Source organism: Bacillus jepli (genome assembly GCF_047238305.1).
Classification (GTDB): Bacteria; Bacillota; Bacilli; order Bacillales; family Bacillaceae_L; genus Ferdinandcohnia.
In genome coordinates this window covers 1845486-2768231 of record NZ_JBDFMO010000001.1, presented here as the reverse complement: position 1 = coordinate 2768231, position 922746 = coordinate 1845486, and the positions used below count along the sequence as shown (strand labels likewise).

General features: G+C 37.4%; 983 protein-coding genes, 24 tRNA genes, 3 rRNA genes, 3 other RNA genes, 12 pseudogenes, 8 riboswitches and 9 other annotated features (2 of these 1042 running past the window's edge). Of the genes and pseudogenes, 201 read left to right on the top strand and 824 right to left on the bottom strand.

The annotated features are described in order from the left end of the window. The 24 genes from opgC to ABC371_RS14025 form a co-directional block, all read right to left on the bottom strand. Window positions 1-127, bottom strand: partial view of an OpgC domain-containing protein gene (gene opgC, locus ABC371_RS14135; protein WP_412897374.1) — the start only. 980 nt of this gene lie to the left of the window's left edge; only the first 127 of its 1107 coding nucleotides appear in the window; its start codon is at window positions 125-127; its stop codon lies beyond the left edge, outside the window. Window positions 128-186: 59 nt separating this feature from the next. Then, window positions 187-795 carry a sugar transferase gene (locus ABC371_RS14130; protein WP_412897373.1) on the bottom strand — a complete coding sequence of 203 codons (609 nt, stop codon included), beginning with the start codon at window positions 793-795 and terminating at the stop codon, window positions 187-189. A gap of 52 nt (window positions 796-847) precedes the next feature. Then, window positions 848-997, bottom strand: coding sequence for a YwzD family small protein (locus tag ABC371_RS24730; RefSeq protein WP_488192743.1), 150 nt, complete (start codon window positions 995-997; stop codon window positions 848-850). Between the two features lie 74 nt (window positions 998-1071). Next, the gene (gene galE, locus ABC371_RS14125) at window positions 1072-2112 is read right to left on the bottom strand and encodes a UDP-glucose 4-epimerase GalE (protein WP_412897372.1); all 1041 of its coding nucleotides are present in this window, start codon (window positions 2110-2112) and stop codon (window positions 1072-1074) included. A gap of 280 nt (window positions 2113-2392) precedes the next feature. After that, the gene (locus ABC371_RS14120) at window positions 2393-3376 is read right to left on the bottom strand and encodes a glucosamine inositolphosphorylceramide transferase family protein (protein WP_412897371.1); all 984 of its coding nucleotides are present in this window, start codon (window positions 3374-3376) and stop codon (window positions 2393-2395) included. Window positions 3377-3453: 77 nt separating this feature from the next. Next, window positions 3454-5028, bottom strand: a complete 1575-nt coding sequence (locus ABC371_RS14115) for a lipopolysaccharide biosynthesis protein (RefSeq protein WP_412897370.1) — start codon at window positions 5026-5028, stop codon at window positions 3454-3456. Window positions 5029-5038: 10 nt separating this feature from the next. Beyond that, window positions 5039-6307, bottom strand: a complete 1269-nt coding sequence (locus ABC371_RS14110) for a peptidase (protein WP_412897369.1) — start codon at window positions 6305-6307, stop codon at window positions 5039-5041. Window positions 6308-6353: 46 nt separating this feature from the next. Then, entirely contained in the window at window positions 6354-7325 is a 972-nt protein-coding gene (locus ABC371_RS14105) for a polysaccharide pyruvyl transferase family protein (RefSeq protein WP_412897368.1), read from the bottom strand. A 66-nt stretch (window positions 7326-7391) separates the two neighbouring features. Further along, the gene (locus ABC371_RS14100; protein ID WP_412897367.1) at window positions 7392-8597 is read right to left on the bottom strand and encodes a glycosyltransferase; all 1206 of its coding nucleotides are present in this window, start codon (window positions 8595-8597) and stop codon (window positions 7392-7394) included. Window positions 8598-8620: 23 nt separating this feature from the next. Then, a complete protein-coding gene (locus ABC371_RS14095; RefSeq protein ID WP_412899358.1) occupies window positions 8621-9571 on the bottom strand; it encodes a glycosyltransferase family 8 protein in 951 nt (316 codons plus the stop codon). Window positions 9572-9582: 11 nt separating this feature from the next. Next, window positions 9583-10329: a glycosyltransferase family 32 protein gene (locus tag ABC371_RS14090; protein ID WP_412897366.1), complete on the bottom strand. Its 747-nt coding sequence runs from the start codon at window positions 10327-10329 to the stop codon at window positions 9583-9585. Between the two features lie 26 nt (window positions 10330-10355). Further along, window positions 10356-11468 carry a DegT/DnrJ/EryC1/StrS family aminotransferase gene (locus ABC371_RS14085; protein ID WP_412899357.1) on the bottom strand — a complete coding sequence of 371 codons (1113 nt, stop codon included), beginning with the start codon at window positions 11466-11468 and terminating at the stop codon, window positions 10356-10358. A gap of 54 nt (window positions 11469-11522) precedes the next feature. Further along, window positions 11523-12629, bottom strand: a complete 1107-nt coding sequence (locus ABC371_RS14080; RefSeq protein WP_412897365.1) for a glycosyltransferase family 1 protein — start codon at window positions 12627-12629, stop codon at window positions 11523-11525. 27 nt (window positions 12630-12656) lie between these two features. Next, the gene (locus ABC371_RS14075; RefSeq protein ID WP_412897364.1) at window positions 12657-13724 is read right to left on the bottom strand and encodes an EpsG family protein; all 1068 of its coding nucleotides are present in this window, start codon (window positions 13722-13724) and stop codon (window positions 12657-12659) included. 65 nt (window positions 13725-13789) lie between these two features. Further along, window positions 13790-14692 (bottom strand): glycosyltransferase family 2 protein, encoded by a 903-nt coding sequence (locus ABC371_RS14070; RefSeq protein WP_412897363.1) that lies wholly within the window; start codon window positions 14690-14692, stop codon window positions 13790-13792. A 19-nt stretch (window positions 14693-14711) separates the two neighbouring features. Beyond that, window positions 14712-15812: a glycosyltransferase family 1 protein gene (locus ABC371_RS14065; RefSeq protein ID WP_412897362.1), complete on the bottom strand. Its 1101-nt coding sequence runs from the start codon at window positions 15810-15812 to the stop codon at window positions 14712-14714. Window positions 15813-15824: 12 nt separating this feature from the next. After that, the gene (locus ABC371_RS14060) at window positions 15825-16892 is read right to left on the bottom strand and encodes a glycosyltransferase (protein ID WP_412897361.1); all 1068 of its coding nucleotides are present in this window, start codon (window positions 16890-16892) and stop codon (window positions 15825-15827) included. Beyond that, entirely contained in the window at window positions 16855-18042 is a 1188-nt protein-coding gene (locus tag ABC371_RS14055) for a glycosyltransferase family 4 protein (protein ID WP_412897360.1), read from the bottom strand. The genes ABC371_RS14060 and ABC371_RS14055 overlap by 38 nt, the downstream gene beginning before the upstream one ends. Then, window positions 18039-18917, bottom strand: a complete 879-nt coding sequence (gene galU / locus ABC371_RS14050) for a UTP--glucose-1-phosphate uridylyltransferase GalU (RefSeq protein ID WP_412897359.1) — start codon at window positions 18915-18917, stop codon at window positions 18039-18041. Before galU ends, ABC371_RS14055 begins: the two co-directional genes overlap by 4 nt. Before the next feature lie 14 nt (window positions 18918-18931). Further along, the gene (locus ABC371_RS14045) at window positions 18932-20761 is read right to left on the bottom strand and encodes a polysaccharide biosynthesis protein (protein WP_412897358.1); all 1830 of its coding nucleotides are present in this window, start codon (window positions 20759-20761) and stop codon (window positions 18932-18934) included. A gap of 24 nt (window positions 20762-20785) precedes the next feature. Next, window positions 20786-20938, bottom strand: a complete 153-nt coding sequence (locus ABC371_RS14040; protein ID WP_412897357.1) for a hypothetical protein — start codon at window positions 20936-20938, stop codon at window positions 20786-20788. 248 nt (window positions 20939-21186) lie between these two features. After that, a complete protein-coding gene (locus tag ABC371_RS14035; RefSeq protein WP_412897356.1) occupies window positions 21187-21846 on the bottom strand; it encodes a CpsD/CapB family tyrosine-protein kinase in 660 nt (219 codons plus the stop codon). Continuing rightward, window positions 21836-22576 carry a YveK family protein gene (locus ABC371_RS14030; RefSeq protein WP_412897355.1) on the bottom strand — a complete coding sequence of 247 codons (741 nt, stop codon included), beginning with the start codon at window positions 22574-22576 and terminating at the stop codon, window positions 21836-21838. The genes ABC371_RS14035 and ABC371_RS14030 overlap by 11 nt, the downstream gene beginning before the upstream one ends. Window positions 22577-22741: 165 nt before the next feature. Continuing rightward, window positions 22742-23092: a helix-turn-helix domain-containing protein gene (locus ABC371_RS14025; RefSeq protein WP_412897354.1), complete on the bottom strand. Its 351-nt coding sequence runs from the start codon at window positions 23090-23092 to the stop codon at window positions 22742-22744. A gap of 697 nt (window positions 23093-23789) precedes the next feature. On the opposite strand from ABC371_RS14025, the gene ABC371_RS14020 reads away from it, so the two are divergent. Beyond that, the gene (locus ABC371_RS14020) at window positions 23790-24224 is read left to right on the top strand and encodes a helix-turn-helix domain-containing protein (protein ID WP_412897353.1); all 435 of its coding nucleotides are present in this window, start codon (window positions 23790-23792) and stop codon (window positions 24222-24224) included. After that, complete coding sequence (locus ABC371_RS14015) at window positions 24169-24294, top strand: anti-repressor SinI family protein (protein ID WP_412897352.1); 126 nt, start codon at window positions 24169-24171, stop codon at window positions 24292-24294. Before ABC371_RS14020 ends, ABC371_RS14015 begins: the two co-directional genes overlap by 56 nt. A gap of 40 nt (window positions 24295-24334) precedes the next feature. On the opposite strand, the gene ABC371_RS14010 is transcribed toward ABC371_RS14015, so the two are convergent. Together ABC371_RS14010 and ABC371_RS14005 are read right to left on the bottom strand one after the other, a co-directional pair. Further along, window positions 24335-24934 carry a ligand-gated ion channel gene (locus tag ABC371_RS14010; protein ID WP_412897351.1) on the bottom strand — a complete coding sequence of 200 codons (600 nt, stop codon included), beginning with the start codon at window positions 24932-24934 and terminating at the stop codon, window positions 24335-24337. 101 nt (window positions 24935-25035) lie between these two features. After that, window positions 25036-25650, bottom strand: a complete 615-nt coding sequence (locus ABC371_RS14005) for a hypothetical protein (protein WP_412897350.1) — start codon at window positions 25648-25650, stop codon at window positions 25036-25038. 106 nt (window positions 25651-25756) lie between these two features. Here ABC371_RS14005 and ABC371_RS14000 point away from each other — a divergent pair, with 106 nt between their 5' ends. After that, window positions 25757-26101: a YqzG/YhdC family protein gene (locus tag ABC371_RS14000; RefSeq protein WP_412897349.1), complete on the top strand. Its 345-nt coding sequence runs from the start codon at window positions 25757-25759 to the stop codon at window positions 26099-26101. Between the two features lie 57 nt (window positions 26102-26158). Next, window positions 26159-26515: a DUF2512 family protein gene (locus tag ABC371_RS13995; RefSeq protein WP_412899356.1), complete on the top strand. Its 357-nt coding sequence runs from the start codon at window positions 26159-26161 to the stop codon at window positions 26513-26515. 45 nt (window positions 26516-26560) lie between these two features. Here ABC371_RS13995 and moaA read toward each other — a convergent pair whose 3' ends face one another. From moaA to comGA, 9 genes and pseudogenes are all read right to left on the bottom strand, one after another. After that, window positions 26561-27583, bottom strand: coding sequence for a GTP 3',8-cyclase MoaA (gene moaA / locus ABC371_RS13990; protein ID WP_412897348.1), 1023 nt, complete (start codon window positions 27581-27583; stop codon window positions 26561-26563). A gap of 180 nt (window positions 27584-27763) precedes the next feature. After that, on the bottom strand, window positions 27764-27955 hold the full coding sequence (locus ABC371_RS13985) for a YqzE family protein (protein WP_412897347.1): 192 nt from the start codon (window positions 27953-27955) through the stop codon (window positions 27764-27766). A gap of 73 nt (window positions 27956-28028) precedes the next feature. Continuing rightward, window positions 28029-28415, bottom strand: coding sequence for a competence type IV pilus minor pilin ComGG (gene comGG / locus ABC371_RS13980; RefSeq protein WP_412897346.1), 387 nt, complete (start codon window positions 28413-28415; stop codon window positions 28029-28031). Then, a complete protein-coding gene (comGF, locus tag ABC371_RS13975) occupies window positions 28415-28849 on the bottom strand; it encodes a competence type IV pilus minor pilin ComGF (RefSeq protein ID WP_412897345.1) in 435 nt (144 codons plus the stop codon). The genes comGG and comGF overlap by 1 nt, the downstream gene beginning before the upstream one ends. Further along, entirely contained in the window at window positions 28839-29177 is a 339-nt protein-coding gene (locus tag ABC371_RS13970; protein ID WP_412897344.1) for a hypothetical protein, read from the bottom strand. The genes comGF and ABC371_RS13970 overlap by 11 nt, the downstream gene beginning before the upstream one ends. Beyond that, window positions 29161-29529: pseudogene (gene comGD, locus ABC371_RS13965) on the bottom strand (competence type IV pilus minor pilin ComGD); the annotation flags it as partial. The gene ABC371_RS13970 and the pseudogene comGD, both read right to left, overlap by 17 nt. 93 nt (window positions 29530-29622) lie before the next feature. Further along, a pseudogene (gene comGC / locus ABC371_RS13960) lies at window positions 29623-29877 on the bottom strand (competence type IV pilus major pilin ComGC); the annotation flags it as partial. Between the two features lie 53 nt (window positions 29878-29930). Beyond that, window positions 29931-30974 (bottom strand): competence type IV pilus assembly protein ComGB, encoded by a 1044-nt coding sequence (gene comGB, locus ABC371_RS13955; RefSeq protein ID WP_412897343.1) that lies wholly within the window; start codon window positions 30972-30974, stop codon window positions 29931-29933. Further along, the gene (gene comGA, locus ABC371_RS13950) at window positions 30952-32028 is read right to left on the bottom strand and encodes a competence type IV pilus ATPase ComGA (RefSeq protein WP_412897342.1); all 1077 of its coding nucleotides are present in this window, start codon (window positions 32026-32028) and stop codon (window positions 30952-30954) included. The genes comGB and comGA overlap by 23 nt, the downstream gene beginning before the upstream one ends. Window positions 32029-32384: 356 nt before the next feature. On the opposite strand from comGA, the gene ABC371_RS13945 reads away from it, so the two are divergent. Continuing rightward, window positions 32385-33077: a helix-turn-helix transcriptional regulator gene (locus ABC371_RS13945; protein WP_412897341.1), complete on the top strand. Its 693-nt coding sequence runs from the start codon at window positions 32385-32387 to the stop codon at window positions 33075-33077. A gap of 77 nt (window positions 33078-33154) precedes the next feature. Further along, complete coding sequence (locus ABC371_RS13940) at window positions 33155-33397, top strand: DUF2626 domain-containing protein (protein WP_412897340.1); 243 nt, start codon at window positions 33155-33157, stop codon at window positions 33395-33397. 26 nt (window positions 33398-33423) lie between these two features. On the opposite strand, the gene ABC371_RS13935 is transcribed toward ABC371_RS13940, so the two are convergent. Both ABC371_RS13935 and ABC371_RS13930 read right to left on the bottom strand, forming a co-directional pair. After that, window positions 33424-34542 carry a class I SAM-dependent methyltransferase gene (locus ABC371_RS13935; RefSeq protein ID WP_412897339.1) on the bottom strand — a complete coding sequence of 373 codons (1119 nt, stop codon included), beginning with the start codon at window positions 34540-34542 and terminating at the stop codon, window positions 33424-33426. Window positions 34543-34920: 378 nt separating this feature from the next. Then, window positions 34921-35556, bottom strand: coding sequence for an MBL fold metallo-hydrolase (locus ABC371_RS13930; protein ID WP_412897338.1), 636 nt, complete (start codon window positions 35554-35556; stop codon window positions 34921-34923). A 330-nt stretch (window positions 35557-35886) separates the two neighbouring features. On the opposite strand from ABC371_RS13930, the gene ABC371_RS13925 reads away from it, so the two are divergent. Then, on the top strand, window positions 35887-36060 hold the full coding sequence (locus tag ABC371_RS13925) for a DUF2759 domain-containing protein (protein ID WP_116354509.1): 174 nt from the start codon (window positions 35887-35889) through the stop codon (window positions 36058-36060). Window positions 36061-36106: 46 nt separating this feature from the next. Here ABC371_RS13925 and ABC371_RS13920 read toward each other — a convergent pair whose 3' ends face one another. The 11 genes from ABC371_RS13920 to rpmG form a co-directional block, all read right to left on the bottom strand. Beyond that, window positions 36107-37234, bottom strand: a complete 1128-nt coding sequence (locus tag ABC371_RS13920) for a YqgU-like beta propeller domain-containing protein (RefSeq protein WP_412897337.1) — start codon at window positions 37232-37234, stop codon at window positions 36107-36109. A gap of 169 nt (window positions 37235-37403) precedes the next feature. Beyond that, the gene (locus tag ABC371_RS13915) at window positions 37404-38597 is read right to left on the bottom strand and encodes a M14 family zinc carboxypeptidase (RefSeq protein WP_412897336.1); all 1194 of its coding nucleotides are present in this window, start codon (window positions 38595-38597) and stop codon (window positions 37404-37406) included. Window positions 38598-38700: 103 nt separating this feature from the next. Beyond that, a complete protein-coding gene (locus tag ABC371_RS13910; RefSeq protein WP_412899355.1) occupies window positions 38701-40596 on the bottom strand; it encodes an LTA synthase family protein in 1896 nt (631 codons plus the stop codon). 303 nt (window positions 40597-40899) lie between these two features. Continuing rightward, window positions 40900-41862 (bottom strand): ROK family glucokinase, encoded by a 963-nt coding sequence (locus ABC371_RS13905; protein ID WP_412897335.1) that lies wholly within the window; start codon window positions 41860-41862, stop codon window positions 40900-40902. 19 nt (window positions 41863-41881) lie between these two features. Beyond that, window positions 41882-42094 carry a YqgQ family protein gene (locus ABC371_RS13900; RefSeq protein ID WP_412897334.1) on the bottom strand — a complete coding sequence of 71 codons (213 nt, stop codon included), beginning with the start codon at window positions 42092-42094 and terminating at the stop codon, window positions 41882-41884. A gap of 125 nt (window positions 42095-42219) precedes the next feature. After that, window positions 42220-43692, bottom strand: a complete 1473-nt coding sequence (locus tag ABC371_RS13895; RefSeq protein ID WP_412897333.1) for a spore germination protein — start codon at window positions 43690-43692, stop codon at window positions 42220-42222. 124 nt (window positions 43693-43816) lie between these two features. Further along, complete coding sequence (locus ABC371_RS13890) at window positions 43817-45364, bottom strand: rhomboid family intramembrane serine protease (RefSeq protein WP_412897332.1); 1548 nt, start codon at window positions 45362-45364, stop codon at window positions 43817-43819. A gap of 144 nt (window positions 45365-45508) precedes the next feature. Further along, entirely contained in the window at window positions 45509-45688 is a 180-nt protein-coding gene (locus ABC371_RS13885; RefSeq protein WP_412897331.1) for a hypothetical protein, read from the bottom strand. Window positions 45689-45730: 42 nt separating this feature from the next. Continuing rightward, the gene (locus ABC371_RS13880) at window positions 45731-46522 is read right to left on the bottom strand and encodes a DUF92 domain-containing protein (RefSeq protein ID WP_412897330.1); all 792 of its coding nucleotides are present in this window, start codon (window positions 46520-46522) and stop codon (window positions 45731-45733) included. Continuing rightward, on the bottom strand, window positions 46515-47084 hold the full coding sequence (locus ABC371_RS13875; protein WP_412897329.1) for a 5-formyltetrahydrofolate cyclo-ligase: 570 nt from the start codon (window positions 47082-47084) through the stop codon (window positions 46515-46517). The genes ABC371_RS13880 and ABC371_RS13875 overlap by 8 nt, the downstream gene beginning before the upstream one ends. A 71-nt stretch (window positions 47085-47155) precedes the next feature. Next, on the bottom strand, window positions 47156-47305 hold the full coding sequence (rpmG, locus tag ABC371_RS13870; RefSeq protein ID WP_010678123.1) for a 50S ribosomal protein L33: 150 nt from the start codon (window positions 47303-47305) through the stop codon (window positions 47156-47158). 194 nt (window positions 47306-47499) lie between these two features. On the opposite strand from rpmG, the gene ABC371_RS13865 reads away from it, so the two are divergent. After that, a complete protein-coding gene (locus ABC371_RS13865) occupies window positions 47500-47859 on the top strand; it encodes a hypothetical protein (RefSeq protein ID WP_412897328.1) in 360 nt (119 codons plus the stop codon). Window positions 47860-47983: 124 nt separating this feature from the next. Here the strand turns inward: ABC371_RS13865 and phoU (ABC371_RS13860) are convergent, their stop codons facing one another. From phoU (ABC371_RS13860) to ABC371_RS13815, 10 genes are all read right to left on the bottom strand, one after another. Then, on the bottom strand, window positions 47984-48643 hold the full coding sequence (gene phoU / locus ABC371_RS13860) for a phosphate signaling complex protein PhoU (protein WP_412897327.1): 660 nt from the start codon (window positions 48641-48643) through the stop codon (window positions 47984-47986). A 38-nt stretch (window positions 48644-48681) separates the two neighbouring features. Further along, complete coding sequence (gene pstB / locus ABC371_RS13855; protein WP_412897326.1) at window positions 48682-49488, bottom strand: phosphate ABC transporter ATP-binding protein PstB; 807 nt, start codon at window positions 49486-49488, stop codon at window positions 48682-48684. A 27-nt stretch (window positions 49489-49515) separates the two neighbouring features. After that, window positions 49516-50400: a phosphate ABC transporter permease PstA gene (gene pstA, locus ABC371_RS13850; protein ID WP_412897325.1), complete on the bottom strand. Its 885-nt coding sequence runs from the start codon at window positions 50398-50400 to the stop codon at window positions 49516-49518. A gap of 1 nt (window position 50401) precedes the next feature. Next, window positions 50402-51343, bottom strand: a complete 942-nt coding sequence (pstC, locus tag ABC371_RS13845; RefSeq protein ID WP_412897324.1) for a phosphate ABC transporter permease subunit PstC — start codon at window positions 51341-51343, stop codon at window positions 50402-50404. A gap of 114 nt (window positions 51344-51457) precedes the next feature. Next, window positions 51458-52444, bottom strand: coding sequence for a PstS family phosphate ABC transporter substrate-binding protein (locus tag ABC371_RS13840; RefSeq protein ID WP_412897323.1), 987 nt, complete (start codon window positions 52442-52444; stop codon window positions 51458-51460). A gap of 195 nt (window positions 52445-52639) precedes the next feature. Further along, the gene (locus tag ABC371_RS13835; protein WP_412897322.1) at window positions 52640-54763 is read right to left on the bottom strand and encodes a peptidoglycan D,D-transpeptidase FtsI family protein; all 2124 of its coding nucleotides are present in this window, start codon (window positions 54761-54763) and stop codon (window positions 52640-52642) included. A gap of 205 nt (window positions 54764-54968) precedes the next feature. Further along, window positions 54969-56255: an MFS transporter gene (locus ABC371_RS13830; protein WP_412897321.1), complete on the bottom strand. Its 1287-nt coding sequence runs from the start codon at window positions 56253-56255 to the stop codon at window positions 54969-54971. 260 nt (window positions 56256-56515) lie between these two features. Further along, complete coding sequence (sodA, locus tag ABC371_RS13825; RefSeq protein ID WP_412897320.1) at window positions 56516-57124, bottom strand: superoxide dismutase SodA; 609 nt, start codon at window positions 57122-57124, stop codon at window positions 56516-56518. Window positions 57125-57287: 163 nt separating this feature from the next. After that, the gene (locus tag ABC371_RS13820; protein WP_412897319.1) at window positions 57288-57770 is read right to left on the bottom strand and encodes a DUF456 domain-containing protein; all 483 of its coding nucleotides are present in this window, start codon (window positions 57768-57770) and stop codon (window positions 57288-57290) included. Window positions 57771-57836: 66 nt separating this feature from the next. After that, window positions 57837-59471 (bottom strand): Na/Pi cotransporter family protein, encoded by a 1635-nt coding sequence (locus tag ABC371_RS13815; RefSeq protein ID WP_412897318.1) that lies wholly within the window; start codon window positions 59469-59471, stop codon window positions 57837-57839. A gap of 269 nt (window positions 59472-59740) precedes the next feature. On the opposite strand from ABC371_RS13815, the gene ABC371_RS13810 reads away from it, so the two are divergent. Next, on the top strand, window positions 59741-60067 hold the full coding sequence (locus tag ABC371_RS13810; RefSeq protein ID WP_412897317.1) for a hypothetical protein: 327 nt from the start codon (window positions 59741-59743) through the stop codon (window positions 60065-60067). A gap of 136 nt (window positions 60068-60203) precedes the next feature. Then, complete coding sequence (gene ispG / locus ABC371_RS13805; RefSeq protein WP_412899354.1) at window positions 60204-61310, top strand: flavodoxin-dependent (E)-4-hydroxy-3-methylbut-2-enyl-diphosphate synthase; 1107 nt, start codon at window positions 60204-60206, stop codon at window positions 61308-61310. Between the two features lie 57 nt (window positions 61311-61367). Here ispG and ABC371_RS13800 read toward each other — a convergent pair whose 3' ends face one another. The 5 genes from ABC371_RS13800 to ABC371_RS13780 all read right to left on the bottom strand — a co-directional run bounded on the left by ABC371_RS13800 (window position 61368) and on the right by ABC371_RS13780 (window position 64938). After that, window positions 61368-61754 carry a DUF4190 domain-containing protein gene (locus tag ABC371_RS13800; RefSeq protein WP_412897316.1) on the bottom strand — a complete coding sequence of 129 codons (387 nt, stop codon included), beginning with the start codon at window positions 61752-61754 and terminating at the stop codon, window positions 61368-61370. A gap of 114 nt (window positions 61755-61868) precedes the next feature. Continuing rightward, the gene (gene zur, locus ABC371_RS13795; RefSeq protein WP_412897315.1) at window positions 61869-62282 is read right to left on the bottom strand and encodes a zinc uptake transcriptional repressor Zur; all 414 of its coding nucleotides are present in this window, start codon (window positions 62280-62282) and stop codon (window positions 61869-61871) included. Next, a complete protein-coding gene (locus ABC371_RS13790) occupies window positions 62279-63121 on the bottom strand; it encodes a metal ABC transporter permease (RefSeq protein WP_412897314.1) in 843 nt (280 codons plus the stop codon). Before ABC371_RS13790 ends, zur begins: the two co-directional genes overlap by 4 nt. A 13-nt stretch (window positions 63122-63134) precedes the next feature. Then, a complete protein-coding gene (locus tag ABC371_RS13785; RefSeq protein WP_412897313.1) occupies window positions 63135-63899 on the bottom strand; it encodes a metal ABC transporter ATP-binding protein in 765 nt (254 codons plus the stop codon). 169 nt (window positions 63900-64068) lie between these two features. Further along, window positions 64069-64938, bottom strand: coding sequence for a YitT family protein (locus ABC371_RS13780; protein WP_412897312.1), 870 nt, complete (start codon window positions 64936-64938; stop codon window positions 64069-64071). Window positions 64939-65042: 104 nt separating this feature from the next. Between ABC371_RS13780 and ABC371_RS13775 the strand changes: the two genes are divergently transcribed. Then, complete coding sequence (locus ABC371_RS13775; RefSeq protein ID WP_412897311.1) at window positions 65043-65300, top strand: DUF2624 domain-containing protein; 258 nt, start codon at window positions 65043-65045, stop codon at window positions 65298-65300. A gap of 37 nt (window positions 65301-65337) precedes the next feature. Here ABC371_RS13775 and ABC371_RS13770 read toward each other — a convergent pair whose 3' ends face one another. Both ABC371_RS13770 and ABC371_RS13765 read right to left on the bottom strand, forming a co-directional pair. After that, complete coding sequence (locus tag ABC371_RS13770) at window positions 65338-66231, bottom strand: deoxyribonuclease IV (protein ID WP_412897310.1); 894 nt, start codon at window positions 66229-66231, stop codon at window positions 65338-65340. 58 nt (window positions 66232-66289) lie between these two features. Beyond that, the gene (locus ABC371_RS13765; RefSeq protein WP_412897309.1) at window positions 66290-67597 is read right to left on the bottom strand and encodes a DEAD/DEAH box helicase; all 1308 of its coding nucleotides are present in this window, start codon (window positions 67595-67597) and stop codon (window positions 66290-66292) included. A gap of 232 nt (window positions 67598-67829) precedes the next feature. On the opposite strand from ABC371_RS13765, the gene vrrA reads away from it, so the two are divergent. Both vrrA and ABC371_RS13755 read left to right on the top strand, forming a co-directional pair. Beyond that, a complete protein-coding gene (vrrA, locus tag ABC371_RS13760; RefSeq protein WP_412897308.1) occupies window positions 67830-68441 on the top strand; it encodes a VrrA/YqfQ family protein in 612 nt (203 codons plus the stop codon). 129 nt (window positions 68442-68570) lie between these two features. Beyond that, window positions 68571-69518, top strand: a complete 948-nt coding sequence (locus ABC371_RS13755; RefSeq protein ID WP_412897307.1) for a 4-hydroxy-3-methylbut-2-enyl diphosphate reductase — start codon at window positions 68571-68573, stop codon at window positions 69516-69518. A gap of 40 nt (window positions 69519-69558) precedes the next feature. Here the strand turns inward: ABC371_RS13755 and ABC371_RS13750 are convergent, their stop codons facing one another. The 27 genes from ABC371_RS13750 to rpsU all read right to left on the bottom strand — a co-directional run bounded on the left by ABC371_RS13750 (window position 69559) and on the right by rpsU (window position 94930). Continuing rightward, complete coding sequence (locus ABC371_RS13750; protein ID WP_412897306.1) at window positions 69559-70686, bottom strand: Nif3-like dinuclear metal center hexameric protein; 1128 nt, start codon at window positions 70684-70686, stop codon at window positions 69559-69561. Then, a complete protein-coding gene (locus ABC371_RS13745; protein ID WP_412897305.1) occupies window positions 70683-71387 on the bottom strand; it encodes a tRNA (adenine(22)-N(1))-methyltransferase in 705 nt (234 codons plus the stop codon). Before ABC371_RS13745 ends, ABC371_RS13750 begins: the two co-directional genes overlap by 4 nt. Before the next feature lie 123 nt (window positions 71388-71510). Next, window positions 71511-71864 (bottom strand): cytochrome c550, encoded by a 354-nt coding sequence (gene cccA / locus ABC371_RS13740; RefSeq protein WP_412897304.1) that lies wholly within the window; start codon window positions 71862-71864, stop codon window positions 71511-71513. A 231-nt stretch (window positions 71865-72095) separates the two neighbouring features. Then, on the bottom strand, window positions 72096-73235 hold the full coding sequence (locus ABC371_RS13735; protein WP_412897303.1) for an acyl-CoA dehydrogenase family protein: 1140 nt from the start codon (window positions 73233-73235) through the stop codon (window positions 72096-72098). Window positions 73236-73302: 67 nt separating this feature from the next. Continuing rightward, window positions 73303-73836: a hypothetical protein gene (locus tag ABC371_RS13730; protein ID WP_412897302.1), complete on the bottom strand. Its 534-nt coding sequence runs from the start codon at window positions 73834-73836 to the stop codon at window positions 73303-73305. A 147-nt stretch (window positions 73837-73983) separates the two neighbouring features. Next, window positions 73984-75120 (bottom strand): RNA polymerase sigma factor RpoD, encoded by a 1137-nt coding sequence (gene rpoD / locus ABC371_RS13725; RefSeq protein ID WP_412897301.1) that lies wholly within the window; start codon window positions 75118-75120, stop codon window positions 73984-73986. Between the two features lie 51 nt (window positions 75121-75171). Beyond that, window positions 75172-76980, bottom strand: coding sequence for a DNA primase (gene dnaG / locus ABC371_RS13720; RefSeq protein WP_412897300.1), 1809 nt, complete (start codon window positions 76978-76980; stop codon window positions 75172-75174). A 40-nt stretch (window positions 76981-77020) separates the two neighbouring features. Further along, complete coding sequence (locus tag ABC371_RS13715) at window positions 77021-77491, bottom strand: YaiI/YqxD family protein (RefSeq protein WP_412899353.1); 471 nt, start codon at window positions 77489-77491, stop codon at window positions 77021-77023. Between the two features lie 350 nt (window positions 77492-77841). After that, on the bottom strand, window positions 77842-78654 hold the full coding sequence (locus tag ABC371_RS13710) for a pyruvate, water dikinase regulatory protein (protein ID WP_412897299.1): 813 nt from the start codon (window positions 78652-78654) through the stop codon (window positions 77842-77844). 26 nt (window positions 78655-78680) lie between these two features. After that, entirely contained in the window at window positions 78681-79319 is a 639-nt protein-coding gene (gene ccpN / locus ABC371_RS13705) for a transcriptional regulator CcpN (RefSeq protein WP_412899352.1), read from the bottom strand. Window positions 79320-79460: 141 nt separating this feature from the next. Beyond that, entirely contained in the window at window positions 79461-81539 is a 2079-nt protein-coding gene (gene glyS / locus ABC371_RS13700) for a glycine--tRNA ligase subunit beta (protein WP_412897298.1), read from the bottom strand. Next, window positions 81532-82422, bottom strand: coding sequence for a glycine--tRNA ligase subunit alpha (gene glyQ, locus ABC371_RS13695; protein WP_412897297.1), 891 nt, complete (start codon window positions 82420-82422; stop codon window positions 81532-81534). Before glyQ ends, glyS begins: the two co-directional genes overlap by 8 nt. A gap of 483 nt (window positions 82423-82905) precedes the next feature. Further along, complete coding sequence (gene recO / locus ABC371_RS13690; protein ID WP_412897296.1) at window positions 82906-83655, bottom strand: DNA repair protein RecO; 750 nt, start codon at window positions 83653-83655, stop codon at window positions 82906-82908. Between the two features lie 95 nt (window positions 83656-83750). Next, on the bottom strand, window positions 83751-83894 hold the full coding sequence (locus tag ABC371_RS13685; RefSeq protein WP_116351514.1) for a YqzL family protein: 144 nt from the start codon (window positions 83892-83894) through the stop codon (window positions 83751-83753). A 225-nt stretch (window positions 83895-84119) separates the two neighbouring features. Next, on the bottom strand, window positions 84120-85031 hold the full coding sequence (era, locus tag ABC371_RS13680; protein WP_136377745.1) for a GTPase Era: 912 nt from the start codon (window positions 85029-85031) through the stop codon (window positions 84120-84122). Beyond that, complete coding sequence (locus ABC371_RS13675; protein WP_412897295.1) at window positions 85021-85422, bottom strand: cytidine deaminase; 402 nt, start codon at window positions 85420-85422, stop codon at window positions 85021-85023. The genes era and ABC371_RS13675 overlap by 11 nt, the downstream gene beginning before the upstream one ends. 112 nt (window positions 85423-85534) lie before the next feature. Then, the gene (locus tag ABC371_RS13670; protein WP_412897294.1) at window positions 85535-85909 is read right to left on the bottom strand and encodes a diacylglycerol kinase family protein; all 375 of its coding nucleotides are present in this window, start codon (window positions 85907-85909) and stop codon (window positions 85535-85537) included. Next, window positions 85899-86369, bottom strand: coding sequence for an rRNA maturation RNase YbeY (ybeY, locus tag ABC371_RS13665; RefSeq protein ID WP_412897293.1), 471 nt, complete (start codon window positions 86367-86369; stop codon window positions 85899-85901). The genes ABC371_RS13670 and ybeY overlap by 11 nt, the downstream gene beginning before the upstream one ends. After that, window positions 86366-88561, bottom strand: a complete 2196-nt coding sequence (locus ABC371_RS13660; protein WP_412897292.1) for an HD family phosphohydrolase — start codon at window positions 88559-88561, stop codon at window positions 86366-86368. The genes ybeY and ABC371_RS13660 overlap by 4 nt, the downstream gene beginning before the upstream one ends. Before the next feature lie 76 nt (window positions 88562-88637). Continuing rightward, window positions 88638-89609 carry a PhoH family protein gene (locus tag ABC371_RS13655; protein ID WP_412897291.1) on the bottom strand — a complete coding sequence of 324 codons (972 nt, stop codon included), beginning with the start codon at window positions 89607-89609 and terminating at the stop codon, window positions 88638-88640. 3 nt (window positions 89610-89612) lie between these two features. Continuing rightward, a complete protein-coding gene (yqfD, locus tag ABC371_RS13650; protein ID WP_412897290.1) occupies window positions 89613-90800 on the bottom strand; it encodes a sporulation protein YqfD in 1188 nt (395 codons plus the stop codon). Between the two features lie 25 nt (window positions 90801-90825). Further along, window positions 90826-91110, bottom strand: a complete 285-nt coding sequence (yqfC, locus tag ABC371_RS13645) for a sporulation protein YqfC (protein WP_116351522.1) — start codon at window positions 91108-91110, stop codon at window positions 90826-90828. A 91-nt stretch (window positions 91111-91201) separates the two neighbouring features. After that, a complete protein-coding gene (locus ABC371_RS13640) occupies window positions 91202-91684 on the bottom strand; it encodes a hypothetical protein (protein ID WP_412897289.1) in 483 nt (160 codons plus the stop codon). Between the two features lie 42 nt (window positions 91685-91726). Continuing rightward, window positions 91727-92716: a flotillin-like protein FloA gene (gene floA, locus ABC371_RS13635; RefSeq protein WP_412897288.1), complete on the bottom strand. Its 990-nt coding sequence runs from the start codon at window positions 92714-92716 to the stop codon at window positions 91727-91729. A 22-nt stretch (window positions 92717-92738) separates the two neighbouring features. Next, window positions 92739-94070 carry an NfeD family protein gene (locus tag ABC371_RS13630; protein WP_412897287.1) on the bottom strand — a complete coding sequence of 444 codons (1332 nt, stop codon included), beginning with the start codon at window positions 94068-94070 and terminating at the stop codon, window positions 92739-92741. 223 nt (window positions 94071-94293) lie between these two features. Beyond that, window positions 94294-94740 carry a GatB/YqeY domain-containing protein gene (locus ABC371_RS13625; protein WP_412897286.1) on the bottom strand — a complete coding sequence of 149 codons (447 nt, stop codon included), beginning with the start codon at window positions 94738-94740 and terminating at the stop codon, window positions 94294-94296. Between the two features lie 16 nt (window positions 94741-94756). After that, entirely contained in the window at window positions 94757-94930 is a 174-nt protein-coding gene (rpsU, locus tag ABC371_RS13620) for a 30S ribosomal protein S21 (RefSeq protein ID WP_010678174.1), read from the bottom strand. Between the two features lie 341 nt (window positions 94931-95271). On the opposite strand from rpsU, the gene ABC371_RS13615 reads away from it, so the two are divergent. Beyond that, entirely contained in the window at window positions 95272-96198 is a 927-nt protein-coding gene (locus tag ABC371_RS13615; RefSeq protein ID WP_412897285.1) for a Na/Pi symporter, read from the top strand. A 34-nt stretch (window positions 96199-96232) separates the two neighbouring features. Here ABC371_RS13615 and deoC read toward each other — a convergent pair whose 3' ends face one another. The 13 genes from deoC to gpr form a co-directional block, all read right to left on the bottom strand. Beyond that, entirely contained in the window at window positions 96233-96904 is a 672-nt protein-coding gene (gene deoC / locus ABC371_RS13610) for a deoxyribose-phosphate aldolase (protein ID WP_412899351.1), read from the bottom strand. A gap of 145 nt (window positions 96905-97049) precedes the next feature. Then, window positions 97050-98411 carry a tRNA (N(6)-L-threonylcarbamoyladenosine(37)-C(2))-methylthiotransferase MtaB gene (mtaB, locus tag ABC371_RS13605; protein WP_412897284.1) on the bottom strand — a complete coding sequence of 454 codons (1362 nt, stop codon included), beginning with the start codon at window positions 98409-98411 and terminating at the stop codon, window positions 97050-97052. Window positions 98412-98416: 5 nt separating this feature from the next. Continuing rightward, window positions 98417-99160: a 16S rRNA (uracil(1498)-N(3))-methyltransferase gene (locus ABC371_RS13600; RefSeq protein WP_412897283.1), complete on the bottom strand. Its 744-nt coding sequence runs from the start codon at window positions 99158-99160 to the stop codon at window positions 98417-98419. 28 nt (window positions 99161-99188) lie between these two features. After that, the gene (gene prmA / locus ABC371_RS13595; RefSeq protein WP_412897282.1) at window positions 99189-100133 is read right to left on the bottom strand and encodes a 50S ribosomal protein L11 methyltransferase; all 945 of its coding nucleotides are present in this window, start codon (window positions 100131-100133) and stop codon (window positions 99189-99191) included. A 43-nt stretch (window positions 100134-100176) separates the two neighbouring features. Further along, window positions 100177-101307, bottom strand: coding sequence for a molecular chaperone DnaJ (gene dnaJ / locus ABC371_RS13590; protein ID WP_412897281.1), 1131 nt, complete (start codon window positions 101305-101307; stop codon window positions 100177-100179). Window positions 101308-101699: 392 nt separating this feature from the next. Further along, window positions 101700-103538: a molecular chaperone DnaK gene (gene dnaK / locus ABC371_RS13585; protein ID WP_412897280.1), complete on the bottom strand. Its 1839-nt coding sequence runs from the start codon at window positions 103536-103538 to the stop codon at window positions 101700-101702. 165 nt (window positions 103539-103703) lie between these two features. Further along, window positions 103704-104300, bottom strand: a complete 597-nt coding sequence (gene grpE / locus ABC371_RS13580) for a nucleotide exchange factor GrpE (RefSeq protein WP_412897279.1) — start codon at window positions 104298-104300, stop codon at window positions 103704-103706. A gap of 96 nt (window positions 104301-104396) precedes the next feature. Further along, on the bottom strand, window positions 104397-105428 hold the full coding sequence (hrcA, locus tag ABC371_RS13575; protein WP_412897278.1) for a heat-inducible transcriptional repressor HrcA: 1032 nt from the start codon (window positions 105426-105428) through the stop codon (window positions 104397-104399). A gap of 99 nt (window positions 105429-105527) precedes the next feature. Further along, on the bottom strand, window positions 105528-106664 hold the full coding sequence (gene hemW, locus ABC371_RS13570; protein WP_412897277.1) for a radical SAM family heme chaperone HemW: 1137 nt from the start codon (window positions 106662-106664) through the stop codon (window positions 105528-105530). A 211-nt stretch (window positions 106665-106875) separates the two neighbouring features. Further along, complete coding sequence (gene lepA / locus ABC371_RS13565) at window positions 106876-108699, bottom strand: translation elongation factor 4 (RefSeq protein WP_412897276.1); 1824 nt, start codon at window positions 108697-108699, stop codon at window positions 106876-106878. Between the two features lie 129 nt (window positions 108700-108828). Then, entirely contained in the window at window positions 108829-109182 is a 354-nt protein-coding gene (locus tag ABC371_RS13560; protein WP_412897275.1) for a YqxA family protein, read from the bottom strand. Window positions 109183-109194: 12 nt separating this feature from the next. Beyond that, window positions 109195-110391 (bottom strand): stage II sporulation protein P, encoded by a 1197-nt coding sequence (gene spoIIP, locus ABC371_RS13555; RefSeq protein ID WP_412897274.1) that lies wholly within the window; start codon window positions 110389-110391, stop codon window positions 109195-109197. Between the two features lie 87 nt (window positions 110392-110478). After that, the gene (gene gpr, locus ABC371_RS13550) at window positions 110479-111606 is read right to left on the bottom strand and encodes a GPR endopeptidase (RefSeq protein WP_412897273.1); all 1128 of its coding nucleotides are present in this window, start codon (window positions 111604-111606) and stop codon (window positions 110479-110481) included. 246 nt (window positions 111607-111852) lie between these two features. On the opposite strand from gpr, the gene rpsT reads away from it, so the two are divergent. Further along, window positions 111853-112119 carry a 30S ribosomal protein S20 gene (gene rpsT / locus ABC371_RS13545; protein ID WP_412897272.1) on the top strand — a complete coding sequence of 89 codons (267 nt, stop codon included), beginning with the start codon at window positions 111853-111855 and terminating at the stop codon, window positions 112117-112119. 39 nt (window positions 112120-112158) lie between these two features. On the opposite strand, the gene holA is transcribed toward rpsT, so the two are convergent. Beyond that, the gene (gene holA, locus ABC371_RS13540; RefSeq protein WP_412897271.1) at window positions 112159-113175 is read right to left on the bottom strand and encodes a DNA polymerase III subunit delta; all 1017 of its coding nucleotides are present in this window, start codon (window positions 113173-113175) and stop codon (window positions 112159-112161) included. A 416-nt stretch (window positions 113176-113591) separates the two neighbouring features. On the opposite strand from holA, the gene ABC371_RS13535 reads away from it, so the two are divergent. Then, a complete protein-coding gene (locus ABC371_RS13535) occupies window positions 113592-113726 on the top strand; it encodes a YqzM family protein (protein WP_116351544.1) in 135 nt (44 codons plus the stop codon). 80 nt (window positions 113727-113806) lie between these two features. Here ABC371_RS13535 and ABC371_RS13530 read toward each other — a convergent pair whose 3' ends face one another. The 3 genes from ABC371_RS13530 to ABC371_RS13520 are packed head-to-tail and all read right to left on the bottom strand — an operon-like array spanning window position 113807 to window position 117374. After that, complete coding sequence (locus ABC371_RS13530; RefSeq protein ID WP_412897270.1) at window positions 113807-116176, bottom strand: DNA internalization-related competence protein ComEC/Rec2; 2370 nt, start codon at window positions 116174-116176, stop codon at window positions 113807-113809. Then, complete coding sequence (locus tag ABC371_RS13525) at window positions 116139-116708, bottom strand: ComE operon protein 2 (protein WP_412897269.1); 570 nt, start codon at window positions 116706-116708, stop codon at window positions 116139-116141. Before ABC371_RS13525 ends, ABC371_RS13530 begins: the two co-directional genes overlap by 38 nt. A gap of 60 nt (window positions 116709-116768) precedes the next feature. Then, the gene (locus ABC371_RS13520; RefSeq protein ID WP_412897268.1) at window positions 116769-117374 is read right to left on the bottom strand and encodes a helix-hairpin-helix domain-containing protein; all 606 of its coding nucleotides are present in this window, start codon (window positions 117372-117374) and stop codon (window positions 116769-116771) included. A gap of 100 nt (window positions 117375-117474) precedes the next feature. Between ABC371_RS13520 and comER the strand changes: the two genes are divergently transcribed. Further along, window positions 117475-118308, top strand: coding sequence for a late competence protein ComER (gene comER, locus ABC371_RS13515; RefSeq protein WP_412897267.1), 834 nt, complete (start codon window positions 117475-117477; stop codon window positions 118306-118308). Window positions 118309-118461: 153 nt separating this feature from the next. Here the strand turns inward: comER and ABC371_RS13510 are convergent, their stop codons facing one another. The 8 genes from ABC371_RS13510 to ABC371_RS13475 all read right to left on the bottom strand — a co-directional run bounded on the left by ABC371_RS13510 (window position 118462) and on the right by ABC371_RS13475 (window position 123649). Next, complete coding sequence (locus tag ABC371_RS13510) at window positions 118462-119205, bottom strand: class I SAM-dependent DNA methyltransferase (RefSeq protein ID WP_412897266.1); 744 nt, start codon at window positions 119203-119205, stop codon at window positions 118462-118464. After that, complete coding sequence (rsfS, locus tag ABC371_RS13505) at window positions 119202-119558, bottom strand: ribosome silencing factor (RefSeq protein WP_412897265.1); 357 nt, start codon at window positions 119556-119558, stop codon at window positions 119202-119204. The genes ABC371_RS13510 and rsfS overlap by 4 nt, the downstream gene beginning before the upstream one ends. After that, entirely contained in the window at window positions 119559-120131 is a 573-nt protein-coding gene (gene yqeK / locus ABC371_RS13500) for a bis(5'-nucleosyl)-tetraphosphatase (symmetrical) YqeK (RefSeq protein ID WP_412897264.1), read from the bottom strand. Further along, a complete protein-coding gene (locus tag ABC371_RS13495) occupies window positions 120121-120690 on the bottom strand; it encodes a nicotinate-nucleotide adenylyltransferase (RefSeq protein WP_412897263.1) in 570 nt (189 codons plus the stop codon). Before ABC371_RS13495 ends, yqeK begins: the two co-directional genes overlap by 11 nt. Window positions 120691-120840: 150 nt before the next feature. After that, window positions 120841-121140, bottom strand: coding sequence for a ribosome assembly RNA-binding protein YhbY (gene yhbY / locus ABC371_RS13490; RefSeq protein WP_412897262.1), 300 nt, complete (start codon window positions 121138-121140; stop codon window positions 120841-120843). Continuing rightward, complete coding sequence (gene aroE, locus ABC371_RS13485; protein WP_412897261.1) at window positions 121134-121979, bottom strand: shikimate dehydrogenase; 846 nt, start codon at window positions 121977-121979, stop codon at window positions 121134-121136. Before aroE ends, yhbY begins: the two co-directional genes overlap by 7 nt. A gap of 40 nt (window positions 121980-122019) precedes the next feature. After that, on the bottom strand, window positions 122020-123129 hold the full coding sequence (yqeH, locus tag ABC371_RS13480; RefSeq protein ID WP_412897260.1) for a ribosome biogenesis GTPase YqeH: 1110 nt from the start codon (window positions 123127-123129) through the stop codon (window positions 122020-122022). A gap of 1 nt (window position 123130) precedes the next feature. Beyond that, a complete protein-coding gene (locus ABC371_RS13475) occupies window positions 123131-123649 on the bottom strand; it encodes a YqeG family HAD IIIA-type phosphatase (RefSeq protein ID WP_412897259.1) in 519 nt (172 codons plus the stop codon). Window positions 123650-124057: 408 nt separating this feature from the next. Here ABC371_RS13475 and ABC371_RS13470 point away from each other — a divergent pair, with 408 nt between their 5' ends. Further along, the gene (locus ABC371_RS13470) at window positions 124058-124198 is read left to right on the top strand and encodes a sporulation histidine kinase inhibitor Sda (RefSeq protein WP_412897258.1); all 141 of its coding nucleotides are present in this window, start codon (window positions 124058-124060) and stop codon (window positions 124196-124198) included. A gap of 65 nt (window positions 124199-124263) precedes the next feature. Here the strand turns inward: ABC371_RS13470 and ABC371_RS13465 are convergent, their stop codons facing one another. Then, complete coding sequence (locus ABC371_RS13465) at window positions 124264-125052, bottom strand: phosphatidylserine decarboxylase (RefSeq protein WP_412897257.1); 789 nt, start codon at window positions 125050-125052, stop codon at window positions 124264-124266. A 154-nt stretch (window positions 125053-125206) separates the two neighbouring features. On the opposite strand from ABC371_RS13465, the gene pssA reads away from it, so the two are divergent. After that, window positions 125207-125746 carry a CDP-diacylglycerol--serine O-phosphatidyltransferase gene (gene pssA, locus ABC371_RS13460; RefSeq protein WP_412897256.1) on the top strand — a complete coding sequence of 180 codons (540 nt, stop codon included), beginning with the start codon at window positions 125207-125209 and terminating at the stop codon, window positions 125744-125746. A 40-nt stretch (window positions 125747-125786) separates the two neighbouring features. Here pssA and ABC371_RS13455 read toward each other — a convergent pair whose 3' ends face one another. Beyond that, complete coding sequence (locus tag ABC371_RS13455) at window positions 125787-127580, bottom strand: M3 family oligoendopeptidase (RefSeq protein ID WP_412897255.1); 1794 nt, start codon at window positions 127578-127580, stop codon at window positions 125787-125789. A gap of 183 nt (window positions 127581-127763) precedes the next feature. Here ABC371_RS13455 and ABC371_RS13450 point away from each other — a divergent pair, with 183 nt between their 5' ends. From ABC371_RS13450 to sigK, 5 genes are all read left to right on the top strand, one after another. Beyond that, window positions 127764-129317: a spore germination protein gene (locus ABC371_RS13450; protein ID WP_412897254.1), complete on the top strand. Its 1554-nt coding sequence runs from the start codon at window positions 127764-127766 to the stop codon at window positions 129315-129317. A gap of 2 nt (window positions 129318-129319) precedes the next feature. Then, the gene (locus tag ABC371_RS13445; RefSeq protein WP_412897253.1) at window positions 129320-130429 is read left to right on the top strand and encodes a GerAB/ArcD/ProY family transporter; all 1110 of its coding nucleotides are present in this window, start codon (window positions 129320-129322) and stop codon (window positions 130427-130429) included. After that, the gene (locus tag ABC371_RS13440) at window positions 130404-131660 is read left to right on the top strand and encodes a Ger(x)C family spore germination protein (RefSeq protein ID WP_412897252.1); all 1257 of its coding nucleotides are present in this window, start codon (window positions 130404-130406) and stop codon (window positions 131658-131660) included. The genes ABC371_RS13445 and ABC371_RS13440 overlap by 26 nt, the downstream gene beginning before the upstream one ends. Window positions 131661-131663: 3 nt before the next feature. Beyond that, entirely contained in the window at window positions 131664-131822 is a 159-nt protein-coding gene (locus ABC371_RS13435; protein WP_412897251.1) for a hypothetical protein, read from the top strand. Window positions 131823-132003: 181 nt separating this feature from the next. Then, window positions 132004-132717: an RNA polymerase sporulation sigma factor SigK gene (gene sigK / locus ABC371_RS13430; RefSeq protein WP_309536970.1), complete on the top strand. Its 714-nt coding sequence runs from the start codon at window positions 132004-132006 to the stop codon at window positions 132715-132717. A 466-nt stretch (window positions 132718-133183) separates the two neighbouring features. Here the strand turns inward: sigK and ABC371_RS13425 are convergent, their stop codons facing one another. The 19 genes from ABC371_RS13425 to ABC371_RS13335 form a co-directional block, all read right to left on the bottom strand. Beyond that, window positions 133184-133324: a YrzI family small protein gene (locus ABC371_RS13425; protein WP_412897250.1), complete on the bottom strand. Its 141-nt coding sequence runs from the start codon at window positions 133322-133324 to the stop codon at window positions 133184-133186. 358 nt (window positions 133325-133682) lie between these two features. Continuing rightward, a complete protein-coding gene (locus tag ABC371_RS13420) occupies window positions 133683-133916 on the bottom strand; it encodes a YrhC family protein (protein WP_412897249.1) in 234 nt (77 codons plus the stop codon). Between the two features lie 140 nt (window positions 133917-134056). Further along, complete coding sequence (locus ABC371_RS13415; RefSeq protein WP_412897248.1) at window positions 134057-135190, bottom strand: bifunctional cystathionine gamma-lyase/homocysteine desulfhydrase; 1134 nt, start codon at window positions 135188-135190, stop codon at window positions 134057-134059. Between the two features lie 2 nt (window positions 135191-135192). Beyond that, a complete protein-coding gene (locus tag ABC371_RS13410; protein ID WP_412897247.1) occupies window positions 135193-136116 on the bottom strand; it encodes a PLP-dependent cysteine synthase family protein in 924 nt (307 codons plus the stop codon). Window positions 136117-136129: 13 nt separating this feature from the next. Next, window positions 136130-136834, bottom strand: a complete 705-nt coding sequence (gene mtnN / locus ABC371_RS13405) for a 5'-methylthioadenosine/S-adenosylhomocysteine nucleosidase (RefSeq protein WP_412897246.1) — start codon at window positions 136832-136834, stop codon at window positions 136130-136132. Between the two features lie 22 nt (window positions 136835-136856). Next, a complete protein-coding gene (locus ABC371_RS13400; protein WP_412897245.1) occupies window positions 136857-137501 on the bottom strand; it encodes a class I SAM-dependent methyltransferase in 645 nt (214 codons plus the stop codon). 153 nt (window positions 137502-137654) lie between these two features. Then, a complete protein-coding gene (locus ABC371_RS13395) occupies window positions 137655-138413 on the bottom strand; it encodes a YrrS family protein (RefSeq protein ID WP_412897244.1) in 759 nt (252 codons plus the stop codon). Window positions 138414-138500: 87 nt separating this feature from the next. Continuing rightward, entirely contained in the window at window positions 138501-140276 is a 1776-nt protein-coding gene (locus ABC371_RS13390; RefSeq protein WP_412897243.1) for a peptidoglycan D,D-transpeptidase FtsI family protein, read from the bottom strand. Window positions 140277-140364: 88 nt separating this feature from the next. After that, on the bottom strand, window positions 140365-140841 hold the full coding sequence (greA, locus tag ABC371_RS13385) for a transcription elongation factor GreA (protein WP_412899350.1): 477 nt from the start codon (window positions 140839-140841) through the stop codon (window positions 140365-140367). Window positions 140842-141005: 164 nt separating this feature from the next. Next, window positions 141006-141641 (bottom strand): uridine kinase, encoded by a 636-nt coding sequence (udk, locus tag ABC371_RS13380; protein WP_412897242.1) that lies wholly within the window; start codon window positions 141639-141641, stop codon window positions 141006-141008. Window position 141642: 1 nt separating this feature from the next. Next, window positions 141643-142920: a peptidase U32 family protein gene (locus ABC371_RS13375; protein WP_412897241.1), complete on the bottom strand. Its 1278-nt coding sequence runs from the start codon at window positions 142918-142920 to the stop codon at window positions 141643-141645. A gap of 24 nt (window positions 142921-142944) precedes the next feature. After that, complete coding sequence (locus tag ABC371_RS13370) at window positions 142945-143874, bottom strand: peptidase U32 family protein (RefSeq protein WP_412897240.1); 930 nt, start codon at window positions 143872-143874, stop codon at window positions 142945-142947. Continuing rightward, window positions 143871-144521, bottom strand: coding sequence for an O-methyltransferase (locus ABC371_RS13365; RefSeq protein WP_412897239.1), 651 nt, complete (start codon window positions 144519-144521; stop codon window positions 143871-143873). Before ABC371_RS13365 ends, ABC371_RS13370 begins: the two co-directional genes overlap by 4 nt. Before the next feature lie 179 nt (window positions 144522-144700). Further along, window positions 144701-145840, bottom strand: a complete 1140-nt coding sequence (gene mltG, locus ABC371_RS13360) for an endolytic transglycosylase MltG (RefSeq protein ID WP_412897238.1) — start codon at window positions 145838-145840, stop codon at window positions 144701-144703. A 181-nt stretch (window positions 145841-146021) separates the two neighbouring features. Next, window positions 146022-146309: a DUF1292 domain-containing protein gene (locus ABC371_RS13355; RefSeq protein WP_412897237.1), complete on the bottom strand. Its 288-nt coding sequence runs from the start codon at window positions 146307-146309 to the stop codon at window positions 146022-146024. Window positions 146310-146323: 14 nt separating this feature from the next. After that, window positions 146324-146740, bottom strand: a complete 417-nt coding sequence (ruvX, locus tag ABC371_RS13350) for a Holliday junction resolvase RuvX (protein ID WP_412897236.1) — start codon at window positions 146738-146740, stop codon at window positions 146324-146326. A 5-nt stretch (window positions 146741-146745) separates the two neighbouring features. Beyond that, a complete protein-coding gene (locus ABC371_RS13345) occupies window positions 146746-147012 on the bottom strand; it encodes an IreB family regulatory phosphoprotein (RefSeq protein WP_010678229.1) in 267 nt (88 codons plus the stop codon). Window positions 147013-147159: 147 nt separating this feature from the next. Beyond that, a complete protein-coding gene (alaS, locus tag ABC371_RS13340; protein ID WP_412897235.1) occupies window positions 147160-149793 on the bottom strand; it encodes an alanine--tRNA ligase in 2634 nt (877 codons plus the stop codon). 53 nt (window positions 149794-149846) lie between these two features. After that, window positions 149847-150065: a binding site (T-box leader), on the bottom strand. Window positions 150066-150126: 61 nt separating this feature from the next. Beyond that, entirely contained in the window at window positions 150127-151197 is a 1071-nt protein-coding gene (locus ABC371_RS13335; protein ID WP_412897234.1) for an AI-2E family transporter, read from the bottom strand. Window positions 151198-151320: 123 nt separating this feature from the next. Here ABC371_RS13335 and ABC371_RS13330 point away from each other — a divergent pair, with 123 nt between their 5' ends. Next, window positions 151321-152250, top strand: coding sequence for a nuclease-related domain-containing protein (locus ABC371_RS13330; protein ID WP_412897233.1), 930 nt, complete (start codon window positions 151321-151323; stop codon window positions 152248-152250). A 525-nt stretch (window positions 152251-152775) separates the two neighbouring features. Here ABC371_RS13330 and ABC371_RS13325 read toward each other — a convergent pair. The 9 genes from ABC371_RS13325 to ABC371_RS13285 form a co-directional block, all read right to left on the bottom strand. Beyond that, window positions 152776-152907 carry a YrzQ family protein gene (locus tag ABC371_RS13325; RefSeq protein ID WP_412897232.1) on the bottom strand — a complete coding sequence of 44 codons (132 nt, stop codon included), beginning with the start codon at window positions 152905-152907 and terminating at the stop codon, window positions 152776-152778. Window positions 152908-152931: 24 nt separating this feature from the next. After that, entirely contained in the window at window positions 152932-153120 is a 189-nt protein-coding gene (locus ABC371_RS13320) for a hypothetical protein (RefSeq protein ID WP_099362011.1), read from the bottom strand. 31 nt (window positions 153121-153151) lie between these two features. Next, entirely contained in the window at window positions 153152-153628 is a 477-nt protein-coding gene (locus tag ABC371_RS13315; RefSeq protein WP_412897231.1) for a PRC-barrel domain-containing protein, read from the bottom strand. 103 nt (window positions 153629-153731) lie between these two features. Next, the gene (gene recD2, locus ABC371_RS13310) at window positions 153732-156134 is read right to left on the bottom strand and encodes an SF1B family DNA helicase RecD2 (protein ID WP_412897230.1); all 2403 of its coding nucleotides are present in this window, start codon (window positions 156132-156134) and stop codon (window positions 153732-153734) included. Between the two features lie 20 nt (window positions 156135-156154). Next, entirely contained in the window at window positions 156155-156817 is a 663-nt protein-coding gene (locus tag ABC371_RS13305) for a tetratricopeptide repeat protein (protein WP_412897229.1), read from the bottom strand. 83 nt (window positions 156818-156900) lie between these two features. Continuing rightward, window positions 156901-158013 (bottom strand): tRNA 2-thiouridine(34) synthase MnmA, encoded by a 1113-nt coding sequence (gene mnmA, locus ABC371_RS13300; protein ID WP_412897228.1) that lies wholly within the window; start codon window positions 158011-158013, stop codon window positions 156901-156903. A gap of 11 nt (window positions 158014-158024) precedes the next feature. Next, entirely contained in the window at window positions 158025-159167 is a 1143-nt protein-coding gene (locus ABC371_RS13295) for a cysteine desulfurase family protein (protein WP_412897227.1), read from the bottom strand. 50 nt (window positions 159168-159217) lie between these two features. Further along, entirely contained in the window at window positions 159218-159631 is a 414-nt protein-coding gene (cymR, locus tag ABC371_RS13290; protein ID WP_412897226.1) for a cysteine metabolism transcriptional regulator CymR, read from the bottom strand. A gap of 13 nt (window positions 159632-159644) precedes the next feature. Further along, window positions 159645-160316 (bottom strand): YczE/YyaS/YitT family protein, encoded by a 672-nt coding sequence (locus ABC371_RS13285; RefSeq protein WP_412897225.1) that lies wholly within the window; start codon window positions 160314-160316, stop codon window positions 159645-159647. A gap of 156 nt (window positions 160317-160472) precedes the next feature. Between ABC371_RS13285 and ABC371_RS13280 the strand changes: the two genes are divergently transcribed. Then, window positions 160473-161774 carry a replication-associated recombination protein A gene (locus ABC371_RS13280; protein ID WP_412897224.1) on the top strand — a complete coding sequence of 434 codons (1302 nt, stop codon included), beginning with the start codon at window positions 160473-160475 and terminating at the stop codon, window positions 161772-161774. A gap of 27 nt (window positions 161775-161801) precedes the next feature. Here the strand turns inward: ABC371_RS13280 and ABC371_RS13275 are convergent, their stop codons facing one another. Continuing rightward, window positions 161802-162758, bottom strand: coding sequence for an ABC transporter permease (locus ABC371_RS13275; protein ID WP_412897223.1), 957 nt, complete (start codon window positions 162756-162758; stop codon window positions 161802-161804). Then, on the bottom strand, window positions 162745-163665 hold the full coding sequence (locus tag ABC371_RS13270; protein WP_412897222.1) for an ABC transporter ATP-binding protein: 921 nt from the start codon (window positions 163663-163665) through the stop codon (window positions 162745-162747). The genes ABC371_RS13275 and ABC371_RS13270 overlap by 14 nt, the downstream gene beginning before the upstream one ends. Window positions 163666-163950: 285 nt before the next feature. On the opposite strand from ABC371_RS13270, the gene ABC371_RS13265 reads away from it, so the two are divergent. After that, the gene (locus ABC371_RS13265; protein WP_412897221.1) at window positions 163951-164622 is read left to right on the top strand and encodes an RsfA family transcriptional regulator; all 672 of its coding nucleotides are present in this window, start codon (window positions 163951-163953) and stop codon (window positions 164620-164622) included. A gap of 27 nt (window positions 164623-164649) precedes the next feature. Here ABC371_RS13265 and ABC371_RS13260 read toward each other — a convergent pair whose 3' ends face one another. The 5 genes from ABC371_RS13260 to ABC371_RS13240 form a co-directional block, all read right to left on the bottom strand. After that, window positions 164650-165414, bottom strand: coding sequence for a tRNA threonylcarbamoyladenosine dehydratase (locus tag ABC371_RS13260; protein ID WP_412897220.1), 765 nt, complete (start codon window positions 165412-165414; stop codon window positions 164650-164652). Between the two features lie 198 nt (window positions 165415-165612). Further along, a non-coding RNA gene (gene ssrS / locus ABC371_RS13255) (6S RNA) lies at window positions 165613-165804 on the bottom strand. A 283-nt stretch (window positions 165805-166087) separates the two neighbouring features. Beyond that, entirely contained in the window at window positions 166088-167857 is a 1770-nt protein-coding gene (aspS, locus tag ABC371_RS13250; protein ID WP_412897219.1) for an aspartate--tRNA ligase, read from the bottom strand. An 11-nt stretch (window positions 167858-167868) separates the two neighbouring features. Continuing rightward, window positions 167869-169137: a histidine--tRNA ligase gene (gene hisS / locus ABC371_RS13245; protein ID WP_412897218.1), complete on the bottom strand. Its 1269-nt coding sequence runs from the start codon at window positions 169135-169137 to the stop codon at window positions 167869-167871. 55 nt (window positions 169138-169192) lie between these two features. Then, window positions 169193-169456, bottom strand: a binding site (T-box leader). A gap of 91 nt (window positions 169457-169547) precedes the next feature. Then, window positions 169548-169724 carry a hypothetical protein gene (locus tag ABC371_RS13240; protein ID WP_165439132.1) on the bottom strand — a complete coding sequence of 59 codons (177 nt, stop codon included), beginning with the start codon at window positions 169722-169724 and terminating at the stop codon, window positions 169548-169550. Between the two features lie 132 nt (window positions 169725-169856). Here ABC371_RS13240 and ABC371_RS13235 point away from each other — a divergent pair, with 132 nt between their 5' ends. After that, window positions 169857-171638, top strand: coding sequence for an N-acetylmuramoyl-L-alanine amidase family protein (locus ABC371_RS13235; protein ID WP_412897217.1), 1782 nt, complete (start codon window positions 169857-169859; stop codon window positions 171636-171638). A gap of 79 nt (window positions 171639-171717) precedes the next feature. Here the strand turns inward: ABC371_RS13235 and dtd are convergent, their stop codons facing one another. The 7 genes from dtd to ABC371_RS13200 form a co-directional block, all read right to left on the bottom strand. Beyond that, window positions 171718-172158 (bottom strand): D-aminoacyl-tRNA deacylase, encoded by a 441-nt coding sequence (dtd, locus tag ABC371_RS13230; protein ID WP_412897216.1) that lies wholly within the window; start codon window positions 172156-172158, stop codon window positions 171718-171720. A 14-nt stretch (window positions 172159-172172) separates the two neighbouring features. Further along, complete coding sequence (locus ABC371_RS13225; protein ID WP_412897215.1) at window positions 172173-174362, bottom strand: RelA/SpoT family protein; 2190 nt, start codon at window positions 174360-174362, stop codon at window positions 172173-172175. A 227-nt stretch (window positions 174363-174589) separates the two neighbouring features. Next, a complete protein-coding gene (locus ABC371_RS13220) occupies window positions 174590-175102 on the bottom strand; it encodes an adenine phosphoribosyltransferase (protein WP_116351606.1) in 513 nt (170 codons plus the stop codon). Beyond that, the gene (gene recJ, locus ABC371_RS13215; RefSeq protein ID WP_412897214.1) at window positions 175102-177456 is read right to left on the bottom strand and encodes a single-stranded-DNA-specific exonuclease RecJ; all 2355 of its coding nucleotides are present in this window, start codon (window positions 177454-177456) and stop codon (window positions 175102-175104) included. The genes ABC371_RS13220 and recJ overlap by 1 nt, the downstream gene beginning before the upstream one ends. 77 nt (window positions 177457-177533) lie before the next feature. Then, window positions 177534-178430, bottom strand: a complete 897-nt coding sequence (locus ABC371_RS13210; protein ID WP_412897213.1) for a cation diffusion facilitator family transporter — start codon at window positions 178428-178430, stop codon at window positions 177534-177536. A gap of 131 nt (window positions 178431-178561) precedes the next feature. Then, a complete protein-coding gene (secDF, locus tag ABC371_RS13205; protein ID WP_412897212.1) occupies window positions 178562-180808 on the bottom strand; it encodes a protein translocase subunit SecDF in 2247 nt (748 codons plus the stop codon). A gap of 306 nt (window positions 180809-181114) precedes the next feature. After that, on the bottom strand, window positions 181115-181396 hold the full coding sequence (locus ABC371_RS13200; RefSeq protein WP_412899349.1) for a post-transcriptional regulator: 282 nt from the start codon (window positions 181394-181396) through the stop codon (window positions 181115-181117). Between the two features lie 260 nt (window positions 181397-181656). Between ABC371_RS13200 and spoVB the strand changes: the two genes are divergently transcribed. Beyond that, the gene (gene spoVB, locus ABC371_RS13195) at window positions 181657-183219 is read left to right on the top strand and encodes a stage V sporulation protein B (protein WP_412897211.1); all 1563 of its coding nucleotides are present in this window, start codon (window positions 181657-181659) and stop codon (window positions 183217-183219) included. Window positions 183220-183243: 24 nt separating this feature from the next. Here spoVB and ABC371_RS13190 read toward each other — a convergent pair whose 3' ends face one another. Next, on the bottom strand, window positions 183244-183909 hold the full coding sequence (locus ABC371_RS13190) for a DUF421 domain-containing protein (protein WP_412897210.1): 666 nt from the start codon (window positions 183907-183909) through the stop codon (window positions 183244-183246). A 206-nt stretch (window positions 183910-184115) separates the two neighbouring features. Here ABC371_RS13190 and ABC371_RS13185 point away from each other — a divergent pair, with 206 nt between their 5' ends. Next, the gene (locus tag ABC371_RS13185) at window positions 184116-184499 is read left to right on the top strand and encodes a TIGR04086 family membrane protein (protein WP_412897209.1); all 384 of its coding nucleotides are present in this window, start codon (window positions 184116-184118) and stop codon (window positions 184497-184499) included. A 49-nt stretch (window positions 184500-184548) separates the two neighbouring features. Here ABC371_RS13185 and yajC read toward each other — a convergent pair whose 3' ends face one another. The 44 genes and pseudogenes from yajC to ABC371_RS12965 all read right to left on the bottom strand — a co-directional run bounded on the left by yajC (window position 184549) and on the right by ABC371_RS12965 (window position 230866). Continuing rightward, on the bottom strand, window positions 184549-184809 hold the full coding sequence (gene yajC / locus ABC371_RS13180) for a preprotein translocase subunit YajC (protein ID WP_412897208.1): 261 nt from the start codon (window positions 184807-184809) through the stop codon (window positions 184549-184551). A gap of 41 nt (window positions 184810-184850) precedes the next feature. Next, on the bottom strand, window positions 184851-185990 hold the full coding sequence (tgt, locus tag ABC371_RS13175; protein WP_412897207.1) for a tRNA guanosine(34) transglycosylase Tgt: 1140 nt from the start codon (window positions 185988-185990) through the stop codon (window positions 184851-184853). Between the two features lie 55 nt (window positions 185991-186045). Next, window positions 186046-187071, bottom strand: coding sequence for a tRNA preQ1(34) S-adenosylmethionine ribosyltransferase-isomerase QueA (gene queA, locus ABC371_RS13170; protein WP_412897206.1), 1026 nt, complete (start codon window positions 187069-187071; stop codon window positions 186046-186048). Window positions 187072-187096: 25 nt separating this feature from the next. Beyond that, window positions 187097-187288: a DUF2905 domain-containing protein gene (locus tag ABC371_RS13165; RefSeq protein WP_412897205.1), complete on the bottom strand. Its 192-nt coding sequence runs from the start codon at window positions 187286-187288 to the stop codon at window positions 187097-187099. A gap of 182 nt (window positions 187289-187470) precedes the next feature. Then, window positions 187471-188472, bottom strand: a complete 1002-nt coding sequence (gene ruvB / locus ABC371_RS13160) for a Holliday junction branch migration DNA helicase RuvB (RefSeq protein WP_412897204.1) — start codon at window positions 188470-188472, stop codon at window positions 187471-187473. Window positions 188473-188485: 13 nt separating this feature from the next. Further along, window positions 188486-189088, bottom strand: a complete 603-nt coding sequence (ruvA, locus tag ABC371_RS13155; RefSeq protein ID WP_412897203.1) for a Holliday junction branch migration protein RuvA — start codon at window positions 189086-189088, stop codon at window positions 188486-188488. Window positions 189089-189197: 109 nt separating this feature from the next. Next, complete coding sequence (locus ABC371_RS13150; protein WP_412897202.1) at window positions 189198-189725, bottom strand: BofC C-terminal domain-containing protein; 528 nt, start codon at window positions 189723-189725, stop codon at window positions 189198-189200. A 157-nt stretch (window positions 189726-189882) separates the two neighbouring features. Continuing rightward, entirely contained in the window at window positions 189883-190797 is a 915-nt protein-coding gene (locus tag ABC371_RS13145; RefSeq protein WP_412897201.1) for a YhcN/YlaJ family sporulation lipoprotein, read from the bottom strand. Window positions 190798-192294: 1497 nt separating this feature from the next. Next, window positions 192295-192472 (bottom strand): annotated as a pseudogene (safA, locus tag ABC371_RS13140) (SafA/ExsA family spore coat assembly protein); the annotation flags it as partial. A gap of 159 nt (window positions 192473-192631) precedes the next feature. Further along, window positions 192632-193486: a prephenate dehydratase gene (gene pheA, locus ABC371_RS13135; protein WP_412897200.1), complete on the bottom strand. Its 855-nt coding sequence runs from the start codon at window positions 193484-193486 to the stop codon at window positions 192632-192634. A 13-nt stretch (window positions 193487-193499) separates the two neighbouring features. Further along, window positions 193500-193940: an ACT domain-containing protein gene (locus tag ABC371_RS13130; RefSeq protein ID WP_116351623.1), complete on the bottom strand. Its 441-nt coding sequence runs from the start codon at window positions 193938-193940 to the stop codon at window positions 193500-193502. Window positions 193941-193968: 28 nt separating this feature from the next. Then, window positions 193969-195255 (bottom strand): GTPase ObgE, encoded by a 1287-nt coding sequence (gene obgE / locus ABC371_RS13125; protein WP_412897199.1) that lies wholly within the window; start codon window positions 195253-195255, stop codon window positions 193969-193971. A gap of 33 nt (window positions 195256-195288) precedes the next feature. Further along, on the bottom strand, window positions 195289-195828 hold the full coding sequence (locus tag ABC371_RS13120) for a Spo0B C-terminal domain-containing protein (RefSeq protein ID WP_412897198.1): 540 nt from the start codon (window positions 195826-195828) through the stop codon (window positions 195289-195291). 163 nt (window positions 195829-195991) lie between these two features. Further along, window positions 195992-196285, bottom strand: coding sequence for a 50S ribosomal protein L27 (gene rpmA, locus ABC371_RS13115; protein WP_010678277.1), 294 nt, complete (start codon window positions 196283-196285; stop codon window positions 195992-195994). Between the two features lie 27 nt (window positions 196286-196312). Then, on the bottom strand, window positions 196313-196639 hold the full coding sequence (locus tag ABC371_RS13110; protein WP_136377640.1) for a ribosomal-processing cysteine protease Prp: 327 nt from the start codon (window positions 196637-196639) through the stop codon (window positions 196313-196315). An 11-nt stretch (window positions 196640-196650) separates the two neighbouring features. After that, window positions 196651-196959 (bottom strand): 50S ribosomal protein L21, encoded by a 309-nt coding sequence (rplU, locus tag ABC371_RS13105; RefSeq protein WP_116351627.1) that lies wholly within the window; start codon window positions 196957-196959, stop codon window positions 196651-196653. A gap of 17 nt (window positions 196960-196976) precedes the next feature. Then, window positions 196977-197056, bottom strand: a sequence feature (ribosomal protein L21 leader region). Window positions 197057-197128: 72 nt separating this feature from the next. Next, on the bottom strand, window positions 197129-198598 hold the full coding sequence (locus ABC371_RS13100; protein WP_412897197.1) for an Rne/Rng family ribonuclease: 1470 nt from the start codon (window positions 198596-198598) through the stop codon (window positions 197129-197131). Window positions 198599-198657: 59 nt separating this feature from the next. Next, window positions 198658-199524: a M50 family metallopeptidase gene (locus ABC371_RS13095; RefSeq protein WP_412897196.1), complete on the bottom strand. Its 867-nt coding sequence runs from the start codon at window positions 199522-199524 to the stop codon at window positions 198658-198660. After that, a complete protein-coding gene (locus tag ABC371_RS13090; RefSeq protein ID WP_412897195.1) occupies window positions 199517-200293 on the bottom strand; it encodes a peptidoglycan DD-metalloendopeptidase family protein in 777 nt (258 codons plus the stop codon). The genes ABC371_RS13095 and ABC371_RS13090 overlap by 8 nt, the downstream gene beginning before the upstream one ends. A gap of 189 nt (window positions 200294-200482) precedes the next feature. Next, complete coding sequence (locus ABC371_RS13085; protein WP_412897194.1) at window positions 200483-204886, bottom strand: S8 family serine peptidase; 4404 nt, start codon at window positions 204884-204886, stop codon at window positions 200483-200485. A 645-nt stretch (window positions 204887-205531) separates the two neighbouring features. After that, window positions 205532-206332 (bottom strand): septum site-determining protein MinD, encoded by an 801-nt coding sequence (gene minD / locus ABC371_RS13080; protein WP_412897193.1) that lies wholly within the window; start codon window positions 206330-206332, stop codon window positions 205532-205534. Window positions 206333-206334: 2 nt separating this feature from the next. Further along, window positions 206335-207027 carry a septum site-determining protein MinC gene (gene minC / locus ABC371_RS13075; RefSeq protein WP_412899348.1) on the bottom strand — a complete coding sequence of 231 codons (693 nt, stop codon included), beginning with the start codon at window positions 207025-207027 and terminating at the stop codon, window positions 206335-206337. A 69-nt stretch (window positions 207028-207096) separates the two neighbouring features. Continuing rightward, window positions 207097-207606: a rod shape-determining protein MreD gene (gene mreD / locus ABC371_RS13070; RefSeq protein WP_412897192.1), complete on the bottom strand. Its 510-nt coding sequence runs from the start codon at window positions 207604-207606 to the stop codon at window positions 207097-207099. Continuing rightward, window positions 207603-208466 (bottom strand): rod shape-determining protein MreC, encoded by an 864-nt coding sequence (mreC, locus tag ABC371_RS13065; RefSeq protein ID WP_412897191.1) that lies wholly within the window; start codon window positions 208464-208466, stop codon window positions 207603-207605. Before mreC ends, mreD begins: the two co-directional genes overlap by 4 nt. A 97-nt stretch (window positions 208467-208563) precedes the next feature. Next, complete coding sequence (locus tag ABC371_RS13060; RefSeq protein ID WP_136377631.1) at window positions 208564-209586, bottom strand: rod shape-determining protein; 1023 nt, start codon at window positions 209584-209586, stop codon at window positions 208564-208566. 104 nt (window positions 209587-209690) lie between these two features. Further along, entirely contained in the window at window positions 209691-210362 is a 672-nt protein-coding gene (radC, locus tag ABC371_RS13055) for a RadC family protein (protein ID WP_412899347.1), read from the bottom strand. Window positions 210363-210513: 151 nt separating this feature from the next. Continuing rightward, window positions 210514-211080 carry a Maf family protein gene (locus ABC371_RS13050; protein WP_412897190.1) on the bottom strand — a complete coding sequence of 189 codons (567 nt, stop codon included), beginning with the start codon at window positions 211078-211080 and terminating at the stop codon, window positions 210514-210516. A gap of 216 nt (window positions 211081-211296) precedes the next feature. After that, window positions 211297-212379 carry a hypothetical protein gene (locus ABC371_RS13045; protein ID WP_412897189.1) on the bottom strand — a complete coding sequence of 361 codons (1083 nt, stop codon included), beginning with the start codon at window positions 212377-212379 and terminating at the stop codon, window positions 211297-211299. A 367-nt stretch (window positions 212380-212746) separates the two neighbouring features. Continuing rightward, complete coding sequence (locus ABC371_RS13040) at window positions 212747-213559, bottom strand: PRC-barrel domain-containing protein (RefSeq protein WP_412897188.1); 813 nt, start codon at window positions 213557-213559, stop codon at window positions 212747-212749. Between the two features lie 78 nt (window positions 213560-213637). Continuing rightward, window positions 213638-214966, bottom strand: a complete 1329-nt coding sequence (locus ABC371_RS13035; protein WP_412897187.1) for a hypothetical protein — start codon at window positions 214964-214966, stop codon at window positions 213638-213640. Window positions 214967-214991: 25 nt separating this feature from the next. Then, window positions 214992-215780 (bottom strand): hypothetical protein, encoded by a 789-nt coding sequence (locus tag ABC371_RS13030; RefSeq protein ID WP_412897186.1) that lies wholly within the window; start codon window positions 215778-215780, stop codon window positions 214992-214994. A gap of 2 nt (window positions 215781-215782) precedes the next feature. Next, entirely contained in the window at window positions 215783-216454 is a 672-nt protein-coding gene (locus ABC371_RS13025) for a PilN domain-containing protein (RefSeq protein ID WP_412897185.1), read from the bottom strand. Between the two features lie 2 nt (window positions 216455-216456). Then, on the bottom strand, window positions 216457-217428 hold the full coding sequence (gene pilM / locus ABC371_RS13020) for a type IV pilus biogenesis protein PilM (protein WP_412897184.1): 972 nt from the start codon (window positions 217426-217428) through the stop codon (window positions 216457-216459). Between the two features lie 11 nt (window positions 217429-217439). Beyond that, a complete protein-coding gene (locus ABC371_RS13015; RefSeq protein ID WP_412897183.1) occupies window positions 217440-218198 on the bottom strand; it encodes a prepilin peptidase in 759 nt (252 codons plus the stop codon). Window positions 218199-218280: 82 nt separating this feature from the next. Beyond that, complete coding sequence (locus ABC371_RS13010; protein WP_412897182.1) at window positions 218281-218688, bottom strand: pilin; 408 nt, start codon at window positions 218686-218688, stop codon at window positions 218281-218283. A gap of 137 nt (window positions 218689-218825) precedes the next feature. Next, entirely contained in the window at window positions 218826-220031 is a 1206-nt protein-coding gene (locus ABC371_RS13005; protein ID WP_412897181.1) for a type II secretion system F family protein, read from the bottom strand. Continuing rightward, window positions 220024-221070, bottom strand: coding sequence for a type IV pilus twitching motility protein PilT (locus ABC371_RS13000; RefSeq protein WP_412897180.1), 1047 nt, complete (start codon window positions 221068-221070; stop codon window positions 220024-220026). Before ABC371_RS13000 ends, ABC371_RS13005 begins: the two co-directional genes overlap by 8 nt. Window positions 221071-221082: 12 nt before the next feature. Then, complete coding sequence (locus ABC371_RS12995; protein ID WP_412897179.1) at window positions 221083-222738, bottom strand: GspE/PulE family protein; 1656 nt, start codon at window positions 222736-222738, stop codon at window positions 221083-221085. A 14-nt stretch (window positions 222739-222752) separates the two neighbouring features. Beyond that, on the bottom strand, window positions 222753-224075 hold the full coding sequence (locus ABC371_RS12990) for a G5 domain-containing protein (RefSeq protein WP_412897178.1): 1323 nt from the start codon (window positions 224073-224075) through the stop codon (window positions 222753-222755). Between the two features lie 275 nt (window positions 224076-224350). Continuing rightward, a complete protein-coding gene (locus ABC371_RS12985; RefSeq protein ID WP_412897177.1) occupies window positions 224351-225853 on the bottom strand; it encodes a pilus assembly PilX N-terminal domain-containing protein in 1503 nt (500 codons plus the stop codon). A 10-nt stretch (window positions 225854-225863) separates the two neighbouring features. Further along, window positions 225864-226256 carry a prepilin-type N-terminal cleavage/methylation domain-containing protein gene (locus ABC371_RS12980; RefSeq protein WP_412897176.1) on the bottom strand — a complete coding sequence of 131 codons (393 nt, stop codon included), beginning with the start codon at window positions 226254-226256 and terminating at the stop codon, window positions 225864-225866. 5 nt (window positions 226257-226261) lie between these two features. Beyond that, on the bottom strand, window positions 226262-226693 hold the full coding sequence (locus ABC371_RS12975) for a type IV pilus modification PilV family protein (RefSeq protein WP_412897175.1): 432 nt from the start codon (window positions 226691-226693) through the stop codon (window positions 226262-226264). A gap of 160 nt (window positions 226694-226853) precedes the next feature. Further along, window positions 226854-228155: a bifunctional folylpolyglutamate synthase/dihydrofolate synthase gene (locus ABC371_RS12970; protein ID WP_412897174.1), complete on the bottom strand. Its 1302-nt coding sequence runs from the start codon at window positions 228153-228155 to the stop codon at window positions 226854-226856. A gap of 68 nt (window positions 228156-228223) precedes the next feature. Then, complete coding sequence (locus ABC371_RS12965; protein WP_412897173.1) at window positions 228224-230866, bottom strand: valine--tRNA ligase; 2643 nt, start codon at window positions 230864-230866, stop codon at window positions 228224-228226. An 80-nt stretch (window positions 230867-230946) separates the two neighbouring features. Continuing rightward, window positions 230947-231175, bottom strand: a binding site (T-box leader). Window positions 231176-231365: 190 nt separating this feature from the next. Between ABC371_RS12965 and ABC371_RS12960 the strand changes: the two genes are divergently transcribed. Continuing rightward, window positions 231366-231560, top strand: coding sequence for a hypothetical protein (locus ABC371_RS12960; protein ID WP_116351656.1), 195 nt, complete (start codon window positions 231366-231368; stop codon window positions 231558-231560). Window positions 231561-231573: 13 nt separating this feature from the next. Here the strand turns inward: ABC371_RS12960 and ysxE are convergent, their stop codons facing one another. The 8 genes from ysxE to hemA all read right to left on the bottom strand — a co-directional run bounded on the left by ysxE (window position 231574) and on the right by hemA (window position 240354). Then, a complete protein-coding gene (gene ysxE / locus ABC371_RS12955; protein WP_412897172.1) occupies window positions 231574-232614 on the bottom strand; it encodes a spore coat protein YsxE in 1041 nt (346 codons plus the stop codon). A gap of 84 nt (window positions 232615-232698) precedes the next feature. After that, complete coding sequence (spoVID, locus tag ABC371_RS12950; protein ID WP_412897171.1) at window positions 232699-233904, bottom strand: stage VI sporulation protein D; 1206 nt, start codon at window positions 233902-233904, stop codon at window positions 232699-232701. Between the two features lie 157 nt (window positions 233905-234061). Further along, on the bottom strand, window positions 234062-235351 hold the full coding sequence (gene hemL / locus ABC371_RS12945) for a glutamate-1-semialdehyde 2,1-aminomutase (protein WP_412897170.1): 1290 nt from the start codon (window positions 235349-235351) through the stop codon (window positions 234062-234064). Window positions 235352-235420: 69 nt separating this feature from the next. After that, complete coding sequence (hemB, locus tag ABC371_RS12940; protein WP_412897169.1) at window positions 235421-236401, bottom strand: porphobilinogen synthase; 981 nt, start codon at window positions 236399-236401, stop codon at window positions 235421-235423. Window positions 236402-236415: 14 nt separating this feature from the next. Beyond that, a complete protein-coding gene (locus ABC371_RS12935; RefSeq protein ID WP_412897168.1) occupies window positions 236416-237204 on the bottom strand; it encodes a uroporphyrinogen-III synthase in 789 nt (262 codons plus the stop codon). After that, a complete protein-coding gene (hemC, locus tag ABC371_RS12930) occupies window positions 237204-238136 on the bottom strand; it encodes a hydroxymethylbilane synthase (RefSeq protein ID WP_412897167.1) in 933 nt (310 codons plus the stop codon). Before hemC ends, ABC371_RS12935 begins: the two co-directional genes overlap by 1 nt. 15 nt (window positions 238137-238151) lie before the next feature. Continuing rightward, window positions 238152-238985: a cytochrome C assembly family protein gene (locus tag ABC371_RS12925; protein ID WP_412897166.1), complete on the bottom strand. Its 834-nt coding sequence runs from the start codon at window positions 238983-238985 to the stop codon at window positions 238152-238154. Between the two features lie 16 nt (window positions 238986-239001). Then, window positions 239002-240354 carry a glutamyl-tRNA reductase gene (gene hemA / locus ABC371_RS12920; RefSeq protein ID WP_412897165.1) on the bottom strand — a complete coding sequence of 451 codons (1353 nt, stop codon included), beginning with the start codon at window positions 240352-240354 and terminating at the stop codon, window positions 239002-239004. A gap of 372 nt (window positions 240355-240726) precedes the next feature. Here hemA and ABC371_RS12915 point away from each other — a divergent pair, with 372 nt between their 5' ends. Continuing rightward, window positions 240727-241212: a LiaI-LiaF-like domain-containing protein gene (locus tag ABC371_RS12915; RefSeq protein WP_412897164.1), complete on the top strand. Its 486-nt coding sequence runs from the start codon at window positions 240727-240729 to the stop codon at window positions 241210-241212. Window positions 241213-241317: 105 nt separating this feature from the next. Here ABC371_RS12915 and ABC371_RS12910 read toward each other — a convergent pair whose 3' ends face one another. From ABC371_RS12910 to ABC371_RS12815, 20 genes are all read right to left on the bottom strand, one after another. Then, window positions 241318-242040 carry an amino acid ABC transporter ATP-binding protein gene (locus tag ABC371_RS12910; protein ID WP_412899346.1) on the bottom strand — a complete coding sequence of 241 codons (723 nt, stop codon included), beginning with the start codon at window positions 242038-242040 and terminating at the stop codon, window positions 241318-241320. Window positions 242041-242070: 30 nt separating this feature from the next. After that, window positions 242071-242733 carry an amino acid ABC transporter permease gene (locus tag ABC371_RS12905; protein WP_412897163.1) on the bottom strand — a complete coding sequence of 221 codons (663 nt, stop codon included), beginning with the start codon at window positions 242731-242733 and terminating at the stop codon, window positions 242071-242073. An 85-nt stretch (window positions 242734-242818) separates the two neighbouring features. Continuing rightward, window positions 242819-243601, bottom strand: coding sequence for a transporter substrate-binding domain-containing protein (locus ABC371_RS12900; RefSeq protein ID WP_412897162.1), 783 nt, complete (start codon window positions 243599-243601; stop codon window positions 242819-242821). Window positions 243602-243811: 210 nt separating this feature from the next. After that, window positions 243812-244393, bottom strand: coding sequence for a ribosome biogenesis GTP-binding protein YihA/YsxC (yihA, locus tag ABC371_RS12895; protein ID WP_412897161.1), 582 nt, complete (start codon window positions 244391-244393; stop codon window positions 243812-243814). Further along, window positions 244390-246714: an endopeptidase La gene (lon, locus tag ABC371_RS12890; protein WP_412897160.1), complete on the bottom strand. Its 2325-nt coding sequence runs from the start codon at window positions 246712-246714 to the stop codon at window positions 244390-244392. Before lon ends, yihA begins: the two co-directional genes overlap by 4 nt. A gap of 169 nt (window positions 246715-246883) precedes the next feature. Then, on the bottom strand, window positions 246884-248563 hold the full coding sequence (lonB, locus tag ABC371_RS12885; RefSeq protein ID WP_412897159.1) for an ATP-dependent protease LonB: 1680 nt from the start codon (window positions 248561-248563) through the stop codon (window positions 246884-246886). A gap of 273 nt (window positions 248564-248836) precedes the next feature. Continuing rightward, a complete protein-coding gene (clpX, locus tag ABC371_RS12880; protein ID WP_412897158.1) occupies window positions 248837-250099 on the bottom strand; it encodes an ATP-dependent protease ATP-binding subunit ClpX in 1263 nt (420 codons plus the stop codon). A gap of 404 nt (window positions 250100-250503) precedes the next feature. Then, window positions 250504-251790 (bottom strand): trigger factor, encoded by a 1287-nt coding sequence (tig, locus tag ABC371_RS12875; RefSeq protein WP_412897157.1) that lies wholly within the window; start codon window positions 251788-251790, stop codon window positions 250504-250506. 206 nt (window positions 251791-251996) lie between these two features. After that, window positions 251997-253031 (bottom strand): tetratricopeptide repeat protein, encoded by a 1035-nt coding sequence (locus ABC371_RS12870; protein WP_412897156.1) that lies wholly within the window; start codon window positions 253029-253031, stop codon window positions 251997-251999. 131 nt (window positions 253032-253162) lie between these two features. Continuing rightward, on the bottom strand, window positions 253163-253750 hold the full coding sequence (leuD, locus tag ABC371_RS12865) for a 3-isopropylmalate dehydratase small subunit (RefSeq protein WP_412897155.1): 588 nt from the start codon (window positions 253748-253750) through the stop codon (window positions 253163-253165). Window positions 253751-253752: 2 nt separating this feature from the next. Then, entirely contained in the window at window positions 253753-255180 is a 1428-nt protein-coding gene (gene leuC, locus ABC371_RS12860; protein ID WP_412897154.1) for a 3-isopropylmalate dehydratase large subunit, read from the bottom strand. 99 nt (window positions 255181-255279) lie between these two features. Beyond that, window positions 255280-256392 (bottom strand): 3-isopropylmalate dehydrogenase, encoded by a 1113-nt coding sequence (leuB, locus tag ABC371_RS12855; protein WP_412897153.1) that lies wholly within the window; start codon window positions 256390-256392, stop codon window positions 255280-255282. A 51-nt stretch (window positions 256393-256443) separates the two neighbouring features. Next, entirely contained in the window at window positions 256444-257988 is a 1545-nt protein-coding gene (locus ABC371_RS12850; protein ID WP_412897152.1) for a 2-isopropylmalate synthase, read from the bottom strand. Beyond that, complete coding sequence (gene ilvC, locus ABC371_RS12845) at window positions 257975-259003, bottom strand: ketol-acid reductoisomerase (RefSeq protein ID WP_412897151.1); 1029 nt, start codon at window positions 259001-259003, stop codon at window positions 257975-257977. Before ilvC ends, ABC371_RS12850 begins: the two co-directional genes overlap by 14 nt. 333 nt (window positions 259004-259336) lie before the next feature. After that, complete coding sequence (ilvN, locus tag ABC371_RS12840) at window positions 259337-259855, bottom strand: acetolactate synthase small subunit (RefSeq protein WP_412897150.1); 519 nt, start codon at window positions 259853-259855, stop codon at window positions 259337-259339. Further along, the gene (ilvB, locus tag ABC371_RS12835) at window positions 259852-261570 is read right to left on the bottom strand and encodes an acetolactate synthase large subunit (protein WP_412897149.1); all 1719 of its coding nucleotides are present in this window, start codon (window positions 261568-261570) and stop codon (window positions 259852-259854) included. Before ilvB ends, ilvN begins: the two co-directional genes overlap by 4 nt. 278 nt (window positions 261571-261848) lie before the next feature. Beyond that, window positions 261849-262107, bottom strand: a binding site (T-box leader). 1039 nt (window positions 262108-263146) lie between these two features. Continuing rightward, window positions 263147-263656, bottom strand: coding sequence for a metallophosphoesterase family protein (locus tag ABC371_RS12830; RefSeq protein ID WP_412897148.1), 510 nt, complete (start codon window positions 263654-263656; stop codon window positions 263147-263149). Further along, window positions 263653-264258 carry an XTP/dITP diphosphatase gene (locus ABC371_RS12825; protein WP_412897147.1) on the bottom strand — a complete coding sequence of 202 codons (606 nt, stop codon included), beginning with the start codon at window positions 264256-264258 and terminating at the stop codon, window positions 263653-263655. The genes ABC371_RS12830 and ABC371_RS12825 overlap by 4 nt, the downstream gene beginning before the upstream one ends. A gap of 1 nt (window position 264259) precedes the next feature. Then, window positions 264260-265009 (bottom strand): ribonuclease PH, encoded by a 750-nt coding sequence (rph, locus tag ABC371_RS12820; RefSeq protein WP_412897146.1) that lies wholly within the window; start codon window positions 265007-265009, stop codon window positions 264260-264262. Window positions 265010-265146: 137 nt separating this feature from the next. Then, entirely contained in the window at window positions 265147-266208 is a 1062-nt protein-coding gene (locus ABC371_RS12815) for a GerMN domain-containing protein (RefSeq protein WP_412897145.1), read from the bottom strand. 176 nt (window positions 266209-266384) lie between these two features. Between ABC371_RS12815 and ABC371_RS12810 the strand changes: the two genes are divergently transcribed. Then, the gene (locus tag ABC371_RS12810) at window positions 266385-267305 is read left to right on the top strand and encodes a nuclease-related domain-containing protein (RefSeq protein ID WP_412897144.1); all 921 of its coding nucleotides are present in this window, start codon (window positions 266385-266387) and stop codon (window positions 267303-267305) included. Window positions 267306-267389: 84 nt separating this feature from the next. Here ABC371_RS12810 and ABC371_RS12805 read toward each other — a convergent pair whose 3' ends face one another. From ABC371_RS12805 to ABC371_RS12765, 9 genes are all read right to left on the bottom strand, one after another. Continuing rightward, complete coding sequence (locus ABC371_RS12805; RefSeq protein WP_412897143.1) at window positions 267390-267512, bottom strand: hypothetical protein; 123 nt, start codon at window positions 267510-267512, stop codon at window positions 267390-267392. 835 nt (window positions 267513-268347) lie between these two features. Further along, on the bottom strand, window positions 268348-269391 hold the full coding sequence (locus tag ABC371_RS12800) for an IS1595 family transposase (RefSeq protein ID WP_412897142.1): 1044 nt from the start codon (window positions 269389-269391) through the stop codon (window positions 268348-268350). Window positions 269392-269514: 123 nt separating this feature from the next. Then, window positions 269515-270309: a glutamate racemase gene (gene racE / locus ABC371_RS12795; RefSeq protein WP_412897141.1), complete on the bottom strand. Its 795-nt coding sequence runs from the start codon at window positions 270307-270309 to the stop codon at window positions 269515-269517. A 10-nt stretch (window positions 270310-270319) separates the two neighbouring features. Continuing rightward, window positions 270320-270778, bottom strand: coding sequence for a MarR family winged helix-turn-helix transcriptional regulator (locus ABC371_RS12790; RefSeq protein ID WP_412897140.1), 459 nt, complete (start codon window positions 270776-270778; stop codon window positions 270320-270322). A 231-nt stretch (window positions 270779-271009) separates the two neighbouring features. Continuing rightward, window positions 271010-271234 (bottom strand): spore germination transcription factor GerE, encoded by a 225-nt coding sequence (gerE, locus tag ABC371_RS12785; protein WP_010678342.1) that lies wholly within the window; start codon window positions 271232-271234, stop codon window positions 271010-271012. Window positions 271235-271400: 166 nt separating this feature from the next. After that, the gene (locus ABC371_RS12780; RefSeq protein WP_412897139.1) at window positions 271401-271865 is read right to left on the bottom strand and encodes an acyl-CoA thioesterase; all 465 of its coding nucleotides are present in this window, start codon (window positions 271863-271865) and stop codon (window positions 271401-271403) included. 167 nt (window positions 271866-272032) lie between these two features. Then, window positions 272033-272791, bottom strand: a complete 759-nt coding sequence (gene sdhB, locus ABC371_RS12775) for a succinate dehydrogenase iron-sulfur subunit (protein WP_412897138.1) — start codon at window positions 272789-272791, stop codon at window positions 272033-272035. Window position 272792: 1 nt separating this feature from the next. Continuing rightward, window positions 272793-274553, bottom strand: a complete 1761-nt coding sequence (gene sdhA / locus ABC371_RS12770) for a succinate dehydrogenase flavoprotein subunit (protein WP_412897137.1) — start codon at window positions 274551-274553, stop codon at window positions 272793-272795. 71 nt (window positions 274554-274624) lie between these two features. Further along, window positions 274625-275233, bottom strand: a complete 609-nt coding sequence (locus ABC371_RS12765) for a succinate dehydrogenase cytochrome b558 subunit (RefSeq protein WP_412897136.1) — start codon at window positions 275231-275233, stop codon at window positions 274625-274627. A 396-nt stretch (window positions 275234-275629) separates the two neighbouring features. Here ABC371_RS12765 and ABC371_RS12760 point away from each other — a divergent pair, with 396 nt between their 5' ends. Next, window positions 275630-276085, top strand: a complete 456-nt coding sequence (locus tag ABC371_RS12760) for a YslB family protein (RefSeq protein ID WP_412897135.1) — start codon at window positions 275630-275632, stop codon at window positions 276083-276085. A 90-nt stretch (window positions 276086-276175) separates the two neighbouring features. On the opposite strand, the gene ABC371_RS12755 is transcribed toward ABC371_RS12760, so the two are convergent. From ABC371_RS12755 to zapA, 13 genes are all read right to left on the bottom strand, one after another. Next, on the bottom strand, window positions 276176-277420 hold the full coding sequence (locus ABC371_RS12755) for an aspartate kinase (RefSeq protein WP_412897134.1): 1245 nt from the start codon (window positions 277418-277420) through the stop codon (window positions 276176-276178). A 272-nt stretch (window positions 277421-277692) separates the two neighbouring features. Next, window positions 277693-277871: riboswitch (Lysine riboswitch) on the bottom strand. Between the two features lie 67 nt (window positions 277872-277938). Further along, on the bottom strand, window positions 277939-279711 hold the full coding sequence (uvrC, locus tag ABC371_RS12750) for an excinuclease ABC subunit UvrC (RefSeq protein WP_412897133.1): 1773 nt from the start codon (window positions 279709-279711) through the stop codon (window positions 277939-277941). Between the two features lie 170 nt (window positions 279712-279881). Then, window positions 279882-280196 (bottom strand): thioredoxin, encoded by a 315-nt coding sequence (gene trxA / locus ABC371_RS12745; RefSeq protein ID WP_412897132.1) that lies wholly within the window; start codon window positions 280194-280196, stop codon window positions 279882-279884. A 384-nt stretch (window positions 280197-280580) separates the two neighbouring features. After that, window positions 280581-281558 (bottom strand): electron transfer flavoprotein subunit alpha/FixB family protein, encoded by a 978-nt coding sequence (locus tag ABC371_RS12740; protein ID WP_412897131.1) that lies wholly within the window; start codon window positions 281556-281558, stop codon window positions 280581-280583. Window positions 281559-281628: 70 nt separating this feature from the next. Further along, window positions 281629-282405 carry an electron transfer flavoprotein subunit beta/FixA family protein gene (locus tag ABC371_RS12735; protein ID WP_412897130.1) on the bottom strand — a complete coding sequence of 259 codons (777 nt, stop codon included), beginning with the start codon at window positions 282403-282405 and terminating at the stop codon, window positions 281629-281631. Window positions 282406-282475: 70 nt separating this feature from the next. Continuing rightward, the gene (locus tag ABC371_RS12730; protein ID WP_412897129.1) at window positions 282476-283249 is read right to left on the bottom strand and encodes an enoyl-CoA hydratase; all 774 of its coding nucleotides are present in this window, start codon (window positions 283247-283249) and stop codon (window positions 282476-282478) included. Between the two features lie 267 nt (window positions 283250-283516). Next, a complete protein-coding gene (gene fadR / locus ABC371_RS12725; RefSeq protein ID WP_459562741.1) occupies window positions 283517-284110 on the bottom strand; it encodes a fatty acid metabolism transcriptional regulator FadR in 594 nt (197 codons plus the stop codon). A 212-nt stretch (window positions 284111-284322) separates the two neighbouring features. Next, complete coding sequence (locus tag ABC371_RS12720; RefSeq protein ID WP_412897127.1) at window positions 284323-286011, bottom strand: AMP-binding protein; 1689 nt, start codon at window positions 286009-286011, stop codon at window positions 284323-284325. A 278-nt stretch (window positions 286012-286289) separates the two neighbouring features. After that, window positions 286290-286709: a DUF350 domain-containing protein gene (locus ABC371_RS12715; RefSeq protein WP_412897126.1), complete on the bottom strand. Its 420-nt coding sequence runs from the start codon at window positions 286707-286709 to the stop codon at window positions 286290-286292. Window positions 286710-286748: 39 nt separating this feature from the next. Further along, the gene (locus ABC371_RS12710; RefSeq protein ID WP_412897125.1) at window positions 286749-289109 is read right to left on the bottom strand and encodes an endonuclease MutS2; all 2361 of its coding nucleotides are present in this window, start codon (window positions 289107-289109) and stop codon (window positions 286749-286751) included. 53 nt (window positions 289110-289162) lie between these two features. After that, on the bottom strand, window positions 289163-290881 hold the full coding sequence (gene polX, locus ABC371_RS12705) for a DNA polymerase/3'-5' exonuclease PolX (protein ID WP_412897124.1): 1719 nt from the start codon (window positions 290879-290881) through the stop codon (window positions 289163-289165). Window positions 290882-291006: 125 nt separating this feature from the next. Further along, window positions 291007-291534 (bottom strand): CvpA family protein, encoded by a 528-nt coding sequence (locus tag ABC371_RS12700; protein WP_412897123.1) that lies wholly within the window; start codon window positions 291532-291534, stop codon window positions 291007-291009. Window positions 291535-291540: 6 nt separating this feature from the next. After that, window positions 291541-291810 carry a cell division protein ZapA gene (gene zapA / locus ABC371_RS12695; protein WP_136378054.1) on the bottom strand — a complete coding sequence of 90 codons (270 nt, stop codon included), beginning with the start codon at window positions 291808-291810 and terminating at the stop codon, window positions 291541-291543. A 133-nt stretch (window positions 291811-291943) separates the two neighbouring features. Here zapA and rnhC point away from each other — a divergent pair, with 133 nt between their 5' ends. After that, entirely contained in the window at window positions 291944-292879 is a 936-nt protein-coding gene (gene rnhC, locus ABC371_RS12690; RefSeq protein ID WP_412897122.1) for a ribonuclease HIII, read from the top strand. A gap of 93 nt (window positions 292880-292972) precedes the next feature. Here rnhC and pheT read toward each other — a convergent pair whose 3' ends face one another. From pheT to ABC371_RS12670, 4 genes are all read right to left on the bottom strand, one after another. Next, window positions 292973-295387 (bottom strand): phenylalanine--tRNA ligase subunit beta, encoded by a 2415-nt coding sequence (gene pheT, locus ABC371_RS12685; RefSeq protein ID WP_412897121.1) that lies wholly within the window; start codon window positions 295385-295387, stop codon window positions 292973-292975. 15 nt (window positions 295388-295402) lie between these two features. Further along, a complete protein-coding gene (gene pheS / locus ABC371_RS12680) occupies window positions 295403-296437 on the bottom strand; it encodes a phenylalanine--tRNA ligase subunit alpha (protein ID WP_412897120.1) in 1035 nt (344 codons plus the stop codon). A gap of 173 nt (window positions 296438-296610) precedes the next feature. Then, window positions 296611-296847, bottom strand: a binding site (T-box leader). Window positions 296848-296907: 60 nt separating this feature from the next. Beyond that, entirely contained in the window at window positions 296908-297609 is a 702-nt protein-coding gene (locus tag ABC371_RS12675) for a YwaF family protein (RefSeq protein WP_412899345.1), read from the bottom strand. A gap of 18 nt (window positions 297610-297627) precedes the next feature. After that, on the bottom strand, window positions 297628-298377 hold the full coding sequence (locus tag ABC371_RS12670; protein WP_412897119.1) for a TrmH family RNA methyltransferase: 750 nt from the start codon (window positions 298375-298377) through the stop codon (window positions 297628-297630). Between the two features lie 120 nt (window positions 298378-298497). Here ABC371_RS12670 and sspI point away from each other — a divergent pair, with 120 nt between their 5' ends. After that, entirely contained in the window at window positions 298498-298707 is a 210-nt protein-coding gene (sspI, locus tag ABC371_RS12665) for a small acid-soluble spore protein SspI (RefSeq protein ID WP_136378062.1), read from the top strand. Between the two features lie 41 nt (window positions 298708-298748). On the opposite strand, the gene ABC371_RS12660 is transcribed toward sspI, so the two are convergent. Together ABC371_RS12660 and dut are read right to left on the bottom strand one after the other, a co-directional pair. Then, the gene (locus tag ABC371_RS12660; protein WP_412897118.1) at window positions 298749-299834 is read right to left on the bottom strand and encodes a M42 family metallopeptidase; all 1086 of its coding nucleotides are present in this window, start codon (window positions 299832-299834) and stop codon (window positions 298749-298751) included. An 80-nt stretch (window positions 299835-299914) separates the two neighbouring features. After that, window positions 299915-300352, bottom strand: a complete 438-nt coding sequence (gene dut / locus ABC371_RS12655) for a dUTP diphosphatase (RefSeq protein ID WP_412897117.1) — start codon at window positions 300350-300352, stop codon at window positions 299915-299917. Window positions 300353-300461: 109 nt separating this feature from the next. Here dut and ABC371_RS12650 point away from each other — a divergent pair, with 109 nt between their 5' ends. Further along, window positions 300462-300857, top strand: coding sequence for a sigma-w pathway protein ysdB (locus tag ABC371_RS12650; protein WP_412897116.1), 396 nt, complete (start codon window positions 300462-300464; stop codon window positions 300855-300857). A gap of 16 nt (window positions 300858-300873) precedes the next feature. On the opposite strand, the gene ABC371_RS12645 is transcribed toward ABC371_RS12650, so the two are convergent. From ABC371_RS12645 to citZ, 25 genes are all read right to left on the bottom strand, one after another. Next, the gene (locus ABC371_RS12645) at window positions 300874-301461 is read right to left on the bottom strand and encodes a TVP38/TMEM64 family protein (protein ID WP_412897115.1); all 588 of its coding nucleotides are present in this window, start codon (window positions 301459-301461) and stop codon (window positions 300874-300876) included. Between the two features lie 71 nt (window positions 301462-301532). Then, window positions 301533-301802: a DUF1294 domain-containing protein gene (locus ABC371_RS12640; protein WP_412897114.1), complete on the bottom strand. Its 270-nt coding sequence runs from the start codon at window positions 301800-301802 to the stop codon at window positions 301533-301535. Between the two features lie 154 nt (window positions 301803-301956). After that, the gene (gene rplT / locus ABC371_RS12635; protein ID WP_078413995.1) at window positions 301957-302313 is read right to left on the bottom strand and encodes a 50S ribosomal protein L20; all 357 of its coding nucleotides are present in this window, start codon (window positions 302311-302313) and stop codon (window positions 301957-301959) included. Between the two features lie 39 nt (window positions 302314-302352). Further along, entirely contained in the window at window positions 302353-302553 is a 201-nt protein-coding gene (rpmI, locus tag ABC371_RS12630; RefSeq protein ID WP_116351718.1) for a 50S ribosomal protein L35, read from the bottom strand. 21 nt (window positions 302554-302574) lie between these two features. Then, window positions 302575-303093, bottom strand: a complete 519-nt coding sequence (gene infC / locus ABC371_RS12625) for a translation initiation factor IF-3 (RefSeq protein ID WP_412899344.1) — start codon at window positions 303091-303093, stop codon at window positions 302575-302577. A 78-nt stretch (window positions 303094-303171) separates the two neighbouring features. Then, window positions 303172-303306 (bottom strand) — a sequence feature (ribosomal protein L20 leader region). A gap of 121 nt (window positions 303307-303427) precedes the next feature. Next, complete coding sequence (gene thrS / locus ABC371_RS12620; RefSeq protein WP_412897113.1) at window positions 303428-305359, bottom strand: threonine--tRNA ligase; 1932 nt, start codon at window positions 305357-305359, stop codon at window positions 303428-303430. Between the two features lie 51 nt (window positions 305360-305410). Then, window positions 305411-305641 (bottom strand) — a binding site (T-box leader). A gap of 75 nt (window positions 305642-305716) precedes the next feature. Then, window positions 305717-306568, bottom strand: a complete 852-nt coding sequence (ytxC, locus tag ABC371_RS12615) for a putative sporulation protein YtxC (protein ID WP_412899343.1) — start codon at window positions 306566-306568, stop codon at window positions 305717-305719. Between the two features lie 310 nt (window positions 306569-306878). Further along, entirely contained in the window at window positions 306879-307808 is a 930-nt protein-coding gene (gene dnaI / locus ABC371_RS12610; RefSeq protein ID WP_412897112.1) for a primosomal protein DnaI, read from the bottom strand. Window positions 307809-307823: 15 nt separating this feature from the next. After that, window positions 307824-309209, bottom strand: a complete 1386-nt coding sequence (locus ABC371_RS12605) for a replication initiation and membrane attachment family protein (protein ID WP_412897111.1) — start codon at window positions 309207-309209, stop codon at window positions 307824-307826. Window positions 309210-309273: 64 nt separating this feature from the next. After that, the gene (gene nrdR, locus ABC371_RS12600) at window positions 309274-309732 is read right to left on the bottom strand and encodes a transcriptional regulator NrdR (protein WP_136378073.1); all 459 of its coding nucleotides are present in this window, start codon (window positions 309730-309732) and stop codon (window positions 309274-309276) included. A 94-nt stretch (window positions 309733-309826) separates the two neighbouring features. Then, on the bottom strand, window positions 309827-310210 hold the full coding sequence (locus ABC371_RS12595; RefSeq protein ID WP_412897110.1) for a cytosolic protein: 384 nt from the start codon (window positions 310208-310210) through the stop codon (window positions 309827-309829). A 110-nt stretch (window positions 310211-310320) separates the two neighbouring features. Continuing rightward, the gene (gene speD, locus ABC371_RS12590; RefSeq protein ID WP_412897109.1) at window positions 310321-310701 is read right to left on the bottom strand and encodes an adenosylmethionine decarboxylase; all 381 of its coding nucleotides are present in this window, start codon (window positions 310699-310701) and stop codon (window positions 310321-310323) included. A gap of 241 nt (window positions 310702-310942) precedes the next feature. Continuing rightward, a complete protein-coding gene (locus ABC371_RS12585) occupies window positions 310943-311974 on the bottom strand; it encodes a glyceraldehyde-3-phosphate dehydrogenase (RefSeq protein ID WP_412897108.1) in 1032 nt (343 codons plus the stop codon). A gap of 198 nt (window positions 311975-312172) precedes the next feature. Further along, window positions 312173-312784: a dephospho-CoA kinase gene (gene coaE, locus ABC371_RS12580; protein ID WP_412897107.1), complete on the bottom strand. Its 612-nt coding sequence runs from the start codon at window positions 312782-312784 to the stop codon at window positions 312173-312175. 24 nt (window positions 312785-312808) lie between these two features. Further along, window positions 312809-313444, bottom strand: coding sequence for a sporulation membrane protein YtaF (gene ytaF, locus ABC371_RS12575; protein ID WP_412897106.1), 636 nt, complete (start codon window positions 313442-313444; stop codon window positions 312809-312811). Window positions 313445-313770: 326 nt separating this feature from the next. Then, window positions 313771-314613: a DNA-formamidopyrimidine glycosylase gene (gene mutM / locus ABC371_RS12570; RefSeq protein WP_412897105.1), complete on the bottom strand. Its 843-nt coding sequence runs from the start codon at window positions 314611-314613 to the stop codon at window positions 313771-313773. A 30-nt stretch (window positions 314614-314643) separates the two neighbouring features. Continuing rightward, a complete protein-coding gene (gene polA, locus ABC371_RS12565) occupies window positions 314644-317274 on the bottom strand; it encodes a DNA polymerase I (RefSeq protein ID WP_412897104.1) in 2631 nt (876 codons plus the stop codon). A 156-nt stretch (window positions 317275-317430) separates the two neighbouring features. Continuing rightward, window positions 317431-318360 carry a protease modulator HflC gene (hflC, locus tag ABC371_RS12560; protein ID WP_412897103.1) on the bottom strand — a complete coding sequence of 310 codons (930 nt, stop codon included), beginning with the start codon at window positions 318358-318360 and terminating at the stop codon, window positions 317431-317433. After that, on the bottom strand, window positions 318357-319325 hold the full coding sequence (gene hflK, locus ABC371_RS12555) for an FtsH protease activity modulator HflK (protein ID WP_412897102.1): 969 nt from the start codon (window positions 319323-319325) through the stop codon (window positions 318357-318359). Before hflK ends, hflC begins: the two co-directional genes overlap by 4 nt. A gap of 195 nt (window positions 319326-319520) precedes the next feature. Then, a complete protein-coding gene (pnpS, locus tag ABC371_RS12550) occupies window positions 319521-320969 on the bottom strand; it encodes a two-component system histidine kinase PnpS (protein ID WP_412897101.1) in 1449 nt (482 codons plus the stop codon). Beyond that, window positions 320962-321678 (bottom strand): response regulator transcription factor, encoded by a 717-nt coding sequence (locus ABC371_RS12545; protein WP_412897100.1) that lies wholly within the window; start codon window positions 321676-321678, stop codon window positions 320962-320964. The genes pnpS and ABC371_RS12545 overlap by 8 nt, the downstream gene beginning before the upstream one ends. A 116-nt stretch (window positions 321679-321794) precedes the next feature. Beyond that, window positions 321795-322271 carry a MaoC/PaaZ C-terminal domain-containing protein gene (locus ABC371_RS12540; protein ID WP_412897099.1) on the bottom strand — a complete coding sequence of 159 codons (477 nt, stop codon included), beginning with the start codon at window positions 322269-322271 and terminating at the stop codon, window positions 321795-321797. 92 nt (window positions 322272-322363) lie between these two features. Beyond that, a complete protein-coding gene (gene mdh, locus ABC371_RS12535; protein ID WP_412897098.1) occupies window positions 322364-323305 on the bottom strand; it encodes a malate dehydrogenase in 942 nt (313 codons plus the stop codon). 83 nt (window positions 323306-323388) lie between these two features. Then, window positions 323389-324663: an NADP-dependent isocitrate dehydrogenase gene (gene icd, locus ABC371_RS12530; protein WP_412899342.1), complete on the bottom strand. Its 1275-nt coding sequence runs from the start codon at window positions 324661-324663 to the stop codon at window positions 323389-323391. 82 nt (window positions 324664-324745) lie between these two features. Further along, window positions 324746-325864: a citrate synthase gene (gene citZ / locus ABC371_RS12525; RefSeq protein ID WP_412899341.1), complete on the bottom strand. Its 1119-nt coding sequence runs from the start codon at window positions 325862-325864 to the stop codon at window positions 324746-324748. A gap of 541 nt (window positions 325865-326405) precedes the next feature. On the opposite strand from citZ, the gene ytvI reads away from it, so the two are divergent. Beyond that, the gene (gene ytvI, locus ABC371_RS12520) at window positions 326406-327521 is read left to right on the top strand and encodes a sporulation integral membrane protein YtvI (protein WP_412897097.1); all 1116 of its coding nucleotides are present in this window, start codon (window positions 326406-326408) and stop codon (window positions 327519-327521) included. A gap of 33 nt (window positions 327522-327554) precedes the next feature. Here ytvI and ABC371_RS12515 read toward each other — a convergent pair whose 3' ends face one another. The 8 genes from ABC371_RS12515 to dnaE all read right to left on the bottom strand — a co-directional run bounded on the left by ABC371_RS12515 (window position 327555) and on the right by dnaE (window position 338614). Next, the gene (locus tag ABC371_RS12515) at window positions 327555-327947 is read right to left on the bottom strand and encodes an FxsA family protein (protein ID WP_412897096.1); all 393 of its coding nucleotides are present in this window, start codon (window positions 327945-327947) and stop codon (window positions 327555-327557) included. Between the two features lie 109 nt (window positions 327948-328056). Beyond that, window positions 328057-329817, bottom strand: coding sequence for a pyruvate kinase (gene pyk, locus ABC371_RS12510; RefSeq protein WP_412897095.1), 1761 nt, complete (start codon window positions 329815-329817; stop codon window positions 328057-328059). A gap of 78 nt (window positions 329818-329895) precedes the next feature. Further along, a complete protein-coding gene (gene pfkA / locus ABC371_RS12505) occupies window positions 329896-330855 on the bottom strand; it encodes a 6-phosphofructokinase (protein ID WP_412897094.1) in 960 nt (319 codons plus the stop codon). 284 nt (window positions 330856-331139) lie between these two features. After that, the gene (gene accA, locus ABC371_RS12500) at window positions 331140-332120 is read right to left on the bottom strand and encodes an acetyl-CoA carboxylase carboxyl transferase subunit alpha (RefSeq protein WP_412897093.1); all 981 of its coding nucleotides are present in this window, start codon (window positions 332118-332120) and stop codon (window positions 331140-331142) included. Beyond that, window positions 332114-332977 carry an acetyl-CoA carboxylase, carboxyltransferase subunit beta gene (accD, locus tag ABC371_RS12495; protein ID WP_412897092.1) on the bottom strand — a complete coding sequence of 288 codons (864 nt, stop codon included), beginning with the start codon at window positions 332975-332977 and terminating at the stop codon, window positions 332114-332116. The genes accA and accD overlap by 7 nt, the downstream gene beginning before the upstream one ends. 207 nt (window positions 332978-333184) lie before the next feature. Continuing rightward, window positions 333185-333793 carry a FadR/GntR family transcriptional regulator gene (locus ABC371_RS12490; protein ID WP_412897091.1) on the bottom strand — a complete coding sequence of 203 codons (609 nt, stop codon included), beginning with the start codon at window positions 333791-333793 and terminating at the stop codon, window positions 333185-333187. 18 nt (window positions 333794-333811) lie between these two features. Next, window positions 333812-335041: an NADP-dependent malic enzyme gene (ystJ, locus tag ABC371_RS12485; protein WP_412897090.1), complete on the bottom strand. Its 1230-nt coding sequence runs from the start codon at window positions 335039-335041 to the stop codon at window positions 333812-333814. Between the two features lie 210 nt (window positions 335042-335251). Beyond that, on the bottom strand, window positions 335252-338614 hold the full coding sequence (gene dnaE / locus ABC371_RS12480; RefSeq protein WP_412897089.1) for a DNA polymerase III subunit alpha: 3363 nt from the start codon (window positions 338612-338614) through the stop codon (window positions 335252-335254). Window positions 338615-338771: 157 nt separating this feature from the next. On the opposite strand from dnaE, the gene ytrH reads away from it, so the two are divergent. The 3 genes from ytrH (at window position 338772) to ABC371_RS12465 (ending at window position 339952) form a co-directional block, all read left to right on the top strand. After that, window positions 338772-339110, top strand: coding sequence for a sporulation membrane protein YtrH (gene ytrH / locus ABC371_RS12475; RefSeq protein ID WP_116351746.1), 339 nt, complete (start codon window positions 338772-338774; stop codon window positions 339108-339110). Next, window positions 339083-339613 carry a sporulation membrane protein YtrI gene (ytrI, locus tag ABC371_RS12470; RefSeq protein ID WP_412897088.1) on the top strand — a complete coding sequence of 177 codons (531 nt, stop codon included), beginning with the start codon at window positions 339083-339085 and terminating at the stop codon, window positions 339611-339613. Before ytrH ends, ytrI begins: the two co-directional genes overlap by 28 nt. 150 nt (window positions 339614-339763) lie before the next feature. Beyond that, window positions 339764-339952, top strand: coding sequence for a YtzJ family protein (locus ABC371_RS12465; RefSeq protein WP_136378098.1), 189 nt, complete (start codon window positions 339764-339766; stop codon window positions 339950-339952). Between the two features lie 28 nt (window positions 339953-339980). On the opposite strand, the gene ABC371_RS12460 is transcribed toward ABC371_RS12465, so the two are convergent. After that, window positions 339981-340922, bottom strand: a complete 942-nt coding sequence (locus ABC371_RS12460; RefSeq protein ID WP_412897087.1) for a DHH family phosphoesterase — start codon at window positions 340920-340922, stop codon at window positions 339981-339983. Between the two features lie 130 nt (window positions 340923-341052). On the opposite strand from ABC371_RS12460, the gene ABC371_RS12455 reads away from it, so the two are divergent. Beyond that, entirely contained in the window at window positions 341053-341349 is a 297-nt protein-coding gene (locus ABC371_RS12455; RefSeq protein WP_412897086.1) for a YtpI family protein, read from the top strand. A gap of 266 nt (window positions 341350-341615) precedes the next feature. Here the strand turns inward: ABC371_RS12455 and ABC371_RS12450 are convergent, their stop codons facing one another. From ABC371_RS12450 to ABC371_RS12440, 3 genes are all read right to left on the bottom strand, one after another. Next, window positions 341616-342926, bottom strand: a complete 1311-nt coding sequence (locus tag ABC371_RS12450; RefSeq protein ID WP_412897085.1) for a DRTGG domain-containing protein — start codon at window positions 342924-342926, stop codon at window positions 341616-341618. A 223-nt stretch (window positions 342927-343149) separates the two neighbouring features. Further along, window positions 343150-343392, bottom strand: coding sequence for a hypothetical protein (locus ABC371_RS12445; protein ID WP_412897084.1), 243 nt, complete (start codon window positions 343390-343392; stop codon window positions 343150-343152). A gap of 83 nt (window positions 343393-343475) precedes the next feature. Beyond that, window positions 343476-344159, bottom strand: a complete 684-nt coding sequence (locus ABC371_RS12440) for a metal-dependent hydrolase (protein WP_412897083.1) — start codon at window positions 344157-344159, stop codon at window positions 343476-343478. A gap of 204 nt (window positions 344160-344363) precedes the next feature. On the opposite strand from ABC371_RS12440, the gene ABC371_RS12435 reads away from it, so the two are divergent. Beyond that, a complete protein-coding gene (locus ABC371_RS12435) occupies window positions 344364-345458 on the top strand; it encodes a M24 family metallopeptidase (protein WP_412897082.1) in 1095 nt (364 codons plus the stop codon). A gap of 29 nt (window positions 345459-345487) precedes the next feature. On the opposite strand, the gene ABC371_RS12430 is transcribed toward ABC371_RS12435, so the two are convergent. Beyond that, a complete protein-coding gene (locus tag ABC371_RS12430; protein WP_412897081.1) occupies window positions 345488-346225 on the bottom strand; it encodes a hypothetical protein in 738 nt (245 codons plus the stop codon). 143 nt (window positions 346226-346368) lie between these two features. After that, window positions 346369-347490 carry an alanine dehydrogenase gene (ald, locus tag ABC371_RS12425; RefSeq protein WP_412897080.1) on the bottom strand — a complete coding sequence of 374 codons (1122 nt, stop codon included), beginning with the start codon at window positions 347488-347490 and terminating at the stop codon, window positions 346369-346371. Window positions 347491-347704: 214 nt separating this feature from the next. Between ald and ABC371_RS12420 the strand changes: the two genes are divergently transcribed. Beyond that, entirely contained in the window at window positions 347705-348154 is a 450-nt protein-coding gene (locus ABC371_RS12420; protein ID WP_412897079.1) for a universal stress protein, read from the top strand. A 156-nt stretch (window positions 348155-348310) separates the two neighbouring features. Here the strand turns inward: ABC371_RS12420 and argH are convergent, their stop codons facing one another. Together argH and ABC371_RS12410 are read right to left on the bottom strand one after the other, a co-directional pair. After that, complete coding sequence (gene argH / locus ABC371_RS12415; protein ID WP_412897078.1) at window positions 348311-349687, bottom strand: argininosuccinate lyase; 1377 nt, start codon at window positions 349685-349687, stop codon at window positions 348311-348313. After that, the gene (locus ABC371_RS12410; protein WP_412897077.1) at window positions 349684-350892 is read right to left on the bottom strand and encodes an argininosuccinate synthase; all 1209 of its coding nucleotides are present in this window, start codon (window positions 350890-350892) and stop codon (window positions 349684-349686) included. The genes argH and ABC371_RS12410 overlap by 4 nt, the downstream gene beginning before the upstream one ends. A gap of 184 nt (window positions 350893-351076) precedes the next feature. On the opposite strand from ABC371_RS12410, the gene ABC371_RS12405 reads away from it, so the two are divergent. Further along, window positions 351077-351391, top strand: coding sequence for a hypothetical protein (locus tag ABC371_RS12405; protein WP_412899340.1), 315 nt, complete (start codon window positions 351077-351079; stop codon window positions 351389-351391). A 20-nt stretch (window positions 351392-351411) separates the two neighbouring features. Here ABC371_RS12405 and ABC371_RS12400 read toward each other — a convergent pair whose 3' ends face one another. From ABC371_RS12400 to sppA, 9 genes are all read right to left on the bottom strand, one after another. After that, the gene (locus ABC371_RS12400) at window positions 351412-351933 is read right to left on the bottom strand and encodes a MogA/MoaB family molybdenum cofactor biosynthesis protein (RefSeq protein ID WP_412897076.1); all 522 of its coding nucleotides are present in this window, start codon (window positions 351931-351933) and stop codon (window positions 351412-351414) included. Window positions 351934-351936: 3 nt separating this feature from the next. Further along, the gene (locus tag ABC371_RS12395) at window positions 351937-352770 is read right to left on the bottom strand and encodes an EcsC family protein (protein ID WP_412897075.1); all 834 of its coding nucleotides are present in this window, start codon (window positions 352768-352770) and stop codon (window positions 351937-351939) included. 98 nt (window positions 352771-352868) lie between these two features. Next, window positions 352869-354056, bottom strand: a complete 1188-nt coding sequence (locus ABC371_RS12390; RefSeq protein WP_412897074.1) for an acetate kinase — start codon at window positions 354054-354056, stop codon at window positions 352869-352871. A gap of 263 nt (window positions 354057-354319) precedes the next feature. Continuing rightward, window positions 354320-355312 carry a class I SAM-dependent methyltransferase gene (locus tag ABC371_RS12385; protein WP_412897073.1) on the bottom strand — a complete coding sequence of 331 codons (993 nt, stop codon included), beginning with the start codon at window positions 355310-355312 and terminating at the stop codon, window positions 354320-354322. Window positions 355313-355451: 139 nt separating this feature from the next. Next, window positions 355452-355952 (bottom strand): thiol peroxidase, encoded by a 501-nt coding sequence (tpx, locus tag ABC371_RS12380; RefSeq protein WP_412897072.1) that lies wholly within the window; start codon window positions 355950-355952, stop codon window positions 355452-355454. Window positions 355953-356081: 129 nt separating this feature from the next. After that, window positions 356082-356564, bottom strand: coding sequence for a GerW family sporulation protein (gene ytfJ / locus ABC371_RS12375; RefSeq protein ID WP_412899339.1), 483 nt, complete (start codon window positions 356562-356564; stop codon window positions 356082-356084). Between the two features lie 20 nt (window positions 356565-356584). Next, entirely contained in the window at window positions 356585-357283 is a 699-nt protein-coding gene (locus tag ABC371_RS12370) for a DUF2953 domain-containing protein (protein ID WP_412897071.1), read from the bottom strand. 355 nt (window positions 357284-357638) lie between these two features. Next, window positions 357639-358136 carry an RDD family protein gene (locus tag ABC371_RS12365; protein WP_412897070.1) on the bottom strand — a complete coding sequence of 166 codons (498 nt, stop codon included), beginning with the start codon at window positions 358134-358136 and terminating at the stop codon, window positions 357639-357641. 11 nt (window positions 358137-358147) lie between these two features. Beyond that, entirely contained in the window at window positions 358148-359161 is a 1014-nt protein-coding gene (gene sppA, locus ABC371_RS12360; RefSeq protein WP_412897069.1) for a signal peptide peptidase SppA, read from the bottom strand. 167 nt (window positions 359162-359328) lie between these two features. On the opposite strand from sppA, the gene ABC371_RS12355 reads away from it, so the two are divergent. Beyond that, a complete protein-coding gene (locus ABC371_RS12355) occupies window positions 359329-360132 on the top strand; it encodes an NAD kinase (RefSeq protein ID WP_412899338.1) in 804 nt (267 codons plus the stop codon). Between the two features lie 52 nt (window positions 360133-360184). On the opposite strand, the gene ABC371_RS12350 is transcribed toward ABC371_RS12355, so the two are convergent. The 6 genes from ABC371_RS12350 to ezrA all read right to left on the bottom strand — a co-directional run bounded on the left by ABC371_RS12350 (window position 360185) and on the right by ezrA (window position 368051). Beyond that, entirely contained in the window at window positions 360185-361774 is a 1590-nt protein-coding gene (locus ABC371_RS12350; protein ID WP_412897068.1) for an amidohydrolase, read from the bottom strand. 86 nt (window positions 361775-361860) lie between these two features. Further along, window positions 361861-363441, bottom strand: coding sequence for an acyl-CoA synthetase MbcS (gene mbcS, locus ABC371_RS12345; RefSeq protein WP_412897067.1), 1581 nt, complete (start codon window positions 363439-363441; stop codon window positions 361861-361863). Between the two features lie 171 nt (window positions 363442-363612). Beyond that, window positions 363613-363816 (bottom strand): alpha/beta-type small acid-soluble spore protein, encoded by a 204-nt coding sequence (locus ABC371_RS12340; RefSeq protein WP_412897066.1) that lies wholly within the window; start codon window positions 363814-363816, stop codon window positions 363613-363615. Window positions 363817-363914: 98 nt separating this feature from the next. Further along, a complete protein-coding gene (gene thiI / locus ABC371_RS12335) occupies window positions 363915-365114 on the bottom strand; it encodes a tRNA uracil 4-sulfurtransferase ThiI (RefSeq protein WP_412897065.1) in 1200 nt (399 codons plus the stop codon). Continuing rightward, window positions 365104-366261 (bottom strand): cysteine desulfurase family protein, encoded by a 1158-nt coding sequence (locus ABC371_RS12330; RefSeq protein WP_412897064.1) that lies wholly within the window; start codon window positions 366259-366261, stop codon window positions 365104-365106. The genes thiI and ABC371_RS12330 overlap by 11 nt, the downstream gene beginning before the upstream one ends. A 95-nt stretch (window positions 366262-366356) precedes the next feature. After that, entirely contained in the window at window positions 366357-368051 is a 1695-nt protein-coding gene (gene ezrA / locus ABC371_RS12325; protein WP_412897063.1) for a septation ring formation regulator EzrA, read from the bottom strand. A 174-nt stretch (window positions 368052-368225) separates the two neighbouring features. Here ezrA and hisJ point away from each other — a divergent pair, with 174 nt between their 5' ends. Continuing rightward, entirely contained in the window at window positions 368226-369047 is an 822-nt protein-coding gene (gene hisJ, locus ABC371_RS12320) for a histidinol-phosphatase HisJ (RefSeq protein ID WP_412897062.1), read from the top strand. Here hisJ and refZ read toward each other — a convergent pair. Continuing rightward, window positions 369037-369687 (bottom strand): forespore capture DNA-binding protein RefZ, encoded by a 651-nt coding sequence (gene refZ, locus ABC371_RS12315; RefSeq protein ID WP_412897061.1) that lies wholly within the window; start codon window positions 369685-369687, stop codon window positions 369037-369039. The two genes, hisJ and refZ, sit on opposite strands and share 11 nt — an antisense overlap. 143 nt (window positions 369688-369830) lie before the next feature. Here refZ and ABC371_RS12310 point away from each other — a divergent pair, with 143 nt between their 5' ends. Then, window positions 369831-370310, top strand: a complete 480-nt coding sequence (locus ABC371_RS12310) for a GAF domain-containing protein (RefSeq protein WP_412897060.1) — start codon at window positions 369831-369833, stop codon at window positions 370308-370310. Between the two features lie 35 nt (window positions 370311-370345). Here ABC371_RS12310 and megL read toward each other — a convergent pair whose 3' ends face one another. Both megL and ABC371_RS12300 read right to left on the bottom strand, forming a co-directional pair. Beyond that, complete coding sequence (megL, locus tag ABC371_RS12305) at window positions 370346-371521, bottom strand: methionine gamma-lyase (protein WP_412897059.1); 1176 nt, start codon at window positions 371519-371521, stop codon at window positions 370346-370348. A 180-nt stretch (window positions 371522-371701) separates the two neighbouring features. Continuing rightward, window positions 371702-373123 carry a sensor domain-containing diguanylate cyclase gene (locus ABC371_RS12300; RefSeq protein ID WP_412897058.1) on the bottom strand — a complete coding sequence of 474 codons (1422 nt, stop codon included), beginning with the start codon at window positions 373121-373123 and terminating at the stop codon, window positions 371702-371704. 404 nt (window positions 373124-373527) lie between these two features. On the opposite strand from ABC371_RS12300, the gene rpsD reads away from it, so the two are divergent. Continuing rightward, window positions 373528-374130: a 30S ribosomal protein S4 gene (rpsD, locus tag ABC371_RS12295; RefSeq protein ID WP_136378133.1), complete on the top strand. Its 603-nt coding sequence runs from the start codon at window positions 373528-373530 to the stop codon at window positions 374128-374130. An 80-nt stretch (window positions 374131-374210) separates the two neighbouring features. Here the strand turns inward: rpsD and tyrS are convergent, their stop codons facing one another. After that, a complete protein-coding gene (gene tyrS / locus ABC371_RS12290; protein WP_412897057.1) occupies window positions 374211-375470 on the bottom strand; it encodes a tyrosine--tRNA ligase in 1260 nt (419 codons plus the stop codon). A 151-nt stretch (window positions 375471-375621) separates the two neighbouring features. Here tyrS and ABC371_RS12285 point away from each other — a divergent pair, with 151 nt between their 5' ends. Then, complete coding sequence (locus ABC371_RS12285; protein WP_412897056.1) at window positions 375622-378543, top strand: transglycosylase domain-containing protein; 2922 nt, start codon at window positions 375622-375624, stop codon at window positions 378541-378543. 56 nt (window positions 378544-378599) lie between these two features. Here ABC371_RS12285 and acsA read toward each other — a convergent pair whose 3' ends face one another. Then, complete coding sequence (gene acsA, locus ABC371_RS12280; RefSeq protein ID WP_412897055.1) at window positions 378600-380318, bottom strand: acetate--CoA ligase; 1719 nt, start codon at window positions 380316-380318, stop codon at window positions 378600-378602. 194 nt (window positions 380319-380512) lie between these two features. Here acsA and ABC371_RS12275 point away from each other — a divergent pair, with 194 nt between their 5' ends. The 3 genes from ABC371_RS12275 to ABC371_RS12265 are packed head-to-tail and all read left to right on the top strand — an operon-like array spanning window position 380513 to window position 382969. Then, a complete protein-coding gene (locus ABC371_RS12275; protein WP_412897054.1) occupies window positions 380513-381145 on the top strand; it encodes a GNAT family N-acetyltransferase in 633 nt (210 codons plus the stop codon). A gap of 28 nt (window positions 381146-381173) precedes the next feature. After that, on the top strand, window positions 381174-381812 hold the full coding sequence (locus ABC371_RS12270; RefSeq protein WP_412897053.1) for an acetoin utilization AcuB family protein: 639 nt from the start codon (window positions 381174-381176) through the stop codon (window positions 381810-381812). Between the two features lie 2 nt (window positions 381813-381814). Continuing rightward, the gene (locus tag ABC371_RS12265; RefSeq protein WP_412897052.1) at window positions 381815-382969 is read left to right on the top strand and encodes an acetoin utilization protein AcuC; all 1155 of its coding nucleotides are present in this window, start codon (window positions 381815-381817) and stop codon (window positions 382967-382969) included. A 37-nt stretch (window positions 382970-383006) separates the two neighbouring features. Here ABC371_RS12265 and ccpA read toward each other — a convergent pair whose 3' ends face one another. Next, window positions 383007-384008 (bottom strand): catabolite control protein A, encoded by a 1002-nt coding sequence (gene ccpA / locus ABC371_RS12260; RefSeq protein ID WP_412897051.1) that lies wholly within the window; start codon window positions 384006-384008, stop codon window positions 383007-383009. A 203-nt stretch (window positions 384009-384211) separates the two neighbouring features. Next, window positions 384212-385288, bottom strand: coding sequence for a bifunctional 3-deoxy-7-phosphoheptulonate synthase/chorismate mutase (locus tag ABC371_RS12255; RefSeq protein ID WP_412897050.1), 1077 nt, complete (start codon window positions 385286-385288; stop codon window positions 384212-384214). A 180-nt stretch (window positions 385289-385468) separates the two neighbouring features. Between ABC371_RS12255 and ABC371_RS12250 the strand changes: the two genes are divergently transcribed. Next, the gene (locus ABC371_RS12250; RefSeq protein WP_412897049.1) at window positions 385469-387628 is read left to right on the top strand and encodes a cell division protein FtsA; all 2160 of its coding nucleotides are present in this window, start codon (window positions 385469-385471) and stop codon (window positions 387626-387628) included. Between the two features lie 40 nt (window positions 387629-387668). Here ABC371_RS12250 and ytxJ read toward each other — a convergent pair whose 3' ends face one another. The 3 genes from ytxJ to ABC371_RS12235 are packed head-to-tail and all read right to left on the bottom strand — an operon-like array spanning window position 387669 to window position 388854. Continuing rightward, window positions 387669-387995, bottom strand: coding sequence for a bacillithiol system redox-active protein YtxJ (gene ytxJ / locus ABC371_RS12245; RefSeq protein WP_412897048.1), 327 nt, complete (start codon window positions 387993-387995; stop codon window positions 387669-387671). Window positions 387996-388008: 13 nt separating this feature from the next. Continuing rightward, window positions 388009-388401, bottom strand: coding sequence for a YtxH domain-containing protein (locus ABC371_RS12240; RefSeq protein ID WP_412897047.1), 393 nt, complete (start codon window positions 388399-388401; stop codon window positions 388009-388011). A gap of 15 nt (window positions 388402-388416) precedes the next feature. After that, complete coding sequence (locus ABC371_RS12235; protein ID WP_412897046.1) at window positions 388417-388854, bottom strand: DUF948 domain-containing protein; 438 nt, start codon at window positions 388852-388854, stop codon at window positions 388417-388419. Between the two features lie 178 nt (window positions 388855-389032). Between ABC371_RS12235 and ABC371_RS12230 the strand changes: the two genes are divergently transcribed. Further along, entirely contained in the window at window positions 389033-390148 is a 1116-nt protein-coding gene (locus ABC371_RS12230; RefSeq protein ID WP_116351793.1) for an aminopeptidase, read from the top strand. Window positions 390149-390194: 46 nt separating this feature from the next. Here the strand turns inward: ABC371_RS12230 and murC are convergent, their stop codons facing one another. The 7 genes from murC to ABC371_RS12195 all read right to left on the bottom strand — a co-directional run bounded on the left by murC (window position 390195) and on the right by ABC371_RS12195 (window position 398179). Then, on the bottom strand, window positions 390195-391493 hold the full coding sequence (gene murC / locus ABC371_RS12225) for a UDP-N-acetylmuramate--L-alanine ligase (protein ID WP_412897045.1): 1299 nt from the start codon (window positions 391491-391493) through the stop codon (window positions 390195-390197). A 342-nt stretch (window positions 391494-391835) separates the two neighbouring features. Next, window positions 391836-394547 carry a DNA translocase FtsK gene (locus tag ABC371_RS12220; protein ID WP_412897044.1) on the bottom strand — a complete coding sequence of 904 codons (2712 nt, stop codon included), beginning with the start codon at window positions 394545-394547 and terminating at the stop codon, window positions 391836-391838. 83 nt (window positions 394548-394630) lie between these two features. Next, a complete protein-coding gene (locus ABC371_RS12215; protein ID WP_412899337.1) occupies window positions 394631-395428 on the bottom strand; it encodes a DUF1444 domain-containing protein in 798 nt (265 codons plus the stop codon). A 51-nt stretch (window positions 395429-395479) separates the two neighbouring features. Further along, entirely contained in the window at window positions 395480-395794 is a 315-nt protein-coding gene (locus tag ABC371_RS12210) for a thioredoxin family protein (RefSeq protein WP_412897043.1), read from the bottom strand. A 98-nt stretch (window positions 395795-395892) separates the two neighbouring features. After that, window positions 395893-396390 carry a hypothetical protein gene (locus tag ABC371_RS12205; RefSeq protein ID WP_412897042.1) on the bottom strand — a complete coding sequence of 166 codons (498 nt, stop codon included), beginning with the start codon at window positions 396388-396390 and terminating at the stop codon, window positions 395893-395895. 144 nt (window positions 396391-396534) lie between these two features. Then, complete coding sequence (locus tag ABC371_RS12200) at window positions 396535-397044, bottom strand: DUF84 family protein (RefSeq protein WP_412897041.1); 510 nt, start codon at window positions 397042-397044, stop codon at window positions 396535-396537. 61 nt (window positions 397045-397105) lie between these two features. Next, window positions 397106-398179 carry a M42 family metallopeptidase gene (locus ABC371_RS12195; protein WP_412897040.1) on the bottom strand — a complete coding sequence of 358 codons (1074 nt, stop codon included), beginning with the start codon at window positions 398177-398179 and terminating at the stop codon, window positions 397106-397108. Window positions 398180-398341: 162 nt separating this feature from the next. Here ABC371_RS12195 and ABC371_RS12190 point away from each other — a divergent pair, with 162 nt between their 5' ends. Continuing rightward, window positions 398342-398650: a PepSY domain-containing protein gene (locus ABC371_RS12190; protein WP_412897039.1), complete on the top strand. Its 309-nt coding sequence runs from the start codon at window positions 398342-398344 to the stop codon at window positions 398648-398650. Between the two features lie 39 nt (window positions 398651-398689). On the opposite strand, the gene ABC371_RS12185 is transcribed toward ABC371_RS12190, so the two are convergent. Then, on the bottom strand, window positions 398690-399535 hold the full coding sequence (locus tag ABC371_RS12185) for a YtnP family quorum-quenching lactonase (RefSeq protein WP_412897038.1): 846 nt from the start codon (window positions 399533-399535) through the stop codon (window positions 398690-398692). A gap of 102 nt (window positions 399536-399637) precedes the next feature. Further along, the gene (gene trmB, locus ABC371_RS12180) at window positions 399638-400282 is read right to left on the bottom strand and encodes a tRNA (guanosine(46)-N7)-methyltransferase TrmB (protein ID WP_412897037.1); all 645 of its coding nucleotides are present in this window, start codon (window positions 400280-400282) and stop codon (window positions 399638-399640) included. 181 nt (window positions 400283-400463) lie between these two features. On the opposite strand from trmB, the gene ABC371_RS12175 reads away from it, so the two are divergent. Next, entirely contained in the window at window positions 400464-400742 is a 279-nt protein-coding gene (locus tag ABC371_RS12175) for a YtzH-like family protein (RefSeq protein ID WP_412897036.1), read from the top strand. Here ABC371_RS12175 and ABC371_RS12170 read toward each other — a convergent pair. The 10 genes from ABC371_RS12170 to ABC371_RS12125 form a co-directional block, all read right to left on the bottom strand. Then, window positions 400737-401525, bottom strand: a complete 789-nt coding sequence (locus ABC371_RS12170; RefSeq protein WP_412899336.1) for a phosphotransferase — start codon at window positions 401523-401525, stop codon at window positions 400737-400739. The genes ABC371_RS12175 and ABC371_RS12170 overlap by 6 nt on opposite strands. Window positions 401526-401701: 176 nt before the next feature. Next, on the bottom strand, window positions 401702-402637 hold the full coding sequence (locus ABC371_RS12165) for a diacylglycerol/lipid kinase family protein (protein WP_412897035.1): 936 nt from the start codon (window positions 402635-402637) through the stop codon (window positions 401702-401704). A gap of 96 nt (window positions 402638-402733) precedes the next feature. Further along, the gene (locus tag ABC371_RS12160; RefSeq protein ID WP_412897034.1) at window positions 402734-403477 is read right to left on the bottom strand and encodes an NERD domain-containing protein; all 744 of its coding nucleotides are present in this window, start codon (window positions 403475-403477) and stop codon (window positions 402734-402736) included. A gap of 15 nt (window positions 403478-403492) precedes the next feature. Then, entirely contained in the window at window positions 403493-404179 is a 687-nt protein-coding gene (locus ABC371_RS12155) for an LrgB family protein (RefSeq protein ID WP_412897033.1), read from the bottom strand. After that, window positions 404176-404565 (bottom strand): CidA/LrgA family protein, encoded by a 390-nt coding sequence (locus tag ABC371_RS12150; RefSeq protein ID WP_412897032.1) that lies wholly within the window; start codon window positions 404563-404565, stop codon window positions 404176-404178. The genes ABC371_RS12155 and ABC371_RS12150 overlap by 4 nt, the downstream gene beginning before the upstream one ends. Window positions 404566-404580: 15 nt before the next feature. Further along, on the bottom strand, window positions 404581-405150 hold the full coding sequence (gene thpR / locus ABC371_RS12145) for an RNA 2',3'-cyclic phosphodiesterase (protein ID WP_412897031.1): 570 nt from the start codon (window positions 405148-405150) through the stop codon (window positions 404581-404583). An 83-nt stretch (window positions 405151-405233) separates the two neighbouring features. Next, window positions 405234-406196: an NERD domain-containing protein gene (locus ABC371_RS12140; protein WP_412897030.1), complete on the bottom strand. Its 963-nt coding sequence runs from the start codon at window positions 406194-406196 to the stop codon at window positions 405234-405236. Between the two features lie 303 nt (window positions 406197-406499). After that, window positions 406500-407909 (bottom strand): dipeptidase PepV, encoded by a 1410-nt coding sequence (pepV, locus tag ABC371_RS12135; protein WP_412897029.1) that lies wholly within the window; start codon window positions 407907-407909, stop codon window positions 406500-406502. Between the two features lie 11 nt (window positions 407910-407920). After that, a complete protein-coding gene (locus ABC371_RS12130) occupies window positions 407921-409060 on the bottom strand; it encodes an ABC transporter permease (RefSeq protein ID WP_412897028.1) in 1140 nt (379 codons plus the stop codon). Then, complete coding sequence (locus ABC371_RS12125; RefSeq protein WP_412897027.1) at window positions 409053-409775, bottom strand: ABC transporter ATP-binding protein; 723 nt, start codon at window positions 409773-409775, stop codon at window positions 409053-409055. The genes ABC371_RS12130 and ABC371_RS12125 overlap by 8 nt, the downstream gene beginning before the upstream one ends. A gap of 356 nt (window positions 409776-410131) precedes the next feature. Between ABC371_RS12125 and ABC371_RS12120 the strand changes: the two genes are divergently transcribed. Continuing rightward, window positions 410132-410350, top strand: coding sequence for a DeoR family transcriptional regulator (locus ABC371_RS12120; RefSeq protein ID WP_412897026.1), 219 nt, complete (start codon window positions 410132-410134; stop codon window positions 410348-410350). A 422-nt stretch (window positions 410351-410772) separates the two neighbouring features. Next, complete coding sequence (locus ABC371_RS12115; RefSeq protein ID WP_412896157.1) at window positions 410773-412557, top strand: IS1182 family transposase; 1785 nt, start codon at window positions 410773-410775, stop codon at window positions 412555-412557. 11 nt (window positions 412558-412568) lie between these two features. Here ABC371_RS12115 and ABC371_RS12110 read toward each other — a convergent pair whose 3' ends face one another. Next, complete coding sequence (locus tag ABC371_RS12110) at window positions 412569-413288, bottom strand: pseudouridine synthase (RefSeq protein WP_412897025.1); 720 nt, start codon at window positions 413286-413288, stop codon at window positions 412569-412571. A gap of 127 nt (window positions 413289-413415) precedes the next feature. Here ABC371_RS12110 and ABC371_RS12105 point away from each other — a divergent pair, with 127 nt between their 5' ends. Beyond that, window positions 413416-413625 (top strand): hypothetical protein, encoded by a 210-nt coding sequence (locus ABC371_RS12105; RefSeq protein WP_412897024.1) that lies wholly within the window; start codon window positions 413416-413418, stop codon window positions 413623-413625. Between the two features lie 83 nt (window positions 413626-413708). Here the strand turns inward: ABC371_RS12105 and ABC371_RS12100 are convergent, their stop codons facing one another. Further along, entirely contained in the window at window positions 413709-415343 is a 1635-nt protein-coding gene (locus tag ABC371_RS12100) for a putative polysaccharide biosynthesis protein (protein ID WP_412897023.1), read from the bottom strand. A gap of 217 nt (window positions 415344-415560) precedes the next feature. Here ABC371_RS12100 and ABC371_RS12095 point away from each other — a divergent pair, with 217 nt between their 5' ends. Both ABC371_RS12095 and ABC371_RS12090 read left to right on the top strand, forming a co-directional pair. Next, complete coding sequence (locus ABC371_RS12095) at window positions 415561-415953, top strand: thiol-disulfide oxidoreductase DCC family protein (RefSeq protein ID WP_412897022.1); 393 nt, start codon at window positions 415561-415563, stop codon at window positions 415951-415953. A gap of 13 nt (window positions 415954-415966) precedes the next feature. Next, window positions 415967-417241: a BaiN/RdsA family NAD(P)/FAD-dependent oxidoreductase gene (locus ABC371_RS12090; protein ID WP_412897021.1), complete on the top strand. Its 1275-nt coding sequence runs from the start codon at window positions 415967-415969 to the stop codon at window positions 417239-417241. Window positions 417242-417272: 31 nt separating this feature from the next. Here ABC371_RS12090 and ABC371_RS12085 read toward each other — a convergent pair whose 3' ends face one another. The 4 genes from ABC371_RS12085 to ABC371_RS12070 form a co-directional block, all read right to left on the bottom strand. Further along, window positions 417273-417458, bottom strand: a complete 186-nt coding sequence (locus ABC371_RS12085) for a sporulation protein Cse60 (RefSeq protein WP_335366174.1) — start codon at window positions 417456-417458, stop codon at window positions 417273-417275. Window positions 417459-417506: 48 nt separating this feature from the next. Further along, on the bottom strand, window positions 417507-418073 hold the full coding sequence (locus ABC371_RS12080; protein WP_412897020.1) for a hypothetical protein: 567 nt from the start codon (window positions 418071-418073) through the stop codon (window positions 417507-417509). A gap of 63 nt (window positions 418074-418136) precedes the next feature. Next, entirely contained in the window at window positions 418137-418667 is a 531-nt protein-coding gene (locus ABC371_RS12075) for a hypothetical protein (RefSeq protein WP_412897019.1), read from the bottom strand. A 171-nt stretch (window positions 418668-418838) separates the two neighbouring features. Next, complete coding sequence (locus ABC371_RS12070) at window positions 418839-419141, bottom strand: rhodanese-like domain-containing protein (protein WP_412897018.1); 303 nt, start codon at window positions 419139-419141, stop codon at window positions 418839-418841. 378 nt (window positions 419142-419519) lie between these two features. Here ABC371_RS12070 and ABC371_RS12065 point away from each other — a divergent pair, with 378 nt between their 5' ends. Then, entirely contained in the window at window positions 419520-420569 is a 1050-nt protein-coding gene (locus ABC371_RS12065; RefSeq protein ID WP_412897017.1) for a M42 family metallopeptidase, read from the top strand. A 68-nt stretch (window positions 420570-420637) separates the two neighbouring features. Here ABC371_RS12065 and leuS read toward each other — a convergent pair whose 3' ends face one another. Then, window positions 420638-423055, bottom strand: coding sequence for a leucine--tRNA ligase (gene leuS / locus ABC371_RS12060; RefSeq protein WP_412897016.1), 2418 nt, complete (start codon window positions 423053-423055; stop codon window positions 420638-420640). 60 nt (window positions 423056-423115) lie between these two features. Then, window positions 423116-423341: a binding site (T-box leader), on the bottom strand. A gap of 409 nt (window positions 423342-423750) precedes the next feature. Between leuS and ABC371_RS12055 the strand changes: the two genes are divergently transcribed. Genes ABC371_RS12055 through ABC371_RS12035 form a run of 5 tightly spaced genes read left to right on the top strand, consistent with a single transcriptional unit; the run spans window position 423751 to window position 428395 of the window. Continuing rightward, on the top strand, window positions 423751-424812 hold the full coding sequence (locus tag ABC371_RS12055; RefSeq protein ID WP_412897015.1) for a multicopper oxidase domain-containing protein: 1062 nt from the start codon (window positions 423751-423753) through the stop codon (window positions 424810-424812). 54 nt (window positions 424813-424866) lie between these two features. Further along, complete coding sequence (locus ABC371_RS12050; RefSeq protein WP_412897014.1) at window positions 424867-426237, top strand: right-handed parallel beta-helix repeat-containing protein; 1371 nt, start codon at window positions 424867-424869, stop codon at window positions 426235-426237. Then, window positions 426227-426700 (top strand): nitrous oxide reductase accessory protein NosL, encoded by a 474-nt coding sequence (locus tag ABC371_RS12045; RefSeq protein WP_412897013.1) that lies wholly within the window; start codon window positions 426227-426229, stop codon window positions 426698-426700. Before ABC371_RS12050 ends, ABC371_RS12045 begins: the two co-directional genes overlap by 11 nt. A gap of 22 nt (window positions 426701-426722) precedes the next feature. After that, on the top strand, window positions 426723-427673 hold the full coding sequence (locus tag ABC371_RS12040) for an ABC transporter permease subunit (RefSeq protein WP_412897012.1): 951 nt from the start codon (window positions 426723-426725) through the stop codon (window positions 427671-427673). A gap of 5 nt (window positions 427674-427678) precedes the next feature. Further along, complete coding sequence (locus tag ABC371_RS12035; protein ID WP_412897011.1) at window positions 427679-428395, top strand: ABC transporter ATP-binding protein; 717 nt, start codon at window positions 427679-427681, stop codon at window positions 428393-428395. A gap of 20 nt (window positions 428396-428415) precedes the next feature. On the opposite strand, the gene ABC371_RS12030 is transcribed toward ABC371_RS12035, so the two are convergent. The 6 genes from ABC371_RS12030 to ABC371_RS12005 form a co-directional block, all read right to left on the bottom strand. Beyond that, window positions 428416-429192, bottom strand: coding sequence for a 3-hydroxybutyrate dehydrogenase (locus tag ABC371_RS12030; RefSeq protein ID WP_412897010.1), 777 nt, complete (start codon window positions 429190-429192; stop codon window positions 428416-428418). A 15-nt stretch (window positions 429193-429207) separates the two neighbouring features. After that, complete coding sequence (locus tag ABC371_RS12025) at window positions 429208-430527, bottom strand: GntP family permease (RefSeq protein ID WP_412897009.1); 1320 nt, start codon at window positions 430525-430527, stop codon at window positions 429208-429210. Window positions 430528-430833: 306 nt separating this feature from the next. Continuing rightward, window positions 430834-432207 carry a sigma-54 interaction domain-containing protein gene (locus ABC371_RS12020; protein WP_412897008.1) on the bottom strand — a complete coding sequence of 458 codons (1374 nt, stop codon included), beginning with the start codon at window positions 432205-432207 and terminating at the stop codon, window positions 430834-430836. Between the two features lie 92 nt (window positions 432208-432299). Continuing rightward, a complete protein-coding gene (locus ABC371_RS12015; RefSeq protein WP_412897007.1) occupies window positions 432300-433490 on the bottom strand; it encodes an MDR family MFS transporter in 1191 nt (396 codons plus the stop codon). A gap of 322 nt (window positions 433491-433812) precedes the next feature. After that, a complete protein-coding gene (locus tag ABC371_RS12010) occupies window positions 433813-433974 on the bottom strand; it encodes a glycogen biosynthesis protein GlgD (protein ID WP_412897006.1) in 162 nt (53 codons plus the stop codon). A gap of 11 nt (window positions 433975-433985) precedes the next feature. After that, window positions 433986-434270: a YtzC family protein gene (locus ABC371_RS12005; RefSeq protein ID WP_412897005.1), complete on the bottom strand. Its 285-nt coding sequence runs from the start codon at window positions 434268-434270 to the stop codon at window positions 433986-433988. A gap of 253 nt (window positions 434271-434523) precedes the next feature. On the opposite strand from ABC371_RS12005, the gene mnmL reads away from it, so the two are divergent. Then, window positions 434524-435486, top strand: a complete 963-nt coding sequence (gene mnmL / locus ABC371_RS12000) for a tRNA modification radical SAM protein MnmL/YtqA (protein ID WP_412897004.1) — start codon at window positions 434524-434526, stop codon at window positions 435484-435486. Continuing rightward, complete coding sequence (gene mnmM / locus ABC371_RS11995) at window positions 435483-436055, top strand: tRNA 5-(aminomethyl)-2-thiouridylate-methyltransferase MnmM (protein WP_412897003.1); 573 nt, start codon at window positions 435483-435485, stop codon at window positions 436053-436055. Before mnmL ends, mnmM begins: the two co-directional genes overlap by 4 nt. 19 nt (window positions 436056-436074) lie before the next feature. On the opposite strand, the gene ABC371_RS11990 is transcribed toward mnmM, so the two are convergent. Continuing rightward, entirely contained in the window at window positions 436075-437112 is a 1038-nt protein-coding gene (locus ABC371_RS11990) for a tetraprenyl-beta-curcumene synthase family protein (RefSeq protein WP_412899335.1), read from the bottom strand. A gap of 149 nt (window positions 437113-437261) precedes the next feature. Between ABC371_RS11990 and ABC371_RS11985 the strand changes: the two genes are divergently transcribed. Then, a complete protein-coding gene (locus ABC371_RS11985; protein ID WP_412897002.1) occupies window positions 437262-437804 on the top strand; it encodes a gamma carbonic anhydrase in 543 nt (180 codons plus the stop codon). Between the two features lie 43 nt (window positions 437805-437847). Here the strand turns inward: ABC371_RS11985 and metK are convergent, their stop codons facing one another. Continuing rightward, window positions 437848-439047, bottom strand: a complete 1200-nt coding sequence (metK, locus tag ABC371_RS11980; protein ID WP_412897001.1) for a methionine adenosyltransferase — start codon at window positions 439045-439047, stop codon at window positions 437848-437850. Window positions 439048-439308: 261 nt separating this feature from the next. Then, window positions 439309-439477, bottom strand: a riboswitch (SAM riboswitch). 267 nt (window positions 439478-439744) lie between these two features. Here metK and pckA point away from each other — a divergent pair. Beyond that, on the top strand, window positions 439745-441334 hold the full coding sequence (gene pckA, locus ABC371_RS11975) for a phosphoenolpyruvate carboxykinase (ATP) (RefSeq protein WP_412897000.1): 1590 nt from the start codon (window positions 439745-439747) through the stop codon (window positions 441332-441334). A 27-nt stretch (window positions 441335-441361) separates the two neighbouring features. Here the strand turns inward: pckA and ABC371_RS11970 are convergent, their stop codons facing one another. After that, entirely contained in the window at window positions 441362-442171 is an 810-nt protein-coding gene (locus ABC371_RS11970) for an alpha/beta hydrolase family protein (protein ID WP_412896999.1), read from the bottom strand. A 159-nt stretch (window positions 442172-442330) separates the two neighbouring features. Here ABC371_RS11970 and ABC371_RS11965 point away from each other — a divergent pair, with 159 nt between their 5' ends. From ABC371_RS11965 to ABC371_RS11955, 3 genes are read left to right on the top strand one after another with little or no spacing between them, the layout of a single operon-like run. Next, a complete protein-coding gene (locus tag ABC371_RS11965; protein ID WP_412896998.1) occupies window positions 442331-443317 on the top strand; it encodes an ABC transporter substrate-binding protein in 987 nt (328 codons plus the stop codon). Between the two features lie 12 nt (window positions 443318-443329). Continuing rightward, window positions 443330-444103 (top strand): ABC transporter ATP-binding protein, encoded by a 774-nt coding sequence (locus ABC371_RS11960; RefSeq protein WP_412896997.1) that lies wholly within the window; start codon window positions 443330-443332, stop codon window positions 444101-444103. Beyond that, window positions 444087-444896: an ABC transporter permease gene (locus ABC371_RS11955; RefSeq protein WP_412896996.1), complete on the top strand. Its 810-nt coding sequence runs from the start codon at window positions 444087-444089 to the stop codon at window positions 444894-444896. Before ABC371_RS11960 ends, ABC371_RS11955 begins: the two co-directional genes overlap by 17 nt. A gap of 19 nt (window positions 444897-444915) precedes the next feature. Here ABC371_RS11955 and ytkD read toward each other — a convergent pair whose 3' ends face one another. After that, window positions 444916-445404, bottom strand: a complete 489-nt coding sequence (ytkD, locus tag ABC371_RS11950; protein ID WP_412896995.1) for an RNA deprotection pyrophosphohydrolase — start codon at window positions 445402-445404, stop codon at window positions 444916-444918. A 72-nt stretch (window positions 445405-445476) separates the two neighbouring features. Next, window positions 445477-445815: a hydrolase gene (locus ABC371_RS11945; protein ID WP_412896994.1), complete on the bottom strand. Its 339-nt coding sequence runs from the start codon at window positions 445813-445815 to the stop codon at window positions 445477-445479. Between the two features lie 176 nt (window positions 445816-445991). Here ABC371_RS11945 and ABC371_RS11940 point away from each other — a divergent pair, with 176 nt between their 5' ends. Next, a complete protein-coding gene (locus ABC371_RS11940; protein WP_116351842.1) occupies window positions 445992-446252 on the top strand; it encodes a DUF6154 family protein in 261 nt (86 codons plus the stop codon). 180 nt (window positions 446253-446432) lie between these two features. Here the strand turns inward: ABC371_RS11940 and ltaE are convergent, their stop codons facing one another. After that, window positions 446433-447449, bottom strand: coding sequence for a low-specificity L-threonine aldolase (ltaE, locus tag ABC371_RS11935; protein WP_412896993.1), 1017 nt, complete (start codon window positions 447447-447449; stop codon window positions 446433-446435). 74 nt (window positions 447450-447523) lie between these two features. Beyond that, window positions 447524-447964, bottom strand: coding sequence for a Dps family protein (locus ABC371_RS11930; RefSeq protein ID WP_412896992.1), 441 nt, complete (start codon window positions 447962-447964; stop codon window positions 447524-447526). A gap of 176 nt (window positions 447965-448140) precedes the next feature. On the opposite strand from ABC371_RS11930, the gene ytzI reads away from it, so the two are divergent. Then, complete coding sequence (gene ytzI, locus ABC371_RS11925) at window positions 448141-448305, top strand: YtzI protein (RefSeq protein WP_412899334.1); 165 nt, start codon at window positions 448141-448143, stop codon at window positions 448303-448305. Further along, the gene (locus ABC371_RS11920; RefSeq protein WP_412896991.1) at window positions 448295-449758 is read left to right on the top strand and encodes an amidase family protein; all 1464 of its coding nucleotides are present in this window, start codon (window positions 448295-448297) and stop codon (window positions 449756-449758) included. Before ytzI ends, ABC371_RS11920 begins: the two co-directional genes overlap by 11 nt. Window positions 449759-449798: 40 nt before the next feature. Here ABC371_RS11920 and ABC371_RS11915 read toward each other — a convergent pair whose 3' ends face one another. Next, window positions 449799-450272, bottom strand: coding sequence for an S-ribosylhomocysteine lyase (locus ABC371_RS11915; protein ID WP_116351847.1), 474 nt, complete (start codon window positions 450270-450272; stop codon window positions 449799-449801). 154 nt (window positions 450273-450426) lie between these two features. Between ABC371_RS11915 and yidD the strand changes: the two genes are divergently transcribed. Then, a complete protein-coding gene (gene yidD, locus ABC371_RS11910) occupies window positions 450427-450666 on the top strand; it encodes a membrane protein insertion efficiency factor YidD (protein ID WP_412896990.1) in 240 nt (79 codons plus the stop codon). 17 nt (window positions 450667-450683) lie between these two features. On the opposite strand, the gene ABC371_RS11905 is transcribed toward yidD, so the two are convergent. Together ABC371_RS11905 and ABC371_RS11900 are read right to left on the bottom strand one after the other, a co-directional pair. Then, window positions 450684-451448 carry a FixH family protein gene (locus ABC371_RS11905; protein ID WP_412896989.1) on the bottom strand — a complete coding sequence of 255 codons (765 nt, stop codon included), beginning with the start codon at window positions 451446-451448 and terminating at the stop codon, window positions 450684-450686. A gap of 150 nt (window positions 451449-451598) precedes the next feature. Beyond that, window positions 451599-452159: a beta-class carbonic anhydrase gene (locus ABC371_RS11900; RefSeq protein WP_412896988.1), complete on the bottom strand. Its 561-nt coding sequence runs from the start codon at window positions 452157-452159 to the stop codon at window positions 451599-451601. Window positions 452160-452378: 219 nt separating this feature from the next. Here ABC371_RS11900 and ABC371_RS11895 point away from each other — a divergent pair, with 219 nt between their 5' ends. The 3 genes from ABC371_RS11895 (at window position 452379) to zupT (ending at window position 454582) form a co-directional block, all read left to right on the top strand. Next, window positions 452379-453299 (top strand): metal ABC transporter substrate-binding protein, encoded by a 921-nt coding sequence (locus ABC371_RS11895; RefSeq protein WP_412896987.1) that lies wholly within the window; start codon window positions 452379-452381, stop codon window positions 453297-453299. Between the two features lie 96 nt (window positions 453300-453395). After that, window positions 453396-453551 carry a DUF1540 domain-containing protein gene (locus ABC371_RS11890; protein WP_116351852.1) on the top strand — a complete coding sequence of 52 codons (156 nt, stop codon included), beginning with the start codon at window positions 453396-453398 and terminating at the stop codon, window positions 453549-453551. A 221-nt stretch (window positions 453552-453772) separates the two neighbouring features. Further along, complete coding sequence (gene zupT / locus ABC371_RS11885) at window positions 453773-454582, top strand: zinc transporter ZupT (RefSeq protein ID WP_412896986.1); 810 nt, start codon at window positions 453773-453775, stop codon at window positions 454580-454582. Window positions 454583-454611: 29 nt separating this feature from the next. Here zupT and menC read toward each other — a convergent pair whose 3' ends face one another. The 6 genes from menC to ABC371_RS11855 all read right to left on the bottom strand — a co-directional run bounded on the left by menC (window position 454612) and on the right by ABC371_RS11855 (window position 462313). Next, entirely contained in the window at window positions 454612-455718 is a 1107-nt protein-coding gene (gene menC / locus ABC371_RS11880; protein WP_412899333.1) for an o-succinylbenzoate synthase, read from the bottom strand. After that, window positions 455714-457192 (bottom strand): o-succinylbenzoate--CoA ligase, encoded by a 1479-nt coding sequence (locus ABC371_RS11875; RefSeq protein ID WP_412896985.1) that lies wholly within the window; start codon window positions 457190-457192, stop codon window positions 455714-455716. Before ABC371_RS11875 ends, menC begins: the two co-directional genes overlap by 5 nt. A 313-nt stretch (window positions 457193-457505) precedes the next feature. Then, window positions 457506-458327 (bottom strand): 1,4-dihydroxy-2-naphthoyl-CoA synthase, encoded by an 822-nt coding sequence (menB, locus tag ABC371_RS11870; RefSeq protein WP_099362260.1) that lies wholly within the window; start codon window positions 458325-458327, stop codon window positions 457506-457508. Between the two features lie 33 nt (window positions 458328-458360). Further along, on the bottom strand, window positions 458361-459179 hold the full coding sequence (menH, locus tag ABC371_RS11865) for a 2-succinyl-6-hydroxy-2,4-cyclohexadiene-1-carboxylate synthase (RefSeq protein ID WP_412896984.1): 819 nt from the start codon (window positions 459177-459179) through the stop codon (window positions 458361-458363). Between the two features lies 1 nt (window position 459180). Further along, entirely contained in the window at window positions 459181-460929 is a 1749-nt protein-coding gene (menD, locus tag ABC371_RS11860; RefSeq protein WP_412896983.1) for a 2-succinyl-5-enolpyruvyl-6-hydroxy-3-cyclohexene-1-carboxylic-acid synthase, read from the bottom strand. Next, a complete protein-coding gene (locus ABC371_RS11855; RefSeq protein ID WP_412899332.1) occupies window positions 460922-462313 on the bottom strand; it encodes an isochorismate synthase in 1392 nt (463 codons plus the stop codon). Before ABC371_RS11855 ends, menD begins: the two co-directional genes overlap by 8 nt. 379 nt (window positions 462314-462692) lie before the next feature. On the opposite strand from ABC371_RS11855, the gene ABC371_RS11850 reads away from it, so the two are divergent. Together ABC371_RS11850 and ABC371_RS11845 are read left to right on the top strand one after the other, a co-directional pair. Further along, entirely contained in the window at window positions 462693-463628 is a 936-nt protein-coding gene (locus ABC371_RS11850) for a 1,4-dihydroxy-2-naphthoate polyprenyltransferase (protein WP_412896982.1), read from the top strand. Window positions 463629-463755: 127 nt separating this feature from the next. Continuing rightward, complete coding sequence (locus ABC371_RS11845; protein ID WP_412896981.1) at window positions 463756-464511, top strand: TraR/DksA C4-type zinc finger protein; 756 nt, start codon at window positions 463756-463758, stop codon at window positions 464509-464511. 38 nt (window positions 464512-464549) lie between these two features. Here the strand turns inward: ABC371_RS11845 and ABC371_RS11840 are convergent, their stop codons facing one another. Continuing rightward, a complete protein-coding gene (locus ABC371_RS11840) occupies window positions 464550-466961 on the bottom strand; it encodes a penicillin acylase family protein (RefSeq protein WP_412896980.1) in 2412 nt (803 codons plus the stop codon). A gap of 192 nt (window positions 466962-467153) precedes the next feature. Here ABC371_RS11840 and ABC371_RS11835 point away from each other — a divergent pair, with 192 nt between their 5' ends. Both ABC371_RS11835 and ABC371_RS11830 read left to right on the top strand, forming a co-directional pair. After that, a complete protein-coding gene (locus ABC371_RS11835) occupies window positions 467154-467948 on the top strand; it encodes a TIGR00266 family protein (RefSeq protein ID WP_412896979.1) in 795 nt (264 codons plus the stop codon). Window positions 467949-468000: 52 nt separating this feature from the next. Then, window positions 468001-468177 carry a hypothetical protein gene (locus ABC371_RS11830; RefSeq protein WP_412896978.1) on the top strand — a complete coding sequence of 59 codons (177 nt, stop codon included), beginning with the start codon at window positions 468001-468003 and terminating at the stop codon, window positions 468175-468177. Window positions 468178-468265: 88 nt separating this feature from the next. Here ABC371_RS11830 and ABC371_RS11825 read toward each other — a convergent pair. The 24 genes from ABC371_RS11825 to ABC371_RS11710 form a co-directional block, all read right to left on the bottom strand. Beyond that, window positions 468266-468337, bottom strand: a tRNA-Glu gene (locus tag ABC371_RS11825). Between the two features lie 23 nt (window positions 468338-468360). Continuing rightward, window positions 468361-468451 (bottom strand) — tRNA-Ser (locus tag ABC371_RS11820). Between the two features lie 5 nt (window positions 468452-468456). Next, window positions 468457-468531: transfer RNA gene (locus ABC371_RS11815), tRNA-Asn, on the bottom strand. A gap of 9 nt (window positions 468532-468540) precedes the next feature. After that, window positions 468541-468617, bottom strand: a tRNA-Ile gene (locus tag ABC371_RS11810). A 13-nt stretch (window positions 468618-468630) separates the two neighbouring features. Further along, window positions 468631-468704, bottom strand: a tRNA-Gly gene (locus tag ABC371_RS11805). Between the two features lie 9 nt (window positions 468705-468713). Continuing rightward, window positions 468714-468789, bottom strand: a tRNA-His gene (locus tag ABC371_RS11800). Between the two features lie 25 nt (window positions 468790-468814). Next, a tRNA-Phe gene (locus tag ABC371_RS11795) sits at window positions 468815-468887 on the bottom strand. Between the two features lie 8 nt (window positions 468888-468895). After that, a tRNA-Asp gene (locus ABC371_RS11790) sits at window positions 468896-468971 on the bottom strand. Window positions 468972-469063: 92 nt separating this feature from the next. Then, a tRNA-Met gene (locus tag ABC371_RS11785) sits at window positions 469064-469140 on the bottom strand. A gap of 45 nt (window positions 469141-469185) precedes the next feature. Next, window positions 469186-469278, bottom strand: a tRNA-Ser gene (locus tag ABC371_RS11780). 19 nt (window positions 469279-469297) lie between these two features. Then, window positions 469298-469374, bottom strand: a tRNA-Ile gene (locus ABC371_RS11775). Window positions 469375-469393: 19 nt separating this feature from the next. Continuing rightward, window positions 469394-469470: transfer RNA gene (locus ABC371_RS11770), tRNA-Met, on the bottom strand. Window positions 469471-469502: 32 nt separating this feature from the next. Continuing rightward, window positions 469503-469578, bottom strand: a tRNA-Ala gene (locus ABC371_RS11765). Between the two features lie 11 nt (window positions 469579-469589). Further along, window positions 469590-469666: transfer RNA gene (locus tag ABC371_RS11760), tRNA-Pro, on the bottom strand. A gap of 5 nt (window positions 469667-469671) precedes the next feature. Continuing rightward, window positions 469672-469748, bottom strand: a tRNA-Arg gene (locus ABC371_RS11755). A 13-nt stretch (window positions 469749-469761) separates the two neighbouring features. After that, window positions 469762-469850, bottom strand: a tRNA-Leu gene (locus ABC371_RS11750). 14 nt (window positions 469851-469864) lie between these two features. Beyond that, a tRNA-Gly gene (locus ABC371_RS11745) sits at window positions 469865-469939 on the bottom strand. 4 nt (window positions 469940-469943) lie between these two features. Further along, window positions 469944-470024 (bottom strand) — tRNA-Leu (locus ABC371_RS11740). Between the two features lie 13 nt (window positions 470025-470037). Next, window positions 470038-470113, bottom strand: a tRNA-Lys gene (locus ABC371_RS11735). A gap of 5 nt (window positions 470114-470118) precedes the next feature. Then, window positions 470119-470194 (bottom strand) — tRNA-Thr (locus tag ABC371_RS11730). A gap of 162 nt (window positions 470195-470356) precedes the next feature. Continuing rightward, window positions 470357-470432, bottom strand: a tRNA-Val gene (locus tag ABC371_RS11725). Window positions 470433-470442: 10 nt separating this feature from the next. Then, a 5S ribosomal RNA gene (rrf, locus tag ABC371_RS11720) occupies window positions 470443-470558 on the bottom strand. Window positions 470559-470663: 105 nt separating this feature from the next. After that, a 23S ribosomal RNA gene (locus ABC371_RS11715) occupies window positions 470664-473594 on the bottom strand. Window positions 473595-473870: 276 nt separating this feature from the next. After that, window positions 473871-475420 (bottom strand): 16S ribosomal RNA (locus ABC371_RS11710). Together the 16S, 23S and 5S rRNA genes with 21 tRNA genes alongside form the textbook arrangement of a ribosomal RNA operon. A 786-nt stretch (window positions 475421-476206) precedes the next feature. On the opposite strand from ABC371_RS11710, the gene ABC371_RS11705 reads away from it, so the two are divergent. From ABC371_RS11705 to ABC371_RS11695, 3 genes are all read left to right on the top strand, one after another. Further along, window positions 476207-476752 carry an RNA polymerase sigma factor gene (locus ABC371_RS11705; RefSeq protein ID WP_412896977.1) on the top strand — a complete coding sequence of 182 codons (546 nt, stop codon included), beginning with the start codon at window positions 476207-476209 and terminating at the stop codon, window positions 476750-476752. Continuing rightward, window positions 476730-477344, top strand: a complete 615-nt coding sequence (locus ABC371_RS11700) for a hypothetical protein (protein WP_412896976.1) — start codon at window positions 476730-476732, stop codon at window positions 477342-477344. Before ABC371_RS11705 ends, ABC371_RS11700 begins: the two co-directional genes overlap by 23 nt. A gap of 163 nt (window positions 477345-477507) precedes the next feature. After that, complete coding sequence (locus ABC371_RS11695) at window positions 477508-478464, top strand: processed acidic surface protein (RefSeq protein WP_412896975.1); 957 nt, start codon at window positions 477508-477510, stop codon at window positions 478462-478464. A gap of 43 nt (window positions 478465-478507) precedes the next feature. On the opposite strand, the gene ABC371_RS11690 is transcribed toward ABC371_RS11695, so the two are convergent. From ABC371_RS11690 to plsY, 4 genes are all read right to left on the bottom strand, one after another. After that, window positions 478508-479419, bottom strand: coding sequence for a DMT family transporter (locus tag ABC371_RS11690; protein WP_412896974.1), 912 nt, complete (start codon window positions 479417-479419; stop codon window positions 478508-478510). 83 nt (window positions 479420-479502) lie between these two features. Beyond that, entirely contained in the window at window positions 479503-481398 is a 1896-nt protein-coding gene (locus ABC371_RS11685) for a beta-propeller domain-containing protein (RefSeq protein ID WP_412896973.1), read from the bottom strand. A 115-nt stretch (window positions 481399-481513) separates the two neighbouring features. Beyond that, window positions 481514-483112: an aminotransferase class V-fold PLP-dependent enzyme gene (locus tag ABC371_RS11680; protein ID WP_412896972.1), complete on the bottom strand. Its 1599-nt coding sequence runs from the start codon at window positions 483110-483112 to the stop codon at window positions 481514-481516. Window positions 483113-483128: 16 nt separating this feature from the next. Further along, window positions 483129-483698, bottom strand: coding sequence for a glycerol-3-phosphate 1-O-acyltransferase PlsY (plsY, locus tag ABC371_RS11675; protein WP_412896971.1), 570 nt, complete (start codon window positions 483696-483698; stop codon window positions 483129-483131). Window positions 483699-483884: 186 nt separating this feature from the next. Between plsY and ABC371_RS11670 the strand changes: the two genes are divergently transcribed. The 3 genes from ABC371_RS11670 to ABC371_RS11660 all read left to right on the top strand — a co-directional run bounded on the left by ABC371_RS11670 (window position 483885) and on the right by ABC371_RS11660 (window position 486940). After that, window positions 483885-483956 (top strand) — tRNA-Ala (locus ABC371_RS11670). A gap of 136 nt (window positions 483957-484092) precedes the next feature. After that, window positions 484093-485226 carry a thermonuclease family protein gene (locus ABC371_RS11665; protein WP_412896970.1) on the top strand — a complete coding sequence of 378 codons (1134 nt, stop codon included), beginning with the start codon at window positions 484093-484095 and terminating at the stop codon, window positions 485224-485226. A gap of 229 nt (window positions 485227-485455) precedes the next feature. Beyond that, window positions 485456-486940, top strand: a complete 1485-nt coding sequence (locus ABC371_RS11660; RefSeq protein WP_412896969.1) for an aldehyde dehydrogenase family protein — start codon at window positions 485456-485458, stop codon at window positions 486938-486940. Between the two features lie 237 nt (window positions 486941-487177). Here the strand turns inward: ABC371_RS11660 and ABC371_RS11655 are convergent, their stop codons facing one another. The 3 genes from ABC371_RS11655 to ABC371_RS11645 form a co-directional block, all read right to left on the bottom strand. Beyond that, a complete protein-coding gene (locus ABC371_RS11655; protein WP_412896968.1) occupies window positions 487178-487792 on the bottom strand; it encodes a YitT family protein in 615 nt (204 codons plus the stop codon). A gap of 74 nt (window positions 487793-487866) precedes the next feature. Beyond that, window positions 487867-488601, bottom strand: coding sequence for an NUDIX domain-containing protein (locus ABC371_RS11650; protein ID WP_412896967.1), 735 nt, complete (start codon window positions 488599-488601; stop codon window positions 487867-487869). Between the two features lie 133 nt (window positions 488602-488734). Then, a complete protein-coding gene (locus ABC371_RS11645) occupies window positions 488735-489256 on the bottom strand; it encodes a hypothetical protein (protein WP_412896966.1) in 522 nt (173 codons plus the stop codon). Window positions 489257-489507: 251 nt separating this feature from the next. On the opposite strand from ABC371_RS11645, the gene ABC371_RS11640 reads away from it, so the two are divergent. From ABC371_RS11640 to ABC371_RS11630, 3 genes are all read left to right on the top strand, one after another. Continuing rightward, window positions 489508-490236, top strand: a complete 729-nt coding sequence (locus tag ABC371_RS11640; protein WP_412896965.1) for a glucosaminidase domain-containing protein — start codon at window positions 489508-489510, stop codon at window positions 490234-490236. A 105-nt stretch (window positions 490237-490341) separates the two neighbouring features. Then, entirely contained in the window at window positions 490342-491106 is a 765-nt protein-coding gene (locus ABC371_RS11635) for a CPBP family intramembrane glutamic endopeptidase (protein WP_412896964.1), read from the top strand. 97 nt (window positions 491107-491203) lie between these two features. After that, window positions 491204-491884: an SIMPL domain-containing protein gene (locus ABC371_RS11630; RefSeq protein WP_412896963.1), complete on the top strand. Its 681-nt coding sequence runs from the start codon at window positions 491204-491206 to the stop codon at window positions 491882-491884. A gap of 94 nt (window positions 491885-491978) precedes the next feature. On the opposite strand, the gene ABC371_RS11625 is transcribed toward ABC371_RS11630, so the two are convergent. Further along, complete coding sequence (locus ABC371_RS11625) at window positions 491979-492317, bottom strand: DsrE family protein (RefSeq protein WP_412896962.1); 339 nt, start codon at window positions 492315-492317, stop codon at window positions 491979-491981. A gap of 171 nt (window positions 492318-492488) precedes the next feature. Here ABC371_RS11625 and ABC371_RS11620 point away from each other — a divergent pair, with 171 nt between their 5' ends. Further along, complete coding sequence (locus ABC371_RS11620; RefSeq protein ID WP_412896961.1) at window positions 492489-493064, top strand: CD3073 family putative ECF transporter S component; 576 nt, start codon at window positions 492489-492491, stop codon at window positions 493062-493064. Then, window positions 493054-493521, top strand: coding sequence for a CD3072 family TudS-related putative desulfidase (locus ABC371_RS11615; protein ID WP_412896960.1), 468 nt, complete (start codon window positions 493054-493056; stop codon window positions 493519-493521). The genes ABC371_RS11620 and ABC371_RS11615 overlap by 11 nt, the downstream gene beginning before the upstream one ends. Before the next feature lie 36 nt (window positions 493522-493557). Here ABC371_RS11615 and ABC371_RS11610 read toward each other — a convergent pair whose 3' ends face one another. The 5 genes from ABC371_RS11610 to ABC371_RS11590 all read right to left on the bottom strand — a co-directional run bounded on the left by ABC371_RS11610 (window position 493558) and on the right by ABC371_RS11590 (window position 496415). Continuing rightward, window positions 493558-493707, bottom strand: a complete 150-nt coding sequence (locus tag ABC371_RS11610; RefSeq protein WP_412896959.1) for a hypothetical protein — start codon at window positions 493705-493707, stop codon at window positions 493558-493560. A 55-nt stretch (window positions 493708-493762) separates the two neighbouring features. Continuing rightward, complete coding sequence (locus ABC371_RS11605) at window positions 493763-494731, bottom strand: hypothetical protein (RefSeq protein WP_412896958.1); 969 nt, start codon at window positions 494729-494731, stop codon at window positions 493763-493765. 53 nt (window positions 494732-494784) lie between these two features. Next, window positions 494785-495507 carry a CBS domain-containing protein gene (locus ABC371_RS11600; protein WP_412896957.1) on the bottom strand — a complete coding sequence of 241 codons (723 nt, stop codon included), beginning with the start codon at window positions 495505-495507 and terminating at the stop codon, window positions 494785-494787. Between the two features lie 103 nt (window positions 495508-495610). Then, on the bottom strand, window positions 495611-495769 hold the full coding sequence (locus ABC371_RS11595) for a DUF2639 domain-containing protein (protein ID WP_116353013.1): 159 nt from the start codon (window positions 495767-495769) through the stop codon (window positions 495611-495613). A gap of 466 nt (window positions 495770-496235) precedes the next feature. Next, window positions 496236-496415, bottom strand: coding sequence for an H-type small acid-soluble spore protein (locus ABC371_RS11590; protein ID WP_412896956.1), 180 nt, complete (start codon window positions 496413-496415; stop codon window positions 496236-496238). Between the two features lie 124 nt (window positions 496416-496539). Between ABC371_RS11590 and ABC371_RS11585 the strand changes: the two genes are divergently transcribed. Next, a complete protein-coding gene (locus tag ABC371_RS11585; RefSeq protein ID WP_412896955.1) occupies window positions 496540-496788 on the top strand; it encodes an atypical membrane-integrating protein (Mistic protein) in 249 nt (82 codons plus the stop codon). A gap of 39 nt (window positions 496789-496827) precedes the next feature. Continuing rightward, a complete protein-coding gene (locus ABC371_RS11580; protein ID WP_412896954.1) occupies window positions 496828-497820 on the top strand; it encodes a potassium channel family protein in 993 nt (330 codons plus the stop codon). A gap of 37 nt (window positions 497821-497857) precedes the next feature. Here the strand turns inward: ABC371_RS11580 and ABC371_RS11575 are convergent, their stop codons facing one another. The 5 genes from ABC371_RS11575 to ABC371_RS11555 all read right to left on the bottom strand — a co-directional run bounded on the left by ABC371_RS11575 (window position 497858) and on the right by ABC371_RS11555 (window position 503439). Then, complete coding sequence (locus ABC371_RS11575) at window positions 497858-499204, bottom strand: glucose-6-phosphate isomerase (protein ID WP_412896953.1); 1347 nt, start codon at window positions 499202-499204, stop codon at window positions 497858-497860. Between the two features lie 361 nt (window positions 499205-499565). Further along, window positions 499566-500729 carry an iron-containing alcohol dehydrogenase gene (locus ABC371_RS11570; RefSeq protein WP_412896952.1) on the bottom strand — a complete coding sequence of 388 codons (1164 nt, stop codon included), beginning with the start codon at window positions 500727-500729 and terminating at the stop codon, window positions 499566-499568. Window positions 500730-500866: 137 nt separating this feature from the next. Continuing rightward, complete coding sequence (gene yugI, locus ABC371_RS11565; RefSeq protein ID WP_412896951.1) at window positions 500867-501256, bottom strand: S1 domain-containing post-transcriptional regulator GSP13; 390 nt, start codon at window positions 501254-501256, stop codon at window positions 500867-500869. A gap of 516 nt (window positions 501257-501772) precedes the next feature. Further along, complete coding sequence (locus ABC371_RS11560) at window positions 501773-502942, bottom strand: aminotransferase (protein WP_412896950.1); 1170 nt, start codon at window positions 502940-502942, stop codon at window positions 501773-501775. Then, window positions 502939-503439 (bottom strand): Lrp/AsnC family transcriptional regulator, encoded by a 501-nt coding sequence (locus tag ABC371_RS11555; protein WP_412896949.1) that lies wholly within the window; start codon window positions 503437-503439, stop codon window positions 502939-502941. Before ABC371_RS11555 ends, ABC371_RS11560 begins: the two co-directional genes overlap by 4 nt. Window positions 503440-503605: 166 nt before the next feature. On the opposite strand from ABC371_RS11555, the gene ABC371_RS11550 reads away from it, so the two are divergent. Beyond that, entirely contained in the window at window positions 503606-504409 is an 804-nt protein-coding gene (locus ABC371_RS11550) for an alpha/beta fold hydrolase (RefSeq protein WP_412896948.1), read from the top strand. 25 nt (window positions 504410-504434) lie between these two features. Here ABC371_RS11550 and ABC371_RS11545 read toward each other — a convergent pair whose 3' ends face one another. Both ABC371_RS11545 and ABC371_RS11540 read right to left on the bottom strand, forming a co-directional pair. After that, a complete protein-coding gene (locus tag ABC371_RS11545; RefSeq protein ID WP_412896947.1) occupies window positions 504435-504695 on the bottom strand; it encodes a DUF1871 family protein in 261 nt (86 codons plus the stop codon). A gap of 17 nt (window positions 504696-504712) precedes the next feature. Next, window positions 504713-504922, bottom strand: coding sequence for a hypothetical protein (locus tag ABC371_RS11540; protein ID WP_412896946.1), 210 nt, complete (start codon window positions 504920-504922; stop codon window positions 504713-504715). Between the two features lie 132 nt (window positions 504923-505054). Here ABC371_RS11540 and kapB point away from each other — a divergent pair, with 132 nt between their 5' ends. Then, a complete protein-coding gene (gene kapB / locus ABC371_RS11535; protein ID WP_412896945.1) occupies window positions 505055-505438 on the top strand; it encodes a kinase-associated lipoprotein KapB in 384 nt (127 codons plus the stop codon). Window positions 505439-505612: 174 nt separating this feature from the next. On the opposite strand, the gene ABC371_RS11530 is transcribed toward kapB, so the two are convergent. After that, the gene (locus ABC371_RS11530; RefSeq protein ID WP_412896944.1) at window positions 505613-506938 is read right to left on the bottom strand and encodes a C40 family peptidase; all 1326 of its coding nucleotides are present in this window, start codon (window positions 506936-506938) and stop codon (window positions 505613-505615) included. Between the two features lie 131 nt (window positions 506939-507069). Next, window positions 507070-507693, bottom strand: a complete 624-nt coding sequence (gene kapD / locus ABC371_RS11525) for a 3'-5' exonuclease KapD (RefSeq protein ID WP_412896943.1) — start codon at window positions 507691-507693, stop codon at window positions 507070-507072. Window positions 507694-507943: 250 nt separating this feature from the next. Here kapD and ABC371_RS11520 point away from each other — a divergent pair, with 250 nt between their 5' ends. Next, window positions 507944-509125 carry an MFS transporter gene (locus tag ABC371_RS11520; protein WP_412899331.1) on the top strand — a complete coding sequence of 394 codons (1182 nt, stop codon included), beginning with the start codon at window positions 507944-507946 and terminating at the stop codon, window positions 509123-509125. Window positions 509126-509194: 69 nt separating this feature from the next. Next, entirely contained in the window at window positions 509195-511060 is a 1866-nt protein-coding gene (locus tag ABC371_RS11515) for a transglycosylase domain-containing protein (RefSeq protein WP_412896942.1), read from the top strand. Window positions 511061-511075: 15 nt separating this feature from the next. Here ABC371_RS11515 and ABC371_RS11510 read toward each other — a convergent pair whose 3' ends face one another. Continuing rightward, a complete protein-coding gene (locus tag ABC371_RS11510; RefSeq protein WP_412896941.1) occupies window positions 511076-511633 on the bottom strand; it encodes a DUF5366 family protein in 558 nt (185 codons plus the stop codon). 127 nt (window positions 511634-511760) lie between these two features. Here ABC371_RS11510 and ABC371_RS11505 point away from each other — a divergent pair, with 127 nt between their 5' ends. After that, window positions 511761-512330, top strand: a complete 570-nt coding sequence (locus ABC371_RS11505; RefSeq protein ID WP_412896940.1) for a hypothetical protein — start codon at window positions 511761-511763, stop codon at window positions 512328-512330. A 33-nt stretch (window positions 512331-512363) separates the two neighbouring features. Here ABC371_RS11505 and ABC371_RS11500 read toward each other — a convergent pair whose 3' ends face one another. Further along, window positions 512364-512582: a hypothetical protein gene (locus ABC371_RS11500; protein ID WP_412896939.1), complete on the bottom strand. Its 219-nt coding sequence runs from the start codon at window positions 512580-512582 to the stop codon at window positions 512364-512366. Window positions 512583-512840: 258 nt separating this feature from the next. Between ABC371_RS11500 and ABC371_RS11495 the strand changes: the two genes are divergently transcribed. The 7 genes from ABC371_RS11495 to mnhG are packed head-to-tail and all read left to right on the top strand — an operon-like array spanning window position 512841 to window position 518592. After that, entirely contained in the window at window positions 512841-515243 is a 2403-nt protein-coding gene (locus tag ABC371_RS11495; protein WP_412896938.1) for a Na+/H+ antiporter subunit A, read from the top strand. Then, entirely contained in the window at window positions 515240-515665 is a 426-nt protein-coding gene (locus tag ABC371_RS11490; RefSeq protein WP_412896937.1) for a Na(+)/H(+) antiporter subunit B, read from the top strand. The genes ABC371_RS11495 and ABC371_RS11490 overlap by 4 nt, the downstream gene beginning before the upstream one ends. Continuing rightward, window positions 515665-516006 carry a Na(+)/H(+) antiporter subunit C gene (locus tag ABC371_RS11485; RefSeq protein ID WP_412896936.1) on the top strand — a complete coding sequence of 114 codons (342 nt, stop codon included), beginning with the start codon at window positions 515665-515667 and terminating at the stop codon, window positions 516004-516006. Before ABC371_RS11490 ends, ABC371_RS11485 begins: the two co-directional genes overlap by 1 nt. Further along, window positions 515999-517480 (top strand): Na+/H+ antiporter subunit D, encoded by a 1482-nt coding sequence (locus ABC371_RS11480; RefSeq protein WP_412896935.1) that lies wholly within the window; start codon window positions 515999-516001, stop codon window positions 517478-517480. The genes ABC371_RS11485 and ABC371_RS11480 overlap by 8 nt, the downstream gene beginning before the upstream one ends. 5 nt (window positions 517481-517485) lie before the next feature. Beyond that, window positions 517486-517962, top strand: coding sequence for a Na+/H+ antiporter subunit E (locus ABC371_RS11475; protein WP_412896934.1), 477 nt, complete (start codon window positions 517486-517488; stop codon window positions 517960-517962). Further along, the gene (locus tag ABC371_RS11470; protein ID WP_010676398.1) at window positions 517962-518246 is read left to right on the top strand and encodes a Na(+)/H(+) antiporter subunit F1; all 285 of its coding nucleotides are present in this window, start codon (window positions 517962-517964) and stop codon (window positions 518244-518246) included. The genes ABC371_RS11475 and ABC371_RS11470 overlap by 1 nt, the downstream gene beginning before the upstream one ends. After that, window positions 518230-518592: a monovalent cation/H(+) antiporter subunit G gene (gene mnhG / locus ABC371_RS11465; RefSeq protein WP_412896933.1), complete on the top strand. Its 363-nt coding sequence runs from the start codon at window positions 518230-518232 to the stop codon at window positions 518590-518592. Before ABC371_RS11470 ends, mnhG begins: the two co-directional genes overlap by 17 nt. A gap of 37 nt (window positions 518593-518629) precedes the next feature. On the opposite strand, the gene ABC371_RS11460 is transcribed toward mnhG, so the two are convergent. From ABC371_RS11460 to ABC371_RS11450, 3 genes are read right to left on the bottom strand one after another with little or no spacing between them, the layout of a single operon-like run. Continuing rightward, window positions 518630-519013, bottom strand: coding sequence for a hotdog fold thioesterase (locus tag ABC371_RS11460; protein ID WP_412896932.1), 384 nt, complete (start codon window positions 519011-519013; stop codon window positions 518630-518632). A 23-nt stretch (window positions 519014-519036) separates the two neighbouring features. Next, window positions 519037-520098, bottom strand: coding sequence for a PQQ-dependent sugar dehydrogenase (locus tag ABC371_RS11455; RefSeq protein ID WP_412896931.1), 1062 nt, complete (start codon window positions 520096-520098; stop codon window positions 519037-519039). Between the two features lie 15 nt (window positions 520099-520113). Then, window positions 520114-520716, bottom strand: coding sequence for a DedA family protein (locus ABC371_RS11450; protein WP_412896930.1), 603 nt, complete (start codon window positions 520714-520716; stop codon window positions 520114-520116). A 106-nt stretch (window positions 520717-520822) separates the two neighbouring features. Here ABC371_RS11450 and ABC371_RS11445 point away from each other — a divergent pair, with 106 nt between their 5' ends. From ABC371_RS11445 to ABC371_RS11435, 3 genes are all read left to right on the top strand, one after another. Next, window positions 520823-521677 (top strand): oxidoreductase, encoded by an 855-nt coding sequence (locus ABC371_RS11445; protein WP_412896929.1) that lies wholly within the window; start codon window positions 520823-520825, stop codon window positions 521675-521677. An 81-nt stretch (window positions 521678-521758) separates the two neighbouring features. Further along, window positions 521759-522190, top strand: coding sequence for a YuzC family spore coat inner layer protein (locus ABC371_RS11440; protein WP_412896928.1), 432 nt, complete (start codon window positions 521759-521761; stop codon window positions 522188-522190). Between the two features lie 108 nt (window positions 522191-522298). Then, window positions 522299-522466: a hypothetical protein gene (locus ABC371_RS11435; RefSeq protein WP_412896927.1), complete on the top strand. Its 168-nt coding sequence runs from the start codon at window positions 522299-522301 to the stop codon at window positions 522464-522466. A gap of 144 nt (window positions 522467-522610) precedes the next feature. Here the strand turns inward: ABC371_RS11435 and ABC371_RS11430 are convergent, their stop codons facing one another. Together ABC371_RS11430 and ABC371_RS11425 are read right to left on the bottom strand one after the other, a co-directional pair. Further along, a complete protein-coding gene (locus tag ABC371_RS11430) occupies window positions 522611-523069 on the bottom strand; it encodes a helix-turn-helix transcriptional regulator (RefSeq protein WP_412896926.1) in 459 nt (152 codons plus the stop codon). A gap of 109 nt (window positions 523070-523178) precedes the next feature. Beyond that, complete coding sequence (locus ABC371_RS11425; RefSeq protein WP_412896925.1) at window positions 523179-523946, bottom strand: sulfite exporter TauE/SafE family protein; 768 nt, start codon at window positions 523944-523946, stop codon at window positions 523179-523181. A gap of 286 nt (window positions 523947-524232) precedes the next feature. Between ABC371_RS11425 and ABC371_RS11420 the strand changes: the two genes are divergently transcribed. Then, window positions 524233-524844 carry a biotin transporter BioY gene (locus ABC371_RS11420; protein ID WP_412896924.1) on the top strand — a complete coding sequence of 204 codons (612 nt, stop codon included), beginning with the start codon at window positions 524233-524235 and terminating at the stop codon, window positions 524842-524844. Between the two features lie 39 nt (window positions 524845-524883). Here the strand turns inward: ABC371_RS11420 and ABC371_RS11415 are convergent, their stop codons facing one another. Beyond that, complete coding sequence (locus ABC371_RS11415; RefSeq protein WP_412896923.1) at window positions 524884-526221, bottom strand: Na+/H+ antiporter family protein; 1338 nt, start codon at window positions 526219-526221, stop codon at window positions 524884-524886. A gap of 180 nt (window positions 526222-526401) precedes the next feature. Further along, window positions 526402-527907, bottom strand: coding sequence for a leucyl aminopeptidase (locus ABC371_RS11410; protein ID WP_412896922.1), 1506 nt, complete (start codon window positions 527905-527907; stop codon window positions 526402-526404). A gap of 221 nt (window positions 527908-528128) precedes the next feature. On the opposite strand from ABC371_RS11410, the gene ABC371_RS11405 reads away from it, so the two are divergent. Continuing rightward, window positions 528129-528599 (top strand): divergent PAP2 family protein, encoded by a 471-nt coding sequence (locus ABC371_RS11405; RefSeq protein ID WP_412896921.1) that lies wholly within the window; start codon window positions 528129-528131, stop codon window positions 528597-528599. A 32-nt stretch (window positions 528600-528631) separates the two neighbouring features. Here ABC371_RS11405 and ABC371_RS11400 read toward each other — a convergent pair whose 3' ends face one another. The 5 genes from ABC371_RS11400 to ABC371_RS11380 all read right to left on the bottom strand — a co-directional run bounded on the left by ABC371_RS11400 (window position 528632) and on the right by ABC371_RS11380 (window position 532394). Continuing rightward, window positions 528632-529315: a 3D domain-containing protein gene (locus ABC371_RS11400; RefSeq protein ID WP_412896920.1), complete on the bottom strand. Its 684-nt coding sequence runs from the start codon at window positions 529313-529315 to the stop codon at window positions 528632-528634. A gap of 153 nt (window positions 529316-529468) precedes the next feature. Then, window positions 529469-529795: a YuiB family protein gene (locus tag ABC371_RS11395; protein WP_412896919.1), complete on the bottom strand. Its 327-nt coding sequence runs from the start codon at window positions 529793-529795 to the stop codon at window positions 529469-529471. Between the two features lie 177 nt (window positions 529796-529972). Further along, complete coding sequence (locus ABC371_RS11390) at window positions 529973-531199, bottom strand: NAD(P)/FAD-dependent oxidoreductase (RefSeq protein ID WP_412896918.1); 1227 nt, start codon at window positions 531197-531199, stop codon at window positions 529973-529975. A gap of 341 nt (window positions 531200-531540) precedes the next feature. Next, entirely contained in the window at window positions 531541-531906 is a 366-nt protein-coding gene (locus ABC371_RS11385) for a HesB/IscA family protein (protein WP_412896917.1), read from the bottom strand. A gap of 251 nt (window positions 531907-532157) precedes the next feature. Then, window positions 532158-532394: a YuzB family protein gene (locus ABC371_RS11380; RefSeq protein WP_412896916.1), complete on the bottom strand. Its 237-nt coding sequence runs from the start codon at window positions 532392-532394 to the stop codon at window positions 532158-532160. A gap of 256 nt (window positions 532395-532650) precedes the next feature. Between ABC371_RS11380 and ABC371_RS11375 the strand changes: the two genes are divergently transcribed. Next, on the top strand, window positions 532651-533661 hold the full coding sequence (locus ABC371_RS11375; protein ID WP_412896915.1) for an NAD(P)/FAD-dependent oxidoreductase: 1011 nt from the start codon (window positions 532651-532653) through the stop codon (window positions 533659-533661). A gap of 640 nt (window positions 533662-534301) precedes the next feature. Here ABC371_RS11375 and ABC371_RS11370 read toward each other — a convergent pair. Continuing rightward, a complete protein-coding gene (locus ABC371_RS11370) occupies window positions 534302-534631 on the bottom strand; it encodes a YuzD family protein (protein WP_412896914.1) in 330 nt (109 codons plus the stop codon). Window positions 534632-534848: 217 nt separating this feature from the next. Between ABC371_RS11370 and ABC371_RS11365 the strand changes: the two are divergent. Then, window positions 534849-535070: pseudogene (locus tag ABC371_RS11365) on the top strand (NifU family protein); the annotation flags it as partial. Between the two features lie 107 nt (window positions 535071-535177). Here ABC371_RS11365 and thrB read toward each other — a convergent pair. From thrB to yutH, 5 genes are all read right to left on the bottom strand, one after another. Then, window positions 535178-536095 (bottom strand): homoserine kinase, encoded by a 918-nt coding sequence (gene thrB, locus ABC371_RS11360; RefSeq protein WP_412896913.1) that lies wholly within the window; start codon window positions 536093-536095, stop codon window positions 535178-535180. After that, a complete protein-coding gene (gene thrC, locus ABC371_RS11355) occupies window positions 536085-537152 on the bottom strand; it encodes a threonine synthase (RefSeq protein ID WP_412896912.1) in 1068 nt (355 codons plus the stop codon). The genes thrB and thrC overlap by 11 nt, the downstream gene beginning before the upstream one ends. Beyond that, complete coding sequence (locus ABC371_RS11350) at window positions 537149-538450, bottom strand: homoserine dehydrogenase (RefSeq protein ID WP_412896911.1); 1302 nt, start codon at window positions 538448-538450, stop codon at window positions 537149-537151. Before ABC371_RS11350 ends, thrC begins: the two co-directional genes overlap by 4 nt. 221 nt (window positions 538451-538671) lie before the next feature. Then, complete coding sequence (locus ABC371_RS11345; protein ID WP_412896910.1) at window positions 538672-539661, bottom strand: 2-hydroxyacid dehydrogenase; 990 nt, start codon at window positions 539659-539661, stop codon at window positions 538672-538674. 45 nt (window positions 539662-539706) lie between these two features. Beyond that, complete coding sequence (gene yutH / locus ABC371_RS11340) at window positions 539707-540720, bottom strand: spore coat putative kinase YutH (RefSeq protein WP_412896909.1); 1014 nt, start codon at window positions 540718-540720, stop codon at window positions 539707-539709. Between the two features lie 141 nt (window positions 540721-540861). Here yutH and ABC371_RS11335 point away from each other — a divergent pair, with 141 nt between their 5' ends. After that, window positions 540862-541362: a phosphatidylglycerophosphatase A family protein gene (locus tag ABC371_RS11335; RefSeq protein WP_412896908.1), complete on the top strand. Its 501-nt coding sequence runs from the start codon at window positions 540862-540864 to the stop codon at window positions 541360-541362. A gap of 327 nt (window positions 541363-541689) precedes the next feature. On the opposite strand, the gene ABC371_RS11330 is transcribed toward ABC371_RS11335, so the two are convergent. Together ABC371_RS11330 and hepT are read right to left on the bottom strand one after the other, a co-directional pair. Further along, a complete protein-coding gene (locus ABC371_RS11330) occupies window positions 541690-542460 on the bottom strand; it encodes a TIGR01457 family HAD-type hydrolase (protein WP_412896907.1) in 771 nt (256 codons plus the stop codon). 18 nt (window positions 542461-542478) lie between these two features. Beyond that, window positions 542479-542916, bottom strand: a complete 438-nt coding sequence (gene hepT / locus ABC371_RS11325) for a type VII toxin-antitoxin system HepT family RNase toxin (protein WP_412896906.1) — start codon at window positions 542914-542916, stop codon at window positions 542479-542481. A gap of 158 nt (window positions 542917-543074) precedes the next feature. On the opposite strand from hepT, the gene ABC371_RS11320 reads away from it, so the two are divergent. Continuing rightward, window positions 543075-543341, top strand: a complete 267-nt coding sequence (locus tag ABC371_RS11320; protein ID WP_412896905.1) for a DUF3055 domain-containing protein — start codon at window positions 543075-543077, stop codon at window positions 543339-543341. 112 nt (window positions 543342-543453) lie between these two features. Then, the gene (locus tag ABC371_RS11315; protein WP_412899330.1) at window positions 543454-543684 is read left to right on the top strand and encodes a cytosolic protein; all 231 of its coding nucleotides are present in this window, start codon (window positions 543454-543456) and stop codon (window positions 543682-543684) included. A gap of 47 nt (window positions 543685-543731) precedes the next feature. On the opposite strand, the gene ABC371_RS11310 is transcribed toward ABC371_RS11315, so the two are convergent. After that, the gene (locus tag ABC371_RS11310; protein WP_136381459.1) at window positions 543732-544007 is read right to left on the bottom strand and encodes a YutD family protein; all 276 of its coding nucleotides are present in this window, start codon (window positions 544005-544007) and stop codon (window positions 543732-543734) included. Window positions 544008-544115: 108 nt separating this feature from the next. On the opposite strand from ABC371_RS11310, the gene ABC371_RS11305 reads away from it, so the two are divergent. Further along, a complete protein-coding gene (locus tag ABC371_RS11305) occupies window positions 544116-544907 on the top strand; it encodes a YhcN/YlaJ family sporulation lipoprotein (protein ID WP_412896904.1) in 792 nt (263 codons plus the stop codon). A gap of 303 nt (window positions 544908-545210) precedes the next feature. Here ABC371_RS11305 and lipA read toward each other — a convergent pair whose 3' ends face one another. After that, window positions 545211-546113 (bottom strand): lipoyl synthase, encoded by a 903-nt coding sequence (gene lipA / locus ABC371_RS11300; protein ID WP_412896903.1) that lies wholly within the window; start codon window positions 546111-546113, stop codon window positions 545211-545213. A gap of 283 nt (window positions 546114-546396) precedes the next feature. On the opposite strand from lipA, the gene ABC371_RS11295 reads away from it, so the two are divergent. Continuing rightward, on the top strand, window positions 546397-547332 hold the full coding sequence (locus tag ABC371_RS11295; protein WP_412899329.1) for a M23 family metallopeptidase: 936 nt from the start codon (window positions 546397-546399) through the stop codon (window positions 547330-547332). 71 nt (window positions 547333-547403) lie between these two features. Here ABC371_RS11295 and ABC371_RS11290 read toward each other — a convergent pair whose 3' ends face one another. The 15 genes from ABC371_RS11290 to ABC371_RS11220 form a co-directional block, all read right to left on the bottom strand. Continuing rightward, window positions 547404-547520 carry a MetS family NSS transporter small subunit gene (locus ABC371_RS11290; RefSeq protein WP_116352958.1) on the bottom strand — a complete coding sequence of 39 codons (117 nt, stop codon included), beginning with the start codon at window positions 547518-547520 and terminating at the stop codon, window positions 547404-547406. Further along, the gene (locus tag ABC371_RS11285; protein WP_412896902.1) at window positions 547517-549058 is read right to left on the bottom strand and encodes a sodium-dependent transporter; all 1542 of its coding nucleotides are present in this window, start codon (window positions 549056-549058) and stop codon (window positions 547517-547519) included. The genes ABC371_RS11290 and ABC371_RS11285 overlap by 4 nt, the downstream gene beginning before the upstream one ends. A gap of 248 nt (window positions 549059-549306) precedes the next feature. Then, window positions 549307-550890, bottom strand: a complete 1584-nt coding sequence (locus tag ABC371_RS11280) for a Na+/H+ antiporter NhaC family protein (RefSeq protein WP_412896901.1) — start codon at window positions 550888-550890, stop codon at window positions 549307-549309. Between the two features lie 136 nt (window positions 550891-551026). Further along, a riboswitch (Lysine riboswitch) is annotated at window positions 551027-551210 on the bottom strand. A gap of 92 nt (window positions 551211-551302) precedes the next feature. After that, a complete protein-coding gene (gene yunB / locus ABC371_RS11275) occupies window positions 551303-552061 on the bottom strand; it encodes a sporulation protein YunB (protein ID WP_412896900.1) in 759 nt (252 codons plus the stop codon). A 105-nt stretch (window positions 552062-552166) separates the two neighbouring features. Further along, the gene (locus ABC371_RS11270) at window positions 552167-552469 is read right to left on the bottom strand and encodes a YunC family protein (protein ID WP_412896899.1); all 303 of its coding nucleotides are present in this window, start codon (window positions 552467-552469) and stop codon (window positions 552167-552169) included. 109 nt (window positions 552470-552578) lie between these two features. Further along, complete coding sequence (locus ABC371_RS11265; protein ID WP_412896898.1) at window positions 552579-553982, bottom strand: bifunctional metallophosphatase/5'-nucleotidase; 1404 nt, start codon at window positions 553980-553982, stop codon at window positions 552579-552581. A 34-nt stretch (window positions 553983-554016) separates the two neighbouring features. Beyond that, the gene (locus ABC371_RS11260) at window positions 554017-554865 is read right to left on the bottom strand and encodes a DUF72 domain-containing protein (RefSeq protein ID WP_412896897.1); all 849 of its coding nucleotides are present in this window, start codon (window positions 554863-554865) and stop codon (window positions 554017-554019) included. A gap of 166 nt (window positions 554866-555031) precedes the next feature. Next, on the bottom strand, window positions 555032-555811 hold the full coding sequence (locus ABC371_RS11255) for an SDR family NAD(P)-dependent oxidoreductase (protein WP_412896896.1): 780 nt from the start codon (window positions 555809-555811) through the stop codon (window positions 555032-555034). 18 nt (window positions 555812-555829) lie between these two features. Then, window positions 555830-557104: a TRAP transporter large permease gene (locus ABC371_RS11250; RefSeq protein ID WP_412896895.1), complete on the bottom strand. Its 1275-nt coding sequence runs from the start codon at window positions 557102-557104 to the stop codon at window positions 555830-555832. After that, window positions 557101-557592 (bottom strand): TRAP transporter small permease, encoded by a 492-nt coding sequence (locus ABC371_RS11245; protein WP_412896894.1) that lies wholly within the window; start codon window positions 557590-557592, stop codon window positions 557101-557103. The genes ABC371_RS11250 and ABC371_RS11245 overlap by 4 nt, the downstream gene beginning before the upstream one ends. Before the next feature lie 12 nt (window positions 557593-557604). Further along, the gene (locus tag ABC371_RS11240) at window positions 557605-558393 is read right to left on the bottom strand and encodes an SDR family NAD(P)-dependent oxidoreductase (protein WP_412896893.1); all 789 of its coding nucleotides are present in this window, start codon (window positions 558391-558393) and stop codon (window positions 557605-557607) included. 82 nt (window positions 558394-558475) lie between these two features. Continuing rightward, window positions 558476-559501 carry a TRAP transporter substrate-binding protein gene (locus tag ABC371_RS11235; RefSeq protein WP_412896892.1) on the bottom strand — a complete coding sequence of 342 codons (1026 nt, stop codon included), beginning with the start codon at window positions 559499-559501 and terminating at the stop codon, window positions 558476-558478. 22 nt (window positions 559502-559523) lie between these two features. After that, a complete protein-coding gene (locus ABC371_RS11230) occupies window positions 559524-560540 on the bottom strand; it encodes an amidohydrolase family protein (protein WP_412896891.1) in 1017 nt (338 codons plus the stop codon). 42 nt (window positions 560541-560582) lie between these two features. Next, window positions 560583-561581, bottom strand: coding sequence for a VOC family protein (locus ABC371_RS11225; protein WP_412896890.1), 999 nt, complete (start codon window positions 561579-561581; stop codon window positions 560583-560585). A 401-nt stretch (window positions 561582-561982) separates the two neighbouring features. Next, complete coding sequence (locus ABC371_RS11220) at window positions 561983-563065, bottom strand: NADH:flavin oxidoreductase/NADH oxidase (RefSeq protein WP_412896889.1); 1083 nt, start codon at window positions 563063-563065, stop codon at window positions 561983-561985. Between the two features lie 271 nt (window positions 563066-563336). Between ABC371_RS11220 and ABC371_RS11215 the strand changes: the two genes are divergently transcribed. Continuing rightward, window positions 563337-564131 (top strand): IclR family transcriptional regulator, encoded by a 795-nt coding sequence (locus ABC371_RS11215; protein WP_412896888.1) that lies wholly within the window; start codon window positions 563337-563339, stop codon window positions 564129-564131. A 311-nt stretch (window positions 564132-564442) separates the two neighbouring features. Here ABC371_RS11215 and ABC371_RS11210 read toward each other — a convergent pair whose 3' ends face one another. From ABC371_RS11210 to ABC371_RS11190, 5 genes are all read right to left on the bottom strand, one after another. Then, window positions 564443-565642: an IS256 family transposase gene (locus ABC371_RS11210; protein ID WP_412895298.1), complete on the bottom strand. Its 1200-nt coding sequence runs from the start codon at window positions 565640-565642 to the stop codon at window positions 564443-564445. A gap of 306 nt (window positions 565643-565948) precedes the next feature. Continuing rightward, on the bottom strand, window positions 565949-566203 hold the full coding sequence (locus ABC371_RS11205) for a hypothetical protein (protein WP_412896887.1): 255 nt from the start codon (window positions 566201-566203) through the stop codon (window positions 565949-565951). Window positions 566204-566205: 2 nt separating this feature from the next. Further along, a complete protein-coding gene (locus ABC371_RS11200) occupies window positions 566206-566475 on the bottom strand; it encodes a hypothetical protein (protein WP_412896886.1) in 270 nt (89 codons plus the stop codon). Then, window positions 566472-566630, bottom strand: a complete 159-nt coding sequence (locus ABC371_RS11195; protein WP_412896885.1) for a hypothetical protein — start codon at window positions 566628-566630, stop codon at window positions 566472-566474. Before ABC371_RS11195 ends, ABC371_RS11200 begins: the two co-directional genes overlap by 4 nt. A 59-nt stretch (window positions 566631-566689) precedes the next feature. Next, window positions 566690-566938, bottom strand: coding sequence for a hypothetical protein (locus tag ABC371_RS11190; protein WP_412896884.1), 249 nt, complete (start codon window positions 566936-566938; stop codon window positions 566690-566692). Between the two features lie 79 nt (window positions 566939-567017). Here ABC371_RS11190 and ABC371_RS11185 point away from each other — a divergent pair, with 79 nt between their 5' ends. Further along, window positions 567018-567284: a hypothetical protein gene (locus ABC371_RS11185; protein ID WP_412896883.1), complete on the top strand. Its 267-nt coding sequence runs from the start codon at window positions 567018-567020 to the stop codon at window positions 567282-567284. Window positions 567285-567432: 148 nt separating this feature from the next. Here the strand turns inward: ABC371_RS11185 and ABC371_RS11180 are convergent. Beyond that, window positions 567433-567549 (bottom strand): annotated as a pseudogene (locus ABC371_RS11180) (sporulation histidine kinase inhibitor Sda); the annotation flags it as partial. A gap of 146 nt (window positions 567550-567695) precedes the next feature. After that, entirely contained in the window at window positions 567696-567866 is a 171-nt protein-coding gene (locus ABC371_RS11175) for a hypothetical protein (RefSeq protein WP_412896882.1), read from the bottom strand. A 270-nt stretch (window positions 567867-568136) separates the two neighbouring features. Further along, window positions 568137-568221, top strand: a riboswitch (cyclic di-GMP riboswitch). A gap of 90 nt (window positions 568222-568311) precedes the next feature. On the opposite strand from ABC371_RS11175, the gene ABC371_RS11170 reads away from it, so the two are divergent. Together ABC371_RS11170 and ABC371_RS11165 are read left to right on the top strand one after the other, a co-directional pair. After that, the gene (locus tag ABC371_RS11170; RefSeq protein ID WP_412896881.1) at window positions 568312-569022 is read left to right on the top strand and encodes an EAL domain-containing protein; all 711 of its coding nucleotides are present in this window, start codon (window positions 568312-568314) and stop codon (window positions 569020-569022) included. A gap of 14 nt (window positions 569023-569036) precedes the next feature. Next, window positions 569037-569582 carry a PilZ domain-containing protein gene (locus ABC371_RS11165; protein WP_412896880.1) on the top strand — a complete coding sequence of 182 codons (546 nt, stop codon included), beginning with the start codon at window positions 569037-569039 and terminating at the stop codon, window positions 569580-569582. 435 nt (window positions 569583-570017) lie between these two features. Here ABC371_RS11165 and ABC371_RS11160 read toward each other — a convergent pair whose 3' ends face one another. The 27 genes from ABC371_RS11160 to ABC371_RS11030 all read right to left on the bottom strand — a co-directional run bounded on the left by ABC371_RS11160 (window position 570018) and on the right by ABC371_RS11030 (window position 590723). Next, entirely contained in the window at window positions 570018-570953 is a 936-nt protein-coding gene (locus ABC371_RS11160) for a peptidoglycan recognition protein family protein (RefSeq protein ID WP_412896879.1), read from the bottom strand. A 49-nt stretch (window positions 570954-571002) separates the two neighbouring features. Beyond that, entirely contained in the window at window positions 571003-571512 is a 510-nt protein-coding gene (locus ABC371_RS11155) for a phage holin family protein (RefSeq protein WP_412896878.1), read from the bottom strand. Between the two features lie 173 nt (window positions 571513-571685). Then, complete coding sequence (locus ABC371_RS11150; RefSeq protein ID WP_412896877.1) at window positions 571686-571904, bottom strand: hypothetical protein; 219 nt, start codon at window positions 571902-571904, stop codon at window positions 571686-571688. Between the two features lies 1 nt (window position 571905). After that, window positions 571906-574389, bottom strand: a complete 2484-nt coding sequence (locus ABC371_RS11145) for a hypothetical protein (protein WP_412896876.1) — start codon at window positions 574387-574389, stop codon at window positions 571906-571908. Window positions 574390-574421: 32 nt separating this feature from the next. Then, window positions 574422-574559: an XkdX family protein gene (locus ABC371_RS11140; RefSeq protein WP_412896875.1), complete on the bottom strand. Its 138-nt coding sequence runs from the start codon at window positions 574557-574559 to the stop codon at window positions 574422-574424. 1 nt (window position 574560) lies between these two features. Beyond that, window positions 574561-574836 (bottom strand): hypothetical protein, encoded by a 276-nt coding sequence (locus tag ABC371_RS11135; RefSeq protein ID WP_412896874.1) that lies wholly within the window; start codon window positions 574834-574836, stop codon window positions 574561-574563. A gap of 17 nt (window positions 574837-574853) precedes the next feature. Continuing rightward, window positions 574854-575660: a hypothetical protein gene (locus ABC371_RS11130; protein WP_412896873.1), complete on the bottom strand. Its 807-nt coding sequence runs from the start codon at window positions 575658-575660 to the stop codon at window positions 574854-574856. An 8-nt stretch (window positions 575661-575668) separates the two neighbouring features. Next, entirely contained in the window at window positions 575669-576883 is a 1215-nt protein-coding gene (locus tag ABC371_RS11125; RefSeq protein WP_412896872.1) for a siphovirus ReqiPepy6 Gp37-like family protein, read from the bottom strand. Window positions 576884-576885: 2 nt separating this feature from the next. Further along, window positions 576886-577746, bottom strand: coding sequence for a phage distal tail protein (locus ABC371_RS11120; RefSeq protein ID WP_412896871.1), 861 nt, complete (start codon window positions 577744-577746; stop codon window positions 576886-576888). After that, window positions 577739-580924, bottom strand: a complete 3186-nt coding sequence (locus tag ABC371_RS11115) for a phage tail tape measure protein (protein ID WP_412896870.1) — start codon at window positions 580922-580924, stop codon at window positions 577739-577741. Before ABC371_RS11115 ends, ABC371_RS11120 begins: the two co-directional genes overlap by 8 nt. Before the next feature lie 35 nt (window positions 580925-580959). Beyond that, entirely contained in the window at window positions 580960-581088 is a 129-nt protein-coding gene (locus ABC371_RS11110; RefSeq protein WP_412896869.1) for a hypothetical protein, read from the bottom strand. 32 nt (window positions 581089-581120) lie between these two features. Continuing rightward, a complete protein-coding gene (gpG, locus tag ABC371_RS11105) occupies window positions 581121-581432 on the bottom strand; it encodes a phage tail assembly chaperone G (RefSeq protein ID WP_412896868.1) in 312 nt (103 codons plus the stop codon). Window positions 581433-581486: 54 nt separating this feature from the next. Then, a complete protein-coding gene (locus ABC371_RS11100; RefSeq protein WP_412896867.1) occupies window positions 581487-582059 on the bottom strand; it encodes a major tail protein in 573 nt (190 codons plus the stop codon). Then, window positions 582056-582403, bottom strand: a complete 348-nt coding sequence (locus tag ABC371_RS11095; protein WP_412896866.1) for a hypothetical protein — start codon at window positions 582401-582403, stop codon at window positions 582056-582058. The genes ABC371_RS11100 and ABC371_RS11095 overlap by 4 nt, the downstream gene beginning before the upstream one ends. Window positions 582404-582420: 17 nt before the next feature. Next, on the bottom strand, window positions 582421-582765 hold the full coding sequence (locus tag ABC371_RS11090) for a hypothetical protein (protein ID WP_412896865.1): 345 nt from the start codon (window positions 582763-582765) through the stop codon (window positions 582421-582423). Further along, window positions 582762-583190, bottom strand: a complete 429-nt coding sequence (locus tag ABC371_RS11085; protein WP_412899328.1) for an HK97-gp10 family putative phage morphogenesis protein — start codon at window positions 583188-583190, stop codon at window positions 582762-582764. Before ABC371_RS11085 ends, ABC371_RS11090 begins: the two co-directional genes overlap by 4 nt. A gap of 7 nt (window positions 583191-583197) precedes the next feature. Then, window positions 583198-583542 (bottom strand): phage head closure protein, encoded by a 345-nt coding sequence (locus ABC371_RS11080; protein ID WP_412896864.1) that lies wholly within the window; start codon window positions 583540-583542, stop codon window positions 583198-583200. Continuing rightward, window positions 583529-583846 carry a hypothetical protein gene (locus ABC371_RS11075; protein ID WP_412896863.1) on the bottom strand — a complete coding sequence of 106 codons (318 nt, stop codon included), beginning with the start codon at window positions 583844-583846 and terminating at the stop codon, window positions 583529-583531. The genes ABC371_RS11080 and ABC371_RS11075 overlap by 14 nt, the downstream gene beginning before the upstream one ends. A gap of 5 nt (window positions 583847-583851) precedes the next feature. Then, on the bottom strand, window positions 583852-584175 hold the full coding sequence (locus ABC371_RS11070; protein WP_412896862.1) for a hypothetical protein: 324 nt from the start codon (window positions 584173-584175) through the stop codon (window positions 583852-583854). Window positions 584176-584200: 25 nt separating this feature from the next. Beyond that, complete coding sequence (locus tag ABC371_RS11065) at window positions 584201-585343, bottom strand: phage major capsid protein (RefSeq protein ID WP_412896861.1); 1143 nt, start codon at window positions 585341-585343, stop codon at window positions 584201-584203. A 16-nt stretch (window positions 585344-585359) separates the two neighbouring features. Beyond that, window positions 585360-586079 carry a head maturation protease, ClpP-related gene (locus ABC371_RS11060; protein ID WP_412896860.1) on the bottom strand — a complete coding sequence of 240 codons (720 nt, stop codon included), beginning with the start codon at window positions 586077-586079 and terminating at the stop codon, window positions 585360-585362. Beyond that, complete coding sequence (locus tag ABC371_RS11055; RefSeq protein WP_412896859.1) at window positions 586080-587207, bottom strand: phage portal protein; 1128 nt, start codon at window positions 587205-587207, stop codon at window positions 586080-586082. It lies immediately after the preceding gene. Window positions 587208-587227: 20 nt separating this feature from the next. Then, complete coding sequence (locus tag ABC371_RS11050) at window positions 587228-588910, bottom strand: terminase TerL endonuclease subunit (RefSeq protein WP_412896858.1); 1683 nt, start codon at window positions 588908-588910, stop codon at window positions 587228-587230. After that, the gene (locus tag ABC371_RS11045; RefSeq protein ID WP_412896857.1) at window positions 588907-589233 is read right to left on the bottom strand and encodes a P27 family phage terminase small subunit; all 327 of its coding nucleotides are present in this window, start codon (window positions 589231-589233) and stop codon (window positions 588907-588909) included. Before ABC371_RS11045 ends, ABC371_RS11050 begins: the two co-directional genes overlap by 4 nt. A 109-nt stretch (window positions 589234-589342) precedes the next feature. Further along, entirely contained in the window at window positions 589343-589669 is a 327-nt protein-coding gene (locus ABC371_RS11040) for an HNH endonuclease (RefSeq protein ID WP_412896856.1), read from the bottom strand. Beyond that, entirely contained in the window at window positions 589666-589977 is a 312-nt protein-coding gene (locus tag ABC371_RS11035; RefSeq protein WP_412896855.1) for a hypothetical protein, read from the bottom strand. The genes ABC371_RS11040 and ABC371_RS11035 overlap by 4 nt, the downstream gene beginning before the upstream one ends. A gap of 50 nt (window positions 589978-590027) precedes the next feature. Continuing rightward, the gene (locus ABC371_RS11030) at window positions 590028-590723 is read right to left on the bottom strand and encodes an HIRAN domain-containing protein (RefSeq protein WP_412896854.1); all 696 of its coding nucleotides are present in this window, start codon (window positions 590721-590723) and stop codon (window positions 590028-590030) included. A gap of 112 nt (window positions 590724-590835) precedes the next feature. On the opposite strand from ABC371_RS11030, the gene ABC371_RS11025 reads away from it, so the two are divergent. Further along, window positions 590836-591015 carry a hypothetical protein gene (locus ABC371_RS11025; protein WP_412896853.1) on the top strand — a complete coding sequence of 60 codons (180 nt, stop codon included), beginning with the start codon at window positions 590836-590838 and terminating at the stop codon, window positions 591013-591015. Window positions 591016-591298: 283 nt separating this feature from the next. Here ABC371_RS11025 and ABC371_RS11020 read toward each other — a convergent pair whose 3' ends face one another. The 4 genes from ABC371_RS11020 to ABC371_RS11005 form a co-directional block, all read right to left on the bottom strand. Beyond that, window positions 591299-591550 carry a hypothetical protein gene (locus ABC371_RS11020; RefSeq protein ID WP_412896852.1) on the bottom strand — a complete coding sequence of 84 codons (252 nt, stop codon included), beginning with the start codon at window positions 591548-591550 and terminating at the stop codon, window positions 591299-591301. Further along, the gene (locus ABC371_RS11015; protein ID WP_412896851.1) at window positions 591547-591753 is read right to left on the bottom strand and encodes a hypothetical protein; all 207 of its coding nucleotides are present in this window, start codon (window positions 591751-591753) and stop codon (window positions 591547-591549) included. The genes ABC371_RS11020 and ABC371_RS11015 overlap by 4 nt, the downstream gene beginning before the upstream one ends. A gap of 213 nt (window positions 591754-591966) precedes the next feature. After that, on the bottom strand, window positions 591967-592500 hold the full coding sequence (locus ABC371_RS11010; protein WP_412896850.1) for a hypothetical protein: 534 nt from the start codon (window positions 592498-592500) through the stop codon (window positions 591967-591969). Window positions 592501-592530: 30 nt separating this feature from the next. Next, window positions 592531-592983 (bottom strand): ArpU family phage packaging/lysis transcriptional regulator, encoded by a 453-nt coding sequence (locus ABC371_RS11005; RefSeq protein WP_412896849.1) that lies wholly within the window; start codon window positions 592981-592983, stop codon window positions 592531-592533. Between the two features lie 376 nt (window positions 592984-593359). On the opposite strand from ABC371_RS11005, the gene ABC371_RS11000 reads away from it, so the two are divergent. Continuing rightward, entirely contained in the window at window positions 593360-593581 is a 222-nt protein-coding gene (locus ABC371_RS11000) for a hypothetical protein (RefSeq protein ID WP_412896848.1), read from the top strand. 457 nt (window positions 593582-594038) lie between these two features. Here ABC371_RS11000 and ABC371_RS10995 read toward each other — a convergent pair whose 3' ends face one another. The 23 genes from ABC371_RS10995 to ABC371_RS10885 form a co-directional block, all read right to left on the bottom strand. After that, window positions 594039-594239 carry a hypothetical protein gene (locus tag ABC371_RS10995; protein WP_412896847.1) on the bottom strand — a complete coding sequence of 67 codons (201 nt, stop codon included), beginning with the start codon at window positions 594237-594239 and terminating at the stop codon, window positions 594039-594041. Beyond that, window positions 594236-594520 carry a hypothetical protein gene (locus ABC371_RS10990; protein ID WP_412896846.1) on the bottom strand — a complete coding sequence of 95 codons (285 nt, stop codon included), beginning with the start codon at window positions 594518-594520 and terminating at the stop codon, window positions 594236-594238. The genes ABC371_RS10995 and ABC371_RS10990 overlap by 4 nt, the downstream gene beginning before the upstream one ends. Before the next feature lie 157 nt (window positions 594521-594677). Then, entirely contained in the window at window positions 594678-594797 is a 120-nt protein-coding gene (locus ABC371_RS10985; protein WP_412896845.1) for a DUF3983 domain-containing protein, read from the bottom strand. A 1-nt stretch (window position 594798) separates the two neighbouring features. After that, window positions 594799-595248, bottom strand: coding sequence for a hypothetical protein (locus ABC371_RS10980; RefSeq protein WP_412896844.1), 450 nt, complete (start codon window positions 595246-595248; stop codon window positions 594799-594801). Window positions 595249-595266: 18 nt separating this feature from the next. After that, entirely contained in the window at window positions 595267-595461 is a 195-nt protein-coding gene (locus ABC371_RS10975; RefSeq protein ID WP_412896843.1) for a hypothetical protein, read from the bottom strand. 4 nt (window positions 595462-595465) lie between these two features. Further along, window positions 595466-595999 (bottom strand): hypothetical protein, encoded by a 534-nt coding sequence (locus ABC371_RS10970; RefSeq protein ID WP_412896842.1) that lies wholly within the window; start codon window positions 595997-595999, stop codon window positions 595466-595468. Then, entirely contained in the window at window positions 595996-596409 is a 414-nt protein-coding gene (locus ABC371_RS10965; protein WP_412896841.1) for a MazG-like family protein, read from the bottom strand. The genes ABC371_RS10970 and ABC371_RS10965 overlap by 4 nt, the downstream gene beginning before the upstream one ends. Next, window positions 596406-596630 carry a hypothetical protein gene (locus tag ABC371_RS10960; protein ID WP_412896840.1) on the bottom strand — a complete coding sequence of 75 codons (225 nt, stop codon included), beginning with the start codon at window positions 596628-596630 and terminating at the stop codon, window positions 596406-596408. The genes ABC371_RS10965 and ABC371_RS10960 overlap by 4 nt, the downstream gene beginning before the upstream one ends. After that, window positions 596620-597909, bottom strand: coding sequence for a replicative DNA helicase (locus ABC371_RS10955; protein ID WP_412896839.1), 1290 nt, complete (start codon window positions 597907-597909; stop codon window positions 596620-596622). Before ABC371_RS10955 ends, ABC371_RS10960 begins: the two co-directional genes overlap by 11 nt. Next, on the bottom strand, window positions 597899-598183 hold the full coding sequence (locus tag ABC371_RS10950; protein ID WP_412896838.1) for a replicative helicase loader/inhibitor: 285 nt from the start codon (window positions 598181-598183) through the stop codon (window positions 597899-597901). The genes ABC371_RS10955 and ABC371_RS10950 overlap by 11 nt, the downstream gene beginning before the upstream one ends. After that, window positions 598183-599085 (bottom strand): replication protein, encoded by a 903-nt coding sequence (locus tag ABC371_RS10945; protein ID WP_412896837.1) that lies wholly within the window; start codon window positions 599083-599085, stop codon window positions 598183-598185. The genes ABC371_RS10950 and ABC371_RS10945 overlap by 1 nt, the downstream gene beginning before the upstream one ends. Before the next feature lie 183 nt (window positions 599086-599268). Then, window positions 599269-600171, bottom strand: coding sequence for a RecT family recombinase (locus ABC371_RS10940; RefSeq protein WP_412896836.1), 903 nt, complete (start codon window positions 600169-600171; stop codon window positions 599269-599271). Further along, window positions 600164-600550, bottom strand: a complete 387-nt coding sequence (locus ABC371_RS10935; protein ID WP_412896835.1) for a hypothetical protein — start codon at window positions 600548-600550, stop codon at window positions 600164-600166. The genes ABC371_RS10940 and ABC371_RS10935 overlap by 8 nt, the downstream gene beginning before the upstream one ends. Next, window positions 600547-600717 carry a hypothetical protein gene (locus tag ABC371_RS10930; protein WP_412896834.1) on the bottom strand — a complete coding sequence of 57 codons (171 nt, stop codon included), beginning with the start codon at window positions 600715-600717 and terminating at the stop codon, window positions 600547-600549. Before ABC371_RS10930 ends, ABC371_RS10935 begins: the two co-directional genes overlap by 4 nt. 16 nt (window positions 600718-600733) lie before the next feature. Continuing rightward, on the bottom strand, window positions 600734-601039 hold the full coding sequence (locus ABC371_RS10925) for a hypothetical protein (RefSeq protein WP_412896833.1): 306 nt from the start codon (window positions 601037-601039) through the stop codon (window positions 600734-600736). Further along, the gene (locus tag ABC371_RS10920; RefSeq protein WP_412896832.1) at window positions 601036-602556 is read right to left on the bottom strand and encodes an AAA family ATPase; all 1521 of its coding nucleotides are present in this window, start codon (window positions 602554-602556) and stop codon (window positions 601036-601038) included. The genes ABC371_RS10925 and ABC371_RS10920 overlap by 4 nt, the downstream gene beginning before the upstream one ends. A gap of 102 nt (window positions 602557-602658) precedes the next feature. Next, a complete protein-coding gene (locus ABC371_RS10915) occupies window positions 602659-602844 on the bottom strand; it encodes a hypothetical protein (RefSeq protein WP_412896831.1) in 186 nt (61 codons plus the stop codon). A 1-nt stretch (window position 602845) separates the two neighbouring features. Further along, the gene (locus ABC371_RS10910) at window positions 602846-602986 is read right to left on the bottom strand and encodes a hypothetical protein (protein WP_412896830.1); all 141 of its coding nucleotides are present in this window, start codon (window positions 602984-602986) and stop codon (window positions 602846-602848) included. A gap of 34 nt (window positions 602987-603020) precedes the next feature. Then, window positions 603021-603824, bottom strand: coding sequence for an ORF6N domain-containing protein (locus tag ABC371_RS10905; RefSeq protein WP_412896829.1), 804 nt, complete (start codon window positions 603822-603824; stop codon window positions 603021-603023). After that, window positions 603821-604060 carry a hypothetical protein gene (locus ABC371_RS10900; RefSeq protein WP_412896828.1) on the bottom strand — a complete coding sequence of 80 codons (240 nt, stop codon included), beginning with the start codon at window positions 604058-604060 and terminating at the stop codon, window positions 603821-603823. The genes ABC371_RS10905 and ABC371_RS10900 overlap by 4 nt, the downstream gene beginning before the upstream one ends. Window positions 604061-604211: 151 nt before the next feature. After that, window positions 604212-604424, bottom strand: a complete 213-nt coding sequence (locus ABC371_RS10895; RefSeq protein ID WP_412896827.1) for a hypothetical protein — start codon at window positions 604422-604424, stop codon at window positions 604212-604214. Between the two features lie 118 nt (window positions 604425-604542). Beyond that, complete coding sequence (locus ABC371_RS10890) at window positions 604543-604746, bottom strand: hypothetical protein (RefSeq protein ID WP_412896826.1); 204 nt, start codon at window positions 604744-604746, stop codon at window positions 604543-604545. A 77-nt stretch (window positions 604747-604823) separates the two neighbouring features. Next, window positions 604824-605033 carry an XRE family transcriptional regulator gene (locus ABC371_RS10885; RefSeq protein WP_412896825.1) on the bottom strand — a complete coding sequence of 70 codons (210 nt, stop codon included), beginning with the start codon at window positions 605031-605033 and terminating at the stop codon, window positions 604824-604826. A gap of 240 nt (window positions 605034-605273) precedes the next feature. On the opposite strand from ABC371_RS10885, the gene ABC371_RS10880 reads away from it, so the two are divergent. From ABC371_RS10880 to ABC371_RS10870, 3 genes are read left to right on the top strand one after another with little or no spacing between them, the layout of a single operon-like run. After that, window positions 605274-605705 carry a helix-turn-helix domain-containing protein gene (locus tag ABC371_RS10880; protein WP_412896824.1) on the top strand — a complete coding sequence of 144 codons (432 nt, stop codon included), beginning with the start codon at window positions 605274-605276 and terminating at the stop codon, window positions 605703-605705. Window positions 605706-605717: 12 nt separating this feature from the next. Then, window positions 605718-606134, top strand: a complete 417-nt coding sequence (locus ABC371_RS10875) for an ImmA/IrrE family metallo-endopeptidase (protein WP_412896823.1) — start codon at window positions 605718-605720, stop codon at window positions 606132-606134. A gap of 47 nt (window positions 606135-606181) precedes the next feature. Continuing rightward, window positions 606182-607246 (top strand): site-specific integrase, encoded by a 1065-nt coding sequence (locus ABC371_RS10870; RefSeq protein ID WP_412896822.1) that lies wholly within the window; start codon window positions 606182-606184, stop codon window positions 607244-607246. 67 nt (window positions 607247-607313) lie between these two features. Here the strand turns inward: ABC371_RS10870 and sufB are convergent, their stop codons facing one another. From sufB to ABC371_RS10775, 19 genes are all read right to left on the bottom strand, one after another. Beyond that, window positions 607314-608711 (bottom strand): Fe-S cluster assembly protein SufB, encoded by a 1398-nt coding sequence (gene sufB / locus ABC371_RS10865; protein ID WP_412896821.1) that lies wholly within the window; start codon window positions 608709-608711, stop codon window positions 607314-607316. Between the two features lie 57 nt (window positions 608712-608768). Further along, entirely contained in the window at window positions 608769-609215 is a 447-nt protein-coding gene (gene sufU / locus ABC371_RS10860) for a Fe-S cluster assembly sulfur transfer protein SufU (protein ID WP_412896820.1), read from the bottom strand. After that, window positions 609205-610425 carry a cysteine desulfurase gene (locus ABC371_RS10855; protein ID WP_412896819.1) on the bottom strand — a complete coding sequence of 407 codons (1221 nt, stop codon included), beginning with the start codon at window positions 610423-610425 and terminating at the stop codon, window positions 609205-609207. The genes sufU and ABC371_RS10855 overlap by 11 nt, the downstream gene beginning before the upstream one ends. Beyond that, complete coding sequence (gene sufD, locus ABC371_RS10850; RefSeq protein WP_412896818.1) at window positions 610425-611732, bottom strand: Fe-S cluster assembly protein SufD; 1308 nt, start codon at window positions 611730-611732, stop codon at window positions 610425-610427. Before sufD ends, ABC371_RS10855 begins: the two co-directional genes overlap by 1 nt. Window positions 611733-611749: 17 nt before the next feature. Beyond that, window positions 611750-612535 carry a Fe-S cluster assembly ATPase SufC gene (gene sufC / locus ABC371_RS10845; RefSeq protein WP_412896817.1) on the bottom strand — a complete coding sequence of 262 codons (786 nt, stop codon included), beginning with the start codon at window positions 612533-612535 and terminating at the stop codon, window positions 611750-611752. Between the two features lie 405 nt (window positions 612536-612940). Continuing rightward, window positions 612941-613093 (bottom strand): YuzK family famiily protein, encoded by a 153-nt coding sequence (locus tag ABC371_RS10840; RefSeq protein ID WP_412896816.1) that lies wholly within the window; start codon window positions 613091-613093, stop codon window positions 612941-612943. Window positions 613094-613363: 270 nt separating this feature from the next. Continuing rightward, complete coding sequence (locus ABC371_RS10835) at window positions 613364-614206, bottom strand: MetQ/NlpA family ABC transporter substrate-binding protein (protein ID WP_412896815.1); 843 nt, start codon at window positions 614204-614206, stop codon at window positions 613364-613366. 14 nt (window positions 614207-614220) lie between these two features. After that, window positions 614221-614820: a methionine ABC transporter permease gene (locus ABC371_RS10830; RefSeq protein ID WP_412899327.1), complete on the bottom strand. Its 600-nt coding sequence runs from the start codon at window positions 614818-614820 to the stop codon at window positions 614221-614223. Window positions 614821-614917: 97 nt separating this feature from the next. Then, window positions 614918-615943 (bottom strand): methionine ABC transporter ATP-binding protein, encoded by a 1026-nt coding sequence (locus ABC371_RS10825; protein WP_412896814.1) that lies wholly within the window; start codon window positions 615941-615943, stop codon window positions 614918-614920. A 126-nt stretch (window positions 615944-616069) separates the two neighbouring features. After that, window positions 616070-616176: riboswitch (SAM riboswitch) on the bottom strand. Between the two features lie 109 nt (window positions 616177-616285). Continuing rightward, a complete protein-coding gene (locus tag ABC371_RS10820) occupies window positions 616286-617608 on the bottom strand; it encodes an O-acetylhomoserine aminocarboxypropyltransferase/cysteine synthase family protein (protein WP_412896813.1) in 1323 nt (440 codons plus the stop codon). A 76-nt stretch (window positions 617609-617684) separates the two neighbouring features. Beyond that, window positions 617685-617786, bottom strand: a riboswitch (SAM riboswitch). Window positions 617787-617972: 186 nt separating this feature from the next. Further along, window positions 617973-619250, bottom strand: a complete 1278-nt coding sequence (locus ABC371_RS10815; protein ID WP_412896812.1) for an MFS transporter — start codon at window positions 619248-619250, stop codon at window positions 617973-617975. Between the two features lie 95 nt (window positions 619251-619345). Beyond that, window positions 619346-619651, bottom strand: coding sequence for a thioredoxin family protein (locus tag ABC371_RS10810; RefSeq protein WP_412896811.1), 306 nt, complete (start codon window positions 619649-619651; stop codon window positions 619346-619348). Window positions 619652-619725: 74 nt separating this feature from the next. Then, the gene (locus ABC371_RS10805; RefSeq protein ID WP_412896810.1) at window positions 619726-620079 is read right to left on the bottom strand and encodes a toprim domain-containing protein; all 354 of its coding nucleotides are present in this window, start codon (window positions 620077-620079) and stop codon (window positions 619726-619728) included. A gap of 152 nt (window positions 620080-620231) precedes the next feature. Then, window positions 620232-620426: a YusG family protein gene (locus tag ABC371_RS10800; RefSeq protein WP_412896809.1), complete on the bottom strand. Its 195-nt coding sequence runs from the start codon at window positions 620424-620426 to the stop codon at window positions 620232-620234. Between the two features lie 196 nt (window positions 620427-620622). Beyond that, window positions 620623-621006, bottom strand: a complete 384-nt coding sequence (gcvH, locus tag ABC371_RS10795; RefSeq protein ID WP_412896808.1) for a glycine cleavage system protein GcvH — start codon at window positions 621004-621006, stop codon at window positions 620623-620625. Between the two features lie 101 nt (window positions 621007-621107). Then, window positions 621108-621467, bottom strand: coding sequence for an arsenate reductase family protein (locus ABC371_RS10790; protein WP_412896807.1), 360 nt, complete (start codon window positions 621465-621467; stop codon window positions 621108-621110). Window positions 621468-621624: 157 nt separating this feature from the next. After that, window positions 621625-623409 (bottom strand): acyl-CoA dehydrogenase family protein, encoded by a 1785-nt coding sequence (locus tag ABC371_RS10785; protein ID WP_412896806.1) that lies wholly within the window; start codon window positions 623407-623409, stop codon window positions 621625-621627. Window positions 623410-623467: 58 nt separating this feature from the next. After that, window positions 623468-624646, bottom strand: coding sequence for an acetyl-CoA C-acetyltransferase (locus tag ABC371_RS10780; protein WP_412896805.1), 1179 nt, complete (start codon window positions 624644-624646; stop codon window positions 623468-623470). Between the two features lie 70 nt (window positions 624647-624716). Next, on the bottom strand, window positions 624717-627101 hold the full coding sequence (locus ABC371_RS10775; RefSeq protein ID WP_412896804.1) for a 3-hydroxyacyl-CoA dehydrogenase/enoyl-CoA hydratase family protein: 2385 nt from the start codon (window positions 627099-627101) through the stop codon (window positions 624717-624719). A gap of 246 nt (window positions 627102-627347) precedes the next feature. On the opposite strand from ABC371_RS10775, the gene ABC371_RS10770 reads away from it, so the two are divergent. Together ABC371_RS10770 and ABC371_RS10765 are read left to right on the top strand one after the other, a co-directional pair. Further along, entirely contained in the window at window positions 627348-627497 is a 150-nt protein-coding gene (locus tag ABC371_RS10770; RefSeq protein ID WP_136378524.1) for a YuzL family protein, read from the top strand. Between the two features lie 311 nt (window positions 627498-627808). Beyond that, on the top strand, window positions 627809-628978 hold the full coding sequence (locus tag ABC371_RS10765; RefSeq protein WP_412896803.1) for an IS256 family transposase: 1170 nt from the start codon (window positions 627809-627811) through the stop codon (window positions 628976-628978). A gap of 498 nt (window positions 628979-629476) precedes the next feature. On the opposite strand, the gene ABC371_RS10760 is transcribed toward ABC371_RS10765, so the two are convergent. After that, window positions 629477-630394 (bottom strand): proline dehydrogenase family protein, encoded by a 918-nt coding sequence (locus tag ABC371_RS10760; protein WP_412896802.1) that lies wholly within the window; start codon window positions 630392-630394, stop codon window positions 629477-629479. A 198-nt stretch (window positions 630395-630592) separates the two neighbouring features. Between ABC371_RS10760 and ABC371_RS10755 the strand changes: the two genes are divergently transcribed. Then, window positions 630593-630916, top strand: coding sequence for a hypothetical protein (locus tag ABC371_RS10755; RefSeq protein ID WP_412896801.1), 324 nt, complete (start codon window positions 630593-630595; stop codon window positions 630914-630916). Between the two features lie 13 nt (window positions 630917-630929). Further along, window positions 630930-631283, top strand: coding sequence for a spore coat protein (locus tag ABC371_RS10750; RefSeq protein WP_412896800.1), 354 nt, complete (start codon window positions 630930-630932; stop codon window positions 631281-631283). A 36-nt stretch (window positions 631284-631319) separates the two neighbouring features. Here the strand turns inward: ABC371_RS10750 and ABC371_RS10745 are convergent, their stop codons facing one another. From ABC371_RS10745 to ABC371_RS10725, 5 genes are all read right to left on the bottom strand, one after another. Further along, complete coding sequence (locus ABC371_RS10745; protein ID WP_412896799.1) at window positions 631320-631568, bottom strand: YusU family protein; 249 nt, start codon at window positions 631566-631568, stop codon at window positions 631320-631322. Between the two features lies 1 nt (window position 631569). Beyond that, a complete protein-coding gene (locus ABC371_RS10740) occupies window positions 631570-632346 on the bottom strand; it encodes an IucA/IucC family C-terminal-domain containing protein (RefSeq protein WP_412896798.1) in 777 nt (258 codons plus the stop codon). A gap of 2 nt (window positions 632347-632348) precedes the next feature. Then, a complete protein-coding gene (locus ABC371_RS10735) occupies window positions 632349-633158 on the bottom strand; it encodes an ABC transporter ATP-binding protein (protein WP_412896797.1) in 810 nt (269 codons plus the stop codon). A 78-nt stretch (window positions 633159-633236) separates the two neighbouring features. Next, window positions 633237-634295 (bottom strand): FecCD family ABC transporter permease, encoded by a 1059-nt coding sequence (locus ABC371_RS10730; RefSeq protein ID WP_412896796.1) that lies wholly within the window; start codon window positions 634293-634295, stop codon window positions 633237-633239. Next, window positions 634292-635296 (bottom strand): FecCD family ABC transporter permease, encoded by a 1005-nt coding sequence (locus ABC371_RS10725; protein WP_412896795.1) that lies wholly within the window; start codon window positions 635294-635296, stop codon window positions 634292-634294. Before ABC371_RS10725 ends, ABC371_RS10730 begins: the two co-directional genes overlap by 4 nt. A 285-nt stretch (window positions 635297-635581) precedes the next feature. Between ABC371_RS10725 and ABC371_RS10720 the strand changes: the two genes are divergently transcribed. Further along, the gene (locus ABC371_RS10720; RefSeq protein ID WP_412896794.1) at window positions 635582-636553 is read left to right on the top strand and encodes an ABC transporter substrate-binding protein; all 972 of its coding nucleotides are present in this window, start codon (window positions 635582-635584) and stop codon (window positions 636551-636553) included. A 48-nt stretch (window positions 636554-636601) separates the two neighbouring features. Here the strand turns inward: ABC371_RS10720 and ABC371_RS10715 are convergent, their stop codons facing one another. The 5 genes from ABC371_RS10715 to ABC371_RS10695 form a co-directional block, all read right to left on the bottom strand. Then, on the bottom strand, window positions 636602-637552 hold the full coding sequence (locus ABC371_RS10715) for a Gfo/Idh/MocA family protein (RefSeq protein ID WP_412896793.1): 951 nt from the start codon (window positions 637550-637552) through the stop codon (window positions 636602-636604). Between the two features lie 94 nt (window positions 637553-637646). Further along, a complete protein-coding gene (locus tag ABC371_RS10710; protein WP_412896792.1) occupies window positions 637647-638411 on the bottom strand; it encodes a (S)-benzoin forming benzil reductase in 765 nt (254 codons plus the stop codon). 102 nt (window positions 638412-638513) lie between these two features. Next, window positions 638514-639596 carry a Ger(x)C family spore germination protein gene (locus tag ABC371_RS10705; RefSeq protein ID WP_412896791.1) on the bottom strand — a complete coding sequence of 361 codons (1083 nt, stop codon included), beginning with the start codon at window positions 639594-639596 and terminating at the stop codon, window positions 638514-638516. After that, window positions 639593-640681, bottom strand: coding sequence for a GerAB/ArcD/ProY family transporter (locus tag ABC371_RS10700; RefSeq protein ID WP_412896790.1), 1089 nt, complete (start codon window positions 640679-640681; stop codon window positions 639593-639595). Before ABC371_RS10700 ends, ABC371_RS10705 begins: the two co-directional genes overlap by 4 nt. Before the next feature lie 24 nt (window positions 640682-640705). Beyond that, entirely contained in the window at window positions 640706-642190 is a 1485-nt protein-coding gene (locus ABC371_RS10695; protein WP_412896789.1) for a spore germination protein, read from the bottom strand. A 182-nt stretch (window positions 642191-642372) separates the two neighbouring features. Between ABC371_RS10695 and ABC371_RS10690 the strand changes: the two genes are divergently transcribed. The 4 genes from ABC371_RS10690 to ABC371_RS10675 all read left to right on the top strand — a co-directional run bounded on the left by ABC371_RS10690 (window position 642373) and on the right by ABC371_RS10675 (window position 646960). Then, window positions 642373-643737, top strand: coding sequence for a S8 family peptidase (locus ABC371_RS10690; RefSeq protein ID WP_412896788.1), 1365 nt, complete (start codon window positions 642373-642375; stop codon window positions 643735-643737). A gap of 147 nt (window positions 643738-643884) precedes the next feature. Continuing rightward, complete coding sequence (locus ABC371_RS10685) at window positions 643885-645537, top strand: DUF6044 family protein (protein WP_412899326.1); 1653 nt, start codon at window positions 643885-643887, stop codon at window positions 645535-645537. Between the two features lie 21 nt (window positions 645538-645558). Beyond that, window positions 645559-646590, top strand: a complete 1032-nt coding sequence (locus tag ABC371_RS10680) for a glycosyltransferase family 2 protein (RefSeq protein WP_412896787.1) — start codon at window positions 645559-645561, stop codon at window positions 646588-646590. Then, complete coding sequence (locus ABC371_RS10675; protein ID WP_412896786.1) at window positions 646559-646960, top strand: GtrA family protein; 402 nt, start codon at window positions 646559-646561, stop codon at window positions 646958-646960. Before ABC371_RS10680 ends, ABC371_RS10675 begins: the two co-directional genes overlap by 32 nt. A gap of 72 nt (window positions 646961-647032) precedes the next feature. Here the strand turns inward: ABC371_RS10675 and ABC371_RS10670 are convergent, their stop codons facing one another. After that, window positions 647033-648208, bottom strand: coding sequence for a D-alanyl-D-alanine carboxypeptidase family protein (locus ABC371_RS10670; protein WP_412896785.1), 1176 nt, complete (start codon window positions 648206-648208; stop codon window positions 647033-647035). Between the two features lie 239 nt (window positions 648209-648447). Beyond that, the gene (locus tag ABC371_RS10665) at window positions 648448-649161 is read right to left on the bottom strand and encodes an ASCH domain-containing protein (protein WP_412896784.1); all 714 of its coding nucleotides are present in this window, start codon (window positions 649159-649161) and stop codon (window positions 648448-648450) included. Between the two features lie 292 nt (window positions 649162-649453). Between ABC371_RS10665 and ABC371_RS10660 the strand changes: the two genes are divergently transcribed. Together ABC371_RS10660 and ABC371_RS10655 are read left to right on the top strand one after the other, a co-directional pair. Continuing rightward, window positions 649454-649798 carry a gamma-type small acid-soluble spore protein gene (locus ABC371_RS10660; RefSeq protein WP_412896783.1) on the top strand — a complete coding sequence of 115 codons (345 nt, stop codon included), beginning with the start codon at window positions 649454-649456 and terminating at the stop codon, window positions 649796-649798. A 125-nt stretch (window positions 649799-649923) separates the two neighbouring features. After that, a complete protein-coding gene (locus tag ABC371_RS10655; RefSeq protein WP_165439141.1) occupies window positions 649924-650073 on the top strand; it encodes a hypothetical protein in 150 nt (49 codons plus the stop codon). A 165-nt stretch (window positions 650074-650238) separates the two neighbouring features. On the opposite strand, the gene ABC371_RS10650 is transcribed toward ABC371_RS10655, so the two are convergent. Then, window positions 650239-650844: an alpha/beta hydrolase gene (locus ABC371_RS10650; protein WP_412896782.1), complete on the bottom strand. Its 606-nt coding sequence runs from the start codon at window positions 650842-650844 to the stop codon at window positions 650239-650241. 170 nt (window positions 650845-651014) lie between these two features. On the opposite strand from ABC371_RS10650, the gene ABC371_RS10645 reads away from it, so the two are divergent. Further along, a complete protein-coding gene (locus tag ABC371_RS10645; protein ID WP_412896781.1) occupies window positions 651015-651503 on the top strand; it encodes a hypothetical protein in 489 nt (162 codons plus the stop codon). Window positions 651504-651589: 86 nt separating this feature from the next. Then, window positions 651590-652597: a DUF3231 family protein gene (locus tag ABC371_RS10640; protein WP_412896780.1), complete on the top strand. Its 1008-nt coding sequence runs from the start codon at window positions 651590-651592 to the stop codon at window positions 652595-652597. Between the two features lie 26 nt (window positions 652598-652623). Here ABC371_RS10640 and ABC371_RS10635 read toward each other — a convergent pair whose 3' ends face one another. The 4 genes from ABC371_RS10635 to ABC371_RS10620 all read right to left on the bottom strand — a co-directional run bounded on the left by ABC371_RS10635 (window position 652624) and on the right by ABC371_RS10620 (window position 658115). Then, on the bottom strand, window positions 652624-653472 hold the full coding sequence (locus tag ABC371_RS10635; RefSeq protein WP_412896779.1) for a MurR/RpiR family transcriptional regulator: 849 nt from the start codon (window positions 653470-653472) through the stop codon (window positions 652624-652626). A gap of 4 nt (window positions 653473-653476) precedes the next feature. Beyond that, on the bottom strand, window positions 653477-654862 hold the full coding sequence (locus ABC371_RS10630; RefSeq protein WP_412896778.1) for an aspartate aminotransferase family protein: 1386 nt from the start codon (window positions 654860-654862) through the stop codon (window positions 653477-653479). 160 nt (window positions 654863-655022) lie between these two features. Continuing rightward, window positions 655023-657029 (bottom strand): TRAP transporter permease, encoded by a 2007-nt coding sequence (locus tag ABC371_RS10625; RefSeq protein ID WP_412896777.1) that lies wholly within the window; start codon window positions 657027-657029, stop codon window positions 655023-655025. A gap of 78 nt (window positions 657030-657107) precedes the next feature. Beyond that, window positions 657108-658115: a TAXI family TRAP transporter solute-binding subunit gene (locus tag ABC371_RS10620; RefSeq protein WP_412896776.1), complete on the bottom strand. Its 1008-nt coding sequence runs from the start codon at window positions 658113-658115 to the stop codon at window positions 657108-657110. Window positions 658116-658486: 371 nt separating this feature from the next. Here ABC371_RS10620 and ABC371_RS10615 point away from each other — a divergent pair, with 371 nt between their 5' ends. Beyond that, window positions 658487-658915: a DUF4064 domain-containing protein gene (locus ABC371_RS10615; RefSeq protein WP_412896775.1), complete on the top strand. Its 429-nt coding sequence runs from the start codon at window positions 658487-658489 to the stop codon at window positions 658913-658915. Window positions 658916-659210: 295 nt separating this feature from the next. Here ABC371_RS10615 and ABC371_RS10610 read toward each other — a convergent pair whose 3' ends face one another. From ABC371_RS10610 to ABC371_RS10600, 3 genes are all read right to left on the bottom strand, one after another. Further along, window positions 659211-660380, bottom strand: coding sequence for a MalY/PatB family protein (locus ABC371_RS10610; RefSeq protein WP_412896774.1), 1170 nt, complete (start codon window positions 660378-660380; stop codon window positions 659211-659213). A 22-nt stretch (window positions 660381-660402) separates the two neighbouring features. After that, entirely contained in the window at window positions 660403-660990 is a 588-nt protein-coding gene (def, locus tag ABC371_RS10605; protein ID WP_412896773.1) for a peptide deformylase, read from the bottom strand. Between the two features lie 325 nt (window positions 660991-661315). Then, window positions 661316-661993 (bottom strand): SGNH/GDSL hydrolase family protein, encoded by a 678-nt coding sequence (locus ABC371_RS10600; protein ID WP_412896772.1) that lies wholly within the window; start codon window positions 661991-661993, stop codon window positions 661316-661318. A 159-nt stretch (window positions 661994-662152) separates the two neighbouring features. Here ABC371_RS10600 and ABC371_RS10595 point away from each other — a divergent pair, with 159 nt between their 5' ends. Then, window positions 662153-662740, top strand: coding sequence for a DUF1836 domain-containing protein (locus ABC371_RS10595; RefSeq protein WP_412896771.1), 588 nt, complete (start codon window positions 662153-662155; stop codon window positions 662738-662740). A gap of 18 nt (window positions 662741-662758) precedes the next feature. On the opposite strand, the gene ABC371_RS10590 is transcribed toward ABC371_RS10595, so the two are convergent. The 6 genes from ABC371_RS10590 to ABC371_RS10565 all read right to left on the bottom strand — a co-directional run bounded on the left by ABC371_RS10590 (window position 662759) and on the right by ABC371_RS10565 (window position 669566). After that, window positions 662759-663817: a peroxiredoxin family protein gene (locus ABC371_RS10590; protein WP_412896770.1), complete on the bottom strand. Its 1059-nt coding sequence runs from the start codon at window positions 663815-663817 to the stop codon at window positions 662759-662761. A 219-nt stretch (window positions 663818-664036) separates the two neighbouring features. Beyond that, window positions 664037-667165 carry an efflux RND transporter permease subunit gene (locus ABC371_RS10585; RefSeq protein WP_412896769.1) on the bottom strand — a complete coding sequence of 1043 codons (3129 nt, stop codon included), beginning with the start codon at window positions 667163-667165 and terminating at the stop codon, window positions 664037-664039. Next, window positions 667162-667629 carry a MarR family winged helix-turn-helix transcriptional regulator gene (locus ABC371_RS10580; protein WP_412896768.1) on the bottom strand — a complete coding sequence of 156 codons (468 nt, stop codon included), beginning with the start codon at window positions 667627-667629 and terminating at the stop codon, window positions 667162-667164. The genes ABC371_RS10585 and ABC371_RS10580 overlap by 4 nt, the downstream gene beginning before the upstream one ends. A 137-nt stretch (window positions 667630-667766) precedes the next feature. Then, window positions 667767-668507, bottom strand: coding sequence for a YfjL-like protein (locus tag ABC371_RS10575; RefSeq protein WP_412896767.1), 741 nt, complete (start codon window positions 668505-668507; stop codon window positions 667767-667769). Then, on the bottom strand, window positions 668504-669082 hold the full coding sequence (locus ABC371_RS10570) for a hypothetical protein (protein ID WP_412896766.1): 579 nt from the start codon (window positions 669080-669082) through the stop codon (window positions 668504-668506). Before ABC371_RS10570 ends, ABC371_RS10575 begins: the two co-directional genes overlap by 4 nt. Then, complete coding sequence (locus ABC371_RS10565) at window positions 669075-669566, bottom strand: RNA polymerase sigma factor (protein WP_412896765.1); 492 nt, start codon at window positions 669564-669566, stop codon at window positions 669075-669077. The genes ABC371_RS10570 and ABC371_RS10565 overlap by 8 nt, the downstream gene beginning before the upstream one ends. A gap of 217 nt (window positions 669567-669783) precedes the next feature. Between ABC371_RS10565 and ABC371_RS10560 the strand changes: the two genes are divergently transcribed. Further along, window positions 669784-670800, top strand: a complete 1017-nt coding sequence (locus ABC371_RS10560; protein WP_412896764.1) for a DUF1646 family protein — start codon at window positions 669784-669786, stop codon at window positions 670798-670800. Window positions 670801-670825: 25 nt separating this feature from the next. Here the strand turns inward: ABC371_RS10560 and ABC371_RS10555 are convergent, their stop codons facing one another. Beyond that, the gene (locus ABC371_RS10555; protein WP_412896763.1) at window positions 670826-671242 is read right to left on the bottom strand and encodes a DUF1284 domain-containing protein; all 417 of its coding nucleotides are present in this window, start codon (window positions 671240-671242) and stop codon (window positions 670826-670828) included. A 467-nt stretch (window positions 671243-671709) separates the two neighbouring features. On the opposite strand from ABC371_RS10555, the gene ABC371_RS10550 reads away from it, so the two are divergent. After that, window positions 671710-671913 (top strand): hypothetical protein, encoded by a 204-nt coding sequence (locus ABC371_RS10550; protein ID WP_412896762.1) that lies wholly within the window; start codon window positions 671710-671712, stop codon window positions 671911-671913. 219 nt (window positions 671914-672132) lie between these two features. Here the strand turns inward: ABC371_RS10550 and ABC371_RS10545 are convergent, their stop codons facing one another. The 17 genes from ABC371_RS10545 to rpiB form a co-directional block, all read right to left on the bottom strand. Continuing rightward, entirely contained in the window at window positions 672133-673359 is a 1227-nt protein-coding gene (locus ABC371_RS10545) for a DUF438 domain-containing protein (RefSeq protein WP_412896761.1), read from the bottom strand. A gap of 132 nt (window positions 673360-673491) precedes the next feature. Further along, on the bottom strand, window positions 673492-673788 hold the full coding sequence (locus tag ABC371_RS10540; protein WP_412896760.1) for a HesB/YadR/YfhF family protein: 297 nt from the start codon (window positions 673786-673788) through the stop codon (window positions 673492-673494). Window positions 673789-673951: 163 nt separating this feature from the next. After that, on the bottom strand, window positions 673952-674098 hold the full coding sequence (locus ABC371_RS10535) for a hypothetical protein (protein WP_412896759.1): 147 nt from the start codon (window positions 674096-674098) through the stop codon (window positions 673952-673954). Beyond that, window positions 674099-675550 carry a carbon starvation CstA family protein gene (locus ABC371_RS10530; protein ID WP_412896758.1) on the bottom strand — a complete coding sequence of 484 codons (1452 nt, stop codon included), beginning with the start codon at window positions 675548-675550 and terminating at the stop codon, window positions 674099-674101. Window positions 675551-675710: 160 nt separating this feature from the next. Continuing rightward, entirely contained in the window at window positions 675711-676442 is a 732-nt protein-coding gene (locus tag ABC371_RS10525; protein ID WP_412896757.1) for a LytR/AlgR family response regulator transcription factor, read from the bottom strand. Window position 676443: 1 nt separating this feature from the next. After that, window positions 676444-678180, bottom strand: coding sequence for a LytS/YhcK type 5TM receptor domain-containing protein (locus tag ABC371_RS10520; RefSeq protein WP_412896756.1), 1737 nt, complete (start codon window positions 678178-678180; stop codon window positions 676444-676446). Window positions 678181-678388: 208 nt separating this feature from the next. After that, window positions 678389-679105 (bottom strand): LutC/YkgG family protein, encoded by a 717-nt coding sequence (locus ABC371_RS10515; protein ID WP_412896755.1) that lies wholly within the window; start codon window positions 679103-679105, stop codon window positions 678389-678391. Then, on the bottom strand, window positions 679105-680532 hold the full coding sequence (locus ABC371_RS10510) for a LutB/LldF family L-lactate oxidation iron-sulfur protein (RefSeq protein WP_412896754.1): 1428 nt from the start codon (window positions 680530-680532) through the stop codon (window positions 679105-679107). Before ABC371_RS10510 ends, ABC371_RS10515 begins: the two co-directional genes overlap by 1 nt. Before the next feature lie 15 nt (window positions 680533-680547). Then, window positions 680548-681267 (bottom strand): (Fe-S)-binding protein, encoded by a 720-nt coding sequence (locus ABC371_RS10505; protein WP_412896753.1) that lies wholly within the window; start codon window positions 681265-681267, stop codon window positions 680548-680550. A gap of 94 nt (window positions 681268-681361) precedes the next feature. Next, window positions 681362-682084 (bottom strand): FadR/GntR family transcriptional regulator, encoded by a 723-nt coding sequence (locus ABC371_RS10500; RefSeq protein WP_412896752.1) that lies wholly within the window; start codon window positions 682082-682084, stop codon window positions 681362-681364. Window positions 682085-682203: 119 nt separating this feature from the next. After that, window positions 682204-682800, bottom strand: a complete 597-nt coding sequence (locus ABC371_RS10495; protein ID WP_412896751.1) for an NADPH-dependent FMN reductase — start codon at window positions 682798-682800, stop codon at window positions 682204-682206. A gap of 77 nt (window positions 682801-682877) precedes the next feature. Continuing rightward, a complete protein-coding gene (locus tag ABC371_RS10490; protein ID WP_412896750.1) occupies window positions 682878-683627 on the bottom strand; it encodes an amino acid ABC transporter ATP-binding protein in 750 nt (249 codons plus the stop codon). Between the two features lie 12 nt (window positions 683628-683639). Continuing rightward, window positions 683640-684344 (bottom strand): amino acid ABC transporter permease, encoded by a 705-nt coding sequence (locus tag ABC371_RS10485; RefSeq protein WP_412899325.1) that lies wholly within the window; start codon window positions 684342-684344, stop codon window positions 683640-683642. Further along, a complete protein-coding gene (locus ABC371_RS10480) occupies window positions 684328-685158 on the bottom strand; it encodes an amino acid ABC transporter substrate-binding protein (protein ID WP_412896749.1) in 831 nt (276 codons plus the stop codon). Before ABC371_RS10480 ends, ABC371_RS10485 begins: the two co-directional genes overlap by 17 nt. Window positions 685159-685287: 129 nt before the next feature. Beyond that, window positions 685288-687300 carry a transketolase gene (tkt, locus tag ABC371_RS10475; RefSeq protein ID WP_412896748.1) on the bottom strand — a complete coding sequence of 671 codons (2013 nt, stop codon included), beginning with the start codon at window positions 687298-687300 and terminating at the stop codon, window positions 685288-685290. A 42-nt stretch (window positions 687301-687342) separates the two neighbouring features. Then, the gene (gene glpX / locus ABC371_RS10470) at window positions 687343-688314 is read right to left on the bottom strand and encodes a class II fructose-bisphosphatase (RefSeq protein ID WP_412896747.1); all 972 of its coding nucleotides are present in this window, start codon (window positions 688312-688314) and stop codon (window positions 687343-687345) included. Window positions 688315-688364: 50 nt separating this feature from the next. Continuing rightward, a complete protein-coding gene (gene rpiB / locus ABC371_RS10465) occupies window positions 688365-688847 on the bottom strand; it encodes a ribose 5-phosphate isomerase B (RefSeq protein WP_412896746.1) in 483 nt (160 codons plus the stop codon). A gap of 268 nt (window positions 688848-689115) precedes the next feature. On the opposite strand from rpiB, the gene ABC371_RS10460 reads away from it, so the two are divergent. Next, window positions 689116-689886 (top strand): DeoR/GlpR family DNA-binding transcription regulator, encoded by a 771-nt coding sequence (locus tag ABC371_RS10460; protein WP_412896745.1) that lies wholly within the window; start codon window positions 689116-689118, stop codon window positions 689884-689886. A 39-nt stretch (window positions 689887-689925) separates the two neighbouring features. Here ABC371_RS10460 and ABC371_RS10455 read toward each other — a convergent pair whose 3' ends face one another. From ABC371_RS10455 to ABC371_RS10375, 17 genes are all read right to left on the bottom strand, one after another. Next, entirely contained in the window at window positions 689926-690699 is a 774-nt protein-coding gene (locus ABC371_RS10455) for a triose-phosphate isomerase (protein WP_412896744.1), read from the bottom strand. Beyond that, window positions 690692-691354 (bottom strand): dihydroxyacetone kinase subunit DhaL, encoded by a 663-nt coding sequence (dhaL, locus tag ABC371_RS10450; protein ID WP_412896743.1) that lies wholly within the window; start codon window positions 691352-691354, stop codon window positions 690692-690694. Before dhaL ends, ABC371_RS10455 begins: the two co-directional genes overlap by 8 nt. Continuing rightward, window positions 691354-692370 (bottom strand): dihydroxyacetone kinase subunit DhaK, encoded by a 1017-nt coding sequence (locus tag ABC371_RS10445; RefSeq protein WP_412896742.1) that lies wholly within the window; start codon window positions 692368-692370, stop codon window positions 691354-691356. The genes dhaL and ABC371_RS10445 overlap by 1 nt, the downstream gene beginning before the upstream one ends. Before the next feature lie 204 nt (window positions 692371-692574). Further along, window positions 692575-693573, bottom strand: coding sequence for a PdxA family dehydrogenase (locus ABC371_RS10440; protein WP_412896741.1), 999 nt, complete (start codon window positions 693571-693573; stop codon window positions 692575-692577). A 32-nt stretch (window positions 693574-693605) separates the two neighbouring features. Then, complete coding sequence (locus ABC371_RS10435) at window positions 693606-694499, bottom strand: AEC family transporter (RefSeq protein WP_412896740.1); 894 nt, start codon at window positions 694497-694499, stop codon at window positions 693606-693608. 28 nt (window positions 694500-694527) lie between these two features. Continuing rightward, on the bottom strand, window positions 694528-696039 hold the full coding sequence (locus tag ABC371_RS10430) for a tripartite tricarboxylate transporter permease (protein ID WP_412896739.1): 1512 nt from the start codon (window positions 696037-696039) through the stop codon (window positions 694528-694530). A gap of 16 nt (window positions 696040-696055) precedes the next feature. Then, complete coding sequence (locus tag ABC371_RS10425; RefSeq protein WP_412896738.1) at window positions 696056-696565, bottom strand: tripartite tricarboxylate transporter TctB family protein; 510 nt, start codon at window positions 696563-696565, stop codon at window positions 696056-696058. Between the two features lie 61 nt (window positions 696566-696626). Then, window positions 696627-697634: a tripartite tricarboxylate transporter substrate binding protein gene (locus ABC371_RS10420; protein ID WP_412896737.1), complete on the bottom strand. Its 1008-nt coding sequence runs from the start codon at window positions 697632-697634 to the stop codon at window positions 696627-696629. 162 nt (window positions 697635-697796) lie between these two features. Continuing rightward, a complete protein-coding gene (locus tag ABC371_RS10415; RefSeq protein WP_412896736.1) occupies window positions 697797-698627 on the bottom strand; it encodes a sugar phosphate isomerase/epimerase family protein in 831 nt (276 codons plus the stop codon). 522 nt (window positions 698628-699149) lie between these two features. Beyond that, a complete protein-coding gene (locus ABC371_RS10410; protein WP_412896735.1) occupies window positions 699150-700010 on the bottom strand; it encodes a DUF421 domain-containing protein in 861 nt (286 codons plus the stop codon). Between the two features lie 23 nt (window positions 700011-700033). Continuing rightward, the gene (locus ABC371_RS10405) at window positions 700034-700240 is read right to left on the bottom strand and encodes a DUF1657 domain-containing protein (protein WP_412896734.1); all 207 of its coding nucleotides are present in this window, start codon (window positions 700238-700240) and stop codon (window positions 700034-700036) included. Window positions 700241-700253: 13 nt separating this feature from the next. Beyond that, complete coding sequence (gene spoVAE, locus ABC371_RS10400) at window positions 700254-700604, bottom strand: stage V sporulation protein AE (protein WP_412896733.1); 351 nt, start codon at window positions 700602-700604, stop codon at window positions 700254-700256. Then, window positions 700601-701620: a stage V sporulation protein AD gene (spoVAD, locus tag ABC371_RS10395; protein ID WP_412896732.1), complete on the bottom strand. Its 1020-nt coding sequence runs from the start codon at window positions 701618-701620 to the stop codon at window positions 700601-700603. Before spoVAD ends, spoVAE begins: the two co-directional genes overlap by 4 nt. Further along, window positions 701620-702099: a stage V sporulation protein AC gene (gene spoVAC, locus ABC371_RS10390; RefSeq protein WP_412896731.1), complete on the bottom strand. Its 480-nt coding sequence runs from the start codon at window positions 702097-702099 to the stop codon at window positions 701620-701622. Before spoVAC ends, spoVAD begins: the two co-directional genes overlap by 1 nt. A gap of 19 nt (window positions 702100-702118) precedes the next feature. Beyond that, the gene (locus ABC371_RS10385) at window positions 702119-702580 is read right to left on the bottom strand and encodes a YhcN/YlaJ family sporulation lipoprotein (RefSeq protein WP_412896730.1); all 462 of its coding nucleotides are present in this window, start codon (window positions 702578-702580) and stop codon (window positions 702119-702121) included. Between the two features lie 73 nt (window positions 702581-702653). Next, window positions 702654-702860 carry a DUF1657 domain-containing protein gene (locus ABC371_RS10380; RefSeq protein WP_116352842.1) on the bottom strand — a complete coding sequence of 69 codons (207 nt, stop codon included), beginning with the start codon at window positions 702858-702860 and terminating at the stop codon, window positions 702654-702656. 207 nt (window positions 702861-703067) lie between these two features. Continuing rightward, window positions 703068-703595, bottom strand: coding sequence for a Gmad2 immunoglobulin-like domain-containing protein (locus ABC371_RS10375; protein WP_412896729.1), 528 nt, complete (start codon window positions 703593-703595; stop codon window positions 703068-703070). Between the two features lie 188 nt (window positions 703596-703783). On the opposite strand from ABC371_RS10375, the gene ABC371_RS10370 reads away from it, so the two are divergent. After that, on the top strand, window positions 703784-704368 hold the full coding sequence (locus ABC371_RS10370) for a YitT family protein (protein ID WP_412896728.1): 585 nt from the start codon (window positions 703784-703786) through the stop codon (window positions 704366-704368). Window positions 704369-704463: 95 nt separating this feature from the next. Here the strand turns inward: ABC371_RS10370 and ABC371_RS10365 are convergent, their stop codons facing one another. The 8 genes from ABC371_RS10365 to ABC371_RS10330 form a co-directional block, all read right to left on the bottom strand. Then, window positions 704464-705666 carry a CynX/NimT family MFS transporter gene (locus ABC371_RS10365; protein ID WP_412896727.1) on the bottom strand — a complete coding sequence of 401 codons (1203 nt, stop codon included), beginning with the start codon at window positions 705664-705666 and terminating at the stop codon, window positions 704464-704466. Between the two features lie 358 nt (window positions 705667-706024). Then, window positions 706025-706386, bottom strand: a transfer-messenger RNA (tmRNA) gene (gene ssrA, locus ABC371_RS10360). A 157-nt stretch (window positions 706387-706543) separates the two neighbouring features. After that, on the bottom strand, window positions 706544-707011 hold the full coding sequence (smpB, locus tag ABC371_RS10355; protein WP_136378461.1) for an SsrA-binding protein SmpB: 468 nt from the start codon (window positions 707009-707011) through the stop codon (window positions 706544-706546). A 70-nt stretch (window positions 707012-707081) separates the two neighbouring features. Continuing rightward, entirely contained in the window at window positions 707082-707876 is a 795-nt protein-coding gene (locus ABC371_RS10350; RefSeq protein WP_412896726.1) for a PP2C family serine/threonine-protein phosphatase, read from the bottom strand. Beyond that, the gene (locus ABC371_RS10345) at window positions 707869-708321 is read right to left on the bottom strand and encodes an HIT family protein (protein ID WP_412896725.1); all 453 of its coding nucleotides are present in this window, start codon (window positions 708319-708321) and stop codon (window positions 707869-707871) included. Before ABC371_RS10345 ends, ABC371_RS10350 begins: the two co-directional genes overlap by 8 nt. A 104-nt stretch (window positions 708322-708425) precedes the next feature. Further along, entirely contained in the window at window positions 708426-709202 is a 777-nt protein-coding gene (locus ABC371_RS10340; protein ID WP_412896724.1) for a formate/nitrite transporter family protein, read from the bottom strand. 14 nt (window positions 709203-709216) lie between these two features. Next, a complete protein-coding gene (locus tag ABC371_RS10335; protein WP_412896723.1) occupies window positions 709217-710194 on the bottom strand; it encodes an L-lactate dehydrogenase in 978 nt (325 codons plus the stop codon). A 152-nt stretch (window positions 710195-710346) separates the two neighbouring features. Next, complete coding sequence (locus tag ABC371_RS10330; protein WP_412899324.1) at window positions 710347-711480, bottom strand: alpha-hydroxy-acid oxidizing protein; 1134 nt, start codon at window positions 711478-711480, stop codon at window positions 710347-710349. 389 nt (window positions 711481-711869) lie between these two features. On the opposite strand from ABC371_RS10330, the gene ABC371_RS10325 reads away from it, so the two are divergent. Continuing rightward, window positions 711870-712001 carry a DUF1657 domain-containing protein gene (locus ABC371_RS10325; protein WP_412896722.1) on the top strand — a complete coding sequence of 44 codons (132 nt, stop codon included), beginning with the start codon at window positions 711870-711872 and terminating at the stop codon, window positions 711999-712001. Between the two features lie 245 nt (window positions 712002-712246). Here the strand turns inward: ABC371_RS10325 and rnr are convergent, their stop codons facing one another. The 11 genes from rnr to rpoN form a co-directional block, all read right to left on the bottom strand. Continuing rightward, window positions 712247-714589 carry a ribonuclease R gene (gene rnr, locus ABC371_RS10320; protein ID WP_412896721.1) on the bottom strand — a complete coding sequence of 781 codons (2343 nt, stop codon included), beginning with the start codon at window positions 714587-714589 and terminating at the stop codon, window positions 712247-712249. A 15-nt stretch (window positions 714590-714604) separates the two neighbouring features. Beyond that, window positions 714605-715345, bottom strand: coding sequence for an alpha/beta hydrolase (locus ABC371_RS10315; protein ID WP_412896720.1), 741 nt, complete (start codon window positions 715343-715345; stop codon window positions 714605-714607). 141 nt (window positions 715346-715486) lie between these two features. Beyond that, window positions 715487-715723, bottom strand: coding sequence for a preprotein translocase subunit SecG (gene secG / locus ABC371_RS10310; RefSeq protein ID WP_411266271.1), 237 nt, complete (start codon window positions 715721-715723; stop codon window positions 715487-715489). 548 nt (window positions 715724-716271) lie between these two features. Further along, window positions 716272-717564 carry a phosphopyruvate hydratase gene (eno, locus tag ABC371_RS10305; RefSeq protein ID WP_116353413.1) on the bottom strand — a complete coding sequence of 431 codons (1293 nt, stop codon included), beginning with the start codon at window positions 717562-717564 and terminating at the stop codon, window positions 716272-716274. 29 nt (window positions 717565-717593) lie between these two features. Further along, entirely contained in the window at window positions 717594-719126 is a 1533-nt protein-coding gene (gene gpmI / locus ABC371_RS10300) for a 2,3-bisphosphoglycerate-independent phosphoglycerate mutase (RefSeq protein ID WP_412896719.1), read from the bottom strand. Next, a complete protein-coding gene (tpiA, locus tag ABC371_RS10295) occupies window positions 719119-719886 on the bottom strand; it encodes a triose-phosphate isomerase (protein ID WP_412896718.1) in 768 nt (255 codons plus the stop codon). The genes gpmI and tpiA overlap by 8 nt, the downstream gene beginning before the upstream one ends. Before the next feature lie 60 nt (window positions 719887-719946). After that, window positions 719947-721131 (bottom strand): phosphoglycerate kinase, encoded by a 1185-nt coding sequence (locus ABC371_RS10290; RefSeq protein WP_412896717.1) that lies wholly within the window; start codon window positions 721129-721131, stop codon window positions 719947-719949. A 188-nt stretch (window positions 721132-721319) separates the two neighbouring features. Then, a complete protein-coding gene (gene gap, locus ABC371_RS10285; protein WP_412896716.1) occupies window positions 721320-722327 on the bottom strand; it encodes a type I glyceraldehyde-3-phosphate dehydrogenase in 1008 nt (335 codons plus the stop codon). A gap of 52 nt (window positions 722328-722379) precedes the next feature. Then, window positions 722380-723399, bottom strand: coding sequence for a sugar-binding transcriptional regulator (locus ABC371_RS10280; RefSeq protein ID WP_412896715.1), 1020 nt, complete (start codon window positions 723397-723399; stop codon window positions 722380-722382). Between the two features lie 184 nt (window positions 723400-723583). Next, window positions 723584-723838 carry a glutaredoxin family protein gene (locus ABC371_RS10275; protein ID WP_412896714.1) on the bottom strand — a complete coding sequence of 85 codons (255 nt, stop codon included), beginning with the start codon at window positions 723836-723838 and terminating at the stop codon, window positions 723584-723586. Window positions 723839-723855: 17 nt separating this feature from the next. Continuing rightward, window positions 723856-725160 (bottom strand): RNA polymerase factor sigma-54, encoded by a 1305-nt coding sequence (gene rpoN / locus ABC371_RS10270; protein WP_412899323.1) that lies wholly within the window; start codon window positions 725158-725160, stop codon window positions 723856-723858. Between the two features lie 202 nt (window positions 725161-725362). Between rpoN and ABC371_RS10265 the strand changes: the two genes are divergently transcribed. From ABC371_RS10265 to clpP, 3 genes are all read left to right on the top strand, one after another. Then, window positions 725363-725539 (top strand): hypothetical protein, encoded by a 177-nt coding sequence (locus tag ABC371_RS10265; RefSeq protein ID WP_412896713.1) that lies wholly within the window; start codon window positions 725363-725365, stop codon window positions 725537-725539. A gap of 750 nt (window positions 725540-726289) precedes the next feature. Continuing rightward, window positions 726290-726361: transfer RNA gene (locus ABC371_RS10260), tRNA-Arg, on the top strand. 283 nt (window positions 726362-726644) lie between these two features. After that, entirely contained in the window at window positions 726645-727238 is a 594-nt protein-coding gene (gene clpP / locus ABC371_RS10255; protein ID WP_412896712.1) for an ATP-dependent Clp endopeptidase proteolytic subunit ClpP, read from the top strand. Window positions 727239-727279: 41 nt separating this feature from the next. Here clpP and ABC371_RS10250 read toward each other — a convergent pair whose 3' ends face one another. The 5 genes from ABC371_RS10250 to ABC371_RS10230 all read right to left on the bottom strand — a co-directional run bounded on the left by ABC371_RS10250 (window position 727280) and on the right by ABC371_RS10230 (window position 730995). After that, complete coding sequence (locus ABC371_RS10250) at window positions 727280-727537, bottom strand: HPr family phosphocarrier protein (RefSeq protein ID WP_412896711.1); 258 nt, start codon at window positions 727535-727537, stop codon at window positions 727280-727282. Window positions 727538-727673: 136 nt separating this feature from the next. After that, entirely contained in the window at window positions 727674-728615 is a 942-nt protein-coding gene (gene whiA / locus ABC371_RS10245) for a DNA-binding protein WhiA (RefSeq protein WP_412896710.1), read from the bottom strand. A gap of 40 nt (window positions 728616-728655) precedes the next feature. After that, window positions 728656-729627 (bottom strand): gluconeogenesis factor YvcK family protein, encoded by a 972-nt coding sequence (locus ABC371_RS10240; protein ID WP_412896709.1) that lies wholly within the window; start codon window positions 729625-729627, stop codon window positions 728656-728658. Further along, window positions 729627-730517: an RNase adapter RapZ gene (gene rapZ, locus ABC371_RS10235; protein ID WP_412896708.1), complete on the bottom strand. Its 891-nt coding sequence runs from the start codon at window positions 730515-730517 to the stop codon at window positions 729627-729629. The genes ABC371_RS10240 and rapZ overlap by 1 nt, the downstream gene beginning before the upstream one ends. A gap of 19 nt (window positions 730518-730536) precedes the next feature. Beyond that, window positions 730537-730995 carry an NUDIX hydrolase gene (locus ABC371_RS10230; RefSeq protein WP_136378448.1) on the bottom strand — a complete coding sequence of 153 codons (459 nt, stop codon included), beginning with the start codon at window positions 730993-730995 and terminating at the stop codon, window positions 730537-730539. A gap of 397 nt (window positions 730996-731392) precedes the next feature. Here ABC371_RS10230 and ABC371_RS10225 point away from each other — a divergent pair, with 397 nt between their 5' ends. Then, on the top strand, window positions 731393-732706 hold the full coding sequence (locus ABC371_RS10225) for an aminotransferase family protein (protein ID WP_412896707.1): 1314 nt from the start codon (window positions 731393-731395) through the stop codon (window positions 732704-732706). A 75-nt stretch (window positions 732707-732781) separates the two neighbouring features. Here the strand turns inward: ABC371_RS10225 and ABC371_RS10220 are convergent, their stop codons facing one another. Both ABC371_RS10220 and gabT read right to left on the bottom strand, forming a co-directional pair. Further along, complete coding sequence (locus tag ABC371_RS10220; RefSeq protein WP_412899322.1) at window positions 732782-734197, bottom strand: NAD-dependent succinate-semialdehyde dehydrogenase; 1416 nt, start codon at window positions 734195-734197, stop codon at window positions 732782-732784. Window positions 734198-734241: 44 nt separating this feature from the next. Further along, entirely contained in the window at window positions 734242-735597 is a 1356-nt protein-coding gene (gabT, locus tag ABC371_RS10215; RefSeq protein WP_412896706.1) for a 4-aminobutyrate--2-oxoglutarate transaminase, read from the bottom strand. A gap of 176 nt (window positions 735598-735773) precedes the next feature. Between gabT and ABC371_RS10210 the strand changes: the two genes are divergently transcribed. Beyond that, window positions 735774-736939, top strand: a protein-coding gene (locus tag ABC371_RS10210) for an IS3 family transposase (protein WP_412896705.1) whose coding sequence is annotated in 2 segments (ribosomal slippage) — window positions 735774-736056 and window positions 736056-736939 — 1167 coding nt in all. Because the reading frame shifts where the segments join, the coding sequence is not laid out codon by codon here. Between the two features lie 55 nt (window positions 736940-736994). On the opposite strand, the gene ABC371_RS10205 is transcribed toward ABC371_RS10210, so the two are convergent. After that, a complete protein-coding gene (locus tag ABC371_RS10205; protein ID WP_412896704.1) occupies window positions 736995-739130 on the bottom strand; it encodes a sigma 54-interacting transcriptional regulator in 2136 nt (711 codons plus the stop codon). Between the two features lie 113 nt (window positions 739131-739243). Beyond that, window positions 739244-739489, bottom strand: a complete 246-nt coding sequence (locus tag ABC371_RS10200; RefSeq protein ID WP_242634532.1) for a biotin/lipoyl-containing protein — start codon at window positions 739487-739489, stop codon at window positions 739244-739246. Between the two features lie 290 nt (window positions 739490-739779). Here ABC371_RS10200 and aguA point away from each other — a divergent pair, with 290 nt between their 5' ends. Together aguA and ABC371_RS10190 are read left to right on the top strand one after the other, a co-directional pair. Continuing rightward, window positions 739780-740871, top strand: a complete 1092-nt coding sequence (aguA, locus tag ABC371_RS10195; protein WP_412899321.1) for an agmatine deiminase — start codon at window positions 739780-739782, stop codon at window positions 740869-740871. A gap of 27 nt (window positions 740872-740898) precedes the next feature. After that, window positions 740899-741771 carry a carbon-nitrogen hydrolase gene (locus ABC371_RS10190; protein WP_412896703.1) on the top strand — a complete coding sequence of 291 codons (873 nt, stop codon included), beginning with the start codon at window positions 740899-740901 and terminating at the stop codon, window positions 741769-741771. A gap of 97 nt (window positions 741772-741868) precedes the next feature. Here ABC371_RS10190 and ABC371_RS10185 read toward each other — a convergent pair whose 3' ends face one another. The 7 genes from ABC371_RS10185 to ABC371_RS10155 form a co-directional block, all read right to left on the bottom strand. Further along, window positions 741869-743248 (bottom strand): putrescine aminotransferase, encoded by a 1380-nt coding sequence (locus ABC371_RS10185; protein ID WP_412896702.1) that lies wholly within the window; start codon window positions 743246-743248, stop codon window positions 741869-741871. A 16-nt stretch (window positions 743249-743264) separates the two neighbouring features. Then, window positions 743265-744737, bottom strand: a complete 1473-nt coding sequence (locus ABC371_RS10180; RefSeq protein ID WP_412896701.1) for an aldehyde dehydrogenase family protein — start codon at window positions 744735-744737, stop codon at window positions 743265-743267. 207 nt (window positions 744738-744944) lie between these two features. Continuing rightward, the gene (locus tag ABC371_RS10175) at window positions 744945-746003 is read right to left on the bottom strand and encodes an ABC transporter substrate-binding protein (protein ID WP_412896700.1); all 1059 of its coding nucleotides are present in this window, start codon (window positions 746001-746003) and stop codon (window positions 744945-744947) included. 79 nt (window positions 746004-746082) lie between these two features. Continuing rightward, on the bottom strand, window positions 746083-747651 hold the full coding sequence (locus tag ABC371_RS10170; RefSeq protein ID WP_412896699.1) for a GNAT family N-acetyltransferase: 1569 nt from the start codon (window positions 747649-747651) through the stop codon (window positions 746083-746085). A gap of 82 nt (window positions 747652-747733) precedes the next feature. After that, window positions 747734-749158, bottom strand: a complete 1425-nt coding sequence (locus ABC371_RS10165; protein WP_412896698.1) for an NAD-dependent succinate-semialdehyde dehydrogenase — start codon at window positions 749156-749158, stop codon at window positions 747734-747736. Between the two features lie 24 nt (window positions 749159-749182). Beyond that, window positions 749183-750259, bottom strand: a complete 1077-nt coding sequence (locus ABC371_RS10160; protein WP_412896697.1) for a C45 family autoproteolytic acyltransferase/hydrolase — start codon at window positions 750257-750259, stop codon at window positions 749183-749185. 78 nt (window positions 750260-750337) lie between these two features. Further along, entirely contained in the window at window positions 750338-751621 is a 1284-nt protein-coding gene (locus tag ABC371_RS10155) for an NAD(P)/FAD-dependent oxidoreductase (RefSeq protein ID WP_412896696.1), read from the bottom strand. 355 nt (window positions 751622-751976) lie between these two features. Here ABC371_RS10155 and potB point away from each other — a divergent pair, with 355 nt between their 5' ends. Further along, complete coding sequence (potB, locus tag ABC371_RS10150; protein ID WP_412899320.1) at window positions 751977-752804, top strand: spermidine/putrescine ABC transporter permease PotB; 828 nt, start codon at window positions 751977-751979, stop codon at window positions 752802-752804. Between the two features lies 1 nt (window position 752805). Beyond that, window positions 752806-753588, top strand: a complete 783-nt coding sequence (locus ABC371_RS10145; RefSeq protein WP_412896695.1) for an ABC transporter permease — start codon at window positions 752806-752808, stop codon at window positions 753586-753588. Window positions 753589-753739: 151 nt separating this feature from the next. On the opposite strand, the gene ABC371_RS10140 is transcribed toward ABC371_RS10145, so the two are convergent. From ABC371_RS10140 to ABC371_RS10130, 3 genes are all read right to left on the bottom strand, one after another. Next, window positions 753740-754819, bottom strand: coding sequence for an ABC transporter ATP-binding protein (locus ABC371_RS10140; protein WP_412896694.1), 1080 nt, complete (start codon window positions 754817-754819; stop codon window positions 753740-753742). Between the two features lie 127 nt (window positions 754820-754946). Then, window positions 754947-756014 (bottom strand): ABC transporter substrate-binding protein, encoded by a 1068-nt coding sequence (locus tag ABC371_RS10135; RefSeq protein ID WP_412896693.1) that lies wholly within the window; start codon window positions 756012-756014, stop codon window positions 754947-754949. Beyond that, window positions 756015-757655, bottom strand: coding sequence for an amidohydrolase (locus tag ABC371_RS10130; RefSeq protein ID WP_412896692.1), 1641 nt, complete (start codon window positions 757653-757655; stop codon window positions 756015-756017). Window positions 757656-758166: 511 nt separating this feature from the next. On the opposite strand from ABC371_RS10130, the gene ABC371_RS10125 reads away from it, so the two are divergent. Next, window positions 758167-759030 (top strand): LysR family transcriptional regulator, encoded by an 864-nt coding sequence (locus ABC371_RS10125; protein ID WP_412896691.1) that lies wholly within the window; start codon window positions 758167-758169, stop codon window positions 759028-759030. A 52-nt stretch (window positions 759031-759082) separates the two neighbouring features. Here the strand turns inward: ABC371_RS10125 and tcuA are convergent, their stop codons facing one another. The 23 genes from tcuA to ABC371_RS10010 form a co-directional block, all read right to left on the bottom strand. Next, the gene (gene tcuA / locus ABC371_RS10120) at window positions 759083-760585 is read right to left on the bottom strand and encodes an FAD-dependent tricarballylate dehydrogenase TcuA (RefSeq protein WP_412896690.1); all 1503 of its coding nucleotides are present in this window, start codon (window positions 760583-760585) and stop codon (window positions 759083-759085) included. A gap of 156 nt (window positions 760586-760741) precedes the next feature. Continuing rightward, window positions 760742-761686, bottom strand: a complete 945-nt coding sequence (trxB, locus tag ABC371_RS10115; RefSeq protein ID WP_412896689.1) for a thioredoxin-disulfide reductase — start codon at window positions 761684-761686, stop codon at window positions 760742-760744. Between the two features lie 100 nt (window positions 761687-761786). Continuing rightward, complete coding sequence (locus tag ABC371_RS10110) at window positions 761787-763277, bottom strand: tetratricopeptide repeat protein (protein WP_412896688.1); 1491 nt, start codon at window positions 763275-763277, stop codon at window positions 761787-761789. Window positions 763278-763592: 315 nt separating this feature from the next. Continuing rightward, window positions 763593-764213 carry a bifunctional phosphoribosyl-AMP cyclohydrolase/phosphoribosyl-ATP diphosphatase HisIE gene (hisIE, locus tag ABC371_RS10105; protein ID WP_412896687.1) on the bottom strand — a complete coding sequence of 207 codons (621 nt, stop codon included), beginning with the start codon at window positions 764211-764213 and terminating at the stop codon, window positions 763593-763595. After that, complete coding sequence (gene hisF, locus ABC371_RS10100; RefSeq protein ID WP_412896686.1) at window positions 764210-764968, bottom strand: imidazole glycerol phosphate synthase subunit HisF; 759 nt, start codon at window positions 764966-764968, stop codon at window positions 764210-764212. Before hisF ends, hisIE begins: the two co-directional genes overlap by 4 nt. Further along, window positions 764965-765702, bottom strand: a complete 738-nt coding sequence (gene hisA / locus ABC371_RS10095) for a 1-(5-phosphoribosyl)-5-[(5-phosphoribosylamino)methylideneamino]imidazole-4-carboxamide isomerase (RefSeq protein ID WP_412896685.1) — start codon at window positions 765700-765702, stop codon at window positions 764965-764967. The genes hisF and hisA overlap by 4 nt, the downstream gene beginning before the upstream one ends. Next, window positions 765699-766331, bottom strand: a complete 633-nt coding sequence (gene hisH, locus ABC371_RS10090; protein WP_412896684.1) for an imidazole glycerol phosphate synthase subunit HisH — start codon at window positions 766329-766331, stop codon at window positions 765699-765701. Before hisH ends, hisA begins: the two co-directional genes overlap by 4 nt. Beyond that, complete coding sequence (hisB, locus tag ABC371_RS10085) at window positions 766332-766919, bottom strand: imidazoleglycerol-phosphate dehydratase HisB (RefSeq protein ID WP_412896683.1); 588 nt, start codon at window positions 766917-766919, stop codon at window positions 766332-766334. It lies immediately after the preceding gene. A gap of 112 nt (window positions 766920-767031) precedes the next feature. Continuing rightward, window positions 767032-768297, bottom strand: a complete 1266-nt coding sequence (gene hisD / locus ABC371_RS10080; RefSeq protein ID WP_412896682.1) for a histidinol dehydrogenase — start codon at window positions 768295-768297, stop codon at window positions 767032-767034. Between the two features lie 23 nt (window positions 768298-768320). Next, window positions 768321-768947, bottom strand: a complete 627-nt coding sequence (gene hisG / locus ABC371_RS10075) for an ATP phosphoribosyltransferase (RefSeq protein ID WP_412896681.1) — start codon at window positions 768945-768947, stop codon at window positions 768321-768323. Continuing rightward, the gene (locus ABC371_RS10070; protein ID WP_412899319.1) at window positions 768948-770114 is read right to left on the bottom strand and encodes an ATP phosphoribosyltransferase regulatory subunit; all 1167 of its coding nucleotides are present in this window, start codon (window positions 770112-770114) and stop codon (window positions 768948-768950) included. It lies immediately after the preceding gene. Between the two features lie 397 nt (window positions 770115-770511). Then, window positions 770512-771039: an acyltransferase gene (locus ABC371_RS10065; protein ID WP_412896680.1), complete on the bottom strand. Its 528-nt coding sequence runs from the start codon at window positions 771037-771039 to the stop codon at window positions 770512-770514. Window positions 771040-771046: 7 nt separating this feature from the next. Then, window positions 771047-771688: a pyrophosphatase PpaX gene (ppaX, locus tag ABC371_RS10060; protein ID WP_412896679.1), complete on the bottom strand. Its 642-nt coding sequence runs from the start codon at window positions 771686-771688 to the stop codon at window positions 771047-771049. After that, window positions 771678-772613: a nucleoside recognition domain-containing protein gene (locus tag ABC371_RS10055; RefSeq protein ID WP_412899318.1), complete on the bottom strand. Its 936-nt coding sequence runs from the start codon at window positions 772611-772613 to the stop codon at window positions 771678-771680. The genes ppaX and ABC371_RS10055 overlap by 11 nt, the downstream gene beginning before the upstream one ends. A 30-nt stretch (window positions 772614-772643) precedes the next feature. After that, window positions 772644-773459: a prolipoprotein diacylglyceryl transferase gene (lgt, locus tag ABC371_RS10050; RefSeq protein ID WP_412896678.1), complete on the bottom strand. Its 816-nt coding sequence runs from the start codon at window positions 773457-773459 to the stop codon at window positions 772644-772646. Window positions 773460-773677: 218 nt separating this feature from the next. Then, on the bottom strand, window positions 773678-774613 hold the full coding sequence (gene hprK / locus ABC371_RS10045) for an HPr(Ser) kinase/phosphatase (RefSeq protein ID WP_412896677.1): 936 nt from the start codon (window positions 774611-774613) through the stop codon (window positions 773678-773680). Window positions 774614-774884: 271 nt separating this feature from the next. Next, window positions 774885-775409: a GNAT family N-acetyltransferase gene (locus tag ABC371_RS10040; protein ID WP_412896676.1), complete on the bottom strand. Its 525-nt coding sequence runs from the start codon at window positions 775407-775409 to the stop codon at window positions 774885-774887. A gap of 79 nt (window positions 775410-775488) precedes the next feature. Then, the gene (locus tag ABC371_RS10035; protein ID WP_412899317.1) at window positions 775489-775854 is read right to left on the bottom strand and encodes a phage holin family protein; all 366 of its coding nucleotides are present in this window, start codon (window positions 775852-775854) and stop codon (window positions 775489-775491) included. Next, window positions 775851-776051: a PspC domain-containing protein gene (locus ABC371_RS10030; protein WP_412896675.1), complete on the bottom strand. Its 201-nt coding sequence runs from the start codon at window positions 776049-776051 to the stop codon at window positions 775851-775853. Before ABC371_RS10030 ends, ABC371_RS10035 begins: the two co-directional genes overlap by 4 nt. Window positions 776052-776061: 10 nt before the next feature. Beyond that, window positions 776062-777174: a DUF4097 family beta strand repeat-containing protein gene (locus tag ABC371_RS10025; protein ID WP_412896674.1), complete on the bottom strand. Its 1113-nt coding sequence runs from the start codon at window positions 777172-777174 to the stop codon at window positions 776062-776064. A gap of 15 nt (window positions 777175-777189) precedes the next feature. Next, window positions 777190-777504, bottom strand: a complete 315-nt coding sequence (locus ABC371_RS10020; RefSeq protein WP_412896673.1) for a magnetosome magnetite crystal formation protein family — start codon at window positions 777502-777504, stop codon at window positions 777190-777192. 192 nt (window positions 777505-777696) lie between these two features. Further along, entirely contained in the window at window positions 777697-778095 is a 399-nt protein-coding gene (locus tag ABC371_RS10015; protein ID WP_412896672.1) for a hypothetical protein, read from the bottom strand. A gap of 123 nt (window positions 778096-778218) precedes the next feature. Then, window positions 778219-778932 carry a transposase gene (locus ABC371_RS10010; protein WP_412899316.1) on the bottom strand — a complete coding sequence of 238 codons (714 nt, stop codon included), beginning with the start codon at window positions 778930-778932 and terminating at the stop codon, window positions 778219-778221. 302 nt (window positions 778933-779234) lie between these two features. On the opposite strand from ABC371_RS10010, the gene ABC371_RS10005 reads away from it, so the two are divergent. Beyond that, the gene (locus ABC371_RS10005) at window positions 779235-779639 is read left to right on the top strand and encodes an NUDIX hydrolase (RefSeq protein ID WP_412896671.1); all 405 of its coding nucleotides are present in this window, start codon (window positions 779235-779237) and stop codon (window positions 779637-779639) included. Here the strand turns inward: ABC371_RS10005 and ABC371_RS10000 are convergent. The 3 genes from ABC371_RS10000 to uvrB form a co-directional block, all read right to left on the bottom strand. Further along, window positions 779636-780142, bottom strand: coding sequence for a hypothetical protein (locus ABC371_RS10000; protein WP_412896670.1), 507 nt, complete (start codon window positions 780140-780142; stop codon window positions 779636-779638). The genes ABC371_RS10005 and ABC371_RS10000 overlap by 4 nt on opposite strands. 147 nt (window positions 780143-780289) lie before the next feature. Then, window positions 780290-783157, bottom strand: a complete 2868-nt coding sequence (gene uvrA / locus ABC371_RS09995) for an excinuclease ABC subunit UvrA (RefSeq protein ID WP_412896669.1) — start codon at window positions 783155-783157, stop codon at window positions 780290-780292. An 8-nt stretch (window positions 783158-783165) separates the two neighbouring features. After that, a complete protein-coding gene (gene uvrB / locus ABC371_RS09990) occupies window positions 783166-785145 on the bottom strand; it encodes an excinuclease ABC subunit UvrB (RefSeq protein WP_412896668.1) in 1980 nt (659 codons plus the stop codon). 300 nt (window positions 785146-785445) lie between these two features. Here uvrB and ABC371_RS09985 point away from each other — a divergent pair, with 300 nt between their 5' ends. Further along, window positions 785446-786057 carry a hypothetical protein gene (locus ABC371_RS09985; RefSeq protein ID WP_412896667.1) on the top strand — a complete coding sequence of 204 codons (612 nt, stop codon included), beginning with the start codon at window positions 785446-785448 and terminating at the stop codon, window positions 786055-786057. 113 nt (window positions 786058-786170) lie between these two features. Here the strand turns inward: ABC371_RS09985 and ABC371_RS09980 are convergent, their stop codons facing one another. From ABC371_RS09980 to ABC371_RS09915, 14 genes and pseudogenes are all read right to left on the bottom strand, one after another. Then, window positions 786171-786398 carry a DUF2198 family protein gene (locus tag ABC371_RS09980; protein WP_412896666.1) on the bottom strand — a complete coding sequence of 76 codons (228 nt, stop codon included), beginning with the start codon at window positions 786396-786398 and terminating at the stop codon, window positions 786171-786173. 534 nt (window positions 786399-786932) lie between these two features. Further along, on the bottom strand, window positions 786933-788516 hold the full coding sequence (locus ABC371_RS09975; RefSeq protein WP_412896665.1) for a peptide chain release factor 3: 1584 nt from the start codon (window positions 788514-788516) through the stop codon (window positions 786933-786935). 399 nt (window positions 788517-788915) lie between these two features. Continuing rightward, window positions 788916-789000: riboswitch (cyclic di-GMP riboswitch) on the bottom strand. Between the two features lie 13 nt (window positions 789001-789013). Next, window positions 789014-789583 (bottom strand): DNA-binding protein, encoded by a 570-nt coding sequence (locus ABC371_RS09970; protein ID WP_412896664.1) that lies wholly within the window; start codon window positions 789581-789583, stop codon window positions 789014-789016. Window positions 789584-789716: 133 nt separating this feature from the next. Further along, entirely contained in the window at window positions 789717-790172 is a 456-nt protein-coding gene (locus ABC371_RS09965) for an NUDIX hydrolase (protein WP_412896663.1), read from the bottom strand. Window positions 790173-790183: 11 nt separating this feature from the next. Beyond that, window positions 790184-790468, bottom strand: a complete 285-nt coding sequence (locus tag ABC371_RS09960; protein WP_412896662.1) for a hypothetical protein — start codon at window positions 790466-790468, stop codon at window positions 790184-790186. Between the two features lie 226 nt (window positions 790469-790694). Further along, window positions 790695-791567 carry a peptidylprolyl isomerase gene (locus ABC371_RS09955; RefSeq protein ID WP_412896661.1) on the bottom strand — a complete coding sequence of 291 codons (873 nt, stop codon included), beginning with the start codon at window positions 791565-791567 and terminating at the stop codon, window positions 790695-790697. Between the two features lie 26 nt (window positions 791568-791593). Next, window positions 791594-792991, bottom strand: coding sequence for a S1C family serine protease (locus ABC371_RS09950; protein ID WP_412896660.1), 1398 nt, complete (start codon window positions 792989-792991; stop codon window positions 791594-791596). A gap of 121 nt (window positions 792992-793112) precedes the next feature. Beyond that, window positions 793113-794516 (bottom strand): ATP-binding protein, encoded by a 1404-nt coding sequence (locus ABC371_RS09945; RefSeq protein WP_412896659.1) that lies wholly within the window; start codon window positions 794514-794516, stop codon window positions 793113-793115. Beyond that, the gene (locus ABC371_RS09940; RefSeq protein ID WP_412896658.1) at window positions 794513-795214 is read right to left on the bottom strand and encodes a winged helix-turn-helix domain-containing protein; all 702 of its coding nucleotides are present in this window, start codon (window positions 795212-795214) and stop codon (window positions 794513-794515) included. The genes ABC371_RS09945 and ABC371_RS09940 overlap by 4 nt, the downstream gene beginning before the upstream one ends. A gap of 102 nt (window positions 795215-795316) precedes the next feature. Further along, window positions 795317-796270 (bottom strand): cation diffusion facilitator family transporter, encoded by a 954-nt coding sequence (locus ABC371_RS09935; protein ID WP_412896657.1) that lies wholly within the window; start codon window positions 796268-796270, stop codon window positions 795317-795319. A gap of 9 nt (window positions 796271-796279) precedes the next feature. After that, window positions 796280-796588 (bottom strand): ArsR/SmtB family transcription factor, encoded by a 309-nt coding sequence (locus ABC371_RS09930; RefSeq protein WP_412896656.1) that lies wholly within the window; start codon window positions 796586-796588, stop codon window positions 796280-796282. 17 nt (window positions 796589-796605) lie between these two features. Then, window positions 796606-797653 (bottom strand): annotated as a pseudogene (locus tag ABC371_RS09925) (flavin-containing monooxygenase). Window positions 797654-797988: 335 nt separating this feature from the next. Then, window positions 797989-798552 (bottom strand): GNAT family N-acetyltransferase, encoded by a 564-nt coding sequence (locus ABC371_RS09920; RefSeq protein ID WP_412896655.1) that lies wholly within the window; start codon window positions 798550-798552, stop codon window positions 797989-797991. 239 nt (window positions 798553-798791) lie between these two features. Beyond that, window positions 798792-799889 (bottom strand): FAD-dependent monooxygenase, encoded by a 1098-nt coding sequence (locus tag ABC371_RS09915; protein WP_412896654.1) that lies wholly within the window; start codon window positions 799887-799889, stop codon window positions 798792-798794. A gap of 194 nt (window positions 799890-800083) precedes the next feature. Between ABC371_RS09915 and ABC371_RS09910 the strand changes: the two genes are divergently transcribed. Then, window positions 800084-800806 (top strand): polysaccharide deacetylase family protein, encoded by a 723-nt coding sequence (locus ABC371_RS09910; RefSeq protein ID WP_412896653.1) that lies wholly within the window; start codon window positions 800084-800086, stop codon window positions 800804-800806. 95 nt (window positions 800807-800901) lie between these two features. On the opposite strand, the gene ABC371_RS09905 is transcribed toward ABC371_RS09910, so the two are convergent. After that, window positions 800902-801165, bottom strand: a complete 264-nt coding sequence (locus ABC371_RS09905; protein WP_412896652.1) for a class I SAM-dependent methyltransferase — start codon at window positions 801163-801165, stop codon at window positions 800902-800904. Next, a complete protein-coding gene (locus ABC371_RS09900; RefSeq protein ID WP_412896651.1) occupies window positions 801162-801761 on the bottom strand; it encodes a putative RNA methyltransferase in 600 nt (199 codons plus the stop codon). Before ABC371_RS09900 ends, ABC371_RS09905 begins: the two co-directional genes overlap by 4 nt. A gap of 343 nt (window positions 801762-802104) precedes the next feature. Between ABC371_RS09900 and ABC371_RS09895 the strand changes: the two genes are divergently transcribed. Next, window positions 802105-802557 carry a CBS domain-containing protein gene (locus ABC371_RS09895; protein ID WP_412896650.1) on the top strand — a complete coding sequence of 151 codons (453 nt, stop codon included), beginning with the start codon at window positions 802105-802107 and terminating at the stop codon, window positions 802555-802557. A 60-nt stretch (window positions 802558-802617) separates the two neighbouring features. Here the strand turns inward: ABC371_RS09895 and ABC371_RS09890 are convergent, their stop codons facing one another. The 17 genes from ABC371_RS09890 to ABC371_RS09810 all read right to left on the bottom strand — a co-directional run bounded on the left by ABC371_RS09890 (window position 802618) and on the right by ABC371_RS09810 (window position 812914). After that, window positions 802618-803061, bottom strand: coding sequence for a universal stress protein (locus ABC371_RS09890; protein ID WP_412896649.1), 444 nt, complete (start codon window positions 803059-803061; stop codon window positions 802618-802620). A 47-nt stretch (window positions 803062-803108) separates the two neighbouring features. After that, window positions 803109-804563, bottom strand: coding sequence for a DHA2 family efflux MFS transporter permease subunit (locus ABC371_RS09885; protein WP_412896648.1), 1455 nt, complete (start codon window positions 804561-804563; stop codon window positions 803109-803111). 119 nt (window positions 804564-804682) lie between these two features. Continuing rightward, window positions 804683-805249: a TetR/AcrR family transcriptional regulator gene (locus tag ABC371_RS09880; RefSeq protein WP_412896647.1), complete on the bottom strand. Its 567-nt coding sequence runs from the start codon at window positions 805247-805249 to the stop codon at window positions 804683-804685. Between the two features lie 145 nt (window positions 805250-805394). Further along, window positions 805395-805964, bottom strand: a complete 570-nt coding sequence (locus ABC371_RS09875) for a DUF421 domain-containing protein (RefSeq protein ID WP_412896646.1) — start codon at window positions 805962-805964, stop codon at window positions 805395-805397. Between the two features lie 105 nt (window positions 805965-806069). Further along, complete coding sequence (locus ABC371_RS09870; RefSeq protein WP_412899315.1) at window positions 806070-806615, bottom strand: DUF1697 domain-containing protein; 546 nt, start codon at window positions 806613-806615, stop codon at window positions 806070-806072. 33 nt (window positions 806616-806648) lie between these two features. Continuing rightward, complete coding sequence (locus ABC371_RS09865; protein ID WP_412896645.1) at window positions 806649-807161, bottom strand: hypothetical protein; 513 nt, start codon at window positions 807159-807161, stop codon at window positions 806649-806651. 6 nt (window positions 807162-807167) lie between these two features. Further along, window positions 807168-807845 (bottom strand): VOC family protein, encoded by a 678-nt coding sequence (locus tag ABC371_RS09860; protein ID WP_412896644.1) that lies wholly within the window; start codon window positions 807843-807845, stop codon window positions 807168-807170. 20 nt (window positions 807846-807865) lie between these two features. Beyond that, a complete protein-coding gene (locus ABC371_RS09855) occupies window positions 807866-808153 on the bottom strand; it encodes a hypothetical protein (RefSeq protein WP_412896643.1) in 288 nt (95 codons plus the stop codon). Window positions 808154-808253: 100 nt separating this feature from the next. Next, a complete protein-coding gene (locus tag ABC371_RS09850) occupies window positions 808254-808433 on the bottom strand; it encodes a hypothetical protein (protein ID WP_412896642.1) in 180 nt (59 codons plus the stop codon). A gap of 96 nt (window positions 808434-808529) precedes the next feature. Further along, window positions 808530-809429: a S16 family serine protease gene (locus ABC371_RS09845; RefSeq protein WP_412896641.1), complete on the bottom strand. Its 900-nt coding sequence runs from the start codon at window positions 809427-809429 to the stop codon at window positions 808530-808532. A 34-nt stretch (window positions 809430-809463) separates the two neighbouring features. Next, window positions 809464-810282 (bottom strand): SDR family oxidoreductase, encoded by an 819-nt coding sequence (locus tag ABC371_RS09840; RefSeq protein WP_412896640.1) that lies wholly within the window; start codon window positions 810280-810282, stop codon window positions 809464-809466. Window positions 810283-810446: 164 nt separating this feature from the next. Beyond that, entirely contained in the window at window positions 810447-810794 is a 348-nt protein-coding gene (locus ABC371_RS09835; protein WP_412896639.1) for a hypothetical protein, read from the bottom strand. A 2-nt stretch (window positions 810795-810796) separates the two neighbouring features. Next, window positions 810797-810973 carry a hypothetical protein gene (locus ABC371_RS09830; protein WP_412896638.1) on the bottom strand — a complete coding sequence of 59 codons (177 nt, stop codon included), beginning with the start codon at window positions 810971-810973 and terminating at the stop codon, window positions 810797-810799. Beyond that, a complete protein-coding gene (locus ABC371_RS09825; protein WP_412896637.1) occupies window positions 810970-811212 on the bottom strand; it encodes a hypothetical protein in 243 nt (80 codons plus the stop codon). Before ABC371_RS09825 ends, ABC371_RS09830 begins: the two co-directional genes overlap by 4 nt. Before the next feature lie 296 nt (window positions 811213-811508). Further along, window positions 811509-811973, bottom strand: a complete 465-nt coding sequence (gene yiaA, locus ABC371_RS09820) for an inner membrane protein YiaA (RefSeq protein WP_412896636.1) — start codon at window positions 811971-811973, stop codon at window positions 811509-811511. Window positions 811974-812099: 126 nt separating this feature from the next. Continuing rightward, on the bottom strand, window positions 812100-812408 hold the full coding sequence (locus ABC371_RS09815) for a hypothetical protein (protein ID WP_412896635.1): 309 nt from the start codon (window positions 812406-812408) through the stop codon (window positions 812100-812102). Window positions 812409-812650: 242 nt separating this feature from the next. Continuing rightward, window positions 812651-812914 (bottom strand): hypothetical protein, encoded by a 264-nt coding sequence (locus ABC371_RS09810; RefSeq protein WP_412896634.1) that lies wholly within the window; start codon window positions 812912-812914, stop codon window positions 812651-812653. A 243-nt stretch (window positions 812915-813157) separates the two neighbouring features. Here ABC371_RS09810 and ABC371_RS09805 point away from each other — a divergent pair, with 243 nt between their 5' ends. Then, a complete protein-coding gene (locus ABC371_RS09805) occupies window positions 813158-813397 on the top strand; it encodes a YjcZ family sporulation protein (protein WP_412896633.1) in 240 nt (79 codons plus the stop codon). Window positions 813398-813478: 81 nt separating this feature from the next. On the opposite strand, the gene ABC371_RS09800 is transcribed toward ABC371_RS09805, so the two are convergent. The 4 genes from ABC371_RS09800 to ABC371_RS09785 all read right to left on the bottom strand — a co-directional run bounded on the left by ABC371_RS09800 (window position 813479) and on the right by ABC371_RS09785 (window position 815014). Then, window positions 813479-813664, bottom strand: a complete 186-nt coding sequence (locus ABC371_RS09800) for a hypothetical protein (RefSeq protein ID WP_412896632.1) — start codon at window positions 813662-813664, stop codon at window positions 813479-813481. A 388-nt stretch (window positions 813665-814052) separates the two neighbouring features. Further along, entirely contained in the window at window positions 814053-814388 is a 336-nt protein-coding gene (locus tag ABC371_RS09795; RefSeq protein ID WP_412896631.1) for a YnfA family protein, read from the bottom strand. 99 nt (window positions 814389-814487) lie between these two features. Beyond that, window positions 814488-814862 (bottom strand): nuclear transport factor 2 family protein, encoded by a 375-nt coding sequence (locus tag ABC371_RS09790; RefSeq protein ID WP_412896630.1) that lies wholly within the window; start codon window positions 814860-814862, stop codon window positions 814488-814490. Next, a complete protein-coding gene (locus ABC371_RS09785; protein ID WP_412896629.1) occupies window positions 814859-815014 on the bottom strand; it encodes a hypothetical protein in 156 nt (51 codons plus the stop codon). The genes ABC371_RS09790 and ABC371_RS09785 overlap by 4 nt, the downstream gene beginning before the upstream one ends. Before the next feature lie 234 nt (window positions 815015-815248). Here ABC371_RS09785 and ABC371_RS09780 point away from each other — a divergent pair, with 234 nt between their 5' ends. Next, entirely contained in the window at window positions 815249-815779 is a 531-nt protein-coding gene (locus tag ABC371_RS09780) for a GNAT family N-acetyltransferase (RefSeq protein WP_412896628.1), read from the top strand. Between the two features lie 171 nt (window positions 815780-815950). After that, complete coding sequence (locus ABC371_RS09775; protein WP_412896627.1) at window positions 815951-816790, top strand: helix-turn-helix domain-containing protein; 840 nt, start codon at window positions 815951-815953, stop codon at window positions 816788-816790. A 66-nt stretch (window positions 816791-816856) separates the two neighbouring features. Here ABC371_RS09775 and ABC371_RS09770 read toward each other — a convergent pair whose 3' ends face one another. Next, window positions 816857-817324 (bottom strand): GNAT family N-acetyltransferase, encoded by a 468-nt coding sequence (locus ABC371_RS09770; protein WP_412896626.1) that lies wholly within the window; start codon window positions 817322-817324, stop codon window positions 816857-816859. 196 nt (window positions 817325-817520) lie between these two features. On the opposite strand from ABC371_RS09770, the gene ABC371_RS09765 reads away from it, so the two are divergent. Further along, the gene (locus tag ABC371_RS09765) at window positions 817521-818063 is read left to right on the top strand and encodes a sigma-70 family RNA polymerase sigma factor (RefSeq protein WP_412896625.1); all 543 of its coding nucleotides are present in this window, start codon (window positions 817521-817523) and stop codon (window positions 818061-818063) included. Next, window positions 818044-819012, top strand: a complete 969-nt coding sequence (locus ABC371_RS09760; protein WP_412896624.1) for a DUF4179 domain-containing protein — start codon at window positions 818044-818046, stop codon at window positions 819010-819012. Before ABC371_RS09765 ends, ABC371_RS09760 begins: the two co-directional genes overlap by 20 nt. A gap of 96 nt (window positions 819013-819108) precedes the next feature. Here ABC371_RS09760 and mqo read toward each other — a convergent pair whose 3' ends face one another. The 4 genes from mqo to ABC371_RS09740 form a co-directional block, all read right to left on the bottom strand. Further along, window positions 819109-820650: a malate dehydrogenase (quinone) gene (gene mqo / locus ABC371_RS09755; RefSeq protein WP_412896623.1), complete on the bottom strand. Its 1542-nt coding sequence runs from the start codon at window positions 820648-820650 to the stop codon at window positions 819109-819111. Window positions 820651-821125: 475 nt separating this feature from the next. After that, a complete protein-coding gene (locus tag ABC371_RS09750) occupies window positions 821126-821506 on the bottom strand; it encodes a YkvA family protein (RefSeq protein ID WP_412896622.1) in 381 nt (126 codons plus the stop codon). Between the two features lie 87 nt (window positions 821507-821593). Then, the gene (locus tag ABC371_RS09745) at window positions 821594-821836 is read right to left on the bottom strand and encodes a glutaredoxin family protein (RefSeq protein ID WP_412896621.1); all 243 of its coding nucleotides are present in this window, start codon (window positions 821834-821836) and stop codon (window positions 821594-821596) included. A 15-nt stretch (window positions 821837-821851) separates the two neighbouring features. Further along, complete coding sequence (locus tag ABC371_RS09740) at window positions 821852-822706, bottom strand: pirin family protein (RefSeq protein ID WP_412896620.1); 855 nt, start codon at window positions 822704-822706, stop codon at window positions 821852-821854. 164 nt (window positions 822707-822870) lie between these two features. Here ABC371_RS09740 and ABC371_RS09735 point away from each other — a divergent pair, with 164 nt between their 5' ends. Further along, window positions 822871-823332 (top strand): DUF4181 domain-containing protein, encoded by a 462-nt coding sequence (locus ABC371_RS09735; RefSeq protein WP_412896619.1) that lies wholly within the window; start codon window positions 822871-822873, stop codon window positions 823330-823332. Between the two features lie 42 nt (window positions 823333-823374). Further along, window positions 823375-823584: a hypothetical protein gene (locus ABC371_RS09730; RefSeq protein ID WP_412896618.1), complete on the top strand. Its 210-nt coding sequence runs from the start codon at window positions 823375-823377 to the stop codon at window positions 823582-823584. Between the two features lie 25 nt (window positions 823585-823609). On the opposite strand, the gene ABC371_RS09725 is transcribed toward ABC371_RS09730, so the two are convergent. Further along, complete coding sequence (locus tag ABC371_RS09725) at window positions 823610-823747, bottom strand: hypothetical protein (protein WP_189655270.1); 138 nt, start codon at window positions 823745-823747, stop codon at window positions 823610-823612. Between the two features lie 88 nt (window positions 823748-823835). Here ABC371_RS09725 and ABC371_RS09720 point away from each other — a divergent pair, with 88 nt between their 5' ends. Next, window positions 823836-824855 (top strand): DUF2332 domain-containing protein, encoded by a 1020-nt coding sequence (locus ABC371_RS09720; protein WP_412896617.1) that lies wholly within the window; start codon window positions 823836-823838, stop codon window positions 824853-824855. 49 nt (window positions 824856-824904) lie between these two features. Here ABC371_RS09720 and ABC371_RS09715 read toward each other — a convergent pair whose 3' ends face one another. From ABC371_RS09715 to ABC371_RS09690, 6 genes are all read right to left on the bottom strand, one after another. Then, window positions 824905-825297, bottom strand: coding sequence for a hypothetical protein (locus ABC371_RS09715; protein ID WP_412896616.1), 393 nt, complete (start codon window positions 825295-825297; stop codon window positions 824905-824907). A 15-nt stretch (window positions 825298-825312) separates the two neighbouring features. Next, a complete protein-coding gene (locus ABC371_RS09710; RefSeq protein ID WP_412896615.1) occupies window positions 825313-826023 on the bottom strand; it encodes a DUF4367 domain-containing protein in 711 nt (236 codons plus the stop codon). Next, window positions 826016-826528 carry an RNA polymerase sigma factor gene (locus ABC371_RS09705; RefSeq protein ID WP_412896614.1) on the bottom strand — a complete coding sequence of 171 codons (513 nt, stop codon included), beginning with the start codon at window positions 826526-826528 and terminating at the stop codon, window positions 826016-826018. The genes ABC371_RS09710 and ABC371_RS09705 overlap by 8 nt, the downstream gene beginning before the upstream one ends. 135 nt (window positions 826529-826663) lie before the next feature. Next, on the bottom strand, window positions 826664-826852 hold the full coding sequence (locus ABC371_RS09700) for a hypothetical protein (protein WP_412896613.1): 189 nt from the start codon (window positions 826850-826852) through the stop codon (window positions 826664-826666). A gap of 110 nt (window positions 826853-826962) precedes the next feature. Further along, window positions 826963-827457: a PIN domain-containing protein gene (locus tag ABC371_RS09695; RefSeq protein ID WP_412896612.1), complete on the bottom strand. Its 495-nt coding sequence runs from the start codon at window positions 827455-827457 to the stop codon at window positions 826963-826965. Next, a complete protein-coding gene (locus ABC371_RS09690) occupies window positions 827441-827737 on the bottom strand; it encodes a UPF0175 family protein (RefSeq protein ID WP_412899314.1) in 297 nt (98 codons plus the stop codon). Before ABC371_RS09690 ends, ABC371_RS09695 begins: the two co-directional genes overlap by 17 nt. 169 nt (window positions 827738-827906) lie before the next feature. On the opposite strand from ABC371_RS09690, the gene ABC371_RS09685 reads away from it, so the two are divergent. Beyond that, window positions 827907-828845, top strand: a complete 939-nt coding sequence (locus tag ABC371_RS09685) for a hypothetical protein (protein WP_412896611.1) — start codon at window positions 827907-827909, stop codon at window positions 828843-828845. Next, a complete protein-coding gene (locus ABC371_RS09680) occupies window positions 828835-829401 on the top strand; it encodes a hypothetical protein (RefSeq protein WP_412896610.1) in 567 nt (188 codons plus the stop codon). The genes ABC371_RS09685 and ABC371_RS09680 overlap by 11 nt, the downstream gene beginning before the upstream one ends. Before the next feature lie 288 nt (window positions 829402-829689). Here the strand turns inward: ABC371_RS09680 and ABC371_RS09675 are convergent, their stop codons facing one another. The 4 genes and pseudogenes from ABC371_RS09675 to ABC371_RS09660 form a co-directional block, all read right to left on the bottom strand. Continuing rightward, window positions 829690-830034 carry a VOC family protein gene (locus tag ABC371_RS09675; RefSeq protein WP_412896609.1) on the bottom strand — a complete coding sequence of 115 codons (345 nt, stop codon included), beginning with the start codon at window positions 830032-830034 and terminating at the stop codon, window positions 829690-829692. A gap of 13 nt (window positions 830035-830047) precedes the next feature. After that, window positions 830048-830851, bottom strand: a pseudogene (locus tag ABC371_RS09670) (GNAT family N-acetyltransferase). Beyond that, window positions 830830-831033, bottom strand: coding sequence for a hypothetical protein (locus tag ABC371_RS09665; protein ID WP_412896608.1), 204 nt, complete (start codon window positions 831031-831033; stop codon window positions 830830-830832). The pseudogene ABC371_RS09670 and the gene ABC371_RS09665 overlap by 22 nt, the downstream one beginning before the upstream one ends. Window positions 831034-831227: 194 nt before the next feature. Next, on the bottom strand, window positions 831228-831674 hold the full coding sequence (locus tag ABC371_RS09660) for an NUDIX hydrolase (protein WP_412896607.1): 447 nt from the start codon (window positions 831672-831674) through the stop codon (window positions 831228-831230). A gap of 121 nt (window positions 831675-831795) precedes the next feature. Between ABC371_RS09660 and ABC371_RS09655 the strand changes: the two genes are divergently transcribed. Beyond that, the gene (locus tag ABC371_RS09655) at window positions 831796-832680 is read left to right on the top strand and encodes a YitT family protein (RefSeq protein ID WP_412899313.1); all 885 of its coding nucleotides are present in this window, start codon (window positions 831796-831798) and stop codon (window positions 832678-832680) included. Between the two features lie 280 nt (window positions 832681-832960). Continuing rightward, on the top strand, window positions 832961-833935 hold the full coding sequence (gene spoIIP / locus ABC371_RS09650; RefSeq protein ID WP_412896606.1) for a stage II sporulation protein P: 975 nt from the start codon (window positions 832961-832963) through the stop codon (window positions 833933-833935). Between the two features lie 821 nt (window positions 833936-834756). Here spoIIP (ABC371_RS09650) and ABC371_RS09645 read toward each other — a convergent pair. The 6 genes from ABC371_RS09645 to ABC371_RS09620 form a co-directional block, all read right to left on the bottom strand. Then, window positions 834757-835026, bottom strand: a complete 270-nt coding sequence (locus ABC371_RS09645) for a hypothetical protein (RefSeq protein ID WP_412896605.1) — start codon at window positions 835024-835026, stop codon at window positions 834757-834759. A 1-nt stretch (window position 835027) separates the two neighbouring features. Then, the gene (locus ABC371_RS09640) at window positions 835028-835267 is read right to left on the bottom strand and encodes a hypothetical protein (RefSeq protein ID WP_412896604.1); all 240 of its coding nucleotides are present in this window, start codon (window positions 835265-835267) and stop codon (window positions 835028-835030) included. 18 nt (window positions 835268-835285) lie between these two features. Continuing rightward, window positions 835286-835669 carry a VOC family protein gene (locus ABC371_RS09635; protein WP_412896603.1) on the bottom strand — a complete coding sequence of 128 codons (384 nt, stop codon included), beginning with the start codon at window positions 835667-835669 and terminating at the stop codon, window positions 835286-835288. Window positions 835670-836173: 504 nt separating this feature from the next. Then, the gene (locus ABC371_RS09630; RefSeq protein ID WP_412896602.1) at window positions 836174-837028 is read right to left on the bottom strand and encodes an effector binding domain-containing protein; all 855 of its coding nucleotides are present in this window, start codon (window positions 837026-837028) and stop codon (window positions 836174-836176) included. Between the two features lie 51 nt (window positions 837029-837079). After that, complete coding sequence (locus ABC371_RS09625) at window positions 837080-837526, bottom strand: NUDIX hydrolase (protein ID WP_412896601.1); 447 nt, start codon at window positions 837524-837526, stop codon at window positions 837080-837082. Further along, entirely contained in the window at window positions 837519-838154 is a 636-nt protein-coding gene (locus ABC371_RS09620; RefSeq protein WP_412896600.1) for a Type 1 glutamine amidotransferase-like domain-containing protein, read from the bottom strand. The genes ABC371_RS09625 and ABC371_RS09620 overlap by 8 nt, the downstream gene beginning before the upstream one ends. Window positions 838155-838268: 114 nt before the next feature. Here ABC371_RS09620 and ABC371_RS09615 point away from each other — a divergent pair, with 114 nt between their 5' ends. Together ABC371_RS09615 and ABC371_RS09610 are read left to right on the top strand one after the other, a co-directional pair. Continuing rightward, window positions 838269-838811, top strand: a complete 543-nt coding sequence (locus ABC371_RS09615) for a sigma-70 family RNA polymerase sigma factor (RefSeq protein WP_412896599.1) — start codon at window positions 838269-838271, stop codon at window positions 838809-838811. Further along, entirely contained in the window at window positions 838804-840114 is a 1311-nt protein-coding gene (locus ABC371_RS09610) for a DUF4179 domain-containing protein (RefSeq protein WP_412896598.1), read from the top strand. The genes ABC371_RS09615 and ABC371_RS09610 overlap by 8 nt, the downstream gene beginning before the upstream one ends. 36 nt (window positions 840115-840150) lie before the next feature. On the opposite strand, the gene ABC371_RS09605 is transcribed toward ABC371_RS09610, so the two are convergent. After that, a complete protein-coding gene (locus ABC371_RS09605) occupies window positions 840151-841158 on the bottom strand; it encodes a DUF3231 family protein (RefSeq protein WP_412896597.1) in 1008 nt (335 codons plus the stop codon). A 236-nt stretch (window positions 841159-841394) separates the two neighbouring features. Here ABC371_RS09605 and ssrS (ABC371_RS09600) point away from each other — a divergent pair. Together ssrS (ABC371_RS09600) and ABC371_RS09595 are read left to right on the top strand one after the other, a co-directional pair. Further along, a non-coding RNA gene (gene ssrS, locus ABC371_RS09600) (6S RNA) lies at window positions 841395-841589 on the top strand. Between the two features lie 123 nt (window positions 841590-841712). Next, a tRNA-Arg gene (locus ABC371_RS09595) sits at window positions 841713-841786 on the top strand. A gap of 68 nt (window positions 841787-841854) precedes the next feature. On the opposite strand, the gene ABC371_RS09590 is transcribed toward ABC371_RS09595, so the two are convergent. The 4 genes from ABC371_RS09590 to ABC371_RS09575 all read right to left on the bottom strand — a co-directional run bounded on the left by ABC371_RS09590 (window position 841855) and on the right by ABC371_RS09575 (window position 844141). Further along, the gene (locus ABC371_RS09590) at window positions 841855-842079 is read right to left on the bottom strand and encodes a hypothetical protein (protein ID WP_412896596.1); all 225 of its coding nucleotides are present in this window, start codon (window positions 842077-842079) and stop codon (window positions 841855-841857) included. Next, window positions 842064-842438, bottom strand: coding sequence for a VOC family protein (locus ABC371_RS09585; protein ID WP_412896595.1), 375 nt, complete (start codon window positions 842436-842438; stop codon window positions 842064-842066). The genes ABC371_RS09590 and ABC371_RS09585 overlap by 16 nt, the downstream gene beginning before the upstream one ends. A gap of 95 nt (window positions 842439-842533) precedes the next feature. Beyond that, a complete protein-coding gene (locus ABC371_RS09580; protein WP_412896594.1) occupies window positions 842534-842956 on the bottom strand; it encodes a DUF1801 domain-containing protein in 423 nt (140 codons plus the stop codon). Between the two features lie 333 nt (window positions 842957-843289). Further along, window positions 843290-844141, bottom strand: a complete 852-nt coding sequence (locus ABC371_RS09575; RefSeq protein ID WP_412896593.1) for a nuclease-related domain-containing protein — start codon at window positions 844139-844141, stop codon at window positions 843290-843292. 325 nt (window positions 844142-844466) lie between these two features. Between ABC371_RS09575 and ABC371_RS09570 the strand changes: the two genes are divergently transcribed. After that, window positions 844467-846128 carry a ribonuclease J gene (locus ABC371_RS09570; RefSeq protein ID WP_412896592.1) on the top strand — a complete coding sequence of 554 codons (1662 nt, stop codon included), beginning with the start codon at window positions 844467-844469 and terminating at the stop codon, window positions 846126-846128. A gap of 22 nt (window positions 846129-846150) precedes the next feature. On the opposite strand, the gene ABC371_RS09565 is transcribed toward ABC371_RS09570, so the two are convergent. The 7 genes from ABC371_RS09565 to ABC371_RS09535 all read right to left on the bottom strand — a co-directional run bounded on the left by ABC371_RS09565 (window position 846151) and on the right by ABC371_RS09535 (window position 849349). Beyond that, window positions 846151-846624, bottom strand: a complete 474-nt coding sequence (locus ABC371_RS09565) for a tetratricopeptide repeat protein (RefSeq protein ID WP_412896591.1) — start codon at window positions 846622-846624, stop codon at window positions 846151-846153. After that, window positions 846621-847151, bottom strand: a complete 531-nt coding sequence (locus ABC371_RS09560; protein ID WP_412896590.1) for an isochorismatase family protein — start codon at window positions 847149-847151, stop codon at window positions 846621-846623. Before ABC371_RS09560 ends, ABC371_RS09565 begins: the two co-directional genes overlap by 4 nt. Further along, window positions 847129-847563, bottom strand: a complete 435-nt coding sequence (locus tag ABC371_RS09555) for a VOC family protein (RefSeq protein ID WP_412896589.1) — start codon at window positions 847561-847563, stop codon at window positions 847129-847131. Before ABC371_RS09555 ends, ABC371_RS09560 begins: the two co-directional genes overlap by 23 nt. A gap of 13 nt (window positions 847564-847576) precedes the next feature. Beyond that, entirely contained in the window at window positions 847577-847717 is a 141-nt protein-coding gene (locus ABC371_RS09550) for a DUF3951 domain-containing protein (RefSeq protein WP_412896588.1), read from the bottom strand. Between the two features lie 128 nt (window positions 847718-847845). After that, window positions 847846-848325 (bottom strand): SRPBCC family protein, encoded by a 480-nt coding sequence (locus ABC371_RS09545; protein WP_412896587.1) that lies wholly within the window; start codon window positions 848323-848325, stop codon window positions 847846-847848. Window positions 848326-848341: 16 nt separating this feature from the next. Then, entirely contained in the window at window positions 848342-848863 is a 522-nt protein-coding gene (locus tag ABC371_RS09540; protein ID WP_412896586.1) for a GNAT family N-acetyltransferase, read from the bottom strand. A 9-nt stretch (window positions 848864-848872) separates the two neighbouring features. After that, window positions 848873-849349, bottom strand: a complete 477-nt coding sequence (locus tag ABC371_RS09535) for a hypothetical protein (RefSeq protein ID WP_412896585.1) — start codon at window positions 849347-849349, stop codon at window positions 848873-848875. Window positions 849350-849497: 148 nt separating this feature from the next. Between ABC371_RS09535 and ABC371_RS09530 the strand changes: the two genes are divergently transcribed. Beyond that, window positions 849498-849722 carry a hypothetical protein gene (locus ABC371_RS09530; RefSeq protein WP_412896584.1) on the top strand — a complete coding sequence of 75 codons (225 nt, stop codon included), beginning with the start codon at window positions 849498-849500 and terminating at the stop codon, window positions 849720-849722. Window positions 849723-849740: 18 nt separating this feature from the next. Here the strand turns inward: ABC371_RS09530 and ABC371_RS09525 are convergent, their stop codons facing one another. Then, window positions 849741-850184, bottom strand: a complete 444-nt coding sequence (locus tag ABC371_RS09525; protein WP_412896583.1) for an ASCH domain-containing protein — start codon at window positions 850182-850184, stop codon at window positions 849741-849743. Next, window positions 850181-850696: a P-loop NTPase family protein gene (locus tag ABC371_RS09520; protein ID WP_412896582.1), complete on the bottom strand. Its 516-nt coding sequence runs from the start codon at window positions 850694-850696 to the stop codon at window positions 850181-850183. The genes ABC371_RS09525 and ABC371_RS09520 overlap by 4 nt, the downstream gene beginning before the upstream one ends. A gap of 78 nt (window positions 850697-850774) precedes the next feature. Here ABC371_RS09520 and ABC371_RS09515 point away from each other — a divergent pair, with 78 nt between their 5' ends. Further along, complete coding sequence (locus tag ABC371_RS09515) at window positions 850775-851362, top strand: lysophospholipid acyltransferase family protein (protein WP_412896581.1); 588 nt, start codon at window positions 850775-850777, stop codon at window positions 851360-851362. A gap of 46 nt (window positions 851363-851408) precedes the next feature. Here ABC371_RS09515 and ABC371_RS09510 read toward each other — a convergent pair whose 3' ends face one another. Next, entirely contained in the window at window positions 851409-851969 is a 561-nt protein-coding gene (locus ABC371_RS09510) for an AAA family ATPase (RefSeq protein WP_412896580.1), read from the bottom strand. Window positions 851970-852229: 260 nt separating this feature from the next. Between ABC371_RS09510 and ABC371_RS09505 the strand changes: the two genes are divergently transcribed. After that, a complete protein-coding gene (locus tag ABC371_RS09505; protein WP_412896579.1) occupies window positions 852230-852706 on the top strand; it encodes a glutathione peroxidase in 477 nt (158 codons plus the stop codon). Here ABC371_RS09505 and ABC371_RS09500 read toward each other — a convergent pair. Next, window positions 852701-853207, bottom strand: coding sequence for a DNA-deoxyinosine glycosylase (locus tag ABC371_RS09500; protein ID WP_412899312.1), 507 nt, complete (start codon window positions 853205-853207; stop codon window positions 852701-852703). The two genes, ABC371_RS09505 and ABC371_RS09500, sit on opposite strands and share 6 nt — an antisense overlap. 49 nt (window positions 853208-853256) lie before the next feature. Here ABC371_RS09500 and ABC371_RS09495 point away from each other — a divergent pair, with 49 nt between their 5' ends. Then, window positions 853257-853700 (top strand): SRPBCC family protein, encoded by a 444-nt coding sequence (locus tag ABC371_RS09495; RefSeq protein ID WP_412896578.1) that lies wholly within the window; start codon window positions 853257-853259, stop codon window positions 853698-853700. Window positions 853701-853866: 166 nt separating this feature from the next. On the opposite strand, the gene ABC371_RS09490 is transcribed toward ABC371_RS09495, so the two are convergent. The 33 genes and pseudogenes from ABC371_RS09490 to ABC371_RS09330 form a co-directional block, all read right to left on the bottom strand. Further along, the gene (locus ABC371_RS09490) at window positions 853867-854172 is read right to left on the bottom strand and encodes a DUF3221 domain-containing protein (RefSeq protein WP_412896577.1); all 306 of its coding nucleotides are present in this window, start codon (window positions 854170-854172) and stop codon (window positions 853867-853869) included. A gap of 398 nt (window positions 854173-854570) precedes the next feature. Then, a complete protein-coding gene (locus ABC371_RS09485) occupies window positions 854571-854738 on the bottom strand; it encodes a hypothetical protein (protein WP_412896576.1) in 168 nt (55 codons plus the stop codon). Between the two features lie 369 nt (window positions 854739-855107). Then, on the bottom strand, window positions 855108-855296 hold the full coding sequence (locus ABC371_RS09480; protein ID WP_412896575.1) for a PspC domain-containing protein: 189 nt from the start codon (window positions 855294-855296) through the stop codon (window positions 855108-855110). 76 nt (window positions 855297-855372) lie between these two features. Continuing rightward, entirely contained in the window at window positions 855373-856149 is a 777-nt protein-coding gene (locus tag ABC371_RS09475; protein ID WP_412896574.1) for a TerC family protein, read from the bottom strand. A gap of 135 nt (window positions 856150-856284) precedes the next feature. Beyond that, window positions 856285-856476 (bottom strand): hypothetical protein, encoded by a 192-nt coding sequence (locus ABC371_RS09470; protein WP_412896573.1) that lies wholly within the window; start codon window positions 856474-856476, stop codon window positions 856285-856287. Window positions 856477-856495: 19 nt separating this feature from the next. After that, window positions 856496-857011, bottom strand: coding sequence for a hypothetical protein (locus ABC371_RS09465; protein WP_412896572.1), 516 nt, complete (start codon window positions 857009-857011; stop codon window positions 856496-856498). A 510-nt stretch (window positions 857012-857521) separates the two neighbouring features. Further along, window positions 857522-857929: a hypothetical protein gene (locus tag ABC371_RS09460; RefSeq protein ID WP_412899311.1), complete on the bottom strand. Its 408-nt coding sequence runs from the start codon at window positions 857927-857929 to the stop codon at window positions 857522-857524. Window positions 857930-858028: 99 nt separating this feature from the next. After that, a pseudogene (locus tag ABC371_RS09455) lies at window positions 858029-858526 on the bottom strand (N-acetyltransferase family protein). 11 nt (window positions 858527-858537) lie between these two features. Next, window positions 858538-858954 carry a GNAT family N-acetyltransferase gene (locus ABC371_RS09450; RefSeq protein WP_412896571.1) on the bottom strand — a complete coding sequence of 139 codons (417 nt, stop codon included), beginning with the start codon at window positions 858952-858954 and terminating at the stop codon, window positions 858538-858540. A 78-nt stretch (window positions 858955-859032) separates the two neighbouring features. Further along, window positions 859033-859854 (bottom strand): glycerophosphodiester phosphodiesterase, encoded by an 822-nt coding sequence (locus ABC371_RS09445; protein WP_412896570.1) that lies wholly within the window; start codon window positions 859852-859854, stop codon window positions 859033-859035. 123 nt (window positions 859855-859977) lie between these two features. After that, window positions 859978-860133: a hypothetical protein gene (locus ABC371_RS09440; RefSeq protein WP_412896569.1), complete on the bottom strand. Its 156-nt coding sequence runs from the start codon at window positions 860131-860133 to the stop codon at window positions 859978-859980. Between the two features lie 37 nt (window positions 860134-860170). Then, a complete protein-coding gene (gene phoU / locus ABC371_RS09435; protein WP_412899310.1) occupies window positions 860171-860830 on the bottom strand; it encodes a phosphate signaling complex protein PhoU in 660 nt (219 codons plus the stop codon). A 17-nt stretch (window positions 860831-860847) separates the two neighbouring features. Continuing rightward, the gene (pstB, locus tag ABC371_RS09430) at window positions 860848-861678 is read right to left on the bottom strand and encodes a phosphate ABC transporter ATP-binding protein PstB (RefSeq protein ID WP_412896568.1); all 831 of its coding nucleotides are present in this window, start codon (window positions 861676-861678) and stop codon (window positions 860848-860850) included. Window positions 861679-861702: 24 nt separating this feature from the next. Beyond that, entirely contained in the window at window positions 861703-862587 is an 885-nt protein-coding gene (pstA, locus tag ABC371_RS09425; RefSeq protein ID WP_412896567.1) for a phosphate ABC transporter permease PstA, read from the bottom strand. Between the two features lie 2 nt (window positions 862588-862589). Beyond that, entirely contained in the window at window positions 862590-863528 is a 939-nt protein-coding gene (gene pstC / locus ABC371_RS09420; RefSeq protein WP_412896566.1) for a phosphate ABC transporter permease subunit PstC, read from the bottom strand. A 53-nt stretch (window positions 863529-863581) separates the two neighbouring features. After that, complete coding sequence (locus tag ABC371_RS09415; RefSeq protein WP_412896565.1) at window positions 863582-864535, bottom strand: PstS family phosphate ABC transporter substrate-binding protein; 954 nt, start codon at window positions 864533-864535, stop codon at window positions 863582-863584. A gap of 166 nt (window positions 864536-864701) precedes the next feature. Next, complete coding sequence (locus ABC371_RS09410; RefSeq protein WP_412896564.1) at window positions 864702-865217, bottom strand: DUF4352 domain-containing protein; 516 nt, start codon at window positions 865215-865217, stop codon at window positions 864702-864704. Between the two features lie 156 nt (window positions 865218-865373). Then, window positions 865374-866156 carry an aminoglycoside 6-adenylyltransferase gene (locus ABC371_RS09405; RefSeq protein ID WP_412896563.1) on the bottom strand — a complete coding sequence of 261 codons (783 nt, stop codon included), beginning with the start codon at window positions 866154-866156 and terminating at the stop codon, window positions 865374-865376. Window positions 866157-866178: 22 nt separating this feature from the next. Then, the gene (locus ABC371_RS09400; protein WP_412896562.1) at window positions 866179-866481 is read right to left on the bottom strand and encodes a TIGR04104 family putative zinc finger protein; all 303 of its coding nucleotides are present in this window, start codon (window positions 866479-866481) and stop codon (window positions 866179-866181) included. Between the two features lie 36 nt (window positions 866482-866517). Then, on the bottom strand, window positions 866518-866946 hold the full coding sequence (locus ABC371_RS09395) for a cytidine deaminase (protein ID WP_412896561.1): 429 nt from the start codon (window positions 866944-866946) through the stop codon (window positions 866518-866520). 9 nt (window positions 866947-866955) lie between these two features. Beyond that, on the bottom strand, window positions 866956-867459 hold the full coding sequence (locus ABC371_RS09390; RefSeq protein ID WP_412896560.1) for a hypothetical protein: 504 nt from the start codon (window positions 867457-867459) through the stop codon (window positions 866956-866958). A 41-nt stretch (window positions 867460-867500) separates the two neighbouring features. Continuing rightward, the gene (locus ABC371_RS09385) at window positions 867501-867641 is read right to left on the bottom strand and encodes a hypothetical protein (RefSeq protein ID WP_412896559.1); all 141 of its coding nucleotides are present in this window, start codon (window positions 867639-867641) and stop codon (window positions 867501-867503) included. Window positions 867642-867653: 12 nt separating this feature from the next. Continuing rightward, the gene (locus tag ABC371_RS09380) at window positions 867654-868211 is read right to left on the bottom strand and encodes a histidine phosphatase family protein (protein ID WP_412896558.1); all 558 of its coding nucleotides are present in this window, start codon (window positions 868209-868211) and stop codon (window positions 867654-867656) included. Window positions 868212-868217: 6 nt separating this feature from the next. Next, window positions 868218-868748, bottom strand: a complete 531-nt coding sequence (locus tag ABC371_RS09375; RefSeq protein ID WP_412896557.1) for a shikimate kinase — start codon at window positions 868746-868748, stop codon at window positions 868218-868220. A gap of 217 nt (window positions 868749-868965) precedes the next feature. Next, window positions 868966-869463 carry an NUDIX hydrolase gene (locus ABC371_RS09370; protein WP_412896556.1) on the bottom strand — a complete coding sequence of 166 codons (498 nt, stop codon included), beginning with the start codon at window positions 869461-869463 and terminating at the stop codon, window positions 868966-868968. Window positions 869464-869629: 166 nt separating this feature from the next. Beyond that, entirely contained in the window at window positions 869630-870019 is a 390-nt protein-coding gene (locus tag ABC371_RS09365) for a coiled-coil domain-containing protein (RefSeq protein ID WP_412896555.1), read from the bottom strand. A gap of 140 nt (window positions 870020-870159) precedes the next feature. Further along, window positions 870160-870630, bottom strand: coding sequence for an NUDIX domain-containing protein (locus ABC371_RS09360; RefSeq protein WP_412896554.1), 471 nt, complete (start codon window positions 870628-870630; stop codon window positions 870160-870162). A gap of 17 nt (window positions 870631-870647) precedes the next feature. Continuing rightward, a complete protein-coding gene (locus ABC371_RS09355) occupies window positions 870648-871019 on the bottom strand; it encodes a YhfM domain-containing protein (protein ID WP_488192749.1) in 372 nt (123 codons plus the stop codon). 38 nt (window positions 871020-871057) lie between these two features. Next, window positions 871058-871417 (bottom strand): hypothetical protein, encoded by a 360-nt coding sequence (locus ABC371_RS09350; RefSeq protein WP_412896552.1) that lies wholly within the window; start codon window positions 871415-871417, stop codon window positions 871058-871060. A 315-nt stretch (window positions 871418-871732) separates the two neighbouring features. Then, entirely contained in the window at window positions 871733-872074 is a 342-nt protein-coding gene (locus tag ABC371_RS09345) for a rhodanese-like domain-containing protein (protein WP_412896551.1), read from the bottom strand. Between the two features lie 15 nt (window positions 872075-872089). Beyond that, complete coding sequence (locus tag ABC371_RS09340) at window positions 872090-872356, bottom strand: adhesin (RefSeq protein WP_412896550.1); 267 nt, start codon at window positions 872354-872356, stop codon at window positions 872090-872092. An 88-nt stretch (window positions 872357-872444) separates the two neighbouring features. Continuing rightward, window positions 872445-873230 carry a class I SAM-dependent methyltransferase gene (locus ABC371_RS09335; RefSeq protein WP_412896549.1) on the bottom strand — a complete coding sequence of 262 codons (786 nt, stop codon included), beginning with the start codon at window positions 873228-873230 and terminating at the stop codon, window positions 872445-872447. A 29-nt stretch (window positions 873231-873259) separates the two neighbouring features. Further along, on the bottom strand, window positions 873260-874036 hold the full coding sequence (locus ABC371_RS09330; RefSeq protein ID WP_412896548.1) for a serine hydrolase: 777 nt from the start codon (window positions 874034-874036) through the stop codon (window positions 873260-873262). 119 nt (window positions 874037-874155) lie between these two features. Here ABC371_RS09330 and ABC371_RS09325 point away from each other — a divergent pair, with 119 nt between their 5' ends. Next, window positions 874156-874890, top strand: a complete 735-nt coding sequence (locus ABC371_RS09325) for a class I SAM-dependent methyltransferase (RefSeq protein ID WP_412896547.1) — start codon at window positions 874156-874158, stop codon at window positions 874888-874890. A gap of 165 nt (window positions 874891-875055) precedes the next feature. Here ABC371_RS09325 and ABC371_RS09320 read toward each other — a convergent pair whose 3' ends face one another. The 3 genes and pseudogenes from ABC371_RS09320 to ABC371_RS09310 form a co-directional block, all read right to left on the bottom strand. Beyond that, window positions 875056-875895 (bottom strand): YheC/YheD family protein, encoded by an 840-nt coding sequence (locus tag ABC371_RS09320; RefSeq protein WP_412896546.1) that lies wholly within the window; start codon window positions 875893-875895, stop codon window positions 875056-875058. A gap of 1 nt (window position 875896) precedes the next feature. After that, complete coding sequence (gene panD / locus ABC371_RS09315; protein ID WP_412896545.1) at window positions 875897-876286, bottom strand: aspartate 1-decarboxylase; 390 nt, start codon at window positions 876284-876286, stop codon at window positions 875897-875899. A 96-nt stretch (window positions 876287-876382) separates the two neighbouring features. Then, window positions 876383-877884 (bottom strand): annotated as a pseudogene (locus ABC371_RS09310) (aminotransferase class V-fold PLP-dependent enzyme). Window positions 877885-878194: 310 nt separating this feature from the next. Here ABC371_RS09310 and ABC371_RS09305 point away from each other — a divergent pair. Beyond that, window positions 878195-879856 (top strand): PAS domain S-box protein, encoded by a 1662-nt coding sequence (locus tag ABC371_RS09305; protein WP_412896544.1) that lies wholly within the window; start codon window positions 878195-878197, stop codon window positions 879854-879856. Window positions 879857-880424: 568 nt separating this feature from the next. Here the strand turns inward: ABC371_RS09305 and ABC371_RS09300 are convergent. The 7 genes from ABC371_RS09300 to ABC371_RS09270 form a co-directional block, all read right to left on the bottom strand. Continuing rightward, a complete protein-coding gene (locus tag ABC371_RS09300; protein ID WP_412896543.1) occupies window positions 880425-880877 on the bottom strand; it encodes a GNAT family N-acetyltransferase in 453 nt (150 codons plus the stop codon). A gap of 29 nt (window positions 880878-880906) precedes the next feature. Beyond that, the gene (locus ABC371_RS09295; RefSeq protein ID WP_412896542.1) at window positions 880907-881923 is read right to left on the bottom strand and encodes a serine hydrolase domain-containing protein; all 1017 of its coding nucleotides are present in this window, start codon (window positions 881921-881923) and stop codon (window positions 880907-880909) included. A gap of 29 nt (window positions 881924-881952) precedes the next feature. Further along, a complete protein-coding gene (locus ABC371_RS09290) occupies window positions 881953-882411 on the bottom strand; it encodes a helix-hairpin-helix domain-containing protein (protein WP_412896541.1) in 459 nt (152 codons plus the stop codon). 256 nt (window positions 882412-882667) lie between these two features. Continuing rightward, window positions 882668-883069, bottom strand: a complete 402-nt coding sequence (locus ABC371_RS09285) for a group-specific protein (RefSeq protein ID WP_412896540.1) — start codon at window positions 883067-883069, stop codon at window positions 882668-882670. Window positions 883070-883120: 51 nt separating this feature from the next. Further along, the gene (locus ABC371_RS09280) at window positions 883121-883612 is read right to left on the bottom strand and encodes an NUDIX domain-containing protein (protein WP_412896539.1); all 492 of its coding nucleotides are present in this window, start codon (window positions 883610-883612) and stop codon (window positions 883121-883123) included. A 25-nt stretch (window positions 883613-883637) separates the two neighbouring features. Next, a complete protein-coding gene (locus ABC371_RS09275; RefSeq protein WP_412896538.1) occupies window positions 883638-884072 on the bottom strand; it encodes an NUDIX hydrolase in 435 nt (144 codons plus the stop codon). A gap of 113 nt (window positions 884073-884185) precedes the next feature. Continuing rightward, complete coding sequence (locus ABC371_RS09270; RefSeq protein WP_412896537.1) at window positions 884186-885355, bottom strand: MFS transporter; 1170 nt, start codon at window positions 885353-885355, stop codon at window positions 884186-884188. 187 nt (window positions 885356-885542) lie between these two features. Here ABC371_RS09270 and ABC371_RS09265 point away from each other — a divergent pair, with 187 nt between their 5' ends. After that, window positions 885543-886145 carry a LysE/ArgO family amino acid transporter gene (locus tag ABC371_RS09265; RefSeq protein ID WP_412899309.1) on the top strand — a complete coding sequence of 201 codons (603 nt, stop codon included), beginning with the start codon at window positions 885543-885545 and terminating at the stop codon, window positions 886143-886145. A 14-nt stretch (window positions 886146-886159) separates the two neighbouring features. Here ABC371_RS09265 and ABC371_RS09260 read toward each other — a convergent pair whose 3' ends face one another. The 8 genes from ABC371_RS09260 to ABC371_RS09225 all read right to left on the bottom strand — a co-directional run bounded on the left by ABC371_RS09260 (window position 886160) and on the right by ABC371_RS09225 (window position 891242). Continuing rightward, entirely contained in the window at window positions 886160-886510 is a 351-nt protein-coding gene (locus ABC371_RS09260; RefSeq protein WP_412896536.1) for a VOC family protein, read from the bottom strand. A 140-nt stretch (window positions 886511-886650) separates the two neighbouring features. After that, entirely contained in the window at window positions 886651-887448 is a 798-nt protein-coding gene (locus tag ABC371_RS09255; protein WP_412896535.1) for an HAD family hydrolase, read from the bottom strand. Between the two features lie 169 nt (window positions 887449-887617). After that, on the bottom strand, window positions 887618-888163 hold the full coding sequence (gene lepB / locus ABC371_RS09250; RefSeq protein WP_412896534.1) for a signal peptidase I: 546 nt from the start codon (window positions 888161-888163) through the stop codon (window positions 887618-887620). Between the two features lie 156 nt (window positions 888164-888319). Then, window positions 888320-888823 carry a DinB family protein gene (locus tag ABC371_RS09245; protein ID WP_412896533.1) on the bottom strand — a complete coding sequence of 168 codons (504 nt, stop codon included), beginning with the start codon at window positions 888821-888823 and terminating at the stop codon, window positions 888320-888322. A gap of 193 nt (window positions 888824-889016) precedes the next feature. Further along, window positions 889017-889463, bottom strand: coding sequence for a GNAT family N-acetyltransferase (locus ABC371_RS09240; protein ID WP_412896532.1), 447 nt, complete (start codon window positions 889461-889463; stop codon window positions 889017-889019). Window positions 889464-889594: 131 nt separating this feature from the next. Further along, window positions 889595-889909 carry a DMT family transporter gene (locus tag ABC371_RS09235; protein ID WP_412896531.1) on the bottom strand — a complete coding sequence of 105 codons (315 nt, stop codon included), beginning with the start codon at window positions 889907-889909 and terminating at the stop codon, window positions 889595-889597. Then, complete coding sequence (locus ABC371_RS09230) at window positions 889909-890250, bottom strand: DMT family transporter (RefSeq protein ID WP_412896530.1); 342 nt, start codon at window positions 890248-890250, stop codon at window positions 889909-889911. The genes ABC371_RS09235 and ABC371_RS09230 overlap by 1 nt, the downstream gene beginning before the upstream one ends. A gap of 68 nt (window positions 890251-890318) precedes the next feature. After that, window positions 890319-890416: riboswitch (guanidine-I (ykkC/yxkD leader) on the bottom strand. Between the two features lie 118 nt (window positions 890417-890534). Beyond that, complete coding sequence (locus ABC371_RS09225) at window positions 890535-891242, bottom strand: DNA alkylation repair protein (RefSeq protein WP_412896529.1); 708 nt, start codon at window positions 891240-891242, stop codon at window positions 890535-890537. A 457-nt stretch (window positions 891243-891699) separates the two neighbouring features. On the opposite strand from ABC371_RS09225, the gene ABC371_RS09220 reads away from it, so the two are divergent. The 3 genes from ABC371_RS09220 (at window position 891700) to ABC371_RS09210 (ending at window position 892582) form a co-directional block, all read left to right on the top strand. After that, window positions 891700-892011, top strand: coding sequence for a hypothetical protein (locus tag ABC371_RS09220; RefSeq protein ID WP_412896528.1), 312 nt, complete (start codon window positions 891700-891702; stop codon window positions 892009-892011). Window positions 892012-892197: 186 nt separating this feature from the next. After that, on the top strand, window positions 892198-892389 hold the full coding sequence (locus tag ABC371_RS09215) for a spore coat protein D (RefSeq protein WP_412896527.1): 192 nt from the start codon (window positions 892198-892200) through the stop codon (window positions 892387-892389). Window positions 892390-892444: 55 nt separating this feature from the next. After that, window positions 892445-892582, top strand: a complete 138-nt coding sequence (locus tag ABC371_RS09210; protein WP_412896526.1) for a YjcZ family sporulation protein — start codon at window positions 892445-892447, stop codon at window positions 892580-892582. A gap of 101 nt (window positions 892583-892683) precedes the next feature. Here ABC371_RS09210 and ABC371_RS09205 read toward each other — a convergent pair whose 3' ends face one another. Further along, window positions 892684-893061 (bottom strand): VOC family protein, encoded by a 378-nt coding sequence (locus ABC371_RS09205; RefSeq protein WP_412896525.1) that lies wholly within the window; start codon window positions 893059-893061, stop codon window positions 892684-892686. A gap of 339 nt (window positions 893062-893400) precedes the next feature. Beyond that, a pseudogene (locus ABC371_RS09200) lies at window positions 893401-893550 on the bottom strand (VOC family protein); the annotation flags it as partial. 280 nt (window positions 893551-893830) lie between these two features. Between ABC371_RS09200 and ABC371_RS09195 the strand changes: the two are divergent. After that, a complete protein-coding gene (locus tag ABC371_RS09195; protein ID WP_412899308.1) occupies window positions 893831-894409 on the top strand; it encodes a hypothetical protein in 579 nt (192 codons plus the stop codon). Between the two features lie 30 nt (window positions 894410-894439). On the opposite strand, the gene ABC371_RS09190 is transcribed toward ABC371_RS09195, so the two are convergent. Then, a complete protein-coding gene (locus ABC371_RS09190; RefSeq protein ID WP_412896524.1) occupies window positions 894440-894712 on the bottom strand; it encodes a DUF2277 domain-containing protein in 273 nt (90 codons plus the stop codon). Between the two features lie 458 nt (window positions 894713-895170). On the opposite strand from ABC371_RS09190, the gene ABC371_RS09185 reads away from it, so the two are divergent. Next, a complete protein-coding gene (locus ABC371_RS09185; RefSeq protein ID WP_412899307.1) occupies window positions 895171-896394 on the top strand; it encodes an MFS transporter in 1224 nt (407 codons plus the stop codon). A gap of 210 nt (window positions 896395-896604) precedes the next feature. Beyond that, window positions 896605-897798, top strand: a complete 1194-nt coding sequence (locus ABC371_RS09180; protein WP_412896523.1) for an MFS transporter — start codon at window positions 896605-896607, stop codon at window positions 897796-897798. Window positions 897799-898085: 287 nt separating this feature from the next. Here the strand turns inward: ABC371_RS09180 and ABC371_RS09175 are convergent. After that, window positions 898086-898430: pseudogene (locus ABC371_RS09175) on the bottom strand (VOC family protein); the annotation flags it as partial. 384 nt (window positions 898431-898814) lie between these two features. Between ABC371_RS09175 and ABC371_RS09170 the strand changes: the two are divergent. Then, entirely contained in the window at window positions 898815-899126 is a 312-nt protein-coding gene (locus ABC371_RS09170) for a hypothetical protein (protein ID WP_412896522.1), read from the top strand. A 270-nt stretch (window positions 899127-899396) separates the two neighbouring features. On the opposite strand, the gene ABC371_RS09165 is transcribed toward ABC371_RS09170, so the two are convergent. The 5 genes and pseudogenes from ABC371_RS09165 to ABC371_RS09145 form a co-directional block, all read right to left on the bottom strand. After that, window positions 899397-899741 (bottom strand): MmcQ/YjbR family DNA-binding protein, encoded by a 345-nt coding sequence (locus tag ABC371_RS09165; RefSeq protein WP_412896521.1) that lies wholly within the window; start codon window positions 899739-899741, stop codon window positions 899397-899399. A 13-nt stretch (window positions 899742-899754) separates the two neighbouring features. Continuing rightward, a pseudogene (locus tag ABC371_RS09160) lies at window positions 899755-900282 on the bottom strand (GyrI-like domain-containing protein); the annotation flags it as partial. A gap of 532 nt (window positions 900283-900814) precedes the next feature. After that, the gene (locus tag ABC371_RS09155; protein ID WP_412896520.1) at window positions 900815-901516 is read right to left on the bottom strand and encodes a class I SAM-dependent methyltransferase; all 702 of its coding nucleotides are present in this window, start codon (window positions 901514-901516) and stop codon (window positions 900815-900817) included. Window positions 901517-901787: 271 nt separating this feature from the next. Beyond that, window positions 901788-902249, bottom strand: coding sequence for a GNAT family N-acetyltransferase (locus tag ABC371_RS09150; protein WP_412896519.1), 462 nt, complete (start codon window positions 902247-902249; stop codon window positions 901788-901790). A 167-nt stretch (window positions 902250-902416) separates the two neighbouring features. After that, window positions 902417-902989 carry a hypothetical protein gene (locus ABC371_RS09145; RefSeq protein WP_412896518.1) on the bottom strand — a complete coding sequence of 191 codons (573 nt, stop codon included), beginning with the start codon at window positions 902987-902989 and terminating at the stop codon, window positions 902417-902419. Between the two features lie 195 nt (window positions 902990-903184). Here ABC371_RS09145 and ABC371_RS09140 point away from each other — a divergent pair, with 195 nt between their 5' ends. Further along, the gene (locus tag ABC371_RS09140) at window positions 903185-904609 is read left to right on the top strand and encodes a PQQ-dependent sugar dehydrogenase (protein ID WP_412896517.1); all 1425 of its coding nucleotides are present in this window, start codon (window positions 903185-903187) and stop codon (window positions 904607-904609) included. Window positions 904610-904662: 53 nt separating this feature from the next. Here the strand turns inward: ABC371_RS09140 and ABC371_RS09135 are convergent, their stop codons facing one another. The 9 genes from ABC371_RS09135 to ABC371_RS09095 form a co-directional block, all read right to left on the bottom strand. Then, window positions 904663-905478 (bottom strand): undecaprenyl-diphosphate phosphatase, encoded by an 816-nt coding sequence (locus tag ABC371_RS09135; RefSeq protein ID WP_412896516.1) that lies wholly within the window; start codon window positions 905476-905478, stop codon window positions 904663-904665. Between the two features lie 137 nt (window positions 905479-905615). After that, window positions 905616-906041, bottom strand: a complete 426-nt coding sequence (gene fosM / locus ABC371_RS09130; RefSeq protein ID WP_412896515.1) for a FosM family fosfomycin resistance protein — start codon at window positions 906039-906041, stop codon at window positions 905616-905618. Between the two features lie 269 nt (window positions 906042-906310). Then, the gene (locus ABC371_RS09125) at window positions 906311-907042 is read right to left on the bottom strand and encodes a polysaccharide deacetylase family protein (protein ID WP_412896514.1); all 732 of its coding nucleotides are present in this window, start codon (window positions 907040-907042) and stop codon (window positions 906311-906313) included. A 154-nt stretch (window positions 907043-907196) separates the two neighbouring features. Next, window positions 907197-907589: a VOC family protein gene (locus tag ABC371_RS09120; RefSeq protein ID WP_412896513.1), complete on the bottom strand. Its 393-nt coding sequence runs from the start codon at window positions 907587-907589 to the stop codon at window positions 907197-907199. A 172-nt stretch (window positions 907590-907761) separates the two neighbouring features. Continuing rightward, on the bottom strand, window positions 907762-908277 hold the full coding sequence (locus ABC371_RS09115) for a DUF3231 family protein (protein ID WP_412896512.1): 516 nt from the start codon (window positions 908275-908277) through the stop codon (window positions 907762-907764). Beyond that, entirely contained in the window at window positions 908268-908678 is a 411-nt protein-coding gene (locus ABC371_RS09110) for a DUF3231 family protein (protein WP_412896511.1), read from the bottom strand. The genes ABC371_RS09115 and ABC371_RS09110 overlap by 10 nt, the downstream gene beginning before the upstream one ends. A gap of 122 nt (window positions 908679-908800) precedes the next feature. Then, window positions 908801-909994 (bottom strand): Ger(x)C family spore germination protein, encoded by a 1194-nt coding sequence (locus ABC371_RS09105; protein WP_412896510.1) that lies wholly within the window; start codon window positions 909992-909994, stop codon window positions 908801-908803. Next, window positions 909991-911094, bottom strand: coding sequence for a GerAB/ArcD/ProY family transporter (locus ABC371_RS09100; protein ID WP_412896509.1), 1104 nt, complete (start codon window positions 911092-911094; stop codon window positions 909991-909993). The genes ABC371_RS09105 and ABC371_RS09100 overlap by 4 nt, the downstream gene beginning before the upstream one ends. Further along, window positions 911087-912706: a spore germination protein gene (locus tag ABC371_RS09095; RefSeq protein ID WP_412896508.1), complete on the bottom strand. Its 1620-nt coding sequence runs from the start codon at window positions 912704-912706 to the stop codon at window positions 911087-911089. The genes ABC371_RS09100 and ABC371_RS09095 overlap by 8 nt, the downstream gene beginning before the upstream one ends. A 402-nt stretch (window positions 912707-913108) precedes the next feature. Between ABC371_RS09095 and ABC371_RS09090 the strand changes: the two genes are divergently transcribed. Next, entirely contained in the window at window positions 913109-913285 is a 177-nt protein-coding gene (locus tag ABC371_RS09090) for an aspartyl-phosphate phosphatase Spo0E family protein (protein ID WP_412896507.1), read from the top strand. A 218-nt stretch (window positions 913286-913503) separates the two neighbouring features. Here the strand turns inward: ABC371_RS09090 and ABC371_RS09085 are convergent, their stop codons facing one another. The 11 genes from ABC371_RS09085 to ABC371_RS09035 form a co-directional block, all read right to left on the bottom strand. Then, window positions 913504-914115 carry an FMN-binding negative transcriptional regulator gene (locus ABC371_RS09085; RefSeq protein ID WP_412896506.1) on the bottom strand — a complete coding sequence of 204 codons (612 nt, stop codon included), beginning with the start codon at window positions 914113-914115 and terminating at the stop codon, window positions 913504-913506. A gap of 70 nt (window positions 914116-914185) precedes the next feature. Further along, the gene (locus tag ABC371_RS09080; RefSeq protein WP_412896505.1) at window positions 914186-914584 is read right to left on the bottom strand and encodes a VOC family protein; all 399 of its coding nucleotides are present in this window, start codon (window positions 914582-914584) and stop codon (window positions 914186-914188) included. A gap of 90 nt (window positions 914585-914674) precedes the next feature. Next, on the bottom strand, window positions 914675-915217 hold the full coding sequence (locus ABC371_RS09075; RefSeq protein WP_412896504.1) for a ribonuclease FAU-1 family protein: 543 nt from the start codon (window positions 915215-915217) through the stop codon (window positions 914675-914677). A gap of 254 nt (window positions 915218-915471) precedes the next feature. Then, complete coding sequence (locus tag ABC371_RS09070) at window positions 915472-915762, bottom strand: MazG nucleotide pyrophosphohydrolase domain-containing protein (RefSeq protein ID WP_412896503.1); 291 nt, start codon at window positions 915760-915762, stop codon at window positions 915472-915474. A 108-nt stretch (window positions 915763-915870) separates the two neighbouring features. Further along, entirely contained in the window at window positions 915871-916422 is a 552-nt protein-coding gene (locus ABC371_RS09065; RefSeq protein WP_412896502.1) for a hypothetical protein, read from the bottom strand. 47 nt (window positions 916423-916469) lie between these two features. After that, on the bottom strand, window positions 916470-916946 hold the full coding sequence (locus ABC371_RS09060; protein ID WP_412896501.1) for a DinB family protein: 477 nt from the start codon (window positions 916944-916946) through the stop codon (window positions 916470-916472). Between the two features lie 99 nt (window positions 916947-917045). Beyond that, window positions 917046-918569: an AMP-binding protein gene (locus tag ABC371_RS09055; RefSeq protein ID WP_412896500.1), complete on the bottom strand. Its 1524-nt coding sequence runs from the start codon at window positions 918567-918569 to the stop codon at window positions 917046-917048. Then, entirely contained in the window at window positions 918562-919383 is an 822-nt protein-coding gene (locus ABC371_RS09050) for an SDR family NAD(P)-dependent oxidoreductase (protein ID WP_412896499.1), read from the bottom strand. Before ABC371_RS09050 ends, ABC371_RS09055 begins: the two co-directional genes overlap by 8 nt. A 215-nt stretch (window positions 919384-919598) precedes the next feature. Next, complete coding sequence (locus ABC371_RS09045; RefSeq protein WP_412896498.1) at window positions 919599-919916, bottom strand: hypothetical protein; 318 nt, start codon at window positions 919914-919916, stop codon at window positions 919599-919601. Window positions 919917-919983: 67 nt separating this feature from the next. Then, the gene (locus ABC371_RS09040; protein WP_412896497.1) at window positions 919984-920640 is read right to left on the bottom strand and encodes an MOSC domain-containing protein; all 657 of its coding nucleotides are present in this window, start codon (window positions 920638-920640) and stop codon (window positions 919984-919986) included. A gap of 163 nt (window positions 920641-920803) precedes the next feature. After that, window positions 920804-921382, bottom strand: a complete 579-nt coding sequence (locus tag ABC371_RS09035; RefSeq protein ID WP_412896496.1) for a DJ-1/PfpI family protein — start codon at window positions 921380-921382, stop codon at window positions 920804-920806. Between the two features lie 281 nt (window positions 921383-921663). On the opposite strand from ABC371_RS09035, the gene ABC371_RS09030 reads away from it, so the two are divergent. Both ABC371_RS09030 and ABC371_RS09025 read left to right on the top strand, forming a co-directional pair. Beyond that, complete coding sequence (locus tag ABC371_RS09030) at window positions 921664-922116, top strand: LytTR family DNA-binding domain-containing protein (RefSeq protein ID WP_412896495.1); 453 nt, start codon at window positions 921664-921666, stop codon at window positions 922114-922116. Between the two features lie 2 nt (window positions 922117-922118). After that, window positions 922119-922529: a DUF3021 domain-containing protein gene (locus tag ABC371_RS09025; RefSeq protein WP_412896494.1), complete on the top strand. Its 411-nt coding sequence runs from the start codon at window positions 922119-922121 to the stop codon at window positions 922527-922529. Between the two features lie 62 nt (window positions 922530-922591). Here ABC371_RS09025 and ABC371_RS09020 read toward each other — a convergent pair whose 3' ends face one another. Further along, a protein-coding gene (locus ABC371_RS09020) for a M20 metallopeptidase family protein (protein WP_412896493.1) crosses the window boundary here: on the bottom strand, window positions 922592-922746 show its 3' portion. It continues 997 nt past the right edge of the window; only the last 155 of its 1152 coding nucleotides appear in the window; its start codon lies off the right edge, out of view; the stop codon is at window positions 922592-922594.

Sequence of the window (922746 nt, the reverse complement as noted above, 5' to 3'; positions counted from 1 at the left end):
TGTAGTCATAGTTTCCGGGTATAGTAAGGTAAAAATGTCGTAAAAAAACAAATAACATAAATATACTTCTAAGAAAATCAAATATATTTTCTCTTTTACTATTTCGGTTATTTATCATAAAGTCCATATTTTTTCCTACCCATCTTTTTCGATTAATTACAAAATGAAATATCTAGTAAAATTTTGTTAGATAACTCCACTTTCTTTCTTATTTCCCTTAAATTCTGTCATAGTTACATGACCTTCTTGACTTATGCCTTCGGATCTAATTATTTTTATTATTGTTATCAATAAGATCTTCAAGTCTAAGATAAATGACCGATTATTAACGTACCACACATCTAATTCAAATCTTTTTTCCCAACTAATTTCATTCCTTCCATTGATTTGAGCCCAACCAGTAATCCCAGGTTTAACATCATGTCGCCTTTTCTGAAAAGAGTTATAGAGCGATAAATATTCCATTTTTAATGGCCTAGGTCCCACCAAACTTAAATCGCCTTTAAGTACATTTAAAAGTTGTGGCATTTCATCCAAACTATGTTTACGCATAAATTTACCTAAAGTAGTTAATCTTTTGTCATCTAACAACAAGTTTCCATTTTGATCTTTTTCATTTGTCATAGTTCTAAATTTATAGATTGTAAAAGGCTTTCCATTTAAACCCGGACGATTCTGTTTATAAAGTATAGGGGATCCAAGTTTGATTTTAATTAATAAGGCTGTTATTATAATTATTGGCATAAAAAGTATTAACATACTTAATGCAAAAATAAAGTCAAATAATCTTTTCAATAAGTTCCACTTCTTTCATTAATTATAAAAACAATAGTTATTTACCCATTTTTTATTTTTTATTTGTAGATAATAAAAGAAGATGTTTCCTTATTTCTTCTATTAAATCTTTAACATCCAAGTTAGATTCCTGACCTTTTATATATAAATTTAATAAAAGTTTCTTGAATTGCTCTTGGTTTATATTATATGAGATATTCATAGATTTTCTTTCTCCTTTTTCTTTTCCCATGATTTTCAATATTAATGACCTAAAACCAATATTGCAACTTATTCTCATTTAATATTATTAGATAATGATTCTTCTATTAAATATCCATTAGGATTGTTAATTTGCCAGTTCCATGCATCTAAAATCATTTCTTTGATATTTTTTTTTGCTTTCCAGTTTAATTCCTTTTCAGCTTTTGATGGGTCTGCAATACTAACTGCGATATCACCATCTCTTCGTCCAACAACTTTATATGGAATATTTACCCCAGTTGTTTTTTCAAAATAGTGAACCATATCCAGTACACTATATCCTGTACCAGTTCCAAGATTATAAGTGTTTACTCCTGTTTTACGATTTACACTTTCAAGAGCTTTAATGTGTCCAAGTGATAAATCTACAACATGTATATAGTCTCTTATACCTGTACCATCGTAAGTGTTATAATCATTACCCAATATATTTAATTTAGGTAATTTTCCTAAAGCAACATTTGTTATATAAGGCAAAAGATTATTAGGAATACCATTTGGGTCTTCACCAATCCTCCCACTTATATGGGCTCCAACTGGATTAAAGTATCGTAAAATCGCTATTCCCCATTTTGAGTTAGCATTAGATACATCATGCAGAATTTCCTCAATCATTAGCTTTGTTCTTCCGTATGGATTATTTGCTTTTATTGGTAGTTCTTCTGTTAAGGGTATACTTTCTTGTACACCATAAACGGTAGCAGAGGAACTAAAGACTAACTTATTGACCCCAAATTTCTCCATTACTTCACACAGATTCAAAGTACCTACTACGTTATTTTGAAAATATTTTATTGGTGCGGAAACAGATTCTCCAACAGATTTAAGTCCTGCAAAATGAATAACTGCATTAATTTCATTTTCAGAAAATATTTTTTCTAAATACTCCCTATCTCTAATATCCGCTTTATAAAATTTACATACTTTCCCTGTTAATTCATTAATTCTTCGTATTGATTCTAGTTTACTATTTGATAAATTATCTACTATAATAACCTCATACCCAGCATTTAGTAACTCAACACAGGTATGACTTCCTATGTACCCAGCCCCACCAGTAACTAATATTTTCATGTTTGTTACCTCCAATTCATTTTCAATCGAGTAGTAGGCTAATCATTAATTGATAAGCCTACCTCTCACACCACCGAAACTTTCGATTCCGTATACAGTGGGACAACATTGCCATAAGTTAACAGTTCCTACTGCCAAACCTGTAGTGGACTATCACCACCAAGTTAGCCCATACCGGCACAGCACAAAAAGGACTATGTATTATTAATACATAGCCCTTCAATTGTTTTAGCTTTTTTGTAATTATTAATTAATCAGGTGAAAATATAAAATAGTAATCTTATTTTAAAGCTTTCAATCTATAATTATTAAATTTTGCTATAATATTTTTTACTTTCCATATAATATAATTCCCTTCCTTAAATATATGACCATCTACTGCAATTAACCATTTGTTTTCTTCAATTTTAAGTTGGTCAATACTATGCATACCATCTTTTCTCCAATCATTAACCTTGCTAGAACCATAAAGATTTATTGAAACTTCCTCTTCTTCATATAAAGAAGTTGAAAGTTTTTTAATTTTAAATGCCCTTAATGCAAAACCATAATATGGTTGACCATCTTGAGCATACCTATAAATTTCGCCATTTTCTATTATTACTCTCCCCCCCGGTCTCGTTATATTATTATTTCCAGTTATTATTGGACTCATGGGATGTTCTATCCATTTTCCCTCTAAATTAGCAGAAGAAAAAAGATGTAACTTATTACTTGTACCTGCAAACATCCACCAATTGTTTTTATATTGAAAAATAGTAGGATCTACATATTTTCCTCTTAATAGTTCATGAACAATTTCCCATTCATGCGGGAAATTTTTAGCTTTATATAGTAATATACGGTCAGCTTCTATAGATTCCGGGATCATGTAAAAATTTTCATTAAATTTAAAGACATGTGGATAAGATAGATGAAAGGTTTCCCTAAGAACAATTTTTTCGTATTTCCATTTTTCTCCATTTTCACTTGTTGCTAATCCTATAACTCCTTTATTTGTTGATTTCTCTAAAACCTCAAAAAACAGATAATACCTTGAACCCTCTTTAATAATAAATGGATCTGCTACAAATTCAGCATTTATATCGGTTACATCGGAAGCCTTAAGAGTTGGTTTATTTATGCTGTTGTCCTGAAAAGGACTTGCAATAAAGCTTTCGGAATTAAATACTTTAATTGACCATTTAGCGATATTTATCTTTCTTTTCCAAATTAATATAAAAATAGATATGAAAATTATAACAACAATAGATATTATTATCACTTATTCGTCACCTCTTTCATTTGTTATACTTTAATTTTTATACTAGCCATTAAAAGCTAAATTTGATTTGAATTCACTTAAAGTTGTACCTTCTGAGTTTTTTTTGTGAATTTTCTTTTTCTTAGAATTTTTACCGAAATAACCTTTTTAAAGATCATAATAAAGATAGTTAATAGATACTGGAATTCATTTGTCTTTCTAAAAATTAAATAGAAAAGTAGATTCGGAATTAATATACATAAAAGACCTTGAATTACTAAATTCCAATAAGTTCCATTTGTGATGAAATTGCTTAGATAACTAGTTAAGATAAATGAAACAATTAATGTAGTAACATTGAAGAGGTATTGTAAAAAATAAACTTTTACAGACTTTTGAAAAATATACTTGAAAATAACATATGGATCATACCAAAAATATGTACATAGTCTACTAATTACTGTACCTAAAAGAACACCTGCAACACCCATATATTGAACAAGAAAAACTGAAACGGCGATATTTATTACAGCTGCATAAATAGGTCGGTATTTTCCAATTTTAAATAAACCTGTTGTTTCTCTATATGTTGTCGAAGCGTTTTGCATACCAGCTGTGAAGAAATTTAAAACAATAGCCATAACAATATATTGTTCAAATGTAAAGGACTCTCCTAACCATAAGGTTATAAAAGGATTAAATAACAATAGTAAGCTTATACTTATGAAACCATATATCCAAAAGTTAGCAAGATTAATAACACGAAAGATAAAGTATTTTTTTTCATTACTTTCTTCAACCACTAAATTACCGACGCTTGCTGTAATAGAATAAAATATATAACTTATTAAAGTTCCAATAGTACCCATAATTAATAAATAATTTGAATATATACCAACTGAACTTATTCCTATAAAAATTGAAATTATGATATTATCAGTTCCATCGATGACTATTGCACTTATTTTATATAGCATTTGCGCGTATAAATTTCCAAAAAATGATTTTTTATCTCCATCGGATAATTTCGCATTATTTTTCTCTCTTATATAGGGGTATAAATTGTTAGCTTTATTAACAATATATATATTCTCAATTATTCTTATAGATATTTGTGTAAAAAGTATTACAAGGTAATTACCGGTAATCAATAATAAAAAAATTACCGAAAAATTTAAAATTATGGTGAAAAGACTGTGTATTTTTGAGATAATAAAATTTTGTTGATCTGCAATTATAATTGATTGTTTATATACAAAGTAATAAGACATAACTGAATTTAGTAGAAACATAAGGTAAATTATATTAATATTACTTATCGTAGTCTGACCATTTATTAAATGGGGAATAAAAGGGAATAACATTAATCCAATAATTAGTACGATTAATCCTATCAAACTATATGCTTTTTTATACAGATTCATTAATGCTTGGATTTTATAATAATCCTTTTCAGCTAAAGGTTTATATAAACTATAGATCATGGTGGTATCGAAACCTAAGTTAGCTAACGAAAGCATTACTAATATACTAGTAAATAGTCCATCAATGCCTAAATATTCTATTCCCAGCTTATAAATAAAAATTGTTCTTACAATAAAACCCATTACCAAACTGATAATTTGACCAACCAGCCCAAAAAACATATTATTCAATGAATTTTTTATTCTCATATATTTACCTTCAAATGTTTTGTTGAAAAACTCCGAATAATTTTTCTCTTAACTTCCTCTCTAGTATAGGAAAAAAATTTGTTATCCTGTAGTTTAGCAATGACTTTTTACGTTCCGCATGAAAATCGTAATATAAAAACCATTCTAATAAATCCCGCTGTATGATTTTATCTGAATTTTCATTCATTCTTTTTCTAACTATATCCCATGCCATTATTTTAGAAGGGGTGAAAAATTTTACATTTTTCTTGAGAAATAACTTTACATGCTCTGATAGATTTTCTTGGATATTAAAACCAAAATCCAACGGGCTTTTTCCTTCTGCAACAATACCTAATATAGTTCTTAAACATTTTTCACAGTTACAGCAGTTATTATCGTTTTTGAAACAAACTCTAATATTAATATCCTTATTAATATTTGAAAAGTAATCAGTAACCAATTTAACTTTATCTTGTCTAGTGAGCTCATATGCGTCATGAAATACTCTTCCCGATGCATACTTGATTTCGTTATCTACACTTGGATCAGATGCACATGTAGCTTTATATCCTTGATGAAAAGAGCTTGCTATGTATATACAACTTACCTTCAAATTATATGTAACAGGAATAGCAGAAGAAATAATCGCAAGGCTGTGGTGTAAGCCGTGCCACCAACTGTCACCTAATTTCTTATTGAATTCACGATCAAGTTGTTCATAATTCAAAAAAGTTCCATAGTTAGATTGTATAAGTATATTCTTGAGGTTATTTTCAATCCCAAAATTAATAGCATTATTTTTATCTGCATTCCAAGATTCACTTTCGTTTAACTCTTCATTATGCCATCCATATTCGGTTATTAAAAAGGGATTTAAATTTTTATATCTTAAATAAGTTGCAAGTGCATCAAGGCCACCACTAAATAAAACTGCGGCCTCTTTCTTAGGCTTAAATTCATTTTCCACAATATTCCGAACGATTATTTCACCTTTAAACAGGACATTTGGATACATTTCTTGATAGGCATTTTTTATGTTATCAAGACATTCATAAAACGTTTTATCCAATGATTCTATCTCTAATTTTGAATTAGTGATCCATATCAAGGGTATTACATTTGAGACAAATGGAATAGCCAAAATACTTTTATTTGTTTTAGAAATATCAAAATTGTAATCAATAAATAAATGGTTCCTTGGTTTGAAATACTTTTGTAACTCTCCTTCTATATTAAAAAAATAATCAATTCTATTTCTATTAACAATTATTTCACTAAGGTTAATTCGTCTTTTCATTGTTATTCCCTCGTATTTTAATATTTTGAATAAAAATATAATTAGGCTAAATTTTAAATTGACTTATCCATTTATTAATATTGTCGTAATTTACATTTACATTTGTGATAATCTCTGAGTTTATCATCTTGTCTAGATTAGTAAGATCATTTCGTTCTATTGTATTAAGATTATAAGATTCATTCATTCCTCTGGCTCGTTCATCAATTGCAATAATAATAGACCTTTTTTTATGGCGCATAGCAAAGATTCCCCCGTGCAGTCTAGTACCAATGTAGTCTACTTCTGAATTCAGAATACTTTCGTAATTTTCTATAGTGGGTGGCACAACTTTTATATTTTTTGTATTATTAAATTGATTAAAATAATTTAAATCGTGATCTCCTTGTATCCAAAAATATATGTTTTTATAGTTCTTCTTTAATATGTCTATTAACAATTGGTCTTGTTTGTGTGGTCCTTCAGGATTACTTGTTAATGTAAAAATAACCGATTCCGCTTTTTGTATGGGAATATCTTTACAGAATTCTGGCGTAAGAGACCATAATGTTGCACAACCAGTATTAATAGCCCTAAAACCCATTTCCTCTAAGATGCGTTTTGTCCTTTCATCTCTAACACTATGATAGTATTTATGCGAAAGAACTTTATTATATAGTGCTTTAGTATATCTATTTACTTTATTTCCTTGTCCTGCCCCAACCCCAACTAATATACTCCCTTCTAGCGGTCCATAATTGAATATATTTATATTCCATTGAGGGAAATGGGTTAACATATCCATTGTAAGTAAATTAGATCCACCAACAAATTTGTATTTAGAGTTCTTAAAAGATTTTACCTTATTTGAACCACGAGCTACTTGATACCAGTGAAAGGATGATACGTGTGTTGGTAACGTATAAACATATGCATTTTTGGTTATTTCGGAAAGATGATATCTAACACATTTCATTATTATGTCGTCACCTTTGTTATCCGACCCCACAGATGTATCTAACAATAATACATTCTCCATAAAACCCTCCAAATTGAAAATGAATTTTTATTAATTTACACATAAAAACCTAGTATTCTATCGAATCTAGGCAGTTAACATAATTTTTAAAAGTGAATAGATTTTATTTATTTCACCTCTGTTGCTATAATCAGTATTTAAAGTTTTTAAAATAAGTTTTTCTCTTAAGTCCTTGTTATCAATTATTTTCCTTATTCCTTCTACTATCCCATCTATTCCAATTGAAGTTATTATCCCATCTATTCCATCACAAACCTGACTATTTGATGTTGGATATCTAGTAATAACTACAGGTTTCCCAAGAATTTGAGCTTCTCTAACTGTTACTGCCTTGCCTTCGTACCTTGATGGCTGACAATAGACATCACATTCCTTTATATAGGGATATGGGTTTACTTTTTTACCAAGTAAAATGAAGTTCTCGCCAATTTCATTATCCTTTATTAATTGCTTTATATATTTTTCATCCCCGCCATAGCCAACTATATACCATCTTAGTTTATAACCTAAATCAACTAATTTTTTACAAGCAATTACTGCTAAATCGAACCCTTTTGCTTCACTGAATCTTCCAACTGAACAAATTTTTATTGTTCCATCATCTGGCATTTCATCCTTGATATTATAGTTGGATTGCTCTCTTACAAACTCCGCTGATAATATATTCTCTATAACAATTGATTTATGTCTTAAACTAGGAAAAACTTTTAAAAACGAATCTTCGCAGTCTTTAGAAACATTTACAATATAGTCTAATTTTCCCCACATTTTTTCATCAATCTTTCTATCTGGATTTACAATTGTAAAGTAATCCGTGTGATTCCACCCAATTTTTATATCTGCATCTACTTTATCAAGGATAAAATTATGTGGACCAAGAAAACTAATAGCTAAATCATACTTTTTTTCTAATTTGGGGAGTTTTGGCATAGAAAGTTCCCAAGTATATTGCATTTGTTTATAGGTACAGTTAGATTTATTTAGACTAGCATATTTAGCTATGACTTTAGCCAATATCCTCATACACCCTAAATAGTAATGACCTTCTTTTAATACATCTTTAATTGGTCTTTCAAAAGTTGTGTACTCTGTAATACTACGCAGGAGATTTATTTTTTTTGGAACTAATCCTAAGAACTCTCCTTCTTGTCTATATAAAAATAAATCTATGTCAAATAAGGTACTATCAAAACTTTCTAATAATCCTATCAGACTTCTTTCTGCACCACCAATATTCATAGAGTACATACTGATTAATACACTTTTCTTCATATATTTCTCCTATATTACTAATTTTATTTAAATATAAAGTTTGTGATATTGTTTGCTACTTTAAAAGGAAAATAATTGAACATAAAAGCCACAATTTTTTCTCCTAATTTCCTTTGATCCTTAAGCAATTGAGTTTCCTTCCATGGTGACATCTTTAAATATTTTTGGTATAAATAATTAAAAGGGTGTTTACAACCTTTTATCCATGGCCTATTAACAAATGCAGGAGTAAAATGAATTATTACAGGTTTATCCTTAGCTTCTTTTAGCTCAGAAACGTTATAACAATATTCTTTCATTCCATAGTAAATGAAAATCTCATTTCTATTCATTGTGAAAAATATTGTCATTGCATTATACTTTGGCGGAAGTACTAAAATTTTTTCTTTTAATGTCCCGTTTAATACTCCTTGATCATGGTGAAAGACATTACCTTGGCGGTCACTTATAAATTTTATAAATTTTTGTTCAATGTTATTTTCTCTCCACTTTTTTAGATTGATTAAGAGTACCCCAGAATTTATATAAATATTTTCTGTACTCATATTAATACTAAATTTTGTTAAGTCACTTACTGTATCTGCTACGCCAGCAACATAATAATTTTTAATATTATATTTCCACAAATCACTTAAGGAATCATTTATAATCGAGTCACAATCTAAATATAGTATCTTATTAATATTTGAATCTATAAAACTTGATAAAAACAATCTTGCGTAAGCATTTATGGAAATTGAGTTATTAATATTCAGCTTAAGTTGATTTAGAATTATATTAAAGTTAATAAAATGAATTGCCCTATTGTACCTTATACAAATTGACTTTAGTTTTTTCTTATTTATATTTGTAATATTATTTTCAATTAGAAAAACTGTTATTTGTTCAAATTCCAAATTATTTTCAAATAAAGAAATAAGTGATACTCCTACATGCTGTGCATAATTATCATCTGTAGAGTAGACCACATTCATTTTCAATATAATTAACCTCCATATTTATTCGGTAATATTTCCCTTAACCTTTGAACATTATTTCCTCCAATTAAACTTGATAACATTTTTTTTATTAAGGTTTTAATTCTTGTACTAAATGGTAGCCAACTTTTATAAAAATAATGAATTGTATAAGTACTTCTTGAAATTCGTTTCGTACAATTAATATAGTCATACGGGGAAAAATATTCTTGAGGATAGAAAGCTCCTATGTTTTTAATTTCTTGATATTCCCCATTCATTAATAATCCTTGTTGTTTAAGGATTTCTGTTACAGTTGCCACGTTTGTAATTTCATCACCGTTTTCATTCTTTAACTTTTTTTCTTTGTATGATTCTAAGAACGCTCTAATTATTTCATTTCCTTTAACTGCACCTATTGTACTGGTTGCTATATAATTCCCCTCCTCAAACCCCCAGAAAGAATCATGATTTAATAAGTCATCAAAAGGTTTTAATACTTCAACATCCGTATCTAAGTAAATGCCACCAAAGTTGAATAATACAAAAACTCTTACATAATCACTTACAAAAGCATACCTCTTTAATTCGTATGCTTCTTTTACATACGGATTACTATTTAAGTCAAAATTACTTTCATTCCATTCAATAATTTCATACTCACTTAAATACTTTTTCCAACTAGATATACACTTTTTTACTATTCTTGGTTTTTCCTTCCCACCAAACCAACAATAGTGTATTATCTTAGGAATACTTGTATTATTAGACGACAATACTGTTCCCCCTCAATTTAGGGTATCTAAACCTTTATTTTCATAGATTGTTTAAGAACTTGAATGACTCTATCTTGATCTTCTTCGCTCATATTTGAACCAGAAGGAAGACATATACCTGAATTGAACAACTTATCGCTAACACTAATCGTACCATGCGAAAAATATTTATATCCTCTAAAGAGTGGTTGCAAATGTAACGGTTTCCAAACAGGGCGTACTTCAATATTTTTTTCATCAAATGTCTTTAATAGGGTATCAATATTTATACCCATTTCATCTTCATTAATAGTTAATACTGTTAGCCAATAGTTAGAACGTGTACTATCTGTTTCTTTTAAAATTTCAAGCCCTTTAATATGACCCAGTTCTATACTGTATTTTTCATGTATCCTTCTTTTGCTGCTAATTCGATCATCTAAAACTTCAAGTTGCCCCCTTCCAATACCCGCTAAAACATTGCTCATTCGGTAATTATAGCCCATAATACTATGTTGATAATGTCTCGCATTATCTCTTGCTTGTGTTGCTAGAAACCGTGCTTTCATTAATAAATTCGTGTCATCTGAAACTATCATTCCACCACCGGAGGTTGTAATAATTTTATTGCCGTTGAATGACAAAATTCCAAACTTACCTAAAGTACCGCTATTTCTCCCTTTATATATTGTTCCTAGTGATTCAGCAGCATCTTCTATTACTGGAACACCATAAAAATTACAAATCTCTAAAATGTCATCCATTTTGGCACTTTGTCCATATAAGTTAACAACTATTACTGCTTTAGGTAACTTACCATTATATAGGGAATCTTTTAATGCTTTTTCTAGAGCGATAGGTGACATATTCCATGTTTCTGGTTCTGAATCAATAAAAACCGGCTGAGCCTTTTGGTAAAGAATGGGATTTGCGCTTGCAACAAAAGTTAGGCTTGAACAAAAAACTGTATCTCCAAAATCAACTTCTAATAAAGAAAGAGCCAAATGTATCGCAGCAGTTCCTGAACTAACAGCTACAGCACCTTTGACTCCTAAGTAATTAGATATCTCATTTTCGAAAGCATCAACATTTGGACCTAGTGGAGCAATCCAATTACTTTCAAAAGCATTTTTTATATATTTTTGCTCTTTCCCACTCATATGAGGTGGTGACAAATATACCCTCGATAAGCTATCCAAATTAATCCCCCTTAATTAATTTAAAATCCCATATATTTTCAACATTTGTGCTGATACACTTTGAATATCATAGCCTTTACTCATAAATGCATCTTTTATTTTTATATAATCATTTAATTTTTGATTATTCTCTGTTATGGCACTAATCCATTTTTCCTCGTTATTAAGTGGTATAAATTTTATTAAATCAAGTCCCAGGTCTACAGCTCTAGGAATATTATTAGAAAGAACACATGGAAGACCTTTAGCTTGGGCTTCTAGAGCTACAATTGGCATCCCTTCAAATAAAGAAGGCAGTACTAAAACATCAAAAACATCCATAATACTTGCAACATCACTTCGATTTCCAGTAAATTTAACAAATTTAGTAAGGCCTTTTAATTCTAATAATGATTTGAGATCATCTTTAAGTGGTCCATCTCCAACAATAACAACAATTGAATTCTTTTTGTTTTCAAGAACTTTTTCTAAAATGTTTATAATAAAAACAGGGTTTTTTACCTCTACAAGTCTACCTACAAATCCTATCACATACATATCTTCTGATATTGAAAGTTCATTTCGAATGAAGTGTAGATGTTTAACATTCTTTCTAGTGAACTTTTCTAAATCTAGACCATTATTAATTATTGGTACATTTTTCCTGAATAAAAATTCCCCAGCTTTAACATTACACGCAAGATGATCGGTAGAAAATAAATTTATATTAAAACGCATAATACTTTGGAATGCTATTCGAACATATTGGTTACCTCCCTCATCTTTTGAACTGTGTGCATGTGAAACGCGTTTTTTTATTCCAGCCAAATATGCTGCAAACATTACAACTCCAGAATTAAACATAGCATGTGAGTGAATAACATGAGGATTTATTTCTTTCAATACTTTCACCAAAGTTATTATATAATTTAAAATCCCAACTTCTTTACGCCCTTTAATTCTGTATATTTTACCTCCTAATGCTAATACCTCATCATCATAATGGGCTTTTTCTTCTTCGTGAATTAGAAAAATAAATTCAAACTTTTCTCTATCGATGTTACGAAATAAACTCATAACGAAAGTTTCAGTACCACCACACCATAAACCACCTAATACATGTAATACTTTTATTTTTTTCATATGTTCAACCTTCCATTAAATAACGTATTAAAATTCAATATAATCACTTCTATAAACCATTCCCAAACCAATCACTTGTTCAAAATAAAAATATATAAAGTAGCATACTAAAATTGCATAATAAATAAACTTTTGGCCCCTTTTATTAATTACCTTAATAATCCAAGACATCAGAATTAAATTATATATTCCAAAATAAATACCAAATCGGGCGAATATCCAATTTTGTGTGGCAACAATCATAAATATCAAACTTAATAATGACAAATTTACTATATAATCACTATTCGGAAAGATTTGCCTAAGTTTTTCTCTCCCAACAAAAGCAATAATTAATGGTGCTGAATTAACCAAAACTCTTAGTACATTTGCACCTTCGCCATCAAAATCACTATATTGTCCATACTGTGTATCTTCAATAACTGTAAAAAGAAGTTCAGTAAATTGGTTAAAACTCAATACTATAAAAATTGCAGAAATTAGTAATACAATTGTAATCTTTGTCCATGCTTTCCTTCTAATTATGAAATAAATAGGAATCATAATAAGTGCACTTTTATGTATAGTTGCTGAGAAGATTACCACTAAAAAATACTTCCACCATTCACCGCTTAATATATATTTTGTAGAAAGAAAAATTATTGAAGCTGCAAGATATTGTCTTATTCCGTTCATTGAAACTAAGAACATCCCAGAGGTAATATAAACGTACAAACTTAAATCTATCAACCTTGAATATTTATACAATGTTACACCAATAAATAAATTAGTTAATAGTGCAGTAAAAAAAACTAGAATCTGTGAATCGTCAGATAACTTTTGCAAAAGAATTTGATAAATATGAAATCCGAAATCCCCTGAATAGTCAATATTTTTCCAATCAAATTTATTCATCTCATAAGAATGCATATATGCAGATGTATCGCCAACGTTATTTCTTAATCCTGAAATTATAATCAATATTATTATCGCAATCGAAAATAGTAATAAGTTGTGTTTAATGTTATTTGGTTGGTCAAGTGAGGATTTGGAAAAATATCTAGAAAAATAAGATAATATATAAACACTGAAAAGGTTTATCCAAAAAACTGCCATTATAGAATATCCTTTCTTATTCAACCATATTAAAAAAAATTTATTCTGCCTTAAATTAAAGTTTTCTAATCTTCCTTTAACACTGTCGACTTGTTTGTATTTAAAATATAGATATATAGCATTATTCCAAAAGGAATAGTTAAGAACGTGGTAAATTTACAAGGTGAATCAACTAAAAATTTATAGTTTTTAATTAAGATATTACTCGAAACATAATGAATAGATTCCCGAAATCTATCCTTATAAGTAGGGGCATTTTTCATGGCGACTTTTCTAAAAAAGGAAAAACCACGAGGATTTTTCTTATATTGATGTATTATATTCATGCTTGACCCATCATTTAGGTACTCAACATGACAAAGTATTTCATTTAAAGTAAGTAAAGGAAATCTTTGGTCTATAAGAATATATTTATAGCTTAATGGACAATACTTTTCCCCTGGAAATATCGGGTATGGTGGTGCTTCTTTAGTTAACTTAGAACGATAAACCAGTTTTTTATCACCTCGAACTTTATATAAGCCATATAAATTAGAAAGAGTAGATTCATTAATAAATTCTGGTAATTTCGTCCCAATAATCTCTCCTTTTCTATTAGCATCTAATCCTACTATACCGGCATATTTATCACTACCATGTTTTTTCCAGTAAGAAACAATTTTTGCAACTGCATCTTCAGGCATATAATCGTCGGAATCTATACATACATTTAATTCTGTATCTATTAATTTATAGGCAGTATTATGGGCACCGTGCATTCCTTGGTTTTCTTGGTAGTAATAACGAATTGGAACTAAGTTTTCAGAAATCCAATTATCAACAAGTTCATTTGTATTATCAGTCGATCCATCATCAATTATTAACCATGTAAAGTCTTTACAAGTTTGCCTTTTTAAACTTTCATAGCATAAATGAAGTGTATATGCTCTATTAAAAGTTGGTGTAAAGATTGTTAATGTAGGAGCCAAGATTTATTCCTCCAATTTTTCACTTTGCATAATTCAAATAATAATTTGTTAACCATTTAGACATGGTTGAAGTGTCATATCCTTTTTCACTTATATTATTTCTCGTATCTTCACGATCATATGTTGCTTTGATAATTTTCCCTGCCCATTTTCCAGATGATTCCTCTAAGCTTATAAACTCAACTCTACCTGTAATATCTGACTCTTTGGTGATTGAATCTGAGGCAAAACACCTTAAACCAGCAGCTTGTGCTTCAATCAAAACCACTGGTAAACCTTCAAATAAGGAGGGGAAGAGAAATACATCGAATGCTTGCATAAGTTTTGATATATCATTTCTAACACCTAAAAACCTCACAGAATTACTTAATCCTAATTTTTGCACCTTTTTTTCCATCAATGTTCGCAAATTTCCATCGCCAGCTAATAATAGTATTGAATTTGGTTTTCTTTTAATTATTTCTTGAAAAATATCTATAATAAAAGTATGATTTTTTTGTTTATTAAATCTTCCTATATGTCCTATTATTATTTGGTCTTCTAAATTTAACTCCTTTCTCACTTTCTTTCTTACATTTATGTCAAATTTAAATTCGTTTGCATTTACTGCATTATTTAAGATAGTAATTTTCTTTGGTATTTTTTTACCAAATAGCCAATTTCCGGCATTTTTAGAGCAAGCAAAATAATCACTTGGATTATCTTTCATATTAAAACGAGCATAAAGCCGAAAAGGAAGTTTTAAGTCTATTCCTAAATCACTCAAATGACTATGTGCGATTCTCCCCGGAACCCCAGCTTTTTTTGCAGCTTTTAATACAAAACTACTATTTTCATTAATGTGGGAATGAACTATTTTGTACTCATTATGAAGCAAGAAGAATTCATCAAGTAGTTTAAAATACTTCCTATAGTTTCCTGGCCTAATTTGTGGCATTCGATAAATCCGTCCACCTAACGCTAGAATTTCCTTATCATAATGTCCTTCCTCCTCACGATGGACCAGAAAATCAAATTGTATTTTATCTCGATTAATATGACGATAATAGTTCATTAGCATCGTTTCTAAACCACCACGGTTCATGATCGTAACTACTTGTAATATTCTAATTGGCTTCAAAAATATATCCTCCTATCTTACAACCTTCCGTAATATATCGATTGCTGAGACCATAAAGTAAAATCCCAAAGTAAAACGTATTTTTGCAAAATAAAAAAATACCTTCCATAAAGGTGAAAAGTACTTTAAGTCAAATGAATTGAATGATTGTTTAATTTTATAATCATTTAAAATTGAATGCAGATTTTTATTTTTCGCAATAAAAGATTCCTTGTTTCCTTTACTGACAGTATTAAGACCAATACCCAATGTATTGAGACAGATTCTATTATTTAATGCCTCGTGGAAGATATAATCCGTATTTTTCTCAATCAAAAAAGCCTCCATTTTAGTATAGAGTGTTTTAAATTGTTTTAGTAATTCTGGCTTATAAACTGTTGTAACTGAAGTATCATTTGCTCGCCAATAATGATAAAAGGGTTTGTTTAAAAAAATAAAAGAGTTTGCGTAAAAGGTAGCTTCAATATTAAATAATGTATCCTCATTACTGCCAATTTCTTTTAAATCCTGGAAACATATATTATTTTCCTTAATGATTTCCGACTTATATAGTTTTGACCAAACAGTCCCCCATGCGTCGAGTAATTCTGGATTTGCTATTTCTTCTTGTAATGGCCCGACTAAACGTCTTGTTATATTTTCTTTTACTTCTTCACCGAAATACAATACCTTTTCGGGAACATTGTAGACCTTTTGTTTTGAATGGTTTCCAAACTCCCGCATATACGAACACATTACTATATCAATATTCTCTTTAGAAGCTACACTATACATAGATTCATACATATCTCGATCGACCCAATCATCTGGATCAACGAATCCTATGTACTGACCATTTGCTATACTTATTCCTTTATTTCGCGCCGATGATACACCACCATTTGGTTTTGACACCACAGAGATACGGTTATCTTTCTTTGCATAATTTTTTAAAATCTCTAAACTTCTATCTGTTGACCCATCGTCTACTGCAATTACATCAAAATCTGTAAATGTTTGAGATAAAAGACTGTTTAAACATCTTTCAAGGTACCTTTCCATATTATAAATAGGCACGATTATACTGATTTTGGGTTTCATCAATATCCTCCTGCATGTATCTACTATAAATCCCAATCAACTGATCTAGCACACTTTCAACGCCATATTTATTTTCCATTATAGCTCTACTTGCCTTACCAAGTTTATTTCGAATATACTCATTCGTTCCTAATTCCTTTAGCTTGACAGAAAATGTCTCAATGTCATTTTGGTCAACTATCCATCCATTCTCATGGTTGTAGACCAGTTCTTTATGTCCTCTGTTTTCAATTGCAACAACAGGTAATCCACAGGCCATTGCTTCCATTACATTTACCGGTAATCCTTCCCGTAAGCTAGATGCTACAGCGATATCACTCATCTTTAGTAATAATTCAATATCGTTTCGGAAGCCTAAAAATTGAACCATACCAAATACTCCCAATTCCAAGGATAAATCTTTACATTCCTGTAATAATGGACCTTCACCAGCTAATAAAAGCCGTGCATTTGGGATGTCTTTTTTTATTTTTGCTAAGGCTTGGATGAGTAGTTTCTGGTTTTTGTTTTTGTTAAATTCCGCCGCATAAAACATAATGAAATGATTAGGATTGTATTCATTTACACGCCTCAGTACATTTCGTCGAATTGAATCCACTGGTTTGTACTTATCAAGATCTACCCCTACCCCATGTACATGATCGATAAATCCTGCTTTAAAATGGTGTCTTCTGGCAAGCTCATTGTCCTCGGAATTTATCGTTATAAGACAGTCTGTATTTGAAGCTAATATTCTTTCAATTGGATAATATAATACCCAATTAACTAGTGGGGATCCCTTACAAAAATGAAAACCGTGTGCTGTGTAAATCACTTTTGTTCCATTTTTTCGTGCTTGTCGTGCAGCTAGTCGGCCAAGTACGCCCCCCATTGGTGTATGACAATGAATGATATTGTAGTTATTTTCATTAATTATTGCCTTTAACTCTTTGAACACCCCAATATTTTTAACATTAACTGGTGATCGCTGGATTGGGATATTGTATTTTTTCGAAACAAAAGGAAGTTCAAGATTGCCATTAGCAGCAATATGAACTTCCCAGCCTTGTTCTTTAAACCATTTTAAATATGGTAAATGAAAGCTTTTGAAATGATAATCGACCGTAGCAACAAATAACACCTTCTTTTTTGTGCCTTCGTTCATATTCATTTCACCAACTCTTTATTCATGATATCCTTTAGATAATCGAGAAGCTCTACTTTTAGGTCCTCTCTTTTTAACGCAAATTCCAGCGTTGTTTGAATAAACCCCAACTTCTCCCCAACATCATATCGCGTTCCCTCAAAGTCGTATGCATAAACAGCTTCAAACTGATTCAAACCAGCAATTGCATCGGTCAATTGAATTTCTCCACCCGCTCCCGGCTGTTGATTTTCAAGGATTTCAAAGATTCTAGGATTTAGAATATAGCGCCCCATGATTGCTAAATTTGAAGGTGCATCTTCTTGACTTGGCTTTTCAACAAGATGATTCACACTATAAAAACGTTCACCATGTTGGTTTCCATCGACAATTCCATAACGATGAACCTCTTTTTCTGGAACTGTTTGAACCCCTAGGATTGATGCATTGTAGCGCTCATATTGCTCAATCATCTGTTTCAAGCATGGTTTTTCTGCTGATACAATATCGTCACCTAGTAAAACAGCAAACGGTTCATTTCCGATAAACTTACGCGCACACCAGATTGCATGACCTAATCCTTTTGGTTCTTTTTGACGGATATAGTGAATATCAACTAGTTTTGATGCCTTTTGCACCTCATCTAACAGCTCAAACTTTCCTTTATCGAAAAGGTTTTGTTCGAGCTCAAATGAGTGATCAAAGTGATCCTCTATTGCACGTTTTCCTTTTCCTGTAACAATAATGATATCTTCAATTCCTGATTCGACTGCTTCCTCAATGATATATTGAATTGTCGGTTTATCGACAATTGGGAGCATTTCTTTTGGCATTGCTTTTGTTGCTGGAAGAAATCTTGTTCCTAGACCAGCAGCTGGTATGATTGCTTTTCTTACCTTCATTTCTTTACTCTCCTTTAACCTTGAATGGACATTAATCGTTTTTGAGGGAGTGGCGTTCTATTTGCCAAGCTTACTAGCTGCTCCCGGATCTCTTGCTTTGTTAAACTGCTAAAGGTTGAAATTATTTTTTCAATTTCTTCTATATAAAGCTCTGCTGTTTTTCCTACATATATATTTGGATAAACCTGCGTGTCATGGACTTCATTGTCCTTCAATAGTTCTTCAAACAGTTTCTCACCAGGTCTCATTCCTGAGAACTCTATTCCGATTTCATCAACAGAATATCCTGATAGTTTTATTAAATTTTTCGCTAAATCAACAATCTTAACGGGATCCCCCATATCAAGAACAAAAATTTCTCCACCTTGTGCCAAAGCACCTGCCTGAATGACTAACCTTGATGCTTCTGGAATGGTCATGAAATACCGAACCATTTCCGGATGGGTTACTGTTACTGGCCCACCTTTAGTAATTTGTCTTTTAAAAAGAGGGATAACACTCCCACGACTACCTAACACATTTCCAAAACGAACTGCAACAAATTTTGTTTTACTTCTTTGCCCCATATTTTGAACGATCATTTCAGCTAGTTTTTTTGTCGCTCCCATCACACTTGTTGGGTTAACTGCTTTATCAGTTGAAACCATTACAAATGTATGTACACCACACCAGTCAGCAGCTTCAGCCACATTTTTTGTTCCAATGATGTTGTTTTTAATGGCTTCTTCCGGATTCCTCTCCATTAGTGGTACATGCTTATGTGCTGCCGCGTGATAAACAACATCAGGTTGATAGGTACTCATCACGTCCAACATTTTTTGTTTATCTTGAACATCTGCAATCTCAGTTGTTATGGTTATTTTTTTATCTTGATCGGTTTCATTTAATTCAAGCTCGATTGTATAAATACTGTTTTCACCATGTCCTAGTAAAATAAGCTGTTTTGGTTTAAACTTCGCTACCTGTCTACAAATCTCTGAACCTATTGAACCTCCTGCTCCAGTCACAAGAACCACCTTATTGGTTATATAGTCAGAAATACTCTCCGTATCAAGCTCGACAGGATGCCTTCCTAATAGGTCTTCCACCTGCACATCTCTGAACTGATTAACTGCTACCTTACCGGTAATTAAGTCTTCAAGCATAGGAAGAATTTGTGTTTTGGCTTTTGTTTTTGCACATTCCTGAAAAATATTATTAAGTTCTTTTTTATTTAGTGAAGGAATTGCAATAATGATATTTGCAATATTTTTTTCTCTTACTACTTCCTCGATACTTTCAATTCCACCTAACACTGGAATACCCAATATATCAAGATTTTGTTTCTTCACATTATCGTCTATAAATCCAATTGGTATGAGTTCGGATTCATTGTTATTTTTGATTTGTCTCACTACCATTGTGCCTGCTGCACCCGCTCCTATAATAAGTGTTCGATTGCGATGATCATTCTTTTTTATATAGGTGTCACGATAGATTCTCCAGCAAAATCTTGTTCCTCCTATGAATAACACGAGGAGCATCCAGGTAACAGTAAGAAAACGAGTATAAATCTCATGATTCAAAACAAATTGCATGATGGCTGCTAATATTACTGTAGCCGTAACGGACTTTGCAATGATGACTAGTTCGCCAATACTTGCATATTCCCAAGCTTTTTTATATAGCTTGAATTGGTGTGCAAAAATATGATGACTAATTAAAAATGACATATAAATGAAAACAGTTAACAATGTAAAAACTGAAAACCTAGCATCTACTAAAAAGTGGCTAAAAAAGATACACGATAGCACGATAATTGAATCAATAAAAATAAATAATGAAATTCTCTGTCGATACGTCAATTTCTCTCCTCCTTTCTTACCACATTAATCCTTTAATTTTTCTAGTATATATGACCGCCTTTTTATTGCACTTTCTATAATCCGCTTGATTTCCGCTAATTGTTCCTTGTTTGCTTCTTGTTTTATATATCTAATTGCTTTCTTTATTGATTTCGGATAATGATTAATTTCACGCAATTTGCACACTCCTTTAAAATTACTATCTTACCTATATGATTTTTCACAAAAACACATAGGTAAAATATAATTTAAAATGGGCATCTAACCCGCCCTCACACCACACTATCGACGACTTGCGTCTAAGGTTGTTAACCCACAGCATGACCGAGTGCCTCCGATTTATAGTGGTAAGGAGACATCACCAATTAATATCGAAAATTAAGAACGTCATTTTCTTTATAACGAACAAAAAAATAAAAATTATTTTATTTAATACTATTTATGACCACTCCAATTATTCTAGCCTTTGCTATTTCTAATAACCTTTTTGTTTCAATTGCTTTATTTGTTTCTGTCTTTCCACTTTTAATAACTAGTACTACACCATCACATAAATTTGAAAGTATTTTTGTATCTGATGATTTTAAGATTGGAGGTGAGTCAATTAGTACAATATCATATTTATTTACAACCATTTTAAGTAAATCAAACATTGCCCTTGAACCAATTAATTCAGAAGAATTATAGGATAATTGTCCACTTGTTAATAACTCTAATCTAGCGATTTCAGTTTTTACAATCGTTTCCTCAAGTGAAAGAGTTCCCTTTAATATATCAGTTAGACCGAATGAATTATTTATATTAAATGCGGTATGTATAGATGGGTTTTTCAAATTTGAATCAATTAATAAAACACGCTCCTTTTGTTGTGCAAGTGATATAGCAAGGTTTATAGATGTAATCGATTTCCCTTCTTTAATTTCAGGTGAGGTAACTAAAATAGATTGATTTTTTTTAATACCATTAATAAATTGTATATTAGTACGAATTGTTCTATATTGTTCAGATATATATGAATCAGGATATAAATGTGTTGCTAACATTTTCCTTTTTCCAACTTTATTTTTTTGCAAATTATGAATCAATTGTTTCACCCTTTAATTTAATTTTATTTAGTTTTATTTTTTTCCTTAGTGTATTTTTTTTATTAATTTTTGAAACACTACCTAATACTGGAATTCCAAGAATTGACTGGATTTCTTCATCAGTTTTAAGTGTATTATCAAGAGATTCCAATAAGAATATAAAGCCTACACCAACCACAATGCCAACAATGATCCCTAATATTAATGTTCTTAACTTGTTATCATTTATAGGAAAGGGTTCAACTTTTGCATTAGACAAAATTGTAACTCCATTAAAATCTAGTATTGTAGCAATTTCACGTTTGAAGACAGTAGCTGTACTATTTGCAATATTTGCTGCCATTTTTGGATTAGTATCAACAACATTTATTTTTATTACTTGAGAACCATCGATACTGTCAACTTTAATTTGTCCTGCTAATCCTTCAGGTGATTTATTTAAGTTAAGCTCTTCTATAACACCTTCTAAAACTGCTGGATCTCTGATAATAACTTGTAGGGTTCTGATATAGTCGGGTTGGGCATCAAGTATTATTCTAGTTGATGAATTGTAGAGTAGTGTATGAAAATTACTTAAATAAAAGTATCCCCCCATAATTGCGATTATAGAAAAAACTACAATTACCCAAAATCTATTCCTTATTATTAAAAATATATGCTTTATATCTATTTCCTTTGTTGAAATTTGTTCTAAAGAATTATAATTGTTAATATTTTTATTAGTTCTCACAAATCCACCTACTTTATATTTTTCACGTTTAAAATTTTCTTTATTAAGAACTTCTATTCGATAAAAAATTTCGAATTGTTCAATTCGGAAAACTATAACTATATCCCTATTTTAGTTCTCCATAAAGAACATGTCAACTAATTTTTGGTAAATTCGAACTACTTTTCACTTTAGTGTATTATAGCTTTTTATCTTTGCTATTGTGTCTGCCATTGCTTTTAATTCTTCAAAAGTAACATTCTTACTTTTCATTTCTTGTGATAACATAAACCAATCCATATCCATCGCAACCCTATTGTTTGGATCCTTACTGTCTACATCAAAAAAATAAGAGATATCAACCTTATAATAGTTTGTGAGCCTTTCTAGAAACTCGACAGTTGGCTTACGAATACCCCTTTCAATTTTGGAAAGATTACTGTAATTAAAGTCAATTTCTTCTCCTAATTCCTTCAAGGTATGACCGTGTTGGAGTCTCAACGTCTTAATTTGAACACCGATATGCTTTTTTCCCATAGATAATATAAATCTCCTTACATTTGTATGTGCACTTACGTTCTTAATAAAGTACATATTTGAACTATAGCATGATTTGACTTTTTGAACAATAGAATATTATTAAATATTTAATATATATGATACAAAAATTCACGCATTCCATTTTCATTATTAAGAACCCTGAAAAAATAACATTTCAAATAGGATTCCCTTAATGTCAATAATGGTCATAGGAAATCCTTGGTAATAAGCAAATTTTATATGTATTTTTCTATTACGGTATTTGAACGACCCTGTATTTTGATATCAGTAAAAGTAAAGCTTTTGAAGCTATCGGCTTCAGCATCCCTTGCTTTAAGACCAGACAAATCTTTTTGGCATACAGGACACAGCCACTTTCCGATATTAGTAGCACTGAAGGATGACCTGAAACATCTATCACAAGTTTTTTTATACATAGATCAAAGTCCTTTCATAGTAGCAATTTTTAAAGATGTCCTTTTTTGTTCTTTATAAGAGATTTTTTTCAAAGTATAGCCCATTAGTACTAACTTTTAAAAATATCAAAATCAGCGGTATTTTCTTAATAAAGAACATTTATCGCTTGTTATCTTACTATTTCTCCGTTTTACGTACTATTTTATAACTTTATAAAGAATTAATTGTTTCTTATAATGAACATATTAAGAAATCTTAAATAATGAGGAGAAGGTAGATGATCGGTGAGAGAATTAGGCTATTAAGGAGGAAGAAACGATATTCAATAACTGAGCTCGCAAAACGTGCTGGTGTTTCAAAATCTTATTTAAGTTACATAGAGCGTGATGTTCAAAAGAATCCTTCTCTACAGTTTATAACTAAAATAGCTGAGACGCTAGATACAAGTGTGGAGTTTTTATTAGGTAAGGAAGAAAAAAGTACAGCTTACTCAGATGACATGTTAGATAATGAGTGGACTACCCTGTTACAAAAAGCGGTTGATGAAGGACTAAGTAAAGAGGATTTTCGTGAATTTCAAAACTTTGTACGATTCCGGAATTGGCAAAATCAACAAGAGGACAGAATGAAAAGTTCGACTAAAAGTGGGGGAAATCATGATACTGAACAAAACAATGAATCTAGATCCAGAATGGATAAAGCTGTTGATTGAAGCAAAGAAACTTGGCCTTACCATCGAAGAGGTACAAGCTTTCTTTCATGGAAAATTAAAGTCATATTGAAAAGAAAAAGCGACCCACCACGGGTCGCTTTCACTATTAATTAATCTGTCTTCTCCACCGCCGACAACACCAATCCCCGCTCATTTTCCTCCGCCTTATATGTAACATTGTTTAGTGTAGCGGTTCCGTTGATTTTTTTATCCTTGTCACGAAGGAGGCCTAACTTATATGTGACTTTTCCGATGTCCTGGTCTTTGACAGCCTCTTCTGTGTTTGTTACTGCAACCAATAAGAAGAAGGCAGCGATTGTGTCCTCATATTTGTCTAAGGTTGTATTGAGGTTATCTGCTTCTTGGTCTTTTTTCACGATTGATAATCGAATGACCTCATTGGTTGTTTCATTTACAATTCCTTCGAGAATCATTCCATCATTAACATCGTGTTTAAACTCTCCATTTCTTATAGTTATTTGGTCAATTTTATCGGAATCGTTCATTACTGCTTGAGCTTCATTCCAATTTTTTACGAGGTCATCTGTTGTGAACCCTAATGAGCCTAGGTTGATTATTTTATCTTCCACTTGTTGAATTTTTGTTTCAGCTTCGTCTTTTTTTTCTTTAGCTTTGTCATCACCCTTACAGCTAACAAGTAGGGATACACTTAATAGGATAATCAACATAAAAAATAGTTGTTTCCGCATGATCTTTCCTCCCATTACATCATTCCACATAATGATAATATGTGCGTTTGCTGGACATATCATACAGCACGTAAAAAAAGCGACCCAAAACGGATCGCTTCTCATTGGTAATCTTCTTTTATGCTAATCATCGCTTTTATGACAAATACTTCATCACTATCTTTAATTGTATCCTTTATCACTTCATCTTCTAGTCCAATTCTAACACCATTTCCATCATTCCTTGCGATTAATGCTAAGGTAATTGGTTTTTCTGCTTCTAGTTTTATTGTATCGTCTACCCATGTTTGACCCATTCCTAAATTTTCTTTATATAGTAATGACTCAAATGTTGATATCGCGGTTCCATCAGCTACGGAGTAAGTCCAACGTGAATAGGTAGTAGAATCATCTATCTTGAAGTCCAGTTTTGAAGCGGCTACTGTCATTTTTTCACTCGTACCGGTTGCACCCTTTAAGAGATCTTCTTGTTTTTCCCCATTCTTATAATGTTCAATCCAAAGATGAATCATTTTGATGTCTTCGTTTTTTATATCAAGGTCGTACATTAACAATGTATCAAAACCGAGTGAACTAATAATTTGTGTATTCCTTTCATTTTGTTTGACTGGAGTAAGCACACCATCTTTTGGATTTTTGGCAGCATATTCCGTACTACATGCAAACAAAGTAAGTAAAACAAAAACACAAATAAAGTTTTTTAATGGCCTTCTCATCAACACTCCCCCTTTTTTCATAATACATAATACCATACATTCCCATTTCATCTGCATAATTTTACCGTTTAGATGGGAAATCTAAGTGTAAAGCGAGGTGTTTGTCATGTTACGGAAAATATTGATTGGGTGCTGTTTAAGTTTGTTGTTATCCCCTACTGTTTTTCTCTTGAATGATTCCTCCATTACTACAGCCGAATCTAAAAAACCGGTACCTGAATATGCAAAATGGGGAAGGCTCGCGATGGAAGAAACACAAAAACGATACCCATCTGCCCAAATTGTAGATTATTTACATGTTGGAAGATATAAGAAAAATGGCATGTATGTAGAACGTTTTAAGCTTTGGTTAAAACAAGATAATCGAGAGTTCGGTGTTCTTGTAAATATCACCTTTGAACCAGATACGGAGAGAGTAAAAAACATCACCGTTGTAGAAACGGATCGTTAAAATTACATATTCTTTTCTTCTTATGTAAAAAATATCTCTTAAGGAGGTGTGAATGCTATGACTGGATTTATTATGAAGATTATTTTATTACCTTTGGTTGTAGCTATTTGTTCTGGCATTTTTAATAGTTTTGATTTAGTGGCATGGTATCAGCCAATCGGTATTGGAGTACTGTTAGCCATTATTGGTTACCTAATGGAAAGAATGATGCTTAGAAGAGATACAACAGTAATGACAGATATAGCCGATTTTGTTACAGCAGCACTTGTAGTATATTTTCTTACTATGTTTTACGATGGTGCAAGAGTGACCCTATGGGGCGCAATCTTAACAGCTCTGGTCATTACATTAGTTGAAATACCTATTCACCGTTGGTTAATAAGGTCAGGTAGGACCGAGAGATCAACGGCATGATTATAATAAAAAGAGGTGCTGCATTTACGAAGCACCTCTTTCCATTTACCCACCAATATATGACATTTCAATTTTCTTGCGTTTTTTCGCCGTTTCCTCTGTACGTTCATCTGAGTAACGATCACGTCTTGCCTGCCATACTGATTTTAGTGCTTCATCAATATCACTCTCGGATACACCCGAACGAACTAATGATTTTAAATCATGCCCCGCTGTTGCGAACAGACAAGTATATAGCTTACCATCTGCGGAAATTCTTGCTCTTGTACAGCTTGAACAGAAGGATTCTGTAACAGATGAGATGAATCCGATTTCCACTTCTGTCCCCACATAACGATATCGTTTTGCTACTTCACCGAAATACTCGGCATCTACTGGTTCCAATGGCATTTCACTGTTGATGAGGTCGTGAATCTCTTTTTTCGAAACGACCTGATCGAAATTCCAACCGTTTGTCGTACCAACATCCATAAATTCAATGAAGCGAAGGGTAATACCCTTTTCTTTAAAATATCGAGCCATCGGTAAAATTTGCGAATCATTTTTGCCTTTTTGAACGACCATGTTCATTTTCACAAGGAGTCCTGCATCCTGTGCGGCTTCAATTCCTTTTAGTACAGGTTTCACGCCAACTAAACGACCATTCATTCCTTTAAATATATCATTGTCAATTGCATCAAGGCTTACATTTACACGCTGAAGCCCTGCTTCCTTTAATTGCTTTGCATATTTCGGTAAAAATACCCCGTTTGTTGTGAGTGCAATATCTTCAATACCTTCTATATGAGTTAAACGCTCAACAAGCTCATGGACATTTTTTCTTACTAAAGGTTCTCCACCGGTTAACCGAATCTTTTGCACACCTAGTTTGACAAAACTTCTTGTCAACGTTTCTATTTCAAAAAAGGATAATAATTCTCCTTGCGGTAAGAATGAATAATCATCTCCAAAGATTTCTTTAGGCATACAATAAGAGCAACGGAAATTACATTGATCTGTGACAGAAATACGCAAATCACGTAAAGGTCGATTCAACTGATCAACAATTTTTTCTTCTTTTGTAGTCATCTAACCTGTCACTCCTACTTTATAAGTACCTATTACTCTATCATACTAATTTCAGGTTGTGAATAGAAACGACTAGTAGTAAATTTTGTTTTTAAAAAACATTCCGAAGCGAATAGCATAGATCAGAAAGCTGATGGTGCCTGGGATATACTTCAGCAAAAAGAGAGCTGACGACCAAAGTCAGCTCCCTCTTTTTTTCTTCTTCTTAAACATAAGCGATACAGCTAATGGCAAAATTCCAAACCACCGATTTGTTAATGGAGCCTGTTCTTCCTTACGCTGTTGCCTCGTAGCTTTCCGAACTTCTTTCGGTTGGTCTATAAACTTGACAAACTGTTGGGTTACAAATTTCACATAATCGTTTGTAGACATAATGACACCTACCTTTTCGAGCCTTAATGTTATTATTTCCACCATGATATAAATGTAACCACAAAAATTTGTTCTAGCGTAAATCTAGCCAAGAGCTAATCTCTTTTGTTTCATAATCGTACACAAAGCGTGCACTGCTTTTACGTTGTTCATTTGTCTTACATATTAAAGTAATATACGATGTTGTTATTGTTGCGGGTGAAACGTTATAGGTGATGATCCCTTTTGGATAATTGAATGAGCCCGTTAATTCTTTGCTTTCTACTTCACCCCATAATATTTCCTTCATGTCTCCTACTCCCAGTTGCATTAGATTCTCCAAAATTAAAATTTCTTCCGTTTCCTTTGAGAAGGCTTTTTCCGTCAGAAAAGCATTGACCTGAGAGGTAAAAACGAGAAAAAACAAAAATGAAATCGCGATGGTAACCGGCAGGATAAAACCCTTTTCATTTTTCATCATTAATTAACCTCCACTGATGTTAGGGATGAGATTAAGGCTTGATACGTCTTACCATCAACCGTCACAACTGTAATTAAAAAGCCATTGATTTTTGGTTCAAATGTAACAGCTGTGATATGTTGGAGTAGCAATTCATGCCCTTTTGAATTTACCCTTCTTCTTATTTTATCTGTATATTTTTCAAATCTTACTACATCACCCGCTGCATTATAAAAAGACAAAGACTCACCACTTGAAACGGTAATATCTCTCGCTTCACGGATTTCCATTTTCATTTGTTGAATTAGGATTTGCCATTCTAACTTGTTAAATTGTTCCCCATTATCTCGATAAATTACACTCAGGAATGGTGCAATAAATCCAAGAATGACAAGAAGGATTGAAAAGGTGACGAGCATTTCAACAAATGTAAAACCCTTTTCATTACTCGCCATTTAGAAATCCACATCTTTCATACGTTCTTGAAAGCTTGTCCTCCCAAGTAACACAAAGCTCCCACTTTTGAAACTTCTCACTAAAATTTTTTGAAAATTTGTAGGTAACCCCGTATTTCACCAAGTGATTTATTGATGATTCACCGTTATACTCTTTTTGTAGTTCTTCCGAAAGTAATTGAGTTCCTATATTAAAAATTTCTGTATTCCTTCGTTCTGTAATGATAAGCATTAACTGCGGAAGAAGCGTCACACAAAGCATTAGCCAGATGGATACTGACAGAAGCATCTCTACCATCGTAAATCCCCGTTTATCCTTTACTAACATAAAACCTACCCTTTCCTAATAAGAACGTGACAATATAGACACTCTCTTTATATCGAAATCTAATTTCACCAGCACGCCGGATATTTCCATTACTTGTAAAAACTAATTTCTGACCAAGCGTTGTAAATTGAATGTGGATGGCAGGATCAATTTTTCGAATAATGAATGCTACCTGCGAATCCCCCTTTGTTAGCCGATAATATGAGCCACTCGAACTAAAATACAGTGTGGCCGGCTCACTATTGCTGATTGCATACTGCTGACTTAAAAAAATATCGTTTTGAAGCTGCTCTAGAAATTGATCCATTTTTTTCGATTCATGGAGGGGTCTAAGCTGTAGAAGACCAATTGAGGAAATAATGATGACGATAGAAAGGACAAGCAATGCTTCGATTAAGGTGAAGCCTTTTTCATTAACTGGTAGGCTTTTCATGAACAATTTTAGATCTGAATCCATCTTGATTATGTCTCCATTAGGACAGGCAGGGACCTCATTACTCTTAAAATATCCGCCAGTTGCTAACGGATCCAACGATGTTAATAGATCATGGCCCTCCTCCATCTCATAAGCTTGCACCTGCGCCTCAACCATTTTGATCATTGCCTCACATCCCTTATTCTTAATGACAGAATTATGCTTTGTCACATTAGGTACCGTTATCAAGAGCAGGATCGATACAACTAATAATACAACTAACATTTCTACAAGGGTAAACCCCTTTTGATTGTTAAGTTTCAATTAATTCTTCCTTTCTATATTCCGTTTAATAGCTGAAACATTGGAATCATGATGGCCCCATACATGAGCATGATGATGACTCCAATAATCACAAATAAAATTGGTTGTACAATCGCTAATAATCTTGTCACTTTTTCCTCGGCTTTTTCCATAACATATTGACTATAGTGCTGGAGTTCGCTTGCTAAGTTTCCATTTGATTGACCATGCAGAATAATCATCGCTAAATCTGCTTCGTAATACTTTCGTACTCTCAAAATTTCTTCAAAACGGTTACCCGCTCTCAATAGCATCTTCATTTCTTTTGCTTCTTCTCGAAAAAACGGCGAGTGAAGTTGCTGCTCAAACATGGTTAAAGCTTGAAAAATCGATAATCCGCCTTTTAACAAATTACTGAGCTGTACAGAAAAGAAATGGGAATTATACATAATCATTACTTTTTTTAAAATGGGTATCTTTAAGAGTAGCTTCATTTTTTCAACGGGAGGTCTTTTTTGAAAATGAAGAAAATAATACGCGAGGCTAATGATTATTAGTAAACCGATAATGAGGAACAAATATCGATTTAGTTCTGGGAGCCTTACTAAAAGCTTGGAAATCAACGTTTGTTCATAACTCATGGAGGTAAATAGGCTTTCAAACTGTGGTAATAGAATTTTTTCAATCATCGTGAACATAAAACCAACAAATAACAAAAGGGCTAATGGATAGCGAATGAGCTTTTTTCCTTTATCAAGATGGTTCAGCTTTTTTTGTAGCATCGCACTTCCTTCACGAAGTGCAAATGAAACATCACCATGCTGCTCAGCAAAATAAATATAACCTAAAATATCCTTGTGAAAGCCGACTTTGCTGAAGGCTGTGTACAAAGATTCACCTTGTTTACAGGTTTCAATAATGGAGGTCACATCTTGACTATGTTTTTTCGGAAGCTGAAAAAGTAAAAATTGTGATGCATGTTCAAAAGAATAGCCTTGGTCAAGTAGGTCCCCAATTCTACTTAAATATAAGGACTGTTCTTTTAATGTCCAATTTTTATTTCCTTTCTTTGTCATCATTGACAACCCATCTTTCTAACGCATCCGGATATAAGTATCCAAGGGCAATTCCTTTTTTAATGACATCTTTTAATTTTTCGTAGTGATACTCTGCTTGGTCACCCCTTGCTTCCTTCATTACTTCCGTTAAGGCATGTCCGTTCAGAAGCTCGTACACACCTACCCTTCTAACTTTTCGATACTTCTTACAAAGCGGTGAACATTTCCCTTCACAATATGGACATTTTAGATCAACAAGCCTTTGTGCTGCGATGGCAATTAAGGTTTGTTCAATTTCCTGCAAGGATACGTCAAATTCTAACAGCCGATAAATCGCACCCTTTGAATCTCTTGTATGCATCGTTGACAGCACCAAATGACCCGTGAGAGCTGCGCGTACTGCAATTTTAGCTGTTTCAGTATCCCGGATTTCGCCTACCATTATAATATCGGGATCATGCCGCAAAATTGCCTTCAAACCATGGGCATAGGTGATTCCTGCCTTCTCGTTCACCTGAACCTGTAGGACATCTTCACTTCTTTTTTCGATTGGATCCTCTAATGTAATAATATTTCGGTTGAAAATCTTCTTCGTTGCGTGCAGTAAGGAATAGAGGGTGGTAGACTTGCCTGAGCCTGTCGGACCTGTGAAGATGATAAGGCCATGTGAATGCTTCAAAAGGGAGAGCAATTTAGTTGTCATGTTTGGAAAAAGCGATAAATTTGCAAGAGAATGAGATGGTGTTTCAGGTAGGATACGTATGACTAGACTTTCGTTGTAAGGTGTGGGCAGTGTAGACAATCGAAGGTTAATGGTTACTCCTTTGAGATTTAGGGTTATCGCCCCATTTTGTGGTCTTCTCCTTTCTCCAATATCCATTCCAGCAAGGAACTTATAATGGGAAATCAAGCGTTCGCAAACATCTTTTGGGACCGTTTGCTTATTAAATAAATCACTATCGAGTCGGTATTGGATCATGGCATCATTGATTTTGGGGACAAAATGAATATCAGATGCACTCATTGACCAAGCATCCTCGATCAATTGATCACCGAGGTGTTCGATTTCACTCAAATACTTCTCACTCCTTTTATATTATTTTTTTCTCTTGCAGGTATCATATTTCAACAAAAATCTACAAACTCCTTCTTTTTCCGAAAAAATAATTGTGAACTTTATTTGAACGTTTAGACAATAAAAAATACAACCACTGCCATGATGGTTGTATTTTTTAAAAGCGATTCAAGATTTATCTATCATTAGGAGGAATCAATACATTATATGTTGGTCGCATAAAAAATATGCTAATCAAGCTGTAAAATACTTTGTAGTTTTGTGAACATTTACCTACAAGTGATATAAATCACTTATTGATGGTATTTAACTGTACTATAATGAGAGTAACATTAGGCTCACAAGGAGTGATGACGGTGGAACAGACACTAAAAATAACGAATGTTTTAGCAGATCCAACACGATATTATATTTATCAATACATTATTAAACGAAATGAAGATGTCACCGTACAAGAAATCGCAGAGGAATTTGATATTCATCCGAATGTAGCAAGACTTCATTTAACAAAGCTTGAAGATGTAAATATGCTTGTTTCCGAAGCCAGAAAAACAGGAAAAGGTGGCAGACCAAGTCGCCTGTACCGATTATCGAATGATCATATTCAGATTAATTTTCCATTTCGCGACTATCAGTTACTTTCAAAAATTGCAATTGAAACAATGGCGTCCCTTGGTGATATAGGTAAAAAAGCGCTTGAACAAACAGGTAGACGATTTGGTGAGGAATTGGTCAACCATCAAACCCCTGTTTCGATTCATGAGCTAACGTTTGATCAAAAGCTAGACATTTTAAAAAAGGCATCCAAAGTGGCGGGTTTTTATCCAGATTTAGACCATAATAAGGATAAGACCAAGATTTTCTTAAAAATTAACAATTGTCCTTTTAAAGAAATTGCACAAGAAAATTTTGAAGCGGTTTGTGGTATGCATCATGCCTTTCTAAGAGGAATGTTTGATTTACTATTTGACGATGTGGTGCTAGAAGAGTCAGAAAACATCATTCTCGGATGTAATTCTTGCAGTTATCACGCAATTGTCGCAAAGTAATGTTTACATTTATGTAATCGTTACATTATAATAATAAAAGTGAGTGTTTATCATTTACAAGGGAGGGAAATATACATATGGAACGTATGTACCGTGTTTTAGGTTTTTGGACAGGTATCTTTTCAGTAATGTTCTTCGTTGGTGGTATGGATGTTCTAGCACTAATTTTCTTTGCACAAACCGGATTTTTCGTCCTTTTAAGCTACTTAAAATTGTCTGAAAGAATGTATATTTACGTGTTTGGCGCATATTTAACTGTTTTCTTCTGTGCCTTCTCTTACTACACCACATTTATGATGCCTTTAGGCGGAGGTCACTAAAAAAAGCGATGGAAACATCGCTTTTTTTATTTGTCTTGGAAAACATGATCCCAATTTATTTTACTATTTTTTTGCTGGATAAGGACTTGAAAAGCAGTACTCATTCCTTCATCCATGATAAGTGAACGAATGGCACGGTTTTGTTTACTTTTTTCTGAGAAAGGATTCGAATCAAAGTTATCCTGTAAAAATGTCAGAATCCCCGCTGCAAGTAGAAATTCATCCTGTCTTAGTTTCCTCACAAATTCAAGTCCATGTTTTGTACCACTTGAAATAAGTGTATCAAAATGGATATGGGTGGTAAGATCCATTTGACCTGGATATTCAAGTGGATTGTTAATTAACTGATGCTTGTAATAGCCACGAAGGCTCCCCTTCCTTCTAGCAGGTTCCATCCAATCCTTATTTGAATATCCGTAATCAACGGTAAAGACAACGACATTTCCAAGAAACTCATTTAACTCCTTTAGATAAGAAAGCATTTGAAGTGGGACCTCAAATCTTTGTCCATTAGCAAGTTCTATCTTCGAATGATCTAAATAGTGCAGAATACACGTATCCGCAAGCAGTTCAAGAATTTCACAAAGCTGTTCGTCCTTATTCAATGTGATTTTCACTTCATACATGTTATCATTTTGCTTTTCAATCACTCTAACCGGGAACGCATCAAACAATTCATTTGAAAAAAGAATTCCATTATATATTGGAAAATTCTTTTTAGCTTCATCTAAACTTTGAAACTGGATTACTTTTTTTCCAATCGGGAGAAGCTCCTGCTGCAAGCGTCGATGGTACGGACTTGTTTCAATCATGATATATGTGATTTTCTGATATGTTTCTTTGTAGGTATTCTGTAATTCGTCCAATACTGCTTTTGCGAATCTCCCATTTCCTCCACCAATTTCACAGATAAACGGAGATATTTTTTCATGCATGATTAATATATGGAACACAGATGCAAATAGTTTACCAAAAACATTAGAGATATTGCTGGTTGTGATGAAATCTCCCTTTTTACCTACCTTCTCTTCATGTTTCATATAATAACCTTTTTCTTCATGATAAAGGACGGTACTCATATACTCTTCATATGTAATTTTGTTGTTTGGAGATGATTTTATAAGTTCTTTTAGTATGTGCTGCATCTTCTCACCTTTTGCTAGTTTTCACCATTGACACAGTGTTTATATTATTATATTGTAATTTTAGTAGCTTACAATATCCCTCCCATTATACGGATATATAAGTCTTGGCACATGCCAAAATTTCAGGGCATTAAGAAGGTATTCTTAGTGCTAACATCCCCAGGAAAAGGTCTGACTATTTGGAGTCGGACCTTTTCTTTTTAAAAAGTTTAAAAAGAATAAGAAAGTATTCAATTTTTTACGTAGTTTTCGATGTCTAGCTCCATGCGCCATCAGCTCTCTGGTCTAAGCCAATCGCTTCGGAAGGCAAGAAGCGCCTTCTGTCAGCGCTCGTCTTATTCTTGTCGCCGATAGACGGGCGCCTTGCGCTTTTCGTAGTCAAAACCCGTTTAAAAAAGGATTTGAGTCCATTTCGGCTTCGATGGTTGTTTCTAGACCGTGTCCTGAGAGGACGATGGTTTCTTCCGGTAAAGTGAGTAATTTTTTATGAATGCTATCCAGTAATTGCTCATGACTTCCACCGGGAAGGTCTGTTCTGCCGATGCTTCCTTGGAATAAGGCGTCTCCTGAAAATACTACTCCTAGCTCTTTACAATAATACGAAACACTTCCTGGCGAATGCCCTGGCGTATAAAAAAGATCGAATGTAAAGTCACCAACGGAAAGTTCTCCTTCTTTCGGAAGAATCGTGGGCTCTACATTTGACAATATTTCTTGTCCAGGAATAAAATAAGCTGACCCATTTAAAGCAGGATCCTTTAGCCAGTTTTTCTCTTTTTCCTGGATATATACAGGAATATTCCAATGGGCTAAGCAATCATCGATGGCACCAATATGATCAAAATGGGCATGTGTTAATAGAATAGCAATTGGTGTTAGGGCTTGCTTGCGTAGAATGGCCGTTAACTTTTGCCCATCTCCACCTGGATCAAAGATGACGCATTCCTTCTTGGAATTTGCAAGTATGTATGCATTGGTTTGTAATGGTCCTAGCGGAATCCTTTGCCATTTCATTATTTTTCCTCCATTGCTTTATAATCTACCCTCTATTCTACACTAAAGAACGAAAACGAAAAAGCGCTTAACTAATTGCTCCAATGCTTTTTCTAAGAAAACATTTGTCTTCAAAGTGTCACTTTTTCCTCCTCGACAAAACTGGATAAAACCATTAGAATATAAATTGAATCTATCTATTTCTTTACATAAAGGGTTTTCAGCCTTTTGAACAACATTTTACCTTTTTGTGATGTTGTAAATTTTCATGCTATGGGAAAAATAGTATTGAATATGAAGTAAAGGCTCACTATTAACTGAAACATTGATTATAGCAAGGGGGTAAGACATATGGGTCTAATGATTATCTTTTCTTTAATCGTCATTTTAGCTGCATTTGGTATTATTCGTTCATTACGCGAAAAAAACCTTTTAGCCATACTTTTCTCAACAGGAATCTTTTTAGTATTAGGCTGGTTCACCATCATGACAATTTGGAAACATGGTTTCCCAACAGCTCACTAATATGAAAAGTTTTAAAAAGCCATCGGGAACTCGATGGCTTTTTACTTTAAAATATAATAAGATCCTCAACCTTTTTTGTCTTCAAATCAATGAACTTTTCGAATTGAAATCCGTATAAACATAGGAACCCATTTGGGGAAAAATTAAGTGGTTGATCATCTACCTTTTCAAGTATAACTTCTTCCTTTCCAGTACTCATATCATAGGAAACAAGCTCAAATTTTTCTCCATACGTATCAAATGCACCAGTCGAATATGGCTTAAACGAATAGAATTTCTTTTGCCCCACAACATAGTCTGAAGACGGAATGTACCACTTTGAATAATCACTCAAAAGGGGCATTTTATATTCATGTAGCTGTTTATTTTTTTCAGGATCGAAAAATCCAATCTTTGCAACCGAATCCTCTCCTTTGCTTAATTCATACGTAACTAACAAATCCTTATAGGTTGCAAAAGAAATAATGTTTTCAAATAAAAGTCCCTCTGTTTTCGTATTTAAATGGTACGAATAAAGCGGCGCAAAGAAATCAAGCGCATTTTGATCCCATTTCAAATAGGAAATTGTGTTTGAATTTATCCATTGAATAAACGGTTGAAACACCTCATAATTCGTTGTCTGCTGAACCTTTATATCAAGCAAGTGGGTTTGAAATGACCAATCCTCTAAAAACGAAGTAACAAAAACCTGATCTATATTGTATGGATTCCAGCTATAAAACAAATCAAAGGAATTCACTTGCCATTCATATTGTACATTGCCTGATTTGTCGACTACTGTTAACTTCACATGGTTTTGGGAATCTGAAGTATGTATTAAAAACATGGAGTGGTCTTCATTTGCCTTCATGGTTAGTACAGGAGCTTTTGTGTTCAAAAATAACTCCCTTTCACCTGTAAATAGATGATACCTGTAAATGGTAGAAGTTCCGTTCTCATCGATCACATATAGAATACTTTCATCATCATACCAATCGCCCACAATATTGAATTCTTCTCCTTGGAGGTCAAGCGGTTGTAATCGCTGATTTTCTCCTAAAAATTCAGATGGCAAAGGGCCCTTGGAAACATTCTTATTACTACTTTTTGGCACATCACTTATATCAAACGGTTGATGAGAGTTGCAGCCAGCTAGTAGAAAAAGAAACATAAAAACGAATATCCAATTTCTCACCAACTCGATAATCACCTCTTTATAAAAGATAAACATATACTGTCTTTTTATACAAAACTAAGTCTTCTATGTAGTATTTTTCCCTTAACAGATAATACGATTATGCATGTTAAAAAGTTTCAAAGCAAGAAAAAAAGCCGAAGAAAAAAACGACTTTATTACAACACTATCACATATACAACGAAGCCAAAAAGGCTCCAAGCGTTTCCTGATAAATTTCTTCAAATTGAGAAAGTGGCAGTGGATTAACACCTTTACCTAATTCAAATGTAAACCCCGGGCGTCTCCACTCTTGAATATACCAATCCTTAAAGCCTGCATGGCTATCGACAAAGCGCACTGCCTCATATCCTGACACTCTTGAAAATTCCTTTACCAGCGTTTCAGCATTAGGCGGCTCCAGTCCTTCATAGCCCCAATAAATGACCTCACCTTGCGTATGGAAGGCTAATACAGAGTTAAAATTGGAGGACCTTGTTAATTGTTCAATCGCAATGACCTCAGGTTCGGTTAATGGAGCATCACCGGGATAGTCTCGTGGTGCAGGTGCCTTAGGCTCTTTTCGCTCTTTTTCAATTTCCCAGTTAGCCGGAAATTGATTATTTAAATCGACTCCTCGAATATTCGCTTTCCAGTCTTTAAAATCAAGACTTCCATTGTTTATGTAAATTACTTCCTGTTTATATGGTTCCTGTTCAGGAGGTCCTTGGAGGACTAAATCGACTCCATCTGGGTTTACCATTGGGACAATTGATAGGATTACTTCTAAATAGAGTGGTTCAACATAAAACCCACGTATTGGTCTCATATTGGTTAGCGCTAATAAATACTCATTTAGAAAGGTCATGATTACATTGGTTGTTATCCATTCATTCGCATGAAAAGATCCGTTCCAATGAACTTTTTTTACGCCTCTTCCCAATCGTAACTCTACTAATTCTTTTCCTAATACAGATTTCCCAATTGGACGTGTTTGTAAAAATGGATAGATCCCTTGTAATTCCTGGATATCCCTCATCAGATCTTCAAAGTCATATTTCCGATTTCCATTAACGATCGGATCCACAACTCTCTCTGGTAATTGAATGGTTTGACCAACTTGTAGATTTTCTGCATCAATCCCTGGATTTACTAAAAATAAAGCATCAGCCAAAAGTGTATGTGATTTGGCAAGCTTCCATAACGTATCACCAGTTTCAATTGTATAGGGTCTTGATACAAAACCTGGAATGTTCACCTTTTCTCCTACCTGCAATTTGGTACTCTTTACATGTAAATTGGAGTCGGTAAGTAAATGTAATGGGATTGCAAACAATTGACTATAATACCAAAGCGTGTCACCTGGGCGGACTTTTACCTTCACCAAAAAACCTCCTTAGTTGCTTCTCCTACTATTCTATGAGTGAGAGGATGTACTTCATGTCATTTGAAAAAAACCTTGACCAATTGGCCAAGGCTACAATTTCTTATTCCGCGTACACTTCTGGTACTGGTTCACGATAGGATGTTCCATTATAAAAGCGGAGAAGGTCTCCATACACAATTTCATCAGAGTAATCTAATTCAAATCCCGCTTTTTCCATATACGGCTCACAAAAACTCATTTCAGACTCTTCACCTGTTGCTTTGTCATAGCAGGTATTTTTTGTTAACACATGATTTTCTGTGACGAAACTGCCATCTCTTAATACAACAAACGGTAATTTTTCCTTTGAAAATAAATCATTTCCGAAATGGACATCGTTTTGTATATCCATACCAAGAAGACTCAAGATCGTTGGTTTTAAATCGATTTGTCCAGCTACTGTTGAAATTACTTCGGGATTCTTGTCTGTCACACCAGGGATGTGAATGATTAAAGGTACCTTTTGTAGTTGGATTGAATCAAATGGTGTAATTTCTTCTTTTTCTAAAAACTGTGCCATCGCTTTATTATGGTTTTCCGAGATTCCATAATGATCGCCGTATAGAACAAAGATTGTATTTTCGTACATTCCCTCTTCTTTAAGTCGCTCGAAAAAGACTTTAATGGACTCATCCATATAGCGTACAGTTGGAAAATAACGATTCAACGTTCTAGAATTGGAATCAAATTCATTTACCATTCGATCCTCTTCCTCAAGTTCAAAAGGAAAGTGATTGGTTAATGTGATAAATTTCGAATAAAACGGCTGTGGCTGAGATTTCAAAAGATCAATAGATTGTTCAAAGAATTCCTTATCCTTTAAGCCCCAACCAATTGAGTTTTCTTCTGTTACTTCATAGCTTTCAACATCAAAAAATTTGTTGTATCCTAAGGAATCATACATGATTTCTCGGTTCCAGAAAGTTTTATTATTCGCATGAAAAACGGACGAAAAGTATCCATAATCCTTAATAACCTCAGGTGTTGCTGTAAATTCATTAGTTGCATGTGTAAAGAAAACAGCCCCGCGGCCAAGTGGATACAATGAATTTTCTAATAAAAACTCAGAATCTGATGTCTTACCTTGGCCTGTTTGATGATAGAAATTGTCAAAGTAATAGCTTTCATTTATTAAGTTATTTAAGAATGGTGTGATTTCTTGACCATCTATAGTTTCGTTAATGACAAAGTTTTGAAGAGATTCCATCGAAATAATGACGACATTTTTTCCTTTGGCAATGCCAAATTTATCGCTTGGGTCCTTTTGATTCGCCTTTAAGTAGTTTTCGATTTCAATAAATGAACTGCTATCGGCTAAAGCACGTTGTGCAGAAGATTTTGATTGAAGGACGATATCATAAATTTGATAGTTGTAAGTCCCGATGTTTTTCACTAACATTTCGCGGTCAAATGTTCTTGTTAATAATTGTGGTCGCTGTGCTTCAGCTAATCCAAGATTAAAGAAGAAAACGGCAGCAACTAGAATGAAATAAGATCTTCTTTCCTTCTTCGTAATTTCTTCAGCCAACGAAAAGCTTGGTTTATATTTGTTAATTAAGATCAGGATGACCACATCTAAGAACATTAGTGGATCTGTAAACTTCAAATTCCCTGTAATACTCGTTCCTAAATCCCCCATATTACTGGTTTGGAAGAGAACAGGAAGTGTCAGAAAATCGTTGAAGAATCTGTAGAATACAACATTGGCAAACAGTACAAACGAAGATAGTAAACTAGCAAATATAATAAATTTGTTACGGTGTTTTTCCTTAATAAAAAAGGAAATACCAAAGAACAGCAATAAGAAACTTAATGGATTGATGAGTAAAATAAACTCTTGCATCAAGTTTTCTATCTTAATATCAAAGCTAGTTTTATATACGATATATGTTTTTATCCAAAGCATAAATGCAGCTAAAAAGATAAACTTAGATTTGGATAATGTTGATGATTTAATCATCAAAATACCTCCTTGTTTTCAAGCCCGCGGAGCACAATTCCTATGTTTGTCAATTCCATTTTTAGGTAATTTACAAAAACCTAATCCTAATCTTAATATTTTTTTTACGAAAAATCAATCATCAAAAAAACCTAATTTTGTAAAATGGTATGATGTACATTATGTATATACATATAAGACGATTAGTTGACTAGAAAGTTTCATAGTAAATAAAAGTAACAATCTTTTAAATTTTCTAACATAAATGCAAAAAAAGAGATTTCATTGTGAAATCTCTTTTTACTAGTACTTTTGGATTAATTAAGAAAGCTTTGTTTTTGCCAAATACGCAGCACCAATCACGCCTGCATCATTTCCTAAAGTGGCAATTGTAATCTCGGCACCGTCCGCGACCCTCGGAAACGCAAAGCGTTTGAATTGTTTTTTTAATGGTAGTAGTAATTGTTCACCAGCTTTTGAGACACCACCGCCGACAACTATTTTTTCAGGGTTAAGACCATTCGCAATATGACTTAATGCCAAGCCAAGGTGATACGTTACGTGGTCAATGATGTTTTTTGCGAGCACATCCCCTTTAGCTGCGGCTTCAAAAACATCCTTCGAGGTTATTTCACCCGTTCTCTCAAATTGTTCACGGATTAGACTTGATTCATTTTTCGTTTGAATCGCCTCTTTTGCCAAACGTGCAATACCTGTTGCGGATGCAATTGTTTCAATACAGCCGGTCTTGCCACAGCCACATAAAGCACCACCTTCAGGTATGGAGGTGATATGACCAATCTCTCCACCTGCACCATTTACTCCACGAACAACCTCGCCATTGGAAATGATTCCTCCACCAACTCCGGTTCCTAATGTTACACAGATTAGATCCTTCGCTCCTTCACCTGCACCCTTCCACATTTCACCGATAGCCGCGACATTGGCGTCATTATCAACCGCTGCAGGTAACCCGATTGTTTTCTCTAACTCTGCTTTTAAAGGAAACATTTCCTTCATGCCTAGGTTGGTCGCTTTATAAAATACACCTTCTTCGAAATTGACAGGTCCAGGTGCTCCCATTCCTACTCCAACAAATTGTTCTTTCTTTAGCTGTAATTCAGTCATTTTTCCCTCTATTGCCGCAGCAATGTCTGGGATAATCTTATCTCCAGATTTATCAGTTGGAATTTCCCATTTGGTGACAATTTCACCTTCTTGGGTAATAAAAGCAAGCTTAATCGTTGTTCCACCCAAATCAATACCCATTAATAAGTTTTCCATATGTATTCCATTCCCTTGTTTATTTGTTTTTCGCTCTTTTCTCTGTTTCCATCACGATTTCTTGACGGAGGAGAAAAATGGCTGATTGATAGTCTTTTGTTTCAATGAGCTGTGAATTGTAGAGCTCTTGGATTTCAGATTCCATTAATTCAAGATCAGCGACGCGGTCACCGACGTAAATGATGGTTCCAAATTTTTTTAGAAATTGTTGAATATCATAAATTGTTTTCACCTTTTCACCTTCTGCATACCACAATATAATCTAGCTTATTCAAAAAAAGGGGAACACGCAAGTCTTTCGCCTAAATCTCCTTAAAATTGTAAAAGAGTGCTCTACTTAGAACACTCCGTGAAATTTTATTTATCTGGATCTTGTGGATGCAATATTTTGGGTCTGTTTCGTTTTAAAGGAATGGGTGCCCGGAATAAGACATCCTTAAATCCTTTGTATGAAAATGGAATAAACGGCCATAAATACGGGACATTAAAGGACTTCATTCGAGCAAGGTAGAGGATCCAGAGTGTAATCCCTCCGACAAATCCGATTATACCGAAAATACTCGTTGTTACTAACAAAAACAATCGAGCTAAGCGGTTTGCAAGACTCATCTCATAGCTTGGTGTTGAGAAGGTCCCGATTGCGGCGATCGCTAAATACAAAATAACCTCATTCGTGAATAGTCCCACTTCAACCGCTACCTGTCCGATTAACATCGCAGCGACGAGTCCTAATGCTGTAGCTAAGGAAGTCGGCGTGTGAATCGCTGCCATTCTTAACATATCAATTCCTATTTCAATTAAAAAGAATTGTAAAATTAATGGTAATCTTCCTTCGTCATTTGGGCCAATATATCTTAGATTCTCTGGCAACAGTTCTGGATGAACAGCAAATAAATACCAAAGTGGTAATAAAAAGAGAGAGGCCCACACACCAAAATAACGAACTAAACGGAGGTATAATCCAGCAACTGGACTATTCCGATATTCCTCAGCATGCTGCATATGGTGCCAAAATGTAGTTGGTGTAATCAGAACGCTTGGCGAACCATCAACCATAATAATGATATGGCCTTCATAAAGATGTGCTGCTGCTGTATCAGGTCTCTCTGTGTATCTGACAACAGGATAAGGATTATAGTGCCGACCTGAAATATATTCCTCAACTGTTTTCTCACCCATTGGTAAACCATCGGTGTCAATTTTTGAGATGGCATCTTTTACTTCTTTAATATGTTCTGGATCAGCGATATCTTCAATATAACTAATAACAATATCTGTCTTTGAACGTCGCCCTACCTGCATATATTCCATTCGAAGTGATTTATCTCGAATTCTTCTTCTTGTTAAAGCAGTATTAAAGACGATCGTTTCAACAAAGCCGTCCCTTGCTCCTCTTACAACTCGTTCAGTATCAGGCTCTTCTGGTCCCCTAACTGGATATGTTCTTGCATCAATTAAAATAACCTTTTCAAATCCCTCAACGACAAGGGCAGTTGGACCTGCAAGCACGGTGTCAACAACCTTCTCAAGGTCATCTACACTTTCAACTTCAACATAAGGGATATACGATTTAAGCAATTTTTCTAAACCATCTATTTTTAAAGTATTTTCATCCTGCTGTGCGAGAAATTTTTGTAGAAGATGTAACATATCATCTTTGACAAGCCCATCAATTAAAAACATCGACATTTCCTTGCCAGCATATTCCACGTCGATTTGAATGACATCAAAGCTTTTATCTACCCCAAGAGCCTCTTTTAAATAACTTCGGTTTTCCTCTAGGCTTGTTGAGACCGGGTGTTTTGGCGTTTCTTTTTCGTCATTTCCCATCTGTATCACTCCAATCACGTCCAAAAGCAACTTGTTCAAGGCTACTAATCCATGATTGACGCAAAACTGGAAAAACATACTTATTTTGGGAAAATAAACAAAAGCGTCTAATTAGACGCTTTTTTTACAATGAACCACTTTCCATGGCATTTATTTCTTTTAACAACTCTTTGTAATTTTCGTTATCAGGATCTACTTTAATTGCTTGTTCCACAGCTTTTTTTGCATTTTCATATTCCTGTAGCTGCACATAGACTAAAGCAAGATTAAAATGTGCTTCAGAAATGTCAGGTGCTTTGCTCGTGACAATTTCTAAATGATCTCGTGCTTCCTCAAACTTACCGAGTTTAATCTCGGTATAGGATAAATAAAAATATACTTCAGGTGAGTCGGTTCCTTTTTCCTCGGCAGTTTTTAACATCTCATATGCTTTTTGAAACTCATTTGATTGAATATATTCCTGTGCCGTTTGCACGACAAATTGTGGATTATCAGAATGTGGCTGAACAACATATCCGACATAAAAAAGGGCACCAACTGTTACGATTGTCACTATAAGTCCACTTAATCGCTTCACAAATTCTTTACGCTTAGGTAAGTGCACAATGCTCGCCGCTAAAAAGCCTCCAACCAAGCCCCCAATATGACCTGAGTTATCAATTCCAGGAATCATAAAACCTAGGACTAGATTGATGATAATAATGCCAATCACATTTGGTCCCATCGTTCTAAAAAATAAAGACGGAAAGGCTGTTCCAAAAAATAATAAAGCTCCAAAACAACCAAAAATGGCACCAGAAGCCCCTGCAGAAATATTTGCATTGAACACAAAACTCGCTAGACTTCCTACGAATCCGGCAAATAGATATATCAATAAAAATCTTAGCTTTCCATAAAGGCGTTCAACCTCAGTTCCTAAATAATAAAGCGCAAAGGTGTTCATAAGAAGATGAATGAATCCAATATGTAAAATCATCGGTGTGAAAAAACGCCACCATTCACCATTTAAAATTCGATAGTTCTCCTTTGCTCCATATTTCAGTAAGGTTTCGGTATTTGTACTTCCTCCATGCAATTCTAAGATAGCAAACATCACTAATTGAATCGCAATTAAGATATATGTAAAAAACGGTTTTCCATTTTGGAAAATTTGCTTTTCACTTGAAATCCGTTGATTTGCAACCGTAATTACCTTACGTTTGATCTTTTCAATCGTTTCGATGTCTATATAGATGGATTCATTTATATCAAAATCAGTATCAACAAACTTTGACACTTCTTCTAGGCCTGTATTTATATGTTCTGATTCAATTAAAACAGTATGTAAAGTAGTAAGTCCTTTTGCACCTGGTACGATTGGGCTTTCCAATCGGTATTTCCAATCATCCACAGGTGGATATGTCGTAATATATATATTAAGTGCATCCAGTTTGCGGATAAATAGGCGTTTTCTTAGCTGCTCAAGGCGTTGTGCTGCGATTTCCATATCCCTCTGCATCCAATTACTCCAATCCAAATCATGGCGTAGGATACGGATGATTCTTGGTTTATTTTTATGTGTCCCCTCTAACCAAACTTCATTAGTTGATTTTGATAATTGGAGAATTCGGTAGCCACCCTCTAACTGAAGCCCCTCGATCAATTTCCAATAAAGATAATCCTGTTTAAACACCAAATCCCCCCTTGTTAATAAAATGCGTGTTAAACATCCTTTAGAGTTTCTTTTATTATAAACGTTTTACTATAACTGTTACCAAATTTCTGTTTTAAAAAAATGAAAAAACCTGTTGAAAGGAAATCAACAGGTTTTCTTCTTCTATCGGAAGGCTTGGTGGATCATTCTGTTTCGAATAAAAGGGATTTTCATTGACGAACTTATAAAAACTCGTCGAACTGCTGGGCTACCGAAAACAGTATTAAAAATACGATAACGGTATCTGTAGACAGCATAAATCCCACCAATAAGTAAAGCTATTCGGGTTAATAAGCTTAGCATTTTTATCCCTCCTAGATATACTTTTTGATTATCCCTTTCATTTTATCCTATTTGCGAAAGGAAATATGTCCCAACTCCAGATGCAAAGAGGATTGAGAGTAAATTCACAACATCATTATTGCAGAAGCGTAGCCCTTTTAAGTATGTTGTTTCTTCTCCACAGTGAACCTTTTTTTCCGTTTCCAAGCCACAGACAGAGCATTTATGTACGACTTGGACGGTTGCCCCCATTATCGTATCAATTACATTTCCACTGAAACCCACCAAGGTAAGTCCAACTAAAAGAATGACTGAAACCTCTGTCCAGAAAAAAAATGAAACGACAGCAATAAGAAGCGAACCTAAAAAGCCAGCAATCGTTCCTAATAATGAAACGGCCCCTGATGTCCCTGCATCCACCCGCCTCATTTTTGTAATCAGAAATGGCTTCTTTTTACTAAGTGTCCCAATTTCTGAAGCCCAGGTGTCAGCATTTGCTGCTGCGATGGAGCCAATGAAAAAGTATAGCCAAATAAATGAATCAGTCCAAACGAATAATAAACTTGCAACAGAGGCGACACCACCATTAGCAAAGACTTGGATGATATCCCGCTGCTCCCCTTTTTCCACTTTATTTTGGAGGCAGTCTTTATTTCCTGCCTTGAACTTACTCCATAAACTCGAACTAGCAAAGAAGAGACCTAATAATAGTAAGCCTCGATAGCCAAAGCCCATCGACACAGCACTACCTACAATAATTGTTCCGACAGCCCCACTTATGGTTAACGATTTAAGACGATACCCCATTACCGCTACAATAATGGAAGCAAGGATTTGGATCAGAAGATTAATCATGGGCAATAATTACCTTTGTATTTGTCACGATTTTCTGCACTGGAATATCGAATTCCTCAACAGGTAGTTTCTCTACTAGCTGTTCCGGAAAAGCCAATGAAACGGTATTTCCTTGATAATCTGTTAAATATCGGTCATAATAACCTCCACCGTGGCCAAGTCGATATCCGCTTGTCATGAAGCTTAAGCCAGGGACGAATATAACATCTATTTCATTATGTACAACCTCTTCTGTTTGTTCCTCAATTGGTTCCTGTAATCCATAATAGACGACCTCTAGCTGTGAAAATGATGTGATTTCACGGAATGTCATTGTCTTTGTCTTTGGATGACATTTTGGAACAGTCACTCGCTTCTTTAATTCCCACGCTTTTTCAATCAAATATTTGGTATTGACCTCATATTCACCGGAAATCGTGATACCGATTGTATTCGCGTTCAACCATTCAGGTAATGAAAGAACTTGCTCTGTAATTTCCTGTGACCATTTATTTAGAGTAACTTTATCAATCGAACGTAAAGTCCCTTTCATTTCTTTTCTCAAGTCCTGTTTTGTCTTCACCGTAATCCCCTCCTTCTATATTACTTTTATTATTTAATATAAAAAAACAGCAGGAAATTGCTTTCCTACTGTTACTTTGTTTCGCGGTGTAGAGTAACCTTTTTAAGTCTTGGGCAATATTTCTTAAGTTCAAGACGGTCAGGGTTGTTACGCTTATTTTTAGTTGTAATATAATTACGATCACCAGTTTCAGTGCAAGCTAAAGTGATTTTTACACGCATCTTTATTTCCCTCCAAACATATAAAGCATTAATCAGACTTACCTATCATACCATTTTACTAATTAAAATTCCAGTCCTATTTTTTTGAGAATGCAATTTCCTATTTACTATACCAAAATACAATTTACTGGTGTACAAAATGTTGTCCACAATCATAAGTTACGATAAGATTAGTAATGGAATGGAGTGAAAATATGGAATACGCATTTATTATATTATTAGGTGTCGCAATCCTTCTTCTTGTCATCTCCTATTATGGAAAAGACAGGATTAAAATGATGCAAGAAGAAATTGAGCAACTTTCCCTTTCTGTGATTCAGGAAACGTATCTGTTAAAGAAAAAAATGAAGATCCTTGAGGAAGAGCTTCTTACAAATGATATTGATTATGAAATGGGACCTCCCCAAGCAAGTGCCATGTCTTTATCTAATGCATCCATTTTATCTTTGTATGATAAAGGATTGAGCTATGAAGAAATCGGAAATAAAACGAATTTACCAGTAGAAGAAGTTCGACTTATCTTAGAACAAGCAAAGAAAATGGGGCTCCTATGATGGATAAGAATTTATTACGCGGAATCGCAATCGGAATTATCATATCAACTATTGTTTACGGGACGATTTACTATTTGTTTACATAAAAAAACTCAAGCCTTTTTTGATAGGCTTGAGTTTCTTTTTATGCATTTAAATCGACATTTTTTCCTTTTACCATAAAAATGATATGCTCCGACATATTGGTCGTATGGTCTGCAATCCGTTCAAGATTACGGGCAACAAAGGATAGCTGAGAGATTTGATTAAATGAATCAGGTTTGCTTGGCACTAATTCAAGGAGTTCTTTAATAATTTTTCCGTATAAAGCATCAATCTCATCATCAGCCTTAGCTGTTGTAATCGCAAGTTCGATATCTTTTTGGATATAGGCTTTAATTACATTATTCAACATGTCCAATGCCATATCCGCCATTCTAGGAATATCCACAATTGGCTTGATGTGTGGTCCTGCCCCAATATGGATTACAGATTTGGCAATATTTACAGCAAGGTCTCCAATTCGCTCAATATCGTTTGAGATTTTTAATCCAGCAATAATGGTGCGTAGGTCAGATGCAACAGGCTGTTGTTGGGCGATTAGTTGAATAATTAAGTTATTGATTCTTTCTTCAAGGTCGTTAATCTTTTGGTCTTCTTCAATGATTTGCTCTGCCATTTCGATATTTTGGTGCGCAAGTGACTGCACTGATTTTTCAACAGCAGTTTTTGATAGATTTACCATTTCAATGAGTAAATCTTTAAGGCGATCTAAATCTTTATCCAATGTCGTGCGTATAGCCATACTCTTCTCCCCTTATCTATTTTATTTACTCATATTATTTAACCAAAACGACCTGTGATGTAGTCTTCTGTGCGCTTGTCGGATGGGTTTGAGAACATTTTATCCGTTTTTTCATATTCGATGACTTCTCCGCTTAGGAAAAATGCTGTTCGATCTGAGATACGTGCTGCTTGCTGCATATTATGCGTAACGATGATTATGCTAAAGTTTTGCTTAAGCTCCTGAACTAGCTCTTCAATTTTTAAAGTTGAAATTGGATCAAGTGCTGAAGTTGGCTCATCCATTAAAATTACATCAGGTTCAATTGCCAGACATCGTGCAATACAAATTCTTTGTTGCTGGCCACCAGAAAGCCCATATGCATTTTCATGAAGACGGTCTTTTACCTCATCCCAAATCGCTGCTCCTCGTAGACTTTTTTCCACAATTTCATCTAATATCTTTTTATTTCGAATTCCGTGGATTCGCGGTCCATAGGCAATATTGTCGTAAATAGATTTTGGAAACGGATTTGGCTTCTGGAATACCATTCCCACTCTGGTTCTTAGTTCTTCTTCTTTATAAGATCTATCAAAAATATTTTTCCCTCTGTATAAAATCTCCCCTGAAATGCGTACGATTGGTACTAATTCTACCATACGGTTTAATGTTTTAATATAAGTTGATTTCCCACAGCCTGACGGTCCAATGATCGCCGTTACTTCGTTTTCATAGATTGGAAAGTTAATATTTTTTAAAGCATGGTCTTCACCATACCATAGATTTAAATCCTTTGTATCATACACAATTTTTTTATCTGTTTGATCTTTTATGTCATTATTATTTGTAATTACTTGGAATGTCATCTTTTGAGTTTCTCCCCTTTATTCAGATTAGAATCTTCTTTGGAACTTGTTTCGAATTAAAATTGCAATTGAATTCATTAAGAATAAAATGATTAGCAAAATTACGATTGTTGCTGCTGCTAGATTTGCGTACTCAGCAACCAGCGCAGAATCAAGTGTCCAATAATAAATTTGCATTGGCATTACAGTGAACTTATCAAAAATACTATCAGGAAATGGAATTAATAAAGCTGGAATTCCAAGAACAACAAGTGGAGCAGTTTCTCCGATTGCCCTGGAAAGAGCCAAAATAGCTCCTGTTAAAATTCCTGGTAACGACGCTGGTAATACAACGTTTTTAATCGTTTGCCATTTGGTAGCTCCCATTCCGTATGAAGCTTCACGTAAAAAGTTAGGTACAGCACGAATAGCTTCTTGACTTGCCACAACAACGATAGGAAGTACCAATAGTGACATTGTAAGTCCACCAGCTAATACAATATTTCCTAATCCAAATCCACGGACAAAAACAGTTAATCCTAAAATTCCAAATACAATGGAAGGAACACCTGCAAGGTTGGAAATATTCGTTTGAATAAAGCGTTGAAGGCGTCCTTTCGTAGCATACTCCTCAAGATAAATAGCCGTTCCAACACCAAGTACAAGTGTAATTGGAGCTACAACGATCATTAGCCAAAAGGTTCCAAGAATTGCACCCATAATCCCGGCTTTTTCTGCAACAGTTGATAACTTATTCGTTAAAAATTGAATGTCGATCCAACCAAGACTTTGGGAAATGACGCGATAAAAAAGAATGACTAAAACGACTAAGCTGAATAATATTGAAATTAAAAATATCGTTTTTGCAATTTTATTAATTGCTAATCGTGAATTAAGTTTCTTTTGCACCTGTGCAGCATCTACATATTTCATTTTAATATTCCTCCTTAAACTTGCGAGAAATATATTGTGCAAGTAAGTTCATAACTAATGTAAATACGAATAGTGTAATCGCTACAGCATATAAACTATAATATAAAGTTGAGCCAGCAGGTGCATCACCACTATTAACTTCAACAATATAAGAAGTCATTGTTTGCATTGATTGAGTAATATCAAAAGTAAAGTTCTTAGTACTTCCACTAGCAAGAGTAACAATCATTGTTTCACCAATTGCTCGAGATATACCAAGAACAAAAGAAGCAATAATTCCAGACATTGCAGCAGGAATAACAACCTTCCATGTAACTTCAAGTTTAGTAGAACCTAGTCCTAGCGCGCCTTCCCTCATAGAATTCGGCACAGCGCTCATCGCATCCTCCGATAAAGATGCGACCATAGGAATAATCATTATTCCCATTACAATACCTGGACTGAGGATATTTGTTGGTTGAAGACCAGGAATAAAATATTGTAAAAGAGGTGTCACGAACGTTAAAGCAAAGAAACCATAGACAATTGTCGGAATCCCTGCAAGAATTTCAAGAATTGGCTTTAAAATCCTTCTAACTCGGTCTGAAGCATACTCACTTAAATATATGGCAGACATCATACCGATAGGAATTGCAACCAACATTGCTATAGCCGATGAAATAACTGTCCCTGTTAATAGAGGTAAAACCCCAAACTGAGCATTATCACCGAGGGGTTTTAAAACTGTACCAGTAAAGAAATCAAGAAATGGTACACGTTTAAAAAACTCGAATGTTTCAAATAGAAGAGTAAAGACAATTCCGATTGTAGTTAAAATGGAGACAATCGCAATGATAAGCAAACCTTTTGGAATGGCTTTTTCAATTAATGTGTTCATACTTTTAGTGCTTTTATTTTGTGAAATCAGCTCACGCACATTTAAATCTTTAGAACCTTCCTTCATGATAAACTCCCTTCAATCCATTTCATCATTTATCAAGACCAAAATGTATTTTTCTATCTATAATCAGGCTAAAGATGAGAAGCAAAGAATGCCCTCATCTTCAGTTTGAATCTATTATTTTAAGCCTTCTAATTCTTCAACTGATTTTTGTAATTCTGCATCTGGAAGTGGAGCAAATCCAGTTTCAGAAGCTACATCAGCTGCGTTTTTCATTGTATAAATTGCATAGTCTAATACTTGAGCTTTTTCTTTAGCCATATTTACATTAAGGTACGTAAATACTGGTCTTGTGAACGGAGCGTAGTCACCATCTTCACTGATTGTATCTGTACTTGGTTCTACAGGACCATTACCAAAGTCGATTTTTACAATTTTAACTTTATCTGTGTTATTAGCTGCATATCCATATCCAAAGAATGCAATTGCATTTTTATCCTTAGAAACCAAGTCTACTAATGTAGAATATTCTTGTTGTAAATTTGCTTCAGCTACAAGATCTTGCTCATCTAGAATGTTTTCCCAGAAGAACTCATAAGTACCGTGGTTTTCGTTAGGACCATAAGTTTTAATTGGCTCATTTGGGAAATCAGAGCGAACATCTGACCAGTTTTTCTTACCAGCACTTGCTAAGAAAATATCAATTACTTCTTGTTGTGTAAGTTCTTCTACCCAATCGTTATCAGGGTTAACAACAAATGTTAAGCCGTCAAGTGCAACTTTTAATTCCTTAACTTCAATTCCAAGATCTTCAGCAGTTGCTGCCTCTTCGTCTTTAATTTTACGTGAAGCATCATTGAAATCTGTTCCACCTTCTTCAACTAAAAACTTTTTGAAACCAGCGCTTGTTCCAGCACGGCTTACTTCAACGGATACATCTTCTTGTTCATTTGTCATATAATTTTCTGCCATTTTAGACATAAAAGGAAATACAGTACCAGATCCATCGATTACAACGCTGCCCTCTAATTTTTCTTCAGCTGCATCACCATTACCTGTTTGTGACTCGTCACCTTCTGTGTTGCTTTCGTCGTTACCACATGCAGCTAATACAAGCATCGCGATTGTGATCATTGCTAAACCTAAGAACTTCAAGTGTTTCATTCCTTAATTCCCCCTAAGAGTGAGTTAGTCTTGCTATGTCTTACAAAAATAAGAATACTCGTATACTATTAATCTCATATGAACTGAATGTAAAGGTTTTGTAAATTTGAAGAAAATGATGAATATACCCTATTTTTGTCGATGAAACTTGCATAGAAAAAAGCCTAGCGAATTCCGCTAGGCTATACTTAATCATTATTCAGTTCCTTGTGCTTCACCGTCTTCTGCTGGCGTTTCTTGCTCTGTTTCTGTTTCTGCTGTCTCTGTTTTTTGTTGTGGTTGAGTAGCCCGTTTTTCTTTTAGTTCAAAATATTTGTCTAAAACTGCTTCCCCAACTTTAAGGTTCATATTATGAGATGTGTTTCCATAATATGCATAAGGTATGACTACAGCGAATGCTACCTCAGGATTGTCAAATGGTGCATACCCAACAAGTGTACTATTTACAGCTTCTATCCCTTTAATAAAGGATTGGGCTGTACCTGTTTTTCCAGCAGGATTATATGGTTTACCTGCAAATACACTTCTAGCCGTACCATTTCCTCCTTGGAATACGAGCTTAAATCCTTGTTGAACCCGATCGAAATACTTCTGGTCTATTTCAACTTTGTTTAAAACGGTTTTTTCAAATGGCTTTTGTATCGGACCTAATTCATCTTCTTCCATCGTTGGTTGATGAATCTCCCTTACAATCTTCGGTTGCAATCTATATCCGTCATTGGCAATCGTTGACACATACTGTGCTAACTGTAAGGTTGTATAGGTGTCATATTGTCCAATTGCCAAGTCCATTAATAAACCTGGTCCAAGCAATGGACCCGTGTATCCTGAAGCTTCCCCTGGTAAATCAATTCCTGTCTTCACGCCTAAGCCAAACTGACTAAAATAATTTCGAGCCGTACGAAATGCATCATAATCAATAGAAATCGCATGGTCAGGGACATAATGTCCACCTGCTAAATCAAGAAAGGTCCTAAACATGTATACGTTAGATGACATTTCAAGTGCTTTTAGGTCATTGGTCGGTCCTAAATTTGTCCATGATGACTTTGTTGGTGTTCCTTTAATTCTTATTGGAGCATCGTAGTACATCGAACCAATGTCAATTACTCCAGTATCATAACCAGTTAACATGGTCGCACCTTTGATAGTGGAACCCATCTCATATGCTGCATTCATCGTCCCAAGAGCATAATCCTCGAATACCATCTTGCCTTCTTTTCCTTTTGTGTAGTGCTTGCCGGCCATACTTAGTATTTCACCTGTATTAGGATTCATCATAACAACAAATGCGGTGTCAAGATATTCTGTATTACGCGTTTGTTTATGTGCCAGCATCTGTTCTTCAATGATTTTTTCAACCGCTTGCTGCAGCTCCATGTCAATGGTAAGAACAAGGTCACTTCCCCTTTGTCCTTCAGATATTAAAATGGTTTCCTGCACGGCATTACCTTTAATGACATTTTCTACCTTAGCCTTTTGACCATGTAATACGGATTCATATTGTGCCTCTAAATAGCTTAAGCCAACACGGTCATTACGGTTATATCCTCGTGCTAAATAATAATCAAGCTTTTCACCTGGAAGACCTTCATCCGTATTAGAGATTCTACCAAGTATGGATTTTAATGTGAAATCATATTTATAATCTCGTACCCAATCAGTTGTGGTGTTGACGCCTGGTAAATGTTCAAGATTTTCACTAACAATCGCATACTCCTCAGGTGTAACCTCTTCATTTTTAACAATCTGGGGGACAAGGGCATAACCCTTTGTCATTTCACGGAATATCGCAGCTACCTCTAACTCAGGCTTAGTGATCTCTGCAAGGTCTTCTTCCGTAATTCTTTCAATTTGGAGTTTATAAATTTCTTTATTTGATAGTTCAATTTCTCCATTCTCCACTTTCTCCAATTCTTGCTTAACCTTTTCTTTTGCTTCGTCTGGGTAAATTAGCATCCAGAAATCCTTTAAATCACGCTCTGTGACTTTATCCGTCTTCATATCAATTAACTTCGCTAGGGTTTGCGCAACTTTTAATATATCCTCTTGTTTCGTGTCTCTTGCACGAGTGTAGGTGATAGCATTTAAAGCTTTATTATCCACGATGACATTTCCGTTTTTGTCATAAATTTTACCCCGTGGAACAGGAAGATTAACAATTTCATTTTCCGTTTTGTCAACTTCCTTTTGAAACTTTTCACCGTGAACAATTTGAACAACCCCAAGTCGTAAAATCAGGGCTGAAAACAGTAAAAAGACAGCAAAAAATAACATATTTAAACGAAAAGGAACATGTGATTTTTTCTTTTTAATCATGAGCATCAACTACCTTTATTTTTTTGCCTAATACTAATTTTATCATTGCGCTATATTCTTATGAAAGAAAAAAACACCTAGCCAGGCTAGGTGCCTTATCTTCTATTGTAAAAGAAACTCAATCTTTTTTCCATGAAAAAAACTGCTAAATTTGAAGCTACCATCGAAAAGGCACTTAACTTTAATAAGCGCTTGCTGAATAAAGTTAAGCGGTGGAGCCACCTTCACCTTCAATTAGTTTTCGGTTTGCAGAAGATTTTGATTGAACTTTACCAGCTGCATCGGGTGTTTCAATTCGTTTAATAGGAATATAAAGTAGTACATGCCCTGCACCAATAATAGCTAAAAGAATTGGAATACTTTGCTTTTCATCAAAAAAGGTGATTGTGATCAAGAACAATACGATTGAAAGAATCCTTCCGATATTTAAAAAGACTTCCCTAACGACCACATATTCAATCCTCATCTCTTTTGCATTCCACCCTTTTCCGATCACATCATAAGTTAATGAGTTATATGGAACAAGCAAAATTGGATAAGCAAACCCAATAATAATTCCATATAAAATCAGCCTCGCATAGGTTACCTCAAAAAGAATCACAAAAATAGCAAGATACACCAATAAACCACCAACAAGAATTGCCTTTTTGCGCATTTTCTTTTTGATTAACCTCGTTGCTAAAAAATAAACTAAAAAGGATACGGCTGAATTAATTAGTCCAAATTTTCCTAAAGCTAATTCACTCCCAGTTGCCACGAACACAAAAACCGAAATTACAAATACAAATGTGCCTTCACGAATTCCTTGAAAAAAGTGAGCATTCAGGATATGCTTCCAATTTGAATTATATTTTCGTTCTTCCAGAATTCTTCTAAAAACAAAATCCCCTTCAGCACTTCGTCTTTTTAAGAAAAAGCTCAGAACAACTGCTCCTGCAAACAAGCCTAAGGATATGCCAAATATGACGGTATATCCAGTAAAACTCCTCATTGAAGAAATGATGATTCCCGCTGCAATAGGACCAATCATTCCTGCGAATGAACCAAGCAATCCTAAAAATCCATTAAAAAAATCACGTGTTTCAGGCTCTGTAATTTCAAAGGTTAAAACATTAAAGGCTAGCCAGTAAAAACCATAGCCAATCCCAAGTAGTGCTCCTAAAAGTAACAAATAGTGTGAGGCGCTCTCACCAATCCATAAGACGGTGATATAAAAAATGGCTAAGAATGAAACTCCAAGCCTAAGTACGATCACTCTATCAATTTTTTTAGCCCATCTCCCAGCAAGAATAAAGGTTAATGGTTGCAAGACGACCACTGCCAAATTATATAAGCCTAAATCTCTAAATTCACCTGATTGCTTCCATAAATATACGTTTACGAATGTGTTTGATAAAGCGATACTTAGCGCATATAAGCCACCAATGACAAGTAACAAAATTAAATCTCTGTGTATGGGTACATCACCTAGTACCTTTTTTAAACCAAACATTTGCTGACTCCCCTTTTCTATCTACACTCATTATTGTGTGATAAAAAAAAGGAGATATACAAAGAAAAGCTTTAGGCGCCTGCCAATCTGCGACAAGTACAAGACAAGCACTGACAGAGGTCACTTTTGGACCTTTAGAAGTGCTTGTCTTGTGCCTCAATTAGATGGCGCCTAAAGCTAGACATGAGGAAAACACAAGTTACTAAAAGTTTGACATTAAAATAAAAAGCCAGTGAACGAATCCACCGGCTTAATCAATATTATTTTGCAGCGTTATAACGATTTGCTACTTCTTCCCAATTTACTACATTGAAGAATGCAGCAATGTAATCAGGACGACGGTTTTGATAGTTTAGGTAGTAAGCATGCTCCCAAACATCAAGACCTAGAACTGGAGTTTTACCTTCCATTAATGGAGAATCTTGGTTAGGAGTGCTTGTTACTTCAAGTTCACCATTGTTAACAACTAACCAAGCCCAACCAGAACCGAAACGAGTTGTTGCTGCTTTTGAGAACGCATCTTTGAATGCTTCAAAGCTTCCGAATTTGCTGTTAATAGCCTCAGCTAGTTCGCCAGTTGGTTCGCCGCCACCGTTTGGAGAAAGAATTGTCCAGAATAAGCTGTGGTTTGCATGTCCACCACCATTGTTTCTTACTGCTGTACGAATATCTTCTGGAACAGCATCAAGATTAGAAACTAATTCTTCTACTGATTTGCTTTCTAAATCAGCTTTACCAGCAATCGCATTGTTTACGTTTGTAACGTAAGTATTGTGATGCTTAGTGTGGTGAATGTTCATTGTTTCCTTGTCAATATGTGGTTCTAGTGCATCATAAGCATAAGGTAATTGTGGTAATTCGTATGCCATGGTAAATTCCTCCTTAAAAAATATGTAATAATGAACCTTTTGAAAACAAATACGTCTTCAACAGCCCTCACATGTTAGATTACCAAAATAAGTATAATCTTTCAAATAAAAAGCTTTGTAACGACACCAGATTTAAGATTCCTCTGAAGCTTGGATTTTATTCTTAAAGTACGACAAATAAAAAATAGATAATCATGATCGCTTGAATAATTCCTTTTGCAAGAACACCACTAAGAAAACCAATAAGTGAGCCTATCCCACTTTTAAAAGCATGCTTAAGATCCTTTTTATGGACGAGTAATTCTGCTAGAAATGCTCCAAGGAACGGGCCAATGATAATACCAAAAATCGGAATCACAAAGGGTCCAACAAGAAGCCCTATTGTACTTCCCCAAACAGCCGCCTTGCTTCCGCCGTACTTTTTAACTCCTAGTAAATTGGTTCCGTAATCTGCCCCTAATAAGAGAAGGAGAAACAACCCTTCAATAAACCAAAACCATATACTCAACGAATCAAAGCCTTGAAAAAGTCCATAAACCAAAAAGCCTCCGGCGATAAAAAGGACACTCGGAATGATGGGATAGACAAGTCCAACAAAAGCGATAACGAACAATACAATAATAATCATCCACATAAAAATGCTCATAAGAAAACTCCTTTATAAAAAATACAAGGCATCATTAATGCCTTGTATCTCATGAAAGTTAGACTATTAAAGATTTCTTTCTCCTAGAACGGCTTCGGCAATATTTACAGCGTGGTCACCGATACGCTCCAAATTACTAATGATGTCAACGAATACGATACCCGCTTGTCCAGAACATTTTCCTTCATTTAGACGAAGAATATGTTTTTTCCGTAATGCTCGTTCCATTGAATCAATTTTTTCTTCCTGTTTTACGACATCAATTGCTACAGTTCGGTCATTGTTTTGAAGACATTGAACAGCCTCACCAACTGTAAAAATCGTTAATTTAAACATTTCATTTAAATCTTCCATCGCATCTTCAGTAAGTTTTACTTTATTTGAAATTTGATAGTCAACCAATTCTACTACGTTTTCGAAATGATCCCCAATTCTTTCAATATCACGACAGGTATTTACTAGCATTGAGTGTAGAGTCGATTCTTGTGATGACAGTGATCTTGATGAAATTTTCACTAAATAATCCGTGATTTTTTTATCGAGATTATTAATTGCATCTTCGATTTGAAGGGCTGTATCCGCAAATTTTTGCGATTTTTGATTTAGATAGGTGTTTGATTCCTCTAGTCCCTTAACAGCAAATTCACCCATTCGAACAACTTCTTCTCTTGCCTGACCTAATGCAATTGCCGGTGACTGTTCAATGAAAACAGGATCAAGATGTTTTGCCTTGTATTCAATAAGTGCATCCTTACCAGGAATCAGTTTCGTTACGATAAAGGCTAAAGCAGCAATGAAAGGAAATTGGATAATGGTATTTGTCACGTTAAATGTACCGTGAGCAAATGCAATTGTCATTTCCGGATTAAGGCTAAGTGCATCTTGTAAAAACATGATAAGCTTCGTAAATGGTCCAAGAAGAATAAGGAAAATGGTCGTTCCAATTATATTGAAAAGAACATGTGTTAAAGCTGCTCTCTTTGCGGCAACTGAAGCACCAATGGAAGCCAAAACAGCTGTAATCGTTGTTCCAATATTATCTCCAAATAAAACAGGAATAGCCGCTTGAATATCTAAGAGACATTCACCAAATAACTCCTGCAAAATACCAATTGTTGCACTTGAACTCTGTACAATTACTGTAAATACTGTTCCAATTACAACACCTAAAATAGCGTGTTCACTCATGCTTACCGTTAAATCACGAAACGCTTCAAGGGTTCTAAGAGGCTTCATTCCGTCTCCCATTAACTCTAGACCTAAGAATAAAGCACCGAACCCAAAGACGATTTGTCCAAAATGATGAACTCGCTTATTTTTAAAGAAGAAAAGTAATAATGCTCCAACCGCGATTATTGGAAGTGCGTAATCGGATATTTTAATACCAATGATAAATGCAGTAATCGTTGTTCCGATATTTGCCCCCATGATAACACCAATCGCTTGTCGTAACGTCATGAACCCTGCGCTTACAAGTCCTACGACGATTACCGTTGTTCCCGAACTACTTTGAATTAAACATGTAACAAAAACACCTGCGAGAACACCCATAAATGGATTGGTTGTAAACTTATCTAAAATATCTCTCAGTTTATCACCTGCAGACTTTTGCAGTCCATCTCCCATGTACTTGATACCAAAAAGGAAAATACCAAGACCGCCTATAAACTGAAATATCATACTTTGTACATCTAGTTCCACATTGCCAACTCCTATGTTTTTTAATATTTAAGCAAGCCCATAAAAGATAGTACCTTAGTCTTTTTTTTATGTAAAGGTAATATTAAGTAAATTTACAATCCTGTAACATTCGGATTCATCCGTCTCTCGTAACTCTATTTTTCACTCTACTTGTTGAAAGTATGTGTTTTAAGTTTTTCTATTAATTTTGTCTCTTTCTATTAATTTTTGGAATATCAAGAAGACTTGAGCATATTCTGTAGTAAGTTGATCTATCGGAGGTTTTGGATATGAAGCGATTCTTCGCATTCCTAGCAATTGCATTTACTCTATATATTATTTATTTCGATGTAAGATTTGGAACTCTACCAGTTGCAAAGAATGAAACAATAGAGGCAACAGAGGTTATAGCCCAAACTCCAAATAATCCATATAAGGAAATCAAAGTAAATGCCGGTGATACGTTATTATCAATCGTCGAAGCTATAAATGTAGGGAAGCAGATCTCTTCAATTGAATCTGTAATAGAAGATTTTGAAGAACTTAACCCTACTAGCAAAGCAGAACTTCTCCAAATTGGTAAAACCTATAAATTTCCATTATATACAAATGAATAAGGGTCTTTTCTTGTCAATTTTTTGATTCAACTGTAAAATAGGCAAGTAAATAATTCTTTAGACTAGATATTTTTCTTATAAAGGATTACTCTTATATAAGTGATTATGATTAAATAGGTTTTAACTTAAAGGAGCGATATTCGTGAGTGAAATCATCCATCGTACAAAAACACGTCCTGTGAAGGTTGGTAATTTAACGATTGGTGGTAATAATGAAGTAGTTATTCAAAGTATGACCACTACTAAGACACATGATGTTGAGGCAACTGTTGCAGAGATAAAACGTCTTGAAGAAGCAGGATGTCAAATCGTTCGTGTGGCATGTCCAGATGAGCGTGCTGCAAATGCGATTCCAGAAATCAAGAAAAGAATTTCAATTCCTCTCGTAGTTGATATACATTTCGATTATAAATTAGCCTTAAAAGCGATTGAAGGAGGAGCCGACAAAATTCGGATTAACCCTGGTAATATCGGTCGTAAAGAAAAGGTTGAAGCTGTTGTTAAAGCAGCAAAAGAAAAAGGAATTCCAATTCGTATCGGGGTAAATGCTGGATCACTAGAAAAACGCATCCTCGATAAATATGGGTACCCAACTGCAGACGGTATGGTTGAAAGTGCATTACACCATATTAAAATCTTAGAAGACCTTGATTTCCATGACATTATTGTGTCAATGAAGGCATCTACAGTTCCACTTGCAATCGAAGCCTATGAAAAAGCTGCAAAGGCATTCGATTACCCATTACACTTAGGTATTACTGAATCTGGAACACTGTTTTCTGGAACTGTGAAAAGTGCGGCTGGTTTAGGTGCTATTTTAAGTAAGGGAATCGGAAATACACTTCGTGTTTCACTAAGTGCAGACCCTGTTGAGGAAGTTAAGGTTGCACGTGAATTATTAAAGTCATTTGGTTTAATATCTAATGCAGCAACATTAGTTTCATGCCCAACATGTGGACGAATTGAAATCGATCTAATTAAAATTGCTAATGAGGTTGAAGAGTACATTTCAAACATTAAAGCACCAATTAAGGTTTCTGTATTGGGATGTGCCGTTAACGGCCCAGGAGAGGCTAAAGAAGCTGATATAGGGATTGCTGGAGCAAGAGGAGAAGGATTACTTTTCCGTCACGGCAAAACCGTTCGTAAAGTACCAGAGGAAACCATGGTAGAAGAATTGAAAAAAGAAATTGACAAGCTTGCTGAAGAATACTTCGCAAAACAAACTGCTGAACAAAAATAATAGAAATAAGCCCGACACGCAAAGTGTCGGGCTTATTTTTGTATTTACAATTATTTGTTAAAAGAATGGGAGGATGAATATGCCTACGATAATCGATACAGCACCGATCCCGATAGCCCATGCTCCTAAACCAGTTGCTCCACGTCGGCGTGCAATGAATCCAATAATAATACCTGCTGCTCCTAATAACACAGGCATTACAAACAAGGAAATAATGGATAGAGCAAGAGCCAACCAACCTAAGCCTGCACCACCTGCTCTATCTTCCGTTTGATCACGATCCACTTCACGTCTCGTGGTTCCATAATTGATTGGAGCGGCAACCTCTGCTGCCGTTTCCTCATTATAGCTTGAGTCAGCATTTGCACCAATATTTGGATCAACGTAGTAATCAAAATCATTATTGTCTTGATAGTTTCGTACGTTTTTGTCTTGTTCTGCCATGCTTATCCCTCGCTTTCCTTATGGGTAAGGAGCATTTATAGTATGGGTAATGCTAGCGAGAAATATAATTGTTAATCATTGACTGTAAGACCATTACATCTTTATAAACCATCTTTATGCTCTACACTCAGGGCATGCACCGTAAATTTCAAATTTATGATCAGTTACATCATAGCCTGATAAATTGTCGATGATCTTATCCATCGGACAGGATTCAATTTCCTTTGTTTTTCCACATTCTAAGCAGATAAAATGGTGGTGATGATGGCTTCCACCACAGGTAAAACGGAAGTGTTTTTCGCCTGATAGTTCCGTCGATTCCAAAATGCCGAGATCAACAAATAAAGAAAGGTTTCGATAAATTGTGTCAAAGCTAAGTCCTGGATAGTTTCCTTTTAAGCTATCCAAGACATCCTTTGCGGTTAAATATTTATCAGAAACAGAAAACAGCTCAAGCATTTCCTGTCTTTTTCCAGTATGTTTAAATCCTTTTTCCTTCATTAATTCCATTGCTTCAGATACATTCATACCGCTCTTCCTTTCCACCATTTTTTCCAACCTATTGCACCTAAAAGAACCATGATTGAGAGGACAACGATGGTTCCTCCGGGAGCCAAATCAAGATAATAAGAAAGCACTAATCCAAAAACCACTGCTAATTCACCAAAAATGACTGACAAAATAATTGTTTGTTTAAAGCCCTTTGCAACTCGAATTGCTGCTGCAACTGGTAAAGTCATTAATGAGGATACTAATAAAATACCGACAATTCTCATCGAAGCAGCAATTACTAACGCAACTGTCACAATAAAGATAAAGTGGATCGTTTTTGCATTAATTCCTGAAACGGCTGCATGTTCTTCGTCAAATGATAAAAGAAATAATTCCTTATATAGAAAAATCACAATCAAAATAACAAGTATCGAAATCCCTAGAATGGTCCATAAATCGGAACGGCTAATTGCGCTCACACTACCAAATAAATAATTAAATAAATCGGTATTAAAACCATCTGCAAGTGAAATAAAAATAACGCCTAATCCTATCCCACCAGATAGGATGATGGGAATTGCAAGCTCTTGATAATGCTTGTATACCGTTCGTAATCGTTCAATAAAAAGTGAGCCAACAACTGAAAAAGTCATTCCCATGTAAATAGGATTAACTGGCTGTGTAAGTCCTAACTTCTTTTCAAGTAAAAGACTTGCCGCAATCCCTGCTAATGTGACATGGCTTAAGGCATCTGCAATGAGTGAGAGCCGTCTTACCACAATAAAAACACCAAGCAATGGTGCAATCAACCCAATCAGCAAACCACTTAGGAATGCATTTTGCAAAAATTCATATTGAAATATGTCTGAAAGCATTGTTTCACCTTCCTCATGTTTGGTCATGGGTAATTACATGAAGTGGATGGCCATAATAGTTGGATAAATCCTGGTCTTGAACATGTTCAAATTCCTTCGCACTTCCATGGAAATGAAGATGCTTATTTAAACATGCGACATGAGATACCTTTTCCGAAATTGTCCCTACATCATGTGTAACTAAAATCAATGTAATTCCCTTATTTTTATTAATATCTTCAAGCATATGGTAAAATGCTTGAACAGTCTTAGCATCAACCCCTACAGTCGGCTCATCAAGGATGAGAAGCACTGGTTCACTTACAAGAGCCCTCGCGATAAATACACGCTGTTGTTGCCCTCCCGAAAGTTCGCCAATGTTTCGATCTATAAACTTCTCCATTCCGACCGATTGAAGAGCTTCCTCAACTTTTTTCTTATGCTGTTGCTTGAAAAAATGAAACAATCCAAGCTTCGGCGTCAATCCACTTGAAACAACTTCAAATACAGTTGCCGGAAATCCGGAGTTAAAGCTGTTAGCTTTTTGGGATACAAATCCGATTTTCGACCAGTCTCTAAATTTTGAAATCGGTGTTCCAAACAATTCAATTGACCCTTTTTGCAGATTTACAAGACCCAGAATACTTTTGAGTAATGTTGTTTTACCAGAACCATTAGGTCCGACAATCGCTAAGAATGAGCCTTTTGGGACAACTAAATTGATGTTTTCTAATACGGTTTGCTCCTCATATCTAAAAGAAAGATCATTTATCGTCAATACCGAATTTGAGTTTGTCAAATTATCACCTTTTTTTGTATCTTATTAAGAATCATTACGATTTATACTTTATGAAGTATACATGATGAATTTTATAAAGTAAAGATAATTGATAACAAAAAGGATTAACCCTTTTTAAAAAAAACTGTTTACAAACAGATCTTCTTGAAAAAGAGTTAATCTATTTCCTTTAATGTACAGCCGATTTGAAGCGACCCCCTCTTACTTCATGCGTATCCATGATGGTAATAAAAGCAGAAGGGTCAATTTCTTGAATAATTCCTTTCAGTTTAGTTACCTCAAGTCTTGTAACGACAACATAAACAACTTCCTTTTCTTCGTCCGTATATCCACCTCTGCCTTTAAGCTTCGTTGTTCCACGCCCAAGTCGATGTAAGATTGCATCTGATATTTCATCAAATTGTTCAGAAACGATGATTGCAGCCTTCGTTTCATCCAGTCCTTCTACAACTGCATCAATCGTTTTAAACGCAATGTAATAAGCTAATACGGAATACATCGCTGATTCAAGACCGAAAACAAAACCTGCGAGTGCGAAAATAAAGATATTGATAAACATGACAAATTCTCCAACAGAGAACGGTAACTTTTTCGTTAAAATAATTGATAAAATTTCAGTACCATCCATTGATCCCCCATTACGTATGACAATACCAACCCCTGTCCCAAGAAGAAGCCCCCCAAATACGGCAGCAAGTATTGGTTCAATATCAAAAGGCTGAACATAGTGAAGCAACGTTTCAATAATAGCTAGTGCTACAATCCCTAAAATACTAGACCACATAAAGGTTTTACCGATTTGAATATACCCTGAATACATAAATGGTAGATTAAAGATGACAACAAGAAAACCAAATGTAATATAGGTCGGCGTTAAATAATCTACAATTAACGAAATACCAATGATCCCACCATCAATAATTTTATTAGGAATTAAGAAAAGTTCAATCGAAGCAGCAGCAATGGCGGCACCAACAATTATCATAATCACTCGAAATATAATGTGTAAAACGCTTTCCTTTTTATGCTCTCTGTTCATCCCATCACTCCAATTCAAAAAAGTATTTGTTTTTCTTGAATGATTTTATGCACAATCTTTTTCATGTTGAAATAGACTAACGTGAGGAAGGTGAAGTTTGCACTATGAATATTTATCAGCAGATCATTAACCAAAAATTAAAGACCTTAACACCCGATGACTTAATAAAATATGGAAAACAATATGATATACATGTAACCAAGTCACAAGCAACAAATGTGTTAAAATTGATTCGAAAAAAGAAGCATATAAATATTTTTAATCCTGATGAAAAAAATCAATTACTTAAGGAAATTGCCCAGATCACAAGTCCTGAGGTTGCTAGAAAATTAAACCAATTGTTTATTAAATTTACGAGTTGAAAAAAGCTGTCAATGACAAGACAGCTTTTTTCTTCATTTATTGATTCATAATTTTCTCTAATAAGCCGTCATCAAAAGATTTTGAACGTATCATTTCAATTTCAAACTTATACGGAGCTTTCTTATTGTTTTTATCTTCACCAACATAAGGTGTTTCTAAAATTTTAGGGACATTTTCAAGGGTTGGATGATGGACAATATAATTAATTGCATCAAATCCAATTTTTCCAAATCCAATATTTTCGTGACGGTCTTTACTTGCACCTTTTTCATTTTTACTGTCATTAATATGAAGGACCTTAATGCGGTCAACACCAATTATTTTATCAAATTGCTCTAGTACCCCATCAAAATCATTTACAATATCATAACCAGCATCATGGGTATGACATGTATCGAAACAAACTGATAGCTTGTCATTATGTGTTACACCTTCAATAATCTGTGCGATTTCTTCAAAAGATCTACCACACTCAGACCCTTTTCCAGCCATTGTTTCTAATGCAATTTGCACATTTTGGTCTTTAGTGACTACTTCATTTAGACCCTCAATAATTTTCTTGATTCCCGCTTCTGCACCAGCACCAACATGTGCTCCAGGATGAAGGACGATTTGTTTAGCCCCTAGTGCATCTGTTCTCTCAATTTCGGAACGTAAGAAGTTTACACCTAATTCGAAGGTAGCTGGATTTGAGGTGTTGCCAATATTAATAATATAAGGAGCATGGACAACAATTTCGTCAATCCCATTTTCCTTCATATGAGCAAGGCCAGCCTCTATATTTAAGTCCTCTATCTTTTTACGTCTTGTATTTTGTGGTGCACCAGTATAAATCATAAATGTATTTGCACCATAAGATACTGCTTCTTCACTTGCTGCTAGAAGCATCTTTTTGCCACTCATTGAAACATGTGAGCCAATTTTAAGCATACGTTACACTCCAATCTCCCTTAAACAATTCGTACAACCATTTTATCATATCCAACGCTTATTTTCTCTTCAATCGTTTTTGGCGCTTCTTGAAATCTTCCATTTCTTTGTTCATTTTTTTCTTATAGCCCGGTTTCACTTTTTTAGGTTTTTTCACCTTGTTTTTCGCAAGTTTATCAATTTCATCTACTTGTTTTTTACGAGCTTTTCGTTTATTTCGCTCACCAATATTTATCCATTCATCTTGTTCGAGATCCATATTCTTAAACGTAATACCCATTTTCTCAAGCCTTACAATTGCATCCTCATCAGATGGATCATAAATCGTTGCAGCAATTCCGGAGTATCCGGCTCTTGCCGTTCTACCAACTCTATGGATATAAAAATCAAGATCACTTGGTAGTTCATAATTGATTACATGACTAACACCCTCAATATCAATTCCTCTTGCGGCTAGGTCTGTTGCAACGACATATTGAAATTCAAGTGAATTTATTTGTTTCATCACTTTTTTACGTTCACGAGGTGGAAGGTCTCCGTGGATTCTTCCAACCTTCATCCCTTTTTCAATGAGCCCGTCAGCCACTTCATCAGCCATTTTTTTAGTGTTAGTGAATATAATCGCTAAGTATGGGTTATACGCCTCCAGCATTGATTTTAATAGGCTCTGCTTATTTCGATGACGGAGTGGAACAAGAATATGTTCCACCTTTGCTGCAGCAGCCTGTTCTGGTGCAACATGAGTGTAACGAGGATTTTCCAAATATTTTTTTAAAAAGGGCTTTAGCTTTTCTGGAATCGTTGCTGAAAATACTAAAATTTGAAGATCTTCCTGCATTCTAGCTGCAATTTGGTCAACATCTTCAATGAAGCCCATATCAAGCACTAGATCTGCTTCATCAACAACGATTTGATTGGCCGTATATACCTGAAGAGCCTGTTCCTTGACTAAATCATGAATTCTTCCAGGGGTTCCCACAACAATTTGTGGCTGCGTTCTTAGTTTTTCAATCGCACGTGCCTTATCAGTTCCGCCCACAAATAATTTAGCTGTAATCGGATTCTCTTCGCTACATTTAATTATCTTGCCAATCTCATGATAGATTTGCGTTGCAAGTTCTCTTGTTGGAGCTGTTATAACAGCTTGTACCTCTTGTCTTTCAGGATCAATCTTATTGATTATAGGTAACAGGTAAGCATGAGTTTTACCTGTTCCAGTTTGCGATTGACCAATGGCGCTTTCTCCTCGCTGAATGCTAGGTATTAATCGCTCTTGAATTTCAGTTGGCTTTGTAAATTTTAACTCCTTTAATGCCTCAAGTATAAACGGCTGAAATTGAAAACGTTCAAAATCTTGTACTGTCATTACAATCCCTCATTTATATAAATATCAATTTTTTTGTAAGGTTTTTAGTTCATTTGAATAATCATCATCATAACCTAACAATTAATTATAAAGGAAACCATAAAAAAACACCAATCAAGCCTAATTGAGCGATTTGCTTAAACATTCATTTCCCTTTTCGCATATCCTAAAAACAAGGTATTATCACTATACTCTGTTCTTAGTCTCTGCAATGTGAAAGGAGGATAAGTAAATGTTTTTTCCAAGAAATCCAATGAGTCAGATGAGTCAAATGACACCAATGAGATCAATGAGGCCACCATCCATGTTTCCTCAGCAAACGGGTTTCCGACCACCAGGAATGTTTGGTGGTATGCAAGGTATGCAAGGCATGCAAGGACAAGGAAGAGCCGGCTTAGGCGGTCTTTTGAGAAGATTAATCCCTGGTATGGGGCAGTCAAATCCAACACGTGGAATGGGGGGAATGACTGGTCTTTTTAATCCTTCACAAGCAATGAATTCTGGCACACTTCAAAATTTAGCAAACCCTTCGAACCTTAGTTCAATGTTGGGAAATGTCCAAAAGACCTTAAAAATGGCGGAATCGGTCGTTCCAATGGTTCAGCAATATGGTCCATTAATGAAAAATATTCCGGCTATGATTAAAATGTACAGTGCACTTAAAAATTCAGGAAATGAAGAAGAAGTGAAAGAAGAGAACGAAAAAAATGAAACACTCTCGCTTTCTGACGTGACCTCCGACGATGAGAATACTGAAAATGAAAATGAAAATGAAAATGAAAATGAAAATGAAAAGCCGAAAGCAAAGGGTACTGGAGAATCTGTTCCAAAGCTTTACATTTAAAAGACTTTGTATTATCCTTCATACTCAGATATAATAAATACGAGATTACGAGAGTACCAACGTAAATACGCCAAGGCGCTTTTGATTGGTATAAAACTATCCGATTTATTAACTGAGGAGGAGAAGTGCATGGAAGTAATCAAAGTTGCACCGCGCGGTTATTGCTATGGTGTAGTGGATGCGATGGTAATTGCGAAAAATGCCGCTTTAGATAAAACATTACCTAGACCCATTTATATATTAGGAATGATTGTTCACAATAAACACGTAACTGATGCCTTCGAAGAAGAAGGAATTATTACACTTGATGGACCGAATCGTTTAGATATCCTAAATCAGGTTAAAGAAGGTACTGTTATTTTCACAGCGCATGGTGTATCACCTGAGGTGAAACGCTTAGCGAAGGAAAGAGGTCTTGTTACTCTTGATGCGACATGCCCTGACGTTACTAGAACGCATGATTTAATCAAGGAAAAAACAGCAGAGGGTTATCACATTATTTATATTGGGAAAAAAGGTCATCCTGAGCCAGAAGGAGCAATTGGTGAAGCACCTGGTTTCGTTCATCTTGTTCAAACGGTTGAAGATGTTGAGAAGCTTGAGCTAAGTAGTGAAAAACTTGTTGTAACCAACCAAACTACGATGAGCCAATGGGATGTTCAGCATGTGATGGAAAAGGTTCAGGAAAAATTCCCACATACTGAAGTCCATAATGAAATTTGTTTAGCTACTCAGGTTCGTCAAGAAGCCGTTTCAGAACAAGCAAAAGAAGCTGATTTAACAATTGTAGTTGGAGATCCAATGAGTAATAACTCGAACCGTCTTGCACAGGTTTCCAAGGAAATTGCAGGTACTACAGCTTATCGTGTAGCAGATGTCAGCGACATCCAACTTGAATGGCTAAAAGGAGTAGAGAAGGTAGCTGTAACAGCAGGTGCCTCCACCCCAACACCGATTACAAAAGAAGTGATTAATTTCTTAGAGCAGTTTGACCCAGAAAACGAAGAAACCTGGGAACGCGTTCGTAAAGTACCTCTTTATAAAGTGTTGCCAAAAGTAAAAGCCCCTAAAAAGTAAGTGAAGGAAAGGTACCCCTGATTCGGAGTACCTTTTTTGTTTATAAAAATTTAAATGGATCGGTATTTAGCTCTGATGTGATAACTAAAACCTCGTATTTTTTTTCTTTAAAACGTTCAGTTAGGACATTTGCAACCCCTTTTTTCATCACTTTTTCCACATTATGACCAGGGTCTACAATATTAAGCCCCATCATCATGGCATCATGAGCAACATGATAATACATATCCCCAGTTACATACACATCTGCCCCAGCTCTTTTAGCATGCGAAATATATTTATTGCCATCACCACCGAGTACAGCGACCTTTTTTACTTTATCTGTTAGTGATCCAACAACACGTATGCCATCTACCTCTAATTTATCCTTCACATGCTGTGCAAATTGCTGAAGCGTCATCTCATGTTGAAGATACCCAACTCGCCCAAGCCCAAGTGCATTTCCTTCATTTTCAAGAGGATAAATATCATAAGCAACCTCTTCATATGGATGTACCTTAAGCATAGCAGTAACAACCTTTTTCTGAAGACTGCTAGGAAAAACTGTTTCAATTTTGATTTCGTCTACTTTTTCTAGTTGGCCAACTACCCCAATATGAGGGTTTGTTCCTTCATGTGGCAAAAAGGTACCGGTACCCTCGGTATTAAAGGTACAGTGACTGTAATCTCCAATAAAGCCTGCACCTGCCGTTCCTAGTGCTGTCCGAACCACATCTGCATTTTCTCTAGGAACATATACAGCTAATTTTTTTAGTCTTTCCTCATGGGTAGGAGCAAGCAATTCAATATTTGTTAGCTCTAAGGCATTTGCTAATAAATCATTGACCCCACCTACTGCGACATCCAGATTTGTATGTGCTGCATAGACTGCAATATTATGTAAAATACATTTTTCAATGATTCTTCCTGCCGGCGTATCTGTTTGAATAGCTCTTAACGGACGGAATATTGGAGGATGATGAGCGATAATCAAATCGACTTCACTTGAAATGGCTTCATCTACAACTTCCTCTAACACATCAAGTACGACCATCATTTTCTTTATAGGTTTATTTAAAGTTCCAATTTGAAGACCAATTTTATCCCTGTCACCTTCAACGGCTAAATATTTTGGAGAAAATTGCTCAAATACTTGGATGACCTCAAATCCGTTCGGTATTTTGCTCAAGTTAATGCCTCCTTTACAATCTCGATCTTTTGCTCAAGCTCTTCTTTTCGTAAACGATTTTCTGGCGTTTCCCCAGCCTCTTTAAGTTGGTTCAGAATTCTTTCCCAATGCTTTAGTTCGTGTGACCACTTTTTAATGAAGATTGGATTTTTTTCTTTTAATAAAAAAGGTCCCAGCAATAATTCTTGGTCTTTCTTTTTATATGGTTTTTGTGGACTTCCTTTTTCAGCGACTAAAACCTCATAAATCTTTTTATCTTCTTCTAAGATTTCCTCGGCAATTAGTTCCCAATCGTTTTCGATCAGCCATTCTCTAATTGAAGACGCTCCGATATTTGGTTGGAGGACCAGTCGCTCTACACCTAGTAGTTTGCTTTTACCCTTGTCTAGGATAGAACGAATCAGCGAGCCACCCATTCCAGCAATGGTGATGCATGTTACTTCATTCGGTTGTATGACTTCTAAGCCATCTCCTTTTCGTGCTTCTAATGCGTCACTAAGTTGATTTTTTGCGATTTGTTTTTTGGCTGATTGCAAGGGGCCTTGCGCTACTTCTCCAGCGATTCCTTTTGTGATCATGCCATTTAAATAGGCATAACAAGGTAAATAAGCATGATCAGAGCCGATATCTGCTAAAATAGCCCCTTTTGGTATGTATGATGCAACTGTTTCAAGTCGCTTCGATAGTTTCTCTTCGTTCATAATAACACCACATTTTTTATAAATTAGGTTTCATTATACAGGATTTGCAGGTAAACTTCCATAAGGGTGATGGATGCAGAAAAAAACCCCTTACATAATATGCAAAGGGTTTTAATCTATTATTTATTTTTGTTCAACTAACCAATTTGCTATTTCTTGTACTTGTGCAGGGTCCTTAACTAAGCCACCTGGCATTGCACCTTTACCATTTGTAATGACATCTTGAATCTCTTCAGCTGATAAAGAAGTACCTTTCAAAGCAGGAGCATTACCTTGGCCTGCCAAGTCCTGTCCATGGCATGCTATACATGTAGTATTGACAATCTCTTCTGGGGAAGCTGCAGCTGTTTCTGGTGCCTCTTCACCTTTGTTTGCCATTTCGTCCATGTTTCCAAGTCCAACAAAACCTAATAGGAACATAAGTCCAATACCGAAAACTGCAATTAAAGCAAATGGTATTAATGGATTCTTTTTCATTTTCTGACCTCCCTTACTTATGTACATCATTTAAGAAGTTATTATATATATCCTATACAAACACTCTCTATTTTACTTGAAAAATGATAGAAGTGAAAGTCCTAATTGTACAAAGAACACTAGTAACATATTATTGTAAAATTATTTTACACAAAAATGTCACAAATTTGTCATAAAGACAAATAAAAACTCCTCTTCATTTAGAGAGGAGTGTCCAGTTTAGAGACTTTTTTAACATCCAATTGCTCTAGCAATCACCATTCGTTGAATCTCAGATGTTCCTTCTCCGATTTCTAAAAGCTTTGCATCTCTCATAAATCTTTCAACATGATATTCTTTCATATAGCCGTATCCACCGTGAATCTGAACTGCTTGATTTGTAACTTCCATGCAAATTTCAGACGCATATAGCTTAGCCATTGAAGCTTCTTTCGAAAATTGGCGGTTTTGATCTTTTAACCATGCGGCTTTGTACACCATATTTCGTGCCAATTCAATTTTCATTGCCATGTCTGCTAATTTAAATTGAATCGCTTGAAATTTTGAAAGCGATCTCCCAAATTGCTTTCGCTCCTTAGCATACGACAATGCCTTCTCATAGGCTGCTTGTGCAATCCCCACTGCCATCGCTCCAATTCCAATTCTGCCACCATCTAGCGTGATTAAAAACTGCCTGAAGCCCTCACCCCGTTTGCCAAGTAAGTTTTCCTCAGGTACGCGAACATCCTCTAGAATGATTTCCGTTGTGTTCGAAGCATGAAGCCCCATTTTCTCATAATTATCGATTACCTTAAACCCTTTTGCATCAGTTGGGACAATAATCGCGCTAATTTCCTTTTCCCCACCATTTCGACCTGTTACCGCAGTAAGAGCGAGATGCTTTGCAAAGCTCGCGTTGGTTATAAAACATTTATTTCCATTGATAATAAACTCGTTATGATCAAGTACTGCCTCTGTTTGTGTTCCGCCAGCATCCGAACCTGCATTTGGCTCAGTAAGTCCGAAAGCACCAAGCGACTCACCCGTACAGACGGGTGTTAAGTATTTTTGCTTTTGTTCGTTGGTTCCAAATAAATGAAGGGGTGCACCACCAAGTGAGATATGTGCAGAATATGTAATTCCGGTAGACCCACAGGCACGGCTAAGTTCTTCGACTACAATCGCAAAGCTAATCGTATCTGAATCGGCACCACCATATTCTTCAGGAAACGGTAGACCCATCATACCTAATTTACTAAGCTTTTGAAAAACTTCAATTGGGAAACGTTTGTCTTTGTCACGTTGTTCAGCGCCTGGAGCAACTTCTGCATCAGAAAATTCCCTAATGGTTTTTTGAATCATTTTTTGCTCTGTCGTTAAATCGAAATTCATAGTACCCCTCCCGTTGTATACGTTTTCAACCTCTATTATAAGGGGTGATTAAGAATTTTTAAACAATTTAAAAATTAAATATAAGAATCCCTGAAGTAATACTTCCTAGAATGCCCGCGATTAAAAAATATTTTTTCTTTGAAAAAATGCCAACAATGATCCAACAGACACAATTTAATAATATGATTCCGAACAAATAATATCCATGTCCTTTAAATATAAGATCACTTCCATTTACTGTGAGGAGAAGAATAAAAAGTGCAAGGATGATGGAAGCAAAATGGACGAAAAATGAATTATTTCGATTTAAAACTAAGCCTAAAGTACAGATAATTATAAAAATAAAGTTTATTAGCATTTGCATTATAGGAGATATTTCAGTAAAATAAGTGACAAGAAACATAACTGGTAAAAGTAAACCAATTCCAAGTATCCATATTATTGTTTTTTTCTTAGACTGGGACGTTGTTGTTTTGGATTCAACCCCTTCTCCTTCTGTATATAGTGAGAGAAGGAAGTTACAATAGGCTTCTGGCAGTAATTTATTTTTACGCCAATACAGGATTTCGTTAATGACAATGTTTTTTCTATCTTGGTTCATGAAAGCGTTCACCTTTTTTATAGTTAAGATCAAAGACTAAGAACGCCACTTCTAAGTGGCAACGTCTTTGTGACCCATGTCGTGTGGACCAAAAAAATAGTTTACTTCAATTTTATGAAGTAAACTACGAATTGTAAATAAAAATGTTTATTCTAAGAAATCTTTCAGCCTCTTGCTACGGCTTGGGTGACGAAGCTTACGTAGTGCTTTAGCTTCAATTTGACGAATACGTTCACGAGTAACACCAAATACCTTACCTACTTCTTCAAGAGTACGAGTGCGGCCATCGTCTAGACCGAATCGGAGACGTAATACGTTCTCTTCTCTGTCTGTTAAGGTATCCAGGACATCTTCTAGCTGTTCTTTTAAAAGCTCATATGCAGCATGCTCTGATGGAGATGTTGCATCCTGATCTTCGATAAAATCACCTAGATGAGAATCATCTTCTTCACCAATTGGTGTTTCTAATGATACAGGTTCTTGAGCAATCTTTAAGATTTCTCTAACCTTTTCAGGTGTTAAATCCATATCCTCGGCAATTTCCTCAGGAGTTGGTTCACGGCCAAGATCTTGGAGTAATTGACGTTGCACACGGATTAATTTATTAATTGTCTCGACCATATGAACAGGAATACGAATGGTTCTCGCTTGGTCTGCAATCGCACGTGTAATGGCTTGACGGATCCACCAAGTGGCATACGTACTGAACTTGAAGCCTTTGCGATAATCAAACTTTTCGACTGCTTTTATAAGGCCCATATTTCCTTCTTGAATTAAATCTAGGAACAACATCCCACGACCAACATAACGCTTTGCAATACTTACAACAAGTCGCAAATTGGCTTCAGCAAGTCTGCGTTTTGCCTCTTCATCGCCTTGTTCAATTCTTTCAGCGAGCTGGATTTCATCATCTGCTGAGAGTAGGTCTACACGACCAATTTCTTTTAAGTACATACGTACTGGGTCATTAATCTTAACCCCCGGAGGAACACTGAGGTCATTTAAATCAAACTCTTCTTCCTTAGATAATTCTTGGATATTAGGATCATCTTCTTCATCAGCATCGGCATCATGGCCATCGCCTTCACCTATTAATTCAATCCCCTGCTCTCCAAGGAACTCATAGTATTCATCAAGATGATCTGATTCAACTTCAAAACCAGACATACGCTCAGCGATTTCCTCATAGGATAATACTCCGCGTTTTTTACCAAGTGCTGTTAATTTTTCTTTTACTTGCTCTAATGTTAATTCTGTATCAACTGCTTTAGACTTTTCAGCCATTTGTTCCCCTCCTTCCAAAACTAATATGACATAGAGGTTTTAATAACCTATTTAATGTAATGCTTTTTTCAATTGAATAATCTCATTAGCAATCGTAGCAGCCTTTAAATAATCCTTACTACGTTCAGCTTCAAGTTGTTCAGTTTCTTTTTCTTTTATCATTGACAATTTTTTATGATTCAACACCTGTTTCACATAATCGGATAACACAGAATCGGATACTTCTTCTTCAACTGACATCATAGCAATATCAGTCACAATCCGTTTAAGATTATCGTCATGTATTCTCGTTAAAAATGTGCTGATATCTGGTTCATGTCCTTCTTCATAATATGCATATAAATACGTTAAAATTGCTCGATGCTCTTCAATATTAAATCCGGCCTGAAGCTGATCTTGAACTTTATCCGCAATGTTCCGATCCCGCAGCATATGCGCAAGCAAAAAACGTTCAGCATTATGATAAGCTTTAAGTAAATGTTTAGATACGGAAGGTTTCGCTTTCGTATTATTTCTATTCCCAGCGAAATTATCCTTCTTTTTCCGTTCAGATTTATAATACTGAAGCTGTTGTTGCTTAAGTGCCTCAAGCGAAATTGAAAACTCATTAGAAAGTTGGCGCAAATAATGGTCTCTCTCAACAGCCTTTTCTAAAGAGGAAATTTCCTTAAGTACATCTTCTATATAACGGATGCGTTCTCCTTCATCTTGAAGATTTTTTCCTCTTCTTAAGTACTGCATTTTAAATGCCATTATTGTAAGACTTGCCCCTATTACATCATTTTTAAACTTCTCCGCGCCATATTTATTAATGTAGTCATCAGGGTCCATGCCATTTGGCATTGTCGCAACTCTTACATAACAACCTGCATCGAGAAGCATAGACGAGGCTCGTAAAGCGGCATCTAGCCCAGCATTGTCAGAGTCATAACAGATTACGACAGATTCCACATTCCTTCTAATTATTTTTACATGTTCATCCGTTAAGGATGTTCCCATTGTACAAATTGAGTTTGGAACATCTGCTCGATCAGCTGCAATTACGTCTGCAAATCCTTCAAAAAGGACCGCTTGCTGTTGTTTCCGTATCTCAAGTCTTGCTTGATGGAAATTGTAAAGGGTTTTACTCTTATTAAAAATAATTGTTTCTGGGCTATTTAAATATTTTGGTTCCTGACCCTTCTCAAGCACCCTTCCAGAAAAAGCAATTGTTTTGCCTTGATGGTCCCAAATTGGGAACATAATTCGATTTCGAAATCTATCAAAGAACGTCCCGGTATCTTCCTTTTTCACAAGTAATCCGGCTCGCTCCATCAACTCAGGCTTGAAGCCTCTTTTTTGGAGAAATTTCGTAGCAAAGCTCCATGAATCAAGAGCATAGCCAATTTCAAACTTATCAATGATTTCTCTCGTAAAGCCTCTATTTGTTAAATAGTCGAGCGCTGGTTGACCTTCTTTTGTATTAAGTAATAGGTGATGATAGAATTTCTTTAATAGTTCGTGTGCTTCCTGCATTTTTGAAACATCGTTATTTTTATCAGAAACAGCTGTTTGGTATTGGTAATCTGATAAGTCTATGTTCACTTTTTCAGCTAATTTAGCTGCAGCTTCGGCGAAGGAATACCCTTCTAAGTCCATTAAAAAAGAAAATACATTTCCACCTGCTCCACACCCAAAACAATGAAAGATCTGTTTATCAGGCGATACAGAAAATGAAGGGGTATTTTCACCGTGAAATGGACATAAGCCAAAATAATTTCTACCTTGCTTCTTCAATTGAACATATTCACTAATAACATCAACAATGTCAACAGATAAACGAATTTTTTCAATTGTTTCTTCGGGAATTCGATACCCCATGTTTAACATCCCCAAGTACTAAAATATTCTATATTGAGATCTAAAATCCTGCAATATTCGACAAACTTTTTTTAAATATTTTAGTAAAATGTTGTTTGTCTTCATCTGTAAAGGGTTTTGGTCCTTTCGAGTAGGTACCACTACGTCTTTCCTTTGCAGATAAAAAACGAAAATGGAGAATTTGGTCCATATCCTCTTCCTTAAATTCTTTGCCACGGGGCGATAATACAATTACACCTCTATTAACTAAAATACTTGCTAAGCCAGTATCCTGGGTAATGACGATATCTTTTTTTATTGCATGGTTCATAATATAGAGATCTGCAGCCTCTTTATCAGCGTCCACATACACCCATTTTCCACCTATGGGATTTGACATAACGTGGGCATATGAAGCTACAAATACAACATTGATATTATATGTACCCGCTATGCTAACTATTTCTTCTTTAACTGGACAGGCATCTGCATCAACAAATATTTTATTCTTTTTTTCGTCATATTTCTCTATTCTACATCACTCCAGAGAATCCTTCTTTTCCAGAAAAAGATTTAATAGGATGTTCAAAATCTGTGATTGTCCAATCTTTAGGTGAGTAACAAGAAAGAATATTTAAAAGTATTTTTTGGAAGAAAAATCTTGAATTGAGAAAATAATGTCGAAAATTAATTCACCTATTTCCTAATCTTACCCTTGACAACCTTCAATACATAGTTTATTCTATCCAATCGAACTCTAAACCTAAAAATATGTATTTTTATCACAATTTTTTATTATAATATAAAATTTCTTCAAGCGCCATAAAAAAACATATCTTTTTAAGATATGTTTTTGCCCCATTTGCACTAAAAAATATTTTTTTAATGAGTTTTGCGTTTATTGATTTTATTTAAAATAATATTGGCGGTTTCCTCAACTGCTTTATTTGAGACATCGATAACGTCACAACCGATTTTATTAATGATTGATTCAAAGTGATCGAGTTCTTCTTTAATACGGTTAATATTTGCATAAATTGCTTGGTCATCTAAGCCTAATGATTTTAATCGTTCACGCCTTATATGATTTAGTTTTTCAGGACTGATTTTTAATCCAAAGCATTTATTCTGGGACACTTTAAACAGTTCTTCCGGTGGATCAACCTCAGGAACAATCGGAACGTTCGCAACCTTATAGCGTTTATGTGCAAGATATTGAGATAATGGTGTCTTAGAAGTTCTCGAAACACCGATTAAGACGATATCTGCACGAAGGATTCCCCTAGGGTCTCGACCATCATCATATTTTACCGCAAATTCGATTGCCTCGATCTTTTTAAAATAATCCTCATCTAGTTTTCTTACAAGCCCCGCTTCATATCTTGGATTACTTTCATAAAGACCGGACATTTTGTCAATTAGCGGACCAATAATATCATTTACAATGACTCCTTCTCGTTCTGCTTCCTTCACAAGGAAGTCTCTTAGTTCAGGAACTACGAGTGTAAAAGCAATTATTGCATTATTAAGTTTTGCAAGGGCGACCACCTCTGACAATGTAGCTGTATCTTCTACATAAGGAATTCGTTTAATATCTGTATGTGAACCATTAAACTGACTTACAGCCGCTTTAACAACTAGTTCTGCTGTTTCCCCAACCGAATCGGATACTACATATACCACACGATTACTCATTTGCTACTCCATCTCCTTACCTAAAATTAGAGGATTTCATCCCCCGCGAGGGCCACTAAGGCTTTTGTCATATTTGTCTTTGTGATTCTTCCAATAACTTCTATACCACGTTCAGAGTGTTTTACAACAGGTAATGCATCAATTTGCTTTTCGATTAATTTATGAGCCACATCGAGTAAAAGATCATCTTTTTCACACATTGTAATGTTCGGCATGCGGGTCATAATGATGTTGACAGGAATAGATTTTAAGTCCTGATTTCCTAGACTTGCCCGCAATAAATCTTTTCTCGATAAGACGCCAACAAGAAGGGACGATTTATCCACCACAAATAAAGTTCCGACATCTTCCAAAAACATCGTTACAATCGCATCATAAACAGAGATGCTCTCATTTACGACGACAGGAATGGATTGATGATCCATCACTTTTATTTTTTTAATCTTATCGGCTAGCAACTGCTGTCCAGTTTTTCCAGTGTAAAAATAGCCGACCCGAGGTCTTGCTTCAAGATAACCAGCCATTGTTAAAATAGCGAGGTCCGGACGAAGTGTTGCCCTCGTCAAACTTAATCGGTCTGCAATCGCTTCTCCTGTAATCGGTCCATTGTCTTTTACAATTTGTACAATTTGTTCTTGCCTCTTGCTCAGTTCTATTGTACTCACCACCAATCGTAAAATCTGTTGATTTATGTATATAATGTTTAAAAGGGTTATACTAATTAGAATTATTATATACTAATTGAGTTCTAACGTATAGGGTATGAAAAAAGACTAGGAGCAAACAATGCTCCTAGTTATTCGTTCTTATTTTACAATGATGGCATTCATATCTCCGATTAAGTAAATCATGTGCGCCAATTGCACCATTTGTGCAAGACGATTTTTTCTTACTGCTTCGTCATCTGCCATAACCATTGTATGTTCAAAATATTGGTCAATTAATTCTCTCATTGAAGCTAAAAGATGGAAAGCTTCTGCTACATTTTTTGTTTGAAGGCTATTGATTACCTTTGGTTTAACCTCTGTAAATTTTTCAAAGAGATGTTTCTCTTCATCTGATTCAAAAAGGCTAGGATTAATTTCAGCTTCTTCACCTTTTTTCGCGATATTGAGCACTCGACCCAATGATTCGATTGTTGCTTTAAAGTCTTGATGCTCTTTATTTTTTTCAAGAATTTCGGCTTTTTGAACAAGTAGTCCAATATTGCCTAGCTTTGTACCAAGAACCGCATCAATAATATCGTAGCGGATGTGTCGGTTGTTTAATTCATGTTTGATACGTAATTTAAAGAATTGAACAAGTTCTTTCTCAATTTCTTGTTTCTCGAGCTTTGCGATATTTGCTTCAACAAATAAACTTAATACATATTCGAATAATTCTTCAAGGCTTATATTCCAGCCTTTATCAAGTAAAATTTGAACAACACCTGATGCCATACGACGTAATGCATACGGGTCCTGTGAACCTGTTGGAATGATGCCAATAGAGAAACACCCAACAATTGTATCCAACTTATCAGCAAGGCTGATCAAAGCACCAACAGTTGATGCTGGACTAGCGTCATCTGCATGTCGTGGCATATAATGCTCATTAATTGCTACTGCAACTTCCCTTTCTTCACCACTTAATCGTGCATATCGTTCACCCATAACTCCTTGGAGCTCAGGGAATTCATACACCATATTTGTGACAAGGTCAAATTTACAAATCTCGGCAGCCCGATTTGCCTTATTTTGCGTTTCGCTATCTAGCTCAAGAAGTTCTGATAAATGCTTTGTGATTAGCTGAATTCGTCTAACTTTGTCACCAATTGAGCCGATTTCTTCATGGTAAATGATTTTATCCAGCTTCTGAATTAGATCATCGATTTTTAGTTTTTGATCTTCTTTATAGAAAAAGTCTGCATCTGATAAACGTGCACGAAGTACTTTTTCATTACCCCTAGCGACTGTTTCAAGATGATTGTGGTCACCATTTCGAACCGCTACAAAGTAAGGAAGAAGCGCACCATTTTTGTCTTTTACAGGGAAATATCGTTGATGCTCTCTCATGCTTGTAACTAACACTTCTTCTGGTAAATTTAAAAATTCTTCTTCAAATTTTCCGTAAAAAGCAGTTGGATATTCTACAAGATTTGTTACTTCTTCTAGCAGATCCGCATCAATTGGAACTTCCCAATTGTTGTCTTCTTCTAAAATTTTTATTTGGTTTGTAATCGCTTCTTTACGCTCAAGATAATCAGCAATGACATATTGAGACATAAGTAGTTTTTCATAGCCATTTGGCGATGTAATTTCTACCTCATGACCTAAGAATCGATGTCCCCAAGTTTTATTGCTTGCCGTAACATTTGTGATCGTTATAGGAATAATCACATCACCGAATAGAGCGACAATCCATTTTATTGGACGAACATAGCGAAGCTCTTGGTCTCCCCATCGCATATTTTTAGGGAATGATAAATGTGTAATCACATCTTCAAGCTCACCTAGGATTTCTATTGTTTCTTTTCCTTTAATAAACTTATTGATATGTGCGTATTCCACACCATTGATTTCTTTAAAAAAGATATCTTCAACAGTCGCTCCTTGCCCTCTTGTAAAGCCCATCGCTGCTTTTGTCCAATTTCCATCCTGGTCTAAGGCAATTTTTTTCGCAGGCCCTTTCGCTTCGAGTTCAACATCCTTTTGTTTTTCAGCCACATCATGAACTAGAACTGCTAGTCTTCTAGGTGAAGAAAAACGCTCGACCTGTTCAAATGAAATATTATGTTCAAGCAACCAGTTTGTTACCTTGTCAGAAAGCTGATTCATAGCATCTGTTACAAACCGTGCTGGCATCTCCTCTAAGCCTATTTCAATTAATAAATCTCGATTACTCATGACGATCGTCTCCTTTTGCCTTCAGCATTGGGAAGCCTAATTTTTCCCGCTCTTCATAAAACGTTCTTGCAACCTTACGAGCCAAATTACGCACTCTGCCGATATACCCTGTTCTTTCCGTAACTGAGATTGCTCCCCTCGCATCAAGCTGGTTAAAGGTGTGAGAACATTTTAATACATAGTCATAGGCCGGATGAACAAGCCCTTCGTCCATTTGACGATGTGCTTCCTTTTCATAAATGCTAAATAAGTTAAATAACATGTCTATATCAGATGTTTCAAATGTGTATTTTGAATGCTCGTATTCAGGTTGATGGAAAATATCACGAACCGTAAATCCCTTCGTCCATTCAAGATCAAAAACATTTTCTTTATCTTGAATATAAGAGGCTAAACGTTCAATACCGTATGTGATTTCGACAGATACGGGTTTACACTCAATACCTCCGACTTGTTGGAAATAGGTAAATTGAGTTACTTCCATTCCGTCAAGCCAAACTTCCCAGCCAAGGCCTGCAGCCCCAAGTGTTGGTGCCTCCCAGTTGTCTTCAACAAAGCGGATGTCATGCTCTAATGGGTCAATTCCTAATTTACGCAAGGAGTCAAGGTAAAGCTCTTGAATATTATCAGGTGATGGCTTCATGATGACCTGGAATTGATGGTGTTGGTACAGGCGGTTTGGGTTTTCGCCGTAACGACCGTCGACTGGACGTCTTGATGGTTCCACATAGGCTACATTCCAAGGCTCTGGACCTAGACTTCTTAGGAATGTATAGGGGCTCATTGTTCCTGCTCCCTTTTCTACGTCATAGGCTTGCATGAGAATACAGCCTTGATCTGACCAATGCTTTTGTAACGTTAATATCATTTCTTGTATATTCATTATTGCACCTCCGGTAAAATTGACTAATAATTAGATTCAAAAAATAAATCTTTTACAAAAATAAAAAAACTCCCCTCCTCTATGCCTAACTGTAGACATAGGGACGAGAGTTTACCCGCGGTTCCACCCTATTTGCAACAACATAAAGAAGTTATTGCCTCTTTCAATCGATACACTCTGGAACGCCTTCCTTATTTGTTCATACCCTAGCTTCCACCGTCCTAGGTTCGCTTTTATGAACTTAGAGGTTGTTCAAAAAGTCCGGTAAAAACGACACATCGAATTTCTTCGTTGGCTTGCTTTTCCGTTGCTCACGTATTAACATCATACGTTCCGCTACTCAAAGCCGCGCCGCCTCGAACTTCTTGGTCCTTTTTATCCTCCTTTTTGAACACACACTGTAATAAGTACTACTTTCCTTCACCGTGCAATATTTTTAATTGAACTATATTCCATATTTCCAGTCATGTCAAGTGGTCCACTTTAAGGTAGTCGAAAATTATCAAGTTGATCTAAGAATCGTTTTGATTTTAGATACAAGCCTGAATATTCTTCATAATACATATCAATAATTTGTTTTATTTCTTTCTTCGTCTCATCCTTTACGGCAATACTACCTAATCGACTTAAATCAAAATAATAAAATAAGCGAAGTAAGCGAATGGTTGCTTGTGATACTTTTAGATGATATGGTTCTTTTTCATAGCAACGATGACAAAGAAGCCCACCTTCTTTAATTGAAAAAGCAAATTCGCCTTCCGTACTTTTACATATCGTACATTCGTTCAGTTGAGGATACAATCCAAGTAAAGGAAGCATTTTAAGTTCATAAATATACAGAAGAATATCACGATCATATCCTTCATTTAAGTAATTTATCGTTTGATATAGCATCTCAAATAAAAACGGGTTGGTTTTCCTATCTTCCGTACATTTATCGGTTAATTCCACGACATAAGATGCATATGCGGTTAAGAAAATATCTTCCCGTATCGAACGAAAAGTTGCTATGGTTTCACCTTGTTGTAAAACGCCTAATCCAGACGTTTTTTGAATTAAAAACTGCCCATATGTAAAAACCTGGGTAATAGCTGCTAGGCGACTACTAGGTTTTTTTGCGCCTCTTGCCATTACCCCAATTTTCCCCCATTCACGGGTATACAAAGTTACAATTTTATTTGTTTCTCCATAATCATTTGTTCTTATGATGATACCTTCGCATTTTTGTAGCACTTCTGTCACCATCCATTGGCAACAAGGCAACCAATTACCATTGTTACTATAATAGCGCGCCCTTTAAATATGCCAAAGACGCTTTAAAAGGATGGTCAAGTAATTGGAAAATCTATTTCTGCTAGCTCCTCATTTTGTGCTTCGGGTCTCTCAGTCTTCTCTTGTTCCAATTCCTTAAAAAGAAGATACGTATCAACATTACCTGTTTGACTAAACACCTTCCAGGTAAAATCTAACATAGTAACCCCACCTTTCTGTTATTAAGACTAGCAAAGACTACTCCAATTTCATTCACTTGTAGCAAATGTTCAAATTGTAAATTGCAGTTAGCTAAACTTTCACGCAATCCTTTTGAACTTTTACTTGTAAGAATATCTTGACCGAAAATCCTAAAAAACATGTTACATAAATTTTGCTAATCCGTGTATTTTTTCACCAAATACAAATACTGTAACGTTCTTGCTCTAATATTCATCTTCTCTAAACCCATAATCACGAAGCTGGGACATTTTATTACGCCAGTCCTTTTGAACCTTTACCCAAAGCTCTAAAAACACCTTCGATCCAAGCAATGCTTCAATATCTGCCCTTGCTCGCTTTCCAACCTCTTTTAGCATGCTACCTTGTTTTCCTATCACAATTCCCTTTTGCGAATTACGTTCAACAATGATAGTAGCACCCACATAGACGGTATTGCCACCTTCTCTTCGTTCAAGTGAATCCATGACAACCGCAATGGAATGTGGGACTTCCTCTCTTGTAAGGTGCAGCACTTTTTCACGTATTAATTCAGTAATGATAAATCGTTCCGGATGGTCCGTTACCTGATCAGCAGGATAGTATTGAGGCCCCTCTGGTAAATAATTTTTAATTTGTTCAACTAATCTCGGGGTATTTGTACCCTGCAGTGCTGAAATCGGAACAATTTCCTTAAATGGATAGAGACCTTTATACTTCTCGATTAATTCTAATAATTGATCAGGGTGTATTTGGTCTATCTTATTAACAACAAGAAAAACTGGTGTCTGAATATTTTTAAGGCGTTCAATGATGAACTCATCACCCCGACCATAGCCTTCTTCTGCATTTATCATAAATAAGACTAGATCGACTTCCTTAAGTGTGTTCTGGGCTACCTTCATCATAAAATCGCCCAACTTATGCTTTGGCTTATGAATTCCAGGTGTATCAATAAAAATAATTTGTGAGTTTTCTTCTGTATAAACCCCCTGCACCTTGTTTCGTGTAGTTTGAGGTTTATCACTCATGATCGCAATTTTTTGTCCGATAACATGATTTAAAAAAGTGGACTTTCCAACATTCGGCCGTCCAATTATCGAAACAAAACCTGATTTATAGCCATTCTTATTTTCCATGTAAATCCTCCGGTGTAAAAGCTCCTGGTAGTAATTCATTAATTGTTATCTCTTGTATATCACCTTTAAGATTCGATAAATATACCTTTGTATCAGGCTGGCATAGCTCTGAAATGACTTGACGACAGGCACCACATGGAGGCACTGGTCGTTCTGTATCTGCCACTACAGCTATTGCTGCAAACTTCTTGTCACCTTCAGACACTGCCTTAAATAGGGCTGTTCGCTCTGCACAATTGGTTACACTATATGCAGCATTTTCAATATTACAGCCATGGTACACTTTGCCATCCTCCGTTAGTAGGGCAGCCCCCACCTTAAACTTGGAATAGGGAACATATGCTAGTTCTCTTGCTTTTTTTGCTTCGTTGATTAATGCTTCTGTCTTCACTTCTATCTTCCTTTCTGCGTATCTTGGTACGGAAGTGTATTTTTATTTTACATAAAAATCGTGATTTATGCATGGGTTTAAATTATTTGTTACACAATTGTAAGAATTTTCTTTAAATTAATCTTTTTAAATAAGGGATGAAAATGATCAATCCAATAATAACTGAAATGATCGCATAAATGAGAACAGATCCAGCTGCAATATCTTTCGCTTTCTTAGCCAAAGGGTGAAATTCACTAGTAACTAAATCCACCACTTTTTCAACTGCCGTGTTCATTAATTCAATTGAAAACATTCCACCGATTAATAGAAGTATGACCATCCATTCCATCCTTGTGATGTGAAAGTAGAAACCACAAATCACAACAATGATCGAAAACAATAATTGTATTTGTAAATTACGTTCCGAAAAAAATGCTTCACGCAAGCCTTGAAAAGCAAACGAAAAGCTTTTGATAAAGCGAATCCAATTACTTTTACCGTTCAAGTCCATACGCCTCTAGGATTTCTTCTTGTCTTGAAAACATTTTTTTCTCATCCTCTTTTGTCATATGGTCGTAGCCGAGTAAATGCAAGAAACCATGTACTGCAAGGAAACCTAATTCTCGAGCAAAGGAATGCCCATATTCCTCGGCCTGCTCCCTTGCCCTTGGGATTGAAATGATGATATCTCCCAAAAGTTTCGGTATGTCTTCTCCAATTATCGTGATTTCTCCTTCTCCCATCTCTTCCATGGCAAAGGAAATAACATCTGTTGGTTGATCTTTGTCGCGATATTCTCGATTAATTTCTTGAATCCTATCATTGTCAACAAATGTAATTGAAACCTCTGTCCCTTCTTTAACTCCTTCTTTTTCAGCAGCTAAAAAAAGTAGTTCCCTCACTAATGTACATTCTTCTTCTTTAACTTCTCCTATTTCATCATTAAAATCAATTTCTAATCTCATGCTTCTTTCACCTTCTGTTTTGTAGCCTCCGCAGGGTATTCTATCCTTGAGTGGAAGATTCCCTTAAGTGATTCACAAAGTGTTTTCGCAACGACATCAAGCTCTTTAAGCGTGATGTTACATTCATCAAATTGTCCATCCTGTAATCGATCAGCGATAATACTATTTACCAGCGACTCGATTTTTTGTGGGGTTGGATTTGATAGTGAACGTACCGCTGCTTCCACGCTATCTGCAATTCCAATTACGGCAGACTCTTTTGTTTGTGCTTTAGGTCCCACATATCTAAAATCAGATTCTAGAATTTCTCGATCACTTTGTTGCTTCGCTTTATGATAAAAATATTTTAACAGTGTTGTTCCATGATGCTGCTCAGCAATGTCGACAATTTCTTTCGGCATTTTAAATTTCCTTAATGTCTCTGCTCCATCTGTGGCATGTGCTGTAATAATTGTTTTACTAAGCTGTGGTGCAATCTTATCATGCGGGTTTTCAATATTCATCTGATTTTCAATAAAAAAATGTGGTCGTTTTGTTTTACCAATATCATGATAATACGATGCAACTCTTGCTAATAATCCATTCGCTCCAATTGCTTCACAGGCCGACTCTGATAAATTCGCGACCATGACACTATGATGATAAGTTCCTGGTGCTTCCGTTAAAATTTTTCGTAGTAACGGATGATTTGGGTTAGATAATTCGATTAATTTCATCGTTGAAAGAATATTAAAGCCAGCTTCAAAGAACGGTAGCAGACCTATTGTTAAAACAGCAGCAATCACACCAGATAAAACTGCCATAATGATGGATGAACCATAATCCAAGCTTGAATAACTTCCATTTTGTAATAACATGATCGAAAAGATCACAATAATATTAATCAAAGCAACAAAAAGTCCTGCTTGGAGAATTTTCCCTCTACGATTATGCTTACTTAAAAACAACACGCCAGCTAAACACCCAAATAAGAAATAGATCCCTGCTGTGAAATTGAGTGTACCTGTAACACCCTGGTTAAAGATAATACTTCCACAAACAGCAAAAATCATGCTTGAGAGGATCGCGACTTTTTCATTAATCAACAGTTTTATTAACATTGCTCCCATAGCCACTGGAACAATATAACCTATATCAGAATAATCAATTTGTTGGAATAAACTTATGCCCTTCATTAATAAAATGGTTATAGTAAAGATAATCGCAAATATTAATAAGTAAATATTGCGATGCCGGTCAGTAGGTATTTCATTATAAAAATGATAGACGAGTGCCCCAATAACTAATACAAGAATTAACGCCAAGCCGATAAATGGTTGAATGGGGTTATTCGTGTTCGTCATACCTAAAAGCTCTAGTTGTCGATAAATATCCCTGGTAATTAATTGACCTTCCTCTACGATAATTTGACCTTGAAGAATTTTTACTGGCTCCACTGCTTCCATTGCTTGTTGGCGTTTTTCTTCTGTAGCTTCAACATCATAATAGACGTTCTGAACGACTGCAAAACGAGCCATTTCACGCATCGGTTCTCGTAGCGCTGTATCGACACTGGAATAACGTAATTCCTCTACAACTTTATTCTTTGCATTTTCTACCTCAGATGAAGGAATACGAGTATTCATTACATTATTTACAGCTGTGATAACCGCATCTTTTGTACGGGACAATTGCTCAGGAGAAGCTGTTAATAACGCTGTAAATACATCGTCCGGGATTCGATTAGTTAAATCCTGCGGAAGCTTTGTTTTTAACATCTGTAATTTTTCTGAAGCTGTCAGTGCTTTAGGTTCTTCCCCTCGATCTTCCTCTGTGAGACTTTCCCATTCTTTCACTTTTGACTTATACACGTCTGATGCTTCATTATTCGTTTCTTCAATTGAGTCAAAAATTGATATGGCAAGATCCACTTGATTATCTGCGTATTCGGATTTGAGAGTAAAAACATCGTCAACTTCTTTTACTGCTGCATCCTGTTTGGCCTTAGTGGCAATTTTATCTTCAATTGTTAATGGAGAACGAATTGTCTGTTCAGATGGATGCAGAATCTCTAAATGCAAAACTTCCGGTTTAACATTACTATACATGACTAAAAACATGATTCCTGCAAGGAGGATATAAATCAAAATATGTAGGTATTGAATACTATTAATAACAGCCAACTTATTTTTAAGTTTTGTTGTTTTCCCCATTTCTTGAACCTCCTTTTCTAAGGCTTATTTTACCAGTTCCTTTAATGATAAAAAAGACCCATTCCATGTGGGTCTTTTACTTCTGATCAGCTTCAACCTTTTCATACGCTTCAATAATACGTGCCACAAGAGGGTGACGTACAACATCTGACTGCTCCAAATAGATAAACGCAGAACCATATACATCCTTCAGGATATTCATTGCTTCACGTAAGCCAGATTTAACCCCTTTAGGTAAATCAATTTGCGAAATATCGCCTGTTATGACCATTTTAGAGCCAAAACCTAGCCGTGTCAAAAACATCTTCATTTGGGCCAATGTTGTATTTTGTGCTTCATCTAAGATGACGAAAGCATCATCAAGTGTACGCCCTCTCATATAGGCTAATGGGGCAATTTCAATGATTCCTCGTTCCATTAAACGTTCAGTATGCTCAGCACCAAGTACATCATGTAGTCCATCATATAAAGGACGTAAATATGGATCAACCTTTTCTTTTAAATCTCCTGGTAAAAATCCTAGGCTCTCACCTGCTTCAACAGCTGGACGAGTTAATATAATTCGTTTAACCTGCCCATTTTTTAAGGCATTTACTGCCATAACAACTGCCAAATAAGTCTTTCCAGTACCCGCTGGACCAATACCAAATACTAAATCATGCTGTTTAATGGCAGCCACGTATTGACGTTGCCCATGTGTTTTCACACGAATGGATTTACCTTTTGCCGTTTTTGTTATTTCTTCATCATATAATTCTTCAAACGAATCCAATTTTCCGCTTTTTGCCATTTGAATACAGTAAATAACATCCCGTTCACTTACACGTATTCCTTTTCGTATCACACCAAGAAGCTTTTCAATAATTTCCTCAACAAGTTGGACATTTGTTGGGTCACCTGAGACATGAAGTGCCTCACCTCTTGTGATGATTGAAACATTTAATTCTTCTTCAATTCTTTTAAGATGGAGATCATTGTTTCCAAATAAAACAAGGGCCTCGTTTGGATTTTCTAGTTGATGTTTACTCATTACTAAATCTTCTGACATCCTTTAGTCTCCTTGAACTAATGGTATCGTAGTGACGATATTCTCAATTACATTATATTTTATTTCCAATTTTACTTTACCATTGTTAATGGTTTGACGCAAAACTTTTTCTTCTTTAATTTCAGCATCACTGTCTAATTGTTGCTCTAATGTGTTTCTCCCGATATCTTTTGCGACCTCAATTGCCTCATTGTTTGTATAAGTTCTAGTGATTTTTTCACTTTCTCTCATTGTCTCTTTTTCATACGCAACTGGAAGTTCCCAATTAAAAAATTTGATATGTCTTTTATCCAATTCGGTTTGAAATTCCTTATATTCAATTTTTCCAAATCCCCAAATCGGAATACGTAAATTTCCTAAAGAGATATAATGTTTTATTTTATTATCCCCGGTTAGTACATCAAGTTTCGTTGTAATATCTACCGTAACCTCAGACTTGTACCAAGTTTCACCAAAAATTTTTCCACGTGCTGGTACATAAACTTCTTCGCCTTCTTTACCAATTTTACCACTAACTAAAAGATCCCCTTTTTTGACAAAATCATTTTCAGCAACAACAGGCTTTCCTTCTTCCACAATTAGTTTCTTGATGGTCGCTTTTTTATTAGCCACCAGATTCCTTGGACTAAACTGTTCTGGAGGTTCTGGTTGATTCTTTTCAACTACTTCAAAATGATAGGTCGTCCCATTTAATTCCACACCTATCCATGTAATATCAGTAATGGCATCTTCTAAGTGGCGTTGCAATGATTCATTATCCTCAATAAAAAATTGCAATTTACCTCTTTCTACTCCAAGCTTTTTCAATTCTTGAATAATGCGATGCTCGGTTTCAGGTTTAGCTCCTTTCACCTCTATACCCCAAACCATATTTGACAAAATTGTCACAATGATAAAAAAGGATATTGCTCCAATTAAAAATCCACTATTGTATAAAGCCTTTTGAACGAGAAATGGTAATCCTTTTTTTCCAATGAATCGAAGTTTACAATCATTTTTACGAACAACTCGTCTAATTTTTTTTATATCTTTTAAATACATGGAGAAGCTCAGGCTATGGGTGCCCGGCTTCTTCACATCCCATACTACAATCCCCTGTCTAACACATTCATTTACAAAACGCTCTGTCCCTTTTCCTGTAATAACAGCCTTGACACTCCCACTAAAAAAGTGCATCCAATGGTTTTTCATGCTTATCCCCCTAGTGTTTCATGTTTCATTTCTCGATATATTGCACATGTTCGATCTTTCCCTCGAGCATTATTTCCTCAGGTAATATCGTTTTTATAACAAATGCCTTACCCCTTATTAGAAGTTGTCCTTGTTTCAGTAATAACCGTACTTCTTTATCTGAAAATGTTAATAATCCACGATGATTTTCTATGTAAATATGTAATTGGCCAATCATAGTTATTCTAGGAAGATCCATCATGACGTCAGCAGGAAGTTCCATCTTGTTTGTGATCCATCTTTTCATGCGTTGTCCTAGGTTTTTAGGCATAACAAAGAACCCCCTTTCAACTCATGTTTATGAGTAAAAGGGGGTTCATAGAACATATTTTATACGGGAGTACTATATCCGTAAACAAATATTAACGACGGGTTTGGTACGGTTTTTTGGCTCTTGGTGGACCAAGAATTTCGGACCAAATAATCCCTTCAACGACCTTATTTTTTGAAAAGCTTTTGACAGCCTTATGTTGTGAAGTAACTTCTAATGGTTTAATAATCGTTTGAATTGGTTCTTCGTCCTGTGTTGTTGTTTCATTGTAAGTTCCCTTTTCTTGAAGCTCTTGATAACGTTCATAAAACGTGTTTGGAACATGTGAATCCGAAACCATCTCAGGAGCAGGTTCTATATAATCATACTTTGTCTCAGCCTGATAATCTTTTTTTTCAGGTTTTGGTTCTTGGTCAAATGGATTAAACTGCTTCGGCAGTGGAATTTGAGTCGTAGGCTCTTTTTTACCACTCGCAAAACGTTTAAACGCATTAATAAAAAATCCAAATATGACAATCAAAATCAAGGGATTTGACATAATAAAGTCAATTAACTCATTTATAGGTGAATCCAAAGTGTAAACCTCCTTTCAAGTTTTGAGGTTTATTCATGATTATTATTTTTGATCTTCATCGTCGGTAAGTGTGCTTTTACCAATAGAATCTCTCATATCAGTGTCAGCCATGATATTTTTTAGATTTGTATAATCAAGTACACCAAGGTTACCAGAACGTAATGCTTCTGCCATTGCTAAAGGTACTTCAGCCTCCGCCTCCACAACCTTCGCTTTCATTTCTTCTACACGAGCGCGCATTTCTTGTTCACTAGCAACCGCCATTGCACGACGTTCTTCCGCTTTCGCTTGCGCAATTTTCTTGTCAGCTTCTGCTTGGTCTGTTTGGAGCACAGCACCAATGTTCTTACCAATATCAATGTCCGCGATATCAATGGAAAGGATTTCGAAAGCAGTACCTGCATCGAGTCCTTTAGCTAAAACCGTTTGAGAAATCATATCTGGATTTTCGAGAACCTTTTTGTGGTCCGTTTGTGAACCTATTGTACTAACAATACCTTCTCCTACACGGGCGATAACAGTTTCTTCCCCTGCCCCCCCGACTAAGCGGTCAATATTAGCACGAACTGTGATACGTGCTTTCGCTTTTACTTCAATACCATCCATCGCAACACCTGATATAAATGGCGTTTCGATTACTTTTGGGTTGACGCTCATTTGGACAGCTTCTAACACGTCACGACCGGCTAAGTCGATTGCAGCTGCTCTTTCAAATGTTAATTCAATGTTTGCACGTTGTGCAGCGATTAATGCATTTACAACACGGTCAACATTACCACCTGCTAAATAGTGACTCTCTAATTGGTTAGTATTAAGATTTAAGCCCGCTTTTTGAGCCTTAATTAACGGGATAATAACACGGTTCGGAATAACCCGACGTAACCTCATCCCGATTAATGTAAAGATACTTACACGGACACCAGCAGCCAGTGCTGAAATCCATAGTGCAACTGGCACAAATGTAAATAGTACAGCCAATAAAATAATAGCGAGTGCAACCAATATTAAAATTGTAATCATACCTGTTGGCATACTTTCTTCCTCCTACTTGTTTTTATTTATTAATATCAGGAACTTCCCGAACAACAATTCGAGAACCTTCTGTTTTAATAACTTCTATTTTTGTATTTTTCTCAATGTAGTTGCCTTGTGTGACAACATCAAGTCTTTCATCATTGATAATGGCAGTGCCAGAAGGTCTTAATGTGGTAAATGCTATGCCTTGTTTTCCGATTAAATCATCACGATTCTTATTTGAAACATACCCACTCTCAGAATTGGTAGAATCGAAAAGAATAATCTTTTTAAATGCATGTAGTTTCTTTCCAAATATCTTCACTAAAATAATCGATACAACAATTGTAGCTACTAATGCTACTAAAAGTGAAATGCTAATTACCATCATACTACTTCCAGCTAAGAAAAAGCTCGTTAAAATTGCCCCTAATCCAATCAAGCCTATAATCCCCCCAGGCAAAACAAACTCCAGTAAAATTAAAACAATTCCCACTACAAAAAGAATAATGGATTCTAATCCAGCTAGTCCGGCTACTAAATGCCCATAGAAAAAGAGCAATAGTGCTGATATCCCCATTATACCAGGAATACCGAAACCAGGTGAGTATAATTCAACAACTAGCCCTAAACTTCCAATGGTTAATAAGATTGATACAACAATTGGATTTGTAATAAAACGTGCGATTTTTTCTGCAAGGCTAAGTTCAGCTTGTTCAACAGCAGCTTTTTCGTAGCCTAGTGTCTTTAGTAAATCGGCTCTATCCTTTACAATCCCTTCAGTATAACCAACTGTAAGTGCCTGTTTGGCTGTTAAGGTAAGGAACTTTCCTTTTTCCGCACCTAGTTCTGGAAGGTCAATCTCTTTATCTGCCATTGCTAATGCATATATTGGATCACGACCATTGTTTTCTGCAGCACCTTTCATGGCTGACAACCAGTAGGAAACAGCTTTTTCGTCTGCCGTATTGCCTGCTTGGTCAATAATCCCAGCTGCGCCCATTCGACCATTATGAGACATATAGATTTTATCAGCATTTAATGCGATAAAAGCACCTGCTGAGATGGCATCGTTATTGACATATGCTACTGTAGGAATGGTTGAGTCTTGCATTCGTTTGCCGATTTGTGTTGCAGCATCAACTGCCCCACCAGGAGTATTTATTTCAAAAATAATGATGTCTGCTCCTTTATTCTCAGCGTCTGTAATGGAACGATCGATAAAAGCACTTAGCCCTTTTTCGACTGTTTCTTCTAACGGTATGATATACACCACTTGGTCTGCAGCACTAAAGCTCTTATTTGGCGTTAGTGTGAGAATGAATGGCAAGAGAATAACGGAGAGGTATAAAAGGATTCTCCACTTTTTCAAGGCATTCCCCCCTCTCAAATCTTTTCGTCATGATAGTATGTAATACGTTTGAAATGTGAAACAGGTTTCATATATTTCATGTTTCTATGCAAACTTTTTGTTGGCAATAGTTTCCTGTTATATGTATGTAATGTGAGGAGACGATTTAAAGAGTACATCCTTTCCATCGTACCTGATCTTCCAAATAAAGAAAAAACACCTTACACGATGTAAGGTGCTTTTGTTAAGATAATTGCTGTTGAACAAGTTTGTTTACGAGACCACCGTCTGCCTTCCCTTTTACCTTCGGCATAATAGCAGCCATCACTTTGCCCATGTCAGCCTTTGAAGAAGCATTGACCTCTTGCACTGTTTCTTTAACAATCTCAACAAGATCCTCTTCAGACAATTGTTCTGGAAGGTATACCTCTAATATCTCAATTTCATTTTGAATTTTATTAACAAGATCTTCACGACCAGCGTTACTAAATTCGCGGAGGGAATCTTTTCGTTGTTTTAGTTCACGAGTAAGAACTGTTAACTCTGCTTCCTCTGTAAGTTCACTGGTACCAAGCTTAATGCCTTCATTTTGAAGAGCAGCCTTTACCATTCGAATAACAGATAGCCTATCTTTTTCTTTATTCTTCATCGCTGTTTTCATATCATTATTCAAACGCTCGAGAAGACTCATAAAACTACACCCTCTTTTAGTATTTGCGCTTTCTAGCAGCTTCAGATTTCTTCTTACGCTTTACGCTAGGCTTTTCATAGAATTCGCGCTTTCTAGCTTCTTGAATTGTACCTGATTTAGATACAGTTCTTTTGAAGCGGCGAAGAGCATCTTCAAGCGATTCGTTTTTACGAACGACCGTTTTTGACATTCTAATTCCCTCCCTCCGAAAACAACCACTAACTCTAATTAAGACACATGTTCTATTTCATTTTCTAAGTGTCGATCGAAAAAAATCGTCGAAAAAATAAACATGTACTTTGCAATTATAATATATGCATGATTTTTGGTCAACTGTAATTCACGATAGTGTCACTAGAAATCATGTCTTTACTACTAGTTTTGATAATTTTTTTGCTGTTATTCCTGCTAAATCCTATCTTTTGGTTAATTGATTACCATTCCCATTTATTTTTTCTTAATAAGTTAAAAAATTTGAAGTAGTCATTTTCACGTATCCTTGTCCATACAATGAGATAGGGGTGAGAATGCATGATTGAACTTATATCGTTATTTGCTGTATTTATTGCGATCTTTTTATTTGGTATGACCGTGATGAGGACAGGCCTTTATAATCTTACCGGAGATAAGCTAAAAGTTTTGCTGATTCGTTTTACTGATACACCTTTTAAGGGATTATTAACTGGAACAATCATTACAGCCATTATCCACAGTAGCTCTGCTGTTATGGTGCTTGTTGTTGGGTTAATTGCAACAGGATATTTAACTTTTAAGCAATCCATTGGGATCATTCTTGGGACCAATATTGGAACAACCTTTACAGCAGAAATGATAACCTTTGATATTTTTGAGTGGATTGTTCCGATTTTAATTTTAGGCTTTTTATGTTTGCTAATTAGTAATCAACAAGTGTTTAGCTTTGGTGCTTTTTTATTTGGGTTAGGATGCATGTTTGTAGCGATGAATGGATTTGAGCAGCTAGCAGGGCCAATCTCTCAATTCCCATCTATTCATACTTTTTTTCAGCAAACAAATGAAAGTAGTATTTTCGGGGTTGGTGTTGGGACTATTTTAACTTCTATCATACAATCTAGTACTGCCACAACCGGAATCATTATGGGTTTTATGAATGAACAGTTACTTACTTTAAATGCAGGGGTTGCTGTTTTACTTGGAGCGAATATTGGAACATGTATTACTGCTTATATTGCGAGTCTTGGAAGTAGACACGAAGCAAAATTAGCAGCATATGCTCATATCTGGATCAATGTTCTAGGTGTCATTTTATTTTTCCCGTTCATAAATATACTAGGTAAAGTCGCAATGTTGCTCACATCACATCCTGATGTTCAAATCGCCCATGTTAGCTTAATATTCAATGTTCTTACGTCTCTACTGTTTTTACCTTTTGCTGGGGTATTAACGAAATTTATCATGAAAATCCACAGAACTGCATAGAAAAGCTGGCCTTTTGGGCCAGCTCTAAGTGTTATTAATAATCAGAAGAGCCTGTTAGTCCGTTAACAATGGCTACTCCTGAACTTGCGCCAATTCTTGTCGCCCCTGCGTCAATCATATCTTGAGTGCCTTTAGCGTCACGAACTCCACCAGACGCTTTTACGCCGATATCCGGTCCGACAGTTTTACGCATTAAACGAATGTCTTCCACTGTTGCTCCACCGGTTGAGAAGCCTGTTGATGTTTTCACAAAATCAGCACCGGCTTTAACGGCAAGCTCACATGCTCTTACTTTTTCCTCATCTGTTAGTAAACATGTTTCAATTATAACCTTTGTAAGTGCTTTGCCTTTAGCGGCTTCTACAACAGCGCGGATATCTGTTTCAACTAACTCATCATTTTGATCCTTAAGAGCACCAATATTGATCACCATATCTACCTCTGTTGCGCCTTTTTCAATAGCATCCTTTGTTTCAAATGCTTTCGTTGCTGACGTACTCGCTCCTAATGGAAATCCAATAACAGTGCAAACCTTCACTTCAGAATCCTTTAGCAGGTTTGCCGCTGTTTCAACCCATGTTGGGTTTACACAAACAGACATGAATCCATATTCCTTCGCCTCTGCACAAAGTTTTTCAATCTGTGTTTTCGTTGTATCTGCTTTTAATGCTGTATGATCAATCATCTTTGCAATGTTCGTCATTATGTAAGTCTCCTTTTACCTTTTAGTTGTACGTACCTCTATCATCATATCATTTGTTTCAATGGGTGGCTAGCACCTAAACAGTTTTATTATGCGATAAAAAAAAGAAGCTAATCAAGTGATTAACTTCTTTTCGTCTGTTTTTATATTACGCAGTCGTTCTTGCTTCTTCTGATTGAATCGGAAGGTCTTCTGCGACTTTTACAAATTGACCAGCGTTATAAGGGTAGCCGGCTTTGGTAATTTTTACTTTCACGATTTTACCTATCATATCTTCTGTTGCATCGAATTTCACTTTTAGATAATTGTCGGTATAGCCAATATATAAACCACTTGTTGGGTCATCCTTGTCTAGCTCCTCAGGAATAACTTCTAATACTTCCCCTTCGTAATTAGATGCATATTCCTTAGCTAATTGGTCGGATAGTGAAATCAGACGGTGTACGCGCTCATTTTTCACTTCTTCATCAATTTGGTCTTCCATTCGTGCCGCTGGTGTACCTGTACGCTTAGAGTATGGGAAAACGTGTAATTCAGAGAATTTATGTTCCTTTACAAAATTATAAGTTTCCATAAACTCTTCTTCTGTCTCACCAGGGAAGCCAACAATAACATCAGATGTTAACGCTAAGCCTGGTAATGCTTGGCGTAGTTTTGTTAAACGCTCAGCAAAGAATTCCATCGTATATTTACGTCTCATACGTTTTAACACAGTATTTGAACCTGATTGCAATGGAACGTGTAAATGTCTTACTACTTTTGTTGATTGATCAAGTACCTCGATAATCTCGTCGGTAATTTGGCTAGCCTCGATAGAAGAAATACGAATTCTCTTAAGACCGATGACCTTAGATTCTAGGTCACGTAAAAGAGCAGCTAGATTATAATCCTTCATATCTTCACCATATCCACCAGTATGGATACCAGTTAAGACAATCTCTTTATACCCTGCATTTACAAGCTGTTGTGCTTGTTTAATTACTTCTTCCGGATCACGAGAACGCATTAAACCACGAGCCCATGGAATGATACAGAAGGTGCAGAAATTGTTACATCCTTCTTGAATTTTCAATGAGGCACGTGTACGGTCTGTAAATGAAGGCACATCAAGTTCTTCATATACACGCGTTTTCATGATATTACCTACTCCATTAATCGGGGTACGCTCTTGCTTGTATTGCTCAATATATTCAAGCATTTTCTTTCGATCCTGGGTTCCTACAACAATATCAACGCCAGGGATTGCCATGATTTCTGCTGGTGATGTTTGCGCATAGCAGCCGGTAACACAAATAACAGCATCAGGATTTTTACGTATTGCTCTACGTATAACCTGTCTACTCTTTTTATCTCCTGTATTTGTAACCGTACAAGTATTGATCACATACACATCAGCAGTACTTTCAAACTCGGTACGCTCATAGCCGTTTTCTTTAAAAAGCTGCCAAATTGCTTCTGTTTCATAATGATTTACTTTACATCCTAATGTATGGAATGCAACTAATGACATTATTGTCACCTCGCTAATTCAAAATAATATGACACAGCTGATAAAACGTATAATGGTGCTGTCTCAGTTCGTAAAATTCTAGGACCAAAGCTACAGGAAATAAATTCATTCTCTATTAATGTTTCTACCTCTTTTTCGGTTAGGCCACCTTCAGGTCCAATCACAACAAAAAGAGATTCCCCATGTTTTAATTGCGATAATACACGTGTAAGATTTGAACTCTCACCACGCTTTGCATCCTCTTCATAAGCCACTACTTTATAAGTATAGGACTGACTAAAAGACAATAATTCCTTAAAAGATAAAGGTTTAGTTACATTAGGAATCATTGCACGATGCGATTGCTCTGCTGCTTCCTTTGCAATTTTCTCCCAACGTTCTACCTTTTTTTGCCCCTTTTTTTCATCCCATTTGACAATTGAACGAGCCGCAACAAAAGGGACAAACTCAGATGCCCCAAGCTCCGCCCCTTTTTGGATTACATATTCAAGCTTGTCCCCTTTTGGCAATCCGCTTGCAATACAAACCTTAATGGGGAGCTCATTCGAGTTCTTTACCCATTCTACAACATTGGCTAAAACCATATCATTGGTAATTTCAGTAATTGCACAAAGTGCTACTCTTCCATTATAGCAACAAAAAATGGTGTCTCCAACTGACATTCTCATGACTCGCGTTATATGGTGAACATCCTCACCGATAATTTCAGCTTGGGTTTCACTCATTTGGTCGACGAAATACCGTTGCATCTACTTTTCCACCACCTGCAAGAATCCTTTACTCACTTTTCTTTCTAGCGATCATGGATACCCAGTCTTCCATAACGAGTACTTCCTCAATAATGAATCCAGATGCTAAAAGATGATCCTTTACTTCTTGTTTTTTCGTATTAATGATTCCAGATACAATGAAAGCACCATTTGGTTTTAGGATTTTTGCTGCGTCGTCAGTAAAACGAACAATGATTTCAGCAAGAATATTTGCCACAATGAGATCCACTGGTCCTTCTATATTATCAAGCAGATTATTTTGTGATACCGTAACTACTTCATGCACTTTGTTTAATTTTATATTCAGTTTTGCACTCTCAACGGCTACCGTATCTAAATCTAGCGCCTTGATAGATCCTGCACCAAGCATTGCAGCAGCAATACTTAAAACACCTGAGCCAGTTCCAACATCGATAATTGTATCTCCCTTTTCCACAGTACGTTCAAGTGCCTGAATACTCATGACAGTTGTAGGATGTGTACCTGTTCCAAAAGCCATTCCAGGATCTAACTCGATAATCAATTCATCACTATGAACAGGCTCATACATTTCCCATGTTGGTACAATCGTGAATTTCTCCGAGATTTTTACAGGGTGATAATATTTTTTCCATGCTGTAGCCCATTCTTCTTCATGAACTTCACTAATGGTGATTTTATTATGACCCAAATCAATATCAAAAAGTAAAAGATTGTTAATAGCTTCTTTTATTTCATCCACCGTTTCGCCTAGGAAGCTATTGACGGGAAGGTATGCTTTTACGATTACACCTTCTTCAGGATAATCATCAGGATTAAGTTGGTAGATCTCACCAAACACATTTTCACGTTCCTTTGTTAGGTCAAATGGATCTTCAATCACAACTCCACTGGCACCTGCTTCATGAAGAATATTCGATATTGGCTCCACCGCCTCCTGTGTTGTGTGAATGCTAATTTCAGACCATTTCAATTCTACCAACTCCAATCCTATTTCTATACTACTCGTTTCTATACTACTCGCCTTTAAATGCTCGTTTTACTTTCGAAAAAAAATTATCATGCTGCTCATCCGGAGATTCATTACCGCCTATTTCTGTGAATTCACGAAGCAATTGTTTTTGCTTTTCTGTAAGCTTTGTTGGGGTAATAACACGAACGCGAATGTGTTGGTCTCCTTGACCATATCCACGTACATTCGGTACACCCTTGCCGCGAAGACGGAAATTCGTTCCAGTTTGTGTACCCGCAGGAATTTTAAGTTTAACCTTTCCATGTAGGGTAGGTACTTCAATTTCATCACCTAATGCGGCTTGCGCAAAGGTTAATGGCATTTCACAGTAGATATCGTCTCCATCCCGCTCGAAAAATTCATGGGAACGCACATGGAACACAACATATAAATCTCCTGGAGGTCCTCCGTTTACACCTGGCTCACCCTGACCTGCGACACGAAGTTGTTGACCATCATCAATACCAGCTGGAATCTTAACATGAATTTTTTTGCGTTTTTTCACCTTGCCTGAGCCACCACATGTTGAACATTTATTCTTAATAAATTTTCCTGTTCCACTACAGTGGTGGCAGACACGTCTATTCACAATTCTCCCAAATGCAGTGTTTTGCTCGACATTGATTTGACCTGAACCACCACAGTGTGAACAAGTTTCTGGTTTTGTACCAGATTTTGCACCTGAACCATGACACGTCGAACATTCTTCTTCTCTTGGGATTTCAATGTCTGTTTCTTTCCCAAAAACAGCCTCTTCAAACTGTAATGTCATCGTGTATTGTAAATCTGCCCCTTGACGAGGTGCATTTGGGTCTCTTCTCCTTGTTCCACCACCAAAAATAGAACTGAAGATGTCTTCGAAACCAAAACCACCGCCAAAATCTGAACCTCCTCCAAAACCACCAAAGCCTTGGTTTGGATCTGTATGACCAAATTGGTCATAATGGGCACGTTTGTTATCATCTGTTAAGTTATCATATGCTTCTGTAATTTCTTTAAACTTATCAGCAGCATCTGCTTCTTTATTGATATCGGGGTGATATTTTTTAGATAATTTTCGATATGCCTTTTTTATTTCATCTTTGCTTGCATCTTTTGAAACCCCGAGTACCTCATAATAATCTCTTTTACTCATAAAATCCACTCCCGCATCATTCACATAAAGAATATTGTATCATTTCCCTTTACAAAATGGCAATAATACATATGTTACTAAATCAAATGCGCCTTGGCATATTTGCGCCCAGATTTTTTGGGCCCACACGAGGTGGGTCACAAAGACGTTGCCACAGGAAGTGGCGTCCTTAGTCTTTGATCTTAAGCTCGAAAGCTCACCTTTGAAAATCTGTGGCATCCGCCGGAGGCTTTAACTTTATTTAGCCGTGGTTTGAACCCCGGTTATTTTATTAACTCTTAAAACATTCTTCTACACTAAAAAGTAGTGGACTACCGCTAAATAAAGTAAAAAAGCCAAAGCCAAGACAGGCCTGACTTCGACTTTTTAAACTTTGATTCTTCGTTTTTTTATTATTTATCGTCGTTTACTTCTTCGTATTCAGCGTCTACTACATTATCGTCTTTACCTTGGTTCGCACCTTCTGCTCCTTGCGCACCCTGAGCACCTTGTGCTTGTTGCTGAGCTTGCTCATAAAGTTTCACTGAAAGCTGTTGAACGATTTCTTGTAGAGCGTCTTTCTTCGCTTTTATTTCGTCAAGATCATTTTTCTCGATTGCTTGTTTTAATGCCTCTTTAGCTTCATTTGCTTTTTCAACTTCAGCAGCATCTACTTTGCCTTCTAGATCTTTAAGTGTTTTTTCAGTAGTGAACACTAATTGATCTGCCTCATTACGAAGTTCAACTTCTTCTTTTCGCTTCTTGTCGGCTTCCGCATTTTCTTCAGCCTCACGAACCATACGTTCAACTTCATCGTCAGATAAGCCTGAAGATGATTGAATTGTAATAGCTTGTTCTTTGTTTGTACCAAGATCTTTGGCACGAACATTAACAATACCATTCTTATCGATATCAAATGTAACTTCGATTTGTGGTACACCACGTGGTGCTGGTGGAATATCTGTTAATTGGAAGCGACCTAATGTTTTGTTGTCAGCTGCCATTTGACGTTCTCCTTGAAGCACGTGGATATCAACAGCTGTTTGATTATCCGCAGCAGTTGAGAATACTTGAGACTTACTTGTTGGAATTGTTGTATTACGGTCGATTAATCGAGTAAATACGCCACCCATTGTTTCGATTCCAAGTGATAATGGTGTTACGTCTAAAAGTACTACGTCCTTAACATCACCAGTCAATACTCCACCTTGAATAGCGGCACCTAATGCAACAACTTCGTCTGGGTTAACCCCTTTATGTGGTTCCTTACCAGTTTCTTTCTTAATGGCTTCTTGAACAGCTGGAATACGAGTTGAACCACCAACAAGGATTACTTTATCGATTTCACTAGCTGAAAGACCAGCATCTTGAAGGGCACGGCGAGTTGGTCCCATTGTACGCTCAACAAGTCCTGCTGAAAGCTCTTCAAATTTCGCACGAGTTAAGTTTACTTCTAAGTGAAGTGGTCCTGCTTCTCCTGCTGTGATAAATGGAAGCGAAATTTGTGTTGAAGTAACACCTGATAAATCTTTCTTCGCTTTTTCAGCAGCATCTTTCAAACGTTGTAATGCCATTTTATCTTTAGATAAATCAATACCATTTTCTTTTTTGAATTGGTCTACTAAATAATCGATGATTACTTGGTCAAAGTCATCTCCACCTAGACGATTGTCACCAGCAGTTGACTTAACTTCGAATACTCCGTCACCAAGTTCAAGGATGGAAACGTCGAATGTTCCACCACCAAGGTCATACACAAGAATTGTTTGATCTTCCTCTGTTTTATCTAAACCATATGCAAGAGCAGCTGCAGTTGGTTCGTTGATAATACGTTCAACTTCAAGACCAGCAATTCGACCTGCATCTTTTGTTGCTTGACGTTCGGCGTCATTAAAATATGCTGGAACTGTGATAACAGCTTTCGTTACTTTTTCCCCAAGATATTCTTCAGCATAAGATTTGAAGTATTGAAGAAGAATAGCAGATACCTCTTGAGGAGTATATTGCTTACCTTCGATTTCAACCTTGTAATCTGTTCCCATGTGGCGTTTGATAGACATAATTGTGTTTGGGTTTGTGATAGCTTGACGCTTTGCTACCTCTCCAATTTGTCTTTCGCCATTTTTAAATGAAACAACAGATGGAGTTGTACGGTTACCTTCTGGATTTGGAATAACCTTTGCTTCTCCACCTTCCATAACAGCAACACATGAGTTTGTTGTACCTAAATCTATACCAATGATTTTACTCATGGAAATTCCTCCTTAATTTGAACAAAACTTTGATTTTTCTGATGTCTAGCTTCAGGTGCCATCGGCTCTCTGGTCATAAGCCAATCGCTTCGGAAGGTAAAAAGCACCTTCTGTCAGCGCTCATCTTATGCTTGTCGCCGATAGGCGGGCACCTTGCGCTTTTCGTTATTCATTTACCTTAACCATTGAAGGACGTAAAACTCGATCTTTAAGTTTATATCCTTTTTGGAACTCTTCTAAGACCACATTGGATTCGGCATCCGGTTCACTTACCTGCATAACTGCTTGATGCACATTTGGGTCAAATTGTTTTCCAACTGATTCGATAGCTTCAACCCCTTCTTTTTTCAGGGCATCGATAATGCTACGGTATACCATTTCCACGCCTTGCATAATGGATTTTGCTTGTTCATTTGTTGCTTCTACTTGAAGTGCCCTCTCAAAATTATCAAGAGCCGGCAGCAAATCATTTACAAGACTTTGAGCTCTATATGTAGCAGCTGTTTCTTGATCTAAGCGAGCACGTCTCTTAAAGTTTTCAAAGTCGGCAACCTGACGCAAAATGCGATTTTCTGCCTCTTCTAGCTTAGCCTCAAGTTCTGCGATTTTATCATTGGCTTTCGAAAGTTCGGCATTCACATCATAATCTTGTTCTTCTACTAACTCTGCTTCAGCCTGTTCAATCGTTTCTACCACATCATGATCTACGTTTGCTTCTTCTACTTCAATTTCTTCCTTCACTACTTTATTCTCGTTAGCCAATACACTCACCTCCCTTAAAGTGAATTTCTCACTTCACATAGTACTTAGTATATGTATTAGATGGAATATATCTCCCCCTACTAAATATGACCACTGCTATTCAATTTGATACAGTTTCGTTAGGACCTTTGAGAAATCTTGACTTATATGCTGCAACAAAGTGATAACACGTGAATACTCCATTCTTGTTGGTCCTAAAATGGCAATTGACCCAAGATGTTCATTACCAATGGAATAAGTTGCCGTTATTAGGCTACAATCATTCATCGCGATATTGTTGTTTTCATGACCGATCTTAATATTTATCCCTGCTTTGTCTGAACGTAACAGTCTCGAAAATTCATGCTCACTTTCGATCATTGTTAATAACGATCGTACTTTGTCAATGTCATGGAACTCTGGTTGACTTAACATATTTGTTTTTCCGCCAATAAACATTTTTTCTTCCGTTTTAAGGGTAAGAGTTTTGTCCAAAACATTTATGACTGCATCATAGTTTCGAATATTGGTTTTTAAAAGATAAGCAACCTCTTTATAGATTTTGTTTTTTAGATCGGTTAGCGGAACACCAATAAGTCGCTCGTTTAGAATGTTAACTATTTTTTCGATATCGCTCGGGTCAATAGAGTCAGGAAATGAAATTGTACGATTTTCTACATGTCCATTATCCGTAACGATAATTGCAACAGCTGTTTCATTGTTAATCGGAACAATTTGCAGCCTTTTCACTTTATTTTCTTTAAAGGCTGGACCTAATACGATTGCAGTATAGTTGGTTAAATCAGATAAAATCTGTGCAGATTTTTGTACAATTTTTTCGAGCTCATAAATCCTCTCTGCAAAAATCGACCTTAATTCTTGCTTTTCCTTAAAGGTTAACTGGCTTGGAGATAATAAATGATCCACATAGTATCGATAACCTTGTTCGGATGGAACTCTACCAGATGAGCTGTGAGTTTTTTCAATAAATCCTAGTTCTTCTAGATCTGCCATCTCATTGCGAATAGTTGCTGAGCTAAACACAATCCCATCCTTTTTCGACAATGTTCTTGACCCTACTGGCTGTGCAGATCTAATAAAGTCATCAATTATTACTTGAAGAATCAATAGTTGACGATCTGTTAGCAAGGAACATCACCTCTGTTAGCACTCTAATTTAGCGAGTGCTAATTCTATAATTAAATTACCAAATACATATGCCATTGTCAATGTTTAAACATATTCATTTTAAATCAAAAATGCTTGAAACACTTCATTTCCAAGAAATTTCCCTTTATGAGTTAGCCGAATAAAATCATCCTTTTCCTCAAGCAATCCTTTTTCCTTTTGTTCTTTAATTTGGCTTGCAAAAACATCATAAATACTGACAGAAAACTTTTCTTGAAAATGGGAGACGGAGACACCAGTTGTTTTACGTAAACCTAAAAAAAGTTCTTCTTCCATTTTTTCTTTTACAGTTACTGAATGTATTTCGACATAAGGAAAACCATGTTCGTCAATTGCTGACATATATTTTTTTATTGGACCGGCATTTGATCTTCTTTTTCCTTCAACATAGCTATGCGCACCAGCACCAATCCCGTAATATTCTTCATTATTCCAATATGTTAGATTATGTCGACTTTCAAAACCTTGTTTTGAAAAATTACTGATTTCATATTGGTGGAACCCGTGTTTCTCCATTTCACTCATTAAAATTTCATACATTTTAGCCTCGTTTTCTTGACTAGGTAAATGGAGTTTACCCTTTCTCATCAAGTTATAGAACACGGTTTTAGGTTCAACAATGAGAGAGTATGCGGAAACATGCTCTACATCAAGGGAGAAAGCCATATCAAGTGATTCCTGAAAACTTTCGATTGTTTGATGTGGGAGAGCATACATTAAATCAATGCTTATGTTTTTAAAACCAACATGTTTCGCCATTTCAATCGTATGAAAAACATCTTCACGGCGATGTGTTCTACCAATTGCTTTAAGGAGCTCATCATCAAAGGTTTGGACACCAAAACTAATTCGATTGACTCCCGAGTCTACCATTAGTTTTAATTTATCCTCATTAAGATCACCTGGATTCGCTTCAAAGGTAAACTCGAATGTCTTGCTTCGAGGCTTTATATACTTGTTAATACTAGATAGGAATAGTTCTAGTTGGTTAACAGAAAGAACAGTAGGCGTTCCCCCACCAACAAATATGGATTTAAGCGATGAAGGTGGATACGCTTCAATTGTATGTTTCATTTCAGTATCCATGTATTGAAGATATTCATCAACCGGTTGTCCTTTTAGAAATACTTTATTGAAGTCACAATAGTGACAGATTTGTTCACAAAAAGGGATGTGAAGGTATGCTGCTTGCACCAAAAAAATCACTCTTTTCTAAATAGAGAAAACCGCAGAAAGTTCTGCGGTATCTTTAATTTATTTGTCTCGCTCGTGCTCGCAGCGACTAGCGAGACTTCCCTCACCCTCCGTACGATAAGCTCAACATCGGCTCGCTACACTCTCCGTGTTTCCTTTATCTCCTTCGGGCTCAGTCCAGTCCGTACGTCGCTATACGCTCGCCTCCGCTTTTCTATTTGTCGTCCATTTTTAATACGGCCATGAATGCTTCTTGAGGTACTTCGACTGAGCCAACTTGCTTCATTCGTTTCTTACCTTCTTTTTGTTTTTCAAGAAGCTTACGCTTACGGGATATGTCACCACCGTAACATTTTGCTAACACGTTTTTACGCATTGCTTTTATGGTTGAACGTGCGATAATCTTTTGTCCAACCGCTGCCTGAACAGGCACCTCGAATTGCTGTCTTGGAATAAGTTCCTTTAGTTTTTCAACTATTATTTTTCCACGTTCATATGCTGTATCCTTATGAACGATGAAGGAAAGCGCATCTACCTTTTCAGCATTTAAAAGGATATCCATCTTTACAAGCTTAGATGGCTTATAGCCAATTAACTCGTAGTCAAATGAAGCATAGCCCTTTGTGCTTGATTTTAATTGGTCAAAGAAATCATATACAATTTCCGCAAGAGGAATTTCATAAATGATACTAACGCGTTTTTCATCAAGATATTGCATATCAATAAAAATACCACGTTTACCTTGGCATAGCTCCATTACAGCACCAACATAATCATTTGGCACCATCATTGTCGCTTTTACGTAAGGCTCTTCAATTCGATCAATTTTTTGTGGGTCAGGCATATCAGATGGGTTATCGATTTTCAAATCTGTTCCATCCGTTAGGAATACATCATAAATAACGCTTGGCGCCGTTGTAATTAAATCGATTTTAAATTCTCTTTCGATTCTTTCCTGAATGATTTCCATATGCAATAAGCCTAAGAATCCGCAACGGAATCCAAATCCAAGTGCCTGCGATGTTTCTGGTTCGAATTGAAGCGCAGCGTCGTTTAACTCAAGCTTTTCTAATGCTTCACGCAAGTCATTGTATTTCGCTGTATCGATTGGATATAATCCGCAGTATACCATTGGATTTAGGCGACGGTAACCTGGTAGTGGTGTAGTTACACCATTTTTAGCATTCGTAATTGTATCACCAACACGTGTATCGCCGACATGCTTAATTGAAGCTGTTAAAAATCCAACATCTCCAACTGTTAGTTCATCCTGTAAAGTTGCACGTGGTGTGAATACACCTACTTCAATTACTTCAAATTCTTTACCAGTTGCCATCATTTTAATTTTGTCTCCAGGCTTAACAGTCCCTTCAACAATTCGAATATAGGCAACTACACCGCGATATGGGTCATATAATGAGTCAAAAATGAGTGCCTGTAGTGGCGCTTCTGGGTCACCCTGTGGTGCAGGTACCTTTTCGACTACCTGCTCTAAGATATCTTCTATCCCAATCCCAGCTTTTGCAGATGCAAGAACCGCTTCTGAAGCATCTAATCCAATCACATCTTCAATTTCTTGTCTTACTCTCTCTGGATCCGCACTTGGTAGGTCGATTTTATTAATAACCGGTAAAATTTCCAGATCATTATCTAAAGCTAGGTACACATTTGCTAAAGTTTGTGCTTCAATCCCCTGTGCTGCGTCGACTACAAGTACTGCACCTTCACATGCCGCTAAACTACGGGAAACCTCGTATGTAAAGTCAACATGTCCCGGGGTATCAATCAGGTGAAAAATATACTCTTCTCCATCTTTCGCCTTATATTTTAACTGTACTGCATTAAGTTTAATGGTAATGCCACGTTCTCTTTCTAGGTCCATGGAGTCTAGCAATTGCTCTTTCATTTCACGATGGGTTAACGCATTTGTTTTTTCAAGTATGCGGTCAGCCAATGTTGATTTACCGTGGTCTATGTGAGCAATAATTGAAAAATTCCGGATTCTAGATTGTCTGTTACGTCTCTCTTCTTGGTTCATTCAAAATCCTCCTGTATGGAACAACTACACTAGATTAGATTATACAGAACTCTTTTGCCACATTCAATTAAGAAAAAAAGACCATATAAATAAAAAAGAGCTTGCTTTTATATTTGCAGCAAGCTCCCCCTATATTTTATCAAGTAAACTTCCAATTCCGTTTCCTATGGCAATCATGATTTTTTCAAATAAAGCACTAATCCCATTTCCGAGCTTTTCACCTATGCTTGAAAAAAGGTTAAAAGCTTCTACGTCCTCTAGTTGTTTTTGTTTTTGTTCTAAATCATGACTGGTTACTTTCCGCCCTAAGACGGATGCTTCGACTTCTCCGTTGTCATCAGTAATTTGAAAGGCACCTTGAAGGGAGGGGTCATTATAACCCCTCATGTTCTTCATTCCTTCATTTGCTTGCTGCATGCCGATCAATACTCCTAAAAGGAGAACTGTCACAATCAAGAAACATTTCATCATGAACTTTACCATTGGAATTGCTCCCTATTCTTTATTCGTTTCATCTGCATTTACTTTTTCAGCCTGCCAATAGTACTCCGCTAATACATCTGCAATGACTGCTGCAGAACGTCGTAGTTCTTCAAAATTATTATCGACTCCACCAAATTCAATCAGCATCGCATTTTCCGATTTGTCCTGGTTATATACCCCATTATTCCCTTGCCCACCTTGACCTAATACCCCCCTACTTAAACCAGGGTATTTTTCTTGTAACTTTTCATGCAATTTTTCAGCCAAGGCTAAGTTTTTTTCAAACTGGGGATTTTCGATTCCCACAATAAAGGCGATCTTCGCATAAGTTTTTCCATTAATCGTAATCGTTGTTACTTCTTTTCTCTGAGAGTCCCGATGTATGTCAATTAAGTAGTTTAAATCATTATTACCAGCCATAGCACTTGCTACTATTTCACCGGATCCTTTATACGCTGTATAATAATCGTAGCCTTTTTGCTTTAAATAGCGATTCATATTTGTGTTGTCTAGCTCGGTACCGATTCCTCGCGCCTCTAATTCTTGTTTCAGCATTTCCCCCACTTTCGTAACGTTTACATCAGGATGTGTTGCAGTATCTGGATTCTGTGTGTCTACTCCTTTTAAATGAGGAAAATATGATTCCCATGAATGTGTGTGATAAATATAAGCTACTTTTTTATCACCAGTCGTCATCGTTGGCGGCGGTACAGGTTGAGTAGGCTTTTCAGCTTGCTCAACATTTTGAGTGGCTATTTGCCTTTCATCTAATAAAACATCCAAAGGCGGTGGAGATTCTATTGGCATATTGGTATAGTTCGTTCCCTCACCCGCAACAAGTATTTTCCCGTCAAAATTGGAAAAACCCGGTAACTCTCTACCTAAAAAGCTTCGGGGGTCATCCAAAGTTAGATTGGTAGCCGCTTTAAATACGGCGCCTAGGTAGTCTGGCTTCGTTGTTGATTCCGGTAAACCTTGAACGAAATAATGATTTTCATACCCTAATAAGTGAACAAGGGCTTCTCCTGAAAGATTGGTTGCTACATTATTAATGGATGAAGAACTGATTCTATATTCTGGTTTAAGAGAGACAATCGCTCCCGTAATTGTAAATAATAAAATAAAACTAAAAATGAGGAATAGAATTCCTTTCACAATGCTAGTTCCTTGAATTGAGATCATCATCCCTTGAGCTCGAAAACTCTTCATATTCTACCTCCTCAATGTTTGTCTATCATATTGATATGTACAAAATTGAGTTAGTAGAACTTATTTGATAGATTTCACAATCTTTTTTTAATGCGTATAAGCCCCTGAATTATCCTGTTCGATTTCACCGTGTAATGCTGTGTTTAGTCCCCCCGCAATGACATTTGCCATATCCTCAATAAAGACATCGACCTCTTTTGGGGTGACCATCAAATTATGACCAAGTGGTGCCAACACTTCATGAATGAGCTTTCTTTTTTCATCATCTGGTAGTGTTCCGACAATACCTAAGAAAGTATTTCGTTCTTGTTCCCCTGGAAGGTCATCATCTGTTAATACCTTTTTTTCACCAAAGCTCATTCCAGCAGGAATGAGAGCACGCGAAGGCTTATCTCCTTCCTTCAGCTCTCTACCAAAATGCTTTAAAATAAAATCAATCGCATCACTTGTAATAGAAACAGCATCAACTACAGTTGGTATTCCAATGGCGATTACGGGAATACCTAGGGTATCTTTACTCAGTTCCTTTCGTTTGTTTCCAACACCTGAACCTGGATGGATCCCAGTGTCAGATATTTGAATAGTTGAATTCACACGCTCTACCGAACGAGCTGCAAGTGCATCTATCGCAATAACAAAATCAGGTTTTGATTTTTCTATCACACCAAAAATAATGTCACTTGTTTCAATTCCGGTTAATCCCATCACGCCAGGGGCAATTGCACTTACAGAACGAAATCCATCCTGTACATTTTCCGGCTGAAGTTGAAAGAGATGCCTTGTAATGACTAAATTTTCAACTGCCATTGGTCCAAGTGCATCTGGTGTAACATTCCAATTCCCTAAGCCAACGACAAGGCAGCTAGCATCCTTCCCGATATTTAGATTTGAGAGGAAATGACTAAACTCTTTCGCAAATACTGCTTGTACCTTTTGTTGGAGATTTGAATCTTTTTGACGGATTCCCTGAACTTCTAATGTTAAGTAGTTTCCTTTTTTCTTTCCTATTGCATCTGCACCTTCATCGGTAATTTCAACAGTTGAAATGGTAATGCCATCCTCCTGTCTTTCTTTTATAATGACACCTTCAATTTCTGATACTTGCGGTTGGTCTTCTGTTAAAGATTTATTACGTTCCTCGACTGCCATTGCACTTGCCTCAATAGCTAAATCAGTTCGAACTGAATATTTGGTTAAATCTAGTTGTTCTCCCAATCCTATTACCTCCAATTTTTTACATAGTATGTATAGCATTACCACCAAAAATGCGGTTCATGCAATTTTTATCATGTGGCAATAGATTGGTATTGCATTATTACAGTCAATTTGATAGAATAACTTTTGTTGTAACATCAGAGTATCAAAGACTGTATTCTGTTCATTTAGCGTAGGAAAGTGGATTTCCAGTATCGTAAATGATTGAACGTGTAGATCATCTTGATATTCGCAGGAGGTGAAAGTATGCCAAATATTAAATCAGCTATCAAACGTGTAAAAACAAATGATGAAAGCCGTGCTCAAAACGCAACTGTTAAGTCTGCAATGCGTACTGCTGTTAAAAACTTTGAAGCTTTAGTTGCTAACAACGACGCAGAAAATGCAAAAGCAGCATTCCTTACTGCTTCAAGCAAGCTTGACAAAGCTGCTCGTAAAGGTCTTATCCATAAAAATGTTGCTGACCGTCAAAAATCTCGTCTAGCTAAAAAACTTAACGAGGTTAACGCATAATAAATAAACGACTCGAATTGAGTCGTTTTTTTTATACCATTATTTAGCTAATTTCATAATAAATAGCTCCAATATTAATTTTTTATCCATTTTGCCGTTTTTCATTTCATAATCTGCTTCAGCAAGCTGGTTCATAATTTGTAGTAGCTCTTCTTGTGTAAATAAATTGGATTGCCCACCCGCTAACTTGACACGAAATGGATGAACCTTTAGATTTCCAGCAATCTGCTGTTGTCCATACCCTTGCCTAGAAAGCTCCTTCACCTGAAATATCAATCTAAACTGTGTAGCCAGTAAGGATAAAATTTTGATGGGCTCTTCATTATTTTGTAAAAGGTCATAAAAGATACGTAATGCCTCATCTAATTTACGATTCACTACCTTATCAATAAGTGAAAAAATATTTTGCTCCAATGAGCGTGGTACAAGTAATTGAACAGTTTCCTCCGTAATTTCACCATTTACTCCAAGGTATAAACACATTTTATCTATTTCCTGTGTAATGTTCATGAGATTTGTCCCAGCTACATGCAGTAGCTCTTGTATCGCTGAAGGACGTATGGTGACCTCATGCTGATTTACACGATCGGCAATCCAGGTATGTAAATCTTTTTCAGATAAAGTATTTACGGTTAAGACTTCCGCATTCGTTTTTAGTAGCTTAACGATTTTTTTTCGTTCATCCAACTTTTCGTAGGGTGCGGTGAACACAAGAATTGTAAATGGAGCAGGACTTTTTAAATAGTGCTCAAGGACTGAGATATTATGCTCAACCTTATCCTTATTTTTCTCGGACGTTAGGAATGAAGGATTTTGTAAAATAACAACTCGTCTTTCTCCCATAAAAGGAAGTGTCTCCGCATCAGCTAAAGCGACTTCAACTGGTGTCTCCTCTAAATCAAACACCGATAAATTAAAGTCCTTTTCTTCTTCTTCAATGCTATATTTAATCAGTAATTCCTTTGTTTCCTGGATTAAAAAATTTTCAGATCCATGCAATAAATAGATAGGTGCAAATTGTTTTTTCTTAATTTTTTTCCAAAGCTCTAAGTTCATTCGTATTCCTCTCCACTGTAAGCCTTCAACTATCTATTTAATCGTATCGGGAAATCGTATATTTTTCAACAGGTATATAAAAACAGGTATATAAAAGTAAAAAGGGAATTGGTTTTTGCCAATTCCCAATCTATATGAAACATTACCAAACAAGCCCCGGGAAACTTGTCGAGTAATGATATTCTTTTTTAGAATCATTACAGGGACGTTTGCTTATGTACTATTAGGTTACGCGTTCGTTTTTGAACTATTTGTGACAAGTGTTGTTAATAAAGGAAGAGTATCGGATAATAGGGGAAAAAGGGTTTTCATTTTCTTTTGGTTTTGTTTTTGTAAAACGCAACCAATTTTTCAAAGGAAATCTAGATTTTTTTGGGTAGTTAGGCTATACTATAACTGTTTAGGAGGGGTTAGGCGTGAACGAATTTGAAAAGAATATTAAAAACACACGAAATGACGTTGTAGATGCTGGAGTAGCATTCGTTGTATCCTTTGGCTTCTTCGCTACAATTTTCATTATCGCAACTTTAATTAAGGTTATCGGAGCTTAATACCGACAGAATACATACTGTCAAATAGAGACTGCCCTTTTTGTTGGCAGTCTCTTTTTCGTTCCTTGCTCTACTGTATCTTATGGAATTGTTTGCATAAAGGTTCCTGTTTTTTTAAGATAACGATATTGAATTGCACCATTTTTATCAGTTCGATAAACCTTTATTTTCTCTTTCTTTAAAAGATCAATAACATCTGGATGAGGGTGGTTAAATCGATTATTAACGCCGACCGGAATTAATGCAATTTTAGGATTTAAAAACTGCACAAACTCCTTCGTTGAAGATGTTTTGCTTCCATGATGTCCTACTTTCAATACATCCACCTGTAAGTTTTTATATGTTTTAATGAGGGCTAGCTCCACATCTTTTTCAATATCCCCTGTAAATAACCAGTTTAGCCCTCCAAGTTTCGTATAAATGACAACGGAATTATTATTTTCCTCCACCTCATTTCCGTTTGGGGCAAGAATATAAAATTGGTGTTTACCTTCCTTCCACTTTTGCCCACGTTCAACAAGGTTAATCCTCACTCCCTTTTTTGTAGCCATTTTCTTCAATTCGGCTTCTTGGCTTGCATCCTGCTTGCTTTTTCCTAAGACGATTTCCTTTATCCTTATATTTTCAATTAGATCTTTTGCCCCGCCGATATGATCTTGATGACCATGTGTGATAATAAGTTTATCTAGGGAACGTACTCCTTTTGATTTTAAAAAGGGCATAATGATATCCGCAGTCGAAAATTCATTCCTTCTTTTTTTCCATGGTTCTTGTTCAAATTGAATCGTTCCACCAGTATCAATTAAATAAATGGCTTTTCGATATGGAAGTTCAATATAGATACTATCTCCTTGCCCGACATCAATCATTGTGACTTCGCCATATGGATTTATGTATGGCGTGACTAGTTGGATCAATAAAATCCCTATAGGAGCAAGAAGTGCAGGTTGGAAAATCACTTGCTTTTTTTCCCAACAAATTAAAAAATAGAAGATTGCTCCACAATACAAGATCATAAGAATTAGACCCGGTTTTCCTAAGGTTAGTACAGGGAAAGAAAATTGCGAAAACCAAACAGTTGCTTGATTTAAGATTTCTAGGATCCACGTTAGAACAGCCGCAAACATTTCACCGATTGGTTCAACAATTCCGAGCACAATTACTGTGAATAATGCGAAAGGCAGAATAATCATCGAATATAATGGAACATACAGCATGTTTAAAGGTAAGCTTAATAATGAAAACTCGAAAAAGTGAAATAGTAAAATGGGCAACGAGGCTATTTGTGATAAAAATGAAACTGCTAATAAAGAAGAAAAAGGATTGAGATAGTGTTTAAAAATGGCTTTTGATGACAAGATTAAAGCTGCACTAACCATGAAGGATAATTGAAAACCAATGTTTACCAAAAAATACGGATTCAATGCAAGCATACAAATGCAAACAAAACTTATTACATCCAGCATGCTACTCTTTTTCCACCACATGATCGTCGAAAGTAGTAACATACACATTAGCACAGAGCGAATAACAGAAGGTGAACCCCCAGCAATAATGATATAAACTGGCAATAAACATAAGAGGAGAATCGAGGTAGACTCACGTGTTATTCCAAAGCGGATACATAAAAAGTAAAACATCCCTGTCATAAGGCTTACATGAAGCCCTGATATGGCTAAAAGATGGATCAAACCTAATGATTGATAGGAATTTACAATTTCATTCTCTATATTCGTTCTTTCTCCATAAATTAAAGCTTGGATAATCCCTGCAGTCGACCCATCAAAATGAGAATCGATTTGCTGAATTCCAGCTTCGCGGATTTTTAGTAACCATCGAGAGAACGACCCATTTTCCTGTAAAAAACACTTTTCAGGAGTTATCGTGTTTGCCTCAAAAATCCAATGGATTTTTTGAGCATATAAATACTTTTGATAATCAAATGAATATGGATTTCTTGATACCTGTGGTTTTTTGAGAGTTCCATTAAAGGTACACATTAATCCGATTCGTACTGATTCGCTAAGTTGAATTTTTTCTAACTCTGTTTGGATATAGTAAACCATAAGTAGCTTTTCATTTTGTGAGGTATTAACAATGACGGAAAGCTTATCACCATTGATATCAGGTGTATCAACTATTTCGCCATAGATTGTTTTTGTCGTAGGAACTAGTGTTGTTTGATTATTAGAATCAATAAGAATGAACAAACACATGAAGAAAAATAGAGTGAAAATACTAAGGACGGTAAGAGAAAAATGGTGGCGGAATATGATAAAACCTAATAAGAGGAGTGTGAGGAAGATAATAAACCAAGAAAAAGAAGTATAAGGGACTAGTATCCCCAAAACTGAAAAGAAAGCAAGATAGACAAGCTTTCCTTGTACATAATCCCCATACTTCCTGATTATATTAACCAATATTTGAAAAGAGTGTAGCAACCCGCTCATGCAATGCCTTTATTTCTTTATTATCCGCACCTGATTCCGTTACTTTCTCAATTAATTCATTAACAAACTCTAATTTCTCTTTTGATTTTAGGTCAATCACCATTTCTTGAAGTGGAACCTTTTGTACTTTTACTTTTGATTTCTCCAACAGTTCAATTGCGTATGGATGGTTTTTATAATCCTCTGCATAATAAACAACTTTGATTCCTGCCTGAATAATAGCTTTTGTGCATTGGAGACAAGGAAAATGCGTCACGTAGATTTCAGCATTTTCTGTGGGAACTCCAAACTTTGAACATTGTAATAACGCATTCATCTCAGCATGTACAGTTCTTATGCAATGATTATCTACCACATAGCAGCCTTCATCAATGCAATGCGTTCCGCCTGAAACAGACCCGTTATACCCCCCTGCAATGATTCGCTTATCACGAACAATTGTGGCTCCAACCGTTAATCGTGTACATGTACTTCTTAAAGCAAGCAGATGGCTTTGCGCCATAAAATACTGATTCCATTTAATTCGATTCAAATCTTCCCCATCCCTTCAACAAAATCTTACAATTATTTTATCGGCATCTCCCATAAGTCGTCAATTTAATTTAAGTTCGTCTTTAATCTTTTCAAAGGATTTTTCGCCTATCCCACTTACTTGAAGAAGATCCTCAAGTTGTTTAAAAGGTCCATTTTCTTCCCGATATGCTATAATCGCTGCTGCTTTCGATGGACCGATGCCAGATAATGTTTCAAGTTCTGCTTGAGTTCCTCCATTTAGTGATACCTTACCATCATTTTTTTGTGATTGACTGCTTATCTCCCATTCGGTGTTCTCACCCATACGCGGAACATAGATGACCATTTCATCCTCCACTCGCTCGGCTAAATTTACTTGCGTTTTGTTTGCATCTTCCGTAAACCCTCCAGCCATGTCGACGACATCTTTGATCCTCATTCCCTCTTGGACCTCAAATACTCCCTCATTAAACACAGCACCCTTAATATCTACTAGAATGACCGTGACTTCCTCTTCTACAACAGTTTTTTCTTCAACAACTGGTTCAAGTAGCAACTCCTCTTCTTCAATGTTTGGCTCTGCTTTGGTTTCTTGTCCAAAAATGCGATAGAACGCAATAAAAGTAACAAGACAAATTCCACAAACTATAATCATTAATTTAAATTTTTTATTTTTAAAATTCATGATTTACCTTCCTTCTTTTTAGCTTAGGAAAATTCCATTCATATTTTGGTATGGAATCACATATGGTGTTAGGAGAATAGTCTGTAAAGGAGGGACGAACTTGAATATAGGGTTTATTGGTACAGGAAATATGGGGAAAATTTTAATAGAGTCCTTTGTTGAATCTCTTGCTGTTCCGCCTTCAAAATTAACCATTACAAATCGTACAATTGAAAAGGCAAAAGCTATTAAGAACTCCTTACCAGATATTACGGTAGCAGCAACAAATGAAGAAGTTGTAAAAGGCTCTGATATAATATTTATTTGTGTGAAGCCGTTAGAGATTCACCCCCTTTTACACCAATTATCTTCTTCCTTAACAAGTAATAAATGTATTGTTTCAATTACTAGCCCGATTTCTGTTGAACAGCTTGAATCACTTGTGAACTGTCAGGTCGCTCGAATCATTCCGAGTATTACCAACCGTGCACTAACCGGTGTTTCCTTATTCACTTTTGGCAGGAGCATTAGCAACAGGTTTAAGGAGTATTTAGAATTCCTTTTCAAACAAATTTCCACTCCGGTTCACATAAATCATGAGATCACAAGAGTTGCATCGGATATTGTTAGTTGCGGTCCGGCGTTTTTTACTTATTTGTTGAGAAGGTTTGTAGATGCAGCGGTGAGGGAAACGAAAATTTCTGAGGAGCAAGCAACAAATTTAGCAAGTGAAATGATTATCGGAATGGGTAAACTACTTGAAAAGGAAATGTACACATTACCCACTCTCCAGTCAAAGGTATGTGTAAAAGGTGGTGTCACTGGAGAAGGAATTAATGCAATGGAAGAACATATTGGTGAATTATTTGAAGAATTGTTTAGGAGTACTCATAGAAAATATGATGAGGATATTTCCGAGGTAGCTAGACAATTTAACGAGACTCCATCTCGCTAAATATACCACTCGGATTATAAAAGTACAAGACAAATAGAGGGCTTTTTTGCCTTTCAAAGTGTTTAGCTAGCAAACTCAAGCTAATTTTTCCTATGTTCGACATTGTTAATTTGATTCAAAAAAAGAAGGGCAGAGATTTCATCCTCTGTCCCTCTATTTCTTTGCAGTGATTAAAATTCGTTCTGAAGTCTCCCGAACATTTTCTGTAAAATCAGCACAAATATCTTGTACACGAAAACCTGTTTGTACAAGCCAATTTTGATACATTTCAATCGGAAAGGTACGCTGTTCGTGAAACTCGTCAAACCTTGCGTAATCTTCATTATGTTCATTTTTCACAAAAAAGGAAAGCTCATGCTCGACACTATGAGGATGATCCCCACTAAAGCAATTCCAAATAAAACTAACCTGATCTTCAGCACTTACAAACGGTCCGTTCATAAAAACGGAATCCACTTTATATACGGAATGGACATCGAACAGAAATAGACCATCTTCTTTCAAAAGCTGATATGCATTTGCAAAGGTTTTCTGAACCTCTTTTTCGGAATGCAAATAATTTAGGGAATCACAGAAAATCACAACAAGATCAAACGGCTCAAACCCTGAGATGTCCAACATGTTTTGCTGATAAAAATCAACTTTCACTCCTGCTTCCATTGCCTTGTGATTCGCAACCGTAAGCATATCTTCTGAAAGATCGACCCCGACAACCTCAAAACCTTCTTGGGCAAGTCTAATTGCAATTTCTCCCGTTCCACAGCCAATATCAAGAACCCTTAGTCCACTCGTTTTATGAAGTTGTGTTACTTTTTCCTTTACAAATGAAACCCATTGCTCATAATCTACATCACGCATCAGCTCATCATAGATATAGGCAAATTCACCATAGCTCATAAACTTTGCACATCTTCAATGTTTTCCGTAGGCGCATCTCCCCAAAGACGTTCTAAATTATAATAGCTACGTTCGTCTTTATGGAAAACATGGACAATGACATCTCCGAGGTCTACAAGAATCCATCTTGCTTCATCAAATCCCTCAAGACGCTTAATATGAATACCATTTTCATCAGCTTTGTCTTTTATTTCACGAGCAATTGCTTGCACCTGTTTTTCAGAATTTCCGTGGCAAATAAGAAAATAATCGGCTACCAGTGATAACCCCTTCATATTTAAGGCAATGATATTTTCTGCTCGTTTATCGTCAGCTGCTTGAACTGCAAATGTTAAAATATCTCTTTCATTCACCTACGATTCCCCCTTTTTCTCAAAAATTAATGAATTATATGTTCTCAATGTATCTGGATAGATTGCTTGATTTCTTTTTGCTAAAAACATGATCGTGTTGCTTAATGCATAAATAAGTGCATGGTCTAAATTCTGTTTTGCAAGTTCTCTACCTTCTTCTACACCCGGAAAATGTCTTCCTGGCTCAATATAATCTGCGACAAAAACAACTTTTTCAAGAAGGGTCATTTTTTCGCGTCCAGAAGTATGGAAACGAATTGCATTTAAAATTTCCTCATCCTCAATTCCTACCTCGGTCTTTACAAGATAGGCCCCAACTGGTGCGTGCCAAAGCTCTGTATTATGAATCAATAAATCAGAAGGCATGTGTTGGTTGATGATGATTTGTTTCATTTCATCTTTAGGTCTAAACTTTGCATAATCATGAAAAATGGCAGCAATTTCGGCTTTTTTTACATCTGCATGATAGCGTTTTGAAAGTTCAATTGCTGTTTCCATCACACCAAGTGTATGCTGATAACGATGCTCTGTTAACTGTTCTTTGACTATCTCTAAAGCCTTTTCACGTTCCATATAAATGCTTCTCCTCTATATAGTTTCGTACTTTTTCAGGAAGTAAATACATCGTATTTCCCTTTTCTGATAACCTTTTTCGAATCATCGAAGAAGAGATATCGAATTGCGGGATATCCACTTCTGTGATTGGATATTCAGTTGGAAATGAATAACCTGGCCTTTTAACTCCAACGAATATAACCATGTCAACAAGTTCATCAATTTTATGCCAATGTGGCAGATATGCAACCATATCTCCCCCAATGATAAAATAAAACGTGGTATCTTCATATTTTTCACGTAATAATTTGATGGTGTCGTATGTATATGAGGGTCCTTCTCTTTCCAGTTCAATCAATTGTAATTTAAACTTTGGCTGATCGGAAATGGCAAGAGAAAGCATTTCAACCCGCTCCTCATCGGTCACATAACTTTTACGCGCTTTATGCGGAGGGATATGGTTAGGCATGAACCACACCTCAGAAAGATTTAATCTTGTTAATACCTCCGATGCGATAAATAGATGACCAATATGAGGTGGATCAAATGTACCACCGATGATTCCAATATGGTTCATTTATTTCCCTCCAAGTCTGATGAAAATGACGCATCGAATTTCTGCGTTGGCTTGCTTTTCCGTTCCTCACGTATTAACAGCATACGCTCCGGTACTCAAAGCTGCACCGCCTTGAACTTCTCGGTCCTTTTCATCCTCCTTTTTGAATACCTATTTTGATTTTGGAAGCTCTAATTTCTTGTTTTCCTTGGATTCTTTGTAAAGCACAATTGTATTTCCAATGATCTGAACGAGTTCAGCTTTTGCACCCTTACTCAGCTCTTCTGCTACCGTATCACGGTCTTCCTCACAGTTTTGCAGGACGCTGATTTTTAATAACTCACGTGCTTCAAGTGCATCACTAATTTGTTTAATCATATTATCATTTACCCCACCTTTTCCTACCTGAAAAATTGGGTCTAAATGATGTGCTTTTGAGCGCAAAAATCGTTTTTGTTTTCCTGTTAGCATGTTTTTCCTCCTAATAGCCTTGTTACAAGACTTTCCATTCTATCTGTATCCGGAAATATTCCTGTCCATTTTTCAAATGCTATGGCACCTTGATAAACAAACATTCCAATTCCATTTTGTGTAATTGCTCCATGTTTGGCCGCTTCCTGTAGAAACTTTGTTTCAAATGGATTATAAATAATATCACTAACAATAGTTGTTGGAGTGATATTTTCAAGTGAAAGAGGCATCTCATCGACATTGGGATGCATTCCAACAGAGGTCGTATTGATAATCACTTGATACTTTCCTAAATCCGCTTCTGCCTCTGCAAATCCCAGTCCATGTGAATCAACCGAGAACTTACAATCATCAATAATTGAATTCGCTCGCTCCATCGTACGATTTACAATATCGATGTTTTTCACACCCATTGCAGCTAATGAAATAAAGATCCCTCTTGCTGCACCACCAGCACCAATTATTAGTACCTTAGCAGAACATAATTCCTCATGACTAATTACTTGATTCAATGAACGGATAAATCCATTTCCATCTGTATTATATCCAATTAATTTCCCATTCTCGTTGACAATCGTATTAACCGCACCAATATTTGCCGCAACCTCTTCAACTTCATCTAAATATTCAATGACATCAATCTTATGCGGAATTGTGACATTAATACCCGCTATTCCAAGTGCTTTTATCCCTTCAATTGCGGCTTTTACCCCTTCATGTGGAACATGGAAAGCATGGTATCTAGCCTTAAGCTTATAATGTTCAAAAAGATCATTATGCATCATTGGTGACATTGAATGTGAGATTGGACTTCCGATTACGCCATAAACCTTCTCCATTTCCTCACCCGTAACAAATAAATTTTTCTATTTCGTCATACTAGATTAACGACTTTCTTACAATTACTCCAACACCCTTTGGAACATGAGCAACAACCTTCGTATTTGGTACGTTAATCGTTACCCAGCCCAAACCAGAGAAAACAACATCTGTCTTTGCTTCCTTGATCATAAATTCATGAGCAACTAGAGGTGGGAATTCCTCTAGTTCATTTTTTCCTGGTGGCTGTAACAACTCACCTTTATGGTTATCATATAATTCATCCGCATTTTCAAGTTTGGTTCGATGGATATTCAAAAAATTAGAGAAATGGCAAACAAATGACTGCCTGTCCCCACTTACAAAATCAAATCGGGCTAATCCACCAAAAAACAAGGTTTGTCGTTCATTTAATTGAAAGACTTTTGGTTTAATTTCTTTTTTCGGCGTGATTACCTTTAAGTCTTCTTTTGAAACAAAATGTGCCATTTGATGGTGATTAATAATTCCTGGAGTATCAAATAAGGAGTGCTCGTCATCAAGTGGAATATCAATGATATCTAATGTTGTTCCAGGAAAGTGTGAAGTCGTAATGATGTCTTCCTTCTCCCCACTGAATTCCTTAATTAAGCGGTTTATGAATGTTGATTTTCCAACATTTGTACAACCAACCACATATACATCTTTACCCTCGCGATAATGCTCAATCGCATCTGCTACCTCTTTAATTCCAGTGCCTTTTTCTGCACTAATTAAAAAGACATCGACAGGCTTTAGTCCAAGTTCGCGGGATGATTCTTTCATCCAGTTAATGAGTTTCTTAGGCTTCACCGATTTTGGCAGCAAATCGACTTTATTACCCACTAATAATATATTGTTGTTGCCTACAAAACGATGAAGACCAGGTAACCAACTACCATTAAAATCAAATATATCAACAATTTTCACGATTAATGCATCGGTAGAACCAATTCCGTGTAGGATTTTTAAAAAGTCATCATCCGTTAACGAAACATCCTGTACTTCATTATAATGTTTTAATTTAAAACATCGTTGACAAATGACTTTTTCCTTCTCTAAAGCAGAAGGTGGTGCATATCCCAATTTTGTTTTGTCCGCCGTTTGGATTTCAACTCCACAGCCAATACAGCTAATCTTTTCTTGTTCCACTCTATTTATCCTCCCAATAAAGCATTCCGCGACGCTTCATCCAAGTCAGTATTCTTCTTTCGACAAAGCGGTTAAACTTTGTAAAAAACCCATCGGTTTGCGCAACAGGAACAACCAGAATGGTATGTAGACCACATCGGTTACCACCTAATACATCAGTAAGGAGCTGGTCACCAATTACAACAACCTCATCCTTATGTAAATTCATTTCCCTTATTGCACGGTTAAAAGCACGTATCAAAGGTTTCCTGGCCTCATAAATAAACGGAATACCTAACGGATCTGCAAATTCTTTTACTCTTGGCTCATGATTATTTGAGACAATGGTAACAGTTATCCCATTTTTCTTAAGATCAGTAAACCATTCTACAAGCTCTGGTGTTGCACTTGGACGGTCCCATTCAACCAATGTATTATCTAAATCGGTTATAACCCCTTTTATTCCTAATTCCTTAAGTTTACTTGGAGAAATCTCAAAAACGGATTTCACATGTTCATTTGGTAAAAATTTCTTTAACAATATGTTTACACCTCACCGGACTTCTTCCTTATCTATACCTATCCTATCATAACGGAATAAAGCTATTTTCACAAAAACTAATCTGTCAAATTTCGTCACATATATTGAAGTTTTAAAAAAAGAAAAAAAGTTTTCGACAAAAGTCAGTAAATTTCAACAGTTGTGGATAAACTTATACACATTTTACACATTGATATACATAGATTCCCAAATTTTATAAACAAAATACTCACAAGTTATCCACTATCACCTGTGGATAACAGAACGGTTGTTCTATTATTTTTTTCGTGATAGAGTAATCTTACCAACTAAGAATAACGTATTAGTATATGACAACAAAAGATGAAAAAGAACAAATTACTCTTAAAAATTTTTAGGAGGTGAATAGCCAACTTTTGGCTCAATGATATGAAAAAATTATCAGATGACTTGTTAATTGAATCTTATTTTAAAGCAATAAAATTAAAGCTAAGTCCTGATTTTATTCACCTTATTGAAACTGAAATTAAACGCAGATCATTAGGACATAGGATTAGAAATATATCATAATGTATGATTTTTGAAAAGAGCCACTAGAGGCTCTTTTTTTCTTCACGACTAACTCCACTCGTCATTCACCTTTCTTCGTTAAAAGTGCCTAAGACTTCACCCATTTTAATATTAATAGACGAACGGATTTCTGGGCTAATCGTAAAACGTCCTTTTTCAAATAAAAGAATGACAGTTGAACCGAATGAGAAATACGCGATTTCCTCCCCTTTTTGCACAGAATCACTTGTATAGGTTGTTTCTATACTATTGACAAACATTGCTCCCACCTTGACCACCGCAACATATGAGTCTTTTGCACGTAATTCTGTTATTTTTCGATAATTTTTAGATAAAGGATCTTTCCCATATTTTAACCCGAGTCGATTGACCGGATACGATTTCCCTCCCAAATCCCATTGCTTTGTGATAACCCCAGAAATTGGACTATGAATTCGATGATAATGGCTTGGGCTTAAATAAAGAATAACGAAAGTACCACCTATGTATTTAGCGAGTGAGTCTTCATCTCCAAGCATCTCTTGGATCGAATAATGTTTATTTTTTACAATCATTTCCTTATTCGCGGTAATCATACCGGTCTCTTCAATAACAGCATCAACAGGGCTAATAACTGTATTTTCGTTTGTATCAATACGCCTGCTGTCCATTTTCAGCTGTCTAACAAAAAGGTCTTGAAGGGTTACATAATCCGTTAAGTTTTTTTCCATTTCCGCTTGGTTAATATTGTATATTTTCGCATAACTCGGAATAAGTATAGCACTAACTCTAGATTGTGAAAATTTTCTTAAAAGCGCTGAAGAAAGACGATGGTTCGTTAATTCTATAAAGAAACGATAGAGCCATTTCTGCAAATCTAATTCCCCCTAAAAAATACAATTTCTCTTTGACTATACACATTTGAACGAATAAAATAAGATTATTAAAGCAATACTATCTTATTTTATTGATTTTTATTATCTATTACAAAGACTTTTTTGTATATCCTCTAAAGAAAGGAGTGAAGAAATGTTTCTATTAGATTATATAGATTCAACCCTAAAAAAGCTTAAAACCCATACTGCCAATATACTTACATTAGTCAACCTTAGCTTAGGTGGTTTTTCTATATTATTTGTTTTAAAGAATGAATTAAACTTAAGCTTATTACTTATCTTTTTAGCTGCACTTGCCGATCGTTTTGATGGAATGGTAGCAAGAAAGTTTCAGATCGAATCAGAGCTCGGAAAACAGCTTGACTCAATGTGTGATATTATATCATTCGGAGTTGCACCTGCGCTTCTTTTATACCAAGGGATCATCAATGAATTCGGTGCTCCAGGTATGTTTTTCACCGTTTTCTATATTGGATGTGGAGCTTTTCGTTTAGCAAAATTTAATATTAGCGACAATAAAGGCTTCTTTGTAGGCTTACCGATAACAGCTGCTGGCTGTCTATTGACATTAAGCTTCTTAGCAATCCCTTATGTATCTCCACAATTTTTCATTTACCTCATCATCATTCTTTCTTTCCTTATGGTTGGTACTTTTAAATTAAAGAAAGTATAAAAAAACCTATCCACTATTTTTAATGTGGATAGGTTTTTTCTCATTTCGTTAACTCTAGAAATTCTTCTACATCCTTAACAGAAAGCTTTACAGCCTTTTCCCAGAAATCACGTTTGGTTAAATCAACGCCTAAGTGTTTGGCAGCGAGGTCTTCCACCTTCATGCTTGCTGTATCCTTTAAGAGTGCGATGTATTTCTCTTCATAGTCTGTACCCTCTTCTAACGCCTTTGCATAAATACCGAGCGAGAATAAATATCCGAACGTGTATGGGAAGTTATAAAAAGGTACACCCGTAATATAAAAATGCATTTTTGATGCCCAAAATTGTGGATGATATTGATTTAATGCGCCACAATATGCTTCCTTCTGTGCTTCAAGCATTAGTTCATTGAGACGTTCTGCACTAACAATGCCTTGCTTGCGCTCCTCATAGAATCTCGTCTCAAATAAGAAGCGAGCATGAATATTCATATAAAAAGCAACACTTCTTTGGATTTTATCCTCTAATAAAGCAATTTTTTCTTCCTTTGTCTTTGCATTTTTAACAGAGGCATCCGCGACAATCATTTCCGCAAACGTCGATGCAGTTTCTGCAACGTTCATGGCATAGCTACGGTTTAATGTATGAACACCAGCCATTGCATGCTGATGGAATGCATGACCAAGCTCATGAGCAAGAGTTGACACATTTGAAGGTGTTCCTGAGAAGGTCATAAAGATTCTTGATTGATCGCTTTCAGGAAAGCTTGTGCAAAAACCCCCAGGACGTTTTCCAGGTCGATCTTCAGCTTCAATCCAGCTATCTTCAAACGCTTTTTGTGTAAATTCAGTAAGCTTAGGACCGAACTTACTAAATTGTTCTAAAATAAATTCAGCACCTTCTTGATAAGTGACCTTACTCTCCGTTTGACCTACAGGTGCATCAAGGTCGTACCAACTTAACCCTTCAAGACCTAATAGATTTGCTTTACGGCTTAAATAGTCCACGAACGGAGCTTTGTTTTCAGTAATAACCGACCACATCGTGTCGAGCGTTTCTTTAGACATTCTGTTAATATCAAGCGGCTCCCCGAGAACGTTTCCCCAACCTCGTGCTTTATAGACGTTTAATCGGAAACCGCCAAGATGATTTAAGGCTTCTCCAATATAATCCGTATGATTCTCCCATGTTTTTTCCCACTGCTCAAACATTGATTTACGGACATTGCGATCAGTACTTGAAAACTTATTAAATGCTTGACCAACTGAAAGTTGTTTTGTTTCACCATTTTCTTCATATGGAATCTTTATGTTGCCAACGACCATATTATAAAGTTGTCCCCATGCGTGGTAGCCATCAACACCTAAAGAATTAATTAAGCTTTCCTGTTCTAAAGAAAGTTTTTCTTTTGCTCTTATTCTTCTTTCCTCCAAAACATAGGATAGCTCATTAAATGGCGCTTCGGATAAAAGTTCATCCCATACCGGTTGCTCAATAGCAATGAGCTTTTGATCAAAAGCGGTTAAAATGGATTGAAATTCGCTACTAAGCTGCGTTATTTTTCCTTGTAACAGGCTCGCTCCACGGTCAGTGGTATCCTGGGCTGTCAAACAACTTACAAACGCACCTGCCTGACGAAGCTTTTTAAAAGAGGATTGAAATGCTTCTAAAATGTGCACCAACCCTTCTTTATCATTCACATTTGAAGGAATTTGAAATCCCTCTACTAATGAATTAAATTCAGTTAGTTCCTTTTGTAATGCCTCCAAAAAGGACTTAAAAGCGGGTGAACTACTTCCACCTTCGAAAAATACATCTAGATTCCATTTTTGCTCATATGTACGTGTGCTCACATTAATTTCCCCCTTCTTAATTATTTAGACTCACTAAATAATTCACATTATTCATTATAAAGGGATTTTATAAAAACTTCTATCATTTTAGATATTTCAAAACAAATTCCCGTCTTTTTTCTTTATTTGCATTATATTCCACTTTTGGTGGCAAACTTAGGAAAAAGCTCGGAGCTGTCTGTTATGAAAAAGCATCCTATCCAAAAATATCTAGACAAATTTAAAAGTTCTACATTAGATCCCGAACAATATCCTGAAAAATCAGCTGCAGAGGATATCAAAATAAAGATTCAAGAAATTAACCAAGATCTTCAAATAAACATATCTACATTAGAGAAGCTTTATTCAATACCTGAAAACGCAGACGTTAAAATCCACAATTTTACTATAAACGGAATGAATAAAAAAGCGGCAATCTTGTTTATTTCAACAATCACCGATGTTTCCATGATTAGTGAGCATATTCTTGAACCATTGTTACGTAATGAAGATCCAGAAAAAGAAGTTCAAAATATCATTCAAGTTCAATCATTTTCACAAATTCAATCATTGAAAGATATTCTGAATAGCGTTAATCAAGGAAACGCAATATTACTAATTGATGGTGAAACGAAAGCATTAGCAATAGGAACGGCTAATTTCCAAAGTAGATCCGTTGAAAAAGCAGAAAATGAGGTTGTCGTTAAAGGTCCAAAAGAAGCTTTTACCGAAAAAGCGGATACTAATATTTCATTGATTCGAAAAAAAATCAGAAGCGAAAATTTAATTGTCGAAAGTACAACGATTTCAAAACGCTCAAATAATGAACTTTTCATCCTTTATATAAAGGATCTTACCAATGAAAAAATGATACAAAATATTAAAGAAAGGGTTAGTTCATTAGATGTAGACGCCATCCAAAACCTTTCTCTTTTAGAACAATACATAGAAGAAAGACCGAAATCAATCTTTCCAAGTACTTTATATACGGAAAGACCTGATCGGGCTTCTTCATTTTTAGAGGATGGATATGTGGTTTTACTAATGAATAACTCACCAGCTGCTTTAATTCTACCCGCTACTTTTTGGTCCTTTATCCATAACCCGGAGGATCACTATTTACGTTTTATATATGGGAATTTCATCCGTGTTCTACGAGTATGTGCCTTGTTTATTACAGTATTTGGATCTGCGATTTATGTTTCCATTACCAACTACCATTCTGAAATGGTTCCGACTGATCTCTTATTAGCCATTTCTGCAACTCGTGAAAAAGTTCCTTTCCCCTCCCTTATTGAAATATTGATGATGGAAATTGCCTTTGAGTTAATACGGGAAGCAGGACTCCGAGTTCCTAATCCAATTGGGCCAACAATTGGGATTGTCGGAGCATTAATTTTAGGACAAGCAGCGGTTCAGGCAAATATTGTTAGTCCAATTGTGGTCATCGTCGTGGCATTAGGTGGACTTTGTTCATTTACACTAAGTGATGTGAGCATGAATTTTGCAATTAGAATTATTCGTTTTGCTTTTATACTCGCTGCTGGTGTATTTGGTATTTATGGCATGACAGCTTTGTTTACGGTAGGAATTACTTATATGGTATCACTAAAATCTTTTGGCGTTCCTTACTTATCACCAATGTCACCTAAGTATATTTCTTCTAACGATACAATCATCAGAAAAATGATGAAAAGTGAAAGAATTCGTCCAGGTTATTTGAAACCAAAGGACGTCATAAAAAAGGCAGAGGAATAGCTATGGAGCAATCAAGAGGAAAAATTGAGATAAGGGAATACGTAGCCCTCTTAATATTAGTGGTTGGTGTGAAATTATCTGATGACACACCTTCTATTTTAGTGGAATACTTAGATAACGCGTATTGGATGGCTCCTCTTCTTATGGGAATAGAGTCAATTATTCCAATCTATTTGACAATCAAAGTCATTACAGCTTATAAGAATAAAAATTTGCATGATGTCCTTCTTCATTTATTTGGTAAATTTATCGGCACAGTTTTATCATGCATTCTTTTACTTGCATTTTTTATCGGTCTTACTTATGATTCAGCCATCTATGTGGATATCATTGGTACCATGTATTTTACACAAACTCCGTATTTGATTATCTATACTGTTCTAATGGCGGTTTGTGCGTATGGCGCCAAAAAAGGGCTAGAACATATCGGTTCGGTTTCATGGTTAGTGCTCTTTTATGTAAAATTTTCATTACTTATCGCACTACTTTTAGCACTTAAAGAAGGGAGTTTTTCCTTTATTTACCCAATTTTAGGTCCTGGATCCTTAGAGGTAATAAAAAGGAGCACTACACATGTGTCCCTATTTGTAGAGTTTTTTTTTATGGGATTAATTGCCCCTTATCTTGCATCCGCTAAGACATTTAAAAAAGGGACTTGGATTGCATTTGTCATAATCGTAATTGAAATAACATTAGCATTCCTTATTTATTTATTTGTATTTGATTATGAAGGATTAAAAATGCTTGATTATCCTTATCAAGAGTTAATACGTTTGATTAGATTGGGGTTTCTAACAAATATTGAAACCTTTTTCTTTCCATTTTGGATTATAGCCTCATTTATTCGGTTTACTGTATATGTCTATTTGATTTCTGTATTTTTAGGAGGGATTTGTAATATCAAAAACTTTGAATTCTTTACCCCTACAATTGCAACACTTGCTGTTATTTTTGGCTTGGGTCCTGAAGCCCCCACATTTACAGTCTTTAAAATCAGAGAGGTGTTATTACATATCCTGAGTCCTATGTTTCTTGTTTTTCCTTGCCTTATGTGGTTAATAGCAAAAATCAGAGGGGATTTGAAGCATGAAGAAACAAACCACAACAATTAAAATTTCCTTCCTTTTTTCTATTTTATTCATTTTGGCCGGTTGTTGGGATAAAGAGGAAATTGATGAAAGAGCGTATGTGCTAGGGATAGGACTAGATAAATCCGATGTTAAAGGTTTTTTAAAAATTACGTATTTAATTTCGAATCCAGAAGCCGGCTCAACACAACAAGGTGGTGGAAGTAATGAACCCACTCATGAGATTATCACACTTAACGCCTCAAGTTTTATTCAATCTGAAAACTTAGCGAATGCCGTAATTGCGAAGTCGATTACATATGATATTTTAGACTTCTTTGTAGTCTCAGAAGAGCTTGCGAGGGATAAGGATTTTATTCGATATATCTATGATGGAACGAAGGACTGTGATGTTAGACGTGATACAAAACTAATTGTTTCAAAGGAAGAGGCTAGTACATTTATTGAACGAAATCAACCAAAGCTTGAAACGCGAAGACATGAATATTTTGAATTACTTTTTGACAATACAACAAAAATCGGCTTTATTCCAAATTCTGAAATCAACAATTTTTTTAGAATTACAGAAGCAGATGCTGATCTATATATTTCTGCTTATGCAACAACTGAGCAGGACAAGAGTACCGTAAAAAGAAGCGAAGATGATGACTTAATCGCTGGTAAAATGAAGGTAACTGGAAAAACAAATCCTGCTCAGTTTCTTGGTTCCGCAGTCTTTAAAGAGGGACAAATGATTGGAATTCTTTCAGTACAAGAAACTCGGATTACCCAAATGTTAAATAAATGGATGTTAAAACCAAGCTTTTTAGTTTCCCTTCCCGATCCATTTATGAAAAATTATTGGATAACGGCACGTTTTACCCAAATGAAACCTCCTGAGATCACCGTGGATGTTTCAAAACCTGCACCAAAAATAAAAGTGGCTCTTCCTATTCAAGCTGCAATTTTAACAGACCATAGCATGGTCAATTATGCAGATGATGAGGATAAAAGAAAAGAATTAAAAAACCAGATATCCAGTGGTTTTGAAAACAGAATAAATGATTTAATTAATCGTACACAAGAAGAATTCAAAGCAGACCTCTTTGGCTTTTCTCTTTTTGCAAGAAGGCATTTCTTAACCGTTCCACAATGGGAAAACTACGATTGGATGAAGGCATATCCCAATGCAGATATTAGCGTTACAGTCGAAATTAGATTTGACGAATTCGGGCGACAATCAAAATTACCTGGCTATGAAAGGATAAGAGATTAAGCTATGGATTTATTTATTTACCTGATGATGACAATCATTTTTGCCTATACGACCGGGTTCTCCATATCCCTTTGGAAGGATAAAAACAAACCCGGTTCAATTGTTGTTTTTGGTTTAGCATTGGTTGTAGCTATTGCACCCTTTTTTACGATTATCAAGTAGATTTAAATTTAAATTAAGGCTGATGGTGTAGTGGAAAATGGTCTTTTTTACTATCATCAGCTTTTTTCTATCGGACAGACACAAGCAAGCACACTCGCTCATAACATTAAGTAATGGGCAAATGCCTAGACAATGTAGTGTTAAACATTACATACACTACGATTTATGTGGAGGTGAGCGAATGTCTGGACTGTTAGCAGCATTAGGCTATTTTGTAAAAGAATTATTATTTTTAGTATCCTATGTAAAAAATAATGCTTTTCCTCAACCGTTATCATCTTCTGATGAGAAGAAATACTTACAATTATTGGCCGAGGGGAATGAACATGCTCGGAATGTGTTGATTGAACATAATTTAAGGTTAGTCGCTCATATAGTTAAAAAATTTGAAAACACTGGTGAGGACACAGAGGATCTTATTTCAATCGGAACCATAGGATTAATCAAGGCAATTGAAAGCTATTCACAAGGTAAAGGAACAAAATTAGCTACTTATGCTGCACGCTGTATCGAAAACGAGATTCTGATGCACTTAAGAGCTTTAAAGAAGACGAAAAAGGATGTTTCTCTGCACGATCCGATTGGTCAGGATAAAGAAGGCAATGAAATTAGTTTAATTGACGTTTTGAAATCAGAAACAGAAGATGTGATTGAAACAATCCAATTAAATATGGAACTTGAGAAAATCAAAGAGTATATTGATGTTCTGGATGACAGAGAAAAAGAGGTCATTGTGGGTAGGTTTGGACTTGATTTATCAAAAGAAAAAACACAGCGTGAGATTGCAAAAGAGCTGGGCATCTCAAGAAGCTATGTATCCCGCATTGAAAAGCGTGCCTTGATGAAAATGTTCCATGAGTTTTATCGGGCCGAAAAAGAAAAAAGAAGATCATAAAAAACGGTGGATTGCACATTTATATGCAATCCACCTTTTGCTTTATAATTCAACACTTACTTCAGTTCCAATAATAATTGCAATAACAGACGTAATCACAATCCCCATAACGATCATAAACATCATTATCATCCTCCATCAAAGAGATGTACTTCTTACTTTTACTTTATCACTTACATACTGTGTAAACGTTATCCACTTTTGAACATTGTGTTAAAGAAATTTGACAAAATTAAGGCATCCATACAAAGTAAAAGAGGCGCCCTAGTTGGCGCCCCCATGGCTTTATTATTTACTTTTCTTCGTAAATATAATGGTGAAAATTAGTACATGAACCGATAGCATTCGTAACTCCTCCTATCCTTCAAATTCGTTAGGTGGAATCCTTCTCCACAGATAACCAAGCTACAATCGGACACATTTTCATAAACATTTTCATTCTCCTTTCTTCCTTTTATTTTTTTGATTAGAATAAGCGCATCATTGAATATTGACGTTCCTTCATTTCTTCCATAAGCTTATTGACTCTTTCCTCACGTTGATACTCTTCAATTGATTTTTTACGTTTTGAAATCGAGATCGTTAAAAAGAATAAATTGATGGTCATTATTTTTCACCTCCTTAATTAACAGAATGTTAAATCTGTGTAGGAAAAAAAGACATAAAAAGGCCACAGGCATACTAGTCCTGTGGCGTTAAATGGCATAATAAAGCCACAGGCGAACTATTCCACCTGTGGCATGATTAACGTACTTTTAAAATTAAAAATTAATCACCGGTATGGTCGAATAGATTGTTTCATATGAAGTTTTTGTATTTGTCATGTCAATAGATACTTTCATCATTTTATTCGACCTCCTTTTAGAATTAATTTTTTCCTACTGTGGTAATTATAACCAATAATGGTGCTCATGTAAACACTTTTATTGTAAAAAAAATCCTTCAACCTATATATAGGTGAAGGACTATTGTTTTTCGAATTGTTTTTTATATTTAGTAACTAATAAGAAAAAGGTAAATGACAAGCATAATAGAATGAAAGTTGAACCCATCATTACATAAATTTGAAACGGAGAACGTTCCTCCGGTATGATGACACCGATATATAAAAATACACTTAACACAAGAAGGATGTAACCGTAGTTGGTGAAATCTTTGATTTTATTACGCAGGTTTTTCACTTGATTATTTTGATCCATCTTGAATCACACCTACCTAACTAGTAAACTTCCATCCTATGATAACATACATTGAAAGTACGAGTAGAATGTAAATTTTAGCATTTCATTGAAACAAAAATAAACCTCCAACCTGGATTTAGGTTAGAGGCAACACTTTATTATTGTAAGCTTTGTTCAAGATCTTCAATTAGATCCTCGGCATCTTCTAAACCTACTGATATACGAACAAGTCCATCACCTATACCTAGTTCTTCACGACGTTCTTTTGGAATAGAAGCATGCGTCATTTTTGCCGGAACAGATATTAAGCTTTCAACCGCTCCAAGACTCTCTGCCAAAGTGAAATATTTAACCTTACTTAGCAGCTTATCCGCATTCTCAGCACTCCCCACATCAAAGGAAACCATTCCCCCAAACCCTTTTGCTTGAGCCTTAGCGATTGCATGGTTTGGATGTGTCTCAATGCCAGGATAGAACACTTTTTTAACTGCGGGATGGTTTTGTAGAAACTCCACAATTTTTCGTGTGTTTTCTTCATGCTCCTCCATCCGAACTCCAAGTGTCCGGATCCCACGAATCAACAACCAAGAATCCTGAGGACCAAGTACCCCACCAGTTGAGTTTTGAACAAAATGTAGGTCCTCACCTAATTTTGCTGAATTCACAACTACAAGACCTGCGACTACATCACTATGTCCTCCAATATATTTGGTTGCACTGTGTAGAACAATATCAGCACCAAGTGCAATAGGATTTTGCCAATATGGAGTGCTAAAGGTGTTATCTACAATGGTTAACAGGTTATGCTTTCTGGCAATTTCAGCAGCACCTTTAATATCTGTAATTTTTAATAACGGATTGGTTGGTGATTCGATATAAATGGCTCTTGTATTTTCGCGAATTTCACCTTCAATATTTTCAAGATTGCTTGTATCAACAAAAGTTGAATCAATGCCTAAGCGGTTAAGAACTTTTGTCATCACCCGATATGTTCCGCCGTATACATCATCCGTTAAAATGACATGGTCGCCGCTGTTAAACAGCATCATGACCGCAGTGATTGCAGCCATACCAGAACCAAACGCAAATCCTCTTTCTCCACCTTCTATATCCTTAATTAATTCTTCTAAGGCATGTCTGGTTGGATTTCCAGTTCGTGAGTATTCAAACCCCTTATGGCCGCCGATTCCTTCCTGTTTATACGTACTAACTTGATATATTGGTGTATTAACTGCACCAGTCTGTGGATCCTCGCCTACTCCACCGTGAATCAGTAACGTTTTACGTTTCATTCCTATATCCCACCTTCATATATATTTTTGCTTAAATAGCGTTCACTACTATCAGGGAAGATCACAAGTATATGTGATCCAGGCCTTGCTTGTTCAGCTTCTAAAAGTGCCGCATGAAGGGCTGAACCGGATGAACTACCAACAAGCAATCCTTCCAAATGTGCAATTTCTTTCACTCGATCGAATGCATCCTCATCCGAAATCGTATGAATGGAATCGAAATAAGACGTATCCATATACTCTGGAAGAAATTCCATTCCGATTCCTTCTGTTTTATGTGGCCCTGATTCACCACCATTTAATATGGACCCAACTGGCTCAACAATGACCGTTTTTATAGAGGGATTCATTTCTTTCAAATACTTAGAAGTCCCCATAAAAGTCCCACCTGTACCAGCTCCTGCTACAAAAATATCAATTTGTCCCTCAAGCTGCTGCCAAATTTCAGGTCCAATCGTTTTATAATACGTATCTGGATTAGCTGGGTTTGCAAATTGCTGTGGACAATAGGAATTGGGTATTTCATTAAGAAGCTCTTTTGCCTTTTCAATCGCACCCGTCATCCCGGCCTCTGTTGGCGTATTGATGACGGTTGCGCCTAATGCCTTCATCAATTCTTGTTTTTCAGTGGAAAACTTCTCTGGCACACAAAGAATCACTTTAATATTGCGGTTGATTGCTGCAAGTGCGAGTCCAATTCCCGTATTTCCAGCGGTAGGTTCAATGATTGTACCCCCTTCAGTTAACTGACCTGTTGCAAAAGCATGCTGAAGTAGTTCAACTCCTAATCGATCCTTTATACTTCCGCCGGGATTAAAGAATTCAAGCTTTGCAAAAAGACGAACCCCATTTTGTAATGGAAATTTCGTAATTTCTACTATCGGCGTATTTCCGATGAGCTCATGGACATTTCGATACACTTGCATGACAAATCCTCCGTTACTTTGATCTATTTATTTCCTCTACCATTCGTTCTACAACTTTAGAAGAATTTACTGCAGCGGTTTGCAGGAACTGTTCAAACGACACATCTGATTCTTTACCTGCGATATCAGATAGGGAACGAATGACAACAAATGGCACTTCAAATTGATGACAAACTTGCGCCACTGCAGCTGCTTCCATTTCCACTGCATATAAATCACCAAATTTTTGACTAACAAACGAAACACGTTCAGGGTCATTCATGAAGGAATCACCTGTTGCAATTAATCCAGTTACAACCTGAACATCTGTGATTCCTTCTCCACTTTTTTCTGCCAATTTAATTAGTTTTTCATCTGCTTTAAAAGCTGCAGGCAATCCTGGTACTTGCCCATATTCATAATCAAAAGCAGTAACATCTACATCATGATGTCTAACCTCAGATGAAATAACAATGTCACCTACATTAAGAGTTTTTAAGTGTCCTCCTGCTGAACCGGTATTCACCACATAATCTGGTTTGAATTGCAATAATAAAATCGTTGTTGAAATTGCGGCATTTACTTTACCGATCCCTGACTTAAGTAAAATCACATCATAGCCATTGAGTGTTCCAGTATAGAACACACTTCCAGCCACTGTTGTTTCTTGTCTATTTTCAATTTTCTCCCGTAAAATCGCTACTTCTTCATCCATTGCTCCAATAATTGCTACTTTCATAAGTACGTATCACCCTTCATTTTTACTGTTTCGTCGCCTCCATTACCCATACAAAATGATTAAAACGTGTGAATTCAACTATAAAACCATTTTGCTTTGCAATTTCTTTTAAAACAGGAATGGTTGTGTAGTATTCCGTTTCTAAATCGTTTGCTAGATTCAAGAAGCCTTTTTGTGTTGCGGACTCAATCGTCATTGTATAGTCTTGTTTATTTTCGAACATCGTATCCGCAAACACTATTTTACCACCTTTTCCAAGGATGTTTCTATACTGGGAAAAAGCTTGGTTTTTCTCGATATCATTTAAGTGGTGGAAGGCATACGTACTAACGATTGTATCAATTTTAACATCAGGCTTTTTAAAGTCGATAAAATCCCCATCTTCAATTATTAGAGAATAGTTTTGAAGCTTTTCCTTTGCAATTTCTCGCATAGGTACAGAGGGTTCAACACCATATACTTCCTTATTTTCGTCAAGTAGCTTTTGAGTGAGATTACCGGTACCCACTCCAAACTCCAAAACGGTGAGGCCAGATTTTTGTACGACATCATTTAGAATATCGTCATATCGTAAAAACACTTCCTGATATTCCACATCATTTCCTGTGACTGTGTGGTCATAAGAGTTTGCCCAACCTTCAAAAACCTCTAAAAACTCTCGCCCCATTTTTCTCACTCTCCACTATTATATATTATTCCTATGAGTATACTATGAATTAAAAAATGAACTGTTCTTAACTTAACATATTCACCTTATTTTTTCAATTCATCATCGTCAGAAAAATGGGCAAAAAAAAACGCAGGATTACCTGCGCCTTATTTAATCACTATTTTCAGTTTCATCTGGTTCGTTCTCGTCTTCACTTGGTTCTGATTTTTTATAGTTTTTGTATGTCTCACTGTCATTTTCTTTTAACTCTTCGATTTTTGTTGGTTTCCAACCTGCATTCGGAATCCAATCTAAGTAAACTTTTTGAACTTGTTTCGTTGTCTTTGAAGAAACAGTTGCAATAATGGAATTTTCTCCATTTCTTGCTAACCACCAAACAATCATATCTGAACGATCAAAACCAGTTGCATAACTTGCGGCCATTTCCATTTCATTTCGGTCAACCGAGTCGTCCTTATAATCGATACTATGCGGTTCCGCTTGCGAAGTACCAATTGGCTTCCATGCCGGATTTTCAATCGTTTTCAAAATATTTGATTCGGGGTCACCTTCTGTAACAACAGCGGATTCATCAGATTCTGAATCTTTTTGCTCGTCGTTCGATTCTGCAGTAGGTTTCTCCTTTGTTGTTTGATCATCCGGTTTATCAGTAGTTTCTTCTTTTTCTTGCTCTTTGTCCTGTGAATCATCTGAGGCCGCTTTTCCCCCATTGTCTGCGGGTTGATTCGTTTGATTTGAAGAAACAGATTCTTCTACATTTTTGTCTCCAAAAATAAGCTTTCCACCAAAAAAGACAATCAAAACAACAACTAGGACAATTAAAATATTTAATATTCGATTTACCTTTTTTCGTTTCGCTCTTCTTTCAGATCGAGGCCCTTCATATAGTTTGTCTAAATCATACCCCATTTTACAGTACCTCCTAAAAACAACTTACTCATTCAACTATCTTCTTATTCTAGCATGTGTGACCAAAAGGTTGAAGAGATTTCTTTATTAGTCGTTCGTTTTGGTACCTTTTTCCTGTTCCATTTGATATATTCCTTGAACAATTTCATAAAAAATTGTATTTGCTACAGATCGAGAGCCTTGCTGCTCCAAATCAACAACTACAAGAGCGTATTTTGGACTTTCAAATGGAAAGTACCCCGCAAACCAACTGTTAACAAGTCCTACCTCACCTTGTTTTTTTCCTGTTTCAGCTGTTCCAGATTTACCAGCCACTTGATAAGGAAGATCTGCAAACCGTTGTCCAGTTCCAGATGTCACAACTCCTCGAAGCAATTCTTGGAGCCTGCTAGCTGTATAGGGTGCAATCTTCGGCCCTTCCATATCCTGTTTTGAAAAAGAAAATAAGGTTGTACCGTTCTTATATAACACATCACTAACAGTTCGAACTTCTTTTTTTGAACCTCCACGTGCAATGGTTGCCATCATATTCGCTATGCCTAATGGAGTAACCCTAACATCCTTTTGCCCAATCGCAGTCTGAGCAATGGCCTTCGGAACATTTTTGTCCTTTTCATCCGTCCAAATTTGACCATTATATTCATTTGGAAGCTGTTTGAAATTTCGAAAACGAAATACATCGCCATTCCAGCCAACTGGTCCAAGTAAGCCTAGCATTTCAGAATACTGTTCAATTACATCTTGATCCTTTTGTAACATCTCCTGTGCCAGGGCTGCAAACGTGTAATTACAGCTTTTTGCAAAGCTGTTATGGAAATTAAGCATGCCATGCGGATATTCTGCTTGCCCTTCGCCATACAAATCTTTATCGCAATTGAACATTCTGTCATTTAAAATTTGCTGTTGCTCAATAGCAGCCGCGGCAATCACTGTCTTAAAAACAGAACCAGGGAATTGTGGCATGATCATTTGATTTTGGGCACTGCCATCCTCAAATGGATTAGACGAATTAATATCTGGTTTACTAACCATTGCAAGTAAATCATTGGATTTGACATCAAGTAGGACAATTCCTCCTTTTTCCAAACCATTCTTATCAATAATTTTTTCCGCCAAGAGTTGTAGATCTTTATCCAAGGTCGTTTGAATGGCTACCGGGTAATAAGGATTTGCAGGGGCTGTGTACTTAACATCAATGCCAAATAATGGTCCTCCATCCCCTGCCACATGATATAAAAGCTTCGCCTCTCCTTCAGGTAATAGGAATTCATCAAAGGTAGATTGCAAACCAGTAATTCCCAGTTTTGTATTCTGAGGTAGATAGGATTTCTCAGGATAACGCTTCTGGAATAAATCCTTATTTTCTCTTATTAGCCCAATTAAATGTTCTGCAATATCATGATCAAGCTCATATTGACGATGGACAGCAAAAACACCTGGGATTTGGAGGTTATTAATTTTGTTCATCTGGTTTTCAGTTAATTCAATGGGTCTGTCTCCACCAACAATTACGGGTTTTTTAGCATCCTGAATTTCATTTTTTAAGGTAGTTGCTGGTATCTCTACGATTTCAGCGACTTCCTCAACAGGCCATTCAATGTTTTTTAAAAAAGGAAATAATACAAGTGTTGGATAATATTCATGGGTTAATGCTTTTTTATTTCTGTCAATAAATCGCCCACGGCCTTGGTCTATTACAAGTTCCTGGGTTCGTTGGGAAACACTCGCTTCAATTAAATTTATATCATGACTCGTAAAGGATTCGGTACTTACGAGTTGTAATTGCATAAGTCTGCCTATTAACCCTGTTAATATTAATAGGATTACGATTAAGATAATAAATGCACGTTTTTGAATTACCATATAAAAACACCTCGTCTACAGTTTCGACGAGGTGTCATACTATTTATACCTATAGAGATTGTTCAAAATCCCTGTAAAAGTAACAATATTAGTCAATTTTTGTAATTTCAACAAACATATCTCCACCTGGAGTTTGAACCGTTACTTTTTCTCCAACATGTTTTCCAAGTAGGCTTTTTGCGATTGGAGAGTCATTTGAAATTTTACCTTCAAATGGATCGGCTTCAGCACTTCCCACAATCGTATACGTTTCTTCTTCCCCATCCGGAAGTTCAATAAAGGATACTGTTTTTCCTAATGAAACCTTACCAGCGCTGTCAGCATCCTCTTCAATAATTTTTGCATTTCGAATCATATTTTCAATTGTTGTTATACGTCCTTCAACAAAAGCTTGTTCATCCTTCGCAGAATCATACTCTGAGTTCTCTGAAAGATCTCCAAAGCTTCTTGCAATTTTAATACGCTCTACAACTTCTTTACGCTTGACTGTCTTTAAATGTTCTAGTTCTTGCTCTAATTTTTGCTTTCCTTCTACTGTCATTGGAAATACTTTCTCTACCATAATCCCTTCACTCCTTGTAGTCGTTACAATCCCCCTGTGATTGCTTTACATATGTAGTACGAATTGTTTTCTTTTTTTGTATAGTAAGGAAAGGAATGATAGGGAATTTCTACCATTCCTTTCCTTATAATTTGTACTAACATAACATCTTTTTCTCTGTTATGTTATTACAAAATGACATTTTGTTCAAGAATTGTTTGAATTTTTGTTACCATTAAGTCAATTGCAACGTGATTTTGCCCACCTTCAGGGATGATGATGTCCGCATATCGCTTCGTTGGTTCACAGAATTGATTATGCATCGGACGGACCACCGTTTCATATTGCTCAATAACAGATTCTAGCGTACGACCGCGATCTTTAATGTCCCGCAGCATTCTTCGGATAATTCGAATATCTGCATCAGTGTCTACAAATAGCTTAATATCCATTAAATCGCGTAGTCGTTCATCTTCAAGAACGAGAATTCCCTCTAAAATAATTACATCCTTTGGTTCAACAGGAATTACTTCAGAGGACCTTGTATGAAATTTATAGTCATAAACCGGCTTACTTATACCTTTGTAATCAAGAAGATTTTTAATGTGCTCAATGAGTAAATCATTATCAAAAGCTAACGGATGGTCATAATTTGTATTTAACCGTTCTTGAAAAGGCATATGGCTTTGATCTTTATAATATGAATCTTGCTCGATCATTAAGATTGAGTGACCCTTAAAATGCTCAAATATGGCTTTTGATACACTTGTTTTACCAGATCCTGAGCCTCCAGCAATGCCAATGACAATTGGCTTCTTGCTCATGTTACTTCCCCTTTCGCATCATGTTGTTCGGATATACAGGCTTGTCTACTTTAAACGAAACAATTTGCAATGGATGTTTTGCGGCATATATCTCGTTTCCGTCCTCATCCCAAATCGTTTCAACTGTTTGTGTAAAGTTGTCAATTTCAGGGCCAAAAAACTCAACCTGGTCTCCCTTTTTAAAGTAATTTCGCTGTTGTAACGTTACAATCCCTGATTCCTTATCATAGTCTAACACCAGACCAGCAAAATCATAAGTTGTTTTTTTACTATGAGTACCATACATTTGTTCTTTTACGCCAGGAACTCCTTCAAAAAAGGCAGGCGCAGTATCACGATTTGCACATTTATCAAGTTCTTTAAGCCACTCTTCATCGATGACAAAATTGTCAGGATCGGCACTATATGCATCGATCACTTTACGATAAACACTTACTACCGTTGCAATATAGTGAATTGATTTCATTCTTCCTTCTATTTTTAAACTGTCAATTCCTAATTCAATCATTCGTGGAATCGATTCGATAAGCTTTAGGTCTTTTGGACTCATCGCAAATGGGGCGTCCTTTTCATCAAATAGGGCTACTTCATTTTCATTTTCATCTAATTTAAATAAATCGTAATCCCATCTGCATGATTGGCAGCAACCACCACGGTTCGAATCTCGTGCTGTCATATGATTACTTAATGTACAACGACCAGAATATGCAATACACATAGCACCATGTACAAATGTTTCGATTTCGATATCGACTTCTTCCTTCATTTTTTTAATCTCTTCAGCACTCGTTTCACGTGCTAGTACGACACGCTCTAACCCTTCTTCCTTCCAAAATTGAACAGCCTTCCAGTTGGATAGGGATTGCTGGGTGCTTAGGTGTACCTCCATTTTTGGAGCGACTCGTTTGCATGTTTCAATAATAAGGGGGTCTGCTACGATGATACCTGATACTCCAGCTTTTTCAAGCCCCATTAGATATTCATCTATTCCATCCATGTTTTCGTTATGGGCATATATATTTGTAGTAACATAGATTTTGGCTCCATATTTGTTTGCGAATTCTACGCCCTCTGCGATTTCTTCCAGAGTAAAATTATCGGCGTTAGAACGTAGTCCATATTCTTGACCACCAATAAAAACAGCATCTGCACCATAGTGAACAGCAATTTTTAATTTTTCTAGGTTACCTGCAGGTGCAAGCAATTCTGGCTTTTTGATAATTACACGCTTGCCGTCTACTATTTTTGAAATCGGTTCTCTTTCAACTGCTGTTGACATGCATTTTCCTCCTCTTTTGTCTGATTAGTAGACTGTTTCTTTAAAGTAGAAACCTGTGTCTAGTGGGCGATTGATTGGTTGAAGTTCTTCAAGTTGTGCTAATAGATCATCTTTGATGTCTTCATATTCATCACGATTTTCTACACATAGGTCAATTGCTTTTCGATACATTTTTGTTACTTCAAGGAGATATTCAGACGATTTTAAAATCCCTTCGATCTTAAAGCTGTCAACGCCAGCATCAATCATTTCTTCCAATTCATCGATAATACAAACATCATTTGGGCTCATGATATGAGTGCCATTTTCATCTTCAAAAATCGGGTATTTATTGTTACGTTCTTTATCAAATAAGAACATATCTTTTTCTTTTTTGCTGTTTTCGATTTCCAATACATTGCCTTGATATTCGAAATAGTTTCCAACTAGTGATCGCTTCGACTGGAACATACACATCATGCCATGTACTTGAACCTCAATTTCAACCTCGGCATTTTCTTTTATTTCAACAATTGAATCCATATTTAATTCACGAGCAAGCACGGCGCGCTTTGCACCTTTTCTTCCCCAGTAATTACATGTATACCAGTTCGTCGCAGTCGTTTCTGTATTCCAGTGTAACTTCATTTCTGGAGCAACCTCACGGACCGTCATCAAGACTGCTGGGTCTCCGAACACAATTGCATCTACATGACTATCCCTTAAAAATGTCACATAGTCTGCTAACTCGTCCACTTTTTCATTATGGTAAATAGCATTCATCGCGACATAAATTTTTGCATCATGGGCATGGGCAATTTCAACAGCTTGAACTATTTTCTCTCGATTAAATTCCCCTGCAAGACGTAACCCATATCGTTGTTCACCTATGATAAATGCTGTTGCCCCTGCCTTAATCAGTGGTTCAATATCTTCTACACATATAGGCGTGACCAGAAGTTCTGGTTTCTTCATTCCTTAACACCTCTTCTTTTACTTAATGCAACCCCATCCCCTACTGGTAAGATGGTCGTTTGGTAATCTGGGTGCTTGATGAGCCACTCGTTATACGATTTTATTTTTGCAACGAGATTTCGGATTCTTTTATTCTCGATTTCTTCCTCCGCTACAAGCCCTTTAAATAGTACATTATCAGTCACAATTAAGCCATCCTTTGAAAGACATTTTTCATAGATGTCAAAAAAATGTCGATATTGGCCTTTTGCTGCATCAATAAAAATACAGTCAAACTCACCATGCTTTTTCACTTCATCTGCAGATTCAAGAGCATCTCCAAAAATCACTTCGATTTGAGAGCTTGTCCCAGTCTTTTCAATGTTTTCAAGGGCTTTTTCATATCGCTCTGCGTCCCTCTCAAGAGATACAATTTTTGTACCAGGAAGTGCCTGGGCCATACGAATCGCAGAGTAACCGATCGCAGTACCAATTTCAAGAATTCGCTTTGGTTGAGATATTCGTAGTATTTGAAGCATCGTTTCAATGCCAACTAGTTCCATTATTGGTACATTATTTTCTTTTGCATAATTTTCAATTTCTTCAACGATTTCATTTCTTTTTGGAAGCAAGCCTTCTAAATATTGGGTTATTTTACTTGATAACAAGAAAAAAACCTCCATTTCAATATGGTGGTGTGGGTAAAAAATGTCGTCTTTTTATTTTTCTATAATAATAAATTTGCACATTTTATTCTATCATAAAAGGAAAGGGAACGCCATATAGCGTTCCCTGGAAAAATCAAATACGCCAAGGCTGTAACGGTATTCAATCATTGCTGAATAAGTTACTCTTGTTGATTTGTAATATATTGTGCTTTTTTGGCATTATGTTCTTCCAATGTCTTCGAATAATATACTTCTCCTGTTGGGGCTGCTAGGAAGTATAGAAAATCTGTTTCAGCAGGGTTTAGTGCAGCTGATAAAGATGATTCCCCAGCATTTGCAATCGGACCTGGTGTTAAACCTTTTATTTTATATGTGTTATACGGTGAATTCACTCCAAGGTGATCATATAGTACGCGCTTCTTATGCTCTCCTAATGCATATAGAACAGTAGGGTCTGTTTGAAGAGGCATATCAGAATCTAAACGATTATAAAACACGCTTGAAATTGTCTCACGATCAGTTTGAGCTGTCGCTTCTTCTTCTATTAATGAAGCCATAGTTAATAGTTTATGGGTTGAATCAATATATTTATTTCCTTCCATCAGCCCTGCATATTTTACTAGAATTTTTTCCGTTTGATCGAGCATCGTTTCGACAATCGATTCAATGGAAGGCTTTTTCTCGTAAAACGGATAGGTAGCCGGGAATAAATATCCTTCAAGCGGATGTTTAATATCCTCGTTTAATATTTCTTCCGTTAAGATGCTTGGATATTTACTGATTAAACCACGAACATACTCAGTATCATCCATTTTATTTATGACTTCTTCTTGTTTATATCCAGTTTGTTCTGCAATAATTGTTGCAATTTCCTCTAGCTGTTTTCCTTCTGGGATTACCATTTTAAAGACAGGTTCCCCCATGAAAATTCCAGATTTCAAACTTTCAATGATTTCATCAAAGTTCATAGATTGATTAAGCGTATATTCCCCAGCCTGAAAACCAGATTCATTTTTAAACTTCGTATAGTAACGAAATACCTTTGCATTTTTTACAACATCATGTTCCTCAAGAATACGGGCAATTGCTGTTGGTGATGAACCGATTGGGATTGTAACCTCGATAGGTTCTTTATTTGTAGGGTCTACTGGCTCAAGTGCTGATTTTATATATAAATAGCCTCCGCCGATGATTCCAGATATAGCTAATAGTAATATGATAAAAATGATAAATACTATCTTACGGATTGTTTTGGCTTCACTATGCCGTTCTTGTAGATTCTTTTTATATAACTCTTTTTTCGAATCGTTATCTGACATGTATGGTAAATCCTCCCCTCACTCGAATTATTATACTACATTTTTTTATTTAATTCGTCAATTTTAGGAAAGAATTCACTAGAATTTTGTAGTTTTTTCTAAAAAATCTAGTTGTTTTAAAGTAGTTGGAGGTATTTTTGGGGATGTTATTGGAAAAAGAAAAAAACAGCGCGCGGCTGTTTTATTCTTCTCCTTCTTCATCAAGGAAAGTATTTAACATTTCTTCAACAAGGTCCCATTCTTCTTCAGTTTCGATTGGTTTAAGTTCTCCATCTTCTCCGTCTTCAGATGGGCTAAAGCTTGATGCATGAATCTCGATATCTTCTTCATCCTCATTATCATCACTAACTGGATAATAAAGGACATAAGACTTTCCAAATTCTTCTGATTCGAATGTAAATAATACTTCACAAAGAATTTCATTTCCTTGTTCATCAATTACCGTTATTTGCTTTTCACCATGTTCCATGTAAATCCACCTCATTAATTTTTACTATCTAGATACCCCTGGAGGATCATGACAGCGGCCATTTTATCGATTACTTGCTTTCGCTTTTTTCGACTTACATCTGCGGATAATAAGACTCGTTCGGCTGCTACTGTTGAAAGACGCTCGTCCCATAAAACAACCGGCAATCCAAATTTCTCATTAACCATATTAGCAAAATGTTGACTAGCCTCGCCACGTGGTCCAATTGTCCCATTCATATTTTTCGGTAAACCAATAACTACCGATTCTACCCCATAATCCTTGATGATTTCACCAAGGCGTTCTAAACCAAACTGCTGACGTTCTTCATTAATCTTAATGGTTTCAATGCCTTGAGCAGTCCAGCCCATTTCATCACTAACGGCGACACCGACTGTTTTTGAGCCGACGTCTAAACCGAGAATCCTCATTCGTTTTACCCCTCACGATGGATCTTTAAATAAGATTTCACAAGCTCCTCAATTATTTCATCTCGTTCAAGCTTGCGGATAATATTCCTTGCATCATTATGACGTGGAATATATGCAGGATCTCCAGATAATAAATATCCAACAATTTGATTGATTGGATTATATCCTTTTTCTTGAAGAGCATCGTAGACATTGAATAATACTTCATTTACATTTGTTTCAACTGGTTCCTCTGGAAAGTTGAATTTCATTGTTTTATCAAATGAGCTCAAGTTCTGCACCTCACTCTTTAGATTCTGATGTTTGAATCCGCGCATGTAAATCTTACCATTCATTGTACACTAATCACAACTAAATAGAAACAAGAAGTGACAATTTGTATCATCCTAAAACCTAGGATGATACAAATTTGGTGATTTTTAGATATTTTTTACCCATTCTTCTACAAACTGCAATGCAGATTCAAGTTGGTCTGGATTTTTACCACCCGCTTGTGCCATATCCGGGCGGCCACCACCACCACCGCCACATCGAGTTGCCACTTCCTTAATGAGTTTTCCTGCATGGAAGCCTTTTTCAATCAAGTCCTTTGTTACTCCCGCCGTTAAGTTTACCTTATCATCATTAACAGAACCTAAAACAATAACTGCTGAACCAAGCTTTTGTTTTAAATCATCAACCATTGCACGAAGATTATTCATATCTTGGGCATTTACCTTACTATATAAAACCGTTGCACCGTTAATTTCTTTCGCTTTGTCGACAAGGCTACCTGCTTCAATATTGCCAAGCTTCGCTGAAAGCGACTCATTTTCACGATGTAAATTGCGAATTTCATGCTGTAATGCTTCAATTCTGCTTGAAACTTCAACTGGCTTTGTTTTTAGTAGATTTGCCGCTTCGTGAAGCATTTTAACTTGGTCATTGATAACATGGTATGCTGCCTTACCAGTTACAGCTTCGATACGGCGAGTTCCTGCCCCAATACCTGATTCAGAGACAATCTTGAATAACCCAATAGTTGAAGTGTTCGGTACATGGCATCCACCACAAAGTTCTAAGCTATAGTCACCAACTTGAACTACGCGCACAATTTCACCATATTTCTCACCAAATAGTGCCATAGCCCCCATCGCTTTTGCTTCCGTTAATGATTTGTAATCAATATTTACTGGGATGCTACTCCAAATTTTTTCATTCACAATCGATTCAATTTGTTCAAGCTCTTCAGGCTTAATTTGACCGAAATGTGAGAAGTCAAAGCGTAAACGATTGGAAGTTACGAGTGAACCCGCTTGGTTTACATGAACTCCAAGTACATCCTTCAATGCCTGATGTAAAAGATGTGTCGCTGTATGGTTTTTAATAACCCCACCACGATTTTCTTGGTCAACCTTGGAATGAAGTTGGTCACCTTTAGTTAGACTACCTTTTTCAATCACAACTCGGTGAAGGTTTTGACCATTTGGTGCTTTCTGAACGTCTTTCACAATCAGCGTTGTTTTTTCATTTTCAATAGTACCTTCATCTGCGATTTGTCCACCGCTCTCAGCATAGAAAGGTGTTTTGTCTAAAATAAGTTGAATTTCTTCACCCTCGTTTGCCTTCTCAACAACTTCTCCATCTTTTACGATTACAAGAACGGTTGATTGTGCTTCAAGTTCATCATAACCAACAAACGTACTTTCTACTTTTATTTCTCCAAGAACTCCACTTTGAACTTGCATGGAATCGACATCTTGACGAGCAGATCTAGCTCTTTCACGTTGGTTTTCCATTTCACGTTCGAACCCATCGTGATCCACCTTCATGCCTTCTTCTTCAGCATATTCCTCTGTAAGTTCTACAGGGAAACCATACGTATCATACAAACGGAAAACATCAACACCTGCAATTGTGTCACTGTCTTTTTCTTTTTCCTTTTGAATAACAGTAGATAAAATAGCTAGTCCATCATGTAATGTTTCATGGAAGCGTTCCTCTTCTGTTTTCACAACTTTTTGAATAAATTCTGTTTTTTCTTTTACTTCCGGATAAAAATCAACCATGATTTCGCCTACAACAGGAACAAGTTCATACATGAAGGGACGATTAATTGATATCTTCTTTGCGTATCGTACGGCACGTCGTAATAATCTTCGGATAACATAGCCTCTTCCTTCATTGGATGGCAGTGCCCCGTCACCTACTGCAAATGTAACTGTTCGGATGTGGTCGGCAATAACCTTAAATGCCTCATCTTTTTCGTTTTCTTGTCCATATTTTTCACCGGAAATGGACTCTGTTGCCTCAATAATTGGCATGAATAAGTCTGTGTCAAAATTGGTAGGTACATTTTGAATAACAGAGCACATTCTTTCAAGACCCATACCCGTATCAATATTTTTCTTAGGTAGTGGAGTATATGTACCGTCTGGATTATGGTTGAATTGTGAGAACACAAGATTCCAGATTTCTAAATAACGTTCATTTTCTCCACCTGGATATAATTCAGGATCATTCGGGTCATTTCCAAACTCTTCACCACGGTCAAAGAATATTTCTGTGTTCGGACCACTTGGACCTTCACCAATATCCCAGAAGTTTCCTTCTAAACGAATAATGCGCTCTTCAGGAATTCCAATTTTTTCATTCCAAATTTTATGTGCTTCATCATCTTCTGGATGGATTGTTACAGAAAGCTTCTCTGGATCGAACCCAATCCATTCCCTGCTTGTTAAGAATTCCCATGCCCACTCAATGGCTTCTTCTTTAAAATAATCACCAATTGAGAAGTTTCCAAGCATTTCAAAGAAAGTATGGTGTCTTGCCGTTTTCCCTACATTTTCAATATCATTTGTACGAATGGATTTCTGCGCATTACAAATCCTTGGGTTTTCAGGAATAACACGTCCATCAAAGTATTTTTTTAAGGTAGCAACACCACTATTGATCCAAAGTAATGATGGATCTTCATGTGGAACTAAAGAAGCACTAGGTTCAACAGCATGCCCCTTTGATTGGAAAAAATCTAAAAACATTTGTCGTACTTGAGCTGATGTTAATTGTTTCATATCATAACCTCCAATATCATTTTAGACATAAAAAAATACTCTAATCCCTAAAAAACAGGGACGAGAGTATGCTCGCGGTACCACCCTGATTATGGACGTAAAAAAATAGAAACGTCCATCACCTTCGTATATTGATAACGGTATTCACCGGTAGGTTTTCCTACACTCAGGAGTAGCGTTCTGTTACCCTTCATCCGGAATCCCTCTCAGCCTTGGAAATCCCTCTCTGGTTTGATGGTCCTGTAACATACTTGTTCCTTCATAGTTTTCTTTTTGAAATTCATCATTTCTTGTCAATTATATTCAAGTAGAAAATGTTTGTCAATGCTAGCGTTATTCCTTACGAATAACTGAAAAATGCCGCTTTGCATGAATGACAAAAACCTTTAAAATGGCTACTACTGGTACGGCAATAATAAGCCCTACAACCCCACCAACTTCTCCGCCTACTAAAAGTGTTCCAATAATTACAATAGGATGTAGCCGTAGGCTTTTTCCAACGATTATGGGTGATAGCAGGTTTCCTTCAATAAATTGAAGTCCGAACACGACGATGATCACAATGATCACCATTTTCATTGATATGGTGGCAGCAATAATGACCGCAGGAATGGCACCAATGATTGGTCCAAAGTAAGGGATGATGTTTGTAACCCCAACGATACTTCCAAATAACAATGGATATTTCATACCAGATATCCAAAATGCCAAGGACGCTGTTGTCCCGACTAGAAGACATACGATGAGCTGCCCTCTGATGTAATTTCCCAATGACTCATCAACATCTCGAAAAAAAAGCTGACCCGATTTTCTAAGCTTTCTGGGGGTCATGTACCAAAGTGCTTTTATCATTTGGTCATGGTCCTTTAACATATAAAAAACGATGAATGGAATGATTGCAATAATAAAGATTGAATTGAGAAGGCCTTTAAAAATTTCGATTGTCCTTGAAAGCAAATAATCCACATAGCTTTCCACTGAATTCAGCAAATCATCAAGCTGTCCGTGAACAAAAGCTGGAAGCTGTGATGTTCCTGATTCGATTTCTTTTAGCCAAATCCTGTACGTTTTACTGAATTCAGGGAAGCTATCGGCAAGATCTTTAAGTTGTGAAAGAATGACTGGGATACCTTTATATATTGCAATCCCAATTCCCCCGAAAAAAAGGAAATAGATAAGTAAGATGGCAAGTGTTTTTGGAAATCCACGATGGCTGAGTTTTTCAATAATAGGGTGAAGCAAATAGGTGATAAAAACAGAAATGATAAAAGGTATTAAAAATGTTTTTAAGAGTGACGCAATCGGGAGCCAGATCGGAGCCAATTTTAAAAATATATAGATTGTCAAAAACGCTAGTAGTAAAAACGATAATCTAAAAATCCATTTGACCCTATTTTCGTTCATCTGTTCTCACTCCTCCCCTAGTAGTTTTTGGAATCTAAGTGGATTTATACAGACGAGCGTTTGTAGATTACATTGTAAAAATACTGATTATTTTGTAAAATGATGTTGAAAGGATGTGGTTATTTGATTATTAAATCACGTGGTGAAAATGATGAATTAGAGCTATTTCGTTTTTTACGGGTTCGCAAGAAATTAGATGCTGAGGACGAAAACACTTTTGCTTACCTCGAAAAGGGCTGGCTCGGTGAAAAACAATTTGACAATTTGCTTCTAGATCTTCCAAATGAATGCCTCATTTTGAACGACCTTCTCCTAAAAGTAAACAACACCTTATTCCAAATCGACTCCCTGCTTATCACACAAAAGAAAATAAACATTTTTGAAGTGAAAAATTACGAGGGAGATTATTTCTTCAAAAATGACCGCTTACACATGATTTCTGGGAAAGAGATCAAAAATCCGCACATTCAAATAACCCGCAGTGAATCATTATTTAGACAACTTCTCCAAGAGTTACGATATAATATCGCAGTTGAATCTCAAGTTATATTCATAAACCCTGAGTTTTATCTATACGAGGCACCCGTTAAAGCACCTTTTGTCTTTCATGCACAACTTAGTCGATTTTTAAAAAATTTAAATGAGACCGTTTCAACTTCTACGGTTTCTGGGGGGCATATACGATTTGCGGAAAAATTGGCTTCGTTGCACATCACCAATAATCCGTATTCCCGGTTGCCAGCTTATACATATGGAGAGTTGGAGAAGGGGATTGTGTGTCGGGGTGGGTGTGGATTTATGGAAGTTCAGAATCAAAACTATCTTAAGTGTCCAAGTTGTGGGGAGTTGGAGCATAAAGAATCTGCGGTGTTACGAAGTGTGAAAGAGTTAAGTTTGCTTTTTCCAGACAGGAGACTTACGGTGAATGAGGTTATGGTGTGGTGTGGGGTAATTAATTCAAAATTGACTATTCGTAAATATCTTTTAAAAGAATATAATCTAGTCCATTTTGGCAGATCTTCGTTTTATGTACCAAAACATGATGAACAATAGAATTTCAAAGATATCACTTTGGGCTGCTTGGTGTACCGATAAATGCTTTTGCGTTATATCCACCTTTACTTTGTGAGCGCGTGATATACCGATAACTCTTTTTACGGTATATCAACCTTTGACTTTGGACTGCGTGGTATACCGATAACTGCTTTTGCGGTATATCACGCTCGACTTTTTGGCTGCTGGGTATATCGATAACTGCTTTTGCGGTATATCAACCTTTGATTTGGGACTGCGTGATATACCGATAATCGCTTTTGCGGTATATCAACCTTGACTTTGTGAGCTCGTGATATACCGATAACTCTTTTTGCGGTATATCAACCTTAACTTTGTGAGCTCGTGATATACCGATAACTCTTTTTGCAGTATTTCAATCTTGACTTTGTGAGCTCGTGATATACCGATAACTACTTGTACGGCATATCCCGCTCGACTTCCGGCCGCATGATATCCCGATACCTACTTCAATGTTTCATAATAACCAAAAAACCCCACAACCGTGGGGTTTTCCCTTACATATTAAAACATTTTCGTAATGCGTTTGCGCATTTTTTTCATGTTGCGGGCCGACACAACATTGTTTCTTTGCATAATTCCGTATGCCGCAGCACCTAGACCCATCGTGATTAGAGAAGTCATAGCTTTATTCATAACCTATTCACTCCTTGTTTAGGATTACATACTGATCCTTCTATCGTCGTCAGCAAACAGATCATCCAACGAACTGAGTGTGCCATCTTCCTCTACCTGATGCGTGAATATTTGTCCTTTATTTACAGATAACTCGATAAAACATCCCCAGCAGTAATATTGGTTAACACCAATTTTACCGATATCCTTACTTTTACAATTTGGGCACTTCACAGGGTACACCTCACATCATGGAATTCCTAAGTTAAACATCAACGACGATGACATCTTCGCCAATTTTTAAAGGCTTCTCAGTTTTAACAACCTTTTTTCCTTCAGTAATATCAGCAAAAAAGCCATCCGTTACTTCATACCCTATAATCGTGCCCACTTCTTCTGTAAAATATACGTCTTCAAGTAAGCCTAATTTTTGTCCTTCTGAAGACAATAAAGGCTTTCGGAATAATCCATGATGAGTGTGTAAAAAATATGTCGGTGTATCAGCTTCGTGATCTAGATGCTCAAGCATCTGCACATCCGAAACCATAACACCATCATCTCCTATTGCAGAGATACTTTGGATGGGGACTACTCGATCTCGTTCAAATAGTCCTTTTCCTTTCATAATCAAGGCATTTACCTTACCATCTGATGTGATACAGAGGTCAGCAACTCGGCCGATTACCTCGGCAGAATTTTCATCATAAATCGGTAAATTCTTGAGTAGTGAGAATGTCCGCAAAGATAATCGCCACCTTTCCGAACATTACTTATCATTTACTTTCAGGCAACTTGACATACTGCACAAGAGTTTCCAAAACAAAAAAGCCGGGGTATCCCGACTTTTATTCAGCCTCCAAAAAATCATAAGGTGATATGCCCGCCATCCCGATGTTCGGATCCGTCTGAAAAAGCATATCATAATAGGACATCGCCTCTTTTTGCTCTGACACAGTGCCATCTTCTATGACATCAAAGGTTGCTTTTAATTTTTCGCATAAGGTGGTTTGGCGGTTTGTATCGTTTGCACGATGAACACCTTGTCGTAATGCATCTTCCTCACCACAAAGGATTAAAAAGTTTTTCGCTCTTGTAATCGCTGTGTAGATTAAATTTCGGCGTAACATCCGATAATAACCTTTAACAATCGGTAAGATCACGATCGGAAATTCACTTCCTTGTGATTTATGAATCGAACAACAATAGGCATGTGTAATTTGGTTTAAGTCTTGTTTTGTATAGGTCACTTCATTACCTTCAAAATTAATCACTACCATGTCCTGTTTTTCTGTATTTTCTTTCGCATAAAAAATTGATTCAATTTCACCGATATCTCCATTAAACACATTGTTTTCAGGCTGGTTCACTAATTGGAGTACCTTATCGCCCCTGCGGTAAGTGATATCCCCGTATTTTAATTCTCGCTTCCCGTGCACTGGTGGATTAAAAAGCTCTTGAAGCATAACATTCAAACTGTCGATTCCTGCAGCACCGCGATACATAGGTGCCAACACTTGAATGTCCCTGACAGAGTAACCCTTCTTTTTCGCATTATCTGAAACCTGTCTGACAACCTCAAGGACCTGGTTTTGATAACATCTTAAAAAGGACCTGTCTTTTTTAGGAGCTTTGATGTCTGTTGGCAGATTGCCTTTTTTAATTTCATGAGCTAATTCGATAATCGATGAACCTTCAGATTGTCGATAGATATCGGTCAATCGTACTGTTGGTAAAACGTCTGAAGTCAATAAATCCTTTAGAACTTGTCCAGGACCGACCGATGGCAGCTGGTCTTCATCCCCAACTAGAATCACTTGAACATGCTCTGGTAGAGATTTAAATAACTGTTTCGCTAACCAAATGTCCACCATCGAAACTTCATCGACAATCAACAATTTTCCACTGATGGGGTTGTCTTCATCATGACTAAAACCTTCAACACCATTCCATCCTAACAACCTGTGAATGGTGACAGCCGGAAGTCCGGTTGATTCACTCATTCTCTTTGCCGCACGTCCAGTTGGAGCCACTAAAACAACCGGGAATGGATTTTCAGAATTATAATCCTTCGGGTCTAATGAGCAGCCATGTAATTCTCCATACAATTCAACAATCCCTTTAATGACGGTTGTTTTTCCTGTTCCTGGTCCACCTGTTAGTAGTAGCATTGGCGACATTAGCGCTTTTTGGATCGCATCTTTTTGTGAAGGTGCATATTGGACTTTAATTCTTTCTTCAAGTGCACCTAGTGCTAATAAAAATTCTGATTCAGGAAAAATATCTTCATATTCGGTCTGTTCCATAATACGTTTAATATTTGTAACAAGGCCTTTTTCAGAAAAGTAAAGGGACGGTAAGTAAACTTTGTCCTCTTCTATGACAAGCTTGCTTTCTTCTGTTAAACTAATCATTTCCTGCGAAATATCGGTCGCGATGATTTCTTCTTGTGTATTTTGCTCCAATAACTGTTGAACTCGGGTGATTAAATCTTCCACAGTCAGATAGACGTGTCCATCCTGCAATGAATCTTGTTCAAGTATGTATAAACAACCCGCTTTGATTCGATCCGGATGATTTCCGGAAATTCCTAATTGACGTCCTAATTCATCGGCTCTTCCAAACCCGACTCCTTCTATATCCTCAACTAATTTATATGGACTATGTTGAAGAATTTCAAGTGTTTGCTCTTTATACATTTGATAAATTTTCATCGAAAGCTGAGGTCCAAATCCATATTGCGAAAGACCAATCATAATTTGTTCGAGACCTTGGTGTTCTTGAAGGGTATCGTATATCTCTTTCGCTTTGTCTGCTGAGAGCTTATCAACTTCCTGCAAGACTGCTGGATTCGCAATAATTTTTGATATGGCACCTTCTCCAAGTGTTTCGACTATTTTTTCAGCCGTCTTTTTCCCGATTCCTTTAAAAAGGTCACTTGAAAGATACTGGACGATACCTTGTTTTGTGTGGGGGATTTCTTTTTGAAATTGGTCGACGTGAAACTGGATCCCAAATCGTGGATGCTCTTTTAAGCGGCCGAAAAAGATGTAGGTTTCATTTTCATGAATGCGAGGGAAATACCCCGTTACAACTGCTTCTTTTTCGCTATAGTCTTCGTTTGTCTCTTGAAGCCTGATCCGAACAACAGAATATAAATTTTGCTCATTATGAAATATGGTAACTAAATGAGTGCCCTTCATGTATTTACGTTGTTCACTAAATAAATCTAAAGATTCCTGTTGTTCCACAAGTATTCCCTCCCCATCATTTATTCGCTTAATGCTTCACTTACAATTTTCTTTCCATTTGCGGCTAACATATGGTCTGGTTGAAATTCCAACGCTTTTTCAAACATGTCGAGTGCTTTTTCATAATCATTTTTAAAGCCAGCATAAGCTACCCCTAAATTATAAAAAGCATCTGAATGTTCAGGTTCTAGTTCGATGACACGATTAAATGTTTTAATAGCTTCATCAATAACAGATTCCCCCGCTAAGCAAAGACCGTATTGGAATAAAGCATCTACATCTTTTTCGTTTAGCTCAACTGCACGCTTCAAATAAGGCAATGCAAGCTTTGGCTGCCCTAACTGATTTAATGTCATTCCTAGCATAAAATAGGTATCACTATTGTCGACTCCAACTTTTAGAGCTTTTTCGAACATATCTTTTGCTTTGATAAAATCATCCTGGTTGTATAGAAGGCTTCCAATTCCGTAATATGCGGTTCCCATTCCCTCATCAAGCTCTAGTGCTTTATTAAAAAAAGCAATTGCTCTTTCGGGATCACCTACAGCTGATAAAAGATTACCAAAATTAACATAGTAAATAGGCTCTTTCGGGTTTTCTTCGATTGCTTGTGAAAAGCATTTTGCTGCTTCCTCGTATTTGCCATCTTGCATATATTCAATACCTTGTTTATTTAAATCCAATCAAACTCAACTCCATTAACGTTTATGCAGTTCATATTATAACACAGGAAAACCCCAACCCTAAATATAGAGTTGAGGTTTCTTTACCCAACATATGTTAGGCGTTCGCCATTTTTAAAGACTTTATCAATTGTTGCTCCACCAAGGCATTCGTCTCCATTGTAGAAGACAACAGCTTGTCCAGGTGTAACCGCTCGAATTGGCTCGTCGAAAATGACCTTAACTGTATTTTCGTCAACCTTTTGTACTGTTACAGCATTATCCTGTTGGCGATAACGGAATTTCGCTGTACATTTAACATCTTGCTCTGGCTTATTATCCGATACCCAACTTACATTTGTAGCTAAGATGGAATCTGAATAGAGATATTCATTATGGAAGCCTTGGTCAACGTAAAGAATATTCTTCTTAAGGTCTTTACCAATTGCAAACCATGGTTCCCCACTACCGCCAATACCTAAGCCATGACGTTGGCCAATTGTATAATACATTAAACCATCATGTTTACCTTTTACTTCTCCAGAAAAGGTCACCATATCACCCGGTTGAGCTGGCAAATAATTGCCTAAGAATTCCTTAAAATTACGTTCACCGATAAAGCAAATTCCCGTACTATCTTTTTTTGTAGCAGTCGCAAGATTTGCTTCTTTCGCAAGCTCTCTTACTCTTGGTTTTTCAATATTGCCGATTGGAAACATTACTTTTGAAAGTTGTTCTTGAGTTAGTTGGTTTAGAAAGTAGGTTTGATCCTTATTTTCATCGACTCCGCGGAGCATTTTATATTCTCCGTCTCTATATTCAACACGTGCATAGTGCCCAGTCGCTAAATAATCCGCACCAAGTGTTAAGGCATGTTCTAAAAAGGCTTTGAATTTGATTTCTTTGTTACACATGACATCCGGATTTGGCGTTCTGCCTGCTTTATATTCGTCTAAAAAGTAGGTAAACACTTTATCCCAATATTGCTTTTCAAAATTGACCGCATAATAAGGAATGCCGATTTGGTTGCAGACACGGATCACATCTTCATAGTCTTCTGTAGCTGTACATACACCATTTTCATCGGTATCGTCCCAATTTTTCATAAAAATCCCGATGACATCATAGCCTTGTTCCTTTAATAAAAGTGCAGCAACAGACGAGTCTACCCCACCAGACATCCCCACTACTACACGGGTATCTTTTGAATCTTTCATGTTTCCACCTCCTATTTTGTTAATCGTTTAACAATTTTTGCTGTTTCTAATGCAGCCGTTTTAATATCTTCAATGGTATTTCCAAGACCGAAGCTAAAACGGATCGACGACGCGATACGGTCAGAATCCTTTCCAAACATGGCTACAAGCACATGTGAAGGGTCAATCGAACCAGCCGTACATGCTGATCCGCTTGATGCAGCAATTCCAGCTAAATCAAGGTTGACCAACATGGACTCCACATTTGTTCCTGGAAAATAGATATTTAATACATGCGGTAATGACTTTGATAAATCGCCATTCACCGCAAAACTAACATCATGTTCCTTTAAGACAGACACAAAAGACTGTTTAAACTCCTGATATAACGAATTCTTTTCGCTTATTGTTCGTTTGGCTAACTGAGCAGCAGCTTGTAGGCCGACAATGCCTGCAACATTTTCCGTTCCAGCACGGCGTTTCTTTTCTTGTTCGCCCCCAAATAGAAGTGGTGCGACCTTATTACCTTCTCTCATAAATAAAAATCCGGTTCCTTTTGGACCGTTGATTTTATGAGCTGAAACAGAGAGAAGGTCAATTTTGTACTCATTTACATCTATATCAACCAGTCCATATGCTTGGACGGCATCTGTATGAAATACTGCCTGATGATCTTGAAGGAGTTCTCCAATTTCCTTAATGGGTTGAAGTGCACCGACTTCATTGTTACCAAACATAATCGTTACAAGAATGGTTTCTGGCGTGAGGGCCGCTTCAACATCACTAACAGAAATAAGTCCATCCTCATTAACCGGCAAATACGTTACAGTGTAGCCTTGTTTTTCGAGATGTTCACAAGTATGCAGTACCGCATGATGTTCAATAGCAGACGTAATAATATGTTTGCCTTTTCCTTGCATTGCAAAGGCAGTTCCCATTATCGCTAAATTATCTGCCTCGGTACCACCGCTTGTAAAAACAATCTCATTTGGCTTTGCATGGATGCTATCGGCAATTGATTGTCTTGCTTCATCAACGGCATGTCGACTTTTTCGACCGAAATAATGAATGCTTGATGGATTGCCAAAAATCTCTGTCATGTATGGGAGCATACTCTCCACAACATCAGGGTGCATGGGCGATGTAGCTGCATGATCTAAATAAATATGTTGCATCAATGCGCCCTCCTTTTTTAAAAAGTAACTATGATTATGCCATGTTTTTTTTAAATATAAAACATATATGCATCGTTTCCGTCGCTATAGCTTGCGAGGTCTTCAAGTGTTGTACTGTCTAATACTTCATTAACAGCGTCTCTTATTCTTATCCATAATTCCCTTTTAGCTGGCTCTTCATCCTCTAAAACCTCTACAGGGCTAATGGGTCCTTCAAGAACGAGGATAACGTCACCCGCTGTAATTTTTGTAGGTTCGTCCCCAAGGATATAGCCTCCATAAGCTCCGCGAATGCTTTTTACTAATCCTGCATTGCGTAAAGGTGAAATTAATTGTTCCAGGTAGTGTTCAGAAAGCTCATGTTTTGCGGCAATTGATTTTAATGAAATTGGTCCTTTTCCATGATTCTTTGCAAGTTCGATCATGATTGTCAAACCATATCTACCTTTAGTTGATATTTTCATTCACGTCACACCCCTAATTACTAAAATGATTCACTTCAATCACTGGTGTTTTATCCAGTTTATGTTTTAATCCATCATGCAATTTCTGACATTGTGGCAAAGCAAAACCTGCTATATACCCAATTCCTATACAATATACCAAAGTTCCTACGAAAACAGGACCACCTAACAACCAACCAATCGTTAACACAATAATTTCCATTCCCGAACGAATATATTGCACCTTCCACTTAGAAATTTCAGTTAGTGCTAACATCAAACTATCTCTTGGGCCAGCACCCACCTTTGCCGAAATGTAAATTCCCATTCCGTATCCATTAATAAGGAGCCCTAACAGCATCATCATCAATTTTCCGATAAAGGTTTCAGGTGTTACGAGGAACGGGACCATCATGAACATATCTATAAAAATACCCACTGAAATCATATTTAAAAAAGCACCGATTTGTGGCAGTCGCTTTAATAATAATGAGGAAAGAAACAAAATAAAAAAGCCGACAATGATCGACCAGGTACCAATGGTAAGACCAATTTGTTTATAAAGCCCAATATGTAAAACGTCCCAAGGCGATGCCCCAAGGTCTGCTTTGATTATCAGAACAATCCCCAACGACATAATTAACAAGCCGATAAAAAAAGTTGACCATTTCAACATTTGGTGACTTAAGCTAGACTTTACTCGCATTCTCCCACTCCGTCTCTACTTGCTGTATAATCTCTCTATTTTCTCTAAACTCACGACATTATATCATAAATTGCATTGTATTTGAATTTATCCATCGCAAAACGTATGATAAAGTTGGAGTATCAACTTTGACTGTTGGATAAGGGGATGAATCACTTGCTTTTTGAATCACTAATCGAAGCACCTTTATCATATCGAATGCGACCGAGACATATTGAAGAAATTCTTGGCCAAAAGCATATTATTGGTAAAGATACGGCTTTATATAAAATGATTATGAATGGACATGTTCCTTCCATATTACTCTATGGGGAACCTGGAATTGGAAAAACATCGATCGCAACGGCAATTGCCGGAACTGTCGATATGCCCTTTATCTCAATTAACGCTACAACTGCAGGAAAAAAGGATATCGAGGATGCTGTTTCGACTGCCAAGGCTGAAGGCAAGTTAATCCTGTTTATCGATGAGGTTCATCGTTTTAACAAAGCACAACAGGATTATTTACTTCCACATGTGGAGCGAGGTCTCGTTTCGTTAATTGGGGCGACGACAGAAAATCCATTCCATGATGTAAACCCAGCAATTCGCAGTAGATGTGGACAAATAAAAGAGCTTCGTCCTTTATCAAAAGAGGATATAAAGGAATTAATTCAGCGCGCATTAACAGATTCTGAACGTGGTCTTGGGCATTTGCAAATTTCAATTAGCGAGGAAGCAATCGACCTAATTTCATCATCGACAAAAGGTGATGCAAGGTCTGCGATGAATGTGTTAGAGGATGTCGTGTTGGCTTCAAAAACCAGAGATAGTGACATGGTTGAAGTTGATATAGAGCTTGTTAAGGAATGTGTAGAAAATAAGGGCTTCTCCCATGATAAAGATGGGGATCTTCACTATTCATTATTATCCTGCCTTCAAAAGAGCATCCGTGGTAGTGATGTTAATGCTGCTCTACATTATTTAGCAAGATTGATTGAAGGTGGAGATTTAGTATCGATTTGTAGAAGACTAACCGTTATTGCCTACGAAGATATTTCAATCGCTGCACCTGAAGTCGGGGTTCATACAGTAGCTGCTTGTCAGGCGGTAGAACGACTAGGGCTGCCTGAAGCACGAATTCCACTGGCGAATGTCGTGATTGAACAGTGTTTGTCACCAAAAACAAACAGTGCGTATAAATCTCTTGATAAGGCGATTGAGGATATTCGAAAAGGAAATATTGGGGAGATTCCGGACCACCTTCGTGATGCTCATTATAGCGGGGCGAAAGTGCTTGGACATGGTAAAGGATATCTGTATCCACACGATTATCCGAATGGCTGGGTAAAGCAGCAATACTTACCAGACCTATTGAAAAATCGTAAATACTTCAAACCGAAACAAAATGGACAAGAAAAATATTTTTCAAAAGTATACGATCGGCTTGAGCAATTACAAAAAGAGGGGGAGAAATAGACTTTGCTATTTCTTCCCCTCTTTTGTTTAAGCGGCTACGTCACGTTTCGTAAACACGAACCATGTAAGTGCATTGAAAATGACAAAATAGATAATCAACATGACAATTGAAAATTGCATTGTCATTCCTTCAACTAAAACATACCCCGTAAGATACTGAGATAAATCCGTATTCGCAAACAGGATGTATTTTGCCCAATCAAATTTCGATGCTAGGAGTGCTGTTGCGTTTACCCCTGCAAACATTAAGAAGATGGCTAAACCAATAGCAAGACCACTATTTCTAAAAATAGTTGAAATCATAAATGCAAATGTCGACATCATGATTAAATTTATTGATTTCAATCCGAAAACCCCTAAAATATGAGAAACCATGTGAACCTCGTGTACTGCACCATCTTTATAAACAAGGTGTGGTGTCGAATCTCCACTACCAAAGAATATACTTCCTATGATAAATGAAACTACAAACAGTAAAACGAGCGAAAATAACGCAAACAAGATGGTTGATAAATATTTAGATAATAGGATTTTTGCTCTCGAAACTGGTCTTATTAACAATAACTTTATCGTTCCCCATGTAAATTCAGAAGCAACACTGCTTGCACCGACAACGATTGTAAATAAGGTAATTAAGGAAACAATTTCCGCTGCATATCCCATATAGGTCCAAATTGACCTAGAATTGGTTGGAGCTATATCATGTTCAATGCGGTATTCATTAATGGCTAATTCTTTTTGTATTGTATCCCTTGCTATTTTTGGAATAGATTCATTCTCTATATCTGCTTTAAACGATTCATTTTGTTGCTGTAAGTTTTGTTTCCAATTTTCATCATTTGAATCAGAAGCTGTTGCGTTCGTGACAATTCCCACAATTAGTGCGGCTCCGACTAAGATAACAAGCATAATCCATGTTGAGACGCGACGGTAAATTTTCATGTTTTCATTTTGAATAAGTTTGATGATATTACCCAATTCCACTACCCCCTGTTACCTCTAGGAATCGATCTTCTAATGATTTTGAAAGCTGTGTAATTCCAAACACTAGAATCTCATTTTTTACAAGACTAGCATTTATTTGTGGAATCATTTCGTGATCCGTTAAGATTTCGATTCCTTTTTCTGTTTGATTCACTTCAAGCATTGGAAATTCAGCTGATAGAATCGATAATGCTTTTTCTATATGACCAACTTGAAATTGAACCCGAATGCTAGCTTCCTCATTCATAAATTCAGTAACTTTCTGCACTCCCACTAAACTACCATTTTGAATAATACCAATTCGGTCACACATCATTTCCATTTCGGAAAGCAAGTGACTAGATACAATGACAGCCAAGCCTTCTTCTTGTGCAAGTTTCCGAATATAATCACGAACCTCACGAATACCGGCAGGATCTAATCCATTGGTTGGTTCATCTAAAATCAAAATCGAAGGGCTATGCAAGAGCGCTTGTGCAACTCCTAGGCGCTGCCGCATCCCTAGTGAGTAGGTTTTGACTTTATCATTGATTCTTTTTCCAAGCCCAACCAACTCAGCTACTTCATGTATTCTTTCTTTAGTTACACCTTTTACCATCCTTGCGTAGTGAAGTAAATTTTGGTAGCCTGTTAAGAATTTATACATTTCCGGGTTTTCAACAATGCCTCCGATATGCTGAACAGCTTGTTCAAAATTCTTTGCAATATTTGTCCCTTTTATGATAACTTCGCCATCTGTGATAGACATAAGTCCAACAAGCATCCGAATGGTAGTCGTTTTTCCAGCACCATTTGGTCCTAAAAAGCCGAAAACTTCTCCTGGATATACATCAAAGGTTATTCCTTTAATAATATCTTTTTTACCTATTGTCTTTTTGACATTTTTTAATTGTAAAACTGGTTGCACATTTTCTCCTCCTTACAGTTTGTGAGATTATATTCTGCAGAATCTCGTTCACTTACTCTTAATTACGCAATAATACTACTTACGTATTATAAATGAAAAAGTTCCCATTTTTTTAGGTTAAAAGAAAACTTCACATACTCTTTACATTGTCAAATGACAGTCATGATACGCCTTTAGCTGTATTTTCTTTTTCACAAAACTATTAATGTATAAAACAAATTTAACGTGGTCATGCTAGATATAAAGAAAAAATCTATCATTTAATATTAATAGGGAGTTGGTTATATGAAAGTGAGACAAGATGCATGGTCCCATGAGGATGATCTCTTATTAGCAGAAACAGTTTTGCGCTACATTCGAGAAGGTGGAACACAATTAGCTGCATTCGATGAAGTGGGTGATAAATTAAATCGTACATCAGCAGCATGCGGGTTCCGATGGAATGCCGAAGTTCGCAATAATTATGAGCAAGCAATTGCAATTGCGAAAAAACAAAGAAAAGAAAGAAAACGAGCACTTGAAAGAATGAACAAAGAAAATGAACAAGCAAATGAAATCCCAGTACTACAGGTAACATACAAAGAAGAAACACCTGTACCACAGTACGTAGAAGAGGTTTCAGCCGAGTTAATCCCATCATCAAACTCCATTACACTTGAAGATTGTATTTCTTTCTTGTCATCCTTACGACGTCATGATCTTCTTTCAAATCAATTGGAGATGGAGAATAATCGACTACGACGAGAAAATGAATCTTTAAAGCAACAAACAAAAGAACTTGAGAAGAAACTTGAAAAATTAACTGACCAACAGGCTATTATTCAAGAAGACTACCAAGCACTTGTACAAATTATGGATCGTGCAAGACGCCTGGTAATGTTCGAAGATTCAGATGATCGAAATTCCCCTGCTTTTCGTATGGATAAAAACGGAAACCTTGAACAATTGGCAAAATAAAACACGTGGCCGCATTGGCCACGTGTTTTATTCGTCCTTTACTCTTTTGATCTTGATGTCTTTGAGCAATTCACGTACAACATAACTTGCCATAATCAGTCCACAAGCAGATGGAACAAATGCATTTGAAGATGGCGGCATTTTTGCCTTTCGAATTTTAGCATTTTCATCTGTGATTTCCTGACGGATTTCTTCACGAATCACAATTGGACTTTCATCAGAGAACACGACAGGGATTCCTTTGCGAATTCCCTCTTTTCTTAATTTCGTACGAATCACCTTTGCGATTGGGTCCGTATGTGTTTTTGAGATATCCGCAATCATAAAACGCGTTGGATCCATCTTATTTGCTGCACCCATACTTGAAATGATTGGAATATCTCGTTTAAGACATTCCTTCATGAGGTGAATTTTATAGATAATTGTGTCAGATGCATCGATGACAAAGTCTAGGTCATAGCTAAAAAATTCCTCAAAAGTTTCTTCTGTGTAAAACATTTTAAGTGCAATTACTTCACAATCAGGGTTTATGTCAGCAATTCGTTCTTTCATAATGTCTACTTTTGACTGACCAACCGTAGAAAGTAAAGCAGGCAACTGTCGATTGATATTTGTGATATCAACATTGTCCTTATCAACAAGAATTAAGCGTCCGACTCCTGATCGGGCTAGCGCCTCGACTGAGAATGAACCAACGCCACCGACTCCAAGGATAGCTACTGTACTATTTTTTAGGATTTCAACGCCATTTTTTCCTATTGCTAATTCATTTCGTGAAAATTGGTGTAACATATCTTCAACTCCATCGGGTATCAAAAAATAAAAGTTTCCTGTATTTTAACCAGAATAAGAATATAACATACTCGGACTAAATTCAAGAATTTCTATATGAATTATGTATTTTATCCGTGAAATTTGTTGAATAACGCTAAAAAAACCCTGTTTACAAAAAAGTAAACAGAGTTTCGTTCATTTTTGTGGTAAGACTGTAGAAGTCCCAATCGTGCCGTCGATGCCTTAGTTTTGAACCCGCTCACCGCAGGTGGGCACCCTGTTTCGACTTTTGTAAGTCCTCTTTTAGCGAAAGATGAGGCATTTACGCACGTACGAAAACTCCGGGATCCCGTATAAACTATTGTTCGGTCAAAACAATAGGTTATACGACAAACACATCAGGACTTCTAACTTAGAGGTTGTTCAAAAAGTCCGGTGAATATGACGCATCGAATTTCTTCGTTGGCTTGCTTCTCCATTCCTCACGTATTAACTGCATACGCTCCGGTACTCAAAGCTGCACCGCCTTGAAATTTCGACGCACAGGACGTGCTAGTGTCGACAATGCCACAGGAGGTGGCGCTTTTGTCGACTCGGTCCTCTTCTTCCTCCTTTTTGAACTTTTATTTTATGTCACAATATTAACACACGAGAATGGTGTTTACAAGTTGACCAAAAAGGGTTTTGTTCGCTATTTTCGAACATTTAACGACAAATACAAGTCGTTCAATTGTGCTTTACTAACTTCACTTGGCGCATCTGTTAAGAGATCACTTGCACTTGCTGTTTTAGGGAAAGCAATCGTGTCACGAAGATTTGTTCTGCCTGCTAAGAGCATAACAAGTCTATCTAGACCTAATGCAATACCACCATGTGGTGGAGTTCCATATTCAAAAGCTTCTAATAAGAATCCAAATTGCTCTTTTGCTTCCTCTTCTGTAAATCCTAAAACTTTGAACATCTTCTCTTGGATGTCACGTTCAAAAATACGAAGTGAACCTCCGCCTAACTCATAGCCATTCAATACAAGGTCATATGCCTGTGCCTTTACCTCCCACGGTTTGCTCTCTAGTTGCTCGATATCTTCTCTAGCTGGCATTGTAAATGGGTGGTGTGCTGCATAATATCGACCGTCTTCCTCATCAAACTCAAATAGTGGCCAATCCGTTACCCAAAGGAAATTAAACTTAGACTCATCAATTAACTCAAGTTCTTTTCCAAGTTTTAATCTGAGTGCACCTAATGCATCTGCTACAACATTTGGTTTATCCGCTACAAATAAGAGGAGGTCTCCCGCTGAAGCTTCTAAAACAGCTCTTAATGCCTTTTGCTCTTCAACATCAAAGAACTTGGCAATCGGACCTTTTAATTCATGCTCTTCAACCTTTAACCACGCAAGACCTTTAGCGCCATATCGATTCACATATTCTGTAAGACCGTCGATGTCTTTACGCGTATATTTATCAGCTGCACCCTTTGCATTGATTGCTTTTACTTGTCCACCGGTAGCTACTGCATTGCTGAATACTTTAAATCCACTGTCCTTGACCACTTCGGAAAGGTTGATTAATTCCATTTCAAAACGAGTATCAGGTTTGTCAGAACCATAACGATTCATTGCATCTTCATATGTTAATCGTGGTAATGGAAGTTCAATGTCCAATCCCTTTACATCCTTCATAAGCTTTTTCATCATTTGTTCTGCCATGTACATGATGTCTTCTTGACTCATGAAAGACGTTTCGATATCTATTTGTGTAAATTCCGGTTGTCTGTCAGCACGTAGGTCCTCATCTCTGAAACAGCGAGCAATTTGATAATAACGATCGAATCCACCCACCATCAGAAGCTGTTTAAAAATTTGTGGTGATTGTGGTAATGCGTAAAACTCACCTGGGTGAACACGACTTGGTACAAGATAGTCACGAGCACCCTCAGGTGTGCTTTTTGTTAAAATAGGTGTTTCAATATCAAGGAACCCTTCACCATCAAGATATTCACGAATTGATTTTGTAACATTATGGCGCATCTTAAAGGTTTCAAACATAGCTGGTCTACGAAGATCTAAATAACGATATTTCAAACGTAAATCTTCAGAAACCTCTGTGCGGTCTTCAATCATAAATGGTGGGGTTTTTGCTTCGTTTATGATTTTGACATCAGTCGCTTTGATTTCAATTTTTCCAGTTGTAATATTATTGTTTATTGTTGCTTCGTCGCGTGCCACTACAATTCCTTCAACATCCAATACATATTCACTTCTTACAGTCTCAGCAATTTCTAAAGATTCTTTTGATTCTTCAGGATTAAATACAATTTGGACGATTCCAGTTCTGTCTCGGAGGTCAATAAAAATGAGCCCACCTAGGTCTCTTCTTCGTTGAACCCAACCTTTTAATGATACTTTTTCGCCAATTGCTTGCTCGGTGATTTCACCGCAATAATAGGTTCTTCCAAACATGTTTTCCACTCCTAGTGACTTTTTTCAAGTATATACGATATAAATTGTTCAATTTGGACTTCTTCTTGATTTCCAGTTTCCATGTTTTTCACGTTGATTACGTTTCTTTCTAATTCTTCATCGCCTAAAATGGCAACAAATTTAGCCTGTAATCTGTCAGCTGCTTTAAATTGACCTTTCACTTTTTTATTTAAATAGTCTTTCTCAGCAACTAAGCCAGCTTTTCTAAGTTCATTTACTAATAAAACAGATTTTGAAGACGCAGCATCGCCAATTGCAGCTACATAGCAGTCCACTCGCTCTTCAACTGGCAGTTCGATACCCTCAGCTTGTAAAGCTGCTAACAGTCTTTCAATACTTAAAGCAAATCCAATTCCTGGTGTTTCAGGCCCGCCAAGACCTTCTACTAATCCATTGTAGCGCCCTCCGCCACATAGAGTCGTAATTGCTCCAAAGCCTTCTGCATCACTCATAATTTCAAATGCTGTATGGTTATAGTAATCCAATCCCCTTACTAGTCCTGAATCCTCTTCGAAGTCAATCTGTAAATCTGTTAAGTAAGATTTTACTTTTTCGAAATACACACTTGAATCCTCGTTTAAGTATTCGAGAATAGATGGTGCAGACTTCATTAATTCGTGGTCATGGTCCTTTTTACAATCAAGGATTCGCATTGGATTTTTCTCAAGTCTAGATTTACAGTCTGAACAAAACTCATCGATTCTAGGAGAAAAGTGTGCGATTAGGGCATCCCGATGAGCCTTTCTACTAGATACATCTCCTAGGCTGTTTATTACCAGCTTTAGTTTTTTCAATCCAAGTGATTTGTAGATTTCCATTGCGAGTGCGATGACTTCCGCATCAATAGCTGGGTCATTACTACCTAATGCCTCGACACCAAATTGAACGAATTGACGGAAACGCCCAGCTTGTGGTCGTTCATAACGGAACATTGGTCCACAATAATATAGCTTTGTTGGCTGTGTTGGATTCCCATACATTTTATTTTCCACATATGAGCGAACAACAGCGGCTGTTCCCTCAGGTCGAAGTGTTAGGCTTCGTTCTCCGCGATCTTCAAAGGTATACATTTCTTTTGTAACGATATCTGTCGTTTCACCAACACTTCGTAAAAATAGTTCTGTATGTTCAAAGATCGGTGTCCGGATTTCTTTATAATTAAATCTTTTGCAAATATCACGCGCTTTTTCCTCGATATATTGCCAATTCTCCACATTACCTGGAAGAATATCTTGCGTTCCTCTAGGAATATTAACCATTTATTACTCCTCCTTACTCTTAGAAACAAAAAAAGCTCCCATCCCTACAATTTCTTGTAGGGACGAGAGCTTGGATTCCCGTGGTGCCACCCTAGTTAAGACTATGTATTCTCTACTTATTTAGAGACAATTCCTTTAGTCTTCACTCAATCAGTTAACGCCTGAAACGTTCAACTCCTACTAGAGACATTTGCTTTTTCAGAGAGAAACCTACGAGGTGTTCATTCAATAAGTCATCATGTAGGAATGCTCTCAGCCAATGACATTCCCTCTCTATTCATGTGTAATCTTATCTACTTTTCCCCATCACTGGTTCAATATATTAATTTTTGTAGAATTTTATATAATCATACGTATGAACTCAGTTCATGTCAAGTTCTCGCGTCAATTTTTTAAAATAAAAGTTTATATCAAGAACGATGTAATTGTTTTTTTAAGTTTCGAACATCTCTAACAGAAACCCCAAATTCACTCGCCAATTCAACATACGTTGAAGACTGCTCTTTTTGAATAAAATCGTGAAAATCCACTCCAAACACGTTGCCACCGGTATTTTGAACATTATTGCTTTTTTCGCTAAATCTCATCCTTTTCGCCCCTTTTTCTTGATAAACTATAGCTTTCCCTTTTTTTAGATTTTCTTTCTAAAAAAAACAGGATTTTTTTAATTTGTGACGAATTGTTATAAAGCTATGTTTTTTACTCAAGGAGGCTTTTACGTGTTACACAAGATTTTAAAATTGGGACTAGCGTTCCTACTCGCGATTATTTTTTCAGTTACAACAACCCCTGCTAAACACACAATGGCTGAAACAATCGCAGTCATCAATACTCCTGTTTTAAATGTAAGAGAAGGTCCTGGACTTTCCTACGGAAGAGCAGCACAGGTGAAACAAGGAGAAAAGTATACAATCATTGATAGAAACAATGAATGGGTTAAACTACAGCTTTCTTCAGGAAAATCAGGCTGGGTTGCATCATGGCTCATAAAAGAAAACCAAACTAACTCATCACCAACCACTTCATCATCAACCGTTGTATCAACCGTAGATGGACTTAGATTTCGAAGTGGTCCGGGAACAAGCTTCCAAGTGATCGGCTCGTTAAATAAAGGAAACGAAGCCAAGTTTCTTGAGGCAAATGAGAATTGGTCTAAAATTTCATTTAATGGACATAATGGTTGGGTTTCCTCACAATTTATCACAGCAAAGCAGTCATCTGGTTCAACTAACTCAAATTCTAGTTCAAATTCAAGTACCACAAAAAAAACCGGAACAATTACTGCTTCTATCTTAAATGTGCGGGATCAACCTAATTTGCAAGGTAGAATCATTGGAAAGCTAAAGCAGAATGCTACTGTTACGATTACAAATGAGAGAGAAAACTGGTTAGAAATTGTGTTTGGAGGAAGCTCTGCTTGGATACATAGGGATTTCGTGGCAGGTATTTCTTCGACAGAAGACAAACCCTCTCAACCTTCTACACCACAAGCTCCAACAAACCAGGGGAAAATTGGAGTTGTTACAGCATCGAGCTTAAATGTTCGAGACAAGGGTTCCCTTTCTGGCAAAATTATCGGGAGCCTAAAGCAAGGAAATAAGGTAACAATTGAAGAGGAAGTAAATAATTGGAGCCACATCACATTATCAAACGGAACGAAAGGCTGGGTTGCTAGCTGGTATTTAGACATGCAGTTGGATACACCGACTGCTGAAGAACCAAGCTCCGGAAAAACCGCTGTAAAGATTCTTTATAATGGCACAAATATTCGTTCAGGTTCATCTACCACACATTCAGTAGTTGCTCGGGCGAACGAGGGTGATTCTTTTGCAATGGTTGCTAAGGAAGGGGACTGGTATAAAATAAACCTCCCTGGAAATAAAATTGGCTATGTTGCTGGTTGGCTTGTTTCAGTTAATGGAACAGAAAACATTGTAGAACGACCAGGAGTGAATCAATATTTAAAAGGAAAAACGATCGTTATCGATCCTGGTCATGGTGGTAACGACAGTGGCGCAATTGGAGTAAGTGGAACTTATGAAAAAACTCTCAATATCCGTACAGCAAGAATGGTTGTTGATAAACTAAATGCCTCTGGTGCTAATGTAGTTATGACACGTAATAGTGATAATTATGTTAGCCTACGTTCAAGGGTCAGCATCTCACATTATCGAAATGCAGATGCCTTTGTGAGCATCCATTATGATAGTATTTATGACCGTAATGTACGGGGAGTAACATCCTATTATTATAAAAATATTGATGTTGAACTTGCTTCAGCACTCCAATCAGAGCTAGTTAAGAATACTGGCTTCAAAAATAGACAGCATCGTCAAGGCAATTTTCAAGTTTTACGGGAAAACCGAAACCCATCTGTGTTGTTAGAATTAGGGTTTATTAGTAATCCAACAGAAGAATATACGGTAAATACAAATACTTTCCAAGAAAATGTTTCAAATGGAATTTATTATGGACTTGCTCAATACTTTAAAGGAAAGTAGACTACCACAGAAAAATGCCTCAAAAGCAAATAGCTTTTGAGGCATTTTTTTATCTAGCACAAGCGACTTGCGCTAATTTTTATTTACTCTCGATAATTAATGTGACGGGTCCCACATTTGTAAATTGGACATCCATCATCGCTCCGAATGAACCTGTCTCGACATTTATCCCTTTTTCACGAAGTTCCGCATTAAAAAGATTGTACATTTTTTCTGCGTATTCAGGTTTGGCTGCATCCATAAAGTTAGGGCGTCTTCCCTTTCGGCAATCCCCGTATAATGTAAATTGTGATACGGAAAGAATATCTCCTTTAACATCTAATAGTGATAAATTCATTTTTCCTTTATCATCCTCAAAGATGCGGAGATTGGCGACCTTATCTGCGATATATTTAATATCCTCGATTGTATCCGTATGTGTGATTCCTACCAAAAGCATTAACCCGTTTTTGATGGATCCCACTTCTTCATTTTGAACGATTACACGCGCATCCCTTGCACGCTGTACGATGACTTTCATGACAAATCCCTTTCCTAACTCATTACACGGCGAACAGAATAGATATCCCGGATTTGTTTAATCCGTTCGACAACTTTATGAAGATGGCTGACATTTTGAATAGAAATGGACATATTGATTGTTGCCATTTTATTACGGTCTGATCTCCCCGAAACAGCCGAAATATTTGTTTTTGTCTCATTTACTGCTTGAAGAACTTCATTCAATAAACCTCTACGATCAAATCCATTTATTTCAATTTCCACATTAAACTCTTTACGATCATTTAAATTACTTTCCCATTCAACCTCAATTAATCGCTGCTGGGCATCCTGTGTATGAACATTTTGGCAATCAGCACGATGAACAGAAACACCTCTGCCTTTTGTAATAAAACCGACAATTTCATCCCCTGGAACTGGGTTACAGCATTTCGATAGGCGGATCAGTAAATTGTCAATTCCTTGAACTTGTACACCAGAATCACGTCTTTTGGAACGATTTGGTACTTGCTTTACCTCTGAAATTGTTTCAGCAACTTGTTCAAGGTCTCGTTGCTTTCGAAGTTTATCGGTTAAACGATTGGCGATTTGAGCTGCGGTAATTCCGTTATATCCGATCGCAGCATACATGTCGTCTTCGTTTGAAAAATTGAATTTTTCAGCAACCCGTTTGATATTTTCAGGGGTTAAAATTTCCTTCACTTCAAATTCAAGATTGCGAATCTCTTTTTCAACAAGTTCTTTACCTTTTTCAATGTTTTCTTCACGGCGTTGCTTTTTAAAGAACTGACGAATTTTGTTTTTGGCCTGAGATGTTTGAGCAAGCTTAATCCAATCCTGACTTGGACCATAGGAATGCTTCGATGTTAAGATTTCTATGATATCCCCTGTTTTTAACTTATAATCCAAGGTTACCATTTTTCCATTTACTTTAGCACCAATTGTTTTATTTCCAATTTCAGAGTGTATACGGTATGCAAAATCAATAGGAACAGATCCAGATGGTAGCTCCATAACGTCACCCTTTGGTGTAAAGACAAAGACCATATCGGAAAATAAATCAATTTTTAAGGACTCCATGAATTCTTCTGCATTTGATGCATCGTTTTGCCATTCCAAAATTTCACGGAACCATGTTAATTTTTCCTCAAAAGAGGATTGCTGATTCACTTGTTTGCCTTCTTTGTATGCCCAATGGGCTGCAATCCCATATTCTGCAATCTGATGCATCTCAACTGTTCGTATTTGAACCTCAAGGGGGTCGCCCTTCGGACCAATCACAGTTGTATGAAGAGACTGATACATATTTGGCTTTGGCATTGCAATATAGTCTTTGAATCGTCCTGGCATTGGCTTCCAGCAAGTATGAATGATGCCTAGTACCGCATAACAGTCCTTTATACTATTTACGACAATTCGAACTGCAAGGAGGTCATAGATTTCATTAAATTGCTTGTTTTGAAGGACCATTTTACGATATATGCTGTAAATATGCTTAGGTCGCCCCGAGATTTCCGCTTTAATCGAAACCTCATCAACATGTTGCTTAACCTCTTTAATGACTTCCTCAAGATATTCCTCACGTTCAGCACGTTTCTTTTTCATCAGGTTGACGATTCGATAATATTGCTGTGGATTTAAATAACGTAAGGCTGTATCCTCGAGTTCCCATTTAATCTTTGAAATACCTAGTCGGTGCGCCAGTGGAGCAAAAATTTCAAGCGTCTCATTAGAAATACGGCGTTGTTTTTCTGGTGGTAGATGCTTAAGGGTTCGCATGTTGTGCAAACGGTCTGCTAGCTTGATTAAAATAACACGAATATCTTGGGCCATTGCTACAAACATTTTCCGATGATTTTCAGCCTGTTGTTCTTCCTGAGATTTATATTTAATTTTCCCCAGTTTTGTGACGCCATCAACAAGCATTGCTACCTCAGGAGTAAACACATCGCTAATTTCTTGAAGAGTAATTTTTGTATCTTCCACAACATCGTGTAAAAAGCCACCAGCAATTGTATAAGGGTCCATTTCAAGATCGACTAAAATACCCGCTACTTGTACTGGGTGGATGATGTAGGGTTCACCTGATTTACGAAATTGCTCCTTATGAGCTTCTTCTGCAAATTTATATGCATGTTTAATAAACTCGATATCGTTATCGTTCAAATATACTTTTGCCTTTTCTATCACTTGCTCAGGAGTTAACACCTGTTCGTTTGCCATAGATTTTATCACCTTTTTAGAAATTAAAGATTCAAAGAAAGAATTCTTTGAATCATTTTTTAAATATAAAATTAGGTTATTGTTACTATTATCTTGAAAATCTCGAAAGTTGTAAAGGGAAATAACAGAAATATTGCATATAGTGATGAAAAATTCTATTTTTACGAGTAAAAACTAAACTTTACTAAAAAAAGCACTCAGAATCTGAGCGCTCTTTTATAGAGAAATTAAAACTGCATGAGTGTTAGTACATCATAGCCATCTAACTTTTTACGGCCATCTAAGTAAGTTAGTTCGATTAGGAATGCAATCCCCGCTACAATACCACCAAGTTGTTCAACAAGATTGATGGTGGCTTCTATTGTACCTCCAGTTGCTAATAAATCATCTGTGATTAATACACGTTGGCCTGGTTTAATTGCATCCTTATGAATGGTTAGAACATCTTTTCCGTACTCAAGCCCATATTCTACTTTAATGACGTCTCTAGGTAGCTTACCTTCTTTTCTAACAGGAGCAAAGCCAACACCATGTGAGTATGCGACAGGACAACCAATAATGAAGCCACGGGCCTCTGGTCCAACGACAAGATCAATTTCTTTTTCTCTAGCATATTTCACGATCTGGTCTGTAGCATATTTATATGCTTCACCGTCATTCATTAAAGGTGTAATATCTTTAAATTTGATTCCCGGCTTTGGATAGTCATCCACTATTTCGATAAATTTTTCTAAATCCATTATTTAATTGCCTCCTCAAGCGAATGCGAACCTATATTTATGGCATCAAACCAATGCTTTAATTGTTGATATGATGAATACAATAATTGCTTTTCCAATTCAATTCTACTAGCTTTCAATTGATATGTTCTTGATTCAGTCAAATCCCTTTTCTTAGCTTGATTTGATAAAGAAATAAATCCATTGTTTATTTTAACAAAATCTAAGTCAAAAAACACCTGTGACATAAAATCAATTGTTTCTGTTGACCATCCTCTATATTTTGCTAACTCATGGGCATAGCGATTCATATCAAACGGACCTTTTTTTGCAAGAAATGCATAAAACCATTTAAAATGCTCTCGCGTTGGGATCGTGCTGAAAAAATGGTCCTGCTCATGGAAAAATAAGGTATATATGCGATTTGGAAAGCTAGTCTCAAATAGAGCCTTGATCCATTCAGCTTCATCTGGTAAATCAAGAAGAACAACATGCTTTGAATCTAATTGAAGCTTAGATGCTTCTTCAAGGGATGAGACAATACTACATTCACGATTTGATAATTGGAGCTTATCTATTGTCAATTCCGAGAATGCAATTAAATGGAGATTGTCATCCCATATTTTTTTTAGATATGAAGAAAAATCGCGCATTCCCCGTATATCAAATAATTGCCATTCATTAACAGCTATATCCTGAAGCATAATTTGTGGCTTTCGGCTATTGTTCCATTCATTAATGGATAGCTCTCCAATTACCGAGACCTTTGATAATGGTGAAATTCCATCACATGTATGTCCAAGCCCAAAACCAACTCCATCTAGTGTATGTGGTTCATCCTGAAGAACGACTTTTAAATGGCTCTGATCTGCACCAATACGTCGGATTGTATTGACCCCAACATCATTAATTTGCACGATTGGTTTTGGATTTCCCATTCCATATGGTGCTAATTTGTTCATTTCAATAATAGATTCAAGCGAAATTTCCTGAATACAGCAAATTGCATCAACGGTTGTAACAGGTTGAAAGTCTTCTGGTGATAATACTTCATTCGCAATCACATTCAGACGATTCCTAAGGTCATTTACATCGTCCAATTTTAAAGTCATTCCGGCAGCCATTGGATGTCCGCCAAAATGCGGTAATATATCACGACATGTCGATAGACTTTCATAAAGGTTAAAGCCTGCAATACTTCTTGCAGAGCCCTTTGCCAATCCTTTTTCAGAATCAATGCTTAAAACAATCGTAGGCCTATAGAAACGATCAACTAATCTTGAAGCAACAATTCCAATAACACCAGAATTCCAACCTTCTTTTGCTATGACTAATACAGAATTTGAAGAAGGTGGATAATTTTCTTCAACCTCTTGAATGGCTTCTTGTGTCATTTGATTAACCAATTGCTGTCTTTCTTTATTTAGTTCATCAATTTCATCGGCAATATATGAGGCTTCCTCAGGATCATTTGTCATTAATAAATCAACTGCAGGATCAGCTGATTGCAGACGACCAACTGCATTAATCCTTGGTCCGATTGCAAATCCAACTGTTTCCTCAGATATATCATTGTTTTCGATTTTTGCTTTTTTTAATAATGCTTTTAATCCTGGTCGCGCGGTATTTTGTAAGGCTCTTATTCCCTTTTTGGCTAGGAGACGATTTTCTCCATGTAAGGGAACTAAGTCAGCAATTGTCCCAATTACTGCCACATCTAATAAATCGGTAGGAACTTCACCACGTAAAGCATGTGCCACTTTAAAAGCAACCCCTACCCCTGCCAATTCTTTAAACGGATACTGACTATTTGGTTTTTTTGGATGAATAATTGCTGTAGCAACTGGTAGTTCAGGACCTACTTCATGATGATCTGTAATAATTAAATCAATTCCTAATTCTTTAGCAACCTCAGCTTCATGAAGGGCTGAGATTCCAGTATCAACGGTAATAATTAGCGAAAATCCTTCTGATTTTGCCCATCGAAAAGCTGTTTCATTTGGTCCATAGCCTTCAGTAAATCGATTTGGAATATAAAAATCAACAAGTGCACCTTTTTCTTTTAAAGCAGTAACCATAACGGTCGTACTGCTAACACCGTCGGCATCATAATCACCAAACACTAGGATTCGTTCCCCATTTTCAATGGCTTTCATAATCCTCTCAATCGCAATATCCATTTGATCAAGTAAAAATGGGTCATGGAACTCAAGCTGTTCTGGTTCTAAAAATTCACGAGCTGATTCGACGGTTGTGAGCCCTCTATTCACAAGTAGGGATGCTACTAGAGGTGTAACCTGCAATTCTTTAACTAGTAGATTTGTGTCTATCTGGTTGTATTCATTTACCTTCCAACGAGTTTTAGATTGTAACAAAAGCTTCACCCCTTAACCACACTATTATACAGGAGTGTAAGGTGTGTTACAATGATTGACATTTACCTAAAGTTGCGTTAATCCTCGTCGGAGTATGGATTAATATGGACAAACACATTTTGTACTTGCGCATATTCCATTAGCTTTGCTTTTACTTTTTTACCGACTTTATGACCTTCTTCCACTGTCATATAGGGGTCAACGGAAATTTTCAAATCGACAATTACGTAATGCCCATGTTCACGCGCATGTAGTTCTGTAATTTTTTTTACTTCTGGAACAGACATGACAAGCTTTCTAAATTCCGTTGTATCTTCATCATGTAACACATGGTCCAATGTATTATGTATGGCTTCTGTTCCGAATTCCCATGCCATTTTCACAATAAGGACTGCCACAACAAGTCCCGCAACAGGGTCGGCATAAACAAGCCAATCCAACCCTAAATACCCACCTAGGATAGCACCTACGATTCCCACAAGGGTTGCAATCGATGCAAACACATCGGAACGATCATCATAGGCATTAATAATAAGTGCATCACTCTTAATCTTTTTTCCAAGATTATATTTATACCGAAACATGATTTCCTTAATAAGGATTGAAAATAGAACAGCGTAAATAGCCATTGTTTTAGGGACTTCAATAGGCTTAAAAAATGCCCCGATAGATGCTTTCCCGATTTCAAAACCAACGAGAGCAAGCAGTACCGCAACAATGATAGCGGAAACTGACTCAGCTTTCCCATGCCCATATGGATGATCCTCGTCTGGTGGTCTTTTAGCAGCTCTCACTCCGATGTATACTGCTACTGAACCTGCTACATCTGAAGCTGAGTGGACAGCGTCAGCTATAAGCGCTCGGCTATTGGATTGAACCCCAATTACCCATTTAATAATAGCTAGTAAAATATTCCCCACTACACCGATGATAATGGCCTTTTCTGCTTGTTTAAAGCGATCTTTCTCCTTCAATAAAACCTCAGCCTCCCCACATCGTTACCAATATAGAAATTCTACACATGCTTTTTAGTCTAACCAAAACGAAAACAACTCATCAAGTATATTACAAATTAAAAAGCCGTGAATATTCACGGCTTTACCAGTTACGCTTGTGGTTCTGTCTCTGTTTTGACAGGGCGTTTTTTTGTGATTTGCTTTGTTTTCCAAACTAACCAAAGCTGTGCTGCGATGAAGATAGATGAATACATACCAGCCACTAAACCAATTGTTAAAGCAAAAGAGAAGTTTGTGATTGCTTGTCCACCTAAAAGTAATAACGCAACACTTGTAAAAATTACCGTAATCGCGGTATTAACCGAACGTCCTAATGTTTGTCTTAATCCATTATTTACGACACTCGCAAGATCTTCATAGGTTTTAACACGTTTTTTCTTCTTCAATAGTTCACGAATTCTATCAAAGGTTACAATGGTATCATTGATTGAGTAACCAATAATCGTTAATATGGCTGCGATAAAGGTAATGTCTACCTCAAGTCTAGTGACACTAAAGATGACAATCATAAATAACGCATCATGGAATAATGCCACAATCGCAGCAAGCCCCATTAGCCATTCGAAACGGAATGCCACATAAATGATTATGCCTGCCATCGCAATTAAACTTGCGATAAACGCATTTCGAGCTAATTCTTTACCAACCGTTGGCGAGACTGTACTTACGTTAGGGTCTGCCCCATAAAGCTCTTGGAAATGCGCTTTAACATTATTGACTTCATCTTTTGAAAGCTCATCTGCAAATCGAGCTACCCCTATTTCGTTATTATTCCCTGAAATAATGATTTCCTTTGGTTCTAGATTTAACTTACTTAGTTCATCCGTAAATTCCTCTTGGGAGATTGGATGGTCACTAAGTACTTCCATACGAGTTCCAGCAACAAAATCAATACCAAGATTAAGTCTAAAGATTGCTAATACTGCAATTCCCGCAATGACCATAATTCCGGATGCAATAAAAAATTTATTCTTATGCTTTGCAAAATCAAAGCGATCAAATCTAGTTGGGTAATTTCCTTCTTCATCGGCATCGGCCAGATTTCGAATCTGATTTTGCTTAACACCAAACCAACTTGGTTTTTTATTTAAAAATTTACTGTTAACCCATAGGCCTAATAAAAGTCTACTACCATATACCGCAGTTAAGAAGCTTAATAAAATACTTACGATTAACATCGTAGCAAAGCCTTTAACGGCACTTGTACCAAAAACAAATAAAACCACACCAGCTAATAAAGTGGTAATGTTTGCATCAAAGATTGTTAAAAATGAGTTTTTATTACCTGTACGATATGCAGACAAGATGGACTTCCCTGACCTTATCTCTTCCTTGATTCTTTCGTAGGTTATAATATTAGCATCGACAGCCATACCTACCCCGAGGATTAAAGCTGCAATACCAGGTAAGGTTAGCACCGCATTCATCCAGTCAAAGACTAATATGTTTAAATAAACAAAGATACTTAAGGTAATGGCAGCAATTAAACCAGGGAATCGGTAAAATACAAGCATGAATAAAAGCACTAAGAAAATACCAATTGCCCCTGCAAAAACAGTTTTATTTAGTGCTTGCTCACCAAATTTTGCACCAACTGATGTTGAATAGATTTCTTCCAAATCAACAGGGAGTGCTCCTGCATTTAACAAGGAAGCAAGTTCTTTTGCAGAATCAACCGTAAAATTACCACCTTCGATTGATACCGATTTTGAGTTAAATACCTGACGAACGGTTGCCGCAGAAAGATATTTTGGATTTGGTTTTTTACTCTCAGCCTCAAAGGAATCTACACCTTCTTCAAAGTCTAACCAAATGACCATTAAATTGTTCGGGGCCAAGTCCAGAACTTTTTGTGTAGCGTTTTTGAGGTCATCTGAGTTTTTAACTGTTAAGGAAACAGCCGGACTACCCATTTCATCAAATGATTGTTTAGCCCCATTTTGAGCTAGTTGAGAACCGTCCAATAATACGTTATCGTTCACATCTCGAAATGTAAGCTTAGCTTGGGTTGATAGAATTTCACGAACCTTTTCCTGGTCTTCTACACCCGCTAATTGCACACGGACGCGATCTTTACCTTCAATTTGAATATTAGGCTCATTTACCCCTAGCACGTTAACACGGTTATTTAATGCATTTACCGTACTAACTAGGGCTTCTTTATCAATGACATCGCCTTTCTTCGCTGGCTTTACCTCATAAAGAATTTCAAAACCACCTTGAAGATCGAGTCCCAATTTAATGTTTTTTGCGGTATCTGTACCAGTAACTCCGATTAAGGCACCAAAGAGAAGCACCAATACAAAGAACACCACGATGCGGCCTTTTTTAACCATATGTATGTAGATCCTCCTTTAATTAGAAAAGCACAAGGCGCCCGACTATCGGCGACAAGCATAAGACGAACGCTGACAGAAGGCGTTTTTTTGCCTTCAGAAGCGAGTGACTTAGACCCGAGAGCCAATGGCGCCTGGAGCTAGACATCCAAAACTACGTACCAAATTTTATATTTATGAGCTCAAAAAATTAGAGCTTGTCCATTAAGCCCTCCATCACAATTATGAAACAATGCGATTTTCATGTCAATTGCAGCTTTTCTTATTTGATGAGCCACATCAAAAATATTTTATAATTACTAAAAATTAGAGTAACTTTTCTAGTACATCTTTTCCTTCGCCTTCAAACCAATTTGGTCCTTTAAAAGCTTCTACAGTTGCATAATTCATATATTCTCCAACTTTAACAGATAAAATATCGCTCGCAATTTGATATAAAAGTTTCTCTTCTTTTTCTTTTCTCCATTTTTTATTTTTTAAGAACTCCCAAAGTTCTTCCTCTTTCACACTGTCATATCCGTACAGTTCGAATTCCTCCAACTTACTTTTTAAAAATGGACGAACTGTTTCACGAAACTTGTCATACATGTGAGTCTCAGCTTGGTTCACTCGTCATCTCTCCTAATAATCAAATACGCCTCGGCGTATTTGCGCCCAGATTTCTTCGAGCATGCTCGAAAAATTTCCTTTGAAAATCTAAGGCACCCGCCGGAGGCTTAACTTTATTTAGTAGAAGTAAGAGCTTCTACTAAATAAAGTTAACGAATACTTGTCATGCTTGGCCACATACCTTGCATATAGTTAATTGTAAATGATATCACCTTTTTTGAGAAGGTAGGGAAAATGAATTGTCAAAGCAAACATTCCTTAAAGGAACATTAATTTTAATTATCGCAGGACTCATTACAAGAATATTAGGATTTATAAATAGAATTGTTGTTGCCAGGCTTATTGGTGAAGAAGGTGTCGGGCTTTATATGATGGCAATCCCCACGTTTGTACTTACCATTACGTTAACTCAGATGGGACTGCCAGTAGCCATTTCAAAGTTGGTAGCTGAAGCAGAGGCGCAGGGTGATAAAAGAAGAATTAAAAAAATTCTAGTGGTCTCTCTTTCAATAACAGGTATATTAAGTATTATCTTTACACCAATGATGATTTTTCTTGCACCACTCTTATCTGAGACTTTACTTACTGACCAAAGGACCTATTATCCTTTATTAGCCATTTCACCAATTGTTCCGATTGTGGCAATATCGTCTGTTCTTCGCGGCTATTTCCAGGGGCGTCAAAATATGAAGCCGCCTGCCTATTCACAGGTCATCGAACAAGTTGTCAGGATTACATTAGTGTATGTATTCACGAAAGCATTTCTTCCAATGGGAATTGAATACGCCGCAGCAGGTGCAATGCTTTCAGCTGTTATTGGAGAATTAATGTCATTAATCTATTTATTCTTTATGTTTAAAATAAAAAAACGGATTCGAATCCGAAAGAATTTTTTCAAATCGGCTAAACACGGGAAAGAAACCTTTCATGATTTGACACGAATTGCAGTACCCACATTGGGAAGTAGATTAATTGGGTCCATCTCGTGGTTTTTTGAACCGATTGTTGTGGCACAAAGTTTAGCGATAGCTGGTGTGGTTACTCATCTGGCAACAAGGCAATATGGAGAGTTAACGGGTTTTGCGTTACCACTGCTCATGCTTCCATCTTTTATCACAACTTCCTTGTCAACAGCTCTTGTTCCTTCCATTAGTGAAGCTGCAGCAAAAAAACAAACATTATTAATTGAATACCGCCTTAAACAGGCGTTACGTTTATCACTAGTGTCAGGTGGGTTGGCCATCGTCGTTTTATATGTGTTTGCTTCACCTGTTATGGAACTTATGTATGGAAATAGCAATTCAGCTATCTATATTAAGGTAATGGCACCGTTTTTTATCTTTTATTATTTTCAAGGTCCTCTTCAAGCAACACTGCAGGCACTTGATTTGGCAAAGGCTGCGATGATTAATAGTTTTATCGGTAATATCATTAAAACAGCTGCGATCTTTGTTCTTGCAACAAGACCCTCTCTTGGAATCATGGGGGCTGCGCTTGCCATTGTCCTCGGGATGATGCTTGTTACCTTGCTTCATTTTTCAACGATTGTGAAGGTAATTTCCTATAGCTTCTATATTCGGGATTATCTTAAGAGTGGTATCACAATGGTTTTGGCTGGGGTTGGTGGTCACTATTTTTATCAACTATTTCTTACAGATAGCTCCATTGCTACCCGAACACTCGTAGCAATCACCGTAACATCATTCATTTATATCGTATTCCTGTTTGTTTTTAAGCTGTTAACAAAGGAAGAAGTGAAGAGAATACCATTCATTGGTCCAAAACTTGCATTGCTGTTATAAGAGACAAAAAGGTAGCCGATTTGGTTACCTTTTTTCGTCCTTGATATCTACATGTAGTTTCCCATGATGATAGCTGCAATAGGAAATTTTCTTTATATCGTTATGCCCCAACTTTTTTATTTCAGAACGCAGCCAAAATTCTGTTTTATTGATTTGTTTTAAATGTTCATCCTGGATTTGACCATCAAGGATGAGTGGTACATCAATTGAATAATCAGCCGACTGAGAAGGTTGGTTTTGACTCTTTGTTAAAACAGACAAATCACCTGAAGATTCTAATATGGCAAACTCCACATCTGCTAAGTTTTTCACATCTTTTTCTCGTAGCTGCATCAATAGGTCATCTAGATTATATCGTTGTTTTCTCATGGCATTTTCATCGATTTTTCCTCTATTAATAATGACAGTTGGTTTACCATCAATGATTTCTCTTACTTTTTTACTTTTTAATGAAAGGAGGGCGAGCGAGTATTGAATCACCATTAGTAATGCCATCGGTATGACAGAATGCAGAATGGGATCTTTTGGGGATTCAATTGCAATGACAGCCATTTCCGCAATCATCATCGATACAATTAAATCCAAGAGACTAAGTTCACCTATTTCACGCTTACCCATCAATCGAAAAATCAAAAGAATAATCACATAAAGTAAGACAGTTCTCCCCATAATGATGAGGTATTCCTCCAAGTGAAACCCTCCTGTCCTATGAGAAATGATTAAAAAGCATGGTACACCTTAGTTTGCACAACTTGAAGAAAAAGTTTTTTCATAAGTTTTTCCAGTACTATTTAGGTGGACAAGAAAAGTTCGTACTTTTTATTCTAATTCATAATGGACACGAATATGCTCGTACTAAGGGATTTCTGTAGGAAAAAGAGGGGGAGAGAAACGTAATGAGAAAAATGGGTGTTGCAATGGTCTATGGAGTAGTAGCAATTTTTGTAATTGTTATTGTATCTAGTTTGCTTATTTCACTATTACTGCGATTTACTTCACTTCAAGAATCATCAATGTCTTGGGTGATTTTAGGTGCTTCCTTCCTTGCGCTTTTTGTTGGAGGTTTTGTATCAGGGGGAAAAGGAAAGGAAAAAGGTTGGCTAATTGGTGGAGGAACTGGGGTTTTATATTCCATCATTGTGTTTATCGTACAATTTTTAGGCTATGATTCTACTTTCACAGCAGAGCAATCGATGTACCATGTTGGCTTTTTAGCATCTGCGGTCATTGGTGGCATTTTCGGAGTTAATATGACCACTCCATCAAGAAGAGAAGCTTAATAAATGGAAATAAAAAAAGAGCGTCATAAACGCTCTTTTTTGACTTCAATTAGTCCCTAATGACATCACGAACTGCCTGTTTGTCGTATGTAAGATTCGCATTACCTGATTTAATGACTACTTTATTTTCATCGATTGAATCAATAATTCCATGTAAACCACCAACGGTAACTACCTTATCACCTTTTGCAAGGTTAGACTGCATTTGGACAGTAGCTTTTTGACGCTTTTGCTGTGGACGAATTAACAAGAAATAGAAAATCGCAAACATTAGAACTAAAGGACCAACTGTACCTAAAATACCTTCCATTCATTTCACCTCCCATGTATTTCTATTTTTATTGTATTTTATTAGAAGTTTTTCGCGTTCGGTTTATTGAAACCATATCGCTCAAAAAATTCTTCACGGAAGTCTCCAAGACGATCTTCACGAATCGCTTGTCTGACTTGCTCCATTAATTTTAACAGAAAATGAAGATTATGATAAGTAGTAAGTCGAATTCCAAATGTTTCGCTTGTTTTAATTAAATGACGAATGTAGGCACGACTATAATTTTTACAAGTGTAGCAATCGCAATTTTCATCTAGTGGTCTAAAATCACGCGCATATTCTGCGTTTTTCACAACTAATCGACCTTCACTTGTCATAAGTGTTCCATTACGTGCAATTCGAGTAGGTAAAACACAGTCAAACATATCAATACCACGGATGGCTCCATCAATTAGAGAGTCTGGTGAACCTACCCCCATTAAATATCTAGGTTTATTAGTTGGTAAAAGTGGTGTCGTAAATTCAAGAACTTTGTTCATTACGTCTTTAGGCTCACCAACTGATAACCCACCAACAGCATAACCTGGAAAATCTAAGGAAACCAAATCTCTTGCACTTTGCTTACGAAGTTCTTCATATTCACCACCCTGGACAATCCCAAAAAGTCCTTGGTCCTGAGGGCGATTATGTGCTTTTAAACATCTTTCTGCCCAGCGACTCGTACGTTCAACCGATTTTTTCATGTATTCAAAGCTAGCTGGATATGGTGGGCATTCATCAAATGCCATCATAATATCTGAGCCAAGTGCATTTTGAATTTCCATCGACTTTTCTGGAGATAAAAATAATTTATCACCATTTAAGTGATTTCGGAAATGGACACCTTCTTCCTTAATTTCACGAAATTGACTTAAACTAAATACTTGGAAACCACCGGAATCGGTTAGGATCGCTCTATCCCAATTCATGAATTTATGTAAGCCACCAGCTTCTTTAATGATGTCATGGCCTGGTCTTAACCATAAATGATAGGTATTACTTAATATAATGCCAGAACCCATCTCTTTTAGGTCTTCAGGTGACATTGTTTTTACCGTGGCAAGGGTTCCAACAGGCATAAATGCCGGTGTTTCAAAAGAACCATGAGGCGTATGTACAATTCCAAGCCTCGCACCTGTCTGCTTACAGGTCTTAATATGTTCGTATCTTATTGCTGTCACTGATAACTGTCTCCTTTTTCAAAGGTAGTGGTATGCCACTACCTAAAATTCCAATTTATTTTATAAGCATTGCGTCTCCGAAACTAAAGAATCGGTAGCGTTCTTTTACTGCTTCGTTATAGGCATGAAGGATATTCTCGCGCCCTGCTAACGCACTAACCAGCATGATGAGTGTGGACTTTGGAAGATGGAAGTTTGTGATGAGTCCATCAATCGCTTCATATTGATATCCAGGATAAATGAATATACTTGTCCAACCACTTGATTCTACAAATTTCCCATGTTTTTTCACAATGGTTTCAAGTGTTCTTGTAGAGGTAGTTCCGACAGAAATAATTTTTCCTCCACTTGTCTTCACATCATTTAATAATTTAGCGGTTTCCTCGGTCATCTGGTAAAATTCTGAATGCATATCATGATCTTCAATCGTATCCGAGCTTACCGGACGAAAGGTTCCTAAACCAACATGCAAGGTTATAAATGCGGTATGTACACCCTTGTCACGAATTTCCTGGAGAAGTTCTTCTGTAAAATGAAGTCCAGCAGTGGGTGCTGCAGCAGAGCCCCGATGCTTGGCATACACGGTTTGATATCTTTCTTTATCATCTAATTGTTCATGAATATAGGGTGGAAGTGGCATTTCACCTAATGCATCCAATACCTCATAAAAAATTCCTTCATAGTGAAATTCCAACATCCTACCACCATGATCCCCGATGTCTGTACAAGTTGCTTTTAATCGGCCATCACCAAAGGTTAACACAGTCCCTTCCTTCACCCGTTTAGCAGGTTTCACAAGTGTCTCCCATGTATCTCCATCTTTTTGTTTTAATAATAGTACCTCCACTTTTGCGCCTGTATCCTCTTTTACGCCATAAAGTCTTGCTGGCAATACACGTGTATCATTTAAGACTAAGCAATCTCCTTTGTTGAGGTATGAAAGGATGGAGCGAAAATGAGTATGAGTAATTTCACCAGTTTCCTTATCTACTACCATTAGGCGAGAAGCCTCTCGGTTTTCTAGTGGGGTTTGTGCAATTAATTCCTCTGGTAAATCAAAATCAAATAAATCTACTTTCATGTTTTCACCTTATTTCTAATAGCTTTTAACGAAATCGACCAAATACGTAAAAAATCAATGATAATATGATGCTAATTACAATAGATGTAACAATGGGAAAGTAAAAGGTTGTGTTCCCTTTTTTCACAATAATATCTCCTGGTAACTTCCCAATAAAGTGCATGACAAACCCCACAACTAAAAGTAAGATCCCCATTATCATTAGCATTTTCCCCATTTTAACTTTATTCACTCCTTATGTAGTGTTGGAACAAATATCTATAGTACGCATTTTTTTGATAAAACTTAACTGAATAAAGTTAAAAAGCCTCCGGCGGATGCCACGATTTTTCAAAGGAAATTTTCGAGCATGCTCGAAAAAATCGGGCACAAATACGCCAAGGCGCATTTGATTAAAATTTACTCCTTTGGAACCTCAATTTGAAAATGTCGATAAACAAGCTCTGTTACAACTCGACCACGTGGGGTTCGCTGCAAGAACCCAATTTGAAGAAGATAAGGCTCGTAAACATCTTCAATCGTATGAGCCTCTTCTCCAATTGTAGCTGAAATAGTCTCCAACCCAACTGGACCACCACGAAACTTCTCAATGATTCCTTTAAGTAATTTATGGTCAATATGGTCAAGTCCTAAACGGTCAACCTGAAGTAATTCTAAGGCCGTATCGGCCATTTTTGTCGTGATCGTACCGTCACCACGTACCTGAGCAAAATCTCTAACCCGCCTTAGCAAGCGGTTGGCAATCCGTGGTGTTCCTCTCGACCTTCTGGCAATTTCATGTGCGGCCTGGGCTTCGATTTCAACTTCTAATAATTCCGCTGTCCTTGTGACGATATCAGCAAGTTGATTTTCATTGTAATATTCGAGCCGACTAAGCACTCCGAATCGATCCCGGAGTGGTGCGGATAAAGAACCAGCTCTTGTGGTTGCTCCAACTAACGTAAAGGGTGGCAAATCAAGCCGAACAGAACGTGCTCCTGCTCCCTTTCCAATCACAATATCTAAACAAAAATCCTCCATTGCTGGATATAAAACTTCCTCGATTGAGCGCTGTAAGCGATGGATCTCATCAATAAAGAGAACATCACCTGGTTCAAGTGCTGTTAAAATGGCTGCTAAATCTCCTGGTCTTTCAATCGCTGGACCTGAGGTTGTACGAATATTCACGCCCATTTCGTTTGCAATAATGGTAGCAAGCGTTGTTTTCCCCAGTCCTGGAGGTCCATATAATAATACATGGTCCAAGGTTTCTTGCCTCATTTTTGCCGCTTCAATAAAAATCGATAAATTCGATTTTACCTTTTCTTGTCCAATATATTGGGATAATGTTTGTGGTCTAAGGCTTTGCTCGATTGCTGACTCTTCGTAATTCGTACTACCTGAAACGATTCTGTCCTCCATTCAAGCAACCTCCTTATTTTAATAGCTTTTGTAAAGCCTTTTTAATGTATAAATCCGTTGATAGTTTTTCTTTTCTTAATTCTGGCAATACTTTATTGATTTCTCTCTCGGCATAGCCTAATACTTTTAAAGCCTCTACAGCTTCATCAAGTTCTGTATGACTCATATCTGCCACAAGTTCATGATCATCAGAAAATAAATCAGGATGTAAAGAAGGCATCAGGTCATGAAGTTTTCCTTTTAAATCTAAAATGATTTGGCGTGCTGTCTTTTTCCCAACACCCGGGAATTTCACTAAATATTTTTCATCCTCATTTTCAATCGCTCGAATGACCTGTTCCGGTTCACCAGAGGCAAGAATCGCTAGCCCACCTTTCGGACCAATCCCGGTAACATTTAGCAACTTCAAAAATAAAGCACGTTCTTCACGTGTCTTAAAGCCATAGAGAGCTAATATATCCTCTCTAACATGCTGATATGTATAAACGGTTTCCTGACTCTCCCTTTTAAAAACAAATGGATTAGGTGTATAAATGAGATATCCTACTCCGTTGTTTTCGACTACAATATATTCAGGATTGATAGAATCAACCGTCCCTTTAATAAATTCAATCAAACGTCTTCTCTCCCCTACTTTGCTGTACATCATTTTATCATATTCATCAAAAAAAGACTAAAATAAAAGAGAGACTAGAAGCTTTCCTAGTCTCTCAAGTGTCTTTTTATTAAGGGGAAGATGTATATGTTTTATACGTTTCAATTACGTTTATATATTCATCCTTTGTACCAATCTTGATGCCTTTTTTTAATAAATCATGTTGGTAACTTTCAAGCTTTTCTACATCAATTTGAAAGAATGATTGAATGACCTTATCAGATTCATCAGGTTTCCCATTAAAAATAGATAAAATCCCATCTTCAGTTAAACCAAAATAGCCATTTGTTTTAAGTAATGGCGAAATATCATCTATACGCTGTTGGAAAACAACCTGTTCTTCATCATGGTGAACTAAGCTCCAATCCTCGTATTGAGCCCAAAAATCTTCCATTGATAGGATTGTTTCTTTCAATATTTCTTCACTTACCTCACCGTCCACATAAACGCGTTCAAGAATGACCGTGACTTCTAACGGGCCATTCACCTCTTGAACTGTATCATTATTTTCCTCGGTTAATTCTGCACTATTCCCTGAAAAGCTTGGCAATATGAATACAACTACTAGACAAACGATCACTTTTGCTATCGTTCTCATTTTGGCATCACCTCATACAATTAGTTGCCAACAACTTTGACCGCCTTACACCCATTAGTGTGACCAAAATTAACAGGTTTATCCAATATTTTTTCACCCTTTTCTTTTTCATTAGAAAAGGATGCCCCAAAGGACATCCCATCATACTAACTTATACTTAACCTCTATTATCATTTGTAAATGGTGCTTTAATCGTATTGCCAATGTTGTTAAAAAGGTCTTTTATGTCAGCATCGATGGTTTCGCGTCTGTTTCCATTGCGAATGTCATTATCGATATCACGGACTCGGGTAAAAGTACCTTCATCTGTCACAACATTGATATTTCGATTACCAGCTAATGGTGCAACTGCTTTTTCCACCGCATTTTGGACATTATTATTGTTGTTATTGTCATTTGTATCAACTGCAACCAAAACATTATCGTCTGTGACGATCACACGAGCATCATCGACATTTTTAACCTTAGCAGCCCTTTCGGAAATTTTACGAACTAAATTTCCTTTGTCGTTATAATATCCATAGGTTTGCACCTGATGGTTATTGTCATTAAGATGACTGCTATAGTTACGGTCAGCATAACCATGCTTGTTATATCCAATTGTATTTGGATTACCATCATTAAAAGGGTTTATTGTACGTCCATCACGATTGTTCATGATGCCATTTCGGCGCTGTTCATCGCGATAGTTCATAATTCCAGGACGGTTTTTCATCGTTTTATCGTTGTTGTAAACACCCATTCCGTTATTTCCGTCTGTTCGGTTGTTCATGATACCGGTTCTGTTATTTCTATCGTTTCTGTTGTTCATTACCCCGGTGCGATCGTTCCTGTTGAAATTGTTGCCATTACGGTCCATTATCTCTGTTAATGGGCCATCGTTGTCGCGCAGACGATATCCATTTCCGTTCCGGTCATTACGGTCACGATCATTTTCGTTTGAGTAATACCCAATTGGTCTTGCGTTATCATTATAATCCTTATTCGGCGCTGCCCCTTGATTAGTATTACAAGCCGTCAGGCCTCCAAGCAATAATGCTGCAGTTGAAACTGAATAGAGTATTTTCCTCAATACAATAACCCCCTTTGACCTTTTGAACATAATTTAATGTTCATCTTTTAGCTTGGCTTATCCAAGGGGGATTATTTCTGTTACTTATTTGCAGGAAATAAAGATTCTGGGCAATAATTTTTGATGTTTTTCTATTTTTTCTCAAACATTTTTTGATATGCACAACAAAAAATAAAAGGACGAATTTTTTATTCGCCCTTACAAATTAATTAATTGATTAATCTTCTAGGTCATCATCGACATCCGGCATGTTAAACATTGGGTTGAATGCCATTTGTTGATTTGGATTCATGCCATACGGTGCACCTTGATATCCTGGAAATCCACCTTGAACTGGTGGTTGGAATTGTCCTGGAAATCCTGGTTGCCCCATTGGGAAGCCTTGTTGTGGAAATTGTCCCTGAAATCCTGGTTGCCCCATTGGAATCCCTTGTTGTGGAAATTGTCCCTGAAATCCTGGTTGCCCCATTGGAATCCCTTGTTGTGGAAATTGTCCTACCAACGGCTCCTTAGGTCCACCACAACCACAATCCCTTTGATTATAGTATTGAGATGGCATCATTTGTGGATTCATTGGACCTGCAAAACCTGGTGCTGGGTATGGATTCATTGCTGGACTTACGGCTTGCGGTGCAGTTTGCATTGGCATTCCAGGTCCGTACGGCATTGCCCCCCCACCGGGGAATCCTCCATTAAAACCAGAACCTGGCATTACAGGTGTAACTGGTACGCAAGGGCCCATTGGAAACGGTGGTGCTTGCATTGGTGCCATTTGTGGCATTTCAGGTAATTCTTCCATTTCCTCTCCTACCCCTGCAACCATTTGGGGCATTTGCGTTTGTGCTTGCATGATATTAAAATTATTTATATCAATTTCAAATGGATGCTGTGGCGGCATTTGAACAGGTGGCATTGGCATCGGCATTGGTGCCATTTGTTCTTTTACTTTCTCTTTTACACCCTCTGTTCGTGGGAATCCACCCATTGGGTTAAACGGCCCCTGTGGCGGTAATCCACCTTGAAATCCTGGAAAATAATTAAAACCATCTCCTGGCATTACCGGTGTCATGGGCACACAATTATTGAACATTGGCGGCTGTTGTACCGGCATTTGTTGCATTTGTGGCATTACAGGCATCTGTGGCATTTGAGCTTCAAAATCCTCCTCTAATTCTTCTTCTGGTGCAAACATCCCTGGTAAAACATTCTGTGGTGCCGTTGTCATTTGTTGCATCAAATTATAATTATTGATATCGATTTCTAGTGGCTGATATTGCGGCATCTGTGGCATAACAGGCTGTGGTGGCGGTGCTGCTGGCATCTGTGGCATTTGAGGAATATACGGTCCAGTTTCCACTCCTTTTACCTCCTCTTCTTCTTCTTCTATTTCCATCACTGGAAATGGTTGTGGAGTAATAGTAGCAAACGGATGCTGAATTTGTGCTTCTTTTTTAGGTGCTACATGAATTTGAGCTTCCTTTTGCTTAACTCCACCAATTTGTGCTTCTTTTTTTACATGAACAGTTCCGGTAGGCACTTTAATTTTCATACCTGGCATAATCATATCCGGATTACTTAACTGGGTATTGACAGCTTTTAGTTCATTAAAGTCGACTCCGTATTTTTTTGCAATTTCCCATAAGGTGTCGCCTTTTTGAACGATATGGATCTTCACGCGATTTTCCCCTCCTATACATAAGTCAATACATACTATGACAAAATAGGCAAATTGCCACTATTTCTCATCACAACTTATGCGTAGGCTTCACAAATTATGTGCAGCAATGATACTTCACACGCTGTAAAAAATAAAGACTCAACCAATGGTCAAGTCTTAGATTCGATAATATGGATAGCTACCTAACACGGTGACACCACTTCCCAGTGCCTCTAATTCAGCAATCGCACTTGGGATTAAAATATCATCCATTTTTTGTTCAATATCAATTAAAAAAAAGTAATTACCAAGCCCTGTTTTCATAGGTCTTGATTCAATTTTTGACAAGTTTAATTTTCTCCATGCAAATACAGATAATACTTGATGCAAGGCTCCAGCCTGGTCTGATGGTAATGTAACCATTAAAGTGGTTTTATTTCCTGTATTGTCTCTTTTAACATCTAATTCTAGCATCTCTTTATGAAGGACAACAAATCGAGTATGATTGTTGTTAAAATCATGGATATCATGTCTAACAATCGTTAATCCATATTCTTCTGCTGCAAATGAGTTTGCGATTGCTGCTAGTTTTTGGTCTGGATGTTCACTTACAAATTTTGCTGCTGCACCTGTTGAACTGGTTTCAATCGGCTGGATATTCGGAAAGCTATTATATAAAAATTTATGACATTGGGCGATCGCATGTGGATGTGAATATATGCCATCGATTCTTTCCCAATCGTTTGTATTCTCGGGGTGCACCATTAAATGTTGCTTTATCGGGATGATCACTTCACCCACTATTTTCAATTGTTTTTCGTGAATTAAATAGTCAATTGTTAAATTTACAGTTCCTTCAATTGTATTTTCAATTGGAACAACGGCTACATCGACTTCCCCATTTTCCACTGCATCAATACATGCAGGAATTGTACGGTACGGTTTGTTATTTTCACTTGGAAATAATGCCGAAACCGCTTGTGCTGTGAATGTTGCATTTGGACCTAAAAATCCCACATTCGTAATCGTCATCTTAAGTCTCCCCCTATGCTCCTGTTCCAAGAATTTCAACTTTATCAACGAATTCGAGTTTTCGAAGTTTAGCAAGGAGGTCAGTTACTTCACCATGCATACCTGATGTATTTAACGAAAGTGTTACATTCGCCTTTCCTCTAAGCGGAATTGTTTGGTGGATTGTTAATACATTACAGCCGGTGTCTGCTACCGTTCTTAGTAATTGTGAAAGTGTACCAGATCGGTCTTCTAGATGAAAAAACAATGAGATAATTTTTTCTTTAACCGTTGTGTGAAAAGGAAAGACAGTGTCTTTATATTTATAATAAGCACTTCTACTCAAGTCTACTTTTTGTGTAGCTTCTGCAATTGACTGTGCTTGCCCACTGTCTAATAATTCCTTCGCATCCAGGGTTTTTCGAACCGCTTCTGGAAGAACATCCTCACGAACAAGATAGAATTTGCCATCCATGTAAGCTCCTCCCCCCACTACCTTCTATTTATTCTATAAATTCAAATTCATATTCGAGTAATTTTACGATATCCCCGTGTTTTGCACCTTTTTCACGAAGAGCATCGTCGATTCCCATTCCCCTTAATTGGCGGGCAAATCGTTTTACTGACTCATCCCTTGTAAAATCAGTCATTTTAAAGAGTTTCTCAATTCGTTCCCCAGTAATCACAAATGAGCCATCGCTTTCACGTGAGATCACAAAATCAACTTCTTCTTTTTCGTGACGGTACATTACGCGATGCGTACTTGTCTCTTCCTCCACCTCAAGTGGAAATTCTGGAGTGGTTTCAAGTAAGTCAGCAATCGTATATAGAAGATCACGAAGACCTTGTCTCGTAATTGCCGAAATCGGAAAAATTTTCACATCATCCTGAAGTTTCTCTTTAAATACTTTTAAATTCTCTTCTGCCTCAGGGATATCCATTTTATTTGCAACAATAATTTGCGGACGTTCAGTTAAACGAAGATTGTATTCCTTTAATTCCTGATTGATTGTGCAATAATCCTCGTAAGGATCTCGACCTTCCATCGCAGACATATCAATGACATGAACGATGACTCTAGTTCGTTCAATATGCCGTAGGAATTGATGTCCGAGGCCAACACCTTGGTGTGCACCTTCAATTAGACCTGGAAGATCAGCCATCACAAAGCTGCGTCCATCTTCTGTTTCTACAACTCCAAGATTTGGCACAATCGTTGTAAAATGATATTCTGCAATTTTTGGTTTGGCTGCTGACACAACGGATAACAGGGTTGATTTTCCGACACTTGGAAATCCGACGAGACCAACATCAGCTAACACTTTAAGTTCAAGTCTGACATATCGCTCCTGTCCAGGCTCACCATTTTCAGCGATTTCCGGCGCTGGGTTGGCAGGCGTCGCAAATCGCGAGTTACCTCTTCCACCACGACCACCTTTCGCAATGACGGCTCTTTGACCATGCTGAGTTAAATCCGCAATAACCACACCTGTATCATCATCTGTTACGACCGTTCCAGGTGGTACTTTTACAAGCATCGGCTCTGCATTTTTTCCGTGCTGATTTTTAGACATTCCGTGTTCGCCACGCTTTGCCTTAAAATGCCGTTGATAACGGAAATCCATTAAGGTTCTAAGTCCTTCTTCTACCTCGAATATGACGTCAGCACCTTTTCCGCCGTCTCCACCTGCTGGACCGCCCATTGGAACATATTTTTCACGACGGTATGCAACCATTCCATTGCCACCGTCACCACCTTTTACATACACTTTGACTTGATCAACAAACATGTCTTACCTCCGGTTATTTATGCACATTAAACTTTATGCAATATGTATTGTTAGACTTACTTCTTTATTATGTACTTTGTATTCCGTTAGTTTCGGAAATTGTTCAGATTGGCTCACTGTTGATAGCCAATTTGTTAGATTATCCTTATTTTTTAGTATTCCACTAAAATCAAAAAAGAATCGAGTTTCCTCTGTTGAACAGTCTATCGTGAGCGATAAATGATTTTCTCCTCGCTCGTCTACTGCTTCTTCAAGCATGGTAAAAAATTGTGTAGACCATTCAGCTAAATCCTTATCGTGGTTTGATAGGTTTCGAATATCGCCGACTAGATCATAGTCTAATTGATATTTATGAGGTTCCCAATTAAAAGTCATGATAAGTGCAGCAAAGGTTGGAATTTGTAAATTTGTTAGTTGCGTTTCATTTTGAGCATCTATTACAATTTCTTCGATAATGGTCTTAACCCGTTCAAGTTTATTTAGTGAGATATTCCCTTTAATCAATTGTATTTTATTTAACCAATCGTGACGTGTATGTTTTAAAACATCAATTGTACTCCAATTTTTATTCATGTCATTTCCCCTAAAATTCAAATGTCATTAAGACAACATTTGTGATTTCGAATCTTGTCTAAAAATTATACCAAACCTTGAAAAATAACACTACATTCTAAACGTACGATTGTTCATAAAAATAAAAACTCTAACCATGTGGTTAGAGTTTTATGTGCAACGATTACGCTTCTTGCGCAGCTGGGTATACACTTACTTGTTTGCGGTCACGGCCTAAACGCTCAAATTTAACAACTCCGTCAACTTTTGCGAATAGAGTGTCGTCACCACCACGGCCAACGTTTACTCCTGGGTAAATTTTAGTACCGCGTTGACGGTATAAAATAGATCCACCAGTAACGAATTGACCATCAGCACGTTTTGCACCAAGACGTTTCGCGATTGAATCACGACCGTTCTTTGTACTACCTACCCCTTTTTTAGAAGCGAAGAATTGAAGGTCTAATCTTACGAACATTTGTTCCACCTCCTATAAATGAAGTTTTTATGATTGAATTTTCATATATTGTCCATAATCAAGTTCAATCGTTTGTAAGGATACAAGCATTCCTTCTAGAAGAAGCTGTACTTTTTCCTCAATTGTCTCATCCTTAAGTGGAGGAATCTGACAGCGGAGGAAACCATTTTTTTCTTGCTCCAATACAGGCTCTACTTTACATAGAGCATATATGGAATTAATGGTACCGAAAGCAACCGCTGAGGCACCTGCACAAACGATATCCTTACCAGGAACATCATATTCGGCATGTCCACTCATTGTGAATGAGTCTATTCTACCAGTACTATTACGGTTAATAGTTACCTTTATCATGATAGAAAGCCTTATGCGTTGATTTTTTCGATTACAACTTTAGTGTAAGGTTGACGATGACCTTGTTTTTTACGGTAGTTCTTTTTAGCCTTATATTTGAAAACAATGATCTTCTTAGCGCGACCTTGCTTTTCAACTTTAGCTGTAACAGTTGCACCTTCAACAGTAGGGCTACCAACTTTCACGTTTTCGCCACCTACGAATAATACCTTGTCAAATGTAACTGTTCCACCTTGTTCTACGTCAAGCTTTTCAACATAGATTTCTTGGCCTTCTTGAACTTTGATTTGCTTACCGCCAGTTTCAATAATTGCGTACATACTTGCACCTCCTAATAGTTTGGACTAAGACTCGCCACTACACAGGCGCTCCAACTAAGGAAACTTAAATACCTGGAATGTGCGGTTGTAGCAGTGGGTGCTACAAACAATAACATAAAAATATTATCACAAAGCCAAAGTAGAGTCAATATTAAATATCAATATCGAGTTAGGTTAAATGTTTTAGTCTTGCCTTTATTTCGTCATCGCTACCTATTTGTCTAATCTTGTAATCATGTCGTGATGAAACAAGTTCAGTTATATACATCTTAACAGACAATGCTTCTTCTAATCGTTTCTTATGTTCATGATGTTCTCCAAGAAACACATTTTTCACTTCTTCCGTTGCTTCAATCCAGACAGCATCATGGTCCTTCCCTTGATGCTCCCATAGTTCTCTCTCAAGCTTAAAAACAACCGTTTCAGGAGAATCAATCCGACCGGTACCAGTACAAGTTGGACAGTTCGTCTGTAAAATAGCGGAAAGATCATTTCTTGTTTTCTTTCGAGTGATTTCCAAAATTCCTAGTGATGTAAAGCCATGAACTGTCACTCGATTTCGATCATTCTTTGATACAGCACGTAAAGCTTGGATGACTTTTTGACGGTCATCATTTATCTTCATATCAATAAAATCAATTAAGATAATCCCGCTAATATCACGTAGCATTAACTGATATGCAATTTCTTTTGCTGCAGCTAAATTTGCTTTTAACACGGTATCTCGCAAATTTTCTTTTCCTTGAAATTTTCCGGTATTTACGTCAATAATTGTTAAAGCTTCTGTTTGCTCAATTAACAAATAAGCTCCATTGTCAAGCCACACAATAGATTTTAGACCTCGTTCAATTTCTTTCTCAATCCCATAATAAGAAAAAATATTTTCTTTTCCACGATAATAAGAGACCTTTTCTTCACCTAGCTGTTCCTTTAACTGTCGAAACGTTTGCGTATCATCAATTACAATTTCTTTAATCGTTTCAAGCCGATGCTCGAGAATCATTTTATCAACAAGATTATTCGCATCGAATAATAGGCTTGGCGCCTTCAGTTTTTTTTGTTGGTTTTGTAATGATTTGTAACGACTTCGCGCAAATTCGAGCTCATTCAAAATCTTTACTTCATCTTGATATTCGCATGCTGTTCGAACTATTAAGCCCTCTTCGTTTTGAAGATTTTCTTGTCCAAATCTGCGCCATCTATCCCTCTCTTCTTCCTCTTTCATTTTCCTAGAGACTGCAACATAATTGCCAAACGGCAAATAGACAAGGGAAGCTCCCGAAAATTCGATTAGACCAGTTAATTTAGGGCCTTTCCTGTCTCCCCCTTCTTTCGTTACCTGGACAATGATTTCCTCACCTTGTCTAACAAAATGGGATATGTTCTTTTCCTTTTCAGTCTGGGGTGATAGATGATAGGACACAAGCTGCTCTCTCCCAATATAACCGTTCCGGCCTAAGCCAATATCAACAAAAGCAGCCTGCATTCCCGGAAGAACATCAATCACTCGCCCCTTATAAATATTTCCGACGATTTCTTTATGTTTTGGTTGCTGGATATTTAGTTCTAGAACTTTACTTTCCTCTAGCACTGCGACACGCTTTTCACTTGTTTTTGTATTTATGATAATTGTTTTCAAACCTTTATTCCTCGCTTTAACGTTACACTTTCTTTTTTAATGTAACCTAACTAGTAACGTCAATACAAGTAGAGAAGCTCACCAACCGGTTGAGTAATCTTTTTATCATTAAAATAAGCATGTAAAAGCTCATTTTCATCAAGGGGCCTCTGGTTTTCTCCGTCCTTTTTGATCACAATCGGATGCTTGCACCCCCGTTGAAACATGGATAGAACCGTATAAACCATCTCTGATTCATCTACTACCAATGGCTTTAATTTCGTAAAAGTATCCTGCTTTCCATAATACCGCTCCAGCAAGAATCTCATAAACACGTAGTGTCGCTTCCGCCACTCCATTACAATCGAAAAGAAAAGGAAGGATAGGATGACCCAAAGATTAAGATTAGTAGGACTATAGACGAACATCCCGATAAAAATGATCACAGCAACTATGCTTGACACAAAAAGCATTCGTTTATGGGCTTCAAAAAAGGGATGTCTATATGAGAAAAGCAAATATAAAAGTTTTCCTCCATCTAGTGGCCATATTGGAAGGAGGTTAAAGAAAAAGATGACCACATTATGATATACAAAGAGGTCAAAGGTTTTTTCGGAAATAACAGAACCAACTGTTAAAAAATAGGCAAGTGCCACCATCCAAAGATGCTGAAGAGGACCTGCTACTATAACAAGGAGTTCTTCCTTCAAGGGACGATTTCCGTGCTCATCCATCTCCGCCACACCCCCAAATGGGAGGAGCTGTATTTTTTTAATTCTCCATGAAAAAAAATGGGCACATGCAGCATGTCCCATTTCATGGACCAATATGATAAAAAATAACATCAATAACTCTCTGAAATGTGCAGTAATGACTGCCACTCCAACGATGAGCCAAAGCAATGGATGTATTTCAATTTTTCTGAGGAGTTTTACATATTTATTCAAATTTTATCACCTGTATCGGATCAATAAATGTTTCACCTTGCTTTATTGCAAAATAATAGGATCCTTTGTTGTCACCCTCTGGTTCTTCAACCTTACCAACTTCCTGCCCTTTTTCCACATAATCATAAAGTTTCACATCAACCGAACCTAAATTTCCATACCAAGTTTCAGACCCATCACTATGCTTAATTACCACTGTTTTTCCTAGTTCTCCCTTAACAGAAACTTCTTTTACATAACCTGAATTCATAGATTCAACAACCTTGCTATCTGTTTCAACAATAACTCCTTGACCGTTCGCTTCAAAGGTTTCCGTCACTTTTCCAGCTGCGGGAATAGCATATTTACCCGGAGTAGCAGTATTACTTTGCTCTTTATTTTGATTGATTGGGATCAATGCAAGTGGACTACCAAAAGTATCTTTATACCATTCAGTGACAGCAGCAAATTGAAATTCAGTCTCCATCGTACTTGATACAAAATGCCTAACATTCTCAAATTTCGGGGACTGATTTTTAAATATAATGCCTAGCGATAATACAAGAATTGCAGAAAGCAATATTTTAAAAAGGAAAACTTCCTTACGAAACAGTGGATGCCCTCCTTCTCCTGGTCCACCATCGTAAGATGAGTATGTACTGCCTCCATACCGTTCCTCATCACTCGCTAAAAAGGGAGGAGTAGCTTTTCGGGGAGTAACAGAGGTGGAGTATCTCGCACGCTTTCTTTTTTCAATCCGCCTTCTAATTTCGTTTGCTCGATTACTCATATTTTCACATCATTCCTTGTCCATATTATTTGTACAAGTTTATGACTGAAGGACTTTAGATATGACAGCGTGAAGCTTTTTATCTATCAAATTTGATGATTGTTACTCGGAACAACCGCTTAAACTAACTATTTAAAAAAGAAGGATGTGGATAAAAACCACACCCTTCTTTCTACTATTGATTCTTATTTATTTCTTACCTGGTTTATCCGGCTTACCAGGTTTTCCTGGTTTTCCTGGTTTACCGGGTTTACCAGGTTTACCTTTTCCTGGTTTTCCATCATCTTCTTGGACATTAATGATTAGCTTACCTGTTGCTAATTGTCGAGCTTCGTTACCAAACTCGTCTCTTACAATCACCTCAATTTCAGCACCTTCTGCAACTACACTAGAAACTGCTGTCCAGTATCCTTCATAGACACCAGGCGAAACTTCTTGGAGAGGAAGTTCCGTAACATCGCTCAGGCCAGCTGTATTTGTTAACGGTAAACGAATTGCGTAGGTTGCAGTAAGTCCTGGTTCACTAGTGAATTCAATCTTCACACTCTCACCAGATTGTAATTTCACATCCTCTGTAGGTTTTAGCTCTGCTATCGTTAATTCACCAAATTTAGCAAATACAGTAACTTGATTTTGAGTTGAATTACCTGCTTTGTCAGTTGCAACTACTTCAATGTTATTTTCACCATTATCAACTAGGATACGCTTTGAAAAGCTACCATCTTTAATCGTCGCACTCTCACCATTCACTGTGACAGTATCAATATTCTCATCTTGAACAGTGCCTGTAACCGTTACAGCTTCTTTATTTGTCTTTAAGCCATCTTCTGGACTAGTGATGGCTAATTCTGGCGCTGTTTGATCAAGGACTACGACAACAGCTTCTGATGCATCCGTAATACCAGTATCAGTTGATGCTTTAGCCGTTAATGAATTTTCACCAACTTGTAATTCAACATCTACAGAGAACGTACCTTCTGCAGTTGTCTCGGTTGTCGCAACCTCTTCACCATTATTAAATACATGAACAGTTGTTGTAGGAGCTGCCTTTCCTTCAACTGTTACGTTCGGATTATTTGTATACGATCCTGTTACTGGTGAAGTGATACTTGGCGCTGTTACTTCATAATTGACTGTAGCTCGAATCATATAGTTGCCTTCTGCTTCTGGTGCTAATGACCATCCACCTCCAACAAACTGCCAGCTTCGACCTGAATATTCACCGTCTTCGTCAGTTGCAAGTCCAGGAGCATTAGGATTTGGGTCTGATTGGATATACACCATATAGAAGTCTCCTTCTACAATGATTCCTTCAGCTGCTAGGTCAACATTTGTCCATTCACCAGTCCGAAGCGCTGTTGCATCAATCGGTCCAGCTAGCTTTTTACCTGGAGCACCATCTGTTCCAGTTGCATCCCAAACTTCTACTTTGAAATCAGTACCTCCTGGTGTTGGCCATGAAGTATCCCAGAAACGGAAGAGCCCTCCTGTTACGAGTGCAGTATCATGACCTTCTGCTAAAGACATTTTTACAGCCCAGCCATTTCCTGCATCATAGAATGCACGAGCATTTTCCGCAGTACCATCATCATAACCAATTTCCCCAGGATAGCCGATGAATGGTCTCAACTCAACATTTTGTTCTAACGATCCATCTCCTTCAAGAACAACTTCAAATGAATCACTGTAATAAGAAGGCGCCATTACACGAACAGTATACGTGCCTTCATAAGCTGTAAGTGAATATTGACCATTTTCATTAGTCTCAACAGGGGTTACATTTGCATCTTCTACAAGTAATAAAGTGGCACCTGAAACTGGTTCACCTGTTGCTGCATTTGTTACAGTACCGGAAACCGTTCCTTTGGCTTTTTCTTCTAACACAAAGTTTGCTACAGCCTCACCATCAGCCTCAACTGTTACAGTTTGTTGTACTGAATGGTATCCATAGCTTTCCGCAACAACCGTAAAATCTCCTGTACCGTGAATTAATTCAAATGCTCCGGTGGCAGGATTAGTTGTAACAGAACGGCCAGATTCAAGAACACTCACTTGTGCATTTAATGGTAATGCCTGTGGGCTAACTTGATCCACATCAGCTTCCTTCAAGTCGATGTAAGAACCTTCAGGCTTAATTTTTGCAGGGTCCACTTTCTCCCCATCTTTTCGATCCACAGAGCTTTCACCTTTAGTAGGCTGAACTCCTAATTGAACTGCACTTTCTTCTGTTAGTGGCTCATTTGCTAGACGCACATCATCAATGTACCATCCATCACGAACGACGCTTCCATCTGTCGTTACATTAAAGCCAATATAAATTCTTTGACCCGCATACTCAGATAAATCAACTTCTGCAGACTGCCAGCCTGAAGATACATTAGTAATACGCTGTAGCTGTGTCCAATTTTCCATATCTGTAGAAACAAATACATGACCGAAATCCCAATTACGTTCAAGATTGTACCAGTTCATGTATTGTAGGTATGCCGGACCTTCTGCTGGTAAGTCAATTGGAGGCATGACAAGGGTCATATTAGCGCGACTAGCATACGTTCCAGATAGATTTGTAGCATACACCTTCTCACCTGAATTAGCACTATTTGGTCCACTTGTAGGAGTTCCCCATTGCCAAGAATTTTCAGCACCATACGAGAACCATCCTACCGGATTTGATTCAAAGTCTTGGTAATATCCAACTGAAATTCCTGGTTTTACGGAGACTTCATAGACATCTGTTGTAACATCATTTTGGCCAAAATCAACAACCTGCCAACGATATGAAACAGAAGGCACTGAAACTTCTTCCCCTGGAATAACTGCCTCGTAAGTTCCTTCGTTATAAGAACCTGATGTTTGAGTAGCCGCTACATTCACCCATTCACCAGCTTGATTTAGGTATTGAAGAACAACAGATGTAATGCTTACATTATCTTGAACAGAAATAGAAAGTGGTAAATCCATACCTGCATATGTTTCACTTGGTGCTGTATGCTCAAAAGTAGGAGCCTCTTCATCCGCACCGTCTTTTGCAACTTGGCCTTTAATTTTCCCTAGCCCACTAGCAACAGAGGATACAGCTAGATATGCGTTAACTAACCCATAACCGTAACCAAAGTTTGGAGATTCTGGGAAAGTACCGTCCGTTAATGGAGTTGCAGTTGATGTGATAATTTCTTCAATTTGTTCAATTGTTAATGATGCATTTGCTTGTTTTAATAAAGCGACTACTGCCGAAATATGAGGTCCAGCCATTGATGTACCGTTCCAGCCACCCTCATATCCACTTCCAGGTACGGAAGATCGAATGTTCACACCTGGAGCTGAAATATCAGGCTTCATATCACCTGGATATGGTGATGGACCTTGTAACGAGAAGCTTGCTAAACGATTATTGATATCTGTAGCTCCTGTTGCAAAGGATTCAGGATAGTTTGCTGGATTTGCAATCGATCCCGGCCCCCCCGGATTAGATAATGTTGTATTACCAGCAGAAAACTCAGGGAAAATATCAGCTTCTCTCCAGTTTTGAACCATCGGACGATACCATTCATCCAGGCCAGATCCGCCACTCCACGAGTTGTTTACAACATCTGGAGCCATATCCGGATTGCCCCCTGGAGCAATAATCCAATCCCCAGCTTCTAAAAGGTCAAAATCTGTTCCACCAGCAGATGTAAATGCCTTTACAGCAATCCACTTCGCACCTGGAGCAACCCCAATTTGATTTGCATCGTTTGGTTCAGCTCCAACCATTGTTCCAGTAACATGTGTACCATGTCCGATATCGTCATAAGGAGTAGACTGACCTGACGTTGCATCAAACCAGCTATATTGATGGTTTGGATTGTTTGGATTAGCAGGATCATAACCGCGATATTGTTCCATTAGTGCCGGATGGTTCCATTGAACACCCGTATCAATACTTGCAACAACTGTACCTGATCCATCAATGCCCATTTCCCAAACTTGGGGTGCACCTACACGATCAATATTCCACTCAATGTTTTGCGGTGTAGCTTTTGATTCAACAGCAACCGATGTCTCCACTTTAGCTGGAGCATGCAGTTGACGTGTTTCATTTGGTAAAACCTTCTCAACTTCAGGGAATGATGCGATTTTTTCCATCACTTCCTTAGTAGCAGTAACCCCCATACCGTTTACAATGAAGAAAGATTTAATATCCTTTGCATTGCCATTAGCCTCTTCTTTTTTCAGAAACTCCTTTACATTGCCTTGTGTTTCAATTGCAGTTGTTCGAAGTTCTGAAACAATAGCATTTCTCTTTATAGACTTCGTTTGAGCGACAGTGGCTTTCTGTAAGCTTGCTTTTTTAGTAGCCTCATTTGCTACTTTCTTAGAATCAACCTGTTCTTTGAACTTGATAAGAAATGTAACCATTTTGTCGTTAGCAAATTGGTCTTTTAAGCTCTTTGAAATTTTACTAGAAGTTATTTCTTTTTTACTTTCTAGATAGGAAATTGAAGAATCTTTTGTTTGAGCAGATGCTTGTGATGTCACACTTGGCACAAGTAAAAGCGCGCACATTAACATAGTTGCAACTTTCGTTAACCTACGCTTCCCGTTCCTCCTCATTAAACTTCCTCCCTTTTAAAAATTTTTATGGAAAAATAATTAACCTCCTTCCTTTGGATCCCTGTACTCCAAATGCTTCGGGAATCTCCCCATTTCTCTCTGGTTGGAAATCGCGATTTACAGCAGAAACCGCATTATGTAGAAGTACAGGTATACATTAACTGTAGCCTGTTATAATGGGAAAAAGTGTCGAATTATGTTATAATATTTTGAATATTAAGAAATTGGTATTTTTTACTTATTATGTAATAGACAAATTAGGAGTTTTGAACGAAGACATATATTTTCGAAAGAAATGTATTTTTATAGGGGGTGTTACCAATAAAATGTGCTTTTACAATATATTTACAATTGTTTTACTCATAACTCACTTGATAGGTAAAATGGCATAATTGTTACAAAACGATGATTTTTGGTTAAAAAATGATTATATTTTCCTTACTTTATTTTTAAAAACAAGTAGAGAAGGAATTAGTTGGTAAATTGTCCTCTCTTTTTTTGTTTCCATAATAGGCAATGCCACCTAGCAAAAAGCTCATTTTGAGAATAAACAGGACATAATCCTTATGAATAGTGAATCGTTTTCTAAAATCTCGTCAATTCATTTTCTACTACAAAAAAAACCACCTTATGCTAAAGGTGGTGTTAACGGACGCCAAAAAATTTTTTAATCTTTGTAAACATGCCCTTTTGGTCGTTTTCAAGAGACTGTAGTGGAATTGATTCACCTAAAATTCTTCGCGCGATGTTTCGGTATGCAATCGCCGTTTTACTATTTGTATTTAATGCGATGGGTTCGCCACTGTTTGAAGCTTTAATGACATCATCATCATCTGCAACAATCCCAATTAGATCAATCGAAAGATGTGTAACAATTTCATCCAGATCAAGCATTTCGCCTGTTTTCATCATATGATTTCGGATACGGTTTACGATGAGGCGTGGTGGCTCCACTTCCTCTTTTTCTAGTAATCCAATAATCCGGTCAGCATCACGAACTGCTGATATTTCAGGTGTTGTTACAACAATAGCTTTGTCTGCTCCAGCAACAGCATTTTGAAAACCTTGTTCAATACCTGCAGGACAGTCGATAACAATATAATCAAAATCTTGTTTTAACTCTTCGACCAATGTCTTCATTTGGCTAGGCTCTACTGCAGTTTTATCACTTGTTTGGGCAGCTGGCAGTAAATAGAGATGGTCTTCGAATCGTTTATCCTTTACTAAAGCTTGTTTCAGCTTACAACGACCCTGAATAACGTCAACTAAATCATAGATGATGCGGTTCTCTAACCCCATGACTACATCTAGATTTCGCAGACCAATATCTGTATCCATTAAACACACACGTTTCCCTAGCACAGCCAAGGAAGTGCCTACATTAGCAGACGTAGTCGTCTTACCGACTCCACCTTTTCCTGATGTAATAACTATAGCCTCTCCCACAGCTAGATTCCCCCTTCTAACCTTGTTAAGTTAGGTCTTAAATGAGTTAACTGTTGCAATCTATCTACTACAATTGTCTCATTATCGTCCACATATGCACATTCCATTATATTTGTTTCTGTTTGAATGAAGTCTGGTGCTCTATTCATTATATCACCAATTCGAAGTTGTGTAGGTTTCATTACTGACGCCGCAATGATTGCATCCTTTCTACCATAGAAACCAGCATGTGCAATTCCACGTAACGACCCTAAAACAAAAATATTACCACCTGCAATAACAGTTGCTCCAGGATTTACGTCTCCGACAAGCAAAAGGTCACCATCTACTTTTAGGACTTGTCCAGAACGGACTACCTTTGTAACAGAGACAATCTCATGCTTTTTTTTCATCTCTTCGGCTTCTTGCTTTGTAATTACATTACTGTCGATTAAATCTACAACTAAATGTTTTTTATTTCGAATAATAGAGCGTATTTCTTCTTCTTGATTTTGAGTTAAAAAACGATTACCAATTTTCACTTTAACAGGAACAAACGGAACATCATCATTCCGCTTCTGATTCAACGAAAGCTTAATCTCTAAGTCAGAGATTAGTTCTTTAAATGAACAAGAATCATCGAGATGCAACGTTAGTCCGTCTTTTGTCCCTTTTATAGTAACATACTGTTGTTTTTGTCCTTTCACGCCGTTCACCTCAACGATAATATACTTCAACAAAAGACTCCTTTTTTCCTGTTAATTCTTAAAATTTTTTAACTTTATTTACTCTTCTATATGTAACTTTCCTAGTAATTTCTTAAATGGGTAACCAAATACTAGTAAAAATAGACTATTTAAAAGAAGTGTTGGAACAATTCGGATTTGAAGAAATTGTTCAATTGAAAATGAAGCTGTTCCGATAGCTATGTTTACTGCAAACACAGAAAATTCCACAGCTATAATCCCAATAAGACTTAAAAATGAGATAACTATGAGATTTGTCTGAAGAATCCGACTTGCCCAGGAAATAAGGTAGGCAATAAGTGTGTATAGGAATAAATATACTCCTAATATTTCTGTATAAACAATATCGTATAGAAGTCCAAAAATAGCACCATAAACAAGCCCCATCGGTTTATTAAAATAAACGGTTATAAATGCAATTAATACAAACAAAAACCGAGGTACATACACATTCTCCTTATGAAAAATGTCTGCCGGTACTAAATCCACAAAGCTGCTTTCAAATAAAAAAACGAATGACAAAATAAAGGGAAGAACGAAACGCTTCACGATTCTTCCTCCTCTTCATTTGGAACAATCATTGTTCTTTCAACAATTATAACATGATCAATTTCATAAAAATCAGCTGCTGGCTTAATATAGGCTGTTTTTGTTAAACCGTAATCATCAGGAACAACGTCCATGACCTCCCCAATATACAGCTCACTTGGGAAAATCCCACCGAGTCCGGAAGTAAGTACTTTTTGGTCCTTTTCAATTTTTGAGTCTGGTGTGTTGATTTTAAATAAAAGAGCTTCTTTTTCTTCGTCATACCCTTCAATTAGCCCCATAATCTTGGTATCCCCTTGAATATATGCTGAAATCCGATTGATCCGATTCGGGGAGCTCAATAACTGGATGGTGGATGTAAATGAATTTGCATGTTTTACTTTACCAATTAACCCTTTTGAGGTGATTACAGCCATGTCAACTTTCACCCCATGCCTGGTACCTCTGTTAACCGTGATAATTTCATGCCACTGATCAGGGTTACGTCCAATAACTGTTGCCTGTATTTTATTAAATTGATTTAGTGATTCTGTTTTCTTCAAAACATCGCGTAATTTTTCATTTTCTTTTTCTAATTCTTGTACTGTTGCTTCTAATTGCCCATAGGAATCTAGCTTTTCCTTTAAGAGTTTGTTCTCTTCAAATGTGTTTTGAATATGATTGACGTTATCAAAAAATCCTGCAATCGCCTGAGAAGGTTGATGAAAGATACTTTGAACCCAACCTACCGAATCTTTCAAAAACTGCTCTGGCCATGATAATTTTTCACGCTCTTTTAAGGAAAAACCAATCAATGCCACTAGAACGATGATACAAACAAGTAAAATAATTAATCGCTTATTAAGAAAAAATTGTGGCATGTGTTACACCCTCTAACTAAACTTTGAATTTCAACACCTATAGTGGGGAAACGTAAATTCCCCACTATATTAGGTTCATTATCTTAAATCCTTTGGTTTATCTTAAATCCTTTGATTTCCCTTTAAATAAATGAATATGGTCAAGGGCCTTACCTGTACCAATTGCTACACAATCTAATGGATTTTCAGCAATAAGAACTGGCATGCTCGTCTCTTCACTAATAACTTTATCCAAATTGCGTAATAAGGCTCCCCCACCCGCTAAAACAATACCACGATCCATAATATCTGCTGCTAGCTCAGGTGGTGTCTTTTCAAGTGTATTTTTAACTGCATCGACAATCGCATACACAGTATCATGAAGGGCACGAGAGATTTCTTCAGCGGTAATTTCAATGGTTTTTGGTAATCCCGTTAGTAAATCTCTTCCGCGAATTTCCATATTTTCTACTCCCTCAGGAGCACCGGCAGAGCCAATCTCTACCTTGATAGCTTCTGCTGTACGATCACCAATCATCAGGTTATAGGTTTTACGAATATATTGAATAATTGCATCATCCATTTCGTCTCCAGCGATTCGAATGGACTGACTCGTAACAATGCCGCCTAAAGAGATGATCGCGACTTCTGTTGTCCCACCACCGATATCCACAATCATACTGCCTGTTGGTTCCCATACAGGTAGATTTGCTCCAATAGCAGCTGCAAAAGGTTCTTCAATTGGATAAGCATCTCTTGCACCAGCCTGCCTAGTAGCATCAATCACCGCACGTTGTTCAACAGCTGTAATACCTGATGGTACACAGACCATAATATATGGCTTTCTTGAGAAGAAGCTCTTCGTTTTAACTGCTTGATTAATATAATATTTCATCATAGTCGCTGTTGTTTCGTAGTCAGCAATGACACCGTCTTTCATCGGGCGAAGTGCAACAACATTACCCGGTGTACGGCCGATCATGTTTTTAGCGTCATTCCCTACTGCAACTATCTGTTTTGTGTCTGTTTGCATCGCAACAACCGAAGGCTCTCTTACTGCGATGCCTTTTCCTTTAATAAAAACAAGTGTATTTGCTGTACCTAAATCTATACCAAGGTCTCTTGTACCTATTCCAAACATAATATGTATCTTCCTTTCTGATACGCGAATAAGGGTAATTATTTGTTAATATCGAGCAAAAACTCATAACCATTATTATATCGTACAAAATTAAAAAATAATAGTCACACGTAACCTTTTTCTTTGAGACTGACGTATTTGTGTTCACCGATGATTAAATGGTCCAATAGCTCTATGCCAATTATCCTACCACATTCAACAAGCCGCTTCGTGACTTCGATATCTTCCCGACTTGGTGCCGGGTCACCTGAAGGATGATTATGAATGCATATGATGGATGCTGCTGACCTTCGAAAGGCTTCCTTATAGACCTCTCTTGGATGCACAATTGAGGCATTCAAACTTCCGATAAAAATGGTTTGGCGATGAATTACCTGATTTTTCGTATTCAGATAAAGACAAACAAAATGTTCCTGAGTTAAAAAACGCATATCCTCCATCACATATTTAGCACCATCCTCCGGAGATCGAATCACATACCGATCTTCGTATTGAAGTTTGCCAATTCTTCGGCCAAGTTCAATTGCCGCCATGATTTGAACAGCTTTTGCTTTTCCGATTCCTTTAATGGAGGTTATCTCTTCGACAGATGCGTCCTTTAATAATCGAAGACCTTCAAAATGATGCAGTAAGCGGTTTGATAATTGAATAACCAATTCTTCCTTTGAACCTGTTCGCAGAAGAATCGCTAAAAGCTCATGGTTTGAAAGGCTATCGGCACCGTCAGATACTAATCGTTCCCGCGGTCTCTCGTCTTGCGGATAATCTCGAATCATGAGTGCTGATGATTTCAAATAGGGTTCCTCCTATCTAATGTACTAGATACTCGGATCCCACTCGAGGGTAAAGTCACTAATTACTATGGTATTTAGCCTACTTTTTAACACAGTGAAATAGTTGCATTCTTCCTACAATTATTGATGATTTTTAATCGTGAAACCCTAGATCTCTAAGTTCACGAAGGGTTCGCGATACAGGCAATCCCACTACAGAAAAATAGTCACCTTTAATATGTTTTACGAGTGCAGATCCTAGTCCTTGAATTCCATAAGAACCTGCTTTATCCTTTGGTTCGCCTGAAGCTACATATGAATGAATTTCCTCATCTGAAAGATCCCAGAACGTCACTTCTGTTCTTTCAAAGAACAATTTTTGCGTGTCCTTAAAAAGAATCGCAACTCCTGTTACGACTTCATGTGTTTGATTTGATAACGTTTTTAATACATGTATGGATTCCTGTTCGCTTTTAGGTTTACCTAAAAATTGGTTTTGAAACACAACAGCTGTATCTGCTGCAAGAATATAGGAATCCGGAAATTGATTCGCAATTGCCTTTGCTTTTTTTGAGGCAATCGTCATGACCTTTTCTTCAGGAGTGAGAGTTTCGTCAATGGATTCATCAATATTACTGACGGAAACATCGAAGGAAAGTTTCACATTTCTAAGAAGTTCTTTTCGTCGTGGAGAACCTGAGGCTAAAACGAGGTGTTGCATGTTAATTTCACCCTTTTTCATTTTTTTCAGAATGGAAGATACCTGTATATCCTAACAAACAAATCATTACTCTACAATTATGTAAAATTGAATTTTCCAGATGGTTTATTGTTTGAGAAAACTTTCCTCTTTATGTAAAAGCTATCATTATCAAGACGTAAAAAAGAAAAGGAGAAGATATCTCCTTTCCATTTTCACTAAAAAATTGAATTTTGTCTAGCCTAACTCAGAAATCCAAACTGTATAAGCTTGATATGCATTTAATAATGATTGCTGTGATTGCCATAATGTTTTTTGGTCGCCGCCATTTTTATATTCCTGTAGTTGTGTAAATGCAGTTTGGACGTCTGTATGAAATTTCTGAAGTTGTTCATGTAGGTTGTTCGTCTTAATTTCCTTTACCGTTGCGATTTGTTTCGCTAGATTCTCCCATTGTCCATTATCAATTGATCCCGTTCCGAAAGCTTGAGAGGATAGAGTTGCTAATTCCTTGAATACTGGCAGATCTACTTTGATTGCTTCTGAGTCTGCTTTTCCTGCATTTGTATAGGACCCACCAGGTACTTCATATGTCTTTGAAAAAAAGTCAGGAAATGCTTCTTTGTATTCTGTCTTAATCCCACTAACAGAACTTTGTTCAGCTCCAATACCGGCAATAACGTAAAAGGCACCATCCATTTCAACAGTAACCGCCGCAAAGCCCTTTCCTTTAATTTCATCTACTCTTGTATTTGCATTTTCAACTGTTGAAAACGTCCCACCTTGAACCACACCTGTGGATAGCGTTTCTAAATCAATTGCAACTGGGTTACTCGCAGGTGTATCCTGCTGTTTCTCAGAAGAAGGAGGGGTTTCATTAGTAGGCTGAGAAGGCGTCTCATTTTGCGCAGATCCAGCATTAACACCCTCCACTATTTTTAGAATCATGATTCCAAATCCAATGCCAAGGACAACTGCCAAAACAATAGAAATGGAGAATTGCTTAAGAGCAAATAGCTGAAATCCTTTTTTCTTTTTTGGTATATATTCCAATTTACTAGGGCCTTTTGTGTGTCGTAAATCCTCAATTGGAATTACTGGAATGTCTTTTTCCTTAGAAGAATGATTTTTCAAGTTTTCATCTGGTAGGACCCAGGTAAAATCATCCTCCTCTTCCTCTTGTGCTGCTGCAACCTCATCATTCTCAACAATAATCAGAGGTTTTTCAGATTCGACAAAATCAGGTGTTTCTTTCTCTTCTTTTTTAACCTTAGACTCCCTACCATTAATTTTAATCGAAATCCGATTATGCTTGTCCATTTTTTCACCACCTATTAACATTATTCAGCAGAAGTCCCCTTTTTAAATAAGTGGGGAATGAATGCCAAAGGTAAACAATTCAGTCAGATTATTCTTTGACTGAATAATGTTAATGCCTCCGGCGGATGCCACAGATTTTCAATGGAAATTTTTCGAGCACGCTCGAATAAATCTGGGCGCAAATACGCCAAAGCGTATTTGATTGAAACGCTCTACTTTTTTTGTCAATCCTATCATACATAGAAGAAAAAAGAACAAGACATTTGTCGTCTTGTTACTAGAGGTTGTCGTCAAATTCTTACAAGAATAAACATCAGAAGTTTTTTGGGACTTCTATAAAAAGAAAAAACCCACTTATATGAGGGTTTTACTCTTCAACATTCATGGATAATTCAACGAATACACTTGGACCTTCTTCTTGAGCTTTAATAATATCATCAACAGATAAATGAGTTCCCGCTGGAATGATGACATTTCCTTCACTATCCAGGATGTCTTTTGTAACCACTTTACCGTAAAGAAGATCAACTTGTTTTAAGCGCAATGCTTTTGATTCAGATTCTTCATGTTTATCAATAGAAGCGTTAATTTCATCAAATGGACTTTGTGTTTCTGTTGATCCAGGTAGTAATTCATCAACGTCGATATCTTGCTGGTTTTCAGTAGATTCTATTTGTGGATTTTCTAATGCTTCTACTGAATCAAGGAATTTTGATGAAGCATCCTCGCCGACAATAATAATGTCTTTTCCATATGTAAGAACAAATTCCGATGCTAAGACAACTTCCTTACCAGAAACATTTAATAATGTTCCTAATAGATTTCCTGTTTCATCATCAACATAATATTCAAGGACTTCTCCTAATAACTGACCTTTTCGAGTCATTACTTTTGTATTCGTTATTTTAATTTTCTTATTTACTAGTGAATTTGCAATTGGAATTTCATTAAGGTCAATGACTGAGCTTTCGCTTTCAATGGTAACAGCGTACTCTCCGATTCCGACTACTCTTTTGAAAGGAATAGCTTTTACACTTACCTGCCAATCTTCATGTTCAATTGTTAGAAAATCAACTGAGCCTTTTTCAGGGTTGATGACTAAAGATTTAACTTTTCCTATTTCTATTCCATCTATAATACTAATGATTGGTAAACCAACTATCTCAACACTTTTTTTCATAAATCATTCACCACACCTATTTATTTTTAAAACAACGGCATTTTCCATCTATTTTACCATGCTTTTCGCTATTTTTCGTCATATTTTGCAATATTCTTCTAATAAAAAGTTAATTTCCTGTAAAATAACAGGATATTTCTCAAATCTGCTCTTATTTTGAGAAAGTAATGTGAACAATTCATCATTTTGTTCAGTTTTAATATAATGTTCAATTAACAAGCTTACAAAAGTATAATAATCATGATCAGATAAATTCGGATGAAGATGACCCAGTATTAATTTTTCATATTGAGTAGTTGATAATTTATTTCGAGAAAGTTTGATCTGAGAAATCATCGTTGTAAAAAGCTGTTGCCTTAGATCATTTTGATCGTCTCGTTCTTCTGGTATATCGCTCTCTTCATCACCAATGTCCACTATATTAGAACTTACATCCTCAATCTCTGTTTCATTGTTCTGTTCGTTTTCTGATGTGTCTAACTCAATGTCCTCTATCTCCTCAACTTCGGCTATGTCTTCCGATTGTTCCTGAAGTTCTTGCTCTATCTGTTGTTCATTCATAAAGTCTTCTTCTTCAGTTAACTCAACCTCAATCTCATCTATATCAAAATCGGTTGATTCAATCATTGAAATTTCTTCTATTTCACTTTGTTCATTAGACTCCTCATCATGAGTTACTTGTAAACTATCAAATTGAATTTCTTCAAGTACTGGTGGTGCTATATCTAAATTTTCATCTTCCATTTCAGCTATTTCCAACGGTTGTGATTCTTCCGTTTCCTCTGTAGCCTCAACCATTTCATCTTGATCTTGAATTTCACTATTTTTGTCATTTAATCCACTCTCGATTTCTTTGAGCAAGTCATCAAAATCAGAATCGGGATTTTCATCATTAGTATGTATTTCATATGTATTTTCGAGTTCTTCAGTATCTACGTACACATTTTCTAACGCAAGATCATCTTCATTTTGATTATCAGTTGTTTGAATTTCCGCCACAAATTCCTCTTCAACCTCTTGTATTGGAGGAGATACCTTTTCTAGCTCAACAACTGGATCCTTGTTTTCTTCAACTTTTATCTGACTACGGATTTCTTCTTCAACTTCATCTTCAATTTCAAATTTGATGACCTTATCTTCTACTCCCGAAGTATTTTCTGGATGAAGAAACAATTGTGTTCCAAATTTTTTACTGATTAAATATGAAAACCCTATTGCTAGCAGTATTAACACTAACCCTATTTGCCATACGCTCATCACTGTCTTCACTGCGATTCCAATGACAAAAACGAAAAATGCACAAAAAAGAATAAGTAATTTCCCCTTCCTAGTAAAACCAAGTGGTAAAAAATAAATAATAGGTAGGACAAGTAAAAGAGATATAAGTGCAATTACAAAGGATTCCAAGCTGTTCTCACCTCTTTCTATTGTATTACTGATTGTTCTCGTCTTTCTTTTCCAGTCCTGGAGCTAATGGATTCTTTTTATTGCTTGGAGGTGGAACGGTAAGTTTCGGTGCCTCTTCAGCAAGTTCTGTATATTTCGGCATATAAAATGTTGAAATGGTTACATCATACACGAGTTGTTCAGCGACTTGCTCCACTGACACAAGCTCTGGAGTGCCTGTAAAACGTAATGAATTAACCCTAGTTATGCGCGTTTGATGTTCAAGAGCTGATAGAAACTTTTCCAATTCTTCATAATTGGGCGATTGAACATGTAACGTGACTGTTATTTGGTTGAGGCCATCAATTAGTTTAGGGTCTACTCTATCCCCTTCCTCAAGCTGATTATCAGTACCATCATCATTTGTATCCTGTTTAGTTTCCTTCGTATTATCAGGATTCGCTGCCTCTTGTTGTCCTTCAGGTTGGATTTCATCAATTAACGTAAACTCACTCTCACTATAGGACATTTCGATTACGTTGCTATCTGATAAAGTTTCAGCTCGTTGCACATCCAAGACGATTTGTTCCACTAATGGAATTACTGGTATTCTCTTTTGAATCTCAGTGGAACTAATAACTGGTGCATCATTTGTCCGTTTTTCAGAAATAACATCCAATAATCTTTGTTCTGTTTTGACACTATTCTCTAATTGAGAAATTTTTAGCTTCACAGGTTTTACTAGGAGGAGATACGTCAAATAAAAAACTCCTAATAAAAAGACAATCGCTAGAACTAAATAAGTGATTTGTTTACGTGAAAAATGGAGAGTCATGTCTATTTCCCCTCCTGCATTGACTTTATGGCACTCTTATCAAAAATGATTTCATATTCAGCATAATATCTCGGTAAAATGTTATTATTTTGCTCGGATTCTATTTTATTATCGGTTGTACCCATATTTTCTTTAGCATTATTGTTTGTATCAGGTGTCTCGGTGGTAGTATCTGTCCCTTCACCTGTGTCGGTGATTGGGGTAGTCGAAACGGTTAATAGTCGAGCTGATTCGATAAATGGAGAATCAGTAAGTAATGCTAAATAATGGGCATTCTCAGTATTTGTATCAAACTGAACCTCTAAAGAAACAATTCCATCCTCTGTATATGAAAAGTTTTGAACAAAGCCTCGGTCAGGTAACAACATTGTTAAATGATTTAAAATTTGCACTGTTTCTACAAAATAACGGTCTGCCCATTCAACTGTTTTTTCTAAGTAAATCACATTATTTGATTGATTTGCTGAATCATTTTTTTGCTCTACAACACCACGAGTTTCTTGTAAAGTTGCAATTTGCTTTTCTAGCTGTTTTTCTTGTGAAGTTGCTTGTTTGTACTGAATGAAAATTAATAAGAAGCCTATTAATGCTACACTAATCACAATGATGAGGAGTAATAATTTTGCTCGGTTTTTAAATTCTTTTCTTGGAAGTAAATTAATATTTACAAGCATACTTACACCTCTTTAAGTGCTAATCCTAATGGTAGAAAATATTGACTAGGCAGTTTATCAAATGTATCAATTTTATGTACCGGAATTTCATATCTCTCAATGAGTGTAGAAGAGATGTCCGGAAGATTTGGATGATCCCCGCTAACTAAAATTTTTGTAATCCGTTCTTTCCCCTGGGTCATATTAAAACTATAAAAGTTCATGACATGTTCAATCTCTTTCATGATTTCATCAATGAGAACCTCTAATTTACTTCGATGACTATTCCATTTTATATCCGCTAGAGTATGAGAAGAATTTTCTCTGATGTCCCAATCCTCTATCGATGTATCCAAATTAAGATGTCTCATAAACAAAGGAATATCTTGATGAAAAATGCTCAAGTTGGCAGATTGCAAATCAAATTGAAGCAATAAAATATGCTCCTCTTCGTTTGTTTTTTGACAAAAGTGAAAGAGTCGATACATACAAAGTGGTGTAATATCGGCTGCAATTGGTTTTAAAGAAGCATCTTCTAGTATGGAGGAATATTCTAATGCAACCTCCTCAGGAGCCGCAAAGATAAGAACTTCTTTTATCTTCTCTTCTTCTGAAAGGACTTTGAAATCAAGGACTGGCTCATCAAAAGGGAGATGTATGGTTGTCCCCATTTCCAAATAAATATATCCTAAAATCTCATCATCCTTTACTTCACTTGGAATGGAAATTTTCCGGATGACAACAAAGGGATCTGGAATAACGAACTGAACTTGGGTGTTTTTTATTCCCCATTCTGTTACACATTCTTCTAAAATTAAGAGCAATGTGTCTCTTTCAAGAATTCTCCCATCTTGAATAATACCAGGGGGCAAATATTTTTCACGAAACTTATGTACAGTAATAGGGTTAGAACGTTTCACACCCACATATCGAATAGCGTGATCTTTTATAATAATATTTGCAATTTTACTTGGTGAAAATAGTGTCAAAGCCATTATGTATCCCCTTATCCAATTAAATCAATATATGATGCGATAAGCTCATGGCCAAAAAAATAAGCAATAAGCGTGCCAATAACAATGGAAGGACCAAAGGGCATTGGCTTTCCTTTTTTTACTTTTCCAATTGCAATCCCAATTAATCCAAGGACTGTTCCGATGAGTGTGGCAAGGAAAAATGAAAGAAGGACTAGCTTCCAACCTAATGCAATCCCTAAAACAGCATATAATTTGATATCTCCTCCGCCCATTCCACCTTTGCTAACGATTGCAATCAGATAAAGAAGTAGAAATCCAACGATGCTTCCAACTAACATGTCCCACCATGGATCGAGTGGAACGAAGATGCGCTCAAAGAATAGCAATGGGGCAAAGAATAATAAAATCCTATCTGGGATAAGCATGTAGGTAAGATCGGAAACAAATATAATGACTAATAAAGATATCAAGGTCCATGCGATGATCAATTCTTTTGACCATCCCACCAGCATTGGTGAAATCGTGAAAAGAATTGCAGTGGCAAGCTCAATTGAAGCATAAATCGGTGATATGCGTGTTTTACAATTTCTGCACTTTCCTCCTTGAATGAGGTAAGAAAATACAGGAATTAACTCAATCGCCGTAAGCTGGTGCTTACAAGTCGGACATGCTGAACGAGGACGAACGATTGATTCCCCATTCGGGATGCGTAGGCCTACCACGTTGAAGAAGGAACCAAGAACAGTTCCTAAAATATATAAGTATAGATAAATTAGAAAAAACTCCATTACTCCACCTCGAGTTTTTTTAAGAGACAACCATAATCGGTTATCTCTCATTTTTTTGTAAAACTTTACATTTTAATTATTTTTAATCTATATAATTCTCAAGTTGTGCTTCTGTTGCAGGGTCTGAATTTATGACAGTATTAGCCTCATGAGCAGATATGCTATACAATTTAGTATCAGTATCGTACGTTACTGTGTATGAAGTGTCATCAACACTATCTAAATAATCATTTAAATATATTGTTCCTTCTGCATCTCCCTCGGCAGCTGAATGAGTCCAAGTTGTTTGATTACTATTTGTAGCGTGAGCTAATCTTGCAGCATCAATAATTTGAATCGCTTCTGCAACCTTTGCCTTATCTTTAGTATTATCAATCAATTTTCCAATACTAGGCACAGCAATAGCCGCAATAATCCCTAATATGACAATTACCGCTAACAACTCAATTAATGTTAATCCTTTTTGATTCTTCAAATATTTTTTAAGCATTTTTTCCTCTCCTTCATAGGAACTAGTCCAATTCTACTACTTATTATAATAGCAAACGCTGTTGAAAACACTAGAATTTTGTTTAAAACGACAAAGTTTAAACATTTCTTTACAAAAATGTGGATTTTTTTTACTTTTTATTGGATTTGGTTAAAAATATCAAACATTGGTACTAATATCGATGTGACGATAGTCCCGACAATCCCACTTAAAAAAACAATCATGAGCGGTTCAATTAATGATTTTAACTGGTCTGTTGCATTGTCTACTTCATCTTCATAAAAGTTAGACACCTTACCCAGCATTTCATCTAATGAACCTGTGCTTTCTCCAATTGCAATCATATGGGTGATTAGCGGCGGAAATGCCCAATGCTTTTTCATCGGATCTGTCATTGACTTCCCTTGTTCAAGAGCTTGCCTAGACTGTTTTACCACTTTCGCGATCACTTCATTTTCCACAATTGTTTCGACCACTGTTAGTGCTTGTAAGATCGGAACAGAACTATTCAACATAGAGCTTAATGTTCTTGTCATGCGAGCAAGAACAGCCTTTTGTATTAGCTTCCCAAAAATCGGCATTTTTAACAGAGCAAAATCTAGATAAAATCTTGTTTCTTGTTTTTGCTTAAGGAATATAAACAGCAAATAAATAAACAGGCCTAAAAGGATAACAAGCCACCAAAACCTTTGCATAAACACACTTGCATTTAAAACGAATTTCGTTATACCAGGTAGCTCCGCACCAAAATCGGCAAACATGTCTACAAAAGTTGGAACGACGGAAACTAATAGAAAAATTACGACAACGACTGCGATAATACCAACAACTGCTGGATAAGCCATTGCTGATTTTACCTTTTGTCTTGTTTTATTCTGTTTTTCATAATAAACGGCAAGATTTTCTAAAGTATCATCAAGATTTCCGCCAACCTCACCTACACGAATCATATTCGTAAAAAGAGTAGTAAAAATTCTCTTATGCTTGGCTGTTGCAGTAGATAACGGGATCCCCTCTCTTAAATCTACTCCTACCTCTAGTAGAGCTTTCTGGAGTGGCTTACTGCTTGTTTGATGTGCCAAAATATTTATCGAATCTACAATTGTCACACCCGCTTTTATCAGGGTTGCAAATTGTCGTAAAAAAATGACAAACTCTCTTAGCTTAACCGGCTGACCAATAGAAATATCCTTTGTCAAAAACGTCTCTGGTACTTCATTAATCGTAATAACCCGAATGCCTTTATCGTGAAGAGACCTAACAGCGTCCTGCTTAGAAGTTCCTGAAATCGTACCGGATTTCTTACCAAATTTATCTCTACCTTCATATTTAAATCTAGGCATTGGGATTTAACTCCTGTAAAAAAGGTTGAGCAATATCTCTTGAAATCACTCCGGCTCGAACTAAGTCTAAAAGATCGGTTTCCAATGTATGCATTCCTTCTGCACGGCTTGTTTGCATTACATTCTTTATCTGGTGATTTTTTTCATTTCGAATTAAATTCGCGACTGCAGAATTATTGAGTAAAATCTCGGTAGCAGCCTTGCGTCCTTTTTTATCAACCGTTGGAAATAACCTCTGGGATATGACACTTACTAGTACATTTGCCAGTTGGATTCTGATTTGTGGCTGCTGTGCATATGGAAACATATCAATGATACGGTCAATCGTAGAAGGAGCATTTACAGTATGTAAAGTTCCTAATACAAGATGGCCGGTTTCCGCTGCCGTAATTGCCGTTTGTGTTGTTTCTAAGTCCCGCATTTCTCCGACAAGAATGACGTCCGGGTCTTGTCGTAAGGCCGCTCTAAGACCATTTGCAAAATTATGAGTATCACTTCCAACCTCTCGTTGCTCAATGATACTCATCCCATGCTTATGCAGGTATTCGATTGGATCCTCTAATGTCACAACATGCTTGCTCATTGTTTGATTAATGTATTGAATCATCGCTGCAAGAGTTGTGGACTTCCCGCTCCCCGTTGGACCTGTTACAAGGATTAACCCCTGTGGCTTTTGACTAATCTTTTTTAACACCTCTGGTAGTGCAAGGTCCTCAATTGTCGGAATAGAGGTAGGAATCACACGAAAAGCGATGGCTGGACATCCTCTTTGCATATAGATATTGACACGAAATCGTGACACACCTGCGATGCCATACGAAAAATCGAGTTCTCCTTTTTGTTTAAAACGGTCCCACATTTCTTCTGGTACTATTGCTTTCGCTATTTCCTCAATGACTGGTGGCTTTAATATGTCTTTTCCGTATCTTTTTAATTCCCCGTTTATACGAAAAATCGGAGGAACACCAGCAGTTATATGAATATCAGAAGCCCTATGCTCATGTGCTGAATGTAATACTTGATTAATTTTATCCTTCATAATACGTCCCACCTATTCAGCCGTTGTTACTCTTAATATTTCCTCTGTAGTTGTTAATCCTTGTTTTACTTTTAATAGCCCATCATCAATTAAAAAGATGGTTTTGTTTTTGATGGCTAGTTCACGAAGAGTTGTGTAAGACTCTCGATTCATAATTGCCCTTTTCATGTCGTCGTTGATTACCAATAACTCATGGATGGCAACCCTACCTTTGTATCCTGTCATATTGCAGGTTCCACAGCCTTTTCCTCGGTTCACTTTTTCAATGGTAATTCCACGTTTTGTGAAGATTTCGAGCTCACGTACAGTTGGTTCCTGCAATCGACCACAATCTCGACATACACGACGAACCAATCGCTGAGCAACCACGCCTGAAAGCGATGAGGCAACAAGAAATGGTTCAACACCCATATCAATTAAGCGTGTAATCGTACCAAGTGAATCATTTGTATGGAGAGTACTTAAGACTAAATGACCCGTTAATGATGCTCGAACAGCTACATCTGCTGTTTCCTGGTCACGAATTTCTCCAACCATAATGATATTAGGATCTTGTCGTAAAATGGCACGAAGCCCTTTGGCAAAAGTCATTCCAACATTTGAATTTACTTGAATTTGATTGATACCCTCTAACTGGTATTCAACAGGATCCTCAATTGTAATGATATTTACATCTTCAGAATTAAGCTGATTTAATGCAGCATAAAGAGTTGAAGATTTTCCTGACCCGGTAGGACCCGTTATTAATACAATTCCAGTTGGGTTATGAATCAGTTTTTTAAATCGTTTTAGGTTCACATTATTAAATCCCAATTGTGAAAGATTATTTAATGCGCTCCCTAAATCTAGAACCCTCATTACAATTTTTTCACCAAATACAGTTGGTAAGGTGGAAACACGTAAGTCAATATGATGTGCTTCAAGATTTATTTTTATTCGACCATCCTGTGGGATGCGGCTTTCGGTAATATCTAGATTGGCCATAATTTTAATACGTGCCGTTAAGACACCTTGCATGCTCTTTGGTAACGACCGTTCCGTACGAAGCACCCCGTCCACTCGATAACGAAGCAAAACCTTTGTTTCATGCGGGTCGACATGTATATCACTGGCACGCTGTTGAACAGCATTTTGCAGGATTTGGTTTACTAATTTAACAACTGGTGAATCCTCATTTGTAATTCTCTCTTCTTCAATTTCCGTAGGAGCTTCTGCAAAAAGCTCCTTTACCCCTTCGTCTAAATCATAAAACTTATTTATCGCCCGTATTATCTCATCTTTAGAAGCTATGACGGGCTCGATCTGAAACCCAGTCGTTAGGCGTAAATCCTCAATGGCGTAATAATCCATTGGGTCTGCCATCGCAACATATAGCTTGTCCCCATCTTTGCGAAGGGCAATTAAATGATGTCTTCTCGCCATTTCTTTTGGTATCAAAGTCGTTAATGATGTGTCGATTGGATATCGAAATAGACTCACATGGGGAATACCTAATTGAAACTCAAGAACCTCGATTAATTGTTGCTCCGTAATAAACCCTTTTTGAAGAAGAATATCCCCTAGTTTTTGTGATTCCGACTGATCTTCAAGGGCTTGTTTTAATTGTTGCTCTGTTAAAAGACCTGCCTCGATAAGCAAATCACCTAATCGCTTACGACCTCTGAGCATAGACTTTCCCCTCCCTAAGATTTTTGTAAATGCAATGGATCAGGATCCTCCCATAAATCTATATTTTCGTTATCTTCGCCCGTATCATTTCCAGATTCTTGATTATTTTCTTCACCGTTTGAACCATTATTTGTTCCAGGAGCAATTTCCGGATCCAATATATTGCCTTCTGGTTGCTTATCGCTCGGGTTTTGAGGGGGTTCCGGAACCAAAATACTATGGGATTCGATTGTGTGAATTGGTGGATAATAGTCTTCAGCTATCTTCACCTTTTCATCTACCTCACCAACTTTTTGGATGATGCGATAGATTTTTCCAAATTGACCTGCAGTTCCTTTTTGTTTGATAACCATTTCGCCTTTAGGAAGAGTACTATCATACTGCTTAATAATCTTAGGTTCGATGGACTCTACATCTTCTATTTTCACATTAATCGAAGTTTGTATTTCTGGACCAATTAGCTCTACACTAAATTCATGATTTTTCAATGAAAACAGTAATTTATACTCGTAAGGATTAACATTATAAATCATTAGATCTTTTTTTTCTTTTTCAATCAATGCTTCATTGCCGAATGTAGCATAATAAGGCAGCTGTGCACTAATATGTCTTTCGATGATTTCAAAATTGGAAGATAAAACAGTTGAATAAATTCCAGTCGCAATCACACTTAATGCTTCATTGGAATAATTAGATGTTGTTCCGCTTTCCGATAAAAATGTGAGTAAGGAAAATGGTTTGTTTGCGGGTAAATTTAACAAACCAAATTCCTTCACCCATTTTACAATTTCACTTTCATCCTTAAGATTGCGAATGACTGATTGTGATACGACATTATTTTCATCTACTTTGACAAATTGCATAAGATTAATTTCAATTTCACCAGGATGTAAGGTTGATGCGGAAAGAAGCAACTCATTTTCAAGCTCCACTGTGTTAATATCTATTGAGCTAAATTCGTTTAAAACTTTTTCAAAGTTTTCATCCTTAATCCCTGTTAACAAAAGGTTTTGAGTACCATTAACTGCTGTATTTATACTTTCAAGGATATTAAAACTAAACATTTCCCGTTTGTTTACCACATTTTTCATATCACCCGAAACAAGCGAGATGTCACCCATTCCATACCAAGTCTCAACCTCTGCTAGTATTGCAGCTCTTGCATCTTCTTCACTAAGACCCGATACATCAACTGGTCCAATCATTGTTACTTCCTTGAAGGAATCATCAGCGAAGAAGGCATGGTATGTTTTTGATCCAAAAGTCGAAAAAAGGGATAGGAGTAAAACACAAAGTAAAAGCAAGCTAAAAATTTTAACTGTATGTAATTTCTGCATCGATGTGCTCCTTTCAACTCTTTTTGACTTCTATATTTAATCGTGATTAATTTGTATTGTCTCCAGATTCAATTACATGATTTTAAAAAAGACATTAAAAACACTCAAAACAGAATAGTAAAATATACCTATTCTTCCCCTATCATTTTATATGAAAATAGGAAAATACTAAAGATAATTAAGGGCCTATTTGTAATAAAAACAATGATTTTGTTACAATTCGTCATTTTTTACAAAAAAAAAGGAGCGATACGCCCCCTAAGCATTTTATCAACTTATTTTTCTCGAGTAGGTTCCGCTGAAAGAATATCCGTTGGTGAAATGGTTTCTGTTGTACCACCAAACATTGGGGGTAGATCTTCAAAAGAAACTTTTTCATATGTTATTACCCCTCCACCTGTAATGGTAAGATTTTTAGAAATAATATTACCTTTTACTGACCCACCTCCTAATATTTTCACATTAGCATTAGGAGCATAAAATACTTGAGTCACTGCACTCGCATCACCATCAATGTTTATTTTTACGCCACCAGTAATAATATGTCCTTGAAAACCAGAACCCCTAGTCATTTCAATGTCTGCATTTTGGGCATATAGCGAACCATATATTTTTTGGCCTCCTGCCATTTCTAGAGTTGATCCTTTATAAAAAATATCAAGTTTTTTTATTTGTTCTTTTATAAGGTTCGACTTTGTAGCTTCATTCATTTTTTTACTTTCAATTTCATCTGTTGTATTAATAACACTACTACTCCCCATAGTAATTTTATTAGTAACATAAAGAGTGAGCTTACCTGCTCCAATTATATTTATTTTTCCATTTACAATATTTAAGTGATCTACAACTATACTGCGATCAGCATTTCCAATATTAATATTTAGTGTTCGATTTCTTGTAATATAAATGTCATTGAATTTCAAATCCTTGTCCATATTCAAAAAATAGTTATCTGCTAAGTAGTTATCAATGAGCAATGAACCGTTATCAATGACATTATAACTATTATTTATCCTCTCATTTTCCGGTTTTGAATTGGATGGAAAATCAGGAAAGGGAGGCAGGTCGAATGTATTTTGATAAGGTAAATTTACTACTTGGAAATTTGAATTATTAATAACATCATTTTTAGCATTAGGTCCTACATATATTGTTCCTGTTATACTTGCACCACCATTAATGATGACCGAATTTGGGGCAGAAGAGTTAGTTCCGGCATCACCGATAATTTGTGCACCTCTTGATAAATCAATTTTCTCTTTCACAAACACCGCCGTATCAGGAATGTCAATATTCGATTTATCTACCCAAGATATACGAATTTGTTTCTCCACAGTACGTGACCGATTATCGATTGTTCCGATCGAAGTGAGTTTATAATCTCGATAGTTGTCATTCACATCGTAATTCCCAATCTTTTCTATCGTTATTTTTGCCTCTGGTATATGGCCAAAAGCTTCTTCAAAATTGCGATAGGGTGGTTCATTATTTATGTCCGCAACCATATGATCAATTTCTGAAAAAAAAGTTCCTCTGGTGGCAGAGTCATTATAAATATTTACAATATTTTGATTTACCATGTCCATTGTATAGGTTATGCCCGATTCAGCAATATAATAGGTAGATTGGTAGGTTCTTTCACCAGAACTCATTTTCATATTGTTAAGGGTGAGTCCCATTATGGCTAGTCCTAAAATTGTCATGACCGTAAGAATTAATAGTACCATGACAAGAGCAATACCTTTTTCATTTTGGATAAATGAAGTTTGTTTTTTCACAATATCACGCCTATTCTCGGATATAAATAGTAGTTTCTGGCAGAGCTCCTATTTTTAAAATCACTTGATTTCCATTCTTCGAAACATTAAAACCATTTATATTCGTCATAAACTCTTCATTATTTTTTTCAATTGTGGTTCCCTCAAGTTTGTATACATCTGAGCCATTAATCGTTAATTCATTGGGATTATTGACCTTAACCGTATCTGCTTTTCTTATTTCTTTTGTAATTAGATTTGCAGCAAGTCTTTCATGTGATTGGATTTGTACTTCATTCTTTTGGGTAATCATCTGTTTTTGCCCAAATAAGTGAACAGAGCTAGCAAGCAAAAGAATAATTGAAAGAAGTGAAATGGCAGCTAAGAGTTCAACTAATGTTACACCCTTCTCACACTTTTCCATCCTGATCACCCACTCTTTTTCCAAGATATGATCGTCTCCATTTGGGACTCGAGCTTTTGTTTACTTGAATCTCTATATACTTTTAAGACAACCTTCACTAGGTCAGTTGAGGTATCTTTTAATTGTACAAATACATAACGGTCATCTTTCGTCATTCCATAACAAGTACTACATGAAAGATCAGTGTTGTATCCATAATCATTCATTTGTTTTGATAATTCACTAAGGGAAGGGGAAGCAGACTTTGTATTTAATTGAATTATTTCTTCCATCTCTGATTCCGCAAGATAAGTGGATTCAGTAATACTCTTAGAAAGATTATTTGCTTTAGATGATTGAATGAACATCGGTACAATTGTAACAATGATTAGAGAAAGAATGACAATGGAGGCAAGAACTTCGATTAAAGTGATTCCGCTTTGATTCTTAATCTTCATCCTCCACTCCCCCTTCTCAATTAGTTCTTTAGCACCATTATAGGCTGAATAAATTATTTAGAAAAGAAAAAAACATAAATCCATGTCATATGTTGTCTTTTTCATGAAAAAAAGATAAGAAAGTCTTTTCTTATCTATTTCACATCGGCCTTGACTCTATTCAGTTTAATAAAAATCTCCTAACCTCTGAAATAAAATATAGGGAGCCCGTAATAATGAGAGCTGCATTTTCTACCGAAGATACTCGTTCTACTCCAGCTTCCACTGCCTCCTGCCAATTATCGACAGTTTTTATAGACTCACCTGCAGATGAATTTTCATATAGTTCTATTGTGGTTGCAGCTCTTGGGTAGTCAAAGCTTGTAAAAGTTAAGGTTTTTGCGATTTTTTCAAGTTGCCCAATCATTGTGTCTAATTTTTTATCACTTAAGGCACTAAAAATAATGTGGATGTCTTTGCCTCTCAAGTGAGCTTCTATCGTGTTCACAAGACTATTAACACCTTCTGGATTATGGGCACCATCCAGGATGACCAGTGGATTCTTCGAAATCTCTTCAAATCGCCCAACCCATTTCGTTTTTTCTAAACCTGTCACAAGTTGACGCTCTTCTATTTGTACAGCACCAGTATCTTGCAACATATGAACTGCCAATACGGCTAAACTTGCGTTTCTCACTTGGTGGGCACCTTTCATCGAGATGTGCAGATTTTGAAAGGTTTTATTCTGTGTTTTGACCGTAAAAGATTCTCCGTTATTTGATTGGTGACCAAGGATAAAGAAATCCTGCCCTAGTTGATATAAAGGGCTATTTTTTTCTTTGGCTTTCGCACTTATAACTTCAATCGCTTCCTGTTGTTCAACTGCCGTAATAACAGGTACATTTCGTTTGATGATTCCCGCTTTTTCGCCCGCAATTTCTTCAATTGTATCTCCAAGAATATTCATGTGATCAAAGCCAATACTTGTGATAATTGATATAAGAGGGTTAATAACATTGGTTGAATCAAGTCTACCTCCTAATCCAACCTCCATAATCACAAAGTCGATATTGGAAGCTTCCCCAAAATAATAAAGAGCCATTGCCGTGATTACTTCAAATTCAGTTGGACCACCAAGTTCGGTCCCCTCCAACTCTTCCGCTAATGGTTGTATCACTTGTAAAAGAGAGACAATTTCATCATCTGAAATAGGCTTTCCATTTACACTAATACGTTCATTAAATGTCTCGATATAAGGAGAAGTGAAGGTTCCAATTTTATAACCTGCTTCTTGTAACATGTTTCGGATATAGCTAACAGTAGATCCCTTCCCGTTTGTTCCCGCTACATGAATGGCCTTGATTTTTTCTTGCGGATGATCGAGTCGTTCCATCATCCATTCCATTCGGGATAGACCTGGCTTCATGCCGAGTCTTAATCTCCCATGAATCCAAGAAAGGGCTTCATCATAAGTCTGTATCATATACGTTCCTCCAAATATAGTTAAAATGAAGGAAAGACGAATCTATATAAGATTCGCCTTTTATTCATTTAGCCTCTTAATTCTGCAATGCGCTCACGAACTGTTTCTCGTTTTTCGAGATAGTCTCTTTCTTTTGCTCGCTCTTCATCGATTACTTTTTGAGGTGCTTTCTTTACAAAACCTTCGTTGCCTAGTTTTTTCTGAACGCGTTCAACCTCTTTATCAAGCTTATCTAGTTCTTTTTCTAGTCGCTTAATTTCTTCTTCGATATTAATAAGTCCTTCAAGTGGTAGGAATAGTTCCGCACCTGTTACAACAGACGTCATTGATTTTTCAGGTGAAGTAATATCAGTTGCAATCTCAAGCTCACTAGGATTACAGAATCTCTCTAGGTATGAACGATTCTTTTCTAGTTGGGTTAGAACTGTTTCATCCTTTGCCTTAATATAAAGCTTAATTTGCTTGCTCATTGGTGTATTCACCTCTGCGCGGATGTTTCGAACAGAGCGAATAATATCTACTAATAGTCGCATTTCCTGTGCAGCTTGGTCATCTGAAAGTTGCGCATTTACTTCTGGCCATTTTGCAATAGTAATGGATTCGCCATTATGCGGCAGATTCTGCCATATTTCCTCGGTAATAAACGGCATAAATGGATGTAGCAATCTCATTGTATTATCTAAAACATAAGCAAGAATCGATCTCGTTGTCTTCTTCGCTTGCTCGTCTTCACCGTATAAAGGAAGCTTCGCCATTTCAATATACCAATCACAGAAGTCATCCCAAATGAAGTTATATAATACTCTTCCTACTTCACCGAATTCATATTTATCAGCAAGATTTGTGACTGATGCGATTGTTTCATTTAGGCGAGTTAAAATCCACTTATCGGCAACAGATTTTTCACCGCTAAAGTCAATGTCTTCAAACGTTAAATCACCCATATTCATTAATGCAAAACGCGATGCATTCCAAATCTTGTTTGCAAAGTTCCAAGTCGCTTCAACTTTTTCAATACTAAAGCGTAAGTCTTGCCCTGGTGAGCTTCCAGTTGATAAGAAGTACCGTAATGAATCGGCACCGTATTTGGCAATGACATCCATTGGGTCAACACCATTTCCAAGTGACTTACTCATTTTACGACCTTCTGCATCACGTACTAGACCGTGAATTAGAACATCCTTAAATGGACGTTTCCCAGTAAATTCAAGGCCTTGGAATATCATTCTTGATACCCAGAAGAAGATGATGTCATAGCCAGTTACAAGAGCATCTGTTGGGTAGTGACGTTTAAAATCTGTAGCATCTTTATCAGGCCAGCCCATTGTCGAAAATGGCCATAATGCAGAACTAAACCACGTGTCTAAAACGTCTTTGTCCTGCTCCCAGTTGTCAATATCTGCTGGTGGTTCATGATCAACATATACCTCACCAGTTTCTTTATGATACCAAGCAGGGATTCTGTGACCCCACCATAATTGACGCGAAATACACCAATCACGAATATTCTCCATCCAATGTAGATACGTCTTTTCAAAACGTTCTGGAACGAAATGTACTTTATCTTCCTGACTTTGAAGTTTAATCGCTTCATCCGCTAATGGCTGCATTTTTACAAACCATTGTGTGGACAAATAGGGTTCAACTACTGCCCCACTTCGCTCACTATGTCCGACTGAATGAAGATGGTCTTCAATTTTGAAAAGTACACCTTCTTCTTGAAGGTCCTTAACAATTTGCTTTCTGCATTCAAAGCGGTCCATACCTTGGTATTTACCAGCATTCGCATTCATCGTTCCGTCTTCATTCATGACGAGAACGCGTTCGAGATTGTGACGATTGCCAACCTCGAAGTCATTTGGATCATGGGCAGGTGTGATTTTTACAGCACCAGAACCAAATTCCATATCAACATAATCATCACCAACAATCGGAATTTCCCTACCTACGATTGGAAGAATCACAGTTTTACCGATTAGGTGTTTAAAGCGCTCATCCTCTGGATGAACCGCGATGGCAGTATCGCCAAGCATGGTTTCAGGACGAGTTGTTGCAATTTCAATTGATCCGCTACCATCTGCTAAAGGATAGCGCATATGGTAAAATGCACCTTGAACATCTTTATAAATGACCTCGATGTCAGAGAGGGCTGTTTTTGTTGCAGGATCCCAGTTGATAATGTATTCACCGCGATAAATAAGCCCTTTTTTATATAAGGTAACGAACACTTCACGAACTGCTTTTGATAGTCCTTCATCAAGTGTGAATCGTTCTCTTGAGTAATCTAAACCAAGTCCTAGTTTTGACCATTGCTCACGAATATGACTCGCATATTCTTCTTTCCACTTCCATGTTTCCTCTACGAATTTTTCTCGCCCTAAATCATAGCGAGTTTTTCCTTCCTCACGTAGCTTCGCTTCAACTTTAGCTTGAGTCGCAATACCGGCATGGTCCATTCCTGGTAGCCACAGAACATCATAGCCTTGCATCCTTTTTATACGAGTTAGAATATCCTGTAAGGTTGTATCCCACGCATGCCCAAGGTGTAACTTCCCTGTAACGTTCGGCGGTGGGATGACAATTGTGTATGGTTTTTTCGAAGCATCATCTTTTGCTTCAAAAAATTTACCATCCAACCAATATTGATAGCGGCCCGCTTCAATTGCTTGCGGGTCATACTTTGTAGATAACGTTTTTTCATTTCCTTCCATGAGTTTTCCTCCTTAAAAAAATAGCCAAAATTCAATCAAATACGCCTTGGCGTATAAATAAAAAACTCCACTCATCCTCATAAAAGGACGAATGGAGTTTATTCGCGGTACCACCTTTTTTCATAGATAAAGAAACGTATCTATGCTCTCAAGAAAAGATAACGGCTTTTCACCGGCTTTTACTACTCAAATTTCATAAAAGCTACTTAAGGGCGACCTTCCATCGTAACGTTCCTAAGAAATCTCACAGCTACTGATTTCTCTCTCTGAAGGGGTTTCCGATGTACTCTTCCCTCTCATCGTATGTAAGAATTTTTATATTTACTTAAAGATTCTACTACTTATTTTTATGAATTTCAATAGGTATTGTCAATAAGGGTAGCCAAGATTTTTATCCTTTATTCATTTTGTTGCTTTTTGTTACAAATTTATCTGATTGGAACTATTCTGTTTATCCAAGCATATTTTAATTATAGGATATTTGAAGGGAGAGATCAGCGTGAAAGGACGTCGTTTTAGAAAATATTCGTATCCTCATTGGTTGCGTCAAACTCGGGATTTTTGTGCGCAATTTATTATTCCGATTACAGTTGTTCAAGCTGTTCGGACTATTTTTATTCCAACCACGATTGATGTATTTTTTTTAGCCATCTTAATTTTCCTTGTAGTATGCATTCAATTAGATTGGGTTTAGAAAATCCCATACATTATTCCGTATGGGATTCTTCTTCTCCCTGCTCTTTTCTTTTTTGTTCTGCCTCAAGAAGTTTCACGGAAACGAATTCAATGTTTTTCGTGAGCCAATAAGCTCTTTGTAAAGCTTGGACATGCTCCCGCTCCGATTTGTTTTGTTTACGCTCAGAATAATTCCGCACACACCGGTAAATGGGTTCTGGAAATGTTAAATGGCTTAAAAAAAGATAAAATTCCTCTTCCCGCAATGGAAAACGGCTTTGATAGGCTTCAAACCACTCTAGACAATCCGTACATAGCATTGGATATGTTTTTAATATACGGAAATAAAGACTCACTAAATCATTTGTTGGACTAGCAAATCCAGCTTTTTCAAAATTTGAAAGATACCCTTTACCGCTATCATCATATAAAAAATGAGATTCTGATAGATTATTTAGCGTTAAGGCGTTACGAAATGACTTACTCTCTTTCATTATTTCATGCCATTTTTCGAGTTGGGTTCTTGCAAAAGATGAGGCAAGACTGGTTTCATAAAAATACGTACAAAACTGTAGTTCAAAAGGGGACATGTACCATTTTGCCTCTGCTTCTACAACAAGCCTTTCAAGAAATTGGTTACGTTCTTCCCATTTTTTGATGATTGTTTCATAGTGTCCTGTAATCTCATTTTCTTCATTAATTTGTTGTTTACTTACAGTTGTTAGATGAATCCTTGCAATTTCTTTAAAAAACCCAAGATAATGATCTCCACGATGATCGAGTGTATGGCTTTTCAACCATGGCATTAGATAATGGAATTTTTGGTTATGATAAACAAGATATTTTCCTTCGCCAGTTGGGTAAATGGGGACAGCCCTCGTGTAACCCTGTTGAAATAATTGTTGAAGGAAAGTGGGGAAGGATGGATTGATTTTGTGCGAAATCGATTTAAGAGCATAAATGCCTTTGTCTGTAACGACTTTTGTGATTTTCCCGAATCGTTCAAGTGATAAGGGCTTTAGACTATATTTCTCTAAGATAGGCCCGATACTACTTATATCATTTTTATTCATTGGGCCAACCACTCTCTTTCCTAGCAATTTTAATGGTCACAATCAAGAAAACAGGGCGAGGTTTTCCTCCCCACCCTATCTTCTTTACGTATTCGCTTGAACAGGGATATATAATAACTGTCCTTCAGAAACGGAATCGGTATTTAGTGAATTAACCCGGACTAATTGTTGCACACTTATTTCATAACGCTGAGCAATTTTTTCCAATGAATCTCCATGCTGGACGATACAGATTTTCATTGTCGTATGGTCATCCACTTCATCTCTACCAAATATTTTGGTTAATAACAAATCATTTTCACTTCGTTTTACAGATTCTTCTGTTTGTTCATCTCTATGCTCCTGAACCACTTCTTTTTCCCGGATGGCTGTGGAGCTTTTCTTATTTGGTTGATCAGAACCAAAGCTTAATTGATTATCATGCCTCGCTTTCACCTCAATTGAAGGTGTTAAAACGGCTTGCACCTCTTCTTCTTCAATTGCTTCAACAACCTCAACTTCCTCGTCCTGTTCCAGATAGACTTCTTTTCTGGCTTCGACCTCAAAAGGAACAAAAAGGTCAGCATCAGATTCTTCTTCCTGCTGTTCCCTTGTAACAATAACTTCCTGTTCCTCTACCTCACTATGTAGCACTACTTCCTCTTCGTTTTGTAGTACTACCTCTTCCTGCTCTTCATGAATTTCTTCAACTACATGAACATCTTCTTCTTCACTTACTTCCTCTGCAGCTACTTGAGTTTCTTCTTCCTCTTCAAATGAACTGCTTCTTACAAGCTCCAATGTTTCTTCAGCAGTTTGCTCAACAGCAACAGGAGATTGTTCTTCTTGTTTCATCGTCTCAGGTGAAGCTTCCTCTTTAGGTGCTTGAGTAACCCCTCGGATACCACTTATGGCTAAATCGGCAACGACCTGTAAACAGCCCCGCTTTGGAATTTCATAGTCAAATGTTTCAATTAAAACATACACATCATCTAAGCTTTGAACACGGTCTTGTGGAATCGTAATGTCGACAGGGAAGCGATGGGTTAGTTCACTAATTCCATCCTCACGTGTAATAACCTCATTTACCAGTCGAACCGAGGCAAAGTCACGATCTCCCTCTTCCGCACTGTTTTCATCTATTCGATATTCACCTGTTAGCTGTAATGCACCGCGAATGGACACATATTGGTCATGCTCTTGAATGACAATATCAGGGTCAAGTGATATTGAGATGAGCTCAGAGACTTCCTGTCCCTTTTGAAACCAGACTGATTCCTCTACTGAAAATCGTAAGTTTTCAGATGACATCAGCTACTCCTCCTTTCAGTCTCCTTCTAAACAGATTTATTATGACATTACAATTTTTATGATAGTTCCAGGGGATTTATGATAAGTTCTTAAAGAAGTTGTTTGAAATAAAAAGGCAGACCCAGTTTGTTTTATCTGAGTCTGCCTTATGGTCTTCTTAGCCTTTAATTATTGAAAATGCATTTTCGGCTGCTTGAATTGTTTTTTCGATATCTTCTTCAGAATGAGCGGTAGAAAGGAAAATACCTTCAAATTGAGATGGCGGTAAGAATACTCCACCATTTGCCATTTCACGATAATACGTTGCAAAATACTCTAAGTTAGATGTTTTGGCAACATCATAGTTAATGACCTTTTCATTTGTAAAGAAGAAGCCAATCATCGAACCAGCACGATTAATGCAATGTGGGATGTCATATTTTTCAGCTGCCTTCGTAAGTCCTTCTTCCAGTCGATCAGCTTTCTTTTTGAACTCTGTATAGTCTTCTGGTTTTAACTGTGATAAAGTCTCATAGCCTGCAGTCATCGCTAGTGGATTACCAGAAAGTGTTCCTGCTTGGTAAATTGGTCCGGCTGGTGCGATTTTTTCCATAATGTCTGCACGTCCACCATATGCTCCTACAGGTAGACCACCACCGATTACTTTACCTAGACAAGTAATATCAGGTGTAACACCAAAATAACCTTGAGCACAATGATAATCAACACGGAATCCTGTCATAACTTCATCAAAAATTAACAATGTACCATACTGTGTTGTAATTTCGCGAAGTCCTTCAAGGAATCCAGGTTGCGGAGGAACAACCCCCATGTTTCCTGCGACTGGCTCGACGATGACGCCAGCAATATCTTCTCCAAACTGTTCAAATGCATATTTTACTGCTTCTAAATCATTATAAGGCACTGTTATAGTATTTTTAGCAATGCCCTCAGGTACGCCTGGACTATCAGGTAAACCAAGTGTTGCCACACCAGACCCTGCTTTAATTAATAACGAGTCACCATGTCCGTGATAACAGCCTTCAAATTTCAAGATTTTATTACGACCTGTATAACCGCGAGCTAAACGTAATGCACTCATAGTGGCTTCTGTTCCGGAGTTTACCATACGAACGATTTCAATGGAAGGAACCCGTTCAATTACAAGTTTAGCAAGTTTATTTTCAGATAATGTCGGAGCCCCAAAGCTTGTTCCCATTTCTGTTGCTTTTTTAAGGGCTTCTACCACTTGATCATTTGCATGACCGTGAATAAGAGGTCCCCAAGATAGTACGTAATCTATGTATTCATTTCCATCGATATCATATATTTTTGAGCCCTTCCCGCGCTCCATGAAAATTGGATCCATATTTACGGATTTGAAAGCACGAACTGGACTATTTACTCCACCTGGCATAAGGTGGATACTTTCCGAAAAAGCCGCTTTTGACTTTTCATAACTTCTCATCTTCTTAACCCCTTTCTTTTAATGGGGCCTTGTCCCCATCGCGTTAATGAGGGACAGGCACTTCATTCGTTAATTTTCCTTTAACCAACGTGCAACATCTTTTGAGTGATACGTAATGATCAAATCCGCTCCTGCACGTTTCATCCCTGTTAGCATTTCCATGACAATTTCTTGTTCATTGATCCAACCGTTTTGAGCTGCTGCTTTAATCATTGAGTATTCTCCACTCACGTTATAAGCAACTATCGGTGCATTAAAATGGTTTTTAACATCGCGAACGATATCTAGGTAAGACAATCCCGGCTTTACGATAAGGAAATCTGCGCCTTCTTCAATATCAGATTCTGCTTCACGTAATGCTTCTAAACGGTTAGCATAATCCATTTGATAGGTTTTACGGTCACCAAAAGAAGGAGAGCTCCCAGCTGCATCACGAAATGGACCATAAAAGGCAGATGAGTACTTAACCGCATAGGACATGATTGGCACATTTTCAAAGCCTGCTTCATCCAAACCGTGACGTATCGCTGTCACAAATCCGTCCATCATGTTAGATGGTGCAATAATGTCTGCACCCGCTTTTGCCTGACTTACGGCAGTTTTCGCTAATAATTCTAACGACGGGTCATTTAGTACTTCTCCGTTTTCAATCACTCCGCAATGGCCATGTGATGTGTATTCACATAGGCAGGTATCTGCAATTACGATTAATTCTGGATGTTTTTCCTTTATAAATCTTGTTGCCCCTTGAACAATGCCGTGATCATGATAAGCCTCTGTACCAACCTCATCCTTATCATTAGGCACACCGAATAAAATGACTGATTTAATACCTAACTCTACAATTTCAATAAGTTCTTGCTCCAGTAAATCTAATGAAATATTATAGACACCCGGCATTGAGGAAACTTCAATTTTTTTATTGTCTCCTTCCACAATGAATAATGGGTAAATTAAATCATCAGTATGTAGATGTGTTTCACGCACTAATGCTCTCATGTTTGCTGATTGACGTAATCTTCGATGTCTAGCAAATTGTAATTTCTCCATCTATATTCTCCTCCTTATGCTTTTAAATAATTTATAATTTCATCGAGTAAATGGTCAGTTGTATAATTCTTAGGACAAATATGAATTGGGATATGTAAATGGTCCGCCGCTTTCTTTGTTTCCGGTCCGATGCAAGCGAATAGTACATGATTTGTCCATTCTTCCCACTCCGTTTGTTCCACTATTTTATAGAATTGCTTCACTGTAGATGGACTTGTGAAGGTGATAATATCAATTTGTTTTTCTTTCAAAAGCGTGATTAAATGTTCCTTATCACGAGAATCTCCAACTGTTTCATAGACAATTAAATCTGTTGCCACAGCACCATGTTTTGTTAATTCATCGACTAAAAAAGATCGTGATAAATTCCCACGAGCTAGTAAAAAGCGGACACCTGGCATCACATAAGGTCTTAAACTTTCAAACAAACCTTCTGCGATAAATTCATCAGGTACAAGCACCGGTCTATAGCCTTTTGCCAACAAAGTCTTCTCCGTTTTTGAACCGACAACAGCTATTTTGGGCATTGGAATATTCTTAGTTACTTTTTCCAATACTTGATCATAAAACTCAAAAAAGAAATCAACACCATTTTTACTTGTGAAAACCAGCCATTCATACCTGTGTAAATTCTTTATTGTTTCTGCAATAATCGTTGTATCTTTTGGTTTTTGGAACGTTAGTAATGGTATTTCAATTGGAGTTCCACCTGCTGCCAAGATTTTCTTAGAAAATGCTGCAGCCGCACTTTTACCTCTTGTATTTAAAATCGTTTTTCCCAACAGAGGTTGTGTGCTATCCATTACTTATTAAGCTCCTCTTTCACTTGGTCAATTAACTCTTTTGCACCAAGGTCTGATAATTTTTTCGCAGCTTCATGTCCAACTTCTATTGGATTTTCCCCATAAACCTGTTCTTTAAAAATGGTTTTCCCATCTGGTGAGCCCACCAAAGCAGTTAACGCAATTTCTTTATCACCTGACATTGTTGCATAAGCTGCAATTGGAACCTGGCAGCCACCTTCCATTTTATGAAGAAAAGCACGCTCTGCTGCCACTGTATTTTGAGTATATTCGTCATTTAATTTTGACAATGCAAGTAAAATTTCAGCATCATCTTCGCGGCATTCAATAGCAAGAGCACCTTGACCAACTGCTGGTAAACAAACCTCTGGTTCCACAAATTCGGATACTACATCATCAGACCATCCCATGCGCTTCAAGCCTGCAGCTGCTAAAACGATTGCATCGTAGTCTTCATTTTCTAGCTTGGAAAGTCTTGTATCGATGTTTCCACGTATCCATTTAATTTCAATATCATCTCTTTTTGCAAGGAGCTGTGAGCTTCTTCGTAAACTGCTTGTTCCAACAATTGCCCCAGTAGGAAGATTGTCGAAGGATACATCCCCTTTTGAGATGATGACATCACGATGATCTTCACGCTTCGGAACACATCCTATGACAAGTCCTTCAGGTAGTTCAGCAGGCATATCCTTCATACTGTGGACAGCCATATCAATTTCCTTATCATATAAAGCTTGCTCAATTTCCTTTACGAAAAGGCCTTTTCCGCCCACTTTGGATAGTGTAACATCCAGAATCTTATCACCTTTTGTTACGATTTCCTTAACCTCAAATTCATTGGGAACACCCAGATTTTTAAGCTGCTGGATTACCCAGTTTGTTTGTGTAATCGCTAATTTACTTCTTCGAGAACCAACAATAATTTTTCTCATACATGCTCCTCCTGTCTATGTAAGCCAAAAATGGAAATTTGATAAACTCCCAAACAAAAAGAAATTAACAAGTAAAAATAAAAATGCTCCTATATTCCAGTAGGCAATTGTTTTTCCTTGGAGCTTTTGAACAACCCTTTTATAAAGGTACACTAAGTAGATAACTAAAACAAAAAAGGAACCTAATACTTTTGCATCGTAAAAATAAAAATTTTCAACCTTGATATAGGCCCATAGCACACCTAATATAAGCGCTAATAGAAGCATTGGCACCCCAATTAGATTCAATACATAGGACATGTAGTCAAGCTTTGATAAATCATCTAGTCGGAGAAGTCGTTTTCCCCATTTTTTCTGTTTTAACAAATTGTATTGAATTAAATAAAGAATTGAAAAAACAAACGATAACGAAAAAGCACCATATGAAAGAATCGCCATCGTGATATGAATCATAAGTAATTCCGAAATAAGCTGAGTCTCCACCGCACTTGAGCCATGCTGTCCTGGAGCAAAAGTATGTAAGGCCATAATGAAAAACCCTAATAAATTTGTAAAAAATACAATGAAATCCACTCTCAAAAACTTGTTTAAAATTAATGAGAGTGTAATCAATACCCATGCATAAAAATAGAGTCCTTCAAACATGGACAATATCGGTAATCTACCTGTATTCAGCATTCGAGTAAGGAGAAAAATCGATTGAATGATCCAAACAAATGCAAGTAACCAGAAGGCAAACTTATTTACCTTCCGGTTATTATGAAGAAAATCTATAAAATAAAGTAGGACACTTAAGGCATAGAGAATTACAGTAAACTCATGTAATCTCGTTACATTCATCTCTACCATTTCGAATTTCCCCTCATTATGACTGTAGAGAAGGCTGCTGTCTATTGGCTGCTACCAAGTTCACATTATCCTTTTCCTTTTGCATCCCGTACTCAGAAACAACTGCTTCCTCAATATCAAAAATCTTCATAAATAATCCTAAAGATTCATCTGCATTTGGCTGGGCAGCAAGTTCCTTCGCTTGTAAAATAGGGTCTCGCAGTAGCTGATTAATAATACTTTTCGTATGTTTGTTCAGTACTTTTCGCTCACGCTCAGTAAGATTAGGCATTTTGCGTTCAATACTTTCCATTGTTTCAGCTTGAATGGCTAATGCCTTTTTGCGCAACGCTGAAATAACGGGAACGACTCCTAACGTGTTTAACCAATTCTTGAATTCAACGATTTCATTTTCAATCATGAGTTCAATTTCTTCAGCTGCTACTTTTCGTTCCTGAAGATTAGCTTCAACGATTCCTTCTAAATCATCGATATCATATAGAAAGACACTTTCTAAATCTGCAAGTCCTGGATCTAAGTCCCTTGGCACGGCAATATCAACCATAAATAAAGGACGACCCTTTCTCATCTGTTCAACATCCTGCATCATTTCTTTTGTAATGACATAACCTTTCGCACCAGTCGAACTTATCATGATGTCAGCATCAACCAAGGCACATTGAAGTTCCTCAATCGCTTTTGCTTCCCCTTGAAATTTATCGGCAAGGTTTTGTGCTTTTTCATAGGTACGATTCATCACTGTTACTTTCCCCACACCAGAACCGTGTAGGTTTTGCACAGCTAGTTCGCCCATTTTTCCTGCACCTAAGATAAGGACATTCTTACTTGAAAGATCACCAAAAATCTTCTTTCCAAGTTCAACGGCAGCATAACTCACTGAAACAGCGTTTGACCCAATTTCCGTTTCAGAATGCGCACGTTTTGCTAATGTAATGGATTGCTTAAATAGGTGGTTAAATACAGTTCCTGATGTCCCTTCTTCTTGTGCAGAAAGAAAACTTGAACGTACTTGTCCAAGAATTTGCGTTTCACCAACTACCATCGAATTCAACCCACATGTAACATGAAAAAGATGTTCAACGGCACCTTCTTCTTCAAAGATATTCAAATATGGTGCAAATTCTTCTTTATCAATTCCAAACCATTGTGAAAGGAAATCTTTTATATAATAACGTCCTGTATGCAGTTGGTCGACAACAGCATATATTTCTGTCCGGTTACATGTTGAAACAATGACATTTTCTAAAATACTCTTTTTCCCTTTTAATTCTTTCATTGCTTGTACAATGCTCTCTGAATCAAAAGTCAATTTTTCACGTATTTCGACAGGGGCTGTTCTATAGTTTAGTCCGACCATAATTGTATGCATAATCTCTCACCCCAACTTTTAAATAATAAAATAGATTTCGTTCCAAAAAACTACTACTATTATACCATGTATGATGTGAACGATTGTCGAAAAATGTGTGAACAGTTTTTGACAACCTATGCTAAGATGAATTTATAATAAGAAAAGTGCAAGGTGCCCGTTTATCGGCGACAAGCACAAGACAAGCGCTGACAGAAGGCGGTTTTTGCCTTCAGAAGTGATTGGCTTGTGACCTCGAGCCGATGGCGCCTGGAAATAGACATAAAAATGAACCTATAAATGCGTTTATACTAATAAATAAGTCGTTTTGACTTCAATCGTTACCATAACAAAAAAGCATGGTCAAATCAAGTAACTAGCATGGGGGACTATATGAAAAAAAATAATCTCTTTTCTGGTATTATCCTTGTGGGGATTGGTTGCTATCTCTTGCTTCAACAATTGGGTATACCAGTATTCACCAACTTTTATTCATGGCAAACACTCGTCATCATTGTCGGAATTGCTTTTCTCGTACAGGCATCTGTCGAAAACAATCCAAGTAGCATCTTACCTGGTGTCATTCTGGTTGGCTTTGGATTTCACTTTCATGGGATCAATCAACTTAGCTTTTGGCCAAAACAGCCAGGTACTTTATTGTTTATTATTGGCCTTGGTATGCTGTTTACCTATTTTAAGACAAAAAATGGACTATTCCATAGTATCGTTCTGTTATTTGTTTCGCTATTGTTTCTCAATTATGGCCGATTTATAAGCTGGTTAGGATTTTTAGAGGGCAGTTTTTCTTTCATTTTAGACTATTGGCCTCTTCTCCTTGTCGGGATCGGCTTTTATTTATTATTCATTAAGAAAAAGTAAATTATACCAAAACCAATCATACCCACGAAGGTTAAAATTCGTGGGTGTTTCTATTCCATTAAAAAAGCACCTCAAAGTTTGCCCCTTTGAGATACTTAAATAGCCTTATAGAATAGAGTTGAGAAAATCCTTTGTTCGTTGTTCTTTTGGATTTTCAAAGATTTCTTTTGGTTGCCCGACCTCGACTATTTTTCCATCATGCATGTATATAACACGGTCGGCAACCTCTCTCGCAAACCCCATTTCATGGGTGACTACAACCATCGTCATTCCTTCGTTCGCTAATTGCTTCATGGTATTAAGAACCTCTCCCACTAATTCTGGGTCGAGCGCAGATGTCGGTTCATCAAATAACATAATTTCAGGTTTCATTGCTAATGCCCGAGCAATAGCAACACGTTGCTTTTGCCCTCCTGATAATTTAGATGGATACACATTTACTTTATCTTCCAATCCAACCTTACCAAGTAGTTCCTCAGCCTGTCGGACCGCTTCTTGTTTTGGAATCTTTTTAACCTGAGTGGGGGCCTCTATGACATTTTCAAGGACTGTCATATGAGGAAAGAGGTTAAAATGCTGAAAAACCATTCCAACTCTTTGCCGAATTTCAGTTAGATTGTGGTTTTTTGGTTCTATTTTTTCATCTTTAATGATGATTTCTCCACTTTCCTTTATTTCTAGAAAGTTCAAACAACGAAGTAGCGTACTTTTCCCAGAACCACTCGCCCCTATTAAACAAACAACTTCACTTTCTTCAACGACCATGTTGATATCTTTTAATACATGTAAGTCACCAAATGATTTATTTAAATTTACAATCTTTATCATTTCCTTCTTTCCCATATCATTTCACCGTCCTTATTTGTCGATAGCAGCCAATTTCTTCTCAAGCATTCCAACTAAAATTGTAAAGATTAGAACAAGGATTAAATAGTAAATCGCAACTATGAGCAAATATGTCATATAGTCAAAGTTATTCGATCCTAATGTTGTCGAGACATTAAAAAGCTCATTTAAACCGATAAATGCTGCTAGGGATGAGTCCTTCAATGCAATAATAAATTGATTTCCAAGAGGTGGTAAGGCTCTTCTAAATGCTTGGGGGAGGATGATTCTTCTCATCGTTAAGGTCCTACTCATTCCCAAAGACTGCCCAGCCTCCATTTGGCCACTGTCAATCGATTGTATAGCACCTCTAAAAATTTCTGCCAGATATGCTCCGTTATGGAATGCCAACCCTAATGTGACCGACCAAAACATCGATATGTCTAAAGCAGATAAACCAAAATAAAAAACAAAAATCTGTACGACTAACGGGGTCCCTCTTACTAAATATATATACAGATCTGCTATCTTAACTAAGATGGTTTTCGCTGAAATTTTTAAGAATGCAAAAAGCAAACCGATAAAAACGGCAATGAAAACGGCAACGATTGTTACTTGTAATGTTAGTAGCATCCCCTTTAAAAAAAGTGGATAGGTTTCAATTAATTGCTCAATGATATGACTTAATTCTGGCAATTTTACTCAACTCCTTTTTCAAATTGTCTCTCTTTAGAAAAAGAAACGAATGCGTAGGAAAAACACATTCGTTTCGATGATGTTCTTATTCTTCTGGATTTGTAGTTATATCTTCTTTGAAGTATTTTTCGCTTATTTTTTTCAGTGTTCCATCTTTTCTAAGCTTTTCGAGTGCTTCATTGATTTTTTTCAACAGTTCTTCATTTTCCTTTGAAACAGCAATTGCTTGCTCACTCAGACCGAGAATGTCCTTACCTTCAATGTCTAGCCCGTTGCCAATTCCTTCTTTTCCTGTTAAGAAATCCGTAATCACCGCATCATGTTTTCCAATCGCCAAAGCTTCTAATGCCGTTACATCACTATCATATTGAATCACGTTTCCAGTTACTTCTTGTGCCGTTTGTGCATAGGTAGAACCCTTTGAAACGGCAATTTCCAAATCCTTTAAATCTTCTAGACTTTGGACATCGCTATCCGGTCTGACAAATATTTGCGGTCCTGAATAATAATAAGGGGTTGAGAAATTCACATGCTCCGCACGCTCGTCTGTAATCGTATGACTAGCAACTGCAGCATCAAACCTTCCAGTCTTCACACCTTCTACAATACTGTTAAATTTAAATCTCTTTTGATTAGGTTCAAGACCAAGTTCCTTTGCAATTGCCTCTGCCACATCAATATCAAAGCCAGTCATAACACCATTTCCATCTGTAACACTAAATGGATTGTATTCACCCGATGATGCAAACGTAAATTTTCCATCCTCCACTAATTTCATCCCGTTTGAAGAAGACTTTTCACCGCCACAAGCACTTAAAACACCGATAACCAAAAGCAAAACGAATAAAGAGCACAGTCTTTTTTTCAACGCTGTTTTCCCCCTTTGTCCTACTAAATTTTTTTTAGTAGGGAATACCTATCTTTACTTATATCTTTATTAGTCCAACCACTGCCATATAACCTAATCGGTAAAATCACCAATAAAACTTTTTGTTTCTCCATTATTCCTTAAGAATCGTCATTCCTTCATTTTCACTCAAAAAAAACAGCCAAAGCGAATGCTTTAGCTGTTTTTCTTTTACATATACGATTGTAATACACTCCAGGCTTCATCTTTTCCTAAACCTGTTTCAGATGAAAATTTAATGAGATGGTCACCTGTCTCAAGCTTCAACGTCTCGCGAACCACCTTTAGATGTTTATCCCATTTTCCTTTTGGGATTTTATCTGCCTTTGTTGCAATGACGACAACTGGTATTTCATAATGCTTCGCAAAATCATACATAAGGACATCGTCATTTGTTGGTGGGTGACGTAAATCAACAATGAGAACAACTGCTCTAAGTTGCTCACGCGTTGTTAAATACGTCTCAATCATTTTTCCCCATGCTTCTCTTTCTTTTTTAGATACTTTCGCATATCCATAGCCTGGAACATCAACAAAATGCAATAATTCATTGATTAGAAAAAAGTTTAAGGTCTGTGTCTTACCAGGCTTTGATGATGTACGGGCCAATGCTTTTCGGTTGATCATTTTATTAATAAACGATGATTTTCCTACATTTGATCGTCCTGCTAGTGCAAATTCAGGTAAATCTCCCTCAGGATATTGTTCCGGTCTGACAGCACTGATTACGATATCTGCACTTGTTACTTTCATTTTTTCTCCTCTACTAACGCATGTTTTAAGACTTCATCTAAATGGGAAACCGGAACAAATTCCACATCTTCTCTTACACTCTCTGGAATATCTTCTAGATCCTTTTCGTTTTCCTTAGGAAATAGAATTTTCGTTAATCCAGCACGATGAGCACTAAGTGATTTTTCCTTCAAGCCGCCAATTGGAAGAACACGTCCTCTTAACGTAATTTCGCCTGTCATGCCTACTTCCTTACGAACTGCCCTGCCAGTTAAAGCAGATATAAGGGCAGTTGCAATTGTAATACCAGCTGAAGGTCCATCCTTAGGCACAGCACCTTCTGGAACGTGGATATGGATATCATTTTTTTCATTAAAATCCGGATCGATTTTTAGTTCTTCAGCTTTAGAGCGAATGTAACTAAATGCTGCTTGAGCAGATTCTTTCATCACATCTCCAAGCTTACCAGTAAGTACAAGCTTTCCTTTACCAGGTGCTAAGGAAACCTCGATTGATAGTGTGTCCCCACCGAATACGGTATAGGCAAGTCCAGTTGCTACTCCCACTTGATCCTCAATTTCTGCTTGGCCATAGCGGAATACTTGTTTCCCTAAAAAGTCAACGACATTCTTGTCCGTAATGACAACTCGTTTCTTTTCACCAGATACAATAATTTTAGCAACCTTACGACAGATTTTCGCGATTTGACGCTCAAGTCCACGAACACCCGCTTCTCTCGTGTAATAGCGGATGATATTTAACAGGGCATCCTCTCGCATTTGCAATTTCCCTTTTGTTAAGCCATGCTCTTTAAGCTGCTTTGGCAATAGATGATCTTTGGCAATATGAACCTTTTCCAGCTCCGTATAACCAGCAATTGTGATAATTTCCATTCGATCTCGAAGCGGTCCAGGAATGGTAGCCAAATTATTCGCTGTCGCAATGAACATTACCTTCGATAAATCATAAGGCTCTTCAATAAAATGATCACTAAAGTTGAAGTTTTGTTCAGGATCCAATACTTCAAGCATTGCTGATGAGGGATCTCCTCTAAAATCATTCGACATTTTATCAATTTCATCTAATAAAAAGACTGGATTAATTGTACCGGCCTTTTTCATCCCTTGAATAATTCGGCCTGGCATTGCACCGACGTATGTTCTACGGTGTCCTCTGATTTCAGATTCATCACGAACACCACCAAGTGAAATTCGCACGAAATTTCGGCCAAGAGATTTTGCCACCGATTTTGCTAACGATGTTTTCCCTACCCCCGGAGGTCCAGATAGACATAGAATGGGTCCTTTTAAGGAATTGGTTAACTGTTGAACAGCCAAGTATTCAAGAACTCTTTCTTTCACCTTTTCAAGTCCAAAATGGTCTTTCTCGAGAATTTCTTCCGCGCGATGAATATCCAGACGGTCTTCCGTCGCATTTGTCCATGGTAATGCTATAAGCCATTCAATATAATTTCGAATCACTGCGCTTTCCGCAGATGTTTGGGGAATTTTTTCGTAGCGGTCGAGTTCCTTTAATGCTACTTCCTTTACATGGTCAGGCATACCTACAGCTTCAATTTTTTCTCTGAGCGAGGATACTTCACCCGTTTTGCCTTCTTTGTCCCCAAGTTCCTTTTGAATGGCCTTCATTTGCTCACGAAGGTAATATTCTTTTTGAGTTCTTTCCATTGAGCGCTTGACACGTTGACCAATCTTCTTTTCGAGGCTTAAGACTTCTTTTTCATTGTTTATGATTGTAATCACTTTATCCATTCTCTCACGAACATCAATCGTTTCAAGAATATCCTGTTTTTCTTGAAGTTTAAGAGGAATATGAGAGGCAATGATATCTGCCATTCTTCCTGGTTCTTCAATGTCTGTTACAGACGTGTATGTTTCTGTTGAGATTTTCTTTGAAAGCTTTATGTATTGTTCGAAATACTCTAGCATCATCCGCATGAGTGCTTCTGTTTCAACATCTTTTGATTCGTCTTCTTCGAATGTTTTTACTTTCACTGAATAATAGCTATCATTGTCATAGATTTCTTTTATTTCAGCGCGGTAAAGTCCTTCAACTAATACACGTATTGTTCCGTTTGGAAGCTTAAGCATTTGTTTTACTTGTGTTAATGTTCCTATGTTATAAATATCATCCTTAGTTGGATCGTCAATTGACACATCTTTTTGGGTTGTTAAAAAAATGATATGGTCTTCTACCATTGCTTTTTCCAAGGCTTGCACTGATTTGTCGCGGCCAACATCTAAATGCAAAACCATTGTGGGATAGACAAGCAATCCGCGAAGTGGTAAAAGAGGAACAATGATTTCTTTTTTTCTTGTCATTGCTAACACCTCAAAATTGAATAAATATAGTTCTTAAATGTAAATTTTATCTTATTTAATAGCCAGTGTCTATTTTAGTGGATTTTTCTTTTACAAAATCAAAAATATAAAAGACTCCGACGCTCCTTTTTAGTATGTCGAAGTCTTTCTATTTTAAACTGATTTGGTTTTAGACCGATTCTGTCTTTGAATAGTTTACCGATGCTGGGATGATTGATTGCTTAGATTGCTTCCCTCGTTCAGGTGTTTCAATTGCGATTGCAAAAACCTCTTCAAGATTTGTAACTGGAATAATTTCAATCCCTTCAATTTCCTTTAAAATGGATTGCATATTCTCTTCCGGGATGATGACCTTTTTAGCACCTGCTTGTTTTGCGGCCTTTATTTTCGGCACAACTCCACCAATCGGTTTTACATTCCCATGAATACTAATTTCCCCAGTCATTGCAACCATATGATCTACCGGAAACTTATGAATCGCCGAATAAATTCCTGTAGCCATCGCAATACCAGCAGATGGACCATCGATTGGAATTCCACCTGGGAAGTTAACATGGATATCGTAATCGTGCGCAGGCACACCCATCGAACGAAGTACTGTAATCACATTTTCAATCGAGCCTTTTGCCATACTTTTTCTTCGAACTGATTTTCCGCGGTCTCCTATACTTTCTTCTTCCACAATACCCGTTATGTTAATGGTTCCTTTATCTTTAGCCGGAATCACAGTTACCTCAATTTCTAACAAGGCACCTGTATTTGGTCCAAATACCGCTAGTCCATTTACAAGTCCCACTCGTGCACTTGGATAGATCTTTTTTTCATAACGCGGGGTTAACTGGCTGGAATGAAGTACCCATTCAATATCTTCATCCTTAATAAAATTACGATCCTCCGAGATCGCAATACCGGCTGCGATTTGGACCATGTTAACGACTTCCCGTCCATTTCGCGCATAGGATGCAAGTGTAGCAATGCCTTTCTCGGTTGCTTGCATATTCACTTTTTCGAGCGCCTTTCTTGTTACAATAGCTAATTCATCCTGATCCAATTCACGGAAAAATACCTCAAGACATCGTGAACGAATGGCGGGTGGGAGTTCATTTGGTGTCCTTGTTGTTGCACCAATCATCCGGAAATCAGCTGGCAATCCATTTTTAAAGATATCATGAATATGTGTTGGAATTTGTGTATTTTCCTCACTGTAATAAGCACTTTCAAGAAATACCTTCCGATCCTCTAACACTTTAAGCATTTTATTCATTTGAATCGGATGAAGCTCACCAATTTCATCAATGAATAATACGCCCCCATGTGCATGTGTCACAGCCCCTGGCTTAGGCTGTGGAATACCAGCTTGGCCCATGGCACCTGCACCTTGATAAATCGGGTCATGAACAGAGCCAATTAAAGGATCAGCGATTCCACGTTCATCAAATCTTGCAGTTGTTGCATCCAATTCTACAAAAACAGCTGACTGCTTAAATGGGGACTTTTGATTTCGCTTTGCTTCCTCCATTACTAGTCGAGCTGCGGCTGTTTTCCCTACTCCAGGTGGTCCATAAATGATAACATGCTGAGGATTTGGTCCACATAGAGCGGCCTTTAGTGACTTAATGCCATCCTCTTGGCCAACGATATCTGAAAAACTAGTTGGTCTTACTCGCTCAGCTAGAGGCTCTGTTAAGGAAATGGATCTCATTTTTCGAAGTTGCTCCATTTCTTTTCTTGACTCTTTATCTATAGATACCTTTTGAGTTCGTTGGTTTTTAAGGAGATTCCAAAAATAAAGCCCGATAATCACTCCAAAAAATAGCTGTACGAATAAAACTATACCTGTCCAACTCATATTATTCCTCCTGCTCGCAAAGATAGACTACTATCAGCTATTATCTCCTGAGTAAAGGTGTAATAAACCAGTTTTGAAGGATTTTTGAACGGACATTTAGATTAATTGAAGTCATAGGGGGGTTAGAAATGATTATAATTCCCGTAAGGTCGGCGTTATTTTGATTCTATCAACGATAAACGAGTTCTATCGGCGTTAAATCAATCCTATCGGCGTTCCATTAATTTCACAAAAAAATCCCGAGGTACGTTTCGTTACCTCGGGATTTTTACATTAAGCGGAGATTTCTGTATTTTCAACTACTGTTCCATCATCCAAAAGAAGCTTTGGAGCAGTATTTTTTGAAACTGTTTCAGCTGTAATAATACATTTTTTAATATCGTCTCTTGATGGAAGATCAAACATCACATCAAGCATGATTCCTTCGATAATGGAACGTAGACCACGTGCACCAGTTTTACGCTCAATTGCTTTTTTCGCAATTTCCTTAAGGGCATCCTCTTCGAAATCAAGTTCAACTTCGTCTAACTCGAGCATTTTTTGATATTGCTTCACTAGGGCATTTTTAGGCTTTGTTAAAATTTCAACTAATGCATCCTCGTCTAGTGGCTCAAGGCTTGCAATCACTGGCAGACGACCAATAAATTCAGGAATTAATCCAAACTTTAATAAGTCTTCTGGTAATGATTTTGAAAGTAATGATTTTTGGTCTAATTCTTCTTCCACAATGTTAGATCCAAATCCAATTACTTTTTTACCGAGACGACGCTTAATGATTTGTTCAATTCCATCAAATGCTCCACCACAAATAAACAGAATATTTGTCGTATCGATTTGAATAAATTCTTGGTGTGGATGCTTTCTTCCACCTTGTGGAGGCACGCTTGCCACTGTTCCTTCAAGAATTTTTAAAAGTGCTTGCTGAACACCTTCACCGGAAACATCTCTTGTGATCGAAGGGTTTTCCGATTTACGTGCTACCTTATCAATTTCGTCGATATAAATAATGCCTTTTTCTGCTTTTTCTACATCATAATCAGCTGCTTGGATGAGCTTTAAAAGAATGTTTTCTACATCTTCACCAACATATCCAGCCTCTGTTAACGAAGTCGCATCTGCAATGGCAAATGGCACATTTAATATACGAGCCAATGTTTGGGCAAGTAATGTTTTACCACTACCAGTTGGCCCAATCATACAAATATTACTCTTAGACAATTCAACATCATCAATTTTGCTGTTTGAATTAATACGTTTATAGTGGTTATAAACAGCAACCGCTAAGGATTTCTTCGCTGAGTCTTGACCAATCACATATTCATCTAATATTTCTCTAATTTCTTTTGGCTTTGGTACGTCTTTGAATTCAACTTCTTCTTCAGTACCTAATTCCTCTTCAACGATTTCAGTACATAGTTCGATACATTCATCGCATATATAAACGCCAGGTCCTGCAACTAACTTACGAACCTGATCTTGAGTTTTACCACAAAAAGAACACTTAAGTTGCCCTTTTTCATCGTTAAATTTAAACATTATGTCACCCCTTATTAGTTTCTTCTCTCTACAATAAGCCAACATTCTTTAGGCATCGATAAGCGCTGAATCTTTTCGCTGTTTCTCGTACACCCTTATCTTTTAGCAGACTAGCTTGAACTTAGGCCCCATACCATCAGTTCGGTATTTCTAATAGTTATGTATTGCACATTGTACCATATTTCTTCTTCGAATAGGTAATAAATAACTCTCTTGTCATTATGTAAGTATGTTTTTGGTTGGAAACCGCCTAGTGAAACGTGTGAACTTTGCCCTCCTTTTAAGTGTTCCCAGATTCGTTAGAATAAAACTACTACCAACAGCCTATTGTATGTACTACTTCCATGTTTTGGGTATAAAACAAGGCACGATAATATCGCGCCTTGATATTCCCTTATTTAATATTATGCAACACTTTTGCTATTTTCCACAAGAAAATCGATTGCTTTTCTTATTTTTAAATCTTCTTTAACTCCATCTACGCCACCGAGCATTTGCTTAAGTTGTTCAGCAGATACACCGTACATAGTAGACATATTTTCAAGTTCCGCATTAATTTCTTCTTCAGAAACTTCGATATTTTCAGCATTTGCAATTGCTTCTAAAGTTAAGTTAACACGTACGCGCTTGCCAGCATCTTCTTTCATCTGTTCACGTAAAGCATTTTCGTCTTGACCTGAGAATTGGAAATAAAGGTCAAGATTCATACCTTGCATTTGAAGACGTTGTTCAAATTCACGAAGCATACGATCTAATTCAGTGTTAATCATTGCTTCTGGAATATCGATTTCTGCATTTTCGGATGCTTTTTCGATTAATGTGTCTTTAAGGCTATTTTCAGCATCTTGTTTTTTAGTTTCTTCTAAACGAGTTCTTGTTTTAGCTTTTAACTCATCTAATGTTTCTACTTCATCGTCTACATCTTTTGCAAACTCATCATCTAATTCAGGAAGTTCTTTTCCTTTAATTTCATGAACCTTTACTTTAAATGTTGCTGGCTTTCCTGCTAAATTTTCAGCATGGTACTCTTCAGGGAATGTAACTTCCACATCTTTTTCAGCTCCAGCAGCAACTCCAACTAATTGCTCTTCGAAACCAGGGATGAATGAACCTGAACCAATTTCTAATGAATAGTTTTCAGCTTTTCCACCTTCGAACGCTTCTCCATCAACGAAACCTTCGAAATCAATTACTACAGTATCGCCATTTTCTACAGTACCATCTTCTTTAACAACTAGTTCTGCATTGCGCTCTTGTAATTGCTTGATTTCTGCATCTACTTCTTCATCAGTTACAGTATCATCAAGTTTTTCTACTTCTAGACCTTTGTAGTCGCCAAGTTTAACTTCTGGTTTAACCGTAACTTTTGCTGTGAAAATAAGGTTTTTACCTTTTTCGATTTGCTCAACGTCAACTTCTGGACGGTCAACTGGCTCAATTCCAGTTTCTTTGATTGCATTTTCATATGCATCTGGAAGAATGATATCTAATGCATCTTGGTATAATGATTCAACACCAAAACGCTTTTCAAACATTCCACGTGGCATTTTACCTTTACGGAATCCAGGTACGTTTACTTGCTTAACTACCTTTTTAAATGCATCGTCAAGTCCTTTGTTAAATGTTTCAGCGTCAACCTCTACAGTTAAGACACCTTGGTTTCCTTCTAATTTTTCCCACTTTGCGGACATAATTCTTTCCCTCCAACTATCTATTTACTAACTATTTTTTCCGATATGTAAATTGGATTAACTATTACCATATGTCGGTAAACTAGCATTTTACAACCATTACATTATAACATAGAATGGTCACCTTTCAACATATAGAAAATGATTATATTGTTAGAAAGTTTACCCAACTACGCTATATTATAAAATTTCGAGATTCTTTTATTTTATTCAATATAAGAAAAACGTTCAACCTTTTCTAGTTTGTCCAAGGTTTGTTTTAGTTCAAAAAGATTTACACCATAGATTTCCTCAAGTGTTTGATTCTCAATCTCCATTCCATGTAATTCAGCACTATATAAATGTAAAGTAGCTGCATACTTTGAAGGTTCCTCCTCCTCCAATGTGAATGGATAGAGTACAAAAAGATGCCGAAGCCAAATTTCTTTTGCCGTTTCGTAAAGAGTAGGATTCTCATTTTCCAATTGCTCTTCCAAGATGGACAGAACCTTAATTGTGAAAGGAGACATCGATGGATCAACAAGGTTTTTAGGGTTTACCTTTTTTGATTCACCAAATTTTTCTACTTCTACCTCGAGATCGACCTGATTTGTAGCAAGCAACTGAATAATGATGGTTTTTACAATTGGATGTTTCTCAGGCATCACTAGAAATGGGACGAGAAGATCGAGGTATTTTCTTATATTTAGTTCCTTCAAGGATTGAATCGTGGCAATTTGTTTTCCAACTATTCCTTCATTATATAAGACGTTTTGGAGCTCCTGTTTCATATCCTTGTTAAATTCCTCAGCTTCCGCTTCTTTTTCCACCCCACCCGAAACAAGCATTCGTTTACTAAGTTCTAGTAACTGGGTTAAATGGTCCAAATGCTGAGGTGGAACTGAATCCTCTTCTAGCACCGCCTCAATAGTTGATTGGACTTCATCATATTGTCCGAGCTGGATCAGGATTGTTACATAAATTTGAAGCACGTGAAAATAATCCCCGACATCCTCTTTTAACATCTCTAAGCAGCTCTCTTTAGCCTTCTCCAATTCTCCCAATTCAAAAAGACATATTACAATGCCTAGTTCAATTTCGTGGTTACCTGTTTCAAGCTCTTTGGCCTGCTTCAATAATGCTAGAGCCTCGTTAAATTTTTTACTCGATAAAGCTTCAAGTCCTTTTTCCATCAATCTTTCTTTAAGCTTAGGAAATGGAATAATGTTTTCCTGTTTTTTATCTTTGTTTTGCTTATCCATAGAGTTTTCCAACCCCAAATTCGTTTTTATCTTGAGTTATAAGTTTAACAATGAAAAATGGAGAAAACAATAGGAGGCTTGCTAGATTCCAAAAAATATAGACAAAGCCGAAAATGGCTTTGTCTACAATTTTAGTTGGCCGTTTTAAGTTCGTGTTCTTTAATTTGTTGCTCGTAGGAAAGTGTTTTATCAATCTCATCCCAACCATTGATCAACATTTCCTTCCAATAGGAATCAATTGTGAATTCTGTTTTGAAGCCTTTTGAATCTACAATGGTTTGGTCTTCTAAAGATATTGTACATTCAAAGTTAGCATCATTGGCTTCTTTTAATAGATACTCGATTACACTTTTTTCTAAAACAATTGGAAGCATTCCGTTCTTTAAGCAGTTATTATAAAAAATATCTGCAAATGAAGGTGCTAGTATTACTTTAAATCCATAGTCTTGTAATGCCCATGGGGCATGCTCACGTGAAGAGCCGCAGCCAAAGTTTTCGTTAGCCACTAAAATGGATGCACCTTCGTTTTCTTTACGGTTTAATTCAAAATTTGGATTTGGACTTCCATCAGCTTCAAAGCGCCAATCGAAAAAGGCATATTTTCCAAACCCTGTTCTTTCAATACTCTTTAAAAATTGCTTTGGAATGATTTGATCTGTATCGACATTGTTTCGATCCATTCCAGCAACTTTACCTGTATGTGTGATAAACGGTTCCATGTTTATGCCTCCTCTCCTGTTGCTACTTTTTGAAGTTTACGTACATCTACGAATCTTCCATATATCGCTGCCGCTGCTGCCATTGCAGGACTTACCAAATGTGTCCGAGCTCCCTTACCTTGTCGACCTTCAAAGTTACGATTCGATGTAGAAGCACATCTTTCACCTGCAGGTACTACATCTGGGTTCATACTTAAGCACATGCTACATCCCGCATCGCGCCATTCAAAGCCAGCTTCTCGGAATACATCTGCAAGTCCTTCTTTTTCTGCTTGTAGCTTAACTTGTTGTGAGCCTGGAACGACTAAAGCACGCACTTTAGGAGATACTTTTTGTCCGCGGATAACGTCTGCCGCTTCACGCAAATCGCCAATACGTGAGTTCGTACATGAACCAATAAAGACATGTTGAATTTCAATCTCGTTAATTGGAGTTCCTGGAGCAAGCTCCATATATTCATAAGCACGCTCTGCAGATTTTCTGTCAACTTCCCTTTTAAAATCCTCAGGGAATGGAACAGTGTCATCAATGGTTACACTCATTGACGGGTTTGTACCCCATGTAACAGTTGGTAAAATTTCATCCGCATGAATTTCTAGAACAGTATCAAAAACTGCACCTTCATCAGTTGCAAGTTGCTTCCATCTCTCAACGGCCGCATCGAATTCAGCTCCAACTGGGCTATGTTTTTTTCCTTTTAAATATGAAAATGTCGTTTCATCTGGGCTGATTAATCCAGCTTTTGCTCCACCTTCAATGGACATATTACAAATGGTCATTCTTTCTTCCATGGACATCTTTCGAATCGCTTCACCCGTATATTCAATAACATGCCCCGTTCCAAAATCAATTCCAAATTTACGGATAATCGATAAAATAACGTCCTTAGCATAAACACCTGGTGATAAAGTCCCGACAACATTGACTTGCATGGTTTTAGGTTTTTGTTGCCATAATGTTTGAGTTGCAAGAACATGTTCAACCTCGCTTGTCCCAATTCCAAACGCTAAAGCTCCAAATGCACCATGTGTAGATGTATGACTATCTCCACATACAATCGTTTTACCTGGTTGTGTTAATCCAAGTTCAGGACCAATTACGTGGACAATCCCTTGTTCGGGGCTGTAAAGATCTGCAAGTGGAACATTGAATTCCTTACAGTTTTTTTCTAATGCACTCATTTGTTTTGCGGCAATTTCATCCTTTGTTTTGAAACGATCACTTGTTGTAGGAACGTTATGGTCCATTGTTGCAAATGTTAAGTCAGGTCTTCTAACTTTTCTATTTTTCAAACGTAATCCTTCAAAAGCTTGCGGAGAAGTTACTTCATGGACAAGGTGTAAGTCAATATATAGGAGGCTTGGCTTCCCCTCTTCATGATTGATTACGTGTTGATCCCATATTTTTTCAATAATTGTTTTCGGTGCCATTCGTATCTTTCTCCTCCTTTTTTCTGTTTTTTTGAAAAGATAAGCTCGGTATATACCGAGCTATCTAGTGGGCCTTCTTATGCCATTTTAAAAAAAGTCTTATGCATAAGCAGACATAATATTAGAAATCGCCCCGTCTTCAACTAAGGCCTCTTTAATTTTTTCCACCATTTCAGTTGTTGAAATTGCTTTTTGTTGGGAATCAGCAATATCTGCTGTCCGGTGACCAGCTGCTAAAACTTCGTCTACCGCTTTTTCCACAGCTCTTGCTTCTTCTTCTAATCCAAATGATAAACGTAAAAGCATTGCTGCCGATAAAATGGTTGCGATTGGATTCGCAATATCCTTCCCAGCTATATCTGGCGCCGAACCGTGGATTGGTTCAAACAGACTTGGTCCATCTGTCGATAAACTCGCTGAAGGAAGCATTCCAAGTGATCCTGTTAGCATTGATGCTTCATCACTTAAAATATCTCCAAACATATTTTCAGTAACAATCACATCAAATTGTCTAGGATTTCGAATTAGTTGCATCGCAGCGTTATCCACAAGCATATGCTCAAGCGTTACTTCTGGATAATCTGCCGCTACTTCTTCCGCAACTTCACGCCACATTCTGCTAGATTCTAATACATTTGCTTTGTCAACAGAAGTAACTTTCTTCTTTCTTGACATGGCCATATCAAATGCTTTCTCAATGATACGTTTCATTTCAGAACGCTTGTAGGATAGCGTGTCAACAGCAGCTTCTTCTCCATCCTCTATTCTTCTTCCACTAGGCTTTCCGAAATAAAGTCCACCAGTAAGCTCCCTTACAATAACAAAGTCAGCATTTTCGATCACTTCGTGCTTGAGCGGAGACGCATCTAGCAAGCTATTAAAACAAGTTACAGGTCTTACATTGGCATATAAATTCAGTGCTTTTCGAATTTGTAATAAACCTTTTTCAGGTCGTAAATGTGGAGGGTTTTTATCCCACTTCGGACCTCCAACTGCCCCTAGTAATACCGCATCACTTTGTTTACATACTTCCAGTGTTTCTGCTGGTAGAGGAGTGCCTTCAGTGTCTATAGCCACACCACCTATTAAAGCGTGTTGAAATGTAAACTCATGATTGTATTGTTCGGCAATAGCCTTCAACACTTCGATTGCCCCTTTAGTCACTTCTTTACCTACGCCATCACCACGAAGTACGGCAATACGTTTCTTCATTCTGACTCCTCCTCTTTATTTCCTTAACACACTGAAAATAGTAATTACTTTTTATACCCCAACTTTTTCAAGTAATTTCTTATTCTTTTCAACGGCTAGTAATCTATTGACTGCATTTACATAAGCTCGAGCAGAAGCCTCTAGTACGTCTTGTGCCGAACCTCTACCACTGCTTTCTGCATTGTTATGTCTTACTTTCACAAAAACTTCAGCTAGTGCATCCCTTCCTGCACCAACAGATTGAATTCGGTAATCTTCTAAAGTAATAGAAATACCGAAGCAACGCTCAAGTGTGTTATACAGTGCTTCAACACTTCCTGATCCTGTTGCAGCCTCTTGGATTTGATTGCCTTCGCGATCTGTTAAGGTAATTGTTGCAGTAGGGATTTGGTTTGTACCGTATTGCACTTGCAACGAAGTCAATTGATACATATCTTCTACATTAGCGACTTTTTCATCTACTAATAAAGTAACCAAATCATCATCTGTGATTTCTTTCTTTTTGTCCGCTAAATCTTTAAATAACTTAAATACGCGATTAATTTCCCCGTCGTCTAATGAATATCCTAATTCAATAATACGATTGCGGAATGCGTGTCTGCCAGAGTGCTTTCCAAGTACCATTGAATTCGATTTAACCCCAACTAATTCCGGAGTGATAATTTCATACGTTGTTTTTTCCTTAAGCACACCGTCTTGATGAATACCGGATTCATGTGCAAAAGCGTTTTTGCCGATAACCGCTTTGTTTGATGGAACAATCATACCTGTTAATTTGCTTACCAAATCACTTGTACGTTTGATTTCATCCAACTTTAAGCGTGTATTTGCTTGATAGAAATCTTGACGAATATGCAATGCGACTGCCACTTCTTCAAGTGCTGCGTTACCTGCTCTTTCACCAATACCATTAATTGTTCCTTCTACCTGTAAAGCACCATGCTCAACAGCTGATAATGAATTGGAAACGGCCATTCCAAGATCATCATGACAGTGAGTAGATAGGATGACTTTATCAATATTCGGCACGTTATTTATAACATAAGTAAACATTTTTCCATATTCTTCAGGTGCGCCATAACCTACTGTATCTGGTAGATTGATAACATTTGCACCTGCATCAATCACTTCTTTAATGATTTTTGCTAAGAAATCTAATTCAGTTCGACTCGCATCCTCTGCAGACCACTGGATAATAGGAAAGAATTTGGATGCATACTTAACACTATCTACTGCCGATTGAATGACCTGTTCTTTAGTCTGTCTAAGCTTATATTTTCTATGAATAGGGGATGTTGCAATAAAGGTATGGAGACGAGGCTCCGCTCCACCCTTTAAAGCTTCCCAAGCAGCATCGATATCGCCTTGTACGGCTCTTGCTAATCCCGTTACAGAAACATTTTTGATGGTTTCAGCAATTTGTTTAACTGACTGAAAATCACCTTCAGAGGCAGCTGGAAATCCGGCCTCCATGACATCCACATTGAGTCGTTCCAGCTGCTTTGCTATTTCAAGTTTTTCGTGTAGGTTTAAGTTTACTCCAGCAGACTGTTCTCCATCTCTTAATGTAGTGTCAAAAATATTAATTTTCCGCACGGGCACCCACCACTTCTTTCTGTTGTCTTTGCTTCACGAATGGCATCATTGCACGAAGCTTCTTACCAACAACTTCGATTTGATGTTCTGCTTCAATTTTGTTAATTGCGTTGAACTCTGGACGATTTGCTTGGTTTTCGAGGATCCAGCCTTTCGCAAACTTACCTGTTTGGATATCTTTTAATACTTCTTTCATTTCTGCTTTTACACTGTCCGTAACAATACGTGGTCCTGTTACGAAATCTCCCCACTGAGCAGTATCAGAGATTGAATATCTCATTCCAGCTAAACCTTCTTCGTACATTAAATCAACGATAAGTTTTAGTTCATGTAAACACTCAAAGTATGCAACTTCTGGCTGGTATCCAGCTTCTACTAATGTTTCGAATCCTGCTTTAACTAATGCAGAAGTACCACCACATAAAACTGCCTGTTCACCGAATAGATCCGTTTCAGTTTCTTCTTTAAATGTAGTTTCTAGTACACCCGCTCTAGCAGCACCAATTCCTTTTGCATATGCAAGTGCCACTTCTTTTGCGTTACCAGTTACGTCCTGCTCAATCGCAATTAACGCTGGAACTCCTGCACCTTCAGTGTACGTACGACGCACTAGATGACCCGGGCCTTTTGGCGCTACTAAGAATACATCTACGAAGCTTGGAGGAACGATTTGGCTGAAGTGAATATTAAAACCATGTGCGAATACTAATGCATTTCCTGGCTTTAATCCTGGCTCAATTTCTTCTTTATAAACCTTTGGTTGATTTTCATCTGGAAGTAAAACCATTACAACATCTGCTTGCTCAGCCGCTTCACGAACTGAATATACTGGTAGACCATCATTTTTCGCTTGCTCAAAAGACTTTCCTTGACGAAGACCAACAACTACATCAACGCCACTCTCACGTAAGTTAAGTGCGTGTGCATGCCCTTGTGAACCATAACCAATGATTGCAACCTTCTTATTTTGTAAAGCAAACTCATTCACATCTCCGTTATAATATACCTTTGTCATTTTAAAATCTCTCCCTTATTAGAATTAAATTATATATGGTATTGTGATTAAACCCTTAAGTTGATGTTCAAAAAGTCCGGTGAAAATGACACATCCTTAGAGGAACTTCGACTAACTTCCGACACGTCCTGTGTCGAACTTCGAAGTCACCACATCCTGCTAAAGCTCGTTGGCTTGTTTTTCTGGTGCTCACGTATTAACTACATACGCTCCGCTCCTCAAAACTGCGCCGCCTCGAACTTTCGACGTACAGGATGTGCTAGTGTCGACAATGCCACAGGACGTGGCGTTTTTGTCGACGCGGTCCTTTTCATCCTCCTTTTGAACACGTATTTAAACGATAGAAAAATTCTTTGAATTTGAAGCTGTCTTTTGGTTGCCTCTTGTAAAAGCAGTTGTACCAGTACGGGCAACTTCTTTGATACCGTATGGTTTTAAGAGGTCAATTAAAGCTTCTATTTTTTCGGATTCGCCCGTTACTTGAATAACAAGGCTATCCTTACTTACATCAATAATAGATGCTCTGAATGGATCTATTAAGCTATAAATCTCATTTCTATTTGAAGGACTGGATGATACTTTAATAAGAGCTAACTCTCTAGCGACAATCGCTTGATTTGTAATATCCATGACCTTAATAACATCAATTTGCTTGTTTAACTGTTTTGTTATTTGTTCAACTACAGTTTCCTCATCAAGATGAATGACGAATGTCATCCTTGAGAGTCCCTCAGTTTCAGAATGGCCGACTGTGATGCTTTCAATGTTGTAATGACGCTTTGTTAACAGGCCAGTGATTCGATTAAGTACACCTGCACGGTTATTTACTAATAATGTAATAATTCGTTTCACAGCTTAACACCTACCATTTCATGATGACCCTTTCCAGGTGCAACCATTGGGTATACATTTTCGAAAGGTGTCACACTAAAGTCCATTAGTACAGGTCCCTCATGTTCAAGTGCCTCTTTCAACACTTGCTCTGCTTCTTGTTCACTGTTCGCTTTTAATCCCTTAATTCCGTATGCATCAGCTAGTTTCATAAAGTCCGGTTGGTTATGAAGTAAGGAATGCGAGTATCTTTCTTTATAGAAAATCTGCTGCCATTGTCTTACCATACCTAACGCTTTATTGTTAAGGATGATAATTTTAATTGGTAGGTTTAACTCGTAAATGACCGAAAGTTCTTGTGAAGTCATCTGGAAACCACCATCTCCAAGAATGGCAACAACTGTTGATGATTTTTCAGCTAGTTGTGCACCAATACTTGATGGTAAACCGAATCCCATTGTTCCAAGTCCACCAGAGGTTACCCACCGATTTGGCTTTGTAAAATGGTAGTACTGAGCGGCCCACATTTGATGCTGACCAACGTCAGTTGTTACAATCGCTTCACCCTTTGTATATTTATAAATAAGTTCAATTAATTTTTGTGGCTTTAATTCTTCCTCTGAAGATTTATAAACAAGTGGATATTCTGCCTTCCATCCAGCTAGTTTTTCTCTCCATTCCTGTGAGTCCCCAGGTTTACCATTTTGGTGAACTAAGCTCTTAAGAACTTCTTTTGCGTCCCCTACAACAGGAATTTTGGTAGGAACGTTTTTGCCTATTTCAGCAGGATCAATATCGATATGTGCAACTGTTGCGTTTGGTGCAAAGTGTTCTAGGTTTCCAGTAACTCGGTCATCGAATCTTGCTCCAATACTGATTAAAAGATCACATTCGTGTAAAGCCATGTTCGCTGTATATGTTCCGTGCATTCCAGCCATTCCAAGATAGAGTGGATGATCTGCAGGAAAACCACCTAAACCTAAAAGTGTATGGGTTAAAGGGATATTTTGTTGTTCAACATATTCTCTTAACTCAGAAGCTGCTTTTGCAAATATGACCCCAGCACCTGCGAGTATAACTGGCTTTTTCGCTTGGCTTACTGCTTCGACTAACTTACGAATTTGTAAGTGATTCGGCTGAATGGTCGGTTGATAACCTGGTAAGTGAATCTCTTGATCATAATCAAATTCTGCTTCTTTTGTAGTCATATCTTTTGGAATATCAATTAATACAGGTCCTGGTCTTCCAGAAGTAGCAATATAAAATGCTTCTTTAATAATCTTTGGTAGGTCTTTCACATCCCTTACCTGGTAACTATGTTTTGTAATTGGCATTGTGATTCCAAGTACATCTGCTTCTTGGAAAGCATCAGATCCAATTACTGTTGAAGCAACCTGACCTGTAAATACAACAAGTGGAATTGAGTCAATCATCGCATCTGCTAATCCTGTGACTATATTTGTAGCACCCGGTCCAGAGGTAGCAATGACGACACCTGGTTTTCCTGAAATTCTCGCATACCCTTCAGCTGCATGTATTCCACCTTGTTCATGTCTAGTTAAGACATGAAAAATACCTGAATCGTATAAACTATCATAAATATTAAGTACAGCACCGCCAGGATATCCAAAAATGACTTCTACGTTTTCCCTTTTTAATGCTTCAATTAGCATTTGGGAACCGTTCATTTTTGTAGAAGCTTTGGTTTGTTCTTCCACTTTTGCATTTACGCCCATTTTTTCTTACATCCCTTCCTTATTGTAAATAATTGTTTTTTAATCAAATACGCCTTGGCGTATTTGCGCCCGATTTTTAGGCCCACAGGAAGTGGGTCATAAAGACGTTGCCACAGGAAGTGGCGCTTTTAGTCTTTGATCTTCCTGCTCGAAATGTTTCCTTTGAAAAATCGTGGCATCCACCGGAGGCTTTTTTCTTTAATGAGTCGAGGTTTGAGCTCCGACTTATTAAAGAAAAAAATAAAATGCCAATCCACCCACTAGACCAATTTCTTGGTCGAAGGGGTGAAAAGGCATTTATCACTTTCCACGGTACCACCCTTGTTCGCGATCTAAAAAATGACCGCCTCAGGAACAACTTTGTTGTTCATTTTGATAACGGGTGAGCTGTTACCAAACACCCGATTAGCCCTACTAAAAAGTTCAAGCTAACACTCAGAGGTGAGTTCATCAAACGGGATACCACCGGATTCCACCAGTACCGGCTCTCTGTCGATATCGTAACGTATGATTACTTATCCTCTTCAACGTTTATGAATATTGAAAATTTTCATTCTACATCTTTTAAAGTTCTATGCGTTTAATAAAGCTTTAATACCTAAAAACTTAAACGCTTTACACTACTGAAAACTAAAGTATAAAAAATAATCCAAATCCACGAACTCTCATCATTTAAAAATAATTGAGTACTTATGTTAGGACTGTCATATGCTGTTAATTCACGAAATAAACAATAGTCTATTTTGTGAAAATATTTAATATTAGAGCTTATATTACTCTCATTTTTTATAAGAGTCAACACCATTTTAGAGAATTGTTAGATTATTTTGATTTGCAACATAATCTGTATCCGCTTACAACTTTGATGCGACGCCGTTTCTGAATTAAAAGAATTTCTTGAAAAATTTGTGAACAAAAATTGAGATTTTAGGGAAGTTATATGGTTGAATTTACTAGGTGAGGATCTAACATAATTAGAGAGAAATAAAAAAATCACTTCAATTCATTTTTATGAAAAGAAGTGTTTGTGATTGAGTATGTAATATGGCGTCCCAGGAGAGATTCGAACTCCCGACCGACGGCTTAGCTTACCACTATGACTTTCGTCACCAACGATTGTTGTTTGTAGTCTGGACTATATCTTCACCATTTCAGGTGCGACACGTGTAGTCTCTACGGAACCTCACAATAATCATGATTGATTATTCTTTGGAGTTTCTACCATCATTACATGATCATTCGAATCTCCTCAGTCTTTTATCAAGACGTAAGTTTCCTCGGTATTACCATCAGCTTTACACTGTTAAGGCTTCACCGATATAGTGTCGTCCACTCTATAAGTTATTGTTTCCCTATAGAGGCTCCTATTCTTGAAGGCCGTTGCTCTATCCTGCTGAGCTACTGGGACATTGTTATTAAGTTAATATGCTTTGCTGAACTACTGGCACATAATGTGTTTTTTTGTCGTTATGTTATTAGCGACATTTTTTATTATAGCCAGATAGGAATCAGATGTCAACATTTTTTTAAGAAATATTTTTTAAAGGGAGTAAAAAGTACTCCCTTTGCTATTGTATCATAAGTTTACCTTCGTTGATAACTCCTCAACTATATTTCCTTCACTATCGTAAAAAACAACATTTGCTTGTTTGTCGACAATCTCTAAAATTACATATGTTTTTTCCTTGCGCATTCTCGGCAAACGAAAACTACCAGGATTTATAAATAAAATATCGTCAATCATTTCAGCACCCGCTATATGCGAATGTCCAAAGCATGCTATGGATGCACCGGATTCTTGTGCACGATATTTAAGATTCATTAATGTCATCTTCACATTATACAAATGACCATGTGTAAGATAGACCTTTACCCCATTTAAAAGAACTACCATATCATTCGGATAGTTCGTGTCAAAATCACAATTTCCTCTTACAGCAGAAAAACCACTCATTTCCTCCGATTGTGAAGAAAGCTCAGAATCTCCAAGATGGATCATAAATTCCACATCATCTTTATGACGCTTTTTTATGTCTACTAGTTCATTTGTTAGGCCATGACTATCGCTTATGATTAGTACTTTCATCTTTGAAACTCCTCACGATCTCTTAAAAGCTCTTCAAGCTGTCTAAGTGCATTGCCACGATGACTGATTTGATTTTTCTCATCCTTTGAAAGTTCAGCCATCGTTTTCCCTGTTTCCGGTACAAAAAAGATAGGATCATATCCAAACCCATTTTCACCAACAGGCTTTTCTGTAATGACACCTTCACAAATTCCTTCAACAATTTCCGTTTTTTCCCCTGGAATAGCTAGAGCTAATGCACAGTGGAACCTAGCCGATCTTTTGTGTTCTGGAACTCCTTTTAACTCATCTAACACTTTATTGAGATTATCGAGATCATTTTTATGCTCACCCGCATATCTTGCAGAATATACCCCTGGTCTACCATCAAGATAGTCAATTGAAAGACCGGAATCATCTGCTATAACAGGTATGTGTAGTATTTTTGCAATTGCTTCCGCCTTTATCTGTGCATTTTCAGCAAAGGTTTCACCAGTCTCCTCAATATCCTCAATGTACGGATAATCAAGTAAGGACTTCACCTCCACACTTTGACTAGCAAATAAGTCTCTAAATTCTTTAACCTTCCCTCTATTTTTGGTAGCAATCATGATTTCTTTCACTTTATGAGTCCTTCTTTCCAATTAAGTATGCAAAATCACCTAATGCTTCTTTTTGAGCGTGAATTAACTCATTTATTCCTTTTTCGGCAAGTTCTAATAGTGTATTTAGTTGGTGACGCGAAAACGTAGATTCTTCACCAGTTCCTTGAAGCTCTACAAATTGACCCGAGCCTGTCATAACAACATTCATATCTACATTTGCCGTTGAATCTTCTATGTAATTTAAATCAAGGATTTCTCCTTTTTCAGGGTCTATTCCTACCGAGATAGCTGCTAAAAAATCAGTGATTGGAAAGGAGCTCATTTTTTTATTCTGATAAATTTTATGTACGGCAAGAACCATTGCAATAAAGGCGCCAGTTATAGATGCAGTTCTTGTCCCTCCATCCGCTTGGATGACATCACAATCAATCCAAATTGTTTTTTCGCCAAGCTGTTCCAAATTAACAACAGATCTTAGAGCTCGTCCAATTAAACGTTGAATTTCCATCGTTCTCCCTGAAATTTTCCCCTTACTCGATTCGCGGATATTTCTCTGTTCAGTAGCCCTTGGAAGCATGGAATATTCTGCTGTAATCCATCCCTTACCAGACCCTCGCATAAACGGAGGCACCCTGTCATCAATGCTCGCATTACAAATGACCTTTGTATCACCGACTGTAATTAAAACTGATCCTTCTGGATGTTTTATATAGTTCAAATCAAACTGAATCGGTCGTAGTTGATTATGTAATCGTCCATCAACCCTCAAAAATAAAACCTCCTGTCTTTCACTAAAAAAGGTGGGCCTTCACTGCCCAACCGTCCTTTATAGTATAACAAAAAAATGTATTACTATTGTACCCTCACATCAAAAATGGATGTGAACAATGTCCACATCCAAATTTTCTAGAAACTACCTGTATTCACATTTGCAGGACGAGTTACTGGTTCAGTCAATGATTTACCATCCTCAGTAACAACATCTTCACTACCATTAACCGTTATCGAAACACTTTTCACTTCTGGCTGCTCAGTTAAGGATAAAACTAACGAATTAACGACGTGATTGGAAATCATTTTCTCGTTAAAGGCTCCATAAATTGCTTCATTGAAGTCTAGTGTGACTTTTCCATCATCCATTTTTGCACTTAAAAGTTTTACATCTTGATGTAGTTCACTAATTAAGTTGGATCCCATATTTGGTCCATCGATTAACGCATTCACTACTGCCGATACCTTGTCATCTCCGGTATTTTCAATACGTTTCGTTACTGGTACGTAGTATTCTCCTTCTTCATTTTGCACAAAGAAGTAAAGAGTAACAGGACGGCTGTTCGTTATGTCGACAACATCGCTGTTATCCATATTAATCCCATCAGCTCTACTTAAATCAGCTGGGATCGGAGTACCGTTTACTGGCATTTCCTCTAATTTATATCCATTTACGCTGATGACAACGTTGTTCACATTTTCAAATTGGGTTAATGTCCATGTAATAGCTTGTAATATTTTTTCTTCGTCTTCTGGACTATACGTTTGAAATTCCTTTGAAAAATCAGCTGTAATTGTTCCATCCTTCAAGTTTACACTTACTTCTGTGTCCTGTGGAATAACAGCTCTGAACCCGTCTGGTAACATTTCATTTAGCGGTCCACCTGCAACTAAATACTCAAGTACTTGTTTTGCTGCCGCATCTTGCTTCGGAAGATCTACAGTGTAAGGGACCACTAGCCCGTTTTCATCAATCAGATATAAGTCACGTTTTACTGTTTCAGTAGCGGCTTCCTCCTGATCAGTTGCCTCTGTAGCTGGGTTTTCCCCTTTTGCAACTGTCTCATCAACCGCTTCGTTTTGTGGTGGATCCATTTGCTTGGCTTCTTCCTTTCCACCTAATAAGCCACATCCTGAAAGTAATACTGTTGAAGTAACAACTGTGGCAGCTATTGCAGATTTAGTTATTTTACGCATTCTTTTCCCTCCTAAGGCAGTTTGTACTACTATGTATACGAGCCCTATTTTCAAATTAGACCGCTTTTTAGTGAAAAAAATGGACAAAATGTTTTTGATTTTTCAAACTAATAGATTGTAAAAATAGAATAGAAGATTTAAAATTATTTCATAAACTAAGAAAGGAAGTGTTGCGTTTGATCATTAAAGTACGTACTGAACCACCAGAATTAGAGTTATTAAGGTTCATCAAAGGACGAAAGAAGGTTTCAGAGAAAATAAAGAATAAAATCATTACTCTTGAAAAAGGTTTTATTGGTGAAACAATGTTTGATCAACGTTTGGAAATGGATCTCTATCAAAATTGCCTTATCATCAATGATTTATATATAGAAACAAACAATACCCATTACCAAATCGATTCAGCCCTTATTTTCCAAAACAAAATCCACATTTTTGAGATAAAAAACTTTGAAGGTGATTATGTGATCAATGGGGATCGTTGGCAAAGTTTATCCTCGGGAAAAGAGATCAAAAACCCCCTTCTTCAACTTTCGCGAAGTCTATCTCTTTTTAGGCAATTGCTCCAGCAGCTTGGCTCCAATCTCACAGTTGAAGGTCACCTCGTTTTTATGAATCCAGAATTTTACCTCTATCAAGTTCCACCCAACCTGCCGATTATTTTTCCATCTCAACTAAAACGCTTTATTTGTTCTATGAATGCCCAACCATCAAGATTGGTTGAGAGACATCATACCCTAGCGAAAAACCTACTTTCTCAACATATTAAAAAATCACCTTATTCAATAGTACCTGCTTATAATTTTGATGAGTTTTCAAAAGGTATTTTATGTTCGGTGTGTTGGAGTGGGTTTATGGTGAGTGGGAGTCAACACAAGTTGATATGCAAAAAATGTGGTAATGTTGAGGACATGGAGACTGCAATATTAAGGAGTGTAAAGGAATTAAAAATCCTTTTTCCTGATATAAGAATTGCAACGAAAACTATTTTTGATTGGTGCAATACGGTAAAGGATAAAAGAACGATCAGAAAAGTTCTTGCAAACAACTACAATTATGTTTCATTAGGAAAATATTCATATTATGAGTTTAAATAGTGATCCGGGGTTTATACCTAGTTGCTGTATATGCTTTTCTTTCGGTTTTGAAGATATAGGTATATCTCTTCATGCGGTGCATGCTTACCGTTTTTCTACCTGTCTTGTACCGCTAAACCCTTCATGCGGTACATGCTTAACCGATTTTTCTGCTAAGCATGTACCGCTAAACTCGTCTTGCAGTACATACTCATACCGTTTTTCCACCTAGCATGTACCGCTAAACTCGTCTTGCGGTACATACTCATACCGTTTTTCCACCTAGCATGTACCGCTAAACTCGTCTTGCGGTACATACCCTACCGTTTTTCCGCCAAGCTTGAACCACAAGACCTTATTTCATTCCTTAAAACAAAGGCTCTGTTAAAGTTTAATGTTGATATTAATTATAAAAATGGAATTTCCACAAATTGGGGAGTTCCATTTTATAATATTGGCTTCTTCAACTAACGCAGCCTATAGTTTAAGTGCATTTCTTCACAATCTATATTAACTTAAAATTATTTTTGGTGTCTTGTTCCACTTAATGACCCTGTTTATTAACAAAAAATTCTATAGAATTTACCATCAAATTTTTATAAATTTATTTTGTTCTCCTATAGAGCTTAGAAATACTAAGATAAATTAAAACATTAAGTACAATGCCATAAGGCCAGCGGTAAACAATAGGGTTCTAAGTAATATTGTTTTATTCGTTAATGGATCATAATTGTTATTGTAATAATCTTCTTCAGAACCATAACTACGTATGTCTACTAACCTTATAAAATAGAATAGACTATAAAACGGTATAAAAATCATTGGAATTAAGATTATAAATTGAAGAAATAAAGGTAAATATGATATTTGAATTAACATATCAAAAACTCTTTCTTCCACTTATCTACACTACCTTTCTATATAGATATCTATTTAATCGAATTTGAAGCCCTGTAATCAAACTGTCTTTTTCGAAAGTGTGTTCCGATAGTGTTCAAACTTGTTCCTAGTAGGTATACCTTGATTCACTAACCTGCTTCGTTAGTAGAACAAGAAATAATGTTTATATCGTGAATCTAGATAACCTTAGTGTATCATTTGTTTCCATATTTTGTATTAAATTCCCTTTAATCATCAAGTCATTTATAGTAACAGTATTCCTTTGATGTTGAATAGATTCTAACACTTGAAACCAAGCTAGGTAATTGTTCAGATATTTAGTTGCAACTCCATTAAAACGTTGTAACCATCCTTTAAGCCTACGGTGATAATTGTTAACATTCTGGATATGATATAGCCCCTTTGTACGAACCTTACCATCAGACTTGAATTGATAAATATTCATCCCTTTTTCAGCAGCATACGTTTTAAAGGCACGCCAAGAATCGGTACACAAAACATTTTCATTTGAAAGTTTATGTCCGATAGCTTTGTCTAACTGCTCTTTTGTTAATCGACCCATTCCCAATGTCTGCGAAAAAGTCATCTTTTCACGGTCTCTCGCGACTAAAACACATACTTGTTCGTTGCTTATGCCCCGTTTCTTAGCGGAACCACCACGTTTGCGGGGTTTTCTGTCTCTAATCTTTCTTTGTCCTTTTTCAGAGTATAGGAAATAGGTCTCGTCCATTTCGACGATACCTTCAAAATTAGATATTTCCGTTTGCTTTAATGATGATAAGAGTTTGTGCCTCCAGTAGAACAATGTAACGTGAGTAACATTACCAAGTAATTCAGCAGATTTACGAAGAGAATACCCTTCTATCATACATTCAACGAATTTAACCCATTGATTTAGATGGCGTGTTCGATATAAAGCAGTATTTGTTAGGTCAGTAAATGTCTTTTTACACGCTTTACAGCGATAACGTTGCTTTTCTACTTCATCTCCATCAACACTCGTTGAGTATTTGCCATACCGAACGATATGCTCTGATTCACAATCAGGGCAATGATAACCGCTCTTGTTTTTGCGTTCAGATATTTCTTGTAGAACAGTTCCTGTCGAGGAAGATGCAGTAAGAGCATCAATTAAATACTCTCGTAGTCGGTGTTTTTCTGCCGGATTTAGTTTTTGAATGGCTTTAATAATATCAGTTGCTTTCACGGTGATCACCACTTTTATATAGTTAAATCAATTATAGAACGTAGGTTCCTGTAAATCAATTATCAACAATAGCTTTTAACATAGCCAAAACAAAAAAAGCCCCACCCCGGGGACTTTTCTTTCCTATAACTTTACCGATTTCACATTATACACTGGTTTTTCAAACCAGTTTGTGGCGATTCGTTGGAAGATTTCCTTCTCGCCTGTTGTGAGGAATAAGTGACTCCTTTTCCTCGCCTTTTTGTTTAAAAGTCCACTATAGAACAATACCGTGCTGACCTCGCGGGCGGTTTCGGCTCCGGAATCGATAAGCTTAATTCTTTCTCCAAGATAGGCTTGGATGGTATTACGCAGAAGTGGATAATGGGTACAACCAAGAATCAAAGTGTCAATATCCTTACCTCGTAGTGATTCGAGTGACTCTGCGACAATTTGTTCAGCTTTTGGGCCAACAAACTCACCAGCTTCAACAAGTGGAACAAATTGAGGGCATGCAAGACTTTCGACAACGATTTGATTGTTGATTGATTTTAGTGCATCTTCATAAGCACCACTTTCAATAGTGTTGACTGTTCCGATGACACCAACATAGTTATTTTTTGTAACCTTTAATGCGGTTCTCGCTCCTGGATAGACTACGCCGATTACTGGGATGGAAAGCTCTGCTTGGATTTCATCCAAAACAAGGGCAGTTGCCGTATTACAGGCGATAACAAGCATTTTAATGTCATGTGACAATAAATAGTTCGTCATCTCCCATGTAAACTGACGAACTTCCTCTTTAGGTCTAGGCCCATACGGGCATCTTGCGTTATCACCTAAATAAATGATTTCTTCATTAGGTAATTGTCTAATTATTTCCCGAGCAACGGTTAAACCGCCCACCCCAGAATCAATAACTCCGATTGGTCTTTTCAAACGTTTCGCCTCATTCTACTCGCATTTCTTGATGTAATTTCCTAAGACTTTTTTCTAATTGGATCACTTCATCGTCAGAGAAATTTTCCATGATTTCATGTAAATAATCTTGTCTTTTCTTAATAACTTCCTCGATGATACGTTCTCCTTCTTCAAGTAAATGAATTCGAACGACACGACGATCTTTTGGGTCTTTTACACGCATCACAAGCTCATTTTTTTCCATTCGATCAACAAGATCGGTTGTTGTGCTGCAAGCTAAATACATTTTATTTGATAATTCACCAATTGTCATATCACCATGTTCAAGTAACCACTGAAGGGCGATAAATTGTGGTGTTGTAATGGTAAAGTTACTTAAGATTTCACGACCTTTTTGTTTAAGTAAGCCGGAAATAAACCGAAGTGATTTTTCGATATCTGCGATTATCTGGTAGTCTTTAGTTTCATTGCTCCCTTGTACAGTCATTACATCCTCTCCTAGTTAAGTTTTTTAGTGTAAAATCCAACTGTTTTCTCTCATATCACAGTCAGTGAATTGTATGATTCGTAAGAGCTTCTTCATTTCAGGAAAAAACTATATTATTCTTATTTTCTACTTTTTTCGCGCAAAAAGCAAGTTCAAGTATATCGAAATATGTAGTTGTTACCTAAATAAGTAACCGGCTACCTTACATGTGTAAAGTGTAGCCGGTAATACTTAAAGTTCAAGTTCTCCCATACGAAGGAGCTCTACAACTGCTTGAGAACGCCCCTTTACTCCCAGCTTCTGCATCGCATTCGAAATGTGGTTACGAACTGTTTTTTCGCTAATGAATAGTTCACTTGCGATATCTTTCGTTGTTTTGTCTTGAACTAGTAATTCAAAAACTTCTCTCTCTCTTTTTGTTAGTAGCGGTTTTGGTTGAAACTCTTTCTCCTTCAAGTATTGTAACCCTCCTTGCTAAGGTTCGAGCTGAACTACTGGATGGGTATATATTTAGTCACAATATAGTATGAGAAGGAGAGTATTGCTGTGACTGTTAAAAGGTTGATATGTAGACATTTTCGCGTCCATTTTTTAATGTATTGGTATATTCGTTCAACTTAGCTCATACCATATAGGTTAGGTGCTTTTTTAACATATGTTTCATCTCATCAGACCATGGTTCCCCTTTTCCTGTTCGCTTAGACATTTGAACTAATGTACTCCTACCAACGAAACAAATGGATCCTTCCTTGTCCTTTGCCATATAATGAATATCCATTGAAGAATTGCCCAGGTGATTTATTTTAACGAATAACTTAAGCTGTTCCCCAAAAAAGACTTGTTTCAAATAATCACATTGTTGGCTTGCAACAACAGGGATTGCTTCACTGGATTTGTCGGTCCATTTTTGCATAAACCCAATTTTATTAAAATATTGAATTCTTGCTTCCTCAAAATAAGTAAAGGGTACAGTGTTATTTAAATGTCCAAACATATCTGTTTCTGAAAAGCGGACTTGAATCGGTTGGAAAAAATTAAATGCATTCTCCCATGTCTCAATATCATCGATATACGTAATATGTTTCATTCCAATAGCTCCCTTACATAAGATTATTCACTTCACAGTAAAGTGGTGCCTTCTTCTAATGGAAAAGAAGGATTTTTTGAGGTTTCTATATGTTGACACCATGTTGAAATATCTTTTCGAAAAAAAGCACTCCTCCATTTACATGAAGGAGTGCTTTCGTATTTCTATTAGACTTGGTCACTACCAAACATATTTCTGAATGCTTGGATCGATGTATCTCTGTTTAGAGCAGCAATTGAAGTGGTTAGTGGAATACCTTTTGGACAAGACTGCACACAGTTTTGTGAGTTACCACAGTTTGCAAGTCCACCATCACCCATAATCGCTTCTAAACGTTCACTCTTATTCATTGCACCTGTTGGGTGAGCGTTAAATAAACGAACTTGGGATAATGGAGCTGGTCCGATGAAATCAGATTTGCTGTTTACGTTCGGACACGCTTCTAAACATACGCCACATGTCATACATTTTGATAATTCATATGCCCATTGACGTTTCTTCTCTGGCATACGAGGACCAGGACCCAAATCATAGGTTCCATCAATTGGAATCCAAGCTTTTACTTTTTTCAATGAATCAAACATTCTACTACGGTCAATTTGTAAGTCACGTACAATAGGGAATGTCTTCATCGGCTCAAGTTTAATTGGTTGTTCAAGTTGGTCAATAAGTGCTGAACAAGATTGACGAGGTTTACCATTAATAACCATTGAACAAGCACCGCAAACCTCTTCTAAACAGTTCATATCCCAGGTAATTGGGGCCACTTTATTTCCATTAATATCTACCGGATTACGACGAAATTCCATTAAAGCGGAAATGACGTTCATATTCTTACGGTATGGAACCTTAAATTTTAAAACATATGGTTCAGAATCTGGAGTATCCTGACGAGTTACATGAAATTCAACTGTTTTTTCACTCATCTTACTTTTCCTCCTTATTCTTTGTATAGTCACGTTTACGTGGTGCGATTAATGAAGTGTCTACTTCTTCATAATGGAATGCAGGTGCAGAATCCTTCCCAGTAAATTTAGCCATTGTGGTTTTTAAGAAATCCTCGTCATTACGATCAGGGAAATCTGGTTTATAGTGTGCTCCACGGCTTTCATTACGGTTATAGGCACCAATTGTAATTACACGTGCTAACTGAAGCATATTTTGTAACTGACGAGTAAATGAAGCACCTTGGTTGCTCCATTTAGAAGTGTCGTTGATATTAATGTTCTTATAGCGCTCCATAAGCTCTTGAATTTTTTCGTCTGTCTTTAAGAGCTTGTCATTGTAACGAACAACTGTTACGTTATCTGTCATCCATTCACCAAGTTCTTTGTGAAGGATGTATGCATTTTCAGTACCATCCATCGCCATGATGTTATCCCATTTTTCTTGCTCTTGTTTTACATGGCTATCGTAAACAGTTGATGAAATGGAATCTGAACCTTTCTTAAGTCCTTTGATGTAATGTGCTGCGTTTGGACCCGCAACCATACCACCGTAGATAGCTGATAATAGTGAATTAGCACCTAAGCGGTTTGCACCGTGTTGTGAAAAATCACATTCTCCTGCAGCAAATAATCCAGGGATGTTTGTTTGTTGATGATCGTCAACCCATAATCCACCCATTGAGTAGTGAACAGCTGGGAAGATTTTCATTGGAACTTTACGTGGATCATCACCCATGAATTTTTCATAGATTTCGATAATCCCACCTAATTTAATATCTAGTTCTTTCGGATCCTTATGAGAAAGGTCTAGGTAAACCATGTTTTCACCGTTAATACCTAGCTTCATATCAACACATACATGGAAGATTTCACGTGTTGCAATATCACGTGGGACTAAGTTTCCATATGCAGGATATTTTTCCTCTAAGAAGTACCAAGGCTTTCCATCCTTGTAAGTCCATATTCGTCCACCTTCACCACGAGCAGATTCACTCATTAGGCGAAGTTTGTCGTCTCCAGGAATTGCTGTTGGGTGAATTTGAATGAACTCACCGTTTGCATAATATGCACCTTGTTGGTACACGATAGATGCGGCAGAACCAGTGTTAATAACTGAGTTAGTTGTCTTACCAAAGATGATCCCAGGCCCACCTGAAGCCATGATAACAGCATCTGCAGGGAAAGATTGAATCTCCATAGAGTGAAGGTTCTGTGCGACGATACCACGACAAATTCCTTCATCATCTTGGATGATTCCTAGGAATTCCCAGCCTTCGTACTTGGTTACAAGCCCTGCTACTTCATGACGGCGAACTTGCTCATCTAATGCATAAAGCAATTGTTGACCAGTAGTTGCACCAGCGAATGCAGTACGATGGTGTTGAGTACCACCAAATCGACGGAAATCAAGTAAACCTTCTGGTGTACGGTTAAACATAACTCCCATACGGTCCATTAAGTGAATGATTCCTGGAGCTGCCTCGCACATCGCCTTAACTGGCTTTTGGTTAGCGAGGAAATCTCCACCATATACTGTATCATCGAAGTGGATCCAAGGAGAATCCCCTTCACCTTTTGTATTAACCGCACCGTTAATCCCACCTTGTGCACAAACCGAGTGAGAACGTTTTACCGGTACGAGTGAAAATAAATCAACTTGTGTTCCTTCTTCAGCGGCCTTGATGGTAGCCATTAACCCAGCTAATCCACCACCAACTACGATAATCTTTCCTTGACTCAAAGTAACTCACTCCCAATAAAGAGATCGTTCAACTTGTATATGTAACCGTGAACGTTCAAATATTTAAATTCTTAAACGAAAGCTAAGATTGTTGATACACCTACGTAAGATAATGCAATAAAAATAATGACAGTAATATATGTTGCAATTTGTTGAGAGCGAGGAGTTATTGTAAGCCCCCAACTTACAGCAAATGACCATAAGCCATTTGAGAAATGGAAAATTGTTGAGATTACACCAACAAGATAGAAAATAAGCATTGCTGGTGAATTTAGGATCTCTTCCATCATTTGAAAGTTTACTTCTGCTCCAAAAGCTGCTTGAATACGTGTTTCCCATACATGCCATGCTACAAAAATTAGAGTAATGATTCCGGTTATACGTTGCAGGAAGAACATCCAGTTACGGAAGAAACCGTATCTACTCACATTGTTCTTTGCGGTAAAGGCAATATAGAGACCGTAAATCGCATGGAATATTAACGGTAGATAAATAATAACTACCTCTAGAAAGATCCTAAATGGAAGATTTCCCATAAAACCAGCAGCACTGTTAAATGCTTCTTCTCCTCTTGTCGCAAAGTTATTCGCTGTTAAGTGTACCAATAAAAATACCCCTACAGGAATCACACCTAATAACGAATGAATCCTGCGATTAAAAAACTCACGATTACCTGCCATACTTTAATTTACCCCCCCTTAATAATAAACCGTACCTTTTTGGTACCTCATTTTCATTCCTCATCCTGCAAAATTATATAAAAGGACGAATTAAAAACTGACAATTGAAAACCTTTGCAGGAAACTACAAATTGCTTTTTTCATAGATAAAAAGACAAATGTAGCCGCAATTTTCTTTTATCAGTATAATGTAACAAATTCATTTTACTCCCATAAAGTAAGAGCGTCAAGGAAACACGTCCACAATTTATTCATGAATCTGATAATAATTAGACACTATTGTTAGACTTTACCTGTCGTACAAATCCATTTTATATGACAAAAAGAAACAAAAAAATTCATGTGTTTCTTATCCCCGATAGTTTATAATAATGAATGGAGAAAGAGGGGAATGCAGTGAAGAACATGAACATCAATGAACAAAATATAAACCTAAGCGAACAGACTGTTTCTGTTTTTGGATATGAACTCATACGTGAAATTTTAATTCCTGATTTACTTGGAAAAGAAACTCCACAGATTTTATACTGGGCTGGAAAAAACCTTGCCCGAAAATTCCCCTTACCAACGATTGAAGAAATTATTGCGTTTTTTCATGATGCTGGATGGGGAGACCTTAAAGTAGAGCGTTCGGATAAGAACTCCATCGAATTTCATTTGGATGGTGCCATAGTTTCTTCTCGTTTTAAACGAAAGGATATTTGCACCTTCCAACTTGAATCCGGTTTTCTTGCTCAACAAATTCAACAACAGAAAAACCGAATTACTGAAAGCTTTGAACAACAAAAAAGGCGAGCTCAAAGTATCATCTTTACGGTTAAATGGGATCAGAAAGATATTACCGAAGACTAAATTCCTGCACAATTTGTGCAGTTTTTTTATATTCAAAAGGGCGCCCAAAGGCAAATACTCTCCTCTGAACGACCCTGATTAATTTTTCGTTTATAGTTTAACTTTTGCTTTTTCTTCTTCCACTGCAGCTAAATTAAACGAATCATGTAAAGTTTCAACTGCACGAACCATACTTGCTTGTTCGACAACTGTAGAGACTTTAATTTCAGATGTACTTACCATTTTAACCTCAATGTTTTCTTGTGCAAGTACCTGGAACATATCAGCCGCAACCCCTGGATTTGAAACCATTCCAGAGCCTACAATCGATACCTTCGCTAACCCATCTTCATGTTGGATGCTTTCATATTTTAATAAATCTCTATTATTTTCCAAAACAGCTAATGTATCGCGTAAATCTTGAGTTTTTACTGAAAAAGAAATATTTGTATGATTTTCATCTGTCTGGTTTTGAATGATGATATCTACGTTTAGACCATTCTTTGCGAGTGTACCAAAGATGGTTGAAAGTGTGTGTAGTTCATTGGGTAATCCAGAAACGGTTACCCTTGTAATTTGGTCTTCAAAAGCAATTCCCCTAACAACTAGATTCTTTTCCATTGAAACTTCCTCCTCAATAACGGTTCCATTTTCTAGCTCTATACTTGAACGAACTTCAAGCGGCATTTCAAAGTTTTTTGCAAATTCGACTGCACGTGGGTGAAGTACACCTGCACCTAGGTTCGCAAGCTCCAGCATTTCATCATAAGAAATGGAATGAAGTTTACGAGCAGATGGTACTACACGAGGATCTGTTGTATATACACCCGTTACATCTGTGTAAATATCACATTTGTCAGCATTCAATGCTGCTGCAAGTGCAACTGCGGTTGTATCAGAACCACCTCGTCCAAGAGTCGTTATATCTCCAGAGCTACTGATCCCTTGGAATCCTGCAACGACAACAATTTTACCTTCTTTTAAGCTTTCGTTTACTCTTGAAACTTCAATATTTTCAATACGGGCATTGCTATGTATAGCTTCGGTTTCAATGCCAGCCTGCCAGCCTGTATAAGATACAGATTCATGCCCCTGTTCCTGTAAGGCCATTGATAATAGAGCAATTGTTATTTGTTCACCTGTACTTAACAACATATCCATCTCGCGTTTACTAGGCGAGCTTGTAATTTCATTTGCTAGGCTCACAAGCTGGTCTGTTGTTTTACCCATTGCAGATACAACAACCACAACTTGGTTTCCTGCTTCCACCTCTTGAATAACGCGATTAGCAACATTTTTAATTCTATCCGGTGACCCTACTGAGGTGCCTCCAAACTTTTGAACGATGATCCCCATGCTTATACCCTCTCCTTCAATTAATCAAATGCGCCTTGGCGTATTTGCGCCCAGATTTTAGGCCCACACGAGGTGGGTCACAAAGACGTTGCCACAGGATGTGGCGTTCCTAGTCTTTGATCCTATGCTCGATAACTTCCTCTAAAAAATCTGTGGCATCCGCCGGAGGCACTTATTTTATTCAACTGAGGTTAAACCTTAGTTGAATAAAATAAAAAAACAGCAATGAGATTATCTCATTGCTGTGATATACGTAAAAACAACGTGTCACACCGTGAGATAGCTCTCCAAGATTAATTCATCTTGACAATCTTACGTCTCTTAAACATAAGACCAGCCAAAAAGGGTATGAGTCCTTTTTCACTTCGGCAAACTTTCCTTTCAGCAATCATCATAGGGGCTCATCCCCCTCCTATTGCATACTGATAAAGCTTGCACCTCTATCATCACTTCAACGTAATGAAGTGTAATATTATATTAGTTAGGATTATATCAGAGTATTTTTAAAATAGCAACGACTATTCTTTTAATTTTTCATAGATGGCTTCAGCAGTAGGACGAGGAATATTCGCTTGCTGAATTTCCTCAATACTTGCTTCTTTCAACCTCTTGATTGAGCCAAAATGCTTTAGTATTGCTTTCTTTCGTTTTTCACCGACCCCAGGAATATCATCAAGCACTGATTGAAAAGCACTTTTCCCACGAACTTGACGATGAAAGGTAATCACAAATCGGTGTACTTCATCTTGAATCCGTTGGAGTAGATAAAACTCCTGGCTGTTCCTTGGTAATTCTACAATTTCAGGTGGTTCCCCAATTAACAACTCTGAGGTCCTATGCTTATCATCCTTCGCAAGTCCTGCTAACGGGATTTCTAATCCTAACTCATTTTCTAGAATATCCCTTACTGCAGCGAGATGACCTTTTCCTCCATCAATGAGGATTAAGTCAGGCAATGGAAGGTTTTCTTTGAGTGCGCGACTATATCTTCTTCGTACAACTTCCCGCATTGATTCATAATCATCAGGACCTTGAACCGTTTTAATTTTATATTTTCTATATTCCTTTTTATCTGGTTTTCCATCCGTAAAAACAATCATTGCTGAAACAGGGTCTGTTCCTTGGATATTTGAGTTATCAAATGCCTCGATTCGATGTGGTGTGTATATTCCCAATCGTTGGCCTAAGTTTTCTACTGCCTTGATTGTTCTCTCTTCATCACGTTCAATGAGAGCAAATTTTTCCGTTAACGCGATTTTAGCATTTTTTGTTGCTAAGTCTACTAGTTGTTTTTTCTTTCCTCGACTAGGCTGTTGAACATTTACTTCTAGTAATTGCTCCGCAATCTCATGGTCAATTGAACTAGGAAGTAAAACCTCTTTTGGTTTAAAATGATTTTCTTTCAAATAGAATTGGCCAAGGAAGGTTAAGAAGTCTTGTTCAGGCTCATTGTAAAATGGGAATAAAGAAACATCCCGTTCTATTAATTTACCTTGACGAATAAAAAAGACTTGAACACACATCCAGCCTTTATCAAAGGAATAACCGAAAACATCACGGTCGATAAAATCAGTCATAGTCATCTTCTGTTTTTCCATTGTTGTTTCAATATTTGTGATTTGATCGCGGTATTCTTTGGCTCTCTCAAAATCAAGTTCTTCCGAGGCCTTTATCATTTTTTCTGTTAATTCCGCTTTAATCTCTTTATATCCACCATTTAGAAAGCGAATAATATCGTCTACCATCTTTTTATTTGTTTCATCAGATACTTCGTTCACACAAGGAGCTAGACATTGACCGATATGATAATACAAGCAAACCTTATCTGGTAGAGTTGAACATTTTCGTAATGGATAAATCCGGTCTAAAAGTTTTTTTGTTTCAGTTGCTGCTTGAACATTCGGGTACGGTCCAAAATATTTACCCTTATCCTTCTTCACCTTTCGGGTTATCAACAAACGAGGATGTTTTTCAGCAGTAATTTTAATAAACGGATATGTCTTGTCATCCTTTAGCATGATATTATACTTTGGATCATATTTTTTAATTAAGTTTATTTCTAATAGGAGAGCTTCAATATTTGAAGATGTTACAATATATTCAAAGTCCTCAATCTCATTTACAAGTCTCAATGTTTTACCATCATGCGAACCTGTAAAATAAGACCGAACACGGTTCTTTAATACTTTGGCTTTTCCTACATAAATAATAGTTCCTTGCCTGTCTTTCATTAAATAACAACCAGGCTGGTCCGGTAATATCGCTAATTTTTCTTTAAGATGATCGTGCATTTTTCACCACTCCATCTGTTATAAATTCTAATGTATCTTAGTGCATCTGCACCTAGATAAGCCGTACCTCTAATTGTAACATTTTTACGGAGATGTTGTATGTGAAAAATAAGGAATTCCTTTGGCTAAAAAAGTGCAAACAAAAAACAGCCTAGCGGCTGTTTTTTGGATTAATAATGGTTAGCAAGTTTTCCAGCTAGAGCTTCTTTTGGTTGGTAACCAACTACTTTATCAACAACTTCACCGTTTTTGAAAACAAGTAAAGTTGGGATGCTCATTACACCAAACTTAGCTGCAGTTTCTTGGTTATCGTCTACATCAAGCTTTACGATTTTTACTTTGTCACCAATTTCAGAATCTAATTCTTCTAATACTGGAGCAATCATCTTACAAGGTCCACACCAAGGTGCCCAGAAATCTGCTAAAACTACACCTTCTTTTGTTTCTGTGTCAAAAGTTTGATCCGTTACGTTTGTAATTGCCATTTAAACCCCTCCTAAATATGTTACAACTTTGAAATTATAACAAGAGTATAACATCTGGAATATCATTTTACGAATGATTTGCTTCAAAATCTAAAGTTAGCTAAATAAGGATTAATAAGACTAGACACTATACTCATCTTCCCCAACTTTTTAAGCTGATATGTATGAAAATAAAATGACAGATAAAAAAAGACGCCCACAAAGGACGTCTTTTTGCGTATTGCGGCGAGAGACAACACTCCACATAGTGCTTGCCAATAGGCAGGTCAACTCGACTTATGCAATTTGAGCTCATCGCTTGATTAGTATACCATATTTTATTCAAGAGTAAATAGAAAAGTTATCCATACATAAAGCGAGCTAACTAGCTCGCTTCACTATATATTAAGCATTTACTTTTAATTTCTTGAATTCTTCTGTAAGCATTGGCACAACTTCAAAAAGGTCTCCAACGATACCGTAGTCCGCAACCTTGAAGATGTTTGCTTCTGGATCTTTGTTGATTGCTACGATTACTTTAGAGTTTGACATCCCCGCTAAATGTTGAATGGCTCCCGAGATACCGCAAGCGATATATAAGTCTGGCGTAACTACCTTACCAGTTTGGCCAATTTGAAGGGAGTAGTCACAGTAATCAGCATCACATGCACCGCGGGAAGCGCCTACCGCTCCACCAAGAACATTTGCTAACTCTTTTAATGGTTCGAATCCTTCTGCACTTTTCACTCCACGGCCACCTGCAATCACAACCTTCGCTTCAGATAAATCAACACCCTCCGTTGCCTTACGGACTACTTCCTTTACAATTGTACGTAAGTCCTTAATGTCAACAGATAAAGATGAAACTTCTCCAGTACGCGATTCATCTTTTTCAAGTGGGTTAATATTGTTTGGACGAACACTTGCGATTATCAATCCGTCTGTCACAATTTTCTTTTCAAATGCTTTACCTGAATAAATAGGTCGAGTAAAGACAATGTTTCCACCAGCACTTTCAATAGCCGTTACGTCAGAAATCAAACCAGAATTAAGTTTACTTGCAATTTTTGGTGATAAGTCTTTACCTAATGCAGTGTGTCCAAATACTAGTCCTTCTGGTGATTCGGCATCAATAACAGCTAGCAAAGCTTGAGAGTATCCATCAGGAGTATAGGATCCTAATTTTTCATCCTCTACTGTTACAACCCTGTCTGCACCATAAAGGATTAATTCATTTGCTAATGAACTTATCGAGTCTCCAACTAAAACTGCAACGACTTCGCCACCTTCAGCCACTGTTTTACCAGCTGCTATTGCTTCAAAAGATACGTTACGTAACGCACCATCTCGTGCTTCTCCTAGAACTAAAACTTTTCTTGACATTATGCGCAACCCCCTAGATTAGTTGAGTGATTTTTTGAAATCGAATACAAAAAACTTTTTTCTAATTCGGTTATACTACCTTTGCTTCATTATGAAGAAGTGATACTAGTTCTTTGACCTGGTCTTCTAATTCACCTTCAAGCACACGACCCGCTTCTTTTTTAGGTGGAAGGTAGATTTCAATTGTTTTTGTTTTTGCTTCTACATCATCTTCATCTAAATCCAAATCATCTAACTCAAGTTCATCAAGTGGCTTTTTCTTTGCTTTCATAATGCCAGGTAAGGATGGATATCGAGGCTCATTTAATCCTTGTTGACATGTGACTAATAATGGTAAAGAAGTTTCAATCACCTCAGAGTCCCCTTCTACGTCCCTCACAACTGTTACGTTCGAGCCATCAACCTCAAGCTTTGTAATGGTCGTTACATAAGGAATATCTAAAAGTTCTGCAACACGTGGTCCGACCTGACCTGAACCCCCATCAATTGCAACATTTCCACCTAAGATGATATCGGCATTCTTATCATTTAAGTATTCAGCTAATATTTTGGCGGTCGTAAACTGATCTCCATCTTCTAAGTCATCTTCTGTATTAATCATTACGGCTTTATCTGCACCCATGGCTAACGCTGTACGTAATTCTTTATCGGCTTCATCAGTCGTAGAAACTGTTACAACCGTTACTTCTCCACCATTTGCATCGCGAAGTCTAATCGCTTCTTCAACCGCATATTCATCATAAGGGTTAATAATAAATTCAGCACCATCTTCACTGATTTGGCCGTTGTTTACAACGATTTTTTCTTCTGTATCAAATGTTCTTTTCAAAATAACAAAGATGTTCATGTGTTTCCCTCCTAAGGTTTTGTGCTTTTTCGTCAAAATCTATGTGTAATTCTTAAACACTTGTTATCTATTATTTTCCTTTAAACGTTGGTTGTCGTTTTTCGATGAACGCAGATATTCCTTCTTGTCCATCTTCGGAGACGAACATTTCACCGAATAAAACAGCCTCTCGTTTAACAGTTGCATCATATTGTTCAGTTTTCATTGAGTTTAACAATTCAATAGTTGCTTTTAACGCTAAAGGGCTTTTTTGGGCAATCTTTTTTGCAATCTCCATCGTTTCCTCATGAAGTTTTTCTTCTGAGAAAGCCTGGTTTGCCAAACCATATTGGACTGCTTCGACGCCGCTAATCGGGTCACTTGTCCACAGCATTTGAGCAGCTTTAGCAATTCCGACGTAACGTGGTAAGCGTGCGGAACCCGCAAATCCTGGGACAAGTCCAAGCTGCAACTCAGGTAAACCAAGTTTTGCTTTTTCACTAACAAGACGGACGTGGCATGCCATTGCTAGCTCCAACCCACCGCCTAAGGCTGCTCCGTGGATACTTGCAATAATCGGTTTTGGGAATCGTTCTATTCTTTCAAATAGGGTTTGACCCTTTCTTGCAAGATTTGAAAATTCTTCACCAGAGTTGATTGTTGTAAATTCTTTTATATCAGCCCCAGCAGAGAAGAATCGCCCTTCCCCATGTATTACCAAAACTCGAACATCATCATTAGACTCTAGTGTCTCTAGCAAACTTGTAAGCTCTTTCAAAACAGTAGTTGATAATGCATTTGCTGGAGGACGATTTAAGGAAATTGTAGCGATGTACTCATCAATTTTCACTTTAAAAAACTCCACTAAGTATCCCTCCTATAATGTATATGTATGTAACACACCTCTAAAATAACTCTTATAGGAAGTTCAAAAAGTCGGTTGAAGATGACACATCGAATTTCTTCGTTGGCTTGCTTCTCCGTTCCTCACGTATTAACTGCATACGTTGCGGTACTCAAAGCTACACCGCCTCGAACTTTCGACGCACAGGATGTGCCAGTGTCGACAATGCCACAGGACGTGGCGCTCTTGTCGACGCGGTCCTTTTCAACCTCCTTTTGAACACTTACTTTACTGGTGTGTCTTTCCACAACCATTTACTAATAAGGCATGAACATCTTTTGCTAAAGTAGACAAATCATATTTTTGTTCGTTCATGACCCATGTGGTTGCTGTTTCATCAATCGAGCCAAAAATCATTTGTCGTGCTAACCGGACATCAAGATTTGGATTAAACTCACCGTTTTCTATTCCAAATTGGATAATGGTTTCGATTGTTTTTAAATATCCTTTTAGGACTTCATTAATTCGGTGTCGTAATTCCTTATTTGATTGTCTTAATTCCAGCTGTGTAACGATTGCAAGATGATGATCAGCAGATAAAAGTTCAAAATGTTTTTCAACCAATGTTAATAACTTCTCCGCCGCACTCGTTTTTCCTGCTATCTCAGCTTCAATTTTTTCAATAAACTCTCCCATTTTTTCATGGAATAACGACACGAGAATGTCCTCTTTATTTTTAAAATAGAGATAAATCGTCCCGTCCGCCACGCCTGCTTGTTTCGCGATTCTTGAGACCTGAGATTGATGATAACCATTTTCTGCAATGACAACTACTGCTGCATCTATGATTTGCTTGTATTTTGGTTTTGTTGTTTTTTTCAAGACCTTACTTCCTTTCAGAAAAATGAATGAATAGTCATTCATATTTCTATGATAAAACGTAAACCAACAACTGTCAAGAATAGTTTATTATATTTGACACGATTTTTATTGGTTCTTTTCATTCTAAAAGAAAGGAGAGCCATAGGCTCACATCATGGCTCGTTAGCTTATGTTCATACATAGTTGTCTTTAGAGCTGATTGATCCTAATTCTTAATTAACTTTTGTTCGTTTTTCCTTTTCTTCTTCCACTAATACTCTTCGCAATACTTTACCTACCATTGTTTTAGGTAAGTCTTTCCTGAATTCATACACTCTTGGAACTTTATAGGCAGCTAAATGCTTACGGCAATGTTTATCAAGCTCTTCTTCTGTGCATTGCTGACCTTCTTTTAAAACAACATATGCCTTTACTGTTTCACCTCGGTATGGATCAGGAATTCCAGCAACAACAGCCTCTTGGATCTTTTCATATTCAAAAAGAACTTCCTCTACTTCTCTTGGGTAAATATTAAATCCACCCGCAATAATCATATCCTTTTTGCGATCAACCACATAGAAAAATCCATCCTCATCCATATATCCCAAATCCCCTGTTAATAACCAACCATCACGAAATGTGGCTGCCGTCTCCTCTGGTTTATTCCAATATCCTTTCATAACCTGAGGACCTTTTACCGCAATTTCGCCGATTTCTCCAAATCCGACAGGCTCACCTGTTTCCATTGAAAGCACAACTGCATCTGTGTCTGGCCATGGTAATCCAATACTACCATTTACACGGTTGCCCCAAAGTAAATTCGCATGTGTTACAGGGGAGGCTTCCGATAATCCATAGCCTTCGACAAGCTTTCCACCAGTCACTTTTTCAAATTGTTCTTGAACTTCAAGTGGTAATGCTGCCGAACCACTAATACAGGAATCAATAGAAGATAAATCATACTTACTAAGGTCAGGGTGATTCAATAACCCAATGTACATTGTTGGTGCACCTGGAAATAAAGTTGGCCTCATCTTATGAATTGTTTTTAATGTGTCTCCTACATCAAATTTTGGCATAAGAATCATTTTTGAAGCCATCATAATCGAGAGATTTAACACTGTGGTCATACCGTACACATGGAAAAATGGAAGAATTGCTAATACAGATTCTTCACCTTTTTTACATTTATACATCCATTTTGAACACATGATTGTATTTGCAACTAAATTACGATGAGTTAACATTACTCCCTTTGGAAAACCAGTAGTTCCTCCTGTATACTGTAACAATGCTAGGTCTTCAACTGGATCAATTTCAATATCGATTTCTTTTGCCTTGGAATTCTTGATAATTTCCCTTAACAAGTGGTTTGTACCCTCATGTTCAACTTTAACTACAATACCATATTGCTTCTTTTGAATAAAAGGATAAACTAAATTTTTTGGGAAAGGTAGATAATCCTTAATCTCGGTCACAATGATGTGCTTAATTTGTGTTAGCGCTTTCACTTTTGAGACGCGTGGAAAAAGGATATCCAATGTAATGATTGCTTTTGAACCTGAATCCTTTAGATGATACTCAAGTTCTCTTTCCGTGTACAAAGGGTTCGTCTGGACAACAATAGCACCTGAAAATAATACACCGTAATAGGCAATTACACCTTGGGGACAGTTTGGCAACATGATGGCAATTCGGTCTCCTTTTTTAATCCCCTGCTCCACCAAATAGTTTGCTAGCTTCAAAGACTCTTCATACACCTGCGAAAAAGTTAATTCTTTTCCTTGAAAATGAACTGCCACTTTTTGAGGATATTCATTAGCTGTTCGTTTCAAATACGTTTGAATCGGAATGCTCTCATATTCAAGCGTATGTGGAATTTCCTCCGGATAATTTGCTAACCATGGCCTTTCTAACTCCATCTAAAAACCTCCCTTATTCACTTTTTATCGAGAATACGATGACGTATTCAATGACCAATTTGAATTTTCAAACCATTTATACTCATTATAGTATAATGAATATTCCGTGACAATTACATTCATGAATTGTTGGTGCTGTTTACTACGATTTTACGACAAAAATATAGGGCTGATGGTTATTCCAATCAGCCCCTAACGTTATAAAACCAAATATAAAATTCCAATCACCACAAAGATTCCACTAACTACTAACAAAATTTTAGCTAGCTTTTCCATATTTAAAAACCACCATTTCCGATCCCAGCGCCGATTACATATGAAAGTCCCACTGATATTATTAGGGATATGAGCCCTACTGCGCGATTATCTTGTTGTATTTCAACATCGATGTTGAACTTTGGAGTTAGAAATTCAAAAATAAAATAGCCAATTAATAGGAGGAAGAATCCAAATACGCCCCAACTTATCATGACGAATAGTGAGTCATGATTTTGGATAGAGTAGCGAAAGATATTTGCGATTCCGAAGATTTTCCCTCCGGTTGCCATTGCGACTGACAGGTTACCCTTTTGGATTTCTTCCCAATTTTTATACTTGGTGACTAATTCAAATATGGCCATAAACAGAACCATACACAGTATAACCACACTGTAGTTAGCAGCTGTTAACACATACTCATTATCCCAAAATTGCTCCATCTTCTTCTCTCCCTATTAGAGATTGCACTTCATTCATGTTTATTTAAGTTCTACAACAGTGACGCCTGTTCCACCTTCTCCTGCTTCCCCAAATCTTGTTGATTTTACAGAGCGGTGATTTTTCAGGTATTCTTGAACTCCCTGCCTTAGGGCACCCGTTCCTTTTCCATGGATAATGGAAACACGAGGATATCCCGCTAATAAAGCATCATCAATGTATTTTTCCACTCTTGCTAGTGCATTTTCATAGCGTTCACCACGTAAGTCAAGCTCCAGACTCACATGATAATCTTTACCTCTTACTGTTGCAAGAGGTTTTGTTTCCACTGGTTTCGGGCTACTCACATATTCAAGGTCTTTTTCCTTTACTTTCATTTTTAAAATCCCAATTTGTACTTGCCATTCATTATTTCCTGCTTTTTCAATTAGATGACCCTTTTGATTTAGGCTGATCACCTTCACTTCGTCACCTGGAACAAGCTTTCTCTTCGTTTTCGTTGCAACAGATTGTTTACTTGTTTTTTCTGTAAGCTTTGGAACGGCATTTTCCAAGCGCTTTTTTGCATCAATCAATTGATGTTCTTTGACAAGCGATTGTTGTTCAAGCTTCATTTTACGTAAATCGCGAATAACGCCTTCTGCTTCAGCTTTTGCATTTTCGATTGTTTCAGCTGCTTTTTGTTCGGCTTTTTCATATAGTTTATCACGCTGTTCATTAAATTCGATGATTTGCTGTTGTAGCTGTTTATGAAGTTTTTCAGCTTGTTTGCGGATTTCTTCTGCGTCATCAAGCTCTTGCTCAGCATCTTTTTTACTTTTTTCCAAAGATGCGATCATATTTTCAACTGTGTTCGTTTCAGAGCTAATATGACTTTTTGCAGCATGAATTATCAGATCTGAAAGTCCAAGACGTTTTGAAATTTCAAATGCATTACTTCGTCCTGGTACTCCAATTAATAGCTTATAAGTCGGGCTCAATGTTTCTATATCAAATTCGACACTTGCATTAATAACTCCTTCTCGATTATATCCATATGCTTTGAGCTCTGGATAATGAGTTGTAGCAATCACCCTCGCACCACGATTATAGACTTCATCAAGAATGGAGATTGCAAGTGCAGCTCCTTCCTGTGGATCGGTTCCAGCTCCCAATTCATCAAAAAGCACTAAACTATTTTCATCAACTCGCTTTAAAATATCTACAATATTTACCATATGAGATGAAAACGTACTTAAGCTTTGTTCAATGGATTGTTCGTCCCCGATGTCAGCATACACCGATTCAAATACAGCAATCTCTGACTCTTCCTGTGCAGGAATTTGTAAACCTGATTGTGCCATAATCGTTAATAAACCGATCGTTTTTAATGTCACGGTTTTACCACCTGTATTTGGACCCGTTATAACGATTGAAGTAAAATCTTTACCAAGCTCAATATCATTAGGAACGACTATTTGTGGGTCAATTAACGGATGGCGGCCCTTTTTTATTAGGACATAACCATTGCCATTAATTTTTGGTTTCGAGCCTTTTACTTTTTTACTGTAGCTCGCTTTTGTGAACATAAAATCCAGTTCACCAAGTGTCTCGACATTCTGATAAAGTGATTCAGCTTCACCTGCTACTTCGTTTGACAACTCGAGTAAAATACGATCAATTTCTTGTTTTTCTCTCACCCTCGCTTCTTGCAGTACATTATTAAGCTCCACCACTGATTGCGGTTCAATAAATAATGTAGCACCTGAAGAGGATTGGTCATGAACGATTCCGCCATATGTCCCACGGTATTCTTGTTTAACTGGAATGACATATCGGTCATTACGTATCGTAATAATGGCATCCGAAAGTGTTTTTTGAGCGGATGATGAACGAATAATATGTTCAAGCTTTTCCCTAATTCTTGCTTCACTACTACGGAGCTGCACGCGAATTCCTCGTAATTTGTCACTCGCGCCATCCATGACCACTCCATTATCATCAATACTGTTTTTTATTTTTTGCTCAAGCTCGAATAAGGGCGTAATGTTTGTAACAAGTTCCCCTAATATAGGTAAACCTATATCATCCTCAATCATGCCCTCTATAAATTTCTTCATTTGACGTCCGGCATAAATTGTACCTGCAATATCTAATAGCTCCATTGTATTTAGAGCTCCTCCGATGCTAGCACGCTTTATGGAGGCTCTAACATCCGTTAATCCTCCGAGCGGAACATTTCCTTTTAAACGCAGTACTTTTGCAGCTTCATCTGTTTGTTCTTGTAGAAAAATAACCTCGTCTACATTTGTGGACGGGATCATTTTATCTACCTTTTCTCTTCCTAATGAGGATGAGACATGCTGTTTGAGCTGCTCCTTTACTTTATCAAATTCTAATACCTTTAAAACTCGTGGTTGCATGCTGTAACTCCCTTCCTGCACCAACTGCTTCAACATCAAGGACCGTTATAATCCTATAAATTTCGTTTTAGATAAGCAATTAGCTCATCCTTATCCCATGTATTAATGACATTCTCCTTTTTAATCCACCCTTTTATTGCAGCGGAAACGCCATATCCCATATCCTCAAGCATGTCCATATTATGTGCATCCGTGTTAATAACTAGTTTTACACCCTTCTCCTGTGCCTTTTTAATATATTCTGAAGAAAGGTCTAATCGATTTAGATTCGCATTTAGTTCTAACGCTGTATTTGTTTCTTTTGCTAACTCAATTAACATATCGACATCTACGTCATACCCTTTTCTACGCCCGATTATCCTTCCAGTAGGGTGGGCGATAATATCTACATGTAGATTTTCAAGAGCCGTTTTTAAGCGATGCATGATTTTCTCTCTTGGTTGAGAAAAGCTTGAATGGATTGATGCAATCACGACATCAACATCCCTAATAATGTCGTCGTTATAATCAAGACTGCCATCAGGTAGGATATCCATTTCAACACCTGTAAATATTGTAAAATCTTCATATTTTTCATTTAATCTTTTAATTTCTTTATGTTGTTCTAGTAATCGTTCAGGTGTTAGCCCATTTGCCACGCGTAAGTATTGGGAATGGTCTGTAATCGCCATATAACGATAGCCTTTATTCCTGCTAGCCTCTACCATTTCTTCGATTGTGTAGGCACCATCACTCCAAGATGTATGCATATGGAGATCACCTTTTATATCTTCGAGCTGAATATGTTCCACTTTCTCTTGGAATGCATCTACCTCAGAGCCATCCTCTCTAAGTTCAGGAGGGATAAAGGTAAGTCCAAAATATTGGTAGAATTCTTCTTCCGTTTCAAAGGTTTTTATTTCACCTGTCTCACTGTTTTCAACGCCATACTCACTAATTTTTTCACCACGTTCTTTTGCTAATTGCCTCATTCTTACATTATGGTCTTTGCTACCCGTAAAATGGTGAAGGGTGGTTGCAAATTCATGTGGTTTCACAAGACGAAAATCAACCGAAATATCATAGCTATATGAAATTTGGACGGAAACCTTTGTATCTCCACTTGCGATAATTCCATTAATGCCGTTTAGCTGTAAAAGCTGTTCTCGCACTTTTTCAGGTTCATTCGTTGCAATTATAAAATCAAGGTCTTTGATTGTTTCTCTCATTCGACGAAGGCTGCCTGCACGAGAAAAGGTGAAGATTCCATCCATCTTACTAAGCTGTTCCTCAATTTCTTCAGTTAGTGTTAGCATTAAAGCAATCGGCAGGCGATCTGGTCGTTTGCCATATTCCTCAATAGCAGCAAGTATTTTTTCTTCAGTTTTCTTTCCGAAGCCTGCTAGATTTTGAATTTTTTCATTTTGGCATGCTTGTTTTAACATTTCCATATCTTCTATGCCTAGTTCCTGATAGAGCTTGGCTATTTTTTTGCCACCAAGTCCTGGCAGGTTAAGTAAGGGGATCAGTCCTTCAGGTACCTTTTCTTTTAATTCATTTAACACTGTTGATTCTTCTGTATCGATGTATTCTGTAATCACCGCCGCTGTTCCTTTGCCAATTCCAGGTAATGATGTGAAATCCTCAATCGTCGTTAAGCTTCGATCGTCATTTTCAAGGGCTCCTGCTGCTTTTCGAAAAGCAGATATTTTAAATGGGTTGTCCCCTTTTAATTCCATATAAATCGCAATTGTTTCTAAAAGACGGATTACATCTTTTTTATTGATTGTCATGGTTACCACCTACCTATATTCCTTACGTTCAACTATCCAAAATGATACAGATTTTTTGTGAAAAAGTCACTTTTTGTGGGTTAAAAACTGTTTTTCACAAAAAAAACTTCTCTGTTAGAGAGAAGTTAGATCCACATGTCCTTAATTTTACCTGTAAAGAATGGGGTATGTTGGACAATCATTTTAGCCATAAATGAATCATTAAGATTAGACTGAACGATTTCAACCGGGAGGAGTGCTCCAATATAAAGTACGATAAAGACAATTAAATAGACTTCAACAAAACCTAATAGACCTCCAGCCCACCCGTTGATTTGTTTTAAAAGTGGTAGATTTGCAAGGAAGTCAAGCATTGATCCAATGATTTGCCATAGAAACTTTGTGGCAAAGAAGATAATGGCAAAGGCAATGGCACGATAATAAGCTGTTTCTAAATTTGTACTTTCAAATAAAAATTTCATGGTATCGGCATCACCGAATGTTGGATATGGAATCCATAATACTAATTTTGGCATAAGTTCATCATAATAAAGGTATGCAACAATAAATGCAACAATAAACCCGGTCAGATGAACGATTTGGAGGATAAATCCTCTTCTTAACCCAATTATAAATCCCATTAAAAGGATGATTATTAAGACTATATCGAACATTTCACGTCAATCCTTTTCATTTTTTGCTTGTTCTAATTGTTTTTCAAGTTCTTCATATTCTTCTTTAAGCTTTAAATGCTCATGGACTATATTTACGGCTGTTAAAACCGCCAGTTTATTAATATCAAGAGAGGGATTTTTACTGCTAATTTCTCTCATTTTATCATCGACAATTGAGGCCACAAGGCGTATATGGCTTGTGCTCTCAGACCCGATAATCGAATATTGCTGTCCATATATATCTACAGTTGTTTTTGTTTTTTGTGTCTGTGACAAGTAGTTGGCCTCCATTCTAGTCAATCCTACAGATAATAATACCATGAACACGATATTTATGGAAAGAAATCTCAACAAACGTTATGATAGATTATAAAGAATCATATCTAAATATGTAAGGGGAAAGTTAATTTTGTCTAATACTGTCCTAAAGTGTACCCCCGGTACGATTGAAAAAATGAAATTACATTATAGAAGTCAATTACAGGCTAAGGTCCCACAGGGTGGGGTTTTTGTTGCTAAACTACCAAGCTGTACCATTACAGCATATAAATCTGGGAAAGTATTATTTCAAGGAAATGGCGCTGCGGCTGAAGCGGATAAATGGGGAAGTTCAGAAACTTCTACTAAATCGACTACTAATAAGAAATCTGTTGCGAAAAATAGTGGCTTACCACCCAATATCGGAACACTTTCAATGGTCGGCTCTGATGAGGTTGGAACAGGTGACTTTTTTGGTCCAATGACTGTTGTTGCCGCATATGTTTCGAATGATAAGTTTGCTTTGCTAAAGGAACTTGGGGTAAAAGATTCTAAGGATTTAAATGACAAACAAATTTGTGAAATTGCTGAATCGATTATTCATGCAATCCCATATAGCCTTTTAATTTTACATAATGAAAAATACAATGAACTTCAAGCAAGAGGCATGACTCAAGGTAAAATGAAGGCATTGCTACATAACCAAGCAATTGGGCATGTCCTAAAAAAAATTGCACCCGCTACACCAGACGGTATTTTAATCGACCAATTTGCTGTTCCTGATGTGTATTTCAAGCATTTGGCCGGTCAAAAGGAGATTATAAAAGACAATGTGTATTTCAGTACAAAGGCAGAAGGGGTTCATTTATCTGTTGCCGCTGCTTCCATCATAGCAAGGTATTCTTTCGTTAAGGAATTTGATAAGCTAAGTGAGAAGGCTGGTCTTGAATTAAAAAAGGGGGCTGGAACCCAAGTTGATGTAGTTGCTGCTAAACTGATCAAAAAGCATGGAATAGGAGCACTTCGTAGCTTCACAAAGCTTCATTTTGCAAATACAGAAAAAGCAAAGAAAATAGCTAGGATATAAGAAAAGCGCTAAGCACGTCTGCCTATCAACGACAGTGCCTGGAGCTAGACATAAAAAAATGGAGTGGGTCCAATGTGACCCCTCCATTTTTTATTATGAACGCAATGTTGCATTGAATTTTTCAGCAACAGCTTTTAGTACTTTTTCATGTGCTTTTGTTACTTCTTCTTCAGTTAATGTACGTTCTGGATCAAAATACTTGATTGAATAAGCAACTGATTTTTTACCAGGTTCCATACGCTCTCCCTCATAAAGGTCAAAGATTGTAACATCGCGAAGTAGCTTACCACCCGCTTCAATAATAACCTGCTTCATGTCACCAGCAGCAACTGATTGATCTACAACAAGTGCTATATCACGAGTCATAGACGGGAATCGTGGAATTGGTTGATAAAGGATTTCTTCAACATCCGCTTCTAGAACATCCTTTAATGATAATTCAACCACATACGTTGGCGTTAAATCTAAGTCTTTTTGAACATTCGGATGAACTTGGCCAACAAACCCAATTTCTTTGTTATCTAATAACACAGCAGCTGTTCGTCCAGGATGCATCCCTTCCACTCTAGCTTGTAGGAATGAAGTTCTATTTTCAAGACCAAGCTTTTCGAATAGCCCTTCTAAAATTCCTTTTACTACATAGAAATCTACCGTTTTTTTCTCACCTTGCCATGTTGGTGATAACCATGAACCTGTTAGGGCAATTGCTAAGTGTTCCTTTTCTTCCGGTAGTTCTTGGTCTGGTCTAGGAATAAATACTGATCCTGTTTCGTAAGTTGATACACTATCAATTTGACGAGCTAGATCATGTGAAACAACTTCTAATAAATGTGGAAGAAGGCTTAATCTTAAAAGACTACGTTCTTCACTCATAGGCATAGCCAAACGAATTGGCTCAGTTTGTTCAAGTGCATATTTGTTTACTTTTTCAGCACTTGTAAGTGAATATGTGATACTTTGATATAATCCAACACCTTCTAAATATCTTCTAACTAAACGACGCTTTGCTTGATAATCCGTTAATCTACCAGGTTTTGATTCTCCAACGGGAAGAGTTGTTGGTAATTCATCATATCCATATAGTCGCGCTACTTCTTCAATTAGATCCTCTTCAATAGTAATGTCAGGTCTACGAGTAGGTACGGTTACATGGAATGTATCATTATCCACAGTAAATGAGAATTTTAGATTCGTAAAAATGGCTTCTACTTTTTCTTTTGAAATTGCAGTACCTAACACTTTGTTGATTCTATCAAGTGATACAGATACATTTACTGGCTGAATATCAAGAGTATCAACAGCCACAACACCGTCAAGAACTTCACCACCAGCGAACTCCGCCATTAATTCAGCTGCACGGTCTGCTGCTTCACGAGTACGGTTTGGATCAATCCCTTTCTCAAAGCGCGCACTAGCCTCGCTACGTAAACCGTGGTCTTTAGATGACTTACGAATTGTGCTTCCTGTAAAATAAGCAGACTCGATTAAAACGGTTGTTGTGTCACTTTTCACTTCAGAATTCGCTCCACCCATTACACCTGCAAGGGCAACTGGAACTGTTCCATTTGTAATCACTAGGTGTTCATCCGTTAATGTACGCTCTGTATCATCTAGTGTTGTAATCTTTTCTCCATTGTTTGCACGTCTAACAAGAATTTCTTTAGAACCTAGTCGATCATAATCAAACGCATGTAGTGGTTGACCATATTCTAATAAAATGTAATTTGTAATGTCGACAACATTATTATGTGGGCGGATTCCTTCTGCCATCAAACGTGTTTGAAGCCATAAAGGCGATGGACCAATTTTTACATTCTTCACTACACGTGCTACATATAATGGATTATCTTCCTTCGCTTCTACAGAAATCGAAATGTAATCCTCCGCTTTTTCCCCTGAAGTTGATACCTTTGGTTGTGGTAGTTTTACGTCTGTTCCTAAAATAGCCGCAACCTCATATGCAACCCCCATCATACTCATAGCATCAGCACGATTAGGTGTTAATCCAAGCTCAAGAACCTTATCATCAAGATTTAACGCAGCAATTGCGTCTGTTCCTGGCTCTACATCATGTGGGAAAACAAAAATTCCTTCAGCATATTCCTTCAATACAAGCTTTGATTCAAAACCAAGTTCTTGAAGAGAGCAAATCATTCCATTTGATTCTTCCCCACGAAGCTTCGCCTTTTTGATTTTAAAATTGCCAGGTAAGACAGCTCCTACCTTAGCGACTACAACCTTTTGGCCTTTTGCAACGTTCGGTGCTCCACAAATAATTTGAACAGGCTCCCCTTCACCTACATCAACAAGACATTTATTTAATTTGTCAGCATTTGGGTGCTGCTCACACTCTAATACATGACCAACGACAATCCCACTAATACCTTCTCCTAAATGATCGACACCTTCTACTTCAATTCCACTTCTCGTAATTTTTTCTGCTAATTCTTCTGCCGTTACTCTTGATAAATCAACGTATTCATGCAACCATTTATATGAAACAAACATTCCTATTCTCCCTCCTTAAGCCCGATTAAATTGTTTGATGAAACGATTATCATTTGTGTATAAATGACGAATATCATCAATACCATATTTCAACATTGCAATACGCTCTGGGCCCATTCCGAACGCAAATCCTGTATATTTCTTTGAATCAAAGCCAGACATCTCAAGGACATTAGGATGTACCATACCGGCACCTAAAATTTCAATCCACCCTGTCTTCTTACATACATTACATCCATCTCCGCCACACTTAAAGCAAGAGATATCCATCTCTACTGAAGGCTCAGTAAACGGGAAAAAGCTTGGGCGTAGACGAATTTCACGGTCCTCACCAAACATCTTTTTCGCAAACGTATTTAATGTACCTTTAAGGTCACTCATACGAATGTTTTCATCAACAACCAATCCTTCGATTTGGGTAAATTGATGTGAGTGGGTCGCATCATCATTATCACGGCGGTATACTTTACCTGGACAGATGATTTTTACAGGTCCTTTTCCTTCATGCTTTTCCATTGTTCTCGCTTGAACAGGAGATGTTTGGGTACGAAGGAGAATATCCTCGGTGATATAGAATGAATCCTGCATATCCCTTGCCGGGTGATCCTTCGGTAAATTTAACGCTTCAAAATTGTAATAATCCTTTTCAACTTCAGGTCCTTCCGCAATGGAATAACCCATCCCTAGGAATAAATCTTCAATTTCTTCAATAACCTTAGTAAGTGGGTGAGGCCCTCCTACTTTAATCGGTCTCCCTGGTAATGTAACATCGATTGTTTCAGAAGCTAGTTTTCTTTCGACTTCTTCTTTTTCAAGTAACTCTTGTTTTGCAGTTAGTTTTTCAGTGATTTGCTCTCTGACTTCATTGACAAGTGCTCCCATTTTTGGGCGCTCTTCTGCAGAAAGCTTGCCCATTCCTCTTAGTACTTCCGTGATCGGCCCTTTTTTCCCTAAATAAGCGACACGAATATCATTTAATTCTATAAGATTCGTTGCAGCCTCTACTTTTGCAAGAGCTTCTTCTTTCAGCTCAAGTAATCTTTCTTGCATTAATAATTCCTCCTTTTTCTTAGAAAAGCACAAGGCGCCGGTTCATCGGCGACAAGCACAAGACGAGCACTGACAGAAGGCGCTTTTTGCCTTCCGAAGTGATTGGCTTGTGACCTCGAGCCGATGGCGCCTGGAGCTAGACATTAAGACAAAATAAAAAACCTCAATCCCCAAAAAGGGACGAGGTTTAGATTCGCGGTACCACCCTTGTTAACAATTACAAAAAAGTAATTGCTCACTTCGTTTCGATAACGGCTATTGCCGGTACACCTTTACGTCTTTGGTCAGACGGTCCAAGTGCCAACTCAAGAGGTGAATTCACTTTCTTCTTCTATAAAAATGCTTGCAGTCACGGCATTTTCTCCCTGAATAGTGAGTGGAAAGTTACTAGTCTCGATCATTGTTTTTAGCTATATGTAAAGCATATAAATTATATTATACGTATCTTCGAGGTGCAAATCAAACCCAATTTAATTCTTTTTTCGTATAAATGGGAGATAGAGAATAAAAAACATGATCAATGCGACAATTTCCAAGGATAAGATATACCAAGGGTACGGACCAAGAAAGTCGATTAAGCTTGGGTTTATTGGTTTTCTCGCGAGAAACATATAGTTTCCACCAGTTGCTTTGTTGATGAAAAAGACGATGAATGCAATGACATTCAAAGCAGTAAATGCCTTCCAAACAGATTTGAAAGTGGGTCTACTATTCTCATACCAAAGCATGTACAGGCTTGCTAGAATAATCGCGATATGAGCTAAGAAAAAGTGAAAATAACGATAATGTGGAAAGTCATAGGCGAGCTCCGGTGTAAGCATAGCTTGTAGGGCACCACCTATGCCTAAGAAATAGGTTACTTCAAATAACAGATGGCTCTTAGTCAGTAACATGATAATACTCAAAAAAAGCGAAATTGAGCAAAGCTGAAAAGGTAAGGAATCAATTGGGTCCCATACTCCCGTAAATAAATACCAAACATAAAGGGACAGTTCACTAATTAATAAAAATAGTGCCAATGTATAACGAATGACTGATTTTCCTTTTGTAAGTCTGGTTCTAAAAAGAAATAAAAGAACACCCGAGACTAAAAGCAAGCCCACCATCACGACATGTGAAAAAGATAACCAATGGAACGGTTCGCCTACAACAGACCTCCCAAAAAAGTCGATAATTTTACTCCCCCCTGTTTACCTCAAATGATAAAGTAAAATCCCCGCTGCTACTGCAACATTTAAAGACTCGCTTTTTCCGTAGATTGGAATATAGAGATTTTGATCTGTTTTCTCTAGTAATTCTGCTTGTACTCCATTCCCTTCATTTCCGACGATTAATGCAAAGGAATTTTCGACAGGAGCTTGTTTATAGTCAACCGCGTTCTTTAAAGATGTTCCATAGACTTTAATACCATTTTGTTTAAGCCCATCAATCGTTTCATGTAAATTTTCTTTCACAATAGGTATATGAAAAATCGAGCCCTGTGTGGAACGAATTACCTTTGAATTATAGACATCAACGCTTCCTTCACCAATGATCACAGCATCCATACCTGCTGCATCTGCAGTTCGAATCATCGTGCCTAGATTACCAGGATCCTGTACAGCATCTACTAATAACAATCTGGTAAACTGCCCACCCTCTTTTACCGAATACTGTTCGCAAATGGCAGCCACCCCTTGTGAAGTATCTGTATCACTTATTTCCTGCATAATCTTTTCTGTTACAATCGTGATGGATAGATTATCCACATTCCAGCTTGTGGGGATGTCTACCGTTTCACTAATGATTAATTCTCTTATGATAGCGTCACTTTTTAACGCCTCTTCGACTAAATGAAAGCCTTCAATCATAAAAGTAGCAGTCTTATCACGTTCTTTTTTTGTATGTAGTTTTTTCCATTGCTTAATTTGAGGATTTTTATTTGATTCAATTCGTTTCAACGTATTTTTTGCTCCTTTTAGCTAATTCTTTTTCCATTATATCCTATGGTAAATACATAAAAAAGGCGGAACGTGTAAAAGATACAAAAGAAAAGTTACATATGAAAGGTGTGCTTGTAAATGAACTTGAACTTAAGACATGCTGTTAAGCACAATGTCTCTGGAAATTCTCAAGCGGAATTAGAAGATACGATTGTAGATGCCATTCAAAGTGGCGAAGAAAAAATGCTTCCAGGATTAGGAGTATTATTTGAAGTCATTTGGGAAAATGCAAGCCAAGAGGAAAAACAAGAAATGCTGTCAACTTTAGAGCAAGGATTAAAGCAATAATGAGAAAAGCCGATGACATCCTAATCATCGGCTTTTTATTATCAATCAAATTTAATTTTGTTAACTGTTTCTTCGTCGAGACGTTTAATCACTTCTGCAATAAGCTTCACTGCATTTTCATAATCATCACGATGAAGAATACCGGCATGTGAATGGATATAGCGTGTTGCGATTGTAATCGCTAAAGCTGGAACACCTTCTAGGGAAATGTGGATTGATCCAGCGTCTGTTCCACCACCAGCAATCGCATCAAACTGATATGGGATGCTAAGTTCATCCGCAACTCCAACAACAAAATCACGTAAGCCTTTATGAGAAACCATGGAAGCATCATATAGAATAATTTGAGGACCTTCCCCCATTTTGCTCATTGCTTCTTTTTCCGAAATTCCAGGTGTATCACCTGCAATACCCACATCAACGGCAATTGCAAGATCAGGCTTGATCATTGATGCTGCTGTTTTGGCACCACGAAGACCTACTTCCTCTTGAACCGAACCGACTCCATACACAACGTTTGGATGTTCTTCATTTTTCAAATATTTTAGGACATCGATAGCAATCGCACAGCCAATTCGGTTATCCCATGCTTTTGCAAGTAGCATTTTTTCATTATTCATCACAGTGAATTCAAAATATGGAACAACCTGGTCACCAGGTTTCACTCCAAATTCTAGAGCTTGCTCTCTATTTGCCGCACCAATATCAATGAACATATCTTTGATTTCAACAGGCTTCTTACGTGCATCTGCAGTTAAGATATGGGGTGGTTTAGAACCTATTACACCCGTAATATCTCCTTTACTAGTGACAACGGTTACCCGTTGAGCAAGCATAACCTGTGACCACCAGCCACCAACAGTTTGGAAACGTAAAAATCCTTTTTCATCAATTTGTGTCACCATGAAGCCAACTTCATCTAAATGCCCAGAAATCATGATTTTCGGACCAGTTGGGTTGCCTTCTTTTTTTGCGATTAAACTTCCTAGTCCATCATAAGAAAGTTCATCAGAATATGGAGTTATGTATTTTTTCATGACTTCACGAGGCTCTCGTTCATTACCAGGAATACCTTTTGCGTCGGTAAGATCTTTTAGCATCGTTAATGTTTCATCAAGCTTTGTCATTTGTAAATCACCTAACTTTCGTTAATTTGACAATTTCATTATACAGAAAATAGTGGTAATTGAGCAATTTTGGCTCCTTATTATTTGGTCCCACTCGACCCAAATCCGCCTTCTCCTCTTTCAGAGGCAGCCACATCCTCAACCTGTAGCAAGTTAACCTGAGCAACTTCAGCAATCACCATCTGTGCTATCCTCATTTGTTTTTCCACTACAAAATCTTCTTTTCCATGATTAATTAAGATGACCGCAACTTCTCCACGATAGCCTTCATCAATGGTCCCTGGACTATTTAAAACCGTTACTGAGTGTTTGAGTGCTAGTCCACTCCTTGGTCGTACTTGTGCTTCTGTTCCCGGTGGCAGCTCCATTTTAATCCCCGTTTTAACTAATTCAGCTTCCCCTGGTTTAATCACTTTTTCTTCAGCCGAAAATAAATCTAAGCCTGCATCACCTGGATTTGCTTGTAATGGAAGCCTTGCATCCTCGTTTAGCAGCATTACTTTTAAGTTATATGTCATACAAAAATCCTCCTCTAGAAAAAAATTATAACAAATTTAAAATAACTTGAAACCTTTTGTATAGGTTATTCGTATATGTTGGCAGATTGAAAATGGAGGGAGTCCTCTTATGTTTGTCATACTTATTCGTTTTGTCATCTTACTTCTAATCATCTTTTTATTATATCGTATTTTCAAGTACGTACTAAATCCAAAGAGGAAGCTTGAGCTCGCTCAAGAAAAAGAGGAATTCTACTGGCTTGATGACCTAGCAAATGTCCATAAAAACTTTTTATTAACGTATAAGGGAGTTTTATTTGAAGGGGAAAAATATTTAGGATCTACCAAAAAATCATTTGAGGTTGTATCTATCTTTGTATGGGCCAAAACTGATAATTTGAAGGGATTAACCTATACGGATTTTCAATACATCGAGCGTAGAATTAATGAAGTATATCCACATGCGAAAATTGATTGGAAAAGTCCAATAAAAGAACTACTAAAGGAAAACAGTCGTGAGCGTTAACTCCACGACTGTTTTTTCATTGAAATGACCTACCTGCCTTAGGATTAAAAAATTCATGCCATTTGATAATAACCTGTTTTTCTCGGAGTAGATAGAACAATAGAGTAAGTGCTAGGAGTATCGCGAGAATTACAGTTGTAGAGAATTCACGGATAAATTGACCGAAAACGGTATAGAGAAGGGCTACTGGGAAATTTGTATAGAAGGAGGCTTTGGCATAGTTTCGAAAATGCCTTGTAACATCCATGATACATAGTGATAATAGGTGAAAATTAATAAAAGGAATAAGACGTAAGATTGCAATTTGCCCAATAGTAAAATTCACTTTGTCTCCTAACCATTTTTGCTTGAGTGTATTAATTTTGTTGGACAATCTTGGGACCTGCCGATATAAGAAATAAAAAAGAATGCTAAGCATGGTTAATCCTAGTATGGAATAGAGCGTTCCAAAAACAGAGCCGAATAAAATGCCCCCGACGATACATACGACAGGAACTGGTATGAAAAAGATAGGACGGATAAGATGTATACCAATAAAAATAATGGGGGCAAGCAGTCCAGTGGATTGAATAAAAACAAACAGCAGTGTCATCGTATCATCCAAATGTACAACTCACCTCTTCCGATAAATTTATAAGAAAAGTGCTATTTAAGCATATACAATCGTACAAGTTGTTATGACAAGGTAACTAAAATATAAACATAAATGGCAATTGTAAGGATTGCAAGAAAAGGAAGAAGGATGACAAATTGCTTATGCTTCGTCTTATGTCGAAACTGCTTCATACCAAAAGTTGTTCCAAGCGCGCCGCCTACCATTGAGACAATCCAAATATGTTTTTCAGAGATGCGCCATTTGTTGTTTTTAGCTCTATTTTTGTCGATGTACATGAGTAGGAAACCATAAATATTGAGGATTATATAGATTATTAGAATTTGGTACATTGTGATTCCCCCTATTATAATCAAAAATAAAATTTTATAGCTGTTATTTTGTTTTTATGGCTATTAGTTCGTTTTTATAGCTGTTAGCTAAATCGACAAACAAAAAAGGTTACTCTCATTTTACAATGGGAGTAACCTTTTTACCTAGACTAAATTATTTTAAGTTACTTTTTGCAACAGTTGCTAATTCAGCGAATGCTTTTTCGTCGCTAACAGCTAGTTCAGCAAGCATTTTACGGTTTACTTCGATACCAGCTACTTTAAGTCCGTGCATTAAACGGCTGTAAGAAAGACCATTCATACGAGCAGCTGCATTGATACGAGTAATCCATAGCTTACGGAAGTCGCGTTTCTTTTGACGACGATCACGATAAGCATACATTAATGATTTCATTACTTGTTGGTTTGCAACTTTATATAAAGTGTGTTTTGAACCGAAATAACCTTTAGCTAATTTTAATACCTTTTTACGACGTTTGCGTGTAACAGTTCCGCCTTTTACTCTTGGCATTTTGTTTCCCTCCTAGAATCTATATCAATCAATCATCGATTATTTAATGTTGTCTAACATATGGCGAATACGTTTGAAATCGCCTTTGCTCACTAATGAAGCTTTGCGAAGCTTACGCTTTTGCTTTTGAGATTTATTTCCAAATAAGTGGCTTGTATATGCATGTGAACGTTTAAGCTTTCCAGATCCTGTTTTCTTAAAACGTTTTGCAGATCCACGGTGTGTTTTCATTTTTGGCATAGGGAGTTCCTCCTCGTTTCATTACTTTTCAGTTTTAGGTGCTAGTACTAAAAACATGCTTCTTCCATCCATTTTTGGATGTGATTCAACAGTAGCAACTTCAGCACAAGCTTTAGAAAAACGATCTAAAACACGTTGACCGATTTCTTTATGTGTAATCGCACGACCTTTAAAGCGAATAGATGCTTTAACTTTGTCACCTTTTTCAAGGAATTTGATTGCGTTGCGAAGCTTTGTATTAAAATCATGCTCATCAATTGTCGGACTAAGTCTAACTTCCTTGATGTTAATAACCTTTTGATTTTTGCGAGCTTCTTTATCCTTTTTCTGTTGCTCAAATCGAAATTTACCGTAGTCCATAATACGACATACAGGGGGTTTCGCATTTGGGGCAACTAGTACAAGATCAAGATTTGCTCTAGCAGCAATCTCTAATGCTTCATTTTTGGATTTAATTCCTAGCTGATCACCATTTGAACCAATCAAACGAACCTCACGGGCACGAATGCCCTCGTTTACCATCATGTCTTTGCTAATAATTAGCCACCTCCAAGGTATTTTCACTTACGCATTTACTGAATGCCTCGTTTGAAATCTTGCGCATTTTACAGATTTGAGACAAATAAAAAAGTGTGAATGTATATACACCCACACTATTACAATTCATTTACACATTAATGATTAATGAACGTAAGACCTACCAACTGCAATTTGCGTCAATCAGGTGAGAAGCGGGTGCTTCTACTTTATCAAACAAGTATTCAATTACCTAAAGAAGTATAACATGTAAGATGGTTTCTGTCAAACGGTGCATGACTAGAATAACACAACGAAATTTATTCTAGCATGCACTTTTATATTTGACAAGACTTTTTTATTTTTTAACTTCTTGTAGAATAGCAGCAAGGAATGTATCAAACGACATAGTCTCTGATTTTTGCTCGCCATATTTACGTACGTTTACTGCATTTTCCCCCATCTCATTGTCTCCTACAACGAGCATAAATGGAACTTTTTGCATCTGGGCTTCACGAATTTTATAGCCGATTTTTTCATCGCGGTCATCTATTTCTACACGTAAGCCTTCTGCTTGAAGCTTCTCTTGAACACTCTTCGCATAGTCTAAATGAACATCTGGAGAAACTGGTATGACTTGAACCTGAACAGGTGCTAACCAAGTTGGGAATGCGCCTTTGTATTCTTCAATTAGATAAGCAACAAAGCGTTCCATTGTAGATACAACGCCACGGTGGATGACGACTGGACGATGTTGTTTTCCGTCTTCACCTATATAAGTTAAATCAAAGCGTTCCGGTAATAAGAAGTCAAGCTGAACTGTTGAAAGTGTTTCATCTTTTCCAAGTGCTGTACGAACTTGAACATCAAGCTTTGGACCATAGAATGCTGCTTCACCTTCTGCCTCAAAATAATTAAGACCTAGGTCATCCATTGCAGCTTTTAACATAGCTTGCGCTTTTTCCCACATCGCATCATCATCGAAGTATTTTTCAGTATCAGCAGGATCGCGATAAGAAAGACGGAAGCTGTAGTCTTTAATATCAAAGTCTTTATAAACTTCTAAAATAAGGTTAACAACACGCTTAAACTCTTCTTGAATTTGGTCTGGACGGACGAAGATATGCGCATCATTTAGAGTCATTCCTCTAACACGTTGCAGACCAGATAATGCCCCACTCATTTCATAACGATGCATTGTTCCTAATTCCGCAATGCGGATTGGAAGCTTACGATAGCTGTGAATGCCATTTTTGTAGATCATCATGTGATGCGGGCAGTTCATTGGACGAAGCACAAGCTCTTCATTATCCATTTCCATTACCGGGAACATGTCATCTTGATAATGATCCCAGTGACCTGAAGTTTTATATAGATCGACATTTGCAAGAACAGGTGTATACACATGATCATAGCCTAGTCTAACTTCTTTATCCACAATATAGCGTTCGATCACACGACGAATAGTCGCACCTTTTGGAAGCCATAAAGGTAAGCCTTGCCCTACTTTTTGTGAGTTTGTAAAGAGGCTTAGTTCCTTACCTAATTTTCGATGGTCACGCTCTTTAGCCTCTTCAAGGAAACGAAGATGTTCTTCAAGCTCTGCTTTTTTGAAGAATGCAGTCCCATAAATACGTTGAAGCATCTTGTTGTCGCTATCCCCGCGCCAGTATGCACCAGCAATGCTTAATAGTTTAAATTCTTTAATTTTTCCTGTTGAAGGAACATGAACACCACGACAAAGGTCAAAGAATTCACCTTGCTCATAAATAGATAAAGGTTCTCCTTCTGGAATATCTTGAATCAACTCAAGCTTTAGCTCGTCACCAATCTCTTCGTAGCGACGAATCGCTTCATCTCGTGAAACCTCTATCCGGTGAATTTCAAGATTTTCATTTATAATTTTTTTCATTTCTTTTTCAATTTCAGGTAGATCCTCAGGTGTTAATGACTTTTCCATATCGATATCATAGTAGAAGCCATTTTCAATAACTGGACCTACACCAAGCTTAACGTCTTTGTATAGACGCTTAATCGCTTGCGCCATTAAGTGAGCTGTACTGTGTCGCATGATTTCTAACGCTGCATCAGTATCTTGGGTAATGATTGCTATTTCACCATCTTCATGGATTTCAGTTCGCAAATCAATTTCCTTGCCGTTAAATTTACCGGCAATTGATTTTTTCTTTAGTCCTGGGCTGATTGAGCCTGCAATTTCTTCTGTTGTTGTTCCTTTAGGAAACTCCTTCACTGCTCCGTCTGGGAATGTAATTTTTACTACATCTGACATCAGTTTTCAACTCCTTATTCTTTTTGAAAATAAAAAATACCCGTCCCAAATAAAAGGGACGAGTATTTGTATCGTGGTTCCACCCTTGTTTCCATTCAAAAAATCGAATGGCTCAAGAAATAAATAACGGTTAACCCGTCAGTAATTACAGCTTTGTATACAAAGGTTCACTACTGAAGTTTAGAGGTGGTAATAGTATCATTCGTGTTAGGAAGCTTCCAGCCTTGGCTTCCCTCTCTAAAAACCGTAATTATACCATCGTGTCCTCATCATAACTTTTAATTATAAATGTATCATTTGTAATATGTGTGTATTATAGTCTTATTTAAAAGTTAAATCAAGGGCACTTTGCATATTTTATATTTTTTTTGCTTTCAGACGTTGATTTTCAAAGGACTTCTTTGTATAAATCGTGACATTCTCTAAAAAAATGTTGTGAATGGTTTGGATCATTCCATTATCAATCTGATCGGTATAAATTGATATTGATTTAGGTGCAATTGATACTAATGGTGCCAAAACCGCAGAATCAATATACATCGGCTGATGTAAAATTAATTTTCGATCGATAAACTTGAAAAGCTCATTTCGTTTAATCTCAGTAAATGTGTCAGTATAAAAATAAAATTGCTCATCATGTAAAATATGTAATTGTTCAAGCTTTGGTTCCCGCTTTTCTCGAAATTCTCGCAGTCCTTGGATAAACGTTTGATACTCTTGCTCCAGTTTGTACTCGTCAATTGCTGACTCCACAATTTGTAATAATATTTCATTATACGAGCGCATACGAAACTTTAAAAACGATTCAAAGGAAAAAGAAATGGGAACCTGCAGGAATTCGTGAAGTGCTTCAGCTATCAGTTGTTCACGCGGAACGACATCCTGCACAGCAGGGATATCAGGGTTATTCCCATCCATTAACGCTTTTGCAATCTCTAAAATTTGTTTTTTCTCTTCAAAATCAGTAAAGTAAAATATGTTTTCGATATAATCCAGAATCCAATGATCTTCTTTATTTTTGATTATAAATTCGGTCATTACCGGAATAATCACGACCTGTACAACATAATTTGTTTTTTCTGATGCGAAAACCGCCACCACTTTTTCTTCTTCATTTACAACCTCTATGTAATCTATAGAAAGAGCTTTCGCCTTACTTAGTAAGCCCTTATACATTTTTTGTGCATCTGTTATTTCTTGAAAATGCATTTCAATCAAGCTAGTCCCCCCATTTCACCAATACCATTACCCTGTTACATGTATATGGTTAATGGGACAACTTTAGAATATAAAAAAATAGCTATCCCTTTTTTGAGATAGCTATATGCTTGAATCAAATGCGCCTTGGTGTATTTGCGCCCGATTTTTAGGCCCACATGAAGTGGGTCATAAAGACGTTGCCACAGGATGTGGCGTTCTTAGTCTTTGATCTTACAGCTCGAAAAATTTCCTCTGAAAAATCGTGGCATCCGCCGGAGGCTCTAACTTTATTCAGCCGGGTAAAACCGGCTGAATAAAGTTAGTAGCGACGATTGTTCCCTTTAAGTTCAACTGGTTTCGCTAAATATTTAATTCGTTCCATGATTCTAGCTGCTTTTACCTTTTCCTCTTCACCACGTTGTGTATAGGATAAGTGGTGTTCAAGTCCTTTGAAATCAAAGTTTGAAGTGAAGAAGGTAGGTAGGTTTTCAAGCATCCGATATTGTAGAATACTTCCAAGAATATCATCACGCATCCAGCTGGACATCGATTCTGCCCCAATATCATCAAGCATTAAAACTGGGACCTTTTTGACTGCATCAATTTTAGAATTGATGGATTGATCTTGAAGGGAACCCTTTAATTCTCTCATAAATTCCGGTACATAGACGAGCATGGATGCTACCTTTTTTTGTGCCAAACCATTTGCAAGTGCCCCTAAAAAATAGGTTTTCCCAATCCCAAATGAACCGTATAAATATAGTCCTTGCATCCGTTTACCTGGTTCATAATGATCAAGAAATTCCTGGATTAATAAAATCGCATCCGAACGGCCTTCATCAAATTCAATAGATTCAAGGGATGCATCAAGAATATCCTTTGGAACATACATACTTTTAATTAATGACTTATATTTAATCTGCTCATCATACATAACCTTTTTCGGACATCTTTCATAGCTTAAATCGATTGAATTGCCTTTAAGTTCGAGTTGAGGATGATATCCCTGTAGCATGTTTTTACATGTATCAAGGCTTGCACATTTATTACATTCCTTGCTTTGGTTAATATACTCGTACAACTTACCAAGACTTCTATTGATTGTATCACTCGAAATTTCGTCTTGATGGACATTTATAAAGTCCCTTACCTCTGGATGATTCAATACCTCATGCTTGATTTGTTCATATCGCTGCTGAAATCCAGTGCTATTAGATAGTTTTTTTAAAGAATTTTGAATCGGTTTCACGTCCTCACCCCCACCCTATTTGCTCTTTTTTTTCAGTCTTTCCTCGAATAAACGCTTCTTTTCCTCAAACGATGGATCATGTGTTTCTTCCTGTTTTGGTGCTTCTGCTTGCGGTCCTTCTTCTTGCTTTAGCCAATCAGGCAATAATTCTTTGCGAATTGGTTGTCTTTTATATTTATTTGTCTTTTTATCAGCGGTCCAATTATGCTTCTTAGCTGTTTCCATTGCCTCTTTTACTGTCTTAATATTCAAACGTGCCCAGTTGCTCGCAATGGTTTCAATATAGGACTTTGTTAGTCTCATATCTGATTTTAACATGACATAATACAACAGTACATTCACAACACCTGGAAGAAGGTTTTGTCGGAACATGACCTCTTCAATGATTTTTAATTCGGAGACAGACGGCTGCGCTCCCCCAGAAACATCAATTAGAAACTCTTTCGGAGAAATTCTTTCAAGCTTTTGTATTAATTCCTCTTCCTTTGTTTGCGGAACTTTATTAACCATTGTTTGAGTTGCTAACGGTTGAATTTTTTCCGTCAGAGTAGGTAATTCATTTCCCGTTTCAAATTGATACCAATCCCTTGAAGCCTTTCTTAACTTTTCAATATCAATTTTTTCATTGGGGTCAAGGGCGCTCATAACAATCCCTTGCATTTCAATCGGATCAATTCCGTAGAGAAAGGAGAGCTTTGTGATTGCCTCTTTTACTCGAGGGGTAATCGATTTTTTAGGTATCATCACATCAGAAATACCTGCAAAGAACAAATCAAAATTAAAGTTTTCATTTTCTATTAAAAGCTTTTTATCTTCATTTCGGTCCATGAATTCTGTATTTTCATCTCGTTCAAGGTTATGATGCATTTCATCACTAATTGTGGAAATCATTTTTACTTTAACCGATTCAAATACTTCGCTAAAAGCTTTTGTAATGGGTTTGTACGAATCTATATCTATTTCACTATCTGAAAAGAACTGCTTAAGTTTAAAAAATTTACTCTTACCAAGCCTGTTATATAAGTAAACATTAAGAACACCATCCGTAAAAAAAGCTTTCGGCGAAAGGGGTGCTTGAAGTTCATAAATAAAACTTCTAGAATCTTCATCAGACTTTACAAATGTTTTTAATAGCCCAATGCCTTCAAGCTTTAATCGTTCTTGATAAATTTCCTCAAGATTCGTTTGAAGTAGCGCCATTAATGTATAATGGGTACCTTCATCACTCCATAGTCGGTTTTGCTCCAATTCACTCCACAGGGTCATATAAAGACTGAAGGCTTTCATGCCAATTAGAGGCTGGTATAGCAATGAGACGATTTTCCGATCATAGTCATGCAAAAGGTCTGCAGCATGAACGATGTAGCGATCAACTGGTACTAATTCCTTCCAATGCTCCATTTCATCAAGGCCTTCCATTTCTTCTTTATTTAGTGAAAAAAAGAGCTTAAAAGTTCTTAAGCCCTTAACGTTCCCGTTTAATTAATTCCTTTAATTCATCAATAAATACATTTATATCTTTAAACTGACGATATACGGATGCAAAGCGAACATATGCTACTTCATCCACTTTTGCCAGATGATTCATGACATACTCACCAATCGTATCGCTTTTCACTTCTGCAATCCCTTGACTCCTCAATTCCTTTTCAACTTCGTGGGTGATATCCTCTAATTGCTTTAAAGAAACCGGACGTTTTTCACATGCTTTAATTAGCCCACGGAGCATCTTTTCCCGGCTAAATTCCTCACGTGTTCCTTCTTTTTTAACCACAATTAAAGGAATTTCCTCTACTTTTTCAAATGTTGTAAAACGATATTGGCATTTTTCACATTCACGTCTTCTGCGGATGGATCGACTATCATCAACCGGACGTGAATCCAAAACTCTTGTTCCATTATGGTGACAAGTAGGGCATCTCAATGGTAACAACTCCCTTCCGAGGAGAACTCTATGTATTCATCTTATAAGAAAGACTTTAGTAGGACAAGGGTTTTTACTCAGGAAATTGCTGTTATTAAGATTCCCCTTTTCCGATTAGCGGTAGCTCTTTATCTAGGTGCTGATATAAATTCATGATTACCTTTCGGCTATAGCCAAAATCGATGGGTAGCAGTAATGTTTCTGTTGTTACTGCAAAATCAATGGCTGTTTCAAATGGTCTAACGGAGACGATTGTTGCTACAACAAAGGCTTTTCTTCCTTTTTTGATTGAGATGCTCATTTCTCCTCGTTCTTCTGATACTGAGTTGAGATGGTAGCCATCTAAATTCTGTATCACCTTTTTTACTGCTTCGATCGCTTTTTTATTTGATGTTTTATAATAATGACTTCTTAAAAGCTCGTCCGAATGTTTGTCTCTTGTTTCACTGTGATTAGAAAAGAACGCTTGCAATCCCATATATCCCACTCCTTGTAAAATTCATATAGTAAATGATATAACTTATAAATGTAAAAAAAGAGGTGTAGTTAATTACACCTCTTCCTATTTTAGATGATTCATATTTATTTTTAAAGTACTTTAACTTGCGCTGTCTTTACTTGCACCGGGCCCATACCACGTGGAAGTTCAATATTCTCACGCGTTTGCGCACCAAGCGCCTCAGCAATATAGTTTGCAGCAATATTTGGATCTAAATCCCCACATGTGTAAACATCAATACTTGCATAACCATGTTCAGGAAAACTGTGAATTGTTAGATGTGATTCCGAAATAATCACAACACCGCTTACTCCCTGTGGAGCAAATTTGTGAAAGGCTACTTCACGAATTTCTGCACCTGATTTAAGTGCTGCCTGAACGAACGTTTCTTCAATACCATGTATGTCATTTAATTTTTCAAAATCGCAACCCCATAATTCTGAGATTACATGCCGTCCCATTGTTTCCATAATTAAGTTGTTCCCCCTCTTACAATAATTTCGGGTGAGTTCTTCGCGTAAAGCATGAGCATAACTACCACGGGGGAAAGTTAGTCCAGAGAGGTCCTAACCCTTTAAGTAGTTACAAAAGCATAAGCTTTTAAGAAGTTCACGAAATTTAGTATACTTTGTTTATATACTTTTAGCAACAGTTAATAAATAAAAAATAAAAACCTTCCATCAATCGGGAAGGTTTTCTTCAATTTCTTACTTAGCCTACTTTAGCTTCTGTTTTTTGGATGATTTTTGCGCCTACATATTTTGCCAAATCTACAACTCTACAAGAATATCCCCATTCATTATCATACCAGGCTAATACTTTAACCTTACGATCTCCAATGACCATCGTTGATAAGCCATCAATAATGGATGAATGTGGATTTGTATTAAAATCAATTGAAACTAGTGGTTCAGTTGTAAAGTCCAAAATCCCCTTTAATGCTCCCACAGAAGCAGTAATAAAGGCTTCGTTTATTTCTTCAACCGTAACGTCTCGCTCAACATCAACAACTAAATCAACTAAAGACACATTTGGAGTTGGGACTCGAAGTGCCATTCCATGCAATTTTCCTTTCAGTTCTGGTAACACAAGTGATAATGCTTTTGCTGCTCCAGTTGAGGTTGGAATAATGGATTGTGCACAAGCCCTTGCTCTTCGCAAATCCTTATGTGGATTATCTATATTTTTTTGATCATTTGTATACGCATGAACGGTTGTCATTAAACCGTTTACAATTCCAAACTGTTCATTCAGCACCTTCACAATGGGCGCTAAGCAATTTGTTGTACAGGATGCATTTGAAATAATCAAATGATTGTCATGATCATATTTATCTTCGTTAACACCCATTACGATTGTAATGTCCTCATTCTTACCAGGTGCTGTTAAGATAACTTTTTTCGCACCAGCTTGTAAATGTAAGTTTGCTTTTTCCTTTGAGTTAAATTTTCCTGTTGCCTCGATCACAATATCTATATTTAATTGTTTCCAAGGAAGCTCTAACGGATCACGGGAGCTTAAAAGTTGTACACGCTTTCCATTCACCAACAATGAATCATCCCCAGGAATGACATCACCATCGAATTTTCCGTGATTTGTATCATATTTTATGAGATGTGCTAGCGTTTCAGCAGGGTAGCTTGCATTGATTGCAACTATTTCTAATGAATCATCCATGATTGCATTTCTAAATACCATTCTACCAATACGGCCAAATCCATTAATTGCGATTCTTGGCTTCATTACAACCCCTCCAGGATATATGTTATACAATTTAACCTAAACTTTCATGATTAGTATAACACATTAGATTAGTTATGTAACATTTTTATTCTGTTTTTTTATAAAAATGGTTATTTATACAACTTTTGAATGTTCATTGTTTATGTATAAGCATAGAAAAAGGTATCTCAGCCATTTGAGACACCTTTGATTACGATGTTATGAAACTTTACTTTGAATACCCCATTGTTTACAAATTGCATGAAACTGATCCTTTGTAGCTTCAATTGTACCATTGTTATCAATCAGAGCATCTGCAAGTTGAATTTTGTCCTTAAGCGGCATTTGAGATTGAATTCTTGCCTCCGCCTCTTTCTTGGTGAGACTATTGCGATTCATGAGTCGGGCTAATTGTATCTCATATTCAACATAAACAAGAAGTGTTTTATCGACCAAAGAGGTTAATTTACTTTCAAACAATAATGGGATATCCAATACAACTGTTTCTTCACCGTTCTTAATATGCTCTTCTTTTTCCTTCAGCATTTGCTTCCGAACAGCTGGATGAACAATTGAATTCAATAAAAGTCGTTTGTCTTCACTGAAAAAAACAATCGAGCCTAACTTCGGACGATCAATCGTCTTATCTGGTAATAAAATTTCTTCGCCGAATGATTGAACAATTTGTTCGTATGCTTCTTCGCCAATCTCAACAACTTTACGTGCAATAACGTCGGCATCAATTACAACAATTCCTGCTTCTTTAAACATCTGGGATACTGTACTTTTTCCACTTGCGATTCCACCTGTTAATCCGATTGTTAATGTCACGTATTCTAGCTCCTCTGCTGTTTTTTAGAATTTCCAGATCCCTATTAAAATCAATAGGATTCCTGGCAAAAATGAAAATTTCTGTATCCATCTTTTCTTTGAAAAAACGGAACCACTTTTCATACCTGTATAAACAAAAAGTGAGCTCATCACAGCTACCAACAAAGCCATTACCCACGGTGAAAATCCTAATAAAGCGGCACCAATTCCTGCACCAAAAGCATCAAGTGAAAGGGCAAGACCTAGTAAAAACGCTTCAAAACCGGTAATGGTTCCTGATTTGTCAAGGTCGGCAACCATGGGCTTCTTTAAAATATTGATAACAAGTCCAAGTGATTTAATTTCAACCTTCACAAGTAATTTTTCTTCGTTATCTTCTGGTGTTTGGGATGATGGACGAAAAAACTGAAACAATACCCAGGCACCAATAATCACGAGTACGATACCACCAAGCCGGTCAGCCATTTCTGGTGAAACAAAAAGAGCAATTGATTTACCTAGCCCCATTGCAGCCGCCATGGTTACGGCCGAACAGCAAGCTATCGTAAAAATTGACTTGAATGGTATCTTCATTTTTCTCATACCGTATGTGAAACCAACGCTAAAACTATCTAAGCTAACTGCAAATGCTAATAAAATGAGTGATGCGAACTGGGACATCTCATAGAGTCTCCTTCCTATCGATATAAGATATTATATGGAGGGAGCCCATTTCATGTGAAATGTCCGTGGAGGAGAAAAAGGACACATCTAAAAAAGGAACTTCGACTAAATGCCGACACGTCCTGTGTCGAACGTCGAAGTCACCACATCCTGTGGAAGCGCGTTGGCTTGCTTCTCCGGTCCTCACGTATTAACTGCATACGCTCCGGTCCTCAAAGCTGCACCGCCTTGAAATTTCGACCCACAGGATGTGCTAGTGTCGGCGTCGCCACAGGACGTGGCGCCTTCGCCGACGCGGTCCTTTTCCCCCTCCATTTCGAACTTTATTTTCGTTTTGTTTTATTTTTTTGGCATTTTGGACAGTAGTGGGTACCTCTTCCGCCGACGACTGTTTTTTCTATTTCTGTCCCACATCTTTGACATGCTTTTCCGTTTTGACCGTAAACAAATAGCTGCAATTGGAACATCCCAATCTCACCTTGTGTGTTTACATAGGAACGCATTGTACTTCCACCTTTCTCGACAGCTTCATTCAATGTTTGAATGATCTCATGGTGAAGTATTTTCATTTCTTTTTTAGTCAGGGAATTTGCCTCTCGTTCAGGATATATCCCCGCTCTAAATAAAGCCTCATCCACATAAATGTTCCCAAGTCCCACAACATTGGTTTGATCAAGTAGCGTCACTTTAATTTTCCGATTGGTTTTTGATAGCTTTTCTTCTAAATATTTTAAGGTAAACCCTTTTGAAAAAGGTTCTGGGCCTAATTGGGATAAGGGAAGACTCTCTTCTTCTTCCCCTTTTCGAAATAAATGCATCGTTCCAAATTTCCTAACATCCCGATAGCGAAGCTCAGTTCCATCTGTAAAAGCAAACAATACATGGGTATGTTTATCATATGGTTCCTCTTTATCATAGAGTCCATATCTTCCCTCCATGCGCAAATGCGAAACCATCACATAATCATCTAAAATAAACTTTAAGAACTTCCCTCTTCGATCTACATCATGAATGGTTTGACCACGAAGAGCGTCACAAAATTGTTCAGGTTCTTCTGGTTTCTTGATTATTTTAGGCCATAGCACCTTCACATTATTGATCGTTTTTCCATTTACAAGTTGAGTTAACGTTCGTCTAACTGTTTCAACCTCTGGTAATTCAGGCATTTGATCACTTCCTTATTTCTAGCCAAAAATCTACTTTGCATCATACCAGGTCTTTCCGTACGCATAATCGACCTTTAATGGTACTTTTAAGGAAATCGCATTTTCCATTACTTCTGGCACAATCTTTTTCAAAATCTCAATTTCTTCTTCTGGTGCTTCAAAAATTAATTCGTCATGAACTTGTAACAGCAATTTTGCTTGAAGCTTTTCTTCTTTTAATCGAGCCGCCATATCAATCATTGCTTTCTTGATAATATCAGCAGCACTTCCTTGAATTGGGGTATTCATCGCAGTTCTTTCTGCAAAGCTACGAACATTAAAATTACGTGCTGTAATTTCAGGAATATATCTTCTTCTATGAAGAAGAGTTGATACATACCCTTTTTGTCTAACATCCTCAACGATTTCTTCCATATATTCTTTAACACCTGGGAAACTTGCAAAATAGCGCTCAATAAATTGTCCCGCTTCCTTCCTTGTAATTCCAAGGTTTTGAGACAATCCAAAATCACTAATTCCATACACAATCCCGAAGTTAACAGCCTTTGCCTGTCGACGCATATTGGAGGTTACCTCGTCTTCTTTTACATGGAACACATCCATCGCAGTTTTTGTGTGAATATCAAGATCATGCGTAAAGGCTTGAATTAGATTTTCATCATTTGCAATATGAGCAAGCACCCTTAGTTCAATTTGTGAATAGTCAGCAGCAAACATGAACCAATCCTTTTTCGAAGGAACAAACGCTTGTCTTATTTTTCGTCCTTCCTCCAAGCGAATTGGAATGTTTTGCAGGTTTGGATCTGTTGAACTTAGTCTTCCGGTTTGTGTTAAAGCTTGCTGGAATCGAGTATGAACCTTGCATGTATCTTCATGAACAACCTTTAATAAACCTTCAATATAGGTTGATTGAAGCTTTCCAACTTGTCTGTAATGCAAAATATACTCAATGATTTCATGCTCTTTAGCCAGTTTTTCAAGAATATCAGCAGACGTTGAATAGCCTGTTTTTGTTTTCTTGTAAACGGTAAGTTGAAGCTTTTCAAAAAGAATGACACCAAGCTGCTTTGGGGAGTTAATGTTAAATTCTTCTCCAGCGAGTTCATAAATTTTTTGTTCAAGCTCTTGAAGATGTGCCTTTAATTCTTCTCCCATTGCTTTTAAACGTTCCACATCAACCTTAACCCCGGTTGCTTCCATTTCAGCTAATATTAGCGATAATGGCATTTCTAAATCAGTGAAAAGCTTATATTGTTCATTTTCCTGCAGTTCTTGTAGGAAAATATCCTGTAGCTTCTTTAGAGCAACCGCCTTTCTAACAATATGCTCAGAAAGCTCTTTTTCGTCTGGTATGCTTTGTTTCGCGCCTTTTCCGTACACAGCTTCATCTGTTTGTACATCGTTAATTCCTTTTAATTTTGCTATTGCAGCAACATCATCGGTTGAATCAGATGGATTTAAAATATATGAAGCAATTAAGCAGTCAAAGTCAATTCCTTGTAAGTCGATCCCCTTCCATCTCAACGCAACAAGTGATTTTTTTCCATCAAAAACGGTTTTCTTTTTTTCGTTATCCTTTGCCCATTCCTTAAATGTATCTGAGTCAAGAGCAAGTTTTGTTGGAATATAAAAATTACCTTTTTCATTTGATATCGCAATCCCTTGGACGTCTGCTCGATGATAGCTTTCATCAAGCACTTCCACAATCAAAGAAGATTCAGTAGAAAACATATCATCAGTAACTTTATCGACAATCTTATATGAGATCTTTTCTAAAGGCTTGTCTTCTATTTTTTCGCTGCCCTCAACTTTGTCCAACAATGAATTAAATCCGAGCTCTTTGAAAAGCTTAATCACCTGGTCGCCATCATAGCCATTATACTCAAGCTCAGAAATTCCAATTTCAATAGGTGCTTCACGATAGATTGTGGCAAGTTGTTTACTCATGATGGCTTGTTCCTTATGTTCTTCAAGCTTTTCTTTCAGCTTCTTTCCGCTCACCTTATCAATCGAGTCTAGTAGTTCCTCTAATGTATGGAACTCTTGTAATAATTTTAAAGCTGTTTTCTCACCTACGCCTGGGACACCTGGAATATTATCCGAACTATCCCCCATAAGTCCTTTCATATCGATAATTCGTTCTGGTGCGATTCCATATTTTTCATTGATAAAATCAGGCGTATATGAATCAACATCTGTAATCCCTTTTTTCGTAATATCTACGGTAACACGATCTGAAGCAAGCTGTGTTAGGTCTTTATCGCCTGAAATAACTTTTACCTCAAAGCCTTCCTTTTCAGCTTGAAGTGATAAAGTCCCGATAATATCATCGGCTTCATAGTTTTCTAATTCGTATCTGGCAATCTTGTATGCATCAAGAAGCTCTCGTAAAAATGGAAACTGCTCTGAAAGCTCAGGTGGAGTTTTCTGTCGGCCTCCTTTATAGTCACTAAAAGTACTATGTCTAAACGTTGTTTTTCCTGCATCAAATGCTACTAAAATATGTGTTGGCTTCTCCTGTTCAAGAATTCGGTTCAAAATCATTGTAAAGCCATAAATAGCATTCGTATGTACACCTTTATCATTATTCAAAAGTGGCAAGGCAAAAAATGCCCGGTATGCAATACTATTTCCATCCACCAAAACAATCTTTTTATCCAAGAAAAATCCTTCCTTTCTATGACAACTTGGGACCTATTATATTCCATACAACCATTGAAACTCATAAAAAAAGCCGTCATTTCCTACTGTTCATTTTAGCATGTCATGAACAGAATAGAAAATAACGACTACTTTATGTGTGAACTTCTTTTATCGTTAGTCAGTGTATCCCATTAACAATCTCGCGTAAGGAGAGTCAGCTGGTAAAATAATGAGTGTTTCTCCATCAATTGTGGTTTTATAGGATTCTAACGTACGGAAAAGGTTGTAAAACTCTGGGTCCTTGGAGAAGGCATCATTATAAATACGCGCTGCTTCCCCTTCCCCTTCACTTCGAATAACCTCAGCGTCAGCTTGAGCTTTTGAAATAATGACTTTTACTTCTCTATCCGTTTCAGCTTCGATTTCATTCTTCTTAGCATCCCCTTCAGAGAGATAGTTTTGTGCTGTTGACTCACGCTCGGAGATCATTCTCGTATATACGGATTGTTCGTTTTCAGCTGGTAAATCTGTACGCTTCATACGAATATCTGTTACAACGATTCCATATTTATCTTCCTCTAGGTTTTTATTTACAATGTCTGTAATGCGATCATTAAGACTACCACGTTCAGACTTCTCATCATTAATAATCTCGTCATAGTCCAATTGACCAAGTTCTGTACGGATTGCAGAATAGACGAACTCATCAAGCTTTGCTTCTGCATTTAAGACTGTTCTTGTTGTAGATATCATTTGTTTCGGATCTTCAATGCGCCAAATCGCATAATTATCGATCATCATTCGCTTTTTGTCTTTCGTATTGATTTCAGCTTCCTCAACATCATAAATCATTTGATATTTCGGTAAGGTCTCAACCGACTGGATAAACGGAATTTTATAGGAAAGTCCCGGATTTTCTTCAATTCGAACAACCTCACCAAACTGTCGAACGACCTTATATTCGCCTTCTCTTACTATAAATATATTCACCAAAACGATACCTATTAGAATAATAACAATAAGTGAAATGATTCCACCTTTTGTGTATTTGCTAAATTTATTGGAACCCTTTTTTTCATTTAAATCCACGACATTTTCACTCATTGGTTCCCACTCCCTTCTGTTTCTACAGGAGGAACCTGTGCTTGGCTTCCAGCTGGACGTATTGGCAAGTATTTCATCGTATTGCCATCATCCTTCATAATATAAATTTCTGTATTTGGTAGCACTTGATCCAATGTTTCTAGAACAAGACGTTTTCTAGTAATCTCTGGATTTTTAACATATTCATTATATAATGCATTAAATGTCGCAACATCCCCACGTGCAATTTCGATACGGGCTGCTTTATCCCCGTTAGCACGAGAAATTAGGGCTTCTTTTTCCCCTTTTGCTTCATTCAATTTTTGGTTACGATATTTATTTGCTTCATTTACTTTTGTATTTCTTGTTTCACGTGCATCTGTAACATTCGTAAAAGCCTTACGAACCTCATCATTTGGTAGTTCAACATCTTGCAATTTAACAGCCGTTACAGAAACACCAATATCATATTTCTTTAAAAGATCGGTCAATAAGTCTCTTACTTCAGCTTCAATTTCTGCTTTACCAGATGTTAAGGCATCATCGATTTTAGAACTTCCGATAATACTTCTTAATGATGCAGAAGTAGCATTATATAAAATTTGCTCGGGATCCGCTGAATTAAATAAGAACTTTGAAGGATCCGTAATTTGCCATTGGACCACCATGTCGGCAAGAACAATATTCTCATCACCTGTAATCATTTTGGTGTCTTTTGGCACATCTGTAATTTCGCCGTCCTTTTGATTATATCCAAACTGTAAACTGTATGTTGTTTTTGGCAGTTTCTCTACGTCTTGGATTGGCCATGGCATTTTAAAATGAAGTCCCGGCTCTGTAATTCCTTCGTCTGCTTTCCCAAAGGTTAAAATAATGGCTTGCTCTGATTCATCTACTGTATACCAAGATGTAAATCCAATTACACCTAAAATCAGAACGAGCACACTTAGTCCAACAATCGTATAAATTCGTTTCAAACTAACCATGCTTTCCCCCCTCAATATATCTACATATTCTTATACGAATATCATGCAAAAAGGTTTCATTTAAATGTTAAAAAAATGACAAGGATCATACATCCTTGTCAAAAAAGTTTGGCCTCCTGAATGAAGGGGTTCTCATAATTATCATAAGGTTTGGATATTAAGGGAATATGTTTCTATTGTAAACATTTTGTAAAATTATTCTATTTTACTAGATGTTATTTCTTTTTTTAAACGTATCGTAACTGTAGTTCCTTCCCCCACCTTACTCGTGACTTGTACAGCCCCTCCATGTGCCTCAATAATATGCTTTACAATTGCAAGACCCAATCCGGTGCCTCCAGAGTTCCTGCTTCTCGCTTTATCCACACGATAAAATCTTTCAAAAATTCGGGAAAGCTCTTTTTCTTCAATTCCGATACCCGTGTCGATAATTTGAATTTCAACATAGTCAGAAAGATTTGTTGCTTTTACTGCAACCTTCGCTTTATTTGGAGAATATGACAAACTATTATTAATGACATTGATAAACACTTGTTTTAATCTGTCCATATCTCCTTCAATTACTGTTGTTAGGTCATCTACTGTAAGCTCTAATTGAATTTCTTTTTCTTCAGCCTTTGATCTAAGCATCCGTAAACTATTTTCTAAAAGTTCCCTCACATTTACACGTGATAGGTTAAGGGAAAAACCTTTATTCTCTATCTTTGATAAATCCAATAAATCTTGAATGAGGACTTGAAGACGATGACTTTCATGTAGGATAATTGTTAAAAATTCATCAAGGACTTCCCTATCATTCATTGCTCCATCTAATAAAGTCTCTGCGAATCCTTTAATGGAAGTAATCGGTGTACGAAGCTCATGGGAAACATTTGCAACAAAGTCCTTCCGCATCTGTTCAAGTCTTTTCAAATCTGAAATATCGTGAAAGACAAGAACAACACCCTTCCATTCCACATTTGCTCCTAAAATTGGCGTAGCGTACACCTCAAAATCCTTTTGTTCAGTTCCAATCGTCAAATGGATTTGTCTTCGTAACTTTCGCTCTGTCATAAAAATTTCTTCTACCAAAGTTACAATTTCTTTATGAGTAAATGCTTCATAATAAAGCTGACCCATTAAATCGTCTTGGTCAATCTTGAATATCTCGTTGATCGTTCGATTGAAAATACTAATATATCCTTTGCTATCGATAAATAATAGACCGCTCCCCATATTTTCAATCAACGTATGTAATCGGTCATGCTGCATTTCATAGGATTTCGTCATTTCTTCAATATTTCTTGCAACAATATTGATAGATTGTCCAAGTAATCCAGCAGCACTAATATGATCTTCATAGGTTCTTGCTCGATAATCTCCCTTTGCAAGCTCTTTAACCGCTTTTGTTGCAGCATCAATTGGCTTTGTATAGGTGGTGGTGATTCTAACAATAAGCGAAAGAATAATAACCAATGCGATTCCTAAGCAAATAATTAGAGCAATCCAGACCTGCTGGACTGTTTTTTCTACGGAAGTTCCATGTTCCGCACTATTTGTAATCAGACTACTTATGAATTGGCCCAACATAAAACCCATACAAAGAAAAACAATAATAATTAAAAAGATAATCGCAAATAGAAGCCTCGAGTGAAATTTATTCATAGAGTTTTGGCTCCTCAAGCTTATAGCCTAATCCCCTTACTGTTTTAATCATACTTGGTTTTTTCGAATCTTTTTCGATTTTTTCACGCAAATGACTGATGTGAACATCCACAATTCTTGTATCACCAGCAAAATCATAATTCCAAACAGCACTTAAAAGTTGATCTCGAGTTAGAACTCTACCTTTGTTCTTTGCTAAATAAGCAAGAAGTTCAAATTCTTTTGGTGTAAGGTCAAGTGCTTCCTCATTATAATAAGCCTCAAAATTTTCCGGCAAAATCCGTAAAAGCCCAATCACAATTTGTGGAGAAACTGTAGTGTCTTCTGAGTTGACTTCGTTTATACTTGTTCTTCTCAGTATTGCTTTCACTCGGGCGACTACTTCTCTTGGACTAAATGGTTTTGTCATATAGTCATCGGCCCCAAGCTCCAAACCTAAAACTTTATCAAATTCATCATCCTTTGCGGTTAACATTAGGATTGGAATATCAACCTTGTTTTGGCGAAGTTGTTTGCACACTTCAATACCATCCAATTTTGGCAGCATTAAGTCAAGGACAATTAAACTAGGTCTTTCTGCCAAGGCCTTCTCCAAGCCTTCCTCGCCATCCATAGCTGTAATGACCTCGTAGCCGGCCTGTTGTAGGTTGTACTGAAGTAATGTAATAATCGAACGTTCATCCTCAACAACCAATACTTTTTTCTTCATTGTCTTCCTCCATCAAAAAAGATAAACCCCATCATTATTTTTTATCTATATAAAATCATTATAGATTAACATTTCTTGACTTGCCATGAAAAAACAAAAAAGAGAGACATAGCTCTCTAAAAGTTCTCCAATATTTTCCCCTCCATCGGGGTAATTCGGTGTGGAGGACAGACGAGTAGTCTGCCCTCGATTGCCTTAGACTCATCTTCATCCAATGCGGTAACCGAAATTTCAACAGTATGGTCATGAAAATTTATCTTCGTAACCTCAAAGAGAAATTGAACTGTGTCGTAGTGGTACAAAGGCTGCAAAAATTCAATTTCCTGTTTAAGAATATGACTACCTGGTCCAGGTAAATATTTTGATACAGCCGCAGATATAATACCAGTTAGCATAACTGTGGGAACGATCGGTTTCTTAAAGGGAGTTTGAGATGCATAATCATGTTGAATATAAAGAGGATTTGCATCATTCGTCAATCCTAAGTATAATAGTAAGTCTTTATCTTCTATTTTCTCCGTTAATGTTAATTTTTCACCAACGTTCATTTCTTCAATCATTCTACCTAGTTTTCGCTTTTTTCCTAATAACATGAAAAGAAAAGCACCTCCATTAAAATGAAAACGATTACGATGTTATGTATAAAAAATTCGGGGCGAACCCCGAATTCTCTTTTTGTTAATGATTAGGCTAGGATATTCATGACGTTTTTTACGGAATCCGCAGATTTTGCAAGTTCTGCTTTTTCCTTCTCTGTTAGTTCAAGTTCAATGATTTTTTCAATGCCATTAGCACCTAGAATTGTTGGAACTCCAAGGTAAATCCCGGTAAAGCCATATTCACCTTCGAGATATGCAATTGCAGGTAGGACACGACGCTGGTCTTTTAAAATTGCTTCAACCATTTCCACTAAGGAAGCTGCTGGTGCATAATATGCACTTCCATTTCCTAATAGGTTGACAATTTCACCGCCACCTTTACGTGTACGTTCAACGATAGCGTCTAAACGATCTTTTGGAATTAAAGTTTCGAGTGGAATACCTCCTGCATAGGAGTAACGAACAAGCGGCACCATGTCATCACCATGACCACCTAGGACAAATCCAGTAATGTCTTTTACTGATAAATTTAGTTCCTGGGCAATAAATGTACGGAATCTAGCGGTATCGAGTACGCCTGATTGGCCAATAACACGATTTTTCGGGAAACCAGATTCCTTGAACACTGTATATGTCATAGCGTCAACCGGGTTTGTTAATACAATGATATAACTGTCTGGAGAATGTTTTACAATTTCCTGGGCAACACTTTTCATGATTTTTTGGTTTGTTTGAACAAGGTCATCACGACTCATACCAGGTTTACGAGCAATTCCGGCTGTAATTACTACTATATCAGAATCAGCTGTATCCTCATAATTTGCCGTTCCAGTAATGTTTGCATCAAACCCTTGAACAGGACTTGCTTCCAACATATCTAGAGCTTTCCCTTTAGTGGGGTTCTCCATTTGTGGAATATCAACTAAAACGACGTCTCCTAATTCCTTTTGAGCCAGTAGAAAAGCTGTTGTTGCACCAGTAAATCCACTACCTATTACAGAGATTTTTTTGCGTTTGAATTGACTCATTATATATCCTCCCTATTCATACGAAAGTAAGTAACTACCCTTAGATAAACTTCATTCTTCAGGGTAGTTACTTATATTTATGATTAGCCTAAGTTTTTGATTAGTTCATTAGCAAACTCTGAACATTTAACTTCTGTTGCGCCTTCCATCAGACGTGCAAAGTCATATGTTACCACTTTAGATTCAATTGTCTTTTCCATTGAATTCATGATTAGGCTTGCTGCTTCATTCCAACCTAGGTGTTCAAGCATTAATACACCAGATAGAAGAACAGAGGATGGGTTAACTTTGTCTAAGCCAGCATATTTAGGTGCAGTTCCGTGTGTAGCTTCGAAAATTGCATGACCAGTTTCATAGTTAATATTTGCTCCAGGTGCAATTCCAATTCCACCAACTTGTGCAGCTAATGCATCGGAAATGTAATCACCGTTTAAGTTCATGGTTGCAACAACATCAAATTCACGAGGACGAGTTAAGATCTGTTGTAAAAAGATATCCGCAATTGAATCTTTTACAATAATCTTACCTGCAGCTTCAGCGTCTGCTTGAGCTTTATTCGCAGCATCTTTACCTTCTTCTTCAACGATGCGGTCATATTGTGCCCAAGTAAATACTTTATCGCCAAATTCTTGTTCAGCAAGCTCGTAGCCCCAGTTTTTAAATGCTCCTTCAGTAAACTTCATGATGTTTCCTTTGTGAACAAGTGTTACTGACTTACGGCCTTGCTCGATCGCATAGTTGATCGCAGCACGTACAAGACGCTTTGTACCTTCCTCAGAAACTGGCTTGATTCCAATTCCAGAAGTTTCTGGGAAACGGATTTTATTAACACCTAGCTCATTTTGAAGGAAGTTAATAAGTTTTTGAACACCTTCAGAACCTTGTGCATATTCAATACCAGCATAAATATCTTCTGTGTTTTCACGGAAAATAACCATATCTGTATCTTCTGGACGCTTAACTGGTGAAGGTACACCTGTAAAATAACGAACAGGACGAAGACATGTGAATAAATCTAGTTCTTGACGTAATGCAACGTTTAATGAACGGATACCACCACCAACCGGTGTAGTAAGAGGTCCTTTAATAGCAATTATGTACTCACGAATAAGATCTAATGTTTCTTCTGGTAACCATTCGCCAGTTTGATTAAACGCTTTTTCCCCTGCTAATACTTCTTTCCAAACAATTGATTTTTCACCATTGTAGGCTTTTTCAACTGCTGCTTCTAATACACGTGACGCTGCTGCCCAAATATCAGGACCAGTTCCATCACCTTCAATAAAAGGAATAATTGGGTTGTTAGGTACGTTTAGTACACCATTTGATACTGTAATTTTTTCTCCTGCCACTAGTATTACCTCCTAAAATTCTAAGAAGCATCTCAGGAAGAATTTTCTCCTGAAATACTTCTCTTTTATTATATATTGTATAGATTTATTAACCTCTTTGGTCAATTGGAATGTATTTTTGCATTCCAGGACCCGTATATTCAGCACGTGGACGGATTAAACGGTTGTTCTCATATTGCTCTAGAATATGAGCTAACCACCCTGAAACACGGCTTACTGCAAAGATAGGAGTAAATAAATCATGATCAATACCTAAGCTATGGTATACAGATGCTGAGTAGAAGTCAACATTTGGTGGTAATGGTTTTTCACTTGTTACAATCTTCTCAATTTTCGTTGACATCTCATACCATTTTGGTTCTCCGGTGATGGTTGTTAACTTTTGAGACATTGCTTTCAAGTGCTTAGCACGTGGGTCACCTTTACGGTATACTCTATGCCCGAATCCCATTATCTTTTCTTTATTAGCTAATTTTGTTTTTATATAATGTTCAACGTTTTCAACTTCTCCGATTTCAGTAAGCATTTTCATAACTGCTTCATTTGCGCCACCGTGAAGTGGACCTTTTAACGCCCCGATTGCAGCAGTAACACCTGAATAAATATCGGAAAGAGTTGCAACGCAAACACGAGCCGTGAAAGTAGATGCATTAAGTTCATGGTCAGCATGTAAAACGAGTGCTTTATTAAATGCTTCTTCTGCAATCTCACTTGGCTCTTGGCCGCTTAGCATATACAAGAAGTTTCCTGCAAAGCTTAAATCTGTGCGTGGAGAAACTGGCTCTAATCCTTTTCGCACACGAGAAAAAGCGGTAACAATTGTAGGTAATTTTGCTTGCAGACGAATCGCCTTACGATAATTTGCTTCTGGATCCATTACATCTGCTTCTTCATCATAAAGTCCTAATAGTGAAACTGCTGAGCGAAGAGCTGCCATTGGATGAACTTTGTCGATTGGATATGTTTTGAAATGATTTAATACTTCTTGAGGTAAACTTGCATTATCAGCAAGCTGCAGCTTTAGTTCAGCTAACTCCTCTTTATTTGGAAGTTTGCGATGCCATAGTAGATAGACAACCTCTTCAAAACTAGCATTTTCAGCTAATTCATCAATATCGAATCCTGCATACGTTAATGTGTCATCAATAATTGAACTAACTGAAGAAGTAGTAGCTACAATTCCTTCAAGTCCCTTTGTTGCTGTCATAAGACCCTCTCCTTTTTTCATATTCCCCTACCCCCCTCAAGAGGTAAATTGAGCGCATGCTCAAAACCAAACATCACTTAGAGTAAGCGATAAATACTCTCATTTCGTGAAGTAAATGCTTTCATTTTAAAATAAAACATTCAATGTCACAAATATCGCAATAATATTGTGACAATTACGAGAATTAGCAAGTGCTATGTAGAAAAGTTGTAACTCTCGACTCTATTATAATAAAGAATCAGACTTTTGTGAATCAAAAGAGACGAATTTTCCTAATAAACTATTATCACGCAAAAATATTTTTCTCTTTTACTATTTAACAGAGTCGAATACCTAAATTAGCAATATATCTCCAGATATAGCTAATTTTATTTTTTGCAGTTTTTTCACGAAATTTTTTTCTCGCTCTTACGTATAATATCATATTTCCAATTTTTTCTCCATAATTGGAAACTTTATTATTCATTACTTCGTATTTACTTTTAAAGTTTTCTATGAGGTTGTAAAATAAGATGTAAGAATTACCTAGGGAGGAAAAAGTTTGAACATTCATTATGTGTACAGTTTTCTTCGATTTCTTTTGGTTATTGCCTTAGTAGTCATTGGCTGCATATTGTTTTATTTTCTATTTAAACTTACATATCCGTTTATTTTCGCATTATTAATTGCTTTTCTTATTAATCCTCTTGTCAATTTTTTAGAACGTAAAGGAAGGATGCCACGAGGTTTATCCGTATTTTTAGGGATCCTCGTTGTATTTGGTGTTGTCACAGGATTCCTAACGCTATTAATAGCTGAAATTATTTCAGGTGCAAACTATTTAGCCAAAGAAGTTCCACAACATTTTGAAAAGCTAGTGGTTTATTTTGAAGATTTAATAGTTGGTCAAATTATTCCTTTATATGAGAGAATAACAAGCATGTTCCATAATTTAGAGCAGGATCAACAGCAAACGATAATGGATAACGTAAGCAATGTAGGTACTACCATTGCAACAAATGTCGGGGAGTTTGTAAAAGCATTCTTAGAAAATATTCCTAAATTTCTTGGGTGGTTACCGAATGCAGCAACCGTTATTGTATTTTCATTACTAGCAACATTCTTCATAAGCAAGGATTGGAATAAATTCATCATAATGGGGCGAAAGTTCATCCCTGTTAAAGCTAGAACAAGTGGAAAATCAATTTTTGTAGAATTAAAGAAAGCATTATTTGGATTTATTAAAGCTCAAGTTACTTTGATTTCGATAACTGCGGGAATCGTATTGGTTGGATTATTGGTGTTACGGGTTGATTATGCAATTACCATTGCCTTGTTAATTGGACTTGTTGATCTTCTTCCATATTTAGGTACTGGACTTGTGTTTGTTCCGTGGATTATTTACTCTGCTTTTAGTGGGGAAGTCCCACTAGCAATCGGGTTAGGAATTTTATATATTGTTGTCATTGTCCAGCGTCAAGTAATGGAACCAAAGGTGATTTCATCAAGTATTGGACTAGATCCTTTGGCAACCTTGATATCGCTTTTCGTTGGGTTTCAATTATTTGGTTTCATCGGATTGATTATCGGACCTGTCATTCTAGTAATTATTAAGACCTTATATACAACAGGTGTATTTCAAGATGTTTGGCATTTTATCATCGGAAAAGAAGCTTAAAGAAAAAGCCGTGTAATGGCTTTTTCTTTTTCTTTACCAACGACGTATAACGGTAAAATGACCTCTATTTATTTTTCGATTGATCCAGTTCGCAATAATCGGCTTAATGAAATTACGGGTTACGGGAAGGAGCAGTAGTAAACCTGCCAAATCAGTAATGTAGCCGGGAGTTAAAAGCAAGACAGCACCAATTAAGATACATATTCCATCCATTATCGCTTCCCCTGGCACTTGCCCTAAGTCCATTTGTTGCCTTGCCCGTCTAATCGTTTCTAACCCTTGTTTTTTTGCAAGCCATGCACCAATTACTCCAGTAAGAATGATTAACAGTAAAGTAAATGGAATTCCAATCGTCTTACCTGAAAAAATAAGAACACTTATTTCAAGAGTTGGTACAATAATAATTAATGCTAGTAATATTCTCATATGAGATCCTCCTCGGGACATGAAGGCTTTTCCTCTATTATACGTTTTCTGTTCTTAAAAAAGTAGTCGTATAAAAAAAAGAGAAGGTTTCCCTTCTCTTACTTATAACTTATAAAACATTTGCATGTCCTTCATATATAACGCCACGAGCAGAATCAACAGTAATATCTTGTCCATCCTTTAATAGTGTTGTTGCCTTTTCAACACCAACAATAACCGGAATTCCGATGCTTAATCCTACTACAGCCGCATGGCTAGTTAGACCGCCTTCTTCTGTAATTAACGCTGAAGCTTGCTCCACGTATTTTACCATATCACGGTCAGTTGCAGGTGTGACAAGGATGGCTCCATCATACATCTTTGCTGCTGCTTCTTCACTATTATGAGCGACAACTACTTTTCCAAAAGCTGTTTTTCTACCGATTCCTTGTCCATTTGCAACGGTGTTGCCAACAACATGAATCTTCATGATGTTAGTTGTTCCACGCTCTCCAACTGGTACACCAGCTGTAATGACAACTAAATCACCAGGTTTGATGATTCCGGTTCCTAATGCAACATCAACGGAGTTATCGAGCATTTCATCAGTAGATTTTGCTACGTTTCCTGTTTGTGGATATACGCCCCAAACAAGAGAAAGCTTTCTTGTTGTTGATTCACTTGCCGTTACCGCAATAATTGGTGCCTTTGGACGGTATTTTGAAATCATTCTTGCTGTATGTCCACTTTCAGTAGGTGTAACAATCGCAGAAACATCAAGGTTAAGTGCAGTATGAGCTACCGACTGACCAATCGCATCTGTAATTGTAGTACCAGAGATTTTACTACGTTGAGACAAGATTTCACGATGTACTAAAGCACTTTCAGCACGGGAAGCAATATTATGCATTGTTTGAACAGCCTCAACCGGGTATGAACCAGCTGCAGTTTCACCTGAAAGCATGATTGCATCAGTACCATCGAAGATCGCATTCGCAACGTCACTAGCTTCTGCACGAGTTGGTCTAGGATTGCGTTGCATAGAGTCTAGCATTTGAGTTGCTGTAATGACTGGTTTACCAGCTGCATTACATTTCTTGATTAAATCCTTTTGAACGAGTGGTACTTCCTCAGCAGGAATTTCAACCCCTAGGTCTCCACGAGCTACCATGAGACCATCTGATACTTCAAGGATTTCGTCGATATTATCGACACCCTCTTGGTTTTCAATTTTAGGGATGATTTGAATGTTCTTTCCGTTATTTTCTTCCAATAATTCTCTAATTTCTAATACATCTGATGCACGACGAACGAAGGATGCTGCGATATAATCAACATCTTGTTGGACACCAAATACAATATCCTTTGCATCTTTTTCAGTAATACCTGGTAGGTTTACACTAACACCCGGTACGTTTACACCTTTTTTATTTTTTAATGTTCCACTATTTAATACTTTTGTTAGAATTTCACGTTGCTGATGATTAATTTCTACTACTTCTAGTCCGATTAATCCATCATCTAGTAAAATTCTGGACCCTGGATGAACATCTTCAATAAGTCCCGGATATGTAATTGAGAATTTTTCCGGTGTACCCACAACTTCTTCCATTGAAATAGTTATAGTTGACCCTTCAACTAATTCAATTGCACCATTTTCCATTGTATTTGTACGAATTTCTGGTCCTTTAGTATCTAATAATATTGCAATATTCTTGCCAGTTATTTTAGATGCTTCACGAATATTTTTAATACGTGCACCATGTTCCTCAAAGTCGCCATGTGAAAAGTTAAGTCTTGCTACATTCATCCCAGCTTTTGCTAAAGCAACAAGCTTTTCGATACTTTCACTTGCTGGTCCTATCGTACATACTATTTTTGTTTTTCTCATTACATTTTCCTCCTCTATAATCGCTTTTTTTCAAAGCGACTACCAAAACTTCCACAGTGAATTATACCGAAGTCTTTATTAAATTGATAGTTCTTGGGCTAGGTTATACATTTTTTCGTCAACTGTATGTTTACGATCTAAAATTTCCATTATATCATGGTCTACTAATTGGTTTTGCTGAATTCCGACCGCTCTTCCACCTTTTCCATCAAGCAAAAGTTCAACAGCTCTTGCTCCAAGACGGCTAGCTAAAACACGGTCTGTTGCGGTTGGTGAACCACCTCGTTGAATATGTCCAAGCACACTTACTCTTGTTTCAAAATTTGTTGCTTCTTGGATTTTCTTCCCGATTTCTACACCACTACCGACACCTTCAGCTACGACAATAATACTGTGCTTCTTTCCACGTTCATGACCACGGTTAAGCTTGGCAACAACTTCATTCATGTCATGTTCGGCTTCTGGAATTAAAATTGTTTCAGCTCCGCCAGCTAATCCTGCCCAAAGTGCAAGATCCCCAGCATGTCTACCCATTACTTCAATTACATATGTACGTTCATGAGAAGTTGCTGTATCCCTAATTTTATCAATTGCATCAATTACTGTATTTAGTGCTGTGTCAAAACCGATTGTAAAATCAGTACCAGGGATGTCATTGTCAATTGTACCTGGAACACCCACACATGGAAAACCAAGTTCCGTTAATTTTTGGGCACCACGGTATGAACCGTCACCGCCTATTACAACCAAGCCTTCAATCCCTAATTTGTTGAGTTGTTCAATACCTTGTTTACGACCTTCTTCTGTCTTGAATTCCAAACATCGTGCTGTATAAAGCATTGTACCACCACGATGAATGATATCACCGACATCGCCTATTTCTAATTTTTTAATCTGTCCACTTATAAGCCCTGCATATCCCTGATAAATTCCATATACTTCAACATCGTGATAGATTGCTTTACGAACAACAGCACGAATCGCAGCGTTCATACCAGGTGAATCCCCACCACTTGTTAAAACACCTATTCTTTTCATTTTTCCACCTCTATGTAAAAAATAATCGTGAACTAGTTTCGATTTGCTTTTACTATTCTTTCGCAATATGTATAAAATAACACTAATATATAAGTAAAACAAGTTATGAAAACGTATTAAATAAAGAAAAAAGTGTGAAAACGTGCTTAAAAGTCAAAAAATATTAGGAATTTTACGCGGGGGGAAATTCGTAAATTGTGCTTACAAAAAAATCATATCCATTTTTTGAAAATTAAACAAAGTAAAACGTGCTCTACACTTTGTGTTAGACGCACGTCAACTTTTTACTGAACTCCGATAAAGTCTTCTTCAGCTATTTTAAATTGGCCTATCTTTTTATATTTCTGATAGCGTTGCTGAATTAACTCATCATTGTTTAATTTGCGTAATTCTTTTAATGATTTTAAGAGAACTGCATCAATAGAAGCGGCTTGCTCTGCAACATCTTTATGAGCTCCACCTCTAATTTCAGGAATGATTTCATCTACAATTCCAAGTTCTTTTAAGTCTGGTGCAGTAATTTTCATAGACTCCGCGGCTTTTTTTGCAAGTCCAGCATCTTTCCATAGTAACGCAGCTGCACCTTCAGGAGAAATAACAGAATATGTTGAGTTTTCAAGCATATGAATGTGATTTCCAACACCTAAAGCAAGAGCTCCACCACTTCCGCCTTCTCCAATAACGATACAAATAACGGGAACAGTTAAGCTTGCCATTTCAAATAGGTTTTTTGCTATAGCCTCACTTTGTCCACGTTCTTCTGCCGCTTTACCAGGATATGCCCCCTTCGTATCAATGAAGCAAATAATTGGTCGTCGAAATTTCTCGGCCTGTTTCATTAAACGAAGTGCTTTCCGATATCCTTCAGGATGTGGCATACCAAAGTTTCTTTTAATATTTTCTTTCGTATCCTTACCACGTTGGTGACCAATGACGGTTACTGGTAAATCATGGTATTTGGCAATCCCAGCAACAATGGCAGCATCGTCGCCGTAAAAGCGATCACCGTGACACTCGAAAAAGTTTGTAAAAATACGCTCAATATAATCAAGGGTTGTAGGTCTCTCAGGATGACGAGCAATTTGGACACGATCCCACGGTTTTAAATGACTATAGATGTCCTTCTCAAGTTTTTGAAGTCTTGATTCAAGTTTTGAAATTTCATCTGAAAGATCAACATTCGAGTCACTTGTAAACTCTTTTAACTCAGCAATCTTCTTTTTCAATTCGACAACTGGTTTCTCAAATTCTAGTTCGCCTACCAATTTACCGCACCCCCATTCATATGAATGTCTACAATATTTGCCAGTGTATTTTTTAAATCATGACGGTGGATAACAGCATCCAATTGACCATGTTTTAATAAAAACTCAGCTGTTTGAAAATCTTCTGGAAGCTCTTCACGGATAGTTTGCTCAATAATCCTTCTTCCAGCGAAACCAATTAATGCACCAGGTTCTGCAAAGTTAAAATCTCCTAGGGAAGCAAAGCTTGCAGAGACACCACCTGTCGTTGGATGAGTCATAATCGAAACAATCAGTCCACCTTGATCACTAAAGAGCTTTAAAGCTGAACTCGTCTTCGCCATTTGCATCAAACTAAGTACGCCTTCTTGCATTCTTGCTCCACCTGAAGCTGTGAAAATCAGAAATGGAACTTTTTCCTCCATTGCCTTTTCAATTGCTCTTGTAATCTTTTCACCAACAACAGAACCCATACTTCCCATTCGGAAGTTCGAATCCATGATTGCTAGAATAACCCGATTACCATCAATTGTACCTTCACCAGTAACAACAGCTTCATTAATACCTGTTTTAACCTGGTCCTTCTTTAGCTTTTCTAAATAATCCGGGAATCCAAGCGGATTTTCAGACACCATATCATGATCGAACTCAACGAAAGAATCTTCATCAAGTAAGCTCTCGACTCTTTCATAGGCAGTCATTTGATAATGATAGCCACAGTTCATACAAACCTTATCGTTTTTCATTAATTCCTTTGTATACATGATTTTTTTACAGTTTGGACATTTGCTCATAATTCCTTCTGGAACATCTTGTCTTGCCTGCTCTGAAGGGATTGAAGCATATTTTTTCTTCTTTACAAAAAAGTCTTTTAACAAAATAAACCTCCTCACACATTTCAATGGAAATGGCTTTTTCGTTGAAATTTATCACTTTCATAATCATGATTTTAAGACAAATAGTTGAGTAACGAAAAAAAGGAAAATCTCTATCTTCCTTCGTTGCCAAAAAAGCATGTACTTATACTTTACTGAATGTCTTCTTTATTTTTTGTAGGAATATGTCATTAAGAACGCGACAAATTTCTACAAAGTGATTTTTTCGTAGGCAGATAAAGCTTTTTCCACATCTCTTTTACAAAGTGCGTCAATTAACTCATCAAAACCTTCTTTGTTTATTACATGTGTCTGTTCCTCATATATAAACTTCACATATTCATTAATCACGACCCAAATTCGGAGTAAAAGTCGATTACCTGTTGCTTCGGCAATTGTTTTAAATAGGTATTCCTCAGGATCGTCAGCCTCCCATATGCTCTTTTTTAATTCAGTAATCATTTGATCGTTTATTTGATGAAACGCTAATTCAATACAGGATTTTTCGAGAGTATGTTTTGTTTCGAGGAGATCGTCTTTTGTTTTATCTCCTTGGATAATAAAGGTACCTAGTAAATGAATCAACTGGTGATCCCCGAAATCCTTTAAAAAGGTACCTTCACCCCTTCTTGTCTCAATTAGACCTAATAACTCAAGCGACCTTAATGCTTCTCTTACAGAGGAACGCCCCACATTAAGACGGTCAGAAAGCTCTCGTTCAGAAGGGATTTTATCCCCAGTGGAAAGTCCATCATCTTGAATGATGGACCTAATTTGTTTCACAATTTCAATGTAAACCTTAGAATTATGGGTTGTCACTTTACCACACCCGATCAATTATTCAATAATGGCCATACGTCTTGTCTTCTCCGCAACTTCTTCTGGATTAACAGTAATTCTAGCTACCCCTGTTTCCATTGCTGCTTTTGCCACACCTGCTGCAACTGCAGGAGCAACACGTGGGTCAAATGGTGCTGGGATGACATACTCAGGTCGAAGTTCCTCGGAAGATATCAAGGATGCAATTGCTTCAACAGCCGCAATTTTCATTTGTTCATTTATATGAGTTGCTCTAGCATCTAAAGCCCCTCTAAAAATCCCTGGGAATGCAAGTACATTATTTACTTGGTTTGGAAAATCAGATCTTCCTGTTCCGACAACCTTAGCACCTGCTTCTAACGCTACATCGGGCATAATTTCAGGATTAGGATTAGCCATAGCAAATATAATGGCGTCCTGATTCATCGTTTTAACCATGTCTGCTGTGAGAGCACCTTCAACAGACACTCCTATAAAGACATCCGCATCTTGGAGGGCATCTGCAAGAGAGCCTTCGATTCGATTACGATTTGTATATTTTGCTACTTCTGCTTTTACATCATTCATACCAAATGTACGTCCCTCATAAATCGCGCCTCTTGAGTCACACATAATAATGTCACGAACGCCATAGCGGTATAAAAGCTTAATAATAGCAATACCTGCAGCACCTGCTCCGTTTGCAACCACTTTTATTTCTGACATTTTCTTACCAACAAGCTTCAACGCATTCACTAGTCCTGCTACTGTAACAATCGCAGTACCGTGTTGATCATCATGAAAAACTGGAATATTGGCTTCTTTTTTAAGACGCTCCTCAATGACAAAGCAATTTGGAGCAGCGATATCCTCTAAGTTGACTCCACCAAAAGTTGGCTCTAATAATTTTACAGTTTCCACAATCTTGTCAACATCTGTTGTATTCAAACAAATTGGGAATGCATCTACACCTGCAAAGCTCTTAAACAATACGGCCTTTCCTTCCATTACTGGAAGAGCGGCTTCTGGACCAATGTTTCCTAAACCAAGGACTGCTGTCCCATCAGAAACAACTGCTACCATATTCCCCTTCATTGTGTATTCATACACTTTGGACTTGTCATCGTAAATAACTTTACATGGTTCAGCTACACCAGGTGAGTATGCTAAACTTAAATCCTTTGCATTTCTTACTGGAATTTTTGATTTTGATTCAAGCTTTCCCTTATGGATTTGATGAATATGTAGAGCTTCTTCTCTTAGAGTCATTTCTTTTTTTTCACTCCTTGTTATAAAGAAAACTTGGTAACCTTACATTTTGGCACCAGTTAGAGTCATAAAAGCAATGGTTAAAACTTGTCCAACCTTTTCCATGAAAACTAGTAAAATAGAATTTCCTTTTACACGAATGAATAGTGGTATGACCACTTCGCTTTTCTATTACAATATAACATATATGCTATTCCTGTAAAGAGTTTGTTATTGGAACACCACATTTTTTGGACCCATTAATTTCTTAATTTCGGTTAATAATTTGGGATTAGGACTAATCCAAAGTTCTTGTTGAAGCTGAATTATTTTTTGAGATTCCTGGTAATATAACACAACTGGAATTTCTCCAGGATATTCTTTTAACAATTCTTTTAAATTGATAAAAGCTTGATCTTCTTGGTGCCTTTTTTCCATCCTTATAAACAGTTTCTTCTCTTCTTCTGATAAATCTACTTGATCAGGTAATTCCTGTAATTGATTTATAATCAGCTGTAATTGATTATTCCGATTTTCAATTTTGCCTTTTAGTAATAATAACGCCTCATTTTTTAATAGCTTTGCCGACTGAGTATACGTTCTTGGAAAGGCAACGCCTTCTAATTCACCTGTATCATCACTAATTGTCAAAAAGGCCATTACTTCACCTTTTTTTGTGCGTATGGTTCTCTCTTTTGTGATGAATCCACCTATCACAACATTTTGGTGTAGATAATGGGAAGCATCCGAAATTGCGATTGCTCCGTTTTTCTTTAAATAAGCCGAATAGGCTGAAATAGGATGACTGGATAAATAAAAACCAAGTGCTTCTTTTTCAAAGCGTAATTTTTCCATTTCCTTAAAAGGTTCAACCTCAACATATTTTGGTTTAAGTCCAAAATCATCTTCAAAGGACATCTCAAACTGATTTTCATCATCTTTGGGTCGAACGAGTTCTGCATGTTCGATTGCCACATCTAAAGTAGCTAACAGAGTTGCTCGATGTTCACCAAATTCATCAAAGGCGCCAGAACAAATTAACGATTCTATCGTACGTCGGTTAATGCTTCTCATCGAGGTTCTCACACAGAAATCAAACAGATCCGAAAATGGCTTAGCCTTCCGGGTTTCAATCATTTCTTTTAACGCGGCAACGCCTACGCTTTTGATTCCCGCTAAACTAAATCGAATCGCCTTCTTCTCAACAATAAATGGATAATAGCTTTTATTTATTGAAGGGGGCAAAATGGTAATCCCTTTTTGTTTTGATTCACGAATATATTGTCCTAACTTGTCATCGTTTCCGATGACACTCGTAAGTAATGCAGCCATAAAATAAAGCGGATAGTTTGCTTTTAAATAGGCAAGCTGATAAGCAATCATACTGTAGGCAACAGCATGGCTACGGTTAAAACCATAATTAGCAAATCTAACAATTAAATCGTAAATCTCATTTGCTGTTTTTTCCGTATAGCCTTTCTTCAAACTACCTTGAATAAAATGCTCCCGCTCCTTATCAAGAACCTCTTTCTTCTTTTTACTTACGGCTCTCCTTAAAAGGTCTGCCTCTCCTAGACTAAATCCAGCCATTTTTGAGGCAATTTGCATAATTTGTTCCTGATACACAATGACGCCATATGTCATTTGTAAAATCGGTTTTAAGTCGGAATGCGGGTATTCGACCGCTTCTTTCCCATGTTTACGTGCAATATACAATGGGATATTTTCCATTGGACCGGGTCTGTACAAAGCATTAACAGCCACGATGTCTTCTAGGGCACTCGGCTGTAGTCTTACTAAAACACTCCTCATCCCACTTGACTCTAGCTGGAAAACTCCCGTTGTATCTCCCTTACTTAACAAGGCAAATGTTTTTGGATCATCTAATGGAATTGTCGATAGGTCAATACTCTTTCCAGTTCCCCGCTTAATCATTGACCCGATATTATCGATTAGTGTCAAATTTCGAAGTCCAAGAAAATCCATTTTTAAAAGGCCTATTTCCTCGAGTATATCCATCGGGAATTGTGTCAAATAAACGTCATTATGTCCTTCTTGAATCGCAATTAAATCAGTTAATGGTTGTTCACTTATGACAACCCCTGCTGCATGGGTAGAAGTATGTCTTGGCAAACCTTCTATTTTTTTTGCTGTTTCAAAGATTTTGCGTCCGATTTCGATATTTTGAATATATTCCCGTAACCCTTGTGATTCTTCGTAGGCTTGTTGCAGAGTAATTCCAAGCTTACTAGGAACTTGTTTGGCAAGAAAATCTGCTTCCTTAGGAGAAATCCCCATCACTCTACCAACATCCCGAAGTGCAGCTCTTGCAGCTAAGGTTCCAAAAGTAATGATTTGTGCAACATGAAGGCTTCCGTATTTTTTAGATACATATTCAATCATTTCATCTCTTCGATTATCAGGAAAGTCAATATCAATATCTGGCATGGATATTCTTTCAGGGTTTAAGAATCGTTCAAATAATAACTGATGTTCCAGTGGATCTACATCCGTAATATAAAGAACATATGCGACTAATGAGCCGGCTGCTGAACCTCTTCCCGGTCCCGTCACAATACCATTTTCATGAGCATACTTCATAAAATCCCAAACAATTAAAAAATAATCACTGAAATTCATTTTTCTGATGACTTGAAGCTCATATTCGAGTCTTTCAAATTGTTCATCAGAAGGAGTTTGATACCTTTCTTTCAGTCCGTTAAGACAGATTCTCGATAAATAGTCCTCCGCCGATTCTTGAGTCGGAACCGGGTATTTAGGTAATGCAAACTTACCAAATTCCATTTCGACATGACACTGTCCAGCGATGAGTATTGTATTTTCAAGAACCTCTGGAGTGTCCGAAAAAAGCTCGTTCATTTGTGTTGGAGATTTTAAATAATATTCCTTGCTTGGTAGAACGGGTCGATCTTCATCTGAGAGCTTAGACCCATTTTTAATTGATAACAAGCATTCGTGAGCAAATGAATCTGCTTGCTCTATGTATTGAACGTTATTTGTAGCAACCAATGGTATTTTTAGTTCTTCACTTATTAGGTAAAGGTTTTTGTTCATTTCAACATTTACTCGCAAACCATGGTCCTGTACAGATAAATAAAAGCTATCTTGTTCAAAGATTTTTTTATAAGACATAGCCTGCTTGATGGCTTCCTCGTAATTTCCATTCTTTAGACTTTGCTCAATGTCCCCTTTAAGACCAGGTGAAATACCGATTAATCCCTCGCTATATTGGGATAACCATCTTCTAGGGATTCCTTCTTTTGATTTCGTCTGGATGGCACTGCTAATTTTTAATAGATTTTGATATCCTTTGTTGTTTTTCGCAAGTAATACTACAGGATAAGAAATATGCTCTTCCTCCGACAACACGGAGGCAGTCATTCCTATGATTGGCTTGATTCCACGCTTCCTGCATTCTTTATAAAAAGCTATTGCACCATACATTACATTTTCATCGGTTAACGCCAATGCTTTAAGCCCAAGGTTGCTCGCTTTTTCAACCAATACTTCTATTTTAGCAGCACTCGATAAAAGGCTGTAGGCGCTTTGAACCTGTAGATGAACAAAAGGCAATGAAATCCCACCTCTTTCATTAATCGTTCTATTGAATACTTCAATTATAGTCCTATTTATGAAACAAGCAAAACAAAACTCATAGTTTGTACGGTTTGTCCATATACATGTATTAAATCATTATAAAAATTATCAATTTCAAAAAGAGGGTGTCCAAATGGAAATAAAAGATGCTTTTATGCCTGCATTTATTCATAGCTTTTTTATTGCGCTCGGGGTTCTTTTAGGTGGATCGTTAATCGGCGGGCTCGGTGCCTTTATGTCAGGTCAAGCACCTTTATCTGAAATCTATTCGGTGGCGAGCAAGTTGAAAATTTGGGCACTTGTTGCTGCAATTGGTGGGACTTTCGATACCTTTTATAGCTTTGAAAAAGGAATTTTTCTTGGACAAACAAAAGATGTCTTTAAGCAATTTCTTCTAATTGTCTCAGCAATGGGAGGAGCTCAGTTCGGGTGGAGAATTATTGAATGGTTCACACAGGAGCATATCACCTAATGAGAGTCCCACCTTATCATCAAAAACCCGGTTGGCAACGTTTTTTCGCTGGTATTGTAATCGGCGCCTTATTAAGTTGGTTTGTCTTTTTGTTTCAGTTTGGAGTGTTGCAGGATAATCAGATTCGAAAGATTACACAGCAGGAGGACGAAATTAAAGACCTAAAAAAAAGTAAGGATATTCTTATTGAAGATATGCAAAAATTAAATGATGAAAACAAAAACAAACTTAAAATTCAGGACTTTAAGGTAGATTTTGCGAACAAAAAAAATTTTGACCTTAGTTCACTCAATCTTCATCACATGAAATCCGCTGTAATTGAAGACCTGAACTCTTTAATTGGACAGGATATTCAAACAGTCTCCCAAAATAAACAGCTACTTTTTAGGACCATTGAAAATAGTGTTTATGAACTGGACGATAAAAAATATAGACTCAAAATTCACACCGTCTTTTTTGATACAACACTCGAAATTACACTCAATATCGAACTAGTTAAATAATCGAAGCCTCCATATCAGGAGGCTTTTACTTGTTATAAAGTGAACATTTTGTTACAGATATATTTAAATTTTTTAAAAATTTAAAAAACATGTAGCATTTTTGAGTAAAAATGAAATAAAATGTAATTAAAACGTACGAGGAGGGAAAATATGTATATTAACCGAAGAAAACTCTTAAATGAAAAAATGACACATTTGAAAAATGGGTACTCCGCTTACGCAGAATCCCCAGATGTTATCAATGCGCTAAAGAAAGAAATACAAGCACTAAACCTTAATGTTCTAGAAGAAGTAACTGATTTAGGCTCTTGGTTCATCCCCGTGAAGGTAGATAACTAAAAAAAAGTCGCATGCAAATGGAGCGGCTTTATTTTTTTACTCTGCAAACCTCCTGCAAATCAGCAATGACCTGCTCTACCTCATCCCATGTATAGATGGTAGCTCCTGATGCAAGGGGATGCCCACCACCATTATATTTTTTGGCAACTTCGTTAATTACCGGTCCTTTAGAGCGTAAGCGGACACGAATTTGATCCTTTTCCTCTACGAAAAATACCCATGTCTTAAGATTTTCGATATTTCCTAAGTTACTTACAAGCTGTGATGCTTCTGAAGAAGTTACATTGAATTTTTTCAGAATATCATTTGGAATTGTCATCCAGCCCACTCCATCTTCAGTAACCTTAAAATTCTGATAAACATACCCACTTAGACGAGCCACATTTTCCTTTACTTTATACAAATTTTCGTAAACTAGCGGAAAATCAAAACCATATTCAATTAAATCTCCAGCATATGTAAATGTCTTTGGATTTGTGTTTGGAAATAAAAATCGACCGGTGTCTCCGACCATACCAGCAAATAGAAGTTTCGCAGCCTCCTGTGAGAGTGTAAAACCTTGATTTTTTCCTTGGAGGTAAAGCTCATAAATCATTTCACTACAGGAGCTTGCATTTGTATCAACCCATAAAAGGTCTCCATATGGGTCTTCATTTGGATGATGGTCAATTTTAATTAGTTTTTTGCCTTGATTATAGCGCTGATCCGAAATCCGCCCCTGATTTGCAGTATCACAAACAATCACTAATGCTTCTTCATACACTTCATCAGAAACCCTATCCATTTCCTTTAGAAAAAGTAAAGAAGGTTCATCCTCGCCAACAACAAATACATTTTTAGTTGGATAGGAAGTTGCCAAGATTTCTGCTAACCCACATTGAGACCCATATGCATCTGGATCCGACCTTACATGGCGATGAATGATAATTGTCTCAAATTCTTTTATTGTTTTTAGAATCTCTTGAATCATTTCAGTTCTCCTTATTGAATAGCCATTTTGTTCTCTTTTCTTCACGAAGTTTCCACATTCTATTCACTAGCAATTTAGATTTGTTCTAGTTACAATAGGAATAGCAATCTAGATTTGGAGGAAACCTTTTATGAAAATACTTGTTTTTTTCATCATATTTGCACTTGTATTTTATTTTTATTATAAAACAAAATACTTTCGCACAAGACGCCCAGTTGAAAAACAATGGCTCTCTGCGAAGTCTAGTATGGCACTCGGACTATTTGTTGGTCTATTCGGTTTAAATGCATTCTTTGTTCATCCATCTACGATCTCATATGTAATTGGAACGATCCTTATCATTGTTGGTGGGGGAAGTACATGGGCAGGATTCCGTGCCTATAAGCATTATCAACCATTAGTTATAAAAGAAGCAGAGCAACAGTAAGAAAGAAAAAGGACGCGTTAGCGTCTCTTTTTTTGCCATTTAAAGATAGAAAGAGTAAAATTTCGTACTAGTTTTCGTTGTCTAGCGAAAGCAGCCTAGCCCCTCGAGGTCACAAGTCAATCGCTTCTGAAGGCAAAAAACGCCTTCTGTCAGCGCTCGGCTTGTGCTTGTCGGACTTGCACAGGAAGTGCTGACGTCTACGTTTGCCACAGGACGTGGCAGTTATTAGTAGACGTTCAACCTCAAGGCGCTTGCGCTTTTCTTATTTATCTTTCAATTAATTGTGCCATCATCATTGCCTTTCCAACAACGACTCCACCATTGAAAACTTCAACATCAACTTTCCCGAATCGTCTTCCAACCTCTAAAACTCTAGGATGAATTTCCATCATACTATCAATTTGAACAGGCTTCATAAAATAAACCGTCATATTTTCAATAACAAGGTCACCTTTTTTAAAGGATTTAAGTACCCGATTGGCCGCCTCTGTGACAATTGTTGTAAACACACCGTAGGAAATGGTTCCCAAGTAATTTGTCATTTGTGGAGTTACTTCACATTGATAAATAGACTCTCCATCAGCAGAAATATCCATTAGTTGATTTGTGACAATATCATCGATTGTTTCTCCTACCTGTGGTTGACGCCCAATCATCTGAAGGGCTTTTAATACATCCTGGCGGCTAATGATACCTTGCAATCGATTTGACTGATCAACGACCGGTAGCATTTCAATTCCTTCCCAGACCATCATATGGGATACAGATGCAACAGATGTTTTTCCGTTCACCGTCATTGGGTTTTTTGTCATCACTTTTTCAATTGATGTATTAGGGTCCTGTCCCATGATGTCCTTTGCAGTCACCATACCAACTACCTTTGAGTGGCGATCAATCACAGGATAACGTCCGTGTCCTGTTTCCGTATTGTGTTCATACCATTTCTCCACTTTATCAGAAAGGTGAAGGCTTACCGTCTCGGTTTCTGGAGTTAATATATCCTCAACTAATACGATCTCCTTTTTAATGAGTTGATCATAAATTGCGCGATTAATCATTGTTGCAACCGTAAAAGTATCATAGCTGCTCGAGATAATAGGTAGTTGTAGCTCATCAGCAAGTTTTTTTACTTGTTCATCCGTGTCAAATCCACCTGTAATCAATACAGCAGCTCCTGCATTTAATGCATATTCATGTGCTTTTGTACGGTTACCAACAATCAACAGGTTTCCAGGTCCCGTATAACGCATCATTGCCTCAAGCTTCATCGCACCGATGACGAATTTATTTAGTGTTTTATGTAGGCCGGCTTTTCCCCCAAGCACTTGTCCATCGACAATGTTAACTACCTCTGCGAAGGTCAGTTTCTCAATATTTTCCTTCTTCTTTCGTTCAATTCGAATCGTTCCCACACGTTCAATTGTACTAACATATCCCTTATTTTCCGCCTCTTTGATTGCACGGTAGGCAGTACCCTCGCTCACCTTCATATCCTTGGCAATTTGTCGAACCGAAATTTTCTCACCAATCGGAAGTGTGTCAATATACTGTAATATTTGCTCATGCTTTGTCGCCAAGCTCTTCACCCTCTAATAATCATTCTTTTATCTATTTCCGTTATTTTCTTATCTTTATTATACGGGTGAAGTGGGGTTTATTCAATTTTATTAAGAAATCAAATACGCCTCGGCGTATTTGCGCCCGATTTTTTTCGAGCTTGCCTCGAAAAACTTCCTTTGAAAAATCGTGGCATCCGCCGGAGGCTAATTACTAACATCGAACAGCATAAGCTGATCGATATTAGTAATCCCTCATTTTTTGTCGACGTTTTGCTGACGCTCCTTTTGGGTTTGTCACTTTTTGAGAAATTTTAGGATTATACAATAAACCAATTAGATTGCCACTAACTACAATTAATGCAAAAACGAGCCACGAAATCGCAAAAATACCTTCTAGTCCTTCTGCTCCTATCGCTAATCGTGGAACCCCATAATAAAGTAAAACCCCACAAAGCAATAAACATAGCAATAATCTATTATGCATACCATTTCCTCCTTTACCCATGCTTGTATTATTCTATGAGGCAAGCCTAAAAAAAAGACGCGAAACCTCGCGTCAGTGTATGTTTATAATTCAATTGACTCCCCTGCAGATAAAACTTTTCCTTCAGAAGAGGTTAGTCTTGAGACAAAATCATCGGCATCCTGCTGAATAACTGGGAATGTATTATAGTGAATTGGAACGATTGTTTTTGCTTTTAACCATTCGGCTGCGATTAAAGCATCATCTGGTCCCATCGTAAAATTATCCCCAATAGGCAAGAACGCAACATCAATATCGTTAAGCTCACCGATTAACTTCATGTCATAAAATAAGGCAGTGTCCCCTGCATGATAGATGGTCTTTCCTTCAGCCGTAAATAAAATTCCACCTGGCATACCAGTATAAACAAACTCCTTCTTCTCAGGAATTTCTATACTTGAGCCGTGAAAAGCTAGAGTAAACTTCACCTTTCCAAAATCAAATTGGTGCGCACCGCCAATATGCATTGGATGTACCTTCAATCCCTGCCATCCTAAATAAACAGCAAGTTCATTTGGTGCAACCACCAAGCTTGAGTTACGCTTTGCAAGGTCTACAGTGTCGCCAACATGATCTCCATGCCCATGTGTGAGTAAAATGACATCGACTTTTTCATCAGCAGCACGTAAATCTGTATTCGGGTTACCAGTAATAAACGGGTCAATTATGATAGTCTTACCACCCGTTTCAATTTTCACGACAGAATGGCCATGATACGACACCTTCATATGGATCTCCCCTTCCAAAATTGTATGTAAAAACCATATTATATTACTTCTTTTTTCATGCGTACTTTCCCTCTTTTTTATACCCTTTTCCTAAGTAAATCAAACCCTGAATTATTTTTAGTATGATGTTCTCACCTTTCGCTTTAACCAACAAAGTGCTAAAATTGAACAGTGTTCTTTATTATTCAAAAGGATGTGTCAAATATGAATCAACGATTACAACAGCTTTCTAGTTGGTTAAAGGAAAAGGACATTGCGTGTAGTTTCATTACGTCTACTCCAAATGTATTTTACTTAACAAATTTTTATACAGATCCACATGAAAGACTTCTCGGTTTATTCGTTTTTCAAGATGAAGAGCCTATCTTAATTTGTCCTAATATGGAGCTTGCTCAAGCACGGAATGCAGGCTGGCAATATGAAATCATCGGATTTAGTGATACAGATAATCCATGGGAACTGATCCAACATTCACTTTCAAAACGAAATCTAGATTTATCCACCTTAGCTCTTGAAAAAGAGCATTTAACCGTGGAGCGATTTGAGCAAATACAAAAATTATTCCCTTCCACCACATTCGTATCTGCTGAAGAAAAATTACATACGTTACGCATGATAAAAGAAGAACAAGAGGTAGCCATTCTTCAAGAAGCAGCAAAGCTAGCTGATTATGGAGTAGAAGTTGGGGTTGAAGCAATCGCTGAAGGAAAAACAGAACTAGATGTGTTAGCGACAATCGAATATGAATTAAAGAAAAAGGGAATCAGGCAAATGTCTTTTGATACGATGGTATTAACAGGACTAAAAACAGCAGCACCACATGGAAAACCTGGTCTTGAAACAATCAAAAAAGGTGATTTTGTCTTATTTGATTTAGGTGTTATTCTCGATGGATATTGTTCAGACATTACAAGAACTGTTGCTTTTGGTGAGATTTCAGATCAACAACGTGAGGTTTATAACACCGTATTAAAAGCTCAATTAGCATCTGTTGATGCATGTAAACCTGGAACAAGAGTTGGAGATATCGACGTAGCTGCACGATCCATTATTTCAAATGCTGGATATGGGGAATATTTCACACATCGAATTGGTCACGGGCTTGGAATTGATGTTCATGAATTTCCATCCATGAACGAAACAAATGATATGCTTTTACAAAAGGGAATGGTATTTACCATTGAACCAGGAATTTATGTTCCAGAAATCGGCGGCGTCCGAATTGAGGATGATATGATTATTACCACTGATGGAGCTAAAACCTTAACTAATTTCCCAAAGGAACTCATTTCGAAATAAAGATGAAAAAGGACCCCTCGAGGTCCTTTTTAATTGATTGCATTTTCTTCTTCCTCAAATTTTGAACAAAGGTATTCAAACAGCTTATGGTTAAAGTTATCCTGATTACGCACATAATCAAATAAAATATTATATTGTTCTTTATTATCCTGTAACCCATTTAACACCTTAAAAAATAATTCCTTTTGTTCTGAGATGGTATTTACAATTTCCTGATCTTTTTCATCTTTTTCTTCGAATTGTTTTGAAATCGTATCATTTTTCAACTCATGATTTTTTAAGGAAGCAATGATTTGGTCAAATTGCTCCTTCACGAGATTCATATTCTCCGTAACTTTTTCGTTGAAGATTTCTTGATTTCGAACAATTCTTCCTAAAATCTCAAGCTGGTCTTTATGTTCCACACGCTGCTTAGCTGCTGTCTCATTCAATTTCTCCTGTTTCTTCATAAAGCCAACAAATACCTCCAATAAATTTTTCTGTTCCCTCATTTTCTTTGAAAGCTTTTCATCGTTATCCCTTTGTCTCTGTTCATAATGAAAAAATGAATGTTGAAACCCCTTTTGTTCCTCCGCTAATTTTTTGATTAGCACTTCATTACTTTTTATATATTCCTTAATGGATTCATTGTATTTTTCCTGCAACTTTATATGTTCAGATACAAAATTCGAATAATAGGTTGATTGATTAGGATTTTTTGTTTCGGAAGGCGTTGGTCGGTGAACATAGGGTGCTAATGATCCATTATAAAAAACGGATGAACCCATACTTGTGCACTCCTTTACTCGTTAGTAGACGTATTACTTACTACAGACTCTTCTTTATCTTATTTTTATGCATAAAAAATGGTGACAATGATTAGTTACTGGTAAAACGAAAGAAAGGATACCTAAAAGGTACCCTTGTGATTTCATCTATTTTCTATAAGTGTTTTTGCATCTGAATAGGAAGTTCCATGTGCTTCTGCAACCGCCTTATACGTTACATACCCATCAAGCGTATTAATTCCTTTGAACAAAGCATCATTTTCCAAACATGCTTTCTTGAAGCCTTTGTTTGCTATCATCAATGCATATGGAACAGTTACATTTGTTAATCCAAAGGTTGAAGTACGAGGTACAGCGCCAGGCATATTCGCAACCGCATAGTGGACTACATCATGTTTGATATAGGTTGGATTATCATGTGTTGTAATCTTGTCAGTTGTTTCAAAAATCCCGCCTTGATCTATTGCAATATCTACGACTACAGAACCTGGTGCCATTGAAATGATCATTTCTTCTGTTACAAGTTTTGGAGCCTTTGCTCCTGGAATGAGTACTGCCCCAATTACAAGGTCTGATTCCTTCACTGCTTCTGAAATAGTAAGTGGGTTTGACATAAGTGTTGTTACATCTGCACCAAAAATATCATCAAGCTGGCGAAGACGGTCTGGATTTAAATCGATAACCGTCACTTGTGCTCCAAGACCCACTGCCATCTTAGCAGCATTTGTTCCTGCAACTCCTCCACCGATGATCGTCACTTTACCACGATGAACTCCCGGTACTCCCGCTAGTAAAATACCCTTACCACCATGTGGCTTCTCCAAAAATTGGGCACCGATTTGCGTTGCCATCCTTCCCGCAACCTCGCTCATTGGAGTTAGCAATGGAAGGGAACCGTTTGGTAACTGTACCGTTTCATATGCAAGTCCAATGACTTTTTTCTCAACAAGAGCCTTTGTCAATTCAGGCTCTGCAGCTAAGTGTAAATACGTAAACAAGAGTAAATCTTCACGAAAATATTGATACTCCTCTGGCAGAGGTTCTTTTACCTTCATGACCATTTCCGTCCGCCATGCTTCACTTGGTGTATTCACAATTATTGCCCCTGCATCGGCATATTGTTGATCTGTAAAACCAGATCCAGCACCAGCGTTGGTTTCTATATTAACTTCATGGCCGGCGCTTACAAGACTCACAACACCAGCCGGCGTCATCGCAACGCGGTTTTCGTTATTTTTAATCTCCCGAGGTACACCAATACGCATGTAAAAACACTCCTCTAATTATAATCAACTATCTTTTTTCCTTAAAATTACAAACCTTATTATAACAATAATGAAAACACTTACACAATAGTATTTTTCTTTCTAATAATCCTTGAAAAAGTTCATTTTTTATACAATTTATTTTCCTTTTTAAGTAATATGCAGTGCTATACTAATAGTAGATAGACTATATCTATATTTAGGGGGCATTAAAATGCTAGTTTCCTATAAAAAAGTCCTTGTTGCTGTTGATGGTTCTAAGGAAGCTGAATGGGCTTTTAAACAAGCAATCGATGTTTGTAAGCGATATCATTCAGAACTGATTATTACTCATGTGATTGACTTAAAACAATTTGCAACAATTGGTGCATACCAGCTAAACCTATCAGAGGAATCTGAAAAATTCGGGAAAGAATTGCTGAAGCGGTATGAACTAATGGCTGAAGAATCAGGTATTGAAGATATAGATACAATATTAGAATACGGATCTCCTAAAATAAAAATTGCAAAGGATATTGCGCCAAAGCATCAAGTTGATTTAATCATTTGTGGTGCGACTGGTCTTAACGCTGTCGAACGGTTCCTTTTAGGCAGTGTTTCTGAAAATATTACACGCTATGCAAAATGTGATGTTATGGTTGTACGAACAGAAAAAGATCTTTAACTTTATTCAGTTGGGCATCACCCCCCAACTGAATAAAATTATTGCCTCCGGCGGATGCCACGATTTTTTAAAGGAAATTTTTCGAGCAAGCTCAAAAAAATCGGGCGCAAATACGCCAAGGCGCATTTGATTATCTAACAAAAAAATCGTGAGTAATCACGATTTTTTTGTTTGTTTTATTTTCTGTAAAACCTTGTGTACTTCCTCAAACCCTGTTCCTCCTGCACTCTTACGACGAGCTACAGCAGTTGCAGGTAATAATACTTCATAAATGTCTTCTTCAAAAAGTGCAGATGATTCTTTGAACACTTCAAGAGGTAAATCTCCTAAAAAGACCCCGCGTTCAATACAAGTTAGCACTAGCTTTCCAACCACTTCATGAGCTTCTCTAAACGGTAGTCCCTTTGAAGCTAAGTAATCCGCAAGCTCAGTCGCATTTGAGAAATCCTTATTAACAGCGGTTGCCATCACTTCTTTTTTCACCTTCATAGTTGACACCATTCCAGCAAAAATCTTCAAGGATCCTTTTATCGTCTTCACAGTATCAAACATGCCTTCTTTGTCCTCTTGCATATCTTTGTTGTATGCAAGTGGTGTTCCTTTAAGGACAGTTAATAAGCCAAAGAGATTTCCATAAACTCGACCTGTTTTCCCACGAATCAACTCTGCCATATCAGGGTTTTTCTTTTGTGGCATAATACTGCTTCCTGTTGCAAAAGTATCATCCATCTCAACAAAATTAAATTCCTGAGACGACCAGAGAATTAACTCTTCGCAAAATCGCGAAAGATGCATCATAATCATTGAGCTATTGCTTAAAAACTCGACGATAAAATCTCGATCACTTACGGCATCTATACTGTTTTCATAAATCCTTTCAAAGCCTAAAAGCTCTGCACTGTAGTAACGGTCGATAGGAAAAGTAGTACCTGCTAAGGCTCCCGCTCCTAATGGAGACATATTGATTCTTTTTAATGAGTCCGTTAAACGCTCCTTATCGCGGTCAAGCATCCAATAATAGGCCAATAAATGATGCGCAAACGAAATAGGCTGTGCCCTCTGTAAATGTGTATATCCAGGCGCTATTGTTTCAACATGTTGTTCTGCTTGTTCCACGATTGCGCCCTGTAGTTCTTCAACGAGCTCGATGACTTCATTGACTTGTTGTCGTAAGTATAAATGCATATCTGTTGCAACCTGGTCATTTCTACTTCGCCCGGTATGAAGCTTACCACCGACCTGTCCAATCTCGTCAATAAGCATTTTTTCGATATTTAAATGAATATCTTCATTTGCAACAGAATATTCTAACTCACCATTTTTGGCTTTTTCTAATAAGGTAAGTAACCCTGTTTTAATTGTCTCTGTTTCTTCTGTTGAAAGTATTCCGCATTTACCAAGCATGGTAACATGGGCAATGCTCCCTTCTATATCTTCCTTCACCAGTTCCTGATCAAAGGAGATAGATGCACCGAACTCATCTACCCACGCTTCAGCACTTTTGGTGAATCTTCCTCCCCAAAGCTTTTTCATACTTCTACCTTCTTGCTATTATTTACGATACTATTCACCTTTGTTGGTAAGCCCCATAATGAAATGAAACCAACTGCAGCATTATGATCAAATTCATCATCTGAAGTATAAGTCGCAAGCTTTTCATCGTATAATGAATTATCCGATTTACGTCCTTCAACAATTGCATGCCCTTTAAAGAGTTTTACACGAACTGTCCCATTGACATTTTTCTGTGTTTCTTTTAAGAAACCAAGTAATGCATCCTTTAATGGTGAGAACCAGAGCCCATTGTAAATTAATTCAGTTAATTTTTGCTCGATAACTGGTTTGAAATGTGCGACTTCTTTTACAAGTGTAAGGTCTTCAAGTTCCTTATGTGCTGTAATTAAAGTCATCGCGCCAGGACACTCATATACTTCACGAGATTTAATCCCAACAAGACGGTTTTCCACATGGTCGATACGGCCCACCCCGTGTTTTCCAGCAATTTGGTTTAATTCAAGAATTAATTGGGATAATGGATATTGCTGACCATTAATTGTTTTTGGTACACCTTGTTCAAAACCAATTTCAATAATATCAGGTGTATTTGGTGATTCTTCAAGAGATGCTGTTAATTCATATGCTTCTTCTGGTGGAGCAGCCCATGGATCTTCTAAAATTCCACACTCATTACTGCGTCCCCATAGATTTTGGTCAATTGAGAATGGGCTATCTAAGTTAATTGGAATCGGAATATTATGTTGTTTTGCATATTCAATTTCCTCTTCACGCGACCAGCTCCATTCACGAACTGGTGCTAAAACTTCAAGATCTGGATTTAATGCCTTAATTGAAACTTCAAATCGGACCTGGTCATTTCCTTTTCCAGTACAGCCATGTGCAACTGCAACGGCATTTTCTTCTTGCGCCACTTCAACTAACTTTTTTGCGATTAACGGACGAGATAATGCTGATACTAACGGATATTTCCCTTCGTAAAGTGTATGTGCCTGTAGAGCGGCAAGCGCAAATTCATTTGCAAATTCTTCCTTCGCATCAATGACGTATGAAGATACAGCACCAACTGTGATTGCCTTTTCTTTAATAAACCCTAAGTCCTTTCCTTCACCTACATCTAAACAACAAGCAACGACATCATACCCTTGCTCCTGTAACCATTTAACAGCAACACTTGTATCAAGACCACCTGAATAGGCTAAAACCACTTTCTTTTTGCTCATTTGTATCTCCCTTTCGAATAATAATTCATATGTTTTTATATTTATACATTTATAATGTATTACTTTAGCAACTCTTTCTACATTTTTCAATAGCAAACTAAAAGAAAAATAAAAAAACTTTTTTCATAGATAATAGAAATCGAGTGATGTAGAATAGGAGCAAGACTTACTAGGAGTGGTAATGATGGGGGATTACTTTCATTTTGATGAGCGACTTGGAATTCTTCTTCCTTATTTAGAAAAGGAGTGGGAGCAGTATACCGAGGAAGCCCAGCAATATATATTGTTTCAATGGGAAAAAATCAGAGGGCATATCCCTGATCGAATTTCAGAAATTGAAACCGTTATTAATAAAAAACAAGAACAACTCGGTAATGAGCCTGATTTTGTACGTTCCTGTGAACTAAACAACGAAATTTCAGAATGTGCTTCCATCATCAATGATCTATGGATTTGGTACAGAATGAATCAAGGTATATCTAAGAAAATACACCAATAGAAAAAGTCTAATCTCAAAGATTAGACTTTTTTAATATCCTTTTTTATTTCCCTAACAACATGACCAAGTTCAGGTAAAATTAATTTTTTCATTGCCAACTTTACTGCTCCAGAAGAACCGGGTGTTGAAAATATTGCCGTATCGTTACTAACGCCTGCTATGGCTCTTGAAAGAATAGCGGCTGACCCAATATCCTCCGTATAGCTAAGCATTCGAAACAATTCCCCGAATCCAACGATTTCTTTATCTAACAAGTTTGAAACGGTCTCAATGGTAACATCACGTTTTGCAATGCCAGTGCCTCCATTTGTTAAAACAACATCAATTTCTTCATGTTCACAGCCTTCACGTATAGCTTTTTCAATATGAACTTCTTCATCCTTCACAATTTTATAGTCTAAAACGTTGAAGCCATATTCTTCAAGAAGTGTAATCATTAGTTGGCCACTTTTGTCTGTTTCTTTTGTTCTAGTGTCACTTATTGTAATAACTTTGCATGTGACAGAGGCTGGTGTTGTTTGCTTATGTTCTTGGACACTCATATCTTATGACTCCTTTTCATTCAAGAAACGAAAACGGTAATAATTATGGGCAAAGTCACTGACCTGCCTTGTTAGTTGATAATTCATTCCAGCACCAATTGCCATACTAATAAGAGGAATCCCTTGAATCATTCGCTTACGTAAAACTGAAATTGTGATAGCTTTTACAATATGTTTTAAAGGCAACTCAAGCCAAGTTTCATCGGTTAACTCCTCTGATCCATTGTAAAAATATTCGTTTTGGTTATTGCCATCCGCATCCCTAATAAGAGCTTCCCATCCTTGATAGCGCATCCGTTTTGGCAATGTCGCCGCATGAAATACCTTTAAGGATGTCATCATTTCATATGGTGTATTTACTTCATATCCATATGTCATCGCAATTAATTGGACAATGCGAAGATTTAGGATTGTAATCGCTGGTATATCCGTTCCAAGCAGCAATAAGCCTCCGGTACCTGACAAGCCTCCGTGGGCAAATGAATAAAGGCGATGCTTTGCGATTTGATTTTCAGCTAGGTATGTAAGCTCATCGATTGTGAGTTCTTTCAAATCCGAAATATCATCTATGTCTTGGTTAAAGATTCGTGCCGAACCGATTAACCGTTCTCTTGCGTCTACTTGAAATTGAGAGCCTTGAAGGATCGCATGTAAATGAAAGAGCCAATTATCTAGTTTTGAAAAGAACTCGGTCCGGATATTCTCTGGAATAAGACTTAACGAGTTTTCAAGCCATTTGTCATAGGTCATTTCAAAATCTGTTTGTTCATGATGCATTTGGACTGACCATTTTTCAATATCTATTAAAACTTGTCGTTCCCGTTCTGTAAAATCCATATTCATCCTCCGTTTCCAACTTTGACTATGTGTATTATATCATATTGCAAGAATAGGAATAAAAAAGACAAACCCTTTTAGAGTTTGTCCATCAATCTTTATTTTGTTAAACGCATGACATCGCGCGCGATCATAACTTCCTCATCAGTTGGAATGATAATAACTTTTACAGGTGAGTGTGGATAGCTAATAAATGCTTCCTTCCCTCTTACCTTATTTAGAATTGGATCCCAATATACGCCCATGAACTCTAAACCAGTTAATACTCTAGCACGAATAGTGTCACTGTTTTCACCAATACCTGCTGTGAAAATGATTGCATCCACACCATGCATACGTGCTGCATATGATCCAATGTATTTATGAATTCTGCTAGCAAAAACTTCAAGAGCTAATTCAGCACGGCTGTTTCCTTGGTCTGCTTGCTCTTGGATATCACGTAAGTCACTTGAGAATCCAGAAACACCCAGCATTCCACTTTCTTTGTTTAACACATTTAACACTTCATCCGCTGTTTTCCCTGTTTTCTCCATGATAAATGGAATCAATGCAGGGTCAATATTACCAGAACGTGTTCCCATCGTTACACCAGCAAGTGGTGTAAAGCCCATGGATGTATCAATCGATTTTCCGCCTTCAATTGCAGCAATACTTGCACCATTTCCTAGATGACATGATAATAGGCGAAGCTCTTCTAACGGTCTGCCTAAAAGTTCAGCTGCACGTTGTGATACATATTTATGGGATGTTCCGTGGAAACCATACTTTCTAATTCCAAAGTCTTTATAATAGTCGTAAGGCAGACTATATAAAAATGACTTTTCAGGCATTGTTTGGTGGAAGGCTGTGTCGAAAACGGCTACTGCTGGAACATTTGGTAATGCTTTATGAAATGCTCTGATTCCAGTAACATTGGCTGGGTTATGCAATGGTGCCAATTCGGATAGCCTTTCTATTTCTGCTAAAACCTCATCATTAATCACAACTGAATCACCAAATGACTCACCACCGTGTACAACACGATGCCCAATTCCATCGATTTCATCTAAGGATTTGATAATACCTAATTCGGTTAGTTTATCTAGTAATATTTTAACAGCAACAGCATGATCTGGAAGTTCTGTTTCTGTAGTTATTTTTTCGTCATTAACTGAAATTGTAAAAACTCCCGTTTCAAGTCCGATTCTTTCAAAGATTCCTTTCGTAATAACTTCCTCACTCGGCATTTCAAACAATTGAAATTTTAGTGAAGAGCTTCCTGCATTTATCGCAATGATTTTCGACATTTCGTCCGCTCCTTTGTTTAAATCACAATTATATGTAAATTTTTGTTCTACATTATTCTATGCAAAACGACACAGTTTCATTGATGCCATTTTCATTTAAACATCGGTACAAAAACTTTTCAAGGAGTTCGCCAGTTTGGTACCGTTTTCGCCATAATGTTCTTATATTCAGATAATAGAAAGCGCTATTAACCTAAGAAAAACGTAAAGTAGCTGCTGATCGACAACAAAAAAGAGACCCGCTCGGATCTCCTTTTCTACAATTAATATTTCTCTTGCTTAAACCAATCATCGATTTGTTTAATAATTCCCGTCATCGCTGTCTGATTTGAAAGCTTTGGAAGGTTAGCAAGCAGGGCTTGCTTAGGTGCCTTCACATTAGGTCCTTTTTTCTGGATCATAAAAATACTTTTTGCGAAGTTTTCATTTTTAAACAATGAAAGTGGGAGTTGAATCATTCCTTGGATATATGCATGCTCTTTAAGGTATGCATTTAATTCCTTTGCATATTCACTTGTAAATAAATGATTTGGAACAAGGAAAAATAAATAGCCACCCTCTTTTGTATATTTAAGGCTTTGTTCAATAAAAAGATGGTGAGCGTAAGAATGACCTTTTTTAGCGCTAAGTTCAAAGCTCGCTGCTCCTATATCATTCGGATAATAGCCGACAGGCAAATCACTGACAACTACGTCCATAGGGTCTATATATAGGGGTTGAAGACTATCTTGGTTATAAAATTGGATGGAATGCCGTTGTAGATTTGCACTAACATATGCCACTTTGATTAGAAGGTCATCGACATCAATCCCAACTGCGTCAATTTCTTTCGATTGATTTTGGTTGAGTACTGTTGTTAAGAGGTTGGCGGTACCAACAGCAGGATCAAAAATGCTGAATCCTTTCCAACCTTCGGTGAATTTTGAAACAAGGTATCCCATAAAGATAGAAATGGCGTCTGGTGTCATTTCATGGTTTGCCTGTGTGGCTTCTTTCATTCCTTTTAAAGCAGCAAGCTGATAGGACTTGCGAATTTCTTCAACGGAATATTGATCTAGTTTGACATGGGTATATTCTTTTTCGATACGCTTTTTGGATAGTTCACTTAATTCTTCCTGTAGGATGGTGTTTTGAAATAGGTTTTCTCCCGTTTCTGCAACTGCCTCTAAATATGTACATGCTAATTCTTCCTTAAGTATTGTTGCTGTATTATCGATAACGGTAAATAGTTTTTCAACTGCTGATATTTGTGCCATTGCTTTTCTCCTTTTCGTACACTTAACATATCCTTTTATTTTAAAAGAAATAGTGAAGTAGTTCAACAAAGTTAAAAAAAGAACCCCAATGTTTGATTGGGATCCCCTTAACTTCACTAGGCGCTTGCGCTTTTCTATGTTACTTAGCTGCTTTTGCTGCTTCTAATGCTGCTTCATAATTTGGATGATTTGTTGCTTCGCTTACGTATTCTACATATGTTACAGTATCACTGCTGTCAACGACGAATACGGCACGAGTTAATAAGCGTAGTTCTTGAATAGCTACACCATATGCTTCGCCGAAAGAAAGATCACGGTGGTCAGAAAGAGTTTGAACATTTTCAATACCGTTTGCACCACACCAACGCTTTTGTGCAAATGGCAAATCAACACTTACTGTTAAGATGTTAACATTACCTAAACCAGCAGCTTCTTCGTTAAAACGACGAGTTTGTGCATCACATACACCTGTATCAAGTGATGGTACAACACTTATTAAACGTACAGAACCCTTTGAGTCTGCAAGTGTGACTGGTGTTAAATCATTTGCTAATACAGTAAAATCAGGAGCCTTGTCCCCAACTTTTACTTCATTGCCCAATAAAGTGACTGGATTGTTTTTAAATGTGATATTTGCCATTTTTCCAAAATCCTCCTTTAAATTATATGTACAGTGTAAATGATATCTTTAATTCAAAAGGATTGCAATAAATTCGAATGAAAGGAAAGTAAAAAAGAGTCAACTGTAAGACAGCTAACTCTACCTTTTTTATATATCAAAATCCTGTTGCTTCTGTTGATTTTGCTGATCTTGATTATTCTTTTTAATCATTTGTTGGATTTTATCAACAGCCTGTGGTGCGAGTTCAAGTAGTTTTTCGAATAAATGAGTGTTTTCATCGAGATGAAGCATTTTAACACCATTTGAACTAACAATTAAAAAAGCGATTGGTGTAATCGAAACTCCTCCACCACTACCTCCACCAAATGGGAGATTAGATCCTTGTTGTTGTTGCTGTTGTTGCTGTTGTTGTTGTTGGTCTCCACTTCCACCGCTATCTTTTCCACCCTCACCTTGTCCCTTGAATTCACTACCACCTGCAGCAAATCCAAAGCCAACTTTTGAAACTGTTAAAATAACGCTCCCATCAGGCGTTTCAACAGGGTCTCCGATGATTGTATTCACATCGATCATTTGTTTTAAATTTTCCATTGCGGTCTTCATTAAACCCTGTATTGGATGATCAGACATCATACATTCCTCCTGACAATCTAAACTGATTTTTTATCCGAATCGGCATCATTAAGCTTTGAAAGGGTCTGGGACTTAAATTTAGGTAGACCCCCTCGCCATCTTTTAAGTGCTTTGATTCCAGCAACCATAGCATACCCGATTCGAAAATGAATCATGCATCTTAGCCTAGTTTCAGATACGGCTACCTGAAATGAGGGTGTGATGGAATAATCAGGAGGCGTTTTCAGGTCGAGATAATGGCTCATCACTCCGACAATTGTACCTTTAATGGACCATCCAAGCCCCGTGATAATTCCAGTATGGGCAGCGTCTCCCACCCCAATATGTGAATGCCACTCGAATTTTGAAACTGCAATTTTCTTTAAAAAATTTTTAAGGATTGGTACTAAATCAATGACTCGTTGAAGGATTACTTTTGTATCATGAAGATTATCCATTAAATTATGTACAGAGAATTTCTCCTTTTTCTTTTTCTCATCCGTGGCGATATTTCCTTTTTTCTCCTTCTTGAACACGATGCTTGGCGATTCATTGTCAACAGCAACCATCGGGACATTAATGGTATATCTTATCAGCCCAAACCAAATACTGAATCTAATCTTAATATGGTCATCGTCCTGTGAGTGATTTGCTTCTATAAAAATGGTTAGCCTTGTTATCATAATAAGAATGATAAGGAGGACTAGAAATAATGAGATGAATAATAGCCACTTCACAACACTCACACCCTTTCAATGTTTCATTATCACCTTCCATCATGCAAAAAATACACAAAAAGGGTATCTTTGGTAATGTATCTCAAGAACAAAAGCGCAAGCGCCTTGTGTTGAACGTCTACTAAATACTGCCACGTCCTGTGGCAAACGTAGACGTCAGCACATCCTGTGCAAGTCCGACAAGCATAAGACGAGCGCTGACAGAAGGCGCTCTTTGCCTTCCGAAGCGATTGGCTTATGACCTCGAGGGGCTAGGCGCTGGAGCTGGACTTAGATACACCCAATAAAAATTATCCACAATGATAAATTTTTATAATTTCCTAAACAATAAAAAAAGAGTGCCCAGAGGACACCCTTACTTCTTCGCATGTATTACAGTTGTATCAGATAAAAGATCATGAATTCCTTGTTTTTTTGGTAAAAAAGCGACGATGATATAGCCGATGAAAAAGAGCTTTGAAATATATCGACCAATAAACTCCCTAAAGAGAACCGTCATCCAGCTGAGGTCTTTTCCGTCAAGAGAAACAACCTTTATCCCAAACACCATTTTTCCTAATGTTTGGTTAAAAAATTTAGTCATTAATACGAAATATAAATAAAAGACAACTGCAGTTGCAATTGATGTCGCACTATATATATGGCTTTCTGTTAATGGTATGTCTAGTGCTCGAAAGGCTGGATAGATTAAGATACGGTTAATACTGCCAATTACAACAAAGTCTAATAAATAGGCCCAAAATCGCATCCAAAAGCCAACATAACTCGGCTTGTCTTGAACGACTGGTCGATCTATATGATCGTGAACATAATGACTGTCCCGAACTCCTTCATTTGTTAGATTCATATTCAATTTAGTCCCCCCTATTCCGCGTACAAGTACATCATTCTAGGTGAATTTGGCTGTGATAATAGATGAACTAAAGTTGCCATTTCGATGTCATCATTGAACATTTTTTTCGCACTCATCGAAAATAGGGATCCAAAACCAAAATTAGTTTCATACTCCACAACTTTGATATTTCCAAGATCGTAATCCTGTTTCATTGCTTCAACCGTATCCTCAAAATATCCTAATTCATCAATTAGATGGTTTTCCTTGGCTTGTCTCCCATCATAGATTCGTCCGTCTGCAATACGACGAACCTCATCCTCAGACATATTACGTCCATCTGCGATTACATTCACAAATCCTTGATAGGCATTATCAACCATCGTTTGCATAATATTTCTTTCTTCTTCTGTCATTTCTCTGCTTGGAGACATGATATCCTTGTACGGGCCACTTTTAATGGTTTCAAATTTTACACCATATTTTTCAGCTAGACCGCTATAATTAATCCCTTGCATGATAACCCCAAGTGAACCTGTCATAGTATCAGGAGTAGCGAATATTTTGTCTGCTGGGGCAGAAATATAGTAACCGCCTGAAGCTGCCATCGCTCCCATTGACACATAAATTGGTTTATCGGTTTTTTCTTTTAGGTCTGTTAACTTTTTATGTATTTCCGCACTTTCGACAACACCGCCACCAGGTGAATTCACTTTAAGGATAATTCCCTTCACTGTATTATCCTTTTCCGCCTTTTCAATCATTTTTAAGAATGTCTGGTGTTGATATCCCGCTGTTTGGAAGAAAGAAGTCACGTCCTCACCTGTATCCTGGATGACCCCATTAACAGATAATACGAGAATCTTATCCATGCCTTTCCCTTCGATTACAACATTTTCAAGAAAATCTTCATTTGAAGCCGCTAGAAATTCATCTGAAAGACTACTAAAGTTTTTAGAGGCTAAATTTGTTGCGAAATTAAAAAAGATTGAAAATACAAATATGACTGCAGCAATACCTAATGCTGCCCACCGTTTCCCATTCATTTCTTTTTCCTCCTACATAGATGTTGATGGATACAATTCAGAATTTGTTCAAAAATAAATACGAATCAGAACCAAAATAGTTTCATTTAATTGATAAACTTAAAATAAAGTCACATAATAGTTTTAATAGTTTATACCATTTTATTTTAAAAAATCAGGAGGAGGAGATTAAAATGGAACGTCGAAATCTCTATTTTTTTTATAGAAAAGAAGATAAACTAATTGAATATGTTGAACAACTACAGCAACTTGCGAAAGAGCACCAATTTACAGTTGTGGATGATGCTGCAAAGGCAAACATTATTGTCAGTATAGGAGGAGATGGGACATTCCTACAAGCTGTTCGCAAAACAAATTTTCGCCAGGACTGTCTATATGTTGGGATCTCGACAACTGGCGCATTAAACCTTTATTGTGATTTCCATGCCGATGAGACTGACAAAATGGTTGAAGCAATGTTACATGAAAAAGTCGAAGTTCGCAAATACCCAATCATTGAAGTGAAAGTGGATAACAATCCATCCTTTTATTGTTTGAATGAATGCTCCATTCGTTCGGCTATCATTAAAACCTTGGTTTTAGAAGTCTATATTGATGATTTGCATTTCGAAACATTCCGTGGAGATGGCATGATTATTTCGACCCCGACTGGAAGCACAGCTTATAATAAATCAGTTAGAGGGGCTGTCGTAGATCCGTTGCTTCCATGTATGCAAGTTACTGAACTTGCATCATTAAATACAAATCAATATCGAACCCTAGATTCTCCGTTTATTTTAAGTGGAACCAGAAAACTAACATTGCGAGATGTTCAGGATGGAAACGACTTTCCTACAATAGGAATGGACAATGAAGCACTTAGCATTCGGAATGTAAAGCAAATTGAGATTCAGTTAAGTGAAAAAAGAATCAAAACGGTTAAATTAAAGGACAATTCATTCTGGGAGAAGGTAAAACGAACATTTCTTTAAGATGTGTCCTCAAAACACAAGACCAAGCTACAGCAACTTGGTCTTGTGTTTGTTATTGTTCAAACATCACAGTATCATCAACCACTGTCATCACTACATTTGTATCTGGTATAGCATCTTTTTCAATATGAAAAATATCATTATCCAAAACAGTGAAATCAGCTTGATATCCCGGCGCAATTTTCCCCATACAATCTTCCTTTCCAATGGCAAAGGCACTTCCAGTTGTATACAACTTGACAGCCTCGTATACGGATAATCTTTGTTCGGGCATGTAAATCTCTTCTTCCCCTATTTTCTTTCTTGTAACCGCTGCATGAATACCTAGCAGGGGATCAATCGGTTCAATCGGTGCATCAGAACCGCCTGCACAAGGAAGGCCAACACGCAACAATGTCTTCCAAGCATAACAATCGTCCATATTCATCTCACCGATTCTTTCAACCACCCACGGAAAATCTGATACGACAAATCTTGGCTGGATATCGAGAATGACCGGTAATTGCTTTGCTCGATCGATTAATTCTTTCCGCAAAATTTGAGCATGAATTAGGCGATCTCGTTGATTTGGGTATGGTGGAAATTCTTCGATCGCGTCTAACACATATTCAAATGCGAGGTCTCCAATCGCATGGATAGCAACAGGCATCTTATATCGCCTGGCCTTTTGAACCAGTTTTTTCATTTCATCTAACGTGTGGATGGCAACTCCAGATGTATCAGGTGAATCATTATATGGATGACTTAATAATGCGGTTCTGCCACCGAGAGAACCATCCGCAAATATTTTCATTGCACCAAATTCAAGGAAATCTCCACCTTCCCCAAAGGAAAAGCCTAATTGATGCATATCATCGACTACCTCATGATGGACTAAGAGATTTGTGCGAAATTTGATGCTATCTCCATTAATTAATTTTTGAAACCCTCGAAATGTGCGCTCAAATCCTCCATAATAATTCAAATCCTCTGTATGTCCACCGACAAGTCCTTTGCTCAAACAGTCGTTAACAGATATTTGAAGTGCCTTTTGGATGTAATCTTCCGTCACTTCTGGAATCACTATTTTCACAAACTCCTGCGCTTGATCTAATAAATACCCAGTTGCATGACCATTTGTATCCCTTACAATGACCCCACCTTCAGGGTTTGGCGTATCATCCGTAATACCAGCTAATTCTAAGGCCTTTGTATTTACAACAACAGCATGCCGGCAAATTCTTTTTAACATGAGCGGATGATTGGGCGATAGTTCATCTAGTTCATGTCGATGGAAAATTTTTCGGTCAGGAAGTTGATTTTCATTCCATCCTTCTCCTATGATCCATTCTCCCGCAGGCTTATCTCTACTATATTCTTGTATGGCAGAAGTCATTTCTTCGGAAGATGTCATGTCCGATAAATCTAGTTTTAACAGTTTTTCACCATGACCAATGAGATGCATATGGCTATCTACGAACCCTGGAAACATCGTATTTCCTTTTAAATCCATTCTTTTTGTAATTCGCGATTGATATCGATTTTCTAAATCATTCTTTACTCCTGTGGCAACAATGGCGCCGTCTTCCACGAAAACTGCTTCTACAGTCTCATTCTCCCGCTCTAACGTGTAGATTTGTCCACCCATCCATAAAGTTCCCATCCTCACACCTACTGTTCTTGATTTAAGATAAGATTACTTTAACATGAAAAAGCAGGTAGTAAAAATACTATCTGCTTTTCTACTAACTATGCATTTGCCTTAGCTGCTTCTGCTTGTCTAAGCTCAATTCTTCTAATTTTTCCTGATGTTGTCTTTGGTAGGTCACTTACAAATTCTATTTTTCTTGGATATTTATAAGGTGCTGTCATTTGTTTGACATGGTCCTGTAGGTTTTTGACCAGTTCCTCAGTGGAAGCAACACCTTCACGTAATACAATGAATGCTTTTACAATATTCCCTCGCACTTCATCAGGACTTGCAACAACTGCACACTCTTTTACAGATGGATGCTTAACAAGTGCATCTTCAACCTCAAATGGTCCAATGGTGTAGCCTGAACTAATGATAATATCATCAGCACGCCCTTCAAACCAAAAATAGCCATCTTCGTCTTTTTTCGCCTTGTCTCCTGTAATATAGTAATCGCCTCTAAATTGCATGGCTGTTCTTTCAGGGTCCTTGTAATATTCTTTAAAAAGAGCTGGAGTGTTTACATGGACACCAATATCGCCCACTTCCCCAAGCGCACAAGGCTTACCAAACTCATCAACAATTTCTACATTATTACCTGGTGTTGGCTTGCCCATGGAACCAGGCTTAATTGTCATTCCTTTTAATACACCTACTAGTAACGTATTTTCTGTTTGTCCATACCCATCTCGAACTTCTACGTTAAATTCTCTTTTGAATGTGTCAATTACTTCCCGGTTTAAAGGTTCACCCGCTGATACAGCACTATGTAAATCCGGCAGTGAGTAATCAGATAGATTTTCAACCTTTGCCATGAGACGATACTCAGTTGGCGTACAACATAAGACATTGATTTTATATGAACTTAGCAATTCCAAATATTTATTTGGATTAAATTTACCGTTATACACAAATCCAGTTGCACCACTTCCGAGCGTCGAAAGGAATGGACTCCAAATCCATTTTTGCCAACCAGGACCTGCTGTTGCCCATACTGTATCTGATTCACCTATACTTAGCCAATAAGGTGCCGCCGTTTTTAGATGTGCAAATGCCCAACCATGTGTATGAACGACCCCTTTTGGATTGCCAGTTGTCCCAGATGTGTAAGATAAGAAGGCCATGTCGTCCTTATTTGTTTCTACTGCATGTAGTTGATCAGATTGATTTTTCATATTCTCTTCTAAGGAATCCCAACCATCTACTTTATCCCCCACTACAAACTTTTGAATATGGTCGATATTTTCAATGGATAAAAATTGGTCACAATATGGGTAGTAGCTAATAATCGCCTTAACGTCTCCATGAGTAATTCGGTATTGAAGATCTTTCGTACGGAGCATTTCAGAACTCGGGATAACCACTAATCCAGCTTTTAACGCCCCTAAATAAACCATGTATGCTTCGACTAGACGAGGAACAATGATTAATACTTTGTCACCTTTCTTTAAGCCTTTGTTCATTAAAGTATTTCCAATTTGATTAACGTTTTTGAAGAGGTCTACGTATGTGATTTCCTTTTTGGTTCCCTGCTCATCTTCCCATTCTAATGCAATCTTCTTTGGGTCATTTGCATATTTTTCAATTTCCTGTACAAGATTATACTTTGCAGGTGCAATTAAATCTTCTCTTTTCACGATCATTCCTCCTCCACTTTTATAGTCTAATTATATAAAATATTTCAACCAATTTGGAAGAGGTTTTGTGAAAAAATTATGACCAGGTTATAATACTTGATTCCAACTTTAATGAATCCAATAGAAAAGGACGGGTATGAGCCCGTCCTTGTAGCCATTTATATATATTTTTTAGAAGTTACCTCCGCCCATATGTTGTTGAGCGTAAGATACTAAACGCTTAGTGATTTCTCCACCAACAGAACCGTTAGCACGAGAAGTTGTATCAGCACCAAGGTTTACACCGAATTCTGTTGCAATTTCATATTTCATTTGATCAATAGCTTGTTGTGCACCAGCTACTAGAAGTTGATTGCTACTGTTGTTGTTTGCCATGTGACTTCACCTCCTTGTGAGTATATAATGTGTAAAATCACATAGCAAAATACATTTAAACCACTGGTAAATGTTCACAACAAATGAATGATTAACTATTAGAATAGATCTTCAATCTCTTCTTTCTTAGAACCGTCTAAAGTAATTATTTCTGTTTCATTCACTGCTTTTTCAATCAAGCTTTCAAAATCAGTGTAACTTTCATAATGTGTTACTTTCTCTAGTCTTGGTCTTGTTTTTGGTGCAGCTGGTGTAAAGATCGTACAGCAATCCTCAAACGGTCGAATCGATATATCATGTGTATTGATTTTCTTTGCCATATCAATAATATGAAACTTATCAACTGTGACAAGTGGTCGAATAATCGGTGTATTAGTGACATTGTTTATGACATGCATACTTTCCAATGTTTGACTTGCTACTTGTCCAAGGCTTTCTCCCGTTACAATCGCTAGCGCATTGCGCCTTCTTCTGATTTCGTCGGTTATACGAAGCATCATCCGTCTAGTTGAAATCAATGTATAGTTTTCCGGTATTTGTCTTTGAATGGTGGTCTGAATTTCAGTAAAGGGTACGATATGCAGCTTAATCGTACCTGAAAAATCAGTTAGCTGCTGTGCAAGGTCAATTACCTTTTGGCGTGCACGTTCACTTGTGTATGGTGGACTATGAAAATGGACTGCTTCAAGTGTTAATCCCCTTTTCATAGCTAGGAAGCCTGCAACAGGACTATCCAAACCTCCTGAAAGCATGAGCATTGCTTTCCCGCTTGAGCCGACTGGAAGTCCACCTAAGCCTTTCTCATCCTTAAAGGTAATGTAAGTAGCTTCCTTACGAACCTCAACTCGCATATTGATATCAGGGTTATGCACATCAACATGAATTTCTTGGATATTCTTTAAAATATGTGACCCTAATTCATAATTTAACTGATTGGAATCAAGTGGAAAGGTTTTGTCTGAACGTCTAGCCGATACTTTGAAGGATTTTCCTTTATGATCCAACTGTTTGAAGGCTGCAAGAACGCCTTCTTTAATATGTTCGATTTCACTGATAACCTTTAACGCTAAACTAAAGGATTGAATACCAATGATATTTTTGAGGATCTCCACGATTCCCTCATGGGGTTCTCCATTAAGCTTGATATAAATTCGATCTCTCGTTTTTTGAAACGTAAGTCCCTGGTAATTTTTCAGTTTTCTTTGTATTTGAGTTGAAAGTTTATTAATAAACAAGTTACGATTTCGACCTTTTGTTGTAATTTCGCCAAATCGTATTAATATGTGATCATATTCCATTTCTTTCCCCCATTACATTTTGTAATTTCTGTATTGCATTCTCAATCGCATTTATTACAATCGGAACTTCTTCCATTTTATTTTGATGGGATAGACTGATCCGAATTGAGCTATTTGCTTCAACTACTGGTACTCCCATTGCAAGCAACGTTTTACTTGGTTCATTTTTTTTCGATGAACATGCGGAGGTCGTCGAAACGTATATTTCCTTTTCCTCCAATAAATGTACAAAAACCTCAGGCTTCAACCCATCAATTGAAAAATTTATAATATGTGGAGCGCTACTTCCCTCGGGTGTATGAATCTTGACTCCGTTCATTTTTGTTAATTTTTCGATTATCGCTTTTTTTAGACCTGTGAGATGTTGAATAGCTTCATCTCTTTTCTCTATTGTTAACCTTAATGCCTTGGATAGGGACACAAAGCCGGCTACATTTTCTGTACCTGCTCTTTTTTGCATTTCTTGATCCCCACCAGCGATTAAGGATTGGATTCGAACACCTTGGCGCACGAAAAGTACTCCCGTTCCTTTTAATCCATTAAACTTATGTCCTGAAATCGTACATAAATCAAGTTTTGCCTTATTGAAATCTAAATTCGTTTTACCTATTCCCTGTACATGGTCAACATGAAAAATGATCTTCGGATACTTTTCTAAAAGCTGTCCTATCTCTTCAATCGGTTGGATTGTCCCAACTTCATTATTCACATGAATAATTGAAACTAAGATTGTATCTTCACGGATTTCATCTTTTAAGCTTTCAATCGATACCACACCATTATTATCAACTGGAAGATAGGTTATTTCAAACCCAAGGTCTGCCAATTGCTTGCAGGCTTCACTTACAGAAGGATGCTCAATTGATGTTGTAATGATATGTTTACCTCGATTTTGATATTGAAAAGCAATCCCCTTAATTGCAAAGTTATTTCCCTCAGACCCACCGGATGTAAAAATAACCTCATGTGGTTTTACATTCAAGAGGGATGCAATTTGTGTGCGGGACTGACTTAGAAGCTTTTCAGCTTGTCCACCTATTCCATGTAAAGAAGAAGGATTCCCAAAATAATTTGTTGAAACTTTTAAATATGAATCAATGACATCATCAAATGGTTTTGTTGTTGCACTATTATCTAAGTAGATCATCAAATTTCCCCTAATAAGCTTATTTGCATCAAAATCATATCATAAAATGGATTAATTGAAAAAAGGAAAGGACCCCAAGTTTTGAGGTCCCATGTTTATTCACGTTCGTCATCAAGTAATACTTCAATCTTCTTCAGTGCTCCCGGATCCACATCCTCAATTGCAGTTGCTGCTTGCTCTAGTGCAAGTGCATACTCGAAATTCCTAAAGGAGTTTTCAGCTTCCAGTAAGCTTACGGCAATTTTTGGATTTCGGCTACGATATCGGTTGCCATATTGAATGACTTTTTCTGCAAGATATACTTGCTCAATCATTTCTTCTGTATTTTTATATGTCTGTGAAATTAAATCAAGTGCAATTTGCAAAGCTTGATTTACAGTATTCATATTTAGTGGTTTTTCCTCAAGCGTTGACATGACTTGTGTTAAAGATAATTTTGCTTCAGACATAAGTTCAGAATATTTAACAGGCAGACCTGGAATATTACTTTTTGAAATAAGACGTTTTGCATCCGCAAGCTGCTTCTTCATTTCCAAGATTTGTTCTCGTGCATGTAGTTCATCTTTGCGAAGAGTTTTCAGCATTTCAGAGTATTGTAAATGCTCTTGCTTTACATCTTGGATTTTACCGTAAATTTCTTCAAGTTCATTTCTAATTAAAGAATAGGCAATTTGGTCTTCCTCAAGCTTTACTTGAATCGAAACATACTGTTTTACAAGTTGTTTGATTTGTTTCACGATATTACGGTGGCGCTCAAGATCCTGGTCATTCACATGATAGCTTTGCTGCACAAATGAGGTTTCTTCCTCTGTGCTTTTACTACCTTCAATTAAGTCTTCAAGATCCTGTTCGATTTTTTCAACCTCGGTGTTAACAAATTGATTTGCCTTTACTTCCGCTTCAAGTAAATCATATATAGTATCGAGTGATTCTCGTGTTTCATCCAATCCTTTTTTCGCTTCTTCAAGCTTAAGCTCTTCTATTAATGCAATATATTGAGTTAATTGCTCCTTCATTCTTTCGATTTCTTTTTCAATTTGATGATGTTCAAGAGAATAACCTTCCTGTTCCATCTGACTATATCCTTCTGAAACTTCATTTAATTGGTTCGGGAGCGCGGTTTGACTTTCATGTAGCAAGTGAGGAATTTCGTCCATCTGCTGTTTTGTTACAGCAAGAGCATCCTTAATGAGAAGTACGATTTCTCTTGCTTCGAAATAGTTCCCGTTCGTGGTAGCTTCTTCAAATTCTTTGAATTTTCCATAAATACCCTCTAGTTTTGTTTCAAGTTGTTTTTCCGCACAACCAAAAGTATGTCGGTGCGCAAGTAAAATTTTCTTCAACTCACGATATAATTGATTTAATTCATCAACCTCTACGCGATTTTTTTCTTCACTGCCAACTAAATCCTTAAGTTCTTCTAAAATCACGGCAATATGGCTTTCAGCATCATTTAAAATGGCTTCGATTTGAGCGAGAACTCGTTTCGCCTTCCCGAATCGATATTTATCTGCAAGGTCTTCTGCATCAAATAATAATTCCTCTACATCTGGAAGTCCAACTGTGACGATCTCATCCCACTGTTTTCGCCAGCGTTCAAATAGTTCCTCAGTTTGACCTGTCATATTGAGATCTTTTACCTTTGCAATTTCATCGGTAACGGGTCGATTCATCATATCTATCTTCCAGGCTTCTAACCTATCTACATCTTTATATATCTTTTTTCTCGAATAAAATCCAAAAATAGCAACTACACTTATTACTACGATTATGCCGATTATGATTTCCATAATTTGGCCTCCTTGCTCCCACAATCAATCTATTCTAAACATTTATGTATTTTTTTATATAAATTTCTATTGAAATGTTTTTTTAATGTATTTATGATACCATGTAAACGACAATTTTTGACTAAAACTTTTAAAATTTTTTACAAATTTTATAAAAAAATGAGGGATTTGTCGATGAAAGCAGATGGTCACATCCATACACCCTTTTGTCCACATGGTACAAAGGATGCATTTGAGGAATATATTGCACAGGCAAGGCAATTAGGATTTAATGAAATATCGTTCACTGAGCATGCACCACTTCCCGCACGATTTGTTGATCCCACGCCTCAAAAGGATAGTGGAATGGATCCAAATAAATTAGAAAACTATTTTACAGTTTTAACTGAGCTTCAAAAGAGATTTGCAGCCGAGATTAAAATTAATATCGGTTTGGAGGTCGACTATATTGAGGGATATGAAGTGGATACAAAAGCCTTTTTAAATGAGTATGGTCGCTATTTGAATGATAGTATTCTATCTGTTCACTTCCTAAAAAGAGAAAATCAATACTATTGTCTTGATTACAGCCCTGATATGTTTGAAACGATGGTACGGGACTATTCGTCAGTAGAGGCCGTTTATGAAGCTTATTTTAATACATTATTAAGTTCAGTTACATCAGACTTAGGTTCGTATAAACCAAAAAGAATAGGTCATATGACGCTTGTTCATAAGTTTCAAAAAAAATTTCCTACATCCAAATGTTTCAACGATAAAATAAACACGATTCTAGACATGATTGCAGAACTTGGGCTATCTTTGGACTATAATGGCGCTGGTATTAATAAACCTCTTTGTCAGGAGGTATATCCTTATGAACAAGTCATTAAAGAAGCCATAAAACGAAAAATCCCTCTTGTCTATGGTTCAGATGCCCACAGCAGGAAGGATTTAAATCAAGGGTTTAATGATTTATATAAAGGTGCTGTTCTCGTTTCGCCGACTACATATTGACTGGGAATGGGGTTACATTATTCTTTACCGATTGTGGATGTTTACAAATAGTCGTGTTGACCCACTTTTCAATTTCATGGCAATATTGCTCATTCACATACAGTTCATAAGGCATTAAATGGAGAACCTCTGACATATATTGAGGATATAAATATGGCATCGATACCATACCCTTTAACTGCATAATGGCATACGGAATTGGTATAAGGGCAAATTCCTGTTGCTTCATCCCAGTTTCAAAAATGGTTTGAAAATAGTATTTTTCCTTTGCCATATAGGTGGTCATGATTTCACGAATCAATGTGGTATCAAAGGAAATTTCCCTTTGGACAAATCGCGATAGCTGTCGATTTTCCTTTTGGTATTCCATAATGCCTCTGATCGCTAGCAATAAACATTCTCTGGCCGTTCTATTATCTAATTCAATATAGGCATGTTCAACAAATCTCAAATATCCTTCTAAATAAGAGGAAACAAGATGTTCAAGTAAACCTTCTTTATTCCCAAAATAATAGGAGATATTGGCAACATTACAATTTGCTTTTCTAGCAATTTCACGAACGGTTGTGCCATCAAAGCCTTTTGAATTAAATAAAAAAACAGATGAATCTATAATTTTTTCTTTCATGCTTTTTTTCATAACGAACCCACCTTACCCTTAATATTGTATAGATTTCGCTATGCTACGGTAGATTCCTTTAAGATTTTATCGACAAGTCACGCACGATACGTTATTATTTGATATTATTTATGTAGGATTAACTCAAATGGAGGGGAAGAATCATGTTTCATGTCGAACAATATAAAGGCAAGAAAGCCGAAGACTATCAACTCGTAACAAAACAACTTCAAGCTTTACTAGAAGATGAGCAAGACCAAATCGCAAACTTAGCAAATGCCTCAGCATTGCTTAACCAATTTTTAGACACTATTAATTGGGTTGGTTTTTATATAAAAAAAGGAAATGAACTTATTCTTGGACCTTTCCAAGGGTTACCTGCTTGTGTACGAATTCCGATGGGACGTGGCGTTTGTGGTACAGCCGCACAAAATCAAAAGACGGAAAGAGTTGCAGACGTTCATCTTTTCCCAGGACATATCGCCTGTGACAGTGCATCCCAATCCGAAATTGTTGTTCCAATTATGAAGAATGGTGAAGTGTTTGGTGTGTTGGATATCGACAGTCCTATCAAGGAACGCTTTGATGAAGTGGATCAGCAATGTTTAGAAGAAGTTGTGAAAGTCTTGGAAAAACATATATAAAAAAATAAAACCAGTGGGTCTCCACTGGTTTTTTGTTACCCATTTAACGCTTGATTTAAATCTTCCCAAATGTCCTCCCATGCTTCTAGTCCAACCGAAAGACGGATTAAATGATCGGTAATTCCCATTTTCAACCGTGCATCTTCCGGAACAACTGCGTGTGTCATGGTGGCTGGGTGTTGGATTAGGGTTTCAGTATCACCCAGACTCACTGCTATTTTAATTAATTTGACACGGTTTAAAATATTTTGCGCATCCTTCTTTGTACCCTTAATGGTAAAGGAAATTAACCCTCCTGGCCTACGCATTTGTTTTTTCATAATCTCATAGGCAGGACTTTCTGGATCTCCTGGGTAATAAATCCGCTCCACATTTTTATGTTCTTTTAGTAATGATGCAATTTTTTCTGTATTGTCACAATGGCGTTCCATTCGTACCGGGAGGGTCTTTAATCCTCGAAGTAAAAGCCAAGCATCGAATGGAGACATAATCCCACCTATATCCTTTTTCGTTGTCATAGCAACTTGTTGGATAAAATCCTTCTTCCCGATGACAAGTCCTGCGATCACATCGCCATGTCCTCCGATATACTTAGTCGCACTGTGAACAACAATATCACATCCTAATTTTATCGGCTGTTGAAAATATGGTGAACAGAAGGTATTATCAACCACAACTGGGATATGATGTCGTTTAGCGATTGTAACAACTTTTTGTAAATCAATGAGCTTCATGGTTGGATTAATTGGTGTCTCGATGTAGATTAATTTTGTCTGTGGAGTTATTTTTGAAAGTATTTCTTCCTCATCGTCCATATCGCTAAAATCATGATTGATATTGTATTTTTCCTCCATCATTTGAAGAAGACCAAACGTGCACCCGTATAGCCCTTGTGAACAAAGAATATGATCACCAGATTTTGTTAGGGCAAACAATACAGCAGAAACCGCAGCCATTCCTGATCCAAATGAAAGTCCTGCTTCTCCACCTTCGAGGATTGCAATTCTTTCTTCTAAAAGCTTTACTGTTGGATTGCCTAAACGTGAATATATATACCCGTCTTCTTCACCCGCAAAACGAGCTTCTCCTTGTTCTGCCGATTCAAAAGTAAAGGTTGACGTTTGGTAAAGCGGTGGTGCTAAGCTCCCATTTGGGGATACTGCCCCGCCTCCATGTATCGCTAATGTATCAAAAGATTTACTTTCACTCATGCTCCCTTCTCCCCCTTAAGCCTTCATTCTATCATTAGCATATGACAAGTATGCTTGTTTTGAAAGCGTTTTCTAATTCCTTAGGGGAATACTTGGTTTTTGAGGATGCTTTTGACAGCTCCTTCCTCCAAAAACAGAAATAGTGCACCTACCGTTAGGTCGATTAAAAAGGACATCCGATTAAGAATGTCCTTCAACCACTTTATTTTCACTTGCTATGACTTGATTTTTTCCTGACTGTTTTGCAACATATAACGCATTGTCTGCACGGTGGAAAAGACTTTGGAATGTTTCTTTAGATTCCTTGTACCATGTTGCAACACCACACGAAATTGTTACTTTTGGATTTGATAACTGTTCGACCCTTTTTCCAAGTCGCTCGGCAACGGCAATCCCTGCCGTTAAACCAACCTTCGGCAAATAAATTGCCAACTCTTCTCCGCCCCATCTTGCTCCAATATCGTTATCACGGATGTTTTCCTTAATTAGATTGGCAATTTGAACGAGCGCTTCGTCCCCGACTTGGTGACCATACGTGTCATTGATTCTTTTGAAATCATCAATATCGATTAAGATAAACGTACCAAAAGCGTCTGTTTCCAATGATTCCTGGACACAATCCTCTAAATAATTGCGAGAGTATAGTTTTGTTAAATAATCCGTAATCACAAGCTTTTCAAGTTCTTCTCGAAGAATCGAATTTGTAAAAGCCAAGGAAGAATGGTGAATTAATGATTGGAGAAGCTTAAATTTATCGAAAGAAAAGAAATATGGTGATTCATGTAAGACAATGGCAACTCCCAAAATTTCATTACGCTGAACCATTGGAACGGACATCATCGAACGATAAGAGGATCTTTTAAATGCTGGCTCTACCTGTAAATCTCCTATAAAAAGAGGCTCTTTTTCTAAGAAGATCCGGTTAAGGCTATATAAAACATAGGCTTCCCCATGCCCTTCTTCAAAAAAAGTAGTACTTCCAGGAAGTACCTCTATTTGCTCATTCGATTGTAAAAAGAAACCTACCTCATTGGCACCAAAAGAATTTCGGATTTGGGATGACATGAATGTCAATGTATCTATTAAACGCAAATTCGAATTTAATTTATGTGAAGTTTCGTTAATTAATTGAAGATCCGCTATTAATTGCTTTGATTGTTGGTAAAGCTGCGCATTCTCAAATGCATGTCCAGCAGTGTTGGCCAATAACTCAATAAACTGAATTTCTGATGTAGGAAATTCCACCACATCATAAGCATTGATTTGTAATACTCCATAAACACCTTGCCGCCCTTTTAGCGGAGCATAAATATTGGACATGTTTTCAGCAAACAAATTTTCAACTTGCAAACTTCCAGTTACAAACGCTTGCATGACAGGCGAGTTGTCGCCATATTCATATTCTTTAATTTCCTTAATAGGAATAACATTATGTCTCGTATTATCATGTGCAAGAAATAAGGTATATGTAAACGATGGGTATACATCTTGCAATGTATTTAAAACCTCTTCAAGCACAGCATCAATATCCATCGTTGAATGAAACTTTGAGGTTACTCTAAATAGTTGCTCATATCTTAATTCTTCATTTGGAAACTTCACGATTAATCACCCATCTGACATTTGTACTTAATACATTTATTATAATAGAAAATGCACGAAAATGTCTCATTATCTATCAAAAAATCCAAATTTATTATAACTTTCATGTATAATATCAAATTTCACCAATTAATGATGCGGTTCTTGCTGATTTTTATATCAATTCATGAAAACTTGACTTCCTAATCTAAAAATCATATAATGGTCGTTGTGTAAAATATTGCAGCATATGTGAGTAGTTTTTGTTTTATTTTGTTCCTCTTATGAGCTTTAGCTCATAGATGGTGTATCACGTAACCTTTGGCTGCTAGGGCGAAGATACATGAAAACAAAATAGTCAAAGGCATTAATCACATCTGTTTTTATTTTACAACAAAATAAAAACACTGAAGGAGGAGTCATTCATGGCTCGTTATACAGGTCCAAGCTGGAAATTATCCCGTCGTCTTGGCATTTCATTAAGTGGTACAGGTAAAGAATTAGAAAAGCGTCCTTACGCTCCAGGACAACATGGTCCAAACCAACGCAAGAAGCTTTCTGAATATGGTTTACAATTACAAGAAAAGCAAAAGCTTCGTCATATGTACGGTGTGAATGAGCGCCAATTCCGCAACACATTTTCAAATGCAAGCAAAATGCAAGGAATTCTTGGTGAAAACTTCATGATTCTTCTTGAATCACGTTTAGATAACCTAGTTTACCGTCTTGGTCTTGCTCGCACTCGTCGTGCAGCACGTCAATTAGTTAACCATGGTCACATTCTTGTTGATGGAAACCGTGTTGATATTCCATCTTACCGTGTAAAACCTGGTCAAACTATTGCTGTTCGTGAAAAGTCACGTAACCTAGTTACAATCAAAGAAGCGATCGAAGCTACTACTTTTGTACCAGAATATTTAACTTTTGATGCTGAAAAGTTAGAAGGAACTTACACTCGTTTACCAGAGCGTTCTGAACTACCAGCAGAAATTAACGAAGCATTCATCGTTGAGTTCTACTCACGTTAATCTTCCTAAAGAGGAAAGGGACATCCCTTTTCTCTTTTTTTATATAAAATAAGGTGCCCCTCAAGGAACACCTTTGTATGTTAGTATTTGATTAAGAAATATTTTTTCTTACCACGACGGATGACTGTGAATTGGCCTTCAATACGATGTTGCTCGTTAAGAACCGCATCTACCTCTTGGATTCTCTCACCATTGACATAGATAGCACCATTGCCAATATCTTCACGTGCCTGACGCTTAGAAGGAGAAATCTTACTCATGACCAATAAATCAACTAAACTAACTTCTGCTTCCCCATCAAATTCATAGGAAGGTACATCCTTAAAGCCTTGTTTAATCTCCTCCGCACTTAATTCACTGATTGAACCACTGAATAATGCTGCAGAAATTTTTACCGCTTGCCGAAGCGCAGCCTCACCGTGTACCAATTTGGTTACCTCTTCTGCCAACGTCTTTTGCGCTAAACGTTTTTCTGGTGCATGTTGAATTTCCGCTTCCAAATTTTCAATTTCCTCTTTGGAAAGGAATGTAAAATACTTTAAATAACGAACAACATCACGGTCATCCGTATTAATCCAGAATTGATAAAACTCATATGGTGACGTTTTTTCTTTATCTAACCAAATTGTTCCACCTTCTGTTTTACCAAACTTTGTTCCATCCGCTTTTGTTACAAGTGGAATGGTTAGACCAAATGCTTTGGCATCCTCGACTGTCTTACGGATTAATTCTAGTCCAGCTGTGATATTTCCCCATTGGTCACTTCCACCAATTTGAAGTCGGCATCCTTCATTTTCATAAAGCTTTAAAAAGTCATAGGATTGTAAAATCATATAACTAAACTCTGTAAATGAGATACCTGCATCTAAACGTGATTGGACTGAGTCTTTAGCAAGCATGTAATTGAGTCCAAAACTCTTTCCGATATCACGCAAGAATGTGATTAAATCCAAGCTCCCGATCCAATCATAGTTATTCGCAATTTGAGCCGGATTTTCTTCTGCTTCAAAATCTAAAAAGCGAGAAAGTTGCTCCCTGATGCTATTGCTATATTGTACAACAACCTCTTGCGGATTGAGCGTTCTTTCGGCTTTTTTACCGCTTGGGTCACCGATTAGTCCAGTAGCGCCTCCAACTAAAGCAATCGGTTGGTGTCCAGCCAACTGGAATCTTCTCAATGTCAAGATCCCTACTAAATGACCGATATGTAAGCTATCTGCTGTTGGATCAAATCCACAATACAATTTAATTTTTTCATTCGCTAATATATTCTGTAACCCTTCTTGATCGGTTACTTGATTTATAAGCCCCCTATAGGTCAAATCCTGTATAACATCCATTATTTTTTCAATTCTCCTTTTAACCTTATAATAAGGTTTTTCTATCACACTATGTCTAATATTGTCAAATTAAATAATGGAAATTCACAAAAAAATACTAAAGTCACTATGGTATATGCTATAATAAACATGGATTTTTAGGGGGATGATTATGAATTTTAAAAAATCACAAATATTTGAAAAAATTAACTCTTTTTGGCAAAGAGTCACATCGAATAAAGTAGCAAGAGCAATTACTGGCAAGAAGACCCGTAAAGGTGTAAGAGTTACATATGGTGTTGTATGGAATCTATTTTTACTGTTCTTTATCATCGCGATACTGGGTCTTGGATTTGCAAGTGGTGCAGGTGCTGGTTACTTTGCATCCCTAGTAAAGGACGAACCTGTTCGAGATTATGAAAGTTTACAGAAAGATATTTATAATTACGAAGAAAATACAGAAGTATACTTTGCAAACGACATCTATCTTGGTCAATTGCGCGCAGACCTTCAGCGTGAAGAAGTATCCTTGGATGAAATTTCTCAATATGTAAAGGATGCAGTAATTGCAACTGAAGACCAGTACTTCTATAAGCATAATGGGGTTGTGCCGAAATCAATTTTACGTGCAATCGTACAGGATGTTACAAATTCACCTATCCAAACTGGTGGAAGTACACTAACCCAGCAATTGATTAAGAACCAAATCTTAACAAATGAAGTTTCGTTTGATCGAAAAGCAAAGGAAATCTTAATTGCATTACGACTTGAAAAGTTTTTTGATAAAGATGAAATATTAGAAGCATATCTTAATATTATTCCTTATGGCCGTAATTCATCAGGTCGAAATATTGCCGGTGTACAAACGGCAGCACAGGGGATTTTCGGTGTAGATGCAAAGGATTTAAATCTGCCACAAGCAGCCTTTATCGCCGGTCTACCACAAAACCCATATGTCTATACTCCCTTCTCAAATCAGGGAGGAAAGGTAAAAGAAAACCTAGAACCCGGACTTAACCGAATGAAAACGGTATTGGAGCGGATGCTTACAGGTGGCTTTATCACCCAGCAGCAATATGAGGAAGCGCTGGCGTATGATGTTCGTGCAAACTTTGCTCCACCAAAGTCAGAGCCTACTGAAAAATATCCATGGTTAACTGCCGAAGTAGAAAAACGTGCCAGAGATATTCTAATGAAAAAGTTGGCTAAGGACGATGGATACGAGGAAAAAGATCTTGAAGAGAACAAGGAATTACGAAGTCACTACCATGAAATAGCTGACAAAAACCTTCGTCAAAATGGATATAAAGTTCATACTACAATTGACAAGGAAGTTTTTGACACTATGCAAGAGGTAGTAAAAAATTATCAATATTTTGGTCCAGATCAATCGGAAGATAAGGTTATTGATTCGGAAACCGGTGAAAAAGTAAAAGTGATGGAACCGGAAGAAACGGGTTCTGTTCTCATTGAAAATAGCACAGGTAGAATTATTAGTTTTGTGGCTGGACGTGATTTCGAACGTGAACAAACAAATCATGCACTAAGCCCTCGTCCTAATGGGTCGACAATGAAGCCCCTTTTGGATTATGCACCAGCCATGGAATTAGGATTAGTACAACCAGGAAGTGTCATAGCCGATGTGAAATTCAGCTATGGAAATTACACCCCACAAAACGTTGGTGGTAAATACGACTTTGATGGTTTAATGTCTGTTAGACATGCATTACAAATCTCAAAGAATATTCCAGCTATCAAAACGTATTTAAAGGCGTTTGATCAACGCCCCATTACGTTTTTAGAGAAAATGGGGTTCACCACCTTAGATGAAAGAGATTATCACGCACCTTCATTAGCCATTGGTGGGATGACATATGGTGTTTCTGTCGAAGAAAATGTAAATGCGTTTGCGACATTTGCAAATGAGGGTAAGTTTGTAGATGCTTATATGATTGAAAAGATTGTTACGAACGATGGGGAGATCGTATACGAACATGAAAGCAAGCCTGTTGAAGTATTTTCACCACAAACTGCATATTTAACGATCGATATGATGCGTGATGTTATTAATGGGGGTACTGCTTCATCGCTTAATGGTTATTTAAAGTTTAATGCGGACTGGGCAGGTAAAACAGGTACAACTAACTACATTCATGATGTATGGTTTGTTGCAACAAACCCGAATGTAACATTTGGACTTTGGATGGGGTATGATACACCAAAGTCCATACCTCCAAGCTATAAGGGTCTATCCTATTCAAGAAGAAGTACTCTTCTATGGGCCCAACAAATGAACGCGGTATATGATATTAGGCCTGAACTTGTACAGCCAAAAGAAAATTTCAAAATGCCTGGTGGAATCGTATCACGTTCCTATTGTGGAATTTCAGGTCTACTTCCATCTGATTTATGTAGGGAAGCTGGTCTAGTTCAATCAGACATATATAACGCAAAATATGTTCCAACTAAGGTAGATGACAACCTTGTTAAAGGTAAGTACATTGAAGTAGACGGAAAAGCCTATAGAGTTCCTGCAAGTGCTCCACAAGAATTTGTTCAAGAAGGAATTATGATAAAGAAGGAATTTTTAGAGGAACACGATTTGAAGGATTCAAAAGCTATTGAACAACTGCTTCCAAAAAATAGTCGTTGGAAGAATCTTGTTATAACTGAAACAGAAGAACTTAAAGACAATGGATCTGTTCCATCCCAAGTAAAGGGTGCCGCCATTACTTCTGGGATCTTAAGATGGGCAAAACATGAACACAATGATGTGATTGGATATCGAATTTATGGCGCTGCTAATTTTACAGCAGATTTCAAAAAGATTGGAAGTATTCCTGCGACGAAGGATTTACAATTTAATGTTGGAAATTCCGTTGGAGCCTATTATGTTACGGCCGTTGATGTCACTGGTAAAGAAACACCACTTGCAAATTCAGTTTTAGTTAAGAATGGCGACTATAAACCAGAGCCAGAGGTGGAAGTCGTTACTCCTCCAGCAGAGGAAGGAAACGATAAAGATAATAAAGGTGATAACGGAAATAAGGGTAACAATGGAAATGGTAAGGACAAAGATAATGGTGAAAATTAAAGGATAGAAAAAGAGGTGCTCCCATTTAATTGGAGCACCTCTTTTTTAATGATATTTTAATTTTCCATTGTAGAAAGGTCGCCTGTCGGTAAGTCAAGCTCCCACGCCTTCAGAACACGTCTCATGATTTTTCCACTACGCGTTTTTGGAAGTTTATCCTTAAACTCAATTTCTCGAGGAGCAGCATGTGCTGCTAATCCCTTTTTCACAAAATCTCTAATTTCTTCTTTTAACTCATCAGTCGCTTCATACCCATCAACTAATGAAACGAACGCTTTAATGATTTCTCCGCGTACTGGGTCAGGCTTTCCGATAACGCCTGCTTCAGCAATGGCTGGGTGTTCAACAAGCTTGCTTTCTACTTCAAATGGTCCAACTCTCTCTCCAGAGGTCATGATTACGTCATCGACACGACCTTGGAACCAGAAATAACCATCTTCGTCCATATATGCTGAATCCCCTGATACATACCAATCACCTGGCATAAAATAGGATTCATATTTGGACGGATTGTTCCATATTTGATACATCATGGACGGCCAGCCTTTTTTAATAGCCAAGTTACCCATTCGATTTGGAGGTAATTCATTGCCTTGATCATCGACAATGGCCGCCTTTATTCCAGGGAATGGCTTACCCATAGAGCCTGGTTTAATCTCCATACAAGGATAATTACTAATCAATTGAGCGCCTGTTTCGGTCATCCACCAGTTATCATGAATGCGTAAATTGAAGACCTTCACTCCCCAACGAACAACTTCGGGATTGAGCGGCTCACCAACACTTAAAATATGGCGCAATGAGCGCAATTCAAATTGTTTTACTAGTTCGTCTCCAGCACCCATTAACATTCTAAAAGCAGTTGGTGCACTATACCAAACTGTAATTCCATAATCCTCAATGGTTTGGTACCAGTTTTCCGGACTAAAACGTCCTCCTACGATTACGTTGGATGCTCCATTTAACCAAGGACCAAATATCCCATAAGAGGTTCCTGTTACCCATCCTGGGTCAGCGGTACACCAATAGATGTCATCCTCTTTTAAATCAAGAATCCATTTGGCAGTTTGATATTGTTGAATCATCGCATTATGAACATGCAAGACTCCCTTTGGCTTACCCGTAGAACCAGAGGTATAATGCAAGAGCATGCCGTCCGTTCTTTCTACCCATTCAATTTCTAGTTCTTTGCTTGCCGTTTTTAACCGGCCAAGAAAATCAATAAAAGGACCATCCTCTTTTACGTTCTCTCCGACTAAAACAATATGCTTTAATGCAGGTAATTCATTGAATGGAATACGGTCTACTAAATCTGGTGTAGTGACAATCACTTTCGCTTCGCTATCGTCTAAACGATCACGTACAGCACCTTCCATGAATGCTTCAAATAGCGGACCCACAATCGCTCCTAATTTAATAGCCCCTAATATGGCAAAATATAATTCTGGAGAACGCGGCATAAATACAAAGACGCGATCACCTTTTTCAACATCGGCAGCTTGTTTTAAGACGTTTGCCGCACGATTTGTATATTCTTTCATTTCTTTAAATGTATACTTCTCGTCACGAGTTGAATCACGGTAATAAAGGGCAATTTTATTTTTCCTCACACCCTCAGCATGGCGGTCAATGGCTTCATAGGCGATATTAACTTTACCTGTTTCAGACCAAGAAAAACTTGATTCTACTTCCGTCCAATCAAAATTCGCATAAGCTTCATCATAATCTTTTAAATTATAATTTCCCTTTGTTGCTGGTAGCGCTTCCACTTTCACATCACATTTCCCCTTTATGTAAGTTATTTACTATTCTATTATAAAATAAAACTTCTCTTTTCTCAATTTTTTAAATTTTTTATATATAATATTCCTAGAGAAAATTGTATAATTAGTGTAAAAGACTTTGTAAACGCTTCATTTTTCCTAAATTCATGTATAATGAAAAGTGACTTTAGAATGGTGGTGACATTGTGGAGCATAAGAAAACATATAACGCAAAGGAACTAAAGACCCCTCATGGTACGCTCATTTTAGAAGGTCCAATAACTGGAGAGGCTCTTGCAAGCTATGAATTTCACGAGGACCTAGTAGCTTTTCGTACTCCTAACCAACAACATAAAGCATTGATAGAAATTGCAGATTTGCCTGAAGGTAGGATTATTATTGCAAGAGAGCATAATACCATTGTTGGGTATGTTACATATCTATACCCAGACCCGCTTGAACGCTGGTCTGAAGGAAAAATTGATAATTTAATAGAGTTAGGTGCAATTGAAGTTATTCCGAAGTTTCGCGGCTGTCAGGTTGGAAAAAATCTATTATTTGTTTCAATGATGGATGATGCCATGGAGGATTACTTGATCATAACGACTGAATATTATTGGCACTGGGACTTAAAAGGCACTGGCCTTAATGTTTGGGAATATCGGAAAGTAATGGAAAAAATGATGAGTGCTGGTGGACTTGAATGGTTTGCAACAGACGACCCTGAAATTAGTTCACATCCTGCTAATTGTTTAATGGCTCGAATCGGAAAACGAATAAATCAGGAGACAATTGAAAGATTTGACAGGCTACGGTTCATGAATCGATTCATGTATTAAAGGATGTTCAAAGGTAAGGGGGATATACATGATTATTGAAGAAATTATGAAAAAAAATGTATCAACGTTATCAGCTGATGATACCATCTCAACAGCGATCAAAATGATGGACGAAAAGAAGATTCGTCATATTCCCATCGTAGACCAAAATCAACATCTGATTGGGCTAATAAGTGACCGGGATCTTCGTGATGCAAAGCCTTCCATTCTGGACTTTACAAACGAAGAAAAAAGCCTTGAATCACCGATTAAAGAGATTATGGTAAGAGACGTGATAACCGGGCATCCACTTGATTTTGTTGAAGAAGTCACCGCTGTCTTTTCCCAGCATCGAATTGGCTGCCTCCCCATTGAATCTAATGGAAAATTAGTAGGAATCATCACGGAAACGGACCTACTTCATACCTTTGCACAATTAACTGGTGCAAATCAACCCGGCTCACAGCTAGAAATTAAGGTTCCGAATCGAGCTGGTACGCTAGCAGAGGTTGTCAATATCATCAAAAATCATCATGTTAATATTCACAGTGTCCTTGTTTATCCCGATAAGGATGTCCAATATAAAATACTTGTATTACGAGTTCAAACAATGAATCCGAATAAAATCATTACAAACCTAAAAAATGAAGGCTACACTGTTATGTGGCCATCACTATCAGGACTTTAATCATGGAGAAAGAATCAGTTTTTATCTATTCGGATCAATTGTTAAAATATCGTTTTAGTGATGACCACCCCTTTAATCAAACAAGGGTAAAGCTTACATATGATCTACTCAAAAGTATCAATTTGTTAGATGACTCGGATATTATACCTCCTAGAATGGCAACCGACGAGGAATTGAAGCTTGTTCATGACCCTAGATTCATCGATGCGGTCAAGTTAGCTGGAGAAGGTAAACTCTCTGAAGAGGTTGGACATAGCTATGGAATTGGCACTGAGGATACACCCATTTTTCCAGGGATGCACGAAGCGAGCGCTTTGTTGGTTGGAGCTACCCTTTCTGCCGTTGACCATGTAATGTCTGGAAAGTCAAAGCATGCTCTTAATCTCGGTGGTGGATTACATCATGGATTTCGGGGGAAAGCTTCCGGATTTTGTGTATATAATGACAGTGCCGTTGCCATACGTTATATGCAAAAGAAATATAATGTTAAAGTGTTATATGTTGATACTGATGCACATCATGGTGATGGTGTACAATGGACATTTTATGATGATCCTGATGTATGCACTCTTTCCATTCATGAGACAGGACGCTATCTCTTTCCTGGTACAGGAAACGTCACTGAGAGGGGCTCAGGCAAAGGTTACGGCTATTCCTTCAATGTCCCATTAGATGCATTTACCGAGGATGAATCATGGTTGCACGCCTACACTACGGCCTTTACAGAGGTAGCCGAATTTTTTAAACCAGACGTCATCTTTACACAAAATGGTGTAGACTCTCATTATTATGATCCATTAACCCATTTGTCGACCACTATGAAAATCTATCGAGAAATTCCTAAGCTTGCCCACAAGCTTGCTGACCAATATTGTGATGGTCGCTGGATTGCAGTAGGTGGGGGTGGCTATGATATATGGAGAGTTGTACCAAGGGCATGGTCTTTAATTTGGCTTGAAATGATTGAAAAATCGGAAATAGATGGTCCCCTTCCAATTGATTGGATCAATAAATGGCAACCAATGGCTAAGTTAACTCTTCCTTCATTCTGGGATGATGAACCGACTATTTATCCACCTATCCCTAGAAAATCGGAAATTGAGGAAAAAAATGCGCTAACCGTTACCAAAACCCTTTATCCGATTCGTAATAAATAAATAGAAAACACGGCGATTGCCGTGTTTTCTTCATACCTTATTGTTTTGTTGATTTTCTAAATTCAATACGGTGTGGTAAAACCACAATTTGTTCCTCTACATTTTCTTTGTTCATGAACTTTGTTAGTAATCGCATTGCCACTGCACCAATATCATACATTGGTTGAACAACTGATGTTAGCTGTGGACGTACCATCAGCGCTAAGCGTGTATTATCAAAGCCAATCACTTCAAAGTCATCAGGGATTGAATAGCCTAAATCTTGTGCACAATGGATGACACCTAATGCCATTTCATCTGAACCCACAAAGACAGCTGTCGGCTTATCAGCTAATTCATGGATTTTCTCGAATCCTTCAATACCAGAATCATATGTGTAATCACCCTCGATCACATATTCTTCATTGTAAGAAAGACCCGCATCTTCGATTGCACGTTTATAACCAGCCAGTTTCTTTTCACCATTAATCGGTTCATTTAATAACCCACTAATAAAGGCAATTTTTTTATGACCTCTTTTAGTTAATTCAATAACCGCATCATATGATGCTTGTTCAACATCAATCGTCACGGCTGGAACTGAATTTGTGTTTTCTACTGAGGCAGCTAATACAATCGGCACAGGAGATTTTTCGAATTCTTGGACATGTTCTTCTGTAATATTTCCGCTCATAAATACAATACCGTCTACTTGCTTTCCAAGCATTGTATTTAAAAGATGAAATTCTTTATCCTTGTTTTGGTCCGAGTTGCTAAGGATAATATTGTATTTGTACATGGTCGCAATATCTTCAATTCCACGTGCAAGCTCTGAATAAAAAATATTAGAGATATCTGGAATGATTACTCCGACTGTTGTTGTTTTCTTACTTGCTAATCCCCTTGCCACAGCATTTGGACGATAGCCTAATCGATCAATTGCTTCCTGTACTTTTTTTCGGGTTGTTGGTTTTACATTAGGGTTACCATTTACAACACGTGATACGGTTGCCATTGAAACATTGGCTTCCCTTGCAACATCATAAATTGTCACATTCATTGACAGCACTCCTTATTTCAAGTTACCACTTATATGTAGTATGAACTTTTTTATACAAACAAATGTCATATTTGCTTACTTTATGTAGATTATCATACGCTACTTAGTTTATTAGGGCAATTACTTTGTGCACTTTTTAACAATTTCGTTAAAAAAAGCTCAAAAAAACCTCCCACTATAGTAGTAGGAGGTTTTCATGAAAACTATACACGAACAGCTTGAGATGCCTTAAGTTCTGTAATCCATTTTTCAAATTGATCAAAATCCATTTGCTGTGCTGAGTCTGATAAAGCAACGGCTGGATCTGGATGTACCTCCGCCATGACACCATCTGCTCCAATTGCTAGAGCTGCTTTTGCACATGGCAATAATAAATCACGACGTCCAGTTGAATGTGTTACGTCAACAAATACTGGTAAGTGTGTTTCTTGTTTTAAGATTGGAACCGCAGAAATATCTAATGTATTTCGAGTCGCTTTTTCGTAAGTACGGATACCTCTTTCACAAAGAATGATTTGGTCATTGCCCTGAGAGATAATATATTCTGCTGCATTTACGAACTCATCGATCGTAGCAGCTAATCCACGTTTCAATAATACAGGTTTCTTTACTGAACCTGCTGCCTTTAATAATTCAAAGTTTTGCATGTTACGTGCACCGATTTGAATAACATCAATGTAATCGCAAGCAACTTCAATGTCTGCTGGGTTTACAATTTCACTGATAACAGCCATATCCATCTCGTCAGCAACACGTTTTAGAATTTGTAATCCTTCTAGACCTAATCCTTGGAAGTCATAAGGTGATGTTCTTGGTTTAAAGGCTCCACCACGAAGTAATCGTAAGCCATATTTTTTCGCTTCTGCTGCAACTGCAGCTGTTTGCTCATAGCTTTCAACTGCACAAGGACCAACGATAAATTGCTGTGTGCCATTTCCAATTTTAACACCTTTTACATCTACAATTGTATCTTCAGGCTTTTTCTTACGTGAAACAAGGAGAGCTTTGCGATGATCATCTTCTTGTATCTCAAGACCTGCTTTAAAGATTTCTTTGAAGATATGTTGAATGGTTGATGTTTCAAATGGTCCTTCATTATGCTCCAAAATATTATTTAACATTTTTCTTTCGCGTACCGGATCATAACGATTAACACCTTGTGTCTCTTTTACTTTTCCAATCTCTTGAACCAATTTACCACGTTCGCTAATAAGTTTTAGAATTTCAAGATTAATTTCTTCAACTCTATCGCGAAGATTATCCAATTCTGCTTTACTCATCTCACTCTTCCTTTCTTCACAAGCTATATGTCGCAATCTAAATGAAAATATGGTACATTTCAAGTAATTAAAATTCATTATAAACGAAATCGTTCGAACTGTCACGAATTTTTTTATTACTTAAACGCTTTTAAGCAATAAAGTATAATATGACTCTTATAAATAATAGGTGAATACATAATGGAAAAAAAATCTACAATTTTTGCACTTGACATTGGGACACGTTCTGTAGTCGGACTTATTGTCGAAAAAACGGGCTCCTCCTTTAAAATAATTGACATTGTAATACGTGAACATAAGGAAAGAGCAATGGTTGATGGGCAAATTCATGATATTATTGCTGTCTCTAATGTAATACGTGACATTAAAGAAACACTAGAGGTAAAGCATGGTAAATTAACAAAAGCAGCTGTTGCTGCTGCAGGAAGATCCTTAAAAACAGAACGATCCAGAGAAACAATACAGATTTCTTCAAAGCCTTTGATTCAGAAGGAAGATATTTTACATTTAGAGTTAAGTGCTGTCCAAAAGGCGCAATATGCATTAGCCGAAAAAAATCAGTCTGAAAAAAGTCATGATTACTACTGTGTAGGTTACTCCGTCATTCACTACTTTTTGGACAATCAAGAAATAGGGAGCTTAATTGACCAGCAAGGAAATGAAGCCAGCGTTGAAATCATCTCGACTTTCCTACCTAAAGTGGTAGTTGAATCATTAATATCGGCTCTGCATCGAGCAGACCTTGATATTCAGGCACTCACTCTTGAGCCTATCGCTGCCATTAATGTGCTCATTCCACAGTCGATGAGAAGATTAAACGTAGCGTTAGTTGATATTGGTGCAGGGACTTCTGACATTGCCATTACGGATGAAGGAACCGTTGTTGCTTATGGAATGGTACCAGTTGCTGGGGATGAGATTACAGAAGCAATTAGTGACCAACTCCTCCTCGACTTTCCATTAGCCGAGCAAGCAAAACGTGATTTATTAGCTAATGACATCATTCAAGTCGTCGACATTCTTGGCTTTGAATCTGAAATCAGCAGGCTAGAAGTGATTGAAAAAATTTCTGACTCGATTGACCGATTAGCAGAATCGATTCAAAGTGAGATACTAAGTTTAAATAAACATAAATCTCCTAAGGCTGTCATGCTTGTTGGTGGAGGTAGCTTAACGCCTGAACTTCCAAAACGCCTTGCGAACTTACTAGGATTGCCAGATAATCGTGTTGCAATTCGAGGTATTGATGCCATTAATCAGATTGAAATGACGGAGCATATTAAGAAAGGTCCTGAACTCGTAACACCTATTGGTATAGCAGTTGCATCAAGCCAATCACCTGTCCACTATGTCAACGTAACAGTCAATCAAAAATCAGTGAGACTTTTTGAAATGAAACGTTTAACTGTGGGAGATAGCTTACTAGCAGCAGGAATAAAGCTGCATACGTTATATGGAAAACCTGGGTTGGCGATGATTGTAAAGGTAAACCATCAGACCATCACCATTCCAGGAGGATATGGAGAGCCTCCTGTCCTTTTAAAAAATGGGGTACCATGTTCATTTGAGGATGAAATTACAAATGGTGATGAAATCATAGTTAGCAAAGGAAAAGACGGTGCAAAAGCAACCGTGATGATTAAAGAACTGATTGACGATATTCCTCAAAAAAGAATTTACATGAATGGCGAAGAAGTTGTGATAACAGGTACTATTAAGCAAAATCATCAATTAGCTAGTCCTGAAAGTTTTGTCCAAGACCATGATGAAATATCGTTTTATTTTCCTGAAACGATTGAAGAAATGATCGAGATAAGTAACTATCCATTCCATGATGATTTGATAAATGAGTTTACGATTTCATTAAACGAGCAAAACATCCAGTTCGAACAATTTTCCAGTAAGATAACGAAAAACGGAGTAAAGATACCCATACATTCAACATTTATGGACGAGGACTCCTTTGAAATAGAGCCGGGGACGCCCCCAACCTTACGTTTATTTGCAGAAATACAAAAAATTCAAATGGACTATACAATTGAAGTATTCTTTCAAGAGAAAATGATATCCCTTAAAAAGCCATTACATGAGTTTTATCGAAATGGGGAAATTCTTCATGAAGATGAGATTCTTAAACACGGTGATCAACTCCAAATGAGAACAAAAGAAGTGGAACCTTTTATTTTTCAGGATCTATTTCGCTTTGTCGATATCCAATTACCTACAGGTTCAATTGGAAGGTTTAAGCTATTAAAAAATGGAGAAGAATGCACATTTTATGATGTCCTGTCACCAGGCGATTATTTAGACATTGTTTGGTCAGAAAAATCAATTTCATAAAAAAAAGAGTCCATGGCTATGTGAGCCATGGACTCTTTTGTTATTCGCCTGCTGCGACTAATGACTGTTTTGTAATACTTCGATGAGAGGCATTCCATTTAACCTTACCATCCTCAAATAGAAGTGCCTGTGGTGACTCATGTTTAATTTCAAAGTGTTCCGCAATGTAAGTAGAAAGTTCTTTTGCTTCTTGGACATAAAGATAATAAGTTGGTACATTCTCATGCTCTGCCACAAATTGCTCATACTCCTCAAACGCTGCTTTGCTTATTGGACATGTTAAACTGTGCTTGATTAAAATAAACTTATTTTCTTTTTCAAGAACTTGGTTGAACTCTTCAATAGTCTCAATCTTTGTTTTCGCCATCTTTCCATCTCTCCTACTCAATTGTTTGTGTGTTTTTCTCGGCTTCCGTGAAGGCTTGCTGAGCTTCTGCTAGCTTTTCTTGGAATAATTCTTCATTTTTAGGATGTTCCTCAACTCGATCCGAATCTTCTGAAGGTGTTGTTGTAGTTCCAGCAGCTTCTGGTTCCTGGCTATTTTGACCAGTAGGAGCCTTAAAATCTTTTACTTTTGTTAAAATTTGATTAGACTGTTCAGAAATCGTTTTAGAAAGTGAATTTGTTTTTTCCTTTACAACAGAGGCTTGGTCATTAATCTGCTTACGTAAATCCTGGCCTGTTTTTGGTGCTAGAAATAGTGCTGTAGCAGCTCCTACCGCTGCACCTACAATTGTTCCAAGAATAAAGTTTGATCCACTATTTTTTCCCATTGGAATCCCCTTTCTTTAATTCGAAAAATGTTTATCATGCTTTTGTTTCTTATCTTTCCATTTATCCCACACCTCTATTACAGCATTCCCAACTTGAACAAATTGTGAGATTTTGGTTTTGTTTTTATCCAATTGCACAGCAACCTCTTCTGTCACATTACCTATGGATTGATTAAAGCGTTGCAATGAAGTTCCGACATCTTTAACAGCATCTACAACAGTATTTAGGCTTTCAGACTTCTGCTGAATATCTTCTGCAAGCTTATTTGTTTTATGCAACAGTGCCGTCGTTTCACTTGTGACACCTTCCATTTGTTTTTCTAGCCCAGATAAGGTTCCCGCCACATTATCCAATGTGTTTTGAAGTGAACGCAGTGTCCTAGAGAGATAAACAACTAAAATTAAAAATGCCACCGCAATTACTGCAACACTTATGTAAACGATAAGAATCATCTTGGTGCACCTCCTATATCTTTCTTACCCATCTTTACTAGTATTAATCATATACCCCTACAGTTAAAGTTTCGACATTTCCTTTTAAAATCCTTCACGGAATTTTAGTAAACAATTTTCTTCTATTAGGTTACAATAAGATTGTACATAAGCAATTAAGATATGGAGGCAAATAAACATGAAAGATCCACGTATTGAAACACTCGCTCGCAATTTAATTAATTATTCTGTACGCCTCAAAGAAGGTGAAAAAGTACTAATTGAAAACTTTGGCTTACAACGCGAACTTGTAATCGCGTTAATTAATGAAGCATATAAAGCAGGTGGGTACCCATTTGTATCATTAAAGGACCATCAAGTTGACCGTGCGCTATTACTTGGAGCACAAGAAAAGCAATTTGAGATGAAAGCAGATTTTGAAGCAAAAGTGATGAGTAAGATGGATGCCTATATCGGCTTACGTTCTGGTGATAACATTAATGAACTTGCAGATGTTCCAGATGATAAAATGAAGATTGAAGGAAATACAGTTGGTAAAAAGGTGCATCGTGAAATTCGTGTACCAAAGACAAAATGGGTCGTTCTTCGTTACCCAAATTCTTCAATGGCGCAGCTTGCAAAAATGAGCACAGAAGCATTTGAAGATTTTTATTTTAATGTTTGTAATCTAGACTATGGAAAAATGAGCAATGCAATGGATGCCCTTGTGGAACTTATGGACAAGACAGATAAGGTTCGCCTTACTGGACCAGGTACTGACCTTACTTTCTCTATTAAAGGGATCAAAGCTATCAAATGTGCTGGTGAAATGAACATTCCAGATGGTGAAGTATATACGGCACCTGTTCGTGATTCAATCAATGGTACCCTAACCTATAATACGCCATCACCGTATCAAGGCTTCACGTTTGAAAATGTTTCCCTAACATTCAAGGATGGAAAAATTGTAGAAGCAACAGCGAACGATACAGAGCGTATCAATAAAATTCTAGATACAGATGAAGGGGCACGTTATATCGGTGAGTTTGCAATCGGAGTAAATCCATATATCCAACATCCAATGCAGGACATTCTATTTGATGAAAAGATAGATGGCAGCTTCCACTTCACACCTGGGCAAGCCTATGATGATGCCTACAACGGAAATAACTCAAATATCCACTGGGATATGGTTAATATCCAACGCCCTGAATATGGCGGTGGGGAAATCTATTTCGATGATGTACTCATCCGAAAAGATGGCCGTTTCGTCATCCCAGAGCTTGAACCATTAAATCCAGAAAATCTTAAATAATTGATAAAAGACCTTTGCAAGATTAAATCGCAAAGGTCTTTTTTGTTTAAACAGAAGCTTTTTCGTACGCGTCTTGAAATTTTTGAATATCTCCTGCTCCCATAAAAATCAACACACTGTTCTCGTGTTTTTTAAGTATAGAAGTATTATCCTCTTTAATTAATTCAGCTCCAGGAATTTTACCTTGTAAGTCTACAATTGAAAGTTCACCTTTATTCTCGCGAGCTGATCCAAAAATATCACAAAGATATACTTGATCCGCTTTTTCCAAACTTGTCGCAAAGTCATCTAAAAACGTTTGTGTTCTTGTAAACGTATGTGGCTGAAAAATCGCTATTATATCACGGTCAGGGTATTTTTGCCGTGCTGCCTCAATAGTAGCATTGATTTCCGTTGGATGATGTGCGTAGTCATCAATTAAGATTTGATCTCCCACTTGCTTTTCGGAAAATCTTCTCTTCACACCTTGGAAGCTTAATAAACGCTCTTGAATAATGGACACATCAATATTCTCATAGTGGCAGAGTGTAATCACACCTAAAGCATTTAATACATTATGATTTCCGTATCCATGGATTGAAAAAGTAGCAAAGAATGTATTACGTACAAACACATCGAAGGTCGTACCCTCCGTGCTCTTTTTAATATTTCGTGCCTGGAAATCATTTTCTTCACCAAATCCATAGAAAACAACAGGAACCTTTGCTTGGATGCTTTGAAGGTACTCATCATCTCCACATGCAATAATTCCCTTTTTCACCTGAAGTGCCATTTCTTGAAAGGCATTAAATACGTCATCAACATTTGCGAAATAATCTGGATGATCAAAGTCAATATTTGTCATAATCGCATAGTCAGGATGATAGCTTAAGAAATGTCGTCTGTATTCACATGCTTCAAACACAAAGTTTTTATTATTCTCGGATCCAACCCCAGTACCATCACCGATTAAATAAGAAGTTGGCTCTGCTCCCTGCAATACATGTGCAAGTAAGCCAGTTGTAGAAGTTTTTCCATGGGAGCCTGTTACAGCAACGCTCGTATATTGTTTCATAAACTCACCTAAGAAACGGTGGTATCGAATAACAGGTAACTCCATTTCAATTGCTTTTGCTATTTCTTCATGTGTATCAGGATAGGCATTCCCGGCAATAACCGTCAGACCTTCATGAATATTGTCCTGATCAAAGGGCAATATTTTTATTCCGCGTTCCTCTAGGGGTTTTTGTGTGAAATAAAATTTTTCATGGTCAGACCCTTGAACTTCATAATTCATGTCATGAAGTATCTGTGCCAATGAACTCATGCCAGTACCTTTGATTCCAACGAAGTGGTAAACTGTCATATAAAGAACCTCCAACAATGTCTATCTGTAAGACAGTATATGAAATTCATCTAGTTTTGATAATTGTACCCATGATTTTGAGATCGGTGCTAATGAATTTTATGTAATATACAATCATCTCACATTTTTTCATTATAGCACTAATCAATGGTTAAGACCATTACGAAAAAATGACTAGAATTTCGTCGAAGATATGTAGTTTGTCCCACATACTAAGAAGCATTGTGGGATGAGTTATCCTTATTATGAACGTTGGACCATAGAAATAACCTTTGGCTCTGCTGATTTTTGTGTTAAGTAGGTCTTTTTAACTGTATGCAAAAAGACCGATAACAAATGTTATCAGCCCTCATAAATCTCAGCTAGTTCCTCTTCTGTTATTAAAACTTCACGCGGTTTACTACCACGGGACTCAGAGATAATTCCCTGTTCCTCCATCATATCAATAAGGCGTGCTGCACGATTATAACCTATTCTAAATCGTCGTTGGACACTCGAGGTAGATGCTCCCCCATGTTCTAACACAAACTCACAAGCTTCTAAAAATAACTCATCCTCTTCATTTGAAATGGAAGCCTTCTTTAAAAGCTCATCTTGCTCAAACATGTAGCTTGGTTTCATTTCTGCTTTCACAAAATCAACAACGGCTTCAATTTCATCATCGGAAACAAAATTTCCTTGAACACGGAATGGCTTTGATGAACCATTCTCAAGGAATAGCATATCCCCTTTACCAAGTAGTTTTTCTGCTCCACTTGAATCAATGATTGTTCTTGAATCCACCTGTGAAGATACTGAAAATGCGATACGTGTTGGAATATTAGCTTTAATTAATCCAGTGATGACATCAACAGATGGTCGTTGTGTCGCAAGAATCAAATGGATTCCGCACGCTCTTGCTTTCTGCGCAATACGGCAGATGTAATCCTCCACATCCCCTGGAGCAACCATCATCAAATCTGCTAACTCGTCAATGATAATGACGAGATATGGAAGCTTACCACTTTTTTCATCATGTTTCTTGACCATTTCATTATATCTTCCAATATCACGAACTCCAGTATGGGCAAATAATTCATATCTTCTTTCCATTTCCTCTACAGCCCACTTAAGAGAAGCCGTTGCGGCCTTTACATCCGTAATAACAGGACTTACAAGATGCGGAATATGATTATATGGCGCAAGTTCCACCATTTTTGGATCAATCAAGAGTAACTTTACTTCATCTGGAGAAGCTTTATAAAGTAAACTAACAAGCATTGCATTGATACAAACACTTTTACCTGAACCAGTTGCTCCGGCGATTAATCCATGCGGCATTTTTTGCAAATCTGTCACAATCGGCTTACCCGAAATGTCGAGACCCATTGCCACGGTTAATGGAGATGGATTCGATGTAAATTCTGAGCTTTGGATAATTTCTTTTAAAAGGACAGGCTTGCTTTTTTTATTCGGCACTTCAATTCCAATTGTATTTTTTCCTGGAATTGGTGCTTCAATTCGAATATCCTTAGCAGCCAAACTCAATTTAATATCATCTGATAGATTTGTAATTTTATTTACTTTTACTCCAGGTTCAGGATGGACTTCAAATCGAGTAACTGCCGGTCCCTGTGTTACATTTACGACTTTTGCACCCACTTTGAAATTTCGAAGAGTTTGGTCTAGAATATTTCTCTGTTCCAAAAGCCACTGACTGTCGTCTTGTTGCTCGGCAGGTGGAGCATTTAGAAATGATAAGCCCGGGAACGAGTAGCTTGAGATAGGCTCTTCGTTTTGTAGATGCATTTCTAATTCTTGCTCGTTTGGTTGTTCTATTTGATTAGACGTTACCTGCTGGTTTGGTTGTTCTATTTGATTAGACGTTACCTGCTGGTTTGGTTGTTCCTGTTTTCTATCAGTTTCGATAGACGCATTAGAGGTTGGTTGACTGTCAGGTCTCGTTTCCTTTTGTGACAATTTCTGTTTATCCTTTTTAAACATTAAAACATTAAAAGGAATATGGGACCTTCTGGACTCCGAACTAGTCTGTTCTTGCTTCTGTATTTGTTCAGCGGAAGGAACATCCACATCAACTTCAACGGTTTCTTCATTTACTTCCGTTTTAGGTTCTACACTTACTTCCACACTTTCCCTATGATCAGCAGGTATAAGTGGTTCTTCTCTCATACTTTCAGTTTCTATCATATCTTGTTCTATCACTTTCGGCTCAATAGAAGCCGTAGGCACATCCATATTAGAAGTCTGTAATGGTACTTCCTCAATACTAGCATCTTGGCTTGAAACCTGAATCGGTACTTCCTCAATACTAGCATCTTGGCTTGAAACCTGAATCGGTGCTTCCTCTATACTAGCATCTAGGATTGGAACCTGAATCGGCGCTTCCTCTATACTAGTATCTTGGATTGGAACCTGAATCGGTGCTTCCTCTATACTAGTATCTTGGATTGGAACCTGAATCGGTGCTTCTTCACTACTAGCATTTAGGGCAGATGGCTCTGTAAAATCTGGTTCTACCTTAGCATCTTCTTCCCTTATTAATTGATCCGCAAAGCTGGCAACCTTTTGCTGCTTATCTTTATCGGAAACAACCTGAAGTTCAGGTTTGACTTGCTCAGTTCGTAGAATTGTAGGTGCCACTTCTTCTTGTGCTTCTTTCCATGCCCTAGCAATTGATTCTGTATCCGTGATAGGTGTTGAAGGAAGTTCAAACTCTATTGTTTCATGAGGCTTTGGCTTACTTAGCCCATATACTGGGGAAGGCGTTTCAGTTGGCCGAAATGGTTGTTTCTCTTGTATCTTCACAACGGGTTTAGGATTCGTATTCCTTTTTGGTTGTGAGGTACTTGTTTGCTGAGTCCGCCTGGTCTGTACCTTTTCTGTGTTTCTGTTTTCTTGATCAGGAATGACTGGAAATCGAAAATTCCCCTTTGGGTATTCATATGTAACTCTCGCTTCAATATGTTTGTTTTGTCGGATTTGAGTCGTATTTATTTCAATTGGATCGTCATCGTCCGCCTTAAAAAAATGTAGTAATCTTTTTATCCAATTCACAACTATCACTCTTCCATTTTAATTCTATTCTTTATTGTAACAAAAAAGCCGCTAGTTTTCCTAGCGACTTTTGATTTAGTAGATTATTTTCTTGGTCGATTTTTTCCAAGGATAAAAATTGGTTCAAGTTCACCATTTTCATATAAAAATGAAAGTGCTGTAATTGGTACACGTCCACTCGCAAAAAAGCTCATGGTCATCTGTGCAAGAATGTCATATCCCGTTTCATTTTGTATATCCACTATTATCAGAACATCCTGGTGTGGCACAGCCACTGCCATCGTACCTTTCATTTGCTGGCTCATTTTTTGTAAAAATGCATCATTCAAAATACGGCTTGCATCATACCCATCATTTTTATTGATAAAATAAAAGGTATTTCCTGCAACCTCATCCGTTTTATACGAAACATCCAGTGAACGAAGATTGAACCTTGCAATTTCGCGAATTCGTTCAAATTTCCAATTTTCCTTTTCAAGTAATCCCTGATCAATTAAACGATATGTTTTTCCTAAATCGAGAGCATAATAAATTCTTGTTTCAGCCGTATGGTCATCATACACTAAATCTTCCCCGTCATTTGATTGAGTTGGAAACGAGGTTGAACGAATGACAGGAAAAATATTTTTTTCTTTTCCTTCAAGTTCAAGCTCACTATTCATAACCATTAAGGATTCTTCAATATAATAGATTACCTCATCAAGACTTGCTTGCCCCTCTTCTTGGTATTTCGCTACAATCCCTGGAAGGGTAACGGTCGTTCCTCTTTTCGTCTCCTTATCCTCGATACGTAAAGTATCCTTTTTAGGATCAAAAGAGAATTGCCAGTTATGCTTTGCAAGTTTATCCTGAATGATTTTCTTTAATTTCTTCGAGTCCATTTTACTCTTGTTTGAGTCCATAGAATCATTCTCCTCTCTTTTTTAGTTGTTTTAAGAGAGCTCATTAATGAACTGTTCAATTTCTTCCTTCGTTTTACGGTCCTTACTTACAAATCGGCCCGTTTCTTTCCCATTCTCATACGCGACAAAGCTAGGAATACCAAACACATTTAGGGTCGCACATAAATCTATAAACTCATCACGATCTACATAATAAAATGTATAATCTGGGAATGAACTTTCAATTTCAGGTAAGAATGGGTCGATAAAACGGCAATCTGGACACCAATCTGCTGAAAACATTAAAATGTTCTTTCCGTTCTGGATTATCTCCTGATATTGATCTATATTTTCAAGTTTCTTCATGTTTATAACCTCCAAATTCCATATGCACTTATTATCATATATTCTTTGTCTAAAAACAAATAAAAGCCCCTACCAAGTAGTGGGGCTTTAAGTTACGTTTAATACTGAACGGATGAAACAATTTTCATCATCTCTGAAGCACTTTCCGAGATCTCGCTTACCTTCACTTCTGTTGTCATTTTTACGCCGCCTATGCCAACAGATAAAAGGTAAAGCTTGTCCTCGATTTCATATGCTTTTACATATCCATATCGTTCTTTGTCTGTAAAGATTTGATCAACTACAAACTTTTCTTTGTCAATTTCCTTATACAGAGCATCGCTGGTCCGATCTTCATTTGGATTTACAAATAAAATGAAGGTTTGGTTTCCTTTTTGAAGGATTACGTTATTTTCATCCTTCTCTTCTATTTTCATAGTAGAAGGTAGATAAAAGGATACATCCCCATTCTCACTATTTGTTTTTTCAGGTTGGGCGTTAAATGCCGTTTCGACAGTTGAAATTGTTTCCTTTGATTCATCTTCAACTGACGCACAACCTGCCAAAAGTCCTACTATTAATAATAAGGTTAGAAAAAGGACCTTTCCTCGTTTCAATTTCTCTCACCCCTTAAACAGGTAGACTTACCTCTATTTCTCTATTTTCTATAATAAACCTATTATTTTCTAGGTTGCAAGACTAATCTTATAATTTTAATCAATATGTAATAAGTACCATTTTTATCGGATGTACTTTTAGTTCTATTTTCTGTATGTAAATTGACCGACTAGGAGTTTGACGACATGGGTAAACATATCTTTTCGGTTAACATAATGGTTTGTGAAGATGCCGATCGCACCTTCAGCCTTTCGAATGTCTTTTTTCTTTGTGAATTCCGCCATGACATCTCCCAGCTCAATGCCTTTTTTTAATTTCTCTGCAATCTCATCTGGGAGAAGAATTCTTGCCCCACCAGCAATGATCGGTTCATTGTTCTTGTCAACGATTGCACCCCAATTACATAAAAATAACCCAAATTCAGACTCAACGACACCACCCTCAAGACCAATCCCAAGGTCAGCCCCTTCTTTTTCTAGAGCAGATGTAGCACGATTTATTGCCCCCCGAATGGTTTCTTCATCTGAAAATGGCTGGGCAGATACCCCTGAGGATACGGATATGGGTAAGAAGTTTGCTTCAATGCCCGCAAATCCATTTATAATTGCATCTACTTTTGCAGGATTTTTCGTACCTATTGCAACTTGTAACATCAAAAAAACACCTCATTTTCAAAATGAATGCTCGGCAAATGCCGAGCATGTTTACATATTATTACCCATTTTGACGAATGGAATCAACTGTTGTGCGGTCTGATGACTTTACTAGATTAACTAGTAATTCTTTTGCAGCTGCATAATCATCAACATGGATAATAGAAGCATGTGTATGAATATAACGTGAACAAATACCAATAACGGCTGATGGCACACCTTCATTTGCAAGATGAACTTGGCCAGCATCTGTTCCACCTTGAGAAACAAAGTACTGATACTTAATGTTATTTGATTCAGCAGTATCCAGAACAAATTCACGCATACCACGGTGCGTAATCATGGAACGATCAAAAATACGAAGTAAAGCACCGTGTCCAAGTTTACCAAAGGCATTTTTATCTCCTGACATATCATTAGCTGGGCTAGCATCTAGTGCAAAGAAAATATCAGGTTTTATCATAGTTGCAGAAGTTCGCGCTCCTCTTAAACCAACCTCTTCTTGAACAGTTGCTCCAGAGTAAAGAGTATTTGGAAGTTCTACGCCTTGTAGCTCCTTCAATAACTCAATAGAAAGTCCACAGCCATAGCGGTTATCCCATGCTTTAGCTAAAATCTTCTTTTCATTTGCCATTGGTGTAAATGGACAAATCGGTACAACTTGCTGACCAGGCTTAATTCCAATACGAATCGCGTCCTCACGATCGTCAGCACCAATATCAATTAGCATATTCTTAATATCCATTGGTTTATTACGTTGGCTCTCTTCTAAAAGATGTGGCGGGATTGACCCAATCACCCCAATAACTGGACCATTATCTGTTATTATTTGGACTCTTTGTGCTAAAAGCACTTGGCTCCACCAGCCACCAAGTGTTTGGAAACGTAGCATTCCATTTTCGGTAATGGAAGTGATCATGAATCCAACTTCGTCCATGTGGCCTGCAACCATGACTGTTGGACCATTAGCTTTACTGTGACGTACTCCAAAAATACTACCTAATCCATCTTGTACAACCTCATCTGAGTATTTTTCTAACTGAGTGCGCATAAACTTTCTTACCTGGTGTTCATTTCCTGAAGCTCCGGGAAGCTCTGTTAACGTTTTAAATAGCTCTAGTGTATCCTGTTTCACTGTTATTCTCCTTCCGGGTAAAAACGTTGTTATGATTGATTCTATTTATGTACAATATTTAGTATATCGAAATTGTTTTTTTGTTACCATAGGGAACATAGCGATTTTTATAAAATCTCGGTATACTTATGGTAAGAATTAAGTTCGCTTAGGAGGGATAAAATGGGCTGGAATAAATTTCTACTTGGCTTTGGTGTCGGTTTTGCAAGTGCTCTTCTACTAAAAGAAGCACTAAGTGACTCCTTGATTCCAGGTGACAAAGCATTAAAAATAGCAAAAGAAGCTTTCAAAAAAAATGGTCCTATTGATGGTTCCTGGATTCAAATGAATCCAGAAGAGTACTCAAAGTCAGGAATTCAGTATCAAGTGTATAAAGGTGGCATTTCCCGTAAGCTAAATCAAGAAAGCCACCAATTTGAATTCGTTATAGATGCAAAAACAGGTTCTATTTTAGAGGTGAACCCTTTATAAAATAGATGAGCTTATAAGAAGACCTTATAAGCTTTTTTATTATTTTCGATCTCTTTTCAAAGAATCAATTATTTCTCCTGATTGATTCCACTTGATGGCTCGATAATAAGCATCGTGGTAAAAAACATACCAAGCTTCTTTTTCAAGACCTTTTTCCATCCATTTTTGTTTTTGCTCAATGGATTTCATTGGGTAATCATCATATGCCAAGACCCATAACACATTTTGATGTGCATGGGTTGGCATAATATCAGCCATATGAATTGCCATTTCCTCTTGGCTTTCAAATAAGATGATGGAATGACCATCACTATGCCCACCAGTATGTACCATTGTAATTCCGTGAGCAACCTCAAGCTGCCTTGAGAAAGTCTTCACTTGATGTTGAATTGCTTCCCAATTTTCCTTCCAGTACGTCGATTTTGAACGGATATTTGGATTTCGCATTTCTTCCCATTCTACATCAGAAGCATAAATGACAGCGCTATCAAATGTTGGAACCAATTTACCATTATCCCATTTTGTAAGACCACATGCATGGTCAAAGTGAAGATGAGTCATTAGGACAAGATCAATATCGCTTGTTGATAGCCCAAGCTCTGCCAATGATTGATCAATTGAGGATTCCTCAAGAACTCCAAAATTCCGTTTTTGTTTATCATTTAGCTTCCCATTACCAATCCCAGATTCAATTAAAATATTTTTTGCGCCAGCTTTGACAAGAATTGGATCCGTTCGAAGCTCAATTTGATTTCTTTCATTATGTGGATATTTTTTTGACCATAGTGGCTTAGGGACAACACCAAACATAGCCCCACCATCTAAATTTGTTACTCCCCCATTAAGCCAAGTAAGTGTAATATCACCAATTATTAGCTGCTCCATTCTTCCTCACCCCTCTAGTTATGATGCCTTCATTTTATCATTATTAAGAATTTTATAAAATAAAAAACCCATAAACCGGATGGTTCATGGGATACGTTATGGTTATTTATTCTGATATCGAACTTCGGAACGATAAATAGGATGCCCCATTTCGGAAAACTTTTCTTCATACTCCGTCATGATATTTCCTTCAAAATCAGATTTATGCAGGTCAAGACTTACAAATGTCAAAAGGAGACCATATTCTGAAAAACTTCTTAGCGAGTATTCAAATAACCCTCGATTATCTGTTTTAAAATGGATTTCTCCATCATCAACTAGAATATCCTCATACATCTTTAAAAATGTTTTGTAGGTTAGGCGACGTTTTTCATGACGCACCTTTGGCCAAGGGTCACTAAAGTTAAGATAAACTCTATCAACTTCACCTTTTTCAAAAAACTCCCTAAGATTTGCTGCATTTTGATTTAACAATTTGATATTCGGAATTTCTGCTTCAATTACATGATCTAATGCAGAAACGATCACACTTTCATATAATTCAATCCCAATATAGTTGATATCAGGATGAGCTTTTGCCATTTCTGTTACAAATCTACCTTTTCCAGTACCTACTTCTATATGAATTGGATTATCATTTCCAAAAATTTGATTCCAGTTTCCTTTATGTTCAACTGGATTATCGATTACGTACTGTGGGTATGAAGCTAATTTTTCCTTTGCCCACGGTTTATTGCGTAAACGCATATTGCCACCTCATTTAAATTGTATCGCTCAAAAGAATAACATGTCCAAAGCATTCGTGCAAGCTTACTTTGTCGTTAAAAAACTCAAACCCATCCATTGTGAGTTTGAGTTTACATCGTATAAAAAAGGTCATTTCATGGAAATGTAGTATATAGACAACATCAAAAAGGAAGTGTTATTAATGCCTCTAAATCATACACATCAAATGGATATTTTAAAGGATATCCTATCAAATCACCAAATGGATTGCTGTGGTACAGTTGCTGAATGTGAGCAATTAGGCAGATTAATTCAATCTTTAATTGCCAATCCGAATATTGACCAGAGCATTAAACAGGTATTAACCGATGTCTATTCTTATAGTCAACAGGGACAATATACCCAACATCTTGATAACCATATCGAATCGCATCAAAACGAAATCAGCCAGTGGATATCTGATATTGACCAATACTCATAACAGCTTCTCTAAATATTGCAGCCAATGAAGAACTTCTTTTTCCTTATTTTTCAACTGATACCAGCCTAAGAGATGTAGGGATTGTGCAACCACATACCATTTCATACGGAGAAGTAAATGATCCGTTAATTCCATTCCGTAAAGACTGATCCATTTTGGCCAGTCTTCTTTTTTTATATACCAATGTAAAAGCATACCAATATCAACGGCTGGATCCGCAATCATTGCTCCATCCCAATCAATTAAGTAAAGCTCATCATCGTCCGATAATAACCAATTATTATGATTGACATCTGAATGGCAAACGACGATATGGTCTGTCTTAACATTATCTTGTTCTTTCTCTAAGAACTCGATGGCTTTGTTCACAATATTCATTTTTCGTAAATCAGGATGTAATTTGCGTACAACATCTTGCAAGACATCCTTTGCTTCTATAGGCTTCTTCCCTATACGTCTTAGCATATCTAAAAGCTCATTCGACTGGTGAATTTTTTTGAGCAAACCTGCTACATTTTCACCATACATATCGACTGGTTTTAGTTCTCTCCCACTAAGCCATTGTTGTGCAGTCACAACATCGCCATTTTCCAGACGTTTCGTCCAGATCAGCTTTGGAACAATTCCCTCTGCTGAAAGAACGGCCAGAAATGGGGACGAATTTCTTTTTAGAAATATTTTTTTATCATTCAATTGGGCAAAATACGCGTCTCCCGTTGAACCACCCGCTGGGGAGAATTCCCACTCGTTGCCTAATACGTATGTAAGCCAGTTTATCTCCAATTTCAACACAACATTTCCTAAAAAATCTTAAAAAAAAATGACAGCTATTGACGATCTATATAACAATAGCTATCTTACTAAATTTTAGCGTTCAATTACAATTAAAGTCAAGAAAAAGTAACATTTCGGTTATAAATAATAGGAAAAATAACACTAGTAAATGATACCAATTAGGCTTATTTTACCATAAAGGGAAGTTTTCTATGTTGGACTTCCACCTGAATAGGAGTTTGTCCAATTAATTCACCATCTGCATGTACTAGTATTTTCTCATCTGATTCAACCTTAATGTTTGCTCCTTTATGTTGAGCAATTTCTTTAAACTTTGTATGAGCGCCAAAGAACACCGTTACAAAGACAAATAAAAGCTTTATTCTTGAAAGATTATGCACCACTGTTATATCAAAGAGACCATCCATTGTATTAGCCTTGGGAGCAATTTTCATACCCCCTCCATAAAAGGGTTGATTCGATACCGTTACAAACCATACATTCTCATACTGATAGTCTTTTCCATCGATGTGTAACGAAACATTTGTTAGGCGATAGGTAAAAAGAAGTCGTATTAGGGCGCCAACATAGGCTAAAGACCCCATATGTATTTTATTTAAATACTTTTTCATTTTCGATTCATTTGTTAGTTTTGAAACTGCTGCATCAAAGCCTGTACCTAAGCTACTTACAAAATAAGAGCTGTTCGATTTACCTCGGACCTTACATTTTCCGATGTCAAACCTTTTTCCCTTACTTGCCTTGTTCCGAACGATGAAGGTTAGTGCGTCTAGTGGGGACCTTGGAACATTAAATCCTCTTGAAAAATCATTTCCGGACCCTGCGGGGATATAGCCCACTTTTATCTCAGGGTAATACACCATCCCATTTACAACCTCATTAATTGTTCCATCCCCACCAACCGCAACCACGGCCTCGACCTTATCTTCAAACATAGAACCTATTTGTCGTGCTAATTCCGCTGCATGATTTGGGTATTTTGTAAAGAAAGATCGGTAATCGATTTTTTTCTTTTCTAGTTCTTGCTTAAGCTTATTCCAAACTCTTAATCCCTTTCCATTTCCCGCCTTTTGATTCACAATAAAAATGAATAGTTTCATAGTTTATCCTCTAGCAAATTCGACATTTATGCTTTAATAGTATTCAAATTTTGATAAGATGACAACAAAAATAAAGAAGGTGCAATCTCGTGCACCCTAATCCATTCTACGAACACAAACTGTCTGACAGTATTGTAGTAAAGCGTTGCCTGCTTTTAATTGCATATGTTTTAATGGAGAACTCATTTTTCTTAAAGAGGTAAACCACTCTTCATAATTTCTTTTTTCCACTAATTCTATGTCATAAGGAACAAGCGGAAAATCAAAGTAACCTGTTCGATTCAAGATCACTTTTCGAATCGGTAATTCAATCCCATATAAAGAATAAATCGTGCGGACAATCCCATCCATACGATCGAGTTCAATCATCGGTGATAACACTTTTTTATCATGACGACCCCTTTTTTCTGTCCAGAACCGTTCATTTGAACCTAAAAACACACTGTTTTCTTCACCTTCTAGAATGGTAATCAACCAGGTTGTGGTGGGGCTTATGATGATAATATCCACTTCAACAGGTGCATTTTTCAATTTAAATATAGGTTTGTATAAGACCAGGTTGGTGTCTGGAAACCGTTGAAGAAAATATTTTAAATTCGGATCATGGTAAAATTCTCTGTCGATATATGATTTTTCTCGAACTGTAGAACTTGCCCACTTCAACTGAAATTCAAAAATGTGGTCTAGAAATTGTTGTTTGCGTTCATCGAGGGCATCTGTACCATTATCTTTCGTCTTACCCCATTGTTGCTTTTTCAGGCGGATAAACTGTCCAGGATACCGAAACATATCAACCTCATAACGTGAAATATAATCTTGCAGTTTGATTAATTGTCCCAACTTTATTACACCTCATTATAGTAAAAAAGAAACCAGCATCGGCAATATAATTGACGTATAAACAGCGCTTAAAATCATCGCAATCGAGCTAATTGCTCCTTCATTTGTGCCAATTTCCAACGCTCTTGATGTGCCAATTCCATGTGATGCAGTCCCAAATCCTAAACCCACTCCAACAAAGTGATCGACCTTGACCCATTTTAATAGGATTGGACCAAACATGGCACCCGAAATTCCGGCAATCATCACATAGACGGCTGCAAGTGCAGGGATTCCACCTGTTACACTTGCAATATCCATCGCAACCGGTGTGGTAACAGATTTTGGAGAAATGGAAAGTATGATTGTAGGATCTACTCCTACTATTTTTGAAAAATAAAGCCCTGTGGCAATTCCAGTAGTAGAGCCTACAAAGACACCTATTATAATGGGCATAAAAAATTCTTTTAAAGATTTTCGATTTTGATATAAAGGATAGGCCAATGCCACCACAGCAGGACCAAGTAGTTCATCAATCCATTTCCCTCCCATCATATATGTTTTATATGGTATGGAGAAAATCAGTAAGAAGATAAGGATGACAAACGTAGTCGTCGCAATAGGTACTAGTAATGGATGAGTTACTCGTTTATACAGCCTTGTCATCATTAAAAAAATAACAATTGTACAAACGATAGAAGCAATTGTTAAAACGAAATTCATGCCCCGTAACCCTCCCCGAGATCCTTGCTTCGCTTTTTCCTAGTCGCGATTTTTTCGCCAACTACACTAGAGATTACCATGACAAGAAAAGTACTCAATAATACAATAGCTACCGTGATAATGCCCTTCCCATAAAAAAAGGATAAGTAATCCATGATTCCAACGGTTGCTGGTACAAAGAGAAGTGCTAAATAGGTGAGCAAAAATTGTGCCCCATCCCCTAACCATTTTTCTTTGACGATTTTTGTATGCAATAATAAAAACAACAAAATCATCCCAATGATACTTCCCGGTATGGCTGTATGTAAAAGCCCTTGAATCAAGGTTCCCAGCCAATAAATCAGATACAAAATCGCAATCTGAATACAAATCTTAACAAATCTCATCGAAAGTTCCCCTTTTTATTTCAATGAAAAGATAGATAGCGGCTGATATTTTGGCGATCGGTTCAGATGGGTTTGGTATAAGACAAAATGCTCCGCCTTAAAGATCGATTTATCTTCCTTCGGTTGTACGATATCCTGTAGTTGTGTTGGCAAAAAGGAACTTTCCGATTTCCATCTTCTTGCCATTGTAATATGCGGAGTAAATCGTCGCTTATCAAGAGAAAAGCCCAAGTCTGTACACGCTAGATACACATCTTTTTGCAGCATACGTAATGACTCGCTCTCCTCTACTCCAGCCCATAAAATCCGAGGTGAATCTGTTTTTCCAAAGGTGCCCAATTCGTTTATTTGAAGCGTAAAACGTTCGTATTGCTTGGCGATTTCGGCCATTTGCCTTTTAATATCAGTGAGTTGTTTAAAGGATGCCTGCCCTCCCAAAAAAGCAAGCGTAATATGTAAATCCTCAGGATGAACCCAAGACTTGAACATTAGCCGTGGTTCCAACATTTCTCGCCATTTGGATAATAACTCTTTTGTCTCGGCTGGAAGTGCGAGTGCAAGAAAATAATGGGTTTGATGCTCCATATAAAAGCCCCTCTTTTTCGATATTTATTGTATCATTTTAACAAACTTACGGGTAAAGGGAAACTTAGGGGAGGAGATTGGATTTACTTGAAGTAATATACACGATGGCGTTTAGTGCCAGTGTTTTTTAAATGAAGAGAAGCTAGTATACGTCTAGCAGCAGAAGGTGAATCCAACTGTAAAAAATCTCTTAATTGACTATTTGTAATCGTGTTTCCAATAAGAAGTTGAAAATCCGTTATAGAATTAAGATGTGCATCTTTTGAAGTATACAAGCATGAGGAACAATGCCAGGTTCTTTGTGTCCTTTTCATTGGGATTTTTCCACATTTGGGACAACTTACACCTTTTAATAATTTATTTTGGTCGCTCTTAAATTGTTTAAGTATATCTTCATCAAATGGAGTGTGTTTTTTCAAAAGTGATTTTGACAATTTTTGAAGTTGTTTTTTCTCGTAATTTTCTTTTCTATGTCTCTTTTCAAATAGTTCTATTTTTGAAAGAAAACTGGGACTTTTGATGACCTTGTGAATTTGATTGTGACCTTCACTTGCAGAGATTATAGAAGATGGGTTTGTAAAAATAACTAATGTTTCGCTTAGGATTGGGGGGAATTTTAAATATTGCAACATTCGCCTTAACTGGATCTGGTGTCTATTTATTTGCGCAATCGGGCAGGAGTATGCTTTCTTTCTATCGTCAACTGTTTGAATCAGTTGGTCAAACTTCCCGTCAAAATAAAGCTCTCCACGATAATTTTTAGCATCAATGATTAAAATAAACGTGGGACTCATTAGAAGGATGTCTATTTCAAAGAAATGCTCACCGGAGATATCTGGTAGTCGTAAATTATGGAGAGTTAGATAGTCTTTTTCTTTTAAAAAGCTTAAATAATACTTTAAAGATTGTTCGCCTCGGTACCCGGATATTCTTTTTCTGAATTCCTCACGAATTTCTGCATATTTTGGATGAGATTCATCTACTCTTCTTAGAAGTGCCTCCAATTTTCGTAATCTAAGTGGCATTTCTAATTCTTTTTTGATCATTTAACCAACTCCTTTGTTATTGATAACACTTTTTTCTACATAAATAGCTAAAATCCTTCAAAAAATTTGTGTGATTTTTTCATGATTTTTTTCTATCGGCGATAATTTAGTTCTATCGACGAAATAATTTAGTTCTATCGGCGATAATTTAGTTCTATCGACGTTAATTTAATTCTATCGGCGTTAATTTAATTCTATCGGCGATAATTTGATTCTATCGGCGATAATCCATTTCTATCGGCGTTAGCAGAATCCAAACAAAAAATAAGCCCGCCATCCATGGCGGGCCATTTACTTACTCTATTATTTTGCTAAATCATATATCGCCTGAGCATAGATAGCGGTCGCTTTTAGTAAATCCTCGACTAAAATAAATTCGTCCTTTTGGTGGGCAACATCAGGTCGTCCAGGGAACAATGGTCCAAACGCGACGCCTGCTTCTAATGATCTTGCATATGTACCTCCACCAATTGAAACTAAAGTTGCTTCTTCACCTGTCTGTTCTTCATACACTTTTTGAAGGGTTTGAATCAACGGATGATTTTTATCGACATGATGAGGTGCAGAATTGCTATAATTGGTAAGCTCAAAGCCAATTTCCTCACAAACTTCTTCAATTTTCTTTTTAGTACCATCCATATCATTCGTTACAGGGTAACGTAGGTTTAAACCAAGGCTTCCACCATCTGCTTTCGTATAAGCAAGCTTTCCGACATTGATGGTTAAGTCTCCTGTAATGTCGTCACTATAAGCAACACCTAAACTTCGTCCCCTGGAATCTCCTACAAAATACTTAGTCACCATACTTAAATAATGCTTTGCTTGTTCATCTAATGAATACTCTTGTAAAAAGGATGATAAATATAGACCCGCATTTTTACCATGGTCCGGCTCCATTCCGTGTGCTGATACACCTTCTACCTGAAAAACAACAGTATCCTCATCACAAATGCCTCGCCCCATTAATGCGTTCTTATCTAAAAACGCCTGGAATTCATTAACCATTTCAAGCAAATTGCCTTTTCCTTCAAGCTTCGCCTCAGCAAAATCCGGAACCATGTTATAGCGACGACCTGAGTTGAATGATGCCAATTGAAGCTCACCATCTGAAGAAGCTTGAGATTGTTGAACTAGGTCAAAATCTGCAATTCCTTTTTCAGCGTAAATGATTGGAAAATCTGCATCAGGTGCAAAGCCCATTGTCGGCATTTCTTCGTGTTTGAAATAATGGTCTACACAACGCCAATCACTTTCTTCATCTGTTCCAATAATCATTCGTACACGCTTTGAAAGCGGAAGATTTAATTCCTTAACGATTTTCATTGCGTAATAGGCAGCCATTGTTGGTCCTTTATCGTCTAAAGAGCCTCTGGCAATGATTTTTCCATCATGAATTTCTGCACCAAATGGATTGCTTGACCATCCATCTCCTTCTGGCACAACATCAATATGACATAAAATCCCGATTAATTCCTTTCCAGAGCCCATTTCGAGATGGCCTGCATATCCATCAAGGTTTTTCGAGGTAAACCCATCCTCACTGCCTTTTTCCAATAGATAATGAAGTGCCTCATCAATCCCAGCCCCAAATGGTGCAGCCGGGGTTCCATTTTCCTCATCAAGGACACTTTTTATTCTCAAGAAATCCTGAGTATCTGTAATAAGCTGATCTTTACGTCTTTCTACTTCTTCTAGCCAGTTAATCTGTTCCATCTGAATTCTCCTTACAAAATGATTAATATCAGTCCCAATATAAATATTACAGGAAGCGAAATGAAATTCACAATATAGTGTTCCGCCTGAATCCGAATAATATCATCTTTTCTTACGTTGACGATAAAATGATTGGACATAATCCGATTTACTATAATCTTAACCCACATTCTAAGAATGATAATAAATCCAAAAAAGATTAACCATTTGATCCAAAATGGGGGAATTATCAGCAAAGCCGCCGTTGTAATACTCGTGATTTGTAGACATTGAAATAAATAAGACTTATTACGAAAAAATACTTTTATACATAATTCTTGTAAGCTTTTCCTACGATTGCGATTCTTGTAAATTCGTTTTGATTTTCGATAAAAAAGTGGACTCCGTTTCTTCTGACTCGGTACTTTTTCCACGTATTCGGAAAAAGCAAAAATACTTCTCACATACGTAAGCTTAGCTTGTTTCTCTATATCAACATCGGTTGAAAAGCTTGTAAGCCTATTTATCCTTTTAGAGGAGTTCAATAAAAATAAAAACCATTGAATCACACTAATGATAAATAAAAAGATGACAGACGTATCAATGCTCCACATGACTAGTGTTGTAGAGAAAATCCAACATGCAAGGAAAAGCAGTATGGTATAGAGGCTCTTTTTCCATGTTGAAGCAATACCATCTAAGTATTGTTTCCACCCAAGAATAAGTGCCTTTAAGCTAATAAAATAAAGGGCTAATCCAAGTATTTCACTCACGGATAGGGTGTAAAGATTTAATAAAAATGGCGCACAAATACCGATAAAAAATAGAATTCCAATACTATATCCACCCACATAGAGATTTCTTGTCCATTTTTTCAAAGCGACAACAAGGGAACTTTTTTGCAATAAAAATAATTGGTCCGCTTCTTCCAAAAATGTCCGAATCCGTCCTTGCCAGCAAATGAAATAAAGCAGGCTAACTATAAATGAAAGCGGGAAACCATTCATCCAACTTGGAATGTCTGACCACCATGTATAATAATGATAACCGCCAATTGCAATGACCGGAATGAATAAATATAAAAATATCGTCCAATCTACAACACTTCTAAATACTCCCCATTGATACGCAATTTCCTTACGAAGTCTCGTTGAAAAAAGGCGTTTATTCATCGGACGTCTCACCTTGCACAATTTGGTTAAAACAACGGAGAAGCGAGCCTTCATGTAAATTAGCCTTTTTACGGATATCATCAAGTTCACCTTGAGCCTTCAGTCTACCATCATCCACCAAGAGGAAACGATCACATACCTTTTCAGCGGTATCTAGGACATGTGTACTCATTAATATCCCTGCACCACGTTGTTTTTCCAAATCAATAAGCGTTAAAAAATCCTGCATTGCCATCGGATCTAATCCAACAAATGGTTCATCAATAATATAAATATCGGGTTTTATGAGAAAAGCAGTAATAAGCATAACCTTTTGCTGCATTCCTTTAGAAAATGTACTTGGAAGCTTATGAATCACTTTTTCCATATGAAAGAGTTTAACTAACCTTATTGCCCGCTCATTAAAGTGAGCATTATCAATCTCCATTACTCCTGCTGCCAAATCAAGATGCTCCCATAATGTCAGTTCATCATAAAAAACCGGTCTTTCCGGGATATACGAATATGTATGGTTATTTATGAAATCAATTTTCCCATTGGTATTTTCTAATAATCCAAGAATCGTTTTTATTGTTGTACTTTTTCCAGCACCATTAGGCCCTATGAGCCCAACAATCTCACCTCGGTTGATTGAAAAAGATAGATCTTCTACAATCCTACTATTTTCTTCATAGCCTGAATTCTGTATTGATACTTCCAATAAGTTTCGTTCCATTACCAATCCCTCCGCTCTTTCATACGAAAAATAACCGAGAAAGTTCCCTATTTTAGAAAAGGATTTACCAAACTGTAATAAAAATGTAAAAAACAGAATAGTAGAAATAATTTATGATTATAATAGAACCAAATGAAGATTTTTGACAATTTATGTAGAAAGAGTCATACTATTCAGATACAACTATATATATATAGCAAACGCACCTGTAAAGAAATGAGGTGAAATGGGACATATATATAAGATTGAGTTTTTAAAAAAAGAAAAACTGTTGCGAATCGTTATTTTGAGAAAATTAGTTTAAGAGTACGACTGAGGCATGTCTATCATGTACAAAAATGATAAGGAGTGGTTTTTTGAAACCTTCAACAAACCGTATGTTAACTCGTATCAAATCAGTCTACATGTTTATTAACGAAAAAGGGACTGTAACAACTCAGGAGCTTGTGGATGAATTTGGAATTACATCACGAACCATTCAGCGCGATTTGAATGTGTTAGCATATAATGATTTGGTTCAAAGCCCTAGCCGAGGAAAATGGACAATCACAAAGAAGAAAGTCAAAATATCTTAGCAACAACCATAAGGGGCGCATGAAGAAGGTAGCAAATTACTTCACACTAGAAGGCCTTTTCATACAGATACATATATAGAAACTAGATTCAGATGAAAAAAGGGGGCTGTCCGAAAAGTCATTGAAAAGTGACTTTTGAGGACAGCCTCCTTCTTTTATATTATTTTCAGGTTAAAACATGGTGTTGATTTCCGCTGCAGCTACTCGCTTTCCGCGGGCGGTCCGAGAGCCTCCTCGTCGCAAGCTCCTGCGGGGTCTCTCCTGGCCACGCTTTTCCCGCAGGAGTCTCGTACCTTCCGCTTCAATCAACTAGATTTAAAACAGTAATTTTTACACAATTCTTAAAAAAGTACACAAAAAAATCGTCTTTTCAAGTAAAATTGTAAGTGACCAAACCAACAACTTTCGAAAGGACGATTTTTATGAGTAATCAAATGACTACTGAATTAAATTATAACACGGAACAAACTACCCTTCCACTAAATATCCAAGAAGAAACTTGCGTTTCACCTAAGAGAGAACTCCGTCCCACATTCATTCCATACAATAATCAACAAATTACCTTCATTCCTGATATTCAAGAACTGATTCCAGATCATCACGTGGCACGAGTAATTGACGAAATGGTTGAAGCTATTCCTGATGAAAAGTTGTTCTCCCATTATAAGGGAGGGGGCAGAAGTTCATTTCATCCAAAAATGATGCTTAAAGTCATTTTGTATGGATATTCCCAAAAAACATATTCATGTCGTGGAATAGAAAAAATGTTAGAAGAAAATATTCCAGCTATGTGGTTAGCCGCGATGCAAAAACCAGATTTCCGTACATTAAATGATTTTCGCGGACAACGAATGAAATCATTAATGAACGAGCTATTCGAAGCTATGATTTTAAACCTCATAAAAGATGGATACATAACAATGGAAAACTATTTTTTGGATGGGACAAAGATCGAAGCCAATGCCAATAAGTATTCTTTCGTATGGAAAAAGGCTACAACCAAATTTGAGGAGACGTTAAGAGGAAAAATTCAAGAAACCCTACGCCACATAGAAATGATGACCGAGTTAGAGGCTTCTGATGATGTACAAAACAATACTCAGAATTCAGAAAACCTTACTTTTAAGCTTGAGGAAATAGCAGAAACTCTTGAAGAAAAAGTAGAAGTATTGTCTGAGGAACTAAAGAACGAAACAAATGCAGAAGTTAAAAAAGAAATTAGACAAAAACGGAGCTTATTCACAAAGCCTTTAAAGTTAATCCGTAAGGATTTCATACCACGTCTAGCAAAATACAAAGAACAGAACAATACATTTGGTAATCGTAATAGCTATTCTAAAACCGACAAAGATGCAACATTCATGAGAACCAAAGAGGATCATATGAAAAATGGTCAACTAAAACCCTGTTATAATGTTCAAATGGCAACAGAGAATCAATTTATTTTGTACTATTCCATCCATCAGCGCCCAACAGATACACGTTGCTTTAAGGAACATTTGGAGAGACTAGCTTCCTCGTCTTTACCAATGCCTAAAGTAGTTATTGCCGATGCGGGTTATGGAAGTGAAGAAAACTATTTATACGCCATTGGTGAAGGTAAAGAACCTCGTTTTGAGTTCCTCATTCCTTACGGAAGCTATATGAAGGAACAAACTCGCAAATACAAAAACGATATTAGTAACGCGAAGAACTGGGTTTACAACGAACAGGATGACATGTTCATTTGCCCGAATAACCGAAAGGTTTTGTTTAAAAAGTATCTAACAAAAAAGAACTCATCGGGTTATGAACAAAGTTACAAAATATATGAATGCGAAGATTGTACAGATTGCCCATTAAGACAACAATGTACAAAAGCAAAAGGTAATCGCCAGGTTCATTGGAACACAATATTTGAAGAAATGAAAGCAAAGGCAAAAACAGCCCTTGAATGTGAGGAGAAAGCAACTATCTATTCTCAACGTAAAATTGAGGTAGAAAGTGTGTTCGGTCACATCAAGGGCAATCGGTCGTTCCGCAGATTTTCTCTGCGGGGGCTCGATAAGGTTCATGTCGAGTTTGGGATTGTGGCATTAGCACACAATCTATTGAAAGTAGCAGGCATCCGCCTGGCTACTTTCAATAATCAAAATCCATCAAAAAAGCAGCGAGAGAAAAACATAACATTTTTCTCTCGCTGCTTTACTATTTTTGGGACTTTTTAGACAGCCCCTTGTTACTTTTTCGTATACGTTTTTAATAGTGTAACCTCTTCTTCTGTGAGTTCTCGGTATTCACCGAGCTCAAGTGTTTCATCTAGTGGTAATGGCCCCATCTTCGTTCTTTTCAAATAGACGACACGTTTTCCAACTGCTTCAAACATTCGTTTTACTTGATGAAATTTTCCTTCCTCGATTACAACTTCAATCTCAGAACGTAATCCGCTGCTTATGATCGTGAGGACTGCTGGCATCGTTTCATATCCATCATCAAGGACCACGCCATTTCGAAAAGCCTCCACATCCTCTTCTGCTACCTCCCCCTCAATGATGGCTACATACGTTTTCGGAACATGTTTTTTTGGGGAAAGCAATTGATGTGCAAGCTGCCCATCATTTGTTAAAAGCAGCAACCCTTCCGTATCTTTGTCCAACCTTCCAACTGGAAAAGGCTTATAGACCGCATCTTCCATTTCTAACAAATCTAAGACTGTATCATGAAGATGATCCTCTGTTGCGGAAATGACACCTTGAGGCTTATTTAACATTAAATAGATAAATTCCTTGTATTCAATCACTTCTCCATGAACAGTGACTATATCTGATTCGACTTTTACATGCTTACTAGAATCTTTAACCGGAATGCCATTTATTTGAACGGTTCCTGATTTTAATAAGCCTTTTACCTCTTTTCGACTTCCAAAACCTCGATTTGCAAGTAATTTATCAATTCGCAATGCAATAACCTCCTTTACCTGTACGAATACCTATCTTTATTAGATTAGGCGTTTTATTTATTGCACAAACGCCCTATTAACATACACTGTTACTGTAGTTTTAAAAAGAAAAAGGAGCGAGACCACTATGTATTATTATGATTATGATTATCGTCAACAACCTCAGGGTTTCTTCCCAGGAACTCCTGGATTCCCAGGTGGAGGCAGCGGAAACGTAAACCTTCGTCTCGACCGTCTAGAGCGCCAAATGCAAAGACTACAAAATCAGATTGATCGTCTAGACCGTCGTGTAGACCGAATTGAGCGCCGTCTCGGCTTTGGTACGTTCCAAGGCTAACACATAAAGAGAACCTTCTAACACCCGGGAACACCTAATCACACACACACGAAGTATAAGTATCTTTAAAAAAAGGCTGGCACTCACTGCACAGCCTTTTTCTTATTTCTTGATAAAAATGAAATTCGGTTGCCAATTAAGACCTCTAATAGGCGTGAACGATATGCTAAATATAGGTACACAACAGCACCTACACCTACACCTACTAATAGCACAAAGACCGACTGTAATCTCCCATTTTCGTATTCGACAATAAATGATAGTAACCATTCAATCAACAGTATCGTCAAAGCCATCACTGTCGCAAAAATGGCCATTAAAAGCGTTCTTCTTATAAACAATGAATAGCTATACCCCGCATGTCTTGAAATCATCCAGAAGCAATACGCAATTGCAACCGTGTAACCTAAAGCTGTTGCAAGTATTGAACCTATCTCGCCAAACCAGGTAATAAACAAACTATTAAAACTTATTTTTAGAATAAGCCCCATGAACAAACTTACAACTGCAAATTTTTGCTTATTAATTCCTTGTAAAATAGCAGCTGATATCGAATAAAATGAAAATAGAATCGCAACAGGTGCATACCATCTTAAAATTCTGCCACCAGCCTCATTCATTTCAAATAACGCATTGAAGGTTGGGTACGCTAGTACTGATAAACCAACAACTGCCGGTAAAACCAACAAAACACAAATTTGAAATGTCTTATCAATTTGGCTTCTAAGTAGTTTAAAATCTCCTGAAGTAAATGAATTTGTAATCGTTGGAACAAGTGTCAAACTAAACGCTGTTGCCAAAGAAACGGGAATCATGACTAATTTTGGAACCATAAATGTGACATATGAGAATAATCCCTCTGATACATCTTTGTCAAAACCATTTTCTATCATTGTCCTGTTAAAGGTTAGTTGGTCAACGTATTGATAAAGCGGTATTGATAGTCCGACAAGGACAAAAGGTCCTGCGTAAGAGAAAAGCTCCTTAAACATTTCCTTTGTTGTCATATCCGTTTGTCGCCTACTTTTTGCGAGCATTTCATCTAAATATGGTTTTCGCTTAAACCAATACCAAATGAGGACTGCCAACCCACCCAGTGCCCCGATAAACGCACCAAATGTAGCTAATCCAACTGCGAATACCCTTTCACCAGCCATTACCTGCATCACAATAAAGGTTGCAGACAGGACGAAAAGAATTCGAACAATTTGCTCCACAACCTGTGAAACAGCTGTTGGTCCCATTGATTGGTGTCCCTGGAAAAAGCCTCTTTGAATACTCATAATCGGAACGACAAGTAGTGCAAAGCTGACCATTCGAATGACATACGTAACATCTTCAACTGTATTTTTTGCATCTTCTCCACCAAGAACAATGGGTGCAAGAATGGGTGCAAGTAAGTTTAAAATTGTAAAACCTAATAGACCGGTAAGCCCCATCACGATAAGTCCGGATTTATACATCCTCATTCCAGTATGATAATCGCCAAGGGAATTATATTTTGAAACAAATTTAGAAACAGCAGCTGGAATTCCGGCTGTTGAGATAAATAAAAAGATGGTATATTGAGCATATCCATAGGAATAAAGAGCAGAACCAATATCTCCAACTAAATAAACGAATGGAAATACATAAATCATTCCAAGTACTCGAGAAATATATGTAGCAAGGGTTAAGACTAACGTCCCACGCAGTAATTTTGAATTAGAATCTGCCATATTAAATCCCCAATCTCTATTTTTGAAGACTAACTAATCAAGTTTATCATATTTATAAAAATTAATAACCTACATTTATTTGTCAGTTTCATGACATATTGGATTCTTTCGCTTTTTCATGTATAGTTTAGACTTATTGAATTTGAAATTCAACGTTATTCTAAGGACTGTTCCCATGATATGATGTAGATAAGAAAATATGGGAGTGTGGAAAGCCATGAATCATATTATCTTATTTGATGGAGTCTGTAATTTTTGCAATAGCAGTGTGCAATTTATCCTGAAAAGAGATTCGAAACAAATGTACCATTTTGCTTCTCTTCAAAGTGAAGCAGGAAAGTCATTATTGAAAAAACATGGAATTCCTGAGGATATTAATAGTTTTGTATTAATTGAAGGTGATCAGTATTATACAAAATCGAGTGCGGCATTAAGAGTCTGTCTTAATCTAGGTGGTGCATACCGCTTTTTGTATATATTTAAATTGATACCGGCCCCCATCAGGGACATATTTTATCATATAATTGCCAATAATCGTTATAAATGGTTTGGAAAGCAGGAAAGCTGTATGCTTCCTTCTCCAAAGGTTCGGAAGCGATTTTTAGATTAAGGAGTGTTTAAATTTGCAGTATGATGTTGTTGTAATTGGAGGAGGACCTTCTGGGTTAATGGCTGCGATTGCCGCCGGTGAGCAAGGGGCGAAGGTACTTCTTTTAGATAAAGGGAATAAGCTTGGAAGAAAGCTTGCGATTTCAGGTGGTGGACGCTGTAATGTCACAAACCGTCTTCCAATCGATGAAATCATTAAGCACATTCCAGGAAATGGTCGGTTTTTATATAGTGCATTTTCTGTTTTTAATAACGAAGATATTATCGCTTTCTTTGAAAAATTAGGCATTCAGCTTAAAGAAGAAGACCATGGCAGAATGTTTCCAACAACCAATAAAGCACAATCTGTTGTTGATGCTTTGCTAACTAGGCTTCAGTCATTAGATGTCCATATCGAAACAAACACACCTGTTGCTAAGATTGAATATAAAGATGGACGTGTAGACGGTGTTCATTTAAAAAATGGTGAATATATAGAGGCTGGCTGTATCGTTGTCGCTGTCGGAGGTAAATCGGTGCCACAAACAGGTTCGACTGGAGACGGCTATGCTTGGGCCCAAGCAGCCGGTCATACGATAACAGACCTTTTCCCAACTGAAGTTCCGGTTACATCTGACGAGGAATTCATCAAAAACAAAACGTTACAAGGTTTAGCTCTACGGGATGTTGCTGTTAGTGTCCTAAACCCTAAAGGAAAAACAGTCATCACCCATCAAATGGACATGCTGTTTACTCACTTTGGAATTTCGGGACCAGCCGTTTTACGCTGTAGTCAGTTTGTTGTAAAAACGATGAAGAAGTTTAATGTAGATCGTGTAGTCGTGAGTATTGATGCACTTCCATCATTAAACGAGGAGCAGATCTTTCAGCAGATTTTAAAACAAGCAAAAGAAGATCCAAAGAAATCTTTAAAAAATATCTTAAAAGGCTTTTTACCAGAAAGATACCTACTATTTTTGCTGGAGAAAAATGAAATTGACCCTCTCGTAACATATGCAAATTTATCGCATGACCGTATTCGTGCGTTTGCGAAAGATTGCAAACAATTTCAGTTCACGGTCAACGGAACGCTGCCAATTGAAAAAGCATTTGTAACAGGTGGTGGGGTTTCAATAAAAGAGATTCATCCAAAGGAAATGGAATCCAAATTAATGACCGGACTCTTTTTCTGTGGGGAAATCCTTGATATTCACGGATATACAGGCGGTTATAATATTACATCTGCCCTTGTGACAGGGAGATTAGCCGGTGAAAATGCAGGAAAACAAGCAACTGCCTTACGAAACTAAAATAGAGCCTAACTCATTAGCAACTAGTGGGTTAGGCTCTATATATGATCATTGCTGAAAAACAAAAAATTTGGTCATCCTCTTGGTCACAGGAAACCCCAACTTGAAATTTAACCTCAACAATATCTTGTTCATCCACTTTTTCAAAGAAACGATTCATCTTGTGCTCTAAATCCTCTTCATGTTCTTCATCAAAAACCTTAACCTTTAATGCCATAAACTCCACCTCCACAACTAGTATTGACAGAGTTTTAGATTCTTAAGCTTATAATCTAGGTTTTTTTAGTTTTTTAAGGATTGTGAACGCCACAATGAGTAAGATTCCGATTATGGAAAGATATAATACCAGATTTGATTTTCCTAGCTCTCCTTGCAAATTAACTTTTTCAGTTGGAACCTTCCCTTTGCCAAGTATACCTATATCCTCACCCGCTGCAGATAATAATTCCGTTCTCTCACAAAATCCTGTTTCTAATTGTTCTTTATCCCCATAAGAATAAACAAGATATTCCTTATTTAATTCAAATTCATATCCACAGCTCGCACCAGATCTTGCCGTGCTTACGATAATCTGGGATGTATGAATACCTTTCCAACTTTCCTTAACCTCAAATAACACTTTTATTGGGTCGGCACTTGATTGGTTGTAGGAAGATTCATTTTTATCACTAAGGCCAATCACTTTTCCAGAAAAAACCGCTGTTTTTCTATTTAATTCCTCATTTACGGATTCCGACCGAGCACAATCACATGCAGATGCTTGTCGTGGGAAAAGGCTAATAAAAATCAGAAAAAGCAACAGTAGGACAAGTAGCCCTTTTATATATTTCAAATTGTCGACCCCCTTTTTAGGTATAGTCGCAAAAGGAAGTGAAAGGTTGCATATAATGAAAAATTAATGCACTTCCTTTCTTTCAAACACCCCTGTAAATAAAAAGCAGGTTACGAAAGCTACCAACGCTACTGTAATAGCCATAACAAGACCGATAAATGCCATGAATGTATCGTCTCCTGGGAATTCTGGTTCAAGTGTTACAATCAAATAGGTAAAAACAATCGTTAGTAGCAAATAAAAGCTACTTCCGATAAATCCTCTTAAAATCCGTCCCTTCTTATCACCAGTCCAAGCATTTAGTAAAATAATCCAGACTACTAAGCTTACAAGGACAGCCCCAAACATAATCAATAAATGAAGATAAGGAATTGTTAAAAAACCCAGTAAAAAAAGGATTAGTAAAGTTGAACCAAATAGAAATGCATTTAACACAAATAAAAATAACCCACTAAGCCAAGGGTTTTGGAACCACTCATAACTTGATAGTTTTTTTACTAGACGATTATTAAGACTATTACTATTTACCAGTTTATTACGATTTATCCCCACTAAAATGATTAACAATATACCGACCATTAAAAAAAGCGTCATATTTTCCTCCTTTAAAAAATAGTAATTAATTTGATTTTAATGGAGGTTTTATTGTTTTTCAATAAATTTTTATTACTTTTAAATACAATATTATTGTTTTGTTTATTTTCCACCAAAACAAAAGCGTGAATTCACAGTAGAATCCACGCTAGATATGTATCAGAACCTGTTTTATCGTTTAATTTCACCAGTCCAATTCATCATGCCACCTACCATGTTTCGGACTTTGTAGCCTTGGTCATCTAGATAGGCACAGACGTTGAAGCTTCTTCCACCTGAGCGGCAAATGATAATGTATTCTGTGTCCTTATCAAAATACCCTAGGTTTTCTGGAATTTCCCCCATTTTTATATGCTTAGCACCCGGAATCATACCCTCTGCTACTTCTTCATCCTCTCGGACATCGACTAGCTCTAATTTTTCACCATTCTCAAGCTTTTGTTTTAGTTCTTCTGTTGTGATTTCTTCAATCATAGGTCCCATCCTTTCAAAAATCGTCTCGACCATTATATCAAAGTGGAAATAAAGAATACAATTTTCCACGTTTTGTCAAACTAGAATTTGGATATAAAAAAGAGTATGATGAAACTAGCTGAACTTTATTCAGCAAAAGTCCCAAAATTTAATTATGTGTGAGAATGTAATAAGAATTTTGTAGGGGTTTAATAAAGCTGAATAAAGTTAGAGCCTCCGGCGGATGCCACGATTTTTCAAAGGAAATTTTTCGATCAAAGGATCAAAGACTAAAAACGCCACGTCCTGTGGCAACGTCTTTGTGACCCACCTCGTGTGGGCCTAAAAAAATCGGGCGCAAATACGCCAAGGCGCATTTGATTATAGGGGGAAATTAAGTTGACTTATCCAAATACTGATGAAACAATTCAATTCATAAAGGAACTTGTTTCGATTCCAAGTCCATCTGGGAACACCAATGAAGTGATAACTTTTGTTGAAAAACTTCTAACAGAAGCAAATGTGGATACATACAGAAATCGCAAAGGCGGTCTCATCGCTACACTTCCTGGAAAGGATACACAAAAACATCGTATGCTCACTGCCCATGTTGACACATTAGGAGCTATCGTAAAGGAAATCAAACCAAGCGGTCGATTAAAGCTTGATCTCATCGGTGGTTTTAAATATAACTCCATCGAAGGTGAATATTGCCGCATTGAGACTTCCACAGGAAAATTCTATACGGGTACAATCCTGATGCATCAGCAATCCGTACATGTCTATAAAGATGCTGGAAAGGCTGAGCGTAATCAAGATAATATGGAAGTCCGTATTGATGAAAAAGTAAAAAGTGCAGATGAGGTTCGAGCACTTGGTATTGAGGTTGGGGACTTTGTTTCCTTTGACCCACGATTTGAGGTTACACCTAAAGGTTATATCAAATCTCGTCACTTAGATGATAAAGCAAGTGTTGGCATTCTGCTGCAACTGATTAAACAAATCAAGGCTGAAAACATTGAACTTCCATATACAACCCATTTTTTAATTTCAAATAACGAGGAAATTGGATATGGCGGAAATTCTAATATCACCCCTGAAACTGTTGAATATTTAGCTGTGGATATGGGTGCAATGGGTGATGGTCAATCAACAGATGAATATACAGTTTCCATTTGTGTGAAAGATGCAAGTGGTCCATATCACTACGCATTCCGTAAAAAGCTAGTCCAGCTTGCTGAAAAACATGAGATTGGCTATAAGCTAGACATCTATCCTTACTATGGATCTGATGCTTCTGCAGCGATTCGTTCCGGACATGATATTATCCACGGATTAATCGGTCCTGGAATTGACTCTTCTCACGCATTTGAGCGCACACATAAGGACTCAATCGAAAACACAACAAAATTGATTTATCATTATCTACAATCCGAAATGGTTGAATAAGCGTATCCGGATGAAACCTCAGGCATCCTGTTACAAAAATAAAGCCCTCCACATGGAGGGCTTTATTTTTAATTCGCTACAATATTCACAAGCTTTCCAGGTACCGCAATTACCTTACGGACTGTTTTGCCTTCAATTTGTTCTTTGATTGGGTCTGCACCCATCGCAATTTGCTCAAGTACTTCTTTAGAAGCATCCGCTGGAACATGAAGCTTCGCTTTTACTTTTCCATTCACTTGAATAACAATCTCAATTTCAGCTTCCACTAATTTTGCTTCATCAAATGCTGGCCATGATTCATAAGCAATTGAGCCTGTATTACCTAACTTCTCCCAAAGCTCTTCGGCAAGATGTGGAGCAACTGGAGAAAGAAGTTTTACAAATCCTTCAATAAATGGCTTCGGTAATTCAGATGCTTTGTATGCTTCATTAATGAAAACCATTAATTGTGAAATCGCAGTATTAAAGTGTAATGCTTCGTAATCCTCTGTTACCTTCTTCACTGTTTGGTGATACACACGTTCAAGTGAAGTATCATTTGAGTCAGCTTTTACTTTTGATGATATGCTTCCATTGTCATCAACGAATAAACGCCAAATTCGATCTAGGAATCGTCGAGAACCATCAAGTCCGTTTGTTGACCAAGCGATTGAAGCATCTAATGGTCCCATGAACATTTCATACAAACGAAGCGTATCAGCACCGTGTGATTCAATAATATCATCAGGATTTACAACATTTCCTTTTGACTTACTCATTTTTTCGTTACCTTCACCAAGAATCATCCCTTGGTTGAAAAGCTTTTGGAATGGTTCTTTCGTTGAAACAACGCCAATATCATAAAGAACTTTGTGCCAGAATCTTGCATATAGCAAGTGTAGCACTGCATGCTCGGCTCCACCGATGTAAATATCAACTGGTAACCATTCTTTTAATTTTTCCGGATCTGCTAGAGCTTCTTCATTATGTGGATCAATATAACGTAAATAGTACCAGCAGCTACCTGCCCATTGTGGCATGGTGTTCGTTTCGCGTCGGCCTTTTTTGCCGGTCTTCTCATCAACCACATTTACCCATTCGGTAATATTCGCTAGTGGTGATTCACCTGTTCCAGAAGGTTTGATTTCCTTCGTTTTTGGAAGCATAAGTGGAAGTTCTTCCTCTGGAACAGTTGTCATTGTTCCATCTTCCCATTGAATGATTGGAATTGGTTCACCCCAATAACGTTGGCGGCTAAATAACCAATCGCGTAGCTTGTAGGTAATTTCCTTCTTACCAATCTTGTTTTCCTCTAGCCATGAAATCATTTTAGTAATGGCTTCTTCTTTATTTAAACCATTAAGAAAATCTGAATTTACATGTTCACCGTCGCCAGTATATGCTTCTTTAGTAACATCTCCACCAGCTACTACTTCTTTAATCGGCAATTCAAATTTCACAGCAAATTCATAGTCACGCTCATCATGGGCAGGAACCGCCATGATTGCACCTGTTCCATAACTCATTAGGACATAATCCGCAATCCAGATTGGCATTTTTTCTTGGTTTACAGGGTTGATGGCATATGCACCTGTGAATACGCCCGTTTTGTCTTTTGCTAAATCAGTACGCTCAAGATCACTCTTACTCTTAATTTTATTTATATAAGCAGTAACTGCTTCTTTTTGTTCAGGTGTAGTAATCTTATCCACAAATGGGTGCTCAGGAGCAAGTACTGCGTAAGTAGCACCAAATAGAGTATCCGGACGAGTTGTGAAAACAGTAAATGTTTCATCATGTCCATCAATGTTGAAAGTTACATGTGCTCCCTCAGAACGACCAATCCAGTTGCGCTGCATTTCTTTTAAGCTTTCGGGCCAGTCTAGTTCTTCTAAGTCTTCTAGTAAACGCTCTGCATATGCTGTAATTCTTAACACCCATTGTCTCATTGGACGTCTTTCTACAGGATGGCCTCCACGTTCACTTTTTCCATCGATGACTTCTTCATTAGCAAGTACTGTTCCTAATGCTGGACACCAGTTAACAGGAATTTCATCAACATATGCTAATCCTTTTTCATAAAGCTTAGTGAAAATCCATTGAGTCCATTTATAATAGTTAGGATCTGTTGTGTTAATTTCACGATCCCAATCATATGAAAATCCGAGTTCTTTAATTTGACGACGGAAGGTATTGATATTTTTTTCGGTGAATTCAGCAGGGTCATTACCGGTATCTAATGCATATTGTTCAGCAGGTAACCCGAATGCATCCCAACCCATTGGGTGTAGAACATTGTACCCCTGCATTCTCTTCATTCTTGCTAAAATATCAGTAGCAGTATAACCTTCTGGGTGACCTACATGTAGTCCAGCACCAGATGGATATGGAAACATGTCTAGCGCATAAAATTTACGCTTACCTTTGTCTTCAGTTGTCTTAAATGTTTTGTTCTGTTCCCAATGCTGCTGCCATTTTTTTTCAATCTTTTGGTGATTAAAACTCATAAGACTTCCTCCTTAAATAATCCTAAAAAACCTCTAAAAAACAAAAAACCTCTAATCCCAAAAAGGGACGAGAGGATATGTATTCTTCCCGCGGTACCACCCACATTAGTGACAAACTGTGCACTCACTTCATTTATCCTTAACGCGGACCATACGATAAGCACTAGTATACTCTTCATGCTTATTGCTCTAAGGCGAGTTCATGTTCATCAACGATTGACTTGCACCACCCGTCAACTCTCTAAAACGTGTATAGAACATTACTACTCCTTTTCAACGCTTCATTAATTTTTAATTATACTCAGTATTGTATAGAATTTGCGAAAGAACTGCAAGTAAAATAGGAAAAATTGGGCTTTTCCCCCAACATTATACCCACTTTATTCTTTCCTAAACATGGAAGGTTTATTTTTCAGATTAACTCACTTTTCTTCTAAAAATAAGATGACCAGTACTATGTGAAAACAGCCCCAAATTGTGAAGGATTATTGACTAAAAATCATATTTTGAGAGCGTTTAAACCCTTACCACTATTGGAAAGTTGTTTATATGTTCACCATTTCACAAACTGTACACAGATAACCATCAAATTCGTGATTTATATCACTCTTGGGGGTCCACTCTCTGAATATGATAAAGGTGTAGAAAGCAATCAATTACTAAAAATAATAACCAAGTTCAAGGGGGTAAAAGTTATGAACAAGAAAGTGAAATGGTTACTCGCATCTTTGGTTGGAACTTCAATTGTTTTATCTGGTTGTGGAAAGCAAGACGTGGCATTAGAAAAAAAGGTGGAGGCTCAAACAACTGCTCCAGAAACAAAAGCCGTAGATATTATCGCCCCACACAAAGACCTAAACCAAGAACCTACTCCATTAAAAATTGAAAGAGTTTCTGAAAATGTTGTAAACGTCGAAATGACTGCACAGATTACGGACATTGAAATTGACAAAGGTTATATGTATAAGGCTTGGACCTTTAATGGTGAAGCACCCGGACCTGTCGTAGTAGTAAATGAAGGTGACACTATTAACTTTACTCTAAAAAACATGGATCCAGCGATTCCACATAGTATGGACTTCCATGCGGTGCATGCATCACCTTCAAAAGACTTTATTGATGTCATGCCTGATGAGTCAGGATCATTTTCTTACCCTGCTAATAAACCAGGAGTTTTCATGTATCACTGTGGAACCTCACCAGTTCTTTCACATATCGCAAATGGGATGCATGGAACGATTATTGTAAAACCGAAAAATGGTTATCCAACAGATAATGAGATTGATAGAGAATACCTCATCATCCAAAACGAATGGTATAAATACAATGATTTAGATGACATGACAAACGGAGTACCTAGCCAAGTTGTTTTCTCAACAAAAGCTCTTAAAGAAGGAGACTTGAATACAAATGGCGATACTTTCTCATTAAAAGAAACACCACTACTTGCTAAAGTTGGCGACCGTGTAAGACTTTATGTAAATAATGTTGGTCCAAATGAAGTAAGTTCATTCCACGTAGTAGGTACAATATTTGATGATGTGTATATCGACGGTAACCCATACAATCATATGGAAGGTCTACAAACAGTTATGCTTCCTGCAAGTGGAGGTGCAGTTGTAGAATTCACAGTTGTGAAAGAAGGAACCTTTTCAATTGTCACTCACCAATTTAACCACGCTACAAAAGGTGCGGTTGCTTACTTAAAGGTGACTGAAGATGGAACAGATGACGGAAGTGCCGTTGGCGGACATTAATTTGGTATCCTATAGCGCAGAGTGAATTCCTTAATAAACGAGGTGATCATGAATATGAGGAGAAAAGTGCTATTCTTTCTCCTCTTCTTATTGTTATTGGGACAAAAAAATATTTTTGCTGATGGAGTATCAGTTACTTCTTCAAGCGAACTTGAGGAGGCTATCCGGTATTCACAATCGGGAGATACCATTATTCTTGAAGAAGGAACCTATGAAGGTGAGTTTGTAATTCGTAATTCTATCTCACTTCGAGGTAAATCTGGAGCCATTATAAAGGGACCTTCGAGCGGATATCCAATAACAATTGAAGCGGAAAATGTCGTAATAGAAAACCTCCAGATAGAAGGCGGAGGTTCTCAAAATGCCGGAATCTATATAAAAGCAAACCATACTCAAGTACTCAATAATATAATAAAAAACGTGTTTCATGGTGTTTACATTAAGGACGGCTATGGAAACGTGATTGAAAATAATACTATCACGAGTCGTGCCGGTGAAAAGACTCATAAAGGATTTGGTGTCTATTTAGTAGATGCCCCCTATACAAAAGTTAGTGGTAACTATTTTCATAATCTACAGGATGGTGTCTATGTTTCTTTCTCAGATTATTGTGAAGTCAGCAATAATCTCATTGAATATGCTAGATATGGCGTTCACACCATGGACTCAAAAACTGTAACAATTGCAAAAAATGAAATCAAAAATAGCCATAATGGTTTAATGATCATGCAAAGTGATGAATTATATATTACAGGAAATTTTTTACATTCAAACACAACAATTGATGGTGCTGGAATGTTTATCTTTGACACGTTTGATTCGGTAATAAAAGCAAATGTGATGAAAGAGAATTTTAAAGGTATTTATTTTGAAAATGCAAAGCGAAATACCGTAGAATTCAATGCTGTTATCCAAAATGACATTGGCTTTGATCTTGCAAAGGATACTACTGATAATGTTATTACATTTAATAATTTTTTAAAAAATACAAAACAAGTAATATCAAGACCGGAAAACACCAATTCATTTACTAAAGATGGGTATGGAAATTATTGGGACGACCAACGTTTAATTAACTTGAACGGTGACTTATTTATTGATTTTCCTTATAAAAGCGGGGATATTTTCTTCAATATGACTGCCGATGAACCACTGTTACAGATATTCTTCCAAAGTCCTTCTGTATATTTGTGGAATCGAATTGAACAATTCACACCAATACCGACAAGTCATTATATTGTTGATGAACATCCACTAACGAAAACGGTACCCATATCGTTAGGTAATACAGAAATAGGTTCGAGTAAAATCAGTGAAGATAAAAAGTCACACTACGATTCATTTCAAATTTCTTTATTAGTATTTTTTGTTTCAGGTAGTGGTTTAATCCTATGGAAAACAAGGAGGAGCAACAATGAAATCTAAGGTACTTGTCGCAATTCTATCGATTTTTATACTTGGAGCATGTGGAAATGATAATTTGGAACCCGCTGAAATTCAAATTAATGTTGATTCCTGTTCAACCTGTAATATGGGAATTCAAGATGAACAAGCTTCTGCTCAAACAATTGATAAAGATGGAACACCAAATAAATTTGATGATATTGGTTGCATGATTACTTATATTCAAGAAAATCAAGACAAAATAGAAATAGGATATGTGCATGATCATCATTCAAAAGAATGGATTGAACTCGACACAGCAGTTTTTGTGCAGTCAGCCGAAATAGAAACACCAATGAGTTATGGGTTGATTGCATTTTCGTCTGAATCAGCTGCAAAAGAGTGGCTAGAAAATAATGATGGTGACATTTATTCAAAAGATCTACTATTACAGCAAGATGTGAAAGGCTTCAAGAAGAATATGAGTGAATCGCATCATCATTAATGGAAGAATGGAGGTATAGTCAATGAAGATAGCTGTTCTTCTTAAAATGATAAAATATGAGTTAATTCTATTGGTAAGAAGCAAATGGTTACTAAGTTTCACTGTACTATTTATGCTGCTGGCATCTTTACTATATTTTTATGGCATTCAGTCCCTAAGTACAAATCCTAGCGAGGTTACTTATGGAATTGATTCGGTAAGCAATACGATTATGAAACCTGGACTTGGTCTGGATCCATCTTATTTTGGGCTTAAACCAATTGAAAAAGACATAACCACCGAAGATATACAAGTTGGCTATAACCGCGCGATCGCTATGCTGATGAATCTAGCGTTGTGGATCTTACCTATCATTTGTTTAATTTTAGGGGTTACATCAATTGTTTCTGATAAAGAAAACGGTAGACTCGCCCTTTACAAGACATACCAGATTCCCTATACCTATTATCTTATTAGTAAATTTGTCGCTTTAACCGTTTCTCTAACCATCTCACTTGGCCTTTCTTATGGGATCGGAGGACTCATCTTAGCAATCTCAGGGCATACATTTGAGGCAAACATTTATTCATTATTTATTCTTTTACATCTGTTACTCATTCTTGTTTTTACTGGAGCATCACTTGTTATTGGCTCATTGAGTACTACAAGAATGCAAGGCTTATCATTTTCCTTCTTTTTTTGGAGCTTTGTCCTGTTTATATACGAATTTCTCATTTTTTCAGTGATTGATTTCATTCCTTATGCCTATAAACTAAAAGGGTTACTAGCTTTAATCCTGGTCAATCCAATTGAATCTATTCGTATCTGGGCAATCAGCCGTCTGCAAGCTGGATACATCTTTGGACCTGAATATTTAATATTACAGGACTCAAATACCGCAAATCTTTTAACTCTATACCTCTTACTTTCAATACTGATTATATTAGGGCTAAACATACTCTTTTCTAATCAAATTATGAAAAGGAAGGGATGATTTAAATGAAAAAAGCGATTCTTGAGGTTAACGGTATTTCAAAACAATATAAAAAGAAACAGGTGCTTCAAAATTCTAGTTTTGATGTGAATAAAGGTTCTTGTATTGTTTTATGCGGGGGAAATGGTGCAGGTAAAAGCACGATTATTAAAATTTTAACTGGAATCGAAAAACCATCTACTGGTACGGTAATTTTTCATACAACTACGAAGAAGGCATTTGGATATATGCCCGATCAAATGGTGTTCCCTAAAGAACAAACTCCTGTTGAGATACTAAGTTATTATGGGAGTTTCTTAGGTTCAACAAAAAATAAAATAAATGATGCCATTAAAAAAGTAGGTCTCTGGAATGAACGAAATCAGAAAGTGGGCTCCTTTTCAAAAGGGATGTCACAACGTGTTAATCTAGCCCAGTGTTTACTTGCAGATGCAGATATATATATTTTAGATGAGCCAACAAATGGGTTGGATCCATATTGGGTTATTATTTTCAAGCAAATCATAAATGAACTTAAAGAACAGGGAAAAACAGTCATTTTGAGCAGTCATATTATGAGAGACATTGTTGATATTGCTGACGAGGTCCTCTTGTTATTCAAAGGCAACATATGTGGAAAAGGAAACCTCGAAGAGCTATATGATCATTTTGAATGTTGTAGCCTAGAGGATATCTTTCTATTACTACATGAACAAAACACAAAACTACCGGTTTCAATTTGATTCCGGTAGTTTTGGATACATTATTGAGCCGTATAACCTCCATCGATTACACAGGCCTGACCTGTTATTCCTTTTGCATGCTCACTTGCTAAAAATAGTACATAATTCGCAATCTCATCCACTGCTAGCAATCGTTTTTGCGGTACAAGCGGATAAATTACCTCTTCTAAAACCTTTTCCAAATCAACATTTCTCGTTTTTGCTAAATCGGCTAATTGATTTCGTACAAGTGGAGTATCCACATATCCTGGGCAGACAGCGTTCACTGTAATCCCATGCTCAGCTCCCTCTAATGCCGCAACCTTCGTTAACCCAATGACACCATGTTTTGCACTATTATAAGCAGCTTTTCCAGCAAATCCGATCAACCCATTAATGGATGCCATATTAATAATCCGCCCAAATTTCTGCTGTTTCATAATCGGAAATACATGCTTAATGGCAACAAATGGGGCGGTTAGCATAACAGATAATAGCAGTTCATATTTTTCCTTTGGAAATTCTTCAATTGGTGACACGTGTTGTAGCCCTGCATTATTGATTAAACAATCAATTCTTCCATATCTTGAAACCGTCTCATTGATCATCTTACTAATTTCTGTTTCATTCGTGACATTACATCGCAAACCAATTACATCATAACCTGATTTTTGAAGCTGTAATGCCGAATTTTTCACCTCTACTTCATCTATATCGGTTAATACTACACGTGCGCCATTTTCAGCAAAGGTTTTTCCCATTTCAAAACCGATTCCACGTGCTGCACCGGTAATTAAGACAACCTGATTTTTGACCATAAAATAAATATCCTCCTAAATCCCTAAGCCTAATGAGAATAAAACAATCGCTAAAATAAGTCCGATTGTAGGAACAATAACGGTTAAAGCCCCTACCGCTCCATATGCATCTTTATGTGACTCTCCACAAATCGAACGGACGGTTGTTACAACATATCCATTATGTGGAAGTGAATCTAAAGCACCCGAAGAAATGGCGACTACCCTGTGAAGGGCTTCTGGATTTACCCCTGTTTCGATGTAATGCGGGGCTAAAAGTGGTAGTGCTATTGCCTGACCACCTGAGGCCGAGCCTGTCATCCCAGCAATCACACTAACTGCAATGGCTCCTCCGATTAATGGGCTTCCTGGAATATTAGTCATCGCATCGACGGCTACCTGAAACGCTGGTACTGCCTTTGCAACTCCACCAAATCCAACCACAGCTGCTGTATTACCAATTGCTATCAACGCACCCATCGTTCCCTCTGAAAGAGCTTTACCAACAGATGTAAAATACTTTCTATTCAATAAATAGGTTGAAATAACCCCACCTAATAAAGCAATAATAAGTGCAGATTGGGCAAGTTTGTCATGAAAAATAAACGAAATAATCAGAACTACGATCAACGGAATGAGTCCTGTAATCGGATGCGGCAGTTCTTTATTTTCGACAATTGGATCATTCTCTCTTGAAACGAAGGTTTCCCCTTTTGCGACAGCTTTTGAAATCATCCGTTTTAACCACCAGCCACCGAAAATCATCATAAATACAGCTACGATTATACTAACTTCCAATCCTGCTAATGGTGATGTACCAAGATATTCGATTGGTATCCAGTTTTGAATTTCTGGAGATCCTGCAGATGTCATAGTGAATGTAACAGAACCGAATGCCAAGGTTGCAGGAATAAATCGTCTTGGTAAATTCGCCTCTTTAAATAAGCTAATAGCCATTGGATAAACAGAGAAGGCAACAACGAATAAACTCACCCCTCCATATGTTAAAACAGCACATGCAATTACAATTGCAAAAATGGCAAATCTCATCCCTAATTTATCAACAATCCACCTTGATACACTATCCGCAGCACCACTATCCTCCATCACTTTCCCAAAAATGGCTCCTAATAAGAACATGAGATACCAAGAAGTAACGAAGCTTGAGAATCCACTCATATAATTTCCAACAAAATTCGCTTCTCCCTCACCGACCAACTGTGGAAATAACGGTAGTCCGCTTAACACCGCAACAAACAAGGCACATAATGGACCCGCGATTAATAGGTTCATCCCCTTCATCGTTAAAAAAATAAGAAGTGCTAAACCACCAACTAGCCCTATCATACTGAGCATTCTGTTTCCCCCTCACTTAAAGTAGTAACCGTTTTCATTTCTCTGCTTTGTTCATATCGTAAATTTACTCCGGTTTAATATAGTTCTAGAATTTTTCACCACCCATCTATATAAAATTTCAATTTACTATGTTGCAAGTGGCGTGCCAACTTTGGAAAGTTCAGAAAATAGCCATATTTTACTTTTTATTTTTATTAAAATTCCAGGTTTCTGGAATAGTAGATTATTAGTTTCTTATAAAAGCCTGTATTTTTGAATAAAAAAACGATTCCAGAAAACCGGAATAACGTTCCGGAAACCTGGAATCTATATATCAAGGTTTAGCTTTTTAAGTTTTTCGTACATGCTAGATTTACTAATACCGAGTGCTTTTGCTGCTAGTTGCTTATCATTGTTGTATTTATGCAAAGTTTTCATGAGGACTCGTTTTTCAGTATCCTCAAGTATTTCTTTTAATGATTTTTGACCGATTAATAATTTTGGATCATTCACCAAATAATCCGGTAATGAATGAATTTCAATCTTTTCTCCAACTGTCAAATGAATAGCAGCTTCAATTACATTTTCAAGTTCACGAAGATTTCCCGGCCATTGGTGGACATGAAGAATATTCATTACCTCATCATCTATAGCAGTAATACGCTTTCCAGTTCGCTTTGAAGCTCTCTCGATAAAATACTTTGTTAAAGGAATAATATCCTCTGGTCTTTCTCGCAATGGAGGAATAGTAAATGGTATTACATTGATCCGATAAAATAAATCCTCTCTAAATCTTTTTTCGGCAATCATTTGCTCTAATGGTCGATTGGTAGCTGCAATCACTCGAACATCCACAGGAATAGGATTTAATGCACCCACTGGTTCGACTTCTTTTTCCTGAAGTACGCGCAATAACTTTATTTGCATATGTAACGGCATATCACCTACCTCATCTAAAAAAATGGTCCCTCCATCTGCGAGAACAAACTTTCCTTTTTTACCACCCTTTTTTGCACCAGTAAATGCACCTTCCTCATACCCAAAAAGCTCAGATTCCAACAAATGCTCTGGGATTGCACCACAATTAATTTTGATAAAAGGATTTTTACTTCGCTCACTTAATTGATGAATACTATGGGCGAATAATTCCTTTCCAGTCCCGCTTTCGCCTCTAATTAGAACGGAAATATCCCCTGATGCGATATTTTTAACCTTTTCCTTTAATTCGAGAATTTGTCTAGATTCTGTCTTGATATCATTTAATGTATATTTCGCCCCATTATTCTCCTGCCAATCTTCGATATATGTTTGGAGCTGTGACATCACGCTTTTAATGTGAGTGTTCATTTTATTTAATGCTTTTGTATCTCGGAAAATAACGGCGCCAACTGCTCCAATAATTTTGTTATCTGAATGAATGGGAATCCGATTAGCAATCATATAGTTTCCTTTAATATAGTGAGGGCTCCCAATCTCCTCTTCCCCAGTTTGAACCACAATATGCATCCTACTATTTTCAATAACCTCTGTTACGTGTGTTCCAATGACTTCTTCTCGATTGACCTCTAAAAATTCACAATAATTGTGATTGATATACACTATTTTCCCCTGATGATCTACGACAACAATCCATTCATAAGCAGTATCAATAATCGTTTCTAGAATCTTATTTTTGAATTCTAAATCATCTTGATTAAACATTTTCCCACACTCTCCCCTTAAGTAATATCATATCATCTGAATAGCGATTCATTAAAGGGGATAAAAAATAAAGACCCGATACAAACCATGTATCAGGCCTTTGCACTTAAGACAATATTGCTTTTTTCTTTCAGTTTTCTATCATAGATAACCGTCGTAAAAATGGAAACGAACAATAATACTGCTAGGACCGTGAATAACATACTCATGCCCCATAAATCTACAAGTATTCCACCTAGGACAGGTCCAATCATTCTGCCACCGGTTGCTGTACTATTCACAATTCCTTGATAAAAACCTTCTCTTCCTTTTGGGGCAAGATCATTTGCAATCGTTGGAACAGCAGGCCAAACAAACATTTCACCAACTGTTAAAATGATCATTGCCACTAAAAATCCGCTAAATGAGTCGGCCGTCGAGACAAGTAGAAACGAACAGATAAAAATAAGAATTCCAAGGATAATTTGTTTTTTCAAGGATTTTGCAATGGTTTTTATCGCCATGTTCAGTAACGGCTGTCCGAGGACAATTAATCCACCATTTACTGTCCATAATAAACTATATTGTTTTAATGTAATGCCAATGTCCTGTGTATAGCTTGAAATTGTAGCCTGCCATTGCACATAGGCCACCCAACATAAAACATAACCGATACAAAGAATCAATAAAGCAGTTAATTTCGAACGGTTTTTAACTGTTTTAGATTGTTCAAGGATACTTGTTTGCTTTCCTTTTTCAGCATGTATTCCACGATAACCGAATAATGCTACCAGGAAGAACAAGACATACATTAATGTATTTGCCATAAAAATATAATCAAACGAGTAGGAAGCTACAAATCCACCAAGACCTGAGCCTATCGCTACTCCGAGGTTCTGCGCGATATAGACTGCATTAAATGACTTTCTTCCACCTTCTGGCCAAACTGCCCCTGCCATCGCGAACATGGCTGGAAACACCATCCCCGTACCTAGGCCAATGATGGTAAGAAAAATAACATAATGTGGCCACCCATGAAAGAAGGTTAATCCTGTAAGAGCCACTAATGAAATAAGGATTCCTGTTAAAATCGATTTGTAGCCACCAATTTTATCAAATAGGACGCCACCTACTAAATTTCCGATTACGGTCGCACCCGCATTCACCATTAACACAAGTCCTGCTACAGATAGAGACTTTCCTAGATGGCCATGAATATAAATCGCGTTTAACGGCCATAAAAAAGATGAACCAGTTACATTAATCACCATTCCAATGATGATCATCCAAAGTGCTCTCGGCATACGGGCACCTCCTTTTTTCCTTTTGCCTTCACATACCAAAATAAATTTTATTCCTTTCCATACCTATAATCAATTTAAAAAAGTATTCCGATAAAAGGACAAGTAAGATTAAGGGGTACAGTAGAACCAGGTTGTGGTACAGGCTTAGGTGAATTTGGGGCGAGCGTGTAACGCAAAAACGATGTCACGGTACATGCTTGGAAATTTTCAACATGACCTGTTACGCAAGGACAGAGTAACGGAGAAACTCTGATGATGAAAACGAAATAATGACGAATAGCATAAAAAACCGACAAGCAAATATCACTTGTCGGTTGAACGTTTATTCAGGGCGTTGCTTTGATTTTATCGGTTGCCCTTTTTTAAGGTAATTTTGCTTTGATTTCTTCACAGGATCAAAATCCTGTCCGAATTCCACATCATTGCTATTTACCCCATTTTTCGTTTTTTGCTCAGGATTGTTTTGATCGGAACGTTTTTTCATAATCTCATCCCCTACATCTTATACTCTTGAATGATATTGGCATCTAAAGTCATATCATTTTGGAGTTGCTGCAATTGGAGTCTCATTCGGTGTAATTGCTCGCGTTGCTGCTCATTACAGCTCTGAGCTAGTTTTGCTAATTCGTTTGTGACTTCCTCCAATTGCATTTGTGCATTGGTATACTCTGTTACATTATAAGCTTCTTGTCTTCTAGCAGTGGTGATTTGTTCTTGGGCATTACGAAGAGAATCCTCACAGCGTTGTAAAAACGCCTCAACAGATTGTCGAGTAGCCATACTTCCCCCTCCTAAATTCCAAAATGAGAAAAACGAAAGCTTTCTCCTTTATAGTGTGTTCATCCTTAATTTCTTCTCTCAAATAAGTTATTTCCAATTTATGAGGCCCACACGAGGTGGGTCACAAAGACGTCGCCACAGGATGTAGCGTTCTAAATCTTTAAACTGTTGAATTTTTTTCATTTGAGTTCCTAAAAGTCTCCATGGTAAACTTTAACGTAGGTATTTTTACTTAGTTAGGAGTGGCAAACAAATGCCCCAGGTTAACCCTTTTCCATATTCAACAGATAATAAACGATATCATACATGGAATTATCACTTACGAAATACATTTGGACATAAGGTATTTAAAGTTGCACTAGATGGAGGGTTTGATTGCCCAAATCGAGATGGTACAGTGGCGCACGGTGGATGTACGTTTTGTAGTGTTTCGGGATCTGGTGATTTTGCTGGAAATCGTGCGGATGATATTCTTACACAGTTTCATACAATAAAAAATAGAATGCATAAAAAATGGAAGGACGGTAAATACATGGCGTATTTCCAAGCCTTCACGAACACTCACGCACCTGTAGAGGTATTACGTGAACGATTCGAACCTGTTTTGAATCAAGAAGGGGTTGTTGGCATTTCGATTGCAACAAGACCTGATTGCCTTCCGGATGATGTTGTCGAATATTTAGCAGAGCTAAATGAACGGACTTATCTTTGGGTCGAGCTTGGCTTACAGACTGTTCACGAAAAAACGGCCCAGCTTATCAATCGTGCTCACGACTTCCAATGCTATGTTGATGGGGTCAATAAGCTTCGTAAGCACAATATTCAGATTTGCTCCCATATTATTAATGGGCTCCCACAGGAAACGCCAGAGATGATGATGGAAACAGCAAACCAGGTTGCAAAACTCGATGTACAAGGAATAAAAATTCATTTGCTACATTTATTAAAAGGAACACCGATGGTCAAGCAATATGAAAAAGGACTTTTGAAATTTCTCTCTTTTGATGAATATGTACAATTAGTTTGTGACCAACTTGAAATTTTACCCCCAGAAATGATTGTTCATCGCATAACAGGGGACGGTCCAATTGATTTAATGGTAGGACCGATGTGGAGTGTAAATAAATGGGAAGTCTTGAACACAATTGATGCTGAACTGAAGCGTCGAGATAGCTATCAAGGGAAATATTATAAAAAGGTTGTTGAAGTGTTATGAAAATAGACCGCATTCTTCCATTTGCACGGAATTTACTAACACTTGCAGTTAAAGAAGGCGATTATGCCGTTGATGCAACGATCGGAAATGGGCATGACACCGCTATGTTAGCGTCATTAGTTGGGGATAATGGACATGTTTTCGGCTTTGATATACAAAGAGAAGCAATCGAAAGTACAACTTCCCGACTGCATGAGCAGGATTTACTCAATCGTGTTATCCTGTTTCATAAAAGCCATAATCAACTTTTAACAACAATACCGACAGAGGCTCATGGTAAAATTACTGGTGCCGTCTTTAATTTGGGCTATCTTCCGGGTGGAAATAAGGAAATTGTTACAAAGCCCGATTCTACGATTGAATCGATAGAGCAATTACTTACTCTTATGAAGCCTGAGGGTATTATTGTCCTTGTGGTGTATCACGGTCACGAAGAAGGAGCAGTCGAGCGAGATCGCCTTTTAGAGTACTGTTCAACACTTGATCAACAACGTGCACATGTTTTAATGTATCGTTTTATGAATCAAATGAATAATCCGCCGTTTATTATCGCTATCGAAAAAAGATAGAGCCTCGCTCTATCTTTTTTTATCCAATTACATGTTGTAGCCTGCGGTAAGCCCGTCCATTCACGTAAAAGAAAAACGACGTCTTCCCACCAAGTCTAATGATTTTCTTTGCAATTTTTAAAACATTTCTCTGTGTTCGTACCTTTTCATCTGATAAATAGAGACCCAATAATCCTCGATTAATCATTCGATGGAATTTCTCATTTGGCAATCCGGCTGTATGCTTATCTGCTTCAATAATAAAATGCTTAAGACGAGCCACAAGTTCATTCTCATGTGGATAGTAAAAACAGAAATTCAAGTCCCCGCCTTGACGGTCCTCTTCTTGGTCGATGAAATAATCAAGAAGGATGTGAAGACCTTGTATATAAGGAAAATATCCATTTCGAACTTTAACGGCAATTTCTTGGTTGAATTCCTCATGAAACGCATAAGCCACTAAACAAAAAATGCCTAGTGTTGAGCCTGAGCATGCTGAAAATTCATACCATTCCATACCTGGGAGATGATCCTTATGACTTTTAAACCAGTTTTCAAGTCTTGGTACACGCTCTTCTACTCTTACATGCTTATGTATTTGCAGATCACAATAATAGGCTGCTAACTCCTGTAAATAAGTAGAGATTTTATCATAATGGTTGATGTTTTGAAGAACTTCCTGACAGGTTAAGACTAGGCTTTGTAAATAGCCACCATCATCCTGTTCATCGCGATACTGATAATAATTTGTTGTTGGTTGCCCTGGCCGTAATGCATCTGGCATGGAATCATGAAGCGAACGAAAGTCGACAGGGTCTAATGAGGTACTGCGATCACATAGATTATCCAAATAGTCACTAATTGTTTGATAAGCAACAATAAACCGGATGCATTCGTCCATTTTTTCTTCTGCTAATAATGCGAGGATAGACCCACCTTCACAGTGAAAGGTTTTTGTTTGAATACTTGCCAATGCTTGCTTCCGAAGCTCCTCATTTGGAATCTCCTCTGCTTTCTTTTTCCAAACAGCTAATTCACGATGGACAATTGGAAATACCTCACGATACACTTTCTTCATTAAACTAATTGGTTGTGTTGGTACCAAAGATATCACCTCAAATTTAGATAGATCGAATATATGTTGATTTACGATACTTGTGAAAGTTGATACACTTACATTAAATGATATTTCAGCGAATATCAAACAATTAAGTGGGGGTACCTATTATGATTTATCTATACAAAGGGAAATATCCTGAAATTGCGGAATCTGCATTCATTGCGGACTATGCAACAGTTACCGGGGACGTTAAAATCGGTGAGGAAACAAATATATGGTTTAATACCGTAATTCGAGGTGACGTAGCACCGACAGTTATTGGAAAAAGAGTGAGCATCCAGGACAATTCTACCTTACATCAAAGCCCCAATAACCCCTTAATCGTTGAAGATGATGTCACAATTGGACATCAGGTTATCCTCCATAGCTCAATTATTCGTAAAAATGCTCTAATTGGGATGGGTTCGATTATTCTTGATGGTGCTGAAATCGGTGAAGGTGCATTTATTGGTGCTGGAAGCCTCGTTCCACAAGGTAAAAAAATCCCGCCCAACACTCTTGCCTTCGGAAGACCTGCTAAGGTGATTCGTGAACTAAACGATGAGGATAAAAAAGACATGGCTAGAATACGCCGTGAATATGTTGAAAAGGGGCAGCATTATAAACAAGTACAAAAAGAAAAGCGCCTGGAGCTAGACAGTGAAAAATAGGTACGAACAAAAAGCTCGCCAAATCGGCGAGCTTTTTCAATTCTTATTTTGCAGCTTGTGCCTTAAGAGCTTCTGCTTTATCCGTACGCTCCCATGGTAAATCAAGATCGTTTCTACCAAAGTGACCATATGCAGCCGTTTGTTTATATATTGGACGACGAAGATCCAACATTTTAATAATACCGGCTGGACGCAAATCAAAATTATTACGTACCAATTCTACAAGAACATCCTCAGATACTGTTCCTGTTCCGAAAGTATCAACAGCAATAGAAACTGGCTGAGCAACACCGATTGCGTATGCAAGCTGAACTTCACATTTATCAGCTAATCCAGCTGCCACAAGGTTTTTTGCAACATAACGTGCAGCATATGCAGCAGAACGGTCAACCTTAGTTGGATCCTTACCTGAGAATGCACCACCGCCATGGCGTGCATAACCACCATACGTATCTACAATAATTTTACGACCAGTTAAACCAGCATCCCCTTGAGGGCCACCAATTACAAATCGGCCAGTTGGGTTAATAAAGTATTTTGTATTTTCATCAATGAGTTCACTTGGAACAACTGGATTGATTACATGTTCTTTAAGATTTCGCTGAATTTGTTCTAATGAGATTTCCGGATGATGCTGTGTTGAAATCACAATTGTGTCGATACGGACAGGATTGTTATTCTCATCATACTCTACTGTTACCTGAGTCTTTCCATCGGGACGTAAATAGGGAAGAATCTCATCCTTACGAACTTTCGTTAAACGGCGTGATAGCTTATGAGCTAACGAAATTGGTAAAGGCATTAACTCTTTTGTTTCATTACATGCATAACCGAACATTAAGCCTTGGTCCCCTGCACCAATCGCTTCAATTTGCTCGTCTGTCATTTGACCTTCACGAGACTCTAAAGCTTGGTCAACCCCCATCGCAATGTCTGGAGATTGCTCATCAATTGATGTTAAAACAGCACATGTTGCGTAGTCAAATCCGTATTTTGCGCGAGTATAACCAATCTCTTTAATCGTTTCACGGACAATCTTTGGGATATCTACATATGTAGAGGTTGTAATTTCTCCCGCAACAAGTACAAGACCTGTTGTAACAGAAGTTTCACACGCTACGCGTGCATTTGCATCATTTGCTAAGATGGCATCTAAAATAGAATCTGAAATTTGGTCACAGATTTTATCTGGATGTCCTTCCGTAACAGACTCAGAAGTAAATAAACGGCGTCTAGTTGTCACAAACGCTTCCTCCTTTTTCGGATTCAGAATCAAGTCATACTCAAATTCTGACAATCATTGATACGGTACTCATTCCCTTAGTATTGTTACCTTCACGATTTTCTATCCTATATTAACAACCATTAATACAGTATAAAAATAGACTAGTTATCTGTGGTGAACACATATAAACGCTTTAAGTAACATTGTTCTCATTAAAGAAATAAAAAACCTTCCCTACATTATTTTGAGGAAAGGTATTATCATTTTTCTCGCCTTTCACTCTTATCGATCAAGGACATACCTTGCTCAGTTAGCACCTTATCACCTTTATCAACGGAGACCAGACCTACATTTATGTATAGGTTTCTCAAAAATAACCTTGATATGTAAAAAAGTGATGGTTGCCGGGTTTCATCGGGCCTGTCCCTCCGCCAGCTCGGGATAAGAGAGTATCCGTTCAATGAATTATCATAACGTAGTCATGCTTTTCATGTCAACCAAAACTAGAAAAAAATACTATGGAAATGTGTCAACTTTTTTCTTCGAAACAGACATATATCCAATCACTTGAATTATATCGGACTATTTTTAAATCTGTACGCACTTTTTAAAGATATGTTACGTAAAATACGTAAATAGTATAGACTATTTTCGTTAATGTGTTATACTAATTGTAAATTTTGATTATATAAAAAAAGGTAAAGGATGGTTTTACATGAATTCAGTTGAAGTTTCAAATGAGCAGCTAGTAGCATTAGTGAATGGAAAAAATGTACATCATAACCTATCTGTTCCTATTTTAGTTGAGAAAGTACTCGCTAGACAAGAAGGAATCCTTACTTCGACTGGGGCTGTATGTGCAACAACTGGGAAATATACAGGAAGATCACCAGAAGACAAATACATCGTAGAAGAAACATCTACGAAAGATAGAATTGACTGGGGCAAGGTAAATACACCAATTTCTGAAGCTGCATTTGAAAACCTTTACACAAAAGTGCTTTCATATTTGAAAGAAAAAGATGAAATTTTTGTATTCAATGGGTATGCAGGTGCTGATAAAAAAGTACGTATGCCAATCCAAGTGATAAACGAATATGCATGGCATAATCTTTTTTCCCAACAACTGTTTGTTCGACCAACTGAAGAAGACTTAAAAACACATCAACCTGAATTCACAGTCATTAGTGCACCAAATTTCAAGGCAGATCCTGAAGTCGATGGTACTCGTTCTGAAACCTTTATCATTATTTCCTTCGAAAAACGAACAGTTTTAATAGGGGGAACGGAGTATGCAGGTGAAATTAAAAAATCAATATTCTCAGTGATGAACTATATATTGCCTGAGCAAAACATCCTTTCCATGCACTGCTCGGCTAATGTTGGTCAAGAAGGAGACGTTGCGCTTTTCTTTGGTCTATCCGGAACTGGAAAGACAACTCTTTCAGCGGATCCAAATCGTCGTCTTATTGGAGATGATGAGCATGGTTGGTCTAGCTCAGGAGTCTTTAATATTGAAGGCGGCTGCTATGCAAAATGCATCAATCTTTCACGTGAAAAAGAACCACAAATTTTTGATGCGATTCGTTTTGGCTCAGTTTTAGAAAATGTGGTTGTTGATAAAGAATCAAGAATAGCTGATTATGATGACAATTCTTTGACTGAAAATACAAGAGCTGCTTACCAAATCGACAATATCGATAATATTATTGTACCAAGCATTGCAGGACACCCAAATACAATTGTATTTTTAACAGCAGATGCTTTCGGTGTGCTTCCTCCAATAAGTAAACTAACAAAAGAACAAGCCATGTACCATTTCCTAAGTGGATACACAAGCAAGCTCGCAGGAACAGAACGCGGAGTTACTGCACCAGAGGCAACATTTTCAACTTGCTTTGGATCTCCTTTCCTTCCACTTGCTGCAACTGAGTATGCAGAAATGCTAGGAAAAAAGATTGATGAGCACAATGTTCAAGTATTTTTAGTGAATACCGGATGGACTGGTGGAGAGTACGGAGTAGGAAGCCGCATGAAGCTCTCCTATACACGTGCAATGGTTCAAGCAGCATTAGAAGGTGAACTTACTCATGCGGAAACCGTGAAAAATGATATTTTCGGATTAGAAATTCCAATTCACATTCCAGGTGTTCCTGATGATGTGCTACAGCCTGCAAAAACATGGGCAGACCAAAGTACGTACTATGTAAAAGCAAAAGAATTAGCAGTAAAGTTCAAAGAAAACTTTAAAAAGTTCTCCAATGTTTCAAAGGAAATCGAATTATTGGGTGGACCTAGAATCTAATTACAAAGTTTAAAAGCTCGAGGAAAATCACCCCTCGAGCTTTTTGGTTTTCGGCTCCCTTGTTTTCATCCATTCCGTTAATCTCCTCACCGTTTCCCTATTTTCATGCGGCGGAAAATAATGATCGTATTGTGAGAAATACCAGCTTTCTACCTGTTTCCCTAGCTCTCTTACTCTTTTTTCAAGTCGATATGCGTGTTCAACAGATACATTTTCATCTTTTTCACCATGAATAATAAGCAATGGAGCTTCAAGTTTTTCAATTTCATATAAGGGGGTTCTCCACTTGTATCGATCTGGATATTTAGTTGGAGTTCCTCCAATGACCCGCTTCATCATTCTCCGCATATCGGTACGCTCCACGTACGTTAAGCTTAAATCACTTACGCCTCCCCATGAAACAACCGAACAAATTTGTGGCTGATGGATTGCCGTTAGTAAGGCCATCACTCCACCACGAGAGAAACCAAAGACATGTATTCGCGTTGGATTCACTTTTTCATGTCCCTCCAACACTTTAACCGCAGAGAAAGCATCATATCGATCATGTCCGGCGAAATCTTCGTTCCCTTCTCCCCCTTGATTTCCACGATAAAAAGGAGCCATCACCACAAAGCCTTCTGAGGCAAATTGAATAATCCGACCAATTCGGACCTTTCCAACATTTTTAATCCCACCACGCAAATATAAAAAACCGTCATACATCCCTTCTTCCTTTGGTTCAGCAAGATACCCTTTTATTTTCAATCCTTTGCTCAAATATGTAATTAAATAAAGATTAATTTTAGGGTTAGGAGACGGAAATCTCTGCTTTTCGACTATTGTGCCATCCACCATTTTTATCCACCCTCTCTACCTCACTATTTTCAAAAAAATTTTATTAAACCCTTCTTACTAAAAAGGAAAAATAGGCATTCACACATTTTTATCACGTTTCATAATCTATCTTAGATAGTACTTATGCAGACAGATCAACTGTCAAGGAGGAATGTATACATGCGTCGTTTTTTTGCTAGCCTTATTGGTTTACTGCTTATTATTCCATTAGCCGCTTGTAATAATGACCAGGTTCAAAAAATCCGAATTGCCGAGGTAACGCGTTCTGTGTTTTACGCACCTCAGTATGTAGCCATTACAGAAGGATTTTTTGAAGAAGAAGGCTTAGAAATTGAATTAACAACCGTACCAGGTGGAGATAAAACCATGACTGCGTTAATTTCTGGCGGTGCTGATGTTGCCTTAGTTGGTTCTGAAACATCTATTTATGTGGAAGCACAAGGTTCAACCGATCCTGTTATTAACTTCGCAGCTCTGACACAAACAGACGGTACGTTTTTAATGGCAAGAGAAGATATTGAAAACTTTAGCTGGGACCAACTTAAAGATAGTACATTCCTTGGTCAACGTAAAGGCGGAATGCCACAAATGGTTGGGGAATTTGTTTTAAAGAAGCACGATATTGACCCACATAGCGATTTGAATCTCATTCAAAACATTGATTTCGCCAATATTTCTAGTGCATATGCATCAGGTACAGGCGACTTTGTCCAATTATTTGAACCAACTGCTAGTTTGTTTGAAAAAGAAGGCCGTGGCTATATTGTGGCTTCCTTCGGTGAACAATCAGGAAAAGTACCCTATACAACATTTATGACAAAGCAAAGCTTTATTGATAAAAATGCCGATGCTGTTGAAAAATTCACACGTGCAGTCTATAAGGCGCAAGACTGGGTTGATTCACATAGTCCAGAAGAAATTGCAAAATCCGTGCAAGAATTTTTTCCAGATACACCAATTGATTTAATCACATCCTCTATTGAACGTTATAAGAACCAAGGCTCTTACGCAACAAACCCTGTCCTTTCAGAAGAAGCTTGGAATAACCTACAGGACATCATGGATGAGGCTGGTGAATTACCGAAGAGAATTGATTACAACACACTTGTTAACACAAGTATTGCTGAAAAAGTAATTTCCAAATAGGAGTGTTACTCTATGAACTTTTTGTCAGTAAAAGATCTACACCATGTTTATTTTACAAAGGATTCTACAACGACCGCACTCGAAAACATTTCACTCACAATCGAGGAAGGGGAGTTCATCTCCCTCCTCGGACCTAGTGGGTGTGGTAAAACAACATTACTCTCCATTATAGCTGGATTATTAAAACCAACATATGGAGAGGTTTTGATAGAAGGAAAGACGATTGAAAAGGCAAAGTCTGATATTGGGTATATGCTACAGCAAGATTACTTGTTTCCGTGGAAGACGATTGAGGAGAACATTCTTGTAGGCCTTCAAATCATGAATCAAGAAACAGAACAATCGAGAAAAAACACATTAGCACTACTTGAAGAAATTGGGTTACAAGGGGTTGAAAAAGCGTATCCAAACCAGCTTTCGGGTGGAATGAGACAAAGAGCTGCTTTGGTTCGTACGTTAGCAACAAATCCAAAAATACTCCTACTTGATGAACCCTTCTCCGCATTAGATTTTCAAACGAAGCTAAAATTAGAAGATCTCGTTTCTGATACACTCAAGGAATATCGCAAAACAGCCGTCCTTGTCACACATGATATCGGAGAAGCCATTGCGATGAGTGACCGAATTTATCTCCTGTCGAAAAGTCCGGGAAAAATTGCAAGAGTATTTGATATCCCAGAAAACTTACGGAATGAGACTCCATTCGATGCAAGACAGCACCCAGAGTATTCGAACATTTTCCAGCAAATATGGGAGGAGTTAGATAAACTTGAAACAACATCTTAACATTAAAGAACTCCATCAACATTACTTACAAAACATAAAAACAGAGAAAAAAGTGGTTCGGTTTTATCAACTTCTAATTTTTCTCGTTTTTTTCGGTATATGGGAAATTGCGAGTCGATATCATTGGATTGATCCTTTAATCTTTAGTCGCCCATCTAAAATTTGGACGCTCTTTTTAGAGAAAATGAATGATGGGACATTGTTTAATAACCTTGCAGTAACATTGTTTGAAACAGTTCTTGGGTTTATTTTAGGAACCCTCTTAGGAGCTTTGATTGCGGCGATCTTATGGTGGTCTGAACGTCTATCAAACATTCTTGACCCATACCTAGTTGTGCTTAATGCAATGCCAAAGGTTGCACTCGGCCCTATCTTAATTGTAGCATTAGGAACTGGCTATATCTCAATCATCGCGATGGGAGCCATTATATCCATCATTATCACCACGATTGTCGTCTACACGTCGTTTAAAGAAGTGGATTATAACTATATTAAAGTCTTGTTAACGTTTGGAGCGAATCGGAAGCAAATTTTCCGCAATGTCATACTTCCCTCGTCCTTTCCGGCGATTATCTCAACATTAAAGGTGAATGTCGGGTTATCTTGGGTTGGAGTCATCGTTGGGGAATTCCTTGTTTCAAAACAGGGCTTAGGCTATCTAATTATCTACGGATTCCAGGTGTTCAATTTCACCTTAATTTTCCTAAGCTTATTATTAATCGCAATTTGTGCAACACTCATGTACCAAGGCGTCGAGTACCTTGAAAAAAAATTAATTAAGGACTCCAAATAAGAGCTCTTCTAGTTGATTGCTAGAGAGCTTTCTTCGTTTTTATATATTTTTCTACATAGTCCAGGCTATGCGTGAGAACATCATCCTTCATGATAAAGCTATAGCGGCGATCAAACTTCACCGTATCCAAAGGAATTTCCTTTAACAGAACAGGACCTTTTGTTTCAAAATAATCCTTCTTCTCAAGAAGCTTTTCAATTTCAGCAAAATAAATATTTTTAATAATCGTCTTTCCTTTTCCAATTACCTTATATTGCCCGATATATGCAAGTTCTGAAACCTCTGCTCCCGTCTCCTCCATCACCTCTCGTAAAGCAGCAGCCTCTGCTGTTTCCCCATCTTCTACCTTTCCACCTGGAAATTCAAGTCCTCGTTCAGAATGGTCAGTCAATAGCCAATGGCCATCATAACGACAAATGACCCATACATGTTTAGGGTGAGTGGAAAAAGGATCTGGTGTAAACGATAAATTCACTTCATTATGATACATATCATGAAAAACAATCATTTGTTTAGTCTCCAGTATTGTTGGTTTTTTATTATGATAACATAAAAACAAGCCGCTTCATGTAGAAGTGGCTTAATCAATTGTTCGTAAAACATCCAGGATTCCTTCCGATTCAATGAAATTCCTTGCTTCTTGGTCTCCCAGTTGGTAGATGATTTGATACACCTGTAGCAGATTAGAGTCATATTTGTCATTAGATGAATCATAATGATATTCAACAAAAGGCACATGTGCACGTAAAAAGTTTTCAACCTCATTGGAATAGTTAGCATCAAAAAGGTTTCTCAACTGACGAACTTCTTCGTCGGTTGCTTCAATTTTATACTCCCATGTAGAACCAGACTTCACTTGAGAAATTTCTCCACTTCCAACAGAGATATAATAGGTTTTCCTTGGCTGTTGTTCCAACATGTTCACTCCTAACAATGTCATTCCGTTATATTAGCTTTTTCCTCTGGTATAAAAAATATGCAATTAGCGGTAACTGTTTTCTTGCCTATTTTCAATACAAGAGTATCTTTTGATACGTTCTCCCATATACTAATTTCCAAGAAAACCTGTAAAAAACAGATAAAGGGGAAACACATATGAAAATCATTGATGAAATTTATGAAATGTATCGAAATAAATTAACGGGTGACGAAGAAGATGCAGACATCATTGCTTTCTCCGTTCTTGAACAATTTGCGCGTGAAGATCTGATTGACCTGTTAAGTGATTTAACCGACCAGGAATTACGTAATTTAGTTGGTTTTTATATGATTGAGAACCTAAAAGCGAAAATGGCCCGTGATGGAATCGGCCAGTCGAAGATGATGACTGTGGATGAGCTGAGGAATATCCATTAAGATAGATGTTCGTTCCTGCCGGTAGGGATTGACTTAGTTTTTGGGAATATATCAGTTTTATTCTACTTCTATCAGTTTTATTTCCGTTCTATCGGTTTTATTTTATTTCTATCGATTTTATTAAAAATCCATCAAAAAAAGGATTGTCCACTAACGAGCAATCCTTTAAAGAAATCGGTATTAAAGTTTACTAACAATCTGCATAGCCTTTTCAATTGCCTCTCGATCCACATCATAATGAGTTGTAAATCGCACGAGTTTAGGTCCAAATGTGGAAACCAATACGCCATGTTCTTTTAATAATGCAGCAAACTGGCTTGAGGTTAGTCCTCGTTCACTTACTTCCACTAATATAATATTTGTATCTACCTGATTTACAACGTGTAAACCGCTAATATTGCCGAGCCCTTGCGCTAAAAATGTAGCATTCTCGTGATCAATTGCAAGTCGGTCAACCATTGTCCGTAATGCAACAAGTCCTGGTGCTGCAATAATTCCAACCTGTCTTAAGCCACCACCAAGGCGCTTCCTCCATTTTCTTGCTTGATTTATAAAATCCTCACTACCAGCAATGATCGAGCCAACTGGGGCACCTAATCCTTTCGACAAACAAAATTGCACGGAATCCGTATATTGAGCAAGATCCTTTACTGGACACCCTAGTGCCACCGCTGCATTGAATAAGCGTGCACCGTCTAAATGGACAGGAATCTGATTTGCTGATGCAATTTCATAGATGGCTTCCATATTTTCAAGCGGAATGACTGCCCCACCCGCTCTGTTATGTGTATTTTCAATACAAATCAAACCGGTCTCAGGGTTATGTACATCATCTTCTTGAATAGAGGTCTCTACTTCAGCAGGATCCATCGCTCCTCTTCTTCCTTTAATAGCTTTAGGTTGAACGCCTGCAAATGCAGAAATAGCTGCGCCTTCGTAATTTAGAATATGTGAATCCTGTTCTACAATAATTTCATTTCCTCTTCTAGTGTGAGTTAAAACCGCAATTTGGTTTCCTTGGGTCCCACTTGTTACAAACATAGCGGCCTCTTTCCCAAGCATCTCAGCAGCTGTTTGCTCAAGCTCCTTCACAGTTGGATCTTCCTGATAAACATCATCACCAACCTCAGCTTCATACGCTGCTTTTCTCATTTCGGCTGTTGGTTTTGTTACGGTATCACTACGCAAATCGATCATACTTTCTCCTCCCCTTTATCATTAAAAATAATACAAAACCCTTCTTTCGACAAGAAAGAAGGGCATGAAATGTGTTATTTTCCTAGGAAGGATTGTAGCATCCAAATATGTTTTTCAAGTTCTTTGTGAATCGCAAGCAGCATGTCACCTGTTGTTTCATCATCCACATCTGCAGCTACCTTCATACCTTCCTTTAACTCCCCAGTTAGAATGGAAAAATCATTTGAAATGTTCGCTACCATTTCTTCAGCAGTTTCACTTCCGTTTGCTTCCTGAATGGAAGATACTTCAAGAATTTCCTTCATGGTTGCAACAGGTTGTCCACTAATTGCAAGAAGTCGTTCTGCTAATTCGTCTATGTGAACAGCAGCCTCATTATACAACTCTTCAAATTTTACATGTAGCGTAAAGAATTGAGGTCCCTTTACATACCAATGGTAATTATGTAACTTCGTGTAAAGTACACTCCAGTTTGCAACCTGCTTATTTACCATTTCGATTAATTGTGTTGTCATTATAAATCTCCTCCTTATTTGTTAACATACCCCCTTTATATCACGGTGAAACATCATTTTTTCGATTGTTTTTTGCAAATTACAACCTTTTACTTTTATTAAATGAATATCAATTCCTTCCGCCTTCGTACCATGTTAAAATAAAAGGAGAAAAAAGAGGGGGTTGCTATGTGGCTATGCTTACAGTATTAATTATTTCAATCATTATCGTGTTTGTAGTCTTATTTTTAGCTGTTAGTACAACATCAAAAGCATATCAATACAAGCATACAGTAGATGACTTAGAAGAGAATCCACATTTAAATCATCTTGAAAATGAGGAGAATTCAGATGGAAAATAAAATCCTTCAAGACTTAGCTAATGATTGGTTAATTGAGGCTACTATTGATTCCGTTCAAGAAAAGTATGAAAAAGAAGAGCTTACTGCCAAACAATTAGTGCTCATGTATTTACATAGAATTTCAAGCTATGACTCAAAGTTAAAGTCAATTATTGAGATTAACCCAGATGCTCTTCATATTGCAATGATGTTGGATGCTGAACGAAAGGAAAAAGGTCCCCGTGGCCCGCTTCACGGAATTCCTGTTTTACTTAAAGACAATCTAGATACAAATGATAAAATGCATACATCAGCCGGATCACTTGCCTTAGCAGAGTCATATGCACCTGAAGATTCATATGTTGCTTATCTATTAAGAGAAGCTGGGGCGATCATTTTAGGAAAAACAAATATGACGGAATGGGCGAACTTCATGACAGAAGGAATGCCTAGTGGCTATAGTTCACGCGGTGGTCAAACATTGAATCCTTATGGACCAGGTACTTTTGATGTTGGTGGTTCTAGCGCGGGTTCAGGCTCAGCCATTGCCGCAAATTTTGCAGTTGTAGCCATTGGTACTGAAACATCAGGCTCAATATTAAGTCCTGCTAGTCAAAACTCACTTGTTGGGATTAAACCTACAGTAGGATTAGTAAGTCGTGCTGGGATTATTCCGATTGCCCATACACAGGATACAGCAGGTCCTATGGCTCGTACAGTGAAAGATGCTGCTTACCTTTTATCAGCCATTGCTGAAGTAGACGAACGTGATCCAATTACTTATACAAGTAGAGTGCTACCTTCTGCTAATTTTACAGAATATTTAGATGTCGATGGTTTAAAAGGTGCACGGATTGGGATTGCAAGAGATGTGTATTTTGACTACCTTAGCGAAGAAAAACGGTCAGTTATGGATAAAGCCGTTAAGAAGCTTGAGGAGCTGGGGGCAACTGTCGTAGATAATGTAAAAATTCCATCTAGCAAAAATAAGTGGAGCTACCATGTGTTAACCTACGAATTTAAGGTGGACCTCAACAATTATTTACGTCGATTAGACCCATCCGTAAAAGTACGAAATTTAGCTGACCTTATCCAATTTAATAAGGAAAATAAAGAAAAAATGCTAAAATACGGTCAAATGATTTTAGAAGAGGCAGAAAAAACGAGTGGAACTTTGACAGAAAAAGAGTATCTTGAGGCGCTCGAAAATGACCAATATCATTCGACAGATAATGGAATTGATTACGTACTAAAAGAGGATCAATTGGATGCCATCGTATTTCCTAATAATGTTGGAGCTGGAATCCCGGCTAAAGCTGGTTATCCATCGATTACCGTTCCTGCAGGGTATACACCTAAAGGAGAACCAGTTGGAATTACATTCACCGGAACTGCTTTTTCTGAAAGCACATTGATCAAGTTGGCCTATTCGTTTGAACAAGGAACGAAATATCGTATTCCACCTACACTTTAAAACCTCAGCCGGATTGGCTGAGGTCTTTTTTTATTATTTATTATCCGAATACTTTATGAAGGTCTTCTTTTGATTGCGATAACCAGAAACGCATAAGGCGCTTTGCCCCTTCTAAGTCATGGAGTTTTGCTTGCCCACATTGAGTTTCATTAGCTGCTGGAATTTCCGTGATTTCTAATGCACTTTGCATCGTTGCTTCAAGTAAATCAATGATTTCGGATACAGTAGGCTCCCCACTTACCACTAAGTAATAGCCTGTTTGGCAACCCATTGGAGAAATATCAATAATATCAAAATGGTCATATTTCTCACAATGCTCACGAAGATTAAAAGCTAATAAATGTTCAAGTGTATGAATAACGTCTGGCTTCATCGCTTGTTTATTTGGCTGACAAAAACGAATATCAAATTTATTTACGACTCCATCTGTCCCAACCTTATGGACACCACAGTGTCTTACATATGGTGCTTTAACAGCATTATGGTCTAGTTCAAAACTTTCTACTGATGGCATTTTCTTCCCACTCCCTCATTTTTCTTTATATCTATCATAACGCTAATTCCGATTTTTTTCATCTGTTTAATTAGAATTAGATGTATAAGATGCTTTTATCCATTCCATATAGTATAGTATAAATACTAAAAAACGATAAGGGAAGTAGAAAAAATTGCTTCAAGCGTTATTTATAGGAATCATTCGTTTCTATCAAAAATTTATATCTCCATTAAAACCACCAACCTGTCGTTTTTATCCGACCTGTTCGCAATATGGACTTGAAGCAATCAAGCGATTCGGTGCAATTAAAGGTGGCTGGTTAACTATAAAACGATTATTAAAATGTCATCCGCTTCATCCAGGTGGAATTGATTTTGTTCCAGAAAAAAAGGAAGGTAAGCATCGCCATTGATGCTAGCCTTCCTGTCTTTATTTGACATTTGTTGCTTTTTCAAGATGTTCGTGGACTTCTCCCTTTTCAATATGTACTTGAATATTGTAGTTACCAACTTCAGCAAATGTATAATTAGACTGATAAACGCCATCTTTTATTTCGTTTGCATCTATAAAATCATGCTTTTCAGCGCCTGTTCTCCAAACCTCAAAACGAACCCTTGCTTCTGTCAAAGGAGTTCCTGATTGTTCAAAAGATACTTGCAATGTAGATGCTTTCCCTTTGGAATATTCAGTTTCTAACGGAAAATCGATTGTAACATCGCCACTTCCGTGATGATGCTCACCTTCATGATGATCACTGTTTTCTGTTGCTTCATCCGCAGGCTCATCGCTAACTTCGGGATTACCGATGACAACTTCAACCTTTGGCATTGTATGCATGCTCCTAGCTGTTACGTGGGCAGTGACAAAATAAATACCTTCCGTATCGAAAGTTTTAACAGCCGTATATTCTCCGCCAGAAGTGTGCTCCCCATCTACAAATTCGCTTTCTTCACTACCTTTTTGAACAATTTCGAATCGAACTTCATCCGCATCCTCCACCTTATCTTCTCCCTGTGTTACAAATGCATGGAGGGTTACTTCATCTCCTGGATTGATTTTTTCAGGATCCATTTTTACATCAACCGCAATAGGAGTTAATTCATCCGTATTCGTATTTTTCGTTTCCGTTTCATTATTACACCCTGCAAGCGTTATGATTGCAGCTATAAAAAGAAAAAAGAACATTTTTCTCATAACCTTCACCTCATCTACATAGTACAACAAAAGTCCATTTATTCCTGTGTCTGTTTTGTGACATTCATCTTGCTATTACCCATTTTAACCAATATTAGCATTTGTTTAACCTATATAATCCAAAAAGAGATCAAATACATGACCCCTTTCTTACTTGTATCCATTAATAACTACATCCAGTTTACCTGTATCTGGGTTAATAACGAGACCGTGAACAGGTACGTCATTTGGAAGAAGTGGGTGATTCTCAACCATCTCAACACTGTGTCTGACGCTCTCCTCTACACTGCTGAAACCTTGAAACCATTCTTCAAGATCAATTCCTGAATATTTTAAAGTATCAATTCTTGCTTGAGTAACGCCTCGATCTTTAATTTTATGTAAAATCGAATCGGCATCAAGTGCACTCATACCGCAATCATGGTGGCCAACAATGCAAACTTCATCTGCATTTAAATCATAAACCGCAACCAAAATACTTCTCATTACACTTCCGAACGGATGTGAAACAACTGCTCCAGCAACCTTTAGAATTTTCACATCTCCATTCTTCATATTCATTGCTTTTGGTAAAAGCTCAATAAGTCGAGTATCCATACATGTTACGATAACCATTCTTTTATTTGGAAGCTTTGTGGTTTGGTATTTCTCATATTCCTTTGATTCAACAAACGTTTTGTTGAACTCTAAAATACTTTCCAATTGAGACATTCGATCACCTTTTTCTTTTATTTCATTTTATTTTATCAAAAACCAGTCTTTATTAATAACTTTTTATGCAATTGGTCAATTAATTTCTACGCAGTCCGAGATACTAAAAAGAGACATTGATTATAGAAAAAGTTTCTAGTTCTCAAATCGTAATAATTACGATATAATATGAAAGTATTTTAAACAGAGACCTTCATGGTAATTGAGAGGAGACAATTCATGAAAAAAGCAAGAGGATACTTTGTGCTCCTTTTCTTAATCAGCATACTTACGGCTTGCGGAGCAGATGAAACAAATAAAGAAGGTAAACTATCGGTTTATACGACTGTATTTCCTTTAACAGATTTCACACAAAAAATTGGTGGCGAAGATGTCTTAGTAAAAAGTGTATACCCACCAGGAGCAGATGCTCATTCATTTGAGCCAACTCCAAGAGATATGACGGAAATCGCGAGTGCAGATGCATTTATATATACAGGTGTTGGTGTAGAGGCATTTGTTGAAACTGCCCAAAAAACACTAAAAAACGAAAATGTTGCATTAATTGAAGCAGGTGCTGGGATTGAATTTTTACACACGGAGGACGATGACCATCACGATGATGAGCACAATCATGGTGATATCGACCCACATATTTGGTTAGATCCTATTTATTCTATTCAATTGGCCGAGAATATTAAAAATGCTTTATCCGAAATTAATCCCTCGGATAAGGATGTGTACGAACAAAATTTTAAAGAATTAAAGGAACAATTAGAAGCATTAAATACAGATTTCAAGCAAGTTACAAATTCTGCTAAACAAAAAGAAATTTTAGTTGCCCATTCTGCCTATGGCTATTGGGAAGACCGCTATGGAATCAAGCAAATTAGTATCACAGGGTACTCCCCAACAAATGAACCATCACAAAAAGAACTCAAAAATATTATTGATGAGGTAAAGGAGCACAATCTTAAATATATTCTATTCGAACAAAATATATCATCAAAGATTGCCGAAACGGTTCAAAATGAAACGGGTACAGACAGCCTAACCCTTCACAATTTAGAAGCCATAACGGAACAAGAAATCGAAAGCAAGGAAGATTATTTTAGCTTAATGAGGCAAAATCTTGATACTTTAAAAAAAGCACTAAATTAACTACCTCCCTTGGGATATGTTGCTTGTTATCCACTCTCTTGACATGGAGAAAATAAAGGATGCTAGACCATATTCTAATGAAAGAGGTGTAGTAAATTGGCACAAGACGTATTATGTGAGGTTAAAAATTGTCATTATTGGGCTAACGGTAATAAATGTAGTGCCGATGCGATCTATGTTGTGAGTCACACAGGTAAAACAGCATCAGAACAAACAGAAACCGACTGTAAAACCTTCGTCCCTGAAGGTTAATTAAAAAGACTATTCTAAGGCAGCTGATTACTCAGCTGTCTTTTTTTATATCCTCCTAACTTAAAGTTTGCATATCCTTAAACATGTCGAATTTTTTGAAATAAAATAATTGACAAAATAAAGATTTGAACATATGATACTTTTAAAAGTTGCACAAAGGAAACATTTGTTCATTCGAACAAAAAACATGTTGAAATTACAGCTCGAGAGGAGAATAAGCGATGTATGAAAATTTATTACTCGCTTTTGGCTTAACTTTATTTGCCGGTCTAGCAACCGGTATCGGTAGTTTAATATCCCTGTTCACGTCAAGAACAAATACAAAATTTCTATCCCTGACACTCGGTTTCTCAGCAGGTGTCATGATTTATGTATCCATGATTGAAATCTTCTTCAAAGCAAAAGTGGCCTTAACCTCTGAATTAGGTGATCAATTGGGAAATTGGATGACAGTAATCGGCTTCTTTGGGGGAATGCTCTTAATTGCGGTAATTGATAAATTCGTGCCAGCTAGTAGCAATCCCCATGAGGTCAAAAAAGTGGAGGATATGAATCTCACCTCACCTGAGTTTGAAGAAGCAGCATTATTAAAGATGGGAACTTTCACCGCCCTTGCAATCGGGATTCATAATTTTCCCGAAGGCATTGCCACCTTTACCTCTGCTCTTCAAGACCCTGGGCTTGGAATCGCCATTGCGGTTGCTGTAGCGATTCATAATATCCCAGAAGGCATTGCTGTTGCCGTACCAGTCTATTTTGCCACAGGGGATAAAAAAAGAGCCTTTAAGCTCTCTTTCCTTTCCGGTTTAGCAGAACCTGTTGGGGCCATCGTAGCATTCTTGATTTTAATGCCCTTTTTAAATGATGTGATGTTTGGTATGATTTTTGCCGCTGTTGCAGGAATTATGGTGTTTATTTCACTGGATGAATTACTTCCAGCATCAAAACGATATGACAGTGGACACTTATCGATTTACGGTTTGATTGCAGGCATGGCTGTAATGGCCCTAAGTTTACTATTATTTATTTAAAATGAAAAATGTGCATTGCCGAATCCATTCTATAATCCTAACACTAATTTCTGTTTGGTAATTTGATCAATCCATTCTCGGTCAACTTGATATCCAATTCCAGGACTTTGTGGAACGGCAATGCAACCATCCTCAACCATCACTTCAGGTATAATGACATCCTTATTCCAATATCTTGAGGATGCTGATATATCTCCAGGAATCGTAAAATTAGGAAGGCTGGCTAAGGCAATATTATAGGCTCTAGAAATGCCAGTTTCAAGCATTCCTCCACACCACACAGGGATATTATGAGTTTTACAAATATCATGAATCCTTTTAGCCTCGGTGATACCACCGACGCGCCCAATTTTAATATTGATGACCTGACAGCTCCCCATTTCAATTGCCTTTCTTGCATCATCGACTGACGTAATACTTTCATCTAAACAAATCGGTGTTGAAAGTTCTCTCTGCAACTTTGCATGGTCAAAAATATCATCTTCCGCTAGCGGCTGTTCAATCATCATTAAACGAAACTCATCTAATGCTTGAAGATGGTCAATATCCTTTAAAGTATAAGCCGAATTAGCATCCACCATTAATGGTACGGTTGGAAACTCATGTCTGATTTGTTTGAGTAAGTCATAATCCTGTCCAGGCTTGATTTTTATTTTGATACGCTTATAGCCTGATTTCAGATGTTCCTCCATTTTACGTAGAACCCGGTCAATAGAATCAATGCTCACGACTACTCCTGAATCAATAAAGGCTTTCGTCCCACCCATTGCCTTAGAAAGTGAGATCCCTTGCTTTTTTGAAAATAAATCCCATATCGCCATATCAAGACTAGCCTTAGCCATATTGTTACGTTTAACAAATTGAAAGCTATAATGTAGATTTTCTGGATGTTCGTACTCTTCTTTTAACATTTTTGGCACTAGATAATCTTCAAGCATATGCCAGCATGTTTTTATCGTTTCTTCGGTATACCACGGTGAAGAAAAAGCAACAACCTCTCCCCAACCCACAGCACCATCAACATCCTCAATTTCAACAAGAATACTCTCTCTTTTGTCAACCTTCCCCATGCTTGTTACAAATGGCGAAAGGAGGTTTTGTTCAATGAGATGAAGTGTGGCTTTCTTTACCTTAATCATTGTTTTCATCCTTTAATAACTCAATTAATTTTCGGCGCAAGAGCTTATTTGAAGCATTTCGTGGAAGTCGGTCGACGAAATAGATTGATTTTGGAACCTTGAAACGTGCTAGCTTTTCATAACAAAAGGCAATGATCTCTGCTTCGGTTATACGGCTTCCTTCCTCTTTTTTAACAAAAGCAGCTGGTACCTGACCCCACTTTGCATCTTCAACACCTGTCACTCCTGCTTCCAAAATATTTGGATGTGCCAATAACACAGCTTCAAGTTCAGCTGGATATATATTTTCTCCCCCTGAAATAATTAAATCGGAGCGGCGATCCATCACAAAGAGAAAGCCTTCCTCATCCAAATATCCAATATCACCCGTATAAAGCCATCCATCAACAATGGACGTCTTTGTTGCATCTATTCGATTTAAATAGCCTTTCGTTACATTTGGACCTTTTACAACAATTTCGCCTACTTCATTTGGATTTGCAGGATTTCCCTCTTTTTCAATTTTGATTTGTACCGGAAAGAGTGGTTTTCCAGCAGATCCAAGTTTTGAAATACTATACTCAGGAGCAAGTGTAACAACTTGTGAAGCTGTTTCAGTCATCCCATAGGTTTGGAAAACGGGGATATTATGTGCTATACAATTTTCTAATAAAAGTTTTGGCGCTGGTCCTCCTCCAAGAAGCATACATCTAAAACTGTCCGGATACTTTTCATCTCCCAATTCAGCTAGCATTCGTGAAAGCATGACACTTACAATAGACATGATGGTAACACCTTGGTTCATAATCGCTCCATTCGCCTTTTTGGGGTCAAAGCCTTCGTGGATGACAGCAGGTATTCCATAAATCACGCTTCTATACAAAATTGATAATCCACTAATATGAAACATTGGAACAGCCAGTAACCAGCAGTCATCCTGGTGCAACCCTAGATTCAAACTAGACCCCACCGCACTCCACCAATGATTTCCGTAAGTATGGATTACCCCTTTTGGTCGACCAGTCGTCCCTGATGTATACATAATGGTATCAGCTTGGTCCAACGAAAAGTATTCCTGGATATGGCATTCCTTTTCGGGGAGCTCCTGTAGTTCTTTAACCAGAACTTTTTCGATATCGATCTCATTTACTTTTTCGATTAAAGCATCTTCAGTTAGGATCATTTTCGTACCAGAGTCGCTTACTTGAAATCCTAACTCATTGCTTGTTAGCTTATTATTTAAAAGCACCGTTACTGCACCAATATATTTTAATGCGTGAATGACCTCAACCATCTCCACAGTATTCTTCATGAGGATCGAAACTACATCCCCCTTTTGAATACCGGCAAATGTTAATTGATTTGCTTTCCTTACCACATTTTTATGTAAAGTTATAAATGAGATTTCTTCATATTCAGTTTTAATGGCAATTCGATTAGGTGTTAAAAATGCACGTTGCTTAAGCCAATTTGGTATTTCTGTTGAATTCATTTTTGTTAAATCTCCTCTTAATCAAATGCGCCAAGGCGTATTTGCGCCCGATTTTTAGGCCCACAGGAAGTGGGTCATAAAGACGTTGCCACAGGATGTGGCGTTTTTAGTCTTTAATCTTACTTGCTCGAAAATTCCCTTTAAAAAATCGTGGCATCCGCCGGAGGCCGAACTTTATTCAGCCAAGTTTTGAACGCCTACTTAATAATAGTTACTCTTATTATTTCATCCCCACATCTTATAAAATTAGCTGAATAAAGTTTAAAATGCAAAAACAGCTTGATGAGGTTTTCATCAAGCTGAAAATGAACTATTAAGGGAAACGAGGGAATTGTTTAAAGTCTGGCATACGTTTTTCTTTAAACGCGTCACGGCCTTCCTTCGCTTCATCTGTTGTGTAATACAGAAGTGTAGCATCGCCGGCCATTTGTTGAAGTCCAGCTAAGCCGTCTGTATCAGCATTCATTGCTGCTTTCAAGAAACGAAGTGCTGTTGGGCTCTTTTCAAGAATTTCTTCACACCACTTAATAGTTTCTTCTTCAAGCTGTTCTAAAGGAACAACTGTATTAACAAGCCCCATATCCAATGCTTCTTGAGCATTATATTGACGACATAGGAACCAGATTTCACGTGCCTTTTTATGACCAATGATGCGGGCAAGATATCCTGAACCATAACCAGCATCAAAGCTTCCAACCTTTGGTCCTGTTTGTCCAAAAATAGCATTATCTGCAGCAATTGTTAAGTCACAAACAACATGTAATACATGTCCTCCACCAATTGCATAGCCTGAAACCATTGCGATAACTGGCTTTGGAATAACACGGATTAATCGTTGTAAATCAAGAACATTTAATCGTGGAATTTGGTCATCTCCAACATACCCACCATGTCCTCTTACCTTTTGATCTCCACCTGAACAGAACGCCTCATCTCCTGCACCGGCAAGAACGATTACACCGATGTTTGAATCATCTCTTGCATACGCAAACGCATCAATCATTTCTGCCACTGTTTTTGGCGTAAATGCGTTCCTAACATGCGGACGGTTAATAGTGATTTTTGCAATGCCGTTGTATGTCTCATATAAAATTTCATCATACTTACGTTCTGCAACCCATTCAACTGCAGCCATTTGCTTGTCCTCCTTTTATGTATGTATACCTGATCATAACGAAACATGATCAGAAACAAACTCAATTATTATTTTACCAAAAAAATACGGTTGTTCCACATGAATTGCATGTCCCGCTTCTACTATTTTTTCCACTCTTGAATTTTGCATGCTTAAGCCCATCTCTTCAGCAATCGTACAAAACTTTTGATCAAGCTCTCCACAAAGCAATAATGTTGGACATTTAACCTTAGTCAACCGATCCCAGTAAGAGGGTTGTGCACCCGTCCCCATTCCTCTCAAGCTGTTTGCTAGCCCGACAGGATTGTTTTCTAGACGTTGTTTACGAATTTCTAGTTGTGTATCCTGTGATAGTGCTTTTTGTGTAGAAAATAGTGGAATACTCTCCCAATAATCAATAAACTCAACCATTCCCTCTTGTTCTATTCGAGTCGCTAGCTGTTCATCCGATTTTCTTCGGGCAGCTCTTTCTTCATTTGTTTTTAACCCTGGGGAACTACTCTCTAAGATAAGGCTAGCAACTCTGGTTGGATAAAGAATTGTAGTCGTTAAAGCCAATCTTCCTCCCATTGAATATCCAACAATATGTGCGCTTGGAATCTCCAGTATATCTAATATATGAATGATGTCATGAGCGACTTTTTCAATTTGATATCTAGTAAAATCATCAGGAGAATCTGTTTTACCATGTCCAATAATATCGATTAGAACACATTGAAATTGTTGTTTCAAGATGTCAACTGTCTGATTCCAAGTTGTCATACTCCCTGTAAAACCATGAAGTAAAACAATCGGCACACCCTCACCCATTACTTTCACATGATAGGTAGATCCATTATAAGAAATATACATTTTATAAGTTCCTTTTGAGTGCTTCGTTTATTTCCTGGGAAACATTATTCCACATTTTTCGATGAATCATGACATTCTCATGGCGATCTGTTTTTACCTCTACAACATGTAATCCTTTTTCTTCAAATGAAATAGTGATGGCATTACGGAACTCTGTCCAATCCTTGATACTTGTAAATTTCCCACCATACATTTTAACTGCATGTTCATACTCTAGACCAATAGGAGTCCCAAAAAGGGTTTCAAAATGCTTTTCCTCCTGTGATTGTGGTAAGAAAGAAAAAATACCGCCACCGTCATTGTTAATTAAAACAATTGTAATATTTAAGTGGTGATGCTTTGCCGCCAATAATCCATTCAGATCATGATAGAGAGAGAGGTCACCAATGACTAAAACGGTATGTTCATTTTTTGAACTGATGCCCATCGCAGTAGAAACAAGACCGTCGATTCCGTTGGCACCTCGGTTTCCTAAAACATGGATTGACTTTTCATTATTCAAAAAGAATGTATCAAGATCACGTATAGGCATGCTATTCCCAACAAATAAAGTTGAACCCGCTGGGAGAATTTCTTGTAGTTCAGTAAATACTTTCCCCTCAAATAAAGTCTCTTCTTTATGTACTTTCTTTACATTTTCTTTTACAAGATTATTGATGTTAATCCAATCGTTCACCCAATTAGAATCTTTTTGTTTCTCAGTTCGGCTAACGATCATATCACAAAATTCAATTTCATCACAATAAACCATATCAGTTGCTGATAAAGTAGGATCTCTCCATCCTCCATCCCCGTCTACAATGATTTGAGTTGTGTTCTTATGTTTTTGAATATATTGAAGGAGTGCTTTTGAGACTGGCATCGCACCGAATCGAATAATGATATCTGGTGAGAATGTTTCTCGGAATTCTGCATCACGTAAAAAAGCATCGTACCCGTCTACTATATATGATTTCGGATGTTCACCACTTCTTAGTTGTGATAATGGGTCAGCTAGAACTGGAAACTGGAGTGTTTCTGCTAAACTTGCAATAGCATACCCAAACTCTTCCTCATAATGTGAACCACAAACAATAATCCCTTTCTTTTTGCTGAGAACTAGTTCACTAATATAATGAGCCTGTTTTTCATCCATTTTCGGTTTCCCAACGACAACATTCACATTTTTACGTGTGGACTCATTTGTTCCCCATAGGTTTTCTAAACCTAAGTTCGGTACTAGCGGTTCACGGAAAGGAAAATTCAAATGAACAGGTCCTGCCGGTGCAGTTTGTGCTGTTCCTGCAGCCCTACCAGCCATTGTACGAACATATGATAGCATTTGTTCTGACTCTTCCGGTAGTGCCATTTCGACAAACCATTTCGCATGATTTCCGTATAACTGATTTTGATTTATAGCTTGCGGAGCACCTACATCTCGCAACTCATGTGGTCGGTCAGCTGTTAATACGATAAGTGGGACCCTTGAATAATAGGCCTCTACAATTGCTGGAAAATAATTCGCTGCAGCCGTACCAGACGTACATAGAATCGCAACAGGTTTCTTCGTTGCTTTAGCCACTCCAAGCGCATAAAACGCTGACGAGCGTTCATCAATATTGATGGTTACTTTCATATCAGGATGTTCTGCCATTAAAATCGCCATCGGAGTAGAGCGTGAGCCCGGGCTTACAACAGCCTCGGTAACCCCCACTCGTACTAATTCATCAACAAATGATGCCACATATCGAGTTAATGCTTGATTATTCATTGTATAAGCCTCCTAATGCAGATAGCATCGGTCTAAACTTTATCATCGTTTCTGTATATTCACTTTCTGGTTGGGAATCTCCTACGATCCCACAACCAGCAAACAAGGATGCTTTGTTACCATTTAGTAAACCCGAACGTATAGCAACTGCAAATTCCCCATTATCACTTGTATCAAGCCAACCTACCGGGCTTCCATACCAACCACGGTCAAGAATTTCAAGGTCACGAATAATTTCAAATGCCTTTTGTTTAGGTTGACCTCCTAAAGCAGGTGTTGGGTGTAATCGATTCACAACCGTTAGCAATGATACATCATCTTTAGCTACACCTTTTACAGGTGTGTATAAATGCTGGATATCGCGCATTTTTAAAATACCTGGTTGTGTTGGTGAAGTAATACTTGAACAGGACTCTTTCATTGCATTTTTTATCATTTGAACAACGACATCATGTTCATGTAGATTTTTCGGGTCGTGTAGTAATTCATTTTCTAATTGCTTGTCCTCTGACGGCGTTTTACCACGGCGGATAGAACCAGCAAGGCAAGTAGTTAAGAATTCCTCTCCCTTTTTCTTAATAAGGCGTTCAGGAGATGCTCCGATAAAGCATGAATTTTGATATTCAATTGCAAATAAATAACTCATCGGTTGCTCTTCTTTTAGACGCGCCAACACTGCGTCAGCTTCAATCGGATCATCAAAATGCAGCTTGATTTCTCTTGCTAATACAACCTTTTCAACCTCACCGTTCTGTACCTTTTTGGTTGCATTTCGAACTGAATCCATCCATTCCTGTGGCTGAATTTCCTCTTTTGTAAATGAATTATTCTTTTGATATTCATAACTTTCCTCAAGCAGCACTTCCAATTGCTCTAAGTCGGATCCACTTAAAGAAGTCCCGTTCGGTTCACAAATCACATTGGTCGTTAAATAAGTACTACCTTTATAATAGGAGAGCATGATAACAGGCAAGACAAATTTCGCATCATCAAAATGATCCCAAAGCTCAGTCCTCTTTTTTAATGGATCAAATGAAAACCCTCCCATTAAAATAGGACCAGTAGAATAAGGTGCAAAGTCATCAATAATGATTGAATGCTGAACAAGTCTTTTCCACTGATTTTCAATAGCCTCAAAACGTTCCGTAGACTCATTATCGCTAATTGTATAGGCTTCCCCAAGTCCAACGATGACCGTATCATTTGTAGGATTTGACCAGAAAGAACGCGTGTCAAAAGGTGTCCTTTTTCCAGCAGCAAAGAACAATAGGGGGTCTATGTTCTTCATTTCTATTACCTGACTTATCAGAACAGGCTTAGAAAGCTCCTTGGAACGGTTTATTCCTTTCTTTATGTAATCACTCAAACCTTTTTGTTGTATCATGACCAACTTTTATCCCCCCGAAATATATTCCAACCTAATTTTATTTAGTAATAACAGATATTGTTTATAGTATATCATTTAAAATGAATGAAGCTCTTGTTAAGCACTCTATATTATCTTCGTATAACTTTACTAAAACTGCCTTTACGATATACCTCACAATGAATAGTTGTCAACAAACTTGATTCTACCATACCTACAATACACTGACCACTTACTTCCTTATTATTATGTAATTTACGAGAAGTTAGTCTGCTGGGTAAGAGGATTATAAGATTGATATGTCTTTTTTGTAACTTTAAACCATTGACAGTACTTGTCCAATTCACTAAACTGTACTTTGGATATACATGAGCTTTGTCGTGAGAGGAGAAGACTTATGCAATCAGAACTTCAGTCAAATCAGAAGCTTTCTAAAAAGCCTTCTAGTGGTTTTCAGGTATGGTGGAGACTCATGCGGCCACATACACTAACTGCATCATTTGTTCCAGTTATTTTAGGGACAGTTCTTGCACTATTGGAAACATCTATTCATATAGGTCTATTCTTAACAATGTTACTCGCTTGTCTTTTAATTCAAGCAGCAACTAATATGATAAATGAGTATTTCGATTACAAACGCGGTCTTGATACTGCAGAATCAGTCGGAATTGGTGGTACAATTGTTAGAGATGGAATTAAGCCTAAGGTTATTTTAAACCTTGCATTTTCTTTCTTTGGAATTGCTGCACTATTAGGTGTTTATATTAGTATGAATAGTAGTTGGTGGTTGGCATTAGTGGGGACTATTTGCATGTCAGTTGGTTATTTATATACTGGAGGTCCACTACCTATTTCATCTACACCATTTGGTGAGCTAGCAGCTGGTTTCTTTATGGGCATGATTATTATTTTAATATCATTTTTCATCCAAACCGGTACAGTTACCACAACAAGTGTACTAATCTCAATTCCGATTATGATTCTTGTTGGTGCTATCAATATGTCAAACAATATTCGTGATTTGGATGGCGATCAAAAGAACGGACGTCGCACTTTACCAATTTTATTAGGAAGAACCAAGGCGATCAAGTTCTTTGCTGGTTTGCTTATCATTTCATATATTTGGATCATCGTTTTGGCATTTATCGGGATTGCTTCATTTTGGACTCTTCTTGTATTCATAAGTGTTCCAAAAGCCATTAAAGCAGTAACTGGATTTATAGGCAAATCTGAACCAATTCAAATGATGCCAGCAATGAAGGCAACCGCCCAAACAAATACAATTTTTGGATTCCTTTTATCTATTGGAATCTTTATCGGGTACTTCTTTTAAAACACGATTTTTATATCGTGTTTTTTCTTTTTATCCCTTTCACTTTTTTACATTTATGATTTTCGTGTTTATGTAAATAATACATAACAAGATTCAATACGAACTCATTTTGGAAGGAGTGCTTACAATGTTATCAAATGAGCAATTATCAACCTTCCGTTCACAGTTGATAAAGGCAAAAAAAGAGGTTGAAGAACAATTAGATGATGGGGACCATTTTGATTTAGAGCAAGGTCACTATCATGATTCCATGGGTGAACTCTCCCTTTATGATAATCATCCTGCAGACCAAGGTACAGATTTGTATGAACGAGAAAAAGATATTGCCTTAAATGAACATATTGAAAAACAATTAAAAGACATTGATTACGCATTACAAGCGATAGATGAAGGGCGATATGGCGTATGTGAAAAATGCGGTAAAGACATAGAAATTGATCGTCTAGACGCGATACCAACAACTACGTATTGTGTAGAACATAGTCCTAATCAGGTCGTTTCCCATAATCGACCTATTGAAGAAGGCGTATTAATGCCACCATTTGGAAAATTTGTGGATGAGGAAGATAATGTAGCGTATGATGCAGAGGATTCATGGCAGGATGTGGCAAGGTACGGAACATCTGAATCACCATCAGATCTTGTAGACCCCGTTGACAGCTATAATGAGGTGTTCGTTGAATCTGATGAGAATGTAGGCTATGTTGAGGATTATGAGAATTTTGTTGGAACAGATATTGAAGGAAAAGAAATTATCATCTATCCAAATAGCCAGCATGAACGATATGAAGAAGTGCTAGAGGAAGAAGGAATTATGACAATGTTTGGAGACCTTCCTCCATATGAAAAAGAACCTTATACAAAGGACGAAGCTGAAGATTGAAAATGTAAAGCAGTGGAAAGTTTCCACTGCTTTTTATCTTACTTAGCTGGCTGTAAAACAAGCTTATAACTATTCTCCTTATACTTCTCATTATTGGTATAGGTGATATGGTAATTCCCTGTTGTCCAATCCGTAATTTGATCATGATAAAATGTACTTAATACATGGCCAGACTGACCTGGACCAACCACATTATAGCTTTCTTCCATGTTTGCTAAGTCAATGACAGATTTCCAAGCCGCTCCATGGGTAATTGCACCTGTATCACGGTTAAAGCTTGCAGCTGCAACTGTTACCCCACTTCCACCCATTGATACAGCTTCATTGTTATTAAACAGGTAGTTTAACGGCGAAATCGCCGATAATGGGTGATTAAACGGAACCTGGTGGAATTCACCCCAAGACCATTTACTTGGATGGTCCCCTTGCTTTTCGATTGCAAAATCAACAGCCCTTTTAAAAGACTCAAATGTTACCTGTTCTATTCCACCGGCCTCAGATAACCAAATCCCTTCATGTCCATTTTTGGCTTCTCGAATCATTTGGTCTACAATTTGAGATTTTCCTTCAAATAAGTTATCGATTTCCCTAGGAATGGATTCTTCAAATAGGACATTTGCAAATTCCTCCATCCATTTATGAAAGACTAAAGGCTCTCCATCTTCTATTCGGTCTACAAAATCCCACTCTTCAAACTCCTTTATTACCGTTTTATCAATGTCTCTTAGCTTATCTTCGCTGTTTGATACTACATCTATTAAAAACGGAACAAATTCTTCAGCTTGCAGATTATGTTGATCAAATTGGAGTTTAAGCATATCATCTGCCGTTAACACTTTCTTACTTGACAATACATCTTGAATTCGTTGCTGTCGATATGGCTGAGCCCACGTATTCGTTATATGGTAAGGATATTCATCCGGCGCAATTTTATTATTTGCGGTAGAGATAAAACCTTCCTCCGGGTTCACGATGGTAGGGAGTTCATCCCAAGGAATATATCCCTCCCACTCGTATTCATCTGTCCATCCTGGTACAGCAACAGAACTATCTCCTTTTTTTCGGATTGGGATCAACCCATTTGCTCGATAAGCGATCGTTCCATCTGTTGCTGCAAAAACAAAGTTTTGAGCAGGTGTATGAAAATATGTAAGTGCTTCTTTAAATTCAGCCCAATTTTTCGCCTTGTCAAACATCAGCACCGCCTCTAGTTCAGTCGAAGCATCAAGTGCAGTCCATTTTAATGCTAAAGCTGTTTCCTCCTTGTGATCATGGGTAAATTCAGAAATGATTGGACCATGTCTAGTAACCTGAACTTGATATGGGATAGTATCCCCATCCTTTACCTTTATTGGCTCCTCAATAATAATGGCATCTTCCCATTTCCCCATATACTCAAATTGATTAGGATTATCCGGATTTCTCCTTTCAATATATAAATCCTGGACATCAGGTCCCACGTTAGTAACTCCCCAAGCAACATGTTCATTACGACCTAATATGATTCCTGGGACACCGGCAAATATCACACCACTAACGTTCACTTCATCACTTTGCAAATGCGTTTCATACCAAATTGATGGTGTAGCTAATGCTAGATGTGGATCATCAGCTAGTATAGGCATCCCTGATTCTGATTTCTCACCACTTACAACCCAGTTATTACTCCCATTAAACTCATTTGGAAAGGGAGCAGTTGCTATACTTTTTGAAATATCAATAGGATGATCCTTCATCGCTTGAATAACAGTTGCACCATCTTCAGGGTAAGTCGGGAATAATTCTAGTAATTTTTCTTCGGATACATTCTGTGCCATATAATAGCGAAATGCCTGCCCTTTATAATGTCCCCCTAAATCGTATGCCATGTATTTTCCAATGGTAAGAGAATCAGTGGGACTCCATTCAGTCGGTTCATATCCTGCCAATGTAAATTCGACAGGCAATGTATTCTTTTCCTTTGCTTCCAATATAAAAGCATTTACGCCATCTGCATAAGATTGGAGAACAGACTTAGCTTCCTCTGAATATCCTTCATATGATATTTTTGCAGCCCTTCTTAGACCAAGAGTTCTAAAATACTTATCTTGATCAACAAGAGAAGAACCTATTACTTCACTTAACTCTCCTGAAGCCTGCCTTCGGCTTAAATCCATCTGAAATAAACGATCCTGCGCCGTAACGTACCCTTGAGCGAAATACAAATCATGATTATTTTTTGCTACAATATGTGGGACCCCATTTTGATCGCGGAATACCTCTACCTCATCGGTTAATCCTGCAATCGAAACATTTCCCTCAAGCGTAGGTAAACTTTTTCTTAAAAATAAATAGCCTACTATAATGCTTGTAATCAGAAGGAGTATGATAACGATTCCTGTTAATAAAACAACTCTCGAACGCTTCTTTCTTGGCCATAACCGTCTTTTTATAATGACTTCAGAACTCATATAATCCCCCATCACTTAATTATTTTGAGAAAATTCTAAATATATTATAGTATTCCTATTTAAATTTGTCATGGATATCCTCAACTAGAATTAACATTTTTTTCATACTTCATTTACAGTTTTAAAGGATAATACTAGTAAACGACGAATTACTTCTTTGTATATATTTTTGAGAAAGAAAGGAAGAATCGGATGAACGCACATGAGATCGAGTATAAACTTTATGGAGACGATATGCAGTTTGTTGAAATCGAATTAGACCCAAGTGAAAGTGTCATTGCCGAAGCCGGTGCCATGATGATGATGGAAGATGGCATTTCGATGGAAACAATATTTGGTGACGGATCAGGAGCTGCAGGTGGAGGTCTTTTTGGAAAACTATTAGGAGCTGGTAAAAGGGTACTTACAGGAGAAAGTCTCTTTATGACCGTCTTTACAAATAACAATATGGGGAAAAAACATGTTTCCTTTGCTGCACCCTATCCCGGAAAAATCATTCCTGTTGATTTAAGCATGCTAGGTGGCAAAGTAGTTTGTCAAAAGGATGCCTTTTTATGTGCGGCAAAAGGAGTTTCAGTTGGCATTGATTTTCAACGAAAGTTAGGAACTGGCTTCTTTGGTGGAGAGGGATTCATCATGCAAAAATTAGAAGGAGATGGTCTAGCATTTTTACATGCAGGTGGTACCATACATAAAAAAGAACTTCAACCTGGGGAAATCCTAAGAGTCGATACAGGCTGCCTAGTAGGATTGACGAGGGATGTCGATTATAGCATTGAGTATGTAGGAAAAATTAAAACCGCTTTTTTTGGTGGTGAAGGTCTATTCTATGCTACTGTTAGAGGCCCTGGTACGGTATGGATACAATCACTACCATTTAGCCGCCTTGCAGACCGAATTTTTGCGAGTGCACCTAGAAATGGTGGAAGCACAGGTGAAGGGAGTATTTTAGGAGGACTTGGTAATTTTCTAAATGGGGATGATTAATAAAAGAATAATTAAAGGAAGAACTGGGAGGATAATAAATGGAGGTGTAGAGATGAGACGAAAAAAAGAAGTTGAAGATTTCAATGGTGAAGCTCCATTATTTGATGCGCCAGACGATAAAATTCTTGCTTTTGATATGTTTCGTGGAGTATCCCCTGGGATCTTTTCCGATGTGGACTTAGATAACCCTGCTCAAAAAATCGAAGAGGATATTATGCCCAAAGATTAGTACACCTGGCAACAGGTGTTTTTTTATAGGCTAAAGAAGAACTCTATAAAAAATAAAAAACGCCATGAGAAATTCTCATAACGCTTGATGACCCGTACGGGATTCGAACCCGTGTTACCGCCGTGAAAGGGCGGTGTCTTAACCGCTTGACCAACGGGCCAGATTGTATATTTAAAATCGTCATGGCGGAGAAGGAGGGATTTGAACCCTCGCGCCGCTTACGCGACCTACACCCTTAGCAGGGGCGCCTCTTCAGCCACTTGAGTACTTCCCCAAAAATGGCTCCGCAGGTAGGATTCGAACCTACGACCGATCGGTTAACAGCCGATAGCTCTACCACTGAGCTACTGCGGAATAACAATATGGTGGGCCTAAATGGACTCGAACCATCGACCTCACGCTTATCAGGCGTGCGCTCTAACCAGCTGAGCTATAGGCCCATTAAGGTAAAATTGGAGCGGGTGATGAGAATCGAACTCACGACATCAGCTTGGAAGGCTGAGGTTTTACCATTAAACTACACCCGCATTCATATATGGGGCGGCTGATGGGAATCGAACCCACGAATGTCGGAACCACAATCCGATGCGTTAACCACTTCGCCACAGCCGCCATTAATTTTTTAAAAATAATAAGGTGGCTCAGGACGGAATCGAACCGCCGACACAAGGATTTTCAGTCCTTTGCTCTACCGACTGAGCTACTGAGCCACTACATATGGCGGTCCCGACCGGGATCGAACCGGCGATCTCCTGCGTGACAGGCAGGCATGTTAACCGCTACACCACGGGACCATTTATTAAATATTTAATCTTTTATTTTCAAGACAAATATTATCTTACTATATCTTTTGAATCTAGTCAACAACTTTTTTTAGTTGTTTTTTTGGTTGCGGGGGCAGGATTTGAACCTACGACCTTCGGGTTATGAGCCCGACGAGCTACCAGACTGCTCCACCCCGCGATAATAGAAATCATATAAAATTAAACTATTCTTAAATAATAAATATGGCGGAGGAAGAGGGATTCGAACCCCCGCGGGCTTTAACACCCCTGTCGGTTTTCAAGACCGATCCCTTCAGCCGGACTTGGGTATTCCTCCACATATAAGAAGTTGTAGATGGTGGACCTTGTAGGACTCGAACCTACGACCGGACGGTTATGAGCCGTCTGCTCTAACCAGCTGAGCTAAAGGTCCGTAATGCTTTTAAATTTAATGGTAGCGGCGGAGGGGATCGAACCCCCGACCTCACGGGTATGAACCGTACGCTCTAGCCAGCTGAGCTACACCGCCATAAATCATATAATTATATTTTTTAAAATCATTGGTGGAGCCTAGCGGGATCGAACCGCTGACCTCCTGCGTGCAAAGCAGGCGCTCTCCCAGCTGAGCTAAGGCCCCGATTTTTTAAATGGTCGGGAAGACAGGATTCGAACCTGCGACCCCTTGGTCCCAAACCAAGTGCTCTACCAAGCTGAGCTACTTCCCGTAATATGGCGCGCCCGAAAGGAGTCGAACCCATAACCTTCTGATCCGTAGTCAGACGCTCTATCCAATTGAGCTACGGGCGCATTATTCATTAAGTGGTGCCGAGGACCGGAATCGAACCGGTACGGTAGTCACCTACCGCAGGATTTTAAGTCCTGTGCGTCTGCCAGTTCCGCCACCCCGGCATTGTAAATTTCTTTGGAGCGGAAGACGGGATTCGAACCCGCGACCCCCACCTTGGCAAGGTGGTGTTCTACCACTGAACTACTTCCGCATAATGCGGGTGAAGGGACTCGAACCCCCACGTCAAAGACACTAGATCCTAAGTCTAGCGCGTCTGCCAATTCCGCCACACCCGCAAAACTATTTAAATGGTGAGCCATGAAGGACTCGAACCTTCGACCCTCTGATTAAAAGTCAGATGCTCTACCGACTGAGCTAATGGCTCGTAAGTGGTGCCGGCGATAGGAGTCGAACCCACGACCTACTGATTACAAGTCAGTTGCTCTACCAACTGAGCTACACCGGCATTATTAAGATCTCAAACCACTCTGGATTTGATTGTGATAAGTCGTCCTAATCTCAGATAGCTTATTCAAGAAGCAGCTCGATTAGTACGCTGAAGTAATTTCAAGAAACTTATTCGGTCGTGCTCTACCAACTGAGCTACACCGGCAAAATTTTAAATTAATGGTGGAGGATGACGGGATCGAACCGCCGACCCCCTGCTTGTAAGGCAGGTGCTCTCCCAGCTGAGCTAATCCTCCATCTTCTCCAACCTAGCGACGTCCTACTCTCACAGGGACAAAGTCCCAACTACCATCGGCGCTGAGAAGCTTAACTTCCGTGTTCGGTATGGGAACGGGTGTGACCTTCTCGCTATCGTCACTAGATAAGGTAAAGACAAGATATATTATACTATCTTCAGAATAAATTTCAAGAAGAAATTTTCATTCCTTCAAAACTAGATAACGTTTCTACATTCATTAGAAGAGATTTTGGTTAAGTCCTCGATCGATTAGTATCAGTCAGCTGCACATGTCACCATGCTTCCACCTCTGACCTATCAACCTCGTCATCTTCGAGGGATCTTACTAGTTTAACACTATGGGAAATCTCATCTTGAGGGGGGCTTCATGCTTAGATGCTTTCAGCACTTATCCCTTCCACACATAGCTACCCAGCTATGCCCTTGGCAGGACAACTGGTACACCAGCGGTGTGTCCATCCCGGTCCTCTCGTACTAAGGACAGCTCCTCTCAAATTTCCTACGCCCACGACGGATAGGGACCGAACTGTCTCACGACGTTCTGAACCCAGCTCGCGTACCGCTTTAATGGGCGAACAGCCCAACCCTTGGGACCGACTACAGCCCCAGGATGCGATGAGCCGACATCGAGGTGCCAAACCTCCCCGTCGATGTGGACTCTTGGGGGAGATAAGCCTGTTATCCCCGGGGTAGCTTTTATCCGTTGAGCGATGGCCCTTCCATGCGGAACCACCGGATCACTAAGCCCGACTTTCGTCCCTGCTCGACTTGTAGGTCTCGCAGTCAAGCTCCCTTGTGCCTTTACACTCTACGAATGATTTCCAACCATTCTGAGGGAACCTTTGGGCGCCTCCGTTACTCTTTAGGAGGCGACCGCCCCAGTCAAACTGCCCACCTGACACTGTCTCCAAGGCCGATAAGGCCTTCGGGTTAGAATTTCAATACAGCCAGGGTAGTATCCCACCGACGCCTCCACCGAAGCTGGCGCTCCGGCTTCCAAGGCTCCTACCTATCCTGTACAAGCTGTACCAAAATTCAATATCAGGTTGCAGTAAAGCTCCACGGGGTCTTTCCGTCCTGTCGCGGGTAACCTGCATCTTCACAGGTACTATAATTTCACCGAGTCTCTCGTTGAGACAGTGCCCAGATCGTTACACCTTTCGTGCGGGTCAGAACTTACCTGACAAGGAATTTCGCTACCTTAGGACCGTTATAGTTACGGCCGCCGTTTACTGGGGCTTCGATTCAGAGCTTCGCTTACGCTAACCCCTCCTCTTAACCTTCCAGCACCGGGCAGGTGTCAGCCCCTATACTTCGCCTTGCGGCTTCGCAGAGACCTGTGTTTTTGCTAAACAGTCGCCTGGGCCTATTCACTGCGGCTTTTCAGGGCTATTCACCCTAAAAAGCACCCCTTCTCCCGAAGTTACGGGGTCATTTTGCCGAGTTCCTTAACGAGAGTTCTCTCGATCACCTTAGGATTCTCTCCTCGCCTACCTGTGTCGGTTTGCGGTACGGGCACCTTCTACCTCGCTAGAAGCTTTTCTTGGCAGTGTGGAATCAGGAACTTCGGTACTTTATTTCCCTCGCCATCACAGCTCAACCTTACGGTAAGCGGATTTGCCTACTTACCAGTCTAACTGCTTGGACGCGCATATCCAACAGCGCGCTTACCCTATCCTCCTGCGTCCCTCCATTGCTCAAACGGTAATGAGGTGGTACAGGAATTTCAACCTGTTGTCCATCGCCTACGCTTTTCAGCCTCGGCTTAGGTCCCGACTAACCCTGAGCGGACGAGCCTTCCTCAGGAAACCTTAGGCATTCGGTGGAGGGGATTCTCACCCCTCTTTCGCTACTCATACCGGCATTCTCACTTCTAAGCGCTCCACCAGTCCTCTCGGTCTGACTTCGCTGCACTTAGAACGCTCTCCTACCATTGTTCGTAAGAACAATCCACAGCTTCGGTGATACGTTTAGCCCCGGTACATTTTCGGCGCAGAGTCACTCGACCAGTGAGCTATTACGCACTCTTTAAATGGTGGCTGCTTCTAAGCCAACATCCTGGTTGTCTAAGCAACTCCACATCCTTTTCCACTTAACGTATACTTTGGGACCTTAGCTGGTGGTCTGGGCTGTTTCCCTCTTGACTACGGATCTTATCACTCGCAGTCTGACTCCCGAGAATCAAGTCTTTGGCATTCGGAGTTTGACTGAATTCGGTAACCCGATGAGGGCCCCTAGTCCAATCAGTGCTCTACCTCCAAGACTCTAACTCGAGGCTAGCCCTAAAGCTATTTCGGAGAGAACCAGCTATCTCCAAGTTCGATTGGAATTTCTCCGCTACCCACACCTCATCCCCGCACTTTTCAACGTGCGTGGGTTCGGGCCTCCATTCAGTGTTACCTGAACTTCACCCTGGACATGGGTAGATCACCTGGTTTCGGGTCTACAACCACGTACTATCTCGCCCTATTCAGACTCGCTTTCGCTGCGGCTCCGTCTCTTCAACTTAACCTTGCACGGGATCGTAACTCGCCGGTTCATTCTACAAAAGGCACGCCATCACACATAAATGTGCTTTGACTACTTGTAGGCACACGGTTTCAGGTTCTATTTCACTCCCCTCCCGGGGTGCTTTTCACCTTTCCCTCACGGTACTGGTTCACTATCGGTCACTAGGGAGTATTTAGCCTTGGGAGATGGTCCTCCCAGCTTCCGACGGGATTTCTCGTGTCCCGCCGTACTCAGGATCCACTCAAGAGAGAACGAAGTTTCAACTACAGGGTTGTTACCTTCTCTGACGGACCTTTCCAGGTCACTTCGTCTACTTCGCTCTTTTGTAACTCCGTATAGAGTGTCCTACAACCCCAAGAGGCAAGCCTCTTGGTTTGGGCTATCTTCCGTTTCGCTCGCCGCTACTCAGGAAATCGCGTTTGCTTTCTCTTCCTCCGGGTACTAAGATGTTTCAGTTCCCCGGGTCTACCTTCACTTACCCTATGTATTCAGGTAAGGATACTGCCCCATTACGAGCAGTGGGTTTCCCCATTCGGAAATCTTCGGATCAATGCTTACTTACAGCTCCCCGAAGCATATCGGTGTTAGTACCGTCCTTCATCGGCTCCTAGTGCCAAGGCATCCACCGTGCGCCCTTCATAACTTAACCTATTCGGCTTTGATAAGCGTCGAATCTCTTCGTCACCGCTAGTCGTCATCATCCTCACGTACGTTAAAGTACGCTCCGGTGATTCCTCAATCGGTTCCTCGACCTTCTCGCTTCTCATTCACCTTTAAGTTTTAAAGAACTTTTACTACTTCAATGAATGTTTTGTTACGTTATCTAGTTTTCAAAGAACGAATTTGAAAGCACAAAAGCACTCTCAAAACTGACCACAATACAAAGCGTCTTTTTATGAAGTTCGTAGAACTTCAGTTTCCTTAGAAAGGAGGTGATCCAGCCGCACCTTCCGATACGGCTACCTTGTTACGACTTCACCCCAATCATCTGTCCCACCTTAGGCGGCTGGCTCCTTACGGTTACCCCACCGACTTCGGGTGTTACAAACTCTCGTGGTGTGACGGGCGGTGTGTACAAGGCCCGGGAACGTATTCACCGCGGCATGCTGATCCGCGATTACTAGCGATTCCGGCTTCATGCAGGCGAGTTGCAGCCTGCAATCCGAACTGAGAATGGTTTTATGGGATTGGCTTAACCTCGCGGTTTTGCTACCCTTTGTACCATCCATTGTAGCACGTGTGTAGCCCAGGTCATAAGGGGCATGATGATTTGACGTCATCCCCACCTTCCTCCGGTTTGTCACCGGCAGTCACCTTAGAGTGCCCAACTAAATGCTGGCAACTAAGATCAAGGGTTGCGCTCGTTGCGGGACTTAACCCAACATCTCACGACACGAGCTGACGACAACCATGCACCACCTGTCACTCTGTCCCCGAAGGGAAAATCCTATCTCTAGGAGTGTCAGAGGATGTCAAGACCTGGTAAGGTTCTTCGCGTTGCTTCGAATTAAACCACATGCTCCACCGCTTGTGCGGGCCCCCGTCAATTCCTTTGAGTTTCAGTCTTGCGACCGTACTCCCCAGGCGGAGTGCTTAATGCGTTTGCTGCAGCACTAAAGGGCGGAAACCCTCTAACACTTAGCACTCATCGTTTACGGCGTGGACTACCAGGGTATCTAATCCTGTTCGCTCCCCACGCTTTCGCGCCTCAGCGTCAGTTACAGACCAGAGAGCCGCCTTCGCCACTGGTGTTCCTCCACATCTCTACGCATTTCACCGCTACACGTGGAATTCTGCTCTCCTCTTCTGCACTCAAGTCCCCCAGTTTCCAATGACCCTCCACGGTTGAGCCGTGGGCTTTCACATCAGACTTAAAGGACCGCCTGCGCGCGCTTTACGCCCAATAATTCCGGATAACGCTTGCCACCTACGTATTACCGCGGCTGCTGGCACGTAGTTAGCCGTGGCTTTCTGGTTAGGTACCGTCAAGGTACCGCCCTATTCGAACGATACTTGTTCTTCCCTAACAACAGAGCTTTACGATCCGAAGACCTTCTTCGCTCACGCGGCGTTGCTCCGTCAGACTTTCGTCCATTGCGGAAGATTCCCTACTGCTGCCTCCCGTAGGAGTCTGGGCCGTGTCTCAGTCCCAGTGTGGCCGATCACCCTCTCAGGTCGGCTACGCATCGTTGCCTTGGTGAGCCGTTACCTCACCAACTAGCTAATGCGCCGCGGGCCCATCTGTAAGTGATAGCTAAAAGCCATCTTTTAATACGAGACCATGTGGTCTCATATATTATCCGGTATTAGCTCCGGTTTCCCGAAGTTATCCCAGTCTTCCAGGCAGGTTGCCCACGTGTTACTCACCCGTCCGCCGCTAACCTTTGGGAGCAAGCTCCCTCAGGTTCGCTCGACTTGCATGTATTAGGCACGCCGCCAGCGTTCATCCTGAGCCAGGATCAAACTCTCCAATAAGAGTATTGATTGCTCAATAAGTTTGTTACTTAGAATTAACGTTGACGCTTGTATTGTGTTCAGTTTTCAAAGAGCTTTTTAGTTCGTCGCCCAGAAGCGACTTTTCTAATATAACATTTTCACTTTTGAGTGTCAACTACTTTTTTAAAGAAGTTTTTGTTTCTCACTCATTCAACTTGTCACTCGTTTTGGCGACAAAAATTAATATACCATCTCTTTTGTCCTTTTACAAGACCTTTTTTAAAAAAAATTTAAGAAACAAAAAAATAATATCTCTCTCTATTAATTCACCTTTGAAGAGATAAGATTATTATACAAGAAATAGTTTCCTTATGAAATACTTTAATCAATTTAATATCTTTCAAGGAATGTCTCTATTATTTTAATCATATTTGCTAGATTTACTCATATATTTTATTAAAAGTAATTTGGAAGGGGGAAAGGTCTTGTTTTTTGAGTTTCTACAAGCCATTGGCATGTTTTTATCACTAGCAATGTGTTTATTTTTATTTTCATTCGTTTATATAGAAGGTTTAAGAATTAGTAATAATGAAGGAAGAATTGAAGCAAGTACTTTCATTACCTTTGTTTCATCTATTGTTATGGCCTTCGTTTTTAGTTTCTTTGCTAGTTCATTTTATTAAAGTGATATTCCTATTACAGTACTGACAATCCATTAATGGTTGTCAGTATTTTATTTTTCAAAACTTTTTTACTTTAATGTGAAAGAAAATGATGTCTTAATCGTCTATTTATATAAAGGTAAGTACAAAGGGGGTACGGCACTTGACACATGTTAGTCAAATCGAGAAATGGTTTTATGAGTACGGAGATGATGTTTATAGCTTCCTTATTTATTACACTGGTTCTATTGACGTTGATGATTATGTTCAGGAGGTATTTTTAAAGGCGATCCGATCATTCCCTACCTTTGAGGAACGATCGAACCCTAAGACATGGTTACTTGCTATTGCAAGGAATTTAGTAATAGATAAAAATCGTCGAAAGAGACTGATTAAATTTCAACCTTTTGACCTATTAGGAAAAAGACATATTCAAATCGATCAATCTAATCCGGAGAGAACTCTTCTTTTAGACGAAGTTCTTTCTGATATACACGATACAATCCTTCGCCTAAAACAATCTTATAAAGATGTTCTTGTTTCAAGATTAATTTTAGAACTAAGTGTTGAAGAAACTGCTTCCGTCCTAGGCTGGTCTACTAACAAAGTTTCATTGACTTACCATCGTGCTGTTAAAGCTTTACAGAAAAATCTTAACTCTATCAACAAAGGAGAGGAAAAAGACTATGAAGGATACCTACCCAAATAAATCATTTCCAAAATTTCAATTAAATAATGCACAGAGAACCCGTATTGTTCATCAAATCAGAACAAACAAAGCTAAGAAAGAAAACAGGTTTTCTTCTAGCAGATTTATTATGCCCTTCCTTTCAAGTGTGGTTATTTTATTACTTGTATTTGGGATTGGCATATACTCTTATTATTCCATTTTTAAAGAGGAACTCTTACATGCAGATCCTAGCTCATCTTTCATAATTGATCTTCCGAAAGAAATTGTTATAGAGGAACAAGGCGATTCACATGTTTTTTTAAAAAATGGAACAGAGGTTGGTGGGGTAAAGAAGATCAACAATGAAACAAAACAGCAACTTTTGTCTCAGTCAGGGATATTTGAGAATGATGTGTTGGAAGATTTTCAGGTACCAACTCAACGAGTCCTTTTCCATGTTAAACAAATGCACGCAATTCAAACTGTCCATTATTTCATTCAACCCAATGATCAAGAGGTTATCTATGATTTGTATTTTTATGCAAATACCCCCGGCTATTTCGGAGGTTCGGATTTCCAAGCAGACTTAAAGATTATTCATGAAATTGCAAAGACATTTAGAGTTAACTAAGCCTAGTAACAAACATTTCACAACTTTCATACATTTTTGTATTTATTGTACTAACATTTCCCCCTCGTATTTTAGTATTTCATTAATTTCCTCCTTTACATGCATTATTTGGTAAAAGTTGAAAATACTACACCTATGAATATAATGGCTTGGAGGAAGAGGAATGAAGAAGTTAATACTAGTTGGAGTACTTTTTTTATTCCAGCTTGCGTATTTGTCTGTTGATGTGTTTGCTGAGGTTACTACAGAGGATTTAAAGAAATATACAACAGAGACCGGTTTAACTGAAGATGATCTTGAGGATTACCTGGCAGTTTATGATTTGTCCTTAAAGGATTTTGAAAATGTAAATGAACTGGTTTCCTACTTAGGTGAGCCTGTTAACAATGAGACCATTCAGACTCTTTTAACAAAACATAATCTGAATGAAGATGAACTACAACATATTCTGGGAGGATTTGGGGAGTCAGTAGAGGATTATTTATTCATTAAGGACCTTGACACAACTGTTGACTTCTATCTTAATCATGCCGAGGTGTTGGTAGAAGCAGAGCGAATGCTTTCTGAAGTTGGGCTAACAGAGGATGAGATTGATGGATTATTTCTTCACTTTTTAAGCTTAAATGATATAAATCTTGAAGAGAAAATGAAATCTATCAGCTCTAATTTAGAGCAATACTTTTCCTATAATAATTCAGATGGATTGTCTTCTGAGCAACAAAAAGAGCTTCTAGTGATGTACGATAAAATGATCGAAGTTTTTGAGTTGCAGCCAAGATACTATCTATTAAAGGATGGTACTAAGGAAGCTATTGCTTATAATAATCTACTTGAGATGAACACACTTGATGGTGCGGAACTGCTTGTTGAACTATATCGAGCTAATGATGAATATCTTCTCGATTTGAAGGTTTCAGAGGAAATGCTAGCTACCGATTTTATCATTGAACGTGGTGAAAAACTTCTAACGGTTGCTACACTTGCAACAGAAATGAGTATTAAGGTTCAGGGAAATAAACTTCCCATTACCGCTAGTCCCTTTTCGAACCTTCTATTAATTGGGACCTTGTTTATATTACTTGGTATCGGTGCTTTACTCTTGACTCGAAAATATGCATAAAAAATAAAGCCAGGTCTACAATGATAGACTTGGCTTTGCTTTTTTATCCAACAGTTTGTTCTGATAAAGTTACTCTTTGTTTTTTCCTTCGTTCGCCTAAGGAGTATAGCCAAATCCCAATCACAATAATGACTCCACCAATAATCTGTGTTTGGATGATATTTTCTGAAAGTATAAAATAGGCTAGAATGGCTGCTCCTACTGGTTCAAATAGAATACTGACCGAAATAGTTGACGTACTTACCCATTTTAATGACCAATTGAAAAGGTTATGACCAAGTAAAGTTGGGACGATTGCTAATAGTAAAAAGTACATCCAGTCTTGACCAGCGTATCCTCCTAGTGGATATTTAAAAATCAATACATATAAAAATAAAGTTATGGTACTAATGCTATACACAACAAATGTATAGGTGACAAGTGATATCCGTTTTCGAACCGTTTGCCCAAACAGAAGATAGGCTGTAACCATCACACACGAAATGATTGCCAAGAAATCACCGTATAATGCACTCCCACTAATTCGGAAATCTCCCCAACTAATGATGATACTTCCACCTAAAGCTAAACAGGTGCTTAGTATGGCCCCTAGACTTATTTTTTCTTTAAACAAAAAATAAGTTCCTATGAAAGCAAAAACGGGCTGCATCGTTACTAATACAGTTGAACTTGTTACGGATGTGTAGTTAAGCGATTCAAACCAAAGGATAAAATGGAGAGCTAGAAAAACACCTGAGATTGTGGAAAAAAGCCAATCTCTTTTTGTAATGCCCCGTAGTTCTTTTCGATACTTCCATAAAAAAACAGGAAGCATTAGTAGGACTGTAAAAAACAGCCGATAGAAAGCAATAACCGGTGCGGGTGCATTTGCTAATTTCACAAAAATGGCCGATGTCGACACAGCAACGACACCAATTGCCAACACGAAGTATGGATTTATTTTTGGTTGATTCATGTTAGTCCCTTCATTTCAAATATAATCTTATATAGTATATAAGATAAATGCATAAAAAGGATAGAAGAAAATTCTACCCTTTTTTATCGTAAAGAGACCTTACCAGTTTGCTGATAATTTTTAATGTCATATGCAGAAATCATCGTCGGTGAAATGGCATACAGTGTGTCTCCAATTGTTAGTAGACGTTGTATCTCTCCCTCCCATGTTTCATATAATCCAGTATCGTGTGATAATTTTGCTTTCAATTCAATTCCTTCTAAATGGATATCGTATACATATGCACCCTGAAATTCGAATTTTTGCTCATACATTTTTCCTTCCAGATTTTGATAAACAGTGATCGGGAAGGCAAAAATTCCTTTTTCCTTATTAAATAAAAGAGCTTTATGGTCATAATTTAATGGGGAGTATGTTCCACGGCCACCAATAACTTCAGTAAACTTCTCCTTTGGGTTATTTACATCACGAATATCAAATAACGAAATTTTAATACCATCTGTATAAACCCTCGGTTCCCCACTTATTGTTTTATCAGCAATAACCTTCGTATCTTGTCCAAATCCAATTACATGGTTTTCGTCATATGGATGAAGGTAGTTGCTAAAGCCTGGGATCTTAAGTTCTCCAAGCACTTTTGGAGCTTTTGGATTACTAGCATCAATGACAAACAACGGATCCACTTGTTTGAATGTGACAATGTATATACGTTCACCCATGAACCGCGCTGAATAAATTCGCTCACCTCGTGCCAGGTCGCTTAATGAACCAATTTGCTTTAAATTCTCATCATAAATATACAAATTGTTTGAGGAGGGCTTGGAGTTATTCCATGTATCCCCTTTGGTTGACGCTACTCGGAAGGTTCCATTGAATTCGTCCATTGAAAATTGATTTAAAATGGTCCCCGGTACTTCAGTTGAACTATGGAATTCAACTTTGTCCCCTTCCACTGAAAATTTATAGACATTTGTATCTGGGGAATCAGAACCACCCTCTCTAAATGGGATTGCATAATAATTTGGAACCGCAATATATATGTTTTCCTTTGACATATACATTAAATTCCCACTACCTAAATAAGAAGAAATGGAAGCTTCTTTTTTAGGGTCATCCAAATCAAAAGCAGCAATCAAGGTAAAATTAGTCTCTTTTGAACCAGGAATATATTGAATTTTTTCGTAAGGTACTAAGGAACTTTCCTCACCATTTACTGAATCAGAGAAACGAGGCCTTAGATCGATATCCTCTTCTTTGGTTTCTTCCATAATCCAATAATTCGGGTAGTGGTTAGCAACCAGATAAACATAGTTATCAATTCTACGTGATGTCACATAGTTTCCTTCAACTTCTACCCTACGGATTTCCTGAGTATTTTTTGGGTCCTTTATGTCATAAACAATCGCTGTTGTTGCTTCAAAATATCTTGGCGGATAGATCATTGAACGCTGATTTTGTTTTTTGTCCGGCGTACTATCATGAAATGAATAACCAATCACGACTAGTTTGTCTTCATATAAGAACATTTGGTTAGGTGAAAATGAGTGAGAATATGGTATTGTTGTGAGTAACTGCATGTTTTGTACAGGTGCTGCTTTAATGATATTTAGTTTACCATCCATGATTTGATAAATATGTTCTCCATCAGTTTTTACGATATCTGCTTCATCGACACCTTGAACCTGAGTGTTCGTCTCCGAATGCTCGCTTTCACCTTTTGCCGCACTATCGGATGCAGGAGATTCTGTTGACACTGACATTTCCTGTTTTGCAGTTTCTCTCCCGAAAAAACTAAACCTTCGATTACGTTTTTCCTCTTTAATGGCATCCTGGAATATTTCTGTTAGCTTTTCTTTAGTAACTGTTTGTATCTCAGTATCCATTTGGCTTACAACCGCCGGCTTCGAAGTAGTAAAGATAGCTGTCATAGCAGTTATCAAAATGACCGAAGCTAGAAAAACAATCCATCTTTTCTTCATTCATTTCACCCCTTTTCCACTTAGACGAAAACTGGTAAGAAATGTTACAAAAATAGGAATCCTGCAACACCTCGAGGGGCTAGGCACTGTATCTAGACAAAAAAAGAAAAGCCCTCTATATAGAAGGCTCACCAGCGATTGCATATTGGTTTAATAATAGTTCAAATGCACGCAGCATTTTTAGGATTTGCTTATCTTCATGGTTGCTTAAACATGAGATTTGAATCCATTTCTTTTCTTGTAAATAGCTACTTTCATAATGAAGATAATATCCCTGAAGGGCCATATCATCTCCAAAATCCTTTGACGGTACATGTTCTGGCAGAAGAATCGTCATAATTGCAGGTGATGAATATTCAGGTGATGTTAAAACCTGTAGTCCTAAACCTTCAATATACTCACGAATCATCTTGTATCTTGCTTTAATATTGTGATAATAATCATCATTTTCGTATTTTTGAAGTGCTGCATATAAAGCCTCAATCATGTTCGAGGAATGGGAATAAGGAATGCTGTCATGTTTTGCATACATGCCGAGATCAAGATATCTTGGAATAGACGGGTTTGGTGTGATGTCATGATTATGGAAGACAAATGATAATCCCGTATATCCACCAACTGCTTTCCCACTCACTCCCGATGCAAAAAAGACATCCTGAAAGTCTAGTTTAACCGCACCGACCGTACTAATACAGTCAAGACACAGTTTCACCTTGTTGGAAAGACAGATTTCCTTTAAATTCTGGAAGTTTGTAAGCATCCCGGTGGAAGTTTCACTATGAACGGCCCAAAGCCAAGTATATTGATCCGTTTCAAGCTCTTTCTTAATCTCTGTTTCAGTGATAGGTACTCCCCAATCTTTTTCTACCTTTTTAAAAGTTAATCCCGCCCGATTGGCATGGTCAATTAGCCTTGAACCGAACTCCCCATTGTTTAGGATTAAGCCTTTTCCTCCGATAACACCAAGCTGAGCAGCAATTACATCATTCGCAAGAGTCCCCGAGCCTACTAACACTTCCACATACTTTGAGTTTGTCATGCTACAAAGTTTCTCTCTAACAGACCTCATTTGTAACAAAAACTCATTTGAACGATGTGAAATGGGCTCTTGTTTAAGTGCCGCGTTCACATTTTCATAAATTTTAATGGGACCAGGTAAAAAGCTAACCGGTTCCTTTAGAATTCTTCCAGCCAGCGACTCATCAAAAGTTTGTTTCGTTAAATACATTGGCCAGAACGAAGCTTCCGCAGTTCCAGTTAAAGAGGCAAATGGTATAAACCCTAGCTGTCGATACAATTTCTCTTGTCTTGTTGTTCCAGAAATCAACGCTACATCATAGCCTTCTTTCAAACAAAAATTAGACATTAGTTGGGCTAGTCCAAAAAAGATTCTACCATTACTCCGATATTCTTCTTCAACTGCTAGTAATCGAATTTCACAAGGTCTATTCGGTTTTACCGGTAGTTGTTCATCAAGATTAGGTAACTTATAATCTAGGGAGAACGGTCTGTTAGCTCTTACAGCAATCATCCCTACGACTTTAGAATCTTTTACACAAATCAAATATGTATTTTGATTATGAAATTTATCCACTAACATTTTTTCTTCATTTTTATCATGTTGAGGAATTTCTTCAACAAAGGTTTTATAGTTTAAACGATGAATTTGATCAAACTCCTGTTTTGTCCGAGCAATTTTATAGACAAATGTCATGATGGAATCACTCCACTTAATTAATTTTTTTCCCTAGTCTTTCTTTTAAATTATCTCTGTGTGCAAATAGTAATAAGGCGATTACAATAAAAATAAGGACACATTCAAGGAGGGAATAATCCATAAACCAATAAATAAATGGCATCGTAAAAAAGGCTGTCATCCCTGCTATCGTGAAACTTCTCGAAAGTGCTAATAAAAGGAGAAAGATTCCACCAAACACTAAAAATGGCTGGTATGCTAATACAACGAGACCACCTGCAGCTGTTGCAATTCCTTTTCCACCTTTAAATTTGAGCGTAATCGGCCAAATATGTCCGACGACAACAGCGATCAGGGATAGAATCTGAAATTCAAAGGAAAATCCGAGGTATTTAGCACCTATAACAACAAGCAACCCTTTTAACACATCACCTAAGGCTGTAAGCAGAAATCCTTTCTTCCCTAGTAATCTACCAGCATTTCTAGCTCCAACATTTCCACTTCCGAGTTTGCGGATATCTTCACCTTTCATAAACTTCATGACTACATAGGCAGACATAATATTTCCAACAAAATATGAGGCTAGTACATATAAAAAAATCACGAGTTCACCACCATTTTAGGTTTAATCAAATTTTACCATTTTTTCAGTCTGTTAACATTTAAAATATTGTACTGCCTTAATCCTTTTTTACTAGAAATATATGAACATTGGGGTATACTCATGCAAAAAAGGATTTAATGATTGTCTATTAAAAGTGCTCATGATATAATTTGGTTACTTTCATTCGGGGTTGTAGCTCAGGGGGAGAGCATTTGCCTGGCAGGCAAAGGGTCGTGGGTTCGATTCCCATCAACTCCACTAAATAAAAGTCACTTCTAGTTCAACTAGGGTGGCTTTTTTCTTGTATGTGTAGCAAATTATTTGATACCATTTATTTTAAAAAATAAATTACATACACTAAACAAAAAGTTTATCTACTGGGGGGAAACATACGGTGCAATATTTATTGGGTTGTTTAGGAATTCTTCTCCTAATTGCTCTTATTGTGGCAATCATATCATGGATGTTCTCAAATATCTTCGCCACTATAGGGCTTGTGTTAGCAGCTATTGGTATCTATACGACCTATAAATATCAAAAAAACGGGCGTAAATTGAAGCTTCCGATTACCTTAATAGCCTTGGGTTCTATCCTAGCTATTATTGGATTCTCTACAAATAATCAAGAATCCGCAATGGAAGATGCAAAGGAACAGGTGGCTGATCAAGTAGAGACCGACAGTGAAAAGGTAGCGGAGGAACAAGCAAAAGAAAAAGCGATTAAAGAAGCGGAACAAAAAGCCGCGGAAGAAGCTAGACAAAAAGAAGAATCTGAACAAAAAGCAAGAGAAGAAGCAGAACAAAAGGCCAAAGAAGAAAAAGAACGACAAGAACAAGCTCAACAGACAACTGACCAACAGGCTCAGGCAATCGGCTTAGAAGCTGTAATCGTATCTCGGGTTGTTGATGGCGACACGGTTGAGCTTTCTGACGGCCGCAAGATTCGCTTAGTCGGAGTAAACACTCCGGAATCTACAACAAGACATGAAGTATATGGGAAAGAAGCTAGCAACTACACAACCTCTCAACTCGAAGGTAAAAAAGTGTGGCTTCAAAAGGATGTATCCGACAAAGATCGCTATAATCGTTACCTACGTCTCATCTGGATTTCAGTTCCTTCAAATGTCATGAATGAATCAGAAATCCGTTCCAAAATGTTCAATGCACAACTGGTCTTAAATGGGTATGCAGAACCATCAACATATCCACCTGATGTCACTTATAGTGACTATTTTGTAAAATTTGCGCGTGAAGCACGCGCGAACGGAATTGGTCTTTGGGCATACGGAGAAAATGGAACAACAAAAGGAGATCTTGATACAGGTAGTTCAAAACCCGCTCCACCAGCGAACAGGCCATCAACAGGTGGTGGATCTAGCAGTAGTAATTCAGGTGACGGTCAGGAATCTTATAAAAATTGTACAGAACTTCGAAAAGTCTATCCTGAAGGTGTTCCATCCACACATCCAGCTTATGACTCAAAACATGACCGAGACAAAGATAATTGGGCATGCGAAAAGGCCTCATAAATTTGACAGACTCAATCAGTTTGATTGGGTCTTTTTTTGTTTAAAATTATGATTTTTTTTCTTCAAAAAATTACGTAAGCTACATATTATTTATGTCGAAAAAGGTTGTCGTAAATAGTCGGAATCTTTTGCTAAAAGTTGGTTGATTACTAGTTTCAAAATGTTACCATTGTATTGTAGGCGTTTCCAAATCGCCTTATTACTAGTAAATTAAAAAAGGAGGAAAAAAATGAGCCAATTAATTTTTGCATTACGAGAAAAGGTTGAGTCATTTTTAAACGGGACAAAGAAGCTTTATATCAATGGAGAATTTGTTGAAAGTGCTTCTGGGAAAACTTTCGAATCCTATAATCCTGCGACAGGTGAGGTATTAGCAACTGTAAGTGAAGCAGGTCCAGAGGATATTGATCGCGCTGTAAAAGCAGCCCGAAAAGCTTTTGATGAAGGCCCATGGCAAAAAATGACTGCAGCCCAAAGAAGCCGTATCATGTATAAACTGGCAGATTTGATGGAGCTACATAAAGATGAGCTAGCACAATTGGAAACATTGGATAACGGAAAGCCGATTCGTGAAACATCAAATGCAGATATTCCTCTAGCAATTGAACATATGCGTTACTATGCAGGATGGTCAACAAAAATCGTTGGACAAACAATCCCTGTAAATGGACCATTCTTTAACTATACTCGCCATGAAGCTGTTGGTGTTGTGGGACAAATCATTCCATGGAACTTCCCACTATTAATGGCAATGTGGAAGCTTGGGGCAGCTCTTGCAACTGGTTGTACAGTCGTATTAAAGCCAGCAGAACAAACACCTCTCTCTGCATTATATTTAGCTGAACTAATGGAAGAAGCTGGATTCCCAGCAGGTGTTGTGAATATCGTTCCTGGCTTTGGTGAAACAGCAGGTCAGCCACTAGTTGATCACCCACTAGTTGATAAAATTGCTTTCACTGGTTCAACAGAAGTTGGAAAAAGCATCATGGAAAGAGCCTCCAAAACATTAAAACGGGTGACATTAGAATTAGGTGGAAAATCACCAAATATTATTTTACCGGATGCCGACCTTACAAAAGCCATTCCTGGTGCATTAAATGGGGTAATGTTTAACCAAGGCCAGGTGTGCTGTGCAGGGTCACGTGTCTTTATCCAAAAGAAACAATTTGATAATGTGGTCGCGGATATGGCAAGCCATGCTGAAAAGATTAAGCAAGGGGCTGGTCTTCACGCTGATACAGAAATTGGACCACTTGTTTCGATTGAACAACAAAATCGCGTTTTAGGATATATTGAAAAAGGACTTAACGAAGGGGCAGAACTAGTAGTGGGTGGTCAAAAACCATACGAAGAAGGCTATTTCGTGTCTCCAACAATCTTCGCAAACGTAAAAGATGAAATGACAATTGCGAAAGAGGAAATCTTTGGTCCTGTTATTTCGGCAATGCCATATGAAGACCTTGATGAATTAATTTCTCGTGCAAATAATTCAGAGTATGGTCTTGCTGCAGGTGTGTGGACGCAGGATGTAGGAAAAGCACATTATATTGCAAATAACTTACGTGCGGGAACTGTATGGGTGAACTGCTATAATGCGTTTGACGCTGCTTCTCCGTTCGGTGGATACAAGCAATCAGGTATTGGCCGTGAAATGGGATCCTATGCCCTAAATAACTACACAGAAGTAAAGAGTGTTTGGGTTGCGATGAATTAATAAGAAAAGCGCAAGCGCCTTGAAGGATGAACATCGACTAACATCCGCCACGTCCTGTGGCAAACGTCGATGTCAGCACATCATGTGCAAGTCCGACAAGCACAAGACGAGACAGCGAGAAGGTCGCTCTTTGACCTTCTTGATGGATTGGCTTGTGACCTCGAGGGGCTAGGCGCTGAAGCTAGACATAGCAAAGAAAGAAGGCGAGAACCTATAGATGGTTTTCGCCTTTATCGTTTAAAAAGTAGTCGAATTTTGTTTTTGGGCTTGTGGTGTCGGCAAATTGACCTTGTTTATAAGATCGATGATCCTTGAGCTAATAAATTGACTTACAAGCGCAAAAATAATGATTTTCCAATCTACTACGATTCCAGTTGTTAACAAAATTGTTCCATTAATCGCAAATAACGTTTTTCCTGGTGAAAATCCTTTAAGTTTTGAAATAATTAACGCTAATATATCCATTCCGCCTGAAGAGGCTCCCATGCGAAATAAAATCCCTATTCCCACTCCAAAAACAACAGAGCCTACTAGTAAATCAACAATTATATTAGAAACAGGCTCTAAAGTGAATGAAGTGAGGAGTCGGATTGTGATTGCTGTAACTGTGACACAATACAATGTCCAAATGGCAGTTCCCTTTCCTAGCCACTTAATCGCTGCAAATAAAAGGCCAGCATTTAGCACCCAGAGTGTACGATCAAAAGGAACACCCGCTACATAATTGAACAAAACTGCAACACTTGCCGCTCCTCCTGTTGGAATAAAATGTGGAAATAGAAAAGTTGCCATTGCAAATCCTTGAATTATTGCTGCAATTCCAAGTATTAAACCTTTATTCATTATTTTCATGAATTTAGCTCCTAAGTCATATCCTTGCGATTCTATCACAATGGTACCATTACTTTTCTAAGTAAAACAATATTTTATTCTCCATCATATCTTGCGAGTAACTCGTATGGCCTCACTTTAAACGCATCATATGGAGCATAATTTCCTTTTAGTGCATCCAAAACACGTGGTTTAAACTTTGGCCTTTTAATATATTCATTCATATTTGATTCATCTAATTTCACAAAAGCTACTTCCTTTGTCTCCGTAGAGGTTATGAGATTTCCACCTACAAACTCACCACGAAAGACAATTGAAACTGTGCTTCCATTTGAATAAATACCTGTTACACCATGTAGTGTTATTTGAATTCCCGTTTCTTCAAGAACTTCCCGACAAAGTGCCTTGTCTAATGTCTCCCCTTCATCCACAGCTCCACCAGGTAGCTCCCAGGTATCGGAGCGCCAATAGGTCTTAACCAATAATGTTTCTTGATTTTGATTTGTTATAAAACCACTGACACTAACCGTATGCTTTGGAGATTCGTAAGTGCCTGTTGAAGATAAGAAATCCTCTTCACAATCCAAGTACAGTTTTTGAAATTCCTCGCTTATTTTTTCCTTTTGAACCCTCTTTTCAATCTTCAAATACTCGTCCATATTTGGATACTCCCAAATTGACATTATTTCCTCATTGGATTCCGTTTGCCATTGTCCAATTAGTTTTGCTCCATTCTTTATGTGAATTGGGATAAAGTGATCATTTAAAAAATGAACACATTGAGAAGCTTGATTAGGTTTGATACGGTATGTGATTCTTTTATAAAGCATACAATTCAATCCTTTTGACTTAGATAATGTATCATACGCGAAAGGTTTTAATTTGTTTGGACGGGATATTTTCCCAAAATAAAAAGGCCTGCTTTACCCTATTATAATGGTAAGCAGACCTTTTTTATTTTGATTAGTCTCTCCAAATTATTTCACCCGATTTTGTTTGAGGATCGATTTCAACTTCGAAATCGTGTTTTTCATAAAAATAAACGAGGCGGTCAACGTGATCCCAGTCTCTTTGTGCTATATCACCTTTAATTACAGGAATGTTTTGTTCACGAGCGATTTCCTTTAAATGGTTCATGCAGATTGAACCATATCCTTGGTTTGCAGGTCCTTTAATGTCACCGATATGGATCGCATTATCCTCATCCTTGTACTGAGCATGAAGTGAAAAATCCCATTTACCTCTGTAGGCTGAATCACAATCATTCACCATGATTTGGCATTGGTTTCCATCATCAAAGGCTGAGACGATTACCCATTTTTCATCTTTCGATTGGTCAATACCGATGATTTGATGTTTTTTTGAAATTTCTTTCATGTTTTCCTGCATACGATAAATCTGGAACTGCAAATCCTCTAAATCCTGTTTGACCTCTGACGGGTTCTTATTCAGATCCTCTTTCATTAGCAAACTTTGAAAATACATTACAAACACCTTTCATTTTTTTGCAAAAAGCAATTTATTTCCATTTATATTACATATATAGGAAATGTTTACTTATCTTACAGTAAACATACAGTTTCCGATTATACTAGACTCCTAGCAAATTTGCAAATCGAGAGGTACTGTCATATTTTTATTAACTGTCTATAACAACTTTGTAACATTGCTGTCATTTTATTATGTTAGGATAGTTTCCTAGTAGGAAAAAGGTCTTATGAAGGAGGTAGGATACTTTGAAAATCTCAACTCTTACAAAAAAGAAACCAGCTTTTCTCTATTTAATTGGGGTTCTATTTATTATGAGTACTAGCATTTTTGCTACGATGCATCATTCAAATGCCCAAACAATTGAAAAGAAAAACAATCCAGTACATGATATAAAGAAAGAAAAAATAGATCATCAAGAACAACAAACTCAACCTGTTCATAGCAAACCCGTTCAAATGGCTTCAAAAAATTATAATGTTGAACAGGAAAATACAATTTCTGGTCCTGAACTGGACAAGCATTTAAAGGGGAATTTAAAAGGTCTTGGAACAGACTTTGTAAAATCTGGCGAAGAGCATGATATTGATCCTATCTTTTTGGCTGCGTTAGCTGCACAGGAAACCGGTTGGGGCAATTCGGAAATTGCTAGTTCCCCATGGAATAATATTGGGGGTATTACGTGTATGCCTGATATATACGCAAATATCTTCGGCGAAGATTATCCAAACCCTGGTTGCGAACAATTAGTAGAAGGTGGAACCAATTGGCAAAAGTTTTTATCGATTGAGGATAGTATTCGCTTTAAGGCGATCTATTTAAAGCAATATTATGTGGAAAATGGGAATGAAACAATTGGTGAAATCCAAACCGTTTATGCCCCAAGTCAAGCAGGAAATGATGCCGCTGGTTTAAATAATCACTGGGTAAAAAATATTGTATCCATCATGAACGATGTAAAGGCTGATCAAGCCTAACAAAGGTGCCACTATGGCGCTTTTTTATTTTGTAATTTAAGTGAACTTTCTTATCATCTCATTCGTATTATCTGCAGAATATAAATGTGAATGAGGGTGTTAACAATGACAGAGTTTTTCATTTTTTGGATAGCTGCTTCGATTGGGGCAATCGCCGTTATACCGTATCAATTTAAAATGCTGAAAGGGAAGATTGAAGAAGACGCTAAAAAGAATCCAACCAAGAAGATTCCTCCCACTCCTGTGCTGATTCTAATTAGTATTGTACAAAGTGTTATACTTTTGGGAGTGTCAGCATTTATTGGAACCTGGTTGGCACCAAAGGTTGATTTACATTGGTGGCTAATTGATCAATGGTTAAATGGTACTGATGTGCCTTACTCCATTTCAAGGACGATTCTATTGAGCGTGCTTGTCGGTGCCATCGCTTCAATTGTTATCATCGGTTTGGACTTTTTATTTATGAAAAGAATGCCCAAAGTTGACATGGATGAGCCTTCTAGATTTCAGGCGTTATTAGCTTCATTTTATGGAGGAATTTCAGAGGAAGTTTTAACTCGTTTATTCATAATGACGGGAGTGGTTTATGTATCTAGCCTTTTGGGCTTAGGGAATGCTTCCTATTGGATCGGGATTCTGTTTGCCGCTCTTTTATTCGGGGTTGGACATTTACCAGCTGCCTTTGGACTATTCGGCAAATCCAATCTTGTGGTGACGCGTACGATTTTACTTAATGCAATCCCAGGTATTCTATTTGGGTATTTATATTGGAAGTATGGAATCGAAATTGCAATGATTGCTCACTTTACTAGCGATATCTTTTTACATGTCATTTTCGGTCCGATATTTAGAAAAAGAATGGGAAAGTAGCTCACGAGGTTTCGTGGGCTTTTTTAATTTGTTTGACACACCGAAATATGCCAGCACTAATACAATACAACAAAGATATTTGGGAAGGAGCAACACAATGTATTATTATGAACCTTGGATGATGCGTCCGCAGCAAATAAGAAGTAAGCATGCAAATCAACATAAATTGAAGGTCAATGGGGAAGGAATTGTCACAGCTACACCGACTTCTTCAACAATCACATTAGGTGTAATTACCGAAAGCAGTACGGTTTCGGCTGCTCAAAATGAAAATAGTCAAATCACGAATAATATTATTCAATCTCTAATTGGGTTGGGAATACCCAATGAACATATCAAAACAGTAGATTTTCGAATTGAAATCCTGTATGATTTCGAAAATTCAAAGCAGACTTTAAGAGGCTATAGGGTTATACACATGCTGCAAATCTCAGATGTAGATATTCAAGCAACCGGTAGCGTAGTTGACACGGCTGTTCAAAATGGAGCTAACACTGTTACAAGTATTCAATTTACAGTCTCGAATCCTCAAGTTTATTACGCAAAAGCGCTAGATAATGCTGTTAAAGATAGTCAGGACAAAGCTCGAACCATCGCCAATTCATTAGGGGTTCAACTCCAAGAAATCCCGCTCCATATTAAGGAATTATCACAACAAACCCCACCAATCCCATTCCAAACGGCGATGTTCGCAAAAAGTGAAGCCGCTACACCTATTCAGCCCGGAGAGCTAACGATTACGGCTAGGATTGAAGCGACTTTTACTTATTCATTTTAGTTTTATGAATAGGATTTATAATCTCCAAATCAAAATAGTGAACTGCACCGCATTTGGTGCAGTTTCTCTATTTTTTAACGAAGCCTCTTTAACCTCAAGATAGAGTAATTACTTCATATGTTGAGGCTAATTCGATAAATTGGTCCATCCCGCTTATCTTCCCAGTTGCAAGCTTTTCAGTTATCTCATAAAAATCAACACATGTTTTACAAGCAAGAACAGCAACACCCTTTTCTTCCAGTTCTTTTAATTGTAGAGAAACAAGCGAACTATCCGTTAAAGTATACACACCGCGGTTCATACAAAAAACCGCTGCAGGCAGTTCTTCCTTTTGTTTAAGAATGGTGAAGAAAGTTTCTAGTATCCCTTCCCCTAGTTCTTTTTCTCCTTTGCCAAGCTGATCGGAAGTAAGTAAAATAACTTTGTTTTTCAATATTTCCACCTCATTGATTTAATCATTTTATGTTAGCATATTCGAAGCATGAACCAATAATATTATAAATAATAATTTTAATTATAAAAAATGAAATACAGATAATGAATACACAATATATATGAGAAAGGGGCTTGCATTTTTAACAAATTGGGGAGGGGAAGAAAATACGTGAAAACTAGCAAAACAATCATCTTAGCCTATTCCGCAATGGGAATCGCACTAAACGTTGTATTAGGAACGGTGGTATCTTGGATGAAAATTCCACTGTTGTTTCTAGATACGATTGGAACAGTATTGATTTCCGTTTTATTTGGTCCGTGGTGGGGAGTCTTAACGGGTGGTTTAACGAATGTTGTATTAGGAACAACAACGGGGGCCTCCGCTATTTTCTTTGGTCTTGTCAATATAGCCATTGCATTAGTAGTTGGGTTTATCGCAAGAAAGTTTGACTTTACAAAATGGTACGTTGCTATTTCCGCAGGACTTCTTGTGTCGATCATCGCCCCTTTAATAGGAACACCAATTGCTATCGCGGTCTATGGAGGACTTAATGGGAGCGGAATGGATTTCATCGTTTTGTGGTTAAGAGCTTCTGGCGAAAGTGTTTTTGCATCGACCTTTATCTCAAGAATAACTGGGAACCTTATTGATAAGATTATCACTTGCATGCTAGTTATGTTTTTAATAGTACGCCTTCCAAGTTTTACAAAAATAATAAATAAGGGGAAGAACCATGCAGCGTAGTAAAAAGATTTTACTAGTTTCTCATTGTATATTAAATCAGAATACGGTGATTGAAAGCGAAGCAAGAGCAGATGGAGCTATTATGTCTGCTATAGATTGGGCAATGAAAGAAGGATTTGGATTTTTGCAGCTCCCCTGCCCTGAATTCACATTTCTAGGTTTAAGCCGACCGCCCATGACGTACGAACAATACAATACTCCTGAATATAGGAAACATTGCAAAGAAATCCTGGAACCCGTCCTGAATCAAGCAAAAGAGTATTTTAAAAATGGCTACGAAATAGCAGGTATATTAGGAATCAAAAGCAGTCCTTCATGCGACCCTTCTAGGGGCATATTCATGGAAGAATTGATTGCCTTGTTTGCAGAAAATGAGATTAATTTGAAAACGTTGTGGTATTTGCCTAATGATCGTAATCCAATTTTTAATAGCAATTTACATTATATTAAAGACTAATACCCCCTTATACAATTCAAAGAGAATATTATGGTGTTATCGAAGAGAAGTAACTACCTGCATCCCAAGAGAGGATAGGCGGTTACTTCTTTTGTTTGCCATGTTCAACATGAATGCCATAGTTATGTCCCTTAGCACAAGTAAATTAGATTGAAACGTCAAGAACTTTGCCTCGAATGTCGCCATTTATACCATCTCCTTTCTCAAGGTAGTGGCTCTAATGCTTGGTATGGGTTTGTTCCTAAATAACCCCTTCAACTATTTGTGCATCTTTTGAAATAAGCAAAGCTGTATGCTCCTTAAACAATACCTTTGCAAAATCTTGTATATCTTCATAGTTTATTGAAGTCCACTTTTCTACCTGTCTTTCTGCGTTTTTATTAAAAAAATGTTTAGAAAACCGTTCGATAATAATAAATGCCGAATAGTTATGTGGGTTAGCGTTATTTACCGCTTGAACCATGAACTTCTCAAAGACTTCAAAGCTAGAGTAGTAAATAAGCTCCACAAGCTTTGCACGGTATTCTAAGTCTTTTCCCTTTAATTTAGGAAATTGTATATAATCGCTAAAATGTTGTGCCTCGTGTTTTAGGAATGATACTCGAAAAACGTCAGTTTCTAATTTGTCGCGGTAATTGGGTAAGATACAGTACAACGCATCTTTTTCTGCCCAGCCACCAGCATATACCTTTCCAAAAGTGGCAAAGTGTAACCAACTTAGCATCAGAAAGTCATCCAAAAAACATACTTGAACCTCTTGTGTCGAATCAGGAAGGTCAACAGAATATCTCCTAATGTTCGATGTTTTCCAAATAAAAGGACCATAATGTGGCGTAACTTTCCCATCCTTAAAACCAAATCCCTTTTCGTTAAAAATAATTTTCAATTTTTCTTCAGTAGATTCCATATCAGCCCCTCTAAAATCCATAGGCAAAAACCGATTTAACTTGTTTAATAAATCCGTCTCTGCAACAGAGCGCTCTTTTCTATTTGTTAGTACAACAACAAAATAATCACGATATGTATTCATTATATTTTCAATCCACGGATCTTCGTGGTAGATTTTATAATTAGGATTTTCCTTAAAAAAGCGATTATCATATTCCTCTTCCATCTTCATTTGCTCTTCTGTTTTATAATCAAGATTTTTTAAATACTCATATGTTTTACACACACTACCTTCAACGCACTGAAGAAACATATTCTTCATTTTAATCCCCCTGACAATATACAACTATTGATTTCATTGTATTTCTGTGATTTTCAATTCACGATATAATCAATCTCAATTAAATCCCATGAAGTGATGATTCCTAATGGCTTTTCATCGATTTGTCCAGTTTCGGTAATGATAACCGCTTCCAGTTTTTTACCATGCGCATGGCGTTTTTCAAACATTTCATCCACTGCAAATATATCTCGATCTTTATCAACGAAATCAATGAGATGTTTTGTTTCATATGGGATTACTTCTCCAACTCGAATATTGGCTAAATTGATAACATCATTCGAAAGGTGCTTAGCCATCCATTTTAAAACGGTCCCAGCCGTTAATATTCCAACACATGAGCCATCTTTATAGATTGGAAACTTTGTATACGTACTATTGTGAATCGCAAGGATGACGTCTTTAATTGAAGAGTGATAATTAAAATAAATAACAGGGTTACTAGAAATTGATAGGGCTGTAACCGGCTTTTCCAAGAGTTCTGCAATTTCCTCGATTCTTTCGACCACATCTTCGTGCGGCTCTGCAATATAGAAATCAGCACGTAATTTTTCATGAACAATCGCATTTCGGAGCTTAGCAAATTGAAAGAGTTCATCTTTATATGAACGGATAATAGCATGTCTTTTTGCACCATGCGCCACTAATTGACTAAAAATATCCCCTTGGATATTCTTGACCATTTTACTTAATGCTTTATGAATTCGATTAAAAGCTATCTCAAAGCGTTCTGATAAATCCATCTCAACAGTTTCCACTTCATAACCCTCCTACTCTTCTATCATTATATTTTAAAAATGAGTAGAGTTGGAGAATAAACACAGAAAAAAAGTAGCCATGATGACTACTTTTTTGTAAGAATTACTTTTTTGCTTCTTTATCAACAACAAGTTCAAAATATAATTGCCTCAGAATATAGGTTTTGTATGTTTCAAGTTTTTTACGTTCAACTGGATGCTGGTGAATACCTTTTTCTTTTAATTGCTTGACGTACCAACCCTTTGATCCTGGGTAAGCCATATTCCATTCCCCCTCTTTTTTCGCTTGTCCTAAATGTATGCTAGTAAGTGGAAAAGAATGACTCATAGAATAAATAGAATCTATGAAAAAATTTAAAATAAAATTGTAACCTATTTTGAAATTCTACGTCTAATTGAATGAAGTTTTCATTTCTCTCTTGCCTCTAATTACTCTCTCATAATTAGAGGCGTTTTTTCATGTCCCCCCCTATCATTTATATATCGTAAAAGGTCCCTAGGTTTTCCTAGGGACCTTTTCTTTTGTATGAAACATTACTTATTACAAATAATAATTGAATGAGGTGATTTGCGTGAAAAAGGAGACGCTAAGTTGGATACTAACTGGTCTTGTGATTGCTTTTTTCCTATGCTCATTCTTTTACTTTAGTACTGATATTTTCGCCAAATTCATTAGTGGATTTTGGGATTAAAAAAGCTCCCTTCTGTTAAAATGGGAGCTTTTTCTTTTATAATTCTTCTAATTCAGCTACTGGAACGATATTTTTTTCATGCTCCTGACCTCTCAGATGTACGGTGCACATATCCCCTTGTTCATCACAGCTGTCAATCCATACAGAGGTTCCTTGATAATGAACGGTTACTTCATTTGAAGAAGACAAAATTTGCTTTGCTCTACGAATATCCATCTTTCTCACTCCAATTGTAATTTCTTTCCTTCACATAGTTTCCGACTCCATAGGAATTTTATGCAAAAATTAGTAAGGATTTGAACACACTAAAAGGAAAGCATCAAGGTAGAGGAGTGTAGGCATGAAGCTTAATGAAAATGAGAAAAAAGCTCTTAGTGATTCTATTGATAAATTAAATGAAGGTTTAGATGTTGTCATTCAGCTTTACAACGAAGCAGAAGAAGATAAACCATTAATCCAATTTGATGAAGAAGTCATAGTTGCCATCGAAAAGGCAAAACAAACCTTTGGAGATGAAGAAATTACTCGAAGAATTAATACGATTATTAAAGAGATATTTGCCTTTCTCCCAAAAGATGAAAAAAAATAAAAACATCAAAACATCATCTTTTCGAAAGGGGTGGTTTAATTGATATCAAGTATTTTATCTTCTTTTTTTAAACGCTTTTTGATTGCAAAGCTAATCGGAATTGTCTTATTGGTCATCATCATTTTTGGCGCCATCATTCACTTAATCGAACCGGAGAATTTTCCAACTATTTTTGATGGGGTTTGGTGGGCAATTGTGACCGCAGCAACAGTTGGATATGGCGATTATTCTCCAACCTCCTTTTTCGGAAGAATTGTAGGTATGTTACTTATCTTTATCGGAGCTGGGATTGTAACAAGATATTTTGCTGCCATATCGACTTCAACCTTCGTTACACAAAATGCTTATCTTGAAGGAACTTCTGAATTTCATGGTAAAAAACACATGATCATTATCGGTTGGAATGAACGTGTCAGAGAAACGATCTCGCTTCTTAAAACTCCTGGATCAGTCCTTGAAATTCTGTTAATCGATGATTCATTAGATAAAAATCCGATGCCCGGAAATCATTTTCATTTTATTAAAGGAGATCCAACCCGTGATGAGACATTAAAACAAGCAAATATTCAAGATGCAGAAATGGTCCTCGTGACAGCTGACCAAGGTAAAGATGAAGTACATGCTGACATGATCACAATCCTTACGTTATTGGCTATAAAAGGGCTAAATCCTACTGTATATACGATTGTCGAAATCCTTACTACACATCAGATCCAAAATGCAAAGCGTGGCGGGGCTGACGAAATTATCCAAACGAATCGAATTTCAAGTTTAGTCATGGTAAATAGTCTCTTATCACACGGAGTATCTGATGCATTACTCTCAATGTTAGTGGATTTAAAAGGGGTAAAATTGCAGTTTTTGGATGCTACCTTTGATTTAATTGGGATGACCTTCCAAAAGGCGAGTGAGACCTTATTAAAAGAAGGTAAGATTTTAATCGGGATAAAGCGGATCGAAGGAATAACCATTAACCCTCCGTTATCCCTAGAAATACGGAAGAACGATCAAATCTTGATTTTAAAAAGCTAAAAGGGATTCCAGCTCACCGGAATCCCTTTTTATTATGTTATAGTCGTTTTTCTAGTTCAGACTTCTTCTCTTCGTATCCAGGTTTCCCTAGTAATGCAAACATATTTACTTTATATGCTTCAACACCAGGTTGATCAAATGGGTTAACGCCTAGTAAATAGCCGCTCATTGCACATGCTTTTTCAAAGAAATACACAAGATATCCAAATGAATACTCGTCCATTTCTGGTACATGAACAATTAGATTTGGTACGCCACCGTCAGTATGCGCAAGCATTGTACCTTCAAAAGCTTTCTTATTTACAAAATCAACGGATTTACCAGCTAAGTAGTTTAATCCATCAAGATCGTTTTCTTCTGCCTCTACAGTCAGTTCATGACGAGATTTTTCAATGTTAATCACGGTTTCAAACAAATCACGACGACCTTCTTGTACATATTGTCCAAGAGAATGAAGATCTGTTGAGAAATTGGCAGATGATGGGTAAATCCCCTTTTGGTCTTTCCCTTCACTTTCACCGAATAATTGCTTCCACCATTCAGAGAAATATTGAAGTCCTGGCTCATAGTTGATGAGCATCTCGATTGTTTTCCCTTTGTTGTAAAGAGCATTACGAACCGCTGCATATTGGTACGCAGGGTTTTCTTCAAGCTCTGACTTAGAGAAATCTACACTTGCTGCTTGTGCACCCTTCATCATTTCTTCAATATTCGCACCGGTAACAGCAATTGGAAGTAAACCAACAGCAGTTAAGACAGAATAACGGCCACCCACATCATCTGGAATGACGAATGATTCATAGCCTTCTTCAGTTGCTAATGTTTTCAATGCGCCACGTGCTTTGTCAGTAGTTGCAAAGATACGGCCACGAGCTTCTTCTTTTCCGTATTTTTCAATTAACATTTTTCTAAAGATACGGAATGCTAGTGCTGGTTCAGTTGTTGTACCAGATTTAGAAATGACGTTAATTGAGAAGTCTTTTCCTTCTAGTAAATCCATTAAGTCTCTCATATAAGTTGAGCTAATGTTATTACCAACAAATACGATTTGTGGTGTTTTTCGTTGCTCTTTTGATAATGCATTATAGAAGGAGTGGTTTAACCAATCGATTGCCGCTTTTGCTCCTAGGTAAGAGCCACCAATTCCAATAACAAGTAAGATATCAGAATCTGATTTGATTTTCTCAGCACTCTTTTGAATGCGTGAAAATTCTTCTTTGTCATATTCAGAAGGAAGGTCTACCCATCCTAAGAAATCGCTACCTGCGCCTGTTTTTTCATGTATGGAATGGTGAGCGACCTTTACCGCATCACGCAGATATGTAATTTCATGTTCTCCAAAAAAAGTTAAAGCTTTTGAATAATCAAAACGAACATGTGTCATTTGCTTATACCTCCACCCTTGTATTTTCAAAGTCTCTTTCCACTGTACCCAAACTTTTCCGTAAAATCAATACTACCGACTTAGTGTAAGCGTGACCAAATAAATTTTTGTTTAATCAAATACGCCTTGGTGTATTTGCGCCCAGATTTTTTAGGCCCACACGAGGTCGGTCACAAAGACGTTGCCACAGGAAGTGGCGTTCTTAGTCTTTGATCTCAAGCTCGAAAAGTTTCCGTTGAAAATCTGTGGCATCCACCGGAGGCTTTTTAACTTTATTCATTCAATGCTGAATAAAGTTAAAAAATAGCTCACACAAGTAGTATGAGCCATTTTGATTGAATATAAGAATCTTTTTTCGGAATTATAGAGACGCCCGTAAAATTTCAAGGGAATCTTGTTTATTAAGTACTTTAAAGCGGCCAAATTCTCCATATACAACTGTTTTTTCAGCCATAAGTTCAAGATTTTCTTCGCCAATGCCGTAGTCGGCAAGTTTTGACGGTGCTCCGATGCTGCTCCAGAATTCTCTGAGTTTCTCGATACCTTCAAGCGCCACTTCTCGATCTATTTTTCCTTCTGGATCGACATTAAAGACACGAACTGCTAATTGTTTGAAACGACCTACATTTTCATCTAGTACATGCTTCATCCAATTTGGAAAAATAATCGCAAGACCACCACCATGTGGAATATCATATACAGCAGATACTGCATGTTCAATATTGTGTGTTGCCCAATCTCCGTTATATCCCATGTTTAACATCTTATTTAAAGCAAGTGTTCCATTAAGCATAATCGTTGCTCTGTGATCATAGTTTTGAAGGTCATTTATTAACTTTGGTGCTGTTTCAATCACCGTGCGTAGAATTGATTCACACCACTGATCCTGTGTTAATGTATTTGGAACGTGATGGAAATAATGTTCTAACACATGTGACATCATATCCACCATGCCATATACAGTTTGCTCCTTTGGTAATGAAAAAGTATTAACTGGATCTAAAATAGAGAACTTAGGAAAGACTGCGGGACTTCCCCAACCGTATTTTTCATTGGTTTCCCAATTTGTAATAACAGAGCCTGAATTCATTTCTGAACCAGTCGCAGCAATTGTCAACACGGTTCCTAATGGAAGAGCATCAGTCGCTACTGCTTTACGGGACATAAAATCCCATACGTCTCCATCGTATTTTGCTCCAGCTGCAATTGCTTTTGTACAATCAATAACACTACCGCCACCAACTGCAAGAAGAAATTCAATTCCTTCCTTACGGCATATATCAATGCCTTTTCGGACTGTGGTTAAACGTGGGTTTGGTTCAACTCCAGGAAGTTCGTGTACTTCTGCTCCAATTTCTGCTAATAGAGCAATTACTTGGTCATATAAGCCATTTCTTTTAATGCTTCCCCCACCGTAAACAAGCAACACCTTTTTGCCGTATTGTGGAACTTCATTCTTAAGCTCTTGAACCTGTCCTTTACCGAATATGAGCTTCGTTGGGTTATAGTATGTAAAGTTTTCCATAATACTCGCCTCCTGTAAAAAATTATGCCATATCACTCTATTTTGTAAATACACTCATATTGTTTTGACATTTCCAGTCAAGTGCATGTAAAAAAAAGAGACAATTTCAATAATCGTCTCTTCTCTCATTGTTGTTATTAGTTAAAATTAGATTGTTCAATCCACTCTTCAAGCTTATCTTTTAACGTGTTGAAACCTTGTTGTGAATCAGAACTAGCTTGTTGTGCTTGTGCCGGACGTTTTTTCGGCTTAGCCGTTCTTTGCGCTACTGGCTTCTCTGGCGCCTCTTGAGTTGCACGAATAGATAGTCCAATTTTGCCTGCTGCTTCATCAATTGACAAAATCTTAACTTCTACTTCGTCACCAACTTTAACATGCTCGTTAATATCTTTAACGAAGCCATGGGTTACTTCTGAAATATGAACCAAACCTTGTGTATTTTCATCTAATGCAACAAATGCACCATAAGGTTGTATTCCGGTAATTTTACCTTTAACAACACTTCCAACTTCAAATTTTTCTGTCATGCTACCCAACTCCTAAAACTTTAATTTATTCACACTTAAAAGGCTGTTCAAACACTTGGTCACTCACCAACATGACCTTCCGACGGTACAGGACATAGCATTTTTGTCAATGCAGTCCTTTTCACCCTTCTTATTGAACTTTACACTTTTATATACGCAATATAAAATTATAACACAAAATGGTCAGAAATTCAAAAATGTTTCTTTTTACATTCATTAGAGTTGCCATTATGGATTGAAATTATGAAGCAGGTAATAATTATCATTGTTAAGAGAAGAGATCCTATACGATGTTTAAATAAGGAGATGTATGGGTAAACTAGTTTCAAAGGCTTTCTAGTATTCCCCCTTTTGTATGTTGGACAAAACCAAACTGGTTTTGTCCATTTTTTTGTCTGCATCAGGCGCCATCGGCTCGAGGTCATTAGCCAATCGCTTCTGAAGGTAAAATGCACTTTCTGTCAGCGCTTGTCTTATGCTTGTCGCCGATAAGCGAGCGCCTTGTGCTTTTCTATTTTACACGAGGTTATTATTTTTCAGGAATCGTCCCATCCGCTTTACAGCTTCTTGAAGTTGTTCAAGGGATGATGCATAGGAGCAACGAATATATCCTTCGCCACTTTCTCCAAAGACATTACCAGGAACAACCGCGACTTTTTCTTCCATTAGTAAACGATGTGCAAATTCCTCTGATGTTAGTCCTGTTTCTTTTATTGATGGAAAAGCGTAGAACGCTCCCCCTGGTATATGGCATGATAAGCCAATTTCCTGCAAAGAAGAAACGAAAAAGTTTCTGCGCTGGCGATAGCTTTTTCTCATATACTCTACTTCAGGAAGACCATTTCGAAGAGCTTCGATCGCCCCATATTGAGCCATTGTAGAGGCACACATCATCGTATATTGGTGAATTTTTAACATTGCTTCCGAAATTTCTCTTGGAGCCGCTGAATATCCTAAGCGCCAACCCGTCATCGCAAAACCCTTAGAAAATCCTGAAACTAGAATGGTACGTTCGAACATCCCCGGGATGCTTGAAAAGCTCGTATATTTCCCTTCATAGGAAAGCTCTGCATAGATTTCATCTGAAATGACAACTAAATCGTGTTTTTCAACGATTTTAGCAATGGCTTCAAGATCTTCCTTCTTCAGCATCGTCCCTGTCGGATTATTTGGAGAACAAATAATAATGGCTTTTGTACGATCTGTAACGACATTTTCAATCTCTTCAGGTTGCAGCTTAAATTCATTTTCAGCCTTTGTATGTACAGGTACCGGAATTCCCCCTGCGAGTGAAACGATTGGGCTATAAGCAACAAAAGTTGGTTCCACAATGATAACCTCATCGCCTGGGTCAATAAGTGCGCGAATGGCTAAATCAATTGCTTGGCTACCACCCACAGTGACAATAATCTCATTATTTGGTGAATACTCAACACCGAAGGACTTATGTAAATAAGCTGAAATTTCCTGTCTCAATTCAAGCAGTCCTGCATTTCCAGTGTAGGAGGTAATCCCCGCTTCAATGGATGCGATACTTGCCTCTCTAATCGACCAAGGTGTTACAAAGTCTGGTTCGCCCACGCCCAAGGAAACGACTCCTTCCATCGTAACGGCTAAATCAAAGAATCTACGGATTCCTGAAGGCTTTAATTCTTGTACTTTTTTAGAAAGGTATTGGGATGTCATGGTGTCACCACAATCCGTTTATCATCTTCACCTTGGTCAAAAATGGTTCCATCATGCTTATATTTTTTCAAAATAAAATGTGTGGTTGTTGACAGAACTGAGTCCAGAGTTGAAAGTTTTTCGGAAACAAAAGACCCAACCTCTGACATCGTTTTTCCTTCAATGACAACTGACAAGTCATAGGCACCAGACATTAAATAGACAGATTTTACTTCCTTAAAGTGATAGATACGCTTAGCAATTTCATCAAAGCCTACACCTTTTTTTGGGGTTACCTTGACATCAATCATGGCAGTCACACCTTCGTGACCTTCAACTTTCTTCCAGTCAACAATTGTGTTATATTCAACAATAATCTTTTGATCTTCAAGCTTACGAATAATTTCATCGACTTCATCAACACTTTTGCTAACTAATTTTGCGATTGTTTCTACAGGAAGTCTTCCATTATTTTCAATAATTTCGAGTATCTCAATTTCATTTTCCTGTAATTGCATAACGGTCACCCCTAGATTTTTTGAAATAATTTTTGTCACTTATTATATCAGATAAATGGGAAGTATATTGAAAAATTTTATATTCATTCAAAACTTTATGAGTTTTTCTTTGCCCTTTGGTAAAAATAGGGATAAATCTTTTAAATAGGATGTGGATTTTCCATCAATGGATACAATACAAATAAAGGGAATTAACCTTCATTATGAGTTATATCAACAAGATAAAGAGAAACCCGTTCTCGTGTTATTGCATGGTTTTTTATCATCATCCTTCAGCTTTCGAAGGCTTATTCCAATCCTATCAAAAAGCTATACGATTCTATCTGTGGACCTCCCTCCATTTGGAAAAAGTGAGAAATCAACAAGGTTCACATACTCGTATTCAAATATTGCATCTGTAGTTAGTGAGTTAATTCGTTCTTTTCATTTCACAAAAATTAATTTGGTAGGACATTCGATGGGCGGCCAAATTTGTTTATACATTGCTAAACAAGCGCCAGCTTTAGTCGATAAATTAGTATTATTGTGCAGCTCTGGCTATATGAAGAGGATGCCAAAGTCCTTAATCTATTCTTCCTATCTTCCCTATTTTCATTTTATCGTGAAGAAAAAGCTTGCAAAGCAAGGCGTGTTACATAATTTACGAAATGTTGTCTATAACCATGAGCTTATTAATCAAGAAATGATTGATGGGTACACGGAACCATTCTTAGATAATCGGATTTTTATGGGATTAACTAGGATGATACGTCATCGCGAAGGTGATTTATCGTCAGAGGAATTAAAACAAATCCAACATCCTGTTTTATTAATTTGGGGTGAAAAAGATCGGGTTGTTCCGATTTCTGTAGGGAGAAGACTTAATCAAGATTTACCTCATTCAACATTTGTTTCGTTTAAAAATACGGGACATTTGGTCCCAGAAGAATGTCCCGAAAAGGTAGCTGCATATATCACGGAGTTCATATAAAAAAAGATGGGTTGCCCCATCTTTTTTACAGTTCACATGTCGCATTATTTTTAATGGTTAAGAGTTTAAGAGCCATATTCTCACAGTCTTTTAGTGAAATGATTTCCTCGAAGGAGAATTCAAAAATGGACTGTATTTTTCTTGCTAATTTACCAGGGTCATCTAATTGATGAGCGGCCTGCAACACATCTACTGCTTCCGTTTCATAGAAACCAATCCCATATCCTAGTGGATCCCATTCCTGAAGCATCATCATCATTTGAATATTTGCCTGTTGATTTTCCATATGATCATCACCTAAGACTACTTCATACTATTATTTTTGTCTTGATTCATTAATTGCTTTTCAAGCTCTTCAGCTTTCGCTTGTTCTTTTTTAGAATGCTTGATAATTAAACGAAAAACGACAATCGCAATGATTATACAAATGACTAGTTTTATCCCAGCTGGAATATATTCAGATTTATCCTCAGGAAAATATAGAAACATATTTAATATTGGTAAGAGCAGCATTTCTACACACCTTTCAACCGATAATACTAACTCTAGTCATTATAACATAAACCTTTGGGTGGGTTATAGATGCTTGTTCGAATGTAGTCGGTTATACTAAAAATAGTAGAAAGTTGCAAAGGAGTGATTATAATGTCTGATGAATTTAAAGTTGGGGATATTGTCACAGGGATTTATAAGACAGGAAAATATATTGGTGAAATTACAGCGATTAAGCCCGAACACTATCTTATGAAGGTAAAGGCTGTCCTAAAACATCCAATGCAAGGGGATATTCATTCACCTAAAGATGCAAACGTGCCGTTTTTCCAAGAGCGGAGAGCACTTGCCTTTAATGAACAGACCAATGTACCGAAAAAGATGGTTCGCGCCTTTTCCGGGGATGTTCCTGAGTATAAGTCCTCTTTAAAGGAAGCTGTGGAGAAAACAAAGACTGAATTAGAAACAGAAGGCACCGAATGGGCAAAGCGTAGCCTAGAAAACATGAAAGTATTAGAGATGGATTATTTTAAATAAGTCTTGCTTACATTTTGCTATTAGCCATAAATTTTATTTATTGGCTATAAATTGATTTTATTGGATATTTTTACCACATCAGCCATAACTAATTATGATTGACCATAAATTTGAATAAAAACCATTTTAGAACGTAAAAAACCTCCGGAGTACCATTTCCGGAGGTTTTTCATATTAGTAAACCCGCTTGGCACCTACATAATGCTTGGACCAATACGAATTATCCATGGATACAACCGCGATTCCTTTCGAGGATGTGGAAGATATAAACTCATTATTGCCTACATAGAAACCAACATGTGAAATTTGGCCTGTATTATTTACAGCAAAAAATACTAAATCACCTGGTTGGAGATTTGCTTTTGAAACAGAGGTGCCCATTGTGTAGTAGCCAGCTGATGTATTCCTTGGGATGTCTATTCCATGTCGAGCATGCATAAACGAAACAAATCCTGAACAATCAAACCCAGCCGTTGTCGTTCCCCCCCAAAGATAGGGAATCCCGATAAAATTATAGCTATCTGAAACTAAATCTTTCAAAACTTGCTCCCTATTTTGCACATTTGATTCCGCTTTTGCATTTCCGGTCACGTTTAGGACTTGTCCGATCGAAAGGGTATTGCTAGTAAGATTATTGATATTTTTAAGTTTAGTAACACTCATATTATAAGTGCGTGCTATTCCATATAAGGTGTCTCCAGCTTTCACTGTATATGTAGCACTTGCTACATTTTGTGGTGGTGACGGTGATGTACTTCCTAGCAGCAATGTTTGGCCAACATAAATGATTGTTGAGGTTAAATGATTGTTTTTCATGATTTGGTTTACGGTTGTGTTAGCTCGCTGGGCAATTGAATATAACGAATCACCAGGTTGAACCGTGTATGTTTGTGCTTGAATTTGTGAGGACTCTGGTGCAGCACCAATTACTTGTAAGGGTTGCCCAACTTGAATCGTATTTGATGTAAGATTATTTAATTGCTTTAATTGGTCGACGCTCAAATTATACGAATTTGCAATAGAATAAAGGGTGTCACCGCGGGTTACCGTATATGTCGCAGTTGTCTTAGGTGGTGGCGCCTCACTGATCACAAGTGTTTGCCCAGGGTAAATCATATCTCCAGTTAGATGGTTTAGCTGTTTTAATTGAGAGACGGTCAGATTATATTGATTTGCAATTCCATATAAGGTATCTCCATTTGCCACTGTATGTGTAGAGTGATTTTGACTAACTTGACCATTACTTGCAGCTTCCACGGTAGATGAATGATTCCCCCCTACCAGTGAAATAGTAGCAACAACAATTGTCCCCATCATAACTTTTACGGTATCTGGATTCAGGGTGGGGACTTTTTCTTTTAGATATATTCGAATGCTTTCGTTAAAATAAAGCTTTTTCCCTTGTTCCTGTGTACCAAGTTCACTCGAAAATTCCTGTAACCCTGGGTCAATATATAAAGTAATGGTTTGTGGATTTTCGATTTTATGACCTATAAACATTGAGCATCCCTCCTTTTCCAATTAGGATATCCTATCGGGATGCGATTATTTTTTGAAACCATTGTAAAAATTCGGCAGTGAATCACAGATAAAAAATAAAAACCAATTCACGATTTGGAGTGAATTGGTTTTTATAAGGCAAATTTATTTAAGACTTTCGAGAAGTCAACACGATCGCCGATGGTTGTTGGCTCAGGTTTTGCTAAATAGCGTTTATCATTTTCAACTAACTTGAATATATTAAAGGTTGTAAGTGCATCATCGAGGGCACAATGGTGTTTACCTGTCCCTTCCTTACCATATTCTTGAACTGCCTTCCAAAGACCTGTTTGGTTTTGGTCTCCGAAAAATCGTTTATACTCCATTGACAGATCCCGTTGTTTTCCTTTAAAAGGAAATGGAACTCCAGCCTTTTGACAATTGTGACGAAGGACCTTCATATCCATATTTCCCCAGGTTATAATGGTGCTTGAGGATGTTTTTTCATATTCAGATAGCTTGTTCACTAGATTTTGAAACGATATTCCGCCATTTACTTGCTCCTGGGAGATGTGTAAAAAGGATTTGCACCGTTCAGTTAGTGTAGGAAATTTTATCGGTTTTACATAGGATGAGTATTGGTCCATTATCTTCTGATTCTTCACAGCTACAAGACCAACCTCAATAATCTCGGGGTAAAATCCTTGTGGGTTGCTTTTTCCCTCAGGCATCGTAAATTCAAAATCAATGAACAAATATTGATGCTGATTATCCACACCTAAACCTCCTTTGTCATATTTCTTTTACCAAAGAAGTGGCTAACTTCTGCTGAATAAAGTTACACTTAGACGAACATCTTTTTAAATATTATAACACGGTTCCTTTCATTTTTCAGAATATATTTATAATATATATGCTTTTTTACCTTTAATAAAATCAGATAATATTTTATACTATTTAGTAAATCGAAATATCCGAATTGAGAAGGTGTTATCCATTCAAACAGCAAAGCGTAATCTGGTTATTATGTGGTTTGCCAATTTTTTTGTGGCAGCTAGTGCAACAATGATTATGCCATTTCTGTCTTTATATATTGAAACGTTTGGGGATTACTCAGATAGCTTTGTGCAACGGTGGGCTGGCTTAGTCTTTGCCGCAACCTTTGTCACCGCTTTTTTTATTTCACCGATCTGGGGACGTTTTGGTGATCGAAATGGCTACAAAAAGATTTTATTAATTACAGGGACTGGCATTGCCTTCAGCATCTTTTTAATGGGATATGTGAATACTGTTGAACAATTATTTGTCTTGAGGCTCTTTATGGGCGTTGTTACTGGCTTCATCCCAACCTCCCTAGCCCTCATTTCTGCACAAACACCGAAGGAAGTGGCAGGAAAAACATTAGGGACCCTTCAAATGGGTAATGTTTCTGGAGCATTATTTGGTCCGTTATTAGGTGGATTGCTTGCTGATGCAGTTGGTTTTCAGTATACCTTTGTCATCACATCCGTGGTGATATTAGGTGCAGTCATTCTAGTGGGTATTGGCATTAAAGAAGTACGGCTAAATGAAACAAGTACGAAGGTTAAAAAATATACGCGTAAAGAGGTATTAATTCATATCTTCAAAAACCCTGTTTTATTAACCGTGATGTTTATTTCAACGCTCATTCAAGTAGCCAATTTCAGTATCCAGCCCTTACTAGCATTATATGTAACGCACTTAACCAACAGTAGTAATATTGTATTTTTAGCTGGAATGGCGTTTTCAGCGACTGGATTTGGAAATTTACTATTTACGAGACAATGGGGAAAATTAGGTGACCGAATAGGTCATGAAAAGATTTTAACACTCCTTCTGCTCGCCTGTTCCATTTTGTTTATCCCGCAAGGCCTTGTAAGTGAATTATGGCAGCTTGTTTTATGTAGATTTTTATTCGGCATGGCAGTCGGTGGTTTAATTCCGTGTATGACAGCCTATATCCGCCAAGTTGCCCCTCTATCGATGCAAGGGGAAGTCCAAGGCTATAATGTCAGTTTTCGGTTTTTAGGAAATGTGATTGGTCCAATTTCCGGTGGAATCCTTAGTGGTTTCTTCGGTATCTCTACTGTCTTTTTCGTAACAAGTGGGCTCTTTTTAACTGGAGCAATTATTTTAAGGCTAAGTGTTGTTCGACATTCTGAAAAGTCAGCTCATCATGCTGCGTAATACAGATGGCAAACGCCGTCTGTTTTTTTATATAATAAGAGAATAGTAATCTTTGAGAGAGTGTTATTTATGAGAAGACAAACAGGGTATTTCATCACCTTTATTCTTTTTCTACTGTTTATGTTTGTGTTATTCCAAGTCCATAGCGAGCTGAAGAATACAAAGAGCTTAACCGCTGTACTTGATGAGGAAATCCCAATCGGTGATGTTGTGTTACCACAAACAAGCTATATAAAAGACAGCACTGGAAATGTGATTTCGGAGATCCGCCAAGGTGCAGATCGCACAATCCTTCCTCCAGAAGAAATCCCGCAAATTGTGAAGGATTTGTTTATCACAATTGAGGATCAGCATTATTATGAGCATATAGGGTTTGATATTTCCGGGATTGGTCGGGCAGCCCTCATCAACCTAGAAAATGACTCGATCGATCAAGGTGGTAGTACAATCACCCAGCAGCTTGCACGCAATCTATATTTAACAAATGAAAAGACCTATAATCGAAAATTAAGTGAGCTCTTGTATTCGTATCAATTGGAACGAACACTGACGAAAGAGGAAATACTAACGTTATACATTAACGCCATATATTTTCAAAATGGGGCATATGGAATTGAGACAGCATCCAAACTCTATTTTAACCAGTCTATTAAAGATGCTACATTAGCTAAAATCGCATTCTTAAGTGCTATCCCGAATAACCCATCCCTCTACAATCCAATAACGAATTTTTCAAATACAAAGAAACGACAGGAACGTATTCTACAAAGATTAGTAGAGGCAGGGAAAATCTCAACTGAAGAATATGAAAAAGCAATACGAGAACCGATTGAGCTGATGATGCGTGATCGTATCGACCAGTATCCAGATTATACGACTTATATTTATCATGAGTTTGAAGAATTAATTGCCGAAAAAGAAGGTTTTAATGAAAAGTTCCAGTCAGCAACTGAAAACGAAAAGAAAGAACTTCACAAAGGCTTGGATCAGAAGGTAAACGAAGTTCTCGAATCTGGAATCATGATTGAAACAGCGTTAAACCCAAGTATACAGCAAGAAGCTGTGCAAGCTTTGGATCGCTATCTACCAAATGCAAATGTTCAAGGAGCAGCTGCCGTTATAGATCATAAGTCGAATCGAATTGTCGCGATCACAGGCGGAAAAAACTATCAAAAGTTTACGTTCCATCGCGCCTTTCAAGCCTTTCGACAACCAGGTTCTGTGATTAAGCCCCTGCTTGTTTATGCGCCATATTTTGATCAAACGGGGGCCTCCATTTCACAAACGATAAATGCCAATAACTATTGTAAAAATGGGTATTGCCCGCGAAATTATGGGGGCGGACAATATGGAAATGTTCCCCTACGTACAGCTTTTAAGTATTCCTACAACACCCCTGCTGTAAGGTTGTTTGAAAGAATTGGGATTGAACATGCATTTTCATATTTAGACAAGCTTCATTTTTCGAATGTAGTAAAAGAAGACCATAGTTTACCAGCAGCCATTGGTGGATTTACTTATGGAATGTCTCCCTTGGAGATGACAAATGCCTTTGCTACATTTGCAAACAACGGTCAATTTATTCAAGCACATGGAATTACAAGGGTGACTGATTTACAAGGAAACATCCTTTATGAATGGGATGAAAAACCTGAAATGGTGTGGAGTGAATCTGCTAATCAAAAGGTAAGAATATTACTTGAGGATGTTGTAAAGTCGGGAACAGGTAAAGAAGCTTATTTTTCTACTAGTTATATTGGAGGGAAAACGGGAACGACGAATGATGTGAAAGACCTTTGGTTTATTGGCCTCACTGATCAATATACGGCTGGGGTATGGGTAGGAAATGACCAAAATAAGAGCATCTACTATATGGAATCACGAAAACCTCAAATGCATATTTGGAAGGACATGATGAAAGCGAGCCACAAATGATGATGGGCTCGCTTTTTAGATTGGTAAACTCGCGATGATACTGTTGTAGAGCTGAAGGCAAACATAGGTTACCGTCATAAAAAAGGTAAACCAACTTAATGTTTGAAAAAAGACAAGCCCAATTAATCCACCTAAGGTTAATGTATCCTGAATTTTATAAACGAAAAAAATAAAATAGCCAAGGGTCGACACTAAAAGTACGATCACTATGCCGTAAAAGGATTGGACAAACGCTAATGAAAGGGTCCCTCCTCCTAAATAGAAAAAAGATCCCGCTCTTATTTTCCGTAGACTTTCTCCATTGCTATCCTTCGTGAAAAACAATAGAGAAAGCTCAAGTAGTGTATTGGCAATTAATTTTAAGGCGGCAAACACCATAAAATAGAATAAGAAAAAAACAAAGAAAATCGCGAAATTAATCCACGTTGTCGAAAAAAACTCCTGCATTCCACGATAAATGCCAATTTGCTTTAACAAATCCAATGTTTTCAATTCCGTCAGGATGGCTAATGAAACACTAAATAGGATGATAGAAATGAGCGGAAAGTAGCTTGTAAAATATGTATTTTTCATTTTTGATTCCTTTAATTTTTTGTAGAAATACCTTTTTCGATTTTAACATACATTTTTTAGTAGTAAATCTCTTTTTTGAAAATACATATAGATTAAAGGTTACTATTTTAGAGGAAAGAGGGATTCTATGAAAAAAGGGTTCTTGTTGACGTTGCTCATTAGTTGTTTCGCATTCTTTACCTTTTTAAGTTCGGCTAGCGCTGCTGGGGAATCGGATTTTACTAAAGCGGTTAATGAAAAATTGAAGGAAGTCAATTATTATGCGAATGGCTCTGCAAAAATAGTCAATGCCATCTCAAAGGAAGCTGAAATTACAAAGGTTGTTACAGCAGATGATCCGGGGACGAAGGAAAACGAAGAGGAAATTGATACGTATAAAGCAAATGTCGTTGTAGGGCATGTGACCTATAAACTAAAGCGTGACAGCATTTTCTATATCCAAAAGCATGAATTCTTTTATTATGATGTCGACAATCAGGAATTTTTAACGCTTGGGAATTTCCCTGAAGACGAGGAAATCAATGCCCTTTTTACAGATTATATGGATGCAGGTCATAAAGCAGGGATTACGTTAACATCAAACTTATTATTTACTTTATTTGTTCTCTTTGCTTTTCTTGCTGTACCTATGCTAATCATGATGTTTCATAATAAGGCCATTCCAGTTCCAATGGTAAGAAACAATAGCGTAATGTAGGATGAGATGCTTCGTCTCATCCTTTTTTTATTATTAGCGCTCAATACGAATATACTCACGCGGCTTGAATTTTGGATAGACCTTTGATTTCTCTGGTGTTTGTGTAGAATTAATGGTTTGGATTTGAAATTGTTGTTGATTTTCTAGTTGACTTTCTCCATATTCTCTCTTCGTTTGTTCATGGATTACCCACGCTCCTATAAACAGAAAGGCAAAAATCGCCATTGCCACGATTCCTTTTTTTATGTTCACAAAAACTCACCTCTTGCTACTAGCATTCGTTTTAATAGGATATTTTATACAATTTTTTCAAATACAAGTAGGTAATTCCGACTGGAGTATAACGAATTAGTTACTATTACAGAAAAATTTTTTAGTTCAAAAAGACGCGTCTCTACATATTTAATAACAACTGAAAAACTTGGTGACACTAGAAGATGCATGGCATGCAACTTCTTTATAATTGTTATATAATTCTAGAAGATAAAAAAATAGTAAGGGGGTACTGTTTTGTCACTTGTACATTGGGCCATTTTATCTCCATTTATAATGGCTATCTTTATTCCTTTCTTCCGCAAATATTTGCGGGGAATTCATACAGGGTGGTTTGTACTAATTCTACCTGTAGTCCTATTCTCTTATTTCTTTCCATTCATGAAGGATACGATGAATGGAAACCCGATAATCCGTACTGCAGAATGGATGCCTTCCATTGGCGTAAATTTCACAGCGTATATAGATGGATTAGGACTCTTATTTGCTTTATTGATTACAGGCATTGGGGCATTAGTAGTCCTCTATTCAATCTATTACCTTTCGAAGGAAAAGGAATCCTTACATAACTTTTATGTGTACTTACTCTGTTTCATGGGTGCGATGCTCGGGGTTGTTCTTTCAGATAATGTGATTGTGCTTTATACATTCTGGGAATTGACAAGTCTATCTTCATTTCTATTAATCGGGTATTGGCATAATCGTGAAAAATCAAGATATGGTGCACAAAAATCGATGTTAATCACGGTTTTCGGTGGATTAGCCATGCTAGCAGGATTTGTTTTACTATCAATCATGACAAATACATTTAGTATTCGAGAAATGATTGCACAAGTGGATACATTACCGTCAAATCCACTCTTCATCCCTGCAATGCTTTTAATTCTATTAGGTGCTTTTACAAAATCAGCACAATTTCCATTCCATATTTGGTTACCAGATGCGATGGAAGCACCGACACCAGTCAGTGCGTATCTACACTCTGCAACAATGGTAAAAGCAGGTATCTATTTAGTTGCGCGCTTGAGTCCTATTTTTGCTGGATCGAGTGAATGGTTTTGGATTATTTCAACCTTCGGAATTGTTACCTTGTTCTGGGGATCGTTTAGTGCGGTTAAACAAACCGATTTAAAAGGAATCCTTGCGTTTTCAACGGTCAGTCAGCTTGGAATGATTATGTCGTTACTCGGAATTGGCTCGGCTGCACTACACTATGGTAGTAATAATAATATTTATCTTGCAGCCATCGTCGCTGCCATTTTCCACTTAATTAACCATGCAACATTTAAAGGAAGCTTATTCATGGTTGTTGGGATTATCGACCATGAAACAGGTACGCGTGACATTCGCAAGCTCGGTGGATTGATGACCGTTATGCCAATTAGCTTTACATTGGCTGCCATCGGTGCATTTTCTATGGCTGGATTACCACCATTTAATGGTTTCTTAAGTAAAGAAGCGTTCTTTACTGCACTGGTAAATGCAACAACTCTTGATGTATTCAATATGGAAACATTCGGGGTTCTTTTCCCAATTATCGGTTGGGTAGCAAGTGTATTCACGTTCATTTACAGCATGATTCTCGTTTTTAAAACCTTTACTGGAAAAGCTCAGTTTGAAAAGCTTGATAAAAAGCCACATGAGGCACCAATTGGGATGTTAATTTCGCCTATTATCCTAGCTTCACTTGTCATAATATTTGGGTTCTTTTCAAATATATTAGCGCCAAGTGTGATTGAACCAGCAGTGGCATCCATCCTTCCAAGCTTACTTGGAGAAGGTTCAAAATATCATGTTCATTTTGAGTATTTCCACGGATGGAATACACCACTCTTTATGTCAATTGGAGTCATTGTGTTAGGAACACTATTGTTTCTCACACTTGCAAAATGGACAGGCATTTATAATGTCTTTTCCAAGCGGTTAACGTTAAACAATCTCTATGACAAAGGGCTTGTCACGATGGAGCGGTCGGCATCAAAGCTAAATGGCTTTTATATGACCGGAGTTATTCGAGACTATTTGGTTATTATGTTTGCTTTCTTTATCTTGGCAATTGGAAGTTCACTTATTATTAAAAATGGATTTGCCTTTGATTTAACACATGTTGCACCGGTTCGACTTTTTGAAGCTGTTCTAGCATTTGTTCTTGTTGGTGGAGTTGCAACAACAATTTTTGCTAAGTCGAGATTGACAGCCATTATCGCACTTGGTGCAGTTGGATATACGGTTTCATTATTCTTTGTACTTTTCCGTGCTCCGGATTTGGCGTTAACTCAACTTGTAATTGAGACTGTTTCAGTAGCCTTATTTCTACTATGCTTCTATCACCTTCCGAAGCTTCAGAAAAAGGAAAAGCCAATGCGTTTTCGATTAACAAATTTAATCATTTCATTAGGTGTTGGAACAATTGTAACTCTACTTGCGATCTCCGCAAATAGTACAAGACTGATTGATTCTATTTCAAAGTATTTTGTTGAAAACAGCTATAAGGAAGGCGGAGGTACGAATATCGTTAACGTCATTTTAGTAGACTTCCGTGGCTTCAATACATTGTTTGAAATTACTGTTCTAGGCATTGCTGCACTTGGTATTTTTACAATGATTAAATTACGCTTAACAAGGAGGAAAGAAGGTTGAAGACAAATGATTTAATCTTACAAACTGCAACAAAAATAACTGTTTTCATCATTCTTGCCTACTCCTTAAATCTCTTTTTTGCAGGACATAATACTCCTGGCGGAGGATTTATCGGTGGACTGATTTCGGCAGCGGCAATCGTCCTCCTCCTTCTGGCCTTTGATATGAAAACAGTTAGAAAAGCCCTGCCTTTCGACTTTAAAAAGGTAGCTGCCTTTGGTTTATTAATCGCTGCATTAACAGGCATGGGTTCATTTTTATTCAATGTACCTTTTTTAAGCCATACCTTTGGTTACTTTGATTTACCAGTTTTCGGGGAAACAGAACTTGCCACTGCCGTATTATTCGATACCGGTGTCTATTTAGTTGTTGTTGGAGTAACCTTGACCATTATTCAAACAATCGGGGAGGATGATGATTAATGGAGATTTTAATGGCAATTGTCATCGGAATTCTTTTTACGGCAGCGACGTATATGATGCTTTCAAAAAGCCTCATTCGAGTGATTATTGGGACAGGTTTGCTTAGTCATGGAGCTCATTTATTGATTTTAACAATGGGTGGGTTAAAGCAGGGGGCTGCTCCCATTTTAGTAGAAGGGACTAAGGCTTATGTTGATCCACTTCCCCAAGCCCTTATCTTAACTGCGATCGTAATTAGCTTTGGGGTAACATCGTTTATCCTAGTGCTTGCGTATCGATCCTATCAGGAGCTGGGATCGGATAACATGGATAAATTGAGGGGAAATGATAGTAATGAATAATTTTGTAATCCTTCCAATACTGATTCCTCTCCTGACGGGAATCATACTCATATTTGTAAATAAATATACGAAAGCATCAAGAGTGATAAGCTTATTATCTACACTTTTGACCGTCATCCTGTCATTAATACTTGTTAATCAGGTCTATCATAATGGCATTCAAACCCTTAACCTTGGAGACTGGGATGCTCCTTTCGGTATTGTGCTAGTAGCAGATATGCTTGCTTCTTTACTTGTTACAACAGGTAGCATTGTAGTTTTAGCATGTATTCTATATTCATTTAAGAATATCGGACAAGAAAGAGAAAAATTCTTTTATTATGCTGCTGTACAATTCTTAATGGTTGGGGTACTTGGCGCATTTTTAACAGGGGACATTTTCAACCTGTTCGTATTTTTTGAGGTCATGCTGATGGCTTCATATGTCTTAATTGTACATGGTGGGACAAAGCCGCAATTACGTGAATCCATTAAATACATCTTGGTGAACGTGATATCATCTGCCCTATTTGTTATTGCAGTTGCTTATTTATACGCAGTGACAGGTACTGTTAATATGGCAGATCTCTCTGCAAAAATAAGTGAACTAGGACAACCTGGGATTGTAACTGTTATCTCCATCTTATTTTTAGTGGTATTTGGATTAAAAGGAGCTATCTTCCCGTTATTTTTCTGGTTACCGGGTTCTTATAATGCCCCCCCAACACCGATAACAGCTCTTTTTGGAGCTTTGTTAACAAAGGTTGGAGTGTATTCTATCATTCGTACATTTACAATTATTTTCTATCATGATACTGGCTTTACTCATACCTTAATTGGAATTCTTGCTGGATTTACAATTGTAGTTGGAGTAATCGGAGCTGTTGCGTATTGGGATGTTAAACAGATAATTATCTACAATATATTAACAGCGGTTGGTGTTATTTTAGTGGGTGTTGCGACGTTAACACCAACATCATTGACTGGATCAATTTACTATTTAATTCATGACATGATTATCAAGGCTTCCCTCTTCTTATTAGTCGGAGCCATGGTTGTAATAACTGGTACGAGCAATTTAAAGAAAATGGGTGGCTTAATTAACCATCATCCATATTTAGGCTGGATGTTCTTCATTGCTACTATTTCACTTGCAGGAATCCCTCCATTTAGTGGATTCGTTGGGAAGCTTCTCATTGTCAAAGGAAGCCTTGCTGCAGAGCATTACGTACTGGTTGCAGCAATTTTAATTTCAAGTCTTCTTGTCCTATATTCGGTAATGAAAATCTTTATTAACGGATTCTGGGGTGAAGCAAAGCTTAGGAAAGAAGAAGAAAAAGGATCAACAAAAGGACTGCTATTCCCGATTACTCTTCTACTTTCACTCTCAATTGCACTTGGATTTGGTGCTGAATGGTTCTATCCGTATATCTCTCAAGCAGCGCAAGACTTGACAGACCCATCCATCTATATCCAAGCTGTTTTAAAGGAGTAGATCTTATGTTGTTGCAATTAGTTTTAAATATTTTTATCGCCTTTTCGTGGATGTTTATTTCAAATTCCTATGATTTTAGCGCCTTTTTTGGCGGATATTTGATAGGTCTTTTACTAATTTTTGTTTTACGTCGTTTTTTCTCTCAACGTTTTTACCTTCATAATGTGTGGGCAGTGATAAAACTGATTTTGATCTTCTTTAGGGAGTTAATTCTCTCAAACTATGCCATTATGAAAGTGGTTGTCAAACCCAAGCTCGATGTAAAACCTGGGATTTTCGCAATGCCAACGGAACTCACAAAAGATTGGGAAATCCTAACGCTTTCAAATCTGATCACATTGACACCTGGAACACTCGTTGTTGATATTTCAGATGATAAAAAAATACTGTACATCCATGCAATGGACATACAAGACGTAGATGAAGCCATTGATTCGATTAAAAATTCATTTGAAAAAGCAATTATGGAGGTGAGCCGATAATGTTTGAAATTTTACTTAATCTCGCACTAGTCTTCTTATCGGTTTCAACGATTGCTTATATATACCGTGTGATAAAAGGGCCATCGATCCCTGACAAAGTTATAGCACTTGATGCAATCGGAGTCAATTTAGTGGGAATTACTGCAATTGTTTCCATTATCCTACGCTCCAATTCGTTCCTAGAAGTTATTTTATTAATTGCAATTGTAGCTTTTGTTGGTACTGTCGCCTTTTCAAAGTTCCTTGAGAAAGGAGTCGTAATTGAACATGACCGAGATGCTTAAGATTTTCTTTGCTGTTATAATCTTGTTCGGAGCGCTTCTAAGCATAATAAGTGCGATTGGCATTGTTCGATTACCTGATGTGTACACACGAAATCATGCGGTGTCAAAAAGTGCGACATTAGGAGTTCTAGCGATCCTACTTGGAACATTTTTATACTTTTGGATCATTGAGGGCTATATGAACTTTAGGGTCATTTTAGGATTTGTCTTCCTATTTATGACTTCACCTGTAGCCGGTCACTTAATTAGCCGTGCTGCCTATAATTCAAAAGTACCACTTTGGGAAAAAAGCGCTCGAGATGACCTAAAGGATAAAGAAAAACATGCAAAACAAACTATGAGTTAATAGGGAAAAGCGAGGCCGATTAGGGTACTCGCTTTTTTCATTTCTTTAATTTCAAAATGGCCATGGTACAGCGCGATACACAAATGAGGTTTTCTTCTTCATCGACGATTTTAATGTCCCAGACCATTGTTGTTTTGCCTTTATGAAGAGGGGAACCGATTGCTTTTACAACGCCGTCCCTTTTTGCCCGAATATGATTGGCGTTAATTTCGAGTCCTGCACATCCTTCCGTCTCTTGGTCTACGAGATTGTACGTACCGACACTTGCAACCGTTTCTGCTAATGCAACAGATGCACCACCATGTAAAACCCCAAATGGTTGGCGAGTACGCTCATCAACTGGCATCGTTGCTATAACTCGTTCAGGTGTCACTTCTTCAATTGTAATACCTAATGCTTGGATTAATGTATTTTCTACCATTTTTCTCCCCCTAAGCTCGCTTTTTATTTTCGAATGCCCGACAATGAAATCGAAAGAAGCTTGTCATCATCTTCCTTCGGGTTTCCCCGACCATCCTTGTTATTTGTGATAGTAAAGAGTGTGTTGTCCTCTATATAGACATCCCTCATTCGGCTATTAATATCAAGGATCACTTCAATCCTACCTGATTCAATTTCATAGCTTCTTACCTTTGAACCGCGTAATGTGGCAATATATAGCTTACCATTTGCATAGTCGATACCAGAAGGGGCCCATGTTTCCTCACCTGTATGAAAAATAGGTGTGACCATGCCCGTCTTAGTTTCACTACCTTCAATAATTGGCCAACCATAATTTTTACCCGATTCAACTAAGTTAATCTCGTCATGCGCTCTTTGTCCATGCTCGGTGCTATATAAATTCCCTTTTTCATCCCACGCAAGCCCCTGTGGGTTTCTGTGACCATATGTATAGATATATGAATTAGGAAATGGATTGTCATTTGGAATTGAACCATCAAGATTCATGCGTAAAATCTTTCCTGCCAAACTTGTTACATCTTGTGCATGTTCTGGAACCCCAGCATCCCCGGCAGTCACGTAAAGCTTATCATCAGGACCAACTTTAATACGACCACCATTATGAATGGTTCCTCCTGGAATACCTTCAAGTAATACCGATTTTTCCACCCAACTAGACCCATTTCTTTCTACAAGGATGACGCGATTTAAAATGTTGCCATCTTCTATGTATGTGTGATACATAAATGCTTCATTCGAATTCTGAAAATCTGGTGCAAGTGTAAAGCCCAAAAAGCCCCCTTCCCCTTGATGCAGGATTTCTTTTTGAAGCTTTAATTGCTGTGGTGTTACCTTTCCAGTAGCCTCCTCTATTTCGGATAGTTTTCCAATTCGTTCGGGGATGAAGAAGATTCCATCTGTTTTTGTGATCATCCATGGGATCGTCAGATTTGTAGCGATAATAGCTGGGTTTGAAACTGTTTCTTTTATTGGTCCATCCAGGTTCTTATCCTGTGAACAGCCGATCATGATGTTGAAAATCAGAAACAAGGACAACTTTTTCATGATCCATACACCCTCTCAATGGGAAAGCTTTCGTAGCTTTCGCCTCCTTCTTATCTTAACCAATACATACACCATCAACGCCACAACAGCTAGACTAACGACAATATCGTAGTATTTAATAAACCCTTCAATAAATTCTTCCCCTGCAAAATAACCGACTGAAAAGACAAGAGAAACCCAAATAAAAATAGTGGTATACAGGGTTAATGCAAATTTTACAAACGGAAACTTACTAAACCCGAATAAGAATGGAAATAGAACACGAAAGCCTGGTACGAAATAGCAAAATGCTAATGCAAACGTATTGTATTTTTCAATTATTAATAAAGCACGTTCGGTTTTTCTTCTCATTTTATTTTGTTTATTCATGAGAAAGACCATGGCATTTCCTGCGAAGCGTCCTAATACATAGCTTGTAGTAACAGCAGCTAGAATTCCAAGGTAGGTTACGATGAAAATCTTCCAAGGTACAAAAACATCCTCAGCCGAAAAAAAACCGATTGTTGATACAATCACTTCGTTTGGAATGGGAATCACAAATGCGCCCACCCATAGCCATAAATAAAGTCCGAGATAACCATGTTCTTGAATAATTGATATAACTTCATTTATCTGCAATTTTATCCCGCCTTTATCGGGTACGTTATTCTAGATACTTATCTTTTTCTATTATAAGATTAAATGGATAATATTAGAAACCATTTTATTTAAGGGAGAGAAAAGTGTGGACAAACCCATTGTGATCATTACCGGGGCATCAAGTGGATTTGGACTTCTAAGTTCAATTGAGTTTTTAAAAAAAGGATTCTTTGTTGTCGCCACCATGAGAAATCTGCAAAAAAAAGAAAACATTCTACGTCAACTAAATAATCCGAACTTAGAAAAGAATCTCCAATTTTGTAGGTTGGATGTGACCGATGCTGATTCTTTACATACCTTTCAAACAACCCTTCAAAAGCTTGGTCGGGTTGATGTTTTATTAAATAATGCAGGCTTTGCTACAGGTGGATTTGCAGAGGAAATTTCCATATCGGAATACAAGGCCCAGTTTGAAACAAACTTTTTCGGGTTGATTGAAGTGACTAAGCTTGTTCTACCATTTATGAGAAACCAAAGAGTTGGTAAAATCATAAATCTTAGCAGTATAAGTGGACAAATCGGATTCCCAGCCATCTCTCCTTATGTTGCGTCTAAATACGCATTGGAGGGGTGGTCTGAATCATTGCAACTTGAGGTAAGACCGTTTGGTATCGATGTAGCGCTAATTGAGCCAGGTTCTTTTCAAACGAATATTTGGAGCAGTGGTAAAAAGGTAGCAGAAAAGTCGATGCTTCCGACATCTCCCTATCAAGAATTAATGAAAAAAATTGAAGCAAGACTTGAAAAAAACCAAGCGTCTTACGGTGACCCACTTGAAGTAGCCACATTTATTGTGAGGCTAGCCACAAAGCCCTCTTTAACCAGACTTCGCTACCCAGTAGGAAAAGGAACAAGATTGACCATTTTCCTTAAAAATACACTTCCTTGGAAATTATGGGAACGAATTGTTTTAAAGATGCTGGGAATTGACAGGAAGTAGGGCTTAGGCACCCATTCAAATGCACCCTTATCCAAAAAATGACATATATTGTAACAGTAATTTTGATAAGGGGGGCTACCGTTGTACCATCAACCGTTTATTTATGGAAGTCAAGGACCACCAAGAACTGTTTTGTATCCAGGCTATTATTCAAACCTAACAAGTCATTCTGTTTTTCCTGACTCAGTGTCGTACTACCCATACACATATTATCGTCAATTTCCTGCAATTGACCCAACTTTATTTAAGGAATCCGCAGAAGAAATGAGAATTCTCATGAAGGATGCAAGCCTGATATTGGCTAAATTAGCTGATTCTAGAGAGTTTGCGAAAAAAGTAATGGCTGCTGCACAGGCATCAAATGACCAAGAAGTAGATCGACTGCTAAAAACAACAGGCATTCAGTCCAAAGTGAAAGCAACCTTTAATCCTGATGGTTTAAATCTTCATTTAGAAGCAAGTGTAAAAGGCTCTAAATCCAGTGTGTTAACAATTGCATTAAGATGGCGATAAAGAACAATCAATTTGAACGAAGGTAAAAATTTGCCTATCGTTCTTTTTGATTACCAGAATGAATTTTATACGATTTAGGACATGATAAAAACACGAGGGGGTAAATCAATGGAAGATAGATATAGAGATACATTAAGACAAAGACAAATACAAAGCAAAGAAGAACAACTCGTGAATCAACTTGATCCTGAGCTGGACCTTCGAAACATAAACTTCGCAACTGGAGAAAATGTATATTTAAACGAACGCTACGACGACTTTTCTCTGGATCACTAACAGAATTCATGGAGGAAGTATATGGCTAAAAAAGAAAGACTTAACGAAGAAGCTGCGGTAAATAATAACTTAACTTCATCTACGTATTCAAAAAACAAAACGGCGAAGAAGAAAAATGGGGCCAAATAGGTTGTGCCCCGTTTCTTAGTTTGCTTCAATCGAAATTTCTATTAACCTGTTATAGGCTTCCTCTTTATTGAACGATGAATACCATCTAAAATTGGCATCATCCAAGATACGATAATGTTGGCTTATCATATTTTGTTGGAGACGAAACCTTCCTTCCTTCTTGAGATCTTTCCACCATACCTTACCACCCAAGGTGCGTTCTTTGGCACGGTCAATCCCATTTCGTCCGATAATTTCAATGACATCGATTGGGTCTCCACCTAATGTTGTTTGGATAATCTCACTATCACGAAATAATGCACATACAGCTACGGTAATTGTCCATCCCGCTTGAATTCTTCCCTTTTCAATTTGAACCAACGTTTTTTTTGAAATCCCCAAGATCTCAGCCATTTTATCCTGAGTATAGCCATTTTCAGTTCGGATTAGCTTCATTCTTTCGGAGAGTATTTGAGTCAATTGTTCCTTATCCATATTGATCACCTTTTTTAATCATTCACCTTCTCTTCCTTAGAGAAAGTCAAAAACCTTAGTGTAATTTTACACCAAGGTCTACAAGTTCGCAATTTTTTCGTATTTCAACTTAATAGATCAATTTCAAACCACTTATAAAAATAATAATCCCTATCACTGTTTGTAGTGGCTTCATTGGAACTTTTGCGGATAAAGTGCTTCCAATGATAACCCCAGGAATTGAACCACATAGCAAATTCATCACCAAAAGAAAGTCAACATTCCCAAAACCTACATGAAAAAAGCTGCTCACCGTAACTAAAATAAATGCATGTGCAATATCTGTCCCAACTAACTCAGAGGCTCGTAATTGATAAAATAACAGCATCGCAAGTGCAAAAAGCGAACCAGATCCAACGGATGTTAATCCGACTATAAATCCTAGAATTGCCCCTAATAAAATCGTGGCTTTTGCTTTATCTTCAATGGGCTTTAAACTGTAGGAACTTTGTGAAAAACGAGAGCTAAATAATGTCTTTACTACAGTAGCAATCGCAACCATCATTAGGACATAACCGAGGGCATGCTTTACAATTTCTCCTTGCAGGAGTTTATCTCCACCAGCAAAATGTAATGTAGTAACCGCTATGATTGCACTAGGGACACTACCTAAAGCTAAATATTTTACAAGCTTAAAATTGATTGTTTTTTGCCGAAAATGCTGAACAGATCCAAAAAATTTGGTGATGGAGTTATAGAGAAAATCTGTCCCAACTGCAATTAAAGGATTGATACCAATCAAGATTAAAAATGGAGTTAATAATGCCGCTCCACCTACACCTGTTAATCCGACCAAAAACCCGACAAAAAGGCCCATTAATAAAATTCCAATACTCATTCCGACCGCTCCCAACATTTTCGGATATGGGCATTATATTTACAGGACTACCTTTTTGACACATTTTTCTTGTCATTGACAGCAAAATTATTTTTTGACTATAACAATTTTTTATTATTGAAAGGTTTAATAGTGGAATAGGAAATCATCTACCAATATTTTATCAACCATCCCGAAAGCATATGACTCAACTTTTATTTGTTAACTTCATTTATTTTTTTGTTGACATATAACTGATCTTGTTTTACTATTTTGTTAACTTTAAAATCATGGAGGTTAACATATAATGACAGCAGTTTCGAAACCACGAATCCGAGCAATAGAAATTACATATGTCGGGATGTTTGCAGCGCTTATGGCAATTGGTGCAAACATTACTTCAATGGTACCGTTTTTACAGGTTGCCGGGGTTCCATTAACCATGCAAACCTTTTTTGCGGTATTAGCTGGGCTTCTACTCGGCAGTCGATTAGGAGCTATTTCGATGATTGTATACATGCTCATCGGGATTGCAGGTGCACCCGTTTTTTCAGGATTTGAGGCAGGAATCGCACCTATCATTGGAAGTACTGGCGGATTTATTTTATCTTTTATTGCAACAGCCTATTTTGCAGGAAAAGTAGTTGAACATTCTAAGGGGAATCCAACATTACAAACATTCATGTTTGCTGCATTTGTTGGTCTATTCATGAACTATTTCATCGGCACAAACTATATGTACTTTGCATTAAATTTTTGGTTAGAGGTTAAAATGAGCTATGGAGCAGCGTGGACAGTTATGGCTTGGTTCATAGTAAAAGATCTCGTTTTCACCATTTTTGCTGGAATCATTTCACCTAGAATTTATCGCACAGTAACAAAAAACGCTGTGAATGATCTTTCAATCAAAGCCTCTTAAAAGTGAAAGACCCCCACGATTTTTCGTGGGGGTTTAGTTTTATAGGAGAATGGCTGCAATCCAGCCGAAAATAATGAGTGGAATATTATAGTGTAAAAATGTCGGTACACAAGTATCCCAAATATGATTATGTTGACCATCTACATTTAGTCCAGAAGTTGGACCTAACGTACTATCTGACGCAGGTGAACCCGCATCTCCTAAAGCGGCCGCGGAACCAACAATAGCAATTGTCGCCATTGGACTAAATCCAAGCTCCATGCATAATGGAACAAAAATCGTCGCGATGATTGGAATCGTTGAAAAGGATGAACCTATTCCTAATGTGATCAATAGACCGACGATTAACATCATTAAAGCAGCAAATGCTTGGTTTCCATTCATCAAGGAAGCTGACTGCTTAACAAGCTCTTCTACATCCCCAGTTTCATTAATAACAGCAGCAAACCCGGATGCTGTGATCATGACAAAACCAATGAAAGCCATCATTTTCATTCCGCCTGTTATCACTTCGTCAGCTTGATTTACTTTCATAGAACCACTAAAATAAAGAACGATGATTCCGACCAAAGCTCCGAAAATCATGCCATCTACATCAAATACTTGTGAAAGTGTTAACTGAACAGTTAAGGTAGCAAGTACAGACAAGAGAGCGAAAGCAATACTCTTTTTAGTATAAGTTGCTTTTGAATTCGACTTATTTGCAATTTCAATATTTTTATATGTTTTAGGTTTACGATAGGAAAAGAATACAGCGATTAGTAAACCAACAACCATACCTGCTGTAGGAATCAACATGGCAACAGGAATATCTCTTTTCGCTACTTCTAGCCCACTTTCTAGCATATATTGCTGTATGAGTCCCTGGAATATCTCTCCAAAACCAATTGGGAGTGCAATATACGGTGCTGTTAAACCAAACGTAATAACAGAAGCAATCAATCGACGATCGATTTCAAGTTCATTAAAAACCTTTAATAAAGGTGGGATTAAAATTGGGATAAATGCAATATGAACAGGAACTAGGTTTTGTGATGAAATTGAAATGGCTAAAATGATAAAAATGATTAAAACCTTTGAATAGGTTTTACGTTTACTATCCCCTTGCTGACCGACCATTTTGATGGCTAGATCTACCATGGCATCTGGTAGGCCAGTTCTTGATATAGCAACTGCAAAACTACCAAGTAAGGCATAGCTCAACGCAACAGTGGCATTACCGCCTAAGCCATCTGTAAAGGTAGAAACAGTCGATGCAAGGTCTAGGCCACCTGTAAGTCCTCCAACAATCGCCCCCACTGCAAGAGCAACGACAACATTTATACGAAATAAACTTAATATAAGCATAACAAGAACCGCTATAACAACTGCATTCATGATGAAAACTCCTTCTAGTAATAGTTAATTAGTTTATACTTTAGTCTGCTAAATCGGTAGAGAATTAAAATACCTAAACTACAATATCATATGATGGGAGATAACGTCAATGGAATTTTTTGCGAGAGAAGGTGCTTTAGAAGGAAAAAAGAAGCCTACGCTTGGTAGACTTCCTACTTATTATTCTTCAGTTATACCAAATCTTTCAACTAAAGTTGCAAGCGTGCGTACCATAACCCCGGTTGCACCTGCAGGACCTAAGTTGTAAGCCGATGTAGTAGTTGCCGTTCCAGCTATATCAAGGTGTACCCAAGGTGTACTCTCTGCGAACTCACCAAGGAAAGTACCTGCAAAAATGGCATGTCCATCGCGTCCTGGTGAATTGTTCAAGTCAGCTACCAGGCTCTTCCGAACACGCTTCTTATGATTTTCGGTAATTGGTAGTCGCCAAATTGGCTCGCCGGCTTCTAATGAGGCTTCTAGTACATCTTCAAAAAAGGCTTCATTATTTGTCATTGCGCCAGTTATATCATTTCCCAAAGCAACAATAACCCCACCCGTTAAGGTTGCCACATCAACTAAATAAGAGGCACCATGGAACTTCGCATACGTGATTCCATCTGCTAATGCAAGACGCCCTTCAGCATCTGTGTTTAGGATTTCAATCGTTTTGCCATTCATTGATGTCACGACATCATCTGGCTTAAATGCATCGCCACTGATCATATTATCAGTTGATGGGATGACTGCAACAACATTTTTTTCCGGTTTTAGTTCACCAATGATCTCCATCGCTCCTAATACAGCAGCAGCTCCACCCATATCGGATTTCATACCAACAATGCCGTCCTTTGACTTAATGGAGTATCCGCCTGTATCAAAGGTAATTCCTTTCCCAACTAGGCCAATGACATCCTCCCAGTTATCGGTTCCTTGATATTTAAGAACAATCATTTTCGGTGGCTCTACAGAACCTTTATTTACTGCTAAAAGAGCGCCCATCCCAAGCTTTTCCATCTCTTCTTTGTCAAGAATTTCGATTTCAAACCCATATTTCATTCCAAGTTCAGTTGCATAGTTTGCTAAATCCGTAGCAGTTAACATATTTCCAGGTAAATTGACAAGAGTTCTCGCAGAGTTTGTCCCTTGTCCATACGCAAATCCTACTTTTAAACTTGCTTCGACCTCGTCTGCTTCATCTTTCGTGTAAACAACTACGTCTTCAATTTTCTTTTCTGGTTCATTTGATTTTTGTTTATAATCAGCAAATTTATATGTAGACAGTGCAAATGCTTCTCCAAATGCATGAGCAACATTATGAACCCCCAACTTTTCTGTTACAAAGGAATCGAAATCAACTGCAAAGCTTTCAATTTTTGCTTCATCGATTGCTTTAACAGCCTTTCCAAATGCTTCTCTTAGTGATTCAAAGGATTGCTCATCCTCTTTCCCAAGCCCGAGAAAGTATACTCGTTTAATAGAGGTCTTTCCTAATGTATGCACTTTTGATACATTATTTTTCTTCGTTGATATGTCTCCGTCTTTTAACAGCACTGTAATTTGACCGTCTACTAATGTATCGATTTCGTGGGTCAGCCCAGTTGTTTTTTGATTTTTCGCATATAAACCAATTACTATTGCTTCATGAGAATCTTGTACTTTTATTTCATTTTTTACTGTAAACATCCTTACACCTCCAACTTATTTTCACCTTTTTATTATATACTTCGAGTCACTAAATTTCATCTTACAACCATTTGTGAAGAATTCATTTTGCAGGCTTAGGTAAATTCTTTTATAATAATAGAGATGATTTGACTGCAATATAATTTCTAAAAATTCCGTAATTCATTTTTTACAATTAAATAAGAGAAAAAAGTGTATTTTGACGAGAGGACGTAGTTTACATGGAGCTTTTTACAAATTTCCCCCTTTGGGCCGCACTTGCCGCAATTGGATTTGCGCAGTTTGTTAAGGTCCCGTTACATTTTTTTGTGACTAGAAACGTTGATTGGTCCCTAATTACGAGCACTGGTGGAATGCCAAGTTCCCATTCAGCTGCTGTAACAGCTTTAACAACAGGGATCGCCCTAGAGCAAGGAGTCGGTTCTCCTTTTTTCGCCATATCCACGGTTTTTGCCGTTATCGTCATGTTTGATGCATCTGGCGTTCGCAGACACGCTGGTGAGCAGGCTACCGTTCTCAACCAACTTGTTGCAGATTTTCAGAAATTTGCGGAGGATGCAAAGCTATGGCCAAGGCTTGATGGAGAAAGAAAAAGAAGGGAGTTAAAAGAGCTATTGGGGCATAAACCCATTGAAGTATTTTTTGGTGGTTTGACAGGAATTTTACTAACTTTCTTACTTTATATCTTATAAAAACAAAAATGGCTAATCATTACGATTAGCCTTTAACTTTTTTCACCTAATATTTGTTGACGAAATACCTGCATCGATTTATCCTCGTTCATGGCAGCGATTTCTTCTTCAGATATTTTACCGTCACCCATTTGGATTACATAGACATCAAGGGTTCTTTTCCCCCATTTGTTATACACATCATTGACAGTTTCATAATACAAATCAATTTTATTTCCTTTAATCGCTCCACCTTTATCGGCAACCACTCCATACCCGTAATCAGGAATAAACAGAATGGTTCCGATTGGAAAGACACTTAAATCGGCAGCAATTGTAGAATACAGATCACGCTTGACCTTTACACCAGAGTAGGTAATTCCATAGGAAGGGTGATTTGCATCTTTTCCTGTCGATTCAACTCCCGCAGTGTATCCAGTCGCGACAACTGTTTTTTTCGGGTATTTTGAAAAATCAATCGCTTCTTCAATAGGTAATGTACTTTCAACACTCGAAGCTAATACCGCTTTATTTCCTTGGATATAAAACATATATTTGGAGACCAGTCCTACACTTTTCATCAAAACTGTTTGCGATTTCTTTTTAATTTGGTCGCTTGCCCAGTTTGTAATGTCTTTCGACTGTACTCCGGAAAAAGATTGGAACGTAGTGAATAGTGCGAATGCAACTAACATCGTCATTACACTTCTTCTTAAAATTGTGTTTAGATGAAACACATTTTTCCACTCCTCTCACGACTCTATTTCTTTCCAATTCGGTTAGAAATTATTCGCGAATGGGTGGAAAATAATTCATGTAAAAAAAGAAACGTAAGGATTCTTCATAAAATCCTTACGTTTCTTTCAACACAATTATATGGAAATGGGTTTCTAAAACATTCTGTATCCTTTTTTTCGAAGGAGCTTAATGACCACTCCTGATAAAATTGCGCCAGCAAGACCGCTAAGTAAAATCGCAATATCTAAAGGAGCTAAAGTCATAATGCTATTCCCTAAAGAGCGAAAAGCAGTTCCTGGTGATGTAAAATAATCAAGAAAAGAAACATCTTGAATAATGGCTACAGCAACAATTGGGTAGATAAACGCCATAATCCATGACATCCGTAAAAGCATGTTAAGAATGAATCCAATTCCAAAAAATAAAACGAAAAACAATATCATCGAAATTAATAAAATCGGTAAAAAACTGAATGACATGGTAACTCTCCTCCAGTAACAAATGCGCAAGCGCCTTGGTAAGCGCTGGAGCTGAACGCATAAATCCCTTCCTAGTGTACTAAAGGGATGGAACGTAAGTCAATTGATTTTACTCCGATTAAATGGACAAATAGTGAAAAAGGAATGCGAGTCTCCCCACATTCCTTTTAAATGATCTTATAAAAATTTCAATTTACCTTTTTTAAGAACAAGTGATGGACCACCCACGATGAAGAGTGCACGATTATCGATTACTTTCTTCATGAATCCTGCTTTGGATCCCCAAATCTTTCTACCAAATACAACTCCGATTCCATCATGCTCGCCAAGTGAACATACAGTTCCTTTGTTATCAAACGTAAATTCACCAAGTTCCCCTTGTCCACGCACAAGAACTGCGATGTTTTTCGCCACTAATGCACCTTGTTGCATCGCAATTTGTGCAGTTGGTGGGTACGGACGATTGATTTCTTCGTTAATAACTAATGAGCTATCTCCAACAAAGAAGATATTGTCGTGTCCTGGTGCGCGAAGTTGCTTGTCAACCTTCACACGTGCACGCATTGCTTCAAAACCAGATGCCTCGATTACGCTGTTTCCACGTACACCTGCTGCCCAAACGACAGTACGTGCTTTAATTTCTTCAGTTACATCATCTTTACCAACAATGATTCCTTCAGGTGTTCCTTCTTTAATTGCAGTACCAATCTTGAATTCTACACCTTTTTTCTCTAAGTGGTTAACTGCATATTCAACTAATTCAGGATCGAAGCCTGGTAATGCAGTTGGCGCAGCCTCCACACAGAAGATTCTTACTTTATTTTGATCAACATCATATTCACGGCAAAGCTCAGGAACTCGGTTAACTAGTTCGCCTAAAAACTCAATTCCAGTAAATCCTGCTCCACCAACAACGATCGTAAGACGGGTATCGTCTTTTTCCTCTTCTGTATTATAAGTTGCAAATTGATATTCAATATGCTCTTTAATTTGACGAGCAGTATTTACATTAGAAATCGTAAATGCATATTCTTTTAAGCCTTTAATACCAAATGTCTCCGATTCTCCGCCCAATGCCACAACTAAATAATCATATTCAACCTGTGAATCATCTTCAAGGATTACTCGTTTACCTTCAGTGTCAATCTTTGCTACAGAGCCTTTTACAAATTTAACTTTATGTCCACTAATTACATCTTCAATTTGATAACGTACACGGTCCGCATGCAAAGTTCCTGCTGATGCTTCATGTAACCAAGTGGTTTCATAGTGATAATCATTTTTGTTAACAAGTGTAATATCTGCTTCATTTACACCTAATGTTTTTTGCAAGTTAACGATAGTAGTTAATCCACCGTATCCTGCTCCTAAAACGACGATTTTTGGCTTTCTCACTGTAATCACGCCCACCTTTTCTTTTTTTGCAGTAAAAAATTCAGCTTACATCTATTTTCAACTGCAAGCTCTGATTTTATTGATAAAATAGTTTGTGATATCTTTCACGTAAGATACCATGACTGGACATAAAAAATTACGACATTTGTCAAAAAATTTTACTATTTAATATCCATTTCCTATAATAGGACTTTTATGTTGATATTTCAAGTACTTCAGGGGCATTTTAATACTTAAGAATATTTTAAAAACAATCGTTTTTGACGTTTGTAAGAAAAAAGTCAATTTATCGACTGAAATTTGCCATAATTAGTCAAAAAAAAGTCAGGCTTGAAAAAAGCCCAACTTTTTTAGCATTCTTCTGGTGTTCCAGCTACTTTAGCCGTACGGAAGGAAGAACCACACCCACAAGATGCAATGGCATTTGGATTATCAATGGTAAATCCTCCACCCATTAGGGATTGTTTGAAGTCTATTTTTACACCGTTTAAAATCGGAGCATCTTGTTTGTTGATTAAGATCTTAATTCCGTGTTGTTCATCATGAAGGTCTTGTTCGTCTTCTTCTTGTTCAAAGCCCATTCCGTATGAAAGTCCACTACAACCGCCACCTTTAACAGCAACACGTAAGAATGATCCTTCTTCTTCATTTTGTTTCATCATATCTTTAATTTGGAAAGCGGCTGCTTCAGAAATATTAACGACATGATCTGTCATCCTCGTAACCTCCCTCTTTTTTAAATCAGGTTATTACTATAAGTATAATGTTAAATTGAATTTGATACAAATAATCCGTTTAGTACAAAATTTTCTTTTTCTTTAAGTTTAAAATAAACTTCTTTTGACCACAATGAGACTATCCCCCGTTTTTTTTAGAAAACTCTTCATTCTTTAATGAAGGGTTTTCTTTTTGTCAAAACAAGAAAAAGCAGTAAATTTACTGCTTTTTATTTGGAATATATATAATGTTAGAACATTGGGTTCTCTTCTAAATAGGCATAGATATTTTCTACTAGCTCTTCAGCTGTTTCACCAGTAACTACATCCCCATTTACAAGAGCATATAGTGACTCAAAGCACTGCCCACAATAGCTTAAACATCCATACTCAATCACATCAAGATTTGGATCCTGTTCGAGGATTTCCTTTGCCTTCATGGAGCCACTTGCCAAATTACTAACACAAAATTCAATGATAGGATTCACTGGTTTTTTCACCTCACTACAACTACCTATCGTACTCTCTTTTTATCCACACGTCAATTTTGCTGATATCTGTTGTTATTTTGTCACATTTTCGCTATACTTTATGTGGATTTGAAAAGGATTACAGGTTCAGATATACAATGGATAAAAAGCACGAAAACGTTTCAACTAAAGAGAGGAACAAAAGGGGATAATCATCATGAAAAATCTTGTTATACTTGGCGGAGGGTATGGCGGAATGCGAATCTTACATTGATTGCTGCCAAATCAATTACCCGATGGATTTAAAATCACCTTACTTGACCGAGCACCCTATCATAGTTTAAAAACGGAATTTTACGCACTTGCCGCAGGTACCATTTCCGATTCTCATGTACGTGTAGCATTTCCAGATCACCCTAGTTTGCACGTACAGTTTGGGGAAGTTACGGGCATTGATATGAATGAAAAGCTGGTTCACATTAAAGATGAAGAATCAATACGCTATGATGACCTAGTAATTGGATTAGGCTGTGAAGATAAGTATCACAATGTTCCTGGTGCCAAGGAATTCACTTATAGCATCCAGTCGATTGATAATGCAAGGGCAACCTATCAAAAACTCAATAATCTCCCTGCAGGCGCAACTGTTTCTATCGTAGGTGCGGGTTTAAGTGGGGTTGAACTAGCAAGTGAACTTTATGAAAGCAGACCAGACTTGCAAATTAAGCTCTTCGATAGAGGAAAGCATATCCTTTCCGCCTTCCCTGAAAAATTGAGTGTGTATGTTGAAAACTGGTTTGATAAAAACAATGTTGAAATCATTAATAACTCAAATATAACGAGAGTAGAAGAAAACGTCTTATTTAATAATGACCAACCTGTTCAAAGTGATGTTGTTGTTTGGACCGCTGGTATTCAGCCAAATAAAGTCGTTCGTGACTTAGATGTTGAAAAAGACGGTAGTGGTCGTGTGATTTTAACTCCTCAACATAACTTGCCAAATGATGAACACGTCTATGTTGTTGGGGACTGTGCAAGTTTACCGCATGCACCTAGTGCACAGCTTGCAGAAGGTCAGGCAGAGCAAATTGTTCAGGTTCTTTTAAAGCGATGGAAAGGGGAAGCCCCACCAACGGAATTTCCTAAAATCAAGCTTAAAGGTGTACTAGGTTCCCTAGGTAAAAAAGAAGGCTTTGGTTTAGTTGCAGAACGTGCACTCACAGGACGTGTGCCACGTATGTTAAAATCCGGGGTATTATGGATGTATAAGTATCATAATGGATAATTAATTGTAAAATCGCGGTAACTTTTATGTACCGCGATTTTTTGTTTTATTAAAGAATACGTGGTTCAGGGACACTTCTTTCGGTTTTGACTAGATTTAAACTAGTGGCTCAGAGACATTTTGGTATTTTGCATATGTGTTTTGTCTTTGAGAGTATGCCTCAGAGACATTTCAGATCTTTCGCTTCAGTGTTTTGTCTTTGAGAGGACGCCTCAGAGACATTTAGGTGTTTTCGCCTCAGTAATTTGTCTTCGAGAGAACACCTCAGAGACATTTCAGCGCTTTTGCATCAATGTTTTGTCTTCGAGTGAGTGCCTCAGAGACAGTTCACCACTATCGCATTAGCGTTTTGTCTTTGAGAGTATGGCTCAAAGACATTTAGGTGTTTTCGCCTCAGTAATTTGTCTTCGAGAGAGAGCCTCAGAGACATTTCGGCACTTTCACCTCAGCTTTTTGTCTTTGACAACCTCCCTCACAGACTTTTCAGTACTTTCACATCAGTGATTTGTCTTTGACAACCTACCTCGTAGACAGGTTCTTCTCATTGACCAGTAATTTGTTCTTAAAATAATTTTGTTCTTCAATCAATTTCTTCTCAAAAAAAAGCAAGGAAGATCGCGTCTCCCTTACTCTCACTCATTTATTCAGTTGCTTTATACCCGTATTTCTCCATTTCAGCATAAATCGTTTTTAGTTTGGGACTGCCCTCTCCGACAATAGCACCTTCTAAGACCACAACTGGATAAAACATATCCTCTTCAATCACTCGAGTGGCAAATGTTTTTTTCTCTTCGTCCCCTGGTGGATCAAAAATATCAACATGTGAAATGTCGAAAGGTTGGTTTGGAAACTTTCTACTTAATGCTGCTTCGAGCCATTCACAAGTCTCCTTTGAAGAAGGAAGATTTACACAGCTAGGGCAAAGTACTTCTGCACCATATACACAGATTTCGACCTTTTGCTTATTCATTTTTATAATCTCCTTTCCCCAATCGTTTCTTTTTTCATTGTACTAAATATCTGGTAAAATGGACATAGAAAGTAATTAAGAATTCATCATGGATTTTCTCAATCTACGCTTGTAATTAAATATTGGAAAAAAGCATTACTTGGTTTTAATAGATTTTTTCCAGTAAACAGATTATAATAATTATAAAGGTATGAGGAAAGGAGTCAATCGAATGGATATCAAAGAGCAAGTACAAGAAGTATTAGATAAACTTCGTCCATTTTTACTTCGTGATGGCGGAGACTGCGATTTAGTTGATGTAGAAGACGGTGTTGTTAAGCTTCGTTTATTAGGTGCATGTGGAAGCTGCCCAAGCTCTACAATCACACTAAAAGCCGGAATTGAACGTGCATTATTAGAAGAAGTTCCAGGTGTAGTCGAAGTTGAGCAAGTTTTTTAATAAATAATTGATGATGCCTCAAGTTTTTGAGGCATTTTTTTGTGCCTTTAATCGTTAGTGGCAGTATTTCAACCCAAAGAAGCAAAACCCTAATTGGTTTCGCTTCTTTATTCATGTAGTGACAGTGAAGTTAATTTACTACCGTTTTTCTCAATCGATACTTCTTCTACCTGATACCCCTCAAATTCTAGGGAAAGGTCCGCTTTTAACTGCTTTCCTCGTCCATTTTCGATAAAACAAATCACAGTTGGTCCTGCTCCGCTAATGGCAACACCAAATGCTCCTGCTCTCTTTGCAGCTCGATGAATGCTGTTGAACTCGGGAATAAGCTTTGCACGATAGGCTTGATGGAATAAATCCAGCTCCATCATTTTCCCCATTAACTCAAGATTTTTCGTTAAAATGGCTGCAACCATCACATTACTTATAGAGCTCGCTTTTACAGCGTCTTGATAAGATAATTCTGTTGGAAGCACACTTCGAGCATCCTTCGTTTTTAACTCATACGGAGGAATGACAACGACCATATCAAAAGATACATCACTCACATGAATAAGATCCGTATCCTCGCTTCCACGATGACTGCCAATGACTAATCCCCCATATAACGATGCCCCAACATTATCAGGATGTCCCTCAACATCACAAGCTAATTCAAGCTTTTGTTGATTGGTTAATTGAAGATGACAAAGCTCATTTACAAGCTCAATTGCTGCGATAATGGCAGCTGCGCTACTCCCAAGGCCCCTTGCTAACGGAATATTGCTATTAACATACACCTTGCAGGGAGGTAGCTCACATGAGAAAATGGTCGCCACCTTCGCTGCTATTTGATAAATAAAATTTTCTTTATTTGTAGGTGTATCTGCAATTTCCGCTGATTGCGGAACAAATTCCCACTGATTGCTCGGTTCGACCTGAAGAGTTAAATATCGATTGACTGCCAATCCAAGTGAATCAAACCCTGGTCCGAGATTTGCTGTGCTTGCTGGTACTTTAATTTGAAAGGCTTGATCAAACTCCATGTAAAACGGCTCCTCGGATATGATCGTACACAGCCTTTTCATCATTAGGTAATACAACAGGCTTGATTGAAGTTGCTTCAATGGCGATATTTGGATCCTTTAATCCATTTCCTGTTAAGACAGCAACGACTCGGCTACCTTTCTTAATTTCGCCACTGCGTACTTGCTTGATGACACCTGCAATTGAAGCACAAGAACCTGGTTCTGCAAACACGCCTTCTTTTCGTGCTAGTAACTGATAGGCTTCTAGGATTTCAGCATCCGACACTTCATCAATTTTACCATTCGACTCACTTGCAGCTACAACGGCTTTATCCCAGCTTGCAGGGTTTCCGATTCGAATGGCTGTTGCAACTGTTTCAGGCTCTTCAATGACTTTATTTTTAACAATTGCTGCTGCACCCTCTGCTTCAAAACCTCGCATCTCAGGAAGTCCTGTTTTATGACGTTCATGGTATTCTTTAAACCCTTTCCAGTAAGCTGTAATATTCCCAGCATTTCCGACTGGAATGGCTAATACATCAGGAGCACCATCTAGCTGCACACAAATTTCAAATGCAGCTGTTTTTTGGCCTTCAATTCGATATGGATTCACAGAGTTTACTAGAGTAATAGGTGCCGTTTCACTGATATTACGAACCATCTTTAAGGCATGGTCAAAGTTTCCTTCGATTGAAATGATTTCAGCGCCATACATGACAGCTTGCGCTAATTTCCCCATCGCAATTTTCCCTTCAGGAATAACGACGATACAACGAAGTCCAGCACGTGCTGCATATGCCGCTGCTGCAGCGGACGTGTTACCAGTTGATGCACAGATAATTGTGTCACTGCCCTCTTCAATCGCTTTTGCAACCGCCATAACCATTCCACGATCCTTAAAAGACCCTGTTGGGTTAGCCCCTTCTACTTTTACATATAATTCAACACCAAACTCTTCTGAAATAGAATGAAGCGGAATTAATGGTGTATTTCCTTCATTTAATGAAAGCATTGGAGTATTTGTATTTACCGGTAAATATTCGCGAAATTGTTGTAATAGACCTTGCCATCTCATCCTTGGTTTCCTCCCTCAACTCGATAAGAGCTTTTCACTTCTTGGATAATTTGTAAATCTCTAAGCTGTACTAAAATTTCCTCGTAATCTCGTAAAGATGCTTCATGAGTAACAAGAACTATTTCAGCTACATTTTTATTCTTTAACGGCAATTGAAGAATTTTCTCAAAGCTTACACCACGTTCAGAGAATAGGGATGTAATTTTTGCAAATGCACCAACTTGATCCTTTACGTGGATACGCAAGAAATATTTTGAGAAAATCTCAGAATCATCTTTTAGTTTTTTCTCATATTGAGGTGATACGCTACTTAGACCATTCACTCCAAGTCTCATATTTTTCATAACAGCTACTAAATCTGAGACAATTGATGTAGCAGTTGGTAAACTACCTGCTCCTGGTCCGTAGAACATTGTTTCCCCGACCGCTTCTCCATACACATATACCGCATTATATTCATCATTTACGCCAGCAAGAGGGTGTGATTCTGGAAGTAATGTTGGTTGAACACTTACCTCAACCTTCTCTCCCTTACGATGTGCAGTACCGATTAACTTGACTACATAGCCTAAACGTTTACTATATTCAATGTCATCACTTGTAACGGAAGAAATTCCTTGAACGCGAACGTCTTTAAGTTCGATATTCATCGAGTATCCTAGTGATGCCAGGATTGCCATCTTTCTTGCTGCATCTAGACCTTCCACATCTGATGTTGGGTCTGCTTCCGCATAGCCAAGTTCCTGTGCTTCTTTCAGTACTTCTTCATAGGCACTACCGAACTTGCTCATCTTTGTTAAAATAAAATTAGTTGTTCCGTTCACAATTCCCATCATTTTAATGATTCGGTCAGATGCAAAGCCGTCTACTAAACCGCGAAGGATAGGAATCCCCCCAGCAACACTTGCTTCATAGAACAAATCGCAGCCATTTTCACTTGCAACTTTTAATAACTCTGGACCGTATAACGCCATTAAGTCTTTATTTGCTGTTACAACATGTTTTTTATTACGGAGTGATTGAAGCACTAATTGTCTTGTATCCTCGATTCCACCCATAACCTCGATGACTACATCGATTTCAGGGTCATCAATAACCTCATTTGCATTTGTTGTCAAATATGAAGGATCAATATCTACTGATCGGTTTTTATGAATATTTTGAACCAATACCTTCTTTACTTCTATTGGGCAACCAACTTGGTGCATTAATTTATCTTGATGATTTTTTAAAATTGTTACAACGCCACTGCCAACCGTACCTAATCCTAATAATCCAACTGAAATACTTTTCATCATTATCCGCCTCCTATGTACTCCCTGGAAATACATTTGTCCTTCTATAAAAGACATTATAGTAGTGATACTATGTTTTTACAAGTACTTTTTTTCCAACCTCACCTGCGAAAACGCTTAACGCGTTGATATAAAAGGTTAAATTTTTCAAAAAAGATTTTTTTCAAAACATTCCATCTATAAAAAGAACACCTTCATCGCGAAGGTGCCCTTGAAAAAACATTTCATTTTACAGACAGTCCCCACTCTCTGTTGACAAGAGTCTTTGGTTGTTTATGGGTAAGCACAAGCTCAATATTCTTGCAGCAGAGTTCCATCATAGCTACTCGAGTTTCAGTACTTGAAGACCCAATATGAGGCAATGCTACGACATTTGGCAAAGTCAATAAAGGATGAGTAGATTCCACAGGTTCCTTTACAAAGACATCTAAACCAGCTGCTGCGATCTCACCATCGATCAATGCTTGATACAGTGCCTCTTCATCCACGACCGGTCCTCTTGATACATTAATGAACACGGCTGACTTTTTCATTTTTTTAAAACTTTCTTGATTAAATAAGCCTTTTGTTTCTTCAGTGAGTGGTGTTAAACAAACAATAAAATCTGAGTTCTCAATCACCTCGTTAAAGGGTGCATAGGAACAACCAATCCGTTCCTCCGCAGCTACATTCCGAGAACGATTATGATAGAGAATATCCATCTCAAAACCAGTCGCACGCTTTGCGACCGCTTCGCCAATTTTGCCCATACCAACAATTCCAATTGTTTTATGATGAACATCATGACCAGCAAGTAACAATGGACTCCAGCTTTTCCACTCGCCCTTTTTTACAATTTCCGCTGCTTCAACGACTCTTCTTGCAGTGGCAAGCAACAGGGCAAAGGTTAAATCGGCTGTTGTGTCTGTTAATACATCTGGCGTGTTACATACAGCGATTCCCTTTTGATTTGCATATTCTACGTCAATATTGTCAAAACCAACAGCAAGGTTTGCGATTACTTTTAACTTTGGTGCCCCATCAAGCAGTTCTTTGTCGATTTTCTCAGATAGCATGGTTAACAGGGCATCTGCCTTTTTTACTTCTTCAAGAAGTACTTCTCTTGGAACAGCCTTGTCTTCATCATTCCAAACATGTACTTCAGCTACTTCCATGAGTGGTTGAATGGCTTCTTTGGGTAGTTTTCTAGTAATAAAAACATATGGCTTCGTCATTTTTTACCTCTTATAAAGATTTATTCGTGTGCTGTTTCTATAGTATCATACTTTTTTTATTTGAAGCCAATTTATGTTCGGAATTGTTAGTCTTTTTCCATCCATTCCTACACTTGATAAAAAGGTGGCCAAAAAGCGTTCGTGGTCACTTGAATGTTGTAGCATTGATTCTAATCTTTGCAATTGGATTTCCTTTTTGTTCTCCGATTCTGTCATATAATATCCTTCGATACATTCAAAAAAATGGAGTGGAAACAATAGCCTGGCATATAAAAGTCGCCATGAAAAAGGAGAAAGGGGACTAACTCGCTCATACTCTTTTAAAAAATGAATAATTTGCCCATTTTGTCTCGTTTCACCACTGGCATATTGATCACGTATAAATTCAGCCAAGTCCCTTGCGCAATGGTCAAATACCCAGTCTGTTGGGAGCTTCGTAAATGACTCTTTATCCCATGACAATTCTGTGAAACGATGATGACAAATCGTCGCTGAGTCGATGGCTGAAGGCGCCTCGTCCATTTCCGTATCAACTAGGTATTGTATTGCATTTTCCGTTAACCCTATATAATATGGGAATGCTTCAACGAATAATGTTTCAAATCGGTTTTGTGGATGTTGCTTCACTTTTTCCTTCCAAAACAACTCCATTTGATCCAATCTTTTCTCCCATAGAAATTTCCATTGCCCAATTCGATTTATTTTATTAACACGATAAGGGAAGCTCCTGCCTCGATTATGAAAACGAGCCAATTCATACCCTACTGTATTTGTATTCCGATGGCTATAAACAGGGATTCTGATTATCACAACCTCTTCATCATGAATAGTTGTGCTTAAATTCCCGTCTGTAGTAGGTAAAATGGAGCCTACACGTATATCGCCTTTTTGTATCATATAATCGCTAAGATGTTTTATTTCATACATTTCTTCTTGTTCCACATATTGCCTTGGCACAATACAATATATTATATTTCGATAGATGATTGCATCATAACCAAATGCTTTTACGAACCGATCCACCTTTAACTTGTATTGTTCATAAAGAGTATCCTTCATAAATCATCACCCCTCGCACATACTATGTAACTACAGATTAGTCATTCAAAACATCTATATGAAACAAATCGCCATTACTTGTGGTAAACTAGTAAATATTAGCAAATTATTTTGAAATTCTAAGAAATTAGGTGAATTTAGATGAGCAAAGAAAATAAAATAAATAAAATTGAACAAACTGCTAGAAAATGGTTAGAGGAAAGAGGCGTTACCATCCAGGATATTGCTGAGTTAGTGTATTTTTTACAAAGCAAATATCATCCCGACTTAAAAATGGAGGATTGTGTGCATAATGTTGATCGTGTTTTAACGAAACGTGAAATTCAAAATGCAATTCTAACAGGGATTCAATTAGATAAACTTGCTGAAAAGGGCTTGCTTGAGGAACCGCTACTTTCAACAATTAAGGTAGATGAGGGACTTTACGGTGTTGATGAAATCCTTGCCTTTTCGATTGTAAATGTCTATGGCTCAATCGGTTTTACAAATTACGGATACATTGATAAGAAAAAGCCAGGTATTTTGGAGCGACTAAATGACAAATCTACTGGCGAATGTCATACATTTTTAGATGATATTGTGGGAGCAATCGCAGCCGCTGCATCAAGTCGATTAGCTCATCGTGCAGCAAATACGAATTAATAAATAAAGATCAAATCGTTACGATTTGGTCTTTTTCTTTCGATAATAATGGTATACTCAATTTACAAACTATTTCGTCAGAGGTGTCATTAAGATGGACCTATTTTTAAAAATTTTGGGACTTATTTTTATCGTGATTGCAATAATGATCACATTTTCATTAAAAAAAGAAGTGAAAAATTTGGATAGCCAGGTACTACATCGAAGTATAGCGACTCGTTGGACGAGACGCTCCAAAACATCAACAATATTAATAGGGCTTGGATGCATTTGTGTCCTAATAGGAGTTATTCTTTCTATGTAAAAAAGCGCTCAATCTGAGCGCTTTTAAATTCTTTCCATCCATTCCTTTAAGCTGTTGATTGCATAGGTTGGTTGACGGTCATATCCTTTTAAGAGTTCAGCCGTTGTCACACCTGTATGAACAAGAAGTGTATCGATACCTGCATTCATTCCCGCCATGATGTCAGTGTCATAGTAATCCCCGATCATCAATGTATCCTCTTTGGGAATTCCTAATTTCTTTTGGGCTTGCTCCATAATCACACTTTCAGGTTTTCCGATAAAAATCGGTTGAACAGTCGTTGAAACAGTTACCACAGAGGTTAAGGAACCATTGCCTGGTAAAAGTCCTCGTTCAGTTGGAATTGAAATATCACCATTTGTTGAAATAAAGGTTGCTCCATTGCGGACAGCTAAGCAAGCACGAGCAAACTTTTCATATGTAACAGAACGGTCAATTCCGACAACAACAAAGTCTGGATTCTCATCCTGAATTGTAAAACCTTTTTCCTGTAGTGCTTGGCGGATCCCTTCCTCACCAATCACATACACCGTTCCACCCTGCTTTTGTTCGTACATATAATTTGCAGTTGCTTGGCTTGTTGTGAATACCTGTTCCTCTGTACAGGCAATATCAAAATCACGAAGCTTTGCTGCAACCTGTTCTGGTGTTCTTGATGAATTATTGGTTACGAATAAATAGGGTATTCGTTTTTCATTTAGCGCATTTACAAATTCACACGCTTCCTGAATACGCTCAGATCCACGGTACATTGTACCATCTAGGTCGATTAAATATCCTTTATATGTTTTCACTACTTTTATCACCTTTTGTTAGTTTTTAAATGCGGAAACGGGTCCTAGTTCATGTTCAAGATAGGCTCGAACAGCTTTCGGAAAACTCTTTAAACTGTTTTTATGATTTTGTAAACTTGAAATGATCTCTTCATGATTGATTTCAAGATAGTCTTGAACAATTACTTTGCGGAAACGAATGATTGCTTTTAATTCATTTGCAACTTGAGTTGTAACCACCTTTTCATCCTCAAGAATGTCTATAATATCTTCATAGCTACCAGGGTCACGCATAATGAAGCCATCAATCATTGAATTTCCAACATCTAAAATTGCCTCAATTAAAAGCTGGGAAATTCGCTCTAATGCCTTCTTTTCAATTGTACTTGTCCAATTTGTTTTCGTTTCTAATAAATCTAGATTTTCTTCGTAAAAAAGAAGGGTCTTCTCAATCTTTTCTCGGTCAACAAAATACACAGTATCACCTTCTATTTATAATCCTTTTTATCTCCACATATTATTTTACCATAAAGTTCATCATCATTCATGGCATGCCCAGATTTAATAATTCGTTTTCTATTTGCTTTAGCTTTGTTATGATATTGTAAACGACTGTTTTTAAAGGAGAATCCATTATGTCTGAACGTTTTTTCTTATATGATGATACGGTTGACACCCGAACACGATTTGTAAGTTTCATGGGAGAAAATCAGCGTTATGATTTAGCAATGATTCAATCTGACCGGTATTATGGAAAGCTTGTTGTATTAAATATCTTGAGTAATCGCTTTGCCATTATCGGTAGAGATGATCTAGATGAGCCGGGTTATATTGAACATGCCTTTCAACTATCAGAGGAAGAAGCGGAGGAATTACGTTCTTTCTTGTATGAAATTGTCTAACATATTTGTACAATTACCTGAAAACACTATAGATAAAAAGTGAGGTGTTTTACAGGTGGCTGAAAAAGATAAGGAAGAAATAAGGTATACTGATTTTTCAAATGTCGAGACGATGAAAGACTTTCTCACTTCTGAGGAATTTCCTGAAGGTCCTACAGGTGCTCCAAACGGTGAGGATACACCCGTTGAAAATAAAAGTACACCTTGGAAAAAAGGACAACGATATTATACACCGTTTAATTACGAATTTAAGTCTCTTCACCAAGACTTACCACGACAATTTCCCGGAGCTCATCCCACACACGATGATAAGGATGAAAATGCTGAGCCACCATACGACTGAGGTTTTCTTTTACACAAAAAGTACAGGCAACTGATGCAGCCTGTACTTTATTTTTTTACCTTTTTTAGAACAAAATAGGCACAACCGAAATTACAATACTCGTATAAATACTCGGAAAGGGTACTGATTTTTGTATCAAAGGATGCTTTTTGGTTTTTATCATCAAAAAATCCTTTTAAACGAAGCTGTTCGTATCCCCAGTCCCCGACTATATAATCATATTTCGCTAGGATGTCGCTATATCTTGCCCGAAAGGCCTCTTCATTAAAACCGTTTTTTAGCTCATCGACAAGCTCATATGTACTGTTATTGATACTAATCACTTTTGTTCACACCCCTTATTATATATCCATTATAGCCAATCAACCCATCAATTACTATGCGAAATTTTTGTTGAATTGGTCAACCTACAACTTAAGGGGGTGTCAAGATTGAAAAAGTACACAATCATCTCAGGCTTAATTGCCTTTACAGCATTGACGGGCTGTGGTGCTTCTGACGACAATGCAGGAGTATTTCATGAAAGTGGAAACACCATAAATCGAATTGACCAAAATGAGCTTTACAATAAAAATGGAGTTAAAAACAATGGCAAGGAAATGACGAACTTTGGCTATGTTCGTCACCAAAAAAATCCAGTCCCTGGTAAGGCAAATGTATACACAAATATGCCAGCAATGGATCGCGAAAAAGTAGCGGATTTGATTAGTAAAATCTGTACCTACATCCCGGATGTTAATGACGTAGGAACACTAGTAACGGATGAAGAAGTTCTTGTTGTGTATGATACGGATTCAAAGGATCGCAACTTTACAGCAGACCAAGTTAAGCGCTCTGCTCTTTCTGTTGTCCCAAGGTTTTACCATGTGTATGTTTCTGATGATCCTGACATGATGGATCAAATTGAAAGGTTTGGTACACTTGATTCAGACAGTCGTAATGTCGATCAAATCATTACATCCACAATCCAACAAATGATAAAATCTCCACAGGGATACAAGGTCAGTGATGGAGAAAATGAAAATGGTGAAATGGAAGGTGGATTAAACCCAGAATATGAGCGTAGGGCTAGGGAAAATCAGGACTTCCTAAAAAATCCAAGCACCGGGACGAAAAGTGGAGAGATCCATGACACCGGAAATGCCGGTACCATTGGAAATAAAGGGAATGAAGATCAAAAGAGGGATGATGGAAGAGAGCTTTTAAGAAAAGGGGTCCAATAGTCCTCAAAAATTTGATGAAGGACTTTTCCCTACGGATTCTTGATCGGAATGTCCTTCATAACCTTAATGAAGGACTTTTCGCTACGGATTCTTAGGCGGAATGTCCTTCATAACCTTGATGAAGGACTTTTACGTACGGATTCTTGACCGGATTGTCCTTCATAACCTTGATGAAGGACTTTTACGTACGGATTCTTAGGCGGAATGTCCTTCATAACCTTGATGAAGGACTTTTCCCTACGGATTCTTGATCGGATTGTCCTTCATCAATAAATAACAAAAAAGGGGGTTCTCCCCCTTTTTTTATGCTTGTTGTTTAAGTTGTTGATTTGCTTTTGCCGCATTTACTTGTTCGTCTGCGTGGTAAGAAGAACGTACTAGTGGACCAGCTTCACAATGACTGAAGCCTTTACCTAAGGCAATCTCCTTTAATTCAGCAAACTCATCTGGATGATAGTATTTTTGAACTTTTAAATGCTTCTTCGTTGGTTGTAGGTATTGACCAATTGTCATGATATCTACGTTATTTGCACGAAGATCGTCCATTGTCTCAATGATTTCTTCCTTCGTTTCCCCTAAACCAATCATAATACTTGATTTTGTTGGGATATCTGGATACATTTCTTTCCCACGACGTAAAAATTCAAGTGAACGCTCATACTTTGCTCTTGCACGAACGCGGTCAGATAAACGTCGAACAGTTTCGATATTATGATTTAGAATATCTGGCTTTGCATCCATTAACGTTTTTAAGTTATCGTAAACACCACCCAAATCAGATGGCAATACTTCGATTGAAGTAAACGGACTCTTTCTACGTATCGCACGAACGGTTTCAGCGAAAACTGCTGCTCCCCCGTCCTTCAAGTCATCACGTGCAACCATTGTAATAACGACATGCTTTAATCCCATCGTAGCGACAGAATCGGCAATGCGCTCTGGTTCTTTCCAGTCCAATTCATTTGGAAGCCCAGTCTTAACCGCACAAAAGCGACAAGCACGAGTACATGTATCCCCTAAAATCATAAAGGTAGCCGTCTTACGCACAGCCCAACATTCATGAATATTTGGGCATCTTGCTTCCTCACAGACCGTATGTAATTGCTTTTCTCTCATCATTTTCTTTAAGCCGGTATAGCTTTCGTTCGTATTCAGTTTTATTTTTAGCCATTCAGGCTTTCGTAAATATTCCTCTTTGTTAGACATACTTTATCACTCCATTGCAAAGGCTATCCCTATTATACTCCTAAAGTAATGAAGAATCCAAGGATTAGCATAATTCGTGAAATGTTAAGCTTCCAACAATTAGTTATTATGAAAATAAAATGATTTACCAAACTAACAAGGAGGAGTCTTTTTAAAATATATTTTTTATCTTATTCGTGAACATAGATGTCTTAACGATAATTGTTGAGAAAGGAGATATTTGGGCGTGAGAAAAGTCTTTGGAATAGTTGTTGTTATTTGTTTGTTTTTCACGGAAATACCGATGGTCGCAAAAGCAGCAGAAGGTAATCAAGATGTTTTTCAGGAACGTATGTATCTTTATTCGAAGATGGAAGCTTTAACCCAAATTCCTTGGTATTATTATGCGGCTATTGATCAATATGAACGAAGTATTCGTCGTGCCCGTAAGGATATACCAAAGGAAACGGGTTTGATTGGAATCTATATTAAACCCGAAGTGTGGGCCGGTGCTTTAAATCCAAATTTAAATGATACAAACCCACACAGTATTCAGCTTTTTGGAGGAATAGGATTAGATGGCAACGGAGATGGTGTTGCTGACCAAACAAATGACGAGGATATCCTATTTGCAATGTCGGAGCAAATTTTAGCATATGGGACAGATCCTGATAATTTAAAAATTGGCTTATGGAACTATTACAAACGCGATAAATCTGTTTCCCTTATCATGGGAATTGCCAAAATCTATTCGATTTATGGAACCTTAGATTTAGATAAGCATGCCTTTCCGGTTCCGATCGGCTATAATCACAGTTATAAAAACACGTGGGGAGATGCCCGAGGCTGGGGTGGTCGGAGAATGCATGAAGGTACGGATATTTTCGCAAGCTACGGCACACCGGTTCGAGCAACCTCATACGGTGTGATTGAAATGAAAGGGTGGAACCGCTTCGGTGGGTGGCGGATCGGAATTCGAGATGTCAATAATACGTATCACTATTTTGCACACTTAAACGGGTTTGCGAAGGACATTGCAATTGGCCAAGTAGTAGAGCCAGGTCAAATTATCGGTTCAGTTGGTAGCTCTGGATACGGACCACCAGGAACAGCCGGAAAATTCCCGCCCCATCTACATTACGGCATGTATAAGGACAATGGTTTTACAGAATGGTCCTTTGACCCATACCCGCATCTACGTGCATGGGAAAGAGCGGAACGAAGAGCTAGAAAAAGATGAAAATGTTAAAGGCTGCGGTACAAATAATACCACAGCCTTTTCTCCGTTCTATTTTGACCCCTCTTTATAATCTATTCCGCTTGCTTTGCTTGTTTCGCCTTTATTCCAGCGTATGCGATACTTGCTGCAAGACCTCCCCAAAGAATAACCATTCCAATAATCATCATTGCAATTGCTCCACCGGTCATAGTCCTACCCCCTTGTCGCTACTAGAAGAATAATTTTCCTCTAATGTGGCACGACTCCATTTTTTGAGTGATACGATTATTCCGAGTATAATTATTCCAACAGCAATAAAAACACCTGGGAAGAGGATGAATGAAGTTACATACCCTTCATAGTTTCCAGAGTCCGTCTCAAATTGTTGGAGGATATTTTGCTTGAATAAGTCAAACATCATATAACCTAATACAACAGGTGTTACGATTCCAAGACAGAACTTCCACCAACCACCTGCACGGATATCTGAAACGGCATTCGCATGCGCTTGCAATGGATTCATTTGCCTGAATACCCATGCAATTAGAATAACTTCAACTAATCCTGCAACTGCAATACCGAATTGGTTGATAAAGTAGTCAACAACATCTAGGAAGTATAAGCCCCCATTTGTTGAATACAGGATCGAAATAAGGGATGCTAAACCAGCACCGTATAGCACAGATTTATTACGACTAATTTTAAATTTGTCTTGAACTGCGGCAATGAATACCTCACAGATTGAAAAAAGGGATGTTAATCCGGCAAATACTAATGATAAAAAGAATAAAGCTCCGAAAAACTCGCCAAATGGCATTTGGTTAATAATTTGTGGGAAGACTGCAAATGCTAAACCAACACCTGCGGTTGCCACTTTATCTACAGGTACCCCAGACTGTGCTGCCATGAAACCTAGAGCCGCAAATACACCAATACCCGCTAATAATTCAAAACCTGAGTTTGCAAAACCAGTAATAAAAGCGTTGTTCACTACATCGGACTTCTTAGGTAAATAACTTGCATAAGTAATCATAATTGCAAAACCAATTGATAAACTAAAGAAAATATGCCCGTATGCGGCAACCCAAACTTTCCCATCCATTATGGCATCCCAGTTAGGTTGGAAGAATGCATTTAAACCTGCACTTGCTCCTTCTAGTGTTACAGCACGAATTACAATGATTGTAAAGATCACCAATAATGTTGGAATAAAGATTTTATTCGCCTTTTCAATTCCTTTTTTAACACCTTTAAATAGAATAAATAGGGTAATCGCCCAAACAACAACCAATGGTCCAAAAACTCCAAGAACTGGAGCACCGACATCTCCAGGTGTTTCCGCTAAATGCAAGTATTTAGAGAATAGGAATCCTCCTGTATCCTCACCCCAAGCTTTATTAAACGAGAAGAATGTATAGGATATTGCCCATGCGATAATGACAGCATAATAGGTTGCAATGACAAAGGATATGAATACTTGCCACCAACCGAGCCATTCCATCTTCTTATTTAAACGGAAAAATGACAAAGGGGCTGATCCTCTAAATTTTTGTCCAATTGTAAATTCGAGAATTAGGATTGGTATTCCTGCTGTTAAAATGGCAAATAAGTATGGAAGAAAGAAAGCACCTCCTCCATTTTCATAAGCAACATATGGAAATCTCCATATATTACCCAGGCCAACCGCAGAACCAATAGCTGCTAATACGAAGCCTGCCCGCGTCCCCCACAGTGGACGATTATCCATAAAACAAACCTCCCCTTTTCCACTTTAGTCTATTACCGTGGTAGCCCTTTAGCACTAGACCGAAGTTGGAAATTTTTATATATTCAGATTATTTTCTATAATCTATCTATTAGTATAGCCAGTCTTTAATCCTGTGTCAAAAGTTATTTTAACATTCAAATTATTTTTCATAAAAAAGAGACAAAGGTTCTTTTTCCCTTGTCTCATACATATTATTTAATTTTACAAAGCAAAATTCGAATAGTATTTTATGCCTTTTTCCTGTTCATTATTGTAATGACAAAGATAACAAATAATACGACAGTCGTAAGCAATCCTAATAAAGCATTACCCGTTAGACCTAATACGACATATCCAATTGCTGCGAAAATGGCAGAAGTGATAGCGTATGGAAGTTGGGTCATCACATGATCAATAAGATGACTGCCTGCACCTGTTGATGAAAGAATGGTTGTATCCGAAATTGGCGAACAATGGTCACCAAATACAGAACCAGCTAATACTGCAGCAAGAGCCGGAAGCATTAAATTGATATCTGACGCTGCTACGATATCTCCTGCGATTGGGAGCATCATTCCGAAGGTTCCCCAAGAAGTTCCTGTAGCAAATGCCATGATACCTGCTACAACAAATAGAATGACAGGTAAAAAGGAAATATTGATATTAGACTTTTCAACAAGGCCGGCTAAATATTTACCTGTTTCAATCTGCCCAATTAAGTCCACAATCACCCATGCAAATAATAAAATATAGACAGCTGGAAGCATTGATTTAATTCCTTCAATGATCCCCTTAGGGAGAAGACTTACACTAATTGCTTTTTTTGCATAGACTTGAACAAGGAATAAAAGTAGAGTGATAATAATTCCAATCAGACCGCCATTTAATAAAGACCCTGTAACATCTGTGTTTTCTAAAATTGAAAAAATCGTTACATTGCCTTCTGAAGCTTTATAGCCTGTCCAAAATAAGGAACCGACAGTACCGATTACTAATGCCATAATTGGCCAAACTAAATCTCCTACAGAACCCTTTTCACTTTGAGGCAATTCTTGTTTTAATTCTCCAAGTACTGGCTTTTTGGGATCGATCACCTCTCCAGTAGTCATTGCTCGATTTTCATGAACCTTCATACTTCCAATATTAATATTAAATACTGCAACCGCAAAGACCATTAACATAGCTGATATTACATATAAATTCATGGGAATGATTTGTATAAAAGCAGATAATGGTGAAACCTCAGATATCCCATGAGTTACTAGGATTGGTGCAATGATCGCAATAATATAAGCACCCCAGCTTGAAATCGGTGAAACAACACATATTGGTGCAGACGTTGAATCGATAATATAGGCTAGTTTTGCACGAGAAACCTTGTTCCGATCTGTAATTGGCCTACTCACTTGTCCAACAGCCAACGCATTAAAATAATCATCAATAAAAATAACAATCCCTAAAACAGCAGCTAACAGCTGTGCACCTGTTCTTGTTTTAACCTTTGTTTGAGCCCATTCTCCAAATGCACGGCTTCCTCCAGAGATTGAAATAAAGGCAGTAATAATGCCTAATAGGAATAAAAATAAGATAATATAGACATTCCAGGTATTGAGTGCGCCTTCTGAAACAAAGACCGCTTTAAAGCTATTCCAAATGGTGTAAACGATGTCTTGTAGCCAAGCGCCGATTCCTTCATTAAGTAATACTTTTCCGTGTAAAACGACTGAAGCCGACACAATTCCGACTCCAAGTGAGAGTAAAACTTTCCGTGTTAAGACAACCATAAGAAGAGCAATGATTGGTGGGATAATTGAATAAATAGTTCCAGACATAATAGATCCTCCAAAATTGATAATTCACAGAGGGCTGTTCGTACGTGGTGAAAGAGGTTCTTTTTTCAAATAAAAAGAGAGTAATGATAGAAAATAACTATCATTACCCTCTAGTAATGTTATGTTATCCTCCATCACGATCAGTAGCCCTCCATTATAGATCCGACTCTATAATGACAGTGTTACCCTTTTTCAAGGCAACCCCAACAAAAATAACGTTGACGAGTTCATTTTTGCTTCGGCGAAAAACCCTTTCAACTATGATCCACGTTGTCATCCTCACATAGTTTACTCATAAATTCCGCACCTCTACCTCATCGATCCGATAAGGTGGTATATTCATTTTTGATTTCCTTCTGTAGTATAAAACATTACACTCTATAAATCAATTATTCTAATATAGTATTTTTTGTTAATCCGTTGGAATTTCGATTGAAGGTGAAGAATCACTGCCATTGTTATAGAATTCTGGAACATCGTGCAAGATATTTTGATTGATCACAGGAACAATGGTTTCAATTTCAACCTCGCCTGTTGAAAATGGTAAAATAACCTGCATGGTCACAGTGGCTAAAACATTGTATTGAAACCATCCATTATTAATTCCCCACTCATCAATTCTTCCTTGTGGCGTTGTTTCTCCAAAACCAACCATATGGAATCGAATCGGAATTTCCGGACCCAAATTACCTAAGATGGCATTGTTTGTTGCTTCTCCTATCGGTACTTTAAAAACAAATCCCGTTTGCCCTGTTGCATCATCTTTTTCAAGTTCTAAATTAGGGTATTCCAGTTTATGAATGTCTCCTTGATTTACATACTTTAAGTATTTTTCAATATTTCCTAGGGTCTCTGTCGCCATTTTATTAACAACCTGAGTATTGTAACTAATTACTTTCCCCGTTTCATCTGTTTGGACAATACTTAAGTCCTCTTGAACTAATTCTTCCTCATTTAATTGTTGATTTATCGCATTTTTGATAACCGAAGCAGCTACCTTTTTTGTTTCATTTTCAGCATATGCCATAAGCGCAGGCTCAATCGCTTTATTAATAATAAATAATCCGAGAAACGTCGAGAAGATAAAAAAGACAATGGTTATTAAAAAGACGTAACGAAAAGGCAAGGGCCCTTTCCTTCTTGGATGTATGCGACGTCTGAATTTTGCCAAAAGAAATCCCCCCTTACATGCTATATGTATGCAGGTAAGGGGGGATGTACGATACTTATTTTATTCTCTTTTTTATATAGAATACCTTTTTTGAGGTATTGAATGTTAAACCATCTTTAATAAGGCGTCTTTGCCTTTCATTCCTATTGTAATGCCTCTTTGCTCGGCTTCGTATGTGATAGATTCAAGAGGGGCATCCAGTAATTGCTCGATTGTACGAACACCAACTGCCCTACCAGCAATAATGCCTCGATCTTTAAGTTTTTCATTCAATAATGCAACGTCGAGGGCACCACACATAATGTAGCCATTTTCATTTGTGACTGCCATAAAATTCGTCTTAGGTAGTTTAACGGTAATGGCTGTAAATTGATGATTATCAATTATGATTGGTGTCATTGAGACCATTCCTAGCACACTCCTTTCCATACTAATTTATGTGCAGGGAAAGAGAATTGTGTTAGAAATAGGTGCTTGACTAGACCTATCTTTACTGTACTTCTTTTGGCTAGGAATCTTAGACCCCTTTACCTATTGTTTTTATTTTTTCCGCTAAAAGGTCTCGCAAGAACTCTGGCATATAATATTTTTTATCCTTTGCATCCCGGATGACTGGAAAAAGCAATCCGAACGTATACATATCAATGGTGGCGACAGAATACGTTTTATCCGGATCAAGGTCTTCACCATTAATTTTAATAGTAGTGATATGGTCAGCTCCATCTGAAAGCTTCGTGGTTTTGAGCTCAACTCCGTCATACACCATTTTGCCCATAACCTTTCCACGAAAGCCAAGACCTTTAATTCTGAGGTTTTCCATTTCTTTTGTGTTGGCCTGCAAAATGATTTCCTTTAGTTCATCACCCATTACCCATACCTTACATGGATTGATTGGATGTGGGCAGATTCGATGCAGGTCTTCTCTTGTTACTTTTCCGGCTGGAAGCGAATCAAGTAATAGCCCCGCATTAACCATTGATAGGTCTCCATCACACCATTCACGGAGGACTTCGGCTAAAAGTCTAGAAAATGATGTTTCTGCAAACCAATCACTTATTAATGGTTCATCAATGACCGCGATCACATCATCTTTTAACAGTTTAGTACTTTCCAATAAATAGTGTGAAAGGATGTCATTTGTTTCTTTGCTCTCTAGAAGGGATTTTGTTGGAATTACATTTGCTGTACTTTCAATAAGCTTTTTTTGTTCTGTATCAATGTGAAGTGTGACATGACCGATGTAATTCCCATATTTTTGGGCACAGCAAAGCAGTGTATTGTTAATTCGCTTTCCGTTTTCTAAAAGGTGATGGGTATGCCCACCAAGGAGAACGTCAACTTCTGGGAAGTCTCTCGCTATTTGTTCATCTTCATTAATCCCTAAATGGGACAATAACAGAATCATATCTGTTTGATCTTTTAGTTCAGCAAGTGTTTCCCTTAAAACAACAAGTGCGTCTTTAATATTCCAGCCAAGTAGCTTATATAATCCAATATAATGGACCGTTAAACCAATCATTCCAATTTTAAAACCACTTGGCAAGACGTAAATATCATAGGGACAAGCCCAGTTTGGGAGCTTTCCATTTTTGTCAAAAAGATTTGCAAGCAATACTTTAAATTCAGCTTCATCGTATAAAGAATCGAGATGTTCATATGACATCGTAATTCCCTCATTGTTGCCAATTGTTGCATAATCGTATTGTAGCTGGTTTAAAAGCTTAACATTCGTTTTTCCATAGGACGCTTCTGAAATGGGGTGAAAGCGGTCGATATGGTCTCCAATATCAATTAATAACATTTCTTCATTGTTTTGTTGGTGAAGCTGTCTCATTTCCGTTATATATTTTGTGATTTTCGGCCAACGATCAAAATGGCTATGGAGATCGTTTGTATGATAAATATGTACTGTTTCAATCAATCCCCTTCACCTCCTATACAAATCTTAGTTACATTTAACTAAAAAAGTCTAATTGCCGTGGGGCAAGGCCTCGGTATTCGATTCCGAGCATATCAATAAACTGTTTGGCATTGTCAGCAGCATCTCCACCTGAGTTATTATTAAATAACACATAGATGGTTTCACTACCTTTGTTAATCTTTTGAATGTGGTCAACCCATTCTTCTAGCTCTTTCTTATTATACTTATATAAGTACCTGACATCACGCCAATTGCCTTCGTTTGGCTTAGTCCATCCATGAACATTACGACCATGGAAACGTACTAGTGTTTTCTGTTGATTTGTTGGGTGAAGGACCATTGGAATTGAACCAGAGCCAGCCTGTGGTTCATCACAGATACTATGGATCCACCCTTCTTGTTCCATGAATAATAAGGTTTGATCTTTTAGTTGTGGGGAAAACCATGATTGATGGCGAAATTCAAGGGCAACCGGGATATCTCCCATTTGTTGCTTACACCACCGTAGGTAGTCCACATTTTCACGTTTACAATCATACCACGGTGGAAATTGAAATAAAACCATGGCAAGCTTGTTTGCTTTTTGATACGGTTCAAGCGATAAAATAAAAGCATCAAACATTTCCTTTTTTGATGTAAATGGAATTTCGCCACGCTGATGTCCTGTCATCCCTTGATAAGCTTTAACGATAAATTGAAAGGACTCCGGTGTGTCACTCACCCATTTTTCCACGTTCCGTTTTGGCTGTATGGCGTAGAAAGATGCATCCACTTCGACAATTGGAAAATGACCAGCATATTCCTTTAGTTTATCTCTTGGCGAAGTTCCAGCAGCATATAGACTATCATGGTCCCCCCAACCCGTTACACCGATGTAGATCATTGGTTCACCTCATTACGTTTTTAAATGTTCAGCAATTATATTCTTTATTTTAACACTTGGATGAATTTTTTTAATACATCGCGATTTTATCCATACACACAAAATAAAAATACACCATGCATTTTTCCCGCATGGCGTATTTCTAGCTTTACATCAACTAATACTCTTAATACATTACTGCACCGCCGTCAACATTTATTGCCTGACCCGTTATATATCCGGCTTCAGATGAAGACAGATAAGCTACCATTGATGCGATTTCATGTAACTCCCCTGATCTATTTAATGGGATATTACTGAGCATTTTTTCAATGACTTCTCCTCTTGGTCGTCCAAAATTTTCAACATAGTGATCATCAATTTGATCCCACATTGTGGTGTGCACAAACCCTGGGCATACAGCATTTACGTTAATATTATGTTTTGCTAATGCACCCGCTGCAGAGCGCGTAACGCTTATAACTATAGCTTTGGATGCTGCATATACCGGGTAATCAGGTCGGCTAGATTTGCCAGTAATGGAGGAAATATTTATAATTCGCCCACCATTTCCGAGCGCAATCATATTTCTTGCCGCTTCCTGCATACTGAAAAATAGCGATTTCGCATTTAAATTCATCACGGCATCCCAGTCATCCGGTTCAACTTCTAGGAACTTATTCACTTTGATAATACCTGCTGCATTTACCACGATATCAAGCGAACCAAAATCATCGATAATGGAAGCATACAAAGACTTAACTTCGCGTACCTGTCCTAAGTCCCTTATATATGGAATTGCCTTCACGCCAAGCTTCATAAGCTCAGAAGCAGTAGCTATACTATTTTCCTCATCTATATCGACCACAGCAATATTTGCGTTGTGACTAGCCAACTTTTCTGCAATCGCTTTTCCGATTCCTTTCGCTGAGCCAGTTACTACTGCTGTTTTACCATATAAATTCATACAGACAACCTCCCTCGTTTATTTCGATAGTGATGGAATCCACATTGTAATCTCAGGAATAAACGTAACTAGCAACAATACAATGATAGATACTAGAACAAATGGCAAAACAGCCTTTACAAATGATTCAATCGAAACCTTTCCTAAGGATGTTGCTAAAAATAAACCAGATCCAACCGGCGGTGTCAGAATACCGATTACAACATTCAAACAAATAATGACTCCAAATTGGATTGGATCAATATTAAAAGCTGGTAAAATCGGAACGAAAATAGGAGTTAGAATAATTATTAAGGCAATCCCCTCAACGAGCATGCCTAACATCAAAAATAAGACATTCACAAGAATTAAGAAGACAAAAGGATTGTCCGAAATGGTTGTCATCCATTCTGCAATTGCCTGAGGAACCCGTTCAAATGTCATTGCCCAGCCAAAAATATTTGCCATCGCAATGAGCAAAGTTACAATTGATGTGGAAATCGCTGTATTTACCATAATACCCGGGAGTTTTTTAAAATCTAGTTCTCTATAAATAAATAAGCCGACAACCAATGCAATTACACATGCAATTCCCGCTGATTCCGTTGGAGTAAAAACACCAGTTACAATTCCCCAAATCAATATCCCTGGAACTAATAATGCCGGTATAATCTTAAAAAGGGACTTTCCTCTTTCTCCCCACGAAGCTTTAGGTTTTGAAGGAAAGCTTTGTTTATATCCGAGATAAGCAACCAAAATAATAAATGATAAAGATAACAGAATTCCGGGGATAATTCCTGCTAGAAACATATCTCCAATAGATGTACCTGCAGTTGCACCATAAATAATAAATAGCATGCTTGGCGGAATAATGGGTCCGAGCATTCCCGCTGCTGCTGTCGTAGCTGCCCCAAATTCACGCTTATATCCTTCCTTTTCCATTGCAGGAACCATAATCTTCGTCATCATTGCAATTTGCGCTGCAGCTGAACCAATAATGGAAGCTAAAAAGGTATTCGCTACAATGTTTACATATGCCAGACCGCCTCTAAAATGGCCAACGAATTTTTGTGCAAAATTGACCAAACGACTCGTTATACCACCCGTATTCATGATTTCACCCGCTAGCATAAATAAAGGTATGGCTAGTAAACTATAGCTTTCCAGAGAGGAAAATAAACGTTGCGGTGAGTTGATAAGCATATCACCGTTCCCGCTTACAAATAACAGTACAAGGCCCGCAATACCTAAAACAATTGCTATTGGGACTCTTATAAGAAGCACAATCGCAAATATCAGCATTGTCAGCGTCATTCAATCACCTTCCCTTCTCGGCTACACTTTATTGATTCAAGAAACCAATTGACAAAATGGATGGACATAAAGAGCAGACTTACTGGAATGCATATATACATAAAAATCATTGGAGTTTGTGTGGTAATGGATTTTTGTAATAGAATACTTGGATTTGTAATCCAGTTAATTGATAAAGAGAATACAAAAACACAAAAAACAGCAGAGATAATCAAACCTGCTATAATAAGGACATTTCGTAATTTAGCATTAATTTTGTCAACGAAAAGGGTTACTGCAACAGCCTCTTTCGATTTAACACTCATGCTTGCACCAATAAAACTACACCAAACAAATGTATAAAGTGTAAGCTCCTGTGCCCAAACCAATGGAGATTGAACAAAATAACGGAAAAAGATATCAAATACCATTGCAAGCAACATGACCGGTATTAAAATAATCACCACTATTTTTTCCACTTTAAAAATACCATCACTTATTGCTTTCACTATCATCCCCCCTTAGTAAATATTGAATTGATTCGCAATTGGCTTAAACTGGCCCCCGGAGGTTAGGCCTCCATCAAGTATCACTTCAGAGCCTGTCATATAGGAAGCATCATCTGAAGCAAGGAACGTCACTGCCTTTGCAATCTCAGTAGGTTCCCCGGCTCTTCCCAATGGATTCATATCATTTGATACTTCGATTAGATCCTGAATGGTTTTATTTAAAGGTGTACTAATAAAACCCGGATGAACAGAATTTACACGAATCCCAAATTTGCCAAATTCCGCAGCAGCTGATTTTGTCATTCCCCTGACAGCCCATTTTGAAGCTGTATAGGCTACTGCAAAATAACCAGTCAGGCCAACTATTGAAGACATATTAATAATAGAAGCTTTTCCTGATTTTATTAGTAAAGGCAGGCAATATTTCATTCCAAGAAATACACCCGTTTGATTAACGGCAATAATACGATTCCAGTCTTCTAGGGTACAGTCCTGAATTGTATCTCGTTTGTTCACACCCGCATTATTAACCAAAACATCCAGTTTGTTTATTTTTTGGCTTACCTCGTCAATAAACCATTTCCAATCATTCTCATTAGATATATCAAAATGATACGTAATGATTTCAGTATTTCCGTATTGTTTTACAATCCCTTTTGCTTCTACTAATCTTTCATGATCATTGCTAACCATAATAATAGTGTCTACTTTTTCTTTTACAAATTCGATAGCATCTGCCAGCCCAATCCCACTACAAGCACCGGTTATTAACGCATTCTTCCCTGCTAATTTTCCTATCATGGCAATAACCCTCCATATAGATATCAAAGAGAGGTTGTCTTCATCAGCATACATCTCTGTATTAAGACAACCCCTGTATAAATTATTTGTTCTTCACTGCATCAATAAATTCTTTAATTAATTCGTTTTTACCGGCGTACTCCTCATGTACTTTTTTCGCCTCTTCAATGAATTCATCACGGTTATCTAGTTCATAAATATTGATGAGGTCTTCTAGTTTCTTTTGGTCCTCAACATCATTAATAAGTAGTTGTTCTGTACCCCACTTTTGAGCCGCAGCAAATGCTTCATCAACAATTTTACGATCAGCCTCAGGCATATTATCATAATTTGTAAGACTAGTAGCTACCACACCGCCAAAAATCATATGCCTTGTCAATACATAGTCTTTCGCAATTTCATAGTATTTTTCAGATAATAATGCATTTTTATCAATGGAAATACCGTCAATTACACCTGTCTGCAGGGCATTATATACTTCAGGCAACCCCATCGCGATTGGGCTTGATCCAAGTCCTTTCCAAAAATCTAATACAGAAGCTCCACCTGTAAAACGCAATTTCTTCCCATTTACATCTTTCAATGTTTTAACTGGTTCCTCTTTGAGAAGTAGATTGTGAGTTCCCGCATGCAAATAACCCAATCCTTTAAGTCCCTGTTTATCAAGTAATCCAAGCATTTCCTGTGCAGGTTCTGTTTCTGTGGCTGCGACACCAGCTTCCAAATCATCAAATAAGAACGGTAGATTCCATGCATCAAATTCAGGAATCCGAGTACTTAGATACGGTACTGTAAGTACTGCAAAATCAAGTGAGCCACTAGCCATCTGCTGTACCATATCCGCTTCAGGTCCTAATTGAGCAGCAGGATAAAGTTCCAGCTTCATTCTTCCATCCGATCTCGTATTTAATTCTTCTTTAAATTTCTCTCCAAATTTATGCCAGTTGTGACCAGTTTGGGTTACATATGTCATTTTAAAGTCATATGTTTTCCCCTCCTCACTGCTCTCACTACCACTTGTTTTCTTCTCACCACTGTCACCACATGCACTCAAGAAAAGAACAGCTGTCATCACAACAAGCACAAACACTAATTTAAACTTTTTCATAATTTTCCCCCCGTTTTTACGATCAAGATTTAACGAATTCATTCAATCCAAGAAAATCCAATGCATTTTGTCCTAGCATACATTTTGCATCCTCTTCTGAAATCTCCCCAAGGCTGTCTATAACCTTTCCCACCGGCTTTTCGCGAAGAAGGAATGGATAATCAGATCCGGCAATAATTTGCTTTGTTCCAAAACGTTCAATCATAAATTTCAAATTATCCGGATCGTAAACGAGTGAATCATAATACAGTTTTTTCGCATAGTAACTTGGTGGTTTTTCTGTATTCCGAGTATCAGGCCACACTTCCCAGCCTTTATCCATTCTAGGAAGGATATAAGGCAGCGAGCCTCCACCATGCGCAAAACAAATTTTTAGATTTGGCAACTTGTCCAGCATTCCGCTCATAATAATGCTTCCTGCTGCTAGTGCTGTTTCCGATGGCATTCCGACTGTATACATTGAATTGAAACGTTGCAACCTTTCTCGTCCAAGCGTTGCCCATGGGTGGACAAAAAGTGGAATACCCATTTCTGCTGCCGCCTCAAAAAAAAGGTACAGGGAATCGTCATCTAGATTCAGTCCGTTCACATTGGATCCTATTTGAATTCCTTTAAGCCCAAGCTCATAAACAGCCCTCTCCATCTCGCCTATCGCCTGATGAATATCTTGAAGTGGGACTGTGCCCATTCCAATAAATCGATCCGGGTATTTCTTTACTACAGAAGCGATAAAATTATTTTGTGACTGGGCAAGCTCCAATCCTGCTTGTGAATCCGACCAATAGGTGAAAGTAACTGGAATGGGTGACAGTACCTGAATATCAACACCCTCCTTATCCATGTCTTCTATTCGCTTTTCAGGATCCCATGTCTGGTCTGTAATTTTTCTAAATGTTTTGCCCTGTATCTTAATTTCTGCACCACAACTGCATGTCTTTTCAAAGGTTGGAAATCGGTCATCTTCATACTTTGCTGCCAGGTCTGGAAAATCTTCAGAAATGATGTGTGTATGAAAATCAATTCGTAACTTTTTTGCCAAAGCTAAAATCCCTCCTTTCTTAAAATCTAATGAACCATCTATCTATTTTTTTATTTCCGTACCATAAGTTAAGTAGCTTTTTGGTGGTGTGCTGCCCCACATATCAAGCCCAAACTGTCCCGTTCCTGATTGCCATTCAATTGGCTCCCAGTCTGGTGCGAAAATAAGCATTCCACCTGTCCACAGTTCAACTCGGTTTCCTGAAGGTTCAAAAGCATAAAGGAATTGTGCACCACTTGTACCATGTTTTCCTGGTCCCCACTCGATTTTGATGTCATTTTCAGCCATGATATTCAGTGCACGCAGCAATTCATCTGGGGAATCCAAGAAATAAGCTACGTGATGAAGAAGTGCCCCTGATTGATTACTGTTGCGCATAAGGGCAATTTCATGTGCAATATTTGTTTTACTTAGCCATGAGCCAAGACGAACATCGACTTCATTTTGGATATAGTAACGATGATGGATTCCTAGAAAATTTGTCCACCATTCCTGCTCTTTTGCAACATCATTCACCATCACATTCACATGGTCAAAGCGGCGAGGTGCTGCACCTTTTCCAGTGTATTTCATTGGATGACTTGGCAATTTGGAAGCAGTCAGTGGGTTTGAGTACTTCTCCATCTCCCAATAAAGCTCAACAGGAATACCAGATGGACTGTAGAATTTAATAGCATCACCCTGTCCTAGTTCAGTTCCACCTTCAATCCACTCATAGTCTGTAGCTGATTCTTTTAACGATTTTTCGAATGCATAAAGCGACTTTTCTGAGTTAACTCGCCAGCCAAAATGGTCCAGTCCGGATGTTTCGGACTTATTGAGAACCAATGTGTGATGGTCCCAATCCTGCCATGCTCTTAGATAAACCTTATCTTTTTCCTCTGCAGAAACATGAAGTCCAAGAACCTCAGTAAAAAACCATGTAGATCTTTCAAGATTAGTCACATTGATTGACGCATGACCAATGTGTGCAACATTCGATAATTTCAAATCTAGTTCTGTAAGTTCTACCTCTTTTTGTTTTGCATTTGATAATGTCATTTTCATTTACCTCCAATTTCTTTTGTTATTGAATGAGTCATCCAATAATAGAAATCGCTTACATATCTGTATGAAAAATTAGTTAATTTCCATTATTCGGATAATTCATTGTAAAAAAATATGGGATTTTCTACTTGTTTACAAGATTATATTTCTGAACTAGTTTCTATTATAGGTAGTCAATAATGCAAACAAAAGCGCTAGATTCCTCTATGTGGAACAAGATTAAAAAAATTATAAAAATTTAAAAGAGCTGAGTTCCTTTTTTCCACTTTAAAAGTTTATTATATTGTTGCTAAAAAAAAGAACGAGCATCAGTATAAAGCATTTTGCTTGTAACCGAACCCGTTCCCATTATCCGGTATTTTTATAAAGTTTTTTACTTGTCTCATTTCTTCCTCTTACTGCGGAGCATAGGAAACCTTAAATTCAAATGCGGCTTCATATTGTCTTGGCGTAGGAATGGGTTGTTCCAGTTCTGCTGCTGCACTAAGCGGCCAATATGGATTTTTTAACATCGCTCTTCCAATCGCAACAAGATCAGCATCATTGTTCTCAATTAACGAATTGGCAAATCGAGGGTCTTCTATTCTCCCAACAGCAATAATCGGTATATCAAAGGATTGCTTAAAGGATTTTGCAAATGGCACTTGATACCCTTGTTTTGATTCAGGGTTACCTCGAGGTGTCATTCCAGATTCTTCATAAGAAGCTTCGCCTCCAGAACTAATATGAAACATGTCAACTCCAGCTTTCTCATATTGCTTACAAACTTGTTTCATGTAATCGACATCATATCCACCGGCGACATACTCCTTGGCCGACACACGCATAATTAATGGCATATCAACTGGCATTTCACTTTTGACAGCTTTAATTACTTCTACACCAAATTTAGTCAAATCTTGTCCATACTCATCCGTACGATCGTTGATATATGGTGAATGAAATTGTTGAATTAAATAACCATGTGCACCTTGAATTTCAATCGTATCAAAACCAGCTTTTACAGCACGTCTTGCAGCTAAACGAAAGCTTTCAACGATTTCTTTAATTTCATCTGTTGTGAGCATTTTTGGTCGATTAAAAGTAGGATCGAACGGCTTTTCTGTTGAAGATACAGGTACAGGGAGATATTCTGATTTTCGTCCCGCATGTGCAATTTGAATTCCAATCTTAGAACCATATTGATGGCAGCTATCCACAATTCTCTTAAATGCTGCAGCATGCTGGTCAGACCAAAGACCTAGTCCATCCTCTGTAATTCTAGCATCTGGTTCGACGCCTGTAATTTCAATAATAATAAGTCCCGCTCCCCCTATTGCCCTTGAGGTATAATGTACATAGTGCCAGTCATTAGGCATTCCATCAACTGCCGAATATTGACAAAGTGGTGATATTACAACGCGGTTTCTCAGCTCTAAACCTTTACAAATAAATGGGCTCATTAATTGATTTCCTGATTTTCCTACTCTGGTATCCATGATTGATATTCTCCTCCTTATATTTCACAATTATTCTTAATAGTCTCAAAACTAATTCCCATTATATGAGTGAAAAAACATAAACAAAAGTGCTGAGTCCCTCTATGTGGAACACATAACAACTTTATTTGTATACGTTATCTTTTCGTGTACACAACTGAATAAAAATGATAGAATTTTTAGAAGATACTATTATTTTTGGACAAATGCTGTAAGAAGCGTAAATGAATATGTTCCTTTATATGGAACTACGAACGAAAGGGGAATGGAAATGTCAAAGAATAACAATAATCCACAAATTCTCTCATCCGTCAGTAATGCATTACGAATTCTTAAAAGTTTTTCTACATTTGAACCAACACAAAGTGTGAGTGAGCTCTCAGAATCTCTCGGTCTGGCAAAAAGTACGGTAAGCCGTTTACTTACTACTCTAGCTCATGAAGGTTTTGTAGTAAAAGAGAAAAGGACTGGAAAGTATAAGCTTGGATTATCTGTTTTGACACTAGGTGGCATTGTTACAAATCACCTGGAAATCCATAAAGAAGCTGCCCCCCTACTACATAAATTAGTACATGACACCGGAGAAACAGCACATTTATCGATTCTAGATGGTTTGGATACCATTTATATTCATAAGGAAGAATGTAGCCATCCGGTTCGAATACTTACCCACCTTGGAAGGAAAAACCCTGCATATTGTACGAGCTCTGGCAAAGTACTCCTTGCTTTTGGTGAAGAAAATCTTGTGGAAAAGGCAATCGAAAGAGGGTTGCATGCTTATACAAGTAAAAGTATTACAGATCCCGATGAATTGCGAAGGGAACTAGAATTAGTCCGAGAAAGAGGGTATGCGATTAGTACTGAGGAATTAACTGAAGGAACAAGATCCGTGTCAGCACCTATACGTGATTTTACAGGAAAAGTTATTTCCGCCATAAATATAGTAGGTCCTCTTCAGCGTATACCAGATTATAAGGTGCCGGATATCGCTAAAAAAGTGATGAACGCTGGAAATGAAGCTTCTGAAAGATTAGGGTATGATAAGAGATTTCTGGAAGTCAGATAAAAGGGCTACACATATTATAGAGCCTAAAAAAACTCGTTTGAGATGATCTCAAACGGGTCTGCGTAAAATCTTGTGTAAGTAATATTCAACAATCTTCGCAAGGCAAGAAATAATAGGTATGAAAAAATATAACCTGGCAATACTATAATTGCCTTTTACCATAAAACAGGATAGGGCAATGCAGAAGTGCAACCTGAGCGGTTTTATGGTTTTTACACTAAAACGGACGGACTTGATCTGTCCGTTATTTTTGTCCGTTTTAGGGAAAACAAATGCGTTAAACTTCAGGGGTTTGGGGACAGAGTCCCCAATTATGATGTTTGGTTCAATATCTCAAGCTGGCTCAAGATCATGTCCCAATTACGGTAACGCATCGTCCATTTTTTGGTAATGTTTTGAGATGCTAAATAAAGCATCTTTCTTAAACTATCATCATTAGGAAAAATAGACTTTGTTTTTGTCACTTTCCTAAATTGACGATGTAGTCCTTCGATAATATTCGTAGTATATATTATTCTCCTAATTTCTGGAGGATATGCAAAGAAGGTAGCTAAAATATCCCAATTTTCTTCCCATGATTTTACGGCAGATGGATACTCTTTACCCCATTTTTCTTTAAATTCTATGAGCCTTTCCATTCCCGATTCCTCGTTGATGGAAGTATAGATTAATTTTAAGTCAGCGACAAATTCTTTTAAATGTTTATAAGAAACGTATTTTGTACTTGAACGAATCTGGTGAATGATACAACGTTGAATACTAGCGAAAGGATACACAGCTTGAATGGCCTCTCTAAACCCTGTAAGCCCATCTACGCAGAAAAGATTAACTGTTTTAACGCCTCTCGTTTTCAAATCGTTCAACACACCTAACCAAAACTTACTACTTTCATTTCCACCAACCCAAATACCCAATATTTCCTTATATCCTTCATTGTTAATTCCCAAAACAACATAAGCTGCCTTCGAGACAATTTGGTGATTATCCCGAATTTTATAATGAATGGCATCCATAAAAATAAAAGGATAATAGGCTTCAAGTGGACGGCTCTGCCACTCATTTACTTGTGGCATAATCTTTTCACTAATCTTACTAACTAGCTCTGAGGAAATCTCAATATTATAGAGATCCTTGACTTGTTCCTTGATATCCCTTGTAGACATACCATGAGCGTAAAGGGAAAGAATCTTTTCTTCTAGTCCGTCCACATTTCTTTGGTATTTGTCCAAAATTTGCGGCTCATACGAGCCATTTCTGTCTCTAGGAACATTTACTTCAACTTCACCAAATTGTGTTTTTAGTTTCCGTTTTGTTGAACCATTTCGATAATTATTAGGTCCATCATTTCGACGTTGATGCTTTTCATAACCCAGTTGCTCATCAATTTCACATTGGAGCACTTCCTCCAATACATCGGAAAACATTTCTTTGATCGTTTCCATGATTTGATTGGTACTAGTGAATTTTTGTTCCTTTACAATTTCTCTGATTAATTCCTTTGGTAATTTCATGTAGAAAAAACCTCCTTGGCAAAAATTATTTATCCTAATTCTTGCCAAGGAGGATTGATTTGAAACCTATTTACACAACTTTTTCCGCACCGTCTCTCAAACGAGTTTCTTTGATTTATTATCCGATTGAACCTTCCATCTCGACTATGTATAAACGAATGATAAACGTATAAGTGCATAAAATCAAGGTTTATGAATATATGTGCAATCAATTTTTCATTACTTTTTTATGTTTTTATTAAAAAACGGTATCATTAATGGTATCACTATTCATCATGAGCTTATCAATTTGATAGGCTCTTTTTTTCAAGACACTTTCTTTCTTAAATCGACTCTTCTTTTACATTTCATGCATTCAAATAAGTACGTTTCAATCTCTCTATGCCATTTTAATTTCCGGCATGTTTGGCATGATAATTCAACTCTTCTTGTTTTATGATCATTCACCTCTATATCATCATTTTCTTCTGAATCATCTGCGTCATTTTCTCTTTCTCCAGTAAATAAGAAATAAGCAAACATAAAGGAAATGCCACCTGATACAAAATACATCCAGCTCATGATCAGTCCCCCTGAAGCAAGTATTCGATATCATTACTGCCATATTTTTTTACCGGTATGACTCGATAAGCATGATGTGTGCAATACTCATCCTGCAACTGTGAGACAAGCTTATTATTGTCCAGGCTCAACTCAACTAATCGAGCTGCTAATGTCGTAGGCTTCATATTGCAAGCTGTAGCCAGTCGATTCAATTTTTTGTTATAACTATTCGACAGAGACAAGTTCACACGGTTAATTTTCTTACTACCTAGTCCCTTCCCTTCTATCATACACCGACACCAGCCTTGTTAAACTCCATCAACTGCAAGTGCACACTCGCTACCCTTCTCTCCATTTCTTCGTGGCTTATTTTATCTTCTTGAAACAATTTCATGCTATTCGCTGAATACTCCATTAGCTTTTCAATTAACTCCTCTACTCCCATCTCTTTTCTCTCCTTTTGAAAAAGTAGTGTCAATTGACAACGTCAACCGTGTTACAGTGTTACACGAGAGCCCGAGAGGAGGGAGGGGTATTACTACCCCTTAAATCAATTTTAACTCCCCCTCTCTCTGTCTTTTTTACGATTTTCAATGGTTGGTTACGGCGCCTAACATCTTCTCTTATAAGGTCTTTAACATAGCCGCTAAAATTCGTTTCGCCAATGTGTTCTAAAAACTTTACATCTTCTTCATTTGTGATATTAAAAGACACTGATTTTACTACTTTATTTTTACTCCTATTACTACTCAATTGTCCCACCCCCTTTGTACAGGGTATGACTCGTATGACCGTTTTATGATATGATTTTTAGAAAAAAAGGAAGATTATTATGAAAGTAAATATAGATGTGTTTTTAGACATCGAGGGGAGCAAACTTCGAAGTGGTGGGGCTTTTGATATCAATCCAAGGGAATATAAAAATAACCCTGATCTTACTGTGGCCATCATCGCCTATCAGTACATACAGGACATAATCAAACAAACTGGATATAGGGAAACATTAATAAAGAAGGTTCTTTATGAAGGAAATAAGGATATAACGGAATTAACGAGGCAGATAAGGAGAATACCACCGAAGGATGATTTGCCGTTTTAAAAGCCCTATCACAATAAGAGATAAGGCTTTTTTAATCCATTTATTATAGTATGATTTCAATGCAAGAGTCCGAGATTGTATTCTTTTATGTAGTTAATCTTGAGGTGTATTTTGAAGAGTACAATGGAGTTTCGTGATGGTTATTATCGTTAAGGTTCCTTCTTTGCATCTCAGTCTTCAAAAGGGAAATGAATTCATTATTCAACTTTAATTTATTGGCTTGATCATATGCTTCAATTAATAGTTGATCTGTAAGACGCCTCACTGGATATTTCTCCTTTCAATAAAATCACGACAGGAATAAATATACACTAATTACCGATATTTATCCAGCATTTAGAATGAGTCCTGGACCCAAAACCAATTCTAATATGAGAAAGCCCTACCTCAGCTAAGAGACAGGGCCTTTTTTCATGATAATTTAACTTTATTCAATTCCTCAAATTCCTTCAATGCTTCAGTTACAATTTCTTCTTTGTTACCCGATTTTGTAACCCTTACTTCTTGATGTCCCCACTGCGTTGGCAATACAAACACATCAAACTGACCATTTGTAATCTCTGCTACTGTCAAATTTACCATTGCTAAATTCCTGAATTGCGGTTAATTCTTTAATTTCTGTATTAATAATCATATTAACATCCCCTTACTTAAAAGTATTCAATAAGCTAAGGGACAAACCTTTTTACAAATGTGACAGAAACACGAATGTTTCATAATAAAAATACACAACATTCGACATAAAACGACTTTTTCTTTATTCATTACTAATCTATTTGTCTATTTATGTTGAAATTTTTCGATTTTTGTCTTATTCTAGAATATGGAAAAAGGATTACATTTGAATATGCTATACGATAAAGGCAAACTTATCGAAAGATAAGGACGCAAAGCTACGAACCTAAAGCAATCTTGCTATGGTAGTCGAGTTACCGAAATTAGCGGAGAAAAGATGACTCCCGTTTTATTTCGGTGTAGTCATCTTTTTTTATTCAGAAAATTAGAATGAAAGGGGTGATTACTAAAAATGATTAGTGATTTGATTCAAAATGAATTATTTTCACACTTTTTCCAGCCTATTATTGATATTCATACATGGACAAGGATAGGATTTGAAGGACTCCTTAGAACCTCAGATTATGTAAATCCCGAAGAAACTTTTAACCTTGCAAAAAAAGAAAAACAGCTCTATGAATTAGATTCGCGGTCTATTCATAAAGCTGCATTTACCTACCATTCGGCAGGATTTTCAAAAAAGGACGGATATTTGTTTTTAAATGTATTTCCATCTACCCTTACAAATACAAATTTCCTACCCTTTATAAAGAAAATTATTACCGATAACAACTACTTTAGTCAACAAGTCATCTTTGAAATTAGTGAAATGGAAACAATTACTGATTATTCTAGTTTAAAAGAGAGTATTTCAAAATTAAAATCAGAGGGAATACTCTTTGCAATTGATGATGTCGGAAAAGGAAATTCCAATCTCAAATCCATAATTGAGCTTGATCCGGATTTTATTAAGTTAGATAAATATTTTTCTAACAACTTGTATAGGGAACCTAAAAAACAGGAATTAATCAAGACAATTCTTCATTACACTAATAATCATAATATTAATTTAGTACTTGAAGGACTTGAAACTGAAATGGATTTAGCAATTGCAAAAGCTATTGGTGTTAAATATGGTCAAGGCTTTATTTTAGGAAGACCTAAAGCCATTCAAGTTGTTTAAATGAGGTGATATTTTTGAGCTACATAGTTTTATCACAAACTATAATTTTGATTTTTTTGTTAATATTATTTCTTAGAGATGAACGTAAATTACTAAAACAAGGTCATTTAATTGAAACTTTAAGCAAAAATAATAAATCATTAAAAAGTCAATTAGTTAAAGAAAATAGATTCAAACCAGTTGATAAAAGAAAGTCCTATAGAATCGCCCTACCTGGAATTGAAGGTTCCTTTACTTTGATAGATTTTGGTAATAATTCTTTAGGAAAACTAAAAAACAAGTCATTTAATGGTGTAATTGAGGATTTAAGTATAGGTGGTCTGAAATTTATAACATCTTATGAATTCCCAGTTAAATACAACATTATTATGAAAATAAGCTTTAATTTCCAGGATGAGGAATTCGAATTAAAAGGTAAAATTATCCGAAGAGAAGATCATATTAAAGGACAGTCGATATCATATGGCGTACAGTTTGTTGATTTATCTGTAAATGACATCAAAAGATTAAACATTGCATTACACAATTATCAAGTAAAACAAAGGAATAAGATAAGCTAACTAATATTGCGAGTCCTCACCTTAATGTGGGGGCTTTTAATTTCATAAAAAGCCACCTATCTGTCCATCTCAAACAGGTGCTTTTGCGCGAAGCCAGCATCCTCCTTTCTGACTTCCACGCAATCCTCAACTTGATTATAAATCTAAGAATAACCAAATGCAGTTAAGTTTGTCACACTTCTCAACATTTTAACTAAAATAAAAAAGCCCCATCTCCGGAGAGACAGGGCTACTACTAAGGGAAAATAATTGGAGTATTAATAACTTAACCAATTAGAAATATCATTATCCATCCAAAAAACGATAACCACAAAGGTATACTGAGTAGCGTTCCCCAGAAAAGTCCTTTTGGAAAATTTTCTTCATGTTGCATATCATCACGTCCTTAGTAACTTTTATACCCAAGACTTCTGCAACTTATAACTTCATTTTACCTTACTTTAACACACCGTACACCTTTGCTGCTTTATAACGAGATTGAATCATTCTTACTATCTCCTGTGCTTCTTTATGAGTGATGTTTTCAATCTGGACATTATATGGCCAATCCAAAGGCTTAGGTGTAATTTCTACAAAATTAGGGTCAGCAGTACGATATTTGCCGTCATGACATTTGACCATTTTTCTACCGTCTACGATTAATTCCTCAACAATTGTGAATGTATGTCCTTTATCACTTGTACCGTCGCAAACTTCCCAACGTGGTGCATTGTAGAACCAAAGCCCATCATTTTTTACGATTAGTTTTCTACCGACATATTCGCTGTTCCCAACTACTCTCACATGTGCATTTGATGGTGTAGGTGTAGCCATTTTTTTCTTCACATCCTTTCTAAATGTATCCATACTTTTACCATGTTTAGGGAACCAGTGCATAACGTCTGCATGGTTAGACGCAATGCCAAGTTTGTACCCTTCTGAGTGACAGATAATATCTTTATCTGGGTTAAGGTTGAACTGTTTACACAACATAGCGAATAACTCTACTGACTCTTTATAAACAGCAGCGAAATATACTGGATCCTTTAGGTCATCCTCACAAATCTCTACACCAATATGAGTATCGTTAGCAGCTCCACCAGCATGCCATCCACGATGATTCCATGGCAACGTCTGATAAGTACGAACTACCCCATCCTTATCCTTGCCAATGAAGCCATGTACACACACTTGTCGTCCGCCTGGTCGTGGTTGATTCCAGTGGGATGAACTAGGAGTTCCTAGAATACCATCGTCTGGTGAAACGTATCTACATAATTTTGGGTTGTTAGCTCCAGTAGAGTGCAGCATAAGCCCTTTAACAGTAATTTTCTGTCCAGCTTTGAAACAATCGTTTTTGGTTAAAATGGCTTGCTTGATTTCAATGCTCATTAATAACCTCTCCTTTCAAATATCAAAAAGCTACCTCGTATGAGATAGCTTACTTAGAATTAATGTTTTCTTTTCTTTCGTTTGATCGTTGCGTCTTTGCTTGAATTTCCGAAGCGACACTTTCGATAACCTTTACAGGCACCCATCTTCCCCAACCTGCCCTCTCGAAGTTTGCAGCTGCACTCATCAATGTATGATAAATTAATCCCCCTGTAATAAGGAAAAAGAAGATGCCGAACTCAAATCCATTTATTTTTAAGGTTGAAGCTAGTGCAATATCCACCAAGTTACCAAAAGCAGATAATAACAACATGACAACAGTTCGACTAATGCCCGCCTTTCCGTAATCACTAGAATAAGATCCATCAACCTTTGCAGCCCTTGTTCCACCTATCCAATCAATAACAATCGTAAAAGCTAATATTAATACCCAAATAAGATTACCAATTCCAAATATGATATTTAGAACCGTTGCAATAGGTCCAAGAGTAAACAACCCTTCTCTAAACCTTTCGCTAAACAAAGTATTATTTCCTAATACAGTTTTTAATAAATTCACTTTTCCTCCACCCTTTCAAGGCAAAATAAAAAGCCCTATTCTTTAGGACTTAATAATAATTGTATTAAAATGTTGGGTAATCAATCCCCAACGCTTCAGCAACATCAGTTTTAAAACGTTCTGGCACGTCCTCAAATGGCATATACCCGTATTGTACTGAAGCAATATAAAAGTTAAGCATTAACCTTTCCCTCCAATTCAGCAACTTTCATCATAAGCATTGCGACCATATTACTAAGATCATTTAGATTCTGCATCTGCAACGCTTCAACAAGCGCAATATTGTTTAAATCATTCATTGGTGATTGTTCTTGCTTTTCTTTTACAAGTTGCTCGTACTGTTCATCGGTAATACCTAATTCACGTTTCAAATACTCTTTTAGTTCGTTCATTTTACATACCTCCTGCTTCCAGACGCACAAGCACATCAAGCATTTGACGTTTTAAGATGGATTGGTCTGTCGCAATGTCACCCTGTTTTACCACAACTTGATTAAATGACGATTTTAACGAGTTTTGGTATGTTGCTTTGACTTCGTTTAGATTGGTTGTCATAGCTTGTTTCTCTAGGACTTCGTAGGTGACTGTGTATTCGGCTGCTGGGTCGAACGACTTGGTATATCCCCTCTCATTGCCATACGAATAAGAATCTTTTAAAATCACCCAAGATGCATCTTGTTCTCCATTTTTATAAATTGCTATGATTTTTGATGTTTTCTTGCTTAAATTAGAATTTGCGATACTTGGATGCCCGTTTATATTAATGTACCTATCCTCACTAGTAGGATGTTTAGATGGAGTTACTTTCTCCCTCACAATAACCCCACTACCAACCTCAACTTGTGCATTCCCTTGAATACTCAAATCACCTTCAACTGTCACAGGCTCAATCACCGGATTTGCAAGCTGATAAGTCAATTTATAAGGTGTAAAGTTTGGTGCTTTGTTTGCACCCACATACGCAAGAGTATTGGCTGATGGTGCTGATCCATCGACTAAACTTTCCCATGAATGATTTGTACCATCGCCCGTATATTTCCAACCGTTAAAGTAAGATTTTATTAGACCTGATGTTAATGTCATCCCATCAAGCCAACCTGTATCGGCTTGAAGTAAGTTAATATAAAGGTCTTTGCTTGTAGTAATTTGAAAACGGTCTGCCCCTGATGTTGTTACACCTAATCTATAAAATTTTGCATTTCCAACTAGAATACCACCTTCGCCTTCTGTGATTACTGATTTTGCATCGGGTAATAAGCTTAATGCTTTAACAGCAATGTAATCACCATAGTCTTGGTGGAATAGCCATCCCAAACTACCATCCAATACTTTATCAGTTTCCCAGGCCTTACGCTTTTCCCATCGTCCCACCGACTCATTAAAGGATAAAATATCTTTTTTATCGGCATTTCCTGCTAGGGTTGTTTCTGCATATAAATAACTTGGATTTCTAGGAACGAATGGTTTTGGTGTTGAACCGATGTTGAACATTGGTTGAGAGAATGTGAACTTGCCCGTTGTAGTTGCATTACCATTACGAACATATATTTGTACAAAATACACATCGTTCTGTGTAGTAAATACACCGTTTGGATATGCTGAATATCCTAAACTTTGCTTATCTCTTCCTCTTGGAGATAATACATATTCGCCATTTATTGACACTTTACCTTTGGCAAAGCTGTAAGTTGTATTAGGCAAAACAGGAATGAACACATCACTCGATTGTGTTAATCCAGTTGAATTAAGTTCTAACTCATAAGGGCTAATTACCTTAGCATTACCATGTAAATTCCACTCATTAAACGGTGGTAACAAGTTTGCCCCCTCAACCGTCACCACGGGATTCTTCACATGTTGCACAGAATCTACATAAGGGAACATTTTTTCTATGTCTGCATCAGTTAAGGATACGCCTATTTTGTCGTAGCTATTTTTGGAAATAGGGTACAATCTAGCATTATTCATATCAACATATCCACTTGCGGCAAACGCAGTTGAAGTTTGCAAACTAATATCATAATCTCCACTAGAAGGTACGGTGAACTTTAATATGCTAAGTTTTGAACTCCCTTTAGTGTTAAAGCTAACTGTTGAGTTATCACTTTTTTTACTAACAATAATTGATAATCCTCTTGTATCGTCCCCAGTTGTGGAAAATGTTGAATCAACAACAGCTAAATAATATAATCCACTTTCTAACTTAACTGTCTTTTTAATAGAGTGCCATAAATGAGTACCATTAAATGTTAGTCTTTGCTTATTTGTTACAACTGAAATGTTATTTGCTTGTCCTGCACTTAAAACCCAACCATCTGCAACACCATCACCGTTTGAATCTGTTTCAAAACCGCCATCTTCACCTAACAAATTCACCAAAGTATTCCCATAAAAATCAACTTTTAACGGACTCGCTTGGTCACTGTTGATGACGTTTAATCCGTGTTTTAGAGTGATGGTTTGCTGTTCACTTTCCTTTAATTGTTCATTGATTTTGTTTAATCGGGCGCCTAAATTTACCTCTCCACCACGAGCCTGAACGATCTCTGGATTGGATTCTCCTGCTTCAGAAACTACTTGGTCAAATTCTTCTTTCACTGTGGAAGCAATTGTTTTCGCATCATTTGCGGTTTCTAGAGCTGCTACTGAATTAGTTTCTGCTGCCTGCGATTTACCTAATGCATCAACAGATTTATCATAGGCTTGTAAAGCTATGCCGTTACTTTCATTTAACTTTTTTAATTCATTCAAGACATTGGAGTCAGACACATCTTGAGTTTTTGTAGCCGGTTTAAACGAGTCTGTTTTGGGATCATATACTTGAGGAATTGGGTAACCTTCCGCGTCTCTCAACAATCGATTTGTGTTATATCCCACAATGATTCACCTCCGAATAAAAGTAAAAAGCCCTACGCAATGTAAGGCTCCCCAGTTATTTCTTCGTATTGTTCAACTGTTATTTTTTCTTGGACAACAAACACTTTCACCTGTTCTTTTGTATAAAATCCAGCATGATAATACCGATTTACAATGTCAAACCAATTCATGTTAAATAACCCCTTTCATGACCAGGGTTAACATTAGATCCGCTTGGTCTTTGGCTAATCTTTCTAGTGGTGTTGGCTCTTTTGGAGAATTTTTAATAATTAATTCAACTTCCTCTTTTGTTGCTCCCTCTGTCCATTGTCCATTTACATACCTTGGTTTAAATAATCCATGTGGAGGCTTATCTCTAATACAATCAGGTGGTACGACAGTACTATCATTAACAATAACGTCCCCCAACCAATAGCCACTATTATCAATTCTATACACTAATTTCATTTAGTCCCGCCTCCACCTTATTGTTCTGCTCTGAAAGTAATTGTATCAAAATAAACGGACCCCACGCCACCTGCATCTAAATAAACTCTACCATCGGGGTTTATTCCGATTCGTGATGCTATATAGTTTGCCCCGTCATGAGTCGATGCGCTTATACGTAATTTCTCTAGAGGTCGATATCCAACTGGTAAAATGAATATTGGTAAACCTTCCCCTACTCCCCCGCTTCTAATTGTTCCTTTTAGGTGAACAAATCCCATTTCATCCTTCAGATAGGCGGGTGTAGATTCGCTGTTATATGCAGGGACCCAGTTATTTAGCAAAGTAGGGACTAGCCATTTATCTTGAAATGCATTTACGTTTCTAACAAATGCCCGTTCTCCTACAACGTCATTAAAGTCAATAGATGAAATGTTTGCATTAACCCTTACCTGTGCCAAAGGAATTTCCCATCGAGCTGAATTTTGAGTTAATGCAGGAGGTTCAGGATTAACAGATGTCACACCTTGCAATACCGCCAATCCAATCGTGTTACTTATCCAATCTAACCGTAGAATAACCCTGTCAATTCTAGGATTTACCGCATCGTCTTGTCCGATGGCTAGTACGATTTCCTCATCATTTTCATAATAATGACCCTTTATCCAAGCAGCACCCGATTTCACGAAAATTTCCATCCCTGATGAGACTGCATAGACTTGTAGCTCGTTTAAATAGTCTTTAATAACGCCAGTTTTGAGCCAGTGTTGAGCCATTTTCGTCCATTGTACTTCCGTTATGTTTCCTCCTGCCCCTGAATCAAACGGAAAATATCTTTGAGTCATAAAATTACTCACCTTCTCTCCAGATTATTAATTCTTTTTTCTAGTTTTCTTTGTTTGTCGAAGATGCCCAGAATATTAGATTTGTTACTCTCCTCTGTACCAACAACGGGGATAATTGTTTCTCCATTACTATCAATGGTGATTTTTACTTCACGAACAATATCTTGAATGACTTCGAACTTTTCTTGTACTTTTCTAAGTCTCTCAACATCAACCGGTACAGCTTGGTAAGCTGAGATAAAATAATAAATTGTTTCAATGTCAACCACTTCATTCGGCATTGTCAAAACAACTGATACCTTATCACCAAGATTATAATCTCTTCCAAAACTTAACTGAGGAGTATCAATAGGTGTAAATAAAAAAGCGTTTTGTTCTGCCTTATTGATTAATTCTTCGTCCAGTGATTGGTGCAATTCGTCTACCTCAGTTGTATCTCGACGATCCACAAACGTTTCAATACGTCCAAACTTGGCAATGCTGGAGTTATCATTTTTCGTTAGTAAGATACGTTCTTTCCCTTCACCACCACCACCAACAACGATAAAGTTTGCTTCTGGATTATTTTGGCTATATTCAAAGCTTGCAAGATTCCCCAACAACGGACTAAAAAAAGCAGCCTTGGTTTTGTCTTCTAATTGGTAAACATCAAATTCCAGTCCGTTTTCACCTTGTACAACGTTAAAGCCAAGGCCCCCACCTTTTAATGCAAGAGAGGATAAAAACTCAATCAAATTATGGAAACGAGCTCTTCCTTGCACGATGTTACCTAAACCTACATCATTACCTAAAACAATTTTTCTACGTTCAGGCAAGGCTTTTGGTCCGCAATTATAATCCACATATTCCATCATTATGGTACTTGCTTTCCCTGTACGAACATCATAAGCTTGTGAGTTTAAATCTCCATTTGGATCGGGTAAAGCTAAGGTTTCTGCTAACACCTTCATATCATCTTTACCGATTATTGTTAACGTATCACCTTTGACAGTGAATGACCGATGTCTTCCAGTTACCGTACCACTAAATAGTGTTTTCCCATCTCTTTTGACGATGATTCCATATTTCGGCTTAATTAATTCTTTGGCAGCCATTGTATCGGTAGGTATGTCCAACACAAAAGAACCCACTGCATTAAAGCGTGGGATTAGTTCAAGTTTGGTAAACTCAGTTATTTCACCTATTCGTTTGTAATTGGAGTCTCTTATATATATTTGATACATGATTATGGCCCCCAATAACGATTACGGTAGGTTAATTGAATACTAGATGCTTCATTAGCATTGGACATTTCAAGTCGGATACTGTTCTTACCCTCTTGTAATGCCCATAACGATGATTCATCCGTTAAGGTATGGAATAAGTTTGTGCCATCATTTTTCGTAACTGTCTTTTCAAATGGTTTCGTGTTAATTGTTATGCTTTCACCATCACCTACACTTGTTTCAATGTGGGTAATTTCACCAGTAGTCATATTACGTAAAACAATATTTTCCCCCGGTCCCGTGATGATCCATTCAGGCCATGTTTCTACATCCCCTGTGTTATCTATAGAAGTGTCAGCAAAAACACTTGAGGACGTAAGACGCAACGGGAAGAAGGGAAAGAAAGTCGCCGGTGATTCATTAATTTTAAATGACTTAACAATTGCTGCAGTATCGTACCAGAATGGATCGAATGCTCGGAAAACCAATATTGCTTTTTGCCACCGCACCCCTTTAATACCTCTCTCTTCCCTACCTTCTAGCCCCGTTAAATAACGACACGAAAGCTCACGTTGACTTCCATCAGGAGATATTACTTTTAATTTTCCATCTCCTTTTAATGGGTTTAACATTCTTGTAGTTTGTCGCATTTTATTCTTTAAATTCATTTCACTCTTTGCCTTGATATAAATAGGAATATCCACATCTCTTGGTTCAACATTAACATTCCTTAATCTACTTCCAGGCTGAAAGGGTACTTTGTCTTCTGTATATGAAATAGGCGGCATCCATCGACCGTTCATCCCACTTAGAACTTTCATATCAGTTTCAAAAAGATGTTCAGTGCCATTCGGATCAATCCAAGAAATTTTATCAGCCATACAGCACCTCCAGTCGCTGGATTGTGCGCGTTATTTCAGTTTCATCAATAATAGCTTTTTGAGGATAGATATTTACATTTGTATCGCCATTCCTAAGGTTATTCCCAGCCATTGTATCCGCAATCATCTTACCAATTGTTCCGAGCACTCTATCTGTTAATGGTAATGCCGCTTCTGGTCCAGCTTCTCCAAATCCTTGCAATCCTAATGGAGTATTAAATACTGTTGGTCTAGTGAACAAAGCTCCTCTTGCATTCCAACTAATCTTAGGAAGCTTTGGTGGATTTAAAGAAAAATCACCTGTTATTTTTAAGCTGGGAAGCGTAGGAAGTTCCGGCAGTTTTATTTCTGGTAATTTCAACACTAATTTTGCAAAATAACCTTTAATTTCGTCTACTTTATCAGAAACATATTTCCTTGCTGCCTCAATTGCAATAGATATTCCTTCTTTCAATTCAAAAAATTTACCTACCCCGTCAGTTACGATCTCAGCGGTTTTTGTTCTAAAATCAGCGTGCATTTCCTCTAATTTTTGTTTTATTGTACCTTTCATTAAAGCTGCGGTCACTGACACATCACGTTGAAGCTTTTGCCACTTGGTTAAAATTTCACCTGTTTCCCAGTTCACGTAGTTGACATGTTCCTCTGCTTGAAGCTTAGCTTGTGCCACTACATCGTTATGCATCGATGTAGCACTTTCAACAACGCCGTCTCGTTGTTCTTGGGCATCTCTAATCATTTTTTCGGCTTGTTCTTGCGTGATCGCGCCAGTTTCATCCCGCAAACGGATAATTTCTGCTACTGTTTTTTGATACTGTTCTTCCGCCTCTTTAACTACTTTGTTCTTTTGTTCAACAGAATTTTTCACGGTTTCTGCAGCTTGCTCAGCAGTAATCTTACCCGATTCCATTTTCATAGCTTCAAGAATTGCCTTTTGTTCAACCTGTGATTCACTCATGACCTTAACAGCGGTTTCCTTCATTCTCTCTTGAATGGTTCTGATAACGTGTTCTTCGCGCTCTGTAAGCTGGCGATTTTCTTCCGCTGCCGTTGTATAAATTTCATGTATTTTTTGTTTGTTGTACTCAACCATTTCGGCTTCTTTTTCTTGTGATTCCTTAACAGTTTTTAGGATTTCATCCTTTTCTTTTTTGGTAATTGAGATTGAATTTCTCATAAGATTCTCAACAGACGATAACTGTTCCTCGTGTTTTTTGTTCATATTGTCGACAATTTGAGTATTCATTTCATCAAATGTTCTAATTAGGGTATCAGCCATTTCCTTTGTTATGCGTTGTTGCCCCCAGGAAAGCTGATTTAGTGAAAGGGTTGCTTTTTTGTCTAATTCAAGATATCCACTAACTGCTTTTTTCGTAGCTTCTGAAACTCCCTCTCCCCATAGATCAACCTCGATAGATGACTTCTGTAAATGTTTGTAGAGTTTAATTCCACCGTAAGTTAACGCTGCTATAGCACCAATCGTAATTCCAATAGGACCTGTAAGTACAGTTAACGCACCGCTTAAAACAGCAGTTGCACCTCCGGCTGCTGCAATTGCTCCAGATACTGCTGACACTGTGGTGATGAGTCCACCCAAACCTGACATTAATGTGCCGCCGACAACAAGTAACGGTCCAATAGCAGCAACTACACCGCCAATTGCTAATATTGTTTTTTGCGTACTCTTGTCCATTTCAGCAAATGATTTTATCCACGGTTTCACAATGTCAATCCCGTCTTTAACAATTGGGATTAGTTCTCTACCTATGGTGATACCTAAATCTTTGATTTCATTCAACAACATTTTGATTTGTGAAGCTGTAGTCTTATACCGTTGTTCTGCTTCATTTGATAAAGCTGTGTTTTCGTCCCAAGCTTCATTTGCGATATTAATAGACTTTGCAACCAATTCATGTGCACCAGACATCCTCTTAATGACATCTACTTCTCGGATTCCCTTTATCCCTAAGCTATCCAAAATCCCCGACATATTTTCGCCTGCTTTTGATGACTCGTTTAGTCCCTTTAATAAAGCGGTGAACGCAATTGTCGGTTCTTCTTTCCAAGCCTTTGAAAAGTCCTTAGCACTCATTCCTGATGCTTTTGCAAATGCATCTAACGTTTTACCGCCATTATCAACCGCATTTGTTATTTTGGTAAAAGCCATAGAAAGTGCTGTTCCTCCGGCTTCTGCTTCCACACCAAGCGAACTAGCTGCAGCAGATATAGCCATAATTTCGGATTCTGTTAGTCCTGCTTGATTTCCTGCAGCGGCTATCCTCATACCTAGCGACACAATTTCTGATTCTGTTGTGGCCATGTTATTTCCGAGTGAAACAACCGAACTACCAAGCTTGTCAAAATCAGCTTGTGACATTCCCACGATATTCGCGAATCTCGCAAATTCGGTTGCTGCTTGCTCCCTTGTTAGGTTCGTTGCTTCACCAAGGTCAATGATCGTCCTGGTAAAGCCTAAAATCGCTTCATTCTTTATTCCTAACTGTCCGGCGCTTTCAGCAACAGCTGCAATGTCAGTAGCAGCTGTTGGTAATTGCTTTGACATATCACGTATACCTTTTTCGAGTTTCGCAAACTCTGATTCCGAAGCGTCTACCGTTTTTCTAACTCCTGCGAAAGCAGATTCAAAATCTACTGCTGTCTTGAATGCTGCACCACCCATTGCAACGATCGGCGCAGTGACTCTCATTGTTAGATCCTTACCAAAACTCTTCATCCCATCGCCGACAGTTTTTAGCTTTGCACCAATTGGAGTTAATTTTTCAGAAAGTTGATACCAGGATGATGATTGTTTCCTTATCTCAGCCTCAACTTCATTAAGTTCTGCCTCGAGTCGATTGTATGCAGCTTGTGCATCATTTACCTTCTTGGCTTGACGTTCGAGCTGAACCTCATTAGCTGAACCGCTCCCTTTCATTTCATCATACTTTTTTCTAGTCTCAGTCAGCTTGATATTTGAAGCTTCGAGAGATCGCTTTAAGACATCCTGCTTCGAGTTTAAGCCTTGAAGAGATTTTCCGTAGTCAGTCCCTTTTGCTTTAATTGCTTTTAACTCGGAACCCATAGACCTGAGGTTGCGATCTACTTGTGCCATAGAACCATTAAAATTTGAAGCGTCCAACGATAAAGACACTGCTAAGGATCCAATGTTTGCTGTCATATTCTCACCGTCTTTCAGTCAAAGACATAAAAAAATCACAGCCAGTTTAATTCATCTGCTGTGACATATTCCGTTTCTATGGTGTTTAATTCAATCCAAAATTTAATATCCATTTCGTCAATTTCGGGAAGCTTGTAACCTTCGGCTAATAACTCTCGATACAAGTTTTTAATCCACTCATACCCATCAAAGTCACCTACTTCCCCGGTTCGTTTCCCTCGTTACTTTCAACTGTCAATCCACCGAAACTGAGAATTTCGTTGTATATTCTCATTACTTCACTGTCGAGTTTTCTCGCATCAATACCGTCCCAGAATTCATCAACTGTGAATTGTTTGCCAAATGCATTGACGCAGAATTCAATAAGCTCATCAAATAACTCAGCAGATACTTCTTCATTTCCTTTCATTTTTTTGTTAATAAGTAAAGCGTTTCTGAACACGCGACCTGGAACAAAATCATTTGTAAATGTTTTGTCCTTGCCATCAATTTTTATAGTGATTTGCATAACCTTTCATCTCCCTCATTAAATAAAAAGAGAGGAACAAGTCCTCTCCTAAAATCAAGGTGTTGGTGTTACAGTAGGTTTTTTAACCGATGCAAAGAATGTATCAGCCTTTTCTGTCACACCTGTATCATCTGTACGAATTGTATATTTCAAGGTACCATCTTCAAGAGGAATTGCTTCACCTGAAAATCCTTGTTGCTTGAATGATGTTTCCCCTTTTCTTTTTGTAGTATTAGATTCTTCCGTCGGTTTTAACTTTGCTTTGTACAACCACACCATCTTAGAACCACTTTCGAATCCGAGCGCAAGATAATTAGGAGTGTCATTAGCATTCATGATTAATCCTTTTTCATCGGATACCTGATGCCCGTACCAATCAGCTTGTACTTCTGTTGGTAGGTCTGCGACTTGTCCAGCAATTGTGATAGTATCCAATTGCACTTCATTAGCTACTACACGATCGCCCGCATCGAAATTTCCTTCGCTAAAATTGGGGGTAAGTGTTAATTCAATCGGCATAGTAAGTGTTTTTACCTCACCGTGTGTTTCTGTCGTTTCATCAGTCATAACCGCATAATGCAGTTTCTTAAGACTCATTTTTTGTACTTTTTCTTGTACTGGTGTCATTCTTGTGCCTCCTTAATTTTTAAAGTTAATTCCTCTACTTTTTTTAATGCCTTAATTGTTTTCTTAGCTTCACGTTGTATTGCTTTCAATCCTGTAAGTGCTTCTGAACAATTAATGTCTACAGTGAATGTGCCGATACTTTTTGTGTTGCCCTGTTTTTTCATGCGCCTGTTATTAATTTTTTCACCAGGTCTAGTTATAGATGTTTGAACTGGACTATCACATTCATTGCACCTTAAACCGTCCGTATGCCTAAATTGACGTTCTGAAAATACCTCTCTATAACCACATACCATACATTCCAATGTTGTTACCTTACCTTCGCACGACTTCATGTCTGCCATGGCTCTCACTCCTAAAATTAATATTCATCAATAAACTTAAACCTTAGAACTTTATTAAAATGCGAATCTCCATCTTCATAAGGCGCATCATATTCAAATGTGCGCTCAAACCCTGCATTTTCTAAAGTTTCACGAACCTTTTGTACTAATTGATGATAGTTACCCTTTGACCACACATTGACTTGAATCATCCGCCCGGTGCTCAATTCTTCATCTCCTGCCTCTAAATCAGGACTTGTATTATATTCTAGGAAAGTGATGTATTCACTAGGCGGTGTCATGCCTGTTGGCAACGCTTGAAAAGAAACAGGAGCTCCTATGCTTGATAATGTGACAGTTACAAAATCTATCATATCCCTCATAAGCCTAGCCCCTTTATTAGTTCATCAACCATTGCCTGTTGTGCATCGTCCTTACTTTTCTCAAATCCCCTTCCGAATACGGGATTTGCACCAGTTGAACCCCAGGTAACTCGCTTACCACCCTTGGTTATTAAAGTGCCTCCACTACGCCCGAATTCAATTAAATGGGCGTGGTACGCTCTGCCACTGTGGACAATGACCTCGCCATATTTGGGTCTTCTTAGTTTGATATTTTCCCTAAAAATACCCCTCGAATGTTCCCCAGAATGACCTTGACTTCTAGAACGTTTACCAAAATTCGCCTCACTTTTAATAGCATCCTGCGTAATCTTTCCTGCTTTATTCACTGCTTTATTTTCAATGGCTTCATCGATGTTCAAATTTCTTAGATTTTGCAAAACTACTTCTAATCCCGTTATTTCCATTTCCAAATCAAAGCACCTCCCGAACCAGGATGGTGAACCATTGATTGTTCTCGTCATCATTGGTCATGGAATAGATATCATAGTCTTTGCCTTTATGACGTATACGCATGGTATCTTCTAAATCATCCCGATAACGAATGCTAATCTTTTTTAAATCCTGCATTTGTACAGCTGCAGATTCAAAAAGTCGTTTTCCTTTTTGAGTTTCTATTCCTGCCCATACAGTGGCATAGCTTTCCCACGGACCTTGTGTCGGCCAACCTCCGACTACTACATCTGGGGGTTTTAAAAATGTGATTCTATGCTTCAATAACCCTGAGTTTTTCCTAGGTTTATATTTAAATGCTTGCATCAGGATCACTCTCTTCAAGCGTAATTTCTTCTAAGGCTTTTTCGATACCCAGACTATTTATTCGACTTAAAAAGTTTTTATCGAACCATTCTAAAGCATCGTTGTAAACATACCGAGAACGCTCAAAAACTAACTCCTTAAATTCTTCATCAGTTTCAATTTCCCGATTACCGCAAGGTTTTTTTAATGCTTTCACAGACGCAGAAAGGATGCGTCTTAGATTGTCATCTTCATGATCCTCTAAGTGCATCCTTTCCTTAAATTCTTCCAAAATAGTATCTGTGATTGTATCAGTGATGCTCATTCACATCACTCCTTGTTTTCTTTTTCTGCCTTAGCCTCTGCAAGCTTTTCCCTCAACTTTTCAAGCCCTGTATTAGGGTGTAAAGAGACGCCAAGTGATTCCAATTCAGCTTTGATTGCTTCTTTCTCTTGTTCCTCAGCTTTGACTTTATCTTCATCGGTTCCAACAGCTTCAATAAAGATACGTTTATATTTCGGATGCACTTCTTGAAGTGCTTTTAAACGTTCCTCAGATGGTTGGTAATCACCTTTTGGGTACTCTTCTCCAACCTCGTACTCAGTGTCATTGTCATGTGTATCTTTAAATCTATTAATAACTTTAAATGGCATTATGATTCTCCTCCTTTAATGTTAATTAAACTTCTGGTGCAGGTTCTAATTGTAGGTCATATACTTGAGAAGTATATTTATCCTTTGGCTTACCATTAGCGTATTGTTTAGCAATATAAAGCGTTGCGTCTTCTAGCGCCATAGTCTGTTCAAATTTCTTGATAGGCTCAGTTCCACCCATTGCAGCAATATACTCCCCCTTAACAAAGAACAACACTTTACCTTGTGGTACGAAAATTGACTCTGTTGGAATAGGGTTAAATGGCAAGCTTGTTACATAAACCCCTGCTGCATTTTGAATTGTTGCATTTGCTTGGATATCGAAAGTGTCAAATGGGTTTGTAACCATAACTACTTTTCCAGCAATTTTCTTAGGTTCATCTGCATCTGTTCCATCCTGCTTCGCCTTTTTAGCGAGTAGTTTAACGACACCCTTCATTTCATTGATAGTTGTACGCCCCGGTTCGAATGTTAGTGTTCCAGCTGATGCCTTATCTGGATATACACCATCAACAACATTACCTTTAGGATCCTTTAATAGTCCTATAGGTTGATTTTTACCAGTTCCAGCGATAAATCCGCGCTCCAATCCTACCGCCATAGCTTCAGTAATCATTGTACGAACATAACGTTCAATCCAAACAGGTCCAAGCTTTAGCATGTCATTAGCTAGTGGAATAAACGCTGTTAATTTAAGGTGGCTAATAGATTCTTTACGGAATGTTGCATTTAGTTGCCCTTGGATATCACCGAATAATGGACCCCATACTGCTGCGCCCTCCGGATCACCGTAGATGAATTCTGTGACTGCTCCAAGGTTTTGTAATCCTAGATGCTGTAAAAGTGGGTGTTCCTTTTTAAGGTCTTCAAAAATTCGTTCTTGTGTTGTTTTAGGTAGTGTTTCTGTATCCTTAAAACCACCATCTTCTACAACTGCATTGAAGAACGTCATTTCCTCGGATGTTAGTACATTAACTCCACGTCCTTGCATAATTGAACGGTCAAGAACCGAGGTATTAACCTGATTCATAATATCACTTTGTACGTCTTGAGCAAGAGCTTCTAACATGGTATTTAAGGCTTTTGACTGTTCTTCAGGAGTGCCTTCCTGCGTAGCTTTTGCAAATGCTATTTTCTTTTCTTCAAAATTGTTAAATGTAATTGGCATAATTATTTACCTCCGATTATTTTAAATTTAAAAAGAGCTTACTCAAATTCTGTTTAGATTCAACAGGTTTAGGAGTAGGCTCTTTTGGTTTTAATTCATTTCTTAACTTTTCTTCCACGGCATTGATCATTGAATTGACCATGTCTTCTGTAAGTAAAGATCCATTTTGGTTAAGCTCTGGTTTAGCAGCAACAATTTTATTGTTAAATTCTTTCGCCTTGTTTTGGAATATCTCTGACTCAACCTCTTCAGGTTCAGCATCTACAATTTCATCAATTAATCCTTTCTCCAGCGCTTTTGATGCCGATAGATACGATTCCTCATCAAGAAGCTTTTTTGCCTCGTCAGCGTCAATTCTGTGCGTGTAGGATGCTAATACAGATTCACCAATACTATCTAAATCATCCGCAACCTTTCGCAATTTTTTAGCATTACCGACAGCATAGGTCCAGGCATTATGGAGCATTAATTGAGTATTAGAGTATGCTTTAATTTTGTCAGCGCCCATACAGATTATAGAGGCAGCACTAGCAGCAATACCCGTGATGGTGATTGTTACATTTCCTTTATGACCGCGTAAAGTATTCATGATATCAATTCCCATAAATACATCGCCGCCATAAGAGTTAATTTCAAGTTCGATGTCCTCATCTTCTTTAACTGATTTCATCTTGTAATTAAAATCCCAAATACTCGAATTCCAACTAATAATGTCCCCTTTGATTTTATGCTTCACTTATTTCTCACCCCCTTCAAGCACTTCACTATAGTTCTTGGTCATAACATACTTATCAAGCATTGGGTCATCCACCCTTTCTTCCCCTAACCTCTCACGCAGCTCATTGCCATTGAAAACTCCACTTGCTCTCAGCTTGTCTACAGCTGTAGCTACATCAAAAATGTTGCTATAAGAAATACGTTTAATATCCATACGTTTGCCTGATAGATAATCGGTTTTATCAATGAATTTTGCATCTCCCTCATCCTTGATTTTTTTGATAATAGGGTCTATACAAAATGTCATATAGTTTCTTGTTTGTTTTTCAACATCTGCCATTTCGCCTTTAAGCAAAGCAATTGGAATTCCTAATGCGTTTGCAACTTGATATAAAAAGCCATCTGTCACCTTGTTTACTTCATCAACGGAATATTGTGGGTGTTGAATCTTGGACTCTTCAAGTTTAAATCCTCTTTGTTGAGGAACGACCGCAATGTCTTTTTCACTAAAAGCTTTATAAATTTTTGAAATATATTTTTGTAATTTCTCTTGCGCTTCTTGATTCTTTTCTAAGGATGCTTCTAAATCAACAGTCCCACGGATCTGACCTTTCCGTTTCTGAAACGCAATGATTCTGCCAAACAATTCTCCGTAATCCGTATACAAGCCATCTAGTAGGGTTGAAAGTTTTTCATTTGTGTATTCCAGATAGAGGACTTCACCCATTCTATAAGTGCGGTTGAATGTGTGATTTTTCACCGTAACATCCTTAAAGCTATCTTCGTATACAGCATATTCAACACGCGAAAACGAATCAGCGATTAATAAATCGTCACTATCTGACTTGATAACCAGCACTTCATTTTCTGTAATTAGTTTGTGTATGAATTTCTGCCAAAATGTTGAAGCAGTCATATTAAGGTTTGGTCTTACATTTAAACGATAATATAATTCATCCTTAATAATTTCCTTACCCTTTTTGATGCGAAATTCCGATTGGCTTATTGTTCTGGCAATCATGTCCACACAGATTTGAATTGCTAATTTTTTCATGAAGATTTTTTTAGATGTATCCTCAATTAATTCAAAATCAAACAAGGATTGTAATTCACTGTTGCGCTTAAAGACAGCGTTCAGAAACCCCATATATTTTCTCACCCCCTTTTCTAAAAATCGATATCATCTAAGAAGAAATCCACATCACCGACCTGTATCTCATCGGCTCTGTACATAGCGTGAACAAAACATTGAAAACCGTCTGTTTTTCTTCTCACAGGTTCTTTCTTCCTGTACACCTTGTTACCATCTTTTTTAATAACGACAAGGACATTCTGCGTATACCACCGCATTAGTGGGTTATCCCCAAAAATGATATGATGGTTTGCAAATGCTGCTTCAATCCTTGGAGCAAGTAAACTATGAATTGCTTCCGGGTTTCTAATAACTTCGACCTCAAACCCTGCTTCTTCAAGTGGTTTCCTAAGTGCTTCCATACGGAAATTGTCACCTACGATTTTTTTTATGTTGTAATACTCTCGCATTTTCACAAACCAATTTACGATATGTTCTGGGTTTATTGTAGGTTCGTCCACAACTGTTAACAGTGATCCTTCTTTCCACTCTTCCCATTCTTTGATAGGTGCGAATTTTTGTTTGGTGATTTCGGTTGCTTTTCTGGAATAACCATAGTAAATATCCACAAATTCTTTTCTTGCGAATGAATGAGTTTTAAAAATGTAATCTTCATTATCCCTGAATAAAAGACCACAAGCTGCAAAGTCTCTTACACTAGCAAAGTCGATAGCACCTATACATTCTCTACCAAGTAAATCTGGGATAGGTTTATCCTTTGTAGCTGCAATCTCTTCCCACTTCGCTACAGAACGTTCAAGGTCTGTGACAGGTAAATTCATTCGCTTAGTCATGAATTCTTCGCGGTTGGATGGATCGTCCTCTAAGTCCTCGTATTCTTCCATGATGGTTTCGAACAAACCTTGAGCATACCCTCCGCGTGGTTCGCTTAACATAGGGTTTGCGAGTTCCCAGTTATCAGGGGCATCTATCTGCTTTTCATCATCAAGCTTACAGATAAAAGGGAACAAGGAATTAACCCTGGCTTCTCCTTTCAACACCTTTAATGCTTTTTCTTTCATCTTGTCCAGGAAGCCATCACGAACATATCCATCTGTACCAATGTAGAATTCCCGAGGATTCGGTTTCTTACCTAAACCGGAAATATGGACTCGAACATCTTTATTACTCTCGTACTGATGGCACTCATCGAATACTACAGCACCATCACGTAGACCGTCCTTTGTTTCTCCGTTGGATGTCCGGAATTTGAGAATACTTCCTGTAATTTTTGAAATGGTCTGTGTAAGGGTTGTTTTAAAAGCTTTAAGTAAAGTTTGGTGTCTTTTAATTGTCTTATGGACTTCATCTGGTGAAGTCTTTGCCTGCTCTTCACTATTGGCCACAACTGATATGTTGTAGTCTGGAATACCATGAAGCTCACTAATTAGAAAATGGGTAATAACAGATATTAATCCGTTTTTACCTCCACCACGTCCTAGCATCCACAAGTACTTTCGATAAAAGACACGATCGTTTTTTTTGAAAAATAAAAAGACGAATGCTATTAAGAATTTCTGAAATGGTTGTAAAGGGAAGTACCACTTCTCACCGAAGCGAATACAGTTTTCAATCATTTCATCATCAAAATACAAATCGTCTCTGCTTAATACATATTTTTTTAAGTACTCAATTAATAAGACTCGCTCTTTGTTAAACTTTACTTTTCCAGTCTCATAAAGACGGATATACTCATCCACATATTTTTGACGAATCATATTAGATCACTAGAGCTGTACTCACTTTCGACTGAATTGCCAATAACATATTTCGACTTATTGACTAGGTCCAAATCTTTACCAAGAGCGATTAATTGAGCATTTATTTTATTACGTTCACTGATAAGGGGGTGAGCCTTGGTGAATTCCTGCGAACCATTGATTGTAGTTACCGACTCCCCCTCTTTGTTAATTATCTTGCTTATTTTTCTGAAGGATTTTACCAAGTCGATATACCTTTCTACTTTCTCAACTTCCAGTAAATCGTCAGTATCAATCCATGCCATTAGCTGTTTTTTTAGGTTGTTTATAGCTACTGCCAACGTTCCCACCCCCCTTATGTATGTATTTTTTCAAAAAAACCTGACAGTTAAGGCCACAACCGGTGTAGGAAATTTTTATAATTCGACAAAATATTTGACGGGGGGTGTCCTACCACCTCTCGTCGTCCCATTTAATCTCTTTCGGTGTAAAAACCTTATCGTGAATGACGTTGTGATGATGCAAACAAAGCGTTTCTAAGTTACTGAGTACCAATGCAAGCTCAGGATAGTCTTCTATCTCCATGATGTGATGCACGTTGAGCTCGATAGATTTGCGCTTGCCTTCTTCCTTCTCAGAATCAACATGAACCAACCCCTGTCGTTTACATTCCTGGCATTCATAGTTGTCCCGTCTCAAAGCTTGCTTCCTTAACTTGCGCCAAGAAGTAGAGTTATAGAATGCTTTCTTTTCTGCCTCAGTTTTGTACTGCTTCATCCTTCAACAATCCTTCTTGCTTCATCCATGCTTTGTTTTATCCTGGCTTTAAGTTCAGATTCTTTAAGGGTTAATGATGATAAAGTTTGTTCGTCCATACCTCTCATAGAAACATGTAACTTTCTCATTTCTTTTTGGAGTTTCAAAGTCTCTTTACTCGAATAATAGGCAACATACTCATGTTTACAATGCGGACACCTAAAGAATGTTTTCTCTATTCCATTCTTTACTTTTTTAGTTTTGAATTTCGTTACTGTAAATGGTTTATTACAACCTTCATTACAACTGGCTTGAATAGGTTTAGCCATTACTGCTCACTCCTTTCAGGCATAATAAAAAGCACCTCCTAATGAGATGCTTAAAACAACCAAAATATTATAATGATAATTGGGATAGTAATTAGCAAAGTCAATAGACATCCACAACCTGCGATAGCTCCGCCTGGTTTTTGCATTGACTTACCTACCTTCGTCATTTTAGCCGATCGCTCAATCTGCTTTTCAAGACGTTGTTTTTTCTTTTCTTCCTTGGTCAATTCCTTAGGCTTATCTCTCGTTATTGGTTTAGTTTGTTGAGACATAGGTTTTTCAAACACTAATGTCAATTCTAAACCTCGAGTCAACTCTTCTTCTTTGATGACATCCTCATCAGCAACATCATCATAGTCAACTGACCTGTATTTACCACCAGTAAATGATGCAGCGATGAATTTGAAATCACTTCGTTTCATTTGTTCCGTAATGTCGTTGGTTTCATCGCGTTTAATATATCCCACATGATGTTCACCGCCATTAACGTCTTTCATAAAGACTTTAATTGCATTTGGATCATAAGGGTTACTTGGTTCGGGTTCTAATCTAATAACATCTGAAATGGTTTGATATTGAAATTCTGATTGTTCCTCTCCATATTCCAACATCTCACGTTTTGTCATTCCATCCCAAGAAACTATATAATCATTTTTCTTGTATCCGTTAGCCAATCGTTTAAGTAGGTTCTGAATATCTTGTTCTTTATCATTTGTTTTTGTTACTCCAGCAATTTTATAAGACAAATCTATTTCCCCCTTTTCATCTTCTTATTTCGACAAAGGGAGATATTTTCCTTTTTATTAAAAGGGTTTTCCTTGAATTTGGCGAATATTGTAAAAAAAGGAGGTGGAAAGTATGAGCACTTACAAACCAGGTGAAAGACCAAAAGACTCAGGTCAGTTTATTCAAACTGGTCCAAGAGGTGGAAATCCAAGCAAGACTGAAATTACAGGTGTTGAAGGAAAGCCACTTCCTCCAACATCAAAGCCGGGTAATGTTTGGAAACAAGTCGACAAAACAAAACATAAACGATAAGCAATTTAGTAAGAGGTAAAATCGGATACCAGACTGATGCCTCTTACTTCCTCCTCACGACTCCTCTCATTGGACTGAATATTTTTATATACTATGGCCACAATAAATACCAATAAAATCAGGAGGAATATTCAATGGACTTCTTAGATCTATTAATCAAAATTGCTACTCTTATTAAACTTTTGTTGGATTGCATTGAAAAAATTAAAAAGTTTATAGATATTTACAAAAAAAGAAAAATAAGAGTAAATTATATTAATATTCCTCTACTTACTACCTATGCCTAGATTAAATCATTGATAGCCTCTGCATCACCATAAGTTAACCCAGTAATGCGAACACTGCTATTCATCACATGGACTAAATCGTCACTATAAGCATTGAAATAGAACTTTTCTTTCTCATCAAATGATTTATAAGGCACTGCAATAATTTCTTTAATTCCCTCAGCTTCAATGCCTACGAATACAAATGCTGCTCCCTTGTCCCTTGCACCTGCAAATGTATTAATTAAATGTTGTTTAGTTAGTTTCATTTCCTTCTCACAGCTCCTCTCACTTGTTTAAATGTATCTCTCCTGGTACCCATTAGATCCTCAATATCTCTACGGCTTAAATCCTCTTTATGCTTTGATTTAGTCACCGGCTTCCCAATCGCCTTATTCCTTTTTGGCAAACTTAATGTCATTTTTTCCAATTGCTCTTGTTGTCGTTTACTAAGATGATCGGTTACTTTCATATGACCACCCCACAATGATAGTGCTGATTCTTTTCAGATTCATTCAGATTTAATTTAAATACAATTTGAATACCTAAGTTACCCCAAATAAAAAAGCGCCCCTAAATTGATTCAGGACGCTTTCTTGATAGTTTTCTATGTTATTAGAATATCATGGATAAAACCAAATGATCTGCCGTTATTCTGCCAAAATTCTGCCTAGTTTCTGCCATATTATTTGTTTGTTACTTTTAGTTCATTCTCTTTCTCTACTGTATAGCTAATAAAATACTCTACAGTATCCTTCAATTCTTTGTATTCTTTTAATATATTATCTCTATCTCTTAAATCATCTGTTTCTATGTATTTTTCAATTGAACTAGTTGTATTGGAAACTAAGATTTTTATTAAAACAATAGCTCGATAAATATCTAAGGGAATTTTATCAACTTCAACTACTAAATGTTTTTCTTCATATTTTTTTATAACCGATATATTCGAAGTGATATGATATTCTTTTTCATTTTTCAACCAGTGCTCCATATTCTTAATTACCTCGTCAAAACTAGACATTATTGCATTAATATATCCTCTAAATTCAACAGTATATTTGATATATTCTTCTAATTTTCTTGTCTTATCTTTGTTTTTGTCGTAAGCAATCTGTTTATTTATTACTAAAAGTGAAGCTCCTGCCGCAAGAAAAGCACCCAAAAAAGTACCAGTAAAATTTATTATCGCTTCCCAATAACCAAAACCTACTAGCATAATCTCCCTCCTAAATTAAAGAGCACCCTGTTAATTAGGATGCTCACTCTTATAAACTTCAATTCTAAGAATAAAAGCAAGCTTATAAAATATTCTCGCTTTTAACCTGTAATACCTTCTTTCGCTAAACCCTAATTCATTATATATTTCATAATCGTATGTTTCTTCCTCTTCCAAGTATCGTTTATAAATGATTTCCCTTTCGAATTTAGTCATTCGATTTACTCCGCGAATGATTCGTTCCAGGTACTGATCACGTTCAATTTCAAAGTCCACTTTGTCAATTACTGCATTTTCTGTTGATGAATGAAAGGCATTGGTGTGTGCAGGTGGTACAAGTGTATAACTGGCTGTTACTTTTGGTAGTCTTTCCTCTGGAACTGTAAGTAAATAAAAACGATATTTTTCGAGTGCAGCTTCCACAGCTTCTTTTGTTTTCTCTCGGTCTATCTCTGGAAGCTTAAATGTTAATTGTTGTCCCACCTGGACCCCTCCCATGATATAATAATTATTGGGTATAGCTGGGATGAGTCCTGGCTTTTTTTTGTTTCACCATGTGCCTTAAAATTTATGAATACAATACGCTCCAATCCAAATTCCGAATAAGAATGAATGTATTGGAATACGATTGAACTCTCCAAAAACCACACAAACAAAAATTGCAAGGAAGTTTGCGAGCAATCCGGCATAGACTGTTGCTCTAATGAAATTTACTAAAATGAGTTATCACTTCCTTCGCAATTTATTTCGAACTGCGAAGTTATTTTTAATTGATAATAATATTTTTTATAGGCTAGAGCCGTTGAATCGTGATAAATGGCGCATATATTAAATTGACTTTAAATGAAGGAGCGATTTAATGTATACCTATAGCTATATGCAAAATCCACAACAAATAAAATTTATGATATTAAATACAGTCGAACCAATTGTGCAATATGGTTTAAAAGAAGCCCAATATACTTCTTATAATCATGCATTAAGAGAAGTTGCAGCAATTTCTTATTTAATGGGTATGGGCTATCAACCTATGCTTGCTAGGCAGATTGTTGAATCGTGGGAATTGAATGAAACCTTTTAAAATCTTCAATCCTAGAGGCACTGTTAATTCAGTGCTTTTTAATTTGTTGTCTAATTTGCACTATTTTTATCTTTTAATGCGCTTTTTAGTTCAAAAACCTTTATTGACACAAACCCTTATAAATCATCATTTGTTTGCACTTATATATATCCATAGATACAACTGCGACTTATAATAATATTTACGGACTAAAGAAAAATTTGTCCAATAAAAGTAAAATCAGCATTAATAACCCCATTATTACTATGTTTGCTGAAATACTTATCAACAAAATATATTTGTCAAACCATTTTTCCTTATTGATAATAAACACCCTCCACTAAATAAAACTAAAGTTATTATTACCAATATTTATTTAGAAAAACACTCATGATTAAGAGCACTTTTTCTGCAATCTGTATTCCTCAATTAATTTTTCTTCCTCCGTATATATCGCTATTTCTTTCATTCCAATCCATCAAACAATATTTAATTTGCCAGTTTTATAATCTACCTCTATTCCAATTTCAAGAGTAGTTTCAACGTTAGCATTACCATGATAAAAATCTGCATTGCAGTATGGACAATGATCTAATTCATAATCTTTTAATTCGAAGAATGCTTGCTGACAAACATCGCAACGGGTCATATCAACTTCAATTTTCCTGTTTGAATTCATTTCTTCACCTTCTCCAATAAAAGGTTATATTCCCTTTCTAAATTCCTGTGATGGATTTTAAGTCGTTCGTGTTGCTCCACCAATTCTAAACGTTTATCAGCTTTATGCTTTGCCTGTTGATATTTCTTATTTAACTCGTCAATCTTGTTCTTTTGACTATTTACCTTCTGGGCAGTATTGTTATACATTTTCATAAATGATTTTACGATTGGCGCAAGTTTAGTCGTTGAGACAGTTTTTTGACTATTGATGATGGTATTTAATTGGTCGATTGGATTCATTCCCTCTCCCTCCGCTTTGGCCAACTATAATCAACTTTTCTTCTGGGCGCACTTTGTGGCTGAGAACGTTTTGGACGATTTCTATATTTCTCTAACTCTTCGGGAGAGAGGTAGCTAATGACTACCTCCCCATGTAAAGAGTTTTTATGCGGTTTTGTCATTCTTTCAACATCCCATTTTTCACAAAGATATTTCTCCACGCCCGGTTCAACCTGTCTTTACGACGGCGAGCAAGAGACTTGCTCAACCGTCTTTTCTGTTTTTTCTTATTGGACATGTTAATTTACCGATGTTTCTTCTTTATCAACTTCAAGAGACATCTGACCGTCTGGAACCGAAACATTGCCATTACCGTCGACATTGTACTCAATGCCTTCGTGATCATTCTGCTCATAAAATTCCTCGATGCTCATTTGTGATGGTTGAACAGATAATTTCACGTTACGACCAGCAAATTTGTAAAGCTCTTGCGCTTTTTTCTCTGAATCTCCTTTTATAGCAAACTTCATTGTTGTTTTCTTAGAATCACGTTGAATGTTCATAAACTCGGCTGTTGTTTCGCCAGCTGCACACCCTTCAATATCAAACACCACGATACTACCAGCTAATTGATAAAGTTCATTTGAAGCATTCTCAGCATCATCACCTTTAATTTCGAACTTCAGGACCTCTTTCTTGTCGTCCTTTTGTTGCATTTTGAAAAATACATTTAACTCAGTTTTTGCCATTTTAGTTCGCTCCTTTTATTAGAAAAATATGTTTGATTCACTTGCAATATTAATTCCGCGTATTTTAGCTAGAGAAAGTTCCCGCCTTAATTCGTAATAATCAAGTTCCTCGATGTCCTGACCATTTCTTGCTACCATTACTTTTGCTGCTCTTAACTCTTGGATGAGATTTTGCCGTTTTTGTTCCATTACCGAATCGTAAAGGACTCCCATCCTGCTATGCCCTCCTTTTCTTTTTAACCTTTGGTTTTGGATTTTGAATTGCATCTAACACTTCCAAGTGATATTTGATACGTGTAACATTTTCCATGCCTAATTTGAGACACCTAGCAATCTGTGCCAAAACATAAGCATCCCGAACATTGTCACTTGGATGTTCAAATCCGAAATGCTTATAAATATGAACTGCTAATTCATCTTTTTTGGTATTACCTTTTCCGCTTGCAAACTTCTTTAATTGACTTGGCGAAGCTTCACTATAGCTGTGGTTTCTTCTAAGAAGGCCCATTCTAATGCCCCAACCTATCCCTCCAAGCTGAATGGCTTGTTGTGAAGCAAAACCGAAACCTTCAATCACGATAAAATCACCAGATTGAACATAGTCCATTACTTCATCGATTAAAGTAGCCATTCTGTAAGGATCCTTATCTCCTGTACCTGTTAACTCTTTTGCTCTAAGAACATTTCCATGCTCGTCCAATGCAACGAATCCAGTTTTAGTTGATGGGTCAATTCCAACGAATCGTGTCATGCTACAAGCCCCATTTCTTCCCGAATTTGCTCAGCAATGGCTACTGCTACAGCGGATACCTGAATGAGCTCGTTGTATAAATCTTGAGCATCTGTATCCTTGCCCCATCCTTTACTTGCTTGCATAGCTTGGGCAACTTCCCCTACTTCTTCAATTAGGATTTGTAACCAGGTGCCTAGGTCATGACGTTGCTTTCCCCATTTGGAATTTTGTCTTAATCGTTCCAGTGCAACATCATTGATAACCGCCCTATACTTATTTGAATCTGCATGATTAGTAATTGCATTTTGTAATGCTGTTATTTTCCTAGTTTGGTAGTCCAGCAGTTTTAACAAATCGTCCATGGCATATGTAGCAATATCACGCTTTTTGCGAAAAATGGACCTAAAGATTTGTTTTATTTTCCTCATTGTTTCCCTCCTAACTTTTGCTTGTATTCATCCAACAGTTGATTCATTCTTGCTTTGTTTTTTTCAGCAAAGTAACGATCTAACTCCGATGTGCTTTCTTCCATCCCTATTGCGCTTTTTTCGTAAAGCAAGAAATCTAAAAGTAACAGTAAAGGTTGTGCATTGTATTCAATCGCATCTAAGTAAAGGTCCCCAACTGTTGCCCATTCTTTATGAATCAAACTTTCGGTTCAAATCCATTATTTTATTGGTTTCTTTCATGTAGAACAATTCTACTTTACCTGTTGGACCATTCCTTTGTTTTGCGATATCAATCTCTAGAATTCCTTTTTTATCTGAATCTGCATTGTAATATTCATCACGGTAAAGAAAAGCAATTACATCGGCATCCTGCTCGATACTTCCACTTTCTCGTAAGTCAGACATAACCGGGCGTTTGTTAGATCTTTGCTCGACATTACGACTCAATTGCGCTAAGGTAATCACCGGACATGTAAACTCTTTAGCCATTGATTTCAGAGCTGCTGAAATCTCCGAAACTTGCAAATGTGAATTCCCATTGTAATGATCTTCTGGCTTTATTAAAGTTAAGTAGTCAATCATTACAAGGACCCTTTTATCCGGATATTCCTTTTTTACTTCACGAATGTGAGCCCTCATTTTATTAATTGTTTGCCCTGGCTCGTCAAAAATTTGGGGGTTAATTCGTTCTAATAGGCCAATGGCATAAACCCAGCCTTGACGATCTTTATTGTCAAAGTAATGAAATGGATTCCTTACTTTTGTTCCTTGAATGTTTCCTATCATGGAAAGCATTCTCTTGATAAGACTTTCAGCACTCATTTCTAGTGAGAAAATGATTGGTACCGTACCTTTTAGTCCTGCATTTTTCGCGATATTCAAGATAAGCGCCGTTTTCCCCATTGAAGGTCTTGCTCCGATAATAATTGAATCTTCGTCCTGGAAACCGTCTGTCATATCATCAAGGTCCATAAATCCGCTTTGGATTCCTGAATATCCTTTTGGTGTTGCTATGTTAGGGAGTTCATACATATTGACTAAATGTTGCCGTAGATTGAATTTTTCTCTTGTACCTGTTTTATCTATATCGTTCAGCTGCTTAATGATTTTCTGAATATCTTTGGTTTCGATATTTGGATTTTCGGCCACCGGCTTTATAATTTGATACACATTTTTCTTTTTCCAGGCATCGATGACTGCAGCTTCATATGCTTTGAATCCTTGGACAGATGGAACACTGTTTTTTAACTGCGCAAGATGTGCTGATCCACCAATTTGATTAACCCCGTCTTTACCGATTTGAGTAATCAATGTAATTGGATTAATTGGTTTCTCGCTTCGCTCCAGTTCCTTCATTGCAATGTATAGCTCTTTATTCCGGAAATCTTGGAAATGCTCCGGCATTAATGAGATTTCATTGATTACCACGTTATCGATTAAGATACAACCTAAAATCCCACATTCGGCTTCATAGTTCATGATTGTTTCGATAGAAATCCTCTCCCCTCAAATTTCTCATGAAGGATAGGTGTTCATGGTTAACCTTAGATTCAATGTTTTCCTCGTACAGTTCAGAAATTGTTGGCGCAAACTTGTTGCTTCGAACGTGTTTTTCTAACTTTTTCATTACTGTAGTGAAGTCCTGGTCTTTAAATATCCCCTGCCAAAAATCAACCTTATCAGTGCTAACTTCGAAATTTTCATAGGACATTTTAATGTATTTGAATAACTGAATAACTTCCGCTCTATTCATCACAAATTCTCCCAATCTATTTCGTTATGTTTTTTATGCTTACCAGTTCTGATGTTAGGTTCCTGACTTTTAACCCATTTATCTAAAATGGTTACCTCTAAATATTTGAAATGCTTTATCCGATCTAATCGATGTTTAGGTTTAAACTCATCAAAAATTTCATCTATCCATAAAAGGATTTTGTCAGAAGGAATATTGTCTTGAAGCAACCTATCAATTGCTTGCTCATCCTCTGGTGTTAAATCAAAACCATGTGCTCTACGTTGCAAATATTTATTTATGATTAATTCTTTTGGAGTAGGATTATCATTTTGGTGCAATTCCTTCCCTCCTTCTTTCAATATCTTTAAAATATCTTTAATACTATCTTTAAGGGTGCTTTCATCCTTACTCTCCCAATCGTTTGGGAACATTTCGAGTAAGTGTTTCACTAACTTGTCAGTTAGTGTTTTACTAACCTTTTCGCCCATTTCAGTTAGTGTTTTACTAACTCGCTTTTTTAGCTTGGTTAGTGTTTCACTAACTTTTTTTCTTTTCAGGTTATTGTGAATTAGATAATCCAATTTCTGCTTGTCCCATCTTTTGCAAGAATCTATCTTCCACATTTCATGATTCTTATTAACTGAAAAAATGTTTTCATTTTTATCCCACTTAATCACTTTAGCTTCAACCAGATAATCTAATTCACGCTTTATATCTCCCTTATAAATCCCTACGATTTCAAAGACGTTCATTTTATCAATCAAACAATCCTTCTGATGGCATCCATACGATAGGCGAATGATTAGGTGAAGGATGGCTAACTGTCTCTTAGAAAAATCTCTTCTAATGATTTCATCCATTAGTTCAGTTGCAATCCTTATATAGCCTTTTTCCAGTTGTACATCTGCCAGGACCTTCACCCTCCTTCATCATTTCTTTACACATATAATCTTGTCTTTTACTACCTTTACAGCCCTAAACTCGGAATGACTCTTATTCATGTAGCCCTGAATATATTTGAGATACTTTTCTTTACTACCTCGAGCAAATTGTTTGTAAAATATCGGAATAGTAAACTCGTACTCTATTCTCTTCATAGGCTATTAATCTAGCTGAGTATCTTCAAAAGCAAAGTCCATGTTTTCAAGGTCATCTTGAGTAACCGGCTCATACATATCAATCAGTTTTGAAAGACCAACCACTTGCTGTAACGATAATTTCTTAGCTGTTGTTCCAAAGTTATCCTTAATCATTGTCTTAAGTTCATCGGCGCTCATGCCAAGAGTATTTTGTTTTGCCTTAATGGTGTCCCAGTGCTTTTTCATTTCTTCCTCTGGATCAACTGTTTGACCATCATCATTAACGGTTATTACTTCTTGAGTAGGTGTAATATCTACTCGTTGGCGTGGTTCGTAGCCGTCATAAGATTCCTGTTGTTGCTCCTGGTCATCTACATCGATACCAAACTGTGATTTAAGAGCTCTTTTTAATGCATGCTTTTTGAACATGTCATTGTAGTACGTTTTCCATTGGCTACCCTGTTTATTTCTTAAGTGCTCAACTTCCTCAGCTTCAATAATGACCACTTTATCCGGGAACCCTTCACGTCTTGCAATTGCATAAGCAGCTGCTACTTTTCCTCGAGGGAATTTAATTGAGTGCTTAGTAATCTTTAATTCCTGAGTTTCTGCATCAATTTCAACTTCGAAATCATCATTCTCATGTACTAGCTGACTAGTTACACCGCGATAATCTTCACGTTGTTGAGCAAGATATTGAATACCTTCAACAGATACTTGGATGCTCATTTGATTGCCGTACTTGACAAAATAAATGTGATTCTTGAATGGATCCAATCCATTGTGTTTACAAATCTGAATGAATAACGCAAGCTCCTCATTGGTTGCGTTTTTTGCAATGCTGTTTACAACAACTTCTAGTTCCTTTTGAGAAAAGTAATTCTCGAATTCATTAGTATTGATTGGCGCTAATTGGTTTTTACTCATTAACTTGTTCCCCTTTCGCTTTTGAAATAGCTTTAAATAATAGTTCTAATTCATTTCCATCCATATTTTCTTCTATGAAGCTGTCAAAGCTTTCTGGGTCACCATTCAAGTGCCATCCATAGACTTGTAAATTCTGGCCACAAAATTCAGTGATTGCTTCAAGTGCTTCATATGCCTTTTGGCATGCTTCAAGGAGTTCTGGTGATGCAGATAATAGTTGAGCATCTTCCTTTCTTATGACACTCTCCGCAACCAAGTAACCACCATAATATTCAGAGTCGTTATGCCCCGTAATTCTTCCTCCAGTATCAATCGGATGGTCAGTCACTACAGTAGATTGGTGTCTCCCTATTCTCCAAGATCCAGGAGTGTGACTCACTTCATTTCCTCCTTAGTAACAATCACCTTTGCTCCATCAATCTTTCTAGATTCAAAGTTATGGTCAAAAGTAATTTCCTTTGCTTTGTATCCTCTTTCGGCAAGATACCCGGCTATTGCATCCTCGATTTCAGTACGATCTAACTCAACAGTAATTACCTCTTTCACTTCGCTTCCCTCCTCCTTAATCAAACCAAATTTCGACTTGAAAACTTCTGTCTTCATTTATGCGACTACTACCGCCAAAGAATGAATAACCGTTGTCGCAAATCATGGCCAGTTCTAATTCCGAAACCTCTACACCTTCTCTAAGAACCCCTGTGTAAGTGTTGGTACCATACCCATTTTTAACATGGTATGATTTGCAGATTTTCTCTAATGAAACGTGATAAAGGTTGTCCACCACGAAACGTTTTAATAAACCTTCCTTAACAGCTGGATATTCATTTTTACCTTTCTCTGTATCCAAAATGCTGTCTAATCTGATCATTGTTTCTCCCCCTTCAACGACTGAGTTTTGATATTGAAATCAACATCAACCACTCTGGCCACGATTAATTGACCTGTAGGTTTTGTGAAGTGTAATATAGACTCTGCGTTATCCACAAAACAAGGTGAGATAACCCCAGATTGTGTGGATAATACTTCTATTAATTCCAATCCTGCTTTTATCTTTTCAGCAGTAGAAAGCTTGCTATACGGCTTGCCATCCATTTCAATTTCAAATGTTGCTCTTTCCTCACCGTTTTTCAGTTGTTCGTACAACTTGACCGAAATATTAGTAAAGAGGTTGTCCACCTTTTTAACCATCAGTTCTGAGCGCTTAGTGCGAAATTCCTTGATTGCATCTTTTATACTTTGAGACTCATTACGTTCAGTTCGAATCTTTTCTTTTGCCTGTTGAGCTTCCTCGATTTCTTCTTCTAGTAGTTTGATTTGGTTAGCAGCATTTAGTTTCGATTGAAACAACATTATCTTTTCGTCCAGTGCAAACAATTCAGAACGATCTATTTCAACTGGTGCCGGGATTGCTGATAACATTTCTTTCAGTTCGTTATGCTTTTTCACCATGTCCTTACCAGTCTGAATTGCTGCACTATACCGGGCTTGTCTATTGTCTTTTACTTTTTGAATAGAAATATCATCTAATGATTGGCCACAAGCATTACAATGTTCCTCGATTTGCTCATTTTTAATTTGCATAACCGCATCTTGTTGCCTTCTAATCTGTTCGGCCAATGACTCGATTTGTGCAGATATTCTACTGCGCTCCATATTGGATTTATTTCGAATATTGTTATCTTCATCAATAGCCTGACGTTGAGCCTTCAACTTTTCGATTTCTTTTTGAAAAGCTTCTAAATCTAATGAATTTATATCATTTTTCTTTAATTGCTCTTCAAGAGTAAGAACGCGTTCAGCTGCTCTTTCATACGCCTTATCATGCTTCTTGAACCTTTCAACATGAAGCGACTCCAAGTCATCAAGTGAATACTTCTTTAAGTTTTCTTCCAGGTATCCTCGGTCTAATTCACGCAGTACAGCAAGCACTTCTTTATTAAGAGGTTCTTTCACATAACTAAGGAACTGAGAGCGTTGGTCCTGCCATTTTTGTGATGAGAAGTAGTTTGGATTAAACAATGACAAGAATAGATTTTTATCAAACAGTGAAGCGACTAAATCATTGAATTCAGTTGCTTTCTTAGGAACTTCGTTAATGAAATACTTAGCTGTTTTCTTCTGGCTCCGGCCTAATAAAATTTGAGTACCATCCACTTGTAATAACAACTCGACACTTGTTTCTAATGATGTGCCTATTGGATTAGGTTCCAATTTATTGCCCATAGCATCAGTCCCGAAAAGATCCCAAGTTATTGCATCTCCAATTGAAGATTTACCTGCGCCATTGCGCCCTTCTGCTGTTGTAATGTCATCAAAAACAATTTTTAGCCATTTATGATTTTTAAAGTTTTCTAGCTTAATAGATTTGAATTCAATTTTCGACATATTACCCTCCTTGTTATTTAGAAGGTGAGTTAGTAAAATAAATATGTAGTGGTTTTACTAACACCCTTTTTACTTGACTCGTGTTGGCGCACGGGTCTTTCTTTAATCCTCATATTCGACAACCTCAAAACCGCAATCATCACAATTCTTTTTGTATCGAACATTTTCTTCTGGATACCATTCCTCCTCAATGTCCCTACTTCCGCATTCAGAGCAGCGTGTTCCGGTTTCGACCGGTTCAGGATAACCAGTTCGTAATGTCCGTGATACGCTAGGATGTTCTAACATTTCATTCACCTCTTTCATAACGCTCTACCATGTAGCCAATAGTTACTATTTCTCGAAGATTAGTTGAATGTTCAACGCTTGAAAGCCTTATGTGCTCGTCACCATCAGCTACATAATTCAAAAGTTCTTTACTGATTTGCATATGTATCACCTCCTTAAGCAGCTGATGTGTATTTTCATGATATTAACTGGATCTCAACCTGATATTTAATAGCTAATTCTTTGATTACTGCTAAATAGATTTCTAGTAATCTCTTATCATCATCAATTGCATCAAGCTTTGAAACCTTATCAATCTTGGACTTAGGAGCACCTTCAAGCGCCATTTTCTTTTGTTTATTGGTAACACGGATATTTAGGTTTGCACTTGCTCGTTGCTCCAATAACTGATAACTTTCGTTTCTTATGAACCGGTACTGCTCATATCCACCATGTTTTCTTGCGATATCATTTAGAATGGAGTTAACGTCTTTCCGCCAATCTCTTGTGTTAAGGGCAACTATATCCCTGATGTTCTGTACTTCCTGTTTTGTTTCAGCTACCTCTTTGCTTAATCTCTTTTGCTCAAGTTCGTTTTGAGCTAGTGCTGTAAACATCTTGTTAAACATTTGTAGTTCTGGACTTAGTTGAGTTGTATCTAGTTGAGCTTGTTTTATAGAGTAGTAGTCATCCACTAACAGCTCGTAAGCGTTCCAGGCTTGATCAGTGTTAAGTGATTTGGCATGTAACCATGCCCCTTTTTCGGTCCAAAGGTATAAAACTGAAGCAAATTTTAGGGTGTCGTCAAATTGACGTGAGCCTTTAAATTCTTTTAATTCTTCACCAGTTAGTGCGAAAAAATGTTTTCCTTGTATATACCTTTCTGAATTACGCTGAAAGTTACGATTTACTACTTTTGTATGAGATCCATATGCTTCAGCTAATTGAGCGGTTGTTAAAACCCTCATTCCGTTTTGTTCGATAATTGCTGGAATGTTCATTCTTCATCCTCCTCGACAACCATTTGTTCTAAAGCTTTAATAACTTCTTTTAGTTGCTTTGAAGTAAGGTATATTTCAGTCATATTTCTTTCTTCGTAATAATCAAGTTCAGGTGTTGATTTATTCTCATTCAGTAAATAATCATTTACTCTTAAAGTAACTAATGTTGAATCAGAGTTATATTCAACCTTCACACCACTATCCTCAAAAACTAAATTTATCTCTTTTTTAAACATCTCTATTCCTCCTATGAATCTTGTTATTTCGACAACATTTACAACCTGAAACCTTACAAATCTACCAATCTCGCTTTATTCAAACGGCATTCCCCCTTTATCGACGACATTTTTCGCAACTTACGCCAAAAAAAGGTGCTCACTAGGAGCGTTAATTTTCTTCCACAATTTCATATCCCAATGCAATTAGTGCTTGTTGGTAACCAAATGCATAATCGTTATACATACCTTGAATAGTTGGAGACTTGTGTAAATCCTTGCTCTTCTCTTTATACTGTGAATACATTTTTATAAGATGTTTTCTTTGCCAGTCCTCAGGAATTGGTACTGGGTTTTCTCTTGCCGGAATTAACTTATAACCCATTTCTATTCACTCTCCATTTTCCTCGACATTTTTAATCACCTGGAGTAGATCTGCAGCTGCGTCTTTTTTTGTGTATGAGTCATCGCTGAAAAGATTTAAGTAAATGCCCATTAATTCATTAGCTACTTGTTTCGAGTTCATCATTACCATCCAAATAAGGGTATTTTTCATAAAAGAATTTAATTGGCACTTTTCCTTTTTCAACCCAATACCCTTTAGCCTTTAATTCATTATTCATTGACTGGATGCGTAGTTGGGCTGTTCTTAGTGAGCCAAGACCAAGTAATTGTTGGATATCCTTTGAATTGTAAAAATGTTTCATAACTATCCTCCAATTCATGAAATAATCATGTTTGGGTAAAATAAATAAGTATGTTTGTTCTATTGCTCCTTACCCTTTCAAGAAACCTTTAACCCATCTTCAAATAAATATAAAAGATCACAATCTGGAAAAAATTCATTTCTTATCTTAAAAGCTTCATCTAGGTAAAAACGTGATTTTCCATTTGTCTTATCAACAATTGTTGGATAACGCATGTTCAAGAATTCTGCTAGATCCTTTTTTGTAATTCCTCGCCTAGCCATTTCTGCAAGTAAATTCCGATACACTTTAACACCTCCTAGTAATTTTATTACGAAGTTACGATACGTCGTAACTCTTAATACCGATAATATATGATGTATCGTAACTTGTCAACAATATTTTTAATATTTTTTACGATACCTCGTAACTATTGATTTACATGAATAATTAATGGTGATATAGTATGTATAAAGTTACGAAAAACCGTAACTTTTATTTTTACTAAAATGATGATATATAGGAAGAATAAAGAAGAGGTGAAAAGAGTGAAAAGAGGAGAATACCTTACGAAGGTTATGGAGGAGAAGGGATATAACCCATCGAGTTTATCGAAAGCCTCTGGAGTACCTTATACAACTATTCGTTCCATGATAGAACGTAATTTGGACAATGCTTCAGTTGATAATGTTATAAAGATTTGCGATGTATTAGGAATAAGCATTGAAGTTTTCAGTAAAGAAAATATCGATGATGGTCTACCAGAACTTAATAAGAAGGATGAAAGAGATATCCAAAAGAAACTGCAGGAAATGATTGATGCTCTTGGCACAGAGGGATATGCTGCCTTTGATGGAAAGGATATTGATGAATTAGATGAAGAAGATAAAGAACTACTCATTTCTTCATTAGAGAATTCTTTACGATTAGCTAAACGTATAGCAAAAGAAAAATACACTCCTAAAAAATACAAAAAGTAGCAGGTGTGCATCATGGATATAAAGAGAAGGGTTGATTTACTCATAAATAAATATCAGACAAATTGTCCGTTTAAACTCACTAATCATTTAGGTATCCAAGTCTTATATGAACCTCTGGGGAATATTCTTGGATACTACAGTAAGCATTTCAGGGTGAAAGTCATTCATATAAATGAAGCGGCTAACCAAAAGAAGCAACAATTTATATGTGCTCATGAACTTGGACATGCCATTATGCATCCAGACGCAAACACTCCATTTCTAAAAAAACACACGCTGTATTTAACAGATCGTATAGAGGTAGAAGCTAATGCTTTCGCTATCGAACTTCTACTCTCTAATTTGAACTATGATTCTATAACAATTGCTGAAGCAGTAGAAGAATACGGCATACCTAAACAATTAGCCTTATCAAAAAGTTTAGGTTAATTTTTTACACATCTAAGCGAACACACATTCTCACAGGAGGAATTATTATGCCAGTTTATAAAGATGAAAAACGTAAGACCTATTATTTCAAGGTCCGATATAAAGATATGTATGGAAGGAGTAAACAAAAACTTAAAAGGGGCTTTAAGAAATCAAGGGAGGCAAAGTTGGCAGAAGCTGAGTTTTTAGCAAGTATTAAAGATGCATTCACAGATGAAATAACCTTAGATGCTGTATTTGATCATAATATCAGTTTTAAAACTTACAAAGACAAAACCATTCGAAGGCGAACTAATGAATATAACTTGCACATTAAACCACGCTTTGGAGACATGAAAATTAAGGACATCACGACACAACAAGTACTAGAATTCCAAAGATATTTAATGGACAAACTTAATTCTCCAGAAAGTGCACGAACCATATATGCAAATTTTAAAGTCCTAATTAACCATGCTGTGAGATTCTTTGGATTAAAAAACGACCCAACATTACAGGTGCCAGCTATGCCGAGAGGACAAAAACGGATTGATTTTATCAAACGTGAGGAATTTGATGCAAAGGTGCAGCAAATAAATATGCATTTTTACAAGGAAATGACACAACTTATATTCTATACCGGATTAAGGGTTGGGGAAGCACTTGCGTTAACTTGGAAGGATATTGATTTCGAAAACAAACAAATCGATATCAACAAGGCATGGGACTTTGAAAATAAAAAAATAACATCCGTTAAAACAAAAGCAAGTGAAGCAATTGTCCCGATGCCTGATCTACTTGTGGATATACTCACAAAATTAAAAAAAAAATCCGAAGAGAAGATATACGGATTCACAGAAGAGTATTATGTATTTGGAGGTATGACCCCATATCATTATAGTCATTATCATAAGAAATACAAAGAAGTATTTCCAAATTTACGGATCCATTCATTGCGACATAGTTATGCTGCATATCTCATAAACAAAGGTGTGGACATTTATCTTGTTAAAGAACTAATGCGTCATGAAAATATCTCAGAAACCGCTGATACCTACGGGCACCTATACGTCGAACGAAAACATGCAGCAATGAGTGTTTTCGATGAGAAAAAAGACAATAAAAAAGACTAAACGGTATCATACTGGTATCACAGACCAATTATGTGCCGTTTAGCCCCTCTATATCACTCGTTTATACTTACCCTATTGAACCTTCCATCTCAAACTTGATAAGACGGTTCATTTCAACAGCGTATTCCATTGGAAGCTCTTTTGTAAATGGCTCGATGAAGCCCATTACGATCATTTCAGTCGCTTCTTGTTCTGAAATACCACGGCTCATTAGATAGAATAATTGTTCTTCAGATACTTTAGATACCTTTGCTTCGTGCTCTAATGAAATATTGTCATTTAAGATTTCATTATATGGAATTGTATCTGATGTTGACTGATTATCCATAATTAATGTATCACATTCGATATTGGCACGAGCTCCATGTGCTCTACGTCCAAAGTGTACAATACCACGGTATGTTACTTTACCACCGTGTTTAGAGATTGACTTCGACACGATTGTAGAAGACGTATTTGGAGCAAGATGAGTCATTTTCGCACCTGCGTCTTGGTGTTGACCTTTACCAGCGATTGCGATAGAAAGTGTCATACCACGAGCTCCTTCACCGCGAAGGATAACCGCAGGGTATTTCATTGTTAATTTAGAACCGATGTTTCCATCAATCCATTCCATTGTTGCATTTTCATCACAAACGGCACGCTTTGTAACAAGGTTATATACATTGTTAGCCCAGTTTTGAATCGTTGTATAACGGCAATACGCGTCTTTTTTAATGATGATTTCAACAACCGCACTGTGAAGTGAGTTTGTTGTGTAAACAGGCGCTGTACATCCTTCAACATAGTGCACACTTGCACCTTCATCAACGATGATCAATGTACGCTCGAATTGACCCATGTTTTCAGAGTTGATTCGGAAGTATGCTTGAAGCGGTGTATCAACCTTAACACCTGGTGGTACATAGATGAAGGAGCCACCAGACCAAACAGCTGAGTTCAATGCTGCAAACTTGTTGTCAGTTGGAGGAATAACTTTTGCCCAGTGTTCACGGAAAATGTCTTCATTTTCTTTAAGAGCTGAATCTGTATCTTTAAATACGATTCCAAGAGCTTCAAGGTCTTCCTTCATATTATGGTAAACAACCTCTGATTCGTACTGAGCAGAAACACCAGCAAGGTATTTTTGTTCAGCTTCAGGAATACCTAATTTGTCAAAAGTAGCTTTGATTTCTTCAGGTACTTCATCCCAAGATTTTTCAGATTTCTCAGATGGTTTTACATAATACGTAATCTCATCAAAGTTTAAGCTGTTTAAGTCTCCACCCCATTGTGGCATTGGTTTGTTGTAGAAATGCTCTAAGGATTTAAGACGGAAGTCTAACATCCATTGCGGCTCTTCCTTCATGCGAGAAATTTCTTCAACAATTTCTTTTGTTAATCCACGTTTTGAACGGAAGATGGAAACGTCTTTATCTGCAAAGCCATATTTATAATCGCCAATTTCAGGCATTTTCTTTGCCATTCTACTTCACTCCATTCTCTGTAAGAGACTCTTGAAAAAAAGTCTGCAAGAGGTCACTTACGATTCATTTTCCTCGTTCTTAAATCCCTTTTCCATTGCTTTCCAAGCTAATGTTGCACATTTGATACGCGCAGGGAATTTTGAAACGCCCTGAAGTGCTTCAATGTCTCCTAAATCAATGCTATCATCATATTCTTTTCCAAGCATCATTTCTGAGAAGATTTGTGACATTTTTAATGCATCTTCAATTTTTTTTCCTTTAATCGCTTGAGTCATCATAGATGCGGAGGACATCGAGATGGAACATCCCTCACCATCGTATTTTGCGTCTTGGACGACCCCATCATCCACTTTTAACGTAAGATGAATTCGATCTCCACAGGTTGGGTTATTCATGTCGATTGTTAAGGCGCCCTCTTGAATAACTCCACGATTTCTCGGCTTTTTATAATGATCCATTATCACCTGTCGGTACAAGGTATCAAGATTTATTTTAGAATCCATTGCTGAAATACTCCTTTGTTTTTATGAGTCCTTCAACTAGTTTATCAATTTCTTGTTCCGTATTGTAGAGGTAAAAACTTGCACGAGCGGTAGCTGAGACCTTCAGCCATTTCATTAATGGCTGTGCACAGTGATGACCTGCTCTTACAGCGATACCATCAGCATCTAAAACTGTTGCAACATCATGTGGATGAACATCATCGATATTGAAGGTTACGAGCCCTGCACGATGCTTAGGTCCATAAATCGTTAAACCCTCTACTTGTGACAATCGTTCCATTGCATAATTTGCTAGGTTATGCTCATGCTCTAGGATTTGATCAAGACCAATATCCTCTAAAAAGTCAATTGCAGCACCTAATCCAATTGCTCCAGCGATGATGGGTGTTCCTGCTTCAAATTTCCAAGGAAGCTCTTTCCATGTTGATTCATAAAGGTCAACGAAATCGATCATTTCACCGCCAGTTTCAACAGGCTCCATTTTCTCAAGTAAAGCTTTCTTTCCGTATAAAACACCGATCCCAGTTGGTCCACACATTTTATGACCTGAAAAAGCAAGGAAGTCACAGTCAAGATCCCTCACGTCAATTTTCATATGTGGAGCAGCTTGTGCACCATCAACAACCATAATTGCTCCGTTTCGATGTGCAATTTCGGCAATTTCTTTAATAGGGTTAATTGCTCCGAGGACGTTTGACACCATAGTGACTGATACAATTTTAGCTTGATTTGTAACAGTAGCCTCAACATCCTTCAAATCAATTGAGCCATCCTCTTGAAGAGGAATATATTTCAGTTTTGCACCAGTGCGTTTTGCAATTTGCTGCCAAGGAATGATATTGGCATGGTGCTCCATATAGGTAATGACAATTTCATCGCCCTCTTTAAGATTATCACGCCCATAGCTCTCTGCAATGGTATTCATTGCAGTTGTTGTTCCCCGGGTAAAAATAATCTCTTGAATAGAGGAAGCATTGATAAATTTTCGAACCTTTTCACGCGCATTTTCATAAGCATCAGTTGCTTTTGTTCCAAGGGTATGAACCCCGCGGTGTACATTCGAATTATATTCTCGATAGTAGCGATCAATCGTTTCGATAACCTGAACCGGTTTTTGAGATGTAGCAGCACTGTCCAAATAGACAAGTGTTTTCCCATTTATTTCTTGATCTAAGATAGGGAACATGGAACGAATATCTTGGATATTCATTATCTTACTTTCCTTTCGATTACCTCAACTAGTTGCTTTTTAACACCTTCAATTGGAAGTTGGTTGACAACTGGTGCAAGGAATCCATGAATCACTAAGCGTTCAGCTTCCGTCTGCGGAATACCACGGCTCATTAAATAATATAATTGTACTGGGTCAACCCTACCAACCGATGCAGCGTGACCTGCTGTTACATCATCTTCGTCAATAAGTAAAATTGGGTTTGCATCTCCACGAGCTTTTTCGCTAAGCATCAATACTCTTGATTCTTGTTCTGCATTTGATTTAGAAGCACCATGTTCAATATGTCCAATACCATTGAAGATCGAGCTGGCGCTGTCTTTCATTACACCATGTTTTAGAATATAACCTTCTGAATTTTTACCATGGTGCGTAATTCTTGTAGTGAAGTTTTGCTTTTGTTCGCCACGACCAACAACAACTGTCTTCGTATCCGCAAACGAACCATCACCTACTAAATTCGTGATATTTTCTGAGATCGTATCCCCATCATTCATGAGTCCAAGAGCCCATTCGATTTTACTATCACGGCCGATGACCCCACGACGAGTTACATAGGTTGTATTTCCTGTTGCTAGGGCATCTACAGCACCATAGGTTACCTTCGCATTGCTACCTGCAATGACCTCAGACACAATGTTTACAACTGTATTAACAGAGTCTGCAGTTGAAATATAGTTTTCAACATAAGTAACAGAACTATTATCTTCAGCCACAACAATTACATGGTTAAAAGTAGCCACTTCGCCGTTTTCTTGAATAAATACAGCATGTAGTGGAACAGATACTTCAACATTTTTAGGTACGTAAACGAATGCACCACCATTTACTAATGCTGCATGTAATGCAGTTAGACGGTGTTCGTCAACCTTAACAGCTTCTGTCATAAAGTATTTTTGAAGAAGTTCACCATGTTCACGAGCAGCTGTATGAATATCTGTAAAAATTACACCGCTTGCTTTTACATCTTCAGTTAAAGAAATAAATGCTGGTGTATTGTTTCGTTGAATATATATATTCTTTTCTTCTTCAACATGAATTAAAGATTTAATTTCTTCTGGTAATTCGTCAATTGAGTGATATGGAGCACTTTCTACAACATGGTTTGCGAATTGAGTAAAGTTCCATTTATCAATTTTTGTTTTATCTGGTCTTGGCATTGGAAGGTCTTCTGCTTTTTCAAGAGCTTGTAAGCGAAGGTCCTGTAGCCAACTTGGTTCACCAAGAGAAGACGAAAAACCTCTGACATACTCTTTATCAAATGGTAATTTCGTATCGATTGTCATAATAATCCTCCTAACGCTTACGCTTCTTGATCTACAGTTTCATCTTCAATTCCTAGTTCTTGCTTGATCCAATCATATCCTTCTGCTTCTAGACGTTGTGCAAGCTCTGGACCACCAGATTTCACAATACGTCCTTGCATCATGACATGTACCTTATCCGGTGTAATATAGTTAAGTAAGCGTTGGTAGTGAGTGATGATTAGGCAACCAAACTCTTCTCCGCGCATTTCATTAATTCCTTTAGAAACAACCTTCAATGCATCAATGTCAAGTCCTGAGTCAATCTCGTCAAGAATTGCAATCTTAGGCTCGAGCATCATTAATTGTAGGATTTCATTACGTTTCTTTTCTCCACCTGAGAAGCCTTCGTTTAAATAACGCTGAGCCATGTCAGGATCCATTTCTAGGTATTCCATGTTTTTATCCATTGTACGGATGAATTTCATTAGTGAGATTTCATCGCCTTCTTCACGACGTGCATTAATCGCAGAACGTAGGAAGTCCGCATTTGTCACACCATTGATTTCACTTGGATATTGCATAGCTAAGAAAAGACCAGCGCGTGCACGCTCATCCACTTCCATTTCTAATACATCTTCTCCATCTAAAGTAACGCTACCACTTGTAACCTCATATTTAGGATGACCCATGATTGCAGATGATAAAGTTGATTTACCTGTACCATTCGGTCCCATGATTGCGTGAATTTCTCCGCCTTTTATTTCAAGGTTTACTCCCTTTAAAATCTCCTTGCCTTCGATTTCGACATGAAGATCCTTTATTACTAAAGTAGATCCTGCCATAACTACTACCTCCATTAAACAAAAAATATTTTGTATAGAATTGACAAATAACGTCAAAACTCTATTCTCATTTTATTCTCATTACAATCTTATAACAAATTCAAAGTGTTATCAACCTTTACACATTGCGAATAAGATTACATTTTTGACAATGAGATGATTGACTATTGATTATGAATTTCAATCATTTTTTGAGAATGACCATAAGATCTGATTACGTTATTTCTTCCTTAAAACTTGTCCATCATTAAGATAACATAAATTAATAAGATATGTAAGGACGAAGGGGATAAACGCTCTTCTATATATTGCTTTTATCCCTTGGCTTATTTTTCACACATTTAGTGAATTCATTCTATATGAAAACCCAGTGTTGGGCACTGGGTTTTTCGCTCGAATTTCTATTTAAAAATGAACTTTTCGATCAAATTGAGAAACAATCATTCGACCTTGCTTATATTCTTGTTCACGGGTTTTCTCCACTCGTAAACGTTCCTTGAATTTTCGACAATAGTCCTCATAACCAATTCCATGTGCCTGATGCATTGCCTTTTCCATTTCGCCCGTATAGTTTAAACGGATTCGATTGATAATGAACCAATCCCTTCATTTTTGTCGTGTTTTCTTAACACGGTTATAATGGTAACACTGTCCACTTTTTACCACAACGGCGAGAAAACGCAATAATTTAAGCTACCTCCTCTTATTTAGTTGTAAGGGATTATGATAATCACGAGATATATAATTAAGGCAGATTCCTTTGTATTCCTCCCGAATATTCAAGAATTGAAAAGAAGCTTACCAATTGGCAAGCTTCTTTTTCAAAAATTATTTTACAGTCGTAACTGCGCCAGCATATTTTTCTTCAATGAATTTCTGAATTTCTTCAGATTTCAATACCTCAACTAATGCTTTGATTTCTTCGCGGTCTTCGTCACCTTTGTTAACAACGACTAAGTTTGCAGGAACCACATCGTCCCCTTCAAAGGCAATGCCATCCTCAGCGATATTTACGCCACCCTCAAGTGCATAGTTTGTGTTAATTACAACCGCGTCGCCTTCTCCATTTTCAAATGAAGTAGCAAGAAGTTTTGCTTCAATCAATGTTGAGAAATCTAGATTTTTTGGATTTTCGACGATGTCTTCAACTCGTGCTTGATTACCAACACCCTCTTTAAGTTTGATGACACCTTCTCTTTCAAAAATTGGTAAAATACGACCATGGTCACTGAATGAGTTGCTCATGATAATTTTTGCTCCATCAGGAAGCTCTTTTAAACTTTTATATTTTTTAGAATAAATTCCAATTGGCTCTTTATGAATTTCTCCAACACTTACAAAATCAAAATCCGGATTTTCCTCTAGTTGTAACTCTAAATAACCAGGTGTTTGAAAATAGTTTGCATCAAGTTCTTTTTCATGAAGTGCTACGTTCGGTAAAATGTAATCTGTAAACACTTCAATTTTAAGGTCAATTCCCTTTTCCTTTAATAAAGGTTTTGCTTGTTCAAGAACTTCGGCATGTGGAACTGCTGATGCACCAACGATTAGTTCTTTATTTCCTTCAGCTTCTTTCGTGTCTCCACCCTCATCTGTCTTATCACTTGACCCACAAGCAGCTAATGTAAGTGTTAGTAGTCCAACTAATAAAATAAAAAGTAATTTTTTCATTTGTGTTCCTCCTGTTATCTCTTGTCTGTTTGTTTTGTAAAGAAATCACCCACAAATTGAATGATAAATACCAAAATTAATATCGCAATAGTAGCGATAAAGGTAATGACCGGTTTGTTACTCTGGAAACCATATAAATAAGCAAAATGACCTAATCCACCGGCTCCAATAACACCTGCCATAGCGGTAAAGCTTACTAATGAAATCGCAGTAACTGTTATCCCTGAAATTAAAGCGGGTAGGGATTCTGGAATTAATACTTTAAAAATGATGGTTAAGTTAGTGGCTCCCATAGAATGAGAAGCCTCGATTACACCTTTATCTATTTCACGTAAAGCAATTTCAACCATTCTTGCGTAAAAAGGTGCCGATCCTATAATTAAGGATGGTAATGCAGCACTAGGTCCTAGCATTGAACCCATTACAATTTTCGTAAAAGGTATTAATAATACAATAAGAATAATAAATGGTATGGATCGAAATATATTAACAAGTGCAGATACAATTCGATTTACCACAGAATTTTCCCACGCATTACCTTTATCCGTTAAAAAGAGAACCAATCCTAAAAATAAACCTATTATAAAAGTTGCAAGCACCGAAATTGCGGTCATATACAAAGTCTCTTGGGTTGCTATCCAGAGATTTCCCCAATTTAATGTTTGATAATCATTCACCTGTTTTTCCCATTTAAGAAGTTCCTGGAATTGTTCAAGCATTTTCAATCACCTCAGCTTCTACTCGTTGCTCCCGAATAAATTCAATGGCTGAAGTGACTTCATTCAGTTCACCAGCAAGATGAATAAATAATGTTCCGTAAGATCCATTTTGGGTTTGAGAAATCTTTCCTTGTAAAATATTCACTTCAACTTTAAAGTCTCGGATTAAAGTAGTAATTAATGGCTTTTCTGCATCTTCCCCAACAAAAGTGAGCTGAACCACTCTTCCATTTGGATAAAGATCAAGCAAATGCTCAATCATTTCTTTTGTTTCCTCAGGCTCTGTTACTTGCTGCACGAAACGTTTTGTTATTTGAGCTTGAGGCTTTTTAAATACATCCAAAACTCGGCCCTGCTCGACAATTTCTCCATTTTCCATCACGGCAACACGGTGACAAATTTTACGGATAACATGCATTTCATGAGTAATCAACACAATCGTTAATCCTAAACGTTCATTAATATCGACAAGCAAGTCCAAAATCGAGTCCGTTGTTTGTGGATCTAACGCAGATGTTGCTTCATCACAAAGCAAAACCTTTGGGTTGTTAGCTAGTGCCCGTGCGATTCCTACCCTTTGTTTTTGACCACCACTGAGCTGTGAAGGATAAGCATCTTCTCTTCCTTCTAAACCAACCAGCTTAATAAGTTCTGTAACTCTCTCATCCCGTTTTGCTTTTGGAACTTTTGCAATTTCAAGGGGAAATGAAATATTTTCCCTCACGGTTCGAGACCATAAAAGGTTGAAATGTTGAAAAATCATACTTATTTCTTTACGCGCATCGCGTAATGCTTTTCCTTTAACGGCGGTGATATTATGACCAGCAACTGAAATGTCTCCCTCAGTTGGCGTTTCGAGCCCATTCAGCAGGCGGATAAGTGAGCTTTTACCTGCTCCACTGTAACCGATGATTCCAAAGATTTCACCTTCATTGATCTCTAAATCAATACCGTTAACAGCTGTAACAGAATTTGCTTTTGTTTTATATATCTTCGACACATTTTTCAGTGTTATCATGTAGTCACACCTTCTATCCAAAGAAAACTATGTTTAGTTTATGCGATATAGTAAATAATTAACGAAAATAATTGAAAAAGCCTTTCTGCATAAACGAGCAGAAAGGCACAATTCAGTGATTCCTTCCTCTCATCTTCCAAAGCCTTTGCTTTGTGTGAATTGGCACCTTTTCAACAAATGTTGACGGTTGCTGGGTTTCATCGGGCACATCCCTCCACCACTCTAAATAAGAGTCATCATATATTTACATGTAATATCGTCCTAAATAACACGAGAATTATCTTATCATCTGTCATTTAGGGTGTCAATGAAAAAGTTGTGACTAATGTACCAAAGTAAAACTTAAGCTGTAGGCAATGGTGAAACAGAACTTGTTCCATTAGCTACTTTAATGGCTTGCTCTAAATCTTCTAAAATATCTTCAATATTTTCGATTCCAACAGATAAGCGAACTAAGTCTTCCGTAACACCAGACAACTTTAAATCTTCCGGGCTTAATTGCTGGTGTGTTGTGCTAGCTGGATGAATAATCAAACTCTTTGCGTCACCAACGTTTGCAACATGTGACCAAAGCTCAACATTATTAATTAGCTTCTCACCCGCTTCTCTACCACCTTTAATACCAAACACAACAACTGAACCTGCACCTTTTGGTAAATATTTATCAGCTAATTGTTTGTTCGGGTGATCGTCCTCACCAGGATACAGTACCCATTCAACCCCAGGATGATTTTTAAGATATGAAACAACTTTTTTCGTATTTGCAATATGCTCTTTCATACGAACGTGTAATGTTTCAAGACCAAGGTTAAATTGGAATGAATTAAAAGGACTTAAAGCTGGACCTAAATCACGAAGAAGTTGAACTCTTGCTTTAATGATATAAGCTACAGGTCCTAAAGCATCAGCATAGACTAGATCATGGTAGCTTGGATCTGGTGTTGTAAATCCAGGGAATTTTGGTGAATTCCAATCGAATTTACCCCCATCCACAATAATTCCACCCATTGTTGTACCATTACCTAGTAACCATTTTGTTGCGGAATGAATAACGATATCTGCTCCATGCTCAATTGGACGACATAAGTATGGTGTCGCAAATGTATTGTCAATAATTAATGGAATTCCTGCTTCATGAGCAATATTTGCTACTGCTTCAATATCAAGAATATCTAAGCTTGGATTTCCGATTGTTTCAGCAAAAATCGCCTTTGTATTTGGCGTTATGGCTTGACGGAAGTTTTCTGGATTATTAGGTTCTACTAAATGTGTCTTAATTCCATATTTAGGAAGTGTATTCGCAAATAAGTTATATGTTCCACCATAAAGTGTAGAAGCAGAGACAATCTCATCTCCTGCACCCGCAATATTCAAAATAGCTGTGGTAATCGCAGCCATTCCACTAGAAACAGCTAATGCACCAACGCCACCCTCTAATTGTGCAACTCTTTCTTCAAAAACAGTTGTAGTTGGGTTGTGAATACGCGTATAAATATATCCATTTTCCTTAAGTCCAAATAGATTTGCTGCATGTTCAGTTGTATTAAATTTAAATGCATTTGATTGATAGATTGGTACGGCTCTTGCACCTGTTACTGGATCTGCTTCAAGACCTCCATGGACAGCAATTGTCTCTGGTCTATAGTTTTTTTGTTTCTCAGTCATTTGAATCTCTCCCTTTTGTTTTGTTTATATAAATAAAAAACCTCTTCGATAAGAAGAGGTGTATGTACGATTTCTCTTCTTATCTTTCAGACAAAAAATGTCTGTTGGAATTAGCACCGTGTAAATTACCGGTTGCCGGGCTTCATAGGGCCATTCCCTCCGCCACTCTAGATAAGATTTTCAATATGAAATTTATTACTTTAACAAGTTAATATCATGCTAAACCTTTTTCTATTATATGTCAATAAGAATTTTTAGAAAAAATGAGCAATTTGAAATTTCATGTCATATTTCGACACATATTTGAAACAAATTTATACATGCATCGTTTATTTACTTCTTTTTTCCCGGGAAATATGACATATTATGATATTTTTGCTACTTGTTTTTCCTCATTACGAAAGGATTTTCTACTGAATACAAGTAGGAAATATAGCGACCCGATTAGATATAAAACTGAAGTAATTGTAAACACATATGCATAGCCCCAATAAGCTCCATGTATCATTACGATTGACGTCGATACAGGTCCCATTAGTGCCCATCCTAATGAAAACACCATTTGATTCACTGAATTCGCAAGACCCTTCATCGAATCGTTCACTCTTCCCATAACAAGAGAAGCTTGAATCGGGTTACCCGCATTCATTAATGCTTGCCTAAATAAAAAGGCGATGGCTGCTATGTATAAATTTTCCGTATACCCTGTTAGTAGAAGGAATGGAAGTGAGGATAATTGCAAATACACCACCGCACGTACTTCCCCAACCTTACTCACAATAATGGGTCCGATAATCATTGCAATTGCAGTTGCAGCTTGTCCCAATGAGAGAATAAGTCCGATTATCGTATTGCTTGCTAGAAAGCGATCTGCAAAATATAAATTGAGATAAGGAATGACTAATCCAGAACCAAATCCTATGATCATTTGTGCTATGGCAAACATAGCAATTAATTTGATTTGCGATTTATTGGTTTTTAATTTTTGACCAAAAGATTCTACTGTTTTCATTTTTGGTTGTTGTCTGCGTTGTTCATTCATTTTAATGATTGGTAGAATTCCTGCAACATAGATGATCGTTGCAATTAACAGCGTGATTCTAACACTCCAAAGTCCGCTCATATGAAAAATAAATTGGAAGGTGTCAGACAATGCCCCGCCTGCAATGTTTCCAACAACCTGGGCAATCATCATGATTGCCGAATGAAAGCTAAAAAGATGAACCCTTTGTGAAGAAGAAGAGTTTTCGGCCAACCATGGGACACCGGATACCTGGATAAAAGCCGTCGACAATCCTGTTAAAAATGCAGTTGCTATCAATAACTGTTCCACATCCAATATACTTCTAGCAAAGAAGGCTATTGTTGAAACAGCAACACCTAGTACCATCACTTTTTTTCTACCAAATTTATCACTCATAAGACCTGCGGGAACTAATATAATGGCAGATGCCAATGCTGTCATGGCGATAATAGTTCCATTCGTTTGCTCAGAGTAGCCCAGTTCTCGCACATAAAAGTTATACATGATTGTAAACATACCCATGCCTAGCTGTGTAAAAATGGTCGCTAAAATAAATAGTTTAATATTTTGATTGTATGATTTGTATTGTGTTTTCCATTCTGTCACTATGCTGCTCATATGCGCTCCCATGTTTTGAATATTTCGATTCCCTAAATATCATACAACTTTTCTAAAAAATTGCAATAAAAAACAACGCGAAAATCACGCGTTGTTCAGTCTTTTGAAACTATTTCAAGCAAATAGGGAACCGAGTGGAATGCGTAGTATTTTTTTAGCACTTTCCCATCTTTTATATGCATAAAACAAGGGACACTTTCGATTTGCCACTCAATTGCTTTTTTAGGTAAATAATTGAGGTCGCTTTTTCCGATAGTTACATGTGGCAGTAATTCATCAACTACCGTGATCATTTTGGATGCCACTTGGCAGGTTCCACACATCGGTGTATATAAATAAAGCCAAAACTCATCCTGATTGTTAAGTTTCAGATCAATTTCGTGTTCTTTCCATTCTTTCATGTCAACTACAACCTTTATTTTCTTAATTGACTTTTATTGTAACATGATTTTAGAAAAGACATATGATGAAAAGCTTACAATAAAAATTCTGCGTGAACATCAATATTTGCTGAAAGCAGTACAGTTGCTATATGATGTTCAGGGGCTGTCGCAACCTCGCGATAGGTTTTATCGATAAACAAATGCCGAGCTTCAGGAAATTCTCGTTTAAACTGTTTTCTTAGCTTATCCCCTGCACTGTCAGCATCTACTAATATATAGACATCTTTATTAAATAAATGTTCAATTAATTCATCGAGTTTCGAAATACTTATTGTTCCATTCGTACAAATGATTTCAACTGGTTCATTTACTACCGTTTCAATCTTCTTTTTATCTGTTCTCCCCTCAACAATGATTACTTTTTCTTGATCATCAAAAGCCACCATTTCATCACCTTATTTCAAGTGTACATTTATATGCCTATTACTTCTATTCGATTTATATAACTGCTTTTCCTTCATTTTATCGTGAAGATTCATTTTGGTGATAAATACTCCAAAAAGTTATGGAAAAAAAGACAGTGGGTTTCCACTGTCTTTTAACACCAACCATTTTCATCGTCACAATCAACATATTTCATATCTGGGGGTGAAGGTACATCTGCAAAGGTGAAAATTTTACTTTCTTCCTGCTCATATCCCTGCTTTAATTCAAAATGAGCTCCTTCATTTGTAAACCGAATTTTACCAATAGGTTCTTTTTTAAACAAATAGATCCATTTTGTTATTTCCAAGCTTTCCAACTACTCGGTCAGTCACATCAATTCGAGTATGTTTTAATACCATGATAAACATCCTTCCCTTGGTATTTAAGTTTAGAATGTCCATTAAGATGAACTTCATTCGGTTTGGAGTTGTTGTCTATTGGTTCGTTACAAAAATAAAAAGAACCAGTAAGGAATTTACCTTAACTGGCTCTGTCATTATGAATTAATCTTCTTTTGTCATTTCTTCGTACTGTTCAGCTGTCATTAGGTTCTCTACATCTCCAGCATTTGCAGGTTCAATAACAATCATCCATGCTTTCTCATATGGAGATTCGTTTACGAATTCTGGGCTATCATCAAGGTCTTCGTTAATCTCTACAACCTTACCACTAATTGGTGCATAAAGCTCAGATACCGTTTTAACTGACTCAACACTTCCGAATGGCTCGTCTGCTTGAATTTCGTCGCCAACCTCTGGAAGCTCAACGAATACGATATCACCTAACTCAGATTGTGCAAAATCTGTAATTCCGATACGTACTTTTTCCCCTTCAACTTTCACCCATTCATGTTCTTCAGAATAACGTAAATCTTTAGGTGTGCTCATTTTGTACCCTCCATTAAATTCGATTTTATGAAATACGTTTTTTTGTTGAAATTGCTCAACAAGTGTTTATGTAAAAGACCTTAAAAAGGCTTTCATCCGATTTAATTTGTCCAAGTCGCTTCAAAATTCGCTTCATTAAATCCAACCGTTACCTTGTTTCCATCCGTAGTAAGTGGGCGCTTAATTAGCATTCCATCAGATGCAAGCAGATCTAGCAACTCATCCTCTGATGCAGAACCGATTTTATCCTTCAATCCAAGTTCACGATATTTTTGACCACTTGTATTAAAGAATTTTTTTAATTCTAATCCGCTATTTTCGTACATTTCTTTCAATTGCTCTTTTGAAGGTGGATTCTCTACAATATGTATTTCCTCAAAGGCAACCTGATGTTCCTCTAACCACTTTTTTGCTTTACGACAAGTTCCACATTTCGGATACCAATAAAATGTTAATGCCATATTCTCACCACCTTATCCATCAAGAATATTTTAACATATAAAATTTTGAATGAAAAACCTTTCAGTGTTCCACTGATTAATTTCGACTTAATCCCGGTTTATCCTGCAAAAAAAGAAAAAAAGCCCCTTTTAAAAAGGAGCTTCTCTGTACTTGTTATTACACAGTGTATTTTTCAGCGTCGATTAGGGTTGCTGCAATTTCGCGTTTCTTTGCAATCACATTTACAGGAGTAAAGCGAGTTAATTTACGCAAAGCTGATGTCATCATGCGTAATACATCACCTTCTTCTGTCGCAACAAGAGTTTCTTTTGCATGTGCTTCAATTTCATTAAATGCTTCTTGAACAAATACTTGTGTATAAAGGATCTTTTGCTGATTCTTGTCTTCACCTGATTTTTTGATTGCTTTTTCTGTACGGAGAACAACTGATTCCATCGCATAGACATTTGCTGCGATATCTGCAATATTCGCAAGGATTTCCTGTTCTTTTTCAAGCTTTGGACCGAATTTTTGGGCAGCAAGTCCGGCAATCATTAAGCCTACCTTCTTCGCATTACGAACTAGGTACTTCTCTTGCTCTAGAACGCTTTCGCCCACTTCTTCAGGCATTAGCATCATAAGCTCTTCCTGAAGCTGTGTAGCTTTTTCAAGTAATGGTAGTTCTCCTTTTAATGCTTTACGAAGGAATGTTCCAGGAACAAGTAAACGGTTAATTTCATTTGTACCTTCGAAAATTCGGTTAATACGTGAATCACGGTATGCTCTTTCGATTTCATACTCCTGCATGAATCCATACCCACCGTGGATTTGAACACCTTCATCCACCACATAATCTAATACTTCTGTATTGAAAAATTTATTGATTGAACACTCAATGGCATATTCCGCAATTGACTTCGCTACTTCCTTACCATTCTTCACTTCTTCTTCTGATAATTGACCCATACGATCTTCAAAATAGCCAACTGTACGATACACACTGGATTCAGCTGCATATATTTTTGATGCCATATTCGCTAATTTCTCTTGGATTAATCCAAATTTTGAGATTGGTGTTTTAAATTGTTGACGTTGATTTGCATATTTAACTGCAAGTTCAAATGCGCTCTTAGCACCACCTACTGCACCTACACCTAGCTTATAACGGCCAATGTTTAGGATGTTAAATGCAATCACGTGTCCTCGGCCTACTTCACCTAAAAGATTTTCTACTGGGACCTGCGCATCCTCAAGAATCAATGTACGAGTGGATGAACTCTTGATTCCCATTTTCTTTTCTTCTGCACCGGTTGATACACCAGGAAATTCGCGTTCAACAATAAATGCAGAGAATTTATCTCCGTCAATTTTTGCATATACTACAAATACATCCGCAAAACCAGCGTTTGTAATCCATTGTTTTTCACCATTTAGTACATAATGAGTTCCTTCTGCATTTAATTTAGCAGTCGTTTTCGCACCTAGTGCATCAGAACCTGATCCCGGCTCTGTTAACGCGTAGGCTGCAAGTAACTCACCACTAGCTAACTTAGGTAGGTATTTTTGCTTTTGTTCTTCATTTCCAAAAAGAACAATCGGAAGTGAACCAATACCAACATGTGCACCGTGAGAAATGGAGAATCCACCTGCTCTTGCCATTTTTTCAGCAATTAATGCGGAGCTTACTTTGTCTAACCCGAGCCCACCATACTCTTCTGGTACATCTACTCCTAAAAGACCAAGCTCTCCTGCGCTTTTTAATAATTTTACGGAAATGTCGAATTCATGATTTTCAAGATGTTCAACCTGTGGAAGAACCTCATTTGCGACATAGTCCTCTGTTGTTTTTGCGATCATTTTATGCTCATCTGTGTAATCTTCGGGTGTAAAGACACGGTCTGCTTCAAGTTCTTCGATTAAAAAGCCTCCACCTAAAACGACTTTATCAGTTGCATTTGACATTTTGTTTCCCCCTAAAAAGTATTCATTGGAGGCTAACCATGATGGTTAGCCACTACCCTTATGCTAATAATTCAAATACTCCGGCTGCTCCCATTCCGCCACCGATACACATCGTGACAACACCAAATTGTACGTTGCGACGTTTCATTTCATGCATTAATGTAAGTGTTAATTTTGCTCCTGTGCACCCAAGTGGGTGCCCTAGTGCAATCGCACCTCCATTGACATTTACGATCTCTTCATTAAGTCCAAGTTCACGAATGACTTGTAGAGATTGTGATGCGAAGGCCTCGTTTAATTCAAATAACCCAATATCAGAAAGCTCAAGACCTGCCATTTTAAGTGCTTTTGGAATAGCTGCTACAGGACCGATTCCCATTACTTCAGGTGGTACTCCTGCTACAGCAAACGATCTAAATTTCACGAATGGTGTAAAGCCTAAGCTAGTCGCTTTTTCACGATCCATTACCATGACTGCGGCTGCACCATCACTCGTTTGTGAAGCATTACCAGCCGTTACTGATCCAGTCACTGAGAATGCAGGTCTTAGTTTTGCTAATACCTCAAGATTTGTATCTTCTCGCACTCCTTCATCCTGTGAAAACTGGATATGTTTTTCTACTAATTTATGATTTGGATCAACTTGTCGGAGAGTAACGTCCACTGGAACAATCTCATCTACAAATTTGCCTGCCTTAATTGCAGCTGCAGCTTTTTGATGACTTCTTACCGCAAAAGCATCTTGGTCTTCGCGACTAACACCATACTTGACTGCAACTTGCTCTGCTGTGTGCCCCATTCCCATATAATATTCAGGTGCTGTTTCTGCAAGCTTCGCATTTGGTCGCACCACATGACCCATCATTGGGACTAGACTCATCGATTCTGCTCCACCCGCAATGGCCGTATCGGAGTGTCCTAGCATAATTTTTTCAGCTGCGTAGGCAATTGATTGGAGTCCTGAAGAACAATAACGATTCACAGTGATTGCTGGAACGGTATGTGGCAGTCCTGCTAATGCTCCAATATTTCGTGCCATATTTAAGCCTTGTTCTGCCTCAGGCATGGCACACCCTATGATTAAATCGTCAATATTCCCTTCATAATTTCCTGCACGCTTTAATGTTTCCTTGACAACTAATGCTCCTAAATCATCTGGTCTTACGTTTGCAAGAGTCCCTTTTTTCGCTTTTCCAACCGGGGTTCTCGCACCCGCTACGATGACTGCTTCTCTCAATACATTCCCTCCTAACTTTTTAACCGCAGCAGGAGATTTTTAGATTTCAATCTCCTTTAAGCATGTGTGTTTAGTTACGTAATGGTTTTCCTTTTACAAGCATGTGTTGCATTCTTTGTTGTGTCTTTGGTTCACCGACAAGGCTTAGGAATGCTTCACGTTCTAAATCAAGTAAGTATTGCTCATCTACCTCGGCACCATATGGAACATTACCACCCGCTAAAACCCAGGCAAGCTTCTTCGCAATCTTAAGGTCATGGTCTGAAATATAGCCTGAATATTTCATTGCTTGTGCTCCTAAAAGGAGGGTTGCATAGCCTGTTTCACCAACCACTGGTACCTCCTTTCGCACTGGGGCTTTATAGCCTTGTGCGGATAATGCTAATACAGAATGTTTCGCGTCGTAGATAAGGTGATCACTGTTAAAGGTGATACCGTCTTCTTTTGTTAAGAAGTTATTTGTTCGAGCCTCTTCAGCTGATGTAGAAACCTTTGCCATTGCGATTGTTTCGAATACTTTATTTGCAACGTTTTGAAGGTTAACTTCTACTCCTGTAGGCATTCCTTGAAGATGGTTGATATAAAGCTCCTTGTTACCACCGCCACCAGGGATTACACCAACACCTACTTCAACCAGCCCCATATACGTTTCGCTTGAGGCTTGGATTTTCGCTGCCGGTAGACAGATTTCTGCTCCTCCACCAAGGGTCATCCCAAATGGCGCTACCACGACCGGTTTTTCACTATATTTGATATTCATCATCGCTTGTTGGAAATTGCGTACAACAAGCTCAATGTCATAGAAATTGTCATCTTGTGCTTCCATTAAGATCATCGCTAGGTTTGCACCAACACAGAAGTTTTTCGCTTGGTTTCCGATGACTAGGCCCTTATAGTTTTTCGCCACTTCTTCTATGGAGTAATTGATCATTTGAATAATATCGAAGCCAATTGCATTATTTGGTGATGTGAATTCTAATAATGCGACATCATCACCTAAATCTATTAAACTAGCACCACTGTTTTTCTTAATGACGCCATTCGTTTCTTTTAATGTTTTGATATGAATGTTCTTCGGGTTTACCTTAACAGCTTTATATTCCCCCTCTTGATAGTAAGAAACAGAGCCATTTTCTTTCTTATAAAAAGAGGTATTTCCGTTTGCTAACATATCTTTAATCCACGCAGGCACTTGGGTACCTTCTGCTTCCATCTTCTTCACAGAATTTTCAAGACCGATGGCATCCCACATTTCAAATGGACCTAATTGCCAACCAAAGCCCCACTTCATTGCTTCATCAATGGCAACAATATCGTCTGCAATTTCACCTAGAAGATTAGCAGAATAGATAAGTGCTGGGCTTGTAATATTCCATAAAAGCTTTCCAGCGCGATCTTCTGCATATAAGAGCGTTCTTATCTTATTCGAAGTCCCTTTTACTTGTTTAATCGATGCAGTAACTGGAGTTTGAAGCTTTTTGCGCTCTTGATATTCCAGTGTTTCAGGATTTAATTCAAGGATATCCTTACCCTGCTTTAAGAAGAAACCTTGCCCTGATTTACTTCCTAACCATCCTTTTTCCTGCATTTTCTTCATGAAGTCAGGAACATTAAAAACTTCTTTTTCTTCACCTTCCACTTGCTCATAAACATTGTTTGCAACATGAATAAATGTATCAAGACCGACAACATCAAGGGTACGGAAGGTTGCACTTTTTGGCCGACCAATCATTGGACCTGTAACGGAGTCTACTTCACCAATACTGTATCCGCCCTTAAGCATTTCACGAACAGTTACAAGTAATCCATATGTTCCAATTCGATTTGCAATGAAATTTGGTGTATCCTTCGCTTCAACGACACCTTTACCAAGTACATCCTCACCAAATGTTTTCATAAAAGTAAGTACTTCTGGGCTTGTGTTTTTTGTCGGAATCACTTCAAGCAACTTCAAATAGCGTGGTGGGTTGAAGAAGTGTGTTCCTAAAAAGTGCTTTTGAAAATCCTCTGAACGTCCTTCAGCCATTGCATCAACCGAAATACCAGATGTGTTGGAGCTTACGATGCTGCCTGGTTTTCTAACCTTATCGATTTGGCTAAAAACCTTTTTCTTAACATCAAGGTTTTCAACAACCACTTCAATAATCCAATCCACTTCTGAAAGCTTTGCCAAATCGTCTTCAAAGTTTCCGGTTGTAATAAGAGCGATATTTTCCTTAGAAGTTAGTGGCGCCGGCTTTTGTTTTAACAGCTTTTGAACCGCAGTATCACTTAAACGATTTCGAACTTCTTTATCCTCTAGTGTAAGCCCTTTCTTTTTTTCTACTTCTAAAAGTTCACGAGGAACAATATCTAATAGTAAGGTAGGTATTCCAATGTTTGCTAAGTGTGCAGCAATACCTGAGCCCATAACTCCTGAACCAAGAACTGCAGCTCTTTTAATGCTTTGGATCATTCACAGTTTCCCCCTTTGATTCATTTTGAATGAATACTCATTCATTTTTCCTTCAAAAAAAATATCCCTTATTCATTTCAAGCTCATTGAATATTGAACATCCAAAAGAATGAGTTCCTTTATATCTAAATATAAAACAATATTTAAATTTTCGCAATATATACACGAAACAATTTTTTCTTTTTTTTGTTAATTCGTTTTTAAATAGTGAAAAAGGGAATTCTAAAAAATGGAGGTGACAATCAAATGGCGAAAGTTGATAAAAACCCATCTAAACGCGCTGTTAGTGCAGCAAGTGTTAAAGGAAATGCAGGGCCAGATTCTAGGAAGAAATTCGGGAAAACCCAATCCACCAACCAACAATATGGTGCGCATAATACGGATAGCGAGGAATAAGTAGAATTGACCAATACACCTTGGCAGGAATTTTGATGAGGGCTGTAGGATCACCATGCATGCAAAACGTTAAAACGGGGTAATTGGTATATCACTATACCGCAAAACGATAAATGAAATACTGCAAATGGGATTATCGGTATATCAACACACCGTAAAACGATAAATGATTTACCGCTAATGGGATTATCGGTATATCACCAGGTCGTAAAACGATTAAGTCCGTATAATTGTGTAAAAAGAAAATGAGTCAAATTAATTCCATTTGGCCACAATGTTATCAGCGACGAAAACATAAGGAGGAATTAATCTTGACTCAACTTCAGTTTACCCTTAATTTAGACAATTTAAAAGATGCTGTTATGAATTCAAATATCGAAGCAGTTGTTAAAGCTTCCATAGTTTTAGTACTTAATGAATTAATGGAAAAAGAACGTGATGATTACCTACAGGCAGAAGCTTATGAACGGACTGTTACTCGTCGTGATTATCGTAATGGATATTATGAGCGTGATTTACTACTAGCTAATGGACGAATTACTTTACGTGTTCCTCGTACACGTGAAGGCGACTTTTCTCCATCCATTTTTGAAAAGTATGAGCGATGTGACAAAGCTTTCGTTCTTTCTATGTTAGAAATGGTGATAAACGGGGTATCAACCGGAAATGTAACTAAGGTTGTAAAGCAGCTTTGTGGTGAAAATGTATCGAAGTCCTTCGTCTCATCTCTTACAGAAAAGCTGGAGCCTATCGTGAATCAATGGGCAAATCGACCATTAAATGTCATGTACTATCCATATATTTTCGCTGATGCCATGTACATCAAGGTCCGCGAACATCACCGGGTAGTGTCGAAAGCAGTTTATATTGCTACTGCTATAAATGAAAAACATCAAAGAGAAGTTATTGGTCTAAAAGTAGATCATGTAGAAAACTTTGATGCATGGCAAGGTTTTTTCAAAGATTTAAAATCACGTGGATTACAATCACCAAAGCTAGTAATATCAGATGCTCATGAAGGATTAAAAAAGGCTATTCAACGCGAATTCATCGGAACCTCTTGGCAAAGATGCACTGTCCATTTTAAACGCAATATTTTGGGGGATCTTCCAAAGAAGAACACGGCACAGGTAATCTTTGATATAAAAAGAATTTTCGGAGCAGTGACAAGAGAAGACGCCTGCACATTTAAGGATGAGTTTATAAAAAGCTATCAGGAAAATTCTAAACTTAAAAAAGCAATACAAATTTTAGAAGAAGGCTTCGAAGATGCCATCCAATATTTAAACGAGCCAGCTCCATATCATTCTTATATACACAGTACAAATTCATTGGAACGATTGAACCAAGAAGTCCGGCGAAGAGAAAGAGTCATAAGAATTTTTCCTCACACTCAATCTGCCTTTCGCCTAATTGGAGCTGTATTAATGGACTACGAAGAGAAACAATTGTTGAAAAAACTACCTATCAAAAAGAGATAGAGCGCGAAGCGCGCGAAATTTGTATTGGTTGGAAGGGGGTACCCCCTTCCAACCAATACAAATCAATCCCATAACACAAATAAATCTAATATCCTGATAAATATTGTTAGCCATAGAATTAATTTTACACAAAATTAAGGGCTTGACTCGTAAAACGATATTTGATATACCGCAAATGGGATTATCGGTATACCACCACACCGTAAAACGATATTTGATATACCACAAATGGGATTATCGGTATATCACCAACTCGCAAAACAATAAGTGATATACCGCAAATGGAATTATCGGTATATCACTAGTCGCAAAACAACAAATGACATACCGCAATTGGGATAATCTGTATATATCTATTGCCTCACAACCGCGATGAAGACTTTTGAGAGCCGAATCCTTGGTGATTAGGTCTTCATAGTTTGACTAATTTCACTCAAACAAAAAGCAGTGCGAGAAAAACATTCCTTCCTCGCACTGCTTTACAATTTTTCAACCACTCTACTTCCCAAATACACCCTTCAAAACAAATGCTACATTGGCAGGGCGTTCTGCAAGACGTCTCATGAAATATCCATACCAGTCCGTTCCATACGGTACATACACGCGCATCGTATAACCTTCTTTCACAAGTTCCTCATGGCGTTCTGAACGAATCCCATATAGCATTTGGAACTCAAATTGGTCATGGCTGATATTATGTTTCTTTACTAATTCCTTCGTATATTGAATGATCGCCTCATCATGTGAAGCAATTGCTGTATAGTTTCCATTTAAGAGATGCATTTTAATGATTTTCTTAAAGTTCTCATCCACATCCTTCTTCTCCGGGAATGCTACTTCCGGAGACTCCTTATAGGCACCCTTAACAAGGCGAAGATTAGGATTGTATTCATTTAAGTCCTCAATATCTTTAACAGTCCGATATAAATATGCTTGAATTACTGTTCCTACATTGTCGTAATCTGTACGAAGCTTTTTAAAGATTTCGATTGTCTTTTCACATCTGGAGTAATCCTCCATATCGATTGTCACGAAAACATCATTTTCTTTTGCAGCATCAAGGATTCTCCGCATATTATTCAACACAACTTCATTTGAAATATCCAATCCCATGGAGGTCATTTTTAACGAAAGCTGCGCATTCAGTTTTTCTCGACCAATTGCTTTTATTGCCTCGATGGAGCCATCAGCCATCATATTTGCTTCTTCAATACTATCCACAAATTCACCAAGATAATCAATGGTGACCGCGAGGCCCTTTGCATTTAACTCTTGTATTTTTTTTACGGCTAAATCGATTGTTTCCCCGGCGACAAATCGTGCAGCACCCAAGCGTAAGCCATATTTTCTTGCAAGTTTTGTAAACGCTTTATTTTTCGATAAAAATAAAAAGAAATTTCGTAAAACATGTTCCATTCCAAGTTCCCCCTCGAAACGTACTCTAGTTTCTTTTCTATAAATCTCTTAATTTCACATCTAGTTTATCACGTTTATTTCGACTTGAATATACAACAGAAAAAAATATTAACCGCTTACAGTAATATTGTATGCATTGCATACAAAAACGTTTTAATGGCATCCTAATAACGAAAATAGGATAAGGAGGGTTTTCATATGCAACAACAGCAATCACAACAGCAGCAACAGCAACCTTTATATACGCCAAAAGGATCCCAAATGTCTGAAGCTCCTGCGATTATTTCGTCGAAAGATCTGTTGTATTTAACCGATATGATGTCATGGAATCTTGTGGCATTAAAAAAGGCGCACTTTTATGCGAGTCAATGTCAGATGTCTGAGATCTCACAAGCGCTAGAAAAAGCATGTCAAATGCACGAGCGCCACTATCGCCAAATTTTAGATCATATGCAAAAGCATACAGGTCAACAGCCACAGCAACCAAACCAAGGCCAAATGCAAAGCCAGCAAATGCAATAAGGGGGCTACATAAATGAATCAGCAAATGAATCAAAATCAAAACCAAGTGAAGAATCCTAAAACGAGTGTACCAAAGACACCACAAATGAATGATCGTGATTTTATCAACGACATGTTAGCAACTGAAAAATATATGACAGCCGCTTATAGCACTGCTCTAAATGAAATGAGTCATGACGGATTATATGAGGATATCCGTTCTATTTTTAATGAAACGCAGGACTGTCAAAGAGAGTTCTATAATCTCATGTTCAAAAATGGCTGGTATAAGCTTGAGGAAGCCGAAACACAAAAAGTTCAACAAAAGCTACAACAATTTTATAACTATACAACGACACAGTTTCCAGACCATAACAACATCCAGTAAGAAAAAAGAGATGAAGCACGAATAGGTGCTCATCTCTTACTTGTTTTTTGAACGATGTGCTTCATTTAATGTTTTAATTTCTGCAATGATTTCCTTGATGCCCTCTTTTGCATCTGGATAGGTTTGGTTCCAGTGCTTAGCAAGTGGTGGCATTGATTTTGAAATATGCATATAAAGGGACCAAAGCTTTACTTTTTCCTTTAATTCGGGTGAACTTTCACCAAGTAAAAGCTCTGTATATTTTTCTAGCAATCCATCAACTTGTTCTTCTATTTTTTGATTCATCTTATTTTTCTCCTATTTTGCAATTAAACGGACAAGTTTTACAGCGGTCTTCGTTACTTGTCGTCTTATAGTAAAGACAGCACGTTTTCCTCGTGCGGATGTTTTGGTCGTATTCTGGTCGATATGTCTTTACACCAAAATATCGTGATAAAGGGTTGAATGCAATTTGACCGAATAATTCCCCTTCTGCTCGCTTGACAATATACTCGAAATCCTCTTGAATATTCTTTTGTTTATCATCAAATTTTGGTTTTGTTAATACAGATTCATAGAGCCAATACACATAGATAGCGACATTTTCCCAAAGAACCTTTTTCGATAATCCCGAGTGCGTTGTAAGAGTCATTATGACTTCATGGATGTGATCATGAAAAATAGCGCGAATTGTATCGTCTCGCCATTGATTTCGTGAATCGGATGGTGCTGACACGGTCTGAAGATCTGTGAAATAAAACTTCGGATTCCAATACCACATTTTCTCTTCTTCACTTGTTTCCAATGAGATGTTGGACAAGGATACATTTAATCGCTTGTTGAATACCGTCATTGCAAACAAATTAAGGACCGCAAAAAATCCATAACGCTTCACGAACATGGATGCAGCTACACGTTTATCTGGCGCCGCAATCTTTTTTCCGACATTGTCTAAATACTGCTGTATGATTTTCTCATCACAAAGCTCAATCACAGGCCTTGATAGGCTTGATTGAAATTGCCTATCACTAAAACGGAATTCCTTTAATTGTTTGATTTCCGTTTCCGAAAGGAGGTTTGACATCGTTATATTCCTACCTTATCTAATAGTCGTCGTCCCTTGCCGTGTGGAATACATAAAGGTGTTCCGAACAACGGATCAACGGCAATTTCACAATCCATTCCAAACACATCTTTTACAAGGCTGCCATTCACGACAAGCTCAGGTTTGCCCTGTCCATATATTTGTTTGTCCTTTATCGCTACAATATGATGGGCATAGCGACAAGCTAGATTTAAATCATGTAAAACCATAATAATTGTTCGTTTCTCTGTTTCGTTCAATTCAAATAAAAGGTTGAGAATCTCAATTTGATGTGTCATATCAAGATACGTAGTTGGTTCATCAAGTAAAATAATATCGGTTTGCTGAGCAAGTGTCATCGCAATCCAAGCCCGCTGGCGTTGCCCACCTGAGAGTGAATCGACGGTTCTCTCCGCAAAATCTGTCATATTGGTAGCCTCTAGGGCATGTTTAACGATTTTTTCATCTTCTTCTGTCCATTGCTTGAGCCAGTTTTGATAAGGGTAACGACCTTGTTTGACCAACTGGAGGACGGTCAAGCCTTCAGGAGCAGTAGGTCCTTGTGGGAGAATCGCAAGCTTTTTAGCAACTTCTTTTGTCGCAAGCTTTGCAATCGCCTCTCCTTCTAAGAGAACAGCACCTTGTTTTGGCTTTAGTAGTCTTGCTAAAGAACGCAGCAAGGTTGACTTTCCACATCCATTTCCACCTATAAAAACAGTGATTTCACCTTTTGGTAACTCAAGATGTAAGTTTTCGATGATAATGGAGTCCCCGTACGATAAAGTCAAGTTTTCCGTTTTCAATGCATCCATCAAGTACGCCCCCTTACAAATCAATATTATAAAATCTACAACTGCCAGAACAAGACCTTATGCAAGAGCAAACAGTCTTTAGCTATTTCTACTCTTATAGAGCAAATAAATAAAATATGGTGCTCCTATTGCAGCCGTAAATACGCCAGCTGGAACTTCCGTTGGTGAAAATACGGTCCTACCAATTAAATCTGCGAGCATCACTAGGATTCCCCCCAAAAGAGCTGCCGTTGGTAATAATGCACCAAAGGCTGAACCAACTAATCTCCGTGCCATATGGGGTGCCATTAATCCAACAAAACCGATCCCACCAGCAAAAGCTACTGCACTTCCTGTTAATGCTGTACTTACGAGCAATAAAAGAAATCGTTGCTTCTGTACATCACTTCCAACACCCGTTGCAAGTTCTTCTCCTAGCTCTTGAATGTTTAAGTTTCGCGAGAGCATCATGCAGATAATGACTAAAATAATAACAACAGGACTTAGAATTTGTACATTTGCCCATGTCGATCCATTTACAGTCCCGGTAATCCAGATATTTGCCTGGCTTGCTTGATAAATCGGTCCCATTACCATAAATGTTGTTGTCAAAGCTTGTGTGAGGGCAGAAACCCCAATTCCTATTAATACAAGTCGTATAGGGGAAACACCATTTTTCCAAGCCAAAACATACACTAAAAAAGCAACAATAGTTGCACCAACAAATGCAGCAACTGGCATCCATTTAATACTTACGGTTAACGCATTACTTGAATTTGAGAAGTATGCTAAAAAAGCAACTACTACAACAGACGCACCGCCTGTAATGCCTAGAATATCTGGTGAGGCAAGTGGATTTCGAATAATTCCTTGTAAAATACTACCCGCAACCGCCAGCGCCATACCTACTAAAAAGGCAATGATAATTCGTGGTAAACGAAACGATGTAACGACCAATTGCTCCATTCGGGTTCCATATCCAAATAGTGTTTTTACAACTGTAATTGGGTCAATCTTCATTTGTCCAAGACCCGTACTTACTAGAAACAAAATCACTGCTACTGCTATTAAAATAAAAAACGTAACAAGTGCTTTATTATCAATTAAAAAAGAGATTTTTCCCTTTTTACCAATACGAAAGGCTCTATATTTATTCATGCTTTATGAAACCCCTTTCTCGCTACATAGATAAAGAAAGGTGTTCCAATTAATGCCGTCATAACTCCTACAGGCACTTCTTCAGGCATGACGATATACCGAGCCGAGATATCAGCTAATAGGAGTAAAACGCCACCAAGAATACCGCTAAATGGAAGAATCCAGCGATGGTCAATGCCAACCAAAGCCCGCGCAAGATGTGGAATGACAATACCGATAAACCCAATTGGTCCTGCCACGGCTACTGCTCCACCAGCTAACAGAATGATGGTTATGGCTGTTATAAGCTTAACGGTACCTGTTCGCTGTCCAAGTCCTTTTGCTACATCTTCACCCATTGATAAGATATTGATTTTATTCGCTAAGAGCAATGATGCGACCCAAGCAACTCCTAAATATGGAAGGACACTTGTAAGCATTTCAAGCTTTCTGCCTTGGATGGAGCCTGCAAGCCAGAATAATACTTGGTCTAGCGCCATCTCATCAATGACGAGCAAGCCTTGTGTGAAGGAAGAAAACATGGCAGCAATTGCAGCACCTGCTAATGTTAATTTCATGGGGGTAAGGCCTTCCCGTCCAAGTGAACCGATGAAATAAACGATAAATGCTGCAACCGCAGCCCCTAAAAAGGCCACCCAAGTAAAAGCTTGTAAGGAGTTAATTGAGAAAATAGATACTGCAGCGACAATAAAAAAACCCGCTCCAGCATTGACTCCGAATATTCCTGGTGATGCCAATGGGTTCTTCGTTAGGGCTTGCATAAGAGCTCCTGCTATTCCCAAACTTGCTCCTACAGCTGCTGCAATAAGAGCACGTGGGAGTCGAATTGTTTCAATGATTATGTGTTCGTTTGAGCCATTATAAGCTGTAAAAGTTTCGTATGCCATTTTCCAAGATGTATCTGTATATCCATAAACAATGCTTGCACATATCGATAATAGCAATACTAAAATTCCGATCACAAGTCCCGTAAGCTTCGCTTGATTTGATTTTAAAACCATTTATTTAATACTCCTTGAATAGTTAGAAAGACATGTATGACTTTGGGTAAACATGTTTATGTTAATATTAGGTGTTTTTTGTAATGTTATACATCTTCCCTGTGTCCTTACTTCATTGTAAAAAGACAAGAAAGTTAGTAGTTTAATTCTCTTTTAGTCTATTGGAAATGAGAATGATTGTCAATGAAATGAAAATCATTCTCAACTTTATATTGACTTACTTTTCAAATCACTTTATCATCATAAGTAAATGAAAATCATTATCAATTAACAGGAGGATACATAATGAACTTTAGAAAGAAAACTTTTCTTGGATTTTTTACGTTGGCTGTATTTTCACTATTATTGGCTGCTTGTGGGGCTGCAGACAATACTGACAAGAATGGTGCAGTTGAAAGTCCTAATACATACACAGTTGAACATGCGATGGGTTCAACACCGATTAACAAAGATCCAAAACGAATTGTTGTTTTAACAAATGAAGGAACAGAAGCCTTACTCGCAATGGGTGTTAAGCCTGTGGGTGCTGTTCGTTCTTGGATAGGAGATCCTTGGTATGCTCATATTGAGGATCAAATGGAAGGTGTAGAAGTTGTTGGTGAAGAGAGCAATGTAAATATTGAAGCAATTGCTGCACTTGAGCCTGATTTAATTATCGGTAATAAAATGCGTCAGGAAAAGATTTATGAGCAATTAAAGGCGATTGCCCCAACAGTTTTTGCTGAAGACTTACGTGGCGATTGGCAAAAGAACTTTACCCTCTATTCAAAAGCAATCAATAAAGAGGAAGAAGGAAAGAAAGTTCTCGCTGATTTTGACGACCATTTAAATAAGGTAAAAGAGAACATCAATACGGATGCTGAAGTTTCTGTGGTCCGTTTTATGGAAGGTCGAACTCGAATTTATTATACAGATTCTTTCTCAGGAGTTATTTTTGAACAATTAGGCTTGAAGCGTCCACAGCAACAGGTTGATTTGTTTGCTCAAGACCAAAATGATCAATTTGCTCGAGAAGTTGATCAAGAAAAGATTCCATTAATGGATGGAGATGTCATTTTCTATTTCACCTATGAAACAGGTAATGGCGAAGCAACAAAGGTTGAGGAAGAATGGATTAATAATCCGCTATGGAAAGGTTTAAATGCGGTGAAGGAAGGCAATGTACACAAAGTAAGTGACCCTATTTGGAATACTGCAGGTGGTGTTCTAGCAGCTAACCTCATGCTTGATGATATTGAAAAATACATGGCAAAATAATGAAACGAAAAGCTCCCGCCATTTCGACTCGGCGGGAGCTTTTCATTTTTATTTATCTCGAAGTTTTTCTAAAATAATCTGTGCCTCATACCCATCCTTAAATGTATATAGGTGACTTTCTTTCCCCGCAATTGCAGCAACGAGATGGTCTATAAGTGTTGAGGTCTCTTCCTTTTCATTTTCAATCGAATGGATCTCCTCACCTAGCTTACCACCTTCTAGGTTACCCCAATCAATTAGTGAAAGGGTCCCCTCAGTACCATAAGCTGTGTAGGCAATTCGCTCTGTTCCGGCAATCTGACTCATACCATTGATTAGAAATGGTGTTCCATTTTCTAATGCTAATGAGGCAATAACGCCAGTTTCACATCTGGTCGTGTCTTTAGGTAATTCCAAGCGGCTATTTAAATGCGTAATGGAACCAAAAACGCGTTGGGTTAATTGAATAAAATGAACCCCTACCTCCAAAACAAAACCACCTTGTTCACGGCCAGCCACCCAATCATTCTGCTGCCAGAGACGTGGCCAATGAGGGAAATTCATCGAAAGTTCAAGTTTACGTAATTGTCCTATGTATCCTTCTTTAATCATCTGATCAAAAGTATTTGCTGGACTACTATAGTTAAGCGGGAAATTCATAGCATGAATGATTCCAGCTTGCTCAGCTTTTTCGAACATTTCCTTAGCCTCTTCGACCGAATTCGCGAGCGGTTTTTCACATAACACATGAATCCCATTTTCAACGACATCCATCGTAACAGCATGATGATATTTTGGTGGAACAGCTACATAAACTAGATCCAACTCCTCTTCTTCTAGCATTTTCTTGTGATTATCGTACCAGTTAATCCCACCAAGCTTGTCTGCCATCCTTACGGCACGTTCGTTATCGGTATCAACGACTGCTTGAACGGTTGTATGCTTATTGGCGTTAAAGCCTTGGATAAGTCTTTCTCCGATGGCCCCAAGACCGATTACTCCTACTCTTACTTGTTCCATTTTATCTCTCCCCTCTTTCTCCATTATAATTCCGCCCCTTTGAATCGTCTATGAAACGCACATAAAAATAACCCCTCTTAAAGGGGCTTTCGTTTTATACAAATGATTTTATATCATAGACATGACCATTTATTAACGCTTGATTGAGAATTAGGTCAAGGATTACCTCAGCAACAAAATCAGGCGATCTTAGCATGCCCTTTTCATTGAATTCAATAAATTGCTCGACCTCTGTGAAATCCTCTTTCTTTGTTTTTCTAATGACTTCTTGCATTTCCGTATCCATGACACCAGGTGAAAAGGAAATCATGGTTACTGGGTGCTCAGCGACTTCCTGCTCAAAACCAACTGATTTTGTAAACATATCAATTCCTGCTTTAGATGAAGAATAGGCAGTCCATCCGTGTCTTGCACGGTTAGCAGCACCTGATGAAATATTCACAATCACCTTTTTAGTCGCAAATGTTGCTGTATGTTTAATAAAATAGGAACTTACTATCATTGGAGCCAAGAGATTGACATGAATACTTTCCGTTAGTTCTCTTGGACTCGCCTTTCCAATCGGCTTAATTGGATCAATCGTTCCAGCATTGTTAACTAAGTAGATTCCTTCTGCGTTTGAAAAATCAATAGATGAAAAAATTCGTTCCATCACTTTTTCAATTTCTTCCGTTTTATGGAGGTCACAAGAAAAGTAATATAGATTAATACCTTTTTCAAACGCCAATTCTTTTAATTCATTGTTTTGTTTTCTTGAGATACAAAATAAGGTATGATTCTTGTCCATAATTTGTTTTACAATGGATTCTCCCAATCCTCTAGATGTACCTGTAACAATAAAATATTTCAAATAAGACACTCCCAATAGACTTTTATCTTTTCCACCACTTACAAAAAGTATATCATACCCTATTGAACACTTGTTGAGGGGAAAAAAGCAAGAAAATTGAACTTTATGTTGTTATTCAGTTATTCCCGTCTCAATGAGTTTTACCTTAGCATGAACGGCTATTTCGATATTCGGATATTCCAGCTGCCATTTTTCAAAGTTTAAACCACGAACTGAATGTCTAGCTATATACCCAATCCCTACTGGGTCAATATTTTTTTCTTGAAAATGGTTTAGCATTTCTTCAGATTTTTCCTTAATGATGGTTTCGAGTTGAGTGATAATCTGTTTGGTGATTTCAGGGGTTACTTTATTTCCTGAAAACTCACTTAATATTCCTTCAAACTTAATTGTAATGTTTACTTTTGGAGACCCATGCACTTCCTCTACCTTTATTTTCCTTTTCGTTTTGATTCGCTTGACGGACGCATACTCATCCGTATCCTTTAATCGCAATGTATAAGACCCCTCACCGTAGTTTTCTACCATCGCTTTAAAAAAGAACAAATCTTCTTCATTAATTTTTGATACCATCGTTCCATTTTGAAACAAAGCTAACCCTGTGATTTCCATCTTATCTCCAATTAATTTCAAAATGGGGAGATAGGGATCCATCCCTTCCATATAATGCAAATATAAAAAGGTATGTAAATCAGACTTTGGCACATCTTGTTTTTGGATATTATGTTCTAAAATTGTGGCAAGATATTCCCCTGTTCCCCTGTTTCCTAACTTTTTTTCTAATACGTCCTTTGTTTTCCCCTCAACAATTCCTAAATACACTCTCGCACCAACACTTGCATCACGTTGAAGCGCATCAATATACCGTAAAATCCCGTTTTTCGCTAACTCATCTTCATACAGAGCCACTCGTAGACCTCCCGTTACCAGTGGATCAGCTGATTGTTTTTGTAATACATTTATAATTTCTTTTGCCAAGACTGATACGTCGGAAAAACTGGCATTGTCGATACTTTTATCTGCAAGAAAAACAGGGATTGCAGCTGTACCTCTAATTTTTTGTCCTTCAGCACGATCAAACCCAACAGCTGAAACGACATTAACCTCATCAATGATTTCTTCTGATACCCTACCGTATACAATCGTAATGACTGTAAAAGCAGTTAACACGATTCCAATAAGAATCTTTTTCATTTATTCTCCCTCACTTTACGAATGACAAGTGTGAGCACAAAAAGGATAGGAATATAAACAAATACATAATAGAAACCAAAATTTGACATGTATTCGTTAAGCATATCTATTTGTTGACGTGTTTTAAAAAAACTGCTAATCACCCAAACAACAGGTAAAATGAAAAGAATCACCTTTCGTTGTTGAACCGAAAATACTTTTTTAATACTTCTGCTTGCACCCCAGATTGTGAGACAAATATTAGGAAGGATGATAAAAAACCATGATGCTACTCCAACATATTCAAACCTCTCCACAAAAGGCATCACAATTGTTTTAAACATGGATAACGTAGCCCAAATATGTTTATCGAGCTGGCCAGAACTATAGAAAAGAATGGCTGTAATCATCGTAGTTAAATATAAAACTGTCGTAGCTAAGACACCAAGATGGGCCCATTTCTGAGAACTTTTAGGGTTTTTTATAAATGGATAAAAGATTAACAATGTTTCAAATCCTATGATACTCAAGGTCATGTCCTTTGTTCCTTTGGCAATTTCTATAAAAGAATGATTCAAGATGGGTAGTAAGTTTCGTACATGTGCAAATTCTAAAGGAAAAAAAACTAATAGAAGAATATAGACCGGTAGGACAATGCTAAAAAAGCTAATTCCGGTTACTGCTCTAAATCCACCTAAAATAATATAGTACGTAAGGATCAAAGCAAATAAACTAAAGACCCAGGCATTTAACTCTGGAAACATCCATACTTGTACAACCTCAATATAAGTGCGTAAAACAGTCATTGCTACTGCCATAAGATAAATGACAAATAATAGGCTAAAAAAGCCTCCAACCCATTTACCGAAAACCTCTTTATGAACTTCGATTATGTCCCCTTTTGAATCATTTAATATTTTATACATCATCCATACAATAACGTGTACTGCTGCTCCTGCTAGAATAATGGCGATCCAACTATCATACCCTGCTGTTTTTGCAATAATTCGTTGGAAACCCAGTATTCCTACCCCAACCTGCATGGAATGAATTAAGAAAAATACAAAAAAAGGAGATACTAAAAACGATTCTTTGACCCTTTCCATAGTTGCAACTCCTTGGATTTTCGGCTACTCGTCAATATCCTTTTTCTTCTCCGCTTTCTTTTCGTTAAAACGGATAGTGTCTCCTGGACGAACATAAGTTGGACGCTTTGCAAGCTGTGAAAATGGCATCCGTACAAATGCATCCTTTAAATCCCTAATCCGTAATGGGTAAATGGGTTCTAAAAATGGTCGCCCTAAGGAAGTTAATCGAATTAAATGTGTCAATAGAAAGCAGAAACACATCACTATTCCTAATAAGCCCCATAGCTGTGCTAAAAGAAGAAACGGAAACCGGATTAACCTGATTGTATTACCCATTGTATAAACAGGTGTTGTAAATGAAGCTAATGCTGCAAGTGCTACCATAATCAACAACACATTACTCGTAAGTCCAGCTTCTACAGATGCCGTTCCAATTACAATACCACCCACGATACCGATCGTTTGACCAACCTTTGCGGGTAACCTTGCCCCAGCCTCACGTAATAGCTCAATAACAATTTCTAAAAACAATGCCTCTAAAATCGGTGGCAATGGGACCTCACGTCTTGAGATAACCAGAGTTGCTAGTAAATCTCGTGGGATTAATTCATGATGATAAGTAAGAACAGCAACATAAATCGGTGTGATTAATATAGAAAAGATGACTGAAAAAAGTCGAAGTAACCGAACAAAGGTAGCAATGTACCAATTCATGAAATAATCTTCAAACGATGAAAAAAACTCAACAAGGGTAGTCGGGGCGATAATAGCTTGAGGCGACCCCTCTGAAAGCACTACTACTTTCCCCTCCACTAGTACAGATGCAGTACGGTCAGGACGCTCCGTTTCAAGCATTAATGGAAATGGAGAGTTCGTATTATCAACAATGATTTCCGTAATAAAAGAAGTATCATTAATCGAATCAAACTCGATATCATTAAGTCGCTGTAAAATAGTTTGTACATTCTCTTTTTCCACAATGTCTTCTATATAAAGTACGGCCACCTTCGTCCTTGATAATTTCCCAACAGTTATTTCTTTCACACGCAATTCAGGTACGGGCAATCGTTTTCGTATTAAATTCAAATTGGTATCTAGTGATTCGACAAAAGCCTCTTTCGGACCATTGACACTAAATTCCACTTCAGGTGTACTAACCGATCTTTTTTCAAATTTAACTGCATCAATAAGAGCACAATAGCCGTCATGCTTGTGAAATTGAATCATGATACTGCCTTGCAAAATTTTATTTTCTATTTCTTTAACCTTGTTTGTAATGACAATCTCCTTATTCGGAAGAACTCCTTTAAGGTTTTGAATTGAATAGATTTTTGTATAGAGCAAGTAAGGTAAAATCTGTTCATTGAGGGTTTGTGTATCAATAATATTACGCTGATAACAAACCCAAAAAGGGCGAATGGCTTGGTTATTAAAGTGACAAATAAAGTCCGATGATTTTCGGAACGTTTGATAGATCTCCTCCGTTAATCGAGGTTTTTTATGTTCTTTTTTAAACCAATTTGCCATAATAATCTCCTTCTAACTTCCACATTGTCTCTTTACCACTTCCCTTCTGTTAGTTATTCCTTGAAATGTATGGAATTTATGCATAGAACTTCTATTTACTTTGAATTTATTGGAATGAAATTGAGGCATGAAACTGTATGTCCCGCAAGATAATAAGAAAAAGTGGGTTTGAGGTGAAGAAAATGTGGAATAAAAAAAGAATTGCGATTGTGGCATTGGCCATCACAATCGGACTAACGATATTTGTTTCTTTTTCATACTTTAATAATGGGGATAAAGAAAGCCCGAAATCGTTTTCTACCCCTAACAGTTCTGTACCCTTAAATAATGGAACGATTGATACGTCACCGCAAATTATGAATGTCGACTCGATTCAACTCTATAATAATGTTCAAAAACACTTAGACAACCATAAAGAAATTGATGTGATTGATCATAATGGTAAGGATAAAAGCCATTACCATCACCATCAGGTTATTGTTGATTTTAAAAACCATCTAACACAAGCAGAAATTAAACAAATTGAAAAAGATATCGATGGAAAGCTATTACGAAAACTCGATTCGTCTTACATTTTTGAATCAAATAACCTGAAAACGGGTGAAATGATTTCGTATTTCGAAAAAAACAAAAACGTTGAATTTGCAGAGCCAAATTATATTATGATGCAAAACCAGGAGCACCCAAATGACCTTTTGTACAATGATTTTCAATGGAATTTACGAATGATTGATTCGGAGAACGGCTGGGGCATTTCGCAAGGATCGGATAAGGTAAAAATTGCAATTGTTGATACTGGAGTAGACTTGGATCATCCTGACCTTGTAAATCGGATCACAGATGGTTATAACGTTCTTAAAGACAACAATGTTCCAGATGATGACAATGGGCATGGTACACATGTTGCTGGTATTATTGCTTCCCAAACAAACAATCATCAAGGAACAGCTGGAATCACATGGTTTAACCCCATCATGCCAGTTAAAGTAATGGGCTCTGATGGATATGGGTCCACCTTCGATATTGCCAGAGGCATCATTTGGGCAACTGACCATGGGGCAGATGTCATCAACCTTAGCCTCGGCAACTACCAGGGCTCAAAGCTATTAAAACAAGCGGTTGATTATGCATACAAACACGACGTAGTCATGGTAGCGGCATCAGGAAATGACAATTCAAGTCAGCCAAGTTATCCATCAGCATATCCAGAAGTATTAAGTGTGGCTGCCGTTGACTTAAACGGAGATAAAGCCGAGTTTTCGAATTATGGGGATTATATTGATGTGACTGCACCCGGTGTAACGATCCCGAGCACCTATATTGATGAGCAATATGCTGCATTATCAGGTACATCAATGGCAGCCCCACATGTGGCGGCTCTTGCGGCTTTAATGCGATCAATCAACCCAAATCTTTCAAATAAAGAAATAATGGATATGATCAAAGGTACCAGCTTGGATCTCGGGAAAGCCGGGAAAGATATTTACTTTGGCGAAGGACTGATTGATATTGTCCAAGCCCTCCAACAAGCAAAACAAGGAGCGTAATCTAAAAGTGGGTAACCCCCACTTTTTCTTTTTTCATTCATATTCCAGATGATTTAGGAAAGGATAAAAAAAGAAATTGGCAACGTTTATATTGGAGGAAGGAAATTGTCTAATACTGGAACTCTACAACGAAGTGAGTATCGTCTCATCATCGCTGCACTTTTACTCATTGTCATTTTTGTATCTCCATATTTTATTCTTGGAGAGAATGCTCATTTACGAGTCCATGACAATTTAGATTCAAATCTTGCCTGGTATCGAGTTCTAGCCCAAAGCAATCAAATCCTTGGACCAGTTGATGCGAACATCCCCCAAATTATCAATGGGCAGCTTCAAAGAGGGGCATTTGGAACCGAATTTAGCGGGATTGTTTGGTTACATCTCGTTTTTCCACCAATGGTTGCCTATGGGCTAAGCCAATTTTTCACCAGAATTTTTGCATTTATCGGGATGTACTTGTTATTAAAAAAATATTTTTTATCAAAAAATGAATGGTCATGGATTCGTATAGGGGTTTCATTAGCCTTTGCACTGACCCCTTTTTGGCCATCCGGAATGCTAAGTACCCTTGGGATGCCTTTGGCACTTTGGGCACTGCTGAATATTCGTGCTGGGGAGAAATCATGGGTAAACTGGTTAACATTGACCTTACTCCCTTTCTATGCAAGCATCGTCCTTGGTTTTTTCTTTTTTATAAGTGCGATGGGTATTCTTTGGATTGTTGATTGTATGCGTGGGAAGGGATGGAATCTTCGTTTTTTATGGGCACTCATCTATTTTACCTTGATTTTCATGGTGGTTGAATACCGATTAGTGTACTCCTTTCTTTTTGTGGACGATCCAAACAGTCGTGATGAATACTTTCATGCTCGCTTATCATTCCTTCGTGCGCTACGACTTTCCTTAAAAAATTACGTCCTAGGTCATACTCATGTAATGAGTGTTCATGGCTTAATCATTTTGCCAGTCACCCTGCTCGCATTGAATATTGTGTTGTTAAAGAAAAGCTGGAAACAGGAGAAAGTTTTTCTTTTCTTACATCTTTTAAATGCTGTCTTGTCGATTTGGTATGCATTTTGGTTTTACAAAGGCTGGATTCCTTTAACGGAACGGTTTCATTTTCTAAACACATTTAATTTTGCAAGATACCATTTTCTTAGACCAATGGTGATCTACATTTTATTTGCCCTATCGTTAAAAATCTTGTGGGAGTACAAACCGAATTGGAAGGGAGCAAGCATATTATTCTTGGTTGCCCAATTAGCAGTTGTGGCCTCTTTTAATGAAGAAATTGTCTATAAAAAGAAGCCCACCTTTCAGCAATTCTTTGCAGAAAAACAATTTGAGGATATCAAAACCTACATAGGAATGCCACAAGACGATTACCGAGTTGCAAGCATCGGCCTCCATCCTGCCATCGCTCAATTTAACGGGTTTTACACCCTTGACACTTACAATAATTTTTATCCTCTTTCCTATAAACATCAATTTCGAGAAATTATCGCGAAAGAGTTAGTAAAGGATAAAAAATTACGTCAATATTTCGATGAATGGGGCGGACGCTGTTATCTCTTTTTGGATGAACTCGGAAAACACTATATGTTCAAAAAGACCTCAAAAAAGGAAATAAAGAAAATGGAACTCAATATGAAAGCATTTTACGACATGGGAGGCAGGTATATTTTTTCATCCTTGCCCATCAAAAATGCTTCAAAAAATCATCTTGAACTTGAGCAAACCTTCGATTCACCAGAATCTGCATGGAGGATTTATTTATATCGAGTGTCGATTGCTCAATAAAAACTATAAGGGGGATTCATCATGAATGCACCAGCACTTACCATCGTTGTTCCTTGCTACAATGAAGAAGAAGTTCTTCCCGAAACGATGAAGCAGCTTCGAACCCTTTTAGATGAGCTTATAACAGACAAACTTGTTTCAGAAAAAAGTAGACTCTTGTTTGTCGATGATGGTAGCAAGGATCAAACATGGTCCATTATTTATAAAAAAGGTCTAGAAGACAATAAGATGAAAGGGCTTAAACTAGCACGAAATGTCGGACACCAAAATGCATTACTAGCTGGCCTGTTTGCTGCAAAACGGCAATCAGATTGTCTTGTTTCGATAGATGCCGATTTGCAAGATGATATCACAGTCATTCGCGAGTTTCTGAATCGGTATACTGAAGGTTATGAAATTGTTTATGGTGTTCGAAAAGAGCGCAAGACAGACACCTTTTTCAAAAAACATACGGCACAAGGTTTCTATAAGCTAATGCAATTCATGGGTGTGAACCTTGTTTATAACCATGCCGATTACCGGTTAATGAGTAAACGAGCCGTTGAAGTACTTGAACAATTCGATGAGAGCAATCTTTTTTTACGTGGGGTTGTACCTCTTGTTGGCTTTCAGTCAACGTCTGTTTTTTACGATCGAAAGGAACGAATGGCAGGGGAAACGAAATACCCATTACGGAAAATGCTCTCGTTTGCCCTCGATGGCATTACATCCTTTAGCGTTACACCGATTCGCTTTATTTCCTTGATTGGATTGCTCTCTTTTTTTGTCAGCCTTTTCTTTGGTGGATACTTCATTTATTTAAAATTTAGTGACCAAACCCAAACAGGTTGGACTTCACTGATTACGTCAATTTGGTTAATTGGTGGACTACAGTTGATTGCTTTAGGTTTTATTGGAGAATATATCGGAAAAATCTATAAGGAGACGAAGCGACGACCGAAATTTGTTATTGATATTGATACGTACAATCTTGCGGTTCCTGAAGAAGAGCCTCTTTCTCCGGAAGAGGGTGAACTCTTGATTGATTACAACCCACTTTCTGAAACCAACTAATACCTTTGTTCGTTTTTTGCTTGTCGGAGTCATAAATACGCTTGTTGGACTCTCAAGTATATTATTATTGCTACATATAGTCGGTTTTTCCTATTGGCTTGCGACCTTTGTTGGCAATTCGCTTGGAGCCGGAATCAGCTATATATTGAACAGACGATTCACTTTTGGTAGCAAAGCAATGTATGGTAAAAGTATTCCACTGTTTGTTTTAGTAATATTAAGCTGCTATTTTCTTTCATTTTCGATGAGTAAGTTCGTTTCAGGATTCATTTTTGTGCAATATCCAAACGAGATGGCTGTTTTACTGGGGACATGCCTTTATACAATTTTGAACTATCTTGGGCAGAAATATATTGTATTTTCATCCTAAAAGCACTTTGACTTTGGGAAGTCCAAAATAGGAACCCCTTGTAGGCTTTTGATAGTAAAAAAAGCACTTTGGTTAAGTGCTTTTTTTCATGTTTTTAATGGTTTTCTGCAGGAAGACAACACCCACGCATAAAAATATGACCATTAGGATTGCCGGTAAATGGTTCTTTTTAGAAAGGTTAGCCGGATCAATGTCAGCACGAGTGCCCATTGCTTCCTTTGGCATATCCATTTTAAGTTGCTTCGCCGCAAGTTGTCGACCATCTTCCCCAAGGACCTGAAGCACTCCTTGGTCATTCATTGCCAGTTGAACGTCTTCATTTTTCTTTTGTGTGTATGGAAGTGGTTTATTGAGATGGTAACTTTCATTCTGCTCACCGAAAAACTTCTCGCTTGAAGCCACCTCTGCTACCTCAAAGTTTTCAAATCCATAGTCTAAAAGTGCCACTGTATCCTCATATGCATATTTATCCCGTTCTGCCTTTAACACAATCGCAATCAAAGATAAATCACCTTGTTCTGCTGATGTTGAAAGGGTGTATCGCGATTCTTGTACAAACCCAGTTTTTCCACCTGTAATTCCTTCATAGGGAATTTCTCCTCTAAGCAATAAATGATGGCTAAAAAGGGTGGTATCCCATGATTCTCCGTCCCATGCTAATTCTTTTGTTCCAAAAATCTCACGGAAAACGGGATTCTTTAGCGCATATTTCGTAATTAAAGCAAGGTCATATGCGGTTGTGTAGTGATTTTCATCAAAGAGACCGTGTGGGTTCGTAAAATGAGTTTGTTCGACGCCAATTTCTTCTTTTAAATATTGATTGAGTGACTCTGCAAAGGACTCTATGCTCCCATTAAGATGTTCTGCGATGGCAACCCCGGCATCATTTCCAGAATTGATTAATAAGCCTTGAATAAGATGTTTTAATGTGACCTGCTCCCCTTCTTCAAGGTATACACGTGTACCATCCGTTTCATAGGCGTTTGCACTGACAGATACAATATCATCTAAATTTCCTTTTTCAATCGCATAGATAGCGGTTGCCATTTTCGTTAAACTTGCAGGATACATTTGGGTACGACTATTTTTCTCATATAAAATTGAACCAGTATTTGCATCTATTAAAATGACTGCATCACTCTTAATCGCAGGTGCTCCAACATCCGTAGCACCTTCTGCATGAACTTGAAAAGGTGAAAGAGAAGTCATTAGAAATACTAGAACTAAAACAAAATAAAACTGTTTCATTTCTCTTCTCCCCTTGAGACAAAGATCCTTACTCCCGTGTTTCATCTATGATTTTTCTCATTTGTGGGACAAGGTACTTGTCTACATGTCCCACACGATTTTACAATTACAGGTATTCGTATGTCAAATTGATTTTCTGACGGGAGCGCCACAGTTCGGCGCCCAAGTCAGAACCTTGAAAGAAGATCTAGACATAGAAAAGACGTTGGTACGATTTTAACCAGACGTCTATTTTTCAATTATTTATGGTATGTGTAAATGGAACTCCATTCATGGATGATATTTGTTGCCAAAAGTGCTTTTTGAGCAAACTTTTCTGCTTTCTTTATGAGTTCCTTTTCATCTAACTGTCCTTCAAAATTAGGATTTACTTTGTAATACATGTAGGTGTTTGTATCATTTTGGCGAAACCGAACAAACGCAACAAAATCCTTTTCTTTATAGACGGAATAAAAGTAATCAGTGGACTTTCTAAACAATTCAAAATCAGTCCAATTGATGATCTTATATCCTTCTGCCTCGGTCATCGGGACAAGGTGTAAGTCTATTGTAACATCTGTAAAAATGTCTGTAACCTGGAAGTGTTCCACCACAATGATGGTATCTTCGTTAAGCTCGTATCCATCAATTTTTAAAGGCTTCTCCCAACTAAAAATATGATCCTCGATAAATTCATCCAAAGTGGAATTTTCACCTTTTGCAATACGTTCTCCCAATTTACCTTGAATTTCACCAAATCGAATTTCATAAAAATCGGTAATTTTGAGGTTTGCTTTATGCTCATTTCGCTTTGTAAACACCTGGATGATATCGCCTATTTCACTCTTTTCCTCGTTTGGTAATTGATCATACCAAACTTTTGGAGTACAGGTGACTGTTTTCACACCTCGAAGGACCTCTTCAAGAAGTCTTTCATCGTATTCATCTCGACCCCAAAAATCGATTCGTTTCATTCAAATCACCTCTTCCCACTATTTGAATTATATAATGGAAGGTTTGAAAGAAACAACCCAAAAACTTGGTAAGCTCCATGATTGTACTTATTAAAATGATTTTATAAAAAGTTGGTTTAATGTATACGCTTTAGATTATACCCCTACATCCTGTTCTCATAAAATGAAAAAAGTCACACATATTGTATTTTTTTCAACACATGAGAACGGTCGTTTCTACACAAGTTAAGAAAGGATTTTTGAAAGGTGAAGGCCTTTTGACGATCCAAAAAATTCGTCTGGGAGGTTCCACATGCAAAACAACAATCAGCAAATTCCAGCACAGGCTCAATCTGCTTTAAATCAAATTAAACAAACGGCTAAGCAATTAGCCCAAACAGAGCAAATGAACGCTCAACAATTCCAACAAAGCTCACCACAAGCACAACAGGCAGCCCCTGGATTTGCAGGACGTGAATTGAATGCTGCTCAACAATTAAATCAGATAGAGCAGACCGCACAACAGCTCCAACAATCTGTTGGGCAACAACAGTTCACTTCAACTGGTTCCTCTTTCAGTACCGAATTTGCTAGCGAAACTGATGTAGCTGAGGTTCGAAAACAGAACCAGCAATCACAATCTAACAAAAATCGCTAGGAACCCTTTACTATAACACCTCCACACCACGTGGAGGTGTTTTTAAGGAATTGTCTCGACACCACATAAAAGGTTCTAAATTACTCATACTACAAAATGAAAAGTTAAGAATGGAGATGAACGATTTGGGTAGAACGAAGCGTGGAAATGCAAATGCGCAGCGAAATAATAATGTCAAAAAAGGGAACAGAATCAGCGAAGAACTTGTTGAATTTGCATCCTATACAGAAGTAGAAGCAGAAAAACAAAATGTTCAAAAGAAGAAAAAGAAATAGATGTGAGGTCAAGGTTTCACCTTGACCTTTTTTATGTGAATGATGCTATCGCGCAATTATTAAAAATAAAACGCAATTCCTAAAAATCACGCGCAATTCTCGTTTGCTAAAGCGCAATTCCCAAAAATAACGCGCATTTCGACTAAATTAAAGCACAATTAGCCCTTAGAAATGCTTTTTATACCATTCAGCTGCTGCTGCAACCTCTGTTCCGGTTAACATATGCCCATGATTTTCCCAGTGAACTTCTACATCCGCATTGGCGGCTTGTAATAGATTTTGAAGATCAACTGTTTCTTGTGCAGGACAGATTGGGTCATTTTTACCGGCTGCGATGAATACTGGTGTACCTGATTGGTCTGGTAATTCAATGTCTCGTCTTGGCACCATCGGATGATGAAGGATCGCACCTTTTAATGCATCCTTGTAATGAAACAATAAGCTTCCCGCAATATTAGCTCCATTTGAATATCCGATAGCTACTATGTTATTTCGATCGAATGAATACTTTGTTGCAGCTTCATCAAGAAATTCATTTAATTCTCTTGTTCGGAAAATAAGATCCTCTATATCAAAAACACCTTCGGCTAAGCGACGGAAAAAGCGGGGCATGCCATTTTCAGATACGTTTCCACGGACACTTAATACAGACGCATCTTTATCAATATGTGGCGCCAACGGCAATAAATCAGATTCAGTTCCCCCTGTTCCATGTAACAAGAGTAGGGTTGGTTTGGATTTATCTTTACCTTCTTGGAATATATGCTTCATTATAATTCCCTCCAAAAAATGTTCATTTTAGTATTTCCTACTGAATTTCAATTATTAGACTAATTTAAAGTATCTTAAATTCAAGATAATATACTCGAATCCATTTGTCAATTGTCATATAACTTGGACAAGTCTCATATCCTTTTATATACGTTTTTAGGAGGGAAAGTATGAGTCGAAAAATCATTCTTCTATTTATTTTACTAACATTTTTAATAGGATGTACTTCCAATTCAAAGACAGCGTCAGAACTGTACAGCACCCTTGATCAAAATCTCTCTCAGAAGGACCTGGCATTATTAGATAGCCTAGAAAGTCATGTGCAAAAATTTAACCAACTTAATGAAGAACTAGATATGCTTTTGGATGAAATGAAAAAAGATGATGAACTTGAAGCGGCCATTGAAATGATGCAAATCGCTAACGAAGAGGCCATGTATATTTACAACTTAATTGAGCTTGATGAACAACCAACTAATGAAAATTTATATGAACTTAGGAGCCATGTTCAAGCCTCAATTGAAAAATACATGGAAGCCATGAACATGCAGCTTGAAGGGATTTCGACGGGTGACCCAAAGAAGACGGATGAAGCTTATGAAGAAATGAAAATAATTAATGAGGAATTAGATAAATTGTATCGCTCAATGGAAGGATAGATTGATTTAGTGTGTCTTCAAGCAAAAGTATAGAATCCGATATTTAACCTATACTACCCATAGATAATATTGGGGGAGGTGGCCTCGTGGACAAGCATAATGTTCGCTTATCTAGTGCCGAAATTGGTGGATTATGGACAACCTTTATACAGGGTAGTATGACCGTTTGTTTAATTAAATATTTTCTTCATCATTTACGTGATGAAGAAATTAAAACTATTTTGAAACAGTCTGGTAACATCTATAATGGGCAAATGAAACAAATAAAAGAAATTTTTCTACAAGAGAAAATCCCAATACCTGATGCATTTGGTGATGAAGATTTGAACCTGTCTGCCCCACCATTGTTTTACGATCCTTTTGCTCTCACATTTGTTTATGCTATGAGTCGTATGAACATGATTAATTTTAGTTTCATTACATCCAATATTGCTAGAGACGATGTGCGATCATTTTTTTCAAATTGCCTATCTGATGCATTAAAGCAATATAATGAGGCCACACAGTTAATGCTTGAAAAAGGAATGTATGACCGACCCCCAATGGTAGTCTATCCTTCTGAAATTGAGTATGTGGAAAAGACTACCTATTTAACCAAGCTAATTGGAGAAAAAAGACCTTTAAATGTCGTTGAAATCACTGATATGTTTTTTAATATTGAACGGAATTACTTCGCGATTGTCCTTTGTATGGGATTTCAACAGGTGATCCAAGACAAGGAAATCTTGGAATTTATTAAAGACGGAAGGACTATTTCCGAGAAGCAAATCTCCTTTATTAATGACTTATTTAAACATGAAAATCTCATGAGTACAACCTCTATCCCTATGGAGGTAACGGATTCGACCGTTTCTCCGTTTTCCAATAAGCTTATTCTGACGCTCTTCCATGCTCTAAACAGTATCGATATTACTCTTATTGGTCATGCCCAGGCATTATCGATGAGGACTGATTTAGTTGCTTTCTATACAAAAACAATAGGTGAGATTTTCTTATATGCCGCAAAAGGCTTTAAAATGTTGGTTGAACGAGGATGGATGCAGGAACCTCCTTCGAACCTTGATCGAAATAAATTAAGGAACACTCATAAATAAGCGACGTACCACTTGAGGCACGTCGTTTATTTATGGAAAATTTGAAATCGATCCCATACATCCTCTAAATCAGTAAGATGTTTTTCAATTTCTCCCCGCTTCTTTCGCCCCACTTCTGTTAATAAAGCATTCACTAAACTTAACGGAGCAACAAACGAATCTATATAGGATGGCATTTCACTTGGTGAGCAAAGGGCAATATCGGCATAGGGAATCAAGGGGGAAAGTACCGTATCTGTAATGGCAATGACATTTGCCCCGCGATCTTTTGCGAAAGACACTGCATCAATTGTATTTTTCGTATACCTTGCAAAGCTTAGTCCGATAACCGTATCCTCGTTTGTTATTCGAAATAACTTTTCAGAAATTCCATTCGGGTTTCTAATTAACTCCGTATTTTCAAACAATAGGTCCAAATAAAACTCTAAAAAGGAACCAAGTGAAACTGCACTTCGATTCGCAACAATAAAAATTCGTTTTGCATCAATAATGGCTTGAACAGCCTGACGGAAGGCTGTTATATCGAATTGGTCTGCCATCTTTTGAATTCGGCTTACTTCCTCCTGAAACATTTCGTAAACAGCTTTATCCTCTGAATCATAAATATCATCGGAGATTTTTAACCTTTCCACTGTGGTAAGCTGCCTTTTCACGGAATCCTGCATCTCTTTTTGCCATTCCGGATAGCCACTATACCCAAGAAATGTAGAAAAACGAACAACAGTTGCTTCACTAACACCTGCCATTTTCGCAAGCTGTCCAACTGTAAAAAATGGAACTGAGTCTGTATGTCCCAATACATACGTTGCAATTTTGCGTTGTGATTTACTCATATCAGTTAATTTATTGGTGATGTTTTGGTATACCTCTTGCATCTATTTACTCGATTCCTTTCACTTTCCTAATCGCTTTTTCATGCTTACTGATGGTTTCATTCAGATCTTCTTCTGAATGCACGATAGACATTGAGTAGCGATTAAGTGGTTTTGTATAGATTCCAAGCTTTAAAAGCTCATTATCCAGTTTTTTACGAAAATCCATATCTGCCTTGATTAAATCACGGTAATTTCGAATCGGATGATTGGCATGCACGATATTAAAAATACTTCCCATTCCAACAGTCTGCATAGGAATCCCATATGAATTGTAAAGTTTTTCAAGGCTAGAACGAAGATAATCCGTCTTTTGTATTAATTCAGGGTACACATTAGCGCCTTCGAGAACTTTGATGGTTGCTAATCCTGCTGCTAAGACAATTGGATGACCGTTGTAGGTTCCACTATGAAATAACACATCTTCTTTCTGTGAAGCCTTTCCACCTGCTGATAATATATCTCCTCCATTAGAAGGATCCATGATCTCCATAATATCTCGAAGTCCACCAACTGCTCCAATTGGAAAACCGCCACCCAATACTTTCCCCAGTGCTGTAAGATCAGGTTTTATCCCGTAAATGGATTGTGCACCTCCAAGGGTTAAACGAAATCCGGTCTTAACCTCATCAAAAATTAAAAGTATACCAAGATCCTTTGTTAGTTTCCGAAGCCCATCCATAAAACTCTGTTCAGCAGGAATAAATCCACCTTGGACTGGTTCAATGATCACAGCTGCAACTTCATCCTTATATGTTTTTAATAACTGTTCTGTTGATTCTAAATCGTTAAATGGGAGAATAACTGTATTTTCGACATAGCGCTCTGATATTCCTTTCGACTCAGGTACAGAGTTTGGTCTCTTCTCATGACCAGCCTCAGCGATTGTTGGATTTACGCTTAACAAAACTTCATTATAGCCTCCATGATAATGACCTTCAAATTTTGCGAGAGTCGTTTTGCCTGTAAACGCTTGTGCAATCCGAATCGCTAGTAAAGTTGCCTCTAGGCCTGAATTGGTATAGCGGACCATCTCAATACCTGGAAAATAATCAATAAGTTTATTTGCCATTTCTATTTCCAACAAATGAGGCGCACCAAATACGGCAGTGCCTGCAGTGGCAAATTGATTATTTACAGCAGACGTAATTTCTGGGTGGCCATGACCAAGAAGAAGCGCACCATAGCATAATAAATAATCAATATATTCATTTCCATCTATATCAACTAAACGGCTCCCATTTCCTTTTTCCATAAAAATTGGATGTGGTGAAAAGTATTTAATGTTCGCAGAAACTCCTCCAGGAATGACGGATTTCGCATTCAAAAAATAGTGTGCTGACCTACTTGTTTTTTCTGAAATAAGTCCTTGGTCAGAATGAAATAATGTCATTCGAAAACACCCCTTTGAAATTATCGTTTCATTTTATAATTTTTGAAATATTTATTTCATTATAAAGTAGGATAAGCGTGGAAGTAAATAGATTTCTCGAATTCATTTTTCATTCTACAAAAACAGTAAAAAACCACCCTTTCAAAAGGGTGGCTGAGCCTTAGCTTAGTGAAATCGTTGGAGATTGAATATTTTCTTTTGGACGTCGTGATTGGATAAATAAAATGGCCAATAAAGCAACTACACCTGCAGCTCCGAAATAAATACTCGGTGAAACAAGTGAAAGCCCCGCTGCGAATAGAATAATTCGCTCCCAAATAAAAGTTCTTCTTATGAAGAAACCTATCATAGCTGTACTAATTCCAATCATGCCAATGATCGCCGTTATCACCGATATGGTTAAGAAGGGAATTTCATAGTCTATTAAAAGCATTTGCGGGTTGATTACAAAGATAAATGGAATTATATATGCAGCAGTTGCTAGCTTTGTTGCCGTAACGCCCGTCGCAAATGGATTTGCCCTCGCTAAACCTGCACCAGCATAGGCCGCTAGACAAACTGGTGGAGTAATGTCTGCTACAATTCCAAAATAGAACACAAACATATGAGCAGCGAGTACCGGAACGTCTAATCCAAGTATTAATGCCGGTGCTGCCATTGTTGCTGTAACAACATAGTTTGCAGTTGTAGGAAGACCCATACCAAGAATTAAGCAAGCAATCATGGTAAAGAACAACGTAAGAATGAGGCTACCTCCACCTAATGCAATGATTCCATCTGCAATACGGCCACCAAGACCTGTTTGAACAACGACTCCCACAATAATTCCGGCTGATGCACAGGCTGCAATTACTGGCAATGCAACTCTTGCACCTTCCTCAAGTGCTCCAATCATGCTTTTTAAAGACATTCTTGTATCTTTCCTGATAAGACTTACTAAGAATGAAACTAATATGGCAAGTAAAGCTGCACGCATTGGAGTTTTTCCGGTTAGCAACGTATAAAAAATAACGATGAGCGGCAACAATAAGTACCCTCGCTCAAGCATTAAATTCTTTGCTTTCGGCAAGGTATCCTTTGGAGACCCAACAATTCCAATCTTTTTCGATTCAAAGTGAACTCCCAAGAATACACCTAAAAAATAGAGGAGTGCTGGAATGATAGCAATAATCATGATTTGGCTATACGGGATATTTGTATAAGAAGCCATGATAAATGCGGCTGCCCCCATGATAGGTGGCATAATTTGACCACCTGTTGATGCGGAAGCTTCAGCTGCAGCTGCAAACTCTGGCTTATACCCCGCTTTTTTCATCATCGGAATGGTAAAAGAACCAGAACCCACCGTATTGGCTACTGAGCTACCTGAAACCATTCCTTGCAAGGCACTTGCTACGACCGCTGCTTTTGCTTGACCACCCGTAAACCTGCCTGTAAGGGCAAAGGCAATGTCATTGAAAAATTGCCCGACACCTGTTCGGATTAACATTACTCCAAAAAATAAGAATAAAAAGATAAAAGTTGAGGACACTTGGATTGGAGTACTATAAATTCCTTTCGTTGTTAAATACAAATCGGTAACTAATGTATTCCAAGAAAAGCCACGGTGCGCAAATAATTTTGTGGGAATCAAGTTTCCATACAACGCATAAAGGATCGCCACACTTGAAACAATGACAATTGGGAGTCCAACACATCTTCTAGCTGCTTCAAGAACAAGTAAAACCCCTAATGTTGCTACGATGAAGTCTGGCGTCGTATACCCAAAGACAATTCGCTCCGTTACAAGCTCCTCATAAAATATGACATTATAATAACCGACACCTAATGAAATAATCGCTAAGACTACATCATACCAAGGTATTCCCTTTTGTTTACGATGAAGCCCTTTTTTAATAGGATACAATAAGAAGATTAAGCCAAGCGCCGTTCCTAAATGAATCGGTCCTTGAATACGTGCCTCGAACGCACCACGATAACCTGTGAATAAATGAAAGATTGTAAGACCAACTGCCAAAATGAGAACGACCCACTTCCACTTTCCTAGATTTCGGCGGTACGTGCTTTCCCGGTCGTATTTTTCAAGAATCTCCTCTGTCGTTAGGTTTTCATCCTGTTGAGTAAGCGTATTTGAATCTCTCATCTCCTTTTTCTTCCACCATTTCATTACTCTCACCACCTGGTCATAAACTATTGTTAAAAAAAGGGCAAAACACATTGTGTCAAGCCCCTTCTTCTAAGGTTATTAATCTAGTATTCCGATTTCCTTATAATACTTTTCTGCGCCTGGATGGATTGGTAAATCCCCTACTCCGCTAAGCGCATTTTCTTTTGTCATATGTGCTGCTTGAGCATGTGTATTTTCACTTGCTTTTTCAATCATAACCTTTGCAAGTTGGTATGCTAGTTCATCGTCCACTGTATCTGTGTTTGCAACTAGAACAGCAAATGCGGATACAACATTGGCATCCTCTTTTAACCATTCATATGAGCCCGCTTTGATTGTGTAGCCAGAATAACCACTGGTTTCTTCAACCGTTTTTAGCTCATCACCAGTTACCTCTAAGAACTTTACATCTCCTACTGATGCTTGAAGTTCATCTATTCCCGCATCTGGTAATCCTAATAATCCGAATGAAGCATCAATTGTGCCATCCTGAAGCTTTGACTTTGCATCGCCAAATCCTTCTTGATACGCCTCATAATCCCCATCATTTATACCGTAAGCTGCTAAAACAGCCTTCGTTGCTGCTTGTGTTCCACTTCCTGGAGGTCCAATTGCAATTCGCTTTCCTTTAAGGTCAGCGATTGTTTCTACACCAGTACTTTCACGTGTAATAATTTGAAGAACCTCTGGATAAATATGTCCGATAAAGGCGAAGTTCTCAACCTTCTTACCCTCGAAATCACCTTCGCCATTAAGTGCATCATATGCTGGTAGATTAACAGTCATACCAAGGTCAAATTCACCATTTGAGATTTTCGCTAGGTTCTCTACAGACGCACCGGACTCTGTTGATGTTACGTTAACGTTTTCAATATTCTTGTTCCAAACATTCGCCATTTCTGCACCAAGTGGGAAATAGGTACCACCTTGGCTACCCGTACCCATGAGAAGATCCACTGTACCGGATTTTTCGCTACCTTCTCCGCCTTCATCCTTGTCCTCACCATTCGTGTTATCACTGCTACAAGCTGCAATGACTAAAACCAATGCTAATAGCAAAGTAAGAAATGAGTACTTCTTTAGCATTTGCATTCCCCCTATTATTCTTTTTTTATGTAGACCCTCAAGAATGAGGTTACTACCAAACTACTATTTTGGGTTAAAATGGTATAGTTTCCAATTCAACACCTATATTTCTAGGTTAACACAAATTGATTGCGATTTGCAAAATTTTTTTAATATTCTCTTAACACCTTTGAAATCATCCCTTTAACATCCTATGGGATGATATTACAATACATTTACTATTTTTCACGTCTTTTTTGAAACCTTTTATCGATTCTTTTCGTAAATAGGGTAATTCCATTTTTGGAGAGGTTTAGGAAAAAAGGATTGCATACTAAACACTCTATAGTACAATCAAAAAGAAACATTTTTTACGAGGAGGAAACCATCTTATGAAACGTACAGGGGAAATTGTGTTAACGATTATTGGAGCTTGTTTTTTTGCATTAATTAGTTTATTTGGATTTATGTTTTTAGGTCTTAGTGACGATAATGCATTTACGCAGGAAATGGAGAACATGGCTGCTACAGACCCAGCGCTTGAAGGAGTCGATATGGGATTCATGACTGATTTGATTGCAGCAGGAGGCTGGTATTTTATCATCGTTGGGATTCTTGCTATTATTCTTGGAATTGTATCACTCGTACTTTTAAAAGGTGATAAACATCCAAAGGCAGCTGGGATTATTTTAATTATCGTAGCTGTGCTTAGTGCACTCGCAACAGTGCTTATCTCGATTATCTCAAGTATCCTTTACTTAGTTGCAGGTATCCTATGTCTCGTCCGAAAGCAAAAAGAAACATTTAATCCGGAATATTAACAAAGAATCAAATACGCCTTGGCGTATTTGCGCCCGATTTTTAGGCCCAAAGGAAGTGGGTCATAAAGACGTTGCCACAGGATGTGGCGGTTTTAGTCTTTAATCTTACTGCTCGAAAAAATTCCTTTGAAAAATCGTGGCATCCGCCGGAGGCTTTAACTTTATTCAGCCGAGATTTGAACTACTACACAAATTAAATACCTTAAACATACATTTCTTACTAAGAAAGAAGATGATGTATGCTGAATAAAGTTAAAAGCTTGAAGGTTTCGCGCCTTCAAGCTTTTTATATGATCTATTTTTTAAGTGCCTGACTAAACCTTTTTAAGCCTTCTTCCAACAACGCCCGTGGGCAGGCAATGTTGATTCTGGTGAAGCCTTCTCCTTCTTTTCCAAAAATATACCCTTCATCAAATGCGACTTTTCCTTGTTTTTGGATGACTTCTTCTAGTTTTTTTGCATCCAATCCAAGCGCACGGCAATCAAGCCACACAAGGTATGTTGCATCTGGCTCAATTACTTTTACCTCTGGGATGTTCGACTTGATATACTCATTTAGAAAATCAAGATTCCCTTTTAAATAAACAAGGAGCTGATCAAGCCATTCTTCTCCTTCCTCGTATGCAGCGATTAAGGCAGGTACCCCAAATGTGTTGGTCATGCCGATAAAACGATCTTCGAGAGCTTTATGAAAGCTTTCACGAAGGTCTTGGTTCGGAATAATCAGATTGGATGTTTGCAAGCCTGCAAGATTAAAGGTTTTGCTTGGTGCAGTGCATGTTATCGAATGCCCGGCAAACTCCTCAGATATGGATGCGAATGGGGTATGTACATTTCCTTCATATACAAGGTCAAAGTGAATTTCATCTGAAACAACCAGTATATTGTGCTTCAAACAAATTTCTCCTAGTTTTGTGAGTTCATCCTTCTCCCAAACTCGGCCGACAGGATTGTGTGGATTTGAAATAATAATCATTTTTACAGATGGATCAATCTTTTTCTCAAGGTCCTCAAAATCCATGTAATAACGTCCATTTTCAAGTCGTAACGGATTATTGACAATTTCTCGACCATTCTTTTCAATTACACTCATAAAGGGATAATAGACGGGTTGTTGAATGATTATCTTATCTCCTGGATTTGTAAAGTTTTGGACAATGATACCAAGTGCTGGTACGACACCAGGTGTAAAGCTAATCCACTCCTTTTCTATCGTCCAATTATGGCGACGCTTCATCCACCCCACTGTTGCTTCATAATAGGAGTCAGGTCTTGTTGTATACCCGTAAATTCCGTGATCTGCTCTCTTTTTTAAAGCGTCAATGACCGGCTGTGGTGATTTGAAATCCATATCAGCCACCCACATCGGAAGGATTTCTTTGTCTCCAAACAAGTTTTCTACCTCATCCCATTTCACTGAGTTCGTCTGTAATCGATTAATCGATTCATCAAAATTATACTTCAAAGCCAAACCCCTCCATTTATTTTTAATATAAGCTTTTTATTGCCACATTTTCTGGTAACTTAAATGGATTCTCTTTGTTGATATGATCGTAAAACATGATTCCGTTCAAATGGTCCATTTCATGTTGAAATACGATGGACGCATATCCTTTTAATCGAAGAGAAATCTCTTGCCCATTGATATCGAATGCTTTTATTTTAATTTTTTCATATCTTGGTACATAGCCTTCTACTGGACGATCAACGGAAAGGCATCCTTCTCCTTCAGGCAAATACGTCATCGATACAGAATGGCTGATAATTTTCGGATTGACGATATGATACTCATATAATGTATCATCAAAGTCTGTAAAATAAGTGACAAACATGCGCTTATCCAAACCGACTTGGTTTGCTGATAAACCAACTCCTGGTCGTAAACCGTATTTTTTTGCAAGCTCAGGGTCTTGACTATTTTTCAAATAATTCATCATGCTAATCAAGGATTCTTTGTCTTCTTCAGATAATGGCACAGGAACCTCTTCCGTTTTTTGTGCTAAAATCGGCTGTCCCTCACGAACAATATCCTTCATCGTAATTATATAATCAGATTTATAGTACATTCTTTTCATCTACCTTTTCTCTTTTTCATGTAATCAAATGCGCCTTGGCGTATTTTCGCCCAGATTTTTTAGGCCTACACGAGGTGGGTCACAAAGACGTTGCCACAGGACGTGGCGTTCTTAGTCTTTGATCTTATGCTCGAAAAGTTTCCTTTGAAAATCTGTGGCATCCGCCGGAGGCTTTAACTATATTGAGTGGGGGTTAAAGACCCCACTCAATATAGTTAATCTTAGCTTTCTCTTACGTTTATGTCCATTGATATACAGTGTTTTCACAATACACGCGATGTATTCTACGTGAAAAAGAAAAAATGCCTCCGGTACTGGAGGCATTTTAAATCGTTGCGTTTTTTAATAATGAATTAAAGACTTCATTACTGATTGTTTTATAGCCTTCACCTGTCAAATGAATGCCATCATCACTTATAAAATCATGTAAGTCCCCTGTATGTTTCATAGCTGAACGTACATCAATCTTTAGCACATTTAATTGCTCAGCTAAGCTATTAATGCTTCGATTATAAAGGCCATGCCAGTGCTCAATTCCTCCTTGAAGGCTGATCCAATGACTAATGGAGCTCCCATACGTTTTAGCAAGTAGCTTGTAATAACGTACAGGGTCAAGTGGTGGCAATGTCATCAAAATAGGTGTACTATTCGAATCTTGGATTTTATGAATCAATTGTTTTAGATTTTCTATATATCGTTCAATCGGGACAATGGGTTGATGCTCTGCTTCGGGTTTTTTAGCTACTTCATCCCATTTAAAATTGCAGTCATTACCCCCAATATTTATAATCACGAAATCCGGATGTTCGGCTATCACATCTTTCTCAACACGTGACAATAATAAATCAGAGTTATCATTAAAAACACCTTTATTCATAACCGTAAAATGATCAGAAGCAAATTGCTGTAAAAACGCTGGATAATTGTCTTTTAAAATTCGCATGCGACCTTTCACAAAGGAAACACCTCTTGTTAAACTATCACCAAAGCATACAATTTTCATTTATATCCCCGCTTATCATTATTTTTTCGCGTTACCACTTTACATGGTTTTCAATACTACTTATAATCATATACGCATTATATCATATAGTCAAGATTTACTTCTTGGTGGTTATAAGGTAAACTAAATAACAGATTAATGGAAAATGAGGTTGTTTAAGTGGAGATTGAGAAGGATTTACTCAAAGTGTTAGAAATCGATAAAAATATCTTTTTAGAAGATATTCCACAGATTGATTTATATATGGATCAAGTCATCCAACTCTTTGAAAATACGTTTACCACGTCGAAAAGAAATGAGGACGAAAAAATTCTCACGAAAACCATGATCAATAATTACGCAAAAGGAAAATTGCTGATTCCAATTAAAAATAAGAAATATTCAAGGGATCATCTGATTTTACTAAGCTTGATCTATCAACTTAAAAGTGGAATATCAATCAATGATATAAGAGCGACTCTTGATCCAGTGAATCAACGGGTCATGGATGATGAAGAGTTTAACCTTGAGGATTTTTATAAAAGTTATCTTGCCCTTTTTGGTAAAAATGGGAATGAGTTCAAAAGGGACATTGAGACCAAAATGAAGGATGTAGCAGAAGAGATGGGCTCTACTACAGATCAACAATTGAAAAAAGTGCTTTTGATATTATCCTTTATTACAGCTAGTCAATTTTACCGTCGTGCTGCAGAAACGTTGGTAGATGAGTTAATAAGTGAACAGGGCGAAAAAAAGAAAAGTGATTGACTCACTTTTCTTTTTCCGCTATTTAACGCTATTGATTAACCCGTTCATCATTTCTTTATCCATTGGTCCTACTATTTTTTTCCGAACGACGCCTTTGGAATCAATTAAATAACTCGTTGGAATGGCGTAGGCCTGATAGGTTTGTCCGATATCCCCTTTCTCATCAAGCATGACAGGAAAGGTGAGCTCGTAGTCCTCTACAAACTTCTCTACATCCGAACTCTTTTTCTCCGCGGTTGTTAAATTAACGGATAAAAGAACTACATTGGAATCTTTATTTTCTACATAAAACTCCTGCATATGTGGCATTTCTGCTTTACAAGGTGGGCACCAGCTCGCCCAAAAATTTAAAATGACTTTCTTTTCCCTAAACGTTGAAAGCTTCAATTCTTCTCCATTTATTGTTTTCAAGGTAAAATCAGGTGCCAGTTGACCTTCGGATATCCCTACTTTTTGTTCGATTGTTTCTACCTCTTCTTTTGGTGTTGCGAATGAAATATTGCTATTGATGGTCCACACGATAAGCCCTGTTAAACCCACAATGAGTGCTGTCTTTTTAAACAAATGAAACACTTCCTTTTTCTGTTGTCCTCTATAATAGAATGTCAACAATAAAAGAAAGAATGCACTCATTGATTTTATAAAATGGAGGACTATCTGTTCCTGCAACCAAAATAATGCAAGTAAATCATAGATCATCAAGGTTGTGAAGCTCATAATTAGAATGGAACGAATAAATAGTATTGGGTGAACAGTACCCTTTTTCATATGATACAGAAAATAGAGTATTGTAATTACGAATGCAATTACAAAACCTTTCGTACCACCTGTAAAATACAGTAAGGACATTGGACTTTTCATAACGAGTTTTGGTTCAAGAAGGATTAAACTTCCTTTCCACGATAAAAAACCAATGAAAATACCGTTAGTGAGTAAGTTTAGAACCGTCTTGGTTATTGCTTTCGATTGTGTTTTCGATAACCAGAAACGTGCAACGAGAAGCCCTATTATTAATCCTACTCCAAGTAGGACCCATTTTGTCATAATGGCTAGCGAGCCAATTTGTATAAAATGCATGCTTGTCCTCCGGCGTGATTTAGTACAACTATTATATCTCGAATTTATCTTGAGTGAGGGACTAAGAACAGTATTTTTTAGTTATGAACAGTATTTCGATATTAAAAACAGTAAAACAAAATTAAAAACAGTATTTCTGGATTAAAAACAGTAAACTTTTTAAACGGCAAAATCTGCCTAATAAATAAATGAGGCCCCGCGAAAGGAGCCTCATTTTCGTTAATTTGTTGGTCGTTTGAACGGCCACCAGTTGGCAATGCCAAAATTTTTAACCATGACTGGGATAAATAATGGCAGAATCACAAATGCGTATAACATAAGTCCGACGAGTGTGATTGACGCAATTTGCAGCAACGATAGCATTCCAGAAGGCATCATTGCGGCAAACGTTCCTCCGAGAATAATGGCTGCTGATATAATAACAGTTCCCATCTTCTTCATAGAGAGAAGCATCGCATCTGCCACTGAGATATCACGGAATTCATTAAAGCGGTCCATTAAGAAGATACTGTAGTCAACCCCAAGTGCGACGAGGATGACAAATCCAAAGAATGGAACTGCCCAGCTAATTCCGGTATATCCAAGAATATTAACAAAAATCACTTCATTAATGGCCATTGATGTGTAATAGGTTAAAACCAATGAACCGATGATATAAATTGGCATGATTAATGAACGGAATAAGAAAATTAAAATAAGCGCAATCCCGATAAACATCAAGACAATTGTTCGAGAATAGTCCTGTTCTGACATTTTACTTAAATCCGTATTCGTGCTTGTGATACCGCCCAGTGCAACATCAGCATTTTCAAGCTTTGTACCTTTCGTTGCTCTTTCAACAGCAGCATTAATTTCGTCGATTTGAGCCATTGCTTCGTTCGAATATGGGTTTGCTTTAAAAATGACATCCAATGTCATGATTTTACGGTCATTAGACATGTATACATCAAGAACCTGTGCAAAATCATCACTTTCAAGCACTTCTTCTGGCATGTAAAAAGCATTTAATTCTTCAGAGTTTGAAAGGTCAGATAAATATTCTTGAGCAGATCCTAAACCATCTGAAACCTGTCCAAGCCCCTCAGCACTTTGCGTGAGTCCATCTGTTAATTGGGTGATTTGACCACCAAGGCTTCCGAACCCATCAAGAAGTTGCTTCTGGCCGTCATTAATGCCGGTTAAACCATTTGTGATTTGTGGCATTCCTTGAACAATTTGACCTTGCCCATTTGCCGCTTGAAGAAGTCCTCCTTTAAGCTTTTCAAGGCCTGCAATTAGCTGTTCAAAACCTGCTGGTAGTGCTTCTTGCTCTTTCAACAACTGCTCGAAACCAGCGTTTGCTTCTATTAATCCATCATTTGCCACTGATAGATGACCATTTAATGTCTTTATGCCACCAGATATGGCAGGGATCCCTTGTTGTAAGGTAAGAATGCTTTCTTTAACACCACCGTAAAATGGATCCGCGGTAACCCCTTGGTGCCTGCCCTCAAAATCTATAAACCCTTGTTCGTTAAATTGATTTAACTGAGTTGATAATTGGTCTAATTGTAAAGCCACTCCTGAGTACTGTTCAAGTAATGTAGCAATACCGCCTTGAGCATCTTTATACCCTGCTAATAGATTATTATAATAGGTGCCTAATTCTTCCGCGCCGGCTTTTGCCTTATCAACCTCGGCAATCATCGTGTCAATTCCAGCTGTTCCACTACGGATGCCAGACTCGATTTTTGAAAGATTGGATTGGATTTCGGTAAGGCCTGATTTGACTTGGTTTGTACCTGTGATTAACTCACCGATTCCATCTGTAGCCGTTTTAAGTTCCGGCTCTGATTTTGCGAGCTCACTACCTGCTTCCTCTAAGCCATCCTTAATTTGAGTGAGTCCATCTTTCCCTTCACCAAGACCTTCCTCAAGTGTTTTAGCTTGGTTTATCACAAATAGGTCCTCGATTGGTTCGCCTGTCGGTCGTGTGACAGAGCGAACTGTGTCAACTAAGTCTACCTTTTCCACTTCTTGGCTGATTTTTTCTGCCAGTTCGATATATTCGGTGGAGTCCATCGCCTCATCATTTTTTAAAACGATTTGAGTTGGCATAGATTCACCTGGTCCGAAGCTGCCTGCGATGGCGTTGAAGGCTTTGATAGAATTTACATCACCACTTAATTCTTCTAATGAATCATAGGAGATGTCTCCATCATATACAAATAAAAATGGAGCAACGATTGCCGCTACAACTAATAACGATAACAATGGACGACCTAATGAGAAACGACCAGCCGCTTCCCAGATTTTGCTGTCCCCATGTTCTAAGTTTTTCTTAGATGGCCAGAATATTTTTTTCCCTAAAACAGCCATAAAAAATGGAACGACCGTAAACAAGGCAGCTAATAAAAGGGCTACCCCAACTGCTACAGCGACTGCAGATTGATATAAAATAAATTGTGAAAACCCAATTGCCGCAAATCCAATCATGACCGCAATCCCACTAAACAGAACAGTGCGTCCTGCGTTTTTATACGTTTCAATTATCGCTTCTGTTAAGCTCTCTCGATGTGAAAGCTCCTCTTTAAAGCGACTCAATAGCAAAATACAGTAGTCGGTTCCAATTCCAAATAAAACTGCAACTAAGAAAATCTGTGTGTAGGTGGATATTGGAAAGTCAAATTGATCAACCAGCATCGCAACGATCGATTGTGACGCAAGATAAGCAAATCCAACTGTCACAAGTGGAATAATAGGTGCAATTAATGATCGAAATACAAGTAAAAGAACGACCAGAATGAAGACAACTGTTATACCTTCTGTCTTTTTCAAGCCTTCTTGAGCACTCGTCATCAGGTCCTCGGTAATAAGCCATTCACTTGTGTAATAGTGATCAACCTTAACATCTTCAATTGCCTGATATAAAGCTTCGCCAACTTCTTTTGGTTCACGATCGTTCCAGCTTACTGTTAAAGATGCTAGGATTGATTTCCCATCCTCTGAAACTAGCTGTTCCTTCAATGAATCTTCGTTAAAATGAGTCAAAATTTCGGTAATCCCGATCTCGTCTTTCTTTTCTTCAAGAAGTCGGATTGCCCGTTCAGCTTCATTGATTTCGTCTTCGGTTAGCTTCTTTTCATCGTGAAACACAAGTGCAACCTGTGTTTCATTTCCGCCACCCTCCTGGGATTGGGCATCGCTTAAAATTTTTCCTGCAATGGAGGATGAGTATTCGTCTGGAACGGTGATTTGACCCTTTTCACGGACAAGATCCGCCATATTTGGAGCTGCAAGAAATAATCCAGCCACAACAACAATCCATGCAATTAAGACAAACCACTTCCGTTTGATGATAAAATTCATACTTTATCCACCACCCTGTTATTTTTGATTTGTTGTAGGATTCCATTTAGCTTTTCATACGTTTTTAGAAATTGAACAATTTCCTCTTCAGAAAATTCACCAATGATCGATTCGACTAGCTTATGAACCCGCTCCTCTGTCTTGGTAAATAGTTCATTTCCTTCGTTTGACAATGTTAAGTAAACAATTCTCCGGTCATTTTCATCCCGTGTTCTTTGAATCAAACCCTTTTCAAAAAGGCGATTAATGATGGCTGTAATCGCACTCTTTTTTACTTCAAAGACTTCTGCAAGTTCTGTTGATGTGCTAGAACCTACCTTATTTATGTAGCGCAGTGTATAATGCTGTTCATTTGTAAGGTCACTTCCGATTTGTTCCTTCACAAGCGACTCCGCGGTGGTATTTACTGAAAAAGATACATCTATATAAGAATCAACTAATTCTTTAATGTTTGTTATAGCCATAGTTGTAATCACCTCACATTATTAAATAATAGTTAAACTATTTAACTATTAACAAAGTTAACTATAATTCGCACCATATTAAATGTCAATAAAAAACATCCCTCTAAAAAGAAGAGAGATGTTGATTTATTTTTCAGCTATTCAATTACCTCAATATCCTTCAACTCAATGTCTGTGACCATTTCAAATGAAACATAATACTTTACATATCCCGTATCATCTTTTACATATTCGGCATTAGCGTCATCAATGATGTTCCCGTTAATGGTGACATATTCATAGGAATAGTTATTTTCATTGAGAACCTTTTGAATGACTTGGGACTCCGTTAAAACATCTTCCTTTGTTGATTGGGTTGAATCCAACACAATATGCATACCGATTGGCTTTTCTAGTTTCATATCCTTGCTCCATGTTGTATTCATGTCATAATCACCTTTTTGAACCTCTAATGAAACTCCGATTCCTTTCACAGTCGGAACGGATTGCTTCAGTAAAGCAGTAATTTCCGTTTGAGCTTCCGCACTTAATTTTTCCATTACTGGCTCATCTAAATTCTCTGTGTAAATGGAGTCAAGAATCACATAAGGTCTTAAAAATCCTCTAACGTTAAATTCATATGTCTTTGGTCCATTCTCATTAGGGGGAGTCGCACCAATTTCAATTACATTAAAATCATAGCTTGAAAACTTAAAATTATAGAATCCCTCCTCAATCCGGAACTCACGGTCAGGGTACGTCTCCTCTAGATAATTCTCAAGAACTTTTGTCGAATATAGTTTACTCACTGGATTTCCATTAAATTCGTTATAAATATATAGGACGAACAAAACGAGCAAACCAAGTAGAATACTATACATTATTTTTCGTTTTTTCATTTATCCTCACCATTCCTTATTTTTAAATATAAAAATCCAATCATGCTGCCGATAAAAGCAAATAAATAATGAATCAAGGTTACCAAGATGGATCCCATAAAGGATTGCCATAAAAACTGCCCGAATGAAACTGTGGATCCCATGTCCCCTTGTATAAAGTCACCTATATTACCACCAAGTGACCAAATAAAGATTGGGATAAATGAGATGTAAAAAACAATTTTCATATCTTTGTAAAAGAGGTAAGTGAGTAATCCAAGTACTGCATACCATAAAATAAAACCAAAGCTTTCATTGAGCATGGATGTTTGAATGGCAAGGAAAAAGGATAGTCCAACAAAAATGAGTTGATAGAGTGCGAGCCTTCTTTTGATGTTTGTGATCATTTTATCGTGCTGAACAGGCGATTCGATTTCATCCTTTTCGAGCGGAGTCATTGCTTGGTCCATGAGCTTTTGTAGTTCTTGGTTATGCTGTATTTGTTCCTCTAGCCATGTGGTCGTTTCTGGACTCAACAGTCCTTCATTGTAGAGAGGAAGCAAATCCTCAATGATTGCTTGTTTACGTTTATCCATGATATCCCTCCATTTCCTTATGAAGCTTAAGTTTTGCCCGGTGAAATGTGACTCTGGCAAAGTTTTCACTTTTTCCTAGCAAGCTGCCAATCTCTTTAAACGATAACTCTCCGTAGATTCTTAGTGTTACAACTTCTTTTGATACATCATCTAACCGGTTGATATGCTCGATTAGACTTTGTTTCACTTCCCGTTTTAGTACTTCCTCCTCCGGTGTAGTCGATTCCCCTTTTTCTTTTTTAAGCAACTCGTTTAGCTGCGTCTTATATTTTTTGGAGCGATAATGCTTTAACAATCGATTTTTCGCAATGGAGAATAACCACGTCTGGATTGTTGATTGCTGCGAAAAGGTATGAATGCTTTTAAGTGCTTCATAGAAAACCTCTTGCGTTAAGTCTTCCGCAATCTCTTTGCTAGAGGTTTTGATAAAGAAAAAAGCATATATTCGTGGTTGTACTTCTTTATATAGCTCCTCTAGCTCCATTTTCCTCTCCCTATCTGTTTTATTTTTGTTCATTCATTGTATTAGTACCTTGTAATCCGTTTTCGTTACAAACTTATTTTAATTTTCTAATCTCCCAAAGCTTAATCCAAGGGCTGTCTTATGTAAATGAAAAAATAAGCAAGTTTGTCCGATTTTACGCATATGATTTTATTACTTGCTTAGGGGAGGACACATTAGGAAAGTTGGGGGAATGTAGATGTTTTTCGGTCTATTAGTGATTTTAATCCTTGTTTTGCTTTTACCATTTTCAGTTAAGCTTATCGAAAAAAATTTAGAGGTCTTTCTCTTTTTCATGGGGCTTCTTGCTGCGGTTGTTGGTGGTGTATTCAGTAGCCAGCTTTTTATACGAGCATCCTATGATCCCATTAAAATTACACTAGCCGTTTTAATTGCGGGGCTATTATTTAAATGGTTTCATGCAACCTTGCAAAAATCCATCGTTGGAATGAGTCGCAAAATCCCATTTCGCTTATTTATTGGGATCGTTGTCATCTTTTTAGGGCTGATTTCAAGTATAATAACAGCCATCATAGCGGCACTTGTACTTGTATTGATTGTAACTTCGTTGAGACTTGAGCGTGGATCTGCAATCCGCTTCGTCGTAATTTCCTGTTTTTCAATTGGATTGGGCGCAGCGCTGACCCCAATCGGAGAACCTCTATCAACGATTGCCATTAGTAAGCTTAATGAAGAGTTTTTCTTTTTAATCGGTTTAATTGGTCCACAAATATTTGCTTCATTCCTTCTTTTTGGTTTGTTGGCAACCTTTGTAGTTGAACCACCAAAACGGAAAAAAGTATCAATTGAAAAAGAATCAAATCGTGAGACCTATGAGGAAATTTTCGTACGAGCCCTGAAGATTTATTTTTTCGTAATGGGGTTAACCTTATTAGGTTCAGGCTTTGAGCCAATGATCAATCGTTATTTCATCGGACTTGATCCATTGTTACTTTACTGGTTAAACATGATTTCCGCGATTCTCGATAATGCCACTTTAGCAGCTGCAGAAATTAGTCCAGCGATGGACCATTTTACGATTCAATCAATTTTACTAGGCTTATTGATTAGTGGAGGAATGCTGATTCCAGGTAACATTCCGAATATCATTGCCGCAGGAAAACTAGACATTACCAGTAAAGAATGGGCGAAGTTTGGCGTACCAGTCGGGCTTTGTGTCATGCTTGGATATTACTTAATTATCTATTTGATATAAAAAAATGCCTATCTCTAGGCATTTTTTAATTGACTTCTCGTAGTCCTTTTCCGTCCAGAACTTCTTGTACTCCTTCTTCACAAACGCCATATGAACGCCACGAACAGGACTCGCAGACTGTTTGAATATCGGATGGCACGACATGCCTTTGGATTCGTGATTCGACGTCCTCCCATCTCAAAATTTGTCCAATTCGGAGGCCCATTTTTTCTAGAATTTGAGCATCCCTTTCGTAGATGGAATTGTCTTCACAATGGTATTTCCCGTTGTTTGGATATTTTTCGCATAAATGATCCGGTCCTTTTACAATTTGAACTAATGTTTTCGGATTCTTTCTAAGGGTTTGATGAACAATCGTCATATTTTCCACATATTCCTGAGAATAGCCCATTCCTCGATAGCCCAAAAGGCAAAATAAGTGATGACCGCGCAGTTTATACATAATAGCCCCCTATCTTTTCGAAGCTTCATTGTCAACCAATAACAAATATCAGTTTACATATATATATTCTATAATTTTATGTATCTACTTTCTACCATTATTTTATCCCCATTTGGATCGCTCCTACAGTAAAAGAAAAGTACCAATCACCACAGGACGTTTTTCCTATGGTGACAGGTACTATTGAAAAGTCTATTCTTCTTCAATTTCTTCCTCTTGAGATCTTGGTCTTCTCCCCCAAAAGAATTCCCATGCATCCACTCGTTGTGTTTCTTGTTCTTCACGGTTTTCCATTTCTTTGTTATCAGCCAAAATTGGCACCTCCCCAATTTAATTCTCGTTTATATCCTATTCAAGCATTTGGGTTCTGTTTGGGAATATGCCCATTAACTTGAAAAATTCGCGATGGAAACTTACGGATAAACGATGTATACTGAAGATGTAAATATTTTGAAGAGGTGATGAAGATGGCAAAATCAAACGCTCGGAAAAAGCGTGAAAAACTTGTACGTGAAGGAAAGCGAAATCCCGAAAACGGAAGAAGCCCATTTGCATTAATTGATATGCAATCAAGAATGACAAAAACGAAAAAGGATCACTTATACCGTACCAAATATAAGAACCAATCATTCACTGATGGAAATGATGGTTCTTTTTATTTTTGTGGGTAATTGTGAACACTACCGTTAGTCTGGCGGCTGTTTTATTTTCATTCTATCAACTTTATTTCAGTTTTATCGATTTTATTTCGGTTCTATCGGTTTTATTTGAGTTTTATCGATTTTATTTCGGTTCTATCGATTTTATTCAGTTTCTATCGATTTTAGCTATAATCTACCTTTTCCAAATAAAAAAACTGACACCACAGTGTCAGCATTTTTTCGTATTCTCTATGATAAAATCCGTTTTTCTCCTTCAATTTCCTGAATAGGTGCTATATTTTGCGAGAATTCCATCGTTCCAATATACTCTCCATCCTCATCCCGAACGGCAAAATAACGGATATACACGTATTTCCCTTTTGCTTTGATCCAGAAATCTTCAACATCTTTTCTTCCTGATTTGAAGTCTTCAAGTAATTCTTCAACAACATGAACACTTCTTGGAGGGTGACAGTTTTGAACCGTTCTCCCAATAACCGCTTTTGTCCTTGCAAAAATACGCTCTTTTCCTTTGGAAAAATAACGAACGACGTCATCCTTATCGATAAACGTAATATCAACCGGTAAATGGTTTAACAGTAATTCAAGCTGTTTTAAAGATAAAATACCAGTTTCCATCTTAATAAATCCTTTTGTTGCGATGTCTTCATCTTCAATTACATTTCGTGCCGGTTTCCAATCCTCAGGTGAAATTAAACAAAATCCAATTTCATCACTTTCATTGGCAATTTTCATCCACTCATCTTCTGTTAAATTATTTAAGGACATTGGGAAAAGAATATTTTCTTCCCGATAAATCATCTCGTTTACTTGGTCAATAAAAAATTGAATAACTTCAATGAGAGATTGTCTATCCCCCTCGTAATTTGTCAGCATTTTTTTAGCATCTTTGATTGCATCCTGTATGAAGTCATCGATTTTCCACATCATATTGGTTGGACCATAAATTCCGTACTTTTCAAGATATGGAAAAAGGAGTTGCTCTTTTCTTTCATAATGCTTACCAATATCCAATAAGAGGTTGCAATCCTCAAGTAGCTTCATTCGGTTCTCTTCATGATCATCTTGTTCAAAAGTTTGCAAATGCGGCTTGATTCTATCGTTTACTAGCTTTTCTAATTCTCTATTTTCAAGCTTAAAAGTATGCACTGGGTGCCCAGGTTGTTCTTCAGGATGAGTAGCCATGGTTTCTTCAATTAAATCCTTAAAAATCTCCCGATGCTGTAAACAAATTTCTGTTGCTTCACCTGCTGGGATGTTCTCTTCTTCCACCAATACATGCTGTAGTCTAGAGATCTCTCCTATCGTAATATAACCAACCTTATTTGCTAAACGGGATTTTATCTCTTCTACTGATTTCCCATTATGTAAATCCAAAAAGCTTTGTTTGATAATAGTTTCTCTCTCTATATCACTGATTTTATATTGTTCTCGGTTATTAATAAGTTCACTCACACAAATTTCTCCTTTCAAACTATGTGAAAACACTTGCTATGATGAAAGTAACATAGTTTAAGGAAAAGGTTCGTGATTCGAATCACATTGCAAATTAAAAAGACCCACAAAAGTGAGTCCTAACTAACTTATCTATGGTTTCGGATATTGGTACTCCAATTCATCTTTATCTGGACTATAGTCAACGATCAGATTATGACCATTGAAAAACCATATGTCATCTTCTTCTACATAGAACATAATATCATCTACTTTTTGACTTGTATGAATTTGAATGGGTTCGTCATGTGTAGAAAAAGCTAGTGAATATTTCTCCTGTACGGGACTAGTTCCGTAAAACATTGGATAGAAACGAACGGAATCACCTTTTTTTACACTTATGTCTTCTTTAAACCATTTTAATGCTGCATCACTTATAGTCATTTCCATATGTATTGAACCTCCCTGGCTGTCCTTCTGCTATTTTGTGCAGAAATATGGACTTTATTATCTTATAGTACTAAAGATCTCAAGGATATGAAACCAACTAATTTGTGAAATGTTTCTCAAACTTAAAAAAGCACGCAATCATTATGACTGCGTGCAATTCTTCTTATAAGAGGACAAAGGCGATTGTAGCTCCCACAATAATGGCTACGCTCACGATTTTGCCCCAAACGGGAACTTTGTCCGTATTTTGATTGACCTTCTTCTCTTGATCCTCGACTACCTTCCGATATTCAGGACTACAGCACCCCATTTAGGCCACCCGGTTATAGTTTGTAATATCTTCTTCAAGTGGTAGATTGGCCGCACGATATTTCGCTGCTTGACGGAAGAATAATGCGACAAGGATGATTGTTCCTGCAAAACCACCGTACCATGCAATATTCATAGGCAAACGGAATCCAATTTGAGCATTCAAGATATACGTGATTACCATGCATAGCATGAAAGTTCCTGGAATTAATGAAATCCAGTAATTCTTTTTTGCAATGTATAAGTACATCGCACCTACGAATAAGGCAATAACAGCTGTTGCTTGGTTCGCCCAGCTAAAATATCTCCAAAGAATATTGAAATCGATTTGAGTAAGAACAACAGAGATTGCGAATAATGGAATAGCAATCCATAGACGACTAGAGATTTTCTTTTGAGCCAAATTTAGATATTCAGCAATAATCATACGTGCACTACGGAATGCTGTATCACCAGAAGTAATTGGTAATACGATAACACCTAGTACTGCAAGTGTTCCACCAATTGCACCAAGCATTAATGTTGAAACTTCACTTACAATGGCCCCTGGACCACCAGCTGCAAGAAGTTCTTGTAGGCCGCCGTAACCATCGAACAAGCTCATAGCTGCTGCTGCCCAAATCATAGCGATGATACCTTCAGCAATCATCATCCCGTAGAAAATTTTACGTCCTTGACTTTCCTTTTGTGTTGTACGAGAAATAATAGGTGTTTGTGTTGCATGGAATCCAGATAAAGCACCACAAGTAATTGTAAAGAATAATAATGGGAAAATTGGTGCATTATCAGGATGGAAATTTGATAATGAAAGTTCTGGAATTGGTGCACCTTTTACGACTAAACCAACGCCGATTCCAACAGCACTGATTAAAAGGATTGCTCCAAAATAAGGATAAAGACGACCGATAATTTTATCAACTGGTAATAAAGTAGCCAAGATGTAGTAAATGAAAATAACTGCGATAAGAATACCTAAAGCCACTTTTCCTTCTAATAAAAGATTTAAAAGTGAAGCTGGTGTTGAAACGAATACTGTACCAACTAATAATAGTAGTAAAACAGCAAAAGCGTTAACCACATGCTTCATTGCTTTACCTAAAAACTTCGTTGCAAGCTCTGGTAAGTGAGCTCCTTTGTTACGGATGGAAATCATTCCAGTTAAATAATCGTGAACGGCACCTGCAAAAATACATCCAACAACGATCCAAATGAAAGCAACTGGTCCGTAAAGCGCTCCCATAATTGGTCCGAATACAGGTCCAGTCCCCGCAATATTCAGAAGCTGAATCATAGAATTTTTCTTGGTACTCATTGGAATATAGTCTACACCGTCTGCATTTACATAAGCTGGAGTAGTACGTTCTTCCTTAACACCGAATACTTTTTCAACGTATTTACCATACGTAAAGTATCCAATGATTAACAAAGCAATACTCGCTAAAAATGTAATCATGTTATTTCCCCCTTATTCCCTCTATTAAAGTTATGAATGCGTTTACATTTATTATAGTAGAAAATTTGAAGTTTAGAAGATTTTAAGATTAAAAGGTAGAAATTTGACGATAACGTGTCAAATTTGTGAACTAAAACGCAAAATTTCTACCTTCATTTGTTTAAATTTCTAATTGTGCACGTAATGCTTTAACATAATTACGGCTAACTGAAAGCTGTTCTTCTCTTCCTTCAATTTCCAATTGGTAGGCTCCATTAAACCAAGGGGTAAGTCTAGTGACATATTTTAAATTCACGAGGAAGCTTTTATGAATCCGAAAGAACCCAAATGATTCAAGTCTGTTTTCCAATTCCTTTAACTGAGTTTTTGTCTCATACTCGCCCATTTTTGTCACAAGCTTCGTTACTTTCTCATCCTTGGCAATATATAAAATATCCAGTGGTTCAAGGTAGATAATCTCCCCACTTGAATCAATCGCCAATTTCCCTGTTTGTTTTCCCTTTTCCTTTTCATCTGGTGTATGAAGAAGTTTTTCGATTCGTTTAACGGTTTCCTTAAGCTGTTCCTCATCAAACGGCTTTAATAAATAGTCGATCGCATTAAAACGAAAGGCTTCCACGGCAAATTCTGGGTATGCAGTGGCAAACACAATAAGTGGTGGTTTTTTCAATTCCAAGAGAGCTTTGGCAGCGTCCATCCCATTTAATTTAGGCATTTCCACATCTAAAAAGACAACATCTGGTTGAAGCTGAATTGATTTTAAAATGGCTGACTCCCCTGAATCAGCTTCTCCAACTATTTGAATGGTTGGATAGGTCTCCAATAAATGAGAGAGCTCATCACGACTATATAATTCATCATCGACAATAAGAGTTTTAATTTTTGATTCCATTTTATACAGCCTCCGTTAGTGGAATTGAAAAAGCAATCTCCGTTCCTTTATTTTCTTCACTTTTAATGGCTAATGCAGACTTTTCACCAAATAACATGGTAAGCCTACGATTGACATTGTATAAAGCGACTCCACTACCTTTTTCTGACTTGATCGGGGTAATGCAAATTTCCTTCGCACGTTCTTCATTCATTCCCATTCCATTATCCTCAACCTTTACATACACACAGTCATTCTCTCTTTGAATCGTAATCATGATATGGAAATCCCCATCACGATTCTTCATCCCGTGTTTAATGGCATTTTCAACAATCGGCTGGAGGGTAAGTGGTGGGATATACTGATACAATGCAGCTTCTTCAACCTTATAAACTACCTTTAGTTTATCTACAAATCTAGTTCCCTCTATTTCTAAATAGGCCTTCACTTGTCGCAATTCCTGTTCCAGGGTCGTTACATTTTGTGTGGTAACGGACAGGTTTTGACGTAAGAAATGTGATAGGGAAACGAGTAGTTTCCTAGCCTTTGTTGGATCTCTTCTTACCAAAGAGAGAATCGTGTTCAGCGTGTTAAAAAGAAAATGCGGACTTATTTGAGCTTGAAGCACTTTAATTTCAGCTTCTTTTGCAAGCTGAAAGGCTTTATCGGCTTCCGCAATTTCAAGCTGATTACTTAAAAGAGAGCTCAAACCTGAAATAAGTTCTGTCACAACAGGTGTAATTTCTTTCTCAGAACGAAAATAGAATTTTAGCGTCCCAATCGTTTCATCTCTCCGTTTTAATGGAGCAATTACAGCCGCACCGAGCGGACAATCCTCATCTCGACACTGAATCATCTTTTTGTTGGCGATTACAATATTACCATTATGAATGACATCCATTGTAATTAGCGTTTGGATTGGCATTTGCGAACGATGATGGTCATGTCCTAATCCCACATGTGCTAAAATTTCTTGGGTATTGGTCATCGCCACAGCTGTTGCTTGGATTTCATCCTGAATGATATGACAAACCGCCTGAGCTGTCTCTCGATTCAACCCGTTTCGTAAATGGACAAGCGTCTTGTCTGCAATGCGAAGGGTTTTTTGGGCTTGAACTGCACCAGCTCGCTCACCCTCATTAATTACACTCTTTATGATCATGAGAAATAAGGCACACCCTAGTCCATTTGCGACAATCATCGGAATCCCAATAATTTCAACTAAAGCCCACGCTTTTTCAAAAGGACGCGAGAAAAGCAAGATAACAAGCATTTGAAGTGCTTCTGCGGACGCCGCGATAATAAATGCTGTACTTAATTTCACATGCTTATTTTTCTTATAAAAGTAACCTGATATAAAACCTGCGATAATGGATGCAAAGCCACAGGAAAATGCGGTAAACCCACCAAGTGTAAAACGATGGATACCAGCAATAAGCCCCGCACCTAACCCTACCTTGTAACCACCTAGTAGACCTGCTAGCACCACACCAATCACGCGTGAATTTGCTAACGCTTCATCAGGAGTCAAACCTGATGCCCAGCGGTTAAATTGTAGGCTTTCTGTATTAAGGCTAAGACCTGTATACGTACCGATGATTCCAAAGAAACCAAAGAAGACAATCGCCACAAGCTTCTGCCAACGATTCAGCTCATCCTGGTACATCATCCCTCTGAAAAACTTCAATCTCGTCAAAATAAAAGCGATTGCAACAATAATCCCTAACCGCTCTAACATTGTAATTAAAAGTTCGAACATAGGACATGCTCCTTTTTTAGGACATGATTGGGACAATGGGACAGGTCCAGTGTCCCTCTGTACCTTTATTGTAACAAGATTTTGAGGGTTTGGGTTAGTTTTTTGAAGGGGAGATTGTTGGAAGTTTGATAGAAAGAAAGCCCTTCATCGTGGATGGAGGGCTTAACTCTCGTAAATTAGGATGCTCAGTGAAATCATTCTTTTGACACTATAAATCCTCCACCAAAATATAAGTTGCCTTCACTGGTCCATGCACCCCAACAACAAGGTTCATTTCAATATCTGCAGAGTTACTTGGTCCTGTGATAAAGTTGATCGCAGAAGGAACCTGCTCACCGTTTTTGACTTTTTCACGGATAAGCTTGGCGGCTTGGGTCATCCGTGGGACGATTGTGCTTTTTGGGACAATTACGATTGAGTGGGCCGGTAGGAAGCTGATGGTTCTTCCACGATTTGGACCACTGTATAGCACAACTGTGCCTGATTCTGCTAATGTGATTTCACTTATGGTAATTCCAATGTTTGCTTGTTCTGCCTTTGTGATGTTTTCTTTTCCTAGGTCAGGATTCCATTCAAAAACATCTTCTTGTTCAGAAGGTAGTTTTTCTGTTAGTAATGACTGAAGACCAAATTGTTTGAAACGTTCGTCCTTCCAGGTAACGATTGGACCGCTACCGAATTCTTTGATTTTCTTTTCTAGGTCTTCTGAAAGCTTGGATTTTGATGTCATGATGAGCTCCGTATGAATTTTTGTGCATTGAAGCTTTAAAACTTCTACTAACTCATCCACGGTTGCATCCTTTAATACTTCCTCCTGTGGGTTATGCTTCCACACAGGTGGTGTTAACGTTGTTTTTCGCTCACGACCAAGCTGTTTTGCAATTTGATCGAGGAAGGCGTCGCGGTTTTGGATGATTCCCTTCATTACTCCTCGCCTCCTGTTTCTCGATTTTTAAACCAATCTCTGAATCTTTCTTTATTTGGTGCTGGGAAGTCACGTACATCGGTCCATTCTTTCAGCATGCCGACTCCCTTTGTAATTTTGTCACCATGAGTAAGTGGCTTCGTTAATGTTGGTGCAAGTTTTGAACCCATTTGGTAAAGAGATGGTGAAGAAGCACCGAAACCAAATGCTTTCATTAATAGTTTTTCAGAGATAGGTGCACGCCCTTCCCTCTCCACGATAACCTCACGATGTTTATGAATCAATTGATGAAGTGGGATTTTGACTGGACAAGCATCCGTACAAGCGCCACAAAGGGTTGAGGCATATGGTAATTCCTTGTGATCATCATAACCACCTAGCAGCGGCGTTAGTACAACCCCAATTGGACCTGGATAAATCGATCCATAGGAATGCCCTCCAACATGACGATATACTGGGCAAACATTAATACATGCCGCACAGCGTATACATTGTAAAACGGATTGGAATTCCGTCCCTAGTATATTTGAACGCCCATTATCTACAATAACAAGATGAAAGTCTTCTGGTCCATCAACATCGCCTTCTTCACGAGGTCCTGTCAATGTCGTGATATAGCTTGTTAATTTTTGACCGACAGCACTTCTCGTTAACATTCCAACTAATACTTCCATTTCTTCAAATGTTGGAACGAGACGCTCCATCCCCATCACGACAACCTGTGTTTTCGGGAGGGCAGCGACAAGATCTGCATTCCCTTCGTTTGTTACGAGAGTAATCGAACCTGTTTCTGCAACTGCGAAATTACATCCTGTAATCCCCAGATCTGCCTGTAAAAACTCCTGTCTCAATGATTCTCTCGCAAACAAGGCTAGTTCTTCTGGTTTTTCCGAATTTTTATAGTCCATTTTATTCGCAAAAACATCGCGAATTTGTTCTTTATTTTTATGCAATGCCGGTACAACGATATGGGATGGTGGATCATGATCATCCATTTGCAAGATGTATTCACCAAGGTCTGTTTCAATGACTTGGCATCCCGCTTCCTCAAGCTTTTGATTTAAGCTGATTTCTTCTGTCACCATTGATTTTGCTTTAACTATTTTTTTCGCTTCCTTCTTTTTTGCGAGATCACTGATGTATGTACTTGCTTCTTCGGCGGTTTGAGCAAAGAATACATGTCCACCTCGGTTTGAAACCTGCTCACTTAATTGAAAGAGGTAATAATCTAAGTTTTCAAGGACGTGTTGGCGAATTTCTTCTCCGTGGTTACGCCATTCTTCCCAGTTCCCCAATTCATCTGTAACCGTTTGCTTTCTGCCTTGAATGGTTTCCTGGGCTTTTGATACCGCACCTCTCATGAAGGTGTTTTGAACTTCCTTTTGAACACGTGTCTTAAACTTTTCGTTGCTTGTTTTTAGTGCCACTATTTCTCCCCTCCTCTAGTTTCGATAGTTTAATACTTCTGCGATATGTAAAACTTCTATAGGCTTACCTTGTCTGTTAATTCTTCCGCCAATATTCATGAGGCAGCCCGCATCTGCTCCGATAAGATAGTCGACTTCTGTCGTTTCAACGCATTGTACTTTTTCATCAACCATTTTCTCAGAGATTTGTCCCATTTTTACAGAGAAGGTTCCCCCGAAGCCACAGCAATTCTCCTTACCTAGAAGCTCAACATATTCAACACCGTCAATATTTTTTAATAGTTTAATAGGTGGTTCCTTTACCCCTAATAGCCGAGTCATGTGACAGGATGTATGGTAAGTTACTTTTCCTTTGAAGGTTGAACCAACATCTGTTACTTCTAAAACCTCGACAATGAATTGAGTGAGTTCGAACGTTTTCTTCGCAAGTTCGATTGCTTTTGGCTCCCATATGGGGTCACCTTTAAAAATATCCTTGTATTCGTGGAACATGTTTGCACAGGAGCCTGATGGACATACAATGTACTCCGCACTTTCAAAGCTTTCAATCATCTTTTTCATGGCTTTCTTTGTTTCTTCTACATATCCACTATTATAAGCAGGCTGTCCGCAACAGACCTGAGATAGTGGAAACTCCACATCACAGCCGAGATGCTCTAATAGCTCAACCGTTGCTTTCCCCACATTTGTTTGAAACATATCGACTAGGCAGGTGGCAAATAAAGTGACTTTCATTTTTGTTTTCCCCCTTAACAAAGCAAGTAAACAGGTCATCTGATGACCTTATTATCAAGAACTATGTTACTACTTTTTTCCATCTTATTAAAGTCTATTTTAGAGATTCTTTAAAAAAGTTCTCTAATGTTTCCTCTACATTGTTCAGATGTGATAGCATCGCGCTTCGTGCTGCTTCTTCATTTCCCGCTGCAATTGCTTCATAGATGGATAAATGTTCATTGTATAATCGTTCTGTTGTTTTTTCTTTAGAAAATAAAGTGATTCTTCTCGTTTCCTTCATCGTTTCTTGCATGAGGTCGGACACGTGCAATAATAAATTCGTTAAAATTGGATTTTGGGTAGCTTCTGATATGGCAAGATGGAACTGGAGGTCCGAGGTTTCACCAAGCTCTTCATTTCCTAATGCAATCTTCATCCCATTAAGTGCAGATTCTATTTTACTTAGATTTTCAGAGGTATGTTTTTTCGCTGCTGTTGCGGCAGCCCCGGTTTCAATGATTTTTCGAACTTCAAGAAGATGCATGACATCCTGTTGATTCATTAACATAGCAGTGGCTAGTGGAAATGTGAGGTCCTCAGCATGAAATTCCTTTACATACGTTCCTTCGCCTTGACGCATTTCAATTAAGCCCATCGCTTTTAGTGCAGTTAATGCTTCCCGAATTGCAGAACGACCGACTTGAAAGCTTTCTGCTAGCTGTTGAACGGATTCAAGCTTTGTTCCAGGTTTTAGCTTTCCAGATCGAATTGCCTCTTGTAAAGCATCCGTAACCTCTTCATAGATTTTTTTCGGTTTGATTTTTTTGTATTCCATGGATGGTCCTCCGTAATGATGATATCAACTTAATTATACTGTGATTCTGACCATAATGGAAAAATAAATACGTAAAAAAGAAAGCAAGCATAATCCATCTTGCTTTCTTTACACTTTAATTATCTCACTGCCTTCAACGCTTTACCCCAAGAAACAACTTGGTCTAACATCATCTTCACATTATCAAGGTGTAAATCTTGTGGTTTGAAATCTGTTCCGTTTTCAAAGTCAGTAAATAAAGATAATGTAGGGTGTGTGCGAACGTCGGCAATCATTAATTCCCCACAAACACCACGTACATGTTCTGCGGCACGTGCTCCACCTGTAGAACCATAGCTAACGATTCCAGCTGATTTATTATTCCAGGCTTCACGCGCTAGGTCAAACGCATTTTTAAGAGCTCCTGTCATACTGTGATTGTATTCTTGTACAATAAACACAAATCCATCCAGTCTTGCTAGCTTTTCATTCCATTTCGCAATTCCAGGAGAATCTGCTGTACCTAAAAACGGTAAATCAAAATCCTTAATATCAACAATTTCGTAATTTGCGTTTCCATGTTGGTCTGCAATCCCCTTCACCCATTCTCCAACCTGTGGGCTTACGCGTCCTTCACGTGTACTTCCTAAAATAATCCCAATGTTTAATTTTTCTTCAGGCATTTTTGTTTCCTCCGTTATTTTATTTTTGCCAAACAGTTTGTCTAAAAATCCCATACTTACCACCACCTATGTAGTTAAGAAAAGCAATTCACTTTTAATTTCCTGCTTCCCAACAAGATTTATACGCCTTATTAAGTTGGGTTCAAAATTCTTTGTAAAAATCGTTTTGTCCGCTCTTCCTTTGGATTTTTCAATACTTCATCAGGGTCTCCTTGCTCGATAATGTACCCGCCATCCATAAATAAGACTTTGTCGGATACCTCACCTGCAAATTGAATTTCATGGGTCACAATAATCATGGTCCAATTTTCATTGGCTAAATCTTTCATTACCTTTAAAACGTCTCCGATTAATTCAGGATCTAAGGCTGAAGTGGGTTCATCGAATAAAAGAAGTTCCGGTTTTAGTGCTAATGCTCTTGCAATCCCAACCCGCTGCTGCTGTCCACCTGAAAGTTGATGAGGATATAAATCCATTTTTTCCTGCAGTCCGACTTTTTCAAGCAGCTCTACTGCCTCATTTCTTGCTTCGGTTTTATTTCGTCTTTGAACAATCACGGGTCCCTCCATTACATTTTGAAGGGCTGTTTTATGTGGAAAAAGATTATAAGATTGAAAAACCATGCCTGATTTTCTGCTCAACTGAATGATGTCCTGTTTCCTTACTTTTTCAGCAAAATTAAGCGAAAGCCCATCTTCAAACTGATAGATTCCCTTATCCGGTTGTTCCAAGCCATTAAAACAGCGGAGCATGGTTGTTTTTCCAGAACCGGATGGACCAATAATAGAGACGACTTCTCCTTTTTTCACATCGAAATCGATGTTTTTTAACACTTCATTTTCACCAAAAGATTTCGCCAAACCCGTTACCGATAAAAACATACCCTCACCTCTCTATCTTGCCACATACCTGCTCAATCTCCGTTCTAACCCTGCTTGAATGAGTGATAAAATGAAACAAATCACCCAATAGATTAGGGCAGCTTCAATATATAACAGAAGGAAATCGTATGTCCTTGCTGCAATCTCCTGTGCCTTGCGAAATAATTCAGCGACTAAAACCAATGAAGCAAGGGATGTATCTTTTACAAGACTAATAAAGGAATTGGACAACGGAGGTACGGAGACCCTTGCCGCTTGTGGAAGGATGATTCGCCTTAGTGCTGTCCATCTTGTCATACCAATAGTAAATGCGGCTTCCCATTGTCCCTTTGGAATCGATAAAATGGACGCACGAATGATTTCAGATGCATAGGCCCCCACATTTAAAATAAATGCAATCGCCGCACTTGGGAAAGGATCAATATTCACCCCAATGTTGGGCAATCCATAGAAAATAATAAATAATTGCACAAGCAATGGTGTTCCGCGAATCGCTGAAACATAGAAAATAGCTGGAGCTTGAATGAGTCTTGATTTTGACAATCGCATCATCGCTGTAAGCAACGCAAGAATGAGTCCACCGATAAATGAAATAAGTGTAAGTGGAATCGTATACTGAATCGCCCCTGAAAGCATGGAAGGAAGGGAGTTCATGAATAACTCCCATCCCTCCATATTTGCAGTAATGGTTAATATAACGCTATTTTGTAGAAACATCTTCACCAAACCATTCCTGAGAGATTTTTGCTAACGTCCCATCTTCCCTCATTGCAGCCAATTGTTCATTAATAGCCTTAACTAAATCTTCATTCCCTTTATTAAAAGTAAACGCCATCTCTGAAACATCATCTGAACTAGCTGCAATTTTGATGCTCTCGTCGCCTTGTGATTTTATATAATCAAGAACTGCAAGCTTATCATTCACCGTAGCCTCGGCACGCCCTTGCTTGATCAATTCAATTGACTGTGCAAGTCCTTCTACACCTACGATTTCCGCACCATCCTCTTGAGCGATGGCACCATAGTTACTCGTCAAGGATTGCGCAGCTTTTCTTCCTTTTAAATCCGCAAATGTTTTTATATCACTATTATCTTTTGAGACAACAAGGACAGCTGAGGAGTAGGTATACGGTTCAGAGAAATCATAATTGGTTAGACGATCCTCATTAATTCCCACTTGGTTGGCAATTAAATCAAAGCGCTTTGAATTAAGACCAGCAAACATCGAGTCCCATTGGGTTTCCATAAACTTAACCTCAAGGTCCATGCGCTTGGCGACCTCTTTAATCACTTCCACATCATAGCCTGTTAATTGATCCTCTTCGTTGTGGAAAGTATAAGGAGCATACGTACCCTCTGTTCCAACTGTTAAAACACCCTTTTCCTTAATGTCATCAAATAGGGAACCAGTTTGTTTCGTATCATTCTTTTCATCGTTACCTGCATTGTTATCATTATCTGTTCCACCGCATCCTGCTAGGGCAAAAGCAATGGCAAATATAAATGAAAAAAGAAAAAGGAATTTCTTCATTATGAATACCCCCAATGAAATAAATTTGTATTTCGTATTAGTAGTAGATTTTACAAGTTTACCTATTCTCATTCACTGGGTTAAGAGGATAAAAAAAGAAGCCAGCAACGATTTGCTGGCTCCCAATATTCATTCTTTCACAAGTTTCTCTACTTGTTTAACTACATTTTCAACTGTAAACCCATATTCCTCGATAAGCTTATCTCCATTACCCGAAGCACCAAATGTGTCTACGGAAAGTACTATCCCTTTTTCCCCAATATATTTATGCCAACCTATAGAGGACGCCATTTCAATCCCAACCCTAGCCTTCACATTTTCGGGTAATACACTTGCTTTATAAGCTTCATCTTGTTTTTCAAAGCGATCCCACGAAGGCATGCTAACAACATTAACGTCTATTCCTTCTTCCTTTAATATTGATTGAGCACGAACAGCTAGCTGTACCTCAGAACCGGAAGCAAGTAATAGTGCATCTGGTACTTCCTTTTCACCTTTGCTAACCACATATGCACCAGCTTTTACACCTAAATATGCATTTTCCTTTGTACCTTCTAGTGTAGGAAGGTTTTGTCTTGTTAATACGAGGGCTGTTGGCTGTTCTTTACTTTCAACAGCTAGACGCCATGCGGCTTGTACTTCATTACCATCAGCTGGACGAATGACTGATAAATTAGGAATCGAACGTAAGCCTGCTAGCTGCTCAATTGGTTCGTGAGTCGGTCCATCCTCACCTACTGCAATTGAATCATGTGTAAGCACATAAGTAACTGGTGTATTCATTAACGCAGATAGACGGATTGCAGGTTTTAAATAGTCACTAAATACGAAGAACGTACCTCCGTACACTTTAACACCACCGTGAAGTGCCATACCGTTTAATGCAGCCCCCATTGCAAATTCACGTACGCCAAACCAAATATTCCGTCCTGCGAAATTAGTAGGTGTGAAATCATCTTCACTTGTAATGGTTGTTTTGTTGGAACCAGCTAAGTCGGCACTTCCTCCAATAAAATACGGAACAGCTTTTGCAATCGCATTTAATACTTTCCCTGAAGATGCTCTCGTTGCTAGCGTATCCACTCCAGGTGTAAATTCCGGAAGGCTTTGCTCCCATCCTTCTGGTAATTCACCTTTGATCGCTGATTCAAGTTCAATGGCAACTTTAGGATTTTCAGACTTATAAGCTGCAAACAGTTCATTCCATTTAGCTTCCGAAACTTTACCTGGTTCCACAATCTTCTCCTGAAAATCTTTATAAACTTCTGAAGGAACTTCGAATTCCTCGTAATCCCATTGATAAGCTTTTTTTACTAATTCAATTTCTTTCTTACCAAGTGGAGCACCATGTGCGTCAGAAGAACCAGCTTTATTTGGTGAACCGTAGCCGATCACAGTTTTGATTTCAATTAATGTTGGTTGGCTCGTATTTTCTCTTGCTTCTAGTATTGCTTTACGTATGGAAGCTAAATCATTACCATCTTTAACTCGTAACACCTGCCATCCATAGGCTTTAAAACGTTCTTCTGTATTGTCTGAGAAGGAACGGTTTAAATCACCATCTAAAGATATATCATTTGAATCATATAAAACGATTAGCTTACCGAGTTTTAAATGGCCTGCTAATGATGCCGCTTCATGAGAGATTCCTTCCATTAAGTCACCATCGCCAACAAGCGCATATGTATAATGGTCAATGATTGAAAAATTTTCTTTATTGTATGTAGCTGCTAAAAAGCGTTCAGCCATTGCCATACCTACAGACATCGCAATGCCCTGTCCAAGTGGTCCTGTTGTTGCCTCAACACCGTCTGTATGATGAACCTCTGGATGTCCAGGCGTTTTCGAACCAAATTGACGGAAGTTTTTCAAATCATCAATGGTTACATTGTAACCAGAGAGATGCAATAGACTATACAAAAGAGCTGATCCGTGACCAGCAGATAGAATAAAGCGATCCCGATCAAACCATTTTGAATTTTTAGGATTATGCTTTAAAAAATCTGTCCATAGTACATAAGCCATTGGTGCTGCCCCCATCGGCAATCCCGGATGTCCAGAGTTCGCTCTTTCAATCATATCAATGGATAATGTCCGAATTGCATTTACCGATAATTGGTCAACTGAGACTGTGCTTACCATATCTTTTCCTCCTTTTACAAATCGAAAAGCAATTGAAACCAATCAACTGCTCTTCTTAGTAAATAATATTTGTTCATCACTCATCGTATGAACCGATTCAGTACAACGTAATTTTTGATCATTTCCATTAATCATAATCGAATGTGTGATGATCTTGTTTTGTTCTCGTTTGATTCCATTTAATAGCATATTACTCGTGATTCCTGTTGCAACAAATACGCAATCTTTTGCTGATACTAATTGTTCATGTGTCAAAACTTGATTAACATCTTCAATCCCCATATTTCTACATCTTTGATGCTCTTCCTCCGATCTCGGAAGAAGTCTTGCTTGCATTTCTCCACCCAGTCCCTTAATACCTACTGCCGCTAAAACACCTTCTGGGGCACCTCCAATTCCAATAAACAAATCCGCCTGCAATGATTCAATACAAGTTGAAATCGCAGGTATGACATCCCCATCTTCAAACAAATAAGTTTTTGCACCTAAGTCACGCACAGTATTAATCATATCTTGATGTCTGTCGCGATCCTGGATAATAACAGTTAGCTCGTTTACCTCTTTCTCTAACGCCTTTGCAACCGCATACAAATTATCTTCAAGGGGAGCATCGATATTTATCTTTCCTGCGGCCTTTGGTCCTGTAGCAATTTTTTTCATGTACATATCTGGTGCATGAAGTAAGGCCCCTTTTGGAGCAGCGGCAATAACTGCAATCGCATCATTTTGTCCTTTCGATGTGGAGGTAGTTCCATCAATCGGGTCTACCGCGATATCAATCTGCTTTCCCGTACCTGTTCCTACCTTTTCACCAATATATAGCATAGGTGCTTCATCAATTTCCCCTTCACCAATGACCACGACACCGTCCATTTTGACTTGATTCAGCATTGATCTCATGGAGTTCGTAGCAGCTCTGTCCGCTTCCACTTTGTTTCCGCTTCCAATCCAAGGTAATGAAGCAATAGCTGCAGATTCAGTTACTCGTAAAAAATCATAGATTAATTGATTCATTGGACCACTCCTTTAGCAAAAGCTTTGTGCCCAAATTTTTCATATAGGAACTAGTTGCAAGAATTTGAAGAAATTTCTTTACTAATTTCAGTGAAAAATTCTTTTTCTTTTTCAACGATTTTATCAACTTTACGTTGAGAACCGCCAGCCCAATTCGAGTTTAAGTATGCAGCAACAACCTTTTTCGTAGCTTCTGGTCCGAGAATCTGAGAACCGATGGTAATAATTTGTGCATCATTACTTAATTGAGCTCTTTCAGCAGAATATACATCGTGAGTAAGTGCAGCACGAATTCCTGGATACTTATTAGCTGCAATACACATTCCAATTCCAGTACCACAAAGTAGAATTCCTCGGGTCACTTCACCATTACTGACACCTGCGGAAACCTTGAAAGCAACATCTGGATAATCAATAGCATCCTTTGAATAACATCCATAGTCCTCTACTTCATGACCAAGTTCTTTAACGTATCTTTTTACAATTTCTTTTAAATCAAAAGCATTGTGGTCGCATCCGATTCCTATTTTCACTTTCGAATCCCCTTTCGTTTTTTCACATGAAGTTATTTTTCATTATTACTATGCTATTATTCTATTATATTTATTTTCTTTTTTCAATATTTATTTTCGTTTATTTTTGTTTATTATAAAAACCTAATAATCCTCTATTAATCAAATAAACCCTTGCCTTATATATTATTATTGATTAAACTTGAATTAGTGAACAATACTTAGAGAACCTTAATTTTTTAATTTTAATTATTTTTTATTTTTATTTTCAATCAAATGAGGGGTAATCATGAATAAATTATTTGCTACTGAAAGAAGACAATTAATATTAAGTATACTCGAGGAAAAAAAACGAGTAACCGTTAAGGATTTAGCAAAGGATGTAAACGTTTCCGAAGCGACATTACGAACTGATTTAAATGTATTAGAGGAAGAAGGCTTATTAACCCGAACCCATGGAGGCGCTGTTTTAAATGAGGATTTAACCTCCACGAAAGTAAGTTTTTCAGAACGTGAAAAGAAAAATCCGGATTCAAAAAACATCATTGCACAAAGGGCCATTAATTTGATCAATCAAAAGGATTGTATCTTGTTAGACGCTAGTACGACTGCCCTCGCATTAGCTAGATTAATAAGGGAATCAACTTTAAATATCACGGTTGTGACAAATGGAATTTCTGCCGCAATCGAATTGAAGGAAAACCCAGGTGTCAATGTTATATTAGTTGGCGGTATGGCTCGGATGGGCTCAATGGCCCTAGAGGGTTTACTTGGTACGAATGTGTTAAATAAAATCAATATTGATACGATGTTTACGTCAGCCAGAGGCTTTACGATTGAAGAAGGGCTAACGGATTTTAATGTGTATGAAGTAGAATTAAAGAGGGTAATGGTAGATAAGGCAGATAAAATTGTTGCATTATTAGACCATTCAAAAATTGGTACGAGCTCGATTGCAACATTTGCAACCTGTGACCAGCTTGATACAATTATCTCGGATCAAGAACTTGATGCTGAATTAGAAAAAGAACTAACAAAACGGAATATTGAGGTATTATAAAAAGTAAATAGGATACTCGCTGGAGTATCCTTTTTTACTTTAGTTATTTAAATGTTTTTCAAGTTCATGTAAAAGAACTGTAAATGTCTCCATATTCCAAGCAGTTCTCCCTACGAATAATCCATTAACATCCTTTTGGTCGATATACGGCAGGAAATTCTCTAGGTTAACACTTCCTCCATATAACAATGGAATTTCATGACCATTTTTCGGAAACATGTCAACTAATGTTTCGCGCAAGAATGTATGTATTTCCCCAACATACTCTGAATCTGCTGGAATTCCATTTTCACCAATCGCCCAAACTGGCTCATAAGCGATAAGGACATGTTTAACTTGATCCTCTGTCAAACCTTTTAAACAAACCTTTAGTTGAGCAGCAAGGATTTCTTGAGAAATTTCATTATTCTTTTGTTCAATGTTTTCACCAATACAAACTAAAGGCTTCATATCATACTTCAATGCGGCTAACACTTTTTTATTAATATCCTCATCATTTTCATTATAATATTGTCTTCGCTCTGAGTGACCAAGTTCAACTAAGTCAAGACCAATCTCAGCCAACATTTTAGGAGATATTTCACCTGTATATGCTCCTGCGTCTTCCCAGTGCATATTTTGGGCACCAAGCTTAATTCTTGAGTCTACTGTTTCCTTTTTAATATCAACCAATGCTGTATAAGAAGGAATAATAAACAATTCAATAGTAGGATTTAGTTCATTCGCTAATTGCTTAAGTTCTTCTGTATAGAAAATTCCTTCAGCAATGGTTTTTGTCATTTTCCAATTGGTACCGATCCAAACCTTATTCATTCTCCTGACCTTCAACCCATTCCTTCATTGATTTGAAAATGATTGATACGGTTGTAGCACCTGCATCCTGATGACCAATTGCTCGTTCACCTAAAGATTTTGCACGACCAAACTTAGCAATATAATCCTTTGTAGCTTCAACCCCTTCAATTGCAGCTGTTTCTGCTTTGCGAAGGCCTTCTACTAAGCTTACATTTTCTGCGACACTAGCTTTCAATGCTTCAACAGCAGGCTGGAATGCATCTATCATTGTTTTATCCCCAAGTTCAGCCTTTCCGCGTTGTTTAATTGCATCAAGTGCCTTTTCATAAATCTCAGCCAAAGATGCTAAATCAAGTGTATCCTTAGGTTCTACCCCTTTAATTCCACCAACAAACATTGTTCCGAAAATAACTCCTGATGCTCCACCCATTGAGGAAATCATTGACATACCAATCGTTTTAAACACATCATTTACTGTTGTAAATTCAGTTGCTTTTAAATTTTCATCGGCTTTTGTAAAACCTACGGACATGCCGATTCCGTGGTCTCCATCACCGATAGCACTATCAATCTTTGTTAATAACGGTTTGCTTTCTACTACCTTTTCACCAACGTATAAAAACATTTCCTTCACTTGGTTTGGATTTAGAGATTTTAGTGTTTGCGTCGCCATTATCTCACTCCTCCTTTGACTTTTTCAGCTTTGTTGTAATATGGTGAATGTGCAGGAGCATTATATAACTCTTTTAATTCATCATCTAATTTTAGGAATGTAATAGAAAATCCACCCATTTCTTGTGTGGTACAATAGCTATTTACATCCATATCATAAATCGTGATAGCTTTTTCCTCTAAAACTTGAGCAACTCTACGATTCACAATTAATAATTCTAATAGTGTTGTAGATCCTAAACCGTTTACATAAACAGCCACTTCGTCTCCCGCTTGAATCTTACTTTCTACTAAAAGCGTTTCAAGTAATTCGTCTGTTAACTGATCAGCCGGCATAAGTTTTGTACGTTTCATTCCCGGTTCACCGTGTATTCCCATTCCTAGTTCAATTTCATCATCACCTAGAACAAATGGAGGATCAGTTTCACCAGGTATAGAGCCTGGTGATGTTGCTACACCAATGGAGAATGTGTGATCTGCTGCCTTTTGAGTGACGCGGGATACTTCTTCTAACGACCATCCTTTTTCAGAAGCCGCACCCGCGATTTTGATGACAAATACGTCACCTGCAATACCTCTTCGGTCAGCTTTCCGATCTTCTGGAGCTGAAGCAACATCATCGGCTACTAAGACCGTTCTTGTTTGAATATCTTCAAAATCTAATAACTCCGCTGCCATATCAAAATTAAGTACGTCTCCGGCATAGTTTCCATATACAAATAAGACACCCATGCCTTGATCAACAGCTTTTGCAACGTCTTGAACCGTATTTGGTGTTGGTGCTGCGAATACATTTCCAATTGCGACACCATCAGCTAAGCCTTCTCCGACGAAGCCAAGGAATAATGGTTCATGCCCACTTCCTCCACCCGTAACGATCGCAACCTTCTCCTTCATGTTCTTACGAATGATTCCGTTTACATTTTCTACTTTCACTAAAGAGTCTTTATATGCATACATATAACCTTCAATTGCTTCTTGTACAACACGACCAGGATTATTGATTATTTTCTTCACTTGTTGTCCCCCCAGATTTAAAATATATAAAATTATAAAACTATTTTATTTGTTTTTATTTACTTTCATTTATTATTTTAATCTTTTATTTTAACGCTGTCAATTTAGATTTTGATATTCATGAATGAAAAAGAGATTAATAGAAAAAGGAGTACCAAATAGCCTTATAAACGACCAATCAGGTACCCCTACTTTGAAAAAAACTTATTTGTATCCGTTATTGATTAGTTTGATGCCAAGTTTAAGTGCTTCTTCAAATGCACTTGGATCGACAATGCCCTTTCCTGCAATGTCAAATGCTGTACCATGTGCAGGAGTTGTAATTACAATTGGTAAGCCCCCACTTATTGTTACACCCTTATTAAAGCCCATTGTTTTCATACCAATTTGAGCTTGGTCATGGTACATGCCTAGTAGACAGTTGAAGTTTTCCTTTTTTAAACGAAGGAAAATTGTATCTGCTGAGAAAGGTCCATGCACATTCACACCTTGATTTTTCGCTTCTTCAACCGCAGGTGAGATGATTTCATTTTCCTCATCTCCTAATAGTCCATTATCCCCAGCATGTGGATTTAAGCCAGCAACTGCAATCTTCGGCTCAATTCCTGCTTTTGAAACGATTTTATCTGCAAAAAGAATACTATTTAGCACATTTTCTTTTGTTATATTTTCTGCAACTTCTTTTAAAGGAATGTGTGACGTAACGCGTGTAAACCAAACACCATCCATCACGTTTACCTCCATGAAGCCTGTCTCTAGCCCAAATACAGAGGCTACTAAATGGATATCATCTTTAAAAGTATAGCCCCCCTGATATAGAGCACTTTTGTTCATCGGTCCATAGGATAGACCGTCTAGCTTTTCTTGTTTTGCTAGCTCTAATGCAAAAACTAGATTGTCACCAGCTGCTTTACCGGACTTCTCGTTTAAAACACCCATTTCAATTTCATCAGGATCTGTATTTTTAGTATCAATTAACCATAGTGAAGAAACGTCTGGATTCACATCATCTATGCTGTCTACTTTTTGGTAGTTTAGCTGTTGATCCGCTATGCTTGCTCCACGGTTAAAAATACGTTCATCTCCAATTAAAATCCAAGTTGCCGACTCTAAAATTTCTTTGTTTGCAAATGATTTTGCAACTACCTCAGGCCCAACACCTGCAGCATCCCCATATAATAATCCAATTGTTGGTTTACTCATGATAGTTCCTCCTTTAAGGTATGTAAATTTTATCAACTTAAAATATTTAATAAGATAGTAACTGTAATTAAGCTAAGGAAAGTGTTAAATATGGTAGCGACTGATACAAATTTTGGTTGTATATTAAATTCCAATGAGTACAATGTGACATTTACCGCGGTCGGCATTGCTGCTAGAGTAATAATGACATTCCGGTAGAGGGGCTCAACCGGTAGTAACAAGGTAATAGCAACTGCAACCAATGGTGAAATAATTAACCTCATCACTGTAACAAAGGATATTTGTCTCCAATCCAAGACTTCCATTTTTAAGTTTGCTAGTTGCATTCCCAAAAGAAGCATAATAATCGGGATCGCACCATTAGCTAATAGGTTGATAATCGAATAGATATTCTCAGGCAAAATCGGGAATTGCCTGAATAGAAATGCAAAAAAGACAGCATATATAGCAGGTAATCTAAAGATATTTTTCATGCCCTTTATGAAACTTTCCTTACTTCTTGATGCGTAATAGATTCCAACTGTATTAAATAAAATAAGCTGGATTACGTAAAAGGAAATCGCAATATGGAAGGCCTCTTCTCCAAATACAAATAACACGATGGGTGTGCCATAATTCCCTGCATTCATAAAGACCGTCGAAAGGATAAACGCACTTTCTGTATCGGTATCTAATTTTCGAAACCATACAACTACCTTGTCAATTGTTATTGTAATGATCATTAACAACAATACGATGAATACCATCATCAAGTATTGTTGTTCTATTTTCGTTTCCAGTAATGACCGAAAGACAAGACATGGAATTAAAACATATACCGCAACTGTGGACAATGCTTTAATGTCCAAGCCTTTTATTTTCTGTAGAACATATCCAATAAAAAATACTGTAAATACTGGTAATAAAGCTCCGAAGATTATATTCATTTAGCCAAAACCTTCTATACAGTTTTTGTTATGCTTGAATATTTGCTTTTGCCATTTTTCGTTTTTTAAAATAATCGTTAATGCTTGGATAAAACAACATTAATGCTGAAATAATTAATAAAATTAAACTAATCGGTCTTGTTAAAAAAATGGTAAAATCACCATCTGCCATTTGAATGGAACGACGGAACTCACTTTCTGTAAGTGGACCTAATACAACCCCTAAAATGATTGTTGCTAATGGGAATTTGTATTTTTCAAGGATATACCCAATAATTGCAAATACAACCATGATGAGAATATCAATATAGTTGTTTCGCACTGTATATGTCCCAATCACACAGAATACAACTACAAGTGGGCCTAATACATAATAAGGAATATTTACTACTTGTTTAAAAATCTTAATAAAAGGCTTCGATACTAGAAGCATTGCAATATTAGCTAAAAGTAATCCCGCAAAAATGGTATACATTAAATTGGGCTCTGTTTTAAATAGCATAGGACCAGGCTGCATTCCGTGAAGAACGAAAGCACCCAAAAGAACGGCTGCGGTTGCTCCTCCGGGAATCCCTAATGAAAGTAATGGCACTAATGTACCCATCGCAGCAGCGTTATTCGCAGTTTCTGATGCTGCGATCCCTTTTGGATTACCTTTCCCATAAGACTCTTTTTCCTCTTCCTTAGACCATCTTACTGTTTCACTATAGCTTAGCATTGACGCGGTTGTTGCCCCTACACCCGGCAATATTCCTATAAAAACACCTATTAGGTTAGAACGCGCAATCGTTCCTTTAATTTTTTTAAAAACTTCCATTTCAAAAATTTTCGTTTTTACATTTGTCATTGCTTCTTGCACAACATGGCTATCCTTTGATTTCTTCAAAAATTCAGATAAAGCAAAGAGTCCAATAATAACAGGAATTAAATTAATCCCAGATGACAGTGATGTTGACCCGAATGTATATCGTAAAGTACCCGTTAATGGATCCATACCAATTACGGAAATCATCAATCCAAAAAATACCCCAATTAACCCTTTTGTTAATTCCTTACCACTTAGTGAAGCAACAACGGTCAGACCCATTACTGCTAGTGCAAAGTATTCAGGGGAAGAAAAGGATAATGCGACTTGCGCTAAAGCGGGTGTGATAAAAATTAAGCATAATGTTCCAAAAACTCCACCTACAACAGAGCAGAAAATTGCAATGCCTAAGGCACGTCCAGGGTTACCTTGTTGTGCCATCGGGTATCCATCAAAGGTTGTTACAACTGCCTCTGGTGTACCTGGTGTTCGAAGCAGTATGGCACTAATTGCTCCCGAGAACGCTGTAATCGCATAAATTCCTGTAAGTAAAATAAATGCTGCTTCAGGTTCTAAGGCATATGTCACAGGAAGCATGATAACGACCAACATGGTTCCACTTACCCCAGGAATTGCCCCACCGATATACCCGATAGCAATTGCAGCAAGTAACATGATGATATTCATAGGATCAGTAACAATAGTCAGTAGGCCGTTCATTAAATATTCAAGCATCTTATCCCCCCCTTTATTAATAGAATAATAGACTAAGTTCTCTAAAAATTCCTGTTCCACGAGGTAACGGAATGTGTAGTAATACTGAAAATAAAACTACGAATACGACGGTTGTTACAACGGAAAAGATAATTGTACCTACTTGTTTTTTTGCTCCAAGTAAAAAGGAGATTCCGTATAAAAATAGGATAGTAGTAATGATAAATCCAATAAAATTAAGCAAAACTACATATATAATGACAGTAACTAAAGAAAGCATTGGGATGGAAATATTAAATACCTTTCTTCCAACTTCTTCTTTTTCAATAGTTTCTGTTGCTTTCGTATTTTTAGATTTTATAAACGTTTTGATAATACCATAGGCTCCCAAGACAAACATTAGTGTTAATAAAATATACGGCCATGACCTTGGACCAACTGCAAAGGTTGCGTTTGTAATTTTAATTTGCGGGGTCATACTTAAGAAGAAAACAGCAAATAAAATTACAATACTATAAAATATATAGTCCTTTTTTACACTGCTCATATTATTCACTCCCAACTACAGAAGGTCAAAGTAGGAGGCAAAGCCTCCTACTTTACCCAGCTTATTTTTGAAGTTCTTCTATGACTGTTTTGTATTTTTCAATTAATTCTTCTGTTCTCTTCGTAAAGTCCTCAGAATTTAACCAACCTTCTCTTAGATGTAAATAGCTTTCTTCTTCAAATTTTTGATATTCATCTGAATCATATGCTTTCTTCATTGCTTCCTCTAAAATTTTGATAATTTCTGGGTCCGTTCCTTTTTTCACATAGAAACCACGCTCATTACCATCGGTTAAGTCCCAACCTTTTTCAACAGTTGTTGGTAAATCTGGGAATTGCTCTAATCTTTCTTCTGCAAATACTACAAGTGGTTTTATAGAACCATCTTCATATAAAGCTTTGGTCGGACCAAACTCGTCTACCATTGCATCTAAATGACCACCAATTACACCAGCATGCATTTCACCAGAACCTTGCATTGGTACGAAGTTTAGTTCAATCTCTGCTTCTTGACCAAGTTGGAAAACTGTAATTTCATCCATACCCATAGATCCAGTTCCACCAACAGTGATTTTACCAGGGTTCTCCTTTGCAGCTTTAATAAAGTCATCAATACTATCATATTTCTTAGGATCTACCCATAATCCATACGTATCACTTTGGAAACGTGCGATTGGAACAAAATCTTCTAAACCGTGTTCATTTGTTCCAGCTGCAGTTGTGATAGGAAATGCAGCGTCACCAACTAATGTATATCCATCTGCAGGAGCATTAAAAGCATTTTGTGCTGCAATAACACCAGCTCCTCCTTCTTGGTTTACAACATTAATGTTAACCCCTAAGATATCTTCTAGTTGTTTTGTTACTGCTCTTGCAAAGAGGTCTGTACCTCCTCCTGCGCCGTGTCCTACAAGAACCTCAATATTTTTTGTTGGATAATCTACAGTTTTTTTGTCATCTCCACTATCTGATGAAGAACCATTAGACTCCTCTGATCCACCGCTACAAGCAGCTAAAAGCATGATAAGACCAATTAATAAAATCCCAATAAAATTAAACTTTCTTCTCATTTTCGATTTTCCCCCTTTATTTCATACAAAGTTTCACAAGGCATATGCTTCAAATACAAACTAACCGGTATTACTAGAAGCTTTCACCCCCTCAATTAGAATAAAGATAATCATGATTTATATTTTTATAGTTTCATTGAATTTCGTTATAGGGATATGGGTTTAGTTTGTTTTCATTCCTCTCGTAATCGGTTCCAATTGGGTTTGTACATAATTCCCTACATCTAATATGACATTGTGCGGATCTGTAGCCGCTTCTTCCGTTTCTTCTTCAACCATAATCCACCCTTTATAATTCGAGTTAGAGAGAATTTCAGTTATTGCAGGGAAATCGATATCACCTGTACCCATTTTTTTCCATTCAAACGTATTTGAACAATCTTTAATATGTACATGTTTTATAATAGAAAGGTTATCTTTAATAATCTCAACTGGATTCATTCCACCGGCTTTTATATGACCTGCATCCGGTGTATAACTCAAGTATCTTCTATCTAATAGATCAAACATGACATCATAATCTTCTTTTGTTCTAAAATAAGAAGTTTTTGGTGATGCTGGGTGAAAGGAAGCTATTACACCATTATCATGTGCACGTATCCCAAGTGCATTTACACAATTCATAATTTCCTTCTGTCTCTTTAATAAATGATCTCTATTCGTTCCGACCCTTGCAGGAACGTTCATGATGGCTCCCGGAAAATGTGTTAAATAATTTATGTAATAATCAGCATGTGTTTTTTCTTCTTGTGTTTCATTCTCTCCTGCCCATGTAAACGGAACAGTTAAAGCCGCTAGTTCTAATTCTCTCTTTACCAGTTCTTCTTTTAGTCGTTCAGGTTGATTTTTATATCTTCCTAAAAGTGCGACCTGGACATCAATGCCTTTAAATCCTGCTTCTTTCACGGTATCCATGATTTGATCTAGATAATCGCATTCTTTATCATAATCTAGTTCCCATGTGGAACCATGGCATCCAAACTTTATTGCCAACTCTATCCCCACCTTATATACTAGTAATATCTGAAAGTTGTTAATAATTTAACTGCAAACGTTTCCAACCTCTTTTTTTCTTAATTTTATCATTTATTTTCACTTTGTCAATAAAAAATAACAATAAACAAAAATATAATGATAGTATTCATTGGATTTCAATAATTTGTTGAATGCAAATGAAAGCAAATTGAATGTCGAATTAAACTCATTAGGTAATTTTTTACAGGGTGTAAACTGGATAAAATGTAATTTACTAGTTAATGTAGTTAATTGAATAGATTTTGTTTTCTTTTGCAAAATGAAAAAAATCCCTAAAAAAAAGTATTGCTTGTCTTTGTCCAAGACTTACAATACTCTTTAACCTCAAGGATTTTCGTTTAATGAAGTCCAATTCACTCCAAATGCCTAATAAGGTATACTCCCTTTTTGTTATTCCATCCGTTTTTGGCATTTGATTTTCTTTTTGAAATAATTTAACGGCCCACTGAATGATTTCCGTAGCATTTTTTCCCCGCAGCCTTAGCTATTTAAAAACGGAGTCACCTTATTTAGGGCATCCTGGAGTTTTTCACTATTCTTCTGATACATTTCTTTTGCGGATTGGTTATTGGTTTGTAAAGCAAACAATTCTAAATCCGCCTGACATTTTTTTATCGTGGCGAGAAGTAATGGTTTTTCCTGTGGAGATGGGACCTTGATCTTATCATCAAATAAATCGACTGTCAGTTGTCCATAAGAATCAACTTGCCCTAAGAACACATTTTCAATACTGACGCCCATTTTATCAAGTTCTGTGTCAAGCCAATTCTGACTGTAGCCAGATGATGATAATGGTTCATGCATGATTTCTCCGTCCATAATAACCGTTTGCGGTTCTTTTATCGGAGCAACAGCCAGATTTAGAACTTTTGCGGTTACTGGTTGATTTTCCTTTTTTAATAAGACACTTAAGCTTCCATCTGTTTCTAATACGGCGAACTCAACATCTGCTACCTGGAAGACATCCTTATTTCGTAGTTTTGCTAGTAATTCATCAATTGTATACTTTTCTTTTTTTAAATTATCTTCCATTACCTTTCCATCTTGAATAAAAACGGTTCCTTTTCCTTCAGCAAAGTCTCTTACTATTTTACTATTTAATGAAATGAAACCCATGATAAACGGAATAGCGAACCAGACACCCATACCTATTAATCCATGACTGACATTTCGATCCAGTCCTGTGGAGATCTCTGCAGCAATACTACCTATTGTAATTCCATTAATATATTCGAAATAGGATAGCTGAGAAATTTGCTTCTTCCCTAACCATTTCGTAAAAAAGAACAGTGCGATAAGTAAGACTAGTGATCGTACGGCAATACTTACCCAATCTGGCATAATCGTAACTCCTTACCATTGATTTAAAAACCTTGATATTGCTCTTCCTCCCGCTCTATTTCTCCGACACGTATTTTTAGATCATTCTTTATTTCATCCATGAGCATCATGGTTTCATGAAAAGTTCGTTTCGCCTCTGTGTCTTGCGTGCGTAATGCTAAGCTAGATAGACTTGCTTCAATATTTTTTATACTAGAAAGACATTGTTTCACTTGAGAGCCTACTGTCACCCTTCATTCTCCTTTACCCTTTTGGTTTAAAAAATATGGCGCCAATCATCCCGAAAATGATGGCAGCCGATATACCGGCACTTGTGACTTCAAACATCCCCGTTACCACGCCAACGAGCCCATGCTTTTCCGCTTCGGCCATTGCACCATGAAAAAGGGAATTTCCGAAACTAGTGATCGGAACAGTTGCCCCAGCACCTGCAAAGTCAATGAACGGTTCGTATAAACCAAACGCATCCAAAAGTGCTCCAAGGACTACAAACGTACATAATGTATGGGCAGGTGTGAGTTTAAAAACATCAAACATGATTTGACCAATCACACAAATTAGGCCACCTATGACAAAAGCCCAAAAGAATATCATGACTGTTCTTCACCTCCATTTTCTATTGATACCGCATGTGCTATACAAGGAATCGATTCTTTTTGCTGAAAACTAAGCGGTGAAAGTAAGGCACCTGTTGCAACGACTAGAACCCGATTTAATTCCCCTTTTTTCATTCGGTTTATAATGTGCCCGTAAACAACTGTTGCTGAGCAACCGGCACCGCTTGCACCTGATAGGACAGGCTGCCCTTCCCGATAAATGATGAGACCGCAATCCTGATACTTTTCTTCCTTAATTGGAGTGCCATGCTTTTTAAATAAATCCAGTGACACCTCTCGACCGATATGTCCAAGATCTCCCGTCACGATTAGATCATAATAGGATGGATCAACATTTCTTTCTTTTAGATGAGCTTCGATTGTATCAACGGCAGCTGGTGCCATTGCACCTCCCATATTAAATGGGTCAGTTAATCCCATGTCCACAATTTTACCGATAGTTGCTGATGTTACTCGTGGCCCTGATCCCGTAGAACTGACTAATGCCACACCTGCCCCTGTAACAGTCCATTGTGCGGTTGGGGGTTTTTGACCACCATACTCAGTTGGATAACGAAATTGCTTTTCAACAGCCGCATTATGACTTGATGCACCAGTTAATATGTATTTTGCACCGTTATAATTTACTAAAAATGCAGATAGCGCTAATCCCTCCATTGAGGTTGAACAAGCCCCGAACAACCCTAAGTAAGGACTCCCTAATGTTCTAGTAGCAAAGCTTGTTGGAGTGATTTGATTGATGAGATCACCACCAAGAAAAAACTGAATCTGTTCCTTTTGTAGATTGGCTTTTTCGATTGCCTTTTGGCAGGCTTCTTCTAGCATAACCTGATGTGCTTTTTCAAATGAATCTTGATTAAGCCAAATTTCGCCATGAATTAAGTCAAAATCTTGCGGAATTTTACCTTTTGCTTCAAATGGCCCAACGACTGTTCCCGTTGAAATAATGACAGGCTTTTGATCAAATATCCATGTTCGATGACCAGTCAGCATTACAGTCCCCCCCACGTAATAAGAATTGTCTTAATGGTAGCGAAAATAAAGGCTGAAAAAACACCAAATAAAATGACTGAACCTGCCAACTTAAACATATTCCCACCAACCCCCAGTACAAATCCCTCTGTCCGATGTTCAATCGCTGCAGAAATCACTGCATTTCCAAACCCAGTCACAGGAACCGCGGAACCAGCCCCACCAAATTGGGCAATTCTGTCATAAACTCCAAATCCCGTGAAGAGCATGGAAATAAAAATGAGTGTAGCAACCGTTGGGTTTCCGGCTGTTTGTTCAGTAAAATCAAAAAAGTATATGTAAAAGGTCTGTATCCCTTGTCCAATTAGACATATGATGCCACCCGTTAGAAAGGCATTGATACAATTTTTAAATAAGGGGCGTTTTGTCTCTCTTTGTTTTTGAAATTCTTGATATTCCTGTTGAACTGGGGTTAATTTTTTCTTCTTTTTATTTGCCATAAGCTACCCTCACTCATTTTCATGCTTCCTCTTTCATAAGACGTTTTATGTTCCCAAATTCCTTTTTTAGTTCTTTTTTCCCTGCCTTCCCTTCTTCGAGCTTTCTCTCCAAAATATCTAATTCTAAAAAGATTTTTTGATCGGTTGATACTTCAATTTTGTAATCTGGGTATTTCTTTTTTAACTCTTCTTTCACATTCTTTTGAATGGTTTTCAGTTGGAATCTATCTATTTGTGGTACTGTTATTGCGATAAGTAGTTCTTTATCGGTATTGACCCCACGAACCCCAGTGACGTCATCCCTTTTGATTACTAACTCTTTAGCATGATTTGCTGTTGATTGATTCGTTGACTTTTTTGCACTTATTTTGGTTATTGATGTGCTTTGATTTTTAACAGAATCGATATTTTCTTTGCACCCGGTTAATAACCCAAAGACTAAAAATATAAAAACACCATAACGAAAGAAGTACTTTTTCATATATACCAATCCCATCCCATAGCATTACAATTCGAGAAAAGGTTGGTTCCAATAACCAACCTTGATGTTAGACTTATTCCTGTTGATATTGTGGCTCTTCCGCATCTAATTCTTGCAAACGCGGGTTGAGACTATCCACAATCATTTGGGTTTGCTGTGCAGCAGTTTGGTACATTTGTTTTGCTTGTTGGTTTTGAGTTTGAAGTGAAAATTGTTCAAGGCTTGCTTGTGCACTTTTCAAACCTGCGATTGTTTGTTTGACTTGACTTTTAACTGTCATATTATTTCCTCCACATTTTCTGACGTTTCGTAAACATCTATAGAATTTGTAAAATGGGGCTAATATATATAATCCATTTTTTTACAATTAAATAATAGGTTCATAATTAAAAATAATTTTGGGACACAGTACAGTCTCCGCGTCTCTAAAAAGATTAAAATAAGACATCAATTTTCCAAGGTGGAAAATTAATGTCTTTCGTTTTTTCTATTTCATTGTCAGTGGAATATTTAATATATTTTCTTTTGAACCATCCTTTGCGGAATAAACAAATAGTTCGATTCTCACCTCATTTTTAGGTTGAGCAATAGATGTTTTATCAATCTTGATCTCAAAATCACCCCAAGAAGGTGCTCCTACCGTCTGATAGTGATCTTCAAGTAACTTTTCTTCACCATCATAAAGAGCATAGTCAAAAACACCCTCAAAAACTTGAGCTTTTCCGGTTATGACGATTTGATTATCGGTTTCGGAAACTTTTACATCTTTGAAAGTTTTGTTTTGGTATACCTTTTCTTCCGTATTCGGTGCTACATCATTGTCCGTGTCCGTGTTTTGTTCAGTTTCATCTACATTTTCCTCTTCTTGAGTTGTTTCATCATTATTGTTATCAGCAGGTTGTTCTGTTTCATTCAATTGCTTATTATCGTCTTGATTTGCTTCATCATTTTGGTTACATGAGGCTAAGATAGTGGCAATGCTTAGCACGGCAATATAAAATAGAATTTTTTTCATAAAAAACCCCTCCACAACAAATTTAATCTCTCTATATTATTCTGTGTATTTGAAGGGAAAAAATACCTAGGAGCAGGAAGCGGTGAGCATTCCCTTTTAAATTTTTTATCTTGAACAAAGTTGTCCAGAATGTAACTCTTTTTGCATATAAATAAAACACGTTACTTAAACAGGGGAGTCCTTTCTATATGCCATTTTTTATGAAAGCAGTTGCTATACTTTTAGGTAGCATTACAATCGCAATGGGGATAAATCTTTTTTTAATTCCAAACAAAGTTTTAGACGGCGGAATTATTGGTTTAGGTTTGATTATTAGTTATCTATTTCATACAAATGCTGGGTTCTCGATTATGATGTTGAGTATTCCTATTTTTGCAATCTCATGGTTTAAATATCGTTCTTATTTTTTTAATAGCTTGCATGGTATGCTTTTATCATCATTATTAATTGACCTTTTTCACAATTTAAACCAAGTTCGCATACATATTTCACCGATTCTTAGCTCAATAACTGGTGGAATTTTGATAGGTTTTGGTATTGGGCTTATGCTTCGCTTTGAGACTAGTACTGGCGGGACTGATTTATTAGCTCAGTTTTTTTCGGAAATCGTAAAAGTTAATGTAGGAATTCTCATTCTTATTATTGATATATTTGTCATTTGTCTCGGAGGCATATTCGTTTCGAGTGAAACTTTCTTTCTTTCGGCTATAACCATTTTAGCAGGTGGCATTACCACAAGTGTATGTACTTGGAATTTGACAGGTAATCATTAAAAGTATATTTACAATAAAAAAGCACAAGCTTTCCAAACGGAAAACTTATGCTTTTTCTTATAATTGAATTTTTTTAAGAGCTACAACATGTATCATTATGTTTGCATACTTTCTCCAACCACATATCGATTACGCCCAGCACCAACACCTGCTATAGTCATCAATATTGAAATCACAATAAAAATGACTAATGGCGTTAACCATGATTGTGTGTAATCGAACAGAAAGCCTACTAGTGTAGGGCCAATAGCAGCTAATAAATATCCGATGGACTGTGCCATACCAGATAAATTTGCGGCTTGTCTTGAGTCTTTTGTTCGGAGTCCAATCATTGTGAGTGCTAAGCTAATACTTGCACCTTGGGCTGCTCCAATACAGATGATAGATAAAATCAGAAGTATGTTTGTTTGCACAAACATAAGCCCCATTATCCCAGTAAGGTAAACGATTCCAATTATACCTACCATCATCTTTTGACTTTTTAATCGGTTGGCAATGACAGGTGCTAGGAACGTTGTTGGCAGACCAACTAGTTGCATTAACGAAACCATCCAACCAGCAATCGATAACTGCATTCCATGACTTTCTAAAATTTCCGGCAACCATGCTACAGTACAATAAAATAAAAAAGATTGTAATCCCATAAACAATGTTACTTGCCACGCAATTGGTGATCGCCACATAGCGCCATTTGAAGATTGACCACTATAAGAAGATGATGTTTTATGGTTGTTGCGTAATTGAGGTAACCAAATAACCATGGCGATAACCGCAAGCACTGTCCAAAAGGCCAATGCCCATTTCCAACCCAGGGATTGACCCTTGGCTAAAGGGATACTGACTCCCGATCCGATAGCAGCGAAGGTGTTCATGGCTGTTGTATAAATACTTGTAATGATTCCAACTTTTAAAGGGAAATGAAGCTTTACAATACTTGGTATGAGGACATTGCCAATTGCGACACCAACTCCTACAAGTAATGTGCCTAAAAAAAGTGTCGGCGTAAAGCCTAATGATCGCGAGATAATGCCAATGCACAAGACCAATAATCCTAGAAAAATAGTTCTCTCATTTCCTATCATTTGTCCTAGCTTAGGCGCAAGAATTGAAAGGATCGCAAAGGAGATTAATGGAAGTGTTGTGATGAAACCCGCTACTCCATTAGAAATACCTAAATCAGAACGAATTAAATCGATAATGGGCCCGACTGATGTGATTGCTGGGCGCAAATTAAAAGCTACAAAAATAATGCCTATTATAAGTAAAACTTTAGAGATGTTTATCTTTTTAGAACCCATCCACACCACCACTCCGCTTCTACAACAATATCTTTCAATAAGAAAAGCTGCTAGAAAAAGAATTTTTCGTGTTACCAAGCCCAAAATAATCATAGCCTTTTTATTAAAATATGAAAACTGTTAATTATAAGCCGGATTTGGCACCAGAACTTCTTGCACAAACAATAAGAAAATCGAACTGTAGTATTTCGATTCTTGAAAACTATAATAATGTTACTCCACGAAATGGAAAGTACAGTTCGGAAATATTAAAAAAGAAACTTAGATTTGAAGAATACTTTTTCAAAATGTAAAAACGGACTCACCATAATCGGTGAGTCCGTGTCTAATGAGTATTAAACCACCAAGTATATGTATTTGGTGGAGACGGTGGGAGTTGAACCCACGTCCAAAGATATTGGCACTTAAGCATCTACGAGTGTAGTCGATATATTAGCGTTTCGCTAACTCTTCAGCCTATCGACAGGCTTCCAAGCAGCTAGTCTGGTTGTTCTCTTCCTTTGTCCTCAGACGGCGAACTCCGGCGTAGCCCACTTAAAGTGAGTCCCTGACCCTACCACATGGGCGATGGAGGGAGGAACCGCTATAGACTGTTATTAAGCAGCTAAAGCGAAGTTGTTGTTTTCTTTGCCAGTTATTGGCTTTGACGTTTTAACGAGGCCGATCCCCTCGACTCGCAACTTAAGCTCAAACTACCCCTGTCGAATCCGTAGCGTCCCCATTATAAAATGATAATGATGAACTTAATCATCAGTTATCTGGGTGTTTCGGATGAAGTGTTCTTGCTTTCGTTGACTTATTCAATTGTCAACCACATGTCTTATTATAGCACATGTCCTCACAATTTCAATTGTAAGTTATTGTAAGAAGTGGCAGATTACATCTTCTGTCTTTCTCTAAAGGCACGCTCGATATCACGTTTTGCTTCTTTTTTCTTGAGGTCTTCACGTTTGTCATACTTTTTCTTACCTTTACCAAGACCTAATAAAAGCTTTGCATATCCATTTTTCAAATAGATCTTAATTGGAACAAGTGCATAGCCTTCCTCTTTTGTAAGTCCAATCAGTTTGTTGATTTCTTTTCGATGAAGAAGTAGCTTACGTGTCCGCAGTGGATCATGATTATATCGGTTACCTTGCTCATAAGGGCTAATATGCATGTTATACAGGTATACTTCACCATTATGAACGCGTGCGTATGAATCCTTTAAGTTTGCACGACCATTTCGAAGGGATTTGATTTCTGTCCCTTGAAGCACGATTCCTGTTTCATAGGTTTCTTCGATAAAATAATCATGATTTGCTTTTTTGTTTTGTGCGATTACCTTGCCTGCACCTTTTGGCATATTGATTTCCCCCTTAAGACGGTACCTTCTATTTTAGCAAATAATGGACAACATCTCAAGGAAAGGCTTATTAATTGCAAGGTAAACTTGCTTCTTGATCACTATCAACAAACCAAGAAATGATTGTCGTGCTGTCTCTTACGTTGAGCGATTGGATTTTCTTCAATAATGCTTCAACGGCATATTCATTTGATCCTTCTAAAAATTCTTTCTGTATCTTTTCAGGGTGATTATAAGGTAAACCGGGACATTCAATTAATCCATCTGTTGTTAAAAATATATGGTTATTACCTTTTCTTAGTTCATTTCGTCCCAAACTGTAGCATGTGACAGGCAGTTCAAAGGTGTTCACTTCGCCGATCCATTCAAAAAAATGTCGTTGATTCACTTGATATTGTCCGAGTTTCTTTAACTCTGGATGGAACAAGTACAAGATACAATCGCCAACCGAAAACCACCAAAGGTATTTATCTTTTCTAAGGACAATCAGACATGAGGTAGAACCTTTAACTTTCCGGCAGTTAGCTAGAAATTCTGGATTCTGAAAAATTTGAAGCACGGACTCCTCGATATTCTTAAAGGCATCCTTGGGTGACCCTGATAACAAAGATTTTATTGTATATTTTCGTCTCGTAAATTCCTGTACAATCAATTCTGCACTTTCAGCGGTGTGATGGGCATCAAGGAGAATCGCGAACTCCCAATCTTCCTGATCATTTTGCCAGACAAGACACCCATCTTCATTTTTTGTTTGACCTGCTGAAGAATTGCCACCGAATCGGCCTATGGTTATTTTTCCTTGTTTGTGAATAGACAATGTATCGACAAAATTTTTCTGGGAGCCAACCCATTCGAAGTCACTCATGACTTGGATTCTCCAATGCCCCTTTTAGTCTTCTACAAACCTGTACAATCTGTTCATTATTCCCCATTGGTGCTTGTGGCCAATCATATACAGCCATTGGTCCCCAAAACTCTTTCGGCGTGTTTGGATATCGCGGGACAATATGCATGTGAAGATGAGGAACCGCATTTCCTGAAACAAGAGAATAAATATGTTCTGCTTTTTCAGATTCCCTTAATGCTTTACTCACTCTTGCCATAATGATACCAAACGCCTTCGCTTCCTCCATTGTCAGATCAGCAAGAGTTGGCGCATGTCTTGTTAAATCAATCATAATATGACCTAGGTAACTATCTTCGCCATTATGATCAATGTGTCCTACATAAACAAGTTCATCTTCATAAATCGTTTCCCCGGCTGTTTGAATCAAACCATTATGTTTTTTACAAATAAAGCAATCCTTCATCCCAATTCCCCCCTCATAATTCATACCAGTATAAGTCATTTAGTGAAAAATTAGAATATTTTTCATATAAAAAGATCCAGTGCACCAGCTGGATCTTTTAAGAATCATTTAATATGTGCTTTATTCGCGTAGAAATACATCCATGCCATAAAACCACCGCCACCGATTAGGTTCCCAACGGTGACAGGGATTAAATTGTGGATAACGCCATTGACTGTGACAGAATCCGGATGATTCATCACAAACGAAATGACAAATGTACACATATTCGCAATGCTATGTTCATAGCCAGAGATAAAAAAGCAGAATACCAGTAGCATCATAATAAATATTTTTGGTCCGTCTCCACGCATTCCCAGCGGTAGAAAAAAGGCAAGGCACACAAGCCAGTTACAAAGAATCCCTCGAAAAAACAGTTGAGAAGTGGTGAGTTGTGTTTTATTGAAGGCAATCGTTAATAGAAATTCATTTACAGAGTCTCCTTGAAAAAGGCCAGTCATATAAAATAATAAAGCAAAGAAAATGGTGCCAATTATATTCCCAATATAGCTATAAAGCCACATTTGACCGACCACATTCCATTTCATCTTTTTACGTAAGGCCGCGTAAGTGTAATAAAAGGTATCTCCGGTAAATAGATCTCCTCCACTATATGCAATGAGGATAATCGCTACACCGAATGTGATAGCAGCAATAGGGAAAGCAACTGGCGATTCCTGCATGAAGAAGAAATTACCTGTTCGAAAGGCAACGATTACCCCAAACCCAATAAACATACTAGCTAACACGGCACGTAAAAAATAGATTACCCTACTACCTTGAAATGTATCACGACGAGACAGTGCTAATTTTTCAATACTTGATAGTGGTTTTGCTTCCATATATATTCACCACGTTACCCTTTTGGTTTCACCTCATCAAAATATGGGGCAAGGATCGTTTTTAACACATTCGCACTGTTCTCAAACTTTTGTTGTTCTTCTTCATTTAACTCCAACTCCATGATTTCACGAATCCCATTTCGGTTTATGACGCAAGGAACCCCTATATACACATTTTCTTCCCCATATTGTCCATCCAAATGGGCAGAAACTGTCAACACGGCATTTTCATTGGAGAATATGGCTTTGGTGATTCGTGCCAGTCCCATTGCAATTCCGTAATAGGTTGCACCCTTGCTTCTAATAATCTCATAGGCTGCGTCACGTACCCGAATAAATATGTCATCTAAGTCTTCTTTTTTATATTTTTCATTTCTCTGCATATATTTTTTTATCGGGAGTGTTCCAATGTATGCCGAGCTATACACTGGCAATTCACTATCACCATGTTCTCCAATAATATAGGCATGGATATTTTTCGGGGCAACATTAAAATATTCCCCTAATAAGTATCGGAAACGTGCAGTGTCTAAAATCGTACCAGAACCTATTACACGTTCTTTCGGTAATCCACTATATTTCCATGTGGCATATGTTAAAATATCAACCGGATTCGTAGCGACTAAAAAGATTCCATCAAATCCACTTGCCATCACGTTATCTACTATTTCTTTAAAAATTTTGAGGTTTTTTTCTACTAAATCTAACCTCGTTTCTCCAGGCTTTTGATTGGCTCCTGCACAAATGACCACTAGATCAACATTTTTGCAATCTTCGTAGCTTCCAAATTTAATAAGTGTAGGATTCCCTGTAAAAGCTTTTCCATGATTAAGATCCAGTACATCCCCTTTGGCTTTCTCCTCATTGACATCAATCATAAGTAATTCATTGACTATTCCCTGGTTCATTAACGCAAAGGCATAGCTTGAACCAACAAAACCAGTCCCTATAAGGGCAACACGACTGACACGATCCCCTATATTGATACTCATTTTTCACCCTCCATAAAATCCAATAATGACAACAAGTAGTACCTGTTCCAGTAAATAAACTATTCGGGAAAAACGGATTCCATAACAGTTTTTTCCAACATATAAAAAGAGTTCTCGATCAAAACCCGAGTAACTCATTTTGTTTCTATTATTCACAGCTTAACCACAAGGGACTGATCTATTTCCGATATAGATTTCCTTCCACATATAGCCATCTGTAGTTCTGTTTCTGCAATGAGATTTTCCATGACAGCTTTGACCCCTGTTTCTCCCGCTACCGCAAGACCATAAATATACGGGCGTCCAACAAGTACAGCTGATGCTCCTAATGCCAATGCCTTGATGATATCTGCCCCTCTACGGATTCCACTGTCCATCAGAACAGGAACTTTATGTTCCACCGCTTCACAAACAGAAGGAAGGGCCTCAAGTGTAGCAATTGCACCATCAAGTTGCCTTCCACCATGGTTTGATACGATAATGCCATCCGCCCCGTGTTCCACTGCTAAAAGAGCATCATCTGGATGGGTGAGACCTTTTAATAAAACAGGTAGCTTAGTCTCTTTTTTTATAAATTCGAGATCTTTCCAAGAAAAACCGGTATTGTTTCCTTCACTCAAAGCTTTTTTGCACGCTGCATCTAAATTTTGTTCTGGCGGTTCATCAAGCATTGAGAGAAAAACAGGATCAGTAAAGTAATTTCCCATCCCTTCCCCATTTAAAAATGGTAGGAAGGAATTACGAAGATCTGTCTCCCTCCAACCTAAAAGAGTCGAATCAATTGTTACAACAATAGCGGAAAAGCCTGCTTTTTCAGCTCTGTTTAAAAAACTTTTCGTTAGATCTTGATTCACTGGCGGATAAAGCTGAAACCATCTTGGAGCATCGCCCATGACTTCTGCAACTTTTTCCATCGGTGTTGTCGAAACATTACTTAAAATATACGGAATCCCTAATGAAGCCGCCGATTTTGCTGGAGCAACCTCCGCATCAGTATGAACAATAGAGTTCACACCAATCGGTGCAAATAAAAAAGGAACAGGGTATTTACTGCCAAATAATGAAATATCCAAACTTCGCTTTGAAATATCTCGACAAATTCTTGGACGAATTCGATATTGTTTAAAAGCATCTGCATTCGCCTTCATCGTATCACCGGCCCCAGCAGCACCATTCACATAACCAAAAGGACCTACGGCTAATTTTTCTTTTGCTCTTTTTTCCCACTCAGTATAGGAAACCGGTAAAACGGTTGCTCCACTGTCTGCACTTTCATAAAAACCCATTTGTATTTTTTCGCAGTCTTTCAAAAATATCACCCTAATTTTAAGTTAATTGTCACCGAATAATTATTACTAGCTCCAACAATTTTTTATCGATTTTAAATTCCCCTATTTTTTCTTAAAAATACTTCTTCTTTTATTCAATTCTCTGCTATGAACGATCATGTAGTCATTTACATTAAAAGGAAATATAGTTCATTAAGGCAACTTGGAATTTATTATGATAACTACTAAATTCTTAGACCATAAGATTTGATAATTAGGAAATTAGCTCAGATTTAGCGAAAATTTTTTAGCATTTATGCGCAACTTAAATGATGGAAAAGGGATGAATCGGATAATATACAAACACAAATGCAAAGAACAATAGCTTCAGCTCAAAGTGTAGAGGCATGTTTAATGCAGTTATAGAAACGCAAAATCAACAAGCAAAACAAATGTTTCAGCAATTAGCGCAGAAGCAAAAAAACATTATAAATTTACTTGAAGGACGCTATCACCAAATTTTAGAAGCGAAGCAGTAATTGATTGTCAAAAGTCAGAGAATGCTCGTTTTACAAAATCCGCTAACCCAGCTATCACGTCCCAAATGTAGATTAATCACTTGGGACTTCTTTTGTTTTACTAAAAGGTCAGACTACCTCCACCACTTCTCCCTTCTATAAATCAAATACGATCCCTACGAACATAATAACGAGAAGCTATCCATCGATGATTTTAAATTCATTGTAAACACAAAAAAGCACTCCACATTGTGGAGCACTCTCGATTATCTTTTTTTCTTCCGTTTCTTGCTTTTCTGAGGTGGTACATTATCATACTTCTTCTTTTTCTTCCGAGGCTTCCGAGTTGACCATTCGCCATCTTTGTCACTACCACGTTTCTTGTCATCCTCATTTGGTTTACGACGATTTCTGCCTTTTTCAGACTTGATGATTGTCGGCTGTTCCTTTGAAAACTTGCGGCGGCTGCCTTTCATGCCGACAACCTCAAAGTCAACTGAGCGCTCGTCTTTATTTACATTAATAACTCGAACCGTAATTTCGTCTCCAATTCGGAATACATTCCCGGTGCGTTCACCAATCATCGCATAGCTTCTCTCATCATATCGATAGTAATCATCTGTAAGATAGCTGACGTGAACTAGTCCTTCAATAGTGTTCGGTAGCTCAACAAACATTCCAAAGTTGGTCACAGAGCTAATGATGCCATCGTATTCCTCACCGATTTTATCCATCATATATTCTGCTTTTTTCATACTATCTGTTTCACGCTCAGCTTCGACCGCTCGGCGTTCCATGTTTGAGGAATGCTCTGCAATTTCCGGAAGTCTTTCTCTCCATTTATCCTGGGTCGCATTGTCGAGCTTCCCTTGAATCAGATAGGTACGAATCAAACGATGGACGATTAAGTCCGGATAACGTCGAATGGGTGATGTGAAATGCGTGTAAAAATCCGTTGAAAGCCCAAAGTGTCCGACACTTTCTGGATCATATTTTGCTTGTTTCATCGAGCGCAACATGACGGTTGAAACCACCATTTCCTCTGGCTTCCCTTGGACGGCTTCAATTACCTCCTGCAACGCACGAGGGTGAATCGAATTTCCAGCACCCCTAACAATATAACCAAAGTTCGTGATGAACTCTAAGAAACGTCTAAGCTTTTCTTCATTTGGATCTTCGTGAATTCGATAAATAAACGGTACGTTCATCCAATGAAAATGCTCCGCAACCGTTTCGTTTGCAAGTAACATGAATTCTTCGATTAAACGTTCACCAACAGAGCGCTCCCGTAAGACAACATCATATGGTGCACCCTCATCATCAACAAGAACCTTTGCTTCTTTAAAATCAAAGTCAATTGCACCGCGCTTCATTCGTTTTTCACGAAGGATTGCTGCTAGTCTTTCCATATCCTCAAACATTTGAACAAGTGGTTCGTAGCGTGTTCTGAGTTCTTCATCCTTATCGACCAAAATGCTATTTACATCCGCATATGTCATTCGTTCCGTTGTTTTTATCACACTTTGAAAAATATCGTGTTTCACAACGGTACCGTTTCCGTCAACTTCCATCTCACAGGATAGGGTTAAACGGTCCACTTTTGGATTTAAAGAACAAATACCATTCGAAAGACGATGAGGAATCATCGGAATTACGCGGTCAACAAGATAAATACTTGTTCCACGGTCACTTGCTTCTTTATCGATAGGAGAACCTTCTGTCACATAATGAGTGACGTCCGCAATGTGTACACCTAGCTTGTAATTCCCATTTTCAAGCTTCGTAACCGTCACGGCGTCATCCAAGTCCTTTGCATCGGCACCATCAATTGTCACGATGACTTCGTCGCGTAAGTCACGACGATTTTCAAGCTCATTTGGATCAATGGAATCAGGTGTTTTATTCGCCTGCTCCAATACTTCTCCCGGAAATTCCTCTGGAAGTCCGTGCTTATGGATAACAGAAAGAATATCAATTCCAGGATCATTTTTATGTCCTAAAATTTGAATAACTTCACCTTCTGCACTCATTCTTCCTTCAGGGTATGTAACAAGCTTCACAACTACCTTATGTCCTTCAATTGCGCCATTTGAAGACTGCTTTGGAATAAAAATATCATTGGCGATTTTTTTATCATCTGGAATGACGAAGCCGAAATTTTTACTTTCGGTATATGTTCCAACAATCGTTTTGATGCCATGTTCAATAATCCGAACAACCGTACCTTCTTTACGTTGGCCGGAAGATTCAGAGTTAATTCGAACTAGCACGGTATCCCCATGCATCGCATTTTTCAACTCATTTGGAGGAATAAATACGTCATCCATTGTTTTATCATCTGGCATGACAAATGCAAAGCCCTTCGCATGCCCTGTGATTTTTCCGCGGACAAGGTTCATTTTTTCCGGAAGACCGTAGCGATTACTACGGGTTCGAACGACTAAGCCCTGTTCCTCCATTACGACAAGGGCTTTGACAAACTCTTTAAAATCCTCTGATCCCGAGATTCCAAATGCTCCCTCAAGCTCTTGGACGGTTAACGGCTTGTATGCTTCTTCCTTCATAAAGTCTAATAATTTATTAATATGCTCTTGGATTTCCTGTTCCATTTTTTATCCCTCCCGTTACCAATCTAACTGCTCTAAAAATGCATAGACATCCTCATGCAGCTGGTCACGTTCTTTGTCTAGGGTTATGACATGTCCTGATTCCTCATACCATTTGATCTTTTTAAAATCATTTTCAATGGCTTCATAGATAATATTCGCACTGTCAGGATTTATCATTTTATCATGACGTGCCTGCGCAACAAAAGTCGGGGAATAAATCATATCGACATTGTTACGTACTTCTGCTATTAGATTCTGTAGTGCTTTTAACGTATTCATCGGGGTCTTCTTGAATTCTTCGATTTCCTTGTCGATTTGCTCAGGAGATTTCCCCTCAAATCGCTTGTATTCACGTGCAAATTCAACAACACTCTCATACATGACTTCCTCACTTTTTAGATACATGGGAGCACACATCGTCACAATCCCTTTTATAGGTACAGTGTAACCCAATTTTAGGGAAAATACCCCGCCAAGTGACAATCCGGCTACTGCAATTTTATCGTATCCTTTATTTTTTAAAAGTTGATAGGCGTTCATGACGTCTTCCCACCAATCCTCAGGACCGGTATGCACCAATTCTTCCGGTGGGACACCATGGCCTTTATAAATTGGTGCATGACAGGTGTAGCCTCTATTCTCAAGGAACCTCCCCAGCATCCTTACGTCTGCTGAATTTCCAGTGAAACCATGTAGTAATAAAACCGCTCTTTCTCCTCCTTCAAAAAAGAAAGGCTGAGGTAATTTGATCTTCATTATGTATAACTCCTTTATGATGACTTCCTAATTTTTATTTTGCGCTTTTTTCGGTATTCTACTATCGTAACGGAAAGTGAGTTTTGAGCGCAATAAAAAAGGACTAGACATCAACTTGTCTAACCCTCTTTTCGAAAAGTTTTATAGTTCAAAGTAAGAAACCGCAATTGTAAGAACAAAGAATAATACCGCTAGGACCACTGTGATACGATGTAAAACTGCATCAAGGCCACGAGCTTTTTGTTTTCCGAATAATTGCTCGGCACCACCAGAGATAGCCCCAGATAAACCTGCGCTTTTACCTGATTGTAATAACACCACTACGATTAACCCGATACATACGATTACTAGTAATGTAACAAATATTCCATGCAACATATAAAACGACACCTCCTGAACAAGAACGCATATGACGTTAAAATAAATGTACCATAAAAGTTCCATGTGGACAATACTGCATTTTCTGACAGTAGCATCTTTTGGGCGTTTAAGCGCTTATAAGGGCTCGGGGAGCATTTTTCCAACGATTCACTTCATGATTTCCTTTGGAAACGTCCATATTAAAATTGACTATCTTGAAAGGAATGATGAGAAGTGATCAACTTGGATTTTTATGCATTTGTTAAAGAACAGAAAAAGCACAAAACGAATTATTTAGGTGAAAATACACAGCAAGGTAAGCAAAAGAAGCAGCAGACTAAAAAAGAGAAGTAGGTTTTGCATTCAATCTAGTGTAATTGCGCTTTATTTTTCAGAATTGCGCTATAGTCTGCCGGAATTGCGTTTTAATCCGACGGAATTGCGCGCTAATCTGTATAATTGCGCTTTATCCCGCAGGAATTGCGTTTTACCCAAATCACCGCCCCACAAAGCAGCTAACAAAAAAACGACAAGCACCTTCGCTTGTCGTTTTCCTATTTATCAGATTAGCCTCTTAAGTTATAGAAAGATGCTAAGCCGTTGTATTGAGCTGTTTCACCAAGATTGTCTTCGATACGTAGTAATTGGTTGTATTTTGCAACACGGTCAGTACGTGATGGAGCACCAGTCTTGATTTGGCCAGCGTTTGTTGCTACTGCGATGTCAGCAATTGTGCTGTCTTCTGTTTCACCAGAACGGTGAGAGATAACTGCAGTGTAGCCTGCGCGTTTTGCCATTTCGATTGCATCAAATGTTTCAGTTAATGTACCGATTTGGTTTACTTTGATAAGGATTGAGTTTCCGATGTTTCTTTCAATACCTTCAGCAAGTTTCTTTGTATTTGTTACGAATAGGTCGTCTCCAACTAATTGAACTTTTTTACCAAGACGCTCAGTTAGAAGTTTGTGGCCTTCCCAGTCGTTTTCGTCTAAACCATCTTCAATTGAGATGATTGGGTATTTTGAAACAAGATCTTCATAGAATGCAACCATTTCTTCAGAAGTAAGAACTTTGCCTTCTCCTTTAAGATGGTATTTGCCGTCTTCTTTGTTGTAGAACTCAGAAGATGCAGCATCCATTGCAAGGCGTACTTGCTCACCAGGCTTGTAACCTGCTTTTTCGATTGCTTCTACGATTGTTTGTAGAGCTTCTTCGTTTGAACCAAGGTTTGGAGCAAATCCACCTTCGTCACCTACAGCTGTGTTTAAGCCTTTTGCATGTAACACTGCTTTTAGGTTGTGGAAAATTTCAGCACCCATACGAAGTGCTTCTTTGAAGTTTTCTGCTCCAACAGGCATAATCATGAATTCTTGAATATCAACGTTGTTGTCTGCATGCTCTCCACCGTTGATGATGTTCATCATTGGTACTGGAAGAGTTTTTGAGTTGAATCCACCAAGATATTGATATAAAGGAATTTCTAAGAAGTCAGCTGCTGCACGAGCTACTGCCATAGATACACCAAGAATTGCGTTTGCACCTAATTTACCTTTGTTTTCAGTACCATCAAGCTCGATTAACGCGTGATCGATTGCTACTTGATCAGTTACATCGAATCCGATGATTTCTGCAGCAATGATTTCATTTACGTTATTTACTGCTGTTTGAACACCTTTGCCAAGGTAACGGCTCTTGTCGCCATCACGAAGCTCAACTGCTTCGTATTCACCAGTTGAAGCACCACTTGGTACTAAAGCGCGGCCGAATGCACCTGACTCAGTATAAACTTCAACCTCAACTGTAGGATTTCCACGAGAATCTAATACTTCACGAGCGTATACATCTACGATAATTGACATTAAAAATCTCTCCTTTTTCAAATGAGTTTTTATTTTATTAAGCTATTTCCAGTCATTTCTGCTGATTTTTGGATTCCGAGTAGGTCAAGCATCGTTGGTGCTAAATCTCCTAGAATTCCATCTTCGCGTAAGGTTAAACCTTCTTTTGTGACAATGACTGGTACTGGATTTGTTGTATGAGCAGTCATTGGATTTCCTTCAAGAGTTACAACCTCGTCGGAGTTACCATGGTCGGCAGTGATAATCGCTGCTCCACCTTTTGCAAGAATCGCATCTACGATTTCACCTAAACACTCATCAACTGTTTCAATTGCTTTGATTGTTGGCTCAAGCATTCCTGAGTGTCCAACCATATCTGGGTTTGCAAAGTTTAATAAAATCGCATCATGATTATCTTCAGCTATTTCTTTTAATAGTGCATCCTTTACCTCGTAAGCACTCATTTCAGGCTTAAGGTCATAGGTAGCAACTTTTGGTGAATTGATTAAAATTCGAGTTTCACCAGGGAATTCTTGTTCACGTCCACCACTCATAAAGAAGGTAACATGAGGATATTTTTCAGTTTCGGCAATGCGAAGCTGTTTTAATCCGTTCTGTGAAAGAACTTCTCCCAATGTGTTATCTAAGTTTGTTGGTTTGAATGCCACATATCCATCGACACTTTCACTGAAGTGTGTTAAACACACAAAGAATAGATCTTTCGGATGCTTAGGTCCACGATCAAATGAACGGAAATCGTCATTTGTGAATGTGTTCGAAATTTGGATGGCACGGTCTGGTCTAAAGTTATAAAAAATCACAGCATCATTGTCTTGGATCGTTGCAACAGGTGAACCGTCTTCTTTTACAAGGACTGATGGTAATACGAATTCATCGTAAATGCCGTTTGCATAGGAATCATCAACAAGTTCAAATGCATTTTTATATGTAGGACCTTCGCCGTAAACCATTGAACGATATGACTTTTCAACGCGCTCCCAACGCTTGTCACGGTCCATTGAATAATAACGGCCAGACAAGGTTGCAATTTCACCAACACCGTATTCCTTGATTTTTTCATCGAGCTGCTCGAGATAGATCTTCGCGGTTTGAGGACCAACGTCTCTTCCATCTAAAAAGCCGTGGATGTACACTTTTTCAATACCTTCAGATGCAGCTAGTTTTAGCAGTGCAAAAAGGTGATCAATGTGACTGTGTACACCACCATCAGATAATAAACCGAATAGGTGTAGTGCTGTACCATTTTCCTTCACATGCTTCATGGCTGCAAGGAAGGTTTCATTTCTTTCAAATTCATGGTCACGGATGGCAACATTTACGCGGGTTAAGCTTTGGTAAACGACACGACCTGCACCGATGTTTAAGTGGCCTACCTCTGAATTCCCCATTTGGCCTTCTGGTAGACCAACAGCCTCTCCGCTTGCTTGTAAAGTAGCGTGCGGGTATTTGTTCCAATAGCGATCAAAATTTGGTTTGTTTGCTTGGGCAACTGCATTACCTTTTACTTCATCGCGAAATGCAAATCCGTCTAAGATGATTAGTGCAACTGGTGATTTACTCATTGCTACCTGCCTCCAAAAGCTTAACAAAAGAGGAAGCATCGAGACTTGCTCCACCAACTAGAGCACCATCGATATCTGGTTGTGCCATGTATTCCTTAATGTTTTCTGGTTTTACACTACCACCGTATTGAATGCGAACAGCATCTGCAACATCTTGTGAGAATTGTTCAGCAACTACTTTACGGATGTGTGCACAAACCTCATTCGCATCTTCAGCAGAAGAAGATTTACCTGTTCCAATTGCCCAGATTGGTTCATAGGCAATGACAACTTCCTTCACTTGTTCATCTGTAAGGCCTGCTAATGCTTTTTCGATTTGAGTTCCAACAAGGTCGTTTGTTTGACCTGCTTCACGTTGCTCTAATGTCTCACCACAGCATACGATTGGAACTAATCCATGAGCAAATGCTGCAAGTGTTTTTGGGTTAACCGTTTCATCTGTTTCAGCGAACATTTCACGGCGCTCAGAGTGACCAAGGATTACATAGTCAACACCTAAGTCCTTTAATGCTACAGGGCTGATTTCACCAGTGAATGCTCCACTCTCTTTAAAATGCATGTTTTGTGCACCGATTTTAAGGTCGTAGTTTCCTTCTTTTACGTTAGCAACCAGACGCTCTAAAAATAGTGCTGGCGCACAAACGACAGAATCAACCTTTTCTGGTGATGGAATTAGACCATTGATTTCTTCTACAAATTGAACTGCTTCTGAAAGAACCTTATTCATTTTCCAGTTTCCTGCAATGATTGGCTTTCTCATGTTTCACCATCCCTTTCGATGTTGATCTTTATGGAAAGGTGCTTTGTTAGCACCCCAATATTATTTATCGTTAAGTAGTTCGACTCCAGGAAGTTCTTTACCTTCCATGAATTCTAATGATGCTCCGCCACCAGTTGAGATGTGGCTCATTTTATCAGCAAGACCGAATTTTTCTGCCGCTGCAGCAGAGTCGCCTCCACCAATGATAGAATACGTGTCAGTTGCATCAGCAAGTGCTTTTGCAACAGCTTTTGTACCATTCGCGAATGCATCTAATTCGAATACTCCCATTGGGCCGTTCCAAATCACAAGCTTGGATTTTTGAATTACATCACTGTAAATTTCAGCTGTCTTTGGACCGATATCGAGTGCTTCCCAATCGCTTGGAATTTCCGTGATAGGAACAATTTTAATGTTCGCATCATTAGAGAAATCGTCTGCTACTCTTACATCAACAGGCATATAGAAGTTTACGCCTTTTTCTTTTGCTTTTTTGATGAACTCATTAGCAAGATCCATTTTATCTTCTTCTAAAAGAGATTTACCGATTTCATGGCCTTGTGCTTTTACGAAAGTATAAGCAAGACCTCCACCAATGATCAAGTTATCTACTTTTTCTAAGAGGTTCTCGATGACACCAATTTTATCTTTAACCTTTGCTCCACCGATAATTGCTGTGAATGGGCGTTCTGGATTTGATAGTGCTTTACCTAAAACTTCGATTTCTTTTTCCATTAAGAAACCTGCAACGGCTGGCAAGTGTTCAGCGATACCAGCTGTAGAAGCGTGGGCACGGTGTGCAGCCCCGAACGCATCATTTACGTATACATCAGCTAATGCAGCAAATTGTTTTGCAAGCTCCGGATCATTCTTCTCTTCACCAGGATAGAAACGAACGTTTTCTAATAATAGAACATCGCCTTCGTTCATTTCTGAAATGGCTTGTTCAACCTCTGGACCATATGCCTCATTGGTTTTGCGGACCTCGATACCTAAGTGCTCACTTAATCTTTTAGAAACTGGGTCTAAGCGAAGTTCGTCTACCGCTTTTCCTTTTGGTCGACCAAGGTGACTTGCTAAAATAACCTTTGCTCCTTCTTTACGAAGGTACTCGATTGTTGGTAATGCTGCACGAATACGAGTTTCGTCCGTAACCTGACCATCTTGCATTGGAACGTTAAAATCAACTCGACAGAATACTCGCTTGCCTTTCACATCAATATCTCTTACTGATTTCTTATTCACTGGGAAGGCCTCCGTTCTATGTAATATTCAAAACTTGTTCTGTGGAACACATTTTCTAAATGACATTAAAAAGGGAAGGGAACACTCCCTTCCCCACACAAGTTCTATTATAGTTGTTGTTGTTTAGGATTCCAAGAATAATCTGTTTTACTGTTTGGTTAATGTGACATACTAATCAAACGGTAAAATTATAGTCCTTTTGATGCAAGGTAATCTACAAGGTCAACTACACGGTGTGAGTAACCAGTTTCGTTATCATACCATGAGATAACTTTAACCATGTTGCCTTCCATTACCATTGTAGAAAGTGCATCGATCGTTGAAGAATTTGCATTACCGTTATAGTCACCAGAAACTAGTGGCTCTTCACTGTAACCCATAACTCCGTTTAACTCATTTTCAGCAGCTTTGCGAAGTGCTGCATTTACTTCTTCTACAGTTACTTCTTTATCTAATTCAGCAACTAGGTCAACAAGTGACACGTTTGGAGTTGGAACACGAACAGCTCCACCATTTAATTTACCTTTTAACTCAGGTAATACTAGAGAAACAGCTTTTGCTGCACCAGTAGTTGTTGGAATGATGTTCTCAGCTGCCGCACGAGCACGACGATAATCTTTATGTGGTAAATCAAGAATTTGTTGGTCATTTGTGTATGAGTGAATAGTTGTCATCATACCACGCTTAATTCCAAAGTTTTCATGTAAAACTTTTGCAAATGGTGCTAAGCAGTTTGTTGTACAAGAAGCATTTGAAATAACGTTGTGGTTTGCTGCATCATATTTGTCTTCATTAACACCCATAACGATTGTGATATCTTCATCAGTTGCAGGAGCAGAAATGATAACTTTCTTTGCACCAGCTTCTAAGTGTTTCGCAGCATCTGCACGCTTTGTGAAACGACCAGTTGATTCAACAACAACTTCAACTCCTAGGTCGCCCCAAGCAAGTTGAGCTGGGTCGCGTTCAGCCTTAACAAGAATTTCTTTTCCATCTACAACAAGATTGTTTCCATTAACAGATACTTCTGCATCAAGAACGCCATGAACAGAGTCATACTTTAATAGATGAGCTAACATGTTTGCATCTGTTAAATCGTTTACTGCTACTACTTCTACGTTAGGATTTTTAAGAGCCGCACGTAATACGTTACGACCAATACGTCCAAAACCATTAATACCAACTTTTACTGCCATTTTTGATTTCCTCCTTTTGTATGTGAAACCTAAAGAAATTTTTATATAAGGGTTACCCCTTTATTAACTCTTTTGCAGCACCTTCATCTGTAATTAACAGAGTTCCAGGGGCTTGCTGTAAGTAAGCTTGGATGGCAATTGCCTTCGAAGCTCCACCAGCTACGGCAATCACATCATGGATTGCAGGAAGATCCTTAAGCTGGATTCCAATCGTTTGAACCCGATGGACCACATTCCCATCTTCGTCAAAATAATAGCCAAAGGCCTCTGCGACCGCATGAGATTCAATGATTTTTTTCATATCCTCTTCATCTGTCTTGCGACGCTTTGCCATTGTAATAGCGTCTCCTATTCCGTGAACAACCATACTTGATGACTTTATCAAACTCAAGACATCTCGAATCGGCGGTTCTGCCACAAATGAATGGTACGCTTCATTGCTCACAACATCAGGTACATGAAGGAGTCGATAATCACCCGAGGCTTTTTCAGCCATTTTCGCGCAAATTGTATTTGCTTGATTTTCCACTCGTTCTCCTAACCCACCTCTTGCTGGTACGAATAAAATGCTTCGCCCTTTCGAATCTGGGGTCATCATTTCTGCCACCTCAGCAAGTGTTGTACCACCAGTAACTGCGACGATATTTTTTCCAAAAAGCCTTTGTTTTATTCTTGAAACGCAAGCTCTTCCCATTTCTTTTTTCACCCAAGGAGTCGTGTCACTGTCGCCTGGGACGACAATCACATCTTTTATATTTAACTTCTCCTTAAGTTTGGATTCTAAAACCCTTAAGCCTAAAACTTCCTTCATAACATCCTCAAGGTCTTTTAAAAGCTCCGCGCCCTCTTTTGTCAAGCTCATACCTGCAGTGCTAAAGTCCACGAGATTTTGTTTTTTTAAAAACTCAACTTCTCCGCGGAGGACACGTTCGCTATGACCGAGACTCGTTGAAAGATTCCTTCTTCCAATTGGCTGCATAAGTCGTATGTATTTGAGGATCTCATGGCGCTTTTGCATAACCTCGAGTAAATCGGGTAATAATTTCTGTTGTACCTCAATGATTGAACTCATTTTTTCATTTCCCCTTTTTACCATAAGGGACTATTTTTGTCCCGGTGTGACATATTATGTCCCGCTTACAGTAAAAAAAAACACATCAGTAATTAATATCGTCGGTTACATTTATTATAGTAACAATACTTTTAAAAGAAAGCAATAAATAAACTGCCTATTTTTTAGGCAGTTGGGATAAACCTTAGTTTTTCAATAATTGATTCAAGTACTCTTGGATTGTTTCTTTATGAATGATCCCATACTCGACTTCATTTCCACCGATTTCGATAACTGGAATCATGATCTGATATTTTTCCAAAAGTTGGTCATCTTTATAAATGTCAATTTCGTGAAGGTCTATAAGGTACTCCTCGCTTAATTCCTCAATTACTTTTTTCGCTTTTCTACAAAGAGAGCAATTTTCCTTTGAATACATCGTTACCTGAATGCGATTCAACTTTTTACACTTCCAATCTACTTGCTATACCGTTTTCGTTTCGTCGAAGAAGGTATGTTTAATTGGTCACGGTATTTTGCGATTGTTCGTCTTGATACAAGAATACCATGCTTCTCCTCAAGTATACTGACAATTTCTTGGTCTGACAAAGGCTTTTCCTTATTTTCCTCTTCAATCATCTGTTTAATAACATTTTTCACTTGGGTAGATGACGTATCAGTTTCACCCGTTGTCTGGATATTTCGACTAAAGAAATACTTCATCTCATAAATCCCAAATGGGGTTTGAACAAATTTATCCTTTACCGCTCGGCTAACTGTTGATTCATGGATGTCTAAAGCATCGGCAACATCACTCATAATGAGCGGTTTTAAATGTGCTGGTCCCTTTATAAAAAAGTCCATTTGGCGTTTGATAATTTCACTCATGACATTTTGCAAGGTCATTTTTCGTTGCTCCAAACTTCTCATGATCCACTGACACTGATCTACTTTTTCCTGAAGATAGGACTTTGTTTTGCTATCCTTTTCCTCTAAAAAATGCTGATAATATTGGAGGTTCAACGATACCTTTGGCAGGTATGAGTCTTGCATTTTCATTGAGACTACACCGTCTTCTACCAAAATATCGAAATCCGGTACAATATAATGTGCTTCCCCACCATGAAAGGCAGCTCCCGGTCTTGGCTTTAGCGTTTGGATAAAATCAAACACCTGCTGTATATCAAAAAGCTTTACATTTAGGTCCTTCGCGATTTCCTTCCATGACTTTTCGGCAAATCGTTCAAAATGGTCTTGTATAATCGTTTCCGCTAAACTGTTTCGCTTTGGAAGTGCCTTCAATTGCAGGAGAAGACATTCCTGTAGAGACCTCGCTCCTACCCCAATCGGATCCAAGCTTTGAACAATGCGAATCGCATTTTCAATGGTTTCTGTATCGGTATTGAGATCCCTCGCTATTTCCTCTGTAGGAAAATACAAATATCCATTGCTGTCGAGTAACTGGATGATATATTCACCCATCCGTTTTTTCGTGTTATTAATTTTTGTATAAGAAAGTTGTGTTAGCAAATGCTCATATAAAGTTGTTTCTTTTTTACCGATATAGTCGATTGGATTTGTGTACGTATCTTTAGTGACCTTCATTTTTTTGGGTCGATCAAAATCTGATGGTTTTACATCAATGAGGGGATTCTCTAGTGTCTGTTCTTCTAGAAATTTAGTCAAATCCAAAGATGAATATTGTAAAAGAGTTATTGCCTGCGTTAATTCCTTTGTCATGACTAGCTTTATAGATTGCTGTTGAAAAAGTCCAGTTTGCATATTCACTCATGGTTCCCCCTTCCTTTGAGTTGTTCTAGTGTAATGGAAGCGTTTACTTTTTTATTTACAATTTAAATTACCTTTTTGACTAAAAGGTTACATCTTTAATTTTATCTTACTTCTATCGTATCGAAAAAGTTAAATTTTAGCACGCATTTTTATTCATTTTTTGAAAGAATCTACCTTAAAGAGGTGATTATTGTTGAAAAAGAATGAAATCATATACACAGGCCCAGTCACTGGAACACTGGACGAAGCGAAGAAAAGTAAAAACAAAGAAGAGTTTACCTCAGAGTTCGATCCGATTCAAACGATGTGGGCTGTGAATCCAGTTGATGCGGACGTGTATGACGGAACTTTGGGGTATAAGGATAATTAGAGGTTGGATTTGAGGTGGTATATCGGAGTGTTCTCTGATATACCACTCTTTTCTAGATTAAACGAGGGAAAATTGCTTTCAAAATAGTTTTTTGCTATCACCTTTTCAACATTTATCCAAAAGTCATTTCTTAATTATGGTTTTATATAAGGAGTTTTTCCATTTCCATCCAAAAGCATCAACATATATACGTTATATCTCATGACTTTTTCAAAATTTCTCCAATTGTCTTTTCATATTATAGTTTTATGTTAGAGGCTTTTCCACTTTCATCCAAAAGTCTTAGCATATACACGTTATATCTTATGGCTTTTTCAAAATTTATCCAATAGCTCTTTCATATTTCGGTTTTATGTTAGGACTTTTTCCACTTTCATCCAAAAGTCTTAGCATATATATGTTATATCCCATAGCTTTTTCAAGATTTATCCAATAGTTCTTTCATATTTCGATTTTATGTTAGAGTTTTTTCACTTTCATCCAAAAGCCTTAGCATATATATGTTATATCCCATGGATTTTTCAAAATTTATCCCATAGTCTTTGCTTTCCTCTTTTTCTTCCAAAAACTTGTTTTTATTTTCTTAATTGTTCACCCAGATTAATTAAGTCAATATTTTGTTTTATCTAATGGCAACAATCTTTTAAAAAAGAGCCTCAATCATATAGTGCACACACCATCCCTAAATTAAGTTCTTGCATTCAAATAAGTTCTATCCTATAATGATGAGTGCAGTTTTATCTAAAACATGCCCTCGTAGTGTAGTGGATAGCACAAGAGATTCCGGTTCTCTTATCGTGGGTTCGAATCCTGCCGAGGGCGCTATTGAAAACCTGTTTCTAATTAAAGAGACAGGTTTTTTCTTTTTCAATCAATTCTTCGGAACCAAGAGAACCGTCCCTGTGGTTCCATGTTTAAAATACGTTAAATCGGTTATGATGGATTACGTATGAAATTTTGATTTTTTCCGTCCATAAAGAGGTATGGGATAATCGTTTGTAGAATAGTATAAGTTAGTAAAGCGAATTGTTTGACCTTTACTGACCTTAATTGTATGATGGAAATACATAACAAACCTTTTAATTTGTTTGAAGGAGGAAATAAAATGAATTTAATACCTACAGTTATTGAGCAAACAAACCGTGGAGAGCGCGCATATGACATCTACTCACGTTTATTAAAAGACCGTATTATCATGCTTGGAAGTGCGATTGATGATAATGTTGCAAACTCAATCGTGTCTCAGTTATTGTTCTTAGCCGCTGAGGATCCTGAAAAAGATATTTCTTTATACATCAACAGCCCAGGTGGTTCAATCACAGCTGGTATGGCGATCTATGATACGATGCAATTTATCAAGCCAAAGGTTTCTACTATTTGTATCGGTATGGCTGCATCTATGGGTGCTTTCTTACTTGCTGCTGGTGAAAAAGGCAAGCGTTTTGCGCTTCCTAATAGTGAAGTTATGATTCACCAACCACTTGGTGGCGCACAAGGGCAAGCAACTGAAATTGAAATCGCAGCAAAACGTATTCTTTTCTTACGCGAAAAGCTAAACCAAATTTTATCAGAGCGTACTGGTCAACCATTAGAGGTTCTACAAAGAGATACAGACCGTGACAACTTCATGACGGCTGAAAGAGCAATGGAGTATGGTCTCATCGACAAGGTTATGTACCCTCAAGATAACACTAAATAAGAGTAAAAAATCCTCTCACTTCATATCGTGAGAGGATTTTTTTATGCTTCTTTTTGAACAAAATCAGTTAAGGCTTCAACCGCAGCTTCTTCATCATTTCCCTCTGCGATTAGGGTAATTGTTGCACCAGATCCAATCGCTAAACTCATTAGCCCCATTATGCTTTTAGCATTTACCTTTTTCCCATCCTTTTCTAAAAAGATGTCCGCAGAAAATTTATTTGCTTCTTGGACAAACATTGCTGCAGGGCGTGCTTGTAATCCCGTTCTTAATACAACCTCTACATGTTTTTCAACCATTTTTCTTCCTCCTCAAATTTGTGTGCAATTCTTAAGTTGTTTGTTTTTTTCTAATTAGTTTTCTATTATTACGTAGAATAAACCAAAAAGGTTTCAAAATGACAGCGCTTTATTTCTTTCCAGGTGAGCAAGGCCCTCACTTGATAGATTGGCCTGCACGGAGCTTGTCGGCAATTTCATCAATTTTTCGAAGTCGGTGGTTAATCCCGGATTTGCTTATCTTTCCGGATGTTACCATTTCACCTAACTCCTTTAGAGTGACATCCTGGTAGGCGACTCGGAGCTCAGCAATTTCTCTTAACTTATCTGGTAAAATGCCAAGACCGACTGTTTCATCAATATAGCGGATATTTTCTACTTGACGAATGGAAGCGCCGATTGTCTTATTTAAGTTTGCCGTTTCACAGTTCACAAGGCGGTTCACTGAATTTCGCATATCGCGAACAATGCGTACGTCCTCAAATCGAAGCAATGCTTGGTGGGCGCCAATGACATTGAGGAATTCTGTGATTTTTTCCGCTTCTTTTAAGTACGTAATAAAACCTTTTTTACGTTCTAATGTTTTGGCGTTGAGATCAAAAACGTTCATTAATTCACAAAGAGAATCATTATGATCTTTATATAATGAAAAAATCTCAAGATGGTACGAGGATGTTTCAGGATTATTAACTGAGCCCCCTGCTAAAAAAGCTCCACGTAAATAGGAGCGTTTGCAGCATTTTTTCGCAACAAGTGCCGGAGAGATTTCTTGTTGCAAGGAAAAACCTTCAAAAATCTTTAAGTCTTCTAAAATATCCTTTGCGTCCTCAATAAGCCGAACAATATATACATTGTTTTTCTTGAGTCTCATTTTTTTTCGAACGAGGAGCTCAACACCCACATTATAGCATTTTTTAAGCAATGTATAAATTCTTCTCGCAATAGCGGCGTTTTCCGTTTGGATATCCACCACTACTTTTTGATTGGAGAAGGAAAGTGCGCCATTCATTCGAATCAAAGCGGAAAGCTCAGCTTTTGCGCAGCAATCTTTGATGTCTAGGTTTGTCAGTTCTTTTTTCGTCTCTGATGCAAATGACACAGGTTCCACCCTCCTTTTATCATGAGGGTGATTGTTTCAATCACCCATTTTTATTTTCTGCAACCATATTATATAAAAGATTTGCTACTTTTGTTGTATCATGTCTAATCACATCGTTATCATATGAAATTATTTTATCATTAATGATGGATAGACCTAAAGTAGAAAGTCTTTCTACGTCATACACAACAGGCTTCGCTAGTTCTTTTGCATACTTTTCTTTGATGCGCTCTGGGATATCACCATCATTGACCAAAATGGTATCAATAAACCTTAAGCCCATATGATCAATTAAGGCTTGAACGTGGTCGCTCGCTGTATAGTTCAAGGTTTCCCCTGCTTGTGTCATCACATTACAAATATAGACCTTTTTTGCCTTTGCTTTCACGACCTCATCGCCAATTTTGGGTACAAGCAAATTTGGTAATATACTTGTATAAAGGCTGCCAGGCCCAATGACAATCATATCAGCCTGACGAATCTTTTCAATCGATTCGTTTAGTGGCTCCACATCATCCGGTGTTAAAAAGACACGTTTGATCTTTTTACCGGAGTATGGAATTTTTGACTCGCCTGTAACAATAGTACCGTCTTCCATTTCAGCATTTAAAACGACACTTTTATTCGCTGCTGGGAGCACTTTTCCTCTTACTTTTAGGACTTTACTCATTTCAGTTACTGCGTGAACAAAATCACCAGTTATCGTTGTCATTGCCGCAAGGATCAAGTTTCCAAGTGAATGACCAGATAAGCCATTTCCACCTGCAAAACGATGCTGGAACAAATCCTCAATCAAGGGCTCCACATCTGATAAGGCAGCTAATACATTTCGAATATCACCAGGTGGTGGAATATCCATCTCATCGCGAAGACGACCAGAGGATCCCCCATCATCCGCTACCGTTACAATGGCTGTAATATCAACTGGCTGATATTTTAACCCTCGTAAAAGTACGGAAAGGCCAGTACCTCCACCAATGATGACAATCTTAGGCTGTTTTGGATTGGTCATTACTTTCTTTCCTTTCTCCTCTCAATATCGCGGTGAGAAACATGAGTTTGATAGTCATCCTTGAAATGTTTTGCGATATATTCGGCAAGAGTAACCGAACGGTGCTGCCCGCCCGTACACCCAATTGCAATCACTAGCTGGCTTTTTCCTTCCCGCTTGTATTGTGGGAGCATAAATGCAAGTAGATCAGTTACTTTTTCGATAAACTTCTGGGTTTCCGTCCATTTTAGAACATAGCTTGATACATCATCATCAAGCCCAGTCTTTGGTCTCATCGCCTCGATGTAATGAGGATTCGGGAGAAAACGCACATCAAACACTAGGTCAGCATCGATCGGAATACCATATTTAAAGCCAAATGACATCACGTTGACCGAAAAGGTAGGTCTTGATTGTGATGCGAACTGCTTTAAGATTTTTTCCCGCAGTTCCCTCGGTTTTAATTCTGAAGTATCATAAATATACTGAGCTCTTCCCTTCATCTCCTCTAGGATTTCCCTTTCCGCCTGAATGCCTTCGAGTGGCGAACCAGTTGGAGCAAGTGGATGGGAACGCCTTGTTTCCTTATAACGTGTAACAAGCGTTGCATCCTTTGCATCTAAAAATAAAATTTGCGGCGCAATCCATGAAACCTCTGAAAGATCGTCAAGGGATGCAAATAAGCTATCGAAAAATTCGCGACCACGTAAGTCCATGACAAGCGCAACTTTATCCATTTTCCCTCCAGATTCCTTCATCAACTCAAGAAATTTTGGAAGTAAAGTTGGAGGGAGGTTATCTACACAAAAATACCCTAAATCCTCAAAGCTTTGAATCGCGACTGTTTTACCTGCACCTGACATTCCCGTTATGATCACTAATTGTATTTCACTTGTTGAACCAACACTCATCGTTTTGCCTCCCCCGTATCTAACTAGGATCTAATCTGTATGAAAGTAATTCAAAATCTGGTGTATATGTAAATGTTCCATAAATAACCCCAGAACCTTTAAGTACGTAATCCAAAATATGATAATCGCCAGGGGCCATCGGCAAATTAGGGATGTCCTTTATATCCTGCCATTTCAGGATACCTTCTTCGGATTCATCGACATTTTCGCCTTCAAAATCATTGGCTAAAAAAGAAAACATCATCCATTCAGAGGTTACCTTATCGCCTTCTTTAATGATAAATGTAAAAATCCCTTTAATATCTGGATTTTTAAGATATAATCCTGTTTCCTCACGGTATTCTCGGATACAGGAATCACGAACTGATTCACCTGGCTCCATCTTTCCTCCAGGAGCAACCCACCATCCGCGGCGTGGCTTTTGCAATAGCAATACTTTATTATCTTTGCGTACTACGCAATTTGTTACTCTTTGCACTCTCTTTCACCCCAAGTCGGTCCCGTATAGGGCAGACCGTTTGTAAGCAATCTTATGGTTATTATTATACTATTTCTAACAGGTACTCACAACGAACAAGATTTGTATATTGTTTTAGACAAAAAAAGGGGGCACAGGGATGAACCTGTGCCCAAAATAAATCTATTTTATAAAAAGGGGGTCAATTACTACTATTATCATACTCAAAATATATTTCATCCGTGTTACAGGAGAGTTAAAACATAATTACGAATTCAAGGTTGTCCTTTACAAAAAGAAATATTCACGCGAAAACAATCAGTTCTATTCCATATTCATAGTTCAAATGCTTGAACCTTACGCATATATTTCAATACATATGCTACTCTGCGCCTTAGTGAACGAAGGAGGAATGTGAATGAACGAAAAATTGATGGTACGCCAAGAATTGGTGGAACTTGACCAGAAACATTTTTTACATCCAACCTCACCGATTCAGCAACAGCAGGATTTTGGTCCAGCGTTTATTTTTACAAAAGGAGAAGGTGTCTTCCTTGAGGATGTGAATGGGAAACGGGTGCTTGATGGCATGTCCTCTTTATGGAATGTCAATATCGGCCATGGACGGAAGGAATTGGGACATGCGGCTCAAGAACAAATGAACAAACTCGCCTTTAGTTCTTGCTTTGCGACGTTTAGTAATGAACCCGCCATACGGTTAGCAGCAAAGCTTGCGGACATTTCACCAGGAAACTTATCAACCACTTTCTTTACCTCAGGTGGCTCGGAAGCAAATGATACGGCATATAAATTAGCACGCCATTATTGGATATTACGTGGAATGCCAGAGAAAAAGAAAATCATTTCTCGTAAAAGGTCTTACCATGGGGTTGCCATGGGCTCGACCAGTGCCACAGGTTTGAAGCCGTTTAGAGATTTTACCAATTCATTAGCCCCAGATTTTTATTATACGGATAATTTGTCAGCTGAGGATTTGCGAAGAACCATTGAAACAGAGGGACCGGAAACAATTGCGGCATTTGTAGCAGAGCCAGTTCAAGGTGCAGGTGGTGTCCATATCGCACCTAATGGCTATTTTAAAGAGGTTCGAGACATTTGCGATGAATATAGTATTTTATGGATAACAGATGAAGTGATAACCGGATTTGGACGTACTGGTAAATATTTCGGTGTCGATCATTATGGGGTAGCGCCAGACATGATGTGCTTTGCTAAAGGGATAACAAGCGGATATGCACAATTAGGTGGTGTCGTCTTATCTGAAGCGATTTTTGAAGACTTCAAAAAGCTTTCTACTGGAACACTTTTGCATGGCTATACGTACAGTGGCCATCCGATGGCATGCGCGGTTGCGCTGAAGAACATTGAAATCATTGAAAATGAGGGGTTAATAGAAAATTCCGCAAAAATGGGAGCTAAAATGCTCGATGGTTTTTCTTGGATCCAAAGCGAATCAAGTCTTGTCAGTCATGTTCGTGCGTTAGGACTCATGGGCGCAATTGAAATCAATACGCCACAGCATGTAAAAGGACCACTAGCCCCAAGAATTGTAAATGAGGCTGCTAAAATAGGGCTTATCTGCAGATCTGTCGTATTTGATGGGATGGATACCCTCGTCTTTGCACCTCCACTGTGCATAAATAAAGACGAAGTAGACCTTTTAATTGAAATGCTGCATCACGCGATTTTTAGGGTTGAACGAAGTGTCTGATTCAGCAAATTCAACCAGATCATTTACTCAAAAAAACTGCCAATTCTACATTGAATGGGCAGTTTTTTGATAAAGTTAAAATGCTATTGAAATGTATTTGACTTCAATATATTCATCAATTCCAAAGTGTCCGCCTTCTCTTCCAAGTCCACTTTCTTTAAAGCCACCAAATGGGGCTTGAGCTACTGAAGGCAGCCCATCATTTAAACCAACAATTCCATATTCGAGCTGCTCACTTATGCGTATAGCCTTCCCAATATTTTCAGTAAAGACATAAGCGGCTAATCCATATGGTGAGTTGTTCGCACGTTCAATGGCCTCTTCTTCCGTTTTGAAGGTGGTGACAGGCGCTAACGGACCAAATGTCTCCTCTTGCATGCAAATCATTTCATCCGACACATTTGCTAGAACAGTCGGCTCATAGTAATAACCATCATTATCGTAAATTCTTTTTCCTCCATGAAGGATAGTTGCTCCTTTCGAAACGGCATCCTCAATATGTTCTGTTACCTTCTCTAGTGCTGCTTCATCAATTAAAGGGCCAATATCCACACCTTCCTCAAGACCGTTCCCCACCTTGAGTTCGGCAACAGCTTTTTGGAATTCTTCCTGAAAAGCATCTACAAGAGACTCATGGACATATATCCGATTTGTACAAATGCAGGTTTGACCTGCATTTCTAAATTTTGATCCAATTACACCTTCAACTGCTTTATTAAGGTCTGCATCATCCATAATAATAAAAGGAGCATGCCCACCAAGCTCAAGGGAAATTTTCTTGACTGTATCAGCAGCCCCCTTCATTAGCACCTTTCCGATCTCAGTTGAACCTGTAAATGTAATTTTTCGAACACGTTCATCCTCTAACCAAGCATCACCAATTGCACGTGCATTTCCAGTAACGACATTAACAACACCATGAGGAATACCTGCCTCTCCGGCAAGTTCAGCCAGTCTTATTGCCGTAAGTGGGGTTTGCGAAGCCGGCTTTACGACAGCTGTACAACCTGCAGCAAGTGCTGGTGCAACTTTCCGAGTAATCATGGCGGCCGGAAAATTCCAAGGAGTGATTGCCGCAATAACTCCTACTGGTTGTTTGTGTACTAAAATTCGTTTATTAGGATGGGATGATGGAATTGTTTCCCCGTAGATTCTTTTTCCCTCTTCCGCATACCAGGAAATAAAGCTGTTTGCATAAGCAATTTCACCAACCGCTTCCTTTAATGGTTTTCCTTGCTCTTCTGTCATTAATCGACCTAGCTCTTCTTTATGTTCGTCAATTAAATGGAACCAATTCATCAGTAACTGTCCACGTTCCCCAGCAGTTTTTTTAGACCATTCTTTAAAAGCAGCATATGCGGCATCTACTGCTCTCCTTGCTTCAGGTTTTCCTCCCTTTGGAACGGAAGCGATTACCTTATTAGTTGCAGGATTGATAACTTCAATGACATCCTTCATGTCACTTTCTACCTGTTCCCCATTAATGTACATAAAATGTGTTGGCATCTACACTACCTCCCTTTTAATCTCCCATGTTAATTCGTAAAAACATGTCTGCGTTGTTCAATTACTTCAATGGATTGTTCTAAAATCTCCAGTCCTTCATCCAGCTGTTCGTCGGTGATAACAATTGGCATCAGAAGGCGAATGACATTTCCATAGACACCTGCACTTAATAATAGGAGCCCACGTTTATTTGCTTCCTGAATAATTTCATTTGTTAGTTTCTTAGATGGAGTTTTTGTGAGGCGGTCTTCGACGATCTCCATGGCGCACATTGCACCAAGTCCACGTATATCACCGATACACTCATATTTATCATACAACTGTTCAAACTTTTCCATAACCCTAAATCCGATTTTTTGCGCTTTTTCATTAAGTTGTTCTTCTTCAATAATATCAAGAACGGCTAAGGCTGCACTACATCCAAGCGGACTTCCACTATAGGTACCCCCTAACTCACCCGGCTCTGATTGATCCATAATTTCCTTGCGGCCAATTACCCCGCTAATTGGGACGCCCGCCCCCATTGATTTCGAAACCGTGATAATGTCAGGAACGACATCAAAATGTTCGATCGCAAAATAGCGTCCCGTCCTCGCAAATCCTGTTTGTATTTCATCTGCTATAAAAAGAATTCCGTATTCTTTGCAAGCTTCATAGACTCCTTGAACGAAACGTTTACCAGGTATGATAAAGCCACCTTCCCCCTGGACTGGCTCCATGACTACCGCGGCAATTGTTTCTGGGGCTACTTCGGTTATAAGGAAGTTTCGGAATTCCTCTATCATATATTCCTCATACTGTTCAATCGTTAATCCTTGCGGTCGACGAAAATGGTATGGATATGGTGCTTTATAAACCTCTGGCGCAAACGGACCAAATTCATATTTATAAGGCTTTACCTTGCTCGTCATTGTCATCGTTAATAAAGTTCTACCATGGAAGCCCTTTGAAAACGAAACAATCCCCTGTCTTTTCGTATATTTCCTAGCAATCTTAACGGCATTTTCGACGGCTTCTGCACCACTATTTTGAAACAGCACTTTTTTATCATGTTTTCCAGGAGCAATACAAGCAAGCCTCTCAGCAAGTTCAATATATGCCTCATACATCATTATATTAAATCCAGTATGAATAAATTGATCGACCTGTTCATGAAGAGCCTGCTTCACTTTTGGATGGCAATGCCCCACATTAATCGTTCCAATCGCGCCAACGAAATCAATAAAAGTGTTTCCATCGACGTCCTGAATTAGGGATCCTTCTGCCGACTGGGCAAAAAGTGGTGCTCCAAAGCTAACTCCCTTTGGAACAGCTTGCTGTCTTCGTTTTAATAATTCTCTTGATCTATTTCCAGGTATACTTGTTTTAATTGAAGCATAACCCATCCTACATCATCCTTTCTGGTCTATGTAGTTTTAATTAATGCAAAAACTATGCCAATAATTAAAGAAAAAACGATTGATTCCATATAAGAACTGGAGAGACCTAATTAAATGAGACAAAGGAAAAAACACCCCTCAAGTCGTATTTATAAATATGACATGTAGGAGGTGTTTTTCTTATGGGGAGAACTAAGAATTTTTACTCATATGAGACAAAAATGAAAGCAATTGAAATGAAAATGTCAGGACAATATTCGAATCGTGAAATTATGGAGGAATTGGGTATTGTAAATGACTCTCAGATAAGGATATGGATGATGTGGTACAGAAAAGGGGAAATGTATCGCTTTTCACAACCAATCGGCAAACAGTATAGCTTTGGGAAAGGCCCAGAGGAATTAACCGAAATGGAGCAGCTAAGAAGAGAAAACCAGCATTTGCAGATTCACCTCGAAATTTTAAAAAAGTACAAGGAGATCGAAAGGAGTTGGTACCAGAGGTTGTTTTAGAACTTGTGGAGGAATTAAAAAGTAAATATACCATTTCTACCATTTGTGATTATATAGGCGTTCCACGTGCCACCTATTACCGCTGGAAAAAACAAGGAGCCCGTAAAATCAGAGAATTAGATCTTCAAATCATAGAAATTTGTAATAATCATAAGTTTCGAGTTGGATATCGAACTGTTAAAGCTTGGCTTAAAAAAGATTATAATGTAAAAGTTAACCGAAATACTGTACAAAGAATAATGCAGAAATATAATCTCCAATGTAGAGTAAAACCAAAGAGAAAAGTAAAGTTTGCAGGTGAAAGCAACATAGTTGTTCCTAATCGTTTGGAGCGTGATTTTAAAGCATCTAAGCCGAATGAAAAATGGGTGACAGATATAACATATCTTCCATTTGGACAATCAATGATGTACCTTTCGAGCATCATGGACCTTTACAACAATGAGATAATTGCTTACCGAATTAGTTTGAACCAAGATGTAACCCTTGTACTAGACACTTTAAGAGACGCTGTTAAGAATCAGAACGTAGAAGGAGTAATACTACATAGTGATCAAGGGGCACAGTATACGTCCTATGCATTTCAGAATTTAGCCAAAGAAAAAGGCATTATCACAAGCATGTCTCGGAAAGGCAACTGCTTGGATAACGCCGTCATTGAATCCTTCCATTCCACATTAAAGTCGGAAGAATTCTACTCTCAGCCACGAGAGTACCTTACAAATCCTATTGTAGTGGAAAAAGTAGAGAATTTCATCTATTATTACAATCAAATCCGACTTCAGGCAAAATTAAACTACCTGTCCCCAATTGAATATAGGAAACAGGTAGCTTAGGTGTTTTTTCTGTTGTCTCAAATCACTAGGTCAGTTCAAACCAATCGTTTTTTTCTTAGTACACATTTTCTACATTGCCATGCTGCTCAGCTACTATTTTTTGATATTTTCTACTAACAGAGGATTGACTTATTCCTAGCACTTTTGCAGCTTTCGTTGTCGTTTTGTATTGTTTTATGGCTAGTAATATTAGCTGTTCCTCAACCGATTCTATTGCTTCTTGAAGTGGTAGGATTTTTGTTACGATCGGCTTTGAACTTTTCACATCTTTCCCAAGAACAAGGAATCGATTCACAAACTCAGCATCGATGGCTTCATCATCGGCTGATACAACAAGCCGCTCAATCATATTTTGAAGTTCTCGAATATTTCCTGGCCATGAATGGACCTCTAATAGATTTAGAGCATCAGGAGTTAAATGATAGTTCTTATCATATCGCTCATTCATTTGTTGGACAAAGTGAAAGGCAAGTAACGGTATATCCTCTGGTCTTTCTCTCAATGGCGGAATATGGATTGGTATCACATTTAACCGATAAAATAAATCCTCCCGAAATTCGCGTTTCTCCACCATTTTTTCAAGATTTTTATTGGTAGCTGCAACAATTTGAACATCTACTTTAACGGGTTTCGTGCTTCCAATTGGAATCACCTCTTGCTCTTGAAGTACCCTTAGTAGTTTCACTTGTAGATGCAATGGCATTTCACCAATTTCATCAAGAAATAAGACTCCACCATCCGCTTGTTTAAAATAGCCTTCCTTTCCATTTTTGTCTGCCCCAGTAAACGCGCCCTTACTATAGCCAAACAACTCGCTCTCGAGCAGGTTCTCTGGGATAGCTCCACAATTCAGCTTAAGAAAAGGTTTTTTCGAACGTCTTCCTAGCTGGTGAATCGCTTGAGCAATCACCTCTTTCCCAACACCTGATTCTCCGTTTATCAAGACGGTTGAGGAAAAATCGGCAATCTTTTTTACCTGTGTCATGATTTCTTCCATTTTCGGACTACAATAAATGAGCTTTTTATAAAATAAATCCTTTGTTTTCATATCATCTAGTTCACGCTTATACTGGTCTGAAATTTCCTTCATATGGCGAAGTTCGTTCTTCAATTTTGTCGTTTCTGTAATATCACGGGAGGCAATTATAATTCGAATAAGATCCCCGTTTTCATTAAATACCGGCTTTCCAACGGCAAGAATCCTTTTTCCAGCTTTCGTCTCTTGAACGACAGAAACTTTTTTCTTTTGTTCTAGGACCAATCTCGTAACCGAGGGGGTAAATAAACCTTTTTGTTCAAGTTCAATAATGTTTTTTCCTAGCAGGCTTTTTAATTCAACACCCCAAAACTGTGAGATTTCTGTATCACTAAAACGAATCAATTCTCCCTTCGCATTCACTACTAGAATTTCGTCATAAACACTAGAAAGGATTGCTTGCATATCATGATTTAAATCCTTAATATATTCAATTTCATTCGCCATTTCTTCAACCATTGGAAGGTCTTGTACGATGATGACCATTCCATCAACCTGTTTTTCAGGAGTATAGATTGGGCTGTAATCAACTAAAACACTCATAGATGATGTGATGTGAAGCTGATTTAAAACTGTGGATCCTGTTTGAAATACGCTATTGATGTGTTCTTTTGCGAAGATTTTCTCTGCGGGTGTATGTAGTACATGTTCTGGAGACATTTTTATCATTTCTAAAGCTGATTCATTGTAGGATACGATATTCCTCTCACGATCCACAACAAATATCCCCATTGGAATCGAGGTTAATATAACCTTCAATAAATCAATATTCTGGTTCCCTTGACGGAACATTTCAGCTAATAGTTCTTCTCTCGGTATGTATCCATTAATTTCTCCGGCATCGTCCCTTACCAAAGCAAAGGGCTCACCAATAATTTGGAAGACGATAGGTAGGGAAATTTTTTTACTTAATTGCGAGATTTTCTCGATAGGAATTAGTTGCTTCATAATCTTTTCTTCTGTGACTTCCATCTCCTCTCCCCCATCCCTTGAAAATATTTTCATAGGGATATACCCGATTATTCTTTGATTCTTTTTAATAAAAAGGTAGGGTTCTTGAGTTTTGCCAATACGAAACGCATCATGATCTCTTTCAAGTGATTCGATGTCAATTACAACTAAAGGTTTAATATTTTTTGGATCAACTGAAAACATGAACGACTATCCCCCTTTTTCCATATAGTTTATTATATCACTGATTATATAGAATTTTTAAACAAATCTAAAAATAAAAAAAGAGAGAAGACATGATCTTCTCAAAATGATTGCTACTCAATGATAAATGACTCATCTTTTACATAAGTGAGTACCATTCCTGGTATTACTTCATCCCCTATTTGTACCTCGATTGATTGAACACTCCCTCTAATACCAACCTTGATAGCCTTATTCTCACCAGTCAAAGTTTGGATAATAAACAAGGGCTCTCCCTCATCTATTTTGGAATTTTCTTTTATGACAATCTCTTTAATAATTCCATGGTAGGGGCTAGTAATGATTTCGTCATGCTCCACTTATTCACCTCCTCTTTTCAATGGTGTAATTAGTAATGATGTTGCAAATAATGTGCCAAATCGAAGGTTGCTTTACATGTTTACTTGTAACCATTCCACACTCAATAAATAGAGTGATTATTCATTTATGCATAGGTTATTCATTCCTTCATAGCTTCTTCTTTTTTCTTTCATCTTCTTGAATGAGACAAATTGGTATGATTTTTGCATCACATTTAATGACGACTTCGAATGGAGGAGATTCTTTGAAAAAAACAAGCAACCAAACGATTACTGGAGGAAATAGAATGGTGGAAAAATTAACAAGCACTCCTCGCCGGGATGGCTATAGAATGCCTGGAGAATTTGAACCCCATCTGGGAACATGGATGCTCTGGCCTGAGAGAACGGACACCTGGAGATTAGGAGCCAAGCCCGCTCAAAAAGCATTTGCCGAGGTTGCAATGGCGATTTCGAAATTTGAGCCTGTCACAATAGGTGTTTCTGCAAATCAATATGAGCATGTACGAGAAATACTTCCAGGCTCTATCCGTGTTGTTGAGATTTCCTCAAATGATGCTTGGATGAGGGATATCGGACCAACCTATGTAAAAAATGCTCAAGGTGAAATCCGTGGAATTGATTGGGGATTTAATGCATGGGGTGGGCTTGAACACGGTCTTTATTTCCCGTGGAACTTAGACAACTTAGTCAAACAAAAGGTGTTGGAAATTGACCGATTTAGTCGCTATGATGCGCAGGATTTTATCCTCGAGGGTGGCTCGATTACTGTTGACGGGGAAGGCACTCTTATAACAACTGAACAATGCCTATTAAATAAAAATCGAAATCCTCATTTATCCAAAGAAGAAATTGAACATCGCTTAAAAGAATATTTGCATGTGGATACGATTATTTGGCTTAAAAACGGGATGCTTTTTGATGAAACGGATGGACATGTCGATGAAGTGGTTTTTTTCGTACGCCCGGGTGAAGTTGCAATGAGTTGGACGGATGATAAATCCGATCCACAATACGACATTTTATCTGAATGTTATAACCAACTAAAAGAGGCCAAAGATTCAAAAGGAAGAAAGTTAAAGATCTCTAAAGTTCAAATCCCTACTCAAATTGAAATAACAGACAAGGAAAGTGAGGGAATTGACATCGCACGACACAGCTATGGTCGGAAGCCAGGAACGAAACTTGCCTGCACGTATGTAAATAGTTATTTATGCAATGGCGGTGTTATAATCCCAGGGTTTGGGGATCCATATGATTCAATCGCCCTACGTCAATTTGAAAAACTTTTTCCTGATCGAAAAGTGGTTCAAGTCAATACGAGAGAAATTGCGCTAGGCGGCGGAAATATTCATTGTATTACTCAGCAAATACCAATCTAGTACGAAATAATGAAAGGAAGTGTATACATGAAGCGAGGTAAAATGAATATCGCATTGATACAGCATAGCTGTTCGGATGATCGGAACGCTAATTTAGAAAAAACAATCGCAATGATCCGAAAAGCTGCAAAGCAGGGGGCTCAGGTCATTTGTACACAAGAGCTTTTTACAGGCACTTATTTCCCACAAACAATTGATGTTAATAAATATGGATGGGCAGAACCTATTCCAGGTCCGGTAAGCAATCAAATGCAAGACCTAGCAAAAGAACTTGAAGTCGTCCTGATTACTTCTTTGTACGAGTATGTAATGGATGGTCTTTATTTTAATACAGTCGTTGTTTTTGATGCAGATGGAACAAATCTAGGAAAATACCGAAAACATCATATCCCGGAAGGTCCTCAATATATTGAGAAATACTATTTCACAGAAGGGGATTCTGGTTATCCCGTTTTTGAAACAAAATACGGAACGATCGGTGTTCTCATCTGTTGGGACGAATGGTTTCCTGAGCCTTCACGTATCCTAGCGTTAAAAGGAGCAGATATTATTTTCTATCCTTCAGCAATTGGTTCTGAGCCAGATAATCCTGAGCTCGATACGTCTCAAACTTGGATGGATGTGATTCGAGCCCATGGTATTCACAATAATATTTTCATAGCTGCTGTGAATCGGGTGGGTCGTGAATTTAGCAACGAAGGGCAGATGGATTTCTACGGACGAAGTTTTATTAGCAATCCCTGGGGCACTGTTTTAAAAGAAGCGGAAACAAAGGGGGATGAAATTATCATGTCCGAAATTGATTTACATGAAATCACCAAGGCCCGAAATATTCTTCAATTCCATCGGGATCGAAGACCTGACAGCTATGGTGAATTATTAAAGAAGGTGTTGAAATGATGGCAGGACCAAACCCGATAAGGCGCAAATACCTTATCGGGTTCTTATGTCCCTTAATAAAAAATGCCCAAGGATTTATCTCCAAGGGCAGCACAAACTATTTTTCATTTAACGTTTCTAATACCTGTTTAAAAGTGGCAATGACTTTGTCTACCTCTTCAATGCTGATCGTTAATGGTGGCTCAATACGGAAGGTTTTGGAATTAACTAAGGTTCCTGCTACTAGTACTCCATGATCAAAGAGTCCTTTTGAAACCTCATAGCCAATCTCATCTGTATGGAACTCAACACCAATTAACAATCCTTTACCACGAATTTCTAGTACTAATTCAGGGAATTTATTCCCAACTTCACGTAGCTTTCCGAGCATATATTCTCCGACCTCGGCTGCGCGCTGTGGAAGTTTTTCCTCAATCAAAACATCGATCGTAGCAATCGCCGCCGCACAGGCCAATGGATTTCCACCAAATGTGGTTGTATGCATGAATGGATTAGGGAATAAGCATTTAAATACTTCTTCTTTTGCAACTACTGCACCCGCTGGCATTACACCTCCACCGAATGCCTTTGCTAAACAAAGAATATCAGGAACAACTCCATAGCCTTCTGCCGCGAACATTGTACCTGTACGTCCCATCCCTGTTTGTACCTCATCAAAAATGAGAAGAGCCCCAAATTCATCGCAAAGTTCACGAACCTGCTGCAGATAGCCTTCCGGTGGAAGAATGACTCCGCCTTCCCCTTGAATAGGCTCAAGAATCACAGCATTTACATCTTCGCCCACTAGGGCACATGACTCAAATGTTCTCCTCATCGTTTCAATATCACCAAATGGTACATGGCGGAAGCCCTGTATCATGGGTAGGAATGGTTTCCTGAAGACTCCCTTTGCGGTTGCGGAAAGCGAACCTAGGCTTTTTCCATGGAATGCTCTTGTAGTGGCAATGAAAGTCGTTCTATCACTATGCATTTTTGCTAACTTAAGTGCCGCTTCAACACTTTCCGTTCCACTATTCACAAAGAAAGAGTATTTTAAGTCACCAGGTGTTATCTCCGCTACTATTTTTGCAAGCATTGCACGAAGTGGATCAAGTAAATCCTGGCTGTGAAGTGCCTGACGATTTAGTTGGTCCGTAACGGCTTTCACTACCTTGGGATTTCTGTGGCCTACATTATAGATTCCAAAACCACCTAAGCAATCAATATATTCTTTGCCATTTACATCCTGAAAGCAGGAACCCGAATCAGACCATTCAACAGCAGCAAATTGTTTATCCTTTGTGACCGTTTTACGATAGTCTAAAAACCCTGGGTTCACATTTTCCCTAAAACCATCAACCGTTTCTCGTGTCACCCATTCCGCTTCTTCCTTCGTAATTTGGTCCTTCTCAATGATAGATAATACTTTTTTGATATAATCGGTAACTCCTGTATAATCCTTTTTTTCAAGTTCTTTGTTCGTTGTATTTATAGACATTTTTTCTCTCCTTCGTTTAGTTTTCGAACCAACCCGATGGTTCAACCTGTAAATTAATATTGATTTGCTTTACTTCTGTAAATTCCTCAAATCCAAAGGTTCCTAACCCACGACCAATCCCACTTTGCTTATAACCACCCCAAGGTGCTTCATTGTAGGTTGGATGATACGTGTTAATCCATGTAATCCCTGCCCGAATTTTTTTAATCACGCGGAGTGCTTTTGCACCATCCTGTGTAAACACCCCAGCTGCTAGGCCATAATCTGTATTATTAGCTAGTTCGATAGCTTCTGCTTCATCTTTAAATTTTTGAACAACTAAAACCGGTCCAAAAATTTCCTCCTGAACAATTCTCATATCAGGTGTTGTATCTATAAATATAGTGGGCTCTACAAAATAGCCATTTTCTAAACCGTTCTGAGTGATTCTGTTACCACCACAAACAAGCTTCGCCCCTTCCTGTTTGCCGATTTCGATATAGGATAATACCTTTTCCATATGCTGCTGGCTTACAAGTGAACCCATTTCAGTATTTGGATCATCTCCAGGACCCACCCGGATTTTTTTTGCTCTTTCTACTAATCTCTCAATAAACTTGTCATGAATGCTTTCCTCTAGTAGTAATCGGGATCCTGCAGAACATACCTGTCCCGCATTGGAGAAAATGCCAAATAAAGCATAATCAACTGCTGTTTCAAAATCGGCATCAGAAAAAACAATATTCGGAGATTTCCCACCTAATTCTAGTGAAATCTTCTTAATATTGCCGGTAGCCGCCTTCATAATACTTCGGCCTGTAGCCGTTCCACCTGTAAAAGAAACCTTATCTACCTTATGGCTTTCGGCAATTTCATTTCCAACTGTTGGTCCAGGACCCATTACCATATTCGCTACTCCCGCAGGGATGCCGACCTCATGAATGATTTCAAACAACTTAATAGAAGTTACTGGGGTAACCTCAGAAGGTTTGAATACAATCGTATTTCCTGCAGCAAGTGCAGGTGCAATTTTCCAAACGCCCATTAAAAGTGGATAATTCCATGGGACAATTAAGCCACACACACCAACCGGTTCACGGACCACCATTGCCTGCATTGGATCTGCAACATGATAGGTTTGACCGTCTGGCTTTGTTGCTAACCCGGCATAATAGCGAAAACAGGCCACTGCATCCCCTACGTCAAATTCCGTTTCTCTAAGTGGTTTTCCATTATCTTCTGTTTCAAGTTTACTTATCTCATCGGCACATTCCTCAAGTTTATCTGCAATTTTAAACAGGTAGGATGCCCGTTCCGCAGCAGATAAATCGGACCAAATTCCTGAATCAAATGCATGACGCGCTACATCAATAGCAATCCCGGCGTCCTCAACATCTCCTTCTGCTGCTTCTGCAATAATTTTTCCGTTCGCTGGATTTACAATAGAACGGGTCTTTTTACTTTGGGAATCAACCCATTCCCCATTTATAAACATCTTTAGCTTCTGCATTTCCATCCTCCCCTTTGGTTTTTCTCAACCAAGTATTAATGCAAAATGTGTGCCAAGTTTCTTGTTCACCTTTTCCTCTGCCTCCACGACTTTTTTTAACCTGAAATGCAAAAGTGAATAAGTTATTCACATGTGCATAAGTTTTGAGTAGTAAGGTGGCTGTGTATGAAAAAATCCCCTACCCAAAAATGGATAGGGGAATGAAGATTAATTTTTGATTTCTGACCAAATTCGATCGTAAAGCTGAGTAGCCTCACCTACATCAATGTTGTATTCTCCTTTTGCTAGATCCTCCTCAGGAACCTCAAGCGATTCTCTAATATCATCTGGTAAAAGCTTAAGAGCTTCCACGTTTGGATTTCCGTATGGGTATTCCATTGAGATTTCCTTACTGATTTCTGGTCGTAAAATGAAATCAATGAATTTCTCAGCATTTTCCTTATGCGGAGCATCCTTTGGAATGACAAAGTTATCCTGCCATAGATTCATCCCTTCTTCAGGGAATACGGTCTTTATTGCAGGATTTTCTCTAGCTGCTAGGGTAGCTTCTGCTCCCCATACAATCCCCGCTTTTACTTCACCACTGACAAGGAGTGTCTTTGGACTATCACTATCAAACGCCTTAATATTTGGCTTAAACTCAAGTAGTTTCTTCTTCGCTTCTTCGAGTTCTTTTTCGTCCGTACTATTTTGTGAATATCCAAGTAAAGCAAGCATATTTCCAACAAGTACTCGTACATCATCTAGAACAACCAGATTATCTTTAAACTCAGGATCAAACAAATCAGAGTAACCTTTTATCTCTTTATCAACTAAATCCTCATTATAGGCAATAACCGCCTTCCCCCACATATATGGAACGGAATATTCATCATTCGGATCTGCCTGTGTACCAAGAAAACTTTCACCAATATTCTTGATGTTTGGGATGTTTTCCTTATTTAATTTTGCTAGCATATCTTGGTTTCTCATAATCTCGATAAAATAAGTCGAGGCAACCGCAATATCATAGCCAGTATTCCCAGCTTGAAGCTTAGCTAGCATTTCCTCATTTGAAGAATAGGTGTCATAGTTTACCTTTATACCCGTTTCTTCCTCAAACTGCTTAATTACACTGGTTGGCAAATATTCTGACCAGTTAAAAACATTTAGAACCTTTTCGTCGGAAGCTCCACCCGTTTTATCTCCACCACACGCTGTCAGCAACATGGAAGCTAGAAATAGAATCACAAAAACGGACAAACCAAATTTCCTTTTAAATGGCATATAACACTCTCCCCTTTTTAATAAAATAGAAGAACCTTCTACCTAATAAATCTTGCAAGTTATATGCCAATCCTCTTTTTCAATCGACAGGTATTACCTTTTTCTGGGGCTTAGTATGCTTTGTAATGATTTGATAGTAGTCAGTACGGCGATCTTTAAGTGGTGTTTCCGTACCATTGTTGCGGTTTCGGCGTAGGCTTTCAAGGTCAACCTCACCAACAACGATTGTCTCGATATTTGGATTACATTCGCCTACAATTCCATTACTAGAGAATGTAAAATCTGACGGCGAAAAAATACCAGACTGTGCATATTGAACATCCATATGCGGAACATGAGATAGGTTCCCAACCGTTCCGGCTATCACAGTATACACCTGGTTTTCAACAGCACGCGCTTGTGAACAATAGCGCACTCTTAAATAACCTTGCTGGTCCTCTGAGCTAAATGGGGTAAAAATAATTTGAGCTCCCTTATCGACAGCAATCCGTGCCAGTTCAGGAAATTGAATGTCATAGCTAATTAAAATTGAGATCTTTCCACAATCTGTATCAAATACGTGAACACCATTTCCAGGCTGAACCCCCCACCATCTTCGTTCATCAGGAGTGATATGAAGTTTATATTGTTTATCAATCGTGCCATCGCGTCTAAATAAATAGGCCACATTATAAATACAATTACCTTCTTCTACAAAATGAGAACCACCCACAATATTAATGTTGTATTTGACTGCGAGCATTGAAAATAAGTTAATATACTTCTCCGTATACTCTGCCACCTTTTTAATCTGTTTACTTGGAACCTGTTCTTTTATAAATGATAGAAGCTGCATTGTGAACGTTTCCGGAAATACCGCAAAATCAGAATGGAAATTTGAACTTGCATCGATAAAGTATTCACATTGCGTTTCAAACTCTTCAAAGGACTTAATTTTCTTCATCATGTATTGAATAACTGAGATGCGTACAGGAAGGGCTCTTGTATATATGCGTCTCGTTTTCCTTGGTAGATAATCAGGATTATTCCATTCCATAAGTGTTGCATAGCCTAAAGAATCTTTGTCAGTTAAATAATTGGCATTGACACGTTTTAAGACAAATCCGTTCATCATTTGAAATGTAAGTGCAGGATCATATAGGTTTTGCTGCAAGACCTGTTCTACATATTCTCTAGCAGACATTTTATCTGCATACTTGTGATAGTTTGAGATTCTCCCACCAATGATGATACTCTCTAAATTAAGTGCTTGAGCAAGCTTCCTACGCGCCTCATAAAGACGACGTCCTATTTTCATCCTTCGGTAATCTGGATGAACCATCACATCAATACCATATAGATTTTTCCCATCTGGATCATGGTTACGAATATAGGAATTACCACTAATTTCATTAAAGGTATGCTTATCGTCATATTCATCAAAATCAACAATTAAGCTTGAACAGGAACCAATTATCTTCCCGTCAAACTCTACGCAAAACTGACCTTCAGGAAAAATAGACAGATGACTTTCTAATTCATCACGTTCCCAATGCTCCATATTGGGGAAACAAATTTTTGATAGACTAATAATTTCATCAATATCCTCATGTTTGATATTCCTTAAAATGATCTTCTTCTCAAATTTCGAAAGATCGATGGTTGACACAAATATCTACCCTTTCTTTAAAATACAGATTTTATTTTTAGCCAAAGTTATCAATTACTGACCAGTTGTCGTTAGTGGTTCATTATATTTGTATGGAAACAAATTTTTCCTCTAAATACTCTTCTAATCCGTATTTCCCACCTTCCCTACCGATTCCACTTTCCTTCATTCCGCCAAAAGGAGCCTGTGCCACAACAGGAGTGGGGTCATTGATACCAACAATTCCATAGTCTAGTTCTCGCATAATCCTCATTGCGCGACTTAAATCTTTTGTATAGCAGTACGAAGCCAATCCATATTGCTTGTGATTTACCTTCCCAATTACTTCTTCTTCAGTTGCAAAAGGAATAATTGGGGCAACTGGACCAAATGTTTCTTCAGTTAAGATTTTCATATTTTCATTGGCACCAGCAATGACTGTGGGTTCATAAAAACTACCTTTTAATCCCTCCTTAACAGCTTGTTTTCCTCCACAAAGAAGTTTTCCATTATGTGAAAGTGCATCTTGCACATGCTCCTCCACCTTTTCTAATGCTTTCCTATCTATAAGCGGACCAACGTCTATGCCTTCCTCCAGACCATTTCCAATCGTAAGTGTATTTACTCGTTCAGCAAGCTTTTGACCAAATTGATCAGCAACCTTTTCCGCAACATAAATACGATTTGTGCTGATACAAGTTTGCCCACAGTTTTTAAACTTGGTTAGCATAATCCCCTCAACAGCTAAATCCAAATCTGCATCCTCAAATACGATAAATGGTGCATGACCACCTAACTCCATGGAAACCTTTTTCAGTTGTGCGGCCGAGTCTTGGATTAACTTTTTCCCAACCTCCGTTGAACCTGTAAATGTAATTTTTTTCACGTCGGGATTGCTTGTCATTTCTCCCGCAATTTCGGATGCGGAACCGATAACTAAATTTACAACTCCTTTAGGTAACTCTGCTTCATGAAAACATTCAAAGACCTTAATTGCAGTAAGTGGTGTGGCTGAGGCCGGTTTTAATATCACTGTACAGCCAGCTGCTAATGCAGGAGCTAATTTTCGAGTAATCATTGCAATTGGAAAATTCCATGGTGTAATTGCTGCTGTTACACCAACAGGTTCACGTAGTACCATTAAATGTTTATCTGGGTGGGAAGGGGTAAGTGTTTCACCATAAACTCGTTTTGCCTCTTCGGCATACCAATCCACATAGTCAATCGCAATGCCAATTTCACGGATAGCCTCGGGAATGGGTTTACCCATTTCAGAGGTCATCACGACGGCAATTTCGTCTGTTTTTTCTCGTAGTAAAGCCGCAACTTTTTCAAGATACTGACCGCGTTCCTTCCCCGTTGTCTTTTTCCAAGTAGGAAAAGATTCAGTAGCAGCAGCTATTGCTTCTTTTGTTTCTTCAGTTCCTCCGAATGCAACATCCTGAATTCGCTCAGATGTTGCAGGGTTGATTACCTCAAGTGTTTTTCCTGAATTTGATTCCTTCCATTCTCCGTTTATATATAGCATTGTTCCACTCCTTTTTACTTTTGTTTACACCTCGATATACCCATCCAACGATGGTTTCCCAATACATACTTGCATAGTTCGTTTTGATAGATTCATAATGACAGAGAAGACTGTCTCCATTTGACGATGCTCAGGTGCACTCGTATTCACATAATGGTTAATGGAATTTGGGTAGTTGAAAGTATCAGAAAACCATTCTTTAAAGTGATTTTCATTCATTTCTGTTCCCGTTTTTATACACGTTAAAATCAGTTGTTCTGCTCTATTTTTACGGATCATCGAATCCTCATATTTGTATTCATTCATATCTGTTAGATGTTTTTGAACCTCGGGTGAACAAATATGATTCGTGTGAACAACCATTCCTTCGTTGTTTGAAATCATATCCATTCCAAATGGGGAGACCTCAAAATTAGCTGCCATTGCCTGCCCACTATCATCAACACTTGCAATTAGGAAATTAGCTGCAGAAGCCATTTGAGTGTGTTTAATTTTAGAGATCGCTTCATGAAGGGTATGGGAATTAAGGACACTACGCAGTCCTAAATGAATCGGGATTTGATTGGACTTTTTGTTTGTATGTAGTGCATTTAAACAGACACCAATTCCGCTACTATTTAAGCCGATTTTCCCAATTAATCCTCCCTCGGTAATCATTTTTATGGTGGGCATATTCTTTTGCTCAATTTCAAGCAAGAGTAAGCTGTTCTCTTGTTCGGATTTCCAGTCCCAGTTTTGACCAATGATTGTTTCCTTAGTTAGGGGGGGAGTTATGGCAATAGCGGTACAACCATCTGAAAAGGTTTTTCTTCCTGCTAATGCAATTTCACTTCGAGTATTTAATACTAAAATATCCTCAAATCTGACCCCAGCCCCCTTCGCCACACCTTCCATTTCCTCAATAAAGTCACCATTATAAGCATTTATAGCTGGTAAATGTTCCAATGCAACTTGAATGGCCTGCTTCCAACTCATTTTGCTATACCCATAAAAGAGAGATTCATAGGTTTCAAGACTTTGATGGACCTCATTTTTCCCTTCGCTGCCATGTTTTTCACCAATTTGCCTAGGTGTTCCTGACAGCTGGAGTTTTTTTATCATGTCGACATTCCTTTCTTGTTAGCTTTACCTTCTTAGCTACATACCATTTATATTATTGTATGCTGACATCTGTTTATCTTATGAGATGGCGTCTTTAACCTTAAAATAGTACTTCATTAGCCCGACTACTTTTCCATGCTGACTATAAAAGGGTATGGGACGTAAATCATTTTTTTCGAATGGATTTTTTCCATTGTTTTCAGAGAGGATATTTCCAGCAAGTAGCTTCCCCATTAAGGTTGACATCGCAGCACCATGTCCAGCATATCCGAAAGCAAAATGGGTACCATCCTCTAGCTGACCAATGTACGGGAGCATTTCCTTTGTAAACCCAACCTTCCCGCTCCAGCAAAATTCAGCTTTATACTTTTTTAACTCTGGAAAAACGGCATTCATTCCCTCTTTTAACTTTAAGTAGAGTGGAGTTGTATCACCACTTAACGACCTACCTGATCCTCCAAAGGCCATTCGATTGTCAGGTGTTCTTCTGAAGTAATAAAGCATGTGCTTTGTATCAAAAACTGCTCTATCATTAGGGATTAACTCAGAAACTAATTCTTCCGGTAATTGTTCAGTAGCAATCATAATGCTTTCAACTGGTATGACACTCCGAGAAATCGTTTTATGTAAGTTTCCTGAATAGGCGTTCGTGACAATAACTAAATGATCGGCTGTCACCCTTCCATCTTCAGTCATAATGGTGACTTTCCCATTTGAGGATTTTATGATTTCAAGTGCCTCTGAATTTTCATAGATTGTGCCTCCGAGTTTTTCTACCGTATCTGCCAGCCCCAGCACATAATTAAATGGGTGATAGGTTGCACTATTTTCATCAATATACCCACCATGATAAAAATCTGTTTTTAATTCTGCTTGTAAATCCTGTTTATCAAGTACCCGAACCTTGTAGTCGAAGTCCTTTTCCAGGATTTTTTGCTCTTTCTTTAACCAGTCGATATGTGTAGGCTTATAGGCAGCGTAAAGATGGCCGGTACGTTTGAAGAAACAGGAAATTTGATTTTCCTTACTAATCCGTTCAATTAATTCAATGGAATCCAAAGACATTTGAAGCATTTTCCTTGCCGTGTCCAATCCTTTTTTCTTCGCAAGTGAGCTCATCGAGTCAATAAAGCCTGTTAAAATTTGGCCACCATTTCGACCACTTGCTCCGCTACCGAGATAGCTTTTTTCAAGTACAATTGTTTTGACGTTTTTCTTTTGCAAATGATAAGCCGTTGATAGCCCCGTAAAACCTCCTCCAATAATGACTACATCACACTCTTCGTTACCGGATAAAGATGCACGTTGTTTTTTCTTATTTGTAATTGCTTCCCACATTGAAAGTTGTTTCAAAAAATCCACTCTCCTACATTTTCCGTTTGTATCTAAAATAAATTTATGCAAGTAACGTACCAAATTTACGTTTTCGCAAATATTTGCAGGAGCATTTAGATTGTCATACATTCTGTTGTGGATAGGCATTATGCAAGAATGAATAAGTTATTCACATGTGCATAAGAACTTTCTTAGGTTTTCCTACTCTTTTTTTATTTCAAAACTTTTAGGATTGGAATGAATCTTGCATATATAAAAGGTAATCGTTTTAATGCAGGAGGGGTCAGAGATGAATAAAGAGGAGCTATCTACAAATCAACCGGTTACGTTGCTCAATAAACGACCGAAAAAGAGGAGGCTAAAGGGGACAGGGGCGATTTGGATGCTATCCCCAGTCACAATCTGGATGATTGCATTTTTATTTATCCCAATTGTCCTAATTCTTGTTGTGAGTTTTATGACTAGGGGTACGTATGGTGGAATTGAAAATATTTTCACATGGCAGAATTACGCCCGATTCTTTGATTCTTTATATTTGAATATTTTACTCATGTCTATTTTGATGGCAACAGTCACCACCGTCATATGTATTATATTTGGATATCCCTTTGCGTATATTATTGCTCGTTCTTCCCCTAAGTATCGAACATTCTTATTGTTTCTGGTTATCATTCCTTTTTGGACGAACTCACTTATCCGTACATATGCTTGGATAATTTTGCTTCGTACTGAAGGAGTAATCAACCATCTGCTAATCAGTATTGGAATTATCTCAGAACCACTTGCGTTACTTTATAACAATGGAGCCATATTAATCGGGCTTGTATATACTCTCTTTCCATTTATGGTACTTCCGTTGTATGCTTCAATCGAAAAGCTTGATAAATCCTATTTGGAGGCTGCTAGTGATTTAGGAGCAAAAGGCTGGCAAACCTTTATGAAAATTACACTTCCTCTAACGATGCCCGGTATCGTAGCTGGATCACTACTTGTATTTATTCCAACTTTGGGACTGTTTTTTATTCCCGATCTAATGGGCGGAGCAAAAACAATGATGATTGGTAATCTGATTAAAAATCAGTTCCTTACTGCAAGGGATTGGCCATTTGGAGCTGCATCATCGGTTATTTTAGTCATTTTAACCATGATCTTAATCTTCGTTTATCTACGTATTTCTAAAGGTAATAAAGATGACTTGGGGGTGATGTAAGGTGAATTCGAGGTTTTCAAAATGGTCGGCTATCATATATGGCGCTCTTATTTATTCCTTTTTGTATTTACCAATACTGATTTTAATACTATTTTCATTTAACAAATCAAAACTTAACGCTGTGTGGACAGGATTTACGTTTGAATGGTATGCGAAGCTTTGGTCGAATACAGAAGTATTAGAGGCAGCTAAAATTACAATTATCGTGGCAATTGTCTCTACGATTGCCTCAACGATTTTAGGAACCCTCGTATCTGTTGGGATGTACAAATACCATTTCAAAGGAAAATCGATGCTTGATGGAATGCTTTATATTCCCCTTGTCATGTCAGAGATTGTAATGGGGATTGCATTACTAGCCTTCTTCTCAATGGTAAAAATGCCTTTAGGCATCTGGACACTTATCATTTCCCATATTACATTTTGTATTCCATATGTTGTCGTCGTTGTACGGGCTCGTTTGAAAGGATTTGATCGTTCTGTGGAAGAGGCAGCCATGGATTTAGGGGCTAGTGAGTGGCAAACGTTCCGACTGATTACCTTACCGATTATAGGACCCGCGATTGTAGCAAGTGCATTGCTTTCATTTACCATTTCTTTGGATGATGTAATCGTGAGCTTCTTCGTAGCAGGTCCAGGAAGTACAACACTTCCATTACAAATATTCTCAATGGTTCGGTATGGGGTAACCCCGGAAATTAACGCATTATCAACATTAATGCTCCTTGTTACACTTGGTGCTGTCATTTTCGGCGAACGGTTGTTGATGAGGAAAAATGGATAGCAGAGAAAAGAGCTTGGAAAATCCAAGCTCTTTACGATTTTTTTCAAACTATCTTGAAAAAGTTTGTTGGACAAATGGGAATTGAAGTTGCCTTCATGAGTGGACTAGAAGCTAAACAAAGCAGGATACGAGATTCTGTCAACAGTCTGAACTATTCCTTCATTACAACCCCATGGTCGACTCCCCATGTTAAATAAATATCCTTATTGATGTAGTCAGTTATTTGGGAGCCTGCTGCTTGTTCATTCACAACAACTTCCTTCCCATTTTCAAGTAAAACCACCATCTTTGAAATGGATCCCACATAAATAAGTTCCTTAAATCTTCCCTTTAATTGCACAGAATTCGTTTTGGGAGACTGATTCTCCACGATTTTAATACGTTCGGGGCGAATGGTAACAAATACTTTTTCTCCAACCCTTAGTCCTTCGTTCTTTACTTCAATTTCTTTTCCACCAAAATCTAAATACGCATAGCGGTTATCTAACCTTGAAATGTTCCCTTCAAATAGATTCGTTTCCCCAATAAAATCAGCAACAAACTTGGTTTGTGGTTTTTCATAGATTTCAATCGGAGAACCAAGCTGTTCTATGAATCCATTATTCATAACGGCAATCCGGTCCGACATCGTAAGTGCCTCTTCCTGATCATGAGTAACATAAATAAATGTGATTTTAAGTTGTTGTTGAAGATGCTTCAATTCAACTTGCATTTGTTTTCGAAGCTTTAAATCTAGGGCTCCCAGGGGTTCATCTAATAAAATCACCTTTGGATTGTTAATCAAAGCTCGTGCGATCGCAATCCGTTGCTTTTGACCACCACTTAGCTGCCCTGGAGTTCTTTTTTCGTAGCCTTGTAATCGAACAAGTTCTAGCATTTTCATGACTTTTTCTTTAATAACTCCTCTATCAACGCCTTTCATTTTCAATCCGAATGCCACATTATCAAAAATATTCATATGTGGAAAAAGGGCATAGCTTTGAAAGACTGTATTCACATTTCGTCTATTTGCAGGTATTCCTTCAACATGCTTACCATCTAAAAGAATACTGCCTGAGGTAGGCTGTTCGAAACCAGCAATCATACGGAGAGTCGTTGTTTTCCCACATCCACTCGGTCCTAGTAATGTTAAAAACTCTCCCTCTTTTACATTCAATGACACATTTTGGACAACCTTCGTTTCCCCAAATTGTTTGTTAATATTTTGTAGTTCGACCATGTTTACCGACATGCCATTATCCTCCCCCTTGTTAGAAACCCTTTGCAAAAGTTAAATGCAAAAAACATGCCAATTCGCTAGCGTTTGAAGGTTTCATAAAAAAATGGTAGACCCAGAGATGGAATCTACCATTTATCCATTAATTTCCTGCTTTTAATTCACTGTAAATACGATCATATAATTGTGTTGCCTCTCCAATATCAAGCGCTTGTTGTACATTTGTAACTTGATCAAGGTCTGGATACACAACTTTATTATTTTTTAAGTCCTCGGGAAGCAATTTATACGCTTCCACATTTGGGTTTCCGTACGGATATGTTGTGGAAATTAGTTTACTGATTTCAGGTTGAAGTAGGAAGTCGATAAATTTTTCTGCATTTGCTAGATGCGGTGCGTCCTTTGGAATAACAAAATTGTCGTGGAAAACCATTAAGCCTTCTTCAGGAATAATTGGAACAATAGCTGGATTTTCTTTTTGAGCATTAAATACTTCAGCTGTCCATGCCATTCCTGCCGCAACATCTCCAGCAATCATCATCGTTTTAGGTTCTGTGTTAAATGCCCTAATATTTGGACGAAGTTCCAAAAGCTTTTCTTTCGCTTCTTCTAATTCTTTTTCGTCAGTCGTATTCATAGAATATCCTAGCATTTGAAGAGCAAGCCCAATTACCCCTCGTTGGTCATCTGGTAAAACGACCTTATCTTTAAGTTCTGGTCGAAATAGATCTTCATAGCCTTTAATTTCAAAGTCAACGAGTTCCGTATTTTGAAATAAAACCCCCGAACCCCAAAGATAAGGAATGAAATAGTCCCCCTCTTTATCAAATTCAGCTGTCGTAAACGTTGAATCTAAGTTTTTGACATTTGGGATATTTTCTTTATTGATTTTTTGGATTAAATCTTGTTTCAATAGAATATCAACGAAAAATGTTGTGGCTACAGCGATGTCATACTGGGTATTTCCTGCTTGTAATTTCGCCATCATTTCCTCGTTGCTTGAGTACGCATCATAATTTACCTTTATACCTGTTTCCTCTTCAAATTGTTGGATCACTTCTTGTGGCAAATATTCCGCCCAGTTGAATAAATTTAATACCTTCTCATCCGATTGTTTAGCTCCTCCTGCTTCACTTCCTCCGCAAGCAGATAAAAATGTCAGCGCTATTAAAATAAAAGAAAGTACGACTATTTTCGTTTTCTTATACATTCACATGGCCCCTTCCGGCTTTTTGGTTTGTCCTCGTGAATACACGATATTTCCATCCATTATTGTCATTTCAACTTTTGCTTCTAGAATCTCTTTCACATCTACTGAAAAAAGATCTCTATCTAAGATGATTACATCAGCCTTTTTTCCAGCCTCAAGCGTTCCTAAATCATCCTCACGGAAATTTCCATAAGCAGGAGTCTTCGTGTAGAATTGTAGAGCTTCTACAAGCGATATTTTTTCTTGTGGATTCCAACCCTCTTCTGGTGTTCCATCTGCATTTCTTCTAGTTACAGCACGGTAGATTTCAATCATCGGATTCATATCAACAACCGGATAATCACTACTAAAAGCAATGGACGCGCCACTCCTGTTTAGGGATCCAATCGGCCATGTATATCGCGACCGTTTTGGGCCCAATCGATCAAGGTATGTATGCCCCTCCATTGATTCTGCACTCATATGCTCAGGTTGTATCGATGCAATGACCTGAAGCTCCTCAAAACGATCTATATCATCCGGGTGAATAACCTCAATATGTTCAATCGTATGTCTTGAGTCTCGCTTTCCATTTTGCTTCTGTGCTGCTTCATAGCAATCAAGTCCAAACCTGACCGCCCCATCGCCACAGGCATGTAGCCGGATACGAAAGCCTTCCTTGTCAGCTTCCTTAATCCATCTCATATAGGTTTCTTCTTCAAACAACATGCCACCTACTGTTTCAGGTCGGTCTGAATACGGCTCAATTAAATAACCCGTATACGTAGTTGGAACGCCGTCAATAAATTGTTTTAATCCGGAAAACTGTAATTTATCAGATTGGTATAGTTCACGGTAGGATTTCGCCTTTGATAAGTCCCCATTGAGGGATGATAAGAAGTGTATTCTTGTTGTTAATTTACCTTCTTTTTCATAGGTCGCATAAAAGGATGGAGACCCCAATTCAAAGCCCGGCAATGGAAGCATATCACTTACCGATGTAATTCCATGGGAAGCAGCTTTTTTCAAAAAGGCATCCATTAATTTTCGCTGTTTTTCCTCTGAGAATTGATAGGCTTTTTCAGCAACAAGCTTTACGGCTGTTTCATACAAAAAGCCAGTGGGTTCTCCATTTTGATCTTTTTCAATCAAACCAAATGGAGGATCTTGTGTATCTTTTGTTATATTTAAGACTTTAAGAGCTTCTGAGTTTACCCATGCACTATGTGCTTCCTCATTTAACAGGAACACTGGGCGATTTGGGATGAGTTGATCAAGGGAATGGCGGGTTGGTGTTTTTTTCCCTGGCCAACGTACATGATGCCAGCCAAATCCTAATACCCAAGGTTCATTAGGATTCTCCTCTGCATAATGATAGATTTTTTGAACAGCCTCTGATTCCGACGAGCATTCAGTAAGTGTGGTGAACTCGCTAAACATACTCCCTAATACAAGGTGAAGATGAAAATCATGAAAACCAGGTAATACAAGCTTATTCTCTGCGTGAATAACCTTTGTCTGTGGTCCTATATAATCGTTTTCGTTTTCACTTTCATCCACACACAGGATTTGATCGTTTTTGATAACGACTGCTCCCATTATTGGATTACACTCATTCCCGGTAAAAATCGCATTTCCTTTAATAATGATATCTGCGTACAAGCCGCAATCCCCCCTCAAAAAAATAGCAAGTGACACGTAATCATGTTTCTACGTTTTTAGCACTCTCCCCCTTTAAAAGACTAAATTCATCGTCAATTAAATATGCAAATACCGTGCCAAAATTTAAGAAATGAGCTTGTCTTTAGGACTATACGGTGGATGATATTTTTTGTTTTAACGGTAATGGTTTTTCATAAAGCAAAAAAAGTGCGAGACTCTTTCTCCCGTACTTTTAATAGTTGCAGTGCATAAAACGTAAATAAACCTTGGATATTCCCAACCGAACTGAACCAGGGGTTATCTATTCTTCCAATTCATGAATTTTGGGTGTAGTTATAAAAATTTTTTATAGTAAGCTCTAGCTAATTAAAAAATAATATCTATTTACCATTTTTACATAGCATTTATAGTGAAAATTTAAATTCTTCTGATATCATGATTATAAGTAACACCCGATTATTCAATATAAACAAATCCTTTAAAGCACAGCTTTTAAGAGGAGGCATTAAATTTGGACAGTAAGGATTGGACTATATTAAAAATTCTTTACGAGGAAAAAAACATTACACGTGCTGCTGAGAAGGTTTATATTTCACAACCTGCATTGACTTATAGAATTAAAAGTATTGAGCAAGAATTAGGTGTAAAAATAATGTTCAGGACAAAAAAGGGCATTAAATTTACGAAAGAGGGCGAGTTCCTCATCCAATATGCCAATAATATGTTATATAACTTTCAAAAGGTAAAAGATCATTTGTTAAATATGAATGATACAGATGGTGGAATGATACGAATAGGAGTTTCAAGAAATTTCGCTAGATATATGCTACCCGATATTTTGAAAGATTTTTTAGATGAAAATGCAAATGTACAATTTCATGTGACTACCGATTTAAGTCAATCAATTTTAAAAATGCTGGAAAAGGATACGATAAATCTCGCGATCGTTAGAGGAGATAATTATTGGAAGGAAGGTAAGATTCTATTAAAAAGAGAATCGTTATGTATCATATCGAGGGAACAAATTAATATTGAAAAGTTACACGAGTTACCGAGAATTAATTTTAAAACCGAAAATGACCTCCAGCAAACAATTGAACGATGGTGGCAACAAAACTATGTGAAGCCTTGTACAGTTGCAATGGACATAGATAACATAGAAACATGTATAAAAATGGTTACAAAAGGACTTGGCTATGCGATTGTTCCAAGTATTGGTTTAACCGAATATCCTGAATTACATAAAATCGTTTTAACGGATGAGGATGAGGAGGTAATAGTAAGAGATACATGGCTTCTATATAGATTAGAAGATTTGGAATATCCAATGATCAAAAAGTTTATCTCATTTATAAAAAATAAGAATTATGGTTAATAGAAAAAACCCTTTGAGGAATCCTTCTTTATTTACTCAAAGGTTTTTTATTTTATTTCATAACTGTTTCGGTTAACGAGTATTGCGCTGCATTTTCTCCAGAGATTTTCCCAAAAACAGCACCTGACATTAATCCAGAACCACCAGGATAATTATCATAGAAAATACCACCTATCATTTCACCCGCAGCATATAGCCCCTTAATCGGTTCGTTACTTTCATTTAAGACTTCCCCATTTTTATTTGCATGTACCCCACCGAAGCAAAAGGTTATCCCACACGTAACAGGAAAAGCATAAAATGGGGATTCTTCAAGTCGTAATGCCCAGTTTGATTTGGGAGGATTAATTCCTTCGGTTCTTTTTCCATCCTTTATTGACGGATTATACTCCCCTTCATGTACCGCAAGATTGTATTGTGATACCGTGTCTAGGAATTGCTCCTTGTTTACTGGGAGTAGTTCTGCTAACTCTTCCAACGTTTTTGAGACAAAACCTGTAGCTTCAGGTAGGTTATATTCTTCCCTCAACTTACTCCTAACTTGACCATCGAATATTTGGAAAGCTACATGATCAGGTTGTTTCAACACCTCTGCGCCGTATTTGGCATACGTATAATTTCGAAAATCTGCTCCTTCATCTACAAATCTTTCACCACTTTTATTAACCATTATTCCTAATGGGTATGAGTGCTTTTTAAAAATATCGCCAGGTTTATTAAAATCTCCTACAGCTGGAACATTATAATCGGTACCTATTGAGTGACATCCCGTCCATTGACCATGTTTTTGGGCACCTACTTCTAATGCCATTTTTATACCAGCACCCGTATTAAATTCTGTTCCCCTTACTCTCGCCGCTTCCCATTGTTCACCAAGATTTTCTCCACGCATTTTCTTATTTGCTTCAAAACTACCACACGCTAATACGACACTATTTGTGTTTACGATTACCTCTTTATCTTGTTGTTTTACAACAATAGCCGAAATCCTATTTTCACTCGTTACTAACTGGATAGCAGGGGATTCATACCATATATCAATTCCAAGATCTTCTGCGCGTTTAAAAAGCCTTTTAACTAGCCCCATTCCAATTCCTTTTGTTTTTACAGGTAAACCTCCCCAAAATTGGATAATATCATCTTTTTTAAAAGACTGGTTTGCATAGTTTAATTCAAATTCAACACCCTGTTGTTTCATCCATTCAATGGTTATATACGAATTAGAGACAAGTTGATTTGCTAATTCAGGATCGCTTTTTCCACCTGTAACTTTCATTAGATCATCGAAATAATCTTCAGTTGAATATTGAGGCATGTTTATTTTTGCTGCCTCTTCATCCGTTAATTCAGGCATTAATACACGAATGTCATTTAAATCATTATAGGCAAATCGAATAGCACCATCCGTAAAATATGAATTACCACCACGTTTTTCTCTTGGACCCTTTTCAAGTACTAATACGTTTGCTCCTTGTTCTCTGGCAGAAATTGCGGCACATAATGCAGCATTCCCAGCACCTACGACTACAACATCATATTTATATTTTTTTGTCATGGCTTTCCCCTCCGTTCCAATATTCAACATCATTGTAAAACGTTTTCAGAAATAAATAAAATATTAATATTCTATTTAAATCTATAAAAAATACTTATAATTTAAAAAGGGGAAAAATAAAAAAACGCCTATCAGTTATCTAATAGGCGCTTAAGTTTATGCTTTTATTTTTTCCATTAATTCTTCGACATAATGCTGTGCTGCTTGGGCAGCGATGCTTCCGTCACCTGTTGCGGTTACGATTTGACGAAGTTGTTTCTCACGGATGTCACCTGCTGCGAAAATGCCCGGCACTTTTGTTTCCATGTTTTCGTTTGTTTCAATATAGCCATTTTCGTTTGTGATGCCTAGGCTTTCAAATGGTTTTGAAAGTGGTAGCATTCCAACGTATACGAATACGCCATCTGCACCAAATTCAGATTCCTCACCGGTTTGTGTATTAACAAGCGTTAAGCTACCAACCTTGCCATCTTTTTCGTGAATTTCTTTAACTGTATGATTCCAGATAAACTCCACTTTCGGGTTATCAAATGCACGTTGTTGAAGGATCTTTTGAGCACGTAGCTCATCACGGCGGTGAATGATTGTTACCTTAGAAGCGAAACGAGTTAAGTACACGCCTTCTTCTACTGCCGAATCTCCGCCTCCTACTACAACAAGCTCTCTGTTTTTAAAGAATGCACCATCACATACTGCACAATAAGAAACGCCACGGCCACCAAGTTCTTTCTCACCCGGTACACCAATTTTCTTATATTCCGCACCAGTTGAGATGATCACAGCGCGAGTTTTATATTCTTTACTACCTGCAACTACTGTTTTATATTCTTCACCATCGATGACTTCTTTAATATCCCCATACGCATATTCTGCACCGAATTTTTTCGCGTGCTCAAACATTTTTGTTGATAACTCAGGTCCTAAAATATGGTCAAAACCTGGGTAGTTCTCAACTTCCTCTGTATTTGCCATTTGACCACCAGGAATCCCGCGCTCAAGCATTAATGTTGATAGATTTGCACGAGAAGTATAGACGGCAGCCGTCATGCCTGCAGGTCCGGCACCGATAATAATGACATCATAAATTTTTTCTTCCGTCATTTTTACGTCTCTCCTAACTTCATGAGTAAAATTTGATATATCGTTTAGTATCTCCTACCCCTATCCTATAAAATCCTGACAAAATCCGCTATTAATATGCTCAATGTAGGAGTTCTTTAACAAATTTTACATACTTCATGACAGTCGCCTTCGAAATTTTATACTTTTCCGCAACTTGTTTTTGGGTAATGGTCCGTGACACGTGATTACGCCAAATGTATTCTGTTGCAGCAGCCCAAGCCTGCCAGTTTGATACATTGAACTGACGCTTAACTGCCTCATCGTAGATCATTAACCATGTTAAATACAGTTCTTCATTTGCAGAATCATCATGTTTATTTTTTGTAAATAATGTGTCTGCAATATTATATCCATCAATGATATATGACGGTATTTTTTCCGACTTTTTCATTTTAGCTAAAACATAATTTGCAAATTCCTGTTCAAGTGTCGCGTGAAATTGAATATGCTTTAAATCCTTACGTGCCAAAGATGAATTTGTCTTGCTTGCTAAAAATAAACCATATAAGCGTTCTTCAATAAAATCACCGGTCAACCAACGGTCGAGCACATCACTTATTGGCTTTGTGGAGTCAGATTCCCAAGGTGCTGAACCCTTTTTACTTGAATTTTCTTCGAGCACTCGCTTCCACGCATTTTTGGCAACATCAAAATGCTCTGTAAAATAAGCAGAATAGGAAAGCCAATAATAAAAGGTTTCATCTCCTTCAAAACCGCTACGCTGTAAATTACGTAACCATTTATAAGCAAGGTCATGTCTTCCGATTAACCCAAAGGTTGCACCTAGTTTATAACGATGTTCAAACAAAATCGGCTGAATGAATGATAATCGTCTCGTTAACTCTTTTACCTGTTGATTTTTACGTTGATAATATAAAAAAACAAGAGAATTACATAGCGCATGTAGATTTCCAGGATTCTTACTCAAGACCTCATCTAAGATCTCAGATGCATTTTCCACATCACCTGAATAAAAATAAGCAAGTGCCAAATTATTATAAGCAGACCAAAATTCAGGATACTCACGAATAATTTCCTTTAAAAGGGTCACCGCTTCGTCCAATCTCCCTGTTTCAAGGAATTCACGTGCATGTTCCTGTTTCACAATGAGTTCATCCTGATGGTTTGCGGAAATCTCGTCGTCGCCTTCTTCAAGACGTAATAAGTCAAGCAAATCCTCGGCATCTTCAACAAAATCACCATCAGGTTCCCGCTCTAAATACCATTCTGCATGTTTTGCGGCCTCTTGGAACAAGCCTAAATGTGCATAATTGTTAGCCATGAAATAATAGCACTCAGGCATATCGAATTTTGGCTCATCTATGATTTTAGTAAGATATTGATTTGATAGGACATAGTCACCGATTTCAGTCAGCGCAACCGATAGTTGGCATAAAAACATCGGCTCATTCGGCTCAAGCTCAATCGCTCGTTTAAAATGCTTAATCGATTTATATATATCATGCTGGCGATACGCCTTTAATCCTTTTTTAAAATAATATTCTCCCGTCTGGATAAACGGAATAATCTTTGATGCATGTTGTCTAACTTTTACGTTTTGTTTTTCCATCGGGGTCCTCCATAAATAAATCCGAATAAAATTATTTCCCAAGGTAGTATAACATATATAAGTGATTGAAACATAGGGGGGCTTGGTTAAAAACGAAAAACATTGTTATGGTATTTTGTGGACAATGTGAATAATGTGGACAACTTTTTGTTTTATGTGAATAATCTGAAGTTTTTACTGAATTCAGGTAAGTTATACACTGAAATTCGGTTTGGATTGTGGATATTGTGGATATAGGGGATAAACTATTTTCATTCTAGTAAAATAAAGGGATGAAAAAGGATACTTATTGTGGATAAGTACCCTTTGAAATCATTATCTTCTTTTTTGTAAAACAGACAATACGTCATCAAGTGGAAGCTTTTGTTCACGAAGTAAGACAAGTAAGTGATAAATCAGGTCTGCAGCTTCCCATTTTAATTCTTCATGGCTGCGATTCTTGGCTGCAATAATCACCTCGGAAGCTTCCTCTCCTACTTTTTTCAGGATCTTATCGACACCTTTTTCAAATAGGTATGTTGTATACGCTCCCTCTGGCATTTCTGCTTCGCGCTCTGCAATTACTTTTTCAAGTTCATTGAGGATGGCAAAGCGGTCAGAAGTCACTTCGTTTGCTTCTCCCAGTAAAGATTCATTAAAGCATGTATAGTTACCAGTGTGGCATGCAGGTCCTGCAGGCTCAACTAAAAGTAGAATAGCATCCTTGTCACAATCGTATTTTATATCGACAATTTTTTGGGTATTTCCGGAGGTTTCTCCTTTATGCCAAAGCTCTTGACGTGAACGGCTATAAAACCATGTTTCACGTGTTTCAATAGATTTGCGAAGTGACTCTTCATTCATATAAGCAAGTGTTAAAATCTCTTTGCTAACAGCATCTTGTACAATGGCTGGAGCAAGTCCCTTTTCATCGAATTTAATGTCTGCTGTATTCATCGGACATTGACCCCTTTCTCTCTTAAAACGTTTTTAACCTCTTTTACAGATGTTTCTTTATAGTGAAAAATACTTGCCGCTAATGCCGCGTCCGCTTTACCTTCAGTAAAGGCACGGACAAAATGCTCAGCATTTCCAGCACCACCTGAAGCGATGACTGGAACGGAAACTCCTTCACTGACTCGTCTTGTTAATTCTAGATTGAAGCCATCCTTACTGCCATCGTCGTCCATGCTCGTTAATAAGATCTCACCAGCACCCCGTTTTACTACTTCCTGTGCCCAAGCGACAACCTCCCATTCGGTTGCGTTACGACCACCATGTGTATATACACGCCAGCTACCAAGTCCCTCATCATATTTCGCATCGATTGCAACAACGATACATTGAGAGCCGAAGAAATTCGCTCCTTCTTTAATGAGGTCTGGATTTGTGACAGCTGCCGTATTGAGTGAAACCTTGTCAGCGCCAGCACGAAGAATTTTTTTCATATCCTCTAAGGAATTGATTCCTCCTCCTACTGTAAAAGGAATCGCAAGCTCTGCAGCGACTTTTTCAACAACCTCAACCATCGTTTTTCGGCCTTCATGAGAAGCTGAAATATCTAAAAAAACCAATTCATCTGCACCTTCGGAATCGTAAAATTTTGCGAGTTCAACAGGATCACCTGCATCTCGAAGCCCAACAAATTGAATTCCTTTTACGACCCGACCATCCTTTACATCTAAGCATGGAATGATACGTTTTGTGATCATCTGCTCTTCACCTCTTCCAACGCCTCTTTGACAGTAAATTGGTTGGTATAAATTGCTTTTCCGACAATAGCACCAGCAACACCTTGCTCCACTAACTTGCTGAGTGCTTTAAGGTCTTTGATTGAACTAACCCCACCTGAAGCAATGACTTGTTTACCTGTTGCAGCTGCAAGTGTTGCAACCGCATCGATGTTTGGACCACTGAGCATGCCGTCGGTTGCGATATCCGTAAAAATAAACACTTCGGCCCCCGCATTCGCAAGCTCGACACCTAAATCAGTCGCTTTAACTGAAGAAGTGTTTAACCATCCTTCTGTTGCAACATAACCGTCCTTTGCATCAATGCCGATTGCAATTTTTTCTTTGTATTTCTTAAGCATATCCTTAACGAAATCAGGATTAGAAATGGCAGCACTTCCTAAAATCACACGGTCAACGCCATTTTCAATATAATAGGCAACATCCTCTTCCGTTCGAATGCCACCCCCGATTTGAACCTTTGCTTCCAGCTTGTTCGCAACCTCAAGCACATATTGGTCATTTACACGCTTTCCCGCTTTTGCTCCATCTAAATCTACCATATGGATCCACTCAGCACCTGCATCAGCAAAAGCTTTTGCCATATCAAATGGAGAATCACCATATACGGTTTCCTTATTATAATCCCCTTGAAGCAAACGAACGCATTTGCCACCACGCATGTCGATTGCAGGATAAATGGTAAAAGTACTCATATTGACACCTTCTTTTCCACGATTGCAGCGTAGTTTTGTAGAATTTTCAAACCTAACTCGCTACTTTTTTCCGGATGAAACTGGGTTCCAAACACATTTCCTTTTCCGACAACAGCTGGAACCTCTACATCATAGGTACTACTTGCGATTACATTTTCATTGTCAGTTATCGCATAATAGGAGTGTACGAAATAGACATGTCCACCCTCGATATTCTGTAAGAGTGGTGAAGGATTTATCAGGTTAAGATCATTCCAGCCCATATGTGGCACCTTGTAGGTTTCTCCACTTGCTGTTACTCCAGGAAATTTGGTAATTCTCCCATTTAATAGGCCAAGCCCTTGTGTGAGTTCATTTTCTTCGCTTTCTTCAAACAATAGCTGCATACCAAGACAAATTCCCAGAAGGGGTGTCCCTTCTGCTACGGATTCTTTTATAAAGCTCACTAACTCTTTTTCATGTAAAATTCCCATTGCATCTTTGAAGGAACCCACACCTGGTAAAATCAAGCCGTCAGCTTTTCTGAGCTCTTCTGGTGAACTAGAAATAAAGTATTCGTGGTTCATCCGTTCAAGCGCCTTAGAAACGCTGTATAAATTCCCCATGCCGTAATCTATTATGCCGATCATCTATAACATCCCTTTCGTTGACGGGACCCCCTTAACGCGTGGGTCAACTATAGTTGCTTCATCTAATGCACGACCTAATGCTTTAAAAATCGCTTCGATCATGTGATGTGTGTTGTGACCATAATGAACAATGACATGGAGATTGATTCTAGCTTCTAATGCAAGCTTCCATAAAAATTCATGTACGAGTTCGGTATCAAATGTACCAACACGAGAGCTTGGAAATTCCGCTTTTAACTCAAAGTGTGGTCGGTTTCCAAGGTCGATGACAACCTGTGCGAGTGCTTCATCCATTGGAACAAATGCATTTCCGTAGCGCTTGATTCCTTTTTTATCTCCTAGCGCTTCGCGTAAGGCCTGTCCTAAACAAATTCCAATGTCCTCTGTTGTGTGGTGATCATCAATTTCTGTATCACCTTTTGCATCTACAGTCAGGTTAAAATGTCCGTGCTTTGTAAAAAGGTCAAGCATGTGGGACATAAATGGAACTCCCGTATCTAGCTTTGAAATTCCTTCTCCATCTACTGTAAAATCTAGTTTAATATCCGTTTCATTTGTTTTACGTTCAACTTTTGCTTGTCTTGTCATGATTACACCTACCGTTATCCACAATTTTATAATCCTTAATAAATGCTTGGTATTACTCGTTTTGGTGGAAGATTACCCACAGAATCCACAGGTGAATCTTCAATTTTGTGAATTATTTTAATCGTTCCTCAACTGCTCTTGCGTGTGCTTCCAACCCTTCAAGTCTTGCGAAAGCCGCAATCTTTGGACCGTTATCTATGATTGCTTGTTTGCTATATGAAATGATGCTTGATTTTTTCGTAAAATCATCCACACTTAATGGGCTTGAAAAACGTGCTGTTCCGTTTGTTGGAAGAACATGGTTAGGACCAGCGAAATAGTCGCCAACAGGCTCTGAGCTATAACGACCGATAAATATTGCACCAGCGTGCTTGATTTTTCCGACCTTCTCCATAGGTTCCTTTGTCATGATTTCTAGATGCTCCGGTGCAAGCTCATTTACTACCTTGATGGCTTCCTCTACATCGTTTGTGACATAAATGGCACCAAAATCATTAATAGAAGCTCTCGCAATTTCCTCACGAGGCAGGAGCGATAATTGTTTTTCAACTTCTTTAGCAACAGATTCAGCAAGCTCCATTGACGGCGTTACAAGGATACTTGATGCCCGCTCATCATGCTCTGCTTGTGATAAAAGGTCAGCTGCAACTTCGTTTGGAAGTGCTGTTTCATCTGCTAACACGACGATCTCGCTTGGTCCTGCAATCATGTCGATATCCACATTTCCATAAACCTCACGCTTTGCTAACGCGACAAATATATTTCCAGGACCGACAATTTTATCAACAGGCTTGATCGTTTCAGTACCAAATGCCAAGGCGCCAACTGCCTGAGCACCGCCGACCTTATAGATTTCTTTGACACCCAGGATATCAGCTGCAACAAGTACCCCTGCAGGGATTGTACCATCCTTCCCAGGTGGTGAAACCATCACGATTCGCTTGACACCAGCAACCTGCGCTGGGATGACATTCATTAAGACGGATGATGGATAGGCCGCTTTCCCACCAGGCACATACACACCTACCGCATCAAGTGGGGTAATTTTTTGACCAAGGATAGTACCATTATCCTTCATCGTCATCCAAGATTGCCTTGTCTGTCGACTATGGTAATCCCGAATATTTTCTGCTGCTTCTTTAATGACTTGCACCATATTCTCATCTAATTTTTGATAAGCGTCTTCGATGTCTGAATCTATGACTTTAAACTCATTAAGTAAAACACCATCAAACTTTTCAGTATAGTATCGAAGGGCGTTGTCCCCTTCTTTTTGTACTTCCGCAAGTATTTCTAAAACTGCTTTTCTCTGTTCCTCAGTCCCACTATCAATTGTCCGCTTCAGTGAAACAGTGTTGGTTACACGTTCTATTCGCATGATGTGTCGGTCCTTTCTAACTATTAAGATACGACTTTAGATAATCTCTCCACAATTTCGTCGATTTGCTGATCCTTTAAGCGATAGCTCACTGGATTTACGATAAGGCGTGAAGTGATATCTGCAATATGTTCAAGCTCAACTAATCCGTTTTCTTTTAAAGTGCGTCCTGTCGATACAATATCCACAATTCTGTCCGCCAATCCGATTAGAGGAGCAAGTTCAATGGAACCGTTCAATTTAATGATTTCCACCTGTTCCCCATTTTCTCGAAAATAACTAGAGGCGACGTTAGGATATTTAGTAGCAATTTTAGGTGCAACACCTTTCACTTTCACATCAGGTAGCCCTGCAACCGCGAGATAGCATTTACTAATTTGCAAATCTAGCACTTCATATACGTCGCGCTCTTCCTCAAGCATAACGTCCTTCCCGGCAATTCCAAGATCTGCCACACCATGCTCCACATAAGTGGTAACATCCATTGGCTTGGCAAGCATGAATCGAAATGGCTCGTCTGGCACGTCGATAATTAATTTTCTAGAATCCTCAAATTCAGGAGGAAGCTTGTAACCTGCATTTTTTAAAAGCTGTGCCGCCTCTTCAAAAATTCGTCCCTTCGGCATCGCAATTGTTAATTTGTCATTCATTTACTCTTCCTCCTTCCTTGTCTTTCCTAAGAAAAAGGTGTTTTTCGTGAATGCACTCGTGCACGCATCCACATCCTTGATTCCAGCGATATCTTGAAGGATGACGCGCTCACCCTGTTCTCTTTTATTCATTGCAAAGCGAATTGCTTCGTCTCGTTGTTCTGCACTAAATATTACACAATGAATTTCTGGCTCATCCTGTGGTAGATCAAGTGCTTCCAGAAGTCGGTCAATTCGAATTCCAAAGCCTGTCGCCGGTGCAGGACGATCAAATTTTTCAAATAAATGATCATAGCGACCACCGTTTCCAACTAAAAAGCCAACATTCTCCGCGTAAATTTCGAAAAGGATTCCTGTATAGTAGCTCATATGACTGACTAGATTAAAGTCAATTTTAATATGCTCTGTCACACCGAATGCCTCTAACTTTTTCCACAGCATTTCAAGTTCTTCGGCTGCCTTTTTTCCTTCTTCACATTCGACTAGTTCTTTTGCTTTAGTAATTTTCGAATCATTACCTCTTAATTGTAAAAGGGTTAGCAAACGTTGTTTATCAATAGAAGAAAGTGGCAAGTTTTTCACATGTTCTCTGTAACCAACATAATTTTTTTCATATAAATAACGTTGAAGAACATCAGCTCTTGCTTCGTTTCCAACAATCTCCATAAACAATGATTTAACATAGCCAATATGACCAATTGGTACGGTAAAATTGGTAAGTCCCGCTTGCTTAAGTGCTGCAATCATAAGGGATATAACCTCTGCATCGGCACTGGTTGTCGTATCACCAATATACTCAACCCCGATTTGTTCGAATTCGGCAGGTCTCCCACCTTCATGCTGTTGGGCGCGGAACACATTCGCCGAGTATGCGATACGTAATGGGTATTCACCTTTATATAATCGGGACGCTGCAACTCTGGCAATTGGCGCTGTCATATCAGGTCGAAGGACGAGCGTATGTCCCTGTGAATCCAATAATTTAAAAAGTTGACGGTCGAGGATCGCTGATGCCTCACCGATTGTTTCATAATATTCAAGTGTTGGAGTTTCAATAAATTGATAGCCCCAGCTTTCAATTTGAGACGACATGGCATTGCGAATTTTCTTTTTCGCTTCATATAAAGCTGGCAATGTATCTCTCATCCCTAACGGTTTTTCAAACATAAACACGATTTTCGTCACCACCAAAGTTTGTATTTATTTATGCTTCCATATTTTTCTCTACATTATTTTGCTTTAGTTCGCTAATATACTACCAAGATAAAGTATATATTACACCTATCCCTACCAAACGTCAACGAAAAAGTCAGAATTTAGTTGGTTCGGATTTGGTTGGGAAGTATATTGTGGATTGTGGATAAAATATTTTTGTGGATACCGTGGGTATTGTTGATAACTTTTGAAATCGATTGCGGATTGTGTGAATACTGTTGAAAAGTGGAGTTGGGACTTGTAAGCAAGAGAGGAAGAAAGGAGACAGATGTTGGAAAAAGAATTGGAGAGGATTGGGGAGTGAGGAATGAGAGTCTATGATGAGAGCAACAAAAAAGGAACCAAACCATTATAAATGGTCAGATTCCTTTTTCTCGCGCTGTTCCCGTTGTTCTTTTGTATAAATCACCTGCATCGGATTTCCCCCGACAAAGCTTCCGGCAGGAACGTCCTTGTGGACTAAAGTGCCAGCCGACACTATTGCCCCGTCTCCAATTTCGACGCCTGGTAAGATTGTAGAGTTGGCACCAATCATAACCTCGCTGCCTATTTTAACATCGCCCAGTCTGTATTCTTTAATCAAGTATTCGTGGGCTAAGATCGTTGTATTAAAACCAATGACCGTATTGCTTCCGACACTGATTTTTTCCGGGAACATAATATCTGGCACTACCATGAGTGCAAATGCTGTTTTTTCGCCAATCTTCATTTTTAAAAAGGTGCGATATAGCCAATTTTTCACACCTAAAAACGGTGTGTATCGTGCTATCTGTATGATAATAAAGTTTTTGACTACCTTCCAAAAAGAAACGGTTTTATAGATTTGCCAAAGCGAATTGGGACCTGAAACATAATAACGCGTGGTTCGTCGTTTCACTATTTTTTCATCCTTTAACAATATCCAGTAAGTCACTCATTTTCTCTAGCATAAAATCAGGTTTGTATTCTAATAGGAAGTCTTTTCCTTTATGAGACCAGGCGACTCCAGCAGTCTTTGTGCCTGCGTTTTGACCAGCTACAATGTCCTGATAATTGTCACCAATCATGATTGCTTCTTCAGGTGTTGAACCCAACAGGTTTAAAGCCAGCAGTACCGGTTCTGGGTCTGGTTTTGGATTTTTAACATCATCCAATGTCACCACAACATCAAAGAATTGATCAAGCTTTGTTAGTTTTAATCCCATGTTAACTGTATTTCTTATTTTTGTTGTCACGACACCAATTTTATAACCTTGTTCCTTCAAGGTTTTGATGGTGTCGAATACACCAGGAAACTCAGTTACAAGTTCATCATGCTTTTCATGGTTGAATTTGCGATATTCCGCAATCATTTCTTCTGCGCGGTCCGGATCTACTGAAGAAAAAGATTCATGCAAGGTTGGACCATTGAACGGCAGGATCTCCTCCCGGGTAAATTGACGGTCCGGAAAGTATGTTTCAAAAGTGTGTAAAAAAGATTGTAAAATCAGTTCGTTTGTATCAATTAATGTTCCATCTAAATCAAATAAAAGTGTTTTAATTGCCATAAATAATTTCCTTTCTATTATTTTGCTCGGCACGTTTCCAGATAAAAGCGACGACCATTGTTAATATCGTTGCTGTGATGAGACGGATTAACAATAACGGTAAAACCGGAATCCCAAGTGGGACAAAGATAAGCGTATCCTCAACGACTGCGTGGCAGGACACTAGGAAAATAAACGCTAATGTTAAATCCTTCTTATCTACATTATCCTCTTTTACCGCCTGAATCATTACACCCGCTCCGAAAGCCAAGCCGAACAAAATACCTGATGCCAAGGTTGTTGATGTATTTTCCTTCATCCCCAGTGCTTTTGTGACAGGTTTCATCCATCTGGAGAACACATCTAACCATTTTAATTCTTTTAATATTTGAATCACAACCATAAGTGGAATAACAATGATGGCTAATTGCAGAATCCCAAATGATGCTTTTTCGATTCCATTTAATAGGATACTGCCCCAGCCTGAAATTTGTTCTTCTGTACCTGATACAAGTCCATACTTTGCTAGTTCACTACCGCCATTCCAAACTAGATTGATAACAAAGGCAGAGATAAACGCAAGTCCAAGTCGCACGAGTACAATGATCCAAATCTTCATTCCTACTTTTGCTGCCACGGTAGACTCAATAATCATATTATGTGAGAATGATAGCATGACCGCTAAAATAAATACTTCTTTTACAGTCAAATCAAGTGTTAAAATCGCACCAATTCCTGCATAGAGGTTCAAAAAGTTTCCTAATACAAGCGGAATTGCCGCATCACCTGATAGTCCAAACCAGCCCATAATAGGCGCAATCCACGTAATCACCCAATCTAGCACGGGTGTGTGCTGAAGCAAGGTAACGAGAAGGGTAACAGGAAAAATTACTTTCCCCAATGTCCAAGTAGTTTTTAATCCTACTAAGATGCCTCTCTTGATCATGTCTAGCAAGTTTTCCCTCTCCCTTATAAATTAGTTCTGTAAATAACGTTCGTTTGAATAGCCTTTTTTTCTACGATAAACAAGTACAATTAGGGCTCCTATAATCGATACAACTGAAACTAACTGAGCTACTCGAATATCACCAAGCATTAAGCTGTCTGTACGCAACCCTTCAACGAAGTAACGACCAATTGAATACCAAATCACATAGGTGAGGAACATTTCTCCGCGTCTTAAATTGACCTTTCGAAGCATTAGCAATATCACAAAACCTACTATACTCCAAATGGACTCGTATAAGAAGGTTGGATGATAGTACACACCTTTTATATACATTTGGTCCATAATAAAGTCTGGCAATACATTATAGAAGGTTTGGATGTTTTCTTCCGCAATTAGACCACCATGTGCTTCTTGGTTCATAAAGTTTCCCCAACGACCAATAGCTTGACCCAAAATAATACTTGGTGCCGCAATGTCGGCAAGTTTCCAGAAAGAAATGCCTTTTACTCTTGCGAACACAATTGCTGTCACAACAGAACCGATCAAGGCACCGTGAATCGCAATGCCACCTTCCCAAATCGCAATAATTTTAGAAGGATTTTGTGAATAATAGTCCCATTTAAAAATGACATAATAAATCCTTGCACAGATAATGGCAATTGGAACTGCAAACAGCATAAGATCCATAAATGTATCCTTATGCATGCCTCTGCGTTCTGATTCCTTAATGGCCAGATAAAGGGCAAGCATGGTCCCTAGCCCGATAATAAGTCCATACCATTGAATCCGTAGTGCGCCCAGTTCTAAAAATGTTGGGTCTAATGGTTGTATATTTCGATCCACTTTCTCCACTCCCTTATTTCCTTTAATCAAATGCGCCTTGGCGTATTTGCGCCCAGATTTTTTCGAGCTTGCTCGAAAAGTTTCCGCTGAAAATCTGAGGCATCCGCCGGAGGCAATAACTTTCTTCAGCCAAGGTTTGACCTCATACTTTATTGGGTAAACAAATTGCATTAATCCCCGCTCATAAAAGTAAGGCCTTCTGCTGAATAAAGTTATTATTAGATGTCGTCATGTTCCCCATATTCTATCGCGCTTGAGAGACGATTTGTAAAATCCTCTGCTGCGTTTAAGCCCATTCGTTTTAGACGGTAATTCATTGCTGCCACCTCGATAATAACAGCTAGGTTTCGCCCTGGTCGAACCGGGATGGTGTATTTTGTTAATTCAGTATCAATGATTTTCATTTTTTCTTCTTCAAGCCCCAGTCGATCATATTGTTTCGTTTGATCCCAGAGCTCAAGATTGACGACTAACGTAATTCGTTTGAAGTTACGGATGGCTCCTGCACCAAATAGGGTCATCACGTTGATTATCCCTAGACCACGGATTTCAAGGAGATGTTCTATCAATTCCGGTGCACTCCCAATAAGTGTGTCATCATCTTCCTGACGAATTTCTACACAGTCATCCGCAACAAGACGGTGCCCTCGTTTCACGAGTTCCAACGCCGTTTCACTTTTACCAACACCACTTTTACCGATGATGAGAACGCCAACCCCGTATATGTCCACAAGAACACCATGTACTGCAGTTGTTGGTGCAAGCTTGCTTTCTAAGAAGTTCGTAATTCTACTCGATAGTCTTGTCGTTTTTATAGGAGACTTAATGACCGGAACAGATTCACGCTCCGAAGCCTCAATTAACTCTGGAGGCACTTCCATATCACGCGAGATAATGATTGCAGGAGTTATATCTGTACAAAGCTTCTCCATTCGGTACATTTTTTCGTCATGTGATAATTTATCAAAAAAAGTGAGTTCTGTTTTTCCTAAGAGCTGAATCCTCTCTGCTGGATAATAATCAAAAAATCCAGCAAGTTCAATCCCTGGTCTTGATATATCACTTGTAGTGATTGGACGATTGATACCCTCTTCCCCACTTACCAACTCTAACTTAAACTTCTCAATTAAATCCTTTGTGCTAACTTTTGGCACATCCGTACCTCCTCGATTGTGATTCATGTAGATTTATGTTTGATTTGATGTTGTGCACTTTTTAAAAGGCCCATATATTTCTTTTGATTAGGGCTTAATTACTACCAAAGTTAAACTCATTCTCCATTTTAGCATTTTTCTGTGTAACGCCAAAACTTTTCTGTTTAAAATTGGTGAAGAATGTTAGAAATGGTTTGGGGTGAGGTAGTTAGGAACATATCCTTGATAAACGATATAAAGACACTCCACCATGGAATGTCTTTGAGCTACTTTATTTTAACAGCGAGTAAACATTCGTATCATGCGGAACGCCGTTTTGGTACATATAATTTCTTAAGACACCCTCTTTTTCAAAACCGAGTTTTGCTAATAAATCATTGGAGGCTTTATTCTCAAGAAACACAACTGCCCCAATACGTTTTAAATCAAGTTCATTAAACCCATATCTTATCACCTTTGAAGCAGCCTCAGATACATATCCCTTTCGCCAGTATTGGGGATGAAGTTCATAGCCTATCTCTGCGCGCTTATGTTTAGGGGACCAGGCATTAAACCCAATTGTCCCGATGAGCCCATCTCTTTCCTTTAATTCAATCCCCCATCTAATTCCACGCTTTTCTTTATAACTGTTTGCAAAGAATTCAACGAACTGCTCTGCTTGTTTTAAATCGGTTATTGGGTCCTGTCCGTAATAGCGTGTTACCTCTTGGTTTGAAAAACAGTCAAAAATCCCTTGAGCATCACTATGTACAATTTCTTTTAATCTGAGTCTTTCGGTTTCTAGTTTTGGGAACATGGCTGGGCTCCTTAACATTTTTTATTATAAATTCAATAAAAAACAACGTAATCCTTCTGGACAACGCTGTAAAGTGAAATTATTTCTTTTTCTCCTGAAGTGGTTCGACAATTACTTTTTGAATCAGTAGGTTCAGAATCGAAATGATGATTGCTGCCAGTACTGCTGTTCCAAAGTCTTCGATAACGAAGGAATCTCCCATTATGGATTGTGTCAACATTAAGGTAATAGCATTGATGACGAATAAAAATAAACCTAGTGATAGAACTGTGACAGGCAAGGTTAATAGTATGAGAATAGGTTTGACGATTACATTTAAAATCGACAGGATGATACTTGCCGTGATTGCTGCGCCGACACCCTCAAGGTGAAAGGTATCGACGTAGCCTGCGACAACCATGAGTACGATGCTGTTGACAATTATGCTAGCAAGCCATTTCATTATCTATAGACATCTCCTTCATTTGGTACAATAAATATCCAAACGAGATAAATGAGACCTAGTGATCCCACACCTAATATAAATCCTACTACCGCAAGAATACGTAATAGCGACGCATCGATTCCCGTGTAATCCGCTAGGCCACCGAGCACCCCTCCGAGCATTCTATTTTGGGTAGAGCGATATAATTTCTTTTTCATAATTAACACCTCAAAGTGGTTTTATCGTAATTGAACCTGTTTTCGTTTCGGCAAAGAGATGAAGCTTTTGCGCTTTTTCTTCATTTGCCTTAAAACGAAGCGACTTCTGAACAACCTCGTTTTTCTCTTCAATGATCGACATCATAGGAAGCTCAGACTTAAAGTTCCCTAGATTTGATTTTAATTCTCCATCAACTTGGTATTCATTTGCAATAAACATATCAATGCCGCCCGTTGTCGTTTTTACAAAAGCAGTATGGCAGACATCTCCTTGAAGATCACACGTAATATTTCCGTTAAAGCTTTGAAGGTCTACTTTTTCAAAAAGACCTGTTGCTGTTACTGTACCATTAATTGTTTCAGCTTCAAAGTCCTTGCTCGTGATTTGATTTGCTTTAATATGACCATTTGCTGTTTCTACTTCAACTGAATCGGTTTCAAAGTTTGAGATGGTAATAGCGCCATTCGCTGTTTTTGCACGGAATTCCTTTACTCGTAAATTTTCCCCTGTAATCGGTCCGTTAAACATGCGAGCCTTAATACTTTCATAGTTTTCCTGTGGAACATAGATTTTCGCGTGAACCTTCATTTGCTTTTTCTGAATCGATAAACGAAGCGCACCATTTTCAATTGAGAAAAGGACATCCTCTAAAAATGCCTTTCGCGCTCGTTCCTGGTTTTCAATGTTGTATACTTTTGCTTCACATTCAACGCGAACATCCCGCTCTTCCCATGGAATAATCGTGATACTACCGTTTGAAACATCTAGGTCAAGCTTCGTAATGAATACATCCTTATGTTGAAAAATATGTTTCACGTCTACTGAGCTACCAAAATTAAAGTCAAGGTCAAGGTCCTTAATCTTTTTCAGTGCGGTATCGATAAAATCCATAAATTTGTGCTTCGCTGACCCTTTACTTTCATAAGTGTTCTGGTTCTGATTTTGTTGTTGCTGTTGAGATTGCTCGTACTGAACCTGTGTTGAAAGTTCCGTCTTGATTTCTTGTGCCGGGTCGCTAGTTTCTTCAGCCGAATGGAGTTTTTCAATAAGAATGATCGCTTCCTCTGCTGTAAGTTTCCCTTCTTCCACAAGCTTTAAAATACGTTTTTGTTCCTCTTTCATGAGTAAATTCCTCCTTTAAAATTCATCGTGAGCTAATACTTGAATTCCTTTTACAATGTTCCAAATTACGATACCAATGTTAATGATGGCTAATAGAATGAAAACTAACACCATCGCTGCTGCAAATGCCTCCATTGACCCCATAAAGAAAAACGGAATGATGACAAAAATAACAGTAGCCGCTGGAATAATATGTGAAATTAACGCATGGAGGGCATGCTTTTTAACCTCTGGATTTTGTACAAATAGATAAACAACAATTGGTAAAATAAACCCTGCAAAAAAAATACTAAAGTAACACAACGCTGCAATTAATTTATCCGTATTCACTCAACATCTCCCCTTCACACCTCTATATACGAAACCTACACAATATTGGTTTCAACAATTTATAAAAATACGCCTCGAGGCTTAGGGACCATAGGGACGGTTCTCGTGGCTCCTTTGGTTACTCTTCTTGAAATTAATCAATGAATCAAAAAAACCGTCTTACTGTCTCAACTGTCTCAAAAAATCAAAAGGTCAATCCACTGGACTCATTTGCTTTGGTTTTCTTTCTAACAGCCCTTTAAAGTTTTCACGGTAGTGCCAAGTTAAAATTGCTTCAAAAATGGTTATCACAATAGCTAATAAGAGCAACTCTGAATCTACAAAAATATGAAATGCCAAAATATTGACGATTAGTCCAGCTAAAGCTACTAAGACCAATGGTACATATCTACGGATGATCAGTAAAATGCCTGCAATAATCTCAACGCCCTTCTCCATGATCAGCAAATAGCCATCACCCAAAAACTCCATCGCAGCTGGGCTTGTTGGAGCAAACGGTTCAAATCCAAATAAAACAACATAGCCGTTTAATCCCGCACCCAAAAAGATAAGTCCTAACAAAATCTCAATAACCCGAATCATTATTTTCATTTTTGAGCTCCTTTGGGGCCATAGGGACGGTTCCTACGGCCCCTTTTTTGTGAATTTTCTGCACCCTGGAGCCGGGAGAACCGTCCCCCTGGCCCCTGGCTACCCTTGGTCTCCCTTTGGCAATTATACTTTTGATATTACTTTGCGGCTTATTCCGGTAAGTCTTGCTATTTGTCTAGTTGATAGTCCTTCTGATTTTAGGTTTTTGATATGTGTATCTCGTGTGGTTGGGTTGGTTATTTTTTGAAGGTCTAGGCAGTGGTCTACATTGCAGATATTCCTGATGATTTCAGTTGCTCTAGTGTCTGTAAGTTTCTGTTTGTCGGTGATTTCGAGGTGATTTTCTTGAGATTCTTGCATGTGAAATGTTTTAAAATGGGTTAACGCTATATTTTTATCTGTATGAAGTAATTTCAAAATAAAGTCCTTTTCTATTATTCTAGACTTTCCTATATATTCACGATAGCTACTCCACAAGTAACTTGAAATATCCTCAACCATTCCGGCTTTTAGTGGATTTTGATGGATATATCTAATTACATTTAATAAGTACGGAAGGTCCTCAACCACCTCACTTTTAAATCTGTCTTGAAACAAATGTCCGTTTCGTTCATATTTTAAGTTATACCAATACACATAACTTGCACCAAGACGCCTAATGATATTTCCAATCTCCTCATTCCCTTCCTTTATTAGAAGATGAACATGATTCCCCATCAAACAATACGCATAGATTTCAAAATCACATTTATCTTTAACCCTCTTAAGAGTCTCCAAAAATTTATAAGAATCCTCTTCTTCCTCAAAAATGATTTGACGATTGATCCCTCTAAGAATGACATGATAGACATTTGTTTTACTTTTTTCCCTTGCTACTCTAGGGCATAGACATCACCTCTTATTCTATTTTTATTTTTTGGAATTTGAAATGGGTACCTGGGAACAGAATTTAATAGAGGAAAAAACTGGAGAACCGTACCATTATATAGTATCATAATTAGCTAGAAAAAACGCTATACAATTTCGGAGCCATGGGGACGGTTCCTGTGGTCCCCCTGTTTTTACAAAAAGCTTATCTCGGTTCCATGGTATTTGTCTACCACTGATTACCACGGAACGAGACTGGTAGGGGGATTCAAATGAGAGACAGAGGATCTGTTGTTTTGATTAAAAACAATAAGATTTGCCTTATTAAAAGGAATATAGATGACATTGTTTATTATGTGTTTCCAGGTGGCGGGATTGAGCCAAGCGAATCCCCTCGGGAATGCGCCATAAGAGAGGCCTACGAAGAGTTAGGGGTAAAAGTTAAGATCCATAAAAGTATTGGAACTGTCGATTATTGTGGAACACAATATTTTTTCTTATCCGAGATTATTGAAGGTACATTTGGAACAGGTGTGGGAGAGGAGTTCTCTATTCAAAATAGAAACCGAGGAACCTATACCCCGGTTTGGATCGAACTTGATAGACTTGCTTCACTTGACGTAAGACCAAAGGAAATCGTTTTAAAGGTACAATCCTTGTCTGATAATAAGTATTAATTTCGATGTTTCTTCATTTCCCTAGCTAAAATTGAATCGCGAAAACCTTTCTGTCGGATGAATTCTTTTATTTCCTCCACACTCATATAGGAAAGGCGGATATGATAATAATTGATATATTCAATCATGGCAAATCCATATAAGAAAAGGTACCAATATAATCCTTTGGAAAACGTAGCTTGATAGACAAGTACAGGTAGTCCAATCACTAGTAAGACAAGATTACTGATTTTGAAAATACGAAAAAGTGCCAGTTGTTTGTTTGTTAAGGAAGATTGTTCCCCCTTCTTGAGGCGTTTCCACTTTACATACCAATAATAACTTCCCTGAAACAAAATAATTTCTAAAATGCAGAATGCAAATATATGTGGAAAAGTAGTTAAATATTCATTAGACCATTCAAATGTTGGAATATAGAACAACCATAGGATTGGGAATAAAATGGCCGCAGCCAATTCTCCGGTCCAAAGCCTATAAAGCTTCTTCTGAGCTAGTTCTTTCATGGGTATCACCTAACCATTCATTCTCTTAACAGGATACCATAGTTTTACAGTTTGGAGAGAAATATACATCTAAAAAAATCCCAACCTGCTATGAAGCAAATCGGGATTTTTCTAATAAGGGAGCCACAAGAACCGTCCCTCTGGCTCCTACACGGTTTCTTTTTCTTTAATGAGTTCTTTCATTCGCTCTCGGTCGCGTTCTAGGACCGGCTTTAGGTAGTGACCGGTGTGGGAGGCTTTGATTTTTGCGATTTCTTCTGGTGTACCTGTTCCAACGATGGTACCACCTTTGTCTCCTCCTTCAGGACCTAGGTCAACGATATAATCTGCTGTTTTAATCACATCAATATTATGTTCGATCACAAGGACTGTATCGCCACTTTCCACAAGGCGCTGTAATACTTTTAAGAGTCTTGCGATGTCATCGACATGTAGTCCAGTTGTAGGTTCATCTAATATATAGAACGTCTTTCCGTTGGAGCGACGATGTAATTCAGAAGCAAGCTTCACACGTTGTGCTTCTCCACCAGATAAGGTTGTAGCTGGTTGTCCGAGTTTAACATAACCTAACCCAACATCAAACAGCGTTTGTATTTTACGCTTGATTTTAGGGAGGTTTTCGAAGAATGAAACCGCCTCTTCAACCGTCATATCTAATATATCTGAGATATTCTTGTCCTTATATTTCACTTCCAAGGTTTCGCGGTTATAACGTTTCCCATGACAAACCTCACAAGGCACATACACATCTGGGAGGAAATGCATTTCGATTTTAATAATTCCATCTCCACGGCAAGCTTCACAGCGTCCACCTTTTACATTAAAGCTAAATCGACCTTTTTTGTAGCCTCTTACTTTTGCCTCATTTGTATTCGCAAACAAGTCGCGAATATCGTCAAACACCCCTGTATAGGTAGCTGGATTCGAACGTGGTGTTCGTCCAATAGGAGATTGGTCGATATCAATAACCTTCTCTAAATGTTCAAGTCCCTTAATGGTTTTATGTTCACCTGGCTTACTTTTAGCACGATTAAGTTTTTGGGCAAGAGATTTATGAAGAATCTCGTTCACTAAAGTACTTTTACCTGAACCAGATACTCCAGTAACTGCAACGAACATACCAAGAGGAAACTTCACTGTTACGTTCTTTAAATTATTCTCCTTCGCTCCCACAACTTCGATAAAGCGACCATCCGGTTTTCTTCTTTCAACCGGAAGTGGAATGAACTTTTTACCTGCTAAGTATTGACCTGTTAGGGAATTCGGATCCTCCATCACTTCATTAGGTGTTCCTGCTGAAATAATCTCTCCACCATGGGTACCTGCTCCTGGGCCAATGTCGATTAGGTAATCTGCCGCAAGCATGGTATCCTCATCATGTTCTACCACAATTAACGTATTACCAATATCCCTCATTGCCTTTAATGTATCTATGAGTCGATCATTGTCACGTTGGTGTAGACCTATCGATGGCTCGTCTAAAATGTAGAGAACACCTGTTAATCGTGAACCAATTTGGGTAGCAAGACGAATTCGCTGTGCTTCGCCACCCGACAACGTCCCCGCTGCACGACTTAGCGTTAAATAATCAAGTCCCACATTGTCAAGGAACCCAAGTCGTTCCTTTATTTCTCGAAAAATAAGGTTGGCAATCTGCATATCCTTTTCAGAAAGCTCAACATTAGAGAAAAACTCTAAAGCCTCATTAATAGAAAAATCCGTAACATGTGAGATATGCTTTCCAGATATTTGAACGGCAAGGCTTTCCTTTTTTAAACGATGACCTTTACAGGAAGGGCAAGCCTTTTCACCCATGTATTTTTCCATTTGCTCACGAATATAATCAGAGCTTGTTTCTTTGTAACGTCTTTCTACATTTCGAAGAACGCCTTCAAACTGAATATAATTTTCACGAACCTGGCCCCAATCATTTTCATAATGGAAAAAGATTTCCTCTCCATCACTTCCATATAAAACCTTATCCATTAAATGCTTTGGGATATCCTTAACTGGCATATCCATATCGATACCATAATGGTTACAAACCGCTTCAAGCAATTGCGGATAATATTGTGAGCTTGTTGGCTCCCACGGGGCTATTGCATGCTTTCGAAGTGATAAATCCCAGTTTGGAATAACAAGATCTGGATCGACCTCCAGCTTACTTCCTAAACCATCACAATCAGGGCAGGCCCCGAATGGACTATTGAAAGAGAACATTCTTGGCTCAAGCTCACCAATCGAAAAACCACAAATAGGACAGGAATGAAGTTCACTAAATAGAAGTTCCTCTTCCCCCATTACATCAATGATGACCCTACCTTCACCAAGACGAAGTGCGGCTTCAAGTGAGTCAGCTAGTCTTGAAGCTACACCCTCTTTAACCACAATACGGTCAACAACAACCTCGATTGAGTGCTTTTTGTTTTTTTCCAGTTCGATATCATCAGAAAGCTCAAGCATTTCTCCATCGACGCGAACCCTTACATAGCCCTGCTTCTTTATATCTTCTAATACCTTTACATGAGCACCTTTGCGACCTGATACAACAGGAGCAAGTACTTGAAGCTTTGTCCGTTCAGGGTATTCTAATATCCGATCGACCATTTGCTCAATAGTTTGAGAGGTAATTTCGATACCATGATTGGGACAAATTGGTTTACCAACACGCGCATATAATAAACGTAAATAATCATAAATTTCCGTAACTGTTCCAACGGTTGACCTTGGGTTACGGCTTGTTGTTTTTTGGTCAATTGAAATCGCAGGGGAAAGGCCTTCGATTGAATCGACATCTGGTTTATCCATTTGTCCTAAAAATTGACGTGCGTATGCTGAGAGGGACTCGACATATCGTCGTTGTCCTTCGGCATAGATAGTGTCAAACGCAAGGGAAGACTTACCAGATCCAGAGAGACCCGTAACCACAACCAGCTTATCTCTTGGGATTGTAATATCTATATTTTTTAAATTATTCGCCCTTGCGCCTTTCACAACGATTTTATCTAATACCATCTTCTAAGTCATCCTTCCGCTTTTAACTCCAAAATTAAGTCACGTAATTCAGCCGCTCGTTCGAAATTAAGGGCTTTTGCTGCTTCCTTCATTTCTTTTTCCATGTCTGCTATTACTTTATCGCGTTCCTTCTTCGATAATCCTGTTAACTTAGGTGCTGCTTCATAGTTTTCTGTTTCTTCTGCAGCCACCGTAGCCCGAATGACATCTCGTATTTCTTTTTGAATAGTCTGTGGTGTAATACCATGCTTTTTGTTATATTCCTCTTGAATCTCACGTCTACGCTTTGTTTCATTAAGTGCGATTTCCATTGAATTCGTAATCTTATCTGCATACATAATGACTCTTCCGTTTGCATTTCTAGCTGCACGACCAATGGTCTGGATGAGCGAACGTTCTGAACGGAGGAACCCTTCCTTATCGGCATCAAGAATGGCAACAAGTGAAACCTCAGGAATATCTAATCCTTCACGAAGTAAGTTGATTCCTACAAGTACATCATATTTCCCCATACGAAGATCGCGAATAATTTCAATCCGCTCAAGCGTTTTAATTTCTGAGTGCAAATAGTTTACCTTGATTCCAATATCCTTCAAGTAATCCGTTAAATCCTCAGACATTTTTTTCGTTAAAGTCGTCACAAGAACACGTTCATTTTTGTTCACGCGATCTTGAATCTCACCTAATAAATCGTCAATTTGGCCTTGAATTGGTCGAACTTCAATAATCGGGTCGAGTAGACCAGTTGGCCGGATGATTTGTTCCACCATTTCATCAGTGTGTTCAATTTCGTACGGTCCAGGAGTAGCGGAAACATTAATAATTTGATCGATATGCTTTTCGAATTCTTCAAATCGCAATGGGCGGTTATCCAATGCGGAAGGAAGACGGAACCCATGGTCCACCAATACTTGTTTTCTCGCTTGGTCACCATTGAACATGCCTCGAATCTGTGGCAATGTTACGTGCGATTCATCCACAACAATTAGCAAATCATCTGGAAAATAATCCAATAATGTATATGGTGTTGAACCTGGTGGTCGTAATGTTAGATGTCGCGAATAGTTTTCAATCCCTGAGCAAAAGCCCATTTCACGCATCATTTCTAGGTCATAATTGGTTCTTTGCTCAAGTCGTTGTGCTTGAAGAAGTTGGCCATTTTCACGAAGCTCTGCTAACCGTTCCTCAAGCTCCGCCTCAATATTTTTAATTGCGATTTTCATTTTTTCTTCACGGGTTACGAAGTGGGATGCTGGGAAAATGGCAACATGTTCACGTTCGCCAAGAATTTCACCCGTTAAAGCATCAACTTCACGAATCCGATCAATTTCATCACCAAAAAACTCCACGCGAATACAGTGCTCATCACGTGAGGCTGGGAATATTTCGACTACATCTCCTCTTACACGGAAGGTTCCGCGACGGAAGTCAATATCATTTCGTTCATACTGAACATCCACAAGTTTATGCAAAAGTTCATTACGCTCAATTTCCATTCCCGTACGTAGGGACACAACGAGTTCCCGATATTCCTCTGGAGAACCCAAACCATAGATGCATGATACACTGGCAATGATGATAACATCGCGTCGTTCAAAAAGCGAAGATGTTGCAGAGTGGCGCAGTTTATCAATTTCATCATTCACGCTTGAGTCTTTTTCGATATATGTATCAGATGAGGGAACATACGCCTCGGGCTGGAAGTAATCATAATAACTGACAAAATATTCAACAGCATTATTAGGAAAGAATTCTTTAAACTCACTGTAAAGCTGCCCAGCTAATGTTTTATTATGGGCAATAATCAGGGTTGGACGATTTACTTCTTTAATTACATTTGAAATTGTAAATGTTTTTCCTGTTCCAGTTGCCCCTAACAAGGTCTGATATTTTTTCCCCGCCTTGATTCCCTCAACTAGCTCTTTAATTGCTTTCGGTTGGTCACCTTGTGGGGAATATTTAGAAACTAATTCAAATTGATCTTTCACATGCAATCCTCCAATCCGTTTTTTCTGAACTGTTTTATGTGTTTTTTCACTGACATTTTCTCGATAGAAACATTGTACCACAAACCAACCTAAAACAAACAAAAATACGAACTGATATTCGATTTTTTATTTAAAATATCTGTTGTAAAACATGTTATAATTTGGAAAAAAGCATGTAGTGGTGAGGTGTTTTATGATAAAAAGGTGTGGAATCTTTATTCTCGTTTTCGTATTAGGCTTTTTAGTTTCATGCAATAACAATGTCAGAATATCAGGTTGTCCAAATGGAGAAGTTGTTGAATGGGTGGATGCTTTGATGATAACGATGTAAAGTATCAACATGATTTTCCTGATTCTTACGACAAACTAGGCTCGATTTCAATCGAGAAGGGAAAAGAACTTGGGAAGGTGACTTTCATGATGAATGAACATGCATGCAGTGATCACAAGATGGTTAATGGAGATGCCGCATACTTGCCTAAAGGAACTTCGATTTATGAGATAAAAGGATACCCTTCTTCATTCATCGTAGCTGCCGATGATAAAGTATATGTTTTTGATGAAAATAAGGAAGCAAAAACAGCTGGGGAGCTTTACCCACTCGATGGATTGGTAAAAAATATACATATTGAAAGCACCGAGGATGGTAGCAGGCTACACACATTTTCAGACGAATCAAAGGAACAATTTATCCAGTCTTGGTATCGGCTTGGACTAGATGACCCGTATGGTCTTCACTTAACTGGAAAATTTGAAGGTAAACGTGTTTTTTTAGAAATCGAGTTAAATAACGGGGTTAGCTTCCGAGAGCTTTACTGGATGGATTCAAACACCTTTCATAATGGGGTAATTGGGGATGCTGAAATTAAAACAGTGTTTGTTACAGAGTTAGAGAAGATGGAGGAGAAATGAAGGACTGTCCGATGCAACATCATGAGCATTCAGTCCTTCATCCCCTAGATGACGGACGTTTGGCTGCGTCTTCTATAGCAAATAGTCCTTCATTAAACCCCCGACATACCCATTTATTTTTTAGCCCTTTTCCCCATGTTCCTCGCATACAGAAATCCCAATCCAAGCGAGATGATATCCGCAATAATGATATAAATGGAATCTGCATATCCTTTATATATGGATGCAGCAATTAGAGCAACCGCTAGAAAGAAGCCTACATAATAATTATAAGTCACCCTTGTAAAGAAAACGACGAGTACACCCGGAAGGATGAGCGCCAGCAAAAGTTTCAATAGCATCAAATTCGTGTCCTTTCAACAATTTCATAAATTTACTATACCAAAACAACGAAAGTAAAACACATAATTTACCCTTGCTATTCAAACACCTCTGGATAAAACCCTTCCGCTAAACTCTCCACCGCTTACGCCATACAGTTTCCAGGTAATACGCTCTCTAGCGAAATGACAACAAAGTTTTCGTTTTTAACACTTTCTAACTGTGAAAGGGCAGGGTGTTTTTGGTGTCCTTTATTTTTCGTTCGGTTGAAGGTGCTTCATAGTCGTGTATCAAAATCACATCAGGCTTTCTAGCAAGAACCTCTTCGTAGCTAACAGTGACCCAATGCTTGTCAGTAATTTCTTCAAAAATGTTTTTCCCACCAGCAAGCTCAATCATTTATGTTTCAAAATTTGCACCGCCCGCTGTGAAGACGCCATTTCCACTACTATCATAAACTAGTACAACAACTGGATCCTAATCGATTTTTCGAAACAAATTTCTGCATCCTTTCATAAAATAAATCGCCCAGAAAAGTTTCTGGGCGATTTATTTTAAACACCTTTATAGTCGTTACTTTCAAATAAATCAATGAGTTCGATGTCCTTGTTTTTATCTTGGAAATAACGATAGGTAAAGTCATTTTCAAATAAAACTACATAGCGCTCATTTCGGTCACGAACAAGTAAACTTCTTGAATCGAACAGGCGTGTATCGACATTCTTGTTCGCAATCCATCTTGGAATCCGATTTCCAAGGGTAGTGAATTCAACTGCGACATTGTATTCTGCCTCTAATCGATATTCAAACACATCATATTGGAGCTGACCAACCGCACCAAGAATAAATTCATCATTTGATTCCTGTCTGAATAATTGAATCGCACCTTCTTGAACGAGTTGCTCAATTCCTTTTCTAAATTGCTTCGCCTTCATCACGTTCTTTACGCGAACCTTACGATACATTTCCGGTGGAAACACAGGTAGCTCCTGATAATGCATATCTTCTTTACCTGCCGTCAATGTATCACCGATTTGATAGACGTTCGGGTCATAAATTCCGATAATATCGCCAGGATATGCCTCATCAACTGTTTCACGGCTTGCCGCCATAAATTGTTGGGTTTGATTCAATTTGATTGATTTACCGGTACGAGTGATGTTAACGCTCATTCCACGCTCAAACTTTCCGGAGCAGACACGTAGGAACGCAATCCGGTCACGATGCTTCGTATTCATATTTGCCTGGATTTTAAAAATATACCCGGAGAACATTTCGTCCTCTGGTGGAACTAATCCAAGGTTTGTTTTACGAGGCTTCGGTGCTGAGGCAAATTGTAAAAATGTATTGAAAAATGTTTCTACACCAAAGTTTGCGAGCGCACTACCAAAGAATACAGGTGTAAGTTCACCCTTAGCTACACGCTCTACATCAAAATTGTTTCCAGCTTCGTCTAATAAGAGTAATTCGTCTTGTGCACTGTCATAAATCGGGCTTTCAGTAATCTCTGGATGTTTGCCGTCCTCTAGCTCCTGTAATGGAATGATTTTTTCATCTTCATTCCCAGTAAAATGAACGAACCGATTGTTATAACGGTCGACAATCCCTAAAAATCGTTTTCCCATACCAACTGGCCAGTTCATTGGATAGGATTCAATCCCTAGCACCTCTTCAATTTCCGCTAACAGATCAAGTGGATCCTTTCCTTCACGGTCAAGCTTATTAATGAATGTAAAAATCGGAATTCCTCTCATTCGACAAACTTTGAAAAGCTTAATCGTTTGTGGTTCAACACCTTTTGTGGAGTCAATAATCATCACAACACTGTCAACAGCAGTTAATGTACGATAGGTATCCTCACTGAAATCCTCGTGTCCCGGTGTATCCAAAATATTGACATAAAAATTTTCATATGGAAAACTCATAACACTTGATGTGACTGAGATTCCACGTTGCTTTTCAATTTCCATCCAGTCCGATGCAGCAAATTTCCCTGATTTTTTTCCTTTTACAGTTCCCGCTTCACGAATCACGTTACCAAACAATAGCAATTTTTCAGTCATCGTCGTTTTCCCGGCGTCCGGGTGTGAGATGATGGCAAATGTTCTTCGCTTTTGAACTTCATCTATATAACTCATGTAAATTTTCCTTCCGTTATCACAATTTCTATCTAAAAAAATATATCACATTAAAAAAAGAACTACAACGTGAATTGATTCCAATTTTGACGAGGAATATCAAAAAAAGAGGCTAATCTGTGATACACATCACAGCCTACTATACAGGTTCGCACTATACTAAAAGTAGAAATAGAAAAAATACTGTAATGAGGTGAAGGTTACATGTTTGTAGCATATTTTCTTACTTTAAGTATTATTCTTACTTGTGTCGGTTTTGCAGTACAAATAATGAATGGCGTTAAAGAGTTAGATAGAAAGTTACTAGACCAATAATCTAGCAAAAAGAAAACGGGAGAATCTAGTTTTCCAACTAGACTCTCCCATTTTTCGTCATCAAATAAAGGTACCCTTCCATTCTATAGCAACCCAGCCGCCATAGAGAATTCTCCTTAGGCCCGTGGCTTTGCGTCATCGTCTTTCAACAATTTTGCCTTTTGTATAGTTTGGTATTCTGCTTATCTAATGGCGTTGCGCATACGCTGATATTTACGTTGAATGCTAATTGGGCTACGATTTAATCTTTTGCCGATGTCTGAAAATGGTTTCCCCATTGCGACAAGTTCGATCATGGAATGAATTTCAACCGTAGTCCATGACCTGTAATTGACCCTCTTTTGCTTGGAACGTTCCCCTTCAACCCAGCTAGGTTCAGGAACAATCGCATTTTTTTCAATCTTGGAGAAGTCAATTCGGTCTTTATTGTTCTTTGCCCAATCCCAAAAATCTTCAGGTTTAATAAAGTAAAATTTCCGTGTATTTCGTGTTGCCTTTTTTGTGTACCTTAATCCATGGTTGTCAATCCATAGCTTTACAGACTTTGGATCAATTTTTAATAGAGTTGCCAATTCATGCATCGTTAATTGACCGGTGAAGGACTTCGTATTGGAAATCCCTAATCTCTTAATCTTTAACTCAACGGCTGTTTCCGTTCTATCTAGGTGAGTCGCAATCGTAGAGATTTTCATTCGACCTACATTATCCTTCAAAAACTCTATTTCCTCATACTTCCATGTTCTTTTCTTCAAATCAAAATTCCCCTTTTCATTCTTAATAGCACTAAGAATGAAAGGCCTTTTGATGACATACCACTATCATATCATACTATCGGACTAAAAAAACATTGGTAATTTTATTTTTTTATAGATTGTCAAGTGCTTTTTATACTTTTCTAGTTTGAAGATATTTTTGTAGTAAATTTGGAATAAGTGGATTCATGTTTTCGGGAAGTGCACTGAGACTAAAGAACTGAGCATCTAATCCTTCTTCACGATTTACGTCAAGCTTTCCAGCAACAATCTCTCTTGTGACATAAGCAATGGTAATTGGGTAAAATTCATCTCCATTTGGGAGTTTGACAAAGTGGGTTTTTCCAGAAAACACGCCTACTAAATCCAACTTCCCGATTTGCAGCCCTGTTTCTTCTAGTACTTCTCTCCTACCCGCTTCTTCGGTGGATTCTCCCAATTCTAAAAATCCACCAGGAACACCCCAAACACCGTTTATTCGTTGCTGAAGCAAGATTTCTCCTTTTTCATTAATTACTCCTACTGCCGTACCAACCAAATTAAGCGGTCGGTTGCCAACCAATTTTCTTAACTCTTCTATATAGCCCATGGCAAGTCCTCCTATCTTTTAATCTCTGAAAACAGATAGATGATGAGCCCAATTAGTGCGACTCCAATTGATAGATTCCCATAAGTGTCAATTCGTTCTGGACTAATGAAAAAAATATCTAAGTATTGTACAGGATCGTCAATTGAAAAACTGTCGACGTTGTATAAGGCTATTGCATTCAAAGTCCCCAGAAGCATCAATGACACCCCCACTTGTTTGGCATAATTCTTATCTTTGTTTTTCACTATTCCAATCACAATAAATAGTATAAAAAGACATACAACTGTAAATTTCATATTTCACTCCTTTTATCGAAACTTGATATTTATGGAAATAATATCACATTTATCCATTAAATAAAATTTGAAAATTTCGCCTTTTAATAGAATACTGTCAGTATCAAATACCTGCTGTCGTTTCCCGGGAAATGTTGTCGGCAACAGAAAAATTTGTCGGAAGTATTTCCTGCAAAACTAATGAAAATGGCCCAAACCATATTTTCGGTTTGGGCCTTAAATCAAGTTAGGATAGATTTCGCTCAATCTTGTATTCCTCTGTTTTTTCAGTTAACCACGCACTGTATTCCTCTGAGATTTTTTGATCAAACAGGACTGCGTAAATGGAGTCTTTGCTATCTTCATAGGTTGCTTCTTTCGCTTCTTTTTTATCGGTCACTTTGATGATATGGTACCCGAAGTCTGTTTTTACTGGGTCACTAATTTCATCAATCCCCAATGAGAATGCAGCATTTTCAAATTCAGCAACCATTTCACCTTTTCCGAAATAGCCAAGCTCTCCACCAGCCTCTGCATTAGCAGTATCCTTTGAATACTCTTTCGCTAATTCTGCAAAATCCGCACCATCACTAAGCTTTGTCGTAACTTCATTTGCAGTTGATTCATCATCAACTAAGATATGACTAGCTTGAACCTGCTCGGACTGCGCAAAGGAATCCTTGTTTTCTTCAAAATACGTTTTTAACTCATCATCTGTAATTACTATTCTAGGTTCCAATAGTTTTTTCGTTTGAATAAATTGCTTGATATCGTTTTCGATATCTTTACGGGTTGCTCCACTCGCTTCAATGGCACTCGTAAAAGTTTCCTCTCCTCCATAGGAGTCGATTAATGCCTGCAACTCCTTATCTATCTCTTCGTCAGAAACTTCTATGTTTTCCTTCTCTGCTTCTAGAGCAATGATTTTATTCGTGATTAGTGTCTCTAAAACCTGTGATCCGTAAAATTTCTCTAATGATGTATGAAGCTCATCGCGTTCAATTTCCACGCCATTTACACTTGCAACTACATCCTTCTTTACATATGTGAATCCAATGATCGCGATGAGTGCAATACATAAGATTGACCCAACGGCCCAGGCTAGTTTTGTTTTCCCCATTCTTTAATTCCCTTCACCACTATAAGTTATTCAATTCCTGTATTATTGCTTGTTAAGGTTAGTTTTGCTGTTTCAAGTTTACCGCCGCGATAAAAGCTCAATTGAATTTCATCACCAATTTTTACTTTTGAATATAAATATTTTCGAAGATCCATTGAACTCTTAACTTCAGTGTCATTGATTTTCACAATCACGTCGGTCATTTTTAATCCAGCTTTTTCAGCAGCAGAGTTCTGTGCAACACTTGTTACAATAACTCCTTCTTTTATATCTTCAGGAAGGTCGGCATAATACATTCTTGGTATTTCCCCAAGATCCGCTAATCCGATACCGATAAATGGACGCTCAATTTTACCACTTTCAATTAAACTGTTAATAATCGGTACGACATCATTACTAGGGATGGCAAATCCTAATCCTTCAACACCACTATTGGCAATCTTTAAACTGTTAATTCCAATGACTTGCCCTTGTGTATTTAATAGAGCACCACCACTGTTACCAGGGTTAATGGCCGCATCAGTCTGAATAACGTTTAATTCCCAGCTACCTGCAGAGGTATCAACAGAAATGCTTCGGTCCTTTGCACTTACAATCCCCGATGTAACGGTTCTTGATAAATCAAGTCCAAGTGGGTTCCCAATTGCAAATACCTGGTCACCAGGGCGTAGAGTTTCAGAATCACCAAATTGTAGAACCGCCTCTACATTTTTAGCATCAATTTCTAAAACAGCTAAATCAGTTAATGGATCTGTACCGATCAACTTCGCCATTGTTTTTTCACCATTATAAAGTGAGATCTCCACTTCGTTTGCATTTTCGATTACGTGGTTATTCGTTACAATATAAGCTTTGTCTCCATCCTTTTGGAAAATAACTCCGGAACCTGTTCCACTAGGGACACTTTGTGAGTTATTTCTACTAAACGGATTTTGTTGTGCTTGCATACTCGTAATTCCAACGATACCTTTCGATGCATCTTCAACCATATCCGCAACAGAAGACATTGAGTCATTGACTGCTGTTTGTTGGATTTTCACAGGACCAGAAGCTTCAATTACTTCAGATTGAGGCTCGGTCGCAGATTCACCTGAATTAAAATATCCTTGTAAGCCGTCAATATGAGGCGCTACTCCCAGTGTTAATGCCGAACCAAGGACCCCAGCAGATACCATGGAAAGAAAGCTTTTCATCTTTCCATTTGATTTTTTCTCTTTTGGATTTGATGAGCGAAGTGTTGTTTCTTCGGTAACCGCCAATTGCTGATTCGTTTCTGCCTCAACCGGTACGGGATTCACTTGCTCTACTTCAGGTTCAAATTTCATCTCTTGTTGTTCAGAATGATTTTCGTCATTATGATTATCTAAGTTGTTTGGTTGATCTTCTGTATGATTAAATTCATCAAAACGTTTATCGTTTTCCATTATGAATTCCTCCTTAACTAACTCCATGTATCTATCATAGACAAAAATTATGAACAAAATATTAACAAACCTTGAAAAGAAGTGGAAAAATTGAAGAAAATCCACCAAAAAAATGATGGATTTACTCAGATGGAATTCGAATGACGAATTTAGTTCCTTTTCCTTTTTCACTAGATACTTCAATATTACCATTGTGGAGTTGGATGAGCTGTTTCACAATCGAAAGTCCTAGACCGAATTGCCCGAAAGGCGTACCAGTTCTTGAAACATCTGCCTTGTAAAACCGATGCCAGATATTCTCGATTTCAGCTGGATCGATTCCTACTCCCGTATCTTCAATCTCGATAATCGTTTCGTGCTCTCCTGCGCTTCCACGAATCCAAATAGTGCCGTTATCTGTAAACTGAATACTATTTTTTATAATATTGATTAAGATCTGAATCAAGCGATCGTAATCGGCTGTAATCGTCAAACCTTCGGAAACCTCAACGATTATTTGATCATTTTTTTCATCCGCCTGTGACTCAAGAGTATCTTTTACAACCTCTAGTACTTCGATTAATTCAACCATTTCCTTTTGAAGAGTTACTTGATTTGAACGAATTTTTTCATAGTCCAAGTTTTCATTCACAAGACGAATCAGGCGTTTTGTTTCCTGACTTACTAATTGAACACCCTTTTCCTTTTCTTCTTCAGGAATCAGATCGTTTTTTATTCCTTCAATCACACCGCTAATTGTTGTAAGAGGTGTCCGCATTTCATGCGAGACATCGGCCATGAATTTCCGTCTCCTGCTCTCAAGGCTTTCAATTTCCTCCATTGATTTCTGCAACCGTTGCGCCATTTTGTTAAAGTCCTGTGATAGCTCACCTATTTCATCAAAATCAGAAGAAGGCAGTTTCACTGAATAATCGCCAGCTGAAATCATCGAGGTTGCTTTCCTTAAGCGTTTGATTCGCTTCACATGAATTGTCGACAGAAGCCAGCTCATTAAAAGAGCAACTGCTAATGCCAAAAACATCGTGTAAAACAAGTATTGGTTAATATCACTGATCATTTCTTGTGTTCCACTGATAGGTGACGCTAGAAGGACCCCCCCAACAAAGGATTGCCCAATCATATATGGCATGACTATAAACGTTACTTCCTGCTCAAAACGTTTATAATCCTGTTTGACTGACACGATATGTCCACTGCGGACCTTGTCCCATTCTTTTTTTCTCAACTCCACTTGTGGTACAAATCCGCCGACTGCACTTAGGCTTACACCATTTTCATCAAACACCGTAAATAATATATTTCTCTCACCTAACATGTTTGAGTATTGACGTATTAATCCATCGATATTAGAGGTTCGACTAATATCACTAATGATATTCTCACCGTATGTCGTTAATTCTTGGACTTTTTCTTCAAAGACAAGATTCCCAACGTAATGTGCAAACACAATACTTAAAATAACAAATGCAACCACAATCACGCTGATGTGACTTACAAGCTGCTGAAACATGTACCGAAATTTCATTTTTCTCCCTCAATGGACTCATCGAATTTGTAGCCTACACCCCATACTGTATGGAAAAAGGGCTGGTTGGCTGTACCTAGTTTTTTACGAAGTCGTTTTATATGTACATCAACTGTGCGCTCATCCCCATAAAACTGGTAGCCCCACACCCGGTCCAATAACTGTTCTCTTGAAAATACCTGCTTCGGATGCTGTGCAAAATAATACAATAAGTCAAATTCCTTAGGTGTTAAGTTCGTAATCGGCGTCCCATTTAGAATGACTTCTCTTGTATTCTTGTTTATTTGAAAATGTTCGGTTCGAAGTGTTCCAGTTTCCGTTTCTTCTGACGGCTTACTATTGTAGCGTCTTGTGACCGCCTTAATCCGTGCCATCAAGGCTAGTGGGCTAAATGGCTTTGTAACGTAATCATCCGCCCCCATCTCAAGTCCCAGTACTTGATCTGATTCACTGTCCTTTGCGGTGAGCATGATAATTGGAACGGAGCTTTTCTCCTCGCGAATTTTTCGGCAGATGGTCACCCCATCCATTCCAGGCAGCATCCAATCCACAATGAGTAAATCCCAGTTTTCCTCTTTAAAACGGTTATACCCATTTAGCCCATCATGGATAAACTCGCCTTCAATACCTTCCTTTGAAAAAAACATTTCAATCATAGAACAAACACTTTCATTATCTTCTATAACTAGAACTTTCATGTCTCCAACTCCTAATATAGAACCTATCGTACTATCATTTTACACCACAAACATCTTTAAATGAAAGAAGGGACTCTCCATAATTGGATGCCCCTGATATTTTTATACTCGCATTTCCACATGGTCTATATTTGACTTTTCAATCTGAATCGTGGTGTGCTCAATTTTGAATTTGTCTCGTATTTTATCAATCGCTTGCTGTAAAATGTCCTGACTATCATGGTCATCCTTGATTAAAATATGACAAGTGAGTGAATCCATACCAGATGTAATCGTCCAAATGTGGAGGTCATGTACATCAATCACTCCGTCAATTTCCTCAAGTGTTGCTTTGACGTCTTTTTGGTCAATTGTAATCGGTGTGCCTTCCATAAGGATATGAATTGAAGTCGTCAAAACACCCCAAGCACTTTTTAAAATAAGGAGAGCTACCACAACCGAAATAATTGGATCCGCAATATACCATTCAAAGAGTAGCATTAGCACACCGGCGATAATCGCCCCTACGGAACCTAGGGCATCTCCTAGAACATGTAGGTACGCACTGCGTAGGTTGACGTTATTTTTGACATCGCCTTTACTAATCAATGACCAAGCGCTAAGTAAATTTGCTAATAGTCCAATTCCAGCAATAATCATCATTGTCCCACTTGCAACTGATGGTGGATCAAAAAAGCGCTGAAATGCTTCATATACGATAAAGCCCGCAATTACAAACAACGTAACCGCATTAAAAAGCGCCGCCAAAATTTCAAATCGGTAAAATCCGTAGGTTTTCTTCGGTGAAGCAGGTCTGGTTGCAAACCAAAACGCCACTAAACTTAAAAATAGAGAACTTGCGTCACTCAGCATATGACCTGAGTCGGATAGTAGGGCTAAACTATTTGTAATTAGTCCGCCGAAAAATTCAAGCAGCATAATGCCCGTAGTAATCATCAAAGCAATGAGTAAACCTTTTTTATTCCCTTCTCTCACTTCATCGAAATGATGGTGATGATGGTGACCATGATGGTCGTGTCCGTGATGATGGTGGTGATGGTGATGATGTCCCATCATTTTCCCCTCCTATTCGTGTTCAATATGATGAATGACCTGGTGTAGCAAGGTAATGACATGTTCATCATCATATGTATAAAGAAATGTGTTACCTTCACGTCGGTATGTCACCAAGCGTAGATTTCTTAACAGGCTTAGCTGATGGGATACAGCTGATTGTGACATTTCGAGGACCTCTGCGATATGGTTAACCGAGCATTCTTCTTGAGATAATAGGTACAGTATCTTAATTCGCGTCGGATCGGCGAGTGCTTTAAAAATCCGTGATGCTTCATCAATTGTTGTTTGCGATAAAAAAGAATGAGCCTTTTGTTCCACTTTTTTAACCTTCTTTCTTAAAAATGCTTGGCATCCTGGATTTGCTGAACGATGTATTCTGCATCGTCTGCAACTCCTTGTAGCAAGGCTGAGCCTCTTCGGTATTGCCAAGGTAAACCTAAAAAGTAAAGACCCTCTATATTCGTGATACCTCTTTTATGTTGGGGTTGACCATTTTGTTTTAATGCTTCTGGGATTTGCAGCCATTGATAATTCGCTCTAAATCCTGTTGCCCATACTACATTAGCCACCTGTAAAGCGCTGTTATCTTTGAAAAAGAATGTATCTTCTTTTACTTCTGTGGTTCTTGGTTTTATAGTGATTTTTCCGAACTTTACAGCCTTTTTTAATTCAAATCCAAATATCGGGTCTGGGCGTTTTTTTATTATTTGACCTAATTTCAATGTTACATTTGCTTTGAGTATACCAAATTTATCAAACCACCAAAAAATGCTCCTGCCACCTAGGTCCTGCGGGATAAAGGTAAATTTTTGACTAGCTGAAAGGGTCACTTCCCGCTCCTTTGCCAGCTCAACTGCAATTTGCGCACCTGAGTTTGCGCCACCGACTACTAATACAGGTCCATTTTTGAGTTGGGATGGATTTTTATATTGAGAGGAATGAATTTGAAACACTGTATCAGATAAGGTATGTGCAAAACTTGGAATGAGAGGTTCCTGAAACGGACCTGTTGCAGTTACCACATTTTTAGCACGAATAACGCCGTTTGTTGTTTCGATGATAAAACCTGTATCTGCCTTCGTTACCTTAGTTATCGTTGTATCTAGCTGGATGGGTAAAGAATGATGTGATGCGTATTGTGTAAAATATTCGGCAACCTCGTCCTTCGTTGGGTAACCATGTCTAGGGCCTTGCATCTGATAGTCAGGAAGTTCACTATAACCCTCTTGGTGTAAAAAGAGTAAGTGAATCATACCGGTTTCGCCACACTTCACCGATTTCCTTTGCCTTATCTTAAAGCAGAAAAGATTGATTAGTCTTTTGTAAATAATAACCCATGGCCAAACCCGCTTGACCAGCCCCGATAATTACGACATCATACATAATAATAAATCCCCACTATTCAACAAAGTATATGAACATATGCTCATATACAATATTACGATAGGGTAAAAAAGGTGTCAATAAAAGCTGGAAATTAGTTCATTTTTGAGACATTACGCACGTCGCCTTCAAGTCCAAAATTTAATTTATCAGTGTTATTTTGATTTTTATTGACGATAATTCATTTCTATCGGCGTTAATTTTGTTCTATCGACGATAATTCATTTCTATCGGCGTTAATTTTATTCTATCGACGATAATTCGTTTCTATCGGTGTTAGCTAAGTCCTCCTATTAAAAAAACCTGCATTTCTCCTGAAATGCAGGTTTAACATCTTATTTCAATTGTTCCCATTCTTCCCGAAGTAAGCCCATTCGAATCGAATCATAGTAGACGCCATTATAATAGCGGCATTTTCGCATCCGTGCTTCAAGCGTCATGCCAAGTTTTTGGCCAACCTTAATCATCCGATGATTTCCAGACCACGTCGTGTATCCGACTCTTTCAATGTATGGGATGGTTTCAAATAAATAATCAATCCATAGCTTCATTGTCTCCGTTCCGTATCCATTGCCCCAATATTCGGGAAGATAGATGACAATGCCCATCTCAAGCCATCTGGTTGCTTCACTTTCCCAGTAAAAAATGACTGTCCCAATGATTTGACCATCCGCTTCAATAATCATTTGATCTAATGGATGGTGCTGCATGGTAAGTTGGTGCTCGGCTTTTTTTAAATACGTTTCTTTATCAATGAACTTATGGGTAAAATAGGGCGCATCCCACTTTTTCCATTCTGGATTTAAGTTGCTATAGCGCATCTCCCAAAGCGTAGGTAAATCTTCTTTTTCCACTTGACGTAAGGTTACTTTTTCTCCCTTTATTTTGACTAGATTCATTGTATTTGTGTTCCCCCTGTTTTCATGGTCCCTATAGTTCTAATTCGGTAAAAACAGGAAAAATCCTTTCTTTTATTAGAAAATGGTTCAACTTAGGAACTTTACTGTTTTTATTTTTTAATTACTGTTTTTAATCTGGAAATACTGTTTTTAATTCCAATTTACAGTTTATAATCTCAAAATACTATTTTTAGCTATTTTACAGCAAAAAAAAGCATGCAGCGCTTATCTGCATACTTTTAATGTCCAACCACTTCTAAAAAATTGGTTTGGAAGGACACTTCTTTTTCGAATTGCATTTCTTGTTGTTGCTCAATTTCAGTTCGTCTTATGATTTCGAATTCTTTTAATCTTGATTCGCTAAAATCTCGATCGATTAAGGCCTGCTCGAGTATGGGTGCTAAAACGTGAGCATCTTTAATCGCACAGTTAATTCCAATCGCAGCCGTTGGCGTCATCGTGTGAGCGGCATCTCCTAGGATGACAAGACCATCTTTCACCCAAGTGTCTGCTTTTGAGCTGAACACTTTTAAACAAACGAAGTTTTTCCAGGATTGGATATGCTGACGAACGATTGGTTCTAATTCTGGAAAGCTTATTAAAAGTGGTTCCAAAAATGGCTCGAGAGGTTTCTTTCGTAAAGTATTAAATGTGCCTTCTTCAATGTTCCAGCCAATTTGGATCACGCCACCTGTTTGCGTGAACAATGCAAGTTGATGACCATTGACAAGAACCATTTTGGTTGATGGCTCCCAACCAGCAGGTGCCGGAATTTTAGCCCAAAGCACATCATAACCATGTGTTTCCTCCGATGCGACAATGCCTGCAAGTTTTCGTACTGTTGAATAACGACCATCCGTGCCCACCACGATTGAGCTTGAGATATTGATTTCTTGTCCATTCTGTTTTGCTTTTACACCTGTATAGTTTCCTTTTTCGTCCTGAACTAACTCAGTGACACTTGTGTTTAAAAGCAGTTGATAATTAGGAAACTGCGCTGCTTCTTTAGAAACTGCAGTTAAAAAATGTGGCTGTGGAATATGGATTCCAACGTGATCCTCATCTGTTGGGACGATGGATTTAACAATGTTACTTCCATATAAATACTCAACCTTTTTCATTTTTAATAATCCTAATGCCTCTATTTTATCAAAAAGTTGATGTTCTTTTAAAATGGCCTCGGTTTCTGCGTTAATGTGCTCACCTCTAAATTCACGTTCATTTCCTGAAGTGCGCTCAACAACAATGGTGGATATCCCTTTTTCAGCTAATAAATAGCCAAGCAATGCACCCGCAGGGCCTCCGCCGACAATACAAACATCTGTCTGTAGATTCATGTTTTCACCTTCTATAGTAATCGTATGATGAAATAAGTTTCCTAATAGAAAACAAAGTTCACTAAACAATAATTAAATGATAACAACCATACATTATTTGGTCAACTGATATTCATTTCCATTCAGGATTGTCATAATATTGAAATCAACTATGTAAAATGAACTATTCATTGATTTTATTAGGAGGGACGTCATTGAGATTTCTAATGGTGATTATGTTTGGATTTTCTATTATGTTAACGAGCTGCGGAAGCCAACAAACTACGCCATCACAACAACCAAAAAGTGACAAAAACGCAGAGCCCTTTGAGGTTGATACCGCAACTTATGAGAACGGACAGGTAACGATTCACTATCCTCAGCTTACAAACATGCAAAATAAAGATCTGGAACAACATATCAATACTCTCATTAAAGAGGATGCCATTCTTTTTCTGAACCAATATCAGGATGGGGATGCTGCACTCAAAATGGATTACGAGGTCATACTACCAGAATTAGATACTTTCACCGTTCAATATACCGGTAATTATAATGGGGGTATGTATCCAACTCATCTTCTTTTCACCACCAATATTGATTTCAAAAAAGGAGAGAAAATCAGGTTACCCGATCTATTTGTAATTGATGAACAGTTCATTGAAACAATTAAGAATACGAAGTATATTGATTGGGAGAATCCACAAGAGCCAAATATAGAAAAACAAGCAGCTATCATCGAATATTTGAATACGTTTAATAACCAAGATCTCGTTGAGGCATTTACTAAGGCAGATCTCCCAGATCCAAACGAAAATCCATATGGAATTTTTTCTTACTATCTTAATCATACGGTTGTCATAAGCATTCAAGTTCCACATGCGCTTGGAGACCATGCGGAGTTTGAGCTTAACACGGGGGATTTGATGAGGAAATAGGTGACATACTTTTAATTAAAAAATGCAATGGGGATTATATCCCCCACTGCATTTTTTAAATCTTTCCCACTAAAAAGTAGGCACTTTTTATATCGTTACAGATTGTTTTTACCAATCAATATTTCAAAATCAATTGTAATTTGAAATGATTCCTTATTTAAAAATGAAGTTACTTCTTCTTTTTTCGACCATGTCATTGGTGTCATCTGAATTAACCATTCAATTGCAGGTTTATCAAGTATTTTAGTATATGTTAACCTTTTTTGATCAACAAATCGAAAGTTCTCTTGAAATCTTTTTATTGTATTCATATTAGAATAGGAACGGTTTTCAAAGATTCGTTCCCGTAATTCTTTCAAATAACACTTGAAGGAACAACTTTAATGACAACTCCATTTGTCTTCAGTAGTCTATTACATTCAGTATAATTTGATGGAGACAAAATATTGAGAATGACATCAAATGTTACATCCTGGAACGGTGCGTTTGCAAGGTCTGCCACCGCCCAAATCTTATCGGTGTAATTTTTAGAAGCTGATTTAATACCTTCCTTAGAAATATCAATTCCTATTCCAACAGCATCTTTATTTACAATCTTACTAATAGTATTCAGTTGCGAGCCTTCACCACATCCCATGTCAAGAATAGAAATTGTATTTCCTGAATATGCATCGATAATGTCTGCAATTTCATGATTTAGTGGCTCGAAAAAACCTTCATCAACAATAAGATTTCGTCTCGATTCAAAGAGTTCCTTGTTGTACTTTGCATTTACCGGACGAGTCATAAAATTGACATATCCATGTTTCGTAAAATCAAACGTATGGTGATTGGAGCAGATAAAGCTTTTAGACTCCATAACCTTCATGGTCGAATGGCAAATAGGACAAGCAAACATCGTTTCAAACTTTTTCACATAATTTGCACTTAGTATTCTTTTATTCTTTTTTAACAAAAAAGCCACCTCATTCATTCGTTAGTAGAAAATGAAAAAGGCATAGACAAATAAACCCTCACCTTCTGTTCAAAAAAACGAGTGGGGTCTGATAATCGTCTATACCCATTTTATCTATAACGAATGAATTGAATAATCATAGTAATTGACTCCCTTGTTTCAGTTTGGGATTATACCCATTTTTATGGTAACAGGGCTTTAGATGTAAATCAATCTACAATACTATCCAAAACCTCTTTTCGATATTTTGTCAAATTCCCAAATGACAATCTTCTTCTCATTTGTGCTAGAATATGAACATACCGACATTGAATCCGTTTACAAATAAAAGGAGCGATCGACAATGAAGGTAAGAGATTTCATGATTACTAAAGTATTTACCGTAAAACCTTCCAATACTGTGAAAGAATTGCTACTTATTCTTAAAACAAATCGAATTGGCGGTGTACCAGTTGTTGATGATCAAGGACATTTAGTCGGGATGGTCTCAGATGGCGATGTACTACGCTACCTAACTCCAAAACCTATTGGGATTGCAGGACTTGTTTACTTAATAGAGGATGGGGAATTGGAAGATGTTGTACGTGAAAAGTTAGATACACCTGTAAAAGAAATAATGACGAAGAGAAACATCATCTTCGTCTCACCTGATGAAGATTTCGAAAGTACCATGCGTCTATTATCAAAGCACCGTTTCAAAAAACTGCCCGTAGTCAACGGGGCTGGCCGGGTCATAGGTGTTATAAGCAGAGGGGACGTTATTCATAATTTAACGAATAAAATTCTTATATCATAAAAAGGAAACCATTCGCAAAAGCTTGATTTTACGAATGGTTTCTTGAATCGTAAGGATGTTTTACAATTGTTCTGGTTTTCGTGTAACTAAAACATCACATTTCGCCGAACGTACGATAGCTCCAGATACAGATCCAGTAATGAAACGTTCAACCGCGTTCAGCCCTGTGGCACCACAAACAATCAGATCAGCATCGATAAAGTCTGCAACTTCATTTGTAATCATTGTTTTTGGGGAGCCATATTCGATGACTGCCTTCACATCTGTGAGACCTTTTGACTGTGCTTCTGCCTTATTATCATTAACTAACTCTTCTGCTTGCTGCTGTGCACGGTCGAGCGTTGAACGGTCAAAAGATTTGTATGCATGAGTATTTAACACATTAACAATGGTTAGTTTTGACCCCTTATTTCTTTTTGCAATATCGATTGATTTGCGGAATGCGTATTCAGCTTCTTTTGAGCCGTCCACAGCTGCAAGAATACTTTTATACTGATTGCCCATATGACATTATCTCCTTCTGAACACTGTACTTTTTTATCAATAGTTAATTAGTTTCGAACAGGTTCTGTTGCTTTTACTGTTGATGTTGCTTGTTCCTTTACGCTGGATCCCTTTTTTACAAATAAAGATAAAATGAATGTAACAACTGAAATTCCAGTAACAAAATAAAATGCATATTTTACACCGGCCGCTAAAGTTTCTGGCTCTGATGCGCCTGAAACGTCAGCAACGTAACTGCTTTGACCAGCTGTAAATAATGTAATGGCAATCGCTGTACCCGCTGCCCCAGCTACTTGATTTAACGTATTCATGGCAGCTGAACCATCAGCATATAATTCACGTGGCAACTGATTCAGGGCATTTGTTTGTGATGGCATCATGACCATCGTTATTCCAAAGAAGAACAACATAAATGCTACAATGATTTGCCAACCTGGTGTTGTTGCCGTTATTACGGATGCAAACATGAAATTAGCAATCAGAATAATAATAGAACCAATAATGACGAAAACACGTGGTCCGAATTTGTCAAATAAAGTACCAACAATAGGTGACATAACAACATTAACTGCATTACCAGGGAGTAATAATAAACCAGCCACCGCTGCACTATATAATAAAGCATCCTTTAGATACATTGGCAAGAGTATACCCGCTGATAAAATCATTAAAATACCAAGGAACATCGTCGCTGTTCCCAAAGTAAACATAGGGTACTTAAATACACGTAAGTTCACCATAGGCTGGGCCATTCTCATTTGTCGAAGTCCAAATAATACAAGTGCGACTATTCCAACTAGTAAAGGTGCCCAGACTTTAGGTGATGAGACAGCTGCTTCGGCCATCGTTGCTAATGCGTAAATTAATCCTCCAAAACCGAATGTTGATAAAACAACTGATGAATAATCGATTTTCGGTTTCGTAATTTCAGAAACATTTTCAATTTTAACTACAGCAATAAGGGTTAATAATACATATAAAATAGAGCTAATCCAGAAAATATATGGCCAACCTAACGTACTAATAATGACCCCTGAAAGTGTTGGACCTAAGGCAGGGCCTAATGTAATAACAAGTCCCATGATCCCCATTACAACCCCACGTTTATGAACCGGGAAAATAATTAAAAGAACACTCGTCATAACTGGTATTAAAACACCCGTTCCGATTGCCTGCACAATACGACCTGCTAATAGTATTGCAAAATTCGGAGATAAAGCAGCTAATACTGCGCCTAATAGTGAAATAACTAGTCCCCCGTTAACAAGTTGTCTTGTAGTGAACCATTTCATCAACAGTGCAGAAATTGGGACTAATATCGCTAATACTAATAAATATCCCGTTGTTAGCCATTGGGCAATAGCAGGTTTCACTGTAAATTCACCCATAATGTTAGTTAATGCCATGTTTAATGCTGTTTCACCAAATAATCCTATAAAGGTACCAAACATTAAAATAAATGCCATTATTTTCGGACTTTTGACTTGTAATTGTGTGTTCATAAAAATCTCCTTTACCGTATTAAGTCTATTTTTTTGCATAATAAAGGCCAATCCCCACTTCTACTGAGCTTGTGCTCATGAAAAATAGGAATTAGCCGTTTTTTCAAAAACCATATTATTCACTTATGAAACTCCTGTAATAAGTTAGATACTACTTGAGAAATTGTTTTGAGTGGGAAGCTTGATTTTTGTGTTAAACAAAGCATCATTCCACCTTCGACAGTTGCTACCATTGTAAGAGCAAGTGATTCAGCTACTTCTGTCGAAAATCCATCTCCTACTAACTTGTTTCTATAAATACTCTGCATTTTTGCATATAAAAGTGAACATGCAAGACGGACTGGTTCGCTGAGTGAAGCCATTTCACTGACGATGCTGCTAAACGTGTATCCAGCAATCGTTCCTTCCGTTTCAAAATGAACGATTAGTTGATCGATCATAGCATTTATAGCTTCTTTAGTAGTCGGGTACTGATTAAAAATGTTTTCAATATCTTGTGTAATCACTTCATTCAAGGATTCCAGACAAGCAATTAGTAATTCTTCTTTTCCATTTGGAAAGTGATGATATAAAGACCCTTTTGAAATATTGCATGCTTTTAAAATTTCACTTAAGCCTACACCTATATATCCTTTTTGTTGGAAAAGCTTTGTCGCGATCTCAATAATTCGCTTTTTTGTTTCCATTCCCGTAGCACACCCCCACCATACCAACCGGTCTGTTTGTAACTTTATCAAAAAATTTTTCCTATAGTCAAGTGTTTTTTTCACTGCGTTTAAAGTGTTAACTTAATTCGGGTGGAAATGGTGTCACGAAAAGAACAAAAAAACGCTACTCATTTATTTTTTTGTCATTCTGGATTGGTTTCTTAAATTGACTTTGTTCATTATCAGAAATCTGTTGGAGTATATTCGATTGCAGTTGATTTAACATTTTTTCTAATTCTCCGATTGTTACTGGCTTAGCGTTTTTGATTAATTCATACCCAAGTTGCCCAGTAATCTCAACCGAAGCAGTTTTAACATCGGTGACCGAAGAAATTCCTTTTTGCCGTATCATTGCTTCCAACTGTTCACTAGTCATGCGTAGCTTTTTAAGATTGTTGGTTATAATGATCCCATCCTGAATAACCGTGGTTGGCTTCCCTATAAATAACTTTTCAATGATATTAAATTTAATAGCTAAAAACTGAATAAACATCAGAAGAGTTACAAGGGCACATAAGGCAAATATTGTTTTTATTAGGTCATTCTCTGAAATAGCGTGACCTATTGTGGAGGCCATGGCCAAAATGGTTATCGTTTCCAATGCAGTCATTTCAGCCACAGTTTTTTTACCTGCAATCCGAAATAAGCAAAAACCAGTAAATAAGATTGCTAAAGCTTCCCAAATATAATTCATTTTATCCCTCAATTTAACTAATGATTAACGATACTATTAAATTTCCCTTTATTTTCTAAAAAATACGCTTCTTTGCCATTCAAAAATCCCATTTCGTATCCATACCTACCAATTATTAGCCTGCATCAACTCATATATCTTACGAGCAGTGTTGACATTTCTGACTGTAATTTGTTTGTATATCTTAGTTCCAATGATCTTTGACATTCCGCTTTTTGTTACATTTTTCTTATCAACGGACCATAGAATCGCACCCGGTACATATTTAACCGTGTCAATGTTTGGCTTGACCAGCAAATTTTCAAGTACAGATTCATCATCAATTTCATCCCATAAGAACATAACATCACATTTCATATCCTTGTCATTTTTCCACGAGTCAGGAATAGCGTTAATGATTCCTCTAACATCATCTATACTTCGTACGACTATTTTAATTTGCAATCCAAAATCTTGATGTATCGCTTCCTCCAAAAGACGTGACAGTTCTGTTTTTGATTTTCCTTTGTTTAAAAAAATAATATTACCTGTATTGATGTATGTCACCACGTCATTCATTCCGACTTGTTCAAAAGATTGTTTAAGCAACTTCATATCTATTTTATTTTTTCCACCAACATTAATCCCACGTAAAAGTGCAATATAAATCATAACCATCCTCCTCCCTACTTAATTACTTAATACCTAGTTATTTAAAGGTACTTCAATATTTTTCTCCAATTTTTCCGCTTGTTCGATAAAGTATTCAAACTCAACGCTAACCTGAAGATTTAGACCAAATCCTGCATCTCGGAGGATTTCACGCAGTTCTTCAAAGTTCTTTTGATCAGTCTCGGTAACAGTTGCGAGACGATATAATTCATCTGTAGGGTATTGGTTTAGTCGATGATATAATTGGGTCAGAATTACCTTATCCCTATCTGAAATGGTTCCCAATTGTTCCCCTGTTGTTATGCCAAGCCAAATTCCGTCCAAGATATCCCTTAACTCAGCTGTAACTAAATTGGGCTCTGACCAGTTGTTATCCATTTGATGTTTGATTAAACCTTCTAACTCTACTAGGTTTGTTTGAACCTCTGTCAGGAGTACCTGATCCTTTACAAAATTCATTTTCATATAATTCCACGCAACAACAGCAATTAGGATAATATTTAACGCAATTGAAATGCGAAAAATTAGCTTTCCTTTTTTACTCATCTTCTCTCAACCCTTATATATCTCTACTAGATTATCGGAATTAACCGTAATTCTACTATCGTCATTTGTGCGAATTTCAATAGGATAGACTGTAGATATCTTATCAGAGAAAATCCACCTTCTCCCTGGCTGATTAAGGATAATATATATTCCCATAGTTTTCTCTCCCATGAAATTAAGCGATGTTTGGCTCAATGATTCGTTGTTCCGCTCATGTATACCGATCTCAATCAACCTATTTCCAACACTTACAGCATCATCTACAGTTAGACCGATTTCACTAATATTTAACACATTTTCTACCGAGAATGGCTTTGTTCTCTCTCCGGAAGTTTTTCTAGAAATAAACTCGACAATATTCCCTGCAGGGTCGTAGAAATATAAAGCATTTGCGGAAAAGAAGGAAAAATAGGCTTCATCCTCTCCATCCTCAACATTTAATTCGACTCTCTCTTTTACCCATAGCTTCGCATCATGAAACTGGTTTGATGGAATATTAAATGCAAAGTGGTAAAAAGGATTTCCTTTGACGTTCTCCGATGTAAATTCTAGCTCACTTGAACCGACCGCAATGCGAAAACTATTTGTATCCTCTTTTAGTATAGAAAATCCAAAACGGTCCACATAGAACCTCTTCATTTCATTGATTCGATCTGTTTGTAAAATGACTAATTTTATATGCATGAATAGACACTCCTTAAACACTATTGATTCATTACAGTAAAGCCTATCCATCCAATTAGGATGAAGTTTGGTGCAATCAGCAAGATGGATAACCATTTTATTCTTTTGGCAAGGGATACTGCGGCTCCCACATAAAAAAGCGGAAAGATGAGCCCCCAGATTTCAAAACGTGGTGTAGCTGCTAAATATAGTGCCATTGGTAGTATTAATATTGAAGAAATTACAAGCATCGATGGCTTTTTTAACCGTATCGCTACAATGGAAAGAATAAGAGAACCAATCATACATGGCCAAAACAGGAATTCCATAAATACCTCCAATCCACCCAAATGAAAATTTGTTTCATATCATTAATTTTCAACAAAAAGAAGTGTTAATCCTGCTTTGATTAACACTTCTTTAAAACGCTTACGTTTTTAAAATGAGCAAAATGATGAGGAAAATAATAAGCCCAATCATAAAAATCGTGCCTAAACTTGCGCTGTACACGATATAAACATTCACATGTAGAATGACATGAACGATTAAGACAAGAAGCAGCAAAATTAACAATAAAATGGCTGCATGTATGTTCTTTTTCCTCTTCAAAAGATCAACACCTTGAATTAGATTAAGAAGGTTTGTAATAAACGTTTATTCGCTAGTCAATTACAATATTCCTAAAACACTTGTATCCAAAGTGCTCTAAAGAGAGTTCTCCTGTTTTTCCCTATCTGTATTTAATCTCTTTATGAGTAAGACGGCTTGGTCAATATGGTTAACATCAAATATTTCGATTTTGAGGTTCATTGTTTGTTTAACCTCCCTGGCCTCTTTAACATTCCCATCAGGAACAATTATATAGGGGTATGACTTTTTCTCAGCAATCCTAATCTTTTCCTCGATCATTCCGATTGGTAATACATTCCCTGATGCGTCTAGTGCACCTGTAATACCAATTGTTTTATTATTCTTTAACTTCCCATCAGCAATTTTTGCGGATATCGCTAATCCTAATCCGACACTATCACCCGAAATATCATCTCGTTTTAGAAACGCGTCAATACTTGTGGTATCCCCTGAGAGATAAATTTGTACGTTTTCCCTCATGATTGAAAAATCTTCTTCCTTATTGATTATCCAATTCAAAAGCTCGGCATTTTTACTTTTATAGCGATTCTCATTATTAATCTTATGTAAATTAAGGACTTCTTGATTGTCATTTTCAAACCCTTTAATGATGTATTCCTCATCTTTTAGATATTCGAGATCAAAGGAATTAACAACCAATAGGTGAATACCAGAATGATCAACCGCTTCAATGGGATCAGCCACCAAGCTAACACGATAGGAAAGAGATTCATAATATACTAATTTCAATTCAAAAACAAAAATACCTATTAATAGGACTGCTGTTATTTGGATTATCATTAAGCCGGATTTCTTATTTCGAAAAATGATTAACAAAATTAAAAGTAAAACAAGTTCAACTCCTAAGACCCCAATTAACCAAAAGGCATTTATAAAATCAAAATAATAAAGTACCCACAAGGTTGCATATATAAGCAAGAGAGCGACTCCGGTAAAAATAAAAGGTTTTTTCATTTAAGTGGCCCTCCTTGGTTCCATGACAAATATCTTAAGAATGCGGGCGCCCACGTCCAAATCCACCTTCTGTATTAATGATTTGCCCAGTAATCCACGATGCTTCTTCTGTTAATAACCAAGCAATAAGTCGTGCGGGGTCTTCAGGTTGCCCCATTCGCCCAAATGGAAACATTGGTTTCAGATTTTCCCACAGTTCCTTGGTCATATACCCCGTATCTACTGGTCCCGGGTTAACGGTATTGACGGCTATGTTTTGATCAGCCAATTGATCTGCTATTGTTAACGTAAGATCAGCGAGTGCTCCCTTGGATGCAACATAGGCAATTTCACCCTGCATCGGTCCTAACCTTTGACCTGAGCTCATGAAAATGATTCTACCTCTGCCCGATGTAGGATCATGCTGTTTCGCAAAATATTGTGCGAGCAAAATTGATGACCGTGCATTAACAGCCCAATGTTTATCTAACATTTCAACAGTTAATTCCCCAATTGCCCCATCACTACCACTCATCGCATGGTTACAAACAAGTGCATCTAGATGACCACAGGTCTTACTGATTTCATCCATCACCCTTTGTGGTTCATCAGGGTTTAAAAAGTCCCCGCTTACATCATAAAGAAATGCACCATCTACTAGTTCAGCTTTAATGCCTTTGATAACTTCATCTAAATCATCCGCTCCCCAAAATTGTTCTTTATCGTGAGGCTGAAAATGATGAATAATCACAGATGCTCCCCATGCTGCCACTTGACGGGCAATCGCATATCCAATTCCTTGGCGACGGCTAACTCCTGTTACAAGTACTTTTCGATTTTTTAGTGGGTATTGGTCTCGATTGAATTGACTCATTATTCGTGACCTCCTTTTTGTTAGATAAAAAACTTCATATTTCCTCTTTAAAAGTAGCATACTCTTACAAATTTTACATTATATTTTCAGAATTTTATGTCAGTTAGGACCTTTAAAAATCCCAAAGAATGTTAGAGTTTCTGCATTCTTCGGGATGATTTAATTTAAGCCTTCACTGTTTTATTCGCTATTAATTTTAGCACCCACTTTGTAATAAAGTGCGTAACAAGCACCATTAAAGTATTGAAACCTATAATGACGATTGAGAACAGAACATAAGCAACTAATAGCCACCCAATCGCTTCAGCTTGCTGCCCACCTTGGTTAGCTACATAATACACATAACTTATAATGACGATAATCTGGACTCCGGATGCTAAAATACAATTAATTGCAAAAAACTTATCTAATCTTTGACTCTTTTTGGTAGCTCTAATTTGTAATGGAATTCCAACAACTGCAGGGCTCAAGACTACCATGTAAAATAAGAAACCCTCTATCAATTCTCCCATGTCTACCTCCAAGCAACGTTCTTTTTCTCTTCTTTAACTGCTAGAATTTGAGTTTCTGTTCCATGTTTTTTCCGGATGCTTTTCCGAGCCTCCGCTGGTGTTCTTGCGTTGACTGACTCAACTTGTGTTTCCCCGCCTACCTCTATTTCGACAAGGAAGCATTTAGCTCCACATCTCATGAGAACCTCTCCTTCCCTTTCTGTTTAAAAATAGCTGGTGTCGTTAGTAATAGTAACAAAATCCCGACAACTAAATATTTTCCCTTTCCTTCATAGGAAATCATGAGTATTAGTTCCCAATAATTTTTTGGTCCAGAATTAGCCTCTTCACTAAACGGATAATCAAAAACAAAAGGTAAGATTCCAAAGAATGATATTAATAGTCCGATTACCAAGAACAAGATTAAAATTCTTCTCATAACACACCTCGAATTCAAATGCCTTGCTTTTTTTGCGTTGCCAACTAAATATTTGCGTCTATTCCTGCTTTTTTGCTTCACCAGCCTAACTTTTTATCGTAAAGGGCGTGACTTGACATACGTATAAGAAATACAAGGAGAAAATGCCAATCGTGTAAAATGTTGATAATCCCTATCAGATCTATGCCAAAGAAATGGATATTGCAGACTATCTCTATTTCCTTATGACGGAAACAGAAACAACGTAAATCGCAAAAGGACCATCCATTTTAGACTTGGATGGCCCTTTTTTACTCTTAATCTCTTTCTCTTGCTTTTTGAGTATCACGTATGTTCTTTTGAACGGTAATGGCGGCAAATACACTTAGAACAAATGCCATTCCGTAAAATCCTTTTTCACTTAAAACAATACTGCCTGCGTTGTATAAACCGATGGCCATCAATGAAATCGACACAATCAGGGCAACCCAGCTAATCCCATAATAAATACTTGTAACTGGAATTCCCTCTTCTTTATCCCTCACTGCTTTTTGTAAAGAAACAGCTGAATAGAGACCAAAAATTAAAATAGCAAAATAATAGCCTTTTTCATTTAGTTCCATTGCTGCGTTAAACAAGCCGATGAGATAAGCAGCAACACCAACTAACAACGCTCCCCACGAGGCACCTTTAAAGGCGGCAGTCGGTTCCCCTTCTTTCCGCTCAATCTTCACTTTCGACTTTTCTTGTTTTTCTTTATCCACAAAAATCTCATTCTCCATTTATTTGTCCCCTCCAATTTTCAACTAAAAAGGAAGCACTGCAGATTGCCTGTAGTGCATAAAACCATTATACAAAAACCCCTTTTAAAAAATGAGTATTTTTTCCTTCATTGCCAATTTAAGTTTCTAGGAATCTACGTACTTTTTTAGTAGTCTGTAGCCACCGATGATTACAAAGGAAATGAATCCTAAAATGATGAAAAATCGAATCATGAAATGATCAATCACATAGAGTGCAAAAACCATGGTTATAAGAAAAATACCAAATGTCGCCCCAAATTTCGTATAACGGATCGCATCATCCGTAAATTCAGGTTCTTCTTTGTACATCCATCTTTGCCCTAGTAACATACTGTCCTCTGGATAAAAATAAGTCCAAATCAGCATTGCATATAAAGGGATCATAAAAATAAAAAACATAATGGCATCTGCCAAAGCAGTCCCCCCTTGAAATGACCTTTTCTAATTATACGTTCAGCGGCATCAATTGGTTTCAAAGTATTCTGTTATTTAATTAGGTGTGAAACTACAATCCAAATGCAATAGAAAAATACCACCGTTAACCAATACATCTTCATAGGATCCTCACTACATACAATATTGGTATATAACCCGTTATATTACATACATATACGGACCCGGTACTTTTCTAAGTTGATCAACCGATGATATTGAGATTAATAGTACATGAAATATGAAATGATAAAAAAAACGATGATTGAAAGGATCGCCCTACTCCATGTTGCTTTTTTACTTACACCTGCTTTTGATTCTAAATAATTGATATAATTAATAGTGAATAGGAAACCAAACAAAACAAGGTAAAACGTTGGTAGATCCTCATCACTATCAAATAAATTAACAGCAGCCAATAAAATTAAAATAGTCCCCATTCCACCCAAAAACATGCTTATGTATGAAACCTTTTTTGCTTCCTTCACAAAATAATCCCCCATACTAACCAGCACTATAAAATTAGTGAAAAATCTGATTTTACTTTATTTCAATTTTAACACACTTCAATACCAAAATATTACATAATTTCGATCTTTCCTTTCTCTTGGATAGAACATTCTTATACGTGCAAAACCGCTCAGGGCAATTACCCATTTTCTTTGTTGAACGTGGCAATTTGAATCTAGGTGAGTATACTGTAGGGAATCTACACAATAAAGAAAAGGAGAATGAAGATGGATCATCTTAATATTTCTAACGTAAATGCGTTACAAAGTATTTACACGGCACCACATCCAACGTATATAGCTCCACAACCAACTTATGTTGCACCAAGTTATGAATACATTGAACCTAGTTATGGTTATGGATACGCTTGTCCTCAACCTTGTCACAATACCTTTGTATTAGTCGTTGTGTTGTTTATTTTATTAATCATAATAGGTGCTTGCTACTTTCCTAGATGCTAATTAAAAGTACTCCTTCTAAAAACACCACACAAAAACAAGAACATATTAAACGAAATATGTTCTTGTTTTTTTAAAAGGAGCTTATGGAATTTTTATCAACGAAAAATAATGACGAAGTTCGCTTTCAGTAAGGGATATACTTTTTGTTAAATCTTTCGTTCTCATGACAAACTCCTTAACCCCTATGAACTCGGATTCTGCAATCAAGTAAAATTGGGTTCCTTTTTCATATCCTCTAAACTGCTTTTTAAGTATAAATAATTCCATAAATAACCGCCTGTTTCCTATACTTTGAGATAGTTTCATTTTACATTATTCTGTTTAAATTCCTACTAAAATTTCTCATCCCCTCCAACTCATACTAATGCATATAAAAACTTACTCCACCATATAATGGATTAGGACAACCAGTCTTTAAAATGGGAGGGATCATTCTGGATAACCATGAAAAAGATTCACAAGCGAAGTCCGACAATAGGAATTATATAAGAGTTACTAACAACATTAATTTTACGATCAATTTTGGCGATTCATTAAATTTACTGGCACTAATCACAGGTCTTTTTTTCATTAAAACTCTCTCGAAAAAGAACAGATTGCAAAAGAAAAACAAAAGAAAAAAGGCGTTGATCCTTCCATAGATCAACGTCTTTCGTTATTGCCGTGGTGCAAATAACATGACCGATACACCAATGATACAGATGCCTGCACCTAACAAATCGTATAGATCGGGTGTTTTTTTATCAATCCCCCAGCCCCATAGGACTGAAAGCACGATAAAAACTCCCCCATAGGCAGCATATACTCTTCCGAATGATGGAAAGGTTTGGAAGGTTGCGATCACTCCATATAAAGCTAAAGCAATTCCACCGCCAATTCCCCAATAGTAAGGCTTCCCTTCTCTTAACCAAAGCCAAATTAAATAACCTCCACCAATCTCGGCAATACCTGCTAGTATAAAAAAGAAAATTGCATGAAAGATTTTAACCACGTCCCTGTTATGTCTAATTATAGTATGTTTATTATAACAATCATGGGCGTTTTCTAAAATATTGAAACTCTACCGAAGTTTAAGATTATTTCTTTGAACTTACTCTTTAAGCACTTCATTCAACTTCAATGGCGTGATCGTCCCTTGATGAAAATACAGTTGCCATCTTCCATCTATACATTTCCAAATGGAGCTTCGAAGGGTATTGCGGTTCCTTGTCTTATCTACGATGAAATATGTAGTTAAAACAACATCTGGTGCCAGCGGATAGATTTCATATTTATGAAGGGACATTTCCGTTATGGTCACTCCAGATTCAAGGCATTCCTTTTTATCAAACATATAACCTGAACTACCAATCTCAAAAAAATCATCTGCTAGTATTTTATCTAACTCTTCACGACTTTTCCGAACTTCATTGTTTATGTGCATTTCCTCTAATTCTTTTAAATGGTGCTTTAAGTGTTGGTTCATTTTCTTTCAGACCCTTTCTTTATATCTTCTAACAACTCAATAATTTTTTCGTTTGTTTGATTAAGTTGGTTTAACTCTTTTCTCATTCCTACAAAATCATTCATAACAGCGATAAATATGAGGATTCCTACCAAGCCAGATATAACTTCCATTTAAAGACCATCCCCTCTACTTTCGACCATGATTCCATTTTATGTATCTATTCTGTTTTAAACATCCTAATCCTTTTATATTTTTGTGAGTTTCGGAAAATACATTGACCGACTTTATATTACTTTTTAAAATGAAAATAGAATAATTAAGGGACTTTTGTTTGTTACACTTATGTTTAGAACTGGAGAAGTACCATTTATAAGAAAAAAATAACCTTGAACAGGAGATTATAAATGGGTATTTTAATACGACAAGAAATACATGAGGATTATTACGAAACCGAGGAAGTTGTCAGAAGAGCTTTTATAAACGAAGAATACAGTGACAAAACAGAGCATTTCCTTGTGAATCGGATTCGAAATTCAGATGCTTTTATACCTGAGCTATCGTTGGTTTCCGTAAATCAAGAAGATAAGATTGTAGGGCATATACTCCTTTCAAAGATTCAGATCAATGATGGAGTCCGTTCTGTTGAATCATTGGCACTCGCACCTGTTTCAGTCATACCGGAATTTCAGCGACGAGGAATTGGAAGCCAATTAATCCGTGCTGCACTAGAGAAGACTAAGGAACTCGGATATCAATCGGTTATTGTGCTCGGGCATAAAGAGTATTATCCACGATTTGGCTTCAAGCAGGCGAACATTTGGAATATAAAGGCTCCTTTTGATGTACCGAATGAGTTATTTATGGCACTCGAATTAGCTGATGGATCTCTTGAAAATGTTCAAGGTGTTGTGGAATATTCAGCAGCATTTTCGTAAAAAAGAGGGATGTCCAAAGTTCTAAGTATCAGCTTTTGGACACCCTCTTTTTCAGTAATGACAAGGGCTGGCTTAACAGTCGAGTGCCAAAATTAGCAATTTTTATAGAAAGAAAAGAAGCATTATCATACACTACCCTTAGGAAAACATTTCAGAAGGAGGAGAAGCATTTTGAAAGATAAGATATCATTTTCAGAGTTTATAGCGGAGAAGCGAAAACTAGCCAACTTAACTCAAAAAGAATTTGCAGATTTATTATTTGTTTCAGATTCGGCAGTTTCAAAATGGGAACGAGGTTTATCCTATCCAGACATTACCCTTATTTCGAGAATTTGTGAGGTACTTAATATCACAGAGCATGAATTTGTTACCGCAAGTGACGATATTTCGGCTAGAGAGGAAAAGCGTCAAGCCAAAATGTATCGTGGATTTTTAAAAGGATATCAGGGTACATTGAACGTATCGTATGCTCTTGCTTTAGTTACTTGTTTTATCTGCAATGTTGCAATAAATCATACATTGTCATGGTTTTTTATCGTACTCGTATCAATTGCTCTTGCTTTCTCAATTACAACCCTGCCAATCATGGTGAAAAAACATAAGACTTTAATTACATTTAGTGTTGCGACTGTGCTTATCTATATTCTTTTATTTGTTTGCAGTACATATTCGTCAGGTGATTGGTTACTGACGATTGCGTATCCGATTACAACATTCCCGATTATATTCGCTTGGTCTACTATGTTTATAATAAAATATGTAAAAGTAAATTGGATTTTAAAATCCGGATTTATTTCATTGATATGGGCTATGTTTTGTTTGATAATTAACCCTGTTATTGATTATTTTATAGGAGATAAACCTGGACTAACAATCAGTGATTTTATAAATTTAACAGATTGGCAGCCTAGTATTATTGGAAATAAAATAGCATTTTTAAGTCTCACTTTACTCGGATTGGTTGCTATTATAGTTGGAATGCAAATGCAAAGAAAAAGTGTTAGGAACTAATAGTGAATTAGCTTAACTAAGGGAACTCTAATGGGTTCCCTTAAAAATGTTTTATATTTTTCACTGTTATTCAATTTTCAAACAATAAATAGGCTCTGGATGATGCCCCTGTTCCACCTCACCAGTTGGTTTAAAACCCGCTTTTTCATAAGTTCGTATTGCTCTTTCATTATTATGGATAACCGATAAATAAATTTCATTGCATTGGTACGTATCCACCATATCCTTAATAATTGCATTTAAAACAGGGGCTCCATACCCTTTTCCTTGAAACTGATGACCAAGCATCATACTAATCAATTCATACCGATTTGTTTCTTTATGATATCCATGTGAAGTGAAACCAATTAGTGTTTCGTCATCATATATTGCTCTTGGTGTGAAACCAAATGTTTGGCACACTGCTAAAAAATAAGCATTTGATCCCACCCATCTTTCATAAATTTGAAAGTATTTTTCTTGGTTTTCATCAGACTTTAACTTGATAACATCAAAAAAGTTATCCTCTGTAACATCAACTAACTTAATCTTCATGTGAGTTCCCCTTTTTAGTTGAAAATGTTTTTCCATCTATCCTATTAACTTCAACAAATGTAGAGCTCATCCTTCACATAATCACAGTTATTGAAAAGTTTATTTATCGACAAAATGGTATATTACTAGGAACAGATCATTTTTTGAAACCTTTTAATCCATTCCATGCCTCTAATAGTTGAAAGGAGGTTAGCTGATGTCGTATTCCACAAAATTAGTTGAGTTGGCCATTGCTGGTGACAAACAAGCATTTGAACAACTCATTAAATTTGAAAGTGAAAAACTATATAAAATTGCCTATCTACATATGCGGAATAAAGAAGATGCACTGGATATCATACAAGAAGCTACCTATAAGGCCTATATTTCCATACACCAGCTGAAATCACCTGCTTTTTTCAGTACTTGGCTAGTGAAAATTTTAATGCGAACAGCCTACAAAGAACTTGCACGTAAAAAGAAGGTGGTACAGCTTCCTGAGGAGGGATTAGATTATCTCATTGAATCGAGTCAAGCCCAGGAGCCGAACCTGTCAATCGATTTATCGGAGGCACTTGAGTCGCTAAATATGAACTATCGAAATGCAATCATACTTTTCTATTATTATGATTTACCGATTCGAACAATTTCTACAGTTTTAGATAAACCACAATCTACGATTAAAACGTATTTACGTCGAGCAAAAGCTGAATTAAGAAAAACGTTAGGGGCTGATTATTATGGAAAAAGATTTATTTAACGATATGGAAATTCCAACACACGAACTACATTTAGCAATTGAAAAAGGAATTGAAAGAGGAGAAAGACTCCGCCGAAACAGAAAATACATAAAGCCATTAAAAAGAACATCCCTAATTACATCTGGGGCTGCTGCTGTACTCCTTGCGTCAGGATTTATTTTTTCACCGGTCAATCAGGTTCTAGCGCAGGTTCCGATTATTGGAGGTATTTATGAAAATTATCAAATGCCAATCGGTCAAGATTTGGCAGCGGAACAATTGATTACTGAAATCAATGAAACTGTTGAAAATAATGGGGTCAAAATGAGTATTACTTCGATTTTTTATGATGGATCCTATGTTGGTATAACCTTTAAAGCAACTGGTGAAAACTTATCCGATACATTTGGAGGAGAAACAGGACCAGAGCCCGGTTACGCCTATGAGATGTTCGACGGAAAGGATGAATCAGGATGGGGAGGCGTTATGGGAACATTAACAAAACAAGGAAACGACTATGTCGGTGCGATGATATTAGAAACCCGCAACGTGAAAAATTCTGAAGAGTTAACACTCCCGATTACATTTACACATATGGCAGGTGTTCAAGGCGAATGGTCATTTAACCTTTCCGTTAAGAAATTGCCATCTCGAGAAATTGAATTGAATCAAACCCTATTTTCTTCAAACAAGGAATATAGCGTCCATTTCAATGATATTAACATTGGAAAAACAAACGCAATATTAACCTATGAAGAGTTAGAAACAGCTGGTATTGAGGGTGAAAACTTATATTTTGAAGTTATTTCTAACCAAGGTGAAAACTTATCCCTAAATACCGTTTCAAATTCTAAAATAATATTTGATATTGATAGTAAAAATCCTCCAAAATTCATACAGGTGAAACCTTCGTATAAAATTGGTAACGAAAAAATTGATTTGGGTACGTTAAAGATCAATTTGAATTGAGTTAAATTCAAAATTCGGACTGCTAGTGGTCCGAATTTTTTCACATTAAAAAACCTCCAATCCCAATTGAGATTGAAGGTTCTTATTTTTTCATGATTAATTTAGGACAAGTTCCTTTTCTGCTTTTTCTTTATTTTCGATTAAACCAAGAGCATCTCCTGAAGATGCATTGATCTTTTCAAGAAGTTCAGGGTTCTCCATGAGGGATAGCCCAAAGGAAGGAATCATGTCTTTGATTTTTGGCTCCCATTCTAACATTTGCTCTGGGAAGCACTTTTTGATCACTTCGAGCATAACATGAACAGCGGTTGACGCACCAGGTGAGGCACCTAGTAAAGCTGCGATGGAGCCATCAGCTGCCGTTATGACTTCCGTACCAAATTGGAGCGTTCCTTTGCCGCCAGCTTCAGTGTCCTTGATTACCTGAACACGTTGACCAGCCACTACTAAATCCCAATCTTCGCTTTTTGCGTTCGGGATGAATTCACGTAATTCTTCCATACGCTGTTCCTTTGTTAACATAACTTGCTGGATCAAGTATTTAGTTAATGCCATTTCTTTTACACCTGCAGCTAGCATTGTTAACAAATTATCAGGTTTTACAGATGTGATTAAATCTAAGTTTGAACCTGTTTTTAAGAATTTCGGAGAGAAGCCCGCAAATGGTCCAAACAGCAATGATTTCTTATTATTGATGTATCTTGTGTCAAGATGCGGAACAGACATAGGTGGCGCACCGACCTTTGCTTTTCCATATACTTTTGCGTGATGCTTTTCAATCACTTCAGGATTATTACATACCATGAAAATTCCGCTCACTGGGAAACCACCAATATGTCTTCCTTCAGGAATACCGGATTTTTGGAGTAAATGAAGACTTCCACCACCACCTCCGATGAAGACAAACTTGGCCTTATGGTGTTCAACTGCACCAGTAGTTTGGTTTTTCACCTTTAAATCCCATAAACCGTCACTTGAACGTTTTACATCTTTAACACTGTGGTTGTAATTAATTTTTACATTTTTATTTTTTAAATGGTCAAACAACATGCGTGTTAAATTTCCGAAGTTAACATCCGTTCCTGTGTCCGCTTTAGTAGCTGCGATTGGCTCAGTAGATGTGCGATCTTTCACAATAAGTGGAATCCATTCCATTAATGTTGTAGGATCATCGGAATATTGCATCCCTTTAAACAACGGTACTTTTGACAGCGCTTCAAAACGTTTCTTCAAAAAAGCGACGTCCTTTTCACCTTGCACCATACTTATATGCGGCAGTGGCATGATAAAATCTTGCGGGTTGCGAATGAGATTATTCTTCACAAGATATGTCCAAAATTGCTTGGATACTTGGAATTGTTCATTTACATTAATTGCTTTTTTAATATCTAATGTTCCGTCTGGTTTTTCAACGGTGTAGTTGAGCTCGCACAGTGCAGCATGCCCTGTCCCAGCGTTATTCATTTCGTGAGAGCTTTCCTCTCCTGGCTTGTCGAGCTTTTCAAAAACGGTAATGTTCCATTCCGGCGCTAATTCTTTCAAGAGTGTTCCTAATGTCGCACTCATGATCCCAGCGCCAATTAAAATGACATCTGTTTTAGTTTCTATGTTGCTCATGTTTATCAACCTTTTCTTCATAAAATTTAGACAAAAAAGATGAATGCGGTCACAAAATCAGACACGCCAATGTCGGACAACTTCTTTTTTCATCTTAATCTTCGCCATATCAGAATGACATTTTTTTAGATTAATAATTCGATATTATATGATAATTACAGGCTATTTAAATGTTGAGTAAAAGTGAGAAGTTCATCCAGAGGTCGTAGGACTCCGACACCCATCTTGCCTCTTTTTTTAAGTTCAAAGGAAGAACCCATACTTATTAAACTCTAATTCTTCACTTTTATCATTATACCACGTAAAAACAGCATAAACATCAGGTAAGAGTAAAATTAATCATAATAATTTGATAAGTGGGAGCGCTTTTTTTACGGTTTGCAGATATCCCATCGTCAATTATCCTATTTTGTCGTCATTATTTTTGTTTTGTCAGCAATAATTCTTTTCTATCCTTTTAAAAAGTAAAACCTGCATTTTCTTTAAAAATGCAGGTTCACTGAAAATATTGATATACTTTAATGGCAATCCAGATAAACAGGAGCAACCAGAGTAGAATGATAAGCACCCCTGCAACCCAATTTTTCGGCTTGCCATTTTTTATTAATTCTTCTGCTTTTACTTCACAGTCCGCGATAACAGCCTTCGGGATCATCTTCATAGCAAACATGATTCCGATTGGGACAAGAATGACTTCATCCAGGTATCCAAGGATGGGAATGAAATCCGGAATGAGGTCGATGGGACTGAATGTATAGGCCACCACACCGGCTGTAAAAAGCTTTGCATACCAAGGAACTCGTGCATCCTTGTATGCAAAGTATAGGATATATATTTGTTTTTTTAAGTTCTTTGCCCAGCTTAAAATTTTTTTCATGGGTTCACCTATTGATTTTGATTCAATATTTTATTCCTTCAGCTTTGAAATGTGATTTACTTTATAGTTTCCCCTACTTTAACCATTTCAATCCTGTTTCAATGGTTCCAACAACTCAATCAGTTCAGGTGTGAACCCTTTTACAGCACGTTCACCTACGACTGTTACAGGGACACCTAGGAAACCGTAGCGTTCCACTTCCTTTTGGTAAACTTCATTTTCTGCAATGTTTCGAACGTCAAATGGAATCCCATTTTCAGTAAGAACTTTTTTTACAAACGTACATTCAACACAATCATTTGTCGTGTAGACTATTACTTCATTTGACATTATTGGTGATCTCCTTTATTCGGCCGGTGGGCCAAATTTTCCTGCATGGAAGTCGCGATAGGCTTGTTGTACTTCTTCCATTGAGTTTAATACGAATGGACCATATGCTACAATCTCTTCCCTTAATGGAACACCTGAGTAAACAAGGATTTTGGCGCGACTGTTTGCATGTATGTTAAATTCGCTTTCGTTTTTACCATTTTCGTTGAAGGTAAGTGTTGCCGCCCCTGTTTTTTTCAAGCTTGTCTTACTTTCACCAAGCTCTAACTCACCTGAAAGCACATAAACAAAAGCATTATGATTTTCAGGTAAAATATGTTTATAGGTGGCTCCTTTTGTTAGCGAAATCTCAGTCATCGTAATCGGCACTAAGCTATTCATCGGGCCTTTAACACCTGCGATTTCACCAGAATAAACCTTCAATTCTCCACCCTCGACCTTAACACATGGAACATCCTCTAGGTACACATTTTGATAAGAAGTTTTTGTGTTTTTTAATGATTGTGGCAGGTTCAACCATAGCTGAAGTGTATGTGCGATGTCATTGTCAACAGCTTCCTCGGCATGTCTTGCCCCGCTGCCCGCATTCATATACTGAACGTCACCGGCCTCTAACACCGAATGACCGCCATGGTTGTCGATATGCTCCAATCTTCCATCGATAACATATGTGATTGTTTGGAAACCACGATGCGGATGGTCAGAGAATGTCCCACGTTTAAACCAATCCTCAGCCATAATTAAAAACGGATCAAATTCCTCAAACCGGTTCGGTGGTAGCACAAAGCCTTGCTGCACATGCGGATAACCATTATTGTTGTATTTTATATACCAATGATCTTTTATTTCTCTTTTAAAAAGGGAACTCATGTCGTCCACTCCTCATTCATGATCTTCACAGTCTTTTCTATTCCATTTAATTTTGACATGTTCGGATGATTTGTACAAAGAGTACGCTTAACTTTTTCTGGAATATTTACCCATACATTCATATAATGGACTAAAGAACCTGCTTTTATCAGGAGGAGAGTTGAATGGTTATCATATTGGCACTTATGTTAAGCCTTCTTGGAGTTCTCGATAGATTAATAGGAAAAAAATTAGAACCTGGTTATGACGTAATGGAGTCAGATGGAAGTGTGAAATATCGAGTAGGTAGTTTGATCATTTTGATCCCGGCTATAATCGGCATTTTTATGATCGATTATACTGATACAGCTATCTTAAAATGGTTTTTAATTGTAGTGATCACCCTGCATTGGGGATTTCAAGCATTCATGGAATGGAAGTATGTAGAGGGTAAGAAGTATCGTTTGTCTTTACTAATTATAAATGTGGGTGTCGTTTTGACTTGGGGAATCTTATTTATTGACGAAAAACTTACACAAACGACTTTCGGTGAGGAATTAAATGAAATGATAGATGTGGAGGAAGTTTCTAAAATTGAAATTTTGCGGGCTGTATATGATGAAAATCAGGAACTTTCACGGGAATAAGCGACCATAATTGATCAACAACTTATAAAGAAATTTTCAAGTTTGCCTTCAGGAATGTTATTAAAAAAATCAAATTTAGCAACCCCAGGTATTGATTTCATTATGATGATTTACACAAATGATAGGCAGCATGCCCTGACCTTTTCAGAGGATGATATCCAAATAGAGGATGGAAAGTATTTTATCCTTGATGAAAATGAACTAATAAATTTAATTGAGGAAGAAAAATTGGAATGGGAGCCGTATTTTTAAAAATAAAATCCCTTAGGCTTCAAGGCTAAGGGGTACTCAATAATGATTCCATTTCTTCTTCAGTTACAAATTTCCAATTTATATCTTTCCAAACATCTTTATCCATTGCTTCAATAAGTTGGTCGATTTCATCATAACTAAACTTAATAGCATGTTCGTTCATGTATCCCACCAAACCTTTCCCTACATAATTCGGCTAAGCTTATCTTGGTTTGAGGGTCAAGTTCATAAAAATTTTTGGAGGAAAACAGATGAAAAACACGCAGTCTATTAAATTTCGAAACTTTGCCATCACCGAGTGTAAGGGCTCAAGCCGATTATATGAATTTCTTTCCTTGAAAATTTCAGAGGATGACGACATTCTTGAGTTAGCCTCTCATGCAAGGGAAGGTCAGCCCTCATCCAATCTTCTATTTGGTGCCGTTCATTATCTTTTATTAAAAGGGGAGGAACATCCTCTTAAAGAGTATTATCCTAGCATAGTGAACAATCCTCGAAAAGTGGAGGAATCCTTTTTACCTTTTAAAGAGTTTTGTGTTCAATTTTCTGATGAGATTATTCGGCTTTTGCAGGAAAAATTGGTTCAAACAAATGAGGTTAGACGCTGTTCCTATCTCTTTCCCACCTTTCAATTTATTTACGATATTGTAAAAAAGCCATTAGCTTTAATTGAAATTGGGACGAGCGCTGGTGTGCAGCTACTATGGGATCAATACAGCTACTCTTATGGAACAAATAAAGTATACGGCAATAAGGATTCTGCACTACATATTACCGCTGAGATTAGAGGAGAAAAGACGCCACAACTACAGGACTTCATTCCTCCAGTGGCTGCTCGTATTGGCATCGATCTTCATCCTATTGATGTAATAGATGATGACAATGCCCTTTGGCTGAAAGCTCTCATTTGGCCTGAACATCATGAAAGACGTGAACTATTTGAAAAAGCAGCAGAATGTGTGAGGGTAAATGAGGTACGGTTGATTGAAGGAAATGGAGTTGAATTGCTCCGGGAACTGGCAGCAGAAATTCCAAAGGAATACGCAATATGTGTATTTCACACGCATGTAGCTAACCAGATGCCAACGGATGTGAAAACGAGCTTGCTAGATCAGGTTCAGCGTATTGGAGACGAACGCGAGATTTTCCATCTGTATAACAATATTCAAGACCGCGACCTTCATCTCGATTATTGTTTGGATGGAAAAGAGTATAAACATGTTGTCGCTGAAACCGAAGGACATGGAAGATGGTTTACGTGGAGGTTGTAATAGTTTTTGAAGGCATTTGGAGTTTACCAAATGCCTTTTGTTTGGACCGTTATTTTACCTCTAATATTGTATATGTCCCTGCTTTAAAGCGAAATTTTATATCATACCTTTCACCCACTTTAAACTGTAAACAAAATTCCTCTGCTTTTTCTTTACTTTCGTCAAAATACTGGAACATTGTATATGGGTCATTGACTTTGCACGCATATAGTCCATCTTTATTTTTTTCGTTTGTAACAGCTGTTTCCTCAACCAAAATAGAACTTTCTTTTTCATAGGACGGACGTAGTTTATTGGATACCATGGCACCTATAATGATAAGAAACCCAATGATTCCAATTACCAAAGCCTTCTTCTTGTCTTTCTGCACCATGAACATAAAGATTGCACAGCCTACCGCCCCAATGCCAATTGCATACAAGGCTATTAAAAGTAAGTACAAAAAATCATCCCCCTTTTACTTTTTATAAACTCTAAATGACTCAGCAATCTTGATGATTTCTTCTCGTGGAATTGGTTCTTTTCGGATTGATTTATCTTTGTTTTCGGCAATTAAGTTCAAATGATAGTTAACACCCTGATCAGTCCAATACATCATTTGGGTATTCCCGTTAAACATATAATAAGCAGTAATACCATTATTTAATTGAATGGTTTCATAGTCTTTTGTATTTACACTCTCTACTGCGCTATCTGCAAGTATTAGATGTATACTTCTAAAAGGTTTATTAAATGATAGGTAGCTAATATTTTGCACATGAAACTTTGGATTATTTGGTTCTAATTGTTTAAGTTCACCATCTTCTATTGATTGAGGTCCTAAATATTGCTCCATAAATTCAACCTCATATACCTCAAAAGGTGCATACGTAGGAAGCTTAATCTTTCTTTCAATCTCTTGAAGTTCCTTTATTTCCACGATCTGTTCTTCAGCTAAAAAGGCCTGGTGTGAGAATGGGTTTTGTGGCAAGGTCCAAATGAAAAAGGCTAACAGTGCAACTACTACTAGACTCCCAATTGTAGGTACAGTCCATTTCATCTTTTTCCATGTCTTTTGTACCGGATGTTCCTCGTAGCTCATTAATCTATCATGTATCCTTCTCTTGTTTTCAAACCCAAGTGTTGCTGTTGGCATGGATCGTAATTGATTTTCCAAATAATCATGCATGTGTAACACCTCCCATCCGTTGCTGCAAGGCCATTTTGGCTCGATGATAGGTTGACCGCGTTTTGTTTTCGCTCCACTGTAAGATTTCAGCCGTTTCCTGAACAGAAAACCCCTTTACTCCCCTTAACACAATCACATCACGATAACTAGATTTTAAGGATTGAATGGCCTCAAATAGCACTCTGTTTTCTTCTGATAATTGAAGAAGTTGCTCTGGTGTTTGATCTGTCCTTGGTTCGTGACTGGAATCAAAAGACAGCATCGTTCTCCATTTGTTTCGATTTCTCCTTCTGATTTCGTCAATTGCGATGTTCCTGGCAATACTGTAAAGCCAAGTTCTTGGACTAGAATTTCCTTTAAAGGCATGAATACCTTTAAGTGCCCTTATAAAAACCTCCTGGACCAAATCCTCCACATCTGCTTTTCCTACACGATACAACAGGAAATTGTAGAAGTCATCGCTATATTGATGGAACCAATCTGAGATGATCTCTTTCTCTCTCATATCCAAATTTTCTCCCCAAATTATTTTGCCATCTATCCCATTAGACGTTCTCGCTTCAAAATTATCGCACTTTTTCAGAAATAATATAAAATAGGAGCCGCTTTCAAAAGAAACGGACTCCTATTTTAAGCCGGATTATCTAACTAACATCACAATAAACGGAAGTAAAAGCGTGACGACTAAAGATTGTATGAACGTTAGGATGATATCCTTCTTCCACGGATTGCTTTTTGGATAACGATAATTGATCCGTTGAAAAACAAGAAACACGCCCCACCAAATCAGCAACATATAAATGACGGTACTTATGCTATCGTAAAACAATGGCTTTCCTCTCCTTAAATGGCTAATTATAATTATTTGACTTTTTTCTTTTTCATGACATGGATTAACGTTTATCAATGAGGGGGTTAATTGAAGGTTTTTTGTAGGAATTACTTTTCCCCAACTTCCTCTAGTATCTGATTTATAATATTCTGGGAGATTCTAATTTTATGAGAAACTAATAACTCTATATATGGCTTAATGTTGTGAATTATTTCTTTTCTTTTTGCAAGTCTTAGAACACCAAGAAGACCTATTGGTTTTAAATTTAAATCCTCTGCAAAATTTCTTGCTGATTGATCGTCAATAATAACAATTTTTGCATCAATCTCTTTAGCACCTACGATTACTTCAAGTTCTCCCTTGTGCAAACGACCATATGATTTTTCAACAAGTTGTTTTTCTTTTACTTTATGGACTTTTATTTGACCACTTTTTACTGCATTAAATAACTCCATTTTTCCAAATGATTGATTACTTCCTTTATTAACTATTTCATCATACACCTCTTTTGGAATGTAAATGTCAAATAGTTTCCAAAGTATATCTAGGCGCCCAAGAATAGATAAACCAATAATCGGACTGGAATTACATATCGCTTTCATCTGGTTTACCCTCTTTAATGATAAATTCAATGGTTTTATCATCAATCTGTTTGTGTTCCTCGGTGTATTCAGTCCAATGTATATTATGATTGATTAAAATTTGTATAAAATCGGGTAAACTTTTATCACAAAGTTCTGCCGCCCTCTTAATTGTCAGTTTTTTTGCAGTAAATAAATAGATGGCTAATGATAAATTTACATCTTCATTTATAGAATTTTCCCCTTTCAAAAAGGGCAAGAATTCCGGGTTTATTGCAACTTTTGCTTTCGAATCTTCCATTGCCAATACCATCATCCTCCTTTGTTTATTATTTCCAATATTTTTATTTAAATATCTTAAACCTCAATTCCATTATCTCACATTTTCAAAAAACTTAAAATTCATAAAAAACATTCCATTGTCTAATGGTAAAATAGAGTTAGAGATTTTTAGTATGGGGGGTTTTTATTTGAAGGGAAAAATATTCTGGGCAAGTATTTTAATTATCACCCTTAGCTACATCGGAAATTATATTTATTTTCATACTAAGCAGTTGGATGCACCGATATTTTTGGAACATTTTTATGAACTCACTATGAATGAAGAAGATGAGACGACACTTCCTTTCTATTATTTAACGAATAAGTCGGACCAATCAAATGTCAATTTTATAAGAATTGATGGAGTAGAAGCCTATGCTGATTCGAATGGAAATTTCATGTGGGAGTCGCAGGCACCTCAATTTGAACAAGAATATACTCACCATTATTTAAAAGCCGTTAATGTTTCATTCCCGTCTGAGTATGAGGGGGACAGTCCTTTATCGTTTTCAGAAATAGAGGTTCATTTTTCGGATGGTAAAACGGTTCAAGCGAATATTGGCAAGGTCACTCTACATAAGAGAATGGAGAATCCAAATGTGTTAGAGACCCGAATAAGTTCGAGCAGTAACCAGCATCGTGAAGAGAAATCAATGGTTGCTTTACAGCCAATCACGATTGAGAAGATCGAGATTCCTTTTGCCAGTGATTTATCTGATGACATTCTGATGAAGGTTGATCTTGAACAAAAAAGATTAGGGGAACTTGAAAAACTCATGACTGGTGCTAATCCTCCAGATTGGTTTGATGAGGAACGTGATAAAGAGTGGAGTGATTTGCCTGGTGTTTTGTTAAATGACAACTTACTTCCTCTTCATCTCAAACAAAATGAATGGATTCGTTTCTTGATGCAGTTCAACCCTGAACGGGATAGCTATTACCAGTTCAGTATTAAACTTTTTGGAAAAACAGAATCAGGTGAAGAATTCGTGAGGGAGCTTCCAATTAATGATCAGCTCGATCTAGACCAGAAGACCATTAATCGAATCATCAAGGCTAAAGAGAGCGGTGAAACCAATGAATTTTAAGCGAGTATTTTGGGGCTATCTGTTTATTTTACTAGAAATCCATTTGTTTTTTGTTGATATTTTACCAGAACCAATCGGATATTATCTTATTTTTTCAGGAATAGCCGCGGTACCAGCTGAAAACCTAATTGGTAACAAACTTAAAAAGCTGTTAATTGGTCTTATCATTATCAGTATTCCGACAGTGTTTATCCAGCAAAATGCGACAGGGACCGAATTTGGATCTTTTCTTGGCATTTCTCTTTTGGGTTACTATACATCGTTACTCGAAATTTTAAAATTGGTACTTGTTTTCTTTTTATTTCAACTAATTATGGAGGTTGTCACAGCAACCAATGATGAATTTTTAGCCCGACGAAGCGCGCAAACATTTAAGATTTATATGACGGTCATGCTACTTATCACGCTTTCACATACCTTTGCGATGAATCTTTCAAGTAACGTTATGGCGGGATATTTATTTTTCACGATTCCTGTAGGTCTCATCATGGAGATTATGTTTCTTGTGCTTTTATGGAAGTTGCATAAGCATGAGGGGTTTAATAAGGTTTATTAGGGAGAAAACATTAAAATTTGCCGCAATACACAAGTAAGCTCTATTGTATTGCGGTATTTTCTAATTATGAACGATTAGATTTTCCAATTCCATTTAAAGAAGAGAAAAATACAATGTACGATTGTCGCGAATATAACTACCGGTATAACCGGTTGCCAATACACTTCCCCTTTATAAATTAAATTTATGACAAAAAGAATTCCGATTCCTATAATCAGATTCATGATGTATTTCTTTAGCCTCAATGCCTCTGCCTTTTCTCTGAAAGTTGCACGCCAAGTTTTCGTTTTACTTTCTCTCAACAAGACCAAACCCCAATCCAGTTGGATCGACTAAATACGCTAAATAAAACTCATTAAATTCCATTTTTTCACGAACAATCAACGCTCCATTATCGACAGCTTTGGTGATTGAATCGTCAATTGAATCAACTTCAATCTGAATTCTGGTTCCATGAGGATAATCATGGGGACCTTTGCTTATTCCGCCATGAATTTCTGCTGGACCCGAGCTTTTAATGGGCCAAAACCCCCAATTCGGATCTCCCATTTCCCATCCAAAAACGGTTGAATAGAACTGAACTGCTTTTTCAGGATCTTGACTGCTCATTTCAAAACCTACAACTCTTGCCATTTTCATCGCTCCCTTAGTTCATTTTCCATATCGCCTTTGTATACCCTATTCTCATTCCTACTCGTTCCATGTTGGTTTGGCTGACTGAGCCAAATTTTGCCTGACCTACAAGTAACCTGCAGCCCTGTTCCATTGCTTTTTGCATTCGCTGCTTAATTAGTGCCGTTTGAATACCTTGATTACGGAATTCCGGTAATGTTGTTGCTGACGCGAGAGTTCCAATGCCGTTTTGGGTAGATAAGACCCCAATTCCAGCAGGGTTATTTTCAATACTTGCTAGATAGAATGTCCAATTCTTATTGTCGTAAAGAATTTGATTGTTTTGAGCGACCCCATCTTTTAAAAATGAAGGCATCCCAAAACCCTTTGTATAAATTTCAGCGAACAGATCAAATTCATCTTTTCCTAACTCACGGAGCGTGATTTTTGAAGAGTTTTCAGATGCTGGTAATGGATAAAGCTCTGAATAAAGAGTTGTGTGAAAGTCATGGTGATAAAAGCCTTTGTTACTCAAGTAGGTTAGTAATTCCGAAGAAACATGACCCGGTGTCAGTTCAAATCGAACCGGAATGTCCTTTTGTTTGTAAAAGTGTAAGATTGGTTAGATGAATGTTTCATCTCCATCTGATAAGCCCTTTACCGTATTGAAAGAAGGTCCCGGAATATTCTTAACTGAAAAGGCTGTTGCCTTTCCGAACTCTTCAATTTCGACGCCCATCGGATTTCCTTCAATTGCTTGGATCGCCGTTAGTCTTGATTTCAACACCTCAATTTCAGAGGATTCTAAGGCTTGAGCTAATTTTTTTGTGACGACCATTTTGGCACTTCCTTTTTTGAGGGTCTAATAAAGCTACCAATAATGACGAACACAAGTCCTGCTATAATCATTGTGTTAAAAACAGTTTTAGATTCTAAAAATCCCAATGGATAAAGGATTGCACTTGCCAAAATTCCTAACCCGAAGGAACTTACGGAATAACCGACTATATTTCTATACATTGATTGGCTTCCTCCTACACATATAGATCGTCTGCTGACTATCTTCTGTCAACGGTGTTTCATTTCAATCCTTGTAAACTGCTAAAATCTCAAATCCGTTTCCTTTTAAAAGTCGGTCCATTTCTTGAGGGAACACATATCACAATTTGATCATACCCCTCAAAGTTCTCTAATTGGTTCATTTATTCTGTTCCTTATTTCAAATGCTTCTCTATTATAATCCTTGCCCTTTCATCCAAATTGCTTGGAATTTCTTCTTTTGAAAAATATCTAAGGTCTAAGCTTTCATCATCATTCGCTTGTAAGTCACCACTTATTTCACTTGCTGCAAATAACACGATTACATTGTAGACTTCGTCACCATTTGGGTATTTAAAATAAAATTCCTTCCCAGATAATGTATCGATGTGTTTATATTTTTCTGCAACTAGTCCCGTTTCTTCGAATAATTCTCTTTTTGCTGTCTCCTCAAGGCTTTCTCCAGGCTCCATTGCACCACCTGGTAAACCCCATTCAAGAGTATCTGACCGATGCTGTAAAAGGATTTTATCTTCTCGATTTTTTTCGATTATTGTAGAACCAACCAAAATTAAAGGTCTATTTCCTATTAATTCTCTGATTTCTCTAGTGTAATCTCCCATACGTCCCCCTTGCAGAACTAATCTCTATACTATTTTCAACATAATGGTAGGAATTTCCTTCTTAACTTGTAAGCAAACCTGTGATTTATGGTAATATTAAAAAGGTAATTCTATCTTGAAATTGAAAGGCTTGGTTTTTGTGGTAAAAACAAAGAAAAAACGGGTGTTAACAGAGATTAAACAGCTTATTATGATTACCATCGGGGCTCTTATAGCGGCCTTTGGGTTAGAACTTTTTTTAGTACCAAATAATATTTTGGATGGTGGGGTTATTGGTCTTTCCATCATTGCTTCAAAGATATTAGATGTTCCGATGAGTATCTTTCTGATTGTTTTAAATATCCCGTTCCTTATATTTGGATATCGAAAAATGGGAACAAAGTTTACTCTACATACGTTATTTGGAGTTTTAGTATTATCAGCATTTACTGCATATTTACATCATTTTGAACCGGTAACGAATGATTTATTTTTAGCAACTGTTATTGGTGCAGTTATTTTAGGAACAGGTGTCGGGTTAGTTATTCGGACTGGTGGGGCATTGGATGGTACTGAAATTTTAGCCATCATTGTGAGTAAGAAACGGCCAGTGTCAGTTGGACAAACTGTGATGATCATGAACGTGTTTATTTTTATCCTTGCTGCCTTGCTTGTATTCAGTTGGGAAACAGCCATGTACTCCATTATTACTTATTACATCGCGTTTAAAATGATTGATATTGTGGTTGAAGGTATCGAAGAATTAAAATCAGTAACGATTATTTCAGATACTCCTGATGTGCTTGCTACTGAATTGAATAAGGTTTTGGGTCGTGGGATTACCTTTATTCATGGTGAAGGTGCCTATACAAATGAACCTAGAAAAATTATTTATACAATCGTCAGCCGGATTGAACTCTCTACACTAAGGGAAATTGCAAATGAGATTGACCCCAGTGCATTGATTGCCATCGAAAATATGGCAGATGTAACGGGTAGTAATTTCGGAAACGGTGAGGGACATTAAATAGTAAATGCAGAGGTTTTGACCTCTGCACTTTTTAATTGCAATAGATTCTAATTCAGCCTTCTTCTTCATATATATGTCCAAAAGCCTTAAAGGACGGATATCATGAAAAGTACTGGATATGGGCCAATCTTCATCTCAAGAATAGCCTTTATGTTTATCTTTACGGTATTCATATGTTTCATAGCTGCTTCCAGCATATCCTCTGTCAAAAAGATGGATTAATTTTCGACAATTTGATATTAACATTCGAACACTTCCGAACGAAGCTTTTGTTAAATTGCTTGAATTTGAGAATGCGTATTTCGGACAAACCTTAAGTGAAGAGCAAGAATCCATCACCAAAATGTTGGTAGAATCAACGCTTCAATTTAACTATGGTGATTTAAGAAGCTTTTTCGGTAATGAACTCCCTGGATTATCGATGTACCATACGGAAATTCTGATTTCTAGGGATGGTACCGATTTTACCAATCTTCCATACGAATCAGCACCTCCTTTAGATGTTTTACTACAAGAAAGGGAAATGGCACAGAAGGAGTTGGAAGAACTAAATAAGGAAGCTCCGAAAACACCACCAGCCAATCTAGCAACCAATAAAAAGGTGTTCATTTATCACTCTCATAGTTACGAATCCTACCTGCCTCTGCTTGGGCTTACAGGCGACCCTGATATGAATAAAGCGGTTGACTCTAAAACAAACATTACACTTGTTGGCGACCTTCTTGGTAAAGAGCTAGAAAAATACGGAATTGGTTCAGTTGTTGATACTACAAATATTGGACAGGAATTGAAGAAAAAAGGCTGGGATACCACCCAATCTTATGCAGTCTCACGCGGAATCGTTCAATCGGCAATGGCAAGTGACTCTGATATTGACTTTTTAATCGACCTACACCGTGATAGTATGCGAAAAGATGTGACATCAGTTTCCATCAACAATAAACCATATGCAAAAGTCTTTTTTGTTGTTGGAAAGGCTAGTAGTCATTTTGAACAAAGTTATGCATTAGCTGAATCGCTAGACAAGGCAATCGATTCGCAGTTTCCTGGAATCAGTCGGGGAGTGATTGCGAAGGGACTGAACCAAGGAAATGGCGTATATAATCAAGATCTGGCGGAGAACTCCATTCTCATTGAAATCGGTGGAGTCGATAATGATATGAAGGAATTAAAAAATACGGTTGAGGCACTTGCGAAAGTGATCAGTGAACATATTATCGATGCCGAGAAAGTGAACGCCTCTCATGAATAAAGAGCTACTCTTTTGGTTGATTTGGTTGTTTGCCTCAACCCTGATTTGCTTTTTTTACTTGCCCTTTGGTTATACCCTTGCGGCGTTTCTGACTGGGATTTTTATGTGCAGCAAGGCTTTGATTAAACAATCGATTGCTGATAATAAAAAACAACGGGGCTAGAAACCTGTCCGTTGACATAGAGAAAACATCACATACTGAAGGAAATGAAGTATGAAAGTGCAAATGATTCATACTTAGATAACAACAGTTTACTTTTTTTAGCGAAATAGCATACAAATACAACCATCATTTCTACCGATTTACAGGCATTTTTTTGGAATTTTATGTTAAAATAGAACATAAGAATGATAAAATCCAACTAATGAGCAGCTTCTAACATAATGAATGATAAAATGCTTTTGTTCAGGAGTGGAGTAATGGTCAAAAAAATAGTAAGACATACTTGGAATATTCTTTCAGGGATATTTGTTTTGTTATTATCACTATGGTTGAGTGGACCAGGCATTGCGGAAACAGACATACCTATTTACAGATGGCATTATATGTTGTTATTTATAATATGGGCAGTCGGTTTTTCATTACAATTTAAAGATCGATCCAAGAATATAGGGGTTATTATAACGTTTGTTCCAACTGCATATTATTTGATCCTATATTTTGTAACTGTATTCTACTGATGAAAAATAAGGCTAGGAAAATATCAATCCTAGTCTTTTTTCATTGTCTTATTTTCATCGAAAACTCTACACCCCTTGATTCCAAGTTGTAGATGTTTTTTCCTACAGTACTTGCAAAATGAAAATATTGTTTGTCTGAATTACTTGGCACCTTTTTTTCTCCAACCTCTGAAAGATAAATAACACACAAATGAGAATATTAGAATGCTGCCAATCCAAACTTGCAAACCTTCCGGCAAGAAATCAACTGGCATAAAATTTAGTTTACTGGTAAGATAAGTCCCGATTAACTTAAAAAGAAAAATGAAGATACATAAAATAACAACTTCCACTAGAAAGGTTTTAAAATGCAATTCCTTTTGTTCCCAACGTATGAGTGCAAGCGTTAAGATTACCCCAAAATACATCATGTCATTTACCTTCTTCTTTTTCCTGCTTCATTTTTTCATATTCATGCCAATCTACCTCTTTTACTTTTCGAAATTCTCTTCCACATTTTTTGCATGCGTAGTTTGCTGGTATTAAAAATGGTAGCCAACAAATGACGAATCCGTATGGAACTAAAAGCAATAATATCGCAGCTGGGATTTTAAACATAAAAAAGTTCATTTTTACTAGTATATCTGATTCGCAATGTAAACAAAGCTTCATATAGTCTCTCCTTTATTTTTATAAATTCTCGTAGATTTCAATCAGGTTGCCAGCTGGGTCACGGAAATGTGCAACCTTTAGCATCCAGGCCACCTGCTCATGCGGCTGTGTAATAAACTCCAGTTTAGCTTTCATTTTTTCATATGTATCCTCAACACTGTCCACTTTAAAAATTAATGTTGTTTTATCTTGATTCTCTACTAGTGGTACATATTCAGAACCAATCGCTGCCACCATTTGCTTTCTTTCAAAAAGACCAAGCTTTACCCCACCACTACCAGTAAAATCGGCATATCGTGAATTTTCGTTCCCCCATGAAACCTCAAAACCTAGTATATCTCGGTAAAATAAGAAACATTCTTTATAGTTATCTACCAACAGACGGATATGTGTTAAGTTCATTTGGTCCTCCTCAACTATTGTTCTACAGGTACTTCGCCTTCATTGTTCCAAGTTTCTAGCATTTGTTTGAAAAAGTCGGGCATTGCCCCGTGACCCATGTTGGAATAAGAACACCTTTAGCCATTTTGGTCTAATTTTACGATGTCATTGTCACTGTTTCCATTATATGTTTTTCAAAAATTCCTGTCTAATTGGAATGTTTCTGGGTTGGGCAAAGATTTTGGCTATTGGCCAGAAAGTTTGATTATTGACCGAAAACCCTTTTTATTAGCTATAAATTGCATTTATAAGCCATATTTTTTGTTTATTAGCCAAAAATCGTTAATGAGCCTGATTTTTTTACATACCTCCATCCGAATTTTGGACTCAACTTTCTATTTACTGCCACTAATCTACAATTTACTGCCGCTATTTTGAAAATACTGCCATTATCCGAAAAATACTGCCACTAGCTAAAATAACCCAATAACCAAAGCCCCAAGGAATCTCCTTGGGGCTCACACTTTACTTCACTGGTATCCAAATTTCAGAATAATAATTAGGTTCATATGCGTTTCCAGCTGGGTACAGTTCGAACTCTGCTGTCCCGGCATACTCATAACCGCTTGATGGGAACCATTCTGAGTAGATTTTTTTCCACGCGTCCTGCATTGCGTTTGGCATCGCACCATGTACCTCGAATACGGCCCATTTTGATGCTGGAATGTCTAAAACATCAAACTTCTCTGATTCACCCTCTACATTTTCCACCGCAACCCAATAATCGATGGCTCTGACGTTCGGCTCACTCACACAGACTCCCAAAATTCCATTTACTTCGCCGTTATTCAGTGGAATCAAGGCATCACAGGTACCGTCTGTATTCACTTCTTCCCATAACTTCGGAATACTACGAAGATGCTCATCATTCTCACATGAAAAATTGCGCTTTACACCTACTGCTTTAAATCCTTCCTTCTCAACAATCCGATACTTCACTGGATCTGCTCCTTTCAAACTCACCTGGATGACCAGGCGGCTATATGATTGCAGCTTTCCAATCCCCTTTCGAACGTCGCTTGGCGTTACACCATGCTGTTTCCGAAAAGCTTTTGTAAAAGCCTCGGGAGTGTCGTAGCCATATTTGTAGGCTAGATCAATAATCTTTGTTTCAGTTTTTGTTAATTCCTCAGCTTCAAGTGTTAACCGGCGGCGACGGAGGTAATCGCCCACTGTGATGTCCGTCAAAATTGAAAACGTGCGTTGAAAGTGAAACGGTGATGCATTCGCATGCCCTGCGATTTCCTCGATTGACACATCCTCAAGCAAATGGTCCTCCATAAAATCAATTGCATTTTGTAATGATTCTAGCCAACTCATTCTCCCTCACTCCTTACCTCAATTCTATCTGCCAAATGTTATTCAATCCTGTCATTTTGTGCTAAGTGAGGACAGATTTTTGATAAAAAAACTTCGGGTATCATCATGAGTAAGCTTGTTCAACACCTCAGTTTTTGCCAACCACTGAAGTTCTGCGATTTCTTCATCTATTGGAGACAAATCTTCAATATCGCCTGTGTATTCAACCAAGAACATCGTCGTCTCCTGGCGTTCAAACCCAATTTTCGGTTTCATTTTATCCGGAAATTCAAAACAAATATTCTCTTCAAACTCCTTTACCATAAAAAAATCAGTCGAACCGGTTTCTTCTTTAAGTTCACGGAGCATCGCATGTCGTGGGGATTCATCACTTTCTTCAATCCCACCCTTGATAAAATCCCACTCACCTGGTATTTTTTCCGAGCCAACTTTTACTTTATGTACGAGGAGAAATTGATGATCCTTATACACGATTGCTCCCACCGCTTGTCTAATCATAGAGATGGGGCTCGTTTCCTTCATGATCAAACAACTGCCCATTTTTAAAATAAATCCCTGAGTTTTCATCGATTCCATACCCAGGAACATTTAATTTTGAAACTGCCTCTATTAGGTTCTTCTCTTCGTTCCATTCTGAAAAATGGACTGAAATGACACAGTTTTTTATCAAGCTTAAGCCTGGTAAATATAGCTGTTCTTGTTGCAGCGTGTCTTCTGGTGAGATCACACAATGCTCGCAGGAGACCAAAGTTCCCGCTGAAAAGCCAGCAACAGGAACGCCTTCAATAAACATTTTTCGAATGGTTTCACCTACAGGAGTATCGACAATATAAGTACGGTAAAGCTCGGTTACCCCGCCGCCAATAATTATCCCACTGCATGTTTCAAGGTGAGCCAGTTGTTTCTGAGTTGGCTTTTCCGAAAGTGCAAAATAATAAAAATCATGCACTCCATTGCCTTCTAAAACCTTCGTGTAGCTCGGCATATATTCTTGCCAGCCTGGTCGCTCAAGAAACAAAATGGCCACCCCCGCAGTCTTGTTTCCAGCAAATCTCGCAAACCGTTCCCCTAATTTATCTGTAAATGGAGGTCCTCCCCCAAACAAAAATAGATGTGTTTCTGTCATTTTATCTTCCGCCCTTTTTTGAAAATGATAAGATTTATATGTATTTCGATAATCAAGACTAAAATCCTTTATTAATTTGAAACGTTTTGTATGACTAGTTTCTCTAACTAATAGATGAAAGGAGGAAGAGTTTTGAATATCAGCAAACTGGTTGCAAAAGCAAAAAAGGGAAATAACCGTGCATTTCAGGAATTAATTGATACCGAAAAAACGAAGCTTTATAAAATGGCCTATTTGTATATGAAAAATGAGGACGATGCACTTGAGGTGTTCCAGGAAACGGTTTATAAGGCGCTCACCTCGCTGAAGGATTTAAAAAATGATACATATTTTTCGACTTGGATTACTCGCATTCTGATTAATACTGCGATAGATCAACTTCGCAGAAAAAAAAGAGTGATTCCTATGGAAAGGGATTTCCTTGAAAGCAAAGCTCCTTCGTACACAGATAAGGAAGCCGATTCCGACTTATTGAACGCCATAAAAGGATTAGATGAAAAATATAAAACGGTTTTAGTTTTACGTTTTTACAAGGACTTCACAATCAAGCAAATCGCTGAATTTCTTGACTGTCCAGAAGGAACTGTGAAAACAAATATACACCGTGGGATTGCCCTTTTACGAGATCAATTAAAGGAGGTCATTGTGAATGAGTAAACATTACCCTGAGTTTAATAAAGAACTTGAAAACATTCATGTGCCCGTTGAGAAGCTTGATCGGATTATTCAACAAACAATTAACGATAATCGAAAACAGAAACCGAGACGTAAAAAGGTGGTCCTTACAACCATCGGGTCGGTTGCTGCTGCCTTTATCCTGTTTTTAGGGTCGGCAACTTTTTCACCGACATTAGCCAAGGTTGCGTCTGAAATCCCATTAGTCGGAACTTTTTTCAATGAGTCCAATGATGAAGGACTGCAAATCGCAGGAAAAAGTGGGCTTACTCAAGTCGTTAATCAGACAGCCAAAGATAATGGTGTGACGCTAACAATGAATGAAATTTTTTATGATGGTACTCGTTTAACATTTGGTCTTACCCATGAATCTCTTATAGCCATTGGCAATATTGAGCGACCAAACATTTGGGTAAATGGAGAAGAGATTAATTTTAGCACAGGAAGCTCTGGAAAATATATCACTCCATCCAAGTATGAAGTGGTCATGAATATTACCCCAACGGAGGAATTACCAGAAGAGTTTGATATAAAGGTTACCATTGATGCTGTGGGGCTTATGCCCGGAAAATGGGAATTTGAATTTCCGGTGAAGCAATCAAATGAAGTGACGGTGATTCGACCAAACAAAACAAACGTTATTTATGATGCTGACGTGGCTGTAGAGTCTGTCAAACTTGGCCCGGCCGGAACAGATTTAGCCATTCAAGTAAAATCGGATCCAAACAATACAAAAATGGACCCTTATATGGATTTACATTTTGCATTGATTGATGACCAAGGTAGTGTGCATCGAACTCTTACAGGCAGCGCTTATGGCGATACCATCAACGGAGTAGAGGTGGCAAACCATCGTTATCTCTATACACCAATTAAAAATGGCGTAAAAAGCCTAACGATTCTACCTTATAAGATTCCGACTGGGGTGGGTGCTGTTGAAGAGGAATCTGTTTCATTAAACGTTACACTTCCATTAACGCTTGACCAAGGCGAGGTAGGAAAAATAACAGTGACGGATGTTGAGTTTCTTGATGATAAAACGGTCGTTTATTTTGAATTAGATAGTGAGTTCCCATTTGACGATAACTTAACGATGAATCGAACATGGTTAGAATCGAAGGATGGCAAGGATTTATCCTTCCCGGAAGATCCTTTTGCGAAACGAATCAAAGGGAATCTTTTCAAGCAGGAATTTGAAGCGACAAAAACTAAAGACGTCAAATTTAAGGCTACTAAAATTCCTATGCCAATTATGTTTGATTCTTTTGAAATTACATTACCTTAAACGTAAAAGTCAGGCCAAAGTGCCTGACTTTTTTCGTTATCTATCATCTGCAAGTGCTTTTCTGTCAACGGCATGTGGTGGTTTTTCAAACCATCCCTCATCAATCATGATATTGGCACCATCTTCTACATAACGACCAATATCCAAGATGAATTTGCTAAACATTACCCCAAGGTCTCGTCTGCCGTTTAGTGACATCGCATTCGCATAGGATCGAATTTTCATCGAGAACATATCAATTTTATGGAATGTCATTAACTTATCTGAGAATGGCGGAATCGTTGATGCCTCCACTAAATCATCAAGTAACGGATGCCCAGGGAGATTTTCTTCGTGAAGCTTTGCCATACAATCCTTAATATGGTCCATTGTAATCTCCTTACCACGGAGCATAAATTCCTTCACCTTTTTATGATTTGCCACCTGGCTGAATCCCATCAATAGTCCTTTACTGGCCACATTGTTTTCTAGATTATCTTGGAGATGAGCAATTTCTAAAGCATGCAAGGGCCGTATGTCACCAAAGAATCCAGCTAAATAGGTTTGTTTTTCTACAAAACTTACTTCTTTCGGAATTGGTATAACGGGTGGTTTCGTTAAAAATCCTTTTTTTTCTAACGTTTCATTTAGATCAACTAAAAAATTGATCGTATCCAGATCAAATTTGATTACCGTATCCCTTACGTCTGGTCGTATCATCATAGGTATTGCTGTGGAGTAAAGACTGAGCCCTGCTTTCGCCGTATATTTTAAATAATGAAGATAAAATTCATCAGCGAACAACCTTGGGGCATCCATGTTTACGTCTTTTTTGACATCAAAACCAATTGGAATCGGGAAGTTTTCTTTATTATATATCTTCGTGATGTCGTCAGTAATTTTTTGACTGATGCTTTTTGCTTTTTTTAAGATTTCCATAATGTCAGGATCCTGACAATGTTTTTGAAAATAGGTTAACACGCAAATGGCCATTGTGTTCCCCATATAAACTGCCCAAAGCTTTCCCATTTCCGCTGAAGTAAGTCGTTCGTTATTGGGTTTCATCTGTATCTCCTCATCACTTTTTTATCTAGTATTTTGCAAGATGAGAGGATGTATTCAAAAAATGTAGGTTTCCGAAATATTTTTCGACAAAATTCCTTAGAATCGTCTTGAATGATTGCTGTTTCATCAAGGTTTGAGACAGCACCGAATTTCATCCCAAAAACCAAGTGACAACGTTCAACATTTTGGATGATTTTTACATTTGATTTCCTCTAGTCAATCATGTAGTATACATATACAAGCTACATTGTTCGTAATCATAATAAAGTTTAACCTTTGAGCTGAAATAGGGAGTTTAACATTGAAACTGGAATGGCAGGCCTTCGTCCATGGCGACATGAAGGACATACAGGAACGTTTCTGCAAACACCCACTTTGAGGAGTGGTGGTTTTAAACTTTCTTAGGGTATTACGGCAATTGTGGCTTTTCCAATTACATGCTAATCCATTTTCCAATAGGGGGATGGATTTTTTATTTGGCGTTCAAATGTCTTGACCGTTCATACTAATTAATTCTATAATTATTTTCTGTAGTGGTTTTACAATTTTATTATGTCCCAGTAGCTCAGTAGGATAGAGCGACAGCCTCCTAAGCTGTAGGTCGTTGGTTCGATTCCAATCTGGGACGCTACGTACAGCCCCTCGGTTTTGAGGGGCTATTTTTTTTGTAACAAAGAAAAAAGAGGCTTAAAGCCTCTATACTTCCTTTGTATTCGTGTCTTTCTCCACATACGCCGAAACCCCTTCATTAATTGTACGATCAATATCGAGATACGGTTTCCCGCGTAATGCCTTATTTGAAAAAATTTCAATACTTTCCTCTTTTGTATTCTTTGGCAAACTGACCACCTCCAACATTGGGCAATTTTCTACATTAGCCATATTGTGGGCAATCAGCACGAGGTTCATGCATTGTTCCATTCTAAAAACTCCAAACGGTTGCCGAACGGGTCATGGGCATAAAAGCGATTGGCACCTGGGAGATTGTTGTCATCAATTGTGTTCACGTTGTTTTGTTGCAGGTGCTGTTTTAAGGCTTCAAGCTTCTGAATTTCGAAAGCTGGATGTGCCTTTTTGGCGGGTACGAATGGGTCGTCAATGCCGATGTGTATTTGCACCGATCCATACGCAAACCAAACACCCCCACTTTTTCTGAGTGTCTCAGGCTTTTCGATTTCATGGCAACCTAACATAGTGGCATAAAAATGCCGCACTTCGTCTTCGCTCCCTTTTGGTGCAGCAAGCTGGACATGGTCAATCGCTTTTATTGTAAAATTCATGTTCATTCCCCCTAGTTTGTAAGTTACCTTCATCGTACTCCAATTCAGGGGGATAACTAAATTTGAATAACTTTATGTTTTTGTATAAGATTTGCTTATTCTGACGGGTATGTCTCTTGTAAGAATTTTATCGATTGAATAATTAGCTCCTTTAGCACTTCTACATCGATATCCGCAATTTTATTGATGTAAACACAGGCTTTTCCAGATGTGTGTTTGCCAAATTTTTCGAGCAATTCTTGTCGCTTCGTATCGCCAGTTGCAAAATATAAACTAATTTTTGCCTTGCGTGGTGAAAAGCCAACAAGCGGCGCATCGCCCTCATGGCCAGTCGCATATTTGTAATGGTAGGAACCAAACCCAATTATGCTTGGACCCCACATTTTGGCCGGATACCCAGACGTTTCTGTAAAAACGTCTAATAGCCTGTAAGCATCTTCTTTCTTTTTCGGATTATCGACTTTTTCGATAAATTCAATGACACTCGCATCGTTTTCTTTAGTTTTTAATTCGTACATTGTTTGGTAGGCCTCCTTATTAGTAGTAGGATTGACATTGTTTATTCATTCGAGACGTTGGGTGGGGATTCCTGCTTTGTGGTTTTACTAAAAACAGTATTTATTAATTATAAACAGTAAAATTAAATTAAAAACAGTAAACCTCTTTTAAAAACAGTCTTTAAAAATTAAAAACAATAAAGGATAGATATTTTATTTTTCATAGAAGATTTGCCACGGTTTATCCGGCAATTAATACACTCTATCCCGAAAATTGCCATCATATTCTAAATTTAAGGACAAGAGAATGTTTTTAGCTGCCGTTATCGAGTCCAAATCTAAAAATTTGCGCAATTATCGGTTAGTAATGGTATTACCAATTAAAAGATGATAGTCAATAACCGCATCTAAATATGCTGTTTTGGCAGAAAAATGACATGATGTGCAATGCCACTTTCTTTGGGTTCGAATCATCGGTATGCTCCCACACTTTTCACATCGCACACCTGTAATTAATTCATCCTTAGAAATCTTATATTGTTCCAAAATGTTAGCATCATTTGGGGTATGTTTCTTTAAAAGTAGTTTTGACAATTTTTGAAGTTGCTTTTTATCAAAGTTCTCTTCCCGATTCCTCTTCTCAAACAACTCAATCTTTTGAAGAAAACTCGGGCTTTTAATTACTTTGTTATAGTATTTAATGTCTTTGCTGGCATCAATAATAGCGTTAGGATTTGTAAAAATTACAAGGGTTTCAATTAGAATGGAGGGGAATTTGAAGGATTCTAGAAGTCTGTTAAGCTGTAGCTGATGCCTGTTGATTTGAGTAATAGGGCAGTTATACGATTTTCTCGTATCTTTGTAGGTTTGGATTAATTGGTCAAACTTCCCGTCAAAATATAGTTCACCGCGATAATGTTTGGCATCGATTATTAATTGGAATGTGGGATTAATGAGAAGTATGTCTATTTCAAAAAAATGCTCTCCGGAGATATCCGGAAGACGAAGGTTATGGAAGATAAGGTAGTCTTTTTCTTTTAAAAAGGTCAAATAGTACTGTAAAGATAGTTCACCTTTGTAACCAGCCATTCTCCTACCAAATTCATCTCTAATTTCTTGATATTTTGGGTGTGATTTTGATAGTCTTCCAATCAATGCTCCTAGTTTTCTTAGTCTAAGAGGTAGTTCTAGTTCTTTTTTATTCATTTGCACTCTCCTTTTATTTGTTCTATAAGTCTTTTCTACAAAAATTGCTAAAAATCCTTCAATAAACTAAAATGACGAGTAATTTTTTTAAAAAGGCAATTGTTTACTGTCGATAATTTGAAAATACTATTTTTATTTTAATTTTACTGTTTTTAATCAACAAACACTGTTTTTATTTGTATTTTACTGTTTTTAGCTGATTTCAGGGCACATATTTGCTCTTCAATTTCAGTTCATCATTCCTTTTTCTGGAACATCCAATAAATAATTCCACCAACCTCTGGTAAAACTAAGGACACGATGTAAGAAGTAGGAGGCGTGTGTAATGGAGAATGGATTGTCCATTTTTGCACTTGGTGGGATTAATGAGATTGGGAAAAATATGTATGTGGTACAGTATGAGGATGATATTTTAGTGATTGATTGCGGGGGAAAGTTTCCAGACGAAAGCCTGCTTGGGATTGATTTGATCATTCCGGATTTGACGTATTTGGAAGAAAATCGGGAGAAAATTCGTGGGATGCTGATTACGCATGGGCATGAGGACCATATTGGTGGGATTCCTTATTTTCTAAAAAAGCTCAATGTGCCGATTTATGCGACTCGGTTTACGCTTGGTTTAATTGAATTGAAGCTAACTGAACATCGTCTTCTTGCCGATACTAAGCTAATTCCGATTGATGCCGATTCTGAGCTTGAGTTTGGCAAAGTAGAGGTTTCCTTTTTCAAAGTGAATCATAGTATTCCGGATTGCCTCGGAATTGTGTTTGATACGCCTGAAGGCAAGGTTGTACATACAGGAGATTTCAAGTTTGATCTAACACCAGTGAATGACCAACATTCAGACATTCATCGGATGGCCGAAATTGGGCGTGAGGGTGTGCTTGTTTTATTATCTGAAAGTACAAATGCGGAGAGACCGGGATCAACACCTTCTGAGTCGAAGGTTGGGGACGTAATTGAAGAAGCCATTATGAAAGCGAAAAGAAAGGTATTTGTCTCGACATTTGCTTCGAATATCAGCCGGGTTCAGCAGGTTGTTGCTGCTGCGATGAAAACAAACCGCAAGCTCGCCCTGCTAGGAAGAAGTATGGTGAATGTCGTGGATGTGGCGGTTGAACGTGGCTATCTCCACATTCCCGATGGCATGTTGATTGATGCCCAAGAAGTGGAAACTCTCGCACCGGAGAAGGTATGTATTTTATGTACCGGAAGTCAGGGAGAACCGATGGCTGCGCTTGCTCGTCTTTCAAATGCTAGCTATCGCGATGTACATATTCTCCCAGAAGATACGGTGATTTTAGCGGCTGGTCCGATTCCAGGCAATGAAAAAAATGTGTCTCGCATTATCGATAATTTATTCCAGCTTGGGGCAGTTGTTTTATATGGTGGAAGCTCGACTGGCATGCATGTATCCGGTCATGGGTTTCAGGAGGATCTCAAGCTGATGTTGACTTTAATGAAACCAACATACTTTATCCCTATACATGGAGAATATCGGATGCTTCATCAACACAAATCTCTAGCAGTATCTGTAGGGGTAGAGCCTGAAAATATCTTTATCATTCAAAATGGAGATGTAGTTGATGTTAAACATTCGGAGGCACGCCAGACCCGGAAAATCCCTTCTGGCGATACATATGTGGATGGAATTGGTGTTGGCGATGTGGGTGATATTATTTTACGTGACCGCAAACAACTGTCTGAGGATGGCATGGTCGTCATTGTGGTCACGCTAAGTAAAAGAGATCAGAAAATCATTTCCGGACCCGATACGATCACGCGCGGTTTTGTGTTCAATCGAGACTCTGAAGAGCTGCTCCGAGAGACAAATCGCCTTGTAAAAAAAGCGATTCTTAATTTACAAAGCGAAAACAAATACCAGTGGAACGCCATGAAAAAGGAGATTAAAAAGGCAGTAGGACAATATTTATTTGCACAAACAAAACGCAAACCGATGATTCTGCCGTTTATTATAGAAGTGTAACCCTCCAAGCAGGAGGGTTATTTTAGTTCCAAACCTCATCCAACTTATCGGCATAAAATTCAATGGCACGTTTGTACTGCAGTATAGTCTTATCACTTGAAGTCCCAGCTAAACTTTTTAAAAGGAGTTCCATTGTTTCCTGATGTCGACCAAGATTGTAAAGTGACATTGCATAAAAAGTCTTCATCGCGTGGTTATTAGGAAATAGCGTTATTCCTTTTAACAGTGTTTCCTCTGATTTTTCATATTCTCCGAGGGTTCGATAGGTACTGCCTAAACCTAATAAGGGACCTTCGAAATCCTCATCCTGTAAACCTAGTCCAATTGCCTTTTCATAAAAAGGGACGGCATCCGATTCCAGTCCTAACACATCAAAACTCCAGGCTACTTGATAGTTTAGTTGGGGATCCTCCGGATTCTCCTTCACTAACCTCAACAATCGTTCGTTCGATTCTTTGAGCCGTCCCTCTTTTCTAAGTTCTATGGCTTGCTTCATTTCTGATAGGTTTCCTGATATTCCTCAAAATCTAGTACCTCAATCGCTTCTGACCAGTGTAGAACTGTTCCGACGAAGTCTCTAATATCAAGGTCATTCATCTCATAAGTTTCTCCTTCGTTAACTGTCCCTGTCGCATCTTCAATAAAGGTGACATCATATCCGCGGTCGAAAGCGGATATCGCAGTGAACATGCAACAAAATTCCGTATTAAATCCTGTGATGAAAACCTGTTTAACACCTAACTCTTCTAGAAGAGACGCAAGATTCGTTTTAAAAAATGAACTTGGTGTTGTTTTCTCGATTACATAATCACCCAAATCCCTCACTGATTCATGGAGTTCGGAACCTTCAGATCCTCGGTATAACGGACTTTCCTCCACTTCGTCAAAATGTCTAACCATGATCACAGGCAGCTTTTTCGCTTTAAAATCTTGAACGATGTGTTTAATTTTGGTCAGTTCTTCGCTAAAATCTTTAAAATTCACAATTCCGTTTTGGACATCAATCACTAGTAATGCTTGCATTTTCTTTCCACCTCTTTTTAAAAATAGGACTAAGTTCGCTCCAGACGTCAAATAGATTGCCATCCGGATCCTCAAATATAAAATTTTTCCCGGCATGGCCACGGTCTTCAATTTCTCCAACCGTGATATCACATTCTTTGAATTTCTTATGTAAATTCTCTATAGCTTGTAAACCATCAACCTCAAAGGTTACTGAAAATCGTTCATGTCCTTTTACATCAATGAAGTTTGAGGTTTGGCCCTCCTTTGCAGCAACGAGGAAAAAGCTTTGATCGGCTAAGTCAAGGATTGCTTTATCCTCGTCCATGTAATTTAGCGTTGCCCCAAGGTTTTCTGTGTACCAGGTGGCTGAACGCTGAACATTTGTAACTGGTAGATAGGTCGTTCCGACACGAAGAAGTGTTTGTTTCATTTTAGGAGTCCTCCTATTCTTTATCTTCCGTTCTCCCCATTGTTATATCATCGAAAGGTGTGTATTCATTACTAGGCATTTTTTTCTTTCGAACAGCTTTAAAAATAGACAAACTTACGGCTCCAACTATAATGGCGAGAAAAACATATATCATCGGTACTCTCTCCATTTCTCATAGGGATTTGTTATGTATTTAATTCGAGATACGTTTTTAATTTCCTGCAATTCTTTTCCAGTAATAAAAAGAAGCCATATCCATTAATAGGATTGGCTTCGCTTAGGTTATTTGGTTAAATCGTCGACGGCTTGGACGTATTTTTCGTATAATGGCTCCCACATTTGTTTTCGGTTTTCTACCTGTTTTCCGTCTAGTAACATTCCTATGACATCCAGACACACATGCCATCCCGCTAAGTCTCTTGGTGTATGATCGGTGAGCTTTGTAATCGTTTCGATCAAGAGCAACTTACATCCTTCAGGCTCTGAAGTGAGCTCAAAACGCACGCTGTCGTCTGCCCATGTGAATCCCAACACCGATTGATCATGAAAGTCAGTGATTGTCATTTCCTCAAAGGTTCCATTTCCCATATCAAAAAGGATACGGCCACCTTTACGAAGATCATCCACTTTTAATTCTGGAAACCACATTGGTAGTTTGTTATTGTCAGTTAGCATTGCCCAAACCTCACCAATTGAATGAGGATAATACCGCTCGAATGTGGCTATGTAATTTGGTTTGTTTTTTGAAAGAGTTGCGAGCATGATGTGCCTCCTGGTTTTAGAATATCGTGTTAAAGCTTGCTTTTAGATTGTCCCATCCGTATACCGCTTCTTTTAGATTTTCCCCACCGATTTCAACATCTACGTTGTCTAATTTGCGAGCTCCTAGCGCTTCATAAAATAGACATGATTTGTTTTCTTCCAATACTAATACTAGCATTGTGTTAATATCCTTGTCCAAAAGCTGCTTAACAACAGGAGCTGCTAACTTTTTACCCAAGCCTTGTCCTTGATATTCTTGTAAAATATAGATGGCGTAGAGCTCACCCAGATAATTTTCATAGTTTCCACTACGCTCTTTTCCACCACATGCAAACCCAACAATTTGTCCTTGTTCATTTTCCGCCACAAAAACATGTCCATTTGGGATACCTCTTTTCCACATCTTTTCCCTAGATTCATAGGACAATTGCTGGAGAAATTCATCTGGAACAATTCCGGAATAGGTCGTTCTCCAGCTATCAACATGAACATGGGCGATACCCCTTGCATCAGATAAAACGGCTTTTCTTATTTTCATAACGTCCCCCTATTTGACTTCTAGCGCACAGGCATAAAATGCGTCACCGTTTGATACATTTTCCTCGTTCTCATCCATCCACCAAACTCCATAGGAATAGTAATACACCCCTTTTTCCTCAGGTGCTGTGAAACGATGATTTTCTACTTTCACTTCCGTTTCCTTGTCACCCTGATAATAGGCTACATGGACCTCATTTGGCAGTGGTTCATAATCCATCACGAAAGTAACTTCTTCACCTGGCTGCACGACAATTGGCTTTTTACCTTCTAAAAGCGCTTCAGGTCCTGCTGTGTCCACACATACACCTTTGAACATACTGCTCCAGCAATAGGTGCCGAGTGTCGTTGGAAAGGTTTCATTCCCGATTTGAATGTTCGTTTCAGGTGGCTTGCTTCCTGTAAGCTCACTTGACGTATTACCTCCACAACCTGATAGAATAATCAAAATTCCTATTAAAAAGACAAGCATCCATTTTTTCACCATATGCCCTCCAATTGTGCGCTTTTATTAAATTGACGCAACCTTCTAAAAAAGGTTACACAATTTGAAACCAAATCGCTTATTTTTCCGTATATTTGGTATAATGAAATATATATGAAGAAACGGGTTTATTTTGTAAGGAGGTCATTCGATGGTAGGTCTAGTTGCGGTTGTCATGGTATTTTCAATTCCACTGGTTGCGATTATTACGAGCCATTTTCAAACACAATCTAAATACAAACAAAGAATCATTCAGGATGAATTGGAGTTAGAAAAATTAAAGCATGAGAATTACTTGCTTGAAACAGAGAAAATGCGTGTGGAGCTTGAAAAAATGAAGCTTGAAGCTCCCAAGGATGAAACAAAGATTATCTAAGCACCCAATTGGGTGTTTTTATTTTTCATCAATTAACGCGAAACTCTCACAAACAAGTAACATATCCTCTGAAAATTCACGGCCAATTTTCCGTAGTTCCTCAGTGAAAAACTTAACATGAACGTTTCTCCAATACTGGTAGGTTCGATCACCTTCACCTTCAGCAAATGCGAATTCCTCGGGAACCTCATTCATCGGTTGAATTGTTACCTCAACCGTTTTTATGATTGCCACCGGTTCATCCCTGCTATTTAATAGAATGCTATAATCGTCCACCTTTGGAAGGGGTGCGTTTTCGAGTTCATAAAAAACATATCCAGAACAGGTGGCTGTCTTGATTCCATCAATCACTAATTGTGCAAGGTAATCAGGGTCTTCCCCAAACTGCCATGCAACTACTGATTCTGGCTTGTCTTTTCCTTCCCAGAATTCGTTCCAATATTGTTGGGCTGCTTTGTTCATCTTACATCCTCCCAGTTATTTTTTAAAAAGTTATTAATCTCTTTTGTCCCCCGCAGGATAATCACTGTTTTATCTTGGGATAATCGGTTAAGGCGCTCCTGCATTTTATGTATTCTTGGCTTGTAGGTCGTCCAAATGAATTTGATAAACTCCCAATCTATTTTTTCGGTGCAGCCAAGGTCTGGTCGCTTTTTTCCGATATACTTAAAGTAGCGTTTGAACACTCGGTAAAGGCACTGATATCTAGGAAGTTCAAGATAGATGATGGTGTCAGCTTGCTTCGAGCGCAGTTCGAAGGTTTTGCTATAATTTCCGTCAATAATCCAGCTGTCTTTTGTGAGAATTTCCTCTTGGGCTGTTTTAAATTCCTCATGGGATGCTTCTACCCAGCCTGGTTTCCAAAAAAAGCGGTCTAAATGGTACACGTCGATTTCAAGTTTTTTACCTAACTCTTGAGCAAATGTTGATTTTCCAACACCAGCTGAAACTCCGATAACCATGATTTTTTTCATGTATTTCCTCACTTTATTCGTATTTATTCATGCTATAATTTTACTAGATTAAATGTTTTTAAGAAGGGGTAAGTCAAAGTGTATCATTTTATTGCATCTATTTTAAAAGGCATACTTACAGCAACAGGTGGAATTAAAGTTTATAACAAAGAGAAACTTCCAAAGGACGGCGCCTATGTGATTGCTTGTACACATACAGGGTATATCGATATTTTGTGGCTAGGTGTTTCCTTGTTGCCACGCCAAATTCATTACATGGCGAAAAAGGAGTTATTCACGAACAAGCTAATTGGTAGCTTTTTATCAAAGCTGAATGCATTCCCAGTTGACCGTGACAACCCAGGCCCAAGCGTTTTAAAAATTCCATCTCGATTGCTCTCAAAGGGTGAGATTGTAGGTATGTTCCCAAGCGGAACACGTACGAATGAACAAACTGCATTAAAGCAGGGGGCTATTACGATCGCGCAACGAGGCAAGGTTCCTGTTGTTCCCGCAGCGTATGTTGGACCAAATACAGTTAAAGAATTACTGAAGTTTAAAAAAGCAAAGCTTATTTTCGGAGATCCAATGTTTATTGCATCACCAGATATGGATGCAAAACAGGCACGTGAACATTTTACGCATGAATTGGAGAGAAAATTCGAGTTGCTTCGTGATGAGTTATAGAACGGGCATAGCTAACGCTTGGAGTGTGAATTCCAAGCGTTGTTATTTATAATTGAAACTTTTCCTTGATCATCTTGGCAACTTCTTCGGCGCTAAGGTGCGTGTTGTCTATTCTGAGGTAGTTTTCAAAGGTAATTTCACCTTCATATGAATTCAAGCGATGCTTTTCCATCGTTTGTTTTATATCATTTTCAGACCATTCAATGTCCCGTTTTTTCGGCTTGTGTTCCAGTCGATTTGGCGTTTTATTTCTTTCGAGCCTCTCCTCCAGGTCTGCTTCAAGTTCAACATAATATACTGTTGCCCCTCTGGATTCAAATAACTCAGAAAGTCCCTTTACATACTCCCAATCAGACTCGAGGTTAAACATCCAGACATACGTAAAAATCATGCCGTACAAGTCACTTTTTGACACTTCTTCAAAAATCTCCTGACGAAACAATTTGACTAACCGTTTCGCCTCTTTTGTACTGTAGTCGAAAAAATGACCCACCAAGTCAATTGTCATGTGGTTGTGAAAAAGCTTTAAATCTGTTATTTTCGCTAGTTCCTGCCCAACCGTCATTTTCCCTACTGCTTGAGGTCCAAAGATATGTACAAATTTCATAAGGCTTCCTCTTTTCTTTTTGAATATTCTACCATAAATGCACAAAATTTCACGTTTTTTCTGTAAAATGTACTTATAAACAGTAAATTTTGATTATCGACCGTAATTTAAGATTAAAAACAGTATTTTGGAGCTAAGAACAGTATTTTCAAATTAAAAACAGTAAAAGCTGCAGGGCGCTGAATCTAAGTAGACTTACTTGAATCTCAAACGAACATCCTTTACGATTGTGGTAATTCGTACATAAGGGAGTGGGAAAAATGGCAAGTGTGTATGATTTTGAAGTAAAAACGGTGAATGGGGAAATGAAGTCGCTTAAAGAATACGAGGGAAAACCACTTTTAATCGTCAATACAGCGAGTAAATGTGGATTCACGCCGCAATTTAAGGGATTGCAGGAACTATATGAAAAATATCAAAAAGACGGCTTGGTTGTTCTTGGGTTTCCGTGTGCTCAGTTTGGAAATCAGGAATTCGAAAAAATCGAGGAGACCACCTCTTTTTGCGAGATGAATTATGGCGTGACATTTCCGAGGTTTGCAAAAATTGACGTGAATGGCGAGAATGCAGATCCACTATTTCAATTTTTAAAAGACGAACAAAAAGGGGTGTTGTCAAAAGCGATTAAATGGAACTTTACTAAGTTTTTAGTTGATCGCAATGGAAAGGTTGTGGAACGCTATGCCCCACAAACCGAGCCAGCTAAAATGGAGGAAGACATTGAAAAAGTATTATAGATATTCTTTGATAATTTTCCACTCTTGGAGCTTGCCTTCAAGAGTTTTGTTATATTTGCCGGGGACAGGGCTCGTTGATGGAAGCTTAATTACCTCAACCTCAGGTAAGCGATTGAGCCCAATGTATTTTTGATAACTTTTATACGATTTTGTGCCATTACAAACGATTAAACGAAGGTTCGGGTGATTTTTTACAAATGCCTCAATCTCATTCGGTTCCTCATTTTTTATATTGGAGTCCAAACTACCTTCACGGTGGCAGCTATATAACACGTCCCAAAGTGCAATTTTTCGTTCTTTTAAAAAGGCAATTTTATCCTTGTAGTCTGTTAGTTCATGACTTTCAAAAAGCATGAACATGATTCTCCAAAAATGATTGCGTTTGTTGCCATAGTACTCTTGTTTCCTTAGTGACTCTACACTCGGCATTGAGCCAAGGATCAGTATTCTTGGGTCCTCACAAAAAATAGGCTCAAGACCAAAAATTCTCTCCACAACCATCACCTTTTCTGCTATGTTTAATCTATCATACCATTCGAGGTCATTTAACATGAAACAATCTATTGTTATCGAGGCACCCATTAAAGATGTATTTGACAGTATTGCAAAGGCGAGTTTACGTGAAAAATGGTTTCCGAACGTGACTTCTATTCGTTATTCTAACCCAAAAGATGAGTCGAAAACAGGGGCTACCTTCCAACTGACAGCCGAAGAAGGTAAGGAACATGTTTTGTTACAGGGGAGGAATAAGGAAGTCAGCCTACACTCGCATTTTGCGTTCGAGCTTGAATCCCAGACCTATATCATGACTTTTTCGTATCACTTACACCAACAGGGTGAGCACACGCTAGTGGATCAAGAGTTTGAAACCAAGTATCATCGTCCTGTTATGAATGCAATTGATAAGCTATTTAAAAGCTCAACGAAACAGACTGGTGAATTTGTTCTAAAAAGTTTAGCAGATTATTGTGAAACTAGGGTAGTCCACAATTAGGCTAAGTAGTTCAGTTTTGAAATAGAAAATATAAATTCGATGCCGAAATATTGAATAAAATAACAGGCATTTTGAAGTAAAATTAACAAATAATTTCGCAGTATAAAAGGTGATAAAACTAAAAGGGATTTCCGAAACAATCGGAAATCCTTTAACACTATTTGTATTATTTCTTTGGTGTTGTTATCTCAATATTTAATGCTTTTGCGGAAGCTGGAGCCGATGTGTCTATTCCACCTTCCACCCAAACTACAACCTCCTGTCCTTCTTGAAAATTCTTGATGTTTCCGTTTTCAGGTAAGGCTACCCAAGTTTGTCCTTTATCTGCATCCTCTACTAAAATGCGATTTTCTTTTTCGTTTATTTCAACAATATTTCCCTTAATATCAAATTCACCTTTAACTTCTTCTTTATTGCTACAACCCACTAAGGTAAAACATATTAAAAACAGTATAATCAAATTCTTTTTCATTTAGTTTCTACCTCCCTCAATAGCTTCAAATTATTAGTCGTAATAGAGTAGTATTTAGTTACCTTGATTTATCTTAAGTACAAAATATCCTTATATCAACTTCCAAACTAAAATTAACAAAGGAATTAGTACAACTTTTGACTTATGACCAATAGCCATTGTCCGCCTACTAATTTGTAAGCTAATTTATGAGCTATTTTATATACTTTTTTCCTCCGAGCATTGATATATCAACAAAAATAAAAAGTATAATTCTTGTGCGAATTGTACTCAAAATTGTGGTGTTAATTTAATTTTTCTACCTTAAAACTGAACTACTTACAATTAGGCTACCCTGCTCTTTTCTTGCCTAATATGACTTTTAGCTTATTAAGGTGTATACCCTGTCGGAAGCTTAATCATTTTTCATCATATTTTAATTCAACTTTTTCTTCTTTACCATTCCATTTTATGGTTATTTCTTGGATACTTTCTTTGCTTTTTATTGGTTCAAAATCCATATCTTTTGGGATCTGAGGAGTACCGCCAGTTCCCCAAGTGTGGGTAAAAAACTCTCCCAACTTCAATCACTTCTCCCTCCGTAGCTTCTACTGAGGCTCGACCATTTTTATATAAAAATTCAACATATTGACCTAAATCCGATTCGTTCCCAATGTAATTCAATGTTATAGTTTCAAGATTTTCATATTCAATTTCATATCGATCATCTGTCTTTTTATTATTTTTCAACTTTACCTCTGCTTTTTCAATCCACTCTGCTGACCAATTATCGCTACTCCCTTTAAAAGTCTGATGATATCTCTTGGTTGTTTGGCAACCAGATAGAACGCTTATAATAACGAACAGAATCAAACTTATGCTGATTAGTCTCATGTACATTCCCCCAATCATCATATTCATAATCCTAATTCTATAAGCTGTTAACCACCTATAAATCAATATAATGATTTCGTGTTGTCCGACATCGTGTTTGCAAGAATAAGATAGATTACTATATTTGCAGGCGGTAAAAGAAGAAAGATGAGTCTTACCGCAAAAGAGGATATACCGAAAAATTCCGCGATACCACCACAAACGCCCATAATAGCCCTATCTGTTGAGGATTTTCTTAATTTTTGATTCAATCATAATCTCCCCTCTCTTTTTTTAGAAAAAAGGTACTCTTCTATCATTAGAAAAGTACCTGCTGCATCGATGTCTTTATGAGGCTTTATCTTTTATATGTTTCTTATTACTTGGTGCAAACCAACCGATTAGGGCAATGGCGACTAATACTCCATAGAAGATAATCGTCCAAACGGTACTATGAGGAAAGTCGTGTTCTAAGATCCCAATATCCTTATGTGCAAGGGTAATGACAGCAAGTTTGACTCCGACCCAGGCTACAATGGCATAAGCGGTTGTTTCAAGTGCAGGACGTTTTTCAAGAAGCTGTACAAACCATGTCGCTGCAAATTTGATTAAAATTAAACCGGCAATGCCTCCAAGAACCACAACAATAAATTGGCCCCCGTCCATTCCGCCGAAATCGCCAAGTGGTGAATCTGGTAGACCAAGGGCAAGTGCAACTGCTGCTAATATCGAATCAATGGCAAAAGCAAGGTCAGCTAATGCAATCTTCCCAACGGTAGGCCAAAAACCCTTACCGGCTGCTTCTTTTTCATCCTCTTTATGAACATTTTTATTGTCTTTTCCGAACTTCGCTTGGATGATATGCTTTAACCCTAGGTAAAGGAGATAAAGTGCACCAATCGCCTGTATTTGCCAAACATTTGCGATGAATGAAATGGCAAAAAGGGCTACAAATCGGAAAGCAAATGCCATTATGATTCCGTAATTTATGGCTTTCTTTTTTTGATCCTCTGGTAAATGTCTGGCTATAACTGCAAGTACGAGGGCATTATCGGCTGATAACAATCCTTCCAAGCCAATTAAAATTAACAATGCCCATGCGTATTCTAGCCATATTGTCTCCATCTATTTCGCTCCTAACGTAACTAAGAATATCATTTAAACTCCACTTATTATTAGAATTTCCCTTAATAATTGAGCTATCCTTTCATTACAAAAAGGATGCAATTACCAGAGCACGCTATGTGAAAAACGCGGCTTTCAGTTGAAATATTTGATACTTAATCCAACGTAAATCAATACCGTAACGACGGTAAGCCCTGACAAGAATAACCCTTTATTGAGCTTTGACCAGTTTTTCATCCATCCCCATCGTTTCTTATCGACATCAAACCAAAAATAATCGGCTAAGAGAGCGACAACAATAATTAAAAGGGCTATTAAAGGACTCATTTTTTCTCCTCCTGGAAAGTTAATAGACAAAATAATCCGATCCATCCTTAAAAAAATCCATAATCCAAATAATTCCCATGAAAATGATCCATAATAAAAACGGAATGGCAATACTCATGAAAGCTTGACGCCAATTGTATCGGTTCTTCTTTTTTCGTAAAATCCAGTCTATGATAAAATACTGTATTGCAGCACCCAGACTAACCCATTGAAGGATGGAACCGAAAAGTAAGTGTAAGACGAATGACAGATATGGCTCCGACCGTTTCATCCTATTTTTCGCAATGAGCCCTGATAAGAAATCACTTATGATGGATGTTACCGTTCCGTAAACGAAGATAACTGGAAAACTGTACATGAGGTAAAAGGGCACAGCCCTTGTGAAACTCCACAAGTATTCTTTTATAGAGTTGATTTCATCCCCAAATGGGCTCGGAACGAATAAGCCTAGGAGGATTGCAAATAGAGCACCTGTGAGGGATGCTGCGAGTAGTTTTCTTGGTAGTACGTCTTGTTTTTCATCTGCCAAATCCATTCAACTCCATCTAAAAATCACCTGCGATCGTTAAAAAAATTGTTTTATTCATTTTAATTCTCCATTACGTTAAAAACCCAAAGTAAAATAAAACAAAATACATTCCAAAACATAAAATCGAACCAACTAAAAAGGGACTGATTCTTAATGTCATTTTCTCGTGTTGGAGTTTATAGTTCCCTAAAAGAGCATCCTGTGGAACTCATCAAAAAGGCAAAAATGACGAAAATGCTGGAGCCCAGGAACATGGTGTTAGCAAGGTTTGAATCAAAAAATAATGAAATTCCGATAAGCAAGCATAACTCTACAACTACCACTAATAAAACAATGATCATGTATTTTTTCAAGGAACCCACTCCCTTCATTATACATTTACGTGGAATATTGGCAGAAGTTTCAGTTTTTTTACCATTTTTTTCTTCCACAAAAAACAGTTACTCTTTCCTCTTTTTAAGTTCTTCTATTGGATTGCTTCTCAATGCCCGATACTAAAGACGCTTTTCATGAAAATCACTCCATTTTAAGAATGAGTGGTTCTTCTACTACCCTCACGAGCATCCACTTTCCGTCTATAAGCTGCCAGGTCTCAATTGTAAATAGTCTTGCTAAAACCTTTTCTTCATTTTCAATTAACAGTTCGTAGAAGACCGCAACATTCTTGGAATCCTTCATACGAATGACACGATTTTTACATTTCTTTTTTGTTCCTAATAGTTGTTTAACAGATTCTCGTATACACAAAATCGCATCTTCCCTACCAACAAGTACTGGTTTTTCATTGGTCTCATTAAACAAGATAGCATAATAATCTTCCCTCATTCTTTCTATAGAGGAAGCGTCTCCTGTCTCCAATGCATTGTTCCAATCTATGATAAATTCGTCGTGTATCCGTGTAAATTCAGCTATTTGGTTTTCCATTTTAAACACCTTAATTCTCCCCTTATAGACGCCTTTCGTTTGTATGTTTAATTCCACAAAAAAAGTGTGATTCCTGCATAGGGCATCACACTTTACGATTCACAATATCTTTGCCATATAGTATTCATCAACAAAGACACCTCCGATTAAAAGGGAATGGCGTTTGGTACCTTCAATTTCAAATCCCAGCTTTTTATATAAAGATAAACCTGCTGCATTTTGAGTCACAACGGTCAATTCCAAGCGATGGATTTCTTGGGTTAACGCCCATTTTTATAGTTGTTTAAATAGCTTTGTACCCACGCCTATTCCCCTGTAATCCTTCAAGATTCCAATTACGATGTATACTGAATGTTTGTTTCTTCTTGCATTGCCGCCAATAGCCATTATGAAACCAATCAACTGATTTTCTTCCTCCGCAACAAGAATCGTCGAATTCTCATCTGATTCGAATCTCTCAATCATTTTCCGTTGCTGGTCAGGACTCACTTTCCGTTCTCCCGCTTCCCATAGCATGTAATCTGATGTATTTTCCACCTGCTGGGTCAGCTTAACAAAGTTTTCTGCATCTGCGGGTGTAATTTCTTTTACTAGCAATCTACTTCCCCCTAACCTTCGATAATCTTCTCCATGATGACATAGGATTTACCGCCTTTTGTAAAACGGTGGTTGGTTTCTTGCAATCCGAATTTTTTATAAAAGTCTATCTTTTTCTGTCTGGCGTTACACCATATCCTGTTCAAGTCTTGATTCATTGCCTCATTTATCACAAATTCTAATAATCTACTTCCGTATCCCTTACCTTGTTCATGTTGGAGTGTTGCAAACTTACGAAACTGAGCCTCCTGATGATTGATAAATAGGGAGATTACCGAAATTAGCTTGTCTTCCTTAAAGAAACCATAATGAATCCCACTATCGTCATCTTCTAATTTTATGTAGTCAAAGTCCTTATCAGGCCACATGACTTTATGTCGGACCTCCCAGGCTCTTTCCTTATCGATTGTTTTAATTATGGTTTTCATAGTCCTCTCCTTGTTCCTTTGGTTCAGAGGGACAGTACATTGTCCCAAACGGGACGATGTACCTGTCCCCGTGTCCCGTTATAATTCCTTTGTATAAAGGATGTAATCGGTGAAGTAGCCATCTATTTGCAAGTCTTTCAAGCGAGTTTGTTCCCTTTTTTGTGTTTTCTTATTTGTAAAATAAACATGTACTTTCTTACCATTGTCGTGTAATTTCTTTACAATGCGGGCCGTAATGTCACTTGATTCGATCCCGATAATGGGGTAGTCGGTTGCAATAGCCTTATTCAAATCAAATTTCCCTTTTTTAAACAAAAAGGTAAGTGGAATATCCGGTGCTAACGTACTAAGCTTATCTAGACTTTTAGTAGAAAAGGATTGAAGGATGACTCTCTTATCATTGAGTAACTGATATTCTTCTAAGAGATCAATGACTTTCTCCTCCATAGCTAACTGGTTATTCACAAGCCTTGTTTCAATATAAAAATTCTCCGTATCAGAAAACTCATCAAAAATCTCTCGTAAGCTTGGAATTTCCTCTGATACCATTTTATTATTAAAAGTCGACACTGTTTTGAAATTTTTTAGCTCCGCCAATGGATAATCAGAAACCTTTCCTTTTCCATTCGTCGTTCGATCGATGGTATCATCATGCATGGCTACCAGTTCGCCATCCTTTGTCATACGCAGATCAATTTCTAAATAATCAATCCCATCTTGAGAAGCTATTTTATAGGCCGTTAATGTATGTTCATTAAACCGGTCATTTGCTCCTCGATGGGCAATGATCAACGATTCCCATGCTCTCACAGGTTCTTCTTTACGCTCTGTTATAGCTAATGCAATCGTTGTAAATCCGAGGCTTATTAACAATGTCAGAATCAAATACCTTTTTACCAAACGAATCCTTCCCATCGTTTCATCATTTAATACCATTTAAACATATTAACAAGCTGTTTTTCCACTTACTTACAACACTTAATATAAAAAAAATGCTTGGCATCCCAAGCAATTTTTATACATTTATTCAGTGTCTGTTTCCATATTTTTCACGACAAGTGCAGTGTTATTATTATTGATAAGAGAGTCGGTATCAAAGGAATCTTGAACTTCCTCACCGTTTAGTATCTGGTTAATCTTTATGTTAGCAGATTCAGCTTCTGACTTCCTGTCTTTCATTGTGATACCTCCTGGAGTTGTATTTCCTTAAAGAACTTTATTGGTTTAAATCGTATCTCTTCCCTTTAATTAAATACAGAATGCTTTCTGAAATGTTCGTTGAGTGGTCTGCCACTCTTTCGATATTTCTACATATGAAAGACAATTGTGTAATTTGTGAAATATTTTCAGGTTTTTGAGTCATTAGTCCTAATAATTCTTTAATCAGTATTCCATACGCTTCATCCACTTGGTCATCTACTTTGGCAACATTTTTTGCGAGTTCAACATCTTCCTCGCTATATGCTCTAAGGGAATCTGCTACCATTTTATTGGCTACCTCTGCCATTCGTGGTATGTCTTCAATTGGTTTAATCAATTGTTGAGTTCCAATTCGAATGACTGATTTCGCAATATTTACAGCTAAATCCCCTACTCTTTCAAGGTCAGATGAAATTTTAATCGCAACAATAACTCTTCGGAGATCAATAGCTACTGGTGCTTGCTGTGCAATTAACAAAATCGCTTTATCATTAATCTCTTCTTCCATTAAATTTAGCTGTGTGTCATTTTCAATAATTTTTAACGCTTTATCTACATCCTGACTTTTTAAGGCATCGATGGCTTGTCCGACTGCTTCTTGTGCTTGACTCCCTAATTGGATGATCATTTCTTTTAACTCGTTTAAATCCGCTTGAAACGTCGCTCGTACTGTCATCATAAATTCCCCCTTTTTTACCCAAAACGACCCGTGATATAATCTTCTGTTTCCTTTTTATCCGGATTTGAAAACATTTTACTTGTATTTGAAAACTCTATGACTTCTCCACTTAAGAAAAATGCTGTTTTTTCTGAGATTCTCGCAGCTTGCTGCATATTATGAGTGACGATGATAATACTGTAATTCTTTTTCAATTCTTGTATTAAATCCTCCACTTTTAAAGTAGAAATCGGATCAAGTGCTGAGGTTGGTTCATCCATTAAAATAACATCCGGTTCAATAGCCAAACATCTCGCAATACAAAGTCGCTGCTGTTGGCCGCCAGACATCCCATAGGCATTTTCTTTCAAACGGTCTTTGACTTCATCCCAAATCGCTGCTCCTCGCAGACTTTTTTCTACAATTTCATCTAATATTTTTTTATTTCGTATCCCATGGATTCGCGGACCATATGCAATATTATCGTAGATTGATTTTGGAAAAGGATTTGGTTTTTGAAACACCATTCCCACATTCGTTCTTAATGCTTCAACTGGATAGGATTTATCAAAGATATTTTTTCCACGATACAAAATCTCGCCAGATGTACGAACAATCGGGATTAATTCAACCATTCGGTTTAAGGTTTTGAGGTATGTCGATTTTCCACACCCTGAAGGTCCAATAATAGCCGTTACTTCATTTTCGGCAATTTGAAGATTAATTTCCTTCAATGCCTGGTCTTCTCCATACCATAAGTTTAAATTCTTCGTATCATAGACGATTTTCTTATTTGTATCTGTCGGCTCGGACTTTTTATTGATTCCCTGAACAAACTTCTTCTTATTTTCAGTTTCAACTGGCATTTGTTATTTCCTCCAGATGGTTGGTTAATATCGTTTTTGAAATTTATTTCGGATGATGACTGCGATTGAGTTCATGATCAAAAGTATTAAAAGTAGGATTATGATTGTTGCAGCTGCTAAGTTAGCATATTCCGCCACCAATGCTGAATCTAAGGTCCAATAATAAATTTGGATTGGTAACACAGTAAACTTGTCAAAAATGGTATCTGGAAATGGAATTAACAGCGCCGGGATTCCTATTACAACTAGTGGAGCTGTTTCACCAACTGCACGTGATAAGGCTAAAATTACACCTGTTAAGATTCCTGGTATGGCAGCAGGAAGTACAACCTTTTTTATCGTTTGCCATTTCGTTGCTCCTAATCCATAGGACGCCTCCCTCAAAAATTGAGGAACTGCGCGGAGTGCCTCTTGGCTGGCCACCACTACGATTGGAAGAACAAGTAGCGACATCGTCAATCCTCCAGCAAGCACAATATTACCAAGACCCAACGTCCTAACAAAGACTGTCAACCCGAGAATACCAAAAACAATCGAAGGAACACCCGCTAAATTTGCAATATTCGTTTGAATAAATGACTGCAACCTGCCTTTTGTCGCGTATTCTTCTAGATAAATCGCTGTGCCTATCCCAAGGAACATCGTTACTGGGGCAACCACAACCATCAACCACACTGTTCCTAAAATGGCACCCATAATCCCCGCTCTATCTGGATCAGTGGATAATTTACTAGTTATAAAGTCTAAATTAATCCAGCCTAGCCCATCTGCTATTACACGATAAAACAACATAACTAGAACAACTAGGCCTAATAATGTTGATAAAAGAAAAATGATTTTCAAAATTCGATTTGTAAGGAGTCGAGACCCCATCTTTTTCTGTACTTGGTTTGCATCCACATATTTCATATTTAATACCCCTCCCTAAATCGTTTAGAGATATATTGGGCAATTAAATTCATAATTAAGGTAAAGAAAAATAACGTGATGGCAACGGCATACAAGCTATAGTATAAAGTTGATCCTGCTGCTGCCTCTCCGCCTGTTACCTCAACTATATAAGCCGTCATTGTTTGCATGGATTGAGTAACATCAAACGTGAAATTTTTGGAGCTACCGCTCGCAATTGTGACAATCATTGTTTCACCGATGGCTCTTGAAATCCCGAGTACAAAAGATGCGATGATTCCAGAAATCGCAGCCGGGATTACAACACGCCACGTTACCTCGAGCTTCGTTGCTCCAAGTGCCAAAGCTCCTTCCCTCATTGCATTTGGCACAGAACTCATCGCATCTTCTGAGAGAGACGCAATCATCGGTATAATCATAACCCCCATTACAATTCCTGGACTCAGAATATTTGTCGGTTCTAAACTTGGAATAAACGATTGTAATAATGGAGTAACAAAGGTAAATGCGAAGAATCCGTACACGATGGTTGGTATTCCGGCTAGTACCTCTAACAGCGGCTTCAATGTCCTTCTAACATTTTCTGACGCATATTCACTTAAATAAATAGCTGACATGATTCCAATTGGGATTGCGACTAACATCGCAATCGCTGATGAGATAACGGTGCCCGTCAATAAAGGTAAAATCCCAAATTTCGCGTTAGCCCCTAGTGGTTTTAATTTGGTGCCTGTAAAGAAATCAAGGAAGGGCACATCTTTAAAAAAATGCACCGCTTCGCTCAAAAGGGTATATAGGATGCCAATCGTAGTAAGAATGGAGATGATTGCGATAATAAACAAAAACTTTGGCATAAGCTTTTCAGTGACATTGTTAAAGCTTACTGCTTTTTGTTTTTCTTGAATCATCTCTCTTACATTTAATTCTTTTTGATTTCCCATTTCCTTACCTCCCTTTCACCCTTTAATATAAAGAGAATACTCGCTCTAGCCGATTACTGTTGCTTTAAGGCTTCTAAATAGTCTACGGATGCCTGAAGTTCCTCAGCTGGTAATGGGGCAAAACCTGTTTCTGCTGAAGCTGCCTCTGCATTCTTCATTGCATAGATCGCAAAGTCTAGAACTTGTGGTTTCTCTTTGGCATTTCCCTCGTTTAAATAGGTAAATACAGGTCGGGTAAATGGGGCATATGCACCGTCTTCTTTAATCGTGTCAAGCGTTGGTCCTACCGGACCATTACCAAAATCAATTTTTACCGCATTTAACTTATCCTTATTGCTTGCATAGTAGCCATATCCAAAAAACGCAATCGCATTTTTATTTTTTGTTACTAAGTCAACTAAGGTCGAGTACTCCTGTTGCAGATTAATCCCTCCAACGAGATCCTGCTCTTTCAAGATGGTTTCCCAGAAGAATTCGTATGTACCATGGTTTTCGTTGGGACCATATGTTTTTATTGGTTCATTAGGGAACCCTTCTCGAACATCTGACCAATTCTTTTTACCTGCACTTGCTGAGAATATATCAATGACTTCTTGTTGAGTAAGATCTGTCGCCCAATCATTTTCCTTATTAACAACAATTGTTATGCCATCTAGAGCAACCTTAAATTCCTTCACTGTAATTCCTAGCTCCTCAGCCTTAGCAAGCTCTTCCTCTTTTATTTTTCTTGAAGCATCATTAAAATCTGTGCCGCCACCTTCTACTAAGAACTTTTTAAAGCCAGCACTTGTCCCAGACCGACTTACCTCAACTGACACGTTTTCCTGTTCATTAATCATGTAATCTTCTGCGAGCTTTGACATTAACGGAAAAACAGTTCCTGACCCATCAATAACAACACTTCCTTCTAGCCCTCCTCCGTTTCCGTTATCGTTTCCACCACCACATGCTGTTAAAACAAAGAGTAAAATTGACAATACAAAGAGATTTTTGACCTTAACTTTCATGAGAATCACCCTATCTTTTTTTTTATCTTTCTTACATTTCCCACTAAAAAGGTAATTTATTAAAGTAGAGAAAAAAAAGACTTCAACTCACGATCATTCATGTAAGGCTGCTATCTCTCCATAAAAAAAGCGTTGATTCATTTAAAATCAACGCTTAAAGATTTATCTATTGAAAATCGTCGGAGGTTAGATCCCATTCAAGTTTGGTAGTTTCTGCTTTGCTGCCAAGCATGATTTTATACGTTTCTGATTCTCTCGCATCAAATATGATGTCACCCGTAATGGAGTCCCCTTCCTTTATTTCTCCTGAAATTTGAGTACCAAAACTGAATTCCGTTCCAGCTGAAACATTGTTCCAGTTAACGACGTTGTCGACAAAGATTTTAAACGGTAAAACATCTTCTATTTTTACAGCCTGTGATGTTCGGCTTGTTACGGTTGCGTTTGCTACAACGTATGTACCTCTTAGAGCCTTTTCACCATCTTCACCTGTTTCATACTTAACACTGTTTATTGTTACCTCAAAATCACCAGCAGTTGATTTGTAAAGGCCGGTTTCACCTATTGTTAAGGTGCCATCCTCACTAATTCCGTCTCCTCCGGTTTCTGAATCCCCACCACCACATGCACTAATTAATAATACCGTTAAAACAAGTACAAATAAAAACCCCCATTTCTTCATTCCATAAGCCCCCTTTTTGTATTTAAAAATTGATAATATTCAGAAATATTATACCAAAAGTCTTGTATGAAAGATAGCAATTACATGCCATTATTGGTAAAAAAACAGTTGTACTGAAATGCGGAAACCTAAACTCATGCATTTCAGTTCAAAGACTTAAACAAGGGTCTTGTTTAGTAGCTGTTGCAAATCGTGATTCATGGAAAAATGGGAATTTTGCTTTAATACGTCCTCAAAAAGTGCCACTACCATTTCTGCTGAAGTTTCTATAGTTATTGGATCCATTTTTTCTGGATAAGTTGAAAGATAGGATGTAATAAAGGATGGCTCTAATGAATCATAAGCCTTAAATTGGTGTAGTTTCTTACCTTCATTCATCGCTTGTACTAGTAAGGTGTAGGCCCTCATTGTCTCAAGCATTTTGAGTGCATAGATGACATTCTTTCTCCTTAGAGCTTTCTCTAGACTCGTTGCACAATAGACAAATTCAAATGGTAAATCAAATCCAACTTCATATTTGTCATCTTGATTAAAGAACTTTTGATTTTCTTGATTCATTTTTTCAGTCACTAAGCCTGTTTTATCTACCAGCACTTTCCATAGAGGTGATTTCACGGAAAAAAATTTTCTTGGAACAATCGACACATTAAACTCTAGTTTGTTTTCCATAATCACGATCAGAAGAAAAATATCTTTCGTAAATTGTTTTTCTTTTATATAAATAGGATGTATTTCTGAAAAAAACGCGCGAACAATATCCTTCGTTGACTCAGCATCTTTCGTTCTAGAAGTAGTCACCATTAAATCAACATCCGAATACTCATCACTGTAGCCGGTGACTCCGGAACCGATTTGTACAATTCCTTCTACAAGATCAGATGTCTGCATTTTCGCAATCATCATATCAAAATAACTTTTTCTTTCCTCTGGACTATACATCCTTTTCATAGTCTCCTTGGTACTAGCCGAATAATGGCTCTTCTTTGTTTGATGTTTCTAGGTAAAATGGATAAATCACTATAATAAGCGACAAAAAGCCTAACATTATAAACAATACAACATGAGGAGAATCAAAATAGAAATTCAAAAAAAGACCCAAAAAAGTTGCTATAAAACTAATAACTGTAGATATCTTCCTTGTACGGGGGGTAATGTATTGTTTTTCCCCGCAATTGGGGCAGGTCAGTGCATTCGTTAATGTAAAGGATTTTTTGAAGGTTTGTTTCCAACTCCATTTTTTATTACACTTTTGGCATGTAGGCATATAACAAACTCCTTTCCACTCATAACGGACATTCTATTAAAGTTCACTTCCGTATTTTTCAGGCAACAATTGCATGATATTGCATTTTACTAATTCACCGTTATATGTAATGATCACATCGGTATCTTTACCGTAGTCGCTGATGAGCTCTCTGCACATGCCGCAAGGGGCTACCACCCAGCACTTTTCAATATTTTCATGAGGATGTGGGTGTGCAACTGCTACGATTGTTTCAAATTCGTGATCCCCTTCAGAGATGGACTTCCCCATGGCCATCGCTTCTCCGCAAACCGCAATTCTACCAACATTCGCTTCCAAATGAACAGCAGCATACACATTGCCAGACGTTGTTCGAACTGCTGCGCCAATATGATGACGGCCATATCCATAGTTCTTTTCGATTACCTTTTCCGCTGCTTTTATAAGTTCATAATCTTTATCATCTAATGGTTTGACATGTAACATTTCTATCCCTCACTCTATTCCTCTTATTATTTCAGTAGTTCTTGTCTCTCGATTCCCGGAATGATAGATAATTAATGCATTTTCTAAACGAATCGCATCGTTTTTCTCCACTTCGACTAGAACCGTTCTGGGTGTTGCAGCAGAATTACACGAACCACCTTTTTGTCTAAAATAAAAATTTAATTCCTCATTACTATCATTTACGGTTACATCCTTTAATTTAAAAGGACAACTGCTTGATTCTGTAATACCTACAAAATAGTAGTCATATGTATCGAAATCGGCTTTAGGAGTTTTCTTCTCCATCGAAAAATAATCCCAAGCCTCGGTTAGTTGTTCGGCATTCGTGACTTTGATTACTAAAGAGTTAATGTTCGGAGATTCACTAGGTTCTCTCTTAATTTCAAGCATATTGGACGGCATGTTTTTTTCACTCGCAACAACTTTCCATATTTCAGAGGAACACCCTGTTAATAATACTAAGAGGAGAATCCCTAAAAATAAACTTTTCAAGGTTTCGGCTCCTTTCCTAGTGGTTTTTTACCGTCGATTCTTTATTTTCCTCTATCTATCTTTCTATCTAACTCATTTAACTTATTTTTAACATCTTTCATAAAATGAGCGACCCGTGAAATTAAATAGATAATGAGTACCAAAAAAACTACATTTAAAACTGCAGAAACCGGATCAAACATACCTTTTCCTCCTTATCTTTGCCACATTCGGTTGACCTCTACTAATTTTCCATTTTCAAAAGTAAGTTTATAAATGTCTGGCATATCGAGTTCACTCCAGAAGGAAAAATCATATTTTTTATTAAAATAATTCATAATCAGCACCATCAAATTACCATGAGTTCCGACTACAATATTTTTTCCTTCATAGGTTTCGAGAACTCTATGTGTTGCCTCGACTCCTCGCTTCTGAGCGACGAGATTAGATTCTCCACCTGCCCACGAAAAACGTTCATCCTCCCAAACCTTTCGAATGGCTGAATCAAAGTCTGCGACAGGTCCTTTAGACAACTTTCTTTCCTTAAAATCGTCTATTATTTTTACATTTTGATGTATGGAATCCGCAACTCCTTCTACTGTTTGAATGGCCCTTTTATAGGGGCTTGAAATGACTATATCAATCTTTTCTTTTACAAGAATGCTAGTAACTCTTAGTGCATCCGCCTTCCCTTTTTCAGATAACGGTCTTGTTACTTCTTCTGGGGTGTAAATCGAATGGGCATGACGAACAAGATACAAATTCGTACACAATTTAGGTTACTCCCTTCTTATTTCCTTATTAAATTGCTTTAAAGGATCGCTGTCTTTAAAGATTACTAGTTTTTCTTTATGTACACTATTCTTACTTAAGATATTTGGTTTACCCACCTCTTCAAATTGACGATTCCATTTGAACATTTTCAAGAAGATTTTCCATGTCGGTTTATAATTTGAATCCTCTAACCAAAGTTTTTGTTTCAGAAATCTTTTGATGATACGATATGTCCGGGTTTGATAACTAGGGTCTAGAAAGATAATCAAATCAGCATGATTGAAACTACTTGATACCCATTCTTCGTTATGGACACCTTCAATAATCCAACTATCTGATTGAATAATCGTTTCTAGATACACTTCTCTTTCCTTTTCGGTTCTCCTTATATCTCCAGCCTTATCCCTTATCCAGACAACATTGTCCAGTTCATAAAATGGGATATTCAACTTTGAAGAAAGTTGTTTTGCGAATGTTGTCTTGCCACTTCCAACCGATACAATTATGTGGATTCTCTTCGGGAGTTTATTTTCCAAATCCAACCACCTGCCATAATATGTATATTCGATATCGACAGGATTTTTCCTCTAACTCTCAGTAACATTGGTAAGAACTCTTAAAATGGAGCAGTTTCAGTTCTAATAAAAAAGACCAAGGGCTAAACCTTGGCCTTACACATTTGTCGAAATTTCTATGATTCTTTCAATAACAGGATCTACTTACGTTCATTGATAAGCCTGCCTCTTAAAATATTCACTTAGTTAGAAGAGGTTCTACCAATGGTATTCTAGAGAAATCCACAACAACGTCTCCATCATACAAAAACCGATGTTCATAATTCGTTGCATCATTAAGAATCTCGTGTAAAAAGTATTTTAAGTTGGCTAATCCTACGTTTTTCGGATGTAGAATCCAAGATAGGTCTTTCCAATCCAAAATACCTTCATCGGTTTTGAGTGGTGTATGGTATTCGTATGCATCTGGTAACTCCGCAACAAATACATACATCCCGTCAAAATACGAATGCCTTGGGTTCGTCCAGGAGATGTTGCCCTTATGCCAAACGTTTTCCGGCTTCATTTCAATACCCGTTTCTTCGCTAATCTCACGAAGAACACATTCAAGCGGAGTCTCACTTTCCTCTAGCTTTCCTCCAACGCCATTCCAGATTCCCATCCACTCAGGCGACTCCCGATTTAGCAGCAAAATCTTATTTCCTTGCTTAATAAAACAGATGGTATATGAATACATTTGAAATTCCTCCGTGTAATAAAACTTCTAGTCATTATTTCCACAAAAATCATGTTAATCCTTTTTCATATTTCTAGAAAAATAAAAATCACCATAACCTATCTTTAGGTCATGGTGTTCTAGTTATATACGTCAGTGTTGGGCTTACCTAGGAAGAGTTCGTTTTTTATTGTTGTTTTAATCGCTCAATTTCTACTTCTACATTAAAAACACGTTTGTTTAAAACTTCTGTTTTATTTTCGAGATTTAAATTCATCCGCTCCAGCAAGGCAACTATATCTTGAGGCTGACTTAGTTCAATACGGTGTACTGCCTCTTTCACTTCTAGAATTTCACTTTTTAATTCAGTTTTGACTGCTGATATTTCACTTTTCAGTTCAGTTTTTACCGAGCCTAATTCTGCTTTTACTGAAGTTACTTCTGTTTTTACAGAGCCTAATTCCTTTTTCACTGCAGTTACTTCTGTTTTTACTGCCGATACTTCATTTTTCATATTAATTATTTCATGTCTTATCTCGTCTTGTCCTGTTAATATTTGCTTTAATAGTTCTTCCATCCCAACACTCCCCTTTTCCTCTAAAATTGTATCATGTCCTAGTCCATTATCAAATTACAATTTGTGTCAAGATTGTTTATTAAAGGGGTACATAGTAAAAACCTTATCACAAGATTCAGGATATTAACGAGAGTCTTTTACTAATTTTCCACTAACAAATGCTCTTCGATTAAATCAATATGTTTTCGGTTTGAAACATAGTGAACGAGGTGTTCTTTGATATTTGGGTATAAGACGATTTGATTTAATTCAGAAAGTGGAATCCATTTTACACCCGTTTGATTTTGATCTGGGTTGCTAGGAAATCTTGGTGACGAACCGTTTTTTATTTCACACTCAAACAGCAAGGATATTGAATGTGTTTCACCATATATATTGGAGTTTTTATGAGGAGCATATTCATATACAAAGGCTAATGGACCAACCTCAACTTCAACCGAAGCCTCTTCCATCGCTTCCCTTTGGACTGCTTCAATTACTGTTTCGTTAGGCTCTACACCGCCTGATGGCAAATTATAATGAAGGCCCTTTTCATCCTCAAATTCAACTAGGAGAATTGAATTGTTTTCGATAATAACTGCACCCGCTCTTACACGTATGTGATAGGTCATGACAGCATTCCTTTCAATTAATTTTCCCCACCTATAATTTCAAGTAATGCCTCCGAGTCTTCCATGTTTAGTTGAACGTACTCATCATTACCTCTTACTAAAGCCAGTATGTTTTTATTTACCCAAAGCATATGTACCAACGCTTTATCCTCATTATCTAAATTTTTAAATTGGAATATAAATTGATATTCAGGAGGCCTATCCATTTCAACTTTTGCTTTTTCCCAATCTGCATTACCTAATATCCTTTTCACCGTTTGAACTTGTTCGTTATCGATTATTTCCTTAAAGTCCACATAATTATTATCATTGGCTATGCGCTTTTGAATTTTTATGTATTGGTCATCTTGGTCTTGATCGCTTAAACATCCAGTCATCACAAACAGCATCAATATAAATAGAATACCCTTTTTAATGTCATTTCCCCCTACTCGGGCAATAATTGAAATGAAGAACATAGGCTACGTAGCGTGTGCAGTCTTCCGGTTAAGATAAATAAATCGTTGTAGTTCCGCTCCACATATTCCTCAATGACGTCCAAACCTTTTTTTACATCTTCGACTAGTAGATTGTTGTACTTTTCATTCCAAGAAAACCGGTTGATTCTCCTAAGTTCAGCAGCGTTAAGTTTGAATTTAAATTCTTCAATTAACAGCTTGACCTGGTACAATTTATCAGGATTCTCCACATAGCTTTTATATTTATGATCATAGTTTTCTTGAACGAATTGAATAAAGCCATCGATCTGGTCAGCTAACATTGTCGCAATCCGCATCTCGTAACTCATTTTGCCATCTCCCCTCTGAAACATGACTTTGATACAGGAGAACTTGTCGTATGTAAAATATATGTTTCTATTATTCAATCATGAGGGATTTCGACTATTTTAACATTCAGCAGAACTAAAAAATGTTCCACCTCATTTTCGAAATTAAAAGATTGTGACGTTCTTCTTTGCGGTAAAAATCAGAGCACCCAATGGTAAATAATTCGCTGCGCTATTCTTAAAATCCTTTGCTTTTTTGTATTAAATTGAATCTCTTTGTTCATTTTTTAACGAAAAGGACGATCGCCTACTATTAGCAATCGCCCTCGCTTTTCATTATTTCGCTTTTAAATATTCTTTCCACGCAGTGATTCCACCCTCTAATACAGCAACATTATACTCGTGCTCTGAAAGGATGTTCGCGCACTTAGTTGCAGAGTTTCCTGTTGTGCACGTTACGATAATTTTTTTGTTCTTTGGTAAGGAATCAATCGCCTTACCATTGTTTTCTTCTACATTAAAAATTTCAGCCTTATGTATGTTTTGACTTTCAATTGTGGGACCTTCTATATGAAAATCATTGTACTTGTCCTCAGCCCTTACATCTAATAGGACAACCTTTTCTTGCTCGTTCATTTTTTGATACAATTCTTCTGGTGTAATTTTTTTAAGGGGCATTTTTGTTCCTCCTTTTTATGAATAGCTTCCAGGACCTGTTAATACTAATCCAACACCATTTTCATTCTCTTCTTTGTCTAACGTTAAGATTTCAGTTCCTGTTACGCTTGGATCGAATGCTACTTTAATTCCTTTAATCGTTTGAACACGGTCAAATTCATGTGGCTCATCAATCGCTAAAGCAATTTGCGGTCCGTCACTGCTGTTCGGAACAGTATATAGTCGAATTCCCACCGCACCCGATTTTTCCAATAATTGCTTAGCCTCGTCAGTTATGTACATCGTATACTCCTCCTAAAACCATCTATACCTTCATTATAAACGTTATTTGAAACTTGCCCAACCCTTGTGAACATTAAATATGAATCCACTAGAGCAGTTTTCGAAACCGAAATATAAGTACAGGTGGAATCTCATTCCACTCAAATTTATTGGTTTCATTTTGGAAGCTTGGCTCCTCCATACCGTCCAATAAAAAATTAGATTCAAAAAATAGATTCAGATAATACGATAATGGGCGGTGGAACATAAGATGAGGGATGGACTGGCCTTTTATACCAATTGCTTTATAAGGTTCCGGGGTGAGATATTTTGATATTTGGATGCTGTTTGTGGTGACCACATGCCCATTCCTATCTTCGGTTTCGGTGATTTTCCGTAAACCTGGGGGTTGAAAGCAAGGATGTGTGATAGAAAAAACAAAAATCCCATCAGGTTTTAACACCCTCTGTAGGGAATTGACTAATGGGCGGATATCCGCAATATCCATTAATGCCATATTTGCAACGGCACTATCAAATTTTTCATTGCCTAATTTGGATAATTGCTCGTAACTGGTCGCATCGATTACTTTGTATTCAATTTGATTGATGTATTCCTTTGTTCTGATTTTTGCTCGTTCTATCATTTTTTCAGAGTAATCAAATGCAACAACCTTTGCTCCTAATTCTGCCAGTCGCTTTGAAAAATTGCCATTTCCACACGCAATATCTAAAATGGTCTGGTCTGTTTTTACATTTAATAGTTTTTCAGTATAAGGGCGGATCAGCTCTCGATGAAATCGATTGCTCTCTTCCCCCATGTAATCATCCCAATGTTCCGCATTCTGTTCCCATCTCTCCTGCGATTCATCAGTGAGTTCCTTCCATTCACTCAACTAGCATTCTCCTTTCAAGGAACCATTGTTTATCTAATTTGCGCGTCCCCTTGATCACAATACTCATTATAAATTTTTTTCATAACTTCCATAATTTTTTCATCAGCCAATTTTTCTTGGTACCGATTGGGGAGATTCTTAGCCCCTAAAACATACAATAATGGATGTTTTGTAAATTCACCCATTATCCCCATATCAACGATTAGATCTTCTAATCCTCCCGTCATATGGTTTAACAAATGGGACGGTATTCCGTCTATCTCCCCACGTTGCCTAACTAAGCCGTTTAAAAGTGGATGCCATAACACCGGATTTTGTTCATAACCTTGGTATACTTCACATAAGAGGTTCATTAGATGATTCAATTCGCCCTTGTTATCTGAACTCCTGGGATCTGGGGAGATATTCACTCTAGGAAAATAGGATTTAATCATTTGATTTGCCTTTTCCCATCCTCCTAAAAATTGAACAATACTATTAGCAACTGATTGATCGTGGCAAGCTATCATTACTTCAACAGCTTCTTGAAGGGTTAGGTTCTCCCTATTTTGAAAATGAGGATATAATTCGTTACTATCCTCGTTCGGGTCATAGCTAATATTTTTTATTATGTCATACCATTTACAATTTCCTTCCTCTACTGATTTTGCTATACAAAACCCAATGGCAACTTTGGCAGCTGAAGCTAGAGGTACTACTAATTTTTCATTATGCGACAATACAATCTCCTGTTTGAGCTGTGAAAAAATAATCATTCCCACTTCGCCTGATTCTATTTCGTTTACCTTTTCAAGTATTTTCAGCATTTCAAAATCACTCCTTCTTTTTTGATTTAAATACCACCAATAAATTTCTATAATTTTACAATACATGTTAAAATAGCCAATAGCAATCATTAATATGGGGCGAAAGGGGAGTAGGTTTTATGGAGTTTAGAGGATCTAGTGCGTACGACCAGGAGGACTTTTTTACACATTATTTGAAGCGCAGGGGCAGGACGGATAGTCCTAATAATGCAATCGAAGGACCGGTTATTTATAATCTTATCAGTGATTTTCAAAATAAAAGAATTCTAGATTTAGGTTGTGGGGATGCCTCATTTGGTAAAGAATTGCTCAATCAGGGTGCTGCGTTTTACACGGGTGTTGAGGGATCTGAGCAGATGGTGAAAGCCGCAAAACTTAATATCAATAGTTCGTACGGAACCATTTTGCATGAAAGTATGGAGACATTTAGCTTCCCTTCAAACCAATTTGATATTGTCACTTCCCGCTTTGCGATCCATTATATATCAGACATTCATTCCCTTTTTCGAAATGTGTATGAATCATTAAAAGAGAATGGAAAATTTGTGTTCAGTGTTCAGCACCCTCTCATCACATGTTCTTTTATTAGCAAGGAATCAGGTGATACACGGGGAAACTGGGTTGTTGATGATTACTTCTTAGATGGCGAAAGAAAGGAAACATGGATTGGCCAGGTGGTTGTAAAATATCATCGGACCATTGAACAGTATTTTCGCGCCTTGACTGTGTCAGGTTTTAAAGTGGGTGATTTGCGTGAGGGGACTCCAATGCGTGAGCATTTTACTAATGAGGAAGAGTTTAAAAGAAGGCAGCGAATTCCGGTTGTGTTGGTGTTCTGTTCTACGAAGGAATAAGTTATATAGATTTCCTCCGTTTGCTCGAAACATAGAGTCATATATTAATTGTAAAAAAGGAATCCGATTTTGGATTCCTTTTTTTTTATATGGAGTAGTTTCAGAAGATTAGTTCGAGTACTATTTTTTGAGTTTTCTTATACCCTTAAAATTATCCTAAAGTGCTTAATCTTGTTGTTTTTCTTTTTCCTTTAAATACTCATCAAATGAATGAAGCATAGAGCCTATCCATTTTTCATGAAGCATCGTTTTGTAGTTCAGAATTCTTTCATATACACTTTGATCTGGCAGTAAGGAGAATAATTCTGAATCGGGACCTCCTTTTAAATCATCTGTATTTACCTCAATAATCCATAGGTTTCCATAATGGTCTAGGGTAAAGTCGAGTCCAACTTCAGTGAAAAAATGGTATTGGTCTAGCATTCTACAAATGTCCAAAGAGGTTGTCTTTAAGATGTCTTGTGAAAATTTGTGGTCTTTTTCTAGAAATAGAAGAGAAATTATCTCATCTGTAGGTTTAACGGACCCATTACTAATTTTAATATTCGATACTAAAGACCCTTCCCCTCCAATTCTAATTAAGTCCCCAACATAAATCCATGAACCATCCATCTCCTTATATAAATGCGATCTTATGTCAAATGGACGCCCGTCATAATGGATTGCCGGTATTCCTCTTTGAATGATTGTAGTTTTGTCATGGTAAAATTGATCAATTTGGCTATAAGTCTCTTCGAAGTCTTTAAAAATCATGGCTTTTTTTCCCTGTATCGTCCATTCAAAGGCGTTCCCTTTCTTTTGAACGTTACTAATATCCATTCCGCCCCACGCTGAAATGGATTTAAGATAAAGAAGGGGGTACTTCGTAAGCATTGATAACAACGCATCTTTGGTAAATAAACTAGTTTCTGGAATTTTAATATTTTTTATGGAATGTAATGTTAATAGTTTATACATTTCCCATTTGTTAATAAACTCCCTGTCAGGGTCTATAATTGGTGCCATCTTACTCCTTCTCCCATGATTCCATTAATGGATTTTCGACAACCTTCGTAATATTGTTTTGTCCATCAACATAAGCCACTTTTGTTATTAAATCAACTATTTCTTCGTCTTCGTATATTCCAGTACTTAAGATAATGACAATATCTCCCTTTGTAAATAAATGGGCAGGTGGACCATTTAAACAAATGACACCAGAATGTGATTGTCCAGGAATTGCATAGGTTTTCCAGCGAACTGCATTACGGAGATTAGTAATTTGAACCATTTCATATGGTAGAATGTTAGTTGCCTTCATTAATTCTTTATCAATAGTAACACTTCCAGGATAATTTAAATTGGCTTCAGTAACTGTCGCTCTGTGGATTTTCCCCTTACACATATAACGTTTCATCTTGCTCCTCCGAGTAAGTAAAATATATTTATACAAATGTTATATGTGGTGCCGGGTTAAATGGTGTATATAATGTCTAGCCGTTTCTTGAATAAATCATTTAAATCGAAAGAGTGGCGACATATCTTCACGAAGATGGTGGATATAAAAATAATCATTACTTGCTGGATCATAAACGTAGGCCTTTTTCCATTCATCAATGTTTTCTATAATTTCCCTTATCGCCTGAATAAAAGTCAGTATTTCCTGGTCTGTCATAATGGGATGTATTGAAAATCGGACCCACCCAGGTTTAGCAGACATATCTCCATGAGTCATTTTTTCTGTAATCTGTTTGGAAGTCGTTTTATTAATATTTAAAAGATAATGACCATATGTTCCAGCACATGAACATCCCCCTCTTACCTGAATACCATATCTGTCGTTTAGAAGACGAACCATTAAATTATAATGAATGGTTTCAATATAAAACGAGACTATACCGATTCTATCTTTAATGTTTCCAGCTAATATATGAATCTCTGGAATCTTTTCCAGATGGGAAAATAAAAGACGAAGCTGTTGTTTTTCTCTATTTAAAATATTTTTTATTCCCATTTCGCTTTTCAAATTCAAACAAAGTGCTGTCCGAATGGACTGTAAAATGCCCGGAGTACCGCCATCTTCTCGCATCTCTATGTCATTGAAATATTTGTGTTCCCCCCAAGGATTGGTCCATAACACCGTTCCTCCGCCGGGGTGATCTGGAACTTTATTTGTGTAAATTCTCGAATCAAAGACCAATACTCCACTTGTTCCTGGACCACCTAAGAACTTATGTGGTGAGAAAAATATCGCATCAAGTTTCTCAAGCGGATCTTCAGGATGCATATTGATCTCTACATATGGTGCTGATGCTGCAAAATCAACAAAACAAAGTCCTCCATGTTGATGCATAAGCTTGGCAAGCTTGTGATAAGGGGTTTGAATTCCTGTTACATTTGAACACGCTGTAAAGGAACCTATTTTCAGCTGGCGGTCCTTATAAACATTCAGCAGATGTTCTAAATGATTTAAGTCCACCCTTCCTTCCCTATCCGGGTTTATCAATATGACTTCCCCAAGTGTTTCGAGCCAAGATGTTTGATTTGAATGATGCTCCATATGGGACATGAAAATAACCGGTCTTTCCTTTTCTGGAAGTTGCAGATGATTTCTCCATATCTCTGGTACCCTTAACCCTAAGATTCGTTGTAGTTTATTGACCACCGAAGTCATCCCAAAACCATCTTGGATTACTACATCATGTTTATCTGCATTAACATGTTCCTTAATAATTTTTTTTGAATGCTTGTATAGCCCAGTCATCATTGAACTGGTTATATTCGACTCTGTATGGGTATTCGCCATAAAAGGGCCAAAATCCTCGGTTATTTTTTTTCGATAGGCCGATATAATCGCCCACTTGCTGTCCAGTCGGCATAAATGATTTTCTTCTTTCCATAGGGTGAATCAAAATCTTGGTTCAATCCAATCACATGTGATCGGAGTGGTTGAAAATATTCTTCAAGGGTGTCCGGGAATCGAAAGGTTTTACTTCCAATCTTGGCTGTGATCATTTGTTTCACACCTTGCACTTTTTAGTCTGTATTCAATATATGTAAGTTTCTTTTGCAAAGTTTATTATTATTTTCAAACCAAAAGAAACATTGTATAAATAAATCCTTTACCTGTTTTGTTATTATCAAAAGCTGTTCGCCCAAAACAATATAAAGAATAGGCGTGATTCCATACTAAAAACAATCGTAGTAAGTCTAAATATGATAATATACCTGTTTTTTTTGAGAGAATACTGATAAAATCAGGTCGTTATAACTTTTACCGTTTAGAAAGTGATATTTATTGTAAGGGTTTTTTTTAAGGAGATTAATGATGAAATATACAGGTAGAATAATTATGATGTTGATTTATGTTGTTGTAACAGCTGCTTTTAAAACTTTTGATTATATTGAGTTAGGGTACGTACCTATATTCGAATACATCATTTCCGCAATCATGGTTTATCCCGTATGGTTGACTGGGTTACAGTATGATAAAGCTAAATATTATGCTCAAGTAGCACAGAATAAAGATAAGGAATTAAATGATCTTTTCAACAATGTAGATGCTGCAATTTACTCATATGATTTCCGTTCTAATAAATTGATGGTCTCATCAAAAATTAGTGATGTCTACGGGTATTCACCTAATGAATTTAAAGAAAACATAATGTTCTGGAAAGAAGTTGTTGTCCCGGAAGATATGAATATTGTAAACAAATTAGAGCAGGAGTTATTAAAAGGAGAAGAATCCATTGCAGAGTACCGAATACTACTACCAAATGGTCAATTAAAGTGGATTCAAAAACGCATTACACCTATTTTTGACTTGGACGGAAATCTGATAAAGATAAATGGAATTGATATTGATATCGATCAACGTAAAAAAGTAGAGGAATTACTTACGCATAGCCAGGAACAGAATCGTAAACTATTAGAAAAACGTCTAAAGGAAAGCGAACAACGTTTTGAATCATTATTTGTACATAATTCTGACCCCATCTTTACATTTAATTTAGACAGGAAATTAATAGAGGCAAATCCAGCTGCAGAGAATATACTTGGCTTTACGATTACAGAGCTCCGACAAATGGAGTGGGATTCAATAATCGCTCCAGAAGACCTAGATTTATACAGTGAGCACTTTAAGCTTGTTATCCAAGGAGAATGGAAAGAATCTACCCTATCAATGATTCATAAAGATGGTAGTAACAGAGTAATTGAATTAAAAATGATACCTATAATAATTGATCATCAATGTATTGGAATATATCAAATTACAAAGGATATCACGGAGTCTAAATTAGCAGCCGAAAGGATAAGAAGGTCCGATAAGCTTGCAGCTGTAGGTCTATTAGCTGCCGGAGTGGCTCATGAAATTCGAAATCCATTAACAACTCTTAAAGGTTTTATTCAATTACTTACTTCTGATATTGGTAAACATTATGCAAATATTTTGTTATCGGAAATAGATCGAATAAACCTGATAGTAAGTGAATTCCTAATTCTATCAAAGCCACAAGTAATAAAATATGAATCGCAAAATATAAAACTTATACTAAATAATATCATGTCACTTCTTGAAACCCAGGCCACATTAAAAGGTATACAACTTGTATCAGAATATGATTTAAATATACCGTTCATCAATTGTGAGCAAAATCAGTTAAAACAAGTTTTTATCAATCTTATAAAAAACGCGATAGAAGCTATGACAAATGGTGGAAAAATTATTGTAAAGGCTCAGAAAATCAATAACAAAATGGTTAGTATTCAAATTATTGATCAAGGAATGGGAATAGAAGAGGAGAGAATCCCAAAACTAGGAGAACCCTTTTATACAACAAAAGAAAATGGAACTGGATTAGGTTTAATGGTTTGTTTTAGAATCATTGAACAACACGGTGGCATTATGAACATTTCTAGTCAGTTAAATAAAGGCACAACAGTTGAAGTTTGCTTACCTCTTGATTGCCCTTTTAAAAATGAGTAAGAGATACTATAACATGATTAAATTATCTTTTAACTAGACTATTATTAGAGGAGCTATTACTGCTGCCCATTTCATATAGACCGCGCAGAAGAAAGTTAAGGATTCCAATATATACTGTATCCTCTAACTATCTTCAAATAACTGTAATATATGTTAAAGTACATTCTTTCACAATCTCAACTGTACTTTAACATCTAATTTCGTTTTAGCTCCTATTCCAATATTTGGCCTGATTGTTGAATAAGAGCTAAAGACAATTCTTAACTAGTCAAGTAGAAGGGAATCTCTCTACCTTATATGAAAAATTTATTTCTATTAATATTCAATCATTGCTTAGATTCTTTGAGTTTGCCTTGGACTTTCCTTCTACTTACTTCCGTCTGAATCGAAACTTACCTTGTTTGCGTTTCCCACACTAGCGTGTAAATCCTAGGAAATCAAAGTTTGAGGGTTTACTGTTTCCCTTTTGTTTTGCATCTTTCTCCGCAAACCTTTCGAAGGGAATAATTTTAGTTTTATCCTCAGCTATTTTTTTCTTCATCAAAAACTCGGCACCGGAAACATATGTTCATAAAGTTACCGAATAAATACGGGAACTCGCTCCCCACGGATGATAGCCTGTTCCAATATGGTCGAATCCGTATTTTTCATATAATCCAATATGATCTGTACAAAGGTATAAGTTCGAAAAGCCACCTGTTTTTGCATCCTTTTTTGCGCGTTCTAGCAGAATAGAACTATAATTATTTCCTCTATATTTCTCTTCTATGTATACAGCACATACCCATGGATACAGATCCATTCTGCTAATAAAATCATTTGTAATTAGCCCAGCGCAGCCAATTATTTTTTCATCTTCCATCAAAAGATACCATTGAGGTAATGGATTAGGACTCGTCATACAATGTTCAATACAATCTTCATATACCTTTATGCTTTGTTCATTAGCCCATTTACTTTGAAAATATGTGATTGCTCTTTTCTGATATTCAGGATTTTCTTTTATAGAGATTATTTTCATTTTTTGAACCCTCCTATTAAACCATAACTTTACAATTCAAGGGATTTATAAATTTCACCTATAATCCCTTCCATTTGGTGAACTCCTAATTCAGCATTGGTCATGATTACTGCACCTGTCTCTTTATTCGGAAATGCCACCATCATACTTTGAAACCCTACTCCCCATCCAAGTGAAGAAACTTCAAATTCTTTTGTTCCTGCACCTTCTAAAAACACTCCTAATCCGGACCATTGCTTATCTCTCTGTGGGCTTATCATTTCTTTTGCTTTTCTTGCAGAAATGCCAACGATACTTTCACCTTTTAATGCATTCATTAATTCAATGACCAGCCGAGCCAGATCTTTAGTGGTTGTCCATAATCCTGAAGCAGCTGGGTACGGATAAATCGGATAGTTACCAGCTACGACTTCACCATTTTTGTTATGTCCACTTGAAAAGCCTTCATTTCCTACATCTGAGATTTCCGTGACAAACAAGCTATTTTTCATTTTTAATGGCTTAAATAAAAGTTCGTTCGCAACCTGCTTAAATGTTCTTTTAGTAACATCTTCTATAAGCTGCTGAATAATACAAAAGCCTGCATCCGAATAATGGAATTCACTTTCAGGTTCATATTTCACTTTAATTGGTTCCTTACAATAAGGTGTTTTCCCCTCTAATAAGGCGACAATAGAAGGCGTACCTAGACTCGATTTTAGCTCAGTAAAACTTTGTTTAGGATCTAGAATTCCAGATTGATGACTCAGCAAGTTTCTTAACGTTACCTTTTTCGTGTATTCATTTTTAGGTAATTCCCAAGATTCTAGTTTTATGTTTACATTTTCATCTAAATCAAGAAGGCCTTGTTCAGTTAATTTTATAACTACCATTCCAGTTAAAAGCTTACTAATAGAACAAGCATTAAAAATGGAATGTTCGGTAACACTTTTAGCAGTACCTATCTGTAGGACGCCATAGTCCCCTTTTTCAATTAATGCAATACTTAAACCTGGTACATGATAATGTTCCATAAGCTCTGGAATGTTCATATTTTTTAAATTCATAGATTGATTCCCCTTACTTAACGGGCTGCTTATTCATACCAAGCTTTTGGTGGTCTGTCCTTTGGGTATCCAAACATTTGGCGATATTGCTTTCTTTCATCCGTAAAGTCAAACCATTTCTTATTGCTATTTGGATTGTTCGCAAAATGTATCACACAGCGGATTTGATCTTCAACACAGCTATCTGTCCAAACACCTAATTCTTTTTCCAACATATCAAATAGGGTAGCACCATCTCTTTGTTTAATTTCTTGCAATGAATAAATATGTAAATGGTCTACGAGTTTAATAGCTAATTCAAATCCGATTGATGGAACAGTTTGAAATTCAGCTAATCCTTTAATCCTTCGAGCTCTTTCTTCTGAAACATTTAAAGTTTGCCTTAGTTGAGAGGTACTAAGCTTGTGAATCTCTCCAATTTTAACCTTTGCTTTTCTATGCTTTACCTTTTCCTCAAGCGTTAGTGGCATTTTAGGATTCGTTCCCAAAATACCCCTCCTTATTGTCTGAAATTCACATTAACTTCATTTTAATCCTATTTGTCTTCATTATTTTGTTTATATATTTGTTTAAGCGTGGAGTGGATATTATTTAAAGCTAGTAATATAAATCCAAGCATGATAAAAGTTACAATCTCTCCAGTAAAAAAGGACACTACGCCTATAACAAAAAAATAAAAACTAAACCACCAATTATTAAATTTCATATTCTCTCCCCTATAAAAAGCCTTATTTAGATATACCCTTACTCAACAATTGGATTATTTTCAAGTACCTTTTCTATTAATTCTTCAATCGTTCCAATGCACTTTTCCACATCAGGCAGATTATAAAATGTACTAGTTGTTTCAAAATGATTTATTTCATTATTCGAGGAGTAAAGATAGATTTTCTTACCTTGTCCAAGCGCTATCCCAAGTTCAATATGACTACCTTTTCCGGCTGGTAATAAGACTATAAGAAAATCTGATTCTAATACCGCATTTTTCTCTTGGATACCAATCGCTTTTAATTCATTGAATGTCGAAGCTCTTTCGTTTTGAGTCCAATCATATGTATATAAAAAACCTCTTTTTATTAATTGTTTTGATACATAACGAACCATTTCTATGTTCTTAAAACTTGATGCAATATAGAACTTTTTCATATTTCCCCCTAATTTTTTTTTGCTAAACACACTGATAATCATTGTTGCGAATCACAGTTGGCTCAATGCTAAATCGAGTATTTCTTGATAGAGTTCGTTCCATTGACCATAATATTTTTTTACATCGTTCGGGTCTATAAGAAGTCTTTCTTGTGACTCAAACATCGCCAAAAATTCATGTAATTCGTCAATGTCCATGCGATAAAACACCTGACAACCTACTATTGGATAAGGACTAGTCTCATTCCAGTTTGGGTTTTCGCTGTGATCAACCACAATATACCCTAAGTAATAGCATCTCCCGGTGACATAGCCCTCTTCATACGCTTCACGCTTCATACATTCTTCAGGGGATTCGTTCAGCTCAATATGCCCTCCCGGAAAGTCCCATCCCCTATCGTGTAACTTAACTAACAACAACTTACCATCCTTAAAGCTAATTGCATGGACACTAGTAATTAACTCCCTTGGTGGTAGTTGTGGAACAGGATTCCAAGTTAACTTTACTTTCGCGGTTCCCCAGTTCACATATTTTGTGGTCATTCTGCCCTCTCCTAAAATAATTTACTTAGTTAAATTCTATTAAAAAAGGCTGGGAGTCTTCATCTAAGCAGTACTCAATTCTTTCTCTGAAATTCTTAAAAGTTACCATTTCTAGAGCTTTCTCAATCGGATAGAATCCAACCTCTAAGCTTTCTGGTGAAGTGGTTAATGTACCTCCCACCGGCTTAGCTAAGAACAACGTATTGCATATTGATTGGTTCACATTTTGGAATATGCCACAAAACTTTAAAACCTCAATATCAATACCTGTTTCCTCCTTCGTTTCCCTAATTGCGGCTTCTTTTAATGATTCGCCTTCTTCAACCTGTCCACCTGGCATTTCCCAACCTCTTCTAGGTCCCTTAATTAATAAAATTTCATTGTTTTCATTGATTACAATAGTCGCAGCTGAAACGATATGTTTAGGTGGCGAGTATGTAGTTTGACTGTTTTGTACCAATTGCTTTCCTCATTTCCTATTATTCTTAATTTTACCTATTCTCCTATCCTTTTGGAAAATCCTTCAAAAAAATATAAAACATTCGGGTCTAAATATACGAAAAGAGCGCAAAATCAACTTGCGCTCCTTGTTCTATACGTATTCTTTTTCCTACTGCTAACAGAAAGAATTACAGTAATGAATGATAAAATGATGAAGATTCCAGCCGCATATGGATTTACATTGACTGAAACTGTATCTACTATTCCAGCTCCAATCACCGAACCGACAGCAACTCCTAAGTGAAGGGATGAATTATTTAAGCTTTGCTGAATTTCCGACGATTCGGGTGCTATTTCAATCAAATACGATTGCATGGCCGGTGAAATCGCCCAGCTCAGAATCCCCCACACGATTAAGATGATAAAAAATACTGGGTAGAAAGCTGTCGAATATGGAAAAACAAAGAATAACGCACTAAATACGATTAATGCAATAACCATTGTCTTTCTTGAGCCCAATAGATCTGCGAGTACACCGCCAATCCCTCCACCAAATACAGCAGAAACACCAAAAATTAAATAAATGACACTAATCCAGTTTGCACTAAAATCAGTATTTGCTTCTAAATAAGGCTTGAAATAGGTATACATAATAGAATGTCCCGTCATATACAGGAATGTTGTTGTCAGCCCTAATGTAATTTTGTGATTTTTAAATGCGGCGAGCTGTTGTCGCAACGGAATTTGAGGTTTTGGTTGTATTCTTCCCATTAAGACATGAACGCCAATAATAGATAGTGCTGTTAATACCGTGATAAGTACAAATGGTGCTCTCCAACCAAAATTATTTCCTAGGATAAGTCCAATCGGTACGCCTAAAACCAATGAAGCACTCACACCCATTGAGACAATCCCAATGGCCCTACCTTTATACTGTTCGCCTGCTAAGCTTGGCGCCATAACTAAACACAATATGATTAATAGCGCTCCACTTAAAGCTAAGATAATTCTGCCTATAAACAAAATCGAAAAAGTTGGTGCAAAGACTGTGACGATGCAGCCGACTAAAAAAATATATAAGCAAACCAACATCAGCCTTTTTCTTTCAATTTTAGCTGTCATGACAAGTAAAATTGGTGATGCAACTGCAAAAATGACAGCAAAAACAGTAATCAGCAATCCCGCTTGTCCAATCGTTACATGTAAATCCTCTGCAATTAAATCTAAAATACCACTAATGATCAGTTCAACCATCCCTATTACAAAGGAAATGACCATTAAAAAATATATACGTTTATCCATGTTGTCTTCCTTCCTAATTAAATCCCACACTCTATACTAGCTTTTGATGAAAGTATACTCAAGAATAACATATTAAAATCACAAAAACGCCATTACATAAATATTCAGGGATTGGAAAATTTACGTAATTAAAGTAGTGCCCATTCCTTTGTATCATAGTAAGATAGGAATGGAAAGGATTGATACAATGGAAGCTATTCTACATGGAATTATCTTAGCATTTGGACTTATTTTACCTTTAGGTGTACAGAATGTATTTGTTTTTTCACAAGGAGCGACACAGCCAAAACTACTTCGAGCATTCCCAGCGACGATTACAGCTGCAATTTGTGATACACTTTTAATTCTTTTAGCTGTATTTGGCTTATCCGTTATCGTTCTACAATTTGAATGGCTACGGATTGGGCTGATGAGTGCTGGGGTTTTATTTTTACTTTACATGGGGTTTGCAATTTGGCGTTCTGAACCAACTAAAAATGAAACAAACAAAGCATTACCAATTCGACAACAAATCATTTTTGCTTCATCTGTTTCATTCTTAAATCCTCACGCCATTTTAGATATAGTCGGTGTGATTGGGACAAGCGCCTTAAAATATGTTGGAACCGCTCAAATTTTATTTACAGCCGCGTGTATTATCGTATCTTGGTTATGGTTCTTTGGGTTAACGCTAGCAGGTGCGGTTATGAAAAAATTAGATGGTACTGGGGCCTTAATGAAAATGTTCAACAAATTCTCTGCTATCTTTATCTGGGGAACAGCGCTTTATCTTTTAATTGGGCTGGTGTGATACACTTTTACAATCTATTTCCAAAAGCAAACTTGTAGCCTATTACCATCAGGGTCATACAAGTCAAAAAATCGATTCACTCCATCATTTTGTAATTCACTTACCTTTACACGTTTTTCTTGTAAGACTTTATACACTTCTTCGATATTTTTTGTGTAAAAAATAGGGTAAACTTGGCAATTCGAAAGGTTTACCTTTCCCTCCTCAATCGTTAAAGGAACTCCACTATTCCCTACACTCAATATCCGATAATGACCACCATTATAGGATTCACTTAATCCCAAAACATCTTGATACCAAGCACTTGCTTTTTCAACATTGCTAACTGTTAAACAAATGGTGTCAATCCGCTCTAATAAACTCATCAAATTCTCCTTCCTCATTTCAAATAAAAAACAGGAACAATCATATTGATGGCTCCTGTTGTATATCAAACTTCGACTTATAATGTGTATTTAGATTTCAACTGTGAAAAGATAGCTAAATATATTGTACTTAACTTTAATTACAAAGCAAACGGTTCATATGGTTTACAAAGATAGCGTTCGATAAAGTCTGCTAATCCATCATTTTGGTGGTGTCCTGTCACAAAATCAGCTGCAGTTTTAACATCCTCACTTGCGTTCCCCATTGCTACACCTGTACCAGCCTGACGAAGCATTTCAATATCATTTGGTCCATCTCCAATGGCTACAACTTCGTTTGGGTTTATTCGATAGGCATGTATTAAGCTTTTTATCGCAGACCATTTAGACACTTTAGGAGCAACTAATTCAAACCCGTCATTCCAATCAATGACTTCTGCTTCCTTTTTAAATAAAGCAGAAAACTCAGGATTTGCTATACCTGTACGAACACTATATTTAAGAACATCTTGATAATCCGCCTGCCTTAAATCCCCAATATATCGTGGCGGAATTTGCCCAACTTTTGTCCAATAATCGACTTCTTCATCTTGTTCCTTACAATAAAGCCCATCTGCTGTATGAACGATAACATTACAAGGTCTTTCAGCAGTCAGATGATGAAATCGTTCTTCGTTTAATCGGACAGTTCTCGTTTGTATCGCTTTTCCCGTCAATGCATCGTGAATCGCTGCCCCATTCAAACAGATCATGGGAGTTCGCAATCCAATTTCTTTATGGTACGGAGCAGTTACTTCATAGTGTCGACCAGTTGCTAGAAAAACTTTTACTCCCTGATTAATCAACCGATATATAGCTTCCAAGTTTCGTTGAGAGATGTTATTTGAGGCTGTTAACAATGTCCCATCCATGTCAATAAATATTGCACGCACATTCATTTAAAATGCCTCCTTATTCGTTGGTAAACCAATCATACCATCCGAATATTAAAGCCAAGTAAACGCTGTGTGCAGATTAAATGAAGTTTGTTGGGAAGCAGGGGACAGTTTCCTCAATTCGGACAACTAATGGCAAAAAGGTGCTATTGAAGCGCACCTTTTTTAGAACTTATTTATCAATTATTTTGATCTCCTGAATTGGCCATAACACAATATTCGTAGTTCCTACTATCTTTTCCATTGGAATAGCTCCGATGTGACGACTATCCATACTATTTCGGCGATTATCTCCCATTACAAATAAATGTCCTTCTGGAACCACATCACCACCCACTGGTGTCTCCTTTAGTGTAAATGAATACGTTAGTGGACCATCCTTTACAGCTTCTTTACTTTTATCTAAATAGGGTTCATCGTAGGGTTCACCGTTAATATACAACGTATCATTTTTATATTCGATGCGATCTCCTGGCAAACCAATTACTCTTTTAATAAAGTCTTTTTCACCAGTCGCGTGAAAGACCACAACATCGAATCGTTTCGGTTCTCCTATTTTTGTGACAATCATTCGATTTTGATCGTGCAAAGTAGGCGCCATCGAAGCCCCTTCAACGATAACAGGAGTAAAGAAAAAAGCACGAACAAGAAAAGCTACGATAATTGCAATAAAGAGGGCTTTCATCCATTCCCAAATCTCACTTCTCTTTTCAACCACTTTTCCACCTTCTCACAAATTCTATGTTTTAATGGTTATATTCCACATAACAAGAGCAGATTCCTGCTTATAGTATAATCTTGCTTGGACAAACTCAACTAAAAAGTGGTTTTTTTTATTAATTTTCATAATTAAAAGCATGTGTTTCCTTTCAAATCACATCTTAGGTGCTTCCCTTCCAATCATAGCCCATTCCTCTTTTGATGGTCCAAATATACCAGGGACAGATAACCCAGCTTGACGCATAAGAATGGTCATTTGACCACGATGGTGAATTTGATGTTGGATCATAAAAAATAGCAGTTCGGAATTGGAAAACTTCTGTCCGAAAACATCTTGTACTTCCTTAAGTTTTTCGTCGGTCCATTGGTATTGTAATGCTTCACACAAAGCGATACCTGCTTTTTGATAACTTTCTGATATGTAATTTGCTGAGGTTGGAACAGGAAAATCTTGTGTAGGCGAGTCAAAGGTAAGATCTGTTTGAGAAGCGATAACACCAATTGCCGTTACAGTGTGCCAAGCGATTCGGCCTAAGGTCCAATTTTGAGGTGTTACTTCTTGGGATAAGGATTCATCTGTAAGTTGATTAAGTATTCTTTGCGTAGCATCTGATTCAAATTTCCATAATGTAAAAAAACCGTTTAGTGTTTGAAACATATTCATCCTCCTCACGTAAATACTTCATATATATTCAACTCATGACAGAATTTTTCCTGTTCATTTTTTCAAAAAGAAGAATGTTGACAGAGGTTAAAGGATAAACACCTTTTTATTATTGTGATAATCTATCTACCAATACAAAAAAAGCGTTCATCCCTTTTGGATCAACGCACTCTAGTTAAATAAGCAATTATTCAGCCAACTCTAATTCATAATGATAAAATTGAGAATCCCTTTTGTATCCATTCTTTTCATATAATCTTCGAGCAGTAATGTTATCTGCTGCTGTACTGAGACTTAGGCTTTTCGCACCTGTTTCAAGTGCATATTCTTTGGCTTTCTGTAAAAGCAGTTCTCCTACACCTTGCTTTCTCGCTTTTGAATCAACATACAAATCATTTAAAATCCACGCTTTTTTCATAGATATAGACGAAAATGTAGGATACAGTTGAGTGAAGCCGACATAGTTTCCTTTATCCTTAGCCACAAAGATAACAGATTCATTGCTTTCCATTCGCGCTTTTATGTAGGTCATGGCACCTTCCACATCGGATTCTTGTTGATAAAACATTCGATACGCATTAAATAAGTTTGCCACACCTTCAAAATCTTCTTTTGTTGCTTGGAATATTCCCATCGTTTCCTCACCTCATTAACCATTATTTATCATTACTTTACACTAAATTTGATAGTTTTAGGGTGAAATCTACTAACCGCTTTATTAAAAATATAATCTCTCCAAGTTTATTATTTATTTTTTGCCAACTATTATGAGACAAGTTTCAATCCGACAGCTGCCCCTAAAACCATAGCTATGAAGATCAGTCTTTTCCAATCTCTTGATTCTCCATAAAAAAGCATTCCGATTATGGCACTTCCAACAACACCAATTCCTGTCCAAATCGCGTAACCTGTACCCATCGGAATATATCGCAAGGAATAACTAAGTAAGGCAAGGCTAAAGCCAAATCCTATTATAAGTAAAACGACTGTTTGCCAGTTTCGCTTAACTGACAACTGGTTGATCATCGCAACACCAAAAGTTTCCAATAAGCCTGCTAAAATTAAAGTAAACCAAGCCATCAAGATTCTGCCCCTTTCTCGACCTTTTCATCGGTGACTAGTTTTAAACCAATAACACCAACTAATAAAAGTAAGATTAATAGAATTTTTGTCCATTTAAATGGTTCCCCAAAGAACAAAATGTCTGCAATGACAGTACCTCCTGTTCCTAATCCCACAAAAATGGCATAAACCGTCCCAGCCGGAAGTACTTGGGCTGCTGTAATCATTAAATAGTTACTAATTATAATGGCGATAACAGTCCCAGTCCACGTCCAAAAATCATAGGAATGAGTCAATCCAATCACCCAAAATACTTCCAAGACGGCTGCAATAAAAACTTTAATCCAATTTACATTCATCTATAGGACACCTCCAATTTTTTAGCTCCAAAAAACAAAAAAGCCCAAGAGAAACTGTTTTACTAGTATTCTCCCAGGCTTTTATCCCTCCGTGACACAGCAAAGCTGTGAGTTTTCTCTCGGACCAGACCAACAATACGGTTGCGGAACCCTAGAAAACATTTCATTTATGCAATTGCTTTTTATTATACATACATTTAAAAAAGATTCCAAGATTAACGTATTGGAATCAATTGGCTTAGGGTGTCAATCATTCTTAGATCAACACCCCGATGAAAAACTTTTTAACACCTTACATATTTCCGTTTGAAACCAAGTCTTCCTTTATCCAATTCTTTTTGAATATTTTCATACGCGTTTAGGAAGCTGCTTTTTTTCTTCTCCCTTTTGACTTCTACAATACCCACTTCCTGTGCAGTTTCTGCTGCTTTTTCATGTAGTGGAATATAGGAAATTCCTACGGTGTATAGAAAATTATTCATAGCAGACTTCGTTCGTTCTGGTGCATCATGAATCGTATTCTTCACCATATCAAGCATATCGGAAAGCTTACTTTCTGAGAATTCATGGTCTTTGCGATTTCCTAAAAGCCAGCAATAGCAGCTCCAGCCCGCTGACATTCTTAGCTCCTCACCACTTGCAATCCATTTATCAGCAACTTCTTGTGCAATATCGGACTCTGACAACGTGACGGCCACCACATAATCGGACAGCATATAAAAATACGCCCCATCCATCCAACGGTCATAATCCGCCTCCGTCATAGCCTTTGGGTCCGCAATGATTCCCGCAAAGTACATCGCATCATAGTTCCCTGTGGCATAAAGCTCCTCAGCTAAAGGCTGATTTATTTTTATTTTTTTGGCAATTGGTTTCATAGCTCCCGTAGCTACGCCAAAAACCGGCTCTTTTGCACCATTCGATATGTATATTTTTTTAGTTCGTTCCTTGCTAAGAGCTTCAAGTTCCTGCATTACTGTTTCAAAATCCATTGTTTTGCGCTCCTTTTTTAAATCTATTTATAGCTATATACTTTTTCTAGTTTGTTAACAATTATCGCTTTTTTACTAACCATATACGTTAATACTAACATATTGTATCAAATATTCTATTGATGTTTTTCACGAGGATAGACGACCAAACTACTGGTCGTCTTCTCAAATAAACGAATGAATTTTTTACTTTTGCAAAAGAGCCTAACTAAGAATACTTATTCTCAGTAAGTATTAATAAAATCATTTGTTCCAATATGCCTTTGCTTCTTTCTCAAGTACCTTTAATCTTTTGTAGTAATCAGGAAACAATACGCTCAGGTTATTAGGCTAAGCAAATCAGTTGTTTAGTATGCTTATCAATAAAAGACGGCTGGTTGAAGCACCACGTAAAGTGTTTCATCACCCTCATGAAAACCATAAATATAATACATTAGACTAATCAAGGAGGTTTAGAATGATGAACGATTTCAAACTAACAAAGAACGTACGACAACCATTTTTTCCATGGTATTATGGTTTCCCGTATTTTTTAAATGGAGGACTTCCCCCATTTGGACCAGGTTATTGGTATACCCCTTCAATCCAACAGTTAACACCGATTCCGAACATATCCGTAGTAATACCATCTATTGGTGGCCACCCCGTAGGTGCTTATCATGGAGCACACGGATTTCTTGGATCACATGGATTTCTTGGTGGAGGAGGTATCCATGGTTATCATGGTGCAGGATTTGCCGGCGGAGGATTTCACGGTAGATCATTTTAGCCACTAAAAAGTAGCAAGATTAACTTTTTTATAGATGCTAATTCTTTTAATAGGCAATGTTACTGCTAGATACTTTTTATGTACTCTATTACTAGTTAATAAAACTATTTTTATAAGAATCTAATGGATTTGTCCGTTTCGAAATATATCATTTCCTCATCTTATATAAGATAAGAGGGAGGTGAAATGAATATGCATCGTACAAGACCCGTTTTTGCTCGTCCAGTATATAACGTTAGAAATGAGTTTGTTAAACGAGTCCATCCAGTCATCCATCCAGTTGTAGAGGTTAATCGTATAAATGTGTTAGACGTACCAAGACACATTATCAAACCAATTAGAAAAACTGAAGTTGTGCATCATAGACGGAGATACTAATCGTGTTGTAATTACACTCTTGTCCATGTCGGGCAATATTGATGAAGCATACACTATGCTATCTTCGAAAAAAGGGGGTGTATCTATGAGCTACGGAGGCGGATACGGTATGGGTGCAGGATTTGCATTAATTGTTGTGCTCTTCATCCTACTAGTCATTGTTGGTACTGGATATATGGGCGGTGGATACTAATCCCTACTAGGAGCGCATTATTGGCTTCTATTCTTATTTGATTCCTATGTATTTAACATCAAATAGTCCCCACCTTTCATTAGGTCGGGACTATTCATATCTTATTTTTTCTCCATTACCGCAAAGTAGTTTTTTTCGTTATCAGCAAAATTAAATACTCTTCCTGAAGGCATCGTTACAATTTCTCCGACTGTTACATTTTTGTTGGTTAAGTCCGTATGTAATTGTTCTAGGTTTTCTGTAAAAAACATTAAGGAAGGTGTACCAAGGTTTAATTCAGGTGACATTTTTGCAACGAATTCCTTATTGTGCAGAATAATGCTAGTTTCTGCGTCCTTTTTTGGAGCAATTTCAATCCATCTCATTTGGCCATTATCTTCTTCAGCAATAATTGCAAAGCCTAATTTTTCCGTCCAAAATTTCACTGCCTCATCTTGATTATTAACATATAACATGATTTGACCTACTTGACTAAACATATCCTTTCTACTTCCTTTCTGGAATTTTCCCACTACCATTAAATATTCCCTATTGTTAACAGTTCAAAACTAACAATACATATGGTTCAGGAATCATAGATTTTTTCACTACTGATTTAATGACTAAGTATATTGTTTTCATTTCCTCCTCCCAATTTGATCTTGTACGTTTTTAACAAAATATGATTTTACCTTTGGTTGGAACTCACTAAATTTGGTAGAGCTTTATTTTTTGTTCTTGTAACCTATGGAGTTTGGCTTACTACGTAGGCAATAACACCCCGCTTTATCTACGACTTCTTCATTTACTTCTAACAGTGTTGCCAAGAAATTTTCCTTCTACTGATCGTCAATGACTAACATATTTGATTCATCGAATTCCCATGATTCGCCATATGCCACTTCCCAATAGTAGCCATCAAGGTCCGTAAAGTAACCTCCATAGTCACCCAAATCGGTCTCTTTCGGTGCTTTTACCATTTTAGCTCCCTTAAATTAGTTCTCCAAATTTATCCAATCACCTTCTATCTACCTTCAACTCCCTTAAATTTTTAGGACATTCACCTACATGGTTATTTAAGAATACGCTAGTAAACATCAAACTTATTTATTTTAAAAGGAGGGTCAAAAGTTGAATCATTTTTACACACATTCCGTTCAGCCAGGGGATAGTCTTTGGCGATTAGCTCAGGCGTATAAAACAACGGTGGAGGATATTTTCACAGCAAATCCGGGGGTAAATCCATATTATTTACGAGTTGGAGAGTTTATTAAAATTCCAACTACTTCATTAAATAAAGAGCGATGCATTAGCAAGGCTGAAGTAGATTATCGGAACGATTTGCGCAGCCTTTGGGAAGAACATGTGGCTTGGACAAGGATGGCAATTATTAGTCTAATATTCAAGCTCCCTGACATTGAGTTTGTTCTTCAGCGATTATTAAGAAACGCAGCAGATATGGGAAATATGATACGACGATTATATGGGGACGCTGCCGCAACAGCTTATGGAAATTTAATTAAGGAGCATTTGTTGATTGCAGCTGACCTTGTCAAAGCAGCATTAGCTGGTGACCAGAAAGCCGCTATGACAGCTGAAAAGAAATGGTATCAAAATGCGGATGCAATCGCGAAGTTTTTAAGCTCTGGGAATCCATATATTTCTGAAGAGACGTTTAGAAAAATGTTCTATGAACACTTAGATTTAACGAAACAGGAAGCCGTCTTTATGATCAATAAAGATTATCAAAAAGACATTGATGTGTATGACAAAATTGAAAAGCAGGCAAGAATGATGGCAGATACTATTTCTGATGCTATGGTGCTACTGTATCCGGATATATTTTGATGGGAAACCCTCCTTATAGAAGGAGGGTTTTTATTTGGGACCAAATCTTTTAGCTGATCGAATGCGTGCACGCTCAGCTTCTACCTCACGATTACGAGGCTCTGCACTGGTCTCCAAATTATTTAATAAATTTCTGGTTGCTAAAGCAATTTCATTGATTGCTTGATTAAATGCCTCTTCGTTTATTTTTGAGGGCTTATTATAACCAGTTATTTTTCTAACGTACTGTAAAGATGCTGCATGAATTTCTTCATCGGTAGCTGGTGGATCAAAATTAAATAATGTTCGAATGTTTCTGCACATAATTTTCACCTCATTGTTCTTTTCAAAAATATAATCTATATCCATAAAAGATACTTTGATAGTACCATAGCATTGCCTTTCCCACGAAAAGAACTCCAGCAAACAGCTCTCCTTTTAAGTGTTAAGAAAATTACATGGTACTTAATAAAATAAATACTTGATAAGCCAAATCATCTTGAGGTAAGATAATTACACTACTATACGAGAGGGTGACCATAGGGCGATGATCTACTAATCCCGGTTTCATACGTACATTCGTAAAAGACGGTGTCATATTTGAATGGGATTAGTGTATCTATTTATAGGTAAAAGAAGATCGTTGCAAAAGTACAGGTGTGTGCTATGTCTTTTCCTATGGTTTTTTAGGATTCCCATCCAAATATGACGGATGGGAATTTTTGTGTGTTTTTACGTATTAACACCTAAACTGAAATTTACATTCAGAAATGAGGAATATGATGTCAACGTTATTTAAAAATCGTTTTGTTCAAGCCATTTTCCTTTCCGCCCTATTTCTCCAAGTCGGGATTTGGATTCGAAATTTTGCTGTTCTATTATTCGTCATGGAAAAAACAAATGGAGATGCCTTTGCAGTATCGATGATTTCAGTTGCAGAGTTTGCACCAATCTTCATCTTTTCCTTTATTGGCGGAACCTTTGCTGATCGCTGGAGGCCAAAAAGAACGATGATTTGGTGTGATATTTTAAGTGCAGTTTCAGTATTTGCCGTATTAATCACCCTTGTCATTGGATCATGGAAAATTATCTTTTTTGCCACTCTAATTTCAGCTATTTTATCACAATTTTCTCAGCCTTCTGGGATGAAATTATTCAAAATGCATTTAAATGAAGAACTCATCCAGCAAGCTATGTCTATTTACCAAACGATTTTCGCTGTGTTCATGGTGTTTGGACCGGTGCTTGGAACCTTTGTATTTCAGCAATTTGGAATCGATGTGTCTATTGCAATAACTGGAGTAGCGTTCCTACTTTCAGCGGCAATGCTTGCATTTATTCCTGCTGACCATTCCATGGAACAGGAGAAGAAGGGGTCCACTTTGCTTGAAGAAATGAAAAGTGGAATTCAGTATGTCCTGTCCAAAAAGGAACTAAAGTTACTTGGTCTTTGTTTTATGGCAGCAGGGCTTGCAATTGGATTAATTCAGCCGTTAACAATCTTCCTGGTAACAGAGCAATTGGTATTACCGAAGGAAAATTTACAATGGCTGTTAATGGCGAACGGAATCGGTATGATTGTTGGCGGTGCGGTTTCTGTTATGTTTTCCAAAGCAGTTCCACCACAAAGACTATTAATGATTGGAATGTTAGCGAATGCGATTGGCATGGCAGTTGTTGGCTTTTCATCTAGTTTGCCTATTACATTAGGAGCCCAATTCTTTAACGGACTATTCTTCCCTTGTATTCAAATTGGGATTAATACGATGATCCTTCAAAATACCAAGGCTGAATTTATTGGTCGAGTAAACGGTACACTTAGTCCATTGTTCACAGGATCCATGGTATTAACGATGAGCATTGCAGGTGTTTTAAAGGAAGCATTTTCAATCGTTGTCATGTTCGAATTGGCAGCCATTTTATTTGTATTCGGTATGCTCGTAATACTGCCTTTATACAATTTGAATGGCCCGAAACAAGGAGAACCAATGTTGGCTAAGGAATAGAACAAGCAAAAGGACAGATCCTTTAACAAGGTATCTGTCTTTTTTTACATTCATTAATAGTAGACATACTCTTACTTCCATATCACTTGCGAACTTTTAATAATATATTTTTAAAAATTAGAGCAAAATAATTTTGCCATGATAAAAAAACAATTTTTATGTATTAAACATCAACATCATTAGAATAGCCTTGAAAGGCGGTCTTATCCCATGGGTATAAAAAAAGGTAAACTATGGACAAACCAATATGTAATTATTATTTTATTGTCTTTAGTGATGTTCGCTTCTTTTTATATGATTACAGCAGGTTTCCCAATTTTCGTATCAACTATTAGTGATAATCCTGCAATTGCAGGAACGATGACCACAACCCTAATGTTAGCATCACTAATTACGCGCTTCTTCGCAAGTGTCATTATCCAAAAAGTAAATATGAAATTGCTCCTTATTATTTCCCTCCTTTATTTTTTGGGGACAATCGGTCTTACTTTTGTAAACGACTCTATCGGATTTTTAATATTCATTAGAGCACTTCAAGGGGTTGGATTTAGTATGCTTACGATTTTAGTCTTTACGATGTCAAGTAATATTGTTCCTAAATCTCGGTTAGGTGAGGGCATTGTATTTTTCGCAATGTCTACAAGCGTTGGAACGACAATGGGGCCACTAATTGCCATTGCTTATCTGGCAAAGTTTTCATTCCAGTCCATGATGATGTTAACTCTTGGTCTTATGTCCTTTTCATTAGTGTGCAGTTTTTTCACAAAAAATACCGTTATAAAAGAAAAGGAAAGTCTACAGGAGACAAACAAAGAACCTTTCTATAAGTACATGTTCGATAAGCGTGTCCTTCTTCCATGTATTCTGGTAGCATTAAATTATATTACAATTGCAGGGACAGTCAACTTTATGGGGGCGTTTGGAAAAGAAATCAATGTCGGCGGAAAGATTTCGCAGTTTTTTATCGCACAAGGGATTGTAATGGTATTATTTCGATCTTTCTCAGGTAAAATTTTCGATAGATTCGGTCACAGAATCCTTATTATTCCAGCCGCCATTTCAGGGGCTGGAGGTTTAATCTTATTAGGCTTTTCTACTACTATGTGGATGGTTTGGGTTTCAGGGGTATTATTTGGAATCGCATATGCCATCATCCATCCGATTATCCAGGCTTGGGCACTAACTCTTGTTCCGCCTGAGAAAAAAGCAACGGCCAATTCAATGCTACTTATTTTTATCGACTTTGGTTTAGCAATTGGATCGGTAGGTCTTGGATTTTTAGCTAAAAGTGTTGGGTATGGCATGACTTTTAGTTATTCAGCAGCTTTTATGATTATTATTTTGTTATTGTATCTAATTGGGAGTAGGAAAACAGTGAAATTGGAAGCTAGTAAGGCAAAATAATCCTAAAGTAAACATTACATACGAACAGAATAATACAAAACAAACCGGGGCTGCACCAGTCAAAGGACTCACGGGACAGCCTCTACTTTACTAAAATCCCGAAAGTCTAAGTGTAAGCCATCACGTGCTTCAATTTAATCATTTATTTTATATAGATACGAAGTAGACATACACTTCTTTTCCCCATTTGTTTATCGTTTTCATCTCTTGCATACCAATTCGTTCTGCTACTTTAGTTGAACTAAAAGTATTTATTATTTAGATAAGTGCAAACGAATTTAAGATTCTTACTGAATTTCTCGCATTGAACCTAATACGATATTGTAACCATCAGAGTCTTTTATGCAGGTATTTTTAAACTCCCATTTGCCGTGTGTACCTGTAAATGGCTCGACTGCAATCTTTCCACCTTTTCCTCGAATTTCTTCAACTAGAGAGTCCAAGTCATCCCAACTAACATGAATAAACGTGTCCCATCCAAATTCTGGACCTTCCCAATCTGTAGGATAATTTAAACGCTTTTTTGATACAGCGTTTGGTCGTACATCTTCTGGGGAAATTGACTGTTGAAGAATAATAGTCATTCCGTATCGTTCTGCGTGCCCCCAATCATCAATTTTACACCCAAATACATCACGGTAATATTCCTACGATACTTTAAAATCGGAGACTAAACGTACTTGAATAGTTTGCCCTAATTTCCCTTTCCCTTGTTGCTTATGTTCCACCTTTTCTCACTCCTTTAATGAATTTTTGACTGTTTGGCTAAATGAATAATTTCTAAAAACTCCAATAACTTCCTCCTTTGCTTATGAAACAATTTTACGACATTCAATAGCCTAAGTTTATATTTGTTATTCGACAAAAGAACTATTATCTACAGTATGATTTGCCACCGTATTTTAAAAATAAATTGACTAAAAATATATGTATGTATAAAATATAAAACATTAATATTTCAAATTATCAGATAATTAATTTTACTAACAATTTATATTTAAAGTGGAGGATTATAGATGATTATACATTGGATTTCCTTATTCATTGTTATTTGCTTCTTAGCATTCTCATATTATAAACGGTATTCGCTTAAGACAAGACTATCCTATTTAGGAGCACTTTTTATATTATCATTAATTATGGTACTTCCGATATTTGGATTTTCCATTTTCACATTAATTGGGATATTTTTTATTGAGAAGATATGGGTTTTATTGGCGGCAGTATTGTTTATTGAAATAGCGATAAACAAGAATGGTCGAATAGTTAAATTAATTTTGGCGGTTATTTCCTTTGTTATTTTCCTTTTTATCCGAAAATTTATATAATAGTCCAACAAGAATACTGGTTCGTTAGTTTAATAACTTCAACCCAAAAGCATTAATCCTTCCTGAATTAACTTATATATAAAGGAGTTGATTAAGTGGAATTTATTATTGGAATTTTATGTGTAATTGGCGATTTCGCAGCAGCTGTTGCAACTGCTGCTATAGGCAAATTTCATGATAAAAACTAAAGAAGAATACATCTCACTTATTTGGGCTATCTGTTTAGATTATGCCTTTTTTCCTCTCTAATTTATCATTAGTAGTTGGAAACTACCTTGACTTATATTTTTGCTTCGTTAGATGATAGCTACGTCCAATCAGATCATATATAATTCCCTCTGGAATAGTACCATCAAGAATAATGGAATTCCAATGATCTTTATTAAGGTGAAAAGCAGGAATTATTGAAGAATAATTCTGTCGATAGAAATCCAACCAATCGGGTTCACATTTCAGGTTTATCCAAATATAGTCCTCTTTATTAAATATCCATGCGAAAACTTTATTGTTTTCTTTATGTCGGATTAATGTCCAGTTTTTATCATTAAATGGATAATCTTCATATGTGTTTTCCAATTTCAAACAGTATTCAATTACTTCTTTTCTCGTTTTCAATTTTCACACCCCTTCAACATTCATGTGTCTTTGGATTATGTATTGATTTAGGAATTACAGGAACCCAAAGCTCGTTTCTAGGTTTATGCTTTAGTGGATAAAAACACTCAATACAAGGTATATCAGCAAGTTCATATCCAGAAGTCGGAACCCACTCTGTGTATAATCGCTTCCAAGCATTCACAATACCCGGAAATACAGCCCATGTTCTGTGAGTAATAGAGAGAGTTTCCATATCACTTGGAACCTCCCCATCATATCGGACACCCATAAAGTATGTAAATTCTTCATCCAAAATGACTGCACCTTTTCCACAAATGCCCAAAAGACTTTCAAGTGTGCATTTTGGTTCTTCCCAGGACATATCAATCAATTGTTGCATAAATCCATCTTTTTTGGCACTACTCCAAAGCGTAGGAATTGTTTTAAAGGCTCTACTTGTTTTGACTACCTTACCTTTTCCTATAATCTTTAAATCAAAATCAAGATTCTCAATCCGATATTCCATTTGGGTATCCCCTTTTATCGAAATTTGAAAAGAAGTTATTTGAAGCTATTATCTTTAATTTTCGTTAAATAACGAATGAAATTTCTCTAAAATCTGCTCATTTTCTTTATAATAAACATCATTTATTTGTATTGTTGAAAAGGAAAGCTTTAATTTTTCTCCTTCGAAAAGATCTACAGTATAAATATATCCAACCTCCCCATCTTGGTTTGTAGAAGGTTCAAACTTTAATACTTTCTAGCCACGGGTTAATAATCGATTTATCTGTAATACTTTTTAATTCTCCGTTTCCATGTCTAATTTCTATTTTGGACACTTTCGATAAATCGCCCAAGTATATTCCCTCGAAAGTCATAGGTTCAAGTTTTGTACACCCTGTTAATATGGATATAATAAGCATTGTTGTTAAAAATCCTAAGTATACTTTTTTTCAACCATATCCACCTTGTCAAACTAAGCCTTAAGATAACTCCCCTAAATAGGCTCATTTTGTCCCCCGTTGATTTGTTAATTAATTTTTCTTTACCAACCTATAACGTTAATAAAATAGGTTGAATACTGGACTCTAACTCTTTATCTGCATAAAACTCGTCCAGAGAAAGTCTTCTCCTAATACGTCATTTGGTTGAATAACCTTATTCATTTTCCTAAATTCTTTAATTGTAAAATCTGTTTCAAATATTTTTCTTAGTCTTTCTTCCGTATAGCCTATTCCTCTTTTTAGGCTTTTTTCTTTATAAACATCCCAATCCGATGTTGCTAATGCTCCTTCTGTATTAAAACAAACAATAGCAAAATGTCCGTCTGGCTTTAAAGCTCTTTTTATTACTTCCATGTAGGTTAAACGTCTATGGGGTGCTAAATGATGAAATAGCCCACAGTCATAAATAAAATCATAAAAATGTGGCTCGAATTTAAAGTCAAAAAGAGATGTACAGTGAAAATTTATTTTTACACCTTCCACATTAGCTCTCTCATTTGCCCAATTTATTGCATTTTCAGCAATATCCAAAGCATCTACGTCACAGCCTCTTTTAGCCATATAAATCGCATTTCTGCCAGGTCCACATCCCAATTCCAAAACACGTCTAGGAGCAAGTCCGTTATTAAAGTACTCTACTAAATTCTCATCAGGTCCATTTACCTTAAAAAAAGGAATCTCCTTTGTTCGATCCTCATAAAAATGTTCCCAAAATTCCTTTGGCTCTCGTAAAAAGTCATCCAACATTTCTAGTAAATCATCATAATTCAGGATCGCTTTGTCCACCAAACTTCCCCCTTTAAACGCCTTTACCTATTTAAAAATTCACTAAATCAAATATAATTAGTAAAGCAACTGCTAAACAAATAATGGCCGCAAATTTTGATTGATTAATTACTCTGTTGTCATTACTTTTAAGATGTTGAAAAAACGTTAAAGTAAAATAAAAACTTAATAGAATAGACACTACCGCTATAAAATCAAGCCAACTTGGTGAGCTATTTCCCATCACAATCTCCTTTTGATTATTTTCTATGCTACGTATTTGCTAAGTATTTTAAGAAGGGAAATACTCCATGGGCTCCGTACAATGAACGTATCCATTTTTCTTATAGTAATTAATTGATTCATCGCTTGGCCATACAATAACAAATTCAAAATTGTTTTCTTTAATCCATTCATTGATTGTGCTTAGCACTTTACTTCCAATACCAGCATTTCTATATTCCGGAATGGTATAAACATTTGTCATATACGCAAATGGATAGGTAGTTCTACCTGGGCGTGGAACTTTTTGAATCAACTCTATGTAAATATGAGAAGTAATTTTCCCATTATCCTCCGCAACCCAGATGAACCATTGCCCACTATTCATTGCTTTCTCTAAAAATTGTCCACATTCCTTTTCAAAGTCATCGTATGATTCATTCTTTTTACTTTCATCATACTCAATTGTGAAATCCCATCTCATTCTTACTAATTGTTTTATATCTTTTGCCTCAGCAAGTCTTATTTTCATTGATAAATTCCTTTCCGCCATCTTCCGTAACATCTGATGGTTCGAGTATTCATACATTTCAGCAACCAGAGCATAGGAGCTTTTCAGTTTAATATTAACACAATTTTCCAAACACACCCTCAAAAAAATTGTAGATTGGGATACAAGGAAGGAACATCATCCCCTCACTATCTTCGAGAAAAAAATGGATGGAGTACTTTAAAAACATAGATACTCACTACTTTCCATATCCAGCTATACAATAAGGAAAAGGCAAACGTCCCGATAACAACCATACTATTAAAATGTGATGTTATCGATGGTCCCAGTATTGGAAATTTTAATCCGTATAATAATAAACTTATTCCTAGTGTCAAACATGATCCAGAAAATAGGATAATCAATATGCTTTTCTTTACGTACTTAAGACCTATGCCTAGGCTGAGTCCTAATAAGCCTGTCGTAAATATGAACACCAATAGCTCACTCGGCTGAAGTAGTGCTAAAAGGAAGACGGTTACGAAATATGTCATCAAACCTATTCTGAGTGACATGAGGCTAGCAAGCACAAGAGGCCCCGTGCTCATCATGCTCAGGGTATATCCAATACCCGTAAATATCCCTGCCGATTGAAAAATTACAGCTATTGAACCTAATAAGGCACCAATAACAATCCGAGTTGTCTTAGAATACTTATCAATTGTTGGAATTAGTTCCTCTCCCCAAACACTAGATGTTACTTTCTTGAAAAATAACCTCATCTTACACCCCCATAATAGGTAAATGCAGGTAGAAAGAAGATTATGCCAGAAATTGAATGAAGATAAGTTGTCTTTTTTCAGGACATTCCCCTATCTTACTAAGCCTTTAAGATTCCGCACCGCTAATAGGTACTAATAGAACCTGCCTAATCATATTCTGATACAAGAAAACCACGAGAAGGGGTGTAAAGTTAGATGAGAAAAGTTAAGGTACGTTTACGTCCCATCGTAAATCGGATCAATTTACCCACTGTTATAAAAACGACTGTACTTCCAGGTGACTTCACTGAAAGATTATTTATTGCAACACAGGTTGGAGAAATCTTTTACATAGGAAACGGTGAAATTAGACTTTTTTTAGATATTCGCTCTCAAATTCTAAAGCTTGGTGCTTCTGAACCAGGTGTATCTGGTCGTGGATATGATGAACGTGGATTGCTAGGACTAGCGTTTCATCCCGAATTTCATTATAACGGTTTGTTTTATCTTCATTATTCAGTAGCTGGCACACAAGGTCCAGGTGCTCTTTCTGAATCTTTTAAACCTAACCCGTGCGACCCTAAAACGTTAAATCTAAAGTGGACAAATAGAGACACTCAATTTGATCATATTGATACGGTTGAAGAATGGATTTTACAATCAAATAGTCAACCTCAAAAACGACGGACATTACTTCACATAAGAAGACCGTTTTTTAATCATAATGGCGTCAATAGCTTAAACTTTTCCCCTGAAACAGGGAAGCTTGTTTTAACAACAGGAGATGGCGGGGCAGGCTATGATCCATTTAATTTAAGTCAGGATGAAATGGAAATCGCGGGTAAAATCATTGAAATAGATGTTGTGAAACAAACCTCTATCGCTAATCCACCCGTTGTCACACGTTTTAATGAACTACCGGTACCTATTCAGGAAACACTTACGGTCATGGCAAAAGGCGTTCGCAACATAACAGGGATTTCGTTTCAAAGGTATCAAAATCAGTATATGAAATATGTGGGAAATGTCGGACAGGATTTAGTAGAATCAATTTTTTCATTCGTTCATTACAAACCAATCCCAGTTACTCAGATTGTGGAACACGGGGGCAGTTCCACTAACCAAGATGGATTTATAAATTTTGGTTGGCGTGGGTGGGAGGGTGCTTTTCCTACTTCGACGATAAGTGGCTGCAATGAACATCCACATTTGGATGAAAAGGTGATTGCTTATTACAATGAAGCCATTCAAACTTCAGTAAGACGGCTTCAGCCATTAACTAGTTATTTTCATAAAGATTCCCGCTCCGATAAGTTTGCGGGAACGGCGCTTACTGGTGTCCAACCATATATGGGGAAAGGAATCCCCGCTTTAACGGGAAGTGTCGTGTTTACTGACATTGCTCGGAAGGAGGAATCTCTGTCTCCGGTAAGAGGTGTTTTAGCTTTTACTAAGGTAAGACCAGATTGTAAACTAAGTGATTTTCAGTTGATTGAAACCGATTATGATTTCGGACCACAATCTGCCTATTACGTAAGCCTGGGAACGAATCTAGATCAAACTAGATTATTTTTAGGCGTTTATAGCTCAATGAATGTGACAAATTTAAACCAAGGTACTGTTTTTGAGGTAATTCCATGAGTTGTTTACATGTATTTTAGCAGGTGTTATTTTAACACCTGCTTTTGTGCTTTTTAAAAGAAAATGAGCAGCAATGCCCCAACTATGAAACAATAATAGGTGAAATAACCTAGTTTTCCGTTCTTCATAATTCCCATAAACCATCTCATTGCAAAATAAGTCATAAAAAGAGTGGCGATAAATGCTGCTAAATAGGGAACGGCTAAGTCGGCTTTATTCGATTCATTCATAAAATCGGAAAAGCCAAGGATAACCCCTCCGACACTTACTGGAATATACAACATAAATGAAAATCGAAGTGCGGTTTCTTGTTTCATTCCAACAGCAATCGATGAAATGATGGTTGCACCAGAGCGACTAATTCCGGGAGTTAAGGCAACAGCTTGACCTAAACCTACTATGAACGCATCTTTCAACGTGAGATTACGATCTTCTTTATACCCTTTCATATTCCGAATCAACCATAGGGCAATCCCTGTTACGAATAACATCAAAGCAATTGTTGTCATACTGACATTTTCTGCGATATAGTCACTTAGCAAAAAACCAAGGACTCCAGCAGGAATCGTTCCAATCACGATATAGCAAGCAAAGAGAAAGTCACTTTTAAAACGCTGTTCTCTCGTTTTTAAATAATAAATTGTATTCATTATAAGCCGTGCAATATCTTGCCTGTAGATAAATACAATCGCAAGTAGTGAAGCGGTATTTGTTAAGATGGCGAAGGTAAATCCTTGCTCACCCATCCCCAGTATTTCACTGGCAATCATGACATGCCCACTAGACGAAACAGGAATAGGTTCTGTAAAACCTTGAACCATCCCTATAATTATCATTTTAATTATATATATAAAATCAAATTCTCCCATTTTGTCCTCCGTATTCAAACTCAATAGTTTGTTATTTCTGCCGTTTAGTATTTCATTGTTTCCTACTTTTTGTCATTCCAATAAAACAAAGACCACCCGTCCACACTCTAAAGAGTCATACTTTCACAAGTAAATCACTAGCTATAAAACTCCATATGTGATTTTTCCGTTTTGTAATAATTTAGCCTGTCTTGTAAAGTACCTGTATGGAATTCAAACTTATGTCCGTCAGGGTCAGTAAAGTAAATTGATTTTTTATCTCTTTCGTCCCTTGTACGACCTGATAAAATGTTTACATTTAATTTCTTTAGTTTATGGTACATCTTATCAAAATCGTTTTCCTCTATTGTAAATGCAATATGTGTGTATGATTGGCTAATTTCATTACGAGGAATATCTTTTTCCACATTAAGGGCAATCCATATTCCATTTAAATCAAAATAGGCAGTGCTTCTTCCCTTAACTAACAATTTTGCATCGAATACATTTTTATAAAATTCAATCGAATCGTCTAAATTTGATACAGAAAATAAAAAATGATTATGACCTTTTACTAACACCATATCACCTCATTTTTAGACCTCTTTTTATCTTATCATGCACTCGTATTGCCTTTTGGTACTTCAATTAGCACAAATACAAGTAATCCAAGAGAGAAGCGATCATGTTGTGGGCACATCATACCTTTATTCTATTATTATTAAATAGATTCGTTGAAGAGTCACTTATTTATTCACAATGTGACAAAAATGTAAGATGAATCGATGGTGATCTTACTCCAATCTTATTGGATCCAAAAGAAAAAAACGATTACCTGGTATCGTAATCGCCTTCACTTTCCTTCAACTATCTTTGCAAACTCATTGAGAGTAGTTGAATACTTAATATAGATTCGTGGTAAAAGATAGAGTTCGTCTTTTATACCTTGCTCAGAAAAAGTTTTAGGAGTAGTCGTAAGTCCAAACAAATAGTACTTCTTCGTTTCTGCTATTACCTTGTTATTGAAATTGCCGTACGGATACGCAAGAGCAATAACCCGTTTGCCCGTTGTTCTTTGAATTTTATCCCTGGACCCTTTCAATTCGTATTCATAATCTTTTATTTTCGTCAAATCCGGATGGGTAGCAGTATGAGACTGGATGGAGAAGAGCTCCGAATCAGCCATCATTTTTAAATCCGATTTCGATAATCGGTTGGATCGACCAATAAAGTCAGAAATAACAAAAATCGTGCCAGATGGTTTAAAATGTTCATTTTTTAGTTTTCGAAAAATATCAAATGCATTCAGATTGTTTTTGTACCCATCATCAAAGGTAATGAAAATAGGTTTGTTTACTTTATCAATGTCTTGCCATCGTTCAAAAGTTAATAATGTGTAGCCACGGTCTCTTAGATAAATCATTTGTTTCTCGAAATTTTCCGGTGTTACATATAGCTCCTTAGAACCTAGTCCTTTATACTCGTCAATCGAATGATAGACTAAAATAGGTACTTTACGTTGAGCAAAAGCTTGTGACGGAAGAATGAATAGAATACATAGGAAAAACACTACTACCTGTTTCATAATATTACTCCTCGCTTTAGAACCTTTTATTCCTTTTACCATTTATTGTTCCTTAAAAAATAGGACTATTATAATATCTCCAACATTACATTCCATCTACATTGATTACCGCTCTTTTTCTGTCTATTTCAGAGATTAGAAACAGGAACTGTTTCTATGCTTCCATAAAAAACACTTCCCATAAATGACCGTCAAGGTCGGCGAAGCTCCGTGAGTACATGAAGCCGTGGTCCTGTGGTTCATTTGTAGGCTTTGCGCCGGCTGCCAATGCCTTTTCTGCAAGCTTATCCGCTTCTTCCCTACTTTCAACGGACAAAGCAATAATAGCTTCTGAGCTTTTGGCCGTATCTGGAATGTCTTTTTTTGTAAAGGATTGAAAAAACTCCTCTACTAAAAGCATGGCATACATATTTTGTCCAATAACCATACAGGTGGCTGATTCATTGGTGTACTTGGGATCAAACTCAAAACCTAATTTTGAAAAAAACTCCATTGTTTTTTCCAGATTTTTAACTGGCAAATTCACAAAAATGTTTTGAACTCCCATACTATCCATCTTCCTTCCTTTGAAAAATTATAAACTAGCCCTTCCGTATAAGACCAGAAGGACTTGAATTTGGGTATCATTTCTGTTTTCTTATTATTTCATCACGATCGGGTACCATTGGAGGCTGTTCCAACCAGCCATTTTTTATCAAGATATTTGCTCCATCCTCAGATTACAATTGAATCTCTAAGGATAGTCTGTTATGTATTGAAGCAGGATCTGCTCTTGGACTTTGGCTGACTGCTGTACCATAATATCCAACACTCATAGAAATCAAGCTAGATGTCATGAACATCATGAGTTTATCAGAAAAAGTTTTGGTGGTACTGTTTGTTATTTCTGAATCCCACCCAATCGGTACAGGGAGTTTACTTTCCTCTAACTTCCCTCTAAATAATGTAATGTGTTTATTTCCTATTTCTAAACCTTTTAAAAAGAATTTTTTAACGTCCTTGTCCTGTGCAACCTTACTAAATATGAGTACGGCTACTCCAAGAGCATTTCTTTGCAGATTCGCAAATAAATTAGCCACTTCCGCAGCAATTAACGGTCTTTTTTCTCCAAAAACATCAAACATAAACCATTGCTTTTTTACGAATTCAATTTTCTCTAAATTAGGAAGGCTGGGAGATCGAATAAACAATCCTTTTGATAATAATAAATCCGTAGAGCGTTTATTTAATTCCATTGTTTCCGTAAGGCATCCATGTAATAAGCTTTAATATCACTTCTTACAGAGGCTGCTACAGCTGCTACATATAGGGTAAGACCGACCCTCGACATCTGGTGTATATAACTCAGCACAAAACCGTCAGAATACAATCTTGGAGCAGTTAAATCAACATCTTCTTCCATTTTAAAACCATAAGGAACTACATGTTTTTCCTCCGTCAATATTGCAGCAATTATTTCTATGTGTGATGCAGATAATCCCAGAGCAAATTCAATGATAGGTTTTATCTCCTCATCCTCCACTTTTTCTAAGAAGTATGCGAGGACACATTTGCTACCACTATCATTTAAATATTGCACCCAAAGCTGTGCTATCTCACCGGCAGTTAACCTTATCTGGGTTTCCTTATCCTCCATATGTAACCTCCAAAAAGAAATACTATAAAAATACCATCCCCATAAATTACCTCTAATATGTATTGGATGGTTATGCTTTTTAAAGTTTTTGATCTACCATCCTACGCCGTTGTAATTTCTCTCTACTCCCAATTCATCCCAGTCCGCCGGATTGTATAGTCAAAAGTCACTTTAATGTCCATGTCTTTGTAAATGTCAGACCACTTTTCATCGGTTTTCACTTCCTCGTCCCAATACGTTCCGAATTTGGCTCTGACTCTAGCGCCTAGACCAAGGATATCTGACCCGTGCTCCTGAAGCTCCTTGATTAATTCGCTGCTGACTTCATCCATTTTTTGATTGGCTGCTTTTTCGATTTGCTTCATTTTGTCGCTACTTAAGGTTACGTCAATGGCTTCCTCAAGAATGGCATCTATTTCTACATGAATTGTTGCTCTTGGTATTCTGTTTTTTACAACGACTTTTATTTTAGAGTTTCGTTCTTGAGTTTGAATCATGTAAACACTCTTATCATCTAACGAAATACTTAAAGTATAACCGCCAGTGGCTTTCTCTTTCATATCCATAAAGGCACCTATTTCAATCGGGGATGTTAGACCAACCATTTTTTCACCTCGAAAATAAGCGATTCCATCAACCATAATTCGATCATTGTTAATGACTTTTACCCCCGGCAGTACTGGGTCAATCCCTTTATCTAAAACATCTATCCAAAAGTTCCCGAGATATTCCCTTGGTAGCTTTCCAAAACGTACCGCATTATCTAATGTATCTGCTAAATAAAGTGCTGGTACTGTTTCAAGTGGTGGCGCTGTTCTCAAAACTTTTGCCGCATCTTTTTTATTAACAGCCATCCAGGCTGTTCTTCGGACCTCGTTATCACGCTTTAAAAATTCACTTATATCCTTAATCCCCTTCTTCGCAACTTCATCGGATACCACAATAATCTGTAGATGCCCAAGATATAACTTTTCAGCAAGCTGTTGCTGGAGATTGGACATGGCATCCTTTATCGTATGACCATATGTGTCTAATAACCACACTGTTTTCTCAGATCCTTGCCCTCCACTGCCTTCAGGGCCAAGCTTGATTTTTCCAGGTAATGCGATTTGGGCAGTAACCTTATATAAAATATCTTTTTTCCCTTCAGGAAAGTCTCCGTCAAGATGTGTTACCTCTGCTTGATCTTTCCCCTCAGCAAGATCAATTGCAAGTGCCAGTATATTTGCACGATCCTCCAGTTCGTACCTGTCCCAGCATCCTGTTAAAAAAAGAATAAATACAAGAAGGAGCATAAAAACTCGTATCATTTTCATGCTGAAACTCCTCCTTTTTTACGCAGCTTTGCAATTCCCAAAAGGATCACAGGATATACAATCGTTAACAGAAGGCCATACATTGTTACTAGCAATATATAATCATACATATGATAAATATTTTGTGGAAAAATGGCGATACAAAAAACAACCGGAAAACCTGCTACTGCGATCACCCGGTAATTGTAGTATCGAAAAAGTTCCCCAATTCCGCGAACAATTATAAAATAATAGGATAGAAGTGTCGTAAAAACACCATATATCCAGGAAATAACCAAAATAGCATCCACCCTTGCTAAAATTTCACCAGGAACAGTAATCATTTTACCTAGAACTAATGTTGGCCAAATCATTTGAAGAATATCCTCATCTCCAAATACACCCACCGTCATGAACACAATAAAAATGACAATAAAACCGGCTATCAGAAGTCCCCAGACTCCACCTTTCAGACATTTTTCTGGTTGTTTCATATAGGGGATGACCATTGTTATAATGAAAAAGCTTAACATCGACTGTGTAACTGCAATACTTCCTTTTAAGAATTCTCTCCAAGTTGGGTCGTTACCCAAAAATGGAGTAATGTGATACACCTCAATGTCTCCAAAGGCTGGAAGTAAGACAAGTGCGAATGGAAAAATGATCAACGGCATATAGAAAAAATGGATATAGGCAAAGGTTGAAACATTTTGAAACCCAGTTGTTGCACATAAGAAAATCATCATAAAAATGGCAATTTGAATGGGTGTAGTTGGTAGAAGTGCGCCTTTTACTACTTCAGCAAATTGTCGTGTTTCAAGGCCCATGTTTATGGTAAAAAATAGAATAATCATTATACTAAAAATACGACCAATAAATTTCCCTAAGATTATTTCGTTGTATGTAATGAGGGTATGCTTTGGAAATCTTTTTCCCAAATATACAATTGCTAAAAGACCGATGAAAGTAATTCCAACTCCAATTATGCTTGCAAATGGAGCTCCTATCCCCGCTCCCTTAACCACAAATCTCGGAAAGGCGAGCATTGCAACACCAAGGATAGAACTGATTACAATGAATGCCAATTGTACCGCTGTAATTTTATCTCCTTGCTTATCCATTGGAATCACCATCCTCTTTACCATTCAATGACGACTTTGGAATCCTTTCTTCTTTAGGCTCCATTCTTTTTACATCCTGAGGTTTTATCTCTGCTGGCCGATTCTTTAACCATCGAAGTGGAGCACGAATGAATGAATCTTTCATGCCCGTAAAATTCCCTGGGGCAACAGGTGCCATATACGGCAGACCAAAGGAACGTAATGATAGCATATGATTGAGGATGAAAATAACCCCAAACGCTAAACCAAGTAATCCAAAGGTTCCAGCGAGAATGATTAAGGGGAAACGCAGCATCCGAAAAGCTGTTGCTGCATTATACGAAGGGGTTGCGAATGACCCAATCGTTGATAGTGCAATAATTACAACTGTTATTGGACTAACGAATCCAGCCAATACAGCCGCTTGCCCTATAACAAGCACCCCAACAATAGAGAGCGCCCCACCTACCTGCTGAGGCATTCGGACGGTTGCTTCACGTAATATTTCCATCGCCACCTCCATCAACAGCACTTCAATAAACGCTGGGAAGGGGACCCCAGCACGACCACTTGAGGCAGCAACAACAAATTTCGCTGGAATCATCTCTGGATGATAGGAAAGAACCGTTACATAAAAGGATGAAAACGTTAATGAAAAGAGGAGGGACATAAAACGAATCAAGCGAACTGCACTCGTGATCAAGAACCTCTCATTATAATCCTCACTCGTTTGATAAAACTGATTAAAAATTGCAGGCACAACCAATACAAACGGGGAACCGTCTACTAATAGTACGATTCTACCTTCTAGTAAATTACCTACTGCTTTATCAGGCCGTTCCGTATTTTGAACCTGTGGAAATGGCGATCGAGGATTATCCTCAATAAACTGCTCAATATATCCAGCATCCAGTATCCGATCGATATCAATCCGATCTAAACGCTTTTTCACCTCATTCAATAACTCTTTGTTTACAATTCCCTCCATATAACAAATTCCCACTCTGGTTTTTGTACGCCTCCCCACCTCCATGTGCTCTATTCTAAACTCAGGAACAGGTAAACGATAACGTAATAGAGATACATTCGTCATGATTTGTTCAATAAATCCATCACGAGGACCTCGAACCACTCTTTCTGTCTCAGGTTGCGCGAGCCCCCGCTTTTCAGGCTTGAATGCATCAAGAAGGAGAGCTTGTTCGGAACCATCTATTAAAACGATACATTTCCCTCTCAATAAACCAGACAGTAAGGTTGACAGACTTGATTCGGATGTTCCTGAACAATGATACAACACATCTTCAAGTAGGATGGACGTGAGACTTTTTGCGCTAAGTTTGGATTGAATGGAGGACTCATCGAGCCTATTCTCTTGAAGAGGCTTAATCATATCTCTATCCACTTTTTCTTGATCTACGAGGCTGCTCATATAAAGCACGACAGATAGGGTTTCACCAAATAAATGAAACCTCCTCGTTGAAAAATCGATATCCTTTTCAAAAATCTGTTTAAACTCTTCTACTGTTTGTTCCGCGTCACCGCTTATATGAACTTCCATTGATTCTAAGGTTCGATTCTCAGGTAAAGAGATTTTCTGTTCGTGTTTTTCTTTCTTTATAAAAAATGACGGCATCTTTTCCCTCCTCAGTTTGATATTTTGTGTCAAGTGTATAGTTTCATGTAAAATTCAGGAGAAATAGTACTTTTTTAGGACTTTTGGATTACAACACTGCAGAAGGGAGGTTTTGTGGTTTATAAATGTTATAAGAGAAGCGAATTAAGGAGTCTCACTGATGTGATAGCGTAGCGGAAATTTAAAAACGAATAGCAAAAAAACATGGATTCCCTATCCCAGAAAGTGGTCAATAATAATATTCTGTAAAGAGGTAGTTATCTTCGTTATCTTTTTGTCACATTCTTTTTAGCTTCTTTTGACTTATTTTGTCGAAAGCCTTTTATTTTTGTTAAGAATTTTGCATAATAATGTTTGTGTTTGTTTTAAGTAAAGCTTTAAATTAATAAAGAGGTGTAAAAATTGTTACAAGAAAGTACACAACCTAATAGAGAATTTCTTATTCTATCAATCGTTCAAAAGAGAGATGAAATGATTCGACTTGCTACTCTAAATGGGATGTTAAACAGTAAGACCATTAAATGTAGTCAAGAACTCGATCGTTTATTAAATGCTTTTAAAAAGTATCAGATTCATTAATCTACTTCAAGGTGTCCTACGTTCGCCTGCATATTTAGTTCATTTGTGACACCCATTTTCATACCTTTTCTTTAACTTTTACCTCACAAAAAAACTTCAATATAATAACCTAACTTTCATATAGAGGTCAAATGCTTTTTTAACCAAAATAAGCGATAATCCTTTTTTGGATTACCGCTACCGAAGTCACAATCTGACAAAGTTGAATAGCTTTTTCTTTATTTTTGTAGATTTTTCTTCATAAGAGAAGCTATCTGTCTATTATCTTGTAGGGAAGTGTTTTCTAATTGTTTAATAATTAACTCCTGTCGTTCTTCAGGGTGATTTTGACTTAATTTAGCCTTTGCTTCCATTTTTGTAATCTTGATTCTAAAGACTACAATTCCCTTGCTCATTCCTTCGATAAAGTTGGGGTCAACTTCACTTAAATTGTATGGACTATCAGGACTTTCATATTTTTTTACCATATCATTTAAAGAATCAATTATTACTTTGTGGTCTTCAATGATCTCCATCTCTCCATATACATGGATCGACACATAATTCCATGTGGGTACGGCTTTCATTGTTTCGTACCAAGAAGGAGATACATAACAATGAGGCCCCTGAAAAATAACAAGTATTTGCTGATTTTCAGCATCCTTCCATTGTTGGTTTGGGAGAGCAAAATGACCATACAGCGCCTTTTCGGATTTATTTAATACCAGGGGAAGATGGGTTGCGTAAGGTTCTCCATTATGCTGAGAAACTAAAGTGGCAAAGCTATAGTTTTCTATAAAATCATAAATCGTGCTTTTATCCTCAATTTTAAATTGTTTGGGTATGTACATACTGATTCCGCCCTTTCCGTATTAATCATATTTCCCTTGTGAAACTTTCAACAAAAAAGTGCAGCACCCACTATTTTGGAGCCACAAGTTCTACTTTTATTCGGTCTGGGTCTTCAAAATAAACGGCATAGTGGTCATCTCCCCCAGCAAAAGGATGCTTTTTGGGATAGAGAATATGGATTCCTTTTTCTATCAATTTATTTGTCATTTCATCGACATGTTGACGTGAGCTTGCGTGAAACGCCAAGTGATTAAGACCTACCCGGCATCTATGATACGGAATATCTAAAAACCTGTCCTCTGTTTGTACAAAAACGATGTATGTTTCATCAATTTTCCAGCTTCGTCCACTTTCCCACTCTTGAAATGGAGTGTACCCTAGTTCTTCAAGAAACCAACTCCAAAAGTCTACTGTCCTTTTTAAATCTGATACATATATTTCAATATGATGGAGCAACCCCTTTGACAATGAAAACTCCCCTTTCTTTTCCGATATGCTGCTCGTTAGCATTCAACAGCTTTTAATCATCAACCATAGCCCCCGTTAGAATGATATTGGCTACTTTAAATTATTAAATAAGATCCTCTTATGGCTGTTAGACAGTTTTATCAAATTGAAGTTATCTGTACTTATTAAACGTTTAATCTTCTTCATTTCATTCCACGCCAATTCGTAAAGAGATGTATCAATCATTCCTTTAGATAGTGCATCCTCAAGTTCTTCTGCATCTTTTTCAATAATTTCTCCAGATGGTAGCAAAATGACATCTAGAAATAAGTCTTCCATCCAAGGTATACCATTTTCAACTCCGTTACAAAGGCATATATCAATGTACCATTGAACGATTTCACCATTCGCATCAAACATTGTTGTGACCGAATGATGTTCGTTCAGAGGAAATTGTTGCAGCCACATATAGCCATCATCAACAATACGTACACGTTTTTCTTCATAGCTAACCGATAATGGTTCAGTTACCTTTATCGTATTTAATAGAGTGATATAGCCCTTAAATTCATTGTTTTCAAGATATGTTTGAGCATACTTTCTCTTTAGAACACGCTTCCACTCCGACCGATCACCGAATTTCCGTTTCAGCATTCTAATCTCCTTTTTTCATTTATACCGTTTGGTTGATTTTGACTTTTCTTACTCACCAAAACACTTTGCAACCATAAACAAATGCAGTCAAAATAACAGTTCCGTTCTTAAATTTGCATACCTGATCCATGAATAACTCTTAAAGATAAAAATACCCCTCTATTAAATAGGGACGCATTTTTACATATATTACTTTTGTATAGAACAACAACCGGACTACTTCTTTAAAACTCTCAGTATCTTGCACAGTTCTCTTATTTATATTTTTCTTTATTGAGTTCTTCTTTTAGACGAAAACACGTTTCTAAATCAATATCATAAATATTTGCTAATCCAACAACATAGTACAGAACATCATATAATTCTTCTTCAATTGTGCCTTTAATGGTGCCTTGTTGTTCCATTCGTTTATCTTTACGCAATACTTCTGCGAGTTCACCTACTTCTTCAATTAACTTTTGAAAGTAGGCATTTTTTAGTTCTGGCTTATAGTCCTTCTCCTTTATGTAATTCTGTAATTCTTTAATCGTCATATTGGTATCCATTTTATCTCCCTTTTTCTAACGATGCTTACATAATATTTATCTATAGATAAGTTGTCTTGTTTGATTCACCCTCTCACTGTAAGGTTTCTTCTAAAAGAATGAAATCCATTACAAAGCTATATCCTGAAGATACCAATCTTCCTTTATCTTTACGAAGATTAAATGGAAGTATCTAGCTTCCAGAACCGCATCACTTTCCCAAACATAATGTGGACGAATTGTTACTTCAGCTCTATTATCCATTGGTTCAAAAGAGATTCCTTCGATATACCAATTTTCCAAGGTCTGATTATCCGTATTATAGGTAACTTTTCTTTCATAACTTTGCGTTATCGCATATATTTCACCACTCTTTTTTTCAAAACGAAGTTCGTCAGTGGTATGTTCATTCAACCATTCCACGTTTTCTTTTTGTAAATTATAAAACAAGAAAGAGGTATTCATGTTAATAGTTGGGGTGTTTGTGAATTGGTACTTGTATTGTCTTTCAATATCACGTAATGCCTCTAGCTCTTTTTCTGTTTTCACGGCTTCATCCTTCAAGACTTGAATCTCTTCTACTAATCTCTCAATTTTCTTAAAATCTGTGGAAACTTCTTTATTTTGGCATCCAGTTATTACAATTAACAACGCAAATAACGCAAATACTTTTTTTATCACAAACACCTCTTTTTTAACTCTTCTTCAACCGTTAAAGACCCTTGCTATTATTCGAATAGCCCTCTAGATATTACATTTGCTGTCACCGGTTCCCGTCCAAGTTCTCTTGCCCACACAGACAGCTGACCAATGTGGTGTATTTCATGAGCGATGACATGCCGCATGATTTCCCCTTGCATAAAGGTTTCACTATGGCCATCAGGATAGGTAATTGCAACGGATTGTGAGTCCATTTCATTTGACCAAGACATAATAAACGGTTCAATTTCTTTATGAAACTGGTTCGATAGAGCTTTCACTTTTTCCAAGCTAGCGTAATCCTCAAATGGAGGTTCTCCTGGATCTCGCTGTGTTTTCAAAAGGTGAATCCAACTTCGTTCAACCTCCACAATATGAAATAGAGTGTGCAGGATACTACCGACCCCACCAACCCGTTTTTTAAGTAACTCCTCTTCTGGCACGCCTTCGCACCATGTAAACCAATCGTCTCTAACCTGCCAGTTATAGCGAAATAGCGTTTTCATTTTATGTATCCTCCCATATGCCATAATCTTTGTTAACAATATCTGTAAGAATTAGCCATTATTGGGACGATTTCCTTTTCTACTTGCTAAAAAGCATGTTTATTTGTCTAATTCTATTTGTTTTTTATCAAGCTTGCCTAGAGGTGTGTACGGCAGATGGTCAACTATTGAAATTTCTTTTGGAAGCTGAAATCTGGCTACCCTAGGGCGGAGCCACTCTCGTAATTCTTCTTCTGTTAGGCTTGTATTTTTTTCTGGAACGACAATTGCTTTCAAGCGTTGGCCAAACTGCTCATCGTCGATTCCAATAATCGCAACGTCGTGAATGTATGGGTGCTGGATGAGGACTTGTTCAACTTCAACTGGGTACACATTTTCCCCGCCTGAAATGACCATATCGTCCATTCTTCCACATAAAAAATAATAGCCATTTTCATCACGATAGCCAGCATCTCCCGTTTCAATCCAAATGTCCTTGTGAATGGACCAATCATTTTGAATGTGGAGTTGACCGATTGTACTAGTTGGAACTTCAGTTTTGTTGGAATCTAATATACTAATTTTAAGTCCTTCTATTTTTTTACCGATGGTTGTCACCGAATGCAATAAGTCCTTCGGGGTGGCGATGAAGTTCAATCCCGATTCTGAGGTGCCGTACAAATTGTAGAGGATGGGACCTAGTTTTTGAAACGTCTCATCAATAAGCTTTGTTGGGAGCTTTGCTCCGCCTGATGCGATACATTTGAGCGATTTTAAGTGTTCATGGTTTGCTTGCAGCATTTTTTGGAGCATTAACGGGACAACGGTTACGACCTCGATTTGTTGATTGTTTATGATTTCGCAGGCTTTTTTTGCATTGAAACCACTGGTAATGACTACCTTTTTCCCTAACGGTATGAATAACAGTAGAACAGCAATCCCATATCCATGATAAATTGGAGTTGCGATGAACGCATTGTGATGGTCCAAAATCCGCAATCGTTTAATAAATGCCACAAATGGATGTAAATAATGAAAAAGTGACGGTTGATGTGCCGCATCTTTTGACATTCCCGTTGTACCGCTGGTTTGCAGGACGATTTTGCCTAAAGTGGTACGAGACAAGGTTCCTTGATTTGTCTTTGAGTTTAAAAAATTACTGATAGCTGGGTGGTAGTTATGATAGCTTACAATTTTTGGTTTGGTATAGTTTTCAAGGATGGGACTTAATTCGGCATCATAGATGACGAGGTCGAAATTATGTCGCTCTGCAAAATCGTTGAATTGTTGCTTGCTGTTTTCCGTGTTTAATAGATAGAGGTCTGCACCGACTCGGGAAATGGCGAAAATTGATTTGACGAGTGAAGCATGATTTTTGCATAAAATACCGACTTTTTGTCCACCTTGAAGATTGGCTTTTTCTACTAGAGACTGAGCAAGTTTCGTCGATTGGTCTAGAAGCTGTTTGTAGGTGAGCGTTTCATGGTCGTCCACGTGTGCAATTCTGTTGGAGTATTTCTTTTCTGCAAAATGTAAGAGTGTCATCAAATTGATACCGCATGAAATGATCGACGTGAATAAGCGGTACACCCCGATTGGAGAAAGCAGTTTTATTTTATATAACACATAAAAAAGTCTAATCATTTTGCTTACCCTTCTTTGAAAAATCTCTTAAATTCGTTATGGAAATGGAGACCAGTTGTCCAAAAATAAGCCACCACGGTTGATACTTTTTCTTGCGAGTGTACATTGATTTACAGATGAGTTTAGCAGCATTGTGTGGCGTCATTGCTGGCGTATTGCGATACCCTTCCGTTGGTTCAATCATGGGTGTCCGGACTAGTGGTAAGTAAATGGACGTTGCTGCGACTTTCTTTAATTCTGGTGAAATCGATCTTAGCCATACATCAAACGCTGATTTTGATGCCTGATAGGCCGCGAAATAGGGAACTGGTGCTAATCTTGTGTTGACAGTCGATACATTGATAATCTGTCCATGGCTTTTTTGTAGGGTTGGAATAATGGATAACGCTATTTTTACAGGCGCAAAGTAATTTATCGCCATGGTTCTAGTAAAATCGTGATATCGGTCAACAGATTCATAGATGGAGCGTCTTATGGAGAGACCTGCGTTACTGATGAAAATATCTATAGTTGGCTGATTGTTTAAAAAGGCTAGGAAGTTATTGAGCTCATCCTCTTTTCTAAGATCCGTTTGGATGATACTCACCTTAGTTGTTTGCTTTTCGATGTCCTTTTTAATGGTTTCGAGCATTTCGCCTCTTCTTGCGACGAGGATTAGATGACACTGGATGCCAGCTAATTGATAAGCCACTTCCTTGCCGATCCCTGAACTCGCACCCGTGATGACGATGGTTTTTCCGGTTAATTGGGCGTAGAGCTTCTTTTTATTTAAATATGTAGGTAAAAACAGAAGGGATTCTATCAATCTACGCATGTGGGCACCTTTTTCAAGATTGTTTTTTTAGATGAAGGACTTTTCCATGGACTTGGTGGGTTGTTTAGGTCTTCATCAAGCTTATGAAGACCTTTTTCACGGTCTCGGCTACTCGTTCGGGTCTTCACTACAAAACTATTACTCTTTTATTAAATAAACAACGTCTTCCCCCTCAAAAAGGGCACTGATCTTCTCTGGATTAACTCCCTCAAAAACTACTCTAAATACCGCTCAATACTGTACCAAGCATACAACCGCATCAGCGGAAGGTATAGGGCAACAATGCCTATAAGCGAATATAAACTACTAGTTAAAAATAGAATCATAGCTAAAACAAATCCAAGAATCGCTTTAGCGTTTCCTGAAGTGCCATTTATTGGTTCATTTCCGACAAACACCGTTTCCCAGCCTTTTAACGATTTGGAATAACAACGATCATGATAGGCCCTGACAAAGAGAAAATACGTTGTGATCACAAGATCGCTTTTATCCGTGATTTCTGCGGAGCATTTTTCACAGTAAATGTTTTTCATCCTTCCAACTCCCCGAATGAATTTGTTATCCCCTTTTACGAATTTTTACACAAAAGGTTTCAAAAAATTAGTGGCTAGCTTCTAATCTAGTTAGCCGCTCATGCAACATCTCTTTCCACTCATCAGCCAATTCCTCTACTGCTAAAATCTTTTGAATCCCCTCAATGTCCCTTGGCTTTTTAAAATAGATCTCATTCGCTTCAAGAATCGAGACTTGCTTAGGGTTTCTCTCTACTAATGAAATGGTGGAGTCCTTTCGTACCGTGCCTTCTTTTAAAACACGTGCCAAGTATCCAGTAAATCCTGTTTGGACCATCATTTTTAAAAGGTATGGGTTGTTTGTTTTTTTGGTGATGGTACTACATGGAATGCGCCCTTGGGTGATTTGGATAACTGCTTCCCCAACCTGATAAATGTCGCCGATACACACAGCTTTTTCTTCCATCTTCGTGATGGTTAAGTTTTCCCCGAATGTTGGAAGTGGAAGCTGAACTAAAAACTCACTTTCCCACATTGAATAATGTTCATATGGATATACACAAACAGCACGGTCAGGACCACCATGATGCTTTAAATCCGCAACCCCATCTCCTCGGAATCCATCTTTTGTTAAAAGTGCCTCTTCTACAGCCTGCTTACGAATCGCTGTCATCATTTCCTCATTTTTTCCGTACGTCATTTTTTCAGGTAGCCCAATTGAAAAATTCTTGATTTCGATTGTCATGGCTATTCCCCCTTTCTTCCTATCATTTTACTATAACGGAAGAGAAGATATGTGCCAATAAGGCAAGCGGGTCTTTGTACAATAAAGCCAAATATAAAAATCTTGCCGTTTCTAATGTATAAGGTATTAGAATAAAGATTGAAGTGATCAGTCTACAGTCCGCTCACTTCAACCCTTCTTCCATTAACCGATTCCGTTCTCCATTATAAAATTCTTTCGTAAAATCGGGATGAGTCAGTGCTCCAAGTTGCTCCGCGATAGCAAGCCTAAAGTCAACATAGGCATGACCCTGTGCCGTGATCACATTTTCCACTTTCACAACCGGCTCATACCGAAAATTTTCTTCTTCAAAACAACCTAGGAAGTTACGTTGCTCTTGATGGAGAGTGACTGTATATGGTTTGTCTACGAGTACTCCCGCTCTTGCCAGCACATATGTACCACTGCAAATGGCGGCAGTTAGTTTATTTTGTGTGTAAAAGCAGTTTGTCAGTTCAAACAGTTCTTCCGTGTCCTTCACATGAATCAGGTCTCCCCCAGGGATAATAATGCCCTCATACTCTGTTGCATCCACCTGTTGATACATCAAATGCGGTACAAATTGTAGCCCAGATTCACCCGTGATCGTTTTGAGCGAATCTGCAACAGTTACAATCTCATAAGTCCCTCTCAGCATCGCGGTTGCCACGGTTATCTCAAACTCAGAAAAAGAGTCATAAATGGCGAGTAATATTTTCTTCATTAAAAAGCACCCCTTTTCTCTAGAGATTCTACAAGGTTGACACATTTCCCTTCTCCTTTAAAAAGAAGCATTGAAATACCTCAGAGTATAAAACAAGTGGTGTGACTCGTTACTTTCAGCAACTTACCCTCAATTATCTGCCACTTACCGTAATTTTCCAGACACAAAAGATATTTCACCTTACAATGGAAATAGAAAAACAATACGAGGGGGTAATGAAAAAAGAGGGATATCGAAAGAAGAACACTTATACTTTATATCTGAAATGAGGTGTCTAAAAGTTGAAGCTATTCGTAAATATTGACAAAGCGTTTAAAGAAGCAAGAGTTACCATCGAATCTCCAAATTTAGATGAAAACATTAAGGAGCTAATTGATTTTATCCACGAAAGAGAGCACCCGTTCATCATTGGAAGAAAGGGTGAAATGCAACATATTCTAAAACCCGCTGATATTCACTATTTTCATACCGAAAATGAACAGGTTGTCGCCGTTACAGGAACAGATTCATTTATTTTAAAGGAAAAGCTATATGAGCTCGAGGCTTCGCTACCTTCATCTAACTTTATCCGTCTATCTAAATCAGTGATTGCCAATTTGCACGAATTAAGCCGTTTTGAAGCGTCGTTCAATGGGACACTCTGTGTATATTTCAAATCCGGTAAAAAGGAATATGTCTCCCGCACCTATGTACCTGTGATAAAAGCAGCACTAAAATTAAATAGGAGGAAATGATCATGAAAAAAATGTTATTTCGTAGTTTGTTAGGAATTTTCTTCGGTAGCTTTGTTGCGGTGCTTAGCACCAATTTAATTTACCTGTTTGGCGGTATCGAAATGATAGAAGGGGACTTATTTTTCAAGAACTCCATCGGTTCGGTTCTTTGCGGATGGTTTTTTACAGTCGCGCCTTCATACTTTGAACTTAGACAATTGAAACTTTACCAGCAAACGATTCTTCACTTTTTAACTGTTTTAATTCTTTACCTAATTTTGGCGCTTACGATTGGATGGATTCCGTTTACACTAAAGGGCATATTATTAACACTCATCATCGCCATAATTATCTATGCAATCCTATGGACTGCCTTCTATCTTTACTTCAAAAATCAAGCAAGGAAATTAAATGCTGATTTAAAGAAACTATAATTTCACCGGCGGCTAATAGAAAATCCCCTAAGGCATTAAGCTTTCGAGAGTTAATGCCTTTTTCATACGGATAGGTCTTGGAAAAGCTTTAATTCCTCCATCCCGGCAAGTCCTTTAAACATCTCTACCCCCGTTTCAATGATCTCATCGCGGAAATCATATTCAAAGGTGTGGATGGGTGGATGCTCTTCACCGTTTCCAATATAGAAAAAAGCAC

Excerpts from the sequence above, each read along its gene's own strand:
- ABC371_RS24730 (WP_488192743.1), bottom strand. The coding sequence starts at position 997 with ATGAATATCTCATATAATATAAACCAAGAGCAATTCAAGAAACTTTTA.
- galE (WP_412897372.1), bottom strand. The coding sequence starts at position 2,112 with ATGAAAATATTAGTTACTGGTGGGGCTGGGTACATAGGAAGTCATACC.
- ABC371_RS14115 (WP_412897370.1), bottom strand. The coding sequence starts at position 5,028 with ATGAGAATAAAAAATTCATTGAATAATATGTTTTTTGGGCTGGTTGGT.
- ABC371_RS14110 (WP_412897369.1), bottom strand. The coding sequence starts at position 6,307 with ATGAAAAGACGAATTAACCTTAGTGAAATAATTGTTAATAGAAATAGA.
- ABC371_RS14105 (WP_412897368.1), bottom strand. The coding sequence starts at position 7,325 with ATGGAGAATGTATTATTGTTAGATACATCTGTGGGGTCGGATAACAAA.
- ABC371_RS14100 (WP_412897367.1), bottom strand. The coding sequence starts at position 8,597 with ATGAAGAAAAGTGTATTAATCAGTATGTACTCTATGAATATTGGTGGT.
- ABC371_RS14095 (WP_412899358.1), bottom strand. The coding sequence starts at position 9,571 with ATGAATGTGGTCTACTCTACAGATGATAATTATGCACAGCATGTAGGA.
- ABC371_RS14085 (WP_412899357.1), bottom strand. The coding sequence starts at position 11,468 with ATGAGTGGGAAAGAGCAAAAATATATAAAAAATGCTTTTGAAAGTAAT.
- ABC371_RS14080 (WP_412897365.1), bottom strand. The coding sequence starts at position 12,629 with ATGAAAAAAATAAAAGTATTACATGTATTAGGTGGTTTATGGTGTGGT.
- ABC371_RS14075 (WP_412897364.1), bottom strand. The coding sequence starts at position 13,724 with ATGGCAGTTTTTTGGATAAACCTTTTCAGTGTTTATATATTATCTTAT.
- ABC371_RS14060 (WP_412897361.1), bottom strand. The coding sequence starts at position 16,892 with ATGAAACCCAAAATCAGTATAATCGTGCCTATTTATAATATGGAAAGG.
- ABC371_RS14055 (WP_412897360.1), bottom strand. The coding sequence starts at position 18,042 with ATGAATATGAACGAAGGCACAAAAAAGAAGGTGTTATTTGTTGCTACG.
- galU (WP_412897359.1), bottom strand. The coding sequence starts at position 18,917 with ATGAAGGTAAGAAAAGCAATCATACCAGCTGCTGGTCTAGGAACAAGA.
- ABC371_RS14025 (WP_412897354.1), bottom strand. The coding sequence starts at position 23,092 with ATGGGAAAAAAGCATATCGGTGTTCAAATTAAGACGTTGAGACTCCAA.
- ABC371_RS14020 (WP_412897353.1), top strand. The coding sequence starts at position 23,790 with ATGATCGGTGAGAGAATTAGGCTATTAAGGAGGAAGAAACGATATTCA.
- ABC371_RS14015 (WP_412897352.1), top strand. The coding sequence starts at position 24,169 with ATGATACTGAACAAAACAATGAATCTAGATCCAGAATGGATAAAGCTG.
- ABC371_RS14010 (WP_412897351.1), bottom strand. The coding sequence starts at position 24,934 with ATGCGGAAACAACTATTTTTTATGTTGATTATCCTATTAAGTGTATCC.
- ABC371_RS14005 (WP_412897350.1), bottom strand. The coding sequence starts at position 25,650 with ATGAGAAGGCCATTAAAAAACTTTATTTGTGTTTTTGTTTTACTTACT.
- ABC371_RS14000 (WP_412897349.1), top strand. The coding sequence starts at position 25,757 with ATGTTACGGAAAATATTGATTGGGTGCTGTTTAAGTTTGTTGTTATCC.
- ABC371_RS13995 (WP_412899356.1), top strand. The coding sequence starts at position 26,159 with ATGACTGGATTTATTATGAAGATTATTTTATTACCTTTGGTTGTAGCT.
- moaA (WP_412897348.1), bottom strand. The coding sequence starts at position 27,583 with ATGACTACAAAAGAAGAAAAAATTGTTGATCAGTTGAATCGACCTTTA.
- ABC371_RS13985 (WP_412897347.1), bottom strand. The coding sequence starts at position 27,955 with ATGTCTACAAACGATTATGTGAAATTTGTAACCCAACAGTTTGTCAAG.
- comGG (WP_412897346.1), bottom strand. The coding sequence starts at position 28,415 with ATGATGAAAAATGAAAAGGGTTTTATCCTGCCGGTTACCATCGCGATT.
- comGF (WP_412897345.1), bottom strand. The coding sequence starts at position 28,849 with ATGGCGAGTAATGAAAAGGGTTTTACATTTGTTGAAATGCTCGTCACC.
- ABC371_RS13970 (WP_412897344.1), bottom strand. The coding sequence starts at position 29,177 with ATGTTAGTAAAGGATAAACGGGGATTTACGATGGTAGAGATGCTTCTG.
- comGB (WP_412897343.1), bottom strand. The coding sequence starts at position 30,974 with ATGATGACAAAGAAAGGAAATAAAAATTGGACATTAAAAGAACAGTCC.
- ABC371_RS13940 (WP_412897340.1), top strand. The coding sequence starts at position 33,155 with ATGGAACGTATGTACCGTGTTTTAGGTTTTTGGACAGGTATCTTTTCA.
- ABC371_RS13935 (WP_412897339.1), bottom strand. The coding sequence starts at position 34,542 with ATGCAGCACATACTAAAAGAACTTATAAAATCATCTCCAAACAACAAA.
- ABC371_RS13930 (WP_412897338.1), bottom strand. The coding sequence starts at position 35,556 with ATGAAATGGCAAAGGATTCCGCTAGGACCATTACAAACCAATGCATAC.
- ABC371_RS13925 (WP_116354509.1), top strand. The coding sequence starts at position 35,887 with ATGGGTCTAATGATTATCTTTTCTTTAATCGTCATTTTAGCTGCATTT.
- ABC371_RS13905 (WP_412897335.1), bottom strand. The coding sequence starts at position 41,862 with ATGGAAAACTTATTAATGGGTATTGATTTGGGTGGAACAACGATTAAG.
- ABC371_RS13895 (WP_412897333.1), bottom strand. The coding sequence starts at position 43,692 with ATGGGAAATGACGAAAAAGAAACGCCAAAACACCCGGTCTCAACAAGC.
- ABC371_RS13885 (WP_412897331.1), bottom strand. The coding sequence starts at position 45,688 with ATGCTAAGCTTATTAACCCGAATAGCTTTACTTATTGGTGGGATTTAT.
- ABC371_RS13880 (WP_412897330.1), bottom strand. The coding sequence starts at position 46,522 with ATGATTAATCTTCTGATCCAAATCCTTGCTTCCATTATTGTAGCGGTA.
- rpmG (WP_010678123.1), bottom strand. The coding sequence starts at position 47,305 with ATGCGTGTAAAAATCACTTTAGCTTGCACTGAAACTGGTGATCGTAAT.
- ABC371_RS13865 (WP_412897328.1), top strand. The coding sequence starts at position 47,500 with ATGGAATACGCATTTATTATATTATTAGGTGTCGCAATCCTTCTTCTT.
- phoU (WP_412897327.1), bottom strand. The coding sequence starts at position 48,643 with ATGGCTATACGCACGACATTGGATAAAGATTTAGATCGCCTTAAAGAT.
- pstB (WP_412897326.1), bottom strand. The coding sequence starts at position 49,488 with ATGACATTCCAAGTAATTACAAATAATAATGACATAAAAGATCAAACA.
- pstA (WP_412897325.1), bottom strand. The coding sequence starts at position 50,400 with ATGAAATATGTAGATGCTGCACAGGTGCAAAAGAAACTTAATTCACGA.
- pstC (WP_412897324.1), bottom strand. The coding sequence starts at position 51,343 with ATGAAGGAAGGTTCTAAAGATTTAAATGTGCGTGAGCTGATTTCACAA.
- ABC371_RS13840 (WP_412897323.1), bottom strand. The coding sequence starts at position 52,444 with ATGAAACACTTGAAGTTCTTAGGTTTAGCAATGATCACAATCGCGATG.
- ABC371_RS13835 (WP_412897322.1), bottom strand. The coding sequence starts at position 54,763 with ATGATTAAAAAGAAAAAATCACATGTTCCTTTTCGTTTAAATATGTTA.
- ABC371_RS13830 (WP_412897321.1), bottom strand. The coding sequence starts at position 56,255 with ATGTTTGGTTTAAAAAAGGTACTAGGTGATGTACCCATACACAGAGAT.
- sodA (WP_412897320.1), bottom strand. The coding sequence starts at position 57,124 with ATGGCATACGAATTACCACAATTACCTTATGCTTATGATGCACTAGAA.
- ABC371_RS13820 (WP_412897319.1), bottom strand. The coding sequence starts at position 57,770 with ATGAGCATTTTTATGTGGATGATTATTATTGTATTGTTCGTTATCGCT.
- ABC371_RS13810 (WP_412897317.1), top strand. The coding sequence starts at position 59,741 with ATGAAGCGATTCTTCGCATTCCTAGCAATTGCATTTACTCTATATATT.
- ABC371_RS13800 (WP_412897316.1), bottom strand. The coding sequence starts at position 61,754 with ATGGCAGAACAAGACAAAAACGTACGAAACTATCAAGACAATAATGAT.
- zur (WP_412897315.1), bottom strand. The coding sequence starts at position 62,282 with ATGAATGTATCTGAAGCAATGGAATTAATGAAGGAAAAAGGATTTAAA.
- ABC371_RS13790 (WP_412897314.1), bottom strand. The coding sequence starts at position 63,121 with ATGCTTTCAGACATATTTCAATATGAATTTTTGCAAAATGCATTCCTA.
- ABC371_RS13780 (WP_412897312.1), bottom strand. The coding sequence starts at position 64,938 with ATGAACAGAGAGCATAAAAAGGAAAGCGTTTTACACATTATATTTCGA.
- ABC371_RS13775 (WP_412897311.1), top strand. The coding sequence starts at position 65,043 with ATGAATATTTATCAGCAGATCATTAACCAAAAATTAAAGACCTTAACA.
- ABC371_RS13770 (WP_412897310.1), bottom strand. The coding sequence starts at position 66,231 with ATGCTTAAAATTGGCTCACATGTTTCAATGAGTGGCAAAAAGATGCTT.
- ABC371_RS13765 (WP_412897309.1), bottom strand. The coding sequence starts at position 67,597 with ATGACAGTACAAGATTTTGAACGTTTTCAATTTCAGCCGTTTATACTT.
- vrrA (WP_412897308.1), top strand. The coding sequence starts at position 67,830 with ATGTTTTTTCCAAGAAATCCAATGAGTCAGATGAGTCAAATGACACCA.
- ABC371_RS13755 (WP_412897307.1), top strand. The coding sequence starts at position 68,571 with ATGGAAGTAATCAAAGTTGCACCGCGCGGTTATTGCTATGGTGTAGTG.
- ABC371_RS13745 (WP_412897305.1), bottom strand. The coding sequence starts at position 71,387 with ATGAACGAAGAGAAACTATCGAAGCGACTTGAAACAGTTGCATCATAC.
- cccA (WP_412897304.1), bottom strand. The coding sequence starts at position 71,864 with ATGAAAAAGAATCCATTAATACCATTTGCTTTAATTGCAGTTTTCGGT.
- ABC371_RS13735 (WP_412897303.1), bottom strand. The coding sequence starts at position 73,235 with ATGAATTTCGATTTAACGACAGAGCAAAAAATGATTCAAAAAACCATT.
- ABC371_RS13730 (WP_412897302.1), bottom strand. The coding sequence starts at position 73,836 with ATGAACCAAGATAGAAAAAACATTGTCATTAACGAAATCCTGTATTGG.
- rpoD (WP_412897301.1), bottom strand. The coding sequence starts at position 75,120 with ATGGCTGAAAAGTCTAAAGCAGTTGATACAGAATTAACATTAGAGCAA.
- dnaG (WP_412897300.1), bottom strand. The coding sequence starts at position 76,980 with ATGGGGTATCGAATTCCCGAAGAAACAATTGAAAAAATTCGTTTATCT.
- ABC371_RS13710 (WP_412897299.1), bottom strand. The coding sequence starts at position 78,654 with ATGAGTAATCGTGTGGTATATGTAGTATCCGATTCGGTTGGGGAAACA.
- glyS (WP_412897298.1), bottom strand. The coding sequence starts at position 81,539 with ATGAGTAATCGAGATTTATTAATTGAAATAGGCTTAGAGGAGATGCCA.
- glyQ (WP_412897297.1), bottom strand. The coding sequence starts at position 82,422 with ATGAATATACAAGAAATGATATTAACGTTACAAAAGCATTGGTCAGAT.
- ABC371_RS13685 (WP_116351514.1), bottom strand. The coding sequence starts at position 83,894 with ATGTTAGATTTTACCTGGAAGGTGTTTAGTCAAACAGGTAATGTTGAT.
- era (WP_136377745.1), bottom strand. The coding sequence starts at position 85,031 with ATGGAAAATAAGAATGGCTATAAATCAGGTTTTGTTTCGATAATTGGA.
- ybeY (WP_412897293.1), bottom strand. The coding sequence starts at position 86,369 with ATGAGATTAGAAATTGATTTTAATGATGAAATAGGAGAAGTTAAAGAA.
- ABC371_RS13660 (WP_412897292.1), bottom strand. The coding sequence starts at position 88,561 with ATGGGGAAAACAACAAAACTTAAAAATAAGTTGGCTGTTATTAATAGT.
- ABC371_RS13655 (WP_412897291.1), bottom strand. The coding sequence starts at position 89,609 with ATGTCAGAAGATTTAGTAATGAGTAAACATCAACTAGAAAATCCAAAC.
- yqfD (WP_412897290.1), bottom strand. The coding sequence starts at position 90,800 with ATGAAAAACCATTGGATGCACTTTTTTAGTGGGAGTGTCAAGGCTGTT.
- yqfC (WP_116351522.1), bottom strand. The coding sequence starts at position 91,110 with ATGCCTAAAAACCTAGGACAACGCATGAAAAGATGGATCACAAACAAG.
- floA (WP_412897288.1), bottom strand. The coding sequence starts at position 92,716 with ATGCCAACAGGTATGATTACAATTTTAATATTGGTTGCACTCGCTATT.
- ABC371_RS13625 (WP_412897286.1), bottom strand. The coding sequence starts at position 94,740 with ATGAGTCTTCTCGAGCGTTTGAATAATGATATGAAAACAGCGATGAAG.
- rpsU (WP_010678174.1), bottom strand. The coding sequence starts at position 94,930 with ATGTCAAAAACGGTCGTTCGTAAAAACGAATCGCTTGAAGATGCTCTT.
- ABC371_RS13615 (WP_412897285.1), top strand. The coding sequence starts at position 95,272 with ATGATTGAACTTATATCGTTATTTGCTGTATTTATTGCGATCTTTTTA.
- mtaB (WP_412897284.1), bottom strand. The coding sequence starts at position 98,411 with ATGTCATTAGTTGCATTCCATACATTAGGATGTAAAGTAAATCATTAT.
- ABC371_RS13600 (WP_412897283.1), bottom strand. The coding sequence starts at position 99,160 with ATGCAACGGTATTTCGTCGACCAAATGAGTGAAACCCAAGCTGAAATT.
- dnaJ (WP_412897281.1), bottom strand. The coding sequence starts at position 101,307 with ATGAGTAAAAGAGATTATTATGAGGTACTCGGGGTTTCAAAAGATGCA.
- dnaK (WP_412897280.1), bottom strand. The coding sequence starts at position 103,538 with ATGAGTAAAATCATTGGTATAGATTTAGGTACAACAAACTCATGTGTT.
- lepA (WP_412897276.1), bottom strand. The coding sequence starts at position 108,699 with ATGAACCAAGAAGAGAGACGTAACAGACAATCTAGAATCCGGAATTTT.
- ABC371_RS13560 (WP_412897275.1), bottom strand. The coding sequence starts at position 109,182 with ATGGTAAAGTTCATGATGAAATGTTTCTTGATTGTGACAGTTCTCCTT.
- spoIIP (WP_412897274.1), bottom strand. The coding sequence starts at position 110,391 with ATGAAGAGTTTTCGAGCTCAAGGGATGATGATCTCAATTCAAGGAACT.
- rpsT (WP_412897272.1), top strand. The coding sequence starts at position 111,853 with ATGCCAAATATTAAATCAGCTATCAAACGTGTAAAAACAAATGATGAA.
- holA (WP_412897271.1), bottom strand. The coding sequence starts at position 113,175 with ATGAACTTAGAGCTTTGGAAAAAAATTAAGAAAAAACAATTTGCACCT.
- ABC371_RS13530 (WP_412897270.1), bottom strand. The coding sequence starts at position 116,176 with ATGAGCGGGTTGCTACACTCTTTTCAAATATTGGTTAATATAATCAGG.
- ABC371_RS13520 (WP_412897268.1), bottom strand. The coding sequence starts at position 117,374 with ATGAATTTTAAAAATAAAAAATTTAAATTAATGATTATAGTTTGTGGA.
- ABC371_RS13510 (WP_412897266.1), bottom strand. The coding sequence starts at position 119,205 with ATGAGCTATGGTGAATTTGCCTATATCTATGATGAGCTGATGCGTGAT.
- yqeK (WP_412897264.1), bottom strand. The coding sequence starts at position 120,131 with ATGGAACGTGAAAAGGCTTTAGAGATAGTCAAAGAACAGTTAACAGAG.
- ABC371_RS13495 (WP_412897263.1), bottom strand. The coding sequence starts at position 120,690 with ATGAACCATATTGGAATCATCGGTGGTACATTTGATCCACCTCATATT.
- yhbY (WP_412897262.1), bottom strand. The coding sequence starts at position 121,140 with ATGCTAACAGGAAAACAAAAACGATTTTTGCGCTCAAAAGCACATCAT.
- aroE (WP_412897261.1), bottom strand. The coding sequence starts at position 121,979 with ATGGAGAAGGTTTATGGCGTAATCGGAAGTCCAATCTCACATTCAATG.
- ABC371_RS13470 (WP_412897258.1), top strand. The coding sequence starts at position 124,058 with ATGAAAAAATTATCAGATGACTTGTTAATTGAATCTTATTTTAAAGCA.
- pssA (WP_412897256.1), top strand. The coding sequence starts at position 125,207 with ATGTTTCTATTAGATTATATAGATTCAACCCTAAAAAAGCTTAAAACC.
- ABC371_RS13450 (WP_412897254.1), top strand. The coding sequence starts at position 127,764 with ATGAAAAAGCATCCTATCCAAAAATATCTAGACAAATTTAAAAGTTCT.
- ABC371_RS13445 (WP_412897253.1), top strand. The coding sequence starts at position 129,320 with ATGGAGCAATCAAGAGGAAAAATTGAGATAAGGGAATACGTAGCCCTC.
- ABC371_RS13440 (WP_412897252.1), top strand. The coding sequence starts at position 130,404 with ATGAAGAAACAAACCACAACAATTAAAATTTCCTTCCTTTTTTCTATT.
- ABC371_RS13435 (WP_412897251.1), top strand. The coding sequence starts at position 131,664 with ATGGATTTATTTATTTACCTGATGATGACAATCATTTTTGCCTATACG.
- sigK (WP_309536970.1), top strand. The coding sequence starts at position 132,004 with ATGTCTGGACTGTTAGCAGCATTAGGCTATTTTGTAAAAGAATTATTA.
- ABC371_RS13425 (WP_412897250.1), bottom strand. The coding sequence starts at position 133,324 with ATGACCATCAATTTATTCTTTTTAACGATCTCGATTTCAAAACGTAAA.
- ABC371_RS13420 (WP_412897249.1), bottom strand. The coding sequence starts at position 133,916 with ATGGATCAAAATAATCAAGTGAAAAACCTGCGTAATAAAATCAAAGAT.
- ABC371_RS13415 (WP_412897248.1), bottom strand. The coding sequence starts at position 135,190 with ATGAAACGTAAAACGTTACTGATTCACGGTGGAGTAGGCGAGGATCCA.
- ABC371_RS13410 (WP_412897247.1), bottom strand. The coding sequence starts at position 136,116 with ATGCAAGTGTATCGAAATGTCCATGAGCTCATCGGAAATACGCCGATA.
- mtnN (WP_412897246.1), bottom strand. The coding sequence starts at position 136,834 with ATGAAAGTAGCAATTATTGGAGCAATGGATGAAGAAGTAGCGATTTTA.
- ABC371_RS13400 (WP_412897245.1), bottom strand. The coding sequence starts at position 137,501 with ATGGGGCGAGAGTTTTTAGAGGTTTTTGAAGGTTGGGCAAACTCTTAT.
- ABC371_RS13395 (WP_412897244.1), bottom strand. The coding sequence starts at position 138,413 with ATGGGGTATGATTTAGACAAACTATATGAAGGGCCTCGATCTGAAAGA.
- ABC371_RS13390 (WP_412897243.1), bottom strand. The coding sequence starts at position 140,276 with ATGGTAATTCAAAAACGTGCATTTATTATCTTAATCGTAATCCTATTA.
- udk (WP_412897242.1), bottom strand. The coding sequence starts at position 141,641 with ATGAGCAAGAAGCCAATTGTCATTGGCATTGCTGGAGGCTCAGGATCT.
- ABC371_RS13375 (WP_412897241.1), bottom strand. The coding sequence starts at position 142,920 with ATGTCAACAGCAGTTGAAAGAGAACCGATTTCAAAAATAGTAGACGGC.
- ABC371_RS13370 (WP_412897240.1), bottom strand. The coding sequence starts at position 143,874 with ATGAAGAAACCAGAACTTCTGGTCACGCCTATATGTGTAGAAGATATT.
- mltG (WP_412897238.1), bottom strand. The coding sequence starts at position 145,840 with ATGTCAGATAACGATTCGAAAAAAGAGTTATATAAAAAGAATCTACAA.
- ABC371_RS13355 (WP_412897237.1), bottom strand. The coding sequence starts at position 146,309 with ATGGAACATGGTGAAAAGCAAATAACGGTAATTGATGAACAAGGAAAT.
- ruvX (WP_412897236.1), bottom strand. The coding sequence starts at position 146,740 with ATGAGGATTCTCGGTTTAGACGTCGGCTCAAAAACAGTCGGTGTCGCC.
- alaS (WP_412897235.1), bottom strand. The coding sequence starts at position 149,793 with ATGAAACAATTAACATCAGCTCAAGTACGACAAATGTTTTTAGATTTT.
- ABC371_RS13335 (WP_412897234.1), bottom strand. The coding sequence starts at position 151,197 with ATGAACGAAAATAGGGTCAAATGGATTTTTAGATTATCGTTTTTACTA.
- ABC371_RS13325 (WP_412897232.1), bottom strand. The coding sequence starts at position 152,907 with ATGAATAAAGCTATGACTTCTCTAATCACGATGGGTCTAGGTGCTGCG.
- mnmA (WP_412897228.1), bottom strand. The coding sequence starts at position 158,013 with ATGAAAGATTCAAAAGATACCCGTGTAGTAGTGGGGATGTCTGGTGGG.
- ABC371_RS13295 (WP_412897227.1), bottom strand. The coding sequence starts at position 159,167 with ATGCAACATATTTATTTAGATCATGCAGCTACATCGCCCATGCACCCT.
- cymR (WP_412897226.1), bottom strand. The coding sequence starts at position 159,631 with ATGAAAATATCAACTAAAGGTAGATATGGTTTGACAATCATGATCGAA.
- ABC371_RS13285 (WP_412897225.1), bottom strand. The coding sequence starts at position 160,316 with ATGCGAGTAAAGTCTAGCTTAAGTCACCAAATGTTGAAATGGTCAACT.
- ABC371_RS13265 (WP_412897221.1), top strand. The coding sequence starts at position 163,951 with ATGAAAGTGAGACAAGATGCATGGTCCCATGAGGATGATCTCTTATTA.
- ABC371_RS13260 (WP_412897220.1), bottom strand. The coding sequence starts at position 165,414 with ATGTTACACCAATTTTCACGAAATGAATTAGCAATAGGAAAAAATGGC.
- aspS (WP_412897219.1), bottom strand. The coding sequence starts at position 167,857 with ATGTTTGGAAGAACCTATTATTGCGGTGAAATCACCGAGCAAGCAATT.
- hisS (WP_412897218.1), bottom strand. The coding sequence starts at position 169,137 with ATGGTTAATATTCCTAGAGGAACGCAAGATATTCTTCCAGGTAATGTG.
- ABC371_RS13240 (WP_165439132.1), bottom strand. The coding sequence starts at position 169,724 with ATGAGATTTAGCGAAAAAAGCAATAATGTTCAAAATACCGGTGGCAAC.
- dtd (WP_412897216.1), bottom strand. The coding sequence starts at position 172,158 with ATGAAAGTCATCGTACAGCGTGCAAGGGATGCGCGTGTAATCGTTCAA.
- ABC371_RS13225 (WP_412897215.1), bottom strand. The coding sequence starts at position 174,362 with ATGGCAAACGAACAGGTGTTAACTCCTGAGCAAGTGATAGAAAAGGCA.
- ABC371_RS13220 (WP_116351606.1), bottom strand. The coding sequence starts at position 175,102 with ATGGATTTAGAAAAATTTATCGAAATAGTGGATGACTATCCAAAGCCG.
- secDF (WP_412897212.1), bottom strand. The coding sequence starts at position 180,808 with ATGGTTAAAAAAGGCCGCATCGTGGTGTTCTTTGTATTGGTGCTTCTC.
- ABC371_RS13200 (WP_412899349.1), bottom strand. The coding sequence starts at position 181,396 with ATGTATGACAAGTTTCGTGAAACAGTTCGTCCATTTTTAAAAAGTAAG.
- ABC371_RS13185 (WP_412897209.1), top strand. The coding sequence starts at position 184,116 with ATGAGAAAAATGGGTGTTGCAATGGTCTATGGAGTAGTAGCAATTTTT.
- yajC (WP_412897208.1), bottom strand. The coding sequence starts at position 184,809 with ATGGAAGGTATTTTAGGTACAGTTGGTCCTTTAGTTCTAATGTTTGCG.
- queA (WP_412897206.1), bottom strand. The coding sequence starts at position 187,071 with ATGAAAGTAGATTTATTTGATTTTGATTTACCAGAGGAATTAATTGCA.
- ABC371_RS13165 (WP_412897205.1), bottom strand. The coding sequence starts at position 187,288 with ATGGGGAAAATGCTAATGATAATGGGGATCTTACTTTTAGTTGTGGGG.
- ruvB (WP_412897204.1), bottom strand. The coding sequence starts at position 188,472 with ATGGAGGACAGAATCGTTTCAGGTAGTACGAATTACGAAGAGTCAGCA.
- ABC371_RS13150 (WP_412897202.1), bottom strand. The coding sequence starts at position 189,725 with ATGAGAACGATAGCAAAAGTGATCGTTTGTCTAGTAGTTGTATTCATA.
- pheA (WP_412897200.1), bottom strand. The coding sequence starts at position 193,486 with ATGACGATTACGAATGTGGGATTTTTAGGTCCAAATGCAACATTCACA.
- ABC371_RS13130 (WP_116351623.1), bottom strand. The coding sequence starts at position 193,940 with ATGGATGGCAAATTCTATCTTGTTCGTGAGGATGTTCTTCCAGAAGCG.
- obgE (WP_412897199.1), bottom strand. The coding sequence starts at position 195,255 with ATGTTTGTTGATCAAGTCAAAGTGTATGTAAAAGGTGGTGACGGTGGC.
- ABC371_RS13120 (WP_412897198.1), bottom strand. The coding sequence starts at position 195,828 with ATGAATAAAAATTGGAGTACAATTGATGTTTTAAAACATACACGTCAC.
- rpmA (WP_010678277.1), bottom strand. The coding sequence starts at position 196,285 with ATGTTCGTAAGATTAGACCTTCAATTCTTCGCTTCTAAAAAAGGGGTA.
- ABC371_RS13110 (WP_136377640.1), bottom strand. The coding sequence starts at position 196,639 with ATGATAAAGGTAACTATTAACCGTAATAGTACTGGTAGAATAGACTCA.
- rplU (WP_116351627.1), bottom strand. The coding sequence starts at position 196,959 with ATGTACGCAATTATTGAAACTGGCGGTAAGCAAATCAAAGTTCAAGAA.
- ABC371_RS13090 (WP_412897195.1), bottom strand. The coding sequence starts at position 200,293 with ATGAGTAATCGAGCAAACGAAATTAGAAGGCGGATTGAAAAAAGAAAG.
- ABC371_RS13085 (WP_412897194.1), bottom strand. The coding sequence starts at position 204,886 with ATGAGGAGGAACGGGAAGCGTAGGTTAACGAAAGTTGCAACTATGTTA.
- mreC (WP_412897191.1), bottom strand. The coding sequence starts at position 208,466 with ATGCCACAATTTTTTCTTAATAAGCGATTAATTATTTTACTTGTTTGT.
- ABC371_RS13060 (WP_136377631.1), bottom strand. The coding sequence starts at position 209,586 with ATGTTTGGAATAGGTACAAGAGACCTTGGTATAGATTTAGGTACAGCA.
- radC (WP_412899347.1), bottom strand. The coding sequence starts at position 210,362 with ATGATTCGAGATTATCCGCAAGACGAGAGACCGCGGGAACGATTAGTA.
- ABC371_RS13050 (WP_412897190.1), bottom strand. The coding sequence starts at position 211,080 with ATGCAACACCTCGTTTTAGCCTCAGGTTCTCCACGACGAAAAGAACTT.
- ABC371_RS13045 (WP_412897189.1), bottom strand. The coding sequence starts at position 212,379 with ATGGACAAGCATAATCGGATTTCGATTAAAATTAATGGTAGGGAGTCT.
- ABC371_RS13040 (WP_412897188.1), bottom strand. The coding sequence starts at position 213,559 with ATGAAAAAAAGTGTTGAGATAGTTGGTTTACCAATCATTAGTATTATA.
- ABC371_RS13030 (WP_412897186.1), bottom strand. The coding sequence starts at position 215,780 with ATGACTCTCCATTTTTCACGTAAACAAATCACTTATTTAGTTCTAGCG.
- ABC371_RS13025 (WP_412897185.1), bottom strand. The coding sequence starts at position 216,454 with ATGCTTGTAAATATTAATTTACTTCCAAGAAAAGAATTTAAAAACCGA.
- pilM (WP_412897184.1), bottom strand. The coding sequence starts at position 217,428 with ATGGCTTTGACACTATTTTCACCAAGTAAAATTGCAAATATTATTATA.
- ABC371_RS13015 (WP_412897183.1), bottom strand. The coding sequence starts at position 218,198 with ATGGAGTTTTTTCTAATTTATCTATACTTATATATTTTAGGAACTGTT.
- ABC371_RS13010 (WP_412897182.1), bottom strand. The coding sequence starts at position 218,688 with ATGCTTAAAAAATATTTGAAGAATCAAAAAGGATTAACATTAATTGAG.
- ABC371_RS13005 (WP_412897181.1), bottom strand. The coding sequence starts at position 220,031 with ATGCCTAGATTTAAATATGAAGGTAGAGATAAATTTGGTAAGAAATCC.
- ABC371_RS13000 (WP_412897180.1), bottom strand. The coding sequence starts at position 221,070 with ATGAAGGATAAAATTAATCAAGTATTACATTCAGCACATGAGCATAGG.
- ABC371_RS12995 (WP_412897179.1), bottom strand. The coding sequence starts at position 222,738 with ATGCTCAGAGGTCGTAAGCGATTAGGTGATTTGCTTATCGAGGCAGGT.
- ABC371_RS12990 (WP_412897178.1), bottom strand. The coding sequence starts at position 224,075 with ATGCAGAAATTACATACAGTTAAAATTTTTAGCTTGCTTTTACTTTGT.
- ABC371_RS12980 (WP_412897176.1), bottom strand. The coding sequence starts at position 226,256 with ATGGAAAAGTGTGAGAAGGGTGTAACATTAGTTGAACTCTTAGCTGCC.
- ABC371_RS12975 (WP_412897175.1), bottom strand. The coding sequence starts at position 226,693 with ATGAAGATTAAGAATCAAAGCGGAATCACTTTAATCGAAGTTCTTGCC.
- ABC371_RS12970 (WP_412897174.1), bottom strand. The coding sequence starts at position 228,155 with ATGATACAGACTTATGATGAAGCCCTTTCTTGGATTCATGGGAGATTA.
- ABC371_RS12965 (WP_412897173.1), bottom strand. The coding sequence starts at position 230,866 with ATGGAAGGAAATGAAAAAACGTTATCTACAAAGTATGACCCGCAAGCA.
- ysxE (WP_412897172.1), bottom strand. The coding sequence starts at position 232,614 with ATGAATAAAAATGATATAAGTAGTATCGGGCCTATCTTAGAGAAATAT.
- spoVID (WP_412897171.1), bottom strand. The coding sequence starts at position 233,904 with ATGTCATCTGAAAACTTACGATTTTCAGTAGAGGAATCAGTCTGGTTT.
- hemL (WP_412897170.1), bottom strand. The coding sequence starts at position 235,351 with ATGAGAAGTTATGAAAAGTCAAAAGCGGCTTTTTCGGAAAGTATCCAC.
- hemB (WP_412897169.1), bottom strand. The coding sequence starts at position 236,401 with ATGGAGAAATTACAATTTGCTAGACATCGAAGATTACGTCAATCAGCA.
- ABC371_RS12935 (WP_412897168.1), bottom strand. The coding sequence starts at position 237,204 with ATGGATAGCACACAACCTCTGTTGGGAAAAACGATTTTAAATACAAGA.
- hemC (WP_412897167.1), bottom strand. The coding sequence starts at position 238,136 with ATGAGAAAAATTATTGTTGGTTCTCGAAGAAGTAAATTAGCGATTACA.
- ABC371_RS12925 (WP_412897166.1), bottom strand. The coding sequence starts at position 238,985 with ATGGTAGAGATGAATGTAACGAGATTACATGAGTTTACTGTAATTCTC.
- hemA (WP_412897165.1), bottom strand. The coding sequence starts at position 240,354 with ATGCATACAATTATGGTCGGACTAAACTATAGAACAGCCCCTGTCGAA.
- ABC371_RS12915 (WP_412897164.1), top strand. The coding sequence starts at position 240,727 with ATGAAAAAAAATAATCTCTTTTCTGGTATTATCCTTGTGGGGATTGGT.
- ABC371_RS12910 (WP_412899346.1), bottom strand. The coding sequence starts at position 242,040 with ATGATAAAGATTGTAAATTTAAATAAATCATTTGGTGACTTACATGTA.
- yihA (WP_412897161.1), bottom strand. The coding sequence starts at position 244,393 with ATGAAAGTAACAAGTGCAGATATCGTAATCAGTGCTGTCAGACCGGAA.
- lon (WP_412897160.1), bottom strand. The coding sequence starts at position 246,714 with ATGACAAGAAAAAAAGAAATCATTGTTCCTCTTTTACCACTTCGCGGA.
- lonB (WP_412897159.1), bottom strand. The coding sequence starts at position 248,563 with ATGAGTTGGACAGGTATAGTTTTATTCGTACAGCTATTTTTTGGAGTG.
- clpX (WP_412897158.1), bottom strand. The coding sequence starts at position 250,099 with ATGTTTAAATTTAACGATGAAAAAGGGCAACTTAAGTGTTCTTTTTGT.
- tig (WP_412897157.1), bottom strand. The coding sequence starts at position 251,790 with ATGTCCGCAAAGTGGGAAAAATTAGAAGGAAACCAAGGTGTCTTAACT.
- ABC371_RS12870 (WP_412897156.1), bottom strand. The coding sequence starts at position 253,031 with ATGGATAAGCAAAACAAAGATAAAAAACAGGAAAACATTATTCCATTT.
- leuD (WP_412897155.1), bottom strand. The coding sequence starts at position 253,750 with ATGGAACCGTTTATCACACATACAGGTAAAGTTGCTGGAATGGATCGA.
- leuC (WP_412897154.1), bottom strand. The coding sequence starts at position 255,180 with ATGGCACCGAAAACAATTATTGAAAAAATATGGGATCAACACGTAATC.
- leuB (WP_412897153.1), bottom strand. The coding sequence starts at position 256,392 with ATGAAGAAACGTATTGCCGTACTTCGTGGTGATGGCGTAGGTAAAGAA.
- ilvC (WP_412897151.1), bottom strand. The coding sequence starts at position 259,003 with ATGACAAAGGTATATTATAACGGAGATGTGAATGAGTTTGCTTTACAA.
- ilvB (WP_412897149.1), bottom strand. The coding sequence starts at position 261,570 with ATGGGCGTAAATGCAAAAGTGGAAGAACAAACCAAAGCTTCTACAAAA.
- ABC371_RS12830 (WP_412897148.1), bottom strand. The coding sequence starts at position 263,656 with ATGAAAGTACTAATCATAAGCGATAGTCATGGCCTAACAAATGAACTA.
- ABC371_RS12815 (WP_412897145.1), bottom strand. The coding sequence starts at position 266,208 with ATGCGTAAAATAACTAAATCTGCAATAGCTGCCACAGTTGTTACTTCA.
- ABC371_RS12790 (WP_412897140.1), bottom strand. The coding sequence starts at position 270,778 with ATGACTGTACAAGGGAGCAATGAAACTAAAGACTACCAGATAATCGCA.
- ABC371_RS12780 (WP_412897139.1), bottom strand. The coding sequence starts at position 271,865 with ATGAAACATATTACGTATATCGATGATATTGAGACATGGGAGAATGCA.
- sdhB (WP_412897138.1), bottom strand. The coding sequence starts at position 272,791 with ATGAGTGAAAAAACAGTTGAATTTCATGTAACTCGTCAGGATACTCCA.
- ABC371_RS12765 (WP_412897136.1), bottom strand. The coding sequence starts at position 275,233 with ATGGCAGGTAATCGTGAGTTTTTTAATCGCAGGATTCATTCGTTATTA.
- ABC371_RS12755 (WP_412897134.1), bottom strand. The coding sequence starts at position 277,420 with ATGGGGATCATCGTTCAAAAGTTTGGAGGCACCTCAGTAGGGTCACCG.
- uvrC (WP_412897133.1), bottom strand. The coding sequence starts at position 279,711 with ATGCACGATCATCTTAAAGAAAAATTAGCGATATTACCGGACCAGCCT.
- trxA (WP_412897132.1), bottom strand. The coding sequence starts at position 280,196 with ATGGCAATTACAAACGTAACGGATCAAACTTTTGACACAGAAACAAAA.
- ABC371_RS12740 (WP_412897131.1), bottom strand. The coding sequence starts at position 281,558 with ATGTCAAGAAAAGTTTTAGTTCTAGGAGAAGCACGAGATGGTGCGTTA.
- ABC371_RS12735 (WP_412897130.1), bottom strand. The coding sequence starts at position 282,405 with ATGAACATCTTTGTTATTTTGAAAAGAACATTTGATACAGAAGAAAAA.
- ABC371_RS12720 (WP_412897127.1), bottom strand. The coding sequence starts at position 286,011 with ATGGAGTTAGAAAGGCCATGGTTAGCAAATTATCCGGAGGAAATTCCA.
- ABC371_RS12715 (WP_412897126.1), bottom strand. The coding sequence starts at position 286,709 with ATGGAGCAATTTTGGGATAATGAGTATGTGTTAACAGCTGCTAACTAC.
- ABC371_RS12710 (WP_412897125.1), bottom strand. The coding sequence starts at position 289,109 with ATGCAACCACGAGTTTTAAAGGTATTAGAATTTGATAAAGTAAAGGAG.
- polX (WP_412897124.1), bottom strand. The coding sequence starts at position 290,881 with ATGACAATCAATAAAAAAGATGTAATCCGTCTTTTAGAAACAATTGCG.
- ABC371_RS12700 (WP_412897123.1), bottom strand. The coding sequence starts at position 291,534 with ATGTTCGATATAGTCTTAATAATCATCCTTTTAATGGGATTTATAATT.
- pheT (WP_412897121.1), bottom strand. The coding sequence starts at position 295,387 with ATGTTTGTTTCATATAAATGGTTGCATGAATACGTTGATTTATCAAGA.
- pheS (WP_412897120.1), bottom strand. The coding sequence starts at position 296,437 with ATGCAAGAAAGATTACTTGAGCTGAAAGAAGAAGCTCTTGCAAAAGTA.
- sspI (WP_136378062.1), top strand. The coding sequence starts at position 298,498 with ATGAACTTGAACTTAAGACATGCTGTTAAGCACAATGTCTCTGGAAAT.
- ABC371_RS12660 (WP_412897118.1), bottom strand. The coding sequence starts at position 299,834 with ATGACAAAGCTTGATGAAACATTAACGATGCTAAAAGATCTTACCGAC.
- dut (WP_412897117.1), bottom strand. The coding sequence starts at position 300,352 with ATGACATATAACTTAAAAGTAATGCTGCTAAACGAGGATGCAAGGCTT.
- ABC371_RS12650 (WP_412897116.1), top strand. The coding sequence starts at position 300,462 with ATGTTTGTCATACTTATTCGTTTTGTCATCTTACTTCTAATCATCTTT.
- ABC371_RS12640 (WP_412897114.1), bottom strand. The coding sequence starts at position 301,802 with ATGTACCAAATTCTAATAATCTATATAATCCTCAATATTTATGGTTTC.
- rplT (WP_078413995.1), bottom strand. The coding sequence starts at position 302,313 with ATGCCAAGAGTAAAAGGCGGAACTGTTACACGCAAACGTCGTAAAAAG.
- rpmI (WP_116351718.1), bottom strand. The coding sequence starts at position 302,553 with ATGCCAAAAATGAAAACACACCGTGGATCTGCAAAACGTTTTAAGAAA.
- thrS (WP_412897113.1), bottom strand. The coding sequence starts at position 305,359 with ATGTCAGATGTAGTAAAAATTACATTCCCAGACGGAGCAGTGAAGGAG.
- ytxC (WP_412899343.1), bottom strand. The coding sequence starts at position 306,568 with ATGCATTTTCAAGAAATAACAGATGCACAAAAAATGTATAAGGGCTTA.
- ABC371_RS12605 (WP_412897111.1), bottom strand. The coding sequence starts at position 309,209 with ATGGAGCATTGGAAGGAATTAGTACCAGTTGATCGCTACATCGTTCAT.
- ABC371_RS12595 (WP_412897110.1), bottom strand. The coding sequence starts at position 310,210 with ATGGGATTGCAAGCGTTCTTTTCTAATCACAGTGAAACAAGAGACAAA.
- speD (WP_412897109.1), bottom strand. The coding sequence starts at position 310,701 with ATGGAAACAATGGGACGGCATGTAATCTCAGAATTATGGGGTTGCGAT.
- ABC371_RS12585 (WP_412897108.1), bottom strand. The coding sequence starts at position 311,974 with ATGAAGCCAAGAATCGCAATTAATGGATTTGGCCGTATTGGTAGAATG.
- ytaF (WP_412897106.1), bottom strand. The coding sequence starts at position 313,444 with ATGTCCCAGTTCGCATCACTCATTTTATTAGCATTTGCAGTTAGCTTA.
- mutM (WP_412897105.1), bottom strand. The coding sequence starts at position 314,613 with ATGCCTGAATTACCAGAGGTTGAAACAGTTAGACGAACGTTAACTCAA.
- hflC (WP_412897103.1), bottom strand. The coding sequence starts at position 318,360 with ATGAGTGAAAATGTCGTGGATTTAAATGAAAAAAAGGGTTCCAATAAA.
- hflK (WP_412897102.1), bottom strand. The coding sequence starts at position 319,325 with ATGGTTAGTTTGAAACGAATTTATACGATTGTTGGACTAAGTGTGCTC.
- pnpS (WP_412897101.1), bottom strand. The coding sequence starts at position 320,969 with ATGAATAAATTTCACTCGAGGCTTCTATTTGCGATTATCTTTTTAATT.
- ABC371_RS12545 (WP_412897100.1), bottom strand. The coding sequence starts at position 321,678 with ATGAAGAAAAAAGTATTGGTTGTTGAGGATGAACGTTCGATTATTACA.
- ABC371_RS12540 (WP_412897099.1), bottom strand. The coding sequence starts at position 322,271 with ATGTTATTAGGAAAAAAGCGAAAACTAGGTAGAATGATTGAAGAAATG.
- mdh (WP_412897098.1), bottom strand. The coding sequence starts at position 323,305 with ATGAGTCAATTCAAACGCAAAAAAATCTCTGTAATAGGTAGTGGATTT.
- citZ (WP_412899341.1), bottom strand. The coding sequence starts at position 325,864 with ATGACAGCAACAAAGGGACTTGAAGGAATTGTAGCTACTACTTCTTCA.
- ABC371_RS12515 (WP_412897096.1), bottom strand. The coding sequence starts at position 327,947 with ATGAGAATATTACTAGCATTAATTATTATTGTACCAACTCTTGAAATA.
- pyk (WP_412897095.1), bottom strand. The coding sequence starts at position 329,817 with ATGAGAAAAACAAAAATAGTATGTACGATAGGACCAGCAAGTGAAAGT.
- pfkA (WP_412897094.1), bottom strand. The coding sequence starts at position 330,855 with ATGAAAAGAATAGGTGTTTTAACAAGTGGTGGGGATTCACCTGGTATG.
- ystJ (WP_412897090.1), bottom strand. The coding sequence starts at position 335,041 with ATGACTCTAAGAGAAGAAGCTCTACATATTCATCAAATCCATAAGGGA.
- ytrH (WP_116351746.1), top strand. The coding sequence starts at position 338,772 with ATGGAAATAAAAGATGCTTTTATGCCTGCATTTATTCATAGCTTTTTT.
- ytrI (WP_412897088.1), top strand. The coding sequence starts at position 339,083 with ATGGTTCACACAGGAGCATATCACCTAATGAGAGTCCCACCTTATCAT.
- ABC371_RS12465 (WP_136378098.1), top strand. The coding sequence starts at position 339,764 with ATGTATATTAACCGAAGAAAACTCTTAAATGAAAAAATGACACATTTG.
- ABC371_RS12460 (WP_412897087.1), bottom strand. The coding sequence starts at position 340,922 with ATGATTCAAGAGATTCTAAAAACAATAAAAGAATTTGAGACAATTATC.
- ABC371_RS12455 (WP_412897086.1), top strand. The coding sequence starts at position 341,053 with ATGAAAATACTTGTTTTTTTCATCATATTTGCACTTGTATTTTATTTT.
- ABC371_RS12445 (WP_412897084.1), bottom strand. The coding sequence starts at position 343,392 with ATGCATAATAGATTATTGCTATGTTTATTGCTTTGTGGGGTTTTACTT.
- ABC371_RS12440 (WP_412897083.1), bottom strand. The coding sequence starts at position 344,159 with ATGAAGGTGTCGTATCATGGCCATTCTGTCGTGAAAATTGAAACGGGT.
- ABC371_RS12435 (WP_412897082.1), top strand. The coding sequence starts at position 344,364 with ATGAATCAACGATTACAACAGCTTTCTAGTTGGTTAAAGGAAAAGGAC.
- ABC371_RS12430 (WP_412897081.1), bottom strand. The coding sequence starts at position 346,225 with ATGGGTTCATCCGTTTTTTATAATGGATCATTAGCACCCTATGTTCAC.
- ald (WP_412897080.1), bottom strand. The coding sequence starts at position 347,490 with ATGCGTATTGGTGTACCTCGGGAGATTAAAAATAACGAAAACCGCGTT.
- ABC371_RS12420 (WP_412897079.1), top strand. The coding sequence starts at position 347,705 with ATGCTAGTTTCCTATAAAAAAGTCCTTGTTGCTGTTGATGGTTCTAAG.
- argH (WP_412897078.1), bottom strand. The coding sequence starts at position 349,687 with ATGAAAAAGCTTTGGGGAGGAAGATTCACCAAAAGTGCTGAAGCGTGG.
- ABC371_RS12410 (WP_412897077.1), bottom strand. The coding sequence starts at position 350,892 with ATGAGCAAAAAGAAAGTGGTTTTAGCCTATTCAGGTGGTCTTGATACA.
- ABC371_RS12405 (WP_412899340.1), top strand. The coding sequence starts at position 351,077 with ATGGGGGATTACTTTCATTTTGATGAGCGACTTGGAATTCTTCTTCCT.
- ABC371_RS12400 (WP_412897076.1), bottom strand. The coding sequence starts at position 351,933 with ATGAGTGTCCAAGAACATAAGCAAACAACACCAGCCTCTGTCACATGC.
- ABC371_RS12395 (WP_412897075.1), bottom strand. The coding sequence starts at position 352,770 with ATGGATTTTACAGAACGGGAACGACAAGTTTTAATAGATATTGAAAAA.
- ABC371_RS12390 (WP_412897074.1), bottom strand. The coding sequence starts at position 354,056 with ATGTCGAAAATCATTGCGATAAATGCAGGAAGCTCTTCACTAAAATTT.
- ABC371_RS12385 (WP_412897073.1), bottom strand. The coding sequence starts at position 355,312 with ATGGCACAAATATCAGCAGTTGAAAAACTATTTACCGTTATCGATAAT.
- tpx (WP_412897072.1), bottom strand. The coding sequence starts at position 355,952 with ATGGCAAATATCACATTTAAAAACAATCCAGTCACTTTATTGGGCAAT.
- ytfJ (WP_412899339.1), bottom strand. The coding sequence starts at position 356,564 with ATGTCTGATCATCCAATACAGGGTTTAATGAAGACCGCAATGGAAAAT.
- sppA (WP_412897069.1), bottom strand. The coding sequence starts at position 359,161 with ATGAATGGGAAACGGTGGGCAGCATTAGGTATTGCTGCAGTCATATTT.
- ABC371_RS12350 (WP_412897068.1), bottom strand. The coding sequence starts at position 361,774 with ATGGGAACTTTATGGATGGGTGGACAAATCTACACGTTAGAGCGGGAG.
- ABC371_RS12340 (WP_412897066.1), bottom strand. The coding sequence starts at position 363,816 with ATGGCAAACAACAACAGTAGCAATCAACTTCTAGTAGCTGGTGCACAA.
- thiI (WP_412897065.1), bottom strand. The coding sequence starts at position 365,114 with ATGGAATATGATCACATATTAATACGATTTGGCGAAATTACAACAAAA.
- ABC371_RS12330 (WP_412897064.1), bottom strand. The coding sequence starts at position 366,261 with ATGATCTACTTAGATAATAGTGCAACAACAAAACCATTTGATGATGTC.
- ezrA (WP_412897063.1), bottom strand. The coding sequence starts at position 368,051 with ATGGAAATCATAATCGGCATAATCGTAGTAATAAGTGTAGTTGCTATT.
- hisJ (WP_412897062.1), top strand. The coding sequence starts at position 368,226 with ATGAAAGCAGATGGTCACATCCATACACCCTTTTGTCCACATGGTACA.
- refZ (WP_412897061.1), bottom strand. The coding sequence starts at position 369,687 with ATGAAAAAAAGCATGAAAGAAAAAATTATAGATTCATCTGTTTTTTTA.
- ABC371_RS12310 (WP_412897060.1), top strand. The coding sequence starts at position 369,831 with ATGTTTCATGTCGAACAATATAAAGGCAAGAAAGCCGAAGACTATCAA.
- megL (WP_412897059.1), bottom strand. The coding sequence starts at position 371,521 with ATGAGTGAAAGTAAATCTTTTGATACATTAGCGATACATGGAGGCGGG.
- rpsD (WP_136378133.1), top strand. The coding sequence starts at position 373,528 with ATGGCTCGTTATACAGGTCCAAGCTGGAAATTATCCCGTCGTCTTGGC.
- tyrS (WP_412897057.1), bottom strand. The coding sequence starts at position 375,470 with ATGGATGTTATACAGGATTTGACCTATAGGGGGCTTATAAATCAAGTA.
- ABC371_RS12285 (WP_412897056.1), top strand. The coding sequence starts at position 375,622 with ATGAATTTTAAAAAATCACAAATATTTGAAAAAATTAACTCTTTTTGG.
- ABC371_RS12270 (WP_412897053.1), top strand. The coding sequence starts at position 381,174 with ATGATTATTGAAGAAATTATGAAAAAAAATGTATCAACGTTATCAGCT.
- ABC371_RS12265 (WP_412897052.1), top strand. The coding sequence starts at position 381,815 with ATGGAGAAAGAATCAGTTTTTATCTATTCGGATCAATTGTTAAAATAT.
- ccpA (WP_412897051.1), bottom strand. The coding sequence starts at position 384,008 with ATGAATGTGACAATTTATGATGTTGCAAGGGAAGCCAATGTTTCAATG.
- ABC371_RS12255 (WP_412897050.1), bottom strand. The coding sequence starts at position 385,288 with ATGAGTAAAGCAGAATTGGATAATCTTCGCGATAGAGTTGAAGAAATT.
- ABC371_RS12250 (WP_412897049.1), top strand. The coding sequence starts at position 385,469 with ATGGAAAAAAAATCTACAATTTTTGCACTTGACATTGGGACACGTTCT.
- ytxJ (WP_412897048.1), bottom strand. The coding sequence starts at position 387,995 with ATGGCGAAAACAAAGATTGAGACTATTGAAGAGTTCAACCAAGTTCTT.
- ABC371_RS12240 (WP_412897047.1), bottom strand. The coding sequence starts at position 388,401 with ATGGGAAAAAATAGTGGATCAAACTTTATTCTTGGAACAATTGTAGGT.
- ABC371_RS12235 (WP_412897046.1), bottom strand. The coding sequence starts at position 388,854 with ATGATTCTTATCGTTTACATAAGTGTTGCAGTAATTGCGGTGGCATTT.
- ABC371_RS12230 (WP_116351793.1), top strand. The coding sequence starts at position 389,033 with ATGAAAGATCCACGTATTGAAACACTCGCTCGCAATTTAATTAATTAT.
- murC (WP_412897045.1), bottom strand. The coding sequence starts at position 391,493 with ATGACAGTTTACCACTTCGTTGGAATCAAAGGTACTGGCATGAGTTCA.
- ABC371_RS12215 (WP_412899337.1), bottom strand. The coding sequence starts at position 395,428 with ATGGACTCGAAGAAATTAAAGAAAATCATTCAGGATAAACTTGCAAAG.
- ABC371_RS12210 (WP_412897043.1), bottom strand. The coding sequence starts at position 395,794 with ATGAAGAAACTTGAAAATATAGATCAATATCAGGAGATAATCCAGAAC.
- ABC371_RS12200 (WP_412897041.1), bottom strand. The coding sequence starts at position 397,044 with ATGTTACAAGTTGCAATAGGTACGAAAAATCCTGCAAAAGTAGATGCA.
- ABC371_RS12190 (WP_412897039.1), top strand. The coding sequence starts at position 398,342 with ATGGGCTGGAATAAATTTCTACTTGGCTTTGGTGTCGGTTTTGCAAGT.
- ABC371_RS12185 (WP_412897038.1), bottom strand. The coding sequence starts at position 399,535 with ATGGAGCAGCTAATAATTGGTGATATTACACTTACTTGGCTTAATGGG.
- trmB (WP_412897037.1), bottom strand. The coding sequence starts at position 400,282 with ATGCGTTTACGCAATAAACCGTGGGCAAAGGAAAAATTAGCTTCATAC.
- ABC371_RS12175 (WP_412897036.1), top strand. The coding sequence starts at position 400,464 with ATGCCTCTAAATCATACACATCAAATGGATATTTTAAAGGATATCCTA.
- ABC371_RS12165 (WP_412897035.1), bottom strand. The coding sequence starts at position 402,637 with ATGAAACTATTCATTTTTATTGTGAATCAAAAGGCGGGAAATGGAAAG.
- ABC371_RS12155 (WP_412897033.1), bottom strand. The coding sequence starts at position 404,179 with ATGAATTTCGTTTTAACAATTGCTTCTATCGTTTGTACAATTGTTATT.
- ABC371_RS12150 (WP_412897032.1), bottom strand. The coding sequence starts at position 404,565 with ATGAGATTTGTTAAGATTTGTATTCAGATTGCGATTTTGTATCTGATT.
- thpR (WP_412897031.1), bottom strand. The coding sequence starts at position 405,150 with ATGGAGCATCAAACCCATTATTTTCTTGCACTCGCACTTCCAGCCGAG.
- ABC371_RS12140 (WP_412897030.1), bottom strand. The coding sequence starts at position 406,196 with ATGATCAAAAAAGAATTAGAAATGCCACTTAGATTACGAAAATTGGAG.
- pepV (WP_412897029.1), bottom strand. The coding sequence starts at position 407,909 with ATGGAACAGATTAACTGGCTAGAAGAAGTAGAAAGACGTAAAGATCAG.
- ABC371_RS12130 (WP_412897028.1), bottom strand. The coding sequence starts at position 409,060 with ATGAATAAACGCCTTTTTTCAACGAGACTTCGTAAGGAAATTGCGTAT.
- ABC371_RS12125 (WP_412897027.1), bottom strand. The coding sequence starts at position 409,775 with ATGGAACGAAACTTATTGGAAGTATCAATACAGAATTCAGGCTATGAA.
- ABC371_RS12115 (WP_412896157.1), top strand. The coding sequence starts at position 410,773 with ATGAGTAATCAAATGACTACTGAATTAAATTATAACACGGAACAAACT.
- ABC371_RS12105 (WP_412897024.1), top strand. The coding sequence starts at position 413,416 with ATGTATTATTATGATTATGATTATCGTCAACAACCTCAGGGTTTCTTC.
- ABC371_RS12100 (WP_412897023.1), bottom strand. The coding sequence starts at position 415,343 with ATGGCAGATTCTAATTCAAAATTACTGCGTGGGACGTTAGTCTTAACC.
- ABC371_RS12095 (WP_412897022.1), top strand. The coding sequence starts at position 415,561 with ATGAATCATATTATCTTATTTGATGGAGTCTGTAATTTTTGCAATAGC.
- ABC371_RS12085 (WP_335366174.1), bottom strand. The coding sequence starts at position 417,458 with ATGGCATTAAAGGTTAAGGTTTTTGATGAAGAACATGAAGAGGATTTA.
- ABC371_RS12075 (WP_412897019.1), bottom strand. The coding sequence starts at position 418,667 with ATGACGCTTTTTTTAATGGTCGGTATATTGTTAATCATTTTAGTGGGG.
- ABC371_RS12070 (WP_412897018.1), bottom strand. The coding sequence starts at position 419,141 with ATGATTGAAGAAATCACAACAGAAGAACTAAAACAAAAGCTTGAGAAT.
- leuS (WP_412897016.1), bottom strand. The coding sequence starts at position 423,055 with ATGAGTTTTAATCACCAAAAGATTGAAAAAAAATGGCAGCAGCATTGG.
- ABC371_RS12055 (WP_412897015.1), top strand. The coding sequence starts at position 423,751 with ATGAACAAGAAAGTGAAATGGTTACTCGCATCTTTGGTTGGAACTTCA.
- ABC371_RS12050 (WP_412897014.1), top strand. The coding sequence starts at position 424,867 with ATGAGGAGAAAAGTGCTATTCTTTCTCCTCTTCTTATTGTTATTGGGA.
- ABC371_RS12045 (WP_412897013.1), top strand. The coding sequence starts at position 426,227 with ATGAAATCTAAGGTACTTGTCGCAATTCTATCGATTTTTATACTTGGA.
- ABC371_RS12040 (WP_412897012.1), top strand. The coding sequence starts at position 426,723 with ATGAAGATAGCTGTTCTTCTTAAAATGATAAAATATGAGTTAATTCTA.
- ABC371_RS12035 (WP_412897011.1), top strand. The coding sequence starts at position 427,679 with ATGAAAAAAGCGATTCTTGAGGTTAACGGTATTTCAAAACAATATAAA.
- ABC371_RS12030 (WP_412897010.1), bottom strand. The coding sequence starts at position 429,192 with ATGGTCAAAAATCAGGTTGTCTTAATTACCGGTGCAGCACGTGGAATC.
- ABC371_RS12025 (WP_412897009.1), bottom strand. The coding sequence starts at position 430,527 with ATGCTCAGTATGATAGGGCTAGTTGGTGGTTTAGCACTTCTTATTTTT.
- ABC371_RS12020 (WP_412897008.1), bottom strand. The coding sequence starts at position 432,207 with ATGTTTAATCAAGATGATTTAGAATTCAAAAATAAGATTCTAGAAACG.
- ABC371_RS12015 (WP_412897007.1), bottom strand. The coding sequence starts at position 433,490 with ATGCCGAGAGCACTTTGGATGATCATCATTGGAATGGTGATTAATGTA.
- ABC371_RS12010 (WP_412897006.1), bottom strand. The coding sequence starts at position 433,974 with ATGAAAAAACGTTCCGATCAAAACAATCCTGAGCAAAAAACGAAAAAT.
- ABC371_RS12005 (WP_412897005.1), bottom strand. The coding sequence starts at position 434,270 with ATGGCTACTCGACAATCTGTTGAGGCGTTTTTACAACGCTGTGAGGAT.
- mnmL (WP_412897004.1), top strand. The coding sequence starts at position 434,524 with ATGCCCCAGGTTAACCCTTTTCCATATTCAACAGATAATAAACGATAT.
- mnmM (WP_412897003.1), top strand. The coding sequence starts at position 435,483 with ATGAAAATAGACCGCATTCTTCCATTTGCACGGAATTTACTAACACTT.
- ABC371_RS11990 (WP_412899335.1), bottom strand. The coding sequence starts at position 437,112 with ATGAAGAAAGTGTATCGTGAGGTATTTCCAATTGTCCATCGTGAATTA.
- ABC371_RS11985 (WP_412897002.1), top strand. The coding sequence starts at position 437,262 with ATGATTTATCTATACAAAGGGAAATATCCTGAAATTGCGGAATCTGCA.
- pckA (WP_412897000.1), top strand. The coding sequence starts at position 439,745 with ATGAATTCAGTTGAAGTTTCAAATGAGCAGCTAGTAGCATTAGTGAAT.
- ABC371_RS11970 (WP_412896999.1), bottom strand. The coding sequence starts at position 442,171 with ATGGTGGATGGCACAATAGTCGAAAAGCAGAGATTTCCGTCTCCTAAC.
- ABC371_RS11965 (WP_412896998.1), top strand. The coding sequence starts at position 442,331 with ATGCGTCGTTTTTTTGCTAGCCTTATTGGTTTACTGCTTATTATTCCA.
- ABC371_RS11960 (WP_412896997.1), top strand. The coding sequence starts at position 443,330 with ATGAACTTTTTGTCAGTAAAAGATCTACACCATGTTTATTTTACAAAG.
- ytkD (WP_412896995.1), bottom strand. The coding sequence starts at position 445,404 with ATGATTGTTTTTCATGATATGTATCATAATGAAGTGAATTTATCGTTT.
- ABC371_RS11945 (WP_412896994.1), bottom strand. The coding sequence starts at position 445,815 with ATGTTGGAACAACAGCCAAGGAAAACCTATTATATCTCTGTTGGAAGT.
- ABC371_RS11940 (WP_116351842.1), top strand. The coding sequence starts at position 445,992 with ATGAAAATCATTGATGAAATTTATGAAATGTATCGAAATAAATTAACG.
- ltaE (WP_412896993.1), bottom strand. The coding sequence starts at position 447,449 with ATGATCGATTTGCGTAGTGATACCGTAACAAAACCAACAGCCGAAATG.
- ABC371_RS11930 (WP_412896992.1), bottom strand. The coding sequence starts at position 447,964 with ATGACAACACAATTAATCGAAATGGTAAATAAGCAGGTTGCAAACTGG.
- ytzI (WP_412899334.1), top strand. The coding sequence starts at position 448,141 with ATGCTTACAGTATTAATTATTTCAATCATTATCGTGTTTGTAGTCTTA.
- ABC371_RS11920 (WP_412896991.1), top strand. The coding sequence starts at position 448,295 with ATGGAAAATAAAATCCTTCAAGACTTAGCTAATGATTGGTTAATTGAG.
- ABC371_RS11915 (WP_116351847.1), bottom strand. The coding sequence starts at position 450,272 with ATGCCATCAGTAGAAAGTTTTGAACTAGACCATAATGCTGTTAAAGCA.
- ABC371_RS11905 (WP_412896989.1), bottom strand. The coding sequence starts at position 451,448 with ATGAGAAAAATGTTCTTTTTTCTTTTTATAGCTGCAATCATAACGCTT.
- ABC371_RS11900 (WP_412896988.1), bottom strand. The coding sequence starts at position 452,159 with ATGTCTCAATTGGAAAGTATTTTAGAGTTCAACAAAACGTTTGTTGAA.
- ABC371_RS11895 (WP_412896987.1), top strand. The coding sequence starts at position 452,379 with ATGAAAAAAGCAAGAGGATACTTTGTGCTCCTTTTCTTAATCAGCATA.
- zupT (WP_412896986.1), top strand. The coding sequence starts at position 453,773 with ATGTATGAAAATTTATTACTCGCTTTTGGCTTAACTTTATTTGCCGGT.
- ABC371_RS11875 (WP_412896985.1), bottom strand. The coding sequence starts at position 457,192 with ATGAATTCAACAGAAATACCAAATTGGCTTAAGCAACGTGCATTTTTA.
- menB (WP_099362260.1), bottom strand. The coding sequence starts at position 458,327 with ATGGCTGCAGTTGAATGGGTTGCAGAACGTAAGTATGATGAAATTTTA.
- menH (WP_412896984.1), bottom strand. The coding sequence starts at position 459,179 with ATGTATATTTCTTATAATGGATCTACCTATCATGTGAAAGTAATGGGT.
- menD (WP_412896983.1), bottom strand. The coding sequence starts at position 460,929 with ATGAATAATCAAGCATTAACTCGATATGTGGCATCATTTGTTGATGAA.
- ABC371_RS11855 (WP_412899332.1), bottom strand. The coding sequence starts at position 462,313 with ATGATACAACAAAAAGGTTTGAGTGATTACATAAAGAAAGGAATAAAC.
- ABC371_RS11850 (WP_412896982.1), top strand. The coding sequence starts at position 462,693 with ATGCAATCAGAACTTCAGTCAAATCAGAAGCTTTCTAAAAAGCCTTCT.
- ABC371_RS11845 (WP_412896981.1), top strand. The coding sequence starts at position 463,756 with ATGTTATCAAATGAGCAATTATCAACCTTCCGTTCACAGTTGATAAAG.
- ABC371_RS11840 (WP_412896980.1), bottom strand. The coding sequence starts at position 466,961 with ATGAGTTCTGAAGTCATTATAAAAAGACGGTTATGGCCAAGAAAGAAG.
- ABC371_RS11835 (WP_412896979.1), top strand. The coding sequence starts at position 467,154 with ATGAACGCACATGAGATCGAGTATAAACTTTATGGAGACGATATGCAG.
- ABC371_RS11830 (WP_412896978.1), top strand. The coding sequence starts at position 468,001 with ATGAGACGAAAAAAAGAAGTTGAAGATTTCAATGGTGAAGCTCCATTA.
- ABC371_RS11700 (WP_412896976.1), top strand. The coding sequence starts at position 476,730 with ATGAAGGATACCTACCCAAATAAATCATTTCCAAAATTTCAATTAAAT.
- ABC371_RS11695 (WP_412896975.1), top strand. The coding sequence starts at position 477,508 with ATGAAGAAGTTAATACTAGTTGGAGTACTTTTTTTATTCCAGCTTGCG.
- ABC371_RS11690 (WP_412896974.1), bottom strand. The coding sequence starts at position 479,419 with ATGAATCAACCAAAAATAAATCCATACTTCGTGTTGGCAATTGGTGTC.
- ABC371_RS11685 (WP_412896973.1), bottom strand. The coding sequence starts at position 481,398 with ATGAAGAAAAGATGGATTGTTTTTCTAGCTTCGGTCATTTTGATAACT.
- ABC371_RS11680 (WP_412896972.1), bottom strand. The coding sequence starts at position 483,112 with ATGACATTTGTCTATAAAATTGCTCGGACAAAACAGGAGTTTGATCAA.
- ABC371_RS11660 (WP_412896969.1), top strand. The coding sequence starts at position 485,456 with ATGAGCCAATTAATTTTTGCATTACGAGAAAAGGTTGAGTCATTTTTA.
- ABC371_RS11655 (WP_412896968.1), bottom strand. The coding sequence starts at position 487,792 with ATGAAAATAATGAATAAAGGTTTAATACTTGGAATTGCAGCAATAATT.
- ABC371_RS11650 (WP_412896967.1), bottom strand. The coding sequence starts at position 488,601 with ATGCTTTATAAAAGAATCACATACCGTATCAAACCTAATCAAGCTTCT.
- ABC371_RS11645 (WP_412896966.1), bottom strand. The coding sequence starts at position 489,256 with ATGTATTTTCAAAGTTTGCTAATGAAAGAGGATCTGAATAAGAACCCG.
- ABC371_RS11635 (WP_412896964.1), top strand. The coding sequence starts at position 490,342 with ATGACAGAGTTTTTCATTTTTTGGATAGCTGCTTCGATTGGGGCAATC.
- ABC371_RS11630 (WP_412896963.1), top strand. The coding sequence starts at position 491,204 with ATGTATTATTATGAACCTTGGATGATGCGTCCGCAGCAAATAAGAAGT.
- ABC371_RS11615 (WP_412896960.1), top strand. The coding sequence starts at position 493,054 with ATGCAGCGTAGTAAAAAGATTTTACTAGTTTCTCATTGTATATTAAAT.
- ABC371_RS11610 (WP_412896959.1), bottom strand. The coding sequence starts at position 493,707 with ATGGCGACATTCGAGGCAAAGTTCTTGACGTTTCAATCTAATTTACTT.
- ABC371_RS11605 (WP_412896958.1), bottom strand. The coding sequence starts at position 494,731 with ATGAAGAATATGTTTCTTCAGTGCGTTGAAGGTAGTGTGTGTAAAACA.
- ABC371_RS11595 (WP_116353013.1), bottom strand. The coding sequence starts at position 495,769 with ATGGCTTACCCAGGATCAAAGGGTTGGTACGTCAAGCAATTAAAAGAA.
- ABC371_RS11590 (WP_412896956.1), bottom strand. The coding sequence starts at position 496,415 with ATGGATATTCGTAGAGCAAAGCAAATTTTGTCTTCTTCAAATGAAGTA.
- ABC371_RS11585 (WP_412896955.1), top strand. The coding sequence starts at position 496,540 with ATGAAGCTTAATGAAAATGAGAAAAAAGCTCTTAGTGATTCTATTGAT.
- ABC371_RS11575 (WP_412896953.1), bottom strand. The coding sequence starts at position 499,204 with ATGACACATGTTCGTTTTGATTATTCAAAAGCTTTAACTTTTTTTGGA.
- ABC371_RS11570 (WP_412896952.1), bottom strand. The coding sequence starts at position 500,729 with ATGGAAAACTTTACATACTATAACCCAACGAAGCTCATATTCGGTAAA.
- yugI (WP_412896951.1), bottom strand. The coding sequence starts at position 501,256 with ATGACAGAAAAATTTGAAGTTGGAAGTGTTGTTAAAGGTAAAATTACC.
- ABC371_RS11560 (WP_412896950.1), bottom strand. The coding sequence starts at position 502,942 with ATGACATCCCAATACCTTTCTAAAAAAGTACAAGAATTAAAGCCTTCA.
- ABC371_RS11555 (WP_412896949.1), bottom strand. The coding sequence starts at position 503,439 with ATGCAATTACAGGAAAATGAAATTGAGATACTCGAAATTATTGAAAAT.
- ABC371_RS11550 (WP_412896948.1), top strand. The coding sequence starts at position 503,606 with ATGGATACAATACAAATAAAGGGAATTAACCTTCATTATGAGTTATAT.
- ABC371_RS11545 (WP_412896947.1), bottom strand. The coding sequence starts at position 504,695 with ATGGAAAATCAACAGGCAAATATTCAAATGATGATGATGCTTCAGGAA.
- ABC371_RS11540 (WP_412896946.1), bottom strand. The coding sequence starts at position 504,922 with ATGCTGCTCTTACCAATATTAAATATGTTTCTATATTTTCCTGAGGAT.
- kapB (WP_412896945.1), top strand. The coding sequence starts at position 505,055 with ATGTCTGATGAATTTAAAGTTGGGGATATTGTCACAGGGATTTATAAG.
- ABC371_RS11530 (WP_412896944.1), bottom strand. The coding sequence starts at position 506,938 with ATGTTTATAGGTCATAAAATCGAAAATCCACAAACCATTACTTTATAT.
- ABC371_RS11520 (WP_412899331.1), top strand. The coding sequence starts at position 507,944 with ATGTGGTTTGCCAATTTTTTTGTGGCAGCTAGTGCAACAATGATTATG.
- ABC371_RS11515 (WP_412896942.1), top strand. The coding sequence starts at position 509,195 with ATGAGAAGACAAACAGGGTATTTCATCACCTTTATTCTTTTTCTACTG.
- ABC371_RS11510 (WP_412896941.1), bottom strand. The coding sequence starts at position 511,633 with ATGAAAAATACATATTTTACAAGCTACTTTCCGCTCATTTCTATCATC.
- ABC371_RS11505 (WP_412896940.1), top strand. The coding sequence starts at position 511,761 with ATGAAAAAAGGGTTCTTGTTGACGTTGCTCATTAGTTGTTTCGCATTC.
- ABC371_RS11485 (WP_412896936.1), top strand. The coding sequence starts at position 515,665 with ATGGAGATTTTAATGGCAATTGTCATCGGAATTCTTTTTACGGCAGCG.
- ABC371_RS11480 (WP_412896935.1), top strand. The coding sequence starts at position 515,999 with ATGAATAATTTTGTAATCCTTCCAATACTGATTCCTCTCCTGACGGGA.
- ABC371_RS11475 (WP_412896934.1), top strand. The coding sequence starts at position 517,486 with ATGTTGTTGCAATTAGTTTTAAATATTTTTATCGCCTTTTCGTGGATG.
- ABC371_RS11470 (WP_010676398.1), top strand. The coding sequence starts at position 517,962 with ATGTTTGAAATTTTACTTAATCTCGCACTAGTCTTCTTATCGGTTTCA.
- mnhG (WP_412896933.1), top strand. The coding sequence starts at position 518,230 with ATGACCGAGATGCTTAAGATTTTCTTTGCTGTTATAATCTTGTTCGGA.
- ABC371_RS11460 (WP_412896932.1), bottom strand. The coding sequence starts at position 519,013 with ATGGTAGAAAATACATTAATCCAAGCATTAGGTATTACAATTGAAGAA.
- ABC371_RS11455 (WP_412896931.1), bottom strand. The coding sequence starts at position 520,098 with ATGAAAAAGTTGTCCTTGTTTCTGATTTTCAACATCATGATCGGCTGT.
- ABC371_RS11435 (WP_412896927.1), top strand. The coding sequence starts at position 522,299 with ATGGAAGATAGATATAGAGATACATTAAGACAAAGACAAATACAAAGC.
- ABC371_RS11430 (WP_412896926.1), bottom strand. The coding sequence starts at position 523,069 with ATGGATAAGGAACAATTGACTCAAATACTCTCCGAAAGAATGAAGCTA.
- ABC371_RS11425 (WP_412896925.1), bottom strand. The coding sequence starts at position 523,946 with ATGAGTATTGGAATTTTATTAATGGGCCTTTTTGTCGGGTTTTTGGTC.
- ABC371_RS11420 (WP_412896924.1), top strand. The coding sequence starts at position 524,233 with ATGACAGCAGTTTCGAAACCACGAATCCGAGCAATAGAAATTACATAT.
- ABC371_RS11415 (WP_412896923.1), bottom strand. The coding sequence starts at position 526,221 with ATGAATGCAGTTGTTATAGCGGTTCTTGTTATGCTTATATTAAGTTTA.
- ABC371_RS11410 (WP_412896922.1), bottom strand. The coding sequence starts at position 527,907 with ATGTTTACAGTAAAAAATGAAATAAAAGTACAAGATTCTCATGAAGCA.
- ABC371_RS11405 (WP_412896921.1), top strand. The coding sequence starts at position 528,129 with ATGGAGCTTTTTACAAATTTCCCCCTTTGGGCCGCACTTGCCGCAATT.
- ABC371_RS11395 (WP_412896919.1), bottom strand. The coding sequence starts at position 529,795 with ATGTCATTCAGTTTTTTACCGATTTTATTAATTTCGATGATATTGTTT.
- ABC371_RS11385 (WP_412896917.1), bottom strand. The coding sequence starts at position 531,906 with ATGACAGATCATGTCGTTAATATTTCTGAAGCAGCCGCTTTCCAAATT.
- ABC371_RS11370 (WP_412896914.1), bottom strand. The coding sequence starts at position 534,631 with ATGAATAAGCAAAAGGTCGAAATCTGTGTATATGGTGCAGAAGTACTT.
- thrB (WP_412896913.1), bottom strand. The coding sequence starts at position 536,095 with ATGGAGTTTGATCAAGCCTTTCAAATTAAAGTACCAGCAAGCACAGCA.
- thrC (WP_412896912.1), bottom strand. The coding sequence starts at position 537,152 with ATGAGATGGCAAGGTCTATTACAACAATTTCGCGAATATTTACCGGTA.
- ABC371_RS11350 (WP_412896911.1), bottom strand. The coding sequence starts at position 538,450 with ATGATGAAAAGTATTTCAGTTGGATTATTAGGATTAGGTACGGTTGGC.
- ABC371_RS11345 (WP_412896910.1), bottom strand. The coding sequence starts at position 539,661 with ATGACGAAGCCATATGTTTTTATTACTAGAAAACTACCCAAAGAAGCC.
- yutH (WP_412896909.1), bottom strand. The coding sequence starts at position 540,720 with ATGAAGGATACTCTTTATGAACAATACAAGTTAAAGGTGGATCGGTTC.
- ABC371_RS11335 (WP_412896908.1), top strand. The coding sequence starts at position 540,862 with ATGAGCAAAGAAAATAAAATAAATAAAATTGAACAAACTGCTAGAAAA.
- ABC371_RS11320 (WP_412896905.1), top strand. The coding sequence starts at position 543,075 with ATGTCTGAACGTTTTTTCTTATATGATGATACGGTTGACACCCGAACA.
- ABC371_RS11315 (WP_412899330.1), top strand. The coding sequence starts at position 543,454 with ATGAAAGACTTTCTCACTTCTGAGGAATTTCCTGAAGGTCCTACAGGT.
- lipA (WP_412896903.1), bottom strand. The coding sequence starts at position 546,113 with ATGTCTAACAAAGAGGAATATTTACGAAAGCCTGAATGGCTAAAAATA.
- ABC371_RS11295 (WP_412899329.1), top strand. The coding sequence starts at position 546,397 with ATGGTCGCAAAAGCAGCAGAAGGTAATCAAGATGTTTTTCAGGAACGT.
- ABC371_RS11290 (WP_116352958.1), bottom strand. The coding sequence starts at position 547,520 with ATGACCGGTGGAGCAATTGCAATGATGATTATTGGAATGGTTATTCTT.
- ABC371_RS11285 (WP_412896902.1), bottom strand. The coding sequence starts at position 549,058 with ATGGATAATCGTCCACTGTGGGGGACGCGGGCAGGCTTCGTATTAGCA.
- ABC371_RS11280 (WP_412896901.1), bottom strand. The coding sequence starts at position 550,890 with ATGTCTGGAACTATTTATTCAATTATCCCACCAATCATTGCTCTTCTT.
- ABC371_RS11270 (WP_412896899.1), bottom strand. The coding sequence starts at position 552,469 with ATGGTCTCAATGACACCAATCATAATTGATAATCATCAATTTACAGCC.
- ABC371_RS11260 (WP_412896897.1), bottom strand. The coding sequence starts at position 554,865 with ATGATCTACATCGGTGTAACGGGTTGGGGGGACCATGATAGTCTATAT.
- ABC371_RS11255 (WP_412896896.1), bottom strand. The coding sequence starts at position 555,811 with ATGAATTTATATGGTAAAACAGCAGTAGTAACTGGCTCAGCGAAAGGA.
- ABC371_RS11250 (WP_412896895.1), bottom strand. The coding sequence starts at position 557,104 with ATGACGCTGACAATGCTGATATTTGCGATTGTGCTTCTTATAAGAGTC.
- ABC371_RS11240 (WP_412896893.1), bottom strand. The coding sequence starts at position 558,393 with ATGATAGGAAAATTAGCAGGGAAGAATGCGTTAATAACCGGTGCTTGT.
- ABC371_RS11235 (WP_412896892.1), bottom strand. The coding sequence starts at position 559,501 with ATGAAAAAGTTTAAATTAGTGTTTGTGCTTGTTGTGATGACAGCTGTT.
- ABC371_RS11225 (WP_412896890.1), bottom strand. The coding sequence starts at position 561,581 with ATGACATTATCAAATGCAAAACAAAAAGAGGTAGAACTTACAGAACTA.
- ABC371_RS11220 (WP_412896889.1), bottom strand. The coding sequence starts at position 563,065 with ATGGATACCAGAGTAGGAAAATCAGGAAATCAATTAATGAGCCCATTT.
- ABC371_RS11215 (WP_412896888.1), top strand. The coding sequence starts at position 563,337 with ATGTCAAAGAATAACAATAATCCACAAATTCTCTCATCCGTCAGTAAT.
- ABC371_RS11210 (WP_412895298.1), bottom strand. The coding sequence starts at position 565,642 with ATGAAATTACCAAAGGAATTAATCAGAGAAATTGTAAAGGAACAAAAA.
- ABC371_RS11205 (WP_412896887.1), bottom strand. The coding sequence starts at position 566,203 with ATGAGCTGGATGTATTTTGTATCAGGTGGCATTTCCTTTATGTTTGCT.
- ABC371_RS11200 (WP_412896886.1), bottom strand. The coding sequence starts at position 566,475 with ATGATAGAAGGGAAGGGACTAGGTAGTAAGAAAATTAACCGTGTGAAC.
- ABC371_RS11195 (WP_412896885.1), bottom strand. The coding sequence starts at position 566,630 with ATGGGAGTAGAGGAGTTAATTGAAAAGCTAATGGAGTATTCAGCGAAT.
- ABC371_RS11185 (WP_412896883.1), top strand. The coding sequence starts at position 567,018 with ATGAAAGTAAATATAGATGTGTTTTTAGACATCGAGGGGAGCAAACTT.
- ABC371_RS11175 (WP_412896882.1), bottom strand. The coding sequence starts at position 567,866 with ATGGTAAATTTGACAGTAGCAGAGATTACAAATGGTCAGTTTGATGTG.
- ABC371_RS11170 (WP_412896881.1), top strand. The coding sequence starts at position 568,312 with ATGATTAGTGATTTGATTCAAAATGAATTATTTTCACACTTTTTCCAG.
- ABC371_RS11160 (WP_412896879.1), bottom strand. The coding sequence starts at position 570,953 with ATGAGCATTGAAATCAAGCAAGCCATTTTAACCAAAAACGATTGTTTC.
- ABC371_RS11150 (WP_412896877.1), bottom strand. The coding sequence starts at position 571,904 with ATGAACGAACTAAAAGAGTATTTGAAACGTGAATTAGGTATTACCGAT.
- ABC371_RS11140 (WP_412896875.1), bottom strand. The coding sequence starts at position 574,559 with ATGAATTGGTTTGACATTGTAAATCGGTATTATCATGCTGGATTTTAT.
- ABC371_RS11135 (WP_412896874.1), bottom strand. The coding sequence starts at position 574,836 with ATGAAATTAGTGTATAGAATTGATAATAGTGGCTATTGGTTGGGGGAC.
- ABC371_RS11130 (WP_412896873.1), bottom strand. The coding sequence starts at position 575,660 with ATGACTCAAAGATATTTTCCGTTTGATTCAGGGGCAGGAGGAAACATA.
- ABC371_RS11125 (WP_412896872.1), bottom strand. The coding sequence starts at position 576,883 with ATGTATCAAATATATATAAGAGACTCCAATTACAAACGAATAGGTGAA.
- ABC371_RS11120 (WP_412896871.1), bottom strand. The coding sequence starts at position 577,746 with ATGGCTGATAAAATTTCTTGGATTGATCCGAATGGCACTGAACATCTT.
- ABC371_RS11115 (WP_412896870.1), bottom strand. The coding sequence starts at position 580,924 with ATGACAGCAAACATTGGATCCTTAGCAGTGTCTTTATCGTTGGACGCT.
- gpG (WP_412896868.1), bottom strand. The coding sequence starts at position 581,432 with ATGCAAATCACTATAAAAATTGATGGCAAGGACAAAACATTTACAAAT.
- ABC371_RS11100 (WP_412896867.1), bottom strand. The coding sequence starts at position 582,059 with ATGACACCAGTACAAGAAAAAGTACAAAAAATGAGTCTTAAGAAACTG.
- ABC371_RS11095 (WP_412896866.1), bottom strand. The coding sequence starts at position 582,403 with ATGGCAGACATGAAGTCGTGCGAAGGTAAGGTAACAACATTGGAATGT.
- ABC371_RS11090 (WP_412896865.1), bottom strand. The coding sequence starts at position 582,765 with ATGAGGGATATGATAGATTTTGTAACTGTCACATTATCAAGCATAGGA.
- ABC371_RS11085 (WP_412899328.1), bottom strand. The coding sequence starts at position 583,190 with ATGGAAATAACGGGATTAGAAGTAGTTTTGCAAAATCTAAGAAATTTG.
- ABC371_RS11080 (WP_412896864.1), bottom strand. The coding sequence starts at position 583,542 with ATGCAAGCATTTAAATATAAACCTAGGAAAAACTCAGGGTTATTGAAG.
- ABC371_RS11075 (WP_412896863.1), bottom strand. The coding sequence starts at position 583,846 with ATGAGCATCACTGATACAATCACAGATACTATTTTGGAAGAATTTAAG.
- ABC371_RS11070 (WP_412896862.1), bottom strand. The coding sequence starts at position 584,175 with ATGCCATTTAAAGTTATTAATAGATTTAAAGATACACATGACAATGAC.
- ABC371_RS11065 (WP_412896861.1), bottom strand. The coding sequence starts at position 585,343 with ATGCCAATTACATTTAACAATTTTGAAGAAAAGAAAATAGCATTTGCA.
- ABC371_RS11055 (WP_412896859.1), bottom strand. The coding sequence starts at position 587,207 with ATGGGGTTTCTGAACGCTGTCTTTAAGCGCAACAGTGAATTACAATCC.
- ABC371_RS11050 (WP_412896858.1), bottom strand. The coding sequence starts at position 588,910 with ATGATTCGTCAAAAATATGTGGATGAGTATATCCGTCTTTATGAGACT.
- ABC371_RS11040 (WP_412896856.1), bottom strand. The coding sequence starts at position 589,669 with ATGAAGCAGTACAAAACTGAGGCAGAAAAGAAAGCATTCTATAACTCT.
- ABC371_RS11035 (WP_412896855.1), bottom strand. The coding sequence starts at position 589,977 with ATGGCTAAACCTATTCAAGCCAGTTGTAATGAAGGTTGTAATAAACCA.
- ABC371_RS11025 (WP_412896853.1), top strand. The coding sequence starts at position 590,836 with ATGAGCACTTACAAACCAGGTGAAAGACCAAAAGACTCAGGTCAGTTT.
- ABC371_RS11020 (WP_412896852.1), bottom strand. The coding sequence starts at position 591,550 with ATGAAACTAACTAAACAACATTTAATTAATACATTTGCAGGTGCAAGG.
- ABC371_RS11015 (WP_412896851.1), bottom strand. The coding sequence starts at position 591,753 with ATGAAAGTAACCGATCATCTTAGTAAACGACAACAAGAGCAATTGGAA.
- ABC371_RS11010 (WP_412896850.1), bottom strand. The coding sequence starts at position 592,500 with ATGCTAGTAGGTTTTGGTTATTGGGAAGCGATAATAAATTTTACTGGT.
- ABC371_RS11000 (WP_412896848.1), top strand. The coding sequence starts at position 593,360 with ATGTATACCTATAGCTATATGCAAAATCCACAACAAATAAAATTTATG.
- ABC371_RS10995 (WP_412896847.1), bottom strand. The coding sequence starts at position 594,239 with ATGAATTCAAACAGGAAAATTGAAGTTGATATGACCCGTTGCGATGTT.
- ABC371_RS10990 (WP_412896846.1), bottom strand. The coding sequence starts at position 594,520 with ATGAATCCAATCGACCAATTAAATACCATCATCAATAGTCAAAAAACT.
- ABC371_RS10985 (WP_412896845.1), bottom strand. The coding sequence starts at position 594,797 with ATGTCCAATAAGAAAAAACAGAAAAGACGGTTGAGCAAGTCTCTTGCT.
- ABC371_RS10980 (WP_412896844.1), bottom strand. The coding sequence starts at position 595,248 with ATGGCAAAAACTGAGTTAAATGTATTTTTCAAAATGCAACAAAAGGAC.
- ABC371_RS10975 (WP_412896843.1), bottom strand. The coding sequence starts at position 595,461 with ATGGGAGTCCTTTACGATTCGGTAATGGAACAAAAACGGCAAAATCTC.
- ABC371_RS10970 (WP_412896842.1), bottom strand. The coding sequence starts at position 595,999 with ATGACACGATTCGTTGGAATTGACCCATCAACTAAAACTGGATTCGTT.
- ABC371_RS10965 (WP_412896841.1), bottom strand. The coding sequence starts at position 596,409 with ATGAGGAAAATAAAACAAATCTTTAGGTCCATTTTTCGCAAAAAGCGT.
- ABC371_RS10955 (WP_412896839.1), bottom strand. The coding sequence starts at position 597,909 with ATGAACTATGAAGCCGAATGTGGGATTTTAGGTTGTATCTTAATCGAT.
- ABC371_RS10950 (WP_412896838.1), bottom strand. The coding sequence starts at position 598,183 with ATGAATAGAGCGGAAGTTATTCAGTTATTCAAATACATTAAAATGTCC.
- ABC371_RS10940 (WP_412896836.1), bottom strand. The coding sequence starts at position 600,171 with ATGAGTAAAAACCAATTAGCGCCAATCAATACTAATGAATTCGAGAAT.
- ABC371_RS10925 (WP_412896833.1), bottom strand. The coding sequence starts at position 601,039 with ATGATCAGATTAGACAGCATTTTGGATACAGAGAAAGGTAAAAATGAA.
- ABC371_RS10920 (WP_412896832.1), bottom strand. The coding sequence starts at position 602,556 with ATGTCGAAAATTGAATTCAAATCTATTAAGCTAGAAAACTTTAAAAAT.
- ABC371_RS10915 (WP_412896831.1), bottom strand. The coding sequence starts at position 602,844 with ATGTTAGAACATCCTAGCGTATCACGGACATTACGAACTGGTTATCCT.
- ABC371_RS10910 (WP_412896830.1), bottom strand. The coding sequence starts at position 602,986 with ATGCAAATCAGTAAAGAACTTTTGAATTATGTAGCTGATGGTGACGAG.
- ABC371_RS10905 (WP_412896829.1), bottom strand. The coding sequence starts at position 603,824 with ATGAACATTCCAGCAATTATCGAACAAAACGGAATGAGGGTTTTAACA.
- ABC371_RS10900 (WP_412896828.1), bottom strand. The coding sequence starts at position 604,060 with ATGTTTAAAAAAGAGATAAATTTAGTTTTTGAGGATAGTGGTGTGAAG.
- ABC371_RS10895 (WP_412896827.1), bottom strand. The coding sequence starts at position 604,424 with ATGGGTTATAAGTTAATTCCGGCAAGAGAAAACCCAGTACCAATTCCT.
- ABC371_RS10890 (WP_412896826.1), bottom strand. The coding sequence starts at position 604,746 with ATGAAACATTTTTACAATTCAAAGGATATCCAACAATTACTTGGTCTT.
- ABC371_RS10875 (WP_412896823.1), top strand. The coding sequence starts at position 605,718 with ATGGATATAAAGAGAAGGGTTGATTTACTCATAAATAAATATCAGACA.
- ABC371_RS10870 (WP_412896822.1), top strand. The coding sequence starts at position 606,182 with ATGCCAGTTTATAAAGATGAAAAACGTAAGACCTATTATTTCAAGGTC.
- sufB (WP_412896821.1), bottom strand. The coding sequence starts at position 608,711 with ATGGCAAAGAAAATGCCTGAAATTGGCGATTATAAATATGGCTTTGCA.
- sufU (WP_412896820.1), bottom strand. The coding sequence starts at position 609,215 with ATGGATTCTAAAATAAATCTTGATACCTTGTACCGACAGGTGATAATG.
- ABC371_RS10855 (WP_412896819.1), bottom strand. The coding sequence starts at position 610,425 with ATGAATATCCAAGATATTCGTTCCATGTTCCCTATCTTAGATCAAGAA.
- sufD (WP_412896818.1), bottom strand. The coding sequence starts at position 611,732 with ATGACAATCGATACGAAATTACCATTTGATAAAGAGTATGTCAGAGGT.
- sufC (WP_412896817.1), bottom strand. The coding sequence starts at position 612,535 with ATGGCAGGATCTACTTTAGTAATAAAGGATCTTCATGTCGAAATCGAA.
- ABC371_RS10840 (WP_412896816.1), bottom strand. The coding sequence starts at position 613,093 with ATGGAAAAGGCAATGCATCAGGCACATGGAATTGGTTATGAGGACTAT.
- ABC371_RS10835 (WP_412896815.1), bottom strand. The coding sequence starts at position 614,206 with ATGAAAAAATTACTTTTTATTTTATTAGTTGGACTACTAACACTTACA.
- ABC371_RS10830 (WP_412899327.1), bottom strand. The coding sequence starts at position 614,820 with ATGACCGCAATTTCGGTGCTTGCAACTTTTATAATAGGTTTATTTTTA.
- ABC371_RS10825 (WP_412896814.1), bottom strand. The coding sequence starts at position 615,943 with ATGATAACACTGAAAAATGTGTCGAAGATATATAAAACAAAAGCAAAT.
- ABC371_RS10820 (WP_412896813.1), bottom strand. The coding sequence starts at position 617,608 with ATGACTGAGAAACAAAAAAACTATAGACCAGAGACAATTGCTGTCCAT.
- ABC371_RS10815 (WP_412896812.1), bottom strand. The coding sequence starts at position 619,250 with ATGAGCAGCATAGTGACAGAATGGAAAACACAATACAAATCATACAAT.
- ABC371_RS10810 (WP_412896811.1), bottom strand. The coding sequence starts at position 619,651 with ATGAAAGAATGGAAAGAACACGAAATTGATCTGAAACTTAACAATCAG.
- ABC371_RS10805 (WP_412896810.1), bottom strand. The coding sequence starts at position 620,079 with ATGGTGGCTTTTGATGATCAAGAAAAAGTAATCATTGTTGAGGGGAGA.
- gcvH (WP_412896808.1), bottom strand. The coding sequence starts at position 621,006 with ATGAGCACACCTAAAGATTTACGTTATTCTGAAGAACATGAATGGGTG.
- ABC371_RS10790 (WP_412896807.1), bottom strand. The coding sequence starts at position 621,467 with ATGGCATTAACATTTTATTGGTATCCGAAATGTGGAACTTGTCGTAAA.
- ABC371_RS10785 (WP_412896806.1), bottom strand. The coding sequence starts at position 623,409 with ATGTCAAATGCAACTGATAAAGTCGTTTTAGGTGGAGGCTTTTTAATC.
- ABC371_RS10775 (WP_412896804.1), bottom strand. The coding sequence starts at position 627,101 with ATGATCCAAAGCATTAAAAGAGCTGCAGTTCTTGGTTCAGGAGTTATG.
- ABC371_RS10770 (WP_136378524.1), top strand. The coding sequence starts at position 627,348 with ATGGCGAAAGTTGATAAAAACCCATCTAAACGCGCTGTTAGTGCAGCA.
- ABC371_RS10760 (WP_412896802.1), bottom strand. The coding sequence starts at position 630,394 with ATGGAACATGTTTTACGAAATTTCTTTTTATTTTTATCGAAAAATAAA.
- ABC371_RS10755 (WP_412896801.1), top strand. The coding sequence starts at position 630,593 with ATGCAACAACAGCAATCACAACAGCAGCAACAGCAACCTTTATATACG.
- ABC371_RS10750 (WP_412896800.1), top strand. The coding sequence starts at position 630,930 with ATGAATCAGCAAATGAATCAAAATCAAAACCAAGTGAAGAATCCTAAA.
- ABC371_RS10745 (WP_412896799.1), bottom strand. The coding sequence starts at position 631,568 with ATGAATCAAAAAATAGAAGAACAAGTTGATGGATTGCTAGAAAAATAT.
- ABC371_RS10740 (WP_412896798.1), bottom strand. The coding sequence starts at position 632,346 with ATGTCAAACCTCCTTTCGGAAACGGAAATCAAACAATTAAAGGAATTC.
- ABC371_RS10735 (WP_412896797.1), bottom strand. The coding sequence starts at position 633,158 with ATGGATGCATTGAAAACGGAAAACTTGACTTTATCGTACGGGGACTCC.
- ABC371_RS10730 (WP_412896796.1), bottom strand. The coding sequence starts at position 634,295 with ATGAATAAATATAGAGCCTTTCGTATTGGTAAAAAGGGAAAAATCTCT.
- ABC371_RS10725 (WP_412896795.1), bottom strand. The coding sequence starts at position 635,296 with ATGGTTTTAAAATCAAATCAAGCGAAGCTTACGGGACTTGTGATCGGA.
- ABC371_RS10720 (WP_412896794.1), top strand. The coding sequence starts at position 635,582 with ATGAACTTTAGAAAGAAAACTTTTCTTGGATTTTTTACGTTGGCTGTA.
- ABC371_RS10715 (WP_412896793.1), bottom strand. The coding sequence starts at position 637,552 with ATGGAACAAGTAAGAGTAGGAGTAATCGGTCTTGGGGCCATCGGAGAA.
- ABC371_RS10705 (WP_412896791.1), bottom strand. The coding sequence starts at position 639,596 with ATGAAAAAGATTCTTATTGGAATCGTGTTAACTGCTTTTACAGTCATT.
- ABC371_RS10700 (WP_412896790.1), bottom strand. The coding sequence starts at position 640,681 with ATGGAAAGGGTCAAAGAATCGTTTTTAGTATCTCCTTTTTTTGTATTT.
- ABC371_RS10695 (WP_412896789.1), bottom strand. The coding sequence starts at position 642,190 with ATGGCAAATTGGTTTAAAAAAGAACATAAAAAACCTCGATTAACGGAG.
- ABC371_RS10690 (WP_412896788.1), top strand. The coding sequence starts at position 642,373 with ATGTGGAATAAAAAAAGAATTGCGATTGTGGCATTGGCCATCACAATC.
- ABC371_RS10680 (WP_412896787.1), top strand. The coding sequence starts at position 645,559 with ATGAATGCACCAGCACTTACCATCGTTGTTCCTTGCTACAATGAAGAA.
- ABC371_RS10670 (WP_412896785.1), bottom strand. The coding sequence starts at position 648,208 with ATGAAACAGTTTTATTTTGTTTTAGTTCTAGTATTTCTAATGACTTCT.
- ABC371_RS10665 (WP_412896784.1), bottom strand. The coding sequence starts at position 649,161 with ATGAAACGAATCGATTTTTGGGGTCGAGATGAATACGATGAAAGACTT.
- ABC371_RS10660 (WP_412896783.1), top strand. The coding sequence starts at position 649,454 with ATGCAAAACAACAATCAGCAAATTCCAGCACAGGCTCAATCTGCTTTA.
- ABC371_RS10650 (WP_412896782.1), bottom strand. The coding sequence starts at position 650,844 with ATGAAGCATATATTCCAAGAAGGTAAAGATAAATCCAAACCAACCCTA.
- ABC371_RS10645 (WP_412896781.1), top strand. The coding sequence starts at position 651,015 with ATGAGTCGAAAAATCATTCTTCTATTTATTTTACTAACATTTTTAATA.
- ABC371_RS10635 (WP_412896779.1), bottom strand. The coding sequence starts at position 653,472 with ATGCAAGAGGTATACCAAAACATCACCAATAAATTAACTGATATGAGT.
- ABC371_RS10630 (WP_412896778.1), bottom strand. The coding sequence starts at position 654,862 with ATGACATTATTTCATTCTGACCAAGGACTTATTTCAGAAAAAACAAGT.
- ABC371_RS10625 (WP_412896777.1), bottom strand. The coding sequence starts at position 657,029 with ATGAAATGGTGGAAGAAAAAGGAGATGAGAGATTCAAATACGCTTACT.
- ABC371_RS10620 (WP_412896776.1), bottom strand. The coding sequence starts at position 658,115 with ATGCTAAAGAAGTACTCATTTCTTACTTTGCTATTAGCATTGGTTTTA.
- ABC371_RS10615 (WP_412896775.1), top strand. The coding sequence starts at position 658,487 with ATGAAACGTACAGGGGAAATTGTGTTAACGATTATTGGAGCTTGTTTT.
- def (WP_412896773.1), bottom strand. The coding sequence starts at position 660,990 with ATGAAAAGAATGTACTATAAATCTGATTATATAATTACGATGAAGGAT.
- ABC371_RS10600 (WP_412896772.1), bottom strand. The coding sequence starts at position 661,993 with ATGAAAATTGTATGCTTTGGTGATAGTTTAACAAGAGGTGTTTCCTTT.
- ABC371_RS10590 (WP_412896770.1), bottom strand. The coding sequence starts at position 663,817 with ATGCATTTTATACAAATTGGCTCGCTAGCCATTATGACAAAATGGGTC.
- ABC371_RS10585 (WP_412896769.1), bottom strand. The coding sequence starts at position 667,165 with ATGAATTTTATCATCAAACGGAAGTGGTTTGTCTTAATTGCATGGATT.
- ABC371_RS10580 (WP_412896768.1), bottom strand. The coding sequence starts at position 667,629 with ATGGCTATAACAAACATTAAAGAATTAGTTGATTCTTATATAGATGTA.
- ABC371_RS10575 (WP_412896767.1), bottom strand. The coding sequence starts at position 668,507 with ATGAAAAAACGAAAAATAATGTATAGTATTCTACTTGGTTTGCTCGTT.
- ABC371_RS10570 (WP_412896766.1), bottom strand. The coding sequence starts at position 669,082 with ATGGATAAACGTAAACAAGCAATCATTGAGGATTTGCTTCCTCTCTAC.
- ABC371_RS10565 (WP_412896765.1), bottom strand. The coding sequence starts at position 669,566 with ATGGAGCTAGAGGAGCTATATAAAGAAGTACAACCACGAATATATGCT.
- ABC371_RS10560 (WP_412896764.1), top strand. The coding sequence starts at position 669,784 with ATGTTTTTCGGTCTATTAGTGATTTTAATCCTTGTTTTGCTTTTACCA.
- ABC371_RS10555 (WP_412896763.1), bottom strand. The coding sequence starts at position 671,242 with ATGTATAAACTGCGCGGTCATCACTTATTTTGCCTTTTGGGCTATCGA.
- ABC371_RS10550 (WP_412896762.1), top strand. The coding sequence starts at position 671,710 with ATGGCAAAATCAAACGCTCGGAAAAAGCGTGAAAAACTTGTACGTGAA.
- ABC371_RS10540 (WP_412896760.1), bottom strand. The coding sequence starts at position 673,788 with ATGGAAATGACTATAAGTGATGCAGCATTAAAATGGTTTAAAGAAGAC.
- ABC371_RS10535 (WP_412896759.1), bottom strand. The coding sequence starts at position 674,098 with ATGGGGTGCTGTAGTCCTGAATATCGGAAGGTAGTCGAGGATCAAGAG.
- ABC371_RS10530 (WP_412896758.1), bottom strand. The coding sequence starts at position 675,550 with ATGATTACATTTTTAGCGAGTATTGCTTTGTTAATCATTGGATACTTT.
- ABC371_RS10525 (WP_412896757.1), bottom strand. The coding sequence starts at position 676,442 with ATGGAATCAAAAATTAAAACTCTTATTGTCGATGATGAATTATATAGT.
- ABC371_RS10520 (WP_412896756.1), bottom strand. The coding sequence starts at position 678,180 with ATGTTCGAACTTTTAATTACAATGTTAGAGCGGTTAGGGATTATTGTT.
- ABC371_RS10515 (WP_412896755.1), bottom strand. The coding sequence starts at position 679,105 with ATGAAGGGAATCATCCAAAACCGCGACGCCTTCCTCGATCAAATTGCA.
- ABC371_RS10505 (WP_412896753.1), bottom strand. The coding sequence starts at position 681,267 with ATGAAAGTCACTTTATTTGCCACCTGCCTAGTCGATATGTTTCAAACA.
- ABC371_RS10500 (WP_412896752.1), bottom strand. The coding sequence starts at position 682,084 with ATGGAATACAAAAAAATCAAACCGAAAAAAATCTATGAAGAGGTTACG.
- ABC371_RS10495 (WP_412896751.1), bottom strand. The coding sequence starts at position 682,800 with ATGGGATTTTTAGACAAACTGTTTGGCAAAAATAAAATAACGGAGGAA.
- ABC371_RS10490 (WP_412896750.1), bottom strand. The coding sequence starts at position 683,627 with ATGTTTTTATCGGTAACGGGTTTGGCGAAATCTTTTGGTGAAAATGAA.
- ABC371_RS10485 (WP_412899325.1), bottom strand. The coding sequence starts at position 684,344 with ATGTTTCTACAAAATAGCGTTATATTAACCATTACTGCAAATATGGAG.
- ABC371_RS10480 (WP_412896749.1), bottom strand. The coding sequence starts at position 685,158 with ATGAAGAAATTCCTTTTTCTTTTTTCATTTATATTTGCCATTGCTTTT.
- tkt (WP_412896748.1), bottom strand. The coding sequence starts at position 687,300 with ATGGTAAGCACAGTCTCAGTTGACCAATTATCGGTAAATGCAATTCGG.
- glpX (WP_412896747.1), bottom strand. The coding sequence starts at position 688,314 with ATGAATCAATTAATCTATGATTTTTTACGAGTAACTGAATCTGCAGCT.
- ABC371_RS10460 (WP_412896745.1), top strand. The coding sequence starts at position 689,116 with ATGAATAAATTATTTGCTACTGAAAGAAGACAATTAATATTAAGTATA.
- ABC371_RS10455 (WP_412896744.1), bottom strand. The coding sequence starts at position 690,699 with ATGAATAAGGTTTGGATCGGTACCAATTGGAAAATGACAAAAACCATT.
- dhaL (WP_412896743.1), bottom strand. The coding sequence starts at position 691,354 with ATGGCGACGCAAACACTAAAATCTCTAAATCCAAACCAAGTGAAGGAA.
- ABC371_RS10440 (WP_412896741.1), bottom strand. The coding sequence starts at position 693,573 with ATGAGTAAACCAACAATTGGATTATTATATGGGGATGCTGCAGGTGTT.
- ABC371_RS10435 (WP_412896740.1), bottom strand. The coding sequence starts at position 694,499 with ATGAATATAATCTTCGGAGCTTTATTACCAGTATTTACAGTATTTTTT.
- ABC371_RS10430 (WP_412896739.1), bottom strand. The coding sequence starts at position 696,039 with ATGCTTGAATATTTAATGAACGGCCTACTGACTATTGTTACTGATCCT.
- ABC371_RS10425 (WP_412896738.1), bottom strand. The coding sequence starts at position 696,565 with ATGAGCAGTGTAAAAAAGGACTATATATTTTATAGTATTGTAATTTTA.
- ABC371_RS10420 (WP_412896737.1), bottom strand. The coding sequence starts at position 697,634 with ATGAGAAGAAAGTTTAATTTTATTGGGATTTTATTAATTGGTCTTATC.
- ABC371_RS10410 (WP_412896735.1), bottom strand. The coding sequence starts at position 700,010 with ATGCCAGATTGGGTAAGTATTGCCGTACGATCACTAGTCTTACTTATC.
- spoVAE (WP_412896733.1), bottom strand. The coding sequence starts at position 700,604 with ATGATATTCTTTTGGGCTTTTGTCATAGGTGGCCTAATTTGTGTGATT.
- spoVAD (WP_412896732.1), bottom strand. The coding sequence starts at position 701,620 with ATGCTGACTGGTCATCGAACATGGATATTTGATCAAAAGCCTGTCATT.
- spoVAC (WP_412896731.1), bottom strand. The coding sequence starts at position 702,099 with ATGGCAAATAAAAAGAAGAAAAAATTAACCCCAGTTCAACAGGAATAT.
- ABC371_RS10385 (WP_412896730.1), bottom strand. The coding sequence starts at position 702,580 with ATGAAAAAGTACTTCTTTCGTTATGGTGTTTTTATATTTTTAGTCTTT.
- ABC371_RS10380 (WP_116352842.1), bottom strand. The coding sequence starts at position 702,860 with ATGACAGTTAAAAGTCAAGTCAAACAAACAATCGCAGGTTTGAAAAGT.
- ABC371_RS10375 (WP_412896729.1), bottom strand. The coding sequence starts at position 703,595 with ATGAAAAAAATTCTATTTTATATTGCCGTGCTAAGCATTGCCACTATC.
- ABC371_RS10370 (WP_412896728.1), top strand. The coding sequence starts at position 703,784 with ATGCCATTTTTTATGAAAGCAGTTGCTATACTTTTAGGTAGCATTACA.
- ABC371_RS10365 (WP_412896727.1), bottom strand. The coding sequence starts at position 705,666 with ATGGGTTCTAAAAAGATAAACATCTCTAAAGTTTTACTTATAATAGGC.
- smpB (WP_136378461.1), bottom strand. The coding sequence starts at position 707,011 with ATGCCAAAAGGTGCAGGCAAGGTAATCGCACAAAACAAAAAAGCAAAT.
- ABC371_RS10350 (WP_412896726.1), bottom strand. The coding sequence starts at position 707,876 with ATGAGTGACTTCGAATGGGTTGGCTCCCAGAAAAATTTTGTCGATACA.
- ABC371_RS10345 (WP_412896725.1), bottom strand. The coding sequence starts at position 708,321 with ATGAAGGATTGCTTTATTTGTAAAAAACATAATGGTTTGATTCAAACA.
- ABC371_RS10340 (WP_412896724.1), bottom strand. The coding sequence starts at position 709,202 with ATGGAAGCAAAACCACTATCAAGTATTGAAAAATTAGCACTGTCTCGT.
- ABC371_RS10335 (WP_412896723.1), bottom strand. The coding sequence starts at position 710,194 with ATGAGTATCAATATAGGGGATCGTGTCAGTCGTGTTGCCCTTATAGGG.
- ABC371_RS10330 (WP_412899324.1), bottom strand. The coding sequence starts at position 711,480 with ATGGGTTTTTATGAAAGTGCAGACAGTGGAGCAACCGTTTTACCGGTT.
- ABC371_RS10325 (WP_412896722.1), top strand. The coding sequence starts at position 711,870 with ATGTTTAATGCAGTTATAGAAACGCAAAATCAACAAGCAAAACAAATG.
- rnr (WP_412896721.1), bottom strand. The coding sequence starts at position 714,589 with ATGGAACAGGAAATCCAAGAGCATATTAATAAATTATTAGACTTTATG.
- ABC371_RS10315 (WP_412896720.1), bottom strand. The coding sequence starts at position 715,345 with ATGAAGATCAAATTACCTCAGCCTTTCTTTTTTGAAGGAGGAGAAAGA.
- secG (WP_411266271.1), bottom strand. The coding sequence starts at position 715,723 with ATGTTGCATGGAATATTTGTTACATTACTAGTAATCGTATGTATCGGG.
- eno (WP_116353413.1), bottom strand. The coding sequence starts at position 717,564 with ATGTCAATTATCGTAGATGTATACGCTCGTGAAGTATTAGATTCTCGT.
- gpmI (WP_412896719.1), bottom strand. The coding sequence starts at position 719,126 with ATGAGTAAATCACCAGTTGCACTAATCATCTTAGACGGATTTGCATTT.
- tpiA (WP_412896718.1), bottom strand. The coding sequence starts at position 719,886 with ATGAGAAAGCCAATCATTGCAGGAAACTGGAAAATGAATAAGGTTCTT.
- gap (WP_412896716.1), bottom strand. The coding sequence starts at position 722,327 with ATGGCAGTAAAAGTTGGTATTAATGGTTTTGGACGTATTGGTCGTAAC.
- ABC371_RS10280 (WP_412896715.1), bottom strand. The coding sequence starts at position 723,399 with ATGAGTTCAATCATTGAGGTACAACAGAAATTATTACCCGATTTACTC.
- rpoN (WP_412899323.1), bottom strand. The coding sequence starts at position 725,160 with ATGCAAACTGGACTTTTTCAACAGCAATCTATAAAGCTAGTCATGACA.
- clpP (WP_412896712.1), top strand. The coding sequence starts at position 726,645 with ATGAATTTAATACCTACAGTTATTGAGCAAACAAACCGTGGAGAGCGC.
- ABC371_RS10250 (WP_412896711.1), bottom strand. The coding sequence starts at position 727,537 with ATGGTTGAAAAACATGTAGAGGTTGTATTAAGAACGGGATTACAAGCA.
- ABC371_RS10240 (WP_412896709.1), bottom strand. The coding sequence starts at position 729,627 with ATGACCAATCCAAAACAGCCTAAGATTGTCATCATTGGTGGAGGTACT.
- rapZ (WP_412896708.1), bottom strand. The coding sequence starts at position 730,517 with ATGAGTGTTGGTTCAACAAGTGAAATACAATTAGTGATCATAACGGGA.
- ABC371_RS10225 (WP_412896707.1), top strand. The coding sequence starts at position 731,393 with ATGAACGAAAAATTGATGGTACGCCAAGAATTGGTGGAACTTGACCAG.
- ABC371_RS10220 (WP_412899322.1), bottom strand. The coding sequence starts at position 734,197 with ATGTACATTAATGGGGAACAGGTAGAAAGTGACATGAAGGATGTCATT.
- gabT (WP_412896706.1), bottom strand. The coding sequence starts at position 735,597 with ATGGGTTATGCTTCAATTAAAACAAGTATACCTGGAAATAGATCAAGA.
- ABC371_RS10205 (WP_412896704.1), bottom strand. The coding sequence starts at position 739,130 with ATGTTTTCAGTTGATCCAAAAAATATTAAACCTTTAGTTGTAATTGAC.
- ABC371_RS10190 (WP_412896703.1), top strand. The coding sequence starts at position 740,899 with ATGAAGCGAGGTAAAATGAATATCGCATTGATACAGCATAGCTGTTCG.
- ABC371_RS10185 (WP_412896702.1), bottom strand. The coding sequence starts at position 743,248 with ATGTCTATAAATACAACGAACAAAGAACTTGAAAAAAAGGATTATACA.
- ABC371_RS10180 (WP_412896701.1), bottom strand. The coding sequence starts at position 744,737 with ATGCAGAAGCTAAAGATGTTTATAAATGGGGAATGGGTTGATTCCCAA.
- ABC371_RS10175 (WP_412896700.1), bottom strand. The coding sequence starts at position 746,003 with ATGCCATTTAAAAGGAAATTTGGTTTGTCCGTTTTTGTGATTCTATTT.
- ABC371_RS10165 (WP_412896698.1), bottom strand. The coding sequence starts at position 749,158 with ATGCTATATATAAACGGAGAATGGAAGGAATCAAATTCAGGAAAAACA.
- ABC371_RS10160 (WP_412896697.1), bottom strand. The coding sequence starts at position 750,259 with ATGATAAAAAAACTCCAGCTGTCAGGAACACCTAGGCAAATTGGTGAA.
- potB (WP_412899320.1), top strand. The coding sequence starts at position 751,977 with ATGCTATCCCCAGTCACAATCTGGATGATTGCATTTTTATTTATCCCA.
- ABC371_RS10140 (WP_412896694.1), bottom strand. The coding sequence starts at position 754,819 with ATGTCGGTAAACATGGTCGAACTACAAAATATTAACAAACAATTTGGG.
- ABC371_RS10135 (WP_412896693.1), bottom strand. The coding sequence starts at position 756,014 with ATGTATAAGAAAACGAAAATAGTCGTACTTTCTTTTATTTTAATAGCG.
- tcuA (WP_412896690.1), bottom strand. The coding sequence starts at position 760,585 with ATGACAAAAAAATATAAATATGATGTTGTAGTCGTAGGTGCTGGGAAT.
- trxB (WP_412896689.1), bottom strand. The coding sequence starts at position 761,686 with ATGACGGAAGAAAAAATTTATGATGTCATTATTATCGGTGCCGGACCT.
- ABC371_RS10110 (WP_412896688.1), bottom strand. The coding sequence starts at position 763,277 with ATGGAAAAACAAAACGTAAAAGTTAGACAACATGCATCAAAGATTATT.
- hisIE (WP_412896687.1), bottom strand. The coding sequence starts at position 764,213 with ATGAATACAGCAGACATTAAATTCGATGAAAAGGGACTTGCTCCAGCC.
- hisF (WP_412896686.1), bottom strand. The coding sequence starts at position 764,968 with ATGATCACAAAACGTATCATTCCATGCTTAGATGTAAAGGATGGTCGG.
- hisA (WP_412896685.1), bottom strand. The coding sequence starts at position 765,702 with ATGAGTACTTTTACCATTTATCCTGCAATCGACATGCGTGGTGGCAAA.
- hisH (WP_412896684.1), bottom strand. The coding sequence starts at position 766,331 with ATGATCGGCATAATAGATTACGGCATGGGGAATTTATACAGCGTTTCT.
- hisB (WP_412896683.1), bottom strand. The coding sequence starts at position 766,919 with ATGACAAGACAAGCAAAAGTTGAACGTAAAACAAATGAAACGGATATT.
- hisD (WP_412896682.1), bottom strand. The coding sequence starts at position 768,297 with ATGCGAATAGAACGTGTAACCAACACTGTTTCACTGAAGCGGACAATT.
- hisG (WP_412896681.1), bottom strand. The coding sequence starts at position 768,947 with ATGAATGACAAATTAACAATTGCGATGCCGAAGGGACGAATTTTTGAA.
- ABC371_RS10070 (WP_412899319.1), bottom strand. The coding sequence starts at position 770,114 with ATGTTTGAAAAACCGTTAGGGATGAGAGATACATTGCCAGCTTTATAT.
- ppaX (WP_412896679.1), bottom strand. The coding sequence starts at position 771,688 with ATGGCAATTAAAACACTTTTATTTGATTTAGATGGAACATTAATTGAT.
- ABC371_RS10055 (WP_412899318.1), bottom strand. The coding sequence starts at position 772,613 with ATGATCAAGAGAGGCATCTTAGTAGGATTAAAAACTACTTGGACATTG.
- ABC371_RS10040 (WP_412896676.1), bottom strand. The coding sequence starts at position 775,409 with ATGTTCCCAAAACTAGAAACCGAAAGACTCAGATTAAAAGAAATTGTA.
- ABC371_RS10030 (WP_412896675.1), bottom strand. The coding sequence starts at position 776,051 with ATGAAAAAGAAATTATATCGCTCTACCCAAAATAGAATGCTCGGAGGG.
- ABC371_RS10025 (WP_412896674.1), bottom strand. The coding sequence starts at position 777,174 with ATGAAAGAGGAACAAAAACGTATTTTAAAGCTTGTGGAAGAAGGGAAA.
- ABC371_RS10015 (WP_412896672.1), bottom strand. The coding sequence starts at position 778,095 with ATGAAAATAATGATTCGGGTTATTGAGATTTTGTTAGGACTTATCTTT.
- ABC371_RS10005 (WP_412896671.1), top strand. The coding sequence starts at position 779,235 with ATGAGAGACAGAGGATCTGTTGTTTTGATTAAAAACAATAAGATTTGC.
- ABC371_RS10000 (WP_412896670.1), bottom strand. The coding sequence starts at position 780,142 with ATGAAAGAACTAGCTCAGAAGAAGCTTTATAGGCTTTGGACCGGAGAA.
- uvrA (WP_412896669.1), bottom strand. The coding sequence starts at position 783,157 with ATGGTATTAGATAAAATCGTTGTGAAAGGCGCAAGGGCGAATAATTTA.
- ABC371_RS09985 (WP_412896667.1), top strand. The coding sequence starts at position 785,446 with ATGGGTGGATGCTTTGATGATAACGATGTAAAGTATCAACATGATTTT.
- ABC371_RS09980 (WP_412896666.1), bottom strand. The coding sequence starts at position 786,398 with ATGCTATTGAAACTTTTGCTGGCGCTCATCCTTCCGGGTGTACTCGTC.
- ABC371_RS09975 (WP_412896665.1), bottom strand. The coding sequence starts at position 788,516 with ATGAGTTATATAGATGAAGTTCAAAAGCGAAGAACATTTGCCATCATC.
- ABC371_RS09965 (WP_412896663.1), bottom strand. The coding sequence starts at position 790,172 with ATGGGCTATATAGAAGAGTTAAGAAAATTGGTTGGCAACCGACCGCTT.
- ABC371_RS09960 (WP_412896662.1), bottom strand. The coding sequence starts at position 790,468 with ATGAAATTTACAGTTGTATGTCTTTTTATACTATTTATTGTGATTGGA.
- ABC371_RS09955 (WP_412896661.1), bottom strand. The coding sequence starts at position 791,567 with ATGGGGAAAACAAAACTAGCCTGGGCCGTTGGGTCAATCTTATGTATT.
- ABC371_RS09950 (WP_412896660.1), bottom strand. The coding sequence starts at position 792,991 with ATGGAAAACGATAAACGTTTTGATGAATTTAATCATACAGAAGATCAA.
- ABC371_RS09945 (WP_412896659.1), bottom strand. The coding sequence starts at position 794,516 with ATGAAATTTCGGTACATGTTTCAGCAGCTTGTAAGTCACATCAGCGTG.
- ABC371_RS09940 (WP_412896658.1), bottom strand. The coding sequence starts at position 795,214 with ATGAAAGTTCTAGTTATAGAAGATAATGAAAGTGTTTGTTCTATGATT.
- ABC371_RS09935 (WP_412896657.1), bottom strand. The coding sequence starts at position 796,270 with ATGATGGGACATCATCACCATCACCACCATCATCACGGACACGACCAT.
- ABC371_RS09920 (WP_412896655.1), bottom strand. The coding sequence starts at position 798,552 with ATGAATCTAGTCAAAATAAAGGGAGAAAAAGTAACCTTACGTCAAGTG.
- ABC371_RS09915 (WP_412896654.1), bottom strand. The coding sequence starts at position 799,889 with ATGAATCTACAGACAGATGTTTGTATTGTCGGCGGAGGCCCTGCGGGT.
- ABC371_RS09895 (WP_412896650.1), top strand. The coding sequence starts at position 802,105 with ATGAAGGTAAGAGATTTCATGATTACTAAAGTATTTACCGTAAAACCT.
- ABC371_RS09890 (WP_412896649.1), bottom strand. The coding sequence starts at position 803,061 with ATGGGCAATCAGTATAAAAGTATTCTTGCAGCTGTGGACGGCTCAAAA.
- ABC371_RS09885 (WP_412896648.1), bottom strand. The coding sequence starts at position 804,563 with ATGAACACACAATTACAAGTCAAAAGTCCGAAAATAATGGCATTTATT.
- ABC371_RS09880 (WP_412896647.1), bottom strand. The coding sequence starts at position 805,249 with ATGGAAACAAAAAAGCGAATTATTGAGATCGCGACAAAGCTTTTCCAA.
- ABC371_RS09875 (WP_412896646.1), bottom strand. The coding sequence starts at position 805,964 with ATGAATTATATTTGGGAAGCTTTAGCAATCTTATTTACTGGTTTTTGC.
- ABC371_RS09870 (WP_412899315.1), bottom strand. The coding sequence starts at position 806,615 with ATGATTTATATTGCACTTTTACGTGGGATTAATGTTGGTGGAAAAAAT.
- ABC371_RS09865 (WP_412896645.1), bottom strand. The coding sequence starts at position 807,161 with ATGAGTAAAAAAGGAAAGCTAATTTTTCGCATTTCAATTGCGTTAAAT.
- ABC371_RS09860 (WP_412896644.1), bottom strand. The coding sequence starts at position 807,845 with ATGCATATAAAATTAGTCATTTTACAAACAGATCGAATCAATGAAATG.
- ABC371_RS09855 (WP_412896643.1), bottom strand. The coding sequence starts at position 808,153 with ATGGAATTCCTGTTTTGGCCATGTATGATTGGTTCTCTTATTCTTTCC.
- ABC371_RS09845 (WP_412896641.1), bottom strand. The coding sequence starts at position 809,429 with ATGAAAAAACCTTTTATTTTTACCGGAGTCGCTCTCTTGCTTATATAT.
- ABC371_RS09840 (WP_412896640.1), bottom strand. The coding sequence starts at position 810,282 with ATGAGTCAATTCAATCGAGACCAATACCCACTAAAAAATCGAAAAGTA.
- ABC371_RS09835 (WP_412896639.1), bottom strand. The coding sequence starts at position 810,794 with ATGGGAGAATTGATAGAGGGTTTCTTATTTTACATGGTAGTCTTGAGC.
- ABC371_RS09830 (WP_412896638.1), bottom strand. The coding sequence starts at position 810,973 with ATGAGATGTGGAGCTAAATGCTTCCTTGTCGAAATAGAGGTAGGCGGG.
- ABC371_RS09825 (WP_412896637.1), bottom strand. The coding sequence starts at position 811,212 with ATGAGAAGAATTTTAATCTTGTTCTTGGTAATCGGACTATTAATATCA.
- yiaA (WP_412896636.1), bottom strand. The coding sequence starts at position 811,973 with ATGGAGAATGAGATTTTTGTGGATAAAGAAAAACAAGAAAAGTCGAAA.
- ABC371_RS09805 (WP_412896633.1), top strand. The coding sequence starts at position 813,158 with ATGAAGATGGATCATCTTAATATTTCTAACGTAAATGCGTTACAAAGT.
- ABC371_RS09800 (WP_412896632.1), bottom strand. The coding sequence starts at position 813,664 with ATGGAATTATTTATACTTAAAAAGCAGTTTAGAGGATATGAAAAAGGA.
- ABC371_RS09790 (WP_412896630.1), bottom strand. The coding sequence starts at position 814,862 with ATGAACCAACACTTAAAGCACCATTTAAAAGAATTAGAGGAAATGCAC.
- ABC371_RS09785 (WP_412896629.1), bottom strand. The coding sequence starts at position 815,014 with ATGGAAGTTATATCTGGCTTGGTAGGAATCCTCATATTTATCGCTGTT.
- ABC371_RS09780 (WP_412896628.1), top strand. The coding sequence starts at position 815,249 with ATGGGTATTTTAATACGACAAGAAATACATGAGGATTATTACGAAACC.
- ABC371_RS09770 (WP_412896626.1), bottom strand. The coding sequence starts at position 817,324 with ATGAAGATTAAGTTAGTTGATGTTACAGAGGATAACTTTTTTGATGTT.
- ABC371_RS09765 (WP_412896625.1), top strand. The coding sequence starts at position 817,521 with ATGTCGTATTCCACAAAATTAGTTGAGTTGGCCATTGCTGGTGACAAA.
- ABC371_RS09760 (WP_412896624.1), top strand. The coding sequence starts at position 818,044 with ATGGAAAAAGATTTATTTAACGATATGGAAATTCCAACACACGAACTA.
- mqo (WP_412896623.1), bottom strand. The coding sequence starts at position 820,650 with ATGAAGAAAAGGTTGATAAACATGAGCAACATAGAAACTAAAACAGAT.
- ABC371_RS09750 (WP_412896622.1), bottom strand. The coding sequence starts at position 821,506 with ATGAAAAAAATTTTAAGCTGGGCAAAGAACTTAAAAAAACAAATATAT.
- ABC371_RS09745 (WP_412896621.1), bottom strand. The coding sequence starts at position 821,836 with ATGTCAAATGAAGTAATAGTCTACACGACAAATGATTGTGTTGAATGT.
- ABC371_RS09740 (WP_412896620.1), bottom strand. The coding sequence starts at position 822,706 with ATGAGTTCCCTTTTTAAAAGAGAAATAAAAGATCATTGGTATATAAAA.
- ABC371_RS09735 (WP_412896619.1), top strand. The coding sequence starts at position 822,871 with ATGGTTATCATATTGGCACTTATGTTAAGCCTTCTTGGAGTTCTCGAT.
- ABC371_RS09725 (WP_189655270.1), bottom strand. The coding sequence starts at position 823,747 with ATGAACGAACATGCTATTAAGTTTAGTTATGATGAAATCGACCAACTT.
- ABC371_RS09720 (WP_412896617.1), top strand. The coding sequence starts at position 823,836 with ATGAAAAACACGCAGTCTATTAAATTTCGAAACTTTGCCATCACCGAG.
- ABC371_RS09710 (WP_412896615.1), bottom strand. The coding sequence starts at position 826,023 with ATGCATGATTATTTGGAAAATCAATTACGATCCATGCCAACAGCAACA.
- ABC371_RS09705 (WP_412896614.1), bottom strand. The coding sequence starts at position 826,528 with ATGAGAGAGAAAGAGATCATCTCAGATTGGTTCCATCAATATAGCGAT.
- ABC371_RS09695 (WP_412896612.1), bottom strand. The coding sequence starts at position 827,457 with ATGAAAGCGATATGTAATTCCAGTCCGATTATTGGTTTATCTATTCTT.
- ABC371_RS09690 (WP_412899314.1), bottom strand. The coding sequence starts at position 827,737 with ATGGAAGATTCGAAAGCAAAAGTTGCAATAAACCCGGAATTCTTGCCC.
- ABC371_RS09680 (WP_412896610.1), top strand. The coding sequence starts at position 828,835 with ATGAATTTTAAGCGAGTATTTTGGGGCTATCTGTTTATTTTACTAGAA.
- ABC371_RS09675 (WP_412896609.1), bottom strand. The coding sequence starts at position 830,034 with ATGGCAAGAGTTGTAGGTTTTGAAATGAGCAGTCAAGATCCTGAAAAA.
- ABC371_RS09665 (WP_412896608.1), bottom strand. The coding sequence starts at position 831,033 with ATGTATAGAAATATAGTCGGTTATTCCGTAAGTTCCTTCGGGTTAGGA.
- ABC371_RS09660 (WP_412896607.1), bottom strand. The coding sequence starts at position 831,674 with ATGGGAGATTACACTAGAGAAATCAGAGAATTAATAGGAAATAGACCT.
- ABC371_RS09645 (WP_412896605.1), bottom strand. The coding sequence starts at position 835,026 with ATGATGTATTTTGGGGTAATCTTAACGCTTGCACTCATACGTTGGGAA.
- ABC371_RS09640 (WP_412896604.1), bottom strand. The coding sequence starts at position 835,267 with ATGAAGCTTTGTTTACATTGCGAATCAGATATACTAGTAAAAATGAAC.
- ABC371_RS09635 (WP_412896603.1), bottom strand. The coding sequence starts at position 835,669 with ATGAACTTAACACATATCCGTCTGTTGGTAGATAACTATAAAGAATGT.
- ABC371_RS09630 (WP_412896602.1), bottom strand. The coding sequence starts at position 837,028 with ATGAGTTGGCTAGAATCATTACAAAATGCAATTGATTTTATGGAGGAC.
- ABC371_RS09625 (WP_412896601.1), bottom strand. The coding sequence starts at position 837,526 with ATGATTAGACAAGCGGTGGGAGCAATCGTGTATAAGGATCATCAATTT.
- ABC371_RS09620 (WP_412896600.1), bottom strand. The coding sequence starts at position 838,154 with ATGACAGAAACACATCTATTTTTGTTTGGGGGAGGACCTCCATTTACA.
- ABC371_RS09615 (WP_412896599.1), top strand. The coding sequence starts at position 838,269 with ATGAAAGGAGGAAGAGTTTTGAATATCAGCAAACTGGTTGCAAAAGCA.
- ABC371_RS09610 (WP_412896598.1), top strand. The coding sequence starts at position 838,804 with ATGAGTAAACATTACCCTGAGTTTAATAAAGAACTTGAAAACATTCAT.
- ABC371_RS09605 (WP_412896597.1), bottom strand. The coding sequence starts at position 841,158 with ATGAAACCCAATAACGAACGACTTACTTCAGCGGAAATGGGAAAGCTT.
- ABC371_RS09590 (WP_412896596.1), bottom strand. The coding sequence starts at position 842,079 with ATGGAACAATGCATGAACCTCGTGCTGATTGCCCACAATATGGCTAAT.
- ABC371_RS09585 (WP_412896595.1), bottom strand. The coding sequence starts at position 842,438 with ATGAATTTTACAATAAAAGCGATTGACCATGTCCAGCTTGCTGCACCA.
- ABC371_RS09580 (WP_412896594.1), bottom strand. The coding sequence starts at position 842,956 with ATGTACGAATTAAAAACTAAAGAAAACGATGCGAGTGTCATTGAATTT.
- ABC371_RS09575 (WP_412896593.1), bottom strand. The coding sequence starts at position 844,141 with ATGAATAAAAAAGAACTAGAACTACCTCTTAGACTAAGAAAACTAGGA.
- ABC371_RS09570 (WP_412896592.1), top strand. The coding sequence starts at position 844,467 with ATGGAGAATGGATTGTCCATTTTTGCACTTGGTGGGATTAATGAGATT.
- ABC371_RS09565 (WP_412896591.1), bottom strand. The coding sequence starts at position 846,624 with ATGAAGCAAGCCATAGAACTTAGAAAAGAGGGACGGCTCAAAGAATCG.
- ABC371_RS09560 (WP_412896590.1), bottom strand. The coding sequence starts at position 847,151 with ATGCAAGCATTACTAGTGATTGATGTCCAAAACGGAATTGTGAATTTT.
- ABC371_RS09555 (WP_412896589.1), bottom strand. The coding sequence starts at position 847,563 with ATGAAACAAACACTTCTTCGTGTCGGAACGACCTATCTACCAGTTACA.
- ABC371_RS09550 (WP_412896588.1), bottom strand. The coding sequence starts at position 847,717 with ATGATATATGTTTTTCTCGCCATTATAGTTGGAGCCGTAAGTTTGTCT.
- ABC371_RS09545 (WP_412896587.1), bottom strand. The coding sequence starts at position 848,325 with ATGCTCGCAACTCTTTCAAAAAACAAACCAAATTACATAGCCACATTC.
- ABC371_RS09540 (WP_412896586.1), bottom strand. The coding sequence starts at position 848,863 with ATGAAAATAAGAAAAGCCGTTTTATCTGATGCAAGGGGTATCGCCCAT.
- ABC371_RS09535 (WP_412896585.1), bottom strand. The coding sequence starts at position 849,349 with ATGGTGAAAAAATGGATGCTTGTCTTTTTAATAGGAATTTTGATTATT.
- ABC371_RS09530 (WP_412896584.1), top strand. The coding sequence starts at position 849,498 with ATGGTAGGTCTAGTTGCGGTTGTCATGGTATTTTCAATTCCACTGGTT.
- ABC371_RS09525 (WP_412896583.1), bottom strand. The coding sequence starts at position 850,184 with ATGAACAAAGCAGCCCAACAATATTGGAACGAATTCTGGGAAGGAAAA.
- ABC371_RS09520 (WP_412896582.1), bottom strand. The coding sequence starts at position 850,696 with ATGAAAAAAATCATGGTTATCGGAGTTTCAGCTGGTGTTGGAAAATCA.
- ABC371_RS09510 (WP_412896580.1), bottom strand. The coding sequence starts at position 851,969 with ATGAAATTTGTACATATCTTTGGACCTCAAGCAGTAGGGAAAATGACG.
- ABC371_RS09505 (WP_412896579.1), top strand. The coding sequence starts at position 852,230 with ATGGCAAGTGTGTATGATTTTGAAGTAAAAACGGTGAATGGGGAAATG.
- ABC371_RS09500 (WP_412899312.1), bottom strand. The coding sequence starts at position 853,207 with ATGGTTGTGGAGAGAATTTTTGGTCTTGAGCCTATTTTTTGTGAGGAC.
- ABC371_RS09495 (WP_412896578.1), top strand. The coding sequence starts at position 853,257 with ATGAAACAATCTATTGTTATCGAGGCACCCATTAAAGATGTATTTGAC.
- ABC371_RS09490 (WP_412896577.1), bottom strand. The coding sequence starts at position 854,172 with ATGAAAAAGAATTTGATTATACTGTTTTTAATATGTTTTACCTTAGTG.
- ABC371_RS09475 (WP_412896574.1), bottom strand. The coding sequence starts at position 856,149 with ATGGAGACAATATGGCTAGAATACGCATGGGCATTGTTAATTTTAATT.
- ABC371_RS09470 (WP_412896573.1), bottom strand. The coding sequence starts at position 856,476 with ATGAGTCCTTTAATAGCCCTTTTAATTATTGTTGTCGCTCTCTTAGCC.
- ABC371_RS09465 (WP_412896572.1), bottom strand. The coding sequence starts at position 857,011 with ATGGATTTGGCAGATGAAAAACAAGACGTACTACCAAGAAAACTACTC.
- ABC371_RS09460 (WP_412899311.1), bottom strand. The coding sequence starts at position 857,929 with ATGGAAAACCAAATAGCTGAATTTACACGGATACACGACGAATTTATC.
- ABC371_RS09450 (WP_412896571.1), bottom strand. The coding sequence starts at position 858,954 with ATGAAAACCATAATTAAAACAATCGATAAGGAAAGAGCCTGGGAGGTC.
- ABC371_RS09440 (WP_412896569.1), bottom strand. The coding sequence starts at position 860,133 with ATGAAAGACAGGAAGTCAGAAGCTGAATCTGCTAACATAAAGATTAAC.
- phoU (WP_412899310.1), bottom strand. The coding sequence starts at position 860,830 with ATGACAGTACGAGCGACGTTTCAAGCGGATTTAAACGAGTTAAAAGAA.
- pstB (WP_412896568.1), bottom strand. The coding sequence starts at position 861,678 with ATGCCAGTTGAAACTGAAAATAAGAAGAAGTTTGTTCAGGGAATCAAT.
- pstA (WP_412896567.1), bottom strand. The coding sequence starts at position 862,587 with ATGAAATATGTGGATGCAAACCAAGTACAGAAAAAGATGGGGTCTCGA.
- pstC (WP_412896566.1), bottom strand. The coding sequence starts at position 863,528 with ATGGGAAATCAAAAAGAATTAAATGTAAGAGAGATGATTCAAGAAAAA.
- ABC371_RS09415 (WP_412896565.1), bottom strand. The coding sequence starts at position 864,535 with ATGAAAGTTAAGGTCAAAAATCTCTTTGTATTGTCAATTTTACTCTTT.
- ABC371_RS09410 (WP_412896564.1), bottom strand. The coding sequence starts at position 865,217 with ATGAAGAAATGGGGGTTTTTATTTGTACTTGTTTTAACGGTATTATTA.
- ABC371_RS09405 (WP_412896563.1), bottom strand. The coding sequence starts at position 866,156 with ATGTATAGTCCAGAGGAAAGAAAAAGTTATTTTGATATGATGATTGCG.
- ABC371_RS09400 (WP_412896562.1), bottom strand. The coding sequence starts at position 866,481 with ATGCCTACATGCCAAAAGTGTAATAAAAAATGGAGTTGGAAACAAACC.
- ABC371_RS09395 (WP_412896561.1), bottom strand. The coding sequence starts at position 866,946 with ATGTTACATGTCAAACCATTAGATGATAAAGATTATGAACTTATAAAA.
- ABC371_RS09385 (WP_412896559.1), bottom strand. The coding sequence starts at position 867,641 with ATGTTTGATCCGGTTTCTGCAGTTTTAAATGTAGTTTTTTTGGTACTC.
- ABC371_RS09370 (WP_412896556.1), bottom strand. The coding sequence starts at position 869,463 with ATGTATTCATATACCATCTGTTTTATTAAGCAAGGAAATAAGATTTTG.
- ABC371_RS09365 (WP_412896555.1), bottom strand. The coding sequence starts at position 870,019 with ATGGAAGAACTATTAAAGCAAATATTAACAGGACAAGACGAGATAAGA.
- ABC371_RS09360 (WP_412896554.1), bottom strand. The coding sequence starts at position 870,630 with ATGACCTATCACATACGTGTAAGAGCGGGTGCAGTTATTATCGAAAAC.
- ABC371_RS09355 (WP_488192749.1), bottom strand. The coding sequence starts at position 871,019 with ATGCTGTTTGTGATGACTGGATGTTTAAGCGATCAAGACCAAGATGAC.
- ABC371_RS09350 (WP_412896552.1), bottom strand. The coding sequence starts at position 871,417 with ATGAGTTACGAGATGCGGATTGCGACAATGTTAGCTGACCAGATCGAT.
- ABC371_RS09345 (WP_412896551.1), bottom strand. The coding sequence starts at position 872,074 with ATGCCCCTTAAAAAAATTACACCAGAAGAATTGTATCAAAAAATGAAC.
- ABC371_RS09340 (WP_412896550.1), bottom strand. The coding sequence starts at position 872,356 with ATGTACATAACTGACGAGGCTAAGCAATTATTGGAAAAATCGGGTGCG.
- ABC371_RS09330 (WP_412896548.1), bottom strand. The coding sequence starts at position 874,036 with ATGCTGAAAATACTTGAAAAGGTAAACGAAATAGAATCAGGCGAAGTG.
- ABC371_RS09325 (WP_412896547.1), top strand. The coding sequence starts at position 874,156 with ATGGAGTTTAGAGGATCTAGTGCGTACGACCAGGAGGACTTTTTTACA.
- ABC371_RS09320 (WP_412896546.1), bottom strand. The coding sequence starts at position 875,895 with ATGGCACCAATTATAGACCCTGACAGGGAGTTTATTAACAAATGGGAA.
- panD (WP_412896545.1), bottom strand. The coding sequence starts at position 876,286 with ATGAAACGTTATATGTGTAAGGGGAAAATCCACAGAGCGACAGTTACT.
- ABC371_RS09305 (WP_412896544.1), top strand. The coding sequence starts at position 878,195 with ATGATGAAATATACAGGTAGAATAATTATGATGTTGATTTATGTTGTT.
- ABC371_RS09300 (WP_412896543.1), bottom strand. The coding sequence starts at position 880,877 with ATGAAAATAATCTCTATAAAAGAAAATCCTGAATATCAGAAAAGAGCA.
- ABC371_RS09295 (WP_412896542.1), bottom strand. The coding sequence starts at position 881,923 with ATGAATTTAAAAAATATGAACATTCCAGAGCTTATGGAACATTATCAT.
- ABC371_RS09285 (WP_412896540.1), bottom strand. The coding sequence starts at position 883,069 with ATGAAAAAGTTCTATATTGCATCAAGTTTTAAGAACATAGAAATGGTT.
- ABC371_RS09280 (WP_412896539.1), bottom strand. The coding sequence starts at position 883,612 with ATGACCACAAAATATGTGAACTGGGGAACCGCGAAAGTAAAGTTAACT.
- ABC371_RS09270 (WP_412896537.1), bottom strand. The coding sequence starts at position 885,355 with ATGGATAAACGTATATATTTTTTAATGGTCATTTCCTTTGTAATAGGG.
- ABC371_RS09265 (WP_412899309.1), top strand. The coding sequence starts at position 885,543 with ATGGAAGCTATTCTACATGGAATTATCTTAGCATTTGGACTTATTTTA.
- ABC371_RS09260 (WP_412896536.1), bottom strand. The coding sequence starts at position 886,510 with ATGAGTTTATTAGAGCGGATTGACACCATTTGTTTAACAGTTAGCAAT.
- ABC371_RS09255 (WP_412896535.1), bottom strand. The coding sequence starts at position 887,448 with ATGAATGTGCGTGCAATATTTATTGACATGGATGGGACATTGTTAACA.
- ABC371_RS09245 (WP_412896533.1), bottom strand. The coding sequence starts at position 888,823 with ATGTTTCAAACACTAAACGGTTTTTTTACATTATGGAAATTTGAATCA.
- ABC371_RS09240 (WP_412896532.1), bottom strand. The coding sequence starts at position 889,463 with ATGGGAATATTCCAAGCAACAAAAGAAGATTTTGAAGGTGTGGCAAAC.
- ABC371_RS09235 (WP_412896531.1), bottom strand. The coding sequence starts at position 889,909 with ATGGCTTGGTTTACTTTAATTTTAGCAGGCTTATTGGAAACTTTTGGT.
- ABC371_RS09230 (WP_412896530.1), bottom strand. The coding sequence starts at position 890,250 with ATGAATGTAAATTGGATTAAAGTTTTTATTGCAGCCGTCTTGGAAGTA.
- ABC371_RS09225 (WP_412896529.1), bottom strand. The coding sequence starts at position 891,242 with ATGGATTTTGAAACAGTAATGCAGGAACTTGAAGCTCTTAGCAAGGAA.
- ABC371_RS09220 (WP_412896528.1), top strand. The coding sequence starts at position 891,700 with ATGATGAACGATTTCAAACTAACAAAGAACGTACGACAACCATTTTTT.
- ABC371_RS09215 (WP_412896527.1), top strand. The coding sequence starts at position 892,198 with ATGAATATGCATCGTACAAGACCCGTTTTTGCTCGTCCAGTATATAAC.
- ABC371_RS09210 (WP_412896526.1), top strand. The coding sequence starts at position 892,445 with ATGCTATCTTCGAAAAAAGGGGGTGTATCTATGAGCTACGGAGGCGGA.
- ABC371_RS09205 (WP_412896525.1), bottom strand. The coding sequence starts at position 893,061 with ATGTTTAGTCAAGTAGGTCAAATCATGTTATATGTTAATAATCAAGAT.
- ABC371_RS09190 (WP_412896524.1), bottom strand. The coding sequence starts at position 894,712 with ATGTGCAGAAACATTCGAACATTATTTAATTTTGATCCACCAGCTACC.
- ABC371_RS09185 (WP_412899307.1), top strand. The coding sequence starts at position 895,171 with ATGTCAACGTTATTTAAAAATCGTTTTGTTCAAGCCATTTTCCTTTCC.
- ABC371_RS09180 (WP_412896523.1), top strand. The coding sequence starts at position 896,605 with ATGGGTATAAAAAAAGGTAAACTATGGACAAACCAATATGTAATTATT.
- ABC371_RS09170 (WP_412896522.1), top strand. The coding sequence starts at position 898,815 with ATGATTATACATTGGATTTCCTTATTCATTGTTATTTGCTTCTTAGCA.
- ABC371_RS09150 (WP_412896519.1), bottom strand. The coding sequence starts at position 902,249 with ATGAAAATAAGACTTGCTGAGGCAAAAGATATAAAACAATTAGTAAGA.
- ABC371_RS09145 (WP_412896518.1), bottom strand. The coding sequence starts at position 902,989 with ATGAGGTTATTTTTCAAGAAAGTAACATCTAGTGTTTGGGGAGAGGAA.
- ABC371_RS09140 (WP_412896517.1), top strand. The coding sequence starts at position 903,185 with ATGAGAAAAGTTAAGGTACGTTTACGTCCCATCGTAAATCGGATCAAT.
- ABC371_RS09135 (WP_412896516.1), bottom strand. The coding sequence starts at position 905,478 with ATGGGAGAATTTGATTTTATATATATAATTAAAATGATAATTATAGGG.
- fosM (WP_412896515.1), bottom strand. The coding sequence starts at position 906,041 with ATGGTGTTAGTAAAAGGTCATAATCATTTTTTATTTTCTGTATCAAAT.
- ABC371_RS09125 (WP_412896514.1), bottom strand. The coding sequence starts at position 907,042 with ATGAAACAGGTAGTAGTGTTTTTCCTATGTATTCTATTCATTCTTCCG.
- ABC371_RS09120 (WP_412896513.1), bottom strand. The coding sequence starts at position 907,589 with ATGGGAGTTCAAAACATTTTTGTGAATTTGCCAGTTAAAAATCTGGAA.
- ABC371_RS09115 (WP_412896512.1), bottom strand. The coding sequence starts at position 908,277 with ATGGAATTAAATAAACGCTCTACGGATTTATTATTATCAAAAGGATTG.
- ABC371_RS09110 (WP_412896511.1), bottom strand. The coding sequence starts at position 908,678 with ATGGAGGATAAGGAAACCCAGATAAGGTTAACTGCCGGTGAGATAGCA.
- ABC371_RS09105 (WP_412896510.1), bottom strand. The coding sequence starts at position 909,994 with ATGAAAATGATACGAGTTTTTATGCTCCTTCTTGTATTTATTCTTTTT.
- ABC371_RS09100 (WP_412896509.1), bottom strand. The coding sequence starts at position 911,094 with ATGGATAAGCAAGGAGATAAAATTACAGCGGTACAATTGGCATTCATT.
- ABC371_RS09095 (WP_412896508.1), bottom strand. The coding sequence starts at position 912,706 with ATGCCGTCATTTTTTATAAAGAAAGAAAAACACGAACAGAAAATCTCT.
- ABC371_RS09085 (WP_412896506.1), bottom strand. The coding sequence starts at position 914,115 with ATGTACATACCCAAACAATTTAAAATTGAGGATAAAAGCACGATTTAT.
- ABC371_RS09075 (WP_412896504.1), bottom strand. The coding sequence starts at position 915,217 with ATGCTGAAACGGAAATTCGGTGATCGGTCGGAGTGGAAGCGTGTTCTA.
- ABC371_RS09070 (WP_412896503.1), bottom strand. The coding sequence starts at position 915,762 with ATGGATACCAATATGACGATTAAAGAATTACAGAATTACATAAAGGAG.
- ABC371_RS09060 (WP_412896501.1), bottom strand. The coding sequence starts at position 916,946 with ATGAAAACGCTATTTCGCTATAACTGGCAGGTTAGAGACGATTGGTTT.
- ABC371_RS09055 (WP_412896500.1), bottom strand. The coding sequence starts at position 918,569 with ATGATTAGACTTTTTTATGTGTTATATAAAATAAAACTGCTTTCTCCA.
- ABC371_RS09050 (WP_412896499.1), bottom strand. The coding sequence starts at position 919,383 with ATGCGTAGATTGATAGAATCCCTTCTGTTTTTACCTACATATTTAAAT.
- ABC371_RS09045 (WP_412896498.1), bottom strand. The coding sequence starts at position 919,916 with ATGAAAAACATTTACTGTGAAAAATGCTCCGCAGAAATCACGGATAAA.
- ABC371_RS09040 (WP_412896497.1), bottom strand. The coding sequence starts at position 920,640 with ATGACAATCGAAATCAAGAATTTTTCAATTGGGCTACCTGAAAAAATG.
- ABC371_RS09035 (WP_412896496.1), bottom strand. The coding sequence starts at position 921,382 with ATGAAGAAAATATTACTCGCCATTTATGACTCTTTTTCTGAGTTTGAG.
- ABC371_RS09025 (WP_412896494.1), top strand. The coding sequence starts at position 922,119 with ATGAAAAAAATGTTATTTCGTAGTTTGTTAGGAATTTTCTTCGGTAGC.